A 742,881-nucleotide genomic window follows, 5' to 3' on the forward strand; every position below is an offset into this window, starting at 1 on the left:
AGACTGTCATAGGTTTGTGCCTGAACATACAATCGTTCAAGGATAAAGAAGACAGGTTGAAGGTCTTACAAGAAAAGGCGGAGGAAGCCAATAAAATGAAATCTGCCTTCCTGGCAAATATGAGTCATGAAATACGGACTCCTTTAAATGCGATCGTCGGCTTTTCCAATCTGCTGCAGGAGGAAAGCGATCTTACACCAGAGGAGAAAGAGACATTTAAAGACACGATCAATAAAAACAGCGATCTGCTTTTAAAACTGATCAATGATATCCTGGAACTATCCCGTATCGAATCGGGACGCATGACATTTGACTTCGAAACATTCAGGTTAAATGATCTGATCGACGAAATCTACCAGACGCACCTGTTACTTATTCCCCCGCATATTCAGTTTATTAAAGATGCACCTTCCGCAGAGATCAATGTCTATGTCGACCGTTTCAGGTTTACCCAAGTGATCACGAACTTCATCAATAATGCAGTAAAATTCACCAAACAAGGATATATCAAACTGGGATATGAATTCAAAAAAGAAGAAAACAATGTCTATATCTATGTAGAAGACTCCGGTATCGGCATTTCCCAGGAAGCCATCGAAAAAGTATTTGAACGTTTCTATAAGCAAGACGAATTCGCCCAGGGAACAGGCTTAGGTCTTTCCATCTGTAAAACGATTGCCGAACGTTTGGAAGGTGATATCCTGATCTCGTCAGAAGAAGGGAAAGGGAGCCGGTTTACTTTAAAGATTCCGGTTAAATTATAATATCACAAGTAAATTGGTGACAAAATAAAATATTTATTTGCATATTTACAGCAAATAAAGAATGTTATGAAAAAAGCCGTATACCTTATATTATCTACTCTGACAACCTTCGTCTCCGTTGCCCAGAACAATTTATCCCCAGATACTATCAGCAATAGACTTTGGCAGCAAAGCAGCCTGTTCCCTAACGAAAAAATTCATGTACATACAGACAGATCGGTCTATGCCTGCAGTGATACGATTTGGTTCAGGGCATATCTGGTGAATGCCGTTAACAACCAACCGGAAACCACCAGCCGCTATATCTATTCCGAACTTATCAATCCTTTTGGGAACGTAGTCTCAAGAGTCAAAATAAGAGAGGATAAAGACAGCTTGTTTTATGGTTATCTGCCATTGGAGGAAGATATCCCTGCCGGAGAATATATCATAAGGGCTTATACCCGTTACATGACGAACAGCGGAGAGGAATACTTTTTCCGCAAACCGATACATATCGTTTCCCCTTTCAGCCACTCTCTGACAACAACCGTCACTTTTGAAGGGAAGCCACAACAAAACCAAATTAAAGGATTGATCGGACTGACCAATACCCTCACAAAAGAAGAAATTTCAATGGAAAACGTATCCATTTACGACGAAAACGGCAAAATTGAATACTGGACAGAGGGAAAACAATCCCGGTTCAAAATATCTCCGGACAAATATAAGCATAAAGTCATCAAACTGGAAGCAGCAAACTTCCAGCAGTTCCTGCCCGTTTCGCTTCCGGCCAACGACTACCACGTCGATTTCCTGCCTGAAGGAGGAAACCTGCCTGCCGGAGTTTCATCGACAATGGCTTTCAAAGCTCTAAATACTTACGGGCTATCTGAAGACATAACCGGAACCGTTAAAGACGAAGCCGGAAAAGAAATCTGCTCTTTCCAAACGCTACATGCCGGTATGGGACGCTTCAGTTGGATTCCGGAAACAGGTAAAAAGTATTATGCAGAGTGTATCTCTAAAACCGGTGTTGAAAAACGCTTTGAACTGCCTGCCCCCGAAATGAACATAAGTACACTGAATATAGAAGAAAGCTACTCTGACTATCATATAAATATCCTTTACTCCAACGGAATCGCAACCGACGAAACACAGACTTTGCTAATTCACCAACGAGGTTTCCCGCTGTTTGTACAACCTTTCCGCCAAACCCATCGGATCAGTATCGACAAGAAGGCATTCTCGCCTGGCATCATACATCTGTTATTACTTTCTTCACAAGGTCAAATAATCAGCGAACGCCAGGTATTCGTTCAATCTGAAAAACAAGTTACAGCCCATATACAGACTGATAAGGAAACATATACCCAAAGGGAAAAAGTACGTCTGGATATCACATTACAAGATGTAGAAGGTAAACCTGTTCAAGGGAACTTCTCTCTCGCCGTCACCGACAATGCCGATATCCTGCCTGATTCCTCCTATACCATATACACCTCTCTCCTGCTTTCTTCCGATTTGAAAGGGTATATCGAAGATCCGGGATGGTACTTCCGAGGAGATAATAACGCACGCAAAGAGGGACTGGACCTGTTGATGCTGACACAAGGATGGCGAAAATATAATGTAGAAAACGCATTGACAGCCAACTACAAACAACCGGCTATCCTCCCCGAAACCAGCCAACGAATTACCGGCTCCGTTAAACGGCTGGTCGGCAACAAAGCGATTGCCAATGCCAAAATACAAATCCATATCCCAAAAGAAAGGGTTTTGGAAGAGATTCATGCCGGAGAAGACGGTAAGTTCGAGTTCGATTTTTTCGAGTTCCCGGACAGTACCATCTACAACATACAGGCTACAACGAAAAAGAATGGCAGGAATGTTCTGCTGTCACTCGACCCGGAAACCTTTCCGGAAGCCGATCAAATATGGCCTGTCCGTTCTCATAGCGCCCAATGTACAGCAAACTACATCTATTCCGATCTTCCGGCATCAGTTGAATTTTTGGACAAGACAAACAGAAGAATGACATACGAAAACGGCATACGTAATATATTCTTGGAAGATGTTATGGTAACAGCCAGAAAAAAAGTATATAAGACACCTTATGAAAGTATCCCTAGTGCTATAACCATCAAAGAGGAAGATATTAAACAGTCTTCGATGATAGAGCTTCCCACATTTTTAGCATCCAGACTACCTGGACTAATAGCTCTACCACAAGGTTTATTCCAAATAAAGGAACTAGGAGGTCCTATTCCAAAGCCTATTCAGATCATTTTAAATGGATTTCCAATTTATGATACACAAACTGCTAAAATGATATTAGAGACATTACAATTACGAGATATTGAACAAATCGACTACAACAAAGAAGCCGCAGAAGGATTAGCATGGTTCCCTATGACCGGATCAGCTTTTATCGCCATTACATTAAAAAAAGAAGCAGAACCATACGATTACATGCCCAAAAACATACAACAAGTACAGTTACTGGGCCATCAGAAACCGGTGGCTTTCTATTCTCCCAAGTATGAGACTCCACAACTGAAAAACAGCGAGAGTCACGATTTACGTACTACAATCTACTGGAATCCTAATATCCAAACCAATAGACGAGGGAAAGCATTTGTCGAATTTTACACGGCAGATGGAGATAGTCCTTATTCAGTAGTTATAGAAGGAGGTACTCAAAATGGCAAACTTATACGCTTCGAGAAAGAGATGATAGTCAAAGAATAGATTTATTATTGTAGTAACAAAAGTAGTCGAAAAATTCTTCAATTTGATCGACTACTTTTGTTTGTTCTACTATATTCCTGTTGTAATAATAGGAGACCAAGCTCCTTCTCCAACATCTTCTGTTTCAAACCTTGTATAGCCACCTTTTATATTAACAGAGCCAGTTATCATAAAATGTTTGTGACTAGTTGAAGTACAATGGGAAATCGAACCTGTCCAATTCCAATACGTTTGTTGATTTGCCCATATCGTAAGAGCAACGCTTTCATTACTCCAGCTACATTCATAATATGCAGTTGAATATAGTATCAGTTTATTACAAAAGCCACATTCTATACCTTCTTTACTCCAAAGATTATAATCAGAACTAGTACCACCGAAAGCATAAGTTATATTGCCATTTTCATCCAAATCATAAAAAACTTTTATCGGAACCTGATTACAAGTATTTCCAAAACAATACCCATAAGTAGCATACACTATTGTAGATCCACCCGTTGCCTTCGTTATAAGTTCCGATGTAAACGGTAATAAAAATGTATACTGATTCCCAACCAGCACTATTTCAATCTCCCGTTCCTCTTTCCTAGGATAGCCAGAATAGCTGTGCAAATCTTCTTGGAAATTCTTTATCTCCGCCTCTGTCAACGGAGTTGTCCTATCCCCTATCTCCACTTTCGGAGAAACACGCCAGCCGGAACTTGCTGCTATCTGCTTTAATTGATTGATATTTACTTCATTTTGATTAATAACCTGATCCAATACTGGTTCATTATCATTTGTACAGCCAACTAAAACAGCCATAATCAATATAAAATATAAGACACTTGATTTCATAGTATAAATGTATTAGAAGATTAAAACAACTGAATATATAATGCGTGGTTAAAAAACACGGCTACATCTTCCCACCTATTCTCTTAGATGCAGCCTATGGTAAGAAATTTTCTATTGTAACTAAATGAATTCATAATATATATTCCAAAACTCCAATCAAGAATCTCGCAAACATATAAAAAAAATCACAATACAGACAACATTATTTATAAAAATAAAATCAACACAATATTTACCCCCAGAATAAACAAGGCGACCATACACTTTGAATCATTTACATTACAAAACAAAACAACCCTAGTCCTTGGAGAACTAAGGTTGTTTTACCCCGCAAAAATATAGATTAATTTTAAATAACAATAATATTTATTTGAAATATCGTTTTTTTAACTAAATCAATTAACATTTCATCTCTATAAGTGCATGCTAATTCATGTCAAACACCATTTTAAGAGTTCAATCTACTTCAAAAGTAAATAAAACCTCGTTAAAGTACTTAGTTCTCCAAGGACTAAATAAACTAATATTAATATGGCAGCAACAGAACCTAAAATGCGCAGCATTACAGGAAAATTAACACCGAACAAATTGACTGAACGCGAAGACGACTTCACTTGTAATATTGTTTATCAGGCAAACAGAGACATAAAAGCTCTTTGCCAGTTAGCCGCAGCAAACAGTAAATTCTCTGCCTCAGAACTGGAAAGTGCTTACAACGCCCTGAAAGAACAGGCAAAAATCGAATTATACAATGCTTCTACCGTAGAATTTGGTTTTACGACTAACTCATTAGGAGCTGACGGCCCGTTCATCGGTCCGGATGCGAAATTCAATCAAACGAAAAACAAGGTCGTTCTACGAAGTGTTCCCCTCGCCGAACTAAAAAAAGATCTCGACAATATAACTGTCATCATCTCCGGAACATCTGAAGGTCTACCGGTCATAACAGTAGTGACAGATGTAACGACAGGAAGCGTAAACAATCAGATCACACCGGGAGGCGGCCTGAACGGAGAAGGAAACCGCGTAAGAATTATCGGCGAAGAAGGGAAAGAAGTCGGTTTCTATTTTGTTTCCATAGCAGACAAAACAGAGACAAAGGTTCCGGTAGCCTCGTTGTTACGCAACGATCCATCCTATTTCTCTTTCATCATTCCGCCTTTGGCAGCCGGTACTTACTATCTGGAAATTGCGACCCAGTCAAGCGGTAATACAAAATTTTTAGTAAGCGAACCCCGCCGCAACCGTTTCCCCTACGTGCTGACAGTTGGAGGAAGCGACAGGCCGGAAATAGAATAAATCATTTCCGGTGACCGGAAGAGTGTTCTTCCGATGACTGGAAGTGTGCTCTTCCAACCATCAGAAAAATACCAAAACAAAATCAGAGAGTTTTTTTACCTATACATATTAATATTAAACTAAAAACGCACATTATGCTAAAAAACTTCAAACCGATTGGTTTAATGCTGTTTGCAGGCATATTATGTTCTCCCGAGAGCATAAAAGCCGACACAACACCCATTAGACCGAGTGTGAGCATTTCCCAACAAAACGGGAAAGTGACAGGAACAGTAGAAGATGAATTCGGTCCCGTAGCCGGAGCCTCAGTCATTGTGAAAGGAACCACAAACGGTATTATTACCGACATGGACGGTAATTTCACATTAGAGGGTGTAAAACAAGGAAACATCATCCAAATCTCTTTCATCGGTTACACTACGCAGGAAATCAAGTACACAGGTCAGGCATCTATTAATGTAAAGTTAATGGAGGACTCACAGACCCTGGACGAAGTAGTCGTAACCGGTTTCAGCGGCGTACAGAAAGCCAAGACATTGACCGCTTCTGCCGTTACCGTAAAGATGGAATCGATTGCCAAATTGCCGGTGACTTCCGTCAGCGACGGTTTGGGAGGCCGCGTAGCCGGTATCATCTCACAGGCACGTTCCGGTGCTCCGGGTGAAACTTCTAAGATTTGGATCCGTGGTGGTAGCGATATTTTGTATGTAGTCGACGATGTAGTAATGGAAACAGAACAGGGTGAAGTATTCTTTAACCGTCTGCGTCCGGAAGATATCGCTTCCATGACTATTCTGAAAGATGCATCGGCTACAGCCGTATATGGTCCGCGTGCCAGCGACGGTGTAGTAGTGGTAACGACGAAAAGAGGCCAGGAAGGCTCCCTGGATATCACGGTAAACCAAAAGTTCACACTTATGACTCCCTCTTACAGACCTAAATCTATGAGCTCATGGGACTATGTGAATATGAAAAATGAATTGTATGCAGCCAATATGGAAGAAAATCCGGCATACAATACGACACAATTGTCCAAATATTATATGGGGCATCTGAGCCAGCAAGGATATGGCCGCCAGGAAATCACCGATATGGTCAACCAGAAATATAATATGGGATATTCATTACAAGATGTAAACGATCTGTTCAATCCGTTTGTAACCCAGGGCGGTGACATTAACAACTACTATACATATGAAGATCCCTGGGACTGGTTCAACAACACACAGCCGATGACACAAACGAACATAAGTGTACGTGGTGGTGGCGAACGCGTCAGATACTATTCCAGTTTAGGATATTTAAACCAGTCAGGTATCAGCGATACGTATAACTACGAACAGTACAATGCCATCGTCAATACGGAAGCCTTTTTGCTTAAAGACAAAAGCCTGCGGTTCACCATGAACCTGAATGGGATCATGGCTAAAAAGAAACAACCGGAAGGCGGCGACGGTATCTTCAACTCGGTTTTGATTGAAGGTGATGAAATCCATTCAATACCACGTAACTGGACAACCGGTTTGGACAGAGCCGGAGGTTTGGACTCCAGACTGCGCAATGGTTTTAATAATACAGACGACTACCGTTTACAGGCCAGTATGGGATTAAAATGGAATATACCCTGGGTAGAAGGTCTGGCAGCCAGCGCAAGCCTCAACTTCAACCACAGTTATTCTATGAACAAAGTCTTCAAACATCCGGAAGAAGGAGTATATGCAAATCCGTATGCAACACAGGAAAATAACTTCAACCCGAATGATGCCCATCTGACACAGACATGGAATAACTATTCTTTGACAACCGGTATCTTCCAGGTGGATTATAACCGTTCTTTTGGTAAGCATAATCTGTCGGCCATGGCCAACTACCAAAGCCAGGTAAGAAATACCAACAAAACCATGGCTAAAAAATATGGTTATCCGACCACTTTCTATCCGCAAATAGACGGCGGATCAACCATGGAAAGTATGAGTGGTACAGAAGGACAATGGGGTTCGGCAAGCTGGGTCGGACGTGTTTCATATGATTACGACAGCAAATATTTGTTGCAATTTAGCGCAAACTATAACGGTTCTCTATGCTACCACCCGGACAAGCGTTGGGGATTTTTCTATGCAATATCAGGCGGTTGGGTTCTGACAGAAGAAAGCTTTATCAAGGATATCATCAACACGGATTATATCAATATGTTCAAGATCCGCGCCGGATATGGTGTGGTTGGTAAAGAACTTTCAGAACCGTTCAGTTATATGAACCAGTATGAGTTGTCAAAAACTATCTTGACAGGTGAAAACATGAGTTCAAGCTCCGCCTGGAAAGAAAGTAACGTATCCAGCAATCTGACCTGGGGTGAATCGCAACAGATCAGTGGTGGAGTTGACTTCGGATTTTTCAAGGATCGGTTAAGCGGTTCATTCGATACTTATTTATATCTGAACAAAGGTGACGAAATGGATATGAATCCTAAACTGACTTACACGCCTGTCCTGGGTTTGCCCAATACCCCGAAAATGAATGCTCCTTACGTGACCACGCATCAAGGTGGTGTTGAATTCAATTTAAACTGGAATGACCAGATCGGTGATTTCACTTATAAAATCGGAGCTAACTACACCTATTGGGATAAAATAACGGTAAGACACACCAAAGAAGATACTGACTATTACTATCCGAACTTAACGAATCTGGGTAAAAGAAACCAAGTGAAAACTTATACAGTAGCATGGCAAACAAACGGCCTGTTCACATCTTATGAAGATATGTACAATTCCTACCTGCATTTCACCCGTAACCACACTCTCGGTACATTCAGGATGCAAGATATCAATGGTGACGGTGTATTGAACGGCGGCGACCAGGTTTGGGATGAAAGAGGCGGCGAAGTTCCACAAACGCTGTACGGTATCACACTTGGCCTGGGCTGGAAAGATTTCAGCTTTGAAATCTTCCTGCAGGGAGCCGCCAACGTTACCGGAGATGTAGTCTCTCCTGCCCGTTCACAACAGGATTACTATTGGAAATACGCTAAATACCTGTGGCAGGAATCTTACACACCAAGCAACCCGATCACAAACAAGCTGCCGTTGCCTACCAACTCCACTTATGGCTGGGGATACAGCTTTGTCGATTCTTGGGTATATGACGCATCTTACCTGAAGCTCAAGAATATCAGCGTAAGTTACGATTTAAAACGAAGAGTACTTAAAAACGTAAGCTACATCAAAGGTTTACAGCTGAACTTCATTGCCAACAATGTACATACCTGGGTTAAGAAAAGTAATCCGTTCAAAAATTTAACGGACCCGGAATATCTGCCGGCCAACTCGATCTGGGGCGGAAATAAATTCGGTAGCTATCCTACCCAACGCTCTTTCACACTCAGTGCTACATTAACATTGTAATCACAACAGACAAATTAAGAAATATGAAGAAAATAAATATATTCGCGTTACTCGCAGCCGTATGTTTCTCGAGTTGCGATCCATTAGGAATCGAACCGACTACCAGCGTTTTCGAAGACCAGTTCTGGGAAAACCCGCAGTTGTCCCGTTCCTTTGTCAATCAATTTTACCTGTGGACTCCTGCCGGTGCCAATCATGCTTTCAGATCAGAACAATGGTCTGACAACGCAGTCGGTAATGTTGACCGTGACCAGACTACCTTCCGCCAATATGACTTTAACAATAGGCGGTATGATGAATTAACCGGCATTACCAGCCTGACAGGAGCTCCATGGGGAGACGGCTACAAAAATATTCGTCAGGTCAACCTTGCCATCGAACGAATTCCCAGTGTTCCGAATATGACCGAAGAAGCAAGAGATCAACTAATGGCAGAAAGTTATGCCTTCAGAGCTCAGTTTTATTTCGATATGGAAAGGTACTGGGGAGGATTACCTATCGTTACAAACTCTATGACCATATTTGATGAGACAATGCTCGCACAAAATACCCGTGAGGAAGTCTTCGACCAGATTCTGGCCGATTATGACAAATCATTGGAATACTTTGGCAAAATGACCAGCAAACCGACATTAGGTCTGATTAATGCAGATGCTGTTCAGGTGTTGAAATCACGTGCTGCCCTGACTGCTGCCTGTGCTGCGGCAGCGTCATCTAAAGGTCTGTATGACAAGCTGGCTGGTTCAGACAAAAGCAAAGCTCTTTACAGGTTCACCAAAGATGCGAATCATTATTATCAGATTGCCTACAATGCAGCCAAATCTGTTATCGGCAAGTATTCGTTAGATCCGGATTACCGGAATCTGTTCAACGGAGCAACAGGTCATACCTCTGTTGAGTCTATTTGGCCGATGATGTTCAATGAATCCAACAGAAGCGGATTTAACCCGGCTAATTATGCACATCCCGGAGGAAGAATGTACGGGGCAACGACCGATCATAGTCCTGACTGGGGCGGAGATCATGGAGGTGCTTATCCTACCCAGGAGTTAGTCGACTGTTATTACCAGAAAGACAAAGCAACAGGCAAATGGATGCAATGGTGGAAAACACAGCAAGCTAAAGAGATGGGGGTTGAAGCCGGAGCAAACGGAGCTTTAAAAGCAACAACAAAAGATTATCAGTTGATGTATACCGACAGAGACAAACGTTTCTATACGACTGTACTTTATGACGGTTCTTATTATGCAGATAAAGAAGGAGTTGAAAAATGTCTGGTTGGTGTATGGATCGATTATTCGGTACCAACAAAAACTGAAAAATACAGCGCATTGCATACCACTTACAAATCTTCGGAAAAACTGGAAATAGCAGGCCGCGGCCAGTCTTCGATGACCGGATATTATACTGCTAAATATGTTCCCGGAAAATTTAAGGAAGATGGAACCCTGGAGACAAAACAAACATCTATTTCATTCTTCATGGTACGTTACGCCGAAGCACTGCTAAATATGGCCGAAGCTGCATACAAGCTGGGAGGAAAAGAAAGTGAGGTTGTAGATGCTATTAACCAGATCCGTAATCGTGCCGGCTTGGACAACTTCGATGCATCTGTTGTCGGACATAATTTATGGGAAGAATACCAATTGCAACGCCGTATTGAATTTGCATTCGAAGTGCCGTCTCACCGCTATTTCGATTTGCTCAGATGGGGTGAATCAGAAGGTAAAACTGTAATCGAAGAATTAAACAAGCCTTCTTCCGGTATGTTTATTTTCCGCAAGGGTATCGAAAGCGAAAAAGTGGAAGATAACGGCTATCCGGCACCGGAAACAGATCCTAAATATTTCACTCCGTACTTCGAAGTGCGTCCGATAGATAACTCATATTACGAACGCAAATTCAACAACGCAGTGTTTTATAAACTTCCTTTTGCAAAAACAACTTTGGAAAGTGACAAGAATCTGGTTCAGAATCCGGGTTGGGAAAACAGAAGCTATCAATAACATTTAAACAGAAATAAGTATGAAACTTAAAAATATATTAATCGCAGCAGTATGTTGCCTGACAGTTCTATCAGGTTGTCAAAGCGGATTAGTCTACGATGAAGTACCCGAATCCATTTATACAAACGTGAATTTGGGTTCCGGCCTGGCTAAAGTCCGTGTCCGTGAACTGTTTACAAACAAGATCTGGCAAGTAAACCATAACGACGGAAAAGGTCAGTGGTTAGAAAACTGGCTTGCTCAAACGCTTATCAGTGAAAGTTTCCAAAACGGAATAGATTATACCAATAACACCGGTTCAGATGTTACTATCATGGGTAAAGTGCTAAAAACGGGAGAAACGATGTTCGTACAAAATACATTGGAAGTTGTGGACGACAGTTCTGCCCCTGACGGGAAGAAATATATAATCCATGTCTTTTCTCCTGCAAACGTGATGTACACAACACCCAACAAAGGACATCTGTTTGTAGCATCTGCTTTTAATGGTGACAATCTACACCCCGTATTCGTTGAAGAAGTTGAAACAGGTAAATATCGTTCCGCAATCGTACCGGTAAGGCAAGACGCATTAGTCATAGAACTTATCCTGGAAGATATGTATGCATGCCGGGTGGAACCGGTTAACGGAGCACCGACTTTAGGTGCCCCTGGAGATTTCACCAAACCACATCAATATATGGTTATTAATACAACTTTCAGACCGGAAGGTGTTCCTGAAACAAGACGGTTGTATGAAATTCAGGTGCAGCTATTAAAATAAAACGATAACTTTTTATGTTAGTAGAGCTTCACAGCTCTACTAACTCGATTACTATTTACGGGAATTTTATACGACTATATTCATTTACCCCATAAATAAGTCAAAATGAAATACATTCTAATTCTTTTAATTTCTTGTTTCGAATTGTTCAACGTTTATTCTCAAGAAGATAATACACCTTATCTTTTTCCTGAATTTACGAAAGGATATGTTTATTACAAAGACGGAAGAATATTCCATGTACCGCTCAACTATAATTTATTCAATGGAAAGTTTTTCTTCATTGACAATGATAAGATAAAGAAAGAGTTTTCCGATCCGAATATGGTTACTTCTCTCAAAATAGGAGAAAGAACTTTTCTACCGGTTTCAAGCAAAGAAACAGCTGAATTAATCCAATCTGAACCTAAAATCCTTGTCCAATACAATGGAACAAGGAAAATCAAAAAAGATTTGACATATGGTGGTAAAACAGAAACAGCTTCTGTCGAAGGCTATAGCAATCTCATATATGGTTCAGGAGATTACCAAGCAAATACTTTTTTAGACAAGATCAAGTATAAATTCTATATTGAAAAAGGTAAAGGGTTTAAGAGTTTCTCTACCGAAAAACAATTCTTAAAAATATTCCCTAAACACAAAGAGCAGCTTAAACAATACATTGATGGTAATAAGATAGATTTTGAGACTATTGGCGAAGTCAAAAAACTATGCGACTATGCTCTATCTTTGAACTGAAAAGAGGTGGCCTCCTTCAACAGGGCCACCTCTTCTAATTTATAATGTTTGTATTATCATTTCTTTTCGATAACCATCAGCTTCCCGTTATCGGTCCCGTAAAAAGCAATCGTATTCACAGGTTTCACATTTCCTTCTGCCTCAAAACGGACTACTTTGTTCAGAGCTTCCAGAAACTCCTGTTCTCCCTTCAAATTAGGACACGCCATACGTGTTGTTGCCACTTGAGGAAACTTAATGATGTTTTTTCTGGCTTCCGAATATTCAATATTCCCATTCATACGGTTACAACCTGCATTTCCTGACAAATGGTTGCGTGCAACGTCAATGACTATGAGCTGGTTACTTTCTGACGGGTCTAACTTTTTACCGTTCAGTTCTACCACACTCCATTCTCCATTCAAATCGGAATAAGATGCGACCACTGCTTTTTGTGATTTACAGGAAGCAAATACGGCTATTCCCACAACTGCCAGGCATAGATATAAATACTTCTTCATTTCTGTTAGTTTTTAGATAAAACAAGCAGAACATTACCGTCCTGATCGATCAATGTCATTTCACTCTCGGAACTACCGGCTTTTACCGCTTTCACATTGCCCATAGCCTGCATAATGGCATCTTCTGTAGCCATATCCGGACAAGCCATCATCGTTGCAGCACCCGGTGCTATGGTTATTGCAGAAATGTCTTTATCATCCAATGTAAAAGAAGAATTGAACATATTACAGCCTGCATTGCCATGCAATTTATTCTGCGCCATATCAAACTCCATATAGGGTAATCCTTCCTTCAGGATCTTTTCACCTTTCACCTCTATTACATTCCATTTACCTTCCAGTTTCTTGGCATCTGTTTTGGCTTCAGAACAAGAAATCATCATCCCAAGTACCATCGGGAGCATCAATACATAAAAAATCACTCTTTTCATAATCTATACTATTTGTTATATCACTTACAAAGATAAGACGCCAAATCCATCTAAATTGTTCCCCAAAGGTACTGTATTTAGTTAACATTAACAATCCATTCCTGCATAGCCTCCCTCATCCTTCTGAGGTTTTACATTATTTTCTGTAAGTTTGCACCCGACGAACAAACTATAAATGAGGATATAATGAAGGGATCGGGCATTGCACCTATTTTGATTTTACTATTTATATTAGGTATCTCCTGTAAAAACACACCTAAACAATGCGAAGAAGAAGTAGACAGCGAATGGATCGACAGTCTGCAACGTGTATACCAATACGGCATCTGCATCGATACACTGGATATAAAAGAATATAAGATGAAAAACGGCGATAACCCTGCCGCTATATTCTCAAGCCTCGGTTTTTCCGCTCTTATGGCCGACAGTATCAGCAGATCGTCTCTCGAGGTGCTGGATCCAACCAAATTACAAGCAGGCATGCACTATTATACATTCAGCATGCAAGATAGTACCGCCCAAATCCGCTACATCGCTTTTGCCAAAACAAAGACAGACTATGCCGTGATCGATTTTACCGGTGATACTATCAGTGCCTATGAATTTAATAAGCCGATCACTTTAAAACGCCAATATGTGGAAGGTACTATAAACTCTTCGCTATGGAACGTACTGCAATCGAATGGTGTAAACCCGTTACTGGCAATTAATATAGCCGATGTTTTTGCCTGGCAGATCGACTTTTATGATGTCAAAGAGGGGGATTCTTTCCGCGTACTATACGATATTGCTTATATAGACGATACAACCGCTTTAAATATAAGCAGTATTCAGGGAGCTATATTTACCCATCAGGGAAAAGATTTTGTTGCCATTCCCTTTACCCAGGACAGTGTCTTCGAATACTTCGATCAGGATGGGAACAGTTTGAGAAAGGCTTTCCTGAAAGCTCCTCTGGATATCTTCCGTATCACCTCACGTTTTACGAATGCCCGTTTTCATCCGATCCTGAAACGCTATCGCGCACACCACGGGGTCGATTACGCGGCACCGGTCGGTACTCCCGTCAAGAGTATCGGGGCCGGGACTGTCATAGCCAAAGGATATCAGAATGGTGGAGGGAACTTCCTGAAAGTACAGCATAACTCCGTATATACCACCACCTATATGCACCTCAGTAGGTTTGCCAAAGGCATACAGGTAGGTAGCCATGTTCAGCAGGGCGAAGTCATTGCCTATGTCGGTTCAACCGGCCTTTCAACCGGTCCACACCTGGATTTTCGGGTACATAAGAACGGGCAACCGATAAATCCTTTAAATATGGAAGCACCGCCCTCTCTTCCTGTCAAGCCTGAATTACGTGACAGTTTTCAGTTGGCTAAACAACAATTTTTTGCCGAACTGGATAGCATGCAGAAGCTATCCAATGAGTGCCTACCCGCTAACTGACGGGTGACTATCGATTTCAGAACCGATAACTATTGCTTTTAATGAGATTTATGGTACATTTGTAAACACGATAAATGTATTGATATATGAAATTTTTAGGCAATATCATCTGGTTAATATTCGGTGGACTGATCACCAGTATCGAATATCTGGTCTCAAGTCTGCTACTGATGATCACGATCATTGGCATTCCTTTCGGATTACAGACACTGAAACTGGCTTTACTGGCCTTGTGGCCTTTCGGTAGTACGGTTACGGATAATGGGAATTCCGGCGGTTGTCTTTGTATCATTATGAATATACTCTGGATCATACTGGGGGGATTCTGGATTTGTTTGACTCACCTGGGGTTCGGCCTGTTGCTATGTATTACAATCATCGGTATTCCCTGGGGTAGGCAACATTTCAAAATGGCTGCCCTTGCGCTGACTCCTTTCGGAAAGAATGTCAATTAATCCAGTACCGGATAACTTTGCCGGGCTTCTGCCCGGCTACAAGCATTAAAATGCCACCACTCGTATGGAATGATACGGAATCCGGCTTGTTTCATGACCCGGCGCAACAGCTGACGGTTATTATATGCTGCACGGCCTATTTTACCGGCATTCAATAAGGCATCCTCATTATTCGTATGAGCTTCTTCCCCAAAGAAATCGAAAGGTGTTCCCATAGGAAGAGGTTTGCCTGTCTCATCCAGAATAGTCACGTCTACGGCCATTCCATAATTATGCAGTCCTCCTCCATTTGCCGGATTACTCACATAATTCACTTTATCCGTTCCGCGGACAAGTGCCCACATTTTACGTTGCACCGACATCGGACGGGCGGCATCATAGACGACCAAAGTGAAGCCTGGCTGTTCTTTTTTCAATAATCGTTGCGCAGCTATAAGCTTTTTTGCAGCATCCGGATGAAGCCAGGCACGTGTTATTCCGGTATAAACGGCTTCTTTCATAAAATTATCGGTTGTTGCATAAACCAGCTGTACACGTATTGTTGAGTCCAATGTAGCAATATCCACCAATCCCTTATTATGTAAATAAGTATCCAATTCCTCTGCACTACCGCGAGCACAAAAAAGGAATACTACCAACAGGAAAATATGTTTTTGCCAACTCATTGGAAATCATTTTAATCTATAGAAATCTGCTCTACCTCTATAGGGTCATTCAGGAAGACAGAGGCGGCATCTGAAAACTTTGCAGCCGATTCCGTTGTCAGAAACCGGCATTCTCCACCACGGGTAAGCCGTCGGTTCATTTCCGGATGTCTGTTTAAGTAATCTATCAGGCTCTCCGCCACGTATTCTCCCTGAGGGAGCACTGTGATCCCGGCCGGTAAATACTGCTTGATTTTGCCAATTAAAAGAGGATAATGCGTGCATCCCAATACCAGAGTGTCTATCCTGGGATCCACAGATAAAACATGATCCAAATGCTTTTTTACAAAATAGTCTGCCCCCGGAGAATCGAACTCATTATTCTCAACCAAAGGAGCCCACATAGGACAAGCTTCCCCCGTCACCTTAATATGTGGAAACATTTTACCAATCTCAAGCGAATAAGATTGAGAAGAAATCGTACCGGAAGTGCCTAAAATACCGATATGCTTTGTTGTACTGATCCGGTCCATTATTTCCACTGTCGGACGAATAACCCCCAACACACGGCGTTCTGCATCCCATTCAGGAAGATCTAGCTGCTGAATGGAACGCAACGCTTTTGCCGAAGCTGTGTTACAAGCTAAAATAACCAATTGGCATCCTTCTTCAAACAACTTCAATACAGCCTGACGGGTAAACCGGTAAACGACCTCAAACGAACGTTGCCCATACGGGGCACGTGCATTATCACCCAAATAAATATAGTCATATTCAGGCATTGCCTGGCGGATTTTATCAAAGACAGTCAACCCGCCATAACCGGAATCAAAAATCCCTATCGGTCCTGTTTGTTGTGAAAACATATTTCTTCCTTCTTTTATAATACAACAAAGGATGCCCTCCATAGAAAGGCATCCTTTATTATATCTCTAATTAGAATTATTATTTCAAACCTAATTTAGCTTTTACCAGCGGAGTTGCATCGATTGCTGAATTACCAGTATAAAGAACGATGCCAGGATTGTTATCAAGCATATATGTATAGCCTTTTTCATCTCCTACAGCTTTGATAGCAGCTCTGAGCTTATCCTGGATCGGAGCCAGCAATTCCTGCTGTTTTTTACTCATATCCTGTTGTGCAACCTGAGTAAAGTTATCCACTCTCTGCTGAATATCCTGCAATTCCTGCATTCTTCTTACTTTGATATTTTCAGTCATTGAGTCCTGTTGGGCGATATAATCAGCATATTTTTTCTGCCATTCATCTTCCATCGTTTTCATCTCGCCGGCATATTTGTCATTCATTTGCTTTAACGTTTCCTGCATAGCCGTTATTTCCGGCATTACAGACATAATTTCCTGAGAATTTACGATCGCTACTTTCATTTCCTGAGCAAAAACTCCTAACGGGAGGATCATCAACAAAAAAATAATCAGTTTCTTCATTTTCTATAAAATATTACTTGTTATTAATCAATCATTTTTTTTGTGCATAAAGCGCACAAATGTAAGCATTTATTTTGAATATCCTAACTTTAACAGCACTTCATTGCTAATATCTATCTTCGGAGAAGCATAAATAATATTCATAGCAGCAGCACGGTCAACAACCATTTGATATCCTTTGTCATCCGAAATTTCTTTCACTGCGTTGTATATCTCATCCTGAATAGGCTTCATCAGACTTTCACGCTTCTTATACAACTCACCTTCCGGCCCGAAATACTGACGTTTCAAGTCTTGTGCTTCCTGTTCCTTCTTCACAATTTCCTCTTCACGCTTCGTTTTCATCTCGGCAGAAAGAAACACCAGGTCACTCTGATAGGTCTTATACATATTTTGCGCTTCCTGCTGAATAGCTTCCACCTCGTTTTGCCATTTCTTCGACACCTGGCTCAACTGTTCGTTTGTCATTTCATAAGCCGGAATATTTTTAAGAATATATTCCATATCTATCAAAGCAAACTTTTGCGCCATACCGGCAAAAGAGCAGAGGAGCATCATACAACTCAAAACAATAATCTTCTTCATACGCTTTCTTTTTATAGTTTCACTCTCTGACTACAAATATAGCGGAGGGTTTACTTTGTTCCAACGAATTATGGTTAACGCTTGACGATGAATTGTTAAATTTAGATTAATCCATTGTTTTTTATTAGAACTCCTGTCCAATAATGAAGTGGAAGTTACTACCACCAGCACTACGTGAACCATCGACCTTGTCGAAACCGTATGCCCAGTCGATACCCATCAAACCGATCATCGGAAGGAAGATACGAACACCGACACCGGCGGAACGCTTCAAGTCAAACGGATTAAAGCTCTTCAAATCTCTCCAAGCATTACCGGCTTCAGCAAATACAAGACCGTAAATCGTAGAAGACGGTTCCAGCAAGAACGGATAACGTAACTCCATTGCCAGGCGGGAGTAAGCATAACCGTAAGAACTATATCCACCGTTACCGGCGATACTACCATTTTCGTAACCTCTCAAACCGATCGTTTCCGTTGCGTATGTGCTGGAGTATCCACTCATACCGTCACCACCCATATAGAAGGTTTCGAACGGAGAACGTTTATGTTTGTTGTAAGATCCCAGGAAGCCGTATTCCACACGGGTCATCAATACCGGTGTACGCTTAACTGCCGAAGGAGCCAACGGAGAGAAGATCTTTGCTTTGAACTTCCACTTATGGTATTCGATAAGCTTAAACTTACTTTCGTCATTATCGCTCATGTTTGCATAATCCTTTCCATCCCATAAAGAATAAGGAGGAGTTGCACTGACAGACAAAGAGAACTGTGAACCACGACGAGTATACAGCGGGTTGTCGATAGAGTTACGCTGCAACATCAATTCCAGGTTTATATTATGGCAATTGCCATTCTGTACCAGGAAGTATGCCCAGTCGTGCATCATATACAACTGATAATTCAATGTAGCCATAAACTGGAAGTAGTCATCCGGCCAGTTCAAACGTTTACCGTAACCGGCAGAAAGTCCGAACATCATGATCGACTTATCTGGGTCGTATGCCAATTCGTAGTTGTTATACCCGCCATAACCATAACTGCCGCCATAACCGCCATACATACCACCATAGCCGCCATAATAAGGATAACCATAACCACTACCATAATAATTAGACATACTATTATTATAGTAGTTACTACTGATATCAGTCTGTTTAGAGAAGTAAGCACTTACGGAAAGCGTATTCGGGCGTCTACCTCCGAACCATGGGTCCATAAATGAAATACTATATGCCTGATAGTAACGTCCGTTGGTCTGACCGCTTAATGTCAAAGTCTGGCCTTCACCTTGCGGAATGATACCTTTATAGGTCTTCGGATTCAGGAAGTTCTTCATAGAGAAGTTCGTAAACTTCAGACTCAACTTACCGATCACACCTGTCTGTCCCCAACCGGCCGAGAATTCGATCTGGTCATTAGCCTTTGATGTCAGGTTATACTGGATATCCACTGTTCCGTTTTCAGGATCAGGTAATGGCTTCGGTTCCATATTTTCAGGGTCGAAGTGCCCCATCTGGGCAATTTCACGAACGGAACGCATCAAATCTTCACGGCTGAACAACATACCAGGTTTGGTACGAAGCTCACGACGCACGATATCTTCATACAGACGGTCGTTACCGTTAATGATCACACGATTGATGGTAGCCTGCGGACCTTCCTGAATACGCACTTCCAAAGAGATAGAGTCGTTATCCACATCTACTTCTACCGGATCGGCACTAAAGAATATGTAACCATTATTATAATAGACATTGGATACAGCATCTTCATCTGTCGACAAACGTTCCGTCAGCTTTTTCTGGTTATACACCTCACCCGGCTTCATTCCGAGGATCGCCTCCAGATAATCAGAAGCGTACTGCGTATTACCCACAAAACGAATGTCTTTCAGATAATATTTGTCTCCTTCTTCCAGTTTCAGGAAGATATCGACCTTCTTCTCATTAAAATTCACAACACTATCAGCCAGCAATACCGCGTCACGATAACCATGTTCGTTATATTTGGAGATAATGTTCTGCTTATCTTTTTCGTATTCTTCCGTAGTGAACTTCTTCGTGCTGAATGCTTCCAGGATACTGGTCTTCCAGTCGTTCGGAATACTGAACTTTTCATTCGTCTTTTTCATCGCCTTCTTCAGGTCCCTGTTAGACAAAGCCTTGTTTCCTTCAAAGTAAATACGATGAATCTTCGTCTTTTCATTCTTATCGATATTGATATCGACGATCACTTCGCCCTCTTTGGACAAATCATCACGTTGTACAATATCGACGTCTACATTCTTAAAACCTTTGCCGTCAAAGAACTTCTGAATAACGATCTTTGCACGGTCCATCAGGTTGGGAGTTACCTGGAAACCCTTCTTCAAGCCCAACTTGGCTTCAAGGTCTTCCCGTTCCCCTTTCTTTATACCATGATAATTTACTTCTGATATACGGGGACGTTGCTTCAACTGGATCTCCAGCCAGATCTCGTCACCTTCAATCTTGGTTGCCAGGATTTTTACATCCGAGAACAATCCGTGTTTCCAAAAACGCTTTACCGCTGTTGTAATCTCATCACCGGGAATAGTGACCATGTCACCGACCGATAGTCCGGAGAAACCGATTAACACGAAATCATCATAATTTTTAATACCCGTTACCTTGATATCGGCAATTTTATACCGTTTCGGCGCTAACGAATAATCAATGACCGGCACTTCTGCCGGTGCTTCAACCTGGGTAGTGTCACTTTCCTGGGCAAATGCTCCGCAGGCAAAACCTAGGAAAATAAAAAACAGCACTATTCTTTTGTACATATAACAGCTATTGTTTATAAGATTAATTGCTCACTTGTCTTACCGAAACGGCGTTCACGTTGCTGGTAATACAATATAGCTTCATACAACTCTTCTTCTCTGAATGCCGGCCAAAAGACATCGGTAAAGTAGAACTCCGCATACGAACATTGCCACAGCAAAAAGTTACTGATGCGTTTTTCTCCTCCGGTCCTGATCAACAGATCCGGATCGGGAATGCCTTTAGTCGTCAGGTGGTCCGAGACAACTGCCTCGGTTATATCGTTGGGGGTTATTTTCTTTTCCTCTACAAGAATAGCGAGCTGTTTGACAGCTTCTGTTATTTCCCAGCGGGATGAATAACTAAGAGCCAATACCAGAGTAGTCCCCGTATTGGCAGAAGTTTGTTCGATGCAATCCAGCAACGTAGCGTGTGCATCTTCCGGCAGACGGTCCAGATTACCGATCGCCATCAGACGTACATTATTTTTCATCAAATCCGGGGTCTCCCGATGAATAGCAGAGACAAGCAAACTCATCAATGCCTTCACTTCTTCTTCTGGCCGGTTCCAATTTTCTGTAGAAAACGTATACACTGTCAGGTATTTCAGCCCAATAGCCGTTGCCGCCTCTACCACTTTACGAACAGAAACAACACCTTCCTGATGTCCATAGCTCCGGTCTTTCCCTTGCGCTTTGGCCCAACGTCCGTTTCCATCCATAATAATCGCCACATGTTGCGGCAAGCGATTTTTGTCTATTTCCTCTATCAATGACATAGTGTTTCTCAGTATCTAAACGTACTGTTACTGTTTATACTATTACATGGCCTGTTACGCGGACCGAAGTCCCAGGTAACAGATAGCAGTAAAAATGAATACCAATCCTTGTTCTTCAAAAAACTGCCGCTTATCTGATAAGGATTATCCAACATTGCATTATCTCCGTTCGTAACATCGAATTTATCTCCGAACAATTTACGGAAAGAGAACTCGCAACCCAGGTTAATCCTGTTCTTGATCTTATATTTTACGCCTACCCCTAACGGGATATTCGGTCCGAAAAACGCTTCATTTCCTGTGCCGTATGTAACTCCCAATCCCAGGAATACATACGGAGTAAAGCGCTTCGCTCCTGCATAATCAAATTTATCACTGTACGGAAAGAAGTTAAATTCCATCTGTCCGCCCAGTTCCACCAGGCTACGGCTGAACGATGCCTGCGCATTGTCCGGAAAAACATTTTCCAGTCCTTCCGTGCTACCCGAAACCTGCCCCCACATCAGATTTGCCTTAAAAGCCCATCTGAAGTTGGCATTATAGCGGAATACTGCTCCCACTGCCGGATTCATTCCTTTAAAGAAAGCATTCTTGTTGGCATCTCCCATATAGAAGGCGCCCCCGGCCATTCCGCCTATTTCATATTTATATTCCTGTGCGTGGAGACCGGAAAATGAACCGGCCAGCAGTATCAGTATAAGAACCCGTTGAAAAAAAGTTGAAGTCATATTACAATGCTGTTATGTTACTACACTTCTTTTTCTAACGGTAAAACCTTCTTAAAATTATACTACCATCCACGAACTTTATTAATCCTTAAAACCTAAACGGTTTATACGACCCTTCCAGATCTGATCCAGATCATTCGCATTATTATTCTCTTTTCCTCCGAAAATCAGCATGAAATTATCTTTATCCACTAAAACGGATGCAAAACCTCGTGCTTTATAATCTTCCGGCATTATAGCCAATGTGTCCGATAAAATCCATGTCACACCACCGTCTCTGGAGAAATACATATCTTTCTGTGCTTTATTAGCCTCGTCGATACCGCCTACCAGGCAGAATTTATCATCATAAGCAGAAAGCAGAACACCCTCTCTCTTATCAAAATAATCCGATTCCTGATCAGTCAGCAATACCCACTGTCCACCGTTCATGGTTCCCCAGGCAGAATTGAGCAACTTTCCGTTTTTATCTTTTCCGGCAACAACAGTCAGACTGTTTTGTTTGCTACCCGAAGAATAAGAAGCCAAAGAACCAAAGCCACTAACCGGGAATCCGTCGTGTACAGCTTCACCCGCTTTCCATTCCAGGTCTTTATTCATATAAATAAAGTCCAATGTACCGTTATTATCAGCAATGGCAGACAGGAAAGAAGACTGTCCCAAGCCTTTTTCGTTATTGACCGCTCCCAATAAAGCCTTTATTGAATAAGTCTGCTCTACAATCGTCCAGTCTTGTCCGTTGACAGAGCGATAAAGCGCACCTTTTGTTGTCGGCACATACAATGCATCCCCGTATTCAGTCATCTGTGAAAGACGGACTTCACCGGCAGGCAGACCATTCAAAGTCATATCCGTCCAGCTTCTGGCATTCGAAACTGAAGAGCTATGCAATGAATATCCTTTACTTGCATCAGTTGCTTGTGCGTACATATAATAGTACTCATTACCTTCCTCACCCCACGTTATGACTTTCTGTTCTTTTACGGGGAAGCCAAGTACATTACTTGTATATAGCTCCCAGGTCATAGAATCAGGTACCACCTGATGAATATTAACCCAAGCTTTATAAACCTTTGATGAAAGACCATCATAAGCCTTTGTCACAAATTGAACAGGTTTGGAGAAGTCCAACGAATCTTCTTTATTCCAATAAAAGGTAGAATCCGGCAACGCTTCCTGTGTCACCTCGATAGAAACCAACCCTAAGCCATTCGTTACCTTACAAACGACTTTCCCTACTTCCGTACCGAAAGGCAGAGAGTCCGGATTAAAAATCTTTCCGTTTACCTGATCGATCACAAACTTCACTGTATCCAACTCTCCTCCCAGTATGGAGTCATGACTTATATAAAAAGATGTCAACTGACAATCCTTAGGTACATCATACTCCTGATCGTCTGAATTCAGACAAGAAGACAGAAACAATGCAATACATCCCGCTACAAATAGTACTATTCTATTTTTCATCCAAAAATAAGTTTGTTGCATATAAAGCCACAAAAGTAGAAACATTTTTTGCTTTATTCCCAATATCGGCTAATATTTATAATATTTTAGTTCCATTAAACTACTTCGCTCACTGATTCTTCCTTGAAAAAATAGAGATTACATGATCCTGCACTTTTTTCACGTCCGTCAGTACCAGAGAGGCCACCCTATCCAGATCCGGAGCTTTCACACCCGATTCCAGACTGACAGGGGCTGTTTCAACCAACATTTGATCCCATAAACCTTCCTTTAGAAAATGGCCGAGAAGCGTAGCTCCCCCCTCCACCATCAGGGAATTTAATTTACGGATATACAACTCATGCATCACCTGCGGCAAAACCGGTTGTGAAAAATCAATGGTGACATATTCCACATTCTCTCGGCTTATCGCATCTGCTACTGTCGTAAAAACCAACGTTTTTACCGTTCCGTCGAATAAATGATAATGAGACGGAATACGTAAGGTCCGGTCGAGTACCACCCTGACAGGCGACTTTCCCGCCCAATGACGTACCGTCAACGAAGGATTATCCAGCAAAGCCGTCTGTGTCCCGACCATGATAGCCGCCACATCCGCCCGCAAACGATGTACCCTGCGCATAGTCTCCGGAGAAGACAACACGACAGCCGGCGACGAATTATCCGTCCGCAGGCGGTCCATAAAGCCATCCGCACTCTGCGCCCATTTCAAATAAATATAAGGGCGCCGTTTTTCCTGGAAAGTCATAAACACCCGGTTCAACTCCCAGGCTTCCTTCTCCATTACGCCGGTCACCACTTCCACGCCTGCCTCCCGGAGCATCCTCACCCCTCTTCCCGACACTTCCGGAAAAGGGTCCAGACACCCGATCACCACACGCGGAATCTGTTTCTTTATGATCAGTTCGGCACAGGGAGGTGTTTTCCCATAATGCGAACAGGGTTCCAGGCTAACATACATGGTAGCCTCTTTCAACAAAGACTCATCACGGACCGAAGCGATTGCATTCACTTCGGCATGCGCTTCGCCATACTTCCGGTGATAACCTTCTCCGATAATTTTACCTTGGTGTACAACCACGGCTCCTACCATCGGATTCGGTGCCACACAACCCGCTCCGCCACGGGCTAATGAAATACAGCGAGCCATATATTTATTTTCAACCTCGACCATTTTCTTTGCTTATAAATGGTTTTTGCATTACTTTTGCATTAAAATTACAATTTTATGACCGAGACTGTCGCCTACATACAAGATACGCTTAAAGACTATTATCCGCTTAGTGAAATTAAAGCTTTCATTCGCTTGATAATGGAGCGCGTGTGCGATATCCAGCCGCATCAATTCTTACTCTGCAAAGATAAAGAATTATCCGATAAGGAAAAGACACAAATTTATAATATCGTAGAACGATTGACAAAATATGAACCGATCCAGTATATTTTCGGCAAAACCGACTTTTACGGATTCGAGTTTCTGGTAGACCCGTCTGTCCTGATCCCGCGTCCGGAAACGGAAGAGCTGGTCGAGCTGATCGTACATGATTATGCGAAAAAAAGCATCGACATATTGGATGTAGGCACAGGAAGTGGTTGCATCGCTATCACGTTAAGAAAATTATTGAGCAAAGCGCAGGTTTCTGCACTCGACATCTCACCCGAGGCCCTGAAAATCGCCCGAAAGAATGCCGGGCTCAACCGTGTGCAGCTCACGTTTTATGAAAAAGATATTCTTCAGCCCTCCAAAACAGCCGATTCCATAGAAGAGGAGTTCGACGTCATTGTCAGCAATCCCCCTTATGTCATGGAAAAGGAAAAATCGGAAATGGAGAAAAACGTGCTCGACTACGAACCGTCGCTCGCCCTATTCGTCCCCGACGACAATCCTCTGTTGTATTATAACAACATTACGCGTTTTGCCGAACAGAAACTGAAGAAAAAAGGGTATCTCTATTTCGAAATAAACGCACAGATGGGTGAAGCCGTCGTGAACATGCTGCGCATGATGGAATTCAAAAATGTAGAACTGATACAGGACCTGTCCGGCAAAGACCGCTTCGTAAAAGCACAGACATGGAACAGATAACCGAAGCAGAAATGTTACGCCGTGCTGCCACCTATTGTTCGACAGCCGAACGTTGCATCCAGGACGTACAGAAAAAGATCAAGGCTGCCGGACTCACTCAGGAGGAAGGCGAACGCATCATCGCACGCCTGCTTCAGGAAAAGTTCATCGACGAACACCGGTTCGCCCGCTACTTTGTGAATGATAAGTTCCGTTTCAACAAATGGGGACGCATCAAAATCGCTTACGAACTTCAAAAAAGAAATATCCCCGCCGCCATACGTACAGAAGCGTTGGAAGGGATAGATGAAACAGAATATGCCCATATCCTCCAATCGTTGCTAAAGGCGAAAAAGAAGTCGACCAAAGGAAAAGACGACCGGGATATTTACATCAAACTTCTCCGTTTTGCCGCCGGCCGTGGTTTTGAGAACCGCGAAGTTTCCCGTTGCCTGAAACAATTATTCAACGGTAACGATTATGAGGAAGATTTTTAATGACCTGCTGAATCTCTTCTTTCCTAAACTTTGCATGATATGCCAGACTCCTCTTGTCGGAGGGGAAGAACATATCTGCCTGAAATGTCTTTGCGACCTTCCCCGTACAGGTTACGATTTCCTGAAAGAGAATCCTGCTACATTCCTGTTCGCAGGAAAAGTTCCCGTTTACCGGGCTACCGCTTTCCTTCGTTATGAGAAAGGCGGCCACGTACAACAACTCATCCATTCCCTGAAATACCACGACAACCGTGAGATCGGCTTCCGGCTGGGACGCATGGCAGGTCTGCATTACCGGCAAGCCATCCAGTCAGACTGTCCCGACCTGCTCCTTCCCGTCCCGCTTCATCCCAGAAAAAAGAAAAAGCGCGGTTACAACCAATCCGAATGGATAGCCCGGGGACTGAACTGCCTGTTGCAACTCCCCATAGATACCACCAGCCTCCGCCGCATCAAAGAGACAGACACACAGACAAACAAACCGACCTACGAGCGCTGGCAGAACGTACAGGATATCTTCTCGGTGGTCGCCCCGAAAGAACTGGAAGGCAAACATATCCTCCTGATAGACGACGTCATCACCACCGGTTCGACCATCGGAGCATGTGCCGAAGCCTTACTGACCGTGCCCGGAGTACGGGTAAGCATACTGGCTGTAGCGATTGCCTGAAAAACAGCAAACAACTATAAATACAGAAAGCCCGACAGAGTTACTGACCGGGCTTTCTCCTGCACTCTCTCTTCACAGAGATAAAACAGAGTTACTTTATTTTTATTACTTTAGTATTACTAATACTGCTTGTTCTCCTGTCGCAGGGTATTTAGCTCATATAAAAAGCTGCGCAGTATTGAAAAATTATTTGATTAAATAATTGTCTGTTTATTTTACAATCGCTTTCACAGCAGCCTCGCCTTCGACAGCAACAACCACAACACCAGCAGGAGCAGCGATAGTAGCTTCGTCGGAAGTAATCAGCATGCTGGCTACAGTCTGGCCGAGAACATTGCTGATAGCCACTTTCTTGCCTTGTGCACCCTTAACGACAACAGCACCTTCTGTTGCAGTTACACTGATCGTAGATACGGAAGGAGTAACAGCATCTGTTGCCACTTCGTCATCTGCCTTATATTCTACGTCGAAGATCAAAGCATCGTCATCACGGGTAAAGAGATCGAACTTAGAATCGTCGTCAGAAAGAACCAGACAACCGTTCTGCATCTTCAACCAGTTCGCATTCACCGGAGCGATTTCGTCTGCAGGATTCACAGCGATCGATTCGATCAGGAATCTCTTATCGTCCGTTGCAGCCTTAGCCGGATTCAGATAACGGAAAGACCAGGTCACCGTTTTATGGCGGTCACCTCTCAGGTTAACGATATAGTCGGCTGAATATTTACCGGCTTTAACTGCTTCACGAACAGCCGCAGGATCAAAATCTTTGGCAGTAACGTCAGCAAACATACCGTTCAGGATATACAGGCTGTCACCTACATGAGCCGCTTTCACGAAACCAGCGCGAATATATTTCTTCCATGCGTAAACTTCTTCATTACCGGCTACAGCAGCAGAGTCTTTGAAATTCACCAGATATTTTCCGAATTCGAAGCCCGGAACAGCAGGTGTAGCATGACCACAATGTTCTGCATCGGTTTCCTTTCCATTTTTATCATAATGCTTACCTGTTTCAGTACAAGGCACACCCGGAGTTGCCGCTTTATCAGTACGTTCAATAGAGATCAGATACTGCGGTTTGATATAACCGGCACCACGATTCACCCAAGCCGTATCAACGATAAACGCTAATCCGGAAGGAGCTTTCGCGTCTGTGTAGATACCCAGGAAGTCGATACCTTTGTGAGTAAAGTTCTCGTTACCTTCGATCTGCAGGTATTCTTTACGATATTGTTCAACGAATCTTACAGTATCAGGACCGTCACCGGCTACCGCACCTTCCAGAGTCGTGTTGAAACGACGATAGAGAGGAGCATCATAAGGAGAGATCAGGAAAGAAGAAGTTCTGGCTTCTGCGATCAACTGTGCTTTCAAAGTAGCATCCTGAGTTTCGTCAGAAACACCGGCTTTAATTTCTAAAGGATTAGCACTAACTACTAATGTATAGAAATCATTTTTCTGTTCGTCGCTGGTTCTCTGTACATCATTATTTTCTTTGAAGAAGAATGTTACAAGATCAAAGTCAGGATCCGCAGAAATAGCGTATTGGTTTTCTGCATCTACACCGAATTTCAAATTACCATCAGCAGCAGGAACAGTCATCTGATAAGCCTGACGACGTAATTGCTTCAAACCACTGATACGACCGTTTGCATTTGCTACCGTATAACCATAATTAGCGATAGTACCTACAGCGTTCACTACGAACGGCTGAATATTGTCTTTAACAACCAACAGCGAATCCGTAGACTTGCCAATATACTTATCGCTTACATACGGGTTAAAGTAGTTGAATGTATAACGATTTACTTTCAAATCGTTGCTGTCAAAATTTTTGTAACCAAGCAAACTATCACCTAAAACAGTCAGGTCAGTGATCTGAATGAAGTTCAGAGAGTCTTTTGAGTCGATAGCCTTAACGCCACTCATTGAGATATTACTTGCCACAGAATAATAAGTAGCACCACTGTTCTTATACAACTGTATAGCCGGAGCATTAACATCGTTAGCAAACTCACGGTTTGTCAATGTCACAGTAGACTTGTCTTTCGCATATTCAGTAATATTGTCTTTCAAAACGACCCACTGGTATGCCGGCATATGAGCCACATTCTGTTCGTCAGCATTTACAGTAACCCATTCAGCCAAATCACCATTATCGTAGATCGGAGATGCCAGGTACTGACCTTTTGCATTTCTGATATAATACAAACCATCTGCGATTGAAGTTCTGCTATCTACTGCCGTTGCAGCATCAGACACAGAGAAAAGGAGGTTTTCTTTTGCTAATGTAGCATACGTCGGAGTTTCAGGAGAATAAAATGTCATCACCTCTGTCGTCGGTGTCAATAGAATACTCGACAATGTGCAATACTCATAAGGAGTACCGCTAGCCAAAGCAGTATACCAATGTGAACCATCAACATCAGGAGTCTCATCATAAGTGAATCTTGAATTTACTTTCGCTATAGAAACGAAAACACTGTCTCTAAACAGATCTTTTTCGATCTTGAAATTATTCGGAACCAGAGTTGACGCATCTTCACCGGTCTTCAATGCTTTACGAGCCAACTGGTATAAATTATTTTCATTCAGACCAGTTGCAGCATGAACAGCCGTGTCCACACGTAAGTACTTTTGTGTACCGAGTTCTTTTAATGTAACAAAACCTGAAATACCATCTTCTGCATGAAATTTCACGCCGCTGATCGCATCAACGAACAATGGTGTTTTGTTCGGGGTCATTGTGAAGTAATCACCGTTCGTCGCATCTGTCAAAACATTCAGATCGTCAGCTTTCATAACAACTGAAGTCGGTTTTACAGCCTGAATATCAGCATTGGTCGTACCCAAGCTACCCATGTTTTTATTAGCGTATTTATAAGCATACACATAATCTGTTCCGCTAATATTCGTTACGCCTAACGCCATGGTCGAGTCGGTGTCGATTGCATAAGTTAAACCTTTCACATCGGCTAAACCTGTTGCATCTGCCGAGTTCGCAACCCATGCCCATGCCATATTAACACCGGTAACAACCAAGCTAGGATCAGTAGCAACTGCCGGAGCAGTTACTGCGCCTCCGTCATCTGCAGCTACAGCGTTCTTCGGATCAAAAGAGATAGTCAAACCAGTAGCTTTATTTACAAATGTAAAGTGGTTTGAATTGGAGGCACTTGCGGCAATAGTCCATAGTGACTGATTGTAATCAGCATCTAAATCACCTGTCACTTTAACGAGTTTACCATCATCCAGTTTGAAAAATTCAGCCACAGACTTACTACCATCAGTTTCAGTAATCTGTTCACCAGAAAGCACATAATAGCCCTTTTCAATCTCTGTCACCTTATCCGCTTTCACCTGTGCATAGGCGGAAACGGAACCAAGCAGCAAAGCACCGGCTACCAAAGTAGAAAACTTTTTGTTCATAATCAATAAATTTAATTAATAATATTACTATACTAAAAGTTAATGTATAAAATCCTCTCAACCGTTGATATTCGTTAAATGACGAGTTTAAACGGTCGTTTTTTCTAGTCATTTTTTGAGCCCGGTTTTTATTTCATATCAAAAAGGGATAACTTCGTCCTTATTTTTCTATCATCCTGATAAGAAAGGTGATATAAACGGTAAAAAAGATTGGATAAAAGATTGTCGGTTAAAAAGATTGTTGTATTTTTGTGACGAGAAAAAAGGACCGTTTTCTTTAGTCACAAGATATATACTACCTAGATTTTGTAAATCAAAGCATAAATCACAAATATCACTTTATTCGAATTATTGATATAATTACGTTAGTGTACGCACACGTACGTAGTAATATGACATTTTTCCTATCAATACAGGCAAAAAGTAAAAAAAGATCAGAATCCTTTACTTTTTCATCATAAGAAAACAAGCCGAATACTCCACCCGATAAATAAAACGCCCCAAAAAGTTTTTACATAAATTAAGCCAACAATACTTCACACCGCGAATAAACAACGAAAGCCCGGCAGGTTAATCCTACCGGGCTTTGTTTTGTCTGTTTTCACTCTTCACAGAGGTGGAACAGAAGAACTTTATTTCATTACTTTAGTATTAATATTTACCGCTTGTTCACCTTCACAGGGTAATTGGAGTCCGATGACACCTCGCGGTAAACAATTTAAAATTATTTTGATTATAAATATTTCTTATTTTACGATAGCTTTTACAGCTGCTTCACCTTCAACGGCTACAACTACTACACCAGCAGGAGTTGCGATTGTTGCGTTGTCAGAAGAAACTACTGTGCTAGCTACAGTCTGGCCTAATACATTAGTAACTGTTACAGTCTTACCAGCTGCGTTCAATACCTGGATACCACCGTTTACTGCTACCACCTTAACAGTGCTTTCAGCGTCGATAGCTTCGTTTGAAGTAGGAACGTCGTCACCTTCAGACAGTGAGAAGATCTGAGCATCACGCATGATTTCGTCAATAGAACCTGTGTGATCATCATGGTCTTCAGAAGTACCAACTGTATTGTGACGTGCAATCACCGGACAACCGTTCTGAACTTTAATCCATCCACCATTGAATGAGCCTACAGCTGTACGTTCTGATTCGATGAAGAAGTTTTCTTCGTCTTCTCTGTCAATCAGACGCAGTGAGAATGTATAAGGAGAACCCATTACAGCCGGAGTCAAGCTCATGTCATCTTCTGTATCAAAGTAAACAGGATCAATAACGCCACCCTTTTCTTCTGCGACCTTCAACTCATCCAGAGTAAGTGCTGTTTTCTCATTCAAAGGATCATATTCTGACAAAATATACAGTTTACCATCTCTTAAAATACCTTCTATGAAGCCCAGACGGTCATAGCTTTCAAACTTGTAGTCTTTAGTAGAGTTCTTCATGTTGACCAAGAAACGACCAGTCATATAACCTTTGTATTCTTCTGCATGTCCACAAGGATCAGTCAGTTCATAACCATGGATCGGACAGTAGAAACCATCTTTTACAGTTGCTGTATCAACAGCGAACAAGAATTCAGGCATGATACCACCATTATCGCTAACCTTGAATGAAGCCATTGAAGGATTGTAACCTTCAGCCTGGTGAACACCTTCAGAAGTCAAACCTAGGAATCCGAATGTTTCAGTTCCATTTCCTTCATACAGATACTCATTAGCAGCACCTCTCTTCAGGAAGAACTTAACAGTTTTCTCAGCAGTCAAATCACGATACAACTGTACATCAGCCAACTTAATAGCAAATGTTGTGCTCGGTTCGCTAGGAATGTTGTTCAAGTCATCATAAGCCAATTTACTTGTAGATTCCAAAGAAGCCTGGCTTTCAGACTTATTATCGTTGTCTGCTTTGATCAATACATATGTTTCTGTTTTATTTTCACCCATTACTTCGTCAGATTTGAAGAAGAAACGTGCTTTTTTCAGTTTCGGAGTTGCAGCATCAGCTTCAGCTTCAGTCATAGCTTTATAGTAAGTCGGCTTGCCATTTTCAATTACCTGGTAAATCCAAGTTTTGTCATTGTCAACCAATGTTTCATCCAATACTTTTACATTGTATGCTTTTCTTGACAAAGCAGGAAGTTCTGCAACTTGGCTACCGAATGTAACAGCCCCGTCAGCAGCTTCTACAAATTCATAGTGACTCTTTTCACCCTTAGTCGGAACGAAGAACTTATCGTTAGTCAGGTTCAGGAAGTGACCATCTACCAGGTTATCATTCAGTTCGAATGTAAATTTCTTAACCAGCAAGTTATCACCAGCATCATAATAACCATGATCTGCTTTTGTCAAAGCATTTGTAGCTGTAACAGGATCAATAGTGTAGGCTACACGGTTGTTCAATTTTGCACCAGCAAAAAGACCATCAGTCAAATCACCTGCTTCAGTTTTATTAATAGCGAAGTATTTACCGTCAGTATCAACATAAAGTTGACCTTCGAATACAGTCTTGCCGAATTCACGGTTCTTAACAATTACTTGTTCGTTGCCTTTTTTCTCGATTGTCCACATAGTGGCAGGCATGTTGTTGTAATCTTGATTGTCTGTCGGAACATCCAATTGCATTTTACCATTGAAGTTGCATACGATATATTCGTCACCAACTTTGATAGTCTTCAGGTCAGAATCAAACGCAACACGTTTCAGATATGAGAATGACTGTTCGATAGAAGTTGTAACAGCAAAACCGTCTTTAGAAGCCGGAGCTACAGTAATAACCTTGCTACCATCTGACAATTTTACAGTTGTAAAAGAAACAGATTTTTCTGTATAATCATCTACACCAGCATTTTTAACAGAGTTAGCAGATGTAAGCTGAGTACCACCAGCGTTTAATGCACTTACTACACCTTTTTGAGTAAACTCTTTTGCTGCAACGCAATCAGCAAACGCTGTTTTTTTATTATATTCCTCATCTGTCATAATACCTGCATTCAACGGTTCGATGAATACGCGATCTTCTGTCGGGAAATAAGTAGCACGGAACATTGCACGTGCTTTCAAATAATTACCACCTGTCGGAGCAGCTGCAGCAATTACTTTCACGCTAGGAGATACACTCGGAAGTTTATTTTCTTCATAGCGTTCTGTACTGATCTGCAAATAATTTGCACCAGCCTTGAATGACAAATTGAAGTACTTATAATCATCACTGCCAAAAGCTGTTTCAGGAGTCGATACCAAACCGTCTACAGCTACAAATTCCTGTTCCAAAGCGTCTGCGCCTACCACGTTTTCTTCTTCAACCGTGAATTTGAAGTTTCCTTTACCGTCTGAATCCAAACGATTATTGAAGTCTTCTTTAGTCATAAAGAAAGGAGCAGCCACAACCGGTTTGATCTTCAAACCATCTGTAGGAGCTGATGCAGTAGCATCTGCAATAGTAACAGCAACCAAAGATGTTGCAGGAGCGGCATTACCATCAATCTGGCAATTGTAACCTTCAGTCACTAAAGCCGTATTGATTGCTTCACTTGCATCAGTTGCTGTTGCAGTTTTCAAATACATGACTTTCTTTTTGCCTTCTTTATTTGCATATACAGAATAAAGAGTAGAAAAGTCCATTGCATCATCACCGTTATCATTATTGATATACCAGTTCCAATCAGCAACACCTTTACCCAGTTCTTCTACATTACCTGTTACAGCCAAAATCTGATCGTAAGATAATTCATAACCGGTTTCTTTGTTTACGAAAGTAAACTTACCACCGCTTACACCATCTTCTTCACTGTATTTGATCTTCCATAGAGAAGCAGTCAGAGGAGCTGAAGAAGTTCCTAATTTCTCAACAATACGTAAATAAATCTTACCAGTCTCTCTGTTGCGTTCCTGAATCAATACAAATGCAGCGCCAGTATTAAATCCAGTATTTCCGCTTACTTCCAACTGATACCAGTAATTAGAGTTAATCTTTTTCACATCTTTGCTAAAAGTAGCACCTGTAACAAGATTTGCACCGTTAAATGCGGGATTCGTTGAACCGCCAGTAACGATTTTTGTATAGTCACCAGCACCCAGACGATACTCAAAATCAGTACCTGCATCATAATTCTGTGCAGCTACTGATCCGGTTACCAGGGCGGCAGCCATCAAAGTAAAAAACTTTTTGTTCATAATCAATAAATTTAATATTAATAATAGTGTTATAAAAGTCCTATCTATAACCCCGTTTAAATGTCATCAATTGTTAAATGACTAGATTAAACGTTCCTTTTTTCTCGCCACATTTTTGCTCCTCTTTTCACTTCGTGGAAAAAAAGAGGAATTTTGTACTAACTTTGCTATTATGTTGATAAGAAAGAATATAAGAGAAGAAAAAATATTTGTAAAAACATTGGTGGTTTAAAAGAATGTCGTAATTTTGCTGGCGAGAAAAAAGGAACGATTTTTTTAGTCACTACTTTCTGTTCCTTCAATCAATAATAATCATACTCTACAAGCACTTTTTCGACAAAGTAAAATCAAGCATTTTTCGCCTATACCCTTCAAATCGGTGCTTATGCGTCAGAACCCCGATGCCTAGTGATTTTGGAGCCGATAGTAACCCATCGGAGAAAAAGCTGTTTTCGGAACAAAAATAGTGCGGAGTCTCAAAAGTCTCAAAAATCTCTATCCTATTTCTGAAAATACGATATTTTTGCCAGGATCCGTTTTCTGGTAACAACCAGCTCCTAATGAGACCAGTAATCCATACTCCTGCGCTTTTTTCAACATCCGAAATACACTCGCGCGGCTGATACCGCGGACGCAGGTCTCCTGCAGGATCATTACCGAACACACGTACATTATAATATTCACGTTCAAAGATAACGATCCAGCTTTTTACGCTGAGCATTGAAAGCTCACAAACGTCGGCGCCCCCCAGAGAAAAAGCTTACGTCTTTTTGTCGAAAAGCTTACGTCTTTTTCAGAACGGGTAGGCAGCCATTTGAAATGAGTGCTGCAACGACTTTTCAGGACTACGGCAACTACTGGAAATGACTGTAGCAACTACCCAAAATAGCTTCTACAAGCGAGCTCCATAGAGTCACCTTTCAGCCTTCAGCCACTTTACAATATTGATTTATAATGCATTACCCTGAAAGGAGAATAAAACATGTCATTACATTTTCATCCTTCAGGATTAAACTATGATTATTAAAGACAGGAGAACCCTGAAGGCTGAAACGTGCATGATAAGTTCTCGTATGTAGCAGGTAAAATACATGCCTGATGATTCAAAATTGATAAAATATTAAGAAGATTGCTTCTATTAACCGCCATCCCCGACAGGCTACCGGCCGAACTTCTTCTAGAAGCTGACCGGTAGCCTTTTATTTTCAAAAATATCTTTTTAAACCTTCATTTTTTTCGGGTTCTATAAGGTTATCTCATTCAGTTTGCCTACTTTTGCAAACTGATATAAATATATATGTAGGATTGTATGAAAACACTGGAAAGATTAGTTGCAGAGAAATTATTAAAGATTAAAGCCGTTAAATTACAACCGGCAAATCCGTTTACATGGGCTTCGGGCTGGAAGTCACCGATCTACTGTGATAATAGAAAAACGCTTTCTTATCCGGCTGTTCGTAGTTTCATCAAATTGGAACTGGCACGTGTGATTAGCGAAAAATACGAGAACGCAGATGCTATCGCAGGAGTTGCCACAGGCGCCATCGCACAGGGTGCATTGGTTGCCGATCTGCTTGGACTGCCTTTTGTTTATATCCGCGCAACGCCGAAAGATCATGGATTGGAAAACCTTATTGAAGGTGAACTGAAACCGGGTTCAAAAGTAGTAATTATCGAAGACCTGGTATCAACAGGCGGTAGTAGCTTGAAAGCTGTACAGGCCGTACGTAACTTCGGTTGCGATGTTGTTGGTATGGTTGCCATCTTTACTCACGGTTTCCCTGTTGCTACACAGCAATTCAAGGATGCAAAAGTTACGCTGACTACACTGAGCAACTACGACGCCGTTATCGAAGAAGCTGTACGCACAGACTATATCGACGAATCGGAAATCGCCACTTTGCAGGAATGGCGCAAAGATCCTGCTAACTGGAATCCTGAAGCTTAATTTTTAACGACACAGGATGACAGAATTTGTAAGTGAAATCAAAACGATCCCCTATAACGAGGATCGTGTCTATGCAATGCTGTCCGACCTTTCCAATCTGGAACGGGTTAAGGACCGCATTCCACAAGATAAGATCAAAGACTTCGAGTTCGACAGCGACTCTTGTAGCTTCGCTGTCGATCCCGTAGGTAAAATACGCTTCGAGATCGTAGAACGCGAACCGAACAAAACAATCAAATTTACTACAACCAACTCGCCCGTCCCTCTCTTTCTGTGGATTCAACTGAAACAGGTGGAAGAAGCCGACACGCGATTGAAAATGACGATCCGCGCCGATCTGAATCCGTTTATCAAACCGATGGTATCAAAACCGTTGCAGGACGCTCTCGACAAGATTTCAACTGTGATTGCCTCCCTGCCCTATTAATTCTCCGCATTATGGCTCAGAAACTTTGGGAAAAAAATGTACAGGTAGACAAGGAAGTCGAAACATTTACCGTAGGTAAGGATCGTGAAATGGATCTCTACCTCGCTAAATACGACGTTCTTGGCTCGATGGCTCATATAACGATGCTGGAAAGTATCGGGTTGCTCGCAAAAGACGAACTGACGGTTCTGCTTGCCGAGCTGAAAAACATCTATGCCGTGGCCGACCGCGGCGAGTTCGTGATCGAAGAGGGCGTGGAAGATGTCCATTCGCAGGTGGAACTGATGCTGACGCGTCGTTTGGGCGATATCGGCAAGAAGATACATAGCGGACGTTCGCGCAACGACCAGGTGTTACTGGATCTGAAACTGTTCACACGTGCGCAGATACAGGAGCTGGTAGAGCTGACTAACGGCCTGTTCGAGGTCTTGATCAGCCAAAGCAACCGTTACAAGGATATACTGATGCCGGGGTATACGCATCTACAGATAGCGATGCCTTCTTCATTCGGCCTGTGGTTCGGGGCGTATGCCGAGAGCCTGGCGGATGATTTGCAGATGATGCAGGCGGCTTATAAGGTTTGCAACCGTAACCCGTTGGGTTCGGCTGCCGGATATGGTTCTTCGTTCCCGCTGAACCGCCAGATGACAACCAATCTGCTGGGTTTCGATTCACTGGATTACAATGTGGTCTATGCGCAGATGGGACGTGGCAAGATGGAGCGTACGGTGGCTTTCGCAATGGCGGGTATCGCCGCAACGCTTTCAAAACTGGCGTTCGATGCTTGTATGTTCAACAGCCAGAACTTCGGGTTCATCAAGTTGCCCGACCAGTTCACGACAGGTTCGAGTATTATGCCGCATAAGAAGAATCCGGACGTATTCGAGCTGACACGGGCAAAATGTAACAAGATACAGGGATTGCCTCAACAGATCACTTTAATATGCAACAACCTGCCATCGGGCTATTTCCGCGACCTGCAGATCATCAAAGAGGTGTTCCTGCCTGCTTTCGACGAACTGAAGGATTGCATTCGCATGGTAACGCATATGATGCGCGAAGTGAAGGTGAACGAACATATCCTGGAAGATGACAAATATGCTCTGTTGTTCAGCGTAGAGGAAGTAAACCGCCTCGTGCTGGAGGGTGTTCCTTTCCGCGACGCTTACAAACAGGTGGGTTTGAACATCGAAGCGGGCAAATTCACTCCGAATAAGGAGGTTAGCCATACACACGAAGGTAGTATCGGTAATTTATGCAATGACAGTATTTCTGCTCTGATGCAAAATATTATTGACGGTTTCTCGTTTAGTAAAGTAAACGAAGCTGAAAAGGAGCTGTTAGCATAATAATATGAAAAGGATATTTTTTTGTTTTCTTACTTTTATGGTTCTCTCGTGCAGTAAAACTATTGAGCCAAGTTTAGGTCTCTATCCTGTTTATTTTGAAGTCAATCTCAATACAGAATGGAGACTTCAAGCTTCTCAGGCTCATAAAATATTTACAAAAGAAAACACGAATCAGTACCAAGCAAACTTTGGGCTAGGCGGTGTGCTTGTATACAATGGATTCAGCAATAATGGAGGTTCTCAAAACGTCTATTACGCTTTCGATGCAGCTTGTCCTTATGAAGCATCTTCAAATGTAACAGTAGAAGTACAAGATGGTACCTTTGCTGTTTGCCCTAAATGCGGAAGTAAGTATGACATATCAAATGGACTGGGTAATCCCATAGAAGGCCCGGCAACTAAGGTCTTACAGCAATACCATGTCAATCAAAAAGATAAGACTTTATTGATAAGAAATTATTAAAAAAGTTCCTATTTTGTTTGCATATAAAGAAAAATAGTCTACCTTTGCACACGCAAACGGAAACAATGCGAAAGTAGCTCAGTTGGTAGAGCATAACCTTGCCAAGGTTAGGGTCGCGGGTTCGAGTCCCGTCTTTCGCTCATCTCTAAGAGAAGGGATGCTCGAATGGTGGAATCGGTAGACACGAAGGACTTAAAATCCTTTGGCCATTGCGGCTGTGCGGGTTCAAGTCCCGCTTCGAGTACAGTTTGATTTAATTGCGAAAGTAGCTCAGTTGGTAGAGCATAACCTTGCCAAGGTTAGGGTCGCGGGTTCGAGTCCCGTCTTTCGCTCGCTTCCAAAAGGCCTCGGTATTGCTTGCAATATCGGGGCTTTTTATTTAATATACTACCAAAAAGCCCCGCATTAAGCGAGGCCCTATCATCTATCCATTCTGTATCTTAATTAATTCTTATAATAAAGATGTTACCTGTTTCTCTAAAGCATCCTTTATAAAAGCATTAATAGAAAGACCTGCTTGTTTAGCCAGCATCGCAATCTTACTATGTATGTCAGGAGAAATACGTACATTTAAAGAGCCTGAGTAACTTTTATTGGGTTCGACTCCCTCTTGCTCACAATAAGCCAGATAATCGTCCACAGCCTCTTGAAAAGCCTTCCTTAACTCACCTACACTCTCCCCTTCGAAATTAACAAGAGCATTGATACCTTCTACCTTACCAAAGAAGACATTGTCTTTCTCACTAAAATTAACGGAACCGATATAATTTTTATAAGTTAATGTATTCATCGTAGCCTCCTTCATTTTATAAATCCTGCATCAATCAAATCATTTAATACCTGCTTCATTGCATATGCCTTAATAATATTTCCCGGATGTGGCTTATGTAGCATGATCGGACGTTTATCTTTATTCTTATAAATCATTCGCGACCCGGAAGTTTTACCTTTATTTGATTTTTCATAACCAAAACACTTCAAAAGCTTCTCCAGTTCATCGAATGTAAAATCCGATGGTAAAGTCTTAAAACGTTCTATTAATTTTTCCTTAGTTCCCATTTGGTAAATCTTTTTGGCAAATGTAACTATTAAATAGTTACAAGGATTCTATTATTCACGATTTAACACAAAAAAGGACCATAGCATTTCTGCCATAGTCCCTCCTTCATAGACACACCAATATTTACAACTATTGTATAAATATTTTCTTTACCTCATATATGTCTTTTCCTGGATAATCAGTTAAACGCAAATTTAAAAATAAATTTCTCATTTGCAATACCTTTTAGAAGGAAGCTCTTAAAAATTAGAAGATATAGAGATTTACTGACGTTTTGGCAAAGAAAAAGCCCGACCTGTCAGGGCCGGGCTTCTGTTTATACTGTTATATGAATCATTTTCCCTGCAGGCTGGCATCCATGGCGGCAGCAGCTTTACGTCCGTCGCCCATAGCCAGGATCACTGTCGCACCACCGCGAACGATGTCACCTCCGGCATACACATCAGGCAATGCTGAACGCATAGTATCCTGATCGACCACGATCGTGCCCCATTTGCTTACTTCCAGGCCGCTGAAGGCACGCGGGATAAGCGGGTTGGGAGAAACACCGACGCTGACGATTACTTCGTCCACATCGATCGTATCGATAGCTCCTTCGATAGCAACAGGACGGCGACGTCCGGAAGCATCCGGTTCACCCAGTTCCATCTTCTGCAGACGCATCTGTTTTACACGACCACGATCGTCACCGATATATTCGACCGGGTTATGGAGAGTCATAAATTCCACACCCTCTTCCTTCGCATGTTTCACCTCTTCCACGCGGGCAGGCATTTCTTCTTCGCTACGACGGTAAACGATCATAGCACGTTCAGCTCCCAGACGACGGGCCGTACGTACAGAGTCCATCGCCGTGTTACCTCCGCCGATCACTGCCACTTTCTTACCCTGCAACACAGGCGTATCGCTTTCGGGATTGGCAGCATCCATCAGATTAACACGTGTCAGGTATTCGTTGGACGACATGACGCCAATCAGGTTTTCGCCCGGTATGTTCATGAAATTAGGCAGACCGGCACCGCTGGCAGCAAAGAAGCCTTTGAAGCCCTCTTCGTGCAGGTCTTCATAACTGATCGTCTTACCGACGATACAGTTCGTGATGAACTTCACGCCCATCTTACGAAGTCCTTCTATCTCTACGTCCACAATCTTATTCGGCAGACGGAATTCCGGAATACCGTATTTCAGTACGCCGCCAATCTCATGCAACGCTTCGAACACCGTCACATCGTAACCGCGTTTCGCCATATCACCGGCAAAAGACAGACCGGCAGGACCGGAACCGATCACGGCAACCTTGATACCGTTCTTTTCAGCAATCTCAGGCACAGAAATCTGACCGCTCTCACGTTCATAGTCGGCAGCGAAACGTTCCAGGTAACCGATGGCAACCGGGGCCTTCTTCATCTTCAGGTGGATACATTTGCTTTCGCACTGTTTCTCCTGCGGACATACACGGCCACAAACGGCAGGCAAGGCACTGGTTTCTTTCAATACCTTCGCTGCTTCGAGAAATTCACCCCGTTCGATATTCTTGATGAATGTCGGGATATTGATACTTACCGGACAGCCTTCCATACAGGTTGGATTCGGACAGTCCAGGCAACGTTGTGCCTCCTGCATAGCCTGCTCTTTTGTCAAACCCAGGTTCACCTCTTCCAGGCGGGTATGACTGCGGTATTCCGGATCGAGTTCGTTCATTTCCACACGGGGAATATCCGTGCGTTCTTTATTTTTTTTGCTCTTGCGCAGTTCTTCCCTCCAGGGTTCGGAACGGCGGGCTGCAATTAGTTCTGCTGTTGTCATTTGTTTAAGTGGTTATTTCTTTTCAATATCTTTATAAGCACCCAGACGCATAAGCATCTCGTCGAAATCAACCTGATGAGCATCGAATTCAGGTCCGTCCACACAGACGAACTTGGTCTTTCCGCCCACCGTAATACGGCAAGCGCCGCACATGCCCGTACCGTCTACCATGATTGTATTCAGGGAAGCGACGGTAGGTATCTCGTATTTCTTTGTAAGAGCCGAAACGAATTTCATCATGATGGCCGGACCGATGGTTACACACAGGTCTACCTTCTCACGATTGATCACACTTTCCACACCGTTCGTCACCAGTCCCTTCGTGCCGTATGAGCCGTCGTCGGTCATCACGATCACTTCATCGGAATTGGCTTTCATCTGTTCCTCGAGAATCACCAGGTCTTTCGTACGGGCAGCCAGCACGACGATCACGCGGTTGCCGGCCTTATGGAAAGCCTCAACGATAGGCAGCAGCGGGGCTACACCTACACCACCTCCGGCACAAACTACCGTCCCTACCTTTTCGATATGGGTGGCTTGTCCCAGCGGACCTACCAGATCGGTAATATAGTCGCCTACGTTCAAATCGCAGATCTTTTTGGATGAACCGCCTACGGCCTGGATAACCAGGGTGATGGTTCCTTTCTGAGTATCTGCTCCTGCAATGGTTAAAGGGATACGTTCACCTTTCTCTCCCACCTTTACGATCACAAAGTGACCGGCTTTGCGTGAGCGGGCAATCAGCGGAGCTTCCACTTCCAGCTTCACGACGTTGGCAGAGAAATGTTCTTTACTTACAATTTTATTCATTCTAATCGCTACTGTTGATAGTTTATTTTGTTGATTTGCTTGCAAAAATACATCAAAAAAGTATATCTATTAGTATTTTGCCAAAGAAAAAGGCTTTATTCGAACAATCCTTCGTCACGGAGCAGCATCAAAATAGCAGAATGAGGCACGATCAGAAACTTTTCTTCATTAAAGTTGATCTCATAGGCTGCATTCTGCAAATAGACAGCCAGATCGCCTTCACGCGCCTGCAAAGGCAGGTAATGGACAGCTTCATCTTCCTTCTTTTCCCATACTTCATGCTCTTCCTTTTGCGAAGGCAGAGGAAAACCGGGACCTACCTTGATGATATAACCGCTCTGTATCTTATCCTGCTGTACCGTAGGCGGCAGGTAAAGACCTGATTTAGTCTGGCTCTGCGGATTCTTCGGTTTGATAAGCACCTTATCGCCTATCATGATGAATTTATCGATGTCTTTTTGGTCGATTGATAATTGCATAATAACTTAACTTTAACTATAGGATTAATGAGAACAAATCTACAAAATATCTTTATATGCGGAACAAACAAAGTTAAAAAACAACCTCACCACTTTGCTGTATCCTCCTTTATATCTATATTGTTTGCGTTTAACAATCAGATATACTATACCATGAAAACATTCCCTCTTCTATTTTTCACTTTCTCCCTGACAATCTGTTGTTCCGGCACAAAAAAAGAATCCCGGACGGAGGATACCGGAAAAGAGGCATCTGAAAAAGTTACTCTATCGGCTGCCCCCGTCTGGTATGAGGGAGAAAAACCTATCTACTTCAATGTAGAAGAGAACTATCCGGAAACGAATATCCGCTTGAGCGACCTCTCCGACGCTTTGTATATTCCATTGGAGACCAACGATACGACTCTCCTGAGGCAACGCGGCACCTGCGAGGGCAACGAATATCTGCTGACCAACGACTTTATCTACGCCCAGGAAGAGCAAACCGCCATTTATATATTCAAGAAAGACGGCAGCCTGGTCCGTAAAATCGACCACCGAGGCGGAGGACCGGGCGAATATAGTTACATTAGCAGCTATGCCGTCGATACCCTCCGGAAAGAGATATTCGTTCAAGATGCCAACTTAAAGAAAGGCTGCACATACGTCTACGACCTGGAAGGGAACTTCAAACGGACCTTCCCCAACAAAGCGAAAGAGATCGTAATACTCAACGACTCGCTCTTGCTCAATTACTTCAGATACAACCCCGGAGGCCCCCGCTATTCGGTCATCCGCAAAGAAGATGGAAGCACGGTAAAAAAACTACCGATCCGTTTCCCTACCCAATTGCCTCACGACAGCCACGGACGCCTGGCCTACGGAAGCCTGATAAAGAGCCCCAAGGGAGCCTTTATGGCTAACCTGGGCAACGACACGATCTTTGAAATCCGGCAGCAAGACCTGCAGGTCGTTCCGCGTATCATCGACCAAAGCCAATACCCCACCACCTTCGCACAGATACATCCGACGATCGAAACCGGGCGTTACCTGATGTTTTATATCCTCCGCAGCCATTCGTACAAACCGTATGTCGACGAGCATTTCTACATCTACGACAAGAAAGAGAACCAGATTTACAAGATGACCGACTATACGGATAATTCCTACTGGACACTGATGGACGACTATCCGCACATCACCAACTGGAATACGACGCAGAACAGCCATATTGCAGTTCGCACCCGCCAGGTATATGCTTTACAGGAAGCCGAAGGCCAACATGGGGACGAGGAACTGAAAAAGCTTATCGAAACACTCGACGACGACGCGAATCCGGTACTGCAGATAATGATATTCCACGATGTCGATCAAGTGAAGAAATAAACCTCGCATAAAACAACATGTGTCAGAAAACCGGACAACTCATCCGTTTCTGACACATGCTATTTTATATCCGACTTCGCTCCTGCGACAGTCATTCAACCGGTTTAAATGGAACGTCCCTTAAACACATTGGATTGTTCTGTCGGATACAGTGAACCGGTGAATGAAACACGGTTGCTGTTGAAGTTCGGGCTCACAGTAGCCGTACATTTATTGGAGCCTTTAACCATACGGAAAGTGACATTTGCTGAAACAGCTACACCTTGTACCATCATACTGAAAGTGACATTTCCTTTCTTGTCGGTCTTCATTTCGACATTCGAAGCGTTACCTTCTACAGTGATCCCTCCGATGCCGTTAGGTCCGGCATATGCTCCGTTGAAAGCCAACTGGATCGTTGCACGGTTGCCATCCATCGATACGAAGTTGGTACTAGGAGTGACATAAACAAAGCGTCCGCGTTTAAATTCCACACGATCTGCTTCGAGCACGAAATCTTTAGCGTTAAGAGCCTGGACAGCCTGTTCGAACAAGGCCATATTTTCAGCTTCCTCTGCTGCTTTCTTGGCTTCTTTCTCTGCTTTCTTGGCAGCCTTCTGTGCTGCTTTATCCTGTTGTGCCATCATTGTCCCTGAACCGGCACTAAACAGTAGGACAGCTAGCAATAATAATACTCTTTTCATACTTCTATTCTTTATAATTAATACGTTGTGAATCACTTTTCATTATATAGACAAATAACATGCCAGGAAGTTCAATTTACTCCTGTACTTTTTATGTTTTTAACATGATACCATAAGAACCCCCAGGCAGTTACGGCCGCAATGAAGTCTGAAAACGGCGAGGCATACCACACGCCGTCGAGCCCCCAGATGTTCGGGAAAATCAGCAGGGCCGGTATCAGGAAAAGGCACTGGCGGCTCAGACTAAGGAACATCGCTTTCCAGGCAATACCGATACTCTGGAAAAACTGGCTGATGGAGATCTGCGAACCGACCACCACGAAGACCAGCAAACTGATCCGTAAACCGTTTGCCGTCACCTCTATCAGTGCCGGATCGTTTGTGAAAGCACGAGAGATCGTTTCCGGGAAAAGGATGCTGCATATACACCCGATCCCCATTATGACGGTCGAAGTAATGATAACGAGCCAAAGGGTATCCTGCACACGCTTATGATGCCCTGCCCCGTAGTTGAAACCGACAATAGGTTGCATCCCCTGGGCGATACCGATGATAAGCATGACGAGTAACATGCCGACGCTGGTAATGATCCCGTTCGCACCGAGCGCCAGGTCACCGCCATGTACTTTAAGCGCATAGTTCTGGATAACGACTACCAGGCTACCTGCCAGCTGCATGGCGAACGGTGAAACACCGATCGTCAGGATATTCCACACGACATGTCCTTCCAGCTTGAACGTTCCCTTGTGGAAGCGGACGATACTGTCTTTCTGAATAAAGTGGTTCATCACGAAAGCGGTACTCAAGAGCATGGAGATAATCGTAGCGATTGCCGCCCCCTGTATACCCATATCCAGCCAGAAAATAAAGATCGGGTCGAGGATTACATTAGCTATGGCCCCGATCAGCATGGTGAACATGGCCTTTTTCGGATAACCGGAAGCTCGCATGACGGCATTAAAACCGAAGCTCAACGAAGTAAGGATCGTTCCGGGGACGACAATATTCAGATAGTCCCGGGCATAAGGGATGGTCTGTTCGCTACCGCCAAAGGCAAGCAGCAGGTCTTCCATCCAGATCATACAGGGGACTACCGTAAGGATCGTTATAATGAAAGTCAGTGTAAAGGCATTTCCCAGTACCTTCTCCGCCATATCGTTCGCCTTCCTCCCCAAGTGGATAGAGACACGCGTCGCGGCACCGGCCCCCACCAACATACCGAATGCCTGCAGGAAAAGCAGGATAGGGAAAGTCAATGTAAGCCCAGCAATCGCCAGCGCACCGACACCCTGACCGATAAAAACCCGGTCTACGATATTGTATAAAGAGTTCACCATCGTCCCGATCACCGCCGGGATAGCGTACTGTAACAGCAGACGGCTTACTTTCTCATTCTCTAACCGCCAGGTTATTTCATTTGCCATAATTCATCTGTACTTATCTTATTATATCTTTTATTATTCTTTCATTCTTAGTAACACTGCCAAGTTGCTGACAATAACGACACTAAGATACTTTTGTCAACACTATTATGTCAGTACCCGTAGCACTACCGTGCTGATGCCAATGACACTATTGTGCTGATAGGGGCGACACTTTAGTGCTAAATTCCTCTTCCCTTACCGCTTCAATCAAAGCAGCCACTCCGTCCAGTTTTCTCACTTTCCCATCAGGCAAAGTCAGCAGGAGATCACTGGGAGACAGACAATTTACATTTACCTGTCCCTCTTTCGCCGGGGCAGGACGGAAACCGTTCCGGATAAGGGCATTCCCCACCCAATAAGAGACAAGGAAGTCGCCCTCGACCCCTATCGGATCGACAGGAGCTTTGGTATTCAGTTTCCCGGTAGAGGGATCGAACACGATGCCCTCCTTACCGAAAAAGGATTCGAAGGCACCGCTCAATATCAGGTCTTCGGGTGTACCGCAGGCCATCGGGCGGCCTTTCTCCTGCAGCCAAAGACAGTCGCCCATCTGGATAGCCAGATCGAGGTCGTGGGTGGAGAGGAGGATGGCTTTATGTTGTTCCGTTGCCAGGCGGTGCAGCAGCACCATAGTCTCTATGCGGCTGGTGACATCCAGGAAAGCAGTCGGCTCATCCAGCAGGATGATCGGGCATTGCTGCGCAAGGGCTTTCGCGATCATAGCTTTCTGCCGTTCGCCGTCGCTCAGTTCGGATACGTAATTTTGTGCTTTGTGGGCAATACCGGCTGCCTCCAGCGATTGTCCGATGATCTCCCTGTCATGCTTCTTCAGTTGGCCAAAGAAACCTGTGTACGGGTGGCGTCCTAATGAAACGAGTTCGTAAACAGTGATTCCGCCCGCGTTTGTCTTCTCCGTCAGTACAACACCTACAGTCAGCGAAAAGTTGCTTTGTGAATAGGATGCCAACGGTTTTCCCATCAGGCGGATCTCACCCGACAACGGGGGCTGGAAACCACATAGGGTACGCAACAGGGTCGATTTTCCGGCTCCGTTCAGCCCTAACAGGCAGGTGACTTCACCGGGTTGGAGACGCAGGTTCAGGTCCTCGTGGATGATCTTGCGCCTGCCGCCTTTCAGCAGGTAACCTATGCTGAGATGATTTGTTTCTATTACTGGTTCCTGTGTCCTCATCAGTCAAAGTATTGGATGTTTTTACGATTTACGATCACATAGATAATGACCGGAGCACCCAACATGGGGGTCACCGCATTCAGAGGCAGGATATTATTAGTTCCGGGCATGACCATCAGTATATTACAGAGTAAGGCGATACAGGAGCCTGCCAGCATCGTAACCGGCACCAGCATCTTATGATTGGACGAGCCTAGCATCAGGCGGGCAATATGCGGGACGGCAAGGCCGATAAAAGAGATAGGACCGCAGAAAGCGGTGGTCGTAGCCGTCAGCAGGCCGGTACAGAACAGAATCCCGATACGGGTCCGTTTGATCTTTATCCCCAGGTTGGCGGCGTACATCTCTCCCAGAAGCAAGGCATTCAGCGGCTTGATCAGCAGAATAGCCAGGAGCAGGCCGGTAATGGTGAAAAATAGAAAGTAAGGCAATTGCATGAGGGAGACTCCGGAGAAATTACCCAGGCCCCACATGACGAAGGCATGTACTTTATCGGTCGATGCGTAATAATTCAGTACGGATATCAGGGAGGATGCCAGATAGCCGATCATGATTCCGATGATTAGCAGCATAACATTATTCTTCACTTTGGCTGAAAACCAGATGATCAGTCCCAGGATACAGGCAGCACCGGCAAAAGCGGCAATGATAACTGCCAGATAACCGCTGATCGGCAATTCGGTCACCATACCGAGGGTACCGCCGAAGTAAAGCATGATGGCAGCTACTCCCAGGTTTGCACCGTCGCTGATACCCAGGATAGAAGGACCTGCCAACGGATTTCGGAACAAGGTCTGCAACAACAAGCCGCTGGTAGCGAGCGAAGCACCGGCAAGCAAGGCCGTCACCACCTGCGGGAAACGGGATTGCAGGATGATGCTTTGCCAGGCCGGACGGCCGATGTCTTTTCCCAGAAGGATATCTATTACGCTTTCCAAAGGGATGGATACGGCACCGTATACCAGGCCACCCAGGAATAGCAAGACTATCAGGATGGTCAATAGTATGGGGGGCCAGGTTATTCGTTTTTGCATATACTTTATTCTGTTGTTTCAGATGCAATTGTTTCAGATACTATCAAATTTGAATACTTCAATAATTATCAGATTTGAATGTTTCAAAGATTGTCAGTTTGAGCTATCCCCTTATCAAATTATCAAAGAGACTTCACCATTACAGGTTCATTTGCCGTCAGTTTTAACTGACGGTTTAGTAAATAATCTAGTTCTTTGGACTTTAGTCCCATTTTAAGCACACTCTCTATGCAAAGAGAAATGTGGCTAAAGCCAAAAAGAGAAAAAACTTGTAATCCGTCAGCTGAAGCAGACGGCAAATAAACCTGCAACTAAGTATGTCTTATTTATGACTGATAGCTTATGTTCGAATAAGCTCAAATCTTTCTAATACTCACTGCGTTCCTTTTCTTTGATAAAGCCGTTGCGGTAAGCATATAATAACTTTTCCAGATCATGGATCTGACGTTGCAGGTCGGCTCCCTTGTCGGTATCTTTTACCATCTGACGATGGGAACTCAGCTCAACCACAATAGTCGTGGAGCGGATATCACGGCCTTCTTTGATAGCTTGGTCGGTAGACAGGAACGGTTCGTGCTGTACCAGCTGGAACCCGCGGGAATGGTACACCAACGTATAACCGGCAATACCTGTTTCCGGGTGATAAGCCTTGGAAAAGCCGCCGTCGATGACCAACAGTTTCCCGTTCGCCTTAATCGGATTCTCTCCCTGGATGGAACGTACCGGCACATGACCATTGATGATGTGGCGATGTACACCCGTCACTCCGAACTCATCCAGCAGCCTGTCACATATCTTCTCTTCTTCACGTAACGTATAATAAGCGCCTTTTTCCTCTTTCTGCACCCCTTTATCGTCGATAAAACAGCGTTCGAAAGTAGCCATCTTGCTCTTATCGAATAACGGAGAGTCTTTTCCTCCCCAGAGATACCAGATATAATCCAGCGCAAAATCTTTCTCCGGAGAATCCTCCGAATCGAAATAGGCCGTACGGATCAGCTGGTCTACCTTATCCAGCAAAGCCTTTCCCTTATATTCCTGTCCTTCGATGCTGACGCTTTTCAGCGAACCGTCAGCGTTCATCGGCACAGAGGCATGAAACAGAAGGTTCGAATTACAAACCTGATACATACTTCCATGACGGAAAAGGCAACGCATATGTTTCTTCAACTTCTCACTGTATTCGAACGAGTGTTGTATCCGGCGGATCAGATCTTCCTCTTCGATCGACAAGGCATAAGGATCTTTCGGATTGAGCGTAGGCCAGTTCTTGTCTTTCAACTCGTATTCCTTTCCGTCCAGATTAATGATTCCACGCTTCAGGTCGATATGGTGAAGCAACAGACGGTCGTCCATCTCGAACTCCGGACGACGGCGGATAATCTCCCCTTCCAGCTTGAACTGGATGATAGTAATAGCCTTATGCATCTGCGAAATCAAGCGGATTGTCTTCTCATCGAAAGTCGAATCAGATGCATTGGTCTTCGGCATGAACAACTCGCAGGAATCGTCTCCATATACATCCATCGCAAAGGTAGCCAGCGGCAACAGATTGATGCCGTAACCGTCTTCCAGGGTTGCCAGGTTACCGAAACGCAGGCACATACGGATCACATTGGCAATACTGCCCAGATTCCCCGAAGCAGCCCCCATCCACAAGACATCGTGGTTCCCCCACTGGATATCGAAATGGTGGTAGTCGCAAAGCGTATCCATTATGATATGGGCACCCGGACCGCGATCGTAAATATCACCGATCACATGTAGCAGGTCGATCGTCAACCGCTGTATCAGGTTACACATGGCAATGATGAAATCATTCGCCCGTCCGGTCGATATGATCGTTTTGATGATCTGGTCTACATAAGCCGATTTATTAGGCTCGTCCGACGACTCATGCAATAACTCCTGAATGATATAAGAGAACTCCTTCGGAAGCGCCTTACGCACTTTCGAACGGGTATATTTGGATGATACATTCCGGCATACCCGTACCAGTTGGTTCAGTGTGATCAGGAACCAGTCATCCAGATCCTGCTCCTTACATTTGACCAACTCCAGCTTTTGCTCCGGATAATAGATCAGTGTACACAATTCTTTCTTTTCATAATCGCGCAGCGTATTGCTGAATATCTCATTCACCTTACGCTTGATCGCCCCGGAAGCATTTTTCAGGACATGGTTAAAGGCCTGGTGCTCACCATGGATATCGGACATAAAATGTTCCGTCCCTTTCGGCAGGTTCAGGATCGCCTCCAGATTGATGATTTCTGTACTTGCATCTGCAATGGTAGGAAAACTACGTGCCAGCAATTGCAGATAACGCAGATCACCAAACACATATTCGGGTGTTATATCTTTCGTCATAAATGTTTACAAACTTTTTCCGTGCAAAGATAAGCAAATACAAGCAGACAAGCTATCCCAATCCTATTATTAGGTACCACCCGGAAAATAAAAATCGATAGTTACGAATCATTTAAATACAAAGCCCCGAAAGAGAGATCTTCCGGGGCTTGTTTTTTGTCTGTCTTCACTCTTCACAGAGGTAGAACAGAAGAACTTTATTTTCATTACTTTAGTATTAATAAATATCACTTGTTCACCTGTCACAGGATAATTAACGCCGTTGCGCTGCGTGATACTCTATCAGAATTATTTGATTACAAATAATTTTTATTTTACGATTGCAGGTACTGCAGCTTCACCTTCAACCTTTACATAAACTACACCGGCAGGAACTGCGATAGTAGCTTCACTTGAAGTAATCACTGTGTTTACCAATATCTGACCAAGAACATTGCTGATAACAACCTTCTTACCATCAGCACCCTTAACTACTACAGAACCGTTGATAGTCGAAACTTCTACTGTAGAAGTAGAGATAGATTCATTATCCGTTGCCACTTTGTCAACAGTACCTAAAGTCAGAATAGCAGCCTGGTTCAATACCTGACCAAAGTCAGTAACACCAGTCGAACCATTACCGTCAATGATATCACCTGTATTATGGTTCCCGTTAGTGTTGAAGAACTTAGCAAGTACAGGTGTACCATTTACAAAGCGTAACCAAGCACCTTCGAATGAACCAACCGATGAGAATTGACCGTCGTTTGATTCCAGTAAGAAACCTTCTTCTTCTGTATCACCTACATAACGCAAAGAGAAAGCAACATTGTTATGAGTTCCATCCAATACAACTGCGTCATAAACAATACCTTCCTGATCTTTAGCCAGATAGTCAGGGATAATCAGGATATTTCCGTCAGCATCCGCACCTGTAATAGCATTTTCGCCTTTCAATGTATAAGGAGCTTTCAATACAAACAGTGAATCACCACGGTGTACTGCTTCAACAAAAGCAAGACGAGTGTAATTGTCATACTGGAATTTGCTTGCAGCTTCTACCTTGTTGATAGAGTTCTGGATAGAGTCGTTCAGGTTAACCAGGAAGCGGCCGCTTACATAACCCGGATACGATACTTTATGATCACAGCTAGGATTCAATCCGTGAGTTGCACCATGAGCATTTTCACCACAATAGAAGTATGCCTTTACGCTATCGGCTGCTACAGCAAACAGATACTGAGGCATACGATCTTTTGATTTAGCAACGTAATCAACATACAGACCTTCATGTTTTGTCTGAACTGACTTGTTTTCAACAGCCAGATAGTTCAGGATACCAGATCTTGAATCTTCATACAAAAATTCGTTTCCAGAGAGAGAAGACAATGTAACAGACTTCGCCAGGTTATTTACATATTCAGCTGTAGCTGCATCTGCGCTCAAAGATTTATACAAAGGACGAGGATCAACAGTCAAAGCAAATACATCAGAAGTTGTTCCACATAACTGATCGATATAACTTTCGTTAGTACCTTGTTTGATAGCCATCTTACCGGCTGTCTGGTTATTGTTCAGAACGATTTCCTTTTTATCAGCTCCGATCTTTGACCATTCGCTGGTTTCATTTACCAATGCATAATAAGGAGTACTGTCTACATTGTTATTTTCTTTCAGATAGAAGATAGCCCATGTCAGACCATTCTTTCCTGCCTGAATATCAGCTTCGTCAGCAACGATATAACGATGCATATGGTCAAGAGCAATATATTTATGGTCATTGTCAATCTTGTTTGCATCCTTTACTTTTACTGCATATACATCACGGCTCAACTGAGTTGCACCGGCTTTAGCGCTAGTATAACCATAAGCCTGAGCACCCTTGATCAGATGCAATTCATAATAAGTCGGATCACCCGGAATACCCTTGATATAATTATCTGTTGCACTGATGCCCAGGAACAAATTATTTACGTTAGCATTATAATGCTGCAATGCATATACATTTTCAGCCAATACATCGCTGGCAATTACAGAATAACCGGCTGTATTTGGAGTTTCAATCTTTTCAAAATAAATAGTATCACCACAAGAGAAGAAGTTATTTGCAGCAGTTGCATGAACTGTACCGCTGGTAGTCATACCATTTGCATATTCATGGTTGATAATATAATATTTACCATCTCCAGCATCATAAAGTTGTCCTTCGAAGCCAACTACACCATATTCACGGTTTGTAATTTTAACTCTCGGAGTTTTGTTATAAGTAGGATCTGCATTTTCCTTTTTAACAACATCACAACCTAACTGTTCAATAACCCATTGAGTTGCAGGCATACGTTTGAAATCCTGATCAGCTTCCAATACATCATATACCAGGTGACCACCCATATCGGCAACGATATAAGAACCGTCAGCACGTTTTTGAGTCAGCGTTACATCGTTTGCATTCGGATTAGCTGTAGACAGACGAACCAGATATACGCCATTATCAACTGTAGTGCGAACTAATGCTTTGTAAGTATTATCGAAAGTAACCTTCATCTTCATATCTGCATTATACTCAACAGCGCCTGTACCGTCACCATTATGATTGTCGCAATTGAATGTTACATAAGCAGGGTTACCAGGATATCCAACTATTCCCAATGCATGGCTGCTGGCAGAACATTTATAACCTTCTTTAGAAATAGCCATGAATTTAGCTTCATCAGCATTGATTCCGTAAGGAACGCTAACCGTCAACACCTGAGATTGGTTACCCGGAGTAGCAAAGTTTATTGCAGCCAAAGCAACCGGAACGCCTACAGCCTTATTAGACAGACAGTTTGCAAAATCAGAACCAGCAGTTCCATAAGCGACACCAGCATTGATTGTGTTCAGATATTGAGCCGGAGTCAATGCAGCCAAAGCAGCCAGGTTAGCAGTAACATCAGCAGGAAGAAGGCTCTTGTTCGGCATAGAAGCATTCAACGGTTCGATAACCAAACTATCGTTTGTCGGATAGTAAGTTACTTTGAAGTGGAAACGAGCTTTTGTAGCATCAATCTCTGCTGTGTTTGCGAAAGTAGCATCTTCCAGCTTCAAACCATTGTAATTGCTGGTAGTTGCACCTTCATGATAAGTAGTAGATACACGTAGATACTTGTCTGTAGTCTGATCTTTTCTGAACAGAATGCCATAACCTGCATATACAGAAGGCTGACCTGCAGTAATAATATTACTACCTTCAGCATTACTATAATTATCACGGCTTAAAGCGGCAACCTGAGTATCTTCTGCAACATAATCAGAAGCATCCAACGGATTGCTTGTCATGTTAACGTTGAATAAGAACTTCGCTAACTTTCCGGCAAGGTTTGATGCATTATTTCCAGCAGCAGGAGGGAATGTTTTATAAGAATCGTCCGCATCAATCATAGAATTGATTTCAGCAGCGCTCAATACCTTTGCTCCGGCAATTACCGGCTGGAAAGAGATAATATTCTGCAAACCACTAGCATCGACTTTAGCCAGGCTCTGAGGAGCACTTACTAAAACAACTTCATTGTTTGCATTCAAAGCCATTGCCATGACTTTTTTAGTTCTATGATAGTAAGAATAAACCAAGTGATTATCAAAACGAGTATCACCGTTATCATCATTAGAATACCAGGTCCACATATCATTGCAGCCATCCAAGATAGTTGCGTTTGCATTAAGAACAGCAGCTGCAGCATCTGCAGCAGTTAAGTTTACAGCTCTGGTATGATCGAAAGTCAGTGCATAACCTGTTTCCTTATTAATAAAGGTATAGTTATGACCGCTTACGGCATCTTCATCAAATTTGATTTTCCAAAGAGAGTGAGTCAAAGCAGCATCTTCAATTTTTTTTGCTTCCAGATGTAATGCTCCGGTAGAATAATCACGTTCCATAGTCAGAACAGTAGTGGCAGAGCCTAATGGAGTATCTTTCTCTGCATCCATACCGTGTTTTATTACCAACTGGTACCATTTGTCTGATTCGATTTTGTTTACCCCGTCACAATGTACAGAAGTGACTGCACTTTTTACCATGTCGGTACGATAAGGAATTTCCCCATTTCCAACATGATTTTGTTGAGCAGTTACCCCTACTGCGGCTAGCATGAAGCCAGCCATCAAAGTAGAAAACTTTTTGTTCATAATCAATAAATTTAATATTAATAATAGTGTTATCTAAAACCTGTTTACACAACTCGTTCGCTTGCTCTTAAATGTTAAATGACGAGTTTAAACGTTCCTTTTTTCTAGTCATTCTTTTGTGTATGTTTTGAGTTTATACTGAAAAGGACTAATTTTGTACTAACATTGTTATTCTGTTGATAAGAAAGGATATAGAGAAAGAAAAAAATATTGCTAAAAAGAATGGTGGTTAAAAAGATTGTTGTAATTTTGTGACTAGAAAAAAGGAACCTTTAATTTAGTCAGTCGCTTTTCTCACCTAAAGCATTTATTATCAACATATACACAATGCTTATCATTCTTTTTTTCTTAGACAAGAATGAGACTTTCTATATATAATGTACATGTGCGTACATTTATATTATTAGTTTCCCGAAGAGAAAAAAGTCTGTTTTTTAGCGACAACCGTTATAAATGAAGAAAAAGAGTAGAAATGTTACCCCAAACAACCTCTAGTACAGCCCTGGTTTCATTATATCCAGTAGTTTATTGTTCACATGATTTACAAAGAGACCGTTTTATATAACTCTCTGTGTAAAATTGTTTCGGATTTTATCTGTATCTTCGTAGGCAAATAGTGATAAAGCCATGAGAAAAACAATCATCCTTTTCATCTTCCTGCATGTCCTTTCTTACGCCTTCCCTATCTATTTTAAACATATCGGGATGAAAGAAGGACTTTCTCAACTTTCCGTTATGTCTATCTATCAGGACGAGCTAGGGCGTATGTGGTTCGGGACAGAAGAAGGATTAAGCGTTTTCGACGGCGTTCATGTAACAACACATAAACCGACTCTGAAAAACGAAACAAATAAAGAGACTACAGTCGGCAACAGTATCGATTTCATAACAGGAGATAATCAGGGGAATATCTATTTCAATTCTGACAATTCCCTCGTACAATACAATTTGCATACACAACAATTCAACAGCCTGAAACAATCGGGAGTCACAGCCGTTGCTTTCGGTAACGATCGGCTTTGGGTCGGAGTCGCTGATTCTGTTTTTATCTGGGACCCGCAAATAAAAGAATTGCAGTTTTGTTTTAAACTGGAATATACTTACCAACATGCCACCTGCATCTTTGTCGATTCCCAAAAACAATGCTGGATCGGCACGAATGCCGGATTATACATGAAGGAAGAGAATAAACCGTTGGCCTCCATCATTCTGAACGAAGATATTTACGGCCTGTTTGAAGACTCCCACGCAAATCTTTGGATTTCAGCCAGAATGAACGGACTTTATAAAAGAGAAACGTCCGGCAACTTTAAACGCTTCCGTTATGATCCGCAAAAAGCCGACAATATATCCAGCAACCAGGTCAGAGGCATCGTGGAAGACAACTTCGGAAATCTCTGGATAGGGACTTTTACCGGACTGAATAAATATAATCCGCATAACGATCATTTCCAGGTCTATACCCGAGATAACCTTCCGGGCAGTCTCGCCCACTCCTCCGTTTTCCCGGTTTATAAAGACCGTCAGGGAAGTATCTGGCTGGGAACTTATTACGGAGGTGTTCATTATTTCAATCCCGAAATGGACCTTTTCACCTTCTATACGGCGGATAAGTCCAGAAACGATTGTGTCAGTTTCCCCTTTGTCGGGCACATGGCAGAAGATAAGGACGAGAATATCTGGATTTGCACCGAGGGAGGAGGCTTGAACCTCTTCGACCGGCAAAAGAAAACATTTACCTATTTCATGGCGGATCCCGACAAAAACTCCATAGCCCATGACAATCTGAAAGACATAGCCTACAGCGCCAAGCGCAACAAGCTTTACATAGGAACCCATACCGGTGGATTATCTATCTTCGATATTCCCCGGAAGCGATTCCGAAATCCTTATTTTGAAGATCCTTCGTATGCGGTCAAAGCCGGCGACCGTATCAACCAAATGACAATCTGGAAAGACAAATATCTGGTATTCCTGACCCAATGGGGAAGTGTCAAAATGGATCTCGACACGGAACATATCAGCCCGGTTTTCCCCAGCGGGAAACAATATGGGAATCATTGCTTCGCCATCGATTCGAACGATTATATCTGGATAACCAGCGGAAGAGTGATTTATAAGATCAACATGGAGAATGAGGAAGACAAGACAATCTTCCGTTGCGGTGAGAACGGCCTCGGGGATCAAACCGTTACCACGATCTATGAAGACAAGAAAGGACGGCTCTTTTTCGGTACCTCCGGTGCCGGATTATACCTCTATGACAAAAAGAATAACTCTTTCAAAGGATACACAACCGAAAACAGCATGATCCTCAGTAACTATTGTTATGAAATTGAAGAATCCCAGCAGGGTTACCTGATCATTTCGGGTGATAAGGGACTCTCATTCTTCGATCCGGAACAGTCGATGTTCAAAGTGGTGGAACTGGGTACCGCTCTTCCCGTATCGGGTATCAATAAAGGGTGCGGACTGCTTGTCTGTAAAAACGGCGAGATCTTTGTCGGAGGAATAGACGGTTTAAGTACCTTTTTCGAACAGGACCTGTTCCGTCCTTCCAAAGACTATCAGTTATATTTCTCAGATCTGTATATTAACAACGAGCCGGTTTACCCTAAGGATCAATCCCGCATATTATCCGAAGCACTCCCTTATACGCAGGAAATCCATTTGAACCATAACCAGAACAATCTCATTCTGAATTTTAATTCGAATAACTATATCAATACGTTAAAGGAAACGGCCTATGAATACAAGCTGGAAGGTTTCGATACCAAATGGATCAGTAACAGCGACAACAGCATTCAATACACCAACCTCAACCCCGGCGAATACACACTGATCGTACGGGAAAAACAGTACGATACCAGAATCGAACCGCAAACGATCCGGATGGGAATAACTATTCATTCTCCTTTCTATGCGACACCATTATTCTACCTGTTGTATGTATTGGTAGGCGGAGGACTGATTTATGGCTTCTTCCGTTTCAAACAATCACAGTTGCTTTTAAGGACCTCATTACAATATGAACGAAAAGAGAAAGAGCGGATCGAGGAACTGAACCAGGCTAAGCTCCAGTTCTTCTCCAACATCTCACATGAGTTCCGCACACCGCTGACGCTGATCATTTCACAGATCGAGCTATTGCTTCAAAGTAGTTCGCTGGCGCCTTCTACCTATAATAAGTTATTGAAGATATACAGGAACACCCACAGTATGAGGGCTTTGATCAGTGAGTTACTGGACTTCCGCAAACTGGAGCAGGGACATGTCAAACTGAAAGTCTATGAACAAAACATAGTCCCGTTCCTGAAAGAAATTTATCTTTCTTTTTATGAGTATGCTTCCAGCCGGTCGATAACCTATCTTTTTACCTCTGAAAAGGAAAATATCAATTGCTGGTTCGACCCTAAACAGATGCAGAAAGTATTTTACAATCTGCTTTCAAATGCATTCAAATACACCAAACCGGGAGCGAGTATCGAAATGGTTATCGAGGAGAATGAGAACACGATCATCATTAAAATAATAGATAACGGCATCGGTATCAACAAAGAAGATATCAACAAGATATTCGACCGCTTTTACCAGGCAGGCAACCAGACATCGGATACGGCACAACCCAGTACCGGCATCGGCCTGTCGCTCACGAAGAGCATTATCGAATTGCATCATGGTAAAATACAAGTAGAGAGCACACCCGGATACGGCAGTATTTTCATCGTCCGCCTGCCTAAAGACCGGACGCATTTCAAAGAAGGAGAATGCCAGTTTGTCGAACCTGACAATGAAACCATACGCAACGAGATCCTTCCGGAAAGTATCATCAAAGAACTACCCGAAAGCACTTCCGAATTATCATTTGCAGATACAGACACGACATACACCGTCTTACTGGTCGATGATAACGAAGAGTTACTTCAGATCCTCAACTCCTTATTTTCACCGGTGTACAAAGTTTTACTGGCACACAACGGAAAGGAAGGACTCGAAATCGCACGCAACGAAAGACCGGATATTATCATAAGCGATATTATGATGCCTGAAATGTCCGGCACGGAAATGTGCCTGAAAATCAAGAATGATTTTGACATCTGTCATATTCCGGTCATTCTTCTTACAGCACTCAGTTCAACGGAACAGAGCATAGAAGGTTTGCAGCGCGGGGCTGACGATTATATCAGCAAGCCGTTCAATGCCAAAGTGCTGCTTGCACGCTGCAACAACCTGGTTCGCAACCGCATTATCCTGCAAAAGAAATTCAACGAACAAAAGGATTTCGATACGCAATCGCTTGCCAGCAATCCGATCGACCAGAAGTTTATGGATACCATAAACAAGATCATCGAAGAGAATCTGAACAATATGGAGTTCGATATGAATACACTGGCTAAAGAACTGGGATTAAGCCGCAGTTCCCTGTATGCCAAATTCAAGGCGTTGACAGGAATGACTCCGAATGATTTCGTGCTGAATTGTAAACTAAAACGGGCTGCTACCTTATTGACCGGACGGCCAGACCTGCAAATCGCAGAGATATCGGATATGTTAGGCTTCGGTTCTCCCCGTTATTTCACCCGTTGCTTCAAAGCACAATTCGATACAACACCGGCTGAATACAGAAAAAAAACAGGGAAAATGGAGTAAATCCATCTTCCCTGTTTGTAATTATCTTCACATTTACATCTTTTCGATGTCCTTTTTACGTTTCAATGCTTCGATGAAATAGTAATCGGCATAGTTCAACGGTACATCGATCTCCGAATTATGAGGAATACTGCCGACTGAATGCATCAGGATAAAGTTTCCGTTCGTGCCTAACGCAGCACGATAAGCCGGGGAAGCCAACGACGTCATTATGCTGTCGGCATAGGCTTTATACTCTGAGGCATTTTCAACATCCATCGTACTGATCTCATACAAAGCGGAAGCGATACAGGAAGCAGCAGAAGCATCCCGAGGTTCATTCGGTATATTCGGAGCATCCATATCCCAATAAGGAATAAGATCTGTCGGCATTGCTTTATGATTTTTCATGAAATTGAATGTTTTCAAAGCCTGATCCAGATACTTACGGTCGCCAGTTTCACGGTAGCAAACAACGAATCCGTAAATAGCCCACGCCTGTCCACGACTCCAGGCCGACTCATGTGCATATCCCTGTGCCGTATGACGGTTACGAACGGAACCATCTTTCAGACTATAATCGATGACATGGTAACAGCTGCCGTCCGGACGGAAATGTTCCTGCAACGTACGGTCTGCATGAGCAATCGCTATGTTATAAAAAGAGGAATCACCGGATAGACGGGTCGCTTCGAACATCAGCTCCAGGTTCATCATATTGTCGATAATCACCGGACATTCCCAACCGCGTTCCGACTGCCATCCTTTATCTACATTCCATGACTGGATTACCTGGGGAGCCTCACGAAAACGGGTTGATAATGACTTGGCAGCCTGTACCATCACATCTTTATAAGACGGATCGGCCGTCAGACGCAAACCGTTACCGAAGCTGCAATTAACAATGAACCCGATGTCATGATGCCAGGTCAGGTTCTTGGCTTCTTCTATGGCCCATGTATATTTCTGAGCGAGTGGAAGCAAGGCCGTATCGCCCGTCAATTCATACAGATACCACACCGAGCCAGGGAAGAACCCACTGCGCCAGTCTCCATAGCCGCAATAATAAACTGAGCTATCCTTTTTCAAAGTCACAGGATTCAGGCATTTGCCACTGGCTTCAATGACTTCTATCTCGTTACCGAGCTGTGCACGGGCGAAATCGATATTCTCGTCAATAAAACTCTTTTCTAATGTTTTAGGTGTTCCCCCGCAAGAGATCAGGAATGCGGAGAAAGCTAAAGCGATCCAATTTTTCATTCTTCTTTTATTTATTGTTTTGTTTAATTGTAAATGTGTAAGTACCGGATTTTACCATTTTTCCGGCATTCAAAGAGAGACGATAGATTTCTTTTCCCCATACGTTGGATAAACGCGGGTCATCCAACGCGACTGTCTCTACAGACGGGGTGAAAGTATTTTTATCATACAGCAATTCTACCTTTTCTCCGTTTACATCTATCCGGACGATTCCTTCCGAAGAGACATCGATCTTACCCCAGGTCAGGAAATTGACTTGATTCGGTTCTTTCAACTCTTTCAGGGTAAATGAATCCTGAATCTTCACTTCGCCCTTATTCTTATTTAATGTATACGAACGAACCCATTTGTCCACCCCGGCTTCTTCAGGATAAGCGGTAGCAATATTAGCGGTAAAAGTCATCCGCTTCGGGTCGAAAGAAGTCGCAGTCGCTTTATATCGGGAACCAAACGACTGGGGCACTCCGTTTATCATCGGCAGATTATGGTAGTTGCTCTGCATTGTCCAGATCGTATACCGTTCGTTACTGAATGTCTGGCGGGTATAAGTGCCGACACCTGCATCGATAAATACCGGAGTCGTATTTGAATACAAAGAGAAAGTACCGGCATCATTATGATTATGGCTTTCATTGTTATATCCACCTTTCGCAGCCAGGAAGAAACCTGCTTTATTCGTCATATAACAAAATTCCGTTTCCGGATACCAGGTATAAGCCGGAGACTGATAAGAAGGTTCCACCTCTCCCATCTCCTTTGCATACAGGAGACTTTGTAAGGTGCGGAACATATCTCTCCCGGAAGAAAGTGATTTTCTGGTTGACAGGCTGTTCAGATAAGCGGCATACTGCATCATCACATCACTGCCTACCGCCTTTCCGTAGCGGAAAATAATCGGGGCATCTCCGCCACCTTTCGCCGAGGCATCCGCGAAGTTAACCACCCAGCCATTCCCTACATAGGAGCGGGCAATATATTCACCCATATTTTTGATAATCGGCTGATCGAACAGACTGATCTTTCCACCGGTCCCGTCGTACAATAATTGCAGATAATCATACATCTTTCCCGCAGCATGTCCCCAATAAGAAGGACCTTCTTCGCAGGCACCGTCCGAATGAGTATAGTTGATGAATTTATCGACCGAGACCATTGTACGATGAACGGCTTCCGCCAGTTTCTCTTTATCGTTTTCCAACAGTAGGAAACATTGCAGTACATTAAAGTTACACCACGGATTCCAGTTGTTGACCAAAGTCCCGGGTTTGTAATTGAAGGCCATCCACCAGAAACGGTCTTCCTTCATATAAGTATCCAGTATTCTTTTCTGTAACTCATGGCGCAGGCGTTCGGAAATAACAGGATTTACTTTATCAAATTCGGTATGGAAGAAATAATAAGTCCAGGACAATAAGGAACCCAGGTCGCCGGCAGTCAGGTCGATCACATCTTCTTTATAATCGGGTAAAGAACGTTTTGAATGTTGTGCGCTCAAATGTGCCGACAATACCCAGGAAGTCATCTCACAGGACTGAAAAACACCATTGATTAGCTGATTGATAAAGCGGCCCTTTCCTTCTGCCAGTTCGGCCATTACCAGGTCGGCTATGGCTCCGTTGTTACTGCCGAAAGGATCTTCCATGATCCGCCGGTTTCCGCTACGTTCGTATTCGATATAGTCGGTTGCTTTAACAACTTTCCATTCATAATCCAAACGTTTTTCTCCTTGTTTGATGTAATCATTCCTGTAATCTCCCAGAAATTGCTCCCAGGCAGTGCGATCGGTATAATCCGGATAAGGAACCCATTGCCGGTCCATCAATAAAACGGATTTCAATTCAGGTATATCTGCCGCCTTTTGCAGCAGATCACGTTCGACATAAGCATTTGCTGATGCTATTATTCCGAATAGCAAACAAAATAAGGTTAAACATTTCTGTGTTCTCATGGTACTACTTTTTTGCTTTGATCACAAAAGTAGAAAGATTGTCTATAACAGAGGCGTCTATTTATCCATTTCATATGCACTTATCGTCCAAAGGCATGGATAAAAATAAGTCAAAAGGTTCTTTTTATTTCATTGTAAATAAAGGTATGTCTTAGTCTGTTAAGGTATTTGATACCACCTTTGAAGCAAGCTGTTTTCACATATATTAAAATATAACTTAGTCCTAATGGAACTCCAATCATACCGATGCAAATATATATGTTATTAATGTTAACGAGTGTATTAATTTATCCATTTAATATGCACTAATAGTCCAGCGCTTATTTATAAAAAACGATAATCTCCCTATTTTAAAGCCTTTGTATATTTAGCCTCCGGATAAGAATGTTAACGATATTCAATAATAATAACAGTGATGATTTAATCATTCCAAACATCTTTTCAGTATCTGCAACGCAAATACCAATGATTTGTCTTTCTCCGCTCTCCATTTATTTATCAGTGCCTTACCTAAAGTTACCCTAAAATCCACACCGTTTTCAACAGTCATTATATACTAATTGATCTTCAATCCTTTCGCCATCCAAATCAAAAAAACAGCGTAGTTCCATTAGAACTATGTGGTTTTTGCCAAATACCCAGGCTGAAACTCACGGAAAAAGAATCAGTAAACCGGGTAAACAATTAATTAATCATTAACTAAATCTGGTGTTATTATGACAAAGGATTTTAATCGTTTTTACTTATCAAAACAGATGTTCCTGGGAGCAACCCTGCTTCTAGCATCTGTAGGATTGGCAACGGCCAGTCCGGCAACAGGAACTACGGGTACAGCCTTACCGAACCCTGTTGCTGCTTCTCCTCAACAAGCCAAATACATTATTAATGGAGTAGTCGAAGATCAGTTCGGTCCGATAGCAGGCGCCAATGTAGTTGAGAAGGGAACCACAAACGGGACAATTACCGATATGGACGGTAACTTTACCCTGGAAGTATCACCTAATTCCGTACTGGTCGTTTCATTTATCGGATTCAAGGAACAACAGATTCCGGTGAATAACCAGAAATCATTACGGATTAAATTATCGGAAGACTCCCAGGCACTGGACGAAGTCGTTGTAGTAGGTTACGGTACGCAGAAGAAGGTGAACCTGTCCGGCTCCGTTACCTCCGTAAATGTCAGCGAGATGGCCGAAAGCCGCCCGTTAACTAACATCTCTACGGCTTTGGCCGGAACTGCACCGGGGGTACAGATCACATCCAGCAACAATATCCCCTCCAACAACGGAGATGCGGATATTAAGGTACGCGGACAGGGAACATTGAACAACTCCTCTCCCCTGGTTATTATTGATGGTGTGGAAGGTAATTTGAACAGCGTCAGCCCGCAGGATGTGGAAACAGTCAGCGTATTGAAGGATGCTGCCTCATCGGCCATCTACGGTTCACGTGCAGCAAACGGTGTTATCCTGATTACCACCAAGTCAGGTAAGGCCGGCAGGATGAAAATCGACTATACCGGTTATGTTTCTTTCCAGAGCCTGAACAAGCCATACGACGTAGTCACCGACTATGCCAGCTACATGGAGTATATGAATGAAGGGATGCGCAACAGCAATAAACCCGAGCCTTTCTCCCAGAACGTGATAAATTTGTGGCGTGAGAAGTCGAAAGACCCGAACGGTCTGAATGAGCATGGTATTCCGAACTATCTGGCATATCCTAACAGCGACATCTTCGATGTGTATGAAACCGGTGTTTCCCATCAACACAGCCTGTCAGCAACCGGAGGTTCCGAAAAAGTGACTTATTATACATCTTTCAATTATCTGAATAACCCGGGTATCCTGGAAAATTGCGGATACGAACGTTTCAGCCTCCGTGCCAATATCGATTCGCAGGTAAAAGACTGGTTGAAAATCGGTGTAAACCTGAGCGGATATACAGCCAATACAACTCCGGTCAGCGAGAACATCAACGATATCTATACCTACGGCTTAACCGGTGGAAACCCGGGTATCGCCTATCTGGACGACCAGAACCGGTTGGGTATCAATGCCAATAATGAAGATGACCCTCAGAACGCTACAAACAATCCATATAATCGTTTAAGGAATGTGAGCGGTAACATCGGAATAAACACGCTGAAAACCCGTATGTATGCGATTTTGACTCCGTTAAAAGGTCTGACTATCCAGGGTTCTTATACCTATGATTATTATGACAAACAAAAGGATTCGAAACCGAACTTCGTCCCGATGTATAATTTCCAAACAAATACGTTATATACGGATGGTGTGGGCCAGACAAGCATCTATAATTACAATGAAAAGACCTACAGGAATTTCATGGATGCCATCGCCCGCTACGAACGTAACTATCTGAATAACCGCCTGAGCACAAATATCATGATTGGTGCCAGCCAGGAACAATACAAACGTTCTTACTTCAGTGCCACCCGTAAGGATTTGCTCGACCCGTCACTGGGTGTAATCGGAGGAGCTATCGGTGAATCTTCCTCAACCGGTAATGTTACGGAATGGGCGATGCGCTCTTTCTTCGGACGTATCAACCTGGGTTGGGATGACAAATACTTATTGGAAGCCAACCTTCGTGCCGACGGTTCTTCCCGTTTCCAGAAAGATAACCGCTGGGGTTATTTCCCATCGTTCTCTGCTGCCTGGCGTATTTCGGAAGAAAACTTCATGAAAGACTTCACCTGGCTGGACAACCTGAAGATACGCGGTTCTTACGGTTCGCTGGGTAACAACACCCTGGGAAGCAACAGAGATAACGACGGCAACTACCTCTCGCAATCGCTGTATGCACAGACCAACTACGTATTAGGCCGTACCGTGGCAATGGGACTTTCTCAAACTGCCATCGCCAATGCCAATCTGTCTTGGGAAACGACCTATATCACCAACCTGGGGGTTGACTATAATATGTTTAGCAATCGCTTGAGCGGTAGTCTCGAATTCTTCAATAAGAAAACAGACGGCATTTTGATTGACCTTCCGGCTCCTATGGTTCACGGTAACGCGACAATTCCTAAGCAGAATGCCGCCCAGGTAACCAATAAGGGGGTTGAGTTCTCTGTGAACTGGTCCGACAGAGTCGGTAAGGATTTCGACTATAATGTAGGCTTCAACTTCACTTACATCAAAAACAATGTCGATAAATTTAAAGGAGACGAACCTTCGTACGACGGAGCCAGAATGTTGAAGGAAGGACTTCCTATCTGGTCTTTGTATGTCCGCGAAATTGACCGTATCATCCAGACAGATGCAGACCTGGCACTGGTTGAAACGATGTTGAATAACCCGGAAGTAGAAGGTAAGGTCGTATTCCCTTACGGAGTTCCTCAAAAAGGTGATATCCTGTACAAAGACCTGAATGGCGACGGACTGGTAAACGATGATGACCGTACCGTTATCGGAAATGGCAAGAACCCGACCTTCACGTATGGAGTGAACCTGGGATTCAACTGGAAAGGCATTGACTTCTCTACATTGATTCAGGGTGTAGCCGGCATTAAAGACGTATATCTGAGCAACCTGTATAAAAGTGGTGTCCGCCAGGGTTACCAGATGAACCAGGAAGTTATCGACGGACGTTGGTACGAAGGCCGTACGGATGCCAGTTATCCACGTCTGCTGGACTATAGCGATACCCGTAACGAACAGTATTCCGACTTCTGGGTTGCCAGCAAGGCGTACCTGAAAATTCGTAACATCACATTAGGTTATACCCTGCCCAGTCAATGGACCAAGGTTGCCTATATGGACAGAGTCAGAGTATACGGCAGTTTGGAAAACTTCTTCACTTTCTCGAAGTGGAAAGGATACGACCCTGAAGTGAGCGGCGTTACCTATCCGACCATGCGTCAAGCTGTAATCGGTATTAATGTTACTTTCTAATCAGAATGTCTAACTAATAAACAGAATTATAAAATGAAAAAATATATCATGTCTTTTTTAGCAGCCTTATTTACATTGACAGGCTGTTACGACCTGGACAGGGCTCCATACGACCAGTTGAGTTCCAGTACTTTCTGGCAGACGGAAGACCAGTGTAAGCAAGGTCTGATGGGAGTTTACGCCTCCCTGAAAAACACCGACCTGTACGGTAAAATGTTTATGATAGACGTCAACTCCGATGTCGCAGCCGGATATGACCAGTATGAAGCCCTTCAGCTGGGAACCTGTACCCCGCGTACCGGATTCCTGAACGGCAAATGGCAAAACGGATACAACGCCATTCAGCGTGCCAATCTGGCTATCCGCAGCATTGGCGAAGCTCCTATCGACGAAGTACCTAAAAACCAGATGTTGGGTGAAGCTCGTTTTCTCCGTGCATTAATCTATTTCCACCTGCTGGACTATTTCGGAGGACTTCCCATATACGACGAAACGACCGATCTGGAAAAAGAGTTCAACAACCTACTGAAACCCAGAAGTTCTGCAGAAGAAACACGTGCTTTTATCCTTGCCGACCTGGAAAAGGCATTGGGCGCCGGACTTCCCGACCAATGGAACGATGCAAACTACGGACGTGTTACATTGTCAGCAGCCCAGGCCCTGTTGGGTAAGGTTTACTTGTACGACAAACAATACGACAAAGCCATCGAAAACCTGGAAAAATCCCAAGCTGGACATGCATTACATGATGACTTCGCTGAGTTATTCACTCCGACGGGCCATACCAGTTCCGAAATGATTTTCTCCATCATCAACCTGGGAGGAACAGGAAACAGCTACGGTATGCCTTTATGTTTCTATGCCGGAACCCGTAACTCCTATGGCAGTTGCTGGAACAATACGGTACCTTCCACCAACCTGGTCGACATGTATGAATACAAGGACGGACGCCCGTTCGACTGGGACGAAGTATTCCCCGGCTTCAACTCCGACAACCAGGTTAAGGAACGTGTATTCAGATGCACGGTCAACAGCGACGGTTCGGAAGTACTGGATATCCCGGCTGAATCGGAAAAAGTAAAAGAGATGTACGAACAGCGTGACCCGCGTTTATCGGCCACCGTTATCGCTCCTTACACAACTTATCTGGGATGGAACCGTAACCAAGAACGTCTGATGACTTTCATCTTCGCGAAAAACGAAAAAGGTGACGTTGTTGCCGTAAACGAAAATAACGGTTTCATGCGAAACAATAAGGGGGGATGGGAAACCTATTTCTGGAGAAAATTTGTACCGGAAGGCGACTGGAACGGACAAATTACCGACCGTGCCCATACCCCTGTTAACTTCCCGATTCTTCGTCTGGCAGATGTTTATCTGATGTTGGCAGAATGTTATAATGAAACGGGCAACCAGTCAAAGGCTGTCGAATACATCAACAAAGTTCGTGCCCGTGCCGGAATCGCCCTGCTGAACAGCGGTCCTTCTTATCTGGCCGCCAATACAAAGGATGAAGTATTCCAGCGTATTTTCCGTGAGAGAGCATTCGAGTTGGCTGGCGAAGGTATCCGCGACAGTGACCTGCGTCGCTGGAAATTATCCCATACTCTATTGAACGGAGATGAATTCGGCATCACAGGAAAACGTATGCTAACCCGTGTATTCCGCGAAAACCGCGATTACCTGTGGCCAATACCCGCTACAGAAATCGAAATCAATCCGGATTTGACACAGAATCCGAACTGGTAATAACCCATCTATTTCAAAAAAAGAGGAGGTGTGTCAAAACATCCAAAATATAAAAATCCCCCCTGCTACAGCTATGTGTGACAGGGGGGATTTTGTTGAAAAGAGAGTTTTGGCACACCCTCCTCTTTTTCCTGACTTCGTCAATGCGCCACCCAAATCATTTCGGTTCATCGGCGAAGTCAAATAGTGAGCGTATCGCCCGATGTTTATCAGTCAGGAATAGGGTCTTAGTATAAATTTCTTCATTTTCAGGCATCTTCACTCTGATGGTAGTAATAGTTTTGACGGCATCAAGTACCTTTCCTACGCTCAGGTCAATGTTCTTTTCTTTGATAATTCGCTCCAATTCCTTATATATTTTATAGGCGACAAAGCAAATGCAAACATGTGTGCTTCTATTCTTCGCGCAGGCTGAGATACACGTGCGATCACAAGATGTCGCAAGATCTCGTCCGGTATGCGATTGAAGCCAATATTATCATAGATACAATCAAGCAGCAACTGAGTTCCGTTGATCAATACAGCATCCATATTGCCGACTACTCGCTTGGTCTCTTCGAGTTCTCGCTGACCTGCATAGCTGTTAATCCATCTTTAGGCGGCATCACACAAATTTTCCGTGTCTTCTATTGAGTCCGCGGTGCCAAAGCTCTTTATTTCCTCATACTTACCGGAGGATTTGCTTACTACAACGACACTGATAGTGCCAGAGCGGTTCTTTTTCTTGCGCACATACATGCCGCAAAATTACGTTTTTTAGCTTGCGCCACCTAAAACAAAAGATAACTCGTTGATAATCAATTCACGCCGTGGTAGCGCAGAAAAGTGATGAAGTCAGGAAAGAGTACGTCACACAAAATTACAGGGCGTGGGTGAGCAGATATAATGTCGCCCTGGATAGTATAGATATTTTTCCGAAGACCGTCTATATAACAAAGAAAATACCTGCCCGCCTTTGGGGATTGGGCTGTCTGTCGGTTATGGGGCAGGACGATCCGGACTGTCGCCATATGTCGAAGTGGGGGTGTATTACAGGATTTGGTAATTTGATTTGATATTAATACTAAAGTTAGCCGTCTTGCTTGTGAGAGTAGGGTGTTTTTTGTGTTTAATAACATAATATTTAGCTTTGTGGTATGTAGATAAAATAATAAATTTAAAGCATTTATTAACTCTTTGTAGTTCTATAATCCATTTGTTTAACTTATTAAATTATTATTATGAAAAATCTATTATTTGCATCAGTGGCTTTTATGTTGTTTTTTGCGTGTAGCAACGAAACAGTATTTGATGAAAAGGATGATTCTACCATAGATGTCGTTACAAAAAGCATTAACGATAACGGCCCCTTTAATTTACATGATTGGAGAATAGAGGTTATTGGGGCTATTATGTATCATGGCTTTGATATGGGTCCATATTGGTCGGATTATGAGAGTAAAGGGAAAACTACATTCTTGACCGGACCTCTAACAATCGAAGAAACAATAGCACAATTTGGAGGATGTGTAGGATATAATATTTTAGGTCTTACGGATATTTCAAACTGGCTATATTCTTATAATATGCGTTATAATATTATATCTTTTCCTGGTCCACCTGATGATTCTAACACAGAATCTGATGGCTCTAAAAAGGAAGAAAAGACTGCGTGGGAGAAGCTTAAGGATAGGTATGAAGGAGCAGCATTTATAGAAGAGAACAATTGTCCTCCAGGATCTTCTTTTACTTATGCACAAGCTGCAGCTATTATGGCTCGAATGGATAAGCAAAAAGACGATGAGTTTCTGCCTTTTGTTTATATTAAAGCATATCCCTCCACCTCTAGTTTCAGTATTATATGCTGGAGTCTTTACGGGGCAGTAAACAACAAGACGACAGGACTTATTTATAGCAATCCTTATACTAGGATAGCTAGTGGCATTTTAGAAGCTTACAATAATCATATATACTCTGGGGTTACGTGTAGCGACCTTAATTAAGAAAGAGGCAGTCTCAAGATTTGAGCAAATTATGGGTTTAAAGGTGCAAATGAAATACCAAACAGAAGTTATTCGCCAATTGATATACCATTAATTCGTTATGCGGATATAGTCCTTTCTTTAGCTGAATGTTTGAATGAACAGGGAAAAACAGATTTGGGGTGAACCTCAATATTCTTATACTTGGGGAGGTAACCATTTATACAACTGGGTTATTCCTAGGTCTGAAATTCTGATGAATGAAAACCTAAAACAAAATGAGGGTTGGATAGACTAATCCATTCTTATAAATTTCTATTTCATGAGGGTGTCAGATTACTTTGACACCCTCTTTCTATTATTCTATACAATCAACAAAGTGCGTGCTCGTATCGATTAGTATTCCCAACCCGGTGTAGGTATCAAATTCGGATTAAGCTCTGTTTCACTTTTGGGAACAGGCCAAGTATACCACTGGTCACCAATCCAATCATAAACAGTACCTCCGGTACTCTCTGTTCCGCCCCATGCATGCTGGGCAACTTTTTCACTGAATTTTGTTTCTTTCAACGTACGCCAACGCATTTCATCAAAAAAGTTTATACCTTCGTTCACAAACTCACGACGACGTTCGTCACGCACATAGTTACGTGCAGTTGTCTGATCTGAGAAGCTAGAAGCCATAGTCGGTATACCGGCACGGTCACGGACCTCTTTCACCTTGGCCATAGCACCTGCCAAGTCATTCTTTTCAACAAGTGCTTCGGCCCACATCAACAATACATCTGCATAACGAATGATAGGTTCATCTACCGGATTCTGCTCACGACGCAGGTATTCCAACCCCTCACCGATAAATTTACGATGAATATATTTAAATTCAGCCTGTGCATTCATAAAACCGGAAGCATAATAATCGTTCGGTAACTCCGGATTGGCATTCGGTTCGGCATTTGCCTGATCTGCATAATATTTACCAGCAACAGGCCAACGAAACGTGTACCACGCTTCTGCCGTAGAATTACTATTTACCCCCAAATAATTGGCATAAGGTGTCACAACATTGTAAGCCAAGCGCGGGTCACGATTGGCATATGCTGTTTTTAAACGAGCCTCATTACCTTCCGGCAAATAAATAGCCTGAATTTCTGCGGGCAATTTGGCCAGTTCCGTATCAACTGCCTTCGTAACCGTAGAATGGATTTCCTTTCCATTCACGAACTTATCGCGAATAAAGAATACTTTGCGATATTTCGTGTGTCCTTCGGCTGTCTCCATGTCAGTCACTTTCTTCCAATCAGACAAATAGTCCTCCCAAGCAAACTTTTTAACAGTCTGCCCATTCACCTCTTCATAAAGGTTTACCAACGCAGGAGTCACCTGCAAGTCACCCCAACAGCCACGGCTATCTTTAGCTCCCTGGGTAAATGCCGCACAATACTTTTGTATTCCCGTACCATATCCCGTAGGATCTTCTATATACTGCACTGCCAAAATAATCTCTTCACAACGCTCGTTAGCAACCTTGAACAGTTGTTTGTAGTCGGGGAACAATTTGTAACCACACTCACCTACCTTAGCAAAGTCTGCTATTGCTTTATCATACTCCTTTGTCAACAGATATGCCTTACCACGCAAAGCATAAGCAGCCCCTTTACTTACTCGTCCTTCTCCTTGGATTTGATTGTCAGGTAAATTAGGCTCAGCTATAGCATCGCTTAAATCCTTAATAACTTGAGCCCATATCTCCTGTTCCGAACTTTGAGGCTTGTCACATTCAGACGGGTTCACCGGTTCCGTATACAAAGGTACCCCTATTCCGCCATTACCGAAAAGAATGTTCAAACGATCGTAAAAGAATGCACGAAGTACTTTACACTCAGCAATCAAACGAGCTTTTTTAGCTTCATTGATAGGAGCATTTTCAATACCAGCTATAGCGGCATTAGCCCGATGCACACCGTCATACATCCATTGCCATGTTTTTAAGAAAAACCCGTTACTGGGATTGACCGATTTAGTAAACAAGTTTTGCATGCCATACTCTCCCTGTCCGGTCATACCAAACGCATCATACCCATAATAACCAATCATGGCATCGGCACCAATAATTTGATTTCCATGGAAAGGTCTCTGCAAGGAGTAATACACGCCAATAACGCCCTGGTCAACGCTTTCTTCGGTAGTCCACATAGTACCACTGGAAAGCTTATCATTAGGTGCCGTATCCAAAATATCCGTACAGGATGTTGCGACTCCGAAAACAGCCGCCAATGTTAACAAATTAAATATCTTTTTCATCTTTATGTGCTTTTAATTAAAAGGTTACAGACAGACCTCCTGAGAACATACGTGCAATCGGGTATGCGGCAAGCGAGCCACCCAATTCAGGGTCTACGCCTGGGAATCTATCGGATTTGAAAGTCAACAAATTTTCACCGGATACAAATACTCTCAAATTATTGATCTTTGCAGGTGCAACCCACTTCTTAGGCAATGTATATCCGATTTGTAATGATTTCAGCTTAACAAACGACGTATTATACAAATAGAATGTATTTGAAGGGGTAGTACCACCGGAAGTAAGCAGACGAGGATACTCGTTAGAGATTCGGGCATTCGGGTCAGCTGCAGGATCGTAGGAAGAACCGATGACAACGCCCTGCTCATTTTTAATGATGCCAGCATGTGAAGCTTCCGAATCGTAGAAATAATATCTGTTCCAAGCATCGCCAGGCAAAGCATCACCGGTATTAGTAATCATAGATCCATTTGCTCCTTTTGAATTAATGTAATGATAACCTCCAAAGCGTCCTGACCACATCATATTCAAATCAAAACCACGCCAAGAGGCATTGATATTAAAGCCCAAAGTAACCTTCGGAGTCGAGCTCTTACCGGTAAATTCGCGGTCATCATCATTTCCATATTTACCATCACCATTCAAGTCGGCCATGATCAAGTCGCCATACCATAAATTGGAACCATTCGAATTAATTTGTTTCAAATTATTATTGAAAGTATATCCGGCAGCCAACATCGCAGCCACCCAATCCAAATCGGCCTTCGTACGAATCATACCGTCACGAGGTCCTCCATTCGGATTAACACTACCGTCGGCCAACTTATAAGAACCGTCACCGGAATAAGGACGACGCAAGAAAAACTCATCTATCATGTGTCCTTCTACACGACGGGTATCACCTCCGGTAGAAACATCTGCCAAATTAGTATAACGCATTGTCGGATTACCCCAGATATCTTTGACATCTTCATCCAACTCATACCGCAATTCGCCTTTAAAATCGGTTACTTTATTCTTATTGAAAGCCAAGTTGATCCCTACGCCATAACGGAAATCTTTAATCTGATCGTTCCAACCCAAGTTCAGTTCAAGACCACGGTTAGACAAACTGGCTGTGTTTGACATAGGAGCACTGATACTACCCATTGTTTTATACATAATGGAATTAGTAAGAATATCCGAAGTCTTTCGCAAATAGAAATCAGCTTCCAAACTTAAACGTTGGTTAAGGAAAGAGGCATCCAAACCGATGTTATAAGTGGTCACTTTTTCCCAAGAAAGTGCCAGGTTTTGAATAGAAGATTGTATCAAACCATTTTGTACTCTTTCGTCAAACACATTGTTCACTTTCTTATACAAAGCTTGCCAGTCATAATTACCCCCTACGGTGTTACCCAACGAACCATAAGAAGCACGAAGTTTCAAATTGTTAACTGCATTTTTGACGGGTTCGAAGAAAGATTCTTCACTGATACGCCAAGCAGCAGACCCGGATGGGAAAAAACTGCTACGATGTCCGGGAGCAAACTTGGAAGAAGCATCTGACCGGAAACTGAATTCAAACAAATAACGGTTATCATAAGCATAGTTTGCACGTCCGAAATAAGATAATATAGCATTCACCGACTTGGCACTACCACCAATGGATTGCATTTCCGCACCAGATGTTATATCAGTAATACTCCAATCTATCAAACCTTTCTTTGTTGCACTGAATCCTGTAGTTTCACCACGATACTGCTCATAACCGAACAAACCTGCCACATCGTGTTTCCCGAATGTATTGTTATAGCGTAACATCAAGTCAGCCGTATAACTGGTCGATTCATACGAATAACGATAAGTCGTAGCCTGGTCCAAGACACCCAATCCTTCTTTCGGTGTTTCAAAACTCTCGCGAAAACTATAACGAGGCAGGTTTTGAGAGTAATGTTCGTCTTGGCGGCTGTACTGGCTCCAGTTGAATTTGGCTTCGGCTACCAAACCTTTCAAAGGTAACTCGACGTTGGCATACCATGTCGTATTGAGGCGTGTATATGTATTCTGTCCTCCATTGGCTGCCACTCCTTGCAAAATATTATCCTTCTGGGTTACTTCCGGATGTTCGCTACATCCATACTTGCCATCATAGATAGGAGTCTGCCCGGGCCATGCCTGAAGCAAATAAGTCATAGACGTACTTCCCGGATCCTTGAACTCTTTGGTTCCATAGGTTTGTGTTCCGAAAGTAATGATATCTGCTATTTTTGTTTCTATATTGGCACGGATATTGAAACGTTCCATGCTTGTATTATCCAATGTACCCGGATTATTCTGATAACCCAGCGAAAGCAGATAAGTGGTATTCTTGCTACCTCCCGACACATTGACACCATATTTCTGATAAAAGGCGGGTTCAAACAAAATTTGTGCCCAGTCTGTATTCGGGTATGCCAACCAGTTTGGAATCTGTTGCCCTGTAACAGGATTCGTATAGATTCCGTTCGGATTCAAATCAGCTTGACGCCATTCTTCAATACTTTCAAGGCTATAGTCTGGTGTATTGGCAGTCGGGTTGGCATTCAGCTTAGCAATATTGTGCAACTCCATGAAATCGGCCGTACTTGACATCAATTTAAAATCGGTAATCGGCTTTTCCTGTGCAAACATAGCATTGAAAGTCACTCTTGGGCTTTCGTCTTTTTTCCCTTTTTTGGTTGTTACCAAAATAACACCGTTGGCTGCACGTGAACCATAGATTGCCGCCGCACTGGCATCTTTCAAGATTGAGATGCTTTCAACGTCATCCGTATTCAGCGGAGCCATATCAGCAGCAACACCATCGACCAATACCAATGGGCTACTATTGTTGAATGAACCTTGGCCACGCACCTGGATACCGATACTTTCGTCACCAGGGTTACCACTTCCTTGAGTAACGCGTACACCTGGAGCCGCGCCCACCAAAGCCTGTCCGAGGTTCATCACCGGGCGGTTGGCTATTTTTTCCGCACTAACGGATGCTACCGAACCTGTCAGGTTCACTTTTTTCTGTGTACCATACCCCACCACAACAACTTCGTCTAACGCCTGTGAGTCTTCCTTTAGTTTAATAGTAAATGACGTTTGACTACCTACGGAAACTTGCTGTTCCGTATAGCCGATAAAAGTTATAACCAAAACAGCATTAGGAGAAACTTCCAGATTGAATTTACCGTCCATATCGGTGATCGTTCCGTTAGTTGTGCCCTTTTCGACAACATTGGCTCCGGCAATCGGTCCTAAAGCGTCCTCAACTGTTCCTGTTACTTTTTTCTTCGCTTGTTGAGGAGAAGCAACAAGCGCATCGGAAACGGGAATCTCTATTCCCGGATTGGCTGAAGCCAACCCCACAGATGTCAAAAGCATAGTTACTCCTAAAAACATCCGTTTTGATAAATAAAAACGATTAAAATCCTTCGTCATAATAACACCAGATTTAGTTAATGAATAAATTGTGTTTGCGCACACCAAATCACTACAACTTGTTGTGCAAGAATTTTAGTCCGTTCGTTTCACATAAAAAGGAAATAGTCCTAGCTGGACTGTGTCCATTTATTCATTAACTAATCATTAGATTTTGGCTCATCAGTAATTTTTTACAAATAAGAAAACAACTGAGAATAAAGCTCTGTCTCTTTTTGTTTTTCAATAGCAGAACAAAAGTAGTTTAGAAAAGTCGTTAGAATTCTATTATTTAATATTAATAGAAAAACAGTAATTGATATAACCTAATTTTGAGAAATGAATGTTCTATTTCTACCTGTCAGAACTTCAATAGTTAGTGCAAATTGACCATAATCTATGCACTATATTCATATACAGCCCATTACTATTGTGTTAATTTTTTATTTTTGGACAATAAATGCACCAATATTAGACAAAAATGTATGTTAACAGATCATACGATGTGTTACTTTTGTGCCGTACAGTTTTGTTTCATGATATGGACACAGTCCAGCTAGAACTACACTCTCCACAAAAAAAGGATAAGGCATTAATCAATAACACCTTATCCCATAAACATTTCCTCATCAAAAGAACTTCTTACAATTCCTGTTTAAGGATTATTCTTTTAACAGAGTAACTATTCGGTAGAACAGATCTCGATAATTAGTTTATCCAACCATCATTCTGAACCAGATTGCTATTTCTTTCACATTCCGTGCTTGGAATAGCCCAGGTATAAAGATAATCTCCACCCCATGAGAACGGATTTACGACAGTACCCCAGATTTCTTTGGAACCATCACCAGTTTTACACCAGTCACCGATCGTTCTCCAACGAATTTCGTCATACAGGTTAACACCTTCCAAAGATAATTCCCAACGACGTTCGTTACGGATACGGGTACGCATATTTTCCTGGCCACTTACATAAGTAGGTTTACCGGCATCTGTTGTCTGCAATAATGCAGCACCGGCTCTCTCACGTACAGAGTTTACCAAATCAACAGCTTCCTGCTTAAAGCCTTGTTCATTGATAGCTTCTGCCAACATTAAGACTACGTCTGCATAACGGATCAACGGATAATCCCAGGGGCAATATTCACGATTAGGAGTTTCAGACGATCCTTCCGCAACAAATTTGCGATACAGATAGTAGAACAAAGTCTGGCTATCCGTTCTCAGGTCATACGGTTCGACTTCATCCGAGTTGGTTGCCGGCCAACGCAAGGTATAAGTATATTCTTTTGAACCGATTGCCCCGTTATATTCAGCATACGGAGTAATGACAGTCGCTTCCAGACGAGGATCGCGATTTTCGTAGGCTTTACGCAAACGGGCTTCATTTCCGGAAGGTAGATATTTAGACATATCAGCTCCATTTTTCACGGCCAGTTCAAAACCTGCACGCAGTTTTGATTTTATATCTTCCGAATAAGTATCCCACTCACCGACAGTATCGCGGAGGAAGAAAACCACACGTTCTTTAGGAGTCATCTCATTATATCCCGGTAGGAAGTCATTCCAGTTAAACGGCTTACCGTCTGCACATTCAAATGATTCCACCCAGTTTACACTCGGCAGATAACTATTCCAGCAAGAACCAAAAGAAACACGTGAACCTAACCAGAATTGTGTTTTGGAACCATAATCTTTGATACCAATATTCTGTTCCGAGAAAATCATCTCATCACATTGTTCATTATCTGTTTTGAAGAGTTGTTTGTAATCCCCCTGAAACAATGCAAAACCGACATCTCCGACTTTACGCAAAGCAGCTTCCGCTTTTGCATAATCTTTCATCCACATATATGTCTGTCCCAGCAAAGCATATGCCGCACCTTTCGTTGCACGACCATAATTGGCATCACCTTTCGCATACTTATTCGGCAAATTAGCACTGTTGATGCAGTCGTTCAAGTCGGAGATAATAACTTCCCATACTTTGTCAGCCGTTTCACGTCCATTGGTACACTCGCTGTCTTCCACCGGTTCCAGATAAACAGGAACACCCTGGAATACACGGTTCAAACGGAAATAATAGTAAGCACGCAAGAATTTGGATTCAGCGATCAAACGATCTTTCTTTGCATCATCCAATGGAGCTTCCGGTAAATGGGCTATGGCATCATTTGCACGGTGAATTCCTTCATACAACTGTTTCCAGGTATCAGAGAACAAACTATTGCCGGCAGTAATTGTTCCATTCAACAAATCCTGAGGATCACGGGCCTGACCGGCAAATCCCATAGCGTCTTGTGTAAACATTTCATGTGCAACCTTTGCCTCGCGCAATGTGGCATAGATACCATTCACACCCATATCACACATCGTTTCATTTCCCCACATGGCTCCGGAACCTACCTTATCGTATGGATTCGTATCCAACAAATCAGGTTTACAAGCTGTCATAACCGAAGCAACAGCTGTAACAACTAATATTTTATTTACTAATTTCATTGTCTTTTCTCTTTTTTAGAATGTAACACTAATACCCGCAGCAAACTGGCGCAAAGAGGGATAATTTGTAGTTGCCCCCATTTCAGGATCCTGACCGGGGAATGATGTTATGGTAAACAAGTTTTCACCAGACAGATATACACGAACTCTTTCCGCAGAAACTTTTTCTGTCAAAGAGACGGGCAATGTATAACCGATTGTCAGATTCTTCAATTTCATATAAGTACCGTTGTACAAATAATAGTTGCTGGTTTGCCGACTCTGTTTTGAATTTTCCACCAAACGAGGGATGTAGCCATTCAGATTGGTTCTCGAATCAGTCGGATTTTCCGGATCATAGAAATAATGATCGTTTGCAACCCGTTCAGATGTAGCAAAACCATTTCTAATAGCGACACTATTATACGGATCTTCTTCCCAATACAGTTTGTAGCCACCGTTACCGGCCCACAACATACTCAAATCAAAGTTTTTCCAACTGGCACTGATATTTATACCATAACCGAATTTAGGCATAGCGGAGGAGCCCTGAAAATCATAGTCATAAGAACTGCCATAAATACCGTCGCCATTCAAATCGGCATAAATCAAATCACCGTAATAGATATTATTCTTACCCACACTCTGGTTGGGCATAAATTTGTAACCAGCGTCTATCATGGCATTCAACCATTTCATATCATCTTCCGTACGGATCATACCATCTTTCGGACCTCCTTTAATATCTACGGAACCATCGCTGTTGAAGTGAGAACCACTACCGGAATAGGTATTCAAGGTGTAGTATTCTTTGATCGGATGCCCTTCAACAATACGTCCTTTATCTTTATCGACTGATACATCACCGATGTTAGACTGCCATACTTTCTTTCCGTCTTTCTCTACCCAACCGGCCTCATATTTACCCAGGTATTTTGTTACCTCATTATGATTATAAGAGAAATTGGTAGAAACAGCATAATTGAAGTCGCCTACATGATCTTTCCAACCTACTGTCAATTCGAAACCACGGTTTGTAACCTCAGCTGTATTCATAGTCGGCGGAGTCTTAATACCCATTGTCAGATGCAGGTTCGGAGTTGTCAAGATACCGTCCGTTACCTTATTATATACGTCCAACTCTGCTGTCAAACGATTATTGAGGAAACCGGCATCCACACCAAAGTTCGTAACGGTTGTACTTTCCCATTCCAGACGGGAGTTGCCTATCCTGTTCTGCGCCAAGGCAGCGGCCTGAGCCCCTCCGAAAGAATAATTATAAGTCTTATAGGTAGCCTGATAACCGTAATAATCCTGATAGCCATCTTTATCTGTAATACGGTTGTTACCGATCTGTCCCCATGAAGCACGGATCTTCAGATTAGACAACCAGTCGATATTCTTCATAAATTCTTCTTCCGACAAACGCCATGCTGCAGAGAATGACGGGAAGATACCCCAACGCGAATCGGAATTGAAACGGGAAGAACCATCATAACGGAAGTTTGCCTCAAACAGATATTTGGACAGATAAGCATAGTTTAAACGGCCAAATACAGAACGAAGCGCTTCATCTTTTGCTGTACCAGTACTGGTCTGCATTTCTGTGGCAGCATCGGGGACGTTGATACTCGGGTCTATCAATCCTTTTTTCTGTTGCTTATGCTCATATTGTTTATAGAAATATTCGTTGTATCCCACCATTACATTCAAATCGTGACCGCCTTTGAAGCTCTTGTCATAACGCAAAATATTTTCCAGCGTATATGTTTCTTCTGCATACGACTTCCAGGTTGTTGTCATCTGGTCAGGAGTCGTTGCCGTAGAAGCAATCTCACCATTACTGAATGTATAGCGAGCCTGTGGGACTGTATGTGAGTTATATTCGTCGAAACGACGTCCGTAGTTGAAATTGAAGTCCCAGCTCAAACCTTCCATGAACTTGATCTTACTGTACATCGTCGTATTAAAACGGGAAGAACGGTTCTGCCCATCAGTCTGTTTCAGATATGCCCAGATATTATTAGCTGTAGAACTTTCTTCGGCAGCTTCCTTATACCCCATTTTACCATCATACATACCGATCAAACCCGGCGTAGTCTGACGGATAAAGTTCAACATACCGGTATCGGCGTAATTACCCTGCTCTTTATCGTTCATAATAGCATAGGTACGGGTTCCCAAGGTCAGCCATTTGTTTACATTTGCTTCAACATTGGCACGTAATGTGTAACGTTTTAAACCTGTATTTTCAACCAGACCCGGGTTGTCCATATAACCGGCTGACAATAAAAATGTAACTTTTTCGCTACCACCATTCACCGAAACAACATGATCCTGAACCAGATTATTCTTATACATTTCTTTGTTCCAGTCTGTATTCGGATAAGCCAGCCAGTTAGGAACACCGTTTGCATTCAAACCGTTCGGATCAGCGTTGGCTGCTTCCCAGGCTTCGATCGTTGCAGCCGAGAATACATCATTGTAACCCTCATTGAATTTTGCTTCATTGATCAAACGCATATGCGTAGGATAATCCGTTACAAAGTCCAGCAGATTGGAAGGTTGAGCCATAGAGAAAGTACCCGAATAAGTTACGCGGATCTTTTCACGGTTACCTTTCTTTGTCGTAATCAGAATGACACCATTAGCAGCACGCGAACCATAAATAGCAGCAGATGCAGCATCTTTCAATACTGAAATAGTCTCGATATCCTGTGGATTAACGGCATCCATCGAGGCCTCCATACCGTCGACCAATACCAGCGGACTGGCATTATTCAATGTACCTGTACCACGAACACGGATCGTTGCGCCATCGTCGGTCGGATTACCTTTACTCTGCATAACCTGCAAACCGGCAGACAAACCACCCAAAGCCGATGAAACATTAGTAATAGGACGACTTGCGGCTTGTTCCGTAAAGTCGACGGAAGAAACAGAACCTGTCAAATTCACTTTTTTCTGTGTGCCGTAACCTACAACGACCACCTCATCCAAAGCCTGAGAATCTTCCTTCATCTGGATCGTAAATGAAGTTTGATTGCCTACGGGAATTTGTTGCTCTGTATAACCGATAAAAGAAACGACCAGAATAGCATTTGGTGAAACGTTCAACGTAAATTTACCTTCCATATCGGTAATGGTTCCGTTAGTGGTTCCTTTTTCTACAACATTTGCTCCTGCAACCGGGCCAAATTGATCTTCCACTACTCCACTCACCGTTTTCTGCGCTTGCTGTGGAGATGCAAGCGAAACATTGGTACCTGAAGTACCAGGTCCATAAATAGACGAACTGGCAGATGCCACTCCAACCGATGCCAGGAACATTGTCGCTCCAACAAACACCGCCCTGGGTAAATAAAAACAATTAAAATCCTTCGTCATAATAACACCAGATTTAGTTAATGAATTAATAATTATGTACGCCAAAACCCCTTTTGTTTTTGAAGTACAAAGGATAATTAGTTTTGTTCGCTTAACTTAAATGCAATAGTTCTTGATGGACTATGGAGATTATTTATTAAAAAAATCCGGAGTTACTTTCAAGTTGGTATATTTCATCGAGTTCATTAAAGTTTTGGTATTTACCTGTTTATTAAATAATGTTGCCATCCGGCATGTATTTTGTTTGGATTTGCCAGGGAAACTTTCAAATAAAAAGACTCTTTTTCTATCAGAGGGAAATATTTTACCACAATAAACGGAATATAACACAAAACACTTATATATCAATTGCTCTCTGACAGATCAAAAGGTAAGACTCTGAATAGAAACTGCATTACAAAATGCAAATGCGAAAAAAGAACTAAGTTACATGTAATCAAGACATACAGCCATTGTTAATTTTCTCTTTGTGGACAATTTGTGCACTTCAATCAGACGAATTTATGTGTTCGCAAACAAAACATTCGATTACATTTGCGCCCATAATGTTTGCCTTTTAAATCTCCATAGTCCATCAAGAACTACATTCAAAACATAAAAAAAGAGATAAGGCATTAATCACTAACACCCTATCCCTTAAAGACTTTCCTACTAAAATTATTCCCAATAACCTTTATCCAATTATCATTCTTTTTGCAAGAACCACAATTTAGTAGAAAAAAACCATCTATTATATTACTTACAAGTCCAGTTCACGCTATCCGTTATACTGTTTTTCTTTTGAACGGCACGAGCTTCTATCGTATTTTCTCCATCCGCCAGATTTATTCCTTTCCACACAAAAGTTGCATAATTATCCGGTGTCTGTTTTCCCATGCTTTTGCCGTTCACAAACAGTTCTACCTCCGGCAAATTTGAGAAAACCATTACATCCGCCACTTGTGTAGTGCGATCGCGATGGCGGCGGTTAGCGATGTAAACGAATTTATCGTCTTTATTCCAGTTTGCTTTATAGTAATAGAAAGCATCCTTCTTCACTTTACGATCGAATGTAACCAATCCTTTGTCATTGATACCCGGGCGGTCGCCTTCCGTACGATGGGCTGCTCCGAAATCGAACAGGTTCCAGATAAAAGATCCCCAAACGAACGGACGTTCAGCTATTGCCTCCCAGTTTCCCATATGATAGAAAGTCTGGAAATTCTCCGGATGCCACCAACCGGAAGCTACGCCCGGCTTAATTGAATCCTGCTGATGATAAATACTGGCTCCGGCACCGTATTCACTGATAGCGATCTTATAGTCCGGATGGGCTTTATGATTGGCATCCAGCCATTTCCCCATATCAGAAGGAGAACCTCCATACCAGCCGAAATACTGGTTCCAGGCAATCACATCGGTAATTTTGCTGATATCGCTGTCATACGACAGGAAGCTGGCAGCCGTTGTCGGGCGCGTCGGATCTTCCTGATGAGCCAGTTCATTCAGTTCCTTAATATATTCTATCGGGTTATCCCCGTGTGTTTTCAATTCGTTAAACAATCCCCAGAAACAGATAGACGGATGATTATAATGCTGGCGGATCAACTCTTTCAATTGTTCTTTCCCATTCTCACGGAAAGAAGGCAGATCGTTGAATCCTCTGTCCAGATAACCGCCCGGCCCGATAAACGGGATCTCAGCCCAGGCCACGATACCATATTTGTCCATCAAATTATAAAAATAAGTAGCTTGCGGATAATGTGCCAGACGGATGGCATTCGTACCCATCTCTGCGATAATGGCAGCATCTTCTTCATGGTGTTCTTTATATAAGGCATTTCCCCTCTCCGCACGATCCTGGTGGCGGCATACGCCACGTAACTTCAGATGTTCGCCGTTCAGGAAAAAACCTTGCTCTGCATCCACATGGTAAAAACGAAGCCCCAACGGCTGAACCACTCTGTCTATTTCTTTACCGTCCCCCAGCAAAGTCACTTCCGTACGATATATAAACGGATCTTTCCGGCCATTCCACAAATGAGGGTTCTTAATGGAAAACTCCAAACCTGCCGTATGTACCTGACCGGCATCTACCGTCAGATTCAGATCCTGTTGCTGCACAAGCTTGTTTCCATCCCATATCTTTACATTCACCTGTACCGGCACGTTTTCAGACGAACTATTCGATACAAGTACTTTTGCCTTTACATCGGCCTGTTCTTTTGTCACCTTGTTTTGGATCAGATAGACACCGGGGGAAGCATAATCGGTCAATGAAATATTTACCGGATCGGTAATGATCAGATTCACATCCCGATAAATACCACCATAGAAATTGAAATCGCCGACCAATGGCATTATATCCAGCTGCAGGGCATTATTGACCTTTACCAATATCTCATTTTCAGCCCCATATTTTACCTTATCTGTTATTTCGAATACAAAAGCACCGTAACCACCTCTGTGTTCACCCAGACAAACAGAATTGACAAATACCGTTGCTACGGTATTGACACCTTCAAAACGAAGGAAAAGCCGTTTACCTTTCCACTCGGGTTTTACAAAAAGTTTCTTTTCATAATTTCCCATTCCGCGATAATAATCCTGTTTTCCGGAAAGGGCATCTCCACTGTTCCAGGTATGTGGCAAATTGACTCTCTCTGCACTGTTTTTCTGCACCTGGTGAGAAAAACGGAACATCCAGTCGTTATTCAGAAGTATCTCCTTGCGGGAGGCATAAGTTAATGTACTGCACAATACCAGCAGTAAACCGATAAGAATGTGTTTCATGTTATTTATTTCTTTATTCCGATAGCAAAGATAAAACGATCCTTTCAGGAAGAAAGGCACTTTTTGTCTAAGAAAAGGTACTTTTTTGTCCAAGTATGGCTTTTTATGAGTAACTGAGAGAAAAAAATCAGTAGCTTTATACCGAATCTTCATACCGTTCTTCATTGCTCATCTATACTATGTTAGACGATTTTCCCACCTATCTATTTAGCGGCCGATAATTGTCAGCCGTTCGGTTGATGATTATGAGCCAATCGGCCGATAATTATGAGCCGTTCGGTTGATGGTTGTCAACCATTGATTAGTAGCCGTAGTAATTTGAATTAGTAAGGCAGATAAATGAACACAGATCGCATAGAAACAAAAAAAGGCCCGGACAAAAAATCCGGACCTTTCAGATATTATAATTAAAAATTACATCGACTGTTCTCCACCGCCTTGATTATTTTCACCACCGCCTTTTGCATCGTCATTACTGATACCGCGACGTACTTTCTTGATCTGCCCTTTCATCGTACCGAAACGGTAGGATATACTGAAACGGAATTCACGGGCACTGCGCCAGTTGGTCGATACATCATGGAAACCATTTCCAGCAGTAGTCGTTTCCATCTTCATTGTCTTCCAGAACGGGTTGTTAGCACCCACAGAAAGCGACAATTTCTTTTTCAAGAAATCCTTGCTGATATTTATACCAGCAAAATAGAACGGAGACATCTCGCTCTGTAACTGAACCCATGAACCGAAATAACCACCATTCAAGGAAATACGGAAGTCTTTTGGTAATGTAAACATTGTTCCGGCATAGATGCGCTCACTAACCCCATCTTTTGCAAGTCCCAGAGAAGGAGCCTTTAAATCTGTATAATCCAAGCCTCCGTTCATATAAATACGGAACCAGGTATTCGGCGACCAGTTACCATACAGGAATATACCAACCTGCTGCTTCTTACCTATATTATCATAAGTATTCCACATGGCACCATTATATTGCGAACGAGGATCGTCTGCCGCAAAATCTGCTGTAAATGAATAACGTTCAATCGGATTATTTACAAATGTATAGCTCAGACTAGCATTGATGCTGAACTTCTGGGTAAACTTACTGAAGTTCAGATTCACATTATTACTCTTCTCCGAATCCAGGTTTGGATTACCCTGAGATATATTTTGCGGATTGACATCATTAATATACGGATTCAGATACCAGATGCCCGGACGCTGAATACGCATATTGTATCCCAAACGAATTTGAGTGGACATGTCTATCTGATAAGTTAATGTAGCATTCGGTACTACATCAAAATAATTGGTACTAAAATCCATATCCGGTTTACGTGCAAACTCAGCCTTTAAGCTTGTTCCCTCAGCACGTACACCTGCTTTGATTCCAAATTTATTTAAACGTATCAAATAACCGAGGTAGGCAGAATAAATATGTTGTGTATGACGGAACTGACTATTATCCCGTGAATGATCCTCCCAAATTTTGGTTGAATCATTATAAATCTGTTCCAACGTATTACTCTTATTCTGACGATTGATATATTTCACACCAGCTTCTAATGTTTGCTTATTAAAAATTGGAGTTGTATAATCGACTTGTCCTGTATGCTCCATTGTAGATGCATCGTTAATATTCCATTTCGGATATTCATTAGACAGATAATAATTAACAACATCAGACAGTTCCGTATTACTTTCATTGTCATTGGGTGATTGGCTGAAACGATAAGAGACAGTCAACAACTCATCCTTTTTGCTGGTTGAATGCTGATAATCCACATTCAAATCGGTAGAGCCGAAAGTCCCTTCAGAAACGCTGTTACGATGGAATTTATAAACCGGAGATGAATTGAATTCGTTTCCCAAAGGATTCAATACAGCATCCAGCTCCGATAAGTTTTTAGATTTTCCGCGGAACAAATTAGCACCGACGCTTATCAGATTCAATGTATCGATTTCATAACTTGCTTCCAGATAACCATATTGGAATGGTCCTTTATATTTACTACGTCCGTTTTCTATCAATTGGGTCGGTTGACCATCTGCCAACAAATCTTTTTCAGTAGTACGTTCACTATGTGAATCATTCCAGGGAGAGTTACGGTTGTTGTATCCATAGTTTGCCGTAAGTCCCAAATTACCAACCTTCAAAGACACATAACCACCGCCGCCAAAGCTACCTAAAGAACTGGCATTGGCACGAACCGTACCCGTATATCCCTGCATGGCATTTTTGGCCGTAATAATATTGATAATACCACCAACACCTTCTGCATCGTATTTTGATCCCGGGTCAGTAATAACTTCGATATTCTTGATCGAACTTGCCGGCATGCTCTTCAATACGTCTGAAGCATTTTCACCGCTCAACAGGTTCGAAGGTTTACCATTCATATAAATCTTATAATTTGAAGACCCCTTCAACTGGATCTTGTCTTCACCGTCAACAGTTACCATCGGCACTTTACGGAACATTTCCAATGCATTATTGGTCTTAGCTTCCGGGTCATCCTCCAGGCTATACGTGATTTTATCCACTTCCACCGTTACCAATGGTTTCTGGGCAACGACAGTTACTTCATTCAACTGCTGAGAATCGTCATTCATATACAACTTTCCCAGATCCAGGCTTTTCTTGTTTTCAGACAAGGTAAAATGTTTTACTGCAGGGACTTTTCCCAGCGACTGCATGGATATGATGTATTTTCCGGGTTGTTTCAGGGTAGTGGTAAACTTACCGTCATCATCACAAGCCAACAATTTAATCGCTTTCTGAGGGGCATTTGCCAAAGCGATGTTTAACGTTGCATAAGGAACTGTTTCATTAGACAGGGAATCAACGACCTGTCCCTTGATCGTGTAGTCAGCGGCATTTTGGCTTTGTGCACGGAAAGGCACAACCATCATCAACACCAACACTAAGTAGAGCAGTTTTTCTTTCATCAAATTTAAAGAATTTAGAGGTTATCGATTGATTTATTATTCAAATAACTATTTAATTAAAGTGTAAACCCGATGCAAATGTAGAAGATTCTACGAAACGTTCGTATTTAACAGGATTAAAGATTTGTAAAAGATGTATTTTGCTGTTTGTTTAGATGAATTTCTTTTAAATTTGTAAGAGTTACTATTAATAAATATAGATATGAGAAAGATTTCATTCCTTTTAACCGCTTTATTATTCATTTCAGTTATGAGTGCACAGGATCTTAAAGTCATTAAACTCAATGCTCCGGACAAGACACGGGGAACAGCAGTCATGAAAGCTTTTTCCGACCGTCATTCCGACCGCGAATTCGCATCCAAAGAATTAAGTGCCCAGGACCTTTCAGACCTGCTATGGGCAGCCAACGGCATTAACCGGACAGATGGAAAACGTACGGCTCCTTCCGCTTTAAACAAACAAGATATCGACGTTTATGTGATCATGAAAGACGGTGCTTATCTGTATGACGCCAAAGCACATGCTTTAAACCCGATAGCTAAAGGCGATCATCGCGGGGCTGTAGGTGCCGGACAGGATTTTGTGAAAGAGGCTCCGGTTTCTCTTGTTTTGGTATCCGATCTTTCCCGTTTCGGAAATGTAGGTGATCATACAAAACTGATGGCAGCCATGGATGCAGGGATTGTATCGCAAAATATCAATTTATGCTGTGCCGGGATCGGATTATCGACAGTTCCCAGAGCGACCATGGATCAGGCTGCCCTGAAAAAGATCCTTAAATTATCCGACAGCCAGGTTTTGATGATGAACAATCCGGTGGGATACCCGAAATAAGAACGGACACCGACTAAAATAGCCAAAACCTTTTTTCACAAATGAATTGAAGATTATTATGTACATTTGCCGAAAATTTGACAAAATGCCTACAATTTTCATTGCCCTCTTTTGCGCTTATTTCGCAGGGAATATCTATATATTTACGAGGGGGGCACAAGCTCTCGTGGCCCAACCCTTTGGTGTGAAAGTACTTCTGACAGTTCTGTTTTGGAGTTGTGCGCTTTCATTTGCCGTCAGTATGCTGGCCAGGAATGTAAAATATCCGGATGTATTGGCACATACGATCCATGAAGTGGGTACCGGCTGGCTGGTATTTACCTTATATATGGTGCTGTTCCTAGTTGCATTCGATATATTCAAACTTTTCAACGGGAGTTTCAAATATGGGTTCTATATATCTTTACTACTGACTTTAAGCCTGTTAAGCTACGGATATTATCATTATCAACACCCAAAGACAGAAGTTTTCAACATAGTTATCAACAAGGTTGTCAACAACAATTCATCCCCGATAAAAGTGGTTGCTATCAGCGACGTTCACCTGGGTTATGGAACGAACAAGGCACAGTTGAAGAAATATGTAAACATGATCAATGCCGAAAAGCCGGATTTAATTCTGATCGGCGGCGATTTGATCGATAACAGCGTGACGCCTCTTTACGCAGAGAATATGCAGGAAGAGTTATCGCAGCTACAGGCTCCGCAAGGTATCTATATGGTTCCCGGAAATCATGAATATATCAGCGGAATAAAGAAAAGCGCCGAATTCATCCGGTCGACACCGATCAAACTTTTACGCGACACCGTGATCACACTTCCCAACGGATTACAGATTGCCGGACGCGATGACCGCCATAATCCGTCGCGCTTGTCTCTCCGGACATTATCACAAAACATTGACCCGGCCAAACCTGTTATTCTTTTGGATCATCAGCCGTATGACCTGCAGGAAACGGAAAAGGCCGGTATAGACCTCCAGTTCAGCGGGCATACACACCGCGGACAGATCTGGCCGATGAGTTTACTGACCGACCGCCTGTTCCAGCAAAGTTACGGATACAAACAATGGGGAAACAGCCATATTTATGTATCTTCAGGCTTATCGCTTTGGGGACCGCCTTTCCGCATCGGGACAAACAGCGAAATGGTGGTATTCAATATTGCATTCAAGTAAGGCAAGCAAAATATGAAAGTCTTTATTCAATCGATCGTAGCACAACTGTTGTTGAATCCCTACATCTTTTGGCGGGGTTATCAGGCAATACCGGCAAAAAAGAGCTGGCGCATTCCTTATACGTTATTCTTTGTACTTGAACTGGCTCTCTATTTCTTCGGATTTATTTTCCGCAAAGAATTGCCGGATAATATCATGACGCCTATTCAATATATCTGTAATTCGTGGTATATAGCGTCTGTCTATATTACACTTTCCTTATTGACGCTGGAAGTGATCAGATTGTCGAACCGTCTTTTCCATTGGTTCCCCCAGTGGCTTACCCGGCACTGGAAACAAACCAAACTGACATTGTTTTTTGTGATCATCATCGGAGTTACCGGACTGATGATCAAAGCCTATCTGACTGTCGCCCATCCGATCGTCAAAGAAGTATATGTGACTCTTCCGAAAGGTAGCAGCGAACGTGACAGCCTTACGGTTGTGATGATGAGCGACCTGCATATCGGAGAAGTGATAGGGAAAAAGATGGTACAGCGATATGTCTCTTTGAGCAATGCACAGCATCCGGACATGGTCGTATTAGTAGGCGATATAATGGATTACGAATCACGTTTTGCAGAAATGGAACATATCGAGGATGACCTGCAACAGCTAAAGGCTCCTTTAGGTGTATATGTCGTCAACGGCAACCATGAATACCGTGCCAACCGTTTCGCCAAATACCGCTGGCTGGCAAAAACCGGGACAACACTCCTGATAGACTCGATCGTACAACCGGATTCATCTTTTTACCTGATCGGAAGGGACGACTATGTCAATAAAAAGAGAAAAGCCTTACATACTTTAATGGCAGACATCGATACAACCAAACCGATCATCGTATTGGATCATCAGCCCTGGTCATTCGCCGAAATGGCAATGAACGGTGTCGATCTCGGCCTTCATGGGCATACCCACAACGGGCAGCTCTGGCCTTATCCCCTGTTAATGAAACTGATCTATGAATGTCCTTACGGGTATCATAAAAAAGGACCGACCCAGTTCTATGTCTCTTCGGGTATCGGTATAGCCGGGCCTCCTTACCGGGTGGGAACCGTCTCAGAGTTGGTTGTCCTGCATATTAAATTCAAATAAAACACTTTCGACATCATAAAAAAGGGAGTAAACTGTTCAGCTTACTCCCTTCCTTTATTCTCTTATAAGTATTATCCTATCGTCTGGTCGAACACATATGCTATATCACCGTCTCCGGTCGAAGCTTTCGTTTTTTCTTCAGCCGGAGCAACACCTTCTTCCGGTGTACTCAATGTCTTGTTATAAAGCTCCTGATCACCTAAAACTTCAATGGCTTTATCCAGCACTTCATCCTCTTTCAGGCTTTCCAGCAACTCCCCTTTCTGATAATAATAACGTTTCACGATCTCCGATGCCATAAGCTTCTTGATCTGATCTTTATAATGGTTGAAGTCACGGTCCAAATCAGGAGTCAAACGTGCCTCCAAAGCATTGAAGATAGTCGAATCGCTATCCATATAGCCTTCAAACTTAGCGACCTCTTTCAGGTTCTTGAGAACCTTTTCGCTCTGACGGTCGTATGTAAAGTTCTTTTCTTTCGCATAGTTCTTGAAAGCTTCGAAATCTTCGTCGGAAACGGTAAACTCTTCGACAGGAGGGATCGTTTTATGTTTCTGTGCCCAGTCCGTAACAAAATCCATCAGGACAAAATCGGTTGCCAGATAATACATCATGGTCGGCATTTCTTCCTCTTCTATCTCAAATTCCGGACGTACGCCACCACCGTCACGAACCGGACGGCCTTTGGAAGTATAGAACACAGAGGTCAGACTATCCGGTATGGCATCCACACTACCGTCCGCCTTTCTATGCGTATAGTCCATCTGCTGGATACAACGTCCGCTGGGGATATAATATTTACTCATAGTGACTTTCAGACGTCCTTCATAAGGCAGTTCGCGGGTAGATTGTACCAATCCTTTCCCATAAGAACGCTGTCCCACCAATACGGCACGGTCCATATCCTGCAAGGCGCCGGAAACAATCTCTGCTGCTGAAGCCGAATTACCGTTGATCAGGACCGCCATCGGCATAACCGTATCGATCGGTTCGTTAGAGGTACGATAGGTACGGTCCCACTGGCTGATCTTGCCTTTAGTAGATACCACCTCTTTTCCTTTGGGAACGAACATACCGACAATCTGTGTGGCACTTTCCAGCAAACCACCGCCATTGTTCCGTAAATCGAGGATCAATGATTTTATCTGATGATTCTTTTTCAAGTCTTCCAAAGCAGCTTTCACCTCCTGGGCACTCTTATCGGTAAATCCCTTCAGATAGATATAGCCGACACCATCGCCACGTACTCCGTAATAAGTAACCTGGTCGACCAGGATCTGCTTACGTATCAATTCCACTTCACGCGGTTTCTTTTCGTTCGGACGCTGTATTTTCAGAATCATTTTAGTATTGGGTACACCTTTCAGCAACTCGCTTACCTCGCTGGATGTTTTATTGCTCGTATCTACCGTATCGATAGCCAAAATACGGTCTCCCGCTTTCAGCCCCGCCAAAGCAGCAGGCATTCCTTCAAAAGGTTCGGTTACATATACACCGCCGTCTTTCCGTTCCCGGATATAAGAACCGATACCGCCATACTCACCCGTAGTCATTATTTTCAGTTCATCCATATCCTGTTCAGGATAATAAACGGTATAAGGGTCCAGACCGCCCAACATGGCGTTGATCCCTCTGCGAACTGTTTTCTCTACATCGACCGAGTCTACATAAAACATTTCAACCTCTTTCACCAGGGCATTGAAAATGTCCAGGTTCTTACTCACTTCAAAACGATTATCTTTCTGAGCTTGTGCGGGTATAATACTCCCAGCCAGGAGCAGTAAACAAAACAAACCTATCAATCTTTCTCGTCGTATCTTCTTAAACATAGAATATTTAGTTAATTAACGATGTAAATGTATACATAAAACCTATTTCAGGATAATATCGCATCTACTTTTAACTTTATTTGTTCCCATTTATCATCCGGTATCTGTGCTCCTATTACATCTATAATATAGCCTGCCAGCAGTGAGCCGATACGGGCCGATTGTTCTAAAGAAGCGCCGACGGATTGTCCGTACAGGAATCCGGCAGCGAAATGATCGCCTGCCCCTGTCGTATCGACAGGTTTACCTCCTTCTGCCGGAACTGCGATGATCTGTCCGTTGCTACCAATCAAAGCCCCCTCTTTCCCCAAAGTGACCAGAGAGACCTCAACCATTCCGGAAAGGGCTTTTACAGCCTCCTGTGCTTTTAATCCGGTAAATGCTTCCGCTTCACTTTCGTTGGAGAAAAGAATATCTACATATTTAGGAATAATATCATCCAACAATCCTCTAAAGGCATTGACGATATTAAAATTAGATAAATCGAGAGCTACTTTCAGCCCCAACGCTTTGGCTTTTTGCATGGTCGTACGGACCAAATCCTCATTTACCAGCAAATACCCTTCTATATAGATGCAATCATATCGGCTAAGGATCTCTTCCCCGATCTCATCCGGGGTAATTGTCGGAGCCGGGCCCAGAAATGTTCCCATCGAACGTTCACCGTCTTTAGAGATCAGCACCGTACAACTACCGGAAATTCCGTCGGTTTTTATAAAGTAAGGAGCTACATTCGCGTCTTTCAATGCTTTCTCATAGTATTCGCCGACAGTATCCGTTCCGATCTTTCCGATGAAGCCTGTATTTGCCCCCAGGCAAGCCATTGCACGCATCGTATTACAAACGGAACCTCCCGGAGCCTGACTTCTCTCCAGACGTTCCTGTGTTTTACGGATAGCGATCATCTGTTCCTGACCGATCATATCCATTGCACCCTTCGTTATACCTATTTCTGTGAGCACATCGTCACTATCTAACTGTAGTAAAACATCCACTAAAGCGTTTCCTAAGCCTATCGTATTCATTTTTTCAAATTTTTTCTGCAAAGATATTGCATATTTCAAAAAGAACCTCTACTTTTGCAGTGCAATTTCAGAAAGGGATGCAAGATGTCCCCTGAAGGTTGAAAATTCTTCCTTAGCTCAGTTGGTTAGAGCATCTGACTGTTAATCAGAGGGTCCTTGGTTCAAGTCCAAGAGGAAGAGCAAAAGACATCGGGAAAGACTGAAAGACATATTTTCTTCCTTAGCTCAGTTGGTTAGAGCATCTGACTGTTAATCAGAGGGTCCTTGGTTCAAGTCCAAGAGGAAGAGCAAAAGACATCGGGAAAGACTGAAAGACATATTTTCTTCCTTAGCTCAGTTGGTTAGAGCATCTGACTGTTAATCAGAGGGTCCTTGGTTCAAGTCCAAGAGGAAGAGCAAAAAAGAGATACTTCAATGAGGTGTCTCTTTTTTTATATATCTCCTATTGGAATCACTCATAACTAAGACCGAAAACAACATATTCTAAAGATAAAAAACAGATAAGATAGCTTGTACAAATTTTATTTGAGCATATTTTCACCTTGAACAATTATTTAATTCTATTATCTCCCAATAATCCTCTAAGCTAAGTTTTCGATTAAATACTTCATAAGGTATATCAGGAACCAGGATTCCATTTTCATCCATCCCCGTTACCGGAGAATCGTACTTATATTCAGACATTGCACATACCACACTGATACCGGAGTTAGGTAATATATAATTTTCACAATTCCCACAGAAATCAATTGGAGCACCAGCTTTCTCTCCTACAACTATCCCGACTTTCATTCGACGGAAATCAGCAGCAAAATCAATTGCGGCAGAATAAGTTTTTCGAGACTGAAGGAGAAAGACTTTCCCCTTGAATCCTTTTTTATTTTTAGGATAAACCACTTTGTCTTTCAATACTCCGGTCTCCACATAGTTCAACATAGCACCTTTAAATCGCCTTACTTTATAATTCAACAACCATCGCTTCAAAAAAAATTCTTTCGATATTTGTTCTTTCCATCCTTTCATCATGTTCTCTGCATTCGACTTTGCCATTGATTTATTTACATGATAACTTACACCATCTTTAACCTTTGCAACATTCAGATATTTAAAAATCAATTTATTATATTCACTATTTCCCCCACCATTTTTAGTAATATCAATAAACAAATATTTAACATGTTCTTTATCCATTATTTCAAATGCAGCCGATAATGCCCGTTCAAACAACTTTAAATCAGTTCCAATATCACAAGAATTATAATGAAATATTGCAATAGAATCTTTTTCAAAAAATTCAAAATTAAATGTTTGTTTATAATCTGCTGTATACAATATTTTTTTTGTTTCTACCGTATCCATTTTTACTACACCCGTTTCAAGATTCTTTAAACAAATCAAATAAGGTGGATGTATATCATAAAAAGAAGAGCAGAAAAATGGCAAATTAGAATTAATATATTCCTCCTTTAATAAAGAACTATACTCCCAACTAAGCATATTAGAAATTTCTTGAACTACATCTCTGACATCTTTTTTATTGATGGATAATATTAAATTATTTTGCAAAAACAAAGAGCTATCCTTTATTAAAAAATAAGGCAAGCTATCTTTTTCATGAGTTCTTCCCCAAATCTTATTTGTTAAAATCAAAGTATGACCATCTGTAAGCCCATTTATTCTCAATAACAACCGATTAAAATCTTTACAGTCCATTGAATCAACGACCTGTTTGGTCAACCTTTGCTGCAATGAATCAAATTGCATTGGAGTATATTTTTTATATAGATTCGGGTGCTTATTTCTCAGTATATCAAAATAATAATCAATATCCGTTATCATTTCTTGACGAGATAGCTTTTGGGCATCAGAAAATTGAATACTCAATATAAAAAACAAACAAAGTACATATGTAAAAGATATTTTCATTTGTATCAGATTATATTGTATGATGGAAATAAGACTCAAGATGATCCGTTTTATTGAAAAAGGTCGGACCATTGTTTTTAATCAATGATTTAATCGGGAAAAATATACGTTGCAATATACTATAGTCTTCTGTAATAATTTCAGCAGTTCCCGTTATTTCCTGTGAGAAGGGCAAATCTATGCCATAGCTTGTTTTCATACCATCCAGGAATTGTACCTCAACCTTATAAGTCTCTTTGCTCGGTACGGCAGATATAGTACGAATCGCACCTTTTAATATGCCATATTCCATATACGGATAATTATCAAGTTTGATATTGACTAACTGACCTGTTTTCACTTTTCCAGATTTGAGAACAGGCAACTCCAGTTTGCCAATAAAAAGGCCTCCGGAAGAAGGTACTATATTTGCGAAAGTTTCTCCTTGCGAAATATATTGATTTTCAGTCCAAAAAGTAGAAAATGATATTTGTCCGGAATAAGGAGAACGAAGCACATACATCTTATCCCATTGTCCTATCCGATCACGTAATGCTTCCAATTTCTGGCGTATATCGGCAAGATAACCCTGTTGCTGTTTGCGATAATCCAATTCGAGCTCCAACAAGTTTTGTTTTAATTGGGATAGTTGTGTTTTTATATTTGCCAGAGAAGCCATATTTCCTTCCTGAGAAATCCTTTTCTGAAGTAATACACTTTTAGATTGCTCCATTTCCATTGGAGAAATTATTTGTTTTTCATGTAAAGAAGAATCCCTTAAATAATCATTCCTGGCTAACTTCATCTCATTATCGAACAAATCAATTTGATTTTTAGCATGAATTACATAATTATTCATATATTCAATTTGTTCTTCCAATAACCTTTTGTTTTGAGCATGATAATTTAGTTCTACAAATTTACTGTAATTCACAAATGCCATTTTGAGATCGAGAAAATAAGGCATAACTTCACCTAACTGCTGCTCTTTGCTAAAAATCGCATCGACGGGACTTATCAATTCCGGCTGACTGTTATTATTGATCCAGGCATTCAGCTGTAACATATCTTTTGCAGAAGACGCACTTTCCTGTACTGCCAATAATTGGTTGACCGTAACAAGCTCTTTATCTTTAACGTCCAGATTGACTAAACGTCCTCCAACTTTAGAGACTAAAGCTATCGATGGATATTCGGTCGAAATAACAATTTTTGCATTGACAATATCCGGATATCTGAACATGGAACTACCAATTAGCAACACCAAAAAGATGATAAACATAACCATTATCCCTGTTCTCATCAACCAATTAGGCGTTTTTCCCAAAATGGCCTCTATTTCGTCACTCCTTACGTTCAATTTTATTGAATTATCCTTCAATTCCATATTAGTTTGCCAGTTCTAATTGGTTTTTAACTAAGTCATAATAATAGCCATGTTGTTCAACTAATTCCATATGAGTACCTTCGGCTACGATTTTTCCATGATCCAGAACAACTATTTTATCAGCTTTTTTTACAGTGCTTAATCTATGGGCTACAATCACAACAGTACGCCCCTGATAAAAATCCTGAAGATTATCAATAATAATACGCTCATTATTCGCATCCAGGGAATTAGTTGCTTCATCTAAAAAAATATATTCCGGATTTTTGTAAACAGCCCGCGCTATAAGAATACGTTGTTTTTGCCCTTGACTGATCCCGCTTCCTTCCTGCCCGATCTTTGTATTGTAACCCGCTGGCAGTTCTTCTATAAATTCATGAATATTGGCTACTTTTGCCGCATAATAAAGCTTGGTGGTATCCACTCTCTCGTCACCGATTGCTATATTTTCTGCAATTGTATCGGAAAAGAGAAAACCATCTTGCATAACAACACCACAAACAGATCGCCAATAATTAGTATCGATATTTTTAAGATTAGTAACACCGACATTTATCCCTCCGGATTGTGGTTCATAATACCCAAGAAGCATTTTCAATATGGTTGTTTTTCCACTACCGCTTTCCCCAACAATAGCTGTCACTTTATTATAAGGGAAAATAAGATTCAGCTTGTCCAATACAGGAGTAGATGAAGGACCTAAATAGCTAAAAGAAAGATCTTTTAGTACCAAATCCTTGTTCCCGGGTGATAGATTCTTCTGACGGGTTTCATTCATCTTATCTTCATCCTCCCGGAAATGCACTTCACCAAGTCTTTCCAAACTTATTTTAGCATCCTGATAAGAATGCACGAAACCTATAAAATTTTCAACAGGAGCTTTTAACTGCCCTATAATATAAGAGAGAGCCATCATCATACCCAATGTAATCTGACCTTGTATAACCAGATAAGCAGAAAAAACAGATAGTCCAATATTTAAAATATTAGAAATAAAGAATGCACCAATGCTTTGTATCTGGCTAACAGTCAATCCTTTTATGCTTACTTCAAATAATTCAGCCTGAATCGTCTCCCATTTCCATCTGATTTTACGTTCACAACCGTTCAACTTTATTTCTTCTGCGCCCGTAATCAATTGAATAATACTAGACTGATTGCGAGCAGATTTGTCGAAGCGTTTAAAATCCAGTTCTCTACGTATTCCTAAAAAAAGCATTACCCATCCTACATAAACAGCGTGTCCCAATACGAAACAAACTAACATCCAAATATTATAGTATCCTAAAATAATAGCAAAAATAAAAAAATTGAAAAAAGAAAATAGTGTACTTAACGACGTTCCTGTAAAAAATTCCTGAATCCGTGAATGATCACCTATGCGCTGCATTATATCTCCAGTTTTTTTAGACTCAAAAAAATTAATCGGAAGTTTCAGCATTTTTGTTATAAAATCGGAAATCAAAGAGATATTGATACGGGTTGTTACATGCAAAAATATCCAACTTTGCACAAACCCCACAGCTAATTGACTGAAAGATAATACAAATTGTGCAACTAATACGAGAATAATAAAGTTCAAATCACTATTCAAGACACCAAAATCGACCATCGATTGAGTAATGAAAGGGAAAAGCAACTGAATAATCATCCCCATTACCATTCCTAAAATCACCTGAAAAAAAAGTTTTTTATGAGGTTTTATATAGGAGAAAAAATGTAGTAAACTATATTTTTTTGATTTATCTATTTCTGACTCACTGTCTGATTCATAAAAAGATAAAGAAGGAGATAGCATCAGAACCATTCCCTTATCTTTTTCATTCTCCTTCGTACTAATCCATCCATCTAAGAATTCAACGACCGAATAAGTAACTAAGCCAAAAGCTGGATCAGCAACATATACCTTCCCTTCAAAACCTTCTTTTCTCAATTTGACTTTGATTTTATACACTACAACAAAATGATCTTGTCGCCAATGAATTATACAAGGCAGAATGACCTCTTTCCGCAATCTATCGAAACTAGTCCGAAGTCCCATACTCCGAAACCCGATCTTTTCAGCAGCATCGGAAATACCAAGCATCGTAACACCGTTTCTGTTTGCGAAACATAAATCACGTAATTTATATAATTCAAATCTCCTACCATAGTAAGCTGAAACCATTCGTAAACAGCTTGGGCCACAATCAGAAGAATCATGCTGTCGACAGAAAGGAAATTTATTCATTCTCTTTATTTCTTCTCATTTCTATTACAATTTGTTTATAATTTTCGACATCTAATTTGGGAGTTAATGGATATCTAATATCAGGTTCTAAAAATCCATTCTCAAAACAATTAATATTCGCATAATAATCTTTAATTATTGGAATTTGAATTTTTATTTTTGAATTTGGTAATATATCCCAAATACAACTTCCACAAAATGGAAAATATTGTCCAGAAATATCTCCTATCAACACTGCCATATTACAGACTTTTGCCATATAACAGAAAGTTGCTGCCGCAGAAAAAGTGTTATTTCCCATAATAATACAAACATCGCCCTCAAAAAATTTATTTTTTTGAGGGGACACATATATTGTATCCATAAGAAATCCATTTCCCTTAATAAGTTCAAGTTTACTATCAAATCGTTTATTATAAAATTCCGATTTCATTATTTTTTTTATGCCTTCAGCCTTAGCTACTCTTTTCATCACAATCATACACGAATCTCTACTCAAATAACTAAATACAAGTTCATTGGCAAGATCGGAACCACCTTTATTAGTTGATACATCTATTAACAATTCATTAATTTGACTAGCATTCAATTTACGAAAAAAAGAATCTAGAAATAACTGAAATTTATTTCTTTGATCTCCTGTCAATAACATAGAACTATTATATTGAAAAACAGCAATTGAATCTCCTATAAACAATGAATCATACGGCATCAAGAGAGGATGGATCAAAGAAGCAGTATCTACATCAATAACTGAGTCATAAACTCCATATTTACCCAACAAAGAACACCCATAAGCACTAAAACTTGAAGGTTTACTACCTAACAATATATTCATATACCTATTTTTAAGATTGTTTGCTATTTCAGGTAAGTACATAGTTGAAACCATAGAATCAACTTCGAGTGCCAATAATGATGCAGGAATACCATCAATACTAATTAATGTATCATGATTTAATAATATTATACTATCAGACATAAATAAAACTTTCGGAAAATGATATTTATCTATTGATGACGGTATATTAAGTTCATGCAATCCAGTATGGGAATCTAGAAATTTATGCATCTTAAAAAGTTGAATTTCAAATTCAGAAAAAGACAATGGGATAGAACAGTTTTTCTTTATTTTCAACTCCAAATCATCAAAAAAAACAGAATCATATTCTTGGTATAAATCGGGATGAATAGTCCGCAATAATGAAAAATAATAATTAATATCATCGTTCATTTCTTCCACAGATAACAGACTATTCCTATCGTTACAAGAAGTGCATATTATTAATAACACATATATAAAAACTAAGTATCTCATTTAGAATCATAAAAAGATTTATAACGTTCTATAATAAATGTTTCCGGAGTAACTTCAGTCACAGATAATCTACAATAGTTATTTACTTTATAATCTCTATTTTCAGATGTAACTTGAGAACAGGTTCCAAAACATATCGGAAGATGTTTACATTCAACACACTTATTATTCTCAAAAGTAGCTCTACCATATTTTTTAGCAAAAGCAGTCATATCCCAGACAATCTTACCCAAATCATTCAATTCTCCTAAAACATATTTTTCAGAATAATTTCGCGCAGTACATGTATATATTTTCGAATCGCAATTTATCATTACTGTATTAATTCTATCCATATAACATGCGTGATATTTTCCAACTCTAAAAGTACAATCCACCAAACTTATGCTATACCCCATTATTTTACATTCTTTCCTAATACTCAACAAAATTTTATTATCTGTTAAAATATCACTCTTTTTATAAGTTTGCCATATTCTTTGAAAATATGGAGATATATTTTTTCTATATTTCAATGGAATTTTATCCAATACAGTAATTAAACTATCATTTAAAGATGAATCTGTATAATTAAAACGCAAAGATATTCTTACCTCTGGTATGTTTTCACATATTAAAACTATATTCTCTATTATTTTACTAAAACTTGGAATACCTTTTTCATTTCTTATTTTATTATGAATATTTTCTTCTCCATCTATTGTTATCTGGAAACTACAAATACCTATTTCTTTCATTCGATTTATCATATCAAGTGTTATGAGATAAGCATTCGTAGTAATTTGTAAAGAGTATAATATATCTTTACAAACTTCTTTTGCATATATTGACAAAGGGTAAATTATATCATCGAAATATAAAAGAGGTTCACCTCCAAACCATGCCAAATTAAAACTTTTAACCTGCTTTTCTTTAACTATATAATCAATATGTTTCTTAATCTTTTCTATTGTTTCTCGTGACATTTTTCCTTTAACATGGTTTTCATAACAATACCAACAATTAAAATTACATTCGAGAGTCGGATTCAAGATCAAATTATAATACTCATTATTAAAAACAGTCAATTTATTACAAAGTCTTATTCTATCCACTTCATCTAATAAATCATCAACAATAAATCCCCATTCTTTTAATTTATTAAAAACACTTGGATAATTAATCTCAAATGAAATACAATCTTTAAACAATGACTGTATTCTATCATGTTCTGTTTTTTTTATAGGGAATAAAACTCCTGTGAAACCATTAAAATATATAACAGAATCATCTAAATCAACATAATAGTTATATTTACTTATTTTATACATAATAAAAATTATTCCAATCAGATTACAACATAATATTACCAATAAAATCATCCCTTAATTACATTTTCCTCAAAAAAGACTAGGCGGATATGTAATTGGAATACAATTATCTTGCGCTGCACAAAATTCATTTGGACGAGGAGGGGCAGAAATACACCCAACCCAATTACTTGGTTCAGATGTAGGACATGAAGAATCACAAACATTAACATCTATATCAGGACAAATACCAATATTACATGAACATACCAGAAAATCAATAATACCACGAGATGAAGAGGAAGCACCAGTCATGTATGCCATTTGCATCTTATTCAATGTCTCATCACTGAATAATTCAGATGCTTCATTAAAGTCTATTCCGAGTTTAGAAACAATTTCTTTTTGTAATATTTCTTTCTTTTTCATAATGTAATTTTTTATTATTAATATATGATTTGTTGCTTTGTATATTCATTTAATGATATATATGAATCAATATCTTTAGCAAATATTTGGTCATAATATATCTTTTGCTCCCTTATGCTTTCTTTTTCAACGGACAGTTCACTTAATATAGCTTTGTAAAGTTTACGATCAGAATCTTCTACATGCTTATATATACTATATTTATAGGGATAATTAAAAAAAAGCTCACTTAAATAAAGCAAATTATAATAATAATCAAATCCTTTCATTAAATATGGAGATTTCGTTCTAAATAAATGACCAGAATTGATATTTTTTATCAATTTACATCTTCCCCCCTCCAGCCATACCTTAATACTAATTAACTGCTCATCAAATCCATAAAATTTAAGTCCTTCCAACCCTCTCAAATATGTCCAATACATTTTATTTGTTGCGTATGCTGCACCTAATACACATGGTATATTTACAACATCCACTGAAGGTTCAATATTTCTTTTAATCCATAAAGGAGTTAAAACTAAATTAGTTGCAAAATCAATATAAGCTCCATATCCTAAACAGGACTCTGAATCTTTATATACAATATCTCCTGCTTTTTTTAAAGGTATAGTCGAACAACAGAATAAAGCTCGTTTATCCATGTTAAGTTCTTTGAGAATCAATTCTACCCAATCATTTTGAAAAAATCTCATGTGTCCATCTAAAAGAAGAAAAAATTCAGTTGAACAAAAATCAACTCCCTCATTTCTTGAAAATGCAACACCTTTTCTCTCTTTATGACAAATATATGTCAAATCAAATTTATTTATAATTGATTCATAATCATATTTATCCTCTGAAGCATCATTAATCAAGATAATATTTATTTCATCACCGGCTGTTTCCCGCAAATTCTTTACGGTATTATATATTTCTTCTCCTTCATTTAAGAATGGAATAATTACAGTTAATTCATTCATACAATTAGTTTTCAATTAAATGAGACATCATCTCACAATAATCCTTCAGTTCTATTATTTGTTGAATATAAAGATCTTTCAATATACTATTGATTGACCAGACTTTCATATATTTGATATTATCTCTACTCAACAAATAATCAATTACGTCTTTACGTATTATATATGAGTTATTATGCATTTGATCATCAAAGACTACACTGATTTGCTTATCATGTACCCGATAATAATATAAGATTTGCGGCAAATTACACAATTTGCCGCCTGCTAAGATAATATCTACCCACAACCTATAATCTTCAGCATATATAAATCGCTTATTATAACGGATATTGTGCGTTCGCAGAAAATCAGCCCTGATCACTCCTATGGTAAAACAATTAGCCTTAGTAAAGGCTAATTCTATTTCGTCAGAATCTAAAATCATTGGAATATAGACCGCTTCACTCGCGCCAAAGCGTTTAAGACCTGCTCCACAAGCCGCTATCTCAGGATTATATTCCATATAATTATATTGAATCAATAATCTATCAGGATGCATCTTATCGTCCGCATCCATCCTTGCGATATATTTACCCTTTGCACGATCCAATCCGGCATTTAAGGAATCTATAAAACCATGAGGATTATTAATTAGGAATATACGTTCATCGGTATATTTTTGAGCAATTTGTACACTATTATCTGTTGAACCATCATTAATCAAAATCAATTCAAAATCTCGAAAAGACTGATTTAAGACACTCTCTATGGCTTCTTCTATGTAGTGTTCTACATTATAGAAAGGCATACAAACAGATATGGCCGGTTCTTTTCTCATAGAACACTTTTTTTAATTAAGCGAGAACAATAAAATCAACGCGAGTAGACGATACAAATCTAACTAATATTATTTATGTATCACATTTTATTCAGGAAAAGTCAAGATATTAGCACATGTTACTTAACATCAAATCAGAATCCTACTTTTTAAAGCAGTTCTTACCTCCATATGATTACACATTCTCATTTATCATTTTAATTCACCGACACTTATCAAAACAGATATAAACAAATGAATACCAGTAATTTATTTATCATATTGAATTACATTCATATTATGAAAAAACGACCTACTTCGCTCTATTATCTCTTTATAATCATTTAATAACAAAACTCTTCTACCTCCCAAATCATATTTTATATCCGGTTGTAAAAAACCGTTTGTTGTTATGACATTGGGTTCATACCAGCTTTTCGATGTAGAGTACTTAAACCTAATCTTAGAATTAGGTAATACAGAATTAAACCAATTAGCTGAAAAAACAACCGGCTCTCCACATTCCTCTCCGACAACTATCCCCATATTTCTTAATTTAAATTGTGTTGAAAAATCCACTGCTGCTGAATAAGTACAACTACTTTGAATTAAAAAAACTAACCCATTAAATCCTTTTTTATTACCTTTAAATTTCATCTTATTATATAAAACTCCTGTCTTCAATGAATTCTCCATATTAGAAGCGTTTAGTTTGGTAGCTAAGAATCTTTTCACAGAATTAAGCTTTGACAATTCTCGTTCCCATATGACAGGAATTTTTGATTTATTAAGCTTACAAAAAGAATAACCTTTATATTCTTCAGAATTTAAATATCGGAATATAAGCTCATTAAACTCATCACTTCCGCCTCCATTTTGAGCGATATTGATAAACAAATATTTAATATTTAGCTTCTCTAAGTGACTGAATATAATCGGAAGCATTTTTTCAAACTCATTTCTTACAAAATGCAATTTACAAGTTGTATAATAGAATATGGCTATAGAGTCCTTCTCATAAGTTTCGAGTCCATAAGGCTTATCAAAAATTTTTATTCTTTTCAAATTTAATGAATCCGAATATAACTCATTGGTGATAATATTTCTACTTTCTATACAATATGGTGGATATATGTTATAGAAAGCTGATAAATAGAAAGGCATATACCTTTTAATATCTTCCTCCACAGCTTTCCGATTATCTTCCCAACTACAAGACTTTCTGATTTCAGCAACCAAGCCATTGATTTCTTTTCCATTAATTTTTACAACTAAACTATTATCATCAATAAATGCAGAGTCATTTTGAATAGAAAAAGGCATAATACAATTTAAATCTTTTCTTTCCCAATACAATTTTTCACGGTCAATACCTGTATGGCCGTCCGTATATTGATTTAGAGTCAATAAAATTCTATTGAAATCCAATATAGACATATCTATATTGATATGGGCCAATATATCTTTTTGAATAGAGTCAAACTGCAAAAGTGAATATTTAGCGTACAAGTCACAATTTTCATTTTTCAACGTTGTGAAATAATATATCACATCTTCATGCATTTCTTCAACACTCAATGTCTGTGAAAACGCAATGGAAGAATAGAAAAGTATACAAACAGATATGAACCACTTTTTTCTCATAGAACACTTTTTAAATTGAATGAGAACAATAAAATCAACGCGAGTAGACGACACAAATCTAATTAATATTATTTATGTATCTCATTTTATTCAGGAAAAGTCAAGATTTTGGCACATGTTACTTAACATCAAATCAGAATTTTGTTTTTTAAAGCAGTTCTTACCTCCATATCAATTGTATCATCGAACTTACGTGCATACAAACACAATGAAGATACCAGTAAAGGAAAATCGTCAAATCGTAAGACACGCGGGTATTCCGGACCTTTCTCCCAATCAATGTATCTAAGATTATTATTACATAAAGATTTCTTAAAAAAAGAATTCACCAACACGGTTTGAAAAAACATCTCATCGGGTATGTAAGTATTTCTGTAAAAGTCATATAATGGAGCTCCCGAAACACAATTCTGCTCAATAAACCGGACACAGTCATCTGTCAATGACCACCATTGCGATCCCCCATACGGATCAAAACCAGAAGGATAAATTCTTGTCATTCCTCGTTGCTTTTGAGCTTCAACAAGAAAACAAGCTCTTTCATATCCCGATTCATCAATAAGCCATTTATAAGTCAGTCTGTCCATACCTCCATTACCGCTCCAGTTTTGATAGGGCATAGGAAAATAGTTTATAAAATTCAAGCCATTATGCCGTTCAAAGAAATCTTTAATTACGCTATTGTTTTTTAATGGAAAATCCTGACCACTTAACAAATGGACATAATCGACCTTTATTCCAGTCTTTACAAGTAATTTAATCAAACTCATTGTAGCCTCAATTTGACTAAAACCTCCCCAGGATACTTTTACACGTTCATTACAAAAAAAGACATGATCCGGAATGAAATATTTTTTTTTCACAAAAGGGACTATATCTACTTTATTATCTACATGTACAAAAAAATAGTTACTGCCATCCTGCAGTGTATCTATCAGATCGGTTAACTGAGATGGATTTTTATGGCATAATATGAGATATGCAAATTTCATAACACATTTTATATGTTAATATACTTTTGTTTTCTAAGTCCACATATCAACGAAAACATAAATCGTGAATACATGTTAAAAGAGATTACGGAATCATTCAATTGTTCTTCTAAATAAGGAACAAGCTCCTTGGTAACTTTTTCCATAAGCATATTATCTTTCTTATCAATATGAGATAAAAAATAGGATATCATCTCTCTACTGATTTTCTGTGAAATGCTTATTTGTTGAATTTTATGTACAGACGAGACTTGCGTTTCGGATATACGGTATTTTAATAAAACCAATGGTATATTAGCCAACGGTCCGTATTTTACTAACTCTGTCCAGAATTTATAATCCTCTGCAAAAATATAATTATGATCATAACGTATATGATGATCCATTACTACTTTTCTTCGAATCATGGATGTAGGATTCGCTATAGCACAAAACAACATAAGTGATGTCAGCACTTCATCCGGCAATACTGGCCGTTTTATTATATTTTGCTCATTTCCTATAAATGTAAAAAAACTACCGCTAGCAACTATAGTTGTATGCTTTTCCATAAAATCAAATTGTACCTGCAACCTATTTGGCATCATTATATCATCGGCATCCATTCTTGCAATATACTTCCCCCGGGATAAATCTATACCATTATTTAAAGTAGTCAGGTAATCGTGTGGGAATATTTCGTACCGGATTCTATCATCCCCATATTCCCGGACAATGTCACAACTGCTATCCGTAGAGCCATCATCCAATATAATAAACTCAAAATCGTCAAAGGTTTGAGACAATACGCTATCTATAGCCTCCCGTAAATATTTATCTGCATTATATACCGGCATTAATACTGTTACTGAAGGCTTATTCCCCCCACTTGTTTCCGTTTTTTCCGATACTTTCATATTTCTCATGGCTATTATATATATTCAGGTTTTTACAAACATACATATTATTTTCATATGATTTAGAAACTGTTTTGACTTAACAAAAGTATTTATCAACAAACTGAAAAAATTACAGATTTACAGACTATCCGAATATCAAAACGTTAGATCAAGTAGTCAAAGAAGGAGTTTGTTTATACATCTGCATAGAAGTTATATTTTACACAAATCTCGAAGAGTTCACCAATATCAGATTGATCTTAATAATAAAATAATTATATCATAATAAAAGGTCAAAACAAAAACTCTAATTCTTATTTCTGATATAAAGGACAATTATCGAAAATAATAACACTTCAACAACTGACAGTTTCCGAATCATTCTAGAGACAGAAACTGTTCAAAAACATAAGATTATGAGCTTAAATACCTTTGCAGAAACAGCTCGTTGACTTATATTCACACTGATCAAAGCCTACTCTTGATTATTCGCATGCATAATACATAGAACAAACTGTAACAATTGACATTTACCCCATAGGCATAAAACATTTATCTCATTTTTTGAACGTCTTCAGAACGACTGGCCCCAACAAACCACTATCCCTCAACGGAGCGTCTTTGGATGGTCCGGAAATCGTCCAGGTCTTACGATTTTCTTCCGGTTGGCCGGCATCGTACACCAATCGGTTAAACCAGGTACCCGTAACCTCTACCGTCAATATATTCTTGCCTGTCTGAACGGCATCCGTAATATCCAGGCGATAAGGAGGAGTCCATAATACACGCAGCGGTTTTCCGTTCAGAGAAACACTGGCTATCATTTCTACAGCACCAAGATCCAGCGAATAACCGGCATACTCCTTCGCATTCTCTATATCGAAAGAGGTAGTATAGGTAACTGTACCGGAAAAAGCTTTCCCTTCCGGTGAAATATCCAGGTCTTTCCAGGCTTTCAGTTCATCCGTCTTTAATGAAGCAGGAGCGCCCCATCCATCCGGGAAAGCCAATGTCCATTCATTCCCTACCAGTATTGTTCCTGCTTCTTCCAATAAAACAGGTTTTGACTCACCCTTGCGATCATGCCGGAATACAACAAAACAGCTTCCAGCCCGGGGCATATCTAAAGAAACAACGGTCCGGTCTCCATCCTTACGGTTAACCGCCGGTTCCATTTCTCCCGTAACAGGGTCCCATATTTCCGCGTAACCTGAATTTCTGAAACTCAAATCGCCCTTAAAGCCCTGACCTTTAGGTGCAGTAACAAAATACCAGTCAGCTCCCTTTGTTTGCCTGTGCGACCATAACGCATCCCCTGTAGCCGTTACATCCGGAGACATCTTCAGCTCACGTAATGCTTCATCGAGAGACATGCCGCTTACGACCATTCCTTTTCCTATCCGGTTACAACCTTTCGACGCTTCTCCCCAAAGTGCATGAACCGCAGCATCGAAACGCTTTTGAGCCGACTCCTGTCCGGATAACGTGGCAAGTCCTTCCGGAGCATCTCCGATAACAACAGCACCTTCACGTACCAAAGCCAGAAGTTTCTCCAAGGTTTCCGGCAGCATCCGCTTGTTATCGTTCAACCATAATACGCTGTATTCGATACCTTCCGGAGTAACAATCTTACCATTCTTCACAGATAAACGGTTCAACAGAACATCCGGATTGCAATAATCATATTTGAAACCTTCCGGGAAAGGATAATTCTGATCCGGTTTATGGCTGATTTCATCCCCCAGATACCATAACACATCGGAAACAGGACGTCCACGTTCCAGCAGATAAGTACACCGGGAAAGATAATTAACAAACTCCGGCATGTATTTCCACCATGTTTGCAGACGCAGGAAAGGTGTTCCGATCCCTGAACCGAACGAGGTGCCCGGCGGTAAAAAGTCTATACGCGGATTATGTGTATAAGTATGGAATACAAGATGAGTCACTCCTTCGACACTATTGACATTCATTACCTCCTTCAGCATCGACAGATGTTCGTCCCAGGTCAGTTCAAAAGAGGTAAATGCTTCGGCAGCCACACGGGGTTTACCATACATCCGGGCAGCAGAAGCCGTCGGCTTAATCGGTTTGAAGTTATTTGAACCGACAAAACTTTCGGAAAGCGGTTGCCAGAATTCACACATCGGTATATCCGCATATTTGAAATATTCCAGTAAGTCGGCCGGGACTATATCCCCGGCAGCCGTTTCATACGAAACCGCCAGACCATTCTGATGTGCCAGCTGGACCATACGCCCGTAGAACTTATCTGCAAAAAGAGAACCGATCGTATTACGCCAATCCAATAAGAAGCGGGCTGTTGTTTCATGGTCATTCACCACGTAACCGAATACGGCAGGCAACCATTGACGAAGAGGATAACCCGATTTCAAACTAAATTCATTCTCCATCTCCTCCGTCCAGGTTTGTGTTTCACACTCCCAGCTATCCAACAACATACCATTTAACAAACCACCCTCCAACGGTCCGTTAGCCAGTCGGCCGATATAACTTGCATAATGTATATCAGGTCCGGTTTCCGACAATTTATTACATTCCCATCCGGTTCCTTCCTTTGGAGCCGGTCCGTTTTGTTTTCCGGTACAAACATGGCCGACCCGCAAGACCGTCCATTTTCCTTCGGGAACTTCCCAATTCAAATGTCCGTTCGCATCCATCGAAGAGGTGATGTCCTTTACCTGATCCAAAGAGACGAAAGCTTCGGGTGACTGTTGCGGTTCCTCTCCGGCACGGACAAAATCACGCAATGTCCATCCCGCCTCAGCTTCCCAGTTATTTTTCCGGGCGGCAGAATAAAGGCTCATATGTGAAAGAAGCAAAGGACGCTTATGGGTAAAAGAGATACGGTACGTCTTTACACCAGGTACTTCGGACAAGGCTAATGTAAAATACTTATTATCCTGCCAGCTGCTTTGCGGGGCATCTGTCTGCAGAATATCTTTCTCCGTTCCATCCGGCAATATAGCCTGAACCTTGATATTCACTCCCGGTTCGTAGCACCAGTTATAATTATAGTTACGAACTTCGGACAATTCGATTGTACGAAGAGGTGTCGGTTGGGAAAAAGAGACTTCCACCCAATGCGGTTGCCCTTCCTCCTGGTTGATCCAATGTCCCTGATCTTTATTTTCAATCAAAAAATCACTCCAAGGATAATCGATATTACTTCGGATAGATTGCGGTCGAAGCGGCTGGTTGGTATCATCCAGCGGAGTAGGAAAAGCCAGGACTGTGATATCTTTATAATCCCGCCAGTCTTCACTACTCGGTTGAGGAACCGCCAAATCCATTGCGACCTGTTTACCTCCGTCTATATCCGTCCGGCTCCATACCAGATGACGCATCGAATTTTCCGGTTTGATCCACGGACCGCCTGCCATCGACCAGCCCGGACAGTTCTGCATCGTAAAACGCAAACCCAACCGGCGGCATTCTTCTGCAGCATGTTTTATCGTTTCTTCCCACGAAGGGCTCAGGCAGGCTATTTGCGGTTCTACTCCCGGCCAGGGGCCGCCAAACTGTCCGTGAAACAACTGGATACCGGATAACCCGGCAGCTGAGAGTGCTTCCAAATCGGCTGTGATACCCGGTTTGGAAACATTCCCGCCAATCAGGTGGAACCAAGTTTCCGGATGATAAATTTTCGGAGGTGACTGAAAATTCTTCACATCATTTTCTCCGAAAGGTTTGTACAATTCTTTTAAAGACGGGACACCCGGTAAATTTGTCTCTTCCTGCAACGTCAATGTACAGGCGTTCAGGCTGACAATCCCAGCTATTACCACTGACATATAAACAGAACGTCTCATTATCATCCGATTTTAAATTGTATTATTATTGACTATTTTGACACATTCAAGACAAGACTATGCTTACCGGCTTCCAGCTTGATCACTTTATCGCCTTTTACATAATCAGGTAAATAAAGGGTCGCCGTACTATTTGCCGGAACAACCACTTCATACGTGATCTTTTTCCTGTTCCACTCCCATTTGGAGATGATCTGCCCGTAAGGAGAGTTATGTTGCGCTTCAAAATGCTTCAGTTCTTTTACAAAGTTGGGACGTAACAAGATATGTTTGAAACCGGGTTGTTCCGGATCGGGGAAAATACCTCCCAGCCCTTTATAGAACCAGCCGCCGATCTCTCCGAACATCATATGATTATCCGAAATATCGCGTTCAGCCTTCAAATCCCAGTTTTCCAGCAAAGTCGTTGCACCGTTGACAATCCACCAACCCCATGACGGATAAGTATCTTGCGCAGCTACTTTATAGGCCACTTCGGGATATCCGTTTTCGCTCAGGGCGTTCAGGATCGCTTTCGCACCCAGGACACCGACATCCAGATGGAATCCGGCTTCTTCCACTTTCTTTGCCAGGTTTTGTGCCACCTTGGCAATCATCTCTTCAGGAACGATCTTCCATTGCAAAGGAACACTCAGTTCTGTCTGGGAACCCTCTGCATATATTCCAGTTTCCTTGTTCAGATATTTGTCATTTACTGCCTTTTTGATCTTTTCAGCCAGAGCTGTATAATGTTCGTAATCTGCTTGCTTATTAAACAACCTGGCTGCATTTGCCAGAATCCTGGTATCGACATAGAAATAAACAGACGATGTAAATTCTTTATTTGAACGCGATTTAACCGGAACCCAGTCTCCACGTCCCCACGTTGTCAGATGGTTAGGACTTGTGCGATCCACATAATCGACATAACGCTTGATATTCTCGTAACAATCGGATAAAGGTTTGCTGTCACCATAAAACATATACAGGTTCCAGGGGATAATAGCTATCGTACTCGTCCAGTCCAATCCGTTGTCCGTACCATATCCCCATCCACCTGTAGGGATAATATCAGGAAGTACACCGTTAGGCTGCTGTTCATCCCGATGGTCTGCCAGCCATTTCTCATATACTGTAATACCGTCGAAATTATACAAGGCAGTTTCTATAGCAAAGTGACCGTCTCCTGTCCAACCGTTCTTTTCACGTTGCGGGCAGTCGGTCGGATAACCCATCAAATTCGAGAGATAAGCATTATTGGTTGCCCACCATAATTTATTGACAAGTTCGCTCGATGTTTTGATTGTACCAACAGGCGGAACATCGCTGTGCATAAAATAGGCAGTCAAACTATTCTGATCCAATTCTATCGGCTTATCGCTGGTTACTTCCACATAACGGAATCCTTTATAATTGAACTTAGCCATAAACTCATCTTCGCCACCGCTCAGGATCAGAATATCCGTCTGGAAAGGATCTTTTTCCTTATCTCCCCTGTAATAAACATCGATATTGGACATATCGATACGACCATTATCAAAAAGCCGTTCCCCATGCTTAATCCGAACCTCCGTACCTTCTTGTCCGGACAGTTTTATATTGGTCACACCCGACATATTCTGACCGAAATCGAATACATAGGTTTTATCATCTATCTTATTAAGAGATTTCGCCGGAAGAGTCAGTACATTATGGATCGGACGGATCTGTTGTGCCGTCACATTTTGAGAAGGAACACCTCTGAAACCGACTCCATGCCATTTGGAATCATCGAAGTCCGGAGTATTCCAGCCCTTTTGTTCTAGGCGGGCATCATAATGTTCTCCGGTATAAATACTATTGAAGGTCAATGCACCTGAAGATGTTTTCCAACTAAGGTCGGTTGGGATGGTTTCTACAGTTCCGTCACTGTAAGTGATGCGAAGGTCCATACAGAAAGTCGGACGGTTACGCCAGGGAGCCCGGTCGAAGTCCCAAACTGCTTTCGACTGGTGGTTATACCAGCCATTTCCCAAAAGGACACCGATCGCATTCTGTCCGTTCCGAAGTTGTTCTGTCACGTCATAAGCGACATACAGGTTGCGTCTGTCAAAACGGGTGTACATCGGATCCAAGCGATGATTGCCTATTTTCTCACCATTGATATACAATTCATACAGACCGGCAACAGCAATATAGGCACGGGCCGATTTGATCGTTTTCTTGGTTGCAAATTTCTTACGGAAATAAGGGGCTGCCTCATAATTTATATCTTTTCCATCGCCGATCCAAGCTCCTTGCCAATTCTTTATATTCATCATTCCTGTTTCAAAAGAACTGACCGGCGAAGATACTTCTTTATTTTCCAGATCGCCACCTATCACCTTCCAGTAATATTTAGCAAAAGGTTCGAGTTGTTTACCAGCATAAGTGATCAACATATCTCCGGAGTTTATTTTTCCGGTATCCCATATATCAGCTTTCCCATTGACAACTTTCATCGAGTCTTTATCCACCAACACACGATATGAAGTCTGTTTCGCTCCCTGCCTGCTGTCATCCATCCTCCATGAAAGACGGGGAGCCGGATTATCGATACCTATCGGGGTTTCAAGGTGATCACTTTGTAAGCCGGTCAAACGAACGGACTGCCCGTTAGCGCCGGAATAACTGAAGAAAGTAGTAACAGTAATAAATAATATAAGCTTTTTCATCCGCTTGTTATTTTATTGTAAAATCATTTATATGAATTATCTTAGTCAGAACATTAGCCGTTCCAAAGCTCTATATTCTAAGCAAAATATTGGTTATAAAAATGATTTTTGATGTAATATATTTGATAATATCTGTAATGATACCCTGCTTTTTTTAAAAACTCAAAAGCCAGGCTTCCAGATCTTGCAACATTTCTTTATTGTATTTGAAATCTTTCCTGCTGCCCCATCCGTGTCCTCCGGAAGGGTAGATAAAGAAAGAAGCCGGCACATTATTTTCCTTTAATGCCAGGTAATAAAGTGCACCGTTTTTAGTAGGAACCGCATCATCATCGTCCGAAAAAGCGATGTAAGCTCTCGGAGTTTCTTTAGTTACCTGCTTTTCATTGGAATACAGATCTTCCAGTTCCCGGGAAGCATCCTTTCCTAATAGATTATCATGAGTACCGAGATGCGTAAATGATTTATCCATTGTGATCACAGGATAAAACAACACCTGGAAAGCCGGCCTCACACTTGATTTAGCATGTGTTGCCATAGTGGAAGCCAGATGTCCGCCGGCCGAAGACCCCATGATCCCTATATCAGCCGGATTAATATTCCACTCCTTCGCCTTCTCTTTTACCAGCCGAAGTGCTTCTTCTGCATCAGAAAACGGGACTTCCCGATTTCCACGCGGCATACGATACTTCAGAACAACCAGAGTAATACCTAATTTATTAAAGAAAGGTGCCCACTCATATCCTTCATGCCCATAAGCCAAACCTCCGTAAGCCCCACCGGGACAAGCAATAACGGCACGTCCGGTCGCTTTCTCCTTCGAGGGTAAAAAAACACGTAACGAAGGTTTGTAATTCTGGATGTTGTCATCAAAAGGTGTCCGATCTATACCATTCGTATTCGGAAGTCCGTTGGTCCATAGATCTACATCAAACTCTTTTTCCGTAAATTGAGCAGCAACAGAATTGCTGAAGACAAGAAATGTCCAAAGAATAAAAACAAATGTTCTCATAATAATAAATTTAGAATCAGTTATATAAGATAGTGTGTATCTATCCAAAGAGAAAAGCCTGGTCCCTATCTGTAAACCAGGGGCCAGGCTCTTATAAAAAATCAGTTCGCACAATTAATAACCAATCCATTGCCTGACGGGACAAAGCGCAGGACATAGTCAGTATTATTGCCTTTAACGATATTACCTTTTTTACACGTTATAGTATAATTGAATCCTCTGAATTCCGATTGGATAGAAGATTTACCGAAATTCTTGAATGGCAACTGGTCGATCCTTTCCTGAGGAACTTTCAGTTCCAGTGCCCAATCCAATTTTTTTCCGGTAGCTTTACATGAAACATCGATCTTATCTTCATAGAATGTAAAGATAAAAGTATTTCCGCTTTTATCTTTGGATTCTACTTTCAATACACTATTCGAGGGTTCACTGACAACCGGGTCTGTCAGAACTACATCCGTTTTATTTCCATTCTTATCCAGTTCCACTACTCTGAGGCCCGTTTTATCTTCGGGTGTACTCCAGTAGAACCGGTCGATTACCGGCAATGTATAATAGAAAAATTGTCCGCCTGTACCCGGAGTATCCAGATATTCCGATTTCATTTTTTCATCGAATAAGTGAATATCCCTGAAGCAAAAACCATCTTTTTCCCAATACAGGTTAGAACGATAAAAGCGGCTGTTATACCATACAGACTTATTTCCTTCCTTACGGACATCAACCAGCGTAGTAATAGCAGTAGCCGGAGTTTTGGGGAATTGTTCCTTAAACCAACGACCGGATTCTTCGAGTGTTTCTACTTTGATCTTTCCGGCTTTACTTAATGAGTCGAATATCGGAAATTGAAGTTCCAACCCTTTGCCCATACCTGACCATGTAAATGAATTTTCTTGTCCGGCCTGCGCATAATTAAATGCCAGACAGGGTTCATCGACTATAGACTCCATGAAATATTCAACCCATTTTTTATCACCGCCTCCGTCTTTATAAACAGGTTCAAGAGTGATGACTCCCTGATGATTCGTTCCGATCCCTGCATCGTACTGGTACATCGGATCGCTGCCTAACATACGGAATACCGGTACCGGGATTTGGAAATCATCTGTCTGGGCAGGCATATAAGCGTTCAGCTTACTGGGATAATAAGCCTGGTTCCAATAACCGCCCCATAAAGTATATCCGTCAGTTCCTACCTGGTCTTTACAGTTGCAGGAAGCGACGATGCCATATTTTTTATACATATATTCCAATGTATGTGAATCAACATACCAGGAACCTACGGATTTAGGATACTTACCATAAATTTCCTTGAACTTTGCCATGTAGACATCGACCAGCTTTTCTCTTTCTGCCAGAGTATATCCCGGAGTAAAGGCGATATTGGCTGTCGATACCCATGAATGCTCTCCGCGCCATTTCAATCCGGCCGCTTCCACATGAGGCTGGGTGATTTCCCACCATGCACCGAGTTCACATTTAGAACTAAGCTTGGTTTTCATCAGTTTCTGGTATTCCGGATTGATCAGGGCATCGTACTGAAACAAGAAAGTAGCGGGAAAGTCATACCGATTGACAAGGTCTATCTGCTTTTCTACCGTTTCAAACATCAGTGCATCCGAATTTTCCAGGCGATAGTCTGTCTGGCGAATAAAATTGACGATGTTAATTATTCGCGGAGATTTCTCTTTTTTATTACTTGCCGTTTCTTTTGCTGTAATGCTATCTACCGAAAACATCAAAATACTCAACAGTAATAGTACAGTTACTTTTAAATTCATGATATTATTTTTTTATTCTTTATATCCTCATCTTTATCAAAAAAAGAAGAAAAAGCACACAACGACGCAAATTAATAAATAAAAATGCTTTTTACTTATTTGATATTTGACAAATATGTGTCATTTATGCGCTTTTTCTTCTTTCAAATTAATTATAGTATGGATTTTGCTCCAATGTATAATTACTCTTTATGATTTCTGAACGGGGAATCGGTAACCAATAGTGCTGCGGAAGGAAGTTACGTTCCAAAACAGTGATTTCAGTATATTTGAAATTACCATTTTCATCCTTTTCTATTTTCATACCGATAGAATTTTTGTTTTCATACTCATCCGCGATTTTCCATCTTCTCAAATCGAAATAGCGTTGGTTCTCAAAACTTAATTCTATTCTACGTTCGTTACGAAGCTTTTCAAGCAATTCGGTGCCGGTGGCTGTTACCGGAGGCATTTCTACGCCTTCACGGGAACGTACTACATTGATAGCTTTACGGCATTCTTCTTCATTACCTAAATAATACTGAGCTTCTGCATAATTCAGATAAAATTCTGCCAGTCTGAAGAAAGTCCATGGAGCAGTAGTCGCTTCAGATTCATTAATAACCTGATTTTCGTCATGGAATTTATGCAAATAGTAACCGGTCTTAGAGCAGTTCCAACTTCCAATAGCTCCCTGTTCGCTATCTTGTCCGTTTGGAACAAATGTTTCAACCTCACGACCTCTGAACATTGCTCCATTATGAAGAATGGTTGCATAAAAGCGAGGGTCACGACCTTCATACGGATTTGCCGGATCATAACCGGAACCTGTTTCTGCCGGCTTTTTACCGGTAGCTTTCATTTCATAATCATCCACCAAATTCTGAATAGGACAATTACCACCCCAACCTCCATAACCGTTAGGTGAGTTAAACAAGTTCACTCTGTTTGCATTTGCCTTTGTATAATAACGTCTGAAAATGACTTCGTCATTATCTTCCAGGAAAAGAGTTCTATAGTCGGAAGCAAGGCTATAACCCGGCAGATCGATGACAGCTTTAGCCGCATCACGTGCCAATTCCCATTTCTTCAAATCATTAGAAGTATTTACCAGAGGACTTGCGGCATACAACAGCACCCTAGATTTCAAAGCCTTACAGGCATCAGCAGATGCACGACCTTTATTTTCACCCTCCATCTTGGCCGGTAAATGTTCAATAGCCTCGTCTAAATCCTGTAAGATGAAATCAACGCACTCTTCATAAGTATTTCGTGTTACAGAATAATCGGAATCTTCCAATGTATAAGCTTTTGTTATAATTGGAACACCTCCAAAACGCCATATCAGATTAGAATATACAAAAGCACGAATAAATTTCATCTCTCCATACAGACGACTCTTTAGTTCTTCCGAAACCTGAGCTTCTTCATATTTTGTAAAGAACGTATTGATGTTACGCAAATACTCATACGCTGTATTCCAGTAATTAAAATTAGAAAATCGGCCGGAGTCAAAATTCTCAACATTATCCGGGTTCATTTCCCCTCTGGCAACAATATTAGAACTACCATCCCCATGGCGAGTATATGACTCATCTGTAGCCGATGATGACATTGCTTCATCAAAACCATTCGGATAAGCATTATAACAGGCTGTAACATAAGCCGTAAGTAAAGCGTCATCATTAAAAACGGCATCCTCTGTAAGCGAATCTAGCGGTTTTTTATCCAAAAAATCGTTACAAGAACTAAAGCTTAACAGTGCAGAAACTGCCAAATATATTATCTTTTTCATTTCTTTCCTTTTTTAAAAAGTTAAGTTACATCCTAGATTAAAGATTCGCATTTGAGGATAATAGTTACCTTCTCCACTACCTTCCGGATCTACATATTTTATATGATCCAGGGTAAACAGATTCTGTCCGCTCAAATAAACTCTACAATTGGATATACGCAGTTTATTAAACCACAAATTAGGTAAAGTATATCCTATTTCCAGATTTTTCAAACGTACGAAAGAAGCATTTTGTGTCCAGAAACTACACGGGTTTTCGATACCATAGTTGATAGTTCCACCAGCACGAGGCATAGTTCCATCGATATTATTTTCTGTCCAACGATCTTCTGCTCTCCATTTATAGAAATTTGAAGTGTTATCCATACGACTGATTACATCTTTTACTGCACGAGCCTGTCCCTGGAATAATACGCTAATATCGAAGTTTTTCCAATCAGCAGATAAATTCAGGCCAAAGATAATTTCCGGGAAATTAGTTAATTTCTGGCGAACACGGTCCAGTGAAGTAATTTCACCATCACCATCCACATCTTCGAAAATCAAATCACCCGGCCGAGCTGCATCCAAATGGGGGTAGGCATCCAATGCGGCCTGATCTTTAAAGATACCTATAGCATGATACTGTAGACCAGCTCCCATTTGGCCTCCTGTTTCATTCATATATTCATGTCCCTCACCCCATGGAGTTTCATCCATGAACAATACTTTATTTCTAGCGAACATAAAGTTTCCACTTGCACGGAAATTTACTTCACCGATCTTATTGAAATGACTCAACTGAATTTCCATACCCTGGTTTTGAACTCTTCCGATATTTTCATTCGGTAAATCGATCAAACCTGTATATTTAGGAATAGAGGCATTACGTTTTGCCAAAATATTAGAACGTTTTGTTTTGAAATATTCAACTTCAAAGCCTAAAAGTCCATTCCAAAATGTTCCTTCAGCACCGATGTTCCAGGTATCAGCCACTTCCCACGTTACATTATTATTAGGGAAACCTTTTTGATACAGACCGACCATATCAGTTCCACCAAATACGTAATTACGTCCCAGATTGTATTTCAGCAAATACTGGAAAGGATCGATATTGTCGTTACCCTGCTTACCAAATGATCCACGAATCTTCAAATTATTGATCCAATCGATATTATCCTTAATAAAGCTTTCTTCAGACATTCTCCAACCGGCGGATACTCCAGGGAAGAATCCCCAACGTTGCCCAGCCTGGAATATATACGATCCATCATAACGGAAGTTGAACTGAGCCATATACTTACCGGCAAAATCGTAAGCGACACGTCCGAAATAACTGCGGCGTGCACTTTCCGAGGCATCACCGGAGTTATCATAATAATCCTTGTTTGAAGTACCTGCAAACAGCTGGTCGATAGCCGTAGACATAAAGCTACCACGAGACGCCCAGAAATTATCCTTTCTATAGCTATTCTGTTCAAAACCTAAAATAGCATCTACTCCATGACTGCCAAATGTTTTCTTATACTTCAATTTAGCATTCAATGTCAATGACCAATCAGCTAAATGTTCTTGCTTCAATGAAGTCTGCTGAACAAGTGTGTTCATGTGTTCCGTATACGTATCAGTAGCCTCATCCCATGTGTAAAATGTCCAAGGCGTCTGCCATTTTTTATGGTCTTTTCCTATACGGTCATAAGCCATATAAGCATCTACTCCCAGACCATCTAACAACCAAGACAAATTCCAGTCTGCAGTAATAGTTCCATTAAACACTGCTTTCTTATCATATTCATAACCAGTCTTATCTGTAGCCATCACGATAGGGTTACTATCCAAACCATTCGTTGGCAATCCATTCGGATATTGAGCCAAAACGGTAGGATAAGATCTGGTAATACGCCAGAATATATCACCGGCACTCATACTCGGGAAATTAGCATCTTCCAAACGGGATGCGATATCTACCGAGATTTTCAGGTCTTTAGTGATTTTAGCATCGATATTTGAACGAACATCATATTGTTCATACTTTGTCGATCCATTTTTAAAAATACCATCCTGACTGGAGTAACCACCGCCTACATAGTAACTAACAACATCCGTACCACCGGAAACTGAAATATTATGCCTCTGTTGCAAAGCTCCTTTTTTAAGTACCTCATCCGCCCAATTTGTATTCGGATAATGTATTGGATCCTGTCCGTTTCTGAATAATTCAATTTCATCGGCTGTATAACGAGGATCACGTCCGTCGTAAGATTCCAGTTCATTCGTAACTTCAGCAAAAGTCGCAGCATCTGCCAAATCCGGTACACGTGTCGGTTGCTGTACACCAACATTGAAAGAATAACTGATCGACGGTTTTCCTGTTTTACCTCTCTTAGTCGTTACCAAAATAACACCATTGGCAGAACGAGAACCATAGATAGCGGCTGAAGCATCTTTCAAAACCGTAATACTTTCAATATCATTCGGGTTAAGTCTATCCAAAGAACCACGACCTGCAATACCATCGATCAGTATCAACGGATCATTATTACCGGTTGTACTCTTACCACGAATATTGATCGTTACTCCGTCAGCACCCGGTTCACCACTGCCATTACTTACAACCAGTCCTGGCAGACGACCCGCTAATGCCTGTCCCAAGTTCTGAGTCGGACTCTTGATGATATCATCGCCCTTTGCCGTTGCGATAGAACCGGTTACAACACCCTTCTTCTGTGTACCATAACCTACTACGACAACTTCCTCTAACGCCTGAGTATCTTCTTTCAGTACGACCTCAAAACTTTTCTTATTTCCGACTTTGATCTCCTGCGATAAATAGCCAATATATGAAACTTGAATTTTTGAACCAGCCGATACAGATAAAGAAAATTTCCCATCAATATCAGTCATGATACCGTTAGTCGTACCTGCTTCTATAACATTAGCCCCTATAATCGGGAGACCGGATTCATCAACAACCGTACCGGTTATAGTTTGAGTTTTTACCTGTTGGTTACTTTCAGGAGTAATCAGAATATGACTTCCCTGAATAGAGTATGAACAACCGGCATCTTTCAATATAGTATTTAAAACGTCACTTAATTTTGTGTTTGTATAAGGCTTGTTAATACGTTTATTCGTATTAACTAATTGGTCATTATAATCTACAGAAAGATCTGTTTGCTTTTCTATTTCAACAAAAGCTTCTTTCAGTGTCATTTGACCAGTAAGTGTAATTGATTGATTTTGAGCTTTTAGATTAAAAGAACAACACATGAAAAATGCAAAGCAAATAGGTTTAGCAAAAGTATTTACCATACATTTTCGTGATTTGTTATATATTTTCATAACTTTGTACATTTAAGAATTAAATTGAATACTATCTTTTTGATTTTAGGGCATATATAATGCTCCAAAAATCGGGATGATTTTCGATTTCAGTCCGGGAAGAAGTGATTGGCCGTCAGCTTCCCGGATACCTTTTTTTCATGATATCGTTATTTTTTTTAGTTATTACTGAATATATACATCATTGTTTACAATTTTATATTTAAAGTTAACTCCAATTCTTTTTAAAACAGTCAATGCATCTTCCAAGGACTCATGTGCATGGAAACGAACAGTAAATGTCATATTTGCAAACTTAGTATCATTATAATTGATTTTTACATTATATTGTCTTTCCAATGCCCGAAAAATATTCCCCAATGTTTCCTGTTGAAAAATTAAATAACCTTTTGTCCAGGAACTTAACCGGGAAGCATCCACAGAACACCTAACAAAAGATGCGTCAGCATGATTATAAACCAACTGTTCATTAGGATTCAATATGACAGAACCGGACGAACCTATTTTATCATCCACTTTAACTCTACCTGATTCCAAAACAGTCGTAGTCTCGTTTTCTTCCGGATAAGAATGTACATTGAACACGGTTCCTAAAGCTTCTACATCCAAGTAATTCGTCTTTACTATAAAAGGCCTTTTTGGGTCCTTCATTACTGTAAAATGAGCTTCCCCTGTTAGAAAGAGTGTTCGCGTATTTCCAAATTTTTCAGGGTAAATCAAAACAGAATTAGCATTTAACCAGACTGTTGATCCATCAGGTAAAGTAATTTGTTTTCTTTCGCCATTTGGAACAAAGCATTCCAACATATGCACATTTATTCCTGAATTTTCATAATACCATGTAGTAGTAAAAATACCTAATAGAGGTAATATAATAATTGCAGCAACAATGGCCAACCGATGATAGAATTGATTTTGCCCGGAATGAATACGTTTATTTACCTTTTTCAATTCTGCGTAAGAATCAAAATCCATAGTTACAGGCAAGGAATTCCATATTTCTTCCAATACTTCCTCTTTTTCGCGGGTTTGTTCCGGTCTGATAAACCACGTTGCAAACCGATTACACACATCTTTAGGAAAATCATTTCCAAAGAAGCGAGAAAGTAATGTATGTAGATGCTTTTTATCCATATTTTATTTAGTCTGTACTATTAAGACAAATGGGATAAAAAATACACACAGTCAAAAATGATTTTTTTTCAAATAAAAAAAGGAAGTACTACTTTTAAGACTTTTCTCAAATCAGATAAAGCCTGAGTTATATGGTTTTCAACAGTTCTTTTGTTGATATTCAGCTGATGGGATATTTCTTCATTGGAAAGACCATCTTTTCGGCTCATTTTAAAAATGAGCTTTCTCTGAGGAGGCATATTGTCAATTGCTATGTCCAGCAAAAGTCCTAACTCTTCAGCTAAAATACGTTCTTCCAGCAAATCATCCACCCAGATAAATTGATTTCGGTATTTTTCCAAATGATCTTCATGAATTGCATGTAACTTATAATAATTATAAATCTCATTTCGAGCCATTCGGTACAAATACGCCTTGAATGATTCGGCAGAAGCCGCAAGTTTCCGATGAGTCCAGACCTTAACGAAAACATCCTGAGCAATATCCAATACCTCATCTTCATCCTTTATAAAACCGAGTAGAAATCGTTTTACTAAAGAATGATATGACATAAACAACATATTGAACGCCTCATGATCTCCTTTTCCTAATGCTTCCAGATACTTAGCTTCTAAGTCTCTATCCATTTGCTTATCTTGTTATTTGTGGCTATTATCGTCTCAAAAGTATGTCATATTCACGGAAAAAACAAATAAGCCAATCATTTAAGCCTGCAAAAAATCAGGAAACCGATCCTTTGTCAATAATTCAACCACAGTTTGAAAGCACTAATCTTCTCGCGGCTCACAATGATCTTATCTTTAAAAGGCGGTATTACTTTCACGACCACTTTTCCCAGGAAATAACTCTCTATTTTCTGGATAGCCTGAACGCTCACCACTGTTTGCCGGTTCGTCCGGAAAAAACGGTCCGGATCGAGCTGCTCGCACAACTTATCCAGAGACAGATCTATAATGTACTCCTTATTTGGGTGGGTAACGGCAAAAGTAATCTTATTTTCAGAATAGAAATAAGCAATATCATCGACCTGCAGAGTAAACAGCTTGTCTTCGCCCGAAATAAGGAAACGTGTCCTGTATTTTTTCGCAGGGCTGGTTATATTCTGTAGTATTTCCAGGATATCCCCTTGTTGACCGAACGGCCTGTAATACTTAGAGATCAATTTCTCAAACTTCTCCAAAGCTTCGGTTAACCGTTCTTTATCGATCGGTTTCAATAAATAATCTATACTGTTCACTTTAAAGGCACGGATCGCATATTCATCGTAAGCTGTCGTAAACACGATCATACTTTCGGGATTCGCCTGTTCAATAAAAGAAAAAGAAACGCCATCGGTCAACTGGATATCCAGAAACAGGATATCCGGATGCGGATTGCTGTTGAACCATTTCACAGCCCCCTCCACATTTCCAGGCAATAACAATATTTCCCATTCAGGACGCAACTCCGTCAACATCTTGTTCAGCAGACGGGCTGCCGGAATTTCGTCTTCAATAATAGCTGCTCTTATCTTATTCATTCAGCAAAGGAATTTTGACAGTAAAACATGTTGAATCATTCTCCACAATAATATCCCGATTATTCATCAATTTATAGCGGGAGGACAGATTCCTGAGTCCGGTACCCGACTTTACTACATTTTGTTTAAGCCTTATCTGATTACTTACGACCAACATTTTCCTGTCTTCTGTAGTACTCAGATGAATGGTCATCGGATTATCCGAATTGATTATATTGTGTTTGATCACATTCTCGGTCAACAACTGTAAAGTAAAAGACGGTATTTTCTTTTCCAACAAAGAAGGATCGATCTTGTTGTCTACAAAAATACAATCCCCCAGTCTTACCTGATGCAGGAATATGAATGATTTCAAAAAAGTCAACTCCGAACTCAAAGTGACCAGTCCTTCCTGCTGGCTTTGCAAAATATACCGGTAGACTTCCGACAACCGCTGGGTAAACACCACGGCATTCCCCGGATTATATTCTATTTCCGAAATCAGAGTATTCAGATTATTAAATAAGAAATGCGGATTCAATTGATTCTGCAAGGCAACATATTGCGCCTTTATAGCGCTCTCTTCCAATTTATTCGCCTTTTCATGAAGGACGATCAACTGCCTGTAAAAATTCGCAACCATCGTGAGACTGACGATCACCATCTCCACCAGCCAGACAACAAAGATCATTCTAATACCAGCCCCTTTTAACGCGAAAGGTGAAGGAATCTCCAACAAAACCTTCACAATGGAAAACAACAGATAATTCAACAAAAACAAAAGTCCCGCCATCAAAATGCAATTAATCATCAATTGATTTTTCCTCTTTACCAGGAACTGATAGCTTCTCTTCTGCCATTCATTGATCAGCATTATACTGAATCCTAATGCATTAAAAACAAACACAACCAACAGGAAAGCCCAGAAAGAAATCAGCAGATGCTGGTGCTGCGGAGAGAGATCCGAATAAAGTACCATAAAGAAATAAGAGAAACAGGCTAATCCGGAAAAAAGGAAGAAATTAAAATAATGATTGTATTTGTTCTGCATAGCTTAATGATCTATTGTAAACACAAATGTAAGGTTTTAAAGAAATAAAGAGGGTATCTGATATCGATTTTCAGATATCCTCTTTATAAGAAAAATATATATCACGAACATATCAGAAGCAAATACCGACACGGAAACCCAGATTATTCTGTCCGTTCATCGAATAAGTCAGCAAATCCGTCTGGTTTGTGGCATAACTGTAATACAAAGCCACATGAAAACCTAAACGTTTGTCAGGTACCGGATAAATATTCATTCCCAATTCAGGCGATACATAAAAACCCCACGGATTCGAATAATAACGGACTGTCGTCATATAACTCGAGTTTTCCGCGTACATAGCTCCCAACCTGACACCGACATAAGGTTTCAGATAATCATTCTGCCCAAGACGGTAAGAAGTGGAAAGACCGAAAGGTAATTGGAAAGCCGACAACTGCTGGTCAGTCGTCAACGACTCGGTCGGCGATAATTGCAATGTCTGCCGGTCTACATATTTATGATTCGTATGAAAACTCAGAAACGCTCCCAACGACCAACGGGGAGTTACATAATACCCTGCTTCAAAATTCATTCCCCAACCACTTATTTTATCGGCAAAATCCGTACTGATCGGAGCATTCATCTGCCAGTCTACATTAAAATGCAACTTATCCTCTACCTGTGCCTGTCCTTTCAAACAGAAAACGGACAGCATCATCAACAATATGATTTGTTTTTTAAAAATGTATCTTATCGTTTTCATAATCTTCCGGTTTTATTATTTATCGGTATACAATATATTGAGATAAGGAGATTGTTCAAAAGCCTGTCCGACTGCACGAAGAGTCAACTGCATGTCGATACGCGAGTTGTTATACATTAGGCCTGAAGCATACGCATGCCAGATTACCGGCAGATCGACCTTCTTACTCTCATCAGCAGGCTTAGCTGTCAAATCGACCATTTCCGCAACAAAGGTACCCGTATCATAGCTATAAGAAACCGGGTACGGATAATACCAATCATTCCAAAATGGTCCCCAAAAACCGGCTCCCCACCAACCATAATAACCATAACCATAGCCCGGAGAAATGATCTGCGTGGTGCTTTGGGCATACGACAATTGCAAGCCGATATCAGCTTTATCCTTGTCATCGACCCGGGTATATCCACGGTCGTCCATCTCAGTCACTACCTCATTAATGATCTTTTGGGCATTCTCGTCTTTCCAGTATTGAGCTTTCATACCGCTACCGGCAATCAGGATGCTATCAGGAAGATAATAAGAACTGAATTTGTTAAACTGAATACTGTTATCATAATTCGTATAAACAGCATAATCACTGGACAGTTTATTCAGGTCCGGATCTTTCTCACAGGAAGAGAATAAAGCTGTCACAGCCAAAGCAAATAAAAACAACTTCTTCATACGTCTTTAAATTTTAAGTAACAGAATTAATTCAAAACTCACAACGAATGTTTTTAAAATCCATCCGATCATCTATTAATAACCAGTCCCGCCTCTTCGAATAGAGACTTATCCAAAACCTCCGGAATCACTTTTTCGTCTTCCGCGACTGGTTTACTCTCTCCCTGTACCGACCTATAGTCGGCACACGTAAACGAAGCTAACAGCCCCAACAGTAATGTGTTTGCCATTTCTCTCTACTATTTTAATCCTCCAATCATTCATTTCAGTGCAAACATATTATATAGATGTAATATAAACTTACTTTATTTTGCCGAAACGAAACAGGAATCTGCCGAAACGTATTTTTTCGTTACTGAAATGAAACAATACCTCGTCGACAGCAGGAAGGATTTTATATACGAAAAAAACACTTCCGTCTACAAATTCAAAAGCACTTTCCATACAGGATTATCTTCGCCGCATAATCATAAAACAAGATTGTTATGAACAAGCGAGAAGTCATTTCAGCAGTAGCAAGCCGCTCAGGAATAGCCCCGGAGGATTGCATCAAAGTATTCGATACGTTCGAAGAGGTTTTCAGTGAAGAAATAGCACGTAGTAAATGGAAAGGCACAATCTTCGAATGTGTTTACGATATCCTGACACGCATCAAAAACAAAAAAACAATTCAATAATGAATATGCATCGTATAATTACATTTTTATTCCTGCTTATCTGGTCTGTATCCATAACCAGAAGTTACGCCCAACAAACCGGAAACAATCAACCCGCACAAACACTACGCGGAACAGTTATCGACAAAGCATCCGGTCACCCGATGCCCGACGTTACGATCATGCTCCGGGATATGCCGGGAACAGGAACTACCACCGATGAGAAAGGCCAGTTCGTACTATCGGGCATTCCGGTAGGGCGACACAATGTAGAGGCAACTTTCCTGGGATACGAACCCGGTATATTCCGGGAAGTTCTCGTCACTTCCGCAAAAGAAGTGTATCTGGACATTTCACTGAAAGAGAACGTCCGGGAGTTAAGCGAAGTCGTTATCCGTCCGCAGATAAACAAAGAACAACCACTCAACAAGATGGCGGTCACCGGTGCCCGGATGCTCAGTGTGGAAGAAGCCAGCCGCTATGCCGGAGGACTGGATGATCCCGCACGCCTGGTCAGTTCTTTTGCCGGTGTAGCAGCCAATCTTTCCAGTAACGGCATATCTATCCATGGAAATGCTCCCCATCTGCTGCAATGGAGAATGGAAGATGTGGAAATACCCAACCCGAACCATTTTGCCGACATTTCGATACTGGGTGGTGGTGTCCTTTCCTCACTCAGCAGCCAGGTCCTAGGAAATTCCGATTTTTTCACCGGTGCATTTCCAGCCGAATACGGGAATGCTGTTTCCGGAGTTTTCGACATGAAACTGCGGAACGGCAACAACCGGAAAATGGAGAACACTTTACAGGCTGGGATATTAGGTTTAGATATCGCTTCAGAAGGACCGTTAAGTAAAAAGCATCAGGCTTCCTATATTTTCAACTACCGCTACTCCACGACCGGATTACTGAACCGTATCTATCCAGGATTGGATATGGGTGGTACACTCGATTACCAGGACCTCAATTTCAAACTGAATTTCCCGACACGTAAAGCCGGAACTTTCTCGGTGTGGGGAACCAGCCTGATCGACAAATACGAAGGTGATTTCGAAGATAATCCACAGGAATGGGAACATACCCGCGATAATTTCAAGTCGGAAGCCAAGCAATATATGGCAGCCGGAGGAGTCAGTCACCGCTATTTCTTCCCGAACGACGCGACACTGAAAACGACCTTGGCCGCCACCTATTCCGGAATGAATGCCACCGAAGATTCTTATGCACCGGACCATACTTTTACCCCGTTCACCTATCAGAAGTATAACAATACCAATTTAACCCTGACCTCTTCCTATAACAGGAAATTCAGTGCGCGGCATACCAACCAGACCGGTTTCACCTATACCCGGATGTTCTACGATATGAGATTAAACCTCGCACCGTATGAAACAGCTCCGTTAAATACCCTCTCCAAAGGGAAAGGACAAACCGACCTGATCTCTGTTTATAGCAGTTCTTCTTTTGGGATAACCAACCGGCTTTCTGTGAATGCAGGATTAAACAGCCAGGTCCTGACATTGAACAATCACTGGACTCTGGAACCCCGTTTAGGAATGAAATGGACACCTACCACGCGGACCTCATTTGCCCTGGCTTACGGTTTACACAGCCGAATGGAAAAAATGGACGTCTATTTCGTCAATTCCAAGAGTTCCGGCAAGGAATCCGTCAATAAGAACCTCGATTTCACAAAAGCTCATCACCTGATGCTGACATTCGGTTACAAATTATCCGATAACCTGCTTCTCAAAGTCGAACCCTATGCCCAGTTCCTGTACGATGTTCCGGTCATTGCCGACAGTTCTTATTCCGTCCTCAACCGGAGAGAATTTTATGTGGAAGAAGCCCTGGTTAATAAAGGGAAAGGACGTAATATCGGAGTGGATATCACATTAGAAAAATACCTGAGCAGGGGATTATATTACCTGATAACGGCTTCCGTTTTCGATTCCAGATACAAGGGTGGAGACGGTGTCTGGCACAATACCCGGTTCAACCGCCGGTATATACTCAACACTTTGATCGGGAAAGAATGGATGCTAGGGAAAAACAGACAGAATATCCTGAGTGCCAATGCCAAATTCACTTTACAGGGAGGAGAACGTTATTCCCCTCTGGATACGGAAGCCAGTCTGGCCCACCCGGATAAAGAAGCACAATATGACGAGACACGTGCCTATTCACAACAATATCCGGTGATGTTCATCGCCAACTTCACCGTCAGTTATAAAATAAACAAAAAGAAAGTCGCACATGAATTTGCGATCAAGGCACTGAATGTAACAGGTACAAAGGAATATTACGGTTATCATTATAACCTGAAATCCGGTGTGATGGAACGTAACGGAAACAGTATCCCCATCAGTAACATCAGTTATAAGCTAGAATTTTAAGCGTTTTACAGACTGGTAACAAATAAAGTAGTAATTTCGGACACTTAAAGAGGATGCCGCTATATGACAGACAGCCCTATAAATAAACAAACTTTTCTGTATCGGTTTCTGGTCAGTTCCAGATACAGAATAGCCCGCCATATCTTGTTGCTCCTGGCAGTGGCGGCAGTATCGCTCAACCAGAATATCTACACATACGGGGCAAAAGCAGAGTTATTGGACCATTACGTTTATCTGGCAGGTTTCTGTACGTTGATCTCTTATGTCATCGTCGGCTATCTCCATCTCTATCTACTGGTTCCCAAACTATTGCTTAAAAAAAAATATCTGGTTTATATCCTATATTCGACCAGTTCCGTTTTACTGCTTATATTGATACGGTACGTACAGGAATACTGGATATTTACTTCATCCGGTATTCCTCCGGTCAGAAGTTCTTACTTCAACATAGTCAGTATCCTGGATAGTTTATCGGATTTCATGCTGAACATGATCTGTATTACCGGTATCTCTATGACTGTTCTACTGAAACACTGGATGATAGAGAATCAACGGGTGAACCAACTGGAAAAAAAGCAGATACAATCGGAAGTGGATAATCTGAAAGAACAGGTGAACCCTTCACTGCTATTCAACACGCTGAACCGGACTGCCGTATTATCGAAAAGCGAACCGCAAAAAGCAGCCGATATGGTGCTGCAGTTAAGCCAGCTACTACGTTATCAACTGTATGACGGAGCACGCGATAAAGTGCTACTGAATTCAGAGATCACTTTTGTGAACAATTATCTGGCACTGGAAAAATTTTATTCCGATTCATTCGATTATCAGATCGTTCCGGATAAAGAACTGACAGGAGTACTTATTCCTCCTCTCCTGCTTGTTCCGATTATCCAGTATGCCTTGAAAAAAGCAGGGAAACAAGAATGCAGACCATCTATTCTCCTGCAAGTCAATCGGAAAGGACAACAAATTGTCATTATCTGCCGGTTTAACGATACCGATACACCGGTTATCAAAGAGCTGGACGGCTTCAATGCACGTCTCGCCCTTCTCTACCCGGATAGCTATTCATTATCCGTTACGCAGGACAAAGATCAGGGGATAAGTACTATTCTATTAAAATTGAATACACATGGTAAATAATACAGATCATATAGTTCCTGATTTCCTGCTAAATCCGCAGAAAAGGATCTACAGGCATCTCCTGTTACAACTGGTCGTTTTCCTTATCACGATCAATGTATTCTGGGATACGCCGGACGAACTGATTATTACTCCGCCACGTATCCGCTCATGGATCGGTTATTTCCTGATTATAAACATGCTCATTTATGTAAATGCTTATATATTAGTACCACGATTTCTGCTAAAAGGGCGTCTCCTTCTTTATCTGATAACAGCATCGGGCCTGATCCTCATTTCTATTGTGATATTAGGCACTCTCCAAACACTTTTTGAAGATACACGTTTTGAGAGCCTGCCCACCAGCCAGTCGGTAATCCTGTTAAATATCCTGTCCTCAACGATATCCAGCGGCTTACTGGTAGCCGGTTCGTCAGCCATGATTCTTTTTAAACATTGGATCAGCAATAACCTGCGTGTCAATGAACTGGAAGCCGCCACCCTGCAATCGGAACTGAAATTCCTGAAAAGCCAGATCAATCCGCATTTCCTGTTCAATATGCTGAATAATGTCTATGTGCTGATCAGGAAAGGGCGTGATGAAGCAGCCGAAGTATTGTTCAAGCTGGAAGACCTGCTGCGTTATCAGTTCAATGACAGTACCCAGGACAGGATCCAACTCAGTTCGGATATTCGTTTTATGAACGATTTCCTGAATCTGGAGAAAATACGCCGCGACAATTTTAATTATACCATTTCCAAAGAAGGCGATATCAACAGTGTATGGTTACCTCCCCTGCTGTTCATCCCTTTTGTTGAAAATGCGGTCAAACATAATACGGACGGAGAGAATGCTTCATTCGTATATATTTCTTTCAATGTGCAGGATAACCGGTTGTTTTTCCGGTGTGAAAATTCAAAGCCTGCCGAAGAGGAAGAAAAGAACAACCGTATCGGTGGCCTGGGACTGAAAAACATCCGGAGGCGGTTGGAATTATTATATCCCGCCCGCCATTCCCTGGAAATCATAGAAGATAAACAAAGTTACATCGTTAATTTATACCTGGACTTATGAACTGTATCATCGTAGACGACGAACCTCTGGCCCGTGAAGCGGTAGAGATGCTGATAAATGAAACCGGAGAACTGACGCTGGCCGGTAGCTTCAATAATGCCACTTCGGCGGCCCGGTTTATCGGAGAACATCCGGTCGACCTGATCTTCCTGGACATCCGCATGCCTAAAGTAACCGGACTGGAATTCGCCCGTACCATACCCAAAAGCACCCTCGTCATATTCACAACTGCCTATGCCGAATATGCAATCGACAGCTATGAGGTGGACGCCGTCGACTACCTGGTCAAGCCGATTATCCCCGAAAGATTCCAAAAAGCAGTAGAGAAAGCCAAAACATATCATGCACTTTTGCTGACAGAAGAAAAGGAAAACATAGAAAATGTAGAAAGCGAGTTCATGTTTGTCAAATCCGAACGTCGTTTCTTCAAAGTCAATTTCAAAGATATATTGTTCATCGAAGGATTGAAAGACTATGTGATCATTCAGCTTCCCGATCAGCGTATCATCACTAAAACAAGCATGAAAGCGATACACGAACTGCTTCCCAAAGCATTCCTTCGGGTGAACCGTTCCTACATCGTCAATACCCAACAAATAGCATCTTTCGATAACAACGACATTTATATCGACAAATATGAGATCGCCATCGGTAACAACTACCGGGATATATTCTTCGATGAATTTGTTGCAAAAATGGGGAGGGTATAATCAGTCGACCGATAAAACAAAATACAGACAATAAGTAAGATAAGCTCAGTCCGGAAGGTAAAAAATTTACTTTTAGAACTGAGCTTTTCTATGTATAAAATACTATTTTTGTTAAGGCTAACGATAAATTCTACCATCATGAAACGACTACTGTTCTTCTATCTGTTTTCTCTCTGTTCTTCTGCCATCATGGCCCAAAATACGATTTATGTATCATCCGATGCTAAAGCTATAGAAAACGGAACGCTTGAATCTCCCTACCAAACAATCGAAGCGGCCTTGAAACAAGGGCTTAATTCCACCGGAAACGATACTGTCCGTATCCATGTCCAGGCGGGTTTCTATCCTTTAAATAAAACGATCCGGATAGAAAAAACTCCTTCTGCCCCTGTTCTCATTGAAGGAGATGAAAAAGATATGCCGGTATTCAGCGGGGCGATCACTCTTACTTCCTGGGAAAAGACACCGCAGGGATGGTGGAAAACACATATCGACGAAGTAACACGCTATGGAGTAAAGATTGAACAACTGTATGTTAATGGGAACAGGGCTATCCGTGCCCGGACACCCGATAAAGGATGGTTCTTCGTGGAAGGAGCTGAAGAAACCGTTCATTATAAAGGGACAGGCCGATCCCCCGAATATGCGACACAACGCATCAGGGTAAAACCTGAAGATATGGAATCACTGAAAGGACTTTCTGCTGAAGAACTGAACAATGTTATGGTCATGTGTTACCATAAATGGGACAATACCCGCAAATATCTATCCCAGGCAATACCTGATTCTGGTTATTTCTTCCTGAACGGACAAGGGATGAAACCCTGGAACCCTATAGGGAAAGGAAGCCGGTTTATTCTAGAGAATTACAAACAAGCCATGAATACCGAAGGGGAATGGTTTCTGGAAACATCCGGCGACCTGTATTATATACCGCGTAAAGGAGAAGTGATGGAAACATCTGTCGCTTATGCCCCGGTTTTAAACAGATTACTTTCTATAAAAGGCGATAAAGACCGTCCGGTTAAGAATATTACATTCCGAAACCTGTCTTTTGAACATGCGGGATATGTAATGCCTAAAACCGGGAATGATCCGGCACAGGCCGCCTCACCTGTCGATGCAGCTATCCAACTCGATCACGCAGACAATATCCGTTTTGAGAACTGCGAAATAAAGCATACGGGAAACTACGCCATCTGGTTCCGGAAAGCTTGTACGAATTGCAAACTGGAACACTCTTATCTAACCGACCTGGGAGCCGGAGCCGTTAAGATAGGGGAATATGAAACACCCGACCCTGCATATCTCACAAAGCATATTACAATCGATAACAACATTATCCAAAAGACTGGATTCGTCTTCCCTTGTGGAGTCGGAGTAGCTATTTTCAATTCATCCGACAACAAAGTGACTCACAACGAAATATCCGATCTGCTTTACTCCGGAGTTTCTGTCGGTTGGGTCTGGGGATACGGAAAAAGTTACGCTGTCAACAATGAGATCGCTTACAACAATATCCATCATATCGGTTGGGGAGAACTGTCGGATATGGGGGCCGTTTATACCCTCGGCATCTCACCCGGTACCCGGGTTTGCAATAATGTGATCCATCACATTTATTCTTACGACTATGGAGGCTGGGGACTTTATACGGATGAAGGAAGTACAGGTGTCGTTATGGAGAACAACCTGGTATACGGTTGTAAAAGCGGCGGTTTCCACCAACATTACGGAAAAGAGAACATCATACGAAATAATATTTTTGCCTTCAACCATTACCAGCAGTTACAATTTACAAGGGTTGAAGATCATCAATCCTTTAGTTTCACTTCCAATATTATATTAATGGACCACGGAGTATATCTTGCCGGCCCCTGGGACAAAGCCGATATGGATATGGATTACAATTGCTATTGGGATTTACGCGGTAATGCAGATCCAAAGTTTCTGGATTATGACCTGAAAACATGGAAAAAGATCAAAGATAAACATTCGATCATACAAAACCCGGGATTTAAAGCCCCTTACCAACTGGATTTCCAATTCAAAGATCAGAAAGCAATCCGGAAAATCAAATTCAAACCGTTTGATTACCAGAAAGCCGGAGTTTACGGCAGTAGCGAATGGATACAAAAAGCCCGGATGAGCAAAGAACGGGAAGAAGAATTTGACAGGATCATCCGGAATAGGGAGGAATCGGTATCTGCCTTATATGATAGAACTATATCTGATATATAAATAGAATACCTTTGGTTATCAGAAGCTAATGAGCTACTACACATAGGGGTATCACAATTTGTGATACCCCCTAATTACAATTTAGGGAGCAGTTTACCTTTTGCTTTTACAGAACAAGGAGTTGCTATGTTATCTTCCGGTTGGATATGTCATCCCGAAAAAATAAAGTATTATCTTTGCAGCATGGGAAAAAATAAGTTAGCAAAGTTTGACGATATGGCGGAGTATCCGCATGTTTTCCAGTATCCGTTTGCCGTTCTGCAAGAGAAAGGATTTGAGTTGAAAGGACACTGGCACAAGGAGTTTTTCAAGAATGACAATCCGATCGTACTTGAATTGGGTTGTGGTAAAGGTGAATATACAGTAGGACTGGCACGCCTGTTCCCCGACAAAAATTTTATCGGTGTAGATATCAAAGGTGCCCGCATGTGGACCGGAGCCAAAGACTCTTACGAATCGGGTATGACCAACGTTGCTTTCCTGCGGACCAGCATCGAACTGATCTCACATTTCTTCGCAGCCGGAGAAGTAGCCGAAATATGGCTGACCTTCCCCGACCCACAGATGAAAAAGGTCAATAAGCGCCTGACTTCTACCCGTTTCATGAAGATGTACCGCGAAATACTGTCAGGCGACGGCATTGTCCACCTCAAGACAGACAGTAACTTCATGTACACTTATACCTGCGAAATGGTAAAAGCCAACAAATATCCCGTATTGTTCAGCAACGACGACTTGTATCACTCAGGATTGGTAGACGATATCCTGTCTATCAAAACCTATTACGAACAACAATGGCTCGACCGCGGACTGAACATCAAATACATCAAGTTTGTTTGTGAAGAAAGAGACGAACTGATCGAACCGGACGTTGAGATCGAACTCGACCCCTACCGCAGTTTCAACCGGAGTAAGCGCAGCGCACTGGCTTCCGGCAAATAAGACAACCAATTATACAATTATATTATGGCTATATATCCTAAACTGATCATGGACGCACTGGCAAAAGTGCGTTACCCGGGGACAGGGAAAGACCTTGTCGAAATGGGCATGGTAGAAGACAACATACGGATCGACGGCAATAAGGTTAGTTTCTCCCTCCTTTTCGAGAAACCCAACGATCCGTTTATCAAATCAGTCGTAAAGGCTGCCGAAACAGCTATCCTGACTTATGTAGGTGAAGATGTAGACATCAAAGGAAACATCGAAGTACTGGCACGTCAGGCAGCACGTCCTGAACCGGATAAACTACTTCCGCAGGTAAAAAATATCATTGCCGTATCTTCCGGTAAAGGAGGTGTAGGTAAAAGTACAGTTGCCGCCAACCTCGCAGTAGCTCTTGCCGGGCTTGGTTATAAGGTAGGTTTACTGGATGCCGATATTTTCGGCCCTTCACAGCCCAAAATGTTCAATGTGGAAGATGCCCGTCCTTATATGGAAGAGGTAGACGGACGCGACCTGATCCAACCGGCAGAGAACTATGGAGTAAAATTGCTATCGATCGGTTTCTTCGTAAACAAGGAAGATGCGGTTTTATGGCGCGGAGCTATGGCAAGCAATGCATTGAAGCAACTGATCGGCGACGCCAACTGGGGCGATCTCGATTACTTTCTGATCGACCTGCCACCGGGAACAAGTGATATTCACCTGACAATGGTACAGACACTGGCTATCACCGGTGCCATCGTAGTCAGCACTCCGCAGGAAGTTGCCCTTGCCGATGCCCGCAAAGGTATCAGCATGTTCACAGGCGAAAAGATCAATGTGCCGGTATTGGGACTGGTTGAAAATATGGCCTGGTTCACCCCTGCCGAACTGCCGGAAAACAAATATTACCTGTTCGGAAAAGAAGGAGCCAAACGTCTGGCAGAAGAACTGAATGTCCCGCTGTTAGGACAAATACCTATCGTACAGAGTATCTGTGAAGGAGGTGACAACGGAACACCTGTTGCCCTGAATCCTGATACGATCACTGGAGCCGCATTCCGCAATTTAGCAGAAAACGTAATTGAACAGATCAATTACCGCAATGCAAACATGGCTCCCACACAACGGGTACATGTTTCAAAGACGTAATCTTTAAAAACAGAAATCATCCTATAAAGAAGAAGGTATCCTTTTGGGGATACCTTCTTCTTTTTGTCATATAGGCAGGGGTTCTTTTGCCTGGAGGTTAACTCTTTAAATATTATCTTAACCTATCTTATATATTTTATTTTCAGCAACGGCAAGTACGATTTTTTACCGAAATAAACAAGAGGGAACATCCGAATCACCTCGACTGTCTCTTTGTTTTTCATGTCACCCCAGACTAAAATATATTTTTACTTTTTTATTCTTCTTTTAATTCGATGACATAATCCTTAGAGAACTAAGGTGATAAAATGCTTTTTGAAAGGCTGGTTGATTCAGTGTATGCTTCTAAATCTCCGCTGTTGGATAAATTATGTTAAACGATTAGTTAAATTTAATAATGCAGATTGTATTGTTAAGATTTATTTCACTACTTTGCATCAATATCGGACTTAGTTCTCTAAGAACTTATATATTGTTTAACTTTAAATTATCCGCACATGGATTTAGTATCATTGAAAAGAAAACGGAAATTGATTGTGATTCTGCCACTTTGCGCAAGTTTCATTAGCAGTTATCCGCTCTACGCCACCGCCGGTCCGGATGACACCCCGGTGTTGAAGATTACCCAAAGCACGCACCCATCCAAACGAACTGTCGAAGGAACTGTGTTTGATGCTTCCACAGGAGAGGTGTTGATTGGTGTAAACATCCGTATCAAAGGAACAACAAGCCAGGGTACTATCACAGACACTGAAGGTAGGTTCACGATCCCTGTTACAGGCAGTCAAACAGAGTTGTTATTTTCTTACATCGGTTACAAGGAACAGACAGTAGAGGTTGGCGATTTGGGAGTCCTCACTGTAAAAATGCAATCAGACAACGAAATGCTGGATGAAGTGGTTGTTGTAGGTGCCGGTACGCAGAAAAAAGTGTCGATTACAGGTGCTATTACATCAGTTGAAGGTATTACTTTAAAAACTCCGACTTCTTCGCTTACCAATTCTTTAGCCGGAAAATTGGCCGGTGTCATCTCGACTACCAGTACCGGTGAGCCCGGACAGGCTTCAGAGTTCTATATTCGGGGTATCAATACTTTCGGAGGGGTGGCAACTCCTTTGATCCTGCTCGACGGAGTAGAAATATCCAGTGGTGACCTGAATCGTATCCCGGCAGAGTCCATCGAAAGTTTTTCTTTACTGAAAGATGCATCGGCTACAGCCATCTACGGTAACCGAGGTGCCAATGGCGTTATGTTGGTTACAACTAAAAGTGGTGCTGAAAATTCGAAAACAACTGTCAACGTATCTTTGGAAACATCTTATTTCCAACCGATGAACAAAGTTGAATTCGCCAACGGTACCACGTTCATGCGAACCTATAACGAAGCAGAGCAAGCCCGCAGCCTCACACCGATTACCCCAAGATATTCGGAAGAACAGATTCTGAATACAATGAATGGAGTCAATCCATACATTTATCCGGATGTAGACTGGTACAAATTACTCTTCAAAGAGGGAAACTTTAACCAGCGCGCCAACATTAACGTGCAGGGCGGTGGTTCACGCGTCAAATATTATATGAGCTTGCAAGCTAACCACGATACGGGTTTACTCGATGCTCCATCCGATTACTACTACAATCCGAACATCAACAATTGGGAATACAATTTCCAGAACAACATCTCCTATAAGATGACCAGCACGACCACCATCGATATGAGAATGATGGCACAAATAGGAAACAGGAAGGGCCCCAATTACAGCACCTCAGACTTATACAAGAGCGTGATGGTAGCCAATCCGGTATCTTTCCCGGCTTATTTCCCGGCTCAAGACGGTGACGAACACATCCGTTTCGGTAACACACTGATCAAATCGGGAAAGTATGGACAAAACCCGTATGAATACATGATGAGTTCATTCAAGGAAAACAACTACAACACCTTGAATACCTCAATCGCCATCAATCAGGATTTCAGCTTCATCACCAAAGGGTTATCTGCCAAGGTGTTGGTAAATTTCAAAAACTATTCATCTTCTGACTACAACCGTACAATGGCATCCTACTTCTACGAAGCAAAAAACGGTTCTTATAACCCTGAAACAAACGAATACGAACTCACCCTGTTGCGAACAGGCGAAGACTTCGTCAAGCAATCGGACATCAGTAAAGCTGCCGACCAGACATTCTACCTTGATGCACGGCTAGATTGGAAACGTAGTTTCGGTTCTCATAACATGACGGCCATGTTCATGTATATGATGCGCGAATACCGGAACGATGCCCTACCTAACCGTAACCAAGGTTATTCCGGTCGTCTTACCTATGATTATTCCAATAAATACTTGCTGGAGTTCAACTTCGGTTACAACGGTTCCGAACGTTTGGCTAAAGATGACCGCTTCGAATTCTTCCCGGCAGCATCTGTAGGGTGGATAATCAGTAGCGAAAAATTCTGGGAACCCATCTCTGAATATGTTAATCACTTTAAAGTCAGAGGTTCTTACGGATTGGTTGGTAGCGATGCATTCAACAGCGGTGCACAACACTTTCTGTATCAAAACCAAGTGGGTATCGGTAACGGTAGCAGCTATACCACAGGCTTACCGACAAACTCAATCGAACGTAGCGGACACTCTTTCAATATATTGGCCGTACAAAATGCAGGATGGGAACACGTTAAGAAATTAGATATCGGTACCGACATCTCACTCTTCAACCAGGTAAACATCACATTCGATTATTTCCATGATCATCGCGACCGTATATTGATGAAACGTGCTTCCTTCCCCAAGATACTGGGATACTGGGGTTCTACCCCTTGGAGTAACATCGGAGAAGTGATAAACCAAGGCGTCGAATTAAGTGTTAACTGGAATAAACAAATAGGTAAAGACTGGATTGTGGATTTCCGCGGAAACTTCACTTATAACCAGAATGAATACAAATACGTAGACGAACCGGATTATCCTTACGTGTGGCAGACCGATACTGGGAAACCGCTGAACACCTTGAAAGGTTACATAGCAGAAGGTTTATTCACAAGCCAGGAAGAAATAGACAATTGGGCGGACCAATCACAACTGGGTGCCAACATCATGCCAGGTGACATCAAATACCGGGATATAAACGGGGACGGACAAATCACTTCGGAAGACAAAGTCTTGCTATCTACCTACAATAATATGCCTCGTATCCAATACGGTTTGGGATTGAATGTCAGATACAAGAAAATCGATTTCGGTGTATTCTTCAACGGTTCGGCTAAACGCAAAATTATGATTAACTCCGGTTACGCTCCCTTTATCTCGGCTGGCGGTGATGGCGACAACTCCGAAACTCTGCCCCGTAACCTGATGCAGTGGATTGCCGACGAACACTGGTCTGTGGACAATCCCAACCCCAACGCCACCTATCCGCGTTTAGGCACTACCGATGCCGACATATCCAACAACACGCAAGAAAGCTCTTACTGGTTACGTAACGGGAACTTCCTGCGATTCAAAACATTGGAAGTCGGTTACAATTTCCCACATTGCCGTGTTTACTTCACAGGAGACAACCTGGCCGTTTTCAGTCCGTTCAAATTGTGGGATCCGGAACTTTCATGGAACGCTTATCCGTTACAGCGTACCTTTAATTTGGGAGTTCAACTTAGATTTTAAAAATACAACACACAATAAAGATATAAATATATGAAATTCATACAAAAAACCAATCGACTAATAAAAGCATCATTGTCGATATGCCTGCTGGGATTATCCGCGTGCAGTTATCTGGACGTTATTCCGCCGGCACAACCAGATTACGATGACACGATGAAAGATGAGGCCACTACATTAAGTTTTTTATTCACGGCCTATTCTTACATACCCGGTACGAATCCTTTCATCTATCAGCATATTGAAAACTCGGCAGACGAAATGGTACATCCCAAAGATTGGGGTGTAGAGGAGCAGCAAATGTTATTTGGAACCATATCCCCCTCATCCGATCCAGCCAAGTGGGAAAGTATTTACAATTATATCGGTTACGTCCATTATTTCATGGAACAATTGGAGTTATTACACCCCGTAGGTGTCACGGAAGAGGATAAAAATCAATACCGGGCCGAGGCTTATTTCCTGGAAGCCTACTACCATTTCCGGGCATTGGAAGCATTCGGACCCTGTCCGATCATTCCGGCAAAAGTAGACCAAAACATCTCGAAAGACGACATTCCGGGACGTTCTCACTTCGATTACTGCGTCGATTACATCGTAGACAAATTGGATGAAGCGGCAAAGGTACTTCCCGTAAAACGTGAGACAGCCGACCTGGGACGTGCCGATGCCACTATTTGCAAATCTCTGAAAGCGCGAGTTCTGTTGTATGCAGCTTCTCCATTATGGAACGGTTCGTTCTACAATAAAAATTGGCGGAACCTGAACTACGAAACACCCGGATACGGAACAGAATTGGTTAGCTCCACTTATGACAAAACGAAATGGGACCGTGCTCTGACTGCTTGTAAGGAAGCCCTGCAAGCTGCCACAGATGCAGGCTATGAATTATTCGATATCGAAACAGCCAATGCGATTGCCGACCGTATGAAAATACCATTGCCATTTATTCCCGGCCTGGAAGAAGACACGGAGAAAAACCGTGAATTCAAAGAACGTGTCCGTATGTTCCAGTATTTGTCTACAGCTACCGAAGGTGACAACAACAAAGAAATCATCTGGGGACAGATTGTATCGAGCAGCGGACTGGGAGAAGTAAACCCGAACATCAGCCGCATGCCCGAAAGAAGCATAAAAAAGAGTGACGGCAGTTGGGCCGGAGGTTATTCAGGCTGGGCTCCCACTTTAAATGCAGTAAAACGTTTCTATACCGTAAACGGTGAAACTCCGGAAAACGATAAAAACTTCTACCCGGAAAGTAAGTGGTATGAACGTTACTACGAAGGAACTTCAAGTCCTGAACTGGAAACAGATGGTCTGGATAAAGAAGACGTTAAAAATGACATCATCAAATTCAATGTTCACCGTGAAGCCCGCTACTATGCATGGATTGCATTCGACGGCGGTCAATATTCACCTGTTATGGTAAATAACCAACCTCTATGGTTAAACTTTAAGAATTCCAACACCAATGGTTACAGACCCGGTTTACGCAATGTGTCAGGTACCGGTTTCCTGACAAAAAAGTTCATCACACCGGATCTTATCTATAACACCTCCGGCGGACTTAGCGGAAGCCGTATACGGGCACCTTTCATCCGTTTGGCGGAACTGTATTTGAATTTAGCAGAATGTTATGCAGCTCTGGAGCAGACAGACGATGCACTCAAACAATTGAATGTCATCCGCAAACGTGCGGGTATCAAAGAACTTACCAGTTCAGATTTGTCAACAATGAGCCTAACCGAATGGATCCGCAACGAACGTTTCGTCGAACTGTATCAGGAAGGCCACCGTTATTACGATGTACGTCGTTGGACTATCGCTCCCGAAGTTCTGAAAGCCGGTGAACGCTACGGACTGAACGGTATGACCACTGACCCTTCGTTTGAAGAGTTCAACAAACCGACGCTGATAAACCAGCCGATCAAATGGGATAACAAACAGTATCTGGCTCCTATCCTAAACAGTGAGATATATAGTAATCCGCAATTGGTACAAGCTCCCGGTTATTAATCTAAAAAACAATTTGTATGAAAACAAAACTAATATTGGCGGCAGGAGCTTTAATCATATTAGGAGCCTGCAACGAATCAAAATATGAATTGGAGAATTTGGTTCCGGAACAATACCATAAAGTAATGTATATAAACAATTCCGGCACAAAAGATTTGACCTTATACAACACAGGTGAAGACAATACATACAACCTCTCCATTTACAAAGGCGGAAGCGAACCGGGATTAACAGCCAACGTTAATATCGGTGTGTTACCACAGGAAACCGTCGACAGTGAATATAGTTTGCCGGAGGGAGTAAACTATAAGGTCATAAGCCCGGAATGCTATTCTTTCGAAGCTACCCAGCTTAGCTTTTCATCCGAAGAGCGTTTCAAAAACGTGACAGTCTCCATCAATGTGCCGAACGTTGAAAAGATTATGGCTAATAATCCCGAAGCTACATGTGTGTTACCTTTGTACATTTACAGTGAGACTGATTCCATAAATGTAAATAAGGACGAAGTATTTCTCAAAATAACGCAGGTACTCACACCGACATTAGGCTTCACAACCACCGATCTCACTTATAAACCGTACACAATCGGTTTTACAACTGAAACAGCCGAAATAGACTTCGGACTCGATACAGACAATAAATGGGATATCGACTGCCAATTCGAAGTAGATGCCAATTATGTGGATGAATACAATGCTAAAAACGGAACCTCTTTCGTAGCCTTACCAGACGATTGTTATTCATTTGAGAAAAGCATGACACTTGCTAGCGGAGTAACTACTGAAAAAATGGTCGTTACTATTAATGGAAGCAGCCTGCAACCCATCGACTATATGTTGCCTGTACGACTTAAGGAAGCATCGCTGTTCGAAGTTTCCGAAAAAGCCTTGTATCCGTTGGCTATCCGTATTGTCGGTAAGGAATTCGACCGCTCAAGCTGGTCCATTACTGCCAATACCGAAGAAAAGAGTGGCGAAGGTGTTGGTAACGGTGTAGCAACAAGCCTGTTAGATGGTAATATCAACACATTCTGGCACTCACAGTGGCAAGGTGGTTCAATCAATCTGCCTCACGAACTGGTAGTCGATGTTAAGGAAGTTGTTACCTTCTCCCACATCGGATTAACGGAAAGACAACATGCTCAATACAAAGACGTAAAAGCCGGTGAATTCTTCGTTAGCTCCGACAAGCAGACATGGACTTCTGTCGGTAAATTTAAAGCAGAGCAGGTATACGAAAACCAAATATTCCCCATAACTCCAACGAAAGGACGTTATTTCAAAATACAAATCACCGAAAGCAACAGAGAGCAGAACTCATCTCTCGCCGAGATTTATGCCTATGGTATAAAATAACCTCATATGAAACAGGTTATAGGACCTGCGATAGAGGGGCTATCCACTTTTGGATAGCCCCTCTTGTTTATTTTGATAATAATTCGCACTTATCATTGCATAAATAAAACACAAACAAAGGCACAGGAAAAACTTATAGACAAAAAGGCTTTTGATGGGATTTAGCAAAGGCTATTTTACTGTTACAAATTGCATGCACCAATTTATTTTGATGAAAAAGTAAAAAATGTTCTTTTTCTGTTAGGGTAAAATCGGATCAAGTTGTTCCTCTCATAAAAGCAAAATATGAAAAAACATTTATTACTACTAGCCATGTTCATTACCTCCTTATATGGCTGTTCATCTAAAAACAGTGAAGTTCAAACTTCATCTGATATAGAAACAATTCCTATAACAGACTTTGAAACAATTTACGGAAAACTTTCCGATTTTGCAGAAGAGGTAAAAATGATCCCTTTAGAGTTTACAGACGAATCTATATTAGGAGAAATAAGAAAAGTCGTAATGTCAGATAAATTTATCTTTATAATAGAACAAACTAATCGGGAAGGTGTATATGTATTTGATCATACCGGCAAGTATCTGTATCGCATAGGTACCCAGGGAGAAGGACCAGAGGAATTTGTTCATTTATCAGATTTCTCTATTGATGAGGAAGAAAACGTGATTTATCTGTGCGATAGTCCCAGGAAAAGGATATTAGCATTCACTTTTGAAAATAAGTTCATCAAAGATATACCGATGGATTATGATGCCACGTGCTTTGAATACCAAAATGGACTCTTTTTCTTATACAAAGAATATTCGCAATCTTGTACACCTTCTTATTCGTTAGTCGTTAAGGATCAAAACGGAAACTTAGTCGAAAAATATTATCCAATGCCAAAAGATGTAGTAGAATATAACTCCGCCTGTATCTTTCGTAAAAGAGAAAACAATATCCTATTCGCACAAGACTTAAATGACTCTGTTCTTCTTTTATCAGAAAACAAGCTAACCCCTTTATACTACATTGATTATAAAGACAGAACTATGAGTGAAGAAGATAGAAGCGATTTAAAAAATCATGTTCGTCCTCCCCTGGATATACTTTTAGAGAAAAAGACATTAGGAGGTATCAGCGATATATTTGAAATCCATGATAAAGTTTTTATCAAACATATAGATATAGCTATTCCGATGCTGACCGTTTATGAGAAGAAAAAAAGATATGTTAAAACATTTCGATTTCTAGAAGATGAATTTCTATTTCTTGCAACTGGACACCCTATTGGTCAATACAAAGATTATCTCCTTTCATTACAGGAGCAGGAACAGATACAAAACAGCATGGACTACTTTGATACCTGGATAAAAGATGGGTATTTAAATTTAGATAAAAACAAAGCTGATGAATTAAGAAAAATGATAGAAGAAAAACTACCTAACAGAAATACAGATGAATGTAACCCAGTCCTCTTTATGATAAAAGTAAAGAAATAAAAAAAAAGCAAGGGCTCACGTCAGAAACCCTGCATATCTTTTTCCTGTACAGAAAATAGCATCCCAACAAACATTGAATATCATATCAAAAAGAGTACCTTAAAGCGACTAAAAATGATCTTATGAAAAACTATTTTGCTATTACAATTTGTATCCTTCAATTTTTTTTGATGAAAAAGTAAAAAACTTCATCTTTCAGCTAGGGCTAAATCAAAAAAAGTTGTTCTTCCTACATTATATATAGATATATGGTAAACTTTAAATATATACTATTATTAATAAGCATTACATTATTAGCTTATTATCTCATATTCCAAAATGATTTTCTATATTGGGGGAATGGTCAATGTATAGATTTGATCCGTGTAATAGATAATCAAGGGGGAGGTCCTAATGAATATCTGAGACTAGGAGAAATAAATATTAATATTACGTCTAAGGAACTTATAATAGCAGATGCAAAATATCCATAGCTAACAAGACAATATAGTGAAAGAACAAAGTGTCTAATATGTAATTCTCAATAATATGGAACAACTTATATCCAAATTCCTCTGTTTCTCCTTGGTTGGCCTACTTGGTATGGTCATTGATTTTACTGTAACATATATCTGTAAAGAGCATCTGAGATGGCAAAAGTATCTGTCAAATACATTAGGTTTTCTGACTGCTGTTTGCTCCAATTTCATATTTAACCGATCTTGGACATTTGAGAGCCGGAATCCGGCAATAGGAAAAGAGTTTGCGACTTTTACATTTGTATCATTGATTGGGTTAATGATAAATAGTGCAGCTTTATGGTTGTTGCATCAACGTCTGAAAGTTCCTTTCTATTATGCCAAAGTAGTAGCTACAGGAATAACAGTCGTATGGAATTTCTTTGCTAATCTATGTTTTACATTTAATGAATCTTGCCCGTGAAGAAGGGGCGTTTTTTAGTAGAAGAACGGAGCTCTAAAGAGGAAGAGCAGAGTATCAGTTTCCGGAGAGGAAAAATCTCAATAGATGCGAATATTAAACGATTACGCCAGATCATTCAAATAAAACACTTAAAAACAAAGTAGAAACTAAACTTCTGTTTATATTTGCAAATGATATGCAGACAGGCAAAGCGTTGCCGGATGCAACTTATTAGCAAAACATAAGCGTTTAAAGATATTATCCTAACAATGAAATCTCGACAATTTCAACTACTCTGGATAATAGACAACAAAACGCTCATGTTCTTTTCCTTGTTATACACTGACAGGTATATTATGTACTTGTGTATTCAGGATAAAGAGCGTGAGTCTGTTGTTTATATCAGAGTTGTGGGCAGTCGAGAGCCTCATTGTTAGATATATCAACAGTTCTCACGCTTCCTTTATATAAACTATCCACTTCGGGAACTGATGGATAAAACTCCATTTGGATTATGGGCCGATCACTTCTAATACAGCAACTAAAGGATGGCAATGAAAAAGTCTTTGAACAGATAGTTAAATCCTACTGGCCTCGTTTATATGCATTTGCCAATATTTATGTGATAAACAAAGAGGCTGCAAAAGAGATTGTGCAGGATACATTTCTGGTTCTTTGGAGCCAAAGGAAGTATCTGGAAGATAATACCTGCCTGATCACTTATCTGATGGTTGTCGGTCGTAATAAATGTCTAAACTATTTAAAGAGCCTGCAACTGCATACAATACCGATAGATGATCTGAATGAATATACCGTTTATCAAAGAAGCAATGTATATGTTCTTGAAGATGATTCACTGGAAATACTTATCACAAAGGAATTGGCTCAGGCAATAGCAACCTCTTTAGAAAAATTACCAGCGCAGACCAAAGAGATTTTTATGCTAAGTCGATATAACGGACTCAAGAATAAAGAAATTGCAGACCAATTAGGTATTTCAACAAAAAGTGTTGAATATCATATCAAAAATGCCTTAAAGCAACTAAAAAGCGATCTTATAAAAGACTATTTTACTGTTGCCATTTGTATCCTTCAATTTATTTTGATGAAAAAGTAAAAAAACTTCATATTTTCATTAGGGTAAAATCAAAAAAGGTTGTTCTTCTTATAAAAGTCATTTGTTAATCTAAAATATTCAATAATATGTTTAGTCATAAGTATATACTATTTCTAATAATTCCGGTTTTTATTATTTATTTCCCTATTTTGGAAAATGATTTTCTTGATTTTTGGGATGATCAGTGGGTTGTAATGAATCAATATACAGAAAGAGGGATCAACTTAGATAATATATGGGCCATACTAACAGATTTTTATCATGGTCAATATGCTCCATTCAATGAATACTTGTATTTACTCCTATTTAATATCGCAGGCTATAATCCTTGCATTTTTCATTTAGCAAGCATATTGATACATTATATAAATGTCTATTTAGTCTTTATAATACTAAGACAACTCCTGATATCATCCAATAGAGTAGATATGAAAAATGTGAATCTAATTTCATTTTTGACAACTCTTTTATTTGCAATACACCCTTTTAATGTTGAATCCGTAGCATGGATGAGCGCATCAAAAGTGTTGGTCTATGCATTATTTTATCTATTAGCTACATATACTTTTTTACTATATTTGAAAAACAACAGGTTCATATTCTACATCTTTACATTAATATTATTTTTCTTTTCTTTTTGGGGTAAAGAACAGGCTGTAACATTTCCAGTCTGGTTATTTTTAATCCTTTTATTCCTTAATAAACAAAAAGCATGGCACTTACTAGTTCCTTTTCTATTTTTATCTTTTTGGTTTGGTATAACGACAATGATATCTCAAGGAGTTAACGGAGAAGGGGTATTGACAGAAAATACCACATATTCATTTGGTCAAAGATTCGTTTATGCATGCTATTCTTTTTTTGAATATCTATTTAAAAGTATATTCCCTATAAAGTTATCTTATCTCTATCCATTTCCTTCACAAGTTGGAGAATCATTGCCCGTATGGTTATTAACATACCCTTTATTGCTACTTATTTTATTTGTAGCATTTAGAAAGCAGTTAAGCAGATGGCCTATAGCTTTAGGATTACTCATCTTTACAATACATATTATTATTGCTCTACATATCATACCATTATCACGATATGCTGTTGTAGCTGATAGATACGCATATATATCTACTATTGGTATTTGTTTTATCATATCCTATTATTCCGTTAAACATTTGAATAACAAACTAATATGCTGCCTTCTTGTTATTTATATTTTATATATGGGAATATATGCAAATCAAAGAAGTTATGTATGGCAAAATACTGATACATTAAAACAAGAACTTCGCAGCCTTTTACAGCAGCGAGAAAACTATGATATAGAGTATAATAGAACATTTGGTCGTCCTTTCTCAAAATAACTTTTATAAATATTAAACAATTACAATTATGAAGAAGATTTTTAATTCAAAAACAATTGGTTTGATTGCGCTCGCTTTAGCAATTTGTTTAAACTATGTACATGCTATAAATAATTATGGTGTGTTAGAGAATAATCTCTATTGGAAGGTTTTAGGACAAACATCGAGCAGTGGCGATGGCAGTGGTGAAAGTAGCGGAGGAAATACATCTCAGAAAAACTGTCCTCCGGGAGGTGGTTGCCAAGTTGGCGGTTGTGGAGCTAGTTATTGCGAACTAGAAGCTATTGGAGCTATTGGAGGTGAAAGAGTTAAAGTACATGCATATCCCGGTTATTTTGCTTGTTGCTATAAAGAATGGGGAACATGTTATGCACGAACATATTCACAAAAAGATTGCTGTTCTTTTTAAATATTGAATCTATAACACATGCATTATGAAACATTTGATTACACTTATACTTTTTTTGTCTTTTTTTTCTTGTTCATCTCCTCAAAAAGAAAAGTCAAATAAAAAAATTGAATTAATCCAATTAAGTCCAGAAAAAGAGAGAAAGCTTTACTTCTCTGAAATAGTAGACTCGATATCAATTATAGTCTTAGAGACTTCAAATCGATCATTATTAACTGATATTTCTAAGATTGATTACGATGATGGATATTTATTTATATTAAACTCTCAAGACAAACTAGTTTATTCTTTTGATAATAATGGAATTTTCAAATCTGTTATTGCTAATAAAGGTAATGCTCCTGGAGAAATATTATATCCTCAATGTTTTGCTTTGGATAGAGTAAATAAAGAAATATGGCTGACAAACAATAATTCTTTCTATAGATACAATTATACCGGAAAATATTTAGGGAATAAGCCATACAGTCTTTCATTCAGTGATTTTTGTATAGAAAAAAGTGGTAATATTTACTTTTACACAAACAAAACTAATAATTCTCATATCGGAGATGGTTTTTTAACAGGAGATATAACAATGCTAAGTCCCCAAGGAAAAAAGAAAACATGGTTTAAATCAAAAGCAGCTTTACAAAATGAGCCTAATAAGTCATATATGAGTTTTTTCACAAGGATTCCTTTTTCTGAGCAAAAAGATGGTAAAATAACATGTCATTATGCATTTAGTGACACGATCTACTCTATACATAAAGATTATATAGTTCCTTCATATGTCATTGATTTTGGCGAAAATAAATCAAAAATAGACTTGGATCAAATATCAGGACCCGATGTGAAAGAGTACATTCAAACTCATCCCAAAACAGTATGGTATACACGGGAAGTTATAGAGACCCCTAATATACTTAGATTTTCATACAATTTTGGGTTTGAGTCTTATGCAGATGTATATTACAACAAAAATAACGGTCATATATTGGAAGGTAAACCAATAAATGATTTACTAGAAGGATATATCAAAATATTAGGAAATAAAGGAGATACAATTATTGGATGTATATCAGCTATGGATGTACAATTAAACGATAAACTTTTTTCTTTCATATCTCAAAAAGAACAGAATGAATTAAAAAAAATTACCCCGGATAGTAACCCTATTCTAATAAAATTTACATTAAAAGATTTTTAGTATAAAATTATGCGAAAAGACATAGTTATATGGAGTTTTATATTTTTATCATTTGGTTTCTTATATTATTTAATGTATAGAAATTTGAATAAAAATATTTCTACTATCGCGAAAGAGGTAAATTCATTATCACAAAAAAATGAGCTACTAAAAAATGCTTGGTTTGAAACTTTATTATCTGCAGGCTATGATATTAATACGAACTTATCATTAATAAATGATACCAGTTCTGTCTTATTGAAGAATATTGTTCTAGAGAAAACTTTAATAGTCAGGTTATCGTATGCAGCCTGTCGACCTTGCCTCGAAAGAGAATTAAGAAATGTACATAAACTAGAAGAAAAAAGAATACCTATTATTATTATAGCATCTTATCCGAACAAACGTTCTTTAGATATTTTGCTAAAGCAATACAACATATCTTCAAGAGCCTATTTAATGTATCCAAATCAAAAGATGTTCCCTTTTGATGGAGATGTATCACAGCTTTATATGTTTATTACAGATCACACTCTAACAATAAATAGTTTTTTTATCCCGGTTCAAATGGTTGATGACGTTTCAGATACTTATTTCAGATACATTGAAAGTCTTTTTCTATCAAAAAGAGAAAATTCAAATTTCCCTTCAAAATAAACCGTAACAAGATTCTCTTTTTATTAGGAACAACTTTGTAGTCTAAATTAGAAATGAATAATATATTTAGAAAGAGTAGGGTTTCCGACGGGAGGTCCTGCTCTTCTTTTTCCTGCATAGGAAATCAATACCACTTCTCATCAAAAGTAAATCTAACCCTAAGCTATACCGATACACAGAATAGCTGCTCTTTCCAGATCGTCTCAACTACACTCTTATCATCAAAATGATAGACGATGCTAGGTTCGGCACAAAGACTACTTGGGTTTGCTATATCATATTATACCCCGAATAATGTCAAGGCAGAGAACTGCACTTTATCAACATCAAGGTCTGTTTTACTTTCACGCTGACGGCTATTATTCAGACAATAATCCGTATTCAGACTCCCGTCTACACACATCTCCGCCATTGCTCCCGCAGAAGCATAAAGAAATAAACAGCCTTTCTTCCAGATGGTATAATTCACTTTCACGGGTATTCCGAGATAGTGCAACTGCTGTTCCTGCTTGTAATAGTCATCTTCACCGACAGTAAGTTCCAAAGAAAAGGAAGTATAAACCAAAAACAGAGCAACCATACGAAAACTAGATATTCCCCATAACTCCAACGAAAGAACGTTATTTCAAAATACAAATCACCGAAAGTAACAGAGAGCAGAACTCATCTCTAGCCGAGATTTATGTCTACGGCACGATAGACTATTAATAATGCCCTAAACCAATTAAGATGAGATTTAGCAAAAGACTATTTTACTGTTGCCATTTGCATCCTTCAATTTATTTTGATGAAAAAGTAAAAAAACTTCATCTTTCTGCTAGGGTAAAATCAAAAAAAGTTGTTCCTCTTATAAAACCAATTCTCGCAAGCTTAAACATTTCGTGAGAATGTATATTTTATTATTCAATGAAAGGTTGTCATTAATAACTATATAACACTACTCATTATGATTAAAACAGTTAGGCTTTATACATTATGTATATTATCACTTTCAAGCATTTTTTCATGTACAGATAATATATCTGAAAGTGAAATCACCACTATCAAATTAACCCCTAATAAGGAGAGCCATTTACTTTTATCAAGCATTATTGACTCTCTACATATTCTACCATTAGAAACAACAGAACAAGCACTTCTAAGTAATATAGATAAACTCGAATATGACGAAGGATTATATTTCATTCAAAATGAACAGGATATGCTTATATACATTTTCAATAGAAATGGAAAATTCAACTGTAAACCAGCAAAGAAAGGACAGGGACCAGGAGAAATTCGTTTCCCACAAAATTTCGCTTTGAATAAAATGGATAAAGAAATCTGGTTGACAAATAATAACTCATTTTATAAATATAATTACGCAGGTAAATATCTAGGTAACATACCATATAGTCTTGGCTTCAATGATTTTTGCATTGAAAAAAGTGGTAATATTTATTTTTACACAAATAAAAACAATAACTCTCATATTGGAGATGGATTTTTAACAGGAAATATAACCATGTTAAGTCCTAAAGGTGAAAAAAAGACATGGTTCAAATCAAAAGCAGCATTAGAACGTAAAACCAATGAGTCATTAATGAGCTTTTTCACAAAGACTCCTTTTTCAGAACAAGAAGATGGTAAAATCACATGTCATTATGCATTTAGCGATACGATCTATTCTATACAGGGAGATCATATAAATCCTTCATATATCATCGATCTTGGTGAAAATAAATCAAAAATAGATTTAGACCAAATATCCGGTTTCGATGTAGACAAATTTATTCTTGCTCATCCTCAGACAGTATGGTATGCTCGAAACGTCATTGAAACTTCAAAAATAGTTATGTTTTCATATAGTTTTGGTTTTGAGTCTAATGCAGATGTATATTACAATAAAAGTAATGGCCATATATTAGAAGGGAAACCTATAAATGATTTATTGGGAGGAAATATAAAAATATTAGGAAAGAAAGGGAAGAGTTTTATTGGATATATGCCTGCTACAGATATACAACTAAGTGATAAACTTTCTTCTTTCATTACCCAGGAAAAATTGTCGGAACTAAAAAAAATCACACCTGAGAGCAACCCTATTCTAATAGAATTCACATTAAAAGACTTTTAATAAAATCATAAAGAAAAGAGCAGGGCCTCCCGTCGGAAACCCTGCTCATCTTTTTCCTGTACAGGAAATCAACATCACATCTCATCAAAAAGCAAATCTAACCCCGAACTGTACCGATGCACAGAGTGGCTGCTCTTTCCGGATCGTCTCAACCACACTCTTATCATCAAAATAATAGGCGATGCCGGGTTCGGCATAGATACTAACGGGTTTTGCTATATCATATTGTACCCCAAGCGATGCTAAGGCAGAGAACTGCACTTTATCAACATCAAGGTCTGTTTTACTTTTACGCTGACGGGTATTATTCAGATAATAATCCGTATTCAGACTCCCGTCCACACACATCTCCGCCATTGCCCCCGCAGAAGCGTAAAGAGATAAACGGTCTTTCTTCCAGATGGTATAATTCACTTTCACGGGTATTCCGAGATAGTGCAACCGCTGTTCCTGCTTGTAATAGTCACCTTCACCGGCAGTCAGTTCCGAAGAAAGGAAAGTGTAAACCAATCCGCTCTCCAGCGAAAAACGGTCACTGATCTTTTTCTTCACCGTCACACCTGCAGAAAGAGGGAAACGATGTTTCACCTTTGTCCCCGTCGGGCGCTGGTAATTTTCAGCAGCGATCTTCTCAAACATTGTAAAATCATCTGCATCCCGGAAGTAAGGAGCATTCGACGCCACATTTTTCATATAGTCGTCGAATGTCCCTGAACCCGGGTTATTATTCACACTTACATCCGAACGGGTTGCCGACATGCTGAACATCTGCAAACCTCCTGTGGCAGAGGTATTGCCGTTAAACATATTTCCGGCATATAAACCGAATGTCCATCCTTTCGGGGAAGAAGCAGCTTTCACCGGAAGCGGTTCATAACTCTTCTCCGGAACATATTCGTACCGTCCGCTTTCCACTACCGAACGATTATTGTACGAATTATTTTCCACGACATTCTCTTCTGTTATCTCCGCATGAAAATAGGCAGAGATAGACATGTACACTTCCGACACCACCTGCGACAGGTCAGGCAATTCCGCTTCAACCTTTTTTACTTTAGCTACCAACGTCTTAGCGATCGGTTGCGGTTTTACAGGCTCAACAGGTACGACCGGTACAGGTGTAACAGTCGGATTCTCACTTTGTGGAACAGGAAGAACGATGTCCGACAAGACCGGTTCTATCTCCTTATCTATCCCCATAAAGTAAAGAGCAGAACCCAAAACTGCCAAAAAAGACACTGCTGCCGCCAACCAACGATAAGGGAAGCGACGAACTTCAGGAGCCGGAGCGAACGCAGCTTCCAGCCTCTCCCAGCCATCCTCCGGTAACGGCAAGCGGTATTCAACCGACCGATTCCGGTATTCCTCTATTAATTTATCTTCCATCTTCATCTTCTGGCTTCTTTCTGAATGTAATCGTTTACTTTCTTTATCAGCATTGCTTTCGCCCGGCACAACTGCGACGATGATGATCGTTCGTTTATGTGTAAAAGCTCGGCAATCTCTTTATGACTTCGTTCTTCAAATGTATATAAGTTAAACACAGTGCGATAGCCCGTCGGTAACTCCTGGACGAACTTCATCAGGACCGACGTCGGGATCTGTTCGATCTCCTCCGGAGGCTCTTCTTCTGTTTCAGCAATAATATCAAGGGGGACTACTTGTTTGAGGACGTCCTTTTTTCGAAGGTACTCCAATGCCGTATTTACAAATATACGGCTCATCCACGCTTTCAAACTCCCTTCTCCACGGTACGAAAAACTTGAGAAGGAGGAGAATACTTTCAAAAATCCGTCATGCAACAGATCGTAAGCTACGTCCATACCTCCTGTGTACCGGAAGCAGATGCTCAACATCTGTTCCGCATAAGTATCGTAGAGTTCTTTACGGGCTGCATTTGCACCCCGCATACACTGCTTTATCAGTTCTGCTTCACCCATCAACGCCGCGCGTGTTTATTATATAAATGTATTGACTGCGGGAATACTGCATGCGATTTCAAAAATTTTCTGCCAAAGTAGTAAAATAATACGGATATATCTCCTTCCACAGGGAAATAAAAGAAGTGACGTTTCAACCTTCATCCCCTATAAGACACTATGTATAAACGACTTGAACTAAACCTTCTCAAAAAACAAAGAGATGTATCTTTACGACACATCTCCCCTAAAAAATAATTTCCGGTGACCCGGTTTTCTTTAAACACACAATTATCTTGTCTGCATTTCTTTTACAAACTCATCGGTTGTATATACTTTTTCAGCCAACAATGAGAAATTTATAAAAGCAGCAGTATCCGCATCCATACCCTGTATTCGCGCTGAAGCCGTAGCATCGAAAACGACAGCGGCTTCGAAACCCCGCTCCTGCAATTCACGTAAATGGGATTCTGCACATAAATTACCTGACATACCGCAAATCACGACTTTATTGATCCCCCGTTTCCTCAACTGAAGGATCAGGTCGTTGTTTTCAGGACCGAACAGTTTGTGAGGAGCTGTAACAATAACTTTGTTTGTATTATTAATGTAAGGCTTATAGATATCCAGCCAGTCCGCTCCGGAACCTTCAAAACCTTCACCTGTCAACTGTCCCTTTCGCTCAAACATGCCGTTCTCATGCATCATTTTCTCTACAGGACCTTCGAACGTCCATTCATGGTCATGTTTGTAATAGTAATGCGGAGAGATGAAAACCAGCATATCTTTTTGAGCTGCCACATCAAATATCTGCCGCAAATGTTCTACCGTACCGTTCTTGGTTATATTCTCCCCAAACAATCCCCAACCTTTACCCTCTTCACTAAGGAAATCATTTTGAGGGTCAGTCATTACAATAGCAGTATGCTCATCAATAATAAATTCGTCTTTCGCTTTCTTCTCTTTCATTTCGTTTTCTTTTTTGTTTTCATTACTAACTCCGGCAAACACCATACCTGTTCCTGCAACCAAAACCAAACAGGCGACTAAAAATCTTTTCATTTTCATTGTCGTACTTCTTTCTAAGTGATTATACCTAATAAGTGATTGTCTTTTTGCTATAGCGTTTCATACCACTCATTTTTCTGATTGCAAAGTTACAATGCGGCATACCGTCCGGGAATAACAATATCGCCATTACATTTAGCAATTATCCCCAGGTAAAATTGACAAATCGACAGGTAAAACTGTTATCAAAGCAAATGATGAAACAATCTAAGGAAACGAAATCTACAAAATTTCGAACAGTCAGGATCAATCGAAAATAACACACGATCAACCTTTCCTACAACAGAACTCTCCGGAAGATAGCCGAATGACCTGCTGTCGTAAGATTCAGATGCATTATCTCCTAACACAAAATAATAATTCTGTTTTACCCGGTAAGACGAGTCGGCTCTACCATTTATATATATCTTTTTCTTTCTTACAAAGGAAGAAGCATACTCATTATCAAGTATCTTCTTTAGACTCAAATAGGTCTTTTCATTAAATGTAACAGTATCCCCGGCTAAAATAATCCCTGCGACTCTCTTTACCAATAAAATATCCGGCCTCTCAGGACTATTAAAAACAATGATATCAGAGACTCTAGGATTTCTAACACCTCCAACTCTATGATAGCCCCAGGTTATTCTTCCATCCTTTTGTCGTAAAGTCGTATTCCATGTAAACACATTTATTAATGGAATATCACTCCAACGAGCTGGTAAACGAGCACCATAGGTCAACTTATCTATCCACAACCAATCGCCGACAAGAATTGTAGGTTCCATACTGGATGACGGAACAACACATATATCTCCTCCAAAAATCCTTACAATCACACATAAAAAAGTGATTATAAACCATATTATAAAAAATCTCCTCATCTATTCGTTTCTGAAAAGCCATTTTTAAAATACCTATTTTCTATTAGTTCAAAATAAGTATTTGCAACCTGAGGTTCATATTTATCAGGGACAAAAACATGACTCGTTCGCTTTGTACTATCCAATATAAAGCAATAAGGATAATTTATCTGTTCACAAGGAATGGGTAATTTATCGATCAAATAAACAGGATATTTAATATTCAAACGATCTATCAATATTCTAAGTGCTTTCCGATTTTGATAAGAAGCGAATAAGAGAATTCTTTTGTTGAAAAGATCACTATTATATAATCTCATCACTTTTATCAGCAGAAAGCGAACACATTCATCGCAATTGGTTTCTGAAAATCTAATAACCAAGCAAGGCGTATCTGTTGGAATTTCTGACAAACTAATTTTATTTTTATTCAAATCATGAATTACAGCAGATGTATCCAATATAGAGTTATCATTACGGATACCTAATTTGAAATTATTTTCCAAAACTTCTAGCAGTCTATCATCTTCTACAGATTGTTTTCCAGATACCAACAACGTTTTATCTTTGAACAAATTCAAACATATTACACTTAATAATATGTTGACAAAAAGTAAAATACCAATTACGATCTTATACATAAAACTAAAATTTTAACTCGTAGAAGAACAAGACAGGATTACTATCTTCAGTCAAATCTTTATAAAACTCGTCGATTTCCTCCTTCTTTCCTAGTTTGTATAGTTCATTTTTATAAGCAAGAACGATATCCGGACGAGCATCTACAACTACCGTATTATCACCATAGCGAGCTTTAGGTGCATCAAAAAAGCATAAAAAAGGACTATAGCGAATGTCATTACAACAAAAAGTACGCTGTTTAGCATTTGAATAAATTCCAAAACGGTACCCAGGGAATCCTGATTCAAAAATATGAAATATAGCGCCATCCTTCAATTTTATAAAATCTCCATTGAAAAATGGATTATTTCGACGATGTTCTCTCAATAAATCATCTGTTATATCTTCATTTAGTATCATTGGTTTAGCTCCTTTTACATTCAAATGATAAGCTAGCTCAATACCATTTGGGGTCAACAGATAAATAGAATCTGTATTCGGACTATTATATAGAACCTGATCCCCAAATTTTCGAATCGGTTTGGAAATTGTACTCGTATATTCCTTCCTATAATAACTCTGAAAAGCTGAAGAAGAAACATTTCCCAATAAATCTGTAACAACCAAAAGCGGCTTATAGTATTCATTTTCGTCTGATATAGCATTCCCTTCTGAATCATATCCGGCAATCAAATTATCTGTTACAAATTCGCTAGAAGAAAACCAATATGGACATTTTACAGATTGAACAAACTGACCATCTATAGTATAATATTTTAAGCTAGTACTGCCCATATCTGTTACAACAAGCATTTTTTTATTCGGAGTTAATGAAACATGGGTAAAAAAAGCATATTCTTGAGGACCTTGTCCTAGTGATCCTATTTGATTTAGATAATGGCCTTTCATATCATAAACCGTAATCGTTTTAGATTTCCAGCTATCCACTACAATGATTTTATCATCAACAAACAAAAGTTGAGAAATTTCTCCTATAAGATTATCACCCGTAGTTTCTAACTTGACATAGTTAATTTCAGTCATCAAACTATCATAAGGCAAGCAGTCTTTGTTTAAATCAATATGAACTTCCACCGGTTCCTCTACACATGCCAGAGAAATAGAGCTAGTAATCTTTTTTTGAGATTCCTGAGATGATTTATGACATGCCGCAAAAGACAAAGAGATCACAAGAATTCCTACTAAAATTTTATTCATCGTTATATATTAATTAGATACAACATCAAGAAATTCATATCCATGACAGGAGCATACTATCCTGCATGAAAATCAGCTTGAAAAACCTTAAAATAGGCAAGTACACAAACTATCAGTAAAAGACAATAGGCAATTCTTTCTCTCATAATAGAATTTTAATTTATAAGATTCTAAAGAAGAACAACTTTTTTTCAATTTACCCTAACAAGAAAAACGAGAAAATAGGTATTACATGGATAAATAATCCTGTTCGATACAGGATAAAATTATCCCCAGGTAAAATTGACAAATCAACAGGTAAAACTGTTATCTAAAGAAATACGTTATTCTTTTATTTTTGCAGGGAAATGACAGATAATAGAAGTATAATATGAAAAAGTATATATCAATTCTGGCAGGGCTTCTGATTGCAGGGATAGCACTGGCACAAAAAGGAGGAAGTAATATGAATAATCAGGAAAGTAAATTCAGTGTAGACGAAACAATGAAGCGTATCGAACTGATACTGCATAAAAAGGATATTCCGGTATTCGCTAAGTTCGATCATGGGAAAAATGCGGAAGAAGCAGGTCTGAAACTACGCCCGAACCAGGTGATCGTATTCGGTTCGCCTAAAGTCGGCACTAAGCTGATGCAGGAAAATCCGGCTATTTCCATCGAATTGCCACTAAAGATATCGGTATGGGAAGATAAGAATGGGAAAGTATGGACTTCTTTCCTTCAAATGGAACGATTAGCTTCGGAGTACGGATTGGAGAAAGAACCGGTTATCGGAAAGATGCAGGAATTGTTGGAAAATATAGTCTACCAGGCAGCCGGAATAAAGGAGGATAAGTAAAAGACTATTACTTTCTGGTTCAAAAACAATAGTGTTCTAATATAAAGCATACTATCTTCCATATTTTTGACCTTGGTCAAAAACGTTTAGCACCTAGGTCGAAAACGTTTACTACCCAGGTCAAAAACGTTTAGCACCCAGGTCAAAAATATAAAAGATAAGGGTATTTGGATTAGAAAGAAATTGTATTTGTATTACAAAACTACTATATTGACAACAAAAACAAGAAGGTTCCTCAATCCATCAATAAACCTCCAGCTCATAAATACGAGCATCGCGGCTACCGGTTTCCTGCGCCGGTTGAGCAATCAGCAAACGGATGTAACGAACCGATTCAGGTTTCGTTAACAAACCGGTCACTTCATTTTTACGGTTGTCATCCAGACGTCCTAACGTTTTCCACTCTTCCGACAGGCTATTCTTTCCCTGAAGGAAGCAAGTACGGGTTACATAAGAATGACTTTCCTGCCCGGCATTCACCAGTTTCCAACCGCTGACCTTCCTGGTTTCTCCCAAATCGAAGTCTGCATAATTAGGCATACCGGTAATATCACACCATTTCGTCTGCGTATCTCCGTCGATCATACGTTCGGGAGACTCTTCATCATTGACGAATCCTGAACAAGCAATCACCTTTGCCCCTTTCATCAGATTTACTTTCGGAGCATTTGCCTTATTACCGTTCTGAGATTTCAAGGCCGTACGGAATAGTGCAGAAGCCGGAGAAACCTGCGGATTTTCTTCTTTCACTGCTGTTGCAGCAAACAATACAATATCTTTATTATCCGGCAGAATCAATTGGGTTGCCCCTTTGGGAATATCCATACCGAATTTAAACATATAAGTATATTCATACGCTTCGTCTCCACCCGGAGCATGACGGTGAGTTCCTACATAAGCGATCTCCGCCTCTTTCAGGAAACCTTCCGTATGGCCCGTATGACCCCATTGGCCGATAAAGCCTGTATATTCGGGAACTGTTATCGTCTGTTCCGTTTTACCCAGTCTGAAGAGACCTTCGTTGTCACCTTCTCTCGATGCGGCCAGGAAGTAAACGCGGTTATAATTGTTTCCAGCCGGCAACTCTATCGTATCCCCTTTACAAGTCAGACCGTTGGCAGCTTCTTTTTCACCCAGAATGAACGGAATGGAATTGATTACGATCGAATCGGGCAATAATTCTGCGGCATAAGAATAACCGGAAGAGAAATCTGCTTCACGACGGAATTCATTCCAGCTGACGCATTTTTTATCATAATCCAGAGCCAGGCTTGCATATTGGGGGTTATCAACCGGAGCACCTGACGATTTGAGTTTTACCTTAAAGGTTTTCACCGAATTAGGCTTGATAGATACCTGCAACTTATTTCCATTGAAGGCCGCTTTGCCTATTGTCTTCTCTGTTCCGTCGGCTTCGCTTGCACTGACAATCGCATCTGCAAAAGAAATTTCGGCAGTCTGTTCCTTCACTCCGCCGGTTTCATATACACGAACTACCAGTTCGTCGGATGCCTGGGCTTTCTTTAGAGTCTTGATAACGACACTTGTGTTATCCGAATTGACAAAAGAGAAAGATTTACCCAAACGGCCGGTATGTTTGTTGGCAGCAAAAGCCATGATCGGTTGGTTCAACTTATCGGCAGAAACACCCGTCTGTGCTTTCTCGAACGCTCCGGCATGAGGCAGCAAACTATAAGTAAATGTATGGTAACCAAAGTCCTGACGATCCTGATAAGCATAACCGCCCTTTGTTTCCGGTGTATGAAGCAAAGTCAACCGGAGCGTATAATCGTTCGGTTTGTCCCAACCGTACTTGCTGTCATTCAGGACAGATACGCCATACGAACCGTTTGCATCCGTCAGGTCTGCCCAATACTGTGCATACACTTCATAGGCTGTCAGCGTATTATTTCCTCTCTTAACGCTTCCGATACCCAGATCATAGGTTGCTTCCGGGTTTGCGATACTCAACGGGAACTCGGCTTTCAGCAGCGCATTGGTCGATTGCCAGTCTATTTCATTGTAAAAGTCGATACGGTCGGCACGGCTTCCTTCGTACAAACGGATATATTGTTTGAATACGGACTCTCCGTGGCGCTTTTCTATACAGAGAGACTTTCTCAATTCTCCGTTCTCGATCTGAGAGATCTTCACATCTCCGGTGATAGAGATCGGTTCTTTATCAGTCGTTTCTTTGATAATCTCCCAGGCAGGCCAGTTATACGATTTGTTCTCCGTAAAGAGAGCCAAACGGATTGCTTTGCCTTCCTTCACCAGTTCTTTATTGTTCTTCTTATCGAAAAGAGAGATGATATCTCCTTTTCCATCCAGCTGTATCTTATACAGAGAGTTTTCCAATGTGTTCGCTTCAGAAGAAACCGTACGGGTTGCCGAACCTCCTTCACGCACATCATAAACGGCATAGCCGCTTGCCGGAACGGAAGCAGCAATCAACACACGGGCTTTTCCGTTTTCATAAGAAAGCATCTGGGTGGCTACTTTCTTTCCTTTTTCATCATAAGCGATCACCCCTTTCGGTGATTTCGGCATATCCAGTACAACTTCTACCAGATCGGTTACCGGAAAAGAATGCGCATTATGCAGGATAACCGGAGTACCTTTTACACGGGTATCCAACTGACTGGCTACGCCACTCATGGAGGATGTCAATACACCGGCAAACTGTTTGAGGGAGATCAATTCATCATTCCATGAGAATTCATAGGCCCGGGGAATACTCGTACCCGTCAGGTCGTCATGGAACTGGTGAACGATAAATCGCTTCCAGGCATCAGTCAGTGTATTCAACGGATAAGTAGCCGTTCCCAACCAGTCTGCAGCGACAGCAGCATTCTCGGCGGCATTTGCCAGGACTTCGTTCTGGCGGTTATATAGTTTCATAGCGGCTTGGGAGGTGTAACAACCGGTTCCGTGCACATCCATCAACAGTTCGCCGTCAAAGACTGGCAGTTCAGGATGTTTGCTATAAGGCATGAAGTCTTTGAACATCTGGTCGCTGGTGGCACTGATCACTTCTACCGGACCATCGCCCTTAATACCTTTTTCAACGGAGCGGACAGAGGCAAGATTAGGTGAACCGCCCGTATCACCTGTTCCGTAATAACGATAAACGATATTGAACGGATTACGTTTGCTAAGGTCCAGCAGATACTTGCTTTCGGACAGATCTTCGTCTTTCCATCTTCTGCCGTAGTCATATCCGTGAGCCAGCATGATAGAGGCGCCGTCCACTCCCTTCCACATACCGATCATGAAAGGATGTTTGCTTTTTCCGTAAAACGGATTGTTACGCCAGTCGAGCTTCTGGGATGAGAAACCGATCAGTCCGCAATGGGAAGCGATCGTCGGCAACGTCCAGCCGAAGCCAAAGCAGTCGGGCAGGAAGATATCCGTGCTTTCCACACCGAACTCTTTCCGGTAGTACTCCTGACCGAGCATGATGTTGCGGATAAACGACTCGGTAGAAGGCACCAGCACATCCGTCGCATCCCAACTACTGCCGGAGATATGCCAACGGCCGTTCTTGATATACTCTTTCATCTCTTCATACTGCACCGGATAATATTCCTTCATCCAGGCATATTTTACACCGCCTTCGAAGTTGAACACATAGTCGGGGTAGCGTTTCAACAGGAATAGATTCTGACTGAGCGTATTCCAAACATACTCTTTGATCGTTGTCTGGATGTCCCAGTTCCATTGGGTGTCCAGGTGGGCGTCGGCAACCATATAAGCCTTCGCCTTTTTGTCTTGTTTGTCGGTTTGGGCAAACGAGGCATTCCCGCTCGAAAGGATTGCGAGCGAAAGGATTGCTAATGATAATTTCATTTGTCTAAAAAATTAAGTCTGCAAATGTATAATGAATTATTTAATCTCACCGGATCTATTGATAAAAAAAGCCTGCCGCTCAATTGAAACAGCAGGCTTTTCATCAAATTAAAAACACAAATCAGTTCTGGCTTATCTTACCAGCCAGGGTTCTGTACTAGAGAGGGGCATCTTTTCAACTCTTCTTGCATAATGGGCCACAAATATGATTTCGGAGCTGTAAACACACGATTGTCTTCTACGACAAAACGCTCCATACGATATTTTTTCCCATTCACTTCAATTTTACCATTCGGGTCTTCTACCGGCTTCATACCATGAGACTGACGCAGATCTTTCGGATACGGCCATTCCGTAGCCTTCACGTTAGTAGTTGTACTATAATCCCCGGGTTGGAGATAAAGACGGGAAACCCAATAACGATTATTTTCATAGAATAACTCTACGCGACGTTCACGTTGTATATATTCTTGCATCAATTCTTTATCCGATTTAGCAGCCGGTGGCATTGGTGCCATAAAAGAACGGGCACGTACCTTGTTGATCAAATTATAAATTTCTTCATTAGGACCTGACAGCGTATTAACGGCCTCACAATAAATGTAAATGAATTCCGGTAAGCGCCAAATAGCCGGTCCGTTGATAGTATGACCACCATGACCGCGATCCCAACCGTCTTTATAGAACTTTCTCAAATAGTAGCCAGTATGAGATGCCTGATCCAAATAACTACCGGCCACAGCATCATTGCCTTCAGCCGTATTCAACTGGTTACCTCCATACCAGGAACCATGATAACGGATATCACGATATAAACGCGGATCACGTTGAATACCTTCATAAGGATTGCCATCATCGTATCCATCTTTTTCTGCATGATTGCAATAAACCGGATAACCATATCCATCCGGGCCGATATACTCATATTCATCTACCTGTTCCTGTAAGGGACGTTGACGGGCATGACCACCTTGTGACGGAGGCAATACGTCGCCGGACCAGCCTGTGTCTTTATCTTTTGTTACGAACCAAACCCATTCATCCTGGATAGCATTCATATCAAACATCATCTGCCACAAACGCTGCTGAACTTTTTTATTATTCGTATCGGTTTTTCCGTCCACATCCCTGAAGTCATCCTCTGTATACGTTTCATATAACTTATAACGTAAAGAACCGTCTTCTTTTGTACACTCCAAAACCGCTTTGGCAGCATCTCTGGCCGATTCCCAACGTTTCTGGTCATAACCGTATTCAGACTTGAACAAACGATTGTCGTTAGGCAACTCGCCACCATTCCAAAGAGGTGTGGCTGCAAGCCAGCGAGCCATAGCTTTCAACCCTAAACAGGCTCCTTTATCTACACGACCGAAATATTGTCCGCCATTCCAGCTATCGACACGATTATAAGCCGAGTCGGCATCTGCACAAATCTTTTCTACCATCGAATGGAACGATTCTTTCTCGAAAGTCATGTCATCCCCCGGATTTATCACATGATCTACATAAACAGCTTCACCGTAAGAACGGATCAACAGTAAATGCAAATAACCTCTCAGGAAGAACACTTCGCCAATACGTCTTTTTAAATCTCCTGTACGTCCATCCTGCGGATTGTCCGGTGTGTTATATTTTTCAACACCTTCCAGTATGATATTGGATGAACGGATGGTAGAATACAGATCATCCCAGTATTGTCCTGCACTACTGCCTGAAGGCATTCCCTGCGAAGGGCCATAGTTCCCTGTATGAAATTGGTGAGGAATTGCTCCTTCATGGCTACTGGCACTACATTCATCCGAAATACTGGACAAACTGAAGTGATTAAAGTAAATCAACGGATGCTGTGCATATTTTGCATGTGCATATAAGTCGGTTACTAAAGACTCTACTTTTTCATAACGGCTGAAAACCTGCTGTTCAGTCGTTTTGTCATCCGGCGCACGATCCAAATAATCATCACAGGATGTCACACCTAATAATCCTGCCACCAAACCGGCTAATATATATAATTTCTTCATTGTTGTTCGTTATTAAATTAGTAAGTAATATCAACACCAAAATTGAATATGCGCTGGATAGGATACCAAGCTCCGTCTCCTTCTTTTGTTTCAGGGTCAACATCCACATCACCCAGGCTGTCAAATGTAACCAGGTTCATACCTTGTACATAAAAACGGACATTCTGCAATCCGGCAAAACGAATAGCGCTTTTAGGTAAAGTATATCCAATCTCAACATTCTTCAAACGCAAATAAGAAGCATTGTATAAGAATAAACTACTGTTTGAATTCTTATTATTGTCATTTTTACCAATCGTCAAACGAGGATAAGTAGCAAAATCTTTGGTCTCTTCAGTCCAACGGTTTAAGTGCATTGGTTTTACCTTACCGATCTGGTCTTGATCATATTGCGGGAAATCCCATACACCTGCACCATTCAGCAAAATGCTGGAGTTGGCAGCTCCCTGGAATAACAGACTTACGTCAAAACCTTTATACTGAAGACCGAGAGGAATACCGAATTGAATTTCCGGAGTACGAGGATTACCCATTGCCCGACGGTCGTGTTCATCATCAATCTTTCCATCTCCATTCAAGTCCTTATAAACTACGTCACCCGGATATAATGTACCCCAAGGCTGGAAACCTTCTCCATTGTTCATTGCGTTCAAACGATCGGCTTCTGCCTGGTCATACACGAAATGATCTACTTCATAAACAAAATATTCGTCGATTCGCTTACCGGTATTTGCACGCCATTCGTTATCATACGATACTTCATTCATGAATGTAATCTTATTTCGTGCAAATGTGAAATTAGGTTTGATATAATAACGGAAATCATCTCCTATATTACCATTCCAACCGATTTCAAAGTCTATACCTCTATTATCCACAATACCGGAGTTAACAAAAGGCGCATCCTTTCCGACTATTCCCGGATATCCTAATTTTCCGGCATCGCTTAAATTGGTAATAATATCATAACGATGTTCATAGAAATAATCTGCCGAGAAAGTCAGACGTTCATTGAAGAAAGATGCATCGATACCGATATTCAACTTGCGTGCTTTTTCCCAAGTCAGATTGGGATTCGCAAAATTACCTTCTTTTAATGCACTATACTCGTTTCCGAATTCATTTACACCATATGAATACTTATCTCCTTCCTTGAAGAATTGCAGATAAGCAAAACGATCGTCGTTATTATCAGAAATTTTATCACTACCTACTAAACCGTATGAAGCTCTCAATTTCAGATTGCTCAACCATTTATCAGCACCCTGCATAAATTTTTCACGAGAAATAACCCATCCGATAGATCCGGCAGGGAACGTTCCGTAACGTTTGCCCGGAGCGAAGTTTTCAGAACCATTATATCCGATATTGAATTCAGCCAAATATTTATTCTGAAAGGCGTATGTAGCCCTTGCCGTCAATCCCTGGTAACGATAAGCTACACGATTATCATAACTCCGGTTCGAACGGTTTAATAAAACCATAGCCGTAACGTCATGATCATTAAATGTACGCATATAATCCAGCTTTAACTGATAATAGGTCTTACTTTCAGCTGCATTATGGCTAAATGCATTTCCGATTGTCTCATCTTTGTCATACCAGGGATTTCCTAAGACATACTTACCTGTATAATTCGAATTATTCATATAATATGAACCGTAGCTCCCATCTGCCGGCTGGAATGTGGCATATTTAGTAAAGTTCATATAACCATCCGAACGATTCCCGAGTTCCCGTCTGACCCAGTTACCTTCAGATGCATCGTATGAGAACACCCCTTCCACTTTCAAACCTTTCGTTATAAAATCAAGCTTATGTCCGATTGCAAACGATCCGTTCAGATAAGTATTCTTTTCAACCAGATATCCGGTTCTTGACAGCTCTCCTAAAATATTTTTACGATGTTTGTAGTCTCCATATAGCATACCATACGGATTATTCAATACATAATCTTCATTATCCGGATTATCATTGTCCGGGAGTGTGATCGGCAAATAGGGAGGCAATGTATTACACAAACTAACGATTTGGGAAGCTGTCGTTCCCGGAGCATGACGATCCGTGATACGAGCACCTAAATCCACCCGCACATAGAAATCTTTTGTGATATCGACATCGACATTCGCACGGAAATTATAACGTTTAAACCGTGCCTGTGTATCATGTTCCGTCAAATTCGTATGCTCATAGTTTCCGCTCTGAGAATAATAGTTGGCCATCACGTAATAACGTGCACGCTCGGAACCACCTCGGATAGACAAACTATAATCCTGCTGCATACCAGGTTTAAATGCATAATCGAAATAATCCCAGTTATAACCTAAACCATCGGAATTATCTCCTTTTGCCATTCTGTAATTATTAATAGCATCCTGTGTAAACAGCTCCAACTTTGAAGGATCTGTTCCCGGATTACTATTTATCATTGCTTCATTATATAAGGTTGCATAGTCTGCAGATCCTAAATAAGTCGGGAATTTAACCGGGGCATTCGTTCCTACCGATGCTTTAAAATTCACACTCGGTTTTTCAGAAGCCTTACCACGTTTAGTCGTAACAATGATAACACCGTTAGCACCACGTACACCATAAGGAGCGGTGGCAGAAGCATCTTTCAAAATTGTAAATGTCTCGATTTCTTCAGGAGCCAGATAACTCATGTCGCGTTCAACACCATCGACAATAACGATCGGCGATTTGTCTCCGTAAGTACCCATACCACGGATACGAATGTCAGCTTTATCCACACCAGGTTCACCACCACCGAATTGGTTTGCCATCAAACCGGGCATTCTACCGGCCAGGGCATTATTCAGGTTTGCAGTCGGGCTTTGTTTTAAATCTTTAGTAGTGATGGTTGATACGGAACCGGTAATTGTGGCTTTTTTCTGAGTCGTATAACCTACTACTACAACTTCTTCCAATGCTTTGGTATCTTCCACCAATGTAACAGCCAGCATCTTTTTCCCGTCGATCTTTATTTCCTGAGGCTGATAACCTATATAAGAAAAGATCAGGCTGGCTCCTGAATAAGGGGCAGTAATCTCAAAATTACCATCCGCATCAGATATAACACCTGTCATGGTTCCCTTTACCATGATATTCACACCTGCCAAAGGGCCGAATGCATCGGAAACACTACCTTTGACCTTAAAACCTTCCTGAGAAACAACAGCTACTGTTGGCTGTGCTTTCTCTACAGGAAACAATATTACTTGCCCGTTTTCTACTTTGTACGAACAATTCTGATTAAGCAGCAATAGGTGTAAAGCCTCTTCCAATGATACATTTCCGGAATTAAGATTTACAACAGCCTCATCATTCAATACATTATTTGAATAAATGATGCTAACACCTGCTTGCTCCTGAAGCTGTTCCAGTGCATTCTTTAATGTAGTATTGTTGAACGATAAACTCACCTGCGATTTCAAGACATTTGCATACATGGTCAGTGATACACAACCACATAGCCCTACGGCCAAAAATCGTCTCCAAGGTCCCCGTTCATGCGGAACAGCTTTTCTCATGCTAGACTTCTTTCCCATAATAATAGATTCTTTTTGTTAAACAATAATTTTCCTTTTACACAGTCTTTCATAATGCTTCAATTTTATATGGATGACTTTTTATCTTTTATCAAGAATAATTTTTGTTTTTGCGGGTTATAGTTCGGAATAAGAATTCTCATCAGGACATCCATCGTTTCCTCTGCGGTGTTTTTTAGGTCAAGATTTCCTGATATCAGATATTCCAGGTATTTAGGATTAAAAAATTCGATTTTTATATTGTACGACTTTTCCAGTTTACGGATCACTTTTTCCAAAGGCTCACGATTAAATCTCAACCGTCCTTCTATCCAAGAAATATAATCTCTGACATCCACTGTTCTTAATTCATCCAGGCCGGAGTCTGATTGGTAGACATAATATTGATTAGGAGTAAGTTCTATTTTACCGGCATTACTTTCCAGGCCAATCTTACCTGTGACTAATACCGTTTCAAATAAATTCTGCGTTTTATCGACTGAAACATTGAACTTTGTGCCCAATACTTCTATAGCTTTACAGCTTGTCTGTACGATAAATTTTCTCCGGGATTCTTTGGATACTTCGAAATAGGCTTCGCCATCCAAATAAACTTCACGTTTATCTTTTGCAAAGACAACCGGATAAACCAGGGAAGAGCCGGAATTAAGATAGACTTTGGAGCCATCTGCCAGAATCAGTGTTGAACGTTTACCATAAGGGACATAGATTGTATTCAGATCACTTTTATCTTTTTTCTCTTTCGGAACAGTCACCGTATCATTGATCACGATCTGTCCCTTTTTATCATAGGCAACAACGGATGTATCGGACAACTCTATCTCCTTTTGATCGCTTACCGTCAATGTGATCTCCGTTTTATCCGTAATTCCGGCTAAAGCCTTTTCATATTCATAACGATCTTTTTGTTCGAAAGGGAATAAAACGACAAACAGGATAACAGCAGCCGAACAAACAGCCGCACCGATATAAGTAGCCAAACGATAACGTTTCCGACTTATCTCTTTCATGATCTGTTGTACATCGTCAGCATCCACATTCCCGGTACGGTCTGCGCTATCGATACTGATAGAAGCATACACAGCCTGCATATTCCGGAAAACTGCCTTATTTTCTTCGCTGGCTTCAATCCAGCGAAGAACTTCACGAGCTTCATCCAGTGTACATTGCCGTTCTATAAAACGTATAATTAAATTGTTGTCCATATATCCTCTTTTGATGTCAGATGGAAGAGGAACAACATTTTTTAATTTTACCCTAACAGAAAATGAATCTTTTTTTTACTTTTGATGAATATTTTTTTCAGACGACAAATAAATGTCTGAAAATCAGCAATAATATTAAAGTAGTTATTTTTTTAAGATGAGATACAAGAAAACAAAAACAACGGAAATAAAATATTCCTGGGACAGATCATGTCTCAAATGACTTAATGCCTTGTTTATGTGGAATTCAACAGCTTTTACCGTTATATTCTGATGCTCGGCTATCTCCCGGTTCTTAAGACCTTCATAACGGCTCATCATAAAAATAGCTCTTGTACGGGAAGGTAGTTTAGAAAGTGATGCTTCTATAGCCGATGCTAATTCTTTTGTTACTAAAATCTCTAGTGAATCGTCTTCCAATACATAAATATTACTCCGCTGATAAATAGCCGATTCTGTCAATTCATTTATTTCAACCTTTTCAAACTGCAGACTTTTCAAATAATTCAGACATTTGTTCCGGCATACAACCATTAAATAAGTTATCAGGCAAGTCTCATCGTCCAGATTTTCCCGTTGTTTCCACAGAATGAGGAAGGTATCTTGTACAATCTCTTTGGCGGCTTCTCTATCCAATACATAAATTTGAGCAAATTTATGTAAACGCGGCCAATATGATTCTACTATACCTTTAAATATCTGTTCGTTACTCTCTTTTAGTTGCCGTACATTTATGTCCATCAGAAATCGTAAACTTTGAATTTTATTCCCAGTATACTTAAAATGACTAGAAAAAACGATCGTTTTTTCTAGTCACTGTAATCCAAACACAAAAACCATACTAAAGCATTATATTTAAGCATCTTAAGCACGATATAGCGACCTATTTCACAAAAAAGCAAGATAATATCCGGCAATCAGATCATATAGAGAATACCATCCTTGATCACTGTATCTACGATATTCATTCCGATATTATAAGGTAAGAACTTATATGACGGATATTTCAATAATATCAAATCAGCCTTCTTCCCTACATCGATACTACCGGTCTTTTTCGCCAATCCTAAAGCGGCTGCACCATTTATGGTCAGCGCCGTTAAAGCTTCTTCGGGAGTCAATTTCATCTGGATACATGCCAGGGCAAATAACATTGGAATAGAACATGAGAAACAATTCCCCGGATTATAGTCAGAAGCCAATGCTACCGCACAACCGGCATCGATCATTTCACGTCCGCGGGCATAAGGCTTATTCTGTGAAAAGGAACTAAAAGGAAGCAAAGTAGCAACAATCCCGCTACATGCCAGACGTTTGATACCTACGTCTGAAACATACAGTAAATGATCGGCACTCACTGTCTTTAACTTTGCAGCCAGTTCCGCCCCATCAAAAGAAGCGATCGAATCTGTATGCATTTTCAATTTAAAACGCAGGCTGCGGGCAGCACGGAGCAAACGTTCTGTCTGCCGTAAAGAAAATAAGCCCTGGTCACAATAAACATCACAGAAAGTTACCGATCTCTCCAAACGAAGCTCCGGCAAAACTTTCTCTATCATATAAGTAATGTAATCATCTGTCTGATGAGTATATTCGGAAGGAGTAACATGTCCTCCGAAATAGGTGGAAACAACATCCATCGGATGCTCGTCATTCAAGTCTGCCATAACTCGAAGCTGTTTCAACTCCGTATCAAAATCCAGACCATAGCCGCTCTTCCCCTCTACAGTCGTTACTCCCATATTAAACATTTCATCCAGACGTTCATAACCGGCCTCCCACAATTGCTCAAAATCACAAGAACGGGTAGCACTGACAGTTCCGAGAACATCTTCGCTATATTCTACAGGCGACAAAGAATGATTCTTTTTCAAACGTTCGGAAAATACTTTCTCCCGATAACCTCCGAAAAGAAAATGTGTATGACTATCTACAAAACCAGGAAGCAAAGCCCGTCCGGTCGCATCGATTTCCAGATAATCGTCTGCATCGACTGTACGCAAAATATCATTAGTCGGTCCTACGTGTGTGATTATACCGCCTGAGATGACGACAGCACCGTCGTCAATAATATGAAGGTTAGACATTTCCGCTCCTCTTTTAGCAGCAAAACCAGAACAGGTAATAACTTGTGAGGCGTTTCTTATTAATAATTTATCTCCTTCCATTTTTTCTTTTCATTATTCAGGTCTAAACACATGTCAAATCTCTTTTTTCCGACAATTGTTCACCCAAATGTAGTCTAAATTGATGACGTTTTAACTCTTATCCACGATTCATTAAAGTGGGCTACAAGGTAATTATTTAGATGAATCCGAACAATTCCGGTTTATATGTTTAGAAGCATATCACAAAAAAGAAAAAGGCCACCCCGAAATGAGGTGGCCTTTTCTATAATTCTATGACTTCTGCTTCTTACTTAGCAAGTTCTGCAGCAGCTTTTTTGTTTATTTTCCTCTTCTGCAATTCGTATGCAATCGGAGTTGCAATGAACAGCGTAGCATAAGTACCGATGATAATACCCAACAAGATAGCAAACGTAAAGCTACGGATTGTGCTACCACCCAGGATAAAGATACACAGTACTACAACCAATGTAGTCAATGATGTATTGAATGTACGGGATAATGTAGAGTTCAATGCGTCATTAATTACCTGATAACGGTCACGTTTCGGATACAGGCCGATCGTTTCACGGATACGGTCGAATACAACCACGGTATCATTGATAGAGTAACCGATAATCGTCAGGATAGCCGCGATAAATGTCTGGTCGACCTCCATAGAGAACGGTAATACTTTCCATAATAATGTATAGAAAGAAATGATACACAATGTTGTTACTGCAACTGATGCAAATGCACCGATTGAGAATGAGAGATCACGGAAACGGAGCAGGATATAAGCTGCCATACAGAACATCGCGAAGATAACCGCCATGATAGCGCTGTTCTTGATGTCGTCAGCCATACTCGGCCCTACTTTCTGAGAACTCTGAATATAAGTAGTTGTAAACTGATCCAATGTTGTTCCTTCCGGAAGCAGCGGTTTAACGCCTTCGAACAGTAATGATTCGATTTCCCGGTCTACTGCAGGATCTGCATCATCGATCTTAAAGTTGGTAGATACACGAACCTGGTCCGGAGTACCGATCGTGATAACACTTACAGCACCATCCAGTTTTTCATCCAGCATATTACGAACTTCATCTGTCTTTACATCCTGATCGAAACGAACGATATAGTTACGTCCACCAGTGAAGTCGATACCATTATTCAAACCAATTGTCATCATGGAGATAGCTCCCAGAATGATGATACCTGTAGGGATCAGATAACCGATTTTACGGGCACCCAGGAAGTTGATCTTCGGATTAGTCAACAGGTCTTTTGTGATAGAAGTTACGAATGTTACATTCTTCAGTTTATCTTTAGCCAGTAATGCTTCGTAAACAATACGAGTCAGGAACACAGCTGTAAGGAAGGATGCGAACAGACCGATGATCATAGTGGTAGCGAAACCACGGATAGGACCTGTACCGAAGTAGAACAATACGACACCAGTAATGATAGATGTCAGGTTGGAGTCGAAGATAGCAGAGAAGGCATTGCTGTAACCGTCGGCAATAGCTTTACCTAACGATTTACCGGCTCGAAGCTCTTCTTTTGTACGTTCGTAGATCAACACGTTAGCATCGACCGCCATACCCAGTGTCAATACCATACCGGCGATACCCGGCAAAGTAAGTACAGCCTGGAAAGAAGCCAGGATACCCATTGTGAAGAAGATGTTCAACACCAAGGCACCGTCTGCGATCAGACCCGGGATAATACCGTAGAATGCACACATATAAATCATCAACAGAATCAAAGCCAGTGCAAATGAAATAACACCTGAACTGATAGCTTCCTGACCCAGTGACGGACCGACAACGTCTTCCTGTACGATATGCACAGAAGCTGCCATCTTACCTGATTTCAATACGTTCGCTAAGTCCTTCGCTTCTTCCGGAGTGAAGTGACCAGTAATTTGAGAACGTCCGCCGGTAATTTCATCGTTTACGTTCGGAGCAGAATAAACCATGTCATCCAGAACGATAGCGATCGCTTTACCGATATTTTCTTTTGTCAAACGAGCCCATGCTTTAGCACCTTCTGCGTTCATAGCCATGCTAACCTGTTGTTCAGAACGGCCGGCTTGCTGAACGAAGTCAGCGTTAGCATCCGTTACAACGTCACCACCTAAAGCAGGTGTTCCGTCACGGTTAGTAACTTTGATAGCATATAATTCGAAGAACTGTTCTTTTTCATCGATTGCTTTTACACCCCATTTCAAAGACAGGTTACGAGGCAATACGTCTTTCACCTGTTTCATTGCCAGATATTCGTTGATCTTAGGAATGTCTCTTACGTTAGCTACACCAACGGCTGCACCACGTCCTAACTGACCATTGTACTGGTTGATCTGCAGCAAAGCAAACAACGGATGCTGTTTTGCAAATTCTTCCATAGACTGGTTAGCCTGAGTTTCAGGTTTATCCTGAGCGATCTGCTGCAGCAAAGAATCAGCTTCGCTTGTAGCAGCTGCATTATCTGTTACAGTTTCTGTAGCAGTTGCAGTCGTATCCGTACCGTCAGTAGAAACACTTTCTGTTTCAGTGACAGCAGCTTCGTCATTATGCTCTTTCAGAACTGTTGCCAGTATATTGTCGGCAGCAACCAACTGCTGGTAAACTTCCGGTAACTGATAAGTTTCCCAGAATTCCAGGTTTGCACTACCCTGTAACAATTTACGTACACGTTCAGGTTCTTTTACACCAGGAAGTTCCACCAGGATACGTCCTGCTGTTTCCAAACGCTGGATGTTAGGAGATACTACACCGAAACGGTCGATACGGGTACGCAATACGTTGAATGAATTATCGATAGCACTTTTCAACTCATTTTTCAACACTGCAACAACCTGGGCATCTGTACTCTGAGGAGTAATTTTATCTTTCAATTCGAAAGTACTGAAAACAGCAGACAGGCGTGCACCATTGTCCAGGTTCTTGTACTCTTCTGCAAACAAGTCAATGAAGTCTCTCTGACTGGTTGCCTGGCGTGCATAGGCTAAATCCAATGCTTTGTTGAAGTTTTCATCCTGGTTGTTATTTGAAAGTGAGCGGATAACATCTGCCACATTCAACTCCAGAACGACGTTCATACCGCCCTTCAGGTCAAGTCCTAAACTAATTTCCATTTCACGGCACTGCTTAAGCGTATAGCCCAGCCACACCTTCTGAGTAGATAATGAGTCCAAATAAAGACTCTCTTTCGACGGATCCCCGCCTGCATACTCAGCGGCTTTATTGTTGTAATATCTTGTTACAAATGAGAACGATAGATAGAACAAACATACAAGCGTAAGTAACACCGCGAAGACCTTTACAAATCCTTTGTTTTGCATTTGAATCTTGAGTTTATGTTATTACATTATTTATTTTCGTTTTTTCACAGGGTGCAAATATAGGCTTTTTTTCTTTGTCAAGTAGTAATTAGATTAATTATTTGTCACTCTCATAGTTAATTTCAAACACAAATATATATCTTTGCCTGTAAAAAAACACAGAATTCACCATGAGACAGCTATTATTCTTATTATTATTTATTCCTTCCCTGCTTATAGCACAGGAAGATCAGAAGTATTTAGCCGGAGCCGTTCCTGAAGATGGCGGCAAAGTTATCTTTACCAAAGAGATAAGTATGCCTTCACTTTCCAAGGATCAGATTTATAACGTCATGTACACATGGGCTGAGAAGTTTTTCAGCGAAGAAGGCCGCCGGTTGGTTTATTCAGACAAGGACAAAGGAGATATCGCAGCAGTAGGCGAAGAATATCTGGTGTTCCAAAGCACAGCATTGTCACTGGACCGTACCTTGATGGACTATCGCGTAACGATTGAATGTGAAGACAACTCTGCCAACATCAAACTGGCCGGCATCCGCTACGAATACAATGTTTCTTATCAACGTGAACCGGAAAAATATACAGCAGAAGAATGGATTACCGACAAATACGCTTTGAATAAGAAAAAAGACAAACTAAATCGCGGCAACGGTAAATTCCGCCGCAAGACAATCGATTTTGCAGACGAGATGTTCCGGAGCGCCAGTGAAGCATTCGGTGTAAAACCGGCAGCCGTAACAGTTCCGGCTTATGCTGTTACTCCAGCCCAGGAGCAAACGACCCAGGTTGTAACAGTACCCGCACAAAACATAGCTCAGGTTCCTGCAAGCAACAATACGGAAGTTTGCCAGGGTTTAAGCGCGTTCGAACCGGGTAAGGTTCCGTCAACCTTACTAAATATGTTACCTGACAGCAAAATGGAGGTAACTCCGGCCGAAAAGGAAAATCTGGTGGAACATTATGCTACCTGGAAAGAAATGGGTAAGATGTTTGGAAAGAACATTGCTTCCATCTCCATCAGTCCGGAAAGTGAAGTTTATAAAGCGATCAGAGATAACGACATCTACACGATCTCTTTCAAGAAAAAAGATGATCCGGAAACCTGGTTTATGATCCAGTGTATCAAGCAAGGAGAATCCAGCGAAGGAGCACAAAAAATAGTGATCGGAGAAATACTTAACGTATGGATCAGATAAACAGTAAGATAATGAAGAGATTAGTAATCCTGCTACTGTCGATATGCCCTATGCTTGCCATGGCACAGGGGCATAAAGGCAGTGTAGAGGCATGCGCACCCATGAAAGAGGGTAAGGTTTGTTACAGCGATGAAGTAGATGTCGAAGGCATGAAAAAGGGCGAACTGTTCAACGCAATCGACAAGTGGGCCAAAAAGAATTATGGGAAAGATGTTTTCCTGTCAAGCGTCACTTCCAGTAAGTCGAAAGGAACGATATTTATCAACTCCAAAGTCGAATTACTGCTGAACGAAACGGACAAGACAATCGTCAAATATAAAATGAGGATTTATTGCTTCGATGAAAAATACACAATCGAACTGACCGATATCACTTATCAGTACGACCCGAATAACGAAAAGAAATACAAGACTTATCCAGCAGAAAACGTCATTGCCAATAATGGAAAAAGTAATACGATCGCATTAATCAAAGATCCGTTACTTTTCTGTAATGCGACATTTTTCTTTGCAGAGAATCTGTTCGGCGATGTATTCGATGCTGCAGAAGATAGCAATTGAACAACAGAGTTACATACTCAGATAACACCACAATGGATAATGGTCCGAATATCGTATTTTATCAATGGTACAGTTCATCGACTTCATATTCTTTGAATGCAATATATTATCGATACGGAACCAAAACATATTCTGATTGTAAGTAACTCCCATCCCCTGTCCCGATTCGGCAAACGAATCGACCAAAGGTCCCTGAACGGTGCGATGGGCATATGAGATAGGCGTGTCGTTAAAGTCACCACAAACTACCACATAATCACCCTTTGCCTTAGCTATTTCAGCAGCAACCACTTCAGCTTGCCTGGCACGCATTTTAAAAGCCGGTCCCAGCTTCTGCTCCAATGCGCCCTTAATGCCGTCAAAAGTATCCGTACTGATATTTTTAATGAAAGCGGTGTAACGGCTCCGGTCTTCCATTGTCAGCTTAAACGACTCCAAGTGATTATTGATCAGGGTCAATGTCTTTCCATTCACGTTCAGTTCATGGACAGAAGAACCATTAAAATCACTTTCATATTTTATTCTCCGGGAGTTTGAGATGGGATATTTAGAAAAAACAGCAATACCAAAATTCAAATACCCCGATGAATTAATAGGAATAACAGAACGGTAAGGATACATATCCAATGCCTGATAAACCTTTTTCGGAGTCAGGAATTTCTCTGATTTACCCACTGCATATTCCTGTAGACAAACGATATCTGCTCCTGAGTTAGCGATATATTCTATGATCTTATTGGGAGACTCCTTCGTGTGGTCTTTGTATGCAAACCCCATCACATTATAAGTAAGCACCTTCAATACATTTTCCTTCGGGATATCCTTTACCCGGCTATGATAAGGAAAATACTTCTTCACAGGTCCCCAGCAGATCAGAAAAGAACATAAACCGATCAACAGGAAACGCCATTCCCACAAAAACAGCCAATAGAGAGCAAAACAAAGATTCAGGACGCATAAAACAGGAAAAGCCAATCCCAAATAGGAAAATCCCAGGATAGTATCAGGAGAAACACGATCTGAATAGGCTGAAGCAATTAACAGCACTACGATCAAAACATTGGCAAGAACGAACAATGATTTGAACAACAACTTCAGTGTCTTCATCCCTTCACTCATTTTTTACTCGCGTCAAATAATTGTCTTTTTTCATCAGCCGAAAGGCTTTCGTATCCGGAACGTTTTAGTTTATCCAGAATAGCATCTATATCAGCCGACTCCCGTTGTTTACGGGCATTATACTCATAATCGGTTTCTGCACGTTTATAGGTCACCTTCATTTTAGGCTTTCTTTTCCCCAGATTCGCTACCCAGTCGAGCACGCGGTTCATCGGAGCAGTCAGATCTTTTCCTTTTTTGATCTGCATGGCAAACCAGATACCGAACAAGGCGCCTCCTATATGTGCAATATGTCCGCCGGCATTATCAGAGGTAATAGCCAGCAGATCGATCACAAAAGTGAACAATGCCAGATAGATCAATTTGATTCGTCCGATCAGGAACAAATTAATTTCCAGATCTTTCCTGTAGAACGATACCGCAAAAACAATTGCCATCACCGAAGCCGATGCTCCCATCAGATAGCTGGAAGAAGCTACCGTCTGAAAATACGGGAAGATATTATAAGCAAGCATAAACAGAACTGCACCTGCAATACCGCCTAACAGATACAATCCCCCCAACTGACGTTCGCTGAAGAATGTAAGGAACAGTCCACCGAACCAATACAACCAAAGCATATTAAAAAGAATATGCAGGAAGTCGAAATGGGTAAACATATAAGTGATAACCGTCCAGGGCCGGTACATCAGAAGTTCCGGCGATGAAGGCATCTGTAAATATTGTAAAAAAGGTATGCCGGGAACATTAAAAAGCAGAAATATCACTCCCAGCAACCGGATCAGGATAAAAAGCCCTACATTAATATATATAAGCTTAGCCAGTATATTCCCTGTCCGGAATGTATTCTTCAGATTAGTAAAAATACTTTCCATTGCCTGCATCTTTCTTTTTCCAGTAGCGAACCATAAAGTAGCCGAACAACATCCCCCCTAGATGGGCAAAGTGTGCGACTGTATCTCCACCAAAACTGGAAACACCCATAAATAGTTCAGCCAAACCATAAAACACAACAAAATATTTAGCTTTAATTGGGATCGGGATAAACATCAGGAACAAAGGAACATTCGGAAACAGCATGGCAAACGCCAGCAGGATACCGAACACGGAACCCGAAGCACCTATCGTGATCATCATATTCAGCGACGGATCCATCCGGACCAATTGGAAAAGCGACAACCCGTTGGCACTCGCAAAAGACTGAAGGGAATATGCCCATACCAGTTCCTGTATGATACCGGCACCGATACCTGTCACCAGATAAAAGGTAAGGAAACGTTTCGGTCCCCATACATTTTCAAGTACACGTCCAAACATATACACCCCGAACATGTTAAAAAAGACATGAGCAAAGGAATGTGTATCGTGCATGAACATATAAGTAACAAACTGAAACGGGTAAAAATCTTTCACACCCGGGAAGTGCAATCCCAATAGTTGCACCAAATCTATCCCTACTTTCGGTAAAACCAGACTGGCTACCCAGAAAAGCAGGTTGATAATGATAAGGTTTTTTGTAACGGGCGGTATACTATTCAAGAACCCGGAGCCATTTTGATTCATCATATACATATCAATTTGCGGCAAAGGTAAATATATTTTGATTGTTTTTTCTTCAAATAGTACTAAAACATAGTAAATCAATAAAAAAAACAATGTTTTTCTTTGCAGAATATTAAATAAAAACTACATTTGGACCGACTTTTAGGCTATCACAGAATTGTTTAACATATTAATTATCAAACCATCATGAACAAAACAGAATTTATTACATCTGTTGCTGAAAAATCAGGATTGAGCAAGACAGATGCAAAGAAGGCAGTTGATGCTTTTATTGAAACAGTATCCGATGAAATGAAAGCCGGAGGCAAAGTTTCTCTTTTAGGTTTCGGTTCTTTCTCTATCAGCGAAAGAGGTGAACGTAAAGGTGTTAACCCAGCTACCAAACAGACCATTACAATTCCAGCTCGCAAAGCTATTAAATTTAAGGCCGGAGCTGAGTTGAACGAGAAGGTGCAGTAAAGTAATCAGGTTTATAGCATAAAAAATAATTCCAGAGAACATCACTGCCCCCTGGAACCCACACTAGTATTAATATTAAACTTACCTGATTTACAGGTCAGTATTTTATGTCGAATTTATGATGACGGGGAATGTATTTTCCCGTCATTTATTTTATACAAAGATGCTGCTTTTCAATAAATTATCCTCACATTTACGGTTCTTATAACGCATCTGGGGCTCTTCCCCGGCCACTATGTAAACAACTAACGAGATTCGAGTTTCATTTTCCGAAACAATCAATGCAATGCCATTACCTATTCCTCACAAACTGCACTACTGGAAAAAAAATGATACACATTCCAAATATTGCACCTGTTTATAGTCCGCCTTCATTCTGAAAATACCAAGTCCAACCGTTTATACTAATTCGCAATGCAAGCCACGGGTCATTATCTGAAAAGAAAAAGATGATCTTGTATTCACTCTCCCGGTCCAGATACTCTTGCGGAGTCATATTATGACCTTCAATCTTTGTCATTATCAGAAAATCGGTCAGATTGATATTAAATACTTTTTTCCCAGTCGCTTTTTCTGTTACCACAAAGCGAGCATTACGATCTTCTAAAAAACGCATCGTATTCAGCTCGACTGTTGCCGCTGCAAAATTCTTTTGCTCTATATGATATGGCCGGTAACTGAGAACATCATCATCCAGCAAGGAATTATTGTATCCCAAATATCCGTTAGATTCTATGATCTCATAATCATAAGCATTTACATTCACCCCCCAGGAGTCTTCATTACTACCCTGGAAGACAAACCGGACTTTGTTGGTATCTTTTATCAGATTGATCACCTCTGTCTGATGGGTTGTCCCGGTAAAATCAACGTTTATAATTTCTCCATACCACAAGGGTTCCACCTCTTTATCGATGATAAGGGATTCTTCACGCTTCAGGAGCAACTTCAAATCAGAAATAGAAGAGACACCTTTCTCCAATGAAGAGATATCATAGGATTCATGCGCCCCTCCCCATGCCATAAACTGATATTGCCCGACCGGAAGTACCACCGGCATCAGATAATCGCCTGTCGACAAGGCTGTTCCTTCTTCTACTTGTTTGAACAGGAATTTTCCATCTTTATCAAAGACATAAAGCTCTACTTTATCGACCTGTGCATGAAAAGCATCCGCAAATTCCATATTATAGTCATACTTGAACTTAACAAGCAGACGGCATTCCGGCAGATCCTCATTAAAGCTGTCACACGAGGTCATCAAAGAGCCGATAAGGATAACCCATATGGTAATGTGACGTAATAGGCTTTTTAGCTTCATATTCTTTCTTTTCTAGTTATTCTATATAGAGAGGAAAAGATATTTCTCTTTTCTCGTTATTTCCAATTTAGTGGACAGAACATTTCGTTCCGTCAAAATAAAAATCCCAAAGTTTTTAAGTCTCCGGAAACTTATTTGTTAAAATTGAAGTTGTGGGAGGGTTTCTCCCACAACTTCTTATAAAAAATCAGATCGTCCATTCAAAATTATAAATCTACTCCCTGCTTATACCAGGTCCAAGGATTAATATTGATCTCTATAGAGAGGAAGGCTTCTTCTTCCTCATCCTTCTTGTCTGTATCTGGAGGAGGAATAGTCGGATATCCAGGGTTCTTAATCGAATTAATAGTAATATCATATACCGAATTACGTACTACCCCAAATTCTCCAAGCTTGTTGTTTGTATTATCCTCATCATTATCATGTTTGATCATGATAGTATAATAGGAATCTCCTCCCTTATAATAAGAAACAGAGCCATAGATATCAGCACCGTGAGTACTAACTCCAGCTTGCTTAAATGATTCTGCAAGTTCCTTAGCTCCTGCCTCTATTTGACTGTCGCTAGAGCCATATTTAGTTGTAAAAGCTTCTTTCGTTAGAAGAGCAACCGCATCCACATCTACAACAGATTTTCCTTTCAAATAAGTAAGGTAAGTATTGAATGTAGTAGTCAACGAAGTAGGAAAGTTATCAGAATCATCACTTTTATATTTTGAAACCAATTCAGCCTCAATATATTTTATAAGCAAGCCATAGGAATAATAACCGGAACCGACCTTAATCCAATCATTTCCGGATATAATCTTTCCTGAATCATCGACATCAGCATCACTGTTAGTTGTTCCATTATAGACACCCCCATCGTTCGGAAGTTTTAATCCGGTAGGTGCGATTGTAGCTTTCAGCAATACATGTGTAGTATAGGCTTGATAATTATCAGCTTCTTCCTGAGTATTTTCCAAACAATACAATGCCGGTATCTTAGAGGCATTAGGACCTGTGGAAGGACCGGCTGTTGCAGCTGACCACTTACCTGTTGCGGTGGCATCAGCCTGAGTATAGAATTCGTAATTATCCGTATAAGGAGATGCACCGATATTAGGCATACTCGTCTTCTGACCCTCAAAATTCGGATCTTTCCTGTAAGATCCGAACTTCCATATATCATATGGAGATATACAAGTACCACGACCACCAGCTGCTGGTGTTTCCATCCACGTCTTGGATCTTTCAGACATCGGGAAATATTTTTTATTCGTTACATTCAAAGCCCATCCAACAGTAGCAACATCGATACTGTTTCCTGTATAATTAGCATCTGCGAACAAACGTACTTTCGCAGCGACACGATCGACAGTCAGTTGTTGCGGTTTACTTTCCGCTTCCCCCGCAGTTGGATAGGTTACCAAGTCTATATCTTCTACATCAACAGTGCCACCAGTGTCTGTAATCTTTGTTGGTTCCAGCTTTCCTTTGGCATTTGTCATCATAAAGTTATTTGTGCCAGCACCAATCACAGAAGTCACATCAGTATTTACAATCGCTGCGTTTACGGTAGATAACTTAGCATTTGTTAAAGTTGCCGCAGTTTTAAATTCTGTGGACGGATTTAATACAACCATAAAAGCTTTCGCTGTCTTTTTTACCTTGAATGCACTTGTCGCAGTTCCACCGCCTTGTCCAGGTGTATTTATTTCCGGATCACTAGACCCCCATAGCTTTACATCTACCACGCTCGGATCAGGAGTAGGAGTATCCACATGGTTATCAAAGAATACAACCATCATTTCATTCACCTTTGTCTCATTTTCAGTACCATTTTCAGTATTGGTGGGAGTATTCAAGGATTTGGTCGTTCCTCCTGTTCGGACATTAAGGGACACCCAGGCTTCTCCATCTGTATTGTCGACACCACCGCCATCTCCGCCGCCATCCGGCAAACTTTCACTACATGCTGCAAACAGTAATGCTGCGCATGCCATCATAAATAGATTTTTCTTCTTCATTTTACTCAAATTTAATTAGTAATTTTTACTCATTTATTTATCTCATTTTATTCTCTATCTCAACTATATTGATTCTTTTCTTTTCCAATTCTTTCAAATTATTTTTAGCCGCTTCCAATCCCGAACGGGCAGCAGTGTTCAAATAATTCTCTGCCGTATCATACTCCTCTTTCAACAGTGCCAATACACCCATCGCATTATCGTATTCCGACTGAACATTTTTTACCGTCAACCGATTCAGATAACGCTCTGCCGCTACCAGATTTCCCTGAGAAAGAGCCGCTGCTGCCGCATTTATATTTGCTACATCATTCTCCGGATACATCCTTACCGCAATTTCAAAAACTTCTACAAATTCTCGGGAACCGACCGGATAACTATTCGCCACCATGAACATTTCATTCAGGCTCAGATTCTGCGGACGTCTTTTGATCACCTCTTTCGCTTCATTCACATCGAAGTTCTTCACGTTATAATTAACTTTACAAACGGCAACACGCAAACCCGGATAAATATTTTTCAGTAAATACTGATAAGGTACACCTCCGCGAAACTGTTTTAACTTCGCCTTTCGCTCGGTATCTATCGAATAAGTATCGATAATAGCCAATATCTCATTCTTATATTCCATATCTCCGGCATCAAGTACTTTCACAAGGCCCTCCCAGTTTTCACCACCAAAAACAGTACGATACTGATCTTGTGAAAAATCATACCGGGATAGCAGATAATCGCGTAAAGCCATAGCACGCCCTTCCGATAAACGTTTATTGTTCGCCAAAGAACCTTCCGGAGAAGCATAACCGATAATATCCAACCCTTTTACTTCGATACTCGGATCGGATTTCAATTCATCGATCATTGAACGGATCTTTGCCAGTTCCTGCGGATTGTTCATATATTCGGGACGAATATTCGTTTTATTCACCTCGAAATCCAGAAAACTTTCCACTTGTATGTCACGACGTTTGATATCTTCCACCACAGGTTTGATAAAAGCCATGTGAGGCACAACGACATAAGGTTCCGGTATATGCTCCAATGCAACCTTATCGGCAACCGGCTCCACATTCATTAATAATGTTTCTCCGCAACCGCATTCATCCCGTTTCACGTCCAGATGAGCATCTGCCATCCACGGCTCATAAAGCAAAGCATACCGGTACTGAATCGTTTTGTCGGTCCGCTTATTTAGACGTTCAACCAGATAAGGTTTTTCATACACAGCTTTCTCTCTGGCGCTCATCAGGGAGAGGGTACGTTCATACACACGATATTCATCCTTTCCTTTCATTGTGACTTTCGGTAAACTATACATCTTTTCTGTAGAAGTCAGTTGCGGAATAAAATCTACACCACGGGTAGATTTCACTTTCACACCGTCCAACACGATCTCCATATGGATATAAAGAGAATCGCCAACTTGTTCCAGTTGTACCGGATTCACAGTTATAGCCCCTTCATAAGAACGCGATTGTCCCATTACCGGAAAACAGCCCAGGTATAAAACAGCCATTACGCATATGATGAATTGTATATTTCTTCTCATTCTCATTTTATTATTTAATCAGATAAATAAATGATATACTCGCTTTTGTCGGTCCGAAATAATTTCGTCCCGTATCTTTCAGTTTGGAACCGCACTCCGCACAAGGATATTTCTCATATTCGATACGTGCATATCCCAATCCGACAGAAGCTTCAATACTCCAACGTTTTTTCAATATCCAGGAATGGCCGATCGACAATCCTCCACCATATAAATGTCCCTGATACCGGTTTTTCTGCATGTTATCACTAAATAGTCCCGGAAGATTTCCAACATTAAAGTCTGCATAATGTGCATGTAATCCGACAAATGTCCGGTTGAAACGCTCACAGAACCAATAACGCACTTCCGGTTGTATTCCCCAATGACGTAAACGTCTGCCGTTATCCGGTTTCCAGGGATTATAATTGACCGGAACATCCAACGTCCATTTAGGAGCCAGCCCTATTTCCAGGCCAAGATTCATGGTTGTTGTCAGATCGTACAACAGATTACTCTTGACCGCAACCTTCTGCGCTTTACTCCCGGGAACAAAATAACCGAGCATCAATAATATCAGTATAAATACTTTTTTCATCTATATGACTTTTTATTTACTAATTACCCAATTGAGCAATATCTATTTTTATACGTTGTGTAAAACTTCCTGTTGAAGAAGAACTACTTATTGTCGTAAGATTTACCACTCCCCTTCTTGCCGTACCGGAGGAATTGGGTTCCACCTCTACAAATATCTTTCCATCGTCCACCGTTATATTGGTAGTATCATTACGCGACACCATAGATGAAGGACGCAATTTGATCCAATTTTTAGTGGACGTCGCATCATCGAGAGAAGCTGAAAGACAATAATAGTTTATTGTTCTACCCGAATAACTCTCCCCAGAAGGTATATATCCAAGTACTTCCCCACCTGAAGGGACCGCACTTCTTTGTTTTATTTCTACGACTTTCTCCAGATTGCCTAAATTAAGCGTAACATGAGCCTGATCTGCCAGTCCATTTGAAATAGAAGCCTTCGCTGTCGTTTTTCGTGGATTGGTAGATTCTACAATAGGTATTATTCCATCACTTGGCGAGGTTAACCTAAACAGAGCCGACGAGATATTGCCGCTTATTGTTTTGGAGTTAGAGAAATTTATTGTACAGTTAGTTATAAAATCGAATATATTATATTCAACTGCACTACTGGTATAAGCTATAAAAACAGAATTACTCACTCCAAGGTAGTAAGAATCATTAGCCACTATTTCATGTGTATCACTGTCATCCACCAGCAACTCGGTTTTCAGGTTCACATTAGACGCACCAGATAGCTTAGCATCAGCAATCGTTTCATACCCCGCCCCTGATACTTGCTTAATCTGAAATATATAGGCATAATTACGTAACAGATTTTTCGGATTAAATTGGTCATACATATTAATCATCGACATCTTATAGTAATAATCTTTTCCTTCGTATTCTCCCTGAATAATCATATATGTATCATTCTCTCTTGAATTCGTTTCATAAAAATAAACCGGCTTCCCATTTGTATTCTCTCCTGCCGCATCGATCAGATTGGACGAATAAGAAGCATCCTTTCTATACTCCGTCAGATTGGTTACACTACTCATTATGTTTGTACTCAAATTGTGCAACTGCCCCTGCCGAGGGACATTACCGACCGATGTTATTCCTTTGAATTTAAAATTACCAGCCTCGTTAAAAATAAGAACATGCCCTACCACACGCGTCATTCGCAACGGAGTATCATCCGAATTCGCTATTTTGGTTGTATTATCTATATTCGTCAAGCCTTGCAGCAAATAACTCATTGGAATCGTTTCCCCATTGTCATACGGCATATATTTTCCATCCGAAGGAGTAAAGAGGTCAGTCTTCAGATTATTACAGACAACCGATAATTTATCCCCGACAGCCAGACCAGCGGGAAAATCCACAAAATTATACACTTGTGAACCGTAGTAATATTTCTGCTTTGAATTAGCCAATATCAATATCTGATAACTGGCACCATCGGTTTGTTCTGTCAACAAGACATACCTCTTCCCTGTCCCGATCATTTCAAAAGCCTGCACAGCCTCTACAAAAGTGGCATTGTTGTCATTTCCTCTGAAAACCAGTACCCAGGGCTGCATTCCGACACTCCATTCATCCGCCGCTCTAGTCGTAGGAAGATTATGAGAGTCAGCACGATTAAAAATTTCAATTCTCACCTTGCCATCAGAGGGCTCATCAGGACCTGGCAGATCCGAGATAAGCACCTCATGGTTACAAGCCGACATAAACATGAGTATGAAAAAACAGCTTAACCTAATTATATTATATATCAACTTTCTCTTCATTTTTTTACACACCGAATTGTATTCCCAAACAAATGACTGGTAGATATGGGTTTTGTCGCATCATAATTGAATTCAAAATTCCACATATTACCATAAGGATTACCATTCTGTACTCCAGTGGATGTATCCGTCCACCCCGGAGCAACAGAAGAGGCCCAATAATATCCGGTTTCACCAGCATATTCCAAGCTGCCATCCAGATACCATCTTCTCCCTGCCGACGGCAAGAACAAAGAAGCTTTGGTACTTGCATTGAAAAACAATGTACCGAGATAAGCAGCTTCCGTATTATCCAAACTAACCCCTTTATATTTTTTAGACGATCCGGCAGGTGCACTACCTGTGGACGGGTCTCTGCTATCTCCCACAACCATATTCCTCTCCATAACAGGACGCCTGTCAAAAAAGCCATCCGCATAACATCCGTATAAGAGTTCTGCAAGAACACCAGGAGTATACAGTACCGGCTTATTAGCCGATTCAAATGGTTGATTTACTGTGTTCCATGACGCATCACCTTTCATGGGAGACGTGAACAAAGACATTCTCCAATCCGACATATAAACCTGAGCATCCGTACTATTTACTGCCCTTCGATCCAACGGACCGTCTGTCGGGCGGTAATACCCGGGAGGACATACTTCATAATACTCCTCATATTTCACACCCGACGTTGCTCTCCAGTAAGAGAAAGCCGACAACTGGATAAAATATTGATTCCCTGGCCAACCTGTGACACTCCAGGGGGAAACACTACCCAGATTCTTATTAGTCGGATGATATGCACGACGTCCCATAACTGCATTAGCTATCGGTAATCCCCATTGAAAATGAGCTCCGGCCTGAGTCGGATATTTTACAAAATCGACTTCAGTAGCAAGATTACTATAATTCATCTCATAATACTTCAAAGTCGTATTCGGGGTATTTTTAAAAGTACTCACCGTCAAATTATACGGAGAGAATTTAGCTCCGTAACTGGAAGTTCCGGACTGTCCCCCGCCTCTCATCAGATAATCAGGCTCTTCACCCTGGCGAATATATAATTGGGCTGTATAAGTAGCATTACCATGAGCATAAGTGACATTCACTACCCCATATCTCGGAGCACTTCCTTCGGCTCTTGTTTCTGCCATGCCAATCCGGAAATAAATACGTCCTCTCCCTTTCACGGAGGTACCACTTTCCCCCTGATATTGATTAGGTGTAACCGGATATTTTTCCGGATCACCAGGATTGTCAGTTCCTATATAAGGGTCAAAACTGGGAGTTGTACTTAATACTATAAAATCCCGGCCCCCGTTTGCTTCATCCACTTCTGCCGTCCAGGCATCCGCCACCCCCCATCTGTTTCCACTGATTACTCTTTCACCTTTTTCACTATTTCTGAAAAAAGCACCTATATAAGAATCATAGCCTTCAGCCTTTGATCCGAAGTCAAAGCGCACTCCATTTTGATTTACAGTGACATCAATCGTCTTTTTTATAAGATTTGTTTTACTCCAATAATCATCCGTACCTACCAATGTGAGTGTATAGGTCTTTGTTCCCGCCACATTGGGTTGGTCCAGTAAAATATCCATATAACCATCTCCCGTCGCAGGATTATAATTGAATCTTTCATTTTTATTCAAATTACTATTATCAGACCTGTAAGACAAGACATTAAAGACCTGGCTGGTTTGTAATTCAGCACCGGTACTCCGATCCACGACTTTTTCATCCACGAATACATACGGCATATTCGATTTAAACGAAATTCGTGCCCCGTTAAAATCAGTAATATTCACCTTTGTATCCGAAACATTCAATATTCTATTCCCTGGTATCTCCCAACCGATCCAATCATAATTCCAGTCAGACGCTATGATATTCACCAGTAAAAAATCCTTTATAGTTCCAGTAAAATCCAATTTCGTATTTTTCGGCAAACTATAATTTGCATCCGGTTCCGAACTAATAGCCAATCTACATGACGGGTTATACCTCGTTTCCATATTCAATGTGAAAATAACAGCTTTCGACTCATCGGTTGAAGAAGCTGGCTCATTGGCAGGTAAAATGATACGAGAAATTTTCTTAGCCCATGTAACACCGGCAATCGTCGTATCTGAAAAATAACTTGCATCGGAAGTCCTTAGCAATTGGCGGGTCACACTTCGTTCAATAGTACCTGTATAATTATCTGTCAGAGCGACCTTATCAGGTATATTACTGAATGTAACGCCTTTAAATTCTGTTTCAAAATCATCAGCTGCCTTCAGTAACACGTCAACACGAACTCCCATTCTGTTCAACTTCAGTTTCAATTCGGAGACTATCGTACCACCACTCAATTCCGCTCCTGCCCCTTTGGTCAAAACCTTAACATATTCGATTTCCTGCATCATAGGAATATTCTTATTCGAGGCAAAAGCATTTGCCGGATAAGCAATATTGTCTAAGTTGCTATATGAAGTAATCGCATCCAAAGCAGATGAAATCAAAGACTCCGTCGGTTCATTTGCCAAAAATACAAAACGATAAGTTCCCGGATCAATAGGATGTTCTACCGTGTTATTCACTAACTGTCCTGCAGAGTACAGGACATTGGATATACATAAATTTGTCACATGGTCAAAAGCCAGGACACGAAAAGAACTTACATAATAATCCTCTGCAGTACCCGGGTGAGTACCACTTAGTCCGAGTCCACTGATCGACAGATAAGAACTTTTTGTACTTTTATTAATGACTGTTTCATCTACACAAGATGAAAAAGCAATCAAAAATAAGAGACAAACCAAATTTATGTATGTGCCGCATTTATCCAACATCATCTAATAAGCCTTTTTTGATCTCCCATGAGATTTTGTAAAATTCTAGTGCTATTGGCTCTTACTCTATAAAAACTACCGACTCTAAAGTTATATCCCATCATTAACGACCACTATTTATTTTGGCGTAACTTTAAGCATATAAATTATCCCAAAAACACTCTTTCTATATCATTACAAAGATCGTAAATGTCAAATAAATCATTGCGCGATAACCGTTTCTGATATCATACACGCATTATACAATATATCTCCTATTTCACAACACCCCCACGGGTATTTTACATTTTCCGCAACTTTCTCGACATTTTAACTATACACACATGCTAACCATACATAATTCAACGGCTTTCGCATGAAAAAAGCAAGTGATCATCCAAAAAGAAGATTTATAGTAAAGGCTCGGGTTCCTGCTAATTCAAAATACCTATACGCAGGTTTTTAGAAAATAATCATGTACCTTTGCATCCAAAATAAAATCAGAATATATAGAAGTAAGAATATGGTTATTGAACAGCAGATCACCGGTGCGATCATTGCCGGAATTAAAGAACTGTACGGTGCCGAAGTTTCAGAGGCCCAGATTCAGTTACAGAAGACAAAAAAAGAGTTTAAAGGACATCTTACCCTGGTTGTATTTCCTTTTCTTCGTACATCCAAGAAATCACCGGAACAGACAGCCCAGGAAATCGGCGAGTATTTGCTGAAAAATGAACCGGCTGTATCTGAGTTCAACGTAATCAAAGGTTTTCTGAACCTGACCGTTGCCGGTCCTTGCTGGATCGACCTGTTGAATACGGTCAATGCACAACCATCTTACGGGATCATTCCTGTTACGGAACAATCTCCGTTGGTGATGATCGAATATTCTTCTCCTAACACAAACAAACCCCTGCATCTCGGTCACGTACGTAACAATCTGCTTGGTTACAGTTTGTCAGAGATCATGAAGGCAAACGGGAACAAAGTCGTTAAAACGAATATTGTAAACGACCGTGGTATTCATATCTGCAAATCGATGCTCGCCTGGCAGAAATGGGGTGAGGGCGTTACTCCTGAATCATCCGGCAAAAAAGGCGACCACCTGATCGGTGATTTCTATGTATTATTCGACAAGCATTATAAACAGGAACTGAAAGACCTGGAAGCAAAGGGCCTGACTAAAGAAGAAGCTGAAGCTCAATCTACGCTTATGGCTGAAGCACGTGAAATGCTTCGTAAATGGGAAGCCGGCGATGCCGAAGTCCGCGCATTATGGGAAAAGATGAATAATTGGGTTTACGCCGGTTTTGATGAAACCTATAAAATGATGGGGGTAAACTTCGACAAAATATACTACGAATCACAAACTTACCTGGAAGGAAAAGGCAAAGTAATGGAAGGTCTTGAAAAGGGAATTTTCTACCGCCGTGAAGATGGTTCGGTATGGGCAGACCTGACAAAAGACGGACTGGATGAAAAGCTGTTACTCCGTGCCGACGGTACTTCCGTATATATGACACAGGATATCGGTACAGCCAAACTGCGTTTCGACGATTACCCGATCAACAAAATGATCTATGTCGTTGGAAACGAACAAAATTATCATTTCCAGGTATTATCCATCCTGCTCGATAAGTTAGGTTTCGAATTCGGTAAAGGCTTGGTGCACTTCTCCTACGGAATGGTAGAACTCCCGGAAGGAAAAATGAAGAGCCGTGAAGGTACTGTTGTCGATGCTGACGACCTAATGGAAGAAATGATCGGCACGGCTCACGAAATATCTCAGGAACTAGGGAAACTGGATGAAATGACTCCGGATGAAGCGAATAATATTTCCCGCATAGTAGGATTAGGTTCACTGAAATATTTTATCCTAAAAGTCGACCCGCGTAAGAATATGACCTTCAACCCGAAAGAATCTATCGACTTTAACGGGAATACCGGTCCGTTCATTCAGTACACATACGCCCGTATCCGTTCCGTTTTGCGCAAAGCTGCCGAACAAGGAATTGTTCTTCCCGAACAATTACCGGTTAACACCCCTATTTCGGAGAAAGAGGAAGGGTTGATCCAGATGATCGCCGACTATGCAGTGACAGTGAAAGAAGCAGGTAAAGAATACAGCCCGGCTTATATCGCCAACTACATTTACGACCTGGTGAAAGAATATAATCAGTTCTATCATGATTTCTCTATCCTACGTGAAGAAAATCAGGAGATCAAACAATTCCGCCTTGTACTGTCAGCCAACGTAGCCAAGATCGTAAAATCTGGTATGTCGTTGCTGGGGATCGAAGTTCCGGAAAGAATGTAATCAGATCCAATACATATATAATATAAAAAAACTCCTGCTGAGAAATCAACAGGAGTTTTTTTATGATCTATCGGATTATGCTTTTTTCTTTGTCGTTCGTTTCTTCGTTGCCGCAGGCTTTTCTGCAGCTTCGGTAACGATTTTCATACATTCTTCATAAGTCAGTTTCTCCGGATTCGTAACTGTCTTCGGTATCCGGTAATTGGCTTTCTTATAAGTAATGTAAGGACCATAACGGCCATTTAATATTTCCAATTCAGGATCTTCCTCAAACTTCTTCAGAAAACGTTGTTCATCTTTCTTACGCTTTTCATCGATCAACTCGATCGCTTCTTCGGCCGTAATGGAAAGTGGATTCATATCCTTCGGTATAGAGACAAATTTCCCATCATGGCGAATAAACGGTCCGAAACGACCGATAGCGGCTACCATATCTTTACCTTCATATTCGCCGATCGTGCGAGGCAGATCGAACAATTTCAATGCTTCTTCCAGCGTGATCGTTTCGATAGACTGGCCTTTCATCAATGTTGCGAACTGAGGCTTAGGAGCCTCTTTGTCATCCGGATGAGCCTGACCGATCTGTACAACCGGACCATACCGACCGATTTTTACAAACACCGGATTGCCGCTCTTAGGATCTACGCCCAGCTGACGTTCACCGACCTTATGCTCTGTTTTCACGGCGGCTGTTTCTTCTACGATCGGATGGAATAACTTATAAAACTTATCGATCGCTTCTGTCCAGACCATATCTCCTTCAGCAACAGCATCAAATTCCTTTTCCACACTGGCTGTAAAATTATAATCCAGTACATCCGGGAAATAAGACATCAGAAAATCGTTCACAACCGTACCGATATCAGTAGGCATCAGCTTGTTACGGTCTGCACCGACAATTTCTTTCTTATCGACTTCCTTGATCTTATCTTTTGCAAGCGTGATCACGCTATAAACACGTTCCACACCATCCTTATCGCCTTTGATCACATATTCGCGATTCTGTATCGTCTGAATGGTAGGAGCATACGTAGAAGGACGACCGATACCCAGTTCTTCCAGACGGCGCACCAGACTGGCTTCCGTATAACGCGGCGGACGCTGAGTAAAACGTTCCGTTGCTACGATATCGTTCAACGACAATACCTCATGCAATTCTACCGGCGGCAACAGACCATTCTCCTGTTCCTTTTCGTTTTCATCATCGTAGCTTTCACGGTATACCTGAAGGAAGCCGTCGAATGTGATCACCTCACCTACAGCTACAAACTTTTCTTTCTTATTATTGATACAAACGGAAATCGTCGTACGTTCCAGTTCGGCATCCGCCATCTGTGACGCAATCGTCCGTTTGCGGATCAATTCATATAATTTCTTTTCCTGTGCCGATCCGCTGATCTCCGTATTACTTATATAGGTAGGACGGATAGCTTCGTGCGCTTCCTGTGCCCCTTTGCTCTTCGTGTGATACTGGCGGAATTTATAATATTTCTCTCCATAAGTTTCCAGGATAGCCTCTTTGGACGTTCCTAACGCCAGGTCACTTAAATTCACCGAGTCGGTACGCATATAAGTGATCAATCCGGATTCATACAGACGTTGTGCGATCATCATGGTCTGCGACACAGAGTATCCCAACTTACGGGCAGCTTCCTGCTGTAATGTTGAAGTAGTGAAAGGAGGTGCAGGTGATTTCTTTACTGGTTTCTTTGTGATCTCGTCGATACTAAAAGAGGCAGATTTGCAGGATTCCAAAAACTCCATTACCTCTTTTTTATCTTTCAGACGCTTGTTCAACTCCGCTTTCAGGATCGTTGTCCCGTCAGGAAGCGTAAAATTAGCTATGATACGATAGGCTGCTTCCGAGACAAACTCATTGATCTCACGTTCACGTTCTACGATCAGGCGGACAGCAACCGACTGTACACGACCGGCAGACAGTGCTGGTTTCACTTTCCTCCATAGAATAGGAGAAAGTTCAAAACCCACGATACGGTCCAATACACGACGTGCCTGCTGTGCATTCACCAGGTCGATATTGATATCACGCGGCGTTTCGATAGCATGCAAAATAGCATTCTTGGTAATTTCGTGGAAAACAATACGTTTAGTATTTTCCGGTTTCAATCCCAGAACTTCGTACAGATGCCAGGATATAGCTTCTCCTTCGCGGTCCTCATCGGATGCCAGCCATACCTGTTCGGCTGCCTTCGCTTCGGATTTCAATTCGGAAACCAACTTCTTCTTATCAGCCGGAATCACGTACTGCGGAGCATAATTGTGCTCGATATCGATACTAAATTCTTTTGTTTTCAAATCGCGGATATGACCGTAACTTGACATAACCTTAAAATCTTTCCCGAGGAATTTTTCTATGGTTTTTGCCTTGGCAGGTGACTCCACTATTACCAGATTCTTTTGCATAATCACTTTTCACTTTTTAGAAATCGAGTGCAAACTTACATAAATAATTAACGTAACCGTACATCAGTAACAAAAAAACAGTTTTTTAAACCGTGATTATTATGTATGTAAGCACTTCAGAATTATCTTTGTCCACAAAATATCACATTATTTCAATATGGAAACAATCAGACAACTTATCAACGATAATAAAACAGAAGAAGCCTTGCGTTTGTTGGATGAATACATAAAAAAAAATGCTTCAGACGATGAAGCATTTTACCTGCGTGGGAATGTATATCGTAAAATGGGCGATATCCGACAGGCATTGAATAATTACCTGACAGCCATAGAACTGAATCCCGATAGTCCGGCACAAACGGCCTACAATGCCCAGATCAAAATATTAGATTTTTATAACAAAGATATGTATAATCATTAACAGCTCTGCCCATATATAAAAGTGTTTTATTGAATCTTTTCCCGCAACTCTTTCAATAGCTGGATATCTTTTGTCCGTATTTTACCGCTACGATCAGGTGGACAATTCAGGATAAGGATATTATCATTCTTTGTACACTGATGATACAGTTTTGCCAACTCGTCAACTGGTTTATATTTTTTGTCGGTCGTATTATAGAACCAACGTTCGCTGATACAAATGGTCGATTCCCACGGCATATAATACTCTTTTCCTTCATGAGTAAAGACTTTCGGATCATTATCAGCAGGCAGATAGGGATCTCCCAGACGGAAATCACTCGGGAAGTAACGGATCGGATAACCTTCCTGCTGGTTTTCCGGCAATACAGGATGAGCATCAGGATTATCCGGCAAGCCGATCGTCCAGTTTATACCGATCTGGCAATCCGGCTGTCTCGATTTTATCGTCTGATAAATCTCTTTCACCGGCCAACGGTAATTCTCTTTTTCCCAACCTCCGTCAAACCAGAACTCTACAATATTGGTATGCGGCTGCACAATATCGATCAATTCATCTAATTGGTAAAGCATGTATTCATTATAGGCGGCGTCTTTACCAGGATCTTTCACATCTGCATTCACCTTACGGTCCCATAAAGAATAATACAGTCCCAGACCGATATCATATTTTTTACAGGATTTTGCTATCGATTCAATTACATTTGTGGTATTACCCGAACTCGCTACATCATATTCCGTATATTTACTATCCCACAGACAGAATCCTTCATGGTGTTTTGCCGTAAGAATGACATATTTCATGCCGGCCTCCTTTGCCGCCCTGATCCATTGATCGGTATCGACAGTCGTCGGTCGATAAGAAGAGGCTGGCTTGGAACCATCCGTCCATTCCTGATCCTGGAATGTATTCAGTCCGAAATGGATGAACATCCCATATTTACGGGCAATCTGTTTTTGCTGTGCTGGACTGGGTCGATGGGAAGGGACTGGTAAGATCTGTTCCTGCCCACAAACGAAAGGTATGGACAAGAACAGAAACAAGAAATTAATTATTATCTTTTTCATGGTAATAGAATTTTATACCACAAAAATATCATTCTTTTCTATTCGGATATATTCAGATTTCGTTATATAGTTTGCAGAATCCGATATTACATCTCTTAGAAACGCCAACCGACATTGAACTGAAGGACACCGTTACGGCTTTTTCCATCCAGGTCGGAAGCACTAATACCTAAACTACTATTTTTATTTATAAAAGAAGCGATATTGTCTTTATCAAGAACATTTGTCAATCCTATATTATAGCTTAATGAAAACATTACACCCTGAGATGTCTGATAACCAGCACCAATCGCTACCGAAAAATCAAATGATTTAAACCAATCGCTGGCAATATCCGTTGAAACAGAGGTTCCGGATTCAGATGCTTTTAACTTTGAAGAAACCTTGATTCCTATCTGAGGACCTGCAAATAAGTTAAATCCTTCATAAACATAGCCTTTAAATAAAAAAGGAATATTCAAATAATCATTCTTAAATTTCACTGAAGCACCACTTTCTTTCAGTTTAGATCCTTGCATCGAATAGAATATCCCCGGTTCTATTGCAAAGTTATCAGTCATCATCACTTCACCGGCTACACCTACATTCAGTCCCGGTTTCATACTTCCGTCAATATTTGTCATATTGGCAAAGTTCAAACCGATCTTCGGAATAAAATGAAATTCTTGTGCACTTGCCTGAAATGCGACGAAAAGCAACAATAATAAAGCGATCTTTTTCATACTACTAAATTGTTTTAGATATTAAACACAAAATACTATCTCAATAAATTTAAACAATTATATACGTTCCATAAGGCCCGTTTTTACTCATAAACACGGACCAAAGATAAACACTAAAAGCAAAATAAAAACATTTTTACTTTTTTTAACCGTATACAGTATAAACGTTACCTGATCGAAACTATTACAAAGAAAATAAAGTTTAGCTCACTTTTCTAAAATATTCTTTTCGGTCATTCGTCACCGATATATAGATAGGCTATCCAAACAATTACAATTTTGAATTACAACAAACCGAATGAACGGAATTAGAAATGAATCGTATGAAGACAAAGACAATTTTATCATTTATCGCTACTATATTTTTACAGCTCCTACCTGTATCGGCCCAACAAGTAACCATGTTGGGAGATTCTACATTTGTGACTACCTCATCCTTTCTCCTGGACGAAGTGACCGTAACCGCTAAATCGGTTATCAATAAAGGAGACAGACTGTCGATATTACCTTCCGAGACTCAGCGAAAAGGTTCTACGAACGGAGTTGATCTACTAAATAAAATGCAGTTATCCCGTATTATGGTAGATGTAATATCCGGAGAAATAACCACCCCGGGAAATGGAGAAGTACAATTGAGAGTCAACGGGATACTTGTCACCTATCCCGAAATAGCAGCCTTGAATCCGGAGGATATTGTCCGGATCGAATATCACGACAGCCCGGGAGTGCGTTACGGAAATGCCGCTGTAGTAATAGATTATATAACATGTAAAAAAGAATCGGGAGGCGGCATCCGTGGCGGTGCTTTTCACAGTATCGGAAAAGATCGTACCTCCATAGACGATATGCTTTCCGCAAACTATAATAACGGCAAATCAGAATTTTCAGCTAATGTCCGCTTTATCCAGCGCAAAGGTGACTGGATACGTGAATACGATGAAAAATACCTATTTCCCGATCACGAACTAGAACGAAAGGAAATAGGAGAACCCACACTTTTTAATAAAAAAGTACTGTATTCAAATCTGAATTACAGTCTGCTGGAAAAAGATAAATACATCTTCAATGTACAATTCCGGTATAGCTATAACGATTTTCCCGCCGGATATGAAGATCGTAAAAGCAAGCTCTACTCATCGGGGGTGGACATTCCTCTGTCTATTTACGACCATACGGTAGAAAAAAATCATATCCCGGCTCTCGACCTTTACTTTCACCACAATCTAAAAAGCAACCAGTCATTGATATTTAATCTGGTCGGGACTTATATAGAGACCAAGAATACCCGTATTTATCAGGAAATAAGAGAGAATATCCCTGAGACAGATATATTATCCGATATTTCAGGAAAAAAGTATTCATTGATAGCAGAAGGTATTTATGAAAAAAGAATAGGAAAAAGTCAATTCACCGGAGGTATAAAACATATCCAGTCTTATACGGATAATAAATATACAGGAACAGCAACTACCGATGTAACGATGAATCAAAGCGAAAGTTTCGCCTATGGAGAATACCAACTGAAAACAGGAAAATGGAGTTACATGGCAAACCTGACTCTCTCCCGCTTCTATTATAGCCAACGCAATAATAAGAATGAAAAATATGCCCTGCAACCGTCTCTACGCGTCACTTACAATCCAAATCAGGACCTATCTTTCCGTTACAGTGCAGCTTTGAAGAATAACACTCCCTCTATCGCTTATCTCAACGACGTGGAACAACCCATTGACGTATTACAAGTACGAAGAGGAAATCCCGGCCTGAAATCGTTCCAAAGCATCAATCAATCCTTCAATGCAGGATATAACAAAGGTCTTTTCGGAATAGACGCATTAGTAACCTATAATTATGAGCACAAGCCGATCATGGAATCCATATTCTACGAAGAGGGTAAATTTGTCCGAACATACGATAATCAGAAATCTTTTCAGAACCTAGCTTTTGAAGTAGACTTCCACATAAAACCCTGGAAAGACCACCTCAGTATCTCTGTTATTCCCGGCCTCAACCGCTACATCAGTCACGGCAACAACTATTTACATACCTATACAATGAAATTGCTTCGTGTCAATCTTGACTTTTCATATCGTCACTGGCTCGCCAATTTCGCAACCATTGTTCCTCCAAACCGATATGTTTATGGAGAACAATTGATGAAAGGCGATTTGATGCACACACTCATGGTTGGATATAAAATGCCGGCCTGGTCGGTAATGGCTGGGGTATACAATCCTTTTATCCGTACTTACAGATCTGAAAACGAAAACTGGTCGGCCCTCAATCCTGTAAAATCGGATATTCACAGTAATAATATGGCGAGAACGGTAGTCATTAAATTCAATTTCAATCTCAATTTCGGCAAACAACTGAAGAACATCCGTAAAGCCGTCCAAAACATGGACAACGACCCGGGTATCATATCAGGAAATAAAGACTAACAAAAACGGAGCTGTACCAAAAGGATACAGCTCCGTTTTTCGTTTTATAAGCTTTTAATACTTACTTCAGCAAGCTACAAGGACAAAGATTATCTTTTTCGATATCTTTGAAGTAGTTGTATGTACCTACTTTGATATCAGCACAAGCAGCTTCATCAGCCACGATGATACCTTTCGGGTGCATCTGTAAAGCAGTGATTGTCCACATCTGATTGATGGAACCTTCAACAGCCTGCTGCAAAGCACGAGCCTTGTTATGACCGTTTACCATGATCAATACTTCTTTAGCATCCAGTACAGTACCTACGCCAACCGTTACAGAAGTTTTCGGTACTTTGTTCACGTCGTTATCGAAGAAACGTGAGTTAGCGATGATCGTGTCTGTAGTCAACGATTTTACACGAGTACGTGAAGACAAAGAAGACCCCGGTTCGTTGAATGCAATATGACCGTCAGGACCGATACCACCCAGGAACAGGTCTACACCACCCACAGCCTTCATTTTTGCTTCATAAGCAGCACATTCAGCTTCCAGATCAGGAGCGTTACCATTCAGAATATTTACGTTTTCCGGTTTGATATCCACATGGCTGAAGAAGTTATTCCACATGAAAGAATGATAACTTTCAGGATGATCTTTCGGCAGACCTACATATTCATCCATATTGAAAGTGATGATATTCTGGAAGGAAATAACACCTTGTTTATTCAGCTCGATCAGGTTCTTGTACATTCCCAGCGGAGATGATCCGGTAGGCAATCCCAGTACAAACGGTTTTTCTGCTGTCGGATTCGCTTTCTTAATCTTTGCAGCAACATAATTAGCAGCCCATTTTGAGAGTTGCTCGTAATCAGGTTCAATAATCAGTCTCATAACGTTTGCGTTTTTTTCAGTTGACAGTTGACAGTTGACAAGTGACAGATATAGTCACCCTCCTCCGCGCACCGGAACTGATAGGTTATTAATAGTTTTTTTAGATCCTTTTTTAACTGTCAACTATCACTTGTCAGCCGTCAGCTGTTTCGCCATCGCTTCGCCCAAAGCCCAGCATTCTTCATACTTATCGGCTTTCAAGCCCTGTTTTTGTTCAACAGGAGTACCAACAGTTTCCCATTTCATCTTTTCTCCGAAAGCCGTCAGGCGTTTTACCGCAGCACCGGCCCAGGTAAATGAACCGAAGTAACCATACAAACGGTTCTTCACCTCGCGCATTTCAATCTTGCTCAGAATAGCTTCCACTTCCGGGAACAAACTGTTCGAGTAAGTCGGACTGCCGATGATGATACCTTTATATTTGAATACATCTTTCAATATATAGGATGCAGGACTCTTGCTAACATTATGCAACACAATATTCTTCACGCCATGTGCCGACAGCGATGAAGCGATCGCTTCCGCCATCTGTTCCGTATTACCATACATGCTTCCATAGATAACGACAACACCGTCTTCTCCTTCATAACGGCTCAGACGATCGTATATCTCAACCGCTTTCTTAGCATATTTACGCCATACAGGGCCATGAGTCGAACAGATCGTTTCGATACCCAATACAGAAAGTTTCTGTAAAGCACGCTGTACCGGATTACCGTATTTACCGACAATATTGGAATAATAACGGATCATTTCTTCCCAGTAATGATCCACATTCATTTCCTCATCGATCACACCGCCGTCCAATGTACCGTATGTACCGAAAGCATCGGCAGAGAACAGCAACTTGTCCGTCGAATCGTATGTCACCATCACCTCCGGCCAGTGCACCATCGGAGCCATATAGAAAGAAAGCTGATGACGGCCGATATTCAGCGTATCCCCTTCTTTCACTTCGTAAAGTCCGGTCGTTATATTGTGATAGCCGTCCAGCATACCAAATGTCTGCTTATTACCAATGATCTGCACGTCGGGATATTGCTGGCGCAACAGGCGGATACTTCCGGCATGATCGGGTTCCATATGGTTCACGACCAGATAGTCGAGCGTCCGTCCGTCCAGTGCATCTGCTATTTTTTTCAAAAAGATATCAGAGTAGCAAACATCCACCGTATCCACCAATACAGTCTTTTCGTCTACAATCAAATATGAATTATAGGAAACACCATACGGAAGCGGCCACATATTCTCGAAGAGGGCCTTCTGACGGTCGTTAACTCCTACGTAATATACCTTATCTGCTATTTCTTTTAACTTATACATCTCTTTAATTTCGTCTTTTTAATTCTTCGTAATTGTTCGGCTTTCTCGTCAGTGCTCTCCAAACGAACCAGCAACCGGCCAAAACAAACGGAAAACTGAGCCACTGGCCCATATTCAGCATCATACTATCTTCAAAAGCCTCCTGATTGTTCTTCAAAAATTCGATGAAGATACGCGATCCGAACACGATGATCATAAAGACCCCGAAAATAAGTCCTTCGCGTTTCCAGGCTTGCTTTTTAAAATAAAGCCACATACATATCCCGAAAGTGACCAGATAACACAGTGCCTCATACAACTGTGTCGGATGGCTGGGTACCGTAAAGATTGGCTCCGCTCCCATTTTCCAGGCATGTAAGTTCTCGATAAAACGGAATCCCCACGGCATATCGGTTGGATGTCCGTATATTTCATGATTCATGAGGTTACCCAGACGGATCATAGCCGCAACCAGCCCGGTCGGAACCACCAGCTTGTCAAACGTCCACAGCATACTTTTATGTGAGACACGTTTGGAATAGAAATAAATGGCGATCACAATACCTAACGTACCGCCATGACTTGCCAGTCCGCCTTCCCAAACCTTGAATATCTCTATCGGATTAGCTAGATAATATCCGGGATCATAAAACAGGCAGTGTCCTAGCCGGGCGCCGACCACAGTTCCTACCATAGTATAAATAAGCAAGGAATCGATCCATGCAGGAGGAAGTTTTTCATTTTTCCACATCCGGCTCACGATGGTGTAACCAATCCAGAAGCCGATGGCAAAAGCAAGTCCATACCAGCGAATTTCGCGTGAACCAATGGAAAAGATGGCGGGGTCAGCCGTCCAGGTAATAAAATCAAGCATATTTTTTATATTAAACTAGTCGTCTGATCAAGTCTTCTCTTTCACCGCAGATCATATCGATCACCGGTAATTCGATCATAGTGTAAGCACCCGGCTTTTGTTTGAAACTTGCGCGGGCAACGGCAACCAGGATTTGTGCAGTAAGAGCCGGATTGTTGATCTTCATGTCAAATTCAACCAACTGGTTCTGTGTCTTGCCTGATACACCTTTGCGCACCAGATTCACACCATGTCCCATATCCAGCAGGTTATCTACGCATTCTACCTGCATCACATGCGTTTCATCGTGTGCAAAATAATCGTCGGCTTTGATAGCAGCAGCCACCTGCTTGAAATCATAACCGTCTTTCACTTCGATATATACCATGCGGCGGTGAACGCCTGTACCCATCGGGATCGTCATCGACAAAGCGGCTTTCACACCTTCGATCGCTTTTACGGCAACCGTATGTCCCATACTCATACCCGGTCCAAAGTTTGTATAAGTAATTCCTTTCGGAACCATTGCTTCCAGTAAGGCGCGAACAACAGAGTCGCTTCCCGGATCCCATCCGGCAGAAATAACGGCAACCGTATTATGTGCTTTGGCTACAGCATCCAGCGAACGGCGCAGGTCTACGATACCTCCGTGGATATCGAAGCTATCTACCGTATTGATACCTAATGAAAGAATTTCTTTAGCGAATGATTCAACGCTACGGGTAGGAGTTGCCAAAACGGCAACGTCTACTTTATCTAACTTAGTGATACTGTCAGTTACAGTATAAGCTTTCAGTTCGTCTGGTACGTCATTCGGATTACGACGTACAACACCTGCTACTTCAAAATCGGGAGCAGCTTCCAGGGCCTCTAACACATACTTTCCAATGTTGCCATATCCAACGATGGCGGCTCTAATTTTCTTCATACTTTAGTTTTTACTTTTCAACCAACCGCAAAGTTAATTATTTATGGCGAAAATCCATCCGAAGCTTATAAAGAAAAGTTATGAGGTGATAAATGACCTGTAACGAACGAAAGCTTTACCGCAGACAAGAGGTAGTGCCATGCTATTGGCATTACCTTGTCATCGTAATGGCAATGGTCTGCCATAGTAGTGTCACTACTCCAGCTACGGCATAGTTTAATAGTCAGTTACCTTTTTATTTCTTATCGAAGAATGCATCGAAGGCATGTCCCGAAGGCTGGAAATCCACTTGTTTAACAAAGGCACAGGATTCACGCGCACCATGTTCGCGGTCCATCGCACTGTCTTCCCATTCAACCGACAGCGGTCCCTGATAACCGATATCGTTCAGAGCACGGATAATCTCTTCGAAACCGATCCGGCCGCGTCCCATACTGCGGAAATTCCAATAACGGCGGGAATCGCCAAAAGTGGAATGACCTCCGAACACCCCGATCTGTTTCGGGGTATCACTCCAATAAACATCTTTCATATGTACATGGAAGATACGGTCGGAGAACTGATAAATAAAATCGACATAATCGACGCCCTGATAACCCATATGGCTCGGGTCGTAATTGAAACCGAAGGCCGGATGGTTGTTCAATGCTTCGAGCGCCTTACGGGCAGAATACGTATCGAAAGCAATTTCCGTCGGATGAACTTCCAGACCATAACGGATACCCAATTTCTGATACTCGTCCATAATTGGTATGAAACGACGGGCAAAATCGGCATAGCCGTCTTCAATCATCTGATCCGTAACAGGAGGAAAAGAGTAAAGCCAGTGCCAGATAGGACTACCTGTAAATCCGGCAACCACATCAATGCCTAATGCTTTAGCGGCATGAGCCGTTTGTACCATATATTCGGCTGCACGCCGGCGTACGCCTTCAGGTTCTCCATCTCCCCAGATACAATCGGGCAGAACTGCTTTATGCCGCCGGTCGATATTATCGCAGACAGCCTGGCTGATCAGATGGATCGATATACAATAAAGTTTCAGGTCATATTTACCCAGCAGTTCTTTTATGCCGTCGTAATAGGCCTGATCCGTACGACGAACATCCAGATGGTTGGGTAATCCCAGTTCCAATCCGTCATATCCGAACGCTTTCGCTTTTTCACAAACTGTTTCAAGGGGTAAATCTCCCCATTGAAGGGTACATAAAGTTACTGGACGTGCCATTTTCTTTTTAATTTTAAGGTTATTACATTGAGTCTGTTTTCTACAAATCTAGAAAAAGTTCTGCTCATAACCGGCAAGTTCTCTCCTTAATATTTTTTAAATTCCGAAATTAGTATTTCCTTTGTGTAGATTTTATCATTAATAACTCCTTTGCTATGAAAAAGAAAGAATTATGTGCAGTTGCCTGCCTGTTTTGGCTCGCAGGTTGTAATGATCCGGCTTCGGACGAGGTTGAAATTGTAAAGAATTTATTTCCCGTACAATTCAGTATTCAACTTCAAAAAGAGGTACTTCCGTTCCCTTCTACCCGCAGTATGCCGCCCAACGTGTTCCCTGAACCGACAGTCCCGGATAAAGAAAACCCGGATAAAGAACTAAAGGACTTCTGCTCGACAATCGAATATTTGGTTTATGATAAAAATGACCTGGAGGAACCGGTAAAACACCATATATATAATGTAGAGACCGATAATGATTTCAGTATTGTATATGACACATTGCCTGCCGGTAACTATCAGGTCTACTTTTTAGCTCATCAATCGAAGAAGTCTTTATTTGTGAAAAATACGTTTTCGTTCGACAAGCTATCCGATACTTTCTATGGCACAAAAGTCTTCAATGTGGAAAAGACAGAAGAAACGAATATGGATATTGACCTGGAGCGGATTGTAAGCAGGATAGAGTTTAAGGCTATTGATCCTGTACCGGATGTAATAAAACAATTCGATATTTCGGTAAAAAATTATCCGGCCAAGCTGAATATACTGACCAAAGAAGGACTCGCTTCCTCCGAAGAACAAAGTTTCACTTATTTATTTAAACCAAATGATAAAGGACAAAGCGGAAAGACTCATTCTTTCTACACATTCGTAGCATCCGGCAGCAAAAGAATATCTGCCACACTTACCTCAACCGACATAGACGGACAGGTTATGCGTTGTAGGACAGTGACTGATATTCTACCCATCGCTAATAAAGTAATCCGTTATACCGGCATTCTATATACACCACCCAAACCCGATGACTCGGAAAACACCTTCAATCTGATCATTGGAAACAATGGGGAATGGAGCGAATCGGTGGAAAATGAGTTGCCGGAATAAAGGTTGTAAGGTTCAAAACTTACCAGATGTGAACGTAGGGGCGGGGTCTGCCCGCCCATCTTCACCGGTTGTTATATTATCGTCGCAAAGGGCGGGCAAACCCCGCCCCTACAGAACCTGTTATTTGGGTTCAATTATTTCTAAATTTGACATATTTATCCTATCATATATTATACTGATCTGCCTACATTTTAATTTTATTAAAACATAAACTATCTTTGTATCTTCACAAAAGAGAATCGTTATGAAAAAGAAAAGCATATTTAGTCTTATTTTATCACTTACCATCCTTTGCGGATTCAACAGTTGCCAAGATAAACCGTTCGACCCTGTTGATGATCCGAAAGATTTATTGTGCAATGGCTCCGGATGGTTTCGCCAATACATCGATTATGAAGGATTTGACTGTGACCAAAAGATAATATTCTCTTCCGATGGCAGAGGAAAAGAAATAATTGTATACTATGACAATTTCTTTCCAGAAGGCTTTGAAGAATCCACTTATACGTTCAGATGGTATTGGGATGACGAGTATCCCTATTCCATATTCATAGATTATAGCGATGGAACTTCCTCTTATTTTGGAGATATGTACATAAGTTCATACGAATTATCCGGCGTATTGGATGATTATGATGTTACTTTCGAACCCTTTTAACCTTAAATTGTATCATCAAAAGTAAATATTATGCCAAAATTTCTTATTCTACATACTTTCTAAAACTTATCTGAATTATAGTTGTTTCATTCATAAAGAGAGCAAGAGTCTCATAGGGTAAAAATCAGGGCGTAAGGCGTCTGAAACAATAAGGGAGGTTCTTCTTGGATGTTTAACAATTTGTGAGTAAAAGTACGATGAGAAGAGGAATATTGATAATATGCATTATTTATGCATTTGTCAGTGGCATAGCAGCACAAGTAAAAGATAATAGAAACCATTTACCGGCTTATGCAATCAAAACAAATGCATTATATTGGGCAACGACAACCCCGAACCTGGGGTTTGAAATAGGGCTATCCGATAAATTTACACTCGACCTGTCGGGGAATTATAATCCATGGACATTTTCCGACAGCAAGAAACTCAAACACTGGCTGGTTCAACCCGAACTACGTTACTGGACCTGCGAACGATTCAACGGACATTTCTTCGGACTCCATGCACATTATGCCGAGTACAACGTTGGCGGCATCAAGATGCTAGGACTCAAAGACCACCGTTATCAGGGCAACCTCTACGGAGCCGGTGTTTCCTATGGTTATCATTGGATACTCAATAAGCGCCTTAGCATAGAGGCGACGATCGGAGTTGGTTATGCTTATCTGGATTACGATAAATATCCCTGCGGCCAATGTGGTAGTAAAATAAAAGACGGCCACAGGAATTATTTCGGTCCCACCAAAGCTGGTCTGAGCCTCATCTATATCCTCAAATAAACAAAAAAAGAGTATTACAAATTAAGAAACATTTTACATATATTTTTATATGTACAGCCACTCTTATGCCTCATAAACGCATAAGAAACCACTAATGACAGACAGGAGGGAAAGACTTCCACACAGAGTATTAATCATTAATAACAGAGAGTTATGAATTTCAGAAATTTATTTACAGCTTTATTTGCTGTAGCCACTTTATTTGCATGTAGCAATGACGATGAATCCCCGGTTCCCGATGCGGGTGGTCCTAAATCCATTTCCGTATCATTGGCAGGAATGCCGGGAATCCAGACAAGAGCCTCAGAAGCCGGGAATTTCCTGACTAAAGATACTATAAATGTCAACAGCGTACTTATCAATCTGACAGATGCCAGCAACAGTGTCGTTGTATCAAAGACAGTAAATAAAGATGTTGCAGCCGATTCCGATTGGAGCAAACTGACCGGCACAGGAGAAGGATCTGGTTTAAAATTCATCAATGTACCTCAAACCGTTTCCAAAGTATATATCTATGGCAACCCGGGTAGTGCGGTGGTAGATAACCAGGTAACAACGACACTCGACCAGCAGCAGGGATCAGGCGTATTGTATTCCGGCGTCGATGAAGACCTGACACCGATCGTCGCCGAACCGGTCGAACCGGACCCGACTTCCGGACAGACCTATACGGCCAATGTGACCATTAAACCGATCCTTGCCCGTATACAGATTAACAGGATCTATTTCACTGACAAAAAAGAATTTACATTCACACGTCTTGTCGGAGGAAAAACAGAAGAAGCCAAAGTCACCTGGACAGACTTTACTGCAGACCTGAAAGGTATCTACCTGAATAAATTCTTCAACACCTATCATGATTCGACAAATGTAGAAGACCTGTACAGCAATGCTTCAGCCGTGAACAATATCGTGGAAGGCAAATGGCTGTTCAATCAGCCTACTCCCAACGATGCCGCAGCATATGCCAGCTACAACAACTATTCAGGAGGAGCTTATCAAACAATAAATATGGTTCCTGCGACAGGAAAGAGCTATGCATTTAACTTCTTCCCGGGATCAGTGGTACCGACAATACATCTCGACCTGACAAATATCAATGTAGTAGGCATGCAGTCCACCAATACGACAGCATTCAACCCATCGCTGGCCAACAAGGCACGCTTCGCCAACATCGTGAAGTATTTCAAAGCACCGGATGTTGAAATGACGGCTGCCGACTTCAAACCGGGTACGATCTATAATATGGAGGTCGAACTGATACCGATGCTCGATAATGACCTGGAAAATATTCAGTTTAACGTATTGGTTCATGTAACGATTGCTCCTTGGGCAGAAGAAACGATCACTCCGGGATTCGACCTGGATCAGTAATTTCCAATTTCAAAATAATTTCAACATACAGAACAAATGAAACGAATTATATATTTCAGCATCATATTATGGGTTGTCCTGATGACCGGTTGTATCAAAGAAGATTTGGCTAGTTGCGACACCAACCTGGTCTTCAGATACTTCGGAGATGGGACAAAGGATATATTCCCTGAAAAAATAGAAAAAGTGGATCTGTATGTATATGGCGAAAACGGAGCACTAGTACAAACGATCGGACTGGATCAGGGCGATTTAAGACGCGTTCAGGGAACTCCCCTCAATCTTCCGGCAGGCAAATACCGGATCATTTGTTGGGGAAATTCCCGGAACGACACCCGGATCGACCAGGCTTCAACTTTAAACACTGCTTTGGTTGCAGCCCCTCACTATTTTACAAAAGAATTGATCACCACTAATGACAGCCTGTACATTGGAAGCAGGGACATTGAAATATTTCAGGATAACTCAAGTGAAGATACCGTTTATTTCAGCAGCTCGCACATAAAAATGTATATTGAACTGGTTGGACTGGAAGAGGCTGCTCTGGCAGATGCCACATCACCGATCGACATCGAGATCGGTAATCTGAGCCCGACAGTAGACTTTGCGAAAACATTCTCTTCGGAGAATGTTTCGTACAGGCCGGTTGCCCGTAAAGAGGAAAATTCACCCGCTTTCGACACAAAGTTCAATGTTTTGCGATTCAACGACGATAACGGCATCTATATCAATCTGATAAGAAAAGAGACTAATAAAACAATATATACATTGAAGCTAAAGGATTTCATGCAAGATAACCGGATCACGGTCAACGGGATCAACGAAGTGACGGTAGGGATCCGCTTCCGTTTCAATGGGACCTCGGTCACAGTCAAACCCTGGGATGAAGAGGTGATAATACCGGGCCTCGGATAAGCCCCATAAAGATATGAAAATCAAGAATAAATATATAGCGACAATAGGTGTTTTCATTGTCGCCCTGCTGGCTACATCCTGTACTGAAGACCAGGATACGAATCAGACCTCGGCGAAAATGGATGCACGACTGAACATGACTATCTCCACTCGCGCAACAGCAGACAACCTAAGCAAAGGGGGGGACGGTAAGTTTTCAAGCCTGGCTCTCTATGTATTCAACAAAGCCGATGGCAGTCGTGAATACACCGAACTGGTTCCGGTCATAACTCCGCAATATACGGATGAGTTAATCCGATCGGTCCAGGTTTCACCACAGACAAAGATTATCTATACCATAGGGAATTATAACGATCCGGACAAGGTCTTTTCAATTCCGTCAAAAGGAGAAATCGCTTTACAAGAATTAGGTGACCTGACTTTACAGGAACTGGAAAACCTGACCATTTCGAACCGGAACGGTTTCAGCGATACTAATATCCTGATGGTCGGTAGGAAAGAAACGCCCATAGAAGATTTTCTGACAGAGGTAACCGTGCCAATGGAACGACTGGTTTCACGACTGGACATTTACATGTTCAAAAACAGTAAGTATACGGACAGTGAAGTAGTCGTGAACTCAATCGAGCTGGTCAATCAAGTTACCAATACGCTCGGCAAATATCAAAATGAGGTCATGGTTTCGCCAGTCGAAAAAAGACAGGAGAGCCGGACGATCAGTTCCGATAATACGCTGGAACGTGTACCCGAAGACCTCTCCGTTATCACACCGGATAAGGCGGTGGCTTCTTTCTACAGTTATCAGAACATAGCCGGTCCGGGGGCGCCCGATTCGCTGATCACACCTTATTTACGTATTTCTGTGACAGTAGACGGAGAACTTTATAAATACAAAGGTTACATAACCGACAACGGGCAGACGGATAATAAATACAGCCTGAAACGGAATACGGTATATACGGTCATGGGGATCATCGATCATCCGGACAATATACTGGAGCTTAAAACTATCACTCTCCCCTGGACCAAATCTGTTTCAGAGATCGGTCACGTGGTAAAGGATGGAGATTATGAATTCAGTGCAAACAATACGAGTGCCACTGACGGGATCATACAATATCCTTATGTACAGAATGGGGAGCCACAAAATAAAACGTCCTATGTCAGCTATAACTTCCGCCTGACAGGTCCGGCAGGAGCTATCTGGACAGCGACATTAACGAACGGTTTGGAATTTACTTTCGGGAAAGAAGGATCGACTGCCGGGAAACTGGCCATTTCAAAAGGGATCGCAGGAGATAATATCTACGAAATAAAAGTCGGGGCAACAAAGCCGTGGGGAGGTTCTCAACGCGAAGTACGGTTGTATATCACCGTCGAAGGGGAAAAACTCAAGATCAATCCGCTCCAGAGTAACGGATCACGAAAATTCCCGGGTGACAATGATACAGATATTCTGATCACACAAACAGAATATAAATAAAAGGAGAAAAGGGTTATGAAACGAAATAAGAATTATATCATATTATGCTTATCGGTGCTTACTTTATTGCTTTCTTCCTGTAGCCAGGAAGAGCTAGAGAATAAGCCTTTTGCCGATTCCGGTAAAATAGCGATCCGGTTATCATTGGCGCAACCCGGCATCACAAAAGCAGATACGGAAACCGGTGAAGACAACCTGAATGAAAACCTTGTGAAGACACTGGATGTGTTCATTTACGGGGAAGGAGAAGATGCCTGCTTTTTCTATCAACATATAAACTTAGCCTCCGGAAAAGCGGTAAGCGGAGAATACACAGTGACTCTGAACGCCAAGCAAGAACAGTTCAACCGGGATAAGACATATAATACATATGTTGTAGCAAACTATTCACAAACTGTTCCGGCGAATGGTCTTACCCTTTCCGAACTGAAAGCACAAGCCGTTTCAACCCTGGACCCCGATAAAATACAGGATAGCTTTTTGATGGATGGCACGTCCGCCCAGATCCTGAACGATGGTGTGATAATGAACAAAGAAATTACTGTGCTATTGAAAAGGGCTGCTGCTAAAATACGGGTGTCAACAGCTTATACAAATAGTTTTTCAGCTTTGAAAAGCGAAAATATCAGCAAAAAGCTGTACCGGTATGCAACCAATGCATCCGTACTCGAAACAGCAACACCGGCTACCCCGCAGCTACAGAGCATGGCTGGTTTTACGGATATCGCCTCCGGTGCAGGCTCGGACAAGACGGTCGTCTATTCATATCCGAACGATTGGAGCCAGGATCAACAGAACGAAACATATCTGATCATGAATATTCCGATAACCGGTCCGGATGGAAAAGAATATACGCAGAATTACTATAAGGTGCCTGTCAATTTCCGGTTACCGTCCGATGATACGGCTAATCCGTCCGAAGAACAGGAAGCCGAACGGGACGCTATCTATAAACTGGAACGTAACCATTTATACGATATCACGATCCTGGTAGACAAACCAGGGTCTGAAACACCGGAATCTGCCAAAGAGATCAGTGCCAACTATACGATCAAAGACTGGACAACGAAAGAGGTATTGGTTTCGGTAGAAGGATTCAACTTTCTCTACGTGGAACAGACAACGATCACGTTACCGAACCGTACGAGTTATACAACGACATTCCAGTCATCCACCCCGGACGTCGAAATAACGGATATCACTGTCAACGGAACAACTGTCACAAACGGGGCTAACGGAGTCGATATAACCTGTTCGCAAGGAGTTAAGTCAGGAGACATTGTAATAAACAGTACGCTTCCCGGAAACTTTGTTGCGAAAGAGATCGAATTCACAGTAAAGAACGGAATCGGTTTTACACAGAAGGTCACGGTTACACAGTATCCGGCCTTGTACCTTAGTTCCGATATCTCAGCGGAAACACCAGGCGGCAGCCAGGGACAGAATAATAAAAAGATGTACGTGATCGGTTCTTTTGTTGCCGACTTCTCCTCGTTGCCCGATCCGGATGAATTCGATGAAGATTTCGGTAGCGGATATACACATTATGCCGCCAATCCTGCACTGGGACGATCGTATGCCGAATACATCAGGAATAATGCAGTTCTGGGTTACCCGCTGAGAGATGCAAACAACGAGACGATCGATACGGAGGAAAATAACCGGCGTATCTCTCCCCGCGTGATGCTGGCTTCACAGTTCGGAGTAACGACATCGGACAGTTATCTGAATTCCAGAAATAAATGCTCTACCTATGTTGAAAGAGATGAAACGACCGGTGAGACTTATTCGGACTGGCGTATGCCTACACTGGCAGAAGTATATCTGATCGACGTACTCCAGAACATCAAGGCTGCCGAAGTAAAAAAGATTCTGGAAGGAAGCTGGTACTGGAGTGCCAGAGCCAGTAGTACCGTACAATTTATGGACCCCAGGGTCGGAGGCGGTAACGGTTTCAATCCGCTACGTTCTTCCGTACGTTGCGTGAGAGATGTTAAATAGTAAAAGATGAAAGTTATGAAAAATGTTATCATATATTTAATTGCTTCATTCGCTTTATTCGCCTGCCAGGACGAATACGAAGTGGAGAAGCCCGGTATTCCCGGTAAAGCGACCTTGAAGATTTCCGTGAATATCCCGGAATACAGGATTGCCACACGTGCTGCCTCTTTCGAAAATAATCTTTCGGACGTATGGTTGCTGACCTTCGACATGAACGGACTCTTCATCGGACGTGTCCATGCGACCGACCTCGACAGCCAGGAGACGAATGGCGTCGGCAACGGCTCTTTCAAAGCGGAAGTATCCGAAGAAACCAGGATCGTCCATGTAGTTGCCAATTACGACAACTGGTCTTCATTCGACGACAAGGCTTTCGTTGAAAAAGATGAAAAAGAACTTATGCCTGCTTTATACGGCAGCAAGATGGTTTTCTGGGGAAGAAGTGAAGTTTCTTCCCTGACCTCGCCCTTGAGCGTAACCCTGTTCCGTAACCAGGCAAAGGTGACGGTTCAGAATGAAACAGACAATTTCACTGTCACCGGCTACGCCCTGGCGAATATAGTTTCAACAGGAACAGTAGCTCCTTTCATTCCGAATATGGAACCGAACCCGTTCGCCATCCAGGATGATATCACAACTTTACCTCTGGGAACCCTGTCAAGAACAGACCAAAGCGATACCGATTGTAATCTGGAAGATAAGTATATGTTCGAAAATCCGAACTATTACGAAAATCAGTCTTTCCTTATTATCAAGGGACGCCTGAAAGACGGCTCGGAATTATATTATAAGATACAATTCCTTGACAACAATAAAAGACCTTATACAATCGTCAGGAACTTTCAGTACAAAGTGATCATCAAATCTTTCAGCGAAGACGCAAAGGGTAGTAATTCTTTTGAGGATGCCAAGAAGGCAGAGGTATCCAACAATATCTATGCCGATATATTCAAAGATTCACCCTCCATCTCCGACAGCGATAACAACCGGCTTACCGTCAGCAACCTGAACTTCCTGTACACGCAGGGAGGTACCTTGAACGTGACCGCCCATTATACGGAAAATGAAGTTCCGAACGACAAAGAGATCAGCGTATCTATCCAGGAAGACAGAGGCAACATCATCAGCGGCCTGTCGTACGACGGGAATGGAAATATAACAGCACGTATTGCCCGGGTATATGCCGGACAGAATGAAGCTACAATCTCGGTGAAAGCAGGCAAGCTCTCCCGTACGATCACAGTCACATCGAGTACGTTGTACAGTTTCAGCCCGGCAGCTTTCACTCCGGAGTTATACACAGGCAAGGACCAGGATATCACATTATCTTTCCGGATACCGGATGGAATACCTAATTACCTCTATCCGCTGAAGTGTGAGATCACAACTCAATATTTATATCCGACCGATCCGAATAAAGATCTACAGATCAACTTCACCAACGGAGTATATAAATATGTATACTGGGCAGAAAGTCCGGGTGCCAAAACACTTAATTTCAAAACAAGCCTGGATAACAGCAATGAGACTGTCACCATAGAGAACGACTATTTTAAGACGGCAGAGATCAATCTGGTATCACGCCAGTTTGAAAATGTATCTGTCAATAACAATAACATGATCGTTTACGGTAAAGGAAATACTGCGACACTCAGGTTTACTATTCCCGGATATGCTGATTATCCACTGGAATATCCGCTTACCGTCTTCGTCGCCACAACAAAGCTAACGACGTCGCAAGCCGGATGGACAGCCGTGAATGGCGGTTACAGTTACACCTATAACCAGGCTCCTACCGGAGAACAAACCGTAGCTTTCACTTCTACGCAGGATGATAGCGGCGAGCAGGTAACGGTCAGTGCATCGGGGTTCAGTAATGCGACCATAAATGTCGAAAATCTGGTGAATAAAAACACTTCAACATCGGGAGAGATACGTGTTATTATAAACGGAAGGACATATACAATACCGAACTATACGATCTCATCGTCCGACAGAAGTATACTCGATTCATTCAGGACCAATAATGCCAGCAATTACAATATTTCCGTCAAATCCGGATGCAAATTATCCGACACAGTTTCACTGACAACAAGTTCCTATACAGGTACATTCACCGTCAGGGAACTACTATCCGGACAACGTCTGAATCTACAATAAGAAATAGAATATTATAAAAGGGATATTCCCGATTAAGAAGAAGGACCGTATCTGAAGCAGAGGCTTAGATACAGTCCTTCAATATTTTAACCTGGTAGTCTCGCCGGGAATCGAACCCGGATCTAAAGTTTAGGAAACTTCTATTCTATCCATTGAACTACAAGACCAACTTTTGTATAAGGTGCGGCAAAAGTATAATCTTTTCCGCAAACTGGCAAGTATTCAGCCGGTAATCTGATCAATCAAAAAGACTTTGCATCACCGAAAGTGATTTTATTTCGGGAAATTCCGGCAAATGCAACCGATAATATTCAACAATACGATTGATAACCCCTACCCTGTCCTGCCGGGAAAATGAATATAATGACATATTTTCAAAGCTAATTTTCAGTAACCGGGCAAAAAAGAGGCTCTCTTCACGGGTCAGGTAATGCCGGTGCATAGGGACACGGTCCACAAAGACCCCGTTCTGCATATCAAAATAGCAACCGGCCGAATAAGAATCGGCATTCGGATAGATACCCAGGTAATGAAGCAGACGCAGCAGGAATACCAGATGAAAATTTGCCACCCCTTTATCGGCATATTCCAGCAAACGGATCGATTCATACAGATAATCGAAAAGCCGCTGGTCCGGTTCAGTATCCTTCACCACTCGCAGCAACACCTCCGCCAGAAACAGTGCCAGTACATTCTTCACCGGATTGCAGAACACTTCGGTGAGCGGATAACACAGTTTCGTTTCACGTATCCGGTGCAGGTCGCGCTTATTCAGATGCTCCACTTCCATTTCCAACACCGACAGAGGCATGAACAAGGCCCTGGATACGGTCGACTTCTTTCCCCGGCTGCGTGCAACCAGATAAGAAGCGCGTCCGAACGCCTCCGTATACATATATATAATAGAGTACTTATCGTTATATGGAATAGCATGCAGGACAATCCCGCGTGTTTTACATAACATATCTTCACCGCTTTATGGCAGACAAAGATACAAAACAACAAACTATTTACGATATTTGCAGGTTATAATAGTATAAATACATTTGAGTTATGTTAGATCTTACTACCCCGTCGCTTTTGTTTTCAGCCATATCATTGATACTATTGGCCTACACCAACCGTTTTCTTTCATACGCCAGCGTAGTCCGCGCGTTAAAGGAAAAGCACCAGCAGACACACGATCCGAAAGATATTGCCCAGATCGCCAACCTCCGCAAACGGCTTTACCTGACCCGCTCGATGCAGATACTCGGTATACTCAGCCTGTTGCTTTGCGTGATTTCCATGTTCTTCATCTATATTTCATGGCAAATCATCGCCGCCTGGATATTCGGTATCGCCCTGCTGCTCCTGGCAGCTTCGCTATGCGTATGTATCTGGGAAATAAACATTTCCGTCAAGGCTTTAGAAATACATTTGCAGGATATAAGTTCTAAATAGAAGTTAAAACGAGAAATACTATTAAATTTTCCCATGAAATGTTTTGGTAGTTCAGAGAGAACATCTATCTTTGCACTCGCAATCGGGAAATCAACAATCCCAGAGCGCTGAAAGTGAGAACTTTGACATGATGGCCCATTCGTCTATCGGTTAGGACGCAAGATTTTCATTCTTGAAAGAGGGGTTCGATTCCCCTATGGGCTACAATAAACAAGATTAAAAATTCAATAAAGAATAGCTAAGAAATGGCAAATCACAAGTCATCAATCAAAAGAATCAGACAGACAAACACAAAACGTCTGCGCAACAGATATCATGCAAAAACTGCAAGAAATGCAATGCGTGTACTGCGTGCAACTGAAGACAAGAATGAAGCTCAGGTTCTGTTACCTAAGGTGTGCTCTATGCTGGATAAGCTTGCTAAGAAAAACGTTATTCATAAGAATAAAGCTGGCAACCTGAAATCCAAACTGACAAAGCACGTCAACAAACTTGCTTAAGGAATAGGTTATACTATATATAGTATAAGCCGGACTCAACAGCCCGGCTTTTTTAACCCAGATGGCCCATTCGTCTATCGGTTAGGACGCAAGATTTTCATTCTTGAAAGAGGGGTTCGATTCCCCTATGGGCTACTTTACAAGAGGTCGGATTAGTGATAATCCGACCTCTTTTCGTTTATACTCCCACCAGCCGTATTTTTTGCTATTTTCACATCACTTTTACCTTCTAAGTCGATTATTTTCACTACATTTGTTAGCATTTTTAGATATATAGAAATTTAGTGATTTTAAAGGATAGAAACTCATGAGTGAAGAAATGAAGAATACTTCCGGAGAATACTCTGCGGACAGTATTCAGGTACTTGAAGGGTTAGAAGCAGTACGTAAAAGGCCGTCCATGTACATTGGCGACACCAGTGAAAAAGGTCTCCATCATCTCGTATACGAAGTTGTTGACAACTCGATCGATGAAGCGTTAGCCGGATTTTGTTCCCAGATCGATGTGGTAATTAACGAAGACAATTCGATCACAGTATCGGACGATGGTCGTGGTATCCCTGTAGATTTTCATGAGAAAGAAGGTAAATCAGCTCTGGAAGTAGTTTTAACAATCTTACATGCCGGAGGAAAATTCGACAAAGGGACCTACAAAGTATCCGGAGGATTACACGGAGTCGGCGTATCTTGTGTGAACGCCCTTTCCACTTACCTGAAAGCTGAAGTTCGCAAAGGCGGGAAACTGTACATGCAGGATTATTCCTGTGGTAAACCGCTCCATGGCGTGGAAGTGATCGGCGAGGCCACTACTACCGGAACAACCATCTCTTTCAAGCCGGATGCAACCATTTTTACTGTAACGGAATATAAATACGAAATACTGGCAACACGTTTACGTGAACTGGCATTCCTGAATGCAGGTATCAATCTGACATTAACAGACAAACGCGTTCAGAAAGAAGACGGAACTTACAAATCGGATCTATTCCATTCGGAAGAAGGTCTGAAGGAGTTCGTTCGCTACGTAGACCGTTCCAAAGAATCCCTGATCCCCGATGTGATCCATATCGTAACGGAAAAACAGGGTATTCCTGTAGAAGTTGCAATGACATACAACACATCTTTCAACGAAAGCGTGTTCTCGTATGTAAATGACATCAACACAATTGAAGGAGGTACGCACCTGGCTGGTTTCCGCCGTGGTCTGACACGTACACTGAAAAAATATGCAGAAGATTCCAAACTACTGGAAAAGGCCAAAGTAGAGATCCAGGGCGATGACTTCCGTGAAGGTCTGACAGCCGTTATCTCTATCAAGGTTGCCGAGCCGCAGTTTGAAGGACAGACCAAGACGAAGCTGGGTAACAGCGAAGTGACGGGTGCTGTAGACCAGGCAATCGGTGAAGCCCTCTCCTATTATCTGGAAGAGCATCCGAAAGAGGCGAAGATTATCGTTGAAAAAGTTGTCCTGGCTGCCCAGGCACGTCAGGCTGCCCGTAAAGCACGCGAACTGGTTCAGCGTAAATCGCCGATGACCGGTGGAGGACTTCCCGGCAAGCTGGCCGACTGTTCATCGAAAGACGCTTCTATCTGCGAGTTGTTCCTGGTCGAAGGGGACTCTGCAGGCGGTACGGCTAAACAGGGCCGTGACCGTGTGTTCCAGGCAATCCTGCCGCTCCGCGGTAAGATCCTGAACGTGGAGAAAGCAATGGACCATAAAGTATTCGAAAGTGAAGAAATTCAGAACATCTTCCGTGCTATGGGTGTTACTATCGGTACAGAAGAAGATCCGAAGGAATTGAACCTGAGCAAGCTCCGCTACCATAAGGTGATCATCATGACCGATGCCGACGTGGACGGAAGCCACATTGCCACTTTGATTCTTACTTTCTTCTTCCGCAGAATGCGTGCCCTGATCGAAAACGGATATGTTTATCTGGCAACCCCTCCTCTCTACCTCTGTAAGAAAGGTAAAGTGGAAGAATATTGCTGGACAGAACAACAACGTCAGGCATTCATCGACAGATTCGGTGGAGGTAATGAAAACCAGATTCACACGCAACGATACAAAGGTTTGGGAGAAATGAACGACCACCAGCTGTGGGATACGACCATGAATCCTGATAACCGTACATTAAAGCAGATCACGATCGACAGCGCAGCAGAAGCTGACCAGATCTTCTCCATGTTGATGGGTGAAGACGTAGGTCCGCGCCGCGAGTTCATCGAAGAAAATGCTACATACGCAAATATTGACGCTTAATAAGTGGACAGGTGACAGATGACAGTGGACAGATAACAAAGAAAAAGAACTGTCAACTGTCACTTGTCAACTATCAACTAAAATAGTTTTGTTATGAATAATCAAGTCCGCCGTCCGAGTTTAGAAGCCTTATTCAGGGAAGTTGACAATTTCAATCCGAAAAAAGAAAAACTTCAGCCCCCCCGCATAGGAATATCTTCAAACCGGAAAGACGGACTTTCCTGTATAGCCGAGACTTATGTACAGTCTGTTCTGATGGCTGGGGGTGCTCCGGTGCTGATCCCGGTTATAACCGACCTGGAAGCTCTCACAGCGATTGTTTCCGGCCTGGACGGATTACTGATGAGTGGCGGTGGAGATATCAATCCGCTCTATATCGGAGAAGAACCGATACCGCAGTTACAGGATGTGGATACCTTCCGCGATGAGTTCGACCTGATCCTGCTCCGGTTGGCTACCAATCGCCAGTTGCCTGTCATGGGTATCTGTCGCGGGCACCAGCTTATCAATGTGGCATTCGGCGGCTCCGTCTATCAGGATATTTATTCGCAACATACAGGCGGCGTATTCAAACACAGTCAGGCAATGCCCCGTGAACAGGCTTCACATTCCGTCCGTATCTCCGATACCTCTTCCCGTCTTTTTGAAATACTGAAAAAGGAACCGGATGTACTGGTCAACTCGGTACACCACCAGGCAGTCAAAGAGGTTGCTCCCGAATTCAAGGAAACAGCCGTTGCTCCCGATGGCATCAACGAGGCGATGGAACATCCCGAAAGAGAGATATTCAGTATTCAATGGCATCCCGAAGCAATGGCATCCAATGGCGACAAGTTGATGCTCGAATTATTCAGGCATCATGTAGAAGCGGCACGTCTGTTCAAAGAAGCCAAACGTATCCACAGCCGGAATGTTATACTCGACTCCCACACCGACACACCGATGATCTTCCCCGGCCAGTTCAATATCGGCCAGAAAGAGGGCGGTAAAGTGAATCTTCCGCTTATGGAGGAAGGCATGGTAGATGCAGCCATCATGGTTGCTTATATCCCTCAGGGAAAACGGGATGACGCATCATTGCAACAGGCAACGGCGTTTGCCATGAACCGATTGAACGAGATACATCGCCAGATGGAAATAAACCGCGGCAGAATGAACATCGCCCATACCCCTCAGGAAGTATGGGTAACGAAAGCTGCCGGCAAGAAAGCAATCATGCTGGGTGTGGAAAACGGTTATGCCATCGGTAAAGATATCAGGAATATAGCCCGTTTCAAAGAACTGGGTGTCAGCTATATCACGCTCTGCCACAATGGTAGCAACGATATCTGCGACTCTGCACGCGGAGAAGCCGAATGGGGCGGCCTTAGCCCGTTCGGAAAAGAAGTGATTGCCGAAATGAACCGGCTGGGTATTCTGGTAGACGTATCGCATGCTGCAGAAAGCACATTCTATGACGCACTGGAAATAAGCACACAGCCGATCATCGCTTCGCATTCTTCGGCACGTGCTTTATGCGACCATCCGCGTAACCTGACCGACGACCAGTTGAAAGCATTGGCCGCCAAACAGGGTGTCGTACAGGTCTGCCTTTATAAGGGATTTATCAATGAAAATGCTGAAAAAGCATCGCTCACCGATGCCGTACGCCACATCAATCACATCGTGGACCTGATCGGCATCGATCATGTAGGCATCGGTTCCGATTTCGACGGCGACGGCGAACTGATCGGATGCCGGGCTAGTAATGAACTGATTAACATCACCGTACGCCTTCTGAAAGACGGATACAGTGAAAATGATATAGCAAAGATATGGGGAGGCAATCTGCTGCGTGTCATGTCACGTGTGCAGTCAGCCTATAATGGATAAACAAAAAACAAAAACAGAGATGATGCACATTCTGTATATCGCCCTGCTGGCATGTTCATTAGCAGCATGCAGTCAGGCCAAAAACCAACAAAAAGAGAATACAACGGTGAGCCAGGCAGTACCTCAAACAAATACGCCGACATTCGATGCCGACAGTGCCTACACATACGTAGAGAACCAGGTTAAATTCGGTCCGCGTGTACCTAACACCCAGGCCCATAAAGATTGTGGCAATTACCTGGCTTCCGAACTGAGACGTTTCGGAGCAAAGGTATATGAGCAGGAAGCAACCCTCACTGCTTATGACAATACGGGACTGGAAGCTAAAAATATTATCGGCTCCTATAACCCGGATAGCGACAAGCGCATCCTGTTGTTCGCCCATTGGGATTCCCGTCCTTATTCAGATGAAGATCCTGATCCCGCCAACCATCATAAGCCGATAGACGGTGCCGACGACGGAGGCAGCGGTGTCGGTGTTTTATTGGAGATCGCCCGCCAGCTCAGTATAACCAATCCCGGTATCGGTGTCGATATCATCTTCTTTGATGCGGAAGATTACGGCGTACCTGAATTCAGCAGAAACAAATACAATGAACCGACCAGTACGACCTGGTGCCTGGGTTCGCAGTTCTGGGCAAAGAATCCGCACATACCCAATTACAAAGCAGAATTCGGTATCCTGCTGGATATGGTAGGATCGAAGAATGCCGTATTCTATAAAGAAATGACCTCCATGCGTTATGCAGCACGCTATGTCGATGAAGTATGGAATACTGCGCGTAACCTGGGATACGGAAAGTATTTCATCAATGCGAACGGCGGAGGTGTCACCGATGACCACGAATTTGTAATCGAAGGGCGTAATATTCCATGCCTCGACATTATCAATTACAGTGAGGATGGCTTCGGATGGTACTGGCACACACAGAAAGACAATATGGACAATATCGACCGCGAAACCCTCAAAGCTGTAGGGCAAACGGTTCTGGAAGTAATATATAACCGACAAAAGAAATAATACGAACGATGACTATCAACGAACTTCAGGACAATGTTATTGAAGAGTTCTCAGCCTTCGACGACTGGATGGACAAGTATGCGTTGCTGATCGACTTAGGCAACTCCCTTCCCCCGCTGGAAGAAAAGTATAAAACAGAAAGTAACCTGATCGAAGGTTGCCAGAGCCGTGTATGGCTGCAGGCGGACTATAAAGACGGTAAAATTATATTCAAAGGTGAAAGTGATGCAGTGATCGTGAAAGGTATCGTTTCGCTGCTGATCAATATCATGTCGGACCATACACCGCAGGAGATACTGGACACCGACCTCTATTTCATAGATAAGATCGGTTTGAAAGAACATCTTTCCCCTACTCGCTCAAACGGTTTGGTGGCTATGGTCAAACAGATGCGTATGTATGCGTTGGCTTTCCGGACAAAAGAACAAGGATAATTTATAAAAGCATTTCAACAAAAGTTTTCAGAAACAAGTCCTTCATTCCTTCATCTGTAATATAACTAACTAATTATTGGTTATTTACAGATGAAGGATTTTTAGTGTAATGAAGGAAACAGTCTTCTTTTCGAATTAATACATCATTATCCTTCCAGATATTGATGTCTGTTTAGGTTTAATTCTTCAGGCAAGAAGTGAAGCTTAGGTAATAAGCAATAACAGACCTCATAACTACCTGTTATCTAAAACATTAGCCCTCCTCTCTTGTTTGTCAGATGTCAAACGCTTATATCACAGCTATCGAACAAGCGTTTGACATCTGACAAACAAACGTTCGATAATTGACAAACAGAAAAGAAGAAAGGATAATTGACCTAAGGAGTCACTGGCTATGTACTAAAATAGAATAGGCTAAAAAATATAAAACACAAGAAAAATCCTTCATATATATAATATTCCTTCATCCATAGAATAACCACAATCAAGCGATTAGTCATATAGATGAAGGAATGAATGATTTATTTACGAAAACTTTTATTGTATAGAAGTTCTGTCATCCCGGGACAAACCCGTCAGGACAGGCTCTTATTCGGTTATCTCAGTTCCATAATACGGTCTGAAATCATCGTTTGACTTATATACGTAATAAGTCGTCGGATTCGTATACGGATTATTGTAATGGAAAATGGCAGGATTGGCATTCAGCTCTGCCTGATTCCAACCCGGAGTCCAACCGACAAATACACCGTCCATGTCGAGACAATGCTGGTAACGTTCGCAGTTCGTTCCTTTATAAGCACGGTGGATACCCAGTTCCAAACGCTTAGCGTCAAAGTAGTTGACGCCTTCACCCCAGAACTCGACACCTTTCTGGAAAACATACTCATCCAGAAGCGCATCGGCAGTCGTTGCCGTGCAGGTATAAGACGGGTTACGGGTCTTCACGATATCCTCCAAAATGGCCGCTGCTGCCGGTACACCCGATGTATGAAGTGCCGCTTCGGCTTTCAGGAAATACATTTCTTCAATACGCATGATCGGGCAATCGACGGCACCACCGATCGAGTGTGTCCGGTAATCACCGTTGTGCGGACGGAACTTCATATTGACGTACAACCATGGCCATGACTGGTAACCGTTGGATGAATTAATACGTGAACGAATCCACGACGCAGAACTGTTATACTTATATTGATACTTATCAGGTCCGAATCCGGAATAGTCGTCATTCCAGTCACTCTGGGTCGTACTTGTGCTTATGTCGTTGACCGACCATTTATTGTTGACGAACTTGCCGTCTGCACTTCTTTCCACCAGATACGGCTCACCTTCTTTCTGGTTCTTCGACTCGTAGAAGAAGTTAGGAGCCAGCCACGATTTCTTGCGGAAGTCGTTGTCTGAAAGACGTTCGTACCATTTACGGTCGAGCGAACGACCGACACGCCAACCATACACACTGAAGGTCGTCTCTGTCCCGAAGATCATGGCGAAAGAGAATGACTGATTATTGCCGGTAGCAGCAGTGGTGTTACCTTCCGAAATGGAAGTTGCCCACATCCATGAGTTCTGCGAGTTACGGTTGTTGAAGCCGTTCACCGGATCCGTCCATTCACTTTCCGTCAACGGAGTACAACCGGCTACAGAAATAGCCCTGTCCGCATATTCGCCGGATTTCTGCCAGTAAGAGGCTTCATCCTTATAGGAAGCTGATGTTTTCACACGGGAAGCCAGGTTAGCATATGTACGGGCATACAAACCATAGACAGCCGCCAGGTTAGGCTGGGTTTTATCGGTGCGGGTATATCCTTCGAGATAGGTTTCAGCCTGCTGCAAGTCGCTCAATATCAAATCATAGGCTGCATCCACCGTCGCACGCGGGTTGCTGGAAGCCTCTTCTGATGTGGTCTTTTCCGTTACGATAGGCACGCCCAGGTTGGTCAGGTCGTTTTCAGGCGCCACATAGTTGTAGCGGCTATCCGTAGGTTTCTTATATTCCATGATCTGTACCAGGTCGAGATAATAAAGGGCACGGTAGGCATAACTGATTCCCAGATAAGACTTCTTCGTATCATCCATATCGTTCACATCGATCATGCCGATGATGTCGTTTACATTCTTGATGTAAGAATAATACAGGTAAGAAGGGTACAGTCCACGGTTAGATCCGGTAGCACTTATTGCCCCATAACAATAGGCACCCATCGTGTTATAACCGTTACTGCCGGAACAAACAAACTGGCCTGTACTATGTTCCAGCATGGCACGCATACTGGCGTAGGAGATCATTTCTATACCGCCGTCTTCATTTATATATCCTCCCATCGAGGTATAAATAGAGTTTACCATTCCCTGCAATGCCGATTCCGACGCCTGTATCTGGTCATTCAGCACGTATTCAGTCGGCAATGTTTCTTCAATACAGCTACTTAAGCCCAAAAGAGCCGCTGCAGCCAATAAAATCTTATATTTCTTCATGATGTTTTCTTTTTAGTGTTTAGAATGTCAATGAAATACCGCCCGAGATAGTACGTATCGGAGAATAAAGTTCCGGGTTAGTATATCCTTTCAACGTATAGCGAGGGTCGAATCCCTGGCGTGCCGAGAAGTAGAACAGGTTTTCACCCGAGAAGTAAACACGTATGTTCTGTATTTTATACTGTTGTGTCAAACTGGATGGCAATGTATAGCCCAGATTGATGTTCTGGATGTTCAGGTAGCTTGCATTGGTGATGAAACGGTCTGAACGCGAATTCTGCGAATATGTTTCTGCAAACTGCAAACGTGGAACACTTGAACCTCTATTCTCCGGCGACCAGGCATTCAGCATGTCTGTATGCCAGGTTGAAGAAGTGGCTGTACTGGTGTGCATCAATGTCGAGTAGGTATAATCGTATGCCTTACCTCCCAACTGATAGTTCAGGTTGATGGAGAAATCGAAACCGCGATAGCTCAAAGATGTACCCAAACCACCATAGAAAGCCGGAAGCGCATCGCCGATCAGGTAATCGGTAGCCTGGTTGACATCCTTGGTCATTTCTTGTCCCGTCACATTTCCTGCATCGTCGAGGATATCTTTATGGAACAAGGATTCTCCTGTTTCAGGATCCAGACCGGCAAACTTAGGTAAGTACCATGTGTAGAGTGAAAGGCCTTCAGCCACGAAATATTTGTATTTGGATACGAACGACTTATCCAGGTTGACGTAACCGTCATGACCGTCTACCTTGGTTGTCTTGATTTCATCCGGTAAAGTCAGTACTTTGTTCTTCACATGGGAGATATTGAAATTAACATCCCACTTGAAGTCCTTATTCCGGATCAGCGTGCCTTGCAATACCAACTCAAGACCAGCATTACGCATATCCCCCATGTTAATGAAATAACTGGTGTAACCGATAGAAGGAGGTGTATTCAGGGAGAAGAGCATATCACTGGTTTTCCGGTAGAAATAATCGAGGCTACCGCTTAGGCGTCCGTTGAACAGGTCGAATTCGGTACCCACGTTCCAGTTTGTATTGGTTTCCCAGGTGATATCGCCGGAGCCTTTCTGACGCCATTGGAAAGCAGGCTGGTCATCGTTGTTCACTACCGTATAAGAGTCGGCATACAAATAATCGCCGATATTGTCGTTACCCTGTGAGCCGACAGAAGCCTTCAGTTTCAAAGAATTCACCCAAGGCACATTGAAGAACGACTCCTTCGAGATAAGCCAGGCACCGCCGACCGACCAGAAGTTACCCCAGCGGTGATCTTTCGCGAAACGGGAAGAAGCATCACGACGGTAAGAGACCGAACCGAAATATTTTGCATCGTAGTTGTACATCGCACGGAAGAAATACCCTTCGTTATTATACGTATTGGAATAAGAATTCGGAGTATTGTTCAGATTCAGAAGTGTCGCCAGTTCCCATGAGTTATCGATCCCGAAATTACGTCCGGAAGCGCTCAGTGACTCATATTTGTAATTGTAATATTCATGACCGACCATCGCGCTCACGTCATGCTTGCCGAACTGTTTGCCGTAATTCAGCAACTGTTGCGTATTATAAGTAAAAGTACGGTAAGAGGCCTTATAGAGGGTACCGTTATCGGACGAACTGGTGTAATAATCGACAAAAGGACTTTTTGCCTCCGTATAACGCCGGTCGTAATCATACGCATTGGCATTGAACGTGAATGTCAGGTCCTTGGTCAGATTTACATCTACATAACCACTGGCGATAAACGAGTTACCGGTTGTTTCATTTACATTATACTTGTTATTGAAGATACAGTTGCCACCCACACCACCTGCACGGTTCAAGTCGTAGGCCTGAGCGAAGTCATACATATTCTCTCCCCATTTATCGACCATGATGTTCTTGTTTTCATCACGGAAATAAATAGGATAGACAGGAGCCTGGGTCTTTATCGTGCTCCAGATGGTACCGGTACCGATCGTACCTTCGGATGTCTTGCTGTAATCATATTTGGAGTAGTTGAAATTCGCACCGACTTTCAGCCATGTCTTTGCCTGGTAATCCAGTTTTGCACGCGCCGTCAAACGTTTCTGCGTGGAACCTTCCTGGATACCATCCTGATCCAGATAACCGACAGAGGTATAATAATTAACACGTTCGGAAGCACCGGAAACCGACACGTTATATTCCTGGCGGAAACCGTTCTGTAAACCGATATCCTCCCAGTCGTCGGCCTGCAACCAAAATTTCTGTCCGTTATAGTTATAAAGAGACCCCATAGTCGCTCCCGGGTTCATGGTTCCCCCCTGTTGAATGAAATCCTGTCCGTCGGGAACGGTATAGACCATATAACCCGGGCCTACCCCACTGGAAGAGCTGGTCAGATGCTGGTTTGCCAGAGCATGAGCATCGGTAGCCGACATACCTCCACCGCCTTCTGTTATATAATAGTTATACAACATCTTGTAATATGTTTCGTAGAACTGCTGGGAATTCGTCGTCTTATAGTTCCGAAGACCATTGGAGTTAGATCCCCATTTAGCATCGACAGACACTTTGGCTTCTCCGCTCTTTCCTTTCTTTGTCGTGATCATGATCACACCGTTGGCACCACGGGCACCATACAGCGCGTTGGAAGCAGCATCTTTCAAGACAGTCATCGACTCGATATCGTTGGAGTTGATCAGGTTCAGATCACCGTCGAAAGGCATACCGTCCACTACGATCAGCGGTTCCGTATCCGAAGAAATAGAACCGAAACCACGGATAGTTATAGAGGGCGAACTACCCGGCTGTGAAGAAGCGTTGCTCAACTGAACACCGGCAACACGTCCGGCTAATGCCTGGGCTGGGTTACTTACCTGTGCTTTCAAAAGATCGTCCGCCTTCATTATACCGGCAGAACCGGTAAAGGCTTCTTTTGTACTTTTACCGAAAGCAACCACTACAACTTCATCCAGTGCCTGGCTGTCTTCCTGTAATACGACCTGGATATTGTTCCGGTTCCCCGGCCGGATAGTCTGGGTAACATAACCCACATAAGAGATTTGCAGCGAACTGCCTGACGGGATAGATAACTCGAACTTACCGTCGAGATCTGTCATGATACCGTTGGTAGTACCTACCTCAACAACACTGGCGCCGATCACCGGTTCACCGTTTTCGTCTTTCACTACCCCTGTTACTCTACGGGTATTCTGAGCCGTCGATGTTGCTCCATACACCGCAATTGCGGAATGGCTACCATTTGCACTTAATTCTGTCATTGCCTGTTTTGCAGAGACATTACTCTCGGCAGCCAACGGCAACCCCAGACAAAATAAAGCCATAGGTACAAAAATGACTTTCTTAGTGTAATTCATAACTTAAATAATTAGTGATTATAACTCATAAATCAAATACGAAGAGAAGATACTAAGCATATATGCATACGGGTATGGCGAATATTGCCGATGCATGTAACTTCATCCATTTAGTGTTTGTCGTCATGTTAAAAATTAATTAATGGTTTTTACTATAAAAAAAGACCACAAAGGCTATATTTCATAGCCTGCCCAAAAGCACAATCTGACAAATCAGACTGTTTGTTATCCACAATTTCTCCTAACTTCTTAAACCTGTATTCATTAGTGTAATAGATATTTTGAGCATAGTTCACGTAGGACTCTATCTAAATATCAGTATACAAATATACTATTTTTTATAAAACGAGCGCGGTTTAGTATAAAAAATAAATAAAAAAAACATATTGTTGCCAATTTATGTATTAAAAGACTTCGTCTCATCCTTTAATTGCTGGAGTCCTACGTGAACTCCGGTCATAAGAGAAAACCCAACAAAAATATTTATTCCAACTACTCTAAACCCAGGTATCCGGTACCTCTTTTTACTTTACTTCCTGTACTTTTACAACCAAGGATAAGTGAATCTTCTTTTCAGAAATAAAAAAAGGTATGCCGAAAATCGACATACCCTTTTCTATTTCAATCAATTCCGATTACTCGGTGATTTCAGTACCATAATACGGCTTTATCTCATCATTAGACTTATAGACATAATAGGTCGTCGGATTTGTATACGGATTATTATAATGATAAATAGCAGGATTAGCATTCAACTCTGCCTGGTTCCAGCCCGGAGTCCAGCCAACATATACGCCGTCCATATCAATACAATGCTGATAACGTTCACAGTTCGTTCCTTTATAAGCACGATGGATACCTACTTCCAGACGCTTAGCATCAAAATAGTTGATACCTTCACCCCAGAACTCAATACCTTTTTGAAATACATATTCATCCAGGAATGCATCAGTAGTCGTTGCCGTACAGGTATAGGTAGAATTACGTGTCTTCACAATTTCTTCCAAAATTGTAGCAGCTGCCGGAACACCCGATGTATGAAGAGCAGCTTCCGCTTTTAGGAAATACATTTCTTCAATACGCATGATCGGATAATCGACTGCACCACCAACCGTATGAGTCCGGTAATCGCCGTTATGCGGACGGAACTTCATATTAACATATAACCACGGCCATGACAGGAACCCATTAGACGAATTTATACGTGAACGGATCCAGGACGCAGAACTGTTATACTTATACTGATACTTATCAGGTCCGAATCCGGAATAGTCGTCATTCCAGTCACTCTGGGTCGTACTTGTACTTACGTCATTTACCGACCACTTATTATTGATAAACTTACCATCAGCATCTCTTTCCACCAGATACGGCTCTCCTTCTTTCTGATTCTTCGATTCATAGAAGAAGCTAGGATCCAACCATGATTTCTTACGGAAGTCGTTATCCGAAAGACGTTCGTACCATTTACGATCGAGCGAACGGCCGACACGCCAGCCATACACACTAAAAGTCGTTTCTGTTCCGAAGATCATCGCAAAAGAGAACGATTCATTATTTCCCGTGGCAGCCGTAGTATTACCTTCAGAAATAGAAGTTGCCCACATCCATGAATTCTGAGAGTTACGGTTATTGAATCCGTTTACCGGATCGGTCCATTCTGCCTCCGTCAGCGGGGTACAACCGGCTACAGAAATTGCCTTATCCGCATATTCACCGGATTTTTGCCAGTAGGAAGCTTCATCCTTATAGGTTGCCGATATTTTTACACGAGAAGCCAGGTTGGCATACGTACGGGCATACAAACCATACACAGCGGCCAGGTTAGGCTGGGTTTTATCCGTACGGGTATAGCCGTCCAGATAAGTTTCCGCCTGTTGAAGATCGCTCAGAATCAGGTCATAAACAGCATCTACCGTTGCACGCGGATTGTTGGAAGCCTCTTCAGATGTCGTCTTCTCCGTTACAATAGGTACCCCCAGATTAGTAAGATCGTTCTCCGGAGTTACATAGCTGTAACGGCTGTCAGTAGGTTTCTTATATTCCATTATCTGAACCAAGTCCAGATAATAAAGAGCACGATAAGCGTAACTAACTCCCAGATATCCCTTTTTGGTATCATCCAGATCATTCACATCAATCATACCGATGATGTCGTTTACATTCTTAATATAAGAATAGTAGAGATAAGAAGGATACAGTCCGCGATTGGAACCTGTTGCACTGATCGCTCCATAACAATAGGCCCCCATTGTGTTATAACCGTTCGCTCCCGAGCAAACAAACTGGGTCGTACTATGCTCCAGCATGGCACGCATGCCACCATAAGAAATCATTTCTATACCACCATCTTCATTCTTGTATCCACCCATCGAGGTATAAATGGAGTTAACCATTCCTTGCAATGCCGACTCCGATGCCTGGATCTGGTCATTCAGTACATATTCTGTCGGCAATGTTTCTTCAATACAGCTACTAAAACCCACAAGAGTCGCCGCAGCCAATAAAATCTTATATTTCTTCATGATGTTTTCTTTTTAATGTTTAGAATGTCAATGAAATACCACCAGAGATAGTACGTATCGGAGAATAGAGTTCCGGATTACTATATCCCTTCAACGTATAACGAGGATCGAATCCCTGGCGTGCCGAGAAGTAAAACAGGTTTTCACCGGAGAAGTAAACACGTATATTCTGGATATTATACTTCTGTGTCAAGCTTGAGGGCAATGTATATCCCAGGTTGATATTCTGTACATTCAGATAGCTCGCATTAGTAATAAAGCGGTCTGAACGAGGATTCTGTGAATACTTTTCAGCAAATTGCAAACGTGGAATATTTGAACCTGTATTCTCCGGAGACCAGGCATTCAATATGTCCTTATGCCATGTTGTAGACGAAGTTGTACTGGTATGCATCAATGTCTGATAAGTATAATCGTATGCCTTTCCACCCAACTGATAGTTCAGATTGATGGAGAAGTCGAAACCACGATAGGTCAAAGATGTTCCCAAACCGCCATAGAAAGACGGAAGAGCATCGCCAATCAGATAGTCGGTTGCCTGACTCGAATCTTTAGTTGTCTCCTGTCCGGTTACATTTCCTGCATCATCGAGGATATCTTTATAGAACAATGATTCTCCCGTTTCAGGATCCAGACCGGCAAATTTAGGTAAGTACCATGTGTAGAGAGAAAGCCCTTCGGCTACGAAATATTTATATTTGGAAACAAACGATTTATCCAGGTTAACATAACCGTTATGTCCGTCTACCTTTGTCGTTTTTATTGCATCCGGCAAGGTCAGTACCTTATTCTTTACATGAGAGATATTGAAATTAACATCCCACTTGAAATCTTTATTTCTAATCAACGTACCCTGCAATACTAACTCGAGACCGGCATTTCGCATGTCACCCAGATTAATGAAATAACTGGTATAACCGATAGAAGGAGGTGTATTCAGCGAGAACAACATATCACTGGTCTTCCGGTAGAAATAATCCAGGCTACCACTCAGACGTCCATCGAAAAGATCGAATTCGGCACCCACATTCCAGTTCGTATTAGTTTCCCAAGTAATATCACTAGAGCCTTTCTGGCGCCATTGATAAGCAGCTTGGTCGTCATTATTTACCACTTTGTAGGAATCGGCATATAAATAATCCCCGATATTGTCGTTACCTTGTGAGCCGACAGAAGCTTTCAGTTTCAAAGAATTCACCCAAGGTGCATTAAAGAAAGCTTCCTTCGAAATAAGCCAAGCACCACCGACCGACCAGAAGTTACCCCAACGGTGGTCTTTTGCGAAGCGTGAAGAAGCATCACGGCGATAAGACACCGAACCGAAATACTTTGCATCATAGTTATACATGGCGCGGAAGAAATAACCTTCGTTATTATAAGAATTGGAATAAGAATACGGATTATTATTCAGATTCAAAAGAGTTGCTAACTCGCGCGTATTATCGATTCCGAAATTACGCCCGGAGGCACTCAACGATTCATATTTGTAATTATAGTATTCATGACCGATCATAGCACCTACATCATGCTTACCAAATTGTTTGTTGTAATTCAATAACTGTTGTGTATTATAAGTAAAGGTACGGTAAGATGCTTTTGACAGATAACCGTTATCGGATGAACTGGTGTAGTAATCGACAAAAGGACTGGTAGCATAGGTATAACGGCGGTCGTAATCATAGGCATTGGCATTAAATGTGAATGTCAAATCATTAGTCAGATTTATATCTGCATAACCACTAGCAATAAACGAGTTACCTGTTGTTTCATCCGATCGGTATTTATTAGAAAAAATACAGTTACCACCAACACCTCCTGCACGACTCAGATCATAAGCTTGTGCGAAGTCATACATTTTCTCTCCCCATTTATCGATCATGATATTCTTATTTTCATCACGGAAATAAACCGGATAAATAGGCGCCTGAGTTTTGATTGTACTCCAAATCGTTCCGGTACCGATCGTACCTTCAGATGTCTGGCTGTAATTGTACTTGGAATAATTGAAGTTTGCACCGACTTTTAACCATTTCTTCGCTTGATAGTCCAGTTTGGCACGTGCTGTCAAACGTTTCTGCGATGAACCTTCCTGGATACCATCCTGATCCAGATACCCCACAGAGGTATAATAATTAATACGTTCAGAGGCACCGGATACCGAGACATTATATTCCTGACGGAAACCGTTTTTCAATCCGATTTCTTCCCAATCGTCGGCTTGCAGCCAAAGTTTCTGACCGTTATAATTATAAAGAGTTCCCATAGTCGCTCCCGGATTCATTGTTCCGCCCTGCTGGATAAAATCTTGTCCCTCCGGAACTGAATAAACCATATATCCCGGACCAACACCACTTGACGAATTTGTCAGATGTTGATTTGCCAATGCATGGGCATCAGTAGCAGACATACCGCCACCAGCTTCCGTTATATAATAGTTATACAGCATTTTATAATAAGTTTCATAAAACTGCTGAGCATTTGTTGTCTTATAATTTTGAAGGCCATTGGAGTTTGCTCCCCATTTAGCATCTACAGACACTTTGGCGTCTCCATTCTTACCTTTCTTTGTTGTGATCATAATCACACCATTGGCTCCACGGGCACCATACAAGGCATTCGAGGCAGCATCCTTCAATACGGTCATCGACTCGATATCGTTGGAGTTGATCAGGTTCAGGTCACCGTCGAAAGGCATACCGTCCACTACGATTAAAGGCTCCGTATCCGAAGAAATAGAACCAAAACCACGGATAGTAATAGAGGGCGAACTACCCGGCTGTGAAGAAGCGTTACTCAACTGTACACCGGCAACACGTCCGGCCAAAGCCTGAGCCGGATTCGACACCTGTGCTTTCAGAAGATCGTCTGCCTTCATTATACCGGCAGAACCGGTGAAAGCTTCTTTTGTACTTTTACCGAAAGCTACAACCACAACTTCATCCAAAGCTTGGTTATCTTCCTGTAAAACGATCTGGAGATTATTTTTATTTCCCGGTTTCATTGTCTGGGTAACAAAACCGACATAAGAGATTTGTAATGAGCCATTAGCACTCATGGACAGTTCAAATTTACCATCCATATCTGTCATAATACCATTCATCGTGCCTACTTCTACAACACTGGCACCAATTACCGGTTCTCCGTTTTCGTCTTTAACAATACCTGTTACTTTGCGGATACTCTGATTAACAGAAGCTGCCTCTACTACTACAGCCTTCTGGACATCAAAATCTGAAATAGTGTTTTCAGCCACCATGGTCAAATTAAGACAAAACAAAGGAATAGCCATGCAGGCAACTTTCTTTGTGCAATTATTCATAACTTAATTATTTAATGATTAGAACTTGAATAAAAAACCATTCACTGATTAGGTTAAAAAAGAAATATTTCTTCTATCCCTTCTACTAGCTGCTATTGTTCCTCATACCTGACCTGAATCAAAAATTAGACTTTTTATAGAAATTATTTAGCGTTTATCTACAGCAGAAATTAGCATTTCTTTTCTAAAATAAATAACGACAGCTTATTAGCTTCCAAAGAGGACAATCCAACAATAAATTATTGAATCGATTTACCTGCATATTTCTTCAAACTAAGTTTTTCAAAATATCAACACTAGTGGAATTATTAACACAGTTCACATAGAACTAATGTTTTGAGGAGGAATTAATGGGTATATTCGTATAAAAAGAATAAAATTATAGCGTTATTTTGCTACTTTTAGCGTTAAAGAATCTTGTTTTTGCAAAAAATACTATATTTGCAGACGTATTATTGATATAGTTCTATGTGAACTATGTCAAGTAAAAAAGAAATATCCAAGAAAAGTAAAAGTGTTTTTCATTGAACGACAAATCCAGACTGCCCACCCGAACAGCCAATCATTCACCTAGAAAAAGGTTAACGAACAAAGCCTACAGACCAAGAAATGAAGAATGAAGATAAAAGTCTAAAAATCCAATGTTAGTTGTTCCGGTAATAATGTGAAGGTTTTACGATGATAAGGAGTGATACCGACTGCACGGATCGCTTCGCGATGGGCTTTAGTCGGATAACCTTTATTTTCAGTCCAATGGTAATCCGGATATTCTTTAGCCAGTTCATCCATATAATCGTCACGATATGTTTTAGCCAGGATGGAAGCGGCAGCAATACTCAGGTACTTCCCATCCCCCTTTACAACCGTCGTATGTTTTATATCCCGATAGGGAGTAAAACGATTTCCGTCTATCAGCAGATGTTCCGGTCTTACCGTCAACTGGTCGATGGCACGATGCATAGCCAGGAAAGAAGCTTTCAGTATATTTATTTTATCAATCTCCTCCGGAGTCACAATACCTACAGCCCAGGCAATTGCTTCCCGTTCTATTATCGGACGCAGGGCGTAACGTTTCTTTTCACTGAGTTGTTTACTGTCATTCAAATCATCGTTTTTAAAATCAGGAGGCAGAATAACCGCAGCAGCAAAAACGGATCCGGCAAGACATCCGCGTCCCGCTTCATCACAACCGGCTTCTATCCGGTTCGCTTCTAAATAAGGTAACAACATAGAGTCTGATATGTAAGTTTGTTATCATTCTATTATCTTCTTTCTCAACATCCAGGGACGCAATACGAAATAAGAGAACAAGGTAGCCAATGCTACTCCTGTTATGTTTGCCAGAAAATCGAACCAGTCACCACCCCGGTAAGAGGTACAATATTCCTGCAACAACTCGATCGCCCCACTCATCAGGACCGGACAAAGTACGGCTCCTATCCAGGCATGCCATAACACCTCGTCATATTTCCGGTGATTACGCAAAAACTCAATCCACAGCATTCCCGATAATCCGGCATACATACAGATATGGGCCACCTTATCTATTCCCGGGATCTTTCCGATCTCCACAGAAGGCGGTTTGAAAAATGACAAGTAAATAACAACCAGAATGATTGTCAGAGATATCGGATATTTTTTCAGATAATACAACATAAGCTACTGATCAAAACATTTTTCTAACACGTTCTATCCCGGCGGCAAAAGTATCAATTTCTTCTTTCGTATTATAGAAAGAAAACGAAGCACGTACAGTACCTTCAATCCCCAATGCCTGCATCAAAGGCTGTGCACAATGATGCCCGGTACGGACAGCGATCCCCAAACGATCTAACAACATCCCCATATCATAATGATGAATATTTCCCACCAAAAAAGACAGGACAGCTCCTTTATGATCCGCCTGACCGAAAATACGCATACCATCTATATCGTTCAACTTTTCAGTTGCATACCGCAATAACTCGTCCTCATAAGCAGCAATATTCTGCATGCCCAGCCGATTCACATAACGTAAGGCTTCTGCCAACGCCGTGCTACCGATATAATCGGGTGTACCGGCTTCGAACTTAAACGGTAATTCATTAAAAACAGTCTTCTCGAACGAGACAGTCGCAATCATCTCGCCACCACCCTGGTAAGGAGGTAATTTATCCAACCATTCTTCTTTTCCGTATAATACACCGATGCCTGTCGGACCATACACCTTATGTCCGGAAAAAACATAAAACTCAGCATCCAGGTCCTGCACATCGACTGTCAGATGAGGAACGGCCTGCGCCCCGTCGATCAATACCGGAACTTCATGGTTATGTGCTTCTTCGATGATCTCTTTCACCGGATTAATAGTCCCCAGCACATTCGACACATGTGTAACGGAAACCAACCTCGTACGTTCAGAGAATAACCCACGGAATGCTTCCATATCCAGTTCTCCCTTTTCATTCATCGGAATGACCTTCAATACAATTCCTTTGCGTGCCGCCTGTATCTGCCAGGGTACGATATTGGAATGATGCTCCATTACCGAAACGATCACTTCATCGCCTGCCGACATACATTCATCAGTAAAACTGGAAGCTATCAGGTTGATCGCTTCTGTTGTACCACGTGTGAAAATGATCTCGTTGGATGAACGTGCGTTCAGGAAAGACCGGACGGTTTTACGTGCATCTTCATGTGCTTCGGTTGCCGCCTGGCTCAAAAAATGTACCCCGCGGTGAATGTTGGCATTTACATTATAATAACCGCTTTCAATCTTTTCCACTACCTGGCGAGGCTTTTGCGTAGTAGCACCGTTATCGAAGTAAATGAGCGGCTTATCGTATATTTTATGTTCCAGTATTGGAAAATCTTTCCGGATAGACTGTATATCTAACATAGCAATTGTATCTTTAGTCGTATAACAAACGCCAAAGATACGATGTTTTATTTAACAACGGCGATTTATTCTTTTATACAGATATAAGAATATAAAAAAAGCCTTTCATCCGAGACGAAAGGCTTTTCTGTACCCTCAAATACTTTTTTACTCTACAGTTTCCGCAATCGGAGTTTCTTTGAACGCCAGTAATGGGAAGAAAATAAACGGTAACAAAAGTAAACCTACAGCGTACGCATTGTCACCTTTACCATACTTTGCAGCTATATCTCTATACAGCAGAAAGGAGAGATAAATGTTATAAATAGGAATCAGGAAAAACCAGAATTTAACCGGTTCCCATTTTACAATACGCAACATCACGATGATGTTGTAGAACGGAATGATGCAAGCCCATCCCTTTTGGCCGAAAGTTTCAAAAATCTTCCACATACTGACAATCATCAGTACACTCAATGCCAATTGAATAATTGATCCAATCATTACAGTAAAATTTTATACATTTAAATATTATTTGCGCACTAAAGGTAAACTTTTTATACAACAATACTGTTGTCTTACGCCAAATAATTAACTAAAAATTTTCACTGCTTTTGATAGAAACGGACCCAATCTATCTCCATTTCTACCGGCAAGTCTTCCGGATCAACGGCACCAACCCAACTTCCGCCAAGCTGCATATCCAATAACAAATAGAACTGACTGTCATTGAACGGATACTGTCCTTCCTTTTCTGTTTCAATCCGCGGATAAGCGAATGTACGGGTATCATTGATAAAAAACACCAGGCTGTCCGCATACATTTCTACCGTGTAGGTATTGAAATCATTCGGGTCGATAACGCCGATACTTCCTTGTTTGGGATTGTCTTTGATCCCCAGATTAAATGTATAATGAGAATGGACTGTCTGATAAGCGATACTATCATTATTCAGACGTTCCATGATATCGATCTCACCACCTCCGGGCCATTTGGCATCCTGCGGCAATAACCAGAAAGCAGGCCAGGCACCGGTCGCTCCATTCAGTTTGGCATGGATTTCGAGGCGGCCGTTATTGAATCCGACCTTATCTTTTGTATAAACGCCACCGGTCACATACGGTGCCGTATCGGTCGGCAGGCTATAATTGACCAGTCCTCGCAATACCAACTTACCGTCACGCATCGCATAACAGGAATCGAAGTCAGACATATAATTATTCCAGTCGGATGTCCCCCGGGGAATCTTACTCCAGGAGGCAGGATCAAAACTATCAGCCTGGTCGAAATTATCTTCCCAAACTAATTTCCATTCGGCAGGCGACGGTTGGCAACACGGTAAGGCAATCATCATGCCCAGGCAGGCTAACAGCCCTAAAAAGCTTTTTTTCATATCGCAGTATTTTAGAATAAGTGATTAGAATCCATCCAAAGGTATCAAAACCGTAGGAATTAACAATAACATTCCCAGCAAAATAAACAGTATAAGAATACAGAAGAACCACTTCACCCATATTTCATAAGGGATGCGAGCCAAACCAAGCGCCCCCATCAAAACACCGGAAGTAGGTGTGATCATATTGGTAAACCCGTCACCGAACTGAAACGCCAGCACTGTTGCCTGACGGGAAATACCGATCACATCCGAGAATGGTGCCATAATCGGCATAGTCAATGCCGCCTTCGCCGAACCGGAAGGAATAATAATATTGATCGTTGTCTGGATCAGATACATAACACCCAGAGAAGCAATCTTTCCAGCCTCCCCCATCAAAGCCGCCATACTATGCAGGATCGGATCGATAATATGCCCATCCTGCAAAATCTGGATAATTCCACCTGCCAGCCCGACTACCAGGGCAGCCGAAAGCATATCTTTGGCTCCGGTAAGAAACTGGCTAATGATCCCGTCAGCTCCCTCGTTATTGGCAAATCCGGATAGAAGTCCCATTGCCAGGAAGATTGCGGATATTTCCATCAGATACCATCCATACCCCATCACACCTACTACCAGAAAGACAATGGTATAACCAAGCAGATTCAAAATAAAGAACTGATTCGATTTGCGCAATCCCAACCAGCCGGTCAAAGCAAAAAGGGCGGTAAACACTGGTACTGCCGGAAAACTAACAGCACTCTCTCCGACTTCAAAGGTGGTAGAAGGATAATATATCGAAAAGCCGATCAATGAAAGTAATAATAACAAGTAGACAATCCAGGCCGAACGGGTTGTCTTTTCCTCCGGAAGCTCTTCGGAAGAAACTTCACCTTTCTCCCTCCAGTAAGCATCCGCCTCATACATAGGAGACAATTTCGGGTTCTTTTTCACCCTAGCTGCATAACGAAGAACGATAACGATCAGAATGGAAGTGAGCACCACCCAACAAAACAACCGGTAACCGAAACCGGAAAACAGCGGCAAGTCCGACAATCCCTGTGCTATCCCAATTGTAAACGGATTCAAAATTGCTCCCGAAAACCCCACATGTGCTGCCACATAGACCATACAAAGTCCCGTAATAGAATCATATCCCATCGAAATGGCAAGCGGCACAATAATTATAACAAATGCAAGCGTCTCCTCACTCATGCCGAATACGGCTCCGAACAAACTGAACAGGATTATAATCAAGGATATCACCACATTATTCACTCCGACCATGCGAAACAGCCCATATTTCTCCACTTTACGCGAACTCCGTAAAAAAGATAGTATTCCGGTATCGATTGCCCGGCTACTGTTCATAATCTGGAAAGCTCCTCCGATAATCAACAGAAAAGCTATGATACCTGCCTGTTTCTCGAATCCTTCCAGTAACACGCCGAAAACCTGCCAACTCTGCGGGGCGGGATCGACTGCATGAAAGGAGTTATCTACAATAACCGTACGTTCCGTACCGTTGACCACCCGTATTTCCCGGGAGTATTCACCAGCAGGAATAATCCAGGAAAGGGCGGCACATATCAGGATTACAACAGATATAATTGTATAAGTATGCGGAATCTTATTCAGTTTCATTCGTTCTCTGGTATAAAAAAGTTTGCCTTTATTTGTTGCTACAAAATTAAGGCAAACTTTTGATAAATTTCATACTTTATATCAATTACCTCTTTTCTCCAAATTCGGTCTGCTGTCTTTCAACCTCCTTCAGTTTCAAAGCATTCAGTTCTTTCTGAAGACGTTCTACTTCACGTTCGGCTGATGATTTGCTCATTTGTACATCTGTTTTACCGGTTACAGTCAGAGGTATAAGAACGGCTTCCGATTGATTATAGACTAACGGATAAACAGCCGAAGTACTTTCCAGTTCAAGCTCTGCACTGATCGGCATCTGGGAGCCTTCCATCAGAACACTGGCCATCACTTTGATCTTCCCGGGTTTCAAGGTAGACTGTACCAGAACCGGGGCAGTTCCCCATTTCACCGGAGCCGGATTCGCCATAATATCGGCACTTCCCAAGATACGCCCTTCACCTTCGATATGGAACTTGATGAAATAATTGTTCAAACGCTTAATGTTACCTTGTTTATCGGCAATAGCTGCAACTACTGTTACAAAGTCAGAGCCGTTTGCCTCCAGGTTCGTACCCTCGTTATCTACCCAGAGCAACAGTTTCTCCGGGCGGCGGGCAGGCGTTACTTTATGGGTAGCAACCACTTTTCCATCTATCAGACCTTCTGCCAGTAAATAGACATCCTCCTGTTTCCTGTCTCTCGACAGAGCCTTGTCTACCATAAAATCATACATACCGGGGAAAGTGATTACCGGCGACGGCATTCCTTGCCGTCCCTTGTCTTTCTTATAAGTGGATGTTTTACCATCTTTATTAAAGGTCAGACGTACCTCATCACAGTTGGAATAAACCACGACATCTTTACCTGAGAACGGAGTCATTTCATTGGCAATAAATACCATCGGCCCAGATTCTGCGATCAGGTCGCTTTTAACAGGCGGACGTTGAGCCTTGAACATATAGTATGAATACTTGGGCTGACGGAACACATCCATGATACCTCCGTAAAAAGGATCGGGATGATAACCGCGCTGATGATCGAACGAATGCCAGAGGCAACCGCCTACATGCTGACGGGAAGTCTGAAACAACGCATCATAACTGGTATAAGGATAGGAAGGTGAAGCATAATGCTGCGCCTGTATCAACATCGCCTGTTCCCCCCAGTTACGGGCAACACGACTAGGGGAGTTATGCGAATTCCAGTCATCCACATTATCTCCCCATTCGCGGGTAAAATAGGTTTTCGACGGATCCAATTCTTTTATCGCCCATTCCTTATCTGCATTCTGAGGATGAGCAAAAAGTACCGGAAAGACTTCGTGACCACGTGCCTCACTGTCACTACCGCAATAGCAGGATGGGTAAGGATATTCAGCATGTACGATATCGTTAGTATTCTTGGCAAAGTCAGCCGGATACCAGGTCTCATTCAGGATCGGTTCCCACAACCAGACACAAGCATAGTTACGGTCACGGCGCACCAGATTACGGATATCGCTATAGACACGTTGCGCAAATTCGGGTGCATCGTTCCAGAATTGCCAACCCGGCGTATTGACGATCACGAACAATCCCAGCTCGTCGCAGGCATCCATAAAGGCGGGATCTTGCGGGCAATGGGCATTACGGATCACTTCCATGCCGACATCTTTCAGCTTTTTTGCATCCCGCCAATGAATACTGTTGGCAACCGCATTGCCGACAACGGCAAAGTCCTGATGGCGGTTCGCTCCGATCAACGGCTTCTCATACGGTTTACCGTTCAGCCAGAAACCGTCTTTTCCTTTGAACTCGATACTACGGATACCGATACGGCGACGATAACCGTCAATCACATTCCCTTGTTCGTCACGCACACGCACCAATAAGTTATATAAGGTCGGTGTAGAGGGTGTCCATAACATCGGTTGCTGTACCAACAGTTTATCGGAGCTGGTTACAGTTTTGCCCGGTTTGATCTTCACTTTATCATTCAGAAAAGCAACCTGTTTACCGTCCGGTTGCTGCAATTCGTATTCTACCACACCTGTAAACGCTTTCTTCGTCTCGTTACGTACCTGCAATTGCAGCAAAACCTCAGCAGATGTATCTGAAACCTTATCGAAAGCGACAAATAAACCTCCTCCAGCTATTTCATTTTCATAATTCGGATCGGTTATAAAAATATTATTATGAGACACCAGCCAGCAGTCACGATAGATACCCCCGAAATAGGTATAGTCCAATACATCCTGTGCTTTTCCGGGAGGATAGGACGGATCGTCGCTATTGTCTGTCCATACGGCAATCACATTCTCACCGCTCCAGTCTAATGCGTCTGTCACATCGACTATGACCGGCAGGTAACCTCCGTAATGTTCCGTCAGCAGTTTTCCGTTTACGAAGACTTTACTTTTCCCCATAATCGCTTCAAAATGCAGGAAGAGTTTCTTTCCTTTCAAAGCTGCATCGGGTGTAAAATGCTTACGATACCACACTTCCCCCTGATAGTTAATGCAACCACTAGCTTCTGTCGGTAGGTATTCAATACCGTGCGGCAAAGATACGACTGTCCAGTCTTTATCATTAAACTCTTTCGCATCCGCCCCCTCAGCAGCCCCTTTGTAAAATCGCCATGCCGGATTCATGGAATAAACGTCACGTCCGGAGTTTTTCATCCGGAAGAAACCGGCTGTTGAAAACTCAGGTTGATAAGCAGCCAATACCGGCAGGCAGATCAGACTTAATAAAATATAACCAATTAATTTTCTCATTTGTATTTTAGTTTGTTCTTTATCTTCCGAAATTAAATAATGGTGATTCTGTACGTGCACCGTCCATTAACACTTCCAATTCTTTCACTTTCTCCGGATTCTGCTGAGACAGGTTATTATCCTCATGGATATCTGAACTCAAATCATAGAGTTCCAGGATGGTTTCGCCAACAACCGGTTGACGGATCAGTTTCCAGTTTCCACTGCGTAAAGCTTCGCGCCCATTCAGTTCATGAAATTCCCAATATAAATAATCGTGTTGCTTCTGTTCCCCTTCCGACAATAAGGTTGGCAGAAAAGAGATTCCGTCGCCAGCCTCCGGTAAGGTTACCCCTGTCAGCTCTGCCAAGGTCGGCATTACATCCCAGAATGCACTGATATGCTCACTTTTCACGCCAGCTTTGATCTTTTCAGGCCCCCAGGCTATCATCGGCACCCGGATACCTCCTTCGTAAACATCCCTTTTTACACCTTTCAGCGGACCGTAACTCCGGAAATAATCAGGATTTGCACCACCTTCCCTGTGAGGACCATTATCGCTGGTAAAAATAACAATTGTATTCTTATCCAGCCCCAGTTCTTTCAACTCTGCCATCACATCACCGACATATTTATCCAGTCTCGTGACCATAGCGGCAAAGGAAGCATAAGGTTTTTCCGACGGATGATATCCCATCTTCCCATCATAAGGGACTTCTTCAAATGCATTTTCATACATTTGATAAATAGAATCATGCGGCAAATTCAATTCCGCATGCGGTAAGGTGTAAGTAAGCATTGCATAGAAAGGTTTATCCTTATTATCCCGGATAAACTTTAAAGCCTGTTCATGGATCAAATCCTGTGAATAGATCTTTCTTCCTTCATTATCGTTCTCGTGCAGAGATACAATGTCGTTGTTATGCCACAGATGATCCGGATAATAAGAATGTGCCTGACGCTGGCAGTTATAACCGAAAAACTCATCGAACCCCATATTTGCCGGAACAGAGGTCGAACCGGGATAGCCCAGTCCCCATTTACCAAAAATCCCGGTCGTATAACCTGCCGATTTCATCAGTTTCCCCAAAGTATAAGTATCTTCAGTCATCGGTTGCTGTCCTTCCGGTTTGATCTCTTTATTGCCGCGAATCTGCGAATGACCGGTATGCAATCCCGTCATCAAGGAACAACGGGAAGGGGCACTAACCGTACAACCGGCATAATGCTGGGTAAACAACATACCTTCCTGTGCCATCCTGTCGATATTAGGAGTCTTGATCTTTTGCTGTCCGTAACAGCCTATATCTCCGTAGCCCAGGTCATCAGCCAGGATATAGATAACATTCACAGGCCTCCCCTCCGCCGGTGCTTCTTTTTTACAGGCAGAAAATCCGGTCAACAAAGTTCCGCCTATGCATAATACGAGTTGTGTTTTCATTTCTTACAGTTATTTTAAATCTAATGTTATTTTTCAACCCAAAGATACGTTATTTAGACCATATAGAATGATATAAGAATTCAAATCCGTCTAGTTCAAAGGAAAATGTTCCCGGACCGAGATAAAAAGAATATCTTCTTTTCTCACATCCTTAATTTCCATCGACTCAGAATCAGCTTCCTGTAACGAAATAGAAAGATCATTTATATTTTCTCCATTCTTATAAACCTGAATCTTATAGGTTCCCGATACCCGGGCCGTACAATCCAGTTTAATTTTCAAAGTTTCCATAGAAACTAATTCACTGTCCGCAAAAGATTTTGCTTCCGGAAAATAAACCATCGCCAAAGTCTCCCGGCCATCTACATTCAAATGGCTGACCTGTACACCTGGAATACCGACCTCACAACGCACAAATCCCGGCCCCGGTAATCCTTCATAAATAATATCCTCATTCCGAGATATGGCTTCAAACATCCGGACAAGATCATCCCTGACCAGTTTCAATTCCATCAGTTCTTTCCTTACTTCCCCGTAACAGTAGACCCCAAAACCCTGCGCCGCCCTTTCCAGGGTATGAATTACAAAGTGACGGAAATTGACAGATGTATTGAAATGTCCTATACCGATCTCAGAAGGGATCAATATGGGCAGTTTATAATTATACGAATCATTATAGCGATGATCGATCCCTGCTATCGCTTTATACCCCCAGTTTTTATAAAACATCGTACCGATCGCATCCAGGTTTCCGTCCGCATAGGTAGCCGCACTCGTTCCTGTCATTCGGACACGCTCCGGATCACCGGCCTCAGCCTGTCCGGCATCCAGGTTGAAAGATAATATCTTATACGGATCTCCTTCATGGTAAGCGGAAGTAAATTGTTGCCACCACCAGTCGATGGCCTCCTTTTTAAACTGTGCATAATCTATTTTGTTGGTTTTCAGTTTCCACTCTTTAAATAATTCAGCCGTTACCGGATTGAAATCACTTTCATCCAGAAAACTGAAACCTTCCTCATTTCCCAGTTGTACCCCAATAACGGTCTCATCATCTTTATAATGGACAGCCAAATTATAAAGCATTCTTCTTATCCGGTAAAAAACCTCCTTATGACCATATACATGAAGGGGACGGACACCGTAGGTCAGTATATCCCGGATATTCGAATAAAGTACGCCATCCCGTTTCACCCATTGCATCGTATAATTGGAAGAATCCCTGTCGTCCAGATGAAATGTCCAGGCCGTTTCGGGATTGAGGGTCGGCACTCTCTCCTTCTGTGCATGTAAAAACAAAACCCAACCGATTTTCAATTCCTGCCTTTGAGCTGCTGCAACAATTTCATCGGCAAAACGGTAGTCAAACCGGTTATCCGCCGGTTCGATATCTTCCCAATGCAACATCACATAAGCGGTATTAGCTCCCATCTCCTTCATATCAGCAAAGACAGAATCATAATTTGTCTCTTTTTCATAACGGGTATCCCAATACCCAGTCTCTATCGCTTTCAGGAAAAATGGAGCCAACCGACCATTCTGCCGGACCATATAGGCTATTTTACGGTTCGGCAGACGGATTAATGCTGCCGGAGCAGTCACTGTATCTTTCATCTCATAGTCTACTATTCTCGCTGCTACCGGAGAAGAAGGAGTCATAAATGGCAACGGTTCACTCAATTGAGCCTGCAACAGATGGCCAAACGCAAATAATGCAACAAAAATCAATACACAATATTTGATCATACACTTTCTATTTTATGCAAATTACTCAATAAAAAACCAGTTTGGTAATCCGGCAAATAAATGCTTCTCACCAAACTGGTCTTAATTAAATCCTATTTTTATTCCTATTTATCAATAACCTATTGCACCGGCATTTGCTTTCAACGGCCATCCCGGGTTCTGATAGATCACAGAAGTTTCTCCGTTTTCAGGATCAGTAGCCGTAATGCGGAAATGTTGCATGGCGATCGGACTCAGGTAATGAGCATCACACCAATTATATCCGTCGTAAACAAGGTTGGACGTTTTAATGATCTGGTAAGGACGTAAATAGACACTGTTCTTCTGGCTGGAAACATTAGCCGTCTTCCCTTCCGTACCTTCCGGTATCAAAGTCGAATTTCCCTGATTATCCACATATTCATGCTGCATAGGTCCCCACAATTTGAAACCTTCCACCTGATAATTTTTTACCTGGTCTAATGCTCTCCAGCGTTTCAGATCGTTCATACGGAAGCCTTCTTCCATTAATTCACAACGACGTTCACGACGGATATTGTACAGTAATTTAGAAACAGGCTGACCACCGGAATATACAGCCCAGTCCTTTTCCTTTGCCAGGTCGGTAGCAGCTACTGTCTGCTGATAACTCACCGGAAGACCTACACGTTCACGAATAGCTTTCCAGTAAGAATCCGCTTTGCTGTCGATACTGTTTCCGCCGTTCTTCATGCAAGAAGCCTCGATATAATTAAGATAGGCTTCTACCGCACGGAATACATGTGACCCTTCCACACAATAATCCCCGTCACGATACCATGTATGCGGCATCCCCTTACGCAGGCAATAACCGGTTACGGCACGAACCTCCTGTTTGGCCAGAATATCCGGATACCCGAATGTATCGACATCTGACAACTCACTCAACAACTCGCCCGGCTCTTTCATAAACAATTGCAAACGGAAATCACGGTTCGCCTTCACATCTGCGATCGTATTATCACCCACATATTTGGAAGAAGCATAAATCGGAAGGCCATCCTCACAAAGGAATGTTTCCACGAAATCCCTGGTAAAACCTGAATTTCCTCCTCCACGCTGCAAATAATAACCGGCTGAATGCTTCTCCTTATATTCCATATCATAAGCCCGCCAGAGTAATATCTCCTCATATCCTTCCATATTTTCCGCAGCAAACTGTGCATAATACGGATTATCCAGCTTTTCTCCGAAATTATTCATGGTCAAAGAAACATTATCGGCCACCTCCTCAGCTGCTTTCATCGCCTCATCCAGGAAATAAGAGATTTCACTATCGATATTAATTGTATAATCTTTCAAATAAGCAGTAGAAGCTCCGGGCCAACCAGGTCCACCGGGAACGCGGTTCGTCCCTTTATGGTAAGTTTCCCAACTTGCTTCAAAGAGCGCTGCTCTCGATTTTACCAATAAAGCGGCATTACGGGTAATCCGGTTTTTACCTCCGACCGGGCTATTGTTCATCAGCATGATCGCAGAATCCAGATCAGAAATAATAAAGCGGGCTACTTCATTTCTCGGACGCCGGTAACTGGCTTCCGTCAAAGCCTGTTGTTCGTCCGGCAACGTGTTACGGACAATCGGAAAATCACCCAATGTCTGAAGTTTGCTCAGATACTGCCAGGCACGCATAAAATAAGCCTCCCCGATATAATGTTTGATATTGGTTTCCGTCCCGTTTATTTCACCGTTTTTCCAGCGGGGTACCGCTATTTCAAGGAAATAATTCAGATTCCTTATTTTATCGAAATTCCACGGATCGTCACCCCGGGTAGAAAAAGATTCGTTCACTCTCCATTCGCCAGGAACCCAACGGCTGTTGAAAGAACCTGTCACCTGATTATCGGTATCGTTATCATTTTTCCATGTACCCAGATTCCAGCCGTCATGTGTAGTAAAACTATATTGTTTGATCGTATAGGCAGCCAGATCGCTTTCGCTCCAGAAAAAAGCTTCAGGCGTAATATTGTCCAGCGGTTCCCTGTCCAGGAAATCATTACATGATGTCATGGAAAACGCACTTATCAATACGGGTAAGATATATTTCAGTTTCATATTATATTACTATTTAAAAGGTTACACTTAATCCGGTTGAGACAGTTCTCGACAAAGGATATGATTTGGCAGATTCTGTTACCGAACCGTTCCAGTTTCCATATCCTGATCCTAATGTTTCAGGATCAAAGCTATCAGGTAAGCCACTGATCGTAAATAAGTTCTCTACAGAGAGGAAGATCCTTAATTTCGATAAGCCGGCTTTACTTGTCAGATGTGCAGGTAATGTATAACCTATTTGCAGGTTTTTCATACGCAAATAAGCAGCATTCTGCAAATAGCGAGTCTGTTTTTTCTGGTTCTTTCCGCCATCCAGTATCGGGCGCGGGAAATAAGCATTCGGATTAGCTCCCCACTCATCTCCTTCCGAACGGAAGAAGTCCAGGTGATCCGTAAAACAGGTGCTCTGCCATAATCCGCCACTTGCACCCCAGAACATGTTGTCACCCAACCAATAGTCTCTTTTAGCTACACCCTGGAAAAACATACGGATATCAAATCCTTTCCAGGAGGCATCCAGATCGATACCGAATTTATAACGCGGACTCGAATTTCCGATTATTTTCTTATCTCCCGGATCCGTAATCGTATTACTGCCTTCATTCACTTCGCCGTCACCGTTCAGATCTTCGTACATGACATCACCGGCTGCCCAGTTATTACCAAACGATTGTTTGTGGTTCGCAAGCCAGCTCTGCATTTCTTCGTCTGTTTTTGCAATACCATGAGTCACATATCCCCATATTTCTCCGGCATATTGTCCCTCATACCAGGTATTCAGGGTTCCGGTCGGATTCGAATAACGGGTTACCCGCTGACGGTCGTCCGACAGCATAATATGTGCACCGTAACTTACTTTGCCAATCTGGTCTCTCCAGGCCACATCCAGTTCAAAACCTTTCGATTCCATGTCGGCATTATTCGTTTTAGGAACAGTAGCACCCAGGATCACAGGTAGTTCCGGTGCCGGTCCAACCATATCCAACGTTTTACGGTTGAAATAATCAAAACTGAAAGTCAAGCGATTCTGCAATGCACCTACATCGATACCTATATTCCAGGAGCGCATTGTTTCCCAGGATAATAAGGCGGAAATCAAATCCGGCGCATTAGCCGTATTCGGCTTTACCCCATTCAGTAACCAATGACTATCAGCATCATTCGCCGCAAATTTGAGTAACTGATAATAAGGATACAGGTTTGTTGTGTTCTGATTACCCAATTCACCCCATGAGCCTCTCAACTTCAAATTATTTACAATATCGGAATAAGGTTCCCAGAATGCTTCACGCGCTACATTCCAACCGGCAGAAACGGAAGGGAATACATTCCATCGGTGATCTCTTGAAAAACGGGAAGTACCGTCATAACGGGCATTTACTTCCAGCAAATAGCGTTCTTTATAGTTGTAATTGATACGGCCGAAAAAACCGGCTGTAGCCCAATGGCTATATCCCCCTTTTGTAATCTTATCAGTACCGGTCGATGTATTCAACGTCGGTAAATTGGAGGTGATCATATCTGTTCTCGATGCACCTAACTCCCTGTATTTATTAAGTTCCGCCTGAAAACCGACCATGACCTTCAAGGCATGACCTTCGTTGAACTCTCTGAAATATTCCGAATAAACGTTCGGATTGAAGAAGTTATTCTTGGTAGCCTGTTCCAGCACGGATGATTGCTCTGCCGGATTTGTCCACGGATTATCACTTACATCATATTTGGTTACAGGATTTACATCTTTATGCAAGAACTCCGTCGTAGTCCGGTAATTCAGTTCTCCGAAGATCTTCCAATCTTTGATCGGTTCCAGGATCAACTGGAATTGCTGGTACAGATTATCTTTCTGAGTCTTATAATCACCGCCTTGCAACAATCCTTCCGCCATACTCATTCCATGTCCGTTAGGATCGAGGAAAGGTTCCATAGGCCAGCGTTTTGCGATATTGTGATAGAACACATTATCATCCACAGAAGACGGTTTCTTGTAATCATTACGGATAAACTTAGAGCTATAATTAAAGCTCAACCAGTCCGTCGGCTTGGCATTGATCTTACCGGTAACCGTATAACGTTGCATCTTATCTGTATTGAACTTCAGGAGACCACTCTGGTCCAGGTAATTAGCAGACACATAGAACTGATACTTTTCACTTCCGCCATTGGCACTTACTGAATGCTCCTGTGAAAAAGCGGCATTATTAAAATAAATGTCATACCAGTCATTATTAGAGTTACCCTGCCAGTCCCAACGACTCGGATTATTGGGGTCGGGAACAGTTGTCGGAAGGAAAGTTCCTTCCTGATACGCTTTAATACGTTCCAGCCATTCCGGTGTAAAGCGTCCGGTTTCTCCCATATTTTCTGCAGCCCGGTTAAAATACTGGGCATACGTGTATGAATCGGCAATATCAGGAGTATTGATCGCTGAAGACCAACGGAAACTATTGTTATAGTTCACGGCGATTTTCCCGGCCGTTCCTTTTTTAGTCGTGATCAATATAACCCCGAAAGGTGCTCTCGATCCGTAGATAGAGGAAGCTGCTGCATCTTTCAATACTGAAACACTTTCGATATCCTGAGGATTCAACGCATTCATATCGCCTTCCATCCCATCGATCAGTACTAACGGAGATGATTTAGAACCGTCGCCGATCGTACCGCCACCACGGATATTCAGTTTCATTTCATTGTTCAGCTCACCACCGTTCCCGGAGCCTGCATATGAAAAGTTCAAACCCGGAACCAACCCCTGGAGCGCCTGACTCACATTCATAACAGGTCTCGACTCCAACGCCTTCGATGCAACCGTCGAAACCGATCCCGTCAAATTCACTTTTTTCTGTGTACCGAAACCGACAACTACCACTTCACTCAATGTCTGCGAATCTTCCTGCAAAACGACATTGATCGAAGTCTGGTTACCGACTTTCTGCATGATCGTTTTCGAACCGATAAAAGAAAATTGCAGAACAGCATTCGGATCACTCAGTTCAAGAGAGTAGTTCCCGTTCATATCTGTGATCGTACCATTGGTTGTTCCTTGCTCAACGACATTCACACCTGCCAACGGCTGGTTATTTTCATCGGTAACAACACCTTTTACCACTTTCTTTTGTGAACTCCCTGCAGAAACACTCCGGCTTTCTTTAGAAATACGGATACTCTTACCTACAATCTCGATCGAAACCGGCTGCCCTTCAAACACCTTATAAAGAACATCTTTGATCGATTCGTCCGTGACATCCACAGAAGTCTTTTTCTGCATATCCAGCTCGGAGCTTTTTATCACATACGAATAGCCATTTTGTTTCGTGATCTGTTCCAACACCTGTTCTATCGTGAGATTTGTCAACTTCATCGAAATCTTTTCGGCACCTTGTGCCATCACTGTAGAAGAAACAAAGATCATCAACAGGAAAAACAGTAGAAGCGGTTTTTCATAAAAGGACTGTCTTGTTCTCATGTTAATTAATTTAATTGTTTATACAAAGTTTACATTCATGCATAGAAATATCCGTCAGCCGACCGTACGCTTCAGCTTAATACTAGTATTTCTATTAAATAAATTGAATATTTATTTTCTCTTCCTTATCTCGACCGTATCCCTGTTATACGTTATGATCAACTTTTTATCATTGTTGATCGCATCCAGCATTTCAGGCAACGTTTCTTGATTTACAAACGATATATGATACTTATGCTGCCCTATATCAGCATCCTCTATTTTTATACGGACATCGAAAACACGTTCCAGTTCCGCAGAAATTTCTTCCAGCGAATTGTCTGTAAAATGGTAATATCCATCTTTCCATGACAGGTTATCCAAATGCAATAATTTGTCTTTCTTAATGGCATTAGTCGTTTTATCATAGCTGACTTTTTCACCCGGCTCCATATAAATCCCATCCTCTTCATCGATCGAAGGTGTGGATAAACAGACAGAACCTTCATAAAGGCGGACTTCCATTGTCGGATCTTCCCGATAAGCTTTTACATTGAATACCGTCCCTTTGACATGTACCCCGCATCCGGCAGAATTAACGACAAACTCTTTCCCTCCCTGTTTAGTCACTTCAAAATATCCTTCTCCGTTCAGCGTAACATTCCGGTTATTCTTATTAAAGTAATTGGAATATGTCAACTGCGATCCGGCATTCAACCAGACTATTGTTCCGTCGGGTAATGTCAGTTTACTTTTTTCACCTAACGGAGCTTCTACAATATAAAAAGACTCCGCTTCCTGCCTGTCTTTCAGGTTCCAGGTCAACCAACTCGTCCCTATCAGCAACAGGAATACAGCGGCAACAGCTGCTACTCTCTTTAGTGCATACTGCTTGTTCCTTCCCTGAACGACATCGATACGAGTATTCAACTGAACAAATTTCCGGCGTGTCGTATCATCCGCTTTCACATCTATCTCACTCCAGATCTCATGAAGCACCTCTTCTTTCTCCAACATATTTTCCGGTTGCAGGAACCAATGCTGGAAACGAGCCTGAATATCTTTCGGCATATCATTACCGAAAAATTTCGTTATTACGGAATTTATATAATTTGTCTTCATTTTAATCGGTGTTACATATATAAGACAGCTAAGACGCCGAGCACACGGTGTCCCTAATCAAAAAAAAATCATTTTATCCTACAGAAAAGTTATTACGTACAGGACAAGCAGTTTTCTTAAATCAGCCAGAGCCTGTGAAATATGAGACTCGACAGTACGTTTACTTATATTCAATAGTGTTGCAATTTCATCATTAGATAAGTTCTCCAACCTACTCATTTTAAATATTTTCTTTCTCTGAGGGGGCATTTTCTCGATTGACATTATGATCAGCAACTCCAGATCTTCCGCATAAATTTTCTCTTCTACCAAATCCTCATATGGTTGTATGTTCTTTTGAATTTCGATATAATTTTCTTTTATCAGAAGATGGGAATAGTGGTTATATACAGCATTCTTCGCCATGCGGAACAAGTAAGACTTAAATGAATCCACCTGGGCTATCGTTTCATGATTACTCCATACTTTATAAAATATATCTTGTGTTATATCTTCGGCTTCAAGATCATTTTTCAGCAGGCCACGCAAAAAATATTCCACACGAGGAGCATAGATCATATAAATAGCTTCAAAGGCTTTACGGCTACCTTTTACAAGTTCTTTCAAGTATTTTTCTTCAATTCCTCTATCCATTCCTACTATTTACCAAATATCATACTTAAGGTACTCCGAAGTCTCCCGTCCCTAAATGTCTTTTACAAACATAGGAAAATTTTCCGTAAATAAATAGAGCCTTCCGTTTTTTATACGCATACTTGAGCAAAGAAAAAAGGGGAAAGCTTATAAACTATCCCCTCTATTCTGCTATTTTAATAAGATCAAAAACTATTAATTATTTTATTCGCCTCCTCTATGACCACAGCGGCAGGAATAGTCTCCAATGTATTTTCATCGAACCGCCCCAGCGTTTTCTCTATCTTCTTTATCGCCCGTTGATTTCCAGAAGCCTTAAATTCTTTTTTCAATATTCTTATCTTTTCAAAAGCCTGTATCCCGGCTATCAAACGTTCATAACGCATGGAAGTTCTTGCGCCCGGATAGATCAGATAGGTATCGCCACCCGGCCAGGCATAAAAACGACTATCCAGCAACGGCTCGATCACCCAACTGTTGAGCGCCCAACGGGAATAACCGTCGAGATCCTCTTTTGCCGCATACCAGCTGAACCACTCACATTCGGCAGGCGGATTGAAGGTGAACGTATTTGGACGCGGTTCTTCACAACTCGTATAGAAAGTCGTTATCTTTCCTTCCTCCCGACGTTTTTTCTTCGTTTCTTCGGAGTATTTCATCCGTAAAGCTACACAGTAATCGTCCAGATCGTCCGACAATTCTTCATGCAAAGCTCCTGCCAGAGATACCTTGAAATCAGGATCAGCTTTACGGATTACTTTCAATGTTTCCTGCATGACAGACATAGGGCGTTCATCCATCGATATATGTGTAATATCAAACCATCCTTTTTCCTTCAGATGAGCTGCAAATGATTTGAGTAAAGCGACCCACACCTTCTCATATTCCGGATCTCCGGGTTTCGTATCCAACTGTTTCAGACTATTGGTTGCTTGGTCGAAATATTGAAAAGAAAGCCGCCACGGCACCATCGAATAACAATTTATCTCCTGAGTGATACCGACATTCATCATAAATCCGATCCAACGATCGAATACGGCATAATCGAAAGACCAGCTACCATCCATTTTCTTCATCCATGTAACCATAGACTCGAAATAGTCATAGGTTTGTCCGTTCCAGGGCTTATGCATGATAGAGGCAGTAATAACTGTACCGCCAGCCTGCCGGTACATTTCCATATACGGACGCATACATTCCAGATGAGCGTCACTCCAGGGTTCCACCTGATGATAACGGGCTATGGCATACGGATTCTGCCACAGGTCGAGATGGTACGACCAATCGGACGGCAGAGGCAAGGTACGATCTTTCACCTGTACGGTCAAAGCTAAAGTCTCCAATATTTTTTCCCCGTCTTTTACAGTCACTGTCCCTTCATAAAGGCCGGGCAGACTTTCCTGAGGAACCCATACACGCACCCATCCGCCTTGTGTACACCGGGCAGGTAAAGACAAAGTATGCGTCAGATGGTCTATCGGATCTGCTACAAGCGACGAATCGAAAGCAGCCGCATCAGGACGGTCGCCACATCCTCCTTTTCCATCCTTATTCAATTCATCTGTCATGACATAACGGACAAAACCGCATAAGAGCCGACTATTGCCGATTGTGTATTTTCCATTTTTATAAACCAGGTCACTTACCGAAAAAGAAAGATCTGTGAGCGGCTGATCCCCCCAGACAACAAATTGTGAAGCGACACGTTCCCCTTTCCAGGCAGTTAATGCTATTTCCTTTTTTATCGATCCCACCGGAGCCGGTTCTTCTTTCTTGTAACGGATATCCGTCGACCCCCAACTGACTTTCGTCCCTTTCACTTTTTCCCACAAGTCGAGGTTTGTCACGGCCGGATTCGGTAATTCCATATAAGATGTCACGGGGAAAGGCGGTTGACCGGTAGACTGTCCGGAATGTGTTACGCCATTCACTGATTGCGCATAACCTTGTACAGCCAGGCAAAAGCCCGCGGTTATTAGCGCGATTACACTGTTATATTTCATACAATCTATTTTTACATTAATGATCAGAGACAAATAAGGCCGTCGCCAAACGGTAACGGCCTTATCTTTATAATATACAATTTATTACCAGTCGCTATTTTGAGTACATAGTAAATTCGTCTGTATTTCTTTAGCCGGGATCGGTAAATAATAATGACGCTTCTGGAAGCTGGCGAAACGGATCGGATCCTGCGATTTCAATTCCTGTTCCAGTAATCCCCAACGACGAAGATCGTAGAAACGCTCCCCTTCCTTAAAGAACTCGATAGCACGTTGATGAACCAACTCATTCTTAACTGATGCCGCATCGGTTTTACCGGAATAAGGAAGCAGGTTACCGCCACGGGTACGGATCTGATCGATATAACTGATAGCTTGTGCCGTATTGTTCAGGTTCAGTTCACATTCTGCCAGCAGAAGGATCACATCCGCAAAACGCATAGCCCGTTCATTGATATAAGAAGGAATTGTTTCCACTTCCTGTTCACGGGTTTTGGAGTTCTGATATTTAAGAATCCAATAGGAATTCAGATCGTCACCGGATAGTACCTCCTGAATAGGTTTCATATAATACATACATCCCGGATAATTCCAGGCGACAGATGTCAGAGCACGATAATCGTACTCGCCATTAGCCGCTTTTTCCTGCAGGAAAATATCCATCATTTTCTGTGTCGGTTTAGCTTCAAACCATCCGCCTACAGCACCGGCCGCATATTCAACTGCGATAGTGGTAGACTGTGCCGAGTTGGCCGTTTCGCCATTATCCCACTGGTCAGATCCGCCGACCGGTTCATACAGGATCTCAAAAATACTTTCCGCATTATTTTCATGTTCCTCATCAAAATTCCAGGTAAAATCATCGACTAACTTATAAGTATAAGGTGCTTTTGTCAATGGTTCCAAGGTATTTTTAGCATCCTGCCATTTCTCTGTATATACATACAATTTACCCAAATAAGCATAAGACGTACCTTTTGTCGGTTTTCCCTTATCATTCGATACAGGAAGTAAATTGGCCGACTCAATAAAATCTTTTGCCGCCTGTGCATAAACATCCGCCTGGCTCGACTTGGCCAACTGGAATGTCACCGGATCCTGGGATGCTTCCAATCTCAAAGGCACATCTCCAAACTCTTTTGCCAGTTGGAAATAATACATGCCTCTGATAAATAAAGCTTCACCGCGGGTCTTCTTTATAAAATCTTCCGGAAAATCTTTTCCTTCGATTTCCTGCAAAATAGAATTTGCACGATAGATAGCATTATAGAACTGATAGAAGATATTATGTGCCACCGAATTGTTCGGGTCGTTCGTAAAACGGTGCATCGAATAGATATCAGCGATATCATTACGAAATTCGATATCGTCGGCACGGGAAATACGAGTCATCAGTCCGCGGGTTCCATAGTAACCGCCGTTCCAGTTTTTCAACGGAGTATAACAGGAAGCCATCGTCTGCTTAAAGTCGGCTTCCGTCTTCCAGAATGTAGCACCGGTCGGCTTGTTCGGATTAGTCAGATCCAGCTTGCCTTCACAACTGTTTAATGCAACGGCAATAAATACGAATATGATTAATTTTATTGTTTTCATAACTATATGGTATTTTAGAATGTAAGATTAAGTCCCAGCATAAAGACTCTGTTTGTCGGATAAACGAAATTATCGAAACCGCGTGATGTTGCATTGTCGCTATTGTTGATATCGGGTGTATAACCACTATATCCGGTAATCGTAAACAGATTTTCAGCATTGACATACACACGTAATTTCTGAATTTTATCCTGGAACAAGCGGTTAGGGAATGTATATCCCAACTGCACATTACGCAAGCGGAAGAATGAACCGTTCTCCAGGAAGCGGTCACTCTGCGGACGGGTATTCTGATTCGGGTCATCCCATACCAGACGCGGATGCGAAGCTCCTGTATTCTCCGGTGTCCAATAATCCAGTGTAGTAGCCAGGAAGTTTGTACCTTTGTTCACTCCTTCCAGTTCCAGGCGCGTACCATTATAAATTTTATTACCGAAAACACCCTGCATTCCCAACAACAGGTCAAAACCCTTATAGCTTGCATTGAAGTTCAATCCCAATGTTACTTTCGGGAACGGACTGCCGCAATATTCACGATCGTCATCCGTGATCTTTCCGTCGTTATTAGAATCTTTGAAACGGATATCCCCTGGTTTTGCATTCGGCTGGATCAGGTTACCGTCTTTCACATACGCATCGATTTCCGCCTGGTTCTGAAAAATACCTTCTGTCGGAATCAGCCAGAAACCACCGATCGGATATCCGGCCAATGTTCTGGTTGTCGGAACATTCGTACGGTTTGTTCCACCCTCGATCACCCCGTTGGCAGTACCCATTGCAACCACTTCATTCTTCATTGCATTTCCTGTAAACGTTACGCCATAGGCAAAGTCTTTTGAAGGCGCATCATTCCAGCCTACGGTCCATTCTACACCGGTATTCTTGATTTTCCCCGCATTAAGCACAGGGTCGTTTGCACCACCCGTAGAGACAGGAATAGGAACTTTCAGCAAAATATCTTTTGTATTTTTGCGGTACCAATCGGCCGTAACCATCAAACGCGAATTTAAGAAAGCCAGATCCACACCAATATTAGTCATCTCTGTTTCTTCCCATTTAATAGCCGGACTAGCGAAATCTTTCGGGAAAGCACCGCTGATCACCCCACCGTTTCCGTCAGGATAGTTGATATTGGAAGTTACAACGCTGGTATACATATAGTCATCGATTTCCTGATTACCCAGGATACCGTAACCGCCTCTTAACTTCAACTGATCCAGCCAACTTCTTGAATTTTCCATGAAATGTTCTTCTGCCACGTTCCAACCGACAGAAACGGAAGGGAAATGACCGTAGCGATTTTCTTTCGCAAACTTAGAAGAACCGTCACGACGATAAGTCGCAGTGATCAGATAACGATTATCGTACGAATAGAAAACACGGGAGATAATGGAAGTCAACGCACTTTCTTTCGACCAGGCATCATTCATACGATCCTGTGTAGCCGCTCCGACCTCCGTTATTCCTTCGGGCAGTCCTTTACCGGAAGCCATGATATAACGTGTACGGTAGTTCTGGTAAGAATATCCCAACAAGGCGCTGATCTTATGTTTCCCAAATGTCTGATCGAATGTCAACAAGTTCTCGATCAGGAAATTATTTTTACGATAACGATATTCGGTCATATTGGAAACCGCATTATTACGCAAACCGAAATCATAAATATTCTCGTAAGAAGTATTCCGTTCAAAGGAGAAGTCAGGCGTTGCATTCAGGCGATATTTCAATCCCAACGGCAATTTTACCTCCGCATACAGATTGATATAAGCGTTGTACGAATCCCAGGTTCTGCGGGTCAAGTTCTCGTCCAGAATACCCAGCGGGTTCGGGATATCTGTTGCATCGCCATAGACTTTCCCATAGCCGCCCTTCTCGTTGGTCGGATCATATTGCTGTAAAGAAGGAATCGACTGGAGGATAATTCCCAGATAACCGCCACGGGCAAATCCATACAACGGATTGTTCTGCTGTGAACTGAACACGACATTATTACCGAATGTAAACCAACCTCTCTTATATTCAGATTTGAACTGGGCATTGTAGCGTTCATAGTTGGTACCCTTGATCGTACCGTCCTGATTGACATACCCCAGACCGGTATAATAAGTAAAGTATTTCGTTCCGCCACGCACTGTCAGGTTATAGTTCTGCATCAGTGCCGGTCCCATCATAATATCCTGCCAATCATTATTTTCTTTCATGTCTATTCCCATTTCCAGCGGCTTGGCTCCGATCGCTTCACGGGAAACAGTTGTCAGACGTGCCCAGTCGTTAGCACCGAGCATATCAAGATATTTAGAAGGAGTCTGTACACCGATGTTGGCGGAAGCATCGATAATCGGCTTACCTTCCGTGTTCGTACCCGATTTGGTTGTGACAATGATCACACCGTTAGCGGCTCTCGAACCATAAATAGCTGCAGAAGAAGCATCTTTCAATACGTCGATACTCTCGATATCATTCGGATTCAGATGATCCATACTGCTCATATACATACCATCTACAATATATAACGGATTGGCGTTGTTCAACGTTCCGATACCACGAACCATGATACGGCTACTTTGTCCCGGAGCACCTCCCTGGGATACGATATCCACACCGGCGATCTTGCCCTGAAGTGCCTGGCCGATATTCACATTACTCTGTGTACTCAGTTTCTCCGTGCTGATATTCGCAACAGAACCAGTAAGGTCAGCTTTCTTCTGAGTACCATATCCGATCACGACAACTTCGTCCAGCGCTTTGGTATCTTCCACCAATACCACACGGATATTCGTTTCATTTCCAACCGGCATTTCTTTTGTCAAATAACCGATATAAGAAATATTCAAAGTAGAACCCGCTTCCGCTTCGATCGAAAATTCACCGTTTATATCCGTAACCGTTCCGTTGGTAGTTCCTTTTACAACGACGTTCGCTCCGATTATCGGATCGCCGTTGGAGTCGAGGATCGTGCCGTCAATTTTACGGGCTTGCTGCTGTGCCGCTGCGACAGCAGTTTCGCCTGTCTTGGTAAGTACGATATGAGTACCTTCCATTGCATAATTAACACCCGAGTTTTTCAGTATATCACTGAGTACTGCTGAAACAGGCTGGTTCTTTGCTTTCACTGACACTCTACGGTTTACATCTACCTGATTATTATAGATGAACAAATAGTCTGTCTGATTCTCTATTTCGCTAAGAACCTCGTCCAGTTGCGCATTACGTTTACTAATACTTACCCGGGCATTCTGAGAATGTGTATTTTCCGCGAAAGAGCAAAAAACACAAACTAATAACAGGAATGTGGTGATTCGCATAATTCTAAAGATTTGTTTAAGTTGCGGGGATTTAGGATAATACCTACCCGACAAAGAGTTTTTTTTCATACCTTTGTTGATGATTTGAAGTTAATACAGTTTTTAATTGAATTGTGTTGATTGAATGCCGGTAATTGCCCCCCAGCGTTTGCCGGCATTTTTTGTTTTCATGTATATTCCATAAGCTCCTTTTTTAAGGTTAATAAATTATGATATTATATTCTTCTCACTCTATGTAGATTATCTGATTTTCATCATCCCGTTGATAACTAAACTTTATATCCTTCTGCAAGACTCTCAATGCATAATCTATGCCATCCGTCTGACGAAATTTACCGGTGTAAACGTATTTAAGTACTTCTTTATTCCGTACCTGAATCGTTAATCCGTAATATTTTTCAAAATCTTTCATAATGGATGTAAACGATTCATTTTTAAAACAAATCAGTCCTTCTTTCCATCTGTAAGGATTAAAATCGTCTACCACGGAAACATGCAATTCGCCGTCCTGTAAATAGACCTTATTGTTCGGTTTCAACGTCAATTTCTGCGCCGGATCACTGGTGGAAGCTACTCTTACGCTACCTGACATCAATGTTGTTTCAAATTCTCCCGTTTCGGAATAGGCATTCACATCGAATTTAGTTCCCAGTACTTCTACATTGTATTTATTCGTTTGTACGATGAAGGGTTTGGTTTTGTCTTTCGCCACTTCGAAATAAGCCTCACCATCCAATATCACCTGACGGTTCTTTTTACTGAACTTTACCGGATAGGTAAGTGAAGTTCTGGCATTTAGCCAAACATTCGTACCATCGGTCAAAGTCATATTGATCCGCTGTCCTGCCGGAACACTGATTGTATTCGTTGCCATCAATTCTTTTTCAAACGAATACTGATGGTAAAGATAGCTTCCCCCCAAAGTGATCGCTATTACGGCTGCGATTTTGATCAACTCAGTTCTAAGAGAACTAAGGTTTATTGAATATCTTTTCTTCCCGGCTTTTATAACTTTCTCGTTTCCTAAAAGCAACATTGCATCAAAGAGTTTTCGCTCTTTCAAAAAGCTCTGACGGTTCTCAGTGGATTCTTCCATCCACTGTTTTACAGCCACTTCCTCTTCAAAAGATGCGTTGCCTTCAAAAAATTTATATAATGTTTCTTTGTTCATTTCTGTTGTTTAGGATTACCCTTCTATATTAATAGCAGTTCACAACTAAATATCCCTAGTAAAATAATGAAAAAAATAATATAAAATCAATTTTCCTTTTCAAACGCACTATTTCACTTTTGCAGAGTGATATAAAAAAAGCCCTTTTAACAAAATTCTGATACGTTAAAAAATATTACCCGCGATACTAATTCCATTTACACGGGGTAGAAATCCAATTTTCCCGGTACAGTAATAGCAAAAAGATATTTTACATTTTATGTCTTTTTTTATTCTATCGAGAGCTTTTTCAGTTTCTTCCGAATGAAAATTAAATTTCTTTCGGAAGAAACTGAATGACCTTAGTTCTCTTAGAACTGAGTTGATCAAAATCGCATCCATCATTGCCCTTACGCTTGGCGGGAGTTTTATCTACCAGGAAATGCAAAGGGAAGAAACCCCTATAGCATTACAAACGATCACGGTCCCGGCAGGACAGCGGATCAATATCACTTTGGCGGACGGAACGAATGTTTGGCTGAATGCACGTACCACAATCCAATATCCCATTACCTTCAATTCAAAAGAACGCTTGGTCAAACTGGATGGAGAAGCCTACTTCGATGTAGCGAAAGACAAAACCAAACCTTTCATCGTGCAAACGAATAAATACAATGTAGAAGTACTGGGAACCCAATTCGATGTCGATTCTTATTCGGGTACCGAAATATTTGAAACAACATTGATGGAAGGTAGTGTCAGGATCTCATCCCTGACGGATGATACAGAAAGCCTGACACTCACCCCTCATAATAAAGCCTATCTGCATAATGGGAAATTACGGGTAAAGCCTGTCGACGATTATTCTTCTTACCGCTGGAGGGAGGGGCTGATCTGTTTCAAGAAAGAAACATTCGCTTCGATCATGAAAGATTTTGAAAAATACTATGGGATAAACATCTATATCACAAACACACAGGTACAGAAATACCTGTATACCGGCAAATTCAGGCAAACAGACGGCGTCGATTATGCCCTGAGAGTGTTGCAGAAGGATATAAAGTTTACCTACGAACGCGATGACGACAATCACATGATTTATATCAAATAATTTAAACACTATGTTTCACCAAAAATTAAATGCTTATGGGATAAAAACTTGTTAACCGTAATGCCGGTGAAAGCTGGGGGGCAATAGCCGGCAGACATCAATTGACACAAACGAATTATTAATTTATTAATTTCAAATCAAAGAAAGTATGAAAAGAAACACTTTGTCGAGGTGCAAATATCAGGCACCGCGACCCTTAAAAATTTTCAGAATTATGAGAATCACGACGTTCCTGCTTTTGGTCTGCATACTCAACAGTTATGCGGATAATATCTTTTCACAAAATGCAAGGGTCAGTATCAACCAAAAAAATGTTCAACTGGAAAAGGTCCTGAACGAGATAGAACATCAGACAGATTATCTGTTCATCTATAACAATCAGGTAAATGTAAACAAAAAGGTATCTTTAAAAGCCAAAAATCAACCAGTTGCAAAAGTTCTGAAAGAGTTGTTAGCTGATTCGGGTATTACATATTCTGTAGAAGGGAACCATATCGTACTCGGTAAACAGAATATGGCCGCTGCTCCGCAACAAAACAGTACTATCAAAGGTAAAGTTATCGATACGAATGGAGATGCCGTTATCGGTGCCAACATTGTTGAGAAAGGAACAACCAATGGTACTACGACTGATGTGGACGGACTCTTCTCGATCAATGCCCGATCAGGCTCCACACTGGTTATCACTTTTATCGGTTATGTCAAACAGGAGGTAAAGGCGAACCCTAGCAAGAGAATGGAAATCATCCTTCAGGAAGATGCAGAAACACTGGAAGAAGTAGTTGTTGTAGGATACGGTACAATGAAAAAAGCCGACTTGACAGGTTCTGTCGCAACGGTCGGTTCGGAAGTTATCGAAGACCGTCCGCTGACCAACCTGGGAGCCGGATTGCAGGGGACCATTGCCAACCTGAACATTACCTCTTCCAATGGTGCGCCGGGAACAGGCTCCAAATTTAACATCCGTGGTACAACCAACCTATCCGGTGGTGAACCTCTTATTCTGGTAGACGGTATCGAAATGGACCCGAACCTGCTTAATCCACAGGATGTAAAAGATGTTACTGTTTTGAAAGATGCTGCATCGGCTTCTATTTACGGAGCACGTGCTGCGTTCGGTGTAATCTTAATCACGACTAAAACAGGTTTCGTCTCACAAAAGCCGGTTGTTTCTTTAAGCGCCAACTATTCTATCAATGTTCCAACCGTTCATGCTAATTATATGAACTCAATGGAATATACCCAGTGGATGAATGATGCCAATACGACAAGTAACGGTAGCAATTATTTTGACGACATCACAATGGAGCATGTCAAAAAATATTATAATGATCCGAATAACAATCTTCCGGTGTTTCATCATCCGGACGACGCAGCCAGCAAATACCGTTATTGCGGAAATACAGACTGGTATGAGGCATTGAATAAGAAAAGCTATCCGATGCAACAGTACAACATCAGTGTACAGGGAGGTAGCGAAACAGCTAAATACATGACCTCAGCCGGTATGTTCCAGCAGGACGGTATCTCCAAATGGACGGATGAAGATTACAAACGTTTCAACGTACTGCAACATGTAAACTACAAAGTAAACAACTGGTTACAGGTGGGATTGAGAGCTACTTTATCAATGGTAAAAATGAACACCGGTCCTCAGAATAAATATGGAAATAACTCTTTGGGAGCTACGATTCCGGGCGACAGCCGCCCGTTAATGCCGGTTTATCATCCGGACGGACATTTTGCTGGTTACTGCGGTGACGGTTATTTCACGAACCAGGCAGCCTGGCTATCTCAGGGTGGTAATGCCGAAATGAGAAATAATAATATGTATGCTACGGCATTTGCCAAATTAACCCCACTGGAAGGTCTGGAAATCAATGTGGATTATACATATAATTATTATAACTATTCTTTCAAAAACCATGTTCGCGAATATATCGATTATGATGCGGATGGAAATCAGGGCTCGATCTTCCCGCATACTTCTCCGAATCAGGTATCATATACAAAAAATGAATCACAATATGATGTATTCAATGCGTATGCTACTTATAAGAAAAAATTCAATAAAGTACATGCTTTCGAAGGAATGGTCGGTTTTAACCAGGAAAACCAAACCTATAAAGGAGTCGGTCTGAGCAGAAACAACCTAATCGCAAATGATATTCCATTCTTGAATCTGGCAACCGGCGATCGTACAACAACCGACTACATGAACCAGTGGGCTATCCGTGGTGCATTTTTCCGCTTGTTCTATGCATACGACGACAAGTATCTGGTACAAGTAAACGGACGTTACGACGGTTCTTCACGCTTCCCGAAAGACGATCGTTTCGCATTTTTCCCGACATTCTCATTAGGTTGGAGACTTTCACAGGAGAAATTCTGGAAACCGATCTCTCATATCGTGAATGATTTCAAGATCAGAGGTTCTTACGGTGCTTTAGGAAACCAGGTATTAAGCCAGGGTGGTTATGCTTCTTATTATCCCTATATTTCTACCTATTCTACAGGTGAAGTAGGTTATTTGTTCAACGGAGAGAAACAAATGGGCGTATATGCTCCGGGGTTAGTTAGCGACCAGTTGACATGGGAAACTGTGAAACAGTGGGACTTAGGTTTTAATTTCTCTATGTTTGATAGTAAGTTGACCGGTGAATTCGACTACTATGTTCGTACAACAGAAGATATGCTGACCAAATCGAAAACATTGCCATCCATCCTCGGTACCAGTGAACCGCAAATGAACGCAGCCGATTTAAGAACGAGTGGCTGGGAAGTGGCTTTGACATGGAAATCGTCCTTACAAAACGGTCTGGCTTATAGTGCAACACTATCTTTATCCGACTACCAGGCCGAAATCACCAAATATGATAATCCGACAAAAAACTTATCTGACAATTATTATGAAGGTAAGAAACTGGGAGAAATCTGGGGATTTGTCACAGATGGTTTATTTCAGTCTGACGAAGAAGCATCTTCATGGAACCAGTCAAAAATAGTAGGTTACACGCAATATGCGGGTGATATTAAATTTGCTGACCTGAATGGCGATGGAGAGGTTACAAGAGGTGAAAACACAGCCAACAACTCAGGTGACCTGAAGATCATTGGTAATGAAACACCGCGTTATAACTTCGGTATCCGTGGTACAGCCGAATATAAGGGCTTCGATTTCACGTTATTCTTCCAGGGTACTATGAAACGTGATATTATGCCGTCGAAGACATTCTATCTGTCTCATTATACATCTGAATGGTCTGTTCCCCAAAAGATGAATTATGACTATTGGAGAGAAGACAACCGCGATGCATTCTTTCCACGTGCCCGCTTGAATGGTTCTGCCGTAAATGAAAACCAGACACGCTTCATGCTGAATGGTGCTTATATCCGTTGTAAACAGTTAGCGCTGGGTTATACTATTCCTAAATACATCACGGAAAAGGCTAAAATCTCCAAATTGAGAGTTTATTTCAATGCAGACAACTTGTTTGAATTCTCAGGAATGCCCGACACTTTCGATCCTGAATTGGCAACAGTAAATGCTTATCCATTTATCAGGTCATTCTCTTTTGGTGCAAACCTGACATTCTAAAATGGAACATTGTAGAATAATTAAATCAAAAAACAGAATGAAAAAAGTATATTATATAGCAAGCTTGTCTTTATTACTTGGATTTTCCGGATGTAATAATGACTTTATGGACTTGTACCCGGAAGATAAGATCAACGACGAGACCTATTGGAAGACAGAAAATGACTTGAAAAACTTTGCAAATCAGTTCTACACCACGCTGGATAATACCGGTGCTTATGGCAACGACAATGCTTCCGATAACCAGGCACATCAGACAAAAGATGCTTTTATCTGGAGTGATTATACGATCCCAACTGCCGGAGGGGGCTGGGCTAAAGGCGATTGGGCAAATATCCGGAGTTGTAATTATTTCCTGTCTCGTTATCATACAGTGGAAGGGAATGCAGAAAAGATCAATCAGTATGTCGGTGAAATTTACTTCTTTAAAGCCAAATTTTATTACGAAAAGGTTCTTCGATTCGGTGATGTACCTTGGTTAACAACTGATCTTACGACTTCTTCGGAAGAACTGTATAACCCACGAAATGACCGCGGAGCTGTTATCGATTCAATCTGTGCTTGCTTAGATAAAGCAGCAGCTTGGCTACCGGAAACAATGATCGACACACGGCTTAGCAAATACGCAGCCTTATTACTCAAATCCAGAGTTTGTCTATTTGAAGGTACATGGAGAAAGTACAGAAATCTTGATAATGCAGATAAGTATCTTCGCTCCAGCATAGAAGCTGCAGAAAAGATTATGAATAGTAGTAAATACGACATCTATTCAACAGGGAATATCGAAGACGACTACCATGCTCTATTTAATCAGCAGGATTATACGAATAATAAAGAAGCAATCTTTTTTGCAGCTTATGTGACAGACAAGCGTATGAACAATCGTCCCCGTACTGTACGTGAGGCAGGTACAGGTATGACTAAAGATTTCGTCGAATCATTCTTATGTGATGATGGTAAACCTATTGCATTAAGCGATCGTTACAAAGGAGATGCCAAATTCACTGATGAATTCGAAAATCGTGACCCACGTCTGAAACAATGTGTTTACACTCCTGAACGCCCTATCGCCATATTGGCTGACGGTTCGGAGGAATATGAAAATTCTCCGGTCTTCAACAGTCTGTCATTTACCGGTTACCGTTTGTATAAGATGTACTCTCCGTTAGCAGAAGATAACGAATATATCAAATGTACACTGGACGACCTGATCTATCGGTATGGTGAAGTTCTTCTGAACTATGCAGAAGCAAAAGCCGAACTGGGAGAATGCGACCAGACTGTTTTGGACAAAACGATCAATAAACTGCGTGACCGTGTAGGTATGAAGCATCTGACGGTAAATGTAGGATTCACTGATCCGAACTGGCCAAAATGGGAAGTAGCCATCTCTCCGCTGCTGAATGAAATACGTCGCGAACGCCGTGTAGAATTAGCATGTGAAGGTCTTCGCTGGAATGACTTATGCAGATGGAAAGCCGGTAAGTTACTGGAAAACCTGAAGACCTATTTAGGTCCGCGTGATCCGGCAACAGGCGAATACCGCGTTCTTTATCCAGGTATGACACGCACATGGTACGATCGTTTGTATCTGTATCCGATACCAACTGACGAGTTTACTTACAACCCGAACTTATTACCTCAAAATCCGGGTTGGGCAAATTAAAATGACCTCATTTGTAGGAGCGGGAAAAATTTCGCTCCTACATCTTTTTTTATTATACTTGCATCGTAAAATATAAGTTCATCATGAAAAAGACATTTGCAGGATTACTGGCAGCCTTGTCGGTACTTATATCCTGCTCTTCAAACGAAACAACAACTGTCGTTACCCCTAATGCCCGCCAGCTAGCCTGGGCAGATGCAGAAATGGGTGTATTGATCCATTTTGACATGCCGGTCTACCAACCGGACTATAATTTCAGGAATTGGGGCACACATCCGGATGCTTCCGTCTTCAATCCTACTGAATTAAATACCGACCAATGGCTGGAAACAGCTCATAAACTGGGAGCCAAATATGCTGTCCTCGTAGCGAAGCACTGTAGTGGATTCAGCCTGTGGCCTACAGAAGCGCATGACTACAGCATCAAACAATCTCCCTGGAAAAACGGTGAAGGAGATATCGTTGCCGATTTCATCGCTTCCTGTAAAAAATATAATATCAAACCGGGCATTTATGCCAGTACAACCGCAAACGGTTACCTGTATGTAGATAATCCGGGAGTTGTTCAGGAAGGAGGTCCGGTCAGTCAGGAAGAATACAATAAAATTGTAACGCAGCAATTGACCGAATTATGGAGTAACTACGGTGAACTGTTCGAAATATGGTTCGATGGCGGTGTACTGTCCAAAGAACAAGGGGGTGCGGATGTATTATCGCTTGTACAGAAACTGCAGCCGAATGCAATTGCTTTTCAAGGTCCGTACGGACATCCTAACTTGGTCAGATGGGTAGGGAATGAAGAAGGTGTCGCACCTTATCCCTGCTGGTCAACAGCCGACTCGACCACCAATGCCGACGGAACACGTGTGATAAATGGTTTGAACGGCGATCCTTTTGCCCCGTTCTGGTGCCCGGGAGAATCTGATTTCACCTTGCGCTGGAACCGCTCTTTCCAGGGCGGATGGTTCTGGACAGCCGGACAGGATAGCATGATGTTCGATATTCCTGAACTGCTTACCAAATACGAAACCAGTGTAGGAAGGAATACCAATATGTTGTTAGGCCTTGTTGTCAACGATAAAGGACTTATACCCGACGCCGATGTCCTCCAGATAGAAACGTTAGGTAAAGAAATAGTTCGCCAATACGGAACTCCGCTTCAGCAAGCATCCGGAACCGGCTCGGAGTACATCTTGTCGTTTGACAAGCCCACCAGCATAAACCGTGTCATCCTACAGGAAGACATCGCCAAAGGAGAACGGGTCTTAAAATATTCCCTGAAAGGGAAAAAGAATAACGAATGGATCGACCTCGCTTCAGGATCATGCATCGGACATAAGCATATAGACCGTTTCGAACCTCAAACACTCGATGCGATCAAATTAGTTGTAGACGAATCAAAGGCTGATCCCCAAATCATGAACTTTTCAGTTTTTGAAACCATCTAAATGATATATCCGGAAAACGTAAGACATTTCTTCCTTGTGTTGAAATGTCTTTACACCTATCTCCATTCTAAATAAGTATAAGATGTAACCATAATAACATAGTAGTTCTATCCTCCCTAAAACAATAGTGTTACTTATAGTGATACAGTAGTCCTATAATTTGTAACACTATTGTGTTAAATAAATAACTGTATTGTATAAATATTATTATATTTACAACTTATTACGTCGTCAGGGAGAAATGGAGAATACAACAGACTTAAAAGCGTTCAATCAATTATTCACTGATTATCAGGGCCGATTTATCCGCTTTGCTAATACGTATGTAAGAGATATAGCCGTTGCTGAAGATTTTACGATTGAAGCTTTGATGTATTATTGGGAAAATCGTCATTCGTTGGAAAAAGATTCAAACGTCCCTGCCTATATCCTTACCATCATTAAAAACAAATGCTTAAACTATTTACAACATCTGCAGGTAAAAGAAGATGTTAACGAACAATTACTAAATCATGCCAAATGGGAATTGAATACTCGTATATCTACGCTGGAAGCCTGTAACCCCAATGAGTTGTTCACTGCCGAAGCACAGGAAATCGTAAATAAAACTCTTGCTGGTTTACCGGAACAGACGAGGGTTGTCTTTATTATGAGCCGCTATGAAAACAAATCACATAAAGATATAGCCGAAACATTAGGAATAACTACTAAAGGTGTTGAATACCATATCTCCAGAGCATTGAAAAAGCTCCATATCAATCTAAAAGATTATTACCCGACATTTCTGTTCCTATTTATGTAGTATGGTATGTACATATATTATTTTCAATAGAAAAGATAAAGGGAAGGGGATGTCGGTCATATCTTCCCGCATCCCCCTTTAAAGTCCCAATGAGTCAACACAGCTTGGATCTAAGGTTCCAATAATTTATTCCCAGCCCGGATTTTGAACCAGCTTTCTGGATTTCTGTACCTCATTCAGAGGAAGAGGATATAAATACATACGTCGTTCAAAAAGTCGGAGCTCTACATTTTTGCGTTTATGGAATCCTTCTTTAGGATCTTTCGAATCTAGGTTCATACCACTTATCCAACCTCCCTGCGGAGATTCCTGCCCATCCTCGGCGACCATCCAGCGGCGTACATTAAAATAACGCTGTCCCTCCATGAAAAGCTCTACACGCATCTCTTTCCGAATCGCTTCACGTTGAAGCTCTTTATTACCTATAAGATTCGGCTTGATATCGGCTAACTTAGGAATACCGGCACGTACACGCACGCGGTCTACATATTCTATAATACGTCTGTCCGACGGATTCACCTCATTCAATGCTTCCGCATACAACAAATAGAATTCGCCTAAACGGAAAAGGATGCTCGGACGGAACTGAGACTTTTTAAAACTACCGGAATTATACAGTTCTTTACAATATCCCTTATAAGGTAAATAACCTGTTCTCGAATACATGCCACCGGTCTTGCCATTATTACCTCCATCGTGGAAGAATATTTCTCTACCGGAAATATGCCATCTGCGTCCCTGGAAAAATATTGCATCATAAAAACGAGGTTCACGATTTAAATACATATTGGATACCTGGGTCGTTATCACTGGTTGAACGACTCCCATAATAGGTGAAGCCGGTATCTCATTGACATAGTCACCAAAGCCTTCTTCCGTATAGTCCGGAGATTCCTTTATACTCAAACCATCTGCCATAAAGAAATCATCCACCATATCCTGAAGTACTCCCAAAGCTGTTTGACCAACACCTTCCGTGCGAGGGGTACAACTTCTATCTTGTCCGTCAGAATTAACAGCACCAAAAGAATTGTTTGTTGCAGCCCAAATAATTTCTTTATTGTACACCTGCTGCAACTGGTACAAAGACTGAGCGGTATTAACCGTTCCATCAGGATTATAAACCGTATGCAACTCATACACTCCGGTTTCTGCCCAGTCGATCAGCTCCTGCAACGCATTCAATGCTTTCTGCCATTTATTATTGTCTTTATCTGGGAATAGCCGTGTTCCGTCAGTATTTGTTACATCTAACGCTTCCGCATAACCGCCATTCAATAAAGGACTGGCTGCATATATCCAGAGTTTTGCACGAATAGCCAAAGCGACTCCTTTCGTGGGTTTTACACGTTCATTATCTTCCAGGCGTTGTGCTGGCAACAAATTGGATAACTCCGCAAGTTCCGTGTCTATAAAATTTATCACCTCATCTAATGGAGTACGTGCAAAATCCAAATCAGTAGCATTCGAATCCACAACCTCATTCATTAATGGTATAGGACCATACAACTCAACCAGCAAATAGTGATAATAAGCTCTAAAAAACCGAGCAGTATTTTTCATATCGGCTAATTCTTCTTCTGAAATTTGATCTACATCGCCGGGAATGACTTTAGCATGCTGTAAAAATAAATTACATTGACGAATCTGCTTGTATAAAGACCAACGGGTATAAGGTGCATTTGCAGAACTGTATCCGGATACAGGAATTGTATTGGTTGAATTTCTACTAGCCTTTAATTCATCCGAACAAGGAGACCAAGGCGCGTCCAAACCATCCATTGAACCGGAATAGTCTGTATTAAACACCATATATTTCATATCTGGTATTCCGGTATAAATATAACGATGAAAACGCCTTGTATAAGAAGGATTCTCAAAAACATCCTCCATCGTTACTTCCTGTGTCAATTCATCCGACACATCCAAAAAGTCATTACATGACATACACGTAGCCAAGGCAATAACCAACAAATATTTCAATTGTTTCATAATCTATTATATCTATTTAAATATTAAAAAGTTACATCTAATCCCAATGTAAAAGTCCTTGGGAGAGGATAGGATGCTCCTGATTTTTTACTTCCCATTTCGGGATCCCACATTTTAAGATTGTCCCATACACATAAATTATTCCCCATCAAATAAATACGGGCCTGTTGCATTCCCATTTTCTGTGCAAAATTCTTAGGTATTTGGTAGCTGAACTCAAAGTTCTTGAAACGCAGGAAGCTTGCATCACGCACCCAAAATGTACTGGCGGCATTATTGTGGGCGTGAGTATCAGGCCTTAAACGAGGATAAGCCACATTAAAATTATTAGGATCAGAATCTGACCAATGATTAACAAACTCAGATCGTAGCCGCGAATTTTCAACTCCCCACAAGAAAGGCCACAGAGCAGAAGTATTATCAGCCTGTCCAAGGATCGTTGATGTATTACCCGCACCCTGGAAAAATGCACTAAACGTAAAGTTCTTCCATTCGGCACTAATCCCAAAGCCATATACGATTTCAGGATTTTCAGGATTGACCAGTCCCCGCTCAGCATCAAAACTATTAACAATACCGTCACCATTCAAATCTCGATATTTCAAATCTCCCGGACGAATATCCCCGGATAAACCCGATTTGACAACACCTTCCTTCAATTCATAAGTCCGGTTAATACCTTCACCAGTAATATTAAAATCATCATAAGTATAAAAACCATCACAAATATAGACGGCCCTGTCACCGATCCTCGTACCTGTTACATTCATCCAATCATATTTTTGAGGAACTTCATCATATTCCAAAACTTTATTTCTGGCAAAAGTAAAGTTTCCTCTAGCCGACAATTTCACTTCACCGACCGTATGGTTCAAAACAAGACTGGCATCAACTCCCTGGTTCTTCACCTCTCCAAAATTCTGCCATGGCATTACCTGAAACCCGGTTGTAGCCCCGACCGTCTTACGTTGTAATAATATCTCAGAACGATTATTATTAAAATAATCTACCTGCAAATCGATTCGATTATCGAACAGCCCCAACTCCATTCCATAATTTTGTTTCACTTCTATCTCCCAACCAATCCCGGGTGAATAAAATTGTCCTTCTATAATACCGTTACCAACTCCCCCACTAGAGCCTCCATCCGTATAACCTACGTTATATCCTCCGGCATCCATTTTCATAGATGAGCGATACAAAAAACGACTACCACCCGTATTATCGTTACCTGTTCGTCCCAAAGAGACACGGAATTTCAATTTATTCAACACATTACTCAAACCTTTTCCATAGAATTGTTCATTAGAAAGATACCAAGCAATACCCACTGCAGGGAAAAGTCCGAAACGATGGCCGCTGGCAAATGTCTCACTTCCCGTATAACCAAAGTTTCCTTCTACAGAATAGCGGTCATCGTACATATACGCAATACGTCCAACCAATCCTTGCTTTCTAAATGCCAAAGGCTGATTATGTGGCTGATAGTCTTTTTGCATATACAAAAGCATGGCATTAATATTATGAATATCATTAAAAACACGTACATAATTCAATGAATTTTCAAAATAGATCGTTTTGTCTCCGGAATTACCGGGTTCAGCCCCTCCCAAGGTATTAGAACCGGATACCTTTTCTTCAAAAACTAAATTTCCATTCTCATCTCTTCCTGTAGCAAAATATTGAGAAACTGTTTTCGATCGCTTCATCGTATATTGCATATTGGCATCAAAAGCAAGAGATGCTTTATAACTCAGACCACTGGTTATAAAATCCAGTTTCTGATCCAAACTGACCTTAGACTGAATCCGCGTACGCCATTCTTTCGAATATCCCGAATTATTTAGCAAATTATATGGATTTACCTTATTTGAACTGGGATCAGGATGTCCGGCTATCGTTCCATCTTCATAAATCATCGGGAAAAGATGCGACGGGACTGTCGACATTTTAGTGAACAAATCCTGAGTCCCAACTCCGGGATAATTCGTATTCAAATATTGACCACTTAAATCGACACTAACAATAGTCGTTTTAGTGATGTTCAAGTCGATATTACTTCTCAGATTAAAACGCTTAACACCTATATTAGAATTGTAATCGTCTGTCGTATTCGATTTAAAAAGCCCGGATTCAGTATAGAATGCACCTGAAACAAAATATTTAGCTCTTTCTGTTCCGCCTCTGGCATTCAATGTTATTCTCGAATTTGTCGTCAGATCTTTAAGCAGATCATACCAATTAACATTGGGATACAACATAGGATCGATACCATCTCTATATTTTGCTAATGTTTCATCATCATAGACACTTGGTGATCCGATATTATTCAAAGCTTCATTATAGGCTTTTAAATATTCATACGAACTGGCATACTGAGGTAAACGTGTTGCCTGGGAAACACTCGTTTCCGCACGTACAGAGATACGGGCCTTGGCTATCTGACCACGTTTGGTTGTGATCAGGATCACACCATTTGCACCTTCTGCACCATAAACGGCTGTAGCTGCAGCATCTTTCAACAAAGAAAACGTTTCTATTTCATCGGGTTCAACATCCTGCATCTGACGAGGTACTCCATCCACTAAAACCAATGGGCTGGTTCCACCAGAAAAAGAGCTGACACCACGTATCCAGAAATCAGAATTATCATAACCTGGCTCGCCTGATCGTTGTACAGCGATCAAACCAGACAATTGGCCTGCCAAGTTATTCGTTAGATTACGGGTCGGCAATCTTAATTCTTTGGTTGATACTGTATTGATTGCACTGACAACACTACTTTTTTTCTGTTGTCCATATCCAACGACAACGACCTCTTCCAGCGCTTTAGAGTCTTCATAAAGCTGAACATTTACATTCCGTCGTCCGTCTACTCTTATTTCCTGGGGAGCATAGCCCAAATAAGAAATATTCAAAACAGCATGTTTCCCGGAAACATTAATTTCATAACGACCATCTATATCTGTCGTTATACCGTTTGTTGTTCCCTTTTCAACCACAGAAGCACCGATAATAGACTCTCCATTGGTATCGGTAACCACACCAGTGACTTTGTATGTAGCTTGTTGCTGAGTTTTATTTGGTTGTGGAAAAACTTCCCGCTCTGTTATAATAATCTGGCGATCTTTAATTGTAAAAACATTATTCGTATTTTTAAAAATAGAATTCAATATCGTTTCTACATTCTGTTCTTTCATATCCAGGTTAACTTTTCTATTCAAATCAACCGTATTATCCATATAGAAAATAATAAACTCACTATTGTTTTCTATGTGTTTGAAAACTTCTTTTACAGACTTGTTATTTACACTAATTGACAAAAGTGTTTCCTGTGAATAAGAGTCGGAAGCAAAACTTACACCTATGCCAAGAAACAAGAATAATAGAATAGTTCTCATTATTCGACAAAATTTCATGCGTTCAATGATTTTCACACTGAACTTCACTTTTAATTTCATAACTTTGTAAATGATTTAAGTTAGTATTGTTATTAACAGACTAATTGAAGAGCCGGATAATATTGCGAGTATTGTTCGGCTCTGTTTTTAACTACTGATCTAAGGTCCCATAAGCTTCTGATTTTAATAGTTTTTACTAATTCTTACATGATTCTCGCTTTGAATTATTTGAATTGATGCTGCATTTTCCAAATTGTTTAAGACATCTTTTAAATCATCTCTCAGATCTAATTTTCCACTGCAAGTCAGTTTTCCCACAGCCTCATCCCATTCTATCTGAGCCCCATAATATCTGGATAATTTCTTAAAAACAATTTCAAGCGGTTCTTTCTCAAACTGATAATATCCGTTTTTCCATGCAATATAATTGTTTATGTCTACTTCCTCTACCCTTACTTTATCTGTCTGGCTATCATAATCAAACTGCTGATTAGGTAATAATACATCTGCATGTTTGTTTGCCCTAACTTCTACTTTTCCTTCTACTAAAGTTACTTGCATATCCGGTTCGCCTTTATAAGCAGATACATTAAAGCATGTACCCAAAACTTTTATATCCAACTGTTGAGTCTTAACAACAAACGGGCATGTTACATCATGCGTTACATCCAAATAGACTTCGCCTTCAACATAAATTTCTCTCTTTTTTTCTCCAAAAGTAACCGGATAAACAACTTTTGAACCCGAGTTCACCCAAATCTTAGTTCCATCGGAAAAAATAACGGACGAACGTCTTCCGGGCGGGACAATCAACTGGTTAAATATTTCAGCATCCTTTTTCTGCTCAACTTCAAGAGCTATTTTTTTTGAATTCACATTGACTTCTCCCTCCTGGTTATACTCAACCAAGCCCTCCTTCTCCGAAATTGCAATCTTCTTATCACCTGATAATACGAGTTCAATCTCACCGGAGGAATCGACCGTTCGCTCAGAGGCATTCAACATTGCCTGATAATTGATCTCTCTTTCTGCAAAATAATACTTTTGCACAACAAAAAAACACAAACAAACAACAGCTGCCGTTCCAGCCAACCACCTAAATACATAGATTGTTTTCTTATGGAATTTATCTTTCCTATTTTCTGCAATGATCTTATTCCATAATACAGTTTCATCCTTTGATGAAAAATCGGGTTGCTTTATATCACGCCGTAGAGTCCCTATAAAAGAACGGGCTATACTTATTTCTTTTGCTAACTCCTTATCACTCTCTTCTAATTCATTCCAGAATCGATCATCCTCCGCGTCAGGAGACAATAACCACTGAACGAATTTGTCATCATTCAATAATTGATCAGCTTTATATCTCTTATAATCTTTATGCATATAAATTGCCTTTTGATATAAGAGCCAAGAGTTACTCTTTTATACTCACTAAAATGTATTTTTTTATTTTTTAGCGAATAAAAGACAAGAATAGCAATAGGAGCCTCATATCTCCCACAGAACTTCTTATTTTTTTCAAAGATCTCTGAATTAAATTTTGTGCAGATTGATAATTAAGGTTCATTAGAGTACAAATCTCATCCATACTCATCTCCTGAATAAAGCGATAGTAAATAATTTCTCGTTGTCGAGATGTTAACAAAGATAATATTCTTTCTACCTGTCTTCTTTCATCTTTGTATTGTTCCTGCTGAATAAACTGTTCCTCAACTGTCAACTCCAATGCAAAAGGTATATCTTCTATGAGGTCTTCAGTTAGGGTTTCCCTATGAATCTTTTTGATCAAGTTATTTTTTAACGCGGTGAATAAATAGACTTTAATATTATCTGGCAAAACCAATTGAACTCTATTTCTATACAAATAAGTAAAAATATCTTGTATACAATCCTTTACAAGCTCTGTATCCGATGTAAAACAAAGTCCATATTGATAAAGCCCCTTCACATAAGTGGTGTACGTCCAGCTATACGCATCATCATTACCTGACATAAATTCTTGCCACTTTATTCGACTTACGTCCATTCACATTAATTTTTTTGATTTTTACTCATGTGGACTCAAAAGCTTTTCCAGTATCAACCGATGCCGGCATTGAACACCGTTTTCCCAGATCGGTTCCGGGTAATTCCGAACGAAATAATCGCGGTCCAACTCTTTCAGATCAAAACCTTCCTGTTGATATAACATCATGGGACCCGGAGCAGATGTTCCGGTACAGACTTTCAGAAGAGTGATCCGGTTCGGTCGTGCCCATTCATCAAAGACAAAACGAAGTAAACGGCGCGCAATACCTCTCCGCTGAAAAGATTCATCTACAGCGACGTTTAATACTTCAGCCTGATTTACAGACTGCTTCTGAACAACAATCACTCCTACCATCCGATCCTTATAAAAAGCGACAAAACAATCGGATGTTTTCAGATAACTATCCACCAACTCACGATTGGGATCCGCCAACAAAAGCAGGTTATAAGGATAATCTGTCGCTTGTTCAATACGTATCTCCATATCAAGCAATTATTTCTACAATATTTCCGTCCGGATCAGCAATGGATCCCTCATAAAAACCATCTCCCGTTGTCCGCGGTTCCCCAAGTATCGTATAGCCATTTTCACGGAACAGTTCTATCATACTATTCACCTTTTCCTTGGAACCGACAGAGAAAGCAAAATGAGCAAGACCGATAAAAAGACCATTCTTCTCTTCTGTTACATCTGTCCGTTCCATAATTTCCAGGGAAGTACCTCCTTCGAAAGTTACAAAATAAGAAGCGAATCCTTTCTTGGGATTTACGTACTTCTCATTACTTTTTCCATTAAAATACGTCGTATAAAATTCGCGGGAACGTTCTAATTCATTCGTCCAGATTGCGATATGAGTCAACTGCATATAATAATAAATGATTGGTGAAATACAAAGATAAACAAAAAGCCCGGACAGACATAACATCTATCCGGGCCTTTATAAAGATCAGAATAATATCTTATTTACAGATACGGCAATCGGCACAACGTGCCAGCTCTCCACGAAAACGCTTTTCAACCAGCTTATGCAAGCGGTCTTTCAACGCATCCAGACGTACATGATCGATCACATCCGATGTAAAAGCAACACTCAGCATCATACGTGCCTCACTCAATGGAATACCACGGCTACGCATATAGAACAAAGCATTTTCATCCAACTGCCCGGTTGTCATACCATGCGAACATTTTACATCATCCGCATAGATTTCCAACTGCGGCTTACTATACATACGAGCTTCACGCGTAGCACAGAGGTTACGGTTTGTCTGGTAAGCAGCCGTTTTCTGAGCATCCTCCTTCACCAGGATACGCCCGCTGAAAGCTCCGACGGCATGATCGTCCAGCACATTCTTGAATAACTCATTACTTGTACAATTAGGAACGGCATGTGTAATGTGGCTATACGTATCCACTTGTTGTTCACGGTCCATTACAGACATACCGCAAAGTGTCGTTTCTGCATACTCACCGTTCAACTCGATATAATAGTTATTACGTGTAAGACCGTTATTTAATGTAATACCGTTTACCAGAACATTACTGGAAGCCTCCTGTTTTACATGAACAGAGGCAAAACGGGATGTGGAAATACTGCTTTCCTCCAGATCGTAATAATCGAAATAAGCACCTTCAGCAGCAAATATCTCGACGACCTGAGTTGCCAGAAACTTCACATCGTCTATACTATGATCGCAGATCAGTAATTTAGCTTCCGAGCGCGGTTCCATAATAATCAGAATACGGCGGTTAGCCATCGCATCCACATCGCTACGGAATATATTAATCAACTGGATAGGACGTTCCACCGCTATACCTTCCGGTACATAAAGCACAAAACCATCCTGGGCCAGCATCGTATTCAGTGCGATTATACCGTCATGGTTGCTTTTGGCTGCTTTTCCGTAATAGCGGGCAGCCACTTCCGGATATTTCTCCGCAAAGTTTTTCAAACCACCGGCATATACACCTTCCGGCAAATGAGCTTTCGGCATCATCTTGTCGTAAAAAGTATCATTCACAACAAAATACAGGGATGTACTCAGATTCGGGACATCGCAACGGAACACGTCATAAGGATTGACCGGAATAGCCAGGCGGTTTATATTCACCCCATAATCAGGAGCAAAAGCCTGCGCCACATCTGTATATTTATAATCTTCACTCTTTACCGAAGGAAACCCCAGGCGATCGAAATCGGCCAAAGCCTCGGCACGCGGAGCATTCATCACCGCAGCACTATGCCGACATACCAGGTCTTCATATTTGGTAAAAAGGTCGATATATTGTTGTTCGGCTCTCATCTCACTCATCTCCCATCTCTTTCTTGATCCAGTCGTAACCTTTTTCTTCCAGTTCAAGGGCTAGTTCCGGACCGGCTGTTTTTACAATACGTCCTTTGTACAACACATGTACCACATCCGGCTTGATATAATCCAACAGACGTTGGTAGTGAGTGATTACGATCGCTGCATTTTCCGGCGTACGCAATTGGTTCACACCGTTTGCTACGATACGGAGGGCATCGATATCCAGACCGCTGTCCGTTTCATCCAGAATAGCCAGTTTAGGTTCCAGCATAGCCATCTGGAATATCTCGTTACGTTTCTTTTCACCACCTGAGAACCCTTCGTTCACACTACGGCTGGCCAACTTATTATCCAGTTCCACAATAGCACGTTTCTCACGCATCAGTTTCAGGAAGTCGGTCGCAGAAACAGGATCCAATCCTTTATATTTACGGTGTTCATTCAGTGCGGCACGCATAAAGTTCACCATACTTACACCCGGAATTTCAACCGGATACTGGAAACTGAGAAAAATACCTTCACGGCTACGGTCTTCCGGTTCCAGTTCCAACAAGTTCTTCCCATTAAAAATAACTTCTCCCTGGGTTACCTCGAAAGCCGGATTACCAACGAGTACACTACTCAGGGTACTTTTACCCGAACCGTTCGGCCCCATGATGGCATGTACCTCACCAGCCTTTACAGAAAGGTCGATTCCTTTCAATATCTCTTTGCCATTTACATTGGCATGTAAGTTCTTTATATCTAACATAACTTTATTAATTGACAATTTGATTTATCCTACACTTCCTTCCAGTGAGATGGTCAGCAATTTCTGAGCCTCCACAGCGAACTCCATCGGAAGTTTATTCATTACCTCACGAGCATATCCGTTCACGATCAGACCGACAGCCTCCTCTACGGAAATACCACGTTGCTGGCAATAGAACAACTGTTCCTCACTGATCTTGCTTGTTGTAGCTTCATGCTCTACCACCGCTGTTTCATTCTGAATATCAGCATAAGGGAATGTATGTGCACCACAGGTCGAACTCAACAACAAGCTGTCACACTGGCTATGGTTACGGGCACCCTCGGCACGCGGAGATACTTTTACCAGACCACGATAACTATTCTGGCTATGACCGGCTGAAATACCTTTGGAAACAATCGTACTACGGGTATTCTTTCCTAAATGGATCATCTTCGTTCCGGTATCCGCCTGCTGATAATTATTGGTAACAGCGACCGAATAGAACTCGCCGACCGAATTATCACCTGCCAGAATACAACTCGGATATTTCCAGGTTATAGCAGAACCTGTCTCTACCTGGGTCCAGGATATCTTACTACCTTCCCCTTTACACAAACCACGCTTGGTCACGAAGTTATAGATACCGCCTTTTCCTTCTTTATCGCCCGGATACCAGTTTTGAACAGTCGAATATTTCACTTCGGCACGCTCTTTGGCTACGATCTCGACAATCGCTGCATGCAACTGATTCTCGTCACGCATCGGCGCGGTACATCCTTCCAAATAACTGACATACGCCTCATCGTCAGCTACGATCAATGTACGTTCGAACTGTCCGGTATTTGCCGCATTGATACGGAAATAGGTGGAAAGTTCCATCGGGCAACGTACGCCTTTTGGTATATAAACGAACGAGCCGTCAGAGAAAACCGCCGAGTTCAGAGCTGCAAAGAAATTGTCCCGGTAGCCTACTACACTTCCCAGATACTGTTGTACCAAATCCGGATGATGTAGCACTGCTTCACTGAATGAACAGAAGATAATCCCTTTTTCTGCCAACGTCTCCTTAAAGGTCGTCTTTACTGAAACACTGTCCATTACGGCATCGACCGCCATACCAGCCAATTGGGCACGCTCATGTAAAGGAATCCCCAGTTTGTCGAATGTCTTCAGTAACTCCGGATCCACTTCATCGAGGCTTTTGGGCCCTTCTTTCTTTTTGGGAGCTGCGTAATAGATTATATCCTGATAATCAATCGGTGGAATGTTTAGGTGAGGCCATGTGGGCATCTCCAATGTCTGCCAGTGGCGGAAAGCCTTCAACCGGAACTGCAACAACCAGTCCGGCTCATTCTTCTTAGCAGAAATGATACGGACAGTCTCTTCATCGAGACCACGGTGAATCAATTCCGTATCGATATCGGTAACGAAGCCGTACTTATAGTCACCACTTGTTACCTCATTTAGTATGTCGTTTGACTCCTGCATATCTAATTAATTGAAAGTTAAGAATTGAGAATTGAAAATTAAAGACATCCACCCCGGCAATTCCCAATTTTCAATTCTCAATTCTCAATTATTATACTATTCCTTCCATGAGAACAAATTTCCGGGGTAAATGGTTGGAACTATTTCTTTAACAGAATTATAGAAACGGGATTCAATCTTCGCTTCGCGGGGAATCAATACCGATCCCCGATCGACTGCCTCCAGTATGTTCAACAATAAACTGACGAACAGGATCATCAGGCACAAACCGAACAGGCCACCAGCCAGATGATTCAAAATACTGAGCGGCGTAACCCCGATCACCCTGTGCACAACCTCTCCGGCCAGCATGACCACACCCAGGATCAGGATAAATCCGGCTATATAACTAAGGATGGTCACTCCCTCTTCCGGGAACCAGCCCGATGCCAGTATATATCCTCTCAGCCAGGCTGCAGCTTTGGCACAGAAAAATATCGCAGCCATCAGGGCTATAAGCGAAACAACCTGTTTGATGACTCCATCAAACAGGCCCTTCGCAAATCCAATTCCTGCCAGACATACTAATACAATGTCTAACCAGTTCATGTTTATAAAGTTTTCTTTATTTCAGTTTCTTCGTACGATTCAATTACGTCACCTACCTGAATGTCATTGAAGTTTGTGATATTCAAACCGCAATCCAGTCCGGCCACAACCTCTTTCACATCATCCTTGAAACGCTTCAGAGATCCCAGTTCGCCGGCATAGATCACAATACCGTCACGGATCAGGCGGATCTTGTTCGTACGTTTGATCTTACCTTCCTTAACCATACAACCGGCAACCGTACCCACTTTCGTGATCTTGAATACCTGCTGTACATCCACATAGGCGGTAATTTCTTCCTTGATCTCCGGTGAAAGCATACCTTCCATGGCACTCTTCACTTCTTCGATCGCATCGTAAATGATAGAGTACAGACGGATTTCAACGCCATCTTTCTCCGCATTACGGCGAGCCTGTACAGACGGACGTACCTGGAATCCGATAATGATCGCATTCGAAGCAGCAGCCAATACTACATCCGATTCGGAAATCTGACCGACAGCCTTGTGGATTACATTCACCTGGATCTCTTCAGTTGACAAACGGATCAGAGAGTCAGATAATGCCTCTACGGAACCGTCCACGTCACCCTTCACGATCACATTCAGTTCCTGGAAGTTACCCACAGCAATACGGCGACCGATATCATCGAGCGTAAGCATCTTCTGCGTACGGATACCTAATTCACGCTGTAACTGTTCACGACGTGTTGCAATTTCACGAGCTTCCTGTTCTGTTTCCAATACATTAAATGTATCGCCAGCCTGCGGAGCACCGTTCAAGCCGAGGATCAGTACCGGTTCGGAAGGACCAGCTTTTTCCACACGTTGGTTACGTTCGTTGAACATTGCTTTGATACGACCGTGATGCGTACCAGCCAATACGATATCTCCCATCTGTAATGTACCGTTCTCTACCAATACGGTAGAAACATATCCACGTCCCTTATCCAGAGAAGATTCGATGATAGAACCGACTGCACGTTTCTTCGGGTTAGCCTTCAGATCCAGCAAGTCAGCTTCAAGCAATACTTTTTCGAGTAACTCTTCAACACCGACACCTTTCTTGGCAGAGATATCCTGGCTCTGATACTTTCCTCCCCAGTCTTCCACCAAATAGTTCATATTAGCCAGCTCTTCCTTGATCTTCTCAGGATTAGCATGCGGCTTATCTACCTTATTAATAGCAAATACGATAGGAACCCCGGCTGCAGAAGCATGGTTGATCGCCTCGATAGTCTGCGGCATGACAGCATCGTCAGCAGCAACAATGATAATAGCAATATCCGTCACTTTGGCACCACGGGCACGCATCGCGGTAAATGCCTCATGACCCGGTGTATCCAGGAAAGTAATACGGCGTCCGCTCGCCAGTTTCACATTATAAGCACCGATATGCTGAGTGATACCACCCGCTTCACCGGCAATTACGTTTGCTTTACGAATATTATCCAGCAAAGAAGTTTTACCGTGGTCGACGTGTCCCATTACAGTTACGATAGGCGGACGTGCTACCCAGTCTTCTTCATTATCATCTTCTTCATCTGCATTGATAGCTTCCACCACCTCTGCACTTACATATTCAGTTTTGAAACCAAACTCGTCGGCAACGATATTGATTGTCTCCGCATCCAAACGCTGGTTGATAGAAACCATGATACCGATACTCATGCAAGTAGCGATAACCTTTGTCACAGGTACATCCATCATGTTGGCAAGGTCGTTTGCCGTTACGAACTCGGTCAGCTTCAATACCTTGCTTTCCTGTTCCTCCAGTTCCATCAACTCATGCTCACGTTTGACGGCGGCATCACGTTTATCACGACGGTACTTGGCTCCTTTGTTATTCTTGTTACCTTTATTGGTCAGGCGAGCCAGTGTTTCCTTGATCTGCTTCTGTACATCCTCCTCGCTTACTTCTGCCTTAACCGGCTTTTTCAGGCGCGGTTTACCCCGGTCGTCACGCTGATTAGCCGGACGGCTGTAATTCGTACCCGGAGTATTGTTCACATCCACGCGATCCTTCTTGATACGGTTGCGTTTCTTTTTCGCATCTGCACCGACTTCACCCGGCTTAACAGGAGCACCTGGTTTCACAGGAGCGCCCGGCTTTACCGGTGCACCCGGCTTAGCATTCGGATCTTTCGGTCCCTTATGGAATCCCGGTTGTCCCGGTCTGTTGTTGTTATTGAACTTTTCGCGTTTGTCATCGCGTTCTTTTCGTCTCTCTTCCTTTGTTTTCTTTTTAGGTCGTGTAGACTGGTTCAAGGCATTCAGGTCAATTTTGCCGGTTACCTTGATATTCGACTCGAACTTCGGAGTGTTCAACCGGAACAAGTTATCATCTTCCGATTCTACAGAAGACTGACCTTCAGCAGCCGTTTTGTCCACTTCTTCAGAAGAGCTTCTTGTCGCTTCCGGCTTCACTGTTACTTCCGGTTTTTTCTCTTCGATTCTTTCTTTTTCCACAACTATCTCTTTTACTTCTTTTTTCTCCACAGGCTTTTCTACAGGTGCAGTCTCCTGTTTTTCCTGTTTAGCAGGGGCTTCTACCTTTTTTTCTTCAGGAGCAGGGGCAGGAGCAGAGACTACAACCGGTTGCGGCTCGGCAACAGGCTGAGGTTTAACTACTGGTTGCGGTTCTGCAACAGGCTGAGGCTTCACAACCGGTTGCGGCTTGGCTACCGGTTCTTCTTTCACATCAGGAACCTCCTGAGTTTTTTTATGCTGTCCGTCCAGGTCGATACGGCCTTTCGTTACGATCTTAGGCCTGAACTCTTCCGGGATCACTGTCTTAATTTCCGAAGCCTTCTCTTCTTTCACAGAAGCGACTTCTCTCTCTTTCTCTCTGTGAGGACGTTCTACCCGCGGACGTTCAAAACCACCCTCAGGCAGATCCTTTCCAAACTCTTTTACGAGCAAAGCATACTGTTCATCACTGATCCTCGTGTTGGGATTCGCATTCTCCTCAACAGGATGACCTTTTTTATGTAGAAATTCAACAACCGTGTTGATCCCTACGTTCAATTTTCTTTGTACTTGTATTAATTTTATAGGCATATCTAACTTTGTCGTACTACTTTTTTATTCCTGACTTTCATCTTCAAATTCGGCAGATAAGATAGCAAGCACCTCGTCGACTGTTGTTTCTTCAAGGTCGGCACGTTCAATAATTTCATCACGGCTCAAAGCAAGCACGCTCTTAGCCGTATAGCAACCGATGTTCTTCATTGCGTCAATTACCCAGCCGTCTATTTCATCTGTAAATTCATCCAGATAAATATCTTCCTCATCAGCTCCTTCCACATCACGGAATACATCGATTGTGTATTCGGTCAACATACAAGCCAGTTTGATGTTCAAACCACCTTTACCAATAGCCAATGAAACTTCTTCGGGACGAAGATAAACCTCTGCCTTATGTTCTTCTTCGTTCACTCGTATAGAGGAAATTTTAGCCGGGCTTAATGCACGCTGGATAAACAGCGATACATTGGATGTATAATTAATTACATCGATGTTCTCGTTTCTCAACTCACGGACAATACCGTGGATACGGGAACCTTTCATTCCTACGCAGGCACCAACCGGATCGATACGATCATCGTATGACTCAACAGCCACTTTTGCTCTTTCTCCCGGGATACGTGCGATAGCTTTGATCGTGATCAGGCCATCATTGATTTCGGGAACTTCCAGTTCGAACAAACGCTGCAGGAAAATTTTATCTGTACGCGACAGAATAATCTTCGGATTATTATTATAATTATCCACTTTCTGTACAACTGCACGGACAGTTTCACCTTTCCGGTAAAAATCGGAAGGAATCTGTTCTGATTTCGGGAGCAGCAACTCATTACCCTCGTCATCCAACAGCAGAATCTCTTTCTTCCACACCTGATAGACATCAGCTGCGACAATTGTACCTATTTTATCTTTATATTTAGCATACAAACTATCCTTCTGCAATTCAAGAATCTTCGAAGCCAGTGTCTGACGAAGGTTCAGAATGGCACGACGTCCGAAATCGGCGAAATGAACTTCATCAGTCACTTCTTCACCCACTTCGCAGTCAGCATCGATTTTACGAGCCTCGGTCAACGTAAGTTGCAGATTCGGGTCTTCCAGTTCGTCGTCAGCCACAACCGTACGGTTTCTCCAGATTTCGAAGTCACCTTTTTCAGGGTTGATAATTACGTCATAGTTCTCATCCGTACCGAACATTTTAGCGATTACGTTACGGAAGGAATCTTCCAGCACGCTGATCATCGTATCCTTATCTATATTCTTCAACTCCTTGAACTCCGCAAGTGTGTCAATCATACTGATTGTTTCCTCTTTCTTGGCCATAATCTTTCTTTACTTGAATCTTATTAGGTATTTTGTATATTTTATTTCATCGAATGTATAGGATTGATCTTCCTGGACAGTAACTTTTCGTTTGGAACCTTCGGGTTTCACTTGCTTTTCAACTGTTACTACCACTCCGTTCTCATCTGCCGATTTCAATACTCCGGTCAGTTTCACCCCACTTTTCAGCAGCATTTCCACTTCGTTCCCTATATTTTTCACGTATTGACGAAGTACTTTAAAAGGAGAAGTAACACCTGCCGAGCCGACTTCCAGTTCGAAGTCTTCCACCTCACGGTCCAGATGTTCTTCCACATACCGGCTCAACTCCGCACAATCATCAATACAAACACCCTCATCATTATCTATCTCAATAATGATAAGGTTTCCAGGTTTAACGACTACGTCAACCAAATAATTGTCGGAAGAAGCCAATTTTTCTTCAACCAACTGAGTTATTACTCCCTTTTCAATCATAAACATACTGTTAAGAACAAAAGAAGGGGACTACCCGCCCCCTCCTCATCTTCGCTTAATCGCCCGCAAATATACAAATAATCAGTGAGTTTTCAAACAAATGCAATCTTTTTATCAGAAAAGTTCTTTTACATATAAGGCAACAGGTTCTTTTTTTAATTCTGCAAGGGAGATATCAAAACTATTTTGCCATATAAAAGCAGATACAAAATGAAAAGATGAAAAACAAAAGGGGGAAATGAAGAAAAGATAAGAGAAATGACTTAGTTCTAAAAGAACTCTATACTATTGTCACGGTGCAAATATATAGAATAATTGTTTTATTATATTGCATTTATTTAAAAAAAGATGACCGGTAGACTCTTTTTTAACATTCAATTGGCTGTAAGGTTCATGACTAATCGTAAATAATCCTTTCCTACATTCCAAAGTAAAAAAACGCGAAGATTTATTTATCATAACATAAAATAAACAATAAGGAGACACATACTGTTAAAAAAGAAGATACGAGCTCATACCTCATCATCAGGTAGTATAAATATCTTTGATAATCATCTGTATACATACATTATAACCTTATAACAACAGCTCATTAATTAAGATTTAAGAGCTGTAGAAAAACCAGGCAACAGAATACGACAAATTGCCTGTTCTCCTCTTCTTAATAAACAATTCACTATCAAAAACCGGTATTTTTTCAAAAAAAACAGATCAATATATATAAATTGACCGGATTGGAAATATCTACTAGGATCCTACATCCGGTATATCAAATATACAATACATTTAAACAACAACATAACTAACTGAATATATAGACATTAGTCTTCAATGGTTAATAAAACAAGAATACATTAGTTCTTTTAGAACTATGAACACGCCAGATTTAAACGTCAGAATCTAAAGCATTCTATACACATTTTAAACAAAATAGAGTAAAAAGCCAAAAGAAGGGGACCAAGAGAGAGCCTCATTTATTAATAAAATCAATTATTATGTTGAAAAACTTCAAACCTGTCAGTTTGATTCTTGTCGCAGGAGCGATGACACTTCCCGTAAGTGCATATGCTGACTTAGCGCCAGAGAAACATGAAACCGCAGTTTCCCAGCAGAGTGGGAAAGTCATCGGTACTGTAGAAGATGATTTCGGCCCGATTGCCGGAGCATCTGTAGTTGTGAAAGGAACCACAAATGGAACTATTACCGACAATGATGGTAATTTTACATTGAACGGTGTAAAGAATGGAGATATCATCCAGATATCTTTCATCGGGTATGCCACAAGAGAGATGCCATATACCGGCCAATCTTCTCTTTCTATCAAACTTTCTGAAGATACTCAGAAGCTGGACGAAGTAGTCGTTACCGCCATGGGTATCAGGAAAGATGCCAAAAAGCTGGGGTATGCAGTCAGTACAATCGATGCCGGAGAGTTGATCAAAACCGGAACTCCCGACTTCGCCACATCATTGTATGGTAAGGCTTCCGGTGTGCGCATACAGGCTGCTCCGGGTGGTGGAACCTCTTCTGTATCCATCTCAGTGCGCGGTCTGTCGTCTATCACCGGTACAACACAGCCATTGATCGTGATGGACGGTGTGCCCATTCACAACGGCGACGCCAACAAAGACGGATACTGGACCAACCAGCGTGTAGAATCGAACGGTATGGTCGATATCAACCCCGAAGATATCGAAAGTATCTCCATCCTGAAAGGGGCTGCCGCCTCAGCCCTGTACGGTTCGGAAGCTGCTAACGGTGTTGTAATGATCACCTCCAAAAGTGGTAAAGGACAAAGTGGTCTGGGTGTAGACTTCAGTGCAAACTTAAGCTTTGATAAAGTAGCCTACATGCCCAATATCCAGAAAGAATTCGGGCCGGGCTATGATAATGCGCTATTGTCCACCGCCAGTGATTTTGAGAAACAGACCGGATTCCAGAACACCCGTACCGACCGGAACGGTAACCAGGTGATCAGTCCGCGTAACACGTATTATTCATGGGGACGTCCGTACGACTACACGACACAGTTATACAACTGGAACGGAGTAACCCGTACCCATGCACCTATCGACCACAACCAGTGGAACGATGTTTTCCAGACAGGTATCAACCAGACTTATAACCTGGCTATTACCAACGGTACGGAAAAAGGAAATCTGCGTTTCTCCTACACTTATGTAGACAATACTCCTACGCAGTTGAACTCACATAACAACAAGCACAACTTTGCATTATCTGGTAGCGCCAATATCCTGAAAAACTTAAAAGTAGATTATTCGGCCAACTATATGCGCCAGCATGTAAAGAACCGTGCTTACCGTATCAGCCGATTGCTGACAAACTATCAGGGTATGTTCACCGGTTACGATGATATCGCAGCTTTAAAGAACAGCACAGTGACCAGTCTCGGCTACATGAACACAAACTACAACAGCAACACATTGACCCCAGATGAAGCATGGGATTGGAATCCGGCAGGCTATCAGATGGCAACCGAATATTTCTGGAATATCTTCGGCAAAGAACAGTTGGAAGACAACAACCGTTTCATCGCCAGTGTGACGCCATCATGGGAAATAATTCCGGGTCTGACCGCACGCGGACGTTTGTCAACCGACTTGACATACAACGTAATCGAAAGCAAAAACTCGACAGAAACCCCGAACGTATTCAGACAGCCGGGCAATTACACCGGATACTATGGGTTGAAAAACTCCAAGTATGAAATCTACTACGGCGACCTTATGTTGATGTTTGACCGTACATTTGCCGAAAAATACAATGTCAGCGCAAATGCCGGTTGGTCTGCCCGCCAGGAAAATCAGTACGACACATCCGTGGGTACCCGCGGCGGTCTGAGCGTTGAAAACTGGTTTCACCTGAACTCTTCAGGTTTAACACCGGCAAACCCCGGCATGAAAAAAGCATCCCTGTTAAAACAAGCCTTCTTCGCCACAGCATCATTCGGTTATGACAGCTGGGCCTATGTGGAAGGTACTGTTCGCCAGGAAAAATCATCCACGCTGGCCCCTGGCTCCAACACATTCGTTTATCCTTCAGTCAACGGTAGCATCATTTATTCATCCTTGCTGAAAGACCTCAACCCCAGCTGGCTGGATTATGGTAAAATACGTCTCAGTTACGGTGTGGTAGGTAACGCACCTGAACTTTACAGAGCCGCCACCGGTTACAACCAGAGTGCAGTCGGAAGCTATATTTACAACCAGGTTCCACAATCTCTTGGAAACAACGAGATACAGCCGGAACAAAAGTATGAATTCGAATTAGGTTGGGAAAACAAGTTCCTCGGCAACCGCTTAGGTTTCGAACTTTCTTTCTACAGTAATGTGGTGAAAGATCAGATCCTTCAGACTACGACGTCTGCTTCCTCGGGAGGTACTTCCATCCTGATGAACGTCGGCGAGTTGAAAAACCGCGGTGTTGAAATGTCTCTGTACGGTACTCCTATTCAAACCAAAGACTGGACATGGGATGTCCGTGCAAACTGGGCATGGAATAAGAACGAAGTAACCAAACTGATCGACGGCGTCAGCTCTATCGACCATTCTACAGTGGATAACGGGGCAGCAGTGCTTCAATCATCCGTAGGCCGCCCGATGGGTGACTGGTATGTATATGGAACGGTAAAAGATGAAAACGGTAATAAAATCGTTGACGACAACGGTTTGTATATCGTAGACTATACAGAGCGCCAGAAAGCAGGAAATGCCATGCCAAAAGTAGTCGGAGGATTCAGTACATCATTGAACTACAAAGACTTCTATCTGGATGCAACAATCGACTTCCGTATTGGCGGTGATGTAATGAACTTGCCTTACCAGTACATGACAGAACTGGGTATCCTGGATTGTACGCTGGACAACCGTGACGCATCCCGTGGCGGTCTTACCTGGTATGCAGACGGCAACGACTTGTCAGACCCCTCCAAACGTCACCTGACCGACCAGGCTGCCGGAACAACAGTGAACGGCAATATGGTTTACGATAATGGTGTTATCCAGCCGGGTGTTAAACAGGACGGCAGTCAAAACAATACGATCATTACAGCCGGTGAAGTCTATTACAACCAATATGGATGGGGATATTCCGGTAATATCACTTACGAAAATGCGATACAGAAAAACTCTTATGTAAAAATGCGCGAATTGAGCCTTGGTTACAGATTACCTAAAAACATCACCAGCAAATTCGGCTGCAAAAACCTGATGGTTTCCGTATACGGTCGTAACCTCTTCTACTTCTATAAGAGCCTGAAAGAATTCGATGCGGAATGTACTGACGGAACGACCTGGATCAGCCAGGCACAGATTGGCGGTTCTACAGCCACAACACGTTCATTCGGCTTCTCAGTACGTGCAAGCTTCTAATCGACGAAATAAATATAGAATAATAAAATTGAAAGATTTATGAAAAAAATATATGCACTCGCACTCGGATGCGCAGCCTTACTGGCAACGTTTTCCTGCAGTGACGACAAATTTACGGACCAATACCAGGATCCGTCGAAAACGCAAAAGGTGACATGTCCGGCTTTAATGGTCGGTGTCTGGCAAGCCTCCAATACATGGATGAATCCGGTTTATTACAGATACTATGTATCTTCCACCACTTCCGGCCTGTTCTCCGGCGTTATCGGCCATACAAACAGCAAGGACCGCTTTGCCGGTGCCGGACAGGGTTATTTCAACGAACGTTGGAGAAACTTCTACAATACACTGACTCAGTTCAGAGTATTGGAAAGCGAATTCAATAATCTTCCGGAAGAAGAAAAAGAAGATTACCGTATCTTCTTCCTGCTGGGACGTACTGTGATGGAAGAACAATTGTATGAAGTGTGTTCTGCCTGGGGAGGAGTTCCATTCTCTGAAGCCGGTACATTATGGGCAACCGGGAATGTTGCGACCTCCAAACCCAAATACGATTCGGACATCGATTTGTACCGGATGATCCTGACCGACCTGGACGAAGTCAATACATATCTTAACGGCCGTTCGCTTCCATCTAATGCCAGTACTTTCCTGAGCGCAGAAGATTACGTAAACAACGGAGATGTTTCCTTATGGCGGAAATATGTAAACTCATTGCGTTTACGTGTTGCTACCCATCTTGCCTCCAACGGCGATCTGGTCAACGAAGCCCGTACAGCGATCAAGACGATGTTGGAAAACCCGGGAACTTATCCTATGGTAGATGTCAATTCAGATAATATCACTGTACCACAGACCGACGACGATCAGTTCGACTTCGACCGTGACCTGCAGAACGCAATCGAAAACACCCGCTACAACCGCATGTCAGGTGCTATGCAACGTGCCTTAAATGCAAACACAAACAATGAAGACCCTCGTCTGGAAGTGTTATACGACAGTAACTGGAACAACGAGTATATCGGCCTCGACCCGAAAGAAACCATTACGGACCAGGAAACGAACCTGAGTATCTCGACACACGGTACTGCTAAATATTACGCCGCACTGGATACATCGACCTTCACCCGTAACCCGGGATTCCCTGGTCTCTGGATGACAGCTGCCGAAGTTTCTTTTATGAAGGCGGAAGCTTATGCCAACAACTGGGCCAGCGGCAATGCCAAAAGTGAATTCATAAATGCAATGAAACTCTCTACCGAGTTTTATTTCGACCTGAATTCTACAGGAACTTTCCGCGATGCACTGACAGCTCCGTCCGCTTCTGTCGTAGAAGCGTATGCCGAAACACAGTGGGATGCCAGCAATCCTCAGAAGAGTATTCTGACACAACGCTGGATACATCATGGCGCAATCCAGGAATATGAAGCCTGGAACGTCGTTCGCCGTACCGGTTATCCGGAAATTTATTTCAAACGTGATAACCAGTCCGTTGCCACTCCCCTGCCTCTCGACCGCATCCAGTATCCGTCTGACGAAAAAGACTATAACTCGGATAATCTGAATGCCCACCTGGGAGGTAAGGAAGATTCCTGGTACACTCCGCTGAACTGGATGAAGAGTACATGGTATACAACGATTGAATAGCATACAGAAAATATCCACAGTAAATAATTACAACATAATTGATGGTAGATTGTGGAACAGAAACCGCCCCGAAGTGATTCGCGGCGGTTTTATCATTTGTACAATCCCCTAACTTTCCTTACCTTTGCCATCCGAATACAAAGGGGTGCTTGCAGCGTACCGAATATCGTACGTACCGCAGGCTGAGATTATACCCATATTACCTGATACGGATAATGCCGCCGAAGGGAATTGTAAAACATGGTATACTTCTTCACACAACACTCCTCTCCTATTCATTTATCAGTTTTTAAACAATAAGGTAAAAAGGATGAAAAGTGTATTATTATTTATTGCCGGTTCGCTGGCCACATGGGCCACAGCGGAAAATCAACCGGATCCTGTCGATTCTTTAAAAATTTCACGCGATCTGTCGCTGGACGAAGTAGTCGTCACAGCCACCCGGGTAGCCAAAGGGACTCCGGTAGCCTACAGCGAAGTATCCGGAAACGAACTCACCCGCAAAAACGACGGCCAGAGTATTCCCTATCTGATCTCTCAATCTCCGTCTGTCATCATGACTTCGGATGCAGGGACAGGGATCGGTTATTCCGGTTTCCGTATCCGCGGAACAGACGCCAACCGTATCAACATCACAGTAAATGGCGTGCCGGTCAACGACTCCGAATCACATACGGTCTTTTGGGCGAACATGTCCGACTTTGCCTCATCTGTCAACAACATACAGATACAACGCGGAGCCGGAACATCCACTAACGGAGCCGCAGCCTTCGGGGCTACCGTTGCCATGCAGACACAGAAGCCGGACCTGAAACCTTATGCCGAATATTCCCTTTCGGCAGGTTCGTTCGGAACCGTTAAAAACTCAGTGAAGCTGGGAACCGGATTACTCCATGACCATTTCGTGTTCGATGCCCGTTATTCCAATGTACAAAGTGACGGATATATCGACCGGGCAAAAGCCAATATGCATTCTTACTTCGGTTCCGGTACTTATTACGGAGATAACACGCTGGTCCGTTTCCATACTTTCGGAAATATAGAGAAGACGTATCAGGCATGGAACGGCGTTCCCTCCTCTCTTCTGAACAGCGACCGAACCTACAATCCGTGCGGAGAATACGAAGAAAAGGGAGTCAAAAAGTTTTACAACAACCAGACTGACAATTACTGGCAACAGAACTATCATCTGATGGCCAGCCAACGCCTGGGTGACCTATGGAACATGAACCTGACTCTCCATTATACACATGGGGAAGGGTATTACGAAGATTATAAAGCAGATTCAGATTTCGAAAAATACCAATTACCCGAATACATAAACGGAAAAGGCGATACCATCCGCAAATCAGACCTCGTCCGCCGTAAATGGCTGGATAATGATTTCTATGGCGTTGTCTACAGTGCAAACTACCGTTCCGAACGTCTTCAGATGAGTTTCGGTTCGGCTGTAAACAAATATGTAGGCGACCATTTCGGTCGTGTCATGTGGGTAAAGAGCGGAGAAGCACTTCCACAGCCAGACTACGAATATTACCGTAACAGAGGAAACAAATTGGACTATAACTTTTATGTAAAAGGCAACTACCGATTCCACCCGTATCTGAACGGATATCTCGACCTGCAATACCGCGGTGTTCATTATACCATTAAAGGGAGTGACGACAAAGCCCGCGGTGATGTCGATGTAGACAAGCACTGGAATTTTTTCAACCCGAAAGCGGGCATCAATTTCCAGAAAGACGGCCATAATGCTTTCATCTCCTTCTCCGTTGCCAACCGGGAACCCAACCGCGACAATTTCACGGAAGCCAAACCCCATGAACGTCCCGCACACGAAACCCTGTACGATTATGAAGCCGGTTATAGCTTCGGTAACGAGCGTTTCCGTGTCGGTGCCAACCTCTATTTTATGGATTATAACAATCAGTTGATCCTTAGTGGCAAAATCAGCGAAATCGGTGAGGCTCTGACCAGCAATATCAAAGACAGTTATCGTATGGGTATCGAACTGACCGGAGGTGTAAGTATCACTCACTGGCTGGACTGGAACGGAAACGTTACCCTAAGCCGTAACAAAATAAAAGACTATACTCATTTTATGGACGATTATGATAACGGTGGCCAGGCTAGCGAATACCTGGGAACAACAGATATAGCCTTCTCCCCCGGTATCATTGCCAACAGTATGTTCGACTTCAATCTGAAAGGATTCTCCGCGAGTTTCAACTCACAGTTCGTAGGCCGTCAGTACATCGACAACACTTCCACCAAAGACCGTTCGATCGATCCTTACTTTGTGAACAGCCTGCGTGTTGGATATGTCTTCAAACCAAAATTCATCAAAGAGCTTGGAGTTGATGTTACGATCAACAACCTCTTTAACGAACAATATGAAACAAACGCCTGGGTTTCCACCTACATCAGCGGAGGTAAAGTCCACAAATATGACGGCTATTTCACCCAGGCAGGTACAAATGTCATGGCAAGAGTAACATTCAAATTCTGAAAAAATGGAGCAACTACTGGAATATTTCGGTGTCATAACAGGTTTTCTTTACCTGTTACTGGAGATCAGACAGCATAAAGCAATGTGGATTGTCGGTTTTATGACCTCACTGGTCTACGTTTTTGTTTTCTTCTTCTCTAAAATATATGCCGATATGGGACTGAATATCTACTATGTTGCCATCAGCATTTACGGTTTCAGAAAATGGACCTGCGCAGAAAAAAATATTTCCGAAGAAAAAGTCCCGGATGACACAATTTTCTACCGTCATATCACCTGGTCATTATTCGCGGGGATAGCATCAGCTATCCTCGCCATATACGCTCTGCTTTATTACATACTCCACAATTTCACAGACTCTCCGATCCCTATGGGCGATGCATTCACCACCTCCGTCGGAATCGTTGCCACCTGGATGTTGGCGCGCCGTATTATCGAACACTGGATATTCTGGGTTATCGTCAATTTCGTATCCGTCTATCTTTATTATCTGCGCGGCTTATATCCTACTATGTTTTTGTACATTTGCTACGGCATTTTAGCTATTGTCGGATATTATACGTGGAAAAAGAAAGGAATAAATACAAATGACAACATCTTATGATTGTATAGTGGTTGCTAACGGTAGTTTTCCGCAAACAGCCGGGCCGTTGGAACTTTTAAAATCCGCACCGGCCATCATTGCATGCGACGGGGCAGTGCAGAACCTGTATGAACGGGGACTGATCCCTACAGCTATCGTCGGCGACCTCGACAGCATCCCCCCCGCAATGTTGCAACTATATGACGACCGCATCCATACGGTAGAAGACCAGGAAATAAACGACCTCACTAAAGCCGTACGTTTCGCCCACTCTTCAGGCTTCCGGAACCTACTGATCCTGGGAGCTACCGGGCTGCGCGAAGACCATACACTGGGAAATATATCGTTGCTGACAGATTACGCACCTTTATTCGATCAGGTAGAAATGATTTCCGATTACGGCCGTTTTGTTCCCGTGCTACAAACAGCAACACTGCCATGCACACCCGGCCAACAAATCTCTATCTTTTCCATGTATCCCTGCGGAGAAATAACAACCGAAGGTCTCCGCTGGCCCATCACCCGCCGCCGTCTGACATCTTGGTGGCAAGGCAGCCTCAACGAAGCGACTGGAACGGAATTTATCCTCACCCTTTCTCCGGATGCCCGGCTGATCGTTTATTTCCAAACCCCTCTCTAATTTTCAATTCTCAATTAAAAAAAATGCCCCGGAAGGATAACCACTCACTTCCGGGGACTTAATACACCCTCAATTTTACAACTTAGTATACTTAACCAAAGCCTCACGGCTTCACCTTTTATGCTGGTAATTTATTCAATTGACAAGCTTTCCATTCCGGGAAGCCGTCTATCTGATCGTTCAGCTGAAATAATAGTTTATCATCAGCCACTTGTTTCAAAATAGTTTTCGGAGCAAGAGGCAAACGCATGTCGTCCACTTCAAAAAAAGCTTTCAACAAAATCACGTCATATCCGTCACGAACTACTTCCTTCTTTATTACAACCGGCACTTTCAGCTGAGCCAGATAATAAGCGGAACGTTCATAGGCGCACCATTTGTTTCCTTCCAGATAGAGATGTACTCCGTTCCGGTTGTTGATCTCGTTCACTAAAACGTTCTCGACTTGTGCAGCATGTTCCATATTATTACTTTTATGCTTTTTCATAAATCATTCCAATGCAAAAATAGACTCTATTTATAACAATCTCACACGGTGTATGTATCAATTATGTGCGTTGAAACTATCAAACAGAGCATTGTCATCTCTTTTCTTCTGCAATTCTCTCAAATTATTAGCTGCTCCTATCACACCGGCATCATTTGCCTTTTTCAATAACACTTCAGCTCCATCGAGATCACCTTCAATTAATTTCAAAACACCACGGGCATGGATCGCTTCCGCTGAATCACCGGCTTTCGACAGATAATTTTTTGCAGCGGCATAATCGCCTTTTCCTATAGAGATATTAGCAGCATTCAGATTCGCCACCGGATCAGAGCTATACATACGTACAGCTATTTCAAATACATTATTATACTCTTTGCTTCCTGTTTCATAGCTATTGGCTACGGCAAACATTTCGCTCAGGCTCAACTGCTGCGGACGTGTTTTGATAATCTCACGGCCTTCTTCCACTGTGAACTCGCGGACCGTATAGTCGATACGGTATTCCGAACGGCGCAATGACGGGAAAATATTTTTCAATACATAACTGAAAGCCGATCCACCTTTCAAAGCGCGTAATTTGGCCTCTTTCTGGTCAGGCTGCAGATCACTAGCTATAATACCGAGTACCTCATCACGTGCAGGCACCTCCGAATCAGCCACAACCTGTGTCTTGAAACCAGCCCAATCTTCCGGCTCATTTTCTAATGTAAAGAAACTCTGCGGGAAATCATTTTTTGAACGAATATAATCCCGCAACGCTTTCACACGGTTATCAGACAAGCGGTCGTTCGAAGCATAGGAGCCTTCCGGAGAAGCATATCCTTTCAGCATAATACCTTTCGGAGTAATATTTTTATCCGACGTCACCGAACGGATCGTACTATTGATCTTATCTAATTCTGCAGCATTATTCCGGAAATCGGGAAGTATCTGTGACTTGCCCACCTGGAAGTCCAGATAAGCCGTACCCACTTCTGCACGGTGTTTTTCCGTTTCTGCTACCGGTGTTATATACGCCAGCGTAGGTTGTACCTCATAGCGTGCATCCGGACGGCGGCGGATATGATCCGTTACCAACAATTTATTAGCATCTTCCTGTCCGCAACCGCAAAGATCGGCTGCCAGCGAAATCTTCGCATCCTTCATCCAGTCTTCCCAACCGATAGCGGCCTGGTAACGAATCACCTCTTCCGTTTGGTTTTTGTTCACCTTTGCCACACTATAATGCGGTATTTCCACCAGGTTATTCAATTTGATCTCGCGGGTATATACTTTATGACGGATACGCCCGTTACGCAATACAGAGAGAAAACCTTCTTTCTTGTCACCGACTTCCACCACCGGCGTCAATTCGAGCGACTTACATGTTTTAACGGAACTGTTATTCAAAGTAATGACCGCATCCAGGTAAAGCGAATCTCCCCGTTGCACCGCATCATTACAAACTACTTTCACCGCATTCGATAGTACACCGTTCTGTGCCATTGCAGCCGGAGAAAGCACTACCAGTGCTGCTGCCAGTATATATATATTTTTCATTTTCTTATTCATCGTCCTGCTTATTTAAAGAAATAGATAAAAGAAAGAGCAGCTTTCGTCACACCGAAGTAGTCTCTGGTTCCACTTTTTTCGATCGTACCACATACTGCACATGGATATTTATCATTATCCAGATGAGCCCAACCCACACCGATCACAGCTTCCATACTCCACCGGCTACTCAACAGCCACTGGTAACCATAAGATAAACCGGCCCCGTAGAGATTTCCCTGATAACGATGATTCTCCATATTACTACCCAGAATTTTCATACCGCCTACATTATAATCAGCATAATGTGCGTGCAGTCCGAAGAAATGTCCGTTAAACTTTTCGCATAGCCAGTAGCGCACTTCCGGCTGAACCAACCAATGTTTAAAACGGGCTTCGTCACCGAGCATCCAACCGTTATAATTACCCGACAGGTCTAACGACCATTTCTGAGCCAACCCTACTTCCACTCCCAGGTTTATGGTAGCAGTCGCATCATAAAGTAAATTTGACTTCACCGCAAACTTCTGTCCATAGACATTCGTCATACCTGCCAAAAGCAAAAAGAGGAAAAGTACTTTTTTCATATACATTATTATTATTATTTTTTCTACCCTGCAAATCTACATAAAAAGAAAAATTTTCAACGTTTACAAAAGTAGTTATTCCGATTATCTTCAATAATAGGCAAGTCTTTCAAGTTAATAGGGTAAATCTACCATATTTACCGTTTTTGATAGAAATACCGACTGCGGATAGAAATACCGACTTCCATTCGTCACAAATCCGATAAAAGATATGCTTTTACAGATCACACTCTAAGAATGTCGTACTGTTATAAATATAAATCACACATGGTATAGCATCCGTTTCACGAATAATTCATACATTTGTTGCATCGCCATGCTATCAAGGCGATAGCTGGCAAAAACCAATTTAATTTTCTTAGCTATGAATGAAGAGTTTTTCCCTCCGAAGGAGAAGTTTATCAATCCCTTTACCGATGAGGGCTTTAAAAGAATTTTCGGGAATGAAATCAACAAAGACATGATCATCAGGTTCCTGAACAGTTTGCTGAACGAAACGATTACCGACATCACTTTCCGAAATGTAGAAGCCCTGGGAATATGCCGGAACGATCGTAAAGCCGTTTTCGACATTTTCTGCGAAACAGACAAACATGAACTGATCATCGTGGAAATGCAGAAAAGTTCCCAGAAATACTTCTCCGACAGAGTTTTGTATTATGCTTCTTTTGCCATCCAGCAACAGGCGACGTACGCCAAAGAGCAGTTGGAACAGGAATTGAAGTTGTTGAAAGAAGAGCAGGAAGGAAACAGCAGTAAGCCGAAGCGACTTCGCTGGAACTATGCGGTGAACCGTGTATATGTCGTTTGTTTTTTAAACTACATCATGGACCGTAAACATCCGGCGAAATACCGATGGGACATCATTCGGATGGACCGGGAACTGAAAGAGCCTTTCAGCGATACACTGATGGAAATTTATCTGGAGATGCCTAAGTTTAACCTGAGACTCTCCGAATGTGATACATTATATAAGAAGTTTTTATTTGTACTAAATAACATTGAGATCATGGAACGATTACCCAAGGAACTGAACGAGCAGATTTTCCAGAAGCTGAAAAGCATTGTGGAAATCGAACGCATGACCCCTGACGAACGACTGGCTTACGAACTCAGTTTGTCGACAGAAAGGGATTTATATGCCTGCATGGAGACCAAATATGAAGAAGGATTGGAAAAAGGAATTGAGAAAGGGAAAGCCGAAGGACTTGCCGAAGGTATCAAAAGCGTAGCCGTCCGTCTCAAACGCCTGGGAATGGACCTGCCATCCATCACCCATGCAACAGGCCTGACCGAAGCCGAGATACAAGCATTGTAAATACTTCACATAAAAAAGAATGTGTCAAAAACCCATTCTCCGGTTTTGACACATTCTTGTTACTTACTCCAATAGAACCTATTCGATTTCCGGGCGGTCGGAACCGCCACCACCTTCTGAACCGCTACCGGTTTCATCAGTTTTTGGAATTTCGAACTTCTGAATACTTACTTCGCTGAGCATATCCTTGAAATAAGCACCCGGGGTAAAGATGATCTTGCGGTGGCGCAAAGCTTCCGCATTCACGGCTTCCTCACTATCCTGGCTCTTGCTACCGAAAGCAGGACGGAATGTCCCGAAATCACCCAGCTTCACCGACAAATGATTTTCCAGATTCCACATGATCGCATCGATCAGGCCATCGGTCACCATTTTCACTACGCCACGCGGCGCCATTCCTACTTTAGTTACCTGATCGCAAAGAGCAGAATAACCAACTGTTCCAGCCAACAATGGACGGGCTACATACTTCACTGTCTTGGTTTTATCAAACCCGAAGACTGTTTTCTTTACTACATACTTTAATGCCATACTTGTAATTATTAAATGATTATAAAAAAAGGATATAATGAATTCTTTATTTTTCAATGAGTAATCGATTACACTGCAAAGGTATACTATGCTCAAAGGAGTAAAAAGCAGTGAGAGTAAGATATCTAAATATGATAAAAACCTAATAAACAGCTTATTAATCTCAAAACAACTCATAAAAGGAGCTTTTTTCCTACGTCTCACTGCTTTTCAAAAACGGCAATATTTCAGATACTTTAACAAATCGTCTACTCTAATGAAATCCCTTCGTTTCCCGGATGGCTTCCTGAGCTACCACTCCCCAAACCGGTTTCGTTGTTTTTAGAGATTTCAAATTTCCGGATACTGACATCGCGAAGCATATTCTTGAAAGAAGCACCCGGGGTAAAGATAATCTTGCGGTGGCGCAATGTTTCCGCATTCACAGCATCTTCGCTATCCTGGCTCTTACAACTGAACCCCAAACGTAACGTACCGAAATCACCTAGCTTCACCGACATATGATTGGCCAAATTATACTCCAACACTTCGACCAAACTGTCGATAACCATCCTTACCACACTACGAGGGACTACTATACCAAGTTTGGTTACTTGATCACAAAGAGCGGAATAATTCACTGTGCCTGCCGACAGAGGGCGGCCTACATACTTTGTCGTTTTGGTTTTATCAAACCCGAAAACTGTTTTCTTTACTATATACTTGAGTGCCATACTGATTTTGTTTTAAATGATTATGAAACAAAGGTACAGCGGGTAAAACCTGCAGAATCGGAATAGATAGGTTTAGCAGGGAATAAGAGGGTTTAAATAGGAATAAGTAGGTTTAAGACCTCATATTCTTCTATTTGTAACTATTTTTATTCGAACTCCGTTAAATCTTTGTTTTTTGATTATGTTGCAAAGGTAGGATACAGCTCAGGGGGGCAAGGATCCCTATGGAAGGATACGGGACTATTCGGGAACTTTTTATTGATAATAGCATAAAAATTCCAAGATATGATCGTACCAATCAGACCCTCTGTTTCCATTTTTACTACGCGGCGAGATCGTAAAAAGCAGAATAATTGACTATGCCTACCAGCAAAGGACTGAAAACGGACTTAGCAGCTTTGGCTTTATCAATAGTGCAGAAAGACACAGCGAGATAAATTTATTAAAGCACAAGATATTGCAGACATATATATACATATACAAAATTAGCCGAGCAAATTTAATATTTTACTCGGCTAACAACTTATCATTGCAATCTAAGTTAATCTATATCCTTAACACAACGTAGAACATCACTGTTTTTACTACCCGATAACGTCACAATATTTATCGAATTTTTCCAAGCCGTAATATAATACTTATTTTCTTTGTATGTTAAATCTGAATAAGTACACGATGCTGTTGAGGGAATCTCAGCTGTTGAATATCCGGCAATCAATGACAATTCTCTCTGATTCGGTTTACGATAGCCTGTAGGACATTTACCATTATCATTTTTGGGGAGAATAAGAACTTCAAATTTTCTATATGGACGATTAAAATCCGCCCCTGTGTGCTCTGGACTACCAGACAAATTCATTTCCTTCGAACTTCTGAGAGCAAGAGGATCTAAACGAGTTAAATCTATTTTTGTAACATAACCTTTATTGTTTACATCAGGCTGTACATAATCATCAACATTGTCATTCTCTTTAGGAACTCCATATGATTCAAATCCTTTTTTCTCTAAATTTCTAGCACAACGAAAATTAAACTTTGTCTTAGTTACATCATATTCTGTATTTCCAGTCGCAGCCCCCTCTTCTGCCCAAAATCGTACACCATTACTTGAAATAAAGTGATTATTAGATCTAAAATCATCATTAGACCCACCATCTCCACCGTTTTGAGTATTTTGTGTTATAAGCGTAGGATTTTTCTGGAACAATCTTGCTTCCGGATAAAGGGCATCCTTTCCTAACCATAGTCCTGTATATTGAGTGGTAGAAGGTAAATACCAGCGTATCTCATTTGCATCAATTTTTCCATTCCCATTCAAATCTCTATTTCGTTGTAAGCAAGCATATTCAGCTCGTTTATAATTTTTTTTATTCAATTTATTGACACTTTCGGATGTCCAATTAATATATGTTTCCCAAGAAGCATTACCCTCTTCTTTTGAAAAACCTAACATTTTAAATGTATTATAACGACCATTTTTACCCGTTCGAGTATCACCACCCTTCATCGGCATTCCTTTGGTTTCATCTACCGTCTCTATTCCCCAAGCTGTTGAATATCCAGTTATATTTTTATTATATACTGTTTTAATAGAACGCTGACTAATCATGATATTGGCAGTCGTAAGATCGCTTTGTTTATCATAACTAAATTGTGTATTACAAAGAATATGCATTTTCCGATTATCAACATTCACAAACTCTTTCCAGTCTTTGTCCTTATAATAATATTCATCAATAAAGGCGGTATATGTAACAGACATATTATCTCCATATCCTTGCCAATAATCAGCTGATGATTCTTTTTTATTATTATAAAGTTGTTTGAGTACCTGATCTATGGTTAAAAAATGATTACCATCATCATTTGTTGGCACCCCTTTACTATCTGTAGTTACATTTTCCGTATCACCAGGATATTTTGCTAATCCTGATTTTGTTCTTTTTACAAACTTCACCCATTTAAAATCTGTAAAATTTACAGATGTAACCTCCCCTGTTGTAGCATCAATAGCATATTTACCATCCTTATTAAATTCAGTTGATACAAATACTGAAAGATTACTCAAATCTTTCTTTTTAAAAACTACATTTTTAGCCTCATAATGTGCATCTACAGAGATGGATTGCTCTGCCACTACAACAGAACCTTCTGCACCAGGTTGATTTTCTTCAAATTTCTTATCTGGTTGAGAACTTTCAACTTCTACAATAATATTGTGAACTCCAACAACTGTTACCTTATAAGTATAAATCGTATTACGTAAACTAAAGAAATCAGAAGGGTTATCATTTACAAACCCTAAATGAATAGTATATTGCACACTTGCGCTAATATTGGCTCCATCTGAATAATCCCCAGTCAAAATAACATAGGTAGCATAAGGATCTGCATATATGAACTCTTTGTTTAAACCATCTTCTTTTCGTTGTCTTTCCCGATCATTATAGTCAGTAGGAGTCTGCAATGCTTCTTTTCTATTTTCATACATATAAAAAGAGAAAGTTCCTCCCTTATATTGAGTATCAACAATCGTTGAATTATCAAATGTTTTAGGTTCTGTATTAAAATAAGTCGTAACACAATCCGAAACAGACTGAGCGACATAACTTTGCTTAGGAATATTCACTACGCGCCAAGTTTTTGGAACAAATGTAATTTTTGAATTCTCTTTCACTCCAACATTAAAGGTAATTCTTGAATCCACATGACTCAATTTTATTTCTCCACCAAGTGTTTTACCATCTACATCTCTCGATATGATACAACTACCTTCCACAGAAGAGCTAATATCAGCTCCCTTTTCCAAATAGGCTCCGCTCATTAATAAATGTCCTCCTAGTCGTTGGTCTGTTTTCTCATTCAACGTAGACACTAACTCCTTCAAATCACTGACTTTTTTTATGTTTGTCAATTCTTTTGAGAAAGATCCTACTCCATTTTGAGAATTAGCAATAGCATAAATATATTTCTGACCTGTTGTTATTTCCCCGTTAGGTATAGTAACAATCCCTGATTTAGCCGTATTGCCATCCTCATACTGAAATATTTCAGTGTATTCTAATTTCTCATTTTTATCAAATATAAAGACACGAACATCGTACACTTTATTTTCATCAGCTTCTGACAATGCAGATCTGGTAGTAACTTTAACTATATCCTCACGCGTAAAAGATAAACTAACCTGTACAGGAATACCTTCTACCACCTTTGTACTATTTTTTTCCATAGCTTCATCTGTACACGAGTTAAAGAAAAAAATACTCAAGGTTAGTAATAAATATATATATTGTTTCATTTTTATTTCTATTTAAAGATTAAACATAACTAACATTTATTCAAAATCCGGAATAGTTACTGGCTGTCTTCCCATATCTTCTACAACCCACGTAATAGAAAAACTTATCAATGGTATATAGTTACCTTTTATTTTGTACAAATTACCTTTTATAAATTTATTTGCTGCAAATTTATATTCCTGTGCTTTTGAAACTCCTTTTTTATTTACTGATAATACGATATTATTTACTTCACTTAAAGTTTCATAAGTATAAAATGTATTCGTATTACTAACACTTCCTGGGGTATAAGCTGTATTTTCCACTTGGCTTGTATTAAAGATAGATACCTGAGATTGCATATTAATACCAGATACTTCAGCAAGTGAAAAACTCTCCTCTTTATCCCCCTCTTCATTATAAACTCCCTCATATATTATCTTTGCGCTCAATTGGTTCAAACTAACATATATATTAGTATCCCTATTGGTTTGCCCATAAGTCAAAGTAGTAACATCTGATATACCTACTTTTACTAAAGCCGATGCATTGAAAACAGAGGTCTTTAAAGTGCCGGAAACATATTGACCATAAGTAGTCCAATTTGTGAATATTGAATTATCTGCATTTGCAACAATCAAGACTCTCACCTTTTTAGGTTCCTTTCCAAAAGTACGTACATTGTCCAATGTTAATTTATATCCGGATAAATCACCAATAATCTGATCAGTCAAGGTCCCCATATCAGTAGAACCAGAGAAATTCTGAAAATGAATACGATTTGTCGGTTTATTATTCATATCTACTTCAAAAACGGCCACATGACAATTTCCAATTGTAAGTTCTTCCTCCGTAGCATAGGTATAATTGGTAACCGCTTTTGTTTGTATGTCTCCCATGGATAATACCAAGGAAACATCACAGATTAGCTCATCATCAGGAATCTCCTGTAGTTCTTCTTGAGAGCAAGAAAATAATCCTCCCAACAGACCTAACATCAATGTTAATACATTTATTCTCAATTTCATAATCCAGTATTTTTATTTAATTACCCTATTAATCTTTATATATGAATTCAAAGTTATGATCAGCATCATTCGTATAATTCCAGTCCTTTGTATAACATTTTATACCAACATTTACTGTTCCATTAGTTACTGTAACTGTTAACTTATAAAGATGATTAGCTAAAACTTCTTCCACATTTTGTCCATTCACCGGAGTTTTAATATATAAAGCTCTTGTTGTTTCCCTATTTCCATTTAATGTATAAGAGACTTTCATATATGTTTTTTTATCTGTCATATTTTCATATGTATACAGACGTTTATCCGAATCAGAAGCATTATAAACAGTTTCCTCTATTGAATCGATATCATCGCTAGCCGTTTTTACCTTCGTGCGTAAATTCACATTATACAAATTGAATTTCACATCAGTTGTAGACAAAGTTTCATATGCTCCATCTGATTTTGTTCTCCGAACAATAAAAGAAGATAGTTCAACAGCTGCAGAACGTTGATATACCGGGATAATTACTTTTGTACAATAGCTATCATGCTCAGAAACTAAAGATGAGGTTTCGTACTGACTCTTGGTAATAGAGATTTCCCCTTTTTTCACTAAGACTGTCGGATTTTCATAAATTGTTGCAGCCATCAATTTATCATACGTATCACAAGCTTTCAGAGTCGCCAAGCTACTAACACCCTGATCTACTGATTGATTATCATAATTTATATTAGCAATTGCTACAAAAGTAAGATTTGGACGTTCATTCTCTACTTTGGATACTTTCATTTGGAAATGCGAATCCAGGGCATAAATCGGTTCTTCGCCCTCTACCGATTTTATCGTTCCATTCACATAATAAAAAGAATTCAACAATAGTTTGGAGTCAGTATTAAAAATCGCCAAATAGCAATTATTCACAGAACTTTCTTCTGCAATCGGAGCTTCATCTTCACTATTCGCCGCTTTCGTCATACTTCCCTTTCCAACCAGATTCAAATCAAAATAAGCATATGCTTCTACGTTATTCTGTATTTCTTTATCTATATCGTTCAATACAACTTCATCTTCCATAGAACAGGAAATCATCATTATTAAAAAAACTACACCCGATAATATATTTTTTAGTTTCATAACTTAAGTATTTTTTCGTTCAACTTATGGTACAAAAGTAGATCATATATAAGTATAGGAAGATAGGCGCGAATTTCATCTTTAAGGGGTAAATGTACCAGAAGACAAGATTGATAGAGATACCCTTTTGTAACGATAGGAATGCCTTTTAAAGCCCACAAAACAGTCATGTGAGATAAAAGAAAGGGCTAGAATAGATTGTACTACTCCAGCCCTTCCTTTTATTCATAATTCAAATCAATTCACATCATCTTCATTTTGATTAACAACTTTCCAGTTTTCAACTTTGATTTTAAAGTTAATGCAAGCATTATCCTGAATTTCATCCGGATTATCGTTTCCTTCACCTGTAATTGTAGCTGTAATTTTATAGATTTTGTTGCTTACAACATTTTCTCCATTTTCATCGGCTAATGGGATATGAAAATATTTATGCTTTGTCGCAGCTCCATCCACAACAATATCCCCCTCAAGAATCAAACGAGTTTGATATGCAGAGGTTTGCTTATTTGCATAAATATATTTGGAAAATCCGATTGCTGTAGCTTCTGTTTCAACAGAAGTTAATGAAAGGGGGTTATCATAGACTTTCAAATAAGATGATTCAACAGTCGCATCTGAATCAATTAGCTTTTGAATAACATCAAAACTTTCCGGAGCACCTCTATAATATGCAGCACCGCTGTTTTCTTCTCCCATCACTGTTGCTGTCTTACGAACATTTGCCAGATAAATCGACTGAACATTAAAGGTTGCTTTCGCATATTGACCGGTAAAAGCAGTTACCAGACTTTCAATCTGAACGCGTGTAATGGAACGATACAATAAAAATTCTCCAGCACCGGCAGGTATGGTTGTCGCAGCATCGGATGCTATCTGCTCAACACATCCTCCTACTTTATACCAATTCTGAAGATGTTTTGGATCTGTTGCTGCTTTATCATAAGGCTTTAATCCTGTTACAACTAATCCATCCTTATCACTATGCATTGGTAAAAAATGTCCACCGATAGTTGTAAAGCCTTTGATATCATCAATTTCTTTTGCCTTCAATGCTTTCAAATCTGCAACAGCACCCGGATTCACGTTTGCTAACAATACCACTTTAAAAGAGGTAGCAGAAACTCCTCCTGTTGCTTTCGGAGCTTCAACCTTTACATGAATACCTTGTATGGCAGTAAGAGATTCATTCTCACCAACCATTTCCGTAATAGCATCAGTATCAGAAGCGTTTACCGTTTTATGAATTACATATTTGTTTGCATCATCATTTGTAAACACATAAGCAGTTAAGGAATTTACAACTCGTTCCTTCAATTCTCCTTTTTCCGAAGTACCTTCCTCAGACGCTCTGGTCGTCAGGGCTGAAGTAGCCGCGATAGACAGATATGCATCCATCTCCTGTGGTTCAGAAGGGACATTATCGTCTTTTGAGCAAGAAGCCATTGTACATACAGCCAAAGAGGCTAAAAATAAATTTCTCAGTTTCATAATCGTAATTTTTTATTGCTTTTGTCCTCTAAACTCTATTATATTTCGACATCCTGGGATACAGGCCCCCAGCTTACAACTTCTACCTGAACATCCAAAACAGTATCTTGTGGTTCAGGGATTTCTTCCTCTTCAAAACTATTGTCCCCAAAAGAAATATGAAGTTTATAAACATAATTCCTTTTGATAAAATTATGATTATAATGACTTTCTAACCCATTCTTATTAATCACAGCTGTAAATATTCTGGTTTGTGCCGGATAAATATCCGTAGCTGATAAGGTAGCCTTTACCTGCAAGGTAGTTGGAGCCTCGGTAGCATCGTTTTCCATTACATAATGTATATATGGGGTATCATCGAATCCGGTATCATTCGAGATAACCCGATTTAATGTCGTCGGTTCGCTGCTACTAAGATTTCCGGTAGCCATCACCGCCCCCCAGTACTCACGGCTAAAATAATGTGAAGCTGTATTTTGATTGAGAATACGTACTTCTTCTATTTTCACCGAACGGTTACGCAGGAATTCTTTCGTAAATTTAGTTTTCGCATCCACCAGGTCGAGGCGTGCAACCAGACGAGTAATTTCCAACGGCTGACTTATGCCGTTGATATTTTCTGTTCCCATGGAAGTATATCCCAAATAGTTATCACCTGCAACAAGAGATTTTTCAGTCGAAATAACCTGGCTACTCATAGTCAGGCTGTTTTGCGACTGGTCATTCAGTTTTGCCAAGCGGGTTTCCAGTTCGCTATAGTTGGCCACATCGGAAAGAGCTGTCTCCGATATATTCGAGATTATAACGATTTGCGATTTTACCGCCTTCGTCTGGATATTTATAATAGAGGCTTCGCCTTCTGCCGGGGAAGTATTCTGCCATCCGTAACCGATCAACTCCGTACCACCTTCATCAAAGACAAGGACTGCCAATGAATTTACTTTGGCTTCGCCACTCAACTCATTCTCATCGTTGGGATGAAAAGCTTTCGTTGCTGCCCCGGCTGCCTTTACTGATATATTCAAGGAAGCATCCGGCTTATCTTTCCAGGAAGTATTTTCATCATTAGAGCAAGCGGTACATATAAGCACTGCCAGTGTTGAGAGTAATATGCTTTTCAATTTCATATTCTTATATTTATTTTATTCATATTCATACAACCGGTTACCAGTCAATATCGTCATCAACGACTCCCCAGGGAGTTACTTTAATTTTAGCACCTAAAAAAGCGCCGTTTTCATCCCATTCAAATTGAACAAGGGTGTTTTGCTGTGGCTGGACGGTAATAGGACCGACAGTTCCGTCAGCATAGGTTCCAACGCTCACACTTTGCAGCACCGCACCATTATAATAGATCGTTCCTTCCAAATTCTTGTTGTCATACATATTCGTTTTTTCAGGAGTGACCCATTCCTGGTTCATCAGGACTCCGTCCGGTTTATAATAAACCGTATCACCGGCTTCCTCTCCATTATAATTTAGACTCTCAACCGTACGATCCACCTGAAACTGATAGGTTTCTCCTTCATCCGACTTCAGCAAGCCACGTCTTTTAGGAGCCTTCGACAAATTGACCGTCTGCATAGTAAGAGTACCTGTTCGCGGCTGGATCACAATTTCCTGATTACCTCCGACATACCCACCGGCTCCGTATGTTTCAACAACTTTATTTCCATAAAAAATAGAGTCAGGAGACGAAGCCAGTCCATCACTGCCGGTTTTTACAGAAACAAACAGCTCTTCCGCTTTTGTACCGGCTTTCACAATCTGATTTCCGCCGGATAAGTTACCATAAGCTACTAAGGTCAGCTTTTTTCCCTCCGGATAGTTCAAAACAATATCCTTCCTATTCACTATAAAATCTTTATCTAACTGAACAGTCTCCAACAATGTTTTATTCTCGTCAAATACATATAACGACACATCCTTCACAACACCGGACGGTGTGATATCGTCATTCTTATAGTTCACGACTTTCAAGGTCAGGTTTGAACATTCGTCCAAGTCGTCTTTGATACAGCTGGTTGACAGCATAAAAATTGCTGATAAAAACAGCCCCAAAAATTGTTTTGTAGATAATATATGTTTCATAATAAATTAATTTTTGTTTACCCTATATGATTTGTCTTTATTCCAAAGATGCATTTTGATCTACTACATCCCAATCTTTCACATTGATCTTAACCGAAATATCGGCTGAACTTTGAGGATCATAAGGTGTTTCAGAACCTGGTCCGGCAATAGTCAAGTTTATATCATATATATAGTTATGTTTTATATATTCATGATCCGCTTTACCCAAATTATCCTTATTCACAATTACAGTATAATATCTATCCTTCCAAACTTTCTTTTGTCCTTCTTCTGAATAATAAGTATAATCACCTTTCACGACAAAAAGCGTACGATTATTTCCTAAATCTTTATTTTCGTAAATATGAAAATAGGTACCCAAAGGAATCGTTGGCCCATATGCTTCTATATGAGGATATCCTATATTTGTATAATCTACAGCTGGATCATAAGTAATCATTTTAGAAATTATCATATTATTCTTTTCATCACGACCAAATATATTACCATAACATACAACTATATCATTATTCAAAAATGGATAATGCTCATTCATCTCATCAAAATTAGCAGGGGGGTTAGTAACATCATAATTCAACATATCAACCTTCGACGCTTCTTCTGTCTTTAAAGCTCCCATTGCATCATGAAAATTACCACACCACCAAAAATCAGAACCTGTTTTATCCATTTCAACAGAACCGTTCTTATCCAGTATCAATTTAGATTCACTTTTTACATTAGCCGCAAAAAAATCCTTTATTTGGAAAGTTACCTTATCGACTCCTTCATACTCTTTTTTAGGCTTCAAATACAATACATTAATTGAAACGCGAGATACATTTCTTATCATCTTTATCTTTTCACCAGCTAATTCAGACCCGACAATCAGAGTACCGTCATGATCTACTGATATTTCTCCACGGCTATCAGAATAACCGATATAATTATGCCCCGGACTAAAACTATAATTCAGAAATCCGCTGCTCATAGACAAAGAGCCGTTTATCTCATTTTCCAAATGAACAGACATTTCCTGATACTTAGAAAGCTCTGTTCCTTTTTTCTGATATTCAATGTCTACATTCACATTTGCTAGAAGGACCACCTTTACATTTCCAGATGGAACTTCTACCTCTTCTATTTTATAAACCCCATTCTCCGCATCTTTTTCCTCTTTAAAAGCTACCAATTTATCATTTTGAAAAACTGCTAAAGCCAATTTTCCAATAAAATTAGGATTATTATTCATAATAGTCAAAGCCTTATTGTCAGCAGCTTTCGATTTAACCTCTTCATTTCGGTTGACAGCCAATGAGAATGTAGCATCATACACGATTTCCGGTTCTGTATTATCATCAATGACATCATGCTCAGAACATGATGTGCACAAAATGAATACAGATAAAATTGTTAAAAAAGAACTATAGAACTTCATATTTATAGATTTTTTCGTTTTTTCTTTATTGACAATACAAAAATAAGTTCTCTACCCCAACATTCGAATAGGTGGTTCTCTCTATATTAATAGACAAAACTATCACACTTAAAAATGATAGTTTTGCATAGGTTTATGTGATTAAATCCCTTGTAAAACACTCGATATAAATATATCTTACCCAATCCCCTTATCAAACGATACTACCAGAAAGAAAAAAAGCCTTCGGTATTTACCGAAGGCCTTAGTTTATTTCAATTTATTGGGATTATTCAATCTCTACATCTTGATTAACATAACCAAATGGTACAACTTGAACCTGTACGTCTAATACCTGCTTATCACTTTCGCCTCCAGGTGTTTTATAACCCATACCTTTTACTGTCAAAGAAATATTATACTGCAAGTTACGCAGCACATCAAAAGCATTATTTACAGCAGCGCCATTGACACCTTCTGCTCCGCCACGAAGAGTTTTAAAGTTATCAGGAAGTGAGAAACCTTGTTCAAAACCAGTACGGCCTATAGCAATTGTATAATATCTATCGCTCTCAGTTACACGTGATACCTTCTCTGCTGTAGCATCCCAAGCATCATAAGAGAAATCACCTTTGATAACCAACAAAGTTTTAGCTGCTGCATTCGATGCAGATGTATTTAAGTTCTCATATACATAAAATGATTTATCAAAAGTAGTAGTCTCTCCAGTTGCAGAAATTGATTTATTATCATAAGCAGCCAAATAGGCACCTGTAGCATTTTGGACCTCTTCCACTTTGAATTTAATCCCCTCACCTGACTCTACTATAGTAGAAAGTCCTGCAAGCCAAGAGAAATCCGAAGAAACTTGAGTTTCGCCCCATTCTGAAAAATCAACTGGAAGTAAAGATGTCTTATTCTTTGCATTAGCAATATATACACTTTTTACATCCAATTTAGCATTTGGATATTGACTATTACCTGCACCTAATTCTTCTGTTACTTTAATCGTATTAAGAACAACTTTAGCAACATTACGATACAATTTGACTCCATCATTAGGAGCATCTGTTAAATAAACTTCACTAGCAGAAGTCGTACCAGAATATCCTAAATAAGTCGTAGCATTAGCTTTCACTATAATATCATAAACAACAGAGTTCATTGACAGATTACCATCTGTTTCAGAAGTGATGTCATTTGTTAAAGCAGCAACTGCTGATAAATTCTTACCTATATAAGATTCTGCAACAGTTACATTAGCAAGCATAATCACTTTCTTTTGCCCCGGTGTAACACTAGCCTTACGAGATAGAGAACCATTACCTTTTTCACTAGCATTATCAGCAATAGCTTCAATCTTTCCTGAATTATCAGCCACAATCAAAGTCAGAGATGTTATAGCTTCATCTGCTGCAGCTTTTGTTATAGCTGATTTTGCATTAACTTCAACATAAGTTTTTCCATCACCATTATTTTCTCCACCACCTGAAATAGGATCGTCATCATTTGAACAAGCAACAAACGCACATGCGATCATTGTACCGAATAATAAATTTCTTACTTTCATATTCTTCTAATTTATAAGTTATATAATACGTTTAATAAATCTAATTTAAGCCATGAGAGGATTATCACTTTTACCCTATACGATAATTTACTTCCTGATGACATTGCAAAGGTATAGTGGCCCCCCTAAAATCTAAATAGGTATCAGTGTCAATAAATAGAGGTAAAACTCTAAATGTTTTTCAAGGGGTCTTTCGATACGATTTTCAATAATTGTAATACTCTCAAAAAAGGGGTAAAAATATCTTTATGGGGATTCTATGCTCATTTTATAGAAAAATACTTCCACATAAAAAGACCTGTTGATCTGAATTAAATCGCTTCATTAGAAAAAGGTGAACCCTGTTTCAGTTGACAAGTAACAATTGGCTGTTGGATTTTCCGGTCGAACTAGAAAAGCAAATATATCCATCCATCAGCTATCAGTTATCAAAGAACCTGTTATGACTAAGTCACTTTGATGGGTGGATAGCTCAAATCTGACAAGAAGTGAAACATATTAATTTTGTCAATGGATAAAAAAGATATTTGGAGGAACTATTTATATAGATGACAAAAGACAGAGATACATTCCTATAAAAGAAATAATCCAAACATTTTAATTATACGGCTTGTTTTCATTAGCTTTGCAGAATTATTAATCATTAAAACAAAATACCTATGAACAGAGCAGAGCTCATTGTAGCATTAGCGGAGAAATCCGGATTGAACAAGCAAAAAACGAAGAAAGTGCTGGAATCCTACATGGAGATAGTTACAGAAAAGATGTGCCAGAAGGAAGAAATCGTTATTGTAGGCTTCGGGACATTGACTCCCAGATCACAATCAACCAGAATGGCACGTAACCCCAAAACCGGTGATCCGGTTGAGATCAAGGCAAGGACAACCGTTAAATTCAAACCTGGAAAATATTTGCTGGAAGCCATAAACGGTAAAAAACAAAAATAACAAGGACATCTGAATGTCATTTACATAAGCTACCGGTTACCGTCGCCCTCCGGTAAACGGCAGCTCATATCGATCGGTTAGCGAACAACCAAGCGATTTGCCGATTATCAAAATGCTATTTTAACCACCTCGTAAGACAACTATTCGAGAACCGGGACGAGACGGACACATTTCAGGACATTCTCCAGAACTTCAATAGTATCAAATTGACAGGCATAAAAGAAAATACATAACAAAGAATTAAGAACGACATCCTTATTACAACTAATTCTTCTATAAAATTCACATCCGGGATATTTATAACACTTTATATTCTTCACTCATCTCTGACATTCCAGAAAAGATTCCTGCTCGAAAACATATAAATCCAGTCAAAAAACATCTCCGAAAAACTTCATATCAACACTATTTAACACAATTCTCTTCTTAAATAAACAGCCATTTCATTTAAAATGAAAAAAATTTCGTTTAAAACGAAGTGACAATTTCTTTTAAACAAGCTATTTGAAATGTATTACTGCCCTATTCTGTTAATTATTGTAATAAAAAATCTTCCAGAACAAAAGCTCTGGAAGATTCAATGGTCACCGAAATATCATTATTTCCGACTTTTTATCACTGATATCAAACAAAACAGATCATTTTAACTAATATAGTATTATATATGATCTATAAAATTATGGTTGCCCATACTGAGAAGGCGTTGTACCATATTGCTCCGTGAAACGTTTACGGAATGTAGCGGTATCGTTAAAGCCTACCATTTCGGCCACTTCCTGTACCGAATACTGCTGTGTTTGGATCAATTCGGCAGCCTTTTTCAGACGAATCGTACGGGTCAGTTCCAGGATACTACAATCGGAGAACTGCTTGATTTTACGATACAACGTCGGCAAACTCATATTCAGTGAGTCTGCAAGCACTTTCGCCTCAAAAGTAGAATCGTCCAAATGCATTTCGATATTCTTCACTACCAGATCCATGAACGGATTGCTCGGTATGCTCGATTCATTTTCATCTGTTTCCTGCGAAACTGTTCCGGCAAGCGTCTTGGTAAAGTATTGCTTCAATTGCTCACGCCGCTTCACCAAGTTGTTCAATTTGCTACGTAAAATTTCAATATCGAACGGCTTGGTGATATAATCGTCCGCACCCGCTTCGAGACCCACAATAATATCTTCGCTCTCCACCTTTGCTGTCAACATAACGACCGGAGTTTGGGATGTTCGTGGATCTGCCTTTAATTCTTTACAGGTCTGGAAACCGTCTTTAACCGGCATCATCACATCGCAAAGGATCAGGTCGGGATTGGTTGCAAAAGCGACACTCAAACCTTCATCCCCATTCCGGGCCTCCAGTATCTCATACTCCTTTGCAAAGACATGCTTCAGGAACCAACGGATCTGGTCGCTATCGTCGATGACCAGGATTTTCTTGCCGGTTGTCCTTTTTTGCGGAACGATCTGGATAAATTCTGCAATTTCTTCCTTCTGACGATCATTCAGCTTGACAAGGTCGGCTTCCGGTTCTACAAATTCCACACGACGCTCCAACAAGTGCTGTTTGCCTAGCGGTATTAATAATGTATAGGTAGTACCCGATGTTGTCGTTTCATTACTATAGAATCCGCCGATATCGTCCGTCATATCGTGTACCTGTCGCAAACCACGACGGGTACTTTCGTTTTCATTCAACCCTTCATCCTGTACCGATATGGCGCAATAGGCTTTGCCGTCTTTCCTGACTACCGAAATATCCAACGTAACCTTGCCGTAAACAAATGTATTTTTGAATGCATTAGATAATAATGTACGTAATGCATATTCCATTTTGCGACGATCCAGCCAGATCCATAACATAGAGGTCTGGGTATTCACCTGGAAATCGACATTATTCATGGCCACCCAGTCGACGAACAGGTCGCAAATCTGACGGGATATCTCTATCAGGTCATAACGGGCTATACGCAAATAGTTGGCGACATCGTTGGCGCGGCGTGTCCCGATCAGCTGGTCGGCAAGGTCCTGCAAAGCTAATGTGTTACGATAGGCCGAAAGTAACTGGGTAGACATGTCACGGCTATCGTCTTTATTCTGTACGACTAATGACAGCGAACCTAATACAAGGGAAAGAGGAGTACGCATCTCATGGATTGTCTCGATAAAGAAATTATCATGGATCAATTCGGCATCTTTCAATCGGGATTCGGCTTCTGAAAGTTTATCGGCAACCTCGCGCTGCAAGGCATCACTTTCTTTTATCTTGGTAACGAGCAATTGCTCCAGATCCTTTTTATTACTGTTCAGAGTGGAAATTGCTGTTTCCTGGGTAGCACATTTCTTAGCTAATTCCTCATTGGCCGCCGCCAGTGCATCATATTGGGATTCTAACTCATTCTTTTGGGATTCGAGCTCGATGGCTTTTGACTCTACAGCTTCTTTTTGCTCTTCCAATTCTCTCTTCGCGGCTTCCAACTCATTATATTTCCGGTCCGCCTCATTTTGTTTGAGTGCCAGCAACTCATTTTCCTTTACGATTTTCTGAGACTGACCTGTAAATCCGGTATACATCTTTCTCAAATAGAAAGCAGCAGGAACGAATAGTAGAACAAGAATAAGGACAACAATAAGAACGGTTATTTCCAAAGGATTGACAGAATCCCCTGCAGCAAAAGCCTGTCGACCGCAAAAAACAAAGCAAACAAGAAAGACGAACCATTTCCTGAACAGAGCTCTAGTACACATAATGATATATATTTTAGTTCTTAAGATAATTTTTCTCCCGAATATACTGTCAATCAACAATCAAGTGTTCTCCCATAATTGCACATAATCATCTATGCAAAGATGCTAATAAATTTTCGTTTAGAGAACATTGGAAACAGTTTATTTACGAAATAAGACATGATTATCATATTTTTTTCGCATCTTTTACGCAAATCGCCACTACACCTGAACCTCCATACATAAAATTTCACACAGGCGTATTCATATCACAAAAACTATGTATTTCTATCAAATAAGAACATAAAGAGATTTCATCCCTGTTGTTTCCATAGGTATAATATGAGAGACATACACACGTTTTGAGAGAATCACATCGTATTATTTGATATTTTCAGCAACTATTTTGATCGTTTTAACTTTTATTATCGCTTTATTTGATACTCACATTATTTTTGTATCTATATTTGCAATGTCAGCAAGAGACAATAGGTTTTGATGAGGGTCTTAACCGGATAAATGTTCTCTACTGAGTATAGGGTAATTTTAAGCATATAAAAAATTAAGGTCATGAAAAAGGGTAGAATTTTTACAAATTGTATTGTTGCTGTTTGCACACTGATCACTATGGTAGCTTTCGCTAGTTGTTCTGCAGACAGTGATTCTTCGTATGGCATTGACGACAGCGTTATCAAAGACGCTACTTCTAAAACAGAAGTTCCTTTCTCAGTGGTTCTTAAAGCATACTCGGACAATAAAGATATCACGGTGAAAGGTGATGTAGACCAGACGACACTGTTCATTTTTGACCAGAGCGGAGATTTCTACAAACAAATGACTGTGGACAGAACTTATTTGCTTCAGGCTAAACCGATAGAGATCGCATGTCCCGGATCTGATCAGATCACAGTGGTGGCATGGGCCGGACTCTCAGGAGATAACGAAAATATCAGTGCTTTGAACCAAGCCAATATTATTTCAGACCTGCAGGTAAGCCTCAAACAAAACAATGGCGTTGCAGCAAGCTTACCGGGAGATTTATTCTACGGACAGGTTACTTTGAAAAGTACTTCTACAAAAGCTAGCTCTGAAACATTAAAGATAGAACGTAAAGTTTCTTCTGTCTCTTTGATCACTAAAGGTGTTATTAAAATGCTGGATTCAAGAGATGGTAATTTTTATTACAAAATAAAGAAAACAAAAAGCTCTTTTAATCATAACGGAGAATTGACCGGAGAAGATATCGAATATATTATTCCGGCTACAATGAACGACAAAGGAAATGTTGTTGCAGACAACACAACCATTTTACCGGCTTCCGATATCACTATAGAGCTTTACAAAGACGATAAAATGATTCTTTCTTCCGAAAATGTCAAAAATTTGGAGAAAGTGTCTATAAACGAAGGAGAATTGTCTGAATTGACTTTTGACCTTTCAAGAAACAGTGGTAATATTGTTGTAGCAGACTGGGGTTCAGTTATTCAACATGTTACTATTGGTTAAAATTTGACCCTCAATTTTTTATATGCATAAAGGCGTACATCCGGATTGTTCCGCGTGTGCGCCGTTTTTTTTCATATACGCGATTCTCCGTGATAGGAATACCACTCTTAATGATAGACACACATATGTTAATTTATATATCATAAGCATTGATTCACAAAGCATTGAATCAACACATAGGTATTCAAATCACAAGCGATACTTTTACCCACCATCGTGATTAAAAAAAGGTTTAGCATTTATCAATAATAAGCCTATCAACCATGGAGACAACTATAAGTTCAATATTTATCAGATTTGAATATTACTTTTCTCTTGAAAGAAAAGTAATCAAAAGTTCAAGGCTGCACCTGCCTCGCTACTCCGCATCCTGCGTTCGCTGTCGCCTCCGAAACTCGCTGCGCTCAAACAGCGGATGCTCCGGACGCTCTCTACGGCTGCTGCGCTTAACGCTCGCCAGCTGAGGCCTTTCAGAGAACGCAAAGCGTTCTCCTGGGATGGCCGATACAGCTTGTTAAAACTGAAAGTACCTGTTATATTATATTAGGTGTCGGTATTGGCAATCTCTAAAGGAAGCGGAGCTTCCTAGGAAAGGCCTAAGCGGGTGAACGTCCGCGAAGGGGGAAGACGAAGCGGTAAAAAAAATCCGTTGTCTGAGCGCAGCGAGTTTCGGATTTTTCAGCGGAGTCTTTCGCCGAAGCAGTGAAGCCGCTTAAGCCTTGATCTTTTGACTACTTTTCCATCAAGGGAAAAGTAGTTCTATTATTTCTATAAGCGAGATGGATTAATTAACCGACATAGCAAGAAATATGCATTCATATCACACAGGAGGTATTTGTATCATCAAGAATTTACTTATAAAACTTATTTTTGTTTCATTTTAAGCCACATTAGATAGTCTTACCACTGTTTAAGACATTATCACACCCCTGCCTGATATTTTCAGCAACTATTTTGATCGTTTTAACTTTTATTACCGCTTTATTTGATACTCACATTGTTTTTGTATCTATATTTGCAATGTCAGCAAGAGACAAAAGGTTTTGATGAGGGTCTTAACCGGATAAATGTTCTCTACTGAGTATAGGGTAATTTTAAGCATATAAAAAATTAAGGTCATGAAAAAGGGTAGAATTTTTACAAATTGTATTGTTGCTGTTTGCACACTGATCACTATGGCCGCTTTCGCTAGTTGTTCTGCAGACAGTGATTTTTCGTATGGCATTGACGACAGCGTTATCAACAGCGCCTCTTCTAAAACAGAAGCTCCTTTCTCAGTAGTTCTTAAAGCATATTCAGACAATAAAGATATCACGGTGAAAGGTGATGTAGACCAGACGACACTGTTCATTTTTGACCAGAGCGGAGATTTCTACAAACAAATGACTGTGGACAGAACCTATTTGCTTCAGGCTAAACCGATAGAGATCGCATGTCCCGGATCCGATCAGATAACAGTGGTGGCATGGGCCGGACTCTCTGGAGAAAACGAAAATATCAGTGCTTTGAACCAGGCAAACATTATTTCAGACTTGCAAGTAAGCCTCAAACAAAACAATGGTGTTGCAGCAAGCTTACCGGGAGATTTATTCTACGGACAGGTTACTTTGAAAAGTACCTCTACAAAAGCTAGCTCTGAAACATTAAAGATAGCACGTAAAGTTTCTTCAGTTTCTTTGATCACTAAAGGTGTTATTAAAGTGCTGGATTCAAGAGACGGTAATTTTTATTACAAAATAAAGAAAACAAAAAGCTCTTTTAATCATAACGGAGAATTGACCGGAGAAGATATTGAATATATTATTCCGGCCACAATGAACGACAAAGGAAATGTTGTTGCTGACAACACTACCATTTTACCAGCTTCCGATATCACTATAGAGCTTTACAAAGACGATAAAATGATTCTTTCTTCCGAAAATGTCAAAAATTTAGAGAAAGTGTCTATAAACGAAGGAGAATTGTCTGAATTGACTTTTGACCTTTCAAAAAACAGCGGTAATATTGTTGTGGCAGACTGGGGTACAGTTATAGTAAATGTTACTGTTGGTTAAAATTTGACCCTCAATTTTTTATATGCATAAAGGCGCACATTCGGATTGTTCCGAGTGTGCGCCGATTTTTTTCATATACGCAATTCTCAGTGATAGGAATACCACCTCTTATGATAGGTATACATGCGTTAATTCAAGTCGCAAAAACACCGATATTCAACGTGTACAAAACGAACAGGTGTATTCAAATCACAAATGACACATTTACCACCCATCATATAAAAGAAAGCAAAGATTGACACATATACCATATATCTATGATAGAAATACACACATGACAAATAAAGCTAACGGTAGTACATTTGTAGACACAATACAATTTGTGAAATTTTACCCTATACTCTGCCTATATGAACCCTTAATTCTGTAGGCAAACCTTAATTAACATAACCGGGAGGTTACATAATTAATAAAGCCCGCATTCTCAAGTTGTTTATAACGACAATCTGAGAATGCGGGCTTCTTTTTGGACTAATTTATGGACAGATTTGTCCGTATTCGGACACCCCTTTCAATACTTCCATCCTCATTTTCAACACAATATAAATATGGCACATACGTTGTAGACAGATTAGCAGATAAACAGAGGATAATATGGAAATAATTAAACTGGAAGGTATAACAAAAGTGTACCGCACAAGCGAAGTAGAGACCACTGCACTTGAAAATGTGAATCTCACCGTCAGAAAGGGAGAATTCCTTTCAATCATGGGACCATCCGGATGCGGAAAGAGTACGTTACTCAATTTAATGGGATTGCTGGATGTACCGGATAAGGGCAATATCCTGATCAACGACACAAGAACCACCGAAATGAAAGACGGAGAAATGGCTGAGTTCAGAAACGAAATGCTGGGATTTGTTTTTCAGAGTTTTCATCTGATCAATTCACTGAATGTGCTCGACAATGTAGAACTCCCCCTACTCTACAGGAACTCCACAGCAAAAAGTCGACGGGAAGCTGCCATAAAAGTATTGGAAAAAGTAGGACTATCACACCGCATGAGACATTTCCCGACCCAGTTATCGGGCGGACAGTGCCAACGTGTTGCCCTTGCCCGTGCCATAGTCGGTAATCCGCAGATCATTCTCGCCGATGAACCGACCGGAAACCTGGACAGCAAAATGGGAGCGGAAATCATGGAACTTTTATTCCAACTGAATGAAGAAGGCACAACCATCGTAATGGTTACACATGACGAGCATATCGCTGAATCAACACAACGCATCGTTCGTTTTTTCGACGGAAGACGGGTAGAATAAATCAAAAGAAACCAGTATGTACAAAGTATATTTCAAACAGGCACTGCTGATGCTGAAACAAAACAAGTTTATCAGCATGATCGCTATTATGGGAACTGCGCTGGCTATTATGATGATCATGACGATCATTGTGACAGACGAGATAAAAGAGATCAGCACGGCGCCGGAGATAAACAGGAACCGCACCTTGTATGTCGACTACCAGGTCAAAAGGGATACGGCCAGAAACAGCTGGCAGTCGGGATCTATCTCTTACGAGACGCTCAAAGAGTATCTTTACCCGCTGAAAACTCCCTTGTATGTTTCCGGAGTCAATCCATCATGGTCTAATATTCCAAATACACTGATTACGCGCGAAGGATCGAGCGAGATCATCAACGCACATATGCGGATAACCGATGCGGCTTACTGGAAAATAATGTCTTTTTCCTTCACGCAGGGACGGCCTTTCAGCGACGGGGAATTTCAGTCGGGAATATCCGCGGCTGTTGTCAGTAAAACTCTCGCCCAACAAATATTCAAAGGAGAAAATGCGCTGGGAGAAACTTTTCTGGTGAATTTCAAACCGTACCGGATCGTGGGTATCGTAGAAGATGTATCGCCGGTGTTCAAACAGGCATACGGTGACCTGTGGATACCTCATACCACACAGCCCGTCGAAAACAGGTTTACCGAAGTGATGCTGATGGCTGAAAGTCCGGAAGATTTCCCTGCTATTATAGAAGAGGTACGAAGAATGGAGAAAAAATTCGAAACGGAACGCAGTCCCTGGATTCTCTATCTGAAAGGACCGGTAAACAACAAGATCTTCCAGAAAGGCATTTATGGGAACAATGCCGAAGAGATTACTTCTGCTATCGCCGTACAAAAAAGGAAAATGATTTTTATCCTGCTGATCCTGCTACTGATACCGGCAATCAATCTCTCAGGATTAAGCCTCTCACGTATAAAGAAGCGGACGGAAGAGATCGGTATCCGAAAAGCATTCGGAGCCAAGAAATATACGATCCTGATACAGGTGCTTTTTGAAAACCTGATCACTTCGGTGATCGGCGGCGTGATCGGATTGGCACTCTCGTACGTTGTTGTCTTCCAGATGCGGGACTGGCTGCTGGATGTCCCGGCAGACAGTACGATCCCAGTCAGTACGCTCATCTCTTTCCCGGTCTTGCTGGCGGTATTTGCTGTTTGCCTGATCATCAATCTCCTTTCTGCCGGTATACCGGCTTACCGGGCTTCACGGATGAAGATCATTAATTCACTCAATCAAAATGACAAATAATTATGATACGTCACATATTTAAAATTATCTGGAATGAACGTAAAACGAATGCCTGGATCGTGTTGGAATACATACTTGTATTTTGCGTGCTTTGGTTTTGCGTCGATTACCTGTACTATATGGGTAAATGTTATTGGGAACCGGTCGGTTTCGACACGAAGAACACATATGTGCTCGAGATGCAAAAAAAACCCGACACTTCCTTCAACAACACGGAAGGAAACGGAGAAACGGAAGAAGTGGACAAACTGGCACTGGCACAAACATTTTTGAACCGGGTAAAAAATTATCCGGGTGTAGAAAATGTATGTTTTTCCAAATGGGCGGCACCTTTTGACAGATCCAGCTACATGAGCGGCTATTATATCGACGAAGACACAACCCATAATGTCACATTCCGGCTGAGATGGGTTTCAGAAAGCTTCTTCGATGTATTCAGAATAAATACCACCGCCAAAGAGATTAGCGGCTGGGATGCTCCCGGAACGAACCAAATACTGATCACCCCGAACCGGGAAGGCTTATTCGGTAATGAAGAATACAGTGTTCCGCTGGAAGATGTGAAAAAACTAACTTCATCCACCAGCGACAGAAAGGAACATACTGTCATCGGGAGCGCAGAAAAAATGAAAGACGGCTATTTCAACTCGTATTTCTGTAATATATTGTTGCCGTTAGTAAGGGAAGAATATGATTTGCGGGAAATGCAGATATGTCTGCGTGTAAGCCCGGCTGCTGATAAAGATTTTGAAGAACGGTTTACAAAGGAGATGCGAGAACAACTAATGCTCGGGCCGTATTTCATGAGTTCGCTGAAATCGATCGACAAAAATGCCCGGATAACAAACTGGCCTACAGATGATTTGAATGGCATCTATGCGATCACGGCTTTCCTGATCCTGAATATATTCCTGGGGATCATCGGGACATTCTGGTACCGCACGCAAGCACGCCGGAGCGAAGTCGGTCTGCGGCTGGCACTCGGATCGACCCGGTGGGGTGTGAAAAAATTAATTTTCGGAGAGACGTTGCTGCTGTTATTTATCGCCAGCATAGTGGGAGTAAATATCTGCATCAACATAGGGCATACCGAATTACTGGAACTTCTTGATATTCCGATTGCGAACAGAATGGATGCAGGTATAGGGAATGAACAGGAATTTATCAATTATGCACTGGCATTCGGTTTACTGGCTGTCATATCACTGATAGCGGTATGGTATCCTGCCCGACAGGCAGCAAAGATTCCACCGGCAGAAGCCTTACGGGATGAATAAAATTAGTAACTTTACAGTACTGATAATAATGAAATAATGCATGTATGATACTTATCTGTGACGATGATCTAACAGTACAGACTTCACTGACCCTGGTGCTGAAGCGGGCGGGATATGAGGTTGCAACAGCTTCGAACCCACAAGAGACGGTCGACTTCGTGCGCCACACCTGTCCGCAACTGATCCTGATGGATATGAATTATAGTAATACGACTACCGGAGAGGAAGGGCTGGAGTTACTGGCGAAAGTCCGTATCTTCTGTCCGGCGGTTCCGGTAATCCTGATCACCGCCTGGGGGTCCATAAACCTGGCAGTGCAGGGCATACGGGCAGGTGCTTTCGATTTCATCACCAAACCCTGGAACAACCTGGCTTTGCTGAAAACAATACAGACTGCCATCCAGCTACAGGAAAGCGAAGAAAAAGAGACGGACGGAAAAGAGACGGAAAGGACCGACCGCTTTGAGAAGATCATCGGAAAATCAGCCCTCCTACAACAGATTCTCAATACAATTTCACGCATCAGCCGCACAAACGCTCCTGTCCTGATCACCGGAGAAAGCGGAACAGGCAAGGAACTGATAGCCGAAGCGATCCATGAGAATAGCAACCGCCAGGGCAAACCGTTCGTAAAGGTCAACCTGGGAGGTATTTCACAATCGTTGTTCGAAAGCGAAATGTTCGGTCATAAACAGGGGGCTTTCACCGATGCACGCCACGACCGGACCGGACGTTTCGAACTCGCAGACAAAGGAACGATTTTTCTCGATGAGATCGGAGAACTGGATATGGTTTGCCAGGTCAAACTATTAAGGGTGTTACAGGATCAGACATTCGAGCCGTTGGGTGAAAGTAGACCCCGGCAAGTAGATACGCGCATTATCTGTGCGACAAACAAGAATCTCCCGGAGATGGTGGCACAAGGCAAATTCAGGGAAGATTTATTTTACAGGATCAACCTGATCACAATACAGATGCCGGCTTTACGCGAACGGCTGGAAGATATACCTCTGCTTGTCGATCATTTTACGCAGAAACAAGCGGAACAAAATAACTTGTCCCCAATAGAAATATCACAGGAGGCATACGTATATCTGAAAAAACTTCCTTATCACGGAAACATACGCGAGTTGAAAAACCTGGTAGAACGGACAATCCTGATTTCCGGAAAGAAAATCATTACGGATGCCGACTTCAAAAAGCAATATATAGAAGTCCCTTCCAGCCAACCTGTAAGCGGGAATACGATCCTTTCGCTGGAGAGGGTAGAAAAAGAGATGATACAAAAAGCGGTGGAATTATATGGTTGCAATCATTCCAAAATAGCGACGGCATTGGGACTGACCAGGCAAACGTTATACCGCCGCCTTGAAAAATACGATATCAAATTACCGGAATGAAATCGAAGCTGATATTTTGGACAATCACTGCTTTTATCGCGTGTATCGCAAGCGGTATTGGTTTTCTCTTTTTCAGGGAAGAACCGATCCCCTTTTGGGTCGTACAGTGTATCGCCATCTTATCACTCTTGCTGGCTACATTTATTTACCATAAGCTGGTCAAACCGTATCACATCCTGCTTAGCGGCATGCAACTTCTTAAAGACCAGGATTTTTCCACTCATCTGCGCCCGGTCAGGAATAAAGATGCGAATGAACTGATCGGAATCTTCAACCGGATGATCTCACAATTGCGGAGCGAACGATTGGCAGTACGGGAGAAAAACCAGTTTCTCGACCTGCTCATTCATGCCTCTCCACAGGGGATCATCATCCTGAACTTCGATAAACAGATCGTAGAGGTAAATCCCTCCGGATTAAAATTATTGAACATCTCCGAGCTTACGGAAATCAAAGGAAAGACATTCAACGAATCGACCTTTGAACTGGCACCTGCTTTAGCCGGGTTAAAACTGGGTGATGACGTGATGGTCCGAAATTCAGTAAATAAAATATACCGTTGCATCCATTCGTCTTTTATCGACCAGGGGTTCAAACATCCTTTTATCCTGATCGAAGAGATCACACATGAATTACAGAAAATCGAGAAAGAATCGTACGAGCGTATCATCCGCATGATGTCGCACGAAGTAAACAATTCCGTCGGTGCTATCGGCTCTACTTTGAATGTCGTTGCCGACATTTTTAAACAGGATGAAAACAATAAATGGGAATATGTACTGCCCGCAATCGAAGCTTCCTTCGATCGCTGCGGACATCTGGCCAGTTTCATCAGCAACCTGGCGCAGGTTATCCGTATACCCGAACCGACATTTTCACTTATCTCCCTGAACGAGCAGGTCCGTTCGGTATATGCCCTGACCAGCGCCGAATGCCAACAAAGAAATATAGAACTGGTCTTATCCCTCACAGAAGAAGACCAATATATTCATGTGGACGGTATCCAGTTCGAACAGGTCCTGGTCAATATCATTAAAAATGCTTATGAGGCGATCGGAAAAAACGGCAAAATACAAATCTATACGCACCATGCTCCTTTATCTATTATCATAGAAGACAATGGACCCGGCATAAGCGAAGAAACCAGACAGAAACTCTTCACTCCGTTCTTCACAACCAAATCTTCCGGCCAGGGAATCGGACTAATGTTCGTCAGGGAGGTCCTGACCAACCACCAATGCAAATTCAGCCTGACGACAGAGAACGGTCACACCTTATTCAAGATACTTTTCAATACCGACACCAACCCCTGATCCGGCATTTCATTTCCCCCAGATAGACACTCTGCATTACAAAATATCCGGATCAGGTTTAACAAATCCGACCGGATTACGGAGTTTATTCCGGATTTTCTTTTGCGATTGTAATTCTGCTAACGTTTGATTGATGAGTTCCAGTTGCATCCGGGTATCATCACTAATATCGTTGTAGTCGGAAAAAACTTCTTCTATGTATTCCTTCAAATTTTTAACTTCTTGCTGAAGTTCTACAACCTTATCTGCCGGAGGGTTTAAAACCAAATGCCGCATAGCAACAAAAACACGTATAATCCCCCTGTTTATCTCTATTGCTGTTTTGGATTTAAGCACACTACTGAGCATAGCGACACCGAGTTCACTAAAGGCAAAAGGCATGTATTTGACATTGCTTCCTCGTTGGTTGTTCAAGGTGTCAAAATTGCACCTTGAAAGTTCTTCTTTCGTTAGCTCAAACATAAAATCCTCACCTTCAAACCTTTCTATATTTCTTTTTACGGAACGTTTCAAGTATTTAGTTTCTATACCGTATATTTCCGCCAGATCAAAATCAAGCATTACCTTTTGTCCTCGTATCTCGTAAATTTTATTCTGTATCAGTCGAAGTTCCATGGTTATTAATTTTATTTATTAAAATACAAAGCTACCATAAAAACGAATTGAAAACAACTCAAAAGGCATGAAAAACAAAAAGCCCCAAAATCTTTCGACCTTGAGGCTTAAATCGTAGCGAGACCCGGGATTGAACCGGGGACCTCATGATTATGAATCATGCGCTCTAACCAGCTGAGCTATCTCGCCATCATGTTTTTGGTGTCATTTTTCTTATTGACGCTGCAAAAGTAGAGGTAATTTTTATATTATGCAACACTTTTGCGAAAAAAAATCTATTATTTTTCAGGGCTTTCAGCTAAGCCGTTAAAAATTAGATGCTTTTTTACTATAAGATTATTGGGTTATATCAATCTTTATGATTAACTTGCTGCGCAAATAATTGTATGAAAGATGAAAAAAGAGAAGTTTCATATCGAATACATTTTCGATAAAGTTTCGCGACGAAGTTTATGGAATCACCTCACTACCCCTCCAGGACTATCGGCCTGGTTTGCTGATGATGTAACGATTAACAATAACACGTACATTTTTAAATGGAACAGGGATGAACAAGAGGCGGAAGTGCTAGCCGTAAAACCGGAAATAAGTATCCGTTACAGATGGACCGACGAGGAAGAGGATAATGTATACTTCGAATTTTTAATTCACACAGTCGAACTTACAGGAGCAACCGCTCTTGAAATAACAGACTTTGCCGAGCCGGATGAAAAGAAAGATTCCATCAATTTATGGGATTCCCAAGTGGAAGAATTGAAACGGACACTCGGTATTTAGGTTGTTTTAGAGAATAATGTAATGTTCTTATCGTTTTTTACACTACTTTTGCCCCGTCAACCCGGATAGGTAATGTTGAAGATAAAACGATTATATACATTTATGCTGCAGACTTTCCTGCCGTTGTTCATTATGACCTTCGGTATCTGCCTGTTTATTGTACTCATGCAGTTCCTTTGGAGGTACATAGACGACATGGTGGGAAAAGGATTGGGGATTCCTGTGCTCGGCGAAATGTTCTTTTATGCCGGATTATCACTCTTCCCCATGGCTCTCCCGCTGGCCATCCTGCTGGCATCTCTTATGACTTTTGGTAATTTGGGCGAGCGCCTGGAACTGTTGGCTATGAAATCGGCAGGGGTATCGCTAATTCATATAATGCGTCCCCTGATCATCACGATGGGGCTTATCAGTATCGGCGCTTTTTTCTTCCAAAACAATGTAATGCCTGTCGCACAGGTCAAATTATATACCCTACTCTACTCCATGCGTCAGAAATCGCCGGAACTGGATATTCCCGAAGGGGTGTTCTACGGGGAAATAACAGGATATAATGTATATGTAAAAGAGAAGGATAAGACCGGATTATTGAAGGATGTCATGATCTATGATTATTCGAAAGGATTCAATAAGACCAGTGTGATCGTTGCCGACTCCGGCAGACTAAAAACGTCAGCCGATAAGTTATTCCTTGTGTTATCTCTCTTCAACGGAGAATCATTCGAGAACATGGAAAACCAGTCGGGCAGCAGCAGCAAGAAAACGGCTGTTCCTTATCGCAGGGAGACATTCGAGAACAAAGAGATATTGATCGAATTCGATGCCAATTTCTCCCGCTCCGACGAATCTCTCATGGCAAACCAGTATATGGGCAAGCAACTGAACGATCTGCAGACCTCCATCGATTCCATGAGCGTTCGACTCGACAGCATTAAAGCGCTCAATGCCAAGAATGTCTATGACATGTCATATAAGAGAACATTCTCCAAGTCAAAAAAAGAATCGGTTCTACAGGAGGAACCGGGTGCAGCCGTAGTTGCATCGACAAACAATACAGACTCACTGACTAAAAAATCCGACGAACCAGTCAAAGTCATTAACTTCGACAGCCTGTATCTGGCAGAAACACCGAGCGGCCAGGCAGCATTGCTCGTTCGTGCCAAATCAAATATAGAAAGCGTAAAAGCCGATTATTATTTTAAAGCCGCTACTCAGGGAGACGAAGCCTATAAACTACGTCGCCACCTGACCGAGTGGCATAAGAAATTCACGCTTTCATTCGCCTGTATCGTTTTCTTCTTTATCGGGGCCCCGCTGGGAGCCATCATCCGTAAAGGAGGATTAGGTATGCCGGTCGTTATCTCCGTTATCCTGTTCATCTTCTATTATATTGTAGATAATATAGGATTCAAAATGGCACGCGATGGTATATGGCCTGCCTGGGAAGGAATGTGGCTGAGTTCCGCAGTTCTGGCCCCATTGGGTATTTTCCTGACTTACAAGGCGGTAAACGACAGTGTGATATTAAATGCAGATACTTACCTAAACGCCCTGAAGAACTTTATCGGTAAACGCGCAGGCCGCAAGGTAGAGAAAAAAGAGGTAATCATTTTCACTCCCGACTATGCAGGCTTGTTACCGCGCCTGGATAAACTGGCTGAAAACTGCGTGGTATATCTGAAGAACCATAAACGTTGGCTCAATTATTTTACTTTCTGGAAACAGGGAGGAAAAGATCATACAGCCGAACAGCTGGCTGCAGAAATGGAAGGTATCATTGAAGAATTGGGAAATTCGGATCAGAACCTGATACTCAACAAACTGATGGATTATCCTGTTATTGGCGGATATAACCAACGGAATACTCATTTCAAAGGAAAAATCGGGCTGGCGCTCGGTATATTCTTCCCGGTAGGATTACCGATCTATCTGCTCGCCACATACCAGCGCAAGTTATTACGTCATGATATACAGGTTGTACAAAAGACGAGTCAGGAATTGGAGGATATGATCAGCAATTTGGAAACTAAAAATTAAAAATGATATGAGTGAGATCAAATTAAACACTATCGAAGAAGCAATTGAAGATTTCCGTGAAGGAAAATTCCTGATCGTAGTCGACGATGAAGATCGCGAAAACGAAGGAGACTTTATTGTAGCTGCGGAAAAGATAACACCCGAAAAAGTAAACTTCATGATGACATACGGTCGTGGTGTATTATGTGCCCCGATCACAGAAGAACGTTGCCAGGAACTGGATCTGGATATGCAGGTTGCCAGAAACACTTCCATGCTCGAAACTCCGTTCACCGTAACAGTCGACAAACTAGGTGGTGGCTGTACGACCGGTGTTTCCATGTTCGACCGCTCTGAAACGATCCGGGCATTGGCCGATAAACAAACGAAACCTTCCGATCTGGGGCGTCCGGGACATGTGAATCCGTTACGCGCCCGTTCACGTGGTGTACTTCGCCGCGCAGGACACACGGAAGCAGCAGTCGACCTGGCACGCCTGGCCGGTCTCTATCCGGCAGGAGCGTTGATTGAGATTATCAACGAAGACGGGACTATGGCTCGTCTACCCCAATTAGTGGAAGTTGCTAAAAAATTCGATATCAAGATTATCTGCATCAAGGATCTGATCGCTTACCGCCTGAAAACAGAATCGATTGTCGACAAAGGTGTCGAAGTAGATATGCCTACACAATACGGTCATTTCCATCTGATTCCATTCCGTCAGAAAAGTAACGGACTGGAACATATTGCTTTGATAAAAGGAGATATCTCAGGCGATGAACCTGTATTAGTTCGCGTACATTCATCTTGTGCTACCGGTGATATTTTTGGTTCGATGCGTTGCGAATGTGGCGAACAGTTACATAAAGCTATGCAGATGATCGAGAAAGAAGGACGCGGCGCCATCGTTTACCTGAATCAGGAAGGACGCGGTATCGGTCTGATGGATAAAATGAAGGCTTATAAACTTCAGGAAGAAGGATTGGATACAGTAGATGCCAACCTGCATCTGGGTCACCAGGCCGATGAACGCGATTATGGTGTCGGAGCACAGATTCTGAAACATATCGGCATCACGAAAATGCGCTTAATGACCAACAATCCGATAAAACGCGTAGGCCTGGAAGCGTATGGCTTAACTATCGTGGAAAATGTTCCTATCGAAGTCACTCCGAATAAATATAATGAGTTTTATATGAAGACAAAGAAGGAGCGTATGGGGCATGTTCTTCACAACATCAAATAATTAGCAAATTGTTGCAAAGAATCCGATTATTAATTACTTTTGTCGCAACTATTTAAAATAACCTATACAAACAGCAGTGTCATGACACAAGTTTCAGATCGTTTAGCAAGTTTATCGCCTTCCGCTACGTTGGCGATGTCTCAGAAGAGCAATGAGCTCAAAGCACAAGGTATCGATGTTATCAACCTGAGTGTGGGAGAACCTGATTTCAACACACCTGATCACATCAAGGAAGCAGCTAAAAAAGCGGTAGACGACAATTTCTCTCGTTACTCTCCGGTTCCCGGTTACCCGGCATTACGCAATGCTATCGTAGCCAAACTAAAGAATGAAAACGGGTTGGAATATACAGCTACTCAGATTTCTTGCGCGAATGGAGCAAAGCAATCCGTTTGTAATACTATCCTGGTATTGGTTAATCCCGGAGATGAAGTGATCATTCCGGCACCATTCTGGGTTAGCTATCCTGAAATGGTTAAATTGGCAGAAGGCAAGCCGGTAATCGTTACGGCTGGTATCGAACAAGACTTCAAGATCACTCCGGCCCAGCTGGAAGCAGCAATCACTCCGAAGACCAAGGCGTTAATCCTCTGCTCACCCTCCAATCCGACAGGCTCTGTTTACAGTGCAGAAGAGTTGGCAGGTCTGGCTGAAGTATTGAAGAAACATCCGGAGATTATCGTTATTGCTGACGAAATCTACGAACATATCAACTATATCGGCAAACATCACAGTATTGCCTCTGTCGATGACATGAAAGACCGTACAGTTATTGTAAACGGTGTTTCCAAAGCGTATGCAATGACAGGCTGGCGTATCGGTTTCATTGCCGGACCGGAATGGATCGTTAAGGCTGTGAACAAATTACAGGGACAATATACTTCAGGTCCTTGTTCTGTATCTCAAAAAGCTGCGGAAGCTGCTTACACAGGATCACAGGAACCGGTTGAAGAAATGCGTAAAGCTTTCGAACGCCGTCGTGACCTGATCGTGAACCTGGCTAAAGAAGTTCCGGGATTCGAGATCAACAAACCGGAAGGTGCTTTCTACCTGTTCCCGAAATGTAGTTATTATTATGGTAAAACGGACGGAAGCAACACGATCAAAGATGCTGACGATCTGGCTATGTATCTACTGGAAAAAGCACACGTTGCTTGTGTAGGCGGTACTTCTTTCGGTGCTCCTGAATGTATCCGTATGAGCTATGCTACCAGCGATGAAAATATCGTAGAAGCTATCAAACGTATCAAAACTGCACTGGCTGAATTGAAATAAAAAAAGAAAGTTTCTATAAACAGAAAAAGGGATTCCGAAATCGGAACCCCTTTTTTATATCATTCTGCTTACGCTAAATTATTCAGCACGCAAAGTGAAACGTTTGAATGCAAGGATCTTCAATTCAGGATCAGCTTCCTTCATTGTTTCCTTAACAGTCTTCTTGCCATCCATGATATCTTCCTGGTTCAGCAAGCAAACTTCCTTCAAGAACTTGCTAAGACGACCCTGAGCGATATTCTGAATCATTTGTTCCGGCAAATTAGCAGCCTTTTCAGCAGAAACAGTAGCGATGATGTCCTTTGCTTTTGCTACATCTTCAGCTGTAATCCAACCTTTTGCCATATTGCTTTCCATGTGATCTTCGCTATCTACATGTGTAGGATTAATGCCGCCTTTCTTCAAAGCAGCTTCTACAGCTTTCTGTACCTGTTCAGCTTTTGTCTTTTCGATAGCCACCTGGATTTCCTGTTCTTTTACTGATTCCGGAACACCAGCTTCATCGATAGCGATCGGGTTCATTGCAGCGATCTGCATAGCTACATTATGAGCAACCTCTTCTGATTCTTTGTTGAATGCAACAATTGTACAGAGCTGATTCTTACCCATGTGGTTGTAAGTAGTGGTATAAGCACCTTCTACTACATTGTAGCCGTCCAGTTCCATCTTTTCGCCAGTGATACCGCTGCGGTCAGTAACAGCGTCCTGGATAGTACCTTTACCCATCGGCAATGCTTTTACTTCGTCCAGAGTCTTACACTTGTTAGCCACAGCAGCGTCAAGGATAGCCTGAGCCAAAGCAACGAAATCTTCATTCTTAGCAACGAAGTCTGTTTCGCACTTCAAAGCGATAATAGCAGCGAATTCACCGTCTTTCTTAGCCAGTACACAACCTTCAGCAGCATCACGATCAGAACGTTTAGCAGCGATTGCCTGTCCTTTTTTACGGATAATTTCCATTGCCTTTTCGATGTCACCGTCAGCTTCTGTCAAAGCCTTCTTACAATCCATCATACCAGCTCCACTCATTTTGCGCAGCTTGGTAATATCAGCCATAGTTACAGCCATAATTTATTTCCTTCTATTTAATGTTTATACTATTCTAAAACCAACAATGGACAATGGACAATTGACAATTCCTAAGAACTTGACTGCCAAAAGCCTATTGCCCATTGTATTTTTATATTCTAATTGTCAATTGTCTATTGTCAATCGCCAATTATATTTATTCTTCTACATCTTTAGCGTACTTATCGGCAACGTTAGCGTTCAAAGCTTCTTCGTCTTCTTTCTTAGTACGTTCTTTCTTTACAGTAGCTTTGCCTTTGCGTTCTCTTTTAGCACCTTCGCCTTCGCCAGCAGCTTCTGTATCGATCTTTTCAGCTTTGCGTTCCTGCAAACCTTCGTTCATTGCTTCGCAGATAGCGCCTAAGATAACTTCTACAGATTTAGTAGCGTCGTCGTTAGCCGGGATCACGTAGTCAATGTTGTTCGGGTTTGAGTTAGTATCAACCATACCGAATACCGGGATACCCAGACGGTTGGCTTCGCGAACTGCAATATGTTCTTTCATCACGTCAACAACGAACAAAGCAGACGGAAGACGAGTCAGGTCTACAATAGAACCTAATGTCTTTTCCAACTTAGCACGCTGACGAGTGATCTGAAGTTTTTCTCTTTTTGACAGGTTATCAAATGTACCGTCTTTTGTCATCTTATCGATAGTAGTCATCTTTTTGATGGCTTTACGGATAGTCGGGAAGTTAGTCAACATACCACCCGGCCAGCGTTCGATAACGTAAGGCATACCTACAGAAGAAGCCTTATCAGCGACAACTTGTTTTGCTTGTTTTTTAGTAGCAACGAAAAGTACTTTCTTTCCCTGTTTTGCCAGGTTTTTCATTACTTCTGCTGCTTCGTCTACTTTAGCAACTGTTTTATATAAATCAATGATATGAATACCATTGCGCTCCATAAAGATATAAGGAGCCATAGCAGGATTCCACTTTCTTTTTAAGTGTCCGAAGTGTACACCAGCTTCTAATAACTGATCAAAATTAACTCTTGACATTTTTTTCTTTTTAAATCGTTTACTTTCTGTTTAATTTTCAACCATCAGGTAGTTCCCCGGCATGTCCACATGCAAAAGAAATCCCGACAATTTAGATACTAAACGCTTTGTCCTTGTAAGAAACTCACAAATAACATTAACGTTTGCTGAACTGGAATCTCTTACGAGCTTTCGGCTGACCCGGTTTCTTACGTTCAACAGCACGAGGATCGCGAGTTACGAATCCTTCTGCTCTCAACGCAGGTTTGTCTTCCGGATTAATCTTGATCAAGGCACGAGCGATAGCCAAACGGGCAGCTTCTGACTGACCTTTGAAACCACCACCATCCAGGTTGATCTTGATATCATATTGTTCTTCAACGCTCAGTTTTGCAAGCGGTTGCTTTACAATGAACTGAAGGATTGTAGAAGGAAAGTAATTAGCAAGATCACGTTTGTTGATAGTTATCTTTCCCGTTCCTTCGCTTACGAATACGCGAGCAACTGCTGCTTTACGTCTTCCTATTGCATTTACTACTTCCATAGTTATTATTTAAGTGAGTTTATATCGATTGACTTAGGCTGTTGAGCTTCGTGTTTGTGCTCTGTTCCTTCATATACATATAAGTTAGCAAGTAACTTAGCACCCAGACGGTTTTTAGGCAACATACCCTTTACTACTTTTCTGAACAAATGACTGGCACCCTTCTTCATCAGGTCGTTAGGTGTGTACTCGATCTGTCCACCGGGATATCCGGTATATCTCAAATAAATACGATCGTTCCATTTGTTTCCTGTCAGAACGATTTTATCTGCATTGATAATGATCACATTATCACCACAATCAACATGAGGAGTGAAGTTGGGTTTGTACTTGCCGCGCAAAAGTTTTGCTACTTTTGCACAAAGGCGTCCCAAAGTCTGTCCATCAGCGTCAACGATGACCCACTCTTTGTTTACAGTTGCTTTGTTTGCAGAAATGGTCTTAAAACTTAAAGTATCCACTGCTTAATAAATTAATTAATTAATAACTCTAAAAAACAAGCGCTTAGTTTTTTCGCTGTCACTATCACTACGGACACTTGACGTAATAATGTGCTAGAAACTAAACCCTTAGTACAATTTGATAATATTCGGCTTGCAAAGGTACGGCTTTTCTTCGAAATACAAAACTTTTGTACATCTTTTTCATTATGAACCGCTAAGAGAGACGTGGATACTTATCGGCGGAAGTAATATCCCAGTGAGAAAGTTACGTTATTCTGGTAGAGGGAAGATTCGCCGTCATGTTTGGAAGTACGGCGGTCCAAAGTACCGCACAGGGCAGATACGGAAAAGAAGAAATTCGAATATTCAACCTGCAATCCGAGGTTCACCCCCAGATCGAATGTTTTAAGGTCTGCCTCGCCCGATTGTCCGAAAACGATATCGGTGTCGACATTTTGGGTACGCATTTTACCGAACAGGGAGAAATCGACTGCCGGACCGGCCATCACGCTGAAATAAACATCTGTGAACTGAAAGGTATATACCAGATTGACCGGTATTAAAATAGAATAATAGTTACATTTTGTTTTCGGATACACCCGACCTGTTCCATCTTCATCCGGTATATTGGAAAGATAATTTCCTCCCTGATGCACGAAAGCTACTTCCGGCTGCAAAGATAATCTTTTATATAAAGGTATCTGGGTCAACCCTGCCACACTAAATCCGAAACGGGCACCCGATTGATAATTATTGTCTATTTTCTGTACCAGCGAAGAATAAGCCAAACCGCCACGCACACCCCAAGTGACCTGGGCAGTTACCGGTATAATCATCAACATCACCAATATAATTACCAATCCGATCTTTTTCATACTATATACTATTTTCCATGAGCAAAGATAGTTTTTTTTTCTAATGATGATACTTATTCGATGATTTTAACGTATGATTCTGTAAAAACGTAACAAAAGTCGTACCTTTGTTAGGTAAAATATAAAAGTTTTTTCAATCATATATATGGAACCATTTATACATCTACACGTCCACACGCAATACTCGCTACTGGACGGACAAGCCTCCATTGATGCCCTCGTAGACAAGGCACAAAAGGACGGCATGAATGCTATTGCTGTTACCGATCATGGTAACATGTTCGGTATAAAAGAGTTCTTTAACAAGGTATCCAAGAAGAACGGAAAGCCGCTTGGAGCCATCAAAGACCTGGAAAAAGAGCAGAAAGCGCTCAAAGGAAAAGAAGAACTCACTGCTGAAGAACAGGCACGCCTGGGAGAAATCCCGGGATTGATAGAAGCTGAAAAGAAAAAAATATTTAAACCCATCATCGGATGCGAATGCTACTGTGCGCGCAACGGCAGATTCAGCAAAACCGCCAAAGAAGACCGAAGCGGTTACCATCTGATCGTCCTGGCCAAGAACCTGAACGGTTACAAGAATCTGATCAAGATGGTTTCCATCTCATGGACGGAAGGTTTTTATGGCCGCCCTCGTATTGATCATGAACTGCTGGAGAAATACCATGAAGACCTGATCATTTGCTCTGCCTGCCTGGGAGGTGAAATACCTCAGCATATCATGCACGATCGGATAGATAAAGCTGAAGAGTCGATCCTTTGGTTCAAGAACCTGTTCGGCGAAGATTATTACCTGGAAATGCAACGGCACGAGACACATGACCCGAATGCCGACTGTACTACCTTTCCGAAGCAGCAGGAAGTAAACAAGGTCCTGATCGAACTGGCACGTAAACACAATGTGAAGCTGATCGCCACCAACGACGTCCATTTTGTCAATCAGGAAGATGCCGAAGCGCACGACCGCCTGATCTGCCTCAGTACAGGCAAAGACCTCGATGATCCGACCCGTATGCGCTATTCCAAACAAGAATGGATGAAGACGACTGCAGAGATGAATGCCATCTTTGCCGATATTCCCGAAGCACTCAGCAATACACTTGAAATAGCCGATAAAGTCGATTTCTATTCGATCGACAGCGGCCCTATCATGCCGACTTTCGCCATACCGGAAGAGTTCGGAACAGAAGAATCCTACCGGGCCAAACTGACTGAACAAGATTTGTTCGAAGAGTTTACCCGTGACGAAAACGGCAAGGTCGTTTTAAGTGAAGAAGATGCCAAAGACAAAATAAAAAAACTAGGCGGATACGACAAATTATATCGTATCAAACTGGAAGCCGATTATCTTCGTAAACTGACTTACGACGGCGCCAAAATATGTTATGGTGAAAACCTGACGGACGAAGTCAGGGAACGTCTGGATTTCGAGCTGCATATCATGAAGACAATGGGGTTCCCCGGATACTTCCTTATCGTACAAGACTTTATTGCTGCCGCCCGTGAAGAGTTAGGCGTATCGGTAGGTCCCGGACGTGGTTCGGCTGCCGGCTCGGCTGTAGCCTATTGCCTGGGGATCACCAAGATCGACCCGATCAAGTACGACCTCCTGTTCGAGCGTTTCCTGAATCCCGACCGTATCTCCCTCCCCGATATCGATACCGACTTCGATGATGACGGCCGCGGCGAGGTGTTACGCTGGGTAACGGAAAAATACGGAGCCGACCGAGTTGCCCACATTATCACTTACGGTACGATGGCAACCAAATCGGCGATCAAAGACGTAGCCCGTGTACAGAAACTTCCACTTTCCGAATCGAACCGCCTGGCAAAACTGGTACCGGATAAGATCCCGGATATGAAGAAATTCAAACTGAAAGATGCAATCAACTACGTACCGGAACTGAAAGAGGCTGCCACCGGAAATGATCCTTTGGCACGCGACACACTGAAATATGCACAAATGCTGGAAGGTAACGTACGAAATACCGGGGTACATGCCTGTGGTGTTATTATCGGTCGTTACGATATATCCGATGTCGTACCGGTAAGTACCGCGAAAGACAAGGAAACCGGCGAAGAAATGCTCGTAACCCAATATGAAGGTTCGGTAATTGAAGAGACCGGATTGATCAAGATGGACTTTTTGGGACTGAAAACCCTGTCCATCATCAAAGAAGCTATCGAAAACATACGGCTTACCACCGGTCATATCCTCGATATCGACCATATCAGCCTGGAAGATCCCAAAACATACGAACTGTATTGTACCGGAAAAACAACCGGAACATTCCAATTTGAATCGGCAGGTATGCAAAAATACCTGAAGGAGTTGCAACCTTCCAAGTTTGAAGACCTGATCGCCATGAACGCCCTGTATCGTCCGGGACCTATGGACTACATTCCCGACTTTATCGACCGTAAGCACGGACGTAAGCCGATCGAGTATGATATTGCCGTAATGGAAAAATATCTGAAAGATACTTACGGCATTACAGTCTATCAGGAACAGGTCATGCTTCTGTCTCGTTTGTTGGCAAACTTCACCCGTGGCGAGAGTGACGCTCTGCGTAAAGCGATGGGTAAGAAGCTGATCGACAAGATGAACCACCTGAAATCAAAATTCATGGCAGGCGGCCAGGCGAACGGTTATGAAGCAAAGACACTTGAAAAAATCTGGTCCGACTGGGAAAAGTTTGCATCCTATGCCTTCAATAAGAGTCACGCGACCTGCTATTCATGGGTCGCTTACCAGACTGCCTTCCTGAAGGCGAACTATCCTTCGGAATACATGGCAGCCGTACTGAGCCGAAGTTTGTCGAATATCGTGGATATCACGAAGTTCATGGACGAATGTAAAGCGATGGGTATCCAGGTGCTTGGCCCTGATGTAAACGAATCTATCCTGAAGTTCAGCGTAGATAAAAATAAGAATATCCGTTTCGGACTGGGAGCCGTAAAAGGTGTTGGAGAAGCAGCGGTACAGAATATTATTGAAGAACGGAAAAAGAATGGTCCGTACCGGAATATTTTTGACTTTGTGGAACGAGTGAACCTTACTGCCTGCAATAAGAAAAACATCGAATCGCTGGCATTGGCCGGCGCGTTCGACAACTTCGGCATACAACGCGAACAGTTCTTTGGAGAGACAGGAAAAGGCGAAATTTTCCTGGATACACTGGTACGCTACGGCAACAAATACCAGATGGACAAGAACACAGCCGCCAATTCATTATTCGGCAGCGACGACCTCTCGGTTGCCATTGCCAAACCGGAACTTCCGGTTTGCCAGCGCTGGAGCGACCTGGAACGTCTGAACAAAGAAAAGGAACTGGTCGGCATCTATCTTTCCGCCCACCCATTGGACGAATACCGCATCGTTCTGACTTACGTATGCAATACAGGTATGGCAGAGATTAACGACCGGGAAAGCCTGAAAGGGCGTGAAATACTGCTGGGCGGCATCGTAACAGACTTCAGGGAAGGTATGACCAAAACCGGTAAACCTTACGGGGTGGTCAAGATAGAAGACTTTACCGGTAGCGGCGAAATTGCATTGTTCGGTAACAACTATATAGAATACAGTAAATACTGCAAACAGGGCATGTATCTACTTATTACAGCCCGTGTAGAACCACGTCGCTGGAATGAGAATGAACTCGATTTCAACATCGGTTCCATCCGCTTGTTACAGGACGAGAAAGACAAGTTGATCGAAAAGATTAGCATCACGCTGCCGATACATGATCTCGATGAGCCTACAGTCAATGAATTATCGGTGCTGATCAAAAACAATCCGGGACAGAGCTTGTTATATTTCAGAGTAGTGGACGGCGAACACAATATCGCACAAAATTTCTTCTCACAGAATATCCGGTTAAATGTAACAGGCAAACTGGTTGAATTCCTGCAAGAGAACGAGAATATTGATTTCAAAATTAATGGGTAAAGTTGTATGGTGCGGAAAGAATTAGTACTTTTGGCACCGCAAAAGGGAACAATTTAAATTAGATATATAATTATGGCACTAGAAGTTACAGATGCAAATTTTGAAGAGTTGGTAAACTCAGGTAAGCCTATGGTCCTTGACTTTTGGGCAGAATGGTGTGGTCCTTGCCGCATGGTAAGCCCGATCATCGATGAATTGGCAACCGAATATGAAGGTCGCGTTACCATAGGAAAAATGGATGTAGACAACAATAACGATGTTGTTGCCCAGTTCGGTATTCGCAATATTCCTACCGTACTTTTCTTTAAAGACGGAAAGTTAGTTGACAAACAGGTAGGTGCTGCACAGAAACCGGCATTTGTTGCTAAGGTCGACGCACTTTTATAATTTATTTTATAGCGCGGAGCATTTCGCGTTTTCCCGGGGGGCCGGGTATTCTTTCAACGGAATACCCGGCCTTCTGCATCATACGGCGGACTACTCCTTTGGCACAATAGGTAGTAAGAATCCCTCCTTCCGACGTATGTGCATATAATCTATCGAATATCTCCTGACTCCACATCTCCGGTTGTTTGTCCGGAGCAAAGGCATCGAAATAGATAAGATCCATATCTTCGGGCAGTGTACAGCTGTTATTATCTCCCTGTATCTTATGTAAAGTAAAATGATCGGTTATTTTTACCGGTTCATTCCAGGCTGCAGAATGTAATGCAGTAAACAACATTTTCTTTTCCGGACAGATCATATCTCCGTAATTCAATGCCCGAACCAAAGCGGGATCAAGCGGATAAAGTTCCACAGAAAAGTAATCAACGGAACGGTCCTCATTTTCTGCATCCAGCAGAGTCAGATAAGCATTCAATCCCGTACCAAAGCCGACTTCAAAAACAGTAATATCCTTTTTTTCCTGACGATGTAATCCGGCTTCAATAAAAACGTGACGTGATTCCTGCACCGCTCCATTTACCGAATGATAATGTTCATCCATCTCCGGGATGAACAATGTATGACTTCCATCTGCCGTCTCCTGCAATTCTCTTTTCATATATTTTCTGACCTGTCTGTATTTTTACAAACATACAAAGATATAAAAATATAGTTTGCGCCATGAGACTACATTTACAGAATACCCGAAGACAAACAAAAATTATACCTGCAAAAAGGTTCTATTCTCACAGATTTCATCCCAAATATATGATTCACTAAAAGATATATACAATCTGTCAAAACTCAAATCCCTTGATTCACCGAAACTTCTGAAACAATCCCATACATTTGCCGCAGTAAAAATATTCAGTCCTGAATTTTATAAATAGGAAAATGGAAAGAGAAATTATCATCGCAAACGACTTATCTGAAATAATCAATGTCACACGATTTATAGAATCTGCGGGGGTAAGCCTTTGCATATCTTCCAATATGACAAGGCGTGTCTGTCTCGCTATTGAAGAGGCTGTCAGTAACATTATCCACCACGCATATCCGAGTAAAGAGAAAAGTGATATCAAACTAAAATTAAGCCACGTCAACGGAGATATCACTTGCATGATCACTCATAACGGATTAAATTCCGATCCAACCGTTCCTTTTATCGACACAGATAAATCATCATTGGAAACTCTCATAACCGGGGGACAGGAATTTTTCCTTATATTCAAGACAATGGATGAAGTAGCTTTTCATTCGAATGGATCACAAAGTTTTTTAATGTTGACCAAAAGGGTAGAGATTGGCCTGGAAGAAGAAGGTTCTTTCAACACTAACATCTGCCGCGTAGCCGGGGGAGCTATTATCACCATAGAAGGACGCCTGGATACGGTTAACGCCCGTAAATTTGAATTCGCCCTTCAACCTTTACTGGAAAACTGCGCGATCGAAATCATCCTCAATTGTGAAGATCTTACATACATAAGCAGTTCCGGATTGCGTTGCTTTATTCTGATGCAAAAAAAGGTAAGTAGTCAGCACGGACAACTGATCATGAAAAATATGCAACCCGAAATACGCAAAATATTCGACATGACCGGTTGCTCATCTTTGTTCAACATTCGTTAGTACTTCTGCTATGAAACGAAAACGACATATATATTGCATTCTGCTTATCCTGATCTCCGCATATGGTACACTATCAGGGCAAACTATCACCATCACTCCCAAGTGGACAGCGCAGGCCCAGTTCGCCGGCTACTATGTCGCCGATAAAATGGGGTTTTACAAAGAAGAAGGTATTGATATCCGTATTGTACATACAGCTCTTTCAGAAAGTTCTTTTTCAGTCCTGCAAAGTGGAAAATCACAGGCGGCCGTCATGAACCTGTCGTTCGCTTTAACCGCTAGAGCAGCCGGTGCTCCCTTAGTCAATATCATGCAAACCTCACAAGAAAACAGCCTGATACTGGTAAGCCGACATCCTCTGAAAGATATAAGCTCGTTGCGCCATCAGGAAATAGCTGTCTGGAACCACTTAAGTCAAGACCTGCTGGATCGCTTTGCCGCCCATTATGAACTCGACGGAAAATGGATACGCTTCAACGGAGGTGTCAACCTTTTCCTGACCGGAGCTGTGGATATTTGTCTTGTAGGAAGTTACAATGAATATATTCAACTTTTCGAATGCGGATTGAAAACAGATTCTTTCTATTCGTTACATTTTACTGACTTCGGATATGATTTGCCCGAAGACGGACTTTATGTTACTCAACCTTTTTATGAATCCCACCCCGAAATGATCCGAAAACTGGTACGTGCCAGCATCCGCGGATGGCAATGGGCCAACGAGCATAAAGAAGAAACACTCGATATACTGATGCAGATCATTCGCGAGAACAATATCGGGACCAACCGTTATCATCAACGAAAAATGCTGGAAGAAGTACTCCGTTTGCAAACAAATAAAAGTACCGACAAACGGACCTTCCGCCTAAGCCCGGAAGGCTTTAAAAAGGCAACAGATATCCTGCTGGATGAACAGGAAAAGAAAAAGATACTTTATACAGATTTCGTAAAATAATCTCCCATGCACCCCTTTAGACAAATATTTCAATTCAAGTCTTTTGCCACCCGCATGAGTGTCTATGTACTCTCATTCGCACTGGTAGTATTTGCCGTCATCATAGTGCTGTTCTATTCATACAGTCGTGAGAAGGTCACCGATTATGCGATCAAATCTACGCATGGGCAATTATACAATACGGCTATCGAGATCAATAATCTGTTACAGACCGTAGAAACAACGATGTATCAATCAGTCTGGACGATAGAAGAAAGCCTGAACGATCCGGACTCATTATACCGCATCATAGCCGCCGTAGCAGAGAATAACGATCTCATAGAAAGTAGTGGCATCGCATTCGAGCCCTACTATTATAAAACAAAAGAGAAATATTTCATGCCCTACGTGTCAGTTATAAACAAAAAAACGGAATATTCGCTACTGGGCAGTCAAAGTTATGATTATCCTTGTATGGATTGGTACCTGATCCCTAAGTTGCTAAAGCAGGATTACTGGAGCGAGCCTTATTATGACCAGGGAGGCGGCAACTTTATAATGAGTACCTATTCACTTCCTTTATTAGACAAGGAAGGAAAAGTGTATGCTATCTTCACAGCTAACATATCATTATCCCGGTTCACGACCATGATAGATCAGTTGAAACCGTATTCATCCAGTTTCACATTCCTGATCAGCCGCAACGGCAGTTATCTGACTTATCCTGACCATGAGAAAATAATGAATGAAACGATCCTGACCGATGCGTTTACCTCGAATAATACAGGTTTGGAAAATGTCGGACAAGAAATGTTGGCCGGACAGACCCATACAGCGCAAATTAAACTGAATGGTAATCCCGCTTATATTTTCTATTCATCCATACCTCACATAGGATGGTCAGTAGCCAATGTCTGTCCACCCAGTATAATTTTAAAAGACCTGGATACCATCTCCGGCCAGATACTATTCGGCTTACTGACCGGAATGCTTATTCTGTTCTTCGTCATTCATATCATTATCCGCCGGCTGGTAAAACCGCTCGCAGCCTTTTCCGAATCGGCAAGAGTTATAGCCACCGGCCGTTTCAATGTGAAACTGCCAGAGGTTAAATCATATGACGAAATAAAAATGTTACACGATTCACTTGCATATATGCAACAATCGCTATTCGATTACGTGATAAAACTCCATGAAACTACGGCGACAAAAGAACGTATTGAAAGCGAACTGTCCATAGCCCGGGAAATCCAGATGGGAATGATCCCTAAAACATTCCCGCCTTTCCCCAGCCGCCAGGATGTAGACTTATACGCGATACTCCAGCCGGCCCGGGAAGTCGGAGGTGACCTGTATGACTATTTCATCGAGAACGACAAGCTTTATTTTATCATAGGCGACGTATCGGGAAAAGGAGTTCCCGCCTCCTTATTTATGGCTATTGCGCGCAGTATGTTCCGCTCGTTTTCACGCCATACAGACTCACCGGCAACAATCGTATCGGGTATGAATAACGCTATTTCAGAAAATAACGAAACCAATATGTTCATTACGCTCATTGTCGGCGTCCTGGACCTTCACAGCGGAGAGTTAAAGATATGTAACGCGGGACATACCTTACCTGTACAAGTTTCCCCAGAGGGAAAGGTTTCGTTAATAGAAGCCCGGACACATCTGATTGTCGGTATCATGATTGACCATGAATATACAAACGAGATCTTTTATCTTGAAAAAGGTACTAAAATATTCTTTTACACAGACGGAATAACAGAGGCAGAAAATGCCAAAAAGGAATTGTACGGAGAAGCTAATATGATAAAAACATTATCTGCCAATTCCCAACAGGATATACATGCCATTGTGAGCTCCGTTATCTGTTCAGTTGCCCACCACGTACAACTGGCGGAACAAAGCGACGACCTGACAATACTGGTAATACATTATGAACCGAACAATCAAAAACAGGAAAGGAATTGATTATGACAAGCAGTAGAGAAATCAGAATAGTTAACGATCTGGAAGAAATTTCCCGGATACAGGAATTTATAGAAGAGTTAGGTAATGACCTCAATTTATCTTCTGAAACGATCATGAATATCAACCTGGCATTGGAAGAGGCAGTAGTAAATGTCATCATGTATGCCTATCCCGAAGGCGAACATCATGAAATACTACTGAAAGTAACGGTCAGTCCTCAGCAATTGATCTTTTTGCTAACAGATAGAGGACAATCGTTCGACCCGACTCAGGTACCCGATACGGATATCAAACTGCCCATAGAAGAGCGGGGAATCGGCGGACTGGGTATTTTTCTTATCCGAAGCATCATGAATGAAGTTTCATATCTGCGTCTGAAAGAAGAGAATCGGTTGATAATGAAAAAAGACCTGTAAAGCTGAGTTTACAAAGATTACCTCAGTTTATCACGTCATTTTATTTATCTTTGTGGACCTAAAATAAAAACAAAGATGATAAAGAAGCTTGTTGTCTTTTTTCTATTCCTTACCTGTACTCAGATAGCACAGGCACAGAAGACTTATTCCATCAAGGGAATGGTAAAAGAAGCGGCAAGCGGGGAACCCATCCCCTATGCAACCGTTATTATATGGAATACGACACAGGGAACGGCTACCGACTCTATCGGTAATTTTGAAATAACGGGAGTCGCCCCCGGCAGCTATCGCCTGCAGGCTTCGTTTCTCGGATACAAACCTGCGGTAACAGCAGAATTCCGTGTTGCCAATAAAGATATCTTTTTCCCCATCGAACTGGATCCTGCCAGTGAAAACTTGCAGGAAGTCAGTGTCGTTGCCTCCCCTTTTCGTAAAACGGCTGAAAGTCCGCTCGGTCTGCGTGTCATCGGATTTAAAGAGATTGAAAAGAGCGCGGGCGGGAACCGGGACATCTCACGTGTCGTACAATCTTTTCCCGGCGTAGCTTCCACAGCCGCATTCAGGAACGACCTGATGGTAAGAGGCGGCGGACCGTCCGAAAACCGTTTTTTCCTGGATGGAGTAGAAATTCCGAATATTAACCATTTCTCTACACAAGGAGCTTCGGGAGGACCGGTCGGAATTATCAATCCCGATTTCATACGTGAAGTCAATTTCTATTCAGCAGCTTTCCCGGCAGCCAGAGGAAATGCACTGAGTTCGGTACTGGACTTCAAACTACAGGACGGTAATAAAGAAAAGTTCTCCCTGCGTGGTGTGCTTGGAGCCTCCGATATCGGCCTGTCGGTCAATGGTCCTATAGGAGATAAAACGACCTACCAGGTATCCGTCAGACGTTCCTATCTGCAATTCCTGTTCGATATGATCGGACTTCCTTTTCTGCCGACCTTCACGGATGCACAGTTCAAGATCAAACATTCTTTCAACAAGAAAAACGAACTGACATTTCTTGGATTGGGTGCCATCGACGATATGAAACTGAACACCGGCATGGAAGATATGAGTGAGAAAAACCAATATATTCTCGCCTATCTGCCCGTTGTCAAACAAAAAACATACACGCTGGGAGCCGTCTACAAACATTATACAGGAAAAAATATTTATTCGCTGATCGTAAGCCGTAGCCAGATGAATAACAAGAACATCAAATACCGTGACAACGATGAAAGTACACCGGATAACCTTACATTGAATTATCGCTCGGACGAGATTGAGAATAAATTTCGCAGCGAAAATATTTTCCGTCTTCCCTATATACAGCTACAAGTAGGTGGAAATATCGATTATTCGGAATATACCAACCATACTTTTCAAAAACAATTTACCACGGTACCCAAAGAAATAACCTATCAGACCGATCTGGGTGTATGGAAATGGGGATTATATGCCACAGCGATCTATGAGAGCGACAATGAACGCTTTACTACCTCCCTCGGACTTCGTACGGATGCCAATAATTATTCATCCAAAATGAATAATATGCTAGACCAGCTATCTCCACGCCTCTCATTGTCTTACCGGATTGCCGGAGACATATATCTGAATGCGAATGCCGGACGCTACTATGAACTACCTCCTTATACCGTTATGGGATTCAAGGATAACAACGGTAATTACATCAACAAATCCAACGACCTGCAATATATCCGCAGCGATCAGGCTGGCTTAGGATTGGAATACCGTCCTGCTTCTTATCTGAAATTCACGGCAGAAGGATTTTACAAACAGTATAACCATTATCCGATGTCGGCCATCGACAGTATTCCGTTGGCATCCAAAGGAACAGACTATGGTGTACTGGGAAATGAAGCCGTTACTTCCACCGCCACCGGACATGCGTATGGCATGGAGCTGATGGGACGCTGGTATAATTATAAAGGACTTACTTTTATCGCTTCCTACACATACGTAAGAAGTGAGTTCAAAGATGGCAGAAAGACAGGCAAATACCTGCCTTCTGCCTGGGATAACAAACATCTTTTCACTTTCAGCGGTACCTACTCACTCCCCCGGAATTGGGATATAGGTGCCAAGTTCCGGGTAGTCGGCGGTGCCCCTTACACACCTTATGATGTGGAAAAGAGCAGTTATGTGGAAGCCTGGGATGCCAGCGGCAGCCTCTATTACGACTACAGCCGCTTCAACAGCGAACGCCTGAAACCTTTCACCCAGCTGGATCTGCGCGTGGACAAAACGTTTTACCTTAAGAAAGTCATGCTCGGACTTTATATAGACCTGCAGAATGTGCTTAATTCGAAATATAAAGAACAGGATGTCTACATAAAAACCGGAAAGATCGTGAACCCCGAAGCACCTAAAGAAGAACAACGATATGAACTGAAACCGGTAGAACGTATGACAGGAACCTTATTGCCCAGCATCGGCATTATGATAGAAATATAATACCCTTGATTTTCTTGCGTTTTTATTTGCCATAGTTCTACAAAGATTACAAATAATGCTTATTTTTGTAGCCGGGAATACAGACTGTAACAGAAAAGGTATCAATGTTTAAAACGATTCTGAAAAATATAAATATTACATACCACATACGAATACTATTCATACTTGTATGTTTATTATTGACTGTTCCAGGCTATGCCGAAGATGACACTCATCCAATCCTCATTATCAGTTCTTATAATCCGGATACCCGTAATACGACGCAGAATATTTCCGAATTCATGGAGGAATACAAGCATCTGGGCGGTACAGCACCGGTCATTATCGAGAACATGAACTGTAAGAGTTTACCGGAAGCTCCTTTATGGAAAGGAAAAATGGAAACTTTGCTGAAAAAATACAGTAACGAAAGCACACCTCAGGTTATTATTATTTTAGGTCAGGAAGGATGGTCCTCTTATCTGTCGCAGGATGAACCTATTTTGAAGGAGGTTCCTATCGTATGCGGAATGGTCAGCAGCAACGCTGTTATCCTACCGGACTCAAGTACCAGACTGACCGAATGGGATCCGGAAAGCATCGATATTCAGAGTTACACAAACAACGGATACCATTTATCGGGATTTACCTATAATTATGATATAAAAAAGAACATTGAACTCGCTCTCGATCTTTATCCTGCAACAAAACATTTTGCATTGATAACAGACAACAGCTACGGCGGCATCGCCTTGCAGGCTCTGGTAAAAAAGGAGCTGAAAGAGTTTCCTGACCAAAACCTGATCCTGCTGGACGGACGAAAGAACAATATTTATACGGTTGTCGAACAAATAAAAAAGTTACCTAAAGAGACTGTCATTTTATTAGGGACGTGGCGCGTAGACGTAAACGACGGTTACTATGTAGGGAATGCCACCTACACCATGATGTCAGGCAACCCCGGGATTCCGGCTTTTACTTTGACTTCGATCGGACTTAGCCACTGGGCCATAGGAGGATATATCCCCAAATACCGCCCTATCGGAAAAGATCTTGCCAAACAGGTTATTGATATCCAAACAAAGAAAGTACTGTTAAAGGATATGAAGACGGTAAATATCCCCAATACCTACACCTTCGATGCCAAAAAACTAAAAGAATTCAACATCGAAAGAAGCAAGTTGCCAGCCGACTCCATACTGATCAATATAGACGGAAACCTGTTCGTAAAATACAGATTCGAACTTTTGTTGATTGTAGCATGCGTATTACTGCTTTTCCTGGTCATGATCCTGTTTTTCCTGTTCAGGACCAACCGGCTGAAAGACGAGTTGCTGGATATACAGAAGGATAATGTTATCATCATGAATAACATACAATCTTCTATCCGTTTCATAAAACCGGATTATTCGGTCAAATGGGAGAACCAGATCAAAATGCCGTGCAGACCTCAATACGGTCCTAAAAACTGCTGCCTGGTCAAGAACGGACAAAAGCCGTATTGTGACGAATGTGCTCTGATCTCCGCTATGGAAAGCCGGAAACCTTTCGAGTTAGTCAAACAATGTGCTCCGGGCGAATATACACACGTATTTGCTAACCCGATACTGGATGCAAAGGATAATTTACTGGGTGTCGTATTCAAAAAAGAGAATGTCACCAAACAGAAACTGGCAGAAAACGAGTTAAGACTGGCAAAAGAGAAAGCAGAAGAATCCGATCACCTGAAATCGGCATTCCTTGCGAATATGAGCCATGAAATACGTACGCCGCTTAATGCTATCGTCGGCTTCTCCGGACTGCTGGCCATGACTGATGAGTTGGAAGAACGGGAAGAATACATCAATATCATCAACAACAACAACGAACTCCTGCTACAATTGATAAACGATATTCTCGACCTGGCAAAGATAGAGGCCAATACGCTCGAATTTGTTTACTCGGATGTCGATATCAACCAACTGTTATGTGATATAGAACAAACATCACGCCTCAAAGCAGCAGAGGGTGTTCAGGTTTCGTTCGTAGAGAAAATGTCCCATTGTATTATCAGGACGGATAAAAACCGTCTGTCGCAGGTAATAACCAACTTTATCAACAATGCGATCAAATTTACCAAAGAGGGAGGTATACGTTTCGGATACAAACACAAAGGAAGTCAATTAGTATTTTTTGTTTCCGATACAGGCTGTGGCATCGACAAGACCGTCAAAGACAGCGTCTTCCAACGTTTTGTCAAATTAGATAATTTCGCACAGGGAACCGGACTCGGGTTATCCATCTGCCAGATGATCATACAGAAGCTGGGGGGAGAGATCGGCGTAGAATCGGAACCGGGGCAAGGATCGACTTTCTGGTTCACCCTGCCTGACACCGTGATCGAAGAATCACATATTGCTCCTATCGAACCGATAAAAATAGAAATACAAAGCAGTACCTCTACGGGTAATGACAGTAAAAAATCCACTTTACTGATAGCGGAAGATAATGAAAGCAACTATACATATATAAAAGCAATACTCAAAGAATACAATCTGGTACATGCCTGGAACGGTCAGGAAGCAGTAGACCTCTATAAGAAATACCATCCGGATATGATCCTGATGGACCTCAAAATGCCGCTTATGGATGGTTACCAGGCAACAAAAGAAATACGTAAAGACAATACGGTCATACCCATTATTGCCGTAACAGCCTTTGCTTTTGCCGAAGATGAACAACGGGTCAAACAGAGTGGATTCAACGATTACGTTGCCAAACCGATCAAGCCCAACGACCTGAAAAAGAAAATAACAGAACTCTTATAACAACTAAATTGCACGTGTACCGGGGAATTGCATGGTAAATGTGGTTCCTTTTTCTATTTCCGATGCAACGGTTATATTACCGCCATGCCGGTTCAGAATTTGCCGGCAGACGCTCAATCCGATCCCCGATCCTCCCTGTTTGGTCGTAAAGAAAGGGACAAACACTTTATCCAATGCTTCAGGCACGATACCGCTGCCGTTATCAGAAACAGTTACGACCGGCATCCCGTCCCGTCTGAAAGCATCTATATGAATTTCAGGGAACTCACTGTCACAACAGGCTTCTATAGCATTTTTCAGCAGGTTGATAAGGACTTGTTCGATCATGCTCCGGTCGGCATACAATCTCAGTTCTGCCGGATGAATGGAGTAAACGACATGTATCCCCGCTGCCGGGACCAACTTTTGTAAATCACTGAACAAAGTCGATACCGGAAATATCTGCATGGTCGGAGTCGGAATACGCGTCAGCTTACGGTAATTTTCCACAAAGTCGAGCAACCCTTTGCTACGGCGATGAATGGTCTGTATCGCCTGTAGCATCACGGCATAATCACGTTCATTCATCCCATTCGAAGCAGCACGTTCCGTAACCGTTTCCGACAGGGAGATAATAGGGGCAATCGAATTCATGATCTCGTGCGTAAGGACACGGATCAATTTCTGCCAGGCATCCGTCTCAGCTTCCGCCACTACTGAGTTATAAAGCCGGGAGCGGAATGCATTCAAAGCCTCATTCATCGAACGGGTCAACTGGGCTTCAGCACCTCCGGAAGAAGGTACCGGAAAAGAGAGGTTCAGATCCCCGTAATGGATATTCGCAATCAGATGCTCCATCCGGCGGATCGTCTTCCGCTGGTCCAGATACAAAGAGAAAGCCAGTACGACCAGGATGGCCCCCATCATAACAGATGTAAAATAAAGGCTTTTCAATATAAGGAATGCAATAGCCAGCGAGAGCAATACAATCAAAACGATCTTTATCAGGATAATATATCGTTTCATAGGCCCAGCTTATCCAGTTTCCGGTAAAGGGCAAAACGGGTAATTCCCAATAGTTCGGCAGCACGGGTCACATTCCCTTCGGCACGCCGCAAAGCACGTTCGATCGCTTCCTTCTCCAAAATGCTCAGGTTGAGCTCTTCCAGCTCTGCAATCTTATTCGATGCAGTAGGCTGAAGCATGAAATTCTCCGGTTTCAGCATCATGCCATCAGATAGGATCACTGCCCGTTCAATCGCATGTTGTAATTCGCGGACGTTCCCCGGCCAGTTGTAATTCTGCAGCTTACTCCGTGCATCACGTGAGAGACCTTTGATATCTTTCTTGTATTTACGGGCATAACGGGCAAGAAAATAATCTGCCAGCAACTGAATGTCATTACCGCGTTCCCGTAAAGGAGGAATATGTAGTTCTATCGTATTGATACGATAGAGTAAATCCTGACGGAAAGTTCCCTTTCCCACCATCTCATGAATATTTATATTGGTTGCCGAGATCAGGCGGACATCAATGGTTATCGGACGTGTCGCTCCTAAACGGGTGATTTGTTGTTTCTCTATCGCTGTCAGCAATTTAGCTTGCATAGGCAGACTCAGGTTACCGATCTCATCCAGGAAAAGTGTACCGCCGGTAGCCACCTCCATACGTCCCGGTTTATCACGACGGGCATCGGTAAAAGCTCCTTTCTCATATCCGAACAGTTCACTCTCGAAAAGTTGTTCAGGGATACTCCCCAGATCGATCCCTACGAAAACCTGTCCGTTACGTGGCGAATGATGATATAAGGCGCGTGCCACAAGATCCTTACCCGTACCGTTTTCACCCAGAATCAGGATATTTGCATCCGTATCACGCAACTTCTCGATCGTCGTAAAGATCTCCTGCATGGCATTACTTTCACCGATAATCTCAAACCCGTCATCCTCCGAACTCTCAAGAGCTGCTACCTGACGTTTCAGCGACCGAACCTCGGTACGGCTTTCCCGAAGTTTCAGAGCGGCAGACAAGGTAGCCAGCAACTTCTCTTTCTCCCAGGGTTTAGGTATAAAATCCGTCGCCCCGGCTTTAATGGCGCGTACGGCTTTTTCCGTATCGGCATAAGCCGTAATAAAGAGAACGACAGCATCCGGATCTGTCTTCTTTATCTTTTCAAGCCAGAAGAAACCTTCCTGCCCGCTGATGGCATCCCGCCGGAAGTTCATATCCAGTAAAATCACATCGGGCACATAGCTTTCCATAAAATGCTCGATCCGTTCCGGTTGCGTAGTGACACGGATCTGTTCGACATAAGGCTCCAACAGCAGATTCAATGCAAAAAGCACATCTTCATTGTCATCGATGATTAATATTTTCCCTTGTTTCATTCCTGTTACTGATTTGGTTGTAAAGATAAGTATAAAAGCCATTGTATGTGCGTGCGAATACGAACGTTTTTCGTGCGTACACGCACTACAAAAGCAATCGCATCGTTTCTTTTAGAACTATCAATCAACAGGTTACAAATATGGCATACTATTTGTTTCTTATAGAATATGAAACAGATAAAAAGTTACATATTATCCATAATCCTTGCCACGACGGTCCTATTTCCGGCCTACTCGCAGGACACGTTACATCTGACTTTGTCAGAGACTGTACGCATCGCACAGGAGCAATCGCCCCAGGCTATTGCCGCTCGTCATTCTTTCCGGGCATCTTACTGGAACTGGCGTTCTTTCCGGGCAAACATGTTGCCGAGCCTTACTTTCACCTCCGATCCTTCGCTGAACCGGTCGATCAGTTCGGTTACATTACCCGACGGAGGAGAGAGTTTCGTTCATCGTAACCAATTGATGATAGATGCCGGTTTAACGATCAATCAGAATATACCGTTCACAGGAGGTAGCCTCTTCGTAAAAACGGCCTTACAAAGACTGGATCTGTTTTCGGAAAAGACCAGCTCGTATAACAGTACACCGGTAGTTGTCGGATATGAGCAAAACCTGTTCGGATACAATCAGTTCAAGTGGGATAGAAAAATCGAACCTATCCGCTATGTCGAATCACAAAAGAATTTGGTAGAAACACTGGAACTGGTAGCCGCACAGGCAACCCAACAGTTTTTCCAACTGGCGACTGCACAGACGAACTGGGAAATAGCACAATATAATTACGCAAATGCCGATACACTGTTCCAATATGCTAAAGGACGGTATAATATCGGGACGATCACAGAAAACGAGATGCTGCAACTGGAGCTTAACCTGCTGACCGAGCAAACAAATATGATGAACGCCCGTATCGAAGTGGACGACTGTATCCAGTTTCTACGCAGTTACCTGGGGATCAATAATGCCTCCGAACTGGTTGCCGATGTAAATGAAGAAATACCACATTTCAATGTGGATGTAAAACAGGCTCTGGAACTGGCTTATGAAAACAATCCGGAGCCGGAATATCTGCAGCGCCGTCGGCTTGAAAGTGAAAGTGCCGTTGCACAGGCAAAAGCTTCGCGCGGCTTCAAAGCCGACCTGTACATGCAGTTCGGACTGACACAGACGAATGAGAAACTGAAAGAGGCTTACCGGAATCCTTTGGACCAGCAGCTGGTCAGTTTGGGTATACGAATCCCGATCCTGGACTGGGGCGTAGGCAAAGGGAAGGTTAAAGTGGCTCTCAGCAATCGCGACAAAGTATATACCGAAGTAGAACAATCGCGCAACGACTTCGAACTGAACGTCATCAAAATGGTCAAACAGTTCAACCTGCAGGCAGATAAAGTGACGATCGCCCAAAAGACCGACCTGACCGCCCAACGCAGGAACGATGTGGCACAGAAACTTTACCTCCTGGGCAAATCCACTATCCTCGATCTCAACGCTTCCATCAGCGAAAAAGATCGGGCACGAAGAGAATATATCACGGCTTTATATAATTACTGGAGCTTGTATTACGGCCTGCGCAGCATGACCGGCTACGACTTCGAGAAAAGCCGTGAACTGACATTCGATTACGAACAATTAATGAAATAAAATAATGGACAGACCTATTGAAAAGAAACCCGTATATTACCGTTACCGCTGGCATATTGCCGGAGGTGTAGCTTTTATAATCCTCCTAGTGTACGTTTCCATCGTTGCATCCGGAGGACGAAAACTACGTACAGAGGCCGACAACCTTATTATCGGTGAAGCACAAGCGGATAAATTCCTCGAATACGTAGATGTGGAGGGCGTCGTTCAACCGATCCTGACCATTAAGATAAATGCCCGGGAAGCCGGAAGCGTCGAACGGATCGTGGCAGAAGAAGGGACTATGATGGAAAAAGGAGACACCATCCTGACCCTGAATAATCCGGACCTGGTACGTACTATCGACGACCAGCGGGACGAATGGGAAAAGCAGCTGATCTCCTACCAGGAAAAAGAGATCGAAATGGAACAGAAAAGCCTGGACCTGCAGAAGCAGACGCTACAAACGACCTACGAACTCAACCGACTGAAAAAGAGTTTCGCCCTCGATGAAGAGGAGTTCCGTATGGGTGTAAAAAGTAAAGCACAGCTGGAAGTACAGCGGGATGAATTCGAATATAAAACACAAAGTACGGCTCTGCAACTGGAAGGTTTGCGCCACGACAGTGCAGCAACCATCCTCCGCCGCGAACTGATGAAGAACGACCTGGAACGGGAACGAAAGAAATTCGACCGCGCTCAGGAACGTATGGAGAACCTGATCGTCCGTGCTCCGTTGGCAGGACAGCTGAGTTTCGTCAAAGTGACTCCGGGCCAGCAGGTACAGAGTACAGAGGCCATCGCCGAGATCAAGGTACTCGACCAGTTCAAAATACATACCTCACTCAGTGAATATTATATCGACCGTATCACCACCGGCCTCCCCGCCACGATCACCTGGCAGGGAAAGAAATATCCGTTGCGTATCACCAAAGTAGTACCGGAAGTAAAAGACCGTAACTTCGATGTCGACCTTGTCTTCACCGAAGAATCTCCCGACAATGTCCGTATCGGAAAAAGCTTCCGTGTACAGGTCGAACTGGGGCAGCCGGAAGAAGCCTTGGTCATCCCCCGCGGAGATTTCTTCCAGACTACCGGCGGACAATGGATATATAAACTGAATGAGGCAGGAACAAAAGCGCGTAAAGTAAGCATCAGCATCGGCCGCCAGAATCCGCAGCAGTATGAGATTACCGGCGGGTTACAAGCAGGCGACAAGGTTATTGTCACCGGATATAGTACTTTTGGCGACGCGGAAGAATTGATTCTGAAATAAAAGCAGAAAACAGATACCATGAAAATACTTCTACTTGCCATACGAGCACTTAGTCATTTTCGGCTCTATACCATTATAAATATTTTAGGGCTAGCCCTTAGTATGGCCTGTGTAATTACTATCGGCCGGTATGTACACAGTGAATTATCCACCGATCACTTTCTTCCGGAACTCGACAGGATCTATGTAACGGTTTATGAAGACGATCAAAATCCGGGTATCCTCAGATATTCCGATATAGGAAATCCGAACAACGAAGCCTCATTTATCAATTTGTTGGAGCATCCCGCTGTAGAATATGCAAGCCGAATGATATTATACGACAATACCGATTGCTTATATAACGACAAAGGATACGGATGCAAAACCCTTGTCGCAGACAGTAATATCTTCAAAATACTAACATATCCGCTGATCAGCGGCACAACGACGCTGACAAAACCGAATGAAGCCATTATCACCCGGCAGTTTGCCCGGAAAGTATTCGCAGAAGAGCCGGTACTCGGTAAACAATTGCAACTCTTCAGCGGTAAAGTTGTCACGATCGTCGGTATCATCGGGGAACCGGTAACAGCCAGTAGTATAGACTTTGACATTATAGTCTCCGACCGGCTATCCTCCTTCTGGGATCATATCGGCATCCATCTGGTACGGCTTCATCCGAACACCGATTATCAGCAGGTCAATGCACAGTACAACAAATTCATGCACATGGAACTATGGCGATTCAGCCTCCGCTTCCAGCTTTACCCGCTATCAAAAGTCTATTTCAACGGTAATATCGAAAACTACTTCTTCAGAACCGGTAACTTTACTCATGTATGGATCCTGTCGATAGTTGCATTGATGATTTTGCTTATCGGACTCTTCAATTTCATTAATATCTACTCGGTTGTTATTTTACGGAGGGGAAGAGAGTTCGGAATGAAGAAAGTATTCGGAGCCGGGAGTAAAATGATCTATGCACAATTATATATAGAGAACATCCTGATGACCGGAATTGCCCTGTTAGCAGGATGGATGATCGTCGAGATAACCGACCCGTTAGTACGAACGCAATTGAATATCACCCCGGTATCCAACCGGGCGTTCGACCTTCTCCTTTCGGGTTGCATTCTGCTGATCCTTCCATGTGTCACGGCATTGATTCCCTATATCCGTTACAACTATTCAGCCCCAATCAAATCTCTTCGCTCCGTCAATCAGGCCGGAGGTTCTATTGTCTCACGCAAATTATTCCTGACAATCCAATATATCATTACTTTTGCCCTTGTCACCTGTTCACTGTTCTTTACCAAACAATTACGGTTCATGCTAAATGCTGATATCGGAATACGGACAGAAGATATTATCGAAACCCAATTCATGAAATTCCATTATATGGGAAAGGACCTCACGCCGGAGGAATGGGCTAAAGAAGATAAAAGAAGACAAGATATCAAACAGATTGTCCAACAGAAAATGGATACATCTCCGTTATTCGAACATTGGACGTATGGAGATCAACCGATAAAAAACACAAAGAATAAAGGGTATACCACCAAATTCAAACTGCCCGACGGCAAATACGAGGAATTCTGGGTGATGAGTAATACGCCCGCCTGGATGAAACTATTCGATCTCCAAATCATAGAAGGGGAACCAATCAGCAACGAAGAACCATCGAACAGAGGATACGAATTGTATATCAGCGAATCCGGTAAGAAGCTATTAGGTATAAAAGATATCGAAAGCACAGTCTTACAACCCGAGAAGCGATTATGGTACAATTTGGGAGAAGATATGAGTCAGAACCCACCGTATCGTATATTAGGTGTTTTCAAAGATTTCAATCCCATCCATCTGTCGAATAAAAATTATCCGATCATACTGACCCCAAGTGCCAGTTGGTACGGAGAACCTTTACTCGCTTCGATCGCTCCCGGGAAAAGACAGGAAGCCATACAATTTCTGAAAAGTATGCACGACGAACTGATCGGCGGTAATTTCGAATATAGCTTTATCGAAGACAAGCACAGGGAACTATATCTGGAAGATCTTCACCTTACACAGATCTATTCCATCTTTGCCATAATCGCAATCCTGATCTCTTCCCTGGGTCTATTCAGTCTCTCGTTATTCGACGTACAGCAACGTTTCCGCGAAATAGCCATCCGCAAAGTAAACGGGGCCACTACCGCCATCGTCATGCGAATGCTCTTGCAGAAATATTACAAACTATTGGGAATCGCTTTCTTGATAGCCACGCCAATCTCCTGGCTAGCCATCAACCGCTATCTGGAAGACTTTGCACACAAGGCATCTGTCTCCTGGTGGATCTTCGCCGTCGCCCTACTGATTACAGCCGGCATATCTTTGGCAACACTGATCTGGCAGATACGGAAAGCGGCACGGACCAATCCGGCCGAAGCTATCAAATCCGAATAAACTAATTATATAATACATCCTCATGAAGATCATCCTACTAGCCATACGCTCACTGATGCGTTTCCGTTTATACACTGTTATCAATGTACTCGGTCTGGCATTGAGCCTGGCCTGTGTTATCATTATCAGCCGATATGTATATAGCGAAGCGACGACCGATCATTTCAATAAAAATCATGAACGGATCTATTTAAGTGCACGTTATTGGCCGGATGGCAATCAGGAGCCTTTACTCTTCACAACATCTAATGTTCTGTCAAAAAGAAATTATAAAGATCCTTTAGAGCTTCCCGAGATAGAGAAAAAAAGTTCTTTCGTCTCTCTATATGATGTGAATGTAGAAGCAAACAACAGCAAATTCAGTTCTCATGTATTGGCTACCGATACTTTATTTCTGGAAATATTCAGTTATTCAATGATTGAAGGTGAGCCTACACGTGCACTAAGTGAACCGAACAGTACCATTATCACAAGCTCCTTCGCCCACAAATTATTCGGAAATGAAAGTCCCATTGGAAAAAACATACAATACAATGAACATCTATTAACCGTACAGGGGGTAATAGGCGAACCGAAGACACAAAGTTCATTATCGTTCGATATGCTGATCTCTCAAAAACTACAATGGAGATGGCCTCCTGTAAACTATTACAGTGTAGCCCTACTTGTTGAGGGGACTGATGTCAAAAAAGTCAATCAAAAGCTAGAAGATTACTGCCTCCAACCAAATAATGAAACATTTTTGTTTCAACTTTTCCCTCTTGACCAATTATATATGGACAATACGATCAGAAAAGGAGAAAACACTTTCCGTCAGGGTAATCGTAACAGTCTACACATATTATCTACCGTTGCTTTACTATTACTGACTATCGGAATCCTCAACTTCATTCATATCTGTTCATCCATAATCCTCAAACGCGGACAGGAACTTGGCATGAAAAAAGTATTCGGAGCTACTCCCCGACAGATTTTCATACAGTTGTATGCAGAAAATCTGACATTGGTCGGGATAGCCTTATTACTAGGATGGACAATTATAGAAATTACTTATCCACTACAAATCAACATATTACAAATCACATCCACCACCCCTCAGATATTTAATCTGGCACTTTCGTTCGGACTTTTGTTCGGTTTACCGCTTATTATAACATTATATCCATTCTTTCATTACAACAAGCAACACACAGTCATTTCTTTACAAGGTATCATATCCGGAAAGAACAAACAGGGAATGCGTTTTTTGTTCCTTATTCTACAATACAGTATTACAATATGTCTGATTGTAAGTGCATTGTTTTTCACCAGGCAACTCCATTTCATGCTTGAAGCCGACCTTGGATATCGCACAAAAGATATTATCAAAGTGTGGTTCGAACGTCCGTCATCCACCATGTACATATCAGAAGAGGATACCGAACGAACTCGGAAATACAATGAACGCATACAAGCTGCAATAAAAGCATCGCCTATTTTTCAATCTTATTGTTTCGGAATCAGTCCATATGAATTCCCTCTGAGTAAATTTAACCTGACAAAAGCCAGAGTTCCGGGCGGAGAATGGCAGGACATTCTCTATATTAAAGTACAGCGATCTTTTTTTACTCTATATGAGATACCAATAAATGGAACTATCCCAACCTCAGAAAATGAAGTTCTACTTAATGCTACCGCCCAAAAAGCATTTGCCGGGAAAGACCAGCAAACTCCTCTGATAGAAGTTATGATATATGACAAAATAACCCCCTGCCAGATAAAGGGATATACATCAGATATTCAGACCGTACATCTCTCGCGCAATAACATGCCTGTCGTCCTGGTACCGATAATATCCGATAACTTTTTCGGCAAATGCATGGCGTCCATCAACCCAGGACATAGAATAGAAGCAATCCGTTTTTTTAAAGAATTGCATGACGAATTGATTGGAGGCGAATTCGAATATTCATTTGTAGATGACGAAATAGAAGCCTTATACAACAATGATAAACAAATTGCCACCATTTATTCCGTATTCGCTTTGATTGCGATCCTGATCTCCTCATTAGGGCTATTCGGTTTATCTCTTTTCGATATTCAGCAGCGCTACAAGGAAATAGCAATCCGTAAAGTAAACGGAGCGACAGTGGGAGTCATCACCAATTTGCTGTTGCGAAAATATTACAGGCTGCTAGGGCTGTCTTTCATTATCGCTACACCTCTTTCCTGGCTGGCTATCACGAAATATATGGAGAACTTTGCCAACAAAGCACCGTTATCCTGGTGGATTTTCGCTGTTGCTTTCCTGCTGACCGCAAGCATATCGCTGATCACCCTGATCTGGCAGATACGAAAAGCAGCACGGACAAACCCTGCGAAAGCAATTAAAACAGAATAAATCCGGAAAACAGACAAGCATATCTATGCAATTCAGACATAAAAGCATTCACCGTTCACCATTCTATCGTATATAACTAATATAATGACAATTACAATACGACACCCAGGTGAACGGTTAAGCAAAAGGGTGAATGGTTACTACAAACCCTTCACCCTGAACTACTATCCATTATCATATAACCCATTAACCCGCCAACAATAGTATATTAACACCAAAATGACAACCCAATAGCTTAACGACCATGCCCGGCAAGCTTTTCGACTACCGTTATTAAGCTTAACCACCTACGTCGACAAGCTTAACGATGGCAGTCAAAAAACGACCGGATAATATGTTTACCATTAGCTATATATTGCTTTCCGATTAGTTCCCTATTACATGAATGATAGTTGGATATAAGTGAAGGGTTCGGATAAACCATTCACCTTTTAGCCAAACCATTCACCCGATTTACCACAAGACAAACAACTAATAAGCAACAACTTATACACATAAAGGTGAAGAGTGAACGATTCTTTCCTAAAATGTAATAGAGAACAACGCCTCGGCCTGGAATTTACCGTAATCGATCGGTTGTATCAAGCGTACACCGGTAGTTAACGGGAAGCTCATCCGAAAAACATTCCAGTCGAATATCAGGTCAGTACCGAAAGAACTCTGTGTCGTCCAGTCACGCCCTTTCGCTGCCTGGTTACGGTTGAGGTCGTAAAACAGATTGGCACGCAAACGCCGGATATAAGCCAGTTGTCCCAGACTAAGGTCCGGAGAAAAGATAGAAAAAGCATAATCCGCTTTAAAGGCAACCTGCTGCCGGGTCTGATACATAAAATCATATCCACGAGGCTTTTCGATCAGGTGCTTCGGCAAATACAACGTTTTATTGTCCACACTCTGATATTGATATCCTACCCGTAGCATCAACCCGTGGTTACGCAGGATGCCGGGCCAGTAAGTAGTAAGGCGCCCTGCATACAGGCTTCCGTAATTCTCTTTGTTGAAAGGAGATTGCAGGTATTGCAGACGCAACTGATATCCCCACCGGGGAAGAATATCACGCAATGCTTTCTTGCGGTAACTGTAAAACAACACTTCCGGCAGGATATATTGGAAATTACTATATGTACGGCTTTCGTATTGCTGGTACTTGTCGTTTGTAAAATAGTATGCAACAGCCGGTTGTATTCCACGTATATAATGATTGCGGGTCAAATTGAAAGGAAGATAGACACGTGCTTCGGCTTCCAGCAACGTCCGCTTCACTGTTTTGGCCTGCGCAACCTCTTTTCCTTTGTCGTTGGTCATCCAGGTTACATCGAATGCCTTTCCGCCATAGTCGGCGGCTATATCGATAACCGGGAACCAGCCTTTGTAGGTAAATGACAACTTACCGTGATGTTCGCCTTTGCGATAATACCATCCCGCCTGCATAATGGCTGTATTCAACGTATTTTGTGACAAGACCATAACACCGGGTTTCACGATCGTACTCAAATCGTCGGCACCTGTATTCATAGCCTCTGCCACATCATAATAGAAAGGAGCCCAGCTGTGAAGTTTGAACGTATGTAATCCCTTCCGGTAAGGGCGGGGAGCAAATTCAATGGGGGTCAGTTCAGCAGAATCGAGATTGAACTGTTCCTGCTGCGCCAACGAAGCGACCAGCGGAGAATGAAAAGGCTCTCCCAGATCAACCTTTTCAGCTTTCAGGCTATCGACCGGCAACGAACCGATACGGTATCCCTCTGCCTGATAATCCGAATAGAGAAGTTTGTCTTTACCGGGAGAAAAAGCAGGATCGAACGCCCCAAAGCGGGCAGATGTCAACCGGTAGACGGTTGTATCCGGCAGGTTCAGGGAATAGATATTATTGGTTCCGTTTGCCCCCGATTCAAAATACAGCTTACCGCCACTCCAGAACGGAGCTGTGATATTCACAGAGGTAGTTGCCAGCAACTCGCTCCATGCACCGGTTTGCGTATCCAGTTGTAACAAGCTTATCCCGGTATCGGTAACTGCCACAGCAGTTATCTTTCCATCATCACCAAAAGTCAGTTCTTTCAAAAAGGCATTATCAGGCACTGTAAAATAACGTTGTTCCTTCCCTGTTGCCAGATCGACCAGCACCAACTGGTTTTCACCGCTTACCGTAAAACGGGAAACAGCCACTGTACGATTATCCTTATCGATAGCCGGAGCCAGATAACGTTGGCGGGGAGTGAGTGTCGTCAGCCGCCCGGTCTCCAGGTCATACTGTTTGATAACGGAATAGTTTTCATGTGTCCAGCGGAGTCCGGGAACAACCTCCGTCCAGTATAACCGATTGCCCGCCAGGTTCAGACGGCTATTGATCGTACCGAGGTAACATAGCCGCTTCTCTTTCCCGTTCGTTACCGATACCAGCGAATTGATATCCTGTATTCCCGATTTAACGGCAATGACCGTCGAATCGTTCACGGCCTGCGGATAACGGTAAGAGGTGTACATCCTGGATGCCGGAGAAAGGAAAGCAGGCGTGACAGCCGCCGTATCCATCTTTTCCCACTCTTTACGCAAAAAGTCGAATGTTTCATTATACAGTCCGTCGATACTGATTCCTGCATTATGTTTGAAAGCGTTGCTGAACATCGGGATCGCAAAAAAACGGTTCACATAACGGGTGGTAGTCTTATCCCAGATATCCGGTCCGAAACGGTGACGGGCAAAAGAAGTCAGATTATACCCCAACGCATAATAATCGCCGGTATAATCCTTATAAGAACCCAGGTACCATTTATCGAACGAATAATTCTTACCTTCCCCCAGCATTTGGGCACGGTAAGGCATACTGAATTCCGGCAACCGCCCTCTCCCGCCGTTCGACATGGAAGTCTCCGTTCCGACAGCGTCGCCCTCCAGAAACCAGCTCGGCATGAAAAAAGCAGCCACACCGGCAGCCTGTTCGCCTATCACATAATATAACGGTTTAAACCAGCCCCGCATAACCTTGCTGGTCTGAAGGACATGGCGCGACTCATGCAGCACGAGGTGTTTATCCCAGCTTACCCCGTCGAGTTTAGAGGAAGGTGTCGTAATCAGCTCCATACGGCGCGGTGCCCACGATACCAAGCCGTTGGACGACATATTAGCCGGGTGAAGGATCACCGGAAACTTTTTCTGCATGCCGATACCTATCGTTTTCTGCAAATGCGGATAAGCATTCTCCAGATAGAGTGCATATTTATAAGCCATCGAATCGTTTCCCTGCGGATAGACCAGATTATAATGAGGCAATTTAACGATGTTCCATTTGAAGCGTGCCGGATCAGAACCGTAATCAAGAAACTGTGCCTGCATACTTAAAGAAGTAAGCAAGCCAAATACAGCTAAAAACAGGTATCGAAACGTAGGTATCTGCATATTTTATAGAGTTACAGACCACAAAACTATAAAATATAACCAAGTAGCTTCACTTTTTTTATAGCAAAATTCCCCTACCGTGCGTAAACGAACGCAATTCGTGCGGATACACACACCACCGTCAGTCCCAAACAAAGCATAACACCCGTATTACTAACCACTTATCCCTTTGGCACGTCTTTTGTATTTTCAAATGTAATTATAACAGTGCGCCCATGTTAAAACACTACTTACTGATTGCAATACGCAATCTTTTAAAATATAAAACCCAATCGATCGTCAGCATTATCGGCCTGGCGATGGGTTTTACCTGTTTTGCACTGGCAACCCTGTGGATCAGGCACGAAATGACCTACGAGAACTTTCACGAGGAAGCGGAACGCATTTTCCTGGTCCGTAACGAAGACAAAAACAGTAACGAGGGTTTGGCCACAGTCACCCCTTCCCCATTGGCAGCCTATCTGCAGGAAACATTTCCCGAAATAGAACAGGCTTGTAACGTGTCGGACAGTAAAATGGAATTCAAATACAAAGGGATCACTTATCCATCTTATCAGATCCAGATGGATTCCGCCTCCATGAAAATATTCCCGATCCGGTTGGTTAGTGGAAATGCCAATTTCCTTGTCAACGGCAGTAAAGAAATAGCCATCACAGAAGAACTCGCCGGAAAACTATTCGGAAAAGAGAACCCGATAGGGAAAGAACTAAGCATATACGGCCAGGAAAGTCCCATTTGTGCAGTGGTCAAAGCCTGGGAGCCTCATACAAACATGCCTTTTGAAATAGTAAGAGCCAATTATACGATCCCGGTCTGGTACGCCTGCGGATGGACGACTTTTATCAAGCTAAGGAAAGAGGCGGACATCAAGGCTTTCCGTAAAAAGATATATGAGCATACTATTGAAAAAGACAACGCCAAACTGGAACATTTCGTACTGACCCCGATCATACAGATGCGATACGACCATCCCATCCGGGAAGCGATCATCAAATTCAATCACATCCTGTTGTTTGCCTTGTCGGGCGGTCTGGTCATCCTTTGTTCGCTGTTCAATTACCTGACTCTGTTCGTCAGCCGGATACGGATGCGCGGAAAGGAAATAGCCTTACGCAAAGTATGCGGCTCTTCCGATAAACATCTGATGGAGTTATTTTCTATAGAATATGTATTAACGCTATTGACTGCTATATTTATCGGGATGTTACTGATAGAACTGATACTACCCACTTTCCGGGAATTATCCGAAATAAAAACGACGACAAACGGAATCTACCTGGAAGCTATCGGCTATTCCCTTTTCGTAGCATTACTGTCGTTCCTTATTTCTCTGCTTCCTATCCATTATTTCCGCCGCCAATCGCTGAATGCAGCAATAAAAGGAACGGAAAAAGGGAAAGGGAAGAATTATTTCCAGAAATTCTTCCTGGTCTTACAGTTTATTATCAGTATCGGATTCATCTTCTGCACGCTTGTAATGATCAAACAGATACATTACTTATCACATACCGACCGTATAGTGGAACGGGTAGGAAGAGCCTCCATCACATTCAGTGCCAAATCGTCCGAAGCCAGCCTGCGGGAAGAACTTAAGCAAATCCCCATGATAACCGAAGTCCTTTCAGGTAATCACAACTCTTTCATTCCCCAAAACGGAGCAAGCTATATACCGGTGAAAGAATGGGATGATAAGCCTGCATCTGCCGATGAAGTACTTTTGGAGACGATTGCCAGCGGTGAAGAAATATGTAATTATTATAATCTGAAGCTACTGAAAGGTACTATGTTAAGGGATGACGACCAGAAAGAGAAAGTGATGATCAACGAAACGGCCGCCCGTCTGTTTGGCTGGGCAGATCCGATCGGAAAATCTTTCCTCAATAGCGACTCTACCCGGGCACAGATTATCGGTGTAATACGCGATTTCTGTAAAGATTCGCCTACTATCCCCGTGAAACCGGTGGTATTTACAGTACAAGAACTATTCTGGTCTATTAACTCCAGTGGCAATCTCCTTTTCATTTTCCGTGAAGGGCAATGGCAAGAATGCAAACGGCGGATCGAGGCGTTGATCAAAGAGAAACACCCGGAATTCACTTTCTACGGATTAAATAATACAGAAGAAGAGTTCAATAAGTTCCTGCAATCGGAAAATGCCCTGATCAAGTTACTCGACTTTGTATCCATTGTCTGTATCCTTATATCCGTTTTCGGCATTTTCTCGCTGGTCACTCTTAACTGCGAACAACGCCGGAAAGAGATTGCTATCCGTAAAGTGAACGGAGCGTCAGTCGGAATAATCGTCCGCATGTTCTTCAAAGAATACTTATTATTACTTTGTGTAGCAGCCGCCATAGCGTTACCAGTCAGTTACCTGATCATGAAAGCATGGTTGGAAAACTACGTTATACAAACAACAATCCCCTTCTGGATCTACCTGATATTATTTATATCTCTTGTCATGATCACAATCACTTGCATATATTGGCGAATATGGAAGGCTGCAAGTAAAAATCCGGCAGAAGTTATTAAATTTGAATAATACAATATATATGAATATGATACAACACCATATCAAACTGGCCATACGTAACCTACTGAAATATAAGACGCAATCGCTAATCAGTATCATCGGGTTAGCGGTTGGTGTCTGCTGTTTCGCCATCTGTTCCTATACGTTAAGAGTTGACTTAAACTGGAATCACAGCATCAAAGAGGTAGAAAGAATATGCATCGTTTTTACAGAAACAGAGAAAGGTACCCAGACAAGTTATTCACCTTTTGCCTCCGCTATGCTCGCAAAGGAGTATCCTGAAATAGAATCGGCTACCGCTTACAGCCAAGTACAACCCTACACGGAGAAGTTATGCGAAATCAGAAAGACGGATGGTACAGCCAATTATTTCAAAGAGTTGTTTGTCTTTGCCGACCATCATTTTCTGGACTTTTTCAATATACGGCTAATCAATGGAACCCCCAATGAAATAGATCAGACACCCGATGCTATCCTAGTTACAGAGAAGACCGCCAATAGATTATTCGGAACAACGGATGTCATTGGTAAAACCTTCACCGATATTAATGATTTTGACGATACCCAAAAAGTATTTACCATCCGGGGAGTGATCGAAAACTTTCCAAAGCAAAGTGATCTGGAAAGATACAGCGGTATCGAACTGAATACAACAAATGAAGCAATCTGTTCTCCCGATAGTTATACCTATTACGACGGGTTCAATTCATTCGTAAAAATCAAACCGGGTATAAATATCGACAAGCTAAACGAAAAGCTTAAAAAAAGCACGTTGAAATATCCTAAAAATAAAAATGAAATTGCAGAATCTATTGTTCAGTTAAAACCGCTGACGAAGCGTAATACGCTCTACAATAGAAATTTCTTTTCTGACTCAGGAACTATTTTCTTTATTATCGGACTGCTGGTACTACTGACAGCTCTCTTTAATTATGTACTGTTCATCATCGGACGGATGATGAACAGGATCAAGGAATGCGGCATCCGCCAAGTGAACGGAGCGACAAAGTGTTCCATATTCTATCTGCTATTCATTGAAGCTTCCATCGCCTTTCTGATAGCCTGTACTTGTAGCTTCGCTATTGCAGAACTGGTCATTCCACATATTAACAGTCTTAATCCTGATTTTTCAATAGACAATAGTTACGTAGTACAACTTCTTACCCAATACAGCATTATCGGTTTAGGTGGTATTGCGCTTCTGTGTCTGATCGTTATTCATAATCTGGGTAAGATATCCCTTATACAAAGTCTGTTCAGTAATCAGATCATACGCCGCCATAGTGTTTTACGGAATATATTCATATCCATACAACTCGTTATCTGCTTCCTGTTCCTGGGAACGACCTGGTTTGTCAAACAACAAAGCGATCTGATTGAATACCGGCTGACGAACGGACTGAGTGAAACCGACAAAACCTCAACATTCGACGTATCTCTCAACGGAGATAAGCTAACTCCCCACCGTCCGGAAATACTACAAAAATTACGGCAAGACCCAAAAGTCGAAATCGTTTGTCGTAACGGAATGGGATTTTCCGGAGCCTGGCAGTTGAGAGAAGGAAGGTTTTCGTGGGAAGGCATCAGTGATGAGGAAGCGAAAAGTACCATGGGCCATATCTATACCGATCCATCTTTCTTTGAACTTGTCAACCAAAAATTACGGGACGGACGTTTATACAACTCAGAAGAAACAGGCAAAGCTGTTGTCAATGAATCTTTTGCACGGTTATTCAATCGAAATCCTATCGGCATGCAAATAAATGTGAGATATTGGGGTGCGGAAATGAGTAACTTCCAGGTGGTCGGAATCGTTTCAGATTTTATAAATAATCGGTATGAAATGAATACCCGCCCGGTTCTTCCCTGTATTTATATGCCATTCCCTGAGAACAGTCTTAACATGAGCTGCTTAGTAAAAATCAAGCCTGAATATAGGAAGGAATTTCCGGAGATCATGAAAGCCGAACTATCCAAATATGTCAATCAAGCCACTCCTACTTATATTTTCTCCATGAAAGATGATTCCGGTTTTTATGTGAGTAGAGAACAGAATATATTCAAACTGACAACCATATTTTCCATAATATCTATTATCATCAGCCTACTGGGAATATACGCATCGGTTACTTTATCTACCGACAGAAGGAAAAAGGAAGTAGCCATCCGTAAGATCAATGGAGCGACACCTGCTACAATTGTTCATATGTTTTGCAAAAGCAACCTGTTGCAATTGTTTGTTTCTGCATGCATTGCTTTTCCCATATTGATATTGTTACTAAAATCGTGGTTGGAAAGTTATGCTGAGAGAATCTCCATCGGTATTCTACCTTTTATCCTGATATTCCTGCTTATGGCAGTAATCGTTGCCTTCACGATAATATGGCAGCTTTGGAGAATAGCCCGGATCAACCCGGCAGAAGTTATTAAATCCGAATAAACAGAAATATTATGAATATGCTACGACATTATATCAAACTGGCGATACGCAACCTGATAAAATACAAATCGCAATCCGTTATCAGCATCATCGGGCTGGCTATCGGTTTTACCTGTTTTGCCCTGTCTACCTTATGGATACGTTACGAGCAGACTTACGATACCTTCCATGACGGTGCCGACAGGATCTATCTGGTAAGACCTGAATCAAAGACCACCAATAACGGCCTATCCGAAATTACTCCTTATCCGCTGGCCGGTTATCTGAAAGCGACTTTTCCCGAAATAGAAGATGCCTGCAATATGCAAGCATGGGGAACGACTGTCAGATATAAAGGTACGGAATATCGGTCTTTTAAAATGGACATTGACTCGGCAGCCATGCATATGTTCAAACTAAAAATAACAAACGGGAATCATAACTTCCTTACAGAAAACAGCAATGAAATAGCTATTACCGAAAGACTCGCACAACAGCTTTTCGGGATGGAAAATCCACTTGGTCAGGAACTGGAACTATATGGAGAGAAAAAAAAGATATGTGCTATTATCCAATCCTGGAGCCGTCATTCTAACATTCCATACGAAATTGTCGGGAATTTTTCGCCGGGAGATAACCGGTCGCAATGGTATGCCAGTATGTGCCAGACTTTTATAAAACTGAAAAAAGGGGTCGATGCACAGAAATTTATCCAAAAGTTATATGAACATACCTATGAAACGGAGAACTCGATCGTAGTAAAGAAAAGTGTAGCGACCCCTATTACAGCCATGCGGTATGACCGTCCAAACCAGGGAGTAACAGTTAAATATGAACATATCCGGCTTTTCGCCCTGGCTGGCGGATTAGTCATTCTCTGTTCGCTATTCAACTATCTAACCCTGTTTATCACCCGTATTCGCATGCGTGACAGAGAAATAGCTCTACGCAAAGTAAACGGTTCGTCCAATCGTGAATTACTGATGTTATTTTCTACCGAGTATTTGATCACCCTGGTTTTTGCAATATTTTTCGGACTGATCCTACTGGAACTGGTAATCCCGACTTTTAAGGAGTTGTCGGATATTAAATCGGATAAGACAAGTATTTACCTGGAAGCACTCAGTTATTCCGGCATTGTAGCAGCCTTTTCATTCATTTTGTCATTATATCCGATCTACTACTCCCGAAAGAAAAGTCTGAATGCAGCTCTAAAAGGTTCATCAAACGGAAAAGGGCAAAACTCTTTTCAGAAAGTCAGTATGGTACTGCAACTGATTATCAGTATCGGTTTTATCTTCTGCTCCACTATTCTGATGAAACAGATACATTATTTGAATCATACGGATCTGGGAATCGAACGTGCAAATCGCGGAACAATCCAGGTTTATCCGCCAATTGACGGTCTTAAGGACGAACTGGCTAAAAATCCCTATATTGCAACGATCGTTCCGGCGAACTTACCCGGACTACTTCCGCGTAATGCCCGCGCTTACCAAACAATCAATGAATGGGAAGGAAAAACAGATTCGACCTCTACTGTCACTTTAGAAATTATAGACTGCAACGAAGACTACTTTAAGTTTTACGGTCTGCAGTTGCTGAAAGGGACATTCCCTTCAGATGATAAAAGTATGATAATAAATGAGACAGCAGCCTTACAGATGAATATGAATGATCCTATCGGTAAGGGTTTTCAGAAAAAAGTAATCACAGGCATCGTCAAAGACTTCTATATTGCTCCGCCTACCATTCCGGCCAAACCGATGATGTTTACCCTGGAAGACGGATCAAGCGTATCCTCCGATATTATCTTCCAATATCAGAATTGCGACTGGAACTCTTGTAAGAAACGGATCGAGCAACTGATCAAACAGATGAATCCTAACATAATCCATTATAACATAATATCTATGGAAGAAGAATATGAGAAGTTCCTCAAATCGGAAAACGCATTGCTGATGATGTTGGATTTCGTCACCCTGGTTTGTGTATTGATCTCCCTGTTCGGTGTTTTCTCACTCGTCACCCTCGACTGTGAAAAACGCAGGAAAGAAATAGCCATACGCAAAGTGAACGGCGCGGAAACCAGTCATATCGTAAAAACGTTCCTATTGAAATACATGTTCTTGTTAGTGATCGCATCCGTCATTGCATTCCCTGTCGGTTACCTCATCATGAAACCCTGGATAGAAGGCTATGTACTCCAGACAAGTATCGATTTCTGGATTTATCCGGCCATATGGCTGGCACTAGCCTTACTCATTATCACATGTACCGGTTTGCGGATCTGGAAAGCAGCCAATCAAAATCCGGCAGAAGTCGTAAAATCAGAATAAATAAAAATGAAAATCATCCTGTTAGCAATACAAACCCTCCTCCGATTCCGGCTTTATACGGCAATCAATATACTGGGACTGGCACTCAGCCTGGCCTGTTGTATATTGATATTCCGGTATGTCTACGGAGAAATGACAACCGATCATTTTATTCCCGAAATAGACAGGGTTTGCTATACAGTGATGGAAGATGAAGTATCTCACCAGAAAAGACTCTACGGTCTGTTACCTGAATATGGATATACCCCAAACCCATTGGAAGATCCGGCTGTGGAAATTGTATCTACACTATTCCAAAGTGACGAAGATCAGATTACAGTCGATAATAAACTGTACAATGTTGCCTCTTTAGCCGCAGACACGAATTATCTGAAAATAGTACCGATTCCCATACTAAAAACGTCCCGGAATAAATTATTAGAGAATCCGCAAGACGCAATAATCTCGGAAGACCTATCCCGATTAATTTTCGGAAAGGAAGATCCGATCGGTCAACAAATCACCACCTCGATGGGAGAGATGGTAACCGTCGTTGCCGTTATGGGTAAACCGGACACCCGATTTTCCATGCCTTTCGACCTGCTGATATCGAATGAATCGGCCAACTACAGAAAATATTCAATGCCCCATTCCCTTGTCAAATTACATAAGGGGCATTCTGCAGCCTCCGTCAACAAGGAATACGAAGCATTCCGTAAAATGTCCAATTTCACCAACCGCCTGCGCATCTGCTTTTACCCTCTACAGAAGCTATATTTCGATCAGCAGGTAGTCACATACCTGGATAAACGGTTGGTAGGGAATTATACACACGTACTTATTCTGATAGCTATTGCCGTATTGATCATGCTGGTAGGATTATTCAATTTTATCAATGTCTACACGGTGTTGATCCAGAAACGGGCACGTGAATTCGGTATGAAAAAAGTATTCGGAGCAAATACCCGGCAAGTGGCCGTTCAATTGTATGCTGAAAACTTATGTATGACTCTCGTAGCTTTATTTCTGGCATGGGCATTCATAGAAACAGGGACGTTGCTGGTCAATACTTTTCTAATGATCCGGATTCCTTCGCATTTCTTATTTGACGCCAGCCTTTCTGTTGGAATTCTGTTCCTGTTGCCTTTTATCACAGCCCTATATCCCTTCTTCCAATATAATTATTCTTCTCCGGTCACTTCTTTGAAAAAGATCGGGAGAGGCGGAGAATCTACTATATCCAGAAAAGTATTCCTTTGTTTACAATATATTATCACACTGGCTTTAACCATCGTATCTATCTATTCTATCCGTCAGTTAAACTTTATGCTGAATACCGATCTTGGATATGAAACAGATAACATTATCAAAATTTCACCCATAGAAGGACCACGGGGTAGCGATATGAGCATGTGGAATAAATACAATCTGATTGTTCGACAACTGGACAGAAACCTGAAAAATACCCCATCGCTCATCAAGCTGCATAGTTATTCTCCCGGGCCACTCAGTCGTTTAGGCCAAAATAGCTGGGCACATATTCCGGGGAAAGAATGGAAAAGTATAGGGACCCAGGTAAGCAATCAAAATTCCTTCCGTATTTTGGGGATAGAAGCAATTGAAGGACGGCTATGGAATGACTCCATCGATAATGATATGGATCTTTCGATTGTTATCAATGAATCGGCAAAAAGAGAACTGGGTATTACAGATATCGATGAAACACCAGTCATTCTGGACCGCCTGCTTGTTTACAGTCCGCAAACGAAAGAGCAACCGGCTCCCAGGTATCAGGTTATCGGAGTTATTAAAGACATTTGTACACAACATTTGTCTAAAGGCTATGAACCGATGATTTTCTTTTATTATAAAGAAGGTTTTTCATCCGGTCTATTAGTCAGTATCGTTCCGGATAAAAAACAGGAAGCAATCGACTTTCTTCGAAAAATATACAACGAGTCATGTGGAAATGAACTCCCTTATACATTTTTAAAAGATGAAGTGTTGTCAATTTACAAGGAGGATAAGCAATTGGTAAGTGTCGCCTCTCTTTTCGCGATTATAGCCATATTGATTTCTGCTATGGGCTTGTTCAGTTTATCCCTGTTCGATATACAACAACGGTTTCATGAGATATCGATTCGGAAAATAAACGGAGCGACGACTAAAGCTATATGGCAAATGTTATTTATCAAATACAGTCAATTATATGGAATAGCCTGCCTGATCGGTTTGCCTTTATCCTGGCTGGCCATCACTTTATACATGGTCGATTTTGCTTACAAAGCCAATATCGCCTGGTGGATTTTTGCCATTGCGATCCTTTTGACCGGAGGTATTTCATTCCTCACTCTGATCTGGCAAATACAGAAAGCATCCCGTACAAATCCGGCAGACATTATCCGTTCCGAATAACAATAAAATAATACAGATATGAAACAGTTCTTATATTTACTCGCCTGTCTTTCCCTATTGGTATCCTGTAACAAACAGAAAAGCCAAGGAGGCATAAAAACATATAAAGCCGGTACGGAGATCACTGGCGAACTGTCCGGCGAGGTTGTTTTTGCCGGAAATGGGATACATAACTATTACGATATAGCGATTACCAATGATTACTATGCTTTTCTGGACTATTACAGCGACACACTCCTGCAAGTGAGAAATAAAAATGATTTCTCACTTTACCAGATCGAACCGAGAGAGAAAGATACGTTCTCTATTGCTTATCCGTCTTTTACCAAATATGATTATGCAAACAACAAGAACAGGATCTCCATCTGGGACAATGATTCACATCAATTGAAACGCATAGACCTGGACCAGACACAGACTTCTCCTACTGTCTCTGCAGACCTTATATCTATGACAAACTTCATTTCCGGGAATATCTGTACAAACTGTTGCATCACGTCCAAAGAACTATATGCCGTTTCATTCAATCCGGGTAAACCGCAGGTTTTCTTCTCTTCCAATAAAATAACAGGGCAATATGCTGTTCCGGGTTATCCCCGGATCACGGTTCCGATGCCTGACGATGTCCTGAGAAAAGCATACGCCAGCGACCTGGTTATCAACGAAGAAAAAGGAGTAATCGTCGCAGCCTTACGTTTTATCAACGGTATCAATTTCTATGATCTGAATTGTGATATGACAGCTTCGGTCTCTTTTGCCGATTATTATACAATACCGGTTCCTGACATAACCAATAAATATCTGGATGCCGAACAGAGTAAAAAATGCTTTATAGATATCTGTAGTTCAGACAAATATGTATTCTGTCTGTTCGACGGATCGACAAACTTTACCGGCAATTCGGTCATCTATGTATTCGACTGGGAAGGGAAACAAAAAGCGGTGTTGCAGGCAGACCGTAATTTGCGAAAGATTGCCACAGAGAAGTCCGGCGAATACTTGTTAGCTCTATCTCCCAACGGAGAAGGAGGCCGGGATGTTATCAAATATAATTTAAAGAACAAAATTTAATTCCCAACCATGATACGACATTATATCACCATCGCTTCACGTAATTTTGTCAAATACAAATTACAGACTCTTATCAGCGTTATCGGACTGGCGGTTGGACTCGTTTGTTTCACCTACGGAATGAAATGGTTGGAATACGAAACTTCCTACGACGGTTTTTATCCGAAGTCCAAACAAATGTACACGCTCTACGGCATCAACAAACAAACCGGGAAAAAAGAGAGAAAATTGCCACTCGTTCTGGCCCGTAAACTCAAACAAGATTTTCCGGAAATAAAAGAAACAGCGCTGGTATACGGGAATTTCGGTTCCACCTTCAAATATAACGACCAGACATTGGAAGACCCGAAGGAAATATTTATCGACAACAACTTCTTTACCCTTTTCCCCAGGAAAGTTCTTAGCGGTCGGCAAACGAATCTGTTGCATTCGCTGGATGAAATAGTCATAACCCGCTCTTTCGCCCTCAAATATTTCAAAAGTCCGGAAGATGCGATCGGAAAAGTGATGAAAAACGGATACCGGGAAACACTCACCATCGTGGCGGTAGTAGAAGATGCACCTGCTAATTCCGCATTTAAACAGAATGTCTTCGAATTGGATAAGTTTACCACTGAAATGACAGACAGAATATCGGAAGACAGACAATGGAGTCAATTTGAAAATGAAATTTATCTGCTGTTGGAAGATCAAGCCAGTGCGGATGTATTCAGAAAGAAGCTGCAAACTTATCTGGAGAAAAACAACTATCTGAATACACTTGCGATAAAGATGATTCCGTTAACAGATATGCGACACACATTCGGAAGCGAGTTATCGTTCAACCTGTCTTACATCCGCACTTTTGCCATAACGACCATCCTGTTGTTGTTGTGCGTATTCTTCAATTTCGTCAATCTTCTCCTGAACCGTATCTATCAGCGTATGAAAGAAATAAGACTCCGAAATTCGATAGGTGCCGGTAAACGGGAACTGATTATACAACTATTGACCGAACTCACATTACAGACAGGTATAGCCTTTGTTCTGGCCTTTTGTCTGCTGGAACTCAGTTCTTCCCTGTTCTGTAAAACCTTCGAGACGAAGATAGCCAACCATGATTTCTATATAAGCCTTATTGTTACAACTTTAGTCAGCTGGGCGGTATTACTCTTTGTATCATTTCCACTATTACTGCGTTTCATACGAACATCTTCACTCATGTTGTCCGGAGGTATTTCTGCCAACCGGAAAGGTTCGTTCCGAAAAGTCAGCATGACCATTCAGCTCGGAATCTGCGTATTCTTCCTGATGAGTACCTTTATCATGCTTCGGCAAATCTCATTAATGAAGCATAAGGATCTGGGATTCCGGAAAGAGGGGCTGATTCATATCACAATGAATTATCGTGACCGTTCCGGAATCACCCACGAACTGGCAACTCTTTCGATAATCGATGAATTTGTTCAATGCGGCATCTTTTCTATCACCCACGAACCTTATACACAGAATGAAGTGCATTGGGAAGGAAAGCCGGACGATTTCAATCCGAATTTCCAGGTAATCAAAGTAGGAAGCAAATTTTTGGATGCATTCAAAATCCCCTTATTAAAAGGCAATTTTATAGACGAAGGTAATTCAGACCCGGAAGACTGGACCACGCCGGGCAACACTGCCGTCATCAATGAAGAAGCAGCCCGGATCATGGGAATGGACAACCCGATCGGAAAAAAGATCAGTATCTGGAACGGCGTCATTTACCATGACGGAAAAAGGGGACAAAAAGAGATGGAAATAGTAGGCGTCGTCAAAAACTTCCAGGCGGCCAGTCTGCGTAACCCGGTACTCCCGATGATTATCACACTGGACGGAAGTAAATGGAATAGTTACTACTATTACGCTCGTGTAAAACCCCAAAATGAACAAGCTGCCATTAAAGCCATACAGACTGTTTTCGAAAAACACAAAGAAGAAGGAGATACAGTTCCCCAAATACAGACTATGACAGATGTTTTCAACCAGTTGAATCAGTCGGAAGATGCCAGCCTACAGCTATTCTCTTTACTGGCGATACTCTGTACTTTGATCTCTATCTTCGGAATCTATTCCGTTTCATCCAGTAATATTGCACAACGCAGAAAAGAAGTAGCCGTACGTAAAGTGATGGGTGCCTCGTCAAAAACAATTATCAGCATGTTCTTCAAAGAGTATCTGACAATCGTAGTCATTGCCAACGTTATTGCCCTCCCACTAGCCTGGCTGTTTATGCACGGATGGCTGGAGCAATATCCTTATCGCATCAATATCGGTTTCTGGATGTATGGTATCGTATTATTAGTAACAAGTGCTTTGATTATCTGTACCGTTCTCTATCAGACATTAAAAGCATCAGAAACAAATCCGGCAGAAGTCATAAAAAGCGAATAACAAAATAAACTACTAAAAACAGTCATCAGCCATGTTGAAACATTATATCATTATAGCCATACGTAATTTTTTCAAATACAAATTGCAGACCGTCATCAGTATTGCCGGATTGGCAATCGGATTGGTATGTTTTGCATATGGGATCAACTGGCTGAAATATGAAACTTCATACGACGGTTTTTATCCCCGATCCAAACAGATATACATGCTCTATGGGGTAGACAAACAGACCGGTAAAAAAACAGAACAGTTACCTCTTATACTGGCAAGAAGGTTAAAACAGGATTTCCCGGAAGTAATAGAGACTACTCAAATATACGGGAAGTTCGGATCGGATTTTTACTATAACGGAGAACGTTTATCCTACCCCGAAGAAATTTTTATCGATGAATATTACTTTTCCTTCTTCCCACGAAAAGTAATTTGTGGAAGACAAGATAACATACTGCAATCTCTTAATGAAATAGCAGTAACGCGTTCCTTTGCTGTCAAACTTTTCGGATCTCCTGAGAACGCATTGGATAAAGTACTAAGTAACGGCTACAGAGAGAGTCTTAAGATCGTTTCCATATTAGAAAACACCCCGGATAATTCCCTGTTCAAAGGAGACATATTCGAACTGGACCAATTCGGACGGAAAGGAGAAAGGGAAAGGACGGAAGAAGAACAATGGAGTTATATGAATGTGAAAATATATCTGTTACTGGATAAAAATACACATATAGATACATTTGAGAAGAAAATCACAGATTACACAACTGTTCATAAATATAATGAGACTATATCACTGAAACTGATCCCTCTCACCGCTATCCGGCATACCTTCGGCAGCGAACTATCTTTCAACCTCACTTATATCCGTACTTTTACCATAACAGGACTCTTGTTGTTATTATGTGTATTCTTCAATTTTATCAACCTGCAAATTAACCGGACCTACATACGAATACGGGAAATGAAGTTACGCTGTGCGATCGGAGCCGGAAAAAAAGAAATGCTCTGCCAGCTGTTACTGGAATATTCATTGTTGATATTCATCGCAACCTTATTAGCATGGAGCCTGATGGAAATTACAGCACCATTATTCAGGCATGTTTTTGATACGACATTAGATAGTAAGGATTTGTATGCCGATATGATAAAAACATCACTACTCAGCTGGTTGATAACTATCTTTATCTCACTTCCATTGTCATTCCGTTTTATCCGTACCTCCCAGTTATTAGCTTCCGGGGGTGTAGCACCTCACCGGAAAAACTGGTTTCGTAAAATAGCCCTGACTATCCAGCTGGGCATTTGCGTATTTTTCCTGATGAGCGCTTTTATACTGATCCGGCAAACCAACCTGATGGGGCACAAAGACCTTGGATTTGAAAAAGAAGGCCTGATACAACTCATTATGTTGAATGATGACAGAGAAGGTACCGCCCGTGAAATTGCTTCCCTTCCCATTGTGAAAGAACTGGTATTAGCAAAATTCTTCTCTATCATGCATGAACCTTCAACCCAGAATGATGTAAAATGGGAAGGAAAAAGCCCGAACGCCAAAGCCGATTTCCAGATACTGGAAGTCAGTAAAAACTTCCTGTCCGCTTTCAAGATACCACTGTTAAAAGGCAGATTGCTTGAAGAGACAGACCTGGTAAAAGGGAGTTGGCGTTTGATGAGTACCAAAGCGCTTATCAATGAAGAGGCGGCACGCATCATGGGATATACCAACCCGATCGGTAAAAAGCTCAGTTTCTGGAACAATCAACAACAGAATGTGGAAATTGTCGGTATAGTAAAAGATTTTCAGTCTGCCAGCCTACGGAATACGGTCCTCCCGGTCATCATCCTATTGCATCCTGCCCAGTGGAGGAGTTATTGTTACTATGTCAAAGTAAATCCCGGAGATGAGCCAAACGCCATCAAAGCGATCCGGGAGGCATACAAAAAACATGCTTTCCCATACGACCAGCAACCGGAAATTACAACAGTAAACGATGTACTGAAAGAGTTAAGCCGGTCGGAAGATGCAAGCCTGCAACTATTCTCTTTACTGGCAATACTCTGCACGCTCATATCCATCTTCGGACTTTATTCCATATCCTCGGGTAATATAGCCCAACGACGGAAAGAGGTAGCTGTCCGCAAAGTTATGGGAGCTACCTCACGGACTATTATCAGCATGTTCGTCCGGGAATACCTGTCGATCGCACTCATTGCCAATCTGGTAGCTCTTCCTTTGGCATGGTTGTTCATGCACGGCTGGCTGGAACAATATCCTTACCGGATCAGCATCCATTTATGGATGTACATCACCATTCTGTTATTAACAATTATCCTGATCATATCTACCGTACTTTACCAGACTCTCAAAGCGTCTGAAACGAACCCGGCAGAAGTCATAAAAAGCGAATAAAATCATGCACAACAAAACACAGCACTACTTTAAAGTTACTTTTCGGGAATTAGTCAAATATAAAACCCAATCGATTGTCAGCATCATCGGACTGGCAATAGGCTTCACCGCCTTCGTCCTGGGCGGATACTGGCTGTGGTGGGAGACCCATTTCGATAACTTCCATCCGGACGGAGACCGGATTTACTGCCTGACTACTACCGGACTGGTGAAAAAAGCAGCGGGTGCCGATGCCGACCTGGACCAGTTACATGTCAACGACCTGGCAGAGATAAAGAAGTTAGTGCCGGAGATCGAAAAAGTATGTACTTTCAGCAATCTCCATTATAGCATAAAGAATAACAACAGTACTCTGAGGGTATATGGTCTGGTCTGCGATCACTCCTTCTTCGACTTTTTCAGAGCCGATTTCATCGCCGGAACCTATAAAGGAACTTATCCGGACGGTACGGCTGTTATCCTCACCGAGAGTATGGCACAGAAGTTTTTCGGAACAACCGACTGTGTCGGTAAAGTGTTCGAACTGAGTGAGCAAACCCGCCCGGTCGTTGCGGGAGTCATCAAAAACTATCCGGATAATTCAGACCTGCTATTCCAGTTTTTGCTGATCGACGAAGTACAACCCTTACGCCATGTTAAGCGGAACACAACATATGTCCGTTTATTGAAAGGTGCAAATGTCAGTAAGATCAAAGAAAAACTCGCTACATACAAAAGTCATGCAGAAGACCCATGGGGAACAGAAAATATCGACCAATGGAAGATCAACTTACGAACACTTCCGGAAGTTCATTTATATTGCCATCCGGAACTGGAAAACAGAATACGCAATATCCATATTCTGGCTTTAGCAGGCTTCATGGCTTTCCTGAGTGCATTAATGAACCTGTTAGTTCTATTTATCGGTCAACAACAACGCAAACAAACGAAAAACAAAACTTATCTATGTATCGGTGCATCTCCTAAAGATATGCTATTAAAAGGTTGGACCGAGCTATTCCTCCCGATGGCTATTGCTTACCTGTTAGCTTTTTGCCTGATAGAGGTTATCTTTCCTTATTATGAAAGTTATACGGCATGGAATCATTACGGAATTTATGAAGGTGTATCGCGGCACATCGACAAGTCTGCTTTATTCTTCAATGCTATCATATCACTCATAGCAAGCATGTTTGTTTTCTGGTTATTGACCCTTCTTCCCATACGGAATATCTTATGCAATATGAAAACAAATCCTATATTCTTTAAGCGAGGATTAATTGTCGGTCAGATATTCATCGGCTCGTTATTTTTCATTACCTCACTTATCCTTTTCCAACAGTTGAATTTTATATTGACCAAGAGCAAGGGATTAAATTATGAAAACGTAATCCAGGTCGATATGGGAGGTGAAAATGCTTATGAACAAGATATTAGAGTATTAATGCCTGAATTGCAAAATCATCCGTATATAACCGATGTTTGCTATACCGCTACGAATGCCAATATATTTACAGAACAAGGGGATTGGTACGGTGCCTACGTTACCCATTTTGCATTCGACCCTGCCGATCCGGATCCCAAAAGGGAAGATCGCGTAATGCTTGTCAGCAAAGAGTTCTTTTCATTCTTTGAACTGACTTTAAAACAAGGGAGCTGGATCGATGACAGTAATCCGAACGATTACATTGTCAATGAAACAGGTTTCAAAGATTTAGGTTATAACGATTTATTGCAACGGTCAATGTACAATAGAGAAGGCGTTACTAACCAGAAAGTATGCGGAATCATTGATGATTATATTTATTCCCCTATGCAATATCCGGTCGGGAGAACCTTCTTCCGATTACATACGGACAAAGATGTAACGGACTATATTCCTGCTCAGTATTTCTATATCCGCTACATCCCGGAACATAAAAAAGAAGTATTGGAGCATATCTCAAAAGTAACACAAAAACTAAATACTCATGGAGTAACCAGCCAGAATATGTGTATAAAACTATCCGATCTGGTAGACAAATTCAATCGCCCCGAAAAAGTGATCTTCAGCGTATTCAGTATCATCGCAGTCGTCTGTATCCTGATTTCCACCTTCGGAATCTATTCGCTGGTCAGCTTATCAGCCCAGCAGCGTAAAAAAGAGATCGCCATCCGTAAAGTAAACGGTGCCACCTTCTCTCATATCCTGCAACTGTTCTTCAAGGGATATCTGATATTAGTTATTATCAGCAACTTCTTTGCCCTCCCATTAGGATATATCCTGATGAAACGCTGGCTGGAAACCTATGCCAATCATATCACTCTGACTATATGGCCTTTCATTGCCGTATTTTTCATCACCTGTATGATTGTCCTGTTATCCATCTTCCGCCAGGTAAAAGAAGCAGCACAAGCAAATCCGGCAGAGTCAGTAAAAGCAGAGTAAGTTACGCAGACACCGGCACTTCCCAAAAAGAATTAATATTTTAATTCTAGTGAAGGAATTATGCCGGAAATGAAAGAAACTTTCATACTTTCGTATATTCATTTAACCGGAAATATGTATATATTATAATTATCAACATATATGAAGACAAACTTTTTATTCACAATGTTAACCGGACTATTGCTTTTCACGGCCTGTTCGGAAAAGCCAGCCACGACTTATACCATAAACGGTACTATTCCCGATAATTCGCTGGACGGGAAAATGATCTATATCTATAACCGTGACAATAACAATCTCAACATAGACAGTACGGTTGTTACAGGAACCACTTTCACTTTTACCGGCAAGATGGATACAGCCGCTTACTGCCGTATCGATGCCAGCCGTGAATATTATGTCAATTTCATTCTTGAGAACGGAACGATCAATCTCGATCTGAGTAAGCCGGTGTCCCCGTCAGGAAGTCCTTTGAACGATGAGATAGCACGTTTTTTCGCAGCACAGGACAGCATGTCGGACCTGATCGATTCCAAACGGCAGGAATTCATGAAACAAACAGAAGATAAAGAAGAACGTATGAAACTGCAGAAAGACTTTTTCCAGAATGAATGGAAACCGGCTTATCTGGCCATGCTCGACGGATTCTTCGACAGAAACCTGAATAACCCGATCGGAGGAATGGCACTGAACTATATGGATGGCTACCTTTCGACCGATCAGATAAAAGCAAAACTATCCTTATTGAGCGAACCGGTTCGTAACACCCCCAGCATGCAGGAAAGGTTACAACGCTTCGACGCATTGGAAAAGACCGCTGAGGGCAAACCTTTTACTGACTTCACGATCGAGACGGAAGACGGTAACAAAGTATCTTTATCCGACTATGTCGGCAAAGGGAAATACACGCTGGTCGATTTCTGGGCAAGCTGGTGCGGTCCATGTCGGGCAGAAACACCCGTTTTGGCAGAAGTGTATAACCAATACAAAAATAAAGGACTGGAAGTTTTAGGCGTTGCCGTATGGGATAGCCCTGAAAACACGAAGAAAGCTATAGAAGAGTTAAAAATAACCTGGCCACAGATACTGAATGCAGGTGAAAAGCCGACTAAACTATACGGAATCAACGGCATACCTCATATCATCCTGTTCGGTCCCGATGGCACGATCATAGCACGCGACCTGCGTGGCGACGGACTGAAAGCAAAGGTAAAAGAAGTGATCGAAACAAAATAAACCTAAACACGGTGCAGTATTTCGACTTCCCGTACATTTCAATATATAGATTATGTACGGGAAGTTGATATTTTAGATGAGTAAACAAGTAATTATATTATTTTTGATCTGCCTGAGCAATACGGATTATCTATATGCCCAATGGACAGAAAAGGATTCGGTATGGCTTCAGAAGATTCTCTCAGGCAAAGAGAAACTGGAACTTAATCCCGAAGCATTGAAAGCGATCCAATCAGGCACACTGATCAATACGGAAGAACCGGCTTCCAAGATGATCATGGCGCCGGAACAGTCTCCCGCACAATCCATCCAAAAAGATTTTACCGAGTTCGTCCGTCCCAAAGATAGCGAAGACCATAATCCCAACCGTAAAGTAGCATTGAAAGACCTTCCTCCTTCTGTATTCAGGTTATACGGGATGAATAAGCCATTACCCAGAGTTAGAATGCTAGGTTCTTTCCAGGTTTCATCGAATATCCGTGCCGAAGCCCAAAAGCCATCCGGCATCTCTTTCGATAATCTGTTACAACAGGTATTCATGCCTAGTGCACGCCACAAAAGAAAAAATGCACAACGCTGGCAGACTCAGAAATATTACAATAATTATCCGTAACTACAGTAGTAGAATAATTTTTTATACTTTTGTTACCTTATTAATAAACATAAGGTCGAATTTATAAATACACAATTTAAAGGATAAAATGGAGAAAATCATTTCGTATCCGCTTTCAGCCATCTACTATTTGTTGTTTGGGACTACACTGGCATTCTTTCATGTAGTGCAGTGGATATGCTTCAATCTGTTCGGTTACAAAGCACATAAAAAAAGTGTAGATGTTTTGAGTTTTTTCTTGGTTGCCAATACGTACGTACTGGGAACAAGATACAAAGTGAGCGGATTGGAGAAGCTCCCAATCGACACCCCTCTGATAATTGCCTCGAACCATCAGAGCTTGTACGATATTACCTCCATCTGCTGGTTTATGCGCAAAGTACATCCCAAGTTTATCAGCAAAATCGAGCTGGGTAAAGGTATCCCCAGTATTTCATACAACCTTAATCATGGCGGTTCTGTACTTATCGACCGGAAAGATCCGAAACAAGCATTGACAGCTATCCGCGTCATGGCTGAATATATTGAAACCAACAAACGCTCGGCAGTAATTTTCCCGGAAGGGACACGAAGCAAAACAGGAAGGCCGCGCCCTTTTGCCGAAAACGGATTGAAAATTCTCTGTAAGTATGCACCGTCTGCCTACGTGATACCGGTCACCATCAACAACGCATGGAAGATGACCAAATGGGGATCTTTCCCTTTAGGACTCGGTAATCATATCGAACTTATCATCCACGATCCTATTCCTGTGAAAGCCAAACCCTTTGCCGAACTTTTTGCCGAAACCGAACAAACTGTTATCGGCAGTATTAAATTATAATTTTTTTCATCTGCTATGCAGTATTTTAAGATCTCGTCCGTTTTATTATAAAGACCATTAATAATTAATCGGATCAGATGCAGCATTTCATTGAAATATTGCGTCTTTCGATTAAGAAATAAAATAAAAAAATAGCGGACATTTATGACTAAATTACAGATATTGGCACTTTTGCTTGCCTCGATCGCCTTAATATTCTTCACCTCCTGCGAAAGTGAGAGCTTCCAGGAGCCGGATGTATATAAGATAACACCTGATTTGCGTCTCAGGATCAACCAGGGTATGAAATCGACCACTAAATCCGACAGAAAAATATTTAATGAGAAATTCGACCGGTTCATAGAGAAATGTGATGAGTTATCTTATGCAAGTAATCCATATACTTGTATGGAGACACCGGAATATCAGGATTTTAAAGAATTCATGCTTTCTTCCTCTCCCAACGTATCTTATTTGTTGATGGATAAATTCCTGAAAAAAGAAATAGATTTTTTCTCTTATATCATCCATGATATTCTTATGGCTTCACAGCCTGCGATCATGGATCAGATCTCAGAGCAAATGAAATCTGTAGGAACACTGGAAGAAAGTTTTTACCTATATCCACAGCTATGTCTGAATATATGGGTAGATACACTGGATAATCAATAAAATAATATCGTAGCGTCCCTCATGAAGAAAAGAACTGAACATATATGGACAATATTCGTCTGCATCCTGTTATTTACGAACGGGATGGTCAGTTGTGATTCTTCAGATCTGGATAAGTTGCCGGTAAACGATAACCCGGAAGTAACATTTGTCAATGATGAAGTTCCTCAAAGGTTATCTCTTAATAACGCACGTCTGAAGCGGGTCGTACCCGGTTCGTTCGATTCCGTTTATTCCGGCAAAATTTATGAGTACAACAACGAAGGACAATTATCCCGGATTTCCGGCTGTATGTATAACGGGACGACAGTGATCGATACAACTGAATATAATATTTATCAATACGACCAGGAAGACCGGTTGATACTTACTTCCAATTTTACAGCAAATAAAAATGTACCGGCAGGATTTATCAACCTGCAGACACAAGTCTACATCTATTCAAAAGAGGGAAAAATGGAAAAGAGTATCACTTATTATCCGGTTATTTCGCAATCTGAATACGATGTCTATAAATACAAGAATAATATGCTGGACCGGAAAGAACATTACGGTACTTCCGGAGCTTTGGAAAGTTATACGACATATACCTATGACAAGGTCGGCAAATTGATTCTGGAACGCTATTATGCGGCCAATAATCAATTGATCAATTATATACAATATTCTTTTATCGACGGACTGAATACCCGGTCGGTCACCTTTTCCTCAACAGGAGAAGCAATCAGAAAAGTTATCAACACATACGATAGCAATTATAACCTTATCCGTTCAGAGTCGAAAGAACTTGTCTCATACAGTTCCCTGGCTGATTTCACGGCACAATATGAATATGAATAACGCTCAATTTCACTATTCATATTGTGCCATTATGTAACATTATTTATTCTGTTCCAGCCACCAGTCGATCATCTTACGCGCCAAACTGAGCTTCCGGGGAAGTTCCGGCAGATTTTCTTTTGTGAAGAAAGCGCCTTCGCTCAGTTCTTCATCCTGCAAACGGATCGTTCCACTGACATAATCGGCAATAAACCCGACCATCAGGTTACTGGGATATGGCCACGGTTGATTTCCAAAATAAGAGATATTGGCGATCTCCAACCCTGTTTCTTCCATTACTTCCCGTTTTACACATTCTTCCAAGGTCTCTCCCGTTTCCAGGAAACCGGCAACCAGCCCATGAAAAGATCCCTTAAAATTCCGGGCATGAACCAGCAATATCGAATCTTCTTTACGGATCAGGACCAATATAGCCGGAGAAACAACCGGATATATCTCATATTTACAGGCAGGGCATTGTTTGGATATAGCAGTCTGCAGAACTGTTCGTGTCCCGCAGGCAGGACAGAAACGGCTGTGCAAGTCCCAATAAATCAATTCGTAAGCCTTACCGGCTATAGTATGCAACGTTCCATCGAGATAATCGTACGATGCCCGTAATCCCATCGGTACGAAACCAGCGGTTTCTTCCAACGGTATTCCGACAGCAGCTGTCCGACAGGGTACATCCCGGAACGAACAGACTTCCAATACATTCTCTACCGAGACAGGAGGATCGATACTACAAGGGATTGTATAGGTTTCACCTTCTTTCTTCAACAGTAACTGGTCGTTGAAAAAAATAAACCAGTACACAGGTGCATTATTTACATTGCTCATCACTTTTTACTTTTGAACGCACAAATATACAGACTAATGCAAGATATAATTCAAAAAAATAGTTCTATTTAAAATATTCCTTCGTGTCAATCGTCTACAAGAACAGAAGGCATGTCTTACTAAACAGATTTTTAATTATTAAAATGGAAACAGAAAATGTTCGGAAGAAAAAGAAAAGAAGTCATATCTTTACAAGTCTTTGCGTATGAGTGTAGTGGATGCGGATATTGTGCAAAAAGATGCCGTAGAGATGTTTTGAAGATGGTGAATAACGGTAGTTGCAGTTATGCCACAGTGAGCAATCCGGAAAATTGCGTTGGTTGCGGGAACTGTGTAAAAGTATGCCAAACGCACGCCATCGAATTAATAACAGAGTAATAAACAATATAATTTATATCACAATGAGAAATTCAAGAATATTCAAAGGAGGATTCGCTTTCCTGTTCTTTGTAGGTATATTTGCTTTAGCGACACTGGCTGTCATGTTTTTATGGAATCTGCTGGTTCCTTCCGTTATCGGTTGGGCGGCCATCACTTACTGGCAGGCTGCCGGTTTTATGGTACTTACCCGCCTTCTATTCGGTGGTATCGGAAAATTCGGTCAATTCGGACGCCAACCGGAAGGCTTTTTTTTCGGTAATCAGGAAAGGGATGCCCGGTTTAAAGAACGAATGAAGAATATGTCATGGGAAGAACGTCGGGAACATATACGCAAGCACATGGCTGATTTTCGTAACGGTAGATTTGATATGCAGGAACCGGCCTCCGGTAATACACCCGAATGAAAGAGATATCTACAAATACATCAGCCAATTCAGAACGGGACATACGGATTGCGGATATCTTCCGGAAATATCAGGCACAACTGAAAGGATTCATAGCCAAACGTGTTTCATCCAAAGAAGATAGTGAAGATATCCTGCAAAACGTATTTTACCAGTTCATGAAAAGTGACCAGGAGGATAACCCGATTGAACAGATCGCCGCCTGGTTATATTCGGTTGCCCGCAACCAGATCATCGACCGAAGCCGGAAGCATCGGGAGGAAGAAATGCCGTATCTTTCCAATAACGAGGATGACGGTACTTTCCTGAAAGAACTTTCCGAGTTAATGCCCGATGAAGACCAATCGCCGGAAATGGATTTCATCCGTTCCACCGTCTGGGAGGAACTGGAAAATGCCCTGCTCGAATTACCGGGTGAGCAAAGGACTGTCTTTGAACTGACAGAACTGGAAGGTATCCCGTTCAAAGAAATAGCGGAATCGACCGGAATACCGGTCAATACGCTAATTTCCAGAAAACGATATGCGATATTGTTCCTCCGGAAAAGGTTATATAGTTTATATGAGGATATTTTATAAACACCTCGTCTCAAAGAGTAATCGTCCCCCCCATTCAAACAACGGGTAAGAGCTATACGAATCTATCTTTTTCAAACTATCAAAATGATAATAATATAGCGGGTAAATCGGATTAGTATAGTGGGTAAATGAAAATACCCCCGCGACTAATATTTTTTAACGTATCAGAAATTACACAGAACATTCATTTATATTTACATTTTGATATTTCCAGCTATCAATACTTATCCAATTCCTTTTCCGTGCGTTTTCGAACCAGATTCGTGCGGATATGCACAAGCGACGAGCGCCTCAAAGGACATATACTAATATATATCAACCATTTACAAAGTTGGCACAGCTTTTGTTCTCTATATAGCAAATTAAAATTCTTATACTCATGATTAAGACAGTAGCATTAGAGAAAATCTTCCGCACAGAAGAAGTGGAAACATGGGCCTTGAACAAGGTGAATATAGAAGTGAAAGAAGGAGAGTTTGTAGCAATTATGGGACCTTCCGGTTGCGGTAAGTCTACACTACTGAACATCCTGGGATTACTGGATAACCCAAGCGCCGGTGAGTATTACCTGAATGGAACGGAAGTGTCTAAATTCACGGAAGCTCAACGTACCAAACTGCGTAAAGGGATCATCGGTTTCGTATTCCAGAGTTTTAACCTGATAGACGAACTGAATGTATATGAAAATATAGAACTGCCCCTGCTTTACATGGGAGTTTCAGCCGCAGAACGCAAGCAGAAAGTGAAAGAGGCAATGGAACGTATGGCGATCGTCCACCGCGAAAAGCATTTTCCGCAGCAATTATCCGGAGGTCAGCAACAACGTGTCGCCATCGCCCGTGCCGTCGTTGCCAATCCGAAACTGATACTTGCCGATGAGCCGACAGGTAATCTGGATAGTAAGAACGGACAGGAAGTGATGAACCTGCTCAACGAATTAAATAAAGAGGGCACGACCATCGTTATGGTAACCCATAGCCAGCATGATGCCGGATATGCCTCACGCATCATCAATCTGTTCGACGGACAGGTTGTGACGGAAACTGTAATCTGATACTCTAAACCAATCATCCATGAAACAGTTATTCTTATCTTTCATTGTTCTTTTTTGCTGTACGATCGTACAGGCAAAAGAACGCGTAATAGAACTGCCCGCTTTCGACGCATGGAGTTCCACATCCCTTGAAGTGCAGAAAGTGGTATTGAACGATACGGCAACTATCGTATACATCGACGCTTTCTATCGTCCTCACAATTGGATCAAAATTGCTACGGGTAGTTATCTGCAGGCAGACGGTAAAAAATATGAAATACTGTCGGGAGTCGGAATGGAACTGGATAAAGAAATATGGATGCCTGAATCGGGTACTTACTCTTTCCAGATGATTTTCCCGCCGCTACCGGAAAATACAAAGACAGTCGATTTCTCTGAAGGAGATGTAGAAGGTGGTTTCAGCATCTGGGGAATCCATCTGGATGGCAAACCGGCCTCTTCCTCACTGGCCGGGAAAAAGAATCCGAAAGAAACACCGGTATTGGAAACACCTGAATTAAAAGCCGGTATTGCCACTCTGAAAGGACATATTGCCGGATACCGTCCGGAAATGAAACTGGCAGGTTCTACCTGGACTTTCAATCCGATCACCGGCAATACAGATGAAAATTCGATCAAAGTGGACGCGCAAGGGAATTTCAAACTGGAACTTCCTCTCAATCACATCTCTATTGTCGGTATATCAGCTAATTTCATGCAGGCACAGGTTTATCTGAAACCGGGAGAAACGACCACTGTCGAAATCAATTTTCCGGAAATATGCCGGGCACAATCGAAACTGCAAAAAGATAAACCGTCACTCGGTGAAAAATATTACTTTAGCGGCGGTTTGGCCGCATTGAATAATGAGATATGCAACGGACCGCTCCGCGCACTGCCGGTAGGCATTAATTCGCAGGCTGATTATGAACAAATGTTTAAAGATGTGGCTGCGATGAATATCGATCAGTATAAACAATATTGGCTGAACCGCAGGGAAAAGGGAATAAAGGAACTGGATAAATATCCGGAAATCAGCGACGCTTACCGTAAAATCCTGTTAATGAATGCCGATATGGAAACAGCCCAACAGTTAATGGGTACTTATATCCTTGAATATGCCTATCGGCAGATTAACAATATCCCACGGGATTCGGCTGCTACCGGATTTGTACAACCGGAGATCACCGCTGCTTATTACGATTTCATTCCTGAATTTATCCCCAATTCACCGGTCGCACTCTATTGTTCGGATTTAACTTATATTATTCGCAGTCTCCAATATGCCAATTTATCAGGTAAACCACTGCCGAAAGATATCAAAGAACTTCCTGACAATACAGCTGACATAGCCAAACTGATGGGAACGAACGAAGGATTCCTGTTCGACCTTATAGCAGCACAAAAGCTGGCTCTCCCGATCCAGGAGTTCCAACCTCTTACCGACGACCAGTTGGCCGAAGCCGATAAGATATCACCGGTAATCAAAAATATCCTGACCGATATGAACAATAGGCTCAAGCTGACGATCGAAGAAAACAAGAAAAAATCGGGCTATGTAGTGGATCGTGTGAATACGGCTGATATTCCGGCTGAGGAATTATTCAATGCGATCACGACTCCTTACCGTGGAAAAGTTGTCTTTGTCGATTTCTGGGCAACCTGGTGCGGCCCTTGCCGGATGGCAATGAAGCAAACGGAACCGGTGAAAAAGGATTATGAAGGAAAAGATGTCGTATTCCTCTATCTTGCCGCCGAAAATTCACCGAAGGGAGCCTGGGAGCAAATGATCCCGGATATCAAAGGCGAACATTACCGTGTTACCGGGGAACAATGGGAATATTGGGGAAAGAAATTCGGTATCCAGGGTGTCCCATCTTATATGGTAGTGGCAAAAGACGGTACACCGGTCCATTTCCAGGTCGGTTTTATGGGAGTGGACAAGATGAAAGAAATGATCGACAAAGAACTGGATAAGTAAAATTTTCAGGATATAGCACTTTATAAAGGCGAAGACACAGCAAAGGTCTTCGCTTTTTTTTGTGATAAAATCAAAAAATCGTAATATTGCATTCATAAACATTACACACTTATTGATAATATGGGATATCTTAAACAACTGGTTCTTTTAATTTGTCTGAGCGCTTATTGCAGTGTTTCCGCACAAGAAGCGAAAAGAGCAATGACCTTCGACGAAATGGTTAACTGGAAACGCATCACGGAACAGACAATATCCCGCGACGGGAAATGGGTTGCCTGTAAAATGGAACCCTGGCGAGGAGATGCCAGCCTCTTCGTTTATAATGCCAAAGGAGAGATGACAGCCTCTTTTCTTCCTGCGGGCCATGCCGAGTTTTCCGCCTCTTCCGGCTATCTGCTGGTTACCAAAAAGCCGGAACTCGAAAAAGTAGAAGCACTGAAACTTAAAAAGACGAAAGAAGAAGATATGCCTTCGGACGAACTGGTCATTTTCAATCTCCGGGAGAAAAAGGAGACGATCGACTCGCTGAAATCATACAAACTATCCGAAAGTGCAGACTGGATCGCTTATAGACGGAACAGTAAATCGGATACGGTATTACATGTCCGTGCACTGGACGGAAGTAAAGAGATGTCGTTTTCAGATGTAAAAGAATTCGGTTTCGCCAGGAAAAGTAATATTCTATATTATTCGACCGATTCGACATTATGTACCTACAATCCTGACAAGGGTAGTTCTCTGATTTTCGAGGGGAAAGGTGTTATCTCAAAAGTAACATTCAATGATACAGGAAATAAAATAGCTTTTCTTCATTGCCCGGACAAAGATTCCACAAATACATTATACTCACTTTATCTGGCTGAAAACAACGCACCTGCACGCCCGATCGCAGAAAAAAAAGACAACTTTCTCCCTGCCGGTTGGGTAATCAGCGGAAACGGCGACCTGCGTTTTTCAGAAAACTCCGAACGTATTTTCTTCGGAACAGCTCCTGCCCCACTACAAAAAGACACTACAAAACTGGACGAAAACCGTCCGGACGTACAGATATGGAAATGGGACGAAGATATTCAATACACCCAGCAGGTATATAACAAACAAAAAGACTTGAAAAAGACGTATACTGCTGTATATAATATCAACAGTAATAAGTCATTCCAGCTCGCAGACAAAAATATCCCGAATCTGCTGACAGCCGATGAAGGAAATGCCCCGATCGCCTTGCTATCAACCAATTTACCATACGCTACGGAACAAATGTGGGAAGGCAGAAGCCGTTACGACATCTATACAATAAATATGGAAACAGGAGACCGTAAACAGATAAAGGAAGCAGCAAACACCAATATGCGCCTTTCCCCGAAAGGTTCTTATGCCTACTGGTACTGCGTTCAAGACAGTTCCTGGTATACCTATTCCATAGGAAACGGAAAAGAATACCGCCTGACCACTCCTGCGACATTTGCGGCATGGGACGAAGATAACGATGTTCCGGATTTTCCATCTCCGCACGGCCTTGCCGGATGGACAGCAGACGATCGTAATATCTTATTATATGACCGTTATGATATATGGAAATTCGACCCTATGGCTGAGGTCGCTCCTGTCAACCTCACAATCAACGGACGGAAGGAACAACTTTCTTACCGTCTGATACAATTGGATAAAGAAGATAAATTCATCGATACCAAAAAGTCGCAGTTATTACTGGCTTTCAACGAGAAAACAAAAGGTTCGGGATATTACAATGCATCTCTTTCTACTCCTGCCGTACCCAAGACATTACTGGCCGGAAACTTTATGCTGAAAACTCCGGTCAAAGCTAAAAATGCAGATGCCGTAATTTATACATCAGAAACATTTGAACAATATCCGGACATACGGCTATCCGATCTGAGCTTCAAAAAATCCATCCAACTGACACATGGAGGAGACCAGCAAGATAAATTGAACTGGGGTACGGCAGAACTTGTGTCCTGGATTTCTTTGGATGGTATTCCTCTGGAAGGGGTAGTCTATAAACCGGCAGATTTCGACCCGGCAAAGAAATACCCGGTCATCGTTAATTTCTACGAACGTAATTCGGAAACACTCTACGCTTACCATATGCCAGAACCTCATCGTTCCACTATCGATTATCATTTCTATACCAGCAACGGATATATTATCTTTAATCCGGATGTACGCTACGTTGACGGTTATCCCGGAGAAAGTTGCTTCAACTGTGTAATGCCGGGAATCACATCATTGATCGCCAAAGGTTATGTAAATGAGAAAGGAATCGGCGCACAGGGACATAGCTGGGGAGGATACCAGGTTGCCTATCTGGCCACCCGCACCAATTTATTTGCAGCCATCGAATCCGGTGCGCCGGTAGTGAATATGTTCAGTGCATACGGAGGAATACGTTGGGGATCCGGATTGAACCGTTCTTTCCAATATGAGCACGGACAGAGCCGTATCGGCGGCACTTTATGGGATTCTCCGCTGCAATATATGGAGAACTCACCATTATTCACCATGGATAAAGTGGAGACGCCTATCCTGATCATGCACAACGATAACGACGGTCATGTGCCCTGGTATCAGGGAATCGAATATTTTGTAGCTCTTAAACGCCTGCAGAAGCCGGTTTGGTTACTTAATTACACCGGTGAAATCCATTGGCCGATGCGATTGGCAAACCGTATCGATTTTCAAAAACGTATGTTCCAGTTCTTCCAGCATTACCTGAATAACCAGCCGATGCCTCAATGGATGAGCGAAGGTATTCCGGCTGTCGATCAGGAGTTCAAATTAGGATACTAAATAATACAAGTTTTTGTATATAACCCGATACATATCATGAAAAATGACTTTTTGCTGTTCATTATTATACTATCCTTCTCTGCCTGTACAGGCAGAGAAACAAACTATTGGTTAGAGCAAGCAGAAAGTCATCTGAACAATAAACCGGACAGCACATTGATATTATTGCGCAAAATCAACAATCCCGACAAACTCGCGAACTATCCTAAGGCAAAATATAATCTGTATCACACAGTCGCTGAAATACAGAAAGGAACCAGGATCCGGACAGATTCTCTGATATCGGAGGCGATCGATATATTCATCGCCAACAATGATTCTGTCAATACCTCTAAAGCATGTTTTTGGGCTGGACTCATCAATATGAATGCGGATAATTATGTGCGCGCCGATTTTTTCTTTGTCCGCGGCATCCCATTTGCTCCCGATGCAACACTGCGCACCAGACTATACGAATATAGCGGCATTTCTCTTCTGAGTAATGGGAAACCGGAGCAGGCATTGCAGCAGCATTTACAATCCTTGCAAGACACGGCTTTCATTTCAATACCAGGGAAAGCAGCTGTCTTAGCAGACATAGGACAGGCTTACCGGTATACCGGACAACCGGACAGCGCAATCATTTATTACCAGAAAGCGATCCTAAAATCCGTAGAGGCCGGTTCGACAGAACAGACAGCCTTTTTCTACGAAAAAATAAGTGATATAGAAAAAGAAAAAGGAGATATAGAAAGTGCCACTACCGCCCTGAAGTCCGCCATAGATTTTGGTTACAGACGTACAAGCTATCCGTACCATATGCTCGCACAAGCACAAATATATATAGCTGCCGGAGAAATTGACTCAGCCGGAATATATCTAAAAAATGCGATACAGAGCACCAACCCTTACATAGCCACCCGGGCCTATCAGTTGCAAGCCCATTTATATGAGCAGGGAAATAAAGCCGAACAGATATACTATGCCTGGAGAAATTACAGGCAAAGCTTCAATAATATCTCCGGTGAAGTTCATTCTGAAATAATGAAACAAAGGTACCAGGAGGAATTATTGAAAAACGAGAACAATGAACTGAAACTCAAAAAGAAACAACAGGACATTTACCTCCTGTCCTTATGTCTGGCACTGATCACGGCTTGCACCATCTGGTATATTATTTACAGCCGTTTACGCAAAAAGAAAATAATCAGTGAACAACAACTCAAGGAACAGGAATTGAAAAACCAGGTAGCCCAGCTTGAAAAAGAACGGGAATTGATATCTCTGCGAGAAAGGGCCACGGCTTTACGCGAACAACTGTTCCGCCGTCTCTCCGCTTCCCAGAAAATCCCTTCTCTGACCGGTAGAACCAAAGAGAGTACGGAGGAGAGTAAATCGAAATTGACAACAGAAGAAATAGAAGAACTGATCCAAACCGTCAATGAAATATGGTCGGGATTTGCCGAACGCCTGAAAGAGACTTATCCGCTGCTCAGAACGAAGGATATTGCTTTCTGTTGCTTACTGAAAAGCGGTATCAGTACAAAAGACCTGGCATCCATCTATTATATCACTCCCTCCGCCATCAGCCAGAAAAAAGCACGAATGAAACGGGAAAAATTCGGAATGGAAGACGAGAACCTGACACTGGATGAGATTTTGAATACATTTTAATGACATGAAACAGAAAATGTCAACGCTTTTTATCTACGATAAAATAGTAAATAATTACACTTCAGCAACATACAACGAACGTTTGTTTTAAAAATGTCAATTCACTTTCTCCTCTTTTATCAATATTAAAGGATATATTTGCTTCCAACATCATTCAAAGCAACATTATTATGGAGAAGTTTGGAAATCTTATTATCGGTTCACTCTGCCTGTTATTGGCCGGATCCTGTCAAAACAGCAATAACATGTCATTCAGTAACGGACTGGAAAATTCACCAGTTGTCGGAACCTTTGTACAAGTCGGGGACGATCAGGTCCTTGCATGCGATCAGAAGCTATTAACAGATTCCATACGTTTGCCGCTCAGTTTCCTAACAGAAGAAGCAGAGATCATTCATCTGGACAATCGGGATGAAGCATTGGTAAGCGACAGCCGTTTACTTGCTTCCGATAATTATATACTTATCTGGAATAACAAACAAAACCCATTCAAACTCTTCGACCGGAAAGGTAAATTCCTTACTACGATCGGAGCCTATGGCCAAGGTCCCAATGAATACCTGAATGTATATGATGCCAGTCTGGATGAAAAGAACAACCGCATTTATATCTTACCCTGGCAAAGCGCTCAAATATTGGTCTATGACCTGGAAGGTAACCCGTTACCTCCTATTCCCCTTTGCCTGAGAGTACCCAAAGGGACATTTCAGGTGAATCCCCAGGATTCTACTGTCGCTGTAGTCTTACTACCCTTTCAAGGAATACCGGCTATAGCCTGGACACAGGATTTCCAGGGGAATAGAATTAACTTTATAGAGCCCGGACATCTCCAGACTCCACAGGATTTCAGCAATGAAGTAATCACTAATAATAATATAGCAGGTACTTTTGATGTAAATATCCTTTGTATTATGCCTACACGTGTGGACAGTCTTTACCATTATGATTTCCGGAACAACCGTCTACGTCCCTGCTTCACATTGAACTTCTATGAAGATCCTATACCCTGGCACGGCTACGTCGAACTTCCCAATCATTTCATGGGTGATGCATCTTACCCGGTGAGAGAATCGGCCAATACTTTCACTTCTTCGCCTCCCGCCTATTATATTGTGGATAAAAAAACCGGAAAAGGGGCATTCTTCCGTTTGTATAACGACTTTCTAGGAGGGTCTGAAATCGGAGGAGCACTCTATTCTTTCTGTAATGGCTATTTTTACAAAAACATGGAACCGGCAAATCTGAAAAACATGTTGGAAGAAACACTAAAATCCGACGGATTATCAGAAGAAAAAAGACAGGAACTGACAACATTGGCACAATCGCTCCATGAGAACGATAATAATATCGTCATATTAGCGAAATTAAAACATTGATATAAATGAAAGATATATCATACAGCCTGTTTTTTGCTTTCCTGATCCTTCTATCCGGTTGTAAGCAAAAGGGTGAAGATAAAAACTATTCACCTACAGAAGAGATTTCGCATCAGCCGACCGGGCCTCAATATACAGCCAGGTATGACCGGACAAAACCTGTAGAGATGATAGATGTCGAATCAGCCATCTCGACATCCTCTGACGTGCGATTAAGCGAGGTCGCTTCAACTATCGAGTACTTTCAGGTGGGAGATGATAAATATCCGGTCACCGATGTGGTTGCCGTTGACGGAGGTTTCATTGCCCTGAACCAACCGAAACTGTATCTTTACAGGCAAGGACAAAAACGGAAACGTGTAGGACTGAAAACAAAATACGGCGATTGGAAAGATTATATCTCAGGAAATAACCTGTTTTATGACAAAACAACAACGAAACTGTACGTGTTATTAAAGAAACTAGATCCTGAAACCGGATATTCAGACAAGTTCATTGTTGAATTACCACCTCTGGACAGCGTGTTAGCCAGGACACATTATCTATATGCAGATTCATTACCTAACCGTTATGTCCTGAAAAACTGGGCGGAAATATTCACATCGGAGATGTATCTCCGACGGTTCAATTACCCGGGAACCGGATTCGATCACGGGGTAACCACATTCAATCTGAAAAATGATACCATTTGTAACTTTTATGCTGGAATCGATTCTTTCGGAATAATAAAGGATGATAACTTTTATAATTTTACACTTTACAATACATCCTATTTATATGATAATAAACCAACGTTTTCCGCTACTTATTGCGACACAGTCTATCGCCTATCAGATCATCAGACAATTGTTCCTGTCTATAATATCCACTTAGGAAAATACAAAGCGTCAGCCACCTATGTATTCAATAAAGGAGATAAACGAAACAAAGCATGGGTGGATGATCTGAAAGAAAATCCGAAAGGTGTATTCCTGAAAGTCCATCGGGAAGGAAAAAGTAGCAAATCCGGCTGGTTGGATAATAAAAACAAAGAAAACCGGGATTTCCCTTCTGAAGACTATCTGATGGTTTATCTGAAGAACAAATGTCAGACCAAAGCATTGCCTCTGAAAGCCACAGGAATGATAAACGATCTGGATGGAGGCTTGCCTTTCTGGCCTGATGGGCAAACAGACGAATATATGTACATGATCCGCCCGGCAAAAGACCTGAAACAACGAATCAAACTGACCGGTTCCCCTAAACAGGAATCATTAAAGAAGTTCCTCAGTGATCTGCCTGACAATCAGAACGTCATGATCGTAATTAAATAATTTCACAAAAGCTGTAACAAGGAACGCAAACGACACAGAATGCGTTCCCTAATACAGCTTTTACTTATATCTTATTTTTTAAGCCGTGCTATCATCAAATAATTATTATCATTCTCGCTTATCGAATGTTGCAGGTCCGTCAGTTTTTTCTTCATCTCACCGGAAAGAGCCTCTTTTTTCAACAAATTTTCGATATCGCTTAATAAATTCCCCGGTTCAAGGTTACGAACAAAATGTCCGTTAAAAAAAGTCGAACTAGGCCAATCGATCTCCTGATCGCCGAAATAATCGTTATACATCTTAAAATAAGCACCTTTGCAAGTGTTCTTGTCGACTATATAGTGAACCGTTTCTCCAGGCGTTGCAACTGTTCCGGTTTCAACCTGTTGAACGACGGGGGGACCAGAATATTGTCCGGTAAAATGATCCGGCCACTCATTATAACCGTGCCAGGGAATAGGATCGGTGGCAACATGCTTGAATGTGAAAGTAGGATATATCCGGTTATTTTCGATGTCATACCGATATAATGAATCAGGACGGGTCGGATCAATGCACAAAATACCGAAATCAAATACATCGGGAATATTGAAATTACACGTCACCTCATTATTGAATGTCCACGGAACTTCCAGATGTCCGGGAGCAACCTCCGCCAGATGCTTGCCCGACAGGTCCTGTGTCCATACAACAGCCGGTGTATTCGGAAACGGTAATACAGCTACAGTAACTGTTCCCCTATCCGGATCGACTTTGAAATTTGCTTTAGGACAACGAATGCCCAACGGTACCGGATTCAACACATTTCCCTGCAGATCATAGACCAATAGTTGGTTTGTCTGCCAGGGCATCAGATAAACACGATTGTTTTTTTCATCGATCTGGGCATCATACACAAAGTTATACTCACCGGGCCCCTGCCCTACAGATCCTATATCCGTCAAATAATTACCTTCCCGGTCGAAAAGTTTAAATGCCGTAGGAGGATATCCGCTATGTATCAAAATATAATTATCAGAAAGACTGACTCCGCACTGGGTAACCAATGCCGTATCCCGCCCATCCAGTTTGATAATTTCCAGATCTTCGGCAAAGAAACTGAGAGGAAGCCGGATCGTATCCGCCAGAAGTTTTTGGTCGCATGATAAAACCTTATCGTCACCCACTTGAACATATTCGGCCACAACCGGACAATCTTTCAAAAGGTTTTTACGTCCGCTGTCACGTTTATTTCCTGTAATACAAGAAACGGTTGTCAAAACGATCAACAACCCACCCAAAAGTTTCGAACTTGCATTCATATTGATTTGGTATTTAGATTAGTATATACAAATAAAGCAATTAAATTGCTGAAAAGCAATAATATTACTATTTTTTCGTAAATAAACGATAAAACCGTACCGAATAAGTACAATTAAACAAATTATCCTTATTTTTGATGCAATCTATTAAAACAACGCATATCATGAAAACGCTTTCTGCTCTGATCGCTATCTGTACCGTATGTCTCAGTATCCTAGGCAGCTGTAAAGGAAAAGAAGAAAAGAATATCCGTCCGGTCACTCCGCCCAAATACGAAGGGAAGGTGGATTATACGGCAACTCCAATCTCCATCGACCTGGAAAAGACGATCGAGGGCGACAAAGAGCCATTGAAACTCAGCCAGATCGCATCAGAAATAGAGTATCATATTGTCGGAGACGCAAATTATACAATTACACAAGCCATAGCCATACCGGATAGTAACGCTTTTCTGACATTCAACAATCCGCGGCTCTATTACCGGAAAATAGGGAAGCCGAGTAAACGTTACGGATTCAAAGCACTGGCCTACAAATGGAACAATGAAATGAACGGGCACAACCTGTTCTATGACAAAAAGACTACCCGCATGTATTGTGCCTTGAGTGGTAAAGATCAAAATAACAGGGGAACCGACGATCCTTATTATCCGCAGATCGCCGAACTCCCACCGTTGGATACTATGCTGACAATCAACAGATATGTTTTTCCGGAAATAGTAGAAAAAAAATACCCGATCAACCTGCAAAACGATAAACTTCTGGGATTCTCTTCTTCCGGATATATGCTAAGTCATTATGAAGACTCAACAGGTATTCCGAATAGTTTGCTGACCTTTAATCTGGAAGGAGAAACTCTCTGCAAGTTCATGCTGAAAGAACAATCGGCACTCTCCAGGAAAGAGACGGACAATATCCCGTTCTTCCAGACCTCCTGGTGGAATGAAGCACAGGATCAAATGACATTTATGATCCCCTTCTGCGATACGGTATATCAGTTACGCGATCCGCAAACGGTCGTTCCGCTCTACAATATCCATTTCGGGAAATCCGGAGTTCTTTCCGATTATGAAGAAGGACAGGAAGTGAAAGACGGGAAAATGTGGTTACGTACATTATATGAAAATCCCAAAGGATTATTTATGGGCATATACCAGAAAAAGGGGCCAAAACTTGTAAGCTGGCTGGGATACGAATATGAATATAAACCGACACTGAGTTACCAGGCCGTTTACCTGAAAGAGGAAGGTAAAACATTTGTACTTCCACGCCGAGAGCAAGGCTTCATCAACGACCTGGACGGCGGACTTACCTTTTGGCCGGACGGACAAACGGATAATTATCTTTATATGATCCGTACCCTGACGGAAATGCGCATGAATGTAAAACGAACGGGCTCTCCGGCACAACAGAAACTGCTGGAGTTACTCGATAATACCCGGATAAAGGAAAATCAATATGTGATGATCGTAGTCAAGTAATAAAAGAACTATCTGATCAATAGGAAAGATCATATTTCTTCATTTTATTATAAAGCGTCTGCCTGCTTATATTCAGTTGCTGTGCGCAAAGAGTCAGATTTCCTTTTTTATCGGCAAGCACTTCACTGATAAACTGCTTCTCCATCTCCTCCAAAGTCACCGGATGGGATGCCGGGGCAGAGGGATCTTCCAGATAAAAATCACTGCTGTCCAGCGACGGTGAATTTGAAAGAAGCACGGCACGTTCTATCGTTTGCTGTAAGAGGGTTAGATCGCCGCTAAGTATTATATCCGATAATTTACGCAATGCATCAGGGGTAATACCGGGAAAAGGTTTTCCATATGCCGTCGCATATTTCCGGAGAAGGGAGTTGACCAGCAAAGTAACGACAGAATCTGTTTCTTCCGAAAGAAATTCGGATTCCTTCCGAAAGGAATTTTGTTTTCTCTCGGAACGAGCATTCCAGGCGGCTATAACAGTAGACAATAATTTATCATTATCCCAGGGCTTCACAATAAAGTCCGCCGCCCCTCTTTTCAGTGAAGCCACAGCCAGTTCGATATCTCCAAAAGCCGTGATGAGTACTACTTCCGGCGGATTCGGACGTTCACGGATACGGTCCAGCCAGAAAAGTCCTTCTCCTCCACTCTGCTTTCCGGTCCCGAAATTCATATCCAACAGAACGACATCCACATCGTCTTCCCGGAGCAAGGCGGGTAGCAAAGTCGGCACCGAAGCACAGACCACCGTCTTAAACTCACGCGAAAGGATCGTCCGCAATGTTTTAAGCACTGCCTCATTATCGTCGACAACTATAATCTTCCCGTTTCTCATAACAGAAGCAAAGATAAAAGGATAATCCCAAACTTTATACTGACTCCACACGAAATATATTACTGTCCAATTATTAGACGTTTCTCCGTGGCTTCGGGATTATTTCCATCTATTTTTTGTCTTGCAAGCGAAAAGGGAATAGTTTTACGGGAAATATTTTACCACATGAAAACAGTCGCATTAAAACTTGTATTCCGTAGCTGGTGGCGAAACAAGACATTCTCTATAATCTCTATCGTCAGCCTGGCGATCGGTATTGCCTGCACCAACCTGCTAACCGTCTTTACTATTCACGAATATGGCATAGAAAACGAAAATCCCAATAAGGAACGTATCTGGATGCTTAATCAGGATTCGCCGATGGAGTCCGGAAAGAAAATATGGTATGCCGACGGTTCCATCCCACCTATGCTAAAAGAGAATTATTCGGAAGTGAAAAGTATCCTCCGAATATCCAATCCAACGGTCAAATATATCTCTATCGATAATATTAAACATGCTCCTATCTGTTTAATGGTCACAGATTCCTCTTTGACCGACTTTTTTCCTTATAAGGTACTGAGTGGAAATTTAAAAGAGGCATTAACACAACCTGATAAGTTGGCTCTTACGGAACCAACAGCCCGAAAACTTTTCGGAAACGCCAATCCGATTGGTAAAATTATCCATTTTGCTCCCTCAGACAAATCCTATCAGGTCGCCGCCATTATTGCCGACCGGGAACAGTCTTTCTTACATCTGGAGGCAGTAACCGGAATAACCGACTCCTTTTTCGGTGGTCCTTGTTTGTTACTTATGAACCAGGAGATCAACCGGAGAACGTTTGAAGCCCAATTAAAAAAAGATAAAATCCCCACTTTGCAAGGCGATGTCGGAAGTTACTGCCTGACCTCTTTACAGGAAAGCTACTTCCAGACAACAGTACAACGAACAGAACCCTTCTTCAATCGCCGGCAGCCGACATTGCTCTATGTGGGACTTATCTCAGCCCTTCTCATTCTGTTAGTTGCCTGCTTCAACTATATCAACCTCAACTTCTCGCGTCTGCTTCAACAAATGCGGATGATCCACACACAAAAACTGATGGGTGCCAACCGACAGGAAATCAACCGGCAGCTTTTCCTGGATACGTTCCTGACGGTCATCATTGCCTTCTCTTGTTCTTTACTGATTACACATGACTTGCTGCCTGCATTCAACTCGATAGTGAACAGCCGGTTACACACCTCTTTCTTCTTCAACTGGCAAACATTGCCTGTTATCTGTGGCTTCATTCTACTGTTGTCTGTCGTGCCGGCGGCTTATATGGGACGGAAAATATCCGGATTATCCGGTTCCGGCTATCGTGAATTCTTTACCGGGAACAAGAAAAGAAAGATTGTGACTTCTTTATCCATAGCACAATATGTCATCTCTATCGGACTGATCATCGCAACACTGACGGTAAACAACCAACTCCATTTCATTCGCCAAGGAGGCGATAATTATAAGAATCTTATCGAGATGGGAGACTGGGAGGAGGATGGGTCATATATACGTCCTTTTGTACGCGAACTGAAAAAGTATCCGGAAATAGCACATGTATCTATCGCCGGTGGTTCCGTTCTGAACAGCTGGATAAAACAGGTGGTCCTCACCGACGAAAACGGTAAAGAAAAATACACCTCGCAAATCGATTATTTCGGCGAATCCGATTTTCTGGATGCGTTGCAACTGAAAGTGCGCAGAGGACTTCCCCCCGACAAGGCGATAGAGAAATATGAACGTCCGGCCTACGTCAACGAAAAATTTGTAGAACTCCTGGTCACTAAAGGAGAAGACCCTATAGGCAAACCTTTAAATTTAATGGATAAAGATCTCAGCAAAGGGCAAAACGAAACGACCTCCACCATTGCCGGGATTGTCGATAATCTATATACCAACACGCTTGAAAAGGAGGTGAACCCAATCACTATCCAGATCAACAACAGTCCGGATAATGCCTTCAATTATATCTATATACGTCTTAATGGCGATCAGGGAAAGGCACTTACTACCATCCGGGAAGTATGGGACAAGGTAAATCCGGGCCAATATTTCACTTATCGGGATGTGTATAAGACTTTTCTCCAACGGAACGAGAAAACAACTGAACTTTCCAGGCTCTTGTTGATGTATTCCGTTATCAGTATTTTTCTGACCTGCTTCGGCCTGTTCGGAATGGCCCTCTATGCTACCGAACAGCGTACGAAAGAAATCGGTGTACGAAAAGTAAACGGAGCAACAACTCCACAGATCATGTTGCTACTCAACCGCCAGTTTATCACCTGGATAGGGATTGCTTTCATCATCGCCATCCCTATCACCTGGTTACTGCTGAACCGCTGGCTGGAAAACTTTGTCTACCGTGCGGATATAAGTATCGGCATCTATCTGATAAGCGGGCTTTTTGTCCTGTTCATCACATTGCTTACCGTCAGCTGGCACAGTTACAAAGCAGCCTCTGCCAATCCGGTAAAAGTATTAAGAAGTGAATAACCCTATTATGAATTACAAAATGAAAGCAATCGCATTCAAACTCGTCCTGCGAAGCTGGTGGCGGAACAAGACATTTTCAATCATATCGATCATCAGCCTGGCAATCGGCATTGCCTGCACGAACTTGCTGGCTATTTTTGTTATCCATGAGTATAACCTGGAGGCGGACAATCCTCACCGGGAGACCATTTATATGATGGACCAGGATTCGCCGATCCAACCGGGTGAAAGGGTTTGTTTCACTGCCGGTGGCATTGCGGCCGAAATTAAAGAGAAATACCCGGAGATTATAGATCATGTATGCCTCAATAATATCGGAATGGATTACATAAAAGTAAACAATACCCGTTTCGACCCCATCATAATAATGACAACAGAAGCCTCGTTTCCCCATTTCTTCCCTTATAAAGTATTGTATGGAGATTTGAACGAAGTGCTGACACAACCGAATAAGATCGCCTTATCGGAAAAATGCGCCCAAAAGTATTTCGGCAAAGAGAATCCGATCGGCCAAACGATCATAACCGGTGAAAACAATGTAACGACCCGTGTACTGGAGGATGGTACGATTGAAGAGGGAAAGAATGAAACCACCTATCAGATTGCCGCTGTGCTGAAATCGCGTGAACAATCTTATATCGACTTCGATGCCGTAATCGGAAATGACGGGCCAATCCCCGGAGGATTATGTTTGTTTATGACCAACCGCCCGATCGATACGAAAAAGTTTGCCGAACAAATCCATAAAGACGGCATACAAACCTTTGTTCCTGACGGAAAATACCGTATGTACACTCTACAAGAGAGTTATTTCAAGAAATACACACAGGAAAGTTACTTCTTCATGAACAGTCGTCAAAAGACATTACTTTACGTCGGGCTGATCTCCGCCATTCTTATCCTGCTGATCGCCTGTTTCAATTATATCAACCTCAACTTCTCCCGCCTGTTGCAACAAGTGAGGATGATCCATACGGAAAAACTGATGGGCGCGACAAAAAACGATATAAACCACCAGCTATTTATCGATACATTCCTGACCGTCATTGTAGCCTTCCTGTTATCTTTGCTGATAACACACGATCTGATCCCGATATTCAATTCGATCACTTCCGGAAAGATAGAGACTTCTTTTTTCTTTAACAGACAGGCATTACCGGTTATCACACTGTTCATACTCCTGTTATCGATCATTCCTTCTGTTTATATCAGCCGGAAAATATCCAAACTATCGGCCTCCGGCTACCGCGAGTTTTTCACCGGGAACAAGAAAAGAAGGATCGTAACGGCTCTTTCGATCGCCCAATATACAGTCTCTATCGGACTGATCATCGCAACACTTACAGTAAACAGCCAACTTCATTTTATACAAAACAGAGCGGAAGGATATCACGGACTAATTGAGGTGGGGAGTTGGGGTGCAGACAATTCCTACCTGCCGGCTTTTGTTCGCGAAATAAGAAAAATACCCGGTGTCGAAAATGTAACACTTACAGGTGGTTATTTATTAAACATGGGGATAACTCCCGTGGATATCAAAAACCAGGATGGAAGTGAAAGCCATTATATGAAAGCGCAATATATGGGAGGACGTGATTTCCTGAGAACATTAAAAATCGACATCATACAAGGAGTTGAGCCGGATAAGGCACTCGAACAATTCCAAAATCCGGCCTATATCACCCGGAAATATGCTGATCTACTGATTCCGCCGGGAGAAAATCCGGTCGGTCAGCAACTAAGTAAATACGACAAAGACAGCAAAGAATATGAAAAGGACAGCAACAATCCAAAAGTGGTCGTTGCAGGTATTGCCGAGAACATGTTTGCCAATTCACTTGAAGAAGATGTTTTCCCCAGTATCATTTACATTGGCCAGGATGATGATAAACGATATGCTTTTGCAGAAATCAATGTGGGCAAAGAACGTCAGCAAACAATCGCTGCCGTTAAAGAAGTATGGGAAAGGATGAATCCGGGTAAATATTTCACTTACCAGGATGTCTATAAGGAGTTTATGCAGCGTAATAGCAGGACCACCGAGCTAGCCGAATTAATGATCATGTACTCGCTGATTAGTATCTTCCTGACTTGTTTCGGCCTGTTCGGAATGGCTCTATACGCAACGGAACAACGCACGAAAGAAATAGGTATACGAAAAGTAAATGGAGCCAGCACTCTAAAGATCATGTTGTTGTTAAACAAACAATTCGTCGGCTGGATCGGAATAGCTTTCGTTATAGCTGTTCCCATTACCTGGCTTTTTCTGAACCAATGGCTGGAAAATTTTGTATATCATACCGACATATCGGTCTTCCATTTTCTATTGAGTGGTATTTTCGTGCTGTTCATCACCTTGTTGACTATCAGCTGGCACAGTTACAAAGCTGCATCCGGCAACCCGGTTGAAGTATTAAAAAGTGAATAACAACTAAGCCCAAAAGCTACTTACTTTAAGGACAAAAGCTATAGCTTCTAAACCCGAAAGCTATAGCCTTTGTATAATGCCATCCCGGTGACGTTTCATTACCACCGGGGTCGCATTCCAATATCATCCCGGTGATATACCAGACAGGTACTATATGTTTTCAAATGTTAACAGTGACAAACTTTTTTCTGCCCCCTATAAAATAAAGAAAATATTATTTGTCATTAGCGGCCTATCCATTCACCTTTTTATAATCGGCCAAGAAGGTTGCCAGTCCGCTATCGGTAAGCGGGTGTTTCAACAAACCTTTTATTGCAGACAACGGACAAGTCGCTACATCGGCTCCGGCTTCAATGCACTGGATAATATGCTGTGTACTGCGAATGGAAGCGGCAAGCACTTCGGTCTCATACCCATAATAAGTATACATCTCTACGATTTTTCTCACCAATTCAATCCCGTCGCTCGAAATATCATCCAAACGTCCTACAAATGGTGAAACGTAGGTGGCTCCTGCTTTTGCAGCCAAAAGAGCCTGACCACGCGAAAAGACCAGCGTACAATTAGTACGGATTCCCTCATCGGAAAAATGTTTGATCGCTTTGATCCCGGCTTCTATACAAGGGACTTTCACCACGATATGCGGATTCAGGGCAGCCAGTTCCTCCCCTTCTTTTATCATTCCCTCATAATCGGTCGATATCACCTCAGCACTTACATCCCCATCCACGATCTCGCAGATCTTCAAATAATGTGCCCGCTGATTTTCTACTCCTTTTATCCCCTCTTTAGCCATCAGGGACGGATTGGTCGTAACACCATCCAATACACCTAAATCATTCGCTTCCCGAATCTGATCCAGGTTCGCCGTGTCGATAAAAAATTTCATTGTTTTATGTATTTTAATGTCTCTATTAAAATAACATATTCACCTACAGATAGTTTATTTTCAGGTAAGTTATTCACGACATTTGTGAATGTTAAAAACAAGCAACGCTTAAGAAGTATACAGTACAGTAACGTAAACCCACAATATAATTAGTAATCTATTTAAAATACAGAAACTTATGGATAAAAAAAAGAGAAGGATTAAAAAACAAAATATCTTAGTCCTATAAGAACTATTGCACCTGCAAATGCAAATATAATCTATTTTTGAAACAATAAGTTAAATTCAGGGAATTATTCTATAACATTTTTACCGCTCTGTTAATTATTCTATAAAGTATAAGGCATTCTTTATTTCCTACAAAATCGACTATCTCACGAGTTGGTTAATAATCAGAAGTATACAAATAAAAAATTGCAATAGTTCTTATAGGACTATTATGCAAACCAAGAAGTATTGATATTTCCACTGAGAATTAATACTACAAAATAGAGATGATCGATAATACTATAATTAATACTTGCTTACTAGATATTAAGAACTGGTTATGTTAATAACAGACGGACAAGCATTCGAAAAATTATTCCGGGAACATTACTTGCTATTATGCAATTACGCAGGTAAATACATTATAGATAGCCAAGTGAGGGAAGATATCGTTCAGGTGTTTTTCATCTCTATTTGGGAGAAAAAACACCTGAACGTAACCCAAGAAACTTTTTTACCATATGCTTACCGTTCAATAAAAAACAGTTGTATCAATTACTACAAATCGGAAATCATTAAAGATGATTTCATAACAACTCTCTCTGAAGAATGGAAAGACCAGCTCAATGAAGAAGAGGATTTTATCTATCAAAAAGAAGTACAACAAGCCTTACAAAAGTTACCCGAAAAGTGCCGTAAAGTATTCTTGCTCAAATGTGTGACAGGATTAAGGTATAAAGAAATATCAGAAATATCTAATATATCAGTAAACACTGTCAAATACCACCTTGGAGAAGCATTCCGGATCATGCGGGAAGAGTTGAAAGACTTGAAGTGGATTCTATTCCTCATCCATTTACAATTATAAAATCAGGGAGCAAGCATAAACAAAGCGCCACTACCACCCCATAATTCAACCTCGAAATAAGTAATATTATCCTCTTTACCGATAGCCTTCAGCTTTTCCCTTTTTCCTGTTTGAGGGTTAATCCAAAAGCACTGTGTTGCATTGGCCTCTGGAAGATCGATGCCAAAATTAATTTTTTGAGTTAAAGCATCTGCATTTTCCTTCACTTTAGATGCATACCCATTAGTTAACATAAAGAATGCATTTCCTTTATTTGCAAAGAAGTTCGGATCTCCTTGTTCCTCTTCAGGAATAACATCGAAAAAACCCACATATACATCGCCACCAGCTTCCGGTTCAACAACAATCCTTCCAGATACCTTTTTTAAATAAGAAGAAGGATTTAATGCCGACACATAAGCCGGAGCTCCTTCTGTATATTTGTCTGTACCTGCCACATAACGGATATCAGTCGTTTTCAAACGAACCAGATAATCACCAATATACAGACTTTCCCGATTACATTGATTCACCCAATCCATGTACCTGGTCGGTTGTCCGGGCATACCGTTTTCCAACAATAAAGACCAATTGGTCGGCGCTGTTTGTCCTCCATAGCCATCTCCTTGTAAAAAGCGGAACCAATTCAACCATTTTCCACCAAAAGTCCATGTCATGTAATAATATAAACGCAATTGCGACTCTGTTAACTTATAAGTTCCTTCATTAACAAAACCTTGTGTATACTGTCCGAATGCCAGATAATCCTTTTTATCACCATTCCATCCTCCCAAAGCCAAATCGCGGTACTCATACAGATGGGCAGCCATATCTCTTGCCCCAATATAATTATCCGAATCCCACGTATGGAAATAATACCAATCATACGTGATCAAGTCCGGTTTAGCTACCTGAATATACGTACACATATCCGCTCTACTCCATTGACCAGCATATTGATTATTATGAAGTAATGCATCCGGATACAGTCTTCGGGCAACATCATACCAAGCTTTCAGGATTTTCACATTTTCAAACTTATACGCTTCTTCATCCCCAAAGCAGATCGTAGTCAAATTATCCAGGTATTTCAATTGATCTTCCGACAAAAATCCATTTTTCTTTTCATAATCTGTCGGCTCTTTTTTCAGTTGGTCGGCATGAGGAGCTTTCGCCATCGCCCATTGGCTATCAGGAAACTCTTCAAAATAAGATGTATTGATCAAAGGTGGTCCATAAAAAGTAGGCCCGGTGAATCCCGTCAACTTCCAATCCGGGATCGACAGGTTATAGGCTGGCTGTCCGGCCTTCCCTCCCAATTCATAATTATCGGTAGCCACCCAACACTGCAACTGCAATCCATGTTTGATCAACATACGGTTTGCCCGGTATAATTCAGGTTCTACCACATCTATTTCCGGCTCATCCGTTCCCGGCTCCTTTTTGTCCAGACCATTATCGTCCGAACAAGAGAGTAAAAACAATACAGCTAATAACATCCAATGTGTCTTCATGACAAATTATTATTTTTGATTAAAACTGCTATATCCTTTCAACATATACTTCCAGACACCATTCACCCAGCTTTCGACACGACGTTTTTCAAGGTCACTTTTAGCCGACTTTTGAGCCTTCTCGATTGTTAGGCGCAAATCGTCCATCACGTCTGGTGTTCCCAAATATCTCCAGGCAATCTCTTCCGTTTGATGAAATTGGGCCTCTTCCGTTTGAATGTTTTCCGGATAGTTCTTCGGATCACTATAGACCGATTCGATCTTCGTATAAAACGCCTTCATGGATTTGGAAGCTTGGCCAAAATAGTTGTCAAAGAACTCGTCCATTAACAGATCAATATCCAATGCCGGATCATCCATCAAGCGCATGGTAATGTAAAAATCCAACTGTTCGCCTGTTCCGCAGAAGAAAACCCCTTTCACCCGATCGGCTGCATACATCCGGATCTGTTCACCTGATTTATGAATATTGAAACCAGGGAACACATTAAAATTACTGATGATCCCTCTTTCTGTCGGGAAGCAGAGATAATTCCATAAAAATACATCACGTCCAGATTTCTTACTCTCTTCAATCCAAGCCTTATAAAATTTCATTTCATTTCTTTCCATCCCCGGGACCCAATAGTTTCTAGGATGTAGGCAAGGAACTACTGCAATATTATCTTCCAGTTGAATATCTTTCGGCAAATAGGCATACACATGATAGGCCAACGCAGTGAGCTTTTTGTCGCCCATAATCTTCTCTTTCTTCACTTCCTTGGCCACGTTGTTTATGAAATTCCATATATAATGGGTGGCCGTGCCACAATTGAAATGCGAACCAATGATATTCGCTTTGTCTAGAGCAAGCTGCATCTGACATTCCTCGCAAGTACACCAATTCGCATTATCCAGCGGGACAATAGCAAAATAGTCACCTAAGGCAATCTGTTCGGCAAAGGTCTTACCCTCTCTAAAATACCGAACAGCATCTTCGGCTACCTGCCGGATAAACCCCGGATTGGTATAGCAAAACTGCCGTTCCGAAGCTCCTCCGTTCCTTCCCTTGGCAAAATATTCCGGATGATAAGATTCAAACAATTCCGGTCTTTTCGGATTCTTTCGCAGAAAACGATCTTGATAGCCGGTAAAGGCATGATTGGCAGCCCATTTACGTCCTCCCATACGTAGGCGGCGGATAAACAGCTGCTGCATATCACCGGTGGCTCCCATATACTGCTCTTTAACGATCGGCCATTCAAATGTGTAGGTCCCATGACGATACTTGATAGCCGGAGCACGTCGTATCTGTTGACAAGCGACTTTAATCTTTCGAGCCTCTGGTATAAAAACATTTTCCGGACTTGGTCCGAAAAAACGAACACCTAAAAAGCGTTCAATAAAATCATATACAGCATAACAAGTACCCTGTGCATCATAAATAGAAGGTAGGGGAACCATCAATCCATTTACTGAATCATCACCTGTCACAAGACCATAATCCAACACTGGCCTATCCTTTTCCGGACTAATACCATTATTGTCGCGTCCTTTATTCCGTTCTGCTTCCGACTGAAAATCCTCATCTTGTCCCATCAACACAATACGTTCCGGAGTCACATCAATCAGATATTCCTGTTCGCCAAACGGCTTGTCCGCCAATTGCATAGCCTCGGTATACCGGCTACGACCAACAAAGATTCCTTTTGAACCGACAGGAATCCGCGAAGTAATCTCCGGCTTAAAACCAGTCGTCTTCCAAATAAAATACTGCAATTCCACAGCTGCCAAACAAACTGTGTTTGTCGATGAATCGCTTGTAACAATATATGCACCTTCAAGTAAAAACGACTTTTTTGCTTGTAAAAAACCAGAACAAAGAAGTCCACAACACAAAATCAAACAGCTTAAAACTTTCTTCTTCATACAAATCCTTTATAATGTTTTGTTTAAATATTTTTCCAACAACTTTTCTACCTCTTCGGATTGCGGGTCCAAAGCCAGGATTTTACCCGTCGGATTGATCAACAAACGCCTGCCGGCACTCAACACACCATATTTTGTCCAAACTCCGACCTGATCATTCAAATCAAACAGATTGATCCAAGGGTATCCATCTTTCTCAATCGCCCTTCGCATGGCCTCCGTATCATTCACCTCCCGAGCCACGCCTACAACCGTGAATCCCCGATTTTTATACCTTTCATATACGGGTTTCATATCTTTGGAATAGGAACGGCAGGGTCCGCACCAGGAAGCCCACAAGTCTAACAGTGCATACTTTCCTTTTATCAAATCCGACAAGCGATACTGATTCCCATTTAAATCAGGAGCGACAAAATCAACAAAAGAAGCTCCTTCCTTCACATCCAAACTACCCAACATATCTTTTATCTCTTTCTGATAAGGATGATCGGTATATTTCTCCTTATACACCGTTTCATAGATTTCTTTTAAAACCGGTATGTTCGGATCAGACGGGAAAGATAAAAACGGTCCGATATTCTTCAACAACAACCATTTATAAAGGCAGAATCCGGTAAATGTCGGATGCGTACGGACATACTCAAACAATCGTTCCCTCTCCGGATTCTGGCTGAAAAAAATCTCCCCTTCCAACTGCTTGGCAGCTTCCGACAACTCCTTATATTCTTCCGAGAGGTAGTACAATCCATCTGCTTTCATTTGTTTGCGTTTGGTAAACAATTTTACCGCTATGGAACTATCAGCAACCAATTGCAGCTCCTTGTTAAAAGGTAAATCCGTACGGATTTGTGAAATCAGTTCTTCCTCATCCCGCGACAATTCTACAAATAGTTTCCCTTTCTCTGAAATAAACTCAACACGTCGGCGACGGTTACCCTCATCAAACTTACCGTACAATTGATACAGACGATTGACACTGTCGCGAAATGTATATTCGAATTTTCCTCCGACAACCGGTATCGACACCACCGGAACAGCCTCCTCCCTTTTCTCCGCTTCTATCAATGCCAAGCTACTACACTCCGACCACCCTTTCACTTCTCCTTCCAGCATACACTCAAAAGGCACTGTTTGTTTCGAGCGATCTGAGCAAGCCACCATACCACTAAAAAACAGAACTAACAAAACGCATTGATAAACACCTTTATTCATAACCTTCTTATTTCAATTTAAATAATGAATCAACAAAAAGGATTCCCCTCTTCAGCCACCAAGTCAAATTTTTCCCGTAACCGTTTTATTCGATTTCCGGACGATCGCTACCTCCACCATTGCCTATACGTAAAGTATGCTCATATTCAATCACACGCGGAGCTTTCAATAATGTGAAAGAGCTTTTCGCAACTCGGCTGAAGGGCTCATGCTGACTGAAATCTCATGTTTCTCGGAATTAAACTTCTCTGTAGAACTATTCCATAGCCCCGTTACGCTCGGAGTATACTAGCAAACTCCGGTCAATACGCTAGTGCCGTTTTGTAACATTTCGCGGATTATACGATCATCTGGTTGATAATGGATAATAAAGTATCATACTTTATTTCCGATCCTTCCTCTACAATCCGTTTCGCGATGTCTTCGTTGCGTGATGTTTTCCCTACGGTGATACTTCTGTCGTATAATCGTTCTCTATGTCTTGGGTTAGCAGGTTCAAATTCAACCATACCTTCCAGAATTTTGTGAATGCACTTATGGTATTATAATCTAAGGCACAGTAACAATGCTATGCCGGGTTTTAACAAAGTAATTACTAGCAAACCATCTTTTCAATTGATAAGTATTTTTCGAGTTTTAATATTTTTCTCATCCAAATATAACTTCAACACATATATACCTTTAGGGAGATTATTAAAGTTTAAAACTCCGTCTTTTAATTCAACCATGCCTTTTCGCATTAAAGAGCCTCTTGCTTGGTCATACAATTCATATTTCAGTGGAGAAGAATGCATCACTTCTTGATCGACATCCAGAATAAACATATTGGAAGAGGTTCGGGATACTTGAATTTCGTCAGCCTGAGGTATTCCTACTATACTTACATTATTTCTTAAACTTAATATCCAAACTTCCGATTGTACATTAGCAACAATGTACTCATAGGAGGAAGTATTCTTTTTAGTTGTAAATACTAATTTTTCGGTTCCTTGCCCTGACACGATCTCCAAACCATCAGACACAAGCCAAGTTATAGACACTTTGTCTCGTGGGAAATTGACTATTTCAACCGTTTCTTCCTTTCCATAAGGTAAAATTGTACTATTACTTGTCAGATACGGATCAGATATTTCAAAACTTTTTGAGATCACCACTGAACCACCGATCCGGGCATTAATCGTACATGTTCCTGCCTTCAGGAAGTGACCTTTGATTATAGAATGAACAGGATCCTCTTGCATGGTATGAAAATCACCATACCATTGATCCGGTTTAGGCAAAAAATACCCTGGACCTTTTTTATTTCGCAATTTTATCTCACAATAATCCAATGTACTAATGTGTGAAGGGAATTCAATATTATTATGAGTTAAAACGATTTCCAAATCGTCTTCATAGCCATAATATTGTGCATTGACAGTCTGCGCCATAAAGAGCAGGAAATAGGATAAGACTGGGAGTATTAATTTCATAGCTTTCATGTTTTTTTAAGTTTAAATTATTAGAATTGATAGGAGTGTATCAAAACTCCACAAACGGAATTTTGATACACTACCTTGAAATTTATTTACCACCCTGTCGGCTGTTCAATATTCGGATTAGCCGTTTCCTCTGCTTGAGGGATAGGCCATGCATTGTATTTCGGGAATGTGCAAGCACGGTTTTCTACCTGAACATACGCATTGGTTGTCGGATTCCAAGCACCCAAAGCCGGTCCATTCATGGTTTCATTACCAATGCTCCAACGACGAATATCGAAGTAGCGTTTTCCTTCAAATGCAAGTTCTACACGACGTTCGCGACGATACAGTTCACGTACTTTTTCTTGAGTATTATAAACTGCTTTGTTCATATTCGGCATACCAGCGCGGTTACGAATCATGTTGATGTATTTTTCAACATCCGGATTCTGCCAATCACCTGTTTCTACCAAACACTCTACATAGCTCAATAATACTTCAGCATAACGATACAACGGGAAATACAAGCTACCGCTACCGCTGGCTCTGTCTTGTTCGTCCAAGAACTTCTTAACCCAGTAACCGGTACGAGAAGCCCCCACTTTACCTACTTGGTCAGCACCACCATCTTTGAACGGCTCATATACGTAATTTTGGAAAGAGGTATTATCACCTGGTACCACTACTGTTGCTTTCAGACGCGGATCGCGTGTTACCTCTAATGGGTTCTTTTCCAATTTTTCCCGTTCAGCAGCAGGCAGGTCTTTCAAAGCGACACCATCTGCTGTTTCATATTCATCTACTAACGACCTCAAAACACTGGCAGCCCCCTGTCCGCTCAAGCTCTGCGGAGCATTACGGAACCAAGCTTCCGAACAACCACTGCTTATATACATGATACGTTCTTTATTATCCTGACCTTTATAACGAAACATATCACGATAGTGCTTGCCCGGATCATCATCCGTTTCTTCGCTGTAATACAAAGAAAAATTATTATCCGGATTATCAATAATCGCCTTAGCGGCCGCCTTGGCTACATCATAGCGTTTAAACTGCAAATTCACATCCATTTTCAACACCAATGCGTATGCTTTACACATACGATCGCGACGGTCTCTATCCCACACAAACGGGAAAACTTTCCCCTCCGGATCCTGAATAGCAATCACCGCATCCAATTCGTTATTGATAAAGTCTAAACATTCATCAATCGTATTGCGGCCTTTATAAATTTCATCACCATTCAACACTTTATCCTGAATTGGAATACCATCATTCATTCCATAATACATCAACAACTGGATATGATACCAAACACGCCAAACACGGACATCGGCAATCATTCTCTCCCGTTCTTTTTCATCTACAAAATAGGCGGCGTCCACATGTTCCAAGAAACGGTTGCAACGACGAATACGCAAATAGTATTGTGTCCACAAATCATTCATATACCCACCCGTAGTGGTAGTAGCCGAACCATTTCCCAAGTTGGCAATTTCACCCTTGAAGTTACCCGACCAATACATATTGTCGGTAGCCCCTTCCAAGTGAACCAATGAGAAGTAGGGAGCATCGTAATGATAGGTACCTCGTGGCCAATATTTACATTGTCCAAATGCTGCATTACACTCATTAACCGTACCCCAAAAATCGTCATCGGTAATTGCAGTCGGATGGTCGCGTGTCAAGAAATCTTCGCATCCGCAAAACAACATGGATGCAGAAAGTAAGGTCAAAACCTTTTTACTGAAAATATTTTTTAATTCCATGATACAATCTAGCTTAGAAATTCAAATTAACACCAAAAGAGTAGGTCTTCACCAACGGATAAGAAGCCAACTGACCTCTACTTTCCGGATCTACCAGGTCACTCTTAGTAAATGTAAACGGATTCTGCGCATTTACATACAAACGAACACTGGAAATACCCAATTTCTTCAATCCGAGTTGATCGAATGTATATCCTAGCTGGATATATTTTACACGGCAATAACCGGCATCAAAGAACCAGAAATCAGACTGATGTCCGTTATTTCCATACGTTGCATTCGGAGCCAAACGCGGATAACGTGCATCGGTATTGGTCGGTGTCCAATAGTCTTTTTGTGCTGCCAATGGAACCAAACCATCTCCCGTTATATCCAGACCGAATGAATAAGGAGCCGAATAGTAAGCATCTACCCCAGTTACCCCTTGGAACAGAACTTCCAAACTCCATTTTTTCCAATCTAATGAAATATTGGCAAAGTAGTTCAACGACGGTTGTTCGTCTCCACGAATCACACGGTCGTCAGCTGTAATCTCTCCATCCTTATTTTGGTCTATGTAATGGATATCACCAGGCTGCTGACCGTCCCAAATAACAACTCCTTCTTTAGGAATCCACTTACCATCTGCATTTTTCGTAAAATCGCTTTCTTGTAACAAACCGGCAGTTGGATAAACCAGATAACTATTCAAAGCATATCCTTCTTGATGAATAGTAGTATTATTATCATTATAATACGGTCCGCCAAACAATTCTTCGATTTCATTCTCGTTGTGGCTTAAACCACCATGAATATTAAATCCGAAATCTTTAGTCAACTGCTTACCATAATTCAAGTCAATTTCCCAACCTCTATTTCTCAATTGGCCGGAGTTCAAGAAAACTTTTTGAGTTCCACCAATGAAAGAGATAGGAGGTTCAAGAATCAAGTCTTTGGTCAGTTTGTTATAATAGTCAATCGTAATATCCAAATCTTTGAACAAACGGATGTCCGCACCCACATTGAACATCTGAATCGTTTCCCAAGTCAGGTTCGGATTACCGAATACCGTTTCATTACCATTACCCGCATCAATCAGGTTTTGATATTTATATAGCTTATCAATATTTTCATTACCCAATGTACCAAATGACCCTCTAACCTTGAAATTATTCACAAACTTCAGATTATTCTTTATAAAGTTTTCTTCATGCAAATTCCATCCCAAACCGACAGAAGGGAATACTCCAAATTTGTGGCCTTTACCAAAACGTGAAGAACCATCACGACGTACAGTACCTTCAATCAGATAACGGTCGTTGAATGTATAATTGGCTTTCAGAAACATAGATACCATTGACCATTGATCCCAGTCACCTTTATTGGTCAGCTCTTGGTTGTAACCTCCAATCGCAAACAAACGGTGTTTGTCCTTTTCTAACGTATATTCAGCCGTACCGCCAATGTAATAATAACTGGTTCGATCTTTACCTGCCTCATTAATAGCACTCCAGGTCTGCAAAAATCCATCCGTTTCGTAATCAAAGAAATTGTAAGCACGTCTTTTTCTATTATTTGCCGTACTACTGATACGATAAGAATACTGTCCTCGTAAAATTAACTTAGGAAGCACTTCCCAACGAGGAGCCAAGTTAATACTGATATTATCTTCCAACGCTTTGTATTCGCCACCACGATCCAACATAGCAGCTGGGTTACGTTGTTCCGGACGATTACCATAGTAAACGATATCGTTACCTTCTTTCATCGGATATCTACCCATGGTTGTTGGTGGAGTTGTATAAGAATACCGAATAATTTCTGACGTATAAGCTCCATCCCTATACATCGGCTCATATTTGTTCGTACGATATGAATTGAAGTCCATATCCACAGACAAATTATCCATCAGGTTGACAGTCGTATTGGCACGGATATTCAAACGGTCAAACTTGGATTTTTCAACTAATCCTTCGTTATTCAAATAATTTACAGTTAAAGCGAAACGCGCTAGGTTACTACCACCAGAAAGACCTACTGAATGACTATGGATTAACCCATTGTTAAAAATAAAGTCCATCCAGTCCGTATTCGGATACTTGATCGGATCTATTTGGTTGCGGGTTGCATTAATTGCTTCCTGCGAATAAGTCGGATCTCCACCAATATTTTGGTTAGCTACATTCGACATTTCCATATAAGTCGCAGCATCGACCATTTCTGGAAGATAAGTAGCTTGTTGAACACCAACATACCCATTATAAGATACGCTTACCTTCCCTGGCATACCACGTTTGGTTTTTACAACAATCACACCATTAGCAGCACGAGCTCCATAAATAGCAGACGCGGCAGCATCTTTCAATATGGTAACGCTTTCAATCGTATTCGGATCTAGCTGGTTCATATCCATCGGAATACCATCCACCAATACCAACGGGTCGTTGTTGGTCAACAAAGAGGAGATACCACGAATCTTGATAACAGCAGCATCGGCACCCGGTAGACCGGAACTTTGCGATACATTCAAACCGGTGATACCTCCCTGTAAAGATTGTGACAAAGAAGTGATAGGTTTAGTTGCCATATTCTTCGTAACATCCAATGTAGATACAGCAGAAACAGAGTTCATTCTCTTTTCCGACGAGAAACCAGTTACGATGATTTCATCAATTTCTTCAGAATCCGAACTCATAGATACCGTTAAGTTACTTATGGCACGAGAAACAACATGTTCAAAATCTTTAAAACCAATATATTTGAATACCAATATATCACCTCGCTTGGCTTTGATACTGAAATATCCATTGACATCAGTCACCGTACCTATGGTTGTCCCTTTGATCATGACATTCACTCCTGCTAATGGAACCGGTGGTTCTATATTTTCTACAACCTGCCCCTGGATAGTCCATTCACGATCGTCAGCAACACTGTTTGTAACGGTCGATTCCGCCTTAGTCGTTTTTGCAATTGCAATATAATCATCTATCTGTTTAAACGTGTATCCATCTCCAAGCACTACACGCAAAGCTTCCCGTATATCCGTCGTTTTAATATTGACGGTTATCTGCTGTTTCTCTACAATGACATCATTACTATAAGCTATTTTAATGCCTGTTTGCTTTGAAATTGCATCCAAAACCTGTTCCAGGGATGCATTGTTATAAGAAAGTGTCAGACTATAGTTTTGTTCAAATACTGACTCTGAAGCATATAAGTCCAGTGCTCCCCCAGTAAGGGTACCACATAACGAAACTATAAAAATCGACCTTTTTAAGAGTTTTTGGGTATTAGATAAAAGACCTATACCTGTTTTTTCCATAAATTTGTGATTTACAAGTTAGAAATTATTATACTATTGTTTTTAATTTGTTGTATGGAGGTAGTATGTATCAGATACTACCTCTTTCGTGTTTTTCATAATTATCTTATTTCATTCTCCTCCTTTCTCTAAATATTTCACTTTAATTATGTTGTTTTCTTGCACAAGTTTTACATTCGAAGTGAAGCTTATAACCTCCAATACATCTTTCAGGTTGTCTTCACGATTAATCACTATTGAAAAACGCCTATTCTTCAACTCTTCCTGCAGGTAAATTATCTCAAAATCATACCATCGCTGCAACTTGGATAAAATATCTTCAAGTCTCGTATCCTTAAAAATATACTTTCCTTCAGTCCACGCTGTATATAAATCTGTATTAACAACTTGTATACTTGTAGTTTGTTTTTCTTTATCATATAAAAATTGTTCCGATGGAGAAATCCGAAAGGCAGAATCGTTATCTATCTGAACTTGTACGGAACCGTTTACCAAAGTGACATTTTGTAACCTTTCCGACACATAACCAGATACATTAAACGATGTACCCAATACTTTTATCTTCATTTGATTGTTTTCTACAATAAAAGGTTTGGATGCATCTTTTGCAACATCAAAAAAGGCCTCTCCCCTCAATATCACTTCACGAGTATTACCTGTAAAATTGGTCGGATAAATTAATTCCGAATCGGAATTTAACCACACATGGGTTCCATCGGAGAGTTTCAATTCGTAAGTTTTGCCTTTAGGTATCACTAAACGATTCTTCCTATCTGTCTTTATATTTTGTTCTTCCTTCTCTTGAGGGATATAAGAAAGAACTTTCGCTTTTTTGTGAATAATTGTATGTTCGTTTTCTATTGAAAAAGTATCCTTATCCAAAGAGATTGTTTCTCCATTGTCCAATAGAAGAATTGGTTCTTTCAGTTGTTCCAAATTCACCTGGCTGGAAAGAGAATATAATTGCTGTTTATATAGATAGAACATTCCTGCCGTTAACAAAAGAGTCAACATAGCTGCATACGAAATCCATTTTCTGAATATAAAAGATTTTCTTTTATCTATTGTTTGGCCTTTAACAAACTTCCACGCCTGCTCTACATCATAATATGAAGAGACTTTCTTTGAAGACGAAGATGAAGAAAGCTGGTAAAGTCGCTCGATTTGACTATATTCCCGCCTATTTTCTTCAGACTCATTCAACCATGCAGAAAGTTGTTCGTGTTCTTCCTGAGTTTCTTCGCCTGCCAGGACTGTCAATATGATTTTATATATCTTATCAGATTCCATTTCTATTCTTTTTTCATATTACAATCAAAAGAATAAAAATGGGTAGGGTAAAAATAAACTTTTTGAAAATAAAATTAAATGCAAATGTCTGTACGATCAGCAATAATCTATAAATAAAGCATTTAGAAAACAAATAATCAATCTATTTAAAACAAAAAAAGAGATGACTCAAATAATCGCCATCTCTTCCCATTTATATATTCCTATATCATTTCTTCACAGCCAACTTACTCAACAGCCTGATCTCTTTCAGATCAGAATAGTCATACTGATAAATACCGTCTTCAGCCATCATCATCAAGACATTCCCATATGGAATCACATCATATCCTTCCATGCCGGAATAATGAGCCAGCCGGTTGGCCATCAATGTTTGCGAATCTGATGCGTTATAAATCTTCAGGCCGTCGTCACAAAGGAAAAGAGTCCCGTTATCGATGCCCAGTCCTTTAGGCTTTGTCATGGTGTAAGCTACGATCGGCTGCGGACTTTTTACATCACTGACATCTAAAATGATCAGTTCGTTAAAGTTTTGCCCGCAATTATTACCGGAATGGACAGTCACATAAGCAATATCATCTTCCACAACTACCGGATCACAACCGTACACATGAACCATTGCCGACTGATACTCCGGCTTTACCGGGTCTTTTACCGAATAGATCAGCATACCGGTGGGCGTTCCCATGAACATATATTCCTTATAACTGAAAATCGTTTCGACATTCCATCCGACAGGAATAGTTTCAGTTGCAACAACCGGTTCTTCACCGGAAAGATCGAAAATATCCATCTGATTATTCAAAACGACATACAGATAATCCTTATAAAGACCAAAGCGGGACATAGAACCATTCACTCCCGTGGAAGAACCACCGCTACTATTTCCGGAATTTGTCGCCATATCATTATAGTAGATTTCATCTTTATAATACTCATAGGTTTCCGTTACTTCTTCCTGTGTCCAGCCTATAACGATACCTTTGGCTTTTCCTGCTTCGGAAAAAACTTCGGAATCTATTATACCATCCTCAATCGGAGGGAAACTCTGTGGAAAAACATTTTCCAACCGACTCTTCAACACCGGTAAAGCCGGATTAGTGATATCGAACCACACCAGGTCGACATACGAATCCGCATATAACAGATTGTTACGGATAGCCAGGTCGGCATTTCCCATCAATTCTATAAAACCGACCAAAGCCGGTGACGAAGGATTTCTGTTATCGATAATATGGATTCCTTTTCCAGGTTCCGACATATACAGATAACCTTCATAAAAACAAATCTTTCCCTGCTGCGTAATTTCTTCCGGCAACGCATTCACCTTCACAGAAGAACGGAATGCATTGGCTGACATATACACAGGTTTATTCACCGTATAGGTAACTGTCTCTCTTACCTTCATATCATCATTACATCCGCAAAACAAACAGATCAACGACAGACAGAACAGACTCATTAGTTTTTTCATCTTCAATAAATTTAGTGGATTAATATGCTAACTCTCTTAATTAAAAATCAAAACGGATACCGGCCCCCAACCCGACGAGTACAGAGTGTTCCGTGCGGATGCTTACCGGTTGGTTATTATCAAAATAATGTGAAATACGCGGTTCGAAATAAATATTCCAATCCTTGTAAAAACGATAGGAAACACCGGCAGACGCATTCAATGACCATTGCAAGCCGTTTATCCCCCCCTTGTCTACCAGAGTCTTCACATCTGTCTGCCAATACCGGGTTTCTGTCTGTTTGGATCTTAATCCTTTTTCAACCATAAAACCACCGGACAAATAGATTTTCCATCGAGAGTTTTGCCAAAGGGACACTACCAGATTTACCGGAATACCCAAATAATGAAGCTCTAACCGCGATTTGTAGTGAATGTTATCCCACTTATCCAGATTCGATGCCAGATAGGTATAGACCAATCCGGTTTCCAACCCGATATACCGATTGAAATCTCTACGCACAGTCAGACCAAAAGACAAAGGCAAGGCAGCATCTACACTCGTATATTCATCGGATGACAATACTGTTGAATTTTCGAAAAAGGGAGGTTTAACCGGAGGCGGAATCGTCCCGGGATAACTTGGATTAAAATGGTCATTGGGTGCCTCTACAGCATAATCGTATCCTAACCCTAATGACACATGACCACCTGTTCCGAATCCCGCATTTACAGACCACTTTCTTTCTGCCTTTCTATTCTTGCCAGCTGAAGAATACGTCTGTTTTTTTGACTCATAACTATACAGGTCAGGTGAAGATACCTTCTTCCCTTCATCAGCTAACTGAACAGTTTCATCCTGTATCTCTACACTATCGGTTATTTCCGGTATTTCTTTTTCAGCAATCAGAACAGTGGAAGATTCGTCAGAAACAACAGCAGCAATCAGTTTTTCCTTTGGAACAGGTTGTCCCACAAATGAAGTTGTTTCCTCCCGAACATCTTCCGGACTCTCCTCATATACATTCTCTCTATTATCATCAGTAACAGCCACCGGTAATTCTTGACTTCCGTCGGGTATCTCTTCTGTCCGAAAAGGTGCAAATAAAAATAATAATGCAATGACAGCTGCAGCCACAGAACTTCCGGCCCACCACAGCCATTTCTGTCCGCGGGGTCTCATACGAGGCTCGATCCCTTCCCAGCAAAGATCATCGACGGGTAATCGGTGGTTCTCCAGTTTCCGTTTCATGAATTCGCTGAAATCATCCAATTGTTCTCTATGATCCGTATCACTGCGCATTTTCATGCTTGATTAATGATTGAACACTTTTTTGTAACACCTTCCGCGCCCGAATAAACTGTGTTCGCGAGGTTACTTCACTGATATGTAGCATTTCTGCTATCTCACTATGAGAATATCCCTCTATCGCATAGAGGTTGAATACCGTCCGGTAGCCATTCGGTAAACGGGCAATACAGGCATGCAGATCATCGGCAGATAAACGTTCTAATGCCGATACATCCACCTCATCCGCCAATTCCCCGCAATCATCAAAATTAACGCTTAACCGGATCGCATCGTTTTTTCTCAGATATTCAAGCGCTGTAGTAACAAATACCCTGCGAACCCAACCGGGAAACGCACCGCTCCCCGTATAACTTCCTATTTTCGTGAATATCTTGATAAATCCATCCTGCAACAAATCACGAGCAGTTTCCCTGTTATTTACATACCGCATACACACACTCATCATGGCAGGAGCATACAGCTCGTATATCTCTTTACGAGCCCATGACTCCCCACGTTTGCATCCGGCAATTAACAGCTGTTCGTCCATAGGTAATATTACTCTCTATCTGTATGATGAAAAAGGTCCTTTCAATGTTGCAGGCTGATAGAGAAAATTGAAAATATTTTTTTTATTTGTAAAAGAAACAGTCCACCTGATAGTAGATATAAGACAAATATATGTTATTTAAGTAAAAACAAGAAGAATAAATAGCTTATTTTAAGCAAATAATCTATCTTAGCGTCAATAAAATGATGTTGTGTATGAAGCGGGGATATTTTATAATAATAGCACTATTGGCGTGTGTATCATATAGTCATGCGCAGTCTGTATTTGATTTTGTACTGAATCGTGAAGGGAAACTTACGGCCGTACCCAAGTTCAAAGCGCTTGATTTCAATATACCGGAGTTATCTTACAAAACGTATACCCCATCCAAACTAACCGAGTTTGAAAAGAAACTCAGAGAGTTTACCCCAGACTTTCCGCAAATCCATGACGAACGGCCGATGGATATGCAGGTTCTGTCACAAGCTTATCGTCCGTTTTTTAATGTATTTACGCCAATGATACGTCGCATATCTCCTATGGCACTCGATTTTCAGGAATTCGATTTTACTCCGATCAGTGAAACAACCGGTTTGCTGACTGTCGGAGAACAGTTCACCTGGCCCGGTGTAGGCGGACTTACAAGGGTAAGTTCATCCCTCGTATGGCAACAGGATCGATGGACACTTACAGGAGGAGCTTTTGCAGGACGGTATTTTACCCCATTCAATTATAGCCCCGATTTCATGGGAGGGGTCAATGCTTCTGTCAGCTTTGAAGCCTCCGATTGGTTGACATTGAGAGGCTGGGGACAATATGCGTTTTATCAGAAAGGAGAACGTACAAATCCGCATATGCTGTTGAACCCATATTATAATCACACCAGTGTAGGAGGTGCTTTTGAAGTTAAAGTAGCAGAAGGGTTCCGCGTTGGTGTAGGGATCAACTACGAGTATAATCCCTGGAACAGACGGATGGATCGCCAGTTCTTAGTCTATCCGGCATTCAACAACAAGAACATAAGGATCGGTTTCAACTAAATAACTGGCAAATATGCCGATGGCATGTTATTCATTATAAATCATTTTTTTAGTCATTCCGCCGTCAACAACAATATTTTGTCCGTTGATGAAGTCATTTTCGGGAGCAGCAAGGAAAAGACAGGCATTGGCAATGTCCGAAGGCTGCCCCACGCGTCCCGAAGGATGCTGTTTATGATCTGAACGTTTCAATAGTTGATAGTTCTCATTTTGTATCCAGCCGGGGCTGATACAGTTTACCGTAATATTATAATCGCTGAAAGAAAGTGCAAGTGCATGTGTCAATGATACAATACCTCCTTTGGAAGCGGCATATCCCTCCGACCCGGGTTCACTCTGCAGATAACGGCTGGAAGCAATATTGATGATCCGTCCGTAACGTTGTTTTCCTTCTTCATTGTTCCGATGAATAGCCAATGCCCTTGAAGTTATAAACACCGGACGAAGGTTTGTTGAAAGGATCTTGTCGAACTGTTCAATACTTGTATCAACCAGTGGCGTAAATTCACTGATACCCACATTATTAACAATCACATCCACATCTCCCCACATGTTGATAAGTTTGTTGAAAACTTTTTGAAGAGCTTCCGGATCACTGGCATCAGTCTGAAAAAACTGGACAAAAGTAGGCAATAAATCGCAAAGACGCAAAGCTGCCTTCTCATCTGTATCACAAAAAGCGACGCGCGCTCCCACATTGCAAAATGCGGTTACAATGGCAGCACCAATACCCTTAGCACCACCGGTAACAAATACTCTCTTACCGTCCATATTCTGTTTTGTGTCTGATTATCTGTTGCAAAGATAACAAAAGACTCTTGTAAAACATCTGTAACATTAACTAAATAAAAACTTTGACTATATTTGCGTACAGAAATACAAAAAGTATGATTGGAACCGCATTGTTTAAAGAAGTATCGCCATTATCTTCAAAAGACTGCTTCATCGTAATAGAGCGCCTTAAATCAACATTCAATTTCCCCATTCATGTACACCCTGAATATGAATTGAATTTCATTGAACATGCAAAAGGAGCCCAACGTATAGTCGGCGATTCCGTTGAAACGATCGGCGACGATGAACTGGTTTTAGTCACGAATCCGACTTTGGAACATGCCTGGGTTAACCATGAATGCAAATCACAGGCTATCCATGAGGTAACCATACAATTTCACCGTTCATCCTTTCCTGAAGAACTACTGGAAAGAAACCAGTTTCAAAGTATAAAAACACTTTTCGAACGTGCACAGAAAGGGGTTGCCTTCGGCGTACAGGCAATAGAGAAAGTCCGTCCGTTGCTAAAAACGATCACCTGCGAGACAGATGGCTTCTATTCGGTCATGAAACTGATGATGATTTTACATGAACTGTCTCTCTCCGAAGATTTCCGGGAACTGGCCAGCCACTCTTTCATCCGTCAGGAAAGAACCCATGAAGAAGATTTACGTATAAGGAAAGTCATAGATTATCTGAACGTAAATTACAATAAACAGGTACGCCTCTCGGATGTTGCCGACCTGATCAACATGAGTGAACCCTCCTTCTGCCGATATATCAAGCAACGTACATCTAAAAGTTTTGTCGACTTCCTAACGGATATACGTTTAGGTTTTGCCATCCGCGCCCTGATCGATTCTTCCCAATCAGTCGCAGAGATCGGATATGCATGCGGTTTCAATAACCTGTCGAATTTTAACCGCATATTCAAGAAGAGAAAAGGAATGCCACCGACAGAATTCAGAGAAAACTATAGAAAAAAGAAGGTGATTGTTTAGTTCCGCCTTGAAAAATTGGCTAATTTCGCGGGACTAAAAAAATCTCATAAAAAACACAACCATCATGAAAAAAGGGTTATTTACAGCACTCTTGCTGTTAATTATCATCAGTTTCTCTGCCTGTCAGAAAACTGATACATTCAAAGTCCTGCAATTCAACATCTGGCAGGAAGGAACCGTAGTAAAGAATGGATTTGATGCAGTAGCCGATGAAATTATTCGCAGCGATGCGGATTTTGTAACACTGAGTGAAGTACGCAACTATCACGATACCCGCTTTTGTGACAGAATCGTCGAAGCTCTGAAAAAACGAGGACAGACTTATTATTCCTTTTATACGGAAGACTCAGGTCTATTAAGCCGCTATCCGATCAGCGACAGCACTACTGTTTATCCTTTGAATGATGATAGAGGTAGCATTTATCGTCTGGTTACAAAGAAAGGCGGGCAGGAATTTGCCATTTACACAGCACATCTGGACTATCGTAATTGTGCTTATTATGATGCCCGTGGATACGACGGTAATAACTGGGAGAAAATAGAACGAGTTAACAATCTCGACTCTTTACTGATCCTGAACCGCGCATCCGTAAGAGATGACGCTATTATACGCTTTGTAAATGAAGCCGAAAAAGATAAAGCAGCCGGGCGTATTGTTGTTCTGGGAGGCGACTTTAATGAGCCTTCACATCTGGATTGGACGGAAGCGACAAAAGATATGCGCGATCACTACGGTCTCATTGTACCCTGGGACGTATCCGTTATACTTGAAAAAGCAGGTTACAAAGATTCTTATCGCGAAAAATACCCCGATCCGGTCACTCACCCCGGATTTACCTGCCCGGCAGACTGCCCGGATATTGCATTGAAAAAATTGGTCTGGTCACCGGAAGCTGACGATCGCGATCGCATCGACTTCATCATGTATTCTCCATTCAACGGACTAAGCCTGACAGATGTTACCATCATTGGCCCTAAAGGGGATATCCTCCGCGGAGAACGTGTCACGGAAGAAACTGCCGATCCGATCATTACCCCGGCAGGGATCTGGCCTACCGACCATAAAGCCGTATTGGCAACGTTTCAGCTAGTCAAATAATCAGAATCATAAATTAGTTAACATAATAATGCCTCCTCACCTGGAATATATATCGGGTAGGGAGGCATTGTCGTTCATTAGAATACCACTGACATGCGTTATAAAATACAATACAAATTTATCACAAACTAATAATATTTTGATTTCGCATTTACCCCTGCTTATCTTTCTGATGAAATATTACCGTCTTATTTCTGCATACGATTCTAAAAAAGGCCATATCTTCCTGTAAAATTGATATAGATTCATTATATGTCGCAAAAAAACTACTTGTTTTCTCCTTCATCAACTCCCTACCTTTGCATCAAATAGCGACAGTCAAACGAAATTATGCAATTCATGGAAATTAACTTTCAAAATAGACTTGATGTTCTATGTAAGAAACAAAAAAATCTACTGGAACGCCCCAATCAACCGATAGTTGAAGATAATGGAATAATAACCCGTTATATTTATCCGGTCATAACAGCCAATCACATTCCATTAGAATGGAGGTACGATATGAATCCGGCCACCAATCCGTATTGCCTGGAACGTATTGGTGTCAATGCAACCATGAATTCAGGGGCGATCAAATGGAACGGCAAATACCTGCTAATGGTTCGTGTGGAAGGCTGTGATCGGAAATCATTTTTTGCCATTGCCGAAAGTCCGAATGGTGTAGATAATTTTCGCTTCTGGGAACGACCGGTCAATTTACCGGATATCGATCCGGATGAAACAAATGTATATGATATGCGCCTGACAGTCCATGAAGACGGATGGGTATACGGTATTTTTTGTAGCGAACGGCACGATCCCGAAGCTAAACCCGGCGATTTATCCTCCGCTGTAGCTAAAGCAGGCATTGTTCGGACAAAAGACCTGATCAGGTGGGAAAGACTTCCGGACCTGATAACAAAAAGCCAGCAGCGCAACGTTGTTTTACACCCAGAGTTTGTGAACGGGAAATATGCATTATATACCCGTCCTCAGGATGGATTCATCGATACTGGCAGTGGTGGAGGCATAGGTTGGACTTTAATTGAAGATATGACAAATGCCGTAGTTTCCTCCGAACTAATTATAGATAAACGCTACTACCATACAATCAAGGAGGTTAAGAACGGGGAAGGTCCGCATCCTATCAAGACACCGAAAGGCTGGTTACATTTGGCTCATGGAGTCAGGGCATGTGCTGCAGGGTTACGTTATGTACTTTATCTGTACATGACGGCCCTGGAAGACCCAACAAAAGTGATTGCACAGCCCGGAGGCTATTTCCTGGCACCTATAGGGGACGAACGAGTCGGAGATGTATCTAACGTGTTGTTTTCTAACGGTTGGATTGCAGACGAGGACGGTAAGGTTTTCATTTACTACGCCTCCAGCGACACACGTATGCATGTCGCGGTTTCTACCGTAGAGATACTGGTAGATTACTGTATGAACACCCCGGAAGACGGACTCAGGTCTGCTGCATCCGTTGCTAAAATCAATAAATTGATTGATAAGAACAAACAATACAAAGGAGAATAAAAACGTTCGTTTTACACAATCATGTTTATAATATGAAAACACATAGATATCTGTTCCTGAGCTTCTCTTTTCTCGCACTCATAATCTCCGGTTGTATCGGGAATAAAGAAACAAGTAAACAACCGGAAATTTCCATACAACTTTTATGGAACGACATTAAACAACCGATCGACGGTTTCGGTGTAGCACAAGCCGGATGGGCGGATGAATTATACTCCCACAAAAACAGGGAAAAAATCATGGATGAGATGTTTGGTCCGGACGGTTTACGCCTGAATATTCTCCGGGGAGAAATATTTCCTCATTACTGGGAAAACAAAAATGATAAAGACTTTAATCTGACAGATGATCTAGAGATAGATCTGGATGATCCGTTCTTCGAAGGCAAGTCTGACGACCGTCTGCGCCGTGGACAACTATGGCTGACCTTACTGGCTAAAAACAAATATCATGTAGATAAACTTTTCTTTTCCGCCTGGAGTGCACCGGCTTATATGAAAACAAACGGCAAAGTGTCGCAAGGGGAATTAAAGCCGGAATGCTATCAGGAATACGCCGATTACCTGGCTTCATTCTACAAAGCATACACATCTGTCGGACTCGAGCCCTATGCTCTCTCTCCTTCCAACGAACCGGGTTATGCTGCTCCCTGGAATTCCAGCCTCTGGACACCCGAGAGAATGGGAGAATTCATTACCCGATATCTGGGACCGACTTTCAAACGTATGCAAATACCGGCACGGATCATTTTCGGAGAAAACCCGTTGTGGTCTGCAGTCAGTCCACAAGCTGATTTTGCTTCCTCCCTCTATTTTACTAATACAATACTGGAAAAATATCCTGAGATCAAAGATTTCAACCTGATCGCAGCCGGACATGGCTATACGCTGCCGGATTCATATCCTGCACCGAAAGACAGCTTGCTGACGCCGATCGTTCCGCTCGAACTGGCTGAAAAAAACAATATACCTGTCTGGGTCACAGAGATCAGCGACATAAATCCTTTGGATACAACGATCAATGACGGTTTGAAATGGGCAAGCACCTACCACGCTTTTCTGACAGAAGCTAATGCCAATGCTTTCATTTGGTGGGCTGGAGCCATGCCGACAAACAACAATGAAAGTTTGATCGTTTTGAACAGTGATCGTGTAGGCTATTCGCTTACCAAACGATATGAAACTTTCGGTAATTACACCCGTTACATCGCAACTGGGAGTCTGCGTATCGGCACACAAATCAGTAATCCAACAGACAGCTTACTGGTTTCAGCTTATAAAAACGAGAAAAATTATACTATCGTAGCTGTCAACAATTCATCCCGGTCCATTCGTACCGGGATAAAGCCAACAGAGACGGGAGACTCAGGTACTCTGATTAGTTATCTGACCGATGAAAACAATCGTTGGTCTCCACAAAACTATTCAATAGATAAAAAAGGTCAGTATATTGTCAATATACCGGCTAAATGCATTATGACATTCACCGGATCAACAAAATAAAAGACTATTTAGATTCTCTTTCAAGGAATAAATCAGGAGATTAGGGATATTCGATCATCATCGAATCAGTTTAATTCTTGAATGGCAACCGTAAGGCTGTCCACACAAGCTGTCCCCAATATTCCGAGACCGCCTTCGATATTATTAAATACACGGACTGGCTCAGCCAGTCCAATATCGGCCAGATTATTATTAAAAGAGTCATCTGATAAATTAGCCAAAGCTAACAAATATTTATAATAAGGTTCGGATATAGCATATAGATAAACCCGTGCCGAGTCGGGAAGCCTGTTCTCCGGTTGAGTGAAACCAGGATTATAACCATAAGAAGAATTACCATCCAAAGTCATTGTATATTCCTTCCCATCGAACAACTCATCCGAAAAGGGGCGACCATTATATCCTGAAAGCCAGTCATTCCCTAACACTTTATCCAAAGCAGAAACTTTATTACTAAATACCGGATCAGAAGTATAATCAATCGGTTCGGGACGCCAAGAATAAATACCGGAAAAAACAGGAGGTTTTTCCCAATCGTCATAATCATATTCATAATGGGGAGAGCCATACGCAAAAGAAATAAGATAACAGTTTTGTTCAGACGGCTTATCCCGGAACGTTACTTTAAAACGCCGCTTAGTATACGAATAGCCATAAGAATTTTCCTCGTGACTTTCTGCATACAGATTAAGTAAAGCAGGTTTATCCGGAACTATATCCTCCCCCATTACCTGTTTAAAGCCCTCTCTTTTCGCTTCAATCCGCACTTTATCACCCGGCACCGGAATGTAAGATGAAACATAATTACCAACAGCATAATAGTCGATCTCTTCTACATTCCAGCTCATTTCGCCAAGTAAACGATCATTCACATACAGTTCCACTTTTGCATCTCCTATAGTAACATTAGGGTAATCCTCCGTATAAAACCAGGTTCGCGATAAAGAAGCTTTCAACGGTTCCCCTACGGAAGCAACACTATTCAATACTAATTTAGAATCAGGACGTAAATATTCCAGATCCACTTCTTTCATACAGGAAGTTATCAGCAAAAGAATACTAAAAAAAAGAATATATTTCATATCAGCTTTCATAACTATCAGAATTTATATGTATAAGAAATTGATGGAATAATAGGCATAATACCGACAGTCTTAAATACAGGCACAAATTTATATCCGTAATCACTGTTCGGATCACGCACTTCTTTATCAGTTTTATGGATCATAAACGGATTCATACGCGAATACACATTATAGATACTGACCGTCCAAATACCCATACGCCCTTTTTTCTTGGGACGATAGATCTTAATTCCCAGATCAAGGCGATGGTAAGCCGGTAACTGGTAATTATTACGCCCTTCGTAATAATCTATTCCCCACGAACCACTATAAGGCATGTTATATCCATCGCTATGTACATAATTCGGAGAACCGTTTTCCAAATAATTCTCAAGAGACAAGGTTACATGATTACCCGAAGCATACGACCAGGCAGCGGATATCTCTACTTTCGGGGATATCTTATGCATTACTACAATATTCAGTTTATGCCGGTTATCAAAACGAGCCGGGAAACGTTTACCCAGATTCAGCTCATCGAACTGGCGGTCGGCCCAGGAAAGACCATAACCGATCCATCCCGTTGTGCGCCCGGATTCTTTGCGTACCATAAACTCGGCACCATAAGAACGCCCTTCTCCTGCAGTCAGTTTATTTTCCCAATTCAAATAAGATGGGGTAAATGTATGCCCATCACGATATTCCAGTAAGTTTTCCATTGTCTTATAATATCCTTCAACAGAGAAACTATAAGTCTTATTAAGATCATAATAAAAACCGGCAGAGACCTGATCACTGAGCAACGGCTTCAACTTACGTGTCACCGGCATCCACGCATCGGTAGGCAAACTGATAAAACTGTTGCTAATCAGGTGTACATACTGATTCATGCGTGAATAAGAGGCTTTGAAACTTAAATTTTCATCCAGTAACCAGCGAAAAGATACACGAGGTTCAAGTCCGGTATAAGTCTTTCCCTGCACATTGAACAAACTTAAACGCAACCCTGCATTGACACGAACGGAAGGAGATAAACTCCAGTCATCTTCAGCAAACACACCGGCCTCATGTCCCCACAACAGATCGTTGGCATATTCCTTATTGATTTCTGATATAAAATCCTGGCTTTTATCAAAAGCTGAAGAATGGTTATATTCCGGCCGGAAACGATGCACCAAATAATCTCCACCGAAACGGATATGATGCGAAGAAACCGGAAGATAGTCGAACGAAGTACGTACCCCCAGATCCATAATACCGGTATTCGTAGAGCTTTCACTGAATCTTTCATAATAGTCACTCTCTCCTTCTTGACCTTCGATATCATGTTCTGTACTCCTCAATTTGGAATGATAGCGGGTAAAGACACCAGAAAATTTTCCAAACAAACGGTTATTGAATACATAGGTCCAGCCAGTAGTTGCCATAATATTTCCCCAACGTAAAGAAACATCCGTATCATAATTATAATCATTGTCCACTTCATGTTTAGAAGGGAAATCGGTTGATCCTCCTTTTAGTACGTCATTTCCATTATACAAACTGAAATACAGACGACTACGATCGTTAAATATATGATTCAATTTCAGATTTAGATCATGAAAGGCATAACGTGCACGGGTACGGGTTCCATCTTTCTTCGTAATCTTGTTAGCTATGGCAAGAGCCGGAGCCGACAGTACATCAAGCCAGGTACGACGCAGAGATATATTAAAAGAGGTACGGTCTTTTACTATTGGTCCTTCGAAATTCAAATTACCGGATATCAGACCTAGCGTAGCGCTCCCATGATATTCTTTCATATTCCCTTCTTTCATGTGCACATCTACCACCGAGGAAAGCCGGCCTCCATAACGTGAAGGAAAACCGGATTTGAAAAAATCCATTCCACTGATAGCCTCCGGATTGAAAGCCGAAAAAATACCGCCGATATGATTGATTTGATACACAGGATTACCATCGATCAGGAATAAATTCTCATCCACATTACCTCCACGAACATACATACCTGCCGTACCTTCTGTTCCGGACGACACGCCGGGGGTCAACTGCAATGTCTTGATAATATCCGCCTCTCCGAACATGACAGGCGTAGAGCGAATTGTCTGCTGATTAATTTCCAATGCCCCCATCTGGGTACTTAATACAGATTGTTTACTGGTACTTTGCCCGGTCACAACCACCTCTTGCAAGAATGCTGAAGGATCCAACTCTATTGTCAATACCGTATCACGGTCAAGATCAGTAAAATTATACAGCCGACTGGTATAACCGATATAAGAGGCACGGACCGTAATATCCCCTCCCGGCAGTGTCAGACTGAAAAAACCGAAATTATTGGATGCCGTTCCCACACGGCTATGAGCTTCATAAACCGAGGCCCCGATCAGGGATTCGGCGGACCGTTTGTCGCGCACAAAACCACTGACCGTTACCTGCTTGGGTTTACGCTTCAGAACAACTATCTTTCCTGTCATCTTGTACACTACCGGGAGATTGACAAACAAACGTGTCAGACAATCCTCCAGTGCTTCATCATCCGCACGGAATGTAGTTTTCGGAAGTCCACTCAACAAAGATGATTCGTAGGAAAAGGTTACTCCGGTCTGTTTCTGTATCTCATCCAGGATCTCCCGGACAGATGCTTTTTGCATATTCAACGTAACCTTCCGTGTTTCATCCACTCTGCTTGTCTGTGCCTGAAGGCCGGACAAACTAAAAATCATCATCATTACTACCAAGGTAACACGGGCAAACTGCTTTGCAGGGTATACTTTCTCCATCTTGTTATTTGTTGATATCTATTTACTAGACATATTTTTTTTAAATACCCCTATCGGGCCAGACAAAAATAATAAAATGAAGAAATATATTTTACATTTATTCTCCTGCAGGAAAGTGAAAGATCACAATCCGTATGGAATTTCCACAGTAATAGTATCCACACTGGCAGCCCCCAATATTCCGCTTCCGCCTATAATGTTACTGGTAACACGCACGGGTTCGGCTAATCCGGCATCCATCAGATCGTTATTCACAGAATGATCATCCAACTCCGCCAATGCCATCAGATATTGATAATAAGCTTTCGAAAGGGTATATAAATAAACTTTCATATAAGAAGGAGGAGTGTTGTCCGAATCTGTATCCGGAGACTGGGAAGAGGGATAATCGCTATGGCCGATACCTAACTTCAATGAATATTCCATACCATTGATCAATTCATCGGAAAAAGGTCGTCCATTGTATCCGGACAGCCAATCCGCATTACCGAACAATTCATCTAATATCGTTATTTTATCCTTGAAAACAGGTTCATAAACATAATCTACTGAAATTTCTCTCCAACTATATGTTCCGGGATACCCCCACTCCTCTTTTTCAAAATCATACTCTCTTTCAGGCGAACCACGTGCAACACGCACCAAATAGCAATCACCCTCTTTCGGATCATCTTTGAATGTTGTCTTACAAATAGTCCGGTAATTATAACTGGAGCCATATAAGTCGTCATTCGACCTTTCCGATACGATTTCGACTTTCAGTAGTTCAGGTTTAACCGGTAATTCGCATTCAGCCGACACCTCCTTAAACCCCTCTTTCCTTACTTCAAGACGTACCTTATCACCTTCGGAAGGAATATAACCCGAACAATAATAACCGATTGAATTATATTCACTTATATCCCCAGACCATAGCATATCTTCAAGATACTGTCCGTTTACATACAGGCTGACCTTTGCATCTTTAATAGTCACGTTCGGATTATTATCTGTATAAAACCAGGTACGTGTAACCGTGGCAGTGAGAGGATAACCGGTCTGCACCACGCTGTTCAGGACCAGCTTGGGTTCCGGACGCAGATGTTCCAGGTCGACATACTTAACACAAGAAGGGAATAGTGTCGATAACAAGATAAACAGAATACAGTATTTCATAAAAGATCTCATTAATAATTAGAATTTATAAGTATAAGAAATAGAAGGAACAACCGGGATAATTCCTAGCTGTTTGAATGCGGGGACTGATTTGCCCCAGGAACTGTCCGGATCAGGAACTTTTCTTTCCGACTTATAGATCATAAATGGATTCATACGGGAATAAACATTATAGATACTCACCGTCCAAATCCCCAATCTTCCGCTTTTCTTCGGACGAAAGATTTTTATTGCCAGATCCAGGCGATGATAAGCAGGCAGTTGGTAATTATTGCGGATGTCGTAATAATCTATATTTCCCCAGTCAGTAACATAATCGTGAGAACCCGGATCGTAATTATTATCGGAAGGCAGGTCTAACTCCGGAGGTGCCGCCTGGTCATAATTCTCTAAAGAAAGCGTGGCATGATTACCCGAGGCATATGTCCATGCAGCCGACAATTCCACTTTGTGAGACAGTTTGTAAACGCCTACAATATTCAGTTTATGGCGGTTATCATACCGGGCCGGATAACGTTCACCTCCGTTCAATTCAGGGAATTTACGATCCGACCAGGAAAGTGTATATCCGATCCAGCCGGTCAGCCGTCCGGTTTCCTTGCTCACCATAAACTCGACACCGTAAGAACGTCCTTTACCAGTCGTCATTTTCTTTTCCCAATTCACATACGAAGGAGCAAAACTCTGTCCGTCACGATATTCCAGCAGGTTATTCATCCGTTTGTAATAACCTTCCAAGGAAAAGTTATATTCTTTATTCAATGCATAATAGAATCCCGCCGACATCTGATCACTTTCCAACGGTTTCAGCTTACTTGTTACCGGCATCCAGGCATCGGTAGGCAGGCTGATAAAACTGTTACTTATCAGATGAACATACTGAGTCATCCAGGCGTAAGAGGCTTTAAAACTTAAGTTATTCTTTATCAGCCAGCGAAGTGAAGCACGAGGCTCCCAGTCAATATAAGTTTTACTCTGTACATTAAATAAACTGATACGCAGACCGGCATTTAACTTGACGGCTGGCGAAAGGCACCAGTCGTCTTCTGCAAAGATTCCGGCTTCATGTGCCCAAAACAAATCATCGGCTAACACTTTCCCGATGTTCGTTGTATCGGAAACATTTGTCTCGGAAGAAGCGGCCCGGTTATACTCCGGGCGAAAACGGTGTAACAGGTAATCACCTCCGAACCGGACATGATGAGATGCCAACGGCAGATAATCGAAGGAGGTACGTAACCCCACATCCATAATTCCCGTTTGGGTAGAGGTTTCATTGAATGTATTGTAATAGTCTTCGCTCTCCTCATCGCCGCTCAGCTTGTTTTCCAAATGTTTTAATTTGGAATGATAACGGGTAAAAACTCCCGAAACTTTGCCAAATAACTGGTTATTGAAAACATACGTCCATCCGGCTGTTGCCATCAGGTTCCCCCAGCGAAGATTGATATCCGTATCGTCTTTATAGTAATCTTCCTCATCCGGAGTTGAAAACTCCGAATCTCCCCCTTTCAGGACATCATTACCGTTATAAACACTCAGGTATAGACGGCTACGGTCATTAAAACTGTGATTTATCTTCAGATTCAGATCGTGAAAAGCATAACGGCCACGTACTTTCGAACCATCTTTCTTTATAATACGGTTAGTGATACCAATAGCCGGTGCCGTCAATACATCAAGCCATGTACGGCGTAATGCGATATTGAAAGAGGTACGATCTTTTATAATCGGTCCTTCTAAATTCAGATTACCGGAGATTAACCCGATCGTTGCACTTCCATGGTATTCGCGCATATTCCCTTCCCTGGTATGTACATCAGCTACCGAAGACAAACGCCCACCGTAACGCGCGGGAAAACCAGCCTTAAAAAAGTCTATTCCACTGATCGCCTCCCCATTGAAAGCAGAGAAAAGTCCACCGATATGATTGATCTGATACACAGGATTACCGTCGATAAGAAACAAGTTTTCATCCACATTCCCGCCACGCACATACATACCGGCGGTTCCTTCCGTCCCGGCCATGACACCAGGAGTCAGTTGGAGAGTTTTGATTATATCCGCCTCACCGAACATGACAGGCATTTCATTTATCGTTTTCCGATTAATCTCCAAAGCGCCCATCTGCGTGCTAAGTACCGATTGCTTACTGCCCGAAGTACCGGTCACGACCACTTCCTGCAAGGATGCAGTTGGCGTCAGATCGATTGCCAAAATCGTATCCCGGTTCAATTCTTTCAAATCATATACCTGGGTACCATAACCAATATAGGAAGCTTGTATCTTCATTTTTCCGGCAGGCAACGTCAGACTGAAAAAACCGAAATTATTGGATGCTGTACCGGCGCGGCTGTTCACCTCATAAACCGAAGCTCCGATCAGAGATTCGGCAGACCGCTTGTCGCGTACAAAGCCACTGACTGTGACTTGTACCTGTCTGGGTTTATACTTCAGAACGACTATCTTTCCCGTCATACTGTATGCTATCGGAAGATGCACGAACAAACGTCCCAAACAATCTTCCAGTGTTTCATCGTTCGCACGGAACGTAACTTTCGGAAATCCGTCCAACAACGAAGATTCGTAAGAAAAGCTCACCCCAACCTGTTGCTGTATCTCATCCAGGACCTCCCGCACAGAAACTTTCTGTCTGTTCAACGTCACTTTTCGTATTTCATCCACTCTGTTTGTCTGCGCCTGAAGGCCGGACAAAATTAAAATCATCATCATTGCTGCCAAGGCTACAGGGGCAAACAGCCTTCCCTGGAATACTTTTTCCATCTATCTTCTATTGATTTATATTCTTTAGACGGAATTTTGAGAAATACCCCTACCAAGACTGACAAAAATAATTAAACAGACAGGAATATCCCCCTTTTTTTCGTATCTTTGTAAAAGAGTTAGAGATATAAATCATTATTGCACAGTTCTTCTTATTTATTTTAAGCAGGTCTCTCCTTTAATTATACACCTCACTCCATTTAGTATTTATCCTATAAAACAAAAGTTATATGGCAAGATCAATGACAGTTGATAAACGTGAAAATGAAAAAAAAAGACTCGCTAAACGAGCAGAAAAGCAAAAAAAGAAAGAAGAAAAGAAACTATCCGGCAAGACAAGCAGTTTTGAGGATATGATCGCCTATGTTGATGAGAATGGAGTAATTACTTCAACCCCACCGGCAGAGAATATCAAAAAAGAAGAGGTTAACCAGGAAGAAATACTGATCTCGGTACCTAAAAAGGAAAAAGAGGAACCGGTTGTCTTAAAAGGCAAAGTCGATTTCTTCAACACATCAAAAGGGTTCGGTTTTATTAAAGAACAGGTGAGAGGCGAAAGATACTTTTTCCATGTAAACAATTTGCTTTCGAAGATCGAAGAAAATGATATTGTAACATTCGACCTGGAACGTGGCCTGAAGGGAATGAATGCAATAAATATCCGTCTGGAAAGCGAATCCGAGAATAACGCCCCCCAAAATAATGAATCTGAGAGCAGTATCACTTAAAATTAAATATATAAAAGTATGAAAAGGGAAATCAACATGCGGTCGGACAGGAATCAGGCCAATCAATTAATTGAGAATTCACTGAAAGAGTATAAAAAAAGTGTTGGCGAAGTAATACTCGTTTCAGTAGGTCCGCGAACAACTATTGAATTGCCGGCCAGTCTGACACAGGCAGAGAGAGAAGCCCGTATCGAGATCTATAAAAAGTTGCATAGCTCAAAAATATAATCTATTCAAATGGATAATAACTGTTACTCCACTCGTACGAAGAACTGCCAAAAGGCATTGTTATACGGCGGGTGGAAATACGGTATCCTGTCACAATCCCGAATCCATCAATCACGTTCGAATAGGTTTCAGATGGTTCTAACAAACCATCCACATAGGCGTCGCCTAATGATATTGAAAAATTCCGAATCACCTTCAGATAATTGTAGTAAGACTCCGAAATAGATAACAGATGGACATCATAATGTACGATGGCAGTTACCGAATCTGTCTCCAAGGAGTTTACCGGATAAAATGAACTCGTCACCGTATATTCTTTCCCATTAAACATATCATCAGAAAATACACCACGGCAATACGTTCCGTCATTAATTCCCGAAGAAGGAATCCCCGGTTGGAAAACCGGATCATCATAAGACAATGAAAATATCCCCCAGGGAGACGGCACTTCAAACTGATCACCGGAGAGCTGATGTGATTCGCCCCTACTATCACAGAATGAGCTTACCCATTTCACCTGGTCACCCTTACGGTATTCAATCAGGCGTTCTACCACCAGACGATAATAATTCCGGTCGAAAGGCTTATCCTCAAATGTCAGATAGATCCGGAAAAGAAGCGAACCCGACGTTATCATACGGGCTGTATCAAGTAATGCTATTTCGGTTTGTGAAGGAATGAGCGTTTCGCCTCTTACCGGGCCGAATCCCGGAGCATCGGCTTCAAGCCGCACCTTATCACCTGTCTGTACATAACACCCCGGTAGTTTGAACTGTCCTTTATATTCACTGCTATCCGCCGGATTATCCGAACGTGACATCGTTCCCCGGAAAGTATCATTCACATACACATCAATCTTCACTCCCGTTTCCGGTAAATTATATTCCGGAACACTGTCCATCAGAAACCAACTTTTCGACAAAAAAGCTGCCACTTCCCGGTCCGGTGTTATGGAAGCGTTCAACACCAATACCGGAGAAACCGTCTCGATCTTCAGTTCCACATCACGCGTGCAGGCAATGCAGAATAGAAGCGATAACAGCGGTAACAGGGTAAACAATTCCTTTTTCATAACGTTTAAAATTTATACGTGTAGGAAACAGACGGTAAAAATAGGAAAAGAATGGATTGTTCCAAAAAGACTTCCTTTTTCCCCGTATCATAATTCGTATAATATTTTGTCCGGACTGAAAACGGATTCGGATGCCCGTAAGTATTGCAAAGACTTAAATTCCAAACACCCAACCGTCCTTTCTTTTTATAGCGATAGAAATTTACCCCCAGATCAAGACGATGATAGGGAGATAACTGATAATTGTTACGTGAACTGGCTGCATAGCCTATGTTATCATCTCCTATAACCGGATATCCGTCCTGCATATATCCATTATCCGTCTGCCCGGTTCCTCCATGATAAAGCTGATCCAGAATAGTGATGTGATTACCGGAAGCAAACATCCACGCAGCTGTCAACTCTACCTTACGGGATAACTTATAAGTTGCCACAAGATCGATTTTATGACGATTGTCATATTTGGAGGGGAAGCGACGCCCCTTATTCACACTCTCGTCCGGGAAACGGCGGTCGGACCACGACAGCGTATAACCGATCCACCCGGAAAGACGGCCCGCCTTTTTCTGTGCCATAAACTCCACGCCATATGCACGGCCATATCCGACACCTACCCGTTCTTCCCAATTGGAATAATCCGTACCGACCTGAATACGATCTTTATAATCGATCAGGTTATTCATCCGTTTATAATATCCTTCTACGGAAAAATTGTATTGTCTGTGCAACGTATAATAGAGGCCGGCTGTATATTGATGGGCATTCATCGGATTGATATTGCGGGTAACGGGTACCCAGATATCCGTCGGCTGGCTGATATACGAATTGGAGAGCAAATGAATATACTGGTTCATTTTCGAATAAGACAACTTTGCAGACAAACGACGGGCTAGCAGATAACGGACCGACAAACGGGGTTGCATGGAAAAATAAGTTTCCCCCTGCACATGAAAAACAGTTGCCCGCAAACCGACATTGGCGGTCAGACGCTCGATCACATGCATCTCCTCTTCAGCAAACAAAGATACTTCATGCCCATGGATCAGCGAATTGGCATAAACGGTATTGCTCTCCTGCGATTTGACGGAGTCTTTATACCAGCTTTTCATTGTATTTTGCTCAGGGCGAAAGTTATGGAAAAGATAATCTCCTCCGAATTTCAGACGATGTTTCTCATGTAACCGATAATCGAAAGACGCACGCAGGCTAAGATCTTCCATCGCCGACCGGTAATGGCTTTCCTGATTGAACAACTGCCGGTCTGTCCTGTTGGCAGACAAAGTATATCCTTCCTTATCCTGCCGTATATGCGAACGGTAACGTGTATAACCCGCCGTAAACGTGGCAAACAGTTTATTACTGAATATATGGTTGATACCGACCGAACCGATCAGATTTCCCCAACGCCACTGAAAGTCTTTCCCAACACGCTCTTCCTCATCTTTTTCCTCGCCGTTCAGATAGCTGTCGCTTCCCATATAAAAACTCATATAGCCACGCGTCCGGTCGCTGAAGGAATGGTTCACTTTCGCATTCATATCGAAGAAATGGTAACCGCCTTTGATCTTATTCTCCTCCCCGTCATTGATCGCCTTCAATAAAGGCCATGTGATCAGTTCCATCCAGGTACGCCTCACAGATACATTGAATGAGGATTTTCCTTTTACGATAGGGCCTTCCAGGTTTCCGCGCAACGCCAACAGACCGATCGACAAATTACCGTGATATTCATAGCGGTCTCCATCATTGGTCCTTACGTCTACTACCGACGAAAGCCTTCCCCCGTATTCGGCAGGAAAGCTTCCTTTATAAAATGTGGCATTTTTAACTGCATCAGGATTGAAGGCGGAGAAGAAACCGAGCAGGTGATTCGTATGGTACACCGGATTGCCATCCAGCAAAAAAAGGTTTCCGTCTGCATCACCTCCCCGGACATACAGTCCGGTCATCCCTTCAGTCCCTACTGCAACGCCGGGTAGTCGTTGCAGGGTTTTCACCACATCTGTCTCCCCCAGCAATGCCGGCATCGACTTGATGCGTTGTGCCGGGACATCCACCACCCCGGTCCGCGCACTCAATACTTCCGATCGGGGATTCAGTCCCTCCACGACCACCTCGCCCAATGCCTTTGCCGAGTGTAAAGGTATATCGATCAACGTATCACCAGTCAGTTCGAATGTTATCTCCTTGACCTCGAACCCGACAAAAGAGGCCCGTAGGGTCACCTTTCCGGGAGGGAGCGTGATACTGTAGAAACCGTAATTATTTGTTGCTGTCCCGCTTTTGGACATACGTTCGAAGACCGTAGCATTGATCAAACTCTCATACGACACCGAATCACGGACAAAACCACTGATCGTGTACAACCGCGGCTTCCGTTTCAGGATCACGATCTGCCCTGTCTGCCGGAATGTTACCGGCAAAGCGAAAAATAACCTTTTCAGACAATAGGAAAGAGATTCGTCCTGTGCCTTAAATGATATCTTGGGGAATTCATCCAACAGCGAAGATTCATAAGAGAAAAAGACACCTGTCTGCTTTTCCAGTTCCTGAAGAATCTCCAGTAAAGGGACCTGCCGCTTATCCATCGTAACCGTTGGTGTCGGTTCAACCGGGAGATTGACGACAAAGGGCCTTTCCCCGGCTTTTGCCTGAGAGAAAAGCATAAGAATCCCTGTCAACAATATCCATATACGTTCCATAGGTTACTTATTTATTGGATTCAGGAGCCAGGCGGGTATCGAGCGTCTGATTGATAACCAATAAAACATCTTCCAGCGGAAGATCATTGAAAGTGGCCGTCAGCTTCAGATTCGGATTTTCTGCTTTATTGATTACTTTTACCTGATAATATTCGTTCAGATCGCCGATCACCTTTTCAAGCGGGGTATCATTGAAGCGTAACTGCCGGGTTTTCCACGACAGGGTGTTAAGATCTTCTTCTTCAAGTAGAGTGATTCCTTTACTTTCCATAGAGTATGAAGCCGACATGCCGGCAGTTAATATCACTTTGTCCGTTTCATTTCCGGTAGTGCCGAAGCTAACCTTACCGGTCATCACATTCACATCCGTCCCGTCCGGTTGCTCGTTTATCTGAAAACTGGTACCCAGCACGGTGACTTCCGTCCGCTCAGTATAGACAGAAAAGGGGCGTGTTTCATTCCGCGTCACCTTGAAAAAGGCTTTTCCTTTCATCTCCACCACACGCCGTTCCTTTCCGTAAGATTTCGCATCATATCGGATGGAAGAATTTCCAGCCATCGATATCAGCGTACTGTCTGGTAGGTAAACATCCTTGATCTGTCCCGGGATAGTCGTTATTGCTACCCATTCGGGGGAATTACGATCTGTTATATAATAAGTTCCAAAACCAATGAGCAGTAACAATACCGAAGCTGCTGCCATCCAGTAGCGACGGAAAGAGACCGTACGGCGTACCTGATGCTTGGCGGCAAACTGCTGCCAGGCCTTATCAGTATCCAAACGTCCTTCCTCGTAGTGTTTCGCTACGAAACGGATGCGTTGTTCCAATTTATTTTCCTGCTCGTTGTTCATATTTATTTATTATCTAAAATCTATATCCTACTGTAAAGCTTACGGTATGATATTTCAAACCTATATCATCATATTTATACTCTTTACCCAAGCCCATATCATAAGAAACGTTGAGCGTAAAGCGCTTTACTTCAATACCGGCATTAAGCATAAAGCCCCAGTCGAAACGTTCATAACTACTGTTTTTCCCAAACGGACTCCAAGAGTCAGCATTCGATAAATATCCCTTTTCTGAGATTTCTCTCCACGTATATTTCTTCTTTCCTGAAATTCCATACGCCAAATAAGGGCCGGCAGCCACATGCAACTTTACATCCTTACCAATCTTCCAGTTAAAACGGGCCAGAACCGGTAATTGCAGATAATCCCTACGGCAACTGCTTTCCGACAAACGGATACCTTCTATCCGCATATCCTGCGGAAAAAATCCACTGATACCATTCTGATAAGTGCCGTAGCCGAAATAGCCTCCGTAAGATCCCCAATCGCCGGAGCCTCCGTAACCCAAATACTCCGGAGCGAAATAAAGATAGCGGTCCTGCTCCTTTCCGTCTTTATCTACACCTTTACCATAAGCCGTTCCGAAAAACGATTTCCCTGTTCCCCGCTGTACGTAATACAGGCCGGATTGAAGTGAAAACAATCCTGAACCAAAAGTATAACTCACAGCCGCACCAGCTTTAAAGCCAACCGCGGCAGGCGAATTCTTATACTTCGTCACATTCATTCCGGCCTCAGGAGTTACAGACCACTGTGCACTAACCTCCGTCACACACATCAACATCATCATCAACATCACGCAAGAAATAATCTTCTTCATCATCATTACTCTCTTTCTTAGTGAAACAAAATTTGTAATACCTTTTGTCTCTAAGACAGAGATAGTGGAAAAAACCCCTATTCCGGTTTCATTTTTTTATTTGGTCACGCCAGACCAAACAGAAAGTTATAGATACGCACAGCTGTCTCCCGCAAAGATTTCAATGCTTTACCCATCTGATTCTCAACAGTTTTTATCGAGATGTTCAGTTCTTCGGCGATCTCCTGATATTTCAGTCCGTCGCGTTTGGAAAGTAAAAAGATTTTTTTGCGTTCGGGTGGTAAACCGTCGATAGCCGTCCACAGGCGGGAATCACGTTCGGCATTGTAGATCTGCTCTTCCTCGGAAGAGTCTTCCATATCCGGGAACTGATCGGTGGTTTGCACATCGACCGGTTGCGTAACCAACGACAGGGAACGATTACGCACAGCCTGATACATATAAGATTTAAGATTCTCAATCAACACATCATTGATATTCTTATCCCATACATCGGCAAAAGCTTGCTGTACAATATCCTCCGCATCATCTAAGCGTTCGGTAAAACGGAGCGCAAACAAACACAGGGGTTTATATAACTCCCTGAAATATCGTTCAAACTCTCCGCTGGAAATGGCTGCCATACGTTTGTTATCTGTAACTATTCCCTGCAAAGTAAAACAGTTTTCCTGATAATCAGGTAAAATTTCAACTTCTTTATCACATATTTAAGAAATAATGAGCTAAAGGATAGTTAATGTAATACCAAACTTGATATGAATGTACAAGATTACTATCTTTGTTGTAAGAACAAAAAGACAGGAGGTAATATGAATCACATCTTACATAATAAACTGGAAACATTAAAGGAACTTTGTCTACGCTATAAGGTTAAGAGTCTTTATGCCTTCGGCTCAGTAAATACTCCCAGATTCACAGAAAACAGCGATATAGATCTGTTGATCGAGTTTGAACCTGATATTTCCATTGAGGAATATACAGACAACTACTTCCTCTTGCACAATAAGCTGTCAGAATTATTTCGAAGGAAAATAGACCTGGTCACTCGTCGTTCACTTTCAAACCCATTCTTTATTGCTGATGTAGAACAGACAAAACAACTTCTATATGGCACGTAGTATTCAAAAATATCTATACGATATTCTACAATCGATCTTATCAATCGAGGAATATTTGGGAGAGAGAAGAGATTTCTTTGCTTACGAGCAGAATAAGTTGTTACGCAGAGCAGTAGAACGAGAACTAGAGATTATCGGTGAAGCGGCAAAGCATATATTAGACCTAGAGCCTGATATCCAGATTGATGATGCAAGAAAGATTGTCGACCTACGTAACTTTGTAATTCATGGTTACGATAAAGTCGATAATGTCATTATCTGGGGTGTAGTCAATAAAAGTTTACCAAAACTGAAAGAGCAGGTTGAAAGTCTATTAGGTAACTTTACAATATTATAATAAAAAGGCACGCAAAAAGTATGACTTTTGTATAACTTTTGCATGCCTTTTCCATTCATAATCAGCTTATTATCAATACGGACGGAAACCGATGATCTCACGAACTTCTGCTAATGTCCTGGCAGCGCTCGCACTCGCTTTCTCTGCTCCCATGCGGGCAACCTTTTCCATATACTCTTCGTTGGCACGGATGTCAAGAATACGTTCACGGATCGGGGCACAGAAATTATTGATATCTTCGGCTAACTGCTTCTTCATATCGCCGTAGCGGATTTCACAGTTATTGTACTTTTCGTTGAAGAAGTCGTATGTATCTTTTGTTGATACGATATCCATCATGGCAAACAAATTAGCGATCGGTTCGGGTTTCACACTGTTCGGTTCCGTAGGACCTGCATCGGTTACCGCTTTCATTACCTTTTTCTTGATCGCTTTCTCGTCGTCGATCAGGTAGATCGCATTGCCTTCACTCTTACCCATCTTACCGGAACCGTCCAGACCCGGCACTTTCACAGCCTTCTCTGTCAGGTGGAAAGAAGCAGGTTCAGGGAAGAACTCAACTTCATAGGTTGAATTGAAACGGCGGGCGAAACGGCGCGCCATCTCCATATTCTGTTCCTGGTCTTTTCCTACCGGCACCTTCAAAGCTTTGTGGATAATGATATCGGCAGCCATCAAAGTCGGATAAGTCAACAAACCTGCATTTACACTATGTTTGTTCCCTTCGTTAAAGATCTCTCTTTCGACATCGCCTTCTTCGGTATTCACACGGTCGATATGCAGTTGTTGACGCGCTTTATCCTTGAACGAAGTCGTACGCATCAATTCACCGATACCGGCATTCATATTGAGGTAGAGATACAGTTCCGCCACTTCGCGAACGTCACTCTGTATATAGATGGTAGCCTTCTCCGGATCGATACCGCAAGCCAGATACTCAGCCAGGATCGTCTTTGCACTTTCGCGGATGTTTGCCGGACGCGGATGCGTAGTCAAGGAGTGCCAGTCTGCAATAAAGAAAAAGCAATTATACTCATTCTGCATTTGCAGAAAACTCTTTACTGCTCCGAAGTAATTCCCCAGATGCAAATTACCTGTTGGCCTGATGCCACTTACTACTGTTTCCATTTCTAAATTCTTTATTTTATTCAAACAGCCGCAAAGATAGTAATTTTAGAATACAAATCCGTTCCAGAAAGCCGAATTGTCTTTCGTTTCTACCTGCTCCAAAGACATTTGCTTACGCAGCTTCTTGATGATCTTACCGTATTTCTTCTCTCCCGCCAGATTAGTCATCTCCCAGGGGTCGTTCTTCAGATCGAACAACTGGGTGGTACGCACGCCTTTTACATTATACTCGCACAACTTCCATTCACCGTCGGATACGGCACGCTGGTTATCCATGTAACTGTAATACAAGTAATCCCGTACCGGCTTGTCTTCTTTGATAGCAGGGACAAGGCTAACCCCGTCTACGGAGGAAGGTATATCCGCACCGACCATATCGCACACGGTCGGGAAGACATCGATCAAATAGCAAAGTTTATCGCTGATCTTTCCCTGGATATTATTTCCTGTACTCTTGATCATCAGAGGGACACGCACGCTATGCTCATAAACGTTCTGTTTCCCCATCAGACCATGCTGCCCGACTGCCAATCCGTTATCGCCGGCAAAGACAATGATCGTATTTTCATATTCTCCGGTCTCTTTCAATGCTTTGACGATATCGCCCACACGACGGTCCACATGCGTTATCATTGCATAATATTCCGTAATGTGTTTTTTAATTTCATCCGGTACACGGGGAATGGTAGCCAGCACTTCATCGCGGATCACCAGTTCGCCGTTGTCGAACGGGTGCTTATCCATATAGTTCGGCGGCAACTGGATATTATCCCGGTCGTACTGACGCATATATTCATCCGGCATCGTACGCGGATCGTGAGGGGACATATAGGCAACAGAAAGGAAGAACGGTTTGCCGGCTCCTTTTTGCTTTTCGATATATTCGACGGCATCTTCCGTAAAAATATCTACGGAATGTTTACCTGAATACATATATTCTCCGACTTCATACGTCACTTCGTTACTCTTTCCCCAGTTTTTAACGACCGGACGTTTCTTGCCATAATTACCGTCTGCATTGTAATCGTAAAGGGGGACATTCCAGTGGTCATACATTCCTCCGAAATAGATACCTTTTGCATCGTTGAAGCAACGGTTCATAGCCTGGTATCCGTTATGCCATTTACCGGTATGGAAAGAATTATATCCTGCCTGTTGCAGGGCTTCCCCGATCAGTATATGATCGTCGGGAACAGTCGCTCCCTGTTTTTCCAGGGTATACAGATATTTCCCTGTCATCAGCATAGCACGGCTCGGCATACTGACGGCACCGGAAGTTCCCCCCATGATATGGGCATTGGAAAAGACCGTACTTTCGGCAGCCAGTTTATCCAGATTCGGGGTATGTACATCTTCTACACCCAGGAAATTCATGGCAGAGCCACGCATATCGTCAGCCAATATCAGGATAACGTTCGGATTCTTGTCTGCGGCCAGCAAACTCGTTACCGACAGCATAGCTGTACTTAATAAGGTTAATTTTTTGTTCATAAGAGTTCTATATTTATATTACGTCCTTTATATTTGTGATCATCTAAGTGTAAGTTCTTATCCGATAGGATATTTCCATGATTACCTGCTGATGTAAACTGTTGCCGACACTGTCGGCAAAATAAACGACAGTGTCGGCAAAGCTTTCGACAGCGTCAACAATATTGTCGACAGTGTCGGCAACAAATTTCATCGGCAGGTAACTAGAACTATCTTCCAGGTCATACTGACTACCTCAGGGAGTTACCGGATTCACCCGGTAGCTATTCCCGGCAACAGTCGCAAAGACTACTTCATGGTATTCTTTCCCGTTGGAAGTGATCGGGGAAGAAGTCGCCACCTCTTTACTACCCTGTTTAACCGTAACAGGAAGGGATGTCCTCAACCTGCACTCGTTACCGCTTCCGGAAAGGATCGTCGCTTCCGACAAATTACCTTGTTTCCAGTTCATGGCTACTTCAAAATTACCACGAGCCTTCAGGCCCGATACGCTTCCTTCATTCCATACGTCCGGAAGGGCCGGCAACAATTGCACGAACCCGGCATGACTCTGCAGCAGCATTTCGACAACACCAGCCGTATAACCGAAGTTCCCGTCGATCTGGAAAGGCGGATGTGCATCCAGCATATTCTTGAACAGTCCGCCCCCCTTGCGTCCGTTACCGAAACCGACAGGGTTAAAGAGATTAGAGACGATCTTGTAAGCATGGTTGCCATCCAGTAAACGTGCCCAGCAATTGATCTTCCAGCCCATCGACCAACCAGTAGCTTCATCGCCGCGCAGGATCAGTGTTTGTTTAGCGGCATCGAACAGGTCGGGAGTAGCATCAGCGGTAATCTGGTCACCGGGATACAAGCCATACAGATGGGAGAAATGACGATGTTTCGGTTCCCATTCCTTGAAATCGTACATCCATTCCTGCAACTGGCCACGTTCGCCGATCCGGAAAGGAAGCAGGCGGGGTAACTTTTCTTTCAGTTCTGTCCGGAGCGGTTCGTCCAGCCCAAACATTTCGGCAACCTCCAGGGTGCGGGTAAATGTTTCCCGGACGATAGACATATCCATTGTCGGTCCCATGCTCATCGCTCCCTGTTTTCCGTTATCCATGATGAAACGGTTTTCAGGAGATACGCCGACAGGAGTAACCAGATGGCCGTTACCATCTTCGACCAACCAGTCGGAAAAGAACTCGGCAGCCCCTTTCATCAACGGGTAAGCACGGTTCTTCAAAAATTCTTTATCCTGAGTAAACTGATAATGTTCCCATAAATGACTGCATAACCAACCTTGTACCATCGGCCAGAAAGAGGCAGTCGGCACGTTATCGTTCGGAACCGATTCACGCCAGATGGAGGTGTTATGATGGCCAACCCAACCACGACGGTTATACATATTACGGGCCGTCTCGGCGCCTGAGACAGCCAATTCGTCGATCAAACGGAAAAGCGGCTCATGGCACTCCGACAGATTTGTGAGTTCAGCCGGCCAATAGTTCATTTCCGTATTTATATTGATCGTATATCCGCTGTTCCAGGCCGGTACAACATCTTTATTCCATATACCCTGCAGGTTCAGCGGCTGTCCGCCCGGACGCGAACCGCTGATCATCAGGTAACGCCCGAACTGAAACAGTAAGGCTGCCAAATCCGGATCGGGATCGTTTTCAAATTGTTGGATACGCTGGTCGGTCGGCATTGCCTTCTGTTCGGGAGTAGAAATGAGCTGCAGGTCCATACGGTCGAACATACTCCGGTAGTCTGCAATGTGACGTTGTTTCAATTGTTTGTAATCGTAAGCCAGCGCCTTTTCCAACATACCGGCAGCCTTTGCGGAAGGATCTACGCCTTCCCGGCTGGGACTCTTGTCGAAACCGTTGAAGCTGGTTGCCATACTTAAAACAAAATAGACTTCGTCGGTATTATAGACATGTACACCATTATCGGTTATTTCATAATCACCACCTTTGGGCAGGACAGGTTTCAGCTGAGCTTCAAAAAACATGCCTTTATTATCGATTTCGTCACCATAAAGCACACGTTTATCGAATTTGCGGTTTCCCTTCTCATCATACAATTCCGGATGTTTGTACTGGTCACCCCATGCTTCCATTTGTTCAAAAGTACGGCGCTCCACATAACCTGGTGCCTGTCCGTGCAAAACCAGACGGTCAGCGCTTTCCGACTGTTTGGCCGTGGGATGGGGAGAGGAGAAATTCAGGGAAAGGTCCAGGCCATCGGGAGCACTGCTCTTCATGTGAAGGATGATAACGTCGTCCGGATGGGATGCAAAAATCTCACGTTCATACTGTACTCCGTTCTGTTCAAAGACTGTACGGGTAACAGCATCGGAAATATTCAGTTCCCGCCTGTAACCGGAGACTTCACCCGGCTTGTTATTCTCGATAAACAGATCGCCGAAAGGCTGGTAATACTGGTGCAGGCGTCCCAGCCAGTGTTTGCAGACCAGGTCGGAAGCCTGGTCATATTTCCCGGTTTTCATCAGTCCGACAACCCTGTCGAACATTTCCGGTGTGATCCTGATATCCTTAAACGTCGTTGAAGGTTCACCGCTGTAAAGCGTATTCTCATTCAGTTGCAACTGTTCCTTATCTACACCGCCAAACACCATTGCACCGGCACGACCATTCCCGATCGGGAGAGCGTCATTCCAACTTTCCGAGGGATCATTATACCATAAGACGAGCGACTCTTTCTTTTGTGTTTCCGCACACGCCAAACAACAAAAAAAGAGGAGAAGAGAAGATAGAACACGTATATTCATGATAATTAGATGTTAGTTACAAAAATGTCTCCGGGCAACAAAAGTAATTGTTTTCCGGAGACATCAAAAGCTTTTTAATCAAATTTCAATTAAAGCAGATCTAATTCTGCCATAGAAACCTCTTTACCGCCTGCCGCTATTTCCGTTGCTTCCACGCGGACATAACGGGTGGATACCGGTTTCTTGAAATAATGGTAACGTTTGCTCGGATCGTTGATCAGATTGCCGAACTCAAAACGTTCCACCTCTTTCCAATTCTTTCCGTCCTCACTGACCTTGATGACACCTTTAGCCATCATGCCTTCGGAATTACGGGTCTGCGGCGTATAGGCAAAACCGTTCAATGTTTGCACGGAACCGAGGTCGATAGCGATATAAAGAGGCAACGTTCCTTCTTCCGATTGCCAGTAAGTTCCCGGTTTAGCATCGAAAGCCGCTGTAGCCGGACGGCGCTTGGTTTCGCTGCTTGCTCCGATCAGCTTCCAGTCTTTCTTGGCAAGTCCCAGGCGTTCGCTGTGTACTGCACCCCTTTCTCCTTTCAGGACAGCTACTGCTTTCAGTTCGCCGCGATCCGTTTTGATCGGCTCTTTATACTCTGCAGAAGTTTCACCCGGTTCTGTTCCATCCGTCGTATAATAAATGGTATATCCGACATTCAGGTTACCTGCCGCATTCTGTCCGTGAGGATTCCAACCGAAGTCCTGCAATTTAGGTTCTATCGTTACCAGTCCGTTCACATCCTGTTTAAAACTCAACTGGGGAGGGCGGGATGTATAGTAATGGGCGGAAATATGACTGACAGCCGGTGCCAGGCGTGATTCCAGCAGACGGAAACGAAGCTTGTCGGTCGTCACTTCCGGGAAACGGAGGATACGTTTATAACCGATATTGGTAGATACGGCAATTTCCTTCCAGGCCCCGCCGATCCAGGCATCTATCGCAAATTTCTCAACCCGTTCGCTATGAGTTGCTACTGCTTCCTGAAGCATGATACGGTTGATCGTAACAGCTGAAGGAGTCGTGATCACAAATTCTTTGTTGGTACCGTCCAGCAACAGATAAGTATCCTCTTTACCATCAAGCAACTGTTTCGGTCCCTGTGCACCGTCGAACAGATCGGTACCATAAGTTTCCCGGATACGTTTTCCTGTCTCTACCAAAGCATTGACATCCGCTGGAGAGAATTTACCGTCACGGTTAGGAGGTATATTCAACAGGAAAGTGGAGTTCCCTCCGACAGCCCGTTCATAAATATCGAATACGTCATCGGCACTTCGGACTTTCTGGTGTGTATCATCGCGGTAGAACCAGCCTTCACGGATGGACGTATTGGTTTCAGCCTGTTGGTAATGCAGGAATTTCCCCTGATATAACTTCTCCCGATCCCCCAATACAGGGTCTGTCATATCAGCAAAATTACTCATCGTATCCGGATTTGCCTGATAAGGAATGACATTCCATTCCGTCGGGCGCGTTCCTCCGGCTTCGTTTCCACACCAGCGCACTCCTTCACGGCCGAAAATGACGGCGTTCGGAGCCAGCGCCTGGATCAGTTCTTTCCAGGCATGGTAGTTGTATGTCTGACCGCCTTTCCGTTTCGGATGGGCACCGTCGAACCAAACTTCGTGTATCGGTCCGTATTCTGTCAGCACCTCGAACAACTGGTTCAGGAAATACTCGTTATAATCGTCCACCACAAATTCAAACTTTTTCTTGTTGGCAAACGGTCTGCCGGGAACTTCCCGAGGGATCGTCCGTTTAGTATATTTACTCAGATTGCCGTATAATCCGTCCGGACTTTCGATCTGGTACAGGTCGGCAGGAGAAAGATAAATACCCAGTTTCAACCCATATTTCTGACAGGATGCGGACAATTCTTTCAGGATATCCCCCTTACCGCCTTCAAAGCCGGACGACATAATGCCGTGTTTCGTATAGCGGCTTTGCCACAAAACAAACCCGTCATGGTGTTTCACGGTTATGATTACCATCTTCATCCCGGCCGCGTTCATTGCTTCGCACCACTGATCCGTATCCAACTCTTTCAGGTCGAACACTTTCGGGTCTTCCATTCCGTTCCCCCACTCCATCCGGGTAAACGTATTCGGTCCGAAATGGATAAAAGCGATGAACTCATTCCGTAAAGCATCCAACTGGTTCGGAGTCGGCACGACATGTGCTGCTTTCTCGATAATCACTTCATGGCTGTCGCCCTGTTCGATCCTGATGGTGTTCTGGAAAGGTATCCCACTATCCTGCCCGTATATCGGGACGGAAAGGAGCGCTGCTCCCAATAAAATAAAAATAGACTTTTTCATGGCTTATTACTGATTTGAAATTAATAAGTGTTCTCTATTCATTTCGTTTAATGGTTCAAAAATACAGTATTAACAGTTGTAAGAAAAAGATTTAAGGGAAAATCTACGCAAACGTTTGCGGAAAGGAGAAAAGGATACAAAAAATCCCGGGTAACAAAAATGCTACCCGGGATATAAACCAATCGCTGGTTATTTATGAATTATTCCATCCAACTCAACTGCTTCCAGACCTCCGGTCCGTCGTTCTTCTGCGGAGTACCCGGAGTACTACGGCCCTCTTTGACATATTTGATCATCAGGTCTTTCAACTCTTTAACGACTTCAGGATGTTCGGCATATACATTGTTCTTTTCTGCCGGATCGGACTGCATATTATAAAGTTGCACCGACGGTAACGTCTTGATCACTTCATCATCCGTGCCCGGTTTCGGGAAACTCCAACCGCCGGAACCTGGAGATAATAACAGTTTCCATTCTCCTTTGCGAATCGTGAAATCACCGTTTATAGAATGATGGACAGTGGCTTCACGAATTACCTCACCTTCTTTTTCATTCAACAGCAAAGGAAGGATATTGTAACTGTCCTCTCCCTCCGAATCTCTCAGTTGATAATCGGCAACCGCAGCAAATGTAGCAAAAAAGTCAGTCAGACACACCGTCTGGTCCACTACATGCGGTTTCACCCGGGCCGGCCAGCGAACCACACACGGGATACGGTGACCACCGTCAAACAAGTCCGCTTTATGCCCGCGGTAAATATAACTGGGATAGTGCCCTTTGGCCTGAAGTTCATCGAATTTAGCCTGCGGACTACACCCGTTATCGGTACTGAAAACGATTATCGTATTATCTTCAACACCTGCCTCTTTTAAGGCCTTCATCACTTTTCCAACCATATCGTCCACCATCAGGACAAAATCGCCATAAGGATTCAGACCGGATTTACCCTGATACTCCTTAATAGGAAGGATCGGTGTATGAGGTGCCGGTAACGGAAGATACAGATAGAAAGGTTTATCTTCTTTCGATTTGTCGTGAATGTAATCCACTGCCCGGTTAATAAAATTAGGTAATGTCTGTTCATGGTCGAAATCCGACGCAGTCGGACCTTTACGCCAATATTTCATACCATCATTTACAGTTTCCCTGTCCGGCAACGCTGTCGGCATATCATTTTCCACGTACACATAGGGAGCCATATCCAAAGAGGCAATGATACCATAAAAGTAATCGAAACCTCTGGTTGTCGGACCATTAGTTATCGGTTTACTGAAATCCACACTATCCTTTCCAGCCTCGATGTTATTCCAGTCCCAACCCAAATGCCATTTACCGATACATGCCGTCTGATATCCCTGATCCCTTAATACGGAAGCGATTGTCCTGCGGTCGGGGGAAATCAATGCCTTATTATATCCCATTAAAACACCCGATTTAAGGTCTGAACGCCAGTTGTACCGTCCGGTCAGCAAACTATACCGTGAGGGCGTACTGACTGACGAACTGGAATGGGCATCTGTGAAAGTAACCCCTTCACTCGCTATGCGGTCAATATTCGTTGTTTGTATCTTTGAATTTTCATTCAGCGCAGAAACATCTCCATACCCCATATCATCCGCAAAGATGAATACAATATTCGGTTTTTTCTGTTCCTGCGGCTGTTGGGCACAACCGCTCAAAACAGCCATACTTCCCAATGACAGAAGTAATCCACGATTTCTGATTAACTTATCCATATCTTTATGTTATTTGTAATTCGGGTTCTGAACCTCATCCTTGACATAGCATTTAATTATTAGACAAATATCAATAGTTTTTTTCTGATAAAAGCCGAATTATTGAAAATCTTATTCTTATCTTTAGCAACTGATCACAAAATTGACAAACCCTAATCAAATTAAAAGATGGATCAATACATAAAAACAATAATCAGTGTAGGTGGAAGTGCCATAATGCTGGTCATGATCATCTGTGTTATATGGTACGTTATAAAGGACACATTAAAAGACATAAACAGTAATTCAAAAGATTAAATCAACAAGAACAGTCCGCGTTTCCTTTTTTTACTGAACACAGTAGAAAACAATAACCAAAGGGCTAGAAGCCATGCTATGCCCAAAACAACGGCAGAGAGTACAGGATAACTTCCTGAACCCAACAAATAATATCCGCAAATAACAAATACAAAAGAAATGACCAAAGCCGCCACGACCGTGATCAGTAGTGTTTTCATAGAAATTTTCATAATACCTCCCCTTTTCTTCCGGCAAATATAGAAAGTTTCGTGAAAATCTATAGTTAAAATAAAGATAGGTTCGATAATTTTATTTCGTATCGTCCAGCTTCCCTCCACAAAATCTGCAGTACCCGGCATCTTCTTCATGGCCTGCACGAAAACAATGAGGACATCTCAATTCACTCCGTCTTTTATGTTCTTTTATCATTGTGGCAGAAACAATTCCTGTAGGAACAGCAATGATCGTGTAACCGATCAGCATCACACAGGCAGAGATAAAACGACCGACAGGCGTAACCGGAGTTATATCTCCATAACCGACCGTCGTCATAGTCACGATCGCCCAATAGATACAATTAGGTATATTGCTGAACTGGGTATCCGGCTGCGTCCCTTCCACCATATACATGATCGTTCCGATCGAAGTCACCAGTATCAGGACAAAAAAGAAAAAAACAAATATTTTACGACTGCTCAACCGCAGGGAAACCAATAAAAGATTTCCCTCTTCCAGAAAATTAAACAATTTGAATACACGAAATACACGGATCAAACGGAATGTCCGGATAATAAGCAAATAACGTGCACCGGTAAAAAGAAACCCCAGGTATAACGGCAATGTAGCCAGCAAATCGACAATACCGAAGAAGCTGAAAATATACTTCTTAGGCTTTGGCGAACAATAAATACGTACCAGATACTCGAAAGTAAAAAAACCGGTAAACACATACTCCAGGATCTGAAGCGCCAACCTGAAATGATCGGAAAAGGTCACTACACTCTCCAGGATCACGACAAGAACACTCATTATGATAAAACCGATCAGAAAGACATCGAATAGTTTTCCTTTGGGTGTATCCGATTCAAAAATGATAACATACAGCTTTTCTTTCAACTCTTTATCGTGAAGAAATGCGTTGATCTTATTTTTTATCGCCTGTAAAAGGCCTGTTTTCTGCTGTTCCATAATTTATTACGGTGTTTAAACACAAAAATAGAAATATTTGGCTACATTGCAGCCTACTCAATGAAATCAATTACTGTCATGAACAAATACTTTTTCATATCACTACTCTGTATGTTACTACTCTCTTGTAACAAACAAAACAGCAAAACGGAACAAAAAATTTTACAGGTGGAACTCTCTCCTCAAAAATTAGCAGCCTCTACCCTGTTCAAAAAGATAGAAGTGATCCCTTTGGAAACAAACGATCAATGCCTGATCAAAGCGATCGGACGAATTATCGAGACTGACGACAAATATTATATTCTTGACGATGACAAGGATGCGGGCATACTTTTCTGTTTTGATAAACAAGGCAAATACCTGTCCAAGATAGATAAGAAAGGCAACGGTCCCGGAGAATATAACCTGATCTATGAAGCCATCGTCAAACCGGAAGAAAACCTCATCCATCTATTAAGCCCGATGGGCGCCATACACACCTATACTACGGACGGACAGTTTATAAAAAGGAATTTACTCCCGGCCGGAGGAGAGACGGATATGATAGAAATCGACAAAGGTCTGTTCGCTTATTGGACCCTGCTGGGGAATCCGGAAGAAAATACAGTCACATTCTATGATATGGATAAAGAGGAAGTCACCGGCGGCTTCTGGAAAACAACAGACGATAACTTTATGACCAATATGTGTATCGATGTCTTCTACAAATACAATAATGAAAATTACTTTTCCACTCAATTTGCCAACGAAGTATACCGATTCACAAAAGATACCGTGGAATTAGCCTATAAATGGGATTTCGGCCCTGCCAATATCAACCTTAAACCTTTCAAGGAAAGGGTAAAAGAAGATCCTAATGTATTTCCACAACTGACAGAATCACATGAAATACCCTACAGCTTTTTCCGGCAGTTTCAAAATAAAGACTATTATTACACAGTTCTGAATACCTGGAATATAGATAAATGGTGTAATGTTTTCTATCGCAAAAAAGATGGGAAATCGTTTGTATTCGACACCCTGGAGGGGGGAGCAAAGATCAAGAAAACAAGTATATTCACTGATGAATATATGATCAGCATCGTATCTCCGGAAGAGATCGGAACGTTTCACAACAGTTTCCCGGCCGAAGAGTTCAACAAAGTAAAAGATTTACCGGAAGATGCGAATTTCTGTCTGGTAAAATACTATTTCAAATAAGGATAAAATCGATCATCCAATATCTTTTATTTGGTAATTCGGTACAGTCGCTTTACATTTGTGCCTGTTTATCATTCTTAATTCATCAATCATACCATGAAAAAAACTATTTTTATTACACTTTGCCTCCTTATCGGCATTACGGTAAATGCCCAGCAGGTGATCCGGGTCGCACCGGAAAACGGAGACATGACGAAAAAGCTCCAGACCGCTATCGAACAAGCCCGGAACTACAACGGGAAAGCCGTCGTTATCAAGCTGCAAAATGCAGATTACAACCTCCACCGTGAAAGTTCTTCACAGATAGTATATCATATCTCCAACACTGCTTCAGAAAAGGAGAACCCCGATCAGACCAAACATATCGGTTTATGGCTGAAAGGGTTGAAAAATGTCACGATAGACGGTCAGGGTGCCCGCTTTGTCACACATGGGGAGATGACCAGCTTCGTTATCGACCAATGCGAAAATATTACTCTCCGCAATTTCACGGTAACAGCCTCCGACCCGACAGTCCCGGAACTGACCGTAATAGAAGTAGGTAGCAACTTTATGACAGTACGCATCCATCCGCAATCGCGTTACACAGTCAAAGACGGTCATTTTGCCTTTGTCGGCGACAATTGGACTCTATCCGACGGAATAGCCCAAAGTTACGACAAAGAAAAAGACATCACCTGGCGCAGCTGGTCACCGTTACCCGACCTTCGTAAGGCCATCGAACTAGAGCCTAACCTGCTCCGTTTCGTATATGACAATCCTCCCCAAGTCAAGCCGGGCACGGTATTCCAAATGCGCGACGGTATCCGCGACCAGGCTTGCGGACTGATCCAATACAGTAAAAATATCACATTGGACGGTATACATCTGGCATTCCTGGGAAACTTCGGAATCGTCGGACAAATGGCTGAAAATATCACCTATCGTAACCTGACTTTCGAACCGGAAGCCGGAAGCGGACGTACCTGCGCCGGTTTTGCCGATTTCGTACAGATGTCGGGATGTAAAGGAAAAATAACTATCGAAAATTCCCGTTTCCTCGGCGCACACGATGATCCTATCAATATACACGGAACACATTTGGCCGTGACCGGTTATCCGGCTTCCAACCAGATAGCCGTAAAATACATGCATCACCAGACATACGGCTTCCAGTCATTTCTGCCGGGAAATGAGATCGAATTCATCGATCCTCATTCATTAATGAGCCTTGCCCCGGCCAAAGTAAAAAAGGCAGAAATGAAGAACGAGCGAGAAATCCTCCTTACACTCGACAGGAATATTCCGCAAAATATCCGGGAGATAAAAGAACTGGTTGTTGAAAATGTCACTTACACACCGGAAGTTCTTATTCGCGATAATTACTTTGCCCGTATCCCGACCCGTGGAATCCTCGTTTCAACCCGCCGTAAAGTACTGATAGAGAACAACACCTTCTTCCGTATGCAAATGAGCGGTATCCTGATCGCTGATGATGCCCGGAGCTGGTTCGAATCGGGTATGGCTCGCGACGTCACCATCCGCAACAATAACTTTATCGAATGCGGTGGTCCGGTCATCCTGATCGCTCCCGAAAACGATCGTAATGAGGGATATGTACATCGTAATATCGCCATTACGAACAACCGGTTCCAGTTGACAGGAGCAGATGCCGTTTCAGCCAAATCGGTCGACGGTCTGAAAATCACAGATAATCTTTTCCTGACTCCCAAAGCCTTAACCTTAGAGGATCTGATAAAAACACGGGAATGTAAAGACGTTACGATAGACGGGAATATCATTCAATAATAAAGTCTGTTGCAACAAATTGACGGGTATAAGAAGAAATTCTTTTTATACCCATGCAACATTTCATTATCCGGATTATGAACAAAATCATGTATGACTCAATCGAGGGTTTCGAATATGAGCAAGGTTATGAATAATACTCTTTATATTAAAAAAACAGAAATCCCGAGCCCAAACTACGAACCATTCGTAAATATCTCTATATTTACAACATCAAACTTTCAAGATCGGTGTTTATATGAAAAATATATGGATATATCTATTGTCTTTTTATGCAATTTGCATCCTGCTTTCCTCTTGTTTGGGAAGTAAAAACAGTAAGGACAAGAAGATATACTCCCTGCAACCAGGCAAAGAGTGTATCGTGATCCCGATAGATGATAATACGAATTGCTATAGTATGTCGATGTTTTCTTACATGAGCCCAGAAGGTATCCCTTATTTAAGTTACGAAAATGAACAAACAAACGAACTGAACTTCTACAGGCTCGACTCCTGTAAATTATCCCATAAAATTAAAATTGCCCAGGAAGGTCCTGAAGCAATCGGACGTTTCATCGGGCATACGGTAATAGATCTCGATAATATTCTGATATTCGATCAATTCAAAATATCCAGAATAAACAGAAATGGGAAAATCCTGGATAAATACAACCTGATCACTGATACTCAAATAGCCCTTTGCCACCCTCCAACATCAAAGGTCTATGCTCCGATGATTGTGCAGGATTCCTGCATTTATCTATATCAGGCTCTTATGTATTCTGATAAACCATACGATGGAGATGCTCTGGAAAGATACCCTCTTTGTATAAAAGTCAACATGCAGACAAAACAGACGGAAAAATCACCTTTGACTTATCCCAGATTATGGGAAACTGAAAACGAAAACGGTATTTTTACCTGTAGCAGAGATTACGACGGGACAAATTTCGTCTATTCCTTTTTCATCAGCAACTCCATTTATGTCACCCACGACAACCAAACATTCAAAAAATATCCTTGCAAAAGCCAATATATAAACGGTCTGCCTAAAAACAACTATCCGTTAGATATCCAGGCCACCCAAAAAGAATCTATAGAAAATGCTTCATACGGAAACATCATTTACGATAAATACCGGAAAGTCTACTACCGCTTCTTTCAACCGGCATGCGAACTCAACAAACAGGATAATATTGCAGATCTGATGAAAACCGGAAAAAAATTCTCCATTATGATCCTTGATAAAGATTTTCAAGTAATCGGAGAAACATTATTCCCGGAAAACACCTACATCCCGGTCATGTTCTTCGTGCTTGAAGACGGATTATATATTTCAGACAACAATTTCCAAAATCCGGAGTTTAATGAAAATGTATTAAGTTTCAGAAGAATGGAACTAACTGAGCAATATGAGAACTAACAATCAATAAGATAGCCATGAACTACACAGACAAAATTTATATCTTCTTACTAATCATTATATCCTATGGTTGCACGCAAGGCTCTGATACTGAAAAATACCAGAAAAGCCGGGATAACATAGTAAATGTCCATGACAAAATAAAAGAGATTGAGATCGAAACTGTTCTCATCGGACGAAATTCGCAATCTTATTTAATTGATCAATATCTGATCATATGCGATTATACATCGCCTGACCAGCAAATACATCTGTTTAATAAAAATAATTTCCGTTATCTTGCCAGTACAGCTTATAAAGGACAAGGGCCAGGTGAAATATCCAATATCGGGCATGTTGGCATCGATGAATCACGTCGCAAATTTTATGTGACAGATCATGGTAAACAAAAAATATTCAGTTACGATCTGGATAGTGTTCTAAAAAATCCGGACTACATACCAAGTGTTAAAATGGAGATGGAAATAGCTTTGTTCCCAGACAAATACAAATACATAAACGATACATTATGTATAGGTCGGGTAATACAGCCAATAGGAACAAACGACTTTAAACCTTATGTGGCAAAATGGAATATGATCACCGGGGATATAAAATTAATGCCCTATGAACATCTAGATATAAAAACGAAACGTTCAAATGTTACTGTATCTGCAAAACATAATAGATACGTGGAATACTATTCCTACCATGACCTGATGACCATCTGTGATCTCGATGGAAATCTAAAATGTAATATCTACGGTCCACAGTGGACCAGTGACAAGTCACAAATCAGCGGTTATTGGGATGCAGAATTCTGTGGAGATAAAATCGTTGCTGCTTATTCCGGAGGCGACCATCGGACGGATGCTTATTTTCCCACAAAACTTTTGATCTTCGACCTGAAAGGTAATTATCTAAAAACACTGGAAACCGGTTACAAATTATTCCGTTTCTGCTATGACTCTGAAAACAACCGGCTCATCCTGTGTATGGATGATGATATACAATTCGGTTATCTGGATTTGATCGATTGACAGCAATAATGCTATATGAAAACCATTCTGATACGTTAAAAAATATTAGTCGCCAGGGTATTTTTATTTACCCGGTATATTAATCCTATTTAGCCGGTAGGGTAGTGACATTTTGACATTGACGTAAGAATTATAATATACAGAGTTTTTTTATAGTGCATATGAGCTGCAGAAGCTCAACATCCGTTCAATCCAATGTATTCGCACTACAAAAAGTGCGAATTCTCCACACAATTGCACTTTCCATAGTGCAATTCATTATATTTGCAAAAATAAACTAAAGATTCATGGATAAGTTACAAATGAGTTTCGATGCAATGTTGCGTTCCATACCTACCACATTCCATCGATATATGTTCGACCGTATTAATTGGAACAATCGTCTGTTAGGATTGGTTGGACCACGTGGCGTAGGAAAAACAACATTGATGTTGCAATATGCCAAGGAGAAGCTGAATAGGAATACAACATTATTCGTCAATGCCGATGACTTATATTTTTCAGCCCACCACTTGGTAGAATTAGCAGATGAATTTGTGAAGCGAGGAGGAACTCACCTTATTATTGACGAGATTCATAAATACAAAGATTGGGCCCGTGAGTTAAAACTGATGTATGACTATCATGCTGATCTGAAAATATTTTTTACAGGTTCTTCCATTCTCGACATTAACAAGGGCTCAGCAGACCTGAGCCGACGGGCTATTGTCTATTCCATGCAAGGACTTTCGTTTCGTGAATACCTGAATATGTTTCATCATATAGAGATACCAGTCTATCCATTGGTTGATATCATGCAACACCGCATAGAGCTTCCTGATAAATTCCGTCCTTATGCCTATTTCCAATCCTATCTGGAAGAAGGTTATTATCCATTCTCCCAGGAAGATCAGTTCTATATACGTTTGCAACAAATAATAAATAAAACATTGGAAGTCGATATTCCGCAATATTCTGAAATGAGCGTGTCTACAGCACGAAAATTAAAGCAACTGCTCACAATCATAGCCCGAAGCGTACCATTCAAACCCAATATGAGTAGTATTGCAGCCATGTTAGGAGTAAGTCGCAACAATTTATCCGATTATTTTCTTTATCTCGAAGAAGCCGGACTAATCTCACAATTACGTGATGACACCGGTGGTATCAGAGGACTTGGCAAAGTGGATAAAGTCTATTTAGACAACCCTACCTTAATGTATTGTTTAGGACAAGAAACATCAGAAACAGGGAACATCAGAGAGACATTCTTCCTGAATCAAATGCGTGTAGAACAAGATGTTATTACCTCGGCTGTTTCTGACTTTCAAATAGCAAGTTACACTTTTGAAATAGGAGGAAAGAATAAAAAACAAAAGCAGCTGCAAGACATAGAAAATGGTTTTATAGTAAAAGACAATATAGAACAAGGCTACATGAATGTAATCCCATTGTGGCAGTTCGGATTTAATTATTAATATTAAAACAGCCTATCAATCCTATTGAACATATAATTCGAATCCAATGAGAGAAGCACTTCTGTTTTGTATTTTATTCAACCTTGTGATTTCATGCACAAATAAAGACAATGGATTACTGAAAAGTTATTATTCCATTCCCGACGGGTGGAAATGAACTTTTTTACTCATTCATTTTTGCGTTTGATATATATCAAACGAATAGAACACATATATGCTCTTTTCTTTTGACAATTGAGTTCCTTTCGTTTGATAACTATCGAATGAATAGGTGTTTGGGATCAAACAAATGAATCTCCGTATTAAAAACATTCATTAAGGCGGCTATTATCCATTATTGTACTCTATCGGTTCAATAATTATTTCCATACCATTCAAATTGACATCCGCATTCTTTCGAATAGAGTCAATTCCAAATGAAGAAAAAGCCAACCTCAATAAAATCAAGGTAAAACCTAAGGTTTTACTAAAAAAATATTTCTATGTTTGTAATAATAAACATAGACGAATATGAAGAAACATAAAATTGCAATGAAATACTTAATTCTGCCATTATTAATAATGTTATTATATTCGTGCTCAAAGAATGAACAAATAGACAATGTGAAGAAACTCATATTCAATGAAGAGGAAAACTCCGATATCAAAGATTTAATAACATGCAAATTTATACCATTAGAAACGACAGACAGTTGCCTGTTTGGAGACATCTCAGCAATTGACATTGTGGATAACAAGATATACACTATCGATAGAAAGGGTAACCATTTATTCGTTTTTGATATATCCGGAAAATTCATTACTCAAATAGGTAAAAAAGGAAATGGTCCGGGAGAATATATGTCATTAAATAACTTCCATATTGATAAAAAACAACAAATCATTACACTAACAGATACATACATAGACAAACTATTCAACTACAAATTAACAGATTACAAATTTATAAACAGCAAAAAAACAGGCTATTTTTCCGACTGTTGTTGGCTACCGGACGGAAATATAGCATGGGCATTTCATGGTGGATACAGTAGTGGTAAAAGAGATTTACATTATGCTAAAATAACGGACCCAAAGTTAAACACCATAAAGCTTTTATATCCTACAAACTTCTTTCCTGAATCCCCCATGGTTCCCGGACAACTTTTCTATACATACAATCAAAAATGTTATTTGAACATTCCTTATGTACCTACAATATATGAAGTAACTTCCGAAAAGCTAATACCTACGTATCAATTAGAACTTGATCAACAGAAGTTTGCATCACCTGAATGGTTGAAAGCAGAGGCTGAAAAAAATTTCTACGGAACTATATCCAATACAGACTATATCTCCGGGCAACATATAAAAGAAACAGACGACTATATCTGTGTCGAATATTATGCCAGAGGAATGACTTCCTATTTAGGATTTTACAATAAGAATACCGGAAAATCTTTTAAATACTCAAAATCTGACTTTACAAGACAAACCGGATTAACAGGTCTTTTTCAACTCAAAGGAACCTACAACAACTATTTCATCTTCACAATGCTCCCTGATGCATTAAAAGATAGTTATTGTACTATTCCTAAATTACAACCTATCATTGATAACATCAAAGAAGACGACAACCCTATCCTTTGTTTACTAAAATTCAAGTGAACCACAGTATCTAATAAAAATATTCAACATGAAAAATATATTATTATTCTGTTCATATCTACTCATTGTATGTTCATGCCAAAATGAAAATACAATCAAAGATTATAGTATCTCCACTAAATCCAATATGCTATCAGAAGGTAAGGTTCTATTCTCAAAAGACGACAACTGTTATCTGTACGATCTAAAAATAACAGATAACTTTTACTTATTTCTCGATGAGAAAAACGATACTGTTCTCAGGATATATGAACAGGATAATATATTACAGACTTCTATAAGTTCATGTAGAAGTTCTGAAAAAGATAAATTATGGAAGCCCTTATTTACAAAAGAAATACACGCAGAAACAGAAGATATAGCATATCTAGTTGATAATAATACATATTATAAAGCCATTACACTGGATGCCAACAATAGCAATATGAAAATAAATACAATAAAGCCATTAAAACAAAGAAACATGTTTAGTCGTGACTTTAATATTACAACAAAAGAGACCTTCGGTATACCTATAAGTAGAGATACTAAATGTCCATTCTACTTTTTCAATCCGGACTCCGGTTATTATTGGGTAGACCCATCTCCTGCTCTTGAGAAAAAAATGCCCAACGACGTTTTTTCATATACAAATACTATTTGTCTGAACGAAAGTCAAAACACGATTGTTTCCGCTTATCGATTTACAAACCATGTATCTTTCTACGGATTGGACGGGACATTGAAAACAACTGTCAAATTCGGGGAAACACCAGTCATCCCTATAACCACTTCAGATCCGAATAAGATAGATATTAGAAATACATCCAAATGTTTCACTTACATATGTGGAACGGCAAAATATGTATATTGTTTATATGAAGGTTCATCTGATTTCACCAATCAATCCAAAATAGTTGTTTTTCAATGGGATGGAAAACATATTAACACATGGCAAGCAGACCGCAATTTACAGGCAATAGCTGTAGATAAAAATGATAAATACATATTGGCCATATCCAGAAACAAGAATGACGGACAAGATATCATTAGATACTATCTATCAGTCCATTAAGCCAGAATAACCATATTATCTCAGATCATAATAACTCCTTATAAATTTAAGGATTCAGGATAATCATTTGATATCCTATACCTCTGAGTGGTTCTATTTCAATGACAGGAATTTGTTTCAAATGTATTCGTAAATGCCGAATCGCATTAGCTACAGCATCACGATCCGTTTTAGATAATCCATTTTTTATCGATCGAGACAATACATCTATGCATATACTTTCATAAGTCAATTTATGTTGTTCTACTTTTATGAAAGAACAAAATAGTCTTAATGAATTCTCTGTCAAACAGATATTCACGTCATTCCTATAGCATAAGTCACCATGTTCTTCATTAAAAAACAAATCTTTAGACAATTCCACCCACTTAATTGTCTTATCCTGGATTAATGGCTCAGGAATTGGTAACCGTTTTTCCTTTTCCAGCAATTCTTGTTCCTGTTGTTGCAGCTTTTCTTGTTGCCGTTGCAGTTCCAATCTCCGTTGCTCCTGCTGTTGATTTAATACCAGCCGTTCTTGCTCTTGCTGTTGTAACTGCAATTCTTGCTCAGTAATCTTGTGCATCTTTCGATGCCAAAAACAGTAGCCGCCAATAATCGCACCTAACAACAAAAGCCCCAAACCTGAAATCATCCACATTAAATAACTGTGTCTCCAAACTGTTTCAAAAGGGAGTTTTATATAAGCTTGTAGCGTAATATTCCTATCTGGATTTTCATCTATCCGATAGATTAATAATCTTAAAGGAAGCGCTTCTTTATAAAAAGTACTATCTGAAGAGGTATTAATAACACGACCTTTTCGCATACAACGAATAGCCGTCTCTGCCTTTATATTAGATTCTAAAAGCGCAGTTCTAAACAGGCTATCCAATAAAGTTCGGGTGGAATCACGATAAAAAAGAAAATCCTGATCACACCATTCGCTTTTCTCTGCACCCGATATTTCATTAGGAGAACTTTTGGGATTATAGTTCCCAAATTCTCGCTCTATTTGTAACGTTTTTTCTCTCTGCAACGCATCTGCAAACACAAGCGAAGATTCCGAACATAACCTATTTTGCTGTATATGGAAAGCACTCCACAGCCACCAGCCGAACAAAAAAGTCAGTCCCATACAACTTAATATCACCCAAATCTTTTGTCTCATACCTAAAATCGTCTCACTTCACTCTTGACTATAGACTAAGTTTTCTGACAATTCGCTGACACCCATGCTGTAATTCAGACAATTACCAACAAAGCACCCTCTACCTCTCATCAAACCGTTGTCTAAGTTAATTTTATATCTACTTTTGCATCACATATCTTGTTGCTATTAAAGTAGTTTCAAGAGACAAATATATTAAAACTAATTTAACAAATAAGATAAACATGAAAAGAAAGACTATTAAATCAGGTATCATTTTCCTATGCCTACTGGGAGGTATTCATTTTTACTCTACACAGTCTCCAAAAAACGTATTAAATGATTTGGCTTTTAAAAATATCGAAGCTTTAGCCCTAACAGAAGAAGACCCTGAAGAAAACTTCAAATGCTATGGTTGGGGTGACGTAGAATGTCATGGAAAAAAAGTTGAAGTAAAATACAGCGGCTTCAGATAAAAATAATCTATGAAAAATCTCCTATATATATCACTTATAGGTATTAGTTCATTAATCTCCTGCGGTGGCTCCCATGACCCCTTATACCCTCGTTATACAACTTTTCCCGATGAGAGAACAGTAGCCACGCAGGAGATTTCTATTGATTCTGTCTTTTTCCGTTATCCTTATCGGGTAACGGTAAAGGATAGTATCGCTGTTATTATGGATTTACATAATGATAGCCACTACTTTTATTCTTTCACTTATCCCGACTGGGAACCTATAGCACCTTTCGGCAAACGGGGAGAAGGACCGGAAGAGATGCTTTCTGCTGAAATGTTTCAATTTTGTTCCCCGGATTCCATCTGGGCACTCGATGCAAACAAGATGCAAATCACACGTTGGGCAATTTCTATTACCGAAAAAACGGTATCTCGCGTAGAAGAAATCGCATTAGATAAGAATCTGGTGCGTTCTTTGGACTTTTATCGAACAGATTCAGTCTTTTTGATAACCGACTATCTGGGAAATTATCGTTATCACAAAGTCAGTCATAGTGGCAAACCTATCAAAAATATAGGCAAAATACCTACCGAAACCAATTATGAACAAGATATACACCCGGCTTTAGCGCAAGCTTGGCGTAGTTTTACAGACTACAATCCGCAAAACGGAATATATGCAATGGCTACTCAATTAGGAGAGACCCTTGAAATATACAACCTGAAAAAACATACGCACAGCGTTGTATACGGACCTGCCGGAGAACCGAAATTCAAAGAAAAAGGAGGAGAAGGTTTTCCTACCGGAATAAAAGGTTTTATGGATATTCAAGTCACCAACCGATACATTTATACAGTTTTCGATGGAATGTCATGGAAAGAGAGGGAGGAATTTTACCAACGTGGCGAAGCACCGCCAAAAGGAGGACATTACCTATATGTCTTTGACACAGACGGTATCCCTCTACGAAAATATACATTAGATAAAAATATTTTTGGCATCCATATAAATGAAACAACAAACACTTGTATCGCAACGTGCGTAGAAAGCAATAATCCGATACTGACTTTTAAACTATAATGAAACAGATCCTATTTATATTAATTCTATTACCTATCTTCTTTTCCTGCAAAAACGAACAGAAAGAGAAAGAAAAGCATATTGCGCAATTGGTAAATGAATGGCAGGGGAAAGAAATCAAATTTCCAGACAATCTCATTTTTACCTGCTATCTGACAGATACTACTGATTTTCAGATTCCGCAGTCCGAATATAAAGTATTAGTATATGTCGATTCGATAGGTTGCACCAGTTGTAAGTTGCAACTACATAAATGGAAAGAATTGATCGAATATACAGACTCTGTGACACAAGGTAAAATACCATTTCTCTTTTTCTTCCATCCAAAAGACTATAAGGAAATTCGTTATCTGTTAAAACGTGATGGGTTCGATCGTCCGACATGCATCGATATGGATGATCGACTGAATAAACTGAATAAATTTCCAGCAGATATGACATTTCAGACATTCCTGCTTGATAAAGATAACAAAGTAGCTATCTTAGGGAATCCGGTTCATAATATAGCGGTGAAAGAGCTATACCTGAAACAGATAACAGGAAAAGACAATCCGAACAAGAATATTCCAAGAACAACCGCCGAATCCATTGAGACGGAGATCAACTTCGGGACCTTCGAGATATCGGAAATAAAAGAAACAATCATCGAAGTAAAAAATACCGGGGATAATCCCCTTGTAATAGTGGACGTAAGTACTACCTGCGGTTGCACGGCAGCTACATACGACAAACAACCCGCGAAACCCGGAGAATCTCTCCGAGTAGGAATTAAGATGACACCGAAGGATACAGGTTTCTTCGATGAAGTCATAACGGTCAAGTACAACAGCATGAACAATCAACCTGTCAAAGTAAAGATAAAGGGGAATGTTCGGTGATCGGACGAAAGGGAGTTTGCTGCATCCCGACAAGAATGTATAAGCAAACTCCCGGAGACCCCAAAAAGGAGGTGTATCGTGGTAACTTAGCTATTAGTCTTTTGCATTCTCTAGGAGAGGACAAAGATAATAAAAACTACAGATATTGATTTTATAAACTAAAAAAGAAAATACCATGAAAAAAATTATTGGTATCGCCTTTATAGCTATAGCAGCTCTAACGGCAGGCTGGAATTTCAGCCAAAGTCAAAACGAGATGGTACTATCAGACTTAGCACTAGCAAATATTGAAGCTTTAGCGCACGATGAAGGCGTTGAAATTATTTGTGGACAAAAACAAGGAGCATGTTGGAAAACAGATCCCTATAGTTTTTATAATTGTGGTGAATATACAATGGTACATCCATGTAACTTCACTGGAAGTATGAGTGATCATTGTTACGATCCATGCAAGCGATAATGAAATAAAAAGGATTGGGCATTATGACTATTTGCCCAATCCTTTTTTAACAAAAAAATAACCTTCACAAGAATAATTAAATGATGAACAAAACAAACATATTGTTAAGCGTACTTTGTTTACTTATTTGTTCATGCAACAATATAGTAAAAAAAGGAGATACAAATGAGAAATCAATATCTGTTAATTTAGAAAATATCAGTAATCCTAATTTTAAAGAGATTTTCAATTCCATAGAAATTTGCCCTTTAGAAACAAACGATTCATCACTTATCGGTAATTTTTTCAATACAAAAAAAGCCTTTTATATACCAAATAAATATTATGTAGTCATTGATGACAATTATATAATACATCTATTCAATATGAAAGGAGAAGCAATATCGAACTCTTCAAAACAAATAGGTCAAGGTCCACAAGAATATTATATATTACAAGATGTAGTATACAATTATTATAATAACACATTTGATATACTTGACCCTTTCGGATATATATCTACTTACGATATAAATTTTAATTTTATTTCAAAGAATAAAATTAAAGCAGAAACAAAAGATAGATTCAGAAAATTATTTGCACTGAATAAAAATCAATATATTCTTTTTGACAATGCAGAAAAAGGAGTTTTTACTATTTATGATTTAAGTAAAAACAAAACTATAAAAAAAACACCATATATAGGATTAATAGCAGAGTCAACGGCTATTAGTTCTCCTTTCAATTTATCAAGAAATATATTATATTTCACACCGCCTGAAATTAATAACCATCTCTTCATTTACAATGAAAATGAAATGGATTTAACACCCTACTATTACATTGAAGGAGGAAATAATAGCATAGACAAAACAGATCTAAGTCAATTTAATTCTGTAGAAGAAAGATCTGAGTTCATACTCAGAGACTCCCCTAAATACTCTGCTATAGACAGACTGTGTAATGAAAAGTATATTATATCAACATATATAAAACAACAAGAATTATTTATTAACATTTATAATATAGAAACAAACAACAATAAAACTTTCAAAAAAGATAAAAATATAAGTCCCAATTTGCCCTCCTTCTTTTCGATAGAAGGAGAGACCGCCTATGCTATTATTTATCCTTCTGATATCGATCAATTTACAGACAATGATCTAATTACAAATAAAAACATTCTTCATACAATAAAAGAGGATGATAATCCTTGCATTATTAAATACAAAATAAAATTATAATACCATGAGCAACAAACTCCAAGGCTGGTTAACTCCTAACACACTGATAGAAGATCCGAACGATCGGATATTAGTTCTAAACTCTGCTGGTACAGTAGACAACGAACAACTCTACAAAGACACCGGGGTTGTGTCAGGAAACTCTCGTTCACATAATAAACTACTACGAATGCATCCTGGCACGAGCTTTGATGAACGGGCACAATGTTAATATTGTTTTTCTATGTCGTACCCACTTTACCGGACTTGTTGCGACATTGCAAACAAATAAATTTAGAGAATATGAAAAATATATAATTAACAGATTCACCACTTAATAAAATAATAAAATCATGAAAAAAAAGATCTTCGGGGCTGTACTTATTACAGTTATAACGTTTGTAGGCTGCTGGAACTTTAACCAGAGTAAAAAAAAGGCTCTACTATCAAATTTGATTCTAGCCAACATAGAAGCGTTAGCTCAATCAAACGAATCAAGTACTGAAGAAAAAGGGAAATCTCCCGAAACAAAAAGATGTAAGAAAACATTTCCCGATGGGACATTTACATCAAGTGTAGAAAGGGTTTGTACCCCTTCATGTTCTTCTTGTACTTGCACCCCTGTACCATGCGGTGAACCTTTCTATAATTAGGTAGAATATAATTAAGGAATAGGTCATTAAACAAATAACTTATTCCTTTCTCTCTAACAATCTAAAAAGACTTTCTGTATTATGAAACACTTATTATTCTTTGTAATAGTGACTTTCTTCTTATATTCTTGTAGCAATTCAAAAACAAGATCCATCGATAAAGAAGACTTACCAATTGATAATATTAATATTCAAAACATTAATATCAAACTAACTGATTCTGCTTTTAGACATGTCGATAACCTGTTACACACAGAGTCATATACAATTCTATCAAATGATGAGCCACTAGGAATAGTAGAACGTATTATCATTGAAGACAGTTTAATCTATATTTTAGACAATATGCCTAAAATCGTATGTTTTAACAAGAAAGATGGTTCCATTAAGTGGAAAATAAACAATCGGGGAGAAGGTCCGGAAGAATATGGAGAAATAATAGATTTCACAATAGACAGAACATCTAAACAGCTAATTGCTTATGACGGTGGAAAAAGGAGATTGACAAAATACGATTTATTGTCTGGTGAATATATATCAAGTACTACTATATATGATATCATACCAAAACAAATTGCTTTTGCTAACAATGGCATCTTTTTCGATAATCATGACCACATGAACTATCCGGATAAGAAGGAATTACATTATTCATTACTCTATACTAAGACTGGTTCCAAAATGAATAAATCATTCTTCCCTCATGACAAGGTTTCTGATTACAATTTCAATTACGGAGACGGACATCCTTTTTTTTATGAACAAAACAGGATCCTTTACAATCCGCGTTTTAGCAATATAGTTTTTGAAATTATACCGGAAGGTCTAACCCCCTTATACAAAATAAATTTACCGGATTCATTACCTCTAAAAATAATAGAAGAAGGTATTTCACCACATAAGTTAATCGAATCCAATTATTCATGGGGTATTTCAAATATTTTTGAATGCAGTAATATCCTATATTTCTGGTTTACCAAAAATGGTAGATACTATACTGTATTTTATAATCTGCAAAACAATAAATTGATCTATGGAGGGAATAGAGTTTCAAATATACCAACAAAAGATTTATTGGTCTACTACCCTATATCTGGTGTTCATAATGATACTTTTTTCTCATTGGTAGAACCATTCACTATCATTGAAAAGAGAGAAATAGCTCCGGATCTTTTCCCTAAAAATCTGATGAAAGTGAAAGAGGAAGATAATCCCGTTCTATTTTTTTATAAACCCGTTCACAACTCATTCACCGTTTCTCAATAATTATGATAGAGCATATGTTCAAATATACAGGCAGAACAAACTGATATAGAAATCGTGGACAAATAGTAATAAGTAACATCCAATACAAGCAATGGAGTAAGAAATCAAATCCGGTTTTAGTTTTAGTTTTAGTTTCTATTAAATAAAAGAATATGATAAAGCAAACATTTTTTTTATTCTACAGTACAATAATCATCATCTCATTGACAGCATGTCATGCCCTACCTGATAAACAACTTAAACAGGTACTCATGCTGGCAGGAGATAACCGAAGTGAATTGGAAAAGGTGTTGGCTTATTACAATGATAATCCGGAAAAACTCGCTGCTGCCCGTTTTCTAATAATGAATATGACCGGTCATTCAGGCGTTAACCAATCAAATATAGAAAAACTACAACCTTTTTATTTGAAGTACGTAGATATATCAGAACAATATAATTGGGAGCGTTCATCCGAATGGCAAAAAGAAATCGACTCTCTTTGGAGAAATGAGAAAACAAAAATTCATCCGTCTTTATTTAATAAGAAAACGGATATCCAAACCATCAAAGCAGACTGGCTTATCAAAGAAATAGGCCGTTCTTTCAAAGCTTGGAAAGAGAATGTGTATACACAGAACGATTCTTTCGAAGATTTCTGCAAATATATCCTTCCCTATCGCTTTGCTGAAGGAATCTGTCTGGACAAGAGCCGGGATACCTTTTACAAAAGACATGCTCATATATTCAACGATATTAATAAAGATTTCAGAGTAATGACTGACTCTTTACATCAAATATATAGCGACCTTATGCATAATAATTGGGCCGCCGCATCTATGCCTATCTGCAATGCTGCCACTTTCGAACAAATAAAACGAGGCTCCTGCGACGATAAAGCCTGGTATAATTGCCTGATGATGTCCGCTCTCGGTATGGGAGTTGCTATCGACTTCGTTCCGGAATGGGGTAACCGTGCCGGTGGACATAGCTGGAACAGCTTGATTGTTGGAGGAAAAACATACCCGTTCGAACCTTTCTGGGACGATGACCGGTGGAAATACAAAAAGATTTATAATAATGAGTGTTTTGACTTGAAATGGGGAAAATTCAGACTACCTAAAGTGTACCGGCATACTTTCGAACATTATTTTTCCGGCCCACTAGGAGATAAATCAGTCGCCAGAGAAGACATTCCTTCTTTATTCAAAAATCCGTTTATGAAGGATGTTTCTTCACAATATTTCCAAACAACGGATGTAAAAATAACTATTACCGAGCCTATACCCGAAAATACACGCTATTGCTATCTATGTGTTTTCGGTGCGAAAGAATGGAAACCCGTGCAATGGGGAAAAATAGCATGGAATAAAAAAGTGACATTCAAAGAGATGGGCAGAGATGTCGTTTACCTGCCTATGTTCTATCAGAATGGTGTTTTGACACCTGCTGCACCGGCCTTTATTTTAAATCAAGACGGCAATTGCGAAAAAATGGAATGTAAAGAGGAAAAAATGCCGGTTACCGTACGAAACTATACCGCTTATCTGTACCCTGAAGAGATTGCCGAAGCGAAAGAGACGCTGGTCGGGGCTTATCTCACAGGATGCAATGATTTGAACACATTAACCACTGACACCTTATATATGATGACAGACAGCATGGATACATGGGATAATGAAATCACTCTTCCTGTTCCTCAAAAATATAGATATATACAATTAATATCCCCAAAAGACTCACTGGCACTCAGTGAAATATCTTTTTACGAACAGAATAAAGAGGATAAACCGATTCAAGGTGTAAAAGTTTCAGCCGACATCACACCGCTTAGCGATGGAGAGAAACTGGACATGGTTACCGACAGCCGGTCTGCTACAGGTTTCAGAGGTAGATTTAACAACCCGGAAGATGGGAAAAATATACTTTGGTTTGATTTGGGTAGCCCCAGGTCAATCAGTAAAATTTCATATATCCCTTATACAAAAAATTATTTACCTAAAGATATAGACATAGAATTATGGTATTGGAACAACCAATGGGTTAAAGGTGGTAGTTTAAAAGGTGACTATAATTTTATGACTTTTGAAAATATACCTGAAGGGACAATTTACAGAGTAAAGGTGAAAGGGACGAATGATCGGATCTTTACCTATAAAAACGGTATTATTCGTTGGTATTGATATGAAAAAGCATTGGAAAAAAATAATACAATATACAGTTGACGTAACCTTTTGGCTATGTATGCTGGCTACGGCATGGTTCGCCACTCAGGTCTTATTTTTTGCCTCTTTCAAAATTCCTAGCGATTCGATGGAGCCGGAATTAACTACCGGAGATAATATCCTGGTCTGGAAACCGATCATCGGCCCGCGTATATTCAACCTTTTTGCATCCATGCGAAATGAACAAACAAAAATTTACCGTATCCCTGGTTTCAGGGATATTAAACGTAATGACATTTTAGTCTTCAATTTTCCACATCCTAACAGTTGGGATAAGATTGAAATGCATATCCTCAAATATTATATCAAACGGTGCGTAGGATTACCTGGCGACACATTATCAATACAAAACGGTTTTTTTCATGTAAACGGAATAGAAGTACCTCTTGGTAATCCGGATTCACAAAAAAGAATTGCCTTTACAGAAAAGTTTCAAGATGGCATATTCCATAGTTTCCCCTATGATGGAACTATCGGTTGGAATATCAAGGAGTTCGGACCGCTACATATTCCGGCCAAAGGTGATTCGATCCGGATGGATCGGACAAACTTTGTTTTGTATAAGAAGCTGATTGAATGGGAACAACAGGGAACTCTTGAATACAAGGATTCTACATCTTTTCTTAATGGAAGACCGATCGACAGTTATCGTTTCCTGAAAAACTACTATTTTATGGCAGGCGATAACGGCATAAATTCACAGGATTCGCGTTATTGGGGAATGTTGCCGGAAGAATATATCGTGGGGAAAGCATGGATCATATGGAAATCTGTTGATCCGTATACGGAAAAATTCAGGTGGGAACGGTTTATGAAAATAATTCATTAAAGAAATTAATCATGAAATACAATCAATATATAAGTTATTCATTACTAGCCATCAGTGGTGTCTTTCTGCTGTGTACCGTTTTTGCCACAGACATAGCGCTGACTAACGGACTGATCACAGGAAAGGTTCTTTGGTTTCATCTGGTGATGTTGCTGTTGGCTGCATGCAGTCTGATGGCGGCTGTTATGACGAAACCGGTAAAACCGTTTGTCTTTTCGGTCGCAGACGGATTAGTGCTTGTTTTGGCAGCTATCGTTGCGCTCACTTATAACTGGCAACTGAATCCGGAACCGGAGAAAATGTTGTTCGGAGGACAACTGGTTGTACTGTGGTTTCTGTTGCGATTTATATTTACCGGATGGCCTCAACTACGATTGTTTTTCCTGACAGCGATTGTTGTAACCGGATTGGTTGAAGCTGTTTTGGGGATGCGGCAGTTGCATGGTTTTGAAGGCTCAAACCATTCCTTGTTCAGGCTGACCGGAGATTTTTATAACCCGGGACCTTATTCAGGATATCTCGCAATCGTATTGCCGGTTTGCCTGTGGATGATCTTACGGCAGACAAGAATGTATCTGTATTATCTGGCATGGATTACCTTGCTGGCAATCATCGTAGTATTGCCTGCCGGAATGAGCCGGACAGCCTGGATCGCTGCCGCCCTGTCATGTGCATGGGTGTACTGGGTACAACGGATCGGATGGAAAAAAACAAAAACATACATTTATGAATTTAAAACCTTAACTATAGTATCATCTGTTTTGGTACTAATATCTGTAGCCGGTGCATTGACGGGTATTTTTCTTCTAAAGAAAGATTCTGCCAATGGCCGGCTACTTTTATGGAAAATAACTGAACAAGCTATAATGGAACAACCCTGGACCGGAACCGGACTGGGAGGTTTTCCGGCTGCTTATGCAGAAACACAGGCGCAGTATTTTGCCTCCGGGAAAGCCTCGGAAACAGAGATGAAGGTCGCAGGCTGTCCGGAATACGGATTTAATGAATTCTTACAAATTGGTTTGGAGCAAGGGTTGGTGGGTTTAATGGTTTTTGTATTGTTGTTAGGCTATTCCTTGTTCCGGGGGGTGAAAAACAGGCAGGCAGGAGCGGCAGGAGGGATATTGGCGTTGATGGTGTTCAGCCTGGCGTCTTATCCGTTGCAGCTACCGGAGTTCTGGGTGGTGTTGGTGGTGTTGATGGGGATTGCTAATACAACTATCTACATTGACACACCCCCTACCCCCTCTCGAGAGGGGAGGAAGGTACTTTCAGCCGCCGTAATCGGGGGGATGGCGGTTTGTTGCGGATGGCTTTTCTGGCAGCAGAAAGGCTATTACCAGGGGTATAAGAAATGGAATACATTGAAGATGTTATATAATAGCAAAGCTTATGAAGCGGCGGCGGACGGGTATGAAGAATTGGTACCGCTGATGGGACATAAGCCGGAACTACTGTTTGAAGCAGCGCAATGCTTGAGTAAGACGGAGCGGTTTGCAGAGGCGAACCATTTGTTGGAACGGGCGATGAAACTGAGTGGTGATCCGATGATACATTATATGGCGGCAAAAAATGAACAGGACCTGGGAAATTATCAGAAAGCAGAAAATTTATTGCTACATGCAATAGAAATACTGCCGGAACGGATCTATCCCCATTATCTGTTAACTAAACTATACTCAGAAACGGCTTTCTTTCAGGAAGATAAGTTTATCAAAGCGGCTGATGCCGTACTGACAAAAGAGCCGAAAGTGGAAAGCACAGCTATCCGCGAAATGAGAACGGAAGTTAAAAAGATGCTCAAAAACATACGGGAAAATCGTAATTAATTTATTTATACACGAATTACGATAACATCGTAACAATAAATTTGTATATTTGGAAATTGAAAACTGAATCATAGCTTATATGAATATGAAATACTACAATTTGCTGGCAATACTGATTCTCTCCGGAATGATAGCCTGCTCCGGTGAGAAAAAAGACAACAGCGCAGGAGAAGAAACTGTCGAAACGGTTTTACCGGACGAAACCAACGAGGTAACCGTGATGACATTAAAGGCTAGTGACTTCAACCACGAACTGATCAGTAACGGCAAATTGTCGGCACGCCGCCATGTAGACCTGCGGTTCGAATCGGCTGAACCGATTGCAGAGATCTATGTAAAGAACGGCGACCGGGTGAGTAAAGGGCAAAAGCTCGCCGAATTATCCACTTTCCGGCTGAAAAACAAAATGGCTACGGCTAAAGATGCATTGGAACGTGCCAAACTGGAACTGCAGGACGTACTGATCGGCCAGGGATACTCACTGGCAGACTCGGCAAAGGTTCCCCCTGCAACCATGCAACTTGTCCGGGTAAAGAGTGGTTACGACCAGGCACTGATTCAACATCAGCTCGCCGAATATGAAGAACGGAACGCTGTGCTGACGGCTCCTTTCGACGGCATTGTAGCCAACCTGTTTGCCAAACAATATAATACCGCTTCTACATCCGACGTATTCTGCACGATCATCGATCCGGGCAGTCTGGAGGCGGCGTTTACCGTTCTGGAAAATGAATTGCCTCTGATAAAGAACGGCGATCGGGTCGAAGTCACTCCTTTTGCCCTGAACGATACCAAAGCGGAAGGACGAATCACCGAAATAAATCCATTGGTGGATGAAAACGGTATGGTACAGGTGAAAGCAGCAGTTACGGACAAGGGTAAACTATTCGAAGGCATGAACGTGCGTGTCAGCATCCACCGCTCACTGGGTAAACAACTGGTCGTTCCGAAAGAATCGGTGGTGTTGCGTTCGGGAAAACAGGTGGTGTTCGTGCTGGACAGCACAAAGACAAAAGCATACTGGACTTATGTGCATACCGGCTTGGAAAATGCAGACAGTTATACGATCGCAGACGGCTTGAAAGAGGATGATATCGTTATTACAAGCGGTAATATTAACCTGGCACATGAGGCTCCGGTAACCATCATCGAGAAGTTGACAGTTGACAAGTGACAGTTGACAGTTAGCTTAACACAATAAATAGTCCCGATGAATAAACAAATATAAAACATAGAACACAAGCGACATCCACCGGTGTCTCCACCTGTCAACTGTCACTTGTCAACTGTCAACTATAAAAGTTATGGTTAAATTCTTACTACAACGTCCTATCGCGGTACTGATGGCTTTCACGGCCTGTTTTATCGTGGGGTTGGTGACTTACTTTACCATCCCGGTATCGTTGTTGCCGGATATTGCAATACCGGAGATCACCATACAGGTATCCGGACAGAATACATCGGCCCGCGAACTGGAAAATACGGTTGTCAAACCGATCCGGCAGCAACTGATGCAGGTGTCTGCCTTACGCGATATTCACAGCGAGACACGCGACGGTGCCGGTATCATCCGACTGAGTTTCGATTTCGGGACCAATACCGATCTGGCATTCATCGAAGTGAACGAAAAGATCGATGCTGCAATGAACTATCTGCCACGTGAAGTAGAACGTCCGCGGGTGATCAAGGCGAGCGCTACCGATATTCCTGTCTTTTGCCTGAACCTGACACTGAAAACGGGTGACAGCGAAGCTGCCTTCCTCGATCTTTGCCAGTTTGCCGAAACGGTGATCAAACGACGCATCGAACAATTGCCGGAGGTGGCGATGGTGGATATTACGGGAATGCTGAAACGGCAGTTACAGATCGTACCGGATATCAAGATGTTGGAAATGGCAGGTATTACATTGAACGACCTGGAATCGGCACTCAATTCGAACAATATCGAGCCGGGTAGCATGACCGTACGGGACGGATATTATGAATACAATATCAAATTCTCTACATTACTCCGCACACCGGAAGATGTGCAGAATATCTATATCCGCAAAAACGACCGTATTTTCCAGTTGAAGGAACTGGCAAAAATAGCCGTAGTACCGGAGATGGAGACAGGCGCCTCCATCTCGAACGGGAAACGGGCGGTCACACTGGCCGTTATCAAGCAGGCGGACGAGAATATAAATAATATGAAGGAGGCATTGCAGGAAGTGACGGAATATTTCGCAACGGTTTATCCGGATATCGATTTCAGCATCAGCCGCAACCAGACCGAATTGCTGGATTATACTATTTCCAACCTGAAACAGAACCTGTCGCTCGGTTTCATTTTTATCTGTATCGTGGCGATCCTGTTCCTCGGGGACATCAAGAGCCCGGCAGTAATCGGCCTGAGTATGATAGTCAGCCTTATCATCAGCTTCCTGTTCTTTTATATGTTCAAGATGTCGCTGAACATCATCTCCCTTTCCGGATTGATCCTGGCATTGGGTATGATGATCGACAGTTCGATCATTGTGACGGAAAATATTATGCAATACAGATCGAAAGGGTACACACTGGAAGAGGCTTGCTCCAAAGGGACTTCCGAAGTAATCACGCCGATGCTAAGTTCAACCTTGACGACCATTGCCGTATTTGTTCCGTTGGTATTTATGAGCGGTATTGCCGGAGCTATCTTCTACGACCAGGCGTTTGCCGTGACGGTCGGACTGATGGTTTCCTATTTTACGGGAATCATGTTACTTCCCGTTCTTTACAAATTAGTCTACAGCATTCCGGATATCAAGCACACGGGAATTAACCTGCGGATAAACAATCTGATCAAAGAACATACGCTGGATCGTTTTTATGATGCGGGAGTCGATTTCGTGTTCCGCCACAAAAAATCGAATATCGTGTTTATTCTGGTCACTCTTCCGTTATGTGTTCTGTTGTTCTACGAAGTACCTAAAAGCAGGATGCCGGAGATCGATCAGAACGAACTGATCGCCCATATCGAATGGAATGAAAACATCCATATCGACGAAAACCGGGAACGGGTGGATAAATTATTCGAACAAGTCACCGGGGAAGTACAGGAATATACTTCATACGTCGGACAGCAACAATTCCTGCTGAACCGCGACAGGGAGCTATCCGCATCGGAAGCCGAATTATATTTCAAGACAGAAAATGCTTCTGCCATAGTCCCTTTACAGGGAAAGGTCACCGAATGGCTGAACAAAAACTATCCGGAAGCGGTATTCTCTTTCTCACCTCCGATAACGGTGTTCGAAAAGTTGTTTGTGACAGGTGAGGCCGATATCGTAGCCGAATTTTATGCCCGTAACAAGGCAGAGGCTCCGGAAGCTCAGTCTTTACACAAGCTGGAATCGCAGATGAAAACATCCACCGGTATTGCTCCGGTCGGTGTCGCTTTCGATAACCAGTTGAATATATCCATCGACAGACAGAAGTTACTACTTTATAAAGTAGACTATAACGAGGTATACCGTTTATTGAAAACGGCTTTCAAAGAGAATGAAGTAGCTACCCTCCGCTCCTATCAGCAGTATCTTCCCATCGCTCTTGCCGGTGACGGGAAAACGGTGAATGACGTTCTACAACAAACGCTGGTACAGACGCAGGCAGACAAAAACGGAAAGACTCAGTATATCCCGTTGCAATCGCTGGTACGAGTGACACAAGGGGAAGACCTGAAGACGATCACCGCCGGAAAGAACGGCGAATATATCCCGTTCAGTTTCTACGATGTAAAGAAAGCGGAACCGTTGATGGAGGAAGTGAAAAAGCTGGGCGGACAGAAATGGGAAATCGATTTCTCCGGTAGTTTCTTCTCTAATCAACAGATGTTAAGCGAATTGGTGGTGATCTTACTGATATCTATCTTGTTGATGTATTTTATCTTGGCTGCACAGTTCGAAAGTTTCCTGCAACCATTGATCGTACTGATCGAGATCCCGATCGACGTAGCAGCTTCTTTGCTGGTGCTTTGGATCTGCGGACATACGATGAACCTGATGAGCGCCATCGGTATTGTGGTAACCTGCGGTATCATTATCAATGACTCTATCCTGAAACTGGATGCGATCAATGAGTTACGGAAGGAGGGCGTACCGTTGATGGAAGCGATTCATGAAGCCGGCCGTCGCCGTCTGCGTCCTATCATCATGACATCCCTGACAACCATATTCGGTATGGTGCCGTTGCTGTTTTCGTTCGATATGGGTAGCGAACTCCAAAAGCCGCTTTCCATCGCCATGATCTCGGCCATGTTCATCGGTACAGCCGTCAGTTTGTTCATCATCCCGTTGGTTTACTGGTTCATTTACCGGAAACATGATGTAAACGAAGTAATTACCGAAAAACAAACAGAAGTTTAACGAATTCTATATAATGCCGTTATGAAGATATGTAAGCTCTTATTATTGTTTCTATTACTCACATCGGGTTACCTGTGTGCCCAGCCACTCACGTTGTCGCTCGAACGGACAATTTCGCTGGCGGCGGATAGTTCGCTGGAGGCATTCAGGACAAAGAATATGTTTTTGGCAGGTTACTGGCAGTACAGGACTTTCAAGGCAGGGAGATTGCCGAGTCTGACACTGAACCTGACACCGGCGCAGTATTACCGGGATATTACAAAACGATATAATTATGATAAAAACACAGAAGAATATCGTACGCAACAATCATTCTACGCCAATGGGAACCTTCAGGTAAAACAGAACTTCGACCTTCTGGGTGGTACTTTTTATTTGGACTCGGAACTGGGATATATGCGAAATTTTGGTGAAAACACTTATAATCAATACACCACTGTCCCTATTCGGATTGGTTACAGCCAAAGTCTACTGGGTTACAATCCTTTCCGGTGGGAACGGAAGATCGAACCCCTCAAATACGAGAAGGCTAAAAAAGAAATGTTATACAATATCGAAAATATCAGTGAACAAGCTACCTCTTACTTTTTTGCTTTAGCTATGGCACAGGCAGAATATGATCTGGCAAAAGAGAATGTAGCTTCAACAGATACTCTATATCGGACAGGACAGGAGCGGCATAAGATCGCAGCTATCAACAAAGCCGAATTGCTGACACTGAAACTGGATGCCGTTAACGCGCGTAATACATTACAAAATGCAGATATAGCCTTGAAAAGAGCCATGTTCAGCCTGGCCTCATTCCTCAACTTCGATAAAAATACAGAAATACGGTTACGCCTTCCGGGACGTCCGAAAGATATGCAGATCTCCGTTGACGAAGCATTGACACTCGCCCGGGAGAACAACCCGAAATTTCTCGACATGAAACAGCAGATACTGGAAGCGGAACAGCAGGTGGACAAGACAAAAAAAGAAGCTATGTTCAATGCCTCTATCAATGCCAGCATTGGTTTTAACCAGGTAGCTGATAAAATGAAAGAAGCCTATCGTAATCCATTGCAACAGGATGTTGTATCCGTATCCGTTTCCATCCCCCTCGTAGACTGGGGCGTACGGAAGGGTAAGCACAATATCGCCAAAAACAACCTGAACGTGACACAAATATCCGCCCGCCAGGAGGAACTGAGCGTGGAGGAAGACGTGATCATGACAGTCGGCGATTTCAATATCCAGCAGAACCTGATCAGTAGCGCGGAAGAGGCGCTGGACCTGGCAGTTATGGCTTATGCTGAAACCAAGCAACGGTTTATGATCGGAAAGGCAGATATCAGCAGCCTGACTTTATCATTGAACCGCCAGCAGGAGGCACAGCGTAATTACATCTCCGCTTTGCAAAATTACTGGCTAAGCTATTTCAAAATACGTAAACTGACATTACATGATTTCGAAACAGGCATATCGCTTGCCCGGGAATTCGATTTCACGCACGGACTATAAGTAACAGACTCAATGAGTGCATCTCCTAAAATATCATCCTTTACGATCATCGTCACCTTTCTTTGTGTGGCGTTGACAGGACTGGCTTTCATTCCTCTCCTGCCGATCAAGTTGTCTCCCTCACGCACATTGCCCAGGCTGACTATCAGCTACAGCATGCCCGGTAACTCGGCTCGTGTGATCGAGATGGAAGTGACGTCGCGGCTGGAAGCGATGCTGGCACGTATCAAAGGGATCAAGGAGATCAACTCAACCTCCGGTAACGGTTTCGGGTATGTGACACTGGAACTGGATAAGCATACGAACATCGACGCCGCCCGCTTCGAGGCATCGACGATCGTCCGCCAGACATGGCCGAGCCTGCCCGACGGATTAAGTTATCCGATACTGGAAATGAGCCGACCGGATGACAAGGAATCAGGTCCTTTCATGACTTATACACTGAACGCGGCAGCCACACCTATCTTTATCCAGCGGTTCGCCGAAGATCAGATCAAGCCGCGTCTGGCCGGTATTTCCGGCATCTACCGAATCGACGTGCGGGGGGCTACGCCTATGGAATGGCGTCTGGAATACGACAGCCGGCAACTCGTTTCGCTCGGCATCACGACCACGGATATACAGACAGCCATCGGCCAGTACTATAATAAAGAGTTCCTGGGGACAGGAAATATGAATACGAATGAACAGGAGGAATGGATACGCCTTGCCCTGATACCGGATAATGTGCAGAACGGTTTCGACGCTTCCCACATCACCGTGACCAGTAAAGAGGGAAAACTGATCCGCCTGGACCAACTGCTGAAAGTGACCCGGCAGGAAGAAGCCCCCCAAAGTTATTACCGTATCAACGGGCTGAACTCGATCTATCTTTCTATCCGGGCAGAAGAAACGGCTAACCAGCTGGAACTTGCCAAGCAGGTAAAAAAGGAAATGGAACATATCCGCCAGTTATTACCGCAGGGATATGAGATACATACCAGCTACGATGCGACCGAATTCATCCAGAATGAATTGAATAAGATCTATATACGTACCGGACTTACTATCCTGATCCTGTTACTGTTCGTTCTGCTGATCACCCGGAATGTACGTTACCTGTTCCTGATCGTTGTCAGCCTGAGCGTGAATCTTTGTATTGCCGTTATTTTCTTTTATCTGGCAGGACTTGAAATGCAGCTTTACTCACTGGCCGGTGTCACGATCTCGTTAAGTCTGGTGATAGACAATACGATCGTAATGACCGACCATATACGTAACCGCCACAACCGGAAGGCTTTCCTTTCCATCCTGACGGCTACATTGACGACTATCGGTGCCCTTGTCATCATTTTCTTCCTCGATGAAAAGATACGGTTGAACCTGCAGGATTTTGCAGCCGTGGTGATCATCAACCTGGCGGTATCACTGGCAATCGCCCTGTTCTTTGTTCCTGCCCTGATCGAGAAGCTGGGATTAGGACAAAAGAAAAATGCAAAACGAAAAGCAGCTTTATCGGCTGAACCCAAAACAGTCCGTTTTGCCCGGATCAGAAAATGGGGAAACAGAGCGCTCAGACGATTCCCGGTCTATTTCAACCGGTATTACCGGGCACAGATCAGTTTCCTCTGCCGGTGGAAAAAGACGGCATGTGTTGTATTGGTTCTGGTTTTCGGATTACCTGTATTTCTCTTACCTGAGAAAATCGAGATGGACGATAAAGAAAAGACATATACGGCAACAGACTCATTACTCATAGAGAAATATAATAAAATCGTTTCCGGTGAAACTTATAAAGAGAAAGTGAAACCGGTCATCGACAAAGCGCTGGGAGGAACATTGCGTCTGTTCGTACAGAAAGTGTACGACGGCAGTTATTTTACCCGCAACGACGAAACAGTACTTTCCGTCACTGCATCAATGCCGAACGGTACCACGCTGGAACAGATGAACCAGTTGATGGGACGCATGGAAGCCTACCTGAGTACTTTCAAAGATATCCGTCAGTTCCAGACGAATATATACAGTGCACGACAAGCCGGAATACGTATCTATTTCACCAAAGCGGCGGAACGGAGCGGTTTCCCATATACGCTTAAAAGCAAGATAATCAGCAAGGCTTTGGAACTGGGAGGCGGTAGTTGGGGGGTATATGGCCTTCAGGATCAGGGATTCAATAATGACGTACGGGAGAGTGCCGGCTCCTTCCGTATCGAGATGTACGGATATAACTATGATGAATTGTACGAATGGGCAGAACAGTTGAAAGGACAGCTTCTCACCTTCCGGCGCATTAAAGAAGTACTTATCAATTCAGAGTTTTCCTGGTGGAAAGACGATTACCAGGAGTTCTATTTCAATCTGAACAAGGCACGGATGGCACAGGAGAATATTCTGCCAATCGAACTATTCGCCTCTATTAATCCGGTGTTCGGTAAAGATATTTACAGCGGCACGATCGTTGTCGATAATGAAACGGAGAAATTGAAACTCAGTTCACGCCAAGCCACAGACTATGACGTCTGGAGCATGCAGTATGTTCCCCAAAGCATCAAGGGTAAACCTTATAAACTGTCAGAGCTGGCTACCGTCGAGAAAGGACAGATGCCGCAAAAAGTAGCCAAAGTGAACCAACAATATCGCCTGTGCCTTCAATATGAGTATATCGGTGCTTCCAACCAGGGAAACAAAATACGGGACCGTGTACTGAAAGAGTTCAATGCTTCACTTCCGATGGGCTATACCGCCAAAGCGGATAGTTATTACTGGAGCTGGAATACAAAAGATAATAAACAATACCTGCTGTTGTTGTTGATCATTATCATCATTTTCTTTACTACCAGTATCCTGTTCAACTCACTGAAACAGCCGTTGGCGGTTATCTTCGTAATCCCGATATCTTATATCGGCGTGTTCCTGACGTTCTACTGGTTCAAATTGAATTTCGACCAGGGAGGATTTGCCTCGTTCGTCTTGTTATGCGGTATTACGGTAAACGCCAGTATCTACATACTGAACGAATTCAACCAGTTGCGCGAAGCCAAACCGAAAATGCCTCTCTGGCGATTATACCTGAAAGCATGGAATGCCAAAATAACACCGATCTTCCTTACTGTAATCTCTACTATACTGGGATTCATTCCGTTCATGCTAGGTCCGGATAAAGAAGCGTTCTGGTTCCCACTGGCTGCCGGTACGATCGGAGGACTGACCATGTCTATCCTGGGTATCTTTATATACCTGCCTATTTTCACGTTAAAGAAATGATCATCTTGTAAAGAATTAACCACTAATAACTGTTTTTCTTTCCTAATTTTGTGATAATCTTGGACGATTTGTTAATTATCCAAACCCTTCTTATGTCTTAAATGTTTTATGCAGGAGCTGATGAGTAATAAAAAAGAGGACGTCAGAGCTTGATGCATTTTAATTAACATCTTCTAAAATTTTACAGAAGTGGAGTCCGATATCACCCTAAAATAAATTAAAGATGAAAGTTTTATTTAAGTATCTACGACTATTATCCCTCTCTACGAGCGGAGCGTTACTTTTGTGCATCGTGTTTGCGGCCAATCCTGAAATCGCTGAAGGAACCATCACCGGAAAAATATTCTGGTTTCATTTCTCTATTTTATTACTAGCATTCAGTGTTTTATTTATGGAAGCCACAGTGAAAAAAAGCAACTTTACTTTTTCATTACCCGATGGGCTTTTATTACTGTTTATTGTACTTATCCTGTTCACCTATGACCGTGAACTTGACCCTCAACCCGAAAGACTCCTTTTTGCCGGTCAAATAGGCACTCTATGGTTTATGTTACGGGCCGTTCTACAAACTCATTCCGAACTAAGGCTTTTTTTTATGTCTATACTTATATGTACAGGCATATTTGAAGCGATCTGGGGAATGGGACATTTATACGGCTCTCCTTCTACGGCTCATCCGCTTCTCAGGGCGGACGGACTTCTTTTCAACCCGACTCCTTTCTCCGGATATCTGGCGATCATTTTACCTGTTTGCCTGAACCTGGCTCTACGATTCCGCAATTGTGACAAGATGGCCTGGTGGGAGGCCAGAACCATGGTTTTCTATCTGGCGGTCTTTGCCATAGCGATTATTATGATAGCCCTTCCGGGGGGAATGAGCCGACCGGCATGGCTGGCAGCCGGAGCTTCCTGCTGCTGGGTTTTCTTCCTTAGAAAATCGGGATGGGAATTATTGAAAAAGAGAGTGATCAGGCATAATAAGAGCGTGATCTTCAGCTGTGTCATCCTGTTTCTGATCATTTCATTACTCCCTACTCTGGGTGGAATCTTTCATCCCGACCAATCCGCCAACCGGATGCTGATGTGGAACGTAACCACCAAGGCGATCCTGAACCAACCCGTTACAGGGACTGGCATGGGAGGCTTCCCGGCATTATTTGCCCAGACACAAGCTGATTATTTTGCATCGGGAAAAGCATCGGATACAGAACTCGCAGCAGCCGGCTGTCCCAAATTCGCCTATAACGACTATCTACAGATGGGGCTTGAATTCGGAGTCGCCGGGTTGCTTCTTTTTGCCCTGTGGATAGGGTTCTGCCTTTATTACGGATTAAAGAACAAACAAGTCGGGGCTACCGGTGCGATCCTTGCTTTATCGCTCTTCTCCATGTATTCTTATCCGTTACAATTACCGTCGTTCTGGATATTACTCATCTTTTTCTCGGCGATGTGCGTCACACGACCGGAGAGCATACAAAAGTCTTCACCGAAAAACTGTCCACATATCGGAGCTTTTGCCGCATTAGTCGCCTGTATCCTGTTCTTCGGACAGCGAAGTTACTATGAACCATACAAAGAGTGGAAAACTTTACGGACACTGGGACAAAAAGACGAACAAAAAATAGCCGCACAAGGATATATATGTCTCTATCCACATCTTTCGCATAAGATAGAATTCCTGCATGAAGGGGCCAGGTGTTTTCTGCAGTGCAGACAATATTCGGATGCCATCGTTTGGAGCCGCCGGGCAATCCGGTTGAGTGCCAATCCTGAATTCTATTATATCCTGGCAGAAAGCCACCAGCAACTCGGCCTGTACAAACAGGCGGAGAAGTATCTGTTGCAATGCCTGCATATCCTCCCGGAACAAATCGAGACTTATTACAGATTGACTAAGTTGTATGCAGAAACCAATTACTATCATCCGGAGAAATTACGGCTGGCGGCCCACTCCGTATTGACGAAAAAACCGGTAGTGAACAGTAAAACAACCATACAAATGAAAGAGGAAGTCTATCAGCTTCTTCGGGAGCAGTCATTTTAAAGCCACGATTCCCTTCATTTTTATTGCACATTAAAATTATAACCCCTATCTTTGCCGAAATTTTGTGAGGAAGAGTTTCATGACAAATAAGGTACAAAAGTGTAATCCGATGTTTATCTCCGGTTCAACGCCGGACATTGAAGCTCATTTCTTTAATTTACGGGATTATAATTTGTTTATATAGGATGCGTTGGTTATTTTTACTAACGCATTTTTTTTGTGTCCCGAAACGGCGATTATTAAAGGTATAATATTCTATAAAATCAAATTAATAAACAAAACAACCCAATTACTATGTCGAAGATTGGAATCAAAAAGGTGATTGTTCTGGGCTCGGGTGCCCTGAAGATCGGACAGGCCGGCGAGTTTGACTACTCCGGTTCACAAGCATTAAAGGCACTGAAAGAAGAAGGTATCAGTACCGTATTGCTGAATCCGAACATTGCAACTATTCAAACATCGGAAGGGGTAGCAGACAAGGTTTATTTCCTGCCTATCACACCGTATTTTGTTGAAGAAGTGATCAAAAAAGAACAACCGGACGGAATCCTGCTGGCTTTTGGTGGCCAGACTGCCCTGAACTGCGGAACTCAGTTATACACCAGCGGCACACTTGCCAAATATGGCGTAAAGGTACTGGGTACTTCTGTTGAAGCGATCATGTACACAGAAGACCGCGACCTGTTTGTAAAGAAATTAAATGAAATCGACGTAAAAACTCCGGTAAGCCAGGCTGTGGAAACGATGGACGATGCAGTAAAAGCTGCCTACAAGATCGGTTTCCCGGTAATGATCCGTTCCGCTTATGCGCTGGGCGGTATGGGTAGCGGTATCTGCAAAGACGAAGCAGAACTGCGTACTCTGGCAGAAAGTGCTTTCGCTTACTCTACACAGATCCTGGTGGAAGAATCGCTGAAAGGCTGGAAAGAAATTGAATTCGAGGTAATCCGCGATAAAAACGATCATTGCTTCACCGTTGTAAGCATGGAAAATGTAGACCCGCTGGGCGTACATACCGGTGAAAGTATCGTGGTTGCTCCTACCTGTTCATTGACAGACAAAGAACTGGACCTGCTGAAAGAATTGTCGACCAAGACAATCCGCCACCTGGGTATCGTAGGCGAATGTAACATCCAATATGCATTCAATTCTGATACTTGCGATTACCGCGTGATCGAAGTAAATGCCCGTCTGAGCCGTTCTTCCGCACTGGCATCCAAAGCTAGCGGTTATCCTCTGGCTTTTGTGGCAGCCAAACTGGCACTGGGTTACAGCCTGGATGAAATCGGTGAAATGGGAACTCCGAACTCAGCCTATAAAGCTCCGGAAGTTGACTATATGATCGTGAAGATCCCGCGTTGGGACTTGACTAAATTTGTCGGTGTAAGCCGCCTGATCGGTTCAAGCATGAAATCTGTCGGCGAGATCATGTCGATCGGTAAGAGCTTCGAAGAGATCATGCAGAAAGGTCTGCGTATGATCGGACAGGGTATGCACGGTTTCGTTGGAAACAACGACGTGGAATTCGACAACCTGGACGATGCATTGGCTAACCCGACCGACCTGCGTATCTTCGCTGTCGCAAAAGCTCTGGAAGAAGGCTATACGGTAGAACGCATCCACGAACTGTCAAAGATCACTCCGTGGTTCCTCGAAAAACTGAAGAATATCGTAGACTATACGAAAGTATTATCTCAATATAATAAGATCGAAGATCTGCCCGAAGATGTTCTGAAAGAAGCAAAACGTTTAGGTTTCTCTGACTTCCAGATCGCCCGCTATGTGGAAGAGCCGAAAGGCAATATGGAGAAAGAAAATATCCGTGTACGTAACCTGCGTAAGAAAATGGGTATCCTGCCGAGCGTAAAACGTATCAACACGATCGCTTCCGAACATCCGGAACTGACTAACTACTTGTATATGACATACGACGGTAGCGAACATGATATCCCTTACTACAAGAACGACAAGAGCGTAGTGATCCTGGGATCGGGTGCTTACCGCATCGGTTCTTCCGTAGAGTTCGACTGGTGTTCGGTAAATGCAGCACAGACTGCACGTAAACTGGGTTACAAGTCGATCATGATCAACTACAACCCGGAAACGGTTTCTACCGACTACGATATGTGCGACCGTCTGTACTTCGACGAACTTTCTTTCGAACGTGTACTCGATGTGATGGACCTGGAAATGCCGAAGGGTGTGATCGTATCCGTAGGTGGCCAGATCCCGAACAACCTGGCAATGAAACTGTATCGCCAGAATGTTCCGGTACTGGGTACTTCTCCGCTGTCGATCGACCGTGCTGAAAACCGCCATAAATTCTCAGCCATGCTCGATACACTGAATATCGACCAGCCGGCATGGGCAGAATTGACGAGTATGGAAGAGATCGACGGTTTCATCGAAAAGGTAGGATTCCCTATCCTGATCCGTCCTTCCTATGTACTTTCCGGTGCTGCCATGAATGTTTGTCACAACAAAGAACAGATGATCGAATTCCTGGATCTGGCTGCAAAAGTATCCAAAGAATACCCGGTTGTCGTATCCGAGTTCCTGCAGGGAGCAAAAGAAATCGAGTTTGACGCAGTAGCCATGAACGGTGAAGTGGTAGAATATGCAATCTCCGAACATATCGAGTTTGCCGGAGTTCACTCCGGTGACGCTACACTGGTATTCCCGGCTCAGAAAATTTACTTCGAAACGGCACGCCGTATCAAGAAGGTCAGCAAGATGATTGCTAAAGAGCTGAACATCAGCGGACCGTTCAATATCCAGTTCCTGGCAAAGAACAACGACGTGAAAGTTATCGAATGTAACCTGCGTGCTTCACGTAGCTTCCCGTTCGTTTCAAAAGTGCTGAAACGCAACTTCATCGAAACGGCAACACGCATCATGCTGGATGCTCCTTATACAAAACCGGATAAGAGTGCTTTCGACATCGACTGGATCGGTGTAAAAGCGTCTCAGTTCTCATTCGCCCGTCTGCACAAAGCTGACCCTGTACTGGGTGTGGATATGAGCTCTACCGGTGAAGTAGGTTGTATCGGCGACGATTTCAACGAAGCTTTGCTTTCTGCCATGATCGCTGTAGGTAATAATATTCCGAAAAAGAATGTCCTGGTTTCTTCAGGTGCAGCCAAAAGCAAAGTCGATTTGCTGGAGCCCTGCCGTTTACTGAATGACAAGGGTTATAAGATCTACGGTACAGCCGGAACCGCTAAATTCCTGAATGAAAACGGAATTGAAGCTACAGCCGTATGCTGGCCGGATGAACAGGGCGACCTGAATATCATGGATATGTTCAGCAACCATGTATTCGAACTGGTTGTCAACATCCCGAAAGATCATAGCAAACGCGAGCTGACCAACGGTTACAAGATCCGCCGTGCAGCGATCGATCATAATATCCCATTGATCACCAACGCTCGTCTGGCTAGTGCATTTATCGAAGCATTCTGCACAATGGATGTAAAAGATATCCAGATCAAAGACTGGCAGGATTACAAATAAGCAAATATTTTATTATATTTGTGGCAACAATACTGTAGAGACAGGGTTTTACCTTGTCTCTACATGTTTAATTTTAATTCGTGCCTATGTACAGACTACCGTTATTGTTCCTGACATTCATGCTGACATTCTTCGTCGCGCATGCATCGGTAGCCGTCCCTAATCTTTTCGTTAAAAACTTTACTGTAGATGATTATAAAGCCAGTTGCCAGAACTGGGGTTTATCGGTCGCGTCTGACGGCGTACTTTATGTAGCGAATAACTCAGGCTTGCTTACATTCGACGGAAACACCTGGAAACATTATAAGACACCGGACAATGCCATCATAAACGGCGTCACCTTCCTGAACGACACGATCTATACCATCAGCGAAAATTCTTTCGGAGGATGGACACGCGATCATCTGGGAGTGATGCGCTATCATAAACTGACTAAAATACCTGCCGAAGTCAAATTCAAAGAACCTCCCGCCCCTATCCCGTTCGTTCTTCCCGACGAGATACTGCATGCCCAGCCCTCCGTCTTCACGACGATCGGCGATCTGTATTTTATCGGAACGACTAATAACGGATTGTATATCACAAGCCCGGAGGGAACGATCCTGCGCCATCTGTCCACCCATGACCAGTCACTGCCCGACAATATCATACGGGCCATCTGCATCCAGGATGCGGAACAAATATGGATCGCTTTCGACAACGGGATCTCGCAAATATCGTTCTCATCTCCACTGATCCAACTGGGGAAACGGAGTCAGATAGGAAAGTTAAAGAATGCGACACTGTTCAACGACACGCTGTATATACAGACCAACGTAGGATATTTCAAAAGGACACTGGAAGCCGGAGACAACTTCGAACCGGTCGATATAAGGAAAGAAACATTCCATAACCTCCCGCAAAACAGAGCTTTCGATTCGCTACAAGTCAAGAATGTATTCAATGATCCCGAATCATTGGGCGAATTTGCCCATGCGGAAGAGATCTATCCGATCGGCGATAACCTGTATTGGCTGTGCACAAAAAATGAAGCGGCTCTATTCCACAATGACGGAGGAAAAGGAACTTTAAAATGCCGCCTGTTGCTCAGCAACTATAATATGAACCTGGTCAACAGGGATCGTAAGATATATCCTTTAAACGATTCGCTTCATCTGATCTCTGCCATGCAAGGCGTCTTGTTGGTAAACATACGCGAACTGATAGAGGGCAGCCTCGGTTCTTCGACTCCTTTAAAGATATCGGAAATAAAGTATATCGATAAAAACGGCGATCATAACCTGCCTGTAAACTCCGAGAAAATCACGCTTCCACATAACTTTCAGGAGCTTACTGTATATGTAGGCAGTACGATTTTTACCCCGAACCACCAGATCAGCTATATGATAGAAGGTGTTTCTTCCACCTGGTCACCCTGGCAAAAGGGGGGAGAGATCTCTTTCCTGCAACTTCCGGAAGGCAAATATCAGCTTAAGATACGTAAATACGTGGTAAAAGGTCCGTACCCGGAGATCGCTATTCCGATCACAGTACGTCCTCCCTGGTATAATACGATCTGGGCATGGCTGATCTACATCATTGCCACAGCCCTGATCGCTAAATATACGCTCAGTTATCACCTGAAAAACCTGCAAAGGGAAGAAAAGAGTAAGCTGGATGCCAAACGGCAGGCAGAAGAGCAGAAAATACAGGAGATGAAAAGCAAGATGCTGGAAGCTCAATTACAGAATAAGAACAATGAACTGTCTTTACAGACTTCCGCTTTGGTAAAACGAAACCAGGCTGTACAAAAGCTGTTGGATGAGCTGGAGCATCAGAAAGAGATATTGGGCGACCGCTATCCCAACAAACTTTATGCCCGAATGAAAAGCCTGATGGAAGAGTCACTGAACGATCAGGCGGACTGGGTTTTATTCGAGACACATTTCAACAGTGCACATCGTAATTTCATCGACCGCTTACGCCAGCAATATGATGATATAACGACCGGAGACCTGCGTATCTGCTGCTTGCTTCGTATGAATTTATCTACAAAAGAAATCGCATCCCTGCTAAATGTATCCGTACGTGCAATAGAATTGCGACGCTACCGGTTAAGAAAGCGTCTGTCACTGGATGGAGACACCAATCTGATAGACTTCCTTATGAATTACTAAAAATATTATTCTATATTTAGTATTTACCTAAACAACTAAATTACAGACTACTAAACAACCTTATAGTAGCTATGAGAAAGCGTTGATGTAGTCATTTCCCTTACTCCAAACATTTGCGCAAGTAGTGTAGTAGTACTTTTTCGCCAAAATATTTCCAAATGTATTTCCTTTGCCAGTGCATTTAAATCTTAATTTCTATAGACATGATGAAACACGATGTGGAAGAGCAGCTGGAAGAGTTGGAAAGGCACGGTATCAGTCGTCGTCATTTTCTCAAAATATTAACAGCAGCAGGCGTTATAACTGCTGCGGGTACACAACAAGTTCACGCATTCTCAAGCAATGCGAAAGGAAAAATCGTCGTTATCGGCGGAGGGGCTGCCGGAATCAGCATGGCAGCACGTTTGATGCACTGGCTGGATAATCCGGATATTACATTAATCGACCCGAGCGACCGACAGTTCTACCAACCGGGTTTCACTTTAATCGCTTCCGGAGTTTATCAACCGGACGATGTATGGAAGAAACAAGAGGATTGTATTCCAAGCGGAGTAAAATGGATCAAAGATTCTGTTGCTGCGGTCGATCCGGTGATGAACCAGGTAACAACTAAAAATAACGGAAAAGTACCATACGACTTTTTGGTATTGACCCCGGGAGTACAAACGAACTGGGAAAAAGTCGAAGGTATTACACACGATACTTTAGGAGTGGGCAACGCTCATAGTATATATGATTTCGAAGGTGCGCAAAAAACCTGGAAAGCGTTTCAGGAATTCTCCAAAACAGGCGGACGCGGTATCTATACGGATACTTACACGAAGCATAAATGCGGAGGAGCACCGAAAAAGATTTGTTTGCTGACAGACGATTACAATCGCAAACGGGGTACACGGGATAACATGAAACTGGATTACTTCACGGCAGCGAAAGAGCTGTATGATATTCCTTTTTATACTCCCCGCTTACTGGAGATTTATAAGGAACGTAATATTCCCATCAATCTCAACGTACGTGTAAAAGGTGTCGATACGTCAGCCAAACAAGTACATTTTGAAAAGGTGGAAACAGTCGGAGAAGAAAAAGTGATCACTCCTTTCATAGAAGATTACGATTTCCTGCACTTCACACCGCCTATGTCGGCTCCGGATTTTGTTCGCGAAGCCGGACTGGGATGGACAGAAGGCAAATTGGCTGCCGATGCTTGGGTGATGGTTGATAAAACGACACTGGTGCACAAGACATATCCGAACATCGTTTCCTTAGGAGATGTGGCGGGTATACCGACCAGTAAGACATCTGCCGCTGTACGTAAACAAGTGCCGGTAGCTGCTAAAAACCTGATCTCGCTGATGGAAGGCAAAGAACCCGTTGAGAAATATGACGGATACGCTGCCTGTCCGATCGTTACAGACTATGGACACGTACTTTTGTGCGAGTTCAATTATGATAAAAAACCGGAGACCTCGTTCCCGTTCAGCATGCTGGACACATCAAAAGAACAATGGGCGGCCTGGTTACTGAAAGTTTACATGTTAAAACCGATGTATTTCTACGGAATGCTGAATGGTTACGCGTAACGGACCAAAAATAACAACTCCCTATAATTCAAATGCCAAACTACAGAAAATCCCCGGCTCAGTCCTTGAGGCCGGGGATTTTGTTATTTTGCTGGCAATAGATTCAATTATTATCAATAATGAGCTATCCCTTAATCAAAGTGACTTAGCCATTACAGGTTTATTTGCCGTCAGTTTTAACTGACGGTTTACAAGTTGCTTCTCTTTATTGGCTTCAGCCACATTTCTCTTTACATAGAGAGACTCTTTAAATGGGACTAAAGTCCAAAGAGATAGAGCATTTACTTATCCGTCGGTTAAAACCGACGGCAAATGGACCTGTAACTATACCAGCCCTATTGATGACTGATGGTTTATAGCTGAATAGCTCAAATCTTTCTAAAAGTAAGAAATTGTAATACCAACAAGGAGATAGTAGAAGCCCCTCTAGCAGCTTTTATGTATTAAGACGGGAGGAACTAAATGCTAAGATCTGAGATATTATTCCCACCTTGTACACCCTGACAAATTACCCTGTACATCGTATAAAACCAACCTGTACACTCTATCAGGCTACCCTGTACGGGGTAGCTTTAATAGGTCAGGACTTTTGTGCTAGTATCTCCCGTATTAACAGGCAGTTGCCTACCTACTTACACATAGTTTTCCACAATGAAGCAGGTGACAGATGACAGATAAGGTTGCAGATAAAAAGAAGCATCTGCAACACTTTATTACTTGATAACATGAATATTACACCATCAAGTGACAGATGGCAGATACTTTTTGAAAACTTTGTGTATATAACAAATAACAAACGCCATTGCAAACAAAAGGGGTATTTGCAATGGCGTTATATTCTAAGAAACAGGATATTACAAGTTATTATTGCAAATAACGAATAAATCCGAAAAACTTTTAGGAAGAATTGCGTTATTCCATCTTTCGGTAATAACGCGGCGTATAACCGGGCAATAGTTCGGGATGGAATACCCACACCAGATCTTTCAACAGATAGTCCGGATGGATCGGGAACTCCTCATAGTAAGGAACAACACCTGTATTACAGGTATAGATCCGACGATTCTTAAAGGCATCAAAGTTCTCGTAGGGAGTATACTCGGTACGCAGGTCTTTGTATGTCATATCATTTGCCTGATTATATTTGATCAGCCATATATCGGCATGGATGGCTTTATCGAGCACGGTTTCGAAAGACAGAGGTGTACTACCTGCTCCGGGAAGATCTTTAAATATATAATCGGCACCGGCATCGGTATACAGATGGGCAATGTAGCTGTCTCCCGCCGGCATGTACCAGGAAGAGCCGAATTTCTTCTCTGAGATAACGGTCGGGCGATTAGCGACTGTCTTTGCCAGCTCCTTCAACTTCAGATACCGGTCTTCCGTTTCCCGGAAGATTGAATCGGCCATCGCTTCCTTACCGAATAGCAATCCATAGAAACGTATCCATTCGGTACGCCCCAAAGGCAACGACTCCATATAATCGGCAGCCTCAATGATAGGAATACCCAGTTTCTCGGCAGGTCCATATCCTGCATTCTGAAAAGGGGAAGCGATAATAATCTCCGCCCCTATATCGATGATCTTTTCTATATTCGGCGCTGTAGCCTCTCCCAGATCGGCTATTTTCCCGGCACGTAAACCATCCTGAATAGCAGGAGTATCCATATAACGGGGTTCACAAACACCTATTATCTTATCCACCTCATCGAGCTGATCGATAATAGCCGCATGAACGGAGGTATAAACCACGATATTCTTCACAGGTGTCCGTACAACCGTCCCTTTAGGCAAATCACCGGGCATCGACGCACCACGATCCACCAACAGATAACGTTGCAAGATACGAGTACTATCCCAAGGGTCGCGGACTTCTACCGATGTATAATCAGTGAAATGCTGTATGGCAAAACCACGGGCATAACGGATAGTATCAGAAGAAAACGACTGATCTTCAGAAGAACTTTGCTTCACACTGCAACTAAGTGTGAAGCAAAGTAAAAAGAGGGTGGATATAAAAAACTTCATATTATTTATTACCAGCCGAAATCACTTTCATTGGATTCAGACCTGCTTCAAATTTAAACTGTAACTTACCAGCCGGGTTAAATGTGTACACATCACCATTTGTAGCATAATCAGACTCAGTCACAAAAATATAGTTTGACGGGGTATCAGCACCTATTTTATAAGGCTTTTTAATATCCGTTCCATCCGTAATAAAATTAGTACTGATTACCTTTTCGTTTATTGCATCATAACAGAGATAAGAAATAGTCTGATTCCAGTTAGCATCATACTGTGAATAAATGATATAAAGTTTATCGCCTACAGCTGCAAATTCCGTTGCATTCGTTTCCGTAATTGTTGTCACTTCATCTGTTTTAGAATCAATTCTCTGAAATGTATTAGGTATATCCCCGTAGTTACCCATAGAAACCAAATAAACGTCACCCTGACTATCAGCCAGCATATTCACCGGATTAGTAACAACTTCTATTTTAGTCTTTTCTTTAAACGTAGGAAGATCGACGACAGAGACTGTTTTATCATATCCTACAGATGTATTAAAATCCGCACCACCAGAGTTTGCTACATACAATTTATTATTAGCTATAGCCATCTGTTCGGGATTACGTCCTACTTTTACCTTACTTTCAATTGAGAGTGAAGTTGTATCCAAACGAGCTACATAGCCTTCATACAATGACACATACACTTTTCCATTATAACAAGTAAAGAAACGTGGCTGTAGCGGATCGCCATCGGAAACAATTTGTTTCAAAGACTTTCCCTGTAAGTCTGTCACCTCTATTGTATTAGAATTAGTGACAGCTATGTAAGCCTTTGAGCCATAAACCAGGATATCGTTGGCTGTATCTCCCAATCCGCGTCCATTGACTTTCTTAAAGATATCCGCTTCTACCTTTTTGGTCTCGAAATCATAAAATGACAACGAAGAGTTATTATTCCCTTTGTTTCCACTATTCAACACATAGACTCCATTCAAAGAAATCTGTTCCGGAAGAGATGGGATTTCCTGTTTATCATCATCATCACTACAACCAATAAAGGAGAAAGACATACAAGCACAAAGTGCAGATACATACAGCAAATTTTTCTTTTTCATCACTTATTTATTTATCATTAATAAACTATACTCACACTCAAACGCCAAGAGCGACCCGGCATTGGATAGTATTGAATAATATCATATGTTTTGTCACCCAGGTTAATCACTTCTCCCTGCAAACGCAACTTACATTTTTTTACCACAAACTCACGGTTAAGGGATATTCCCTGTTCTACATATCCGGCAATAAGGTTGCTTTCTATGTTTTGAGGCAAAGCATATCTGTCACCCGCCGCAGTCAAGCTATAAGAGACGTTGACCCACGGATTCTCCAAGGTCAACGATGCATTTCCCGAATGTTTCGGAGTATATGGTATCTGATCCTTGTAATTTTTTGCATCAGGATCAGTTATATCGATTGCTTTCTGAAAACTATATGTGGCAGAGAGGAGTAAGGTCATCTTTGCCGGCAGAGAGGTTTCAGATGAGAAATTCACATCCAAACCTTTGATATCGACTTCTCCCATATTCATCATCTTCCATATATACATCGTCGGAATAGCAACAATCTTGTCCTTCACCTTATTATAATAACCATCGGCCGAAAGACTCAGATAACGAAAGAGATTCCCTGCTTCTCCGCTCCAGGTCAGCCCCAGATTATATTGTGTAGCCTTTTCCGGCTGCAGGTTCGTATTTCCCATACGGAGATAATATAGATCAGTGAAAGTCGGGACACGGAAAATATCTTTGTAAGAGGCACGTACACGAAAGGCATTATCGGGAAAAGGCCTCAACGATACGCTAACCGCAGGAGACAAACGTTTACGGTCGGCCGGTTTATCGCCAGCCTTTACTTTGTCGGTCATATAAGTACCCAGCAAACCGGCTGTTGCTGTAAACATAGAGTTCTTATATTGGGCGGATAACACTGACAGTGAAGTCAAACGCTTGGGTTGCGGTGCATTCATAAAGTTATTATCCAGCATATTATGGGCTAAATCAGTCGTAAGAGAAGTCGAGAAGTTCTTCCAGGGTGAATAAAGTACGCCTACCGAACCGTAATACTCTTCCTGGGTATTCAAATCTTCTTGCTTACCTCCTGAGTATTTATTACTTACATCACGGTACTTGCTGAAAGAGTAATTATACTTGGCATGTGCCTGCAAAGATAAATTGTCCGTTAGTTTGTTGGAATACTGCAACTGGGTAAAGAAATTATTGTTCCACAAGCGTTCCCGGTTACTGTTGCTATACAATATCACCGAACCGGGGAGTCCGCGTTCTGAATCGTAATAATAAACCTTACCGGTCAATGTTCCCGCCTTACCCAGATCGCCATACAGATTTCCTTCCAGACGAAGTGCCTGAATATCGCTGTTCTTCCTTTTTTCTTCGGTTACAACATTTCCGTTTACCAAAGTAAAAGGGTATTCCCCTTTTGCACTTAGCCAGTCGGCATGCAAAGAAGCGGAAAAGCGGTTACTTATCTTCTGTTCATAACGAACCATCGGGTTGAACAAACCAAAAGAACCTCCTTTCACTTTCGCCTGAAGATTCATCGGTTTTCCATCAAATACAGGTCTACGTGTCTTCACACTCAACGCCCCTGCCGATGCATACATCCGCGCCGTCTGGAAAATATCATCCGATTGCCCGATCGAAAGTGAAACCATCTCCACATTGTCCAGTGAAAAGCGGCTGATATCCACCTGTCCGCTCTGGGCATCCGTGATCGTTACCCCATCGTAGCTGACAGCCGTATGCTGTGCACCCAGGCTACGCACGGAAACCGTCTTCAATCCCCCTATCCCACCGTAATCCTTCACTGTTGCACCGGAGAAACGCTTCACCGCTTCCGAAAGATCCTGTATTCCCAGGCGTTCAATTCCGGAACGGTCCATTATTTGCAGGGGAGTTGCTTCACGGGTTGTGGAAGGACGTGCCTTTTCCACCACCTCAACACCGGAAAGCTGGTGATAAGCTGTCGTATCAATTGTCTGTGCGTACATAGTAGGTACGCACAAAAATATGCCTGCCAGGCATACAATCATTTTAACATATAATATTCGCATATATCCAGGTCTATCAACACCTATACCCGAGGTATCGCATATAAAATAATGGCAGGTTTTCTGACTTGTTCTCCCATGACCGGCCGCCTTCCCAGGAATCATAAATTCCCAGTGGCAACAAGATTGCCGGGGTTACAGAACTTACAGCTACGGGTACAGTTCCGGACTTGCACCGGATTCCCTTTTACTAACAGATAGCGAAAACTAAACCGTTACACCATAATCCGATGACAAAAGTACGAAATATATCGGTAATCTCAACTACCAGACCGGTCACTTTCAAATATTACCAATCTGAATACACAAATAAATGGGAACAGATGAACATAATGAAAAAATCAGTACCTTTGCGCCCGAATTGGTTTCGTAGCTCCCGTTCGGGAATACGGATTAAAAGGGAACCGGGTGTAAATCCCGGACAGTCCCGCTGCTGTGAAGCTCCGTTAACAGCCTAATACTACTTTTGCCACTGACGATTCAGTTGACAGTGGAAAGTTGACAAATGACAGTTTTTCTGTCCGTATTTTATCTGTCAACTGTCACATGTCAACTGTCAACTATTCCGTCGGGAAGGCTTTTAGGATAGGAGTCAGTCAGAAGACCTGCCGTTCGTTGAGACTCATATCCTCGTGGGTTAGGATAAGGATGTAACATTTTAGAATTAAACAAAAAGATGACAGACAAGGAAGTATTGTTATTACGACGTAAACTGGACCTTTTGCTGCGTACAGGCAAATTATTGATGGAAAGTGCTGCCGATACCAACCGTATTGAACGGAACATGAAACGAGTAGCAGCATTTATGGGTATTCCGGAAGAGAAATTACACATCGATATCCGGTGGACCATGATCATGGTCAATGTAAGTGATGAAAGAAACTCGTTTTCCAAATTCCAGAAATGTGAGAAACATGGTATCAACATGACTGCGATCTCGCAGATCAGCGATCTTTCATGGTGTGCTATCGAAGAGGACTATTCATTGGACAAATATGAAGAGGAATTGGAAAAGATAGCCAAAAAGCCCCGGAATTATACACCTTATATCGTAGCTATCGGTGCTGGATTCGCCTGTGGCGGCTTCTGTAAATTGTTCGGTTCCGACTGGATCGCCTTTCTGTTTGCTTCCATTTGCGCATTTATCGGTTTCAGGATACGTGCCCGATGCATAGAAGCCGGATTAAATGTATATATGAGTATAGCACTCGCCGCTTTTGCCGCGACCTGCACTGCGTATCTTTCTTCCTTCTCGGGATTGTCCGAGACGCCTTATCATCCGCTACTCGCCTGTGCCCTGTTCATTGTACCGGGAGTACCTTTGATCAACTTCGTGGACGATATGCTCGATAACCATCTGCTCGTCGGGATGACACGTGCCGCCAACACGGCTATGATGGTAGTTGCGATGACGTTCGGTATTGCATTCGCATTGCGCATACTTGTCATGAACGACGTTGCGATCGACCATAAGTTCAGTGAGTTAAGTATGGTTCCGCATGATCCGTATTATGTGTATGCAATCGCTGCAGCTATCGCGGCTATCGGATTCTCTATGATCTTCAATATCCAGCGCCGTCTGTTATGGGTTGTTGCCGTTGGAGGTATCATTGCCGTATGTACCCGCAACTTCGTAAACTTCGAACTGGGTTACGGTCCTGTGATCGGTTCGTTTATGGGTAGTTTCGTTGTCAGCGTACTCGCAGTGAAAGCAGTCCACTGGTTTCATGTGCCTAATCACGTATTAACGATCCCGTCAGTTATCCCCATGATCCCGGGTGTCCTGATGTACCGCTCTTTATTGGCATTTATCAATCTGCATGGAGTGATCGGTGAGGTAACGAACGCTTTCTTCAACGGTATCAATTCCGCTCTTATCATTCTCTGTATATCGCTAGGTGTTGCTGTTCCTAATATCTTTGCCCGTCAATATATAGCCAAGGACCGGCAGCGACATCTACAAGAAGAATTGGAGAAACGCCGGCAACGTGGAAAATTCCTTGAATGGTAAAAATTTATTATTCCTAATATAAAAAATAAGAGGCTACCCCATACAATTTTGAGGTAGCCTCTTACATATATTAATATAGAAACGATTATAATAAACTGTTTTTTTAACAAAGGGAAACACTACAACGATTTCCCCTTCACTTTGCATTCAGCCCTAAAATAACCCATTATTGACAAATAGGAAGGGCCTTTACCGCTCCGAATTGTTCCATATTTCAAAATGGTTGGTTCATTTCAAAACACAACACAAATTAGTTTAAAGTTTAACTAAGTGCAAAAAAGCCAAAAAAGTAATATCTTCGGGTTTCCGGCGGGTTGTTTTCGTAATATTGCAGCGTTGAAAAATAATTAGACGAGGAGAAAAAGAATTGTATGGGAGAAACAAAAGGTTATGTTTCGCAGGTTATCGGTCCGGTAGTGGATATTCACTTCGATAATGAAAAAGAAGAGAAAATCGTGTTACCACGCATCCACGATGCAATGGAGATAACCCGCCCCAATGGAAAAGTGCTGATTGTTGAAGTACAGCAGCATATTGGGGAAAACACAGTCCGTACAGTGGCTATGGACACGACGGACGGACTGCAGCGAGGAATGAAAGCCGTATCATGCGGTTCGCCCATTACCATGCCTGTTGGCGACCAGGTAAAAGGGCGTTTGATGAATGTGACCGGTGATTCGATCGACGGGATGGAAGAACTGGATCGTAAAGGAGCTCTTCCCATCCATCGTGAACCACCGAAGTTTGAGGATTTAACAACCAGTAAAGACGTCCTTTACACAGGTATTAAAGTGATCGATCTGCTGGAACCTTATTCCAAGGGTGGTAAAATCGGACTTTTCGGTGGTGCCGGCGTAGGTAAGACAGTTCTTATCATGGAACTGATCAATAACATTGCCAAAAAGAACAACGGATTCTCTGTTTTCGCCGGTGTAGGTGAACGTACCCGTGAAGGTAACGACCTGCTGCGGGAGATGATCCAGTCGAACGTGATCCGTTATGGTAAGGAATTTAAAGAAAGTATGGAAGCCGGTCATTGGGACCTGTCGAAGATAGACCATGAAGAACTGGCGAAATCGCAGGCTACCCTGGTTTTCGGGCAGATGAACGAACCCCCGGGAGCACGTTCTTCGGTGGCCCTATCCGGTTTAACAATAGCCGAATCGTTCCGCGACCTGGCTCCGGAGGGCGAGACACGCGATATCCTGTTCTTTATCGATAATATCTTCCGTTTCACGCAAGCCGGTTCGGAAGTATCCGCCCTGTTGGGACGTATGCCGTCTGCCGTAGGTTATCAACCGACCCTGGCAACAGAAATGGGTGCTATGCAGGAACGCATCACTTCGACAAAGAAAGGTTCCATCACATCCGTACAAGCAGTGTATGTGCCCGCCGACGACTTGACAGACCCGGCTCCGGCAACCACCTTTACACACCTAGATGCAACCACCGTGTTGAGCCGTAAGATCACGGAGCTCGGTATCTATCCGGCTGTCGACCCGTTGGAATCGACTTCCCGTATCCTCGACCCGCTGGTTGTCGGCAAGGAACATTACGAAACAGCCCAGCGTGTAAAACAGATCCTCCAGCGTAACAAGGAATTGCAGGACATCATCTCAATCCTGGGTATGGAGGAACTTTCGGACGAGGACCGCCAGACGGTTAACCGCGCCCGCCGCGTACAACGCTTCCTGTCGCAGCCTTTCGCCGTGGCAGAACAATTCACCGGCGTACCGGGTGTAATGGTCTCTATCGAAGATACGATCCGCGGATTCAATATGATCATGGACGGAGAGACAGACGATATCCCTGAACAGGCCTTCCTGAATGTAGGAACGATTGAAGATGTGATTGAAAAAGGAAAGAAACTGGCAGAACAAGCAAATTAATAAAGCATGGAACTGGAAATCATATCCCCCGACGGCATTTTATTCAAAGGAGAAACGAATTATGTATCCTTTCCGGGTACGGCAGGCTCGTTCGACGTGCTGCCTCATCACGCTCCGATGATAGCTGCCCTCGAAGCAGGGGCGATCCGGTACCAGGCAAATGGGAAAGAAGAACAACAGGAAATAAATATACAGAGCGGATTTGTCGAGATAAAAGACGATATCCTGTCCGTATGCATCGAATAAAAAAATACGATCATGAGCGGTAGATTAAGAATGAAGCTAATGGGCTTGACTACCTTTATTAATGTAGTTATCGGCGTCTCTCTGGGGGGGCTGTTATACACCATCTGGCCTTCGCACTATTATGAGTGGTATCCGTCAATACCGGTATTCTATTGGTTAAGCAGTATGTTGATGATCTTTTTTCTGGATCATGTAAAACGGAAACACGGAGATGTCACGGTGGTTACTTATATGGTAGTCCGGCTATGCAAGTTCACGCTCGCTTTGGTTTTCCTCTGGTTATATGCCAGATTGGTCGGACAAAACCTGAAAGCCTTTGGCTTTACGATGATGTTGTTCTATTTCATTTATCTTGTGCTGGAAACATATACATTGTATCTGTTTGAGAAAAAGAGAATGAAAAGTGAAAAGAAAGAAAAAGATGAGCAGAATAAAAAACAATAGCCTGTTATGGTTTACCTTCTTGTTACTGGCGTGGATCAGCTTTCCGGCAAGTGCTGCCGCTGAAAGCAAACCGGGTGAGGTGGATGTGCAGGATATCGTTTTTTCTCACATCAAGGACGCTTATACCTGGCATATCACGGAATGGAACGGAAAGGAAATATCCATACCCCTTCCCATCCTGCTGAAAAGTGAAGAGCGCGGATGGGACCTGTTCCTCTCCTCGCATCTGCATCATGGGAATGTGCATCACAACTACTATATTGCAGAAGAAGGCGATCATGCGGGGAAGGTAGTGGAGAAAAACAGCAAAGGAGAAGAAGTCAAACCGCTGGACCTGTCGCTGACCAAAAACGTCTGCGGCCTGTTGCTCAGTTGCGGGATACTGCTTTTCATCGTCCTCAGGACAGCCCGATGGTATAAGAAGCATCCGAATGAAGCTCCGGGCGGATTTACGGGATTGATGGAGATGGCGGTCATGTTCATCCACGAAGGAGTGGTGAAGGAAGGGATCGGTAAGGAATACAAGCCTTTCTCCTCATATCTGCTGACGGTGTTCTTCTTTATCCTGATCAATAACCTGATCGGTATCATTCCGGTATTCCCCGGAGGTGCCAACATCACAGGTAATATTACGATCACCGCCGTACTGGCAGTTTGTACCTTCCTGGCAGTAAACTTGTTTGCTACCAAGGCGTACTGGAAAGAGATATTCTGGCCGAATGCCCCTATCTTCCTGAAACTGCCTTTGCCGATCATGCCCTTCGTGGAATTTTTCGGCGTATTCACAAAGCCGTTTGCCCTGATGATCCGTCTGTTTGCCAATATCATGGCAGGGCATACGATCATTCTGGCACTGACTTGCCTGATATTTATCACCGCCTCGATGGGGACAGCTATCAACGGCACGATGACAGTCGTTTCCGTATTGTTCACCGTGTTCATGAACTGCCTCGAACTGTTGGTGGCATGCTTGCAAGCCTATATATTCACCTTACTGTCCGCCAACTATATCGGACTGGCCAAGGTACGGGAATAAACAAACATATTATTAAAAACAAGGTTACTAATTCATTTAAAAGATTGAAACTATGTTATCAGCAATTTTATTACAAGCAGCAACAGCCGGTATGGGCATCGCAAAACTTGGAGCAACCGTAGGTGCAGGATTAGCCGCTATCGGCGCAGGTATCGGTATCGGACTGATTGGAAAAGGAGCAGTTGAAGGAATCAGCCGCCAGCCGTCGGCAGCCGGTGATATCCGTACATCCATGCTTATCATGGGTGCGTTGGTGGAAGGTGTCGCCCTGTTTGCGATCGTAGTATGTTTCTTAGGATTGTTCCAATAAAATAAAAGCGAACTATGTCATTGCTCACACCAGACGCAGGGCTTTTATTCTGGATGATCCTTTCTTTCGGAATCGTCTTTGTCATTCTTTCCAAGTATGGCTTTCCGGTCATTATCAAGGCCGTGGAACAACGGAAAGAATACATCGATCGTTCCCTTGAATCGGCTCGCCAGGCAAACGAACAGCTTGCCGGCATCCAGGCCGAAGGAGAAAAGATTCTTGCCCAGGCAAGAGAGCAGCAGAATACGATTCTGAAAGAAGCCCTGGTCGAAAAAGAACAGATTATCAGCGAAGCCCGGCAAAAGGCTTCGGCTGAAGCGCATATGCAACTGGAAGAGGCTACCCGGCGCATCCGGGAGGAAAAAGACAAAGCGATCCGCGAAGTCCGCACCGAGATAGCCGACCTGTCCGTTGCCATTGCAGAGAAAGTAATGAAAGAGGAGATCAGCCGCACGGATAAACAGGAAAAGATCATCAACGGGCTGCTCGACAATGTTTCGTTTAGTAAATCATAATATATGGATGTAGGTACAATCTCTTCCCGGTACGTCAAAGCACTCTTTTCACTGGCAAAAGACAAGCAGCAGGAAACCCGGGTATATGATGATATGAAGATGCTGGCCGTCAGTTTCGAGCAGGAGCCGGGATTGAAAGCCGTACTGGATAACCCGATCTTTCCGGAAGAGGAAAAAGTGAAGTTGCTCAAAACGGCTGCCGGACTGGAAGTCTGCGAACTGTTTATCCGCTTTATCCGCCTGGTACTTCAGCGCAAAAGAGAGAGCTTGCTACCGCTTATGGCATACATTTATATCCATATGTACCGGAAGGATAAAAAGATTACCCGGGTATTATTCAAAACTCCCGTTCCGGTAGACGAAGCTACGCAGGAACATTTGAAGGAACGGCTGAAAAAGGAAACCGGCAATACCATCGAGTTCATGGGAGTGACGAGGCCGGAACTGATCGGAGGTTTCGTGCTACGTATCGGTAACTACCGGATAGATGCCAGCTATGCCCGGCAACTCCGGGAGATCAGGAATCAGCTAATCGAAAAAAATTAAAAAGTAAAACGTATGACAGACCAGATAAAAGTAAGTGAAGTTTCCGCCATATTACGCCAGCAGCTGGAAGGTATTCAAACCAGTATCCAGCTGGAGGAGGTAGGTACCGTACTCCAGGTGAGCGACGGTGTGGCGCGTATCTACGGACTGGATAATGCCGAGGCCAACGAATTGCTACAGTTCGACAACGGTATGGAGGCTATCGTCATGAACCTGGAAGAAGACAATGTGGGTGCCGTACTGCTCGGCCCGACCGACCAGGTGAAAGAAGGCGATACCGTAAAACGTACTCGTCGTATCGCATCCATCAACGTGAACGAAAATATGATCGGACGTGTAATCGACCCGCTGGGAAACCCGATCGACGGGAAAGGGGAGATTACCGGTAAAAAATACCAGATGCCTCTGGAACGGAAAGCACCGGGCGTGATTTTCCGCCAGCCGGTAAACGAACCGTTGCAGACCGGAATCAAGGCAGTCGATGCCATGATCCCTATCGGACGCGGACAACGTGAGTTGATCATCGGCGACCGCCAGACGGGAAAGACCTCCATCGCCATCGACGCGATCATCAACCAGCGCAGCAATTACGAAGCCGGCAAGCCGGTTTATTGTATATACGTTGCGATCGGACAGAAAGGTTCGACCGTGGCTTCCCTGGTCAATACATTACAGGAAAAAGGAGCGATGGACTACACGATCGTGGTCAGCGCTACGGCTTCCGACCCGGCTGCCATGCAGTACTTCGCTCCTTTCGCCGGAGCGGCTATCGGCGAGTTCTTCCGCGACAGCGGACGCCATGCACTGGTCGTTTACGACGACTTGTCCAAACAGGCAGTAGCTTACCGTGAAGTCTCTCTGATTCTTCGCCGTCCTTCCGGACGTGAAGCCTATCCGGGTGATATTTTCTATCTGCACTCCCGTTTGCTGGAACGTGCAGCCAAGATCATCAACCAGCAGGAAGTGGCAAGCGAAATGAATGACCTGCCGGAAAGCATGAAAGATCTTGTGAAAGGTGGCGGCTCCCTGACTGCCCTACCGATCATCGAGACACAGGCCGGCGACGTTTCCGCCTATATCCCGACGAACGTGATCTCTATCACCGACGGACAGATATTCCTCGAAACAGACCTGTTCAACCAGGGTAACCGCCCGGCTATCAATGTGGGTATTTCCGTTTCCCGTGTAGGTGGTAACGCCCAGTTGAAAGCGATGAAAAAGGTGGCCGGTACACTGAAGATCGATCAGGCGCAATTCCGCGAGTTGGAATCGTTCACTAAATTCGGCGGCGAGATGGATGCGGTTACGGCCTTCACGATCGATAAAGGACAAAAGAATACACAACTGCTGATACAGCCCCAATACAACCCGATGCCCGTGGAACAGCAAATAGCAATCCTGTACTGCGGTACACAAGGCTTGTTGAAGGAAGTTCCGTTGAATAAAGTACACGAATTTGAGAAGGCATTCCTTCAGACGTTGATCACCAATCATCAGAAGGACGTACTGGATGTATTGAAATCCGGTGTGATAAACGATGAAGTCCGTAATATCCTGGAAGAAACGGCAAAACAGTTGACAGTTGACAAGTGACAATTGACAGTTAATTGTCAACTATCAACCACCAACTGTCAACTGTCAACTGTCAACTGTCAACTTAAAAACTATGTCATCACTGAAAGAAATAAAAGTTCGCCTTGCGTCGATCCGGAATACGCAGAAGATCACTTCAGCCATGAAGATGGTTTCTTCTGCCAAGCTGCATCATACGCAGACGATTATCGAACATTTGCTCGTATACGAGAACAAGCTGAGCGCCATACTGAGCGGGACCTTGTCTGCCGAGAATGATTTGAATTCACCTTATACAGCAGTGCGTAAGGTGAAACAGGTCGCTATTGTCGCTTTTTCATCCAATACCGGATTATGCGGTGTTTTCAACGCCAACGTATGGAAGGAGCTGTCTGCCCGACTCCACCAATATGAGGCGGACGGTATCGCCGTACACATTTATCCGGTCGGAAAGAAAATTGCGGACGAGCTGCATAAAGCAGGTTACCAAACAGACGACAGCTTCCTGACAATCGGTGACAAACCGGTTTACGAAGATGCGGCACGGCTGGCTACGGCATTGATGGACTTATATACTACCGGGCAAGCAGACCGGGTAGAACTGCTTTACCATCATTTCAAGAATATGGCGGAGCAGGTGCTGACTGAAAAAACGTTCCTGCCGGTCACCTTACCGGAGACAGACCCGGCAAAGGAATCGCTGAATTATATCCTGGAACCGTCGGCAGAGCAACTACTGGCTTTGCTGTTGCCCAAAGTTCTCCACCTGCATATCTACACGACTTTGCTCGACACCGTCACGGCTGAACATGCCGCCCGCATGCTCGCCATGCAGACGGCCAACGACAATGCCAACGACCTGATCCAGGAACTGACATTGCAATACAATAAAACCCGCCAGCAGGCAATCACAAACGAATTGCTGGATATTATGGGCGGGAGTGGTCAATAATCTTCTACTTATAATGATTGAAGCCCCGGCGAATCACTTCGGCGGGGCTTCCGGCTTTAAAATTATTATTGAACAATTTTCTAACAACCAAATCTATTAAATTTAGCAGAAGAATAATATCATTAATTGGGCAGTCAGTACGCGCAGGAACATGGTCAACGGATAAACCGTCGCATATCCGACTGCAGGAGCGTCGTTGCCTGCCGTTGCATTCGCATAAGCCAACGCAGGAGGGTCGGTCGTACTACCGGCCAGCAATCCCATCAGCGTAAAATAATTCAGTTTGAAGAAATACCTGCCGGCAAAACCGATAATCAACAGCGGTAACATCGTTATAATAAAACCGTAACCGATCCAGGCAAATCCCCCTTTATTGACAATCGTATCCACGAATCCGTCTCCGGCACTCAAACCGACACAAGCAAGGAACATGGTTATACCGATCTCCCTCAGCATCAGGTTGGCACTCTGGGTCGTATAAGTAACCAACTTGTAACGATATCCGAAGCGGCTCAATAGAATAGAAACCACCAGCGGACCACCCGCCAGACCTAGTTTGATCGGTTGCGGGATTCCCGGGACAGTGAATGGGATACTACCCAGAATAATACCCAAAGCGATGCCGATAAAAATAGGGATCAGGTTAGGCTCATTCAAACGCTTCATCGAATTACCCAATATCGTACTCACCTTATCGACAGCCAGTTCACTACCGACCACCGTTACGCGGTCGCCCACCTGCAATTGCAGTCCCTGAGTAGCCACCAATTCGACTCCGGCACGGTTTACACGCGTCACATTGATACCGTGCAAACGCCGTAACTGCAAATCACCCAGACGGGAACCGGTCAATTCTGGTTTGGTAACCAGAATACGACGGCTCACAAAAGCACTTTCAGCAGGGATCCACTGTTTACGGTCCATTTCAATTTCGGGACCGACAAATGTTTTTATAGTCTCTGCGTCATGCTCTGTTGTGATCACAAATATCTTATCATCCTCATCCAGAATCGTATTGCCGGTCACGATCTCGACTTTATTGCTCTTCTTCCGCCAGATACGGGATATCACATATTGCCGGTGTTCGAGAAAAGCGCCGAGTTCCATCACCTTCCGTCCGAAAAGTGCGGGATTCTTCACGACAAGCGATATGGGAGTCGCTTCACTGTTATGCACATCGTTCTCCGCTTCCAGTTGTTCTGTCTCTTTCTCAAAACTGATATGAAAAATGTAGCGGACAAACAACATGGAAAGGATAATACCGACAACCCCCAGCGGATAAGCGACAGCATATCCCAGTGCGATCGTTTCATTCGATGTACCCGTCATATCGGTAAAAGCCTGTTGGGCCGCACCCAAACCGGGCGTATTTGTTACCGCTCCCGACAAAATACCGACCATTGTCGGCATGGGAATATCCGTTATGAAATGAATGACCAAGGCCGTTACAACGCCGAGGAAAACAATTCCGCAAGCCAACCCGTTCAATGTCATCCCCCCCTTTTTGAACGAAGAGAAAAAACCGGGACCGACCTGCATACCGACAGAATAAACGAACAGGATCAACCCGAACTCCTTGAAGAAATGGATCACGGCTGGATTAATGGTAAAACCGAAATGTCCCAGTAAGATACCGACAAACAACACCAGGGTTATACCCAATGAGATACCGAATACCTTGATCTTGCCTAACTGGATTCCCACAGCGATCACCAGCGATAACAAAAGAATAGAATGCCCTATTCCCTCTCCCCACAGCAGTTCACTTATCCACTCCATAATTATTTATTTTTCAGATATGCAGATGAAATATCAAAAGCATAAAAATTATCCTTTACATGCTGAACACATGAAGGGCACAGGCAATCCTTATAATAGACCCTGATAAAAACCTGCTGGCATTGATCCAGACCGGTAAATACATGCTGATCCTCCGGCGAAAAGCCGTCACAACCTGATAACTTCGCGCCACAACGCGCACAAAGCTTCTCCATAAATGTTACCTCCTTAAACGATAAATATTCTTTTCGAACTACTTTTCTAACCCACGAGAAAAACAGCCTTTAATGAACGGCAGGTCTTCTGACTGACTCCCATCCTGAAGCCTTCCCGACGCAATAGTTGACAGTTGACAGATAACAGTTGACAGATAAAATACTGACAGAAAAACTGTCAACTGTCAACTCTCCACTGTCAACTGAATCGTCAGTGGCATTAGTTGTTTTCAGAATGTTGAACGGAGCTTCACAGCAGCGGGACTGTCCGGGATTTACACCCGATTCCCTTTTAATCCACATCATCCGACCAGACGATACGGAACCAATTCGACGGCAAAACTACAAAATAAAAAGATATAACAACTATTTAATCATAAGTTTTTTACAATAAAAAAATCCCTGCCAGCCTCACGGTCGACAGGGATTGCCATTCATAAATTCTAACAACAAAATCAAATCGTTATAATGGCATATTGCCATGTTTCTTCGGCGGATTGCTCTGGCTCTTGTTCTTCGCCATCTCCAGCGCCTGTATCAGTTTGAAGCGAGTTTGCCTCGGCATGATAATCTCATCGATAAATCCTTGTTCGGCTGCCCGGTAAGGATTGGAGAATTGCTCGGTATACTCTTTCATTGCCTGTTCTTTTTCTTCGCCGGTTGCTTTCCGGTACAGGATATTCACAGCACCTTCAGCTCCCATCACGGCGATTTCAGCCATCGGATAGGCCAGGTTTATATCGGCTCCGGTCGGTTTGCTCGACATCACGATATAAGCACCGCCATAGGCTTTCCGGGTGATCAGCGTGATCTTGGGAACGGTCGCTTCCGCATAAGCATACACGATCTTGGCGCCGTGGCGGATAATACCGTCATGTTCCTGCTGGCAACCGGGCAAAAATCCCGGAACATCTTCAAATGTGATCAACGGGATGTTGAAGCAATCGCAGAAGCGGATAAAGCGTGCCGCCTTATCGGAAGCATCGATATCCAACACACCCGCCAGAAATGCCGGTTGATTGGCAACGATACCTACCGAACGTCCGCCCAAGCGGGCGAAACCGACTACGATATTCTTTGCAAAATGAGGCATTACCTCGAAGAAATAATGATTATCGACAACCGGTTCTATAATATCTTTGATATCGTAAGGCACATTCGGATCATCCGGGATCACCTGCTGCAAAGCTTCATCTTCACGCCGGACATCGTCGGAACAGGAAATGACCGGTGCATCCTCCATATTATTTGAAGGAAGGAAACTCAACAATTCGCGAATGCTCATCAATGTTTCCTCTTCCGTATCGCACATAAAATGGGTGACACCGCTCTTACTGCTATGCGTATAGGCACCGCCCAGCTCTTCCTTCCCCACTTCCTCATGAGTGACCGCCTTGACTACATCCGGTCCGGTAATGAACATGTGGCTTTTATCCTTTACCATAAAGATAAAATCGGTCAATGCCGGAGAATAACAGGCCCCACCGGCACAAGGTCCCAGAATAGCCGAGATCTGAGGAACGACACCCGAAGCCATCGTATTCTGATAAAAAATAGATGCATATCCGGCCAGGCTGTTCACACCTTCCTGGATACGGGCTCCCCCCGAATCGTTCAGGGCAATGACCGGTGAACCGCTTTTCAGTGCCAGTTGCTGAACTTTCACTATCTTGGCGGCATTCGTCGCGCTCAACGTACCTCCGTAGGCCGTAAAGTCGTAGGCATAGACAAAGACTTGCCGTCCGTCTACTTTACCGTGGCCAGATACGATCCCGTCGCCGGGGATTTTATTCTTATCCATGCCGAAATTCGTACAGCGGTGAACCACAAATTTATCCAATTCGTTGAACGTCCCTTTATCCAGCAACATATCGATCCGTTCGCGGGCTGTCATCCGGCCGGATTCATGCTGCTTTTCGATACGGGTAATACCACCTCCCTGCGAAGCTGTCTTATCCAGTTCTTCAAAGGCCTTATACAACTGTTCCTTTCCCATTTTATTCTTCTTTATCTGTTATTACGTCCAGCGACAGAAGAACCTGGTTGCTTGCTACCGAATCTCCTTCTTTGACCAATACCTCACGTACCGTACAGGCTGAACTTACCTTATAATTACTCTGCATCTTCATCGCCTCTATCACGACGACGATATCTCCGGCTTCCAGACGGTCGCCTTTCTCCACCAGTACCTTCACGACTTTTCCGGGCATAGGAGAAACGATCTTGTTATCCTGCCGTTCTTCGCTGCTCTTACGCATACGCAGATATTTCATCTGTGTATCGACAATATCGACGGCATAAGACAGGAAATGTGTATTCACCGTATAACTTTTGCCCCCTTCTCCCCGGATCAGTTCGGCATTATACGAATTACCGTTGTGCAAAATAGAGCAGGCACCGTTCTCGGCCATCATAATATCGACTTCATAAGGGACACCGTCTATCGTCAACTGCACCTTATTCCCTTCCTTGCTGACCAGCGATACATCCGCCACTCTTTTTCCTATATGTATTTCCATAATGAATAATTTTCTAATATGCTAATGAGCCAATTATTAAATGCGCAAGACGCCTTTCTGAAGACCGAACTCACGCCAGCGGCTGATAGGACGGTTATCCGACGCCAACCCCGACTTGTTTTCCTCCAGGTTGATCAGATAATCGATATAGGCAGCGATCATAGCCACATTCTCGGTTTCCGTACCACTCTCACTTACCGGATGCTGTAATTGTTCCGCATTTTTCGCAATAAAAGAAGTATCATATTTCCCCTGTACAAAATCAGTCGTATCCATGATCCGGCGTAGATAGCTGATATTGGTTTTCAATCCGGTGATCTTGTATTCGTGCAGTACACGCCGCATACGTTCGATTGCATACTGGCGGTTAGTCGCCCATACGATCAGTTTGCCGATCATCGGGTCGTAATAAACCGGTATCTCATATCCTTCGTACACATAACTGTCCACACGGACACCGATGCCGTTCGGTTCCGTCAGTTGCCTGATCACACCGGGAGACGGCATAAATCCGGCTTCGGTATCTTCCGCACAGATACGGCATTCGATAGCATGGCCACGCTGGGCTATCTCTTCCTGACGGATATGGAGCGGCTCATCGTTAGCCACCCGGATCTGTTCTTTTACCAGGTCGACACCCAATACTTCTTCCGTGATAGGATGCTCCACCTGCAGGCGGGTATTCATTTCCAGGAAATAAAAATTCCGATGTTTGTCCACCAGAAACTCGATGGTACCTGCACCGGAATAATTAACGGCCTTTGCCGCAGCAACAGCTTTCTCTCCCATATCTTTCCGCAATTCAGCCGTAATAAACGGTGACGGGCTTTCTTCTACGATCTTCTGGTTACGCCGTTGTACCGAACATTCACGTTCGCAGAGATGGATCACGTTCCCGTGATTATCGCCCAGAATCTGAAATTCGATATGATGAGGCTCTTCCACAAACTTCTCCAGATAAACAGTATCGTCTCCAAAAGAAGAAAGAGATTCCGAACGGGCGGAATTATAGGCTTCCACCACCTCTTCCTCTTTATAAATAAGCCGCATCCCTTTTCCACCGCCGCCCATCGATGCTTTCAGCATCACAGGAAAACCGATCTCCTTACAAACCCGAACTGCCTCTTCCGCACTCTGCAACGGCTGCTGTGTTCCGGGAACTACCGGTACGCCGGCTTCGATCATACGTTTGCGGGCAGAGATCTTATCTCCCATCGCTTCCATCGTTTCAGGAGCCGGACCGATAAAAATAATCCCTTCTTCCTTACATCTCCGGGCAAAAGCGGCATTCTCCGAAAGAAAGCCATAACCGGGGTGAACAGCATCTGCCTTATGAAGTTTGGCTGCCTGAATAATTTTTTCAATATCCAGATAACTCTCTTTGGAGGCCGCAGGGCCTATCAGGCAAGCTTCATCGGCATAAAGCACGTGCCGGGCGGCCCGGTCGGCTTCCGAAAATACAGCCACAGACTGTATTCCCATCTCCCGGCAGGAGCGCATCACACGCACCGCGATCTCACCACGATTTGCGATCAATATTTTCCGTATCATATCAATGCTTTAAATGTTTATAGCGGGGATTCACCTCGCAGGCATAGAAATATTTCTTTATCTCATTCAAACAGGAATTGCATAAGCATCCCGGATAATGCATCTTTACATAAGCAAGCTGGAGCTCATCCAATTTCACAGGTGCACAATGACAGGCAGAGATATCGTCTACCCGGCATACAAAGGAGACCCCACAACGCGGACAATCTTTCTCCATAATCTGATAATTTTTGAAATAAACAATCTTTTCGAACCCGTATCCTAACCCACGAGGACATGAGCCTTTAATGAATGGCAGGTCTTCTGACTGACTCCCATTCTGAAGCCTTCCCGACGGAAAGTTGATAGTTGACATGTGACAGTTGACAGATAAATACGGACAGAAAAACTGTCTACTGTCAACTTTCCACAGTCAACTGAATCGTCAGTGGCATTAGTTGTTTTCAGAATGTTGAACGGAGCTTCACAGCAGCGGGACTGTCCGGGATTTACACCCGATTCCCTTTTAATCTGTATCACCCGACCAGATAATACAGAACCGATTCGGCGGCAAATGTAGAGAAAATATTACACATTTTACTCCAGATTGTGCATATTTTTTATTAGGACACATAAGAGGCTGATAATGCAATGGTTAGAAGAGAGCTCACACTTGACTATCCTTTTTGGAAAACATTTTCGACATAAAAAATATAAAAGTTTTCCACTTTTCTCTATTTCATATCTAATAATCAGAAGATTGACATAATTTAACTCGTTAAAAGTTTTCCAAAAAGAACACCATATACAGTTTAAGCATACCTTTGTTGGAGTAAAAACAACATAAATATATTATCAATTTTATCATGATACAAACAGTTATCAAACGGGATGGACGTATCGTCGGATTTAATGAGGAGAAGATAGTAACAGCGATACGAAAAGCCATGCTGCATACAGAAAATGGGGAGGATTTGCAGCTGATCCGCCAGATTACGGATCATATTTCATTCAAAGGAGAACCGCAAATGACAGTCGAAGCGATACAGGATGCAGTCGAACTGGAACTAATGAACAGTAGCCGTAAGGACGTTGCACAGAAATATATCGCTTACCGTAACCAGCGCAGTGTGGCCCGTAAAGCTAAAACACGCGATATGTTCCTGGAGATTATCAACATTAAATCGAACGATATCACGCGCGAAAATGCCAATATGAATGCAGATACTCCTGCAGGCATGATGATGAAATTCTCCAGTGAAACCACCAAACCGTTCGTCGACGATTACCTGTTGAGTGAAGAGGTAAAAGAGGCCGTTGCAAACAACTACCTGCACATTCATGATAAAGATTATTACCCGACCAAGAGCCTGACATGCGTTCAGCATCCACTGGACCGCATCCTTAAATATGGATTCTCTGCCGGACATGGCGAATCACGCCCGGCAAAACGCATCGAGACAGCCAGCATCCTGGGCTGCATCTCCCTGGAAACAGCTCAGAACGAAATGCACGGCGGACAGGCTATCCCCGCTTTCGACTTCTATCTGGCTCCTTACGTACGTAACAGCTTTATTGAAGAGATCAAGAACCTGGAAGACCTGAACGGCGTGGATTACTCACATCTGTATAATAAAGAACTGGACGACTATGTAACGCGTCCGCTGGATGGCCTGAGCGGTGACAAACGGATCATACAGCATGCTATTAATAAAACTGTCAGCCGTGTCCATCAGTCGATGGAAGCTTTCATTCACAATATGAACACCATTCATTCACGCGGTGGCAACCAGGTGGTGTTCAGCTCTATCAACTACGGCACGGATACTTCAGCCGAAGGGCGTTGCATCATTCGTGAGATATTGAAAAGTACTTATCGTGGTGTCGGCAACGGCGAAACGGCTATCTTCCCGATCCAGATATGGAAAAAGAAACGTGGCGTCAGCTATCTGCCGGAAGACCGCAACTATGACTTGTACGAACTGGCATGCAAAGTGACTGCCCGCCGTTTCTTCCCGAACTTCCTGAACCTGGATGCTACATTCAACCAGCATGAAGACTGGAAAGCGGACGATCCGCAACGCTATATGTATGAGGTAGCAACAATGGGATGCCGTACCCGCGTATTCGAGAATCGCTTCGGACCGAAGACTTCTATCGGACGCGGAAACATTTCTTTCTCGACTATCAACATCGTACGCCTGGCTATCGAATGTATGGATATCGAAGATAAAGAACTCCGCACCGCACGCTTCTTTGCCAAGCTGGACGAAATGCTGGAAATTACTGCACGCCAGTTGCATGAGCGTATGGAATTCCAGAAAACAGCTTATGCCAAACAGTTCCCGTTGCTGATGACTTCACTTTGGCTGGGTAGCGAGAAGTTAAAACCGACAGATACGATCGCTCCGGTTATCAACCAAGGAACACTGGGTATCGGATTCATCGGACTGGCTGAATGTCTGGTTGCCCTAACCGGCAAACATCATGGCGAAGACGCGGCTTCACAGGAGCTAGGTCTGAAAATTATCACTTATATGCGCGACCGCGTAAATCAGTTCTCGGAACAATATCAGCATAATTACAGTGTGCTGGCAACTCCGGCCGAAGGTCTTTCCGGCAAATTCACGGCACGCGACCGCAAGAAATTCGGTATATTGCCCGGCATAACCGACCGTGAGTATTATACCAACTCCAACCACGTTCCGGTATATTACAAATGCAGTGCCCGTCATAAAGCAGAAGTAGAAGCTCCTTACCACGCATTAACAGGTGGCGGTCATATCTTCTATGTCGAAATAGACGGCGATGCAACCCACAACCCGGAAGTGATCATGAAAGTGGTCGACATGATGGACAAATATAATATCGGATACGGCTCAGTAAACCATAACCGTAACCGTTGCCTGGAATGCGGCTATGAAAATGCAGATGCTCACATGGAAGAATGTCCGAAGTGCGGCAGTAAGCATTTGGATAAGTTGCAGCGCATCACCGGTTACCTGGTAGGAACAACCGACCGCTGGAATAATGCCAAATTAGCGGAACTAAATGATCGTATTATACATAACTAAAAAATGATTGAACATTCATTAAACCATGCTTTCGATTATTGACATAATAGAGGATACAACTGTAGACGGTCCGGGATTCCGGACTGCTATCTACGCTGCCGGATGCCCGAACCAATGCCCGGGCTGCCACAATCCGGAATCATGGGATATAAAGAAAGGCAAGCCAACCCCGACGGAAGAGATTTTGGAAAAAGTCCTGGCAGACGACTTCGCCGACGTTACTTTCAGCGGTGGCGATCCGATGTTCCAACCGGAAGGCTTTACCAAGCTGGCACGTGCCATCAAAGAAAAGAGCCGGAAAAATATCTGGTGCTATACGGGTTATCAATTTGAGAGATTATTACAAAACCCCAAACAGGCCGAACTGCTTCAATATATCGACGTATTGGTAGACGGAAAATTCAAACAGTCTCTGCACGACGAAAGTCTTTTGTTCCGTGGCAGCAGCAACCAGAGATTGATCGATGTAAAGAAATCGCTGAAAGAGAAAAAAGTAGTTTTCTATAATTACAATCCGTTTATCATTTAGCGATAGGTTATTCTATTTACAGAAAACAGATTATAACAAAATGATTCAAAATCCATCTTTCTAATATTAATATGTTTTATATTTAATAAAATGAATAACAGCAGTGCTTTCCTAAATAACACTTCCAGGAGATTTTAAGTTACAATAATTAACATATATCTCCGCAAATCATTTCCTAAAACTTATTTTAAAGAAATTGCCACTTCGTTTAAAACGAATTTTTTTTTGTTTTAAATGAAGTGACGATCCATTTAAGACGGAAAAAGCGTTAAAATAAGTTACACAAAAGAGGAGTCGATACCTTTTCAGGCTTGATTTAGATGTTTTTTAGCAGTTTATCACTTCCAGAACACCTAAAAAGCAGGCAAGAGACGAAATAGCACAAACAACAGGAATATCTATTTCAAGAAACAAACAGACACAATAATCCAGTAAATACTCTCTACGCGATATCATATTCTGCAATAACACATTCTCTTTGACAAACTAAAGCCTTCTGAGAATCCTATAAAACTCATCCATCCCATCACCTTTCCGGCACAATCGTTCCACACATCTACTAAAATAACATTTTGACATTCTTGGATCAAATCATCCTGCATGCAAACAATATTTTAGAACGGTTATCCTGTACTTCAAAACAATACCAAAAAGATTTTTTAATAAATAAATAGCATTTATATTCAAAAATACTTTACTACTTTTGCATCGGATTAAGGTGAATCACGAAGCATTCTGCTGGTGATGAGAGGGAATCCGGTGTAAATCCGGAACAATGCCCGTTGCTGTAATCCCGTTCCGGCACTTGCCGGAAATGCTTGCAACTCCATGCCACTGACGATTCAGTTGACAGTGGAAAGTTGACAATTGACAGTTTTTCTGTCCGCATTTTATCTGTCAACTGTCACATGTCAACTATCAACTATACCGTCGGGAAGGCCTTGCAAAGCCGGGAAAGTCAGAAAACCTGCCTGATCAATTTATTGATGCTCTCGGGATAAAGGGCAGAAGATTAACAAGGCAGAATTTCTATACAAAATTCTTCCATTTTATATGCTTACTTATATGAGACTGAAAGGTATTGCTATGTCTTTACTTTCGGTGTGCGTGTTTACACCTGCAACCAGCTTTGCAGAGAGTCAGACTGTCAATACACCGGAAAAAGAACAGGTACAAACCGGAATTTGTGTATTAACCGGTAGAATTATCGATTCCGAAACAGGAGAAGGTATACCTATGGCTACGATTAATGTTCCGGGAACATTAATCGGTACTGCCTGCGACGCAGGCGGCCGTTTCCGCATAGAACTGATCGAAGGTAAAAGTTACAACCTGCTGGTCCGTTCGACCGGCTACATGGAACAAACCATCAAGTTCAATGCCAACGGAGCGCAAAAAGAAATGGATATCCAGATGAATGCCGGGATATTCGATCTGAATGAAGTGGTTGTAACCGGAACACGAACAGAGAAAACGATCTCTAACACACCAGTCCTTACCCGACTAATTCCTGCCGCACAATTGCAACGCAACGACTTTGAGAACATCATGGATGCGTTGGAGTTTACTATCCCTGGTTTACAATTCAATAGCGATCCGAGAGGAGATAATATTCGTATTCAAGGACTTGAAAACAAATATGTTCTGATCCTTGTTGACGGAGAACGTCTATCTAATACACCCGGAGGTCCTATAGACTTTGAACGTCTTAGTACCTCCAATATCAAACAAATAGAAATAATAAAGGGAGCTGCTTCTGCTTTATACGGTTCAAGCGCAATCGGTATGATTGTTAATATCATAACGAAAACACCAGAACGCCTAGCAGAAGGTTGGGTTAAAGCCCGTTACTCTCGCTTCAATGAACTATTGCTTGATGGTAGCTTTGGTACTGCATATAAAGACTTCACATCACAAACTCTGTTCAACAGAAACTCTACTGATGGGTACGATCTGACACCTGAAACACCAGAAGCCTTCACAAAACAACCATCGTCAAACATGACATTTGAAGAAAAATTAGGATGGACACATAAACAAACAAAAATAAATGCGTCTGGAACTTTTTATCTGAATGATGTTAAAAATCCTCCGTTAAGTACTAAAAATACACATTATAAAAGTCTTAATAAAACATTCCGAGCCTCACTGGAACAAGAATTAGGAGAATATAATCAATTAAAACTTGTATATTATGGGGACTTTTATACCCGTAAAACAGTATATGAAAAATTAGACTCCATATCTAAAAATGCATCATCTAATGTACAAACACTACGTTTGACAGATATATATACTCCACTTAACAACCTTCAAATGGTATTTGGAGGGGAATTTAACTGGAATAAAGACTATAATGATATGCAATACGGGACAGAAATAAAAACCCGTAAAGTACATGACATAAACGGATTCGTACAAGCAGACTGGCAAGTTCTACCTCTATTGAATGTTATAGGAGGTTTCCGTTATACCCACCATTCTGCTTTTGGAGATGCTTATACTCCTAAAGTAAATCTAATGTTCAATCCTGGAAACTGGAAATTCCGTGGAGGTTATAGTAAAGGGTTTAAAGCTCCTGACGCAACGGAACTTTATTCTGATTTTATGATGGGTAGCGTATCACACAATATAGGTAATCCTGATCTAAAAGCAGAAAAGTCCAATTACTTCTCATTTTCAGCCGAATATACACATTCCAATCTAAATATTAGCGCTGAAATATATCAAAATAGCATTAAAAACAAGATACAATCAGCCTACGTCAATATTACAGATGAAAATGGCATAACTTCCACCGAATTACGCTATAGCAATGTTGATGATGCCCGTATACGTGGTGCAGAAGTCACAGTAGACTATTACCCCATCCGGCAAATTTACCTGCATGGTAGTTATGCTTATACTGATGCCAAAGATATGAATACTGAATTACAACTTAAAGGCAATACACGTCACGCCATTAGCTGCAACGCTTCTTATCGTTTCAACGTTTGCAAAAAAGAGGCTTCTGTATCTGTTGCCGGCCATTGGTGTTCAAAGAAAATAAACGATAAGGAAGAAGTCACAAAAGATGAACAAACCGGAGAAATCATCCAAACCATCACGACTGATCCTCAACCGGCATATAGTCTCTGGAAACTAACAGCACAATACACTCCTTGGAAACTGAACCATATGGCGTTAGTAACAACTGCGGGTGTACAGAATATGTTCAACTATAAAGATCCGGCTCATTATACAACCTACGATCCGGGAATTCGTGTGTTTGGCTCTATCTTATTTAAATTCTGATTTTCAAGTAATACGTTTAATCAACAAATTAATTTTTTATTATGACAACAAAAAGTTTTTTCCAATCGGGTTCTTACCTAAAGCAGGGGGCGTTGGCCGTAGCTATTATCCTGTCTTCTATCAGTTTTACAGCTTGTAGCGATGATGATAATAAAGACAAACCAGAGCCGGAAGCAAAAGCTAAAGAAGTAAAATTTGAAGCCCAAAGTTTTACAGAATGGACTTATTTTTCTTTTGAAAAAGGTGAAATCATAAAAGTAGACCAAGAAAACTATGCTACCGATTCAAGTTGGGATATAGCATTTTTACGCTATAACATCCGGACAAATGGAGGAGAATCGGGCAAAGGACAAGGTGCTGCACTTGATACAAAGGAAACTGACTTTAGCAAAGTCACATCTATACCAACTACAGGATTTATTACTGATAGTAAAATGAAAGTAATGGCTTCTGGTGGTATGCCTCCTACATATTACGAAACAACAGGAAATGATGCGTTTAAAGTTGGAGAAAATACAGGATGGGCATTCTATAACTATATGACTAGCACATGGAGTTACAACAAAAACGTTTTTATTATTCGCACAGCAGACGGCCAATATGCTAAATTGATCATGAAAACATTTATGAATGATGAAGACAAATCAGGTCACATTACTTTCGAATACGTATATCCGTTTAAATAACAATTAGTTAATCAATGCGAAGGAAGGGAGATACATCAGACACACATTCACTCTTTCCAGTCTCCCTTCCCTTTGCTTATTCTTTTATAATATGTCTGTTATTCAATTCCTCCGTCAACACAAATCCGCGGGATGGAAAGCCGGGCTGGCACTTTTGCTGGTACTCGGCTTGTATGCTTTTTATAGCCTGCTGTTATCCCCCACTAAAATTGCATTGGTAAACTTCCCGTCTTACCAGGTTTCCAACATTGCAATGGCAAGCGACAGCCGCTTGATAAAAGTGAAAGAGGTCAAGGCTGAAGATGCGTCGTCGCTCAAAGGCTACGATGCGATCCTGCTGTTCGGTCCGGGTTTGCGACTGACGGAAGAACAGACGGAAAATATCGATGCTGCCGGGAAAAAAGGAACCGCTGTATATACCTTTGTCTTTTCATCCGGCTCCATCAGCAATCACAATGTCGACAGCCTGCAACAGGAACAACTCGATATTTATTATAATAACCGGAGCCGTATGAACTACCGGAATATGTTGCATTATATCCGTAGCACCTTCGACAGCCGGAAACTATTCCAAACAAAAGCCGACGAACCGATACTGATCCCATCCGACATTTTCTTCCATCTGGAAGACGGCGTATTTTACCGGACTGCCGACGAACTGACCAACCACCTGCGTGAAAAGAAAATATACAAGGAAGATGCCCCTCGCATTGCCTTTGTTTCAGGTATGACCTCTCCCTTGGAAGGCAACCGAAGCTATATCGACAGTCTGATCACCCGCCTGACAGATGCCGGTTTCAATGTGTACCCGATCGCATCAGCCGCCAAACGGCAGCAATTGATGGAAAGTGTTCATCCGGATGCCGTCATTTATCTGCCGATGGGACGATTGGGAGGCGATAAAACCGTTCAATGGCTGACAGAAAACAATATTCCGCTTTTCTGTCCGCTCTCTATCATGCTAAGCCGCGATGAATGGCTGAGCGATGATAAGAACAAAGGGGTAACCGGCGGTTACCTGACAGCCCGTATCGTACTCCCGGAAATAGACGGAGGTATCGATCCGCTGGTAATCTCCACGCAGAACCAGCACGAGAACGGCTATTTTATGTTCGATGCGGAAAGTGAACGCCTGGACAATTTCACCCAAAACGTAAAGAACTATCTGCAACTGCGCAAGAAACCGAACAAAGATAAACGGGTGGCTATCTGCTACTTCAAAGCGGCTGGCCAGGCATCGCTCGTCGCAGCCGGACTGGAAGTGGCCCCTTCCCTTTATGAACTGCTGAAACGACTGAAACAGGAAGGATATACGGTAAACGGACTGCCCGATACTTTTGAAGGTTTCAGCCAACTATTGAAGAAACAGGGGGCTGTACTCGGAGCCTATGCCAAAGGGGCACAGGATGATTTCATGAAAAACGGTAATCCGCTATGGGTAAGCAAAAGCACTTATGAAAAATGGGCCGCCCATACGCTCGTCCCGGAAAAATACAAGGAAGTAGTCGACAAATACGGGGAAGCCCCGGGAGACTATCTGAGTGCAACGCATGACGGAGAAGAATCACTGGCCATTGCCCGCCTGCAATTCGGAAATGTAGTCCTGTTCCCTCAACCGCATGCCGCTGAAGGTAACGATGAGTTCCATATCGTACACGGAGCCAGCGTTGCCCCGCCACATGCCTATCTCGCCCCTTATCTATGGGTTCAGAATGAATTCAAGGCCGACGCCCTCATCCATTTCGGCACGCACGGCAGCCTGGAATTCACCCCGGGTAAACAAGCCGGGTTATCCAACAGGGATTGGCCGGATTGCCTGATAGGCAGCCTCCCCCATTTCTATTATTACAGTATTGCCAATGTGGGCGAAGCGATCATCGCTAAACGCCGTACGCATGCCGCCATGTTATCCCACTTAACACCTCCTTTCATGGAAAGCCGCACACGGGATCGTTTCTCCGGCTTGTTCAAAGATATCGATGATTGGTACCAGGCCCCTGAAAACAAACAACCGGAAATAGGATTACGGATAAAAGCTGCCGTTCTGAAACTCGGACTGCAAAGGGACCTGCAACTTGATAGCATAGCAGGTAAACCTTATACAGCGGAAGAGATCGAGCGAATCGAAAACTTCGCAGAAGAAATCTCCAACGAAAAAATGACCGGACGCCTTTATACGCTCGGACAGCCATACGGCAAGGAAGATATCGAATCGACAGTCATCGCCATGTCGGCCGATCCGCTCGCATACAGCCTTGCACGTTTAGACGCATTGAATAATAAAATCACCCGGAAACAATTGGAGAACAATACTTATATCTCCCGTCATTATCTGGCTCCGGTCAAGGCCAGATTAAAACAACTGCTTGCCTCCCGCGAACAAAACCCGGACCGGCTGATGCTGGAGTTTGCGGGTCTGAGCCGTGCCGACCTGATGAAAGCACGCGCCACGGATATGGCAGTCAATCCCCGCCAGCTATCCATGAGCGAAATGATGGCAATGGCGGCAGGAGAAGATAACGGTAGTTCTGGAAAAGATAATTCCGATGATAACGGAGGGATGAAAATGCCTGCCGGAATGCCGAAAGTAGGTAAAATGCCGGATTGGGTAAAGAAACGGATCGAAGCACGCAAGAAAGCAAAAAAAGAGGGAAAACAGGCAGTCTTGCCGGAAGTACCCCAAGAGGAAAAAGACTTTTCTTTTGCCGTATTGGAAATTGAACGTACATTGAAAAATGTAATCAACTACAAACAATTGCTCGAAGCGTCTCCCGAATCGGAACTACAGAGCATACTGCATGCACTGGACGGCGGATATATTGCTCCCAGTCCCGGCGGCGATGTAATTCTTTCCCCCAATACGCTGCCAACCGGACGGAATATGTTTTCCATCAATGCCGAAGCGACGCCGAGCACACGTGCCTGGGATAATGGCAAGCTATTGGCAGAAACGACACTGAAAACTTATTTCAAGAAACATGAGGACTGGCCGCGTAAGGTCAGCTATACTTTCTGGGCCGGTGAATTTATAGAAACCGAGGGCGCGACTTTCGCCCAAGCCCTTTACATGCTCGGAGTCGAGCCGGTACGTGACGGCATGGGCCGTGTCACCGACATCCGGTTGATCCCATCCGAAGAGTTAAAGCGCCCGCGTATCGACATCGTTGTACAGACATCCGGACAACTCCGCGACCTCGCCGCCTCCCGCCTGGCCATGTTGAGCAAAGCGGTTGGTATGGCCGCCGGATCGGAAGGCGACTCATACGGAAATTATGTGGCGGAAGGTGCCGTCGAATCGGAAAAACTGCTGGTAGAAAAAGGAATATCACCCAGAGAAGCACGAGAACTCTCCACCATGCGTATCTTCGGGGCTGTGAACGGCGGCTACGGTACCGGCATCACCGGTCTGGTAGAAAAAGGGGATGCCTGGGAAGAAGAATCACAGATTGCAGACACATATCTGAATAATATGGGAGCTATCTACGGTGACCCGGATAAATGGGGAGCAGTAGTAAAAGACCTGTTCGAAGTCGCCCTGCAACATACCGATATCGTAATGCAGCCCCGCCAAAGTAATACATGGGGAGCACTTAGCCTCGATCACATGTATGAATTTATGGGTGGTTTAAACCTATCCGTCCGAAATGTCACCGGAAAAGATCCGGAAGCTTACCTGTCCGACTATCGTAACCGCCATAACGTGCGCATGCAAAACCTGCGGGAAGCGATCGGAGTAGAAAGCCGTACCACCCTGCTCAATCCGGAATATATCAAGGAAAAGATGAAGGGGGGAGAAACGACTGCCGAGAATTTTTCAAAAACATTCCGTAATACGTACGGGTGGAATGTAATGAAACCTTCTACCATCGACCATGAACTTTGGGACGATCTGTATAAAATGTACATACTCGACGAACAACAATTGGGCATTCATAAGTTCTTTAAGAACGCAAGCCCGGCCGCTCTGCAGGAGATGACTGCCGTCATGCTGGAAACAGCTCGTAAAGGCTACTGGAAGGCTACGGACGAACAGTTACAGCAGATAGCCGAGTTGCATACAAGCCTGGTGAAAGAGTTCAAACCGGCCTGCACCGGATTCGTTTGCGACAATGACAAGTTAAAAGAATTTATCGCTTCCCGGATTCCTGACCAACAGGCACGCGAGTACCGGCAGAATATCACAGAAATAAAAGAAGCACTGGTGGAAACGGGACAGCAGGTGGTATTGAAAAAGGATCAGTTGAATCAGGTTCCGCAAAAAGAAAGCCAGACGTTGGATGGAATATTGATCGGTGTTTCTGTCGTTACACTGTTCTTCCTGCTGGTATTTGTCCTGAAACGGAGAAAAAAATAAAAAATGGAGTATGTAGTAGGCATATTACTCGGATTCATCGCTCTCAATTTTCTGTTGAAGATCGGGTTTTATGAATCTTTCTACGGTATACTGGCGGCTGGTGTGGCATGCAGTCTCTTTATCCTGGCAATCTGGCCCTGGGCTACGGAACAGTCGAAAACGCAGATTGCGGATTTCCTTGCTTCGCCGGCACGTATGCAGGATGCTGCCGTCATGATCACAATTGAATCGACGGTCATGATCGCTTTTTGCTTCGATTGTTTTGCTGGTTTCCGGCGGCATGATACTTTCTTCAAACGCAACCTGACACGGATACTGAAATACTATCCGGGATTACTGATCATGTTGGTACTGGCCTATACACTTACGCAAACGATCTTTGCTTTCCCTGGGATAAGTTTCCACAGAATGGCATGGAGCTTTGCGGCAATCAGCGGCATCGGAGTGGTTGGTGCCGGATGGTTCCTCAAAAAGTACCTGGGGGATCGCAGTCTCCGCCTGGAACTGTTGTTCGTCACAAACCTGTTCATTATTCTGACGGGGATCATTGCCACGGAGAACGGGAAAACAAGTTATGAGAGTGTCTCCAACGTCAACATATATGCTACCCTCGTCACACTGGGTATATTTGTAACAGGGGCACTGATCGGATTTATATGGAAAATGATAAAAAAAACACGGATATGACATCTATTTCAAATGCTTTATTCTGGATATCCAACGGACTGCTGATACCGGTAGTCGTACTGTTATTACTTTTCTTCCTGCGAGCCATCCTGATGGCGGGCGGTTTCTTCGGGGAGTTCTGGCAAAAGACGCGCCTGCAGCAACAGATAAACGATATGCTCGAGGAAATGACACCTGCCAATGCAGATGAACTTTACAAAAAACTGCCTGAAAATAAAAACATTCCTTTATTACGCTGCATGCAGAAGCTATACAGCCACAAAGAGAATACTGCTTATTGCGAACGATTGCTGGCTAATTATGAAGTGGAAGCAGAAAAGGAATTGGGACGCTCGCGCAATTTTATTAAACTGGGACCGATGCTGGGTCTGATGGGGACATTGATCCCGATGGGGCCGGCACTGGTAGGTCTTTCAACGGGTGATATTGCTTCAATGGCGTATAATATGCAGGTAGCATTCGCCACGACGGTAGTGGGTATGGTAATCGCCGCAATAGGGGTCGTCACTTTGCAAGTCAAGCAACGTTGGTATGCACGCGACATCAATGATTTGGAATATATCTATAAAAACCTGCACCATGGGACAGCGAAATAAGTTGCTTCATTCAGACGGGGATTCTGACCCGATGGGAGTGGTTGCCAATCTGTTTGATGTGGCAATGGTTTTCGCTGTCGCATTGATGGTGGCACTTGTAACTCGCTTCAATATGACCGAACTTTTCTCTAAGGAAGACTTTTCACTGGTAAAGAATCCCGGGAAGGAAAATATGGAGATCATCACAAAAAAAGGAGAAACAATCCAGCGATATACACCTTCCGAAAACCAGGAATCGGAAGGGAAGAAAGGACGTAAAGTCGGGATTGCCTACGAGTTGGAAAACGGGGAGATCATCTACGTCCCGGAGTAAGAATAGTTATTTCTCCTCGGTATACTGCCGTTTAAAAGCAACCGGTGAAACTCCTCTGTGCTTTTTAAAGAATTTCCCAAAGGATGATTGATCGGAAAAATTCAGCATGTCGGCGATCTGTTGAATGGATAAATCCGGATTCCGCAGAAGAATCTCGGCTTCGCGCATCAACGCTTCACTGATCCATTGGTTGACAGTTCTTCCACTGAAACTTTTCATTATACGCGACAGGTACTCGGGGGTAATGCACAATTCGCCCGCATAGAAAGAAACGGAATGTTCTGTCCGGCAATGTTTGTTCAGTAACTGGATAAACAGGAAAAGCAATACATCTTTTGCCGGCGGATTCGGATTCACTTTATGACGGTTTGCCTGATAGACAATGTTGTTCATCTCCAATAAAAAGCCGCGTAGTTCGTTCAGGATAATATCGCGTTGCCACGCATGTTCCGTACGGTCGATATTCCGCTCGATACGGCAGAGGCAATTTTCCAGCAAAAGCCCTTCCTCTTCGTCCAGATGTTGGATAGGACGAGTATGCAGGGAAGCGATATAAGCAGCAGGCATACGTCGGCTGTTCAACATAATCTCGGAAAACAGATTGCGTTCGATGATCAGATGGTAGCCCTTGAAATCGGAAGAAAAACGAAAATTCTTTACCGAGTGCATATCCATTATATTCAACAATAGATTATCAGATAAATGATAGGTAAAATCATCTATAGTAATCTCTATGTCTCCTTGCCGAACCAGAAAGATGGAAAAGGCATCCAGGCGAATAGAAACATCTTCTTTGAATCCTGGATTCCTGTGATTGTTACCATCCATTCTCACAATAACCAATTTATCCTGATAGGACTTCAGATTCATTTTAAAACGAAGCAAGTCCGCAATACTTAGCCGCAAAAAGGATTCTTCCATATCTATTTTATAAGGATGCAAAGATAGAAAATATATCCGAAAGCGACTCCGGGTTGGTTTTATACAACCATTTTGCGGGCGTGCGCAAAATGGTCCGACCGAAACTATAAAAGATCATTTTGCGGACGTCCGCAAAATGATCGCACAGCATATTAATCAACTAATAAGAAATAATTATATAGAAATGCATGCTTTGTTCAATATCTATTTTTATATTTGTAACAATTTAATAAAAACGGAGACTATGAAAACAGAAGAAATTAAAGAGTTATTTACTCAATTTGAGAGTATTGTTTGTGATTACAATGGAGTAGAGTGTTGGAGTGCTAGAGAATTATATCCCTTATTAGGCTATGTACAATGGCGTAATTTCCTGACTATCATAGAAAAAGCGAAAACAGCATGTAAAAATGCCGGTGAGAAAATTACCGATCATTTTGCTGACGTCAGCAAAATGATCGAGCTTGCCAAAGGTGCTGAAAGAGAGGTAGATAACATCCTCCTAACACGTTATGCATGCTACTTAATTGCACAAAATGGTGATCCCCGTAAGCCAGAAATAGCTTTTGCACAAAACTACTTCGCCGTACAAACAAGACGAGCAGAGCTTGTAGAACAACGTTTTTTAGATTACGAACGCGTAACTGCACGCACTAAACTAGCCGAAACAGAAAAGCTACTTTCCGGCGTTTTATATGAGCGAGGCATAGACAGCAAAGGCTTTGCTACCATACGTTCCAAAGGGGATAAAGCATTGTTTCGTATCGATACCAAACTACTCAAGCGCAAATTAGGAGTACCCGACAGCCGCCCTTTGGCTGATTTTCTACCGACAATCAATATAAAAGCCAAGGATTTTGCCGCAGAAATGACCTCCGTCAATGTGCAGCAGAACAATTTATACGGACAAACCTCCATCGAAAACGAGCATGTGGATAACAACCTGGCCGTAAGAGATATGTTGGTTAGCAGAGGCATATTTCCCGAACAATTTCCTGCTGGAGAAGATATAAAAAAGGTAGAGAAACGACTGAAAAAAGATGCTAAAAAGCTGAACGATCCCAAGAAGAAAAGGTAGTAGGCAGCTTCCCCGCTGCTGTTCAAATTTGGAACAAATATATTCATTTTTCGACCATCGTTGTTTTGTTAAAAAGTCGGACATTTGCACCGGTTATTAGTTAAGGCAGTAAATATCAAAGAGTAGCAAACTATTCTCATTCGAATATCACCCTATTGATGTTTTGATTTTGGAAGAATCCGCTGCCGGGATTTTAAATAAACAATTACGAAAAAATGAAGAAAAATTTATTTGCCAGATGCCTGAGCGGCATCGGGGTAGGGCTTCTTTGCCTTATAGCCAGCTCTTGTAAGGAACAACCGGCTATGCAGGTGAACAATGAGTACAAAGTACTGAAAGTGTCCACAACCGACAAAACCCTGAGCAGTCTTTATTCCGCCACGATACGCGGACGACAGGATATCGACATCTATCCTCAGGTCTCAGGATTTATCACACAGTTATGTGTGGAAGAAGGACAAGCTGTCAGAAAAGGACAGTTGTTGTTCATCATCGACCAGGTCCCTTATCAGGCAGCCCTGCAAACAGCAATTGCCAATGTGGAAGCTGCACAAGCTGCACTGAACACGGCAAAGCTGACGTTCGACAGCAAAAAAGAACTGCATGCACAAAATGTAGTATCGGCTTTCGACCTGCAAACCGCAGAAAACTCGTGGTTAAGTGCCAAAGCACAGTTATCGCAGATGAAAGCACAGGAACTGAGTGCCCGCAACAACCTTTCATACACAGAGGTAAAAAGTCCGTCCAACGGAGTTGTCGGAACACTACCCTACCGTGTCGGAGCGTTGGTCAGCGCCAATTCGCCTAAACCGTTGACAACTGTTTCAGATAATTCGAACATGTATGTCTACTTTTCCCTGACGGAAAATCAACTGTTGGCCCTCACCCGCCAATACGGTTCCAAACAGAAGGCTTTGGAGATGATGCCGGAAGTAGAATTGCAACTGAATGATAAATCCGTTTATCCGGCAAAAGGGAAAGTCGAAACGATCAGTGGAGTTATCGATCGCAATACCGGAACAGTCAGCCTGCGTGCCGTATTCCCGAACGAAGAAGAGATCCTTTACAGCGGCAGTTCCGGAAACATTATCCTGTCGACAGAGAAATCGGGCAGTATCGTGATCCCGCAAACAGCCACATTCGAAATACAGGATAAAGTATACGTTTATAAAGTCATAGAAGGCAAAGCTACATCGGCTCAGGTCAATATCACCCGTGTGAACGGAGGCCAGGAATATATCGTGAACGAAGGTCTGAAAGCCGGTGACGTGATCGTTGCCGAAGGTGTAGGTTTACTGCGCGAAGGAACTCCGATCCAGGTTAAACAATAATAGGAAGAACGGAATATGAAATTAAGAACCTTTATAGAACGCCCGGTACTATCAGCCGTTATCTCTATCGTGATAGTATTTATGGGTATCATCGGGTTGACCAGTCTGCCCGTTGAACAATATCCCGATATTGCCCCGCCTACCGTTATGGTGAGTACAACTTACTTCGGTGCCAGTGCGGAAACCCTTCAAAAAAGTGTGATCGCCCCGCTGGAAGAGGCCATCAACGGTGTAGAAGATATGACCTACATGACATCTACGGCTACCAATGCAGGAACCGTATCCATCATGGTCTACTTCAAACAAGGTACCGATCCGGATATGGCAACCGTAAACGTACAGAACCGTGTGTCCAAAGCCACCGGTCAGTTACCCGCAGAAGTAACTCAAGTGGGAGTCACTACTACCAAGCGTCAGACCAGCATGTTGCAGATCTTCTCGATTTACAGTCCTGACGATTCATACGACGAAGGCTTTCTTGCCAACTACCTGAGCATTAACCTGAAGCCGGAAATCCTCCGTATCTCAGGTGTCGGCGAACTGATGGTAATGGGGGGAGATTACAGTATGCGTGTCTGGATGAAACCGGACGTGATGGCTCAATATAACCTGATTCCTTCGGATGTGACTGCCGTACTGGCCGAACAGAATATAGAATCGGCAACCGGTGCATTCGGTGAGAACTCTACGGAGACCTACCAATATACGATGAAGTACAAAGGCCGCCTGATACAGCCGGAAGAATTCGGGGATATCGTGATCCGTTCGACCGAAGACGGTGAAGTACTGAAACTGAAAGATATAGCAGAAATAGAGCTGGGACGTGAAAACTACTCTTACATCGGTGAACTGACCGGTCATGTCGGCGTTTCCTGTATGGTATTCCAGACAGCCGGTTCCAACGCGACCGAGGTAAACCAGCAAATCGACGCTTTCCTTGACGAAGCACGTAAAGACCTGCCGAAAGGAGTTGAGATCACACAGATGATGAGCTCGAACGACTTCCTGTTCGCCTCCATCCACGAGGTGGTAAAGACATTGATCGAAGCGATCTTACTGGTTATCCTGGTGGTATACATATTCCTGCAGGATATCCGTTCGACCCTGATCCCGCTGGTAGGTATCATCGTGTCGCTAATCGGTACATTCGCATTCATGTCGATTGCCGGATTCAGTATCAACCTGATTACTTTGTTTGCACTCGTTCTCGTGATCGGTACGGTGGTCGATGATGCCATCGTCGTCGTCGAGGCGGTACAGGCCCGGTTCGACGTCGGGTATAAATCTTCGTACATGGCAAGTATGGATGCCATGAACGGGATCAGTGCCGCCATTATCTCTTCTTCACTGGTGTTTATGGCCGTGTTTATTCCGGTATCGTTCATGAGCGGAACTTCAGGTACATTCTATACACAGTTCGGTCTGACAATGGCAGTTGCCGTAGGTATCTCAGCGATCAATGCATTGACTCTGAGTCCGGCGTTATGCGCACTGATACTGAAACCGTATATCAATGAAGACGGTACGCAAAAGAATAACTTTGCCTCCCGCTTCCGTAAAGCGTTCAATACTGCTTTCGATGCTCTAATTGCCAAATACAAGAAGGGTGTACTCTTCTTTATCAAACGCAAATGGCTGATGTGGTCGATGCTGGCTTGCTCGGTTGTCCTGTTGTTCTTCCTGATGAAAACGACGAAGACCAGTCTGGTGCCGGATGAAGACCAGGGTGTATTGTTCGTCAACGTAACAACGGCCGCCGGTAACTCACTGGCAACGACCAACGACGTGATGACCAATATCGAGAACCGTATCAAAGACCTACCGCAGATCAAGGAATATAACAAAGTATCCGGTTACGGACTGATCTCCGGACAAGGAAACTCATTCGGTATGTTCATCATCAAACTGAAACCGTGGGATGAACGTACAGATAAGGAAGACCACGTACAATCGGTTATCAACCAGGTGTACGGACGGACTGCCGACATCAAGGATGCAAACATCTTCGCCATGTCGCCAGGTATGATTCCCGGTTACGGTATGGGTAATGCACTGGAAATGTATATGCAGGATAAAAAGGGAGGCGATCTGACTGATTTCTTCAATACGACACAACAATATCTGGGGGCCTTGCGCGAACGCCCGGAAATTGCAGCCGCCTATTCAACCTTCTCTATCAACTACCCGCAGTGGGAAGTGACGGTAGATGCAGCTAAATGTAAGCGTGCCGGTATCACACCGGATGCCGTACTAAGCACCTTGTCAGGTTATTACGGAGGACAATATGTATCTAACTTCAACCGCTTCTCGAAAGTGTATAAGGTGATGATACAGGCTTCGCCGGATTACCGTCTGGATGAATCTTCACTGGATAATACTTTTGTACGTATGGCAAACGGCGAAATGGCTCCGTTAAGCCAGTTCGTGAACCTGACAAAGGTATACGGCGCCGAATCGCTGAGCCGTTTCAATATGTACAACTCGATCGGGGTTAATGCAATGCCAGCGCCAGGATATAGTTCCGGTGATGCTATCAATGCCGTAAAAGAAGTAGCGGCAACCAGCCTGCCGAAAGGGTATGGTTACGACTTTGCCGGTATCACCCGCGAAGAGAACCAGGAAAGCAATACGACAGCCGTGATCTTCGTCATCTGTATCCTGATGATCTACCTGATCCTGAGTGCGCTTTACGAAAGCTTCCTGATCCCGTTTGCCGTGATCCTTTCCGTTCCATTCGGTCTGATGGGTAGCTTCCTGTTCGCCAAGATCATGGGGCTGGAGAATAACATTTATCTGCAAACCGGGTTGATCATGCTGATCGGTCTGTTGGCCAAAACAGCCATCCTGCTGACTGAATATGCAGCCGAACGGCGTGCCGCCGGTATGAGCCTGACATCTGCCGCACTGTCTGCCGCCAAAGTACGTCTGCGTCCGATCCTGATGACGGCGTTGACCATGATCTTCGGTCTGCTTCCGTTGGTAGTAGCAACAGGTGTCGGTGCAAACGGTAACAGTTCATTGGGTACAGGTGCCGTAGGCGGTATGTTGATCGGAACACTGGCACTGCTGTTCGTCGTGCCTTCCCTGTTCATCGTATTCCAGTATCTGCAGGAAAAAGTACGCCCGATACAGTTCGAGCCGACTCACGACTGGCAGATCCAGGAAGAAGTGGTAGAAGTAACCGCCGAGCGGAAAGACTATCTCGAAAGTAAAAAGAAAGGAAATCAAGCAGATGAAAAATAATATCATTCTATTATCCGTCGCCACCCTCTCGTTACTGAGTGGGTGCGGCATCTATACATCCTACAAACCGGAGACCTCCGTTCCTGACAACCTGTTCAGGGACGAGGCGATGGCTACGGATACAACCAGCATCGGCAGTCTCGACTGGCGGGAACTCTTCACAGACCCTCAATTGCAGACGTTGATCGAAAAAGGACTGGAGAATAACACCGACATGCGCACCGCCCATTTGCGGGTACAGGAAGCCGAAGCAGCCCTGATGACTTCACGTCTGGCTTACCTTCCGGCACTGAACCTGAATCCGCAGGGTACGATCAGCAGCTTCGACGGTTCGAAAGCCGCCAAAAGTTATCAGTTGGCGGTAGCTGCCAGTTGGGAAATCGATATATTCGGGAGACTCACCAATGCAAAAAGAAGTGCACAGGCAGCTCTCGAACAGACTAAATCATACAAACAGGCCGTCCGGACACAGCTAATAGCCACTGTAGCCAATTCCTATTACACTTTATTATTGCTCGACAAACAACTTGTCATCAGTGAACGGACGGCCTCTCTTTGGAAAGAGAACGTACAGGCGATGCGTGCACTGAAAAAAGCAGGTCTGGCAGATGAAGCCGCCGTTTCCCAGTCGGAAGCGAACAGCCTGAGTGTGGAAGCCTCCCTCCTGACCCTACGCCAGCAGATCAACGAGATGGAAAACAGCCTCTCCAACCTGCTCGGAGAAGTGCCTCACCGGATGGAACGGGGAGAACTGGATCGACAGGAATTTCCCCAGACACTATCCGCCGGCGTTCCGCTCTCCCTGTTAAGCAACCGTCCGGATGTACGGCAGGCAGAATATTCGTTGGCACAGGCATTCTATGCAACGAACGGAGCACGCAGTGCTTTCTATCCGAACATCACCCTCAGCGGTGTTGCCGGATGGACTAATAACGGAACGGGGATCATCACTAACCCGGGCGGCTGGCTGTTGCAGGCGATAGGCTCGCTGACACAACCGTTATTCAACAAAGGTGCCAACATCGCCCAGTTGAAAATAGCCAAGGCACAACAGGAAGAGGCCTCTCTGGCTTTCCAGCAGAGCCTATTGAATGCCGGAAGCGAAGTAAACAACGCTTTGACACAATGGCAGACGGCACGCGGACGCATCCAACTGGCTGGCCAGCAGATTACGGCTTTACAAAAGGCCGTAAAAAGTACCCAGTTACTGATGCAACACGGAAACACCACTTACCTGGAGGTGCTGACTGCCCAGCAAGGCCTGTTGCAGGCGGAACTCTCGCAGGTAGCCGACCGTTTCGATGAGATACAAGGTGTTATTAACCTCTATCACGCATTAGGCGGAAGACAAGAATAAGTATTACAGATAGACACAGAAAAGAAAGGGGGATGTCGTGATGATATCCCCCTTCTTGTTTCCTGGATCTCGGATGCCACTCTAAATCCTTGCTGTTATATAATCGATAATATCCAGGCAGAGATTGGTTGTCAGGTCATTCGTATCTAATTCGGGATTGAGTTCCACCAGGTCCATCGACTTCACCAGATTCGTTGAAAGAATATGATCGACAAAGTCTTTAAACTCATCCGGCAAAAGTCCTTCACTTACCCGTGTTCCTGTTCCCGGAGCAAACCGCGGATCGATACTGTCCACATCGATACTGAAATGAACATTACGTATTTTTCTTTCCTTCAGCTTCCGCTTAATATCTTCGGCCACAAAACCGATTCCCTTCAGATGGATCGTATCCATGGTGTAAACACTCAGACGCTCCCGTTCGATCAGTACCTGTTCGCCTTCGTCCAGGCTGCGGGTTCCTACCAGAAAGACATTTTGCGGATTCACTTTATTTCCGGGGGCATAGATATTGACAAGTTCTTCACTTCCCATCCCCATCAGGGCACTCAACGGCATTCCGTGGATATTCCCGCTGGGAGATGTTTCATTTGTGTTGATATCGCCATGCGCATCCAGCCAGATGATCCCGAAATCGTCGAAAGATTTCCCTACACCGGAAGCACTTCCCAGCCCAAGTGAATGATCGCCACCGATAACAAGCGGGAACGCCCCACCACGCAAGGTATCATACACCAGCTCCGCCAGATTATTATTCACCTCGACAATAGCGTCCAGATACTTCATGCTTTTGCCCCGGGCAAATTTATCCGTTTCCGAAACGGGAGGGACATATAGATTCCCAAGGTCGAAGGCACGATGCCCGTTCTTCCGTATCACCTTCATCAATCCCCGTTCGCGCAGATGATTCGGGGCACGCTCTACGCCTTCCCGGTCGCAACCCAGATTCAAAGGAACTCCTATTACGTTTATTTTCATACTATACTATTTTAATTATGAACCTATAAGAGACAGTCTCTCTTGTTACTGTCCCGGCATGTCACCGCATAGACAAAGGTCAGTCACTTACAACGCAATATATAGCAGTCCTATGTGCCATGTATTGCCCTTACTGTGGCAAGGCCTTGTCATGCTATTGGCAAAACTTTGCCACAGTGATGGCAAAAGTCTGTCACTGGCATGGCAGACAGGCCGGACTATATGTGCCATATGCTTCACTACCGGAACCTACGATCCCTAGAACAGTTCAAAAGTTTCCTTTATTATACCGATTGCTTCCATCATCTGTTCATGGGTAATGACCAGCGGTGGTGTGAAACGAATGATATGATCATGTGTCGGTTTAGCTATCAAACCGTTTTCTTTCAGTGCCAAACAGATATCCCAGGCCACCTTTCCTCCGCGAGGTTCGGTAACGACAGCATTCAGCAATCCTTTTCCGCGTACCTGCCTGATCATCGGATTATCTATCTTCTGCATTTCGCTGCGGAACAATTCACCCATCTCATAAGCATTCTCCGAGAGATGTTCATCGCGTACCACTTCAAGGGCAGCTATTCCGACAGCGGCAGCCAACGGGTTTCCTCCATACGTGGAACCATGTTCGCCCGGAGCGATCGTCAACATAATCTCGTCGCTCGCCAATACGGCGGAAACAGGAGTGACACCACCGGAGAGGGCTTTCCCCAGGATCAGTATATCGGGATGAATATTCTCATAATCGCAGGCAAGCAGTTTACCGGTACGTCCGATACCAGTCTGTATCTCATCGGCAATGAACAGCACATGATGGGCATGGCATAAGTCATAACAAGTGCGGAGATACCCTTCGTCGGGAACAACCACGCCTGCTTCCCCCTGGATAGGTTCCAACAGGAAGCCGACCACGTCGGGGTCTTTCAGGGCTTCTTCCAATGCTCCTACATTATTATATTGTACTTTGATGAAACCGGGTGTATAAGGCCCGAAGTCGGCATACGAACTGGGATCAGTGCTCATGGAAATGATCGTGATGGTACGTCCGTGGAAGTTCTCGCTGCATACGATAATCTTCGCCTTTTCCGGTGCAATGCCTTTGATACGATACCCCCAGCGACGCGCCAGTTTCAAGGCTGTCTCTACCGCTTCGGCACCGGTATTCATAGGCAGTAATTTATCATAGCCGAAGAACTTACAGGCAAACTCCATATACTCGCCCAATACGTCCGAATGGAAAGCGCGCGATACCAGTGTCAGCTTCTGCGCCTGATCCGTCAGTGCTTTAATGATTTTAGGATGGCAATGCCCCTGGCTCAGGGCGGAATAACCGGACAGGAAATCAAAATAACGTTTGCCTTCCACGTCCCACACAAATACGCCTGCTCCTTTTTCGAGAACGACAGGCAGGGGATGATAGTTGTGTGCACCAAACTTCCCCTCACGGGTGATGTAATCTTCCGGTCTCATACTATTTCAAATTTAATTGTTTTGTCAGACTGTAAGTGTTTCATACAGCCATTGTCCCAAAGGTAGTGATTTGAGTGACAGTATGTCACGGAAAGGGATATGTTAAGAAACACACTACGGATGATATAGTTGCCCCGCAGGTACCTGGAGAGATACTAAATATTGTAGGGCTACAAAGGATTTGCCACGATTGAAGTGACAGTTTTGTAGCCCTACGAAGTTTTTTACCTGAAACTGTAATACAAATTATTATAAGGCAGTGGCACGATGGGGCTTTGGAAACTCCATGCCCTGGTATTATCGAAGTCGAAAGGACTTTCGGTATTCGTGTAAGTCGACTTACGGGCCAGGTCGTCGGCGAAACAGTATCCGATCCGTGATCCGTGGGAACCTTTATTGTCTACCAGGAAGAAAAGCCCCTGGTTTGCTACAGCAGCACCGCTTTTGAAAGGATCCTGGTTCATAGTCCCGATAGAAATGATACGACGCGGTTTGACATCGTCCAAACCGTCGAGAGCCGTGTCTGCCACACCATAACCGGAGGCTGCACCGGCAGAGAAACAGTTGTGAAGTCGGAGATGGTCGCCCTGGAAGGCAATGATACCATAGCCGTTTTCCCCGGCATTGATGTCTCCAAAGTTACAGCATTGAGATATTTCGATGCAGTTATCCATGCGGTCGGTCAGGATACCGACGGTCGTGACGGCTGTTGAACAGACGACGATGGCTGCCGTAGCCGCCCCGCCTGTAAAGATTGCTCCCGCTACCGCCAGGACGCAGTTGACGGCAGCAATCGCGATTTCACGATTCTGTTCCATTTTGGCAACCTGTTCGCTGATATCCGCCAGGCGGCTGTGCACGGCATCACCATAAAGGTCGTCACCCTCGCCTTCCAAACTCCGGGAGAAGGCTTTCGAGTTTTCGTAGACCAGTCCGGGGAGTACCTCCGAACCTGCCAAAGGTCCTCTGGTAGTAGGCAGGGCAGCGGCGACTTTGGCGTGCATGCCAGCTATCATTTCTTCGTTACGCACATCGAGTTTACGGTTATACAGATCGTCCCACATACTTATGTCCTGCATCAGGGGTGGGGTGGCGATGGCGCTGATCAGATCCAGGGCATTAGAAGCGATCTTCACGACCTTTTTGCCGCCTTTGAAGAGGGCTTTCAGACTGGATACATTCTTAGGCGGAGTTCGTAGAGCCTTCATCAGCTTGAAAGTTCCCTTTCCGGTGGAAACAACGATGGAAGCAAAGTCGCGTTTGGTAAACGACTTGGTTTCACCGGAATGGGCAATGATCCCTGCCACGTACACGGCACCTCTCACGGAGGCATAATTGGTACAGAAGTTGATCATGCCGGTCGTACCACCCAGTGTCAGGATACCTGCCGCCATTCCGTGGGAGGCGGTTACGGGACCGAGATTCGAGCTGTTGGTCACAATGTAATAGGCGGCACGGGCCAGTAATCCACCGGCAAATTTATTGGCATCAACCGCGCCGTTGTTGTAACTGTTGTTGATAACGACCGTAGGCGTATACCCAGCCAGGCCACCGGCAAAATCGCCTGTTGCCTCGACAGAACCTTCGTTATAGCAATCGGTCATCATCGCTTGGGCTTCTCCGGCGATACCGCCGGAGTTGTCGGTTCCGAGAATGGCTCCGTAATTGTGCGCGGAGGTGATGATAAGGTCGTTGTAGCTGCCGTCGCTTTTGCTGATTACGGTGCTGCCTACGATTCCGCCTGTTCCTTCGTAACCGTTTATGCGGCCTTCGTTTTGCACGACTGCAAGGGTGGAAGTGCCCAACCCTCCGGCAATGCCTCCGGTTCCGAGAGCCGACCGGTGGGTGGCGCTGACGTTACCTTTATTCAGGCAGTTGGTGATGTTGGCGGTTTCGATACCGCCGATCAGTCCGCCTGTACAACGACTACCGGCTGCAACGACCGACGACTGGTTCACGCAACTGTCCATAATGGCGGTGGCATTGATGGTTCCTCCACCTACCAGTCCACCAACAAACGAGCCGTCGGAACGGTTGCCTACCGGCAGATTTTCGTTCACACAGCGGTGCATGACTAATACAGCCTGCGCATCGACTCCACCGACCAGGCCACCGACGAAACTGATACCGTATATTTCGCTGGCGGAAGAAGATGTTTTCCGTACGCGGCAATTATCGAGGTAGGTCGGGGTTTCCACTTCTCCCGAGGTTCCCAGTACGGCACCGACCAGGCTGCCTGTCGAGTTGGCACCGATCGAGACAGGATCTACCATCGTGACATTGCGGAAAGTAGCACCGCAGGCATAGCCGAACAACCCCGAAGCATGTACCTCGCTCCCGACCTTCTGTTCTTTCGAGTCGAGGGTACGGATGGCACAATAGGAAATAGTATGTCCTCCCCCGTCATAACAGCCTTTAAACGGGAAAGCCTGTTGATGGGCGATGGGACGGAAACCTTTATTGTAGGAGCCGACCATATTGATATCGGCTGTTTGCAGGAAGTATTTGCCTTCGAACGAGTTATTACCGTCTTCAATAAGCTTACGCATGACATCGAAGCCTGTCGACGAAGCGATGCGGTAAGGATCGTCAACCGTTCCGGTACCGAAATAACCTGCCAGCTTATCGAAAGTGGAAGGCGAAACGGCATTGGAGCGGGTGGAAACATCGAGAGCACAGCCTACATTAGCTTCGCTGAAGATTTCTTCGCTCGTCTTATGAATAATGGAAGCCAGAATATAGCGGCCAACACGGAGCTGAGAATCGAGATAGAAGACTGATTTTCCGTTCTCGATCGAATGGATGGCTTTAACAGCCAATGGGGTATCCCTGTTGTAGATAAGGCGGAAACTTATTTCACCCGTGGGAATTTTACTGCTGAGATCGGCAGCCAGTTCAATACGTCGCTCCTGCCCGTAATCTTCCCCTCCGGGCACAGGTGTTTGATTTTCGTCATCCTTACAGCCTGTCAGCATCAGGAAAGATGTTGCCAGAAGGAACAGGAGAAAGCGGCTGAAACAAAATGTATGATTTTTCTGTATTCTCATAATATCTATGTATAAAATGTATTTATTGGGATAATGGATTGGGATAACCGGAAGCTATCTTATTATTCTTCAACGTAGGAGCACCTTGCCCGTCAGTACCGAACAACCAGATGTCGGTAGAATAGCCGGAATAAGTGCCTTTCTGACGCATCTGAGTGGCGTTTTTCGATACAGATCCGCTCTTTTTCATATCCCCGTTGGAGGCGGTGTCGAGGTAATAGCAGTTCTGGCAATCCACGTTTTTGTCGTCTTCGCCGCCGATAATACCCCAGCCAGTGGTGCCTACGTTATAGCAGTTCTTGATCAGGAGATTCTTTTTGCTTTTGTTTTCTTTCTGTCCGACGATACCGGCCAGAAGCGTCTTGCCTGATACCCAGGGCACTTCTCCCATATTGAAGCTGTTTTCCACAGTCGTTCCATCAAAGGCACGGCCGAGGATACCGCCCACTGCACTGTTTGCATCGACCTTACCGACATTGAAGCATTGATCGATATAGACGTTTTCTTCTTGTTGACCGAAGATGCCTCCTGCAGCGGAAACATTCCTGCCGGATATATCGGCATAGTTGGCACAACGAGAAATCCGGATCTCATATCCCAGTTCTTCACGTAATCCGCCGATACCACCGAAACCGTCTACATTGCTGGTTGCCGTAGAGGTTAGGTTGACAAAGTTCTTACAATCCTCAATCAGGACACTCTTGTTTTTATTGTTTTCCAACCGTCCGACAATACCGCCGACAGCTCCGCCGGCTGCAGTAATACTACCGGTCAACTGGGTAATCCCGCTGAGTTTGATCTGCCCGACGTTATCCGTATTGGTTTCTGCACGCATAAAACCGATCGCTCCGCCTACGCAAGTACCGCTTGTACTTGAAGAAGTAATCACAATCTTACACGTATTAGTGCCGTTGATCACTCCGGTTACTCCAGTTGCATTTCGCAACCTCATATAACCACTTATACCACCGACATACGAACGAGCATATATATTTGCATGAACGGCAGGTTGTTTGTTTATGATGTATGACTTGGAACCGACTTCCATTTCAAGGCTTCCGATTACACCGCCTACATAATATTCACCTGTGATTTTCATAGAACCTCCTTCATGGCTGACACGGCTGTTCTCACCAAAGTTAAGCTGACTGTTGCTGTATCCGACCAGACCTCCGAGATAATAATTCGTACTTGTCACCGATCCGTCATTGATCATATGTATTTCGCATTGGCTATCCATTTTATCCACATCACCGATAATACCTCCCACCGCTCTCACGCCTACGATAGTAGCTTCATTAGTCCAGGTACCTTTACATGCAAGAGCCGTTCCCCAACCCACAATTCCGCCACAGTGGTAGCCTGTCGCATTAATGGATCCACGATTGGTGAAAATGGCATCGGTATTCATATTTTCCAGACGACCGGCTACCCCACCACTATAGTCATGGGCTTTGATATGAGCGTAAGAGATATAAGAGGCCGAAGCGCGGGCTTCCAGAGAATTGCTGTGTCCGACCAGTCCGCCGACATAGTCGTATCCGGTTAGGGTTGCGGTGGTACCCGACTCACGCATGAATATATTCTCTCCTTCCAGAGTAAGGGAGCCGCCACCGGCAAAACCACCCACATAATTATGACCTATAATACTGATTGAGAACGGAGTTACCAACGGTTGAGTCAGAAAGACTTCCCAAGGAAAAGCATACGAATTGTAACTCATCGTTGCGCCGACCCGGCAACCAGCAAAGGTGCCCCCTGCCATTCCGGTGATCCCTCCTGTATAGTCATAACCTTCAATAGAACCACCTACGTAGCAATTGGTAAACGAACCTCCGGTTCCGGTAATGCCTCCTACATTCTTGCCCTTAGGGGCTGTAACCAGTCCGGTAAGGATGCAGTTCTTAATCTCGGAAGAGGTGGTATAGCCAATCAACCCGCCTATATTGGATGCTGATTTATCTGATTTTACCTTTACAGCAAGACTGGAAACACAGTTTGTAACCGTGACATCGCCCGAACCTACCAGTCCGCCAATATTGGAAACTCCATCTATAAAGCCGGTTAAACTTATATTTTCAAGCTGTGCTCCTTCTTCCGAATAGCAGGCAACCGCTCCTATATAGTCTTTTCCATTCAAAGCAACAGAGGTAAACTCGATATCATGCACATGGGCTCGCGATCCTAATTTATAGAAGAGCCCTGCATAATCTTCCGTAGAACTGCTGGATAGCAAGTCGATTGCATTCCCATTACCGTCTATCATGCCGTTAAAGGAGGTGGAACTTCCGTTGATATTATGTCTTCCGGCAGGTTGCCACCCCTTATCGGTGGTTATTTCAGGCATTTGGAAATTGATATTCGCTGTAAGTTCGAAACATTTGTCTGCTAAATCATTGCCGACACTCAACTCGCTACAGATAATATCATAAAAGTCTTTTCCGCAGGCAATAGCAATAGGGTCTGCCGTACTCCCCACCCCTATACGATCGGCTTCCAGATTAAAACTCGAGCGGAAAACGATATTGTCCGGGTCTTCGACCGACAAGCGGGCACCTAGGTAAACGGTATCCTGTATGCCTACCTCCGCACTCACCTCTGCCGATTTCACTGCCAGATCTTTCTTCGGGAAAGTTATATAGTTCAAGTGGTACATTTGGTGGGGAAGTTCGCTCAGTATCGGGTCTGCCGCTTCGATGATCAAGGAGTCAGCCGTAGCGGAGAGGAAGGTGTTGACAGGATAAGTAATCCGGTCGTCTACTCCTTTTATATGAATACGGCAGTTAATTTTAGAGAACAGTATTTCGAGCCGTCCCAGGCGCGGAAGTTTCACAGTAAGCTGGCGTATTCCAAATTCCTGTCCGGGTATGCTATTCTCCGGGGGAATAATTATCTCTTCTTTGTCGTCGCTGCAAGCCAGGAAGATTGCCTGAAAAAGGAATAACACCAAAGCTGCAAAAATTGGTTTGAAAGTGTTCATAAGCATTCACATTATTAAGTTTAACTGATATATTCATAATCGCATCTTAACAGACAAGCAGTTTTACTCCGGCTGCTATACCCGGTCATCGAGACTGACTTCTTCAAGTACTGAACGAAATAATTAAATTCTGATAAGTAAAGGTATGTAAAGAGGTGTGAGAATACTTAAAATAGCGATAGACAATTGAATAGACAATTACTTAAAACAAAGGAGAAGCACGGATAAACAAAGGATGCAAAAAGAGCCTACCAAAAGAAGAATGGCTTATTAAAATAAAAAAGGGACACCGTCGTGTCCCCTTTTTTTCATGTTTGGCGTGATATATATAGTCTTGAGAATTAAATGCGTATTATTTATCTGATGTTTTAAGGCTTACCGGCTTGAACAGGAACATGAACAAAAGTAACAGTACCAGTGTACAAGCCGATGAAATAGCGAACAATACCGGCCAGTCACATTTATCGCCATCACGGAACATACCGATCAACCATCCATTCCATAATGTTCCGATCAGGAAACCGATTCCCCATACCAGGAAGAAAAGCAAACCTTGTGCCTGTGCCTTCATATCCTTTGGCGCTACATTATCCGTATAGACCTGTCCGCCTACATAGAACAGACCGAATATCAGACCGTGAACGATAATACCGATATAATAGAACCACTGCTGCCCTGTTTCCGCCCCGAAGAAAAAAGCTCCGTAACGAACCAACATAGCTGCCATACCGAAGATCAGCGTATTCTTGATACCCGATTTGATCAGGATCGTCGTGGTAACGATCAGAAAGAGCATTTCGGCCAACTGTCCGAAGTTCATCGTCACCGTGATATTCCGCACCTGTTCGTCCGCCAGAATCATGGAACCATATACATGATAAAGTGTAAAGGGAATGATCGACAGGAAGGTCAGGATCATAAACACCCGGTAATTCTTATCTTTCATCAATGAGAAAGCGGAGAATCCTGTAATATCCATCACCGATATCTTTGAACTCTTTGCTACCGACGGAGGAGTATGCGGGAGCGTCAGGTTGGCAAAAGCGGCAATAAAACAAACACCAGCACCACAGTACATCGGTAAGTTCGTGTCATCGAACGCTTCCATTCCTAATAAATGAATAGCTACCAGGCTGAATATTCCTGAAGCAACCCACCCTACCGAACCGAACATACGGATACGTGGGAACTGTTCAGAAGGAGCGTGGCTCATTGCGATCGTACTTGTCAGACTCTGTGTCGGCATGTGACAAAGCATCGCCATTACGACAAAGAACATAAGAGAAGGAAAATCTTGCTGCTGAGCAGCCAGCAGCAAGAAAACTCCCGTTAATATATTCAAAACTGCCAATATCTTTTCTGCGGCAAAATACCGGTCGGCAATCGCTCCGATAAACGAAGAGGCCATTGCTCCGATAGCCATTGCACTTAATACTAAGGAAACCTGATACACCTCCAACTTAAGTGTGTGTGAGAGATAAGCTGCCAGCGGTACCCACCAGACTGCGCTTAACATATACTGTAAAAACATCATCAGACAGAGCTGAATCTTCGTTCCTATTCCTGTATTAGAATGTTGTGTATTCATGATAGTAATCAAAAAGGTTTCTTATAGCATTTTCAAATCGTTGATCAAAAGTACTCCCTTATGCAAAATATATCTGTTCGTTCCGGTTGCATTAATTCCCGTATTTATCTCATTCTGTGGTATTCTCACCGGGTCTGATACAATTTTAAAAATCCATGACACGATAAATGAAAACTGGTAATACAATTTTATATATCTTGCAGTGTCAAACAACAAACTTATTTATGAGACATCCGAAGTTGATCTTATCTATACTTTTCCTATTCTGTTCTCTCTGCCTTTTTGCCGAAGAAAGCAACTATCTATTCCGTCATTACCAGGTGGAAAACGGATTAAGCGACAACATGGTGACTTGTTGCGTGCAGGATAAAAGCGGCTATATATGGATCGGTACGCGCGACGGACTGAACCGGTTCGACGGATATACATTTAAAGTATTCCGCAACGACCCTGACGATGCGGAATCGCTCGGCAATAACTGGATCACGCATCTCGGTTGCGACCAAGACGGCAACTTATGGGTAGGCACACTTTCCGGATTATATCAATATAATGAAACAAAAGAATCATTCCTGCACGTTCCTTTCACTAAAAACAAAGGGGTTGAACTCTTCCAGTTCGACAAAAACAACCAGTTATGGTTGCTGATGGACGGAACATTGATACAGTATAATGTTTCTGACGGGCAATTCCGGATTTTCGCCGGTAATAACGGACAAATTTATACATCTTTCTGTATCATGGCAGATAATTCCATCTGGCTGGGTGATTCGGAAGGTTTTATTTCGCAACTGAACCCGGAGGACGGAAATCTCGAATCGCATGACCTGTTCACCCATTCGCCGGAAACCACTTCCCGGAAATTATCCATGCTGTATGCCTCACCTTCTTCTCCGACCATCTATGTCGCGTTTGAACACGACGATGTAAAAATATTCAATGTGCTTTCAAAAACCTACGAAGATCTGAATATCCAGGAAAAAAACCAGTTAACGATCCTGATCAACTGCTTCCTCGAAAAAGACAAGAAAGAACTTTGGATCGGGACCGATTCAGGACTGTTCATCTATGACCTGGAGGCCGGGACCTGCAAACGCATCCGGCAAGACCCGCTGGACCCGTATGCACTATCCAGCCATTTCGTCTCCGCCCTGTTTGAAGACCGCGAAGAAGGTGTCTGGATCTGTTTCCACCAGAACGGAGTGAACTACTACTCCCCTTTCCGCCCCTTCAATGTATATTATCCCTGGAACGAAACTCATTCGTTGAAAGGGGAAGTGATACGCGATATCTGTACGGATATTTACGGAAATATATGGGTAGGTACGGAAGACGCCGGGATCAATTGCCTGGAAAAGAAAACGGGCACATTCACCAATTACCAGCCAATACCCGGTGTAAAAAGTCTTTCCCATACCAATATCCGTGGATTGGCGGCTTCGGGAGATAATCTGTGGATCGGACATGTGATACACGGCATCGACCTGATGGATATACGAACACGAAAAGTCATCAAGCACTATGACTTGTTGAAAGATGCACAAACAGTAAAGAATAGTACAGTGCGGTGTATCAAGGTTTTACGGGAAGGAGAAGTTTTGGTAGGGACAGAGGACGGCATCTTCCGCTACGACTATCTGAACGACCGCTTTGTTTATGCCCCCCAGTTTCCTCCGTTCGCTGTCAACTGTCTGTATGAAGACCGTTCCGGAAAAATATGGCTCGGTATGTTCAACCGCAGCTATTATTTCAATACGACAAGTAATACGGGCATGTATCTCCAATACGACAAGCTTAATACCCAACGCCATAATTCAGTCAACGATGCCTGCGAAGATAAAGCCGGGAACATGTGGTTCGCAACGGTGGAAGGTATTATCAAATATGATTTTCAGACCGGAGAATCGCTTCATTACACGGTTAAGAACGGCATGCCCAGCAACGTGGCTTTCCGTATTTTACCGGATGACAACAACTGTCTATGGATCAGCACGGCAAATGGTTTGGTTTGCCTCAACACACAGACAGAAGAGATCATGACCTATACCGAGGCACACGGCTTAGTCACCCGCCAGTTCAACTACAATTCGGCTTTTAAGGATGAAGACGGTACACTCTATTTCGGTTCCATAAAAGGTTTTATCCATTTCAAGCCGACCGATATACGTCCGGCTGCCGAAAAGATGGACGTCCGTATCAGTTCGCTGGAAATACAGAACGGGATGGGCGGACGAAAAATCATTAACAGTTCTTCGGTTTCCGAAGTCCGGGATATCACACTAAATCACGACCAATCATCTTTCAACATCAACTTTTCCGCCCTCAACTTCATCGCCCCCGGTTCCATCCAATATGCTTACCGGATGGTGAATCTCGACAAAGACTGGATCGCACTGGGTGAACGTAACATCGTCTACTTCACCGACCTGCATCCCGGTGAATATACTTTTGAAGTAAGAGCTGCCAACCTATCCAATAGCTGGGGACACGAAATCACCCGCCTGCATATCAATGTACTTCCTCCCTGGTGGGTTTCCAATACGGCTTATGTCATTTATGCCATCCTGATCATGATGATCATCGTGTATCTGATCTTTTACTGGAGAAGAAAAGAAAGAAGAAAGATGGCGTACAAAATGCAAATATTCGAAAACAACAAGGAGAAAGAGCTTTATCAGGCAAAGATCGACTTCTTCATTAATATCGCACATGAAATACGCACCCCGCTAACCCTGATCAAAAACCCATTGGAGCGTTTATTGAAATCGGACAAGATCGGAGAAAAAGAGAATAACTCACTGCTGCTGATGGATAAGAATGTCTCCCGCCTGTTATCCCTGGTAAACCAGTTATTAGATTTCAGGAAAACAGAAATAGAAGGATACCGTCTTAATTTTGTCCGCACGGAAGTCGTTTCTCTCTTATCCGAAACGGCCAAACGTTTTCAGGATATGGCGACCGAAAACAACCTGTTGCTGAACCTGGATCTATCCGTACAGGAATTATATGTTTTTGTCGACCGCGAGGCACTCACCAAGATCATGAGTAACCTGTTTTCGAATGCCGTCAAATATGCAGCTAAAAGTATCGTGGTACGCCTGCACCTGTCTACCGACTACGAAACATTCATGATCGATTTTATCAATGACGGAGTACCGGTACCAACGGAAATGAGGGATAAAATATTCGAGCCTTTCTACCGTATCAAAGGGAATGAGGATAAACCGGGAACCGGACTCGGGCTTCCGCTGGCACGTTCATTGGCGGAAATGCATCATGGAACGCTGGCACTGATCGACTTTTCAAACAACCAGACAATGTTCCGTATAACCTTACCTGTCAAGCAAACTGGAGCAGTGAAAACAACGGAAGAAGAACCTCAGCAACAAACCTCCGTACCCAAAATATCCTATATCAGGGAAGAAGGCCGTCCAACTGTCCTGATCGTCGAAGATAACAAAGAAATGAGTGCCTTTATTGCTGACGAAGTAAATGAAAACTATAATGTCCTGCTGGCAGCCAACGGCTCGGAAGCACTGGATTTACTCAAAGAGCAAAGCGTACAACTGATTATAAGCGACGTTATGATGCCCGTCATGGATGGCTTCACCTTATTACAACATGTAAAGAGCGACATCGAATTCAGCCATATCCCTGTCATCCTGCTAACGGCAAAGAATACCATGCAATCACGCCTGGAAGGACTGGAACTCGGAGCCGATGCCTATATAGATAAACCATTCTCCACCAGCTTGCTGATGGTTCAAATATCGAACCTGATATCGAACCGGGATAACATCCGGAAGTTCTACTTCAACTCTCCGATCGCCAATATGAAATCGATGGCCTACACAAAGGCCGATGAGAATTTTCTTGAAAAACTGAACGAGATCATCAACGAAAATATCGGAAATTCCGATCTGGACGTGAACATGATCGCCGACCTGATGCACCTGAGCCGTCCGACACTATACCGTAAGATACGTGCCATCTCTGACCTCACCCCGAACGACCTGATCAAGATCAGCCGTCTGAAGAAAGCCGCAGAACTTCTGCTGCAAGGAAATATGAAGATTTATGAGATTTCGGAAGCGGTAGGTTTCAGTTCTCAATCTTATTTCTGGTCAGCCTTTATCAAACAATTCGGCATGAGTCCGTCTAAATATGCCAAAGAGAACAGATAAATAGCCTGCACAAAAAAAAGGGTAGTCTCTCATGCTGTTGAGACTACCCTTTTCGTTTAAGAAACTAATATCTTACTCCTGATTTGCCAGGTGGTTCTTCAAAGGATTGGTATACATTTCCAACATCTTGGTACGCAGGAAAGCCTCGTCTTTGTTAGGTAAGACAATCTTATCTAACTGCCCCTGCAAATATTCTTCAAAATGTTTCTTATCTCTCGGACCGTAATTACCGCTGAAACGTTTCGTTCCTGTCAACATATCATAAGCAACATAATTACACGGATAGAAACGGTAATGTTTATAGATTTCCTTATCGATAATAGAAGCGATGGCAGCCACCAACTCGTTCTTTTCCATATCCTTGTCCAAAGCAGCTAACTGGTCGTTGATCGGCTGGGTCAGCGTGAAATGAACACGTCCCTTGTTATTCAGGATACCTGTTTCCATACTCAGCAGGTCATCGCGTTGGCTCTTCACAAATTCAGGATCATCGCGTTTCATCTGGAACTCTTTCGCTTTCAGGAAATCGCACGGATCATATTCGTAAGAGATAGCAACCGGGAAGATATTCAGTTCCATCAAATTGGATACGATATCCTTATCACCGCTCATATTCAACATTTTCAGCACACTACCTTGCGTACGGTCATTCGAATCTTTAGCACGTCCTTCACGCTGTGCGATCCAGATAGATTCTTTTGTTTCATTGATCGTATGACGAATATAAGCAGACAATGTACGGCTCACATCCAACATCTGACGCACAGAAACCCCACGTTTTACGATGAAGCTGTTGTTCAGACGAACTAATGTCTCGATCCATGGACGGATCATCAGGTTATCACCTATCGCAACCTGTGTCATACCGTAGCCCACATCATACAACATGACATTCAGGAAGGAAGCATCCAATACAATGTCGCGGTGGTTGGAAATAAATGTACAAGGTTGTTTGTCTTTCGGAAGGCGGCTACGTCCGGAGATCGTCAGCGAGAAAGTCGTCTTGTTTGCCACCATCATCACTGCCTCGTAAGCCAGTTTCGATTTAAAATCTTCTTTTGTCTTAAACGAGCGCATCGTTTCAGAAAATTCATTCCAGTTCAAATCCGGCTTGATATACCGAAAAGCCCGCTCGAAATCCTCGTTGGCAACCAGTGCTTCTATCGCATCCTTTACCTCATCGTTGTTCAGCGGACGAATGTCGTCAAAATTATAGGAAACTTCTGTATCCATATCTTCTAATTTTATTTACCTGCCTTTTGTAGTTCGTTCTCAATAATGTCAGTCATGACATCTTTGATATCCAATCCGGCAGCCCGAACCTGCTGCGGGATAAAGCTGGTAGCTGTCATACCTGGTGTTGTATTTACCTCGAGCATTTTCGGTTCACCGTCTGCTTCAATAATAAAATCAACCCGGATAAGTCCTTTGGCGCCCAGTATATCATATATTTTCGATGCTTCGCGTTGTACCTTCTCCGTCAGTTCGGGAGAGATACGGGCCGGAGTAATCTCATCAGACTCTCCGTTGTACTTCGCATCGAAATCAAAAAACTCATTCTTCGTAACTACTTCGGTAAGCGGAAAGATCACCTCTTTCCGGGCGATACCCGAACCGCCACCTACCTTATAACAACCGCAAGTCACTTCTGTTCCGGAAATAAAGCTTTCCAGCATGACCTCGTCACCTTCGGCAAAAGCCTTGGCAATAGCCGGTTGCAACTGCGAAGCTTCCTTCACTTTGGTCACACCGAAACTGCTTCCCCCGTCGTTGGGCTTCACAAAAATCGGCAATCCCAAACGGCTGACAGCTTCTTCTTCCGTCACCGTCTGCCCTTTAAACAAACGGATAGAATCAGATATGCTGATACCGAAACTGCGCAAATAATTATTACAAACAAATTTATTAAAAGTAAGAGCGCTCACCAACTGACCACATGAAGAATAAGGCATACCTATCATATCGAAATAACCTTGTAATCGTCCGTCTTCACCCGGAGTACCGTGAATAGTGATATAAGCAAAGTCAAAATGCTTTACCTCACCTGCTTCACAGAAACTAAAATCATTTTTGTCTATTGGTGTATATTCCCCTCCAGGAAGTTTTACCGCCCATTCGCCTTTCTTTACGATGGCAATATATAAATTATATTTGTCTTTATCAATAAAAGAGTAGATTCCTTCTGCACTTTTTAATGAAACAACAATTTCAGAGGAGTCACCTCCGGCTACAATAGCAATGTTCTTTTTCATTTTTATATCTCTTTAGTAGTTGCATACACCCGCCATTTATCTATCAACTGTGTCATGTCGGCTGGTATTTCGGAATCAAAAAACATTTCCTCGCCGGTCGTTGGATGGACAAAACCCAGCGTTTTAGCATGTAATGCCTGCCGGGGACAAATGGCAAAACAGTTCTGTACAAACTGTTTATATCTTGTAAAAGTCGTTCCTTTCAGAACATCGTTTCCGCCATACCGTTCATCGTTAAAAAGCGTATGGCCTATATATTTCATGTGTACACGGATCTGATGCGTACGTCCGGTCTCCAGACGGCATTTCACCAAAGTGACATAGCCCAGACGCTCCAGTACGGAGTAATGGGTAACAGCCGTTTTGCCCTGGTCACCCTCCGGGAAAACCGTCATCTGCATCCGGTCACGCGGATCGCGTCCGATATTACCTTCGATACGCCCTTCATCCTCCTTCACGATTCCCCAAACCAAAGCACGATACTCGCGTTTGGTCGTTTTATTGAAAAACTGAAGGCTCAGATGGGCTTTCGCTTCCGGCTTTTTAGCTACGACCAGCAGCCCGGAAGTATCTTTGTCGATACGGTGGACCAAGCCCAATGCCGGATCATTCGGATCGTAGGTAGGATCATCTTTCAGATACCATGCCAGTGCATTCACCAGTGTTCCGGTATAATTACCGTGACCCGGATGCACGACCAGACCTGCCGGTTTATCCACAACCAGCAAATCATCGTCTTCATAAATGATCTTTATAGGAATATTTTCAGGAATAATAGCCAGGTCACGACGGGGGCGGGACATCATGATCGTCACCACATCCTCCGGCTTCACCCGGTAATTACTTTTTACAGGTTTTCCGTTCGCCATGATACAACCGGCATCGGCAGCCAACTGTATCCGGTTACGGGTCGCACCCATCATCCGGTCTACCAGGAATTTATCTACCCGCAACAAGGACTGTCCGCGATCGGCAACGAAGCGGAAATGTTCATACAGCCGGGGAGTACCATCCTCGTTCTGTTCTAACAGGTCATCAACCTGTTCATCATCCATTTCGTCGAAAAATTCATCCATAGTTAAAACCAGTTTTCTTCTTCACTATCCAATGATTCAACGGGCATATTAGACAAAGAGTCGGTAGGAAGCTCTGCATCCCCACTGCTCACTTTCAGCACCAAAGGCGCCGTAAGCGGGACATGCTCCCCTTTCGCCAGAGTCCGTCCGCGTAAATCGACAGAGACAGCCAGATCTTTGAAATCACCCGGGACATACTCAATCTCTACTTTTTCAAATCCACGGGCTTTTAATAGCGCATACGCCTGGCGGAACGACAAGTCTTCCACTTCCGGAATCGTCGCCATCTGCGAGGTCAATGCATTCACCGTTATAAATACGATACGTCCCTCTTTCACCTTCGAACCTGCCGACGGCACCAGTTCGACAATTGCCCCCGGATCTACATCCTTGGAGAACACTGAGTCGATCACATTATAACGTAAGTTGTTATTTTTGAAGAATTCAGCCGCTTCTTCTATCTTCAGCCCTTTTACATCCGGTACGACAACCGCTTCATTATGCCGCGTATACTTATCGAGCCATACCAACGTACCATAGATCAGTGCACAGGCAACGACCACTGCCAGCAAGAGATTCAGGACGTACGGATTCTTTATCAGTTTAACAAAAAAGTTATTCATTTCTGTTTGTTTTTGTAGGCGGGATCAAAAATAGAAAACAAAGCCGTTAAAACAAAGAAAGTAAAGGCTTTTTAGCAAAAACCTCTACTTTCTTATACTAATTTCTTCTAACGGAGATTATCCGTTATATTCGTCAGATACAGTTAATTTAGCTCTTCCTTTAGCACGACGAGATGCTAATACTCTGCGGCCATTAGCAGTAGCCATTCTAGAACGGAAGCCATGCTTGTTCTTTCTTTTTCTGTTGGAAGGTTGGAATGTTCTTTTCATCTTTCTATATATTTATTTATTATCTTACATATCAATTCGGGCTGCAAAGATAGAGGCTTTTTTTTAATAAACAAAGAGTTGAAAGTTTTTTCTTTTAATTCCAGCCCGGATTCTGTGTCAAATATTCACCTACTGTTTATCCAACATTAAAATGGCATATATGTTTTGTTCTCAAAATTAGCATGCTGCCCTTCAAATTTCTTCGCTTCCTCACCTTCCGGATTCAGTTCGATGGACTTTTTCAGGTCTTCAAAAGCACCTTCTTTATCACCTTTCAGGTTCTTCGCCCGTCCCCGTTCGGCATATGCCTTAGCAAAGTCGGGACGGATCTCGATCGCCTCGTCAAAGAAAGCAATGGCTTCGTCCAGCAATTCTTTTGTGATCAGGAGCGTTCCTTTCAGGATACAGGCATCTTCATTGAACGGATTCAAGTCCAAAGCCTGTTGATAATCGTCAGCGGCAGCGTCCAGATTCCCTAACGATTCATGTATTTTTCCTCTTACCAAATAAGTTGTTTCCTCTTCGGGAGCCAAAGAGATGGCCTTTTCGATATCGGGCAAAGCCTCTTTTCCCTGCTTCAAAGCGAGTAAAACTTCCGCACGAAGTAAATATGCATCTGTAAAATCATCTTTCAAAGCGATCGCTTTCGTCAGGTCGGCGATAGCTCCGAGCTGGTCGCCGGTCGTTCTCTTGGCTTTAGCCATCAGGAACCAGGCAAGATGATTGGATTCTTCCAGTTCGATCACCCGCAGGCAGTCTGCGATCACTTCTGCATCTTTATCCAGCATAAAGAGCACACTCACTCTTGTCAGTAAGGTCTGCACATGATCCGGTTCGATTTCTATCATCCGGTTCAATGTTTCCAATGCCTTTTCCGTCTGGTTAGCCATCGAGTAAGCCGACACCAGGTAATTCATTGTTTCAAAATCCTCCTGAATATTCAGGGCTTCCGTAAAACATTTGATGGCATAAGCGACTTGTCCGATCTTTTGGGCACGGATACCGTCATATTTTAATATGTCAAAATTTTTCTGATCGTTTTTTGCTTTCCCTTCTGCACTATCCTCATTTTTTGAAGAAGAGAATAAAGATGTAAAGAAATTTCCCATGGCTATATATTTATGTTCGAGAGGGCAAATATACAATTATTTTAGCATCTAACACCAACTAAGAACAAACCCGTTTCCTTTCACAAACTTGCCTTTATTTTTTTGATGATAGCTGAAAATCCATCCATCAACGATTGAAAACGCGACTGGCCCGCAATATTATGATTTTCATCTTTATCCTCCCGATGATCAAACAGCATACGTGAGGTCTTTTCCTTTTTCACCCATTCAGTATAGCTATAGCGGTTATTCACCAGGTTATCGCCGCCTTGCCATTGAATAAAAACCTCATCCTGTATCTTAGTCTTCCGGTCCTTCAGAACAGGCACGAAGCTCTTTCCCTGCAACTGTCCCTCCGGCTGAGGAAGTCCGCAAAGATCGCAAAGCGTAGGATACAAATCGACAAAACTGACCATAGATTCGGTCTTTCCTGTCTCCATTCCGGGAACTTTGACTATCAGTGGGACATGAGTAGCCCGGTCAAACAAGGTATGTTTTCCCCAGAAAGTATGTTCACCCAGAGCCCAGCCATGATCGCCTAACAGAACAACGATCGTATTTTTATCCAGTTCCAGTTTTTTCAACTCTTCCAATATCATTCCTACCTGGGCATCTATATAACTGACACATGCGTAATATCCATGTTTTGCCTCCCTTTGAAAAACCTCCTCCTGCAGGTCATTCACACGGGCATAAGAAAACAGTTCTCCCGACTGCGTCACCTCTTTCGGAAGATTGTCAGGCCGATAAGGATTATCCGCTAAAGGGATCCGGTCGCGCTCATACATATCCCAATATTTCTTCGGAGCATTGAAAGGCAGGTGAGGACGCCAGAATCCACAGGCCAGAAAAAACGGTTTGTTCATCTTTTTCAGACGCCGCAAATCATCCATTGTCCTGACAGCTCCTTTTCCATCGTCATAAGCCGTATCAGGCACATCCGCTGATTCACAGAACGGACCGCGCATTGTTTTCGGGTTGATAAAATTACCTGATTCTTTATTCATCCACAATTCCCACTTATTATACTCCGCCCAGTCCGAGCCATATCCATCGGGATTAACCCTCCAGGGATATTCACTCCAGCTATCGTCATGATCTTCTATATTATGAAATATTTTGCCGTTGGAGACCGTATAATAACCATGATCGGTAAACCATTTGGAAATAGGGACCGCCGAAGGGCAGTCACGTGAAGCCCACGCATCAAACCCGATGAATCTATCCGGATAATAAGGCAATACTCCTGTCAACAGACTGGCACGCGAAGCACCACTCACCGGAACATTACAATAGGCATTCTGAAACAATAAAGATGATTCCGCCAAACGATCGATATGGGGAGTTTTAATTGCTTTTACGCCATAACATCCCAATTCCGGACGAAGATCATCCGCCATAATAAACAAGACATTCGGACGCTCTTTGGATTGAGCGTATAAAGAACCTACAGTACAACACAGGGCTGCGGGTACGATCATTTGTTTAATGCAGAAATTCATAGTATATATAGAGCTAAGTTCATTTTACAAAAATACCGGATTATTTAAGTTCTGCAATGAAAATATAGTAATTAAACAATATTCTGATCCTCAGATTATAATCTATTGTAACTTTGCTGTAGTCAACAGATCGGCACACCTGTCTTTTACCCATGTAAATATCATTTTACTAATATAAAACCAAATTCACAAGCATATTGACTGAAAAGCAGGGATATGAATAACACATACATTCAGCATCATTCACTTTACAGAAAAATGATTTTTATATTTATTAACACATCTTCCAGCTAAAAATGCCTTTTCACTCCCCTATAGACGGGATAAAATTCGTTTTAAACGAGATTAAATTTTATTGAAAACGAATTCTATTTTTATTACAGAAAAATTTTGCTGCGGCTAAAATTAATTTGTGTTAATTTAAAGAGAAATATATTACTTCAAGAATGACAAAAAAGCCTATCCGCATGTTTTAAAACACTTCCACACATCTGGAACTATCCTGAAACCAGACAGACATTAAATATCATAAACTACATAAAACACATCCAACAACAACAAAAGAGAAGCCATTACATTCACAAACACGACTAAATAACATCAATTCGATCGAAATAACAGCATTTCAAACACGACTACCTTCTCTACAACTGCATAAAAAACAAACAGTCTATTCCTCCCCCGAATAATCCTCCTATAAGACACATAATATAGCATTTTGTCAGTTTGATACCTTTGTAAAAACATCAGACATCTGTCATGCCCCGGTATCGAACACGAATACAAGATAAGCGAAATGACAAAACCTGCTTTTTATCACAAAAAAACACAATAACCTAACAATACAAAACTTATCTAACGCAAAACATTTCATTCTTTTACTATTTTTTATATTACAAAAAAAGACATACTAACGATATTTTATTATATTTGCATGCAATTTATAACTTGGCGGAGATTGTTTTAGTTACTTCTCTCAGAGATATTAGATACTTTTATTGCACACAAATATAAATATGGAAAACATAGAAACTGGACTATTATTAATGGTCGTAGGAATGACCACAGTATTTGCTATTCTTTTGATCGTTATTTATTTAGGTAAAGGATTAATCACACTGGTTAACAAATACGCACCTGAAGAAGTCATCGTAAAAAAGCAAACGGTAACACAAGCCGCCGCAGCACAGGCAGGAAATGTATCAGGCAAGACCACAGCAGCAATCGTAGCAGCAGTCAGCATGGTTACAGGCGGACAGGGCAAGGTTACAAAGATCGAGAAAATATAATACTAGCTATACACAAAATATCATGAAAAGAGAAATCAAATTCAGTTTGGTTTTCAGAGACATGTGGCAATCTGCCGGTAAATATGTCCCTAGAGTAGACCAACTAACAAGAGTTGCCCCCGCTATCGTTGAGATGGGCTGTTTCGCCCGCGTTGAAACCAACGGAGGAGGTTTTGAGCAAGTTAATTTACTATTCGGAGAAAATCCTAATAAAGCCGTACGCGAATGGACGAAGCCATTCCATGAAGCAGGTATTCAAACACATATGTTAGACCGTGCCCTGAACGGACTTCGTATGAGCCCGGTGCCCGCTGACGTGCGCCAGCTTTTCTACAAGGTAAAAAAAGCACAGGGAACCGATATTACCCGTACGTTCTGCGGACTGAACGATGTACGCAACATCGCTCCTTCCATCCAGTATGCCAAAGAGGCCGGAATGATCTCCCAGTGCTCACTCTGTATCACCCACTCTCCCATCCATACGGTTGAATATTACACCAAGATGGCCCTGGAACTGATCGAGCTGGGAGCAGACGAGATCTGTATCAAAGATATGGCCGGTATCGGTCGTCCTTATTCGCTGGGACAGATCGTTGCCAATATCAAAGCCAAACATCCTGAAATACCTATCCAGTATCATAGCCACGCAGGCCCCGGATTCAATGTCGCTTCCATTCTGGAAGTTTGTAATGCCGGCTGCGACTATATCGACGTAGGTATGGAACCGCTTTCATGGGGTACAGGACATGCCGACCTGCTGACCGTACAGGCAATGCTGAAAGATGCCGGTTACAAAGTGCCGGAGATCAATATGGAAGCCTATATGAAAGTGCGCAGTATGATCCAGGAATTTATGGACGATTTCTTAGGCTTGTATATCAGCCCGAAGAACCGCTTGATGAACTCCCTGCTGATCGGTCCGGGACTTCCCGGCGGTATGATGGGTAGCCTGATGGCTGACCTGGAAAAGAATCTGGAATCGATCAATAAGAGCAATATCAAGAACAACAAGCCGTTGATGTCGCAAGACCAGCTGCTTATCAAGCTGTTCGACGAAGTGGCTTATGTATGGCCGCGTGTAGGTTATCCTCCATTGGTAACGCCATTCAGCCAGTACGTGAAGAACCTGGCGTTGATGAACGTGATGCAGATGGAAAAAGGGAAAGCCCGCTGGAGCATGATCGCCGATGATATCTGGGATATGATTCTCGGAAAAGCAGGCAGACTGCCTGGTCCGCTTGCGCCGGAGATTATCGAGAAAGCAAAAGCCGAAGGACGCGAGTTCTTCACCGGCAATCCGCAGGATAACTATCCGGATGCACTCGACAAATACCGCAAGATGATGAACGAAAAGCAATGGGAAACAGGTGAAGACGATGAAGAACTGTTCGAATACGCCATGCATCCGGCCCAGTATGAGGCTTACCGTTCAGGAAAAGCGAAAGTAGAATTCCTGGCAGATGTTGCCCTGAAGAAAAAAGCCCAGCAGGAAAAAGAACATCCGGCCGCACCGGTTGCCGCTGCTCCCGCCCTGCCTACGACGCCACAGGTATTGACGGTAGACGTCGACGGACAGCCTTACCGTGTAACCGTAGCTTTCGGAGATTCTGCCAATGCTGCACCGGTGGCTGCCTCTGAAAAGGCTGCACAACCTGCCGCATCCGCAGCTCCCGCACCGGCGGCTGGCGCAGGCAACGAAATACTTTCGCCGCTGGAAGGTAAATTCTTCCTGGTGAAGAACGCTTCCGAAACTCCGCTCAAAGTGGGTGACGTGGTAAAAGAAGGCGATGTTCTTTGCTACGTGGAAGCAATGAAAACATACAATGCCGTACGTTCCGAATTCAGCGGAACGATCACTTCCATCAATTATGCCGGTGGTGATACGGTTTCAGAAGATGACGTATTAATGACGATACAGTAATGAACGAGATATTTCAAAATCTGTATGAAATGACTGCGTTCAGCAACATTATTGCTGAACCGCAGTTCCTGATCATGTATGCAATCGCATTCATATTGCTTTATTTGGGTATCAAGAAACAATATGAACCTTTGCTGCTTGTCCCTATTGCGTTCGGAGTGTTGCTCGCCAACTTTCCGGGAGGCGAAATGGGTGTGATCCAGGCAGATGAAAACGGATTGATCAACGTACACGGAGTAATGAAGAATATCTGGGAAATGCCTTTGCACGACATTGCGCACGAACTGGGACTGATGAACTTCATATATTACATGTTGATCAAAACAGGATTTCTTCCGCCAATCATTTTTATGGGTGTGGGTGCTCTGACCGATTTCGGTCCGATGCTCCGTAACCTTCGCCTGTCTATTTTCGGTGCGGCTGCACAGCTAGGTATTTTTACTGTATTACTGGTTGCTATCCTGATGGGATTCACTCCTAAAGAAGCGGCTGCACTGGGTATTATCGGTGGTGCCGACGGACCTACAGCGATCTTTACGACCATTAAGCTGGCTCCTCATCTATTAGGCCCGATCGCTATTGCAGCTTACTCTTATATGGCTTTGGTGCCAGTAATCATACCGTTGGTAGTAAAAGCGCTATGTTCCAAGAAAGAGTTATGCATCAACATGAAGGAACAGGAAAAGAAATACCCGTCCACAACAGAGATCAAGAATCTGCGTGTACTGAAAATCATTTTCCCAATTGTCGTAACGACCGTTGTTGCCTTGTTCGTGCCGAGTGCCGTGCCTTTGATCGGTATGTTGATGTTCGGTAACCTGGTGAAAGAGATCGGAACAAATACATTCCGCCTGTTCGATGCCGCATCAAACAGCATCATGAACGCGGCAACGATCTTCCTCGGATTATCGGTCGGTGCAACCATGACAGCGGAGGCATTCCTGAATATGACAACAATCGGTATCGTAGTCGGCGGATTCCTGGCATTTGCCTTGTCTATCGCCGGAGGTATTTTCTTCGTGAAGCTGTTCAACTTATTCACCAAGAAAAAGATCAACCCGCTTATCGGTGCAACCGGATTAAGTGCCGTTCCGATGGCTTCGCGTGTAGCCAACGAAATTGCCCTGAAATACGATCCGAAAAACCATGTGCTTCAATATTGTATGGCCAGTAATATCTCCGGTGTGATCGGTTCGGCTGTTGCGGCAGGTGTATTGATATCGTTCTTAGGTTAAAACTGATAACATACGACAGTATGTCTAAACGAATATTTACCGGAAGCAGATAACGCAGAATTCGCAGAGGAACGCAGACATTATTAATTATCAATAAAATAAATCTGCGTATATCAGCGAATTCTGCGTTATCTGCGTCCGGTTTATTTGTTTGGGCACATTTTCACCTCTCTCTTCCGACATTTTACAAAGATTAAAGTAACTCATTTCGGTCTTTTTGAGCATTTATTAACCTTTTCTAATAAATAAATTGCCCTCAAATGCTGTAATCCAAAAATAAATACTTTAATTTGTGACTTGATATAGGAATGTTTTTTATCCTTTTCTTAAATGTGATTGAATATGAAGGACACTCATGAAACTAATCTGCCGGCTGAAGAAACTGGCAAATTGGAAGAAACTAAAGCACCGGAAGTGACTCCGGAAAACAACATTGCGGCTGAAGTTGAAACGACCGGAACAGTGGAAGAAACGACTGAAACGGCGACAGATGCTACTGTAACGGTAGAGGAAGCAACAGCGAATGCGATCGGTAAATTGTCTAAAGAAGAGATTCTTGAAAAATTGACCGAACTGGTAAATGCTGCTGCCGAAACTGCACGCAACGAGGTGGAATCGTTGAAACAGGCATTTTACAAAATCCACAGAGCCGAAGTTGAAGAATCGAAGAAAACATTCCTCGAAGACGGAGGAGAAGAAAAGGATTTCGTTGCACCTGAAGATGAAGCCGAAAACAAACTGAAAGAATTGCTGACTGTTTACAAAGAAAAAAGAGCGGCAATCCTGGCAGAAGAGGATCGTGTGAAGGCAGCGAACTATGCTCTGAAACTCCAACTGATCGATCAGTTAAAAGTCTTGACAGAAAGCCAGGACGATTTCAATAAACTATACAACGACTTTAAGGATATCCAGCAGAGATGGAAAGAAATTAAACTCGTACCACAGGAACATGCAAACGAACTGTGGAAAAACTATCAGACTTACAGCGAAAGATTCTACGATATAATCAAGATCAACAATCAGTTCCGCGATTATGACTTCAAGAAGAATCTGGAACTGAAAACTGCCTTGTGCGAAACAGTCGAAAAGTTGCAGACAGAACCGGATGTCGTATCCGCGTTCCACCAGCTTCAGAAACTGCACCAGCAATGGCGTGAGATCGGTCCGGTAGCAAAAGAACTGCGCGAAGAGCTATGGGCTCGTTTCAAAGCGGCTTCTACCGTGATCAACAAACGTCACCAGGAGCACTTCGAATCACTGAAATCGAAAGAGCAGGAGAATCTGATCGCTAAAACAGCTATCTGCGAAGAAATAGAAGGTATCGACTTCGAAGCTTTGAAGACATTCAAAGACTGGGAAGAAAAGAACAAAGAGGTAATCGCTTTACAGGAAAAATGGAAAACAATCGGTTTCGCACCGAAAAAATCCAATGTGAAGATATTCGAACGCTTCCGTGCAGCCTGTGATGTTTATTTCAATAAGAAAAGTACTTTCTACAAAGGTATCAAAGAAGAGATGGAAAAGAATCTCGAATTGAAAAAGGCCTTGTGTGAAAAAGCCGAAGCCCTGAAAGACAGTACAGAATGGAAGAGTACGACTGAAAAGATGATCGCTCTGCAGAAGGAATGGAAAACGATCGGTTCGGTAGCCCGCAAGCATTCGGACATCGTTTGGAAACGTTTCATTTCTGCTTGTGATTATTTCTTCGAACAAAAGAATAAGAACGTGTCTTCCCAGAAAAGCGTAGAACAGACAAACCTGGCTGCCAAGAAAGCGTTGATCGAAAAGATCAATAAGTTGGATGAAGCACTGGGCACAGACGACGCTTTAGCTGAACTGAAAGGTTTGATGGCAGAATGGAATACGATCGGTCACGTTCCTTTCAAGGAAAAAGATAAAATCTATAAAGAATATCACGAAGCGGTAGACAATCAGTTCGACCGTTTGAAAGTAGACCAGACTGACCGTAAAATGCAGTCGTACCGCAGTAATCTGAACGATATGACAAGCGGAGAACACGGAAAGGGCAAACTGTACGGCGAACGTGAAAAACTGATGAGAATGTATGACCGCATGAAAAATGAATTGCAGACATACGAAAATAACATCGGTTTCCTCAGCATCTCCTCTAAAGGCGGTGGTGGTCTCGTAAAAGAGATGGAGCGCAAGATCGAAAAACTGAAAGATGAGATGGCGCTCATAATCAAAAAGATCGATGCGATAGATGAAAATCTTGAATAAATAAAAACGAAGCCGTCTCACTAACAGACGGCTTCGCTGTTTATATAACTTATGATATCTCAGATACATTTTTTTAATCCGGGGCATGAAACGGCTGTATTAGTGGGTTCCGAAAACTATACGCCTCCAGCCAATGTACAAAGGATGATAAGGGAATTATCATACCTTCCGGTTTGGTATGCAAACAGCAACGATTATGTCTACGTGGAAGAGATCGCTTCTCCCCGTTTTTTCTCTTTAAAACCGAAAGAGTTCAGGCCATTTGCCACTCTTGTCACCGGCAAAGAACTGAAGAGCCTGGAAACGTCGTTCACAGAATTGGAGGCTGCTCCCTGGGGATTATCCCCACATAGCCTGCATCTATTCCGGAAGCTAAAAAATAACTTCAATCTGAATTTATCCGTACCGGCCTGGAAAGAAGATTATTTCCGGTTGACCGGACGGCAAACGGCAGCTGAGTGTCTGGAACTGATACGCCAGCAATTACCTGACCTTCCGATCCCGGTCGCTCCCAAATTTTGCAAGAAGATCAGAGAAATTGAGAAATATCTGATCCTGCAGAATGCTCCATTTGTCGTAAAAACTCCCTATTCTTCATCCGGACGCGGTTTGCTCTGGATTCCGGAACGTAAACTGACGACCAAAGACCGTAACTGGATAGAAGGGGCCATTGCCAAACAAGGGATTGTCAGCATTGAATGCGGTCTGAATAAGGTACAGGATTTAGCGATGGAGTTTTATTCTGACGGGAATGGAAATGTCACCTACGAGGGATTGTCTGTTTTCGGAACGGGAGAAAAAGGGGCCTACTCGGGAAATATATTAGGCAGCCAGGAGTATCTAAGCACACCGATCAAACGCTGGGTCGGAGAAGATGTTTATCTTCAGATACAAAATGCGGTTACCGATGCTCTGAGACGTATATATGGCAATCTCTATCGCGGATATCTGGGTGTAGATATGATCGTATATAAAACAAAGGACGGTACGCATGCCATCCATCCCTGCATCGAGATTAACATGCGTTACACAATGGGGCTGGTCGCTTTACGCCTCAGCCAGAAATACCTGTCTCCTGCTGCTATCGGCGATTTCAACATTACCTATGAGAGTAAAGATGGAGAAGCCTACGAACGTCATCGTTTTATGAAAGAGACTTATCCGCTTATTATCGAAAACGGCAAGATCAGGGAAGGATATTTATCTTTATGCCCGGTCACAAAAGAGACAAGGTACAGGGCTTATATGTTAGTTATGTAGATAGCCCGGCTATCTACATAACATAAGCAGCTTGTTTGTCAGAAATCAATTGTCTATTTTATTATTTATGGTGGCGAACAGTACGGATTGTTTTAACATCTCCCTTATTTCCACCTAATTTATAACCCAAAGATAGTCCAAAAGTAAATGTTCGGTCATGCACTCCTTTCGATAAATGAGTAAAACTCGGTAAATAAGCGATATTAAAACCTAACTGCATATTTCCAATATCTTTCCGTATGCCTCCTACGCATTTCAAACCGAACAAAACAGGGTGAATGCCATCCAGATTTTCTTTAGTAGACTCATATCCTTCCGGTCTGGATTGATCAAAATCAGAATATGTCACTTCTACTGATTTCAATTTAAAATCAAGACGGGGACCGACACCGATAAAAAAGGTGTACCCGTCCTGACTGGTTTTCTTGATATCAAATGTTGTACTTACGGTCAGATAATGCAGTTTATCTTTCACTGTGAGGTAATCACTATTTTCTCCTGTAATCGAAGCATAAAGTATTTTCTCCTGACCACCTCTCCGCATATACCCTATACTGCTGGATAAATTATACCATCCCTTATCCATATACTGCATTCCCAAAGCCATCTGATAAGGATAAACATTCCCCGATACGACCTTAGAATGCCGCATAGAAGTAATACTAAACCCATTCTCCAACGTAACCACTTGTGCTTTTCCCATTGCAGCAATAGACAACAGCACACAAACCAGCCATACACAACTCTTATTTTTCATAACTTGTATTTATTTTGTTATGATAGTTAAACGAGAGTCGAAACAGTTTCGTATGTTACCCCCTGGTATTTAGGACAACTATAGGGGATTTTTTATTATACGGGTAAAAACTTCTTCCCGACAATTACGGGCAACAGGAATTTCATGCCCTGCCACCTTCAACATATTTCCCTCAACCAAATTAACACGATGCACATTGACGATATACGAACGATGGGTCTGAATAAAGAGATCTCCCGGCAAAGAGTTTATGATATTTTTCATCGTAGAATGAACAAGTATTTTTTCTGCCGGGGTGTAGATCGTTATATAGTTTTCCAACCCTTCTACAAAAAGGATATCCTTAAAATACACTTTCTTCATTTGTTTATCACTCTTTACAAAAAAGAAATCTTCCACTTCGGTAGGAACCTCTTTTTGCAAAAGAGCATGTACCTTATTGACTGCTTTCAGAAAGCGTTCAAAAGGGATCGGTTTCAGCAGATAGTCCGTCACATCCAGTTCATACCCCTTCAGCGCATATTGTTCATAGGCGGAAGTGATGATTACTTTCGGAGGGTTTATCAGGGTGGCCAGCAAATCCAGACCGGAAAGATAAGGCATCTCGATATCCAGAAAAAGCAAATCAGGCTGTTCCGTCTTTAAAAGCGTATTCAACTGTATGGCATCTTCACATACGCCTGTCAGCGTCAGGAAATCCACTTTCTCCACATATGATTGCAATCCTTGGCAAGCAACGGGTTCATCATCTGTTATGATACATTTTATTTTCATACATTATCTGTTTCAATTGTCAATCGGGCAATAAAACAAAATGGTTTATCCTGTATTTCCAGGCTGTATTTATCCGGATATAACAGGACAAGCCGCCTTTGGAGATTTTCCAAACCGATACCTTTACGGACAGTTTTTTCTGGCGGGTTCAATGGTTTGGAGTTTTCGATACAAAATATGATCTTTTCGTCTTCCAGCGACATATTCAAATTAATCTTATACTCTCCGCCCACATATTTAAAAGCATTCTCTATCAAAGGTAAAAAAAGTAACGGATAAATTTCCTGATCTTTCAGCTTATCATCGATATGCACTTCCAACACCAGCCGTTTACTCATCCGTAGCCGCTGAAAATCCATATAAGTTTTCAGATAATCGATTTCCCGCCGGACCGGAACCTGTTGATTTCCGCCATACAATTGATACCGTAACAACTCCGACAGCATTTCCAATGTATGCCGGGGTATCGGATTCTTTTCATCGATCTGGAAATAGACCGTATTCAAAGCATTAAAAAGGAAATGAGGATGATACTGTGCCCGAAGAAATTTAAGTTCGATCTCCAACTGATCTACTTTTATCTTCTCCAACTGTAAGGTTTGCTGATTATATTCTTTCTCCAGCTTATCGTTTCGAATCAGAATGTAGTACAAGAAAAAATACAATATACAAACGACATTTGCGATCACATAATCGGCAAGCTTATCGCCCATATATAGAATACCTATAGAATCACCGGCATACAAAATCAGATTCACACTTAAAAACAAATACACAACCAACAAAGTATATTCCAGTGTTACGGAAAAACTTTTAGCCCTAACCTTCTCCATATAATAGCGGCCTTTGAAATCAAATCCATAACTCACTAATACGGAAACTAATAATGCTATTACATGAAGTGATTTAGACTCTGCCCAAAATGGATTATGATTCGGCAAATCAGTAACCAACCGAATGGTATTGAACATGACGACACCCAGAATCAACGGATACATCCAGCGAAGAAACAATTTCATATCAGTATGCTTTATTTCTACAAATTTATTCTTTTACTCCGATGTAGCACTACCGGCTACAAAAAAACACCTATCTCTTTTGCTTTTTGTATCAAAAGTAGACGGGTGGAGATACGTGGGGAAATTATTGTGACAAAGGGTAAGAATTATTTGACGAATGGTTATTCTTTCTCAAATTCTTCCAACTCCTGAAGTCCTTTTTTGTTGCTGTGCATTTATTAACTCGTTATCGTATTGTTTACTACATCAGTCGTATACAAAGATGAATAATTACAATGACGAGGAAAAATAATATTATTTATTAACAAAATTAGTATTGTTCGTTACAGAGAAAAACCTACTTTTGTTTCAAATAAGAAACAAAGTTCCACATAAGAAACCAATAAACAATCCAAACAACCATGATCACGCAGGTAGAAACAGAGGAGAAAAATACAACAAAATACAATATCCCGATGCTTGAAAAAAGCTTCGAGCTACTGGAGTTTCTGGTCAATTACCCCAGTGGCCTGACCATGCAGGAAATTGTAAATTTGCTGGATACTCCTAAAACAACCATATACCGGTTATTAAATTCGATGCAGGGGATGGGATATCTGACAAAAGATGCAGATACACAACGCTACTCCTTATCCAAACGATTTCTGAAACTGGGACTGGCTGCTTTGGGCGAATCGAATATAGTAGAACAATCGCTGGCTCCGATGCGTGCCTTGCGAGATACGATCAAGGAAAGTGTTATGTTGGGTGTCTTTATGGAGAACCGGGTCGTCTTGCTCGAACAGGTTTTAGGCTCACATAATTTCACTTTCCTGTTACGCCCGGGTACAAGTTTCTTTCTGCATGCCTCGGCACCGGGCAAACTTTTCCTGGCTTATCTTTCAGATGAAGAACGTGAGAAAGCGATGCAAACTATTCAATATACAGTCTTCAACAAGCGTACGATCGCCAACGAAGAGCAGATGCGAAAAGAAATAAATCATATAAGAAAAGTTGGCTATGCCGTCGACCTGGAAGAAGAAATGGCAGGCGTTCATTGCATTGCAACCCCCATATTCAACCAATTCGGCAGTATCGCAGCAACCATCTGGACTTCCGGTCCATCCGGCCGGTTGGAAAAAGAGAAATTCCCGGAAACATCGAAAGAACTGATCCGGACAGCTAACATCATCTCCGCAAACCTGGGGTATATTCCTAAATAAATCATCATTTTCTAAATACGGACACCATGAGAAACTACAGCAAATTCATCATCTTTCTGGCGACAGTCTGCATAGGGAGTATGCAACTTTCCGCCGAACAAATGGACCCGAAGAAAATTACACTCACCGCAAAGGCCAAAGAACAATTGGCGGGAAAACAAATATTGTATATAGAAAGGGAACAGTATGCCCCGGACCATCACAATACCGCCACTCTTTTCCAGAAAGGGGAAATCAATGAAAGCAGTTTCTTCCCGGGAGGTGCCATGCGTATTTTTGATGTAAACACAGGGAATACGACCACACTGATCGAACTGAAAGATGGAGTTGTACGTGATCCGGAATTATCTTTCGACGGGAAAAAGATCATTTTCTCCATGCGGAAAAACAAGGACGATTTCTATCATATTTACGAAATAAACACGGATGGCAGCGGATTAAAACAACTGACCTTCGCCGAAGGGGTGTCGGATATAGATCCTTTATACTTGCCCGACGGAGGGATTCTGTTTAGCTCCACCCGCCAGCCGAAATACTGTATGTGCAACCGCCATATCATGTGTAATCTATACAGGATGGAGGCAGACGGGGCAAACATTACCCAGATCGGGGTCAGTACTTTGTTTGAAGGCCATTCTACCCTGCTAAGCGATGGCAGGATCCTGTATGACCGCTGGGAATATGTAGACCGCAACTTCGGAGATGCGCAGGGTTTATGGACCGTCAATCCCGACGGCACCAAACATTCCATCTATTACGGAAATAATACCCAATCGCCCGGAGGTGTGATCGACGGACGCCAGATACCGGGAACCGACCAGGTAATCTGTATCTTCGGCTCCTGCCATGACCGCCCCTGGGGTGCCCTTGCCATTATAGACCGGAAGAAGGGTGTGGACGGAGTGGAACCGGTCGTACAAATATGGCCGGAAGAAAGCCGGAAACTCGTCGACAAAGGAGACCTGGACTCTTTCAAATGGATTGAATATTTCTTTGAAGACCCTTATCCTTTAAATAAAAACTTCTTCCTGACTTCCCGTACCATCTGGGCTAAACCCGGAGGCTGGATGCATGTCGATTCCAAATCCGGTATTTACCTGGTCGGGAGAGACGGCACACAGGAGCTGATCGTTGAAGGGAACAGAAGCCTTTTTGACCCGATGATCATCGAACCGCGCCCTAAACCGCACACAATTCCTTCCAACAGAAATTATACGGACAAAAAGGGGACTTTCTATGTACAGAACGTTTACCACGGAACACATATGAAAGGGGTGGAACCGGGTACCGCCAAATATCTACGCGTCATCGAATCCCCGGAAAAAAGAACATGGACAAAGAGCGGCTGGGGCGGTCAGGGCGAACAGGCGCCGGCAGTCAACTGGCATAGCTTTGAGAATAAACGTATTCTGGGGGAAGTACCGGTCGAAGAAGACGGTTCGGTCAACTTCGAGGTCCCTTCAGGAACATTTGTATTTTTCCAGTTATTGGATAAAGATAAAAAGATGATCCAATCCATGCGAAGCGGCACAATGGTCATGTCGGGAGAGATAAACGGTTGTATCGGTTGCCATGAAGACCGCCTGAGCGTGCCCAGCGCGATGGGTCCTAAGCCGCTGGCTCTGAAAAAGGCACCGGTAAAACTAACCGGATGGATGGGAAAAGCGCCTAAAAAATTCTCGTTCATGGAAGAGGTCCAGCCTGTTTTGGATAAAAATTGCGTGCGTTGCCATGACTTCGATCCTAAAAACCGCGATAAACTCGTACTGGCAAAAGATAAGAACCCATTCTTCAATGCTGCCTATGTCAATTTATATGTAAAGAAGGAGATCACCCTCATCGGTGGCGGACCGGCCCCGATACAAGAACCTTATTCCTGGGGAGCGCATGCCAGCAAGCTGACAAAAGTTATCGACGGTAACCATCAGGGAGTCAAATTATCTCCCAAAGAAAAAGAGATTCTTTACACCTGGATGGACCTGAACGGCGTCTACTATCCGGTATACGAATCTGCTTTCGACTCGACACTAGCCGGACGAAGCCCGTTATATAACCAGGAGATCGAGGAATTAATAAAACTGACGGAGGTGAACATCTGGGACCTCAACAACCACGGGCGAAAATTGACCGCACAGATCTCTTTCGACCGTCCTGAAGTCAGCCCATGCCTGGATAAGATACGGAACGACAAACAGAAATATACCCGTGCCGTCGAAATTATCCGTACCGGACAGAAACGGTTGAAAGCGACTCCGCGCGGAGATATCGAAAAAGATCTTGTTCCTTGCGAACGGCATAAAGCGCAACTGCGAAAATATGCGGAACGACTGAAGATCGAGCAACAAAACTGTTCGATCATCGGACAAGACGGGAAGGTTTACGATAAGTAAAAAGCGACCGGTCTTATCTTTTTCATTCGAGATACTGTAATATTCATTCCTCTTTCGGGAGGAAAAGGGATATGCTGTCTTAATACGCAAGAATCTCCTGCTTGGGAAACTCCAGTTTCCTGCCTGGGGAACTGTAATTTCCTGCCGAGGGAACTGGCGTTTCCTACGGTGGAGACCGGAGTTCCCTTATTAAAAAAATTTAGGAAACTGCAATAGTCTGACGAGCAACACAGTAACCTCTTTTCTGATTTTCCATTAATTAATCAACATATATCCATGAAAACACTTGATTTATTCAGCCTGAAAGGGAAAAAAGGCTTCATCACCGGAGCCGCACGAGGTATTGGCAAATGCCTTGCCGAAGCATTTACGGAAATGGGTGCTTCGATCGCCATTGTCGATATCGACATCGAGGAAGCAGAAAAGACAGCCGGAGAGCTGGCTGATCGCTATTCCGCACACACGATCGCTATCCGTTGCGACGTAACAGATGCAGAAGATGTCGAACGGATGATGGAGACATTTATCAAAGAGTACGGCACCATCGATTTTGCCATCAACAATGCCGGCATAGCAAACACCTATCCTGCCGAAGAGATCTCCTCCAAAGACTTCAAGAAAGTGGTCGACATCAACCTGAACGGAGTTTTCCTAACCGCACAGGCTGCTGCCCGCCAAATGATCAAAGAAGGAAAAGCGGGAAGTATTGTAAACACGGCTTCGATGTCTGCCCATATTATCAATACGCCGCAAACGATAGCCAACTACTGTGCCTCTAAAGGCGGTGTTCTCCTGCTGACCAAGGCGCTGGCTGTGGAATGGGCCCAATATAATATACGCGTCAACTGTGTCAGTCCGGGATATATGGCGACTGAACTGGTTGCCGAAATGAAGAATATGCACGAAGGATGGATATCGAAAATACCCGCCGGACGCCTCGGTGTCCCCGAAGACCTGGTCGGAGCCTACTTATACCTGTTAAGCGATGCCGCACGCTACACGACAGGAACTGATTTAATTGTCGACGGCGGTTACACCAGCTTATAATATCATGGACACTAACACACCTATTATATCCTCCCGGGAAATTGCACGCCTGATCGACATCAGTGCCGTTCGTGCAGATTCCACCCGCCAGGATGTGGAAGACATTATCGAAGCGGCCATAAAGCATAACTTCGTCTGTGTCTTCCCCATGCCCGGCATGCTCCCTCTCGTTTTTGAGAAATTGAAAAACCATCCGCAGACCGGTATCGGCGGAGTCGTAGGCTTCCCCTCCGGTGCGGAGACAACAACCTGCAAACTATTCCAGGCGCAGGAACTGAAAAAAGCCGGTTGTAACGAGATCGATATGGTTCTGAACATCGGCAAGCTAAAATCAGGTATGCTGACCGAAGTGGAAGATGAGATCAGGCAGATCAAAGCAGAAGTATCTCCCCTCCCGCTGAAAGTGATCATGGAAGTAGCTCTTCTCACAGACGAAGAGATAAAAATAGCCTCTACCCTTATCCTGAGAGCCGGAGCCGATTATATCAAAACCGGAACGGGATGGGCGGGAGCTACTACGCTCCATCATATCGCCCTGATCAAAGAGATGGTCGGAGATGCCATCCGGCTGAAAGTAGCCGGTGGAGTCCGCACACTCGACACACTTCTGGAAATGCACCGGCTGGGTGTCAGCCGTTTCGGCATCGGTTACAGATCGGCTCTCCACATTATGGAAGAATGCATAAACAGGGAAGCCCATGAGTGAAAAAGTTATAGCTTACGACCTGGGAACCGGAGGAATAAAAGCCTCCCTGTTCAACCGGGACGGCGAAACACTGCATTCCGTCTTTATCCCCTATCCTACCGCCTATCCGCAACCCGGCCGACAGGAACAGGCGCCCGACGATTGGTGGCAGGCCATTATCCATTCCACCCGGCTTTTGTCGGAAAAGACGAAATGCGATAAAAACGATATCGTAGCCCTGGCCATTTCCGGACACAGCCTCGGAGTCGTCCCGATAGGAAAAGACGGTAACCTGTTGCTTACCTCCACCCCGATCTGGTCTGACCGCCGGGCAACGGAGGAAGCCGGAATATTCTTTTCCCGAACCGATTACAAAGAATGGTACGAAACGACCGGCAACGGATTTCCGCCGGAATGTTACTCGATCTTTAAGATTATGTGGTATAAAAAACATTTCCCGGAACAGTACGCGGCAACGGATAAGGTGATCGGCACCAAGGATTACTGTAATTACCGCTTTACCGGCAGACTCTGCACGGACTATTCGTACGCATCCGGAAGCGGAGTTTTCGACCTGGAAGCATGGGATTACAAACAGGAATATATACAGGCTTCAGGTATCCGTCCGGACCTCTTCCCGGAAATACTGGACTCCGACGCAGTGATCGGCACGATTACCCCGGAAGCCTCTCTCGAAACCGGTTTACCCACACATGTCAAAGTGATATGCGGCGGCGTGGATAACTCCTGCATGGCACTGGGCAGCAAAGGCATCAAACCTTCCCGGATTTACACCTCACTCGGTTCGTCTGCCTGGATCGCCCTGATATCCGAAAAACCGGTGTTGGACTTCGACAAAAAGCCGTATGTCTTCGCCCATGTCATCAAGGGAATGTTTGCCTCTGCAACCTGCATATTCTCGGCAGGAAGTAGTCTGCAATGGGTACGCGACACCCTTTGTCCCGATTTGCTGGTGATCGAAGAACAAGGGGGAGAAAATGCCTACACCGCCATGAATAAACTGGCGGAAGCATCTGCTCCGGGATCGAACGGCCTGCTGTTCAACCCCAGTCTGGCAGGCGGATCGAGTATCGAACCTAGTCCGGATATGACAGGTGCCTTCACCGGACTAAGATTAGGAAACACCCGTGCCGACCTGATCCGGGCGACAATGGAGGGCATTGCCCTGAACCTGCGCATCGCCCTGGACCTGTTCCGGAAATACCATACCGAATTCACAGATATGCTATTCGTCGGAGGCGGTACAAAAAGTAATTTCTGGATGCAGCTCTTTGCCGACATTTACGAACTGGAAATCGAAAAGACGAATATCGGACAGGAGGCCGCTTCACTCGGAGCTGCCGCGCTAGCCCTGAAAGGAACCGATCTTTGGAACAGTTACGACAGGATCGACAGCTTGCATCAGACACAACACCGGTTCCTGCCTGATCCGCGGCATCAGGCAATCTACCGGCAAGCACTCTCGAACTTCAAGGCGCTTGTCGATCATATAGCTTCCCTGAACAGTATTAACAAACAAATGAATGAACAATGAATGTAAAACGATTCACAGTATCCCTGTTGATCTCCGCCTTATTAACAGGCGGATTCACCGGATGCGACACAAACAAAAGTAAAGACAACATGGAACAGATTAAAGAAAAGGTATTTACCAAGAAGTACACCAACGCGGATTTTTATGTAGACGGAAAGTTCAATGGCGAGGTTGCCCTGAAAGCCTACCTCGAAATGTTTGAGTTTTACGGAGTTCCCTTTACCGATTTCATGAAAGAGAACATGTGGATATCCGACTTCGGCCTGGGAGATTTCGAACATGCAGGCATGGCGGGTGTGTTTTGGGTAAACGATCCTGTCAACCGTCATTTCGGACACGAAATATACCTGCTGCCCGGACAGATGATCCCCGAACACCGTCACGTAGCGACCACCGAATATCCGGCTAAGTTCGAATCGTGGATGGTACGTAACGGATCGGCTTATAACTTCGGAATAGGCGACCCGACACCCGACCCACCGGCATTACCCGAAAGTCAGAAAGAAGCCATCACCGTCTCCAACTTCGTTTATATGAAAGTCGGCGATATCCTTCCGCTTAAAGAGCTTCTCTCCCCACATTTCCTGCGTGCAGGCGATAACGGTGCGATCATTTCTGAATTCGGAACGTATCAGGATGGGAACGGACTGAAATTCACTAATCAGAAAGCCGTTTTCACAGATGTGCTTCGCCCTTAAACAAACAGGTGGCCGTATATAACTCTATACGGTCACCACAAAACGGTAAGTCATTCTCACACGAGACAGTGAGTCGTCCTCACAAACCTTACCGGTTATTCTTGATCAGGTTCATAAATTCCTCACGGGTCTTTGCCTGCTGGAAGAAACCGGTGAAGTCTGAAGTCGTTGTCAGGGAATTTTGTTTTTCCACCCCCCGCATTTGCATGCACATATGCTGTGCTTCGATCACAACCATTACACCCAGCGGATCGAGTGTCTGCTGGATACAATCTTTGATCTGCATCGTCAAGCGCTCCTGTATCTGCAAACGGCGGGCAAAAATATCCACCACCCGGGGAATCTTACTCAAACCGGTAATATATTTCTTAGGGATATAAGCGACATGGGCTTTTCCGAAGAAAGGTAGCATATGATGTTCGCAAAGAGAGAAGAAATCAATATCTTTTACAATGACCATCTGCTTGTAATCCTCTTCCTGAAACATGGCAGAAGCCAATACTTTGGCAGGGTCTTCGTTGTATCCTTTGGTTAAAAACTGCATCGCTTTGGCTACACGTTCCGGCGTTTTGAGCAGACCTTCACGTTCGGGATCTTCACCTAGCAAACCAAGTATTTGTTTATAATGGCCCGCCAGTTCTTCGCGTTCCGCCAAAGTCTTTGCATCTATTTCTTTTGTCATTTCTGTGTTATCTATAATGGAATGCGAAAGGGTTTCCGCACTTATTAATTCAGAGGGATTCTTACTTCTTCTTTTACAATATACATTTCTTTTCCGAATGAAGGGAAAGCAGTCATCAACAAGCGCTGCATATGATAAGCCTCTTCATGTGAACGGAAATCGCCTACACGCAATTTCCAGAACGGAGCGGTATAGGTTACATAAGTCGGAACAGTCGGAAAAAGCTCCTTGATCATCTTTTCTTTCTCAAACGCTTCATCTTTCGACTTACGCTGGCTATTACCGGAAAACACCTGCGTACGGAATCCTTGTATCTTCAGGAAAGCAGTGCTGTCCGTCTTCTCGACATTATCACCGTACATACGCACGCCGATCATCTTACGAAGTGCCTCCGGCTGGTTCACAATCACGTCGCCTTTACCCGGCTTCGATGTTTGCAGGTCGTCAAAGATCGTCTGTGCAGATCCGTCCGTACTTGTCTGTGCAGACGCTCCGGTCACACAGGCCAGCAACATGAATAATAAAGCGATACAAGGGAAATTCTTCATTGTGATCAATTTTTGTGTTAAAATCGAGAGGGAGGGAACAAATGTTCCTTCCCTACAGGATGATATCATTAAAATGCTTCAACGATCGGCATGAATTTATCAACAGCCAGAGAAGCACCACCGATCAGACCACCGTCTACGTTCGGTTTAGAGAACAATTCCTTAGCGTTACCGGCATTTGCGCTACCGCCATACAGGATAGTACAATCATCAGCAACCGTGTTGCCGTATTTAGCAGCCAGTGTTGCACGGATATGAGCGTGGATTTCTTCAGCCTGTTCAGCTGTAGCAGTTTTACCTGTTCCGATAGCCCAAACCGGTTCGTAAGCCAATACGATCTTACCGAAATCTTCAGCAGAAAGATCGAATAACGATTCTTTGATCTGTGCGTCTACAACTTCGAAATGTTTGCCAGCTTCTCTTTCTTCCAGAACTTCACCGATACAGAAGATCGGAGTCAGACCGTTAGCCAGAGCCAATTCAACTTTAGTTTTCAGGATAGCCGGAGTTTCGTGGTAATAAGCACGTCTTTCAGAGTGACCCAGGATCACATATTTAGCACCTGTAGAAGCAACCATAGCAGCTGAAACTTCGCCAGTGTAAGCACCTTTTTCCTTATCTGCGCAGTTTTCAGCAGCTACACCGATCTTATCAGTATCGATAGCAGCAGCAATGCTTGCCAAATGAGTGAACGGAGTACCGATGATTACATCACAGTTGATAGCTTTGCCTTTCAGGGCTTCGTTTAATCCTTTTGCTAATTCCAGGCCTTCCTGAAGAGTAGTGTTCATCTTCCAGTTTCCTGCAACAATATTCTTTCTCATGACTTAATTAATTAAATATATAAATACAATAAAATCTTTTATTCTGCCATCACTTTCCGTCTCCGGCGGAAACGGAAAAAGTCATATACCCAAACGAGCAGCAAAGGTACGGTAAAAGTCGATAAGATGGTAACAAGCCAGCCATCTTCTTTTTCTTTTGTTTCACTCAGGTTCAGATGTTCTTCTATGACGGACTTTACATGTTCCTCATCGGGGATATCGTTGTAATGCCATTTAGCCAACACCGTACCGTCTTTCAACAGCACCAGGCCGGGATTGGAACGGATAATCGTTTTCAACAGCACTTCGTCTGCCATACGGAACGGATATTCGGCTCCGGTATTGTCGCTCCATTCGTCGATCATTTCAGGAGAAGAACCGGTCACGCAAAAGAACGGCAATTCATGTTCGAGCGCATAATCATACACGCCGTTTATTTCATCTATCTTTTCGTCGTCTGCCTTTTCCAGTTTCGGGGCTATCAGCAAAAGGACCGGTTGCGGGTTATGCAGTATATCGCCGGTCACGTCGTCGCCTTCCCCGTCATAGATGTTAAAGGAAGCCACAGGAGGCTCATATCCTTTCTTTATCAGTTCAGTCTTCGATTCGACAAAAGTCCAGGTACTGTCATCTGAAGGATAATTATCCAATGAAAACTCCTTCATCACTCCCTCTTTCTCATAGACAAAAGTGTACTTATACTCGTCTTCAGGCGCCCCTTCCGGAATAGACATCAATCCGGGTATATTCGCCCCGATCTTATACGGACGGAAATCCAGCACCGGCAGATGATTGTAATTCCAGTAAGCAAAACCTATACAGAAAAAGTAGGAGAACAATGCCACGAACCAGTAAACCTTATAGGTAAAACACTGGAACATCTTGCCGCAGTTCATAAAGACCATGATAGCAGCAGCCGACAACACCAGGTTCTTAAAGAAGGTTTCCCAGTTGGAAATAACGATCGCATCCCCGAAGCAACCACAGTCGGAAACCGGATTGAACAGGGCCAGATATAATGTCAGCGGCGTCATAAACGCCATGAAAAGTAAGACCAGAAAAGAGTTATAGCGGCGATATACTCCCAAAAGCATACAGACTCCCATTGCAAACTCGGCAGCCGAAAGGGCAAAAGAAGCGAGGACGGTAAAAGGCTGCAACATATCCAATCCGAAAGAAGTCAGATAATCGCCTATCTTAATGGCACCTCCCACCGGATCGACCGCCTTTACAAAACCGGAGAAAATAAATACGACTCCGATCAGCAGACGGCTACACTCTGTCAGTATCTTTATTGCAGTCTCTTTATAGTTCATATATTAGTCTTCGCCGTATTCCAGTTTGATCAAACCGAACAGGGCGTAATTGATCATATCCATATAATTGGCATCCACACCTTCCGAAACGATAGTTTTACCACCGTGGCTCTCGATCTGCTTGGTACGGTAGATCTTCATCAGGATTAGGTCGGTATAGGAACTGATACGCATGCTGCGCCAGGCTTCGTCGTAATCATGGTTCTTGGCATACATCAACTCTTTGGTCTCCGTAATGTATTTATCATACAATGCCAATGCTTCCTCGTTCGTCATATCCGTGGTATCCGAAAAGCCTTTGGCCAGTTGGATCAACCCGATCACACCATAATTCACGATAGCGACAAATTCCGGACGTATCCCTTCATCCACCATGCTCACCCCTTTGATCTCGAGGCTGCGAATACGGTTTGCCTTAATAAATATCTGGTCGGTCAACGACTGGGGACGCATGATCCGCCACGAGGGACCGTAATCTTTCAACTTCTTTTCGAACAACTCCCGGCACTGGGAGATCACTTTCTCGAACTGTTCTTTCGTATCAGCCATATACTAAATATATTATGCCGCAAAGATAGTAAAAAAACAACAAAGGCACAGATGTAGTTTCCATCTGTGCCTTTCCTTTATCTTAAAAATAACTTATTTACAGCGGATGGAACGCCCTAATTTTAATACTGTTGTTTTAGATATACCGTTCATTTCACACAACTTGCTGACAGTTGTTCCGTATTTCGAAGCCAAAGCCCCTAGCGTATCGCCACTCTTGATACGATGATAAACAGCCTCTGTATCCTGATTGGCAGGAGCATTTCCAGTAAGTGAAGCAACCGGAGTTACAGCCTCCACAGTTGTTGTCTTAGTCACTTTTGCCACCGTTGTTGCTGCTTTTTCAGTAGCTGGTTTTACCTCCGTTTTAGCAGCTACGCTCGAACTTCTGCCTGCACTGCAACGAATAGACTGGCCCAAACGAAGCGTGGAGGTACTCTTGATTCCATTCAAACGGCAAAGTTCGTTCACGGTTGTTCCGTACATACGGGCAATTTTACCCAGCGTATCGCCCGATTTTACCCGGTGATAAACCATCTGGTCACTGGAGGAAGTATAGATATTACTCTTGCGTCCGTTAATCTTTATATTATGGAATACATATGTATCCTGATGAGGTACAGAGTTTTCAAAATCAATAATGTCGGCCGGATTGATAGCCTGTCCCAGGAAGCGGGTTTCAAAGTGAAGATGAGAACCGGTAGAACGTCCGGTATTTCCTCCTAATGCGATCGGATCACCTGCGCGTACGATATCGTTTACATCGACAAGCGATTTGGACAAGTGTCCGTAAACTGTTTCCAGTCCGTTCGGGTGACGAACCACCAGGTAATTACCGTATCCACGGCGTTCGAAATTACGGATACGAACCTTTCCGTCAAATGCCGCACGGATCGTATCGCCTACCTGAACCTTCAGGTCAATACCTTTATGCATGCGACGGCGGCGAGGACCATATTTGGAAGTAACCCGTGTCATTGTATCGATAGGAAGAACGAATGTCGAACAATCTATAGCGCATGAATCAGGCATATCCACCTTAGAAGTACCACGAAAAGGATCTACCCAACGGGTATCCCAGTTCGAGCCGTATAACTCGTCGGCCGGAAACAGGAGGGATTCTTTATCCGCCAGTGTTTCATCAACACGGGCATTGATCTCTGCCAGTTCTTTCAAACCCATATCTTTACGGATAGTGACCCGGTCAGCCATCAGTTCAGATACGCGTTTATCCATTTTTACTATATGTATAGTCTGCTTTGGAGTATCTTTCCCTTCAGGGTCCTTAGCCGATACGGCCGATACCATAAGGGTAGTACAACAAATAAAAAGTAGTGTTCTTATCTTCATTTTTATCATTTTTCGAAATGGAATCCAGGAGTAAAACAGGCCCTGAAACAGACCCTATTTTTTTCAAATCGACCAAAGTTCGTTATTTTGAGCAAGTTGACAAAATTCAATCCGGAAAAATTTCCGCAATGAAAGTGAAGAAATTCAAAACCACGATTGAATTTCACTGAAAAACAACCACTTAGAAGAAAACATGTTTCACAACATATCAGCTAATCATTCCCCAGTTTATCTTTCTTGCAAAAAGCGTTTTTAACCTTTCGTTCAAAATCCGGTTAGGTTCGGACAGTAACTCAGGATCTTTGTCAAGAACTTCCAGCGCAATATCACGGGCATATTGAAGTATCTGCCCATCGGCTGCCAGGTTTGCAATTTTCAGGTCGAGTCCCTCTCCGCTCTGCTGTGTCCCTTCCAGGTCGCCATGTCCCCGGAGGCGGAGGTCAGCCTCGGCTATCTCAAATCCGTTATTACTGTTCACCATTATTTCCAGGCGTTTACGGGTATCATTACTTAGTTTATAAGAAGAGACCAGGATACAGTAGGATTGTTCCGCACCGCGTCCGACCCTGCCACGCAGCTGGTGTAGCTGCGACAATCCGAAACGTTCGGCACTCTCGATCACCATCACAGAGGCATTTGGAACATTCACTCCCACTTCGATAACTGTGGTAGCCATCAATATCTGCGCTTCTCCGGTTATGAATTTCTGCATCTCCGTCTCCTTATCCGCCGCTTTCATCTTCCCATGTACCATACAGACCTTATATTCGGGGAAAACCTCTTTAAAGGTTTCGAACCCGTCTTCCAGATTCTTATAATCCAGCTTCTCACTTCCTTCGATCAGTGGATACACCACATATACCTGACGTCCCAACTGAATTTCCTTCCGAAGAAAATCGTACAGCTGGGCCTTTTTATTGTCGTAGCGATGCACGGTCTGGATCGGCTTACGTCCCGGAGGCAGTTCGTCGATAACGGAAACATCCAGGTCGCCGTATAATGTCATGGCGAGCGTCCGGGGAATCGGGGTTGCCGTCATCACCAAGACGTGAGGCACGATAGCATTCTTCTTCCACAAACGGGCACGCTGTTCTACGCCGAAACGGTGTTGTTCATCGATAATAGCCAATCCCAGTGAAGAGAAAACAACCGTCTCTTCGATCAGGGCATGTGTACCGATTACAATCTGTATTTCGCCGCTGGCTATAGCCGGCAGTATTGCGTTACGCTCTTTCTTTTTTGTCGATCCGGTCAGTAACGCGACGCGGATATCCATATCTTTCAGAAACTCCATGACAGTGGCATAATGCTGGGTAGCCAGTATTTCTGTCGGAGCCATCATACATGCCTGGCAATGGTTATCGACAGCCAGCAGCATAGAAAGCAAAGCGACCAATGTCTTTCCGCTTCCCACATCTCCCTGCAACAGGCGGTTCATCTGCCGTCCGCTTCCCATATCAGCACGGATTTCCTTTACCACCCGTTTTTGTGCGCCGGTCAGTTCAAACGGGAGATAGTCTTTATAAAACGTATTGAAATAATCTCCGACAGTAGGAAAAACAATCCCTTTCAATTTCAACTTACGCAAGCTGGCGGTACGGAGAATATTCAATTGTATAAAAAAGAGTTCGTCGAATTTCAGGCGCAACTGTGCCAGTCTCAGCTTCTCTGTCGATTCAGGGAAATGGACATTGCGGATCGCTTCATTCAACGGCATCATCCGGATACGCGACAAGACATCCGCCGGTAACGTTTCAGGTAGATTCCAGTTCAACGAACTTAGCAAGGTATATTGCAGATTTTGGATCGCCCTCGAATTGAGGAACGATTTCTTCATCTTCTCCGAGGTATTATAAAAAGGTGTCAGGCCGGCTGCCACCTGGTCTGCCTGATCCACCGGGTCGATATCGGGGTGGGGAATATTGTAGATGTGCCCGAATTCGGTGGGTTTCCCGAAAACGATATATTCAGTCCCCGTCTTATATTTATCAGTCACATAATTAAGACCTTTAAACCAGACCAGGTCGATCGTTCCGGTACCATCGGTAAACTTTGCCACCAATCGCCGGGTCCGCCCTTCTCCCACCGTGTCATAATACAGGATACGTCCTTTCAACTGGATATAAGGCATGTTCCCTGTTATTTCGGAAACCTTATAAAACCGGCTGCGATCGATATATTTATATGGGAAATAAAACAACAAATCCTCATACGAAGATATCCCGGCCTCTTTCCGTAATATCTCCGCTTTCTTCGGGCCTACACCCGGCAGATACATAAGGGATCGTTTGTCTAAATCAAGCATATCTGTCTATTTGGACAGCGAATTTATTATTTTTATGGTCACCATGCAAATTTATCAGCTATCGTATTATTGATATTACGTTTTTGAACAGATCTTCAGGAATAAAAAAATTAAGCCTCACTCAAGTTCTCGAATTAATTTTCTACATTTACAACCTTACAAAAAAGAAATATAATAATTTATGCATGTGAATGACGTACAAAAGACATTCAGAAATATACACAGAATCATAAAGAATATACAATGAAAACAAAGAATCTATTCGGACTATTACTATTCATATGTACAATCAGTTTCGTTTGTTGCAATGACGAAGACAACACGGAACCGGCATATCGCTTAGAATTATCCGAAAACACGTGTGAAGTGATGCAAGGACGCAGCAGTTCCATCAATTTGATTTCCAATGAAAACACGACACTGAATATAGCCGATCCTGAACTGATCGATGCCGCTTACATATGGGGCAGTCATGATAATTTCACTGCTGCCATCGAAATCACAGGCAAGCAGAAAGGCGAAACCAGCATTATCGTTACCGACCATGAAACAGGAGAATCAGCCACAATAAAGGTGAAAGTAACAGAATATCCGATGCCGCGGATCGCCGTAAAACAGCCTAAAGGAAACATTTTCGATCTTATGGATTTTTATATCTATAATGAAGGGACACAGCCGATAGTATTAAAAGAACTCGATGCCGTATGCGATTCAATAGTCTGGACGGTAAAGGAACAGAACGGCAGTTATCAGGTATTCCATCACAAAGCAGATGAAGGTTACCATGAAGACCATCTGAGTATGGGATGGGGACACTGTTTCAAATTTCCCGGCGAGTATGAAGCCTACCTGACCGCATGGAAAGAGAACAAGGTGGTTTCCCGTGACTCACTTGATATAACGATCACTGATGACAAGGATTTTTTGGGTTATAACTGGGCAGATATTACAAAAACCTCACAGGCATGGACATCATATGCCGATGTACTAGGCAGCAGCCCTGACCTGATGGTTACATCCGGCCTGAACGGTACTGTTCCATCTGTTGAAGTGAAAGTTTTCAACGAGGACAATATCCAAAGCTACAACGAGCTTTACAACTATTTCTGCAAACTCTATTCCCAGCCTACGTATGACGATCAAAAGGAAAAGCAGAAGATATTCAAACTGTATGATGAGCTGTTTTCGGAACAGAAAAAATACCCCAGTGACTATCCTTGTGCCATTTGGGTGACCGAACGTGTCAATTTCGTTTTGTTGATGCTTGAAGATGGGTCCCAATATGCAATTTATGCAGAACCGGCCCGGCCATGATGTAAATTTATCAGTTATCATTTATGGGTATTACATTCAATTCTTTTAGAAGTACAAGTTTTTCAACATTTTTCATAACTTTGCCCCTCATAAAGCAAAAGATTCTGATTATATGAAAAAGAGTATTTCTGGTATTATTACCTGTCTATTATTTACACTGACTTTTTTTAACGGTTGCAGCAATGATTCTGATGAAACGAAAGTAACCTATACCTATTCTCTATTGGTTGATTATACAGGCAAAGAATCTACAGGTGATTCAGATCCGGCACTTATCGCCATCGACAAGAAGATGGAAAATGCCAGGATACAAATCAATAACACATTTGCAGATTATTCACAATGGGAAGTTACAGGAAAAGGAGATACAAAAGAAGATGCGGAAAAAGATGCAGATTCGCAGGCTCTGACTGTCTTTAACCAATACAAGGATCAGATCGAAGACAAATTAAACCTGTTGGACAACGATTTTGCTCAATGGCGCAAGGAATATTCCGAACAGCTAATGACATCCACCGAAAACGGATACCGCAAATACACGTTAACGTATATGCTTAAAAGAGAAGAAAAAACTTCAAGTCAACCGAGTTACGGGAAAATTGTAGAACTCGGCAAGCAACATAAGCTCGAAGTTTATTCACAACAAAGCTACGAATAACAATACATTAATATTATATAGAAAAAAGCTGAGTATCTCACATTTTCAGTAAGATACTCAGCTTTTTTTATAACTTAAATTTGTATCCGACAGATATTCCAAACAGGAACTCCTGTTCATTTATACAATTCTGAAAGCAGTTGACACCCACAAAAACTCTTTTCATTTCGACTCCGACTTCTGCCGTGGCGCCTACCTGAACTTCCGACCCCGTACCAAAATAAGCACCTCCATTCAAACGAAGATTTGCCTTTTCCCTTAATGGAATATGGAATGATGCATAAACCGGGATATTAAAATCAATATCCCATGTATTCGAATTAGCGATTGCCGATCTATTTGCCGTATGCAGCAGCACTCCGGTCTGAATTGAAAATAACGCTGATTGCGGAAAATTTATATAGGCTCCCGCATGAAGCCCCCATACATCTCCTCCCATTATTCCAGTACGTGCCTCTATATCAGCGGCCTGCACATGATTAAAAACGGAGAACAATGCAATAACAATTAATACTAGTGTCTTTTTCATCATAATTCATTTATTTACAAAGTGTAAACGGGATAAATACAGATATATTACAATCGAAGATTTATCCCTATCAGTAAACTACCTCTCAATTGTGTATGACAACTCATTATCACCAAAAGGAAAAGAAATAATATAAGAATACGCATATTCAACGAAAAGGAAGTTTATAGGCTACATATACACTCCATGTTCTGTTTTTTAAATCATCAGCACCTCTAATAGGAAAAAAATCTGATAATTTAGAAATTCCCAAATCATACAATACTCCTATTTGTAAATCATACATAACTAATTCTATATTAAAACTACAACCAATATCCCAGCGATTCATACCAGGGAAAACCTTTCTTCCATAAGAGGATGTCTCAAAGGAGATAGATTCAAAAGGCCTTATACCTGCCTTATAAGTATTATCCAATCGCCCTATAGAACCTTTCCCTGAAAGTCCATAAGAAAAATAAGGCCCGCTTTTTAACCGGATAGATAAGTCTTTATACAAAGAATGACCTATCGACAACATCAAAGGTATTTTCATATATGTTGTTTTCAAATCCATAGATACCAAATCGGCATTTATCGGATATTCTGATATGTTTATAGTTCCTTTTATATTATTAGCCCCTTTTTGAGTAATATAAATTCCACTTTCTAATCCCCAAAAGGAAGAAAAATTATACAAAGCAGACACTCCTACATTATAAGAGATAAAAGACTGAGAAGACTCAATACCGGATAAAGAAGAAATATTAAACCCCACATTGGGTGATACAGATAGTTGTGAATGCAGTGATGTAAAATTCAATATACAAATAGAAATTATACAGAAAAATATCTTCATAACCTTTTATGTTAAAATGCTATACCCAAAGATACCCAAAAGCATCATTGATATAGCATTCTGTTTATATTTTATTTATCGGTAAGAATTGGCAGAGTATAAGCAACTCCATTCTCAGAGTACATTTTCCAAATACCCCATTCAGGTGTATTTACTTGAGCTATATTTTTTCTAGAGTTTATATATTCCCGATCCAAAATAGTTTCGACAATTTCATCATCATGATTTTGAAATGGTATTTTTGCATTTACCCCATAATCCTTCCCATTAAACTTAATACCTAAAGAAAACTCCCAGTTCTTAGTATCGCCATTGTCTTCTTCTATAATTTTCAAACCGCATTGGAGTTGTTCTTGCCTCCAACTGGTTATCAAAGGGGTTGTGAATGTCTTTATTTTACTTTTAGATATTTCTTTTCGCGACCAAGTTTTTCTTAGTTTTGTTACAGGAGCTTTCATTCCTCCCTCTATTTCGGGATATGCACATCGTACAACAATTTCAGAACCTCCAGCCAATACACCATCTAACTGTTTAAAAACCCTCATATTTTGAATATAAAAAGTATATATCAAATCAGGATCAGTCTTAGGTTCCCAAATGATATATCGTGGCTCCGGATGAATAATATTAGTATCAACAGGCTGATCAAATACAACTCCATTTTTTTCGTATATACCATTCTCAAAATCAGGTAAATTTTCATATCTTGTTTCGTTCCTGTTTATAATCCATACTGGATTTTCCGTAACATATACTTCATCTACAATTACTGTATCAATACTGATCGTACCATCAGCTTCCTTCACTTGCTTATAACCATAATTCCAATCTTCATTCCCATTTTCGGGATTAAATGTAATTACGGGCAATGTCTCACCATCCCAATCCTCTGAATAAGGCCAATAGATTTGAATATCATTTTGGGATAAGTATTCAAAAAAATCAGAAGAAGAAATTGATGATTTTAATAATGAATGAGATATTTTATCACTCATTTTTTGTATTAAACTTGAAGTATTCCCCATACGACATAACTTACTATTAGAGGGACTTAACATATCTGCAAATCTATATTCTTCATCTAATCCATAATTTACAGACCGATCAATTCCAATTTTCACTTCATTCATTATCGCTTGATCTATCTCTATAGATGCCAACAACTGAGCTACTGTCGAGTTTTCAACTATATTTCCTACCGATTTCGTTTTAAGATTTTGATCCGGAATAGACACACTTCCCAAATCCTCATTAGAGCAGGACACTATAGCTAACAAAGAGACTATAGCAACACACAATTTAAATACATTCATTACATTAATAATTAGTTAGTAGTTATTTATTTCAAAAAAACCTTGTAATTCTATCTCATCCAAGAATATATATAAGACATATTTACCTTTCCCGATCATAGGTAATGGCAGTACATATGTACCTTCCATTTTCACTTCATTATTATATATACTATTACCAGAAAAGTCAGTTATAATAACTTTGATATTTTCTTTACCATTCTTCAAGTCCAATGTCAATTCTCTACTCTCCTCATCAATAAAAACCTCTATAGGAGGTTGCGGAGACCTGAACTGATCTTTTAAAACAATTTCCTTTTTAGCAAAACCGGAAACCATTACACACAACAACAATACGACTAATATCGATCTATTCATATTCACTATCAAGATTAAAATTTCAGGGGCAAAGGTACAGGTCTAATCTTAAACAGAAGGCCGAAATCTATCAAAGGATATGTATGGGAACAAATACTCAATATCTGAATAAAGTACTAATAATCAAAGATCAAAATATCTAATACATATAAAAACATATGTATGAAGTATCAAATTACCCTTTTCGAAGCATCAAATCACAAGCCGAAAATAAACTCTTCTAATGTTGTATTGGTATTCTCCAATTTGCCTTTCTTCATGATACGATAACGTTTATGGCTGACAGAGGTAGGCTGGATATTTAAAAGAATAGATAATTGCTGACTGTTTAATCCAATTTTCAGCAAACAGCAAAAACGTATCTCATCTTCAGTTAGATTTGAAAAGCTATTTTGTAAGTTATCGATAAAGAACAAATAAGTAGTTTTTAATATTTCTTTTAATGTCAACCATTCCTGATCTGTTAACAAACACTTTTTAGCTTCTTCCACCGATTGAGAGTTTCTAATTATTTTTTTATAGACAGCAGAACTCTTCAATATATTTTCCCTGATCTTCAATATATCAGTACTTAATCCTTCTACTGCAAATTCCTTTTCTTGCAAGGTATAGTTCGCATCAGCTATTTTTTTCTGTTGATCAAGTATATATCTATTTTTTAAAGCAACTCTATATTTATATAATACAAACAAAAATAAGCTCACCAATAACAGAAAAATACAAACAATAAAAATTTCCTGATTTCTAATTTGCAACTCATTATTATCATTCAACAAATTTGCATAGTCATATCTTCTTTCTACTTTTAGAACATCTATCCGAGCTTTTAAATCCGCTATAGAATCTGCATAATTAGTATACTGTTCATAATAACCCAAAGACAAAGAATAATTTCCCTGTTCTTTTTCTAGTAAGTATAATTGATACAACAGGCCTCCCGTAAGTCTACGCTTCGCAGTACGATAAATAGAAGCCATTTCTATATACTCTCGTGCCTTTCCATATTCCTTTTTTCGTGTATATAAATCAACCAAAGCCAAATAAGTAGGAGCACTACCTGCTTTATCATAAGCAATCGATTGAAACAAGTATTTTTCTGCTAATGAATAATTACCCATTTCTTTATAGTTAATCCCCAAGCGGTTAGTTATAGAACTTAATAATAATGAATCATTCAGACTCAATGCCAATCGATAAGCCTTTTGGAACGATTCCGAAGCCTCACCATACTCTTCTTTTATGGTATAATTCGAACCGATATCACGAATCGAATAAATATAATTCAGGCTATCTCCTCCTCTTAGATAATATTCTCCGGATAGTTGATAATAGCGTTGTGCCTCATCGTAATTATCATCATAATCATGTAATCCGGCAATTTTATTATACAATTTCCCGACCAGCAAATATTTTTTCGCATTTTTCGCTATCTCTACCGCTTGTAAATAAGATTTCATAGCCCACTCAAAATCGGTCTCCTCCTCATAGGACATTCCCAAATACAACAGGCAATTCATCTTTTCTTCTTGCGAACCATGTTTTTCGTAATAAGTATTTGCCCTCTCCATTTGAGGGACAAACGGCATATCCTCACCTAACTGTTCGGATAAACCGGCATAGATCAAACAGAAATGAGCAAAGATTTTATCATTCAGCACATCCGGATTAGTAATGCTTTCTAAAAGAGAAAAAGCGCTATCCGGTTGTTCAATCCGGATCAACTCTTCCGCTTCCTTTATCTTTATACTGATCTCATTGTTACTTTTACATGAAAAGAACAAACAGAAAAGAATAAATAGTAGTATAGCGTTTTTCATATCAATACTTGTGTGCTGTTTTGAAATGCAATATCCGAATAAAAAGCCATACACACAAATTTACAAAAGTATTTTCAACACAAAAAATCCAACTAAAATACATTCATTGAAATATCAACAAGACACACATTACTATAAAATAAAACCATAATGCTTCCTTTTATATGCTTCCGATACCAACCATCTTACACAAAACAGATGAACCAGAAGAAGAATAAACACATAAATTAACATTAGACATATCAATAGCAATTCTCTACCTTCGTTTAAAGCAAATTTCAATCTCGTTTAAAACGAAATATTTTTCCTTTTAAACGAAATGGGACTTTATTTAAGGCTAAATTTTTGTTAATTACAGATGAGTAACTCTGTTTTTAATCACTTTTTCACGTTAAAACACCTGCTTTAGAACAGATTTATTTTCCAGAAAGAGTAACAACACCAACAAAAACAAAACAACAAATTCACACGAATATAAAACATCTTCATTCCCTCTTCCACATAATCATAAAAAAAACGATTCATAAAGCAACAATCATCCAACAAATATCAAAATAACGATATTCATAAACATCGTGTAAGATGAATAAAAAGTTCCACTCTCCATAAACAATACATACAAGCCACAGACAAAAGAGTTCATTTTACATTTTGATATTTCTATTCTCAAAATTGGACACAAATACTGACAAACCTTAGAACCTGTTTATTAAATATATATTCTTAGGTATACTATCAAAAAGTCAATTCAAGCCAACAAGAAAGAAATAAGTCATATACTCGATACCATAAAATCACGAACATCATACATTTTGTATCATACAAAATGTATGATACTCTTTGCCTATCGGCACAAACCTTGCCGCCCTATCGACAGTCGGTATAGTTTTGGATTTTGACAATTTTCTTGTCAAATCTGACACAAGTACAGGTTCGCTATTTGAGCATCGACAAAAATCATATACATTTGTCGCAATCCATCTAGAACTAAACTTTGTCGATATGAAACTTAAATCCGGTATTTCAATTCTTTTGTCATTTCTTTTTGTTTTGACAGCAAATGCAACTCTTACCCCTGTCAGGCTCACCTGCGAATACCTGGTCGATCCCTCCGTTATAGATGCCCGGCATCCCCGGTTGTCGTGGATCAATACAGCCGCTCCCGGTGAACGAGGACAACAGCAGACCGCCTATCAGATACGGGTTGCTTCATCGGCCGAGAAACTGAAAAAGGAACAGGCCGACCTTTGGGACAGTGGTAAGAAAAAAAGTAGCCAGTCCTTTCTGGTTCGTTACGAAGGAAAGCCGTTACAATCGAGACAGGAATGCTGGTGGCAAGTCCGCGTTTGGGATGCCAACGGAAAAATATCGGACTGGAGTGAACCTGCCCGCTGGAATATGGGATTGCTGAATGCCGATGAATGGAAAGCACAATGGATCGGTGCGCCCTGGCAAAGCGAAGAAGCCACGGCAAAATCGGCAGACAAAACACTTCCTCCTGCCCCACTCTTCCGAAAAGATTTTACCGTTTCCAAAGAAATAGCTTCAGCAAAAATCTATATCAGTGGATTGGGTTATTTTGAATTATATCTGAACGGAGAAAAAGTCGGCAACGACGTTCTGGTTCCCAACCAAACCAATTATGGGAAACGGGACGACCTGGATGTGACCCGTGTGACCCTCGACGATAATTTCAAAGGCTATAATGTACTCTATCTCTGCTACGACCTGAAAGAAGCATTAAAACAAGGTAAAAATGCACTCGGCTGCCTGTTAGGTAACGGCTTTTATAATGCAGCGCTAAGCTGGACGATGCCCTACGGATCGCCACGCCTGATCGCACAGCTACATATCGGCTACACCGACGGCAGCGAGGAGGTCATCACATCGGACACTTCCTGGAAAGTATCGCGTAGCGCCATTGTCTTAGATGGAATTTACCAGGGAGAACATTATGACGCCCGGCTGGAACAGCCGGATTGGTGCTCACCGGACAAACCGGCTGACGGATGGGAGTCTGCCGTCGTACGGAAAGCGCCGGAAGGTGAACTACAGGCACAGATGTCTCATTCCGACAAGGTTATGGAAGTCTTGAAACCGAAAAAGATCACACGACTGGAAAACGGGAATTACAAAGTCGATTTCGGGGAAGAAATATCCGGCTGGGTACATCTGCATAATATGCAGGGAGAAGCCGGCCGGAAAGTGGAAATCCGTTATATCTGTGAATCGCCGAACGGTTCCAACTCTTATACGATGAAAGGAGACGGACCGGAATCGTATGCCGCCCGCTTTACCTGGTTTGTCTTCCGGGAAGCAGAGATTATCAACTGGCCGGGTGAACTCCGGGAAAATAACCTGACAGCGGAAGCTGTATATACGGAGCTTGAGACGACCGGACATTTCGACTGCTCAAACCCGCTTTTCAACCAGATCAATAAGATATGGAGACGAAGCCTGACAGACAACTCGCACGGCAGTATTATCAGCGACTGTCCCCATCGGGAGCGTTCCGCCTATACCGGCGACGGACAGGTGGCTTGCGTCACCGTCATGCATAATTATGATGCCGCAGCTTTATATACCAAATGGATCAAAGACATATTGCTTGCCCAGAACAAAGCGACCGGTTATGTTCCGAACGGCGCACCCTGGCAACCCGGCTGCGGAGGCGGCGTGGCATGGGGAGCAGCTATGAACATTATGCCGTGGGAGTTTTATCAGCATTATGCAGATAAAGATTTGCTGGCTGCCAATTATACCGGAATGAAAGAACAGCTCCGGTACATGCAAACCTGGGTAGATTCCGACGGCATCATGCTTTCGCAGATAAAAAGCAACGGAAACGTCAGCGAATGGCACAACCTGGGAGAATGGTGCCCAGCAGACGGATTCCCTCCGAAAGACCTGGTTCATACATTCTATCTCTGGCGTTGTGCCGATCTTACGGCAAAAGCGGCATCAGCACTGGGAGAGAAAAAGGATGCAAGCCTTTTCTCCGCTCTGGCAGAGAAAACACGGCAGGCTTTCCACAAACGTTTCTATAATCCGGAGACTAAAACGTATGGTCCTTCAGGCAGCAATATCTTCGCTCTGGTGATGGGAGTTCCGGATGAAGTAAAGAAAGATGTACAGGAAACGGTACGGGAAGAAGTGCGTGCCCATAACGGACACTTATACACAGGTATTTTCGGTACTCAATTCTTTTTTGAGACACTGGCAGACAACGGGATGAATGAACTGGCTTATGAAGCCATGGATAAAAAAGACATGCCCGGTTACGGCTGGTGGATTTCCCAGGGTGCCACTACCACCTGGGAGGAATGGAACGGTAACAATTCCCGGAATCATCCGATGTTCGGCGGCGGTTTCACCTGGTTCTACCGGAAACTGGCGGGTTTGAACACTGATCAGAAGGAAGTGGGCTACAAACATATCATCATCAAACCGTGTCCTCCCGAAGCTATTTCTTATGCAACTTATTCAACCCGTACTCCGTATGGTGTTGCCGGCGTAGACTGGAAAAAACAGGAGAAGAGTTTCAAAATGGATGTGGAAGTTCCGGTCGGAAGTCACGCCACGGTTTATCTTCCGGTTATTTCCGGAAAAACAGTGAAAGAGAGCGGTAATGCTATCCATAAAGTAAAAGGAATCAGTTTTAAAGGTATACAGGATGGATATGCTGTGATGGAAGTGCCATCCGGAAAATATAGCTTTGAAACGGATTAAAAAAGAAGCCCCCCTTTTTACTTTACAGAAGAAAATAACGCTTCTGCTATCAGCAAATCGAACGGTGTCGTTAGCTTGATATTCTCACGATTTCCGGGAACCAGCTGAACCGATATCCCGGCAGCCTCAACAACAGATGCATCATCCGTGAAAAGGGGGGTAAAAGGCTGCTCGTATGCTTTTAATAATATGTCACTGCGAAAAACCTGTGGTGTCTGTACCGCAACATACCGTCCGCGATCTACCGGATGCGACTCGTTTCCGTCCGTCTCGCGCAATGAATCGATCATAGGCAACACAGGGATTGCCGCCCCACTTTGTTCTGCTTCCGCAAAACAGCTGCCGATCACTTCGGAAGAGACAAACGGGCGTACGCCGTCGTGCACTGCAACCAGGGCTTTTTCATTCCTCCCGGATGTATTTCCAATTTCTTCCGAAAGGAATTGCAATCCGTTCCGGACGGAATGAAAACGCGTCTCGCCTCCATTCGCTATCCGGTGAGGTGCTTTACACCCGATCTCCCGGCAAAGCATGTTCCAATAAGGTTGATGGTCTTCGGGGAGGACCAGTATCAATTCTGCCGAAGCATCCCAACGGTGAAATGTTTCCAAGGTATGCATCAGGATGGGTTTCCCTTCCAGCGGGATAAACTGCTTAGGCAGATCCCCTCCCATCCGGAGTCCTTTTCCCCCGGCTACGATCAATACATATTTACGCATCACTCCAGTTCCTCCAGAACCTTTTTTACATCTTCATCCACCTTATACAGTTTCTCTTTACACAGCTTGATTAAACGGGTTGCCTCCTTCACTTTCTCGGAGAGTATATCCACATCCAATTCGCCGTTCTCTATATCGGCAACGATCTTCCGCAGTTTTTCAACCGCTTCATTGTATGTTTCCTCTTTCTTTGTCATATTTCTGAATGATTTATTTTTTAACGATACTCTTCACCTCACCATCCGCAAACCGCGTGACCAGCTCGTCACCGGAACTCAACTCGGTTGCATGTTTGATGATTTTACCATCTTTCAGCGCCAGGCTGTATCCCCGTTTCAGTACATAGTCGGGAGAAGCCATTTTGATAAACTGCTCTGTCAGTTGGATAAAACGGGCATCTTCCGCCAAACGGGAAGTTACACGGTTCTGCAATTGCATCTGCATACTTTCCAAAGCCGAACGACGGCGAAGCAACATGGCAGAAGCAGACGCCGGCAGCTTATTTCCGACCATTTGCAGAAATGACCGGTTACGTTCGATCCGGTTCGTTACGATCACCGGCAGACGCGCGCCCAGTAATTGCAGGAAATTCTTCTGCTTCAGCAGTATATTATTAGCCAGTTCGCAGACATCCTGTTGAAGTTCTTCCAGTTCTCCAGCGGCGGCATCCATACGGCCGATCAGGAACTCAGCCACTGCTGTAGGCGTTTTCATCCGTGTATGGGCAACCATATCGAGAATGGTGTCATCGCGCTCATGCCCGATACCGGTTATCACAGGTAGCGGAAACTGGGCACAGTTAGCCGCCAGCAGATAGGAATCGAAACTATTCAGATCCGATGTGGAACCACCTCCGCGGATGATCACGACCACATCAAAACAGTCGATATGATGATAAATACGGTCGAGTGCAGCAATAACCGACTCTTCCGTCCTTTCTCCCTGCATCAGCGCAGGGAATAGTTTTGTATAGAAGGAATAACCGGCTTTATTACCCGCCAGCTGATTCAGAAAATCCTCATAACCGGCAGCCGTAGGTGAAGTAACGACGGCAATACGTTTCGGCAGGACAGGGAACGGTAGTTCCTTATTCAGCGTAAACACGCCTTCCTCCTTCAACTGACGGATGATCTCCATCCGCTTCCGCAACATATCCCCCAACGTATAGGCCGGATCGATATCCAACACTGTCAGGCTATATCCATATAACTCATGGAACTCGACGGATACTTTTACCAACACTTTCAACCCGGAAGCAAACAACTGTCCGGTCTCCATCTCGAAATAAGGTTTCAGCATCCGGAACGTCTTTGCCCATATCGAGCCGCGTGCTTTGGCTACCAGTTGTCCGGTTACCGGATTTTTCTCGATGAACTCCAGATAACAATGCCCGGAAGATGCATTTGTCCGCACATCGCTCATTTCCGCCCGTACCCAGCAGGTACCGGGAAATGCCTCACTGACAGCGACGTGAACCAGATTATTCAGTTCCAGCAAAGAGAACTCCCTGCGTTCATTTCCCGTATACTCCGGATTAATGTTCAGCCCTGGCATATTGCGTTCCTTTCTTATAGGCTTTATATATATTCGGAATGCCATACCCCAGTTCAGCATCAGGGCGTTTGGCCTGGCTCGATACCTCCTGCAATAAGGCTATGATTTCTTTGTTGCTTAATCCGGGCAATGCCTGCCACAAGCAGACCCCCATCCCTGCCAATATAGGGGTCGCAAAGGATGTTCCGCTGGCATACCGTATATTTCCCTGCGGATCGATCACACAGCTACCTGATCCCAGCGCGACAACATCCGGTTTCACACGATAATCGGCTGTAAAACCGACGGAACTGAAAACACTCTTTTTCTTTTCTTCCGTGACAGATCCTACCGTCAGGATATCCGAAGCATCCGAAGGAAAGGTAATCTTCCCCCAGCTACCGTTGCCTTCATTTCCTGCACTACAGAACATCAGGATACCTTTCTGGCCAGCCAGATGGGCGGCCTGGCTGATCAGCGAACTCTTCCCGTCGAGGGCAGCCTGGTCGTAAGATAACTCGTCCGCATCGAAAGCAAAATAACCTAATGAAGAAGAGATCACATCCACTCCCACGCTATCAGCATATTCGACGGCCGCCGCCCAATAATCTTCTTCTATCGGATATTCCGAATCGCTGTCTTCACTCTTGATCAGCAAATAAGACGCCTTAGGGGCTGTTCCCACCATTATACCAGGCATATTGGCAGCCATACAGGATAATACTTTCGTCCCGTGATCATCAGCCTCATAAACGCTACGCCCGGGATAAATCACATTGTGCGTCCCGATCAGTTGCAGGGAATCGAATACACAGATACGGTCGACATTCTGGAAACCGGCGTCGATCACTGCAACACGCATTCCTTCTCCCCTGAATCCGGCTTCATGCAATTTGACACCGTTCAACATTTTGATCTGGTTTTCCGCATATCCGTATTTTTCTTTCAGAGGCGTATCGGATGGAACAAGGCGTATCTCCTGATCGTCTTCCTGGGCCGGAACAACATCATTGCTTCCTTTCCAGACCCATTTTACCGAATCGACCATTGCCAGCCCTTTGAGCCGGTCGGCAACAGTACTGTCCTTACTGGCGACAACCACAGTGGAAAGCCATTTGCTCTGCACTACCGGTTCTCCCCCGGTAGCAGCCAATGTATCCAGATAAGCCCGGGCAATAGGAAGATCGGAGACAGTAACAGGGGTTCCCGACTTTTTACGCCGTTGTATGGATTCTTTCGACAGGAATGCTTCCGGTTCGTCTACAGAAAATCCGGAATCGCCTTTATCTTTCAGGTAAACACGAAAACAATAGCTTTCTCCGGCAGTGAGCCACGAAGAAAAGCAGCATAACAAAACAAACAGTCCTATATATTTTTTCATGGGAACATATAACTCAACCCTACAAAAGTAGTAATTGCCGTGGATATAAAAAAGCCCGGCAACTCACAAGGAGGCCGGGCTTCTATTTTTTAGAATAATTTATTCGTTGATGTTGCAGATAGGGATTTCGCGTTTCACACTCTGACGCAAAGAGATCAATGTCTCCGTAGCCGTCACACCCGGTATCTCCTGAATTTTTGAATTTAACAATTCCATCAGATGCTCATTATCACGGGCATACAATTTGATCAGCATTGTGTACGGACCTGTTGTAAAATGACATTCGACTACTTCCGGAATCTTCTCGAACTCAGGTACGACATCTTTGTACATGGAACCACGTTCCAACTTTACACCGATGTATGTACAGGTATTATATCCCAGAATCTTCGGATTAATATGATAACCTGACCCAACGATCACATTCATATCAATCATGCGCTGTACCCGTTGATGGATGGCTGCACGCGACACGCCACACTCTTCAGCTACATCCTTGAAAGGAATCCTGGCATTTTTTGAAATAATGTTCAATATCTGCCGGTCCAGTTTGTCTATTTTCTCCATTTTCTCTATCGCTTTATTATACGCTCTTGTTATTTATATATCAAAAGTATATAATTATTTTCAACAATCTATCATTCTGAAAGAAAAAAGTACTAAATAAATAATAAAAGCGGGCAAATAATGCTTTTTAGCATAATTTACCCGCCCCTTTATTTACAAATGTAATATTGTTATTTCTGGTCGTCTTTCACGATATCCAGTAATTCTATTTCAAACTTCAAAGTACTGTTCGGTTTGATATTGCTTCCGCGAGGAGGTTGTTGACCATAACCCAATTCAGCCGGAACCCAAATAATATATTTAGAACCAACCGGCATAATCTGCAGAACTTCAGTCCATCCCGCAATCACCCGGTCTACAGCAAATTCAGCAGGTTCACCACGATCTACAGAGCTATCGAACTTAGTTCCGTCCAGCAATGTACCTGTATAGTGTACTTTTACCCGATCTTCTTTTGCAGGTTTTGCACCTGTACCTTCAGTTTCCACTTTATACTGCAAACCGCTTTCTGTAGTGATAACACCTTCTTTTGTCTTGTTTTCAGCAAGGAACTTATCTCCTTCTTCTTTTGCTTTCTCAGCTTCTTTAGCCTGAGCTTCTACAAAATAAGTGTTCAGAAAAGCCTGAGCCTGTTCCATAGTCATCTTCGCACCAGTAGTATCGTTCTTCAAAGCTGCTTCGAAACCAGCCAACAGATCGTCAATATTAACAGGACCACCAGGCATGCCTTCCAGATTCTGTTTGAACATACTTCCGTTCGCAATACCGATTGCATAGCTCGCGCTATCCGCACCAGTTTTCAGGCTGGCACTTCTTTTTGAGTCACAAGATGTGGCAGAAACGCCCAACGCTACAATAACCGTAGCAACTAAAACATTAATCTTTTTCATTTTTCTCTATAAATTATTTTACTATGTCCAATAATTCGACATCAAAAACCAATGCGCTGTTCGGCTCGATAACTTCTCCTGCTCCATGTTCGCCATAAGCCAGGTTGGAAGGGATGAACAGTCTCCATTTGGAACCTACCGGCATTAGCTGCAATGCTTCCACCCATCCCGGGATTACCTGCGATACTCCGAATACAGCCGGTTCGCCGCGCTGTACTGAACTATCAAACACTGTACCGTTGATTAAAGTTCCGTGATAATGACATTTTACGTTGTCGGAAGCAGTCGGCGTTGGGCCTTCACCTTTCTGAAGTACCTGATATTGCAATCCGCTGGGCAGCGTTACAACACCTGCTTTTCCTTTATTGATAGTCAGGAATTCTTCGCCTGCTTTCTTATTGATTTCAAATTTTTCTTTTTGTAGCTTCATGAAGTAATCGTTGATCACCTGCTTAGCTTCGTCATAACTGATTTCAGGAGTCTGGCCGCCCAAAATATCTTTCAATCCTTTCACAAAGTCTTCAATCTGAAGATCATTAATGCCCGAGTTCTGGAAATTATTTCCGATACTTAAGCCAAGTGCATAACTTACTTTATCCATTCTTTTTCGTTTTCAACTAATTACAAGCTACAAAAGTAATGCTTTTAACTACACAAACGACATCAAAAGGTACTTTTTTATTACTTTTGCATCTGTTATGGGAGAACAACGAACGGAATCTTCACTATTTTCAACGCTCTTCGATCAATTCAGAGAGCCGTTCATCTTGTTTGCCAATTCATACGTAAGGGATATGGCCGCCGCGGAGGATATTTACATGGAGGCAATTATCCAGTATTGGGAGAAAAGAAAGGAGCTACCTGCCGACACCAATATCCCCGGATACCTATTAACATCTGTAAAAAACAAGGCACTCAACCACTTACGACACCTGACCATCCGGACTGATGCGGAAGATCAGCTATATGACCACCGCCAACGCGAACTAAATTTCCGTATCTCTTCTCTCGAGTCGTGCGACCCGTCAGAGCTCTTCACCATCGAAGTAAAAGAAATCATCCGGAAAACACTGGACGAATTACCGGAACAGACCCGTACGATCTTCTTTAAAAGCCGGTACGAGAGTATGACCAACCGGGAGATTGCGGCAGAACTGGACCTCAGCATCAAAACAATCGAGTTCCATATTTCGAAAGCATTGAAACTATTCCGCAGCAGGTTAAAGGATTATTTGCCGTTACTTATGGTTCTGACCAAAATAGGAGAACTCTGAAGTTAGCCGGACAGCCTGAAATAGAAATAACAGAGAAACTTAAACTTTCTGACAGACTAATCGTTTATATAATAAAACGATAAGATTATGAGATGTATTAAGAAATGGGGAATAGCGTTAGCCGCAATTACAGCGAGTGCACAGTTCAGCCCGGCAGATGCCTGTACCAGAGTTGTCTATCAGGGAAAAGGAAATACGGTGTTGACCGGACGGACAATGGACTGGAAAGAAGACAGCCGCAGTAACCTCTGGATATTTCCACGAGGAATGCAACGCAATGGCGAAATAGGTAAAAATCCATTGGAATGGACTTCTAAATATGGTAGCGTAGTTACTTCAGCATACGACATTTGCAGTACGGACGGGATGAATGAAAAAGGACTGGTAGCCAACCTGCTCTGGCTCGCCGAATCGGAGTATCCCCAATGGGACGGCAAGAAGCCGGGATTATCCATTGCTGCCTGGGTTCAATATATGCTGGATAATTTTGCGACAGTGGACGAAGCTGTCGATTTTGTTGAAAAAGGGACATTTGAAGTGGTATCGGATATGATGCCGGACGGAACCCGGATGGCGACATTACACCTTTCCATCTCTGATGATAACGGCGATAATGCCATCTTCGAATATGTGAACGGGAAACTGAACATCCACCATGACAAATCCTACCAGGTCATGACCAACTCACCTGTTTTCGACCAACAGTTGGCTTTGGACGAATACTGGAAGAATATCGGAGGAACGACTTTCTTACCCGGAACCAACCGGGCGGCCGACCGTTTTGTCCGTGCTTCTTTCTATATCAATGCCATACCGAAGGTAGAAGATACACGCATGGCAGTGGCTAGTGTATTCAGCGTGATCCGTAACACGTCGGTTCCGTTGGGTATTACAACACCCGACCAACCGAATATTTCATCTACGATATGGAGAACCGTTTCCGATCAAAAGAATAAAGTCTATTATTACGAATCGACCATTCATCCTAATATCTTCTGGGTTGATTTCAAGGATGTGGATTTTTCAGAAAAGGCACCGGTTAAAATGCTGGACCTGGTGGGCGGTAAAACCTATGCGGGTAATACGGCAGATCAGTTTGTCGTAACTGAACCATTCAAATTCCTGGGAGCTCATTAAGCTCCCTTTTTATGCAATATCTTCACTCAACTTTACCCGCAGATCATTTTGATAGGTGTGCATGAACTTCTCCAGATTGAAGAATAAGCGGGAAAGGACTTTGAGGAAAGGATTTTTCATCCGAATGGTTTCCGTCGACGTAAAATGCGTCCCGCCTGTACTGGTTGCTTTCAATTCTCCTTTCCAGTGACCGGTGAATCCGTTCCCCCGGACAATATCGAACTCATACAAAGAATAAGGCTTTTTATGGGCAGTCCGAAAACGGATGACGGAGCCATTCTTCGCTATCTCATCCCAGACTTCTATCCCGTCATTTTCTTCTATAATGACAATTTCTTCCAGATCGCTGCGATAACCGTAATCGGCATTATTCGTCAGCGCATTATATACCTTCTCCGGCGATGCATTATAATAACATTCACTGGTTGCGGTCCTTTCATTCGGCAAAAGAAGTCCGATGATAAAAATCAAAGCGACAATCCCTGCCACGACAATAAAAAAATAGATAAAGAAAGACATCATTATAAGCTTATTTCTAAATAACTGAATCACTGATTGTTTACAAATATAACCAATTAAAAGAATATAACAGAAACATTCCCGATAAAATCCATACCACTTTTCCGGGACCAACAAAAAAAGGTTTGCTTCGGGAGCAAACCTCTATAAACAATTAAAGCCTGTCTCACGACAAGCCCTAATCAAACTTTGTTAACCTTAAATCTAATACTATTATGAAAAAACCACAGTACAAAGATACGGCTGTAGCAAGTGTTTGTCAAGCTTTTTAGAGACAATATATGTTAAGCGGAAAAGCTTCTTTCGCCAAAAAGTGTTAGTGATGATAAAACTATATACAATACAGACAAAAACTGCTAAAATTAACAGTTAAAAGAGGCTTTTCCACCGAGATATCCGATATCGATCTAGAGCACCAACTCTTCAAATAATTTTCCGAACGTTGCCTCCAGATCGCAGGAAAAGCCGGGATGCGGGCGGGAGGTCTGTATCGAAGAGCTCCGTACAGCCGTCAGCCAGCGAAAACGTTCGGGAATATCCATCGCAGCGATCGGACCTGCGTTTTTTGCACCCGAACAGATATGATCGAATACTTTCAGACTGGCATACAACGAATCCATATCCAGCTCCGATGAAAACAGACGGAGCTTCTTCTCGTCCACCTGATAACGGGCCTTTATAAAGCGGGCCTGTTTCGAGAACATGATAATGCCAACATTAATAAACTCCTCACGTTCCACCCGGGGAACAAAGCGGATAACGGCGTATTCATATAAGTGCTTTCCTTGCATCTTGCGCTTCTTTTATAAATGTTTCGGAATGGGCAATCCTTTCTGTCAGAAATTCCATATAGACATCTCTTATCTCCTGCGGCGTACCGGGACTTTCGCTCCACTGCAACCAGTCGTCCGGGATCAGGGAGACGATCTCACGGATCTTTTCCGGAGTAAGCAGGCGTTTGAACTCAGCATTCACTTCTTCCAGCTTACCGGCCTCCGGCAACAAAGCATGATCCTTGATCTGGATAAACGGGCTCAAGGCATGTTTTCGCCAGTTTGACCATGAATAATGGAAGTAGAGCGATGCTCCATGATCGATCAGCCATAATTCCTTATGCCACATCAGCATATTGGTATTGCGGGTCGTACGGTCCACATTGGTCAGCAGGGCATCCAGCCAGACGATCTGCGACGCCAGCTTTTCTCCTACCTTATTAACTACCGGGTCGAATGTCAGTGCGCCCGACAGGAAATGCAATCCCAGGTTCAGACCACGGCTGGCCTGCAACAGGTCTTGTATCTCCTCATCGCCTTCCGTTCTTCCGAAAGCCTCGTCCAGGTTCAGAAATACCAGTTCCGGGACACGAAAACCCAGTGCGCGTGCGACTTCGCCACCGATCAGTTCGGCAATAAGCGCTTTAGTCCCATGACCGGCGCCACGAAACTTTACAACATATTTATATTCGTCGTCAGCTTCAGCCAAAGCCGGCAACGAGCCGCCTTCCCGTAAAGGCATAATATATCTGACAACATTCGCTGTTCGCAATTCCATATTCAAATGCTTTTGACAAAGATAAAGATACTTCCTGTTTACACAAAAGAAACAATCAACATCTCTAAAACAATATGAACAGGCAGTTGTTTTAATTGAAAAGGCGTTATCGGATTATACAGGCTATAAAATCATTGGCTTATGTCGCATTCTTCCCATCATTTATTAAGAAGCAGGGAACAGGAAAGAGCTTCCGTCTCCTATTCGGAACTGTTGTTCGACCTGATCTATGTCTTTGCTGTCACACAGCTGTCGCATTATCTGCTTCATCACCTGGACTGGCAAGGATATGTACAGGAAATCATCCTGTGGTTTGCTGTCTGGCTCGCCTGGCAACATACAACCTGGGTGACCAACTGGTTCGATCCCGAAACACGTTCCATCCGGATACTTCTGTTTATCCTGATGCTGGTCGGATTGATCATGGCTTCGGCTATTCCCGAAGCTTATACAAGCCGGGGGCTGATCTTTGCTGCCTGTTATGTCGCTATCCAGTTAGGGAGGACAATCGTAATTGTCTTTCTACTGGATAAAAAGCACCATCTATCCCCTAATTTCAAACGTATATTGGGTTGGTTTTGTATCTCTGCCGTATTCTGGATAACAGGGGCATTCAGCGAAGGGGACACACGTATTCTTTTGTGGCTGGTTGCCGTCCTGTGCGATTATACTTCGCCTATGTTCGGCTTTTACCTGCCGGGACTCGGACGGTCTATTTCCAGTAAAGAGTGGACAATCGAAGGACAACATCTGGCTGAAAGAAGCCAGTTGTTCGTCATTATCGCTTTCGGTGAGACGATTATGATGACGGGTGCTTCACTCAGCGATTTTGAGATATGGGATTCTACAATTATCTATGCAGCGATCATTTCTTTCACCAATAGCCTGGCGATGTGGTGGATTTATTTTGATGTCAGCAGTGAGGCAGGCAGCCGGAAGATCAAAAAGATATCGAATCCCGGTTTACTCGGCCTGAAATATCACTCGATACATGTGGTACTGGTCGGTGCACTGATCATCTGTGCGGTTGGTGACGAACTGGTTGTCAATCACCCGTTGGGAGAAATGACGACAGGCGGCATCTTTGCGATGGTGGGCGGCCCGATCATTTATTTAATGAGTAATGCCGTTTATAAATGGATCACGTGCCAGTTAATCGCCTGGTCGCATGTGATTGCGGTTATCACGCTGGCTCTCATCATTCCGTTTGCCCGTTTTTTCAATCCACTTCAATTGAATGGGTTAACTGCACTCATATTTATAGCGGTAGTTATTTATGAGACCACAAAAAGCCGGATGGCTCTCAAAAGCATTCCAACATAAACCTACTCCCGCACTCGATAGTAGAACCGTCAAGTCCGGGAACAGGAAATATTCAGACAAGCCGGTAGATATTTCCCGGTAAAGCTCTGATCAGGCCGTTCATCTCCATCTCAAACAATAGAGAAGATAATTCGCGGACAGGCAGATGCAGTTCCACAGCCAGCCGGTCGATATGCATTTCCCACTTTTCGCGAAGCTGGGACATTACCATTGCTGTCCGTTCATCCTCCCCGAAAAACAATTCTGTCTGAACAGGGAGAGGAGAAGCTGTTTCCTTTATATCCCAGCAAAGGGCCGAGATAAGATCGGATGCGGAAGTTATCAATCCTGCCTTATTCTGCCGGATCAATGCGTTACAACCCTTTGAATGGATATCGTTCACCCGTCCGGGGAAAGCATACACATCACGGCCATAGGAGAATGCAAGGTCGGCAGTGATCAATGAGCCACCTTTCTCTGCCGATTCTATCACAATCGTTGCATCTGCCATGCCGGCCACAATCCGGTTACGCCGGACAAAGTTAGGTTTATCCGGTTCCGTTCCGCTGTGAAATTCAGACAACAGTCCACCGCGTTCCAACATATCCACTGCTACAGAGCGATGCGAAGACGGATAAATACGGTCCAGCCCATGAGCCAGCACACCGATAGTCGGCAAGTTTGCCTTTAGTGCCGCCCGGTGGGCACAGATATCGATGCCATAAGCCAATCCGCTTACAATCAATATACCGGGAATAGTCTGTGAAAGGGTTTGTACCAGCTCTTCAGTCATTACACGACCATAATCCGTCGCATGGCGGGTTCCTACAATGCTGATAATGTGGGAAACATTCAGATCAGCACTCCCTTTGAAATAAAGAAGTACCGGAGCATCGGAGCACTCCTTCAAACGTTTCGGGTAATTCTCATCTGTCAGGAAATAACAGATGATCTGGTTCTTTTCAATAAAGGCTAACTCTTTTTCCGCTTGCAGAAGAACTTCCGGGCGTTTGATGGCAGCAGCCGTAGCCGTGCCGAAACCCGGAATCTTCTCCAATACTTGCTGTTTTTCTGTAAAAACACCTTCTGCATCGCCACAGGTTTGCAAAAGCTGACGGGCCAGGATATCTCCTACCCCGTTTATCATAGTTAAGCCAATTTGGTAAATCCGGTTGTCTGTCATGATCTATATCATAGTTTATCCTGTATCCTTTTAAGCATTTCGTCGAAATATTCGCCGCGGGTCAACTTGCCGTCCTGCACAACTACAGACTCAACTTTTCCCTTGGTTGCCAGCGCGCCGTCGGAAGCCCGGTAGATATCCTGTTCAAAAACCAGCTTCACTCCTTTCTTATACACATTCAGGCAAGAGATATAACTGTCGCCGCTCTTCAAAGATGTTTTATAATCTATCTCCACATGAGAGACGAAGCCGTCCACCCCTTTATCGTGCATGGCTCCGAAATTCTCGCCCAGCGATTCGAGGAACTCATGACGGGTATGCTCCATATAATGCTGATAGTTGGAGTTGTTCACTACTCCCTGCAGGTCGCATTCATAATCGCGCACCTTGTCTGTCAGTTTAAAAATATACTCTTTCATTATTTCAGTTCTTTATCGTTGTTAGGTACCATTTTATACAGGCGGTCGGAAGGGCGTACCTTTTCAGATACTTTGAAGGAGAAACGCTCGCCTTTTACAGTTTCTTCCACCGGCTTCAGGTCGACACGTATCTCATCGATGGTCTGCATCACCGCACCGGTTGTCGGGCCTGTGATCAGAATCTCATCTCCCGCTTTCAGCGAGCCCGATTCCATTTCAAATTCAGCCACACCGATGCCGCTGAAGTATTTGATGCCTTTCGCCACATATACTTTCTTCTTAGTCGAACCGGAACCATACTTGCTGCTCCATTCACCCAAACGCTGTCCCAGATAATAGCCGTCCCAGAAGCCCCGGTTGAAGACGCTTTTCAGACGCTCGTCCCAGACGGCGATCTTTTCTTCATCATATGTTCCACTGCAATAAGCCTTCACTGCTTCTTTATAGCATTCAGTCACGAGACGCACATATTCCGGTCCGCGGGCACGGCCTTCGATCTTGAATACCCGCACGCCTGCATCCATCATCTTATTCATGAAATGGATCGTTTTCAGGTCTTTGGGCGACATGATATATTGGTTTTCTATATCCAGTTCGATGTTGCTGTCCTTATCTTTCACCGTATATCCGCGGCGGCAGATTTGCATGCAAGCACCCCGGTTGGCAGACGCATTCATTTCATGCAGGCTCAAATAGCATTTACCGGAAACAGCCATACACAAGGCTCCGTGGGCAAACATCTCGATACGGATCAGTTCGCCTCTCGGACCGGTTATCTGCTGTTCTACGATCTGTTGATAGATTTCGGCTACCTGTTTCAGATTCAATTCGCGTGCCAGCACCACCACATCGGCAAACTGGGCGTAGAACTTCAGCGCCTCCACATTCGATATATTCAGTTGGGTAGACAGGTGAACCTCCTGCCCGATCCGGTTCGCATAACTCATGGCAGCCACGTCTGCCGCAATAATTGCAGAGACTTCCGCTTCCTTTGCCGCATCGATAATTTCACGCATCAATGCCAGGTCTTCCCCATAAATAACCGTATTAACCGTCAGATAACTCTTAATGCCGTGTTCCTTACAGATGGAGACAATCTTACGCAAATCGTCCGTGGTGAAATTATTGGAAGAGCGCGAACGCATATTCAGTCCTTCAATGCCGAAGTAGATGGAGTCGGCTCCTCCCTGGATAGCTGCCATCAACGACTCATACGAGCCGACCGGCGCCATTATTTCAAAATCTTTCTCGTTCAAAGCTGTTTGGTTTTAAATTAGAAACCACAAAGATACGGCTTTCTTCGCATACTTCTAAGATAAAACCAGTTAACTTTTATCTGGTACCGGATAATGTGTACAACGATATCACACATTTATTTTATTTCATTAGATTTTCTTTTCTTAAAATATCCGTATACTATAAATACAGAAGATTTATATAAAAATTCAGACAAATAATTTCCTACATTCATCTGTTAAATTTGCGGCATTTAACAAATTAAGACATATGATACAAGCAAAAGCAAGATGGATACAGCTGATGATGATTATTGGTTGTACGACAATGTGGATGACATCCTGTAAAAAAGAGACGTCGGATGCACAGATGAAAGCATCTTACGCAACAATGAAAGTTTCAACAGCCAATAGGGAGTTGACCATACCCTATTCAGCGTCTATTCGCGGTCGCCAAGATATAGATATTTATCCGCAAGTATCAGGAACTATCGAACGACTCTGCGTAACAGAAGGACAGGTTGTACGAAAAGGACAGTTACTTTTTGTAATCGACCAAGTACCTTATAAGGCAGCTTTGAAAACAGCTCAAGCCAACGTTGAGGTTGCAAAAGCAGCTTTAGGTACTGCCGAATTAAATTACAACAGCACAAAAGAACTGTTTGCCAAAAAAGTTGTTTCCGAATTCAATCTGAAAACAAGCCAGAACAATTACCTGACAGCCAAAGCGCAACTGTCACAGGCAGAAGCACAGGAGTTAAATGCAAAAAACAACCTTTCTTATACAGAAGTAAAAAGTCCGAGCGACGGAGTAGTCGGTATGCTGCCTTATCGTGCCGGAGCATTGGTCAGCGCCAATATTCCTCAGCCTTTAACAACTGTTTCTGACAATTCGAATATGTATGTTTACTTCTCCATGACGGAAAACCAGCTTTTGGCCATGAGCCGTCAACATAAAAGCATGGATGAAGCTTTGGCCAATATGCCGGAAGTCACTTTGAAACTGAACGACCAGTCTGTTTATGAGCAGAAAGGCAAAATTGAATCTATCAGCGGAGTGATCGACCGCAAAACCGGTACGGTAGGCGTTAGAGCCGTATTCCCGAATGAATCCCGCCTACTCCATAGCGGAGCATCCGGCAATGTACTCATTCCGCAAACCTACACAGACTGCATCGTTATCCCGCAAGGCGCAACAGTCCGTTTGCAAGATAAAACCCTTGTTTACAAAGTAGTCGATGGCAAGGCCGTTTCTACATTAATTACCGTTGCTGAAATCAGCGACGGCCGTGAATATATCGTACTCGACGGGCTTAAGGTTGGTGAAGAAATTGTATCCGAAGGAGCCGGATTGGTACGTGAAGGAACACAAGTAAAATAAATTAGCAAAATATGAAAGGAAATATTTTTATCAAACGGCCTGTTATGGCCATATCTATCTCCATTCTTATTTTGGCGATAGGACTCATTTCGCTCTTTACCTTGCCGGTCGAGCAATATCCGGATATTGCCCCTCCTACGGTCCATGTATCGGCAAGCTATACCGGAGCAGATGCTGATGCCGTGATGAACAGTGTCATTATGCCATTGGAAGAAAGTATCAATGGTGTGGAAAATATGATGTACATGACTTCCACAGCCACCAATGCAGGTTCGGCGACTATCGAAGTGTACTTCAAACAAGGGACAGACCCCGATATGGCAGCCGTCAACGTCCAAAACCGTGTAACAAAAGCACAAGGTTTATTACCTGCCGAAGTAACCCGTATCGGTGTCAGCACACAGAAACGTCAGACCAGTTTCTTACAAATCGATGCACTTGTCAGTTCAAACGGACGCTATGACAAGACATTCCTCGGAAACTACCTGGATATTAACGTTGTGCCACGTATCAAACGTATCGAAGGCGTTGGTGACGTTATGGAGTTGGGCGATACCTATAGTATGCGTATCTGGTTGAATCCTGAACGTATGGCTCAATATGGATTGATACCCTCAGACGTGACTTCTATTCTGGGAGAACAAAATATCGAAGCACCTACCGGTTCATTAGGTGAAAACTCAAAGAATGTATTCCAATACACCATGAAATATCGCGGACGTTTGAAAAGCGTGGAAGAATTTCAAAACATCGTTGTCCGTGCCCAAGAAGATGGCTCCGTGTTGCGTCTGAAAGATGTGGCCAAAGTAGAATTGGGAACATTGAGCTATGGTTTCGACAGTCAGATGGACGGTAAACCTGCCGTAACATTCTTAATTTACCAAGTGGCAGGTTCTAATGCAACAGAAGTAAACGAACGCATTGCAGCCGAATTGAAAGAGATAGAAAAGGAATTACCAGCCGGTATGGAATTTATCACGATGATGAGTTCCAACGACTTCCTTTTCGCTTCTATATATAATGTAGTAGAGACATTGATCGTCGCCATCATACTTGTAATCTTGGTGGTATATTTCTTCCTTCAGGACTTCAAGAGTACGCTTATTCCTTCTATCGCCATCATTGTTTCACTAATCGGTACATTTGCTTGCTTAACAGCTGCCGGGTTCACAATCAACATCCTGACACTGTTTGCATTGGTGCTTGCCATCGGTACGGTGGTGGATGATGCCATTGTGGTGGTAGAAGCCGTACAAGCCAAATTCGATGCAGGTTATCAATCCGCTTATCAGGCAACAAAAGATGCGATGGGGGATGTAACCATGGCCGTTATATCTTGTACGTGTGTGTTTATGGCCGTGTTTATTCCTGTTACTTTTATGGGAGGAACATCCGGTATCTTCTACACGCAGTTTGGTGTAACTATGGCAACCTCCGTAGGTCTTTCGATGATTTGTGCCTTGACACTCTGTCCGGCTCTTTGTGCCATGATGATGCGTCCTAGCGATGGAACCAAGAGTGCCAAAAGTTTCAACGGACGGGTGCGCGCCGCTTATAATGCTTCGTTCAACGCCGTATTGGGCAAATACAAAAAAGGAGTGATGTTCTTTATCCACCACCGTTGGATGGTGTGGGTTGGTATGGTAGGAGCTATCGTCTTATTAGGATGGTTGATCAGCAGTACCAAAACAGGTCTTGTTCCTCAGGAAGACCAAGGAACTATCATGGCCAACGTGGCGATTGCTCCGGGTAGTACGCTGGCAGAGACAACCAAGGTGTTGGACAAGGTGGAAGACATCCTCAAAAACACCCCTGAGATAGAACACTACTCCCGAGTAGCCGGTTACGGTTTCCTGGCTGGTCAGGGTACATCTTACGGTATGGCTATCATCCGTTTGAAAGACTGGAGTGACCGTAAAGGCAGCGAACATGTTTCCGATGCCGTAATCACCCGATTGAATGCACAATTCGCTCAAATCAAAGAGGCGCAGATATTCTGCTTCCAGCCGGGTATGATTCCGGGTTACGGTATGGGTAACTCCATTGAGCTTAACTTGCAGGATCGTACCGGAGGGGATATGGGTACGTTCTACCAAAAAGCCATGCAATATATCGGAGCATTAAACCAGCGTCCGGAAGTGGCTATGGCTTATACTTCGTATGCTATGAACTTCCCCCAAATCGCAGTGGATGTAGATGCTGCCAAATGTAAACGTGCGGGTATTTCACCTTCAACAGTGCTTGATGTACTAGGTAGTTATTGCGGTGGTGCCTACGTTTCCAACTACAACCAATTCGGAAAAGTATATCGCGTCATGTCGCAGGCTTCACCGGAATACCGTTTGGATGAACAAGCGCTGAACAACATGTTCGTAAGAAACGGTACAGAAATGGCACCGATTAGCCAGTTCGTAACGCTCAAACGCGTATTAGGTCCGGAAGTCGCCAACCGTTTCAACCTGTTTAGCTGTATCACAGTGAATGTAAATCCGGTTCCGGGCTATTCTACAGGTGAAGTACAGAAAGCGATTGAAGAGGTGGCCGCACAAATGTTACCTACAGGCTACGGTTACGAATATGGTGGTATGGCACGCGAAGAGGCTAGCAGCGGAGGTTCTCAAACACTCTTTATCTATGCCGTCTGTATCTTGCTTATCTACTTGATTCTGGCTTGTCTTTACGAAAGCTTCCTTGTGCCTTGGGCGGTTATCCTTTCCGTCCCGTTTGGTTTGATGGGTTCATTCCTGTTCGCTAAATTATTCGGATTGGAAAACAACATTTACTTGCAGACTGGTGTAATTATGTTAATTGGTCTTTTGGCTAAAACGGCTATTTTGATTACAGAGTTTGCCATCGAGCGTCGCCGCCAGGGAATGGGCATCGTCGAATCGGCCTATTCGGCAGCACAGGCCCGTCTACGTCCGATCCTGATGACCGTACTTACCATGATTTTCGGTATGCTTCCGCTGATGTTCGCTTCCGGAGCCGGTGCTAACGGTAACAGTTCATTGGGAACAGGCGTTGTCGGTGGTATGGCTGTTGGAACATTGGCCTTATTGTTTGTTGTACCGGTATTCTATATCATTTTCGAGTATCTGCAAGAAAAGATTCGTCCGCCAATGGAAGTGGAAACCGATATCCAAGTTGCGTTGGAAAAACAAAAAAGCAAGGACGAACGTGACGGTTTAAACAATGAAAAGAATTAAGACATGAAGAAAATAATTGTATTGACAACCGCAACTGCCTTACTTAGCAGTTGCGGCATATACACCAAATATCAACCGGCCACAACAACTCCGGATAATTTATACGGAGAAGAGGTGGTCGTCAACGATACAACAAACTTCGGTAATATCAACTGGCGGGAACTTTTTACAGACCCGCAGCTGCAAACACTTATCGAACAGGGGTTGCAAAACAATACAGACCTTTTGTCCGCCCAACTGAGAGTGGAAGAAGCGGAAGCATCATTGCTGTCGGCAAAACTGGCCTTTTTGCCTTCACTGGCCCTTACTCCACAAGGAACAGTAAGCAGTTTCGATGGTGGCAAAGCAACTCAAACATATACATTGCCTGTCACTGCCAGCTGGGAATTAGACATTTTCGGACGTCTGCGCAATGCCAAGCAACAAGCAAAAGCGTTATACGCCCAAAGCAAAGACTATCAACAGGCCATACGTACCCAACTGATTGCCGGAATAGCAAACACCTATTATACGCTATTGATGCTGGACGAGCAGTTATTAATCTCTCAACAAACGGAAGAGTCCTGGAAAGAGGCGGTAGCTTCTACTCGTGCATTGATGGATGCCGGTTTAGCAAACGAGGCAGCCACTTCACAAATGGAAGCTGCCTACTACAGTGTGCAAACATCCATAGTCGACCTGAAAGAACAAATCAATCAGGTAGAAAACAGCCTTTCGTTATTGCTTGCTGAAACTCCTCGTCGGTACGAGCGCGGCAAATTGGCCAAACAGCAGTTCCCGGAAGATATAGCTGTCGGAATCCCTATGCAGTTGTTGGCAAACCGTCCTGATGTCCGTTCTGCCGAACGTTCATTGGAACAGGCTTTCTATGTAACAAATCAAGCGCGTGCAGCTTTCTACCCCTCTATCGTGTTGAGCGGAAGCGCCGGTTGGACCAACTCGGCCGGAGGCATGATTGTCAATCCGGGTAAATTCCTGGCATCGGCTGTCGGTTCATTGACACAGCCCTTGTTCAACAAAGGACAAATCACAGCTCAATATCGCATAGCCAAAGCCCAGCAGGAAGAAGCTAGCCTGGCATTCCAGCAGGCTCTTTTGAATGCCGGAAGTGAAGTCAACGATGCATTAGTGGCTTGCCAAAGCAGCAAAGCAAAGACAGCCTTGTACGAGAAACAAATTACGTCTTTGGAAAAAGCGTTGGAGAGTACCTCCTTATTGATGGAATACGGAACAAATACCTATCTGGAAGTACTGACAGCCCGTCAATCACTGTTAAGTGCACAATTGTCACAAACCGCCAACCGATTCACCGAGATACAAAGCATGATAAACCTCTATCATGCGTTGGGTGGCGGTAGAGAATAAAGCAACATTTGAGAATTCATAATACTTTAACCAAACCTTAATTTACAATCGGTCCTGTTTCAATAAGAACACTTTGGTTTCTTAAAGAAACAGGACCTTTTATTGTGGGCAAAATTTATCCGTGCCTTTTATTAGCGCAAATGATAAATAGTGACCAACGGATTCGATTCTTCTGTTATTTTCTGCAACACAGGATGTTCCTTTAACTTCAGATCTTTTTCTTTCAGATATTCAATTTCTACTGCTGTATTCACCTGTATCATCAGCTTTTTAGCCGGATAAGAGAAAAAAGGCCAGATAGGAAGTCCGCCATCCGTTTCATTGCGGATGCCGATGCCGGTCAACGCCCTGTTGTGTTTGAATAGCTCCATGGCGTCAATATCTGATGCTTCACGGCTCAAGGCTCCGGTCTGCTTATTCAGTCGATATAAAAAGAATTTAGATTCATTGGAGCTTTGGAAGCATTTGGCAAAATAAAAACGGGGCGTTTCGAAGAGATTAAAAACACTATATGTGCCGTCGACAGAGGCATTGCCGGTTTTAGACGAACGCATTTCCTTCTCCTCCGATGCGGAATAGCCGTTGTTAACAAGGAAAGCCGGTGAAATCGTTTTTGCATTCACATTCCAGACCGTGTCGGTTCCTTCCGAATAGCAAAACCAACCGTCCATGCTACCGTTATATATCCATCCTTTCAGACTGGTTTCTTCCAATGGCATCAGGTTCATATTCCCAATGGTCGGGCGAAGCGCGATCGTATCATCCGTCGCCCAGTTAAAGATTCCCAGACTGAACATCCCCGAGATATTCAACGGAACATACATCCGCCCTAACTCAGCCATCACGTTCGGCCCGACAGAAAGCTGATAAGAGTAGGGACGCAAACTTGTTATTTTCTTGATAAACTCTCCGTAGAAAGAATAAAAAGAGGTAGAGAAGTACTCACTGACACAGAAAAGACGGTTTTCTTCATCCACAGTGAACGATATGATCTGCCCCGTTTCCCCCGGACCGTTTCCTGTCTTCGCTATCCGACGAAGAAAATGACCTTTCCGGTCAAACTGCAACACACCGTCCTGACGGGTAGAATAAACGAATATATACTCATCGGTAACCGCTATATCCAATATATTGGCGATCAAAGATTCATCCGTCAGTTCCAGAGGAACGTATTCAACGGATTCTATCTCGTCTGCTATTTCCACCTGACCGGAAGCAAAGTCTTTTGCCGTCAGATCGATCTGAAGCAACTCACCGGAAGACTTTTTCGATCCGCATCCGGTACTAATAAGAATGGCTGCCATGAGCCCGAACAATACCTTTTTCATACGCTTTTTTTCAGACAAAAGTAGAAGAAAGCCTCTTTTCTCGGTTTCACATCAGTTCACATCTGCTTAAAAATCACGAATAAAGGCATCGCATAGCTCCGGTGTCCCCTTTTCTCCCGTCATTTTCTGATACAGGCGGACACGGCGCATCGAAATAGCCTGATTCGTACAACACAGCAGCATGGCGGTTACCGAAGGGGGAACATCCATTTTAATCAGGCAACACATACGCCATTCCTGTTCACTCAATTTCGGAATCTTCCTTTTCAGCCGTTCACGAAATCCGGGATAGGTGCCGTTCACTGCCTGCAGCAACTCTTCCCAGTCTTTAGGTGCCGGCTTCCATTCTTCTTTTCTGTGGAAACGCTGATACACTTCAGAAGAGTGGAATTCTGTTTCAGACAACGCAACAACGGTCTTCTTCTTCCAGTAACGGAAATAGCCCCAGCCCCCGATTCCACAAACGGCCAGCAGACCGATCCAGAGAAAGGCCTGCCCTTTTTGTGTCTTTTCGGCATTCGACAAACGATTCTCCCACGTTCTCTGTTCAGAAGCAAAAAGTAGCTGGGCTATCTGATTCTGTTCTTTCTCCTGCCGCAGGGAAGACAAATAATGGGAATAGTTTTTACGGTAAAAGTCAGCCTGCAGACTGTCTCCACGACTCTCGGCAATCCGGGACAGGGAAGCATATACATGTGGATGGGAAGCGGGCACATGGCTTAGATAGTCCTCGGCTTCTTCCAATTCGCCTGAAGAGATTTTCAGGTCGGCCAATGCCAGACAGAGCTCCGCTTTCTCTTCTCCGGAAATATCTTGTTCGAGTTCCTCTTTCAATAACAGTTCGGCTTCCCGGCAGCGTCCTCCCTGTTGTAATATCTTTGCCTGACTGATCCGGCAACCGCCTATCTGATAATAATAGCATGCACTATCCGCCTCTCCGGTCAAGGCATGGATATCGCCTATTTCCCGATAAAGCTCCATCCGCAGGGAATCGTTGGCGTTACTGATGTAAGACAAGGCCTTTTTTTCGCATTGCAACGCTTCATGCTTCAAGGATTGGTTCCGGTATATATTTCCCATCCTCCGGTAAGCAGCAGATAAAGCAACGCTGTCTTTTTCCTTTTCAGCCAACTTCGCTACCTGTTGATACATCACTAAAGCAGGAAGATATTGTAACCGTTCTTCATAGAATGCAGCCTGCCGGAGAAGAGATTCGGCAGGTATGGCCTCTTGTCGTCCGGCTCCGGAAGAACAGGAGACAAGCAGACAAATAAAAAAGAATATCCCTATCATAAGCGACAAAGATACAAGCTTCTACTTATACTCTGCCACCTCACTAGCGAACTTTTAATGCTCTGTTCCTTATTATTGAGTTTTTTGGCCGTTATATATTAGTGGCAAAGTACAGGAGAAAAATAATTAATGAGAGTGATGAACAGACTAAAAGTATAGCAAAGGAAGGCCTATCAAAGCCTTCCTCTACTATTCTTCTTATTCTTTTCAGCTACCTATGGATTCTTTTCTTTGAACTATATACTCGACGTCATACTTGATCTTATCCTTTAAAATGTCTTGTACACCTTCCAGTAAACTGTCCGGTGCTTTCTTAAACAGCGTGATAGTGACCGTCGATATATCATCGCTATATATCTTATCTATACGTCCTTCCAACCCTTTCCCTCGCTGGGCATGGCGTGCGTAAAAGAGAATATCCTGGTCTTCTTTCCCACTCCTATATTTGAAAGTGATTGTTCCATCCGGATGGGGTGGCGGAGGAGGGGGAAGCACATTCTTATTATCAGAAGGTGCTTGTATCTTCTTCTTCTCCGTCGAAAAGAGCATATGATGTTTGCTATCTTCAAACAAAAGGAAAGGGGCTTTATCAGTTCCAACGGTTGCTTGTTGTTGCTGGAATGCCTTCTTTACCATCTCCAACGTACGATCGACCTTTTCTTTCGGTGTATTTATATCCTGCTTAAAATAAAAAGAGACAGGCTTTCCGTTCTTTTTCTGAGAAGAAAACTGTTCCTGCAGCACAGGTGGCAATTCCTCTATCGAAAGCATCTTATCGTAATTCAATAAAACGACACTGTTTGCATTCATAAACAGCTCGTGCATGTTCGTATTCTTCTTCAGAAATGCACTGGTCTTATCGGCAGAAGCCGTTATAACCGTATCATTCACATACTTGTCCAACTCCGTCTTAAAGAATTCTTTCAAATCCTGTTGTTCATCCAGCGGAGTATCCTTATCTTTGCTTTGGATAAGCGTCTCCAACTGCCGGTTCACTTCCGGACGGGCAAAAGCATTGAGGACGATAAGTCCTACGGGGACCAGGAGCAGCAGCTTCAACCGGGCCCAATTGTTTGATTTACCTTTTAACATCATAGTAATACGTTTTTTAATTTTACTGTGGTTAAAGCTGTTGGCAAGAGTGTAGAGGCTGGAGCCGACAGCTTTTTTCACGAGTAACAGTTGATATTTTGTTGCATCGATGCCTTGAGCAAGTACGCCCTTATCGGCCTGGTATTCATGGATATCCTTCAGTTCGCGTTTCAACAGCCAGGCAGCCGGATTGAACCAGTGAAGCCAGAGGATCACTTCCATAAAGAGCAGATCGACAGAATGGCGGGATTTCAAATGTATTTTTTCATGAGTAAGAATCTCATCCGGATACTTTCCATAATCATCTTCGGATAAGATGATATACCGCCCCCAGCTAAAAGGGGAAACGGCATCCGGAGTCAATATTAATGTATAACGCCCTTGCCGCAACTGACGCCCACTCCGTATAAGAACAAACATTTTTCGAAACGACAGCAACGTGACCGCCAGACAGACAAGAACTCCGGCCAGATAAACCAGAAATAAAACCTGTCCCCAGTCGATAGCCATAGCAGGTTCGACAGCCGGAGTAACCATCGTTTCCGAAACCGCACCGGGAAGAACCGCAGAGGTTGCCCTCTCCCCCATGATCATCTCTTCCAGGTGAATAAGAGGTTGCTGTATCAATAGCGGCTCGGCTGTCTTTATCTTGATTGTAGGCAACAACATACATATACTCATTCCCCCTAACAACACCCACCGGTTGAAACGAAAGAACGTATCATTACTCAGCAAAGCTTTGAACCCGATATAAAACAGGATCAGGCAAACAGTGGATTTTAATATGTATAGAAGTAAAGTGCCCATAAACTCAGTCATTTATTTGTTCTTGATCTGTCGGATCAACTCCTGCAATTCATCCAGCGTCAACGCTTCTTCCTCGATCAGCGTAGAGACGACACGGGTATAAGAATTATCAAAATACTTGTTGACAACCTGCTTCAATGTAGTCTTGCGGTATTCGTCTTCCGAGATCAAGGCATAATATTGATGCGTATTCCCAAAAGCCTTATAACCGATATACCCTTTCTCTTCCAGGGTACGGACAATGGTGGAAAGCGTGTTGTAATGCGGCTTAGGCTCTTCCTGCAAGTCGAGTAATTCGCGGACAAACAAAGGTCCTTTCGCCCAGAAATAGCCTAATATCTCTTCTTCTTTCGATGTCAATCGTTTCATAATCTGTCGTTTTATTAAAGGAATGCCCAAATATAACTATATTTTCCAGTAATACAACTACAACGCATAGTTAATCTACTATAAAACATAGTAGATTTCATATTGGAGGAGATTCTATCATCATTCTTCGCGGAAAAAGCTGTACTTTTGCAGTCTATAATAAGAAGGTATGAAGATAGGCTCAATAGATTTAGGTGAACACCCGGTGTTTCTGGCACCGATGGAAGATGTTACGGATATCTCTTTCCGTCTGATGTGTAAACGTTTCGGTGCAGATATGGTATATACGGAATTTGTATCGAGCGATGCATTGATCCGCAGCGTCAACAAGACACAAGAAAAACTGACCGTAGCAGAAGATGAACGGCCGGTCGCTATACAGATATATGGCAAGGAAGTCAGCGCCATGGTGGAAGCTGCCCGGATATGCGAAGCTGCCCGTCCGGATATCCTCGACATCAATTTCGGTTGTCCGGTAAAAAAAGTGGCGGGTAAAGGAGCCGGGGCAGGCATGCTCCGTAATATCCCCCTGATGCTCGAGATAACGAAAGAGGTTGTGAAAGCCGTCAATATCCCGGTCACTGTGAAAACCCGCCTGGGATGGGATGCCGATAACAAGATCATCGTCGACCTGGCTGAACAATTGCAGGATTGCGGTATCGCCGCCCTTTCCATTCACGGACGTACCCGTGCCCAGATGTACACCGGTGAAGCGGACTGGACACTGATCGGTGAAGTTAAAAAGAATCCGCGCATGCATATTCCCATTATCGGAAACGGAGACGTGACTTCTGCAGAAATATGCAAACAGCGTTTCGAAGACTACGGAGTGGATGGCGTGATGATCGGTCGCGGAAGCATCGGTCGCCCCTGGATATTCCGTGAAGTAAAACATTTCCTGACTACCGGAGAAGCGTTACCGGAAGAAAAATTCTCCTGGTATCTGGATATCCTCAAACAGCAGGTCAACCAAAGTGTGGAGCGTTTGGACGAACGCCGTGGCATCTTACATATCCGACGCCACCTGGCAGCCACCCCTCTTTTCAAGGGTATTTCTGATTTCAAGCAGACACGCGTTGCCATGCTTCGCGCTGAAACGGTATCCGAACTGTTTGATATAATGGATTCTATTCCGGAAAAGTTCGGAATTGCGGACTAAATAGTTCCAAAAATGATACTTTTATATTATAAAGTGACATTACTACAATAAATTGATACAATAGTATATTGCATATAATATATTTCCTCTTATATTTGCATCGAGTTTTTTTCATAGTATTTTAGATCTAAGGTTAACAAGTCTTTGCAAAGGAGGAATCGTGAGATTGCTTCGTTGGGAAGCAAAAAGACCGCATCCGTTATTATTTCGGATCGCGGTTTTTTTATTGTTTGCGCACCCTCTTTTTTCAAAAATAATTTACAAAATCTGCAACCTAAGCACCAATAGCCTCGTCTTATAAAGAAAAGAACTATAAAAATAATGCAGATGAAAACAAAAGTATCACTCTTTATCGCCTGTTTATTGGTGGCGCTGACAGGATTTGCCCGCACTACGGAAACAGTGGAAGGTAACGGTAATGTCATCACTAAAAGAATTTCCATCAGTGATTATAATGAGATATCGACAGTCGGAGTTATGGAGTTCGTTTACGAACAATCGGATGCCGCTCCTTATCTGGAAGTGGAGATCGATGAAAACCTGCTCCCGTTACTTCAAATGCAGGTGGACGGCAAAGAACTGAAAGTCGGTCCGAAAAGAATTAACGAAAACAGCCGTAACGGAAATACGTACAACCTGAAACCGACAACCTTCAAGGTCGTGACCAATTCGCGTGAAATTAAGGAACTGAATGTTGTTTCTTCCGGCGATTTTATTGTTGCCAGCCCATTGAATATAATCAAACTGGAAATCAATATGGCCGGTAGCGGCAACATCCTTCTGAAAAAGAAAGTGACAGGGAACAAGTTGGAAATAAACCTGGCTAGTTCAGGTAGCGTTGTCGCCACCGATATTAACCTGAAAGATGTTGAATGTAGTTTGGCTGGAAGCGGTTTCATTCAGGTTGGAGGAAATACCGAAAAAGCAGAATACAATCTGGCCGCAAGCGGTAACATCAAAGCTTACGATTGCCTCACCAACAAAGTTGAATGCAATATTGCCGGTAGCGGTAATATCCAGGCTTATGCTAAGAACCATCTGGAAGCCAACATCGTCGGTAGCGGTAACGTTTATTACAAAGGAAATCCGACAACCAGCAAGAGTGTTATCGGATCAGGAAAACTGAAAGACGCAAATTAAAAGAACGAACTAAATAATAAATGTCATGAAAAAATTAGCTTTAGCATTCATCGGATTAATAGCCTTCGGCACGATCAGTTGCTACGCAGAAAAGATCAAGGGGAACGGAAATATCATCACCAAAGAAATACAGGTAGCCGATTATACCGGATTGATAGTAGGCCAGGGTATTGAAAGCAACGGAAGCTTTTTTGCCGGTAAGAATAAATCTCCGCAAATCAACTATTCACAGCAAACAGGAAAAGCAGGTTTGAAGATCACGATAGATGAAAACCTTCTTCCTCTGATAAAGTTCAATACCGAAGGTGGTATTTTAAAAATAGAAACACAGAGAGGAACCAGGATCAATCCGAGCAGACTGGTCATAGATACTCATTCGGCCGAACTAAAGAAACTGGGAGTTTCGAGTAGTTTCGACTTTATCCTGGAAAGTTCGCTATCAGGTGATAATATCGAGATCAACGCATCGGGAGCCAGCGACGTATATCTGGAAAAACCGATGCGCATAGCCAATTTATGCAAAATCAACCTGAGTGGGGCCAGCGATCTGAAAACAAGCGATCTGGAATGTCACAGAATAGAAACCCACTCATCCGGCTCCAGCGACCTGTATTTGAATGGGAAAGCCAACGAAGGGAAATACAACTGTAGCGGCAGCAGCGATATCAAAGCGTATGGTTTCACCCTGAAAACATTGGAATGCTCGGCAAGCGGTAGCAGCGATATTTTAACCACAGTTACCGAATCGTTGAATGCCTCTGCTTCCGGCAGCAGTGATATCAAATATAAAGGGAATCCGAAAGTCAAGAAACACTCCAGCGGTTCAAGCGATATCGATCCGGTAAATTAAGAAATCAATATATTGGGAGTTGGAAAACCCGGAATTACCTTTCGCTATGGCATAGTGAAAAGATAATTTCCGGGTTATTTTTTATTCCTTATTCCATCCAGTCTACAAACTCAAGACCGGGAACTTCCGTATAATGCATGCCATCCCATTGAACAGGGATACAACAAAACTGCCATTTACGCTGTCCGTCATCCCCTTTCCAATGTCCGAAGACACTACGGATAAGCACTTTGTTCAGACCTTTTTTTAGTTTTATCTTTACAGGAGGACGATAAAAATAACCTTCTTCCGTCAGCGGAGTTTCGATGCGTCCTTGCCCCCACCCGGTCCAGGGCAGACTTTCAAACGGCCAGTGAGGAGGACTTACCCGTTCATCATTCAACCAGATATCGCCACCGCTGAAATCCCAATTCCCCTGTTCAGGAGCTCTTGCCGTGCGATAACCACCGGAATGTCCCCACATCCCATTCAATCCGAACATCAGGTAAACGTCCTGTTCGACGGGACTTTTTATATAAGTAACAGCATAACAGGTTCCACCCTCTTTTCCAACAAGAGGCGACATGGTTGTCGGCCAATGGTCTAACCGATATTTACCCCGGTGCGCATTGAACATTGCATAAAAGCTACGTATCTGAATTTCACCGCCATACACTGGGGATTCGGTCCATTTAAATACCGTATCATTCCATGTATAGGTCTTCTTAATGATCTTTTCGGGTTCGAAAGACCGGTCATTCACTCCTTGATGATCGAACGGACCGATCAAACGCCATTTGATATCCGCCTGTTTCACATAAGGGAACGGAATATGGCGGAAATAATGATCCCGGTGATAGACCAGACGATCTTCAAATTCTGAGATAGCCGTCCATGCCGGTGTACCAGCCGAAGGGAATTGCGCCATCAGATCGCGTCTTTTCTCTTTGGCACCCCGCCAGATACGTTCGGCAAATGTCAACATACAAGGATAAAAAGGATACTGTTCCAACAATCGTTTTTCCGAACTCAATGCTCCATCCGTCCAGACGCACATGATACTGCCAAGTGCATTCTCATTTCCTGCCGGAACTTCACAAGGTTGTTGGAAAAATGTTTGCAACATACCTCCCTGCGAATCCATATAATCCATATAGAAACCATTACTATCGATATATTGCGCCGACTTATCGAGGATATGGCCGGCTTCATTCTCTCCCCAGCACATTCGTACCGCCTTCTTGTCCGGTGAATAACCGGGATACCAGGTAACAACCTCTTTCCCTTTACTGCGAATGTATTTTATCATTTCCGGCATAAAATCATCCATCTCAAAACGCACCTCATCCGAACCGATATGGAAGAGAGAATCTTTAAATAAAGGTATTACCTCATCCAATGCCTTTTGTAAAGCAGCCATTCCTTCGGGTGTCTGGAGTTTCAGGCCGGTTGCTTTCTCAAAATAAGCGCTATGACCGGGCATATCCACTTCAGGAACCACACGCATATTCAATGTAGAACAATACACGTCCAGTGCGCTCAGTTCGTCTTGCGTATAATATTTACCCGGCTGGCGGGTTTTCCAGTAAGTAGACGGCGCCGTCAGTTCCGGCATGTTTTTCACCTCTATCCGCCATCCCGGATCATCCGTCAGATGCAAATGGAGCAGGTTGATCTTATAATAAGACAACTTTCGTACTACCTCTTTTATAAAGGGAGCCGAAGCATAATTACGCCCCACATCGAGCATAATACCCCGAATTGAAAAAGCCGGAGAATCATTAATTACACAATTGGGCAATTCATAAGCATCCGGTGTTTCCTTCACCAACTGCCGCAATGTTTGTAAGGCATTGAAGAAACCGGCAAACTCTCCGGCAGAAATAACCACCTTGTCATCCGATACAACCAGTTTATAGGCTTCTCTCTTCAAAGCATCCTGCTGCGCCGGAAGCTGTTCAAAATAGATCCGGCATATTCTACCGGTCGACCGCTCCGGCATATTCCAGAACATACAAATATCATTCAGTTCCTCACCGATACGCTTACCATCTCTCAACTTCTCCAAAGAGCTCTTATCTGCTTTTATTACAGAAAACCCCGTCACCCCCTCTTTCCTTATCACCTCATCCGGATAAGGGATCAAAGCAGTGGGCAACTTATCTGTATCAGGCGTCGGAAGTGTCCAGTCCGTTTTTTGACCATGCAATTCAACAACCACCAAAAGGCAGCATAAAAGGAATATATTCAGTCGTATTTTCATATCCGTTCTGTTTTAAAGACTCAAATGTAATGAAAAAGGCAACCGGAAGATAAAATACTCTATCTCTTACCCGGTTGCCTTCCATCTGTTTTACCTTAAAGACTATTTATCAATAATCGTTCTGTGTCAGATTCGGGTTCAGGTTGATCTCGCTTATCGGTATCGGTAACAACAACTGACTGTTGGAAACGAACGTTGAACCTTTCTTCTTCATTGCATCGATATAAACTCCGTGACGTATCAGGTCGAGACGACGGTATCCTTCCAGGAACAATTCCCATCCTCTTTCCTTCAAAACAGCATCACGTAAGCTCTCTTTCGTTCCAAAATCCGCCAGTTTCAGGTTATGCGAATCATCTCCAAACGCCCTTGTACGTATTCGATTGATCAGATCGATAGATTCCTGGTTCGGACCGTTCAATTCATTCAGAGCCTCTGCACGCGCCAGGATAATATCAGCCAAACGGATCAAAACGACATCCGTACCTTCTGTCCAACCGATATGAGCCGGATCTAACGGGAATTTGTTCGGGATCGGGCCTTCGCCGCCACCGTGACCGACTTCTTTCCGTATATAATTGCCGTCTGCATCCTTTTTAACCGTCACATAAGAAGTCAACATGTCTGCCCTTCGTTTATCCGCCGGATCGAATGTGTTATAAAAATCCCAAGTACAGCGATAATAATCCCAACCGATAGAACCACCTCCTTCAATCAGGAAGTCAGCCGGATGAAAATGGGCTGCATAAGCGGAATGCTGATAGCGCGGAGGTAAACAAGAGATAGAGAATATGGTCTCTATATTCTTCTCATTTTCGACACCCCACAATTTACCCCAGTCTGAAACCAGTTTATGGGGAGAGTTGTTAATGATCTCATTCGCCATATCGGCACATTCTTTCCAACGTTTGGCTTCCAGGTATATTTTACAAAGTTTGGCTTGTGCAGCGGCTTTTGTAAATCGCCCGTAATCCTCCGCCGGATAACTTTCCGGCAGTTTATCGATAGAAGCCAGTATCTCAGAAATACAGAATTCTATAATCTTATCCTTCGGCTCACGCCCCGGATTAGAAGTAAGATCAAATTTAGAATCTGTAATCAAAGGCACATCACCATACAGATAAGTAAGGTCTGCATAGAACCAGGCTCTTGCCACACGTGCTTCCGCTACAAATTGTTCTACCAGCTTGGTATCGTTCGTCTGCACTTTTCCCAAATTATCGATCCCGATATTGGCACGTACAATAGCCAGATACAAATCATTCCAAAGCGAAGATGTCACATAAAAATCGATTCCCCATTCAGCCTTTTCATACTGGCTCCCTTTTCCACTCTGTGCTCCGGGACCGAAGATAAGGCCGTCTCCCGCTATCTCATTCAACATTTGAAAGGCATATTCGCCTGCCGGAATATAATTACGGGCACTTCTGTCGCGGAAACCACCGTACACACCATTCAGATATGCCCGTGCATCCGATTCCGTATTGAAGAAGTCGTCTACAGCTATCTCATTATACAACTGTGTATCCAGACAAGAAGAAAGTAAGCAGGTCAAACCCGCCAGCAAATATATTTTGAGTGTCTTCATAATCGTAATTTTTTAAAAACTAATTCTTAAACCTGCCAGGAATGTACGGCAAGCAGGATATGTATTATAATCGTTTGTTCCGCCAATTTCAGGGTCATAACCTGAATATCCTGTTATAGTAAACAGGTTCTGGGCATCCACATACACACTTAGAGGACAGGAATAAAGCTTCGTATTATAAGTCAGTCTGACAGACTTCAGCCGTAAGAACGAAGCGTCTTCCACATAGAACGTATTCACATCACTTCCGTAAGGATTAGCTGCGCCCGAATGGATCTGACTGCCTGTATTAGTAGGACTCCAGCGATCCATCACACTACTGAATGCGCTGAAACCTTCATATACCCTGGAAGGATTTTCATAATAAGCCCGGAACTGATTGTACTTCTTCCCACCCAGACGGGCATTAAAGAAAATATTCAGGTTCCAGTTCTTATAAGTCAAGTCATTACCAAAGCCTAATTCCACTTTCGGGTCCGGTGTACCCAGGAAGCTGATATCGGCATCATTGATCTTTCCATCCGGCCCCGGAACAAAGTTTCCGTCAGCATCACGGCCGCCGATGTCTTTGTAACGGATATTTCCAGGTACAGAATTCGGCTGTGCACTGTTCTTAATATCATCGCCTTCCTGCCAGATACCGTCGTACGTGTAACCGTAAATAGCATTTACAGGATCATCTTCAGAAGCTCCGATATAAGGTTTAGGTAATCCGGCACGGTCTTTCCATTTATTCTTATTATGAGAGACAGTCAGCAATGTCTCCCATTGGAAATCACGGGTACGGATATTGGTCGTATTTAAAGTAAATTCAACCCCGCGGTTTACGATCTCACCAGCATTCCTCCACTGGGATGTATAACCGGAATAAGCCGGGGTAGAGAATTGAAGCAACAGATTATCCGTATTGATCTGATAATATTCAAGCGTTCCAGAAATACGGTTATTGAAGAAACCCATATCCAAACCGACATTAAACTGTTTGGCTGTTTCCCACATCAACAGAGGATTCCCGGCATTACCCGGAATGATCGTAGTCACCGGTGAATTTCCGAATACATATTCATATCCTTTCTTCAATAAATTCTGGTAACTGTTATTTCCGATATCCTGATTACCTGTTTCACCGTAACCTACACGCAATTTCATATTCGACAAAGAAGTCAGTCCTTTCATAAATTCCTCGTTGGAGATACGCCATGCAGCAGAGAAAGAAGGGAAATAACCGAAGCGGTGATCCTTATCGAATTTAGATGATCCGTCTGCTCTGAATGTTGCGGTTAGCAAATAACGATCTGCGAAATTATAATTTACACGGGCAATGCCGGATAAAAGTTTATTCATCCTTTTCGTAGTACCCGGAGCACTGTAAGTCTCGCCTATTCCAATATTATTATAACCAAAATAATCCGTAAAGAAATTTGAGACTTTAGCCGTCAGTTCCTCATAAGTGAAATCCTGATAGGTATAACCCGCCATGATATCCAACTTATGCACTTTATTGAATTCTTTTTTGAAGGTAGCTGTTCCTTCAAACAGATTACTGCGCCCCTGGGTAGCCGTTACGGAAGCGATACCATTGGCATCCGCACCATTACGGGTAGTTTTGGGATTGTAATATTCTCGTTTTGAATCCTGCATATCCGTACCGGCCTGTAACTTAATAAACAGATAATCGGTAGGAGTAATATTCAATGAGCCATTCAACATCGACCTCTTCGAACGGGTCTTGTCGTCAATATCCAACAAAGAAACCGGGTTAGGCAACAATGCATATCTCGGGTTTTTAGAAAATTTGCCATCCTCGTCGCGAACCGGGACATTGGCAGGGAAAGCATAAGCACCGGACAATACCCCCGTATCTTCCGCACGGGTTCCGACTGCCACATTCTTATCCGAAGTATTACTCATAAAGCTGGACACATTGACACTGAAAATAGAAGATATTTTCTGTTCCAGATTTACACGGAAGCTATAACGTTCAAAAGAGCTCTCTTTTACTATACCATTGTTTAAATGATAGCTGGCAGATACCATATATTTTGTAGATGCCGTTCCACCTTGCAAAGACACATCATGGTTGGTCACCATACCTGTGTGCGTCACTTCATCCAACCAGTCCGTCCCTTTCCCAAAGGAAGCAATTTCTGCATCCGTATAAAATGGATCTTTTTTGTACAGAGCATTCATTTCGTTTGTCACCCGGGCAAAATCAGTGCCGGAAAGAAAATCGAACCGCTTGGCGATCGTCTGGATACCGAAAGAAGAATTCAAAGTGACTTTTGCCTTACCTTCTTTCCCCTGTTTAGTGGTAATAAGGATAACACCATTAGCCGCACGCGATCCGTAGATAGCCGTAGCCGAGGCGTCTTTCAGAACTTCCATGCTCTCGATATCCGACGGGTTGATACTATTCAGCGGGTCTTTCTTCGGACCGTCGAACACATCGCCCGAACCGGGATAAAAGTTCGTATTATCCACCGGGAAACCATCCACAACATACAACGGTGTCTTACTTGCATTTACAGAAGAAAGACCACGGATACGCACATCGGCTGCACCACCCGGCTGGGTGCTGTTCTGGGTAATAACAACCCCCGCAGCACGCCCCTGCATCATCTGCACCAAACTGGAGTTATTGGGAGAATTGATCTCTTCGGCTTTCAGAGAAACAACCGATCCTGTCAGGTCGCTCTTTTTCATGCTACCATAACCGACAACGACCACCTCGTCCAGCTTTTGCAAATCTTCATTCAGCTTAATGGTAAAAGTCGTTTTATTCTTTACCGGTATCTTCTGCTCGATATATCCGATAAAGGAAACATTCAGAACAGCATCATCCGCCACAGCCATACTGAAGTTACCGTCTATATCGGAGACCGTGCCATTCGTGGTTTTATCTTCAACAATATTAGCTCCGATAACCGGATCGCCGAACGAGTCCAGCACCTTTCCCGAGATGGTAATTCTTTTTGCCTGTTCCGGAGCGGGAGTTCCGGCTGCCATCTTCTCATTTATCTTTCGCAATGAGATATAATTGTTGGCAAATTTATAGGTAATATCACTGCCCGTAAAAATATCGTTCAGTATATCAGAGACCTGCCGGCTACGTGTATTGATCTTCACACGCCGACTCACATTAATGTCGTTTTTGCTGTAAATAAACAGATAATCGGTTTGCGATTCAATCTCCGATATCAGTTCATTCAACGTGAGCGCTTCCTTGTTAAGAGCGACACTGGCTGTCTGCGACTGTACGTTTTCAGCATGTAACTGCAATATAAACAGGAAGAAGAAAAAGATTGATAATTTCATAATCCGAACTATTTTTCTTGATTTAAGTTCTCTTATAACATAATAGCATGTCTGCAACAAGTTTTTTTTCATAACTTTGCTGAATAATAATGTTAATACTTTTATTTAGGTCACAACGCTAAGATGATAGTATTGACTACTTCAGGGGAGTGGTACCAACACTCCCTTGTTTTGTCCTATCCAATTCATTTCTGGTATTTACATAGGCAACATTCTTTTTTTATAGTGTTCTACAAATAAGGTTAATAAATCTCTATCTCATTTTCCGTGATCATGCGGAAATTAAATTTTCCCACTTCCTGAATGGCTTGCAGGATATTCGCTATGTCATCACTTTGCCGGAACTTACCCGAAAAAACATACTTCCTGATCTCCGGACGGCTTACCTTGAACTTGACGTCATACCATAGTTCCAGGCGGGTCAACAATTCACCGAAAGGTTTATCTTCAAACGTGAATATTCCGTTTTTTAAATATTTAGACTGCTTAAAATTGGAAGTTGTCTTCAACAACTCACCGCCTTTTAAAAAGACCTTTTCATCCGGTTTCATGTAAAGTCCGCCAGCTTCATTGTTCTTATGATACACATATACCGAACCTTCCAGCAAATCGGTTTCAAAATCCGTACTTTCCGAATAAGCAAACACATTGAACTGCGTACCCAAAACCTGTACGTTATATTGTTTGGTCTTCACAATAAACGGCCGCTTCGCATCTTTCTTTACCGCAAAGAAACCTTCCCCGTCCAACTCTATTACCCGTTCTTTGTCATTGAACTGATGCGGAATATTCAGCTTCGTCCGCGAACTAAGCCATGCCTCTGTTCCATCCGCCAATGTCAGATACACCCGTTGCCCCTGTGGCGCTTCTATCCGGATCATTTCACTTTTATGTTTATCCAAGGTATATTTTTCAGATAAAAACCAGGTACAGAAAAGCAAAGTCGCAGCGACGGCATACTTCAGAACAGCAATCGACAAACGAAACATTCTCCGTTTATTGGCCCGCTGTTCCAACTCTTTGATCTTTGTTGTTACCAGCAGATCGTCACCATCCCTATCCATCATTCCGGATAGAGCCATAATATTCTGCATATCCGCCATTTCATCTTTCAGAGCGGCATCTTCTTCCATCTGCCGGAAAAGAGTCAATTTCTCGGTATCTGCCAGTGTCCCTGCAAAATATTTATCTAATTGTTCTTTCATAAAAATTATTACTTCTTTATAGGTATGACGCAGAAAGAAGAAATGCCGCCAAAGAAAAAATCAAAAAAATATGATTTTAACATTCGGATAGTCACTCCTTTTCTTATAAAACTCTCAAAGGGAGGTTGAAATTCTTTAGGGATACGATCAAATAATAAAAATAAACAAAGGCATATAATCCTTCAGTGCTACTTTCAGTTTTTTCAAAGCAATGGCAATCTGGCTTTCAATTGTATTCACAGAGATATTCAGACGCTCGGAAATTTCCTTATGCCGAAGTCCTTCCATACGGCTCAATATAAATATCTCTTTACAACGGGCAGGCAACGAATCTACCGCCTGTGAAATCAGATGTTCAATATCTGCTACAGAGAAATTGTTTTCATCAAATTTCTGCAAAGAATATAATTTAAATTGCAATTCCTTTTCTTCCAGTTCAGACAAAGATCGTTTTTTTTCATCATTTTTTGCCTGTCTGCGGAGAAAATCGATACAACGGTTCTTGACTACCGTAAACAGATAAGCGTTCATATTCCCCAGCGAAGGTATTTGCTCCCGGTTCTCCCAAAGATAAAGAAAAATATCCTGTACCAGATTTTCAGCATCTTCCTGCGAATGCAAATAGGTCTGTGAAAAGCGTACCAGTTTGGGAAAATATATCGCATATATTTTCGAATAATCCTCTTTGCCAGAGCTAAACAAACGCTGTTCCATAACTTAATTCCATATAAAAATATAGCAAATGTAGGAATTATAAATTAAATTACTCCTATTTTTGTAACCGACCCTGTCAAGGTCACGTCTATTATAAGGAAAGGCAATACTAAACAAATAAATTATGAGAACAAAAGGCTTATTATCTATTATCATGTTATTGGGATTGTTATTCACTGCTCAGGCAGCAGACCACGTAAAAGGTAACGGAAAACTATCCAGTAAAAAGATCACTATCGATGACTATAATTCAATTAAAATTGATGGGGTAATTGATTTCAATTATGAACAATCAGATGCAGCACCTTATATTGAAGTGACTGTAGATGAAAACCTGCATGAATATGTCAACATCAATATAAAAGACCGGGAACTCTCCGTTGGTTTCAAAGGGGTGAAAGTAGACCATTACACCAAGTTCATCGTAAAAACGAACTCCAAATGGCTGAAAGAGGTGAAAGCTGCCGGTAATGCCAACTTTATGGTAAACAGTCCGCTGACCGGAGACGAAATAAAGATCAATGCTAACTCTAACTGCCTGGTTCAACTGAAAGAACCGGTAAAAATGGGAAAGCTCGACCTGAATGTATCAGGCAGTGCCAATATGGTTATCAACGAATTGCAGGCAGACAAACTGGAATGCAGCATCAATGGTTCAGGCACTATCAACCTGAAAAAGGGAGATGCGAAAGAAGGAACATACAGTATCACCAGCAGCGGTGAAATCATGGCTTTCGGAGTAGCCGTTCCTGAGTTAAGTTGTAAAATGACAGGAAACGGTTCAATGGAAGTTCATGCTACCAATAACCTGAAGGCCAACATCGTCGGTAAAGGAAAAATCCGCTACAAAGGCCCGACAGCCGTCCAGCAGAAGGTATTGGGCAAAGGCTCCGTAGAAGAAGTAAAATAATAAAACGATATGAAACAAACACTCTATTTTTCAGTACTATCCGCCATCTTGTTGCTCGCTTCGGGATGCATCTTTATGCCGTCTGTCAGAGGTGACGGAAACGTAATTACCCAGACAATCGATATTGCCGATTACGATGAAATTGAAGTGCAGGGCACTTCAATCATATTCAATTATTCACAGCAGGAGTCTACTCCCGCTCTGAGCGTAACGGTCGATCAGAATATTTACGATTTGTTTGAGTTTAAAACGGACGGGGAAAAACTGGTGATTCGGCCTAAAGAACGTAGCAAGAAACAGATCAGATTCCGTCCGACAGAATTTACGATCACTTCCAACTCCTCCTCATTGAAAAAAGCCGATATGGGTGGGGTGAAAGTCTTTAACCTGAACGGCAAATTCGCATCCAATGAGAAAGTGAAATTCAGTACGGCAGGTAGCACGAGAATAGAGTTAAGAGATACAGTGACTGTCGATCAAATGGAAGTAAGTACGGCAGGTCAAGCCACATTGAATGCTAACGCCCTATATGCAAGAGTGTTTAAAGGTGAAATCGCCGGAAAAGGAACGTTCAACCTGAAAGGGGCAGGCGAAAAAGCTGACTTTGAAATAGCCGGGAGCGGCAAAGTGCACGCATTTGATTATGAACTTTCGACATTATCATGCGAAATCGCCGGAAAAGGACTGATCGAAACATTTGCAAAGGATCAGATCGATGCCGAGATAGCCGGAATGGGTACAGTAAAATATAAAGGAAACCCTTCCGTCAAAGTGGATAAAGCGGGATTAGGTTCCGTTAAGAAAGTGGATTGACCAAATGTTTCCGGCAAAGGCCGGATAACAACGGGTTATAACCATCCTTCTTTCCGATACCATTCGATACTTTCCTCCAGTCCTTTACGCAAGGGATATTCCGGAGTAAAACCTAATTCATCCTGAAGCGGCGCAACATCACAAATCCAGTTGCGTTGTTTCAGGATGATATATTTATCGGTATTCAGTGTCATACCTTTATTCAGTAACTTACCGATCCATTCGGAACAATGGCATGCCACATTTACCAGTCCCAGTGGGATACGGGCATGCAATACATGCTTCTTTCCCAAAAGTTCCTGTATCATCCGGGCAAACGATTCGTCAGTATGTACATCTCCGTCTGCCACAAAATAATGCCGGTTACATATCGCTTCATTCTCTAACGCCAGGAAAGCGACCCGCGCCAGGTCTTTTACATAAATAAATGTAATACGCTGGGGAGTATACCCCACGGCAAAATCGAATCCGGACTTCACGCTCTTGATCTCCATAAAATAATCCTTCTCGCCGGGGCCATACACACCGGTCGGACGCAGGATCACATAAGGAAAATAAGACTGGCTGCGCACATAGTTCTCCGCCTCCAGCTTACTCTGTCCATAAGCAGTATCCGGTTCTTGCGGATCATCCAGGCGGATCGGACGGAAAGTTTCTTCGTCTCCGCGCCCATAGCTGCTCAGGCTACTCATCAATAAAAATTTCCTGGGCTTGCAATCGGCGGCCGCCAATGCTTCTATAAAGTTATGTGTATTCTCCGCATTTATACGAAAGAAATTTCGTTTATCCAAAGTCTTGGTCAGTCCGGCATTGTGGATCACATAATCCCATCCCCCCTGTTCACGGGCAAAATCCGCCAACTGGGTAGTCAAGGCTTCCCTGTTATTATATTTCAGATCGATAAAACGGATCCGTTCGTCCTGCAGGTTCTCACGGCTGCTCGTAGCACGCACCCCTGCCCAGGTCTCATATCCCCGGCGCAACGCCTCTTTTACCAGAAAGCCCCCGATAAATCCGCTTGCCCCTGTAATCAGTATCTTCATATCTTAGTCTTTATTCTTCATATAATAGGTATAATAATACCATAACAGCCCGATCCAGTTAAGTACAACAATAATCAGTATCCATACGATTTTCTGCCCCCTGGAGATAAACGGATTCTGCATGACAGCCTTACAGCCAAACAGGATAACGGCAATACCTACGATAAATCCGATTTCCGGTAATGAGATTAAACAAAGTGTGTGTGACATGGGAATAGAATATTAATGTTCGTGTGTTTTCAATACGCGATGCGGCAAATTTCCGTGGCCGACCAGCTCGATCGGGCAGGCATATTTCTCACCGAGCCATTCCTCGGATACATCCGCACCGGGATGATAGTGCAATGTCTCGTTCACGCAAGCGATATTCTTGACCATTGCCAGCACCGTTCCGATATCATGGGATACCAGGATGATTGCACTCTCTTTATTGATCTCCTCCAGTAACTGATAAAAACGGGATTCAAAGCGTTTATCGACATACGAATTCGGTTCGTCCAGAATCAGGAGCTGCGGACGGGAAACGATAGAGCGTCCCAATAAAACACGCTGTAACTGTCCTCCCGACAACTCACCGATCGAACGGGTGTACAAATCTTCCAGTCCCATCTGCCGGATCACCTCCTCGATACGTTTCTTCTGAGCATCCGTATAGGAACGGAAACGGGGCTTTTCCGCAGCCAGACCCGAAGCGATCACCTCCCAGACAGAGATCGGGAATTTACGGTCTATATTATTGAGCTGTGGCAAATAACCGATCCGTAAAGAAGACACCTCCGTCCCATCCCGAAAAAAGCGGATAGCACCGGATACCGGCTGCAGCAATCCGAGGACCACCTTCAGTAAAGTCGTCTTACCTCCTCCGTTAGGGCCTATTATTCCCAGGAAATCATCTTTCCATACGGTCAGGGAAACATCTTTCAGAACAACCTTATTCCCATAGGCGGCTGTTATATGATCTATTTCAATGAGTTTGTCCATCTGCCAACGCTTTTGCTATATGAATCATTTCTTTAGACCAGTCATAAGCCAACGGATTGATCACTGTTAGTTTACAACCGGTTTCCCTGGCGATCAGTTCGGCATTCTTCTGGTCGAACTCCTGCTGGATAAATACGACACGGGCGTTATTGGTACGAGCCGTTTCCACCAGCTGCTTCAACTGGGCTGGTGAGGGTTCCTTGCCGTCCATCTCGATACAAAGCTGCGTGAGATTGAACTCATTGGCAAAATAGGTCAGTGCCGGATGATAAATAATAAATGTCCGGTCGGTCAACGGATCGAGCAGTTTTTTGATCTCCGCATCCGTTTTATCTATCTCGTCCGACAGTTTATTATAATTCTGCCAGAAATAATCCGTATTATCCGGATCCAGTGCGATAAAAGCGTTCAATGTATTCCAGGCAATCGCTTTAGCTCCGGCAATGGAACTCCAGATATGCGGGTCTACCCCACCGTGATGATGGTGGTGATGTGTTCCCTCTCCGGCATGGGCATCATGATCGTGTGCATCATGCCCATAGTCATGTTCTTCTGCAGTCTCTTTCAACAGATTAAATCCTTCCGAAGTATCGAAGAACGTCAATTTCGGATTATTCTCACGTATCTTATCCATCCACGCCAGTTCGAAGCCGATATGCCCGATTTGCAGGTAAGCGACACTTCTGCCGACCTGTATCATCTGTTGGGGAGTAGGGTCGTACGTCTCAGGACTTTGTCCGGCGGGAACCACACAATTGATCTTAAATTTATCTCCCGCTATCTGCTCTGCAAAATAACGCTGGGGTTCGATCGTAACAGTTACGATCTTCTCATCCGTCTGTTTGGTCACACAGGCCGTCAACAAAAGGATCGAGAGGATAGTGATCAGTATACTCGTTTGTTTCATCTTTTATTTCTATCACAATTCGTACAAAGGTAGTAATTTTTTGGTACTCTTCCACATTTCAAAGTAAAGGCGACACCCATAATTAACTTTGACAATTTGACCTGACAAATCGTTTTTTGCTAACTTTCTAATACGTTAAAAAATATTAGTCGCCATACTAATTTCATTTAGCCGTTATATTAATCCCATTTACATGGGATAGTAATATCATTTTGTCAATCACTAAAATCCGATATTCACCGTATCTTTTGTAGAAAACCCCACTCCAATATGGAAAAATTCCCCACTCGGCAAAATCATATCATTTTATCGGACTGCCCGGCTGAAATATAAATCGTCTGTTTACAACCATTTAACATAAAAGATAGTTCATTCTGCATTTTTGGCACGGATATTGGGCAATAGGAGCAAAAGGCAAATTAAGGTATTAGTTTTAGGTTTTTAAGTAAAAAGAAAAAGTATGAAAAAGATTGTTTTAATGGCAGTGATTGCCATGTGTGCCGCTTTTACGTCACAGATCCAGGCACAAAACACACCGGGTAATGATAAAACAGAAGTTGAAAAGCAAGATAAGTTCTACGAGATAGACATTACAGCCATTCCCCAAATTCTGCAGGAGGGAGTGAATAATGCTTATCAGGATTGCCGGATCAAATCGGTTTACGTATCCAATAACAGCACGTATGTAAAATATAAAGTGGTACTGGAAACACGTGAAGGCAAAGAAAAGAAAGTTTATTTCGATGATAAAGGTGTAGTGGTCAAAGAACACAGTTACTTCAAAGACTAATTGATTTTCAAAATAAGTCCGATCTCATTCATCCTGTTTTTATAGGCATCAGAGGTGTAGGATTTTATTTATTTGAAAAAATATTCCATTCTTCGTTAGGGTAAACCGGAAGTGATGTGTTATTATAACGAAAGGGCCCGAACGGGAACCTAAATCAATACGAAAGAATGGAAAAAGAATTACTACATAAATATTTCAGAGGCGACACTTCCCCACAGGAAGAAAAACAGGTTATGGATTGGGCGGAGGCTTCGGCCGGTAATTACCGGCAATATCTGGAAGAGCGCAAAATCTGGAACGCACTCTTAATTCACTATACAACATCTGCTGAGAAGGCTTCAACCTTCTCAGCTCAGAATAAATCATTTATTCTCTGGAAAATAGGTAGTATTGCTGCCTCCATAGCTTTACTGATCTCCCTATCCTGGATTATTTTCACCGCCAACAAAGAAGAACCGCAAAGCCTGCAAGCGGTCATGGTTCCGGCCGGGCAACGAGTACAACTCGTCCTGGGAGACGGCACAAAAGTGTGGCTGAACTCTAAATCGACCTTCACTTACCCTACCTCTTTCGGAAAAAACATACGAGAAGTAGAATTGGACGGAGAAGGTTATTTCGAAGTTACGAAAAACGAGAAAGCTCCTTTTATTGTCAAAACCAGAAAATACGACATCAAAGTATTGGGTACGACATTCAACGTATCTGCTTATCAAAACAAATTAAGTGCATTTGAAACCTCCCTGCTGGAAGGAGCGATCGATGTATCCACCGGTGACCAGACTGAATGGATATCGCTCACGCCGAACGAAAAGGTGACGGAAATAGATGGTATCCTACAAAAAGACACAATTAACAATCCGGAACATTTACGTTGGCGGGAAGGACTGATCTGCCTGGATGACGAACCTTTTGAGAACCTGATGAGAAAGTTCGCCGTGTATTATGGCATAGACATTGTTATTAACAACCCGAATGTATTGAAATACAAATGCACCGGAAAGTTCAGGCAAACCGACGGCATTGAATACGCCTTGAGAGTTCTTCAAAAAGACGTAAAATTCAAATACCTCAGAAACGACGAATTAAATTCAATTACAATTATATAATTCATTCACCTTATAATCTACATCTTATGAACAGAGACCCATAATCAAAAAAGAAAGCCGGAAAATGTCCCCACATCTTCCGGCCGGAGCTAACAAGAGACGACTTTTTAATTATCTCATTATTAACATTTAAATCCACACAAAGTTATGATAAATTTTCTTTGTCAAACCTTTTTTGTGCCTAAAAAGCGCAAATCAAACCATTTGGGACGGATTATGAAATTATCAACATTCCTTCTGTTAACTTGCACATTCACTTCCATTGCGGGAAATGTAAGTTCTCAGAACGCCAAAGTTACTCTGAACGAGAATAACGTGGCAGTCAGCAAAATCTTAAATACAATCGAGTCGCAAACCGATTACCTGTTCATTTACAACAAGAATAATGTAAATGTGAACCGTGTGACTTCCGTGAAAGCAAAAGACAAAACTGTGGACAAAGTGTTGTCCGATCTTTTCAACGGGACGAATATAACCTATGAAATGGAAGGCAAACACATTGTGCTCTCCATGAAAAATAACATTCCTGGGAAAAGCATCAGTTCTCAATCCCAGCAGGACGGGAAAACGATCACCGGTATTATCAAAGATAAAAGCGGACTGGAAGTGATCGGTGCCAACATCGTCGAAAAAGGGACCACGAACGGTACCATTACAGACATAGACGGTAAATTCTCCCTGACCGTACAACCCGGAGCAACGTTGCTAGTTTCTTATATCGGTTATAACACCAAAGAGGTAAAGGTTGGCAACGAATCTACCCTCAACATCCTGCTGGAAGAAGACAGCCAGGCACTCGACGAAGTGGTAGTGGTTGGTTACGGTGCCCAGAAAAAGGTAAACCTGACCGGTGCGATCACAACCGTTAAAATGGAAGATGTCGTAGGTAACCGCCCGGTCGGTAATACGGCACAGGCTTTGGAAGGAGCGATCCCCGGTCTGCAGGTCAGCCGCAACAATGGTAAACCGGGTACAACCATCAATATGAACGTTCGTGGTGCAACCAGTATCAATGACGATACGAATGGTGCCCCGCTGGTATTGGTCGACAACGTACCGATGGATATCGATTTGCTGGACCCGAATGATATTGAAAGCGTTACGACATTGAAAGATGCCGCCGCTTCAGCGATCTACGGTGCCCGTGCTGCTTTCGGTGTAATCCTGATCACAACAAAACAAGGAAAAAAAGATACACCGATGCGTGTAAGCTATAACAATAACTTCTCTTTCTCCACTCCGGCTGCCCTGCCGAATAAGGTCGACCCTTATACAACGGTTCAAACGTATGCCAATATGGGTCTGAAACGTTATTATGGCGGACAGGATACGGAACAATGGCTAGGATACCTGGACGAATATCGCAACGGACAACACAAGGATGGTTATGTATGGTCGGACGGTGTACGTTACAACCTGGCTCCGACCGATGTGATCGATGATATGATGGATAACTTCGGTTTCCAGCAACAGCATAATGTTTCCGTAACAGGCGGTAGCAGCAAAGCGACTTACCGCGTATCTTTCGGTATGATGGACGAAGACGGTATCCTGGTGACTGACAAGGACTCTTACAAACGTTATAATGCATCTGCATTCGTTAGTATGGATGCCAACAAATGGCTGACTTTACAAGCTGACTTCCGTTATACGGATTCAAAAACATCGACGGCACAATCCGGAACCTCCGAACATGGGGAAAATGCGGTTTGGTCATTTGCCAGCAGTATGCCGAGTATGTGCCCGCTGGGTTATGACTATGCCACCGAAGATGATAACGAATTACTGCCTTACGGTACGCCGTCCAACCTGTTGCGACTGGCTTCACCTAAAATCAACCGGGCAAACAACACCCGTATCCTGGGCCGTGTCATGATCAAACCGTTTACAGGTCTGGACATCATCGGAGAATACAGCTTCAACCGTAACTGGGGTTCGGAAAAACAGTTCAATGAAATTTATAAATATATTGCACCCGTAACAGGAGAAAAGAAAGATACTTATACGAACTCAAAGTATCAGATGAAACAGTTCTTTGAAACGACGAATGCAATCAACATTTTTGCGACCTATTCCAAAGATATCGACGATCATTCTTTCTCTGTCATGGGTGGTTATAATCAGGAAAACTGGTATTACGAATCACTGAAAGCAACCCGTGAAGACCCTATCAACCAGGGGTTGCCATCTATCTCACAATCTACCGGAACGATCACTTCCGAAGACTCATTCAAAGAATATGCTCTTAGAAGTTTGTTCTATCGTCTGACTTATTCTTACAAAGGTAAATATCTGGTAGAAGCCAACGGACGTTATGACGGCTCGTCGCGTTTCCCGAAAAACGACCGCTTCGGTTTCTTCCCTTCTTTCTCTGCCGGATGGCGTATTTCGGAAGAATCATTTATGGAAGATACAAAAGACTGGATGAACAACCTGAAAGTGAGAGCTTCCTGGGGTAGTATCGGTAACCAGAATGTGGATTATTATGCTTATCTGCCGACGATCGATGCGAAAAACGACTATAACTGGATTCTGCCGGGTACAGATAAATATGTAACTACATTAGGTGTTCCGGGACTGGTAAGTTCATCATTTACCTGGGAAACAGTCAATACTTTGGACATTGGTGTCGACCTGAACCTGTTCAACCGTCTCGGCATTGTTTTCGACTGGTACCAACGCGATACGAAGGATATGCTTACAGCAGCCAAACCGTTACCGGCCGTACTGGGTGCAACAGCACCGAAAGTGAATGCGGCTGATATGCGCAGCAAAGGTTGGGAATTGGCTATTACATGGAGCGACAAGATCGGTAAGGATATCCGTTACAATATCGGCCTGAACCTGTATGACTCTCGTTCAAGAATCACTAAATACAGTAATGACGATAACTTGTTGACTTATACAGATGCTTCAGATAACAATATCGAAAAAATGTATTATCGCGAAGGTATGGAATTTGGTGAAATCTGGGGTTATACAACAGATCGCTTCTACACGGAAAACGACTTCGTTGATGGAAAGCTGAAAGATGATATTCCTGTATTCCTGGGTCAAAACAGAGATAACGTAAAGCCCGGAGATATCTTATACAAAGACTTCGACGGCGATGGAAAGATCAGTAACGGAGACAACTCGGAAAACAACCCGGGCGACCTGCGCAAAATCGGGAACAGCACTCCACGCTTCCAGTATGGTATCAATGCCGGTATCTCTTATAAAGATTTCGACCTGTCTTTATTCTTCACTGGTGTCGGCAAACGCGATTTATGGATCAGTGATCTATGGGCTCCTAACGGACAGTTCGTTTCCTCCGTATTCGACTACCAGACCGATTACTGGCAGGAAGACAACCAGAATGCTTACTATCCGAGAGTATACGGAGAAGGCGGTAACAACAGTTACAACAACAAACGCCAGACCAAATACCTGAAAGACGGTTCGTATGTACGCTTAAAGAACCTGACTGTCGGTTATAATTTACCGGCCGATCTGTGCAACAAACTGTACATTCAGAAACTGAGAGTATTCTTCAGTGGTGAAAACCTTTTCACATGGCATCATCTGCCGGAAGGTTATTATCCTGACTCATACAGCATGGCACCGGGTAGCAACAAGGTGAACGCTAATATCGAAGGCGACTCGAAAGCTGCAGGATGGTCATATCCGTTGATGAGACAATTTTCTTTTGGTATTAATGTAACATTCTAAAGTAAAGGAGATTCACTATATATGAAAAAGTTATTAATAAGTTTCCTGGCAATAGGTACCACCCTGTTTCAGTCATGTCTGAACAACGACTACCTGGAAAGACTTCCGCTCGATAAGCAGACAGAAGAGACCGTATTTGTGAGTTATGACAATTTCAAAACATACTCCTGGAAATTCTATACCTATCTGACAGCTTATGCCGGACCGACAGCGATCAAAGGAGGACCTAACGAAAAATATATTTTTGATAGTTATTCCGATAATGGTTTTTACGGGAATCCGGGCAGTGAAAATCCCTGGACATGGCCTGAAAAAACAACCGTTCCCAGTACGGCCGACGAATGGAGTAAACCGTACGAACGTATCCGTGCCATCAATATCATGCTGGACAACCTGGACAATTCACAAATGACAGAATCGGAAAAAGCGCATTGGCGCAGTCTCGGGTATTTCTTTAAAGCGAATGAATATTACCGTTTGATCGCTCATTATGGAAGTGCTATCTGGGTAGAAAATGCCTTGAAAGATACCGATACGGAAATTTTGTATGCCAAAAGAACTCCTCGTACGGAACTGGCAGCCAAAGTTTTGGAAATGCTGGAATATGCCAAAGAGAACATTAATCCGGACGGTGACGGAGAAAATACGATCAACCGTGATGTTGTCTGTGCACTGATCTCCCGTTACGGACTGTTTGAAGGAACCTGGCAGAAATATCACAGCATCTCTGATGGTCTGAAATATCTCCAGGCAAGTTTCGATGCTTCAAAGGAACTGATTAACGCGCATCCTACTGTACACAATCATTACGATGAACTGTTCAACTCCGAAGAATTACAAGGCACGACAGGGATCTTGCTTTACAAAAACTTCCTGTCTGACGGAAAAGGTCACAATATGACCCGTTACGTAAGAACATCTTCCCATTATTCGGAGATCAGTTCGGATGGTATCGCAGCTTATCTTTGCCAGGACGGCAAACCGATCTATACCAGCGACCTGTTCGAAGGAAATAAAGAAACGGGAGACGCCGATGTATATACCGAATTCAGAAACAGGGACTACCGGTTATATTATAATGTATGTCCGCCTTACAAGGTGAACAGCCCGTCAGCAACCAATATGGATATGTCGAAAGTCACTTTCACGGACGATCCGAGAGATAAAGAATATATCGACCTGATGGCTCAGATCTCGAATACAGCCGGTTCGACAAAGACACTTCCTGCTTTACAATGGGCCGGACAGATATTACGTGAGGTTCCTCATTTCCGCGAAAACTCATATAATATGGGACAAGGTTTTATGACCTCTTACGGCGGTTACTATGTATGGAAATATTATAACACGGTTACTCCGGTCAACTCGGCAGGTAGCGTAAACTCCACCGACTTCCCGCTGTTCCGTATGGGTGAAGTGATGGTAAATCACGCAGAAGCAGCCTGGGAACTGGGACAGTTCAACCAAAGCGTTGCCGATGCTACGATCAATGTATTACGCAAACGAGCACATGTCGCAGATATGAAAGTCAGCGAAATCAATGCTTCATTCGACCCGAAAAGAGACCAGAGCGTCGATCCGGTTTTATGGGAGATCCGCCGTGAACGCCGTGTGGAACTGATGTTCGAAGGATACCGTTTCGATGACCTGCGCCGCTGGAAAAAGGCTGAATACATGAATACGCAACAATTCGGTGTTTACCTGAAAAAATCAGACCTGGAAGACACACGCCATATGGGTGATAAGGCCAATCCGTCCAACTTCAAACTGAAACTGGACCGCAACGGTGATGAAGGACGCATCGTATTCTTCAGTAAACCGGTTGGATGGGTAGACCGTCATTACCTGTTCCCGTTGCCTAGCAATGAACTGCTGCTGAATCAGAATCTGGATCAGAACGAAGGTTATCCACGTTCCAATGCTGAATAAATAGTTTAAATTCCATGAAAAGAAATATTTCACTTTACAGTCTCTGCCTGCTCACTGCAGGCAGCAGCACTGTCTCCCTGGTAGCTAAGGAGAAAACAAATGTCGTTTTTATCCTCGCAGACGATCTTGGCTACGGTGACCTGAGTTGTTACGGACAGGAAAAATTCCAGACCCCTAATATAGATGAACTGGCACAACGGGGTATGCGTTTTACCCAGTGCTATTCGGGGACGACGGTCAGTGCCCCCTCCCGTTGCAGCCTGGTGACCGGCAGACATACCGGAAATGCCTGCATACGTGGTAACTCAAGCGTGAATCCGGATTATGAAGTGGCCCTGCCCACCGGCATAAATACGATCTTCAAGATATTCAAAGAAGCGGGATACAAAACCGGTGCATTCGGCAAATGGGGTTTGGGAGAAGTCGGCAGTACCGGCGATCCGAACAAGCAGTTCGTAGATACTTTCTTCGGATATAACAGCCAGCTTCTGGCGCACAATTATTATCCCGACCACATGTGGGACAACGACAAGCGAGTCGACTATCCGGAAAATGCCAACGGAGCCTATGGCACTTATTCACAGGATGAGATCCATAAACATGCCCTAAAATTCATCGACGACAATAAAGAAGAACCATTCTTCCTGTTCATTCCCTATGTATTGCCTCATGCCGAATTGTTGGTGCCGGAAGACAGTATCATTCAAAAGTTCAGGGGAATGTATCCGGAACAACCTCACCACGGAACAGACTCCGGTCCTATGTTCCGCAAAGGAGGATATTGTTCACAGGTCTATCCGCATGCGACATTTGCGGCTATGGTGTATCGTTATGATGTATATGTCGGACAGATTGTCGCCAAACTGAAAGAAGAAGGACTCTATGATAACACCCTGATCATTTTTACCAGCGATAACGGTCCGCACCGCGAAGGAGGAGCCGATCCCGAATTCTTTAACAGCAACGGGATCTACCGGGGTATCAAAAGAGACTTGTATGAAGGGGGAATTCGTGTCCCGATGATCGCAGCATGGCCCGGACAGATCGAAAAGGGAACCATCTCTCATCATCCTTGTGCCTTTTGGGATATGATGCCGACTTTCGCCGAAGTCATCAACACTAAAAAAGCACCTGAGTGTGATGGTATCAGTATCCTTCCAACATTAAAAGGAGAAAAAAATCAGAAACAACATGATTATTTCTACTTTGAATTCCATGAGATGAACGGTAGACAGGCTATTATCAAAGGAAACTGGAAACTGATCTTACTGAATATCCAGAAAGAACCGAAATACGAATTGTACAACATTGCTGCCGATCCGTCCGAAGTACATAACATGATCGACCGTAATCCCGAAAAGTTTGTCGAACTGAAAACATTAATGGAACAGGTCCATACCAAAGATGTAAACTGGCCTTTATTATCTACTGAATTTTAAACGATAGCTAATTTTAAAGAATATAAAAGCGGTTGCCCGAAGATATCTTTTCCGATACTTTCGAGCAGCCGCTTTCTTTGAAAACAATCGAATAATTATATTCTATCCACAAAAATATCATACATTTGCAGACGGGATACGAGGAGATTTCTTAAATTTATCCACATAGTTTTAAACAATTCAAATACTCATTAATGGAAAATCAGTCTGATGAAATACTATGGTCACTTTATCTGAAAGGGGACAAAGAAGCCCTTGAACAGATATACAGACGATACTATCCATTACTTTTGAATTACGGATGCAGACTCTCTTCCAATCAGGATATGGTACAGGATTGTATTCAGAATTTATTTATAAAACTGATGTCTAAATCACGTAACTTATCGGATACCCCATCTGTAAAAGGTTATCTGCTTAAAGCCTTCCGCAATAATTTGCTTGACAGCCTTGAAAAAGAAGAGAAGCACAATGATTTCATCTTTATCGACGAAATACCGGAAGTAGACCACGCTACGACCGAAGAAGAAACGGCCCTCAAAGAAGATATAAGTAATCTGTCGTCGGCCTATCAGGAACTTTCTACCAAACAAAAAGAAATATTATATCTTTTTTATATCAAAGGCATATCTCACAAAGAGATCGCCGACATATTGAATATTAACTATCAATCAAGCAAAAACAGACTTTCTCAGTCACTCGTACAATTACGTAAAATATTTTTCCTGAATAAAAAATGACTTTTTTCGGTTTCTTACAAGTACCTTTTCTCGATTTCACCGTACTTATAATAGAGAGACAATGAAAAAAGCATGAATAAAACAGAAAACAACATACGAAAAACTTCTTTCAAAAAGGCCGGACAGGCATTGATCGATAATATACAGGAGGCCGAAAAGGTCGACCTGCAAAAAATTGAACAATCTCTGGAAGATCTAAAAAACAGATATCAGAGACGACACAAACAGAGAAGACTATGGCTTTATGCGGCTTCCGCTGCCGCTTCGGTATTGATAATAACCTTATCAATCAACTTTCTATATTCTCCTAACTCCTACGACTGGGACATATTAGCAACCTCCTTACTAAACGATAGCATACCTCACCAGGAGAAGGAGATCACCCTGATCACCCAAAACGACCGGATGAAACTTTCCAATGAAGCCTCTTTGGAATACAAAAAAAATGGGACACTACAGGTAAACAAAGAAAATGTTACTAAAGAAAGTTCCGTCCACAGCAAAGAAAAACTCAACCACATTATTGTCCCGAAAGGGAAAAGGGCTACTATAACCTTTTCAGACGGAACATCTATGTATATCAACTCCGGAAGTCATGTTATTTATCCTTCCGACTTTGAAAAAGACAAAAGGGAAATTCTTGTAGAAGGAGAAGTCTACCTGGAAGTAGCCAAGGACCCCAAACGTCCATTCTTCGTTAAGACAAAGGATTTCGATGTAAAAGTATTGGGCACAACGTTTAACGTATCTGCCTACAAAGACGATGCCATAGCTTCCGTTGTATTGGTAGAAGGTAAAGTGGAAGTGGATAACAACAATCACAAAACCACCATCAGACCGAATGAAAAAATCGCTATTACCCAAGGAGAATCAACAGTCAGTACCGTAGATGTAAATGAATATATTTCATGGAAAGATTATATCATGCTGTTTGCTGAGCATCGTGTCGGAGATGTATTTACACGTTTATCACGTTACTATGGTGTTCAAATTGAATACGAGCCATCGATAGCTTCATATCTGGTTTCAGGAAAACTGGATTTAAAAAATGGTATAAACAACTCTCTGGATATTCTTACAGAGTTACTGGATATTAAATATGAGACCACCCCGGATGGAAATATCCGGATCTTTCAATAAATGTTTAACCTTAAAAAATATTTGCTTATGAAATAAACACACGAAATGAAAAGGGAATTCCACCTCTCCCCCTTACCTTAAGAGAGAATGTATTATGATACAGAAAAAGCCAGACAATACTGTCATATTGCCTGGCTCAGGATAGTATTAATCTAGTTCGTTACTAAAAAATACGTACAAATGTATGAAAAAACAAAAGAGTATCAAATCTAAAAGATTTAATTATCTAAAAAGTATTTGTTTAAGTAGCTGTTTATTATGTTTTGCAGGAGAAGCAGCTGCCAATTTCACAGAAAATTATTCAACACAAGTTTACTTCACTGTAAAAATGAATAACAAAACGGTACGGGATGTATTTTCCCATATCGAAAAAAACAGCGAATTCATTTTTATCTATCAGGGTACTAAAATCGACCTGGACAGAAAAGTATCCATAAATCTCAGTGACCAACCGGTTCAAGCAATCCTTCATGAAGTTTTTGCAGGAACAAATGAGACCTATTCCATAAAAGGCCGACAGATCATTGTCAAAAAAACACCGACAAAAGAAAACACCGAGGTGTTAAATTCCGATCAACAGAAAAAAACAGTGACAGGTTTATTAACCGACGCTGACGGGAATCCGGTTATCGGAGCAACGGTCACTATCAAAGGTACCACCCATGGTGTAACAACTGATATAGATGGTAAATATATACTCAATAACGTCAACGAAGGTGACGTTATTGAGTTCCGATATATCGGATTTAACACGGAAGAAAAAACCTATAAAGGCGAAGCATCCATCAACATCCGCATGATGGAAGCTACCGTAGGCCTGGAGGATGTTGTTGTTATCGGTTACGGTCAACAGAAAAAAGAAAGCGTTGTTTCTTCATTAAACACGATCGGACCGGCTGAGTTAAATGTAAAACAACGAAACTTGCGTAATACGTTGGCCGGACAAATAGCCGGTGTCATTGCCGTACAACGCAGTGGTGAACCAGGTAACGATGCAGCCGCATTCTATATTCGCGGACAAAGTTCATATGCCGGCGGTACATCCGCATTGGTATTGGTAGACGGTGTTCCCAGAAGTATGGACGATATCGACGTAGATGAAATCGAAAGTTTCACCGTTTTAAAAGATGCTGCAGCAACTGCCGTTTATGGTGCAGAAGGAGCTAATGGGGTTGTGTTGATTACTTCCAAACGAGGTAAAGCACAGAAAACATCTGTCAATTTCAGTGCACAATACAGTATTGTTACTCCGACACGCATGCCTGAAACATTAAATTCTTATGACTACCTGTCATTATATAATGAAGCATTGTGGAATGACCAGGGTAATCCGAACAAAGAATATTTCAATCCCCAATACACCGACGAAACACTTGAAAAATACAGAACCGGGATAGACCGGGACCTATATCCTTCTGTAAACTGGTATGATTTACTACAGAATCACACACAAAGTCAGAGATATACGGTAAACTTCAGAGGTGGTTCCGAGAAAGTACGTTTTTTTGCTTCAGGAGCTTACTATTCAGAAGACGGTATCTTCGATTCTACTCCCAAAGAGGATTACAATGCCAATATCGGATTGCAACGTTTCAACCTGCGTTCCAACGTGGATATGGACCTGACAAAAACAACTCAACTATCCATCGACATGAGCGGCCAGTATTTGAAGAAAAATCAACCGGGATATACCTCAGATGAAATCTTCAATTATATCAGCCACTTCCCTGTACATGTTATTCCGATGTACTATTCCGACGGTACAGCCTCGGATCATGGTGCTCCCGGCTGGGGGGTTGAATATCAGCCATACAACATGTTAAACAATAGCGGATACAACAAAACATGGAGTGCTTTCTTACAAACCAAAGTGACGTTGAAGCAAGATCTAAAATTCATCACAGAAGGATTATCAGTAAAGGGGTCTGTCAGCTTTGATGCCGATTTCTATTCAACCATGAAGAGATCGAAAACTCCGCAAACCTTTTATGCATTAGGGAGAAATGAAGACGGAAGCCTCGATAAAAAAACGATCAAAGAAAGTTCAGCTTTAGGTAACCCCGCCATATCCGGTCGTGATGGTACGAAAAAGATCTACCTGGAAGCCTCATTGGATTATCAACGTTCCTTCAATAAAGTACACGATGTAACCGGTATGGTATTGTATATGCAAAAAGAGACGCAATATCAGAATAGAGATAATGGTTTACAACTCTTACCGTATCGCAAGCAAAGTGTGGTTGCCCGTGCGACTTACGGATACGATGACCGCTATATGCTGGAAGCCAGTATGGGTATGACCGGTAGTGAAAACTTTGCGCAAGGCCATAGATGGGGAATTTTCCCTGCCGTAGGTGCAGCTTGGTTTGTCAGCCATGAAAAGTTCATGAGAGGAGTGGAAGATTATATCAGTAAACTGAAACTGAGAGTTTCTTACGGTATAACCGGAAATGATAATATTGGTGAAGATACACGTTTCCCATACAGAGAAAATATTAATACAGGTCTCGATAGTTACAGTTTCGGACTAACACCGGGTGCCAATGGCGGTAAAGGGAACTCTCCTGGCAATGGGATTGCAGAAGGTAGCTTCGCCATGCCTAACCTGTCATGGGAAATTGAAAAGAAACTGAATACTGGTATCGACCTGGGGTTATTCAGAGGTCGTGTCGACTTCAGTGCCGATTATTTCTATAACCGTCGTAGCGATATCTTATTGCAGAGAGCTACTGTTTCAAACGTTTCCGGTCTTCGGGTAAAACCATACCAGAATTTCGGTATTGTTAGAAATCAGGGAGTCGATGCCAATCTTATTGTGAAACAAAAAGTAGGAAATGTAGATCTCTCTGCACGAGGTAACTTGACTTATGCAAAAAACAAGATCCTTGAACGAGACGAAATCCCTCAGAAATACGATTATCAGACATATACAGGAAACTCTATTGACAAGCCGTTGCTATATATAGCGGAAGGACTTTATACTCCGGATGATTTCAATATTACAACAAACGAATACGGCGGCCAGACTTATAAATTGAAAGACGGCCTACCCACCCCCGCAGCAAATGTTGCCCCTGGTGATATCAAATACAAAGATTTGAATAATGACGGTGTCATTGACTCTTATGACCGTACTTATGATCATAAATATTATCAAGCGACACCGGAAATCGTCTATGGATTCGGAGTAAATGCAGAATGGAAAGGATTCTTCGTTGGCGTCTTCTTCCAGGGGACAGCACATACATCCGCCAATATGTTAGCAAACAATTATGCCCTACTTCCATTCACACAAGGGGTTGATAACGGGTCTGGCCGGACAGAAATTTCAGACCGTTGGCTAGCAGAGAGTCCATACAATCAAGATGTCTTTTTTCCACGTTTGCATACCAGCAACTTCAGTCATAACACACAAGCAAGTACCTGGTGGCATCGTAATGCTGGATTTCTCCGACTGAAGAACATCGAGATAGGTTATCAATTCAATGATAAAATACTCAAGCAACTCCGTATGAAAAATTTGAGAGTTTATTTGCAAGGGAACAATGTGGCAGTTTGGGATAACATCAAATTCTGGGATCCTGAATTAGGTAGTGCGAATTCAGGTGCCAAATATCCTATATGCAGCACATATTCTCTTGGATTAGAAGTCACATTTTAAAAACAACAAATATGAAATTCTTAAATAAAATAACATCAATTGCTTCTGCATGCTTTCTAACTCTAGCCCTCACAGGATGTAGCGATTATCTGGATGTGTCGGATGAAGTGGCAGAAAACCTGACATTAGATGAAGTTTTCGATAACCCCAACTACATGCGCCGTTGGCATGGAAATTTGTTCAACAGTATTTCTGAATATTCCAGTATCGGAAAGAATAAAGCCAATGGATTTTCCGGAGTGTGGGTATCCATGTGTGGAGAAACAACTCTTAGTGGTGTCGGTATGAGTGAAATGATATCCGGTTTCACTTCTGCCAATGCCCCATTCCAACAACGCTGGGCGAACCTGTATCAATATATACGTGATGCTAATATTTTCCTGGAAAGAGTAAATCCTAAAGGTAACATTAACGACCAATATCAATTAACGGAGGCTGATGTTAAGAGAATGAAGGCTGAAACAAAATACCTTATCGCTTACAGTTATTTCTCACTCTTCGAACTGTATGGCCCGGTTCCTATCCTGGATGAACTAGCCGATCCGGAAGATAAAGGCCTGGATTATGCCAGAGCATCCGTGGATGAAACCGTTGAATATATCGATAACTTATTAAAAGAAGTCATCGAATCCGGCAACCTGCCTGAATCAATTATCCAGAATCATTCAGCTACCGGAAACGACCGGTACAATCTGAATGAGATCGTCCGTCCGACAGTGACTGCAGCTAAAGCATTAAGAGCCAAGCTTTGGGTATATGCAGCTTCGCCGCTATTCAATGGTGGTTACAAAGAAACACTGGATGTTGCCAATACCGACGGTAAAAAAATATTTGCTTCTTACGATGCCAGCAGGTGGGTCACCGCTAAAAGCCGCCTGGAAGATCTATTGAATAATGCAGAACAAAACAAGCACACTTTGTTTACCGTATATAATACAGACGGAACCATTAATCCGGATGAATCGGTCTATCAATTATTCCAGAACTACAATGACGAAATATTGTGGGCTACCGGAGATAACCTTTGGAACGGTTCGACAATGGAACAGAACACCAACCCCAGAGACTGTTACACAGGTTGGGGATATCTTGGAGTTTCACAGAATTTAGTGGATGCCTTCTTCGTTAAAGACGGATTAACAATCGACGATCCGGGTAGCATGTATAAAGAAGACGGTTTTACCGATGTCGTTAACCCATGTAACGAAAACAAGCGGGTAGATACAAATGTATTCAATATGTATGCCAACCGCGAACCTCGTTTCTATGCCGGCGTAGGGTATGAAGGTAAAAGCTGGCATATTCAACCGGTCGGAAGACCCGATTACACAATCGGATTTGCCAAAGGGGAAGGTTGCGACAACTCATCTGCCGATAACCCTCGTACCGGTTACCTGCCTACTAAATTCAAAAACCGCCAAATCCTGTTTACCGGAAACTATTTGAAGGCCTGGGCACGTCCTTCCATTCTATTCCGTTTGGCAGACTTTTATCTGTACTATGCAGAAGTTTGTAATGAAATAGACCCGAACGATCCCAATATCATCAAATACCTGGATATGGTAAGACAACGTGCCGGTATTCCCGGATATAAAGAACTGGCCGCTTCCGGTAAAAAGAATATTATCGGCAATCAGGAACTGCAACGAAAAATGATTCAACGCGAACGTACTGTTGAATTGTTTATGGAAGGACAACACTACTTCGACATCCGGCGCTGGATGATTTGCGGAGAAGGTGAAGAGGCAGATCAAAGCGTTCTCCATTCAATGAATATGAACGGATACAAAGACCAACCGATCGGAGCCAACAATTCTTTCTTTACCCGCATCGTTCTTGAAAACCGTGCCTGGAGACGTGCCATGTACCTTTATCCGATACCACAGGATGAAATACAAAAAAGCCGGCTTCTGGTACAGAACCCTCTTTGGTAATAACTAATTAATTATAAAACAGATAAGCCTTATACTAGATAGTTTAGTATAGGGCTTATTCTCTCTTAAATCATATATCATGAAACAAAAAAGATACTTTATTCTTATTCTATCAGGGTTATTCTTTTGCTTTGCTAGTTGTATACACGGAAATAACCCGGATAAAGGCAACGGAAAAGCAAAGACAATCACCTTCCGCGGCATCTATGCCGACGACCCTGCCGGACAGGAAGGTCTATACAATCCGGAAAGAGGCTTCCGATTGGAAATAGCAGTCGACATTGCCAGCGGGAAAGATGTCTGGAACCCTAAACAATTCCCCGACATAACCAGCCATTTAGAATCAGAGTCCGCTATCTATGCATCAGACAGTGTCAGCCTGGTTCAAAGTTATTTTTATCTCACCGGATTCGTAGGAAAAGACTTATCGGAAGATGCTTTTACCACAATGGATACCTATTTCAACAAACTAAGAGAATTAGGTAAAAAAGCGGTATTGCGATTTGCTTATGAAACCGCCTTTATGGGAAGAGCGGGAAGCGGCCCTACCCTGGAGGATGTGCTCCGCCATATGGAACAACTGAAACCGTTCCTTGCACAAAACACAGATGTCATTCAAGTTGTACAAGCCGGATTCATCGGTGCATGGGGCGAATGGCACAGCTCATACCACGGACTGGAAAGCACAAACGACAGTAAGCGTACTATCCTGGAAAAGATAGTCTGGATGACTCCGGAAAACAGAATGGTACAAGTAAGAGTCCCGGAATATAAAAACCTGATAAACAAAGATAGCAAGTCATATAACAGAGTTTCTTTCCATGATGATTTCATCATTATAAAACCTCATAAATGGGACGGAAACATGCATGAAGGAACTCCTTATTTCAACCAAATCGTCGAAGAAAGTCCTTATTTAGCCGTAGACGGAGAACTTCCCTGGGGTACCTGGAGTATGAATGAAGATCCCGACAATCCGGAAGCCGGATGGATTATCGACGGCATAGCGACAGCCAGACAGCTTTTCCTTCAGCATTATACTTCGCTCAGTGCCATTCATAATTACAAGGAAAAAGGGACCAAAGATAAATATTCAATGATGTATTGGAAAGAAACTCCTGTGGAAGAAACATTCTTATCTGAAAACCATATGCCCGTTTCCGACCATTACTTTAAAAATCAGGACGGAAGTCCGGCTACACGAAACGTATTCGATTATATCCGGGATCATCTGGGTTACCGGCTGGAATTACAACAACTCAAAATAAACGGAACCCTGGTAGCCGGAAAAGAAATCTCGCTGGATCTTTCGCTGATTAACAGAGGTTTTTCTACCTTATTCAATGAGCATCCCGTTTATTTTGTTCTGGTCGATGAGCAGGACCGGGTTACAGAGTTACTGACCGAGACGAACGTCAACAGCTTCCAACCATACCAACCTACAGATCCGGAGTGTAAACCTTTGCTTCATACCATCAAAGGACAATTTACTATTCCGGAAAATCTGAAAACGGGCAAATACAGAATAGGCCTATGGATACCGGATGGTTCCGAACGTCTGAAATATAATAACCGGTATGCCATTCGTTGTGCCAACGGAGATACAGAATGGTGGAATTCATCCGACAAGAAATACGGAATCAACATCTTAACGACATTAAAGATAACACACCGCTGACCTGTTAGCCGGTCGGATTAATCCTTTATCTGACCGGCAACACATTCCTCATCATATCGGCAAAAATAGCCGCCATCTTTCGCTGAATGAACTTCTCTTTTCCCCGTTGCGGATGCCAGCCATATGTAACACCATCCGTTTCCTGGGTATCCTGAGCATAGATCAGACTAAACTGGCTACCGGTTACCGGATGGAGAACATTTTTAGAAAACCCGATATACTTATCAAATTCAATAAGCGGAAATCCCCATTTAGCGGCGAGTCGACGGATAGACGAGTTATACACAGTACGGGCATCGTGCCAATGAGTACAAAAAATAATATTTACAGGCTTACCGTATTTATTCCCGTAATATCTGGAATGCTCATTGAATTGCTGATTATAACAATCGGTTATATAACGTTTGATGACATAATCGTATGCCGCCGCATAATTGGAACGGTCGAAAGGAGTTGAATAATCAGTATATTTCTCTTTTAGCTGCGTCTCGTCAAATACATCTTTATCATGCACATGCATAATGATAAATGCATCGACCTCATCCAGCTCCTCCAAAGAATAAAGAGTGCCATCTTCCATTTTATTGGCAGTATTCGCAATCGCTTCCGCACCTACCGCCCGGTTGACGGGTACGGCGTCCAAAGACTCACATCCCAATTCAAACCATCCATTCTCCGGGGAAGCAAAAGAAGCCCCGGTCAACAATAAGGTATATTTCGCAGAATGGACATTTTCCTGTCCGAATAAAGGCATTACACTCAACAGTACGACAAATATTAAAAACAGTTTTTTCATCATATCTATAGAATTTTTAGATTATCCCATTAGCAAAAATACATCATATTGATATAAAAACATCACGTATGTCCGCTTATTATTAACGAATCCAAGAAAATGTATTACATTTGCACGTTTTAATTTTTAATTCAATCGATATAGACCATGAAACTTGCTTCAATTCTTCATTGTTGCGTGCTTGCATTTTGTATTTGTTCATGCAACAAACAACCAGTTCAACAAACAAACGGAGATATACTTATCGCAGACTCCCTATTGAACAATATCCTTACGAAATACAACGTTGAAAAGTATGGATTACTTTCAGAGACTTATCCTGTCAATCCGGAAAACACCGTCACTTATCTTGCCGAAGGGACCGAACAGAAAAAGGGACAGGAAGTATCTTTCCTATGGCCTTATTCCGGTATGTTGTCCGGTTGTATCTCGCTGTATGAGGTCACCGGAAATGAGAAATACCTGAAAATACTGGAAGAACGCATCCTTCCCGGCCTTGAAAAATACTGGGACGACACACGCACCCCGTTCTGCTATCAAAGTTATCCGATGTTCAACGGTGAAAGCGACCGTTTTTACGATGATAACGACTGGCTTGCCATTGATTACTGCAACCTATATGCACTCACCCAAAACGAACGCTATCTGAAAAAAGCAGAAGAATTATATGCTTATATTTTCAGCGGATGGGACGATGTGTTGGGCGGAGGTATTTATTGGTGCGAACAGAAAAAGACATCCAAAAATACCTGTTCAAATGCGCCCGCTACCGTTTTATGTATGAAACTGTATAATCTGACAAAAGACCGGAAGTATCTGGAACAGGCTGTAGCAACCTACAACTGGACAAAGGCAAACCTCTGTGACCCGGCAGATCATGTCTATTGGGACAATATCGGACTCGATAAAACGATCGGCAAAGCCAAGTTCACATATAACAGCGGACAGATGATCCAGGCAGGCGTACTCCTTTACCAGGCAACTTCAGACGAAGCCTTCCTGAAGGATGCACAAAACACGGCAAAAGGAGCTTATAAACATTTTTTGCAGAAACGCACTGGTATTAATGGAAAAGATGCTTATTTTTACCCCTCAAATCCGTGGTTCAATGTCATTTTATTGCGCGGTCTTCTTGCTTTGGCTAAAGTGGATAACAAGTATGAATTTGTTAATACCATGGCGGATAACGCCCGTTATGCCTGGCAATATACACGGGATGAAAACGGATTCCTAGGGAACGACTGGGCCGGGATTGATAATAAAAAGTTCAAATGGCTGTTAGATAACGCCTGTATGATCGAACTTTTTGCAGAAACAGGTAACATTCAATAAATAAAATAATAAACCCATGACTACACGTAGAAACTTTCTAAAATCCGGAGGTTTGTCTTTGGCAGGTCTGTTGGTCGGGCAGAAATCATTTGCTCATTTAGCAGAATCGGCAACACCAGGCGCCCCTCTCGTATCTAACACATTACAGTACACTTGCCAGCGTCCGGCACCGGAAAAACGCCAGTTCACTTCCGCAGCAGTCGAAAAGGCAATCCAGGCGACAAAAGCCAAGCTGAAAGATCCGAAACTGGCATGGATGTTCGAGAATTGTTTTCCCAACACACTCGACACGACTTGTGAGCACAAAATGGTGAACGGTAAACCCGACACTTTCGTCCTTACCGGTGATATCCACGCGATGTGGTTGCGCGATTCATCCGCACAGGTTTTCCCGCATATCATTTTTGCAAACGAAGATCCGAAAGTAAAAACAATGTTGGCAGGTGTTATCAACCGCCAGACCTGGTGCATCAATATCGATCCGTACGCCAACGGCTTCAACGAAGGCCCGACAGGCAGCGAATGGGAAAGCGACCGGACAGATATGAAAAAAGAACTTCATGAGCGTAAATGGGAAATCGACTCACTCTGTTATCCGATCCGCCTGGCTTATCATTTCTGGAAGAAGACCGGCGACACCTCTCCTTTCGATGCTGAATGGGAAAAGGCAATGAAAACCGTCTACAAAACGTTTATCGAACAACAACGCAAGGACGGACTCGGCCCGTATCGTTTCTCCCGTAAGACAGACCGTCAGGGGGATACATTGCTGAACGACGGCTACGGTAGCCCGGTAAACCCTGTCGGATTGATCGTATCTTCTTTCCGTCCGTCTGACGACGCAACCCTGTTCGGTTTCCTGATCCCGTCGAATATGTTTGCCGTCACTTCACTCCGCCAGCTGGCTGAGATGATGCGCGACATCAAAAAGGATAACGACTTTGCCCGCCAGTGCGACTCATTAGCCGACGAAGTTGCTGCCGCCATCGAAAAATACGGAATCGTAGAACACCCTGAATTCGGAAAAGTATATGCTTTCGAAGCAGACGGTTTCCATAACCATGTATTCATGGACGATGCCAACGTGCCCAGCTTGCTGGCTATGCCTTATCTGGGATGCATCGACGTGAACGATCCGGTCTACCAGAATACCCGTAAACTGGTTTTAAGCCCGATGAATCCTTATTTCTACAAAGGGAAAGCCGGCGAAGGTATCGGAGGTCCGCACATTGGATTCGACTTTATCTGGCCGATGAGTATCATTATGCGTTGCAATACCACCAACGATAAAGAAGAAATACGTCATTGCGTCAAAATGCTTCGTGATACGGACGGCGATACCGGTTTCATGCACGAATCGTTCCACAAAGACGATCCAAAAAACTTTACCCGTTCCTGGTTTGCATGGGTAAATACCCTGTTCGGAGAAATGATCTACCGCCTGGTAAAGGAAGGAAAAACAGATATTCTGAACAATCTGGGATAATAGAAAATAATAAAGTTATCCAAGGCTATTTATCAAACAAGGCAAAACCTTGTTTGATAAATAGTTCCTGTAAACTATCACTATCTTCCAGTCTCATTAAGCCAAATCCTATGACCGACTAATCGTTAACTCCCGGCTTTGTATAACTACCCTGTACAGGATAATCCGCCAACCTGTACATCCTAAAGAAACACCCTGTACACCTTGTGCTGGTACCCTGTACGCCCTGGTAAAAAAGAGTCCTGACCTTTGAATTAGTTTATAGGGAGAAAGAAATTACTTTCCCGGCTTCCTCCATCTAGTTAGTCTTATTTCCCATTTGCCTTAAAAGGTATTCTACATTAATAAAATGCCGGGTATATTCCGCATGCATCTTTCTTGCAACTGAACAGCTGGATGCCATCCGGGCAAGAAACTGTAAATGCCTCCCCAGGGAAGTATTCATTTCTAATCGCTGCGTTTTGGGGATACTGTCCTGTACGGAATAAACTCCGCAGGCCATTTGTATTTCCAACAATCCTTCGTCCCAGGAGTGTTGCGTATATTTACATAAAAAAGGGAAGAGTATTCTCCCGAACGCTCTTCCCCTATTTCGTTAACCATCAAATTTGTTAACTTTATGTACTCTTTAAATGGTAGTATTATTCTAAAGCCTTACCTGCAGCCATCGGCCAATACGGATTCTGATACATTACCGTAGTGTTTATATCTTCCGGGTTGGTAGCAGCAAGCTGCATATCCTGCAAACCGATCGGACTCAGATAAAAAGCTTTTCTCCAGGTCAATCCATCATAAAGCTGGTTGTTGATACTGGTCCTGCGCAGTGGACGCAGATACTTACTATCTTCCTTCCGGGAAACGTTTGCTTCGGTCGTACCGTCAGCAACAACTGCCGATACTTCCACTCCGTCTACTGTTTTTGTATACTTCAGATAAGCGGCATCCCAGAAGTTCACACCCTCAATGACATAAGGCTTCGTAAGCAGCTGATCCCAGGCACGCCACCGGATCAGATCGTCCCAACGCATGCCTTCGCCATTGAATTCGCAACGACGTTCGCGACGAATATTGTAAAGCGTTGCATCCACCAGCTGATCGCCGGAATAAACAGCCAGGTCGTTTTCATTACCCAGATTGGTTGCAGAGATGGTTTTCGAGAAATCTTCATCCACACCGGCACGACGGCGGATGGCCTTCCAATATCCCTGAGCTTTAGCATCGAGCGAACCGTTTTTCTCATAGCATGCTTCCATATAGTTCAGATAGGCTTCCGCAGCCCTGAAAATGACACAGCCGTTACTACCCAGCAATTCATCATTCTTATTCTGGTCGTAATCATAGGTATAAGCCTTGCGCGGACGGTATCCGGTGATATCCCGGTTTTGTTCGGCATCTGAAATGATACGGAAATTTGCCATATGTACTACGACACCCGTATCAGCTATAACAGGGTCTTTCGTATCACTGCGCTGCACGTCTTCTTCTCCCCAGACAAACAATTGCAGACGTTCGTCGCGGTCTTTTTTCTCCTGCGACACTGTGACATCTCCGTGATAGCCCGAACCGGCGGCATAAATGGGCAAGCCATTCTTCATCAGGAAAGTATTGACCAATGCACGAGTCATCCCGGTACGGTCGCCTACCTGCAAACGGGTAGGCACGCAATGGGAAATACTCAACCCTTTATTATACTGCTTCCATAGTAACACTTCGCTAATCCCTGACGCATCCGGCGTACTGAACATTTCGAAATAGGGATTCCAACCGTACACCTGTCCGTAAACAGGATTCATCACATGGGAATTATCTGTCAGCGTGGTCTGATCAGCAACTGCAGCTGCCGCCTCCATGGCCTGACTCAGGAAAAAGTCTATCTCGCCAGGTATATCGAACGATTTACCGCTGTTATAATCCATTTTAGCTCCCGGCCAGTTCGCATCGCCCGGTACGCGGCCCGTGCCCTGATGGTATTTTTCGAAGGTAGCCTCAAAAAGGGCGACTCTCGATTTCAGCAGCAGCGCTGTTTGTTTATTGATACGCTGGTTCATCTGAAATCCCTGATCCTTAAGACGGGAAATGGCTTCATCGAGGTCTTTCAGGATAAAGCGGGCCACTTCATTGCGGGGAGCTCGTTTGCTGTGTTCGATAAGCACGTCACTCTGGTCGGGCAACACCTCTTCCACGATCGGGAAATCACCATATTTGACAAGGGCCACGTAATAACTCAACGCACGAAAGAAATAGGCTTCCCCAATATAATGACGAAGCAGATCACTCGCTCCCTGGATAGTTCCGGCTTCTTCTTTAGGAAGCACCTGTTCGAACAGATAGTTCCATACACGGGCACGGGATAACAAACCTTGTGTGGTCTTACCAGCTGACACCTGCCAGTTTCCGGCAAAATAATTAAGGTTGCCTTCGTCTGCGAGCAGGTTATCGGTATTGGCATCATTACGTTGCACGCCGGAATTCCAGGCCGTTTGATGAAACATCTTGGTTCCGTTGGAATTTTCGAGTTGGGAATCGTAATAATTAAGCACGTAATTACCCACCTGATCCACTGTGGTGAAATAAGATTCCGGAGTTATCTGGCTGATCGGTGCACGTTCCAGAAAATCGTTACATGACGTCATTGTCAATCCGCCGATACCGACCAATGCGCCGACATATATATGTTTTAATTTTAGTCTCATATTCATCCAATGAATTAAAAGTTTACATTTAAACCGATTGAAATAGTTTTCTGCAAAGGATAGAGTTTACCGTCTCCCCAGTCGCTACCCAGCAATTCAGGATCGAATACACCGCTGATATCAGATAAAGTCAGCAAATTGTCACCGGAAACGTAAATACGAACCGATTCCATCCCTGCTTTTTGTGTCCATATTCTCGGTAGGGTATATCCGATCTGCATATTTTTTAAACGTATATAAGCTGCGTTTTGTAAATACCGGGTTTGAGTACGCTGGTTTTTGTCGGTATTGAAATAGGGTTTCGGATAGTAAGCTCCGGTGTTGGCTCCTAATGGGTCGCCTTCCGGACGCCAATAATCCATATGTTCGCTGAAGGCACAAGATTGCCATTGACCGCCTTGTGCACCCCAGAAATACGGACCGCCCAACATATAATCTCTTTTCATGATCCCTTGCAGGAAAATAGAGAAGTCGAGTCCGTTCCAGGCACCGTCCAATGTCAGACCGAAGTTATAGCGCGGCGTGTTATTTCCAATGATCTTCATATCACCATGATCGTCGAGCGTATAGGCTCCACTGTCTACACCGTCTTTACCATCCAAATTGGCATACATGATATCGCCCGGTCCCCAGCTTGTTCCCCAGTTAGGCGTACCGCCATTGGCAAGATGTTTGTCCATTTCTTCCTGGCTTTGTGCAATCCCGACCGTCTGGTATCCCCAGATATCCCCCAGAATCTGCCCTTTATAATAAGTACTCAAGGCCATTGTTTCATTCGGATACCGGAGTATCTTACGCAGGTTGTCGGATACCACCAGGCGAACCCCATAATCGAACTTCTGAATACGGTCTCTCCACGACATTTCGAGTTCCCATCCATACGACTTCATATCGCAGTTATTGATTTGCGGAGCATTGGCGCCCAAAACAGAAGGCAAAAGAGGAGCCGGCCCAATCATATCATATGTATAACGGTTGTAATAATCGAACGAACCGGTCAGACGGTTGTTGAACAATCCCCAGTCGAGACCGACATTCCATGATTCGATCGTTTCCCAGGTCATCAGGCTGCTAACGATGCCCGGAAGTCCGGCCACATTCTGCTGAGTGCCGTTTATCAACCAACTGGAAGAAGCCGTACCGGTCGGCATATTCTGATAGAACGGATACCAGGCATCGGTGCTGTCTGTATTATTATTACCGAGCTGTCCCCAGGATGCTCTTACCTTCAATGTTCCGACTACATCGTTCAAGGGTTCAAAAAATGCTTCACGAGCAATATTCCAACCAGCCGAAAAAGAAGGGAAAAGTCCCCAACGCTGATCACCGATAAAACGGGAAGAACCGTCGTAACGCAGGTTGGCTTCCAACATGTAACGATCGGCATAATTGTAGTTGATACGCCCGAAGAAACCGGCAATAGCACGTTCACGTGCCCAGGAACTTGCTTTCTTATTATCCTGCGTCAGACCGAGCGACGGAACATCCGGTGAGATCAGGTCCGTACCGAAACCTGTCAATCCGCTCGGACGGTAAAGTTCGGCATTAAAACCGGCCATTACTTTAAAGTTATGATTGCCCAGTGATTTGGTATAATCCGAATAGATATTGGTAGAGAAGTAGTCTTCATCCTCACGTGAATCCGATACTTCTGAATAACCGGCTGCACCACCGTTCCAGGAAAGAAGATACGGTTCATTTTTAGCATCGTAAGCATAAATAGGCAATACCGCCCAACTCTGTTTACGGTAGTAAGAACGCATGCTGCCTTCAGCAACGATACGCCAGTCCTTAATTGGTTCGAAAATAGCCTGCAACTGCTGGGTGTACCAGTTCTTCTGGCTGGTTTGTTTACCTCCGTCTTCCAGCTGGACTATTTCCATATCCCGCTGATAATGCCCGTTCGGATCGATAACCGGACAAGTCGGCCAGCGGCGGGCAATATTATGAAAGAACAGACCCGTCAGATAAGTCGGGCGATGATAATCTTCGCGCGTCCATTTGCCAGTGTAGTTTACAGTAACCCAGTCGGCCAGTTTTGCCGAGATCTTTGCATTCATTGTATAACGGTTGAACTTGTCGTCGCCATGCCTTAGTAAGCCGGTCTGGTCAAGGAAACTGCCACTGAGCATATAGGTCAGCTTGTCAGTACCACCACTCAGGCTAAGATTATGTTCCGTAGAAGGCACCCAGTCACGATAGAACTCTGAAAACCAATCCGTATTGGCAAAAGCGCCTCCATAGTTATTCCATTTACCATCAGATCCGGCAACAGTACCATAGTATTCCGGTTTGGTAGGGTCGGTGAACTTACCGTCCATATAATCCCTGATATTTTTCATGGCGTCGTCATTGAATATCGGATTTCCTCCCCCATTCGTATTTGCCCTATTCCAATATTGGGCAAATGAATAAGAATCAACCATCTCCGGTACCTGAACGGCATCGGAGAAACGTACGTTACCCGAATAATTCACCCGGGTCTTCCCGGATTTACCACTCTTAGTTGTGATAAGGATCACTCCGAACGAGGCACGTGCACCATAGATGGAAGACGAAGCCGCATCTTTCAATACACTGATATTCTCAATATCATTCGGATTGACGGTATTCATATCCCCTTCGATCCCGTCGACCAGCACCAACGGACTACCACTCGATCCCTGGCCAATCGTTCCTCCACCACGGATATTGATATTCAGCGCCCCATCGAGCATACCTCCGCTACTGCCTACCGACATATTCAAACCGGGAATAACACCTTGAAGTGCCTGCGATACATTCTGCACCGGGCGAGATTCAAGGACCTTAGAGTCTACCGTACTTACAGAACCTGTCAGATTCACTTTTTTCTGTGAACCATATCCCACAACTACCACTTCATCCAGCTGTTTCGAGTCTTCTTTCAGTTGAATCCGAAGCGAGGATTGTCCTGTATAAGTAATTTCCTCGGAAAGATAACCTACATACGAAACAACCAATATGCTACCCTTCTTCACTCCCGGCAAAGAAAAATTACCGTCCATATCGGTCACCGTACCATTCGTAGTTCCTTTCACCACTACCGTTGCTCCTACTACAGGCCCCATATCGTCCTCTACAACGCCTTTTACCGTCGAAGATTGCAGAGAAACCTGTACCACTATTTCCGGTTCCGCCACCGGGTTCCCGTTAGCACTCATTACCGGAGAAAAAGCCAGTAAAATGCCGGTGATAATGCCTGCTTGTTTTGGGATTTTCAGGAGCAAGGCATTATTCGCATTCGATAAACATAACAGTTTTTTCATGAATTTAATAATTAATTGTTCATTTATCAACATTTTAGATCTAAAAATATCTTCATAAGAAACTTTGATTTTTATGCATCCTGCCAGTAATAATTTTTTGCTCACTGAATCGACAATGACAAAAAACAACAAAGTTCTGCTGGAACTATATAATTCAATGGATATATACAGGCGATAGAGTAAGAATATTCAGTAACATTACACTTACAAAGCTCTACTTTGGCAACATTTCCCGGTCTTTATTAAATAATTTGCGAAAAGCTAGGTTAAAATTTGTTTGTATTATATTTGTTTATATATTTGCAACATCTTATTCATCCTAGTTCCAGCAGGACTATGTTATTTATACAGAAAATAACAATTCGTTTTATAAGAAAACAAACATCCTCCAAACATAAGAATACAAGCTGTTTTTGTTTATCCTTTGCAAGGATCTCCTTCATGAATTACCTATCTTTGTAAAGTACAAAAACAATAGCCTTATGAAAAAGAAATTAGTCGTACTGACCGGCGCCGGCATGAGTGCCGAAAGCGGTATTTCGACCTTTCGCGACTCCGATGGTCTTTGGGAAAAATACCGGGTGGAAGACGTTGCGACCCCCGAAGGCTTTGCCTCCAACCCCGAACTGGTCCTCAACTTCTATAACCAGAGACGCAGGGAATTGCTCAACACCAAGCCCAACGCGGGACATATCGGACTGGCTGAATTGGAAAAGAATTTCGATGTGCATATCATTACACAAAATATCGATAACCTGCATGAACAGGCAGGAAGTAGCGATGTGATCCATTTACACGGCGAACTGATGAAGGCCTGTTCCGTACGGGACCTGAACACGACGTACGACCTTTCTCCGGAAAATCCGGATATCCATATCGGCGATAAAGATCCTCACGGCATACAGCTCCGCCCTTTCATTGTCTGGTTCGGTGAAGCGGTCCCGATGATCGACCCCGCAATCCGTATGGTCGAGTCGTGCGATATCTTTGTCGTAATAGGAACCTCCCTCAACGTCTACCCGGCTGCCGGATTACTGAATTACGTACGCCGCAGCCAACCCATCTACCTGATAGACCCGAAAGAGGTAAAAACCTACCGCAACGATATCCGCTTTATCCAGAAAGGAGCATCCGAAGGAGTGAAAGAATTAACGAACATACTATTACAGAGTAAATAACACCTATATAAAAAGTATAGGTGGTTTAAAACAAAATAAGGGACTTTCGTTAGAGAAAGTCCCTTATTTTGTTTTAAAAAGATATATCTTTTATTTTCAATCCTCAATAATCAGGCGAAGCCCTACATTATTAACACGCTGCCAGGGCAGATAAACACGGCGCGCAGTGGCTGTGGCATCTTTCGGACGATCTACCCATGAACCGCCACGGGCTACCACCTGACGAGGGTTGGCTGCCGCCTGGGCTTTCTCGCTGTAAGGATAAGGAGCATACAACGAACGGGTCCATTCCTGCAGATTTCCATGCATATTGATCAGTCCGAACGGGTTCGGCTTATAACTATATTCGTCGGTCGGGATCATCATTCCATCATTGACCGTTTCAACCTTCGGCATGTAATTGTAATACGGGAACCAGGGATTATCCTTCTCCATCGGCTGCGGATCGATACCTGTTACTGCCATCTTTTCCAACTGGACATCGGCCAGGTTTTCATAAGGACCGAAATTCGCATCCATCGCACCATACCAGAACGGCTGGTCGCTACCGCCACGGCAAGCCCACTCCCATTGTACTTCAGTCGGAAGCGTCACCTTCAATCCGGTCTTTTCCGAAAGCATCTCACAATATTTCATCGCCTCTTCGTAGCTGACACGGATAACCGGCTGGTTCGGCTTATTCGCTGGATAACCGGGAGTCGTATGATCTTTCCAATGCTGTGCATAAATACGGCTGTCGTGATCAGGAACCAAAGCATTATACTGTGCGTTCGTCAACTCTTTTTCTGTCATCCAGAAACCTTGTTTTACTTCTGCCTTGAATTCAGGAGCCTGGTCCGGATAACCGTTATTCGTACCCATCACGAACTTACCGGCAGGAACACGAACGAAAGCGATCTTGACACCGTCGGCCACTTCGATCTCTTTTCTAAGTCCCTTTTCCTTTGACAACATCGCCTGAATATCTTCCGCCGTTAACGGCCAGCCTTTCATCTTCACCTCTTTATGTTTTACAGGAGTTACCTTTTCCGGCATTTCCGGACGGATTTCGCCTTTACCTTTCAGATAAGAGGCATAATCGGCCAACTCTTTACGCCAGTCCACACCTGCATTATTCGCATATTTATCAGCCAGTTCGATACGGCGTTCATATTGGTCATACCCATTCAGCGGATCGGCGTCGAACTCACCGCGTCCCGAAGCATTCATATCGATCCACATCACCAGATGATCCCACTCACTGTCGGTCAGTTTCACATTATAATGACCCCGTTCCAACATACGGACGATCTCACTGGTAGATGCATGATATTCATACGGACTCATGACATACATATCCGCTTCCGGTCCCTGACGGTTCACATAAGGATGAAATGCCAGGTAGCTCTTCTGGAAATAACGCGTACCGCTCCAGTCGGTAATACCTACGGAAGTCGTATCTTTAAAATTCGGGTGTCCGGCTTTACTACCGTCATGGCAGGCCACACAAGCCCGGTCGAGTATCGGCTGTACCTCATACTTAAAGGCATAAGAGCGAACCCCGCCGTCGGCAATCGTCAGTTCGTGAGGTTTACGGGTAGAAGCCAGCACCCTCTTCGGCACAGGTATCGTGTTCTGGTCTTCATGGCAACCGACACACGAAACCACTTCGCCCGGCATACCCGTCAGCCAGCTACGCATCCACTGTACGGCACGCCCCTGTGCATCGAGCGGTTGAAGGGATACCGGCGTGTTAGCCGGAATCTTGAAAATAGCAGAACCGTCTTCTTCCACCGGAACAGTTCCCAGCAGGCGTTTGATATCCCAGCCAGCCTGAATACCATGATTATAATGGTCGGACAAGGTCCGGCGATAAGCATATTCATAGGCATAGACACGGAACGATTTGATCTCTCCGCGCGGTACGCCTCTCAATCCTTCCCCTTCATAAATATCCTGGATAAACACTGTCGCTTCCTTTTCATTCGGTTTGATACGGTCAGGGATAGCCGGAGGAACCGGTGTACTCTTTACCGGAACGGAATAGATCATACCGGCTTCATCCGCATTGGCTACCAATGTCAGGTTATCGTAAATATCCACCAGATAAACACCCCAACGGCTATACGGAGACAGCTTGGCTGTTACGAGGAATGTCTCGTCGGTCAGCGGATACGGTTTGATGAACTGAGGCCATACACCGTTCACCAACTCATCCTTTATTTCAGGGATGATCGGACGACCGCGGAAAGGCAATTCCTGGATCATACCCTTTTCTTCTTTACGGCTCTTTGCCGGGTCAAAGATCATCAAACGGCCGGAACGTGCCACGCCGTGATGCCCGGAGATAACACCGACAAAACGGTTGGTACGTTTCGGTAACGGCTGCACGTCGAAAATACTGTTCGGAAACATGGAACCGCTGCCATACAACGACTTTTGTTCCGTTCCGTCCGGATTCATATGCATGACTATGCGGGAGAAGTAGTGCGTCAGGTCGGTATATTCCCAACGTACATACATTACTTTTCCGTTTGCCATTACTACCGGATGCCAGTTCGCATCCTGGTCGAATGTCAGGCGGCGCAGGTAGCCGTTACTGGGGTCATACAAAACCATATTACCCACCGCATCACTGCCATTTACACAAGGAACGCCCTGATAACCGATATTGGAAATCGCCAGCATGCGTCCGTCAGGCAGATAAGTTCCGTCAAAGAACTCCAGATCCGGTTCAGGTATATTGGTTACCTGTCTAGCGTCTCCCCCATCGATATTCAGTTCATGAACCTGCCATCTCCGTACCGTATCCAAAGCGGTAAACATCAACCGCTTCCCGTCCCAGTTCAATACCAGGTCGGTGACAGAGGAGCCGTCTACAGCCGGTTTATAAAGTGTCTTTTCACTGAGATCACCGCTTTTCAGACCGGATAACTCAACCAGTTGGGCCTTGAAGTTCTTACGGCTTGCAGAGCTCAGGTTCGACCAGTTATTCGGCTGGATACCCAAACTGCCCGCACCTACGAAATTAGCCCTTTCTCCCAGGTCGAACTTAACCGTCAACATTTTGTCGACATTCACATCCGGGCTCATCAGCATCAGTTTACGTTTCAGCGTCAATGCCTTGTTTGCCTTATCGACTGCCTGGGGATCACCGGTATAAATACCGTCAAATCCTCCGGCAAGCAACGATTTCAGTTCACCGAAACGTTTATCTGCCAATGCGGCATCAAAGCCGGAGTTTTTCTTCATGATACCCAACGCTTCCTGAATCGCTTCCGGCTTCATCCATTCCAGTTCTGCCTGTATCTCCAGGACAGAAAGCAAACGGGCAGCCAAACTCTTATACGCTTCCATCTGTTTGGATGGGGTCGACTGGGCAGCAGCTTTATCCAGTTCCGCCTGAAAATAAGAGTCGTTTTTCAGCTCTTTCATCATGGCAACCAGTCCTTTTTGCGTCCTGTCCAGTTGTTCGGAGGTAACCTCCTCTTTCGTCTCACAACTGGGTTGTGCGGATAGTATCCCTCCGCTTAACAGGCAGAAGGCCATACATCCTGTAATCAATAATTTTTTCCACATAGATGATTATTTTTTGGTGACAAATTCGTCCATCGCTTTCCCGTCCATATACTCTTCATCCTGCGAAGTATACAGGCCATCCATCACGTAATTTGCCTGTGGGAATGCAGCCAGTATCTTACGGATGAGCGTTGCTTTACCGGATCTGTATAGGGGGGCATTGGTGTTCCACAGTTGACCATGGATATCTTTTTCCGGAGCGGAAATAAGAATATCTCTGATATCCATTTGTTTCAGGCGATTCAAATCGTCATCCAGGCCGGCTTCATTATTCAACAGCAGCGACAGGGCCGGTGCCAAAGTAAAATTCGGACGGTTCACTTCTCCCACCAGTTTCTGAAGCCCTTCTATCGTATCAGGTGTACGGGAAACAGATTGTCTCAACAATAAACGGATATTTCTCTTCGCCGCATAGTCGGATAATACCTGGAAAGATTCTTTCAGTGAGGCATAGAACTGTTCCATCGTATAATTGTTCTCGATGGTCCGCTGGGTAGATATCAGCAATTCGTCAGCCCCCAGTATTTCCATCTTATCGATAACACCTTTCATAATCTCCATACTTTTCTGATAGAAAGGAGGATCATTATTTACGATCCTCAAATCAGGATAGAGGTTCAAACCGGAAGTCAGATCGACTGTCATTTTCAGTTTTTGCCGTCCCAGCCAACCGGCTTCCTGCCTCAAAGCTTCTTTTTCCTTATTATGCAGATAGCGCCAGTCGATCACGACGCGGTCATAATGCTCGAAGAACGTCGGACGTGAAAGGATCTCTTCCTTCACATCCCGGATATTACGCAGCACAAGTGCCCGTCCGGTTGTATTCGGGACCGGGGTACTTTCCGGCATGACTTTCACATCCGCCTCATTATCCAGGCGGACACGGAAAATACGGACATTTCCACCGGCTATCGTATGGGAGGTATTTTTACCAACCGATGTATTCAACATTACTTTCGGAGTATAACCCACCGCTTTCATTTCCGAACAGTCAGTCGGCAATTCCTTGATGGAAACGATCTTTCCCGTCTTTGCCCTGATCGAGAAATCTTTCGGCTCCCAATATTCATTGGAGATCAGGACGGTATATTCACCGCTTCCCCTGGAACAAGTCACAAGGCTCAATTCCGGATTGGTCTCAAACAGTTGCATAGAAGCAAAAATATCTTCCATCAATGCTTTTGTATGATTCAGTATGGGATAAGGTTTGTCCAACGGCTTTTCTTCCATCACCTTTACGGGTAATTCACATTGCGGTTGCTCCGTAACTCCATAAGGAGAAGCAAGGACCGTCACTTTCCCCTTCCCGGCATTCAGTTCGACAGCAGCCGGAAGTTCATTACTTTTTTGCAATACGGTAGCAGATGCAGGATAGACCAACTCCGCCAGCGTATAAGGTGCGCGTTCCTTCAACGACTGTCCTTTATAAGTTACCGGGGCAGTACATACCACGGTCTTTTCTCCGGTACGGATACCGGCTATTCCATCCGGCATATTCTTCAAAGAACCGGCCGTAATGACCAGATGCCCGCCTTCATTCACATAAGCATTCAGCTTATCATTAATTTCTTTGCCCGGACGTAGCTCATCCGCAATGACCAATACCGGATACTGTTTCAACACCCAGAGGGGAGCATCACTCATCAGGCAGTCGGCAATATCTCCGTAAGGGTTCGGAGCGATAAACCCTCTTTCATCTTTATAATAAGAGGCATCCTGATAGCCCGGATATAAAATATCGAGCATACCGTCGGTCAGATAATCCGGTAATTCGTACGGTAAATTGCCCCATACCTTATAAGCCTGTCCCGAGTATAAATGACGCGGGAATGACCAGCCGGAAAAGAAATCGGTCATCAACGCCACCGGTGTGTACATTATACCCGGATCACCGTGTTTATCTATCCATTTAACAGCACTCTGCTGTATTTTACCGATCGGGCTGAGCTGCTTATCGTCGATCCGCATAGAGCCTTCAAAACCAACAGCCACGCAATCATACATCAGATGGGTATAGATCAGTCGTTTCAGCAATCCGAGCGAAGTACCCTTCAACGGACCTCCGCTACCGTAGTCTTCATCAATATTAGTCGCATTCGAATCGTATGTCTTATATCCCCAACGGTTCCATACGGAAGCATTTCCGAACCAGTTAACACCATATTGCTTACCGGCGCCACGGATAAAAGAATAATAGATCTGTGAATTGGGTAACCCCTGGGCTGTCTCGGCTCCGATCAGCGTATATACTCCTTCCTTCAGGAAATAATGCCCGAAATTCAGAGAAACCAGCGTGGCCATTTTATTCCCCAACTGGTCGCCCATTTCCTGGAAATGACGTTGGAAATTAAAGTATTGTTGTCGACGGTCTGCCCCTAAAGGATACATCCGGGGAGCAAAGCTACCGACATAACGACCGTCCTGTTCACCGTTATCCATACCCAGCCAACGATCCCCTAGTTCCGTTTCAAAAAGATTCAGTACGCCGTCAGGAATAACGAACTGGGTCCAGTATCCGCCCGGACCGGAGCCGGGAATATATCCCCAAAGGTCAAACAGATAAAGATTCCTTTTCTTTATCTCGGCAACGACCTCTTTCAAGTTATCCTGAAAAACCAGAGGATAGGAAACCCAGAGGATATCTCCGAGCTTATCTTTAACCACCCATTGATCGAGTTTTTGTTTATAATCCCCGGAAAGGTCACGAAGGGCTATAAACTGAATTTTGTTATTAAAAAAAGAGGCATCCGGCGATTTCACATGATGACGCAGGTAATCGGGATGATGAGACGGGATCATTTGATAAGGATACAGCTTGATACTATTCTGTGCAAGCGGTCGGTCAGGATACAGTAATCCCAACAAAACAATAAGTATAAGAATCTTTTTCATAAGTATTTATTATTGTTGTTGCGTTAACAAGCCGACAACTGATAAGCCGATCATTTCTTATCGCAACAAAGATGCGTTTATATTTTGAGATTATGTTACTTTTCGTTCATAAAAAAGTTAATAATCTACGAAATAGAATCTATTTATACCCGAATGATAACAAATTACTTCAATTCGATCAGTCCAGAGAAGCCGGTAAATACTCTTTCAAAACCAGCCGGAGTTGTGCCAATGCCTTTTTCTGATACAATTTAACGGCATTCACGGAAACACCCATTTCTTCCGAAATCTCTGCATAGCTCAGATTTTTATATCGGCTAAGTTCAAAAACCCTTTTATATTGAGGAGGCAATTCTTTCACAGCTTTACCAACCCGTTCTATCAGTTCTTTGGAGAGAACATAATCGAGAGGGGATTCATCCAACGAGAACAATGTATTCCTTTCTGCTATATTGTCATCCAATTCTATATATTCAGGTTGATTTCGTCTGAGATACGACAGGCATGCATTATGAACCGCCCGAACCAAATAAGCCCTTATAGAGGTCGTAATAACCAATGTTTCCCGGTTTTCCCATAGCCAGCGAAATACATCTCCGACAATTTCTTCTACGATATGCTTTTCTGTGATATAAGAACGTGCCTCGTAACAAAGAAAAACATAGTACTTTTTGAATAGACATTCAAAAGTTTTATGGTTTCCTTGTTGTAACTTCACTAATTCATCACGAGTATCCATCATAACACATTAAAGACATTACCACAAACTACCCGTATCAATTTAAATTTCAGCACAATATCTATTACATGAAGTTTTATTAAAAACTATAGATGACTAGAAAAAACGGTCGTTTTTTTTAGTCACTATTTTTCAAGAAAATCATTTGATTTTTCTACCCTCTGGTGAATGGTATCTCGCACATTATTAGTATTTTTAGAGGTCTGAATCAATTTTGTGAAGTCAATATAAAAAATGACTAAATAAAACGACCGTTTTTTTTAGTCACTATAATACGCATACTAATCGACTAATTATCAATGGCAATACCGGGGTTATCAGGTTAAATAAATTGTTCATCCGGTATCGTCTGTCAAAGTTAGCGAGTAGGCTTATTTATAATTGGGATCCTGAACCAAAACACCGCCAGCCTTATCTATTTCTGTTTGTGGCAACGGGAAATAATAGAATGCCGGTTTAAATACTTTTATGTAAGTAGGTAAAGCAGGATCTGCAGCTCCATTCACCAGTTCTTCCATTAATTTCCAACGTTTTAACTGAAAATAACGATGACCTTCAAATACAAATTCCACGCGCCATTCATTACGAATACGTTCACGCATCTGTTCTTTGGTCAGTCCCGTAGGTAGTTCCGGTTGTCCCGAACGTACACGGATCTGGTTCACGGCATCATATACTTTCTGAGTCGGTCCGTTTACTTCATTTTCAGCTTCAGCGATCATCATCAGCACTTCTGCATAACGAAGAATGATAACATCCGCATCGGAAATAGTAGAATAACTCGGCATTTCTTTTGTCGGTTGGATCAACTTCATCATACCGAAACCGGTTTGCATCTGATTAGTGACCGTAACAGGGTCTCCTTCTTGTCCATCCATCGAAAAATCAGCCACACCGCTATGACAAACCGTTTCATACAAACGGCGGTCACGATTTTGGAACAGTTTCTCTCTCTCTGCTTTATTGGCATTATCCAAAGCCCCCGTTGCCAGTAATGATTCATTTACCGGAACCGTCAACGGAGATTCACCCCATTTTTGCCCATCTGTACATTCAAAAGCATCTACTAAGTCACGAGTGACACCGCAAGTGGTCCATGCTGCATAATATAAATCCATACTATGTGTGGTATTGGGAGCCAGATAACGAACGGAGAACATGATTTCGGGAGAAGCCAACTGCTCAGCGGAAATGAAATTATCACGCATTCTGTCGGCTAATCCATATCCTTGAATACTTTCCAGTAAAGATACAATGGCCCCCATTTTAGAAGGATCGGCATTACCATTATCATCGTAAGCTTCAGCCAACATCAGACGAGCTTTAAACGCTTTCAAAGCACCCGGAGTAAAATATCCGGACATCTGTGAATCCGAATAAGGTTTATCCGGCAGAGCTGCAATCGCATCATCAAAATCTTTCACAATCTGAGTATAGACATCAGAACGGGAAGCTTTTGCCTGATACATATTATCCATAGTCAATGAAGCTGTTACCAGAGGGACCTCACGATAGCATTGATATAACCAGGAATAAAAATATCCTCTTAAAGCCTTCGCTTGTGCGAGCATAAAAGATTTTTCATCAGCAGACATATCCGTTCCTTCATAAACTTCCAGATTCTCCATCAATAGATGAAGACGAGCTATACCCTGATAACAATGATTATACATATAAGTCACATATCCTGTTGTATTCGGATCCAAATCACCTAATGCTATTGTTTTGGTTTTACCATAGGTATCTTCATCATGCTGGCAAATAGAATTGTCCGTCAAATTATCAAAACAAGCAATAATTTGCGACATTTCTCCCGGCCATTCGTATACCATAGAAAAACTACCAGCTAAAGCAGATTGAAAATCACTTTTTTTCTGCCAAAAAACAGACTGTGATGGCGAAGATGGAGGATCTTTCTGTAAGAAATCACTACAAGAAGTCGTAGAACCCACCAACAAAGCCGAAGCCAATACTATATTTATTATCTTTTTCATTGTATTCTACCTTTTAAAATTCAACATTTAAACCAAAAGAACAAATTCTATTTTGCGGATAAACAGCTGCACGTCCATCATCCTCACGTTCCGGATCCAGACCGTAGAATTTTGTAAATGTCAATAGATTATCTCCTGAGAAATAAACTCTTACCCGTGACATTTTCACTTTATCCGTAACGGCTTTTGGTAAAGTATAGCCGAATGTCAAATTCTTCAAACGGAAATAAGAAGCATTCTGCAACATATAAGTATTCGCTCTGTTATTCTTATTACCTCCCAAATTATCGAAGTAAAGACGCGGATGTTTGGCATTATATGGATTTTCTTCTGTCCACATACCTTCTATATATTCACGCGTCGGAGCAGAGCCCTGACGGAACGGATAGATTCCCCAGTCGTTTGTATACCATTTCTTACCTGAAACACCTTGTCCCTGTAACGATAAATCGAAGCCTTTCCAGCTAGCACCGGCATTTACCGAATATTCAAAACCCGGGAAACGTCCTGAAATAGGAATACGGTCATCATTATCAATTACACCATCATTATTCTGATCCTTAAACTTCAGGTCACCCGGTAATGTATTATCATTAAATTGTTTCGGTGAATTTTTCACTTCATCTTCCGTTGCAAAGACACCGATACATTCCAGCATATAATATTCATTATACGGAAGACCTTCTCTTCTCAATTTATATCCGTCGATTTCCTCTGCACCAAACTGCGTTAATTTGTTTCTCGAGCGATCGAAATAAACACCTGCATTATATTGCAAGCCCTTAAAGACTCCATCCGTGATCATGTTGTTGTAATTGAAAGCGATTTCAAAACCTTTGTTTTCAACTTCTCCATTATTTACAGTCGGAGCAGTCATACCCAACAATGCAGAAACCTGTGAGGTACGCAAAATATCAGAAGTAACTTTCTTATACCAGTCGAATGTAACATTCAACCCATTGAATACCTGCAAATCGAAACCGACGTCGGTAATAGTAGTAGTTTCCCATTTGATGTCGCGGTTTGCATACGCTTTCTGCTGATAACCCACGGTTTCAGTTTTCTTATCAAACGGATAGTTACTTACACTGGCAATCATCGCCTGATATGGATATAAACCAATATTCTGGTTACCTAACTGTCCCCAAGAAGCACGGATTTTAGCATTATTCAGCCAATTCAGATTCAAATCCTTAATAAAATCCTCTTCCGTAATACGCCAACCTGCAGAGAATGAAGGGAAAATACCCCAGCGATTTTCCGAAGAGATACGGGATGTACCGTCATAACGCATATTGGCTTCAAACAGATAACGTTCTTTAAAATTGTAGTTCAAACGGCCGAATACAGACTGGATGGCCCACTCTTCCTGTTTTCCTTCATTAGACCAATTCGCAGTAGAACCGGCATCGATTACCGGCAAGTCAAATGCATATTCTTTTCTGAACGCTCTTACTGTTTCATACTTTTCCGATTCCTGGCTATAACCGGCCATAATACTGAAGTTGTGATTTTTATTCGGAGTAGAATAATCATACTTCAAATAAGTATACAGATTCGTATAGAAACGACGTTGATCTTCAACAGTCAAACCATTAGAACCTCTATCCAGATAACCGGTTTGTTCGCCTGTATGATAATCATAAACCGGGACATCGGATCCTCCCCACTCTTTCCACTTATTCGATTGCAAACGAGCGGCCCCTTTTGTATACCAGGTAAGCCCTTTAGCCAGATTTACCTCCAACCACAATTGAGCATTCACATCAAAATCCTGATAATTTTTAGTAGTGTTGGTACCAATGATGGCCGGCATATTTTTATTGTGAGATTCAAAAGAATAGGCGGAACCGGTCCAGCGGGTAACACCGGAACCATCATCCGGCAACCACGGCATATAAGTAGGCGCCTGCGACATTGTTGAAAGTAAAACATCACTCTGTCCCTGACGAGGTTCTTCCCGATCACCATACATCAAATTGGAATAAGTACCGATCTTGATAAAATCAGTAATCTGAGAAGTCAAGTCGATTGTCGCATTGTATTTCTGATAATCGAAGCCTTTCAACGTACCAGGCTGATTTACAAAGTTCAAAGCAACATTATATGTTGTCTTTCCGGCATTACCGGCAATCGACAGATTATGATTCTGAACCACGGCTGTATTGAACATATAACCCAACCAGTCGAAATTAGGATATTGTTCGCTACCACCACCATTCCGATAAGCATCGATCTGCTCCTGGGTATAGCGTTCTCCAGCTCCGGAATTTGCTTTGGCCAGGTTAAACAATTCCATATATTCTGCAGAGTTCGTTACCATATCGTACATACGAGTCGGGTTGTAGATGCCTACATTTCCATGATAAGCAATGTGTGCCTTACCATCACCAGCCGCCCCTTGCTTCGTCGTCACAAGAATAACCCCATTGGCGGCACGAGCACCATAAATAGCAGCAGACGCAGCATCTTTCAATACAGAAACACTTTCAATCATGCTCGGATCCAGGTTAGAGATACTACCCGGAACTCCATTTACCAAAACCAGCGGATCAGAACCTGCATCAGAGAAAGTTCCCTGACCGCGAACACGAAAAGTAGTAGCCTCAGCACCCGGGGCTCCTAAACCCTGGTTGACACGCAAACCCGGAACCTGTCCCTGCAACATGGTTGCTGCATTAGTAACCGGACGTTTGGTCATCTCTTCGCCGGTAACAGCCGTTACAGCACCGGTCAAATTCAATTTCTTCTGCGTACCGAACCCAACCACAACCACTTCGTCCAACGCCTGTGAATCTTCTTTCAGAATAACAGAAACTACAGATTTATTTCCAACAGGAATACTCTGTTCGATATAACCTATATAAGAGATTTTCAATGTTGCTTTGTCAGGCACATCCAATGTAAAGCTACCATCCACATTAGTTACCGTACCGATTGTCGTTCCTTCTACTACAACATTTGCTCCGATAACGGGTTCATTATTCGCATCCAGAACACGGCCTGTGATCTGCTTTGTCTGTTGCATCACTGCTCCAGGCCCAATTTCTCCGGCACGAGTAATAACAACATGACGATCATTGATTTCATAGTGTACATTCCGTCCGTTAAACAGCACGGCCAATACTTCATTAATAGACTTGTTGTCCAGGGAGACAGATACTTTTTCATCCAGATTGAGATCTTTAACATCCAGACTGAATGAAAATTCACTTTGGCTCTTGATGGATTCAATAGCCTCACGGATCGTGGCATTTTTAAGATTTAAGGAAAGCATATGCTCAGTGGCATACGTACTCGCACTAAGAGTAAGCGTTCCGGCAACAAGAAATACACCAGCCAGATTTGCCAGACGTCCTGCTCTTGTAGCCAATAAGTCCTGAACAGATTTTCTAAATGTTTTTTTCATACTTCACTTGTTTAAGATTTAACTTTTTAATTACTTGAAAAAAGGGTTCCTGATTTTTTACCCCACGGTTACTACTACTTTTTCCTCATTCACATTTACTTTTGGGTTTGACTTATGTTAATTGAAAATTCTAACAAATTCCGGTTTCACCTCATACCTGAATTTATTGCCGGAAGACAATATTTCCAGTACTTTTTCTATCGACACATTCTCCTGAAAATCTGAATAATAGACGATATGTTTTAGTTTATCGCTTTCTATCCGGATCGGTATATTGTATAGGCGTCTCAATTCTTTTGCTATTTCTTCAAGCGGAACCTTATCAAAGGTCATCGCTCCGTTACGCCAATTCTCTATATGGCTGGCATCCACCGAATCGACCTGTATGGTCTGAGTCATTTTCTTGAAGGTGAATCGCTGGTTTGGTTTCAGTACGACCGGGGCGGCATCGGTCAGAAAATCTCCGACCTTCACCGCTCCCTCCTTGAGGGTTACTTTCACCTCTGAGTCTTCTTCATAGGATTTTAGATTGAATTTAGTACCGAGAACCTTCACTGTTAATTTCCCGGTATTCACCACAAAGGGTAATTCTTTATTTTTGCTTACTTCGAAATAGCCCTCCCCCGTCAATCCGACATTTCTCGATTCCCTGGCAAAGTTCGAATCATACGTCACCTTGCTCCCGGCATTCAGCCAGACAACAGAACCGTCCGGAAATGTAATCTTTGATTTTGCTCCGTCCGGAACCTCAACCACATATTCTTTGTATTCTTCAACCATCTCCGAAGCCGATCGCTCCGATTGCCACAAAAAGAATAATGAAGAAACTCCACACAATAAAAGAATGATAGCGGCAGCCGATAATTTCAATGCACGGCGATAGAATTCCATCCGGTTTGCCGGTTGGGTTTCTTCCTTAAACTTACCAATGGCACTTGTAACATCGAAACCATCGGCATTCGACATTACTCCGGTCGCTTTCCATATAGCTACCGTATTTTGGAAATATTCCCTGTTCTCCGGTTTTTCTTTGATCCACTGCCGTAAAACAGCATGGCTCTCAGCATCCAGAGACCCATTCAAAAATGATTGTATGTAATTATCTATTTGCACCATTTACTTTAATTTATGAGTGGGAAATATCCCTCATCATAATTAAAGGCGCAGAAAAAGAGAAGGAGGGTATATGGACTTTCATATTTTCATAATAAAATAATTATTTAATTCAGAAGTCCTGACACAGTGCAGCCTTGAGTAAAAAATCAAAAAGATTACTATTCAGGCAACAAGCGGTCATTATGATACAATATACCCTTTACAAGCGACACCACTATTTACAAACGTTCATCATCTGGCCGGAATAAAACTACATTATTTAACATTTTTCCCGCTTTAAGGCTTTTCACAGATTTACATTGTATTTTTTGAAGTTCGTTTAAAACGAGTTTTTTCTCATTTTAAACAAGAAGAGGGTTCGTTTTAAATGAAATATATGTTAAATTCAGTTACCTTTCAAACAGGATAGCGGACTTTTGCGTTAAAAACACATGCTATAAAACATTTTTATTTCGCTAAAAGATTCAAAAACAAATCACAAACAGATTAGCATATAAATAGTAAATCCCATCTATTTCAAACAAACCGTTCGATATTATCGCCTAATGCACCAGTTTGCTTCATTTCCCACTCCAACGAGTCCAACATGACAACACACAACTATTCCACAGTCGCATAAATCCGCACGGAGATATACCGGAATACATACAACAAAATCTCCAACAAGATAAAATAACATTTTGTCAATTTTATTTATTTGAACTACTTATCATCGGGATATTGAAATCCTATATGTCAATATATAGATTATTTTTGCGTATTTTTGCAGGCAAATAATTCAAAGCATATATATAATAATGGATCATAATCCCATAAAGATACCCTCACCTTTACTTTCACTGGTTCCCATACTTGTATTGGTAGCCCTTTTGTTTGTCACAATCCGGATATTCGGCAGCGATGCCCTGAGCGGAGGAAGTCAGGTGGTATTACTTACAGCCACAGCTGTTTGTTGTCTGATCGCTATGGGATACAGCAAAGTGCGCTGGAAAGCGATCGAACTGGCAATGATCAATAATATATCCGGAGTGGCTACGGCTTTGATCATTTTATTGATCATCGGGGCTTTATCCGGCAGCTGGATGATAAGCGGAGTCGTCCCGACACTGATCTATTACGGGATGCAGATCATTCATCCCAGTTTCTTTCTGACATCCACCTGTGTTATCTGTGCCATCGTTTCCGTTATGACCGGAAGCTCCTGGACCACCATAGCAACCATCGGCATCGCCCTCCTGGGCATCGGGCAAGCACAAGGATTTGACGATGGCTGGATTGCCGGAGCTATTGTTTCCGGCGCTTATTTCGGAGATAAAATATCCCCGCTTTCAGATACAACCATCCTTGCCTCATCCGTGACGGACACGCCGCTGTTCAAGCACATCAAATACATGATAATCACCACAGTCCCGTCCATAGTGATTACATTAGTGATCTTTACCGTAGCCGGACTGACACACGAAGCAACCGCTTCCGACCAGATTGCCATGTATTCCGCCTCTTTAAAAGAAACATTCGATATTTCTTTATGGCTGTTAATCGTCCCGATCATAACAGGTATCCTTATAGCCAAACGCATACCGTCTATCATCACTCTTTTCATTTCTACAGCTCTGGCCGGCATATTCGCTCTGATCTTCCAGCCCCATCTGCTACAGGAAATATCCGGTTTGCCGATAGAGAACATACAATCACAGTTCAAAGGACTAATCATGACCTTCTACGGTAGCACACAGATCCAAACGGGGAATCCGGATTTGAACGAATTGGTTTCCACCCGGGGCATGAGCGGTATGATGAACACGATCTGGCTGATCATTTGCGCCATGTGTTTCGGTGGGGCTATGACTGCCAGTGGAATGCTAGGAAGCATCACTTCCGTATTTATCCGTTTTATGAAACGGACGGTAGGACTGGTCGCTTCAACGGTTGCATCCGGTTTATTCCTGAATATCTGTACTGCCGACCAATATATTTCCATCATCCTGACAGGTAATATGTTCAAAGATATTTACCAGAAAAAAGGATATGAAAGCCGTCTGTTGAGTCGTACGACCGAAGATGCCGTAACCGTCACTTCACCTCTTATTCCGTGGAATACTTGTGGTATGACACAGGCAACCATCCTGGGTGTAGCCACTCTTACCTATTTACCTTATTGTTTCTTTAATCTAATCAGCCCGTTGATGAGCATAACGGTTGCCGCCATCGGGTACAAAATAAAAAGGATAAATGAAAAAGCTGAAAATATCGCTACTGACTAGAGTCATTATTGCCATCGCTGCCGGTGTTTTATTCGGCCAGTTTTTACCGAATGGCATCGCACGTATCTTTGTAACCTTCAACTCGTTGTTCGGGAACTTCCTTTCGTTCTCCATCCCCCTTATCATCCTGGGACTGGTAACACCTGCTATCGGAGACCTGGGTAAAGGGGCCGGAAAACTGCTGGCTATTACGGCCCTGATCGCTTACGGCTCTACTATCTTTTCCGGATTCTTTACTTTTTTCAGCAGCTCTGCCATCTTTCCCCATATCCTGCCTGCCAATGCAGAACTGACGGCAATGGATAATCCGGAAGATTTCATGCTGACACCTTATTTCACTGTGGCGATGCCTCCCCTGATGGATGTAATGACGGCTTTGCTCCTGTCGTTTACGATCGGCCTCGGACTTTCTTATATCAACGGCAATACCCTACGGGATGCATTCAACGACTTTCAAAAGATCATAACGATACTGATCGAGGCTGTGATCATACCGCTTCTACCTTTGCATATCTTCGGTATTTTCCTGAATATGACGGTTAGCGGACAGGTAATGAGTATCATAGCGATGTTCTTGAAAGTGATCATCGTCATATTCGTTCTCCATGTAGTGCTTTTAATCATCCAGTTTTCTGTTGCCGGAGGTATCAGCGGCAGAAATCCGTTCCGGCTCCTGAAGAATATGTTGCCGGCTTACGCAACCGCTCTGGGCACCCAGTCCTCGGCGGCAACCATACCGGTAACACTGGCACAAACGATAAAAAACGGGGTCCGGGAAACCATTGCAATTTTTGTTGTGCCTCTCTGTGCCACAATCCATCTATCCGGTAGCACGATGAAGATCACGGCTTGCGCTATGGCAATCATGTACATGGCCGGAGAACCGGTCACTTTTGCCGGAATGGCTGGCTTTATCATGATGCTGGGCATAACGATGGTAGCTGCTCCGGGTGTTCCGGGAGGGGCGATCATGGCAGCACTGGGATTATTACAGAGTATGCTTGGCTTCAACGAGACCTTACAGGCTTTGATGATCGCACTTTATATTGCGATGGATAGCTTCGGTACGGCGTGCAATGTCACAGGTGACGGGGCGATTGCCATTGTGGTAGATAAAATTGCAGGGAAGCAGCAGCCGTCTCCCGAGATCACCGAATAGATTTTGATGAAACATTCAAATACGATTACTTTCATCTACATATCTTTTTCGGTTGGCGGCTTTGGCTTCTTTTCCCTGTCGGAGCCGATACGAGAAAGAAAGACGAAAAAGTCTTCCCAATTCCCTTTCACGACTATTATAAAACCGTCCGGGCATTCTCACTTCTCCTTTCAGTAGGTTGGATTCGAAGATGTCATCGACAGTAAAGGAGATGGTTCCATTACCCTTAAATATTTGACGGCGTATTCCGGCATTGGCAATAAACAGGGGCTTAAAAGAATATTGTCCGTCAGCGTTTTTCCCCCGATAGGATAAATTTATTTCCGCTGTCCAGTTTTTGGAGAATTCAAACAGGTTGTTCAAGCCTGCATAAGGAGAAAACAGGGATGCTTTTTCTTCTTTGTCAAAAAAGAACCATTTATATCTTTTATAATTCAATGAGAGATTTGCACTCGCTTTCCACCAGGTAACCGGACTGAAGACTGTGGAATTTAAACGCAATCCGTATGAGTAGCTGGATGATAAATTATCGGGATAAACCAATATCCGGTCGTTTTCTTCCAGATGGAAACTTTTGCTGATAGGGTCTTTCACATGTAAAAGGAAAAGACTTGCTTTCATTTTGTCTTTCCAGACAAAAGACAATTCTATGTTATCGGACAACGAAGGTTTCAAATCCGGATTTCCTTGTTCGTGCATATAATTGTCGAATATATAGACAAAAGGATTCATGTCATTGTAGTTAGGACGGTTTATACGTCTGGAATAGAGGGCAGACAAGGCATTCCCGTTCGGAAGCTTATATTCTAAAGTTACCGAGGGAAACAAATGCGTGTAATGCTGGGAGATTCCTTTTACATTTGTATTTTCAACCCTGAATCCTAATTGTGTGGATAGCCTGTCTGAAAAACGGGTTTCAAGCTGTAAATAAACAGCATTTATATTCTCATTATAAGAAAACTGTCGGCTCAGCTGAACATCTTCTTTCCATTCATTATCAGACCGATTGTGATAAAGGGTAAAATTATCGACAGAAACAAAGGATGTTTTTACTCCGGCACGTACTTTGCTCTTACCTAACGGGAAACTAATATTACTTTCTCCCGCATAAATACGTATCTTCCCCCCCATATCACCTTTCAAGGTATCTTGTTTTTGTTGCCCTGAAACAAAGTCGTTGAAAACATCATACTGAAACTGATTTTCAGGCTGATTGTGATAGACAAAATCGAAATAGTTATTCCATTCCACTTCTTTCTCCGGTTTGTACGACATATTTATGCCTCCTGCATACGAACGGGGATATTTATTGTTCCTGTTACTCGTGAACAGTTCCGACCGCAATGGATGACCTGATTCGACAATCCGGGAGCTGATATCCCCGTCCTGCCTCCGGTCCATAATAAAACCGTTGGAATAGACTCCCAGATAGATTTTCGATGAGATATCATAATCAAATCCTACACGATAATAATGAGAGTCATATTTCCATTTTCTGTATGTATGCTGATGCATAAATTTACCCAACGGTTCCTGAGTGACCCAATCCAGGTCTTCCCGTATAACATTTAAATCATTGTAGCCTTTACCCGTGTAATAAGAATAGTCAGCAAACAGGCACAATTTTCCATCACGATATGCGTAATTAAAACCGACATCACCGCTGGCATATTTACCTTGCGTGTAACGAGAATTGACGGCAAGGCTGGTTCCTCTGAAAAAATGCCTGTCCATTTGCAGATTAATAATACCCGCATTCCCCGCTGCATCATACTGCGCCGAAGGATGGGTGATCAGTTCTATTTTACTTACGGAGGTTGCCGGCATGGAACGTAACAAGTTCATAAGATTATCTCCGGACAAATAGGTGGATTTGTTATTGACAATTATCTGCGAACCGCTCTGTCCGTTCAGTGATACGGTCCCGTCTTCACTAACAAAGACACCCGGCATTGTTTTTAATACATCCAACACATTGCTTCCTGCCTGGGTAAAAGGAGAAGACAGGTTGATAATTGTTTTCCCGGGAGAAAACACAATTTCGTTTTTAGCGCCTGTAACTGTTATCTCCGACAAACTGACTGCAGATTCTTTTAACCGAATATCTCCCATATCTATATTTTCGGTTTTGACTTCCAGAAAAGAGATATTTTTTTCAAACCCCAGCATGTAAATTTCGATCAGATAAGAGTTTTTTGAATTCGCATGAACCGTAAACAATCCATTTGTATCAGAAATCACTCCACTGACCAAAGTACTATCCTGTTCATGGTAAAGCATCACGGTACAATTGGGTATAGCCAGACCACTATCATCGATAATGCGTCCCGAAATCCTGATACTTTGTGCGTAAGTGTTCAGGGAGAAAAAACAAATGAACAGAAGAACGGAAAAGAAGAATCTGTTGACCATAATATATCTTGTTTTAAGTTACTTACGGTCAAAATTATTCCGGTAAACCGCCTAAAACAAAAAATATTGACGAACGACATATATCGATGGATATACTACACTTTTTCTCCTTTTACTCCTTTTTGGGGGAAATGATATAACTGCCTAATATGCGCATCACATCTTCACGCTGGCTACGCCCGATGGGAAGTATCTTATCTCCTATTTTTAGTTGATTACCTGTTACAGCGTCTATTTTATTGATATTAACGATATAGGAACGATGTACCTGCATAAATGAACTTTGCGGTAATATGACCCCAAATTGTTTTAAAGGGATACTGACTATATCTTTCGATAACGGCGTATTGATAATGACATAGTTTTCCATGCTCTCTATAAACAATATCTGCTCGAATATGATTTTCTTTAGTTGCTTATTGCTCCGGACAAAAACGTACGAACGCGAGTCGATTTCTTTTCCTGCCTTTTCCATAGTAACTTGTATGTTATTTATGGCTTTCATGAACCGCGCAAATGAAATCGGTTTTAACAAATAGTCAGACACGTGGAATTCATAGCTTTTCAAAGCGTACTTTTCATAAGCAGAGGTAATTACAGTGAGAGGCGGATTTTCCATATTAGCTAAAAAATCGAGACCCGATAAATACGGCATCTCAATATCAAGAAACAATAAATCGACCTTCGTCGTTTGTAATAGATTATTCAATTCGATCGCATTCTTACATTCTCCTGCTAATTCCAGAATATCTACTTTCTCGATATATTCCCGCAACCCTTTACGAGCCAAAGGTTCATCGTCTGTTATTACACATTTTATCTTCATCTTATTCCATCTCTATAGTTAATGTTGCTGTGAACAAATCCTGTTCTTTGTTGATTGACAAATCATGTCTCCCCGGATAAAGTATTGCTAATCTTTGTTTAAGATTAGTAAGTCCTATCCCTGCCTTTTGTTCGGATTCAGGATATCTTATGATTGTATTGGTTATTTTGAAAATAACCATATTACCTTGTTGACTTACCCGAATGCCGATATAAAAATTTCCATTTACATATTTGAAGGCGTTTTCGAGTAACGGATGAAAGAGTAACGGATGGATTTTCCTTTGGTTATCGGCTATCTCTGTTGAGAAATCCACTTTCACTCCTTCTTCAATCCGAAGTTTCTGAAAAGCGATATATGTATTAAGAAATTGAAGTTCATCCTCTAACGGAACCTGCTCTTCCACATCATAAAGCCGATATCTCAACAAACCCGAAAGAAGCTCGATACCTTCTTTAGCAGCAATATTAGTTTCATCTACCAGAAAATAAATTGTATTCAATGCGTTAAACAAAAAATGCGGATGATACTGGGCTTTCAGGAACTTCATCTCTGTTTCAAGCTGAGCAGCTTTTACCCTTTCCAATTCAAAGTTCTGCTCATCAACCTTTCTTCTATTATACTCATTCCGTATCAATGTAAAATAAAACAACAAAATCGGTACACAGACCATTACTGCAATTACATAATCTCTAAAGTAATCCGGCAGACTCAATAAAACATGTATAATAAAAACAGTAATAATAATGCATATAGAAAAGTAAATAGCAGCCAACCCATATTCTTTCACAATATCTTTCCACCCTTTTTTATTTGTACTTCTTTTTACAAAGAGCAGATACAATCCCCTGTCAATTAAATAAAAAAAAGGAGGACTAATTATTAGTTCTCTCAGATGTTGTGAAGGTGTAACCCAAAAAGTATTATCTATAGAAATATCGGTTACCAACCGTATTGCTTGTTGGCATATAACAGCTAATATTACAGGTGAAATCCATTTCTGTAAACGATACATCATATTTTATTTACGTTAGAATATCAAAAGCTCTCAAAACTACCTTCAAATTGAGATAGAATAAAATTTATTTGATGAATGTAAGCTTTTTCCTTCTAAACAGCAAATTTTCCTTTGTCAACTTCTTTTAGAACAGGACAATAATAGTTCTTGCAAAGTATTGGCACCTTTCTCACGCATCATTGCTACAGCGATATGTGCACAGGCATAAGCATCTGCCATCGCATGATGATGATTCGTCAGGTCATAACCGCAATAGGCTGCTACGGTATGCAGCTGGTGGTTGACCAGAAAAGGGTACATCTTTCGGGATAGCCGGCAGGTACAATAGAACTGGTATTTGGGATAAGCCAGTTCATAGGCCATATGGGCGGCTTTCAAGCATCCTTCATCGAAAGGACTGTTATGAGCTACCAGAGGCAGATCCGCAATTTTCGGTGCTATCTTCGCCCAGACTTCTTCAAAGTCAGGAGCCTCGTTCGTATCTTCCGGTGTCAGGCCATGAACAGCAGTGGTCCACTGGGTATAATAATTGGGATACGGACGGATCAAACTATATGCCTGGTCGATAACCTGATTGTCTTCTACAATGACAACCCCGACACTACATACACTACTGCGTTTCCCATTGGCGGTCTCAAAATCTATTGCGGCAAAGCGTTCCATAAAGCGTTTCAATCATTTTTGCAAAGATAATCAATAAACACCAGGAGCTCGATAACATCCGCAGATTTCCACAGCAAAGAAACGGGGAGTAGGTTCCATTGATTTTGAACCACTCCCCATTTTTAATCATTCAGTTATTTCTGCAAAGTAACAGGTCCGATAAGTCCCGATTGCTGCAATGGCGAATCTTTATTATAGAATTTCCATGAAGTAAATGTATATCTATCTTTCACCGGACGCCGCTTATTCTTGATAAACCAATCCGGCAATTCTTTCAGGCCATAACCCTGCGTATACTTATCGTAACCGCCGGGGCGATCTCCTGGAGTACCAGGATTGATATATTCGGCATCATCAGGATATTGTTCATCACCAATCATCCTGTTTGCCCAGGTATTGGCAACTTCTATTTCCAGAGTATTCCCCTGACTTTTGAGTAAACCTTGTGGTACCTGCACCTGCCACGGCGTACACCAGACAATGCCTAGCTCCTTTCCATTTAAAATAACCCGGGCCATATTTTTCACAATACCCAAATCTAGTATTGATGCTGAAACATCTGCCGCATTAAATGAAATCTTGTATTTCGCTATACCAGAGTAATATTTGATTCCCTTATCCGGATTTTCAGCCCAATCATGCAATTTATCGAAGACAACTTGTTTAGGACCTCCCCAACGAGGGTCAAAACTAACATTCCATTTACCTTCAATTTGTTGTACTTCCTCTTTTTTCCGAAAATTCGGAGTCCGCACCGTCTTCTCTGAAATAGGTTTGGTAAAAACCAAGAATCCGCTTTCACGAGGAAGCATTTCAACCGGAATAATGATACGTCCGTCAAAAACATCATACTCAGTAAGCTCACGTCGCTCCCCGTTAACAGCATTCCACCATTCAGGCTGAAGTCCGTTCCATTTAATGTTCACCTTCGCTTTCACCTTTTCTCTACCCCGATGGCTGATGAAATAAAGATCTCCCTGAGAAAGTTTGCGTTGCCCGTAAAGCATATCTTTTACTTCCCAAGGGTCTCCTGTAGATTGGAAAAACAACTCCGGAAGTCCCATTACTTTTTCCATTGCTGCATCTACCGGCATTCCGGAAAGAACACGTCCTTTTCCAAACTGAATATCAGATGCAGAGGTTGCTGATAAACCAAACCACAATTCAGAGATCAACCGTTGCATTCTCTCATCGCATTCCGGATAATTCTCCATGCTCAATGATTGAACAGGAGGAGGATTTCCGATTAAAGTGGCACCCTGGGCAACCAAATCCCGTATTTTTGCCAATGCTTCCGGACGTAAACGTTCTCCTTCTTTCAATATCAACGCGTTAAATTCAGTGCCATGAGGCAAAACAAGCTTACCATCACGAACACTCAACTTTTCCAATAAAACATCATCCGTAAGACATACCTGGCGATAACGTCCTTCGATAAGCGTCGGCATGGAAGAGATTTTAGTAGGGTACACCAATGCATCGGCAACAGGCAATCCTGCCTGCATCATATAATTACATCGGGCAAGATAGTTATGCCATGCTCCGGCAAAGGGCCACCATGTAAGATACCGGCAATATTGTGTACCAAAATAGCCCATGGTGAATCCCGGTTGATATTTATCAGAGAATGCATTATGGTAAAATCCGTGTATATAAAACTGATTTACGCCTTTAGTCAATGCATAGTCCGCTTCGTCTTTTAATATCCACGGATCATTTCTCCAGGCACTTTGATAAGGTTCTGCGGTAAAAGCTTCAGCCCATATTACATTCCGCCCATATAAAGAAGATGCTTCCATTGATGTACCGATAATATCCGACGGAGGCCCTTGCCTTTTCCCGTGTTGGTCCAAATGTGATCTTACCCAGAATTCCACACCCGGCTTTTTAGATATCCCGGCAATAGACTGCCAATCGAGAGGAATACCAAAATAAGGTTCCAACAACCATTCCAGATTATTTTCATCTGCCAATTGCTGTAACTTTCCATGGAACCTTTCCGCATATAATTCAGAAATCGTTCTTTGCATATCCCAACGAAAACGATTTGTCAGTTCCTGATCTCTAATGACCATATTATTATCTTTCCAGGCCGGTAACCAAAGAGAACAGTCATATCCTCGTCTTTTCTGAAATTCTTCAATAAAGTCATTTCCAAAATCCTGATAACCGGCTTCGTAACTGTCATTTTCAAATCCTTTAAAAGAAGTATACCCCTTCTGTTTCGCTTCCTTATTGATCCGTCCTACTATATTATCATACACAAGACGGATTGCATCCGGATCCATCCGGTCTACTTCATGCCCTACCGTTTCTATATCAGCAGGATGATTGAAACTGTTCGCTGTAACAAGTGCCATTCTCCATATATTCCACTTACCTTCAGGAACATTCCACACGAGTCTTCCATTTGCATCCATTTTATCGGTTAATACGATAATTTTATCCGGATCTATTATTTCCCCGGGTTTAGTTTCCGGAACAGCCAGTACCAACATATCTTTATTAAAGGTTCCCAGATCAGGTATTTTCTTTCTATCCTTATTCCATTCAGGTATAGAAAATGAAGGAGTAGGGACATAAGCCTTTTCCAAAACCGCATCAAAAGAGATAGGACCTTCTACCGTTTTCTTTGAATATGAAAGTCGTTTAAGACTCTTCTCTGCAGGGACCCACGGTCCGCCGGTATGACTCCAACCGGTACAAATGAATAATCTTACCTCTAATCCTAAACGATCGGATTCCCCTATGGCAAAATTCATCAAATCAAACCATTCATCACTTAGGACTTTCACTTTCCCCGGATAATCTCGATATGAGAAAACATACGGCCAAGGTTGCTGGTCGGACATAACCATGATCATGGTTCCTCCGATCCCCTGGGCTGCCATAGCTTCCAGGTCTTTCGTAATTCCTTCCCTGCTCACCATTCCTCCAAGCCATTGCCAAAGGACATGCGGACGACAATCAGCAGGAGGTTTAACAAAATGCTGCTCCAAATCAGACGAAGCACTGACTACTCCCGTCAGAAATAAGAGTATTGATATTATAAAACTAACAGATCGTTTCATATTTACTTTATTCTTTACATATGTGATATTAAGACATTAATTAAAAACACAATTAATATCCTGGATTTTGTTCGATAGTCCCCAGACTTTTCTCTACTTCTGTCCTGGGGATTGGTAAGTAATAATTCTTAGGATAAAAGTTGCGTTGAAATTTTATCACCTCCGTATATTTCTTCGTCTGGTCGTTTTCTTTTATAATTTCCATCGAAATCAGAGGTTTCTTTTCTGTTTCTTCTGCGATTTTCCAACGCCGTACGTCAAAGAAACGATGATACTCAAGTGCGAGTTCTACACGTCTTTCATTTCGAATACGTTTTCTCAATGCTTCTCCGCTATCTGTTACATCAGGCATCTGGACACTGGACCGACGACGTACCATATTCAGATATTTTCTTGCGGTATCTTCATCGCCCAATTCGAATTTTGCTTCTGCGTAATTCAACAGAACCTCTGCATAGCGAAAGAATATCCATGGGCTTGTAGGATTTTGAGAAGAGCCTGTCGGAGGTATAGATTCATCCAGGAATTTACGCAAATAGTAACTGGTTTCACTCGCAAGCCAGGTCGATCCTCCCCCTGTATAATCTTTATTATCTCTTCCTCCTTTAAATGTTTCCGTTTCACGCCCCTGCCATACGGAGCCATCATATAAGATCGACGCATAGAACCGGGGATCACGTCCTTTATACGGATTTTGAGGATCATATCCTGAAGTCGGATCAGGACGATATGTTCCATCCGATTGTTCTATGCAAGGTAATTTTCCCGTAGCTTTCATCTCATATGAATTAACCAGGTTTTGTAACGGGTCCATTGTTCCATGTCCGCCATCTCCGCTACGTCCTTGTACCATACTAAAAACCGTTGAATTACTTTGAGTAAATTGTCGTGCAAATATGATTTCATCATTATCCTTTAGAAAAATCGATTCATAATCATCCTGAAGACTATAACGAGTATCTATTAACTTTTCTATAGCCTTCGCTGCTCTTTCCCAACGCGCCACATCATTGTCGGGATTATGGAGCGGGCTTGCCCAATATAAAAGGACTCTTGCCATCAAAGCCTGACAAGCATCACCTGAAGCACGCCCGGTTTGATTTGCAGGCTGTCTATCCGGTAACATAGATTTTGCTTCTTCCAGTTCCGTTACAATAAAATTCACACATTCTTCATAACTATTTCTGGGTATACTGTAGTCTTCGTTAAGCTCATACACTTTTGTTATAATAGGAACTCCGCCATAACACCATAACAGATGTGCATAGATATATGCACGCAGAAATTTCAATTCACCAAGCATTCCATTACGTTGTTCTTCAGAAAGAGGTGAGCCTTGAGACTTATCGAAGAAAGTGTTTATCTTTCTTATATTAGAATAAGCAGTCCCCCAATAATTGAGATGCGTAGGTAAACTATTCACATTATCCGGATCCAATGCCCCGGCAAGCAGCTCCTGTGAGGCATAATCGTTTGAGCGAGACCAAAGTTCATCAGTATAACTACCTTGCATATATTGGTCAAAACCATGAGGTAAAGCAATATAACAGCTATTTACGTATAATTGCATTAAAGAAGGATCATTCCATACATCCTCATCCGATAATTTATCCAAAGGTTTAAGATCCAAAATATTGCATGAATTCAAGAATAGAACGGAGAGTATAGAATATAATATATATTTAATCTTTTTCATAACACTACTTTTTAAAAGGTTACATTAATGCCAAAATTAATTGTCCTCTGAATTGAATAATACCAATAATCATTGGTTTCAGGGTCATATCCAAGATCTCTCATACTGTCATATATCAGGAAAAGATTATTTCCGCTGGCAGAAATACGAATATCGCTTAAACCCATTTTATTAACAATCGGTTTCGGCAAGGTATATCCGATTTCAAGATTCTTTAATCTAAGAAATCCTCCGTTTCTGATCCAATGCGTATTATAACCGGAGTTGACATTTGCATTTGCTGAATTAGCACGCGGCATCGTCGCATTTGAGTTGTCTGCTCCCGGAATCCATCTGCCATCGGCACGCCATTGTAAAAAACCACCCCAGGTATCACTCATCGTACTGAAGAAGTTAGAATAGATATTGCCTTTACCTTTGACCATAGGAACATTACATCTTTCCTGTCCCTGTAGAAGTACTGACAAATCAAAGCCTTTGTACTGGACAGTTCCCGTCAACCCAAATGTCATTTCAGGAATATCTGTTTTAGTGATCAATATCTGGTCTTTTTCATTAATCACACCATCTCCATTCGTATCTCTGAAAATCAGGTCGCCAGGGCCTGCATTCGATAGATGCGGATAGCTAGCCAGGTGTTCCTCATCTTTGAATATACCGATTGCGTCATAATATAATTCAGAACCGTAAGGATTTCCTGTTTTGACCTGATAGGGTTCGGCAGCCGGAGCCTCATCTATAAATTTTACTTCGTTACGGGCGAACGCTAGATTTCCGGAAATAGAATAGGTAAAATCCCCCGCGGTATTATAATGAGTCAGTACCAATTCAAATCCGCGATTAAGAACACTTGCAATATTCTCGTCCGGCAAAGTTATACCGGTATAACCAGGAACTGTCGCATTACGTTTACCCAGAATATCATCTCGCATAGAACGGAAATAATCAAATTCCACTCCTAATTTTCCATTCCATAAATTTGCATCCAAACCCACATCCCAAGTCTTGGATGTCTCCCAGGTAACATTCGGATTAGGTACACGCGTTTCATAAATACCCTGGACATCCATATTGTTAACTACATAATTATTGCCGTAGGAATAAGTCATCAGGTACTGAAAATTATCTATTTTATCGTTTCCCATCATACCCCAACTCGCTCTTACTTTCAGATTGTTCAACCAATCCATATTCTTCATAAATGCTTCTTCTGACAATCTCCATGCAGCAGAGAAACTGGGGAAATAACCGAAACGGTTATTTTTGGGGAAGTTCGATGAGCCGTCGACTCTCAAAGTTCCCTGCAGGATATATTTTCCCTTATAGTCATAATTCAATCTTCCAAAATAATTCTGTCTGGCAAACTCGCTACCATAACCTTCGATACCCCACTTCGTTTTATCCGTTCCCCCTACATTCAATATAGGAAGAGATGTCGATTCAAATTCCGGTTTACTGGCACTCAGATAATATCCCTTTGTCTGCGTCTGCTCATAACCTAACATGACATCCAGATTATGATCTCCAAAAGAATGAGAATAATCGGCTTTTAACAAAAGATAAATGGAAGAAGGCATATCGCTCCTGTCTTGCAAAGATGCTTTTGCAGGCCCCATACCGTCCAAGCGCTTAATATATTCACTTGTTGCCTCATCCTTATTATACACATAAGACGGGGTTTGAAATGTTTTCCAATATTGAAAACGTGCATCATACGAACCACGTGCCGTAAAAGCCAGTCCTTTAACCCATGGAACCTCCCATTTCAAAGAGAGATTTCCTTCAAATTTATTATTTTTAATCTCATGCCATCCCGCATTATCATTAACCATATTAACGATGTTTTGATCTCCGCGCAAGGGTTGAAGATGGTCAGTTCCAGGCCAATACAATTGCCATTGTGGTGCATAAAGGAAAATATGACTGATTAATTCATAAGCACTATAATAAGGAGAATGACGAGAATCATATTGACCTGCGACATCCAGACTTGCAGTCAGACCATGTGCTACTTTAACATCTATATTAGAACGAATATTATATTGGTTGTATTTAATAGTGCTCCCTTCGAATTGTCCATTCTGTTTCAATTCACCTAAAGACAGGAAGTAATTTACCCGGTCACCACCACCTGAAATCGATAAATTCGTACGGTGTTGCGGAGTCCAATTGCGAATCATTTCATCAAAGAAATTGGTTGAAGTATATCCGGGCTCCGTTCCAACTCTAAATTTTTCCATTTCTTCCGGTGTATAAGCCATAACAGGTTGTGTATTCGGGTCGGCATGCTCCCTGACACGGATTTCATTTGCTACAGATGCAAAGGTATAAGCATCCGCCATTTTAGGATTCCTGGTAGGCTGGGCAAATGTCTGATTATATGAAAAATTAATTGTCGGTTTCCCTTTTACACCTCTCTTTGTTGTAACAACGATCACTCCATTAGAGGCACGTGAACCATAAATAGCGGCTTCAGAATCTTTCAGAACGTTCACACTCTCAATATCATTGGGATTAAGCTGACCTAGACCGGGACGTTCCACTCCGTCGATAAGTATCAGCGGACTACTATCACCGATAGTACCCCGCCCACGAACCAGAATACTGGCATCATCACCTCCGGGTTCTCCACTACGGCTATTTACAACGACTCCAGGTAGACGCCCTGCAAAAGCAGATGATATATTTGCTGTAGGAGATTTCATTATTTCAGTACCTTTTACAGAAGATACAGATCCTGTTAATGTACTTTTCTGCCGCGTACCGTATCCTACCACAACCACTTCTTCCAATGTATGAAGATCTTCTTTTAAAATGATCTGAAAATCACTTTTATTACCCACATTGATCTCTTGTGATAAATATCCGATATATGAAACCTGAATTTGTGCACCAGCAGTTACCGTCAAAGAGAATATGCCATTGGCATCAGTCATGATCCCATTGGTCGTCCCTTTCTCTATGATATTGGCTCCGATGATCGGTTCGCCTTTATCATCGACAACAACTCCGCTCACCTCCTTTTTCCCCGTCAAATTCGGAGATTGCGTGGATGATACTGTAATCAGTATCTTATTTCCCGAGACTTGATACTGAAGATTTCGTTTCGATAAAATTCCTGTTAATAAACTTTTTAATGATTGTTCCTTCACTGAGACTGTAATGGGTTCTTTTCCTGTAAGATCTGCATCCCTATAAGAAAAACGATAAGTTGACTGTTTTTCTATTTCCTGAAAAAGACGCGGTAATGTCACATTCTCTAATTTCAAGTTAACAGTGCCTGTTTGAGCATTCGCTGATATTGTTGTTAAAAAGATAAAACTAAGTACAAGTAACAAGTTTGTTCCACAAAATTTCGTACTTTTACACTTTATCTTAACTACGTTTTGTATAACATTCATAATAAGAAATTTAAAGTTGACTTTTAGTTTTTTTATAGCTATGCTATCACATAGCTTCTCGAACTGAATTCGACGATTTATCCGGAGAGCCGGCCCGCTTTCCGGATATTTTTTTCTTCTTCCTATGTTTTCATGCTTCTCTTTTTTAAGGTTAATACTTTATTTATTTGTCACAAAAAGTTGAATGACTTCTCCTTTTATCTTATAATCAAATCCATAATGAATTTTCAGTATCCTCATTACCTCTTCAATCTCTTCCTTATCAAACACACCGGTATAAGTTTCCTTGACAAGTGATGAATCCTCGATTTCAAAAGATACACCATATTTCCGTCCGACTCTCTTCAATACATTATCTATTGATTCAGACCTGAACACCAATTCTTTACTTACCCAAGCTGTTTCTAATATATTTGAAGTTATTATTTTCTTCATTAGCCCTGTTCTCTTATCATAAATAACTTTCTCATTCGGTACGACATGTATTTTCTCAAAAGGCGGGCAGACAGAAGAAACAGTCACACTACCCTGCACCAATGCCATTTCCAGTATATCCTTATCGGAATAAGCATATACATTGAACGAAGTACCAGTTACTTCAATATCCATAAATTCAGTATTCACTACGAATTTTTTTTGCACGTCTTTCTGCACATCGAAATATCCTTCGCCAGAAAGAGACACACGGCGATCTTTTTTCCCAAAATCCTGTTTATACGAAAGCACAGATTCAGAATTAAGTTTAACAGCCGTTCCATCCGGTAAAGTGATTGAAACCCGCTCTCCTTTTCCGACTTTGACTTCCATAACCCGGTCTGCTAACTGAGTAATTTCACGGTTATCAACATAGAAATAGACCGATAAGCTTCCCATTAGTAGAAAGGCCACAGCTGCTGCAATTTGTCGCCAGGCCAACTTTCTTATTCCGGGAACAGGTTTTATATTCATTTCTTGCCGGATACGAAGCAATAAGCTTTGGGCATCTTCCGACGATAAACATTCGTTATTATCCCAACTATTCCAACTATCGAGCAATACAGGAAAAAGTTCTTCATCCGAATGATTATTGATTTCCTGCCTGAGTTCACGAAATTCTTCCCGGCTTATTTTTTCAGCCTGATATTTCGTTAACCAATCTTTCAAATTTCTATATACTGATGTACTCATAAACCGGAGATTTCGTTTGTTTATGAGTTATATCCCGAAAGACCACATTTATAACATGCATTTTCGCATGCTATAAAACATATTTCTCAGAAGTATATCGTGAATAATATGAACAAGTAGGAATAATTGGATAATTCTCTACGCAATACTTTCAATGCCGCTGAAAGTTGGTTACGCACAACCTGTTCCGTTATAGATAAGCGGGAAGCTATCTCTGTAATAGAAAGATTATATTCTTTATTCAGAGTGAATATTTCTTTTTGGCGGGGTGTCAGCTTCTGTTTGGCAGTTTCTAATTCTTTCAGAAAAAGATCAAAATCATATTTAGCTTCTACATCTTCCGCTGAAACGACTTCTTTTTTGATCTCCAGATAATTCTCCATTTGCGGATGATTCAATTGACGGCGAAGCTCTTTCAATAAAAAATGATAGGAAATTGTAAACAAATAGGCCTTGAAGGATGTATCCGGATTTATACCGGCCCGGTTCGTCCAGATCTTCACAAACGTTTCTTGCACCACATCCTTTGCTGCACTGTCCGATTTCAGATAAGAGAATGCAAAACGGTAAAGCCTGGCGCCCCAAAGATTGTACAGAGCGTTAAAACTAGATTCTGATCCTTCGGTTAACTCTTTCAATAATTTTCTTTCCTCCAACATGCTTCCCGTTTCCTTTTTGAATCACAAATATATGAAATAAAAAATACCCGGGCATAGTAGGATATATAATAAACTTACTATTGCCCGGGATTTCATTCTACCACTTTTATAATAAACAGGTAGTTTTCTTTTAAAGGATCCCCTTATTTAGCATTCAACACGATCTGATCTACCGTTTTCCCTTCCAGATCCATTACTTTTAATTCCAGTTTATTGTCCTTAGTGACACCTTTTACAACCGTTTTATGGGCATTATCTATGACAGGAAATTTAACCGAAGAAGTAGGTTTGTTATTGAAATAACGATGTAAATGCCCGGATAACATAACATCGACATTCGCCTCATTTAAAATCGGGACAAATTTTTCCAACACTTCTTTTTGTCCATGCCATAATCTTTTATCCGGCAACGGAGGCATGTGAGCAATGATAACTCTGTATTTTGCCTCCGTAAAATCCTTTGATTTCACAGCCTCAGCCAACCATTTCGCCTGTTCTGTCCGATAGTTGTCATAATCAGTTATGCCACTATATTCAATATCTGAATCCGGCTTATCCTCTCCCGTATCCAGGAAGATATAACAGATCGGTCCCTGACGAAGAAGAAAATACAGATGAGGTTCCTTCGGTGAGAAATAATGCTGAAACGAAGCAGCAAATATACCACGAGTCTCATGATTTCCACGGGCATAATACATCGGAGTTTCTTTGGCAAACATATCAATGGAAACATCCATAAAGCCAGTGAAAAGCTCTTCTTCATTCTTTAGCTGGCTCAACATATCGCCATTAAAAATAACCATATCGGTATTCTTATAGTCTGCAACTTTCAACAGTTGGGGAATATCACTCGTACGACCGTGAATATCATTGATCATAATGAATGATGTCTCCGGTTTATTCCGATCATTCGTTTTAAAAACCAGAGGATCGGCTCCGTATACATCTGTTGCAGCCACCTTCCCGTACATAATTTCAACACCCTGGTGATCGAGAACTTCCTCTGCATAGACACGATAACGATAGTTTGTACCCGGGGTCAGTCCGGTTATTTTCACCGCATGAAGCAAAGAAGTATTTTTTACCCCGTTGGTTGAGTCGAAATACTTCGGACGGGCTTCCTGGTAATAATCGCTACCGTCGTCAGGAGCCAATTCCACCCACCCGACGGATGGCTTACTAGCCATCCAGACGATCGTAACTTCCGTTTCTTTGAGGTTCTGAAGATAAGGACCATGTTTGATCGAAATGCGATCCTGAGCAAAACCCAATACGGAAAAACATATACAAAGTAAACTTAACAACAATCTTTTCATATTTCTGCTATTATTCATATCCTTCATTCTGTTTTAAATTTGGATTTTTATCGAGTTCGGCCTGCGGGAACGGTAAATATCGGTTATGCGTACGGAATGCACGGTCTTCAATCTTCCGCAATGATTCATTGGATGCCGTTGAAGTATCAACGGTTGCTCGTAAATCACGATCCGGCTCATTCACATTGACAGTTCCTATCATACGATATAATGTTCCGTTCAACCGGGTTTCTGCCAGCATTTTTCCATTTTGATCTTTCCAACGTAACAAGTCTGCGCGGCGTAAACCTTCCCCAGCCATTTCGATACAACGTTCGCGGCGAACCAGTTCACGAAGTTTTTCCTGTGTGTTATACTTTGCCCTGTCTACAGCGACATGACCGCAGCGTGCCCTGAGCTGGTCCAATATACTATACGCCTCCTCCAGATTTTCATTCTTTTCAATATCGATTTCAGCAATCGTCAGTAATACTTCTGCATAACGGAACAAAATCGGACAGGTATTTTCATTATCCAGCGAGGCTGAATACTGGGATAAAGGAACCGTGTATTTAGCCCAGATCATACCGGTCCGAGAAGAATTATCGGCAGCATCCATATAATCGGCATTCGAGCTACCGTCGATCGATTTATCCAATGTATTTATCACACGCTGTTTTCCATCAGAACCAACCCAATCCATTCCCGGATAGAGGATTGTCAGAGCCAACCGAGGATCTCTGTTTGCAAAAGGATGTACTGGGTCATAGCCTGATCCCTCCTCTTCCGGACGTAATCCGGACTTCATTTCATACATATCCACCAGATTCTGCGTCGGTACCATGGAAGCCCAGCCTCCATCCTGATTATTGAACATACGAATCATATTAGAAAATTCATACGTATTGCTTACATGCTGCATAGCGTATATGATCTCTTTCGATCCTTGTCCTTTTATGCTGAACATCTCCTGAAAATTCGGATCCAATTCATACTGGTTCAGATTCTGAATAGCACGGGCAGCACTCATCGCCAGGTCGAGATCCCCCCAATACAGAGCAGCACGCATCTTAATAGCCAAAGCCGTACCCTTGGCAATGCGACCACGTTGTGACGGTTTATCATTCAGGTCAGGAATAGCGGCATCCAGTTCGTCATAAACAAACTTTTTTACCGTCTCTTCCGAAGCCCGTTCAACCTGTGCTTCTGCAGACGTTTCCGGTTGATCGGTTATCAGAGGAACGCCACCATACCAGAAATTCATATGAAAATAACGATATGCTCTGATAGTACGCACCTGAGCAAATAAATCTTTCTTTTCAGCCTCGTCTGCAAAAGTTACACTTTCTGCATTTTCCAGGAATGTGTTACAACGGCGGATGGTTACATAACTATAATAATTCACCGTTGCCGCCTGTGTCATCGAACCGTTACCGGTTACTTTTAATGAACTTGTATTACTATAATTAAAACCAATATCCGAAAGGCAGTCGGCATAAAGAATATCTGTCGAACCATTTTTTGCCTCATTCCATTTATCATAGCAGGCAGTAACGGCACTCTGTACATCTTCCTCTGTCTGCCAGAAAGTAGACGGAGATAACTGATCGTATGGTTTCGTATCGAAAAAGTCATCACAGGAGCTTAATGCCGCTCCGCACACAACTAAAGAGAGAGATAAATATTTTAATGATTTCATAATTCGTGAATATTAGAAGGTTATATTAACTCCGATTGAATTTGTACATACCTGCGGATAATGAGAACCACGACCCGAGGGTGCTTCCGGATCGATATTAACCGGCAGGTTATCAAACTTGAACAGGTTTTCTCCTGAATAATAAATCTTGGCACGTGAAATTCCTATTCCCTTCAACCAACTGTCAGGTAAATTATATCCGAACTGGATATTTTTGATCCGCAGATAGTTCGTTTTGAATATCCAGAAGGTCGAATAATTCGAAGGAGTACTGTTAGTACGGTCAGACTCTGCAACACGAGGAAATGTCCCATCCGGATTTTCCGGAGACCAGGCATCAAACCAGGCAGTGGAAGGGTGAGAACTATCTCCGGTAAATTCACCGAATACCTCATTATTGAAATAACGCGATACACCACAGGCTCCCTGCATAAAGACAGACAGATCGAAATTTTTCCAGGAAGCAGACAGGTTCAAACCAAAAGTCACATTCGGCTGTTCGGATCCGGCAACATCACGGTCGGCCGAAGTCAGCTTTCCATCCCCATTCACATCTTTATATTTAATATCACCTGCTTTAAATGCATTACCGAAAGGATTTCCGTATTTTTCCGTATAAGCATCGGCTTCTTCCTGGCTTCTGAACAGTCCGTCAGCGACATATCCGTAAAAAGACTTATAGGCTGCACCTACCCGATTGATAAAATAGGCATTGTCTTTATCCACCATTTCATTTACACCGCCCAGATTCAGTATCTCATTCTTATTCACTGCCATATTTCCGGTCGCTCCAAATGTCCAATCATTCCACTGTTTATGGAAAGAAGCTGTTACTTCAAAACCCGAGTTACGCATGGCACCTACATTATCCTTATATGGATCGAGTCCGAAACTACCGGGAACAGGAACATCCATAATGATACCGGTTGTTTTACGATTGTAATAATCCAAAGTCAAGTCCAGACAGGAAAGTACACTTAAATCAAAACCAATACCCCAGTTCGATGATTTTTCCCAGGAGATAGAAGACAATTTCTGTGCTTTCTGCATTATACCTGTATTTACATTTCCGTCAAAAGGATAATTACCGCCGCTGCTTGAACCGATCGCATAAGTGATCAACCAGGGATAATAATCGTCTAAAGCCTCCTGGTTTCCCAGCTGTCCCCAGGATGCACGCAGTTTCAGAGATTGCATCCAATCACGTGCTCCTTCCATAAAACCTTCTTCAGACATACGCCATCCGGCAGAAAGAGAAGGGAAATATCCCCAACGGTTATCGGGGCTGAAACGGGAAGAAGCATCCGCTCTAAAGTTCGCTTCAAACAAGTATTTTCCGGCATAATCATAATTCACACGTCCAAAATAAGACATCATAGCCAGTTCGCGGGAATATCCCTCATTGGTTTGTGTCGACTGTGTACCGGCATTAATATCCGTCATATCATTATTCGGGAAACCCTTACGATAAGCCTTGGTATATTTATAATTATACTTTTCAATACGATAACCGACCATTGCTTTCAGATTATGGTTACCAAAACTCTTGTCATAATTCATCAACAAATCCAAAGATGTACGGTTCCATAAATAAGTCCGTTCATCCAGAGAATTAGGACCATGATATTTAATCGAATTATATTGAATATCCTTAACAAATTCTTTCCTGTCCTGAACATCGGATACATATGCCCCCTGTGCAGTAAATTTCAGACCTTTCATCACATTATAATCAACGGCCAGAATACCTGAAAAGTTCTGATTGTTACGATTCAATGTCTGATCCAGATCCAACCAGGCAACAGGGTTACCATCACCGATAGTTCCATAGGTTCCGTCTTCATTTTTATACGGTATCCAGGGAGCGATACGGTTCAACTGCCGGATAATCTGATCGGATCCTCCTCCTACGTAAGAGTTCGTCGGGTCTGCATAATCATTATGAATGAACGACATATTTGCACGGACATTGACATGATCCGATAATTTGGCATCCAGATTCGTTCGCATGTTGAACTGTTCACGGTTGCTATGCTTCATAATACCATTCTGGTTTAAGTAGCCTACCGAAGCCATGTATTTTATGTTCTCAGACCCACCGGATAAATTTATATTATGTTGGTGCATAAATCCATTTCCGGCAAAGCCCAAATCATTCCAGTCTGTATCCGGATGGCCGTAAGGATCAGTTCCGTCACGGAACAAGCGGATGTCATCTTCTGTAAAGCGGGGAGCTTTACCACTCGATTCCAACGCTTTGTTATAGTAAGTCGCAGCATCAGCAGAGTTCATTCTTTCTACAAAACCAGTAGCAGTCTGCCAACCGAAAGTGGCATTATAAGCAACGACAGGACGACCGGAACTACCGCGTTTAGTAGTAATCAAGATGACACCATTGGCTGCCTTCGAACCATAAATAGCAGCTGATGCAGCATCTTTTAGAACGGAAATAGACTCAATATCATTCGGATCGATCTGATTCATAGATCCTGATTCTATTCCGTCGATCAAAATATAAGGATCTGAATTATTGAGGGTTCCCGTACCACGCACACGTATACTGGTATTGTCGCTGGAACCAGGACGTCCCTGGCCTGCAGTAATCGTCAAACCCGGCACAATCCCCTGAATACCGGAAGCAACAGAAGTAATAGGACGTTGTACCAATTCCTGGCTGGAAATAGAAGCGACAGACCCTGTCAGATTCACTTTCTTCTGAGCTCCGTATCCCACCACAACGATCTCTTCCAGTTTCTGTGTATCCTCCATCAACTTAATATCGAAAGTAGATTGATTTTTAACCGGAACCAATTGCTCTGTATAACCGATATAAGAAATACTCAATGTAGCACCGGCAGATACTTCCAATGCAAACTTACCATCCATATCAGTAACCGTACCGTTCGTAGTTCCTTTTTCCACTACATTCGCCCCGATAACCGGTTCACCCGTTGTATCGACAACCGTACCTTTCACCGTTCGATTCTCCTGTTGCGGAGCAACTGATGTCGCTTTCAATGTCAGCACGATCAAGTTTTCCTTCTCTTTCTTATAAGTGATATCCGTACCGTACAATAACTTATCCAGCACTTCTTCCACCGGAGCATCTTTTACCGTCAGAGATACGATCTTATCCAGGCTGGATAAATCTTCATTATAAAAAAACTGATAATTCCCCGAACGTTCTATTGCCTTCAAGGCTTGTCGTAAAGTCTGCTTTTGAATACTTACCGATATCTGACCTAAGAGGGAAGGCGATATCAACAATATAAATAATACTAATTTAACCCAGCTAAATTGCCGTTTTTTAAGGACGTAAATAGTCCTGCTAATTAAATAATTCATAAATTTGTAGAGATTAAAGGTATTTACTAATTGCACTTACTATTTGCGAGATACCTAAGTGCGGTTATAAATCACGATAGGGGATGGTGCCAGGCACTGTCCCTTTATTACTCCTCTCATTCTGTGTTTTTCATATCCTATAATTTAAAAGTTAAACAACAATATATCTATTTCAATGCTTTTTCATAATATGCTTTCTGCTTCACATTCTCCCGTAAGATAATCAAGCTATCCTTCACTTCATACGACAAAGGAGAAGTCAGGGATAGTATCTGTAAAATACTTTCCAAACTGGTATTTCCGGGTGTTCCTGTAAAACGATATTTTTTTAATGATTCCGATTCAAAAACAATGCGGGTATTGTAATAGCGTTCCAGAGTGTGAACGATATTTTCAAAAGTTTCCCCTTTAAATGTCAGTTCATTGAATTTCCAATTAATATACTCTTTAGCGTTTTCCACACTACTCTTTTCCATATGCCCGGTCTGCTTATCAAAGACTATTCTTTCATTCGGATTTAATATCAGGCGATCATAACTGCTTGATACTTCAACTTTTCCAGTCATTAAAACAGTGGATATATCCTTTTCTTCTTCATAAGATTTCACATTGAAGCTAGTGCCCAATGCCCGGACTGCCAAATCATTCGTCTCCACAATAAAAGGGCGATCCTTATCGGGAGCCACTTCAAAATAGGCTTCACCTTCCAGTTCCAGGATTCTCTCTTTAGATGTAAAACGGCTTCCATAAATCAATCTTGAATCGGAATTAACCCATACTTTAGAACCGTCAGGAAGTACAACATTTGCTTTTTGCCCTTTTTCGACCGAGACAATCATATCTTGCATCTTCTGCTGTTCCATAGCATAACGATAGACTGAGATTCCGGTCAATAATAAAAGTATTATAACAGAAGCTATGCGGGCAGTCCATAGATAAATTGTACGATATTTATTCCTTTTCAGCGGTGCCTGTTGCATTTCCAAGCTGATTTTCTGCTTTATCTGCCCCAGTAATTTTTGTTGTAAATCAGTATCCATTCCGGAAGAAGCAACATCCCATTCCTCATCCATCCAATCCTGAAACGAACCTTCGCTTTTCAGCCATTGGATCAATATCTGCACCTCTTCCGGCGAAGCTTGCTTCAACAGAAACTTATCGAATAATTGTATGTAATCTTGCTTTTCCATTATTTTGTTCTATTAGGTATACAGGCAACCGGAAAAAATCCGTTACCCGACTTCTCTTATTTAACTTTTATTAATCTATTAATAAATAAAGGAGTAAAGACACAGATAAACTGTAATGCTTATTTATCTTACTACGCATGAAAGAGATAGCTTTGGTCAACTGAGATTCTACCGTGTTTTCCGAAAGATTGAGCTTCTCCGCTATTTCTTTGTTGGTTAACATATTGCGGCGACTTAATACGAATATTTCTCTACGGGCAGGTGGTAACTGGTCTATCAATGAGTCGATGTATTCTTCCAGCAGATGGTAATCAACTTCCTTTTCGGTGGTATTTTCAGTCGGCTCAGAAGTTTTAACTTTTTCCTGATAAAGATACTCCAGCATCCTATGCTGATAAATATTCACTAATTGATTTTTAGCGACGGTACACAGATAGGACCCAAAAGATTTGTCGGGATCGAGCAACTGGCGGTTTTCCCAGACTTTGACAAAGGTCGACTGCACGATATCTTCCGCCAGGTAGCTATCCCCCTTTGAAATACGCATAACAAAATTATAGAGCTTACCGCTCCAAATATTGTACAGGCATTCAAAAGACCGGGAATCTCCACTTCTAAGCTGATGAATATACAGTGATTCTTCGTTCATAATGTACATAGTTGCCTTTGCAAAGGTAAAAGAATTATTACATGATAAAAGAAAAAAGGTTACATGCTTTTGATTAAAAGCATGTAACCTTTTGCCGAAAAGCATATATACTTTCGGACTGATTTCTTATTTACTGAAATCTCTCGGAGCCGGAATCGGAGCTAACGGTTTACGGTTCTGAAGTTCTTTCATTACCTCTTCGATCGCTTTATTCAGCTGCTGGTCTTCACCGTTCCATTCTTTAATCGGATCGTTATCGATCAGGATATCCGGGTCAACACCATGGTTTTCGATGATCCACTGGCCAGTCTTCGGATCGTAGCTGGTGAAGAACGGAACGCGGATATCGGTACCATCCATATAAGGCAATGAGCCACTGATACCGACGATACCACCCCAGGTACGCATACCGATCAGCTTGCCCAGACCAAGTGCGCGGAATCCCCACGGAAATAAATCACCATCGGAAGCCGAATACTTATTAATCAAACAAACTTTCGGGCCAACCTGTACGGCATCAGGCACTGTTCCGACATGATTCGAGCCCCGGCGCATCGTCAGGCGATACGGTTCACGGGAAAGACGTTCCAGGATCATCGGGGAGACATTACCACCACCGTTCGCACGGTCGTCGATGATCAAACCTTCCTTATCCAGTTGCGGATAGAAATAACGAGAAAATTCATTCAGGCCTTCCACACCCATATCCGGGATATAGATATATCCGACGCGACCATTCGTAGCCTTATCTACCTTCTTAATATTGTCCTGCACCCAATTATAGTGATACAAAGAATATTCTTCGGCAAGCGGGCTTATTACGATCTTACGTGCACCAGCCAACTGGGGCTTGCTGTTCAATGAAAGTTCGGTAGGCACACCGGCTTTACCGACCAACAAAGAGAACATATCCTTCACGCTGTTAGTAGGAACACCGTCTATAGCCACGATGAACTCACCGGCTTTAGCCTCGATACCCGGTTCCGTCAACGGAGAACGCAGGTCCTTGCTCCAGGAAGCACCCGGTAAGATCTTTTCCAAACGGAAGAAACCACTCTTATCGCGTGAGATCTCCGCCCCCAATAAACCAGTCTGCACACGGTCCGGACGATCCAGTTCACCCGGGTTCACATAAGCGTGACCGCAGTTCAGCTCACCGATCATTTCGCCGATTACGTAATTCAGGTCCAAACGAGTTTTTACATAAGGCAGAAGGACTTCATATTTTTTCTTGATAGCTTTCCAGTCCACTCCATGCATATTCTCCACATAGAAACCGTCACGATAAGCACGCCATGCCTCATCGAAGATCTGCGCCCATTCTTTCGGATAATCGGTTGTGATCTTCATGTTGGAAAGATTCACGGCCTCACTCAAATCGACCTTACCCGAAGGAATATCGGTCACATATATCTGTCCGCCTTTATAGAACAACGCTTTTTTGCTACCGGGAGCTACAGACATGGAAGCACCGTCGGCAACACTTTCTTCTTTTTGTTTTTCCAGATCGTATACTTTCACACCACCACGGCCCCAATAATAAACTTTATTACCGTCTGCATAGAAATTTCCATAACGGGAACCAGCCAGCGGAAGCTGGATGATACGGTCGGAAATGCCATCCATATCTATCTTCACAACCGGACTTTCAGGAGCCGTTTCCTTCTTTCCATCTATTTTCGGTTCTTCTTTCTTCGCATTATCATCTTTCGCCACAGCCACTTCTGCATCTTTTTCCAGGAAAGGAGAAGGTGTTTCTTTCGATAACAATACCAGATAAACACCTTCCATATTATTATATACATGATTCCATTCCAAGGAGCCGTAAGTCGGATTAAAATCACGGGCAGAAGAGAACACCAGATATTTTCCGTCACGACTGAAAACAGGTGAATCCGAATTATACCACTTATCCGTTACAGGATATTCTTTCTTCTCCGCGATATTGTAGACATAAACAATATTGTGCTCATTCGTTCCCGGGCGGGAATAAGTCAGCCATTTACTGTCGGGAGAATAGGTTACATCCCGGATCTCAGCCATCGGATCCTGCAACAAAGTCGTTACCTGCCTGGTCGTTATATCCAGCAGGTTAACACGATTCTTACGATCTGTATAGACGATCGTTTTTGAATCCGGACTCCATACAAACGAACGGATATAGGTATCGTTGTCCTTTGTCAACTGAACAGGTTCACCGCCTGTTGCGTCCTGCATATAAAGTTCAGTTTCACCGGTACCGTCAGAAATATAAACGATCATTTTACCATCGGGAGACCATTGTGCTTCCCGGTCATGTTGGCCCGGAGAACGAGTGATATTCTTCGTTACGCCTTTCTCTACCGGCAAGTTGAACACTTCGCCACGGGCAGTCACCACAACCCGTTTGCCGTCAGGAGAGATACTGGCTTCAGTCAGATACTGAGAACCGTCTTTTATCTCACTACGCGCATAAATATTATCAGACGTCAACTTGACCTCTACCTTTTCCGGCTTCTTGGCAGTCGCATCCATTTTATAAAGATAACCTCCATTCTCAAAAACGATCGTATTGCCGTTTGCGCTCGGGAACTTCACATCGTATTCCGTGAAATTAGTCACTTTAGAAGTTTGTTTGGTCTTTGTGTTGTAAACAAAGAGATTCATCGTACGATCACGATCCGAGAGGAAGAATATCTCATCTCCGATCCACATCGGGATAATATCCTGTGCGACATTGTCCGTAATGTTTTCTACCGATTTCTTTTCCGGATTATAGATCCAGATATCATCGGCCATACCGCCCTTATAATATTTCCAGGTACGGAATTCACGCATCACGCGGTTATAAGCCAACTGTTTTCCGTCCGGAGAATAGCTACAGAAACCACCTTCCGGCAAAGGAATCACTTCAGAAAGGCCGCCTTCCTTATCCACCGTATATAATTTCCCGTCGAACCCACTACTGATACGGTTACGGTAAACGATACGGCTTCCGTCAGGAGTCCAGTTCATTACGATATTGTTAGGTCCCATGCGGTCGCCCAGGTCATCACGCTGGTTGGTTGCCGTATAGGTAACACGCAAAGGTTCTCCTCCCGTAGAAGGGATCGTGTACACTTCCGTGTTGCCGTCATACTGCCCGGTAAAGGCTATTGTCTTGCCATCCGGAGAGAAACGGGGGAACATTTCATACCCTACATGTGAAGTCAGCCGTTGTGCTTCTCCACCTGTAACCGGAACTTTGTACAGGTCGCCGGCATACGAGAAAACGATCTCATTACCATTGGTAGCCGGAAAACGCAATAAGCGCGCATCATCCGCCGCCATCAGGAAAGCGGGAACACCAGCTAAGGCTAGCAAGGAAAGAATAAGTTTCTTGTTCATGTTATATTAGTTTAGTCTACGGGCAAAGGTAGAAAAAGAGACTGACAATTTGCATCAATATCCATACTTCCACAAACTTATTGATACGTTAAAAAATATTAGTCGCGGAGGTATTTTCATTTATCCGGTATAGTAACCCAATTTACATGGCATAGTAGTATCAATTTGTCAAACAAAAAATCCCCGGAAAACAACTGTCCTCCGGGGATTGGAATATAAATGTAGTAACAAAGGATTATACCTCTTCCGTATCAATGCCTTTCCATACAAAGGCAGCAATAGCTGCACCCAGGAACGGAGCTACGATAAACAACCATAATTGAGAGAGAGCTTCACCACCCTGGAACAAAGCCGGACCGATACTACGTGCCGGATTCACGGATGTCCCGGTGATAGGAATACAAACAATATGGATCAATACCAGAGCCAAACCGATAGCAATACCGGCAAACTTGTTATTGGCTCCTTTGGATGTAGAACCCAGAACCACCAGCAGGAAGATGAATGTAAATACCGTTTCGGCGACAAAAGCCTGGACGAGATCGTGATAACCGTTCGCCCCCGTTAATGTAGTAGTCGAACCTGAATCTTTCGCTAAGATAAACAGGATGGACGAGCCGATGATCGCACCGATCACCTGGAATACCATATACATTCCCGCATCTTTTCCCGAAATCCTTTTAGAGAGCAACATACCCAGCGTAATAGCCGGATTAATATGACAACCGGAAATTTTTCCAATCGTGTAAACCATCGTCAGAACAGCCAGCCCGAAAGCAAAAGCAACACCTAACGTACCCACCGATGCAAACGGCTGAACCGTCCCTGCGAACACTGCGCTACCGCAGCCCATCAGGACAAGCACCATTGTCCCGATCATCTCTGCAACATACTTTTTCATTAGTGATCAAAATTTGTTTTTAAATAGTATTTGTATAGGAATAAATTGTTAACTATCTCGCCTTATTGACTATACTTCATATTTATTAAACATATACTTATATTACTTTGTTTTGGTTTTTTAGTTTCTATTTTCGAATATTACAGAACAACTTCAACCCGCATTTATCGGAGACATTGAGTGCTATCAGGTAAAAAATAAATGTCTCTATTTTTGATTGTAAGCATGATAGCCTTCCATCATATACTCCCAAATACCTTTTACCCAGCTTTCCACACGAGATTTTTCAATCTCATTCGAAGCGGTCTTTCGGGCATCAGCTATGTATTCACCCAATTCGTCCATCACCTCCTTTGTCCCCAGATATTTCCAGGCAAGCTCTTCAGTCTGGTGGTACTGGGCATCTTTGGTTTGAATTTCTTCAGGATAATTCTTCGGATCGCTATACACCGACTCTATCTTCAGATAAAACTGTTTCATGGCGGATGCGGCAGCACCAAAATAGTTGGTAAAAAAATCATCCAGCAAGACATCGGTATCGAGACTGGGATCATCCATCAATTTCATTGTAATATAAAAATCCAGTTGCTCGCCGGTACCACATAAGAAAATACCTTTTACCTGATCGGAAGCATACATACGAAGTTGTTCACTTGTTTTATGGATATTGAAACCCGAGAATACGTGAAAGTCCGTGACCAACCCACGTTCCGTTGGAAAACATAAATAATTCCACAGGTAAATATCCCGCCCTGACTTCTTACTTTCCTCTATCCAGGCTTTATAAAAACTCATCTCATTTCTTTCCATCCCCGGAGCCCAATAGTTTCGTGGATGCAGGCAGGGAGCAACCGATATATTATCTTCCAACTCCACATCTTTTGGCAGATAAGCATAAACATGATAAGCCAAAGCTGCAATCTTTTTATCCGGCACTTCCTTTTTGACTTCCCGGGCTACATTATTAATAAAGTTCCACATATAATGTGTGGCCGTTCCGCAATTAAAATGCTCTCCAACAATATTCTCTTTATCCAAAGCCAATTCCTGTTGACAGGCATTGCAGGTACACCAGCTGGCATTATCCAATGGGACAACTGCAAAATAATCACCCAGGGCAACCTGTTCGGCAATAGTTCCTCCTCCCTTAAAATAATTGACGGCATCCTGGGCTACTTGCCTGATAAATCCAGGATTGGTATAGCAGAATTGCCGTTCAGAAGCTCCTCCGCCACGACCTTTGGCAAAGTATTCGGGATGTGTTTGCAAAAAACGGGCCTGATAGCCGGTAAAAGCATGGTTAGAGGCCCATTTACGCCCTCCTATCCGCAAGCGGCGGAGAAAAAGTTGCTGCATTTCTACACTGGCTCCTATATATTGGTCTTTAATAAGCGGCCAATCGAAAGTATATGTTGTATGGCGATGTTTGATTGCCGGAGTCCGGCGAATTTGTTGTCGATCGATTTTTATTTTCTTTGCGGCGGGAATAAAGACATTCTCCGGATGGGGACCGAAAAAACGTACCCCCAGGAAACGTTCGATGAAGTCGTAAACAGCATAGCAGGTGCCTTGTGCATCATAGATAGAAGGAAGAGCAAACATAACGTCTTTTACGGAAGAATCACCGGTTGCAGCTGCATAGTTCAGTACAAGCCGATCTTTTTCCGGAGAAAGACCGTTATTGTCCCGTCCTTTATTACGTTCGGCATCCGACTGATAGTCTTCATCCTGACCGATCAAAACGATATGTCCGGAAGTGATGGCGATCAAATATTCCTGTTCTTCAAAGGGTCTATCCGGATATTTCATTTTTTCTGTGTACGCACTTTTTCCAACAAAGATGGCTCTGGTCTTTTCAGAGGGTAATTCGGAAATAATCTCCGGACAAAAACCTGTTGTTTTATGAATGAAATACTGTAACTCTGTTGCTGCCAACCGGACAGAACTGGTCGGATCAGAACTGATCACAATGCAAGCATTATCGAAGGTAAAACTTTTTTGTTCCTGTATACATCCGGACAGAAGAAGTGCACAACAAAAGGAACAAAAGGTCAAAAATCTTATAATCATATCTTTAACTATTAATATACATCATTTTCTCTATAAATATCAAGCCGGAAGTAAGAGAGGCTGTTCAAGATTTGTTGAACAGCCTTACTCTTTTTCTCCCAATATTGATTTACAGACTTTTATTCGTTACCAAAATAACCCTTGTTTTGAGTCATATTTTTATTCGCCAGAATTTCCGACTGCGGGATAGGATATACTTCATTTTTGCCGGAAATAAAGATTCGTTCTTCAATTTGGATCGGCTTACCTGTATCAGGATGAATAGCTCCGAAGATAGGACCTTCCATTACTTCTTTCACTATTCCCCACCGACGGATATCCAGATAACGCGTTCCTTCAAAGGCTAACTCAACTCTCCGTTCGCGGCGCATCAACTGACGAACTTTGTCTTGCGCATTGTAAACACCGGCAGTCGCTTCTATCATATCAGCACGACGGCGAATGTCATTGATGTATCTCAGGACATCGGCATTCTGCCAATCGCCCAGTTCGATCAGAGCCTCTACATAATTCAGCAAAATTTCCGGATAACGAATAATATAGAATGCATTCGATCCGTTATACGGCTTGTTTCGGTCCAGCGGGTCTATGAATTTCTTCAGCATAAAACCGGAACGTGTTGCATTTGGCCGTCCGATAGCTTCCGGTCCGTCACTAAAAGGATTATAAGTATAACCTGTAAAAGTTGTACTGTCGCCCGGCATAATAACCGATAAACCTAAACGCGGATCTCTGTTATTATGGTATAACGGGTTACGGGAATAGATATCTAAGGAATCGGTTCCCAACTCGTCCAATGTCTTTCCTTGCTTCGTTTCAAAGGCATTGACAAACCCTTGCAATGGATGCACTGTACATTGTTGCCCTAACCCGGGACCTGCACTACGGAAAAAGGCTTCCCGCAATCCTGCAGATGTATAGAGAATACGTTCTTTATTATTCTGACCTACCGAGCGGAATAAATCGCGGAAATTCTTACCCGGATCATTGTCGGCCTGAGAAGTATAATATAATTCATATTCTCCGGAATCGATGATCCTTTTGGCTGCATCCCTGGCAATTTCATATCGTTTTGCATTCAAGGCGATGATCGACTTCAATGCATAGGCTACCGAACGGTCTACTTTGGTTTTACGACTATCGTCATATTTGAAAGGCAGATCGGCAACGGCAATTGCCCTGTCAAGCTCATTCAGCATCCAGTCGTATACCTCGCTGGCCGAAGAACGGGGCATAAAATTCTCGACCGGGGTAAGTGAATGATCAACGATAGGAATGCCTTCTTCCAAACCAAACCAACGCATTAACTCCCAATGGTAATAGACACGCAGGATAATCGCTTCCCCCCGTATTTTCTCACGTTCCGGCTCATCGACAAAGTAAGCTCTGTCCATATTCTCAAGCAGACGGCAACATTTCCGGATAATTTTATAACGCTCAGACCATAAATCTTTCATTTTGCCTTCTTCTGCTGTGACGGTACCGTTCGCTACCGAAACAATCCATCCTTCGTAATCGGCTCCATGATAAGAATTATCCGTTAATCCTTCCGCATGAACCATCGAGACATACGGTGCTGTATAGTGGTGAAATCCGTGCGGTAAATTATAACACTGTCCTAAAACGGATTCAACCTGTCCGCTGGTTTTCCAGAATTCTTCATCCGTAATACCCTGAGGATCGTCACGTGTCAAAAAATCCTCACAACTGCTCATAGCCAGAGCCAAACCCAATATATAAATATATTTTTTCATATTTGTAATCTATTAAAATGTAATATTTAAACCGGCTGAATAAGTCTTAACCATCGGATAAGTCGTATGACCTCCACGTCCTTCAGGATCTACACGACTTTCGGCAGACAAAGTGAACGGATTTTGAAAGTTCACAAACAGACGAAGGTTATTTACAAAGAATTTACGCGTCCAGTCCTGCTTGAAGGTATATCCCAATTGAATATATTTCACACGGCAATAACTAGCATCAAACTTCCAATAATCGGAAGACAGAGAGTTATTTCCCGGTGTCGGAGTCAATCGCGGGAAAAAGGCACCCGGATTTTCCGGAGTCCAATAATCCAAATGGAATTCCTGCGGAGTCGTCGAGTTTCCGTCCAAACGCAAAGGCACTGCGAAATTACCGCCATAATAGGCTTCGACACCTCTTACCCCCTGAAATAAAATTTCCAGGTCGATACCTTTCCATCTGGCAGTGATATTAGCAAAATAGTTAAACTTAGGCTCGCTGTTACCCATAATCACACGGTCGTCGGCAGTAATGGCTTTATCGCCGTTTACGTCTACATAATGGATATCACCAGGTTTCTGTCCATCGATAATGACAACGCCTTCTTTGGGAACCAGTGTGCCGTCGGCACCCGTCGTGAAATCGTCTTCCTGCAACAACCCGTTTGATTTATACATATAGAAACTATTCAAGGCATGCCCTTCGGTATGGATCGAATTTCCATTATCATAAGGACCACCGAGCAAATCGGTTATCTTGTTCTTATTCTGTGATACACCACCATAAACAGAGAAATCCCAATCTCCGAACTTCTTTGCAACATTTACACTTAGCTCCCATCCTTTGTTGTTTACACGCCCTGCGTTGATCGTCGTTGTTCCCATACCTCCGACCATTGAGTTAGGGGGTGTCAGCAAAATATCCGAGGTTCGTTTGTCGTAATAATCGAATACGATGTCAATCATTCCGTTGAACAGGCTGATATCGGCACCGATATCGAACATATTCACTTTTTCCCAACTGATGTCCGGATTACCGAATGTCGTTTCATTACCGTTACCCGGATCGATCAAGGTCTGGTATTTATATAGACCGATGTTCTCGTTGCCCAGCTGCCCGTAAGAAGCTCTCAGTTTTAAGTTATTAATCTCCTTAATATCTTTCATAAAAGACTCTTCCGATATATTCCATCCCAAACCGACAGAAGGGAAGTATCCATATTTATGTTTCTTACCGAAGCGGGAAGATCCGTCTACACGCAGGGTTCCTTCCAGCAGATAGCGGTCGTTGAATGTATAATTTGCCTTTATGAATGCAGAATGCATAGAATACTCGTTCCAGGCATCCGAATTATTCAACTCAACATTTGTACCTCCGATAGCAAACAAACGATGCTTATCTCTTTCAAGGGTATATTCCAATGTCGTACCCAGGTAATAATAGCTGGAGCGGGTCAGGCCGGCAGCAAAACGGTTTCCCCAGGTTGCCAGAAGCTGTCCGTTGTCATAGTCGAAGAAATTAAATGCATGACGTTCTTCTTTTTTGGTACTGCTATTTACACGGTAGCTGAATTGACCACGCCAGGTGAGGGAAGGGATGATAGTCCAGCGAGGCTGTAAATTCACACTGATATTATCGGTTACGTTCTGTGTGTACCCCCCTTGCTCCAACTGCGCCAAAGGGTTTTGCATGTTGGAACCATAATTGCCATAATACGTATTCGGGTCGTTCTCACGTTCCGGATATTTACTTACAATTGTCGGCGGGATACCATACAATAAGTACAACATATCCAAACCTCCCGAATCAGCCACCGAGGGCGTACGCTGGCTGGAACGTATCATATTCAGGTCGACATCGACACTGATGTTCTCCCTCAGATTAACTGTTGTATTGGCACGCAAATTCAACCGGTTATAATCATAATTATCCATAAATCCATCCTGTTTCAGATAATTACCGGTAATTGCGAAACGGGCAACATTATTACCTCCGGAAATGGAGAGCGAATGATTTTGCAACACCTGGTTTTTCCAAAGTAAATCCATCCAATCCGTGTTCGGGTAATGTAACGGATCGGTCCCAGCCTCTGTTGTTGCAATAGCCGAGCTTGAATACACCGGATCACCTCCGATATTACCATAGGCTTCATTTACCATTCGCATGTAAGTAGGAGCATTTACAAATTCAGGCATATAAGTAGCCTTCTGCACACCTCCGTATCCGCTGTAATTCACGGTTACTTTCCCCACATCCCCTCGTCTGGTTTTTACGACAATCACACCATTGGCTGCACGTGAACCGTAAACAGCCGCGGCTGCAGCATCTTTCAGTACAGTCACACTCTCGATGGTGTTCGGATCCAGCTGATTCATATCCATAGGAATACCATCTACCAGAACCAGCGGGTCGCTGTTGCCAATCGTCGATATACCACGGATTTTGATCGTGGCAGCATCGCCACCGGGAAGACCGCTTCCCTGCGATACGGAAATACCTGTAATCCCACCTTGTAATGCCTGCGATAAAGAAGTAATCGGTTTATTGACCACATTCGCTTCAATCTTAACCTGCGATATGGCGGAAATAGAATTCAGTTTACGTTCTTCCGAGATACCCGTTACCACTACCTCGTTCAACGTATTAACATCTTCCTCCAAAGAAATAACCAGATTAGCTTCACGCCGTTCCACCCTGTATTCCGCCGTCTTAAAGCCAATAAACGAGAAAACCAGTACATCTCCCTTATCGACCTCTATATCGAAAATACCGTCCATATCGGTGGTCACACCTACCGGCTTGCCCTTCACTGTAATATTCACACCCACCATCGGCATCGGATTGGCCAGTTTTTCATATACCTGCCCGCGGATTCTCAACTTCGACTGAACGGATTGTAACACGGAAGAGACCTTCTCTGACGATTGTTCTGATACATTTTCCGCAGAAGCATTTGCTGCCCCCAGCAAAGAAATACCGGTAATCCCCCAAAACAGCGAATAATGCCGCAACCGAAAGATCACATTTGCACAATTAGTTTTTGTTTTTCTCATAATAACACGTTTAAAATAAGATTATTCCACAATAAATAAAGTTCCGGTTCCACCTTTCAACAAGAATTTGTAGGTCGAACCTTCTTCTGTTCTGTTCACGGCTTCCAGCTCCTCTTTTTCACCGGTTTCCGTGTTGATCCAATAGAGTTTTTGATTGTCAAAATCAGATAAATCGAGCGTGAGTGTCACCATCTGGCTAAGGGCTGTTGCCTCTTGTTCCAATTTCGATGCCATACCGTTAGTCACCATAAAGAAATCGGCATTCTGTTTCCTGAAAAAAGAGGGATCGCCCTGTTCTTCTTTCGGTATAATATCGAAATAACCCAGATAGAGGTCGGCACCGTCATCCGCCTCAAGTCCGTCAATAAAAAAACGTCCGCAGATTTGCTTGATACAACTACCTGCCGGATTGAAAACATCGACATTATCCGGTTGCCCTTCCGAATAACGGGAAGTTCCGGCGACATAACGTACATCGGATGTTTTCAGGCGAACCAGGTAATCACCCAGATTCAAACATTCCTTATTACACTGGTTAGCCCAGGTCATGTAAATGGAAGGACGTCCCGGTATACCGTTTTCAAACAAGAGCGACCAGGGAGTCGGTGCCGTAGCTCCGCCATAGCCGTCACCTTGCAGATAACGGAACCAATTCAACCATTTTCCGCCGAATGTCAGAGTCATAAAATAATACAGGCGAAGCTGAGATTCGGTCAGTTTATAGGTACCTTGATTCACAAATCCCTGAATGTATTGTCCGAAAGCGATATACTCCTTTTTATTTCCATCCCACCCTTCCAAAGCAACATCACGATAAGTTTTCAGATGCTGGGACATGTCTCTCGCACCGATATAATCGTCGTTGTCAGAAGTATGGAAATAGTACCTGTCGTAGGTTATCAGATCCGGCAGGGCCACCTTCACATATTTGCGCAGATTGGAAGTAGACCACAATCCCGGATATTGGTTATTGTGTAACAGGGCATCCGGATAATGTTTTCTTGCCGTCAAATACCAATCTTTCAGGAAATAAAGATTCGTATCGGAGTAAACCTCTTCATCGCCAAAACAAATCGTAACCAGTTTATCGAGATAAGTTTTCTGATCGTCTGACAGGAAACCGCTTTGCTTTTCATGATCGGTGGGACCAACCTTTATCTGGTCGCCATGTGGTGCTTTCGCAATAGCCCATTGATTTCCCGGGAAATGTTTAAAAAAAGAGGTGTTGACCAGAGGAGGACCATAAAAAGTCGGACCGGTAAATCCCGTCAATGCCCAATCCGACGGCTGCATCACATAGGCCGGTTGACCTGCCTCACCTGCTAACTTGAAATTATCGGTAGCCAACCAACATTGTATCTGCAACCCATGCTTAATGAATATACGGTTACTGCGGAACCGTTCTGCAGAGATTTCTTCGATGGAGCCATTGTCGTCTTTTTTGTTGTTCTCTTTTTCCGAACAAGCCACAAACAGAAACAAGCTTCCAGTCAGAAAGAGTACCAGATATTTCCATACCTTTTGTGTCATCAGGAACATTCTTTAAAAGTTAATAATTGAAAATTTACATGCTTGAATTTCATCCGAAAGACATTGGCAAATGTAATTTTCCCTCCCAAGACAGGTTTCTGAAATATGTTTTAAACAGGTCGTATATTCTCAGCCAAAAGAAAAAATCCTACCAAAAAGGAGAAAAATCCTACTTTTTTTAAAAATAAGAGGATATATCTCACCAGATAATCTAAATTTGAGAAATAGGAGAGCGTATAAAAGGAGATTTACTGTAAGAAAAACGGCTAGCTTATGACAATTGGAAGCTGGAAAGAGAGAAAGGAGTAAAAACAAAAATACCATTAATTTTTTCAAAGAAAATCATACCTCTACCATTAGCAAACAGAGCTTACCAAAGTAAGAGGTTCGTTTGTACTATTTATTATTAAGCAACCACAGTTTTAATGAAATGAATACATTACAAATTTTAGATAATCCCCGGATACGAACGCTAAAAAGAATACACTTGTTATTTTTTTTCGTGATCTTGCATGGTGTAACAAATGCACAAACCTTATATGACTATTATTTTGAGCAAATAACAACCACACATGGGCTATCACAAAACTACATCACCTGTATCCAACAGGATTCGCAGGGATTTATATGGATCGGCACCACCAACGGAGTAAATAAATACGACGGTTACCGAATGAGAGAATATTATAGTATTCCTAATGACATTCATTCATTAAAAGGAAATTATATCTCTACTATTTATAATGATTCATCGGAGCGATTATGGATCGGAACAAACAACGGAGTCTGTTGCTACCAACCTCAAACAGATAATTTCGAACATGTCGATTTAGAACAATTATCAGGCTATTCTCCTGCTAATCGTCATGTCACGGCGCTGTTCGAAGATCAAAATCAGACACTCTGGATCGGTACGGCCGGAGGTATGCTATACGCTTATTTACCGAAAGAAAAACAACTGGAGTCGTATATTACCATCCGCCAGGATCCTATCCGCACGGTTACCTCTTACCGTGATTCTTTATTAATCGGTTGTTCAAAGCTTGGACTTATGCACTTAGATACAAAAAGCAAACAAATGTATCAGACATCACTCGACTCACTCCATACGCATGTCTCCATTATTTCTTTTTTGAATGCTTCCAACGGCGAACTATGGATCGGAAGTAAAGAAAAGGGACTATTAAAATACGGAGAGGCATCCCCGGTTATAACTATCAAAGACATACAGAGCCTCTGTGCTATCTCCGATACCCGTATCATGATTGCGACAGAAAACAGCGGTCTACTCGAATATAATACACAAACCGGAAATAGTACCACCATTGGCACTGTCAATAATAAAAACCTGAACTCCGACGCAGTTACTTGCCTTTATAAAGATCGTACCAACATTTTATGGGTCGGTACCACCAACGGAGGCATCAATAAATTCGACCCCAACCGTAATCTATTCAAATATATCCCTATCTTGTCAAAAGACCTTTCGCACAACAGTATCCAGTCTGTTTTGACTCTTAGTAAACAAGGCGAACAAAAGCTATTGGTAGGCATAGACAATAAAGGTCTTTATATATATGACAAAACAACCAATAAAATTGCTCCACACGAAGCAAATGAGAGGTTTACAGGATTAAAAGACACACCTATCAATAGTTCCCTATATGACTCCAGAGGTTTCACCTGGATCGGAACATACGATAAATCATTGAAAATACTCGGACCGGAACCGGAAAGAAGCCATATAGAGCGGCTTATCCGGCAAAAGCTATCCTCTTCCACAACTATCAAATTTATCATCGAAGATAAAAAGCATCACATCTGGATTGCTACCTCACAAGGGAAAATATTCCGTTACAACCCCGGAAAACAAATACTCGAAGAGTTCTACCGGACATTCAACAATCAACTTAACCCCAACAATATCCTGTCCCTTTACGAAGATTGCGAAGGGAGGATTTGGGCAGGAAGCATCTGCGGACTATTCTGCTATGAGGAATTTAGCAATGAATTTCAATTAATCTGTCAACCCGATCAAGAAAATCCGTATGCAGACAAAAACAAAATCGCCCCCATCCGGTTCATAAACGAAATATTATGGCTGGGGACGTATAACGGTATTATAAAATATACCCTCCAATCCGGAGAAATCCAACATTATACAACTAACGACGGACTGCCGGGCAACCTGATAAAAGGTTTGTTGTATGATCAGGATAATAATCACCTATGGATCTCTACCGACAAAGGTTTAAGTTGTCTGAATTTAGATGATGAAAGATTTACCAATTTCGGTCCCGAGGACGGTATTCTGAACCGGGAATTTAATAATATGAGCTTTTTACATGACCAGGACGGTAAATTTTTCTTTGGCTGCGTCAATGGCATTTATCATTTCGACCCCAAACAAATTTCTGTCAATCCCAACCTGCCTAAAGTGATTATTACCGATTGTCAGTTCTATAATAACGATCAGGAAGAAAAGATAGAAAAAACACATTATCTACCGGTCACCGGAAAAAATGAGATCCGGATTTCTCCCGAAAATTCAGTATTCAGCCTCCATTACGTAGCATTGAACTATACTAATACGGAAAAAAATCAATATGCCTACCGGTTAAAAAATTATGATAGCCAATGGAGATTCGTTGGTCAACAACGAAATGTAATGTTCACCAACCTGGATCCGGGAACTTATCACTTTCAGGTTATCGCTTCCAACAACGACGGAATATGGGATGAATATGGCAGTACGCTGAAAATCGTTATCCTTCCTCCTTGGTGGAGAACCGTTTGGGCCTATGCCATATACATTATTATTATCATCTATACCTTTTACCTGATTACCCGCTTTTACACCAACCGTATAAAAATGAGAAATTTATTGGCCAATGAACAGTTCGAACGAAAGCAACTGGAAAAATTAAACTCACTAAAAATACAGTTCTTTTCAAATATCACCCATGAATTCCGGACGCCTTTAACACTAATACTCAGTCCTGTGAACAGTATACTGAACAAGAATGTCGGTAAGGCTATGCAACACGAATATCTGAAAATCATTCAAAATAATGGGTTGAAACTATTAGGATTAGTAAACGAACTTCTTGATTTCTCGAAATCCGAAGCCGGATTTTTCTCCTTTTCGCCAGTCTGTTCCGACCTCTCGGCCATTTTAAAAAACGAGATCCAGCCCTTCTACCCTTTAGCAAAAGAAAAACGGATCAACCTACAGTTCGATTATGACGAGGAGGCTCTAATATGTCAGGCAGATTCTGTCATAATTCAGAAAATCATCTCCAATTTATTGTCGAATGCGATTAAACATACACCTGAAAACGGACAAATAATCCTTTCCTTACGAAAAGACAAGGAAGAAACAAATTCAAAAATATACATCTGCATCAAAGATTCAGGAAAAGGAATACCGAAAGATCAGCAGGAGTTTATCTTCGAACGTTTCTACCAGATAAAACAAGATATTACGGCCGGTACCGGAATAGGATTAGCCCTTGTAAAAAAATTAGTGAGTCTGCATCAAGGCAATATCAAAGTGGAAAGTGAGATAGGAAAAGGAAGTCTTTTCATTGTCGAAATTCCTTATATCGAGTCCGTAGAATCAGACAAACAGCAAATTAAGACTTTAGTGGAAAAGGAATCATTATCGGTTCCTTCAAACGAAATAAACGAAAAAAAACAGGATGAAGAAGCTGCGGTTAAACATCATACTATTCTGATCGCGGAAGATAACAAAGAGCTTCGTATATATATCGCAAGCCTTTTGTCGAATGCCTACAACATATTAACTGCAGAAAACGGTAAGGAAGCATTGGAGATCGCTCAAAAGGAACAACCCGATGTTATTCTTTCCGATATATTAATGCAGGAGATGGACGGAAGAGAATTTTGTAAACATATAAAACAGAATGTCAATACCTGTCACATTCCTTTCATCATGTTGACAGCCCTGGCTTCCGACATGAATCAGGTGGAGGGATTGGATGCCGGTGCAGACGATTACCTCACTAAGCCGTTCAATCCCTCGATCCTGCAATCAAAAATTATAAACATTCTGCAAAGCCGCATACTTATCTCCCGACGAAATAATACCTTGCAGGCTCTTCAGCCCGAAAAAGTTATTGTTGAAGATAAAGACAATCAATTCCTTCTTCACCTGATCGGAATAATAAAGGAGAACCTGAGTAATTCCGATTTGAAAATAGACGACCTGGGGAAAGAACTGGGTATGAGCCATACTCCTTTCTACAAAAAAATAAAGCAGCTGACCAATCAGACTCCCAACGATTTTCTAAAGAACATACGATTGGAGCAGGCCAAAAAACTCCTGTCCGACAGTGATCTGACTGTCAGTGAAATTGCTTACCGGTGCGGATTCAATTCACCCAAATATTTTCGTGAATGTTTTAAAAGACATTTTGGAGAAAGTCCCAGTGAATATCAGGAACATCAGATAGAGAGATCTTCCTAATTTTTTTCATGTGTGAAAATAATCCTGTACTTTTGTAGAAATTCATAAACGCATGAAAAAATTACTAATCTTAACATCGGCCCTTTTGTTAACAGGGTCCGTTTTTGCCGACAACGATCCGTTATGGATGCGCTATCCGGCAATTTCTCCGGACGGAGGAACAATAGCTTTCACCTACAAAGGTGATATCTATACCGTACCGGCTACCGGTGGTAAAGCCACCCAGTTGACAACCCATCAGGCTCATGACACACGTCCGGTCTGGTCGCCCGACGGAAAACGGATCGCTTTCGCTTCCGACCGTAACGGAAATTTCGACGTCTTCATTATGAATAAAGAAGGAGGCGCACCGACTCAACTGACGACCCATTCGGCCAGCGAATATCCTCAAACATTCAGCGACAACGACCATGTTCTTTATACAGCCTCTATCCAACAGGACGTAAAAGACAGCCAGTTCCCTTCGTCACTGTTTTCACAGGTCTACCAGGTCAGCACGACCGGAGGACGACCGACGCTATACTCTTCACTGGCAATGGAAAATATAGCGTTCAGCAAAGACGGAAACCAGCTGTTGTATAATGACTTCAAAGGATATGAAGATCCCTGGCGTAAACATCACCAGTCTTCCATCACGCGTGATATCTGGCTATGTTCATTGGATAACGGGCGGTCTTTCAAGAAGATCACCACTTTTCGCGGTGAAGACCGTAACCCGGTCTGGACAGCCGACGGAAAAGCTTTTTATTACCTGAGCGAAGAAAAAGGTAGTTTCAACATCTTCAAAAACGACCTGACCGGCAAAAACGGCAAACAGATAACCAATCATACGACACACCCCGTCCGCTTCCTGACTTCCGACAATAACGGAATGCTTTGCTACGGATATGACGGTGAAATATATACAGTCAAAGAAGGCGGCCAACCGTCAAAAGTTAAAGTGAGCATTATCTCTGACCAGACAGAGAACGATCTGGTCCACCGTCTGATGTCAAACGGAGCAACCAGCATTGCCGTATCTCCGAATGGGAAAGAGGTGGCTTTTATCGTAAGAGGTGATGTATATGTTACTTCCGTTGAATTTGAGACAACCCGCCAGATCACTGATACACCGCAACAGGAGCGTAATATTGATTTCAGCCCTGACGGTCGTTCTCTGGTTTATTCTGCAGAACGGGGAGATACATGGGGTATCTACCAGAGCAGCCTGGTTCGTAAAGACGATAAGTATTTTACCTATGCCCAGGAAATAAAAGAGGAACCGCTGGTTGTAACGGAAAAAACATCTTTCCAACCGGCTTATTCACCTGACGGAAAAGAGGTTGCTTTCCTGGAAGATCGTACGACATTGCGTGTGATCAATCTGAAAAGTAAACAGGTACGTACAGTCTTGGACGGTAAATACAATTACTCCTACAGCGACGGAGATCAGACTTATCAATGGTCACCCGACAGCAAATGGTTCCTGGTACAATATATAGCTATCGGCGGATGGAATAACAAAGACATCGCACTGGTAAAAGCGGATGGCAGCGGAGATATTACCAATCTGACGGAAAGCGGTTATTCGGACAGTAATCCCAAATGGGTACTCGATGGGAAAGCAATGATCTGGTCGTCCGACCGGGCTGGTTACCGCAGTCATGGCAGCTGGGGTTCACAGGACGACACCTATATCATGTTCTTTGACGCCGAAGCTTACGATAAATTCCGTCTGAGCAAAGAAGAACTTGCCCTGATCGAAGATGAAGATAAAGACAAAGAGAAGGACAAGGACAAAAAGGATGATAAAAAGGATTCCAAAGAGAAAAAAGCGGATAAAAAGAAAGACGACAAGGATAAACCTGTCGATCCGTTGAAGTTTGACCTGGAGAATCGAAAAGACCGTGTTATCCGACTGACAATCAATTCTTCCAACATGGGAGATGCCGTATTGACACCAAAAGGTGATAAACTTTATTACTGCGCCGCTTTTGAAAGCGGTTACGATCTGTGGGAACGCAACTTTAAAGAAAATACGACCAAACTATTGATAAAAGGTGTTGGGGGCGGAACAATGTTTACCGACAAAAAGGGTGAAAACCTCTTCCTTGTATCGGGCGGTCAATTGAAAAAGGTAGCAGTCAAGGACAGCAAGACTGAAAATATCCCGTTCAAAGCTGAATTTTCTTACCGTCCTCCACAGGAACGTGAATATATTTTCAGTCATGTATGGCGTCAGGTAGAAGACAAATTCTATGATCCGACTATCCATGGCATCGATTGGGAAGGCTATAAGAAAGCATATGCCCGCTATTTGCCGCACATCAACAACAATTACGATTTCCAGGAAATGTTATCGGAATTGTTAGGCGAATTAAACGGTTCACATACAGGTGCCCGTTACTATGCCAGCTCCTCTACTCCGGCAACGGCTTGCCTGGGGGCATTCTATGATAACAGCTACAACGGCGACGGTTTGAAGATTGCCGAGATCATCGCAAAAGGCCCGTTGACCCTGGCAGATACCAAGATCAAACCGGGTTGTATCATCGAAAAGATCAATGAGAAACCGATTAAGAATGGGGAAGATTATTATCCGTTGTTAAGCGGAAAAACCGGAAAAAAAGTGTTATTGTCCGTTTACAATCCGGCAACGAAAGAACGTTTTGAGGAACAGGTTAAGCCGATCTCTTACGGCGAACAGTCGAACCTGCTGTACAAACGTTGGGTAGAAAACTGCCGCAAGAAAGTAGACGAACTTTCAGGTGGAAAAATCGGCTATGTACATGTCAAAGGCATGAACAGCGAAAGTTTCCGCGAAGTCTACTCCGAATTACTGGGCCGTTGCCGCAACAAGGAAGCGGTGATCGTCGATACCCGCCACAACGGTGGCGGCTGGTTGCATGACGACCTGGCTACGTTATTGAGCGGTAAAGAATATCAGCGTTTCATGCCACGCGGACAGTATATCGGTAGCGATCCGTTCAACAAATGGCTGAAACCGTCGTGTGTACTGGTTTGCGAAGATAACTATTCGAACGCCCACGGCTTCCCCTGGGTATACAAGACATTGGGTATCGGTAAGCTGATCGGTGCCCCCGTACCGGGAACTATGACAGCCGTTTGGTGGGAAGCTCAGATCGATCCATCTATTATATTCGGTATTCCGCAGGTTGGTGTCCAGGATATGCAAGGCAACTACCTGGAGAACCATGAACTGGAACCGGATATTAAAATCTACAACACCCCGGAATCACAGTTGAAAGGCGAAGACCATCAACTGGAAGAAGCGGTGAAAGTGATGTTACAGACGGTAAAAAAGTAAATACCTGACAAATATAAAAAGCGGATTAAATCAGTAGCCTGTTTTATGGTTCTGATTTGATCCGCTCTTTTATATCAGTTAAATAATCGGATTACCGGATTGACAAACCTAGCTGCCGTGCCTCATCTAAAGCCGGATGTCCTTTAATATCTCCGATCTTCATAACACCTCCCGCATATACCTCACCGGCATTCTTCCATTCCAGATGTTTCAATAAAGCATGATAATAATGTTCTACCGGCTCAAAATTGTCTCTGGTATCTCCTTCAGCCGCCATCAACATGATACATTCTTTCTTCTGGTTTCTGTAATCTCCGTCTTTTTCGGCTACGGCAAACAGACGGTCGAAAGCGGCTTTCAACTGGGCGGTAATGCTCCAGTAATACATCGGTGATGCCAGTACCACAATATCCGCTTCCTCATAAACAGGATAGATCTGGTCCATGTCATCTTTCTGGGTACAAGGACTGTCCGGATTTTTACCTCCTCCCAGACATCCCAGGCAAGGATGGATATTCATCTTTTGCAGGTTAAAGGTTTTCACTGTATGTCCAACCTGTTCCGCTCCCTGTACAAATGCGTCGATAAGTCCTGCCGTGTTTCCTTTCATACGGGGACTGCCGTTCAGAATAATGATTTTCTTGTTCATAATCGCTGCTTTTACTATTAGTTGCATACAAAGTTAACGATAGACAAGTCCTCGGAAGTTTCCATCCGGCTCAAAGAATATGACTGTTTAGTTCAATATGCTTTTCTTATTCAGCAATTCGGAAGGGGGCATCCCGTAGTGATCTTTGAAGATACGGGAGAAATGCGTAGGATTTTCAAAGCCTAACGAATAACAGACATCGGAAACAGACATCGCCGTATTTTGCAGCATCTCTTTCGCCCGGCTCAAACGATGTTCACGTATCCATTGGGCGGGCGGCATATTATAAGTGCTCTGGAAGTCACGCTTGAAACTCGACAGGCTGCGACCGGAAAGATAAGCCAGTTCGGGGAGGGTGATCGGTGAGGCATAATGTTGCTCCACCACCTGCCGGATATCCGTCCGCACAGGCTGACGCAGTTGTAATATCTGGCGGAATATATTCTTGCTGCATTCCGAGACGTCATACAGCATCTCCATGATCTTTAGTTTCAACAGTCCAGGATTGACGGAAGCCGGGGCATTGAAGTAAGGTTTCAGGGAATGGGCAAAGGCAACCAGACAGTCGCTCATAGGATTGACCGTGTTCCTGATCTCTTCCGTCATACGGGGAATATTGACATGCTGCATCGTAAGGAACTCTTTCAGCAACTCGTCTTTCAGGCAAAACATCTGGCTGTCGAATATGTCGGCATTATCGGGGTTTCCCTCTTTTTCATAACTGACTACCGTCGCCTTTCGCAACAAGATCATCTCATGCTTTCCGACAACATAGGTTTGTTTGCCGTAATGGAGGGTTACCGTACCATCGAGTACCATCATCAGCATATGTTCTTCAAGGAACATCGTACCGGAAGATCCCATGCTATGAATGCAGGACTCAATAACAGTTCCCCCTTCCAACCGGAGCGAACTTTGCGTACAATCACCCGAAATAAGGGCTGTCGGAACTTTTATATACTTTATCATGACGGAATAACCTTTTTAACGGATACTTTCCACAAAGGTAGTGATTTAATATCGGATAAAAAGACTGTTTTAATCGGGTATCGCCATGCGGGAAGATGAAAAGTCTAGCTTTTTATATTTATCTTTCATTCGATTGTCGGCTTGTTCCTTATCGTCGGTAAAATAAACGGGGGATTGCTCGAAATGCCAGGTGCCGGCATAGTTCAGCGTATTCGGGGCAACGGTAAATTTAAACAGGACCAGTTCGTCCGGGCGTTGTTCCTTGTTCTTTATCTTCCGTTCCGTCTCCAGGATAGAGTCTTCTCCTTTATAAATGGGTTCCATATAGGATTTACCGCCATACCATTTACTTTCCGTCCACCAATAATTCAGGATCGCATACGTTCCCGGTTCGATCAGGTAACAGAACGGATTTTCCTTGGAAGTCTTAAAGGTAGACTTTACCCTGAAGATAAATACTTCGTTCGTCTCAATATTGATTATCCGGATATCCTGGGGATAACCTCCGCTCTTAAACTTTTTCAGGCGTTGGATGAAATCACCGTAAAATGCGGCTTGTCCGGCCGGGATCGCATCGTTATCTCCCAGTTTATCCAGTCTTCGCCCCGGCTGTCCGGCTGCGCAGAACGAAATGAGCAGCAATATAGCAATCAGTAAGTTTCTCATACAGGTCATTATGCTATCTTTATTGACTATCCTATTCACATTGAACAGAAAAAAGAGACAAAGAACGGTACCGTAAAATCGACCAGAATACCGTGGAAGATAGAAACGAATACCAGATCTTTTCCTGAATAACGGGTAATAATCGGTAATGTTGTATCCATCGTCGTCGCTCCTCCGGCACAGATAGGAGCCAAACGGCCGAAATACCTGACAAATAAAGGAGCGCCCAGCAGAGCTATAATCTCACGGATTATATTGGCTATCAATGCGATCGTTCCCAACTCCGTAGCCATCTGGACACCCAAAGAGGCCTCCTTCAATTCCGTTATCAGGATAGATGACAATGAATAATAAGCAAATCCGCTACCCACCGCCAGACAGTCGAACACACTCCATTTGGTTATCACCAGACTGATCAGAGCCGAAGCTGTCAGTGTCCCGATAATAGTAGCCAAAGGGACCAGTAATAGTTTAGGTCGGATACTACACAAGATATCTTTCAACTTCTTATCGCTACCGATACTCAACCCTACCTGAAACATCAGCAGGTAAAGCACATACATAGTCATATTATTTTCAACGATTACATCCGGCAGATACCCGCTCCATCCCAGGATACAGCCGAATGCAAAGAAAGCGACAACGATCAGACTCCCCCTCATTCCCCCCTCCTTTCCTTAAAGAAGAAATGGTAAACGCCCCAGGCAGCCAGCACACTTCCGGCAGTTCCGGCCAAAGCGATCAGAAAAGCCTGTCCGCCCAATGTTGTCAGATTATTGACAATCGCATCATTCGCCCCTACCGAGATACCCAGCAGAAACAGCAAGAGTAGGATTGTATAAGAAATAGGCTTACCGATCTTTTGCAGCAGTTCCACCTTCCGCAAAAGATATCCGGCAGCGATGCCACCAAACATGATTCCAATTACCGTGAACATAATCTTTCAAATTTCCTGCAAAGGTAAGAATATATCAAACACAGCAATTCTTCTCTATCATAAAAGAAGATGTCAGCAACAGGACTAACAAAAGGATAATAATGACACTTACCAAAGTGGTAAATGAATAGAAAAGACGAAGATGCCGCCGTTTCTTCTCCCTGCTGATCCGCTGGAGAACTTTCAAGTCAAACTCCTTCCCTAACGGTGGCAGGATCTCAGCTTCGGGAGACATGAACCAGGCACGGTAAGGGCGTAACTCCGGCGGCAATGTTTCAGCCGAGAAAAAGTGACGCAATTCCCGTTCTTCTTCAATAGTGGTAGCACACTCCCAGTATTTGTCCAACAATAATGTAATACGGTTACAATCCATATTCGCTGTTTAAACAATATTATCTGACTACGAAACTTTCTGTTCGCTTCTTCTTTAAGTTGACTGTTTCCAACGCCATATTCCGTGTGACCATCAGGCAATAAGAGGGAAGGTCTTCTATTACGATCCATGCGGCCCGTTCATTCCAAACCTTCAACATAACGTCCTGAACGATCTGTTCCGAACGATCTGCATTACCGGTGATCCTGAAAGCAACCCGTAACAGGTTGTCTTTTAGCGGCAGTATCCTTGTTATGAATTCGTCTGTTCTCATCTCTGTTATATTAGACGAGTAACCCAGATAAAAGGTTGCAGTTTTCTGTCACTTTTTTTTACCAGATGATAGAAAAACACCGCTATATAGTTCTTTTTCATTATATTTGTAGCAGTTCTAACAAATAATTGATACGCATAATATCAAACTAAATCAATAAATAAAAAGTGAAAAAGACAATCTTATTCCTCCAGGCTGCTGTACTTTGCCTGCTGGCAGGATGCCAGTCAGCCCCCGGCAGCGGCTTATTAAGCGATGAAATCAAGTATGTCGATCCGTTCATCGGAACCGGATTCCACGGACATACCTTTCCCGGTGCCACCCGTCCGTTCGCCATGGTACAGGTTAGCCCCGACACTCATATCATGGGCTGGGATGCCAGTAGCGGTTATCATTATGACGACCGGGAAATCTACGGATTCAGTCATACACACCTTTCAGGTACCGGTATCGGCGACCTGGGGGATGTAGCATTACTGCCTTTCTCCGGTGCCGACTCAATCAAACCTGTAGGTCTTTTCAATAAGGACACCGAAAAAGCGACTCCGGGTTATTACGCCGTACGCCTGGATAACTTCGGCGTAAACGTGGAATTGACAAGTACCGATAAAGTAGGTTTCCACAAATATACCTACGACAATCCTAAAGATCGCCGCGTAATGCTCGACCTGGGGCATATCCTCCAACCGAACTGGGGACATAAACTGGTAGATAACAGCTATCTGTTCGTGAATGATTCGACAGTTGAAGGTACTGTCCGTACACAAGGGTGGGCACATTTCCACTCGGTTTCTTACCGGATCACCTTCTCTGAACCTATCGAAACAATATACCAATATATCGACGGTAAATTGCGTCAGGATTCATTGTTCCTGCGTATCAATACTGCTGAAGATCTGAAATTCCATTATAAATTCCCGGAAAAGGCAGAACCTCTGTACGTAAAGGTGGCACTTTCCATGGTAGATACGGAAGGAGCAGAAAAGAATCTCGAAGCAGAGCTTCCAGGCTGGGATTTCGAAGCAACCCGCATCAAATCGGCTGAGATATGGAACGACGCGCTGAATGCAATCGAAATTCAGGCAGATCCTACTGTAATGGTGAATTTCTACACAGCTCTATACCATACGATGATCGCTCCGTTCGCTTATCAGGACGTAGATGGGCGTTATCTGGGTATGGATAAAAAGGTACATAAGGCAGAACCCGGTTATACGAACTATTCCGTATTCTCTTTGTGGGATACATTCCGTGCCTTGCATCCGTTGATGACGATCATCAATCCGGATCTGGCTGCCGACTGGGGTAAAGTATTGGTACAGGGATATAAAGAAGGCGGTATCCTGCCGAAATGGCCGTTAGCTTCGAGCTACACAGGTTGTATGGTAGGTTATCCCGCCGTATCTGTTCTGGCTGACCTGGTTTGTAAAGACCTGGCTGACGGCGACCTGAAAACATGGGCGGAAGCCGGTGCACGTTCTTCTGTTTACCGTGAAGACCTGGCTGAAAAGTTCAAGGGGACACGCGAACTCGATCTGATCACCCGCCATCCTTATTATAAAGAAAAATATGGTTTCGTTCCGGCTGACTCCGTTCCCGAATCCGTATCCTGGGGATTGGAAATGGCTTATGAAGATTGGTGTATCTCACAAATAGCTGCTAAAGCAGGATTGGATTCGTTGGCACAGGTTTATGCTGCCAAAGGGGAATACTACAAACGTTATCTGGACCCGGAAACAAAGATGATGCGTCCCATTATGGGTGACGGAACTTTCCGCACTCCGTTCAATCCGCGTTACTCCGCACACATGAGAAGTGATTATACGGAAGGAAATGCTTTCCAGTGGAGTTTCTTCGCACCGCATGATATGGATAACTTCATTGCTACGATCGGTGGCAAGAAAGAATTGGAAACACGTCTGGATACCTTGTTTACAACATCTTCACAGGTCGATGGTGAACATGCATCAGGCGATATCACCGGTCTGATCGGCCAGTATGCTCACGGTAACGAGCCGAGCCATCATATGGCGTACTTATATAACTGGACGGATTCACCCTGGAAAGGACAAGAACGCCTGGACTATATTATGCGTGAATTCTATACGAATAAACCGGATGGCATCATCGGTAATGAAGATTGCGGACAGATGTCGGCATGGTATGTTATGAGTGCATTAGGCTTCTACCAGGTTGCTCCGGGTATTCCGGTTTACACATTGGGACGTCCGATGATAGATCGTGCTTTAATACGCGTGAAAGGGGGAGCTTTTGAGATCCGGGTGGAAAACAACAGCCCGGAGAACAAATATATAGAAAGAGTTTTGCTGAACGGTAAAGTACTGGATACTCCGTTTATCTCGCATAAGGATATCGTTAAAGGTGGTAAACTTGTATTTGAAATGACGAACACACATCCGTAAAAATCCGATGCTTATCCGTTCACAAGCGGATAAGCACCCAATGACAAACGGATAGGCATCCGATAAACGACGGGCAGAGATTCCATACAAATGAACCTCTGCCCGTTTTTATTTGTTCCAAATCCAATCATCTATTCAATATAATGGATATATTTGTTGCAGACTATAAAATAAAAAAGCTATGTTATTAACAACGACAAACAACATCGAAGGGAAAAAGATCACCCAATATTATGGAATAGTTTCCGGCGAGACAATCATCGGGGCAAATGTATTCAAAGATTTTTTTGCTGGAATACGCGATATCGTAGGCGGTCGGGCCGGCTCATACGAAAGTGTGTTACGCGAAGCAAAAGATACGGCTTTGCAGGAAATGAGCGAACATGCTGCCCGCCTGGGCGCCAATGCTGTCATTGCGGTGGACCTGGACTATGAAACTGTAGGAGGGAGCGGAAGTATGCTGATGGTCACAGCTGCCGGAACAGCAGTACGCTACGAATGATATAATCCGTTCCCGTGTCAATCACGGGAACAGGTTTTCTTCTCCCTTTCAACGCGTTTCCAAAATCTTTTTCACATGATTCTTCAGTATATGAAAAGCCGGAGCCGCCATCGAGCCGTGATCATAGCCATCCAGTTCATACAAATAGGTTTCTTTATGTCCTGCCACCTTCATCATACGCCAGAAGTATGCATTTTCCTCATAGCGTCCCAGCATCTCCATTTCACGGTCTCCGGACACAATTATTAAAGGAGGAGCATCCGGACGGACATAATAAAGAGGGGCATATTCATCGATACTGGGCTGCGTCTCTTTCATCCCTAAAGATTCCCGGTACGCAAAATGACTGATAGCATGCCCGCTAAAAGGTATTAACGCAGCAATAGAATCGGCATCTATCGAATATACCTGGAGCCATTTTTTATCCAATCCGATCATATTTGTCAGATAGCCGCCTGCAGAATGTCCTGAGACAAAAATACGTTGTCGGCTACCTCCATATTTCTCGATTGTCTTAAAAGTCCATGCAACCGCAGCGGCCGCATCATCGATACAATCTTTAATAGAACATTTGGGTAATAAACGATAATTGACGGCAACAACTGCCAGTCCGCAATTTTTCAACTCATCCGGAATAAATTTACTTCCACCGGACAGTCCCCCGCCATGAAACCAAACGACTGTTCCGAAATCCTCCAGGTTTTCCGGATAATAAATATCCACTTTGCAACGTTCCAGGCCATAAGGATCGCCTGTCGTACGATATGGAACATCTTTTTCTACGATATAACTTATATCTTTCTGAGCAGAAAGAACAGAGGATACGAGAAGGAATACAAATAAAATATAAGACTTGATCATAAAGCATTGATTTTTGGACAAAGATAGAGGATTTGTATAAAACAAAAAAGGAGTCGGTTCCATTATGCCAATAAAGAAAAGTGAAACCATGATAAATGAAAAAAGGAGTCCACTCTTTCGAATGAACTCCTTCTACCTTTCAGTCTTTTGACTTACTAAAACGGCGGCTATCTACTCTCCCACTTTTACGCAGTACCATCGACGTGGTTGGGCTTAACTTCTCTGTTCGGAATGGGAAGAGGTGGATCCCCAACGCTATAACCACCTTAATACCTTTTAAGATGTTTGACTTTGGACAACGTTACTTTAACGTAACTCATTTTCTTTGAGCTATATGACAGGTATTACTACCCATCACCTGCTGATATATCAACCCTTTCTCCGGAAAAAGAAAGTCTCGGGCTATTAGTACTACTCGGCTTCGACATTACTGCCCTTACACCTGTAGCCTATCTACGTCGTAGTCTACAACGACCCTCAGGGAGATCTTATCTTGAGGCTGGCTTCGTACTTAGATGCTTTCAGCACTTATCCAATCCAGACTTAGATACCCGGCGGTGCACCTGGCGGTACAACCGGTAAACCAGAGGTCTGTCCAACACGGTCCTCTCGTACTAGTGTCAGAGCCACTCAAATCTCCTACGCCCACGATAGATAGAGACCGAACTGTCTCACGACGTTCTGAACCCAGCTCGCGTGCCACTTTAATGGGCGAACAGCCCAACCCTTGGGACCTTCTCCAGCCCCAGGATGTGACGAGCCGACATCGAGGTGCCAAACCGCTCCGTCGATATGAGCTCTTGGGAGCGATCAGCCTGTTATCCCCGGAGTACCTTTTATCCTTTGAGCGATGGCCCTTCCATGCGGAACCACCGGATCACTATGCTCTAGTTTCCTACCTGATCGAGTTGTATCTCTCCCAGTCAAGCACCCTTATGCCATTACACTCTACGACCGGTTACCAATCGGTCTGAGGGTACCTTTAGAAGCCTCCGTTACTCTTTTGGAGGCGACCACCCCAGTCAAACTACCCACCATACAGTGTCCTCACATCTCGCGAGTTAGAACTCAAACAACCAAAGGGCCGTATTTCAACGACGGCTCCACAAATACTAGCGTACCTGCTTCAAAGCCTCCGGCCTATCCTACACATTAGTTGCCCAAATTCAATGTAAAGCTATAGTAAAGGTTCACGGGGTCTTTTCGTCCCATCGCGGGTAATCGGCATCTTCACCGATACTACAATTTCACCGAGCTCACGGTTGAGACAGTGTCCAGATCATTACACCATTCGTGCAGGTCGGAACTTACCCGACAAGGAATTTCGCTACCTTAGGACCGTTATAGTTACGGCCGCCGTTTACTGGGGCTTCAATTCAATACTTCTCTTGCGATGACATCTCCTCTTAACCTTCCAGCACCGGGCAGGTGTCAGGCTGTATACTTCATATTTCTATTTTGCACAGCCATGTGTTTTTGTTAAACAGTTGCCTGGACCTATTCTCTGCGCCCTACCTTTCGATAGGGACCCTTTATCCCGAAGTTACAGGGTCAATTTGCCTAGTTCCTTAACCGTGAATCACTCGAGCGCCTCAGTATTCTCAACCCAACTACGTGTGTCCGTTTACGGTACGGGTACTTTATTGATATGCTTAGCGGATTTTCTAGGGAGCCTGATTACGTCCATATTACCTTGTACAAGTACTCGGTATACTGTCAGGTTCAGCTCTCAAAGCGGATTTGCCTACTTCGATCAACGCCTACACCCTTTAACCATCTATTCCGTCAGATGGCAGGACTGTCACTTCTCCGTCTCCACATCGCTCAATAAAGTAGTATGGGAATATTAAACCATTCTTCCATCGGAATCGCCGTTCGGCTTATCCTTAGGTCCCGACTTACCCTGATCCGATTAACGTTGATCAGGAAACCTTAGTCTTTCGGCGAGGAAGTTTCTCACTTCCTTTATCGTTACTTATACCTACATTTGCTTTTCTATGCACTCCAGCAAGGGTTATCCCTCACCTTCAACGTCCATAGAATGCTCCCCTACCATCTCTTACGAGATCCATAGCTTCGGTAAACAGTTTATGCCCGAGTATTATCCACGCCAAACTCCTCGACTAGTGAGCTGTTACGCACTCTTTAAATGAATGGCTGCTTCCAAGCCAACATCCTAGCTGTCTCTGCAGTCTGACTTCGTTAGTTCAACTTAACTGTTATTTGGGGACCTTAGCTGATGGTCTGGATTCTTCTCCTCTCGGACGCGGACCTTAGCACCCGCGCCCTCACTCCTTATCAATATATAGCACGCATTCGGAGTTTATCTGGACTTGATAGGCGGTGAAGCCCTCGCATCCAATCAGTCGCTCTACCTCATGCTATACTAAATAAAGGCTGCACCTAAATGCATTTCGGGGAGTACGAGCTATCTCCAAGTTTGATTAGCCTTTCACCCCTACCCACAGTTCATCCGAAAGCTTTTCAACGCTTACCGGTTCGGTCCTCCAGTTAGTGTTACCTAACCTTCAACCTGACCATGGGTAGATCACTTGGTTTCGCGTCTACTCCCTCCGACTAATTCGCCCTATTCAGACTCGCTTTCGCTTCGGCTCCGTATCTGAAATACTTAACCTTGCCGGAGAAAGTAACTCGTAGGTTCATTATGCAAAAGGCACGCCGTCACAACCGAAGTTGCTCCGACCGCTTGTAGGCAGACGGGTTCAGGGTCTATTTCACTCCTCTGTTCGAGGTTCTTTTCACCTTTCCCTCACGGTACTGGTTCGCTATCGGTCTCTCGGGAGTATTTAGCCTTACGGGATGGGCCCCGCTAATTCACACAGAATTCCTCGTGCTCCGCGCTACTCAGGATACCACTAGGCTTCGTTAGAAAGTCGTGTACGGGATTTTCACCCTCTATGATCGCTTTTTCCAAAGCGTTCCACTTTCCTAATTTCTTGCCACAACGTGGTCCTACAACCCCGGTATTGCCTAAACAATACCGGTTTGGGCTCTTCCGCGTTCGCTCGCCACTACTTGCGGAATCATTATTATTTTCTCCTCCTATGGGTACTTAGATGTTTCAGTTCCCCACGTTCGCCTCCCTGTTCAGGATGGCAGGCCTTCAACCTGCCGGGTTGCCCCATTCGGAAATCCGGGGATCAAAGATTATTTGCATCTACCCCCAGCTTATCGCAGCTTATCACGTCCTTCATCGCCTCCGAGAGCCAAGGCATCCACCGTCTGCCCTTGCTTACTTTCTTTTGTCCGGT

The 742,881-nt window shown here is 42.5% G+C and carries 508 protein-coding genes, 10 tRNA genes, 2 rRNA genes, 3 pseudogenes and 6 riboswitches (1 of these 529 running past the window's edge); of the genes and pseudogenes, 237 read left to right on the forward strand and 286 right to left on the reverse strand.

Annotated features, from left to right (window positions below; genetic code table 11):
- Both DWX23_RS04215 and DWX23_RS25100 read left to right on the forward strand, forming a co-directional pair.
- A protein-coding gene (locus DWX23_RS04215) for a HAMP domain-containing sensor histidine kinase (protein WP_122373557.1) crosses the window boundary here: on the forward strand, positions 1 to 764 show its 3' end. It extends 1,495 nt beyond the left edge of the window; only the last 764 of its 2,259 coding nucleotides appear in the window; the start codon falls outside the window, past its left edge; its stop codon occupies positions 762 to 764.
- Positions 765 to 830: 66 nt separating this feature from the next.
- Positions 831 to 3,494 carry an MG2 domain-containing protein gene (locus tag DWX23_RS25100; protein WP_233587499.1) on the forward strand — a complete coding sequence of 888 codons (2,664 nt, stop codon included), beginning with the start codon at positions 831 to 833 and terminating at the stop codon, positions 3,492 to 3,494.
- Between the two features lie 69 nt (positions 3,495 to 3,563).
- Here DWX23_RS25100 and DWX23_RS04230 read toward each other — a convergent pair whose 3' ends face one another.
- Positions 3,564 to 4,331: a hypothetical protein gene (locus DWX23_RS04230; protein ID WP_147382519.1), complete on the reverse strand. Its 768-nt coding sequence runs from the start codon at positions 4,329 to 4,331 to the stop codon at positions 3,564 to 3,566.
- Positions 4,332 to 4,862: 531 nt separating this feature from the next.
- On the opposite strand from DWX23_RS04230, the gene DWX23_RS04235 reads away from it, so the two are divergent.
- From DWX23_RS04235 to DWX23_RS04255, 5 genes are all read left to right on the forward strand, one after another.
- On the forward strand, positions 4,863 to 5,630 hold the full coding sequence (locus DWX23_RS04235; RefSeq protein WP_122373559.1) for a DUF4469 domain-containing protein: 768 nt from the start codon (positions 4,863 to 4,865) through the stop codon (positions 5,628 to 5,630).
- 134 nt (positions 5,631 to 5,764) lie between these two features.
- Positions 5,765 to 9,034 carry a SusC/RagA family TonB-linked outer membrane protein gene (locus tag DWX23_RS04240; protein ID WP_122373560.1) on the forward strand — a complete coding sequence of 1,090 codons (3,270 nt, stop codon included), beginning with the start codon at positions 5,765 to 5,767 and terminating at the stop codon, positions 9,032 to 9,034.
- Positions 9,035 to 9,057: 23 nt separating this feature from the next.
- On the forward strand, positions 9,058 to 11,040 hold the full coding sequence (locus tag DWX23_RS04245; protein ID WP_122373561.1) for a RagB/SusD family nutrient uptake outer membrane protein: 1,983 nt from the start codon (positions 9,058 to 9,060) through the stop codon (positions 11,038 to 11,040).
- Between the two features lie 19 nt (positions 11,041 to 11,059).
- Entirely contained in the window at positions 11,060 to 11,803 is a 744-nt protein-coding gene (locus tag DWX23_RS04250; protein ID WP_122373562.1) for a hypothetical protein, read from the forward strand.
- A gap of 105 nt (positions 11,804 to 11,908) precedes the next feature.
- Positions 11,909 to 12,541 carry a hypothetical protein gene (locus DWX23_RS04255; RefSeq protein WP_122373563.1) on the forward strand — a complete coding sequence of 211 codons (633 nt, stop codon included), beginning with the start codon at positions 11,909 to 11,911 and terminating at the stop codon, positions 12,539 to 12,541.
- Between the two features lie 56 nt (positions 12,542 to 12,597).
- Here DWX23_RS04255 and DWX23_RS04260 read toward each other — a convergent pair whose 3' ends face one another.
- Both DWX23_RS04260 and DWX23_RS04265 read right to left on the reverse strand, forming a co-directional pair.
- Complete coding sequence (locus DWX23_RS04260; protein ID WP_122373564.1) at positions 12,598 to 13,041, reverse strand: META domain-containing protein; 444 nt, start codon at positions 13,039 to 13,041, stop codon at positions 12,598 to 12,600.
- Between the two features lie 5 nt (positions 13,042 to 13,046).
- Complete coding sequence (locus DWX23_RS04265; RefSeq protein WP_122354713.1) at positions 13,047 to 13,472, reverse strand: META domain-containing protein; 426 nt, start codon at positions 13,470 to 13,472, stop codon at positions 13,047 to 13,049.
- A 186-nt stretch (positions 13,473 to 13,658) separates the two neighbouring features.
- Between DWX23_RS04265 and DWX23_RS04270 the strand changes: the two genes are divergently transcribed.
- Together DWX23_RS04270 and DWX23_RS04275 are read left to right on the forward strand one after the other, a co-directional pair.
- The gene (locus DWX23_RS04270; protein WP_122354711.1) at positions 13,659 to 14,921 is read left to right on the forward strand and encodes a M23 family metallopeptidase; all 1,263 of its coding nucleotides are present in this window, start codon (positions 13,659 to 13,661) and stop codon (positions 14,919 to 14,921) included.
- Positions 14,922 to 15,007: 86 nt separating this feature from the next.
- Entirely contained in the window at positions 15,008 to 15,376 is a 369-nt protein-coding gene (locus DWX23_RS04275) for a YccF domain-containing protein (RefSeq protein ID WP_122373565.1), read from the forward strand.
- Here DWX23_RS04275 and DWX23_RS04280 read toward each other — a convergent pair.
- The 9 genes from DWX23_RS04280 to ribD all read right to left on the reverse strand — a co-directional run bounded on the left by DWX23_RS04280 (position 15,373) and on the right by ribD (position 24,987).
- The gene (locus DWX23_RS04280) at positions 15,373 to 16,041 is read right to left on the reverse strand and encodes a M15 family metallopeptidase (RefSeq protein ID WP_122373566.1); all 669 of its coding nucleotides are present in this window, start codon (positions 16,039 to 16,041) and stop codon (positions 15,373 to 15,375) included. The genes DWX23_RS04275 and DWX23_RS04280 overlap by 4 nt on opposite strands.
- An 11-nt stretch (positions 16,042 to 16,052) precedes the next feature.
- Positions 16,053 to 16,886, reverse strand: coding sequence for a glutamate racemase (murI, locus tag DWX23_RS04285; protein WP_122373567.1), 834 nt, complete (start codon positions 16,884 to 16,886; stop codon positions 16,053 to 16,055).
- 79 nt (positions 16,887 to 16,965) lie between these two features.
- Positions 16,966 to 17,469 carry an OmpH family outer membrane protein gene (locus tag DWX23_RS04290; RefSeq protein WP_122373568.1) on the reverse strand — a complete coding sequence of 168 codons (504 nt, stop codon included), beginning with the start codon at positions 17,467 to 17,469 and terminating at the stop codon, positions 16,966 to 16,968.
- 69 nt (positions 17,470 to 17,538) lie between these two features.
- Positions 17,539 to 18,054, reverse strand: coding sequence for an OmpH family outer membrane protein (locus tag DWX23_RS04295; protein WP_122354701.1), 516 nt, complete (start codon positions 18,052 to 18,054; stop codon positions 17,539 to 17,541).
- A 124-nt stretch (positions 18,055 to 18,178) separates the two neighbouring features.
- On the reverse strand, positions 18,179 to 20,860 hold the full coding sequence (gene bamA / locus DWX23_RS04300; protein WP_122373569.1) for an outer membrane protein assembly factor BamA: 2,682 nt from the start codon (positions 20,858 to 20,860) through the stop codon (positions 18,179 to 18,181).
- A 14-nt stretch (positions 20,861 to 20,874) separates the two neighbouring features.
- Complete coding sequence (locus tag DWX23_RS04305; protein WP_122354675.1) at positions 20,875 to 21,618, reverse strand: isoprenyl transferase; 744 nt, start codon at positions 21,616 to 21,618, stop codon at positions 20,875 to 20,877.
- Between the two features lie 8 nt (positions 21,619 to 21,626).
- Positions 21,627 to 22,346, reverse strand: coding sequence for a DUF6089 family protein (locus tag DWX23_RS04310; RefSeq protein WP_122373570.1), 720 nt, complete (start codon positions 22,344 to 22,346; stop codon positions 21,627 to 21,629).
- An 81-nt stretch (positions 22,347 to 22,427) separates the two neighbouring features.
- Positions 22,428 to 23,858, reverse strand: a complete 1,431-nt coding sequence (locus tag DWX23_RS04315; protein ID WP_199673215.1) for a DUF6242 domain-containing protein — start codon at positions 23,856 to 23,858, stop codon at positions 22,428 to 22,430.
- 64 nt (positions 23,859 to 23,922) lie between these two features.
- Entirely contained in the window at positions 23,923 to 24,987 is a 1,065-nt protein-coding gene (gene ribD / locus DWX23_RS04320; RefSeq protein ID WP_122373572.1) for a bifunctional diaminohydroxyphosphoribosylaminopyrimidine deaminase/5-amino-6-(5-phosphoribosylamino)uracil reductase RibD, read from the reverse strand.
- A 54-nt stretch (positions 24,988 to 25,041) separates the two neighbouring features.
- Here ribD and prmC point away from each other — a divergent pair, with 54 nt between their 5' ends.
- From prmC to DWX23_RS04335, 3 genes are read left to right on the forward strand one after another with little or no spacing between them, the layout of a single operon-like run.
- Positions 25,042 to 25,899 carry a peptide chain release factor N(5)-glutamine methyltransferase gene (gene prmC, locus DWX23_RS04325; protein ID WP_122354667.1) on the forward strand — a complete coding sequence of 286 codons (858 nt, stop codon included), beginning with the start codon at positions 25,042 to 25,044 and terminating at the stop codon, positions 25,897 to 25,899.
- On the forward strand, positions 25,887 to 26,375 hold the full coding sequence (locus DWX23_RS04330; protein WP_122373573.1) for a regulatory protein RecX: 489 nt from the start codon (positions 25,887 to 25,889) through the stop codon (positions 26,373 to 26,375). Before prmC ends, DWX23_RS04330 begins: the two co-directional genes overlap by 13 nt.
- Positions 26,359 to 27,045 (forward strand): ComF family protein, encoded by a 687-nt coding sequence (locus DWX23_RS04335; protein ID WP_199673217.1) that lies wholly within the window; start codon positions 26,359 to 26,361, stop codon positions 27,043 to 27,045. The genes DWX23_RS04330 and DWX23_RS04335 overlap by 17 nt, the downstream gene beginning before the upstream one ends.
- 210 nt (positions 27,046 to 27,255) lie before the next feature.
- Here DWX23_RS04335 and DWX23_RS04340 read toward each other — a convergent pair whose 3' ends face one another.
- Both DWX23_RS04340 and DWX23_RS04345 read right to left on the reverse strand, forming a co-directional pair.
- Positions 27,256 to 30,477: a DUF6383 domain-containing protein gene (locus DWX23_RS04340; protein WP_122373574.1), complete on the reverse strand. Its 3,222-nt coding sequence runs from the start codon at positions 30,475 to 30,477 to the stop codon at positions 27,256 to 27,258.
- A 746-nt stretch (positions 30,478 to 31,223) separates the two neighbouring features.
- Positions 31,224 to 34,658 (reverse strand): DUF6383 domain-containing protein, encoded by a 3,435-nt coding sequence (locus DWX23_RS04345; RefSeq protein ID WP_147382520.1) that lies wholly within the window; start codon positions 34,656 to 34,658, stop codon positions 31,224 to 31,226.
- A 1,309-nt stretch (positions 34,659 to 35,967) separates the two neighbouring features.
- On the opposite strand from DWX23_RS04345, the gene pyrE reads away from it, so the two are divergent.
- The 7 genes from pyrE to DWX23_RS04380 all read left to right on the forward strand — a co-directional run bounded on the left by pyrE (position 35,968) and on the right by DWX23_RS04380 (position 39,177).
- Complete coding sequence (gene pyrE, locus DWX23_RS04350) at positions 35,968 to 36,606, forward strand: orotate phosphoribosyltransferase (RefSeq protein WP_028729716.1); 639 nt, start codon at positions 35,968 to 35,970, stop codon at positions 36,604 to 36,606.
- A 16-nt stretch (positions 36,607 to 36,622) separates the two neighbouring features.
- A complete protein-coding gene (locus DWX23_RS04355) occupies positions 36,623 to 37,033 on the forward strand; it encodes an SRPBCC family protein (protein WP_122354651.1) in 411 nt (136 codons plus the stop codon).
- 11 nt (positions 37,034 to 37,044) lie between these two features.
- Positions 37,045 to 38,382, forward strand: a complete 1,338-nt coding sequence (gene argH / locus DWX23_RS04360) for an argininosuccinate lyase (protein WP_122354695.1) — start codon at positions 37,045 to 37,047, stop codon at positions 38,380 to 38,382.
- A 4-nt stretch (positions 38,383 to 38,386) separates the two neighbouring features.
- On the forward strand, positions 38,387 to 38,845 hold the full coding sequence (locus DWX23_RS04365; RefSeq protein WP_122373576.1) for a (2Fe-2S)-binding protein: 459 nt from the start codon (positions 38,387 to 38,389) through the stop codon (positions 38,843 to 38,845).
- Positions 38,846 to 38,912: 67 nt separating this feature from the next.
- A tRNA-Gly gene (locus DWX23_RS04370) sits at positions 38,913 to 38,985 on the forward strand.
- Between the two features lie 19 nt (positions 38,986 to 39,004).
- Positions 39,005 to 39,089: transfer RNA gene (locus DWX23_RS04375), tRNA-Leu, on the forward strand.
- 15 nt (positions 39,090 to 39,104) lie between these two features.
- A tRNA-Gly gene (locus tag DWX23_RS04380) sits at positions 39,105 to 39,177 on the forward strand.
- A gap of 119 nt (positions 39,178 to 39,296) precedes the next feature.
- Here DWX23_RS04380 and DWX23_RS04385 read toward each other — a convergent pair.
- From DWX23_RS04385 to DWX23_RS04405, 5 genes are all read right to left on the reverse strand, one after another.
- Positions 39,297 to 39,635: a type II toxin-antitoxin system HicB family antitoxin gene (locus tag DWX23_RS04385; RefSeq protein ID WP_122373917.1), complete on the reverse strand. Its 339-nt coding sequence runs from the start codon at positions 39,633 to 39,635 to the stop codon at positions 39,297 to 39,299.
- A gap of 11 nt (positions 39,636 to 39,646) precedes the next feature.
- Positions 39,647 to 39,904, reverse strand: a complete 258-nt coding sequence (locus tag DWX23_RS04390) for a type II toxin-antitoxin system HicA family toxin (RefSeq protein WP_122373577.1) — start codon at positions 39,902 to 39,904, stop codon at positions 39,647 to 39,649.
- A gap of 334 nt (positions 39,905 to 40,238) precedes the next feature.
- Positions 40,239 to 41,711, reverse strand: a complete 1,473-nt coding sequence (gltA, locus tag DWX23_RS04395) for an NADPH-dependent glutamate synthase (protein WP_122354647.1) — start codon at positions 41,709 to 41,711, stop codon at positions 40,239 to 40,241.
- Between the two features lie 12 nt (positions 41,712 to 41,723).
- Positions 41,724 to 42,521 (reverse strand): sulfide/dihydroorotate dehydrogenase-like FAD/NAD-binding protein, encoded by a 798-nt coding sequence (locus tag DWX23_RS04400; RefSeq protein ID WP_122354645.1) that lies wholly within the window; start codon positions 42,519 to 42,521, stop codon positions 41,724 to 41,726.
- A gap of 95 nt (positions 42,522 to 42,616) precedes the next feature.
- Complete coding sequence (locus DWX23_RS04405) at positions 42,617 to 43,000, reverse strand: co-chaperone GroES family protein (RefSeq protein WP_122354643.1); 384 nt, start codon at positions 42,998 to 43,000, stop codon at positions 42,617 to 42,619.
- 153 nt (positions 43,001 to 43,153) lie between these two features.
- On the opposite strand from DWX23_RS04405, the gene DWX23_RS04410 reads away from it, so the two are divergent.
- Positions 43,154 to 44,365: a 6-bladed beta-propeller gene (locus DWX23_RS04410; protein ID WP_122373578.1), complete on the forward strand. Its 1,212-nt coding sequence runs from the start codon at positions 43,154 to 43,156 to the stop codon at positions 44,363 to 44,365.
- Between the two features lie 104 nt (positions 44,366 to 44,469).
- On the opposite strand, the gene DWX23_RS04415 is transcribed toward DWX23_RS04410, so the two are convergent.
- The 6 genes from DWX23_RS04415 to DWX23_RS04440 all read right to left on the reverse strand — a co-directional run bounded on the left by DWX23_RS04415 (position 44,470) and on the right by DWX23_RS04440 (position 55,208).
- Positions 44,470 to 45,048, reverse strand: coding sequence for a DUF4251 domain-containing protein (locus tag DWX23_RS04415; protein ID WP_122373579.1), 579 nt, complete (start codon positions 45,046 to 45,048; stop codon positions 44,470 to 44,472).
- 71 nt (positions 45,049 to 45,119) lie between these two features.
- Positions 45,120 to 46,472, reverse strand: coding sequence for an MATE family efflux transporter (locus DWX23_RS04420; protein ID WP_122373580.1), 1,353 nt, complete (start codon positions 46,470 to 46,472; stop codon positions 45,120 to 45,122).
- A 148-nt stretch (positions 46,473 to 46,620) separates the two neighbouring features.
- Positions 46,621 to 47,664 carry an ABC transporter ATP-binding protein gene (locus DWX23_RS04425; RefSeq protein ID WP_122373581.1) on the reverse strand — a complete coding sequence of 348 codons (1,044 nt, stop codon included), beginning with the start codon at positions 47,662 to 47,664 and terminating at the stop codon, positions 46,621 to 46,623.
- Positions 47,664 to 48,698 (reverse strand): iron ABC transporter permease, encoded by a 1,035-nt coding sequence (locus tag DWX23_RS04430; protein ID WP_122354633.1) that lies wholly within the window; start codon positions 48,696 to 48,698, stop codon positions 47,664 to 47,666. The genes DWX23_RS04425 and DWX23_RS04430 overlap by 1 nt, the downstream gene beginning before the upstream one ends.
- 366 nt (positions 48,699 to 49,064) lie before the next feature.
- The gene (locus DWX23_RS04435) at positions 49,065 to 51,065 is read right to left on the reverse strand and encodes a fructose-1,6-bisphosphatase (RefSeq protein WP_122373582.1); all 2,001 of its coding nucleotides are present in this window, start codon (positions 51,063 to 51,065) and stop codon (positions 49,065 to 49,067) included.
- A gap of 309 nt (positions 51,066 to 51,374) precedes the next feature.
- A complete protein-coding gene (locus tag DWX23_RS04440; RefSeq protein ID WP_147382521.1) occupies positions 51,375 to 55,208 on the reverse strand; it encodes a DUF6383 domain-containing protein in 3,834 nt (1,277 codons plus the stop codon).
- Between the two features lie 627 nt (positions 55,209 to 55,835).
- Between DWX23_RS04440 and DWX23_RS04445 the strand changes: the two genes are divergently transcribed.
- A complete protein-coding gene (locus tag DWX23_RS04445; RefSeq protein WP_122373584.1) occupies positions 55,836 to 59,858 on the forward strand; it encodes a two-component regulator propeller domain-containing protein in 4,023 nt (1,340 codons plus the stop codon).
- Positions 59,859 to 59,891: 33 nt separating this feature from the next.
- On the opposite strand, the gene DWX23_RS04450 is transcribed toward DWX23_RS04445, so the two are convergent.
- Together DWX23_RS04450 and DWX23_RS04455 are read right to left on the reverse strand one after the other, a co-directional pair.
- Entirely contained in the window at positions 59,892 to 61,097 is a 1,206-nt protein-coding gene (locus DWX23_RS04450; protein WP_183668758.1) for a glycoside hydrolase family 88 protein, read from the reverse strand.
- Positions 61,098 to 61,104: 7 nt separating this feature from the next.
- Entirely contained in the window at positions 61,105 to 63,045 is a 1,941-nt protein-coding gene (locus tag DWX23_RS04455; protein WP_183668756.1) for a heparinase II/III-family protein, read from the reverse strand.
- Between the two features lie 716 nt (positions 63,046 to 63,761).
- On the opposite strand from DWX23_RS04455, the gene DWX23_RS04460 reads away from it, so the two are divergent.
- The 6 genes and pseudogenes from DWX23_RS04460 (at position 63,762) to DWX23_RS25105 (ending at position 70,861) form a co-directional block, all read left to right on the forward strand.
- Positions 63,762 to 66,965, forward strand: a complete 3,204-nt coding sequence (locus DWX23_RS04460) for a TonB-dependent receptor (RefSeq protein WP_122373585.1) — start codon at positions 63,762 to 63,764, stop codon at positions 66,963 to 66,965.
- A 33-nt stretch (positions 66,966 to 66,998) separates the two neighbouring features.
- On the forward strand, positions 66,999 to 68,714 hold the full coding sequence (locus DWX23_RS04465) for a RagB/SusD family nutrient uptake outer membrane protein (protein ID WP_007655028.1): 1,716 nt from the start codon (positions 66,999 to 67,001) through the stop codon (positions 68,712 to 68,714).
- A 435-nt stretch (positions 68,715 to 69,149) separates the two neighbouring features.
- Positions 69,150 to 69,347 (forward strand): hypothetical protein, encoded by a 198-nt coding sequence (locus DWX23_RS24955; RefSeq protein WP_165364449.1) that lies wholly within the window; start codon positions 69,150 to 69,152, stop codon positions 69,345 to 69,347.
- 239 nt (positions 69,348 to 69,586) lie between these two features.
- Positions 69,587 to 69,759: pseudogene (locus DWX23_RS04475) on the forward strand (DUF6808 domain-containing protein).
- A 175-nt stretch (positions 69,760 to 69,934) separates the two neighbouring features.
- Positions 69,935 to 70,696 (forward strand): hypothetical protein, encoded by a 762-nt coding sequence (locus DWX23_RS04480; protein WP_007655034.1) that lies wholly within the window; start codon positions 69,935 to 69,937, stop codon positions 70,694 to 70,696.
- Between the two features lie 93 nt (positions 70,697 to 70,789).
- On the forward strand, positions 70,790 to 70,861 hold the full coding sequence (locus DWX23_RS25105; RefSeq protein WP_229801098.1) for a RagB/SusD family nutrient uptake outer membrane protein: 72 nt from the start codon (positions 70,790 to 70,792) through the stop codon (positions 70,859 to 70,861).
- Positions 70,862 to 71,071: 210 nt separating this feature from the next.
- Here DWX23_RS25105 and DWX23_RS04490 read toward each other — a convergent pair whose 3' ends face one another.
- From DWX23_RS04490 to DWX23_RS04515, 6 genes are all read right to left on the reverse strand, one after another.
- A complete protein-coding gene (locus tag DWX23_RS04490) occupies positions 71,072 to 72,976 on the reverse strand; it encodes a RagB/SusD family nutrient uptake outer membrane protein (protein ID WP_122373587.1) in 1,905 nt (634 codons plus the stop codon).
- 16 nt (positions 72,977 to 72,992) lie between these two features.
- Positions 72,993 to 76,424, reverse strand: a complete 3,432-nt coding sequence (locus DWX23_RS04495; RefSeq protein ID WP_122373588.1) for a TonB-dependent receptor — start codon at positions 76,422 to 76,424, stop codon at positions 72,993 to 72,995.
- Between the two features lie 687 nt (positions 76,425 to 77,111).
- Positions 77,112 to 78,905, reverse strand: coding sequence for a RagB/SusD family nutrient uptake outer membrane protein (locus DWX23_RS04500; protein ID WP_007655038.1), 1,794 nt, complete (start codon positions 78,903 to 78,905; stop codon positions 77,112 to 77,114).
- A 15-nt stretch (positions 78,906 to 78,920) separates the two neighbouring features.
- Positions 78,921 to 82,271 carry a TonB-dependent receptor gene (locus DWX23_RS04505; protein ID WP_122373589.1) on the reverse strand — a complete coding sequence of 1,117 codons (3,351 nt, stop codon included), beginning with the start codon at positions 82,269 to 82,271 and terminating at the stop codon, positions 78,921 to 78,923.
- Positions 82,272 to 83,006: 735 nt separating this feature from the next.
- On the reverse strand, positions 83,007 to 85,043 hold the full coding sequence (locus DWX23_RS04510) for a glycoside hydrolase family 2 TIM barrel-domain containing protein (RefSeq protein WP_122373920.1): 2,037 nt from the start codon (positions 85,041 to 85,043) through the stop codon (positions 83,007 to 83,009).
- Between the two features lie 414 nt (positions 85,044 to 85,457).
- A complete protein-coding gene (locus tag DWX23_RS04515; RefSeq protein ID WP_122373590.1) occupies positions 85,458 to 87,992 on the reverse strand; it encodes an outer membrane beta-barrel family protein in 2,535 nt (844 codons plus the stop codon).
- Between the two features lie 202 nt (positions 87,993 to 88,194).
- Here DWX23_RS04515 and DWX23_RS04520 point away from each other — a divergent pair, with 202 nt between their 5' ends.
- The 3 genes from DWX23_RS04520 (at position 88,195) to DWX23_RS04530 (ending at position 91,141) form a co-directional block, all read left to right on the forward strand.
- Positions 88,195 to 88,827, forward strand: a complete 633-nt coding sequence (locus DWX23_RS04520; RefSeq protein ID WP_122354615.1) for a SagB/ThcOx family dehydrogenase — start codon at positions 88,195 to 88,197, stop codon at positions 88,825 to 88,827.
- An 85-nt stretch (positions 88,828 to 88,912) separates the two neighbouring features.
- Positions 88,913 to 90,004 carry a metallophosphoesterase gene (locus DWX23_RS04525; RefSeq protein WP_122354613.1) on the forward strand — a complete coding sequence of 364 codons (1,092 nt, stop codon included), beginning with the start codon at positions 88,913 to 88,915 and terminating at the stop codon, positions 90,002 to 90,004.
- A 12-nt stretch (positions 90,005 to 90,016) separates the two neighbouring features.
- The gene (locus DWX23_RS04530) at positions 90,017 to 91,141 is read left to right on the forward strand and encodes a metallophosphoesterase (protein ID WP_122373591.1); all 1,125 of its coding nucleotides are present in this window, start codon (positions 90,017 to 90,019) and stop codon (positions 91,139 to 91,141) included.
- 71 nt (positions 91,142 to 91,212) lie between these two features.
- On the opposite strand, the gene DWX23_RS04535 is transcribed toward DWX23_RS04530, so the two are convergent.
- Together DWX23_RS04535 and DWX23_RS04540 are read right to left on the reverse strand one after the other, a co-directional pair.
- On the reverse strand, positions 91,213 to 92,970 hold the full coding sequence (locus DWX23_RS04535; RefSeq protein WP_122373592.1) for a S41 family peptidase: 1,758 nt from the start codon (positions 92,968 to 92,970) through the stop codon (positions 91,213 to 91,215).
- Between the two features lie 47 nt (positions 92,971 to 93,017).
- A complete protein-coding gene (locus tag DWX23_RS04540) occupies positions 93,018 to 93,995 on the reverse strand; it encodes an adenosine kinase (protein WP_122373593.1) in 978 nt (325 codons plus the stop codon).
- A gap of 106 nt (positions 93,996 to 94,101) precedes the next feature.
- Between DWX23_RS04540 and DWX23_RS04545 the strand changes: the two genes are divergently transcribed.
- The 3 genes from DWX23_RS04545 to DWX23_RS04555 all read left to right on the forward strand — a co-directional run bounded on the left by DWX23_RS04545 (position 94,102) and on the right by DWX23_RS04555 (position 94,391).
- Positions 94,102 to 94,175: transfer RNA gene (locus DWX23_RS04545), tRNA-Asn, on the forward strand.
- A 34-nt stretch (positions 94,176 to 94,209) separates the two neighbouring features.
- Positions 94,210 to 94,283, forward strand: a tRNA-Asn gene (locus DWX23_RS04550).
- Positions 94,284 to 94,317: 34 nt separating this feature from the next.
- Positions 94,318 to 94,391 (forward strand) — tRNA-Asn (locus tag DWX23_RS04555).
- Positions 94,392 to 94,532: 141 nt separating this feature from the next.
- On the opposite strand, the gene DWX23_RS04560 is transcribed toward DWX23_RS04555, so the two are convergent.
- From DWX23_RS04560 to DWX23_RS24960, 24 genes and pseudogenes are all read right to left on the reverse strand, one after another.
- Entirely contained in the window at positions 94,533 to 95,921 is a 1,389-nt protein-coding gene (locus DWX23_RS04560) for a S41 family peptidase (RefSeq protein WP_158607049.1), read from the reverse strand.
- 10 nt (positions 95,922 to 95,931) lie between these two features.
- The gene (locus DWX23_RS04565) at positions 95,932 to 97,287 is read right to left on the reverse strand and encodes an HlyD family efflux transporter periplasmic adaptor subunit (protein WP_122373595.1); all 1,356 of its coding nucleotides are present in this window, start codon (positions 97,285 to 97,287) and stop codon (positions 95,932 to 95,934) included.
- Position 97,288: 1 nt separating this feature from the next.
- Entirely contained in the window at positions 97,289 to 99,517 is a 2,229-nt protein-coding gene (locus DWX23_RS04570) for a peptidase domain-containing ABC transporter (protein ID WP_122373596.1), read from the reverse strand.
- Positions 99,510 to 100,751: a S41 family peptidase gene (locus DWX23_RS04575; RefSeq protein WP_158607050.1), complete on the reverse strand. Its 1,242-nt coding sequence runs from the start codon at positions 100,749 to 100,751 to the stop codon at positions 99,510 to 99,512. Before DWX23_RS04575 ends, DWX23_RS04570 begins: the two co-directional genes overlap by 8 nt.
- Before the next feature lie 80 nt (positions 100,752 to 100,831).
- Positions 100,832 to 102,145, reverse strand: a complete 1,314-nt coding sequence (locus DWX23_RS04580) for a radical SAM/SPASM domain-containing protein (RefSeq protein WP_158607051.1) — start codon at positions 102,143 to 102,145, stop codon at positions 100,832 to 100,834.
- 69 nt (positions 102,146 to 102,214) lie between these two features.
- Complete coding sequence (locus DWX23_RS04585) at positions 102,215 to 102,553, reverse strand: hypothetical protein (RefSeq protein ID WP_122373599.1); 339 nt, start codon at positions 102,551 to 102,553, stop codon at positions 102,215 to 102,217.
- Positions 102,554 to 102,570: 17 nt separating this feature from the next.
- Complete coding sequence (locus DWX23_RS04590; protein ID WP_122373600.1) at positions 102,571 to 103,515, reverse strand: glycosyltransferase; 945 nt, start codon at positions 103,513 to 103,515, stop codon at positions 102,571 to 102,573.
- A gap of 4 nt (positions 103,516 to 103,519) precedes the next feature.
- The gene (locus DWX23_RS04595; protein ID WP_122373601.1) at positions 103,520 to 104,335 is read right to left on the reverse strand and encodes a glycosyltransferase family 2 protein; all 816 of its coding nucleotides are present in this window, start codon (positions 104,333 to 104,335) and stop codon (positions 103,520 to 103,522) included.
- Positions 104,336 to 104,584: 249 nt separating this feature from the next.
- On the reverse strand, positions 104,585 to 105,958 hold the full coding sequence (locus DWX23_RS04600) for a S41 family peptidase (protein WP_122373602.1): 1,374 nt from the start codon (positions 105,956 to 105,958) through the stop codon (positions 104,585 to 104,587).
- A gap of 128 nt (positions 105,959 to 106,086) precedes the next feature.
- Positions 106,087 to 106,950, reverse strand: a complete 864-nt coding sequence (locus tag DWX23_RS04605) for a beta-1,6-N-acetylglucosaminyltransferase (RefSeq protein ID WP_122373603.1) — start codon at positions 106,948 to 106,950, stop codon at positions 106,087 to 106,089.
- A gap of 8 nt (positions 106,951 to 106,958) precedes the next feature.
- Entirely contained in the window at positions 106,959 to 107,846 is an 888-nt protein-coding gene (locus DWX23_RS04610) for a glycosyltransferase family A protein (protein ID WP_199673219.1), read from the reverse strand.
- Between the two features lie 539 nt (positions 107,847 to 108,385).
- The gene (locus DWX23_RS04615; RefSeq protein WP_122373605.1) at positions 108,386 to 111,661 is read right to left on the reverse strand and encodes a glycosyl hydrolase; all 3,276 of its coding nucleotides are present in this window, start codon (positions 111,659 to 111,661) and stop codon (positions 108,386 to 108,388) included.
- Between the two features lie 32 nt (positions 111,662 to 111,693).
- The gene (locus tag DWX23_RS04620; protein ID WP_122373606.1) at positions 111,694 to 114,333 is read right to left on the reverse strand and encodes a glycoside hydrolase family 78 protein; all 2,640 of its coding nucleotides are present in this window, start codon (positions 114,331 to 114,333) and stop codon (positions 111,694 to 111,696) included.
- Between the two features lie 157 nt (positions 114,334 to 114,490).
- Positions 114,491 to 115,345 (reverse strand): annotated as a pseudogene (locus DWX23_RS04625) (alpha/beta hydrolase); the annotation flags it as partial.
- Positions 115,346 to 115,446: 101 nt separating this feature from the next.
- On the reverse strand, positions 115,447 to 117,126 hold the full coding sequence (locus tag DWX23_RS04630; RefSeq protein ID WP_122373608.1) for a hypothetical protein: 1,680 nt from the start codon (positions 117,124 to 117,126) through the stop codon (positions 115,447 to 115,449).
- Between the two features lie 148 nt (positions 117,127 to 117,274).
- Positions 117,275 to 118,900: a RagB/SusD family nutrient uptake outer membrane protein gene (locus DWX23_RS04635; RefSeq protein WP_122373609.1), complete on the reverse strand. Its 1,626-nt coding sequence runs from the start codon at positions 118,898 to 118,900 to the stop codon at positions 117,275 to 117,277.
- Between the two features lie 12 nt (positions 118,901 to 118,912).
- A complete protein-coding gene (locus tag DWX23_RS04640; RefSeq protein WP_229801094.1) occupies positions 118,913 to 122,092 on the reverse strand; it encodes a TonB-dependent receptor in 3,180 nt (1,059 codons plus the stop codon).
- Positions 122,093 to 122,386: 294 nt separating this feature from the next.
- Complete coding sequence (locus DWX23_RS04645) at positions 122,387 to 123,355, reverse strand: FecR family protein (protein ID WP_122373610.1); 969 nt, start codon at positions 123,353 to 123,355, stop codon at positions 122,387 to 122,389.
- Positions 123,356 to 123,423: 68 nt separating this feature from the next.
- Positions 123,424 to 123,981 (reverse strand): RNA polymerase sigma-70 factor, encoded by a 558-nt coding sequence (locus tag DWX23_RS04650; protein WP_122373611.1) that lies wholly within the window; start codon positions 123,979 to 123,981, stop codon positions 123,424 to 123,426.
- 113 nt (positions 123,982 to 124,094) lie between these two features.
- Positions 124,095 to 124,874 carry a LytTR family DNA-binding domain-containing protein gene (locus tag DWX23_RS04655; RefSeq protein WP_122373612.1) on the reverse strand — a complete coding sequence of 260 codons (780 nt, stop codon included), beginning with the start codon at positions 124,872 to 124,874 and terminating at the stop codon, positions 124,095 to 124,097.
- Entirely contained in the window at positions 124,867 to 125,904 is a 1,038-nt protein-coding gene (locus DWX23_RS04660) for a sensor histidine kinase (protein ID WP_122354579.1), read from the reverse strand. The genes DWX23_RS04655 and DWX23_RS04660 overlap by 8 nt, the downstream gene beginning before the upstream one ends.
- A 112-nt stretch (positions 125,905 to 126,016) precedes the next feature.
- Positions 126,017 to 126,649, reverse strand: a complete 633-nt coding sequence (locus tag DWX23_RS04665; protein WP_122354577.1) for a porin family protein — start codon at positions 126,647 to 126,649, stop codon at positions 126,017 to 126,019.
- Between the two features lie 15 nt (positions 126,650 to 126,664).
- Positions 126,665 to 127,315, reverse strand: a complete 651-nt coding sequence (locus DWX23_RS04670) for a DUF4136 domain-containing protein (protein WP_122354575.1) — start codon at positions 127,313 to 127,315, stop codon at positions 126,665 to 126,667.
- A 68-nt stretch (positions 127,316 to 127,383) separates the two neighbouring features.
- The gene (locus DWX23_RS24960; RefSeq protein ID WP_199673221.1) at positions 127,384 to 127,545 is read right to left on the reverse strand and encodes a hypothetical protein; all 162 of its coding nucleotides are present in this window, start codon (positions 127,543 to 127,545) and stop codon (positions 127,384 to 127,386) included.
- 255 nt (positions 127,546 to 127,800) lie between these two features.
- On the opposite strand from DWX23_RS24960, the gene DWX23_RS04675 reads away from it, so the two are divergent.
- From DWX23_RS04675 to DWX23_RS04765, 18 genes are all read left to right on the forward strand, one after another.
- Entirely contained in the window at positions 127,801 to 127,992 is a 192-nt protein-coding gene (locus DWX23_RS04675) for a hypothetical protein (protein WP_122354573.1), read from the forward strand.
- A 5-nt stretch (positions 127,993 to 127,997) separates the two neighbouring features.
- Entirely contained in the window at positions 127,998 to 130,367 is a 2,370-nt protein-coding gene (locus DWX23_RS04680) for a TonB-dependent receptor (protein WP_122354681.1), read from the forward strand.
- Positions 130,368 to 130,430: 63 nt separating this feature from the next.
- A complete protein-coding gene (locus DWX23_RS04685; protein ID WP_122373613.1) occupies positions 130,431 to 131,513 on the forward strand; it encodes a sensor histidine kinase in 1,083 nt (360 codons plus the stop codon).
- Complete coding sequence (locus tag DWX23_RS04690; protein ID WP_122373614.1) at positions 131,503 to 132,567, forward strand: sensor histidine kinase; 1,065 nt, start codon at positions 131,503 to 131,505, stop codon at positions 132,565 to 132,567. Before DWX23_RS04685 ends, DWX23_RS04690 begins: the two co-directional genes overlap by 11 nt.
- Positions 132,564 to 133,277 carry a LytTR family DNA-binding domain-containing protein gene (locus DWX23_RS04695; RefSeq protein ID WP_122373615.1) on the forward strand — a complete coding sequence of 238 codons (714 nt, stop codon included), beginning with the start codon at positions 132,564 to 132,566 and terminating at the stop codon, positions 133,275 to 133,277. Before DWX23_RS04690 ends, DWX23_RS04695 begins: the two co-directional genes overlap by 4 nt.
- A 138-nt stretch (positions 133,278 to 133,415) precedes the next feature.
- The gene (locus DWX23_RS04700) at positions 133,416 to 135,518 is read left to right on the forward strand and encodes a right-handed parallel beta-helix repeat-containing protein (RefSeq protein WP_122373616.1); all 2,103 of its coding nucleotides are present in this window, start codon (positions 133,416 to 133,418) and stop codon (positions 135,516 to 135,518) included.
- 183 nt (positions 135,519 to 135,701) lie between these two features.
- Entirely contained in the window at positions 135,702 to 136,460 is a 759-nt protein-coding gene (gene trmB / locus DWX23_RS04705; protein ID WP_122373922.1) for a tRNA (guanosine(46)-N7)-methyltransferase TrmB, read from the forward strand.
- A gap of 24 nt (positions 136,461 to 136,484) precedes the next feature.
- A complete protein-coding gene (locus DWX23_RS04710; protein WP_122354561.1) occupies positions 136,485 to 137,594 on the forward strand; it encodes an Mrp/NBP35 family ATP-binding protein in 1,110 nt (369 codons plus the stop codon).
- Positions 137,595 to 138,091: 497 nt separating this feature from the next.
- Complete coding sequence (locus tag DWX23_RS04715; RefSeq protein ID WP_122373617.1) at positions 138,092 to 141,259, forward strand: TonB-dependent receptor; 3,168 nt, start codon at positions 138,092 to 138,094, stop codon at positions 141,257 to 141,259.
- A 30-nt stretch (positions 141,260 to 141,289) separates the two neighbouring features.
- A complete protein-coding gene (locus tag DWX23_RS04720; protein ID WP_122373618.1) occupies positions 141,290 to 143,272 on the forward strand; it encodes a RagB/SusD family nutrient uptake outer membrane protein in 1,983 nt (660 codons plus the stop codon).
- A 17-nt stretch (positions 143,273 to 143,289) separates the two neighbouring features.
- Positions 143,290 to 144,627, forward strand: coding sequence for a BT_3987 domain-containing protein (locus tag DWX23_RS04725; protein ID WP_122373619.1), 1,338 nt, complete (start codon positions 143,290 to 143,292; stop codon positions 144,625 to 144,627).
- A 285-nt stretch (positions 144,628 to 144,912) separates the two neighbouring features.
- The gene (locus DWX23_RS04730) at positions 144,913 to 146,109 is read left to right on the forward strand and encodes a 6-bladed beta-propeller (RefSeq protein WP_122373620.1); all 1,197 of its coding nucleotides are present in this window, start codon (positions 144,913 to 144,915) and stop codon (positions 146,107 to 146,109) included.
- Between the two features lie 528 nt (positions 146,110 to 146,637).
- On the forward strand, positions 146,638 to 147,030 hold the full coding sequence (locus tag DWX23_RS04740; protein ID WP_122373622.1) for a GtrA family protein: 393 nt from the start codon (positions 146,638 to 146,640) through the stop codon (positions 147,028 to 147,030).
- Positions 147,031 to 147,523: 493 nt separating this feature from the next.
- On the forward strand, positions 147,524 to 148,126 hold the full coding sequence (locus tag DWX23_RS04745) for an RNA polymerase sigma-70 factor (RefSeq protein WP_122373623.1): 603 nt from the start codon (positions 147,524 to 147,526) through the stop codon (positions 148,124 to 148,126).
- Between the two features lie 428 nt (positions 148,127 to 148,554).
- Positions 148,555 to 149,484, forward strand: coding sequence for a hypothetical protein (locus DWX23_RS04750; protein ID WP_147382522.1), 930 nt, complete (start codon positions 148,555 to 148,557; stop codon positions 149,482 to 149,484).
- 28 nt (positions 149,485 to 149,512) lie between these two features.
- Complete coding sequence (locus DWX23_RS04755; RefSeq protein ID WP_122373625.1) at positions 149,513 to 149,893, forward strand: hypothetical protein; 381 nt, start codon at positions 149,513 to 149,515, stop codon at positions 149,891 to 149,893.
- Between the two features lie 25 nt (positions 149,894 to 149,918).
- Entirely contained in the window at positions 149,919 to 151,082 is a 1,164-nt protein-coding gene (locus tag DWX23_RS04760) for a 6-bladed beta-propeller (protein WP_122373626.1), read from the forward strand.
- A 9-nt stretch (positions 151,083 to 151,091) separates the two neighbouring features.
- The gene (locus DWX23_RS04765; protein WP_122373627.1) at positions 151,092 to 151,718 is read left to right on the forward strand and encodes a hypothetical protein; all 627 of its coding nucleotides are present in this window, start codon (positions 151,092 to 151,094) and stop codon (positions 151,716 to 151,718) included.
- Positions 151,719 to 151,998: 280 nt separating this feature from the next.
- Here the strand turns inward: DWX23_RS04765 and DWX23_RS04770 are convergent, their stop codons facing one another.
- Positions 151,999 to 152,298 carry a hypothetical protein gene (locus tag DWX23_RS04770; RefSeq protein WP_233587501.1) on the reverse strand — a complete coding sequence of 100 codons (300 nt, stop codon included), beginning with the start codon at positions 152,296 to 152,298 and terminating at the stop codon, positions 151,999 to 152,001.
- Positions 152,299 to 152,664: 366 nt separating this feature from the next.
- Here DWX23_RS04770 and DWX23_RS04780 point away from each other — a divergent pair, with 366 nt between their 5' ends.
- Positions 152,665 to 153,834 carry a 6-bladed beta-propeller gene (locus DWX23_RS04780; protein WP_122373628.1) on the forward strand — a complete coding sequence of 390 codons (1,170 nt, stop codon included), beginning with the start codon at positions 152,665 to 152,667 and terminating at the stop codon, positions 153,832 to 153,834.
- A gap of 84 nt (positions 153,835 to 153,918) precedes the next feature.
- On the opposite strand, the gene DWX23_RS04785 is transcribed toward DWX23_RS04780, so the two are convergent.
- The 6 genes from DWX23_RS04785 to DWX23_RS04810 all read right to left on the reverse strand — a co-directional run bounded on the left by DWX23_RS04785 (position 153,919) and on the right by DWX23_RS04810 (position 159,502).
- Positions 153,919 to 155,226, reverse strand: coding sequence for an outer membrane beta-barrel protein (locus DWX23_RS04785; RefSeq protein WP_122373629.1), 1,308 nt, complete (start codon positions 155,224 to 155,226; stop codon positions 153,919 to 153,921).
- Positions 155,223 to 155,774, reverse strand: coding sequence for an RNA polymerase sigma factor (locus DWX23_RS04790; RefSeq protein ID WP_122354537.1), 552 nt, complete (start codon positions 155,772 to 155,774; stop codon positions 155,223 to 155,225). Before DWX23_RS04790 ends, DWX23_RS04785 begins: the two co-directional genes overlap by 4 nt.
- A gap of 270 nt (positions 155,775 to 156,044) precedes the next feature.
- Positions 156,045 to 156,722 carry an isochorismatase family protein gene (locus DWX23_RS04795; protein ID WP_122373923.1) on the reverse strand — a complete coding sequence of 226 codons (678 nt, stop codon included), beginning with the start codon at positions 156,720 to 156,722 and terminating at the stop codon, positions 156,045 to 156,047.
- A gap of 284 nt (positions 156,723 to 157,006) precedes the next feature.
- Positions 157,007 to 157,684 carry a signal peptidase I gene (gene lepB / locus DWX23_RS04800; protein WP_122373630.1) on the reverse strand — a complete coding sequence of 226 codons (678 nt, stop codon included), beginning with the start codon at positions 157,682 to 157,684 and terminating at the stop codon, positions 157,007 to 157,009.
- Positions 157,681 to 158,304: a hypothetical protein gene (locus tag DWX23_RS04805; RefSeq protein ID WP_122373631.1), complete on the reverse strand. Its 624-nt coding sequence runs from the start codon at positions 158,302 to 158,304 to the stop codon at positions 157,681 to 157,683. The genes lepB (DWX23_RS04800) and DWX23_RS04805 overlap by 4 nt, the downstream gene beginning before the upstream one ends.
- A 4-nt stretch (positions 158,305 to 158,308) precedes the next feature.
- Entirely contained in the window at positions 158,309 to 159,502 is a 1,194-nt protein-coding gene (locus DWX23_RS04810) for a 6-bladed beta-propeller (RefSeq protein WP_122373632.1), read from the reverse strand.
- A 397-nt stretch (positions 159,503 to 159,899) separates the two neighbouring features.
- Here DWX23_RS04810 and DWX23_RS04815 point away from each other — a divergent pair.
- Positions 159,900 to 160,340, forward strand: a pseudogene (locus DWX23_RS04815) (DUF302 domain-containing protein); the annotation flags it as partial.
- Positions 160,341 to 160,583: 243 nt separating this feature from the next.
- Here DWX23_RS04815 and DWX23_RS04820 read toward each other — a convergent pair.
- From DWX23_RS04820 to secDF, 7 genes are all read right to left on the reverse strand, one after another.
- Complete coding sequence (locus DWX23_RS04820) at positions 160,584 to 164,189, reverse strand: glycoside hydrolase family 38 C-terminal domain-containing protein (RefSeq protein ID WP_122373634.1); 3,606 nt, start codon at positions 164,187 to 164,189, stop codon at positions 160,584 to 160,586.
- A gap of 137 nt (positions 164,190 to 164,326) precedes the next feature.
- Positions 164,327 to 166,210, reverse strand: coding sequence for a RagB/SusD family nutrient uptake outer membrane protein (locus tag DWX23_RS04825; protein WP_122373635.1), 1,884 nt, complete (start codon positions 166,208 to 166,210; stop codon positions 164,327 to 164,329).
- A 17-nt stretch (positions 166,211 to 166,227) separates the two neighbouring features.
- Complete coding sequence (locus DWX23_RS04830; RefSeq protein ID WP_122373636.1) at positions 166,228 to 169,758, reverse strand: TonB-dependent receptor; 3,531 nt, start codon at positions 169,756 to 169,758, stop codon at positions 166,228 to 166,230.
- Between the two features lie 65 nt (positions 169,759 to 169,823).
- The gene (locus DWX23_RS04835) at positions 169,824 to 170,963 is read right to left on the reverse strand and encodes a FecR family protein (protein ID WP_122373637.1); all 1,140 of its coding nucleotides are present in this window, start codon (positions 170,961 to 170,963) and stop codon (positions 169,824 to 169,826) included.
- 144 nt (positions 170,964 to 171,107) lie between these two features.
- Positions 171,108 to 171,704, reverse strand: a complete 597-nt coding sequence (locus DWX23_RS04840; RefSeq protein ID WP_122354528.1) for an RNA polymerase sigma-70 factor — start codon at positions 171,702 to 171,704, stop codon at positions 171,108 to 171,110.
- A 176-nt stretch (positions 171,705 to 171,880) separates the two neighbouring features.
- On the reverse strand, positions 171,881 to 173,131 hold the full coding sequence (gene hutI, locus DWX23_RS04845) for an imidazolonepropionase (protein WP_122373638.1): 1,251 nt from the start codon (positions 173,129 to 173,131) through the stop codon (positions 171,881 to 171,883).
- Positions 173,132 to 173,378: 247 nt separating this feature from the next.
- Positions 173,379 to 176,411, reverse strand: a complete 3,033-nt coding sequence (gene secDF, locus DWX23_RS04850; protein ID WP_122373639.1) for a protein translocase subunit SecDF — start codon at positions 176,409 to 176,411, stop codon at positions 173,379 to 173,381.
- A 170-nt stretch (positions 176,412 to 176,581) separates the two neighbouring features.
- Between secDF and DWX23_RS04855 the strand changes: the two genes are divergently transcribed.
- Both DWX23_RS04855 and DWX23_RS04860 read left to right on the forward strand, forming a co-directional pair.
- On the forward strand, positions 176,582 to 177,607 hold the full coding sequence (locus tag DWX23_RS04855; protein ID WP_122373640.1) for a DUF4468 domain-containing protein: 1,026 nt from the start codon (positions 176,582 to 176,584) through the stop codon (positions 177,605 to 177,607).
- A complete protein-coding gene (locus tag DWX23_RS04860) occupies positions 177,595 to 178,167 on the forward strand; it encodes a DUF4468 domain-containing protein (RefSeq protein ID WP_122373641.1) in 573 nt (190 codons plus the stop codon). The genes DWX23_RS04855 and DWX23_RS04860 overlap by 13 nt, the downstream gene beginning before the upstream one ends.
- A 9-nt stretch (positions 178,168 to 178,176) precedes the next feature.
- Here the strand turns inward: DWX23_RS04860 and DWX23_RS04865 are convergent, their stop codons facing one another.
- Genes DWX23_RS04865 through DWX23_RS04875 form a run of 3 tightly spaced genes read right to left on the reverse strand, consistent with a single transcriptional unit; the run spans position 178,177 to position 180,852 of the window.
- The gene (locus tag DWX23_RS04865; protein ID WP_183668668.1) at positions 178,177 to 179,274 is read right to left on the reverse strand and encodes an endonuclease/exonuclease/phosphatase family protein; all 1,098 of its coding nucleotides are present in this window, start codon (positions 179,272 to 179,274) and stop codon (positions 178,177 to 178,179) included.
- Between the two features lie 8 nt (positions 179,275 to 179,282).
- On the reverse strand, positions 179,283 to 180,161 hold the full coding sequence (locus DWX23_RS04870) for a rhomboid family intramembrane serine protease (RefSeq protein ID WP_122356409.1): 879 nt from the start codon (positions 180,159 to 180,161) through the stop codon (positions 179,283 to 179,285).
- Positions 180,142 to 180,852 carry a rhomboid family intramembrane serine protease gene (locus tag DWX23_RS04875; protein ID WP_122356518.1) on the reverse strand — a complete coding sequence of 237 codons (711 nt, stop codon included), beginning with the start codon at positions 180,850 to 180,852 and terminating at the stop codon, positions 180,142 to 180,144. The genes DWX23_RS04870 and DWX23_RS04875 overlap by 20 nt, the downstream gene beginning before the upstream one ends.
- Positions 180,853 to 181,035: 183 nt before the next feature.
- Here DWX23_RS04875 and DWX23_RS04880 point away from each other — a divergent pair, with 183 nt between their 5' ends.
- The gene (locus DWX23_RS04880) at positions 181,036 to 181,308 is read left to right on the forward strand and encodes an HU family DNA-binding protein (RefSeq protein ID WP_122356411.1); all 273 of its coding nucleotides are present in this window, start codon (positions 181,036 to 181,038) and stop codon (positions 181,306 to 181,308) included.
- Between the two features lie 358 nt (positions 181,309 to 181,666).
- On the opposite strand, the gene DWX23_RS04885 is transcribed toward DWX23_RS04880, so the two are convergent.
- From DWX23_RS04885 to DWX23_RS04910, 6 genes are all read right to left on the reverse strand, one after another.
- Positions 181,667 to 182,629, reverse strand: coding sequence for a FimB/Mfa2 family fimbrial subunit (locus tag DWX23_RS04885; RefSeq protein WP_122356413.1), 963 nt, complete (start codon positions 182,627 to 182,629; stop codon positions 181,667 to 181,669).
- A 206-nt stretch (positions 182,630 to 182,835) separates the two neighbouring features.
- Complete coding sequence (locus DWX23_RS04890) at positions 182,836 to 184,638, reverse strand: Mfa1 family fimbria major subunit (protein ID WP_122373642.1); 1,803 nt, start codon at positions 184,636 to 184,638, stop codon at positions 182,836 to 182,838.
- Between the two features lie 37 nt (positions 184,639 to 184,675).
- Positions 184,676 to 186,187, reverse strand: coding sequence for a DUF3868 domain-containing protein (locus tag DWX23_RS04895; RefSeq protein ID WP_122373643.1), 1,512 nt, complete (start codon positions 186,185 to 186,187; stop codon positions 184,676 to 184,678).
- A gap of 10 nt (positions 186,188 to 186,197) precedes the next feature.
- Entirely contained in the window at positions 186,198 to 186,764 is a 567-nt protein-coding gene (locus DWX23_RS04900; RefSeq protein ID WP_122356419.1) for a DUF3575 domain-containing protein, read from the reverse strand.
- A gap of 19 nt (positions 186,765 to 186,783) precedes the next feature.
- Entirely contained in the window at positions 186,784 to 188,478 is a 1,695-nt protein-coding gene (locus DWX23_RS04905) for a DUF4906 domain-containing protein (RefSeq protein WP_233587504.1), read from the reverse strand.
- Between the two features lie 56 nt (positions 188,479 to 188,534).
- Positions 188,535 to 191,357, reverse strand: a complete 2,823-nt coding sequence (locus DWX23_RS04910) for a FimB/Mfa2 family fimbrial subunit (protein ID WP_122373645.1) — start codon at positions 191,355 to 191,357, stop codon at positions 188,535 to 188,537.
- A gap of 499 nt (positions 191,358 to 191,856) precedes the next feature.
- Between DWX23_RS04910 and argS the strand changes: the two genes are divergently transcribed.
- Positions 191,857 to 193,650: an arginine--tRNA ligase gene (gene argS, locus DWX23_RS04915; RefSeq protein ID WP_122373646.1), complete on the forward strand. Its 1,794-nt coding sequence runs from the start codon at positions 191,857 to 191,859 to the stop codon at positions 193,648 to 193,650.
- Positions 193,651 to 193,725: 75 nt separating this feature from the next.
- On the opposite strand, the gene topA is transcribed toward argS, so the two are convergent.
- Complete coding sequence (gene topA / locus DWX23_RS04920; protein ID WP_122373647.1) at positions 193,726 to 196,074, reverse strand: type I DNA topoisomerase; 2,349 nt, start codon at positions 196,072 to 196,074, stop codon at positions 193,726 to 193,728.
- 157 nt (positions 196,075 to 196,231) lie between these two features.
- Between topA and DWX23_RS04925 the strand changes: the two genes are divergently transcribed.
- A complete protein-coding gene (locus DWX23_RS04925; RefSeq protein WP_122356427.1) occupies positions 196,232 to 196,495 on the forward strand; it encodes a tetratricopeptide repeat protein in 264 nt (87 codons plus the stop codon).
- A gap of 26 nt (positions 196,496 to 196,521) precedes the next feature.
- Here DWX23_RS04925 and DWX23_RS04930 read toward each other — a convergent pair whose 3' ends face one another.
- Positions 196,522 to 197,562 (reverse strand): alpha-L-fucosidase, encoded by a 1,041-nt coding sequence (locus DWX23_RS04930; RefSeq protein WP_122373648.1) that lies wholly within the window; start codon positions 197,560 to 197,562, stop codon positions 196,522 to 196,524.
- A 95-nt stretch (positions 197,563 to 197,657) separates the two neighbouring features.
- On the reverse strand, positions 197,658 to 198,284 hold the full coding sequence (locus tag DWX23_RS04935; protein WP_122373649.1) for a porin family protein: 627 nt from the start codon (positions 198,282 to 198,284) through the stop codon (positions 197,658 to 197,660).
- Positions 198,285 to 198,607: 323 nt separating this feature from the next.
- Here DWX23_RS04935 and DWX23_RS04940 point away from each other — a divergent pair, with 323 nt between their 5' ends.
- Complete coding sequence (locus DWX23_RS04940) at positions 198,608 to 200,725, forward strand: TonB-dependent siderophore receptor (protein ID WP_147382523.1); 2,118 nt, start codon at positions 198,608 to 198,610, stop codon at positions 200,723 to 200,725.
- A 61-nt stretch (positions 200,726 to 200,786) separates the two neighbouring features.
- On the opposite strand, the gene nagB is transcribed toward DWX23_RS04940, so the two are convergent.
- From nagB to DWX23_RS04965, 5 genes are all read right to left on the reverse strand, one after another.
- Entirely contained in the window at positions 200,787 to 201,599 is an 813-nt protein-coding gene (gene nagB, locus DWX23_RS04945) for a glucosamine-6-phosphate deaminase (RefSeq protein WP_122356435.1), read from the reverse strand.
- A 126-nt stretch (positions 201,600 to 201,725) separates the two neighbouring features.
- Positions 201,726 to 202,922 carry an FprA family A-type flavoprotein gene (locus tag DWX23_RS04950; protein WP_122356437.1) on the reverse strand — a complete coding sequence of 399 codons (1,197 nt, stop codon included), beginning with the start codon at positions 202,920 to 202,922 and terminating at the stop codon, positions 201,726 to 201,728.
- 4 nt (positions 202,923 to 202,926) lie between these two features.
- Entirely contained in the window at positions 202,927 to 203,775 is an 849-nt protein-coding gene (lgt, locus tag DWX23_RS04955) for a prolipoprotein diacylglyceryl transferase (protein ID WP_122373651.1), read from the reverse strand.
- Positions 203,776 to 203,785: 10 nt separating this feature from the next.
- Positions 203,786 to 204,682 carry a diaminopimelate dehydrogenase gene (locus tag DWX23_RS04960; RefSeq protein ID WP_122356441.1) on the reverse strand — a complete coding sequence of 299 codons (897 nt, stop codon included), beginning with the start codon at positions 204,680 to 204,682 and terminating at the stop codon, positions 203,786 to 203,788.
- Between the two features lie 235 nt (positions 204,683 to 204,917).
- A complete protein-coding gene (locus DWX23_RS04965) occupies positions 204,918 to 205,910 on the reverse strand; it encodes a sugar phosphate isomerase/epimerase (RefSeq protein WP_122373652.1) in 993 nt (330 codons plus the stop codon).
- Positions 205,911 to 206,065: 155 nt separating this feature from the next.
- Here DWX23_RS04965 and DWX23_RS04970 point away from each other — a divergent pair, with 155 nt between their 5' ends.
- From DWX23_RS04970 to DWX23_RS05005, 8 genes are all read left to right on the forward strand, one after another.
- Positions 206,066 to 207,013 (forward strand): FimB/Mfa2 family fimbrial subunit, encoded by a 948-nt coding sequence (locus DWX23_RS04970; RefSeq protein WP_122373653.1) that lies wholly within the window; start codon positions 206,066 to 206,068, stop codon positions 207,011 to 207,013.
- A gap of 244 nt (positions 207,014 to 207,257) precedes the next feature.
- The gene (locus tag DWX23_RS04975) at positions 207,258 to 207,671 is read left to right on the forward strand and encodes a hypothetical protein (RefSeq protein ID WP_122373654.1); all 414 of its coding nucleotides are present in this window, start codon (positions 207,258 to 207,260) and stop codon (positions 207,669 to 207,671) included.
- A gap of 197 nt (positions 207,672 to 207,868) precedes the next feature.
- The gene (locus DWX23_RS04980) at positions 207,869 to 208,450 is read left to right on the forward strand and encodes a DUF3575 domain-containing protein (protein ID WP_122373655.1); all 582 of its coding nucleotides are present in this window, start codon (positions 207,869 to 207,871) and stop codon (positions 208,448 to 208,450) included.
- A 153-nt stretch (positions 208,451 to 208,603) separates the two neighbouring features.
- Positions 208,604 to 209,824, forward strand: a complete 1,221-nt coding sequence (locus DWX23_RS04985) for a hypothetical protein (protein WP_122373656.1) — start codon at positions 208,604 to 208,606, stop codon at positions 209,822 to 209,824.
- Positions 209,825 to 209,860: 36 nt separating this feature from the next.
- Entirely contained in the window at positions 209,861 to 210,739 is an 879-nt protein-coding gene (locus DWX23_RS04990) for a FimB/Mfa2 family fimbrial subunit (RefSeq protein ID WP_199673225.1), read from the forward strand.
- A 13-nt stretch (positions 210,740 to 210,752) separates the two neighbouring features.
- On the forward strand, positions 210,753 to 212,222 hold the full coding sequence (locus DWX23_RS04995; protein ID WP_122373657.1) for a DUF4906 domain-containing protein: 1,470 nt from the start codon (positions 210,753 to 210,755) through the stop codon (positions 212,220 to 212,222).
- A 15-nt stretch (positions 212,223 to 212,237) separates the two neighbouring features.
- Positions 212,238 to 214,223, forward strand: coding sequence for a fimbrial protein (locus tag DWX23_RS05000; RefSeq protein ID WP_122373658.1), 1,986 nt, complete (start codon positions 212,238 to 212,240; stop codon positions 214,221 to 214,223).
- 15 nt (positions 214,224 to 214,238) lie between these two features.
- On the forward strand, positions 214,239 to 216,383 hold the full coding sequence (locus tag DWX23_RS05005; RefSeq protein WP_122373925.1) for a hypothetical protein: 2,145 nt from the start codon (positions 214,239 to 214,241) through the stop codon (positions 216,381 to 216,383).
- Positions 216,384 to 216,475: 92 nt separating this feature from the next.
- Here the strand turns inward: DWX23_RS05005 and DWX23_RS05010 are convergent.
- A tRNA-Arg gene (locus DWX23_RS05010) sits at positions 216,476 to 216,550 on the reverse strand.
- 71 nt (positions 216,551 to 216,621) lie between these two features.
- Positions 216,622 to 217,347, reverse strand: a complete 726-nt coding sequence (gene recO, locus DWX23_RS05015) for a DNA repair protein RecO (RefSeq protein ID WP_122373659.1) — start codon at positions 217,345 to 217,347, stop codon at positions 216,622 to 216,624.
- An 89-nt stretch (positions 217,348 to 217,436) separates the two neighbouring features.
- On the opposite strand from recO, the gene DWX23_RS05020 reads away from it, so the two are divergent.
- The 8 genes from DWX23_RS05020 to DWX23_RS05055 all read left to right on the forward strand — a co-directional run bounded on the left by DWX23_RS05020 (position 217,437) and on the right by DWX23_RS05055 (position 223,916).
- Positions 217,437 to 217,826 (forward strand): DUF2721 domain-containing protein, encoded by a 390-nt coding sequence (locus DWX23_RS05020; RefSeq protein WP_122356459.1) that lies wholly within the window; start codon positions 217,437 to 217,439, stop codon positions 217,824 to 217,826.
- Between the two features lie 132 nt (positions 217,827 to 217,958).
- Positions 217,959 to 218,030, forward strand: a tRNA-Glu gene (locus DWX23_RS05025).
- 41 nt (positions 218,031 to 218,071) lie between these two features.
- The gene (rpsT, locus tag DWX23_RS05030; protein ID WP_122356461.1) at positions 218,072 to 218,326 is read left to right on the forward strand and encodes a 30S ribosomal protein S20; all 255 of its coding nucleotides are present in this window, start codon (positions 218,072 to 218,074) and stop codon (positions 218,324 to 218,326) included.
- Between the two features lie 63 nt (positions 218,327 to 218,389).
- Positions 218,390 to 218,461, forward strand: a tRNA-Glu gene (locus DWX23_RS05035).
- Between the two features lie 172 nt (positions 218,462 to 218,633).
- Positions 218,634 to 220,589, forward strand: a complete 1,956-nt coding sequence (gene gyrB, locus DWX23_RS05040) for a DNA topoisomerase (ATP-hydrolyzing) subunit B (RefSeq protein ID WP_122373660.1) — start codon at positions 218,634 to 218,636, stop codon at positions 220,587 to 220,589.
- 93 nt (positions 220,590 to 220,682) lie between these two features.
- Positions 220,683 to 222,461, forward strand: coding sequence for a gamma-glutamyl-gamma-aminobutyrate hydrolase family protein (locus tag DWX23_RS05045; RefSeq protein WP_122373661.1), 1,779 nt, complete (start codon positions 220,683 to 220,685; stop codon positions 222,459 to 222,461).
- Between the two features lie 19 nt (positions 222,462 to 222,480).
- Entirely contained in the window at positions 222,481 to 223,482 is a 1,002-nt protein-coding gene (locus tag DWX23_RS05050) for a M28 family peptidase (RefSeq protein WP_370450058.1), read from the forward strand.
- Between the two features lie 8 nt (positions 223,483 to 223,490).
- Complete coding sequence (locus tag DWX23_RS05055) at positions 223,491 to 223,916, forward strand: SufE family protein (RefSeq protein WP_122373662.1); 426 nt, start codon at positions 223,491 to 223,493, stop codon at positions 223,914 to 223,916.
- A gap of 588 nt (positions 223,917 to 224,504) precedes the next feature.
- Here DWX23_RS05055 and DWX23_RS05060 read toward each other — a convergent pair.
- From DWX23_RS05060 to DWX23_RS05160, 21 genes are all read right to left on the reverse strand, one after another.
- The gene (locus tag DWX23_RS05060; protein ID WP_122373663.1) at positions 224,505 to 226,394 is read right to left on the reverse strand and encodes a RagB/SusD family nutrient uptake outer membrane protein; all 1,890 of its coding nucleotides are present in this window, start codon (positions 226,392 to 226,394) and stop codon (positions 224,505 to 224,507) included.
- A 19-nt stretch (positions 226,395 to 226,413) separates the two neighbouring features.
- Positions 226,414 to 229,740: a TonB-dependent receptor gene (locus DWX23_RS05065; RefSeq protein WP_122373664.1), complete on the reverse strand. Its 3,327-nt coding sequence runs from the start codon at positions 229,738 to 229,740 to the stop codon at positions 226,414 to 226,416.
- 635 nt (positions 229,741 to 230,375) lie between these two features.
- Positions 230,376 to 232,265, reverse strand: coding sequence for a RagB/SusD family nutrient uptake outer membrane protein (locus DWX23_RS05070; RefSeq protein ID WP_122373665.1), 1,890 nt, complete (start codon positions 232,263 to 232,265; stop codon positions 230,376 to 230,378).
- A 19-nt stretch (positions 232,266 to 232,284) separates the two neighbouring features.
- On the reverse strand, positions 232,285 to 235,584 hold the full coding sequence (locus DWX23_RS05075; protein ID WP_122373666.1) for a TonB-dependent receptor: 3,300 nt from the start codon (positions 235,582 to 235,584) through the stop codon (positions 232,285 to 232,287).
- Positions 235,585 to 236,214: 630 nt separating this feature from the next.
- Complete coding sequence (locus tag DWX23_RS05080) at positions 236,215 to 236,814, reverse strand: ribonuclease HII (RefSeq protein WP_122356529.1); 600 nt, start codon at positions 236,812 to 236,814, stop codon at positions 236,215 to 236,217.
- A gap of 24 nt (positions 236,815 to 236,838) precedes the next feature.
- The gene (locus tag DWX23_RS05085; protein ID WP_122373667.1) at positions 236,839 to 237,240 is read right to left on the reverse strand and encodes a VanZ family protein; all 402 of its coding nucleotides are present in this window, start codon (positions 237,238 to 237,240) and stop codon (positions 236,839 to 236,841) included.
- 10 nt (positions 237,241 to 237,250) lie between these two features.
- Positions 237,251 to 238,465 carry an aminotransferase class V-fold PLP-dependent enzyme gene (locus DWX23_RS05090; RefSeq protein WP_122373668.1) on the reverse strand — a complete coding sequence of 405 codons (1,215 nt, stop codon included), beginning with the start codon at positions 238,463 to 238,465 and terminating at the stop codon, positions 237,251 to 237,253.
- Positions 238,466 to 238,612: 147 nt separating this feature from the next.
- Positions 238,613 to 238,948 carry a DUF5684 domain-containing protein gene (locus DWX23_RS05095; RefSeq protein ID WP_122356481.1) on the reverse strand — a complete coding sequence of 112 codons (336 nt, stop codon included), beginning with the start codon at positions 238,946 to 238,948 and terminating at the stop codon, positions 238,613 to 238,615.
- Positions 238,949 to 239,049: 101 nt separating this feature from the next.
- Positions 239,050 to 239,838: a glycoside hydrolase family 16 protein gene (locus DWX23_RS05100; protein ID WP_122373669.1), complete on the reverse strand. Its 789-nt coding sequence runs from the start codon at positions 239,836 to 239,838 to the stop codon at positions 239,050 to 239,052.
- A 24-nt stretch (positions 239,839 to 239,862) separates the two neighbouring features.
- Positions 239,863 to 241,464, reverse strand: coding sequence for a YfcC family protein (locus DWX23_RS05105; RefSeq protein WP_122373670.1), 1,602 nt, complete (start codon positions 241,462 to 241,464; stop codon positions 239,863 to 239,865).
- Between the two features lie 85 nt (positions 241,465 to 241,549).
- A complete protein-coding gene (locus DWX23_RS05110) occupies positions 241,550 to 244,216 on the reverse strand; it encodes a glycoside hydrolase family 2 TIM barrel-domain containing protein (RefSeq protein ID WP_122373671.1) in 2,667 nt (888 codons plus the stop codon).
- A gap of 19 nt (positions 244,217 to 244,235) precedes the next feature.
- Positions 244,236 to 245,636 carry an arylsulfatase gene (locus tag DWX23_RS05115; protein ID WP_122373672.1) on the reverse strand — a complete coding sequence of 467 codons (1,401 nt, stop codon included), beginning with the start codon at positions 245,634 to 245,636 and terminating at the stop codon, positions 244,236 to 244,238.
- Between the two features lie 90 nt (positions 245,637 to 245,726).
- Positions 245,727 to 247,382: a hypothetical protein gene (locus DWX23_RS05120; RefSeq protein WP_122373673.1), complete on the reverse strand. Its 1,656-nt coding sequence runs from the start codon at positions 247,380 to 247,382 to the stop codon at positions 245,727 to 245,729.
- Between the two features lie 111 nt (positions 247,383 to 247,493).
- Positions 247,494 to 249,455, reverse strand: a complete 1,962-nt coding sequence (locus DWX23_RS05125; protein WP_122373674.1) for a RagB/SusD family nutrient uptake outer membrane protein — start codon at positions 249,453 to 249,455, stop codon at positions 247,494 to 247,496.
- 13 nt (positions 249,456 to 249,468) lie between these two features.
- The gene (locus tag DWX23_RS05130; protein ID WP_122373675.1) at positions 249,469 to 252,921 is read right to left on the reverse strand and encodes a TonB-dependent receptor; all 3,453 of its coding nucleotides are present in this window, start codon (positions 252,919 to 252,921) and stop codon (positions 249,469 to 249,471) included.
- Positions 252,922 to 253,032: 111 nt separating this feature from the next.
- Positions 253,033 to 254,022, reverse strand: a complete 990-nt coding sequence (locus tag DWX23_RS05135) for a FecR family protein (RefSeq protein ID WP_122373676.1) — start codon at positions 254,020 to 254,022, stop codon at positions 253,033 to 253,035.
- Between the two features lie 78 nt (positions 254,023 to 254,100).
- Positions 254,101 to 254,655 carry an RNA polymerase sigma-70 factor gene (locus DWX23_RS05140; protein WP_122373677.1) on the reverse strand — a complete coding sequence of 185 codons (555 nt, stop codon included), beginning with the start codon at positions 254,653 to 254,655 and terminating at the stop codon, positions 254,101 to 254,103.
- A gap of 185 nt (positions 254,656 to 254,840) precedes the next feature.
- Positions 254,841 to 256,658 carry a glycoside hydrolase domain-containing protein gene (locus tag DWX23_RS05145; RefSeq protein ID WP_122373678.1) on the reverse strand — a complete coding sequence of 606 codons (1,818 nt, stop codon included), beginning with the start codon at positions 256,656 to 256,658 and terminating at the stop codon, positions 254,841 to 254,843.
- A gap of 84 nt (positions 256,659 to 256,742) precedes the next feature.
- Complete coding sequence (locus DWX23_RS05150; RefSeq protein WP_122373679.1) at positions 256,743 to 258,251, reverse strand: RagB/SusD family nutrient uptake outer membrane protein; 1,509 nt, start codon at positions 258,249 to 258,251, stop codon at positions 256,743 to 256,745.
- A gap of 14 nt (positions 258,252 to 258,265) precedes the next feature.
- Positions 258,266 to 261,625, reverse strand: coding sequence for a TonB-dependent receptor (locus DWX23_RS05155; protein WP_199673227.1), 3,360 nt, complete (start codon positions 261,623 to 261,625; stop codon positions 258,266 to 258,268).
- Between the two features lie 157 nt (positions 261,626 to 261,782).
- Entirely contained in the window at positions 261,783 to 262,727 is a 945-nt protein-coding gene (locus tag DWX23_RS05160; protein ID WP_122356912.1) for a FecR family protein, read from the reverse strand.
- A 421-nt stretch (positions 262,728 to 263,148) separates the two neighbouring features.
- On the opposite strand from DWX23_RS05160, the gene DWX23_RS05165 reads away from it, so the two are divergent.
- The 5 genes from DWX23_RS05165 to DWX23_RS05185 all read left to right on the forward strand — a co-directional run bounded on the left by DWX23_RS05165 (position 263,149) and on the right by DWX23_RS05185 (position 271,331).
- On the forward strand, positions 263,149 to 263,817 hold the full coding sequence (locus DWX23_RS05165) for a FecR family protein (RefSeq protein ID WP_122373927.1): 669 nt from the start codon (positions 263,149 to 263,151) through the stop codon (positions 263,815 to 263,817).
- Between the two features lie 214 nt (positions 263,818 to 264,031).
- Positions 264,032 to 267,415, forward strand: a complete 3,384-nt coding sequence (locus DWX23_RS05170; protein WP_122356910.1) for a TonB-dependent receptor — start codon at positions 264,032 to 264,034, stop codon at positions 267,413 to 267,415.
- A 37-nt stretch (positions 267,416 to 267,452) separates the two neighbouring features.
- Complete coding sequence (locus DWX23_RS05175; RefSeq protein ID WP_122373681.1) at positions 267,453 to 269,081, forward strand: RagB/SusD family nutrient uptake outer membrane protein; 1,629 nt, start codon at positions 267,453 to 267,455, stop codon at positions 269,079 to 269,081.
- A gap of 83 nt (positions 269,082 to 269,164) precedes the next feature.
- Positions 269,165 to 270,529: an alpha-L-fucosidase gene (locus DWX23_RS05180; RefSeq protein WP_122373682.1), complete on the forward strand. Its 1,365-nt coding sequence runs from the start codon at positions 269,165 to 269,167 to the stop codon at positions 270,527 to 270,529.
- A gap of 241 nt (positions 270,530 to 270,770) precedes the next feature.
- The gene (locus tag DWX23_RS05185) at positions 270,771 to 271,331 is read left to right on the forward strand and encodes an RNA polymerase sigma-70 factor (protein WP_122373928.1); all 561 of its coding nucleotides are present in this window, start codon (positions 270,771 to 270,773) and stop codon (positions 271,329 to 271,331) included.
- Positions 271,332 to 271,457: 126 nt separating this feature from the next.
- Here DWX23_RS05185 and DWX23_RS05190 read toward each other — a convergent pair whose 3' ends face one another.
- The 13 genes from DWX23_RS05190 to rimP form a co-directional block, all read right to left on the reverse strand.
- A complete protein-coding gene (locus DWX23_RS05190; protein WP_122373683.1) occupies positions 271,458 to 273,323 on the reverse strand; it encodes a RagB/SusD family nutrient uptake outer membrane protein in 1,866 nt (621 codons plus the stop codon).
- Positions 273,324 to 273,346: 23 nt separating this feature from the next.
- On the reverse strand, positions 273,347 to 276,742 hold the full coding sequence (locus tag DWX23_RS05195; RefSeq protein WP_370450061.1) for a TonB-dependent receptor: 3,396 nt from the start codon (positions 276,740 to 276,742) through the stop codon (positions 273,347 to 273,349).
- Between the two features lie 165 nt (positions 276,743 to 276,907).
- Positions 276,908 to 278,110 carry a FecR family protein gene (locus tag DWX23_RS05200; RefSeq protein ID WP_122373684.1) on the reverse strand — a complete coding sequence of 401 codons (1,203 nt, stop codon included), beginning with the start codon at positions 278,108 to 278,110 and terminating at the stop codon, positions 276,908 to 276,910.
- 70 nt (positions 278,111 to 278,180) lie between these two features.
- Positions 278,181 to 278,753: an RNA polymerase sigma factor gene (locus DWX23_RS05205; RefSeq protein ID WP_233587506.1), complete on the reverse strand. Its 573-nt coding sequence runs from the start codon at positions 278,751 to 278,753 to the stop codon at positions 278,181 to 278,183.
- A 21-nt stretch (positions 278,754 to 278,774) separates the two neighbouring features.
- A complete protein-coding gene (locus DWX23_RS05210) occupies positions 278,775 to 279,239 on the reverse strand; it encodes a GNAT family N-acetyltransferase (RefSeq protein ID WP_122373685.1) in 465 nt (154 codons plus the stop codon).
- A gap of 1 nt (position 279,240) precedes the next feature.
- The gene (locus DWX23_RS05215) at positions 279,241 to 279,621 is read right to left on the reverse strand and encodes a VOC family protein (RefSeq protein WP_122373930.1); all 381 of its coding nucleotides are present in this window, start codon (positions 279,619 to 279,621) and stop codon (positions 279,241 to 279,243) included.
- A gap of 94 nt (positions 279,622 to 279,715) precedes the next feature.
- On the reverse strand, positions 279,716 to 281,068 hold the full coding sequence (sufD, locus tag DWX23_RS05220; RefSeq protein WP_122373686.1) for a Fe-S cluster assembly protein SufD: 1,353 nt from the start codon (positions 281,066 to 281,068) through the stop codon (positions 279,716 to 279,718).
- Entirely contained in the window at positions 281,061 to 281,816 is a 756-nt protein-coding gene (gene sufC / locus DWX23_RS05225) for a Fe-S cluster assembly ATPase SufC (RefSeq protein ID WP_122373687.1), read from the reverse strand. The genes sufD and sufC overlap by 8 nt, the downstream gene beginning before the upstream one ends.
- Positions 281,817 to 281,840: 24 nt before the next feature.
- Positions 281,841 to 283,286, reverse strand: coding sequence for a Fe-S cluster assembly protein SufB (gene sufB, locus DWX23_RS05230; protein WP_122373688.1), 1,446 nt, complete (start codon positions 283,284 to 283,286; stop codon positions 281,841 to 281,843).
- Positions 283,287 to 283,382: 96 nt separating this feature from the next.
- Positions 283,383 to 283,874 (reverse strand): CvpA family protein, encoded by a 492-nt coding sequence (locus DWX23_RS05235; protein ID WP_122356874.1) that lies wholly within the window; start codon positions 283,872 to 283,874, stop codon positions 283,383 to 283,385.
- 2 nt (positions 283,875 to 283,876) lie between these two features.
- Positions 283,877 to 286,933: a translation initiation factor IF-2 gene (gene infB, locus DWX23_RS05240; protein WP_122373689.1), complete on the reverse strand. Its 3,057-nt coding sequence runs from the start codon at positions 286,931 to 286,933 to the stop codon at positions 283,877 to 283,879.
- A gap of 24 nt (positions 286,934 to 286,957) precedes the next feature.
- On the reverse strand, positions 286,958 to 288,223 hold the full coding sequence (gene nusA / locus DWX23_RS05245) for a transcription termination factor NusA (protein WP_122356870.1): 1,266 nt from the start codon (positions 288,221 to 288,223) through the stop codon (positions 286,958 to 286,960).
- A 9-nt stretch (positions 288,224 to 288,232) separates the two neighbouring features.
- Positions 288,233 to 288,700, reverse strand: coding sequence for a ribosome assembly cofactor RimP (rimP, locus tag DWX23_RS05250; RefSeq protein ID WP_183668546.1), 468 nt, complete (start codon positions 288,698 to 288,700; stop codon positions 288,233 to 288,235).
- 995 nt (positions 288,701 to 289,695) lie between these two features.
- Between rimP and DWX23_RS05255 the strand changes: the two genes are divergently transcribed.
- From DWX23_RS05255 to DWX23_RS05275, 5 genes are all read left to right on the forward strand, one after another.
- On the forward strand, positions 289,696 to 293,091 hold the full coding sequence (locus tag DWX23_RS05255) for a SusC/RagA family TonB-linked outer membrane protein (RefSeq protein WP_122356867.1): 3,396 nt from the start codon (positions 289,696 to 289,698) through the stop codon (positions 293,089 to 293,091).
- Between the two features lie 39 nt (positions 293,092 to 293,130).
- Complete coding sequence (locus tag DWX23_RS05260; RefSeq protein ID WP_122373690.1) at positions 293,131 to 294,738, forward strand: SusD/RagB family nutrient-binding outer membrane lipoprotein; 1,608 nt, start codon at positions 293,131 to 293,133, stop codon at positions 294,736 to 294,738.
- A 131-nt stretch (positions 294,739 to 294,869) separates the two neighbouring features.
- A riboswitch (TPP riboswitch) is annotated at positions 294,870 to 294,986 on the forward strand.
- Between the two features lie 62 nt (positions 294,987 to 295,048).
- Entirely contained in the window at positions 295,049 to 297,247 is a 2,199-nt protein-coding gene (locus DWX23_RS05265; RefSeq protein ID WP_122373691.1) for a TonB-dependent receptor, read from the forward strand.
- A gap of 4 nt (positions 297,248 to 297,251) precedes the next feature.
- Complete coding sequence (gene pnuC, locus DWX23_RS05270) at positions 297,252 to 297,851, forward strand: nicotinamide riboside transporter PnuC (RefSeq protein ID WP_122373692.1); 600 nt, start codon at positions 297,252 to 297,254, stop codon at positions 297,849 to 297,851.
- Positions 297,835 to 298,470 carry a thiamine diphosphokinase gene (locus DWX23_RS05275; protein ID WP_122373693.1) on the forward strand — a complete coding sequence of 212 codons (636 nt, stop codon included), beginning with the start codon at positions 297,835 to 297,837 and terminating at the stop codon, positions 298,468 to 298,470. The genes pnuC and DWX23_RS05275 overlap by 17 nt, the downstream gene beginning before the upstream one ends.
- Before the next feature lie 118 nt (positions 298,471 to 298,588).
- Here DWX23_RS05275 and DWX23_RS05280 read toward each other — a convergent pair whose 3' ends face one another.
- Genes DWX23_RS05280 through DWX23_RS05290 form a run of 3 tightly spaced genes read right to left on the reverse strand, consistent with a single transcriptional unit; the run spans position 298,589 to position 301,077 of the window.
- The gene (locus tag DWX23_RS05280) at positions 298,589 to 298,957 is read right to left on the reverse strand and encodes a hypothetical protein (protein ID WP_229801087.1); all 369 of its coding nucleotides are present in this window, start codon (positions 298,955 to 298,957) and stop codon (positions 298,589 to 298,591) included.
- A 57-nt stretch (positions 298,958 to 299,014) separates the two neighbouring features.
- Positions 299,015 to 300,511, reverse strand: coding sequence for a DUF3868 domain-containing protein (locus DWX23_RS05285; protein WP_122373694.1), 1,497 nt, complete (start codon positions 300,509 to 300,511; stop codon positions 299,015 to 299,017).
- An 8-nt stretch (positions 300,512 to 300,519) separates the two neighbouring features.
- Entirely contained in the window at positions 300,520 to 301,077 is a 558-nt protein-coding gene (locus DWX23_RS05290) for a DUF3575 domain-containing protein (protein WP_122356914.1), read from the reverse strand.
- 364 nt (positions 301,078 to 301,441) lie between these two features.
- Between DWX23_RS05290 and DWX23_RS05295 the strand changes: the two genes are divergently transcribed.
- A complete protein-coding gene (locus tag DWX23_RS05295) occupies positions 301,442 to 302,395 on the forward strand; it encodes an Rpn family recombination-promoting nuclease/putative transposase (protein ID WP_122373695.1) in 954 nt (317 codons plus the stop codon).
- A 78-nt stretch (positions 302,396 to 302,473) separates the two neighbouring features.
- Here the strand turns inward: DWX23_RS05295 and DWX23_RS05300 are convergent, their stop codons facing one another.
- The 10 genes from DWX23_RS05300 to DWX23_RS05345 all read right to left on the reverse strand — a co-directional run bounded on the left by DWX23_RS05300 (position 302,474) and on the right by DWX23_RS05345 (position 315,613).
- Entirely contained in the window at positions 302,474 to 302,926 is a 453-nt protein-coding gene (locus tag DWX23_RS05300; RefSeq protein ID WP_122373696.1) for a DsbA family protein, read from the reverse strand.
- Between the two features lie 248 nt (positions 302,927 to 303,174).
- Positions 303,175 to 303,639 carry a DsbA family protein gene (locus tag DWX23_RS05305; RefSeq protein WP_122373697.1) on the reverse strand — a complete coding sequence of 155 codons (465 nt, stop codon included), beginning with the start codon at positions 303,637 to 303,639 and terminating at the stop codon, positions 303,175 to 303,177.
- A gap of 541 nt (positions 303,640 to 304,180) precedes the next feature.
- On the reverse strand, positions 304,181 to 306,937 hold the full coding sequence (locus DWX23_RS05310; RefSeq protein WP_122373698.1) for a fimbrial protein: 2,757 nt from the start codon (positions 306,935 to 306,937) through the stop codon (positions 304,181 to 304,183).
- A gap of 36 nt (positions 306,938 to 306,973) precedes the next feature.
- Positions 306,974 to 307,945 (reverse strand): hypothetical protein, encoded by a 972-nt coding sequence (locus DWX23_RS05315; protein ID WP_122373699.1) that lies wholly within the window; start codon positions 307,943 to 307,945, stop codon positions 306,974 to 306,976.
- 28 nt (positions 307,946 to 307,973) lie between these two features.
- Complete coding sequence (locus DWX23_RS05320; protein WP_122373700.1) at positions 307,974 to 309,062, reverse strand: hypothetical protein; 1,089 nt, start codon at positions 309,060 to 309,062, stop codon at positions 307,974 to 307,976.
- 237 nt (positions 309,063 to 309,299) lie between these two features.
- Complete coding sequence (locus tag DWX23_RS05325) at positions 309,300 to 310,553, reverse strand: fimbrial protein (protein WP_122373701.1); 1,254 nt, start codon at positions 310,551 to 310,553, stop codon at positions 309,300 to 309,302.
- 38 nt (positions 310,554 to 310,591) lie between these two features.
- Positions 310,592 to 311,680, reverse strand: a complete 1,089-nt coding sequence (locus DWX23_RS05330) for a fimbrial protein (RefSeq protein ID WP_122373702.1) — start codon at positions 311,678 to 311,680, stop codon at positions 310,592 to 310,594.
- A gap of 37 nt (positions 311,681 to 311,717) precedes the next feature.
- Positions 311,718 to 312,644: a FimB/Mfa2 family fimbrial subunit gene (locus DWX23_RS05335; protein WP_122373703.1), complete on the reverse strand. Its 927-nt coding sequence runs from the start codon at positions 312,642 to 312,644 to the stop codon at positions 311,718 to 311,720.
- 37 nt (positions 312,645 to 312,681) lie between these two features.
- Positions 312,682 to 314,064 carry a fimbrial protein gene (locus DWX23_RS05340; protein ID WP_122373704.1) on the reverse strand — a complete coding sequence of 461 codons (1,383 nt, stop codon included), beginning with the start codon at positions 314,062 to 314,064 and terminating at the stop codon, positions 312,682 to 312,684.
- Positions 314,065 to 314,332: 268 nt separating this feature from the next.
- Positions 314,333 to 315,613 carry a fimbrial protein gene (locus DWX23_RS05345; RefSeq protein WP_122373705.1) on the reverse strand — a complete coding sequence of 427 codons (1,281 nt, stop codon included), beginning with the start codon at positions 315,611 to 315,613 and terminating at the stop codon, positions 314,333 to 314,335.
- A 659-nt stretch (positions 315,614 to 316,272) separates the two neighbouring features.
- Between DWX23_RS05345 and DWX23_RS05350 the strand changes: the two genes are divergently transcribed.
- Positions 316,273 to 316,560: an HU family DNA-binding protein gene (locus DWX23_RS05350; RefSeq protein WP_122373706.1), complete on the forward strand. Its 288-nt coding sequence runs from the start codon at positions 316,273 to 316,275 to the stop codon at positions 316,558 to 316,560.
- A gap of 677 nt (positions 316,561 to 317,237) precedes the next feature.
- On the opposite strand, the gene DWX23_RS05355 is transcribed toward DWX23_RS05350, so the two are convergent.
- On the reverse strand, positions 317,238 to 319,304 hold the full coding sequence (locus tag DWX23_RS05355) for a response regulator (RefSeq protein WP_122373707.1): 2,067 nt from the start codon (positions 319,302 to 319,304) through the stop codon (positions 317,238 to 317,240).
- A gap of 549 nt (positions 319,305 to 319,853) precedes the next feature.
- Between DWX23_RS05355 and DWX23_RS05360 the strand changes: the two genes are divergently transcribed.
- The 7 genes from DWX23_RS05360 to DWX23_RS05390 all read left to right on the forward strand — a co-directional run bounded on the left by DWX23_RS05360 (position 319,854) and on the right by DWX23_RS05390 (position 329,378).
- The gene (locus DWX23_RS05360; protein WP_122373708.1) at positions 319,854 to 320,789 is read left to right on the forward strand and encodes a FimB/Mfa2 family fimbrial subunit; all 936 of its coding nucleotides are present in this window, start codon (positions 319,854 to 319,856) and stop codon (positions 320,787 to 320,789) included.
- Between the two features lie 1,118 nt (positions 320,790 to 321,907).
- Positions 321,908 to 322,843 carry a FimB/Mfa2 family fimbrial subunit gene (locus tag DWX23_RS05365; protein ID WP_122373709.1) on the forward strand — a complete coding sequence of 312 codons (936 nt, stop codon included), beginning with the start codon at positions 321,908 to 321,910 and terminating at the stop codon, positions 322,841 to 322,843.
- Positions 322,844 to 323,437: 594 nt separating this feature from the next.
- On the forward strand, positions 323,438 to 324,106 hold the full coding sequence (locus DWX23_RS05370) for an ABC transporter ATP-binding protein (RefSeq protein WP_233587507.1): 669 nt from the start codon (positions 323,438 to 323,440) through the stop codon (positions 324,104 to 324,106).
- 16 nt (positions 324,107 to 324,122) lie between these two features.
- On the forward strand, positions 324,123 to 325,388 hold the full coding sequence (locus DWX23_RS05375) for an ABC transporter permease (RefSeq protein ID WP_122373710.1): 1,266 nt from the start codon (positions 324,123 to 324,125) through the stop codon (positions 325,386 to 325,388).
- 2 nt (positions 325,389 to 325,390) lie between these two features.
- Complete coding sequence (locus tag DWX23_RS05380; protein WP_122373711.1) at positions 325,391 to 326,665, forward strand: ABC transporter permease; 1,275 nt, start codon at positions 325,391 to 325,393, stop codon at positions 326,663 to 326,665.
- Positions 326,666 to 326,709: 44 nt separating this feature from the next.
- Positions 326,710 to 328,065 carry a sigma-54 dependent transcriptional regulator gene (locus DWX23_RS05385; RefSeq protein WP_122373712.1) on the forward strand — a complete coding sequence of 452 codons (1,356 nt, stop codon included), beginning with the start codon at positions 326,710 to 326,712 and terminating at the stop codon, positions 328,063 to 328,065.
- Positions 328,062 to 329,378 (forward strand): PAS domain-containing sensor histidine kinase, encoded by a 1,317-nt coding sequence (locus DWX23_RS05390; protein WP_122373713.1) that lies wholly within the window; start codon positions 328,062 to 328,064, stop codon positions 329,376 to 329,378. The genes DWX23_RS05385 and DWX23_RS05390 overlap by 4 nt, the downstream gene beginning before the upstream one ends.
- Before the next feature lie 36 nt (positions 329,379 to 329,414).
- On the opposite strand, the gene DWX23_RS05395 is transcribed toward DWX23_RS05390, so the two are convergent.
- Together DWX23_RS05395 and DWX23_RS05400 are read right to left on the reverse strand one after the other, a co-directional pair.
- Positions 329,415 to 329,993: an ORF6N domain-containing protein gene (locus DWX23_RS05395; RefSeq protein ID WP_122373714.1), complete on the reverse strand. Its 579-nt coding sequence runs from the start codon at positions 329,991 to 329,993 to the stop codon at positions 329,415 to 329,417.
- 115 nt (positions 329,994 to 330,108) lie between these two features.
- A tRNA-Met gene (locus DWX23_RS05400) sits at positions 330,109 to 330,182 on the reverse strand.
- A 204-nt stretch (positions 330,183 to 330,386) separates the two neighbouring features.
- Here DWX23_RS05400 and DWX23_RS05405 point away from each other — a divergent pair.
- From DWX23_RS05405 to DWX23_RS05420, 4 genes are all read left to right on the forward strand, one after another.
- Positions 330,387 to 330,770 carry an START-like domain-containing protein gene (locus DWX23_RS05405; RefSeq protein WP_122355414.1) on the forward strand — a complete coding sequence of 128 codons (384 nt, stop codon included), beginning with the start codon at positions 330,387 to 330,389 and terminating at the stop codon, positions 330,768 to 330,770.
- Positions 330,771 to 330,842: 72 nt separating this feature from the next.
- The gene (locus tag DWX23_RS05410) at positions 330,843 to 332,807 is read left to right on the forward strand and encodes an LptF/LptG family permease (RefSeq protein WP_229801024.1); all 1,965 of its coding nucleotides are present in this window, start codon (positions 330,843 to 330,845) and stop codon (positions 332,805 to 332,807) included.
- Between the two features lie 7 nt (positions 332,808 to 332,814).
- Positions 332,815 to 334,032 (forward strand): bifunctional 3,4-dihydroxy-2-butanone-4-phosphate synthase/GTP cyclohydrolase II, encoded by a 1,218-nt coding sequence (locus DWX23_RS05415; RefSeq protein WP_122355418.1) that lies wholly within the window; start codon positions 332,815 to 332,817, stop codon positions 334,030 to 334,032.
- A gap of 81 nt (positions 334,033 to 334,113) precedes the next feature.
- Positions 334,114 to 335,307, forward strand: coding sequence for a pyridoxal phosphate-dependent aminotransferase (locus DWX23_RS05420; RefSeq protein WP_122373716.1), 1,194 nt, complete (start codon positions 334,114 to 334,116; stop codon positions 335,305 to 335,307).
- A 78-nt stretch (positions 335,308 to 335,385) separates the two neighbouring features.
- Here DWX23_RS05420 and tsf read toward each other — a convergent pair whose 3' ends face one another.
- The 5 genes from tsf to DWX23_RS05445 all read right to left on the reverse strand — a co-directional run bounded on the left by tsf (position 335,386) and on the right by DWX23_RS05445 (position 339,219).
- On the reverse strand, positions 335,386 to 336,375 hold the full coding sequence (gene tsf / locus DWX23_RS05425) for a translation elongation factor Ts (protein ID WP_122373717.1): 990 nt from the start codon (positions 336,373 to 336,375) through the stop codon (positions 335,386 to 335,388).
- Positions 336,376 to 336,532: 157 nt separating this feature from the next.
- Complete coding sequence (rpsB, locus tag DWX23_RS05430; RefSeq protein ID WP_122355424.1) at positions 336,533 to 337,378, reverse strand: 30S ribosomal protein S2; 846 nt, start codon at positions 337,376 to 337,378, stop codon at positions 336,533 to 336,535.
- 136 nt (positions 337,379 to 337,514) lie between these two features.
- The gene (rpsI, locus tag DWX23_RS05435) at positions 337,515 to 337,901 is read right to left on the reverse strand and encodes a 30S ribosomal protein S9 (RefSeq protein WP_122355426.1); all 387 of its coding nucleotides are present in this window, start codon (positions 337,899 to 337,901) and stop codon (positions 337,515 to 337,517) included.
- Positions 337,902 to 337,906: 5 nt separating this feature from the next.
- The gene (gene rplM, locus DWX23_RS05440) at positions 337,907 to 338,362 is read right to left on the reverse strand and encodes a 50S ribosomal protein L13 (RefSeq protein ID WP_007655343.1); all 456 of its coding nucleotides are present in this window, start codon (positions 338,360 to 338,362) and stop codon (positions 337,907 to 337,909) included.
- 215 nt (positions 338,363 to 338,577) lie between these two features.
- Entirely contained in the window at positions 338,578 to 339,219 is a 642-nt protein-coding gene (locus DWX23_RS05445) for a porin family protein (protein ID WP_122355428.1), read from the reverse strand.
- Between the two features lie 145 nt (positions 339,220 to 339,364).
- On the opposite strand from DWX23_RS05445, the gene dnaE reads away from it, so the two are divergent.
- Together dnaE and trxA are read left to right on the forward strand one after the other, a co-directional pair.
- The gene (gene dnaE, locus DWX23_RS05450) at positions 339,365 to 343,168 is read left to right on the forward strand and encodes a DNA polymerase III subunit alpha (protein WP_122355430.1); all 3,804 of its coding nucleotides are present in this window, start codon (positions 339,365 to 339,367) and stop codon (positions 343,166 to 343,168) included.
- A gap of 72 nt (positions 343,169 to 343,240) precedes the next feature.
- Positions 343,241 to 343,555, forward strand: coding sequence for a thioredoxin (trxA, locus tag DWX23_RS05455; protein WP_122355432.1), 315 nt, complete (start codon positions 343,241 to 343,243; stop codon positions 343,553 to 343,555).
- A 1-nt stretch (position 343,556) separates the two neighbouring features.
- Here trxA and mnmD read toward each other — a convergent pair whose 3' ends face one another.
- Complete coding sequence (gene mnmD / locus DWX23_RS05460) at positions 343,557 to 344,213, reverse strand: tRNA (5-methylaminomethyl-2-thiouridine)(34)-methyltransferase MnmD (protein WP_122373718.1); 657 nt, start codon at positions 344,211 to 344,213, stop codon at positions 343,557 to 343,559.
- A gap of 275 nt (positions 344,214 to 344,488) precedes the next feature.
- Between mnmD and DWX23_RS05465 the strand changes: the two genes are divergently transcribed.
- The 6 genes from DWX23_RS05465 (at position 344,489) to DWX23_RS05490 (ending at position 353,799) form a co-directional block, all read left to right on the forward strand.
- The gene (locus DWX23_RS05465) at positions 344,489 to 345,223 is read left to right on the forward strand and encodes an anti-sigma factor antagonist (protein ID WP_122373719.1); all 735 of its coding nucleotides are present in this window, start codon (positions 344,489 to 344,491) and stop codon (positions 345,221 to 345,223) included.
- A gap of 10 nt (positions 345,224 to 345,233) precedes the next feature.
- Entirely contained in the window at positions 345,234 to 346,178 is a 945-nt protein-coding gene (locus tag DWX23_RS05470; RefSeq protein WP_122373720.1) for an ABC transporter substrate-binding protein, read from the forward strand.
- 6 nt (positions 346,179 to 346,184) lie between these two features.
- A complete protein-coding gene (locus DWX23_RS05475; protein WP_122373721.1) occupies positions 346,185 to 348,134 on the forward strand; it encodes a SpoIIE family protein phosphatase in 1,950 nt (649 codons plus the stop codon).
- A gap of 2 nt (positions 348,135 to 348,136) precedes the next feature.
- Entirely contained in the window at positions 348,137 to 348,550 is a 414-nt protein-coding gene (locus tag DWX23_RS05480; protein ID WP_122355442.1) for an ATP-binding protein, read from the forward strand.
- A 75-nt stretch (positions 348,551 to 348,625) separates the two neighbouring features.
- The gene (locus tag DWX23_RS05485) at positions 348,626 to 351,013 is read left to right on the forward strand and encodes a TonB-dependent receptor (RefSeq protein WP_122373722.1); all 2,388 of its coding nucleotides are present in this window, start codon (positions 348,626 to 348,628) and stop codon (positions 351,011 to 351,013) included.
- A 104-nt stretch (positions 351,014 to 351,117) separates the two neighbouring features.
- A complete protein-coding gene (locus tag DWX23_RS05490) occupies positions 351,118 to 353,799 on the forward strand; it encodes an ATP-binding protein (protein ID WP_122373723.1) in 2,682 nt (893 codons plus the stop codon).
- A gap of 3 nt (positions 353,800 to 353,802) precedes the next feature.
- On the opposite strand, the gene DWX23_RS05495 is transcribed toward DWX23_RS05490, so the two are convergent.
- A complete protein-coding gene (locus tag DWX23_RS05495; RefSeq protein ID WP_122373724.1) occupies positions 353,803 to 354,804 on the reverse strand; it encodes a PAS domain-containing sensor histidine kinase in 1,002 nt (333 codons plus the stop codon).
- Positions 354,801 to 356,165, reverse strand: a complete 1,365-nt coding sequence (locus DWX23_RS05500) for a sigma-54 dependent transcriptional regulator (RefSeq protein ID WP_122355548.1) — start codon at positions 356,163 to 356,165, stop codon at positions 354,801 to 354,803. Before DWX23_RS05500 ends, DWX23_RS05495 begins: the two co-directional genes overlap by 4 nt.
- 168 nt (positions 356,166 to 356,333) lie before the next feature.
- On the opposite strand from DWX23_RS05500, the gene DWX23_RS05505 reads away from it, so the two are divergent.
- Genes DWX23_RS05505 through DWX23_RS05520 form a run of 4 tightly spaced genes read left to right on the forward strand, consistent with a single transcriptional unit; the run spans position 356,334 to position 363,874 of the window.
- Positions 356,334 to 357,812 carry a TolC family protein gene (locus tag DWX23_RS05505; protein WP_122373725.1) on the forward strand — a complete coding sequence of 493 codons (1,479 nt, stop codon included), beginning with the start codon at positions 356,334 to 356,336 and terminating at the stop codon, positions 357,810 to 357,812.
- A 4-nt stretch (positions 357,813 to 357,816) separates the two neighbouring features.
- A complete protein-coding gene (locus DWX23_RS05510) occupies positions 357,817 to 359,067 on the forward strand; it encodes an efflux RND transporter periplasmic adaptor subunit (RefSeq protein ID WP_122355452.1) in 1,251 nt (416 codons plus the stop codon).
- Positions 359,068 to 359,085: 18 nt separating this feature from the next.
- On the forward strand, positions 359,086 to 361,494 hold the full coding sequence (locus tag DWX23_RS05515) for an ABC transporter permease (RefSeq protein ID WP_122373726.1): 2,409 nt from the start codon (positions 359,086 to 359,088) through the stop codon (positions 361,492 to 361,494).
- Between the two features lie 22 nt (positions 361,495 to 361,516).
- Entirely contained in the window at positions 361,517 to 363,874 is a 2,358-nt protein-coding gene (locus DWX23_RS05520) for an ABC transporter permease (protein WP_199673229.1), read from the forward strand.
- A 522-nt stretch (positions 363,875 to 364,396) separates the two neighbouring features.
- Here DWX23_RS05520 and DWX23_RS05525 read toward each other — a convergent pair.
- Positions 364,397 to 367,273, reverse strand: coding sequence for a hypothetical protein (locus DWX23_RS05525; RefSeq protein WP_122373728.1), 2,877 nt, complete (start codon positions 367,271 to 367,273; stop codon positions 364,397 to 364,399).
- Between the two features lie 215 nt (positions 367,274 to 367,488).
- On the opposite strand from DWX23_RS05525, the gene DWX23_RS05530 reads away from it, so the two are divergent.
- The 13 genes from DWX23_RS05530 (at position 367,489) to DWX23_RS05590 (ending at position 389,410) form a co-directional block, all read left to right on the forward strand.
- Positions 367,489 to 369,816 carry an ABC transporter permease gene (locus tag DWX23_RS05530; RefSeq protein WP_122373729.1) on the forward strand — a complete coding sequence of 776 codons (2,328 nt, stop codon included), beginning with the start codon at positions 367,489 to 367,491 and terminating at the stop codon, positions 369,814 to 369,816.
- Positions 369,817 to 369,826: 10 nt separating this feature from the next.
- Positions 369,827 to 372,247 (forward strand): ABC transporter permease, encoded by a 2,421-nt coding sequence (locus tag DWX23_RS05535; protein WP_122373730.1) that lies wholly within the window; start codon positions 369,827 to 369,829, stop codon positions 372,245 to 372,247.
- 11 nt (positions 372,248 to 372,258) lie between these two features.
- Entirely contained in the window at positions 372,259 to 374,565 is a 2,307-nt protein-coding gene (locus tag DWX23_RS05540) for an ABC transporter permease (RefSeq protein ID WP_122373731.1), read from the forward strand.
- A gap of 6 nt (positions 374,566 to 374,571) precedes the next feature.
- Entirely contained in the window at positions 374,572 to 376,959 is a 2,388-nt protein-coding gene (locus DWX23_RS05545) for an ABC transporter permease (RefSeq protein WP_122373732.1), read from the forward strand.
- 18 nt (positions 376,960 to 376,977) lie between these two features.
- On the forward strand, positions 376,978 to 378,030 hold the full coding sequence (locus tag DWX23_RS05550; RefSeq protein ID WP_122373733.1) for a BF3164 family lipoprotein: 1,053 nt from the start codon (positions 376,978 to 376,980) through the stop codon (positions 378,028 to 378,030).
- A gap of 9 nt (positions 378,031 to 378,039) precedes the next feature.
- The gene (locus DWX23_RS05555; RefSeq protein ID WP_122373734.1) at positions 378,040 to 380,436 is read left to right on the forward strand and encodes an ABC transporter permease; all 2,397 of its coding nucleotides are present in this window, start codon (positions 378,040 to 378,042) and stop codon (positions 380,434 to 380,436) included.
- A 31-nt stretch (positions 380,437 to 380,467) separates the two neighbouring features.
- A complete protein-coding gene (locus DWX23_RS05560; RefSeq protein WP_122373735.1) occupies positions 380,468 to 382,840 on the forward strand; it encodes an ABC transporter permease in 2,373 nt (790 codons plus the stop codon).
- Between the two features lie 4 nt (positions 382,841 to 382,844).
- The gene (locus DWX23_RS05565) at positions 382,845 to 385,247 is read left to right on the forward strand and encodes an FtsX-like permease family protein (protein ID WP_122373736.1); all 2,403 of its coding nucleotides are present in this window, start codon (positions 382,845 to 382,847) and stop codon (positions 385,245 to 385,247) included.
- Positions 385,248 to 385,388: 141 nt separating this feature from the next.
- On the forward strand, positions 385,389 to 386,483 hold the full coding sequence (locus tag DWX23_RS05570; protein WP_122373737.1) for a TlpA disulfide reductase family protein: 1,095 nt from the start codon (positions 385,389 to 385,391) through the stop codon (positions 386,481 to 386,483).
- Positions 386,484 to 386,559: 76 nt separating this feature from the next.
- Positions 386,560 to 387,096, forward strand: a complete 537-nt coding sequence (locus tag DWX23_RS05575) for a DUF4858 domain-containing protein (protein WP_122373738.1) — start codon at positions 386,560 to 386,562, stop codon at positions 387,094 to 387,096.
- 88 nt (positions 387,097 to 387,184) lie between these two features.
- On the forward strand, positions 387,185 to 387,919 hold the full coding sequence (locus DWX23_RS05580) for a 1-acyl-sn-glycerol-3-phosphate acyltransferase (protein ID WP_122373739.1): 735 nt from the start codon (positions 387,185 to 387,187) through the stop codon (positions 387,917 to 387,919).
- A 144-nt stretch (positions 387,920 to 388,063) separates the two neighbouring features.
- Complete coding sequence (locus DWX23_RS05585; RefSeq protein WP_122355480.1) at positions 388,064 to 388,570, forward strand: hypothetical protein; 507 nt, start codon at positions 388,064 to 388,066, stop codon at positions 388,568 to 388,570.
- Positions 388,571 to 388,591: 21 nt separating this feature from the next.
- The gene (locus DWX23_RS05590; RefSeq protein ID WP_122373740.1) at positions 388,592 to 389,410 is read left to right on the forward strand and encodes a hypothetical protein; all 819 of its coding nucleotides are present in this window, start codon (positions 388,592 to 388,594) and stop codon (positions 389,408 to 389,410) included.
- A 39-nt stretch (positions 389,411 to 389,449) separates the two neighbouring features.
- Here DWX23_RS05590 and nudC read toward each other — a convergent pair whose 3' ends face one another.
- Positions 389,450 to 390,229, reverse strand: coding sequence for an NAD(+) diphosphatase (gene nudC, locus DWX23_RS05595; RefSeq protein WP_122373741.1), 780 nt, complete (start codon positions 390,227 to 390,229; stop codon positions 389,450 to 389,452).
- A 156-nt stretch (positions 390,230 to 390,385) separates the two neighbouring features.
- Between nudC and DWX23_RS25255 the strand changes: the two genes are divergently transcribed.
- The 9 genes from DWX23_RS25255 to DWX23_RS05640 all read left to right on the forward strand — a co-directional run bounded on the left by DWX23_RS25255 (position 390,386) and on the right by DWX23_RS05640 (position 401,756).
- Entirely contained in the window at positions 390,386 to 390,607 is a 222-nt protein-coding gene (locus DWX23_RS25255) for a 4Fe-4S binding protein (RefSeq protein ID WP_122355486.1), read from the forward strand.
- A 23-nt stretch (positions 390,608 to 390,630) separates the two neighbouring features.
- Positions 390,631 to 391,014: a hypothetical protein gene (locus DWX23_RS05605; RefSeq protein ID WP_122373742.1), complete on the forward strand. Its 384-nt coding sequence runs from the start codon at positions 390,631 to 390,633 to the stop codon at positions 391,012 to 391,014.
- Complete coding sequence (locus tag DWX23_RS05610; RefSeq protein WP_122355490.1) at positions 391,011 to 391,592, forward strand: RNA polymerase sigma factor; 582 nt, start codon at positions 391,011 to 391,013, stop codon at positions 391,590 to 391,592. The genes DWX23_RS05605 and DWX23_RS05610 overlap by 4 nt, the downstream gene beginning before the upstream one ends.
- Positions 391,593 to 391,971: 379 nt before the next feature.
- A complete protein-coding gene (locus DWX23_RS05615) occupies positions 391,972 to 392,646 on the forward strand; it encodes an ABC transporter ATP-binding protein (RefSeq protein WP_122355492.1) in 675 nt (224 codons plus the stop codon).
- A gap of 19 nt (positions 392,647 to 392,665) precedes the next feature.
- On the forward strand, positions 392,666 to 394,606 hold the full coding sequence (locus tag DWX23_RS05620) for a TlpA disulfide reductase family protein (protein WP_122373743.1): 1,941 nt from the start codon (positions 392,666 to 392,668) through the stop codon (positions 394,604 to 394,606).
- Between the two features lie 120 nt (positions 394,607 to 394,726).
- A complete protein-coding gene (locus DWX23_RS05625; protein ID WP_122373744.1) occupies positions 394,727 to 397,414 on the forward strand; it encodes a prolyl oligopeptidase family serine peptidase in 2,688 nt (895 codons plus the stop codon).
- 36 nt (positions 397,415 to 397,450) lie between these two features.
- Positions 397,451 to 399,067 carry a tetratricopeptide repeat protein gene (locus tag DWX23_RS05630; protein ID WP_122373745.1) on the forward strand — a complete coding sequence of 539 codons (1,617 nt, stop codon included), beginning with the start codon at positions 397,451 to 397,453 and terminating at the stop codon, positions 399,065 to 399,067.
- A 170-nt stretch (positions 399,068 to 399,237) separates the two neighbouring features.
- Positions 399,238 to 400,443, forward strand: a complete 1,206-nt coding sequence (locus DWX23_RS05635; protein WP_122355500.1) for a 6-bladed beta-propeller — start codon at positions 399,238 to 399,240, stop codon at positions 400,441 to 400,443.
- Positions 400,444 to 400,448: 5 nt separating this feature from the next.
- Complete coding sequence (locus tag DWX23_RS05640; RefSeq protein ID WP_122373746.1) at positions 400,449 to 401,756, forward strand: DUF4933 domain-containing protein; 1,308 nt, start codon at positions 400,449 to 400,451, stop codon at positions 401,754 to 401,756.
- Positions 401,757 to 401,827: 71 nt separating this feature from the next.
- Here DWX23_RS05640 and DWX23_RS05645 read toward each other — a convergent pair whose 3' ends face one another.
- On the reverse strand, positions 401,828 to 403,057 hold the full coding sequence (locus DWX23_RS05645; RefSeq protein ID WP_122373747.1) for a 6-bladed beta-propeller: 1,230 nt from the start codon (positions 403,055 to 403,057) through the stop codon (positions 401,828 to 401,830).
- A 164-nt stretch (positions 403,058 to 403,221) separates the two neighbouring features.
- Here DWX23_RS05645 and DWX23_RS05650 point away from each other — a divergent pair, with 164 nt between their 5' ends.
- On the forward strand, positions 403,222 to 404,538 hold the full coding sequence (locus DWX23_RS05650) for a DUF4933 domain-containing protein (RefSeq protein ID WP_122373748.1): 1,317 nt from the start codon (positions 403,222 to 403,224) through the stop codon (positions 404,536 to 404,538).
- A 16-nt stretch (positions 404,539 to 404,554) separates the two neighbouring features.
- Here DWX23_RS05650 and DWX23_RS05655 read toward each other — a convergent pair whose 3' ends face one another.
- Positions 404,555 to 405,373 carry a response regulator gene (locus DWX23_RS05655; protein ID WP_122373932.1) on the reverse strand — a complete coding sequence of 273 codons (819 nt, stop codon included), beginning with the start codon at positions 405,371 to 405,373 and terminating at the stop codon, positions 404,555 to 404,557.
- Positions 405,374 to 405,538: 165 nt separating this feature from the next.
- Here DWX23_RS05655 and DWX23_RS05660 point away from each other — a divergent pair, with 165 nt between their 5' ends.
- Complete coding sequence (locus DWX23_RS05660) at positions 405,539 to 407,890, forward strand: ABC transporter permease (RefSeq protein WP_122373749.1); 2,352 nt, start codon at positions 405,539 to 405,541, stop codon at positions 407,888 to 407,890.
- 7 nt (positions 407,891 to 407,897) lie between these two features.
- Positions 407,898 to 410,318: an ABC transporter permease gene (locus DWX23_RS05665; protein WP_122373750.1), complete on the forward strand. Its 2,421-nt coding sequence runs from the start codon at positions 407,898 to 407,900 to the stop codon at positions 410,316 to 410,318.
- A 232-nt stretch (positions 410,319 to 410,550) separates the two neighbouring features.
- Here the strand turns inward: DWX23_RS05665 and fsa are convergent, their stop codons facing one another.
- Entirely contained in the window at positions 410,551 to 411,207 is a 657-nt protein-coding gene (fsa, locus tag DWX23_RS05670) for a fructose-6-phosphate aldolase (RefSeq protein WP_122355514.1), read from the reverse strand.
- A gap of 547 nt (positions 411,208 to 411,754) precedes the next feature.
- On the opposite strand from fsa, the gene DWX23_RS05675 reads away from it, so the two are divergent.
- Positions 411,755 to 412,282, forward strand: a complete 528-nt coding sequence (locus tag DWX23_RS05675) for an RNA polymerase sigma-70 factor (protein ID WP_122373751.1) — start codon at positions 411,755 to 411,757, stop codon at positions 412,280 to 412,282.
- Between the two features lie 2 nt (positions 412,283 to 412,284).
- Here the strand turns inward: DWX23_RS05675 and DWX23_RS05680 are convergent, their stop codons facing one another.
- The 11 genes from DWX23_RS05680 to DWX23_RS05730 form a co-directional block, all read right to left on the reverse strand.
- Entirely contained in the window at positions 412,285 to 413,775 is a 1,491-nt protein-coding gene (locus tag DWX23_RS05680) for a hypothetical protein (protein WP_122373752.1), read from the reverse strand.
- Positions 413,776 to 413,784: 9 nt separating this feature from the next.
- The gene (locus DWX23_RS05685; protein ID WP_233587522.1) at positions 413,785 to 415,539 is read right to left on the reverse strand and encodes a DUF4838 domain-containing protein; all 1,755 of its coding nucleotides are present in this window, start codon (positions 415,537 to 415,539) and stop codon (positions 413,785 to 413,787) included.
- Between the two features lie 153 nt (positions 415,540 to 415,692).
- On the reverse strand, positions 415,693 to 416,895 hold the full coding sequence (locus tag DWX23_RS05690; protein ID WP_122373754.1) for a peroxiredoxin: 1,203 nt from the start codon (positions 416,893 to 416,895) through the stop codon (positions 415,693 to 415,695).
- Between the two features lie 338 nt (positions 416,896 to 417,233).
- Positions 417,234 to 417,404, reverse strand: coding sequence for a hypothetical protein (locus DWX23_RS25115; RefSeq protein WP_229801023.1), 171 nt, complete (start codon positions 417,402 to 417,404; stop codon positions 417,234 to 417,236).
- 102 nt (positions 417,405 to 417,506) lie between these two features.
- On the reverse strand, positions 417,507 to 418,376 hold the full coding sequence (locus tag DWX23_RS05700) for a hypothetical protein (RefSeq protein WP_122373755.1): 870 nt from the start codon (positions 418,374 to 418,376) through the stop codon (positions 417,507 to 417,509).
- Between the two features lie 86 nt (positions 418,377 to 418,462).
- Positions 418,463 to 420,127, reverse strand: coding sequence for a RagB/SusD family nutrient uptake outer membrane protein (locus tag DWX23_RS05705; RefSeq protein ID WP_122373756.1), 1,665 nt, complete (start codon positions 420,125 to 420,127; stop codon positions 418,463 to 418,465).
- Positions 420,128 to 420,140: 13 nt separating this feature from the next.
- Positions 420,141 to 423,431, reverse strand: a complete 3,291-nt coding sequence (locus DWX23_RS05710) for a TonB-dependent receptor (RefSeq protein ID WP_122373757.1) — start codon at positions 423,429 to 423,431, stop codon at positions 420,141 to 420,143.
- A gap of 111 nt (positions 423,432 to 423,542) precedes the next feature.
- Positions 423,543 to 424,721 (reverse strand): FecR family protein, encoded by a 1,179-nt coding sequence (locus tag DWX23_RS05715; protein ID WP_122373758.1) that lies wholly within the window; start codon positions 424,719 to 424,721, stop codon positions 423,543 to 423,545.
- A 208-nt stretch (positions 424,722 to 424,929) separates the two neighbouring features.
- Complete coding sequence (locus DWX23_RS05720) at positions 424,930 to 426,195, reverse strand: LVIVD repeat-containing protein (protein WP_122373759.1); 1,266 nt, start codon at positions 426,193 to 426,195, stop codon at positions 424,930 to 424,932.
- A gap of 40 nt (positions 426,196 to 426,235) precedes the next feature.
- Positions 426,236 to 427,483, reverse strand: a complete 1,248-nt coding sequence (locus tag DWX23_RS05725) for a porin family protein (RefSeq protein ID WP_233587508.1) — start codon at positions 427,481 to 427,483, stop codon at positions 426,236 to 426,238.
- The gene (locus tag DWX23_RS05730; RefSeq protein ID WP_122355526.1) at positions 427,467 to 428,015 is read right to left on the reverse strand and encodes an RNA polymerase sigma factor; all 549 of its coding nucleotides are present in this window, start codon (positions 428,013 to 428,015) and stop codon (positions 427,467 to 427,469) included. Before DWX23_RS05730 ends, DWX23_RS05725 begins: the two co-directional genes overlap by 17 nt.
- Before the next feature lie 215 nt (positions 428,016 to 428,230).
- On the opposite strand from DWX23_RS05730, the gene DWX23_RS05735 reads away from it, so the two are divergent.
- Positions 428,231 to 429,055: a hypothetical protein gene (locus DWX23_RS05735; protein ID WP_122355528.1), complete on the forward strand. Its 825-nt coding sequence runs from the start codon at positions 428,231 to 428,233 to the stop codon at positions 429,053 to 429,055.
- Positions 429,056 to 429,082: 27 nt separating this feature from the next.
- Here the strand turns inward: DWX23_RS05735 and DWX23_RS05740 are convergent, their stop codons facing one another.
- Entirely contained in the window at positions 429,083 to 429,826 is a 744-nt protein-coding gene (locus tag DWX23_RS05740; protein WP_122355530.1) for an SDR family NAD(P)-dependent oxidoreductase, read from the reverse strand.
- Between the two features lie 116 nt (positions 429,827 to 429,942).
- Here DWX23_RS05740 and DWX23_RS05745 point away from each other — a divergent pair, with 116 nt between their 5' ends.
- From DWX23_RS05745 to DWX23_RS05760, 4 genes are all read left to right on the forward strand, one after another.
- Entirely contained in the window at positions 429,943 to 430,830 is an 888-nt protein-coding gene (locus tag DWX23_RS05745) for an AraC family transcriptional regulator (RefSeq protein WP_122373760.1), read from the forward strand.
- 64 nt (positions 430,831 to 430,894) lie between these two features.
- Entirely contained in the window at positions 430,895 to 431,929 is a 1,035-nt protein-coding gene (locus tag DWX23_RS05750; RefSeq protein WP_122373761.1) for an endonuclease/exonuclease/phosphatase family protein, read from the forward strand.
- 339 nt (positions 431,930 to 432,268) lie between these two features.
- On the forward strand, positions 432,269 to 433,447 hold the full coding sequence (locus DWX23_RS05755) for a glycosidase (RefSeq protein WP_122373934.1): 1,179 nt from the start codon (positions 432,269 to 432,271) through the stop codon (positions 433,445 to 433,447).
- A 32-nt stretch (positions 433,448 to 433,479) separates the two neighbouring features.
- Positions 433,480 to 434,949 (forward strand): glycoside hydrolase, encoded by a 1,470-nt coding sequence (locus tag DWX23_RS05760; RefSeq protein WP_122373762.1) that lies wholly within the window; start codon positions 433,480 to 433,482, stop codon positions 434,947 to 434,949.
- A gap of 65 nt (positions 434,950 to 435,014) precedes the next feature.
- Here the strand turns inward: DWX23_RS05760 and DWX23_RS05765 are convergent, their stop codons facing one another.
- The 4 genes from DWX23_RS05765 to DWX23_RS05780 all read right to left on the reverse strand — a co-directional run bounded on the left by DWX23_RS05765 (position 435,015) and on the right by DWX23_RS05780 (position 442,735).
- Positions 435,015 to 436,031 carry a DUF4249 domain-containing protein gene (locus tag DWX23_RS05765; protein ID WP_233564400.1) on the reverse strand — a complete coding sequence of 339 codons (1,017 nt, stop codon included), beginning with the start codon at positions 436,029 to 436,031 and terminating at the stop codon, positions 435,015 to 435,017.
- 17 nt (positions 436,032 to 436,048) lie between these two features.
- Positions 436,049 to 438,796 (reverse strand): TonB-dependent receptor, encoded by a 2,748-nt coding sequence (locus DWX23_RS05770; RefSeq protein WP_122373763.1) that lies wholly within the window; start codon positions 438,794 to 438,796, stop codon positions 436,049 to 436,051.
- A gap of 123 nt (positions 438,797 to 438,919) precedes the next feature.
- Positions 438,920 to 439,951, reverse strand: a complete 1,032-nt coding sequence (locus DWX23_RS05775) for a DUF4249 domain-containing protein (RefSeq protein WP_233587510.1) — start codon at positions 439,949 to 439,951, stop codon at positions 438,920 to 438,922.
- Between the two features lie 18 nt (positions 439,952 to 439,969).
- The gene (locus DWX23_RS05780) at positions 439,970 to 442,735 is read right to left on the reverse strand and encodes a TonB-dependent receptor (protein ID WP_122373765.1); all 2,766 of its coding nucleotides are present in this window, start codon (positions 442,733 to 442,735) and stop codon (positions 439,970 to 439,972) included.
- A 230-nt stretch (positions 442,736 to 442,965) separates the two neighbouring features.
- Here DWX23_RS05780 and DWX23_RS05785 point away from each other — a divergent pair, with 230 nt between their 5' ends.
- Positions 442,966 to 443,463, forward strand: coding sequence for a cold-shock protein (locus DWX23_RS05785; protein ID WP_122356954.1), 498 nt, complete (start codon positions 442,966 to 442,968; stop codon positions 443,461 to 443,463).
- Between the two features lie 18 nt (positions 443,464 to 443,481).
- On the forward strand, positions 443,482 to 443,691 hold the full coding sequence (locus DWX23_RS05790) for a hypothetical protein (RefSeq protein ID WP_122356952.1): 210 nt from the start codon (positions 443,482 to 443,484) through the stop codon (positions 443,689 to 443,691).
- A 1-nt stretch (position 443,692) separates the two neighbouring features.
- Here DWX23_RS05790 and DWX23_RS05795 read toward each other — a convergent pair whose 3' ends face one another.
- The 5 genes from DWX23_RS05795 to DWX23_RS05815 all read right to left on the reverse strand — a co-directional run bounded on the left by DWX23_RS05795 (position 443,693) and on the right by DWX23_RS05815 (position 449,761).
- Complete coding sequence (locus tag DWX23_RS05795) at positions 443,693 to 444,763, reverse strand: DUF4249 domain-containing protein (protein ID WP_122373766.1); 1,071 nt, start codon at positions 444,761 to 444,763, stop codon at positions 443,693 to 443,695.
- A 5-nt stretch (positions 444,764 to 444,768) separates the two neighbouring features.
- Positions 444,769 to 447,465 (reverse strand): TonB-dependent receptor, encoded by a 2,697-nt coding sequence (locus tag DWX23_RS05800; RefSeq protein WP_122373767.1) that lies wholly within the window; start codon positions 447,463 to 447,465, stop codon positions 444,769 to 444,771.
- Positions 447,466 to 447,472: 7 nt separating this feature from the next.
- Entirely contained in the window at positions 447,473 to 448,318 is an 846-nt protein-coding gene (locus tag DWX23_RS05805) for a FecR family protein (protein WP_122373768.1), read from the reverse strand.
- 13 nt (positions 448,319 to 448,331) lie between these two features.
- Complete coding sequence (locus DWX23_RS05810; RefSeq protein ID WP_233564439.1) at positions 448,332 to 449,138, reverse strand: porin family protein; 807 nt, start codon at positions 449,136 to 449,138, stop codon at positions 448,332 to 448,334.
- 104 nt (positions 449,139 to 449,242) lie between these two features.
- Positions 449,243 to 449,761, reverse strand: coding sequence for an RNA polymerase sigma-70 factor (locus tag DWX23_RS05815; protein WP_122356942.1), 519 nt, complete (start codon positions 449,759 to 449,761; stop codon positions 449,243 to 449,245).
- Between the two features lie 186 nt (positions 449,762 to 449,947).
- Here DWX23_RS05815 and DWX23_RS05820 point away from each other — a divergent pair, with 186 nt between their 5' ends.
- Together DWX23_RS05820 and DWX23_RS05825 are read left to right on the forward strand one after the other, a co-directional pair.
- Complete coding sequence (locus DWX23_RS05820; RefSeq protein WP_122373769.1) at positions 449,948 to 450,256, forward strand: nucleotidyltransferase family protein; 309 nt, start codon at positions 449,948 to 449,950, stop codon at positions 450,254 to 450,256.
- Positions 450,246 to 450,593: a DUF86 domain-containing protein gene (locus DWX23_RS05825; protein ID WP_122373770.1), complete on the forward strand. Its 348-nt coding sequence runs from the start codon at positions 450,246 to 450,248 to the stop codon at positions 450,591 to 450,593. Before DWX23_RS05820 ends, DWX23_RS05825 begins: the two co-directional genes overlap by 11 nt.
- A 72-nt stretch (positions 450,594 to 450,665) precedes the next feature.
- Here DWX23_RS05825 and trpS read toward each other — a convergent pair whose 3' ends face one another.
- The 7 genes from trpS to DWX23_RS05860 all read right to left on the reverse strand — a co-directional run bounded on the left by trpS (position 450,666) and on the right by DWX23_RS05860 (position 461,515).
- Entirely contained in the window at positions 450,666 to 451,721 is a 1,056-nt protein-coding gene (trpS, locus tag DWX23_RS05830) for a tryptophan--tRNA ligase (RefSeq protein ID WP_122356940.1), read from the reverse strand.
- A gap of 45 nt (positions 451,722 to 451,766) precedes the next feature.
- Positions 451,767 to 453,212, reverse strand: a complete 1,446-nt coding sequence (locus tag DWX23_RS05835) for a sulfatase-like hydrolase/transferase (protein WP_122373771.1) — start codon at positions 453,210 to 453,212, stop codon at positions 451,767 to 451,769.
- 235 nt (positions 453,213 to 453,447) lie between these two features.
- The gene (locus tag DWX23_RS05840) at positions 453,448 to 455,994 is read right to left on the reverse strand and encodes a glycoside hydrolase N-terminal domain-containing protein (protein ID WP_122373772.1); all 2,547 of its coding nucleotides are present in this window, start codon (positions 455,992 to 455,994) and stop codon (positions 453,448 to 453,450) included.
- A gap of 89 nt (positions 455,995 to 456,083) precedes the next feature.
- Positions 456,084 to 458,312, reverse strand: a complete 2,229-nt coding sequence (locus DWX23_RS05845; RefSeq protein ID WP_122373773.1) for an alpha-L-fucosidase — start codon at positions 458,310 to 458,312, stop codon at positions 456,084 to 456,086.
- 200 nt (positions 458,313 to 458,512) lie between these two features.
- The gene (locus DWX23_RS05850; RefSeq protein WP_122373774.1) at positions 458,513 to 460,048 is read right to left on the reverse strand and encodes a sulfatase-like hydrolase/transferase; all 1,536 of its coding nucleotides are present in this window, start codon (positions 460,046 to 460,048) and stop codon (positions 458,513 to 458,515) included.
- Between the two features lie 293 nt (positions 460,049 to 460,341).
- Positions 460,342 to 460,545, reverse strand: a complete 204-nt coding sequence (locus tag DWX23_RS05855; protein WP_122373935.1) for a hypothetical protein — start codon at positions 460,543 to 460,545, stop codon at positions 460,342 to 460,344.
- A gap of 91 nt (positions 460,546 to 460,636) precedes the next feature.
- A complete protein-coding gene (locus tag DWX23_RS05860; protein WP_122373775.1) occupies positions 460,637 to 461,515 on the reverse strand; it encodes an ion transporter in 879 nt (292 codons plus the stop codon).
- A 78-nt stretch (positions 461,516 to 461,593) separates the two neighbouring features.
- Between DWX23_RS05860 and DWX23_RS05865 the strand changes: the two genes are divergently transcribed.
- The 7 genes from DWX23_RS05865 to DWX23_RS05895 all read left to right on the forward strand — a co-directional run bounded on the left by DWX23_RS05865 (position 461,594) and on the right by DWX23_RS05895 (position 471,085).
- Positions 461,594 to 462,715 carry a 6-bladed beta-propeller gene (locus tag DWX23_RS05865; RefSeq protein ID WP_122373776.1) on the forward strand — a complete coding sequence of 374 codons (1,122 nt, stop codon included), beginning with the start codon at positions 461,594 to 461,596 and terminating at the stop codon, positions 462,713 to 462,715.
- A 96-nt stretch (positions 462,716 to 462,811) separates the two neighbouring features.
- Positions 462,812 to 464,503, forward strand: coding sequence for a right-handed parallel beta-helix repeat-containing protein (locus tag DWX23_RS05870; protein ID WP_122373777.1), 1,692 nt, complete (start codon positions 462,812 to 462,814; stop codon positions 464,501 to 464,503).
- A gap of 238 nt (positions 464,504 to 464,741) precedes the next feature.
- Entirely contained in the window at positions 464,742 to 465,908 is a 1,167-nt protein-coding gene (locus DWX23_RS05875; protein WP_122373778.1) for a DUF4221 family protein, read from the forward strand.
- A 17-nt stretch (positions 465,909 to 465,925) separates the two neighbouring features.
- Entirely contained in the window at positions 465,926 to 466,927 is a 1,002-nt protein-coding gene (locus DWX23_RS05880; protein WP_122373779.1) for a 6-bladed beta-propeller, read from the forward strand.
- Between the two features lie 287 nt (positions 466,928 to 467,214).
- Positions 467,215 to 468,384, forward strand: a complete 1,170-nt coding sequence (locus DWX23_RS05885; protein WP_122373780.1) for an ATP-binding protein — start codon at positions 467,215 to 467,217, stop codon at positions 468,382 to 468,384.
- Positions 468,385 to 468,894: 510 nt separating this feature from the next.
- A complete protein-coding gene (locus DWX23_RS05890) occupies positions 468,895 to 470,031 on the forward strand; it encodes a 6-bladed beta-propeller (RefSeq protein ID WP_122373781.1) in 1,137 nt (378 codons plus the stop codon).
- 28 nt (positions 470,032 to 470,059) lie between these two features.
- Complete coding sequence (locus tag DWX23_RS05895) at positions 470,060 to 471,085, forward strand: hypothetical protein (protein ID WP_147382524.1); 1,026 nt, start codon at positions 470,060 to 470,062, stop codon at positions 471,083 to 471,085.
- A 46-nt stretch (positions 471,086 to 471,131) separates the two neighbouring features.
- Here DWX23_RS05895 and DWX23_RS05900 read toward each other — a convergent pair whose 3' ends face one another.
- Positions 471,132 to 472,235 (reverse strand): hypothetical protein, encoded by a 1,104-nt coding sequence (locus DWX23_RS05900; RefSeq protein WP_147382525.1) that lies wholly within the window; start codon positions 472,233 to 472,235, stop codon positions 471,132 to 471,134.
- 224 nt (positions 472,236 to 472,459) lie between these two features.
- On the opposite strand from DWX23_RS05900, the gene DWX23_RS05905 reads away from it, so the two are divergent.
- The 18 genes from DWX23_RS05905 to DWX23_RS05995 all read left to right on the forward strand — a co-directional run bounded on the left by DWX23_RS05905 (position 472,460) and on the right by DWX23_RS05995 (position 501,500).
- Positions 472,460 to 472,690 carry an NVEALA domain-containing protein gene (locus tag DWX23_RS05905; protein ID WP_122373784.1) on the forward strand — a complete coding sequence of 77 codons (231 nt, stop codon included), beginning with the start codon at positions 472,460 to 472,462 and terminating at the stop codon, positions 472,688 to 472,690.
- A gap of 9 nt (positions 472,691 to 472,699) precedes the next feature.
- On the forward strand, positions 472,700 to 473,755 hold the full coding sequence (locus DWX23_RS05910; RefSeq protein WP_122373785.1) for a BF3164 family lipoprotein: 1,056 nt from the start codon (positions 472,700 to 472,702) through the stop codon (positions 473,753 to 473,755).
- Positions 473,755 to 474,633, forward strand: a complete 879-nt coding sequence (locus DWX23_RS05915; protein WP_122373786.1) for a DUF1573 domain-containing protein — start codon at positions 473,755 to 473,757, stop codon at positions 474,631 to 474,633. Before DWX23_RS05910 ends, DWX23_RS05915 begins: the two co-directional genes overlap by 1 nt.
- Before the next feature lie 175 nt (positions 474,634 to 474,808).
- Complete coding sequence (locus DWX23_RS05920) at positions 474,809 to 475,093, forward strand: NVEALA domain-containing protein (RefSeq protein WP_122373787.1); 285 nt, start codon at positions 474,809 to 474,811, stop codon at positions 475,091 to 475,093.
- 80 nt (positions 475,094 to 475,173) lie between these two features.
- Positions 475,174 to 476,316, forward strand: a complete 1,143-nt coding sequence (locus DWX23_RS05925) for a 6-bladed beta-propeller (protein WP_122373788.1) — start codon at positions 475,174 to 475,176, stop codon at positions 476,314 to 476,316.
- A gap of 332 nt (positions 476,317 to 476,648) precedes the next feature.
- Positions 476,649 to 476,948 (forward strand): NVEALA domain-containing protein, encoded by a 300-nt coding sequence (locus tag DWX23_RS05935; protein ID WP_122357357.1) that lies wholly within the window; start codon positions 476,649 to 476,651, stop codon positions 476,946 to 476,948.
- A gap of 81 nt (positions 476,949 to 477,029) precedes the next feature.
- Entirely contained in the window at positions 477,030 to 478,214 is a 1,185-nt protein-coding gene (locus DWX23_RS05940) for a 6-bladed beta-propeller (protein ID WP_122373789.1), read from the forward strand.
- 152 nt (positions 478,215 to 478,366) lie between these two features.
- Complete coding sequence (locus tag DWX23_RS05945; protein ID WP_233587511.1) at positions 478,367 to 480,376, forward strand: hypothetical protein; 2,010 nt, start codon at positions 478,367 to 478,369, stop codon at positions 480,374 to 480,376.
- Position 480,377: 1 nt separating this feature from the next.
- Positions 480,378 to 481,247, forward strand: coding sequence for a signal peptidase I (gene lepB, locus DWX23_RS05950; RefSeq protein WP_122373936.1), 870 nt, complete (start codon positions 480,378 to 480,380; stop codon positions 481,245 to 481,247).
- An 11-nt stretch (positions 481,248 to 481,258) separates the two neighbouring features.
- Complete coding sequence (locus tag DWX23_RS05955) at positions 481,259 to 483,076, forward strand: O-antigen ligase family protein (RefSeq protein WP_122373938.1); 1,818 nt, start codon at positions 481,259 to 481,261, stop codon at positions 483,074 to 483,076.
- Positions 483,077 to 483,161: 85 nt separating this feature from the next.
- Positions 483,162 to 484,250, forward strand: a complete 1,089-nt coding sequence (locus DWX23_RS05960; protein WP_122354401.1) for an efflux RND transporter periplasmic adaptor subunit — start codon at positions 483,162 to 483,164, stop codon at positions 484,248 to 484,250.
- A 130-nt stretch (positions 484,251 to 484,380) separates the two neighbouring features.
- Positions 484,381 to 487,461 carry an efflux RND transporter permease subunit gene (locus DWX23_RS05965; RefSeq protein ID WP_122373790.1) on the forward strand — a complete coding sequence of 1,027 codons (3,081 nt, stop codon included), beginning with the start codon at positions 484,381 to 484,383 and terminating at the stop codon, positions 487,459 to 487,461.
- Between the two features lie 21 nt (positions 487,462 to 487,482).
- Positions 487,483 to 488,961 carry a TolC family protein gene (locus DWX23_RS05970; RefSeq protein ID WP_122354296.1) on the forward strand — a complete coding sequence of 493 codons (1,479 nt, stop codon included), beginning with the start codon at positions 487,483 to 487,485 and terminating at the stop codon, positions 488,959 to 488,961.
- A gap of 12 nt (positions 488,962 to 488,973) precedes the next feature.
- The gene (locus tag DWX23_RS05975) at positions 488,974 to 492,207 is read left to right on the forward strand and encodes an efflux RND transporter permease subunit (RefSeq protein WP_122373791.1); all 3,234 of its coding nucleotides are present in this window, start codon (positions 488,974 to 488,976) and stop codon (positions 492,205 to 492,207) included.
- 223 nt (positions 492,208 to 492,430) lie between these two features.
- Positions 492,431 to 494,251, forward strand: coding sequence for an O-antigen ligase family protein (locus DWX23_RS05980; RefSeq protein WP_122373792.1), 1,821 nt, complete (start codon positions 492,431 to 492,433; stop codon positions 494,249 to 494,251).
- 294 nt (positions 494,252 to 494,545) lie between these two features.
- Positions 494,546 to 497,764 (forward strand): carbamoyl-phosphate synthase (glutamine-hydrolyzing) large subunit, encoded by a 3,219-nt coding sequence (gene carB, locus DWX23_RS05985; RefSeq protein ID WP_122373793.1) that lies wholly within the window; start codon positions 494,546 to 494,548, stop codon positions 497,762 to 497,764.
- An 86-nt stretch (positions 497,765 to 497,850) separates the two neighbouring features.
- Positions 497,851 to 499,920 carry a transcriptional regulator gene (locus DWX23_RS05990; RefSeq protein ID WP_122373794.1) on the forward strand — a complete coding sequence of 690 codons (2,070 nt, stop codon included), beginning with the start codon at positions 497,851 to 497,853 and terminating at the stop codon, positions 499,918 to 499,920.
- 203 nt (positions 499,921 to 500,123) lie between these two features.
- Positions 500,124 to 501,500, forward strand: coding sequence for an NAD(P)/FAD-dependent oxidoreductase (locus DWX23_RS05995; protein ID WP_122354301.1), 1,377 nt, complete (start codon positions 500,124 to 500,126; stop codon positions 501,498 to 501,500).
- Positions 501,501 to 502,412: 912 nt separating this feature from the next.
- Here DWX23_RS05995 and DWX23_RS06005 read toward each other — a convergent pair.
- Genes DWX23_RS06005 through DWX23_RS06015 form a run of 3 tightly spaced genes read right to left on the reverse strand, consistent with a single transcriptional unit; the run spans position 502,413 to position 506,651 of the window.
- Positions 502,413 to 503,531, reverse strand: coding sequence for an ABC transporter substrate-binding protein (locus DWX23_RS06005; RefSeq protein ID WP_122373796.1), 1,119 nt, complete (start codon positions 503,529 to 503,531; stop codon positions 502,413 to 502,415).
- A gap of 1 nt (position 503,532) precedes the next feature.
- Complete coding sequence (locus tag DWX23_RS06010) at positions 503,533 to 504,633, reverse strand: YncE family protein (protein WP_122373797.1); 1,101 nt, start codon at positions 504,631 to 504,633, stop codon at positions 503,533 to 503,535.
- 17 nt (positions 504,634 to 504,650) lie between these two features.
- On the reverse strand, positions 504,651 to 506,651 hold the full coding sequence (locus tag DWX23_RS06015) for a TonB-dependent siderophore receptor (RefSeq protein ID WP_122373798.1): 2,001 nt from the start codon (positions 506,649 to 506,651) through the stop codon (positions 504,651 to 504,653).
- Positions 506,652 to 506,683: 32 nt separating this feature from the next.
- A riboswitch (cobalamin riboswitch) is annotated at positions 506,684 to 506,880 on the reverse strand.
- 113 nt (positions 506,881 to 506,993) lie between these two features.
- Positions 506,994 to 507,276, forward strand: a riboswitch (cobalamin riboswitch).
- 48 nt (positions 507,277 to 507,324) lie between these two features.
- Between DWX23_RS06015 and DWX23_RS06020 the strand changes: the two genes are divergently transcribed.
- From DWX23_RS06020 to DWX23_RS06065, 10 genes are all read left to right on the forward strand, one after another.
- The gene (locus DWX23_RS06020; protein WP_122354305.1) at positions 507,325 to 508,659 is read left to right on the forward strand and encodes a threonine/serine exporter ThrE family protein; all 1,335 of its coding nucleotides are present in this window, start codon (positions 507,325 to 507,327) and stop codon (positions 508,657 to 508,659) included.
- A 371-nt stretch (positions 508,660 to 509,030) separates the two neighbouring features.
- A complete protein-coding gene (atpD, locus tag DWX23_RS06025) occupies positions 509,031 to 510,548 on the forward strand; it encodes a F0F1 ATP synthase subunit beta (RefSeq protein ID WP_122354306.1) in 1,518 nt (505 codons plus the stop codon).
- A 6-nt stretch (positions 510,549 to 510,554) separates the two neighbouring features.
- A complete protein-coding gene (locus DWX23_RS06030) occupies positions 510,555 to 510,794 on the forward strand; it encodes a F0F1 ATP synthase subunit epsilon (protein WP_122354307.1) in 240 nt (79 codons plus the stop codon).
- A 12-nt stretch (positions 510,795 to 510,806) separates the two neighbouring features.
- Positions 510,807 to 511,238 (forward strand): hypothetical protein, encoded by a 432-nt coding sequence (locus tag DWX23_RS06035; protein ID WP_122354308.1) that lies wholly within the window; start codon positions 510,807 to 510,809, stop codon positions 511,236 to 511,238.
- A complete protein-coding gene (atpB, locus tag DWX23_RS06040) occupies positions 511,216 to 512,274 on the forward strand; it encodes a F0F1 ATP synthase subunit A (RefSeq protein WP_122373799.1) in 1,059 nt (352 codons plus the stop codon). Before DWX23_RS06035 ends, atpB begins: the two co-directional genes overlap by 23 nt.
- Positions 512,275 to 512,326: 52 nt before the next feature.
- Positions 512,327 to 512,584 (forward strand): ATP synthase F0 subunit C, encoded by a 258-nt coding sequence (atpE, locus tag DWX23_RS06045; RefSeq protein ID WP_122354310.1) that lies wholly within the window; start codon positions 512,327 to 512,329, stop codon positions 512,582 to 512,584.
- A 14-nt stretch (positions 512,585 to 512,598) separates the two neighbouring features.
- Complete coding sequence (gene atpF, locus DWX23_RS06050; protein ID WP_122373800.1) at positions 512,599 to 513,099, forward strand: F0F1 ATP synthase subunit B; 501 nt, start codon at positions 512,599 to 512,601, stop codon at positions 513,097 to 513,099.
- A 3-nt stretch (positions 513,100 to 513,102) separates the two neighbouring features.
- A complete protein-coding gene (locus DWX23_RS06055) occupies positions 513,103 to 513,645 on the forward strand; it encodes a F0F1 ATP synthase subunit delta (RefSeq protein ID WP_122354312.1) in 543 nt (180 codons plus the stop codon).
- Positions 513,646 to 513,657: 12 nt separating this feature from the next.
- Entirely contained in the window at positions 513,658 to 515,238 is a 1,581-nt protein-coding gene (atpA, locus tag DWX23_RS06060) for a F0F1 ATP synthase subunit alpha (RefSeq protein ID WP_122373801.1), read from the forward strand.
- A 73-nt stretch (positions 515,239 to 515,311) separates the two neighbouring features.
- Positions 515,312 to 516,169: a F0F1 ATP synthase subunit gamma gene (locus DWX23_RS06065; RefSeq protein WP_122373802.1), complete on the forward strand. Its 858-nt coding sequence runs from the start codon at positions 515,312 to 515,314 to the stop codon at positions 516,167 to 516,169.
- A 102-nt stretch (positions 516,170 to 516,271) separates the two neighbouring features.
- On the opposite strand, the gene DWX23_RS06070 is transcribed toward DWX23_RS06065, so the two are convergent.
- The 6 genes from DWX23_RS06070 to DWX23_RS06095 form a co-directional block, all read right to left on the reverse strand.
- Positions 516,272 to 517,948, reverse strand: coding sequence for a putative transporter (locus DWX23_RS06070; protein ID WP_122373803.1), 1,677 nt, complete (start codon positions 517,946 to 517,948; stop codon positions 516,272 to 516,274).
- Between the two features lie 2 nt (positions 517,949 to 517,950).
- Positions 517,951 to 518,163 (reverse strand): hypothetical protein, encoded by a 213-nt coding sequence (locus DWX23_RS06075; protein ID WP_122363683.1) that lies wholly within the window; start codon positions 518,161 to 518,163, stop codon positions 517,951 to 517,953.
- A 60-nt stretch (positions 518,164 to 518,223) separates the two neighbouring features.
- A riboswitch (cobalamin riboswitch) is annotated at positions 518,224 to 518,508 on the reverse strand.
- Between the two features lie 118 nt (positions 518,509 to 518,626).
- Positions 518,627 to 520,159, reverse strand: a complete 1,533-nt coding sequence (locus tag DWX23_RS06080; protein ID WP_122373804.1) for an acyl-CoA carboxylase subunit beta — start codon at positions 520,157 to 520,159, stop codon at positions 518,627 to 518,629.
- 1 nt (position 520,160) lies between these two features.
- Positions 520,161 to 520,682 carry a biotin/lipoyl-containing protein gene (locus DWX23_RS06085; protein ID WP_122363681.1) on the reverse strand — a complete coding sequence of 174 codons (522 nt, stop codon included), beginning with the start codon at positions 520,680 to 520,682 and terminating at the stop codon, positions 520,161 to 520,163.
- Between the two features lie 36 nt (positions 520,683 to 520,718).
- The gene (accC, locus tag DWX23_RS06090; RefSeq protein ID WP_122373805.1) at positions 520,719 to 522,233 is read right to left on the reverse strand and encodes an acetyl-CoA carboxylase biotin carboxylase subunit; all 1,515 of its coding nucleotides are present in this window, start codon (positions 522,231 to 522,233) and stop codon (positions 520,719 to 520,721) included.
- A 1-nt stretch (position 522,234) separates the two neighbouring features.
- Positions 522,235 to 522,450, reverse strand: a complete 216-nt coding sequence (locus DWX23_RS06095) for a cysteine-rich CWC family protein (protein WP_122354320.1) — start codon at positions 522,448 to 522,450, stop codon at positions 522,235 to 522,237.
- 58 nt (positions 522,451 to 522,508) lie between these two features.
- A riboswitch (cobalamin riboswitch) is annotated at positions 522,509 to 522,791 on the reverse strand.
- 287 nt (positions 522,792 to 523,078) lie between these two features.
- Between DWX23_RS06095 and DWX23_RS06100 the strand changes: the two genes are divergently transcribed.
- The 8 genes from DWX23_RS06100 to DWX23_RS06135 all read left to right on the forward strand — a co-directional run bounded on the left by DWX23_RS06100 (position 523,079) and on the right by DWX23_RS06135 (position 535,745).
- On the forward strand, positions 523,079 to 525,286 hold the full coding sequence (locus tag DWX23_RS06100) for an anaerobic ribonucleoside triphosphate reductase (protein WP_122373806.1): 2,208 nt from the start codon (positions 523,079 to 523,081) through the stop codon (positions 525,284 to 525,286).
- Between the two features lie 25 nt (positions 525,287 to 525,311).
- Positions 525,312 to 525,815, forward strand: coding sequence for an anaerobic ribonucleoside-triphosphate reductase activating protein (gene nrdG, locus DWX23_RS06105; RefSeq protein WP_122354322.1), 504 nt, complete (start codon positions 525,312 to 525,314; stop codon positions 525,813 to 525,815).
- Between the two features lie 699 nt (positions 525,816 to 526,514).
- A riboswitch (cobalamin riboswitch) is annotated at positions 526,515 to 526,805 on the forward strand.
- A gap of 75 nt (positions 526,806 to 526,880) precedes the next feature.
- Positions 526,881 to 529,109 (forward strand): TonB-dependent receptor, encoded by a 2,229-nt coding sequence (locus DWX23_RS06110; RefSeq protein WP_158607052.1) that lies wholly within the window; start codon positions 526,881 to 526,883, stop codon positions 529,107 to 529,109.
- Positions 529,110 to 529,150: 41 nt separating this feature from the next.
- A complete protein-coding gene (locus DWX23_RS06115) occupies positions 529,151 to 529,795 on the forward strand; it encodes an HmuY family protein (RefSeq protein ID WP_122373808.1) in 645 nt (214 codons plus the stop codon).
- Between the two features lie 91 nt (positions 529,796 to 529,886).
- Positions 529,887 to 534,149: a cobaltochelatase subunit CobN gene (locus DWX23_RS06120; RefSeq protein WP_122373809.1), complete on the forward strand. Its 4,263-nt coding sequence runs from the start codon at positions 529,887 to 529,889 to the stop codon at positions 534,147 to 534,149.
- 3 nt (positions 534,150 to 534,152) lie between these two features.
- Positions 534,153 to 534,836, forward strand: coding sequence for a hypothetical protein (locus DWX23_RS06125; RefSeq protein ID WP_183668314.1), 684 nt, complete (start codon positions 534,153 to 534,155; stop codon positions 534,834 to 534,836).
- Positions 534,833 to 535,432, forward strand: coding sequence for a MotA/TolQ/ExbB proton channel family protein (locus tag DWX23_RS06130; RefSeq protein WP_122373939.1), 600 nt, complete (start codon positions 534,833 to 534,835; stop codon positions 535,430 to 535,432). Before DWX23_RS06125 ends, DWX23_RS06130 begins: the two co-directional genes overlap by 4 nt.
- Positions 535,416 to 535,745 carry a DUF2149 domain-containing protein gene (locus DWX23_RS06135; protein WP_122354327.1) on the forward strand — a complete coding sequence of 110 codons (330 nt, stop codon included), beginning with the start codon at positions 535,416 to 535,418 and terminating at the stop codon, positions 535,743 to 535,745. The genes DWX23_RS06130 and DWX23_RS06135 overlap by 17 nt, the downstream gene beginning before the upstream one ends.
- A gap of 6 nt (positions 535,746 to 535,751) precedes the next feature.
- On the opposite strand, the gene DWX23_RS06140 is transcribed toward DWX23_RS06135, so the two are convergent.
- On the reverse strand, positions 535,752 to 536,666 hold the full coding sequence (locus tag DWX23_RS06140; RefSeq protein ID WP_233587512.1) for an AraC family transcriptional regulator: 915 nt from the start codon (positions 536,664 to 536,666) through the stop codon (positions 535,752 to 535,754).
- A 244-nt stretch (positions 536,667 to 536,910) separates the two neighbouring features.
- On the opposite strand from DWX23_RS06140, the gene dinD reads away from it, so the two are divergent.
- The 4 genes from dinD (at position 536,911) to DWX23_RS06160 (ending at position 543,675) form a co-directional block, all read left to right on the forward strand.
- Positions 536,911 to 537,744 (forward strand): DNA damage-inducible protein D, encoded by an 834-nt coding sequence (gene dinD, locus DWX23_RS06145; protein WP_122373940.1) that lies wholly within the window; start codon positions 536,911 to 536,913, stop codon positions 537,742 to 537,744.
- 215 nt (positions 537,745 to 537,959) lie between these two features.
- Positions 537,960 to 539,075 (forward strand): efflux RND transporter periplasmic adaptor subunit, encoded by a 1,116-nt coding sequence (locus tag DWX23_RS06150; protein ID WP_122373810.1) that lies wholly within the window; start codon positions 537,960 to 537,962, stop codon positions 539,073 to 539,075.
- Positions 539,076 to 539,090: 15 nt separating this feature from the next.
- Positions 539,091 to 542,318 carry an efflux RND transporter permease subunit gene (locus DWX23_RS06155; RefSeq protein ID WP_122373811.1) on the forward strand — a complete coding sequence of 1,076 codons (3,228 nt, stop codon included), beginning with the start codon at positions 539,091 to 539,093 and terminating at the stop codon, positions 542,316 to 542,318.
- Positions 542,308 to 543,675 carry a TolC family protein gene (locus tag DWX23_RS06160; RefSeq protein WP_122373812.1) on the forward strand — a complete coding sequence of 456 codons (1,368 nt, stop codon included), beginning with the start codon at positions 542,308 to 542,310 and terminating at the stop codon, positions 543,673 to 543,675. The genes DWX23_RS06155 and DWX23_RS06160 overlap by 11 nt, the downstream gene beginning before the upstream one ends.
- 81 nt (positions 543,676 to 543,756) lie before the next feature.
- Here DWX23_RS06160 and rocF read toward each other — a convergent pair whose 3' ends face one another.
- The 5 genes from rocF to DWX23_RS06185 form a co-directional block, all read right to left on the reverse strand.
- Positions 543,757 to 544,653, reverse strand: coding sequence for an arginase (rocF, locus tag DWX23_RS06165; RefSeq protein WP_122373813.1), 897 nt, complete (start codon positions 544,651 to 544,653; stop codon positions 543,757 to 543,759).
- Between the two features lie 258 nt (positions 544,654 to 544,911).
- A complete protein-coding gene (rocD, locus tag DWX23_RS06170; protein WP_122373814.1) occupies positions 544,912 to 546,120 on the reverse strand; it encodes an ornithine--oxo-acid transaminase in 1,209 nt (402 codons plus the stop codon).
- A 224-nt stretch (positions 546,121 to 546,344) separates the two neighbouring features.
- Complete coding sequence (locus DWX23_RS06175; protein ID WP_122373815.1) at positions 546,345 to 549,167, reverse strand: hypothetical protein; 2,823 nt, start codon at positions 549,165 to 549,167, stop codon at positions 546,345 to 546,347.
- 22 nt (positions 549,168 to 549,189) lie between these two features.
- Positions 549,190 to 552,147 carry a hypothetical protein gene (locus DWX23_RS06180; RefSeq protein WP_122373816.1) on the reverse strand — a complete coding sequence of 986 codons (2,958 nt, stop codon included), beginning with the start codon at positions 552,145 to 552,147 and terminating at the stop codon, positions 549,190 to 549,192.
- A gap of 352 nt (positions 552,148 to 552,499) precedes the next feature.
- Positions 552,500 to 553,735, reverse strand: coding sequence for an MFS transporter (locus DWX23_RS06185; RefSeq protein ID WP_122373817.1), 1,236 nt, complete (start codon positions 553,733 to 553,735; stop codon positions 552,500 to 552,502).
- A 224-nt stretch (positions 553,736 to 553,959) separates the two neighbouring features.
- On the opposite strand from DWX23_RS06185, the gene DWX23_RS06190 reads away from it, so the two are divergent.
- Positions 553,960 to 557,919 (forward strand): hybrid sensor histidine kinase/response regulator transcription factor, encoded by a 3,960-nt coding sequence (locus DWX23_RS06190; protein ID WP_122373818.1) that lies wholly within the window; start codon positions 553,960 to 553,962, stop codon positions 557,917 to 557,919.
- 72 nt (positions 557,920 to 557,991) lie between these two features.
- On the opposite strand, the gene DWX23_RS06195 is transcribed toward DWX23_RS06190, so the two are convergent.
- The 7 genes from DWX23_RS06195 to DWX23_RS06225 all read right to left on the reverse strand — a co-directional run bounded on the left by DWX23_RS06195 (position 557,992) and on the right by DWX23_RS06225 (position 564,730).
- Entirely contained in the window at positions 557,992 to 559,152 is a 1,161-nt protein-coding gene (locus DWX23_RS06195; RefSeq protein WP_122354338.1) for a 1-acyl-sn-glycerol-3-phosphate acyltransferase, read from the reverse strand.
- 11 nt (positions 559,153 to 559,163) lie between these two features.
- A complete protein-coding gene (locus DWX23_RS06200) occupies positions 559,164 to 560,171 on the reverse strand; it encodes a D-alanine--D-alanine ligase (protein ID WP_122373819.1) in 1,008 nt (335 codons plus the stop codon).
- Between the two features lie 2 nt (positions 560,172 to 560,173).
- Positions 560,174 to 561,247, reverse strand: coding sequence for an RluA family pseudouridine synthase (locus tag DWX23_RS06205; RefSeq protein WP_122354340.1), 1,074 nt, complete (start codon positions 561,245 to 561,247; stop codon positions 560,174 to 560,176).
- 2 nt (positions 561,248 to 561,249) lie between these two features.
- Positions 561,250 to 561,870, reverse strand: a complete 621-nt coding sequence (locus tag DWX23_RS06210) for a PASTA domain-containing protein (protein WP_122354341.1) — start codon at positions 561,868 to 561,870, stop codon at positions 561,250 to 561,252.
- A gap of 117 nt (positions 561,871 to 561,987) precedes the next feature.
- Positions 561,988 to 562,140, reverse strand: coding sequence for a 50S ribosomal protein L34 (gene rpmH / locus DWX23_RS06215; protein ID WP_005633099.1), 153 nt, complete (start codon positions 562,138 to 562,140; stop codon positions 561,988 to 561,990).
- A gap of 146 nt (positions 562,141 to 562,286) precedes the next feature.
- Positions 562,287 to 563,249 (reverse strand): tetratricopeptide repeat protein, encoded by a 963-nt coding sequence (locus DWX23_RS06220; protein ID WP_122373820.1) that lies wholly within the window; start codon positions 563,247 to 563,249, stop codon positions 562,287 to 562,289.
- Positions 563,250 to 563,329: 80 nt separating this feature from the next.
- On the reverse strand, positions 563,330 to 564,730 hold the full coding sequence (locus DWX23_RS06225; protein WP_255419750.1) for a sulfatase: 1,401 nt from the start codon (positions 564,728 to 564,730) through the stop codon (positions 563,330 to 563,332).
- Between the two features lie 1,037 nt (positions 564,731 to 565,767).
- Between DWX23_RS06225 and DWX23_RS06230 the strand changes: the two genes are divergently transcribed.
- From DWX23_RS06230 to DWX23_RS06250, 5 genes are all read left to right on the forward strand, one after another.
- Positions 565,768 to 566,040: an OadG family protein gene (locus tag DWX23_RS06230; protein WP_122354344.1), complete on the forward strand. Its 273-nt coding sequence runs from the start codon at positions 565,768 to 565,770 to the stop codon at positions 566,038 to 566,040.
- A gap of 22 nt (positions 566,041 to 566,062) precedes the next feature.
- Positions 566,063 to 567,961, forward strand: a complete 1,899-nt coding sequence (locus DWX23_RS06235; RefSeq protein ID WP_122373822.1) for a biotin/lipoyl-containing protein — start codon at positions 566,063 to 566,065, stop codon at positions 567,959 to 567,961.
- Positions 567,961 to 569,196 carry a sodium ion-translocating decarboxylase subunit beta gene (locus DWX23_RS06240; protein ID WP_122373823.1) on the forward strand — a complete coding sequence of 412 codons (1,236 nt, stop codon included), beginning with the start codon at positions 567,961 to 567,963 and terminating at the stop codon, positions 569,194 to 569,196. The genes DWX23_RS06235 and DWX23_RS06240 overlap by 1 nt, the downstream gene beginning before the upstream one ends.
- Before the next feature lie 342 nt (positions 569,197 to 569,538).
- On the forward strand, positions 569,539 to 571,437 hold the full coding sequence (locus tag DWX23_RS06245; RefSeq protein ID WP_122373824.1) for a DUF349 domain-containing protein: 1,899 nt from the start codon (positions 569,539 to 569,541) through the stop codon (positions 571,435 to 571,437).
- 51 nt (positions 571,438 to 571,488) lie between these two features.
- A complete protein-coding gene (locus DWX23_RS06250; RefSeq protein WP_122373825.1) occupies positions 571,489 to 572,697 on the forward strand; it encodes a hypothetical protein in 1,209 nt (402 codons plus the stop codon).
- A gap of 61 nt (positions 572,698 to 572,758) precedes the next feature.
- On the opposite strand, the gene DWX23_RS06255 is transcribed toward DWX23_RS06250, so the two are convergent.
- The 3 genes from DWX23_RS06255 to DWX23_RS06265 all read right to left on the reverse strand — a co-directional run bounded on the left by DWX23_RS06255 (position 572,759) and on the right by DWX23_RS06265 (position 575,247).
- A complete protein-coding gene (locus DWX23_RS06255) occupies positions 572,759 to 573,454 on the reverse strand; it encodes an outer membrane beta-barrel protein (RefSeq protein WP_122373826.1) in 696 nt (231 codons plus the stop codon).
- 78 nt (positions 573,455 to 573,532) lie between these two features.
- Positions 573,533 to 574,228 carry a LytTR family DNA-binding domain-containing protein gene (locus DWX23_RS06260; RefSeq protein WP_122373827.1) on the reverse strand — a complete coding sequence of 232 codons (696 nt, stop codon included), beginning with the start codon at positions 574,226 to 574,228 and terminating at the stop codon, positions 573,533 to 573,535.
- Positions 574,225 to 575,247 (reverse strand): sensor histidine kinase, encoded by a 1,023-nt coding sequence (locus DWX23_RS06265; RefSeq protein ID WP_122354356.1) that lies wholly within the window; start codon positions 575,245 to 575,247, stop codon positions 574,225 to 574,227. Before DWX23_RS06265 ends, DWX23_RS06260 begins: the two co-directional genes overlap by 4 nt.
- A gap of 401 nt (positions 575,248 to 575,648) precedes the next feature.
- Between DWX23_RS06265 and DWX23_RS06270 the strand changes: the two genes are divergently transcribed.
- The 6 genes from DWX23_RS06270 (at position 575,649) to DWX23_RS06295 (ending at position 582,824) form a co-directional block, all read left to right on the forward strand.
- On the forward strand, positions 575,649 to 576,449 hold the full coding sequence (locus DWX23_RS06270; RefSeq protein ID WP_122354357.1) for an IclR family transcriptional regulator: 801 nt from the start codon (positions 575,649 to 575,651) through the stop codon (positions 576,447 to 576,449).
- A 26-nt stretch (positions 576,450 to 576,475) separates the two neighbouring features.
- Entirely contained in the window at positions 576,476 to 578,839 is a 2,364-nt protein-coding gene (locus tag DWX23_RS06275) for a hypothetical protein (protein ID WP_122373828.1), read from the forward strand.
- Positions 578,840 to 579,115: 276 nt separating this feature from the next.
- Positions 579,116 to 579,886, forward strand: coding sequence for an SDR family oxidoreductase (locus tag DWX23_RS06280; RefSeq protein WP_122373829.1), 771 nt, complete (start codon positions 579,116 to 579,118; stop codon positions 579,884 to 579,886).
- Between the two features lie 4 nt (positions 579,887 to 579,890).
- On the forward strand, positions 579,891 to 580,592 hold the full coding sequence (deoC, locus tag DWX23_RS06285) for a deoxyribose-phosphate aldolase (RefSeq protein ID WP_122373830.1): 702 nt from the start codon (positions 579,891 to 579,893) through the stop codon (positions 580,590 to 580,592).
- Positions 580,585 to 582,126: an FGGY-family carbohydrate kinase gene (locus tag DWX23_RS06290; protein WP_122373831.1), complete on the forward strand. Its 1,542-nt coding sequence runs from the start codon at positions 580,585 to 580,587 to the stop codon at positions 582,124 to 582,126. Before deoC ends, DWX23_RS06290 begins: the two co-directional genes overlap by 8 nt.
- Entirely contained in the window at positions 582,123 to 582,824 is a 702-nt protein-coding gene (locus DWX23_RS06295) for a hypothetical protein (RefSeq protein WP_122373832.1), read from the forward strand. Before DWX23_RS06290 ends, DWX23_RS06295 begins: the two co-directional genes overlap by 4 nt.
- 88 nt (positions 582,825 to 582,912) lie before the next feature.
- On the opposite strand, the gene folE is transcribed toward DWX23_RS06295, so the two are convergent.
- The 7 genes from folE to recG all read right to left on the reverse strand — a co-directional run bounded on the left by folE (position 582,913) and on the right by recG (position 590,398).
- The gene (gene folE / locus DWX23_RS06300; RefSeq protein WP_122373833.1) at positions 582,913 to 583,506 is read right to left on the reverse strand and encodes a GTP cyclohydrolase I FolE; all 594 of its coding nucleotides are present in this window, start codon (positions 583,504 to 583,506) and stop codon (positions 582,913 to 582,915) included.
- 44 nt (positions 583,507 to 583,550) lie between these two features.
- Positions 583,551 to 584,054 (reverse strand): SPOR domain-containing protein, encoded by a 504-nt coding sequence (locus DWX23_RS06305; protein WP_122354364.1) that lies wholly within the window; start codon positions 584,052 to 584,054, stop codon positions 583,551 to 583,553.
- A 68-nt stretch (positions 584,055 to 584,122) separates the two neighbouring features.
- Positions 584,123 to 584,878, reverse strand: coding sequence for a triose-phosphate isomerase (gene tpiA / locus DWX23_RS06310; RefSeq protein WP_075555680.1), 756 nt, complete (start codon positions 584,876 to 584,878; stop codon positions 584,123 to 584,125).
- Positions 584,879 to 584,916: 38 nt separating this feature from the next.
- Entirely contained in the window at positions 584,917 to 586,194 is a 1,278-nt protein-coding gene (locus DWX23_RS06315) for a BT_3928 family protein (RefSeq protein WP_122373834.1), read from the reverse strand.
- A 3-nt stretch (positions 586,195 to 586,197) separates the two neighbouring features.
- Positions 586,198 to 586,743, reverse strand: a complete 546-nt coding sequence (locus DWX23_RS06320) for a DUF1599 domain-containing protein (RefSeq protein WP_122373835.1) — start codon at positions 586,741 to 586,743, stop codon at positions 586,198 to 586,200.
- A 93-nt stretch (positions 586,744 to 586,836) separates the two neighbouring features.
- Positions 586,837 to 588,093, reverse strand: coding sequence for a M23 family metallopeptidase (locus tag DWX23_RS06325; RefSeq protein ID WP_122373836.1), 1,257 nt, complete (start codon positions 588,091 to 588,093; stop codon positions 586,837 to 586,839).
- A 208-nt stretch (positions 588,094 to 588,301) separates the two neighbouring features.
- Positions 588,302 to 590,398 carry an ATP-dependent DNA helicase RecG gene (gene recG, locus DWX23_RS06330; RefSeq protein WP_122373837.1) on the reverse strand — a complete coding sequence of 699 codons (2,097 nt, stop codon included), beginning with the start codon at positions 590,396 to 590,398 and terminating at the stop codon, positions 588,302 to 588,304.
- A gap of 243 nt (positions 590,399 to 590,641) precedes the next feature.
- Here recG and DWX23_RS06335 point away from each other — a divergent pair, with 243 nt between their 5' ends.
- A complete protein-coding gene (locus DWX23_RS06335) occupies positions 590,642 to 591,712 on the forward strand; it encodes a pilus assembly protein N-terminal domain-containing protein (protein WP_122373838.1) in 1,071 nt (356 codons plus the stop codon).
- A 112-nt stretch (positions 591,713 to 591,824) separates the two neighbouring features.
- A complete protein-coding gene (locus DWX23_RS06340) occupies positions 591,825 to 592,370 on the forward strand; it encodes a hypothetical protein (protein ID WP_122373839.1) in 546 nt (181 codons plus the stop codon).
- Between the two features lie 67 nt (positions 592,371 to 592,437).
- Here DWX23_RS06340 and DWX23_RS06345 read toward each other — a convergent pair whose 3' ends face one another.
- The 5 genes from DWX23_RS06345 to DWX23_RS06365 form a co-directional block, all read right to left on the reverse strand.
- On the reverse strand, positions 592,438 to 592,899 hold the full coding sequence (locus tag DWX23_RS06345; RefSeq protein WP_122373941.1) for a hypothetical protein: 462 nt from the start codon (positions 592,897 to 592,899) through the stop codon (positions 592,438 to 592,440).
- A gap of 148 nt (positions 592,900 to 593,047) precedes the next feature.
- Positions 593,048 to 593,737, reverse strand: coding sequence for a porin family protein (locus DWX23_RS06350; RefSeq protein ID WP_122354373.1), 690 nt, complete (start codon positions 593,735 to 593,737; stop codon positions 593,048 to 593,050).
- A gap of 71 nt (positions 593,738 to 593,808) precedes the next feature.
- Complete coding sequence (locus DWX23_RS06355) at positions 593,809 to 595,050, reverse strand: hypothetical protein (protein WP_122373840.1); 1,242 nt, start codon at positions 595,048 to 595,050, stop codon at positions 593,809 to 593,811.
- Positions 595,051 to 595,065: 15 nt separating this feature from the next.
- Positions 595,066 to 595,407 carry a DUF3244 domain-containing protein gene (locus DWX23_RS06360; protein WP_122373841.1) on the reverse strand — a complete coding sequence of 114 codons (342 nt, stop codon included), beginning with the start codon at positions 595,405 to 595,407 and terminating at the stop codon, positions 595,066 to 595,068.
- A gap of 197 nt (positions 595,408 to 595,604) precedes the next feature.
- Positions 595,605 to 597,224, reverse strand: a complete 1,620-nt coding sequence (locus DWX23_RS06365; RefSeq protein ID WP_122373842.1) for a tetratricopeptide repeat protein — start codon at positions 597,222 to 597,224, stop codon at positions 595,605 to 595,607.
- 1,002 nt (positions 597,225 to 598,226) lie between these two features.
- Here DWX23_RS06365 and DWX23_RS06370 point away from each other — a divergent pair.
- Entirely contained in the window at positions 598,227 to 600,953 is a 2,727-nt protein-coding gene (locus DWX23_RS06370) for a family 78 glycoside hydrolase catalytic domain (protein ID WP_122373843.1), read from the forward strand.
- A gap of 17 nt (positions 600,954 to 600,970) precedes the next feature.
- Here the strand turns inward: DWX23_RS06370 and DWX23_RS06375 are convergent, their stop codons facing one another.
- From DWX23_RS06375 to DWX23_RS06405, 7 genes are all read right to left on the reverse strand, one after another.
- Positions 600,971 to 601,672 carry a 2-C-methyl-D-erythritol 4-phosphate cytidylyltransferase gene (locus DWX23_RS06375; RefSeq protein ID WP_122373844.1) on the reverse strand — a complete coding sequence of 234 codons (702 nt, stop codon included), beginning with the start codon at positions 601,670 to 601,672 and terminating at the stop codon, positions 600,971 to 600,973.
- Positions 601,672 to 601,869 (reverse strand): exodeoxyribonuclease VII small subunit, encoded by a 198-nt coding sequence (gene xseB / locus DWX23_RS06380; protein ID WP_122354377.1) that lies wholly within the window; start codon positions 601,867 to 601,869, stop codon positions 601,672 to 601,674. The genes DWX23_RS06375 and xseB overlap by 1 nt, the downstream gene beginning before the upstream one ends.
- Before the next feature lie 13 nt (positions 601,870 to 601,882).
- Positions 601,883 to 603,226 carry an exodeoxyribonuclease VII large subunit gene (gene xseA / locus DWX23_RS06385; protein ID WP_122373845.1) on the reverse strand — a complete coding sequence of 448 codons (1,344 nt, stop codon included), beginning with the start codon at positions 603,224 to 603,226 and terminating at the stop codon, positions 601,883 to 601,885.
- Complete coding sequence (locus tag DWX23_RS06390) at positions 603,207 to 604,586, reverse strand: S8 family serine peptidase (RefSeq protein ID WP_122354379.1); 1,380 nt, start codon at positions 604,584 to 604,586, stop codon at positions 603,207 to 603,209. The genes xseA and DWX23_RS06390 overlap by 20 nt, the downstream gene beginning before the upstream one ends.
- A gap of 99 nt (positions 604,587 to 604,685) precedes the next feature.
- Complete coding sequence (locus DWX23_RS06395) at positions 604,686 to 605,153, reverse strand: Lrp/AsnC family transcriptional regulator (protein ID WP_005860962.1); 468 nt, start codon at positions 605,151 to 605,153, stop codon at positions 604,686 to 604,688.
- Between the two features lie 170 nt (positions 605,154 to 605,323).
- Positions 605,324 to 606,043: an FKBP-type peptidyl-prolyl cis-trans isomerase gene (locus DWX23_RS06400; protein ID WP_122373846.1), complete on the reverse strand. Its 720-nt coding sequence runs from the start codon at positions 606,041 to 606,043 to the stop codon at positions 605,324 to 605,326.
- 13 nt (positions 606,044 to 606,056) lie between these two features.
- Positions 606,057 to 606,644, reverse strand: coding sequence for an FKBP-type peptidyl-prolyl cis-trans isomerase (locus DWX23_RS06405; RefSeq protein WP_122373847.1), 588 nt, complete (start codon positions 606,642 to 606,644; stop codon positions 606,057 to 606,059).
- A 97-nt stretch (positions 606,645 to 606,741) separates the two neighbouring features.
- On the opposite strand from DWX23_RS06405, the gene DWX23_RS06410 reads away from it, so the two are divergent.
- Entirely contained in the window at positions 606,742 to 607,317 is a 576-nt protein-coding gene (locus DWX23_RS06410; RefSeq protein WP_122373848.1) for an RNA polymerase sigma-70 factor, read from the forward strand.
- Between the two features lie 87 nt (positions 607,318 to 607,404).
- Positions 607,405 to 608,454: a linear amide C-N hydrolase gene (locus tag DWX23_RS06415; protein WP_122354383.1), complete on the forward strand. Its 1,050-nt coding sequence runs from the start codon at positions 607,405 to 607,407 to the stop codon at positions 608,452 to 608,454.
- A 9-nt stretch (positions 608,455 to 608,463) separates the two neighbouring features.
- Here DWX23_RS06415 and DWX23_RS06420 read toward each other — a convergent pair whose 3' ends face one another.
- From DWX23_RS06420 to DWX23_RS06430, 3 genes are all read right to left on the reverse strand, one after another.
- Complete coding sequence (locus tag DWX23_RS06420; protein ID WP_122354384.1) at positions 608,464 to 608,976, reverse strand: SRPBCC family protein; 513 nt, start codon at positions 608,974 to 608,976, stop codon at positions 608,464 to 608,466.
- Positions 608,977 to 609,380: 404 nt separating this feature from the next.
- Positions 609,381 to 609,764 (reverse strand): DUF3037 domain-containing protein, encoded by a 384-nt coding sequence (locus DWX23_RS06425; protein ID WP_122373849.1) that lies wholly within the window; start codon positions 609,762 to 609,764, stop codon positions 609,381 to 609,383.
- Positions 609,742 to 610,524, reverse strand: a complete 783-nt coding sequence (locus DWX23_RS06430) for a HipA family kinase (RefSeq protein WP_122373850.1) — start codon at positions 610,522 to 610,524, stop codon at positions 609,742 to 609,744. The genes DWX23_RS06425 and DWX23_RS06430 overlap by 23 nt, the downstream gene beginning before the upstream one ends.
- Positions 610,525 to 610,665: 141 nt before the next feature.
- Between DWX23_RS06430 and DWX23_RS06435 the strand changes: the two genes are divergently transcribed.
- Positions 610,666 to 611,847 carry a low temperature requirement protein A gene (locus tag DWX23_RS06435; RefSeq protein ID WP_122373851.1) on the forward strand — a complete coding sequence of 394 codons (1,182 nt, stop codon included), beginning with the start codon at positions 610,666 to 610,668 and terminating at the stop codon, positions 611,845 to 611,847.
- Between the two features lie 52 nt (positions 611,848 to 611,899).
- On the opposite strand, the gene dprA is transcribed toward DWX23_RS06435, so the two are convergent.
- The 3 genes from dprA to DWX23_RS06450 are packed head-to-tail and all read right to left on the reverse strand — an operon-like array spanning position 611,900 to position 614,684.
- The gene (dprA, locus tag DWX23_RS06440) at positions 611,900 to 613,009 is read right to left on the reverse strand and encodes a DNA-processing protein DprA (RefSeq protein WP_122373852.1); all 1,110 of its coding nucleotides are present in this window, start codon (positions 613,007 to 613,009) and stop codon (positions 611,900 to 611,902) included.
- 8 nt (positions 613,010 to 613,017) lie between these two features.
- Positions 613,018 to 613,428 carry a thioesterase family protein gene (locus DWX23_RS06445; protein ID WP_007655786.1) on the reverse strand — a complete coding sequence of 137 codons (411 nt, stop codon included), beginning with the start codon at positions 613,426 to 613,428 and terminating at the stop codon, positions 613,018 to 613,020.
- Positions 613,428 to 614,684, reverse strand: coding sequence for a peptidase U32 family protein (locus DWX23_RS06450; protein WP_122373853.1), 1,257 nt, complete (start codon positions 614,682 to 614,684; stop codon positions 613,428 to 613,430). Before DWX23_RS06450 ends, DWX23_RS06445 begins: the two co-directional genes overlap by 1 nt.
- A 250-nt stretch (positions 614,685 to 614,934) precedes the next feature.
- On the opposite strand from DWX23_RS06450, the gene DWX23_RS06455 reads away from it, so the two are divergent.
- Genes DWX23_RS06455 through DWX23_RS06465 form a run of 3 tightly spaced genes read left to right on the forward strand, consistent with a single transcriptional unit; the run spans position 614,935 to position 620,615 of the window.
- Positions 614,935 to 616,044: an efflux RND transporter periplasmic adaptor subunit gene (locus tag DWX23_RS06455; protein WP_122373854.1), complete on the forward strand. Its 1,110-nt coding sequence runs from the start codon at positions 614,935 to 614,937 to the stop codon at positions 616,042 to 616,044.
- A gap of 11 nt (positions 616,045 to 616,055) precedes the next feature.
- Complete coding sequence (locus DWX23_RS06460; protein WP_122373855.1) at positions 616,056 to 619,250, forward strand: efflux RND transporter permease subunit; 3,195 nt, start codon at positions 616,056 to 616,058, stop codon at positions 619,248 to 619,250.
- Positions 619,251 to 619,253: 3 nt separating this feature from the next.
- The gene (locus DWX23_RS06465) at positions 619,254 to 620,615 is read left to right on the forward strand and encodes an efflux transporter outer membrane subunit (protein WP_122373856.1); all 1,362 of its coding nucleotides are present in this window, start codon (positions 619,254 to 619,256) and stop codon (positions 620,613 to 620,615) included.
- Positions 620,616 to 620,746: 131 nt separating this feature from the next.
- On the opposite strand, the gene DWX23_RS06470 is transcribed toward DWX23_RS06465, so the two are convergent.
- From DWX23_RS06470 to DWX23_RS06485, 4 genes are all read right to left on the reverse strand, one after another.
- Positions 620,747 to 621,943: a 6-bladed beta-propeller gene (locus DWX23_RS06470; protein WP_122373857.1), complete on the reverse strand. Its 1,197-nt coding sequence runs from the start codon at positions 621,941 to 621,943 to the stop codon at positions 620,747 to 620,749.
- A 66-nt stretch (positions 621,944 to 622,009) separates the two neighbouring features.
- Positions 622,010 to 623,236, reverse strand: coding sequence for a hypothetical protein (locus DWX23_RS06475; protein WP_233587513.1), 1,227 nt, complete (start codon positions 623,234 to 623,236; stop codon positions 622,010 to 622,012).
- Between the two features lie 207 nt (positions 623,237 to 623,443).
- Complete coding sequence (locus tag DWX23_RS06480; RefSeq protein ID WP_122373942.1) at positions 623,444 to 625,135, reverse strand: M56 family metallopeptidase; 1,692 nt, start codon at positions 625,133 to 625,135, stop codon at positions 623,444 to 623,446.
- A 12-nt stretch (positions 625,136 to 625,147) separates the two neighbouring features.
- Positions 625,148 to 625,504, reverse strand: coding sequence for a BlaI/MecI/CopY family transcriptional regulator (locus DWX23_RS06485; RefSeq protein ID WP_122354395.1), 357 nt, complete (start codon positions 625,502 to 625,504; stop codon positions 625,148 to 625,150).
- Between the two features lie 169 nt (positions 625,505 to 625,673).
- Between DWX23_RS06485 and dusB the strand changes: the two genes are divergently transcribed.
- The 3 genes from dusB (at position 625,674) to DWX23_RS06500 (ending at position 628,653) form a co-directional block, all read left to right on the forward strand.
- Positions 625,674 to 626,663 carry a tRNA dihydrouridine synthase DusB gene (gene dusB, locus DWX23_RS06490; RefSeq protein ID WP_122373859.1) on the forward strand — a complete coding sequence of 330 codons (990 nt, stop codon included), beginning with the start codon at positions 625,674 to 625,676 and terminating at the stop codon, positions 626,661 to 626,663.
- Between the two features lie 327 nt (positions 626,664 to 626,990).
- Positions 626,991 to 627,803, forward strand: coding sequence for a head GIN domain-containing protein (locus DWX23_RS06495; RefSeq protein ID WP_122354404.1), 813 nt, complete (start codon positions 626,991 to 626,993; stop codon positions 627,801 to 627,803).
- A gap of 25 nt (positions 627,804 to 627,828) precedes the next feature.
- Positions 627,829 to 628,653, forward strand: a complete 825-nt coding sequence (locus tag DWX23_RS06500; RefSeq protein WP_122354397.1) for a head GIN domain-containing protein — start codon at positions 627,829 to 627,831, stop codon at positions 628,651 to 628,653.
- A gap of 88 nt (positions 628,654 to 628,741) precedes the next feature.
- Here DWX23_RS06500 and DWX23_RS06505 read toward each other — a convergent pair whose 3' ends face one another.
- The 5 genes from DWX23_RS06505 to DWX23_RS06525 all read right to left on the reverse strand — a co-directional run bounded on the left by DWX23_RS06505 (position 628,742) and on the right by DWX23_RS06525 (position 637,717).
- Positions 628,742 to 630,895, reverse strand: coding sequence for a family 20 glycosylhydrolase (locus DWX23_RS06505; RefSeq protein ID WP_122373860.1), 2,154 nt, complete (start codon positions 630,893 to 630,895; stop codon positions 628,742 to 628,744).
- Positions 630,896 to 631,004: 109 nt separating this feature from the next.
- Positions 631,005 to 632,483, reverse strand: a complete 1,479-nt coding sequence (locus tag DWX23_RS06510; RefSeq protein WP_122373861.1) for a RagB/SusD family nutrient uptake outer membrane protein — start codon at positions 632,481 to 632,483, stop codon at positions 631,005 to 631,007.
- 12 nt (positions 632,484 to 632,495) lie between these two features.
- Positions 632,496 to 635,798 carry a TonB-dependent receptor gene (locus DWX23_RS06515; RefSeq protein ID WP_158607053.1) on the reverse strand — a complete coding sequence of 1,101 codons (3,303 nt, stop codon included), beginning with the start codon at positions 635,796 to 635,798 and terminating at the stop codon, positions 632,496 to 632,498.
- A 242-nt stretch (positions 635,799 to 636,040) separates the two neighbouring features.
- The gene (locus DWX23_RS06520; RefSeq protein WP_122373863.1) at positions 636,041 to 637,003 is read right to left on the reverse strand and encodes a FecR family protein; all 963 of its coding nucleotides are present in this window, start codon (positions 637,001 to 637,003) and stop codon (positions 636,041 to 636,043) included.
- A 147-nt stretch (positions 637,004 to 637,150) separates the two neighbouring features.
- Complete coding sequence (locus DWX23_RS06525; RefSeq protein WP_122355827.1) at positions 637,151 to 637,717, reverse strand: RNA polymerase sigma-70 factor; 567 nt, start codon at positions 637,715 to 637,717, stop codon at positions 637,151 to 637,153.
- Positions 637,718 to 637,841: 124 nt separating this feature from the next.
- Here DWX23_RS06525 and DWX23_RS06530 point away from each other — a divergent pair, with 124 nt between their 5' ends.
- Together DWX23_RS06530 and DWX23_RS06535 are read left to right on the forward strand one after the other, a co-directional pair.
- Positions 637,842 to 638,627 (forward strand): head GIN domain-containing protein, encoded by a 786-nt coding sequence (locus DWX23_RS06530; RefSeq protein ID WP_122373864.1) that lies wholly within the window; start codon positions 637,842 to 637,844, stop codon positions 638,625 to 638,627.
- Between the two features lie 9 nt (positions 638,628 to 638,636).
- Positions 638,637 to 639,440 carry a GIN domain-containing protein gene (locus DWX23_RS06535; RefSeq protein ID WP_122373865.1) on the forward strand — a complete coding sequence of 268 codons (804 nt, stop codon included), beginning with the start codon at positions 638,637 to 638,639 and terminating at the stop codon, positions 639,438 to 639,440.
- 35 nt (positions 639,441 to 639,475) lie between these two features.
- Here the strand turns inward: DWX23_RS06535 and DWX23_RS06540 are convergent, their stop codons facing one another.
- From DWX23_RS06540 to DWX23_RS06555, 4 genes are read right to left on the reverse strand one after another with little or no spacing between them, the layout of a single operon-like run.
- Positions 639,476 to 640,483 (reverse strand): NAD(P)-dependent oxidoreductase, encoded by a 1,008-nt coding sequence (locus tag DWX23_RS06540; RefSeq protein WP_122373866.1) that lies wholly within the window; start codon positions 640,481 to 640,483, stop codon positions 639,476 to 639,478.
- A 3-nt stretch (positions 640,484 to 640,486) separates the two neighbouring features.
- On the reverse strand, positions 640,487 to 640,693 hold the full coding sequence (locus tag DWX23_RS06545) for a hypothetical protein (protein ID WP_122355819.1): 207 nt from the start codon (positions 640,691 to 640,693) through the stop codon (positions 640,487 to 640,489).
- Between the two features lie 12 nt (positions 640,694 to 640,705).
- Positions 640,706 to 641,464, reverse strand: a complete 759-nt coding sequence (locus DWX23_RS06550) for a metal ABC transporter ATP-binding protein (protein ID WP_122355817.1) — start codon at positions 641,462 to 641,464, stop codon at positions 640,706 to 640,708.
- Complete coding sequence (locus DWX23_RS06555) at positions 641,448 to 642,371, reverse strand: metal ABC transporter solute-binding protein, Zn/Mn family (RefSeq protein WP_122373867.1); 924 nt, start codon at positions 642,369 to 642,371, stop codon at positions 641,448 to 641,450. Before DWX23_RS06555 ends, DWX23_RS06550 begins: the two co-directional genes overlap by 17 nt.
- Positions 642,372 to 642,831: 460 nt before the next feature.
- On the opposite strand from DWX23_RS06555, the gene DWX23_RS06560 reads away from it, so the two are divergent.
- The 10 genes from DWX23_RS06560 (at position 642,832) to DWX23_RS06605 (ending at position 660,499) form a co-directional block, all read left to right on the forward strand.
- A complete protein-coding gene (locus DWX23_RS06560) occupies positions 642,832 to 643,161 on the forward strand; it encodes a hypothetical protein (protein ID WP_122355804.1) in 330 nt (109 codons plus the stop codon).
- Positions 643,162 to 643,328: 167 nt separating this feature from the next.
- Positions 643,329 to 644,267, forward strand: coding sequence for a FecR family protein (locus DWX23_RS06565; protein ID WP_122355802.1), 939 nt, complete (start codon positions 643,329 to 643,331; stop codon positions 644,265 to 644,267).
- Positions 644,268 to 644,483: 216 nt separating this feature from the next.
- Positions 644,484 to 647,978 carry a TonB-dependent receptor gene (locus tag DWX23_RS06570; RefSeq protein WP_229801017.1) on the forward strand — a complete coding sequence of 1,165 codons (3,495 nt, stop codon included), beginning with the start codon at positions 644,484 to 644,486 and terminating at the stop codon, positions 647,976 to 647,978.
- 21 nt (positions 647,979 to 647,999) lie between these two features.
- Entirely contained in the window at positions 648,000 to 649,907 is a 1,908-nt protein-coding gene (locus DWX23_RS06575; protein WP_122355798.1) for a RagB/SusD family nutrient uptake outer membrane protein, read from the forward strand.
- 14 nt (positions 649,908 to 649,921) lie between these two features.
- A complete protein-coding gene (locus DWX23_RS06580; RefSeq protein ID WP_122373869.1) occupies positions 649,922 to 651,346 on the forward strand; it encodes an arylsulfatase in 1,425 nt (474 codons plus the stop codon).
- 194 nt (positions 651,347 to 651,540) lie between these two features.
- Complete coding sequence (locus DWX23_RS06585) at positions 651,541 to 652,086, forward strand: RNA polymerase sigma factor (RefSeq protein ID WP_122373870.1); 546 nt, start codon at positions 651,541 to 651,543, stop codon at positions 652,084 to 652,086.
- Between the two features lie 72 nt (positions 652,087 to 652,158).
- Positions 652,159 to 653,226, forward strand: a complete 1,068-nt coding sequence (locus DWX23_RS06590) for a FecR domain-containing protein (RefSeq protein WP_122355792.1) — start codon at positions 652,159 to 652,161, stop codon at positions 653,224 to 653,226.
- 184 nt (positions 653,227 to 653,410) lie between these two features.
- Positions 653,411 to 656,887 carry a TonB-dependent receptor gene (locus tag DWX23_RS06595; RefSeq protein WP_122373871.1) on the forward strand — a complete coding sequence of 1,159 codons (3,477 nt, stop codon included), beginning with the start codon at positions 653,411 to 653,413 and terminating at the stop codon, positions 656,885 to 656,887.
- 11 nt (positions 656,888 to 656,898) lie between these two features.
- Complete coding sequence (locus DWX23_RS06600) at positions 656,899 to 658,821, forward strand: RagB/SusD family nutrient uptake outer membrane protein (protein ID WP_122373872.1); 1,923 nt, start codon at positions 656,899 to 656,901, stop codon at positions 658,819 to 658,821.
- 79 nt (positions 658,822 to 658,900) lie between these two features.
- Positions 658,901 to 660,499, forward strand: coding sequence for a DUF4874 domain-containing protein (locus DWX23_RS06605; RefSeq protein ID WP_122373873.1), 1,599 nt, complete (start codon positions 658,901 to 658,903; stop codon positions 660,497 to 660,499).
- 25 nt (positions 660,500 to 660,524) lie between these two features.
- Here the strand turns inward: DWX23_RS06605 and DWX23_RS06610 are convergent, their stop codons facing one another.
- On the reverse strand, positions 660,525 to 661,298 hold the full coding sequence (locus DWX23_RS06610) for a DUF5040 domain-containing protein (protein ID WP_199673231.1): 774 nt from the start codon (positions 661,296 to 661,298) through the stop codon (positions 660,525 to 660,527).
- 144 nt (positions 661,299 to 661,442) lie between these two features.
- Here DWX23_RS06610 and DWX23_RS06615 point away from each other — a divergent pair, with 144 nt between their 5' ends.
- Positions 661,443 to 662,627: a glycoside hydrolase family 76 protein gene (locus DWX23_RS06615; RefSeq protein WP_122355786.1), complete on the forward strand. Its 1,185-nt coding sequence runs from the start codon at positions 661,443 to 661,445 to the stop codon at positions 662,625 to 662,627.
- A gap of 16 nt (positions 662,628 to 662,643) precedes the next feature.
- Positions 662,644 to 664,113, forward strand: coding sequence for a glycoside hydrolase family 125 protein (locus DWX23_RS06620; protein ID WP_122373874.1), 1,470 nt, complete (start codon positions 662,644 to 662,646; stop codon positions 664,111 to 664,113).
- A gap of 641 nt (positions 664,114 to 664,754) precedes the next feature.
- Here DWX23_RS06620 and DWX23_RS06630 read toward each other — a convergent pair.
- Both DWX23_RS06630 and DWX23_RS06635 read right to left on the reverse strand, forming a co-directional pair.
- On the reverse strand, positions 664,755 to 666,806 hold the full coding sequence (locus DWX23_RS06630; RefSeq protein WP_183668189.1) for a RagB/SusD family nutrient uptake outer membrane protein: 2,052 nt from the start codon (positions 666,804 to 666,806) through the stop codon (positions 664,755 to 664,757).
- 14 nt (positions 666,807 to 666,820) lie between these two features.
- On the reverse strand, positions 666,821 to 670,093 hold the full coding sequence (locus DWX23_RS06635) for a TonB-dependent receptor (protein WP_122373876.1): 3,273 nt from the start codon (positions 670,091 to 670,093) through the stop codon (positions 666,821 to 666,823).
- A 482-nt stretch (positions 670,094 to 670,575) separates the two neighbouring features.
- On the opposite strand from DWX23_RS06635, the gene DWX23_RS06640 reads away from it, so the two are divergent.
- Positions 670,576 to 671,271, forward strand: a complete 696-nt coding sequence (locus DWX23_RS06640) for an NAD-dependent deacylase (protein WP_122373877.1) — start codon at positions 670,576 to 670,578, stop codon at positions 671,269 to 671,271.
- A 96-nt stretch (positions 671,272 to 671,367) separates the two neighbouring features.
- Here the strand turns inward: DWX23_RS06640 and DWX23_RS06645 are convergent, their stop codons facing one another.
- The 6 genes from DWX23_RS06645 to DWX23_RS06670 form a co-directional block, all read right to left on the reverse strand.
- Positions 671,368 to 674,829 (reverse strand): SUMF1/EgtB/PvdO family nonheme iron enzyme, encoded by a 3,462-nt coding sequence (locus DWX23_RS06645; protein WP_122373878.1) that lies wholly within the window; start codon positions 674,827 to 674,829, stop codon positions 671,368 to 671,370.
- Between the two features lie 6 nt (positions 674,830 to 674,835).
- On the reverse strand, positions 674,836 to 677,721 hold the full coding sequence (locus DWX23_RS06650; RefSeq protein ID WP_122373879.1) for a hypothetical protein: 2,886 nt from the start codon (positions 677,719 to 677,721) through the stop codon (positions 674,836 to 674,838).
- Positions 677,722 to 677,899: 178 nt separating this feature from the next.
- Positions 677,900 to 678,463 carry an RNA polymerase sigma-70 factor gene (locus DWX23_RS06655; protein WP_122373880.1) on the reverse strand — a complete coding sequence of 188 codons (564 nt, stop codon included), beginning with the start codon at positions 678,461 to 678,463 and terminating at the stop codon, positions 677,900 to 677,902.
- 368 nt (positions 678,464 to 678,831) lie between these two features.
- Entirely contained in the window at positions 678,832 to 680,454 is a 1,623-nt protein-coding gene (locus tag DWX23_RS06660) for a RagB/SusD family nutrient uptake outer membrane protein (protein ID WP_122355768.1), read from the reverse strand.
- 13 nt (positions 680,455 to 680,467) lie between these two features.
- A complete protein-coding gene (locus DWX23_RS06665; protein WP_122373881.1) occupies positions 680,468 to 683,863 on the reverse strand; it encodes a TonB-dependent receptor in 3,396 nt (1,131 codons plus the stop codon).
- Between the two features lie 117 nt (positions 683,864 to 683,980).
- Complete coding sequence (locus DWX23_RS06670) at positions 683,981 to 684,979, reverse strand: FecR family protein (protein ID WP_122373882.1); 999 nt, start codon at positions 684,977 to 684,979, stop codon at positions 683,981 to 683,983.
- 797 nt (positions 684,980 to 685,776) lie between these two features.
- On the opposite strand from DWX23_RS06670, the gene nhaC reads away from it, so the two are divergent.
- Both nhaC and DWX23_RS06680 read left to right on the forward strand, forming a co-directional pair.
- Positions 685,777 to 687,243 (forward strand): Na+/H+ antiporter NhaC, encoded by a 1,467-nt coding sequence (gene nhaC / locus DWX23_RS06675; RefSeq protein ID WP_122373883.1) that lies wholly within the window; start codon positions 685,777 to 685,779, stop codon positions 687,241 to 687,243.
- Positions 687,212 to 688,402: a dicarboxylate/amino acid:cation symporter gene (locus DWX23_RS06680; protein ID WP_122373884.1), complete on the forward strand. Its 1,191-nt coding sequence runs from the start codon at positions 687,212 to 687,214 to the stop codon at positions 688,400 to 688,402. The genes nhaC and DWX23_RS06680 overlap by 32 nt, the downstream gene beginning before the upstream one ends.
- A gap of 15 nt (positions 688,403 to 688,417) precedes the next feature.
- Here DWX23_RS06680 and DWX23_RS06685 read toward each other — a convergent pair whose 3' ends face one another.
- From DWX23_RS06685 to DWX23_RS06780, 20 genes are all read right to left on the reverse strand, one after another.
- On the reverse strand, positions 688,418 to 690,814 hold the full coding sequence (locus DWX23_RS06685) for a TonB-dependent receptor domain-containing protein (protein WP_122373885.1): 2,397 nt from the start codon (positions 690,812 to 690,814) through the stop codon (positions 688,418 to 688,420).
- 112 nt (positions 690,815 to 690,926) lie between these two features.
- The gene (locus tag DWX23_RS06690) at positions 690,927 to 691,640 is read right to left on the reverse strand and encodes a LytTR family DNA-binding domain-containing protein (RefSeq protein ID WP_122373886.1); all 714 of its coding nucleotides are present in this window, start codon (positions 691,638 to 691,640) and stop codon (positions 690,927 to 690,929) included.
- Between the two features lies 1 nt (position 691,641).
- On the reverse strand, positions 691,642 to 692,658 hold the full coding sequence (locus DWX23_RS06695) for a sensor histidine kinase (RefSeq protein ID WP_122373887.1): 1,017 nt from the start codon (positions 692,656 to 692,658) through the stop codon (positions 691,642 to 691,644).
- A 114-nt stretch (positions 692,659 to 692,772) separates the two neighbouring features.
- Positions 692,773 to 693,321, reverse strand: a complete 549-nt coding sequence (locus DWX23_RS06700) for a 3'-5' exonuclease (protein WP_122373888.1) — start codon at positions 693,319 to 693,321, stop codon at positions 692,773 to 692,775.
- A 134-nt stretch (positions 693,322 to 693,455) separates the two neighbouring features.
- Positions 693,456 to 696,392 carry a glycosyl hydrolase gene (locus DWX23_RS06705; protein WP_122373889.1) on the reverse strand — a complete coding sequence of 979 codons (2,937 nt, stop codon included), beginning with the start codon at positions 696,390 to 696,392 and terminating at the stop codon, positions 693,456 to 693,458.
- A 52-nt stretch (positions 696,393 to 696,444) separates the two neighbouring features.
- Positions 696,445 to 698,088 carry a RagB/SusD family nutrient uptake outer membrane protein gene (locus DWX23_RS06710; RefSeq protein ID WP_122373890.1) on the reverse strand — a complete coding sequence of 548 codons (1,644 nt, stop codon included), beginning with the start codon at positions 698,086 to 698,088 and terminating at the stop codon, positions 696,445 to 696,447.
- An 11-nt stretch (positions 698,089 to 698,099) separates the two neighbouring features.
- Positions 698,100 to 701,357, reverse strand: coding sequence for a TonB-dependent receptor (locus DWX23_RS06715; RefSeq protein ID WP_158607054.1), 3,258 nt, complete (start codon positions 701,355 to 701,357; stop codon positions 698,100 to 698,102).
- A gap of 291 nt (positions 701,358 to 701,648) precedes the next feature.
- The gene (locus tag DWX23_RS06720) at positions 701,649 to 702,656 is read right to left on the reverse strand and encodes a FecR family protein (protein ID WP_122373892.1); all 1,008 of its coding nucleotides are present in this window, start codon (positions 702,654 to 702,656) and stop codon (positions 701,649 to 701,651) included.
- A gap of 86 nt (positions 702,657 to 702,742) precedes the next feature.
- Positions 702,743 to 703,315, reverse strand: a complete 573-nt coding sequence (locus DWX23_RS06725) for an RNA polymerase sigma factor (RefSeq protein ID WP_122355726.1) — start codon at positions 703,313 to 703,315, stop codon at positions 702,743 to 702,745.
- A 143-nt stretch (positions 703,316 to 703,458) separates the two neighbouring features.
- On the reverse strand, positions 703,459 to 704,631 hold the full coding sequence (locus DWX23_RS06730) for an FN3 domain-containing metallophosphoesterase family protein (RefSeq protein ID WP_122373944.1): 1,173 nt from the start codon (positions 704,629 to 704,631) through the stop codon (positions 703,459 to 703,461).
- A gap of 10 nt (positions 704,632 to 704,641) precedes the next feature.
- Entirely contained in the window at positions 704,642 to 706,309 is a 1,668-nt protein-coding gene (locus DWX23_RS06735; RefSeq protein WP_122373893.1) for a RagB/SusD family nutrient uptake outer membrane protein, read from the reverse strand.
- Positions 706,310 to 706,321: 12 nt separating this feature from the next.
- A complete protein-coding gene (locus DWX23_RS06740) occupies positions 706,322 to 709,507 on the reverse strand; it encodes a SusC/RagA family TonB-linked outer membrane protein (RefSeq protein ID WP_233587515.1) in 3,186 nt (1,061 codons plus the stop codon).
- Positions 709,508 to 709,821: 314 nt separating this feature from the next.
- Entirely contained in the window at positions 709,822 to 710,844 is a 1,023-nt protein-coding gene (locus tag DWX23_RS06745) for a FecR family protein (protein WP_122373895.1), read from the reverse strand.
- Between the two features lie 70 nt (positions 710,845 to 710,914).
- A complete protein-coding gene (locus tag DWX23_RS06750; protein WP_122373945.1) occupies positions 710,915 to 711,493 on the reverse strand; it encodes an RNA polymerase sigma-70 factor in 579 nt (192 codons plus the stop codon).
- Between the two features lie 126 nt (positions 711,494 to 711,619).
- On the reverse strand, positions 711,620 to 714,859 hold the full coding sequence (locus tag DWX23_RS06755) for a S41 family peptidase (protein WP_122373896.1): 3,240 nt from the start codon (positions 714,857 to 714,859) through the stop codon (positions 711,620 to 711,622).
- 235 nt (positions 714,860 to 715,094) lie between these two features.
- Complete coding sequence (locus tag DWX23_RS06760; RefSeq protein ID WP_122373897.1) at positions 715,095 to 715,760, reverse strand: MIP family channel protein; 666 nt, start codon at positions 715,758 to 715,760, stop codon at positions 715,095 to 715,097.
- 207 nt (positions 715,761 to 715,967) lie between these two features.
- Positions 715,968 to 717,830, reverse strand: coding sequence for a DUF4838 domain-containing protein (locus DWX23_RS06765; protein WP_122373898.1), 1,863 nt, complete (start codon positions 717,828 to 717,830; stop codon positions 715,968 to 715,970).
- 119 nt (positions 717,831 to 717,949) lie between these two features.
- Positions 717,950 to 719,584 carry a RagB/SusD family nutrient uptake outer membrane protein gene (locus tag DWX23_RS06770; protein WP_122373899.1) on the reverse strand — a complete coding sequence of 545 codons (1,635 nt, stop codon included), beginning with the start codon at positions 719,582 to 719,584 and terminating at the stop codon, positions 717,950 to 717,952.
- Between the two features lie 12 nt (positions 719,585 to 719,596).
- Positions 719,597 to 722,629 (reverse strand): TonB-dependent receptor, encoded by a 3,033-nt coding sequence (locus DWX23_RS06775; protein ID WP_122357188.1) that lies wholly within the window; start codon positions 722,627 to 722,629, stop codon positions 719,597 to 719,599.
- 21 nt (positions 722,630 to 722,650) lie between these two features.
- A complete protein-coding gene (locus tag DWX23_RS06780) occupies positions 722,651 to 724,159 on the reverse strand; it encodes a hypothetical protein (protein WP_122373900.1) in 1,509 nt (502 codons plus the stop codon).
- Positions 724,160 to 724,646: 487 nt separating this feature from the next.
- Between DWX23_RS06780 and DWX23_RS06790 the strand changes: the two genes are divergently transcribed.
- Positions 724,647 to 728,648: a hybrid sensor histidine kinase/response regulator transcription factor gene (locus DWX23_RS06790; RefSeq protein ID WP_158607055.1), complete on the forward strand. Its 4,002-nt coding sequence runs from the start codon at positions 724,647 to 724,649 to the stop codon at positions 728,646 to 728,648.
- Positions 728,649 to 728,700: 52 nt separating this feature from the next.
- Positions 728,701 to 731,955 carry a S41 family peptidase gene (locus DWX23_RS06795; RefSeq protein ID WP_122373903.1) on the forward strand — a complete coding sequence of 1,085 codons (3,255 nt, stop codon included), beginning with the start codon at positions 728,701 to 728,703 and terminating at the stop codon, positions 731,953 to 731,955.
- Positions 731,956 to 732,046: 91 nt separating this feature from the next.
- Here DWX23_RS06795 and DWX23_RS06800 read toward each other — a convergent pair whose 3' ends face one another.
- The 7 genes from DWX23_RS06800 to DWX23_RS06830 form a co-directional block, all read right to left on the reverse strand.
- A complete protein-coding gene (locus DWX23_RS06800) occupies positions 732,047 to 732,604 on the reverse strand; it encodes a flavodoxin family protein (protein ID WP_122373904.1) in 558 nt (185 codons plus the stop codon).
- Positions 732,605 to 732,691: 87 nt separating this feature from the next.
- Positions 732,692 to 733,573, reverse strand: a complete 882-nt coding sequence (locus tag DWX23_RS06805; RefSeq protein WP_122373905.1) for an AraC family transcriptional regulator — start codon at positions 733,571 to 733,573, stop codon at positions 732,692 to 732,694.
- 69 nt (positions 733,574 to 733,642) lie between these two features.
- The gene (locus tag DWX23_RS06810; RefSeq protein ID WP_122373946.1) at positions 733,643 to 734,239 is read right to left on the reverse strand and encodes a hypothetical protein; all 597 of its coding nucleotides are present in this window, start codon (positions 734,237 to 734,239) and stop codon (positions 733,643 to 733,645) included.
- 35 nt (positions 734,240 to 734,274) lie between these two features.
- Complete coding sequence (locus tag DWX23_RS06815) at positions 734,275 to 734,901, reverse strand: lysine exporter LysO family protein (protein ID WP_122373906.1); 627 nt, start codon at positions 734,899 to 734,901, stop codon at positions 734,275 to 734,277.
- On the reverse strand, positions 734,898 to 735,176 hold the full coding sequence (locus tag DWX23_RS06820) for a LysO family transporter (RefSeq protein WP_122357212.1): 279 nt from the start codon (positions 735,174 to 735,176) through the stop codon (positions 734,898 to 734,900). Before DWX23_RS06820 ends, DWX23_RS06815 begins: the two co-directional genes overlap by 4 nt.
- Positions 735,177 to 735,210: 34 nt before the next feature.
- Positions 735,211 to 735,549 (reverse strand): hypothetical protein, encoded by a 339-nt coding sequence (locus DWX23_RS06825; RefSeq protein WP_122357213.1) that lies wholly within the window; start codon positions 735,547 to 735,549, stop codon positions 735,211 to 735,213.
- A gap of 19 nt (positions 735,550 to 735,568) precedes the next feature.
- Positions 735,569 to 735,823: a sigma factor gene (locus DWX23_RS06830; RefSeq protein ID WP_122373907.1), complete on the reverse strand. Its 255-nt coding sequence runs from the start codon at positions 735,821 to 735,823 to the stop codon at positions 735,569 to 735,571.
- 167 nt (positions 735,824 to 735,990) lie between these two features.
- On the opposite strand from DWX23_RS06830, the gene DWX23_RS06835 reads away from it, so the two are divergent.
- Together DWX23_RS06835 and DWX23_RS06840 are read left to right on the forward strand one after the other, a co-directional pair.
- Complete coding sequence (locus DWX23_RS06835; RefSeq protein ID WP_122373908.1) at positions 735,991 to 738,246, forward strand: GH92 family glycosyl hydrolase; 2,256 nt, start codon at positions 735,991 to 735,993, stop codon at positions 738,244 to 738,246.
- 181 nt (positions 738,247 to 738,427) lie between these two features.
- Positions 738,428 to 738,748 carry a YbjQ family protein gene (locus DWX23_RS06840; protein WP_122357216.1) on the forward strand — a complete coding sequence of 107 codons (321 nt, stop codon included), beginning with the start codon at positions 738,428 to 738,430 and terminating at the stop codon, positions 738,746 to 738,748.
- A 48-nt stretch (positions 738,749 to 738,796) separates the two neighbouring features.
- Here DWX23_RS06840 and DWX23_RS06845 read toward each other — a convergent pair whose 3' ends face one another.
- The 3 genes from DWX23_RS06845 to DWX23_RS06855 all read right to left on the reverse strand — a co-directional run bounded on the left by DWX23_RS06845 (position 738,797) and on the right by DWX23_RS06855 (position 742,872).
- Entirely contained in the window at positions 738,797 to 739,609 is an 813-nt protein-coding gene (locus tag DWX23_RS06845; protein ID WP_122357219.1) for an alpha/beta hydrolase, read from the reverse strand.
- A gap of 158 nt (positions 739,610 to 739,767) precedes the next feature.
- A 5S ribosomal RNA gene (gene rrf / locus DWX23_RS06850) occupies positions 739,768 to 739,878 on the reverse strand.
- Between the two features lie 117 nt (positions 739,879 to 739,995).
- Positions 739,996 to 742,872: ribosomal RNA gene (locus DWX23_RS06855) — 23S ribosomal RNA — on the reverse strand.
- Positions 742,873 to 742,881: the final 9 nt, after the last annotated feature.

This window comes from Parabacteroides sp. AF18-52 (assembly GCF_003479145.1).
GTDB lineage: Bacteria > Bacteroidota > Bacteroidia > Bacteroidales > Tannerellaceae > Parabacteroides > Parabacteroides faecis.

Bases quoted from the DNA above. Each gene is read 5' to 3' on its own strand.
- DWX23_RS04830 (WP_122373636.1), bottom strand. From the start codon at position 169,758: ATGGGAAAGAAGTCTAGCATGAGAAAAGCTGTTCCGCATGAACGGGGA.
- DWX23_RS06130 (WP_122373939.1), top strand. From the start codon at position 534,833: ATGACATCTATTTCAAATGCTTTATTCTGGATATCCAACGGACTGCTG.
- DWX23_RS04675 (WP_122354573.1), top strand. From the start codon at position 127,801: ATGAACAAGCGAGAAGTCATTTCAGCAGTAGCAAGCCGCTCAGGAATA.
- DWX23_RS05080 (WP_122356529.1), bottom strand. From the start codon at position 236,814: ATGTTGTTACCTTATTTAGAAGCGAACCGGATAGAAGCCGGTTGTGAT.
- DWX23_RS06405 (WP_122373847.1), bottom strand. From the start codon at position 606,644: ATGGATAAAGTAAGTTATGCACTTGGCTTAAGTATCGGAAATAATTTC.
- DWX23_RS05965 (WP_122373790.1), top strand. From the start codon at position 484,381: ATGGTTAAATTCTTACTACAACGTCCTATCGCGGTACTGATGGCTTTC.
- DWX23_RS05825 (WP_122373770.1), top strand. From the start codon at position 450,246: ATGGCACGTAGTATTCAAAAATATCTATACGATATTCTACAATCGATC.
- DWX23_RS04730 (WP_122373620.1), top strand. From the start codon at position 144,913: ATGAAAAAACATTTATTACTACTAGCCATGTTCATTACCTCCTTATAT.
- DWX23_RS04905 (WP_233587504.1), bottom strand. From the start codon at position 188,478: ATGTCGGCTTGTAACCATGAGGTGCTTATCTCGGATCTGCCAGGTCCT.
- DWX23_RS06585 (WP_122373870.1), top strand. From the start codon at position 651,541: ATGGAAAATCAGTCTGATGAAATACTATGGTCACTTTATCTGAAAGGG.
- DWX23_RS05795 (WP_122373766.1), bottom strand. From the start codon at position 444,763: ATGAAAAAGGAATTGTTTACCCTGTTACCGCTGTTATCGCTTCTATTC.
- DWX23_RS04235 (WP_122373559.1), top strand. From the start codon at position 4,863: ATGGCAGCAACAGAACCTAAAATGCGCAGCATTACAGGAAAATTAACA.
- DWX23_RS05745 (WP_122373760.1), top strand. From the start codon at position 429,943: ATGATTGGAACCGCATTGTTTAAAGAAGTATCGCCATTATCTTCAAAA.
- DWX23_RS06700 (WP_122373888.1), bottom strand. From the start codon at position 693,321: ATGGAACGCTTTGCCGCAATAGATTTTGAGACCGCCAATGGGAAACGC.
- DWX23_RS06500 (WP_122354397.1), top strand. From the start codon at position 627,829: ATGAAAAAATTAGCTTTAGCATTCATCGGATTAATAGCCTTCGGCACG.
- DWX23_RS06185 (WP_122373817.1), bottom strand. From the start codon at position 553,735: ATGAATACACAACATTCTAATACAGGAATAGGAACGAAGATTCAGCTC.
- DWX23_RS06530 (WP_122373864.1), top strand. From the start codon at position 637,842: ATGAGAACAAAAGGCTTATTATCTATTATCATGTTATTGGGATTGTTA.
- DWX23_RS04500 (WP_007655038.1), bottom strand. From the start codon at position 78,905: ATGAAATTAGTAAATAAAATATTAGTTGTTACAGCTGTTGCTTCGGTT.
- DWX23_RS06635 (WP_122373876.1), bottom strand. From the start codon at position 670,093: ATGAAAAAACTGTTATGTTTATCGAATGCGAATAATGCCTTGCTCCTG.
- DWX23_RS04570 (WP_122373596.1), bottom strand. From the start codon at position 99,517: ATGAATAAATTTCCTTTCTGTCGACAGCATGATTCTTCTGATTGTGGC.
- DWX23_RS05585 (WP_122355480.1), top strand. From the start codon at position 388,064: ATGACTAAATTACAGATATTGGCACTTTTGCTTGCCTCGATCGCCTTA.
- DWX23_RS06650 (WP_122373879.1), bottom strand. From the start codon at position 677,721: ATGAAAAAGATTCTTATACTTATTGTTTTGTTGGGATTACTGTATCCT.
- DWX23_RS04745 (WP_122373623.1), top strand. From the start codon at position 147,524: ATGGGCCGATCACTTCTAATACAGCAACTAAAGGATGGCAATGAAAAA.
- DWX23_RS06270 (WP_122354357.1), top strand. From the start codon at position 575,649: ATGATCACGCAGGTAGAAACAGAGGAGAAAAATACAACAAAATACAAT.
- recO (WP_122373659.1), bottom strand. From the start codon at position 217,347: ATGTTATGTAAAACACGCGGGATTGTCCTGCATGCTATTCCATATAAC.
- DWX23_RS04260 (WP_122373564.1), bottom strand. From the start codon at position 13,041: ATGAAGAAGTATTTATATCTATGCCTGGCAGTTGTGGGAATAGCCGTA.
- DWX23_RS06275 (WP_122373828.1), top strand. From the start codon at position 576,476: ATGAGAAACTACAGCAAATTCATCATCTTTCTGGCGACAGTCTGCATA.
- DWX23_RS06590 (WP_122355792.1), top strand. From the start codon at position 652,159: ATGAATAAAACAGAAAACAACATACGAAAAACTTCTTTCAAAAAGGCC.
- DWX23_RS05560 (WP_122373735.1), top strand. From the start codon at position 380,468: ATGTTGAAACATTATATCATTATAGCCATACGTAATTTTTTCAAATAC.
- DWX23_RS05295 (WP_122373695.1), top strand. From the start codon at position 301,442: ATGAATGAAGAGTTTTTCCCTCCGAAGGAGAAGTTTATCAATCCCTTT.
- DWX23_RS04960 (WP_122356441.1), bottom strand. From the start codon at position 204,682: ATGAAGAAAATTAGAGCCGCCATCGTTGGATATGGCAACATTGGAAAG.
- DWX23_RS04530 (WP_122373591.1), top strand. From the start codon at position 90,017: ATGAAAGTCTTTATTCAATCGATCGTAGCACAACTGTTGTTGAATCCC.
- DWX23_RS05540 (WP_122373731.1), top strand. From the start codon at position 372,259: ATGAATATGCTACGACATTATATCAAACTGGCGATACGCAACCTGATA.
- DWX23_RS04310 (WP_122373570.1), bottom strand. From the start codon at position 22,346: ATGACTTCAACTTTTTTTCAACGGGTTCTTATACTGATACTGCTGGCC.
- DWX23_RS05635 (WP_122355500.1), top strand. From the start codon at position 399,238: ATGGAGAAGTTTGGAAATCTTATTATCGGTTCACTCTGCCTGTTATTG.
- DWX23_RS05090 (WP_122373668.1), bottom strand. From the start codon at position 238,465: ATGTTAGATATACAGTCTATCCGGAAAGATTTTCCAATACTGGAACAT.
- atpE (WP_122354310.1), top strand. From the start codon at position 512,327: ATGTTATCAGCAATTTTATTACAAGCAGCAACAGCCGGTATGGGCATC.
- DWX23_RS04885 (WP_122356413.1), bottom strand. From the start codon at position 182,629: ATGAAGCTAAAAAGCCTATTACGTCACATTACCATATGGGTTATCCTT.
- DWX23_RS04630 (WP_122373608.1), bottom strand. From the start codon at position 117,126: ATGAATTTAAAAGTAACTGTACTATTACTGTTGAGTATTTTGATGTTT.
- DWX23_RS06645 (WP_122373878.1), bottom strand. From the start codon at position 674,829: ATGTGGAAAAAATTATTGATTACAGGATGTATGGCCTTCTGCCTGTTA.
- DWX23_RS04315 (WP_199673215.1), bottom strand. From the start codon at position 23,858: ATGTTTCTACTTTTGTGGCTTTATATGCAACAAACTTATTTTTGGATG.
- DWX23_RS04695 (WP_122373615.1), top strand. From the start codon at position 132,564: ATGAACTGTATCATCGTAGACGACGAACCTCTGGCCCGTGAAGCGGTA.
- DWX23_RS05855 (WP_122373935.1), bottom strand. From the start codon at position 460,545: ATGAAAACACTACTGATCACGGTCGTGGCGGCTTTGGTCATTTCTTTT.
- DWX23_RS06815 (WP_122373906.1), bottom strand. From the start codon at position 734,901: ATGAGGGGGAGTCTGATCGTTGTCGCTTTCTTTGCATTCGGCTGTATC.
- DWX23_RS06260 (WP_122373827.1), bottom strand. From the start codon at position 574,228: ATGAAAATAAAATGTATCATAACAGATGATGAACCCGTTGCTTGCCAA.
- rpsI (WP_122355426.1), bottom strand. From the start codon at position 337,901: ATGGAAGTAGTAAATGCAATAGGAAGACGTAAAGCAGCAGTTGCTCGC.
- DWX23_RS06640 (WP_122373877.1), top strand. From the start codon at position 670,576: ATGAAAAAGAAATTAGTCGTACTGACCGGCGCCGGCATGAGTGCCGAA.
- DWX23_RS04900 (WP_122356419.1), bottom strand. From the start codon at position 186,764: ATGAAAAAAGTATTTATACTGATATTATTGATGCTCGGTTATTTTGTT.
- DWX23_RS05760 (WP_122373762.1), top strand. From the start codon at position 433,480: ATGAAAACACATAGATATCTGTTCCTGAGCTTCTCTTTTCTCGCACTC.
- DWX23_RS05590 (WP_122373740.1), top strand. From the start codon at position 388,592: ATGAAGAAAAGAACTGAACATATATGGACAATATTCGTCTGCATCCTG.
- DWX23_RS05395 (WP_122373714.1), bottom strand. From the start codon at position 329,993: ATGGAACTTCGACTGATACAGAATAAAATTTACGAGATACGAGGACAA.
- DWX23_RS06545 (WP_122355819.1), bottom strand. From the start codon at position 640,693: ATGTCACACACACTTTGTTTAATCTCATTACCGGAAATCGGATTTATC.
- DWX23_RS06135 (WP_122354327.1), top strand. From the start codon at position 535,416: ATGGGACAGCGAAATAAGTTGCTTCATTCAGACGGGGATTCTGACCCG.
- DWX23_RS04400 (WP_122354645.1), bottom strand. From the start codon at position 42,521: ATGAATAAAATTGTAAGTAAAGAACATTTCTCTGCCAACGTCGTGAAG.
- DWX23_RS06265 (WP_122354356.1), bottom strand. From the start codon at position 575,247: ATGAAATTGTTTCTTCGCTGGATGTATCCGTTGATTCTGGGTGTCGTC.
- prmC (WP_122354667.1), top strand. From the start codon at position 25,042: ATGACCGAGACTGTCGCCTACATACAAGATACGCTTAAAGACTATTAT.
- DWX23_RS04635 (WP_122373609.1), bottom strand. From the start codon at position 118,900: ATGAAAAAGATAATATATTTGGCAGTTTCTGCACTGTTAAGCTTTAGT.
- DWX23_RS04565 (WP_122373595.1), bottom strand. From the start codon at position 97,287: ATGGAATTGAAGGATAATTCAATAAAATTGAACGTAAGGAGTGACGAA.
- DWX23_RS25115 (WP_229801023.1), bottom strand. From the start codon at position 417,404: ATGGTTGAATTTGAACCTGCTAACCCAAGACATAGAGAACGATTATAC.
- DWX23_RS05145 (WP_122373678.1), bottom strand. From the start codon at position 256,658: ATGAAATATAACAGTGTAATCGCGCTAATAACCGCGGGCTTTTGCCTG.
- DWX23_RS05865 (WP_122373776.1), top strand. From the start codon at position 461,594: ATGAACAAATACTTTTTCATATCACTACTCTGTATGTTACTACTCTCT.
- DWX23_RS25255 (WP_122355486.1), top strand. From the start codon at position 390,386: ATGTTCGGAAGAAAAAGAAAAGAAGTCATATCTTTACAAGTCTTTGCG.
- DWX23_RS05410 (WP_229801024.1), top strand. From the start codon at position 330,843: ATGTTGAAGATAAAACGATTATATACATTTATGCTGCAGACTTTCCTG.
- topA (WP_122373647.1), bottom strand. From the start codon at position 196,074: ATGCAAAAGAATCTGGTAATAGTGGAGTCACCTGCCAAGGCAAAAACC.
- DWX23_RS04870 (WP_122356409.1), bottom strand. From the start codon at position 180,161: ATGGAAAGTATTTTTACTAATCTGAAGAATACATTCCGGACAGGGAAT.
- DWX23_RS05705 (WP_122373756.1), bottom strand. From the start codon at position 420,127: ATGGAATTAAAAAATATTTTCAGTAAAAAGGTTTTGACCTTACTTTCT.
- DWX23_RS04480 (WP_007655034.1), top strand. From the start codon at position 69,935: ATGAAAAATCTATTATTTGCATCAGTGGCTTTTATGTTGTTTTTTGCG.
- DWX23_RS04890 (WP_122373642.1), bottom strand. From the start codon at position 184,638: ATGAAGAAGAAAAATCTATTTATGATGGCATGCGCAGCATTACTGTTT.
- DWX23_RS06685 (WP_122373885.1), bottom strand. From the start codon at position 690,814: ATGGTCAACAGATTCTTCTTTTCCGTTCTTCTGTTCATTTGTTTTTTC.
- DWX23_RS05305 (WP_122373697.1), bottom strand. From the start codon at position 303,639: ATGGCACTCAAGTATATAGTAAAGAAAACAGTTTTCGGGTTTGATAAA.
- DWX23_RS05835 (WP_122373771.1), bottom strand. From the start codon at position 453,212: ATGAACAAAAAATTAACCTTATTAAGTACAGCTATGCTGTCGGTAACG.
- DWX23_RS05055 (WP_122373662.1), top strand. From the start codon at position 223,491: ATGACTATCAACGAACTTCAGGACAATGTTATTGAAGAGTTCTCAGCC.
- DWX23_RS06745 (WP_122373895.1), bottom strand. From the start codon at position 710,844: ATGGAAAAGCAAGATTACATACAATTATTCGATAAGTTTCTGTTGAAG.
- DWX23_RS04415 (WP_122373579.1), bottom strand. From the start codon at position 45,048: ATGAAAAGAGTATTATTATTGCTAGCTGTCCTACTGTTTAGTGCCGGT.
- DWX23_RS05190 (WP_122373683.1), bottom strand. From the start codon at position 273,323: ATGAAACAATTGAAATATTTGTTGGTTATTGCCTTGGCTACGTGTATG.
- rpsT (WP_122356461.1), top strand. From the start codon at position 218,072: ATGGCAAATCACAAGTCATCAATCAAAAGAATCAGACAGACAAACACA.
- DWX23_RS05570 (WP_122373737.1), top strand. From the start codon at position 385,389: ATGAAGACAAACTTTTTATTCACAATGTTAACCGGACTATTGCTTTTC.
- DWX23_RS06600 (WP_122373872.1), top strand. From the start codon at position 656,899: ATGAAATTCTTAAATAAAATAACATCAATTGCTTCTGCATGCTTTCTA.
- DWX23_RS04840 (WP_122354528.1), bottom strand. From the start codon at position 171,704: ATGGACATAAATGTACGGCAACTAAAAGAGAGTAACGAACAGATATTT.
- DWX23_RS04595 (WP_122373601.1), bottom strand. From the start codon at position 104,335: ATGAGAAAAGAACCGGCCATATCTGTTTGTATGCCTTTCTATAATGTA.
- DWX23_RS05655 (WP_122373932.1), bottom strand. From the start codon at position 405,373: ATGAGAAACGGGAAGATTATAGTTGTCGACGATAATGAGGCAGTGCTT.
- DWX23_RS04685 (WP_122373613.1), top strand. From the start codon at position 130,431: ATGACAGACAGCCCTATAAATAAACAAACTTTTCTGTATCGGTTTCTG.
- DWX23_RS05900 (WP_147382525.1), bottom strand. From the start codon at position 472,235: ATGAGACAAAAGATTTGGGTGATATTAAGTTGTATGGGACTGACTTTT.
- DWX23_RS05970 (WP_122354296.1), top strand. From the start codon at position 487,483: ATGAAGATATGTAAGCTCTTATTATTGTTTCTATTACTCACATCGGGT.
- DWX23_RS06560 (WP_122355804.1), top strand. From the start codon at position 642,832: ATGAAAAAGATTGTTTTAATGGCAGTGATTGCCATGTGTGCCGCTTTT.
- DWX23_RS06460 (WP_122373855.1), top strand. From the start codon at position 616,056: ATGAAAGGAAATATTTTTATCAAACGGCCTGTTATGGCCATATCTATC.
- DWX23_RS05810 (WP_233564439.1), bottom strand. From the start codon at position 449,138: ATGAAGAAGATTATTTCTTGCGTGATGTTGATGATGATGTTGATGTGT.
- DWX23_RS06630 (WP_183668189.1), bottom strand. From the start codon at position 666,806: ATGAGACTAAAATTAAAACATATATATGTCGGCGCATTGGTCGGTATC.
- nhaC (WP_122373883.1), top strand. From the start codon at position 685,777: ATGGATCATAATCCCATAAAGATACCCTCACCTTTACTTTCACTGGTT.
- DWX23_RS04755 (WP_122373625.1), top strand. From the start codon at position 149,513: ATGAAGAAGATTTTTAATTCAAAAACAATTGGTTTGATTGCGCTCGCT.
- DWX23_RS05880 (WP_122373779.1), top strand. From the start codon at position 465,926: ATGAACTACACAGACAAAATTTATATCTTCTTACTAATCATTATATCC.
- DWX23_RS05555 (WP_122373734.1), top strand. From the start codon at position 378,040: ATGATACGACATTATATCACCATCGCTTCACGTAATTTTGTCAAATAC.
- DWX23_RS05045 (WP_122373661.1), top strand. From the start codon at position 220,683: ATGAATAATCAAGTCCGCCGTCCGAGTTTAGAAGCCTTATTCAGGGAA.
- DWX23_RS05935 (WP_122357357.1), top strand. From the start codon at position 476,649: ATGAAAAAAAAGATCTTCGGGGCTGTACTTATTACAGTTATAACGTTT.
- DWX23_RS05255 (WP_122356867.1), top strand. From the start codon at position 289,696: ATGTTGAAAAACTTCAAACCTGTCAGTTTGATTCTTGTCGCAGGAGCG.
- DWX23_RS05660 (WP_122373749.1), top strand. From the start codon at position 405,539: ATGAAAACAGTCGCATTAAAACTTGTATTCCGTAGCTGGTGGCGAAAC.
- DWX23_RS05565 (WP_122373736.1), top strand. From the start codon at position 382,845: ATGCACAACAAAACACAGCACTACTTTAAAGTTACTTTTCGGGAATTA.
- DWX23_RS05200 (WP_122373684.1), bottom strand. From the start codon at position 278,110: ATGCATAAAGATTATAAGAGATATAAAGCTGATCAATTATTGAATGAT.
- atpD (WP_122354306.1), top strand. From the start codon at position 509,031: ATGGGAGAAACAAAAGGTTATGTTTCGCAGGTTATCGGTCCGGTAGTG.
- DWX23_RS04435 (WP_122373582.1), bottom strand. From the start codon at position 51,065: ATGACGAAAGATATAACACCCGAATATGTGTTTGGTGATCTGCGTTAT.
- DWX23_RS06365 (WP_122373842.1), bottom strand. From the start codon at position 597,224: ATGAAAAACGCTATACTACTATTTATTCTTTTCTGTTTGTTCTTTTCA.
- DWX23_RS06770 (WP_122373899.1), bottom strand. From the start codon at position 719,584: ATGAAAAAATATATTTATATATTGGGTTTGGCTCTGGCTATGAGCAGT.
- hutI (WP_122373638.1), bottom strand. From the start codon at position 173,131: ATGGAAGGAGATAAATTATTAATAAGAAACGCCTCACAAGTTATTACC.
- DWX23_RS06415 (WP_122354383.1), top strand. From the start codon at position 607,405: ATGAGATGTATTAAGAAATGGGGAATAGCGTTAGCCGCAATTACAGCG.
- DWX23_RS06120 (WP_122373809.1), top strand. From the start codon at position 529,887: ATGTCTGTTATTCAATTCCTCCGTCAACACAAATCCGCGGGATGGAAA.
- DWX23_RS06390 (WP_122354379.1), bottom strand. From the start codon at position 604,586: ATGAAAAAATATATAGGACTGTTTGTTTTGTTATGCTGCTTTTCTTCG.
- DWX23_RS06565 (WP_122355802.1), top strand. From the start codon at position 643,329: ATGGAAAAAGAATTACTACATAAATATTTCAGAGGCGACACTTCCCCA.
- DWX23_RS06505 (WP_122373860.1), bottom strand. From the start codon at position 630,895: ATGAAAATACGACTGAATATATTCCTTTTATGCTGCCTTTTGGTGGTT.
- DWX23_RS06420 (WP_122354384.1), bottom strand. From the start codon at position 608,976: ATGATGTCTTTCTTTATCTATTTTTTTATTGTCGTGGCAGGGATTGTC.
- DWX23_RS06775 (WP_122357188.1), bottom strand. From the start codon at position 722,629: ATGAGAAAAACAAAAACTAATTGTGCAAATGTGATCTTTCGGTTGCGG.
- atpF (WP_122373800.1), top strand. From the start codon at position 512,599: ATGTCATTGCTCACACCAGACGCAGGGCTTTTATTCTGGATGATCCTT.
- DWX23_RS05385 (WP_122373712.1), top strand. From the start codon at position 326,710: ATGATACTTATCTGTGACGATGATCTAACAGTACAGACTTCACTGACC.
- DWX23_RS04810 (WP_122373632.1), bottom strand. From the start codon at position 159,502: ATGAATAAAATTTTAGTAGGAATTCTTGTGATCTCTTTGTCTTTTGCG.
- DWX23_RS06805 (WP_122373905.1), bottom strand. From the start codon at position 733,573: ATGATAAAGTATATAAAAGTTCCGACAGCCCTTATTTCGGGTGATTGT.
- DWX23_RS06710 (WP_122373890.1), bottom strand. From the start codon at position 698,088: ATGAAAAAGATTAAATATATATTATATTCTATACTCTCCGTTCTATTC.
- DWX23_RS06720 (WP_122373892.1), bottom strand. From the start codon at position 702,656: ATGAGTACATCAGTATATAGAAATTTGAAAGATTGGTTAACGAAATAT.
- DWX23_RS04855 (WP_122373640.1), top strand. From the start codon at position 176,582: ATGAGACAGCTATTATTCTTATTATTATTTATTCCTTCCCTGCTTATA.
- DWX23_RS05645 (WP_122373747.1), bottom strand. From the start codon at position 403,057: ATGAATGCAAGTTCGAAACTTTTGGGTGGGTTGTTGATCGTTTTGACA.
- DWX23_RS05000 (WP_122373658.1), top strand. From the start codon at position 212,238: ATGAAACGAAATAAGAATTATATCATATTATGCTTATCGGTGCTTACT.
- secDF (WP_122373639.1), bottom strand. From the start codon at position 176,411: ATGCAAAACAAAGGATTTGTAAAGGTCTTCGCGGTGTTACTTACGCTT.
- DWX23_RS05150 (WP_122373679.1), bottom strand. From the start codon at position 258,251: ATGAAAACAATAAAATTAATCATATTCGTATTTATTGCCGTTGCATTA.
- DWX23_RS04770 (WP_233587501.1), bottom strand. From the start codon at position 152,298: ATGGTTGCTCTGTTTTTGGTTTATACTTCCTTTTCTTTGGAACTTACT.
- DWX23_RS06795 (WP_122373903.1), top strand. From the start codon at position 728,701: ATGAAAAAATTACTAATCTTAACATCGGCCCTTTTGTTAACAGGGTCC.
- DWX23_RS05155 (WP_199673227.1), bottom strand. From the start codon at position 261,625: ATGAAAAAAAACTCTTTGTCGGGTAGGTATTATCCTAAATCCCCGCAA.
- nusA (WP_122356870.1), bottom strand. From the start codon at position 288,223: ATGGCCAAGAAAGAGGAAACAATCAGTATGATTGACACACTTGCGGAG.
- DWX23_RS06525 (WP_122355827.1), bottom strand. From the start codon at position 637,717: ATGGAACAGCGTTTGTTTAGCTCTGGCAAAGAGGATTATTCGAAAATA.
- DWX23_RS05125 (WP_122373674.1), bottom strand. From the start codon at position 249,455: ATGAAACTGAAATATATCTTACCCGTATTGATAAGTGCGTTTTCCATG.
- DWX23_RS05575 (WP_122373738.1), top strand. From the start codon at position 386,560: ATGAGTAAACAAGTAATTATATTATTTTTGATCTGCCTGAGCAATACG.
- rpsB (WP_122355424.1), bottom strand. From the start codon at position 337,378: ATGTCAAGAGTTAATTTTGATCAGTTATTAGAAGCTGGTGTACACTTC.
- argS (WP_122373646.1), top strand. From the start codon at position 191,857: ATGGTTATTGAACAGCAGATCACCGGTGCGATCATTGCCGGAATTAAA.
- DWX23_RS06035 (WP_122354308.1), top strand. From the start codon at position 510,807: ATGAGCGGTAGATTAAGAATGAAGCTAATGGGCTTGACTACCTTTATT.
- DWX23_RS05120 (WP_122373673.1), bottom strand. From the start codon at position 247,382: ATGATCAAATATTGTGTATTGATTTTTGTTGCATTATTTGCGTTTGGC.
- DWX23_RS05765 (WP_233564400.1), bottom strand. From the start codon at position 436,031: ATGAAATATATTCTTTTTTTTAGTATTCTTTTGCTGATAACTTCCTGT.
- DWX23_RS04990 (WP_199673225.1), top strand. From the start codon at position 209,861: ATGAAACGAATTATATATTTCAGCATCATATTATGGGTTGTCCTGATG.
- DWX23_RS06455 (WP_122373854.1), top strand. From the start codon at position 614,935: ATGATACAAGCAAAAGCAAGATGGATACAGCTGATGATGATTATTGGT.
- gyrB (WP_122373660.1), top strand. From the start codon at position 218,634: ATGAGTGAAGAAATGAAGAATACTTCCGGAGAATACTCTGCGGACAGT.
- DWX23_RS05390 (WP_122373713.1), top strand. From the start codon at position 328,062: ATGAAATCGAAGCTGATATTTTGGACAATCACTGCTTTTATCGCGTGT.
- xseA (WP_122373845.1), bottom strand. From the start codon at position 603,226: ATGCCAGGGCTGAACATTAATCCGGAGTATACGGGAAATGAACGCAGG.
- DWX23_RS06465 (WP_122373856.1), top strand. From the start codon at position 619,254: ATGAAGAAAATAATTGTATTGACAACCGCAACTGCCTTACTTAGCAGT.
- dusB (WP_122373859.1), top strand. From the start codon at position 625,674: ATGAAGATAGGCTCAATAGATTTAGGTGAACACCCGGTGTTTCTGGCA.
- DWX23_RS04950 (WP_122356437.1), bottom strand. From the start codon at position 202,922: ATGTATAAGTTAAAAGAAATAGCAGATAAGGTATATTACGTAGGAGTT.
- DWX23_RS05370 (WP_233587507.1), top strand. From the start codon at position 323,438: ATGGAAATAATTAAACTGGAAGGTATAACAAAAGTGTACCGCACAAGC.
- DWX23_RS05065 (WP_122373664.1), bottom strand. From the start codon at position 229,740: ATGAATTACACTAAGAAAGTCATTTTTGTACCTATGGCTTTATTTTGT.
- DWX23_RS04940 (WP_147382523.1), top strand. From the start codon at position 198,608: ATGAAGACAAAGACAATTTTATCATTTATCGCTACTATATTTTTACAG.
- DWX23_RS04780 (WP_122373628.1), top strand. From the start codon at position 152,665: ATGATTAAAACAGTTAGGCTTTATACATTATGTATATTATCACTTTCA.
- DWX23_RS05185 (WP_122373928.1), top strand. From the start codon at position 270,771: ATGGAGAATACAACAGACTTAAAAGCGTTCAATCAATTATTCACTGAT.
- DWX23_RS04465 (WP_007655028.1), top strand. From the start codon at position 66,999: ATGAAAAAATATATCATGTCTTTTTTAGCAGCCTTATTTACATTGACA.
- DWX23_RS04865 (WP_183668668.1), bottom strand. From the start codon at position 179,274: ATGAAGACACTGAAGTTGTTGTTCAAATCATTGTTCGTTCTTGCCAAT.
- DWX23_RS04580 (WP_158607051.1), bottom strand. From the start codon at position 102,145: ATGTATAAAATAAGTAAATATAACTATTATGTTGATTTAGATGATTCT.
- DWX23_RS05095 (WP_122356481.1), bottom strand. From the start codon at position 238,948: ATGATTGGATCAATTATTCAATTGGCATTGAGTGTACTGATGATTGTC.
- DWX23_RS06520 (WP_122373863.1), bottom strand. From the start codon at position 637,003: ATGAAAGAACAATTAGATAAATATTTTGCAGGGACACTGGCAGATACC.
- DWX23_RS05605 (WP_122373742.1), top strand. From the start codon at position 390,631: ATGAGAAATTCAAGAATATTCAAAGGAGGATTCGCTTTCCTGTTCTTT.
- nudC (WP_122373741.1), bottom strand. From the start codon at position 390,229: ATGAGCAATGTAAATAATGCACCTGTGTACTGGTTTATTTTTTTCAAC.
- DWX23_RS06200 (WP_122373819.1), bottom strand. From the start codon at position 560,171: ATGAAAAAGAACATTGCTATTGTAGCCGGAGGTGACTCCTCTGAAATT.
- DWX23_RS05700 (WP_122373755.1), bottom strand. From the start codon at position 418,376: ATGAAAGCTATGAAATTAATACTCCCAGTCTTATCCTATTTCCTGCTC.
- DWX23_RS04280 (WP_122373566.1), bottom strand. From the start codon at position 16,041: ATGAGTTGGCAAAAACATATTTTCCTGTTGGTAGTATTCCTTTTTTGT.
- DWX23_RS05375 (WP_122373710.1), top strand. From the start codon at position 324,123: ATGTACAAAGTATATTTCAAACAGGCACTGCTGATGCTGAAACAAAAC.
- DWX23_RS06255 (WP_122373826.1), bottom strand. From the start codon at position 573,454: ATGAAAAATAAGAGTTGTGTATGGCTGGTTTGTGTGCTGTTGTCTATT.
- DWX23_RS05630 (WP_122373745.1), top strand. From the start codon at position 397,451: ATGAAAAATGACTTTTTGCTGTTCATTATTATACTATCCTTCTCTGCC.
- DWX23_RS06760 (WP_122373897.1), bottom strand. From the start codon at position 715,760: ATGAAAAAGTATGTTGCAGAGATGATCGGGACAATGGTGCTTGTCCTG.
- DWX23_RS05405 (WP_122355414.1), top strand. From the start codon at position 330,387: ATGAAAAAAGAGAAGTTTCATATCGAATACATTTTCGATAAAGTTTCG.
- DWX23_RS05020 (WP_122356459.1), top strand. From the start codon at position 217,437: ATGTTAGATCTTACTACCCCGTCGCTTTTGTTTTCAGCCATATCATTG.
- DWX23_RS06395 (WP_005860962.1), bottom strand. From the start codon at position 605,153: ATGGAGAAAATAGACAAACTGGACCGGCAGATATTGAACATTATTTCA.
- DWX23_RS04680 (WP_122354681.1), top strand. From the start codon at position 127,998: ATGCATCGTATAATTACATTTTTATTCCTGCTTATCTGGTCTGTATCC.
- DWX23_RS25100 (WP_233587499.1), top strand. From the start codon at position 831: ATGAAAAAAGCCGTATACCTTATATTATCTACTCTGACAACCTTCGTC.
- sufC (WP_122373687.1), bottom strand. From the start codon at position 281,816: ATGTTAGATATAAAGAACTTACATGCCAATGTAAATGGCAAAGAGATA.
- DWX23_RS04405 (WP_122354643.1), bottom strand. From the start codon at position 43,000: ATGCAATTATCAATCGACCAAAAAGACATCGATAAATTCATCATGATA.
- DWX23_RS04975 (WP_122373654.1), top strand. From the start codon at position 207,258: ATGAAAAAGAAAAGCATATTTAGTCTTATTTTATCACTTACCATCCTT.
- DWX23_RS05205 (WP_233587506.1), bottom strand. From the start codon at position 278,753: ATGGACGTAAGTCGAATAAAGTGGCAAGAATTTATGTCAGGTAATGAT.
- DWX23_RS05650 (WP_122373748.1), top strand. From the start codon at position 403,222: ATGAAAACGCTTTCTGCTCTGATCGCTATCTGTACCGTATGTCTCAGT.
- DWX23_RS04245 (WP_122373561.1), top strand. From the start codon at position 9,058: ATGAAGAAAATAAATATATTCGCGTTACTCGCAGCCGTATGTTTCTCG.
- DWX23_RS04615 (WP_122373605.1), bottom strand. From the start codon at position 111,661: ATGAGACGTTCTGTTTATATGTCAGTGGTAATAGCTGGGATTGTCAGC.
- nrdG (WP_122354322.1), top strand. From the start codon at position 525,312: ATGCTTTCGATTATTGACATAATAGAGGATACAACTGTAGACGGTCCG.
- DWX23_RS05675 (WP_122373751.1), top strand. From the start codon at position 411,755: ATGTTAATAACAGACGGACAAGCATTCGAAAAATTATTCCGGGAACAT.
- DWX23_RS05845 (WP_122373773.1), bottom strand. From the start codon at position 458,312: ATGAAAAAGTCTATTTTTATTTTATTGGGAGCAGCGCTCCTTTCCGTC.
- DWX23_RS04365 (WP_122373576.1), top strand. From the start codon at position 38,387: ATGAAAAGGATATTTTTTTGTTTTCTTACTTTTATGGTTCTCTCGTGC.
- DWX23_RS06515 (WP_158607053.1), bottom strand. From the start codon at position 635,798: ATGAAATTATCAATCTTTTTCTTCTTCCTGTTTATATTGCAGTTACAT.
- DWX23_RS04750 (WP_147382522.1), top strand. From the start codon at position 148,555: ATGAAAAATGTGAATCTAATTTCATTTTTGACAACTCTTTTATTTGCA.
- DWX23_RS05415 (WP_122355418.1), top strand. From the start codon at position 332,815: ATGAGTGAGATCAAATTAAACACTATCGAAGAAGCAATTGAAGATTTC.
- DWX23_RS05870 (WP_122373777.1), top strand. From the start codon at position 462,812: ATGAAAAAAACTATTTTTATTACACTTTGCCTCCTTATCGGCATTACG.
- DWX23_RS06755 (WP_122373896.1), bottom strand. From the start codon at position 714,859: ATGAACAAGAAACTTATTCTTTCCTTGCTAGCCTTAGCTGGTGTTCCC.
- DWX23_RS06140 (WP_233587512.1), bottom strand. From the start codon at position 536,666: ATGGAAGAATCCTTTTTGCGGCTAAGTATTGCGGACTTGCTTCGTTTT.
- rocF (WP_122373813.1), bottom strand. From the start codon at position 544,653: ATGAAAATAAACGTAATAGGAGTTCCTTTGAATCTGGGTTGCGACCGG.
- DWX23_RS06400 (WP_122373846.1), bottom strand. From the start codon at position 606,043: ATGAAAAAGATTAATGTTTTAGTTGCTACGGTTATTGTAGCGTTGGGC.
- DWX23_RS05105 (WP_122373670.1), bottom strand. From the start codon at position 241,464: ATGAAACTGAATAAGATTCCGCATACTTATACAATTATATCTGTTGTA.
- DWX23_RS05380 (WP_122373711.1), top strand. From the start codon at position 325,391: ATGATACGTCACATATTTAAAATTATCTGGAATGAACGTAAAACGAAT.
- DWX23_RS05160 (WP_122356912.1), bottom strand. From the start codon at position 262,727: ATGAACAAAGAAACATTATATAAATTTTTTGAAGGCAACGCATCTTTT.
- DWX23_RS06190 (WP_122373818.1), top strand. From the start codon at position 553,960: ATGAGACATCCGAAGTTGATCTTATCTATACTTTTCCTATTCTGTTCT.
- DWX23_RS04600 (WP_122373602.1), bottom strand. From the start codon at position 105,958: ATGAGAAAAAAGTGGTTCATATCTGTTTGTATACTTTTCTATTCTTCC.
- DWX23_RS04875 (WP_122356518.1), bottom strand. From the start codon at position 180,852: ATGATGAATCAAAATGGCTCCGGGTTCTTGAATAGTATACCGCCCGTT.
- trmB (WP_122373922.1), top strand. From the start codon at position 135,702: ATGGGAAAAAATAAGTTAGCAAAGTTTGACGATATGGCGGAGTATCCG.
- DWX23_RS04935 (WP_122373649.1), bottom strand. From the start codon at position 198,284: ATGAAAAAGATCGCTTTATTATTGTTGCTTTTCGTCGCATTTCAGGCA.
- DWX23_RS05530 (WP_122373729.1), top strand. From the start codon at position 367,489: ATGTTAAAACACTACTTACTGATTGCAATACGCAATCTTTTAAAATAT.
- DWX23_RS24955 (WP_165364449.1), top strand. From the start codon at position 69,150: ATGTCGCAAGATCTCGTCCGGTATGCGATTGAAGCCAATATTATCATA.
- DWX23_RS05275 (WP_122373693.1), top strand. From the start codon at position 297,835: ATGACAACATCTTATGATTGTATAGTGGTTGCTAACGGTAGTTTTCCG.
- DWX23_RS05140 (WP_122373677.1), bottom strand. From the start codon at position 254,655: ATGGATAGAGGAATTGAAGAAAAATACTTGAAAGAACTTGTAAAAGGT.
- infB (WP_122373689.1), bottom strand. From the start codon at position 286,933: ATGCCTATAAAATTAATACAAGTACAAAGAAAATTGAACGTAGGGATC.
- DWX23_RS04715 (WP_122373617.1), top strand. From the start codon at position 138,092: ATGGATTTAGTATCATTGAAAAGAAAACGGAAATTGATTGTGATTCTG.
- DWX23_RS06725 (WP_122355726.1), bottom strand. From the start codon at position 703,315: ATGTTGGAGGAAAGAAAATTATTGAAAGAGTTAACCGAAGGATCAGAA.
- DWX23_RS05365 (WP_122373709.1), top strand. From the start codon at position 321,908: ATGAAAAAGGGTAGAATTTTTACAAATTGTATTGTTGCTGTTTGCACA.
- DWX23_RS05290 (WP_122356914.1), bottom strand. From the start codon at position 301,077: ATGAAAAAAGTACTTTTCCTCTTTTTGCTTTTGGCAGGTATGACGAAT.
- DWX23_RS04820 (WP_122373634.1), bottom strand. From the start codon at position 164,189: ATGAAATTATCATTAGCAATCCTTTCGCTCGCAATCCTTTCGAGCGGG.
- DWX23_RS06845 (WP_122357219.1), bottom strand. From the start codon at position 739,609: ATGATCAAGTCTTATATTTTATTTGTATTCCTTCTCGTATCCTCTGTT.
- DWX23_RS05330 (WP_122373702.1), bottom strand. From the start codon at position 311,680: ATGAAATTGAAAAGCATATTACTCTCAACACTGGCAGTGCTTATATGT.
- DWX23_RS04925 (WP_122356427.1), top strand. From the start codon at position 196,232: ATGGAAACAATCAGACAACTTATCAACGATAATAAAACAGAAGAAGCC.
- DWX23_RS04345 (WP_147382520.1), bottom strand. From the start codon at position 34,658: ATGAACAAAAAGTTTTTTACTTTGATGGCTGCCGCCCTGGTAACCGGA.
- DWX23_RS05790 (WP_122356952.1), top strand. From the start codon at position 443,482: ATGAAAAGGGAAATCAACATGCGGTCGGACAGGAATCAGGCCAATCAA.
- DWX23_RS04645 (WP_122373610.1), bottom strand. From the start codon at position 123,355: ATGGATAAAAAGCATCTACATACATTACTTTCTCGCTTCTTTGGAAAT.
- DWX23_RS05775 (WP_233587510.1), bottom strand. From the start codon at position 439,951: ATGAAATACTGTATTCTGTTTATCTTGTTATCGACACTATTCCCTTCT.
- DWX23_RS05710 (WP_122373757.1), bottom strand. From the start codon at position 423,431: ATGGAAAAAACAGGTATAGGTCTTTTATCTAATACCCAAAAACTCTTA.
- DWX23_RS05075 (WP_122373666.1), bottom strand. From the start codon at position 235,584: ATGAATAATTGCACAAAGAAAGTTGCCTGCATGGCTATTCCTTTGTTT.
- DWX23_RS06195 (WP_122354338.1), bottom strand. From the start codon at position 559,152: ATGGATACAGAAGTTTCCTATAATTTTGACGACATTCGTCCGCTGAAC.
- folE (WP_122373833.1), bottom strand. From the start codon at position 583,506: ATGACAAAAGAAATAGATGCAAAGACTTTGGCGGAACGCGAAGAACTG.
- DWX23_RS06485 (WP_122354395.1), bottom strand. From the start codon at position 625,504: ATGAAACGATTGACATCGAAAGAAGAAGAGATATTAGGCTATTTCTGG.
- DWX23_RS04720 (WP_122373618.1), top strand. From the start codon at position 141,290: ATGAAATTCATACAAAAAACCAATCGACTAATAAAAGCATCATTGTCG.
- DWX23_RS06810 (WP_122373946.1), bottom strand. From the start codon at position 734,239: ATGAGAAACTTACTGATTGCTATATTGCTGCTCATTTCGTTCTGCGCA.
- DWX23_RS04510 (WP_122373920.1), bottom strand. From the start codon at position 85,043: ATGAAACACATTCTTATCGGTTTACTGCTGGTATTGTGCAGTACATTA.
- DWX23_RS06340 (WP_122373839.1), top strand. From the start codon at position 591,825: ATGAAAAAGAGTATTTCTGGTATTATTACCTGTCTATTATTTACACTG.
- ribD (WP_122373572.1), bottom strand. From the start codon at position 24,987: ATGGTCGAGGTTGAAAATAAATATATGGCTCGCTGTATTTCATTAGCC.
- DWX23_RS06665 (WP_122373881.1), bottom strand. From the start codon at position 683,863: ATGAAAAAAACATTTAGAAAATCTGTTCAGGACTTATTGGCTACAAGA.
- DWX23_RS06680 (WP_122373884.1), top strand. From the start codon at position 687,212: ATGAAAAAGCTGAAAATATCGCTACTGACTAGAGTCATTATTGCCATC.
- DWX23_RS05980 (WP_122373792.1), top strand. From the start codon at position 492,431: ATGAAAGTTTTATTTAAGTATCTACGACTATTATCCCTCTCTACGAGC.
- carB (WP_122373793.1), top strand. From the start codon at position 494,546: ATGTCGAAGATTGGAATCAAAAAGGTGATTGTTCTGGGCTCGGGTGCC.
- DWX23_RS06070 (WP_122373803.1), bottom strand. From the start codon at position 517,948: ATGGAGTGGATAAGTGAACTGCTGTGGGGAGAGGGAATAGGGCATTCT.
- DWX23_RS06830 (WP_122373907.1), bottom strand. From the start codon at position 735,823: ATGAGAACAGACGAATTCATAACAAGGATACTGCCGCTAAAAGACAAC.
- rocD (WP_122373814.1), bottom strand. From the start codon at position 546,120: ATGAGACCGGAAGATTACATCACCCGTGAGGGGAAGTTTGGTGCACAC.
- DWX23_RS05130 (WP_122373675.1), bottom strand. From the start codon at position 252,921: ATGAGAACAAGACAGTCCTTTTATGAAAAACCGCTTCTACTGTTTTTC.
- DWX23_RS05815 (WP_122356942.1), bottom strand. From the start codon at position 449,761: ATGGCAGCCATTTCCAGCGGAGAGTTTGAACGATATTTCAGGGAGTTA.
- DWX23_RS05860 (WP_122373775.1), bottom strand. From the start codon at position 461,515: ATGGAACAGCAGAAAACAGGCCTTTTACAGGCGATAAAAAATAAGATC.
- DWX23_RS05285 (WP_122373694.1), bottom strand. From the start codon at position 300,511: ATGAATAAGAAAATGAAAAATATATATATACTGGCAGCAGCACTGGTA.
- DWX23_RS06345 (WP_122373941.1), bottom strand. From the start codon at position 592,899: ATGAAAAAGACACTAGTATTAATTGTTATTGCATTGTTCTCCGTTTTT.
- DWX23_RS05940 (WP_122373789.1), top strand. From the start codon at position 477,030: ATGAAACACTTATTATTCTTTGTAATAGTGACTTTCTTCTTATATTCT.
- DWX23_RS04560 (WP_158607049.1), bottom strand. From the start codon at position 95,921: ATGAAAATATCTTTTACATATGTACTTTGTTTGTTTTTTATATTGAGT.
- DWX23_RS05335 (WP_122373703.1), bottom strand. From the start codon at position 312,644: ATGAAACATATATTATCTACAAAACAATTTTTGGGGCTGTTTTTATCA.
- DWX23_RS06820 (WP_122357212.1), bottom strand. From the start codon at position 735,176: ATGTTCACGGTAATTGGAATCATGTTTGGTGGCATCGCTGCCGGATAT.
- DWX23_RS04765 (WP_122373627.1), top strand. From the start codon at position 151,092: ATGCGAAAAGACATAGTTATATGGAGTTTTATATTTTTATCATTTGGT.
- DWX23_RS06210 (WP_122354341.1), bottom strand. From the start codon at position 561,870: ATGAATAACTTTTTTGTTAAACTGATAAAGAATCCGTACGTCCTGAAT.
- DWX23_RS05510 (WP_122355452.1), top strand. From the start codon at position 357,817: ATGGACAGACCTATTGAAAAGAAACCCGTATATTACCGTTACCGCTGG.
- DWX23_RS04495 (WP_122373588.1), bottom strand. From the start codon at position 76,424: ATGACGAAGGATTTTAATCGTTTTTATTTATCAAAACGGATGTTTTTA.
- DWX23_RS05925 (WP_122373788.1), top strand. From the start codon at position 475,174: ATGATGAACAAAACAAACATATTGTTAAGCGTACTTTGTTTACTTATT.
- DWX23_RS05490 (WP_122373723.1), top strand. From the start codon at position 351,118: ATGTTTAAAACGATTCTGAAAAATATAAATATTACATACCACATACGA.
- DWX23_RS05445 (WP_122355428.1), bottom strand. From the start codon at position 339,219: ATGAAAAAGATCGGATTGGTAATTATATTGGTGATGTTGATGATTATA.
- DWX23_RS05100 (WP_122373669.1), bottom strand. From the start codon at position 239,838: ATGAAAAAAAGCTTTTTAGGGCTGTTAGCCTGCCTGGGCATGATGATT.
- DWX23_RS06295 (WP_122373832.1), top strand. From the start codon at position 582,123: ATGAATGTAAAACGATTCACAGTATCCCTGTTGATCTCCGCCTTATTA.
- pnuC (WP_122373692.1), top strand. From the start codon at position 297,252: ATGGAGCAACTACTGGAATATTTCGGTGTCATAACAGGTTTTCTTTAC.
- DWX23_RS04740 (WP_122373622.1), top strand. From the start codon at position 146,638: ATGGAACAACTTATATCCAAATTCCTCTGTTTCTCCTTGGTTGGCCTA.
- DWX23_RS05690 (WP_122373754.1), bottom strand. From the start codon at position 416,895: ATGAATAAAGGTGTTTATCAATGCGTTTTGTTAGTTCTGTTTTTTAGT.
- DWX23_RS05840 (WP_122373772.1), bottom strand. From the start codon at position 455,994: ATGAATATACGTGTTCTATCTTCTCTTCTCCTCTTTTTTTGTTGTTTG.
- DWX23_RS05580 (WP_122373739.1), top strand. From the start codon at position 387,185: ATGGAGAAAATCATTTCGTATCCGCTTTCAGCCATCTACTATTTGTTG.
- DWX23_RS06315 (WP_122373834.1), bottom strand. From the start codon at position 586,194: ATGAACTATAAAGAGACTGCAATAAAGATACTGACAGAGTGTAGCCGT.
- DWX23_RS04970 (WP_122373653.1), top strand. From the start codon at position 206,066: ATGAAAAAGAAAGAATTATGTGCAGTTGCCTGCCTGTTTTGGCTCGCA.
- DWX23_RS05720 (WP_122373759.1), bottom strand. From the start codon at position 426,195: ATGAAAAAACTAATGAGTCTGTTCTGTCTGTCGTTGATCTGTTTGTTT.
- DWX23_RS06055 (WP_122354312.1), top strand. From the start codon at position 513,103: ATGGATGTAGGTACAATCTCTTCCCGGTACGTCAAAGCACTCTTTTCA.
- DWX23_RS06620 (WP_122373874.1), top strand. From the start codon at position 662,644: ATGACTACACGTAGAAACTTTCTAAAATCCGGAGGTTTGTCTTTGGCA.
- DWX23_RS05210 (WP_122373685.1), bottom strand. From the start codon at position 279,239: ATGGAGATACGTATTGAACAAGCGACAGATTATCCTTATAACCTGCTT.
- DWX23_RS05805 (WP_122373768.1), bottom strand. From the start codon at position 448,318: ATGAACAACGAGCAGGAAAATAAATTGGAACAACGCATCCGTTTCGTA.
- atpA (WP_122373801.1), top strand. From the start codon at position 513,658: ATGACAGACCAGATAAAAGTAAGTGAAGTTTCCGCCATATTACGCCAG.
- DWX23_RS05755 (WP_122373934.1), top strand. From the start codon at position 432,269: ATGGAAATTAACTTTCAAAATAGACTTGATGTTCTATGTAAGAAACAA.
- pyrE (WP_028729716.1), top strand. From the start codon at position 35,968: ATGAAAACACTGGAAAGATTAGTTGCAGAGAAATTATTAAAGATTAAA.
- DWX23_RS05850 (WP_122373774.1), bottom strand. From the start codon at position 460,048: ATGGATAAGTTAATCAGAAATCGTGGATTACTTCTGTCATTGGGAAGT.
- DWX23_RS04410 (WP_122373578.1), top strand. From the start codon at position 43,154: ATGAAAACATTCCCTCTTCTATTTTTCACTTTCTCCCTGACAATCTGT.
- DWX23_RS04275 (WP_122373565.1), top strand. From the start codon at position 15,008: ATGAAATTTTTAGGCAATATCATCTGGTTAATATTCGGTGGACTGATC.
- DWX23_RS05520 (WP_199673229.1), top strand. From the start codon at position 361,517: ATGAAGATCATCCTACTAGCCATACGCTCACTGATGCGTTTCCGTTTA.
- DWX23_RS06540 (WP_122373866.1), bottom strand. From the start codon at position 640,483: ATGAAGATACTGATTACAGGGGCAAGCGGATTTATCGGGGGCTTTCTG.
- DWX23_RS06615 (WP_122355786.1), top strand. From the start codon at position 661,443: ATGAAACTTGCTTCAATTCTTCATTGTTGCGTGCTTGCATTTTGTATT.
- DWX23_RS06410 (WP_122373848.1), top strand. From the start codon at position 606,742: ATGGGAGAACAACGAACGGAATCTTCACTATTTTCAACGCTCTTCGAT.
- DWX23_RS06160 (WP_122373812.1), top strand. From the start codon at position 542,308: ATGAAAAATAATATCATTCTATTATCCGTCGCCACCCTCTCGTTACTG.
- DWX23_RS05740 (WP_122355530.1), bottom strand. From the start codon at position 429,826: ATGGACGGTAAGAGAGTATTTGTTACCGGTGGTGCTAAGGGTATTGGT.
- trxA (WP_122355432.1), top strand. From the start codon at position 343,241: ATGGCACTAGAAGTTACAGATGCAAATTTTGAAGAGTTGGTAAACTCA.
- rimP (WP_183668546.1), bottom strand. From the start codon at position 288,700: ATGATTGAAAAGGGAGTAATAACTCAGTTGGTTGAAGAAAAATTGGCT.
- DWX23_RS05465 (WP_122373719.1), top strand. From the start codon at position 344,489: ATGGAAAGAGAAATTATCATCGCAAACGACTTATCTGAAATAATCAAT.
- DWX23_RS06095 (WP_122354320.1), bottom strand. From the start codon at position 522,450: ATGGAGAAAGATTGTCCGCGTTGTGGGGTCTCCTTTGTATGCCGGGTA.
- DWX23_RS04895 (WP_122373643.1), bottom strand. From the start codon at position 186,187: ATGAGAAGAAATATACAATTCATCATATGCGTAATGGCTGTTTTATAC.
- DWX23_RS04330 (WP_122373573.1), top strand. From the start codon at position 25,887: ATGGAACAGATAACCGAAGCAGAAATGTTACGCCGTGCTGCCACCTAT.
- DWX23_RS05960 (WP_122354401.1), top strand. From the start codon at position 483,162: ATGAAATACTACAATTTGCTGGCAATACTGATTCTCTCCGGAATGATA.
- DWX23_RS04460 (WP_122373585.1), top strand. From the start codon at position 63,762: ATGACAAAGGATTTTAATCGTTTTTACTTATCAAAACAGATGTTCCTG.
- DWX23_RS06375 (WP_122373844.1), bottom strand. From the start codon at position 601,672: ATGCGTAAATATGTATTGATCGTAGCCGGGGGAAAAGGACTCCGGATG.
- DWX23_RS06005 (WP_122373796.1), bottom strand. From the start codon at position 503,531: ATGAAGTTTTTTATATCCACCCTCTTTTTACTTTGCTTCACACTTAGT.
- DWX23_RS06180 (WP_122373816.1), bottom strand. From the start codon at position 552,147: ATGAACACTTTCAAACCAATTTTTGCAGCTTTGGTGTTATTCCTTTTT.
- DWX23_RS05480 (WP_122355442.1), top strand. From the start codon at position 348,137: ATGACAAGCAGTAGAGAAATCAGAATAGTTAACGATCTGGAAGAAATT.
- mnmD (WP_122373718.1), bottom strand. From the start codon at position 344,213: ATGAAAAGAGAATTGCAGGAGACGGCAGATGGAAGTCATACATTGTTC.
- DWX23_RS05110 (WP_122373671.1), bottom strand. From the start codon at position 244,216: ATGAGAAAATTAATTGGTTATATTTTATTAAGTCTGATCTGCCTGCCG.
- murI (WP_122373567.1), bottom strand. From the start codon at position 16,886: ATGTTTTCACAACAAACAGGACCGATAGGGATTTTTGATTCCGGTTAT.
- sufD (WP_122373686.1), bottom strand. From the start codon at position 281,068: ATGAGTGAGATGAGAGCCGAACAACAATATATCGACCTTTTTACCAAA.
- DWX23_RS04240 (WP_122373560.1), top strand. From the start codon at position 5,765: ATGCTAAAAAACTTCAAACCGATTGGTTTAATGCTGTTTGCAGGCATA.
- DWX23_RS05215 (WP_122373930.1), bottom strand. From the start codon at position 279,621: ATGCAGTTGACTCATATCGCAATCTGGACGAATGAATTAGAACGTTCC.
- DWX23_RS05820 (WP_122373769.1), top strand. From the start codon at position 449,948: ATGAATCACATCTTACATAATAAACTGGAAACATTAAAGGAACTTTGT.
- xseB (WP_122354377.1), bottom strand. From the start codon at position 601,869: ATGACAAAGAAAGAGGAAACATACAATGAAGCGGTTGAAAAACTGCGG.
- dprA (WP_122373852.1), bottom strand. From the start codon at position 613,009: ATGACAGACAACCGGATTTACCAAATTGGCTTAACTATGATAAACGGG.
- DWX23_RS04995 (WP_122373657.1), top strand. From the start codon at position 210,753: ATGAAAATCAAGAATAAATATATAGCGACAATAGGTGTTTTCATTGTC.
- DWX23_RS05905 (WP_122373784.1), top strand. From the start codon at position 472,460: ATGAAAAGAAAGACTATTAAATCAGGTATCATTTTCCTATGCCTACTG.
- DWX23_RS05175 (WP_122373681.1), top strand. From the start codon at position 267,453: ATGAAAAAAGTATATTATATAGCAAGCTTGTCTTTATTACTTGGATTT.
- nagB (WP_122356435.1), bottom strand. From the start codon at position 201,599: ATGAGACTGATTATTGAACCTGATTACGAGCAACTCTCAAAATGGGCT.
- DWX23_RS04255 (WP_122373563.1), top strand. From the start codon at position 11,909: ATGAAATACATTCTAATTCTTTTAATTTCTTGTTTCGAATTGTTCAAC.
- DWX23_RS05895 (WP_147382524.1), top strand. From the start codon at position 470,060: ATGAAAAATATATTATTATTCTGTTCATATCTACTCATTGTATGTTCA.
- DWX23_RS06325 (WP_122373836.1), bottom strand. From the start codon at position 588,093: ATGAAGATAAGAACACTACTTTTTATTTGTTGTACTACCCTTATGGTA.
- DWX23_RS04340 (WP_122373574.1), bottom strand. From the start codon at position 30,477: ATGAACAAAAAGTTTTCTACTTTGGTAGCCGGTGCTTTGCTGCTTGGT.
- dnaE (WP_122355430.1), top strand. From the start codon at position 339,365: ATGGAACCATTTATACATCTACACGTCCACACGCAATACTCGCTACTG.
- DWX23_RS06335 (WP_122373838.1), top strand. From the start codon at position 590,642: ATGAAAACAAAGAATCTATTCGGACTATTACTATTCATATGTACAATC.
- DWX23_RS06010 (WP_122373797.1), bottom strand. From the start codon at position 504,633: ATGAAAAAGAAAAATTTGCTGTATGTATCTGCACTTTGTGCTTGTATG.
- DWX23_RS06575 (WP_122355798.1), top strand. From the start codon at position 648,000: ATGAAAAAGTTATTAATAAGTTTCCTGGCAATAGGTACCACCCTGTTT.
- DWX23_RS05610 (WP_122355490.1), top strand. From the start codon at position 391,011: ATGAAAGAGATATCTACAAATACATCAGCCAATTCAGAACGGGACATA.
- DWX23_RS06510 (WP_122373861.1), bottom strand. From the start codon at position 632,483: ATGAAGACACTCAAAATATATTTGCTGGCGGGTTTGACCTGCTTACTT.
- lepB (WP_122373630.1), bottom strand. From the start codon at position 157,684: ATGAGGAGATTTTTTATAATATGGTTTATAATCACTTTTTTATGTGTG.
- DWX23_RS05360 (WP_122373708.1), top strand. From the start codon at position 319,854: ATGAAAAAGGGTAGAATTTTTACAAATTGTATTGTTGCTGTTTGCACA.
- DWX23_RS06305 (WP_122354364.1), bottom strand. From the start codon at position 584,054: ATGAAGAATTTCCCTTGTATCGCTTTATTATTCATGTTGCTGGCCTGT.
- DWX23_RS04430 (WP_122354633.1), bottom strand. From the start codon at position 48,698: ATGCAAAAACGAATAACCTGGCCCCCCATACTATTGACCATCCTGATA.
- DWX23_RS06075 (WP_122363683.1), bottom strand. From the start codon at position 518,163: ATGGAGAAGCTTTGTGCGCGTTGTGGCGCGAAGTTATCAGGTTGTGAC.
- DWX23_RS05990 (WP_122373794.1), top strand. From the start codon at position 497,851: ATGTACAGACTACCGTTATTGTTCCTGACATTCATGCTGACATTCTTC.
- DWX23_RS04605 (WP_122373603.1), bottom strand. From the start codon at position 106,950: ATGAAATTTGCATATCTCATATTATGCCATAAAAATCCATCTCAGTTA.
- DWX23_RS04965 (WP_122373652.1), bottom strand. From the start codon at position 205,910: ATGGCACGTCCAGTAACTTTATGTACCCTTCAATGGGGAGATTTACCC.
- DWX23_RS04455 (WP_183668756.1), bottom strand. From the start codon at position 63,045: ATGAGAACACAGAAATGTTTAACCTTATTTTGTTTGCTATTCGGAATA.
- DWX23_RS04650 (WP_122373611.1), bottom strand. From the start codon at position 123,981: ATGGATAGAGACTTAGAAGCTAAGTATCTGGAAGCATTAGGAAAAGGA.
- DWX23_RS05680 (WP_122373752.1), bottom strand. From the start codon at position 413,775: ATGAAGACACATTGGATGTTATTAGCTGTATTGTTTTTACTCTCTTGT.
- DWX23_RS06660 (WP_122355768.1), bottom strand. From the start codon at position 680,454: ATGAAAAAGATAATAAATATAGTATTGGCTTCGGCTTTGTTGGTGGGT.
- DWX23_RS05315 (WP_122373699.1), bottom strand. From the start codon at position 307,945: ATGAAATTGAGAATAAATGTATTAACATTGATGTTAGGTCTGTTGGGA.
- DWX23_RS04385 (WP_122373917.1), bottom strand. From the start codon at position 39,635: ATGAATACATTAACTTATAAAAATTATATCGGTTCCGTTAATTTTAGT.
- DWX23_RS05165 (WP_122373927.1), top strand. From the start codon at position 263,149: ATGCAAAGGGAAGAAACCCCTATAGCATTACAAACGATCACGGTCCCG.
- DWX23_RS04540 (WP_122373593.1), bottom strand. From the start codon at position 93,995: ATGAATACGATAGGCTTAGGAAACGCTTTAGTGGATGTTTTACTACAG.
- DWX23_RS05955 (WP_122373938.1), top strand. From the start codon at position 481,259: ATGAAATACAATCAATATATAAGTTATTCATTACTAGCCATCAGTGGT.
- DWX23_RS06230 (WP_122354344.1), top strand. From the start codon at position 565,768: ATGGAAAACATAGAAACTGGACTATTATTAATGGTCGTAGGAATGACC.
- DWX23_RS06475 (WP_233587513.1), bottom strand. From the start codon at position 623,236: ATGATAGGGATATTCTTTTTTATTTGTCTGCTTGTCTCCTGTTCTTCC.
- DWX23_RS24960 (WP_199673221.1), bottom strand. From the start codon at position 127,545: ATGGCAAACACATTACTGTTGGGGCTGTTAGCTTCGTTTACGTGTGCC.
- gltA (WP_122354647.1), bottom strand. From the start codon at position 41,711: ATGACAACAGCAGAACTAATTGCAGCCCGCCGTTCCGAACCCTGGAGG.
- DWX23_RS06080 (WP_122373804.1), bottom strand. From the start codon at position 520,159: ATGGGAAAGGAACAGTTGTATAAGGCCTTTGAAGAACTGGATAAGACA.
- DWX23_RS04790 (WP_122354537.1), bottom strand. From the start codon at position 155,774: ATGGGTGAAGCAGAACTGATAAAGCAGTGTATGCGGGGTGCAAATGCA.
- DWX23_RS06065 (WP_122373802.1), top strand. From the start codon at position 515,312: ATGTCATCACTGAAAGAAATAAAAGTTCGCCTTGCGTCGATCCGGAAT.
- DWX23_RS06730 (WP_122373944.1), bottom strand. From the start codon at position 704,631: ATGAAAAGATTGTTGTTAAGTTTACTTTGTATATGTTTTTCCGTATTG.
- DWX23_RS04760 (WP_122373626.1), top strand. From the start codon at position 149,919: ATGAAACATTTGATTACACTTATACTTTTTTTGTCTTTTTTTTCTTGT.
- DWX23_RS06245 (WP_122373824.1), top strand. From the start codon at position 569,539: ATGAAGGACACTCATGAAACTAATCTGCCGGCTGAAGAAACTGGCAAA.
- DWX23_RS05500 (WP_122355548.1), bottom strand. From the start codon at position 356,165: ATGAAACAAGGGAAAATATTAATCATCGATGACAATGAAGATGTGCTT.
- DWX23_RS06100 (WP_122373806.1), top strand. From the start codon at position 523,079: ATGATACAAACAGTTATCAAACGGGATGGACGTATCGTCGGATTTAAT.
- DWX23_RS06470 (WP_122373857.1), bottom strand. From the start codon at position 621,943: ATGAAAAAGGTATTGTTCGGGCTCATGGCAGCCATTCTTATTAGTACC.
- DWX23_RS05615 (WP_122355492.1), top strand. From the start codon at position 391,972: ATGATTAAGACAGTAGCATTAGAGAAAATCTTCCGCACAGAAGAAGTG.
- DWX23_RS06235 (WP_122373822.1), top strand. From the start codon at position 566,063: ATGAAAAGAGAAATCAAATTCAGTTTGGTTTTCAGAGACATGTGGCAA.
- DWX23_RS04490 (WP_122373587.1), bottom strand. From the start codon at position 72,976: ATGAAAAAGATATTTAATTTGTTAACATTGGCGGCTGTTTTCGGAGTC.
- DWX23_RS04355 (WP_122354651.1), top strand. From the start codon at position 36,623: ATGACAGAATTTGTAAGTGAAATCAAAACGATCCCCTATAACGAGGAT.
- DWX23_RS04270 (WP_122354711.1), top strand. From the start codon at position 13,659: ATGAAGGGATCGGGCATTGCACCTATTTTGATTTTACTATTTATATTA.
- sufB (WP_122373688.1), bottom strand. From the start codon at position 283,286: ATGCAGGAGTCAAACGACATACTAAATGAGGTAACAAGTGGTGACTAT.
- DWX23_RS05495 (WP_122373724.1), bottom strand. From the start codon at position 354,804: ATGAAACGATATATTATCCTGATAAAGATCGTTTTGATTGTATTGCTC.
- DWX23_RS05665 (WP_122373750.1), top strand. From the start codon at position 407,898: ATGAATTACAAAATGAAAGCAATCGCATTCAAACTCGTCCTGCGAAGC.
- tpiA (WP_075555680.1), bottom strand. From the start codon at position 584,878: ATGAGAAAGAATATTGTTGCAGGAAACTGGAAGATGAACACTACTCTT.
- DWX23_RS05060 (WP_122373663.1), bottom strand. From the start codon at position 226,394: ATGAAGAAATATAAGATTTTATTGGCTGCAGCGGCTCTTTTGGGCTTA.
- DWX23_RS06480 (WP_122373942.1), bottom strand. From the start codon at position 625,135: ATGGGCACTTTACTTCTATACATATTAAAATCCACTGTTTGCCTGATC.
- DWX23_RS05770 (WP_122373763.1), bottom strand. From the start codon at position 438,796: ATGGAGAAAGTATACCCTGCAAAGCAGTTTGCCCGTGTTACCTTGGTA.
- DWX23_RS05135 (WP_122373676.1), bottom strand. From the start codon at position 254,022: ATGAAGACAAATTATATAAATTCCGTAATAACGAAATTTTTCGGTAAT.
- DWX23_RS04535 (WP_122373592.1), bottom strand. From the start codon at position 92,970: ATGTTTAAGAAGATACGACGAGAAAGATTGATAGGTTTGTTTTGTTTA.
- DWX23_RS04425 (WP_122373581.1), bottom strand. From the start codon at position 47,664: ATGAGGACACAGGAACCAGTAATAGAAACAAATCATCTCAGCATAGGT.
- DWX23_RS05535 (WP_122373730.1), top strand. From the start codon at position 369,827: ATGAATATGATACAACACCATATCAAACTGGCCATACGTAACCTACTG.
- DWX23_RS06435 (WP_122373851.1), top strand. From the start codon at position 610,666: ATGTCGCATTCTTCCCATCATTTATTAAGAAGCAGGGAACAGGAAAGA.
- DWX23_RS05995 (WP_122354301.1), top strand. From the start codon at position 500,124: ATGATGAAACACGATGTGGAAGAGCAGCTGGAAGAGTTGGAAAGGCAC.
- DWX23_RS05355 (WP_122373707.1), bottom strand. From the start codon at position 319,304: ATGTGTACTAGAGCTCTGTTCAGGAAATGGTTCGTCTTTCTTGTTTGC.
- DWX23_RS06570 (WP_229801017.1), top strand. From the start codon at position 644,484: ATGAAATTATCAACATTCCTTCTGTTAACTTGCACATTCACTTCCATT.
- argH (WP_122354695.1), top strand. From the start codon at position 37,045: ATGGCTCAGAAACTTTGGGAAAAAAATGTACAGGTAGACAAGGAAGTC.
- DWX23_RS04835 (WP_122373637.1), bottom strand. From the start codon at position 170,963: ATGGACAACAATTTAATTATACGTTTTATAGAACGGCAATGTACACTG.
- DWX23_RS06360 (WP_122373841.1), bottom strand. From the start codon at position 595,407: ATGAATAGATCGATATTAGTCGTATTGTTGTTGTGTGTAATGGTTTCC.
- DWX23_RS06840 (WP_122357216.1), top strand. From the start codon at position 738,428: ATGTTATTAACAACGACAAACAACATCGAAGGGAAAAAGATCACCCAA.
- DWX23_RS06110 (WP_158607052.1), top strand. From the start codon at position 526,881: ATGAGACTGAAAGGTATTGCTATGTCTTTACTTTCGGTGTGCGTGTTT.
- DWX23_RS04655 (WP_122373612.1), bottom strand. From the start codon at position 124,874: ATGAATAAGATAAGAGCAGCTATTATTGAAGACGAAATTCCGGCAGCC.
- DWX23_RS04445 (WP_122373584.1), top strand. From the start codon at position 55,836: ATGAGAAAAACAATCATCCTTTTCATCTTCCTGCATGTCCTTTCTTAC.
- DWX23_RS06800 (WP_122373904.1), bottom strand. From the start codon at position 732,604: ATGAACAAGAAAATCATTATTCTGAACGGCAGTCCCCGTATGAAAGGA.
- DWX23_RS06690 (WP_122373886.1), bottom strand. From the start codon at position 691,640: ATGAAGATAAAATGTGTAATAACAGACGATGAACCTTTGGCTCGTAAA.
- DWX23_RS05505 (WP_122373725.1), top strand. From the start codon at position 356,334: ATGAAACAGATAAAAAGTTACATATTATCCATAATCCTTGCCACGACG.
- DWX23_RS04290 (WP_122373568.1), bottom strand. From the start codon at position 17,469: ATGAAGAAACTGATTATTTTTTTGTTGATGATCCTCCCGTTAGGAGTT.
- DWX23_RS04985 (WP_122373656.1), top strand. From the start codon at position 208,604: ATGAATTTCAGAAATTTATTTACAGCTTTATTTGCTGTAGCCACTTTA.
- DWX23_RS05235 (WP_122356874.1), bottom strand. From the start codon at position 283,874: ATGAACTGGTTAGACATTGTATTAGTATGTCTGGCAGGAATTGGATTT.
- DWX23_RS04575 (WP_158607050.1), bottom strand. From the start codon at position 100,751: ATGAACGATGATATTAATTATTATTTTTCATTATTGCGGACTATTCAT.
- DWX23_RS06670 (WP_122373882.1), bottom strand. From the start codon at position 684,979: ATGGTGCAAATAGATAATTACATACAATCATTTTTGAATGGGTCTCTG.
- DWX23_RS04335 (WP_199673217.1), top strand. From the start codon at position 26,359: ATGAGGAAGATTTTTAATGACCTGCTGAATCTCTTCTTTCCTAAACTT.
- DWX23_RS05735 (WP_122355528.1), top strand. From the start codon at position 428,231: ATGAAGCGGGGATATTTTATAATAATAGCACTATTGGCGTGTGTATCA.
- DWX23_RS04620 (WP_122373606.1), bottom strand. From the start codon at position 114,333: ATGAAAAAGCTTATATTATTTATTACTGTTACTACTTTCTTCAGTTAT.
- DWX23_RS04980 (WP_122373655.1), top strand. From the start codon at position 207,869: ATGAGAAGAGGAATATTGATAATATGCATTATTTATGCATTTGTCAGT.
- DWX23_RS06220 (WP_122373820.1), bottom strand. From the start codon at position 563,249: ATGGGAAATTTCTTTACATCTTTATTCTCTTCTTCAAAAAATGAGGAT.
- DWX23_RS06350 (WP_122354373.1), bottom strand. From the start codon at position 593,737: ATGAAGATATTTTTCTGTATAATTTCTATTTGTATATTGAATTTTACA.
- DWX23_RS06655 (WP_122373880.1), bottom strand. From the start codon at position 678,463: ATGATGGATACTCGTGATGAATTAGTGAAGTTACAACAAGGAAACCAT.
- DWX23_RS06020 (WP_122354305.1), top strand. From the start codon at position 507,325: ATGACAGACAAGGAAGTATTGTTATTACGACGTAAACTGGACCTTTTG.
- DWX23_RS04700 (WP_122373616.1), top strand. From the start codon at position 133,416: ATGAAACGACTACTGTTCTTCTATCTGTTTTCTCTCTGTTCTTCTGCC.
- DWX23_RS05550 (WP_122373733.1), top strand. From the start codon at position 376,978: ATGAAACAGTTCTTATATTTACTCGCCTGTCTTTCCCTATTGGTATCC.
- DWX23_RS05620 (WP_122373743.1), top strand. From the start codon at position 392,666: ATGAAACAGTTATTCTTATCTTTCATTGTTCTTTTTTGCTGTACGATC.
- DWX23_RS06750 (WP_122373945.1), bottom strand. From the start codon at position 711,493: ATGAACGAAGAATCACTGTATATTCATCAGCTTAGAAGTGGAGATTCC.
- DWX23_RS05625 (WP_122373744.1), top strand. From the start codon at position 394,727: ATGGGATATCTTAAACAACTGGTTCTTTTAATTTGTCTGAGCGCTTAT.
- DWX23_RS05115 (WP_122373672.1), bottom strand. From the start codon at position 245,636: ATGAAAACACAACTCGTATTATGCATAGGCGGAACTTTGTTGACCGGA.
- DWX23_RS05050 (WP_370450058.1), top strand. From the start codon at position 222,481: ATGATGCACATTCTGTATATCGCCCTGCTGGCATGTTCATTAGCAGCA.
- DWX23_RS06370 (WP_122373843.1), top strand. From the start codon at position 598,227: ATGAAACTTAAATCCGGTATTTCAATTCTTTTGTCATTTCTTTTTGTT.
- DWX23_RS06765 (WP_122373898.1), bottom strand. From the start codon at position 717,830: ATGATTATAAGATTTTTGACCTTTTGTTCCTTTTGTTGTGCACTTCTT.
- DWX23_RS06610 (WP_199673231.1), bottom strand. From the start codon at position 661,298: ATGATGAAAAAACTGTTTTTAATATTTGTCGTACTGTTGAGTGTAATG.
- accC (WP_122373805.1), bottom strand. From the start codon at position 522,233: ATGATACGGAAAATATTGATCGCAAATCGTGGTGAGATCGCGGTGCGT.
- DWX23_RS04660 (WP_122354579.1), bottom strand. From the start codon at position 125,904: ATGCAGAACAAATACAATCATTATTTTAATTTCTTCCTTTTTTCCGGA.
- DWX23_RS05345 (WP_122373705.1), bottom strand. From the start codon at position 315,613: ATGAAAGTAAGAAATTTATTATTCGGTACAATGATCGCATGTGCGTTT.
- DWX23_RS05920 (WP_122373787.1), top strand. From the start codon at position 474,809: ATGAAAAAAATTATTGGTATCGCCTTTATAGCTATAGCAGCTCTAACG.
- DWX23_RS04305 (WP_122354675.1), bottom strand. From the start codon at position 21,618: ATGTCATTGATAGAGGAAATAGACAAAAATCGCTTGCCGCAACATGTG.
- atpB (WP_122373799.1), top strand. From the start codon at position 511,216: ATGAGCAGAATAAAAAACAATAGCCTGTTATGGTTTACCTTCTTGTTA.
- DWX23_RS06125 (WP_183668314.1), top strand. From the start codon at position 534,153: ATGGAGTATGTAGTAGGCATATTACTCGGATTCATCGCTCTCAATTTT.
- DWX23_RS06290 (WP_122373831.1), top strand. From the start codon at position 580,585: ATGAGTGAAAAAGTTATAGCTTACGACCTGGGAACCGGAGGAATAAAA.
- DWX23_RS05180 (WP_122373682.1), top strand. From the start codon at position 269,165: ATGAAAAAGACATTTGCAGGATTACTGGCAGCCTTGTCGGTACTTATA.
- DWX23_RS06250 (WP_122373825.1), top strand. From the start codon at position 571,489: ATGATATCTCAGATACATTTTTTTAATCCGGGGCATGAAACGGCTGTA.
- DWX23_RS04825 (WP_122373635.1), bottom strand. From the start codon at position 166,210: ATGAAGAAATTATATATATTAGCCGGTTTGGTGGCAGGATTATTAGGT.
- recG (WP_122373837.1), bottom strand. From the start codon at position 590,398: ATGCTTGATTTAGACAAACGATCCCTTATGTATCTGCCGGGTGTAGGC.
- dinD (WP_122373940.1), top strand. From the start codon at position 536,911: ATGAAAACAGAAGAAATTAAAGAGTTATTTACTCAATTTGAGAGTATT.
- DWX23_RS04710 (WP_122354561.1), top strand. From the start codon at position 136,485: ATGGCTATATATCCTAAACTGATCATGGACGCACTGGCAAAAGTGCGT.
- DWX23_RS05085 (WP_122373667.1), bottom strand. From the start codon at position 237,240: ATGTTGTATTATCTGAAAAAATATCCGATATCTCTGACAATCATTCTG.
- DWX23_RS06175 (WP_122373815.1), bottom strand. From the start codon at position 549,167: ATGAGAATACAGAAAAATCATACATTTTGTTTCAGCCGCTTTCTCCTG.
- DWX23_RS06030 (WP_122354307.1), top strand. From the start codon at position 510,555: ATGGAACTGGAAATCATATCCCCCGACGGCATTTTATTCAAAGGAGAA.
- DWX23_RS04880 (WP_122356411.1), top strand. From the start codon at position 181,036: ATGAACAAAACAGAATTTATTACATCTGTTGCTGAAAAATCAGGATTG.
- DWX23_RS04690 (WP_122373614.1), top strand. From the start codon at position 131,503: ATGGTAAATAATACAGATCATATAGTTCCTGATTTCCTGCTAAATCCG.
- DWX23_RS04585 (WP_122373599.1), bottom strand. From the start codon at position 102,553: ATGAAAAAGAAAGAAATATTACAAAAAGAAATTGTTTCTAAACTCGGA.
- DWX23_RS05420 (WP_122373716.1), top strand. From the start codon at position 334,114: ATGACACAAGTTTCAGATCGTTTAGCAAGTTTATCGCCTTCCGCTACG.
- DWX23_RS05515 (WP_122373726.1), top strand. From the start codon at position 359,086: ATGAAAATACTTCTACTTGCCATACGAGCACTTAGTCATTTTCGGCTC.
- DWX23_RS05875 (WP_122373778.1), top strand. From the start codon at position 464,742: ATGAAAAATATATGGATATATCTATTGTCTTTTTATGCAATTTGCATC.
- DWX23_RS06150 (WP_122373810.1), top strand. From the start codon at position 537,960: ATGAAGAAAAATTTATTTGCCAGATGCCTGAGCGGCATCGGGGTAGGG.
- DWX23_RS05320 (WP_122373700.1), bottom strand. From the start codon at position 309,062: ATGAAACTAAAAAATATATTATCGGGTGTAGTTTTTTTAATAATGATG.
- DWX23_RS06555 (WP_122373867.1), bottom strand. From the start codon at position 642,371: ATGAAACAAACGAGTATACTGATCACTATCCTCTCGATCCTTTTGTTG.
- DWX23_RS05975 (WP_122373791.1), top strand. From the start codon at position 488,974: ATGAGTGCATCTCCTAAAATATCATCCTTTACGATCATCGTCACCTTT.
- DWX23_RS06705 (WP_122373889.1), bottom strand. From the start codon at position 696,392: ATGAAACGATCTGTTAGTTTTATAATATCAATACTCTTATTTCTGACG.
- DWX23_RS04265 (WP_122354713.1), bottom strand. From the start codon at position 13,472: ATGAAAAGAGTGATTTTTTATGTATTGATGCTCCCGATGGTACTTGGG.
- DWX23_RS04910 (WP_122373645.1), bottom strand. From the start codon at position 191,357: ATGATGTTGGATAAATGCGGCACATACATAAATTTGGTTTGTCTCTTA.
- DWX23_RS06825 (WP_122357213.1), bottom strand. From the start codon at position 735,549: ATGGATTGTAACCGTATTACATTATTGTTGGACAAATACTGGGAGTGT.
- DWX23_RS05265 (WP_122373691.1), top strand. From the start codon at position 295,049: ATGAAAAGTGTATTATTATTTATTGCCGGTTCGCTGGCCACATGGGCC.
- DWX23_RS05725 (WP_233587508.1), bottom strand. From the start codon at position 427,483: ATGAAAATGCGCAGTGATACGGATCATAGAGAACAATTGGATGATTTC.
- DWX23_RS04640 (WP_229801094.1), bottom strand. From the start codon at position 122,092: ATGACACTGAAAGAAGCTTTTGTTGAAATAGAAAAGCAAACAGATCTT.
- DWX23_RS05915 (WP_122373786.1), top strand. From the start codon at position 473,755: ATGAAACAGATCCTATTTATATTAATTCTATTACCTATCTTCTTTTCC.
- DWX23_RS04805 (WP_122373631.1), bottom strand. From the start codon at position 158,304: ATGTATAAGATCGTAATTGGTATTTTACTTTTTGTCAACATATTATTA.
- DWX23_RS04440 (WP_147382521.1), bottom strand. From the start codon at position 55,208: ATGAACAAAAAGTTTTCTACTTTGATGGCTGGCTTCATGCTAGCCGCA.
- DWX23_RS06015 (WP_122373798.1), bottom strand. From the start codon at position 506,651: ATGCGAATATTATATGTTAAAATGATTGTATGCCTGGCAGGCATATTT.
- DWX23_RS05715 (WP_122373758.1), bottom strand. From the start codon at position 424,721: ATGGAATCTGATAAGATATATAAAATCATATTGACAGTCCTGGCAGGC.
- lgt (WP_122373651.1), bottom strand. From the start codon at position 203,775: ATGCTTGATTTTATTACCTGGACGGCTGACCCCGCCATCTTTTCCATT.
- DWX23_RS05780 (WP_122373765.1), bottom strand. From the start codon at position 442,735: ATGGAAAAAGTATTCCAGGGAAGGCTGTTTGCCCCTGTAGCCTTGGCA.
- DWX23_RS05640 (WP_122373746.1), top strand. From the start codon at position 400,449: ATGAAAGATATATCATACAGCCTGTTTTTTGCTTTCCTGATCCTTCTA.
- DWX23_RS05890 (WP_122373781.1), top strand. From the start codon at position 468,895: ATGAAGAAACATAAAATTGCAATGAAATACTTAATTCTGCCATTATTA.
- DWX23_RS05280 (WP_229801087.1), bottom strand. From the start codon at position 298,957: ATGAAAAAGCATAAAAGTAATAATATGGAACATGCTGCACAAGTCGAG.
- DWX23_RS06430 (WP_122373850.1), bottom strand. From the start codon at position 610,524: ATGGAATTGCGAACAGCGAATGTTGTCAGATATATTATGCCTTTACGG.
- DWX23_RS06205 (WP_122354340.1), bottom strand. From the start codon at position 561,247: ATGGATGAATTTTTCGACGAAATGGATGATGAACAGGTTGATGACCTG.
- DWX23_RS05070 (WP_122373665.1), bottom strand. From the start codon at position 232,265: ATGAAGAAATATAAGATTTTATTGGCTGCGGCGACTCTTGTGGGTTTT.
- DWX23_RS04725 (WP_122373619.1), top strand. From the start codon at position 143,290: ATGAAAACAAAACTAATATTGGCGGCAGGAGCTTTAATCATATTAGGA.
- DWX23_RS04295 (WP_122354701.1), bottom strand. From the start codon at position 18,054: ATGAAGAAGATTATTGTTTTGAGTTGTATGATGCTCCTCTGCTCTTTT.
- DWX23_RS06735 (WP_122373893.1), bottom strand. From the start codon at position 706,309: ATGAAATCATTAAAATATTTATCTCTCTCTTTAGTTGTGTGCGGAGCG.
- DWX23_RS06445 (WP_007655786.1), bottom strand. From the start codon at position 613,428: ATGAAAGAGTATATTTTTAAACTGACAGACAAGGTGCGCGATTATGAA.
- tsf (WP_122373717.1), bottom strand. From the start codon at position 336,375: ATGGCTGTAACTATGGCTGATATTACCAAGCTGCGCAAAATGAGTGGA.
- DWX23_RS04590 (WP_122373600.1), bottom strand. From the start codon at position 103,515: ATGAATGAATTAACTGTAATTATTCCATTCTTAAATGAAGGAGAAGAA.
- DWX23_RS05170 (WP_122356910.1), top strand. From the start codon at position 264,032: ATGAGAATCACGACGTTCCTGCTTTTGGTCTGCATACTCAACAGTTAT.
- fsa (WP_122355514.1), bottom strand. From the start codon at position 411,207: ATGAAATTTTTTATCGACACGGCGAACCTGGATCAGATTCGGGAAGCG.
- DWX23_RS04520 (WP_122354615.1), top strand. From the start codon at position 88,195: ATGAGAAAGATTTCATTCCTTTTAACCGCTTTATTATTCATTTCAGTT.
- DWX23_RS05350 (WP_122373706.1), top strand. From the start codon at position 316,273: ATGAACAGAGCAGAGCTCATTGTAGCATTAGCGGAGAAATCCGGATTG.
- DWX23_RS05785 (WP_122356954.1), top strand. From the start codon at position 442,966: ATGGCAAGATCAATGACAGTTGATAAACGTGAAAATGAAAAAAAAAGA.
- DWX23_RS05310 (WP_122373698.1), bottom strand. From the start codon at position 306,937: ATGAAACAATATATATATTTATTACTAACCTTGAGTATTTTTTTCTTT.
- DWX23_RS06535 (WP_122373865.1), top strand. From the start codon at position 638,637: ATGAAACAAACACTCTATTTTTCAGTACTATCCGCCATCTTGTTGCTC.
- DWX23_RS06320 (WP_122373835.1), bottom strand. From the start codon at position 586,743: ATGGCTGATACGAAAGAACAGTTCGAGAAAGTGATCTCCCAGTGCCGG.
- DWX23_RS04930 (WP_122373648.1), bottom strand. From the start codon at position 197,562: ATGAAAAAGATAATAATTAATTTCTTGTTTCTGTTCTTGTCCATACCT.
- DWX23_RS06115 (WP_122373808.1), top strand. From the start codon at position 529,151: ATGACAACAAAAAGTTTTTTCCAATCGGGTTCTTACCTAAAGCAGGGG.
- bamA (WP_122373569.1), bottom strand. From the start codon at position 20,860: ATGTACAAAAGAATAGTGCTGTTTTTTATTTTCCTAGGTTTTGCCTGC.
- DWX23_RS05750 (WP_122373761.1), top strand. From the start codon at position 430,895: ATGAAAAAAGGGTTATTTACAGCACTCTTGCTGTTAATTATCATCAGT.
- trpS (WP_122356940.1), bottom strand. From the start codon at position 451,721: ATGGAAACAGTAGTAAGTGGCATCAGGCCAACAGGTAATTTGCATCTG.
- rpmH (WP_005633099.1), bottom strand. From the start codon at position 562,140: ATGAAAAGAACATTCCAACCTTCCAACAGAAAAAGAAAGAACAAGCAT.
- DWX23_RS05470 (WP_122373720.1), top strand. From the start codon at position 345,234: ATGAAACGAAAACGACATATATATTGCATTCTGCTTATCCTGATCTCC.
- DWX23_RS04785 (WP_122373629.1), bottom strand. From the start codon at position 155,226: ATGAAGATGGAAGATAAATTAATAGAGGAATACCGGAATCGGTCGGTT.
- DWX23_RS06355 (WP_122373840.1), bottom strand. From the start codon at position 595,050: ATGAATGTATTTAAATTGTGTGTTGCTATAGTCTCTTTGTTAGCTATA.
- DWX23_RS05005 (WP_122373925.1), top strand. From the start codon at position 214,239: ATGAAAAATGTTATCATATATTTAATTGCTTCATTCGCTTTATTCGCC.
- lepB (WP_122373936.1), top strand. From the start codon at position 480,378: ATGAAAAAGCATTGGAAAAAAATAATACAATATACAGTTGACGTAACC.
- DWX23_RS06085 (WP_122363681.1), bottom strand. From the start codon at position 520,682: ATGGAAATACATATAGGAAAAAGAGTGGCGGATGTATCGCTGGTCAGC.
- DWX23_RS05730 (WP_122355526.1), bottom strand. From the start codon at position 428,015: ATGGACGAACAGCTGTTAATTGCCGGATGCAAACGTGGGGAGTCATGG.
- DWX23_RS04610 (WP_199673219.1), bottom strand. From the start codon at position 107,846: ATGAAAGTATCGGAAAAAACGGAAACAAGTGGGGGGAATAAGCCTTCA.
- DWX23_RS04665 (WP_122354577.1), bottom strand. From the start codon at position 126,649: ATGAAAACGATAAGATACATTTTTAAAAAACAAATCATATTGTTGATG.
- DWX23_RS05545 (WP_122373732.1), top strand. From the start codon at position 374,572: ATGAAAATCATCCTGTTAGCAATACAAACCCTCCTCCGATTCCGGCTT.
- DWX23_RS05300 (WP_122373696.1), bottom strand. From the start codon at position 302,926: ATGGCATTAAAGTATGTAGTAAAGAAAACAGTCTTCGGGTTTGATAAA.
- DWX23_RS06605 (WP_122373873.1), top strand. From the start codon at position 658,901: ATGAAACAAAAAAGATACTTTATTCTTATTCTATCAGGGTTATTCTTT.
- DWX23_RS05475 (WP_122373721.1), top strand. From the start codon at position 346,185: ATGCACCCCTTTAGACAAATATTTCAATTCAAGTCTTTTGCCACCCGC.
- DWX23_RS05885 (WP_122373780.1), top strand. From the start codon at position 467,215: ATGGATAAGTTACAAATGAGTTTCGATGCAATGTTGCGTTCCATACCT.
- DWX23_RS04230 (WP_147382519.1), bottom strand. From the start codon at position 4,331: ATGAAATCAAGTGTCTTATATTTTATATTGATTATGGCTGTTTTAGTT.
- DWX23_RS05525 (WP_122373728.1), bottom strand. From the start codon at position 367,273: ATGCAGATACCTACGTTTCGATACCTGTTTTTAGCTGTATTTGGCTTG.
- DWX23_RS05800 (WP_122373767.1), bottom strand. From the start codon at position 447,465: ATGGAACGTATATGGATATTGTTGACAGGGATTCTTATGCTTTTCTCT.
- DWX23_RS05195 (WP_370450061.1), bottom strand. From the start codon at position 276,742: ATGAAATTTTGTCGAATAATGAGAACTATTCTATTATTCTTGTTTCTT.
- DWX23_RS04505 (WP_122373589.1), bottom strand. From the start codon at position 82,271: ATGACGAAGGATTTTAATTGTTTTTATTTACCCAGGGCGGTGTTTGTT.
- DWX23_RS04525 (WP_122354613.1), top strand. From the start codon at position 88,913: ATGCCTACAATTTTCATTGCCCTCTTTTGCGCTTATTTCGCAGGGAAT.
- DWX23_RS04515 (WP_122373590.1), bottom strand. From the start codon at position 87,992: ATGAAAGAAAAACTGCTCTACTTAGTGTTGGTGTTGATGATGGTTGTG.
- DWX23_RS06695 (WP_122373887.1), bottom strand. From the start codon at position 692,658: ATGATGTATCGTTTACAGAAATGGATTTCACCTGTAATATTAGCTGTT.
- DWX23_RS05910 (WP_122373785.1), top strand. From the start codon at position 472,700: ATGAAAAATCTCCTATATATATCACTTATAGGTATTAGTTCATTAATC.
- DWX23_RS06155 (WP_122373811.1), top strand. From the start codon at position 539,091: ATGAAATTAAGAACCTTTATAGAACGCCCGGTACTATCAGCCGTTATC.
- DWX23_RS04390 (WP_122373577.1), bottom strand. From the start codon at position 39,904: ATGGGAACTAAGGAAAAATTAATAGAACGTTTTAAGACTTTACCATCG.
- DWX23_RS04420 (WP_122373580.1), bottom strand. From the start codon at position 46,472: ATGGCAAATGAAATAACCTGGCGGTTAGAGAATGAGAAAGTAAGCCGT.
- DWX23_RS05325 (WP_122373701.1), bottom strand. From the start codon at position 310,553: ATGAAACTGAGAAATTTATTTTTAGCCTCTTTGGCTGTATGTACAATG.
- deoC (WP_122373830.1), top strand. From the start codon at position 579,891: ATGGACACTAACACACCTATTATATCCTCCCGGGAAATTGCACGCCTG.
- DWX23_RS04860 (WP_122373641.1), top strand. From the start codon at position 177,595: ATGGATCAGATAAACAGTAAGATAATGAAGAGATTAGTAATCCTGCTA.
- DWX23_RS05260 (WP_122373690.1), top strand. From the start codon at position 293,131: ATGAAAAAAATATATGCACTCGCACTCGGATGCGCAGCCTTACTGGCA.
- DWX23_RS06595 (WP_122373871.1), top strand. From the start codon at position 653,411: ATGAAAAAACAAAAGAGTATCAAATCTAAAAGATTTAATTATCTAAAA.
- DWX23_RS06495 (WP_122354404.1), top strand. From the start codon at position 626,991: ATGAAAACAAAAGTATCACTCTTTATCGCCTGTTTATTGGTGGCGCTG.
- DWX23_RS06280 (WP_122373829.1), top strand. From the start codon at position 579,116: ATGAAAACACTTGATTTATTCAGCCTGAAAGGGAAAAAAGGCTTCATC.
- DWX23_RS04250 (WP_122373562.1), top strand. From the start codon at position 11,060: ATGAAACTTAAAAATATATTAATCGCAGCAGTATGTTGCCTGACAGTT.
- DWX23_RS06780 (WP_122373900.1), bottom strand. From the start codon at position 724,159: ATGACACAAAAGGTATGGAAATATCTGGTACTCTTTCTGACTGGAAGC.
- DWX23_RS06425 (WP_122373849.1), bottom strand. From the start codon at position 609,764: ATGCAAGGAAAGCACTTATATGAATACGCCGTTATCCGCTTTGTTCCC.
- DWX23_RS06550 (WP_122355817.1), bottom strand. From the start codon at position 641,464: ATGGACAAACTCATTGAAATAGATCATATAACAGCCGCCTATGGGAAT.
- DWX23_RS04795 (WP_122373923.1), bottom strand. From the start codon at position 156,722: ATGAAAGAGAAGAAAGCGAAAGACGAATTTATTATTGATGAGCATACT.
- DWX23_RS04450 (WP_183668758.1), bottom strand. From the start codon at position 61,097: ATGAAAAATTGGATCGCTTTAGCTTTCTCCGCATTCCTGATCTCTTGC.
- DWX23_RS04670 (WP_122354575.1), bottom strand. From the start codon at position 127,315: ATGAAGAAGTTGTTTTTATTTGCTTTGGCTGTGACAGCTTTATTCTCT.
- DWX23_RS06240 (WP_122373823.1), top strand. From the start codon at position 567,961: ATGAACGAGATATTTCAAAATCTGTATGAAATGACTGCGTTCAGCAAC.
- DWX23_RS06580 (WP_122373869.1), top strand. From the start codon at position 649,922: ATGAAAAGAAATATTTCACTTTACAGTCTCTGCCTGCTCACTGCAGGC.
- DWX23_RS05945 (WP_233587511.1), top strand. From the start codon at position 478,367: ATGATAAAGCAAACATTTTTTTTATTCTACAGTACAATAATCATCATC.
- DWX23_RS05340 (WP_122373704.1), bottom strand. From the start codon at position 314,064: ATGAAGTTCTATAGTTCTTTTTTAACAATTTTATCTGTATTCATTTTG.
- DWX23_RS06225 (WP_255419750.1), bottom strand. From the start codon at position 564,730: ATGATCGTACCCGCAGCCCTGTGTTGTACTGTAGGTTCTTTATACGCT.
- DWX23_RS05485 (WP_122373722.1), top strand. From the start codon at position 348,626: ATGATAAAGAAGCTTGTTGTCTTTTTTCTATTCCTTACCTGTACTCAG.